This window comes from Paraburkholderia kirstenboschensis, assembly GCF_032806925.1.
Lineage (GTDB): Bacteria > Pseudomonadota > Gammaproteobacteria > Burkholderiales > Burkholderiaceae > Paraburkholderia > Paraburkholderia kirstenboschensis.
This window is the reverse complement of sequence record NZ_CP136511.1, coordinates 114,609-1,037,354: the sequence shown is the minus strand read 5'-3', so window position 1 is coordinate 1,037,354 and position 922,746 is coordinate 114,609. Positions and strand designations below refer to the sequence as shown.

At 60.3% G+C, this 922,746-nt stretch carries 777 protein-coding genes and 147 pseudogenes (1 of these 924 cut by a window edge); 442 read left to right on the top strand and 482 right to left on the bottom strand.

Annotation, left to right across the window (positions count from 1 at the left end; all coding sequences use genetic code 11):
- Window positions 1–202: 202 nt before the first annotated feature.
- The 7 genes from RW095_RS05170 to RW095_RS05140 form a co-directional block, all read right to left on the bottom strand.
- Complete coding sequence (locus tag RW095_RS05170; protein WP_317014932.1) at window positions 203–1,375, bottom strand: fumarylacetoacetate hydrolase family protein; 1,173 nt, start codon at window positions 1,373–1,375, stop codon at window positions 203–205.
- Between the two features lie 46 nt (window positions 1,376–1,421).
- Window positions 1,422–2,642, bottom strand: a complete 1,221-nt coding sequence (locus RW095_RS05165) for a glycoside hydrolase family protein (RefSeq protein WP_317014930.1) — start codon at window positions 2,640–2,642, stop codon at window positions 1,422–1,424.
- Between the two features lie 143 nt (window positions 2,643–2,785).
- Window positions 2,786–3,679: a helix-turn-helix domain-containing protein gene (locus RW095_RS05160; RefSeq protein WP_317014929.1), complete on the bottom strand. Its 894-nt coding sequence runs from the start codon at window positions 3,677–3,679 to the stop codon at window positions 2,786–2,788.
- A gap of 211 nt (window positions 3,680–3,890) precedes the next feature.
- Entirely contained in the window at window positions 3,891–4,334 is a 444-nt protein-coding gene (locus tag RW095_RS05155; RefSeq protein ID WP_317014928.1) for a MaoC family dehydratase, read from the bottom strand.
- Window positions 4,331–5,524 (bottom strand): CaiB/BaiF CoA transferase family protein, encoded by a 1,194-nt coding sequence (locus RW095_RS05150; RefSeq protein ID WP_317014926.1) that lies wholly within the window; start codon window positions 5,522–5,524, stop codon window positions 4,331–4,333. Before RW095_RS05150 ends, RW095_RS05155 begins: the two co-directional genes overlap by 4 nt.
- A 44-nt stretch (window positions 5,525–5,568) precedes the next feature.
- On the bottom strand, window positions 5,569–6,714 hold the full coding sequence (locus tag RW095_RS05145; RefSeq protein ID WP_317014925.1) for an acyl-CoA dehydrogenase family protein: 1,146 nt from the start codon (window positions 6,712–6,714) through the stop codon (window positions 5,569–5,571).
- Between the two features lie 46 nt (window positions 6,715–6,760).
- The gene (locus RW095_RS05140; RefSeq protein WP_317014923.1) at window positions 6,761–7,168 is read right to left on the bottom strand and encodes a MaoC family dehydratase; all 408 of its coding nucleotides are present in this window, start codon (window positions 7,166–7,168) and stop codon (window positions 6,761–6,763) included.
- A gap of 167 nt (window positions 7,169–7,335) precedes the next feature.
- Between RW095_RS05140 and RW095_RS05135 the strand changes: the two genes are divergently transcribed.
- The 12 genes and pseudogenes from RW095_RS05135 to RW095_RS05080 form a co-directional block, all read left to right on the top strand.
- Complete coding sequence (locus tag RW095_RS05135; RefSeq protein ID WP_317014922.1) at window positions 7,336–8,640, top strand: TRAP transporter substrate-binding protein; 1,305 nt, start codon at window positions 7,336–7,338, stop codon at window positions 8,638–8,640.
- A gap of 12 nt (window positions 8,641–8,652) precedes the next feature.
- Window positions 8,653–9,186 carry a TRAP transporter small permease gene (locus tag RW095_RS05130; RefSeq protein WP_317014921.1) on the top strand — a complete coding sequence of 178 codons (534 nt, stop codon included), beginning with the start codon at window positions 8,653–8,655 and terminating at the stop codon, window positions 9,184–9,186.
- 11 nt (window positions 9,187–9,197) lie between these two features.
- Window positions 9,198–10,469 carry a TRAP transporter large permease gene (locus RW095_RS05125; protein ID WP_317014919.1) on the top strand — a complete coding sequence of 424 codons (1,272 nt, stop codon included), beginning with the start codon at window positions 9,198–9,200 and terminating at the stop codon, window positions 10,467–10,469.
- A gap of 106 nt (window positions 10,470–10,575) precedes the next feature.
- Window positions 10,576–11,409 carry an enoyl-CoA hydratase-related protein gene (locus tag RW095_RS05120; protein ID WP_317014918.1) on the top strand — a complete coding sequence of 278 codons (834 nt, stop codon included), beginning with the start codon at window positions 10,576–10,578 and terminating at the stop codon, window positions 11,407–11,409.
- Window positions 11,410–11,589: 180 nt separating this feature from the next.
- Window positions 11,590–12,834, top strand: coding sequence for a CaiB/BaiF CoA transferase family protein (locus RW095_RS05115; protein ID WP_317014917.1), 1,245 nt, complete (start codon window positions 11,590–11,592; stop codon window positions 12,832–12,834).
- A gap of 55 nt (window positions 12,835–12,889) precedes the next feature.
- Window positions 12,890–14,614: an FAD-binding protein gene (locus RW095_RS05110; protein WP_317014916.1), complete on the top strand. Its 1,725-nt coding sequence runs from the start codon at window positions 12,890–12,892 to the stop codon at window positions 14,612–14,614.
- Between the two features lie 112 nt (window positions 14,615–14,726).
- A pseudogene (locus tag RW095_RS05105) lies at window positions 14,727–14,836 on the top strand (IS6 family transposase); the annotation flags it as partial.
- Between the two features lie 241 nt (window positions 14,837–15,077).
- The gene (locus RW095_RS05100; protein ID WP_317014914.1) at window positions 15,078–15,557 is read left to right on the top strand and encodes an RES family NAD+ phosphorylase; all 480 of its coding nucleotides are present in this window, start codon (window positions 15,078–15,080) and stop codon (window positions 15,555–15,557) included.
- A 530-nt stretch (window positions 15,558–16,087) separates the two neighbouring features.
- On the top strand, window positions 16,088–16,357 hold the full coding sequence (locus tag RW095_RS05095) for a DUF1488 family protein (protein ID WP_317016751.1): 270 nt from the start codon (window positions 16,088–16,090) through the stop codon (window positions 16,355–16,357).
- 847 nt (window positions 16,358–17,204) lie between these two features.
- The gene (locus tag RW095_RS05090) at window positions 17,205–17,474 is read left to right on the top strand and encodes a type II toxin-antitoxin system ParD family antitoxin (RefSeq protein WP_317014913.1); all 270 of its coding nucleotides are present in this window, start codon (window positions 17,205–17,207) and stop codon (window positions 17,472–17,474) included.
- Window positions 17,471–17,842, top strand: coding sequence for a hypothetical protein (locus RW095_RS05085; protein WP_317014911.1), 372 nt, complete (start codon window positions 17,471–17,473; stop codon window positions 17,840–17,842). Before RW095_RS05090 ends, RW095_RS05085 begins: the two co-directional genes overlap by 4 nt.
- Before the next feature lie 384 nt (window positions 17,843–18,226).
- Window positions 18,227–18,418, top strand: a pseudogene (locus RW095_RS05080) (ATP-binding protein); the annotation flags it as partial.
- A gap of 162 nt (window positions 18,419–18,580) precedes the next feature.
- Here the strand turns inward: RW095_RS05080 and RW095_RS41270 are convergent.
- The 4 genes and pseudogenes from RW095_RS41270 to RW095_RS41255 form a co-directional block, all read right to left on the bottom strand.
- A complete protein-coding gene (locus RW095_RS41270) occupies window positions 18,581–19,000 on the bottom strand; it encodes an AMP-binding enzyme (protein ID WP_394365074.1) in 420 nt (139 codons plus the stop codon).
- A 135-nt stretch (window positions 19,001–19,135) separates the two neighbouring features.
- Window positions 19,136–19,827, bottom strand: a pseudogene (locus RW095_RS41265) (AMP-binding protein); the annotation flags it as partial.
- Window positions 19,828–19,901: 74 nt separating this feature from the next.
- A complete protein-coding gene (locus RW095_RS41260; RefSeq protein ID WP_394364993.1) occupies window positions 19,902–20,108 on the bottom strand; it encodes a hypothetical protein in 207 nt (68 codons plus the stop codon).
- 48 nt (window positions 20,109–20,156) lie between these two features.
- Window positions 20,157–20,561: a hypothetical protein gene (locus RW095_RS41255; RefSeq protein WP_394364992.1), complete on the bottom strand. Its 405-nt coding sequence runs from the start codon at window positions 20,559–20,561 to the stop codon at window positions 20,157–20,159.
- Between RW095_RS41255 and RW095_RS05070 the strand changes: the two genes are divergently transcribed.
- The 6 genes and pseudogenes from RW095_RS05070 to RW095_RS05045 form a co-directional block, all read left to right on the top strand.
- Window positions 20,550–20,885, top strand: a complete 336-nt coding sequence (locus tag RW095_RS05070) for a hypothetical protein (protein WP_317014910.1) — start codon at window positions 20,550–20,552, stop codon at window positions 20,883–20,885. The two genes, RW095_RS41255 and RW095_RS05070, sit on opposite strands and share 12 nt — an antisense overlap.
- 916 nt (window positions 20,886–21,801) lie before the next feature.
- A pseudogene (locus tag RW095_RS05065) lies at window positions 21,802–22,143 on the top strand (copper-binding protein).
- A 252-nt stretch (window positions 22,144–22,395) separates the two neighbouring features.
- The gene (locus RW095_RS05060) at window positions 22,396–23,415 is read left to right on the top strand and encodes an amino acid ABC transporter substrate-binding protein (protein ID WP_317014908.1); all 1,020 of its coding nucleotides are present in this window, start codon (window positions 22,396–22,398) and stop codon (window positions 23,413–23,415) included.
- Window positions 23,416–23,509: 94 nt separating this feature from the next.
- Window positions 23,510–24,703 carry an amino acid ABC transporter permease gene (locus RW095_RS05055; protein WP_317014907.1) on the top strand — a complete coding sequence of 398 codons (1,194 nt, stop codon included), beginning with the start codon at window positions 23,510–23,512 and terminating at the stop codon, window positions 24,701–24,703.
- Between the two features lie 3 nt (window positions 24,704–24,706).
- Window positions 24,707–25,813, top strand: a complete 1,107-nt coding sequence (locus RW095_RS05050) for an amino acid ABC transporter permease (protein ID WP_317014906.1) — start codon at window positions 24,707–24,709, stop codon at window positions 25,811–25,813.
- A 77-nt stretch (window positions 25,814–25,890) separates the two neighbouring features.
- Window positions 25,891–26,466 (top strand): annotated as a pseudogene (locus tag RW095_RS05045) (amino acid ABC transporter ATP-binding protein); the annotation flags it as partial.
- Between the two features lie 55 nt (window positions 26,467–26,521).
- Here the strand turns inward: RW095_RS05045 and RW095_RS05040 are convergent.
- Window positions 26,522–27,232 carry an IS6 family transposase gene (locus tag RW095_RS05040; protein ID WP_394365073.1) on the bottom strand — a complete coding sequence of 237 codons (711 nt, stop codon included), beginning with the start codon at window positions 27,230–27,232 and terminating at the stop codon, window positions 26,522–26,524.
- A 79-nt stretch (window positions 27,233–27,311) separates the two neighbouring features.
- Between RW095_RS05040 and RW095_RS05035 the strand changes: the two are divergent.
- The 3 genes and pseudogenes from RW095_RS05035 to RW095_RS05025 form a co-directional block, all read left to right on the top strand.
- Window positions 27,312–27,650 (top strand): annotated as a pseudogene (locus tag RW095_RS05035) (IS30 family transposase); the annotation flags it as partial.
- A 15-nt stretch (window positions 27,651–27,665) separates the two neighbouring features.
- Window positions 27,666–28,397 (top strand): IS6 family transposase, encoded by a 732-nt coding sequence (locus RW095_RS05030; RefSeq protein ID WP_317014903.1) that lies wholly within the window; start codon window positions 27,666–27,668, stop codon window positions 28,395–28,397.
- Window positions 28,398–28,432: 35 nt separating this feature from the next.
- Window positions 28,433–28,768, top strand: a complete 336-nt coding sequence (locus RW095_RS05025) for a hypothetical protein (protein ID WP_317014901.1) — start codon at window positions 28,433–28,435, stop codon at window positions 28,766–28,768.
- On the opposite strand, the gene RW095_RS05020 is transcribed toward RW095_RS05025, so the two are convergent.
- From RW095_RS05020 to RW095_RS04995, 6 genes are read right to left on the bottom strand one after another with little or no spacing between them, the layout of a single operon-like run.
- Entirely contained in the window at window positions 28,744–30,285 is a 1,542-nt protein-coding gene (locus tag RW095_RS05020) for an amidohydrolase family protein (RefSeq protein WP_317014900.1), read from the bottom strand. The two genes, RW095_RS05025 and RW095_RS05020, sit on opposite strands and share 25 nt — an antisense overlap.
- 29 nt (window positions 30,286–30,314) lie before the next feature.
- Window positions 30,315–31,196, bottom strand: coding sequence for a carbon-nitrogen hydrolase family protein (locus RW095_RS05015; RefSeq protein ID WP_317014898.1), 882 nt, complete (start codon window positions 31,194–31,196; stop codon window positions 30,315–30,317).
- On the bottom strand, window positions 31,193–32,005 hold the full coding sequence (locus tag RW095_RS05010; RefSeq protein WP_317014897.1) for an ABC transporter ATP-binding protein: 813 nt from the start codon (window positions 32,003–32,005) through the stop codon (window positions 31,193–31,195). The genes RW095_RS05015 and RW095_RS05010 overlap by 4 nt, the downstream gene beginning before the upstream one ends.
- A 1-nt stretch (window position 32,006) precedes the next feature.
- Entirely contained in the window at window positions 32,007–32,906 is a 900-nt protein-coding gene (locus RW095_RS05005) for an ABC transporter permease (protein ID WP_317014895.1), read from the bottom strand.
- Complete coding sequence (locus RW095_RS05000; RefSeq protein WP_317014894.1) at window positions 32,903–33,964, bottom strand: ABC transporter substrate-binding protein; 1,062 nt, start codon at window positions 33,962–33,964, stop codon at window positions 32,903–32,905. The genes RW095_RS05005 and RW095_RS05000 overlap by 4 nt, the downstream gene beginning before the upstream one ends.
- Window positions 33,965–33,974: 10 nt before the next feature.
- Window positions 33,975–34,892 (bottom strand): ABC transporter substrate-binding protein, encoded by a 918-nt coding sequence (locus RW095_RS04995; RefSeq protein ID WP_317014893.1) that lies wholly within the window; start codon window positions 34,890–34,892, stop codon window positions 33,975–33,977.
- Between the two features lie 474 nt (window positions 34,893–35,366).
- On the opposite strand from RW095_RS04995, the gene RW095_RS04990 reads away from it, so the two are divergent.
- On the top strand, window positions 35,367–36,098 hold the full coding sequence (locus RW095_RS04990; protein WP_317014892.1) for a GntR family transcriptional regulator: 732 nt from the start codon (window positions 35,367–35,369) through the stop codon (window positions 36,096–36,098).
- 12 nt (window positions 36,099–36,110) lie between these two features.
- On the opposite strand, the gene argE is transcribed toward RW095_RS04990, so the two are convergent.
- The 12 genes from argE to RW095_RS04930 form a co-directional block, all read right to left on the bottom strand.
- The gene (gene argE, locus RW095_RS04985) at window positions 36,111–37,307 is read right to left on the bottom strand and encodes an acetylornithine deacetylase (protein WP_317014891.1); all 1,197 of its coding nucleotides are present in this window, start codon (window positions 37,305–37,307) and stop codon (window positions 36,111–36,113) included.
- 155 nt (window positions 37,308–37,462) lie between these two features.
- The gene (locus tag RW095_RS04980) at window positions 37,463–38,962 is read right to left on the bottom strand and encodes an amidohydrolase family protein (RefSeq protein ID WP_317014889.1); all 1,500 of its coding nucleotides are present in this window, start codon (window positions 38,960–38,962) and stop codon (window positions 37,463–37,465) included.
- Between the two features lie 39 nt (window positions 38,963–39,001).
- A complete protein-coding gene (locus RW095_RS04975) occupies window positions 39,002–39,850 on the bottom strand; it encodes an ABC transporter permease (RefSeq protein WP_317014888.1) in 849 nt (282 codons plus the stop codon).
- Window positions 39,843–40,694, bottom strand: coding sequence for an ABC transporter permease (locus RW095_RS04970; RefSeq protein ID WP_317014886.1), 852 nt, complete (start codon window positions 40,692–40,694; stop codon window positions 39,843–39,845). Before RW095_RS04970 ends, RW095_RS04975 begins: the two co-directional genes overlap by 8 nt.
- A 6-nt stretch (window positions 40,695–40,700) precedes the next feature.
- Window positions 40,701–41,759, bottom strand: a complete 1,059-nt coding sequence (locus RW095_RS04965) for an ABC transporter substrate-binding protein (RefSeq protein ID WP_317014885.1) — start codon at window positions 41,757–41,759, stop codon at window positions 40,701–40,703.
- Window positions 41,760–41,845: 86 nt separating this feature from the next.
- The gene (locus RW095_RS04960) at window positions 41,846–43,033 is read right to left on the bottom strand and encodes an ABC transporter ATP-binding protein (RefSeq protein ID WP_317014883.1); all 1,188 of its coding nucleotides are present in this window, start codon (window positions 43,031–43,033) and stop codon (window positions 41,846–41,848) included.
- Window positions 43,030–44,388 (bottom strand): amidohydrolase family protein, encoded by a 1,359-nt coding sequence (locus tag RW095_RS04955; RefSeq protein ID WP_317014882.1) that lies wholly within the window; start codon window positions 44,386–44,388, stop codon window positions 43,030–43,032. Before RW095_RS04955 ends, RW095_RS04960 begins: the two co-directional genes overlap by 4 nt.
- 22 nt (window positions 44,389–44,410) lie before the next feature.
- On the bottom strand, window positions 44,411–45,247 hold the full coding sequence (locus RW095_RS04950) for an amino acid ABC transporter ATP-binding protein (RefSeq protein WP_317014880.1): 837 nt from the start codon (window positions 45,245–45,247) through the stop codon (window positions 44,411–44,413).
- A 22-nt stretch (window positions 45,248–45,269) separates the two neighbouring features.
- Window positions 45,270–45,917 carry an amino acid ABC transporter permease gene (locus RW095_RS04945; protein WP_154565351.1) on the bottom strand — a complete coding sequence of 216 codons (648 nt, stop codon included), beginning with the start codon at window positions 45,915–45,917 and terminating at the stop codon, window positions 45,270–45,272.
- 13 nt (window positions 45,918–45,930) lie between these two features.
- On the bottom strand, window positions 45,931–46,788 hold the full coding sequence (locus RW095_RS04940; RefSeq protein ID WP_317014879.1) for a transporter substrate-binding domain-containing protein: 858 nt from the start codon (window positions 46,786–46,788) through the stop codon (window positions 45,931–45,933).
- A gap of 110 nt (window positions 46,789–46,898) precedes the next feature.
- The gene (gene hydA, locus RW095_RS04935) at window positions 46,899–48,389 is read right to left on the bottom strand and encodes a dihydropyrimidinase (RefSeq protein ID WP_317014878.1); all 1,491 of its coding nucleotides are present in this window, start codon (window positions 48,387–48,389) and stop codon (window positions 46,899–46,901) included.
- Window positions 48,386–49,114, bottom strand: coding sequence for a maleate cis-trans isomerase family protein (locus tag RW095_RS04930; protein WP_317014876.1), 729 nt, complete (start codon window positions 49,112–49,114; stop codon window positions 48,386–48,388). Before RW095_RS04930 ends, hydA begins: the two co-directional genes overlap by 4 nt.
- A gap of 199 nt (window positions 49,115–49,313) precedes the next feature.
- Here RW095_RS04930 and RW095_RS04925 point away from each other — a divergent pair, with 199 nt between their 5' ends.
- Together RW095_RS04925 and RW095_RS04920 are read left to right on the top strand one after the other, a co-directional pair.
- Window positions 49,314–49,598, top strand: a complete 285-nt coding sequence (locus RW095_RS04925; RefSeq protein ID WP_317014875.1) for a hypothetical protein — start codon at window positions 49,314–49,316, stop codon at window positions 49,596–49,598.
- 13 nt (window positions 49,599–49,611) lie between these two features.
- Complete coding sequence (locus RW095_RS04920; RefSeq protein WP_317014874.1) at window positions 49,612–50,307, top strand: GntR family transcriptional regulator; 696 nt, start codon at window positions 49,612–49,614, stop codon at window positions 50,305–50,307.
- A 139-nt stretch (window positions 50,308–50,446) separates the two neighbouring features.
- On the opposite strand, the gene RW095_RS04915 is transcribed toward RW095_RS04920, so the two are convergent.
- The 5 genes and pseudogenes from RW095_RS04915 to RW095_RS04895 all read right to left on the bottom strand — a co-directional run bounded on the left by RW095_RS04915 (window position 50,447) and on the right by RW095_RS04895 (window position 53,908).
- The gene (locus RW095_RS04915; RefSeq protein WP_317014872.1) at window positions 50,447–50,734 is read right to left on the bottom strand and encodes a DUF4148 domain-containing protein; all 288 of its coding nucleotides are present in this window, start codon (window positions 50,732–50,734) and stop codon (window positions 50,447–50,449) included.
- A gap of 357 nt (window positions 50,735–51,091) precedes the next feature.
- Window positions 51,092–51,623, bottom strand: a pseudogene (locus RW095_RS04910) (DDE-type integrase/transposase/recombinase); the annotation flags it as partial.
- A gap of 88 nt (window positions 51,624–51,711) precedes the next feature.
- On the bottom strand, window positions 51,712–52,362 hold the full coding sequence (locus RW095_RS04905) for a tyrosine-type recombinase/integrase (RefSeq protein ID WP_317014871.1): 651 nt from the start codon (window positions 52,360–52,362) through the stop codon (window positions 51,712–51,714).
- Window positions 52,359–52,691 carry a hypothetical protein gene (locus RW095_RS04900; protein ID WP_317014869.1) on the bottom strand — a complete coding sequence of 111 codons (333 nt, stop codon included), beginning with the start codon at window positions 52,689–52,691 and terminating at the stop codon, window positions 52,359–52,361. Before RW095_RS04900 ends, RW095_RS04905 begins: the two co-directional genes overlap by 4 nt.
- Window positions 52,682–53,908 (bottom strand): tyrosine-type recombinase/integrase, encoded by a 1,227-nt coding sequence (locus tag RW095_RS04895; protein ID WP_317014868.1) that lies wholly within the window; start codon window positions 53,906–53,908, stop codon window positions 52,682–52,684. The genes RW095_RS04900 and RW095_RS04895 overlap by 10 nt, the downstream gene beginning before the upstream one ends.
- 152 nt (window positions 53,909–54,060) lie before the next feature.
- On the opposite strand from RW095_RS04895, the pseudogene tnpC (RW095_RS04890) reads away from it, so the two are divergent.
- Window positions 54,061–54,693, top strand: a pseudogene (tnpC, locus tag RW095_RS04890) (IS66 family transposase); the annotation flags it as partial.
- Window positions 54,694–54,827: 134 nt separating this feature from the next.
- Window positions 54,828–55,096 (top strand): annotated as a pseudogene (locus tag RW095_RS41685) (IS110 family transposase); the annotation flags it as partial.
- Window positions 55,097–55,145: 49 nt separating this feature from the next.
- Here the strand turns inward: RW095_RS41685 and RW095_RS04885 are convergent.
- The 4 genes and pseudogenes from RW095_RS04885 to RW095_RS04870 all read right to left on the bottom strand — a co-directional run.
- Window positions 55,146–55,241, bottom strand: a pseudogene (locus RW095_RS04885) (IS6 family transposase); the annotation flags it as partial.
- Window positions 55,242–55,334: 93 nt separating this feature from the next.
- Window positions 55,335–56,918, bottom strand: coding sequence for a methyl-accepting chemotaxis protein (locus RW095_RS04880; RefSeq protein WP_317014866.1), 1,584 nt, complete (start codon window positions 56,916–56,918; stop codon window positions 55,335–55,337).
- Between the two features lie 315 nt (window positions 56,919–57,233).
- On the bottom strand, window positions 57,234–58,394 hold the full coding sequence (locus RW095_RS04875) for an EAL domain-containing protein (protein ID WP_317014865.1): 1,161 nt from the start codon (window positions 58,392–58,394) through the stop codon (window positions 57,234–57,236).
- A 320-nt stretch (window positions 58,395–58,714) separates the two neighbouring features.
- Window positions 58,715–59,041, bottom strand: a pseudogene (locus RW095_RS04870) (IS110 family transposase); the annotation flags it as partial.
- Window positions 59,042–59,841: 800 nt separating this feature from the next.
- Between RW095_RS04870 and RW095_RS04865 the strand changes: the two are divergent.
- From RW095_RS04865 to RW095_RS04815, 9 genes and pseudogenes are all read left to right on the top strand, one after another.
- A complete protein-coding gene (locus RW095_RS04865) occupies window positions 59,842–60,288 on the top strand; it encodes a DUF3331 domain-containing protein (RefSeq protein WP_317014862.1) in 447 nt (148 codons plus the stop codon).
- Between the two features lie 181 nt (window positions 60,289–60,469).
- Window positions 60,470–60,736, top strand: coding sequence for a hypothetical protein (locus tag RW095_RS04860; protein WP_317014861.1), 267 nt, complete (start codon window positions 60,470–60,472; stop codon window positions 60,734–60,736).
- 99 nt (window positions 60,737–60,835) lie between these two features.
- Window positions 60,836–61,609 carry a 3-oxoacyl-ACP reductase family protein gene (locus tag RW095_RS04855; RefSeq protein ID WP_317014859.1) on the top strand — a complete coding sequence of 258 codons (774 nt, stop codon included), beginning with the start codon at window positions 60,836–60,838 and terminating at the stop codon, window positions 61,607–61,609.
- A gap of 36 nt (window positions 61,610–61,645) precedes the next feature.
- Entirely contained in the window at window positions 61,646–61,810 is a 165-nt protein-coding gene (locus RW095_RS04850) for a hypothetical protein (RefSeq protein WP_317014858.1), read from the top strand.
- A 184-nt stretch (window positions 61,811–61,994) separates the two neighbouring features.
- A complete protein-coding gene (locus tag RW095_RS04845) occupies window positions 61,995–62,657 on the top strand; it encodes an IS6 family transposase (RefSeq protein WP_317014857.1) in 663 nt (220 codons plus the stop codon).
- Between the two features lie 928 nt (window positions 62,658–63,585).
- A complete protein-coding gene (locus RW095_RS04830; RefSeq protein ID WP_317014856.1) occupies window positions 63,586–64,494 on the top strand; it encodes an MFS transporter in 909 nt (302 codons plus the stop codon).
- Window positions 64,491–65,792, top strand: a complete 1,302-nt coding sequence (locus RW095_RS04825) for an MFS transporter (RefSeq protein ID WP_317014855.1) — start codon at window positions 64,491–64,493, stop codon at window positions 65,790–65,792. Before RW095_RS04830 ends, RW095_RS04825 begins: the two co-directional genes overlap by 4 nt.
- 474 nt (window positions 65,793–66,266) lie before the next feature.
- A pseudogene (locus tag RW095_RS04820) lies at window positions 66,267–66,501 on the top strand (IS6 family transposase); the annotation flags it as partial.
- Window positions 66,502–66,722: 221 nt separating this feature from the next.
- Window positions 66,723–66,941: pseudogene (locus RW095_RS04815) on the top strand (DDE-type integrase/transposase/recombinase); the annotation flags it as partial.
- Window positions 66,942–66,947: 6 nt separating this feature from the next.
- Here RW095_RS04815 and RW095_RS04810 read toward each other — a convergent pair.
- A pseudogene (locus RW095_RS04810) lies at window positions 66,948–67,037 on the bottom strand (DDE-type integrase/transposase/recombinase); the annotation flags it as partial.
- Between the two features lie 188 nt (window positions 67,038–67,225).
- On the opposite strand from RW095_RS04810, the gene RW095_RS04805 reads away from it, so the two are divergent.
- The 5 genes and pseudogenes from RW095_RS04805 to RW095_RS04785 form a co-directional block, all read left to right on the top strand.
- Window positions 67,226–70,150 carry an ATP-binding protein gene (locus tag RW095_RS04805; RefSeq protein ID WP_317014853.1) on the top strand — a complete coding sequence of 975 codons (2,925 nt, stop codon included), beginning with the start codon at window positions 67,226–67,228 and terminating at the stop codon, window positions 70,148–70,150.
- 269 nt (window positions 70,151–70,419) lie between these two features.
- Window positions 70,420–70,524 (top strand): annotated as a pseudogene (locus RW095_RS04800) (fumarylacetoacetate hydrolase family protein); the annotation flags it as partial.
- Window positions 70,525–70,556: 32 nt separating this feature from the next.
- On the top strand, window positions 70,557–71,267 hold the full coding sequence (locus RW095_RS04795) for an HD domain-containing protein (RefSeq protein WP_317014852.1): 711 nt from the start codon (window positions 70,557–70,559) through the stop codon (window positions 71,265–71,267).
- A 40-nt stretch (window positions 71,268–71,307) separates the two neighbouring features.
- Window positions 71,308–72,753: a catalase gene (locus tag RW095_RS04790; protein ID WP_317014850.1), complete on the top strand. Its 1,446-nt coding sequence runs from the start codon at window positions 71,308–71,310 to the stop codon at window positions 72,751–72,753.
- A 77-nt stretch (window positions 72,754–72,830) separates the two neighbouring features.
- A pseudogene (locus RW095_RS04785) lies at window positions 72,831–73,493 on the top strand (IS110 family transposase); the annotation flags it as partial.
- Between the two features lie 438 nt (window positions 73,494–73,931).
- Here RW095_RS04785 and RW095_RS04780 read toward each other — a convergent pair.
- A pseudogene (locus RW095_RS04780) lies at window positions 73,932–74,300 on the bottom strand (transposase); the annotation flags it as partial.
- Window positions 74,301–74,363: 63 nt separating this feature from the next.
- On the bottom strand, window positions 74,364–75,074 hold the full coding sequence (locus RW095_RS04775) for an IS6 family transposase (protein WP_394365072.1): 711 nt from the start codon (window positions 75,072–75,074) through the stop codon (window positions 74,364–74,366).
- Between the two features lie 213 nt (window positions 75,075–75,287).
- Between RW095_RS04775 and RW095_RS04770 the strand changes: the two genes are divergently transcribed.
- The 11 genes from RW095_RS04770 (at window position 75,288) to RW095_RS04720 (ending at window position 89,427) form a co-directional block, all read left to right on the top strand.
- On the top strand, window positions 75,288–75,941 hold the full coding sequence (locus RW095_RS04770; protein ID WP_317016736.1) for a hydrolase: 654 nt from the start codon (window positions 75,288–75,290) through the stop codon (window positions 75,939–75,941).
- 364 nt (window positions 75,942–76,305) lie between these two features.
- Window positions 76,306–77,220, top strand: coding sequence for a 3-hydroxyacyl-CoA dehydrogenase (locus RW095_RS04765; protein WP_317014847.1), 915 nt, complete (start codon window positions 76,306–76,308; stop codon window positions 77,218–77,220).
- A 21-nt stretch (window positions 77,221–77,241) separates the two neighbouring features.
- On the top strand, window positions 77,242–78,195 hold the full coding sequence (locus tag RW095_RS04760) for a 3-hydroxyacyl-CoA dehydrogenase NAD-binding domain-containing protein (RefSeq protein ID WP_317014846.1): 954 nt from the start codon (window positions 77,242–77,244) through the stop codon (window positions 78,193–78,195).
- A gap of 312 nt (window positions 78,196–78,507) precedes the next feature.
- The gene (locus tag RW095_RS04755; protein ID WP_317014844.1) at window positions 78,508–79,794 is read left to right on the top strand and encodes a CoA transferase; all 1,287 of its coding nucleotides are present in this window, start codon (window positions 78,508–78,510) and stop codon (window positions 79,792–79,794) included.
- Between the two features lie 727 nt (window positions 79,795–80,521).
- Complete coding sequence (locus RW095_RS04750) at window positions 80,522–80,653, top strand: dodecin domain-containing protein (protein WP_394365071.1); 132 nt, start codon at window positions 80,522–80,524, stop codon at window positions 80,651–80,653.
- Window positions 80,650–81,945 carry an NAD(P)/FAD-dependent oxidoreductase gene (locus tag RW095_RS04745; protein WP_317014843.1) on the top strand — a complete coding sequence of 432 codons (1,296 nt, stop codon included), beginning with the start codon at window positions 80,650–80,652 and terminating at the stop codon, window positions 81,943–81,945. Before RW095_RS04750 ends, RW095_RS04745 begins: the two co-directional genes overlap by 4 nt.
- 183 nt (window positions 81,946–82,128) lie before the next feature.
- Window positions 82,129–82,542, top strand: coding sequence for a MucR family transcriptional regulator (locus RW095_RS04740; RefSeq protein ID WP_317014841.1), 414 nt, complete (start codon window positions 82,129–82,131; stop codon window positions 82,540–82,542).
- A 709-nt stretch (window positions 82,543–83,251) separates the two neighbouring features.
- A complete protein-coding gene (locus tag RW095_RS04735; RefSeq protein ID WP_317014840.1) occupies window positions 83,252–84,937 on the top strand; it encodes a LuxR C-terminal-related transcriptional regulator in 1,686 nt (561 codons plus the stop codon).
- A 20-nt stretch (window positions 84,938–84,957) separates the two neighbouring features.
- Window positions 84,958–88,056: an ATP-binding protein gene (locus RW095_RS04730; RefSeq protein ID WP_317014838.1), complete on the top strand. Its 3,099-nt coding sequence runs from the start codon at window positions 84,958–84,960 to the stop codon at window positions 88,054–88,056.
- A 224-nt stretch (window positions 88,057–88,280) separates the two neighbouring features.
- Window positions 88,281–88,508, top strand: coding sequence for a thiamine pyrophosphate-binding protein (locus tag RW095_RS04725; protein ID WP_317016748.1), 228 nt, complete (start codon window positions 88,281–88,283; stop codon window positions 88,506–88,508).
- 712 nt (window positions 88,509–89,220) lie between these two features.
- Window positions 89,221–89,427 carry a cytochrome ubiquinol oxidase subunit I gene (locus RW095_RS04720; protein WP_317014837.1) on the top strand — a complete coding sequence of 69 codons (207 nt, stop codon included), beginning with the start codon at window positions 89,221–89,223 and terminating at the stop codon, window positions 89,425–89,427.
- 73 nt (window positions 89,428–89,500) lie between these two features.
- Here RW095_RS04720 and RW095_RS04715 read toward each other — a convergent pair whose 3' ends face one another.
- From RW095_RS04715 to RW095_RS04695, 5 genes are all read right to left on the bottom strand, one after another.
- Entirely contained in the window at window positions 89,501–89,794 is a 294-nt protein-coding gene (locus tag RW095_RS04715; RefSeq protein ID WP_317014836.1) for an IS3 family transposase, read from the bottom strand.
- Window positions 89,795–89,812: 18 nt separating this feature from the next.
- Entirely contained in the window at window positions 89,813–90,862 is a 1,050-nt protein-coding gene (locus RW095_RS04710) for an IS110 family RNA-guided transposase (RefSeq protein WP_317014834.1), read from the bottom strand.
- 322 nt (window positions 90,863–91,184) lie between these two features.
- Window positions 91,185–92,270 (bottom strand): IS110 family RNA-guided transposase, encoded by a 1,086-nt coding sequence (locus RW095_RS04705; RefSeq protein ID WP_317014833.1) that lies wholly within the window; start codon window positions 92,268–92,270, stop codon window positions 91,185–91,187.
- A gap of 191 nt (window positions 92,271–92,461) precedes the next feature.
- Window positions 92,462–93,121 (bottom strand): IS3 family transposase, encoded by a 660-nt coding sequence (locus RW095_RS04700; RefSeq protein WP_317014820.1) that lies wholly within the window; start codon window positions 93,119–93,121, stop codon window positions 92,462–92,464.
- Entirely contained in the window at window positions 93,118–93,432 is a 315-nt protein-coding gene (locus tag RW095_RS04695; RefSeq protein WP_317016305.1) for a transposase, read from the bottom strand. The genes RW095_RS04700 and RW095_RS04695 overlap by 4 nt, the downstream gene beginning before the upstream one ends.
- Before the next feature lie 40 nt (window positions 93,433–93,472).
- Here RW095_RS04695 and RW095_RS04690 point away from each other — a divergent pair.
- The 3 genes and pseudogenes from RW095_RS04690 to RW095_RS04680 form a co-directional block, all read left to right on the top strand.
- Window positions 93,473–93,859: pseudogene (locus tag RW095_RS04690) on the top strand (transposase); the annotation flags it as partial.
- 447 nt (window positions 93,860–94,306) lie between these two features.
- Window positions 94,307–94,660, top strand: coding sequence for a BON domain-containing protein (locus tag RW095_RS04685; protein WP_317014831.1), 354 nt, complete (start codon window positions 94,307–94,309; stop codon window positions 94,658–94,660).
- 175 nt (window positions 94,661–94,835) lie between these two features.
- The gene (locus RW095_RS04680) at window positions 94,836–96,404 is read left to right on the top strand and encodes an integrase catalytic domain-containing protein (protein ID WP_317014830.1); all 1,569 of its coding nucleotides are present in this window, start codon (window positions 94,836–94,838) and stop codon (window positions 96,402–96,404) included.
- 268 nt (window positions 96,405–96,672) lie between these two features.
- Here RW095_RS04680 and RW095_RS04675 read toward each other — a convergent pair whose 3' ends face one another.
- Window positions 96,673–97,623, bottom strand: coding sequence for an aldo/keto reductase (locus RW095_RS04675; RefSeq protein WP_317014828.1), 951 nt, complete (start codon window positions 97,621–97,623; stop codon window positions 96,673–96,675).
- Between the two features lie 533 nt (window positions 97,624–98,156).
- On the opposite strand from RW095_RS04675, the gene RW095_RS04670 reads away from it, so the two are divergent.
- Complete coding sequence (locus RW095_RS04670; protein ID WP_317014827.1) at window positions 98,157–99,704, top strand: Mu transposase C-terminal domain-containing protein; 1,548 nt, start codon at window positions 98,157–98,159, stop codon at window positions 99,702–99,704.
- Between the two features lie 76 nt (window positions 99,705–99,780).
- Window positions 99,781–100,549 (top strand): annotated as a pseudogene (locus RW095_RS04665) (TniB family NTP-binding protein); the annotation flags it as partial.
- On the opposite strand, the pseudogene RW095_RS04660 reads toward RW095_RS04665, so the two are convergent.
- Window positions 100,544–100,693 (bottom strand): annotated as a pseudogene (locus RW095_RS04660) (diguanylate phosphodiesterase); the annotation flags it as partial. The pseudogenes RW095_RS04665 and RW095_RS04660 sit on opposite strands and share 6 nt — an antisense overlap.
- 438 nt (window positions 100,694–101,131) lie before the next feature.
- Complete coding sequence (locus RW095_RS04655; protein ID WP_317014825.1) at window positions 101,132–102,832, bottom strand: methyl-accepting chemotaxis protein; 1,701 nt, start codon at window positions 102,830–102,832, stop codon at window positions 101,132–101,134.
- Window positions 102,833–103,681: 849 nt separating this feature from the next.
- Between RW095_RS04655 and RW095_RS04650 the strand changes: the two genes are divergently transcribed.
- From RW095_RS04650 to RW095_RS04635, 4 genes and pseudogenes are all read left to right on the top strand, one after another.
- Window positions 103,682–104,614: a LysR substrate-binding domain-containing protein gene (locus tag RW095_RS04650; protein WP_317014823.1), complete on the top strand. Its 933-nt coding sequence runs from the start codon at window positions 103,682–103,684 to the stop codon at window positions 104,612–104,614.
- A 1,287-nt stretch (window positions 104,615–105,901) separates the two neighbouring features.
- Window positions 105,902–106,390 (top strand): HU family DNA-binding protein, encoded by a 489-nt coding sequence (locus tag RW095_RS04645; RefSeq protein ID WP_317014822.1) that lies wholly within the window; start codon window positions 105,902–105,904, stop codon window positions 106,388–106,390.
- A pseudogene (locus RW095_RS04640) lies at window positions 106,387–107,365 on the top strand (PDDEXK nuclease domain-containing protein). The gene RW095_RS04645 and the pseudogene RW095_RS04640 overlap by 4 nt, the downstream one beginning before the upstream one ends.
- Window positions 107,346–107,576 (top strand): annotated as a pseudogene (locus RW095_RS04635) (HU family DNA-binding protein); the annotation flags it as partial. The pseudogenes RW095_RS04640 and RW095_RS04635, both read left to right, overlap by 20 nt.
- Window positions 107,577–108,419: 843 nt before the next feature.
- Here the strand turns inward: RW095_RS04635 and RW095_RS04630 are convergent.
- Window positions 108,420–109,457, bottom strand: a pseudogene (locus tag RW095_RS04630) (chloride channel protein); the annotation flags it as partial.
- Window positions 109,458–109,814: 357 nt separating this feature from the next.
- Between RW095_RS04630 and RW095_RS04625 the strand changes: the two are divergent.
- The 5 genes and pseudogenes from RW095_RS04625 (at window position 109,815) to RW095_RS04605 (ending at window position 113,600) form a co-directional block, all read left to right on the top strand.
- On the top strand, window positions 109,815–110,129 hold the full coding sequence (locus RW095_RS04625; protein WP_317016305.1) for a transposase: 315 nt from the start codon (window positions 109,815–109,817) through the stop codon (window positions 110,127–110,129).
- Window positions 110,126–110,785 (top strand): IS3 family transposase, encoded by a 660-nt coding sequence (locus RW095_RS04620; protein ID WP_317014820.1) that lies wholly within the window; start codon window positions 110,126–110,128, stop codon window positions 110,783–110,785. Before RW095_RS04625 ends, RW095_RS04620 begins: the two co-directional genes overlap by 4 nt.
- A 191-nt stretch (window positions 110,786–110,976) precedes the next feature.
- Window positions 110,977–111,916: pseudogene (locus tag RW095_RS04615) on the top strand (IS110 family transposase).
- Window positions 111,917–112,238: 322 nt separating this feature from the next.
- Complete coding sequence (locus RW095_RS04610) at window positions 112,239–113,288, top strand: IS110 family RNA-guided transposase (RefSeq protein ID WP_317014819.1); 1,050 nt, start codon at window positions 112,239–112,241, stop codon at window positions 113,286–113,288.
- Window positions 113,289–113,306: 18 nt separating this feature from the next.
- Window positions 113,307–113,600 (top strand): IS3 family transposase, encoded by a 294-nt coding sequence (locus tag RW095_RS04605; protein ID WP_317014817.1) that lies wholly within the window; start codon window positions 113,307–113,309, stop codon window positions 113,598–113,600.
- 900 nt (window positions 113,601–114,500) lie between these two features.
- Here RW095_RS04605 and RW095_RS04600 read toward each other — a convergent pair.
- A complete protein-coding gene (locus tag RW095_RS04600) occupies window positions 114,501–114,791 on the bottom strand; it encodes a type II toxin-antitoxin system RelE/ParE family toxin (protein WP_317014815.1) in 291 nt (96 codons plus the stop codon).
- Window positions 114,788–115,096 (bottom strand): type II toxin-antitoxin system RelB/DinJ family antitoxin, encoded by a 309-nt coding sequence (locus tag RW095_RS04595; RefSeq protein WP_317014813.1) that lies wholly within the window; start codon window positions 115,094–115,096, stop codon window positions 114,788–114,790. Before RW095_RS04595 ends, RW095_RS04600 begins: the two co-directional genes overlap by 4 nt.
- Before the next feature lie 1,060 nt (window positions 115,097–116,156).
- Between RW095_RS04595 and RW095_RS04590 the strand changes: the two genes are divergently transcribed.
- Window positions 116,157–116,537: a response regulator transcription factor gene (locus tag RW095_RS04590; protein ID WP_317014812.1), complete on the top strand. Its 381-nt coding sequence runs from the start codon at window positions 116,157–116,159 to the stop codon at window positions 116,535–116,537.
- Between the two features lie 155 nt (window positions 116,538–116,692).
- Here RW095_RS04590 and RW095_RS04585 read toward each other — a convergent pair whose 3' ends face one another.
- From RW095_RS04585 to RW095_RS04550, 8 genes and pseudogenes are all read right to left on the bottom strand, one after another.
- Window positions 116,693–118,147, bottom strand: coding sequence for an ATP-binding protein (locus RW095_RS04585; RefSeq protein WP_317014810.1), 1,455 nt, complete (start codon window positions 118,145–118,147; stop codon window positions 116,693–116,695).
- A gap of 164 nt (window positions 118,148–118,311) precedes the next feature.
- Window positions 118,312–118,527, bottom strand: coding sequence for a hypothetical protein (locus RW095_RS04580; protein WP_317014809.1), 216 nt, complete (start codon window positions 118,525–118,527; stop codon window positions 118,312–118,314).
- An 835-nt stretch (window positions 118,528–119,362) separates the two neighbouring features.
- Complete coding sequence (locus RW095_RS04575; RefSeq protein ID WP_317014807.1) at window positions 119,363–120,532, bottom strand: IS91 family transposase; 1,170 nt, start codon at window positions 120,530–120,532, stop codon at window positions 119,363–119,365.
- Window positions 120,533–120,547: 15 nt separating this feature from the next.
- A complete protein-coding gene (locus RW095_RS04570) occupies window positions 120,548–121,426 on the bottom strand; it encodes a tyrosine-type recombinase/integrase (protein ID WP_317014806.1) in 879 nt (292 codons plus the stop codon).
- Window positions 121,427–122,149: 723 nt separating this feature from the next.
- Window positions 122,150–122,419 carry a DUF1488 family protein gene (locus RW095_RS04565; protein ID WP_317014804.1) on the bottom strand — a complete coding sequence of 90 codons (270 nt, stop codon included), beginning with the start codon at window positions 122,417–122,419 and terminating at the stop codon, window positions 122,150–122,152.
- Between the two features lie 226 nt (window positions 122,420–122,645).
- Window positions 122,646–124,304, bottom strand: a pseudogene (locus RW095_RS04560) (phage integrase family protein).
- Window positions 124,305–124,633: 329 nt separating this feature from the next.
- Window positions 124,634–124,921 carry a phosphodiester glycosidase family protein gene (locus RW095_RS04555; RefSeq protein WP_317016747.1) on the bottom strand — a complete coding sequence of 96 codons (288 nt, stop codon included), beginning with the start codon at window positions 124,919–124,921 and terminating at the stop codon, window positions 124,634–124,636.
- Window positions 124,885–125,583 (bottom strand): hypothetical protein, encoded by a 699-nt coding sequence (locus RW095_RS04550; protein ID WP_317014802.1) that lies wholly within the window; start codon window positions 125,581–125,583, stop codon window positions 124,885–124,887. The genes RW095_RS04555 and RW095_RS04550 overlap by 37 nt, the downstream gene beginning before the upstream one ends.
- 618 nt (window positions 125,584–126,201) lie before the next feature.
- On the opposite strand from RW095_RS04550, the gene RW095_RS04545 reads away from it, so the two are divergent.
- Window positions 126,202–126,462 (top strand): cupin domain-containing protein, encoded by a 261-nt coding sequence (locus RW095_RS04545; RefSeq protein WP_317014801.1) that lies wholly within the window; start codon window positions 126,202–126,204, stop codon window positions 126,460–126,462.
- A 54-nt stretch (window positions 126,463–126,516) separates the two neighbouring features.
- On the opposite strand, the gene RW095_RS04540 is transcribed toward RW095_RS04545, so the two are convergent.
- Window positions 126,517–126,906 carry a DUF3455 domain-containing protein gene (locus RW095_RS04540; protein WP_394364991.1) on the bottom strand — a complete coding sequence of 130 codons (390 nt, stop codon included), beginning with the start codon at window positions 126,904–126,906 and terminating at the stop codon, window positions 126,517–126,519.
- A gap of 762 nt (window positions 126,907–127,668) precedes the next feature.
- Here RW095_RS04540 and RW095_RS04535 point away from each other — a divergent pair.
- The 10 genes from RW095_RS04535 to RW095_RS04490 all read left to right on the top strand — a co-directional run bounded on the left by RW095_RS04535 (window position 127,669) and on the right by RW095_RS04490 (window position 138,545).
- A complete protein-coding gene (locus RW095_RS04535; protein WP_317014798.1) occupies window positions 127,669–129,309 on the top strand; it encodes a sigma-54 interaction domain-containing protein in 1,641 nt (546 codons plus the stop codon).
- Window positions 129,310–129,629: 320 nt separating this feature from the next.
- Window positions 129,630–130,115 (top strand): OsmC family protein, encoded by a 486-nt coding sequence (locus RW095_RS04530; protein WP_317016745.1) that lies wholly within the window; start codon window positions 129,630–129,632, stop codon window positions 130,113–130,115.
- A 63-nt stretch (window positions 130,116–130,178) separates the two neighbouring features.
- Window positions 130,179–131,321 carry an acyl-CoA dehydrogenase family protein gene (locus tag RW095_RS04525; RefSeq protein ID WP_317014796.1) on the top strand — a complete coding sequence of 381 codons (1,143 nt, stop codon included), beginning with the start codon at window positions 130,179–130,181 and terminating at the stop codon, window positions 131,319–131,321.
- A complete protein-coding gene (locus RW095_RS04520; protein ID WP_317014795.1) occupies window positions 131,318–132,790 on the top strand; it encodes an FAD-dependent oxidoreductase in 1,473 nt (490 codons plus the stop codon). Before RW095_RS04525 ends, RW095_RS04520 begins: the two co-directional genes overlap by 4 nt.
- Window positions 132,791–132,816: 26 nt before the next feature.
- Window positions 132,817–134,223: a CmpA/NrtA family ABC transporter substrate-binding protein gene (locus tag RW095_RS04515; protein WP_317014793.1), complete on the top strand. Its 1,407-nt coding sequence runs from the start codon at window positions 132,817–132,819 to the stop codon at window positions 134,221–134,223.
- A 16-nt stretch (window positions 134,224–134,239) separates the two neighbouring features.
- Window positions 134,240–135,154, top strand: a complete 915-nt coding sequence (gene ntrB / locus RW095_RS04510) for a nitrate ABC transporter permease (RefSeq protein WP_317014792.1) — start codon at window positions 134,240–134,242, stop codon at window positions 135,152–135,154.
- Complete coding sequence (locus RW095_RS04505; protein WP_317014790.1) at window positions 135,144–136,094, top strand: ABC transporter ATP-binding protein; 951 nt, start codon at window positions 135,144–135,146, stop codon at window positions 136,092–136,094. The genes ntrB and RW095_RS04505 overlap by 11 nt, the downstream gene beginning before the upstream one ends.
- Before the next feature lie 22 nt (window positions 136,095–136,116).
- Window positions 136,117–136,566, top strand: coding sequence for a cyanase (gene cynS, locus RW095_RS04500; RefSeq protein ID WP_317014789.1), 450 nt, complete (start codon window positions 136,117–136,119; stop codon window positions 136,564–136,566).
- Window positions 136,567–136,650: 84 nt separating this feature from the next.
- Window positions 136,651–137,541 carry an MBL fold metallo-hydrolase gene (locus tag RW095_RS04495; RefSeq protein WP_317014787.1) on the top strand — a complete coding sequence of 297 codons (891 nt, stop codon included), beginning with the start codon at window positions 136,651–136,653 and terminating at the stop codon, window positions 137,539–137,541.
- Between the two features lie 194 nt (window positions 137,542–137,735).
- Complete coding sequence (locus RW095_RS04490; RefSeq protein WP_317016634.1) at window positions 137,736–138,545, top strand: sulfite exporter TauE/SafE family protein; 810 nt, start codon at window positions 137,736–137,738, stop codon at window positions 138,543–138,545.
- A 123-nt stretch (window positions 138,546–138,668) separates the two neighbouring features.
- Here the strand turns inward: RW095_RS04490 and RW095_RS04485 are convergent.
- Window positions 138,669–139,091 (bottom strand): annotated as a pseudogene (locus RW095_RS04485) (transposase); the annotation flags it as partial.
- 414 nt (window positions 139,092–139,505) lie between these two features.
- Here RW095_RS04485 and RW095_RS04480 point away from each other — a divergent pair.
- The 7 genes and pseudogenes from RW095_RS04480 (at window position 139,506) to RW095_RS04450 (ending at window position 151,002) form a co-directional block, all read left to right on the top strand.
- The gene (locus RW095_RS04480; RefSeq protein ID WP_317016632.1) at window positions 139,506–139,823 is read left to right on the top strand and encodes a DUF4148 domain-containing protein; all 318 of its coding nucleotides are present in this window, start codon (window positions 139,506–139,508) and stop codon (window positions 139,821–139,823) included.
- Window positions 139,824–140,492: 669 nt separating this feature from the next.
- Window positions 140,493–140,627: pseudogene (locus RW095_RS04475) on the top strand (IS6 family transposase); the annotation flags it as partial.
- A 327-nt stretch (window positions 140,628–140,954) separates the two neighbouring features.
- Window positions 140,955–142,184: an efflux RND transporter periplasmic adaptor subunit gene (locus RW095_RS04470; protein WP_317016631.1), complete on the top strand. Its 1,230-nt coding sequence runs from the start codon at window positions 140,955–140,957 to the stop codon at window positions 142,182–142,184.
- Between the two features lie 19 nt (window positions 142,185–142,203).
- Window positions 142,204–145,401 (top strand): efflux RND transporter permease subunit, encoded by a 3,198-nt coding sequence (locus RW095_RS04465; protein WP_317016629.1) that lies wholly within the window; start codon window positions 142,204–142,206, stop codon window positions 145,399–145,401.
- Window positions 145,398–148,739, top strand: coding sequence for an efflux RND transporter permease subunit (locus RW095_RS04460; RefSeq protein ID WP_317016628.1), 3,342 nt, complete (start codon window positions 145,398–145,400; stop codon window positions 148,737–148,739). Before RW095_RS04465 ends, RW095_RS04460 begins: the two co-directional genes overlap by 4 nt.
- On the top strand, window positions 148,736–150,280 hold the full coding sequence (locus RW095_RS04455; RefSeq protein ID WP_317016626.1) for an efflux transporter outer membrane subunit: 1,545 nt from the start codon (window positions 148,736–148,738) through the stop codon (window positions 150,278–150,280). Before RW095_RS04460 ends, RW095_RS04455 begins: the two co-directional genes overlap by 4 nt.
- Before the next feature lie 251 nt (window positions 150,281–150,531).
- Window positions 150,532–151,002 carry a hypothetical protein gene (locus RW095_RS04450; RefSeq protein WP_317016625.1) on the top strand — a complete coding sequence of 157 codons (471 nt, stop codon included), beginning with the start codon at window positions 150,532–150,534 and terminating at the stop codon, window positions 151,000–151,002.
- A gap of 956 nt (window positions 151,003–151,958) precedes the next feature.
- Here the strand turns inward: RW095_RS04450 and RW095_RS41250 are convergent.
- Window positions 151,959–152,120 (bottom strand): annotated as a pseudogene (locus RW095_RS41250) (cupin); the annotation flags it as partial.
- A 307-nt stretch (window positions 152,121–152,427) separates the two neighbouring features.
- Here RW095_RS41250 and RW095_RS04445 point away from each other — a divergent pair.
- Window positions 152,428–153,101 (top strand): annotated as a pseudogene (locus RW095_RS04445) (porin).
- Between the two features lie 71 nt (window positions 153,102–153,172).
- On the opposite strand, the gene RW095_RS04435 reads toward RW095_RS04445, so the two are convergent.
- Window positions 153,173–154,480 carry an Nramp family divalent metal transporter gene (locus RW095_RS04435; protein ID WP_317016620.1) on the bottom strand — a complete coding sequence of 436 codons (1,308 nt, stop codon included), beginning with the start codon at window positions 154,478–154,480 and terminating at the stop codon, window positions 153,173–153,175.
- A gap of 71 nt (window positions 154,481–154,551) precedes the next feature.
- The gene (locus RW095_RS04430) at window positions 154,552–155,808 is read right to left on the bottom strand and encodes an oxalate decarboxylase family bicupin (protein ID WP_317016619.1); all 1,257 of its coding nucleotides are present in this window, start codon (window positions 155,806–155,808) and stop codon (window positions 154,552–154,554) included.
- A gap of 851 nt (window positions 155,809–156,659) precedes the next feature.
- On the opposite strand from RW095_RS04430, the gene RW095_RS04425 reads away from it, so the two are divergent.
- Window positions 156,660–157,436, top strand: a complete 777-nt coding sequence (locus RW095_RS04425) for a sulfite exporter TauE/SafE family protein (protein WP_317016617.1) — start codon at window positions 156,660–156,662, stop codon at window positions 157,434–157,436.
- Between the two features lie 71 nt (window positions 157,437–157,507).
- Window positions 157,508–157,836 (top strand): annotated as a pseudogene (locus RW095_RS04420) (transposase); the annotation flags it as partial.
- On the opposite strand, the gene RW095_RS04415 reads toward RW095_RS04420, so the two are convergent.
- Together RW095_RS04415 and RW095_RS04410 are read right to left on the bottom strand one after the other, a co-directional pair.
- Entirely contained in the window at window positions 157,732–158,244 is a 513-nt protein-coding gene (locus tag RW095_RS04415) for a type 2 periplasmic-binding domain-containing protein (protein ID WP_317016790.1), read from the bottom strand. The pseudogene RW095_RS04420 and the gene RW095_RS04415 sit on opposite strands and share 105 nt — an antisense overlap.
- 26 nt (window positions 158,245–158,270) lie before the next feature.
- Window positions 158,271–159,344 (bottom strand): DUF3300 domain-containing protein, encoded by a 1,074-nt coding sequence (locus RW095_RS04410; RefSeq protein ID WP_317016616.1) that lies wholly within the window; start codon window positions 159,342–159,344, stop codon window positions 158,271–158,273.
- A 745-nt stretch (window positions 159,345–160,089) separates the two neighbouring features.
- Between RW095_RS04410 and RW095_RS04405 the strand changes: the two genes are divergently transcribed.
- The 5 genes and pseudogenes from RW095_RS04405 (at window position 160,090) to RW095_RS04385 (ending at window position 165,740) form a co-directional block, all read left to right on the top strand.
- Window positions 160,090–160,758 carry a (2Fe-2S)-binding protein gene (locus RW095_RS04405; protein ID WP_317016614.1) on the top strand — a complete coding sequence of 223 codons (669 nt, stop codon included), beginning with the start codon at window positions 160,090–160,092 and terminating at the stop codon, window positions 160,756–160,758.
- Window positions 160,759–160,771: 13 nt separating this feature from the next.
- A complete protein-coding gene (locus RW095_RS04400) occupies window positions 160,772–161,779 on the top strand; it encodes an FAD binding domain-containing protein (protein WP_317016612.1) in 1,008 nt (335 codons plus the stop codon).
- Between the two features lie 25 nt (window positions 161,780–161,804).
- Entirely contained in the window at window positions 161,805–164,063 is a 2,259-nt protein-coding gene (locus RW095_RS04395; protein WP_317016611.1) for a xanthine dehydrogenase family protein molybdopterin-binding subunit, read from the top strand.
- A gap of 26 nt (window positions 164,064–164,089) precedes the next feature.
- A pseudogene (locus RW095_RS04390) lies at window positions 164,090–164,805 on the top strand (IS6 family transposase).
- A 212-nt stretch (window positions 164,806–165,017) separates the two neighbouring features.
- Window positions 165,018–165,740 carry an SDR family NAD(P)-dependent oxidoreductase gene (locus RW095_RS04385; RefSeq protein ID WP_317016609.1) on the top strand — a complete coding sequence of 241 codons (723 nt, stop codon included), beginning with the start codon at window positions 165,018–165,020 and terminating at the stop codon, window positions 165,738–165,740.
- Here RW095_RS04385 and RW095_RS04380 read toward each other — a convergent pair.
- From RW095_RS04380 to RW095_RS04350, 7 genes and pseudogenes are all read right to left on the bottom strand, one after another.
- A pseudogene (locus RW095_RS04380) lies at window positions 165,733–166,122 on the bottom strand (oxidoreductase); the annotation flags it as partial. The gene RW095_RS04385 and the pseudogene RW095_RS04380 sit on opposite strands and share 8 nt — an antisense overlap.
- A 154-nt stretch (window positions 166,123–166,276) precedes the next feature.
- Entirely contained in the window at window positions 166,277–166,924 is a 648-nt protein-coding gene (locus tag RW095_RS04375) for a glutathione S-transferase family protein (protein ID WP_317016607.1), read from the bottom strand.
- 77 nt (window positions 166,925–167,001) lie between these two features.
- Window positions 167,002–167,748 (bottom strand): SDR family NAD(P)-dependent oxidoreductase, encoded by a 747-nt coding sequence (locus tag RW095_RS04370; protein WP_317016606.1) that lies wholly within the window; start codon window positions 167,746–167,748, stop codon window positions 167,002–167,004.
- A gap of 65 nt (window positions 167,749–167,813) precedes the next feature.
- The gene (locus RW095_RS04365; protein WP_317016604.1) at window positions 167,814–168,200 is read right to left on the bottom strand and encodes an NIPSNAP family protein; all 387 of its coding nucleotides are present in this window, start codon (window positions 168,198–168,200) and stop codon (window positions 167,814–167,816) included.
- Between the two features lie 16 nt (window positions 168,201–168,216).
- The gene (locus tag RW095_RS04360; RefSeq protein WP_317016603.1) at window positions 168,217–168,957 is read right to left on the bottom strand and encodes an SDR family NAD(P)-dependent oxidoreductase; all 741 of its coding nucleotides are present in this window, start codon (window positions 168,955–168,957) and stop codon (window positions 168,217–168,219) included.
- A gap of 37 nt (window positions 168,958–168,994) precedes the next feature.
- Window positions 168,995–169,894 carry an alpha/beta fold hydrolase gene (locus RW095_RS04355; protein WP_317016601.1) on the bottom strand — a complete coding sequence of 300 codons (900 nt, stop codon included), beginning with the start codon at window positions 169,892–169,894 and terminating at the stop codon, window positions 168,995–168,997.
- 46 nt (window positions 169,895–169,940) lie between these two features.
- Window positions 169,941–170,687: an SDR family NAD(P)-dependent oxidoreductase gene (locus tag RW095_RS04350; protein WP_317016600.1), complete on the bottom strand. Its 747-nt coding sequence runs from the start codon at window positions 170,685–170,687 to the stop codon at window positions 169,941–169,943.
- Between the two features lie 175 nt (window positions 170,688–170,862).
- Between RW095_RS04350 and RW095_RS04345 the strand changes: the two genes are divergently transcribed.
- Window positions 170,863–171,762 carry a LysR family transcriptional regulator gene (locus tag RW095_RS04345; protein WP_317016598.1) on the top strand — a complete coding sequence of 300 codons (900 nt, stop codon included), beginning with the start codon at window positions 170,863–170,865 and terminating at the stop codon, window positions 171,760–171,762.
- Between the two features lie 92 nt (window positions 171,763–171,854).
- On the opposite strand, the gene RW095_RS04340 is transcribed toward RW095_RS04345, so the two are convergent.
- Window positions 171,855–172,787, bottom strand: a complete 933-nt coding sequence (locus tag RW095_RS04340) for a LysR family transcriptional regulator (protein WP_317016597.1) — start codon at window positions 172,785–172,787, stop codon at window positions 171,855–171,857.
- 258 nt (window positions 172,788–173,045) lie between these two features.
- On the opposite strand from RW095_RS04340, the gene RW095_RS04335 reads away from it, so the two are divergent.
- Entirely contained in the window at window positions 173,046–173,786 is a 741-nt protein-coding gene (locus tag RW095_RS04335; RefSeq protein ID WP_317016595.1) for an SDR family NAD(P)-dependent oxidoreductase, read from the top strand.
- A gap of 21 nt (window positions 173,787–173,807) precedes the next feature.
- Window positions 173,808–174,431 carry a glutathione S-transferase N-terminal domain-containing protein gene (locus RW095_RS04330; RefSeq protein ID WP_317016594.1) on the top strand — a complete coding sequence of 208 codons (624 nt, stop codon included), beginning with the start codon at window positions 173,808–173,810 and terminating at the stop codon, window positions 174,429–174,431.
- A gap of 326 nt (window positions 174,432–174,757) precedes the next feature.
- Here the strand turns inward: RW095_RS04330 and RW095_RS04325 are convergent.
- Window positions 174,758–175,903 (bottom strand): annotated as a pseudogene (locus RW095_RS04325) (transposase); the annotation flags it as partial.
- A 129-nt stretch (window positions 175,904–176,032) separates the two neighbouring features.
- Here RW095_RS04325 and RW095_RS41245 point away from each other — a divergent pair.
- A pseudogene (locus RW095_RS41245) lies at window positions 176,033–176,320 on the top strand (IS66 family transposase); the annotation flags it as partial.
- Between the two features lie 174 nt (window positions 176,321–176,494).
- Here the strand turns inward: RW095_RS41245 and RW095_RS04315 are convergent.
- Window positions 176,495–177,352 carry a LysR family transcriptional regulator gene (locus tag RW095_RS04315; protein ID WP_317016592.1) on the bottom strand — a complete coding sequence of 286 codons (858 nt, stop codon included), beginning with the start codon at window positions 177,350–177,352 and terminating at the stop codon, window positions 176,495–176,497.
- A gap of 128 nt (window positions 177,353–177,480) precedes the next feature.
- On the opposite strand from RW095_RS04315, the gene RW095_RS04310 reads away from it, so the two are divergent.
- From RW095_RS04310 to RW095_RS04285, 6 genes are all read left to right on the top strand, one after another.
- Window positions 177,481–178,503 carry an ABC transporter ATP-binding protein gene (locus RW095_RS04310; RefSeq protein WP_317016591.1) on the top strand — a complete coding sequence of 341 codons (1,023 nt, stop codon included), beginning with the start codon at window positions 177,481–177,483 and terminating at the stop codon, window positions 178,501–178,503.
- Window positions 178,500–179,633 carry an ABC transporter ATP-binding protein gene (locus RW095_RS04305; RefSeq protein WP_317016589.1) on the top strand — a complete coding sequence of 378 codons (1,134 nt, stop codon included), beginning with the start codon at window positions 178,500–178,502 and terminating at the stop codon, window positions 179,631–179,633. The genes RW095_RS04310 and RW095_RS04305 overlap by 4 nt, the downstream gene beginning before the upstream one ends.
- Before the next feature lie 42 nt (window positions 179,634–179,675).
- On the top strand, window positions 179,676–181,172 hold the full coding sequence (locus RW095_RS04300; protein WP_317016588.1) for an ABC transporter substrate-binding protein: 1,497 nt from the start codon (window positions 179,676–179,678) through the stop codon (window positions 181,170–181,172).
- Window positions 181,173–181,177: 5 nt separating this feature from the next.
- Window positions 181,178–182,122, top strand: a complete 945-nt coding sequence (locus RW095_RS04295; RefSeq protein WP_317016586.1) for an ABC transporter permease — start codon at window positions 181,178–181,180, stop codon at window positions 182,120–182,122.
- Window positions 182,122–183,006 carry an ABC transporter permease gene (locus tag RW095_RS04290; protein WP_317016585.1) on the top strand — a complete coding sequence of 295 codons (885 nt, stop codon included), beginning with the start codon at window positions 182,122–182,124 and terminating at the stop codon, window positions 183,004–183,006. The genes RW095_RS04295 and RW095_RS04290 overlap by 1 nt, the downstream gene beginning before the upstream one ends.
- Window positions 183,007–183,072: 66 nt before the next feature.
- Window positions 183,073–184,710, top strand: a complete 1,638-nt coding sequence (locus tag RW095_RS04285; RefSeq protein ID WP_317016583.1) for a gamma-glutamyltransferase family protein — start codon at window positions 183,073–183,075, stop codon at window positions 184,708–184,710.
- 475 nt (window positions 184,711–185,185) lie between these two features.
- Here the strand turns inward: RW095_RS04285 and RW095_RS04280 are convergent.
- Window positions 185,186–185,638: pseudogene (locus RW095_RS04280) on the bottom strand (IS6 family transposase); the annotation flags it as partial.
- 75 nt (window positions 185,639–185,713) lie between these two features.
- Here RW095_RS04280 and RW095_RS04275 point away from each other — a divergent pair.
- A protein-coding gene (locus RW095_RS04275) for an IS6 family transposase (RefSeq protein WP_394365048.1) occupies window positions 185,714–186,393 on the top strand; the annotation gives its coding sequence in 2 pieces (ribosomal slippage) (window positions 185,714–186,338 and window positions 186,338–186,393; 681 coding nt in all).
- A gap of 488 nt (window positions 186,394–186,881) precedes the next feature.
- Here RW095_RS04275 and RW095_RS04270 read toward each other — a convergent pair.
- A pseudogene (locus RW095_RS04270) lies at window positions 186,882–187,896 on the bottom strand (IS110 family transposase).
- Between the two features lie 314 nt (window positions 187,897–188,210).
- Here RW095_RS04270 and RW095_RS04265 point away from each other — a divergent pair.
- Window positions 188,211–188,648, top strand: a complete 438-nt coding sequence (locus RW095_RS04265; RefSeq protein ID WP_317016578.1) for an SET domain-containing protein — start codon at window positions 188,211–188,213, stop codon at window positions 188,646–188,648.
- Window positions 188,649–188,661: 13 nt separating this feature from the next.
- Here RW095_RS04265 and RW095_RS04260 read toward each other — a convergent pair whose 3' ends face one another.
- The 7 genes from RW095_RS04260 to RW095_RS04230 form a co-directional block, all read right to left on the bottom strand.
- The gene (locus RW095_RS04260) at window positions 188,662–188,841 is read right to left on the bottom strand and encodes a hypothetical protein (protein WP_317016577.1); all 180 of its coding nucleotides are present in this window, start codon (window positions 188,839–188,841) and stop codon (window positions 188,662–188,664) included.
- 614 nt (window positions 188,842–189,455) lie between these two features.
- On the bottom strand, window positions 189,456–190,343 hold the full coding sequence (locus tag RW095_RS04255) for a MurR/RpiR family transcriptional regulator (RefSeq protein ID WP_317016576.1): 888 nt from the start codon (window positions 190,341–190,343) through the stop codon (window positions 189,456–189,458).
- A gap of 32 nt (window positions 190,344–190,375) precedes the next feature.
- Complete coding sequence (locus tag RW095_RS04250) at window positions 190,376–192,244, bottom strand: TRAP transporter large permease (protein WP_394365047.1); 1,869 nt, start codon at window positions 192,242–192,244, stop codon at window positions 190,376–190,378.
- Between the two features lie 51 nt (window positions 192,245–192,295).
- Window positions 192,296–193,342, bottom strand: a complete 1,047-nt coding sequence (locus RW095_RS04245; protein ID WP_317016575.1) for a TRAP transporter substrate-binding protein — start codon at window positions 193,340–193,342, stop codon at window positions 192,296–192,298.
- Window positions 193,343–193,403: 61 nt separating this feature from the next.
- Window positions 193,404–194,186, bottom strand: a complete 783-nt coding sequence (locus RW095_RS04240) for a phytanoyl-CoA dioxygenase family protein (protein ID WP_317016574.1) — start codon at window positions 194,184–194,186, stop codon at window positions 193,404–193,406.
- 70 nt (window positions 194,187–194,256) lie between these two features.
- Window positions 194,257–195,633, bottom strand: a complete 1,377-nt coding sequence (locus tag RW095_RS04235; RefSeq protein WP_317016573.1) for a four-carbon acid sugar kinase family protein — start codon at window positions 195,631–195,633, stop codon at window positions 194,257–194,259.
- A gap of 21 nt (window positions 195,634–195,654) precedes the next feature.
- Window positions 195,655–196,905: a ribulose-bisphosphate carboxylase large subunit family protein gene (locus RW095_RS04230; RefSeq protein WP_317016571.1), complete on the bottom strand. Its 1,251-nt coding sequence runs from the start codon at window positions 196,903–196,905 to the stop codon at window positions 195,655–195,657.
- 37 nt (window positions 196,906–196,942) lie between these two features.
- Here RW095_RS04230 and RW095_RS04225 point away from each other — a divergent pair, with 37 nt between their 5' ends.
- From RW095_RS04225 to RW095_RS04170, 12 genes are all read left to right on the top strand, one after another.
- Window positions 196,943–197,176, top strand: coding sequence for a hypothetical protein (locus RW095_RS04225; RefSeq protein ID WP_317016570.1), 234 nt, complete (start codon window positions 196,943–196,945; stop codon window positions 197,174–197,176).
- Window positions 197,177–197,671: 495 nt separating this feature from the next.
- Window positions 197,672–198,817, top strand: a complete 1,146-nt coding sequence (locus RW095_RS04220; protein WP_317016569.1) for an alpha-hydroxy acid oxidase — start codon at window positions 197,672–197,674, stop codon at window positions 198,815–198,817.
- A gap of 133 nt (window positions 198,818–198,950) precedes the next feature.
- On the top strand, window positions 198,951–200,159 hold the full coding sequence (locus tag RW095_RS04215; protein WP_317016568.1) for an ABC transporter substrate-binding protein: 1,209 nt from the start codon (window positions 198,951–198,953) through the stop codon (window positions 200,157–200,159).
- Window positions 200,160–200,221: 62 nt separating this feature from the next.
- Window positions 200,222–201,163 (top strand): amidohydrolase family protein, encoded by a 942-nt coding sequence (locus RW095_RS04210; RefSeq protein WP_317016566.1) that lies wholly within the window; start codon window positions 200,222–200,224, stop codon window positions 201,161–201,163.
- Window positions 201,164–201,196: 33 nt separating this feature from the next.
- Window positions 201,197–201,973: an SDR family NAD(P)-dependent oxidoreductase gene (locus RW095_RS04205; RefSeq protein WP_317016565.1), complete on the top strand. Its 777-nt coding sequence runs from the start codon at window positions 201,197–201,199 to the stop codon at window positions 201,971–201,973.
- A 79-nt stretch (window positions 201,974–202,052) separates the two neighbouring features.
- Window positions 202,053–202,832: an enoyl-CoA hydratase/isomerase family protein gene (locus RW095_RS04200; protein WP_317016563.1), complete on the top strand. Its 780-nt coding sequence runs from the start codon at window positions 202,053–202,055 to the stop codon at window positions 202,830–202,832.
- 23 nt (window positions 202,833–202,855) lie between these two features.
- The gene (locus RW095_RS04195; protein ID WP_317016562.1) at window positions 202,856–204,085 is read left to right on the top strand and encodes a CaiB/BaiF CoA transferase family protein; all 1,230 of its coding nucleotides are present in this window, start codon (window positions 202,856–202,858) and stop codon (window positions 204,083–204,085) included.
- Window positions 204,086–204,146: 61 nt separating this feature from the next.
- The gene (locus RW095_RS04190) at window positions 204,147–205,001 is read left to right on the top strand and encodes a phytanoyl-CoA dioxygenase family protein (RefSeq protein WP_128585696.1); all 855 of its coding nucleotides are present in this window, start codon (window positions 204,147–204,149) and stop codon (window positions 204,999–205,001) included.
- 103 nt (window positions 205,002–205,104) lie between these two features.
- On the top strand, window positions 205,105–205,875 hold the full coding sequence (locus RW095_RS04185) for an ABC transporter ATP-binding protein (protein WP_128593965.1): 771 nt from the start codon (window positions 205,105–205,107) through the stop codon (window positions 205,873–205,875).
- A complete protein-coding gene (locus tag RW095_RS04180) occupies window positions 205,875–206,633 on the top strand; it encodes an ABC transporter ATP-binding protein (RefSeq protein ID WP_317016559.1) in 759 nt (252 codons plus the stop codon). Before RW095_RS04185 ends, RW095_RS04180 begins: the two co-directional genes overlap by 1 nt.
- A gap of 14 nt (window positions 206,634–206,647) precedes the next feature.
- Complete coding sequence (locus tag RW095_RS04175) at window positions 206,648–207,526, top strand: branched-chain amino acid ABC transporter permease (protein ID WP_317016557.1); 879 nt, start codon at window positions 206,648–206,650, stop codon at window positions 207,524–207,526.
- A gap of 12 nt (window positions 207,527–207,538) precedes the next feature.
- Window positions 207,539–208,567 carry a branched-chain amino acid ABC transporter permease gene (locus tag RW095_RS04170; RefSeq protein ID WP_128585693.1) on the top strand — a complete coding sequence of 343 codons (1,029 nt, stop codon included), beginning with the start codon at window positions 207,539–207,541 and terminating at the stop codon, window positions 208,565–208,567.
- 62 nt (window positions 208,568–208,629) lie between these two features.
- Here RW095_RS04170 and gcvA read toward each other — a convergent pair whose 3' ends face one another.
- The 3 genes from gcvA to RW095_RS04155 form a co-directional block, all read right to left on the bottom strand.
- Window positions 208,630–209,541 carry a transcriptional regulator GcvA gene (gene gcvA / locus RW095_RS04165; RefSeq protein WP_317016742.1) on the bottom strand — a complete coding sequence of 304 codons (912 nt, stop codon included), beginning with the start codon at window positions 209,539–209,541 and terminating at the stop codon, window positions 208,630–208,632.
- A gap of 120 nt (window positions 209,542–209,661) precedes the next feature.
- The gene (gene dmpG / locus RW095_RS04160) at window positions 209,662–210,705 is read right to left on the bottom strand and encodes a 4-hydroxy-2-oxovalerate aldolase (RefSeq protein ID WP_394365046.1); all 1,044 of its coding nucleotides are present in this window, start codon (window positions 210,703–210,705) and stop codon (window positions 209,662–209,664) included.
- A 19-nt stretch (window positions 210,706–210,724) separates the two neighbouring features.
- Window positions 210,725–211,690 (bottom strand): acetaldehyde dehydrogenase (acetylating), encoded by a 966-nt coding sequence (locus tag RW095_RS04155; RefSeq protein WP_317016555.1) that lies wholly within the window; start codon window positions 211,688–211,690, stop codon window positions 210,725–210,727.
- 262 nt (window positions 211,691–211,952) lie between these two features.
- Here RW095_RS04155 and RW095_RS41680 point away from each other — a divergent pair.
- Together RW095_RS41680 and RW095_RS04145 are read left to right on the top strand one after the other, a co-directional pair.
- Window positions 211,953–212,057 (top strand): annotated as a pseudogene (locus RW095_RS41680) (IS6 family transposase); the annotation flags it as partial.
- A gap of 89 nt (window positions 212,058–212,146) precedes the next feature.
- On the top strand, window positions 212,147–212,428 hold the full coding sequence (locus tag RW095_RS04145; RefSeq protein ID WP_317016788.1) for a hypothetical protein: 282 nt from the start codon (window positions 212,147–212,149) through the stop codon (window positions 212,426–212,428).
- Between the two features lie 262 nt (window positions 212,429–212,690).
- Here the strand turns inward: RW095_RS04145 and RW095_RS04140 are convergent, their stop codons facing one another.
- From RW095_RS04140 to RW095_RS04125, 4 genes and pseudogenes are all read right to left on the bottom strand, one after another.
- The gene (locus tag RW095_RS04140) at window positions 212,691–213,095 is read right to left on the bottom strand and encodes a hypothetical protein (protein WP_394365045.1); all 405 of its coding nucleotides are present in this window, start codon (window positions 213,093–213,095) and stop codon (window positions 212,691–212,693) included.
- A gap of 58 nt (window positions 213,096–213,153) precedes the next feature.
- Window positions 213,154–213,864: an IS6 family transposase gene (locus RW095_RS04135; protein ID WP_394365070.1), complete on the bottom strand. Its 711-nt coding sequence runs from the start codon at window positions 213,862–213,864 to the stop codon at window positions 213,154–213,156.
- On the bottom strand, window positions 213,824–214,306 hold the full coding sequence (locus tag RW095_RS04130) for a response regulator (protein WP_317016552.1): 483 nt from the start codon (window positions 214,304–214,306) through the stop codon (window positions 213,824–213,826). Before RW095_RS04130 ends, RW095_RS04135 begins: the two co-directional genes overlap by 41 nt.
- 492 nt (window positions 214,307–214,798) lie before the next feature.
- A pseudogene (locus tag RW095_RS04125) lies at window positions 214,799–215,002 on the bottom strand (transposase); the annotation flags it as partial.
- A gap of 266 nt (window positions 215,003–215,268) precedes the next feature.
- Between RW095_RS04125 and RW095_RS04120 the strand changes: the two are divergent.
- Window positions 215,269–216,339 (top strand): IS110 family RNA-guided transposase, encoded by a 1,071-nt coding sequence (locus RW095_RS04120; RefSeq protein ID WP_317016551.1) that lies wholly within the window; start codon window positions 215,269–215,271, stop codon window positions 216,337–216,339.
- 692 nt (window positions 216,340–217,031) lie between these two features.
- Here RW095_RS04120 and RW095_RS04115 read toward each other — a convergent pair.
- Together RW095_RS04115 and RW095_RS04110 are read right to left on the bottom strand one after the other, a co-directional pair.
- Window positions 217,032–217,337 carry a protealysin inhibitor emfourin gene (locus tag RW095_RS04115; protein ID WP_317016550.1) on the bottom strand — a complete coding sequence of 102 codons (306 nt, stop codon included), beginning with the start codon at window positions 217,335–217,337 and terminating at the stop codon, window positions 217,032–217,034.
- Between the two features lie 100 nt (window positions 217,338–217,437).
- Complete coding sequence (locus RW095_RS04110) at window positions 217,438–218,517, bottom strand: M4 family metallopeptidase (protein ID WP_317016548.1); 1,080 nt, start codon at window positions 218,515–218,517, stop codon at window positions 217,438–217,440.
- Window positions 218,518–219,417: 900 nt separating this feature from the next.
- Between RW095_RS04110 and RW095_RS04105 the strand changes: the two genes are divergently transcribed.
- From RW095_RS04105 to RW095_RS04095, 3 genes are read left to right on the top strand one after another with little or no spacing between them, the layout of a single operon-like run.
- Window positions 219,418–219,981, top strand: coding sequence for a hypothetical protein (locus tag RW095_RS04105; protein ID WP_317016547.1), 564 nt, complete (start codon window positions 219,418–219,420; stop codon window positions 219,979–219,981).
- Window positions 219,978–221,729, top strand: a complete 1,752-nt coding sequence (locus tag RW095_RS04100; RefSeq protein ID WP_317016545.1) for a CotH kinase family protein — start codon at window positions 219,978–219,980, stop codon at window positions 221,727–221,729. Before RW095_RS04105 ends, RW095_RS04100 begins: the two co-directional genes overlap by 4 nt.
- Window positions 221,726–222,616 (top strand): hypothetical protein, encoded by an 891-nt coding sequence (locus RW095_RS04095; RefSeq protein ID WP_027780650.1) that lies wholly within the window; start codon window positions 221,726–221,728, stop codon window positions 222,614–222,616. Before RW095_RS04100 ends, RW095_RS04095 begins: the two co-directional genes overlap by 4 nt.
- A gap of 846 nt (window positions 222,617–223,462) precedes the next feature.
- On the opposite strand, the pseudogene RW095_RS41675 reads toward RW095_RS04095, so the two are convergent.
- The 5 genes and pseudogenes from RW095_RS41675 to RW095_RS04070 form a co-directional block, all read right to left on the bottom strand.
- Window positions 223,463–223,661, bottom strand: a pseudogene (locus RW095_RS41675) (IS5/IS1182 family transposase); the annotation flags it as partial.
- Window positions 223,567–224,046, bottom strand: coding sequence for a transposase (locus RW095_RS04085; RefSeq protein ID WP_317016543.1), 480 nt, complete (start codon window positions 224,044–224,046; stop codon window positions 223,567–223,569). The pseudogene RW095_RS41675 and the gene RW095_RS04085, both read right to left, overlap by 95 nt.
- Window positions 224,047–224,287: 241 nt before the next feature.
- Window positions 224,288–225,007: an IS6 family transposase gene (locus tag RW095_RS04080; protein WP_317016258.1), complete on the bottom strand. Its 720-nt coding sequence runs from the start codon at window positions 225,005–225,007 to the stop codon at window positions 224,288–224,290.
- A complete protein-coding gene (locus tag RW095_RS04075) occupies window positions 225,004–225,228 on the bottom strand; it encodes a VOC family protein (RefSeq protein ID WP_317016541.1) in 225 nt (74 codons plus the stop codon). Before RW095_RS04075 ends, RW095_RS04080 begins: the two co-directional genes overlap by 4 nt.
- Window positions 225,229–225,373: 145 nt before the next feature.
- Window positions 225,374–226,687, bottom strand: coding sequence for an Nramp family divalent metal transporter (locus RW095_RS04070; RefSeq protein ID WP_317016540.1), 1,314 nt, complete (start codon window positions 226,685–226,687; stop codon window positions 225,374–225,376).
- 367 nt (window positions 226,688–227,054) lie between these two features.
- Here RW095_RS04070 and RW095_RS41235 point away from each other — a divergent pair, with 367 nt between their 5' ends.
- The 4 genes and pseudogenes from RW095_RS41235 to RW095_RS04055 all read left to right on the top strand — a co-directional run.
- The gene (locus RW095_RS41235) at window positions 227,055–227,267 is read left to right on the top strand and encodes a hypothetical protein (protein ID WP_394365044.1); all 213 of its coding nucleotides are present in this window, start codon (window positions 227,055–227,057) and stop codon (window positions 227,265–227,267) included.
- Window positions 227,268–227,834: pseudogene (locus tag RW095_RS04065) on the top strand (transposase); the annotation flags it as partial.
- 18 nt (window positions 227,835–227,852) lie between these two features.
- Window positions 227,853–228,581: a TetR/AcrR family transcriptional regulator gene (locus RW095_RS04060; protein WP_317016538.1), complete on the top strand. Its 729-nt coding sequence runs from the start codon at window positions 227,853–227,855 to the stop codon at window positions 228,579–228,581.
- Between the two features lie 200 nt (window positions 228,582–228,781).
- Window positions 228,782–229,105 (top strand): annotated as a pseudogene (locus RW095_RS04055) (transposase); the annotation flags it as partial.
- Between the two features lie 517 nt (window positions 229,106–229,622).
- Here the strand turns inward: RW095_RS04055 and RW095_RS04050 are convergent.
- The gene (locus tag RW095_RS04050; RefSeq protein WP_317016537.1) at window positions 229,623–230,933 is read right to left on the bottom strand and encodes an MFS transporter; all 1,311 of its coding nucleotides are present in this window, start codon (window positions 230,931–230,933) and stop codon (window positions 229,623–229,625) included.
- Window positions 230,934–231,147: 214 nt separating this feature from the next.
- Between RW095_RS04050 and RW095_RS04045 the strand changes: the two genes are divergently transcribed.
- From RW095_RS04045 to RW095_RS41670, 6 genes and pseudogenes are all read left to right on the top strand, one after another.
- Complete coding sequence (locus RW095_RS04045) at window positions 231,148–231,969, top strand: FadR/GntR family transcriptional regulator (RefSeq protein WP_317016535.1); 822 nt, start codon at window positions 231,148–231,150, stop codon at window positions 231,967–231,969.
- A gap of 118 nt (window positions 231,970–232,087) precedes the next feature.
- Window positions 232,088–233,068 (top strand): D-erythronate dehydrogenase, encoded by a 981-nt coding sequence (gene denD, locus RW095_RS04040; RefSeq protein WP_317016534.1) that lies wholly within the window; start codon window positions 232,088–232,090, stop codon window positions 233,066–233,068.
- Between the two features lie 23 nt (window positions 233,069–233,091).
- A pseudogene (otnK, locus tag RW095_RS04035) lies at window positions 233,092–234,389 on the top strand (3-oxo-tetronate kinase).
- An 8-nt stretch (window positions 234,390–234,397) separates the two neighbouring features.
- Complete coding sequence (gene otnC, locus RW095_RS04030) at window positions 234,398–235,048, top strand: 3-oxo-tetronate 4-phosphate decarboxylase (protein ID WP_317016532.1); 651 nt, start codon at window positions 234,398–234,400, stop codon at window positions 235,046–235,048.
- 365 nt (window positions 235,049–235,413) lie between these two features.
- Complete coding sequence (locus RW095_RS04025; protein WP_317016531.1) at window positions 235,414–236,199, top strand: hydroxypyruvate isomerase family protein; 786 nt, start codon at window positions 235,414–235,416, stop codon at window positions 236,197–236,199.
- A gap of 119 nt (window positions 236,200–236,318) precedes the next feature.
- Window positions 236,319–236,514: pseudogene (locus RW095_RS41670) on the top strand (IS6 family transposase); the annotation flags it as partial.
- A gap of 215 nt (window positions 236,515–236,729) precedes the next feature.
- Here RW095_RS41670 and RW095_RS04020 read toward each other — a convergent pair.
- Window positions 236,730–236,909: pseudogene (locus RW095_RS04020) on the bottom strand (amidase); the annotation flags it as partial.
- 22 nt (window positions 236,910–236,931) lie between these two features.
- Between RW095_RS04020 and RW095_RS04015 the strand changes: the two are divergent.
- The 3 genes and pseudogenes from RW095_RS04015 to mdeB all read left to right on the top strand — a co-directional run.
- Window positions 236,932–237,497, top strand: a pseudogene (locus RW095_RS04015) (IS6 family transposase); the annotation flags it as partial.
- 270 nt (window positions 237,498–237,767) lie between these two features.
- A complete protein-coding gene (locus RW095_RS04010; protein ID WP_317016529.1) occupies window positions 237,768–237,932 on the top strand; it encodes a hypothetical protein in 165 nt (54 codons plus the stop codon).
- 192 nt (window positions 237,933–238,124) lie between these two features.
- Window positions 238,125–240,870 (top strand): annotated as a pseudogene (gene mdeB, locus RW095_RS04005) (alpha-ketoglutarate dehydrogenase).
- A 647-nt stretch (window positions 240,871–241,517) separates the two neighbouring features.
- Here mdeB and RW095_RS04000 read toward each other — a convergent pair.
- Window positions 241,518–242,198 (bottom strand): annotated as a pseudogene (locus RW095_RS04000) (IS110 family transposase); the annotation flags it as partial.
- 130 nt (window positions 242,199–242,328) lie between these two features.
- Here RW095_RS04000 and RW095_RS03995 point away from each other — a divergent pair.
- Window positions 242,329–242,975, top strand: a pseudogene (locus tag RW095_RS03995) (IS6 family transposase); the annotation flags it as partial.
- Here RW095_RS03995 and RW095_RS03990 read toward each other — a convergent pair.
- The 4 genes and pseudogenes from RW095_RS03990 to RW095_RS03975 form a co-directional block, all read right to left on the bottom strand.
- Window positions 242,947–243,165: pseudogene (locus RW095_RS03990) on the bottom strand (transposase domain-containing protein); the annotation flags it as partial. The pseudogenes RW095_RS03995 and RW095_RS03990 overlap by 29 nt on opposite strands.
- Before the next feature lie 80 nt (window positions 243,166–243,245).
- Window positions 243,246–244,562: a cytosine permease gene (locus RW095_RS03985; RefSeq protein WP_317016528.1), complete on the bottom strand. Its 1,317-nt coding sequence runs from the start codon at window positions 244,560–244,562 to the stop codon at window positions 243,246–243,248.
- 66 nt (window positions 244,563–244,628) lie between these two features.
- The gene (locus RW095_RS03980) at window positions 244,629–246,098 is read right to left on the bottom strand and encodes an amidase (protein ID WP_317016526.1); all 1,470 of its coding nucleotides are present in this window, start codon (window positions 246,096–246,098) and stop codon (window positions 244,629–244,631) included.
- Between the two features lie 82 nt (window positions 246,099–246,180).
- Entirely contained in the window at window positions 246,181–247,209 is a 1,029-nt protein-coding gene (locus tag RW095_RS03975; RefSeq protein ID WP_317016524.1) for an alpha/beta fold hydrolase, read from the bottom strand.
- Window positions 247,210–248,280: 1,071 nt separating this feature from the next.
- Here RW095_RS03975 and RW095_RS03970 point away from each other — a divergent pair.
- A pseudogene (locus RW095_RS03970) lies at window positions 248,281–248,484 on the top strand (YncE family protein); the annotation flags it as partial.
- Window positions 248,485–248,550: 66 nt separating this feature from the next.
- Here RW095_RS03970 and RW095_RS03965 read toward each other — a convergent pair.
- Window positions 248,551–249,450 (bottom strand): LysR family transcriptional regulator, encoded by a 900-nt coding sequence (locus RW095_RS03965; RefSeq protein WP_317016523.1) that lies wholly within the window; start codon window positions 249,448–249,450, stop codon window positions 248,551–248,553.
- 137 nt (window positions 249,451–249,587) lie between these two features.
- Here RW095_RS03965 and RW095_RS03960 point away from each other — a divergent pair, with 137 nt between their 5' ends.
- The 5 genes from RW095_RS03960 (at window position 249,588) to RW095_RS03940 (ending at window position 254,291) form a co-directional block, all read left to right on the top strand.
- On the top strand, window positions 249,588–250,919 hold the full coding sequence (locus tag RW095_RS03960) for an MFS transporter (protein ID WP_317016522.1): 1,332 nt from the start codon (window positions 249,588–249,590) through the stop codon (window positions 250,917–250,919).
- 1 nt (window position 250,920) lies between these two features.
- A complete protein-coding gene (locus tag RW095_RS03955; protein WP_317016520.1) occupies window positions 250,921–251,415 on the top strand; it encodes an ureidoglycolate lyase in 495 nt (164 codons plus the stop codon).
- A 14-nt stretch (window positions 251,416–251,429) separates the two neighbouring features.
- Window positions 251,430–252,356 carry a polysaccharide deacetylase family protein gene (locus RW095_RS03950; RefSeq protein ID WP_317016519.1) on the top strand — a complete coding sequence of 309 codons (927 nt, stop codon included), beginning with the start codon at window positions 251,430–251,432 and terminating at the stop codon, window positions 252,354–252,356.
- On the top strand, window positions 252,277–253,689 hold the full coding sequence (locus RW095_RS03945; RefSeq protein WP_317016517.1) for an amidase: 1,413 nt from the start codon (window positions 252,277–252,279) through the stop codon (window positions 253,687–253,689). The genes RW095_RS03950 and RW095_RS03945 overlap by 80 nt, the downstream gene beginning before the upstream one ends.
- A 410-nt stretch (window positions 253,690–254,099) precedes the next feature.
- On the top strand, window positions 254,100–254,291 hold the full coding sequence (locus tag RW095_RS03940) for a hypothetical protein (protein ID WP_317016516.1): 192 nt from the start codon (window positions 254,100–254,102) through the stop codon (window positions 254,289–254,291).
- Window positions 254,292–254,310: 19 nt separating this feature from the next.
- Here RW095_RS03940 and RW095_RS03935 read toward each other — a convergent pair.
- The 6 genes and pseudogenes from RW095_RS03935 to RW095_RS03910 form a co-directional block, all read right to left on the bottom strand.
- Window positions 254,311–254,718: pseudogene (locus tag RW095_RS03935) on the bottom strand (DDE-type integrase/transposase/recombinase).
- Window positions 254,719–255,044: 326 nt separating this feature from the next.
- Complete coding sequence (locus tag RW095_RS03930; protein WP_317016514.1) at window positions 255,045–256,079, bottom strand: IS110 family RNA-guided transposase; 1,035 nt, start codon at window positions 256,077–256,079, stop codon at window positions 255,045–255,047.
- Window positions 256,080–256,157: 78 nt separating this feature from the next.
- Window positions 256,158–259,271 carry an efflux RND transporter permease subunit gene (locus RW095_RS03925; protein WP_317016513.1) on the bottom strand — a complete coding sequence of 1,038 codons (3,114 nt, stop codon included), beginning with the start codon at window positions 259,269–259,271 and terminating at the stop codon, window positions 256,158–256,160.
- A complete protein-coding gene (locus RW095_RS03920; protein WP_317016511.1) occupies window positions 259,268–260,479 on the bottom strand; it encodes an efflux RND transporter periplasmic adaptor subunit in 1,212 nt (403 codons plus the stop codon). The genes RW095_RS03925 and RW095_RS03920 overlap by 4 nt, the downstream gene beginning before the upstream one ends.
- Window positions 260,476–261,957: an efflux transporter outer membrane subunit gene (locus RW095_RS03915; RefSeq protein ID WP_317016510.1), complete on the bottom strand. Its 1,482-nt coding sequence runs from the start codon at window positions 261,955–261,957 to the stop codon at window positions 260,476–260,478. The genes RW095_RS03920 and RW095_RS03915 overlap by 4 nt, the downstream gene beginning before the upstream one ends.
- Window positions 261,958–262,111: 154 nt before the next feature.
- Entirely contained in the window at window positions 262,112–262,789 is a 678-nt protein-coding gene (locus tag RW095_RS03910) for a response regulator transcription factor (protein WP_317016509.1), read from the bottom strand.
- 160 nt (window positions 262,790–262,949) lie between these two features.
- Between RW095_RS03910 and RW095_RS03905 the strand changes: the two genes are divergently transcribed.
- From RW095_RS03905 to RW095_RS03895, 3 genes and pseudogenes are all read left to right on the top strand, one after another.
- Entirely contained in the window at window positions 262,950–263,633 is a 684-nt protein-coding gene (locus RW095_RS03905; RefSeq protein ID WP_317016507.1) for a response regulator transcription factor, read from the top strand.
- Entirely contained in the window at window positions 263,620–264,996 is a 1,377-nt protein-coding gene (locus tag RW095_RS03900) for a sensor histidine kinase (protein ID WP_317016506.1), read from the top strand. Before RW095_RS03905 ends, RW095_RS03900 begins: the two co-directional genes overlap by 14 nt.
- Before the next feature lie 54 nt (window positions 264,997–265,050).
- Window positions 265,051–265,470 (top strand): annotated as a pseudogene (locus RW095_RS03895) (IS6 family transposase); the annotation flags it as partial.
- Window positions 265,471–265,529: 59 nt separating this feature from the next.
- On the opposite strand, the gene RW095_RS03890 reads toward RW095_RS03895, so the two are convergent.
- From RW095_RS03890 to RW095_RS03880, 3 genes are all read right to left on the bottom strand, one after another.
- Window positions 265,530–266,261, bottom strand: a complete 732-nt coding sequence (locus RW095_RS03890; RefSeq protein ID WP_317016504.1) for an IS6 family transposase — start codon at window positions 266,259–266,261, stop codon at window positions 265,530–265,532.
- Window positions 266,262–266,270: 9 nt separating this feature from the next.
- Complete coding sequence (locus RW095_RS03885; protein ID WP_317016503.1) at window positions 266,271–266,630, bottom strand: hypothetical protein; 360 nt, start codon at window positions 266,628–266,630, stop codon at window positions 266,271–266,273.
- 596 nt (window positions 266,631–267,226) lie between these two features.
- Window positions 267,227–268,135, bottom strand: a complete 909-nt coding sequence (locus RW095_RS03880; protein ID WP_317016501.1) for a LysR family transcriptional regulator — start codon at window positions 268,133–268,135, stop codon at window positions 267,227–267,229.
- Between the two features lie 104 nt (window positions 268,136–268,239).
- On the opposite strand from RW095_RS03880, the gene RW095_RS03875 reads away from it, so the two are divergent.
- Both RW095_RS03875 and RW095_RS03870 read left to right on the top strand, forming a co-directional pair.
- On the top strand, window positions 268,240–269,046 hold the full coding sequence (locus RW095_RS03875; RefSeq protein WP_317015646.1) for a phytanoyl-CoA dioxygenase family protein: 807 nt from the start codon (window positions 268,240–268,242) through the stop codon (window positions 269,044–269,046).
- A gap of 223 nt (window positions 269,047–269,269) precedes the next feature.
- Window positions 269,270–271,241, top strand: a pseudogene (locus RW095_RS03870) (FAD-linked oxidase C-terminal domain-containing protein); the annotation flags it as partial.
- A 311-nt stretch (window positions 271,242–271,552) separates the two neighbouring features.
- Here RW095_RS03870 and RW095_RS03865 read toward each other — a convergent pair.
- Window positions 271,553–271,882, bottom strand: a complete 330-nt coding sequence (locus tag RW095_RS03865; RefSeq protein WP_317016500.1) for an ArsR/SmtB family transcription factor — start codon at window positions 271,880–271,882, stop codon at window positions 271,553–271,555.
- Between the two features lie 88 nt (window positions 271,883–271,970).
- Between RW095_RS03865 and RW095_RS03860 the strand changes: the two genes are divergently transcribed.
- The 8 genes from RW095_RS03860 to RW095_RS03825 all read left to right on the top strand — a co-directional run bounded on the left by RW095_RS03860 (window position 271,971) and on the right by RW095_RS03825 (window position 281,020).
- Window positions 271,971–273,068: an NADH:flavin oxidoreductase/NADH oxidase gene (locus RW095_RS03860; RefSeq protein WP_317016499.1), complete on the top strand. Its 1,098-nt coding sequence runs from the start codon at window positions 271,971–271,973 to the stop codon at window positions 273,066–273,068.
- A gap of 559 nt (window positions 273,069–273,627) precedes the next feature.
- The gene (locus RW095_RS03855) at window positions 273,628–274,230 is read left to right on the top strand and encodes a DUF1326 domain-containing protein (protein WP_317016497.1); all 603 of its coding nucleotides are present in this window, start codon (window positions 273,628–273,630) and stop codon (window positions 274,228–274,230) included.
- Between the two features lie 2 nt (window positions 274,231–274,232).
- On the top strand, window positions 274,233–275,024 hold the full coding sequence (locus RW095_RS03850; protein WP_317016739.1) for a DUF2182 domain-containing protein: 792 nt from the start codon (window positions 274,233–274,235) through the stop codon (window positions 275,022–275,024).
- A 339-nt stretch (window positions 275,025–275,363) separates the two neighbouring features.
- Complete coding sequence (locus RW095_RS03845) at window positions 275,364–276,548, top strand: porin (RefSeq protein ID WP_317016496.1); 1,185 nt, start codon at window positions 275,364–275,366, stop codon at window positions 276,546–276,548.
- Window positions 276,549–276,706: 158 nt separating this feature from the next.
- Complete coding sequence (locus RW095_RS03840; RefSeq protein ID WP_317016494.1) at window positions 276,707–277,846, top strand: LysR family transcriptional regulator; 1,140 nt, start codon at window positions 276,707–276,709, stop codon at window positions 277,844–277,846.
- 308 nt (window positions 277,847–278,154) lie between these two features.
- The gene (locus RW095_RS03835; RefSeq protein WP_317016493.1) at window positions 278,155–279,033 is read left to right on the top strand and encodes a tyrosine-type recombinase/integrase; all 879 of its coding nucleotides are present in this window, start codon (window positions 278,155–278,157) and stop codon (window positions 279,031–279,033) included.
- A 15-nt stretch (window positions 279,034–279,048) separates the two neighbouring features.
- The gene (locus RW095_RS03830; RefSeq protein ID WP_317016492.1) at window positions 279,049–280,218 is read left to right on the top strand and encodes an IS91 family transposase; all 1,170 of its coding nucleotides are present in this window, start codon (window positions 279,049–279,051) and stop codon (window positions 280,216–280,218) included.
- 448 nt (window positions 280,219–280,666) lie between these two features.
- Window positions 280,667–281,020, top strand: a complete 354-nt coding sequence (locus RW095_RS03825; RefSeq protein WP_317016491.1) for a putative quinol monooxygenase — start codon at window positions 280,667–280,669, stop codon at window positions 281,018–281,020.
- Between the two features lie 505 nt (window positions 281,021–281,525).
- On the opposite strand, the gene RW095_RS03820 is transcribed toward RW095_RS03825, so the two are convergent.
- Window positions 281,526–282,596, bottom strand: a complete 1,071-nt coding sequence (locus tag RW095_RS03820; RefSeq protein ID WP_317016489.1) for an IS110 family RNA-guided transposase — start codon at window positions 282,594–282,596, stop codon at window positions 281,526–281,528.
- Window positions 282,597–282,765: 169 nt separating this feature from the next.
- On the opposite strand from RW095_RS03820, the gene RW095_RS03815 reads away from it, so the two are divergent.
- Complete coding sequence (locus RW095_RS03815) at window positions 282,766–284,181, top strand: IS1182 family transposase (RefSeq protein ID WP_317016487.1); 1,416 nt, start codon at window positions 282,766–282,768, stop codon at window positions 284,179–284,181.
- Between the two features lie 139 nt (window positions 284,182–284,320).
- Here the strand turns inward: RW095_RS03815 and RW095_RS03810 are convergent, their stop codons facing one another.
- Window positions 284,321–284,740 carry an ATP-binding protein gene (locus RW095_RS03810; protein WP_317016486.1) on the bottom strand — a complete coding sequence of 140 codons (420 nt, stop codon included), beginning with the start codon at window positions 284,738–284,740 and terminating at the stop codon, window positions 284,321–284,323.
- A gap of 250 nt (window positions 284,741–284,990) precedes the next feature.
- Here RW095_RS03810 and RW095_RS03805 point away from each other — a divergent pair, with 250 nt between their 5' ends.
- Window positions 284,991–285,977 (top strand): IS110 family RNA-guided transposase, encoded by a 987-nt coding sequence (locus tag RW095_RS03805; RefSeq protein WP_317016484.1) that lies wholly within the window; start codon window positions 284,991–284,993, stop codon window positions 285,975–285,977.
- Here the strand turns inward: RW095_RS03805 and RW095_RS03800 are convergent.
- Together RW095_RS03800 and RW095_RS03795 are read right to left on the bottom strand one after the other, a co-directional pair.
- Complete coding sequence (locus tag RW095_RS03800; protein ID WP_317016737.1) at window positions 285,962–286,132, bottom strand: AraC family transcriptional regulator; 171 nt, start codon at window positions 286,130–286,132, stop codon at window positions 285,962–285,964. The two genes, RW095_RS03805 and RW095_RS03800, sit on opposite strands and share 16 nt — an antisense overlap.
- Window positions 286,133–286,333: 201 nt before the next feature.
- Window positions 286,334–286,792, bottom strand: coding sequence for a hypothetical protein (locus RW095_RS03795; RefSeq protein ID WP_317016483.1), 459 nt, complete (start codon window positions 286,790–286,792; stop codon window positions 286,334–286,336).
- A gap of 647 nt (window positions 286,793–287,439) precedes the next feature.
- Between RW095_RS03795 and RW095_RS03790 the strand changes: the two genes are divergently transcribed.
- The 4 genes and pseudogenes from RW095_RS03790 to RW095_RS03775 all read left to right on the top strand — a co-directional run.
- On the top strand, window positions 287,440–287,592 hold the full coding sequence (locus RW095_RS03790) for a hypothetical protein (protein ID WP_317016481.1): 153 nt from the start codon (window positions 287,440–287,442) through the stop codon (window positions 287,590–287,592).
- A gap of 26 nt (window positions 287,593–287,618) precedes the next feature.
- A complete protein-coding gene (locus RW095_RS03785; protein WP_317016480.1) occupies window positions 287,619–287,846 on the top strand; it encodes a hypothetical protein in 228 nt (75 codons plus the stop codon).
- A 185-nt stretch (window positions 287,847–288,031) separates the two neighbouring features.
- Entirely contained in the window at window positions 288,032–288,280 is a 249-nt protein-coding gene (locus RW095_RS03780; protein WP_394365043.1) for a hypothetical protein, read from the top strand.
- Window positions 288,281–288,481: 201 nt separating this feature from the next.
- A pseudogene (locus RW095_RS03775) lies at window positions 288,482–289,550 on the top strand (IS1182 family transposase); the annotation flags it as partial.
- Between the two features lie 51 nt (window positions 289,551–289,601).
- Here RW095_RS03775 and RW095_RS03770 read toward each other — a convergent pair.
- From RW095_RS03770 to RW095_RS03730, 8 genes and pseudogenes are all read right to left on the bottom strand, one after another.
- Window positions 289,602–289,895 (bottom strand): IS3 family transposase, encoded by a 294-nt coding sequence (locus RW095_RS03770; protein WP_317016477.1) that lies wholly within the window; start codon window positions 289,893–289,895, stop codon window positions 289,602–289,604.
- A gap of 18 nt (window positions 289,896–289,913) precedes the next feature.
- Window positions 289,914–290,963, bottom strand: a pseudogene (locus RW095_RS03760) (IS110 family transposase).
- A 322-nt stretch (window positions 290,964–291,285) separates the two neighbouring features.
- A complete protein-coding gene (locus tag RW095_RS03755) occupies window positions 291,286–292,371 on the bottom strand; it encodes an IS110 family RNA-guided transposase (protein WP_317015302.1) in 1,086 nt (361 codons plus the stop codon).
- 191 nt (window positions 292,372–292,562) lie between these two features.
- Window positions 292,563–293,222, bottom strand: coding sequence for an IS3 family transposase (locus RW095_RS03750; protein ID WP_317016474.1), 660 nt, complete (start codon window positions 293,220–293,222; stop codon window positions 292,563–292,565).
- Window positions 293,219–293,533: a transposase gene (locus RW095_RS03745; RefSeq protein WP_317016305.1), complete on the bottom strand. Its 315-nt coding sequence runs from the start codon at window positions 293,531–293,533 to the stop codon at window positions 293,219–293,221. Before RW095_RS03745 ends, RW095_RS03750 begins: the two co-directional genes overlap by 4 nt.
- A gap of 856 nt (window positions 293,534–294,389) precedes the next feature.
- A complete protein-coding gene (locus RW095_RS03740; protein ID WP_317016472.1) occupies window positions 294,390–295,016 on the bottom strand; it encodes a response regulator transcription factor in 627 nt (208 codons plus the stop codon).
- Window positions 295,017–295,166: 150 nt separating this feature from the next.
- A pseudogene (locus RW095_RS03735) lies at window positions 295,167–295,385 on the bottom strand (hydrolase); the annotation flags it as partial.
- Between the two features lie 748 nt (window positions 295,386–296,133).
- Window positions 296,134–297,096, bottom strand: a pseudogene (locus tag RW095_RS03730) (IS5 family transposase); the annotation flags it as partial.
- 378 nt (window positions 297,097–297,474) lie between these two features.
- Here RW095_RS03730 and RW095_RS03725 point away from each other — a divergent pair.
- The 3 genes and pseudogenes from RW095_RS03725 to RW095_RS03715 form a co-directional block, all read left to right on the top strand.
- Window positions 297,475–297,630 (top strand): annotated as a pseudogene (locus RW095_RS03725) (hydrolase); the annotation flags it as partial.
- Between the two features lie 38 nt (window positions 297,631–297,668).
- Window positions 297,669–297,947, top strand: a pseudogene (locus tag RW095_RS03720) (3-hydroxyacyl-CoA dehydrogenase NAD-binding domain-containing protein); the annotation flags it as partial.
- A gap of 475 nt (window positions 297,948–298,422) precedes the next feature.
- Window positions 298,423–298,641, top strand: a complete 219-nt coding sequence (locus RW095_RS03715; RefSeq protein ID WP_317016471.1) for a hypothetical protein — start codon at window positions 298,423–298,425, stop codon at window positions 298,639–298,641.
- A gap of 66 nt (window positions 298,642–298,707) precedes the next feature.
- On the opposite strand, the pseudogene RW095_RS03710 reads toward RW095_RS03715, so the two are convergent.
- Window positions 298,708–299,183: pseudogene (locus tag RW095_RS03710) on the bottom strand (ester cyclase).
- Window positions 299,184–300,614: 1,431 nt separating this feature from the next.
- Here RW095_RS03710 and RW095_RS03705 point away from each other — a divergent pair.
- The 8 genes and pseudogenes from RW095_RS03705 to RW095_RS03675 form a co-directional block, all read left to right on the top strand.
- Window positions 300,615–300,737, top strand: a complete 123-nt coding sequence (locus RW095_RS03705) for a hypothetical protein (protein WP_317016469.1) — start codon at window positions 300,615–300,617, stop codon at window positions 300,735–300,737.
- A gap of 11 nt (window positions 300,738–300,748) precedes the next feature.
- Complete coding sequence (locus RW095_RS41230) at window positions 300,749–301,138, top strand: DUF3331 domain-containing protein (protein ID WP_394365042.1); 390 nt, start codon at window positions 300,749–300,751, stop codon at window positions 301,136–301,138.
- Between the two features lie 1,234 nt (window positions 301,139–302,372).
- On the top strand, window positions 302,373–302,615 hold the full coding sequence (locus tag RW095_RS03700) for a YtcA family lipoprotein (protein WP_317016468.1): 243 nt from the start codon (window positions 302,373–302,375) through the stop codon (window positions 302,613–302,615).
- A 19-nt stretch (window positions 302,616–302,634) separates the two neighbouring features.
- Window positions 302,635–303,693 (top strand): multidrug transporter subunit MdtN, encoded by a 1,059-nt coding sequence (gene mdtN / locus RW095_RS03695; protein ID WP_317016467.1) that lies wholly within the window; start codon window positions 302,635–302,637, stop codon window positions 303,691–303,693.
- 7 nt (window positions 303,694–303,700) lie between these two features.
- Window positions 303,701–305,812, top strand: a complete 2,112-nt coding sequence (locus RW095_RS03690) for an FUSC family protein (RefSeq protein ID WP_317016466.1) — start codon at window positions 303,701–303,703, stop codon at window positions 305,810–305,812.
- A 59-nt stretch (window positions 305,813–305,871) separates the two neighbouring features.
- On the top strand, window positions 305,872–307,296 hold the full coding sequence (locus RW095_RS03685) for an MdtP family multidrug efflux transporter outer membrane subunit (RefSeq protein WP_317016465.1): 1,425 nt from the start codon (window positions 305,872–305,874) through the stop codon (window positions 307,294–307,296).
- Window positions 307,297–307,869: 573 nt separating this feature from the next.
- A pseudogene (locus RW095_RS03680) lies at window positions 307,870–308,049 on the top strand (IS6 family transposase); the annotation flags it as partial.
- A pseudogene (locus RW095_RS03675) lies at window positions 308,026–308,495 on the top strand (hydrolase); the annotation flags it as partial. The pseudogenes RW095_RS03680 and RW095_RS03675, both read left to right, overlap by 24 nt.
- Window positions 308,496–308,741: 246 nt before the next feature.
- Here the strand turns inward: RW095_RS03675 and RW095_RS03670 are convergent.
- The 3 genes and pseudogenes from RW095_RS03670 to RW095_RS03660 form a co-directional block, all read right to left on the bottom strand.
- Window positions 308,742–309,772 (bottom strand): annotated as a pseudogene (locus tag RW095_RS03670) (alginate export family protein); the annotation flags it as partial.
- A 151-nt stretch (window positions 309,773–309,923) separates the two neighbouring features.
- A complete protein-coding gene (locus RW095_RS03665) occupies window positions 309,924–310,616 on the bottom strand; it encodes a YoaK family protein (protein WP_317016463.1) in 693 nt (230 codons plus the stop codon).
- Between the two features lie 34 nt (window positions 310,617–310,650).
- On the bottom strand, window positions 310,651–311,586 hold the full coding sequence (locus RW095_RS03660) for a glyoxalase (RefSeq protein WP_317016462.1): 936 nt from the start codon (window positions 311,584–311,586) through the stop codon (window positions 310,651–310,653).
- Window positions 311,587–311,688: 102 nt separating this feature from the next.
- On the opposite strand from RW095_RS03660, the gene RW095_RS03655 reads away from it, so the two are divergent.
- Window positions 311,689–312,506, top strand: a protein-coding gene (locus RW095_RS03655; RefSeq protein WP_317015035.1) for an IS5-like element ISRme6 family transposase whose coding sequence is annotated in 2 segments (ribosomal slippage) — window positions 311,689–312,037 and window positions 312,037–312,506 — 819 coding nt in all. Because the reading frame shifts where the segments join, the coding sequence is not laid out codon by codon here.
- 9 nt (window positions 312,507–312,515) lie between these two features.
- Here RW095_RS03655 and RW095_RS03650 read toward each other — a convergent pair.
- The 4 genes from RW095_RS03650 to RW095_RS03635 form a co-directional block, all read right to left on the bottom strand.
- The gene (locus RW095_RS03650) at window positions 312,516–312,971 is read right to left on the bottom strand and encodes a DoxX family protein (RefSeq protein ID WP_317016460.1); all 456 of its coding nucleotides are present in this window, start codon (window positions 312,969–312,971) and stop codon (window positions 312,516–312,518) included.
- Between the two features lies 1 nt (window position 312,972).
- Window positions 312,973–314,874, bottom strand: a complete 1,902-nt coding sequence (locus tag RW095_RS03645; protein ID WP_317016459.1) for an amidohydrolase — start codon at window positions 314,872–314,874, stop codon at window positions 312,973–312,975.
- The gene (locus RW095_RS03640) at window positions 314,871–315,161 is read right to left on the bottom strand and encodes a XapX domain-containing protein (RefSeq protein ID WP_317016457.1); all 291 of its coding nucleotides are present in this window, start codon (window positions 315,159–315,161) and stop codon (window positions 314,871–314,873) included. The genes RW095_RS03645 and RW095_RS03640 overlap by 4 nt, the downstream gene beginning before the upstream one ends.
- A gap of 110 nt (window positions 315,162–315,271) precedes the next feature.
- Window positions 315,272–315,925 carry a hydrolase gene (locus tag RW095_RS03635; RefSeq protein ID WP_317016736.1) on the bottom strand — a complete coding sequence of 218 codons (654 nt, stop codon included), beginning with the start codon at window positions 315,923–315,925 and terminating at the stop codon, window positions 315,272–315,274.
- A gap of 208 nt (window positions 315,926–316,133) precedes the next feature.
- Here RW095_RS03635 and RW095_RS03630 point away from each other — a divergent pair.
- Window positions 316,134–316,870: pseudogene (locus tag RW095_RS03630) on the top strand (DNA-binding protein); the annotation flags it as partial.
- A 97-nt stretch (window positions 316,871–316,967) separates the two neighbouring features.
- On the opposite strand, the gene RW095_RS03625 reads toward RW095_RS03630, so the two are convergent.
- The 5 genes from RW095_RS03625 to RW095_RS03605 all read right to left on the bottom strand — a co-directional run bounded on the left by RW095_RS03625 (window position 316,968) and on the right by RW095_RS03605 (window position 321,113).
- A complete protein-coding gene (locus tag RW095_RS03625) occupies window positions 316,968–317,267 on the bottom strand; it encodes a hypothetical protein (protein ID WP_317016456.1) in 300 nt (99 codons plus the stop codon).
- A 205-nt stretch (window positions 317,268–317,472) separates the two neighbouring features.
- On the bottom strand, window positions 317,473–318,465 hold the full coding sequence (cydB, locus tag RW095_RS03620) for a cytochrome d ubiquinol oxidase subunit II (protein ID WP_317016454.1): 993 nt from the start codon (window positions 318,463–318,465) through the stop codon (window positions 317,473–317,475).
- A gap of 6 nt (window positions 318,466–318,471) precedes the next feature.
- Window positions 318,472–319,884, bottom strand: a complete 1,413-nt coding sequence (locus RW095_RS03615; protein WP_317016453.1) for a cytochrome ubiquinol oxidase subunit I — start codon at window positions 319,882–319,884, stop codon at window positions 318,472–318,474.
- The gene (locus RW095_RS03610) at window positions 319,881–320,069 is read right to left on the bottom strand and encodes a hypothetical protein (RefSeq protein WP_317016451.1); all 189 of its coding nucleotides are present in this window, start codon (window positions 320,067–320,069) and stop codon (window positions 319,881–319,883) included. The genes RW095_RS03615 and RW095_RS03610 overlap by 4 nt, the downstream gene beginning before the upstream one ends.
- Before the next feature lie 498 nt (window positions 320,070–320,567).
- The gene (locus tag RW095_RS03605; RefSeq protein WP_317016734.1) at window positions 320,568–321,113 is read right to left on the bottom strand and encodes a cytochrome ubiquinol oxidase subunit I; all 546 of its coding nucleotides are present in this window, start codon (window positions 321,111–321,113) and stop codon (window positions 320,568–320,570) included.
- A 46-nt stretch (window positions 321,114–321,159) separates the two neighbouring features.
- Between RW095_RS03605 and RW095_RS03600 the strand changes: the two are divergent.
- The 7 genes and pseudogenes from RW095_RS03600 to RW095_RS03570 all read left to right on the top strand — a co-directional run.
- Window positions 321,160–321,328 (top strand): annotated as a pseudogene (locus tag RW095_RS03600) (gluconate 2-dehydrogenase subunit 3 family protein); the annotation flags it as partial.
- Window positions 321,328–322,695, top strand: a pseudogene (locus tag RW095_RS03595) (GMC family oxidoreductase); the annotation flags it as partial. The pseudogenes RW095_RS03600 and RW095_RS03595, both read left to right, overlap by 1 nt.
- Before the next feature lie 174 nt (window positions 322,696–322,869).
- Window positions 322,870–323,558: pseudogene (locus RW095_RS03590) on the top strand (IS6 family transposase).
- A 279-nt stretch (window positions 323,559–323,837) separates the two neighbouring features.
- Complete coding sequence (locus RW095_RS03585; RefSeq protein ID WP_317016450.1) at window positions 323,838–326,306, top strand: membrane-bound PQQ-dependent dehydrogenase, glucose/quinate/shikimate family; 2,469 nt, start codon at window positions 323,838–323,840, stop codon at window positions 326,304–326,306.
- 472 nt (window positions 326,307–326,778) lie between these two features.
- A pseudogene (locus RW095_RS03580) lies at window positions 326,779–327,453 on the top strand (porin); the annotation flags it as partial.
- A gap of 145 nt (window positions 327,454–327,598) precedes the next feature.
- Complete coding sequence (locus RW095_RS03575; protein WP_317016448.1) at window positions 327,599–328,630, top strand: porin; 1,032 nt, start codon at window positions 327,599–327,601, stop codon at window positions 328,628–328,630.
- Between the two features lie 311 nt (window positions 328,631–328,941).
- On the top strand, window positions 328,942–329,496 hold the full coding sequence (locus RW095_RS03570; RefSeq protein ID WP_317016732.1) for a Tar ligand binding domain-containing protein: 555 nt from the start codon (window positions 328,942–328,944) through the stop codon (window positions 329,494–329,496).
- Between the two features lie 963 nt (window positions 329,497–330,459).
- On the opposite strand, the pseudogene RW095_RS03560 reads toward RW095_RS03570, so the two are convergent.
- The 11 genes and pseudogenes from RW095_RS03560 to RW095_RS03510 all read right to left on the bottom strand — a co-directional run.
- Window positions 330,460–330,811: pseudogene (locus RW095_RS03560) on the bottom strand (transposase); the annotation flags it as partial.
- Between the two features lie 608 nt (window positions 330,812–331,419).
- Complete coding sequence (gene scpA / locus RW095_RS03555) at window positions 331,420–333,561, bottom strand: methylmalonyl-CoA mutase (protein ID WP_394365041.1); 2,142 nt, start codon at window positions 333,559–333,561, stop codon at window positions 331,420–331,422.
- Entirely contained in the window at window positions 333,558–334,391 is an 834-nt protein-coding gene (locus RW095_RS03550; RefSeq protein ID WP_317016445.1) for a Pnap_2097 family protein, read from the bottom strand. The genes scpA and RW095_RS03550 overlap by 4 nt, the downstream gene beginning before the upstream one ends.
- 5 nt (window positions 334,392–334,396) lie before the next feature.
- Window positions 334,397–335,698 (bottom strand): MSMEG_0569 family flavin-dependent oxidoreductase, encoded by a 1,302-nt coding sequence (locus RW095_RS03545; protein WP_317016444.1) that lies wholly within the window; start codon window positions 335,696–335,698, stop codon window positions 334,397–334,399.
- A gap of 82 nt (window positions 335,699–335,780) precedes the next feature.
- Complete coding sequence (locus tag RW095_RS03540; RefSeq protein WP_317016443.1) at window positions 335,781–336,065, bottom strand: MSMEG_0570 family nitrogen starvation response protein; 285 nt, start codon at window positions 336,063–336,065, stop codon at window positions 335,781–335,783.
- Window positions 336,066–336,088: 23 nt separating this feature from the next.
- A complete protein-coding gene (locus RW095_RS03535) occupies window positions 336,089–337,267 on the bottom strand; it encodes an MSMEG_0565 family glycosyltransferase (protein ID WP_317016442.1) in 1,179 nt (392 codons plus the stop codon).
- Complete coding sequence (locus tag RW095_RS03530) at window positions 337,264–338,250, bottom strand: sll0787 family AIR synthase-like protein (protein WP_317016441.1); 987 nt, start codon at window positions 338,248–338,250, stop codon at window positions 337,264–337,266. Before RW095_RS03530 ends, RW095_RS03535 begins: the two co-directional genes overlap by 4 nt.
- Window positions 338,247–338,831: an MSMEG_0567/Sll0786 family nitrogen starvation N-acetyltransferase gene (locus tag RW095_RS03525; RefSeq protein ID WP_317016439.1), complete on the bottom strand. Its 585-nt coding sequence runs from the start codon at window positions 338,829–338,831 to the stop codon at window positions 338,247–338,249. The genes RW095_RS03530 and RW095_RS03525 overlap by 4 nt, the downstream gene beginning before the upstream one ends.
- A 2-nt stretch (window positions 338,832–338,833) precedes the next feature.
- Window positions 338,834–339,904 (bottom strand): MSMEG_0568 family radical SAM protein, encoded by a 1,071-nt coding sequence (locus RW095_RS03520; RefSeq protein ID WP_317016729.1) that lies wholly within the window; start codon window positions 339,902–339,904, stop codon window positions 338,834–338,836.
- The gene (locus RW095_RS03515; protein WP_317016438.1) at window positions 339,897–340,943 is read right to left on the bottom strand and encodes a Nit6803 family nitrilase; all 1,047 of its coding nucleotides are present in this window, start codon (window positions 340,941–340,943) and stop codon (window positions 339,897–339,899) included. The genes RW095_RS03520 and RW095_RS03515 overlap by 8 nt, the downstream gene beginning before the upstream one ends.
- An 18-nt stretch (window positions 340,944–340,961) precedes the next feature.
- A complete protein-coding gene (locus RW095_RS03510) occupies window positions 340,962–341,444 on the bottom strand; it encodes an MSMEG_0572/Sll0783 family nitrogen starvation response protein (RefSeq protein WP_317016437.1) in 483 nt (160 codons plus the stop codon).
- A 434-nt stretch (window positions 341,445–341,878) separates the two neighbouring features.
- On the opposite strand from RW095_RS03510, the gene RW095_RS03505 reads away from it, so the two are divergent.
- A complete protein-coding gene (locus RW095_RS03505) occupies window positions 341,879–343,270 on the top strand; it encodes an aminotransferase-like domain-containing protein (protein ID WP_317016728.1) in 1,392 nt (463 codons plus the stop codon).
- A gap of 191 nt (window positions 343,271–343,461) precedes the next feature.
- On the opposite strand, the gene RW095_RS41225 is transcribed toward RW095_RS03505, so the two are convergent.
- The 3 genes from RW095_RS41225 to RW095_RS03495 all read right to left on the bottom strand — a co-directional run bounded on the left by RW095_RS41225 (window position 343,462) and on the right by RW095_RS03495 (window position 345,145).
- Window positions 343,462–343,578 (bottom strand): hypothetical protein, encoded by a 117-nt coding sequence (locus RW095_RS41225; RefSeq protein WP_394365069.1) that lies wholly within the window; start codon window positions 343,576–343,578, stop codon window positions 343,462–343,464.
- A gap of 213 nt (window positions 343,579–343,791) precedes the next feature.
- A complete protein-coding gene (locus RW095_RS03500; protein ID WP_317016436.1) occupies window positions 343,792–344,706 on the bottom strand; it encodes a YncE family protein in 915 nt (304 codons plus the stop codon).
- A gap of 220 nt (window positions 344,707–344,926) precedes the next feature.
- A complete protein-coding gene (locus tag RW095_RS03495; RefSeq protein ID WP_317016727.1) occupies window positions 344,927–345,145 on the bottom strand; it encodes a helix-turn-helix domain-containing protein in 219 nt (72 codons plus the stop codon).
- Here RW095_RS03495 and RW095_RS03490 point away from each other — a divergent pair.
- Window positions 345,080–345,638 (top strand): annotated as a pseudogene (locus RW095_RS03490) (ATP-binding protein); the annotation flags it as partial. The gene RW095_RS03495 and the pseudogene RW095_RS03490 overlap by 66 nt on opposite strands.
- On the opposite strand, the gene RW095_RS03485 reads toward RW095_RS03490, so the two are convergent.
- From RW095_RS03485 to RW095_RS03475, 3 genes are read right to left on the bottom strand one after another with little or no spacing between them, the layout of a single operon-like run.
- Window positions 345,616–347,193 (bottom strand): efflux transporter outer membrane subunit, encoded by a 1,578-nt coding sequence (locus RW095_RS03485; protein WP_394365040.1) that lies wholly within the window; start codon window positions 347,191–347,193, stop codon window positions 345,616–345,618. The pseudogene RW095_RS03490 and the gene RW095_RS03485 sit on opposite strands and share 23 nt — an antisense overlap.
- 27 nt (window positions 347,194–347,220) lie before the next feature.
- Window positions 347,221–348,501 (bottom strand): efflux RND transporter periplasmic adaptor subunit, encoded by a 1,281-nt coding sequence (locus tag RW095_RS03480; protein ID WP_317016433.1) that lies wholly within the window; start codon window positions 348,499–348,501, stop codon window positions 347,221–347,223.
- A gap of 19 nt (window positions 348,502–348,520) precedes the next feature.
- Window positions 348,521–351,766, bottom strand: a complete 3,246-nt coding sequence (locus RW095_RS03475) for an efflux RND transporter permease subunit (RefSeq protein WP_317016432.1) — start codon at window positions 351,764–351,766, stop codon at window positions 348,521–348,523.
- A 272-nt stretch (window positions 351,767–352,038) separates the two neighbouring features.
- On the opposite strand from RW095_RS03475, the gene RW095_RS03470 reads away from it, so the two are divergent.
- The 6 genes from RW095_RS03470 (at window position 352,039) to RW095_RS03450 (ending at window position 355,207) form a co-directional block, all read left to right on the top strand.
- Window positions 352,039–352,326: a DUF4148 domain-containing protein gene (locus RW095_RS03470; protein ID WP_317016431.1), complete on the top strand. Its 288-nt coding sequence runs from the start codon at window positions 352,039–352,041 to the stop codon at window positions 352,324–352,326.
- Between the two features lie 37 nt (window positions 352,327–352,363).
- Window positions 352,364–352,681, top strand: a complete 318-nt coding sequence (locus tag RW095_RS41220; protein WP_394365039.1) for a histidine kinase dimerization/phospho-acceptor domain-containing protein — start codon at window positions 352,364–352,366, stop codon at window positions 352,679–352,681.
- A 168-nt stretch (window positions 352,682–352,849) separates the two neighbouring features.
- Window positions 352,850–353,161, top strand: a complete 312-nt coding sequence (locus tag RW095_RS41215; protein WP_394365068.1) for a sensor histidine kinase — start codon at window positions 352,850–352,852, stop codon at window positions 353,159–353,161.
- A gap of 914 nt (window positions 353,162–354,075) precedes the next feature.
- Window positions 354,076–354,360, top strand: coding sequence for a hypothetical protein (locus tag RW095_RS03460; protein WP_317016430.1), 285 nt, complete (start codon window positions 354,076–354,078; stop codon window positions 354,358–354,360).
- Between the two features lie 17 nt (window positions 354,361–354,377).
- A complete protein-coding gene (locus RW095_RS03455) occupies window positions 354,378–354,914 on the top strand; it encodes a hypothetical protein (RefSeq protein WP_317016429.1) in 537 nt (178 codons plus the stop codon).
- A 74-nt stretch (window positions 354,915–354,988) separates the two neighbouring features.
- Window positions 354,989–355,207 carry a hypothetical protein gene (locus tag RW095_RS03450; RefSeq protein WP_317016428.1) on the top strand — a complete coding sequence of 73 codons (219 nt, stop codon included), beginning with the start codon at window positions 354,989–354,991 and terminating at the stop codon, window positions 355,205–355,207.
- 42 nt (window positions 355,208–355,249) lie between these two features.
- Here the strand turns inward: RW095_RS03450 and RW095_RS03445 are convergent.
- Window positions 355,250–356,788: pseudogene (locus RW095_RS03445) on the bottom strand (IS3 family transposase).
- 346 nt (window positions 356,789–357,134) lie between these two features.
- On the opposite strand from RW095_RS03445, the pseudogene RW095_RS41210 reads away from it, so the two are divergent.
- The 4 genes and pseudogenes from RW095_RS41210 to RW095_RS03415 all read left to right on the top strand — a co-directional run.
- Window positions 357,135–357,359, top strand: a pseudogene (locus RW095_RS41210) (hypothetical protein); the annotation flags it as partial.
- 55 nt (window positions 357,360–357,414) lie between these two features.
- Complete coding sequence (locus RW095_RS03425; protein WP_317016423.1) at window positions 357,415–358,287, top strand: hypothetical protein; 873 nt, start codon at window positions 357,415–357,417, stop codon at window positions 358,285–358,287.
- 494 nt (window positions 358,288–358,781) lie between these two features.
- Entirely contained in the window at window positions 358,782–359,279 is a 498-nt protein-coding gene (locus RW095_RS03420; protein ID WP_317016422.1) for a hypothetical protein, read from the top strand.
- A gap of 1,008 nt (window positions 359,280–360,287) precedes the next feature.
- On the top strand, window positions 360,288–362,084 hold the full coding sequence (locus RW095_RS03415) for an alkaline phosphatase D family protein (RefSeq protein ID WP_317016420.1): 1,797 nt from the start codon (window positions 360,288–360,290) through the stop codon (window positions 362,082–362,084).
- A 192-nt stretch (window positions 362,085–362,276) separates the two neighbouring features.
- On the opposite strand, the gene soxR is transcribed toward RW095_RS03415, so the two are convergent.
- Complete coding sequence (soxR, locus tag RW095_RS03410; protein ID WP_317016725.1) at window positions 362,277–362,720, bottom strand: redox-sensitive transcriptional activator SoxR; 444 nt, start codon at window positions 362,718–362,720, stop codon at window positions 362,277–362,279.
- Window positions 362,721–362,976: 256 nt separating this feature from the next.
- On the opposite strand from soxR, the gene RW095_RS03405 reads away from it, so the two are divergent.
- Both RW095_RS03405 and RW095_RS03400 read left to right on the top strand, forming a co-directional pair.
- Window positions 362,977–363,594, top strand: a complete 618-nt coding sequence (locus tag RW095_RS03405) for an FMN-dependent NADH-azoreductase (protein WP_317016419.1) — start codon at window positions 362,977–362,979, stop codon at window positions 363,592–363,594.
- 289 nt (window positions 363,595–363,883) lie between these two features.
- Window positions 363,884–364,168: a hypothetical protein gene (locus tag RW095_RS03400; RefSeq protein WP_317016417.1), complete on the top strand. Its 285-nt coding sequence runs from the start codon at window positions 363,884–363,886 to the stop codon at window positions 364,166–364,168.
- Here the strand turns inward: RW095_RS03400 and RW095_RS03395 are convergent.
- Window positions 364,165–365,457: an MFS transporter gene (locus RW095_RS03395; protein ID WP_317016416.1), complete on the bottom strand. Its 1,293-nt coding sequence runs from the start codon at window positions 365,455–365,457 to the stop codon at window positions 364,165–364,167. The two genes, RW095_RS03400 and RW095_RS03395, sit on opposite strands and share 4 nt — an antisense overlap.
- A gap of 200 nt (window positions 365,458–365,657) precedes the next feature.
- Window positions 365,658–366,101: a universal stress protein gene (locus RW095_RS03390; RefSeq protein WP_317016414.1), complete on the bottom strand. Its 444-nt coding sequence runs from the start codon at window positions 366,099–366,101 to the stop codon at window positions 365,658–365,660.
- A gap of 923 nt (window positions 366,102–367,024) precedes the next feature.
- Here RW095_RS03390 and RW095_RS03385 point away from each other — a divergent pair.
- The 4 genes from RW095_RS03385 (at window position 367,025) to RW095_RS03370 (ending at window position 371,517) form a co-directional block, all read left to right on the top strand.
- Complete coding sequence (locus RW095_RS03385) at window positions 367,025–368,035, top strand: YVTN family beta-propeller repeat protein (protein WP_394365038.1); 1,011 nt, start codon at window positions 367,025–367,027, stop codon at window positions 368,033–368,035.
- Window positions 368,036–368,105: 70 nt separating this feature from the next.
- A complete protein-coding gene (locus RW095_RS03380; RefSeq protein ID WP_317016413.1) occupies window positions 368,106–369,113 on the top strand; it encodes a sterol desaturase family protein in 1,008 nt (335 codons plus the stop codon).
- A 491-nt stretch (window positions 369,114–369,604) separates the two neighbouring features.
- A complete protein-coding gene (locus tag RW095_RS03375; RefSeq protein WP_317016411.1) occupies window positions 369,605–370,159 on the top strand; it encodes a thioredoxin fold domain-containing protein in 555 nt (184 codons plus the stop codon).
- A gap of 404 nt (window positions 370,160–370,563) precedes the next feature.
- Window positions 370,564–371,517 (top strand): LysR family transcriptional regulator, encoded by a 954-nt coding sequence (locus RW095_RS03370; protein ID WP_317016410.1) that lies wholly within the window; start codon window positions 370,564–370,566, stop codon window positions 371,515–371,517.
- On the opposite strand, the gene RW095_RS03365 is transcribed toward RW095_RS03370, so the two are convergent.
- Entirely contained in the window at window positions 371,514–372,458 is a 945-nt protein-coding gene (locus RW095_RS03365; protein WP_317016408.1) for a cupin domain-containing protein, read from the bottom strand. The genes RW095_RS03370 and RW095_RS03365 overlap by 4 nt on opposite strands.
- A gap of 469 nt (window positions 372,459–372,927) precedes the next feature.
- Window positions 372,928–373,074: pseudogene (locus RW095_RS03360) on the bottom strand (IS6 family transposase); the annotation flags it as partial.
- A gap of 8 nt (window positions 373,075–373,082) precedes the next feature.
- On the opposite strand from RW095_RS03360, the gene RW095_RS03355 reads away from it, so the two are divergent.
- Entirely contained in the window at window positions 373,083–373,868 is a 786-nt protein-coding gene (locus RW095_RS03355; protein ID WP_317016722.1) for a TniB family NTP-binding protein, read from the top strand.
- 566 nt (window positions 373,869–374,434) lie between these two features.
- On the opposite strand, the pseudogene RW095_RS03350 reads toward RW095_RS03355, so the two are convergent.
- Window positions 374,435–374,638 (bottom strand): annotated as a pseudogene (locus RW095_RS03350) (IS5/IS1182 family transposase); the annotation flags it as partial.
- 810 nt (window positions 374,639–375,448) lie between these two features.
- Here RW095_RS03350 and RW095_RS03345 point away from each other — a divergent pair.
- Together RW095_RS03345 and lpxD are read left to right on the top strand one after the other, a co-directional pair.
- Window positions 375,449–376,522: an MlaA family lipoprotein gene (locus RW095_RS03345; RefSeq protein WP_317016407.1), complete on the top strand. Its 1,074-nt coding sequence runs from the start codon at window positions 375,449–375,451 to the stop codon at window positions 376,520–376,522.
- A 180-nt stretch (window positions 376,523–376,702) separates the two neighbouring features.
- Window positions 376,703–377,728 (top strand): UDP-3-O-(3-hydroxymyristoyl)glucosamine N-acyltransferase, encoded by a 1,026-nt coding sequence (gene lpxD, locus RW095_RS03340; protein WP_317016406.1) that lies wholly within the window; start codon window positions 376,703–376,705, stop codon window positions 377,726–377,728.
- 237 nt (window positions 377,729–377,965) lie between these two features.
- Here the strand turns inward: lpxD and RW095_RS03335 are convergent, their stop codons facing one another.
- Window positions 377,966–378,217, bottom strand: coding sequence for a GntR family transcriptional regulator (locus RW095_RS03335; RefSeq protein WP_317016405.1), 252 nt, complete (start codon window positions 378,215–378,217; stop codon window positions 377,966–377,968).
- A gap of 235 nt (window positions 378,218–378,452) precedes the next feature.
- Complete coding sequence (locus RW095_RS03330) at window positions 378,453–380,495, bottom strand: alkaline phosphatase family protein (protein ID WP_317016403.1); 2,043 nt, start codon at window positions 380,493–380,495, stop codon at window positions 378,453–378,455.
- Between the two features lie 374 nt (window positions 380,496–380,869).
- Between RW095_RS03330 and RW095_RS03325 the strand changes: the two are divergent.
- Window positions 380,870–380,980, top strand: a pseudogene (locus RW095_RS03325) (transposase); the annotation flags it as partial.
- A gap of 67 nt (window positions 380,981–381,047) precedes the next feature.
- Here RW095_RS03325 and RW095_RS03320 read toward each other — a convergent pair.
- From RW095_RS03320 to RW095_RS03295, 6 genes and pseudogenes are all read right to left on the bottom strand, one after another.
- Window positions 381,048–381,274 (bottom strand): annotated as a pseudogene (locus tag RW095_RS03320) (transposase); the annotation flags it as partial.
- Between the two features lie 122 nt (window positions 381,275–381,396).
- The gene (locus tag RW095_RS03315) at window positions 381,397–381,780 is read right to left on the bottom strand and encodes a DUF6130 family protein (protein ID WP_317016402.1); all 384 of its coding nucleotides are present in this window, start codon (window positions 381,778–381,780) and stop codon (window positions 381,397–381,399) included.
- Window positions 381,671–381,898, bottom strand: a complete 228-nt coding sequence (locus tag RW095_RS03310) for a DUF6130 family protein (protein WP_317016400.1) — start codon at window positions 381,896–381,898, stop codon at window positions 381,671–381,673. Before RW095_RS03310 ends, RW095_RS03315 begins: the two co-directional genes overlap by 110 nt.
- 10 nt (window positions 381,899–381,908) lie before the next feature.
- Window positions 381,909–382,214: pseudogene (locus RW095_RS03305) on the bottom strand (SDR family NAD(P)-dependent oxidoreductase); the annotation flags it as partial.
- Complete coding sequence (locus RW095_RS03300; protein WP_449406534.1) at window positions 382,181–383,014, bottom strand: SDR family oxidoreductase; 834 nt, start codon at window positions 383,012–383,014, stop codon at window positions 382,181–382,183. The pseudogene RW095_RS03305 and the gene RW095_RS03300, both read right to left, overlap by 34 nt.
- A 24-nt stretch (window positions 383,015–383,038) precedes the next feature.
- The gene (locus tag RW095_RS03295) at window positions 383,039–383,350 is read right to left on the bottom strand and encodes a carboxymuconolactone decarboxylase family protein (RefSeq protein ID WP_394365067.1); all 312 of its coding nucleotides are present in this window, start codon (window positions 383,348–383,350) and stop codon (window positions 383,039–383,041) included.
- Here RW095_RS03295 and RW095_RS03290 point away from each other — a divergent pair.
- The 4 genes and pseudogenes from RW095_RS03290 to RW095_RS03275 all read left to right on the top strand — a co-directional run bounded on the left by RW095_RS03290 (window position 383,336) and on the right by RW095_RS03275 (window position 385,689).
- Complete coding sequence (locus RW095_RS03290; protein ID WP_317016399.1) at window positions 383,336–384,037, top strand: IS6 family transposase; 702 nt, start codon at window positions 383,336–383,338, stop codon at window positions 384,035–384,037. The genes RW095_RS03295 and RW095_RS03290 overlap by 15 nt on opposite strands.
- 55 nt (window positions 384,038–384,092) lie before the next feature.
- Window positions 384,093–384,305, top strand: coding sequence for an isochorismatase family protein (locus RW095_RS03285; RefSeq protein WP_317016721.1), 213 nt, complete (start codon window positions 384,093–384,095; stop codon window positions 384,303–384,305).
- A gap of 7 nt (window positions 384,306–384,312) precedes the next feature.
- Window positions 384,313–384,936, top strand: a pseudogene (locus tag RW095_RS03280) (epoxide hydrolase N-terminal domain-containing protein).
- Window positions 384,933–385,689 (top strand): annotated as a pseudogene (locus tag RW095_RS03275) (IS5 family transposase). Before RW095_RS03280 ends, RW095_RS03275 begins: the two co-directional pseudogenes overlap by 4 nt.
- Before the next feature lie 148 nt (window positions 385,690–385,837).
- Here RW095_RS03275 and RW095_RS03270 read toward each other — a convergent pair.
- The 16 genes and pseudogenes from RW095_RS03270 to RW095_RS03195 all read right to left on the bottom strand — a co-directional run bounded on the left by RW095_RS03270 (window position 385,838) and on the right by RW095_RS03195 (window position 400,397).
- Window positions 385,838–386,152 carry a cupin domain-containing protein gene (locus RW095_RS03270; protein ID WP_317016397.1) on the bottom strand — a complete coding sequence of 105 codons (315 nt, stop codon included), beginning with the start codon at window positions 386,150–386,152 and terminating at the stop codon, window positions 385,838–385,840.
- Between the two features lie 97 nt (window positions 386,153–386,249).
- Window positions 386,250–386,646, bottom strand: a pseudogene (locus RW095_RS03265) (Ohr family peroxiredoxin).
- Window positions 386,647–387,701: 1,055 nt separating this feature from the next.
- Window positions 387,702–388,715, bottom strand: a complete 1,014-nt coding sequence (locus RW095_RS03260) for an IS110 family RNA-guided transposase (protein ID WP_317014957.1) — start codon at window positions 388,713–388,715, stop codon at window positions 387,702–387,704.
- Between the two features lie 253 nt (window positions 388,716–388,968).
- On the bottom strand, window positions 388,969–389,991 hold the full coding sequence (locus RW095_RS03255; RefSeq protein ID WP_317016719.1) for an IS110 family RNA-guided transposase: 1,023 nt from the start codon (window positions 389,989–389,991) through the stop codon (window positions 388,969–388,971).
- 314 nt (window positions 389,992–390,305) lie between these two features.
- Window positions 390,306–390,998, bottom strand: coding sequence for a phosphatase PAP2 family protein (locus tag RW095_RS03250; RefSeq protein WP_317016396.1), 693 nt, complete (start codon window positions 390,996–390,998; stop codon window positions 390,306–390,308).
- Between the two features lie 131 nt (window positions 390,999–391,129).
- Entirely contained in the window at window positions 391,130–391,252 is a 123-nt protein-coding gene (locus RW095_RS03245) for a hypothetical protein (protein ID WP_317016395.1), read from the bottom strand.
- A gap of 306 nt (window positions 391,253–391,558) precedes the next feature.
- Window positions 391,559–392,626, bottom strand: coding sequence for a Cj0069 family protein (locus tag RW095_RS03240; protein WP_317016393.1), 1,068 nt, complete (start codon window positions 392,624–392,626; stop codon window positions 391,559–391,561).
- 85 nt (window positions 392,627–392,711) lie between these two features.
- Window positions 392,712–392,936, bottom strand: a pseudogene (locus tag RW095_RS03235) (YncE family protein); the annotation flags it as partial.
- Between the two features lie 129 nt (window positions 392,937–393,065).
- Window positions 393,066–393,380 carry a hypothetical protein gene (locus RW095_RS03230; protein WP_317016390.1) on the bottom strand — a complete coding sequence of 105 codons (315 nt, stop codon included), beginning with the start codon at window positions 393,378–393,380 and terminating at the stop codon, window positions 393,066–393,068.
- A 42-nt stretch (window positions 393,381–393,422) separates the two neighbouring features.
- Window positions 393,423–394,013, bottom strand: a complete 591-nt coding sequence (locus tag RW095_RS03225; RefSeq protein WP_317016389.1) for a superoxide dismutase — start codon at window positions 394,011–394,013, stop codon at window positions 393,423–393,425.
- A gap of 37 nt (window positions 394,014–394,050) precedes the next feature.
- Entirely contained in the window at window positions 394,051–394,548 is a 498-nt protein-coding gene (locus tag RW095_RS03220) for a DoxX family protein (protein ID WP_317016387.1), read from the bottom strand.
- A gap of 61 nt (window positions 394,549–394,609) precedes the next feature.
- Complete coding sequence (locus tag RW095_RS03215) at window positions 394,610–395,290, bottom strand: superoxide dismutase (RefSeq protein ID WP_317016386.1); 681 nt, start codon at window positions 395,288–395,290, stop codon at window positions 394,610–394,612.
- Between the two features lie 104 nt (window positions 395,291–395,394).
- Window positions 395,395–396,567, bottom strand: coding sequence for a chromate transporter (locus RW095_RS03210; protein ID WP_317016384.1), 1,173 nt, complete (start codon window positions 396,565–396,567; stop codon window positions 395,395–395,397).
- Window positions 396,564–397,544 carry a chromate resistance protein ChrB domain-containing protein gene (locus RW095_RS03205; RefSeq protein WP_317016383.1) on the bottom strand — a complete coding sequence of 327 codons (981 nt, stop codon included), beginning with the start codon at window positions 397,542–397,544 and terminating at the stop codon, window positions 396,564–396,566. Before RW095_RS03205 ends, RW095_RS03210 begins: the two co-directional genes overlap by 4 nt.
- A 403-nt stretch (window positions 397,545–397,947) precedes the next feature.
- Entirely contained in the window at window positions 397,948–399,009 is a 1,062-nt protein-coding gene (locus RW095_RS03200) for a DMT family transporter (protein WP_317016718.1), read from the bottom strand.
- 275 nt (window positions 399,010–399,284) lie between these two features.
- A complete protein-coding gene (locus tag RW095_RS03195; RefSeq protein WP_317016382.1) occupies window positions 399,285–400,397 on the bottom strand; it encodes an IS30 family transposase in 1,113 nt (370 codons plus the stop codon).
- Here RW095_RS03195 and RW095_RS03190 point away from each other — a divergent pair.
- Window positions 400,310–405,748 carry a trifunctional serine/threonine-protein kinase/ATP-binding protein/sensor histidine kinase gene (locus RW095_RS03190; protein ID WP_317016716.1) on the top strand — a complete coding sequence of 1,813 codons (5,439 nt, stop codon included), beginning with the start codon at window positions 400,310–400,312 and terminating at the stop codon, window positions 405,746–405,748. The two genes, RW095_RS03195 and RW095_RS03190, sit on opposite strands and share 88 nt — an antisense overlap.
- 885 nt (window positions 405,749–406,633) lie before the next feature.
- Here the strand turns inward: RW095_RS03190 and RW095_RS03185 are convergent.
- Window positions 406,634–407,284, bottom strand: coding sequence for a hypothetical protein (locus tag RW095_RS03185; protein ID WP_317016381.1), 651 nt, complete (start codon window positions 407,282–407,284; stop codon window positions 406,634–406,636).
- Window positions 407,285–407,645: 361 nt separating this feature from the next.
- On the opposite strand from RW095_RS03185, the gene RW095_RS41205 reads away from it, so the two are divergent.
- From RW095_RS41205 to RW095_RS03145, 9 genes are all read left to right on the top strand, one after another.
- The gene (locus tag RW095_RS41205) at window positions 407,646–408,338 is read left to right on the top strand and encodes a PD-(D/E)XK nuclease family protein (RefSeq protein WP_394365037.1); all 693 of its coding nucleotides are present in this window, start codon (window positions 407,646–407,648) and stop codon (window positions 408,336–408,338) included.
- A complete protein-coding gene (locus RW095_RS03180) occupies window positions 408,326–408,859 on the top strand; it encodes a hypothetical protein (protein WP_317016380.1) in 534 nt (177 codons plus the stop codon). Before RW095_RS41205 ends, RW095_RS03180 begins: the two co-directional genes overlap by 13 nt.
- Window positions 408,840–409,154 carry a cyclic-phosphate processing receiver domain-containing protein gene (locus RW095_RS03175; RefSeq protein WP_317016379.1) on the top strand — a complete coding sequence of 105 codons (315 nt, stop codon included), beginning with the start codon at window positions 408,840–408,842 and terminating at the stop codon, window positions 409,152–409,154. The genes RW095_RS03180 and RW095_RS03175 overlap by 20 nt, the downstream gene beginning before the upstream one ends.
- A 314-nt stretch (window positions 409,155–409,468) precedes the next feature.
- Window positions 409,469–410,092, top strand: coding sequence for an MlaC/ttg2D family ABC transporter substrate-binding protein (locus tag RW095_RS03170; protein WP_317016378.1), 624 nt, complete (start codon window positions 409,469–409,471; stop codon window positions 410,090–410,092).
- Between the two features lie 13 nt (window positions 410,093–410,105).
- Entirely contained in the window at window positions 410,106–410,660 is a 555-nt protein-coding gene (locus RW095_RS03165) for a hypothetical protein (protein ID WP_317016376.1), read from the top strand.
- Window positions 410,661–411,118: 458 nt separating this feature from the next.
- A complete protein-coding gene (gene istA / locus RW095_RS03160) occupies window positions 411,119–412,630 on the top strand; it encodes an IS21 family transposase (protein WP_449406524.1) in 1,512 nt (503 codons plus the stop codon).
- Entirely contained in the window at window positions 412,627–413,460 is an 834-nt protein-coding gene (gene istB / locus RW095_RS03155) for an IS21-like element helper ATPase IstB (RefSeq protein WP_317014949.1), read from the top strand. Before istA (RW095_RS03160) ends, istB (RW095_RS03155) begins: the two co-directional genes overlap by 4 nt.
- A 173-nt stretch (window positions 413,461–413,633) precedes the next feature.
- Window positions 413,634–414,182 carry a class I SAM-dependent methyltransferase gene (locus RW095_RS03150; RefSeq protein ID WP_317016375.1) on the top strand — a complete coding sequence of 183 codons (549 nt, stop codon included), beginning with the start codon at window positions 413,634–413,636 and terminating at the stop codon, window positions 414,180–414,182.
- Between the two features lie 397 nt (window positions 414,183–414,579).
- Complete coding sequence (locus RW095_RS03145; protein WP_317016202.1) at window positions 414,580–415,602, top strand: IS110 family RNA-guided transposase; 1,023 nt, start codon at window positions 414,580–414,582, stop codon at window positions 415,600–415,602.
- A 785-nt stretch (window positions 415,603–416,387) separates the two neighbouring features.
- Here the strand turns inward: RW095_RS03145 and RW095_RS41200 are convergent.
- From RW095_RS41200 to RW095_RS03120, 6 genes are all read right to left on the bottom strand, one after another.
- On the bottom strand, window positions 416,388–416,597 hold the full coding sequence (locus RW095_RS41200; RefSeq protein WP_394365066.1) for a winged helix-turn-helix domain-containing protein: 210 nt from the start codon (window positions 416,595–416,597) through the stop codon (window positions 416,388–416,390).
- Window positions 416,585–417,097 carry a response regulator transcription factor gene (locus RW095_RS03140; RefSeq protein ID WP_317016373.1) on the bottom strand — a complete coding sequence of 171 codons (513 nt, stop codon included), beginning with the start codon at window positions 417,095–417,097 and terminating at the stop codon, window positions 416,585–416,587. The genes RW095_RS41200 and RW095_RS03140 overlap by 13 nt, the downstream gene beginning before the upstream one ends.
- Before the next feature lie 491 nt (window positions 417,098–417,588).
- Window positions 417,589–417,729, bottom strand: coding sequence for a hypothetical protein (locus tag RW095_RS03135; RefSeq protein ID WP_317016372.1), 141 nt, complete (start codon window positions 417,727–417,729; stop codon window positions 417,589–417,591).
- Between the two features lie 211 nt (window positions 417,730–417,940).
- On the bottom strand, window positions 417,941–419,395 hold the full coding sequence (locus tag RW095_RS03130; RefSeq protein WP_317016370.1) for a cytochrome-c peroxidase: 1,455 nt from the start codon (window positions 419,393–419,395) through the stop codon (window positions 417,941–417,943).
- Window positions 419,396–419,569: 174 nt separating this feature from the next.
- Window positions 419,570–421,285, bottom strand: coding sequence for a phospholipase C (locus tag RW095_RS03125; RefSeq protein WP_317016369.1), 1,716 nt, complete (start codon window positions 421,283–421,285; stop codon window positions 419,570–419,572).
- 738 nt (window positions 421,286–422,023) lie between these two features.
- Window positions 422,024–423,094: an IS110 family RNA-guided transposase gene (locus tag RW095_RS03120; RefSeq protein WP_317016367.1), complete on the bottom strand. Its 1,071-nt coding sequence runs from the start codon at window positions 423,092–423,094 to the stop codon at window positions 422,024–422,026.
- A 169-nt stretch (window positions 423,095–423,263) separates the two neighbouring features.
- Between RW095_RS03120 and RW095_RS03115 the strand changes: the two are divergent.
- Both RW095_RS03115 and RW095_RS03110 read left to right on the top strand, forming a co-directional pair.
- Window positions 423,264–424,686 (top strand): annotated as a pseudogene (locus RW095_RS03115) (IS1182 family transposase).
- A 207-nt stretch (window positions 424,687–424,893) separates the two neighbouring features.
- Window positions 424,894–425,963: pseudogene (locus tag RW095_RS03110) on the top strand (IS110 family transposase).
- A gap of 672 nt (window positions 425,964–426,635) precedes the next feature.
- On the opposite strand, the gene RW095_RS03105 reads toward RW095_RS03110, so the two are convergent.
- Window positions 426,636–426,974, bottom strand: a complete 339-nt coding sequence (locus RW095_RS03105) for a hypothetical protein (RefSeq protein WP_317016366.1) — start codon at window positions 426,972–426,974, stop codon at window positions 426,636–426,638.
- A gap of 688 nt (window positions 426,975–427,662) precedes the next feature.
- Here RW095_RS03105 and RW095_RS03100 point away from each other — a divergent pair.
- The 4 genes from RW095_RS03100 (at window position 427,663) to RW095_RS03085 (ending at window position 430,643) form a co-directional block, all read left to right on the top strand.
- A complete protein-coding gene (locus RW095_RS03100) occupies window positions 427,663–428,301 on the top strand; it encodes a hypothetical protein (RefSeq protein WP_317016365.1) in 639 nt (212 codons plus the stop codon).
- 255 nt (window positions 428,302–428,556) lie between these two features.
- Window positions 428,557–429,129, top strand: a complete 573-nt coding sequence (locus tag RW095_RS03095) for a DUF7686 domain-containing protein (protein ID WP_317016364.1) — start codon at window positions 428,557–428,559, stop codon at window positions 429,127–429,129.
- 99 nt (window positions 429,130–429,228) lie between these two features.
- Entirely contained in the window at window positions 429,229–429,657 is a 429-nt protein-coding gene (locus tag RW095_RS03090; protein ID WP_317016363.1) for a UPF0158 family protein, read from the top strand.
- A gap of 284 nt (window positions 429,658–429,941) precedes the next feature.
- The gene (locus RW095_RS03085) at window positions 429,942–430,643 is read left to right on the top strand and encodes an IS6 family transposase (protein ID WP_317016361.1); all 702 of its coding nucleotides are present in this window, start codon (window positions 429,942–429,944) and stop codon (window positions 430,641–430,643) included.
- A 103-nt stretch (window positions 430,644–430,746) separates the two neighbouring features.
- Here the strand turns inward: RW095_RS03085 and RW095_RS03080 are convergent, their stop codons facing one another.
- The 8 genes from RW095_RS03080 to RW095_RS03045 all read right to left on the bottom strand — a co-directional run bounded on the left by RW095_RS03080 (window position 430,747) and on the right by RW095_RS03045 (window position 437,848).
- Window positions 430,747–431,748 (bottom strand): D-2-hydroxyacid dehydrogenase, encoded by a 1,002-nt coding sequence (locus tag RW095_RS03080; RefSeq protein ID WP_317016360.1) that lies wholly within the window; start codon window positions 431,746–431,748, stop codon window positions 430,747–430,749.
- Window positions 431,749–431,843: 95 nt separating this feature from the next.
- Window positions 431,844–433,133 (bottom strand): amidase, encoded by a 1,290-nt coding sequence (locus tag RW095_RS03075; protein ID WP_317016358.1) that lies wholly within the window; start codon window positions 433,131–433,133, stop codon window positions 431,844–431,846.
- Window positions 433,134–433,339: 206 nt separating this feature from the next.
- The gene (locus RW095_RS03070) at window positions 433,340–433,981 is read right to left on the bottom strand and encodes an urea amidolyase associated protein UAAP2 (protein ID WP_216675003.1); all 642 of its coding nucleotides are present in this window, start codon (window positions 433,979–433,981) and stop codon (window positions 433,340–433,342) included.
- A complete protein-coding gene (locus tag RW095_RS03065) occupies window positions 433,978–434,790 on the bottom strand; it encodes an urea amidolyase associated protein UAAP1 (protein WP_317016356.1) in 813 nt (270 codons plus the stop codon). Before RW095_RS03065 ends, RW095_RS03070 begins: the two co-directional genes overlap by 4 nt.
- Window positions 434,791–434,877: 87 nt before the next feature.
- Window positions 434,878–435,690, bottom strand: a complete 813-nt coding sequence (locus RW095_RS03060) for an amino acid ABC transporter ATP-binding protein (RefSeq protein ID WP_317016714.1) — start codon at window positions 435,688–435,690, stop codon at window positions 434,878–434,880.
- Window positions 435,691–435,692: 2 nt separating this feature from the next.
- Window positions 435,693–436,349, bottom strand: a complete 657-nt coding sequence (locus RW095_RS03055; protein WP_317016355.1) for an amino acid ABC transporter permease — start codon at window positions 436,347–436,349, stop codon at window positions 435,693–435,695.
- Window positions 436,346–436,993: an amino acid ABC transporter permease gene (locus RW095_RS03050; RefSeq protein ID WP_317016354.1), complete on the bottom strand. Its 648-nt coding sequence runs from the start codon at window positions 436,991–436,993 to the stop codon at window positions 436,346–436,348. The genes RW095_RS03055 and RW095_RS03050 overlap by 4 nt, the downstream gene beginning before the upstream one ends.
- Before the next feature lie 6 nt (window positions 436,994–436,999).
- Window positions 437,000–437,848 (bottom strand): transporter substrate-binding domain-containing protein, encoded by an 849-nt coding sequence (locus RW095_RS03045; protein WP_317016352.1) that lies wholly within the window; start codon window positions 437,846–437,848, stop codon window positions 437,000–437,002.
- A 206-nt stretch (window positions 437,849–438,054) separates the two neighbouring features.
- Here RW095_RS03045 and RW095_RS03040 point away from each other — a divergent pair, with 206 nt between their 5' ends.
- Entirely contained in the window at window positions 438,055–438,972 is a 918-nt protein-coding gene (locus RW095_RS03040) for a LysR family transcriptional regulator (protein ID WP_317016351.1), read from the top strand.
- Between the two features lie 398 nt (window positions 438,973–439,370).
- On the opposite strand, the gene RW095_RS41195 is transcribed toward RW095_RS03040, so the two are convergent.
- A complete protein-coding gene (locus tag RW095_RS41195) occupies window positions 439,371–439,709 on the bottom strand; it encodes an integrase core domain-containing protein (RefSeq protein ID WP_394365036.1) in 339 nt (112 codons plus the stop codon).
- 93 nt (window positions 439,710–439,802) lie between these two features.
- On the opposite strand from RW095_RS41195, the pseudogene RW095_RS03030 reads away from it, so the two are divergent.
- Window positions 439,803–441,078: pseudogene (locus tag RW095_RS03030) on the top strand (IS30 family transposase).
- On the opposite strand, the pseudogene RW095_RS03025 reads toward RW095_RS03030, so the two are convergent.
- The 10 genes and pseudogenes from RW095_RS03025 to RW095_RS02980 all read right to left on the bottom strand — a co-directional run bounded on the left by RW095_RS03025 (window position 441,063) and on the right by RW095_RS02980 (window position 449,042).
- Window positions 441,063–442,002: pseudogene (locus tag RW095_RS03025) on the bottom strand (IS110 family transposase). The pseudogenes RW095_RS03030 and RW095_RS03025 overlap by 16 nt on opposite strands.
- A gap of 191 nt (window positions 442,003–442,193) precedes the next feature.
- The gene (locus RW095_RS03020) at window positions 442,194–442,853 is read right to left on the bottom strand and encodes an IS3 family transposase (protein ID WP_317014820.1); all 660 of its coding nucleotides are present in this window, start codon (window positions 442,851–442,853) and stop codon (window positions 442,194–442,196) included.
- Window positions 442,850–443,164 carry a transposase gene (locus RW095_RS03015; RefSeq protein ID WP_317016305.1) on the bottom strand — a complete coding sequence of 105 codons (315 nt, stop codon included), beginning with the start codon at window positions 443,162–443,164 and terminating at the stop codon, window positions 442,850–442,852. The genes RW095_RS03020 and RW095_RS03015 overlap by 4 nt, the downstream gene beginning before the upstream one ends.
- A 220-nt stretch (window positions 443,165–443,384) precedes the next feature.
- The gene (locus RW095_RS03010; RefSeq protein WP_317016350.1) at window positions 443,385–443,618 is read right to left on the bottom strand and encodes a hypothetical protein; all 234 of its coding nucleotides are present in this window, start codon (window positions 443,616–443,618) and stop codon (window positions 443,385–443,387) included.
- Between the two features lie 68 nt (window positions 443,619–443,686).
- Window positions 443,687–445,873, bottom strand: a complete 2,187-nt coding sequence (gene recD2 / locus RW095_RS03005) for an SF1B family DNA helicase RecD2 (protein WP_317016349.1) — start codon at window positions 445,871–445,873, stop codon at window positions 443,687–443,689.
- Window positions 445,874–445,894: 21 nt separating this feature from the next.
- Window positions 445,895–446,596 carry an IS6 family transposase gene (locus RW095_RS03000; protein ID WP_317016348.1) on the bottom strand — a complete coding sequence of 234 codons (702 nt, stop codon included), beginning with the start codon at window positions 446,594–446,596 and terminating at the stop codon, window positions 445,895–445,897.
- A gap of 67 nt (window positions 446,597–446,663) precedes the next feature.
- Entirely contained in the window at window positions 446,664–447,131 is a 468-nt protein-coding gene (locus RW095_RS02995) for a hypothetical protein (protein ID WP_317016347.1), read from the bottom strand.
- 91 nt (window positions 447,132–447,222) lie between these two features.
- Window positions 447,223–447,546, bottom strand: coding sequence for a hypothetical protein (locus tag RW095_RS02990; protein WP_317016345.1), 324 nt, complete (start codon window positions 447,544–447,546; stop codon window positions 447,223–447,225).
- Entirely contained in the window at window positions 447,543–448,001 is a 459-nt protein-coding gene (locus RW095_RS02985; RefSeq protein WP_317016344.1) for a hypothetical protein, read from the bottom strand. The genes RW095_RS02990 and RW095_RS02985 overlap by 4 nt, the downstream gene beginning before the upstream one ends.
- A 99-nt stretch (window positions 448,002–448,100) precedes the next feature.
- On the bottom strand, window positions 448,101–449,042 hold the full coding sequence (locus RW095_RS02980; RefSeq protein ID WP_317016713.1) for a tyrosine-type recombinase/integrase: 942 nt from the start codon (window positions 449,040–449,042) through the stop codon (window positions 448,101–448,103).
- 218 nt (window positions 449,043–449,260) lie between these two features.
- On the opposite strand from RW095_RS02980, the gene RW095_RS02975 reads away from it, so the two are divergent.
- On the top strand, window positions 449,261–449,662 hold the full coding sequence (locus RW095_RS02975; protein WP_317016342.1) for a hypothetical protein: 402 nt from the start codon (window positions 449,261–449,263) through the stop codon (window positions 449,660–449,662).
- 161 nt (window positions 449,663–449,823) lie between these two features.
- Here the strand turns inward: RW095_RS02975 and RW095_RS02970 are convergent, their stop codons facing one another.
- The 3 genes from RW095_RS02970 to RW095_RS02960 all read right to left on the bottom strand — a co-directional run bounded on the left by RW095_RS02970 (window position 449,824) and on the right by RW095_RS02960 (window position 451,583).
- The gene (locus tag RW095_RS02970) at window positions 449,824–450,198 is read right to left on the bottom strand and encodes a hypothetical protein (protein ID WP_317016341.1); all 375 of its coding nucleotides are present in this window, start codon (window positions 450,196–450,198) and stop codon (window positions 449,824–449,826) included.
- Window positions 450,191–450,352 (bottom strand): hypothetical protein, encoded by a 162-nt coding sequence (locus tag RW095_RS02965; protein ID WP_317016339.1) that lies wholly within the window; start codon window positions 450,350–450,352, stop codon window positions 450,191–450,193. The genes RW095_RS02970 and RW095_RS02965 overlap by 8 nt, the downstream gene beginning before the upstream one ends.
- A gap of 475 nt (window positions 450,353–450,827) precedes the next feature.
- Entirely contained in the window at window positions 450,828–451,583 is a 756-nt protein-coding gene (locus tag RW095_RS02960; protein ID WP_317016130.1) for a hypothetical protein, read from the bottom strand.
- A 716-nt stretch (window positions 451,584–452,299) separates the two neighbouring features.
- Between RW095_RS02960 and RW095_RS02955 the strand changes: the two genes are divergently transcribed.
- Window positions 452,300–452,884 (top strand): hypothetical protein, encoded by a 585-nt coding sequence (locus RW095_RS02955; protein WP_317016338.1) that lies wholly within the window; start codon window positions 452,300–452,302, stop codon window positions 452,882–452,884.
- A 364-nt stretch (window positions 452,885–453,248) separates the two neighbouring features.
- Window positions 453,249–453,623 carry a PPC domain-containing DNA-binding protein gene (locus tag RW095_RS02950; RefSeq protein ID WP_394365035.1) on the top strand — a complete coding sequence of 125 codons (375 nt, stop codon included), beginning with the start codon at window positions 453,249–453,251 and terminating at the stop codon, window positions 453,621–453,623.
- Here RW095_RS02950 and RW095_RS02945 read toward each other — a convergent pair.
- A pseudogene (locus RW095_RS02945) lies at window positions 453,524–454,318 on the bottom strand (transposase); the annotation flags it as partial. The gene RW095_RS02950 and the pseudogene RW095_RS02945 overlap by 100 nt on opposite strands.
- A 163-nt stretch (window positions 454,319–454,481) precedes the next feature.
- On the opposite strand from RW095_RS02945, the gene RW095_RS02940 reads away from it, so the two are divergent.
- The gene (locus tag RW095_RS02940) at window positions 454,482–455,798 is read left to right on the top strand and encodes an IS5 family transposase (RefSeq protein WP_317016336.1); all 1,317 of its coding nucleotides are present in this window, start codon (window positions 454,482–454,484) and stop codon (window positions 455,796–455,798) included.
- Window positions 455,799–455,982: 184 nt separating this feature from the next.
- On the opposite strand, the gene RW095_RS02935 is transcribed toward RW095_RS02940, so the two are convergent.
- Window positions 455,983–456,366 carry an AraC family transcriptional regulator gene (locus tag RW095_RS02935; protein ID WP_317016334.1) on the bottom strand — a complete coding sequence of 128 codons (384 nt, stop codon included), beginning with the start codon at window positions 456,364–456,366 and terminating at the stop codon, window positions 455,983–455,985.
- 60 nt (window positions 456,367–456,426) lie between these two features.
- Window positions 456,427–456,743: pseudogene (locus tag RW095_RS02930) on the bottom strand (AraC family transcriptional regulator); the annotation flags it as partial.
- A gap of 272 nt (window positions 456,744–457,015) precedes the next feature.
- On the opposite strand from RW095_RS02930, the gene RW095_RS02925 reads away from it, so the two are divergent.
- The 3 genes from RW095_RS02925 (at window position 457,016) to RW095_RS02915 (ending at window position 460,457) form a co-directional block, all read left to right on the top strand.
- Window positions 457,016–457,993: an oxidoreductase gene (locus tag RW095_RS02925; protein ID WP_317016331.1), complete on the top strand. Its 978-nt coding sequence runs from the start codon at window positions 457,016–457,018 to the stop codon at window positions 457,991–457,993.
- 78 nt (window positions 457,994–458,071) lie between these two features.
- On the top strand, window positions 458,072–459,073 hold the full coding sequence (locus tag RW095_RS02920; protein WP_317016330.1) for an aldo/keto reductase: 1,002 nt from the start codon (window positions 458,072–458,074) through the stop codon (window positions 459,071–459,073).
- Between the two features lie 331 nt (window positions 459,074–459,404).
- Entirely contained in the window at window positions 459,405–460,457 is a 1,053-nt protein-coding gene (locus RW095_RS02915) for an alpha/beta fold hydrolase (RefSeq protein WP_317016328.1), read from the top strand.
- Between the two features lie 359 nt (window positions 460,458–460,816).
- On the opposite strand, the gene RW095_RS02910 is transcribed toward RW095_RS02915, so the two are convergent.
- Window positions 460,817–463,990 (bottom strand): AAA family ATPase, encoded by a 3,174-nt coding sequence (locus RW095_RS02910; protein WP_317016711.1) that lies wholly within the window; start codon window positions 463,988–463,990, stop codon window positions 460,817–460,819.
- A 195-nt stretch (window positions 463,991–464,185) separates the two neighbouring features.
- Here RW095_RS02910 and istA (RW095_RS02905) point away from each other — a divergent pair, with 195 nt between their 5' ends.
- Together istA (RW095_RS02905) and istB (RW095_RS02900) are read left to right on the top strand one after the other, a co-directional pair.
- On the top strand, window positions 464,186–465,697 hold the full coding sequence (gene istA / locus RW095_RS02905) for an IS21 family transposase (protein ID WP_449406524.1): 1,512 nt from the start codon (window positions 464,186–464,188) through the stop codon (window positions 465,695–465,697).
- A complete protein-coding gene (gene istB / locus RW095_RS02900; protein ID WP_317014949.1) occupies window positions 465,694–466,527 on the top strand; it encodes an IS21-like element helper ATPase IstB in 834 nt (277 codons plus the stop codon). The genes istA (RW095_RS02905) and istB (RW095_RS02900) overlap by 4 nt, the downstream gene beginning before the upstream one ends.
- Window positions 466,528–466,699: 172 nt before the next feature.
- On the opposite strand, the pseudogene RW095_RS02895 reads toward istB (RW095_RS02900), so the two are convergent.
- From RW095_RS02895 to RW095_RS02885, 4 genes and pseudogenes are all read right to left on the bottom strand, one after another.
- A pseudogene (locus RW095_RS02895) lies at window positions 466,700–466,921 on the bottom strand (zinc-ribbon domain-containing protein); the annotation flags it as partial.
- A gap of 41 nt (window positions 466,922–466,962) precedes the next feature.
- Entirely contained in the window at window positions 466,963–467,256 is a 294-nt protein-coding gene (locus tag RW095_RS41190) for a winged helix-turn-helix domain-containing protein (RefSeq protein WP_394365034.1), read from the bottom strand.
- Window positions 467,257–467,895: 639 nt separating this feature from the next.
- Window positions 467,896–469,299: a cation:dicarboxylate symporter family transporter gene (locus tag RW095_RS02890; protein WP_317016327.1), complete on the bottom strand. Its 1,404-nt coding sequence runs from the start codon at window positions 469,297–469,299 to the stop codon at window positions 467,896–467,898.
- 23 nt (window positions 469,300–469,322) lie between these two features.
- Window positions 469,323–470,693: a class-II fumarase/aspartase family protein gene (locus RW095_RS02885; protein WP_317016325.1), complete on the bottom strand. Its 1,371-nt coding sequence runs from the start codon at window positions 470,691–470,693 to the stop codon at window positions 469,323–469,325.
- 159 nt (window positions 470,694–470,852) lie between these two features.
- Between RW095_RS02885 and RW095_RS02880 the strand changes: the two genes are divergently transcribed.
- From RW095_RS02880 to RW095_RS02855, 6 genes are all read left to right on the top strand, one after another.
- Entirely contained in the window at window positions 470,853–471,584 is a 732-nt protein-coding gene (locus tag RW095_RS02880; RefSeq protein ID WP_317016324.1) for a GntR family transcriptional regulator, read from the top strand.
- Between the two features lie 426 nt (window positions 471,585–472,010).
- Window positions 472,011–472,889 carry a tyrosine-type recombinase/integrase gene (locus RW095_RS02875; protein WP_317014806.1) on the top strand — a complete coding sequence of 293 codons (879 nt, stop codon included), beginning with the start codon at window positions 472,011–472,013 and terminating at the stop codon, window positions 472,887–472,889.
- A 15-nt stretch (window positions 472,890–472,904) separates the two neighbouring features.
- Window positions 472,905–474,074 (top strand): IS91 family transposase, encoded by a 1,170-nt coding sequence (locus tag RW095_RS02870; protein WP_317016322.1) that lies wholly within the window; start codon window positions 472,905–472,907, stop codon window positions 474,072–474,074.
- Between the two features lie 712 nt (window positions 474,075–474,786).
- Window positions 474,787–475,827 (top strand): hypothetical protein, encoded by a 1,041-nt coding sequence (locus tag RW095_RS02865; RefSeq protein WP_317016321.1) that lies wholly within the window; start codon window positions 474,787–474,789, stop codon window positions 475,825–475,827.
- A gap of 1,162 nt (window positions 475,828–476,989) precedes the next feature.
- The gene (locus tag RW095_RS02860) at window positions 476,990–477,373 is read left to right on the top strand and encodes a hypothetical protein (RefSeq protein WP_394365033.1); all 384 of its coding nucleotides are present in this window, start codon (window positions 476,990–476,992) and stop codon (window positions 477,371–477,373) included.
- Between the two features lie 779 nt (window positions 477,374–478,152).
- Complete coding sequence (locus tag RW095_RS02855) at window positions 478,153–478,422, top strand: hypothetical protein (protein WP_131321062.1); 270 nt, start codon at window positions 478,153–478,155, stop codon at window positions 478,420–478,422.
- Window positions 478,423–478,491: 69 nt separating this feature from the next.
- Here RW095_RS02855 and RW095_RS02850 read toward each other — a convergent pair whose 3' ends face one another.
- The 7 genes from RW095_RS02850 to RW095_RS02820 all read right to left on the bottom strand — a co-directional run bounded on the left by RW095_RS02850 (window position 478,492) and on the right by RW095_RS02820 (window position 486,002).
- Window positions 478,492–478,932, bottom strand: coding sequence for a hypothetical protein (locus RW095_RS02850; RefSeq protein WP_317016320.1), 441 nt, complete (start codon window positions 478,930–478,932; stop codon window positions 478,492–478,494).
- Between the two features lie 467 nt (window positions 478,933–479,399).
- Entirely contained in the window at window positions 479,400–481,325 is a 1,926-nt protein-coding gene (locus RW095_RS02845; RefSeq protein ID WP_317016319.1) for a potassium transporter Kup, read from the bottom strand.
- Window positions 481,326–481,535: 210 nt separating this feature from the next.
- Window positions 481,536–481,826, bottom strand: a complete 291-nt coding sequence (locus tag RW095_RS02840; protein ID WP_394365032.1) for a DUF2894 domain-containing protein — start codon at window positions 481,824–481,826, stop codon at window positions 481,536–481,538.
- 291 nt (window positions 481,827–482,117) lie between these two features.
- On the bottom strand, window positions 482,118–482,408 hold the full coding sequence (locus RW095_RS02835) for a hypothetical protein (RefSeq protein ID WP_317016317.1): 291 nt from the start codon (window positions 482,406–482,408) through the stop codon (window positions 482,118–482,120).
- 633 nt (window positions 482,409–483,041) lie between these two features.
- Window positions 483,042–483,848 (bottom strand): hypothetical protein, encoded by an 807-nt coding sequence (locus tag RW095_RS02830; RefSeq protein ID WP_317016316.1) that lies wholly within the window; start codon window positions 483,846–483,848, stop codon window positions 483,042–483,044.
- Between the two features lie 699 nt (window positions 483,849–484,547).
- Window positions 484,548–485,609, bottom strand: coding sequence for an IS110 family RNA-guided transposase (locus tag RW095_RS02825; RefSeq protein ID WP_317016314.1), 1,062 nt, complete (start codon window positions 485,607–485,609; stop codon window positions 484,548–484,550).
- 258 nt (window positions 485,610–485,867) lie between these two features.
- Window positions 485,868–486,002, bottom strand: coding sequence for a hypothetical protein (locus RW095_RS02820; protein ID WP_449406533.1), 135 nt, complete (start codon window positions 486,000–486,002; stop codon window positions 485,868–485,870).
- A gap of 278 nt (window positions 486,003–486,280) precedes the next feature.
- Here RW095_RS02820 and RW095_RS02815 point away from each other — a divergent pair, with 278 nt between their 5' ends.
- Genes RW095_RS02815 through RW095_RS02805 form a run of 3 tightly spaced genes read left to right on the top strand, consistent with a single transcriptional unit; the run spans window position 486,281 to window position 487,531 of the window.
- Window positions 486,281–486,649: a hypothetical protein gene (locus RW095_RS02815; protein ID WP_317016313.1), complete on the top strand. Its 369-nt coding sequence runs from the start codon at window positions 486,281–486,283 to the stop codon at window positions 486,647–486,649.
- 47 nt (window positions 486,650–486,696) lie between these two features.
- Window positions 486,697–487,035: a hypothetical protein gene (locus RW095_RS02810; RefSeq protein ID WP_317016311.1), complete on the top strand. Its 339-nt coding sequence runs from the start codon at window positions 486,697–486,699 to the stop codon at window positions 487,033–487,035.
- A gap of 49 nt (window positions 487,036–487,084) precedes the next feature.
- Window positions 487,085–487,531, top strand: coding sequence for a lytic transglycosylase domain-containing protein (locus RW095_RS02805; protein ID WP_394365065.1), 447 nt, complete (start codon window positions 487,085–487,087; stop codon window positions 487,529–487,531).
- A gap of 179 nt (window positions 487,532–487,710) precedes the next feature.
- On the opposite strand, the pseudogene RW095_RS02800 reads toward RW095_RS02805, so the two are convergent.
- From RW095_RS02800 to RW095_RS02760, 9 genes and pseudogenes are all read right to left on the bottom strand, one after another.
- Window positions 487,711–488,462: pseudogene (locus RW095_RS02800) on the bottom strand (hypothetical protein).
- Window positions 488,463–489,242: 780 nt separating this feature from the next.
- Window positions 489,243–489,455, bottom strand: coding sequence for a DDE-type integrase/transposase/recombinase (locus RW095_RS02795; RefSeq protein WP_317016308.1), 213 nt, complete (start codon window positions 489,453–489,455; stop codon window positions 489,243–489,245).
- A 4-nt stretch (window positions 489,456–489,459) separates the two neighbouring features.
- Window positions 489,460–489,816 carry an IS3 family transposase gene (locus RW095_RS02790; protein WP_317016306.1) on the bottom strand — a complete coding sequence of 119 codons (357 nt, stop codon included), beginning with the start codon at window positions 489,814–489,816 and terminating at the stop codon, window positions 489,460–489,462.
- A complete protein-coding gene (locus RW095_RS02785; protein ID WP_317016305.1) occupies window positions 489,813–490,127 on the bottom strand; it encodes a transposase in 315 nt (104 codons plus the stop codon). Before RW095_RS02785 ends, RW095_RS02790 begins: the two co-directional genes overlap by 4 nt.
- A 165-nt stretch (window positions 490,128–490,292) precedes the next feature.
- On the bottom strand, window positions 490,293–490,532 hold the full coding sequence (locus tag RW095_RS02780; protein WP_317016303.1) for a hypothetical protein: 240 nt from the start codon (window positions 490,530–490,532) through the stop codon (window positions 490,293–490,295).
- An 822-nt stretch (window positions 490,533–491,354) separates the two neighbouring features.
- On the bottom strand, window positions 491,355–491,816 hold the full coding sequence (locus RW095_RS02775; RefSeq protein WP_317016302.1) for a tetratricopeptide repeat protein: 462 nt from the start codon (window positions 491,814–491,816) through the stop codon (window positions 491,355–491,357).
- A 9-nt stretch (window positions 491,817–491,825) separates the two neighbouring features.
- Window positions 491,826–492,260, bottom strand: a pseudogene (locus RW095_RS02770) (MerR family transcriptional regulator); the annotation flags it as partial.
- 35 nt (window positions 492,261–492,295) lie between these two features.
- Window positions 492,296–493,212 (bottom strand): annotated as a pseudogene (gene ku / locus RW095_RS02765) (non-homologous end joining protein Ku).
- A gap of 396 nt (window positions 493,213–493,608) precedes the next feature.
- Window positions 493,609–494,043 (bottom strand): hypothetical protein, encoded by a 435-nt coding sequence (locus RW095_RS02760; protein WP_317016299.1) that lies wholly within the window; start codon window positions 494,041–494,043, stop codon window positions 493,609–493,611.
- A 1,494-nt stretch (window positions 494,044–495,537) separates the two neighbouring features.
- Here RW095_RS02760 and RW095_RS02755 point away from each other — a divergent pair.
- The gene (locus RW095_RS02755; protein ID WP_394365064.1) at window positions 495,538–496,863 is read left to right on the top strand and encodes an ABC transporter substrate-binding protein; all 1,326 of its coding nucleotides are present in this window, start codon (window positions 495,538–495,540) and stop codon (window positions 496,861–496,863) included.
- Window positions 496,864–497,173: 310 nt separating this feature from the next.
- Here the strand turns inward: RW095_RS02755 and RW095_RS02750 are convergent.
- From RW095_RS02750 to RW095_RS02740, 3 genes and pseudogenes are all read right to left on the bottom strand, one after another.
- Window positions 497,174–498,127: pseudogene (locus tag RW095_RS02750) on the bottom strand (transposase); the annotation flags it as partial.
- The gene (locus RW095_RS02745) at window positions 498,081–498,383 is read right to left on the bottom strand and encodes a hypothetical protein (protein ID WP_317016296.1); all 303 of its coding nucleotides are present in this window, start codon (window positions 498,381–498,383) and stop codon (window positions 498,081–498,083) included. The gene RW095_RS02745 and the pseudogene RW095_RS02750, both read right to left, overlap by 47 nt.
- Before the next feature lie 99 nt (window positions 498,384–498,482).
- Complete coding sequence (locus tag RW095_RS02740) at window positions 498,483–499,424, bottom strand: tyrosine-type recombinase/integrase (RefSeq protein WP_317016295.1); 942 nt, start codon at window positions 499,422–499,424, stop codon at window positions 498,483–498,485.
- A gap of 213 nt (window positions 499,425–499,637) precedes the next feature.
- On the opposite strand from RW095_RS02740, the gene RW095_RS02735 reads away from it, so the two are divergent.
- Window positions 499,638–499,913, top strand: a complete 276-nt coding sequence (locus RW095_RS02735) for a hypothetical protein (protein WP_317016294.1) — start codon at window positions 499,638–499,640, stop codon at window positions 499,911–499,913.
- Window positions 499,914–500,349: 436 nt separating this feature from the next.
- On the opposite strand, the gene RW095_RS41185 is transcribed toward RW095_RS02735, so the two are convergent.
- A complete protein-coding gene (locus RW095_RS41185) occupies window positions 500,350–500,538 on the bottom strand; it encodes a histidine kinase (RefSeq protein WP_394365063.1) in 189 nt (62 codons plus the stop codon).
- Window positions 500,539–500,573: 35 nt separating this feature from the next.
- Window positions 500,574–500,771 carry a hypothetical protein gene (locus RW095_RS02730; RefSeq protein ID WP_317016293.1) on the bottom strand — a complete coding sequence of 66 codons (198 nt, stop codon included), beginning with the start codon at window positions 500,769–500,771 and terminating at the stop codon, window positions 500,574–500,576.
- 376 nt (window positions 500,772–501,147) lie between these two features.
- Between RW095_RS02730 and RW095_RS02725 the strand changes: the two are divergent.
- The 13 genes and pseudogenes from RW095_RS02725 to RW095_RS02665 all read left to right on the top strand — a co-directional run.
- A pseudogene (locus RW095_RS02725) lies at window positions 501,148–501,380 on the top strand (IS110 family transposase); the annotation flags it as partial.
- A gap of 85 nt (window positions 501,381–501,465) precedes the next feature.
- Entirely contained in the window at window positions 501,466–502,128 is a 663-nt protein-coding gene (locus RW095_RS02720; protein WP_317016291.1) for a GntR family transcriptional regulator, read from the top strand.
- A gap of 196 nt (window positions 502,129–502,324) precedes the next feature.
- Entirely contained in the window at window positions 502,325–503,641 is a 1,317-nt protein-coding gene (locus tag RW095_RS02715; RefSeq protein ID WP_317016290.1) for an MFS transporter, read from the top strand.
- 143 nt (window positions 503,642–503,784) lie between these two features.
- A complete protein-coding gene (locus RW095_RS02710; protein WP_317016289.1) occupies window positions 503,785–504,570 on the top strand; it encodes a short-chain dehydrogenase/reductase in 786 nt (261 codons plus the stop codon).
- A 13-nt stretch (window positions 504,571–504,583) separates the two neighbouring features.
- Window positions 504,584–505,717: a pyridoxal phosphate-dependent aminotransferase gene (locus RW095_RS02705; protein WP_317016287.1), complete on the top strand. Its 1,134-nt coding sequence runs from the start codon at window positions 504,584–504,586 to the stop codon at window positions 505,715–505,717.
- Window positions 505,718–505,736: 19 nt separating this feature from the next.
- On the top strand, window positions 505,737–506,618 hold the full coding sequence (locus tag RW095_RS02700) for an alpha/beta fold hydrolase (RefSeq protein WP_317016286.1): 882 nt from the start codon (window positions 505,737–505,739) through the stop codon (window positions 506,616–506,618).
- A complete protein-coding gene (locus RW095_RS02695; RefSeq protein WP_317016285.1) occupies window positions 506,615–507,850 on the top strand; it encodes a M20 family metallo-hydrolase in 1,236 nt (411 codons plus the stop codon). The genes RW095_RS02700 and RW095_RS02695 overlap by 4 nt, the downstream gene beginning before the upstream one ends.
- Window positions 507,851–508,642: 792 nt before the next feature.
- Complete coding sequence (locus RW095_RS02690; RefSeq protein WP_317015515.1) at window positions 508,643–509,677, top strand: IS110 family RNA-guided transposase; 1,035 nt, start codon at window positions 508,643–508,645, stop codon at window positions 509,675–509,677.
- A gap of 301 nt (window positions 509,678–509,978) precedes the next feature.
- Window positions 509,979–510,318: pseudogene (locus RW095_RS02685) on the top strand (IS6 family transposase); the annotation flags it as partial.
- A gap of 264 nt (window positions 510,319–510,582) precedes the next feature.
- Complete coding sequence (locus RW095_RS02680) at window positions 510,583–510,819, top strand: type II toxin-antitoxin system Phd/YefM family antitoxin (RefSeq protein ID WP_317016283.1); 237 nt, start codon at window positions 510,583–510,585, stop codon at window positions 510,817–510,819.
- On the top strand, window positions 510,816–511,211 hold the full coding sequence (locus RW095_RS02675) for a type II toxin-antitoxin system VapC family toxin (RefSeq protein WP_317016282.1): 396 nt from the start codon (window positions 510,816–510,818) through the stop codon (window positions 511,209–511,211). Before RW095_RS02680 ends, RW095_RS02675 begins: the two co-directional genes overlap by 4 nt.
- Before the next feature lie 52 nt (window positions 511,212–511,263).
- Complete coding sequence (locus RW095_RS02670; protein WP_317016281.1) at window positions 511,264–511,545, top strand: hypothetical protein; 282 nt, start codon at window positions 511,264–511,266, stop codon at window positions 511,543–511,545.
- 250 nt (window positions 511,546–511,795) lie between these two features.
- Window positions 511,796–512,137: a hypothetical protein gene (locus tag RW095_RS02665; RefSeq protein ID WP_317016279.1), complete on the top strand. Its 342-nt coding sequence runs from the start codon at window positions 511,796–511,798 to the stop codon at window positions 512,135–512,137.
- Between the two features lie 70 nt (window positions 512,138–512,207).
- Here the strand turns inward: RW095_RS02665 and RW095_RS02660 are convergent.
- The 10 genes and pseudogenes from RW095_RS02660 to RW095_RS02615 all read right to left on the bottom strand — a co-directional run.
- Window positions 512,208–512,543, bottom strand: a pseudogene (locus tag RW095_RS02660) (IS110 family transposase); the annotation flags it as partial.
- 322 nt (window positions 512,544–512,865) lie between these two features.
- A complete protein-coding gene (locus tag RW095_RS02655; RefSeq protein WP_317016278.1) occupies window positions 512,866–514,293 on the bottom strand; it encodes an ISNCY family transposase in 1,428 nt (475 codons plus the stop codon).
- A 253-nt stretch (window positions 514,294–514,546) separates the two neighbouring features.
- On the bottom strand, window positions 514,547–515,983 hold the full coding sequence (locus tag RW095_RS02650; protein ID WP_317016276.1) for an ISNCY family transposase: 1,437 nt from the start codon (window positions 515,981–515,983) through the stop codon (window positions 514,547–514,549).
- A 212-nt stretch (window positions 515,984–516,195) separates the two neighbouring features.
- On the bottom strand, window positions 516,196–516,492 hold the full coding sequence (locus RW095_RS02645) for a YciI family protein (RefSeq protein WP_317016274.1): 297 nt from the start codon (window positions 516,490–516,492) through the stop codon (window positions 516,196–516,198).
- A gap of 8 nt (window positions 516,493–516,500) precedes the next feature.
- Window positions 516,501–516,785, bottom strand: a complete 285-nt coding sequence (gene catC, locus RW095_RS02640; RefSeq protein ID WP_317016273.1) for a muconolactone Delta-isomerase — start codon at window positions 516,783–516,785, stop codon at window positions 516,501–516,503.
- A 74-nt stretch (window positions 516,786–516,859) separates the two neighbouring features.
- A complete protein-coding gene (locus RW095_RS02635) occupies window positions 516,860–518,188 on the bottom strand; it encodes a short-chain fatty acid transporter (protein WP_317016271.1) in 1,329 nt (442 codons plus the stop codon).
- A gap of 73 nt (window positions 518,189–518,261) precedes the next feature.
- Complete coding sequence (locus RW095_RS02630) at window positions 518,262–519,239, bottom strand: 3-hydroxyacyl-CoA dehydrogenase (protein WP_317016270.1); 978 nt, start codon at window positions 519,237–519,239, stop codon at window positions 518,262–518,264.
- A 1-nt stretch (window position 519,240) separates the two neighbouring features.
- Window positions 519,241–519,942 carry an SDR family oxidoreductase gene (locus RW095_RS02625; RefSeq protein WP_317016268.1) on the bottom strand — a complete coding sequence of 234 codons (702 nt, stop codon included), beginning with the start codon at window positions 519,940–519,942 and terminating at the stop codon, window positions 519,241–519,243.
- A 26-nt stretch (window positions 519,943–519,968) separates the two neighbouring features.
- Window positions 519,969–521,021: a cyclase family protein gene (locus tag RW095_RS02620; protein ID WP_317016267.1), complete on the bottom strand. Its 1,053-nt coding sequence runs from the start codon at window positions 521,019–521,021 to the stop codon at window positions 519,969–519,971.
- Window positions 521,022–521,077: 56 nt separating this feature from the next.
- Window positions 521,078–521,821, bottom strand: a complete 744-nt coding sequence (locus RW095_RS02615; protein ID WP_317016265.1) for an IclR family transcriptional regulator — start codon at window positions 521,819–521,821, stop codon at window positions 521,078–521,080.
- A gap of 237 nt (window positions 521,822–522,058) precedes the next feature.
- On the opposite strand from RW095_RS02615, the gene RW095_RS02610 reads away from it, so the two are divergent.
- Window positions 522,059–522,274: a hypothetical protein gene (locus tag RW095_RS02610; RefSeq protein WP_317016264.1), complete on the top strand. Its 216-nt coding sequence runs from the start codon at window positions 522,059–522,061 to the stop codon at window positions 522,272–522,274.
- Between the two features lie 762 nt (window positions 522,275–523,036).
- Here RW095_RS02610 and RW095_RS02605 read toward each other — a convergent pair.
- Window positions 523,037–523,174: a hypothetical protein gene (locus tag RW095_RS02605; RefSeq protein WP_317016706.1), complete on the bottom strand. Its 138-nt coding sequence runs from the start codon at window positions 523,172–523,174 to the stop codon at window positions 523,037–523,039.
- A 25-nt stretch (window positions 523,175–523,199) separates the two neighbouring features.
- On the opposite strand from RW095_RS02605, the gene RW095_RS02600 reads away from it, so the two are divergent.
- Window positions 523,200–523,514 (top strand): cysteine hydrolase family protein, encoded by a 315-nt coding sequence (locus RW095_RS02600; protein ID WP_317016262.1) that lies wholly within the window; start codon window positions 523,200–523,202, stop codon window positions 523,512–523,514.
- 299 nt (window positions 523,515–523,813) lie between these two features.
- Here RW095_RS02600 and RW095_RS02595 read toward each other — a convergent pair whose 3' ends face one another.
- Window positions 523,814–524,050: a hypothetical protein gene (locus RW095_RS02595; RefSeq protein ID WP_317016261.1), complete on the bottom strand. Its 237-nt coding sequence runs from the start codon at window positions 524,048–524,050 to the stop codon at window positions 523,814–523,816.
- A 295-nt stretch (window positions 524,051–524,345) separates the two neighbouring features.
- Here RW095_RS02595 and RW095_RS02590 point away from each other — a divergent pair, with 295 nt between their 5' ends.
- Genes RW095_RS02590 through RW095_RS02580 form a run of 3 tightly spaced genes read left to right on the top strand, consistent with a single transcriptional unit; the run spans window position 524,346 to window position 526,315 of the window.
- Window positions 524,346–525,062 (top strand): IS6 family transposase, encoded by a 717-nt coding sequence (locus RW095_RS02590; RefSeq protein ID WP_317016259.1) that lies wholly within the window; start codon window positions 524,346–524,348, stop codon window positions 525,060–525,062.
- On the top strand, window positions 525,059–525,778 hold the full coding sequence (locus RW095_RS02585) for an IS6 family transposase (protein ID WP_317016258.1): 720 nt from the start codon (window positions 525,059–525,061) through the stop codon (window positions 525,776–525,778). Before RW095_RS02590 ends, RW095_RS02585 begins: the two co-directional genes overlap by 4 nt.
- Window positions 525,779–525,781: 3 nt before the next feature.
- Window positions 525,782–526,315 (top strand): transposase, encoded by a 534-nt coding sequence (locus tag RW095_RS02580; RefSeq protein WP_394365061.1) that lies wholly within the window; start codon window positions 525,782–525,784, stop codon window positions 526,313–526,315.
- A 2-nt stretch (window positions 526,316–526,317) separates the two neighbouring features.
- On the opposite strand, the pseudogene RW095_RS02575 reads toward RW095_RS02580, so the two are convergent.
- The 5 genes and pseudogenes from RW095_RS02575 to RW095_RS02555 all read right to left on the bottom strand — a co-directional run.
- Window positions 526,318–526,575: pseudogene (locus RW095_RS02575) on the bottom strand (transposase); the annotation flags it as partial.
- Window positions 526,576–526,679: 104 nt separating this feature from the next.
- On the bottom strand, window positions 526,680–527,774 hold the full coding sequence (gene serC, locus RW095_RS02570) for a 3-phosphoserine/phosphohydroxythreonine transaminase (RefSeq protein WP_317016255.1): 1,095 nt from the start codon (window positions 527,772–527,774) through the stop codon (window positions 526,680–526,682).
- Window position 527,775: 1 nt separating this feature from the next.
- A complete protein-coding gene (locus tag RW095_RS02565) occupies window positions 527,776–528,996 on the bottom strand; it encodes an ATP-grasp domain-containing protein (RefSeq protein WP_317016254.1) in 1,221 nt (406 codons plus the stop codon).
- Window positions 528,997–529,006: 10 nt separating this feature from the next.
- Window positions 529,007–529,201, bottom strand: a complete 195-nt coding sequence (locus RW095_RS02560) for a hypothetical protein (RefSeq protein ID WP_317016252.1) — start codon at window positions 529,199–529,201, stop codon at window positions 529,007–529,009.
- 431 nt (window positions 529,202–529,632) lie between these two features.
- Window positions 529,633–531,174, bottom strand: a complete 1,542-nt coding sequence (locus RW095_RS02555) for an IS3 family transposase (RefSeq protein WP_317016251.1) — start codon at window positions 531,172–531,174, stop codon at window positions 529,633–529,635.
- A gap of 365 nt (window positions 531,175–531,539) precedes the next feature.
- On the opposite strand from RW095_RS02555, the gene RW095_RS41180 reads away from it, so the two are divergent.
- Entirely contained in the window at window positions 531,540–531,863 is a 324-nt protein-coding gene (locus RW095_RS41180) for a winged helix-turn-helix domain-containing protein (protein WP_394365031.1), read from the top strand.
- A gap of 288 nt (window positions 531,864–532,151) precedes the next feature.
- Here RW095_RS41180 and RW095_RS02550 read toward each other — a convergent pair whose 3' ends face one another.
- The 7 genes and pseudogenes from RW095_RS02550 to RW095_RS02520 all read right to left on the bottom strand — a co-directional run bounded on the left by RW095_RS02550 (window position 532,152) and on the right by RW095_RS02520 (window position 536,779).
- Window positions 532,152–533,510: a sensor histidine kinase gene (locus RW095_RS02550; RefSeq protein ID WP_317016249.1), complete on the bottom strand. Its 1,359-nt coding sequence runs from the start codon at window positions 533,508–533,510 to the stop codon at window positions 532,152–532,154.
- Window positions 533,486–534,151 carry a response regulator transcription factor gene (locus tag RW095_RS02545; RefSeq protein WP_317016247.1) on the bottom strand — a complete coding sequence of 222 codons (666 nt, stop codon included), beginning with the start codon at window positions 534,149–534,151 and terminating at the stop codon, window positions 533,486–533,488. The genes RW095_RS02550 and RW095_RS02545 overlap by 25 nt, the downstream gene beginning before the upstream one ends.
- A gap of 25 nt (window positions 534,152–534,176) precedes the next feature.
- A pseudogene (locus RW095_RS02540) lies at window positions 534,177–534,402 on the bottom strand (hypothetical protein); the annotation flags it as partial.
- A 64-nt stretch (window positions 534,403–534,466) separates the two neighbouring features.
- Window positions 534,467–534,910: a hypothetical protein gene (locus RW095_RS02535; protein ID WP_317016246.1), complete on the bottom strand. Its 444-nt coding sequence runs from the start codon at window positions 534,908–534,910 to the stop codon at window positions 534,467–534,469.
- A 28-nt stretch (window positions 534,911–534,938) separates the two neighbouring features.
- A complete protein-coding gene (locus tag RW095_RS02530; protein ID WP_317016244.1) occupies window positions 534,939–535,721 on the bottom strand; it encodes a COG4705 family protein in 783 nt (260 codons plus the stop codon).
- 69 nt (window positions 535,722–535,790) lie between these two features.
- On the bottom strand, window positions 535,791–536,387 hold the full coding sequence (locus tag RW095_RS02525; protein WP_317016243.1) for an undecaprenyl-diphosphatase: 597 nt from the start codon (window positions 536,385–536,387) through the stop codon (window positions 535,791–535,793).
- 62 nt (window positions 536,388–536,449) lie between these two features.
- Window positions 536,450–536,779: a PepSY domain-containing protein gene (locus RW095_RS02520; protein WP_317016241.1), complete on the bottom strand. Its 330-nt coding sequence runs from the start codon at window positions 536,777–536,779 to the stop codon at window positions 536,450–536,452.
- A 449-nt stretch (window positions 536,780–537,228) separates the two neighbouring features.
- Here RW095_RS02520 and RW095_RS02515 point away from each other — a divergent pair.
- Window positions 537,229–538,364 (top strand): IS3 family transposase gene (locus RW095_RS02515; RefSeq protein WP_394364999.1). Its coding sequence is split into 2 segments (ribosomal slippage): window positions 537,229–537,493 and window positions 537,493–538,364, totalling 1,137 coding nucleotides; the frame shifts between segments, so codons are not numbered across the junction.
- A gap of 499 nt (window positions 538,365–538,863) precedes the next feature.
- Here the strand turns inward: RW095_RS02515 and RW095_RS02510 are convergent.
- Complete coding sequence (locus RW095_RS02510) at window positions 538,864–539,379, bottom strand: hypothetical protein (RefSeq protein WP_317016240.1); 516 nt, start codon at window positions 539,377–539,379, stop codon at window positions 538,864–538,866.
- A gap of 1,241 nt (window positions 539,380–540,620) precedes the next feature.
- On the opposite strand from RW095_RS02510, the gene RW095_RS02505 reads away from it, so the two are divergent.
- The gene (locus tag RW095_RS02505) at window positions 540,621–541,682 is read left to right on the top strand and encodes an IS110 family RNA-guided transposase (RefSeq protein WP_317016238.1); all 1,062 of its coding nucleotides are present in this window, start codon (window positions 540,621–540,623) and stop codon (window positions 541,680–541,682) included.
- 697 nt (window positions 541,683–542,379) lie between these two features.
- On the opposite strand, the gene RW095_RS02500 is transcribed toward RW095_RS02505, so the two are convergent.
- From RW095_RS02500 to RW095_RS02475, 6 genes are all read right to left on the bottom strand, one after another.
- Window positions 542,380–542,904 carry a gamma carbonic anhydrase family protein gene (locus RW095_RS02500; protein ID WP_317016237.1) on the bottom strand — a complete coding sequence of 175 codons (525 nt, stop codon included), beginning with the start codon at window positions 542,902–542,904 and terminating at the stop codon, window positions 542,380–542,382.
- Window positions 542,905–543,066: 162 nt separating this feature from the next.
- Complete coding sequence (locus RW095_RS02495) at window positions 543,067–543,708, bottom strand: 3-oxoacid CoA-transferase subunit B (protein WP_317016235.1); 642 nt, start codon at window positions 543,706–543,708, stop codon at window positions 543,067–543,069.
- On the bottom strand, window positions 543,705–544,367 hold the full coding sequence (locus RW095_RS02490) for a CoA transferase subunit A (protein WP_317016234.1): 663 nt from the start codon (window positions 544,365–544,367) through the stop codon (window positions 543,705–543,707). Before RW095_RS02490 ends, RW095_RS02495 begins: the two co-directional genes overlap by 4 nt.
- A 48-nt stretch (window positions 544,368–544,415) precedes the next feature.
- Window positions 544,416–545,729 carry an MFS transporter gene (locus tag RW095_RS02485; RefSeq protein ID WP_317016232.1) on the bottom strand — a complete coding sequence of 438 codons (1,314 nt, stop codon included), beginning with the start codon at window positions 545,727–545,729 and terminating at the stop codon, window positions 544,416–544,418.
- 184 nt (window positions 545,730–545,913) lie between these two features.
- A complete protein-coding gene (locus RW095_RS02480) occupies window positions 545,914–546,846 on the bottom strand; it encodes a BKACE family enzyme (protein ID WP_317016231.1) in 933 nt (310 codons plus the stop codon).
- A gap of 71 nt (window positions 546,847–546,917) precedes the next feature.
- Window positions 546,918–547,700 carry an SDR family oxidoreductase gene (locus RW095_RS02475; RefSeq protein WP_317016229.1) on the bottom strand — a complete coding sequence of 261 codons (783 nt, stop codon included), beginning with the start codon at window positions 547,698–547,700 and terminating at the stop codon, window positions 546,918–546,920.
- 101 nt (window positions 547,701–547,801) lie between these two features.
- On the opposite strand from RW095_RS02475, the gene RW095_RS02470 reads away from it, so the two are divergent.
- The 4 genes from RW095_RS02470 (at window position 547,802) to RW095_RS02455 (ending at window position 554,195) form a co-directional block, all read left to right on the top strand.
- Window positions 547,802–548,572: a GntR family transcriptional regulator gene (locus RW095_RS02470; RefSeq protein ID WP_317016228.1), complete on the top strand. Its 771-nt coding sequence runs from the start codon at window positions 547,802–547,804 to the stop codon at window positions 548,570–548,572.
- Window positions 548,573–549,505: 933 nt separating this feature from the next.
- Window positions 549,506–550,897, top strand: coding sequence for a hypothetical protein (locus tag RW095_RS02465; protein WP_317016226.1), 1,392 nt, complete (start codon window positions 549,506–549,508; stop codon window positions 550,895–550,897).
- 1,232 nt (window positions 550,898–552,129) lie between these two features.
- Window positions 552,130–553,182: an alpha/beta fold hydrolase gene (locus tag RW095_RS02460; RefSeq protein WP_317016224.1), complete on the top strand. Its 1,053-nt coding sequence runs from the start codon at window positions 552,130–552,132 to the stop codon at window positions 553,180–553,182.
- Between the two features lie 68 nt (window positions 553,183–553,250).
- Entirely contained in the window at window positions 553,251–554,195 is a 945-nt protein-coding gene (locus RW095_RS02455) for an NAD(P)/FAD-dependent oxidoreductase (protein ID WP_317016223.1), read from the top strand.
- Between the two features lie 671 nt (window positions 554,196–554,866).
- Here the strand turns inward: RW095_RS02455 and RW095_RS02450 are convergent.
- The 3 genes from RW095_RS02450 to RW095_RS02440 all read right to left on the bottom strand — a co-directional run bounded on the left by RW095_RS02450 (window position 554,867) and on the right by RW095_RS02440 (window position 556,402).
- Window positions 554,867–555,103, bottom strand: coding sequence for a DUF2513 domain-containing protein (locus RW095_RS02450; RefSeq protein ID WP_317016221.1), 237 nt, complete (start codon window positions 555,101–555,103; stop codon window positions 554,867–554,869).
- Window positions 555,100–555,360 carry a hypothetical protein gene (locus tag RW095_RS02445; protein ID WP_317016219.1) on the bottom strand — a complete coding sequence of 87 codons (261 nt, stop codon included), beginning with the start codon at window positions 555,358–555,360 and terminating at the stop codon, window positions 555,100–555,102. Before RW095_RS02445 ends, RW095_RS02450 begins: the two co-directional genes overlap by 4 nt.
- A gap of 835 nt (window positions 555,361–556,195) precedes the next feature.
- Window positions 556,196–556,402 (bottom strand): response regulator transcription factor, encoded by a 207-nt coding sequence (locus RW095_RS02440; protein ID WP_317016218.1) that lies wholly within the window; start codon window positions 556,400–556,402, stop codon window positions 556,196–556,198.
- 180 nt (window positions 556,403–556,582) lie between these two features.
- On the opposite strand from RW095_RS02440, the gene RW095_RS02435 reads away from it, so the two are divergent.
- Both RW095_RS02435 and RW095_RS02430 read left to right on the top strand, forming a co-directional pair.
- Window positions 556,583–557,713 carry a sensor histidine kinase gene (locus RW095_RS02435; protein WP_317016216.1) on the top strand — a complete coding sequence of 377 codons (1,131 nt, stop codon included), beginning with the start codon at window positions 556,583–556,585 and terminating at the stop codon, window positions 557,711–557,713.
- A gap of 274 nt (window positions 557,714–557,987) precedes the next feature.
- The gene (locus tag RW095_RS02430) at window positions 557,988–559,433 is read left to right on the top strand and encodes an IS5 family transposase (RefSeq protein WP_317015988.1); all 1,446 of its coding nucleotides are present in this window, start codon (window positions 557,988–557,990) and stop codon (window positions 559,431–559,433) included.
- Between the two features lie 143 nt (window positions 559,434–559,576).
- Here RW095_RS02430 and RW095_RS02425 read toward each other — a convergent pair whose 3' ends face one another.
- The 3 genes from RW095_RS02425 to RW095_RS02415 form a co-directional block, all read right to left on the bottom strand.
- Window positions 559,577–560,452, bottom strand: a complete 876-nt coding sequence (locus RW095_RS02425) for a lipid A biosynthesis lauroyl acyltransferase (RefSeq protein WP_317016215.1) — start codon at window positions 560,450–560,452, stop codon at window positions 559,577–559,579.
- A 62-nt stretch (window positions 560,453–560,514) separates the two neighbouring features.
- Window positions 560,515–561,648 carry a sensor histidine kinase gene (locus RW095_RS02420; protein ID WP_317016213.1) on the bottom strand — a complete coding sequence of 378 codons (1,134 nt, stop codon included), beginning with the start codon at window positions 561,646–561,648 and terminating at the stop codon, window positions 560,515–560,517.
- A 293-nt stretch (window positions 561,649–561,941) separates the two neighbouring features.
- Entirely contained in the window at window positions 561,942–563,771 is a 1,830-nt protein-coding gene (locus RW095_RS02415; protein WP_317016212.1) for a hybrid sensor histidine kinase/response regulator, read from the bottom strand.
- Window positions 563,772–564,071: 300 nt separating this feature from the next.
- Here RW095_RS02415 and RW095_RS02410 point away from each other — a divergent pair, with 300 nt between their 5' ends.
- From RW095_RS02410 to RW095_RS02390, 5 genes are all read left to right on the top strand, one after another.
- Complete coding sequence (locus RW095_RS02410; protein ID WP_317016210.1) at window positions 564,072–564,524, top strand: DUF2934 domain-containing protein; 453 nt, start codon at window positions 564,072–564,074, stop codon at window positions 564,522–564,524.
- A gap of 384 nt (window positions 564,525–564,908) precedes the next feature.
- Window positions 564,909–565,112 (top strand): cold-shock protein, encoded by a 204-nt coding sequence (locus RW095_RS02405; protein ID WP_025527573.1) that lies wholly within the window; start codon window positions 564,909–564,911, stop codon window positions 565,110–565,112.
- 191 nt (window positions 565,113–565,303) lie between these two features.
- Complete coding sequence (locus tag RW095_RS02400) at window positions 565,304–565,534, top strand: hypothetical protein (protein WP_317016705.1); 231 nt, start codon at window positions 565,304–565,306, stop codon at window positions 565,532–565,534.
- Window positions 565,535–565,853: 319 nt separating this feature from the next.
- On the top strand, window positions 565,854–566,429 hold the full coding sequence (locus tag RW095_RS02395) for a hypothetical protein (RefSeq protein ID WP_317016207.1): 576 nt from the start codon (window positions 565,854–565,856) through the stop codon (window positions 566,427–566,429).
- Window positions 566,430–566,804: 375 nt separating this feature from the next.
- Window positions 566,805–567,131, top strand: coding sequence for an H-NS family nucleoid-associated regulatory protein (locus RW095_RS02390; RefSeq protein WP_317016205.1), 327 nt, complete (start codon window positions 566,805–566,807; stop codon window positions 567,129–567,131).
- A gap of 14 nt (window positions 567,132–567,145) precedes the next feature.
- On the opposite strand, the gene RW095_RS02385 is transcribed toward RW095_RS02390, so the two are convergent.
- Complete coding sequence (locus tag RW095_RS02385; protein WP_317016204.1) at window positions 567,146–567,400, bottom strand: hypothetical protein; 255 nt, start codon at window positions 567,398–567,400, stop codon at window positions 567,146–567,148.
- Between the two features lie 441 nt (window positions 567,401–567,841).
- On the opposite strand from RW095_RS02385, the gene RW095_RS02380 reads away from it, so the two are divergent.
- The 3 genes from RW095_RS02380 (at window position 567,842) to RW095_RS02370 (ending at window position 572,216) form a co-directional block, all read left to right on the top strand.
- On the top strand, window positions 567,842–568,864 hold the full coding sequence (locus RW095_RS02380; protein WP_317016202.1) for an IS110 family RNA-guided transposase: 1,023 nt from the start codon (window positions 567,842–567,844) through the stop codon (window positions 568,862–568,864).
- A 793-nt stretch (window positions 568,865–569,657) separates the two neighbouring features.
- Window positions 569,658–569,975, top strand: a complete 318-nt coding sequence (locus RW095_RS02375; protein ID WP_317016201.1) for a hypothetical protein — start codon at window positions 569,658–569,660, stop codon at window positions 569,973–569,975.
- Between the two features lie 642 nt (window positions 569,976–570,617).
- Window positions 570,618–572,216 (top strand): SagB/ThcOx family dehydrogenase, encoded by a 1,599-nt coding sequence (locus tag RW095_RS02370; RefSeq protein WP_317016199.1) that lies wholly within the window; start codon window positions 570,618–570,620, stop codon window positions 572,214–572,216.
- A gap of 453 nt (window positions 572,217–572,669) precedes the next feature.
- Here the strand turns inward: RW095_RS02370 and RW095_RS02365 are convergent, their stop codons facing one another.
- The 3 genes and pseudogenes from RW095_RS02365 to RW095_RS02355 all read right to left on the bottom strand — a co-directional run.
- Window positions 572,670–573,314: a hypothetical protein gene (locus tag RW095_RS02365; RefSeq protein WP_317016198.1), complete on the bottom strand. Its 645-nt coding sequence runs from the start codon at window positions 573,312–573,314 to the stop codon at window positions 572,670–572,672.
- A gap of 231 nt (window positions 573,315–573,545) precedes the next feature.
- A pseudogene (locus RW095_RS41665) lies at window positions 573,546–573,698 on the bottom strand (ATP-binding protein); the annotation flags it as partial.
- A 431-nt stretch (window positions 573,699–574,129) separates the two neighbouring features.
- Window positions 574,130–574,276, bottom strand: a pseudogene (locus RW095_RS02355) (ATP-binding protein); the annotation flags it as partial.
- A 98-nt stretch (window positions 574,277–574,374) separates the two neighbouring features.
- Here RW095_RS02355 and RW095_RS02350 point away from each other — a divergent pair.
- Window positions 574,375–575,674 (top strand): annotated as a pseudogene (locus RW095_RS02350) (NRAMP family divalent metal transporter).
- 8 nt (window positions 575,675–575,682) lie between these two features.
- On the opposite strand, the gene RW095_RS02345 reads toward RW095_RS02350, so the two are convergent.
- From RW095_RS02345 to RW095_RS02320, 6 genes are all read right to left on the bottom strand, one after another.
- Window positions 575,683–577,227: a molybdopterin-dependent oxidoreductase gene (locus RW095_RS02345; RefSeq protein ID WP_317016195.1), complete on the bottom strand. Its 1,545-nt coding sequence runs from the start codon at window positions 577,225–577,227 to the stop codon at window positions 575,683–575,685.
- 276 nt (window positions 577,228–577,503) lie between these two features.
- A complete protein-coding gene (locus RW095_RS02340; RefSeq protein WP_317016193.1) occupies window positions 577,504–577,821 on the bottom strand; it encodes a chaperone modulator CbpM in 318 nt (105 codons plus the stop codon).
- Window positions 577,818–578,843 (bottom strand): DnaJ C-terminal domain-containing protein, encoded by a 1,026-nt coding sequence (locus RW095_RS02335; RefSeq protein ID WP_317016191.1) that lies wholly within the window; start codon window positions 578,841–578,843, stop codon window positions 577,818–577,820. The genes RW095_RS02340 and RW095_RS02335 overlap by 4 nt, the downstream gene beginning before the upstream one ends.
- 467 nt (window positions 578,844–579,310) lie before the next feature.
- Entirely contained in the window at window positions 579,311–579,517 is a 207-nt protein-coding gene (locus tag RW095_RS02330; RefSeq protein ID WP_317016190.1) for a hypothetical protein, read from the bottom strand.
- Between the two features lie 163 nt (window positions 579,518–579,680).
- Window positions 579,681–580,094 (bottom strand): type II toxin-antitoxin system HicB family antitoxin, encoded by a 414-nt coding sequence (locus RW095_RS02325; protein ID WP_317016188.1) that lies wholly within the window; start codon window positions 580,092–580,094, stop codon window positions 579,681–579,683.
- Between the two features lie 39 nt (window positions 580,095–580,133).
- A complete protein-coding gene (locus tag RW095_RS02320) occupies window positions 580,134–580,292 on the bottom strand; it encodes a hypothetical protein (RefSeq protein ID WP_317016187.1) in 159 nt (52 codons plus the stop codon).
- Window positions 580,293–580,692: 400 nt separating this feature from the next.
- On the opposite strand from RW095_RS02320, the gene RW095_RS02315 reads away from it, so the two are divergent.
- From RW095_RS02315 to RW095_RS02270, 10 genes and pseudogenes are all read left to right on the top strand, one after another.
- Window positions 580,693–580,929 (top strand): hypothetical protein, encoded by a 237-nt coding sequence (locus RW095_RS02315; RefSeq protein WP_317016185.1) that lies wholly within the window; start codon window positions 580,693–580,695, stop codon window positions 580,927–580,929.
- 676 nt (window positions 580,930–581,605) lie between these two features.
- Complete coding sequence (locus tag RW095_RS02310) at window positions 581,606–581,776, top strand: hypothetical protein (protein ID WP_317016184.1); 171 nt, start codon at window positions 581,606–581,608, stop codon at window positions 581,774–581,776.
- A gap of 32 nt (window positions 581,777–581,808) precedes the next feature.
- Window positions 581,809–582,060: a DUF2934 domain-containing protein gene (locus tag RW095_RS02305; protein ID WP_317016182.1), complete on the top strand. Its 252-nt coding sequence runs from the start codon at window positions 581,809–581,811 to the stop codon at window positions 582,058–582,060.
- 24 nt (window positions 582,061–582,084) lie between these two features.
- Complete coding sequence (locus tag RW095_RS02300) at window positions 582,085–582,393, top strand: hypothetical protein (protein ID WP_317016181.1); 309 nt, start codon at window positions 582,085–582,087, stop codon at window positions 582,391–582,393.
- A gap of 323 nt (window positions 582,394–582,716) precedes the next feature.
- Window positions 582,717–583,004, top strand: coding sequence for a DUF1488 family protein (locus tag RW095_RS02295; protein WP_317016179.1), 288 nt, complete (start codon window positions 582,717–582,719; stop codon window positions 583,002–583,004).
- A gap of 582 nt (window positions 583,005–583,586) precedes the next feature.
- Window positions 583,587–583,733: a hypothetical protein gene (locus RW095_RS02290; RefSeq protein ID WP_317016178.1), complete on the top strand. Its 147-nt coding sequence runs from the start codon at window positions 583,587–583,589 to the stop codon at window positions 583,731–583,733.
- A 115-nt stretch (window positions 583,734–583,848) separates the two neighbouring features.
- Complete coding sequence (locus RW095_RS02285; RefSeq protein ID WP_317016176.1) at window positions 583,849–584,004, top strand: hypothetical protein; 156 nt, start codon at window positions 583,849–583,851, stop codon at window positions 584,002–584,004.
- A gap of 54 nt (window positions 584,005–584,058) precedes the next feature.
- A complete protein-coding gene (locus tag RW095_RS02280; RefSeq protein ID WP_317016175.1) occupies window positions 584,059–584,265 on the top strand; it encodes a hypothetical protein in 207 nt (68 codons plus the stop codon).
- A 383-nt stretch (window positions 584,266–584,648) separates the two neighbouring features.
- Window positions 584,649–585,397: pseudogene (locus RW095_RS02275) on the top strand (IS6 family transposase).
- Window positions 585,398–585,748: 351 nt separating this feature from the next.
- Entirely contained in the window at window positions 585,749–586,792 is a 1,044-nt protein-coding gene (locus RW095_RS02270) for a rod shape-determining protein (protein ID WP_317015717.1), read from the top strand.
- 313 nt (window positions 586,793–587,105) lie between these two features.
- Here RW095_RS02270 and RW095_RS02265 read toward each other — a convergent pair whose 3' ends face one another.
- On the bottom strand, window positions 587,106–587,606 hold the full coding sequence (locus tag RW095_RS02265) for a TetR/AcrR family transcriptional regulator (RefSeq protein ID WP_317015716.1): 501 nt from the start codon (window positions 587,604–587,606) through the stop codon (window positions 587,106–587,108).
- Between the two features lie 155 nt (window positions 587,607–587,761).
- On the opposite strand from RW095_RS02265, the pseudogene RW095_RS41175 reads away from it, so the two are divergent.
- The 16 genes and pseudogenes from RW095_RS41175 to RW095_RS02185 form a co-directional block, all read left to right on the top strand.
- Window positions 587,762–588,195 (top strand): annotated as a pseudogene (locus RW095_RS41175) (SDR family NAD(P)-dependent oxidoreductase); the annotation flags it as partial.
- A gap of 80 nt (window positions 588,196–588,275) precedes the next feature.
- A complete protein-coding gene (locus RW095_RS41170) occupies window positions 588,276–588,461 on the top strand; it encodes an SDR family oxidoreductase (protein WP_394365019.1) in 186 nt (61 codons plus the stop codon).
- 435 nt (window positions 588,462–588,896) lie between these two features.
- Window positions 588,897–590,732 (top strand): integrase core domain-containing protein, encoded by a 1,836-nt coding sequence (locus tag RW095_RS02250; protein ID WP_317016173.1) that lies wholly within the window; start codon window positions 588,897–588,899, stop codon window positions 590,730–590,732.
- Window positions 590,733–591,075: 343 nt separating this feature from the next.
- Complete coding sequence (locus RW095_RS02245) at window positions 591,076–591,786, top strand: IS6 family transposase (RefSeq protein ID WP_394365060.1); 711 nt, start codon at window positions 591,076–591,078, stop codon at window positions 591,784–591,786.
- A gap of 76 nt (window positions 591,787–591,862) precedes the next feature.
- Window positions 591,863–592,072 (top strand): annotated as a pseudogene (locus RW095_RS02240) (phage integrase N-terminal SAM-like domain-containing protein); the annotation flags it as partial.
- Between the two features lie 20 nt (window positions 592,073–592,092).
- Window positions 592,093–592,275 (top strand): annotated as a pseudogene (locus RW095_RS02235) (transposase); the annotation flags it as partial.
- A 965-nt stretch (window positions 592,276–593,240) separates the two neighbouring features.
- Window positions 593,241–594,173, top strand: a complete 933-nt coding sequence (locus RW095_RS02230; protein WP_317016170.1) for an SIS domain-containing protein — start codon at window positions 593,241–593,243, stop codon at window positions 594,171–594,173.
- A 387-nt stretch (window positions 594,174–594,560) separates the two neighbouring features.
- Window positions 594,561–596,024, top strand: a complete 1,464-nt coding sequence (locus RW095_RS02225) for an N-acyl-D-amino-acid deacylase family protein (RefSeq protein ID WP_317016169.1) — start codon at window positions 594,561–594,563, stop codon at window positions 596,022–596,024.
- Window positions 596,021–596,968: a carbohydrate ABC transporter permease gene (locus RW095_RS02220; protein ID WP_317016167.1), complete on the top strand. Its 948-nt coding sequence runs from the start codon at window positions 596,021–596,023 to the stop codon at window positions 596,966–596,968. The genes RW095_RS02225 and RW095_RS02220 overlap by 4 nt, the downstream gene beginning before the upstream one ends.
- The gene (locus RW095_RS02215; RefSeq protein ID WP_317016166.1) at window positions 596,965–597,864 is read left to right on the top strand and encodes a carbohydrate ABC transporter permease; all 900 of its coding nucleotides are present in this window, start codon (window positions 596,965–596,967) and stop codon (window positions 597,862–597,864) included. Before RW095_RS02220 ends, RW095_RS02215 begins: the two co-directional genes overlap by 4 nt.
- A 48-nt stretch (window positions 597,865–597,912) precedes the next feature.
- On the top strand, window positions 597,913–599,259 hold the full coding sequence (locus tag RW095_RS02210; RefSeq protein WP_317016164.1) for an ABC transporter substrate-binding protein: 1,347 nt from the start codon (window positions 597,913–597,915) through the stop codon (window positions 599,257–599,259).
- A complete protein-coding gene (locus RW095_RS02205; RefSeq protein ID WP_317016163.1) occupies window positions 599,259–600,044 on the top strand; it encodes an alpha/beta fold hydrolase in 786 nt (261 codons plus the stop codon). Before RW095_RS02210 ends, RW095_RS02205 begins: the two co-directional genes overlap by 1 nt.
- 9 nt (window positions 600,045–600,053) lie before the next feature.
- A complete protein-coding gene (locus RW095_RS02200; RefSeq protein ID WP_449406532.1) occupies window positions 600,054–600,839 on the top strand; it encodes an SDR family NAD(P)-dependent oxidoreductase in 786 nt (261 codons plus the stop codon).
- Window positions 600,840–600,889: 50 nt separating this feature from the next.
- The gene (locus RW095_RS02195) at window positions 600,890–601,981 is read left to right on the top strand and encodes an ABC transporter ATP-binding protein (RefSeq protein WP_317016160.1); all 1,092 of its coding nucleotides are present in this window, start codon (window positions 600,890–600,892) and stop codon (window positions 601,979–601,981) included.
- Window positions 601,982–602,582: 601 nt separating this feature from the next.
- A complete protein-coding gene (locus RW095_RS02190) occupies window positions 602,583–603,878 on the top strand; it encodes an MFS transporter (protein WP_394365059.1) in 1,296 nt (431 codons plus the stop codon).
- A gap of 103 nt (window positions 603,879–603,981) precedes the next feature.
- Window positions 603,982–604,893, top strand: a complete 912-nt coding sequence (locus tag RW095_RS02185) for a polysaccharide deacetylase family protein (protein WP_317016158.1) — start codon at window positions 603,982–603,984, stop codon at window positions 604,891–604,893.
- 245 nt (window positions 604,894–605,138) lie between these two features.
- Here the strand turns inward: RW095_RS02185 and RW095_RS02180 are convergent.
- The 3 pseudogenes from RW095_RS02180 to RW095_RS02170 form a co-directional block, all read right to left on the bottom strand.
- A pseudogene (locus tag RW095_RS02180) lies at window positions 605,139–605,391 on the bottom strand (IclR family transcriptional regulator domain-containing protein); the annotation flags it as partial.
- A gap of 144 nt (window positions 605,392–605,535) precedes the next feature.
- Window positions 605,536–605,691 (bottom strand): annotated as a pseudogene (locus RW095_RS02175) (transposase domain-containing protein); the annotation flags it as partial.
- 112 nt (window positions 605,692–605,803) lie between these two features.
- Window positions 605,804–606,013, bottom strand: a pseudogene (locus RW095_RS02170) (integrase); the annotation flags it as partial.
- Window positions 606,014–606,553: 540 nt separating this feature from the next.
- Between RW095_RS02170 and RW095_RS02165 the strand changes: the two are divergent.
- Window positions 606,554–607,255, top strand: coding sequence for an IS6 family transposase (locus RW095_RS02165; RefSeq protein ID WP_317016157.1), 702 nt, complete (start codon window positions 606,554–606,556; stop codon window positions 607,253–607,255).
- A 527-nt stretch (window positions 607,256–607,782) separates the two neighbouring features.
- Here RW095_RS02165 and RW095_RS02160 read toward each other — a convergent pair.
- Window positions 607,783–608,136, bottom strand: a complete 354-nt coding sequence (locus RW095_RS02160; RefSeq protein ID WP_317016156.1) for a putative quinol monooxygenase — start codon at window positions 608,134–608,136, stop codon at window positions 607,783–607,785.
- Between the two features lie 617 nt (window positions 608,137–608,753).
- On the opposite strand from RW095_RS02160, the gene RW095_RS02155 reads away from it, so the two are divergent.
- Genes RW095_RS02155 through RW095_RS02125 form a run of 7 tightly spaced genes read left to right on the top strand, consistent with a single transcriptional unit; the run spans window position 608,754 to window position 616,926 of the window.
- Window positions 608,754–609,671 (top strand): alpha/beta fold hydrolase, encoded by a 918-nt coding sequence (locus tag RW095_RS02155; protein ID WP_317016154.1) that lies wholly within the window; start codon window positions 608,754–608,756, stop codon window positions 609,669–609,671.
- Between the two features lie 2 nt (window positions 609,672–609,673).
- Complete coding sequence (locus RW095_RS02150) at window positions 609,674–610,243, top strand: methyltransferase family protein (RefSeq protein WP_317016153.1); 570 nt, start codon at window positions 609,674–609,676, stop codon at window positions 610,241–610,243.
- 14 nt (window positions 610,244–610,257) lie between these two features.
- Window positions 610,258–611,532 (top strand): glycosyltransferase, encoded by a 1,275-nt coding sequence (locus RW095_RS02145; protein WP_317016151.1) that lies wholly within the window; start codon window positions 610,258–610,260, stop codon window positions 611,530–611,532.
- A gap of 24 nt (window positions 611,533–611,556) precedes the next feature.
- A complete protein-coding gene (locus RW095_RS02140; RefSeq protein WP_317016150.1) occupies window positions 611,557–613,125 on the top strand; it encodes a DHA2 family efflux MFS transporter permease subunit in 1,569 nt (522 codons plus the stop codon).
- 22 nt (window positions 613,126–613,147) lie between these two features.
- The gene (locus tag RW095_RS02135) at window positions 613,148–614,128 is read left to right on the top strand and encodes a glycosyltransferase family 2 protein (RefSeq protein ID WP_317016148.1); all 981 of its coding nucleotides are present in this window, start codon (window positions 613,148–613,150) and stop codon (window positions 614,126–614,128) included.
- 3 nt (window positions 614,129–614,131) lie between these two features.
- Window positions 614,132–615,712 carry an efflux transporter outer membrane subunit gene (locus RW095_RS02130; protein ID WP_317016146.1) on the top strand — a complete coding sequence of 527 codons (1,581 nt, stop codon included), beginning with the start codon at window positions 614,132–614,134 and terminating at the stop codon, window positions 615,710–615,712.
- Between the two features lie 5 nt (window positions 615,713–615,717).
- Window positions 615,718–616,926: an HlyD family secretion protein gene (locus RW095_RS02125; protein ID WP_317016145.1), complete on the top strand. Its 1,209-nt coding sequence runs from the start codon at window positions 615,718–615,720 to the stop codon at window positions 616,924–616,926.
- Between the two features lie 148 nt (window positions 616,927–617,074).
- On the opposite strand, the gene RW095_RS02120 is transcribed toward RW095_RS02125, so the two are convergent.
- Complete coding sequence (locus tag RW095_RS02120; protein WP_394365058.1) at window positions 617,075–617,419, bottom strand: reverse transcriptase domain-containing protein; 345 nt, start codon at window positions 617,417–617,419, stop codon at window positions 617,075–617,077.
- Between the two features lie 213 nt (window positions 617,420–617,632).
- On the opposite strand from RW095_RS02120, the gene RW095_RS02115 reads away from it, so the two are divergent.
- Entirely contained in the window at window positions 617,633–618,367 is a 735-nt protein-coding gene (locus tag RW095_RS02115) for an IS6 family transposase (RefSeq protein ID WP_394365030.1), read from the top strand.
- A gap of 61 nt (window positions 618,368–618,428) precedes the next feature.
- On the opposite strand, the pseudogene RW095_RS02110 reads toward RW095_RS02115, so the two are convergent.
- Window positions 618,429–618,835 (bottom strand): annotated as a pseudogene (locus tag RW095_RS02110) (PPC domain-containing DNA-binding protein).
- 504 nt (window positions 618,836–619,339) lie between these two features.
- Between RW095_RS02110 and RW095_RS02105 the strand changes: the two are divergent.
- Together RW095_RS02105 and RW095_RS02100 are read left to right on the top strand one after the other, a co-directional pair.
- Window positions 619,340–619,423: pseudogene (locus RW095_RS02105) on the top strand (IS6 family transposase); the annotation flags it as partial.
- An 81-nt stretch (window positions 619,424–619,504) separates the two neighbouring features.
- Window positions 619,505–620,550 (top strand): annotated as a pseudogene (locus tag RW095_RS02100) (IS3 family transposase); the annotation flags it as partial.
- A gap of 27 nt (window positions 620,551–620,577) precedes the next feature.
- Here RW095_RS02100 and RW095_RS02095 read toward each other — a convergent pair.
- The 4 genes from RW095_RS02095 to leuC form a co-directional block, all read right to left on the bottom strand.
- Window positions 620,578–622,605 carry a recombinase family protein gene (locus RW095_RS02095; protein WP_317015986.1) on the bottom strand — a complete coding sequence of 676 codons (2,028 nt, stop codon included), beginning with the start codon at window positions 622,603–622,605 and terminating at the stop codon, window positions 620,578–620,580.
- A gap of 34 nt (window positions 622,606–622,639) precedes the next feature.
- A complete protein-coding gene (locus RW095_RS02090; RefSeq protein WP_317015987.1) occupies window positions 622,640–622,831 on the bottom strand; it encodes a hypothetical protein in 192 nt (63 codons plus the stop codon).
- A 504-nt stretch (window positions 622,832–623,335) separates the two neighbouring features.
- Window positions 623,336–623,977, bottom strand: a complete 642-nt coding sequence (gene leuD / locus RW095_RS02085; RefSeq protein ID WP_317016143.1) for a 3-isopropylmalate dehydratase small subunit — start codon at window positions 623,975–623,977, stop codon at window positions 623,336–623,338.
- Window positions 623,978–625,384, bottom strand: coding sequence for a 3-isopropylmalate dehydratase large subunit (gene leuC / locus RW095_RS02080; protein WP_310812609.1), 1,407 nt, complete (start codon window positions 625,382–625,384; stop codon window positions 623,978–623,980). It abuts the gene before it with no gap.
- Window positions 625,385–625,529: 145 nt separating this feature from the next.
- Here leuC and RW095_RS02075 point away from each other — a divergent pair, with 145 nt between their 5' ends.
- Window positions 625,530–626,447 carry a LysR family transcriptional regulator gene (locus RW095_RS02075; protein WP_317016141.1) on the top strand — a complete coding sequence of 306 codons (918 nt, stop codon included), beginning with the start codon at window positions 625,530–625,532 and terminating at the stop codon, window positions 626,445–626,447.
- A gap of 178 nt (window positions 626,448–626,625) precedes the next feature.
- Window positions 626,626–626,997: pseudogene (locus RW095_RS02070) on the top strand (ISNCY family transposase); the annotation flags it as partial.
- Window positions 626,998–627,097: 100 nt separating this feature from the next.
- Here the strand turns inward: RW095_RS02070 and RW095_RS02065 are convergent.
- The gene (locus tag RW095_RS02065; RefSeq protein WP_317016140.1) at window positions 627,098–627,781 is read right to left on the bottom strand and encodes a glutathione S-transferase family protein; all 684 of its coding nucleotides are present in this window, start codon (window positions 627,779–627,781) and stop codon (window positions 627,098–627,100) included.
- Between the two features lie 1,295 nt (window positions 627,782–629,076).
- Between RW095_RS02065 and RW095_RS02060 the strand changes: the two genes are divergently transcribed.
- The 5 genes from RW095_RS02060 to RW095_RS02040 all read left to right on the top strand — a co-directional run bounded on the left by RW095_RS02060 (window position 629,077) and on the right by RW095_RS02040 (window position 634,121).
- Window positions 629,077–629,853, top strand: a complete 777-nt coding sequence (locus RW095_RS02060; protein ID WP_317016138.1) for a citryl-CoA lyase — start codon at window positions 629,077–629,079, stop codon at window positions 629,851–629,853.
- A 51-nt stretch (window positions 629,854–629,904) separates the two neighbouring features.
- Entirely contained in the window at window positions 629,905–631,038 is a 1,134-nt protein-coding gene (locus RW095_RS02055) for a CaiB/BaiF CoA transferase family protein (protein ID WP_317016137.1), read from the top strand.
- Window positions 631,039–631,115: 77 nt separating this feature from the next.
- Entirely contained in the window at window positions 631,116–632,462 is a 1,347-nt protein-coding gene (locus RW095_RS02050) for an MFS transporter (RefSeq protein WP_310812603.1), read from the top strand.
- 363 nt (window positions 632,463–632,825) lie between these two features.
- On the top strand, window positions 632,826–633,197 hold the full coding sequence (locus tag RW095_RS41165) for a porin (RefSeq protein WP_394365029.1): 372 nt from the start codon (window positions 632,826–632,828) through the stop codon (window positions 633,195–633,197).
- A gap of 90 nt (window positions 633,198–633,287) precedes the next feature.
- Entirely contained in the window at window positions 633,288–634,121 is an 834-nt protein-coding gene (locus RW095_RS02040; RefSeq protein ID WP_317016135.1) for an IclR family transcriptional regulator domain-containing protein, read from the top strand.
- 299 nt (window positions 634,122–634,420) lie between these two features.
- Here RW095_RS02040 and RW095_RS02035 read toward each other — a convergent pair.
- Window positions 634,421–634,911: pseudogene (locus RW095_RS02035) on the bottom strand (DDE-type integrase/transposase/recombinase).
- 131 nt (window positions 634,912–635,042) lie between these two features.
- Window positions 635,043–635,153 (bottom strand): annotated as a pseudogene (locus RW095_RS41160) (aconitase family protein); the annotation flags it as partial.
- A gap of 438 nt (window positions 635,154–635,591) precedes the next feature.
- Here RW095_RS41160 and RW095_RS02030 point away from each other — a divergent pair.
- Together RW095_RS02030 and RW095_RS02025 are read left to right on the top strand one after the other, a co-directional pair.
- Window positions 635,592–636,104 (top strand): cupin domain-containing protein, encoded by a 513-nt coding sequence (locus RW095_RS02030; RefSeq protein WP_317016134.1) that lies wholly within the window; start codon window positions 635,592–635,594, stop codon window positions 636,102–636,104.
- A 214-nt stretch (window positions 636,105–636,318) separates the two neighbouring features.
- Window positions 636,319–637,503, top strand: coding sequence for a serine hydrolase domain-containing protein (locus RW095_RS02025; RefSeq protein ID WP_317016133.1), 1,185 nt, complete (start codon window positions 636,319–636,321; stop codon window positions 637,501–637,503).
- 374 nt (window positions 637,504–637,877) lie between these two features.
- Here the strand turns inward: RW095_RS02025 and RW095_RS02020 are convergent.
- Window positions 637,878–638,372, bottom strand: a pseudogene (locus RW095_RS02020) (IS21 family transposase); the annotation flags it as partial.
- Between the two features lie 45 nt (window positions 638,373–638,417).
- Window positions 638,418–638,591: a hypothetical protein gene (locus RW095_RS02015; RefSeq protein ID WP_317016132.1), complete on the bottom strand. Its 174-nt coding sequence runs from the start codon at window positions 638,589–638,591 to the stop codon at window positions 638,418–638,420.
- Between the two features lie 424 nt (window positions 638,592–639,015).
- On the opposite strand from RW095_RS02015, the gene RW095_RS02010 reads away from it, so the two are divergent.
- Together RW095_RS02010 and RW095_RS02005 are read left to right on the top strand one after the other, a co-directional pair.
- Complete coding sequence (locus tag RW095_RS02010; RefSeq protein WP_317016130.1) at window positions 639,016–639,771, top strand: hypothetical protein; 756 nt, start codon at window positions 639,016–639,018, stop codon at window positions 639,769–639,771.
- A gap of 72 nt (window positions 639,772–639,843) precedes the next feature.
- Window positions 639,844–640,209, top strand: coding sequence for a hypothetical protein (locus RW095_RS02005; RefSeq protein WP_317016129.1), 366 nt, complete (start codon window positions 639,844–639,846; stop codon window positions 640,207–640,209).
- A 323-nt stretch (window positions 640,210–640,532) separates the two neighbouring features.
- On the opposite strand, the gene RW095_RS02000 is transcribed toward RW095_RS02005, so the two are convergent.
- Window positions 640,533–640,784, bottom strand: a complete 252-nt coding sequence (locus RW095_RS02000) for a hypothetical protein (protein WP_317016127.1) — start codon at window positions 640,782–640,784, stop codon at window positions 640,533–640,535.
- A 10-nt stretch (window positions 640,785–640,794) separates the two neighbouring features.
- Between RW095_RS02000 and RW095_RS01995 the strand changes: the two genes are divergently transcribed.
- Together RW095_RS01995 and RW095_RS01990 are read left to right on the top strand one after the other, a co-directional pair.
- Complete coding sequence (locus RW095_RS01995) at window positions 640,795–641,700, top strand: tyrosine-type recombinase/integrase (RefSeq protein WP_317016126.1); 906 nt, start codon at window positions 640,795–640,797, stop codon at window positions 641,698–641,700.
- Between the two features lie 99 nt (window positions 641,701–641,799).
- A complete protein-coding gene (locus RW095_RS01990) occupies window positions 641,800–642,264 on the top strand; it encodes a hypothetical protein (protein ID WP_317016125.1) in 465 nt (154 codons plus the stop codon).
- Between the two features lie 560 nt (window positions 642,265–642,824).
- Here the strand turns inward: RW095_RS01990 and RW095_RS01985 are convergent.
- Window positions 642,825–643,979 (bottom strand): IS110 family RNA-guided transposase, encoded by a 1,155-nt coding sequence (locus tag RW095_RS01985; RefSeq protein ID WP_317016005.1) that lies wholly within the window; start codon window positions 643,977–643,979, stop codon window positions 642,825–642,827.
- 81 nt (window positions 643,980–644,060) lie between these two features.
- Between RW095_RS01985 and RW095_RS01980 the strand changes: the two genes are divergently transcribed.
- From RW095_RS01980 to RW095_RS01960, 5 genes are all read left to right on the top strand, one after another.
- On the top strand, window positions 644,061–644,315 hold the full coding sequence (locus tag RW095_RS01980; protein ID WP_317016124.1) for a hypothetical protein: 255 nt from the start codon (window positions 644,061–644,063) through the stop codon (window positions 644,313–644,315).
- Window positions 644,316–644,406: 91 nt separating this feature from the next.
- Complete coding sequence (locus RW095_RS01975; RefSeq protein ID WP_317016123.1) at window positions 644,407–644,874, top strand: hypothetical protein; 468 nt, start codon at window positions 644,407–644,409, stop codon at window positions 644,872–644,874.
- 373 nt (window positions 644,875–645,247) lie between these two features.
- Window positions 645,248–645,664 carry a hypothetical protein gene (locus tag RW095_RS01970; RefSeq protein WP_317016122.1) on the top strand — a complete coding sequence of 139 codons (417 nt, stop codon included), beginning with the start codon at window positions 645,248–645,250 and terminating at the stop codon, window positions 645,662–645,664.
- A 749-nt stretch (window positions 645,665–646,413) separates the two neighbouring features.
- Entirely contained in the window at window positions 646,414–646,836 is a 423-nt protein-coding gene (locus RW095_RS01965; protein ID WP_317016121.1) for a hypothetical protein, read from the top strand.
- A gap of 181 nt (window positions 646,837–647,017) precedes the next feature.
- Window positions 647,018–647,203 carry a tautomerase family protein gene (locus tag RW095_RS01960; RefSeq protein WP_317016120.1) on the top strand — a complete coding sequence of 62 codons (186 nt, stop codon included), beginning with the start codon at window positions 647,018–647,020 and terminating at the stop codon, window positions 647,201–647,203.
- A gap of 91 nt (window positions 647,204–647,294) precedes the next feature.
- Here the strand turns inward: RW095_RS01960 and RW095_RS01955 are convergent, their stop codons facing one another.
- The 7 genes and pseudogenes from RW095_RS01955 to RW095_RS01925 all read right to left on the bottom strand — a co-directional run bounded on the left by RW095_RS01955 (window position 647,295) and on the right by RW095_RS01925 (window position 654,110).
- Complete coding sequence (locus tag RW095_RS01955; RefSeq protein WP_317016119.1) at window positions 647,295–648,230, bottom strand: SMP-30/gluconolactonase/LRE family protein; 936 nt, start codon at window positions 648,228–648,230, stop codon at window positions 647,295–647,297.
- A 16-nt stretch (window positions 648,231–648,246) separates the two neighbouring features.
- A complete protein-coding gene (locus tag RW095_RS01950) occupies window positions 648,247–649,101 on the bottom strand; it encodes an SDR family NAD(P)-dependent oxidoreductase (RefSeq protein WP_317016118.1) in 855 nt (284 codons plus the stop codon).
- Between the two features lie 176 nt (window positions 649,102–649,277).
- Window positions 649,278–650,185, bottom strand: a pseudogene (locus RW095_RS01945) (LysR substrate-binding domain-containing protein).
- A 59-nt stretch (window positions 650,186–650,244) separates the two neighbouring features.
- A pseudogene (locus RW095_RS01940) lies at window positions 650,245–650,409 on the bottom strand (tyrosine-type recombinase/integrase); the annotation flags it as partial.
- Window positions 650,410–650,997: 588 nt separating this feature from the next.
- The gene (locus RW095_RS01935) at window positions 650,998–651,270 is read right to left on the bottom strand and encodes a hypothetical protein (RefSeq protein WP_317016116.1); all 273 of its coding nucleotides are present in this window, start codon (window positions 651,268–651,270) and stop codon (window positions 650,998–651,000) included.
- Between the two features lie 360 nt (window positions 651,271–651,630).
- Window positions 651,631–652,014 (bottom strand): hypothetical protein, encoded by a 384-nt coding sequence (locus RW095_RS01930; RefSeq protein WP_317016115.1) that lies wholly within the window; start codon window positions 652,012–652,014, stop codon window positions 651,631–651,633.
- 656 nt (window positions 652,015–652,670) lie between these two features.
- Entirely contained in the window at window positions 652,671–654,110 is a 1,440-nt protein-coding gene (locus RW095_RS01925; RefSeq protein WP_317016114.1) for an aldehyde dehydrogenase family protein, read from the bottom strand.
- Between the two features lie 274 nt (window positions 654,111–654,384).
- On the opposite strand from RW095_RS01925, the gene RW095_RS01920 reads away from it, so the two are divergent.
- Window positions 654,385–655,086 carry a sterol desaturase family protein gene (locus tag RW095_RS01920; protein WP_317016112.1) on the top strand — a complete coding sequence of 234 codons (702 nt, stop codon included), beginning with the start codon at window positions 654,385–654,387 and terminating at the stop codon, window positions 655,084–655,086.
- A 153-nt stretch (window positions 655,087–655,239) separates the two neighbouring features.
- On the opposite strand, the pseudogene RW095_RS01915 reads toward RW095_RS01920, so the two are convergent.
- Both RW095_RS01915 and RW095_RS01910 read right to left on the bottom strand, forming a co-directional pair.
- A pseudogene (locus RW095_RS01915) lies at window positions 655,240–655,973 on the bottom strand (IS6 family transposase).
- 271 nt (window positions 655,974–656,244) lie between these two features.
- Entirely contained in the window at window positions 656,245–656,592 is a 348-nt protein-coding gene (locus RW095_RS01910; protein WP_317016111.1) for a hypothetical protein, read from the bottom strand.
- 30 nt (window positions 656,593–656,622) lie between these two features.
- Here RW095_RS01910 and RW095_RS01905 point away from each other — a divergent pair, with 30 nt between their 5' ends.
- The 7 genes and pseudogenes from RW095_RS01905 to RW095_RS01870 all read left to right on the top strand — a co-directional run bounded on the left by RW095_RS01905 (window position 656,623) and on the right by RW095_RS01870 (window position 662,895).
- Entirely contained in the window at window positions 656,623–656,760 is a 138-nt protein-coding gene (locus RW095_RS01905) for a hypothetical protein (RefSeq protein WP_317016109.1), read from the top strand.
- An 88-nt stretch (window positions 656,761–656,848) separates the two neighbouring features.
- A pseudogene (locus tag RW095_RS01900) lies at window positions 656,849–658,132 on the top strand (TRAP transporter large permease); the annotation flags it as partial.
- A 32-nt stretch (window positions 658,133–658,164) separates the two neighbouring features.
- Window positions 658,165–659,061: a MurR/RpiR family transcriptional regulator gene (locus RW095_RS01895; protein ID WP_317016108.1), complete on the top strand. Its 897-nt coding sequence runs from the start codon at window positions 658,165–658,167 to the stop codon at window positions 659,059–659,061.
- Between the two features lie 58 nt (window positions 659,062–659,119).
- A pseudogene (locus RW095_RS41155) lies at window positions 659,120–659,676 on the top strand (IS6 family transposase); the annotation flags it as partial.
- Window positions 659,677–660,442: 766 nt separating this feature from the next.
- A complete protein-coding gene (locus tag RW095_RS01880; RefSeq protein ID WP_317016106.1) occupies window positions 660,443–660,640 on the top strand; it encodes a hypothetical protein in 198 nt (65 codons plus the stop codon).
- A gap of 53 nt (window positions 660,641–660,693) precedes the next feature.
- Window positions 660,694–661,476, top strand: coding sequence for a class I SAM-dependent methyltransferase (locus RW095_RS01875; RefSeq protein ID WP_317016104.1), 783 nt, complete (start codon window positions 660,694–660,696; stop codon window positions 661,474–661,476).
- A gap of 447 nt (window positions 661,477–661,923) precedes the next feature.
- Window positions 661,924–662,895, top strand: coding sequence for a glycosyltransferase family 2 protein (locus tag RW095_RS01870; protein WP_317016103.1), 972 nt, complete (start codon window positions 661,924–661,926; stop codon window positions 662,893–662,895).
- Between the two features lie 323 nt (window positions 662,896–663,218).
- On the opposite strand, the pseudogene RW095_RS41660 reads toward RW095_RS01870, so the two are convergent.
- Window positions 663,219–663,368 (bottom strand): annotated as a pseudogene (locus RW095_RS41660) (IS6 family transposase); the annotation flags it as partial.
- Between the two features lie 338 nt (window positions 663,369–663,706).
- On the opposite strand from RW095_RS41660, the pseudogene RW095_RS41150 reads away from it, so the two are divergent.
- Window positions 663,707–663,823: pseudogene (locus RW095_RS41150) on the top strand (response regulator); the annotation flags it as partial.
- A gap of 501 nt (window positions 663,824–664,324) precedes the next feature.
- Here RW095_RS41150 and RW095_RS01860 read toward each other — a convergent pair.
- Together RW095_RS01860 and RW095_RS01855 are read right to left on the bottom strand one after the other, a co-directional pair.
- On the bottom strand, window positions 664,325–664,699 hold the full coding sequence (locus RW095_RS01860) for a hypothetical protein (protein WP_317016101.1): 375 nt from the start codon (window positions 664,697–664,699) through the stop codon (window positions 664,325–664,327).
- Between the two features lie 95 nt (window positions 664,700–664,794).
- On the bottom strand, window positions 664,795–665,178 hold the full coding sequence (locus RW095_RS01855) for a hypothetical protein (protein WP_317016099.1): 384 nt from the start codon (window positions 665,176–665,178) through the stop codon (window positions 664,795–664,797).
- Window positions 665,179–665,421: 243 nt separating this feature from the next.
- Here RW095_RS01855 and RW095_RS01850 point away from each other — a divergent pair, with 243 nt between their 5' ends.
- The 3 genes and pseudogenes from RW095_RS01850 to RW095_RS01840 form a co-directional block, all read left to right on the top strand.
- Window positions 665,422–665,874, top strand: a complete 453-nt coding sequence (locus tag RW095_RS01850) for an Hsp20/alpha crystallin family protein (protein WP_317016098.1) — start codon at window positions 665,422–665,424, stop codon at window positions 665,872–665,874.
- 24 nt (window positions 665,875–665,898) lie between these two features.
- Window positions 665,899–666,306 (top strand): Hsp20/alpha crystallin family protein, encoded by a 408-nt coding sequence (locus RW095_RS01845; RefSeq protein ID WP_317016097.1) that lies wholly within the window; start codon window positions 665,899–665,901, stop codon window positions 666,304–666,306.
- A 62-nt stretch (window positions 666,307–666,368) separates the two neighbouring features.
- A pseudogene (locus RW095_RS01840) lies at window positions 666,369–666,662 on the top strand (Hsp20/alpha crystallin family protein); the annotation flags it as partial.
- Between the two features lie 468 nt (window positions 666,663–667,130).
- Here RW095_RS01840 and RW095_RS01835 read toward each other — a convergent pair.
- Window positions 667,131–667,321, bottom strand: a pseudogene (locus RW095_RS01835) (efflux RND transporter permease subunit); the annotation flags it as partial.
- 318 nt (window positions 667,322–667,639) lie between these two features.
- Here RW095_RS01835 and RW095_RS01830 point away from each other — a divergent pair.
- Window positions 667,640–667,954 (top strand): DUF4148 domain-containing protein, encoded by a 315-nt coding sequence (locus tag RW095_RS01830; RefSeq protein ID WP_317016095.1) that lies wholly within the window; start codon window positions 667,640–667,642, stop codon window positions 667,952–667,954.
- A gap of 170 nt (window positions 667,955–668,124) precedes the next feature.
- Here RW095_RS01830 and RW095_RS01825 read toward each other — a convergent pair whose 3' ends face one another.
- On the bottom strand, window positions 668,125–668,247 hold the full coding sequence (locus RW095_RS01825; protein WP_317016093.1) for a hypothetical protein: 123 nt from the start codon (window positions 668,245–668,247) through the stop codon (window positions 668,125–668,127).
- A 418-nt stretch (window positions 668,248–668,665) separates the two neighbouring features.
- On the opposite strand from RW095_RS01825, the gene RW095_RS41145 reads away from it, so the two are divergent.
- Window positions 668,666–669,100 carry a DUF3331 domain-containing protein gene (locus RW095_RS41145; RefSeq protein ID WP_394365057.1) on the top strand — a complete coding sequence of 145 codons (435 nt, stop codon included), beginning with the start codon at window positions 668,666–668,668 and terminating at the stop codon, window positions 669,098–669,100.
- Between the two features lie 463 nt (window positions 669,101–669,563).
- Complete coding sequence (locus RW095_RS01820) at window positions 669,564–670,283, top strand: IS6 family transposase (protein WP_317016092.1); 720 nt, start codon at window positions 669,564–669,566, stop codon at window positions 670,281–670,283.
- A gap of 91 nt (window positions 670,284–670,374) precedes the next feature.
- On the opposite strand, the gene RW095_RS01815 is transcribed toward RW095_RS01820, so the two are convergent.
- A complete protein-coding gene (locus tag RW095_RS01815) occupies window positions 670,375–671,199 on the bottom strand; it encodes an undecaprenyl-diphosphate phosphatase (RefSeq protein ID WP_317016090.1) in 825 nt (274 codons plus the stop codon).
- 947 nt (window positions 671,200–672,146) lie between these two features.
- On the opposite strand from RW095_RS01815, the gene istA (RW095_RS01810) reads away from it, so the two are divergent.
- The 6 genes from istA (RW095_RS01810) (at window position 672,147) to RW095_RS41655 (ending at window position 679,225) form a co-directional block, all read left to right on the top strand.
- Window positions 672,147–673,658: an IS21 family transposase gene (istA, locus tag RW095_RS01810; RefSeq protein ID WP_449406531.1), complete on the top strand. Its 1,512-nt coding sequence runs from the start codon at window positions 672,147–672,149 to the stop codon at window positions 673,656–673,658.
- Window positions 673,655–674,488 carry an IS21-like element helper ATPase IstB gene (gene istB, locus RW095_RS01805; protein ID WP_317014949.1) on the top strand — a complete coding sequence of 278 codons (834 nt, stop codon included), beginning with the start codon at window positions 673,655–673,657 and terminating at the stop codon, window positions 674,486–674,488. Before istA (RW095_RS01810) ends, istB (RW095_RS01805) begins: the two co-directional genes overlap by 4 nt.
- A gap of 349 nt (window positions 674,489–674,837) precedes the next feature.
- On the top strand, window positions 674,838–675,530 hold the full coding sequence (locus tag RW095_RS01800; RefSeq protein ID WP_317016089.1) for an alpha/beta hydrolase family protein: 693 nt from the start codon (window positions 674,838–674,840) through the stop codon (window positions 675,528–675,530).
- A 714-nt stretch (window positions 675,531–676,244) separates the two neighbouring features.
- A complete protein-coding gene (locus tag RW095_RS01795; RefSeq protein WP_394365028.1) occupies window positions 676,245–676,634 on the top strand; it encodes a lecithin retinol acyltransferase family protein in 390 nt (129 codons plus the stop codon).
- 716 nt (window positions 676,635–677,350) lie between these two features.
- A complete protein-coding gene (locus RW095_RS01790; protein ID WP_317016088.1) occupies window positions 677,351–678,496 on the top strand; it encodes a YncE family protein in 1,146 nt (381 codons plus the stop codon).
- A 507-nt stretch (window positions 678,497–679,003) separates the two neighbouring features.
- Window positions 679,004–679,225 (top strand): GFA family protein, encoded by a 222-nt coding sequence (locus tag RW095_RS41655; RefSeq protein WP_449406536.1) that lies wholly within the window; start codon window positions 679,004–679,006, stop codon window positions 679,223–679,225.
- Window positions 679,226–679,446: 221 nt separating this feature from the next.
- On the opposite strand, the gene RW095_RS01785 is transcribed toward RW095_RS41655, so the two are convergent.
- The 7 genes and pseudogenes from RW095_RS01785 to RW095_RS01760 form a co-directional block, all read right to left on the bottom strand.
- Window positions 679,447–679,905: a hypothetical protein gene (locus RW095_RS01785; RefSeq protein WP_317016693.1), complete on the bottom strand. Its 459-nt coding sequence runs from the start codon at window positions 679,903–679,905 to the stop codon at window positions 679,447–679,449.
- Window positions 679,836–681,272 (bottom strand): ATP-binding protein, encoded by a 1,437-nt coding sequence (locus RW095_RS01780; protein WP_317016087.1) that lies wholly within the window; start codon window positions 681,270–681,272, stop codon window positions 679,836–679,838. Before RW095_RS01780 ends, RW095_RS01785 begins: the two co-directional genes overlap by 70 nt.
- Before the next feature lie 79 nt (window positions 681,273–681,351).
- Complete coding sequence (locus RW095_RS41140) at window positions 681,352–681,558, bottom strand: SAM domain-containing protein (RefSeq protein ID WP_394365027.1); 207 nt, start codon at window positions 681,556–681,558, stop codon at window positions 681,352–681,354.
- Window positions 681,559–682,135: 577 nt separating this feature from the next.
- Window positions 682,136–683,555 (bottom strand): annotated as a pseudogene (locus RW095_RS01775) (IS1182 family transposase).
- Between the two features lie 73 nt (window positions 683,556–683,628).
- A complete protein-coding gene (locus RW095_RS01770) occupies window positions 683,629–684,789 on the bottom strand; it encodes an IS30 family transposase (RefSeq protein ID WP_317016086.1) in 1,161 nt (386 codons plus the stop codon).
- 674 nt (window positions 684,790–685,463) lie between these two features.
- Complete coding sequence (locus RW095_RS01765) at window positions 685,464–686,690, bottom strand: porin (protein WP_317016085.1); 1,227 nt, start codon at window positions 686,688–686,690, stop codon at window positions 685,464–685,466.
- 152 nt (window positions 686,691–686,842) lie between these two features.
- Window positions 686,843–687,058, bottom strand: a pseudogene (locus RW095_RS01760) (hypothetical protein); the annotation flags it as partial.
- 662 nt (window positions 687,059–687,720) lie between these two features.
- Between RW095_RS01760 and RW095_RS01755 the strand changes: the two are divergent.
- On the top strand, window positions 687,721–687,951 hold the full coding sequence (locus RW095_RS01755) for a hypothetical protein (RefSeq protein WP_317016083.1): 231 nt from the start codon (window positions 687,721–687,723) through the stop codon (window positions 687,949–687,951).
- 613 nt (window positions 687,952–688,564) lie between these two features.
- On the opposite strand, the gene RW095_RS01750 is transcribed toward RW095_RS01755, so the two are convergent.
- Window positions 688,565–689,755 carry an integrase catalytic domain-containing protein gene (locus RW095_RS01750; protein WP_317016082.1) on the bottom strand — a complete coding sequence of 397 codons (1,191 nt, stop codon included), beginning with the start codon at window positions 689,753–689,755 and terminating at the stop codon, window positions 688,565–688,567.
- Between the two features lie 529 nt (window positions 689,756–690,284).
- On the opposite strand from RW095_RS01750, the gene RW095_RS01745 reads away from it, so the two are divergent.
- The 3 genes and pseudogenes from RW095_RS01745 to RW095_RS01740 all read left to right on the top strand — a co-directional run bounded on the left by RW095_RS01745 (window position 690,285) and on the right by RW095_RS01740 (window position 693,064).
- On the top strand, window positions 690,285–691,529 hold the full coding sequence (locus tag RW095_RS01745) for a Tar ligand binding domain-containing protein (RefSeq protein ID WP_394365026.1): 1,245 nt from the start codon (window positions 690,285–690,287) through the stop codon (window positions 691,527–691,529).
- Window positions 691,516–691,964 (top strand): annotated as a pseudogene (locus tag RW095_RS41135) (CHAD domain-containing protein). The gene RW095_RS01745 and the pseudogene RW095_RS41135 overlap by 14 nt, the downstream one beginning before the upstream one ends.
- A gap of 65 nt (window positions 691,965–692,029) precedes the next feature.
- Window positions 692,030–693,064, top strand: a complete 1,035-nt coding sequence (locus RW095_RS01740; RefSeq protein WP_317015515.1) for an IS110 family RNA-guided transposase — start codon at window positions 692,030–692,032, stop codon at window positions 693,062–693,064.
- A 318-nt stretch (window positions 693,065–693,382) separates the two neighbouring features.
- On the opposite strand, the gene RW095_RS01735 is transcribed toward RW095_RS01740, so the two are convergent.
- The 6 genes and pseudogenes from RW095_RS01735 to RW095_RS41650 form a co-directional block, all read right to left on the bottom strand.
- Window positions 693,383–694,084, bottom strand: coding sequence for an IS6 family transposase (locus RW095_RS01735; RefSeq protein ID WP_317016080.1), 702 nt, complete (start codon window positions 694,082–694,084; stop codon window positions 693,383–693,385).
- Window positions 694,085–694,410: 326 nt separating this feature from the next.
- Window positions 694,411–695,445 (bottom strand): IS110 family RNA-guided transposase, encoded by a 1,035-nt coding sequence (locus tag RW095_RS01730; protein ID WP_317016078.1) that lies wholly within the window; start codon window positions 695,443–695,445, stop codon window positions 694,411–694,413.
- Window positions 695,446–696,869: 1,424 nt separating this feature from the next.
- Window positions 696,870–697,796, bottom strand: a complete 927-nt coding sequence (locus RW095_RS01725) for an NAD(P)/FAD-dependent oxidoreductase (RefSeq protein WP_317016076.1) — start codon at window positions 697,794–697,796, stop codon at window positions 696,870–696,872.
- Window positions 697,797–697,882: 86 nt separating this feature from the next.
- A complete protein-coding gene (locus RW095_RS01720) occupies window positions 697,883–698,935 on the bottom strand; it encodes an alpha/beta fold hydrolase (RefSeq protein ID WP_317016075.1) in 1,053 nt (350 codons plus the stop codon).
- A gap of 336 nt (window positions 698,936–699,271) precedes the next feature.
- Window positions 699,272–699,739 (bottom strand): hypothetical protein, encoded by a 468-nt coding sequence (locus RW095_RS01715; protein WP_317016073.1) that lies wholly within the window; start codon window positions 699,737–699,739, stop codon window positions 699,272–699,274.
- 9 nt (window positions 699,740–699,748) lie between these two features.
- Window positions 699,749–700,304, bottom strand: a pseudogene (locus tag RW095_RS41650) (transposase); the annotation flags it as partial.
- A 109-nt stretch (window positions 700,305–700,413) separates the two neighbouring features.
- Between RW095_RS41650 and RW095_RS01705 the strand changes: the two are divergent.
- The gene (locus RW095_RS01705; protein WP_317016071.1) at window positions 700,414–702,159 is read left to right on the top strand and encodes an alkaline phosphatase family protein; all 1,746 of its coding nucleotides are present in this window, start codon (window positions 700,414–700,416) and stop codon (window positions 702,157–702,159) included.
- A gap of 363 nt (window positions 702,160–702,522) precedes the next feature.
- Here the strand turns inward: RW095_RS01705 and RW095_RS01700 are convergent, their stop codons facing one another.
- Both RW095_RS01700 and RW095_RS41130 read right to left on the bottom strand, forming a co-directional pair.
- Window positions 702,523–703,968 (bottom strand): IS5 family transposase, encoded by a 1,446-nt coding sequence (locus RW095_RS01700; RefSeq protein ID WP_317015988.1) that lies wholly within the window; start codon window positions 703,966–703,968, stop codon window positions 702,523–702,525.
- Between the two features lie 133 nt (window positions 703,969–704,101).
- Window positions 704,102–704,185 (bottom strand): annotated as a pseudogene (locus RW095_RS41130) (methyl-accepting chemotaxis protein); the annotation flags it as partial.
- Window positions 704,186–704,389: 204 nt separating this feature from the next.
- Between RW095_RS41130 and RW095_RS01690 the strand changes: the two are divergent.
- Window positions 704,390–705,558: pseudogene (locus RW095_RS01690) on the top strand (IS91 family transposase).
- 415 nt (window positions 705,559–705,973) lie between these two features.
- Here RW095_RS01690 and RW095_RS01685 read toward each other — a convergent pair.
- The 3 genes from RW095_RS01685 to RW095_RS01675 all read right to left on the bottom strand — a co-directional run bounded on the left by RW095_RS01685 (window position 705,974) and on the right by RW095_RS01675 (window position 708,289).
- The gene (locus tag RW095_RS01685) at window positions 705,974–706,189 is read right to left on the bottom strand and encodes a hypothetical protein (RefSeq protein WP_317016069.1); all 216 of its coding nucleotides are present in this window, start codon (window positions 706,187–706,189) and stop codon (window positions 705,974–705,976) included.
- 70 nt (window positions 706,190–706,259) lie between these two features.
- Complete coding sequence (locus RW095_RS01680; RefSeq protein WP_317016068.1) at window positions 706,260–706,745, bottom strand: Tse2 family ADP-ribosyltransferase toxin; 486 nt, start codon at window positions 706,743–706,745, stop codon at window positions 706,260–706,262.
- Window positions 706,746–707,167: 422 nt separating this feature from the next.
- Window positions 707,168–708,289 carry an extracellular catalytic domain type 1 short-chain-length polyhydroxyalkanoate depolymerase gene (locus RW095_RS01675; protein WP_317016067.1) on the bottom strand — a complete coding sequence of 374 codons (1,122 nt, stop codon included), beginning with the start codon at window positions 708,287–708,289 and terminating at the stop codon, window positions 707,168–707,170.
- Between the two features lie 692 nt (window positions 708,290–708,981).
- Here RW095_RS01675 and RW095_RS01670 point away from each other — a divergent pair.
- Window positions 708,982–709,251, top strand: coding sequence for a DUF1488 family protein (locus RW095_RS01670; RefSeq protein WP_317016065.1), 270 nt, complete (start codon window positions 708,982–708,984; stop codon window positions 709,249–709,251).
- Between the two features lie 664 nt (window positions 709,252–709,915).
- Here RW095_RS01670 and RW095_RS01665 read toward each other — a convergent pair.
- From RW095_RS01665 to ligD, 6 genes and pseudogenes are all read right to left on the bottom strand, one after another.
- Window positions 709,916–710,512, bottom strand: a pseudogene (locus RW095_RS01665) (IS91 family transposase); the annotation flags it as partial.
- A gap of 16 nt (window positions 710,513–710,528) precedes the next feature.
- Window positions 710,529–711,400: pseudogene (locus RW095_RS01660) on the bottom strand (tyrosine-type recombinase/integrase).
- A 382-nt stretch (window positions 711,401–711,782) separates the two neighbouring features.
- On the bottom strand, window positions 711,783–712,313 hold the full coding sequence (locus RW095_RS01655) for a hypothetical protein (protein WP_317016064.1): 531 nt from the start codon (window positions 712,311–712,313) through the stop codon (window positions 711,783–711,785).
- Between the two features lies 1 nt (window position 712,314).
- On the bottom strand, window positions 712,315–712,452 hold the full coding sequence (locus tag RW095_RS01650) for a hypothetical protein (RefSeq protein ID WP_317016787.1): 138 nt from the start codon (window positions 712,450–712,452) through the stop codon (window positions 712,315–712,317).
- A gap of 127 nt (window positions 712,453–712,579) precedes the next feature.
- Window positions 712,580–713,008, bottom strand: a complete 429-nt coding sequence (locus tag RW095_RS01645) for a DUF1810 domain-containing protein (protein WP_317016062.1) — start codon at window positions 713,006–713,008, stop codon at window positions 712,580–712,582.
- 474 nt (window positions 713,009–713,482) lie between these two features.
- The gene (gene ligD, locus RW095_RS01640) at window positions 713,483–713,977 is read right to left on the bottom strand and encodes a non-homologous end-joining DNA ligase LigD (RefSeq protein WP_317016061.1); all 495 of its coding nucleotides are present in this window, start codon (window positions 713,975–713,977) and stop codon (window positions 713,483–713,485) included.
- A gap of 286 nt (window positions 713,978–714,263) precedes the next feature.
- Between ligD and RW095_RS01635 the strand changes: the two genes are divergently transcribed.
- Complete coding sequence (locus RW095_RS01635) at window positions 714,264–714,704, top strand: integrase catalytic domain-containing protein (RefSeq protein ID WP_317016060.1); 441 nt, start codon at window positions 714,264–714,266, stop codon at window positions 714,702–714,704.
- Between the two features lie 839 nt (window positions 714,705–715,543).
- Here the strand turns inward: RW095_RS01635 and htpX are convergent.
- From htpX to RW095_RS01615, 4 genes and pseudogenes are all read right to left on the bottom strand, one after another.
- A complete protein-coding gene (htpX, locus tag RW095_RS01630) occupies window positions 715,544–716,413 on the bottom strand; it encodes a protease HtpX (protein ID WP_317016059.1) in 870 nt (289 codons plus the stop codon).
- A gap of 692 nt (window positions 716,414–717,105) precedes the next feature.
- Window positions 717,106–717,269 (bottom strand): annotated as a pseudogene (locus tag RW095_RS41125) (AAA family ATPase); the annotation flags it as partial.
- Window positions 717,270–717,317: 48 nt separating this feature from the next.
- Window positions 717,318–717,746 (bottom strand): PRC-barrel domain-containing protein, encoded by a 429-nt coding sequence (locus tag RW095_RS01620; RefSeq protein WP_317015577.1) that lies wholly within the window; start codon window positions 717,744–717,746, stop codon window positions 717,318–717,320.
- 1,026 nt (window positions 717,747–718,772) lie between these two features.
- Window positions 718,773–718,949 carry a hypothetical protein gene (locus RW095_RS01615; protein WP_317016056.1) on the bottom strand — a complete coding sequence of 59 codons (177 nt, stop codon included), beginning with the start codon at window positions 718,947–718,949 and terminating at the stop codon, window positions 718,773–718,775.
- A 1,018-nt stretch (window positions 718,950–719,967) separates the two neighbouring features.
- Between RW095_RS01615 and RW095_RS01610 the strand changes: the two genes are divergently transcribed.
- A complete protein-coding gene (locus RW095_RS01610; RefSeq protein ID WP_317016055.1) occupies window positions 719,968–720,225 on the top strand; it encodes a hypothetical protein in 258 nt (85 codons plus the stop codon).
- A gap of 198 nt (window positions 720,226–720,423) precedes the next feature.
- Entirely contained in the window at window positions 720,424–720,822 is a 399-nt protein-coding gene (locus RW095_RS01605) for a hypothetical protein (RefSeq protein ID WP_317016053.1), read from the top strand.
- Between the two features lie 96 nt (window positions 720,823–720,918).
- On the opposite strand, the gene RW095_RS01600 is transcribed toward RW095_RS01605, so the two are convergent.
- A complete protein-coding gene (locus RW095_RS01600; protein ID WP_317015568.1) occupies window positions 720,919–721,074 on the bottom strand; it encodes a hypothetical protein in 156 nt (51 codons plus the stop codon).
- Between the two features lie 64 nt (window positions 721,075–721,138).
- Between RW095_RS01600 and RW095_RS01595 the strand changes: the two genes are divergently transcribed.
- Complete coding sequence (locus RW095_RS01595) at window positions 721,139–721,840, top strand: IS6 family transposase (protein WP_317016691.1); 702 nt, start codon at window positions 721,139–721,141, stop codon at window positions 721,838–721,840.
- 1,825 nt (window positions 721,841–723,665) lie between these two features.
- Here RW095_RS01595 and RW095_RS01590 read toward each other — a convergent pair.
- On the bottom strand, window positions 723,666–724,118 hold the full coding sequence (locus RW095_RS01590) for a DUF4118 domain-containing protein (RefSeq protein ID WP_317016052.1): 453 nt from the start codon (window positions 724,116–724,118) through the stop codon (window positions 723,666–723,668).
- Window positions 724,119–724,633: 515 nt separating this feature from the next.
- Between RW095_RS01590 and RW095_RS01585 the strand changes: the two genes are divergently transcribed.
- From RW095_RS01585 to RW095_RS01570, 4 genes are all read left to right on the top strand, one after another.
- Entirely contained in the window at window positions 724,634–725,005 is a 372-nt protein-coding gene (locus RW095_RS01585; protein ID WP_317016050.1) for a response regulator, read from the top strand.
- A gap of 1,023 nt (window positions 725,006–726,028) precedes the next feature.
- Window positions 726,029–726,235 carry a hypothetical protein gene (locus RW095_RS01580; RefSeq protein WP_317016049.1) on the top strand — a complete coding sequence of 69 codons (207 nt, stop codon included), beginning with the start codon at window positions 726,029–726,031 and terminating at the stop codon, window positions 726,233–726,235.
- A gap of 251 nt (window positions 726,236–726,486) precedes the next feature.
- The gene (locus RW095_RS01575) at window positions 726,487–726,972 is read left to right on the top strand and encodes a hypothetical protein (RefSeq protein ID WP_317016048.1); all 486 of its coding nucleotides are present in this window, start codon (window positions 726,487–726,489) and stop codon (window positions 726,970–726,972) included.
- An 803-nt stretch (window positions 726,973–727,775) separates the two neighbouring features.
- Entirely contained in the window at window positions 727,776–727,985 is a 210-nt protein-coding gene (locus RW095_RS01570) for a hypothetical protein (protein ID WP_317016046.1), read from the top strand.
- Between the two features lie 1,141 nt (window positions 727,986–729,126).
- On the opposite strand, the gene RW095_RS01560 is transcribed toward RW095_RS01570, so the two are convergent.
- A complete protein-coding gene (locus RW095_RS01560) occupies window positions 729,127–729,471 on the bottom strand; it encodes a DUF4148 domain-containing protein (RefSeq protein ID WP_317016043.1) in 345 nt (114 codons plus the stop codon).
- Between the two features lie 993 nt (window positions 729,472–730,464).
- Here RW095_RS01560 and RW095_RS01555 point away from each other — a divergent pair.
- On the top strand, window positions 730,465–730,923 hold the full coding sequence (locus RW095_RS01555; protein WP_317016042.1) for an HU family DNA-binding protein: 459 nt from the start codon (window positions 730,465–730,467) through the stop codon (window positions 730,921–730,923).
- Between the two features lie 260 nt (window positions 730,924–731,183).
- On the opposite strand, the gene RW095_RS01550 is transcribed toward RW095_RS01555, so the two are convergent.
- The 4 genes from RW095_RS01550 to imuA all read right to left on the bottom strand — a co-directional run bounded on the left by RW095_RS01550 (window position 731,184) and on the right by imuA (window position 734,350).
- Window positions 731,184–731,657 (bottom strand): hypothetical protein, encoded by a 474-nt coding sequence (locus RW095_RS01550; RefSeq protein ID WP_317016041.1) that lies wholly within the window; start codon window positions 731,655–731,657, stop codon window positions 731,184–731,186.
- Between the two features lie 318 nt (window positions 731,658–731,975).
- Entirely contained in the window at window positions 731,976–732,509 is a 534-nt protein-coding gene (locus tag RW095_RS01545) for a hypothetical protein (RefSeq protein WP_317016039.1), read from the bottom strand.
- An 80-nt stretch (window positions 732,510–732,589) separates the two neighbouring features.
- Window positions 732,590–733,552: an SOS response-associated peptidase family protein gene (locus tag RW095_RS01540; RefSeq protein WP_317016038.1), complete on the bottom strand. Its 963-nt coding sequence runs from the start codon at window positions 733,550–733,552 to the stop codon at window positions 732,590–732,592.
- A gap of 90 nt (window positions 733,553–733,642) precedes the next feature.
- Window positions 733,643–734,350: a translesion DNA synthesis-associated protein ImuA gene (gene imuA, locus RW095_RS01535; protein WP_317016036.1), complete on the bottom strand. Its 708-nt coding sequence runs from the start codon at window positions 734,348–734,350 to the stop codon at window positions 733,643–733,645.
- 171 nt (window positions 734,351–734,521) lie between these two features.
- On the opposite strand from imuA, the gene RW095_RS01530 reads away from it, so the two are divergent.
- Both RW095_RS01530 and RW095_RS01525 read left to right on the top strand, forming a co-directional pair.
- Window positions 734,522–735,070 carry a TPM domain-containing protein gene (locus tag RW095_RS01530; protein WP_317016035.1) on the top strand — a complete coding sequence of 183 codons (549 nt, stop codon included), beginning with the start codon at window positions 734,522–734,524 and terminating at the stop codon, window positions 735,068–735,070.
- 744 nt (window positions 735,071–735,814) lie between these two features.
- A complete protein-coding gene (locus RW095_RS01525) occupies window positions 735,815–736,033 on the top strand; it encodes a hypothetical protein (protein WP_317016033.1) in 219 nt (72 codons plus the stop codon).
- 315 nt (window positions 736,034–736,348) lie between these two features.
- Here the strand turns inward: RW095_RS01525 and RW095_RS01520 are convergent, their stop codons facing one another.
- Both RW095_RS01520 and RW095_RS01515 read right to left on the bottom strand, forming a co-directional pair.
- Window positions 736,349–737,698 (bottom strand): ATP-binding protein, encoded by a 1,350-nt coding sequence (locus RW095_RS01520; RefSeq protein WP_317016032.1) that lies wholly within the window; start codon window positions 737,696–737,698, stop codon window positions 736,349–736,351.
- Window positions 737,662–738,336, bottom strand: coding sequence for a response regulator transcription factor (locus tag RW095_RS01515; protein WP_317016030.1), 675 nt, complete (start codon window positions 738,334–738,336; stop codon window positions 737,662–737,664). The genes RW095_RS01520 and RW095_RS01515 overlap by 37 nt, the downstream gene beginning before the upstream one ends.
- Before the next feature lie 203 nt (window positions 738,337–738,539).
- Here RW095_RS01515 and RW095_RS01510 point away from each other — a divergent pair, with 203 nt between their 5' ends.
- Genes RW095_RS01510 through RW095_RS01500 form a run of 3 tightly spaced genes read left to right on the top strand, consistent with a single transcriptional unit; the run spans window position 738,540 to window position 743,903 of the window.
- On the top strand, window positions 738,540–739,805 hold the full coding sequence (locus RW095_RS01510; RefSeq protein WP_317016029.1) for a TolC family protein: 1,266 nt from the start codon (window positions 738,540–738,542) through the stop codon (window positions 739,803–739,805).
- A gap of 7 nt (window positions 739,806–739,812) precedes the next feature.
- A complete protein-coding gene (locus tag RW095_RS01505; RefSeq protein WP_317016027.1) occupies window positions 739,813–740,850 on the top strand; it encodes an efflux RND transporter periplasmic adaptor subunit in 1,038 nt (345 codons plus the stop codon).
- A gap of 17 nt (window positions 740,851–740,867) precedes the next feature.
- The gene (locus RW095_RS01500; protein ID WP_317016690.1) at window positions 740,868–743,903 is read left to right on the top strand and encodes an efflux RND transporter permease subunit; all 3,036 of its coding nucleotides are present in this window, start codon (window positions 740,868–740,870) and stop codon (window positions 743,901–743,903) included.
- Between the two features lie 267 nt (window positions 743,904–744,170).
- On the opposite strand, the pseudogene RW095_RS41120 reads toward RW095_RS01500, so the two are convergent.
- From RW095_RS41120 to RW095_RS01420, 14 genes and pseudogenes are all read right to left on the bottom strand, one after another.
- A pseudogene (locus tag RW095_RS41120) lies at window positions 744,171–744,697 on the bottom strand (protein-disulfide reductase DsbD domain-containing protein).
- 191 nt (window positions 744,698–744,888) lie between these two features.
- Complete coding sequence (locus tag RW095_RS01480; RefSeq protein WP_317016026.1) at window positions 744,889–745,236, bottom strand: copper-binding protein; 348 nt, start codon at window positions 745,234–745,236, stop codon at window positions 744,889–744,891.
- Window positions 745,233–748,439, bottom strand: a complete 3,207-nt coding sequence (locus RW095_RS01475; RefSeq protein ID WP_317016024.1) for an efflux RND transporter permease subunit — start codon at window positions 748,437–748,439, stop codon at window positions 745,233–745,235. Before RW095_RS01475 ends, RW095_RS01480 begins: the two co-directional genes overlap by 4 nt.
- Complete coding sequence (locus tag RW095_RS01470; protein ID WP_317016023.1) at window positions 748,436–749,971, bottom strand: efflux RND transporter periplasmic adaptor subunit; 1,536 nt, start codon at window positions 749,969–749,971, stop codon at window positions 748,436–748,438. The genes RW095_RS01475 and RW095_RS01470 overlap by 4 nt, the downstream gene beginning before the upstream one ends.
- 11 nt (window positions 749,972–749,982) lie before the next feature.
- Window positions 749,983–751,278, bottom strand: a complete 1,296-nt coding sequence (locus RW095_RS01465; protein ID WP_317016021.1) for a TolC family protein — start codon at window positions 751,276–751,278, stop codon at window positions 749,983–749,985.
- 92 nt (window positions 751,279–751,370) lie between these two features.
- Window positions 751,371–751,733, bottom strand: a complete 363-nt coding sequence (locus RW095_RS01460) for a hypothetical protein (RefSeq protein ID WP_317016020.1) — start codon at window positions 751,731–751,733, stop codon at window positions 751,371–751,373.
- 248 nt (window positions 751,734–751,981) lie between these two features.
- Window positions 751,982–754,468: a heavy metal translocating P-type ATPase gene (locus RW095_RS01455; RefSeq protein ID WP_394365025.1), complete on the bottom strand. Its 2,487-nt coding sequence runs from the start codon at window positions 754,466–754,468 to the stop codon at window positions 751,982–751,984.
- A 54-nt stretch (window positions 754,469–754,522) separates the two neighbouring features.
- On the bottom strand, window positions 754,523–754,720 hold the full coding sequence (locus RW095_RS01450) for a heavy-metal-associated domain-containing protein (protein WP_317016018.1): 198 nt from the start codon (window positions 754,718–754,720) through the stop codon (window positions 754,523–754,525).
- 116 nt (window positions 754,721–754,836) lie between these two features.
- A pseudogene (gene cueR / locus RW095_RS01445) lies at window positions 754,837–755,211 on the bottom strand (Cu(I)-responsive transcriptional regulator); the annotation flags it as partial.
- Between the two features lie 362 nt (window positions 755,212–755,573).
- Window positions 755,574–756,514, bottom strand: a pseudogene (locus RW095_RS01440) (copper resistance D family protein).
- Complete coding sequence (gene copC / locus RW095_RS01435) at window positions 756,514–756,888, bottom strand: copper homeostasis periplasmic binding protein CopC (protein WP_317016017.1); 375 nt, start codon at window positions 756,886–756,888, stop codon at window positions 756,514–756,516. The pseudogene RW095_RS01440 and the gene copC overlap by 1 nt, the downstream one beginning before the upstream one ends.
- A 68-nt stretch (window positions 756,889–756,956) precedes the next feature.
- On the bottom strand, window positions 756,957–757,304 hold the full coding sequence (locus RW095_RS01430; protein WP_317016686.1) for a copper-binding protein: 348 nt from the start codon (window positions 757,302–757,304) through the stop codon (window positions 756,957–756,959).
- A 61-nt stretch (window positions 757,305–757,365) separates the two neighbouring features.
- A complete protein-coding gene (locus tag RW095_RS01425) occupies window positions 757,366–758,661 on the bottom strand; it encodes a copper oxidase (RefSeq protein WP_317016015.1) in 1,296 nt (431 codons plus the stop codon).
- A 1-nt stretch (window position 758,662) separates the two neighbouring features.
- Entirely contained in the window at window positions 758,663–760,096 is a 1,434-nt protein-coding gene (locus tag RW095_RS01420) for a TolC family protein (RefSeq protein WP_317016013.1), read from the bottom strand.
- A gap of 561 nt (window positions 760,097–760,657) precedes the next feature.
- On the opposite strand from RW095_RS01420, the gene RW095_RS01410 reads away from it, so the two are divergent.
- The 4 genes from RW095_RS01410 to RW095_RS01395 all read left to right on the top strand — a co-directional run bounded on the left by RW095_RS01410 (window position 760,658) and on the right by RW095_RS01395 (window position 763,024).
- The gene (locus RW095_RS01410) at window positions 760,658–760,900 is read left to right on the top strand and encodes a hypothetical protein (RefSeq protein WP_317016011.1); all 243 of its coding nucleotides are present in this window, start codon (window positions 760,658–760,660) and stop codon (window positions 760,898–760,900) included.
- A gap of 190 nt (window positions 760,901–761,090) precedes the next feature.
- Window positions 761,091–761,288, top strand: coding sequence for a heavy-metal-associated domain-containing protein (locus RW095_RS01405; protein WP_317016010.1), 198 nt, complete (start codon window positions 761,091–761,093; stop codon window positions 761,286–761,288).
- Between the two features lie 24 nt (window positions 761,289–761,312).
- Entirely contained in the window at window positions 761,313–762,275 is a 963-nt protein-coding gene (locus tag RW095_RS01400; protein WP_317016008.1) for a YVTN family beta-propeller repeat protein, read from the top strand.
- A gap of 23 nt (window positions 762,276–762,298) precedes the next feature.
- The gene (locus tag RW095_RS01395) at window positions 762,299–763,024 is read left to right on the top strand and encodes a permease (RefSeq protein WP_317016007.1); all 726 of its coding nucleotides are present in this window, start codon (window positions 762,299–762,301) and stop codon (window positions 763,022–763,024) included.
- Window positions 763,025–763,486: 462 nt separating this feature from the next.
- On the opposite strand, the gene RW095_RS01390 is transcribed toward RW095_RS01395, so the two are convergent.
- Together RW095_RS01390 and RW095_RS01385 are read right to left on the bottom strand one after the other, a co-directional pair.
- The gene (locus RW095_RS01390) at window positions 763,487–764,641 is read right to left on the bottom strand and encodes an IS110 family RNA-guided transposase (RefSeq protein ID WP_317016005.1); all 1,155 of its coding nucleotides are present in this window, start codon (window positions 764,639–764,641) and stop codon (window positions 763,487–763,489) included.
- A gap of 338 nt (window positions 764,642–764,979) precedes the next feature.
- Entirely contained in the window at window positions 764,980–765,171 is a 192-nt protein-coding gene (locus tag RW095_RS01385) for a hypothetical protein (protein WP_317016004.1), read from the bottom strand.
- Between the two features lie 89 nt (window positions 765,172–765,260).
- Between RW095_RS01385 and copM the strand changes: the two genes are divergently transcribed.
- Together copM and RW095_RS01375 are read left to right on the top strand one after the other, a co-directional pair.
- Window positions 765,261–765,659: a CopM family metallochaperone gene (gene copM, locus RW095_RS01380; protein ID WP_317016002.1), complete on the top strand. Its 399-nt coding sequence runs from the start codon at window positions 765,261–765,263 to the stop codon at window positions 765,657–765,659.
- Between the two features lie 65 nt (window positions 765,660–765,724).
- Window positions 765,725–766,866 (top strand): annotated as a pseudogene (locus RW095_RS01375) (Nramp family divalent metal transporter).
- A 157-nt stretch (window positions 766,867–767,023) separates the two neighbouring features.
- Here RW095_RS01375 and RW095_RS01370 read toward each other — a convergent pair.
- The 7 genes from RW095_RS01370 to RW095_RS01340 form a co-directional block, all read right to left on the bottom strand.
- Window positions 767,024–768,229: an MFS transporter gene (locus tag RW095_RS01370; protein ID WP_317016685.1), complete on the bottom strand. Its 1,206-nt coding sequence runs from the start codon at window positions 768,227–768,229 to the stop codon at window positions 767,024–767,026.
- Window positions 768,230–768,324: 95 nt separating this feature from the next.
- Window positions 768,325–768,537: a DUF1289 domain-containing protein gene (locus RW095_RS01365; protein ID WP_317016683.1), complete on the bottom strand. Its 213-nt coding sequence runs from the start codon at window positions 768,535–768,537 to the stop codon at window positions 768,325–768,327.
- A gap of 9 nt (window positions 768,538–768,546) precedes the next feature.
- Window positions 768,547–769,830: a CDF family Co(II)/Ni(II) efflux transporter DmeF gene (dmeF, locus tag RW095_RS01360; RefSeq protein ID WP_317016001.1), complete on the bottom strand. Its 1,284-nt coding sequence runs from the start codon at window positions 769,828–769,830 to the stop codon at window positions 768,547–768,549.
- A 12-nt stretch (window positions 769,831–769,842) separates the two neighbouring features.
- The gene (locus RW095_RS01355; protein WP_317015999.1) at window positions 769,843–770,118 is read right to left on the bottom strand and encodes a metal/formaldehyde-sensitive transcriptional repressor; all 276 of its coding nucleotides are present in this window, start codon (window positions 770,116–770,118) and stop codon (window positions 769,843–769,845) included.
- A gap of 473 nt (window positions 770,119–770,591) precedes the next feature.
- Window positions 770,592–770,945, bottom strand: coding sequence for a hypothetical protein (locus RW095_RS01350; RefSeq protein WP_317015998.1), 354 nt, complete (start codon window positions 770,943–770,945; stop codon window positions 770,592–770,594).
- Window positions 770,946–771,101: 156 nt separating this feature from the next.
- Window positions 771,102–771,839 (bottom strand): SIR2 family NAD-dependent protein deacylase, encoded by a 738-nt coding sequence (locus RW095_RS01345; RefSeq protein ID WP_394365056.1) that lies wholly within the window; start codon window positions 771,837–771,839, stop codon window positions 771,102–771,104.
- Between the two features lie 170 nt (window positions 771,840–772,009).
- Window positions 772,010–772,474, bottom strand: coding sequence for a hypothetical protein (locus RW095_RS01340; protein ID WP_317015995.1), 465 nt, complete (start codon window positions 772,472–772,474; stop codon window positions 772,010–772,012).
- A 281-nt stretch (window positions 772,475–772,755) separates the two neighbouring features.
- Between RW095_RS01340 and RW095_RS01335 the strand changes: the two genes are divergently transcribed.
- Entirely contained in the window at window positions 772,756–773,091 is a 336-nt protein-coding gene (locus RW095_RS01335) for a hypothetical protein (protein ID WP_317015994.1), read from the top strand.
- Window positions 773,092–773,144: 53 nt separating this feature from the next.
- Window positions 773,145–773,405, top strand: a complete 261-nt coding sequence (locus RW095_RS01330) for a hypothetical protein (RefSeq protein ID WP_317015993.1) — start codon at window positions 773,145–773,147, stop codon at window positions 773,403–773,405.
- A gap of 105 nt (window positions 773,406–773,510) precedes the next feature.
- Here RW095_RS01330 and RW095_RS01325 read toward each other — a convergent pair whose 3' ends face one another.
- The 4 genes from RW095_RS01325 to RW095_RS01310 form a co-directional block, all read right to left on the bottom strand.
- Window positions 773,511–774,143: an H-NS family nucleoid-associated regulatory protein gene (locus tag RW095_RS01325; RefSeq protein WP_317015991.1), complete on the bottom strand. Its 633-nt coding sequence runs from the start codon at window positions 774,141–774,143 to the stop codon at window positions 773,511–773,513.
- Window positions 774,144–774,231: 88 nt separating this feature from the next.
- Window positions 774,232–775,635, bottom strand: coding sequence for an ATP-binding protein (locus RW095_RS01320; RefSeq protein WP_317015990.1), 1,404 nt, complete (start codon window positions 775,633–775,635; stop codon window positions 774,232–774,234).
- Window positions 775,632–776,255 (bottom strand): winged helix-turn-helix domain-containing protein, encoded by a 624-nt coding sequence (locus RW095_RS01315; RefSeq protein ID WP_317015989.1) that lies wholly within the window; start codon window positions 776,253–776,255, stop codon window positions 775,632–775,634. The genes RW095_RS01320 and RW095_RS01315 overlap by 4 nt, the downstream gene beginning before the upstream one ends.
- A gap of 271 nt (window positions 776,256–776,526) precedes the next feature.
- Entirely contained in the window at window positions 776,527–777,972 is a 1,446-nt protein-coding gene (locus tag RW095_RS01310; protein WP_317015988.1) for an IS5 family transposase, read from the bottom strand.
- Between the two features lie 929 nt (window positions 777,973–778,901).
- Between RW095_RS01310 and RW095_RS01305 the strand changes: the two genes are divergently transcribed.
- The gene (locus tag RW095_RS01305) at window positions 778,902–779,093 is read left to right on the top strand and encodes a hypothetical protein (protein WP_317015987.1); all 192 of its coding nucleotides are present in this window, start codon (window positions 778,902–778,904) and stop codon (window positions 779,091–779,093) included.
- A 34-nt stretch (window positions 779,094–779,127) separates the two neighbouring features.
- Entirely contained in the window at window positions 779,128–781,155 is a 2,028-nt protein-coding gene (locus RW095_RS01300) for a recombinase family protein (protein ID WP_317015986.1), read from the top strand.
- A 27-nt stretch (window positions 781,156–781,182) separates the two neighbouring features.
- Here RW095_RS01300 and RW095_RS01295 read toward each other — a convergent pair.
- Window positions 781,183–782,228 (bottom strand): annotated as a pseudogene (locus tag RW095_RS01295) (IS3 family transposase); the annotation flags it as partial.
- Between the two features lie 69 nt (window positions 782,229–782,297).
- On the opposite strand from RW095_RS01295, the gene RW095_RS01290 reads away from it, so the two are divergent.
- Window positions 782,298–782,630 carry a DUF4148 domain-containing protein gene (locus RW095_RS01290; RefSeq protein ID WP_317016682.1) on the top strand — a complete coding sequence of 111 codons (333 nt, stop codon included), beginning with the start codon at window positions 782,298–782,300 and terminating at the stop codon, window positions 782,628–782,630.
- 316 nt (window positions 782,631–782,946) lie between these two features.
- Here the strand turns inward: RW095_RS01290 and RW095_RS01285 are convergent, their stop codons facing one another.
- Window positions 782,947–784,629 carry a phospholipase C gene (locus RW095_RS01285; RefSeq protein ID WP_317015985.1) on the bottom strand — a complete coding sequence of 561 codons (1,683 nt, stop codon included), beginning with the start codon at window positions 784,627–784,629 and terminating at the stop codon, window positions 782,947–782,949.
- 647 nt (window positions 784,630–785,276) lie between these two features.
- On the opposite strand from RW095_RS01285, the gene hfq reads away from it, so the two are divergent.
- Window positions 785,277–785,540 (top strand): RNA chaperone Hfq, encoded by a 264-nt coding sequence (gene hfq, locus RW095_RS01280; RefSeq protein ID WP_317015984.1) that lies wholly within the window; start codon window positions 785,277–785,279, stop codon window positions 785,538–785,540.
- Window positions 785,541–785,919: 379 nt separating this feature from the next.
- On the opposite strand, the gene RW095_RS01275 is transcribed toward hfq, so the two are convergent.
- The 3 genes from RW095_RS01275 to RW095_RS01265 form a co-directional block, all read right to left on the bottom strand.
- Window positions 785,920–787,227 carry a tryptophan leader peptide gene (locus RW095_RS01275; RefSeq protein WP_317015983.1) on the bottom strand — a complete coding sequence of 436 codons (1,308 nt, stop codon included), beginning with the start codon at window positions 787,225–787,227 and terminating at the stop codon, window positions 785,920–785,922.
- 582 nt (window positions 787,228–787,809) lie between these two features.
- Window positions 787,810–788,055 carry a hypothetical protein gene (locus tag RW095_RS01270; protein WP_317015981.1) on the bottom strand — a complete coding sequence of 82 codons (246 nt, stop codon included), beginning with the start codon at window positions 788,053–788,055 and terminating at the stop codon, window positions 787,810–787,812.
- Between the two features lie 780 nt (window positions 788,056–788,835).
- Window positions 788,836–788,994 carry a hypothetical protein gene (locus RW095_RS01265; protein ID WP_176123458.1) on the bottom strand — a complete coding sequence of 53 codons (159 nt, stop codon included), beginning with the start codon at window positions 788,992–788,994 and terminating at the stop codon, window positions 788,836–788,838.
- A 469-nt stretch (window positions 788,995–789,463) separates the two neighbouring features.
- Here RW095_RS01265 and RW095_RS01260 point away from each other — a divergent pair, with 469 nt between their 5' ends.
- The 3 genes from RW095_RS01260 to RW095_RS01250 all read left to right on the top strand — a co-directional run bounded on the left by RW095_RS01260 (window position 789,464) and on the right by RW095_RS01250 (window position 790,717).
- Entirely contained in the window at window positions 789,464–790,078 is a 615-nt protein-coding gene (locus RW095_RS01260) for a hypothetical protein (RefSeq protein ID WP_317015980.1), read from the top strand.
- 91 nt (window positions 790,079–790,169) lie between these two features.
- A complete protein-coding gene (locus RW095_RS01255; protein WP_317015979.1) occupies window positions 790,170–790,547 on the top strand; it encodes an alkaline phosphatase family protein in 378 nt (125 codons plus the stop codon).
- Window positions 790,508–790,717: a hypothetical protein gene (locus RW095_RS01250; protein WP_317016785.1), complete on the top strand. Its 210-nt coding sequence runs from the start codon at window positions 790,508–790,510 to the stop codon at window positions 790,715–790,717. Before RW095_RS01255 ends, RW095_RS01250 begins: the two co-directional genes overlap by 40 nt.
- A gap of 139 nt (window positions 790,718–790,856) precedes the next feature.
- Here the strand turns inward: RW095_RS01250 and RW095_RS01245 are convergent.
- Window positions 790,857–790,940, bottom strand: a pseudogene (locus tag RW095_RS01245) (ATP-binding protein); the annotation flags it as partial.
- A gap of 65 nt (window positions 790,941–791,005) precedes the next feature.
- Here RW095_RS01245 and RW095_RS01240 point away from each other — a divergent pair.
- Window positions 791,006–791,812 (top strand): RMD1 family protein, encoded by an 807-nt coding sequence (locus RW095_RS01240; protein WP_317015978.1) that lies wholly within the window; start codon window positions 791,006–791,008, stop codon window positions 791,810–791,812.
- A 286-nt stretch (window positions 791,813–792,098) separates the two neighbouring features.
- Here the strand turns inward: RW095_RS01240 and RW095_RS01235 are convergent, their stop codons facing one another.
- From RW095_RS01235 to RW095_RS01215, 5 genes and pseudogenes are all read right to left on the bottom strand, one after another.
- A complete protein-coding gene (locus RW095_RS01235; RefSeq protein ID WP_317016784.1) occupies window positions 792,099–792,992 on the bottom strand; it encodes a hypothetical protein in 894 nt (297 codons plus the stop codon).
- Complete coding sequence (locus tag RW095_RS01230; protein WP_317015976.1) at window positions 792,904–793,188, bottom strand: hypothetical protein; 285 nt, start codon at window positions 793,186–793,188, stop codon at window positions 792,904–792,906. The genes RW095_RS01235 and RW095_RS01230 overlap by 89 nt, the downstream gene beginning before the upstream one ends.
- A 149-nt stretch (window positions 793,189–793,337) precedes the next feature.
- Window positions 793,338–794,033 (bottom strand): glycine zipper 2TM domain-containing protein, encoded by a 696-nt coding sequence (locus RW095_RS01225; RefSeq protein WP_317015974.1) that lies wholly within the window; start codon window positions 794,031–794,033, stop codon window positions 793,338–793,340.
- 653 nt (window positions 794,034–794,686) lie between these two features.
- Window positions 794,687–794,893: pseudogene (locus RW095_RS01220) on the bottom strand (hypothetical protein); the annotation flags it as partial.
- A gap of 319 nt (window positions 794,894–795,212) precedes the next feature.
- Window positions 795,213–796,043, bottom strand: coding sequence for a CHAD domain-containing protein (locus tag RW095_RS01215; RefSeq protein WP_317015973.1), 831 nt, complete (start codon window positions 796,041–796,043; stop codon window positions 795,213–795,215).
- Window positions 796,044–796,196: 153 nt separating this feature from the next.
- Between RW095_RS01215 and RW095_RS01210 the strand changes: the two genes are divergently transcribed.
- Both RW095_RS01210 and RW095_RS01205 read left to right on the top strand, forming a co-directional pair.
- Window positions 796,197–796,859 carry a ParB/Srx family N-terminal domain-containing protein gene (locus tag RW095_RS01210; RefSeq protein WP_317015971.1) on the top strand — a complete coding sequence of 221 codons (663 nt, stop codon included), beginning with the start codon at window positions 796,197–796,199 and terminating at the stop codon, window positions 796,857–796,859.
- Window positions 796,852–797,115, top strand: a complete 264-nt coding sequence (locus RW095_RS01205; RefSeq protein WP_317015970.1) for a hypothetical protein — start codon at window positions 796,852–796,854, stop codon at window positions 797,113–797,115. The genes RW095_RS01210 and RW095_RS01205 overlap by 8 nt, the downstream gene beginning before the upstream one ends.
- Before the next feature lie 605 nt (window positions 797,116–797,720).
- Here RW095_RS01205 and phoU read toward each other — a convergent pair.
- Both phoU and RW095_RS01190 read right to left on the bottom strand, forming a co-directional pair.
- On the bottom strand, window positions 797,721–798,428 hold the full coding sequence (gene phoU, locus RW095_RS01195) for a phosphate signaling complex protein PhoU (RefSeq protein ID WP_317015969.1): 708 nt from the start codon (window positions 798,426–798,428) through the stop codon (window positions 797,721–797,723).
- A 164-nt stretch (window positions 798,429–798,592) separates the two neighbouring features.
- Entirely contained in the window at window positions 798,593–799,039 is a 447-nt protein-coding gene (locus RW095_RS01190; protein WP_317015968.1) for a hypothetical protein, read from the bottom strand.
- Window positions 799,040–799,438: 399 nt separating this feature from the next.
- Here RW095_RS01190 and RW095_RS01185 point away from each other — a divergent pair, with 399 nt between their 5' ends.
- On the top strand, window positions 799,439–799,636 hold the full coding sequence (locus tag RW095_RS01185; RefSeq protein ID WP_317015967.1) for a DUF3562 domain-containing protein: 198 nt from the start codon (window positions 799,439–799,441) through the stop codon (window positions 799,634–799,636).
- A gap of 116 nt (window positions 799,637–799,752) precedes the next feature.
- Here RW095_RS01185 and RW095_RS01180 read toward each other — a convergent pair whose 3' ends face one another.
- Entirely contained in the window at window positions 799,753–800,229 is a 477-nt protein-coding gene (locus tag RW095_RS01180) for a hypothetical protein (protein ID WP_317015965.1), read from the bottom strand.
- 189 nt (window positions 800,230–800,418) lie between these two features.
- Between RW095_RS01180 and RW095_RS01175 the strand changes: the two genes are divergently transcribed.
- Entirely contained in the window at window positions 800,419–800,982 is a 564-nt protein-coding gene (locus tag RW095_RS01175; RefSeq protein WP_317015964.1) for a hypothetical protein, read from the top strand.
- A 915-nt stretch (window positions 800,983–801,897) separates the two neighbouring features.
- Here the strand turns inward: RW095_RS01175 and RW095_RS01170 are convergent.
- The 3 genes from RW095_RS01170 to RW095_RS41115 form a co-directional block, all read right to left on the bottom strand.
- Window positions 801,898–803,727, bottom strand: a complete 1,830-nt coding sequence (locus tag RW095_RS01170) for a bifunctional diguanylate cyclase/phosphodiesterase (protein WP_317015963.1) — start codon at window positions 803,725–803,727, stop codon at window positions 801,898–801,900.
- Between the two features lie 422 nt (window positions 803,728–804,149).
- Window positions 804,150–804,431, bottom strand: coding sequence for a hypothetical protein (locus RW095_RS01165; RefSeq protein ID WP_317015962.1), 282 nt, complete (start codon window positions 804,429–804,431; stop codon window positions 804,150–804,152).
- Window positions 804,416–804,679, bottom strand: a complete 264-nt coding sequence (locus RW095_RS41115; protein WP_394365055.1) for a class I SAM-dependent methyltransferase — start codon at window positions 804,677–804,679, stop codon at window positions 804,416–804,418. Before RW095_RS41115 ends, RW095_RS01165 begins: the two co-directional genes overlap by 16 nt.
- 371 nt (window positions 804,680–805,050) lie before the next feature.
- Between RW095_RS41115 and RW095_RS01160 the strand changes: the two genes are divergently transcribed.
- A protein-coding gene (locus RW095_RS01160; protein ID WP_317015961.1) for an IS3 family transposase occupies window positions 805,051–806,207 on the top strand; the annotation gives its coding sequence in 2 pieces (ribosomal slippage) (window positions 805,051–805,300 and window positions 805,300–806,207; 1,158 coding nt in all).
- 5 nt (window positions 806,208–806,212) lie between these two features.
- Here RW095_RS01160 and RW095_RS01155 read toward each other — a convergent pair.
- The 6 genes from RW095_RS01155 to RW095_RS01130 form a co-directional block, all read right to left on the bottom strand.
- Window positions 806,213–806,740 carry a TniQ family protein gene (locus RW095_RS01155; RefSeq protein ID WP_317015960.1) on the bottom strand — a complete coding sequence of 176 codons (528 nt, stop codon included), beginning with the start codon at window positions 806,738–806,740 and terminating at the stop codon, window positions 806,213–806,215.
- Window positions 806,718–807,587 (bottom strand): TniB family NTP-binding protein, encoded by an 870-nt coding sequence (locus RW095_RS01150; RefSeq protein ID WP_317015959.1) that lies wholly within the window; start codon window positions 807,585–807,587, stop codon window positions 806,718–806,720. The genes RW095_RS01155 and RW095_RS01150 overlap by 23 nt, the downstream gene beginning before the upstream one ends.
- A gap of 8 nt (window positions 807,588–807,595) precedes the next feature.
- Window positions 807,596–809,002 (bottom strand): Mu transposase C-terminal domain-containing protein, encoded by a 1,407-nt coding sequence (locus RW095_RS01145; protein ID WP_317015958.1) that lies wholly within the window; start codon window positions 809,000–809,002, stop codon window positions 807,596–807,598.
- A 488-nt stretch (window positions 809,003–809,490) separates the two neighbouring features.
- Window positions 809,491–809,694 (bottom strand): hypothetical protein, encoded by a 204-nt coding sequence (locus RW095_RS01140; RefSeq protein ID WP_317015957.1) that lies wholly within the window; start codon window positions 809,692–809,694, stop codon window positions 809,491–809,493.
- Window positions 809,695–809,820: 126 nt separating this feature from the next.
- A complete protein-coding gene (locus RW095_RS01135; RefSeq protein WP_317015955.1) occupies window positions 809,821–810,753 on the bottom strand; it encodes a hypothetical protein in 933 nt (310 codons plus the stop codon).
- Window positions 810,754–811,013: 260 nt separating this feature from the next.
- Window positions 811,014–811,748, bottom strand: a complete 735-nt coding sequence (locus tag RW095_RS01130) for a hypothetical protein (protein ID WP_317015954.1) — start codon at window positions 811,746–811,748, stop codon at window positions 811,014–811,016.
- A 385-nt stretch (window positions 811,749–812,133) separates the two neighbouring features.
- On the opposite strand from RW095_RS01130, the gene RW095_RS01125 reads away from it, so the two are divergent.
- Window positions 812,134–812,331 carry a hypothetical protein gene (locus tag RW095_RS01125; protein WP_317015953.1) on the top strand — a complete coding sequence of 66 codons (198 nt, stop codon included), beginning with the start codon at window positions 812,134–812,136 and terminating at the stop codon, window positions 812,329–812,331.
- Between the two features lie 211 nt (window positions 812,332–812,542).
- Here RW095_RS01125 and RW095_RS01120 read toward each other — a convergent pair whose 3' ends face one another.
- The 6 genes from RW095_RS01120 to RW095_RS01095 form a co-directional block, all read right to left on the bottom strand.
- A complete protein-coding gene (locus RW095_RS01120; protein ID WP_317015952.1) occupies window positions 812,543–813,226 on the bottom strand; it encodes an RES domain-containing protein in 684 nt (227 codons plus the stop codon).
- Window positions 813,223–814,140, bottom strand: a complete 918-nt coding sequence (locus RW095_RS01115; RefSeq protein ID WP_317015950.1) for a hypothetical protein — start codon at window positions 814,138–814,140, stop codon at window positions 813,223–813,225. Before RW095_RS01115 ends, RW095_RS01120 begins: the two co-directional genes overlap by 4 nt.
- A 535-nt stretch (window positions 814,141–814,675) precedes the next feature.
- Entirely contained in the window at window positions 814,676–815,701 is a 1,026-nt protein-coding gene (locus tag RW095_RS01110) for a PDDEXK nuclease domain-containing protein (RefSeq protein ID WP_394365024.1), read from the bottom strand.
- 17 nt (window positions 815,702–815,718) lie between these two features.
- On the bottom strand, window positions 815,719–816,000 hold the full coding sequence (locus RW095_RS01105; protein WP_394365054.1) for an HU family DNA-binding protein: 282 nt from the start codon (window positions 815,998–816,000) through the stop codon (window positions 815,719–815,721).
- Between the two features lie 182 nt (window positions 816,001–816,182).
- Window positions 816,183–816,386 carry a hypothetical protein gene (locus tag RW095_RS01100; RefSeq protein WP_317015947.1) on the bottom strand — a complete coding sequence of 68 codons (204 nt, stop codon included), beginning with the start codon at window positions 816,384–816,386 and terminating at the stop codon, window positions 816,183–816,185.
- Entirely contained in the window at window positions 816,383–817,417 is a 1,035-nt protein-coding gene (locus RW095_RS01095) for a DNA-binding protein (RefSeq protein ID WP_317015945.1), read from the bottom strand. Before RW095_RS01095 ends, RW095_RS01100 begins: the two co-directional genes overlap by 4 nt.
- A 170-nt stretch (window positions 817,418–817,587) precedes the next feature.
- Here RW095_RS01095 and RW095_RS01090 point away from each other — a divergent pair, with 170 nt between their 5' ends.
- Complete coding sequence (locus RW095_RS01090; protein ID WP_317015944.1) at window positions 817,588–818,763, top strand: tyrosine-type recombinase/integrase; 1,176 nt, start codon at window positions 817,588–817,590, stop codon at window positions 818,761–818,763.
- Between the two features lie 37 nt (window positions 818,764–818,800).
- Here the strand turns inward: RW095_RS01090 and RW095_RS01085 are convergent.
- Window positions 818,801–818,935 (bottom strand): annotated as a pseudogene (locus tag RW095_RS01085) (IS5/IS1182 family transposase); the annotation flags it as partial.
- 866 nt (window positions 818,936–819,801) lie between these two features.
- Between RW095_RS01085 and RW095_RS01080 the strand changes: the two are divergent.
- From RW095_RS01080 to RW095_RS01055, 6 genes are all read left to right on the top strand, one after another.
- Window positions 819,802–820,212 (top strand): (R)-mandelonitrile lyase, encoded by a 411-nt coding sequence (locus tag RW095_RS01080; RefSeq protein WP_317015943.1) that lies wholly within the window; start codon window positions 819,802–819,804, stop codon window positions 820,210–820,212.
- Between the two features lie 83 nt (window positions 820,213–820,295).
- Window positions 820,296–820,694, top strand: a complete 399-nt coding sequence (locus RW095_RS01075; protein WP_317016680.1) for a (R)-mandelonitrile lyase — start codon at window positions 820,296–820,298, stop codon at window positions 820,692–820,694.
- 91 nt (window positions 820,695–820,785) lie between these two features.
- On the top strand, window positions 820,786–821,484 hold the full coding sequence (locus tag RW095_RS01070) for a carboxymuconolactone decarboxylase family protein (RefSeq protein WP_394365023.1): 699 nt from the start codon (window positions 820,786–820,788) through the stop codon (window positions 821,482–821,484).
- Between the two features lie 7 nt (window positions 821,485–821,491).
- Complete coding sequence (locus tag RW095_RS01065; protein ID WP_317015940.1) at window positions 821,492–821,848, top strand: cyclophilin-like fold protein; 357 nt, start codon at window positions 821,492–821,494, stop codon at window positions 821,846–821,848.
- A 46-nt stretch (window positions 821,849–821,894) separates the two neighbouring features.
- Window positions 821,895–822,662, top strand: a complete 768-nt coding sequence (locus RW095_RS01060) for a glucose 1-dehydrogenase (RefSeq protein WP_317015938.1) — start codon at window positions 821,895–821,897, stop codon at window positions 822,660–822,662.
- Window positions 822,663–822,767: 105 nt separating this feature from the next.
- On the top strand, window positions 822,768–824,036 hold the full coding sequence (locus RW095_RS01055; RefSeq protein WP_317015937.1) for an MFS transporter: 1,269 nt from the start codon (window positions 822,768–822,770) through the stop codon (window positions 824,034–824,036).
- Between the two features lie 256 nt (window positions 824,037–824,292).
- Here RW095_RS01055 and tnpC (RW095_RS01050) read toward each other — a convergent pair whose 3' ends face one another.
- The 5 genes from tnpC (RW095_RS01050) to RW095_RS01030 form a co-directional block, all read right to left on the bottom strand.
- The gene (tnpC, locus tag RW095_RS01050) at window positions 824,293–825,849 is read right to left on the bottom strand and encodes an IS66 family transposase (protein WP_317015935.1); all 1,557 of its coding nucleotides are present in this window, start codon (window positions 825,847–825,849) and stop codon (window positions 824,293–824,295) included.
- A 67-nt stretch (window positions 825,850–825,916) separates the two neighbouring features.
- Complete coding sequence (tnpB, locus tag RW095_RS01045; RefSeq protein ID WP_154875303.1) at window positions 825,917–826,261, bottom strand: IS66 family insertion sequence element accessory protein TnpB; 345 nt, start codon at window positions 826,259–826,261, stop codon at window positions 825,917–825,919.
- On the bottom strand, window positions 826,249–826,644 hold the full coding sequence (gene tnpA, locus RW095_RS01040; protein WP_317015932.1) for an IS66-like element accessory protein TnpA: 396 nt from the start codon (window positions 826,642–826,644) through the stop codon (window positions 826,249–826,251). Before tnpA ends, tnpB begins: the two co-directional genes overlap by 13 nt.
- Before the next feature lie 260 nt (window positions 826,645–826,904).
- The gene (locus tag RW095_RS01035) at window positions 826,905–828,740 is read right to left on the bottom strand and encodes an NAD(P)-binding domain-containing protein (protein WP_317015931.1); all 1,836 of its coding nucleotides are present in this window, start codon (window positions 828,738–828,740) and stop codon (window positions 826,905–826,907) included.
- A 1,403-nt stretch (window positions 828,741–830,143) separates the two neighbouring features.
- A complete protein-coding gene (locus RW095_RS01030) occupies window positions 830,144–831,112 on the bottom strand; it encodes a LysR family transcriptional regulator (protein ID WP_317015929.1) in 969 nt (322 codons plus the stop codon).
- Window positions 831,113–831,232: 120 nt separating this feature from the next.
- On the opposite strand from RW095_RS01030, the pseudogene RW095_RS01025 reads away from it, so the two are divergent.
- A pseudogene (locus RW095_RS01025) lies at window positions 831,233–831,644 on the top strand ((R)-mandelonitrile lyase).
- A 390-nt stretch (window positions 831,645–832,034) separates the two neighbouring features.
- Window positions 832,035–832,772, top strand: a complete 738-nt coding sequence (locus RW095_RS01020; RefSeq protein WP_317015928.1) for an SDR family oxidoreductase — start codon at window positions 832,035–832,037, stop codon at window positions 832,770–832,772.
- A gap of 448 nt (window positions 832,773–833,220) precedes the next feature.
- Here the strand turns inward: RW095_RS01020 and RW095_RS01015 are convergent, their stop codons facing one another.
- The 9 genes from RW095_RS01015 to RW095_RS00975 form a co-directional block, all read right to left on the bottom strand.
- On the bottom strand, window positions 833,221–834,078 hold the full coding sequence (locus tag RW095_RS01015) for an SMP-30/gluconolactonase/LRE family protein (RefSeq protein ID WP_317015926.1): 858 nt from the start codon (window positions 834,076–834,078) through the stop codon (window positions 833,221–833,223).
- 1,011 nt (window positions 834,079–835,089) lie between these two features.
- On the bottom strand, window positions 835,090–836,052 hold the full coding sequence (locus tag RW095_RS01010; RefSeq protein WP_317015925.1) for a LysR family transcriptional regulator: 963 nt from the start codon (window positions 836,050–836,052) through the stop codon (window positions 835,090–835,092).
- A 154-nt stretch (window positions 836,053–836,206) separates the two neighbouring features.
- On the bottom strand, window positions 836,207–837,625 hold the full coding sequence (locus tag RW095_RS01005; RefSeq protein WP_317015924.1) for an aldehyde dehydrogenase family protein: 1,419 nt from the start codon (window positions 837,623–837,625) through the stop codon (window positions 836,207–836,209).
- Between the two features lie 267 nt (window positions 837,626–837,892).
- Window positions 837,893–839,344 (bottom strand): NAD(P)(+) transhydrogenase (Re/Si-specific) subunit beta, encoded by a 1,452-nt coding sequence (locus RW095_RS01000; protein ID WP_317015923.1) that lies wholly within the window; start codon window positions 839,342–839,344, stop codon window positions 837,893–837,895.
- Window positions 839,344–839,673: an NAD(P) transhydrogenase subunit alpha gene (locus RW095_RS00995; RefSeq protein ID WP_006047931.1), complete on the bottom strand. Its 330-nt coding sequence runs from the start codon at window positions 839,671–839,673 to the stop codon at window positions 839,344–839,346. Before RW095_RS00995 ends, RW095_RS01000 begins: the two co-directional genes overlap by 1 nt.
- Before the next feature lie 20 nt (window positions 839,674–839,693).
- Complete coding sequence (locus RW095_RS00990) at window positions 839,694–840,839, bottom strand: Re/Si-specific NAD(P)(+) transhydrogenase subunit alpha (RefSeq protein ID WP_317015917.1); 1,146 nt, start codon at window positions 840,837–840,839, stop codon at window positions 839,694–839,696.
- A 126-nt stretch (window positions 840,840–840,965) separates the two neighbouring features.
- Window positions 840,966–842,171, bottom strand: coding sequence for a 3-oxoadipyl-CoA thiolase (gene pcaF, locus RW095_RS00985; protein WP_317015915.1), 1,206 nt, complete (start codon window positions 842,169–842,171; stop codon window positions 840,966–840,968).
- A gap of 101 nt (window positions 842,172–842,272) precedes the next feature.
- Window positions 842,273–843,451, bottom strand: a complete 1,179-nt coding sequence (locus RW095_RS00980) for a thiolase C-terminal domain-containing protein (RefSeq protein ID WP_317015914.1) — start codon at window positions 843,449–843,451, stop codon at window positions 842,273–842,275.
- A 10-nt stretch (window positions 843,452–843,461) separates the two neighbouring features.
- Window positions 843,462–843,878: a Zn-ribbon domain-containing OB-fold protein gene (locus tag RW095_RS00975; protein ID WP_317015912.1), complete on the bottom strand. Its 417-nt coding sequence runs from the start codon at window positions 843,876–843,878 to the stop codon at window positions 843,462–843,464.
- A gap of 571 nt (window positions 843,879–844,449) precedes the next feature.
- Between RW095_RS00975 and RW095_RS00970 the strand changes: the two genes are divergently transcribed.
- Window positions 844,450–844,902 carry a carboxymuconolactone decarboxylase family protein gene (locus RW095_RS00970; RefSeq protein ID WP_317015911.1) on the top strand — a complete coding sequence of 151 codons (453 nt, stop codon included), beginning with the start codon at window positions 844,450–844,452 and terminating at the stop codon, window positions 844,900–844,902.
- A 69-nt stretch (window positions 844,903–844,971) separates the two neighbouring features.
- Here the strand turns inward: RW095_RS00970 and RW095_RS00965 are convergent, their stop codons facing one another.
- The 5 genes from RW095_RS00965 to RW095_RS00945 all read right to left on the bottom strand — a co-directional run bounded on the left by RW095_RS00965 (window position 844,972) and on the right by RW095_RS00945 (window position 851,466).
- Window positions 844,972–846,180, bottom strand: a complete 1,209-nt coding sequence (locus RW095_RS00965) for an ABC transporter substrate-binding protein (protein ID WP_317015909.1) — start codon at window positions 846,178–846,180, stop codon at window positions 844,972–844,974.
- Between the two features lie 383 nt (window positions 846,181–846,563).
- Window positions 846,564–847,286, bottom strand: a complete 723-nt coding sequence (locus RW095_RS00960; protein ID WP_317015908.1) for an adenine nucleotide alpha hydrolase family protein — start codon at window positions 847,284–847,286, stop codon at window positions 846,564–846,566.
- Between the two features lie 18 nt (window positions 847,287–847,304).
- On the bottom strand, window positions 847,305–848,054 hold the full coding sequence (locus RW095_RS00955) for an electron transfer flavoprotein subunit beta/FixA family protein (RefSeq protein WP_317015907.1): 750 nt from the start codon (window positions 848,052–848,054) through the stop codon (window positions 847,305–847,307).
- A 27-nt stretch (window positions 848,055–848,081) separates the two neighbouring features.
- Window positions 848,082–850,235: an acetate--CoA ligase family protein gene (locus tag RW095_RS00950; RefSeq protein ID WP_317015906.1), complete on the bottom strand. Its 2,154-nt coding sequence runs from the start codon at window positions 850,233–850,235 to the stop codon at window positions 848,082–848,084.
- A 10-nt stretch (window positions 850,236–850,245) separates the two neighbouring features.
- Complete coding sequence (locus tag RW095_RS00945) at window positions 850,246–851,466, bottom strand: acyl-CoA dehydrogenase family protein (protein WP_317015855.1); 1,221 nt, start codon at window positions 851,464–851,466, stop codon at window positions 850,246–850,248.
- A gap of 339 nt (window positions 851,467–851,805) precedes the next feature.
- Here RW095_RS00945 and RW095_RS00940 point away from each other — a divergent pair, with 339 nt between their 5' ends.
- The 3 genes from RW095_RS00940 (at window position 851,806) to RW095_RS00930 (ending at window position 855,321) form a co-directional block, all read left to right on the top strand.
- Complete coding sequence (locus RW095_RS00940; protein ID WP_317015904.1) at window positions 851,806–853,041, top strand: CaiB/BaiF CoA transferase family protein; 1,236 nt, start codon at window positions 851,806–851,808, stop codon at window positions 853,039–853,041.
- Between the two features lie 256 nt (window positions 853,042–853,297).
- Window positions 853,298–853,771, top strand: a complete 474-nt coding sequence (locus RW095_RS00935; RefSeq protein WP_317015903.1) for a tripartite tricarboxylate transporter TctB family protein — start codon at window positions 853,298–853,300, stop codon at window positions 853,769–853,771.
- The gene (locus RW095_RS00930; protein WP_317015901.1) at window positions 853,768–855,321 is read left to right on the top strand and encodes a tripartite tricarboxylate transporter permease; all 1,554 of its coding nucleotides are present in this window, start codon (window positions 853,768–853,770) and stop codon (window positions 855,319–855,321) included. The genes RW095_RS00935 and RW095_RS00930 overlap by 4 nt, the downstream gene beginning before the upstream one ends.
- A 150-nt stretch (window positions 855,322–855,471) precedes the next feature.
- Here the strand turns inward: RW095_RS00930 and RW095_RS00925 are convergent, their stop codons facing one another.
- Complete coding sequence (locus RW095_RS00925; protein ID WP_317016679.1) at window positions 855,472–856,251, bottom strand: SDR family oxidoreductase; 780 nt, start codon at window positions 856,249–856,251, stop codon at window positions 855,472–855,474.
- Window positions 856,252–856,579: 328 nt separating this feature from the next.
- Between RW095_RS00925 and RW095_RS00920 the strand changes: the two genes are divergently transcribed.
- Window positions 856,580–857,377, top strand: a complete 798-nt coding sequence (locus RW095_RS00920; protein WP_317015900.1) for an enoyl-CoA hydratase/isomerase family protein — start codon at window positions 856,580–856,582, stop codon at window positions 857,375–857,377.
- Window positions 857,378–857,473: 96 nt separating this feature from the next.
- Here RW095_RS00920 and RW095_RS00915 read toward each other — a convergent pair whose 3' ends face one another.
- Entirely contained in the window at window positions 857,474–858,625 is a 1,152-nt protein-coding gene (locus tag RW095_RS00915; RefSeq protein ID WP_317015898.1) for a sigma-54 interaction domain-containing protein, read from the bottom strand.
- An 84-nt stretch (window positions 858,626–858,709) separates the two neighbouring features.
- Here RW095_RS00915 and RW095_RS00910 point away from each other — a divergent pair, with 84 nt between their 5' ends.
- From RW095_RS00910 to RW095_RS00895, 4 genes are all read left to right on the top strand, one after another.
- The gene (locus RW095_RS00910; RefSeq protein WP_317015897.1) at window positions 858,710–859,174 is read left to right on the top strand and encodes a hypothetical protein; all 465 of its coding nucleotides are present in this window, start codon (window positions 858,710–858,712) and stop codon (window positions 859,172–859,174) included.
- A 382-nt stretch (window positions 859,175–859,556) separates the two neighbouring features.
- Window positions 859,557–860,336 carry an enoyl-CoA hydratase-related protein gene (locus RW095_RS00905; protein WP_317015895.1) on the top strand — a complete coding sequence of 260 codons (780 nt, stop codon included), beginning with the start codon at window positions 859,557–859,559 and terminating at the stop codon, window positions 860,334–860,336.
- 26 nt (window positions 860,337–860,362) lie between these two features.
- Window positions 860,363–862,033, top strand: coding sequence for a class I adenylate-forming enzyme family protein (locus tag RW095_RS00900; RefSeq protein WP_317015894.1), 1,671 nt, complete (start codon window positions 860,363–860,365; stop codon window positions 862,031–862,033).
- A 62-nt stretch (window positions 862,034–862,095) separates the two neighbouring features.
- Window positions 862,096–862,839 (top strand): SDR family NAD(P)-dependent oxidoreductase, encoded by a 744-nt coding sequence (locus RW095_RS00895; protein ID WP_317015892.1) that lies wholly within the window; start codon window positions 862,096–862,098, stop codon window positions 862,837–862,839.
- A 110-nt stretch (window positions 862,840–862,949) separates the two neighbouring features.
- Here RW095_RS00895 and RW095_RS00890 read toward each other — a convergent pair whose 3' ends face one another.
- The 3 genes from RW095_RS00890 to RW095_RS00880 form a co-directional block, all read right to left on the bottom strand.
- The gene (locus RW095_RS00890; RefSeq protein ID WP_317016677.1) at window positions 862,950–864,422 is read right to left on the bottom strand and encodes an NAD-dependent succinate-semialdehyde dehydrogenase; all 1,473 of its coding nucleotides are present in this window, start codon (window positions 864,420–864,422) and stop codon (window positions 862,950–862,952) included.
- Between the two features lie 126 nt (window positions 864,423–864,548).
- A complete protein-coding gene (locus tag RW095_RS00885) occupies window positions 864,549–865,394 on the bottom strand; it encodes an oxidoreductase (protein ID WP_317015891.1) in 846 nt (281 codons plus the stop codon).
- A 104-nt stretch (window positions 865,395–865,498) separates the two neighbouring features.
- Complete coding sequence (locus RW095_RS00880) at window positions 865,499–865,981, bottom strand: MaoC/PaaZ C-terminal domain-containing protein (protein ID WP_317015889.1); 483 nt, start codon at window positions 865,979–865,981, stop codon at window positions 865,499–865,501.
- Between the two features lie 149 nt (window positions 865,982–866,130).
- Between RW095_RS00880 and RW095_RS00875 the strand changes: the two genes are divergently transcribed.
- Window positions 866,131–866,829, top strand: a complete 699-nt coding sequence (locus tag RW095_RS00875) for a DUF2889 domain-containing protein (RefSeq protein ID WP_317015888.1) — start codon at window positions 866,131–866,133, stop codon at window positions 866,827–866,829.
- 66 nt (window positions 866,830–866,895) lie between these two features.
- Here the strand turns inward: RW095_RS00875 and RW095_RS00870 are convergent, their stop codons facing one another.
- The 7 genes from RW095_RS00870 to RW095_RS00840 all read right to left on the bottom strand — a co-directional run bounded on the left by RW095_RS00870 (window position 866,896) and on the right by RW095_RS00840 (window position 874,157).
- Entirely contained in the window at window positions 866,896–868,017 is a 1,122-nt protein-coding gene (locus RW095_RS00870; RefSeq protein WP_317015886.1) for a CaiB/BaiF CoA transferase family protein, read from the bottom strand.
- A complete protein-coding gene (locus RW095_RS00865) occupies window positions 868,014–868,697 on the bottom strand; it encodes a 3-hydroxyacyl-CoA dehydrogenase family protein (RefSeq protein WP_317015885.1) in 684 nt (227 codons plus the stop codon). Before RW095_RS00865 ends, RW095_RS00870 begins: the two co-directional genes overlap by 4 nt.
- Before the next feature lie 2 nt (window positions 868,698–868,699).
- A complete protein-coding gene (locus tag RW095_RS00860) occupies window positions 868,700–869,575 on the bottom strand; it encodes a 3-hydroxyacyl-CoA dehydrogenase family protein (RefSeq protein WP_317015883.1) in 876 nt (291 codons plus the stop codon).
- 9 nt (window positions 869,576–869,584) lie between these two features.
- Window positions 869,585–870,751, bottom strand: a complete 1,167-nt coding sequence (locus RW095_RS00855) for an acyl-CoA dehydrogenase family protein (RefSeq protein WP_317015882.1) — start codon at window positions 870,749–870,751, stop codon at window positions 869,585–869,587.
- 97 nt (window positions 870,752–870,848) lie between these two features.
- Entirely contained in the window at window positions 870,849–871,619 is a 771-nt protein-coding gene (locus RW095_RS00850) for an enoyl-CoA hydratase/isomerase family protein (protein WP_317015880.1), read from the bottom strand.
- 65 nt (window positions 871,620–871,684) lie between these two features.
- On the bottom strand, window positions 871,685–872,617 hold the full coding sequence (locus RW095_RS00845) for an electron transfer flavoprotein subunit alpha/FixB family protein (RefSeq protein WP_317015879.1): 933 nt from the start codon (window positions 872,615–872,617) through the stop codon (window positions 871,685–871,687).
- 304 nt (window positions 872,618–872,921) lie between these two features.
- Entirely contained in the window at window positions 872,922–874,157 is a 1,236-nt protein-coding gene (locus RW095_RS00840; protein ID WP_317015877.1) for a CaiB/BaiF CoA transferase family protein, read from the bottom strand.
- A 423-nt stretch (window positions 874,158–874,580) separates the two neighbouring features.
- Between RW095_RS00840 and RW095_RS00835 the strand changes: the two genes are divergently transcribed.
- The 11 genes from RW095_RS00835 (at window position 874,581) to RW095_RS00785 (ending at window position 885,377) form a co-directional block, all read left to right on the top strand.
- A complete protein-coding gene (locus tag RW095_RS00835) occupies window positions 874,581–874,922 on the top strand; it encodes a carboxymuconolactone decarboxylase family protein (RefSeq protein WP_317015876.1) in 342 nt (113 codons plus the stop codon).
- A 69-nt stretch (window positions 874,923–874,991) separates the two neighbouring features.
- On the top strand, window positions 874,992–875,894 hold the full coding sequence (locus tag RW095_RS00830) for an NAD(P)-dependent oxidoreductase (RefSeq protein WP_317015875.1): 903 nt from the start codon (window positions 874,992–874,994) through the stop codon (window positions 875,892–875,894).
- A gap of 28 nt (window positions 875,895–875,922) precedes the next feature.
- Window positions 875,923–876,810 (top strand): NAD(P)-dependent oxidoreductase, encoded by an 888-nt coding sequence (locus RW095_RS00825; protein ID WP_317015874.1) that lies wholly within the window; start codon window positions 875,923–875,925, stop codon window positions 876,808–876,810.
- Between the two features lie 97 nt (window positions 876,811–876,907).
- Window positions 876,908–878,239 carry an MFS transporter gene (locus RW095_RS00820; RefSeq protein ID WP_317015873.1) on the top strand — a complete coding sequence of 444 codons (1,332 nt, stop codon included), beginning with the start codon at window positions 876,908–876,910 and terminating at the stop codon, window positions 878,237–878,239.
- A 137-nt stretch (window positions 878,240–878,376) separates the two neighbouring features.
- Entirely contained in the window at window positions 878,377–879,444 is a 1,068-nt protein-coding gene (locus RW095_RS00815; protein ID WP_317015871.1) for an NAD(P)-dependent oxidoreductase, read from the top strand.
- 87 nt (window positions 879,445–879,531) lie between these two features.
- Window positions 879,532–880,749: an ABC transporter substrate-binding protein gene (locus RW095_RS00810; protein ID WP_317015870.1), complete on the top strand. Its 1,218-nt coding sequence runs from the start codon at window positions 879,532–879,534 to the stop codon at window positions 880,747–880,749.
- A 116-nt stretch (window positions 880,750–880,865) separates the two neighbouring features.
- On the top strand, window positions 880,866–881,633 hold the full coding sequence (locus RW095_RS00805; protein WP_317015868.1) for an ABC transporter ATP-binding protein: 768 nt from the start codon (window positions 880,866–880,868) through the stop codon (window positions 881,631–881,633).
- Window positions 881,634–881,635: 2 nt separating this feature from the next.
- The gene (locus RW095_RS00800) at window positions 881,636–882,346 is read left to right on the top strand and encodes an ABC transporter ATP-binding protein (RefSeq protein WP_317015867.1); all 711 of its coding nucleotides are present in this window, start codon (window positions 881,636–881,638) and stop codon (window positions 882,344–882,346) included.
- Between the two features lie 2 nt (window positions 882,347–882,348).
- Window positions 882,349–883,218 (top strand): branched-chain amino acid ABC transporter permease, encoded by an 870-nt coding sequence (locus RW095_RS00795; protein ID WP_317015866.1) that lies wholly within the window; start codon window positions 882,349–882,351, stop codon window positions 883,216–883,218.
- Between the two features lies 1 nt (window position 883,219).
- Window positions 883,220–884,254, top strand: coding sequence for a branched-chain amino acid ABC transporter permease (locus RW095_RS00790; protein ID WP_317015864.1), 1,035 nt, complete (start codon window positions 883,220–883,222; stop codon window positions 884,252–884,254).
- 91 nt (window positions 884,255–884,345) lie between these two features.
- Window positions 884,346–885,377, top strand: coding sequence for an amidohydrolase family protein (locus tag RW095_RS00785; protein ID WP_317015863.1), 1,032 nt, complete (start codon window positions 884,346–884,348; stop codon window positions 885,375–885,377).
- Between the two features lie 152 nt (window positions 885,378–885,529).
- On the opposite strand, the gene RW095_RS00780 is transcribed toward RW095_RS00785, so the two are convergent.
- Window positions 885,530–887,158 carry an electron transfer flavoprotein-ubiquinone oxidoreductase gene (locus tag RW095_RS00780; RefSeq protein ID WP_317015861.1) on the bottom strand — a complete coding sequence of 543 codons (1,629 nt, stop codon included), beginning with the start codon at window positions 887,156–887,158 and terminating at the stop codon, window positions 885,530–885,532.
- 453 nt (window positions 887,159–887,611) lie between these two features.
- Here RW095_RS00780 and RW095_RS00775 point away from each other — a divergent pair, with 453 nt between their 5' ends.
- Complete coding sequence (locus RW095_RS00775) at window positions 887,612–888,586, top strand: Bug family tripartite tricarboxylate transporter substrate binding protein (protein ID WP_317015860.1); 975 nt, start codon at window positions 887,612–887,614, stop codon at window positions 888,584–888,586.
- Between the two features lie 261 nt (window positions 888,587–888,847).
- On the opposite strand, the gene RW095_RS00770 is transcribed toward RW095_RS00775, so the two are convergent.
- The 3 genes from RW095_RS00770 to RW095_RS00760 are packed head-to-tail and all read right to left on the bottom strand — an operon-like array spanning window position 888,848 to window position 892,511.
- Window positions 888,848–890,443 carry a 3-hydroxyacyl-CoA dehydrogenase gene (locus RW095_RS00770; protein ID WP_317015858.1) on the bottom strand — a complete coding sequence of 532 codons (1,596 nt, stop codon included), beginning with the start codon at window positions 890,441–890,443 and terminating at the stop codon, window positions 888,848–888,850.
- 49 nt (window positions 890,444–890,492) lie between these two features.
- Entirely contained in the window at window positions 890,493–891,281 is a 789-nt protein-coding gene (locus RW095_RS00765) for an enoyl-CoA hydratase/isomerase family protein (protein ID WP_317015857.1), read from the bottom strand.
- A 9-nt stretch (window positions 891,282–891,290) separates the two neighbouring features.
- Window positions 891,291–892,511 (bottom strand): acyl-CoA dehydrogenase family protein, encoded by a 1,221-nt coding sequence (locus tag RW095_RS00760; RefSeq protein ID WP_317015855.1) that lies wholly within the window; start codon window positions 892,509–892,511, stop codon window positions 891,291–891,293.
- Window positions 892,512–893,205: 694 nt separating this feature from the next.
- On the opposite strand from RW095_RS00760, the gene RW095_RS00755 reads away from it, so the two are divergent.
- Window positions 893,206–893,379: a hypothetical protein gene (locus RW095_RS00755; RefSeq protein WP_317015854.1), complete on the top strand. Its 174-nt coding sequence runs from the start codon at window positions 893,206–893,208 to the stop codon at window positions 893,377–893,379.
- Window positions 893,380–893,857: 478 nt separating this feature from the next.
- Here RW095_RS00755 and RW095_RS00750 read toward each other — a convergent pair whose 3' ends face one another.
- Window positions 893,858–894,136 (bottom strand): DUF4148 domain-containing protein, encoded by a 279-nt coding sequence (locus RW095_RS00750; RefSeq protein ID WP_317015852.1) that lies wholly within the window; start codon window positions 894,134–894,136, stop codon window positions 893,858–893,860.
- Window positions 894,137–894,451: 315 nt separating this feature from the next.
- Between RW095_RS00750 and RW095_RS00745 the strand changes: the two genes are divergently transcribed.
- Window positions 894,452–895,345, top strand: a complete 894-nt coding sequence (locus RW095_RS00745) for a LysR family transcriptional regulator (RefSeq protein ID WP_317015851.1) — start codon at window positions 894,452–894,454, stop codon at window positions 895,343–895,345.
- 70 nt (window positions 895,346–895,415) lie between these two features.
- Here the strand turns inward: RW095_RS00745 and RW095_RS00740 are convergent, their stop codons facing one another.
- The 4 genes from RW095_RS00740 to RW095_RS00725 all read right to left on the bottom strand — a co-directional run bounded on the left by RW095_RS00740 (window position 895,416) and on the right by RW095_RS00725 (window position 899,947).
- Complete coding sequence (locus RW095_RS00740) at window positions 895,416–895,931, bottom strand: cyclophilin-like fold protein (RefSeq protein ID WP_317015850.1); 516 nt, start codon at window positions 895,929–895,931, stop codon at window positions 895,416–895,418.
- Between the two features lie 98 nt (window positions 895,932–896,029).
- Window positions 896,030–898,255 (bottom strand): xanthine dehydrogenase family protein molybdopterin-binding subunit, encoded by a 2,226-nt coding sequence (locus RW095_RS00735; RefSeq protein ID WP_317015848.1) that lies wholly within the window; start codon window positions 898,253–898,255, stop codon window positions 896,030–896,032.
- 22 nt (window positions 898,256–898,277) lie between these two features.
- Window positions 898,278–899,258, bottom strand: coding sequence for an FAD binding domain-containing protein (locus RW095_RS00730; RefSeq protein ID WP_317015847.1), 981 nt, complete (start codon window positions 899,256–899,258; stop codon window positions 898,278–898,280).
- Window positions 899,258–899,947, bottom strand: coding sequence for a (2Fe-2S)-binding protein (locus RW095_RS00725; protein ID WP_317015846.1), 690 nt, complete (start codon window positions 899,945–899,947; stop codon window positions 899,258–899,260). Before RW095_RS00725 ends, RW095_RS00730 begins: the two co-directional genes overlap by 1 nt.
- 812 nt (window positions 899,948–900,759) lie before the next feature.
- Here RW095_RS00725 and RW095_RS00720 point away from each other — a divergent pair.
- A complete protein-coding gene (locus RW095_RS00720) occupies window positions 900,760–901,947 on the top strand; it encodes an MFS transporter (protein ID WP_317015845.1) in 1,188 nt (395 codons plus the stop codon).
- Between the two features lie 388 nt (window positions 901,948–902,335).
- On the opposite strand, the gene RW095_RS00715 is transcribed toward RW095_RS00720, so the two are convergent.
- The 6 genes from RW095_RS00715 to istA (RW095_RS00690) form a co-directional block, all read right to left on the bottom strand.
- Window positions 902,336–902,932 carry a TniQ family protein gene (locus RW095_RS00715; protein WP_317015844.1) on the bottom strand — a complete coding sequence of 199 codons (597 nt, stop codon included), beginning with the start codon at window positions 902,930–902,932 and terminating at the stop codon, window positions 902,336–902,338.
- A 19-nt stretch (window positions 902,933–902,951) separates the two neighbouring features.
- Complete coding sequence (locus tag RW095_RS00710; RefSeq protein WP_317015842.1) at window positions 902,952–903,932, bottom strand: ATP-binding protein; 981 nt, start codon at window positions 903,930–903,932, stop codon at window positions 902,952–902,954.
- 28 nt (window positions 903,933–903,960) lie between these two features.
- Entirely contained in the window at window positions 903,961–905,964 is a 2,004-nt protein-coding gene (locus RW095_RS00705; RefSeq protein ID WP_317015841.1) for a helix-turn-helix domain-containing protein, read from the bottom strand.
- Window positions 905,961–906,596, bottom strand: a complete 636-nt coding sequence (locus RW095_RS00700) for a hypothetical protein (protein WP_317015838.1) — start codon at window positions 906,594–906,596, stop codon at window positions 905,961–905,963. The genes RW095_RS00705 and RW095_RS00700 overlap by 4 nt, the downstream gene beginning before the upstream one ends.
- A 394-nt stretch (window positions 906,597–906,990) precedes the next feature.
- The gene (gene istB / locus RW095_RS00695) at window positions 906,991–907,824 is read right to left on the bottom strand and encodes an IS21-like element helper ATPase IstB (RefSeq protein WP_317014949.1); all 834 of its coding nucleotides are present in this window, start codon (window positions 907,822–907,824) and stop codon (window positions 906,991–906,993) included.
- Window positions 907,821–909,332, bottom strand: coding sequence for an IS21 family transposase (gene istA, locus RW095_RS00690; protein ID WP_449406524.1), 1,512 nt, complete (start codon window positions 909,330–909,332; stop codon window positions 907,821–907,823). Before istA (RW095_RS00690) ends, istB (RW095_RS00695) begins: the two co-directional genes overlap by 4 nt.
- 389 nt (window positions 909,333–909,721) lie before the next feature.
- Here istA (RW095_RS00690) and RW095_RS00685 point away from each other — a divergent pair, with 389 nt between their 5' ends.
- Window positions 909,722–910,591, top strand: coding sequence for an undecaprenyl-diphosphate phosphatase (locus RW095_RS00685; RefSeq protein WP_317016676.1), 870 nt, complete (start codon window positions 909,722–909,724; stop codon window positions 910,589–910,591).
- A 361-nt stretch (window positions 910,592–910,952) separates the two neighbouring features.
- Here RW095_RS00685 and RW095_RS00680 read toward each other — a convergent pair.
- From RW095_RS00680 to RW095_RS00670, 3 genes and pseudogenes are all read right to left on the bottom strand, one after another.
- Window positions 910,953–911,139: pseudogene (locus tag RW095_RS00680) on the bottom strand (IS5-like element ISCARN85 family transposase); the annotation flags it as partial.
- A 15-nt stretch (window positions 911,140–911,154) separates the two neighbouring features.
- Window positions 911,155–912,612 (bottom strand): efflux transporter outer membrane subunit, encoded by a 1,458-nt coding sequence (locus RW095_RS00675; protein ID WP_317015837.1) that lies wholly within the window; start codon window positions 912,610–912,612, stop codon window positions 911,155–911,157.
- Window positions 912,613–912,872: 260 nt separating this feature from the next.
- A pseudogene (locus tag RW095_RS00670) lies at window positions 912,873–913,266 on the bottom strand (hypothetical protein); the annotation flags it as partial.
- Between RW095_RS00670 and RW095_RS00665 the strand changes: the two are divergent.
- On the top strand, window positions 913,250–915,112 hold the full coding sequence (locus tag RW095_RS00665; RefSeq protein ID WP_317015835.1) for a class I SAM-dependent methyltransferase: 1,863 nt from the start codon (window positions 913,250–913,252) through the stop codon (window positions 915,110–915,112). The pseudogene RW095_RS00670 and the gene RW095_RS00665 sit on opposite strands and share 17 nt — an antisense overlap.
- Window positions 915,113–915,285: 173 nt before the next feature.
- Here the strand turns inward: RW095_RS00665 and RW095_RS00660 are convergent, their stop codons facing one another.
- A complete protein-coding gene (locus tag RW095_RS00660; protein ID WP_317015834.1) occupies window positions 915,286–915,717 on the bottom strand; it encodes a hypothetical protein in 432 nt (143 codons plus the stop codon).
- Window positions 915,718–915,883: 166 nt separating this feature from the next.
- Between RW095_RS00660 and RW095_RS00655 the strand changes: the two genes are divergently transcribed.
- Window positions 915,884–916,174: a hypothetical protein gene (locus tag RW095_RS00655; protein ID WP_317015832.1), complete on the top strand. Its 291-nt coding sequence runs from the start codon at window positions 915,884–915,886 to the stop codon at window positions 916,172–916,174.
- Window positions 916,175–916,444: 270 nt separating this feature from the next.
- Here the strand turns inward: RW095_RS00655 and RW095_RS00650 are convergent, their stop codons facing one another.
- Complete coding sequence (locus tag RW095_RS00650) at window positions 916,445–917,665, bottom strand: porin (RefSeq protein WP_317016674.1); 1,221 nt, start codon at window positions 917,663–917,665, stop codon at window positions 916,445–916,447.
- A 144-nt stretch (window positions 917,666–917,809) separates the two neighbouring features.
- Window positions 917,810–918,877: a hypothetical protein gene (locus RW095_RS00645; protein ID WP_317015831.1), complete on the bottom strand. Its 1,068-nt coding sequence runs from the start codon at window positions 918,875–918,877 to the stop codon at window positions 917,810–917,812.
- Window positions 918,878–919,400: 523 nt separating this feature from the next.
- On the opposite strand from RW095_RS00645, the pseudogene RW095_RS00640 reads away from it, so the two are divergent.
- The 3 pseudogenes from RW095_RS00640 to RW095_RS41105 all read left to right on the top strand — a co-directional run.
- A pseudogene (locus RW095_RS00640) lies at window positions 919,401–919,568 on the top strand (IS6 family transposase); the annotation flags it as partial.
- A 137-nt stretch (window positions 919,569–919,705) separates the two neighbouring features.
- Window positions 919,706–919,970 (top strand): annotated as a pseudogene (locus RW095_RS41110) (IS6 family transposase); the annotation flags it as partial.
- A 57-nt stretch (window positions 919,971–920,027) separates the two neighbouring features.
- Window positions 920,028–920,162, top strand: a pseudogene (locus RW095_RS41105) (IS6 family transposase); the annotation flags it as partial.
- A 39-nt stretch (window positions 920,163–920,201) separates the two neighbouring features.
- On the opposite strand, the gene RW095_RS00630 reads toward RW095_RS41105, so the two are convergent.
- Genes RW095_RS00630 through RW095_RS00620 form a run of 3 tightly spaced genes read right to left on the bottom strand, consistent with a single transcriptional unit; the run spans window position 920,202 to window position 921,455 of the window.
- On the bottom strand, window positions 920,202–920,453 hold the full coding sequence (locus tag RW095_RS00630) for a hypothetical protein (protein WP_317015829.1): 252 nt from the start codon (window positions 920,451–920,453) through the stop codon (window positions 920,202–920,204).
- Window positions 920,454–921,251, bottom strand: a complete 798-nt coding sequence (locus RW095_RS00625) for an AraC family transcriptional regulator (RefSeq protein ID WP_317015828.1) — start codon at window positions 921,249–921,251, stop codon at window positions 920,454–920,456.
- 15 nt (window positions 921,252–921,266) lie between these two features.
- Window positions 921,267–921,455 carry a hypothetical protein gene (locus tag RW095_RS00620; protein ID WP_317015826.1) on the bottom strand — a complete coding sequence of 63 codons (189 nt, stop codon included), beginning with the start codon at window positions 921,453–921,455 and terminating at the stop codon, window positions 921,267–921,269.
- Window positions 921,456–921,628: 173 nt separating this feature from the next.
- Here RW095_RS00620 and RW095_RS00615 point away from each other — a divergent pair.
- Window positions 921,629–921,793 (top strand): annotated as a pseudogene (locus RW095_RS00615) (IS110 family transposase); the annotation flags it as partial.
- A gap of 485 nt (window positions 921,794–922,278) precedes the next feature.
- Here the strand turns inward: RW095_RS00615 and RW095_RS00610 are convergent.
- Entirely contained in the window at window positions 922,279–922,461 is a 183-nt protein-coding gene (locus RW095_RS00610; protein ID WP_317015825.1) for a hypothetical protein, read from the bottom strand.
- A 183-nt stretch (window positions 922,462–922,644) separates the two neighbouring features.
- Between RW095_RS00610 and RW095_RS00605 the strand changes: the two genes are divergently transcribed.
- On the top strand, window positions 922,645–922,746 hold the beginning of the coding sequence (locus RW095_RS00605; protein WP_317015823.1) for a PepSY domain-containing protein. Its footprint extends 234 nt past the window's final position; only the first 102 of its 336 coding nucleotides appear in the window; it begins with the start codon at window positions 922,645–922,647; its stop codon lies beyond the right edge, outside the window.

The following is a 922,746-nucleotide window of genomic DNA, read 5'->3' as shown; positions in this document are numbered from 1 at the left end:
ATCGACGTGCGGGGCCACGGCTAAGCCGATTTCATCTCGATGGAAGCACGTCAGGTCCGCGCGTTGCCTGAGTGTTTTCGACAGTCAGTCGGCTGGCGGGTAGCGCAGATAGATTCGGCGCGTCGGCACAACGCGACAGACTGTCTTCGACGGCCGTCACCCACGCTCTCGCGAAAACTTTCTTCTCGCGGCCGGCGCTCTTTTACGCATCGTTTGCCTGCCCAACTGCGGGGGCAAGCGCCCGCCGTTTTGCAAGGGCCTCATATAGAGCGCGCACGCCGAATTGCCACGGCGCGATCCCGGTTGACGACTGCACGGTGTTGACAAGTGCGCCGAGTTCCAGCGTTGCAATGGTGACCTTGTCCCCGAGGTGATGCGTGAAGCCGCTGCCCGGTGCATGCCGGTCTTTAATCGGAGAGAACATCGTGCCGAGGAACAGCATGAAGCCGTCAGGATACTGGTGATGCGGCCCCGCAGTCTGGGCCACGAGTTCCTCTGGGTCACGGCTGATCTCGCGCATGTGGCTCACGCCTTCGAGAATGAACCCGTCGTCCGCGCCTTCTATCCTGAGCGACACGCTGGCCGCCCGCACCGAGTCCATCGTGAAGCGATCATCGAACAACCGGACAAAAGGACCGATCGCGCATGAGCCGTTGTTGTCTTTCGCTTTGCCGAGCAGCAACGCACTGCGGCCCTCGATGTCGCGCAGATTGACGTCGTTGCCGAGGGTTGCACCTACGACCGTTCCGCGGCTGTTTACCGCCAGAACGATTTCCGGCTCGGGATTGTTCCAGTGAGAGGCGGGGTGAAGCCCGACGTCCGCGCCGTAGCCGACCGCCGACATGGGTTGGGACTTGGTGAACACCTCTGCGTCAGGCCCAATCCCGACCTCCATGTATTGCGACCACGCGCCGCGCCGTTCCAGTTCCCGCTTCAGACTGTCGGCAGCTGGCGTGCCGGGGCGAATCCTGGAGAGATCCGTGCCGATCAGTTGCGCGAGCGTCGCGCGCACCGTGTCGGCTTGCGTCGCGTCGCCCGCAGCCTGTTCTTCAATAACCCGTTCGAGCAGGCTCACGGCAAAAGTCACGCCGCATGCCTTGATCGCCTGAAGATCGCATGGCGCGAGCAATGCCTGGCCGATGTTCTCGACGGGGCCGAGCGCCTCGCCGTCGACGTGACGCGCAAACTCCAATAGGTCCTCGCGCTCGAACAGATCGGAGGTCGTCGGCGCCGACGCCGTGATATCGAAGACCTGACCGGCGCGAACAACGACGACCGACGGTCCGTCGATCGGCGCGTTTCGCCAGATGCGTCCGACCAGCAGGGCATCGGGTAGGTCAGCAGGTACGAAATGCGGAAGATTGTTCGATATCATGGACGGACTGGCTAGCGAGGGTTGGGAACCGCGAGGGAAGGGTGCTTCAGGCGAGCGATATGGGTTGCGTGCCGGGCCGAAGCTTGCCTGGCAACATCACGCGACTCAGCGCTTCGGCGAAGAAGAAATCGCCGAACATCGTCGCGCCGTCGACGCCTTCATTGTGCGGCTTCGAATAGCATGAATTCCTTAGGAGTCCGCGCTGCGCGGGTTCGGACGCAAACTCGTCACGACACAGAGCTTCGAGCATCGCAAGTCCATGTTCGCGCCAGTGAACCGCACCGGCAGGATCGGGATGCAGACGGCCCATCTCGATCAGCGCTGACGCCATCACCGCTGCTGCGGCCGTGTCCTTGATTTCCGCGTCCGCGCCAGTGGCGTCGAAATCCCACGGTGGCACCAGACGTCCATCGAGTCGGCGCAGATAGTAAGCCGCTAAGCGCCCTGCAAGGTCCAGCCAGACGCGCTTGCCGGTTTCACGCGCCGTGTTCACGTAGCCATAGACGGCCCACGCCTGGCCTCGGCTCCACGCCGATTCGTCGAATGCGCCCTGAAACGTGTAGCCGCGCCGGCGCACACCGGTTGTCACGTCGTACTCGACCGCGTGGTAAGTCGAATCGTCGGGGCGGATAAACGCCTTCGCGGTCATGACGGAGTGCGCTTCGGCGGCGAGGCGATAACTGCCGTCGCCGGAATGGTTCGCGGCCCAGTAAAGCAACGATAGATTTGCCATCGTGTCGATAGCTGAGGCGCTGCGTCCGCGCGGATCGCCGAGCGGGCCCCAGGAAGCGAGATAGGCGCCACTGTGCGTGGTGACAAGACGGGCGCGCAATTTGTCTGCGGCTTCCATTGCGATTCGCGCGTACCACGGGTCGTGGGTGATTTCATAACCGGGCACGGCGCTGCTGTCGAAGATGAAGCCAATGTCGTGCGTGTTGGGGTCCTGCGCTCGCTGCGCGACGAGGCGCATGCGCTCTCGGGCCCACGAGAGGTATTTGTCCTGGCCGGTGTGCAAATACGACGTCAGCAGAAGTCCGACCCAGAACCCGCAAAACCAGTTGCCGTGGCTCCAGGCTGAACCGCTGTAGCCTGCGGACAGCGACGCCGGAAGCAGTACCCACTTTCCATCGGGCGCCGTGATCTGAGGGAATTCGACGCCGAGCGTCGGCTCGTCCTCTGCAACTTTGGCCGCCATGCGGTCGAGGATACCGGTGAAGAGGGCGGACCGTTCAGAGGACAACCCTTGATCTTGGTAGGAAGCATTCACGCCTTTTCTCTCCTGATTTCTTTCACGTTTCCCGAGTGACGGGGACACGTAAATTCTAGGAGTGCGGCGGTTCCGGCAGTTAGGACGAAGTGCGGCTTATGTTGGACTTTTCTACGCGCACCTGGTGTGTGTCCGCCACTGCTTCAGATGCTCAGTTTTTCCAGGCTGCGGCGAAAGTCGATGGGCGAGCGGCCCGTGTGCTTGCGAAAACATCGGCTGAAGTAGGCCGGGTCGTCGAAGGCAAGCTGTGTTGCGATCTCCGCCACATTGACCTCGGAATGCAGCAGCAGACGCTTCGCTTCCAGCATCACGCGTTCACGAATCAGCTTGGCCGCCGTGCTGCCGAGCGCCTGGCGCGTTGCATCGTTCAATGCGCGTTCCGTGACGTTCAGCAGGCATGCGTAGCGGGCGACGTCGTGGATCGTGGTGAAATGTTTTTCCAGCAGGCTCTTGAAGCGTCGCGACAACAGCACGCTACGCGACGAATTGACCTCGGTGACGGCGTCGCCGCCCAGCCGCGCCGACTTGATTAGCAGAACCCGCAGATATGACCAGATCACGTCCTCGTAGCCTGCCTCTTCGCCGTGATATTCCGCATTGATTCCATCCAGCACACGGCGAAGATCCTGAGCCTGTGCGTCGCTCATATAAACCGTGTTCGGAATTCGCTCGAAATCGTAGACGGGAATCTCGGTCTGCGAATGGCGGTTCTGCACCTTGAACGCGAAAAATTCGGACGAGAAACTGATCGCGTGCCCGATGGCGTCTTCGGACAACGCAAAATCGTGGATCTGGCCGGGGGCCATGAAAAACAGCGTATTGGGCCGCACTTCGTAGCGAATCGAGTCGATGATGTGGTGACCGCTGCCCGACTCGACCCAGACGATGTGATAGAACTCGTGCCGATGAGGATACGGCAACGTCGATTTCATATCTTCGAGAGGCGCGAGATGAAAATCGATCGATTTGATTCGCGACCCATACTCGTAGTGGGCGATCTTGAAGACCGGCAACTCACAACTACAACAGCTAGGCATCTGATTTGTCTCCTGCATCCAGCGCACTTATCAGGCTCGCTTGGCCAGTTGCCCCCCAGCTAAGTCGAGCGTGCTGTTTCTCCTTCGCCGGTTCGGCATCGAAAGTAGTGTAATTGTAGTTAGTAAAGCGGCGTGACGACTGTTGTCGAAAACCCGCACACGTTCGGTCTCGCGCGGATTGTCAGCAGATGTGTCAGCTCATTTTGGCAGCTCATTGGAAACGCAATTCCTTCAGCGCCGACAGTCCGGTCAGCACTGGCTTGCCGTCCTGATTGCGAACCATCGTGTCCATCACGAGAATGCGCTTGGCGGGTTTCTTCTCGACTACGGTCACATGGATTTTGATCGTATCGTCGATGAAGACGGGTCCGAGAAAGCGCAACTCCTGCCCGACGTAGACGAAGCCGGGACCGGTCAACCCGGTATGCGTCGTCGACACCAACGCAGCGGTCAGCAGACCGTGCGCCACGCGCTGGCCGAACGGAGTGTGGGCCGCGAAGTGCTGATCCATGTGCAGCGGATTCAGGTCTCCCGACAGATGGCCGAAAGCGTTCACGTCACTTTCCGCAATGGTACGCACGAGGATGTGGCAGCGGCCAATCGCGATATCGTCAAAGCGCAGCATCTCCTGGCTCTGATTCAGATGAGTGTTCATGCGGTTCTCCGCTCGGTCAGCGCTGTGCCGGCTTCGACCAGCATATTAATTTCGTGCGGCTCGTAGCCCAGTTCGGCGAGCACCTCGCGGGTGTGCTCGCCTTGGCGCGGCGGCTGACGGGTGAGCGGTGGTGCTGCGCCGTCGTATCGAACCGGATGCGCGAGTAAGCGAACCGGCCCGGCCTGCGGATGGTCGACCTCCATGATGATGCGGTTGTGTGCCACCTGAGGGTCGGCCTCAACCTGATCGTAGTCGTTCACGGGCGCATACCAGATGTCGTGCTCGTCGAAGGTCATCATCCACTCGGCCGTCGTGCGCGTGGTCAGCGCGTCGTACACGATGCGGTTCAATTCGTCGCGGCGGCGCACATTGTCCTTTGGGTGCGAAAACCCGGCGAGCGTGGGCTGAGACAAGGCCGCCGCCAGCTTCTCAGTGGGCGTCAGCGAAACGGCGATCCAGCCGTCGAGAGTCCGGTAGATCCCGTAGGGTGCCGGATGGAACCGGCTGCCGGTCGGCGGGTTTGTACGCGGCCAGAGCGGCCCCTTGTTCAGGTAGTAGGTGAACGGCTCGATCTGAAGATCGAGCGCCGCGTTGAGCAGATTGCTTTCGACCAGCGTGCCTTTGCCGGTCCGTTCACGCGCCTTCAAGGCCGCGACGACACCGAAGGCTGCCAACGCCGCCGCGTGCTGGTCGACGATCGCGGATCCGACTGGCGTGGGCGGGGAATCGGCGTCGCCGGAGAGCATCGTCATGCCGCTGATGGCCTGCAGCAGCAGGTCCTGCCCTGGCCGCTTGAGATATGGCCCCGATGACCCGTAGCCGGTGCACGAACAATACACGAGCCTCGGATTGATCTCGCGGACATCGTCGTAACCGAAGCCCATGCGCTGCAGGACGCCCGGGCGGTAGTTTTCGATCAGGACATCGGCTTCCTTGATCAGCCGCAAGACGACCTCTCTCGCGCGCTCGTCGCGCAGATCCAGCGAGATGCTGCGCTGATTGCGATTGCCGAGCAAGAAGAACATGCTCACCCCTTCGACATACGCATCGAAGCCGGTCCAACTGCGTTCGAACGCGCCGCCCGGCGGTTCGATCTTGATCACGTCCGCGCCGACATCGGCCAACATCTGCACGGCGGCGGGGCCCTGCAAGAAGTGAGTAAAACTTAATACCTTGATGCCTTCCAGCATGACTTGTCTCCTGAGCGCGTGTTCGTATCTGTTTGACTGATGGCTCAGGCAAGCAGGTTTCGCGAAATGATCATTCTTTGAATCTCCGAGGTCCCCTCGACGATCTCCAGCACCTTGGCGTCGCCGAATGCGCGCGACACCGGGTACTCGCTCATCACGCCGTACCCGCCATGTATCTGCAACGCCTGATGAGCCGCCTCCATCGCGCGCTCGGTGGCGAAAAGCTTGGCCATCGACGCCTGCTGATCGAAGCGAACGCCCGCATCTTTCTGCGCGGCGGCATCGTAGAGCATCAGCCGCGCGGCGTGCGCGTGGGTCGCCATGTCGGCGATCTTGAACTGCAGCGCCTGGAACTCGGCGATCGGCTTGCCGAATGCGCGCCGCTCCTTCATGTACGCGATCGACCGATCCAGTGAACCCTGAAGGATGCCTAGCGCGAGCGCGCCGATCAGGATTCGGCCCGTGTTGATCTGGGCGAGCGTTTGTCGCAATCCCGCGCCGCGTTCGCCGAGCAGGTTGGCGGCCGGGATCGCGCAGCGCTCGAAGTACAACTCGTAGGTGCTCGATGCGCGCCAGCCGATCTTGCGCAGCTTGCGCCCGTAGCTGAAACCGGGGGTGCCGTTGGGCACGATGAAGTTGGAAATTTCCTTGCGGCCGTCAGGGCGCGTCCCCGTTACAGCGGCAATGACGACCGGTCCGGTCACTTTCGTGCCGGAGTTGCTAATGAAGGTCTTTGATCCGTCGATGATCCATCGATCGCCTTCCAGAGTTGCACGCGTCGCGATGTTGGCCGCGTCGGAGCCCGCGTTGGGCTCCGATAGTCCGATGGCGCCGACCTTGCGGCCGTCGAGGATTGGGCGCAAATAGCGGTCCTTCTGCTCATCGGTGCCATAGTTGGAGAGCAGGCTTGCGACCGTCGAATTGGCCATGAGCGAGTTGGCGATCGCGCAATCCACCCGTGCCAGTTCTTCCAGCACGATCACATAGGAAAGCCATTCGCCGCCGCCGCCACCCCAACTCTCCGGATAGGGAAGGCCGGCGAAGCCGAGCTCGCCGGCTCGCTTCCAGATGTCGTAAGGAAAGGCTTCGGCTTCCCAAAGCTCTTCCGAGCCCGGCGCGATTTCGTTTTCCGCGAAACGGCGCACGGCGTCTCGTATCGCGGTGTGTTGTTCGTTTAACCAATGCGGCATGTTCGGCTCTGTGAAAAGCGGGAGACGTTAAAGGTAGTGCGCTGTGTTACAGCACCTTCAGGTAGGTATCGCCAGATGCGACCACGGTGCCGTCGTGGCGCGTGACATCTGCTCTGAACACGCATACGTTGCGATCGTCGTCCTTCTCGCGCAGCGTGAGCCGGGCAGTGACCGTGTCGCCGATAAATACCGGCGCGTTGAACGTGATGTCGTAGCGATAAGAAACCGCACCGGGGCTCGGCGCCTTTTGCGCCATATAGCCCATCACAGTCGATAAGAAGCCGACCGACAGACATCCTTGCGCGATGCGCTTCTCGAAGCGCGTGGTTTTGGCGAATTCCTCGTTCAAATGCACGGCATAGAAATCGCCGACGATCCCGGCGAAGCCATAGATATCGAATTCGGTTACGGTCTTGGCGAAATCGGCAGTGTCGCCGACCGCGTAACAATCCATGTGCGGGCGTTTGGCCATGGTGGTTATGACAGTGAGTGTGGGTTGAGAAGCCGGCCTGTTTCTGTTGATTGGAGCCGGCGGGCATGGCTAAAATTTAATCAGTGAGGGTTGCCGACCGTTAGGACGGTTTGCGGGAATGCTTGGACTTTTTTGACCGCACGCACGCAGTGGTTGCAGTCTTCACCCGATCCGCAAGGCGCCCGCGGATTGCTCCCGCTCAACCCTCCGTCAGTATCGCCAAGGGTCTTCCCTCGTGTGCGCCGGATAAATCGCCAGACAGTCCGGGAAACGCTTGCTATCAAAGACGCCGTAAAAAAGTGCAAGAAATCGGGCGACCGGTCCTAACGCCCGTTGCGTGCACTCGCGAATACTTGAAGCGCCTGCAGACGGATCGGCCTGATGCGGCGCGAAAATTACATTCCAGTACGGAAGGAGACGAAATGAAATCATTGTTTAGCGCGCGCCGCGCAGGACGCGCCGTGATGGTGGGTGCGCTGCTCGCAGCAGGCGTCGTCGTCGCAAGCGTTGCCCGTGCCGACGAGCCGATCGTCATGAAGCTGGGCCACACCCTCGCTCCGGACAACCACTACCAGCTGACTGCCCAGGTGTTCGCGAAGGAGGTCGCGCAGCGGACCCACGGCAAGGTCAAGATCGAGATCTTCCCGCAGTCGCAGCTCGGCGGCGAAGTGCAGATGGCGCAAGCGCTGCGCACCGGTACCCAGGAGCTCATGATTTCAGCCCAGGCGCCGATCGGCAACACGATCAAGCAGTGGCAGATCTTCGATACGCCTTATCTCTTCAGCAGCATCGACGACGCCAACCGGGTTCTGCAAGGACCGGTCGGCCGCAAGTTCCTCGACATGATGCCGGCGGTCAACATGATCGGCCTGACCTGGCTGTCGGTGGGCGAACGCAATCTGTTCACGACGAAAAAGCCGGTCGGCTTGCTCGGTGACATGAAGGATATGAAAGTGCGAGTGATGCAGAGTCGCGGCTATATCGCGGGCTATAAGGCACTGGGCGCAAACCCGACGCCGCTGCCTTATAACCAGTTATTTCTGGCGCTTTCGCAGGGTCTGGTCGACGGCGGCGATACCTCCCCGGAGCAGTTCATTCAGGATAAATTTTCCGATGTCGCCAAGCACTACTACCTGACCCACGTGAACTACTTGCCTGTCGTGCTGGCAATGAGCAAGAGCGCCTGGACGCGTCTTTCGCCTGACGAGCAGAAGGCGTTTCAGGCCGCTGCCGCCGTGGCCGCAGACTATGACGTAAAGGAATACAAGCACGAATACAACGACGCGCTCGCCACGATGAAGAAGAACGGCACCCAGGTAAGCGCGATCAACACAGCGCCGTGGGTCGCTGCGACCGAAAGGGCGCGCCAGAGCCTGCTCAGCGACATTCCCGATGGCCAGGCGCTTTATCAGGAAATCGAGGCGGCCGACAAGTCCGCTGTCGCTTCGAAATGAAGGGAGAGTGCGATGGAAAAGCTTGCCCGTAATCTGCTGCTGATCGACGACCTGGTCCTGAAGATGACGCTGTTCCTATGCGGTGGACTGCTTCTCACGATGGTGCTCGTGGCCGGCCTCGGGGTGGTCTTTCGCTTCATCCTGCACAACTCGCTGTCGTGGTCCGACGAGCTTGCGGCTTATCTGTTCGTGTGGCTCACGTGTCTCGGTGCGGCGGCAGGAGCCAAGCTGCGGGTTCATCCGGAGGTGCGGGTGCTGGCCGATCGTTGTCCGCCCGCCTTCGCGCAGACACTGGCGGACCTGACCGACTGCATCGTCCTCGGGCTCGGCGTGGTGTTCGTCATGTATGGCGGCGACATGCTGGAGATGATGGGCACCGAAACGGCGACCTCTCTGCCGATCTCGATGGTGTACCCATATCTCTCGATTCCCGTCTGCGGCGCGCTGCTCGTCTTTCATTCCGCGGTGCGAATCGCGGTTTCCCATCTCGCGCCCGGCGCGCAAACGAGGCCCTCTCTGTTGCAGGGCGTCTCCGAACATATCTGAGGTGAATCATCATGTGGGCACTCGCTCTAGGCGCCGGATTTCTCGGCTTGGGTGTACCGGTGGCCATTTGCATCGGCATTGCGGCGACGGTTGCATTGACGCTGAATGGAACCCCGCTGCTGGTGATTCCGCAGCAGCTGTTTGCGAACCTGAATAACGTCGGCCTGCTGGCCATCCCGTTCTTCATGTTGACTGGCGCCATCATGGATGCGGGCGGCGTCTCGCGTCGGATCATCGACTTTTCGCAGGCGCTTGTCGGGTTTATGCGCGGCGGCATCGGGCAGGTGACGATCGTTGCCAGCATGTTCTTCGCTGACCTCTCCGGTTCGGCGACTGCGGACACCGCAGCGATCGGCTCGGTCATGATTCCGGGGATGGTCAAGCAGGGCTATTCACGCGCGTTCGCAGTGGCGCTGCAGTCGGCAGCGGGCTCGCTCGGACTGCTGTCGCCCGTGTCGATGAGCATGCTGGTGTATGCGTATACCGCCAACGTGTCGGTCGGCACGATGTTCGTCGCGGGGATCGTGCCGATGCTGCTGGTGGTGGTTTCCTTCATGCTCGTGAACTACGTCACTGCCGTGCGCCAGAACTATACGGCGGTCGAAGCGTTTTCCGCCGCGCGGCTGTGGGCCACGTTCAGACAGGCGATCCTGGCACTGCTGACTCCTGTGATCATTCTGGGCGGCATTCTCGGCGGCGTCTTCACCCCGGTTGAGGCAGGCGTCGTCGCGGCGGTCTATGTGACGCTGGTGAGCGCCTTCGTCTTCAAGTCGCTCAAGCTGTCGCACTTCAGGGCAATACTCACGCGCACGGCTATCAATACCACGCGGGTATCGTTTCTTCTCGGGCTCGCGTTCGTGCTCGGCCGCTATCTGATCGAGGCGCAAATCCCGCTGCACGTCGCCAACAGCTTCCTCGCCGTGACGACCAGCGCGTTCGTGTTGCTGATCCTGATCAATCTCTTCCTCCTGGCAGCCCATACGGTACTGGAAACGATCTCGAGTATCGCGGTGGTAATCCCTGTGTTCCTGCCACTCGTCGTGCAGATGCATATCGACCCAGTGGTGTTCGGCGTCATTGTACTGGTCAACTCGGCTATCGGCATCAACCTGCCACCGATCGGCTTCTGCCTCTTTACGGCTGCATCGATCGGCGGCGTATCCGTCGAAAAAGCGACTCGCGCGATCCTGCCGTTCATCTTCGCGCTAGCGGTCGACCTGCTGCTGATCATTGTCTTCCCGCATATCCCGCGCTTCCTGCCGGACCTGCTGGCAGTCAAATAACACGAGGACGATGGGCCACCGGCTGCACGTGCCCGGCCCAATCTTCGAACTTCGTACGCGGCGACTGTTCGCGCGCACAAGCGATCGAATTACCGAGAGGCTCATCATGAACACGGCTCACATCGAACGAAGCGGCGCTGCGCCGGTCCCGCTGGCCGCAGGCGGGGACCTGCAGTACCTGAAGCTGGAACAACCCGTTGAGTTCGTCTGGTTGATCACGTTGAATCATCACGACAAGCGCAATGCGCTGTCTGTGCCGCTGCTGACGGAACTGGCGAGCGTGCTCGCGGCAGCCGAAGTCAGCGACGAAGTCAGGGCTGTCGTGCTCACCGGCGGCGAGCGCTTCTTCAGCGCGGGGGCGGATATTGCCGACATGGCGGCGCGTGGGGTCGCAGCGTATGCGGATCCGGTGCGCCTCACGAGCTGGAAGGCGATCGAAACGTTTCCGAAGCCGCTGATCGCGGCAGTCAACGGCTTTGCCATCGGCGGTGGCCACGAGTTGGTGATGCTGGCCGATATCGTCGTTGCGGCGGACGACGCGACCTTCTCGCAGCGAGAAATCGTGATCGGCGCGCTCCCGGGCGACGGCGCCACCCAGCGCCTGCCGCGGGTGCTCGGCAAGACGCTGGCGATGAAACTCGTGCTTACCGGCGAGCCGCTGACGGCAGCCGAGGCCGAGCGCCACGGACTGGTGACCGAGGTCGTAGTGCCGGCACGCAGCATCGCGCGCGCTATCGAGATCGCGTCGCTGATCGCCGCCCGCGCGCCGCTGGCGGTCCGACTGGCCAAGCGCGCGGTGCTCGATTCGTTCGAGACCAGCCTCCAAGGAGGCCTGGAGCGCGAGCATCAGGCCAATCTCGATGTGTTCAAGACCGAGGATCGCGCCGAAGGCCACCGCGCATTCGTCGAAAAGCGGGCGCCGCACTTCAAGGGTCGCTGATCGCTGGCGCGTCGCGCATGCGCCTTTCGACGGCAGTTGACAACGCTTGCCCCTGGTTCAGCCCGGCATCGAAGCAGGTGTCCATGCCGCGGCCTTTCGAATGTTCAGGGCGACGCCGAGTCCAGCAGGGCCTCGGTCCACCTCGCCAGATAGCCGGGCTCACGACGTAACGGAGATTGCATGAACGCGCTGAACGGTATCCGCATTCTCAGCTTCAATCATTTTCTGATGGGTCCGTTGGGCGTGCAGCATCTCGCCGATTGCGGGGCCGAAGTCATATCGATCGAACCAGTCGACGGCGCATTTCAGCGCAAGTGGGGCGGCGCGAACCGCGCCATCGACGGACAGACGATGCTGCTCCTGGTGGGTAATCGCAATAAGCGCAGTCTGGCGCTGAATCTCAAGGATCCACGAGCGATCGATATCGTCATGAACTTGCTGCCTCAAGTCGACGTTGTCGCCGAGAACTACCGTCCCGGTGTGATGGAACAGCTGGGATTGGGTTACGAGGTACTCAGGACAGTCAAGCCGGACATCATCTATGCGTCCGGCTCGGGATTCGGTCCGGACGGCCCCTATGCCGGCCGGCCGGGTCAGGACCTGATCATTCAGGCCATGTCGGGCATCGCGACAATTACCGGCACCCGGCAGGACGGTCCGCGCGCGGTGGGCGTGTCCGTCGTCGATCATCACGGCGCTGCACTGTTTGCGAACGGCATCCTGACAGCACTGCTCAACCGTGAGCGTACGGGCGAGGGCTGCCGGGTCGACGTCAGCTTGCTGGCGGCTGCGCTCGATCTGCAACAGGAGTCTCTGACGTGCTTCCTGAACGGCGACGGCCATGACGACGTGCGGCAGGCGGGGCGCATATCAGGTTGGTACTTCCCCGCGCCGTACGGCATCTACGCCACTGCGGACGGCTTCATCGCACTGTCGCTGAGTCCTCTCGACATCATCTACCAGATCCTCGAGATCGCGGAAAATGAACGGATTCCCGCGAAGCGCGCATTCGACGCGCAGCAGGAAATCTCCGACCAGCTTGCGCGCCGGCTTGCGCAGGAGACGACGGCGCACTGGTTGCCGCTCTTCGAGCGGCATCATGTCTGGCACACGCGGGTCAACGATTATGCACAGGTGGTTGCCGATCCGCAGGTGCGCCATCTGAAGAGCTTCGAGACAGTCGAAGGTGCAACCGGCAGCCCGGTGACGCTCGTCAATCACCCGGTGCGCTACGACGGCAGCGCCCCGGCTATCCGCACGCCGCCGCCGCGATTGGGCGCGCACACGATCGACATCCTGTCGGGGTTGGGAATGAACCGGTCGATGATTGATGCGTTGCTGGCGGACGGTGTAATCGGCGTTGCCGACGATGCCGGGGCCGTTGCCGCGGACGCGGCAAGGCGGCGTGGTGTGAAGCGAGGATGAAGCCGTAAATGCGGCGAGCGGGCCGCGCGTGTCGATCAAAACGGGAGGAGCAGGCATGAGGGACACATACAGGGAAGTCAGTACAGATGTGCTCGTTGTTGGCAGCGGCGGCGCTGCATTGCGGGCTGCGCTCGAGGCAGACGCCAGTGGCGCCGACGTGCTGGTCGTTATCAAAGGCGAATTTCGCAAAAGCGGCGCTACGTTTCATAGCGTAGCCGAAGTGGGCGCCTTCAATGTGCCGGACGGAGCAGGGGATCCCGACGATAATCCTGATGTTTTTCTAGCCGATATCCTGCATGCCGCTCAAGGTATGGCCGACCCGCGCTTGAGCGCGATTCTCGCGAACGAAGCGCAGGACTCCCTGCGCTATCTCGAACAGTACGGCGTAAAATTCGAGCGCGAGGATGACCACTACCTGGTTTTTCGCGCATGCTTTTCTTCCAGGCCGCGCTCGCATGTGATTCACGAGCATTTCAAGCCCATCGTGAAATCGCTGGGGACTGAAGCGTCCCGGCGTGGTATCAAGGTCATGGACCGGTTGATGCTCGTCGACCTGCTTTCGCAGGACGGTGAATGTCTCGGCGCTTACGCGATCGATTCGGATGGGAATCCGGTGTTGATCCGTGCCAAGTCGACGATTCTTACCACTGGCGGTGCGAGTCAGTTGTTCGCCCAGAACCTCTACCCATCGGACATTACTGGCGACGGCTATGCAATGGCTTATCGCGCGGGCGCGAGACTGGTCAACATGGAGTTCATGCAGGCCGGTGTGAGCGTGCTGACGCCCTTCGTCAACCTGTTCGGCAACTACCTGTGGGACGCGCACCCGAATCTCACCGACCGCGATGGCAAGGCGTTCGTTCCTGACTATCTGCCGGCGGGGCTCGCTCAGGCCGATGTCATCCGGCAAAAGGAGCGGCACTTTCCATTCAGCTCAAGCGACATCTCGCGCTACGTCGAAATTTCGATTCAGAAGGCACTCAACGACGGCCGCGGCACGGTTGAAGGCGGCGTGTTTCTCGACTTCGTCGGATGCGATCTCGAATCGATACTGGCCGACAAGAGCCGCAGCATTGCAAGGATGTGGCCGCTAACCTGCCAATGGTATAAGGAGCACGGCGTCGACCTTTATCGCGACAGAGTGCAGATCACCTGTTCCGCGCATGCGATCAACGGTGGTTTATATATCGACCAAAACGCTCAGTCCAATCTGAAGGGTCTGTTCGCTGCGGGCGAGGTGGCAGCGGGTCCGCACGGCGCCGACCGTCTCGGCGGCAATATGGCCTTGACGTGCCAAGTCTTCGGCCGCCGCGCGGGTCTCGCTGCGGCCGAACGAGCGAAAAAGATAACGCACCGCGCGACTGCCCGGAGCCTGGACGACAATCGTACACTCGCCACGCAATTCCGCGGAAAGGGCAGGTACACGGTGGACGAACTGAAAGCACGGATTCAGCAGAGTGCAAACCGGTATTTGCTGATCGTGCGCGAGGAAGCCGGGCTTCAGACTTTCAGGCAGGTCTGCAGGGACACGCGAGACCAGTTGTTTCAGGACACGATGATCGGCACGCCGGCTGAACTCATGCGGGGCATCGAATTGGCGAACTTGATCCAGGTCGGTGAATTGATGGCTTCGGCCTCGCTCGCCAGGCGTGAGAGTCGCGGCGGTCACTACCGCGAAGACTTTCCTGAGCGCAACGCGGACTTCGCCAAAAACATATTCCTCGAGCGGAACGTGCCTGAAGGCCTGTGGTTTGGGCGGCTGGCGGATTTGCCGTCGTAAGTCGGTAGCCGACCCGAGCTACCGAACGCGCCGAGCCCCGCACATAGCTTCAGGTGGCCAGCCCCGCAGTGGGCACCGTCACATTGGCGAGGTAGTCACGTAAGAGGTCGCGATGAAGAAGACAAAATCGCTTTACCATGGCCACCGGTTCCCAGCGACGGTCATTAGCCACGCGGTCGGTGGTACTTCCGGTTCCAACTCAGTCTGCGTGACATGAAAGAATTTCGCACATTGCGCCAGCCGCGATGTGGCGGTGATCGACGCGTGCTTGTGTCGGGCAAAACGCAGGTCCGGCGACGCGAAAAATGAGAGCATACGATGCCTAGGAACTCCCGCCTGCGCGTCGCCGTGCTCAGTTATCGTTCTGCAAAAGCCGGCCCGCAAATCTCAATCCGATTCCGACGCAAATTTTGTCTGTCGCCGCGTCAGCACGGTACCCATTCCGCTTGCCGCGATTACGCCGATGCCGAGTGCACATTATGTGATGATTCCAGCCAGATTCCCCGAAACAATCGTCGTGCAACGGATCGATCCAGCCAGTTTGCCTGCCGACTGGCGGGACCTCTTCGCGCGCGCTGAACTGCAGCAGGTCGGGACGACGTGGTTGGAGACGCGCGCTAGTGCGGTGCTGGCTGTGCCCAGTGCAGTCGTTCCTGCTGAAACCAATTATCTGCTCAACCCCAATCACACAGATTTTGTCCATGTTGAAATCGGAGCCCGTGAGGAGTGGCTGACTGATCCGCGGTTACTGCGGCGCGCCAGTCGATGCGCGTGGCCGAGTATCAGTTGCTTCGACAGGTGCCAGCATTCACTGGAAACAAGGCTGCCGCAGATCGATCAGATTGAAGCAGCGCTTCGGCCAGGTCTTGCGCGACGACGCCCATCCGATTCCGGGTCGTCCATTGTCCATGGACTGTGGACAAGTGCATCCATGCATTTTTAGTTTGTCAACTGAAAATGCGGCCTGAAGCCGTCCAATCCGGAAATTTCCGAATCCTCTCTGCGAGGCATCGGCTTCTACTCGACACCCTACGCAACGAGGGTGTTGTCCTGCGTTAGCGTCCGACTGTGCCATGCCCATTCACATTCACGTCGTCACCGATACGCACCGCGATCTACGAACGCTTCTTCTCAAACGACTATTGCGTTCTCGCTCGTAATTTCATCCTTATTGACGTTTTCACGCTGCAGTGCCGAACCATCCGCCAGCTCGTGGCTCACGTTGACTCCCGGAAAAGCTCACCATAAGGAGGTACGTTGATTTCGAATACGCAACCAACCATCTGTCCCAACTACGTACACCACAAGACACGAAACCACCTACAACACGTAGCCGCCTGAAAAAATTAATGAGCAGATACGTCACGTGGCGATTAATCATTGACGATCGTCCTGCGTTCAACTTCTGGTAAATTTATTGCTGCGCGGCGCAGTACAAATACAAAGGCCGCCAATATATCGTCGAGGTGCTTCATGGAAGTTCTTGATCGCGCGCCCGCCGTCTCGCCGGACGGACGCGTTGTGGTTTTCATGCTGCCGATTCGCGGGCGCGAGGTCGAAGTCGCGGTTGCACGTGACGCACTCGAAGAACACTTCTGGCTGCCGCCTGACGCCGACGCGGCACGCACACTCAAGACATTCGAAAGCGGTCGCAACCGCATCGTCGCTGTCGCACAAAGAAAGTTACTCGCGCGGCCCGACGAACCGCTGCGGCTGACCGTGAATGACTTCGTGACCCGGTAACCGGCCGTTGGCTGTCGATGACAGTCGCGTCGCGATGCGCCTCTGATATTAAAAAGCACGATCATTCAATTGTTGATCATTTCAAGCACGGGAGACGTCTTTGTGGTGGGGCTCGATGAGAAAACGGGCGCCCATGTCTGGACTTCGGGCTCGCTCAACACTGGATCAGGCGCGACGGTCACAGATCGATTGCATATGGCTGGGGGGGTCGTCTGGACACAAGACGGCCGACTGATTTTCATGGGTTTCGACGAGGTCGATTACTCGTATAAGCGACGTGATGCGTTCGGCTTTCGCACGATGTGAATCTCCTCAGGCAACGAGATCGCCACCTTCCCGCCCAGATCATCCGCGAGCAGCTGTGCTGTCGCCGCACAGAACGTTGCAGTGTTGCGCCGTCGGCTTGAGGGCGGTCACGTAGCATTCGCTGGCGTCCAGATATTCCTGTACTCTTTCCGTTCGAGTCATTGCACCTCCCTTGAGCTCATGCTGCCTTCTCCAGTCTTTCCGCAGGGGCGAATTCGCCAGGCAGTTCCTTTGTCGCTTCCAAGATGCGGCGTGTCCTTCCCCTGGCGTTTGAAACGATCCACGGTGAATCTTTATTCCATTCACCCCTATACGAGCGACCCAGAAGTTCTTTCTTTTACTCCAGATGGACTCCCTTAAAACCCAAGGTGTTGTTCTTCAGCAGTTTGCGATTTCGTATGTTTTTTGATTTGCCGAAGCTCGACCGGATAGTCGATCACAATGACACGAATAACGTTGTCCCTAATTTACCGGGAGTTGTCGGGCGCTTGTGCGCAAGCCAAGATCCAAGTAGGATTAAATCCTACTGACGGAGGTGGCCATGCGAACCACACAACAGATGAGCATTACGTTACCCAACGAAATGGCAGAGTTTGTGCGGGAGAAGGTCGCCCGCGGCGACTACGCGTCCGACAGCGAAGTTTTGCGCGACGCACTTCGTGCGCTGCGCGAGCGCGATCGCGCAATCGAAGCGTGGCTGCGAGATGAAGTGGTCCCGGCGGCGAAAGCTCTCCGGGAAAATCCTGACCGCGCACTTTCGGCCGACGAAGTCCGTGCGCAACTCGCTAAAGCGCGCGCAGGCCGCGGGTGACCTGGAGTATTCAGTTCGCGCCCGAAGCGCTGGCGCAACTCATCGATTTGGAACAACGAATAGCCGATGCCGGCGCCCCGATTACCGGAGCGCGATATGTCGACGCGATTGCAGCGTCATATCATCGGCGCACCCTGTGCCTTATGCAGTCGGCGCGACGGTGTCGGGTCCGGGCCTATCTGGATCAGGGCGTACGTCCGCACATCAATCTATACAAAGCCCGGTACACCAACAGCGTCCTGGCAGCGAGCACGCGTCTTATTGGCCAGGATCTCCTGATCTACATGAACGCAAACGATCTGCGCAGTGTGCGCGCTTTTCTATCGGATGGCACCGAACTGGGCGAACTCGAAGTGCAGGGTGTGTGACGGGTGATTCCACACAACCTGAAGCTGCGGCAGCAAATACTCAGCGATGCCGGCCAGCGACGTGGTCGTCGCGGTGTGCCAGAAGAGAACCCCATCGAGGCGTACCTCAAACGGAAGCTCGCGGAGGCGAGAAAGAACCGCAAGTCGGCTTCCCAGTTGGCCCACGCGAAGCATTGCTGGCGTCAACCGAGACTGTGCGGCCGCCCGCTGCTCAGACGGTCTGCTCACAACCGCCGAACGTGATTGGACCAGAAACCCGCGCGCCCATCGCCGCAACGACGGAACCCCATGATGCGCCGGCACCTCGTCGCGCGCGTCCGCGAAAACTGTTGATCGGTACCGGCCAGGTCTTCTAACCCAATCGTTTACGTCAGGAGGTGCGCCATGTCGCTTCAGATACCGCGTCCCATCGATCCGTCACTGCACCCGCTGGCGACCGGCAACTATCGAATCGCCACGCCGGCGATCGAAGCCTTCTATGAACTGGTGGTTCGCTGCTTGCGCTACCGAATCATGGGCGCCCTGATTTACGGCCCGTCCCGCATCGGCAAGACGCGAGCGATCGAGTACGTGCGACATTCTTTGCCGGTTGCCGAAGTTCGTAGTTATACCGCCGCGCTGCTGCGGCGCCAACTTAAGCACCCGACAGTCAACAGACAGTTGAGCATGGGAGGTCTCCGATCGTTTTCGCTCAGCGCTCGCGACACCTCTACAGCCGTGAAGCATGGTCCTTTTCGATTATTGCGCCGCAGGTTTCGACCCGACGCCTCCCATTGCCCGATCGTCGGCAAGCGGACAGTTCTCAGCTTCGAGCGCCGACGGCAGCAGGTGATCGAAGAACTGCTCGCGCAGCCTTAGTTTGTGCAGCTTTCCAACGGCTGTATGCGGCAATTCGTTGACGAAGACAACATCATCGGGCATCCACCATCTCGCGACTTTACCCTCGTAGAACGCGAGCAGTTCGTCGCGCGTGACCTCCGTGTCCTTGCGTTTGACGACGACGAGCAGCGGCCGCTGCAGCCACTTCGGATGGGCGCAGGCGATGCAGGCCGCCTCTGCGACGGCCGGATGCGCGATCGCGATGTTCTCGATTTCGATCGAACTGATCCACTCGCCTCCCGACTTGATCACATCCTTGCTGCGGTCGGTGATCCGCATGAAACCGTCCCGGTCGATCGTGGCCACGTCGCCGGTCGGAAACCAGCCGTCGACGAGCGGCGAGTCATCCTTCTGGAAATACCGCTTGATCACCCACGGACCGCGCGTGTGCAGTTCGCCGAACGCGATGCCGTCCCACGGCAGGTCGCGCCCATCGTCGCCGACGATCTTCATATCTACGCCATAAATGACATGACCCTGCTTTTCGCGCAGGCTGCGCTGCTCTTCCGGCGGCCGCCTTGATTGTTCCCAGTTAAGTTTTGCGAGCGTGCCGAGCGGTGACATTTCGGTCATGCCCCATCCGTGAATGGCTTCGACGCCGTATTCCTCGAAGGTGCGCAGCATCGCCGGCGGGCACGCGGACCCGCCGATCACCGCGCGTTGCAGTGACGACAACCGCACGGCCGCTTCCTTCATGTAGTTGAGCAGACCAAGCCAGACGGTTGGCACGCCCGCGGAATACGAGACACGCTCCGCCTGCATCAGTTCGAATAGGGATTTTCCGTCAAGATCCTTGCCCGGAAGGACCAGTTCGCGCCCGTGAGCGGCGCGGCATGCGGCATGCCCCATGCGTTCGCATGAAACATCGGCACGATGGGCAACACCGAGTCGCGCGCCGATAGACACATCGCATCTGGCAGCGCACCGGCGTACGCGTGCAGCACCGTGGAGCGATGCGAATACAGCGCGCCCTTTGGATTGCCCGTCGTGCCCGAGGTGTAACAAAGGTACGATGCCTGGCGCTCGTCGAGGAGCGGCCAGTCGAATGCGCCGTCGTGTGGCTTGAGAAACGTCTCGTAGCTGATGAGCGGTATGGGCGTCTGCACTGCCGGCAGATGCGCGTCGTCGGCAAGCGCGATCCACCCACGCACTTTCGGGCAGAGGGGCGCAAGGCATTCGATCAGTTGGGCTGCACATCCAGCGCGATAAGCGCCTGCGCCAGTTGCTTCGCGCGCTTTTCGCAGTCGCGATACGTGTAGCGATGCACGTCGCCTTCGATGCGCTTTGACACGATCTCGGTCGTGCCGAAGTGACGTGACGCATGAGCCAGCAGTGAGGAAACCGTCAGCGGCACGTCCATCATCTGTCCGAGCAGCGGTGTCGTCATAGCCGAGTCTCCCTGCTATTGCCGCAAACTCAGAATCGCGTAAGAGTGCTACAGATATCGGACATGGCACCCGCCCGGCAGCCGAGCCTTCCGCCTATTCAACATAGTTGTGGCCTGCGAGTGTTGCAAATAGATAAGATGGATATTGCTAACGTCTCGCGTCTGTAGGTCCTGGCGTTCACCGGCGGTTGGAACCCGCAGTCCGCACACGGAGACTACTCGACGATAGGCTTTTCGAGGGAACCAGTCATCGCGGCAGACCAGCCATGCACGACGAAGCTTTTCCCGGCCAAGGGACAGGAAGCACGATAACGTCCGCTCGAGAACTTGACACCCTCCCTTGCGACCGGTTGGATAATAGTAGCCGGAAATCAGCACGGGGCCGCGCGCGTCTGCGGATTTACGGATCACCATGTTCAATGCGACTAAGGTACCCCAGGAATGTCCGAGCACGACCGGTTGCTTCGCGCCAATCTGGGTGAGCGCCTTCTGTATCACCTCAGCCTGGGCCGCCGCAGTCTACAACCGGTCGCCTGGCCGCCCGCTGAATCCAAAGCCGGGGCGGTCAAACGCGATCGCGCGGTGGCGCTCAGCCAACCGGTCGATCAATCCGCTGGCGAGGAAGTCTTGCAGCAGCACGGCGTTCCCATGCAGGAGCACAACGGTGGGGCCTTCGCCCTTGTCCAGGTAATGAATCGGTACTCCGTCGACTTCGACAAAACTTCCGGCTGGCGGGTGATCGCGTTCGGCCTTGCGGGCACGACGCCAAACCCATAGCGCCCCGACGGCGGCAGCGGTCGCGGTGACCGCGAGAGCCGCGATTGTTCTGGTAGGTGCAGGAACTTGGTTAAAGGTGCGGCCCATGACTTCTCCAATTGGTGATCGCGGCGTGGAGCCGTTCGCTTCGGGAACAGATTGGCCCCGCTGTGCAGCGTGCGAATGCTAGATACTCTCGTCTGCACACTTTGCGCGGTGAGATACCTCTCCGCTTTTTGCAACGATCATGCCGCGATTGCTTGCTGCCAGAGGCAGGCGGCACCGGTCGATCCACGTCCTGACCAGCGAGCCAACAGCACCGCAGCAGGTGGAGGGGGTATCCGCTCAGGTTTTTGCTCCCTCCCAGCGACCCCAAGATGACGTCGTGTCCGAGCCGCGCAGGTACGGCAGCTGGCGCTTTTTGGTGCCAACGATCGTGCGTCGCTGCCGAATGCGTGGACTTGTCGGCGAGAGTGAAGCGGCTCAACGTCGTAAGTGGTAGGGACATTCGCTCGTGAGAAGTTGCGCCACTGATATGTCGCTCTGAAAGATGCTGGAAGACGAGACTGCTATCCGAATAATGGTGCGTTTTATGATCGGCTGGATGTCCCTTTCAGTGTGCGGGGATGCGTCCCGGACGGCCGCATTGCTCCGGTTCCGGCCCTTGACTCTCGGGAAGTGCGACGTCGGCAATGGGGCCGGGTGCCGCCGATCTCCGTCCCTTCCACTGCGCCGTAAATTAGCTTCGCCTGTGGCAGCGGAGAGTACAAGGCGCTATGAAAACCCGTACGCGGTTGGGCACCGCAATGTTCGTTATTCCCGCCGCCTGGTTCCTGTTGCAGCGTCGTCGAGTAAGGCGCCATGCGTGGTTGCCTCATGCAGTACCTTCCGCACGGAAGTGCCTTCTGTTAAAACCGGAGAAACTCAATGAAGGAAGATGATTGTTGCTGTCGCCGCTATTGCAGCTGTTGTGACGATCCCTGCATTTGCTGGTGATGATATGGCGGGGCATGAACATGTCCGCAAAGCCATCGGCCGCGAAGGTGAACCCGAATGCTGCCCTCACCGATGCGGAGTCTAGAAGGTCGACGCGGCCACTGGCATGGTCACGCTGAAGCACGGTGCGCTTGAGAACGCTGGCATGCCACCGATGACCATGGCATTCAAGGCCAAAGACCCAGACATGGTCAAGCGGGTTCACGAGGGCGACAAGGTCAAGGTGCGTGTCGAAAACGTCAACGGCACGATGACCATCGTGAAACTGAACAAGCAGTCTTGATGAGCTGCTGAATCCTCGGCCCCAGCAGGGCCTTCTTCAATAGTTAGGTGCGGCCTGATTGACTGATCGATGGAGTTCCTCTATCACAATTCAAAAGCTGCGGCCTGGTTCGCTCGGGAGACCGGGATGATGGGTCATGAAGGAAACCGCGCATATTTCGTCCGACGCCGCGGGTGTAGGATTATTCGTGTGTATGCGGCGCGTCCGCGCGTCGTTGCCTGCTTCACGGAACCTGAACCGGGGAGAAACGTGATGAAAATGCGCATCGCAATCGCAGCAGCTTCGGCGGTGGTCTTCGGCATCGCGGCGGGCACGGCCCACGCCGGCGCGACCTTCGACGCCGTGAAAAAGAAGGGCTTTGTCCAATGCGGCGTGAATACCGGGCTCCCGGGATTCTCCGTCGCCGACGAGAAGGGCGTTTGGAAGGGTATCGACGTCGACGTTTGCCGAGCAGTTGCATCTGCCGTATTCGGCGACGCCTCCAAGGTGAAGTACACGCCGCTCACCGCCAAGGAGCGCTTCACGGCGCTGCAGTCCGGCGAGGTCGACCTCCTCTCGCGCAACACCACGTGGACTCTGACCCGCGATGGCGGTCAGGGCATTGCCTTCACCGGCATCACCTACATTGACGGCCAAGGCTTCCTCGTGAAGAAGAAGCTCGGTGTGAAATCCGCACTCAAACTGGACGGCGCGACGGTCTGCGTCGGATCGGGCACGACCACGGAGCTGAACCTGTCGGACTATTTCTCGGCCCATAAGATGAAGTTCAAGGCCGTCGTCTACGACACGTCGGACGAAACCGCAAAGGCCTTCGCGGCCGGCCGTTGCGATGTCCTCACCAGCGACCAGTCGCAGCTCTATGCGCTGCGTATCAAGCTTGCCGATCCCGACAGCGCCGTCGTGCTTCCCGAAGTGATTTCCAAGGAGCCGCTCGGCCCGGCGGTGCGCCAGGGCGACGTGGAGTGGTTCAACGTCGTGCGCTGGACCCTGTTCGCGATGTTGAACGCCGAAGAGCTCGGCGTGAGCTCGGCGAACGTCGACCAGATGAAGGAGAGCAAGGACCCGGACGTGAGGCGCCTGCTAGGCGTGGAAGTCATCAAGCACGGTTTGGGCGTCCCCGACGATTGGGCCTACAAGGTCGTCAAGCAGGTGGGCAACTACGGGGAGGTCTTCGAGCGCAACGTCGGTTCCGGTAGCCCGCTCAGGATCAGCCGTGGCCAGAATGCCCTGTGGAACAAGGGCGGCCTGCAGTACGCGCCGCCGGTTCGCTAAGCGCCCTCGGATTTCGGTGGGCGGGCGCGCGCGGGTGTAGCGGCGCCGTCTCCGTCCGCCGGTCTCCGGCAAACAACCAGACGCGATCCGGACCATGGAGCCGATGCCGGAACCTGCCGTAGCGCAGCCGCGGCCGCCGCCTTGGAACGATCCCCGGATCCGGGCAATCGTGTTCCAGGTGCTGGTGAGCGCGGGTGTCATCGCGCTCGGCGTCTACCTGGTCCGCAACCTAATGCACAACCTCGAGGTGCGCGGCATCTCGACGGGGTTCGGTTTCCTCTCGAACCGCGCCGGCTTCGCCATCAACCAGTCGCTAATCCCCTACAGCGAGGAGACGTCGACCTACGGGCGTACCTTCGTCGTCGGCCTGCTCAACACCCTGCTCGTGTCCGGACTGGGCATCGTCTGCTCCACCATCCTCGGCTTTATCGTCGGCGTGGCGCGCCTGTCCCGGAACTGGCTGGTGGCGAAGCTGGCATTGGCCTATATCGAAATCTTCCGCAACCTCCCGCTGCTCGTCCAGATTCTCTTCTGGTACTTCGCCGTCTTCCTGAACTTGCCGCCGCCGAGCGAGGCGTTGCACGTCGGCGACTCGGTCTTCATCACGCTGCGCGGCCTTTACCTGCCGCGCCCTGAGGCGCTGGCCGGATTCGAGTGGACTGTCGTCGCGTTCTTTGTGGCGATCGTCGCATCCGTCGTCCTCGCGCGCTGGTCGCGGCGCCGCCAGGAGCGCACGGGCAAGCGGTTCCCGGCGTATCTCGCTTGCATCGTCTTGCTGGTCGGCGTGCCGCTCGCCGCGTTCGTCCTCACCGGCCGGCCGCTCCAATGGGTGAAGCCCGAGCTGGCGGGCTTCAATTTCGTCGGCGGCATTGCCCTGATCCCCGAGCTCGCCGCGCTGCTGATGTCGCTCTCCATCTATACGGCCGCCTTCATCGCCGAGACGGTGCGCGCCGGCATCCTTTCGGTGTCTCACGGGCAGACGGAAGCGGCTAGCGCGCTCGGTTTGCGACCAAGCTTGACGTTGCGGCTCGTGGTCATTCCGCAGGCGATGCGGGTCACGATCCCGCCGCTCACGAGCCAGTACCTGAACCTCACCAAGAACTCCTCACTTGCCACGGCGATCGGCTACCCCGACCTGGTGTCGCTCTTCGCCGGGACTACCCTGAACCAGACGGGCCAGGCCGTCGAGGTGATGTCGATGACCATGGCCGTCTATCTCGCGATCAGTTTCGTGATCTCGCTGTTCATGAACTGGTACAACGCGCGGATGGCGCTGGTGGAGCGCTAGGCCATGACGACCCCGCAGCAGCGCCACGCCGACCTGCCTCCGCCGTCCGCTTCGATTGGGGCCTTGGGCTGGCTGCGCAAGAACCTCTTCGACTCGCCCTTGAACGGCGCGCTCACGCTGCTCGCCCTCTACTTCCTCTACCGCGCGGTGCCGCCACTCGTCGAGTGGGCAATGATCAACGCCGACTGGAGGGGCACCCGCAGCGCGGACTGCTCGAGGGCCGGCGCGTGCTGGGTATTCATCCACGTGCGTCTCAACCAGTTCATGTACGGCTTCTATCCGGTCGCCCAGCAGTGGCGGGTGAACCTTGCTATCGCGCTGCTGGGCGCGCTCATCGTGCCGTTGTTCTTCAAGCGCTTTGCGCTGAAGCGGTGGCTGGTTGTCGTGCTGCTCGTAGTCTATCCGATCGTCGCGTTCTACCTTCTGGTCGGCGGTCGGTTCGGCCTTACGCACGTCGAGACGAGCGAATGGGGCGGACTGTCGCTCACGCTGGTGATCGCCATCGTCGGCATGGTGGCGGCGCTGCCGCTGGGAATCGTCCTCGCGCTCGGCCGGCGTGCCACGCACATGCCGGTTCTCAAGGCCCTGTGCGTGGCGTTCATCGAGCTCGTGCGCGGGGTGCCGCTCATCACCGTGCTGTTCATGTCGTCGGTGATGTTGCCCTTCTTCCTGCCCGAGGGTCTGGATTTCGACAAGCTCTTGCGCGCCCTGATCGGAGTAGTGCTGTTCGCGTCCGCCTACATGGCGGAGGTGGTGCGCGGCGGCCTGCAGGGGATTCCGAGGGGCCAGTTCGAGGCCGCCGCCTCCCTGGGCCTGGGCTTCTGGAAGTCGACAGCGCTGGTCATCCTGCCCCAGGCGCTCAAGCTGGTGATCCCAGGCATCGTGAACACGTTCATCGGGCTCTTCAAGGACACGAGCCTGGTGCTCATCATCGGCCTGTTCGACCTGCTCGGCAGCATTCAAGCCGCCAATGCCGACCCCAACTGGCTCGGGTTTTCGACTGAAGGATACGTGTTTGCGGGATGCATCTACTGGGCCTTCTGTTTCAGCATGTCGCGCTACAGCCAGTGGCTCGAGAAGAAACTGCAGACAGGTTACCGGCGGCGCTGAGGGCCGATGAGGAGAAGCACATGACTGCCGTACAAGCCGTCGATTCGGCGGCGAACGCCGCGAGCGCCGGCTCGGCCATGGTCGAGCTACAGGGCGTGCACAAATGGTACGAGAAGTTTCACGCGCTCAGGGACATTAATGTGCGCGTCGTCAAGGGCGAGCGCATCGTCATCAGCGGACCTTCGGGCTCGGGCAAGTCCACGATGATCCGCTGCATCAACCGCCTGGAGGAACACCAGCGCGGCAGGATCGTCGTCGACGGCGTGGAGCTCACGAGCGACGTGAAGAACATCGAGAAGGTCCGCAGCGAAGTGGGCATGGTGTTCCAGCACTTCATTCTGTTTCCCCATCTCACGGTCCTGGAGAACTGCGTGCTGGCGCCGATGTGGGTTCGCAAGATGCCGCGCAAGGCGGCGGAGCAGGCGGCGATGGAATATCTCGAGCGCGTGCGCATCCCGGAGCAGGCGAAAAAGTACCCCGGACAGCTCTCCGGCGGCCAGCAGCAGCGCGTGGCGATCGCCCGCAGCCTTTGCATGCGCCCCAAGGTGATGTTGTTCGACGAGCCCACGTCGGCGCTCGACCCGGAGATGATCAAGGAGGTGCTCGACGTTATGGTGGGGCTCGCCAAGTCCGGGATGACTATGATCTGCGTGAGGTTCTGGTGCAAATAGGAAAGCAGGTTGAGACGTTTCCTATCGGAAGGATACCTTATCGAGCGGACAGGACTGCATTCCATACGGCGGGCGCGGTAGCCTTCTTGAGGCCGAGCTCCGTGAGATCGAACTGGCCCTTGCGAATGCGATGCGACAATTCGATACCTGAAATTGTGGTCGCGGCGCTCCTGAACCGCTTGAATCCAAGCATCACGTTGGTTCTGGATTTGATGCGACGATGGTCCTGTTCGATCACGTTGTTCAGATATTTTGAGGACCGGACCTTCGTGTCTTCGGGCAGCAGACCATCGGCCTTCATCTCGCGCGCCGCGCGGTGCGAGGCTGCATAGCCATCGAGCGTGATGGTCTCCGGCGACCGGCCCTGATGCCTGATAGCCTTGCTGCAAAAGGCTTTGGCCACGGCCACGTCGCGCCTCGCCCTAAGTATGAAGTCCACCGTCTGGCCAGCCCGATCCACCGGCCGGTACAGGTACACCCATTTGCCGCGAATCTTCAGGTAGGTCTCGTCGACGCGCCACGAGCGACCAGCTGGCGTAGCAAAGCGGTTCCAGCGTTTGACGAACTCGGGCGTATAACGTCTCACCCAGCGCAGGATCGTCGTGTGAGCCAGCGATAATCCCCGTTCGGCCATCATCTCCACCAGATCGCGCAGGCTGAGCTTGTAGCGCAGATACCAGCGAACGCACAGGATGATGATCTCCCGATCAAAATGGCGTCCACCGAACAACTCCTCCAGACTCTTCAGCTTGCTCATCGCGGGTCATCAGTTCGTTTTGCTCCGACAACTCTAACCGATTCGCCGACCCTATTTGCAACAGAGCCCCCTGAAAAAGGAATTGCTTGAGCACTTGCGACGCTCTCGAACCATGCGCCGGTCCCGTCATCACACACTGAAAACTGAGGGACGCACGAACATTCGCGACGCCGTATCGATCAGTGAACGCCCCGCTACGGCGGAGGATCGCGCAATACCCGGGCACTGGGAAGGTGACTTGCTGTATGGCAACGCTACGAGCCAGATTGCAACTCTCGTCGAACGTCAAAGTCGATTCGTGATGCTGGTAAAAGGCGCCAGCAAGGATTCTGAGGCTGTGGTTGACGCGCTGATACGACACGCCAGCAAGTTACCTCGGGAAGGCTGTGTCAGCTTGACGGGGAGGCGGCGGTAGAATGAAGTGATGAAGAAAACGAAATCGCTTTATCACGGTCACCGCTTCCCAGCCGTCGTCATCAGCTGCGCGGTTCGCTGGTATTTCCGGTTCAGCCTGAGCCTTCGCGACATTGAGGAATTGTTGCTCGAGCGTGGTGTCGTGGTCACATACGAAACGATCCGTTGCTGGTGCGACAAGTTCGGCGCTCGATTCGCCCATTGTGCCAAAGCGGCGCGGCGCAAGCCGGGCAGCACATGGCATCTGGACGAAATGTTCGTGATGCTGCGCGGCGAGCCGTATCTGTTGTGGCGAGCGGTCGACGAGCATGGTGCCGAACTCGACGTGCTGGTGCAAAAGCGACGCGACAAGGCTGCGGCAAAGCGTTTCTTCCGGCGGGTGCTGCGTTCAAACCCGCTGCCGCGCAAGATCGTTACCGACCAGCTGCGCAGCTATCCAGCAGCAAAGGCTGACATTCCCGAGCTCGCTCATGTGAAGCACGTCTTCGTCAAAGCGGCTGCACGCGTGAACAACCGTGCCGAGAACAGCCACCAGACGGCCCGTAGGCGCGAACGCCAGATGTGCGGCTTTCGCGATGCGCGTCGCACGCAGGCATTCCTCTCATGCTTCGGCCCAATCAGGCAACACTTTGCGTTGCCCAGACATCAAATGAACGCAGCATGTCATCGTGCCGTACTCAAAGGACGCTTCGCCACATCGCATGGTTGGACTGTTACTGCGGCAGTCGAGGATGTTATCTGATAAGGATAACTACGCTTTACCTGCGCAGGTAGTCTATGTCCGCCAAGTTGACAGAGCCCGCCGTGTGCGTTCAGTGCAATCGTCGGACCGTCACCGAAGCGATGCCGAACCACCAGGTTCGTCACGCTGATCATGCCAGCCTGAGCGACAGCGTCTGCCGGCACGATGTATCGCTCAACTTCAAAGCCGAGCCCTTCCAGCGCGCGGGCGGTCAGATCGGCGTGACCCGCACAGTCGCCGGACGGGTTGTCGGAGGGCTCGCGAACGAGCGCGGCCAGAAATTCGACTTCGGCGTGGAAGCGATCGTCGATCGCTTCCAAAAGGGCTTGCGTTGTCATTCGATCCATCAGTTTCGGGATGAAGGAGCGTAAAACGGCTGACGCGGCGGCGTTTCGGCGAAGTAGTCGGCGTAAAACGCCTTTACATAGGGAAACACTGCCGCGCCCAATTCCCGCTCCGCCTGCTTGCGCTCGTTGCGCGGCTTCGCGAGCGTCTGTTCGATCTCGTTGAGGATCGCATCGCGATCCACGCGCGTGAACCGGCCATCCCGGTACACCACTTCGCCGGCAATCATCACGGCATCGACGGCGTTCGTCTTGGCACGCTGCATGAGCGCATCCAGCATGGGAATGTTGTCGTCCTGATACGGATACGTTGCAGTTTTCCAGTTCATCAACACCAGATCGGCCAGGCGTCCGGTTTCCAGGCGACCGATCTGTGCGCCGAACGGGGTGGTTCGAGCGCCATCCTCAGTGGCCATTTTCAGTATCTGTGGGCAGGTCGGCACGTCGTCGTCCATTCCCGGCGTGCGGTGTACGCGCAGTGCGAGGCGCATCTCCTGCAACATGTCGCGGTCTTCGTTGATACCCGCTTCGTCGAGCCCCATGCCGACCGTCACACCGTATTTGGCAAACGCATTCAGGGGTGCCACGCCACTGCGCAAACGTAGATTCGAACTGCAGTTATGGCAGATGCAGGTGCCGGTATGCGCGACCATCTCGATGTCTGCTTCCGTCAGCCACACACCATGGCCGAGGGTTAGCGACGGACCGAGCAGGCCGAGATCGTTCAGATGCGCGACCGCCGTCTTGCCCGTCCGGCGGCGCGCGTATTCCTTCTGATAGGCGGTTTCGAGCAAATGCATATGCATCGGTACGCCGGCTTTGTCGGCGCGTTCCTTGATGGCAAGCAGTGTCTCATCGCTGCACCAGTGCAGGTTGGCAGGTGCAAGCTGAATCCGGGTCAGCGATTGGCCTTCGTTGTCCTGTGTCAGCATGTCGAACAACTGCAGATGGTCGGCCAGCGGGACCCGCTGCGCTTTCAGATGCGCGGCGAGCTTCGCCCCGATGTCGGCCGGCAGGCGCTTGACGAAGTGTTCATCGGCTTCATAGACAAGCAGATTCTGCTCGCGCACGGCGAAGCTGTACGACGCGCGCATACCGATGTCCTGATAGGCCTTCAGAACGCCTGAAGCGGCTTCATGTATCGACGACAAAGGACCCGGCCGCCAACCGTGGATGTGCTGCACCGTGGTAATGCCGGACGCGATCATTTCGAACGCGGAGTAGAGCGTGTCGAGATAGAGATCGATCTCGCGCGTACCCATCCGGCTTGCAAACCACAGTTCCAGTGCGTGATCCGGAGAACCGTGTTGCAGCGGCGTCAGGCCGACGTGATGGTGACTGTTGACGAAGCCAGGCAGCAACACCGTATCGGGCGAGCCGAGACGCGGCGCGTTCGGATACTTTGCGATCAGCTGCTGCGCATCGCCGATCTCGACGATGACGCCATCGCGTTGATACAGCGCGCCGTCGCGGATGACCTCTGCGGTGTGCCGGTCGGCGACGCCCTTGACGATCCAGCCAGCGACAATCAATGTTTCGGACATGGTTGCTTTTACCTGAATGGAGGAGTGTTTCAGAACGATGGTGTGTCGTATAGATCGACACGCCGATGATCGAAGTAAGACAGCTTTTCGCGGGTCGCCGCGATCTCTGCATGCGCGAGCGTCGCGCTGACGATGCCAGGTCCTTCGTTGCCGGGCCGGCGGGCGAGTACAGCGCCGTCGGCGGCAATCACACACGACTCGCCATAGTTGTCGATGCGCACTCCATCGAGGAATTCGTCACCGATCTTGTTCGCGCAAACGACTGCTAGCCCATTTTCCCGCGCGTGCGTGCGCAGCTCCCCGACGAAGAAATCCATATCGTCGCCACCGCTGCCGGCGACGGGCACGATGACGAGATCGGCGCCGGCCGCACGCAACGCGCGCCAGCATTCTGGAAAGCGGCGGTCGTAGCAGACCAGAACGCCGATGCGCCACGCGCCTACCTGCACGACGTGCAGTGCGTCGCCAGGCGTGAAGTGCGCGGCTTCGTCGTAGCCGGGCGGCGGGTCGTCGCCGACAGGTAGATGAAGCTTGCGCGCAACCGGACCGGCGCGCAGCGGATTGCCGTCGGCGTCGAAGCCGAGCACGGCGTTGTGATACCGGCCACTAGCCCGATCGATTTCGTAGAACGGTACGAACAGCGCAATGCCACGCTGCCTGGCCAGCGCGGCGCACCGTGCGGCGAGGGGACCGTCGGCGGGCTCCGCCCAGTCACGATATTGCCCGCCCGGCGCGCTCGCGAAGTACGGCACCATCGAGAGCTCGGGCAAGACGATCAACTGGGCGCCATCATCGGCGGCGGCGTGCACGGCGGCAAATGCCACGGCCTCGTTTCTGGCAAGATCAGTCGTGCAGGGAGGCAATTGCAGTGCCGCGACCCGAAGTGTGCGCAGGGTTACCAGCCGATTCATCGGACCCGCTCCTGCTCGGCGAAGGCGCGATCGACTTCGTCGCGCATCAGGTCGGTCAGGTGGACGCTGAGATCGTGGAACGCCCGGCTGCGCGTGTCTCGCGGACGAGGAAGATCGACCGGAATGATGGTCTTGATGCGCCCCGGGCGTGCCGTAAACACGACAATGCGGTCGGCGAGCGCGATCGCTTCGTCGATGTGGTGAGTGACGAAGACCATCGATACATTGCTTCGTTGCCAGACCTGGATCAGGAAGTCCTGCATCTTGGCGCGCGTTTGCACGTCCAGCGCGGCGAACGGCTCGTCGAGCAGCAGTATCTCGGGTTTCAGCGCGAGTGCGCGTCCCACTGCTACACGCTGGCGCATGCCGCCCGAGAGCTGGTCGGGCCGTTTGTCGATGGCTTCGGACAAGCCGACACGCTCGAGAATTTCCTCTGCGATGCGCCGCCGGTTTTCTTTGGGCATGTGCTGCATTTTCAGGCCGAAGGTGATGTTTTCGCCCACGCTCAGCCACGGGAAGAGCGAGGCGTCCTGGAAGACGAGTCCACGGTCCGTGCCCGGTCCGCTCACCTCGGCGCCGCCGCACATGATGCGACCGCTGGATACCTGTTCCAGGCCTGAGATCAGATAGAGCAGGGTGCTTTTGCCGCACCCGCTTGGACCAAGGAACACGACGAATTCGCGGCGAGCGATATCCAGGTCGATATCACACAAGGCAACGAATGGTGCGCCGTCTGTCTGCCATGTTTTGCCGACGCCCTTGCAGGTGACGAGCGGCGGTTGCGCGGAAGCTGATTTGTTCTGGCTCATATCATTTCCCCAGACCGTTATTGGGCACCCAGAACAGCACCTTGCTCTGGACGATTCGCAGCGCAACGTCGAAGGCGAAGCCGGTGACGCCGATCAGGGTCATCGTGAAGAACGACAGGCTCGAGTTGAAGGTATTGCGCGCGAGCATGACGACCTGGCCGAGCCCGCTGCCGACGCCGGTCGCTTCCGCCACCAGTACGACCATCCACGCGCCGAACAGGTTCATGCGCAGCACCATGAAGAGCGATGGCAAAATGGCCGGCAGGATCACATGACGGAACGTCTGCGCGCGTGTCGCGCCCATCACGGCGGCAACGTTAAGGTGGTTGCGGCTGACGTTGTCGATCTGGCTGATCGTCGAGACGGTCATGACGAAAAAGAGCGAGATGAAGACCATGAAGACGGCTGGCGCATTGCCGATTCCGAACAGGAAGATCGCGACCGGCAGCCACGCAATCGGCGAGATGGGCGCCAGTAGCGTGATCGTCGGCAAGGTGAGGTTGCCGAACAGCCGGAAGTAGCGGATCGCGACGCCCATCGCCACGCTGCACACGAAGCCCAGCACCAGGCCGCTCAACACCCGCAACGTCGACGCGACGATGGTCATTGCGAGTGACTTGAGTGCGGTCGTGTTGGAAGTCTCGCCAATCACATCGGTTGGGATGAAGTACTGCGCTTGCGATGCGAAGTTGCGCAGGAAGATGTGCGGCGGCGGCAACAGAAGCGGATCTGCCCAGCCTGCCGCCCATGCCAGTTCCCATGCGGCGATGAAGCACGCCAGCGAGGCGACTCCCCAGCCAAGCGGCACAAGTCGCCGGACGAGGTTGGAGCGTGGCCGGCCACTTGCTGCCGGACGCACCACGCGCCGGTGCGCGAAGAGGGTCGTCGGATCGGCTTTCATGCGGATTTCAGCTTGAGCTGGCCATAGAGATCGCCGTTTTCCTTGATCACCTCAGTGAGCGGCCCCCAGTCGAACATGTCAGGGCCAGGCAGTCGCTTGATATAGCGCAGGTCCTTCAGATTCTGCGCGCGCTGCAGGATGAAATTCTGGTTGCTGCGCTGATCGATCATCGCTGGCTGTTTCGCGGCCGCGTCGAGCGTGGCGTCGTAGCTCGTTTTGAAGTACTTGCCGACGGTGTCCTTGACGGCCGAGGCGCGGTCCAGTTCTTCCTGATGCTGCCCGACCATCATCGCCTTGATCAGCGCCTTCACCGCACCGCGGTTTTCTTGTAGTAGCTTGCTGCGCACGGCGAGAACACAGTCGCTGTAGTTCGCGCCGTACACGTCAACGCCGTTCGAGAGTTGCACGGAGCCCGGCCGTGCTTTTAATGCCTGCGTTGCGTAAGGCTCGATGTGGCACATCGCATCGACGTTCCCGGCGATAAAAGCCTGCGCCAGCTCCGGCGACGTGCCGAAGTAGCGCACCTTCACGTCGGCGAAGCTCATGCCGGCTTTCTTCAGGTAGTCGTAGGGCAACATTTCGAGCGTATCGGCCTGGAATGTGCCGATGGTTTTGCCACGCAGTTGCGCCGCCGACGTGATGCCCGGCTGCGCGACGATCACGCAGCCCTGTACACCCGAACCTGCGACGATCTTGATCGGTGCGCCGGCATCGTAGAGCGTCATGAAGTTGGTGTACGGAACGACAGACACATCCACCACGCCCGCGCCGAACAGCGCGGCGATGTCGGCGTTCGACGGTGTCGTCACGAAGTCGAGCGTGACGCCCTGCGCGAGATTGCGTTCCTTGACGAGAAAGAACGGACAATTGCAGAGACCCGTACCGTGCGTCGCCTTGAGGGTCAGCGGTCCGGCCGCCATGGCCTGTGGAAGATAGGCACCGCCCAACGCCGCGGCGCCGGCCAGACACGCACCGCGCATCAGGAATTCGCGTCGCGTATTGCCGAGTTCGGTCAATGGGTAACCATTCTGGTCTTGCTGAACAAATTTCCTGAACATCGCGTGGTCCTTAGAGAGATTGAACGGCAGATGGGGAGATGAAAGTTTCCGCAGGCGACTGCGCGAGCGTCTGTGCCAGCAGGTCGAAGCTGAAAATCTCTCCGATCGAGCCTGAAACCTGCATTCGTCCGAGCGCTTCCAGCGACCGGGCACGTGCGAGAATGCACTCGCGAAGCGGGCGAATATCGATGATCGGCGGCTGCGCTACGATGCCGGCCAGCAGTTCGTCGAGCGTGAATTCGGGGTAGCGGTACGCGCTGGCGCGCAGGGCCTCGTGGGGATTGTTCGTGATTGCTTCCTGCGCATCGAGCATCGCGCGTAAGGCCGCGCGGATGATCTCAGGATGCGCGTCGAGAAAACTCTTGCGGGCGACGAGCAGCGTGTCGGGATAGTCGCTGCCCCAGGCGTGCAAACCGTCGCACAACACCTGGAAGCCGCGCAGCCGAAGGCGAGAAATCCAGGGTTCGATCAACGTCAGCGCCGCGAGGCGGCCGGCGGTCAGCTCGCCGAGCGCCTCGGCGAGCGACGGGTACAGTACGCGTTCGATCTGCATGGCGTCCATGCCGTGTACCCGCAGTGCATCGTGCAGCAGGACTTCCATTGGATCGTCGGGGAAAGTTCCTACACGCTGGCCGCGCAGATCGCTCATCGACAGGCCCGGCTGCCCCACGAGCGCCATGCCGAGCTTGCCGCTGCCACCGACAATGCGCAGTGGGTCGGGCCGGGCATGATCGACCAGCGGCTGTGTAAAGCCAGTGGTGCCGAGATCAGCCTCTCCGCTTCTCAGCAAAGCGGCGGTGGAGCTGAAATGTGCCAGCGGCGGTGCTTCGACCTGCAGGCCATGACGCTCGAACAGGCCGGTATCGACCGCAACGAACAACGCGAGATTGGAAAGCGCACTGCCGTGCGCCAGGAGCAGTTTTTGCATGACAGGATCTAGGGCGTCAGGGGAGTCGCGCGGCGGATGGCTGTCGCCCGCGAGGGCTTGACGACCTTTAGCGAAGACCGTGCCAGCGAGCGGGGCTTCGTGTGCGCTCAAGCGCATCGCTTTGTTTACAGGGTGTTGAGGATATTGTTTTTAATAAAACGCAAAAGTTGTACACAATTATGTCTCATCCTGTCTTCGAAAAACGCACCACAATGTGGCCGAAAGGCTGATTTCGCACCTTCATGTCGCGCTCGGCACAGTGGCTGGGCATCATGCGTTCAAGCCATCTTTAGCTTGACTTGCAAGGAAGGACGGACATAGTCGTACAATTTGCTTTCGCAACAAAAATACAATCTGGCATATAACTTGTGTGCACATCGGCGATAATCTGCACTGCGTCGAGGCAGTGCAATTGGTGTAGTCAACCGCGCACGTTGCCCTTGTCGTGATTCAATTCATTATTAGGACCCTTTCATGCCGACTGATAAGAAGAGGGTGAAGACGGCCGAAAACGAAGTGGCTGGCTCCTTCGACGGCGCGCATCGCCACGTGATTTACGAGCGCTTGATGAATGCGATTTCGGAGCATCGGCTGCAGCCCGGCACGAAGCTCTCCGAAGACCGGCTCGCCAGTATTTTCAACGTGAGCCGGACCACGGTGCGCTCGGTGTTGCAGCAACTGGCACACGAACTTGTCGTGACGATCGTGCCGCATCGCGGCGCTTTTGTTGCGAGCCCGACGGTGGAGGAGGCGCGCGAGCTGTTCGAGGCGCGGCGTCAGATCGAATTGCCGATCATCGAAAAGGTGTGCCGTTGCGCGACGAAGAAAGACCTGGCGCGTTTGCGCGCGCATGTGGCACAGGAACACGAGGCCCGTAAGCGTGATGACCGGCGCGCCACGGTACGGCTTTCAGGCGAATTCCACGTGATGCTCGCGCAGGTGTCGGGCAATCGCTTCGTCGAGCGTACGATGCGCGGCCTGCAGATGCTCACGTGCCTGACCATCCTGCTCTACAACGCGCCGACGGCGAAGGCGTGTCCGCATGACGAACATACGCGCCTGATCGATGCACTGGAAGCGGGCAATCTGAAGCTGGCGCAAAAAGTGATGATCGAGCATCTCGAACATATCGAAGCCACGCTCCGGTTGCATGAGCCCGCGGAAGAGCACGACGATCTGGAGGCGATCCTGTTCGATGGCCAGTGACGTCGGCGTGCTTCAATGCGCGGTGAGCGTGTCGAGAACCTGCCGCAGGAAGTGGTCGCATGCCGCGAGTTGCGACAACTCGACGGATTCGTCCGCCTTGTGGGCATCGTCGATGCTGCCAGGGCCGCAGATGACAGTCGGAATGCCAGCCTGCGAGAACAGGCCGGCCTCGGTACCGTAGGTCACCTTGCGTGTCTCGAAGTCGTTGCACAGGGTCCGCACGAGTTGCGTGACGGCGGCTTGTTCCGCGCTGTCGAGCGCCAGGGTCGTGCCGACCTTTTCAAACGAGATCGACGCCTCGCCGGCCACCGCGCGCATCTCCGGTTCCAGTTGCTCGCGGGCGTAGCGGGCGATCTGTTCGAAAAAGCGTTCTGGATCTTCTGACGGCAGGTTGCGATATTCGAAGAAGAATTCGCAATCTTCGGGAATCGTGTTGACGGCGACTCCGCCCTTGATCAGGCCGGTTTGCGCCGTCGAATACGGTACGTCGAATGCGCGATCGAACGGGCCGTTGCGACGCAGGGCATCGGCGGTATCGCGGATCCGGCAGATCAGGCGCGCGGCATATTCGATCGCGTTGACGCCGCTAGGCGTGCGCGACGAATGGGCGGCCACGCCCTTCACGCAGCATCGGTAGGCGTTGTTACCCTTGTGAGCGACGACGGGCCGCATGCTGGTCGGTTCGCCGACGATGCAGCCTGCCGGCCGAATGCCGCGTTCCGCGAGTTCAGCCAGAAGCAGGGGCGCACCGAGACAGCCGACCTCCTCGTCGAAAGAGAAGGCGAAATGAATAGGCTCGCGCAGCCGCCGCTTCTGGATGTCGGGCAACAGGCCGAGCGTCACCGCGATAAAACCTTTCATGTCGCACGAGCCGCGGCCGTAGAGCCGATCGCCGCGGATGGTCGGATCGAAGGGATCGCTTGACCAATTCTGGCCGGTTACGGGAACGACGTCGGTGTGCCCGGACAGCACGACGCCGCCATTCGTCTCCCCGTTAAAGGCCGGCAGTGTCGCGAACAGATTTGCTTTTTGCCTCGCCCTGTCATAGACCAGCAGCGTTTCTACGTAATGGGCTCGAAGGCGGTCCCGGATCGTTTCGATCAGGCCGAGATTCGAGCGGCTGCTCGTCGTATCGTAGCGAATCAGTTCGTCGGCCAACGCGAGATAGGTGGGGCGCGCGTTAGTGTCCAGTATTGGCTTATCAAACATCTTGTGTGCCGTCGGGCCCTCAGAATGGCATCGAACGATTGTAGGCGGACGAAATTCGCAATGTGTACGTCAACGTATGGGGCCCCGCAAAGCTGCGCGTCGCAACCCCGGCACCAGCTGGCATCTGGATTGCCTGGTGCAGGAGTCCGTCGTCGTCAACCGGCCAGTTTCGCTGCATGAGGTTGCCAGTCGGTCTGCAGCGCCTGGGCGCGCGCGTAGACCTTCTCCATCTCCGCGCGCAGCGGCGCGACGGATTCATCCGCGAGGTCGAACTCTCTGCCCAGTGCCTGGTAAGCGGCGTTGATCTCCCGCAGCAGCGCGCCTTCATCGACGCGCGTGAGTCGTCCGTTCCGCATGACTGCCTCGCCCGCGACAAACACGCTGTCGATAGCGGCGCCGCGCTCGGCATACACCAGTTGTCGCACCGGATCGGTTAACGGCGCGAAGCTGATCACGTCAGTCCGGTAAGCGACCAGGTCGGCGCGATAACCCGGCTCGATTGCACCGAGCTGGCTGCCTAGTCCGAGCGCCGTCGCGCCGCCAATTGTCCCCGCATGCAGCGCTTCAGCTGCGGACAACCAGCGCGAATAATCGTCGCCGCGTATCTTCGACACCGCTGCGGCGCTGCCAAGCACGTTGAGCATATTGACGGTGACCGTCGACGCGCAGCCGTCGGAGCCGAGACTCACGTTGACGCCTGCATCGAGCAGCGCTCGCACCGGTTGAATGCCCGAGCCGAGCATCAGATTGCTCCATGGATTGTGCTGCACGCTCGCACCCGACCGAACCAGACACGCGATCTCCGCATCCGACAACCAGACCGCGTGGATCAGGGACGTGCCTGGCCGCAGAAATTCGAGTTCGGCAAGGCGCATCACCATGGACTTGCCGTAGAAGGCTTGCGCCGTTACCACCTGCAAGCGGGTTTCCTGAACGTGGATGATGACCGGCAGATCATGGGTGTCGGCGAATTCGCGGCAACGCGCGAGAAATTCTGGCGTGCAGCGCTGCGGTGCGGAAGGGGCGAGCAGCATGCCCACCCGATCATGCTGGGGATGGTGATGGCCCAACTCGCTTTCCAGCAGCGCGAAGAACGCATCGGGAGAGGGCCGCGGCTGCGCACGTAGTTGCGCAAGCAGCGCGGGCGGGAAGATGCTGTCGACCTCCGGGAAGTTATCGACGATCGCGCGATCCATCATCGAGAACCCCACGAGCGCGCGAATTCCCGCGTCCTCGTAGGCCTGGAAGATAGCGTCGACGGCGGCGGGGTCAATGGCCTGACCGAGGCTCACATCGTCGACGAGCGTGGTTGTGCCGCTGCGCAGCGATTCGAGCGCGCCAATCAGCGTTCGCAGATAGACCTGGCGCGGCGTCAGCTTCACGGGGCGCGGCGCGCGAACGTAGTGCATCCACAACTCGAGCGGCAGGTTTTCGAGCCGTCCCTTGTGAAAATGCTCATGCGAATGTTGATGGCCATTGATAAGCCCCGGCACCAGCAGGCAGTCGTCGAGCGGTATGCGTTCGCCGTCGGTCGCGCTGCCGCCCGGCACGATGGCGGCGATGCGCTCGCCTTCGATCACGACGTCCACCCGCCGCTCCTCATAGCGCTGTTGGGTGCCGTGTAATGCCCTGACGTTGGAGAGTATCTTGCGCACGGTTTCTGCCTGTTCGAATGACGGTCTTGGCTGCAACGGTTAGCGAAATTGCCGGGACAAGCCGGTGAGCCGCTCCATCAGCAGCATGGAAATCAAGGTGGCGATAATCAGTACGCCCGAGGCCGCGGCCGCCCGCACGTCGAGGCTGTCCTCGATGATGTGCCACAGGTGGATCGGCAACACTTCGGAGCGCGCGTCCGAGAGGAATAGCGACAGCGCGACGTTATCGAACGAATTCATGAACGCGATGAACGCTCCCGATGCAATGCCCGGCACCAGCGCCGGCAGTACGACGCGGCGGAACGTGAACCAGCCGCCCGCGCCGAGGCAGGTCGAGCTGTCGAGCAGCGCCGGATCGAGCTGCGCATAACTGGCCGAGGTCGTGTACAGCACATACGGTGCGCACAGCGCGATATGTCCGGCGAGCAGACTGTAGAACGAGAGCCCGGCGCTTTCGAGGTTGAACAGGATCAGGATACCCAACCCCAGCGCCAGCGACGGAATGGTCAGCGGCGCCATGAAAAACGAATCGAGCAGTCGCACGCCGAAGGTACGCCGGCGCGCGAGCGTCACCGCGGCGGCGACCGCCAGCACGGTCGCGCAGGCGGTTGCAGCGGCAGCCAGCTTCAGGCTCAACAGCAGATCGTCAATGATCTCCGGCGAATCAAAGATCAGCGCTCGATACCAGCGCAATGACAGCCCCGGCGGCGGAAACTTCAGCGAGTAGCCCGACGTGAGCGACGTCACCAGCACGATCAACGTGGGCCCGATCAGCATCAACAGACCGATGCCACCCAAGAATCCCATCACTGCATGGAACGACAGGCGGCCCTGATGGGAGCGGCGCGCTGGCATGAGCCCCGGCGCGGCAAGCGTGGATCTAGCCATGGACGAATCCTCTGGTCTTGCGGCCAAAATAGTTGAGCAAGGTCACCACGAACAGCACGCTTGCCAGCAGAATCACGGCAAGCGTCGCTGCAAACGGATAGTTCTGCGTCTGGATGGCCTGTTCGTAGATGTAGAACGGCATGTACATCAGCTGGCCGCCGCCCACCAGGGTTTGAACCACGAACGCGCTGACCGCGCCGGTAAACACCAGCAAGGTTCCGCTGAGCAAACCCGGCATCGCAAGCGGCACGGTGATCTTCCACCAGGTGCGCCAGCTGCTGCCGCCCAGCGCATGCGACGCCTCGGGCAAGCGCGTGTCGAGCGAAGTGAGCGTGGTGACGAGCGGCAACACCATCAACGGCAATTCGATCTGCGCAAGCGAGAAAATCACCGCCAGCGGCGTGTACAGGAGCTTGACCGGTTGGCCCGTGTGCCCGAGCGCCATCAGCAGCGCGTTGACCAGCCCTTCATTGCCGAGAATGACGACCCACGCAAACGTGCGCACCACCGAACTGGTCAGAAGCGGCAGCAGGATCAGCACGATCAACACGCGCCGCCAGGGCGGCGGGCTCACCACGTACAGATGCGCGACCGGATAGCCGAGCACGATCGTCACGAGCGTGGTCGCCACACCAAGCCAGAGCGTTTGCCAGAGGATGCCGCGGTTATAGCTGTCGCCAAAGAAGACCATGTATTGGCGAATGCCGACATGCGTCATGGCGGTGTCGTTGTGCAGGCTGATCAGCGCGACGAGCAATAGCGGCACGCCCACAAACGCGATGAAGAACAAGCCCAGCGGCAGCACGAGCAGCCAGTCGCGCGGCATCCGGTGATTCGCGTTCATGATGCGTCAGACCTTGACCAGACGGTTGAAACGGTCGATATATTCAGCGCGGCGCGGATTGATGCGTGCCCAGTCGACCTGCACGAACGACGTCATGTCATTGGCGTTATGAGCGACAGCGGCGAGCGCCGCGCCAAACGGCACCTTCGTGTTGGTCGGCGCGACGTAGTAGGGCGCGCTCGTCATCTGCTGCTGCACTTCGACGCTCAACGCGGTGTTGATGTATGCGGCGGCGAGATCCGCCGCCTGGGTGTTCTTCACGATATTCATCGTGCTGCGCACCATGCCCCAGTTGCTGTCAGGGCGCGCGAGCGCCACCGGCACGCCCTTGGCCTTCAGCGATTCCACGTTGTTGATGTAGTGGCAGGCAATATCCACCTGACCTTGCTGGAACAGCGTGCCGAGTGCGCCCGGATTGGCGGCAACCGCGCCGACGTTCGGCATCAGCCGCTTGATGTAATCGAAGGCCGGGTCCATGTGATCCTCGTCGCCGCCCAGCATTTTGGCGAGCGCCACCATCCATACCGTGCCCAAGGTGGAGTCGAGACTCACGAGGCCGACGCGGCCCTTGAATTCCGGCTTGAGCAGATCATTCCAGGATTTCGGCGCGGTCTTCACGCGCTCCGTGTTGTACGCGATGCCATAGACCTGCGCGGACACATAGACGCCCAGACCCTTCGGGTCGACGAAGTGCGCGGGCAGATTCGCCAGGTTCGGCACCCGGGCTGCCGGAATGGGTTCGAACAAGCCCTGCGCGATGCCCTGCAGGTAGGGACCCTCGTCCATCATGACCACGTCGAACGGCGGGTTGTTGCGCGCGGCCACCAGCTTGGTCAGCGTGTCGACCGCTTGCGATGCGGTGAGCACGGCGCTCACGCCCGCAGCCTTGCGAAACGCGGGCAACAGGATCTTGCGTTGCGACTCTTCCCACGCACCGGGAAACGTGGTGGCGGCGAGCGATGCGGACGCAGCCATGGCAAGCGGGCTGCCGAGCGACAGGCCGACAGTTCCCGCTGCTCCCATCAGTTGCAGGAGCTTGCGACGTTGGTGATCGATCAGCGACATAGAACCTCTGGATGGGTAGTTAAACAGGATGAACCCGCGATAACGAAGCGGGCGGCACATTGCACCTGGACGATCGTGCCCATGCGCTAAACACCTGCGGTACTGGGTTGCGCCGCCTTGAACGTGCGCACCCGCGCACCCGGCTTGAAATCGAGCGCGACGCGCATGCCCGGGCGCAAGTCGGCACCCTCTGCGCGCGGCACGGAAATCTTCACGGTCTGTCCGGCATCGGTCTGCAGATCGACCACCAGCGTGGGACCGATCGGCATCGCCAGTTGCACTGTAGCCAGTAGCTGACGCGCGCTGGCGCCGGGCTGCGGCAACTGCCACGCCCATTGCTCGGGGCGAACCGCCAGCAGCGCCGCGCCGGCGTCGCGCCACGGGCCGGGCTCAGCAACGGTCAGCACGGCGCCATCGTCGAAGGTTGCCAGGCACTGGTCGCCGTGCACGCGCAAGGTGACCGGCAGCAGATTCGCCGTGCCGACGAAGGTGGCGACGAAGGGGGTTGCGGGCTGATCGTAGATCGCGACCGCCGGGTCGTATTGTTCGAGCCGCCCGCGATTGAGCACCGCGACCCGGTCGGCCATGCTCATGGCCTCTTCCTGATCGTGCGTCACCATCACGGTCGTGATGTTCAATTCGCGCTGCAGACGGCGGATTTCGATCTGCATATCGAGCCGCAGGTTTTTGTCCAGCGCCGCAAAAGGCTCGTCGAGCAGCAGGATGCGCGGCTCGACGGCAAGCGTACGGGCCAGTGCCACGCGTTGCTGCTGACCGCCCGACAACTCGCGCGGATAGCGTTTCGCAAATGCTTCCATGCGCACCATCTCGAGCATCTGCAGCGCCTTGCGAGCGGCATCACGACGCGCGACGCCGTTGGCTTCCAGACCGTAGGCGACGTTGGCGGCGACCGTCATGTGCGGAAACAGCGCGTAGTTCTGGAAGACAATGCCCACGCCGCGCTGGCGTGGCGCAAGGCCGTCCACGCGTTGCCCGCCGATATGCACTTCGCCCTCGGACTGCACTTGCAGACCGGCAAGGATGCGCAACAAAGTGCTCTTGCCACAGCCCGACGGGCCGAGCAACGCAACCAGTTCGCCTGCGGCAATTTCAAGTGTGACGTCTTCGATCACCGGCACGGCGGCGAAACGATGCCGGATGCCGCGCATCTGCACGGCGGCACCGGTTTGCGAGGTGCGTGCCTGCGAAGCTGCAAGTTGGGCGCCCGCTGCGCTGTGCTTCGACTGTGAAACGACAGTGTGCGGGGTGCTCATGCGCTTGCCCTCTTGCATAGTTGCGTGGCGGCGTGCTTTCCAGCGGCGATCACGGCATCGGCGTCGCAACGGGTGGGGGCGCCGCCGTCCACCACAATCTCCCCGTCCACGATGACCGTCTCGACATCGCGCCCAAGGCCGGTATGCACCAGCGTGCCCAACGGATTGGGGTGCGGTGTCAGATGCGCGCGCTGGAAATTGAACACGGCGAGGTCTGCCAGCCAGCCCGTCTTGAGGCAACCGAGTTCGTCGCCGAGGCCCATGGCCTGCGCGCCGTTGCACGTCGCCATGGCGAGCGCATCGGCGGGCTGCCAGTCCGCCGAGACTTCGCCCAACTGGATGCGCGCAATGGCCAGCGCCCAGCGCATGACCTCGGTCATATCGCCGTGCATGTTATCGGTGCCCAATGCAATGCGCGCGCCCGCGCCGCGCAGACGCGGCGTGGGCGCCATCGTGCCGCCCGTCGCGTTGCCCTTGGGGATGTGCGCTACCGTGATGCCAGCCCGTCCGACGCGTGCAATGTCCTCATCGTCCAGATACAGGCAGTGCGCCGCCACGAGCCTTTCGTTGAGCAGTCCGACCTCGTCGAGCAGCTGCGCGGGGCTTTTACCGGAACGCTGCTTCACCACGCTGACTTCGGTACGGCTTTGCGCGAGATGAGTCGTCACGCCCAGATCATGCGTGCGTGCTGCGTCGGCAATCAGACGCAGAAAGTCGTCGGAGCAGGTGTCGGGCGCGTGAACGGCGAGTTGGACGCCGGTGCGCCCGTTGTGCTTGCGATGCCAGCGGCCAGCGAGCGCCAGCGCGTCGTTGAGCGTGCGCTCGCCGGTCGCGGCATGGTATTCCCAACGCCCGTCCGCGACGCCGGAAAAATCGACGTCGTGCAGGCGGCCGCATGAATAAACACGCAGGCCGAGCTCGGCCATGGCTTCCATCGTCAGGTCTGCGTGGACGTAGCTGTCGTTGATCAGCGTCGAGCCGAACAGCATCGCTTCGAGTGCGCCGAGACGCGCCAGCGCGATAGCTTCGTCCGGGCGCACGTCATGACCGTGCGGAATCCCTGGTGTGTAGGCGGGCGCGAAGCCCAGGTCTTCGGCGACGCCGCGCACCATTGTCAGAATGGCGTGGGTATGGACGTTCACGTAGCCGGGCACGATGACGCGTCCGGCAAGCCGGCGCGTGGTCCGCGCGCGTGTCTGCACAGGCAGATCCTGCGCGCGGCCGACAAAAGCGAGGCGGTTGCCGCGTATGCCGATGGCCGCGTCGTTCAGCAGCGGTTGAGCCGGGTCCATCGTCACGACGGTGGCGCCGTGCAGCAAAAGGTCGAGGTCAAGCTCGATAGGTGGGACAGTCATCAGTCAGGTGGTCCGGTTCGGTTCAGGTGTGCAGGTGCTTCAGGAAACGCCGGGTGCGCTCTTCGCGCGGACGGCCGAAGACGTCGCCGGGCGTACCTTGTTCGACGACCGTGCCGACATCCATGAAGACAACCCGATGCGCGACGTTGCGCGCGAAGCTCATTTCGTGTGTCACGACCATCATCGTCATTCGGGCCGCGGCGAGATCGCGCATCACGTCGAGCACTTCGTTGACGAGTTCCGGGTCGAGCGCCGAGGTCGGCTCGTCGAACAGGATCATCTGCGGCTCCATCGCGAGCGCGCGGGCAATCGCCACGCGTTGCTGCTGGCCGCCCGAGAGTTGCGCGGGCCGCTTGTTGACGTGCTGCGCGAGGTGGACTTTTTCCAACGCAACTTGTGCGCGGGCGCGGGCCGCATCGCGCGAGAGTCCCAGCACACGCTGCGGGCCGGCGGCGACGTTATCCAGCGCACTCAGATGCGCGAACAGGTTGAAGCGCTGAAACACGAAGCCGAAGCGGCTGCGTTGGCGCGCCAGTTCGGCTTCGGGCAGCGCGCGGCCGTGTTCCGACAGCCCGATACGCTGGCCGCCAAGGCGGATCGTGCCGCCGTCCGGCCTCTCCAGGAAGTTGAGACAGCGCAGGAGCGTGGTCTTGCCCGAACCCGACGGCCCGATCAGAACCACGGTCTCGCCGTGCCCGACCTCCAGCGAGACGGAGGGCAGAATGACCTTGTCGCCGAAGCGCTTGTGCAGTCCTTCTATGGACAGCAGCGGTGCAGCTGCGCGTTCATGCACGACGCGCGTGGCGGCGTCCATGGCGGACGCTGCGGGCAGGTCAGAGGCGGTAACGGTGGAAGACATGGTGGAACCCGAGCTGATGAAGTCAGTATTGCGGCAGCCGCCGCTCCAGGTAGCGCGACAGCCACGCCAGCGCCGAAATCAACGCGTAGTAGTAGAGGGCGATCAGCAGGAAAATCTCGAACGGTGAAAAATACGTTGCGATGATTTCCTGACCGGCGTGCGTGAGCTCATACACGGAGATCGCAGACAGCAGCGCCGAACCTTTGATTAGCGAGATCAGTTCGTTGGTGAGCGGCGGCAGGATGCGCCGCCACGCTTGTGGAAAGAGCACGTGCAGAACGATCTGGCCGTGACGCATGCCGATGGATTGCGCGGCTTCGGTCTGGCCGCGATCGACCGACTGCATGCTGGCGCGTACGATTTCGCAGATGAAGCCGCCCGCGTTCAGACTGAGCGCGATGACGCCGGCCCAGTACTCGTTGAAGTTGATGCCGATGACGGGCAGCGCAAAATAGACGAGAAAGATCTGCACGAGCAGCGGTGTGCCGCGCACGAAATCGACATACGCCAGTACGGCGATGCGAACCGCCCTGAAGCGGCTGAGCGCACCGAAACCCAGCGCGAAGCCGAGCACGATGCCAATCGCGATGGCTGCGAGGCAAACCTTGAGCGTGGCGAGCAGGCCGACCGCGAGGATCGGCAACGCCATGACGATAATGCTCCAGTCCATGGACGCCGCGCTCTCAGGACAGCACCGGAATCGCATCCGGCAAGTTCATGTCGAAACCAAACCACTTCTGCTGCAGCGTATGCAACGTGCCGTCTGCTTTGAACATGTGCAGTTGCTGGTCGATAAAGCCGATCAGCGCGGTGTCATCCGTACGTGCTGCGATGCCCGCCCAGTTATCCGCGCCGATGCCCTTGACGATGGCGTATTTGCCTGGCGCATTCTTCAGGACGAGCGCAAGCGTCGGCAATGTGTTGAGCACGCCGTCCACTTTGCCTTCTGCCAGTGCGATATAGGCGGCCGGATGGTCGTCGAAGGTTTTCACTTGCTTGAAACCCGTGCCGCCCGCTGCTTTCAATTGGGCATCGAGTTTCGGCTCGAGTATCTGACCGGGCGAGCCGAGCTTGAGTCCGAGCACCTTGCCGTTCATGCCGGTGAGGCTGGTGACCTTCTTCTGATCCGCCGCACGAATCAGTAATGCCTGCGAGGCCTCGACGTAAGGCACGGAGAAGTCCACGTGCTTTTCGCGCTCGGCCGTGTAGCTCAGGCTGCTCATCACCAGATCGAACTTCTTTGTGTAGAGCGATGGAATCACGCCCGACCAGACCGTGTCGATGAACTGCGCCTTGACGCCGAGATTGCGGCAAAACGCGTTGGCCAGATCCACGTCGTAGCCGATCATCGCGCCGCTCGTGTCGCGATACGTCAGCGGCGGATAGGTCGCTTCGCAGCCGATGCGCAGCACGCCGGCCTTCCTGATGTCGTCAAGCGTGAGCCCGGCGGCCATCGCAAAGCGGGGCAGGCCGATCGACAACAGGGCTGCACCCGCGCCAGCACGTTGGAGGAATTGGCGACGCGAAAATCGTTCGGACATCAGACTCTCCAGGGAAAATCACAATTCGTTCGCTATAAAGACAGGGTGTAAAGCGGCGCCGAAGGTGCCGAAAAGCACCGCGCGTTCCGCGCGAGCCCGCAAAGGCACTCCTACTCGCGATAGACGGCGGGAAAGGCAAAGCGCGGCAGGACCCGGTGAGCGTCAATGCGCGGGTTCAACGGCCGATGCGGCTGCGCCAGTTGCGGGCGCAAGGCCGGCAGGAACTCGCCGCGGCCGTGCGTGCCGTTGGGCTGCATGCCGTCCCACACTACCTCGCCGCGCGATAGCGTCAGCGCTGGCCACGCTTTCATCTGCCAACCCTCGTACGGGGTGTAGTCGACGTTGTGGTGCAACGCATCGTTGGTGAGCGTGAAGGCACGATCTGTATCCCAGATCACCAGATCGGCGTCGCCGCCGATTGCGATCGAACCCTTGCGGGGATAAAGGCCATAGAGCTTCGCGGCATTCGTTGCGGTCAATGCGACGAAGGCGTGAATGTCGATGCGTCCGTTCATCACGCCTTCGGACATCAGCAAGGCCATGCGCGTCTCGAGACCCGGTATGCCGTTGGGCACCTGATCGAAGCGCGGGTTTTCGCCGGCCACCTGCTTGCCGTGCGGACCTTCGAAGCGGAACGGCGCATGGTCGGAGGAGAGCACCTGAAACGTGCCGTTCACCAGACCGTCCCAGACGGCCTGGCGATTGGCTTCGTCGCGCGGCGGCGGACTGCAGATGCATTGATAGCCGCGAGGGCCATCTTCGAGCATGTCTTCGGTCAGCAGCAGATAGTGTGGACATGTCTCGGCGTAAACCGCGAGCCCATGTCCTTGCGCCCAGCGAATCTGTTCAATCGCTTCGCGGCCGGAGACGTGCACGATCAGCACGGGCGTGTCGACCAGTTGCGCGAGACTGATGGCGCGATGCGTCGCTTCGCGCTCGACCAGCATCGGGCGCGACAGCGCATGCCCGATCGGCGCTGTGATGCCTTGCTCCAGCAGCGCCTCGGTGAGCCACGCTATGCAATCGGCGTTTTCGGCATGAATCATCACCATGGCGCCGTGGATGCGGGCCAACGCGAGCAGTTCGATTATCTGACGGTCGTTCAGCTTGAGCGCGTCATACGTCATATAGATCTTGAACGACGTATAACCCTCTTCGATCAGTTGCGGCAGCTCCTGTGCGAGCACATGCGGGGTGGGATCGGTGACGATCAGATGGAAGGCGTAGTCGATCACCGCGCGGCCATCGGCGCGTCGGTGGTACGTGTCGATCGCCGCACGCAGCGTTTTTCCCTTCTGCTGGCACGCAAACGGAATCACCGTGGTGGTGCCGCCGCAGGCAGCGGAAACCGTGCCGCTCAGGAAGTCGTCGGCCATCACGCTGTCGTCGCCGGTCTCCTGATCCAGGTGGCAGTGGCTATCCACGCCGCCTGGAGTGACGAGGCGGCCGCCTGCATCGATCTCGCTGGCGCCCCGAGGCAGTCCGCTGCCCAGCGCGACGATGCGCCCGTCGCATACGCCGATGTCGGCGGTGAAGCGGTCGGCCGCCGTGGCGATATCCGCGTTGCGGATCACGAGGTCGAAGGCCGCCGCGTCGCTCATGCGACCTCCCGGAAAAGGCTGCCCCAGCCGGTGACGCACCGCGTATCGATGCCGCTCATCCGCAGCGCTTTCCAGACCACCGTCGAGATGGTGTCGTACACCGGAATGCCGAGTTCGGCTTCGAGCTCTTCAGCGAGCGGCGCGCCGCGCAAATTGGTGCAGAAAACCGTAATCGCGTCGGGTTTGCTCTTTGCGACTTCACGCGCCATCTCACGCAACGTCTCCGCACTGACTTGCGAAAACGAAAAGTTGTCCTGCTTGTTCAGATGACGCTCACCGACACATTCGAAGCCCGCGCTGCCATACGTCGAGATGACCTTTGCCTGCACGTCGTCGCGATAGGGCGTGACCAGACCGAAGCGACGCACGTCCGTCATGGCGAAAATCTCGTTGAGCGCGAGCACCGAGGTACAAGCGGCAATGCCGGTGCGTTCCGTGATGCTGCGGCACAGACGCTCGTCTGCCTCAAACCCAAGCCAGCCCGACGATGTCCCGTTCCAGCCGATTACGTCCAGCTTCGCGTCGGCGAGCAACGCTGCCGCGCCAAGAATTTCCTCGTCGTCGAACTGGGCCAGCGCCTGTTCGGACAGTGCGATCTGGGTCACCCGAAAGCGGCCGAAATGCGCGCTGACGTCGGGCAGGCCCGCGAGCATCGCCGAAGTGACCGGTTCGAGAACCGTGTTGGAAGACGGGGTCAACATGCCAATCAGAGTGCGTTGCGTCATGATTTCCATATCAAGGTAGCTTCTGGCGGGCCGCGCCCGGAAAAGATGCTTGCTGACTCCCACAACGCAATCTTTATGCCAACATAAAGCTACGCGTTTGTACGCAATATAGTCATTGTTGTATGCAATTCTGGATGCGCCTTCGCCAGTCGAAACGACCGCTTTCTGAGTATCTTCTCAGAGCAAACGGCGATAGATCATGGCGTACGGTGCCTATGCACGCTCGCATGAAGATGGTGCGCAGGCGCACCAACATCGAATCATTGGCACCAAACAAGGGTTGTCAATCAGCCAAAAAGTTGCCTGCTCAAGACATCTTCAGCTGTCAGGCTCCGATAGGGCGGATGAGGCAGTTGTATGCAAAAAACTGGAGTCGCCGGCCAGAACAGGGCTTCGATGCGAGCGTTTGATCAAAATTTTGTGTACAAAAACGCTCATGATTGCTCTATCATCAATCTATTCCCAGTTGCGTGAAGCCCTTTGAACGAGCCTCCTCCATGCCTGCCAGTAAAGCTGCCGCGCCCAAGGCGCCGTTTACGAACGAGGAAATCTATGGCCGCATTCAGAAGGCGGTGCTTGAGCATCGCCTTGCGCCCGGTACAAAATTGATTGAGGAGCGGCTCGCGGAAGTCTCGGGCGTCAGCCGCACCAAGATTCGCGAAGTGCTCAACAAGCTTGCGCATGAGGGGCTGGTCGAACTGGTGCCGAACCGCGGAGCCTTTATCGCCAGCCCGAGCGTCCAGCAGGCGCGAGACGTATTTATCACGCGGAGCATGATCGAGCCGGAAATGGCCAGGCTATTGAGCCGCACCGCGACGTCGGCGCAAGTGCGTGCGTTACGCAAGCACGTGCGACAGGAAAGCGACGCGCGCAAGCAGAATGACCGGCCCGCCATCATCCGGCTGTCAGGCGAGTTTCATGTGCTGATCGCGGAGATGATCGGCAACGAAATCCTCTTGCGGATGATGCGCGAACTCGCGCCGTTGACGTGTCTCGTCATCACGCTTTACGACAAGCCCAATGCGCCGGCGTGCCCGCATCACGAGCACAGTGATCTGATCGATGCAATTGAAGCTCATGACGAAGCAAAGGCTGCGGCGAGCATGCAGGCACACCTGCAGCATATCGAAGCGACACTGAACTTCGACGAGGTGAAGGACGCGTCGCCGGATATCGAAGCGATCTTTTCCTGAACCAGCACAGCTTCACGCCGTCGCACCGCGCTTTTCGGAACAACGACATGTTCGGCAATCTGTCGCCGGCGGGTGTCCAACCTCATCGATGCGGCGTTGATTGGGCCGCCGGCGGGGCCGTCAGCGCTCCAGCCTCAGGTCAATCCGACGTCGGCTCCGTTTGAGCGGCGGCCGCTGCCGCCGTTCCCGTCTCACCCGCGTGATCCGTGCCGTGCTGGATCGCGTAGATCTCACGGTTTCGCGCAATCGTGGCCTCCAACGGCGGATAGTCGCTGCTCCGCGTGGGCACCAGCCCTTCGGCCTGTGCCTGTTGCAACTGCGCCATCACTTCGGCCCGCGTCAATCCTGACGAGGTAGTTTGAGCAAAGGCATTCGCGCCGAATGGCAGGCTGAGGGCGGCAACGGCAATAGCGGTAAGCAGTTTCATGATGTCTCTCCGGATATGAGCAAGAAATGAGTAGCCTGAACCACGCTTCCCATTCTTGTCATTCGAGCTGTCGGAGCACTGACCCGCGGATTACCGTTCTGTTATCCAAGCGTCGCGACGCATCGCCGCGCCCGTCCTCTTTGCCGCATCGCGGCTGCCATAAGACCGCCAGATAACATTGCCGTAATCTAGCCGACCGCAGCCCGTAAGAGCCCGACCCTCACACTCCTGACTTATGAAGCCCGCGTTACGTGTCCTATGCACACTCATACGCCCATGCGGCACCGGCACGACGGGCGGGCGTTGTCAAGTTGGCGGCTGTAGGCCAACTATGCGGCATACGCGTAGTTATCCTTATCAGATAACTGTCTCGATTGCGGCAGAGACAGTCCAACCATGCCAATTGCCGAGGCGTTCTTTTAGTATGGCGCGATGATGTGCGGCGTTCATCTGATGTCTTGGAAGCGCGAAGTGCTGACGGATCGGCCGAAGCATGAAAAAAAGCCTGCGTGCGACGCGCATCGCGAAAGCCACACATCTGGCGTTCGCGCCTACGGGTTGGCTGGTGGCTATTCTCGGCGCGGTTGTTTACGCGTGCGGTCGCTTTGACGAAAACGTGCTCTACCTGAGCGAGCTCAGGAATATCAGCCTTCGCCGCCGGATAACTGCGCAGTTGTTCGGTAACGATTTTGCGCGGCACCGGGTTTGAACGCAGCACCCGCCGAAAGAAGCGCTTTGCCGCGGCCTTGTCGCGACGCTTTTGCACCAGCACGTCGAGTTCGGCACCATGCTCGTCGACCGCGCGCCACAACACATGACATCCTTGAGCGCCGCAAGGCGCTCTACGAGGTTGCGCGCGAACGTCATCCGCTACGATGGAAAGGTGCCACGCGGGACTGGCAGCGCGTTAATGTCGTGCATCTGAATCCCGATCGTGCTGAGCCGACCTCGACATTCGGCGACCTCGTAACCAGGAATTAAAAGCAGCCTGAATTCAAAACGTCGAGGCGACAACTAGCTGGAAAACTTCCGCACTGCGCGTACTGTGCGAAACGCCGGCTTGCTTCCTCGAGCAACTCGGGTGTCATGCGCAGATATCGCTGCGTTGATTTGATCTCGACGTGGCCCAGGTAGGTCGCTAGTCGCGGGAGTAGGCGCTGCACATCCTTGCCATCGCGATACCATGCGACTACTCGATGTACTGCTGCGGTATGCCTCAAGTCATGCAGCCGTGGCGGATGCAACTCTCCCTCGGGACACTCGATTCTAGCCATCTGGCGCAGGCGCTGAAACAGGGTAATGACTTGCGAATACGACCACCTCTGCCCGGTGCGTGACGCGAACAGGCGTGAATCATTTCCCTCGGGCATCGGCAGGCCCCGACGGCGCTCGATATGCACGGCCAGTTCCGTCGACAACCGTTGCCCAATTGGTACCAGACGACTCTTGAAGAACTTCGTGTCGCGTACGACGATGACACGGTCGATCAAGTCCACATCCAGAATGGTCAAGCGAAGCGCTTCGCCGATGCGCAAACCGCTGCCGTACAGCAGGAGAATCAATGTCCTATACATAGATGCCTGCTGCGTACTACGGTAGTTGTATAGCAGAGGCGTCGCATCGATCAAGCGGCGGAGCTCTCCGGTTGAGTACACATAGGGGTTTGGGGCGGAGGCAGAGTCGGCACGTTTGCGGGAAGCGGACATGTCTCGCTATATCCCCTGCTGATGGCAAACCGGTACAGGCCTGCAAGCACGTTGTATTTGAGCCGCCAAGTGGCTGTGAGCGGGCCTGTTCCTTGTAGAAATTCCACGACGGCATCCGGCGAGACGTCGGCAATGCCGACACTCCCCATCTGATGAGCAAACTGCCGCAACAGTCGGTCGGCAGCTTCAAATCGCAAGCCCAACGACCGTTGCATTGCGACGTATGCTGTCACCACGTCGATCAGTTCCATGACAGATCTCCCAGATCGAAGTCGCCGACTTCGCGTAGCGCGCGCATATCGACCTTGGCATAAGTCATCGTGGCAGATGCACTTTGGTGGCCGAGGTGATCACCGATCTCCTTGAAACTTAAACCCTGGTCGATAAGACGTACAGCACAAGCGTGGCGCAATGCGTGCGGGCCACAATGCTTTGCGTTGATTCCCAGCGCTTTGAACCTGTCATTGACCACGTCGAATACGGCCTGCGGGGTCAACGGCCGCTGGGGCGCATACAGTCCGAGAAATATCTCCGGCGCAGAAGTCTTTGGGCGAACAGTATCGATATAGCGAGCCAGTGCTTCGGCGACCGTCGGCAACAGCGGATAGACCTGCGGCTGCCGGCGTTTCAGGCGAAACACATGCAGCGTTCGCCCAGCCCAGTTCACCTGATCAAGGCGCAAGGCCACGACCTCCCCGCGTCGCATGCCGTAGATCGATAAGAGCATCAGAATCGCGCGGTTTCGGATGTCAGCGGGCTTGTCGGTCTCGGTAGTTGCCAGGATCCGTTGCACGTCGGTCCATCCAGGTGCACATGGAAGCGATTCCTGCGTGTAGACACGTGGCGAGCGTAGCGCCGTGGCAAGGCGTGAGTCGCATAAACCTTGCGTGGCCGCGTAACGCAAATATACTCGGAGGGCACCCGTTACGCCCCTCATCGAGACCCGCCCCCAACGCGACGCATTCTGAATGAAGTAGACGTCGATATCGTCTGGCTGCAGATCTTCAAGGCGACGATCAGAGTCAACGCACCACTGAAGAAACTGCCTGGTCTTGCTTTGCCACTGACCGACCGTGGAAGCGGTGAACCCTCGCTCATCGCGCATCCATTTGATGTAACTGTCAAGATTGCCTTGAAATGGAAGAGTGACGGCTGGCTCACGCCACCACCCGAGGAATCGTAACCACGGCCTGGCGGCTACGATCATGCGGTACGCCGTCGTGACGCCCGTATGCATTGATGCGCGCTTGCGGACGATCTCATTCAACACACTGATATCGACTCCTTCCGATGCAGTCGCGGGTAGAAGGCGAGCGATCCAGATGAGCTCATTTCTTTTTATACACAGCGACCCGGGCGTTGCACCCGACTCGGCACAGTGACGAAGATATCGCTCCCGTTCCTCCGGAAACGGCGCCTCGCGATGGCGATTACCTTCGGCCTTTGCAGGGGCTGGCTTCTTGGGCATGACAGACCTCCGAACGATGGTTGGAAGGTCACAAAGCTCCGAAATCTATGTCACGTCAATAGACGGGGAATGCGCCCGTTTCCTTGGCGACGATTGGGCGCCACCACATAAATTTGGACGCAACATAGCCGGCGAAATGTTATGCATAACATTTCGCCGGTTTCGATCAACTGTATGCGAGCGGCGAGATCCACGAAGCGGCATGCTGGGATCACGCGAGGAGGTACATCTTCGATGTTCACGCGCGCACACCGACTCCAGATACCCAGCAACTGCTCGAGATGATCGGCGAACTCTACAGCATCGAAGCCGACATCCGCGGCAAGGCGCCTGACGAGCGTCTGCGCTTCAGGCAGGAAAAGAGCAAGCCGTTGCTCGCGAAGCTCGAAGCGACGATCAGGGTGAAACTCGCGACGCTATCGACGAAGTCCGCGCTCGCAAAAGCAATCAACTACTCGCTGAACCACTGGGCGGCGCTCGTGTTCTATTGCGAGGACGGTCGAGTCGAGATCAGCAACGTGCTTGCCGAGAACGCGCTGCGCTGTGTCGCGCTCGGACGCAAAAACTATCTGTTCGTCGGCTCCGACAGCGGGGGCGAGCGAGCCGCCGCGATGTATAGCTTGATCGGGTCGGCAAAGCTCAACGGGATCAACCCGCGCGCCTATCTGGAATACGTCCTGACCCATATCGCTGGTCACAAGATCTCACGCATCGACGAATTGCTGCCCTGGAACGTGGCCGACAAACTGAAGCCGGCCACTCCGCCTACACCCTTAACCGGGTAGATCTGGATAGATTTGCGTGGATCGTGTCCACGATCGCCGATCATGGACACGATCCCCCGTGATCTATACGAATTCCACCACGACGGCACCATCATGCCTCACGCGCGCGCGAATGAAGGACTGGCCCAGCCGAGTCGCTTACGGTGGATTCGGCCGGTATCAAGTTAAACCGGCGGCCCGTCGCGCGAAGACCGACCGGCTCGACAGCGACAAGCTGCTGTCCATGCTCATGCGCTATCACACCGGCGAGCGCCGGGTGTGGGCAGTGGCACGTATCCCAACGCCTGAGCAGGAAGACGACCGGCGCCTGCATCGCGAACTCGAACGCCTGCGGCAGGAACGTACCGCGCACACCAACCGGATCCGCTCGTTGCTCGTGCTACTCAGCCTTCGGATCAGGTACGCAATTACCTGCCGCTTGACGCGCGGCGGACGGCGACACGTGTCGCACCGTCCAGTGGATGGTGAAGTCGCTTCAGGACCTTACCAAAACCCGGTGGCAACGTCGTGGGCGCCGTCTTCTCCGTTTTAGCCATCTTGGTCGTCATCCATGTTTGGACGCGAATCTTGTCTCAACACCTTAGTGCGACAAAACCGCCGCGCCACAGTACGTCTCCGCCAGATATTAACGACCGGCTCGTTCAATGCGTGTGAAACGGGAGAGTGAATACCTGCGCCGAGTCCAGTAAACCCTGCGCCTGTTCCTTCAGCGTCTGCGCCGCAGCGGCCGACTGCTGCACCAGCGTCACGTTTTGCTGCGTGTTTTGCTCAAGGTTCCCGATCACACCACGTACTTCGCCGATCTGCTGGGTCTGCGCACGGCAAGCCTGGTGCATCGCTTCCATGATGTGCGTCACGCGCCGCGATGCTTCGACAATGTTGGTGATCGTCGTGCCCGCCGCGTCGACCTGCCGCTCCCCCTCGTTAATCCGCGCGCTGCTCGCGCCGATGAGTTCCTTGATCTCCTTCGCCGCAGATGCGCTGCGCTGTGCGAGCATGCGCACCTCGCTGGCGACGACCGCGAAGCCGCGACCTTCAGTACCGGCCCGCGCCGCTTCGACTGCGGCATTCAACGACAGCAAATTAGTCTGGAATGCGATCGAATCGATGACGGAGATGATGTCTTCAATGCGGTTTGACGATTCGCTGATCGCGCGCATCGTGTTCACGACCTGACCCACCACGGTGCCACCCTGAGCTGAGGTAGCGGAAGCATGCTTTGCCAGTTCGTCGGCGTTGCCCGCGCTTTGGGCATTGGCCGCAACGCTGGAGTCGAACTCCTCGAGCGCGCCGCTCGCCTGTTCGAGCTCGGCGGCCTGCCGTTCGGTGCGCGTACTCAGGTCGGCGTTACCCAACGCGATTTGCTCCGTGGCGGCCGCGACGCCCTGCGCGGCGTCGCGCATCTGGGTGACGATTTCGGCGAGCCTTTGCTGCATGCGCGCCATCGCGGCGATCACGCTCGACGTATCGCCACGCCGCAATTCGATTCGGCGCGCGAGGTTGCCCGCGCGGATCGACTCGGCCAGCTCCACCACGTCGCCAGGCTCGGCCCCGAGGGCCTGGGTGATGTTGCGCACGGTCGCGTAGACGATGGCGATGCCAACCCCGCACGCGAGCAGCGTCAGCACGCTCATCAACCAGCGAAAATCGGTGCTGATCTTGCGCGCCTCGGCGCTTTCCTGCTGGTTGAGGTGCTCCTGATAGTCGATTAACGCGTTGATTCCGGCAAGCCATTCGACAAGCGCGGGACGCGCATCATCGAGCAGGATCTTGCGCGCGCCCTCCACGTCGCCCGCCTGCTGCAGGCTGATCACCTGCAGGATCAGCGGCAGGCTTCGCTCCCGCGCGGCGTTGACCCGTGCATAGATCGCCCGTTCCTCGGCTGTGATATCGGTACGTTCGGCATAGATCTTCGCGAGCGGGCCTGCCGATTCTTGATACTGGCTCGCGAGCGCATGAATGTGATCGATGACTGAAGGCAGTTCCGCCGCGGATACAAGCGTTACATCACGCACCGCGATAGAGCGGTCGTGAACACTTCCGCGAAAGTTGATCGCGTAACGTTCCTTTACGCCGTTCACGTCGATGATGTCGTCGAGCCGCGCCCGAACCATCTCGACCCGGCTGATCGCGATGATCGTCAGCGCGACGAGCGCAATGAGAACCACGCCGAACCCTGCGATCAACCGCGCCCGAATGCTCAATGTCTTCTTGTTTGTGTTCATGGGTTCCCCGTGTGCTGACGTAGCCTTGACTTGTCTGGGCCGTTGCGGGCCAAGCAACCCTGCGCGGCGCGCCGTCTCTGTTCAGGTCTAATAATAACAACAAAAAGCCCTTTTGATAATCTTTTTATATTGCAATACCTTCGTTAATTGACTTTGACTATCCTATTTCGCAGCTGTACGGCGGTTTTCTGCCGTTGCTTTGTCACTCGGACAGGGTTCCTGGATCTTCGTCGAATCGTTCATACCGGCGTCCGGCAGGCCGTTCGGCTCTCGCGGCCGTTCCAGATTGTCTTGCGGTGCCACGCAATCAGACGTTCAACGTAGGACAGACTCGACGGCCTCCGGCTTGCCATAAAGCCAGCCTTGGGCGAGTTCGATACTGCAACCCTGCAATGCGGCATGCTGATTTTCTCTTTCCACGCCTTCGGCGAGCACCAGGCAACCCAGCTTGCAGAGCCGCTCTGCTGACTCACGAATCGCGGCCATAAAGTGCGAGCCTTTGTCGGCGTTGCGTATCACCGTGATGCAAAGTTTGACGATGTCCGGCCGCAACAGGCGGACGGTGTCGAAGTCGGCAAACCCGCATCCTGTGTCATCCAAAGCCAGCCGAATCCCCAAGGTGCGCAAACGATTGACCACTTCCACAAAACCCTCTGCTTCGTTAAGGGGCAGGTGCTCAGTGAGTTCGATCATCACTTCCGGTCTACCGGCTAACGCCAGCTTGTCCGCCGCGAGGGTCAAGGCATCCGGGCCCAAATTGATGGTCAGGAAGGCGTCTGGCGGTAATTTGTCTTTCGTGCGCTCGAGAGCCAGTTCGGCACACAACAATTCCGCATCCACGGTACGCCCGGCGGCGCAGGCCGCATCAAATAACCTATCCGGGCGTTCAAGAGGTGAGCCCTCCGGACCTCGGGAAAGGGCCTCGAAGCCAACCACCGCACGATCGCTGACGCGCACGATCGGCTGCAGATATGTCTGTATGCAGCGGTCCGTCAGAATCGCTGTCACGTCGGTAGAAGATCCTGCCTGGTCCGCAACGTGACGTTGGGGTTGAGACCTCAACTGGTCTTCGGTCCATTGAGTCCAGCATGCCTTTACATCCCGCTCGCCTGTTTCGGGGGACATGAGGAATACGGACAAGTCGGCGGTTATGCGAGCGCCCGTCGCGCCGCCGAATACAGCCAGCAGTGACTCACGGATCAGGTTGCGCCCTGCGTGCTCTATGGCCTCCGCCACTTCCCTGGCATCTCGCGGTAGGCCGTCCGAAAGGACACGAAAGCATGCCGCCCATCTTCTATCGGCAGCAGAACCATATTGGTCAATCACTGCATGTTGAGCCAGCAAACGCGTGAGCAAGTCATCTGCTGCTTCGCCAAAATCGGCCATCGCCTGGCGGGCTGCTTCGTCACCGAAGATTTCAGACAGTTGCACGCTCTCCACAATGTTCACGCTCAGGACGCCAATGATCCCGGTCATTTGCGACAACCCCGATCGCCGCGGCACGTACACTTCAGCGACTTCATTTGCATGTATCAAACCATTTTCTGGATTTGGCGAGTATCCAATCCGTTACCTGCATGGCCTGTACGATCCGGATTCGGTAAATCTGCTGTGTGTTGCGTCAGACGACTGTTTCGGGCAAAGGGCAGAGGACGAAGTGGATCTGGGAATCATTTGCATCCCGTTTCTGTTTTGAATCCTGCTGCTGCACCAAACTTGAAGAGTGTGCCTTCACCAACATGACATGAGCCGGTCGTCGAGATGGCATCTTTGTCATGTCTGCCCCGACCGTCAAAAAGCAGCTTGTCGCTGTCGAGCCGGTCGGTCTTCGCGCGACGGGCCCGCCAGTTTACCTCGATACTGGCCGAATCCACCATGAGATTGGCGGCCGGCCTCATAACAGCTGTAGACGGGTGTGTCGGCGGTGAGGTGGCAGCGCGCCTTGGCGATGGCGGTGAGGACCGCCGTGGTATCACCTGCGGCGACCGTAAACCGGCTGGGCGCGCGCTGGCCACCACCCAGTGAGAGAGCTTCCAGTTCTTCTCGCCCAGTCCAAATGCCATGTACAGCCGGCCACCCACCGTCGTATTCTGCCCATGAAGGGCTGTGTAAGTCGCATCCATTTTGCGCGCTCCTTCCGAGAAAACAAGTCTGGAAATCCCGTTTAACTCCCGCGGGCTTTCCCTCCCATAGCGTCTAGTGCGCCGCGTGTACATGCCAAACTCTGCGCGCACGGGTTCGCCATCCGCTGCTCCTCTGTCTGCAACAACAAATAGCACTGCTTCACACCGCTTAACTTGTCCGCGACAACGTCGTGCGGAGACAATCACTCCAGTCAAAAGAATCACTACTTCGCGACAGTGCCGGACTGATTGCCCCTCAACTCGCGTCGAATATCTTGAATTGGCGTGAAAAACGGGGACGGGGCTTCGCTGTTGGTTTAGCCAACCGCAATTGTCTCAATGTTGACGATGCGCCTGTTCTTGGAAAGCAGTTGATCAATGCAGTCCCCGCACAGGCGGTAGCACAGCAAAGCAGCTTTACGCAGGCAGTGTGCAAGACATACGCCGCCCCGCGGGTAACGTAGTACATCCGTATGGAACCGCAACGGCGCCAGGTGGATTGTCCAGTCGGAGGTCTTAACGAACAGGTCTCGCAGGCTCCAGCTTTATGCTGGAAACCTGACGAAACGGTTTCACTCGAAGTTGCGTCAAACACTGGCCATGACGTTCATACAATCGTGACCATTCCGAAGCCAAGCCGCATGACATTCAGGCACGCGGGACAGACGCTGTTCGACGGTAGTGCAACGCGTTGCATCACGCAGGGCCGCGGCAGCGTGTAGGTGCAACGTGCATTTACAGTGCGGCATGCTTCATCTGCCTTTCTATCTCGTCGGACGCATCTTCAAGGAGCCACAATCATGAATCCTGGTAGCGCCAAAGCTGACCCCTGGCCGACGATTCTCGACTTGTTGACCCGATGTAGCGCGTGCGGAAATGCGGAGAGCCATGCGTCGCCCACTACAAAGATGATCAGCGCACACGGATCTCAAGGCTACACCGGAAGGCGGTACGGTCCGGCCTCTTTGGATACGCCAGGTTTCCAGGCTTGTGTGACGATTAACGTGCGTGAACTGACGGAATCGTCCGCGACCATTGGGTGGTACGACCCGACGTGTTGCCGCTATGAGGACCAGCACTGGTGTCGCTTCAAGGCGCGACACGGAGGTGTTTGTGCCATGACCGGTGCCCAGATCGCGGTCGGCGCCGACGTCTTTCATCCGGCTCGCATCCGCGGAGTCGCGGCCAATGCCGACGCAATGATTCTCACGCATGCGCTGCAATGTGCTGCTCCCGAGGCCGAGTGAGATGACAAATGAAAGCTACTTTATGGAGTGAAGCTTCAGCGGGAGTGCGGGCAGAAACATCGCAGGATTCTTCGTCTTTGACATCTGGCGCTCAGATCGACGTAGATATCACATCTTGCCCAGTCTCTCCGCTTGGCTGGTGTTTTGTTGGGCGCTGATCGAGCTGCCTGTGGAACTTTGGGTGTCCAAAACATGGCGAGAAGCTGTGGCGTTGTGGTGCGCCAAACTATTACTTTTTGCGGTGGTGCTGGCGATGACACGCGGCGCTGCGTGGGCAACTGCCGTTTTTCCTGGTATCTGTGCGACAAGTGTGCTGGGGATGACGCCGATGCTGCCCACCGAGTTTCATTTCTCTCCAGTTGCTGCTACTTTATCGACCGGTGATGTCCTGATCAAGCTCTGTGCATTGCTTATGGCCGTTTTGGGACCATCAATGCGTGGGCGCTAGGCGCGTCGGAGTGCAATTCTCGCCCGAAGTTTGCGCTCGCCCATGCTTCCCGCCTGCCGATGTACGAGGCAAGCGTAGCCGATCTGAAACGAGCAGAGAATGCAATTGAAAGGAGCAAACGTGACTTTTTCTGATGGACAACTGGCTGGCAAGGTGGCGCTCGTGACCGGGGGCTCGCGCGGGATAGGCGCGGCCATCGCAAGACGGCTCGCAAGCGATGGCGCGGCCGTGTCGATAACGTATTCGAACTCGAGTGCCGACGCGGATCACGTCATCGAGGACATCGAACGCGCCGGGGGACGGGGCGTGGCAATTCGCGCGGATTGTGCCGACGCGGAAGCGGTAAAAACCGCGGTCGGATCGACCTCGAAACGCTTCGGGGGACTGGATATTCTGGTGAACAACGCCGCGATGTTCCGCCGCGGCCTGATCGACGACTTCCCGCTGGAAGATATCGACCGGATGCTGGCCATCAACGTCAGGAGCCTGCTTGTCGCCATTCAGGAATCGCTGCGCTTCATGGAAAGAGGCGGGAGGATCATCAATATCGGCAGCATCAGCAGCGACTACATGCCGATTCCGGGTGTGTCCGTCTACGCCGCGACGAAAGGTGCGGTAACCAGCATGACGCGCGCGCTGGCAAGGGATCTTGGCACGCGGGAAATTACGATCAATAACGTGCAGCCCGGACGGATCGACACGGCGATGAATCCGGCCGACGGTCCGATGGCCGACCAGATCCGGGGCTCAATTGCACTGGGCCGGTACGGATCAGGCGACGATATTGCGGGACTTGTCGCCTGGCTGGCAAGCCCCGATGCGGCGTTCATAACGGGCACCAGTCTGAAGGTCGATGGGGGCACAAGTGCTTGACCGAGGGCCGCGGGCCCAGGGACGGCACTCCGTATCGTGAACGAATCACGCGGCATTGCCTTTGCCGTGCAACTCGCGGGTATTCAACGTGCCACGATATTCTTTGCTGGTTTGACGATCGCACCGGTGCTGGTTGCCTTGTCCCTGATACTTCGCCGCGACGACCGGATGATTGGGGTGACCGGTGCAGTCAATGATTGACGATCGAAATGGCAATTTGAGGCGACGAGGTTAATTGGAGCATTTCGCCCCGCATCCATCAGGGACGGGGTTCTGTCGCAATAATTATGTCGCGGTAAAGTTCGGGCTGCACTAACTTTGCTTCGGCACACGATGAAGAAGATCGCGAGACCACGCGGCCCTTGCTGCAGGCATTGCCAAGCTTTTGAAGCGGCTTCATTATCCGCTGGATGTGATGCTGCTGTGCGTGCGATCGTATGTGGCCTATTCGTTCAGTCTTCGGAATCTCGAGGAGATGATGGCTGAGCGCGCCATCGGCGTCGACCATTCGACCGTGCATAGGTGGGTGATCAAACTGTTACCGTTGTTCGAAAAAATGTTCCGCAAGCACAAACGCCCGGTGGCCAAGAGCTGGCGCATGGATGAAAATATCAAGGTCAAAGGCTCGCGAAGTATCTTTATCGCGCAGTGGAAAGGCCGGCAACACCATCGATTTTCTGTTCAGAGCCAAGTGGACAAGGCTGCTGCCTGGCGTTTTTTTGAAAAGGCAATTGGTCAGATCGGTTTACCCGAGACGGTGACCATCGACAAAAGCGGTTCCAATCTGGCGGCGCTTCATGCGGTGAACGCCGGGCGCGAGACGCCCAGCAAAGTTCGGCAGGTCAAGTATTTGAACAAAGAGGTGGAACAGGACCATCGGACCACCAAACGTCGCACCGGACCGATGCTCGGGTTCAAGGACTTTCACTGCGCGCGTGTCATTCTGAGCGGCATCGAAGTCATGCACGTAATCAAGAAAGGACAGGTGAAGGACCTTGGCAAAGTCCCACTGTCCGCCGCGCAGCAGTTCTACTCGATCGTTTCATAAGCGATACATAGCAATCGAGTTTGCTCGTCCATCCTGCCCTACTGGGACAAAACCTCCTCCATTGCACCCGGCTTAAGGATGGTCGCCGTCCAGGCGTGAAGATGACAGGGCGCGCACCGACGCACGCGTGTGAACACTACGGCGCACCGTTACTTTGGCATCAGCACCACGTCGACACCGTTACCTCATCTTCGGTCACGCCGCACGTCGGCAAGCGGACATCCTTTCGCCTGAGTGATACGCAGCCAGCGGAACCATTACCGGCGACACAAAGATGGTTGAAGTCTCCGGGGCATTCGGTGTTCTTGATACGGAAAAAAGGCTCGGCTCGCGGGACTAAAAGTCTTGAACCCCAGCATGGGCCGCGTGCGTCGCTTGATCGCCCGATGGGCCTGGTCGGGTAGCCGTACCGCATTGCTGCGGTACGGCTCCCTAAGGTAGGGTTGAGAACTGGCGCGCGCACGGTAGGCTCCGGTGGTCTCCCCACCGCTTTCGCGGTGGACCTCAGTCCGGCTACCATAGTCACGTTTACAGCTCCCGCCACGTCGAACGCAGCTTGCCGATTTCCGGCACTACGCCGGTCTATCCGCCGCCGGTCTGGGTCCGTTTCATTGAGCATGCGATTCGTTTTGTCGACCCAAATCATATCGCACCGATGATCCAACAGAACCGCTTATACCCCCGTATAAGCAAGTTATGCTAACGGGGCATTGGCATATCCCACCGTAGAGTAGATTCGCGCTTCGGGAAAACCTACTCTTCTCGCGACGAAGGACCACTTGGCGGAACGGCGGCGGATATCGCGGTTACTGCGGCGGCTGTCCAGTCGGCAACTTCATCAAGCCACGCGACTACCTGACAGCGATGGAATGGGTTCCCAAAGGGTTGGAGACAAATGAAGACCGGTAGATATCGCTATGCCGTCTCCTTGCTGCTGTTCATCGCCGGCGCCATTAATTACATGGACCGCGCGGCACTCGGCGGCGTCGCGCCGATCATCAGCAAGGAACTGAGCCTCTCGCCTTTGGAACTGGAGATCGTGTTCAGCAGCTTCTTCTTCGACTATTCCATCTTTGCGCTCGTCGGTGGCCACCAACTGGTTTCCGCGTCACGAGACCTCGACGATGATCGGCTTCGCGTTCTCCGGTCAAACCGTTGGGAGCGCGCGATCGCCGGGCCGATTGTCGGGCTGATCGCGGTTGCGTACGGATGGCGCACCTCATTCGTGATCATCGCTGCGCTCAGGCTCGTTGCATGGCGTTTGTTGGCGACCGACAGGCCGGCCGAGAGCCGTTGCGTCCGCGCAATGGAACGCGAGATGATCGAAGCGAGCCGCAGCGCGATTCATCCCGCAGAAGCCGGCAACGACAGCATGCCCCTGCGCAGCTATCTGATGCGTCCGAGCACGTTCGCGCTCGGCGTCGGACTGTTCGCGGTCAACTACACGCTGTTTGTGTTCATCTCGTGGATGCCGAGCTACTTCAACCAACGCCCTCCATCTCGACATCAAGCCGACGAGCGTCCTGAGCGCAGTAGCGTGGGCGTGTGGCGGCATCGGCTACTATGGCGGCGGCCTGACCGCCGACGCCTTCTTCGAGCGCATGAGGGACAAGCTGCTCGCTCGCGTCGGCTACGTCAGATGCTGGTGGCGCGCCGCTGCATGAAAGCGGCCCAGACAGGCGGTCCAGTCAAACGTTTCGATTTGCTGCAGGAAAAGGCGCATGATCGGGAAGTTCTATCAGACGATGGACTCACTTTCGATTATCGCTTATTAATATTGGTCTCCTACATTCGGTTCATTAGACGGATAAGATGCGATAGCAAGGAGCCCGAATGAGCAGACAAATAGATTTGTCGGCAGCGTACGCCCAGCCGAAGACGTCAGTGCGCTGGAAAATCTTTCTGGTCATGCTGCTGCTCGTGACGGTGAACTATATCGACCGAGCCTCCCTATCGGTCGCGATGCCGCTGCTCACGAAGGAATTCTCGCTGTCGCCCGTGATGCAGGGCTTTATTCTCAGTTCGTTCTTCTGGTCGTACACGCTGATGCAGATCCCAGGCGGCCAACTCGTCGATCGCTTCAAACCGCGTGCCGTCCTTGCGCTTTGTACGCTGTTCTGGGGCGGCTTTCAGGCGCTGGCGGCCATTGCGACCAGCTCGGCGGGTCTGCTGATGACGCGGATCGGTCTCGGCGTTGCCGAGGCCCCCGTTGCCTCGGCCGGCGGCGCGCTCAACGCCGCATGGCTTACGCAACACGAGCGCGTACGCGGCGCTTCGCTGATGGATGGCGGCTCGCCGCTCGGTGCGGCATTTGGTTCGGTACTGATCGCATGGCTGATTCTGGTCATGCACTCGTGGCGCTCCGCGTTCGCGATCGCTGGCATCGGCACGATCCTGTGCGGCATGGTTGCATGGCGGTATATCAGGAATCAGCCGCGCGAGCATGCGGGCGTCAACGAGGCGGAAGCGCTCCATATTGAGCGAGCTCAGGCGCTGGAGCATGCCAAGGAGGCCAAGGAGCTGTCAGGCCGATCGATTGATTTCTTCAGGTTCCGGTCGGTGTGGTTGATGTTTTTCGGCTTCATGTGCTGCACGACACTTTATTACGGGCTCCTTACCTGGATGCCGACCTATCTGCACAAGGTCCATGGTTTCGACCTGCAGAAAATGGGCAATGCGAGCTTTCTGATATTTCTGTGCGGCTTCGTCGGCGAAGTGGTGGGCGGCTTTATCGCCGACAAATGGCTTGCGAGCGGTGCAGCGCCCAACCTGGTGATGCGCGTCATGTTCGGCATTGCCGGGGTGGTGGCCACGATCTCGGTGTTTTGCGTGGCCTATGCGACTAGTCCAAGGATGGTTGTCATCCTGCTGTCGGCGACCTTGTTCTTCCTGCGCTGGGGTGGGCTGTACTGGTCGATTCCGGCGATGCTCGCTACGCGCAACAAGGTCGGGGCGCTCGGCGGCTTGCTGAATTTCGGCGGAAACCTCGGCGGGATGGCGATTCCGATCGTGGTCGGCGCAATCGTTCAATACACCGGCTCATATTTCCTCGCGTTGATGTGCTTCGCCGCGATGGGGGCGGGTCTCCTGGTGTGTTCGATTGGCATCGACTACGAACGCAAGATTCCGGTGTGAGTATGAATTTCGCACTCCATCAATTCAACAGGACTGCACGCAATGGCATTCAAGTCCATTGAAGACATCATCGGTCAGACCGTTCGGCGGGATATCAGTCGCATGGTGGGTTTTGCGCAGGGCGGTTAGGAACACGTGGCGCGTTCAACCATGTCGCCGGGCCGACAGTACCCCTGCGATTCGTCCGGACGAAAGGGGGCAAGGTTAGAGTAGTCGGCGCTCGCCGCACCCGGGACGGTGACTGGAAGACCGTGCCATGGGGCGAACGCGGGGAGACGCCCAGCACTCCCCCATGTTCCTCCTCTATCAAAACTCGCCGCCTGACGTTGCCGGCCATCAACCGCTCGAAGACCAGACTTGACCGTGTCTCACGGTAACTCTGACCCACCCCTTATCTTCAAGTCCAAACGCTATGAAGGATTCTGGTGCAAATAGGCTCGGCGAATCGGTTAAAGTATTCAGCCCAACGATCTGGTGGTCGGTGATGAGCAGCGGAAAGGCCTAGGGGCGTTGTTTGATGGGCGACATTCTGATCGGGAGATCATCATTCTCTGCGTGCGCTGGTAGCTTCGCTACAAGCTCAGCCTGCGCGATCTGGTCGAGATGATGGCCGAGCGTAGTTTGTCGCTGGTGCACACCACGATTGTGCGTTGGGTGAAGCGCTTTACGCCGGAGTTCGTCAAGCGCTGGAATCGTTTTGGCATACCCACAGGAAATGTGATGCTCGGCTTCAAACGGTTCAGGAATGCCGCAGCCACGATTTCAGGCATCGAATTGATCATCGCATTGAACTTCTCCACGTTCAGGCTCAAAGATACCGCTGCGTCCGCTGTCTGGAATGCCGTCCTGTTCAATGGATAAGGTATCGATATCTAGAGGAAGTATCTCTGCCAGACAAGCCATTGCACCAGAACCCACTACGCCATGCCGAAGCGCGACCTGGCCGCGGCCAAAGCCTTTTTCAGCAAGGCAATCAAACATCAGGGACAGCCGCCGGAGACGATCACGCTCAATGGATATGCCGCCTTACACCGGGCGGTGCGTGAGATGAAGGCAGATGGCCTGCTGCTTGAGGACACGAAGATCCGGTCCTCGAAGTACCTGAACAATCTGATCGAACAGGACCATCGAAGCATCAAGTCCAGAACCCCTGAACATGAAATCCACCGTCTGGCCGGCTCGATCTACCGCACGGTACAGATGAACCCATTTGCCACGAATTTTCAGGTGGGTTTCGTCAACACGCTTGCCCTGGACGACCCCGAACCGCACAAATTCGCCGCGTTGTCGCAGCAAGTGAAGACGCTCGTTTCGTAATTTATCGCGCTCTTTTCCGCCATACGCAAGCGCCGCCGTCGTTCGACGACTCACGTCCTTACGCATGCTGGAGGTGCGCATTTTCCTTTCAAGCCACAATCAGGAAAGAAAGCAAAATGTCTACTTCAACGCAGGTCTCATCGACGCGGAGCGCCGTGCTTGACTCGGCGCACGTTGACGACATCAGGGTCGCATTATTCGGGCCGTTTCGCCTGCTTGCTGCGGAACGACTTCTTTATCAGGGGGACGTTGCTCTTCGATTGGGCAGTCGCGCGCTCGAGATCCTGATCGTGCTGGTCGAACGTGCGGGCGAAGTCGTCAGCAAGCGTGACCTGATAGCGCGCGTCTGGCCGGACGTCGTCGTTGACGAGAGCAGTCTTCGGGTGCAATTGGTCAGCCTTCGCAAGGCGCTTGGCGACGGGCAGGCCGGCGCGAGGTATGTGACCAATGTCCCGGGCAGAGGCTACTGTTTTGTCGCTCCAGTTTCGCGTGTCGCCACGCCAGGGCGGCTTCGGGCCATAACAGAACAACCCGTCGCGGCCTCGAAGCCTGTTTCCGGCTATGACACCCAGCTTCCCGCCCAACTGACGCGCATGGTCGGTCGCGAAGATGCCGTCCGGACCATTTCAAGCCAGCTTGACGGCCAGCGCTTCGTCAGCATCGTGGGGCCAGGCGGCATGGGTAAAACCACCGTCGCTGTATCTGTGAGCCATGTCTTTGTTGCGGAATTCGAGGTTCCGGCATGCTTCGTCGACCTCGGCGCGCTTACCACACCGGAACTCGTCGCCGCCACGGTTGCGTCGGCACTTGGCGTCGTGGTTCAGTCCTCCAACCCGCTGCCGAGCCTTATGGCTTTTCTCCAACACAGGCGGCTACTACTCGTCCTAGATTGTTGCGAGCATGTGGTGGAGGCAACAGCCACGCTGGCGGAACGCATCTTCAGGGACGCTCCGGAGGTGCATATCCTCGCGACAAGCCGGGAGAAGCTGCGTGTCGAGGGAGAGCACGTCCATCGGTTGATGCCGCTGGAGAGCCCACCCGACGAAGAAGGGCTGACGGCCGGGAAGGCACTGGCATACTCGGCTGTGCAGCTTTTCGTGGAGCGGGCGGCCGCGGGCGACAATGGCTTCGAGCTGAGCGACGGGGATGCCTCCATCGTCGCCGACATCTGCCGCAAGCTCGACGGCATCGCTCTGGCAATCGAACTTGTGGCCGGCCGCGTCGATGCGTACGGTATTCGTGGAACCGCGGAATTCCTCAATAACCGCTTCGGGTTGCTCTGGCGGAGCCGACGCACGGCGCTGCCCCGTCATCAGACGCTGAACGCGATGCTCGACTGGAGCTACCGCCTGCTCACCGCCTTCGAGCAAACCATCCTTTGCCGGCTTTCCCTATTCGTTGGCACGTTTTCCCTTGACGCGGCGCGGTCAATCGCGGCGGATGTTGATGTCGACGAAGCCCGGGTCGTGGATGCCGTGGGCGGTCTCGTTGCGAAGTCGCTTGCGTCGGCGGAGAAAGCGGGTGACGCGACGATGCGTTACCGGCTACTCGACACCACGCGCGCGTACGTTACCTCGAAACTCGCGGAAAGTGGTGAAATGGACGCGGCCGCACGACGTCACGCGATCTATTTCTGCGAATTTCTCGAAGGTGCTAACGCCGCTGATGGCCATGGCCTGGTGGAGTGCGCCCAGCAGCTTGGAAATGTGCGCGCGGCTCTGGACTGGAGTTTCTCGGACCGCGGGGACCCCTGCGTCGGCACTGCGCTGGTCGCCGCGTCGGCTCCCCTGTTCCTCCAGCTCTCACTGCTGAGCGAGTGTCGGCGCTGGACGGAGCGCGCCCTGGCCCTAATCGAATCTGCCAGTCGCGGGAGCCGTCGAGAGATGGAATTGCAGGCATCGCTCGGGCTGTCGTCGATGTTCACCACGGGCAACCGTGAGGAGGTCCGCTCAGCATTGACTCGTGGACTCGAACTCGCGGAATCGCTCCATGAGCCGTACCATCAACTCAGGCTGCTTGGCGGTCTCAACATCTTTCTGACACGGATCGGAGATTTCAGGGGCGCGCTGAAGGTCGCGCAGCAGAGCGAGATCGTGGCCAAGGCACTGGCCGTTCCGGCCGCCGCCGCATTGACAGACTGTATGCTGGGCGTGGCGCATCACCTCATCGGGAACCAGGCGAGCGCCAGAGCACACTGCGAAACTGCGGTGGTTCGCGCGATCGCGTCCCACCGCATTAACATGATCCAGTTCGGCTGCGATCACCGTATCCGTGCGCTGGTCGCTCTGGCACGAACGTTATGGCTTCAGGGCTACCCGGACCAGGCCGTGAAGGTTGCACGTCAAACGATCCACGAGGCTGACGAGTTCAAGCATCCCGTCAGCCTCTCCAGCGCACTGATCTGGACCTCGTCCGTGTTCATCTGGAGCGGAGACTGGACGACGGCGGAAGCCATCATCGAGCGGCTGGTCGCTCACACCGCACGGCATTCGCTCGGGCCATGTCAGGCTGTAAGCCTGGGTCTGACGGGTGAATTGTCGATCAGGCGCGGCAATGCGCAATGCGGTGTCCAGTTGCTCCGCTGGTGTCTGGAGGAACTGTATGCCGGGCGCCATCACATCCTTACTCCAGTTTTGGCGAGCGCCTTGGCGGAAGGTTTGATGGTGCTGGGAAACATCAAGGACGCTGTCGCCACAATCGATTACGCGCTGGCGAGGGTCGCGGAGAACGGTGGATCGAGCGAGACGCCCGAGATTCTGCGCATCAAGGGACGGATCCTCGCTTCAGCGCCGCGGTCAGATCCGTCGGAAGTCAAGGACTGGCTTTTACGCTCGCTCGAATCGGCGCGCCAGCAATCAGCTCTGGGCTGGGAACTGCGAACAGCAACGACGCTCGCACGTTTGCTGTCCGATCAAGAACGCCGAACGGAAGCGCATGACCTGCTTGCCGGAGTCTATGGCCGGTTTACCGAAGGATTCGGCACGTCCGATCTCAAGAAAGCGAGGCGCCTTCTAGATGATCTAAGTCGCACTGTCGATTGACCGTCAAGCGAGGCGCCCAGTCAGTCCTTTGCAACGGGCACTGGCCGCCAAAGTTCACCCGTTCTGCAAACGTCACAGTCATGGCATGCCGGCTTACATGCCTTCGCATTTATTCACAACGTTTAACGCGCCATGATGCCGGTGTTTGATCATAGTGTCGTATAGAACGCCGTTCCAAAATTACTGAGTAAGCCTGATACATCATGGAATGAGCCAAGTGCGATCCCCAAGCTTTCCGGAGAACGGCGCAGCGCATGTTGGCGTTCGCGAAGGTGGTGTTCGATGTGGCTTCGTTGATCTTGATCATTAGCGAGGCTCACGCTGGAACGGTCGACGTCATAGTCAGTGGTACGCCATCCGGAATAGGCTACGCGTCCTCCGCACACAAATAAGCTAAGGAACCGAAATGACTAACACGATCATCGCCGGCATCAAGATACCGGACAGCGCAATCGCACGCGCAGCCACCCAACTGGTACGCGATACCGAAACCGACCTGCTGTATAACCACTCGCGGCGGGTTTTCCTGTTCGGCGCCCTCAGCGGCGAGCGCAAGGGCCTGAAGTACGACCCGGAACTGCTGTACCTCGGCGCCATGTTCCACGACATGGGCCTGATGCCGGCGTACAGCAGCGAAGGCTACCGTTTCGAAGTGGATGGCGCCAATGCCGCGCGTGATTTCATGACGCAGTACGGCATGAACGACTACGACATCGAACAGGTATGGTTGTCGATTGCGCTCCATACCACACCGGGCGTGCCTGAACATCTGAAGCCGGTCGTCGCGCTCGTGACCGCCGGGGTCGAGATGGACGTGCTCGGCATGGCCTACCACGAGTTCAGCGACGAACAACGGATTCAGGTGGTGGCAGCACATCCGCGTGAGGATACGTTCAAGAACGGCATCATCGATGCCTTCGCGCAAGGAACGATCAGGAAGCCCGAGACGACCTTCGGCAACGTCAAGGCGGACGTGCTCGAACTGCGTGATCCGGAGTACAAGCGCCTGAATTTCTGCCAGATCATCCTGGGTTCCGCATGGGACGACAGCAACGCCGGTCACGTTCACGATGCGGGCTGCGGTTGCAACATCGCAGCAACGGTGCAGGAAGACTGAACGAACATCGTCATCATATTGTGCAGATAGAGGATCTTTCATGAAAAAGCTGACTACCGTTTTCGGCGCACCTGTCGTCGACAACCAGAACATCAAGACCGCCGGTCCACGCGGACCGGCACTCCTCGAGGACGTATGGTTTCTCGAGAAACTGGCCCACTTCGATCGCGAAGTGATTCCTGAACGTCGCATGCACGCGAAAGGTTCTGGCGCGTTCGGCACCTTCACGGTGACGAACGACATGACGCAATACACGCGCGCCGCTATCTTTTCCGAGGTCGGCAAGAAGACCGAGATGTTCGCGCGCTTTTCGACCGTGGCGGGCGAGCGCGGCGCGGCGGACGCCGAGCGGGACATTCGCGGCTTCGCGTTGAAGTTCTATACCGAGGAAGGCAACTGGGATCTGGTGGGCAACAACACGCCGGTGTTCTTCCTGCGTGATCCACTCAAGTTCCCGGACCTGAACCACGCGATCAAGCGCGATCCGCGCACGGGCTTGCGCAGCGCGGAGAGCAACTGGGATTTCTGGACGCAGCTGCCGGAAGCGTTGCATCAAATCACAATCGTCATGAGCGATCGCGGTATTCCGAGGACGTTCCGCCACATGCACGGGTTCGGCAGCCACACCTTCAGTTTCATCAACGCCGCTCACGAACGCTTCTGGGTGAAGTTCCATTTTCGCTCGCAACAGGGGATCGAAAACCTGACTGACGCAGAAGCGGAAGCGGTCGTCGGCCGTGATCGCGAGACGCATCATCGCGACCTCTACGAAGCGATTGAACGCCAGGAGTTTCCGCGCTGGACCCTGTGTGTGCAGGTCATGCCGGAGAAGGAGGCGGGCAGCTATCCGATCAATCCGTTCGATCTGACGAAAGTCTGGCCGAAGCGCGACTACCCGTTGATCGAAGTCGGCGTAATGGAGTTGAACCGCAACGCAGACAACCATTTCGCCGACGTAGAGCAGGCCGCTTTTGCTCCCGCCAACGTGGTGCCCGGCATAAGTTTCTCGCCCGACAAGATGTTGCAAGGCCGGCTGTTCTCGTACGGAGACGCGCAACGCTATCGCCTGAGTGTCAACTACCATCAGGTTCCGGTGAATGCGCCGCGCGGAGCGAAGTACGTGCATAGCTACCATCGTGACGGTCTGATGCGCGCCGATGCCAATACGGGAGGCGCCACCCCCTATGAGCCGAATACGCGGGGTGAGTGGCAGGAGCAACCTGATTTTCGCGAACCGCCTTTGTCGATTGATGGCTCGGCGGATCACTGGAACCACCGTGTCGACGACGACTATTACTCGCAGCCAGGGGCGTTGTTCCGCCAGATGACGGCAGCGCAGCAGCAGACGCTGTTCGAAAACACGGCGCGAGCACTGAACGGCGTATCGAAGCCGGTCCAGCGATTGCATATCGAGCACTGCGCCCAAGCGGATCCTGCCTACGGCGCGGGCGTTGCCAAGGCAATCGACAAGCTTGAAGGGCAGTGAGATCCTATGTCTCAGGACATCTGCGGTCGAACTGAGTCATAAGATCAGCCGGTCGAACCTGCTACGAGGAGAGCATCATGCGCACGGATCAGACGTTCACGACGGGTAGTGAGGAACTGGTGCTGGCAGTATCACTCGAACTGGCCGCAGCAAGCTGGAAGGTCGCGCTGCACGATGGCGGGCGCGAGAAGCCCGCCGTGCACACGGTTGCGCGGCCACAGGCCGCCGCCCGCCTGCAGGCGGTGCTGGACCTGATCAAGGCGCACAAGGAGAAGTGGTCGCTGCCGGCGGGCGTGCGGACCGTCGTCAGCTACGAAGCCGGCCAGGACGCGTTCTGGATCTGTCGCGCGCTGCAGGCTCGCGGCATCGAGTGCTACGTCGTCGATCCGGCGAGCATTCCGGTCGAACGCCACCAGCGGCGCGCGAAGACCGACCGGCTCGATGTCATCAAACTGGTCACCAACCTGCGTGCGTGGCTGCGCGGCGAGCGCGACCGCATGCATGTGGTGCACGTGCCGTCGCCGCAGGACGAGGCGTCGCGCCAGCTGATGCGCGATCGCGGCGAACTGCAGAAGGAAGTCCAGCAGCATCGCGACCGGATGCGCAAACTGCTGGTCACGCTCGGCTGCTGGGATGAGGTCGATCACCAGGCCTTCGCCAGCCGGCTCGCCCGCGATGAGGTGCTGTGTCATGACGGCACGCCGCTGCCGCCCGAGCTGCGTGAGCGGCTGCTGCGCGAGTGATATAGCCGCAGCAATAACAAGAGATCTTCAGCGAATGTCTCAAATTCGTCCGATTGTGTTTGCAAGGACTTCCCCCGAAAGTCAAGATCGGGGTGAGATTGGTTGGCGCTGGCAAATGCGCGGCGCCAATGTTGCTGGTGGTCCAGTTGGTTGGGCGGTCATATCACTTCTCCGTTGTCAGTTAAGGCTCGCGCTTCGAAGCAATACCAGGAACAGACTGCGTCTTTGCAAACGGCCTTGTTGCCCGAGACGTATCGGGCGGGCCACGATATGAGCCGCACAGGAGAACCCTATTTGAAAACCGGCGAACAGGCGCGCGGTGATACGCCGCGTGCGATGATGATTCGCCAACAGAATCGGCGGGTTCTTCTCCCGTTCGGTCCGACCTCGTCTTGCTATCGCGTCGAGCAGTAGTTGAGTGTCAGGCTAGCCGGGTCATGCTGTAGCGGATGGTAACGGCGGATGCATGGGATGGCGTTGCCACGCGTTGGCGTCGTAATGTTCGTCCTTCGCGAGCATCGCCCACAACATCCGGGCATGCTTGTTGGCAATCGCAATCAGCGTCTTGTGATAGCCCTTGCGTTCGTGGATCTGTCGGATCCACCGTTGTAGCCGGCTTGCGTGCGTGGGGTCCGCACGCAACGCCGACTGCAACGTACTTCGGGCGCCCTGAACAAGCAGCGTGCGCAGATAGACGTTGCCGCGCAGGCTGATATGTCCCAGCCGGGTCTTGCCGCCTGAGCTGCGCTGCCGTGGTGTCAGGCCGAGCCAGGCGCCGAACTGCCGCCCGTTTCTGAAGACCTTCGCATCGGGGGTTCTGGTGCAAATAGGAAAGCAGGTTGAGACGTTTCCTATCGGAAGGATACCTTATCGAGCGGACAGGACTGCATTCCATACGGCGGGCGCGGTAGCCTTCTTGAGGCCGAGCTCCGTGAGATCGAACTGGCCCTTGCGAATGCGATGCGTCAATTCGATACCTGAAATTGTGGTCGCGGCGCTCCTGAACCGCTTGAATCCAAGCATCACGTTGGTTCTGGATTTGATGCGACGATGGTCCTGTTCGATCACGTTGTTCAGATATTTTGAGGACCGGACCTTCGTGTCTTCGGGCAGCAGACCATCGGCCTTCATCTCGCGCACCGCGCGGTGCGAGGCTGCATAGCCATCGAGCGTGATGGTCTCCGGCGACCGGCCCTGATGCCTGATAGCCTTGCTGCAAAAGGCTTTGGCCACGGCCACGTCGCGCCTCGCCCTGAGTATGAAGTCCACCGTCTGGCCAGCCCGATCCACCGCCCGGTACAGGTACACCCATTTGCCGCGAATCTTCAGGTAGGTCTCGTCGACGCGCCACGAGCGACCAGCTGGCGTAGCAAAGCGGTTCCAGCGTTTGACGAACTCGGGCGTATAACGTCTCACCCAGTGCAGGATCGTCGTGTGAGCCAGCGATAATCCCCGTTCGGCCATCATCTCCACCAGATCGCGCAGGCTGAGCTTGTAGCGCAGATACCAGCGAACGCACAGGATGATGATCTCCCGATCAAAATGGCGTCCACCGAACAACTCCTCCAGACTCTTCAGCTTGCTCATCGCGGGTCATCAGTTCGTTTTGCTCCGACAACTCTAACCGATTCGCCGACCCTATTTGCAACAGAGCCGGACTTCCCAAGGACTATCCCCCGCCTTGCGCTTGCCATCCCCCGACAAGGGGATTTTTTTATCGAACGTGCTATCGCAAGATACGTCCGGGCCGCGAGACGCCGCGTGTCCACTACTTCCAACCGAGAAACGATGATGCCCCAAGCTCAAGCCAAGCCCGGAAAGCTGCTGCTGTCCCCTTCCGATCACACGCTGATCCTCATCGACCACCAGTCGCAGATGGCCTTTGCCACGAAGTCGATCGACCCGGTCGTGCTGCGCAACAATGCCGCGCTGGTGGCGAAGGCGGCGAAGGAGTTCGCCGTTTCGACGATTGTCACAACCGTTGCCGCGAAGACGTTCTCCGGTCCGATCTTCAACGAGATCCGTTCGGTGTTTCCCGACGAGGCGATCATCGACCGCACCACGATGAACACCTGGGAAGACCCGCGCATCGCCGACCGCGTGAACGCCATCGGCAAGCCGCGCCTTGGGTTCGCGGGCCTGTGGACGAGCGTGTGCATCGTCGGTCCGGCGCTGTCCGCGCTCGACCAGGGTTTCGAAGTGTATGTGATCGCTGACGCGTGCGGCGACGTCACCGACGAAGCGCACGAGCGCGCGATGCAGCGAATGATCCAGGCAGGCGCACACCCGATGACCTCGCTGCAATATCTGCTCGAGTTGCAACGCGACTGGGCGCGCGGCGAGACCTACAACCAGACCGTTGCCACCGCGATCGAGCATGGCGGCGGCTATGGGCTCGGCCTGGTCTACGCGAAGACGATGTTCGGCGGCAGCGAGGCCCACTGATCCCCGGACGCGCCACACCCGCCATCTGAACCGCGGCAGGCGGCCCGGCGCAACGCTCGGGCCGCCTCCGGTTCCCGACCCGAACCCGACGAAGCAAAGACAGCACACCCATGAAGCTCTATCTGCTCTCTCTGGGAGCCGGCGCCCTCGTCGGCGTCATCTATAGCCCATGTAATAGCCGTCCTTGGCCCTGCCAACCAGCATCAAAAAATCTCGTGACTTCGGTATCGCAGGTAGTTCTTTGGCGCCGCCCGCTGGTCTTCCGATCCCTTCGCGATGATCGACGAGACCGCTACCCGGCGGTACACAGTCGCGCCCGACATTCAATCTCTCCTCCAATGGCAATGACCCGAAAGGACACACGATGACCCTGCCCCGAACCAGCGGAACGAATATTTCCCCGGACGCGACCCGCTCCGGCCGATTGTTTTTTCTCGAACTGAGCGGTGGCCGCATTCACTCGATCAATCCCGACGGATCCGACCTCAAGACGATCGTCACGGATTGCCGCCTCCCCGACGGCATCGTCGTGGACGTGGATGCCGGTCATATCTACTGGACCAACATGGGTTCGATCGGCCTCCATGACGGCTCGATTGAACGTGCCGACCTGGATGGCAAGAATCGCGTGGTCATCGTCCCGCAAGGTGTCACGCACACACCGAAGCAGATTCATCTCGACAAGGCAAATGGCAAGCTCTATTGGTGCGATCGAGAGGGCATGCGCGTGATGCGCGCCAACCTCGACGGCTCTCAAGTCGACACGCTGGTCGCGACCGGGCAGAGCGCCCAGGACCGTTTTGACCAGACCCGGTGGTGCGTCGGAATCACGATCGATCCGAAGCACAAGAAGCTCTACTGGACGCAGAAAGGTCCCGACAACGCCGGCCTGGGCCGCATCTTCCGCGCCAATATCGAGATCCCGCAGGGCGAAAGCCCGACAAACCGCTCCGACATCGAGGTGCTGTTCGACCGGCTGCCCGAGCCCATCGACCTTGAGCTCGACCTCACGAAGCGTGTCCTCTACTGGACCGACCGCGGCGATCCTCCGCGCGGCGACTCCGTCAATCGCACGCCGATCGACGGACCCGCGACGTCTGAAATCCTCGTTACGCACCTGATGGAGGGAATCGGCATCGCACTCGACGTTCCGGGAAATCGGATGTTCGTCACGGACCTGGGCGGCTCGGTCTACTCCGCCGATCTCGATGGAAAAAACCCGCGCAACTTCCTTTTCGCCCAAGGCAACCTCACCGGCATCGCCTATGCCGAACTCTGACCCACGCATTGGAGAAATGACATGACTGATACCAGGAGCCAGCCCATTCGCCGCATCGCCATCATCGGCACCGGCGTGATCGGTGCCAGCTGGACCGCGCTGTTTCTCGCCAAGGGGCTGAAGGTCGTTGCGACGGACATCGCCCCGAATGCCGAAGCCCAGCTCAGGGCGTTCGTGGAGGCCGCCTGGCCGGCGCTCACGAGATTGGGCCTGGCGCCCGGCGCGTCGCAAGCGAACCTGACGTTCACGCCCGTGCTTGCACAAGCACTCACGGATGTGGATCTGGTCCAGGAAAACGGCCCCGAGCGGCTCGAGTTCAAGCAGGATCTCTATCGGCAACTCGATGAGCTGCTGCCTCCCCACGTGATCATTGCATCGAGCACGTCGACGCTGCCCATGAGCAGCATCCAGGTGGGCGCCGTGCTGCATCCCGAGCGCTGCGTCGTCGGCCATCCGTTCAATCCGCCGCACCTGATTCCGCTGGTCGAGATCGTCGGCGGGACCAAGACCTCGGAAGAGACGATCAAGCGCGCCATGGAGTTCTATACGTCGATCGGGAAACAGGCGGTGCGCCTGAACAAGGAATTGCGGGGCCACGTCGCCAACCGTCTGCAGTTCGCGGTGGCGCGCGAGGTCTATTACCTGGTGTCAGAGGGTGTGCTGAGCGCCGCCGACGTCGACGCCGCCCTCTCCTGGGGGCCGGGCCTGCGCTGGGGCTTGATGGGCAACATGATGCTCAATCATCTCGGCGGCGGCCCGGGTGGCATCGAACACTTCTTCCATCAGTTCGCCGGCCCGATGACGGCTGGGTGGAAGGAACTGGGCTCGCCGGAGCTGACCCCGGAAGTACAGAAGAAGCTGATCGACGGCGTTCATGCCGAGGTCGGGTCGCGGTCCATCGAGGAACTGGAGGCAGAGCGCGATGAGCTGCTGCTCGGACTCATCGAGCTGCGCACCAAAGGAAAGGCGCGTTAAAGGTACGGATGCGGCCACGCCACGCGTGGCCGCGGCTCGCGTGAATTGATCGCGGGCAGTTGACACTCCCTTATCGAAGAAATTACCCAAATGACAGACTCGACCAATCTTCCAATCGAAAACGATCCGGATCGGCTCACTGGAATCATTCAATCGAATCTCGCGAATCCGGCACGGAACGCGGATATCGACCTGCACGGCGCGCTCAATGACGTACTCAAGGACGTAGGGCTATCGACGGCGGACAGCGGTGGCAAGATCACGTTCCACGGCCGGGATCCGATCATTCCCGCGCTTTTCCGGTTCGGCTCGTTGTCCGCGATCGCCCTGGCCGCGAAGGCCGTCGGCGTCGCTGCACTATGGCGACTGCGGACCGGCGAGGAACAGGACATCGAAGTGGACGTTCGTAAAGCGTTGCGGCGCTTCGCGGGGTTCTTCGATCTGAAATGGGAGACGATCAATGGACGTCCTCCAGCCCTCAAGATGGATACGAATCTCTTTCGCGAAACCCGCGACGGACGCCACGTCGTGCCCCTGAACATCTACCCAAAGCTGGCTGCCCGCGAACTCAGCCTGCTGCGGTGCGACTCCAGCCCGGAAGCCGTGCGCAACGCCATTCTGCAATGGCGCGCGGACGACCTGGAGAATGCGGCGGCGGAAGCCGGGATCGTCATCGCGAAGGTGCGCACTTTCGAGGAATTCAGCAAGGAGCTTCAGTACACGGAGGTCCTCTCGAGAATGTCGCTGATCAACGTGGAAAAGATCGGCGAAAGCGAGCCGATCCCTTTCACGAAAGAGGGCACCAGTCCGCTGGACGGCATTCGCGCACTTGGGACGGGTCACGTGATTGCCGGAGCGGCCATCGGGCGGGACCTCGCCTTGCACGGAGCCGATGTCCTCAACATCTGGCGGCCGTTCGACGACAGCGAGATCGAGGCGTTCGCGTGGGACACTCAGGTCGGGATGCGCTCGACGATTCTGGACTACTCGAAGGAGGATCGCGCGAAATTCGATCTTCTGCTGACGGATGCCGATGTCTTCTTCGCGAACAAGCGTCCGGGCTATCTGGAACGCCATGGTCTCGAGGCCGAGGAGCTCTGCGGCAGGAAGCCTGGATTGATCCATGCCAGTGTCCTGCTTCACGGTGCCAGCGGCCCCTGGAAGTATCGTCCGGGGTTCGATGAAATCGGCGCGGCCGTCTCGGGGCTGTTCGCCGTCGAAGGTACGCTCGTGCGTCCGAAATCGCCGCCGATCATCCCCATTGTCGACAACGTGGTGGGCTGGCTCGGCACGGTCGGCGTACTCGCGGCGCTGCGCCGGCGTGCGGTCGAGGGTGGCAGCTATCGGGTCACCGTTTCTCTGACCCGAACCGTGCTGTGGCTGTTCTCGCTCGGCATCTTCGACAGGGACTATGCCCGAGCGACCGCCGGATCTTCCGACGAGCACGCCTACGTCGCTCCCGATCTGTTCACGGCAGAGACCCCGCTGGGCACATATCAGGGCATGACCGACCAGGTCGTCCTGTCGAAGACTCCCGGGGCCTTCAGGACGGTGCTCGTGCCACGAGGCTCGAGCAAGCCCGAATGGCTGACGCGGTAAGGGTGCCCGACCCGCACGTTTGCGAAAGCAGCCAGGAGCGACGGCGCTACCGGTGATGTTGGTCAGCTTCCTGCAAGCAAAGGGCGGCACGCCGTCTCTGCCGTCTCCGATTGCGGTTGAAACGGTGAGGGTCGCCGCGCACCTATGGACAGCGTGCAAGGGATGAGAGCCGTTGGTTCGTCTTTTTGGCGACGTTTCTGCCGTGGCGGAAAATTCGATGGGCGATGAAAATCGGTTCTGCGCTTCGATGGGTGGACAGCTTGAGCTTGTAACTGAATCGACGACATCGAACGACTTGGTGTGCGGTTTGGCGGCGCATCGACCACTTTCAAGTACGTAGCACACGCAGGTAATCGAGTGATGCGCCCAGACAAGGGTGTCATCACCACCAGGTGGTAGGCCTGAGACCTGCGCCCGGTTTCTGACCTGCGCGGCCATGGGTTGTCCAACAGCATCCCGGATACGGTTGACAGGCCACCACAGCCTGCGATCGTTGACGATGAAGTGCGGGAGCTGAACGGCTCAAATTTGCAGAACGCCGTCCGTTATTGCGGACCGCGACGGATGCGAGGGCCTAGCCTTCAATGTCCATAAGTTGTTGACACACGTGCGCTCGCGCGATTGCGAAAGCAGCAAGCCGCGGCGTACGTCATGCGTGGATATCGTGGCACATCGCGATGCCGCGTAATCCGCCTAAAACCAAGGAGAACCTGATGTCGGAACACGTATACAAACCAAACAGATCGAACTCACCGGCTCGTCGGCGCAATCCAGCGACGACGCGGTGAGTGTGGCGCCAAGCAAAGCGGCCCGCCGGGCTATCGGGCGTTGTCCATCATCCGTTGAGTGTTTGCAATGAGAAAACCAACTCGTATCGTGATTGTAGGTGGGGGAATCGCTGGGATTCTACTTGCGACCAGGCTTGGCGACCGGTTGGGCAGGCCGGGTGAGGCTACCATCACTTTGATCGACCGCAGCCCGACGCATATATGGAAGCCGATGCTGCATACGATTGCGGCCGGTACGCGTGACGTGAACCAGCAGCGGGTAATTTATCTCGCGCACGCGCGCGACCACGGTTTCACATATCAACCGGGAGAGATGTGCGGACTGGACCGACAACTGCGCGAGGTGCAGCTTGACGCGATAAGGGCGCAGGACGGTAAGTTGGTGCTTGAGCCGCGAACGGTTCCATACGATGTGCTGGTGCTGTCGCTAGGCAGTCGCGCGAACGATTTTGGTGTGCCGGGTGTAAAGGAGCAATGCCATCTCATCGACAGCCAACAGCAAGCAGAGACGTTCAACGTCGCGTTGCGCGCGCGTGCTATTCGCAGCGTCGTCAAGGATGAGCAGTTGAGAGTGGCGATTGTCGGAGCCGGCGCGACCGGCGTCGAGTTATCGGCCGAGCTGAGCCGTCTTCTCGAGCTTGCTGGTAGCTATGGCGATACCACCATCAGGGACAGGCTGAGTCTGACTCTTCTTGAGAGCGGGCCGCGCGTGCTACCTGCCTTCCCTCAGGAGATTTCTGCGTCTAGCCAGCAACGGCTCGAAAACATCGGCTTTCGCGTATTGACCTCTACTGCGGTCACTTCGGCTGAACCAGGAGGTTTTCGGTACGGGGACGGGACTCTCGCCGAAGCGGATTTGATGGTATGGGCTGCCGGTGTCAAAGCGCCAGATTTCATGAACCGCCTCGCTGGTCTGGAGACCAACCGGGCAAACCAGATCGTGGTGTCGAGGACGCTTCAGGTCTTGCACGATGAGCAGATCTTCGCTCTCGGCGATTGTGCGAGCCTCACCCCGGAAGGTGCGCAGCGACCGCTTCCTCCTACCGCGCAGGTAGCCGCTCAGCAGGCGAATTATCTGGCCCGCCACCTGCCGGAATGGCTCTGCCAGAACAAGCCGTTTCCCGACTTTGTATTCCGGGATTTTGGATCGCTCGTGTCATTGAGCGACTATGACGCGTTCGGCACGCTAGGGCGCTTTGGCTTCTTTCCGGGTGGGCTCATTCGGGGGCACCTCGCCCAGTTCAGTCACGCGATGTTGTACCGGCGTCATCAGCAGGCGCTGCACGGGTTTCGCAAAGCGACACTGCTCTGGACGGCGGAACGGATCAACGGACTGGTTCAACCAAACATTCGCCTTGCCTGACAGGCTCATGTGCTTCGGGCGCCCGGCCACCGCCCACCAACGTGGAACTCGTTCAAGAGAAGTGAGTGCATGCCCGTGAGGGCATATACCGTCAGCGATCAACAATCCCTTGACCGTTTAGAAACTGCATTCTTCATTTGTAGAATGTGACGGAACGTTGCAACAGATAGGCGAACCCTCCTTGTGACAGCAAACACCGACCTGACAGAGTTGACCGCTGCGATTGTGGCGAGCTTTGTCTCCCACAACGCGTTGCCGGCAGATGAGCTGCCCGCGTTCATATCGAGCACGCATGCTGCCCTGGCTGCGCTGCGGGGTCATGTGAACACGCTTGCCGGTGAGCCGGGAGCGGCCGTACCAATCAGCGAGTCAGTGACGAACGATTTCCTCGTATGTCTGGAAGACGGTCACAAGCTGAGGTCCCTCAAGCGCTACCTGAAGCGGAAATATGGCATGTCTCCCGAGCAATACCGCGCCAAGTGGGGACTTCCCAAGGACTATCCGATGGTTGCGCCTGCGTATTCGGCGCTGCGCTCCTTGATAGCGAGGAGACGAATCCCCACGGTGGAACGGGTGTCGCAATTGGACAAGCAGTGATCCCGAGGATTGTTGACGACGGGGCCGCGCGTAAGTGTGACGCTCCATTAGCGGCCCTTGTCAGTGTCAATCAGTAGCCAACTCAACTGGCCTCTGAACGCCCCCGCCTTGCGCTAGCCGCCCTCGGCGCTTATTTCCCCGACTGGCTCTTCAGCATCGTTGGCGAGATCCTGCTGCCACGCGATCGTGCGCCTTCTCGCAAGGGATTTCGGCGCAGAAAAGTGGCTGTGGCCGCGTTCGCTAGCGACAGAACAGTGGCGTTTTATCAGAGAGGTGTGGCAGACAGGCTTGCCACGACGACGTCGCAGCAGCAACTCATTGCGAAAGCTCTCGCGGGTGGAACCGGAGGGGCGCACGCTTGAGGAGCAACTGGTCCTGATGAGAGCGCCTGGAGGCGGCTACCAGCGATTCGCCCGACATGCTCTCGCCACGCCGAGCACCGGCTCCGCCCGGCTCTGGCCGCTTGAGGCGGGTTTCACGGCATCTTCGTTTATAAAAATTGCAATCATCTGAACAGCTGTACAGATCAATACCGACCTGGCGGGCTCAGGAGCGCGTCACGCGTTGCGGTAATGCGGACTGGACCATTCATTACCCAATCAAGACCAAAAATTCACCCTTCTGGATGTCGAGCACCTTACCCTGACGGAAAGCGTGTGCGTCTCGCCCTGCTGGGGCGGGCAAGTTTGTTTTTCTTAGGGGTTTTGAGTTGAGTGACGCGACTATCACTAGGCGTATTTCGAAAGAACTGGTTTCATTCGAGCCTGTTTCGCCCGAAGACATTTATTACGACGATGCGGCCGGACCCGAGCCCGAGCGTGGCGCATTGCCGTCGTCTCCGGCGATGTATGGTGGCGGGTCCGGCAGAGCCCAGGAGGTGTTTCAGCTTGCACGAATAAGTCGCGTGTTGACGGATGTGAGCGTCAGCCGTCTGTCGTTAATGACGGCCCGCGCCTGGCAGGCGTTACTGCGTCTCGAATGCAAGGCGGCATTGGAGATCGTCGAGAAAATCGAAGTGTCGCTTAACGATCTGCCCTCTGTGGAGCGCGACGCGAGGCGCTGGGAGATCATGGCGTTGCGCGCTGCCAGCCTCGTCCTGCAGGACAATTGCGCTGCTGCACTAGCGCTTGCCTTGTCCACGATACGCTACTGTGGCCGCGAATCGATCGTCGCTATCGCACGGACCATCTGCCGGTACGCGTACTGGAAGCTCGGCGATTTCGAGCGCCTTCACGCGGTCGGGCAAAGCAATGCGGACGTCTTGCCGACGAGGCTGCATCGAGTCGCCAGGATGTTCGATCTGTCGTTGATGGCCGCAGTGGAGATGAATCAGTTGCGTTTTCCCGCGGCCCGTTTGCTGGCCGAAGACGCCATCAGTGAGTGCCGCAGCGTATACGGCGGCGATCTGTCGGTCGCGTCGTTCGCGGCTAGCATCGTCGGGCAGGTTCTCTACGAGCAAGGCATGGTTGACGAAGCTCAGACATGGCTGTCGCAGCGCCTTGCGCAGATTTGCAAGGGCGGGACCATCGAGAGCGCTGAGCGTGCCTATACAACGCTCGCGAAAATCGCCGCCTCACGCGGGCAGTTCGACTTTGCGCAGCTGATTCTGACGGAAGCCGAAGCGCTGGGGCAAAGGCGGAGCTGGCCACGCCTCGTGGCGGCATGCGTCGCAGGACGGATCGATCTGCTTCTCGAACAGGACGACAGATGCGGCGCAGAGGCGTGTCTTGCGCAGCTTGCTGCATTAGAGCAGGCGCATGGCGCAGCGGCCAGCCCAGGGGGCGCCGGAATTTCAGGTTACCGGGTATTGGCTCGCGCCCGTCTACGCGTGGCATGCGGCGCGACGCTCGACGATGTGTCGGCGCTGCGACAGTTGCATTGCGAAGCTGTGTGTCGGAATGAACTCTATCTCGCCGTGCAGGTGGCGGTGTGTTTGATCGATGCGCTTCTTGCCGTCGGGGAGCAGAAGGACGCCGTGTCTATTTTCTTGCGGACCCTGAAACTCGGGGCGACGGTAGGGCTTCATCAGACGTTTGTCGATAGCGGCCCTCGGGTCGGCGAACTGCTCGCGGTGCTGCAGCGGGGCGATCCCGCCGCGCAAGGCGAGGTTCGCGTACTGCTGCCGTATATTGGCAGTCTTCTGTCACGATGGCGTGCGGCTCGCAGCGTTGTAGCAAAACGTCCGATGACTGGCCAGCCTACCGTCGTGTTAAGCAGCCGGGAGCATAGTATTCTGGTCCTGATGAGTCAAGGCCTCTCGAACAAGCAGATCGCGGTCAATTTGCGCATCGCGCCTGAGACCGTCAAGTCTCATGCAAAGAAGATATTTGTAAAGCTCGCTGCGAAAAACCGCGTGGAAGCGGTCACCCGCGCCACCCAATTAGGCCTAATCTAGGTGTGAGGAGCAAGGTTGGTATGAAAGCGCAATCGAGTACGCGTTCTTCGATCAGTTTCGCCGGCTTTCGTCTGGATATGGCGAACGAATGCCTTTGGAGGCTGGATACCGGCGCGCCACCCGAACGGGTTGACTTAACGCCCAAGACCTACGGCGTGTTGCGGTTTTTGGTCGAGAATCGCGGTGTGCTGATTACCCACCACGCGCTGCTCGAAGCGGTGTGGCCCGATGTGCACGTACAGCCCGAAGTCGTGAAGGCCCAGATACAGATGATCCGGACACGGCTCGGCGATAGCGCGCAGCACCCACGCTACATCGAAACGCTGCGAGGACGCGGATACCGTTTCGTCGCGCCCGTAGAGGTCCCTTCAACGGGATATCAGCAGATTGCCAGCGACGAGAGCAACGGCCACTTTGTCGGTCGCACGAGCGAACTGCAGCAACTGGCCGCTGCGATCGAGCGGGCCAGAGCCGGCAACAGTCAGCTCGTGGTGGTTACCGGTGAACCAGGAATCGGCAAGACCGCGTTGCTCAAGCAGTTCGTTGCCGCCCAGAGGTTCGAGCATGACGATGCGTGGGTCGCTGAAGGGCATTGTGTCGAGGGTTATGGCGGCACGGAACCTTTTTATCCAGTTCTGCAGGCTCTCGGGCAACTTTGTGAGGGAGCCCGCGGCAATGAAGTCGTGAAAGCGCTGGTGACGCTTGCGCCCACGTGGGCGTTGCAGCTCCCGGGCCAGGTGGCGAGCCATGTCCGCGAGTCCCTGCTGCGGCAGATCGTTGGCGCTTCGCGCGAACGCATGCTGCGGGAAATCTGCGGCGTGCTGGCCTCTCTGACGCGGACACAGCCGCTGATTCTGATATTCGAAGATCTTCATTGGGCGGACCACTCAACCATTGATTTGCTGGCGGCGATTGCGGGCCAGTCAGGAGCTCTGCGCCTGATGGTCGTCGTCACTTACCGGCCGACGGAGGCGGCGCTGGCTGACCACCCAATTGAGGAACTGCACCACGAGCTTTCGCTGAGGGGCTTGTGCCGCGATCTGGCGCTTGGCCCACTTGCTGGCGACGCGGTGGTTTCGTGGCTGACAGGCCGCGATCATGTCGACCCTGCCGAGGAAGAACTGTGCTATCGAATCGTACAACGTTGCGGCGGCAACCCGCTGTTTATGCGGGCGACCCTCGCCGATCTCGTGGAGCGCAACATGCTTCGCAAGACGGCGACCGGCTGGCGGCCATTGGTGCCATTAGCGGTGATTAGCACGACCTCCCCCCGCACGATTATCCAGACGATCGAGGGGAGAATCCGGCGGCTGGGTAGCGACGAGCGGAATCTGCTTGAAGCCGCAAGCGTGGCAGGGCTCTCCTTTTTATCGGCGACCGTGGCCGAGGCCGCGGGTTTGTCGACGGAGCGTTTCGACGATCTGTGCGAGGCGCTGGCACGCAATCAGCGTTTCATTCGACGTTGCGGGGTGAAACGCTTACCCGACGGGGGCGCGGCGACTATGTTCTGTTTCGACCATGCCCTCATTCGCAGCGCGTTCTATGGGCATCAAGGGCTAATCCGTCGCACCCGTTTGCATCGGCAAATCGCGGAACGGCTCGAGGCGATCTTTCCTCGCGATCAGAGGGCGGAGGTGGCATACGAGCTCGCGCAACATTTCGCTGACGCGAGGGAGTGGCTCAAGGCGATCGACTATCTGCGCATTGCGTTGCAAACCGCGAGGCTTCGCTTTGCGTATCGCGAGGCGCAGTCGATTCTCGATCTTGCCGCTTCGCTCACCACAAAGTTGCCAGCTGATTTGCGTCCGCTGAAAAGTTTTGAGTTTGCCGAGGCGCGCGCGTCGCTTTACGCTGCGGGGCATGATCCGCGCGCCGAGGCGGCCTGGATTGAACTCGAGGAGCAGGCACGTACGATTGGCCGGCTCGATGCGCAATTGCGTGCCATGCTCGGCCTCGCCTACGTCTTTAGCTGGAGCGACAGGCAACGTTGCATCGGGATGCTGAACGAAGCGCTGACGCTCAGTGCATCGCATCCCGACCAGCGCGTCAGCGCGCTGGTGCGCGTGAGTGCCTATGTACGCCGTATCTGGGCCAGCGGCTGGTCACACGCGGATCTGACCGAGTGCGAGCGTGCGATTCGCGTGCTGCGCGAGACGGGGGATCCACTGATGATCGCCCGGGCGAATATGGAATACAGCATGCTGTGCATCATTTCCTCCCGGTATCGCGAAGCCCTCGGGCTTGTGCGGACGAATTATCAGATCCTCTTTGAGCACGCGGTCGAACATCCGGGCTTTAACCTCGCGATGGCGACGTGGATGATCCGGATGGGTACGCCGTGGGCTCATCTCTTCGTGGGGGAGCTGGGACGGGCGATCGAATCGTTCGATCAGGGCAAGATGTTTTTCCGCGAGAACGGTGATTATTTTGCCGCTCGCACCCTCGAGATCTATGAGGGATGGTTGTTTGTGCACACGATGGACTACGAGACGGTCATTGAAATCTACCAACGGCTCGTGCCGGCTGCAACCTCGACCGCGCGAGCGGACGAAACCGTTTCTGGCGCACTTGTGCCAGTGCAACACCGTGCGTGTATTGTGCTCGGGGGCCTCGCCTACATAGGATTGGGGGATAGCGTACGGGCCTCGTCGCTGTTTGCTGAAGCGGACCGTCAGATGGACGCCGCTCCAACCACGTTCGACTGGTACTGGAAACTGGCAATCGAATGGGGAGCCGCCGAGGCAGCAATGATGGCGGGAGACCATCACACCGCCAGATCGCGCGCGCAGGAGTTCGTGAAGCTCGCCCTCGCCACCGCAGACCGGACGTGGCAGGCCCTGGCATGGGAAGTCGTTGCGCGTGAGGCGCTGGATCGCGGCGATCCGGTCATGGCACTCGATAGTATCAACAAGGCGTTCGCGGCCGCGGAGGGATTCGAAACTCCGCTAGCGGACTGGCGGCTTCACCGCACTGCGGCGGCGATTCACGAGGCCCGCGGTGACGCTGGACAGGCGGATGTGCAACAGCGCCATTTCACTTCGAAGCTCGAGCGGCTGTCGAATTCCTTGCCGCGCGGCACTCAGATTGGCCGACGTCTGCTCGCTGTGGCAACTAGCTGATCCCTACTTCAGGTGTGAGGCATGGAGGAGCTATCATTGTGCGGATCCCTCCTCAGGGGGATACCAGATGTCAGTGCGCCCAGTCAGAATATGGTGATCATCTCACCGATCCGGTGAGCGCGAAGGGCAGTGACGGACTCCGTGCGTGGGTTTTACAAGGGTGGTTGGTCACCTCATGAACAGGCCCCCTTCAGGAGCGCCGACATGAGAAAAAAGTTGCCGAAATTATTGTAGACACCTTCGTTTCGGCGGACGTAAAGCATTGCTATGGGATCGTGGGCAACACGCTGAATCCCATCGCTCACCACATGAATAAGAGCGACATTGAGTGGCTCCATGTTCGTCATGAGGAGGCGGGAGCGTTCGCCGCCGAAGGCGAAGCCATGTTGACCGGCAACCTGACCGCTGTCGCCGGAAGCCGCGGACCCGGAGGTCTTCACCTAAATTTTTAGGAATTGCGGGGTGAAACGGGGTGGCCACAAGCGCGCTGTAATCGGCAACGCGCCCCTAACGGCCGCTCCGGGCCAATGTGTCGACGCTGCACTTCGCACAAGACACTCCATCCATCGACCCGCCGTCCCGCTTTGCCATGCATGTGGAGCTGGGCGCGGTCCGATCAGAGGAAGCAGGATATGGAAATGGGAATCCAAGGTAGAACCGCTCTGGTTTGCGGCCCAAGTCGCGGGCTGGGCTGCGGCTGTGCGGAGGCCTTTTTTTGGCCACCAAAGCCGTAAACGTCGTGATGGTGGCATCAACCCTTGGGAAGCTTGAGGCGAAGGCCACGGCCATACGCGCTCAAGGTGGCGTCACGGTCAGACTGTGGCGTGCGACATCACTACGCCCGACAGACGCGCTGCCGCGCTAGCTGCAAAGCATTTCCTGCTCGTCGACCCGGACCGAGTGCCGAATGTGGCGCTGCCTGCGCGTTTCTCTGGAGCGAACATTCCGGATAAATCACTGGACAAGAACCGCTTGATCGAAGGCGGAGCCTGTCCAGGAACGTTCCAGATCGGAAGAAAAAGGGATGCCCGCAAGAACGTATCGTTTCACTACTCTCGGCCTGGCACGACAGAACAACCTTGCCTGGCGGGTCGTAGTCTATCGACGCGAACGCTTGTGGGCAAACCGTTGTACAAATGTTTGCCAACCCAAGGGATGTAGAAATTGACCTGGACAGCTCTCTCTTTATCGCGGATTCAGTTTGCGTTCGCCGTTGTATTCCACATTATTTTGTCGTTCTTCGCCATTGGGCTTGCGGCTTGGTTGGCAGTACTTGAAGGAATCAATCTTGCAACCAGGCTGGCGTTCTATCGATGGCTTTTCGGTAGCCGCTGGATTCGTACTATGTCGAAGCGTCGCGCGCGCAAATGACCGGGTACCTTCTGCAATGTCTGAGGTTGACCCGGTTTGACGGACAGATTTGTAGTCAGCGATTCGATTTGGTCTAGCCTCCGTTAAGGGTTGACTCGCGGGTTGTCCACGGCCGGGCGGCGGGCCGCTTCTCTCGACCCTGACGCTGCCCGGCGGTGGGCAACCCGCGCTGTGGTGAGGGCTGATGCGGCGCATGCAGGGTTTCGAATTCGAGCGGCGAGCAATACCCGATGCTGCTGTGCAGGCGGCGTACGTTGTACCAACCTTCCAGGAACGAGAACACGCGCCGACGCGCCTGCTCATGAGTTGCAAGGTGTTCGCGCGATAGCAGCTCTGCCTCGAGCGTGCCGAAGAACGACTCACACATCGCGTTGACGCTCCTATGTCAAGCGAAGGCTTTGGAATCCGCTAGATCGGCGAGAATGAGAGGATAGAGTTCTCTGACTATGTACCGCTTCAAGCAGCGGTGAATTTCTTTCTTCGACATACCCTGATGGGTGCGACGTTGCACGTACGCTTTGGTTCTCGGGTCACTGCGCATGCGGACCATCGCTATTGTCCATAGCGCGTTGTTTGCAGAACGGTTTCCCCCGCGATTCAGTCGATGCCGTACTGTTTTACCAGATGACGCCTGGAGAGGGCTCGTTCCGCAAAGCGCTGCGAGAGACGCTTCATTTTTTAGTCGTTCAGGGTTGTCGCCCGCAACAGTAACGAGTATCGCGGCGGTGCGAGGTCCGACACCGAAGCGCCCCCTAAGCCGACGAGCGTACTGGTTGGTAAGCTTCTCCAACATTGCATCAAGCGCCTTCAGTTCATCCTCCAAAGCCATCCACCGCTTCGCCAGCAAGCGAAGCGTGATGGCCAGAGTCTGCAACATAGGAGTGTTGCCCAGCGACCTGACGCGAGCGCAGTTCGCAACGCATTCGGCGATCTTTGTGCTCGAAAGGCGCTCGCGAATGTCTTGAGGTGCGCTGACGAGCAAGCTTCTCAGCTGATTGATGGCTTGGGTTTTCGCCTTAACAGCACTTCGCCGTGAGACGGTGACAGCGCGCATAGCCTCAGCAGCGCCCGATTTGTCTTTTGGGATCGCTGCGGCCTTGCCTGAAAGCACGGCGCGTGCAGCGCTTTCGGCGTCGGTGGTATCGGATTTGCCTCGAAACCTGCGATCCGCGCGGTCCGGCCGATTTACCTCCCGGACTTCAATCTCATGATCCAGCAGGACGCGCGTCAGCCCGGCGCCATACGTGCCGGTCTCTTCTACGCCGGCGCGACGAAGCACGCCGAACGATTGCGCCCAGATGAGCAGATCCAGGTATCCGCTTGCACTTGCCGAAACAGTGAGGGTTCCGAGCAGTTTTCCCGTCTGATTGATGACGGCTCCAACATGAACATCCAGATGGGTATCAACGCCTAAAATCACTTCCACTTGTTCCATCCGTGTCTTCCTTGTGGGTGAACGCATCGCCAACCCCAATCGCAGGACAGGACACTCACGGCGCAATACGAAGCTCCTATCAGGTCACAGACGCTGGGCCCGGCAACGCTCGGGGAACGTCGAATCCAATCGACAGGTCAACGCGAAGGCAGCGCGGCCAATCATAGGCTGGGTCAGATCGGAACGACGTTCAAGGCGTATTTTGGACTGAGTGTCATAGGCGTCGCCGGCGGTCCCCATTGACGGTTGCACGCCGGCCTCGCGACAACGTCGGCCGAAGGCAATGGACGTGTACTGACAGCCCTGGACGCCCTTCTAAAGATCAAGCGGTAATTTGAGCCTGCGTGATCTGGCGGTTGCGTTGCTGGATTACGTAGTAGACCTCCCGCGCGATATAGCGCTTGAGGCAGCGGATTGCTTCAAGTTTCGAATGCCCCTCGCCGACACGTTTGGCGACGTAGGCCTTTGTGCGAGCGTCGGTTCTCAAGCGACCGATGGCAATGATGTGCAAGGCGCTGTTGGCTGCGCGATCCCCACCGCGATTTAACCGATGTCGCGTCACCTTACCGGAGGACGCCGGGACGGGGCTCACGCCACAAAGGGCGGCGAAGCTGGCCTCTGACTGAAGCCGGTCGCTGTTATCGCCTGCGGTCAATAACAGTTGCGAAGCCGACGCGTAACCAATCGAATTTCGCGAGACAAGATCGGGGGCGAGTTCGTCCACGAGCGTTGCGATCATGACGTCGAGGTCGGCAATCTCGTCGTGCAACTCCAGATACCGACGTCCCAGTGACTTCAGTGCAATTCGGCAAGCAGAGGTCAGGTTCCGATAGTCCGACAGATCCGGACGCCACGCAGCCAATGTTCGGATGAGCTGCATTCGTGTCATCGCGCGTAGTGATTCACGTAATTCATCGGGCGCGCTGATGATGGTACTGTGGATCAGCTGTAAAGCGACGCGACGCGCCGAAATGGCCGTCTTCCGGCAGACTTTCAGAACGCGTAGCGACTCAATCATGCCATCGCGCGTCTTGGGCGTGACGGTACGCACGCCGGCGAAGGCAGCGTGAGCCGCGTTGTAGGCGTCCAGCGTGTCGTCCTTGCCACGTTTGCGCCGGTCGCTCTTATCCGGTGCGGTGACCTCCAGCACGGTTACATGGGCCTGCTGCAGGTAGCGCAGTAAGCCCGCGCCGTAGCTCCCGGTGCACTCGACGCCGACCCGGACAAGCTCACCGAATGAGCGCATCCAAAGCAACATCTGCTTGTAGCCGTGCCGCGTGGTTGGGAAGCATTCGCTGCCGAGAAGGCGATCAAGTTCGTCAACCACAGCCGCGAAATGCAGATCCTTATGCGTATCAACGCCGCCTACGATGCTGCGACGGCCAGCAGTAGCCTGTTCTTCTTTCATACAGCCTCGCTCCGGTTGCCGATAGGATATGGGCGATCTCACCGGCATCGAGTACCTGGACAAGACAGTAAAGTGACAGGGCGTCAGGCCCTTCTTGAGTCACACGTATCGACGAGGTGAAACCTCGCCGTTCGGCAGTTCCAGAGGACCGACGGGTCCAGGGAAAGACATTGAGTCGATCGGAATGTGGGTCAGGTCGCCCGGAACGCTCTACGGCACCAGACCTCTCCCGAAAGCCCCTCTTTCGAAACGGTGACTGCCCGGAAACATCTGGTACCCGTATTCTTACTGTCCGAATGCAGAATCACCCCATCGTGGTGGCGCTGCTGCAATGCCATGTCCAGCGCTCGCAGCATCAGTTCCGTATACAGATGATTGGACATCGCCCAGCCAACGATGCGCCGGCTGAACACGTCGAGCACCACGGCCAGATACAGAAAGCCCTCGTCAGTCGGGATGTAGGTGGCATCTGCAACCCACAGCACGTTCATCGCATCAGCGCTGAAGTGCCGGCGTACCAGGTCGGGTGCGCGCCGTGCCCCCGCACGTTGCCGCGTGGTTCGTGGCCAGCGCCGCCGGCTGGCCCCACACAACCCTGCCATGCGCATGAGCCGCGCCACCCGCTTGCGTCCCACGTGCATGCCTTCGCGTGCGAGCTGCGCGTGGATACGTGGCGCGCCATACGTCCCGCGCGAGCTCGCATGCAGCGTACGGATGCGCGCCAGCAGCAGCGCATCGCTGGATGCTTGCTGCGATGGCTCGCGTACCAGCCACGCGTAGAAACCGCTCGTCGAGACCCCGAGCAGCCGTGCCATCCTGGCAATGGGCCAGCGGGCCCGGTTCGTTTTCATGAATCCGTACCCTTCGGTGGCACGGCTCCCGTCTCTCTCGCGAACCAGGCCGCAGCCTGCGAGAGAATGTCGCGCTCCATTTTTAACTGGCGATTCTCACGGCGCAGACGCGTCAGTTCCTGCCGTTCAGCCGTGGTCAGCCCGTCATGCCGTACGCCAGCATCACGCTCAGCCTGCGCGCACCAGTTGACGATGGTCTGTGCCGTCGGTTCGAACTCCAGCGCGAGCTCCTGCGGTGTACGCCCGGCCTTGACCAATTCCACCATATGCGCCCGGAACTCCGCCGGGTACGGTGTACGAGTCTTGCCCATTTCGACACCTCCTCTTCAAAAAGAATAGGTGTCCGTTTTCGCGGGTCAACTTCACATCTGGCGATTCTCGACCGTTGAGCGCGGCCTGAAACTCAGTAAGTATTGGAGTTCGAATTGCCAGCAATGTTCGCTAAAAGGGGACTGCACGCCGGGCCCTCAACGTCGCGTGGCACGCTGGGAACACGAAGCTGTTCTGGACGAGATGCAGGCGCGACTTGACCATGCGCCTGAGACGATGCGCATCCGGCGACAGACTGTCGAGCATCCATCTGGCGCGATCAAGGCGTGGATGGGTGCAACCCATTTCCTGACATGAACCATCGAGCGGGTGAGCACGGAGATGAGCTTGCACGTGCTCGCGTACAACATGAAGCGGGTGATCAGGCTACTCGGTTCAGAAACGCTTATGAAGGCGATGCGGGCGTGACGCCCGCATGGGGTTGTTGAGCCTGTGCAATATGTGCGGTTGTCATTTGACGTTTGTGTTCCCGCACTTCACCAGCCGCGACCTGCGCCGAGATAGGTTTCGTCAATTCCCAGAGGTCAGGCGTTTTGACACGCTCTGGGCCGGCAGCGGAAGACCGAATCAATGCAGCAGTATCTTCGCCCCGCCAGATATGCCTTGGCGCGACGGCCTACGCCATCGCCCTTATGGCCAAGGAATTGAACCAAAGTCCTATTGTCTCGCTAGAAAACAGGAGCAGATTGCTTGTGCGAGATTGCACAACCGTGCGCTCCGCAAAACTCGACCAATTTGACGGGATTTCTGGGGCTACGTCAGGCAGCAGCCTACTACGAACCACTGACCGGTTGCACGGTAGTGACATACCAGCAATCTCTGCGGGAACCTATGGTGGACCAACGGGAGCGAGCGATGAAAGCAATCAAGACATTCAAGCTGATGGGTAGCGCATTGATCTTTGTGGTATCCGTCAATGCGTGGTCGCAGACTAGGGAATCCGCTGCGACGTCAACTGAATCCAGCATGGCGCCAGCAAGCGGGGGAGGCGCGAAAGCCACCAGACAGGCAAATCGCGCACTCAGCAAGAAAGTGCTTCACGCACTCTCAAAGGGCGGTGTCAACACTTCCAGAATCAACATCATTGCAAAAGGTAGTGCAGTGACGCTTGCTGGATCTGTCACTGACTCGAGCCAGATTGATAAGGGCGACCCTGGTAGCGCAGGGAGTGCCCGGCGTTACGTCTGTGAAGAATTCTATGACACTTAAAGAAGCGGGTCAGTAATCCCTCTTATTCGGTTGGGCCGGGTCGCGCCGGCCCGAAATCGACGATCACGCGACGCATTGACTCAGGATTTTTGCTACCAAGCGGTACCTGTTGCCTCATGTAATTTGTTACCCGTCAGAATGCTGGCGAGGACGACTTATGACGAGGCGGCTCAGCATGACAACACGACGGGAATTGACTGAGGCGGTTGGCGAGCGGTATCGACGTTCTGACCGGACGGAGAAACGCCAGATCCTGGACGAATTCATTGAATTGACGGGCTATCACCGTAAGCATGCGATCCGGGTGCTGTGTCGGGATCCTCAGCCGCAAAGGGCGAAGCCAGGGCCGCAGCGGCGTTATGGCGATGAAGTGCGGGCGGCGCTGATCACGCTGTGGGAGGCTGCCGACAGGATCTGCGGCAAGCGGTTGAAGGCGCTCATCCCGACGCTGATCGACTCGATGACACGGCATGGTCACCTGTCGCTATCGAAGGACATGCGCCAACGGCTCAAGCAGATCAGCGCCGCTACCATTGACCGGCTGCTACGCGACGTGCGCGAACAGGCCTTCTCCGGCCAGCGCCGGCGCGCCGGAGGAATCGGCAATGCGATTCGTCGTGCGGTGCCGATCCGCACGTTCTCTGACTGGAACGATCCGTTGCCCGGCTATCTCGAGGTCGATTTCGTCGAGCATTGTGGTGGCACCAAGATCGACGGCGACTTCGTGCATAGCTTCGTGATGACAGATATCGCGACCGGCTGGACCGAATGCCTGACCATGCCGTATCGCAGCGGTGCGTTCGTTCTCGAGCACATCGAGCGTGTTAGACGTGCCTTGCCGTTTCCGCTGCGTGGTCTGGATTGCGATAACGATACTGCCTTCATGAACGCGGCCATGCTTGACTTCTGCAAGGCAACGGGTATCGAACTGACGCGCTCACGTGCCTACAAGAAAAACGATCAGGCATGGGTCGGGCAAAAGAATGGCGCTATTGTGCGTCGCCTCGTTGGCTATGGCAGGCTACGCGGCCTGGAAGCCACGGCAACCCTTGCTTCCCTCTACGAGGTGTCGCGGCTGTACATCAACTTCTTCCAGCCGTCATTCAAGCTGAAATCGAAGACCCGTCACGGCGCGAGGGTGACGAAGCGCTATGAAGCGCCCTTGACGCCGCTCGAGCGCGTGCTGCGTTCTGCTTCGGTGTCGGAGGCAACCAAACGCAGACTGCGTGCCCAGTTCAGAGCGCTCGACCCACTGGATCTCTTACGTCGAATGCGCGACGCCCAGCAGCGTGTCGCCGAATGCAGTGCTTCCGGAGTGGCGCCGACGGAGACAAAAACATCCGCTCAAGTTCCACTCGCGGATTTCCTGACGAGTCTTGGAACGGCATGGCAGGCCGGAGAGGTCCGGCCGACGCATCATCGAAAAGCGCGCGTCCCCCATGACTGGCGTACCCGGGAAGATCCGTTCGAGCATACCTGGCCGAAGATACAGCAGTGGCTCGAAGCGGAGCCCGGCATTACCGCGCAAAAGCTCCATGAGCGTCTCACTTCGATGGCTCCCACCATGTATTCCGGCGCGCAGCTGCGCACCTTGCAGCGCCGCGTGAAGGTATGGCGATCGAATCGTGCCAGAGAACTGGTGACGCGGATACTCGGCGATGCCGACGCAATGACGGCTGGCGCCGCTACGCTGCGCCAGCCGTCATTGCAAAACATTCGGACAGTGACAATTACCCGGGAGTAACATCATCCCGTGAGGCAACACGCGCGACGAACATAATCGTCGGGGAAGTCGGATATCTGAGAGAAGCGGACGTTCGAATGTCCGCGTGAGAGCGCGGCCGAATGGCCGTAGTTGGCGGCGGATTCAACCGGACGCGGCCGGCGGTTGTCGATTCTGTATAGATAGTCCTGGAGTGCGTGGAGATCGGAGACAGAAAGGATGAGCTTCGCCAGCCTCGTACCGGATGACCGTGAAGAAATTGACGCGCCCACCCGGCTTCGCGACTCGGTTATTGCGCCGGTGCGCTGGCGTCGTTAAGCAGCTTCAGGTCTTCGGCAGGGAGTTGCAGGCGTGTCGCAGCCGCCAGACTCTCCAGTTGTTCCGCCGATGTCGCGCTTGCGATCGGCGCCGTCACGCTCGGCCGCGCGATGATCCAGGCGAGTGCCACGGTCGCGGGCGTCGCGTCATTGCGCTTGGCCACTTGAACGAGCGCATCGACAATCCGCAGCCCGCGGTCGTCGAAGTATTTGTCCACGAGCGAACTGCGCGCAGCTTTCGCCGCGTCCGCCTTCGAACGGTATTTTCCGCTCAGGAAACCGCTCGCCAGGCTGAAATACGTGACCACCGCCAGTTTGTGCGCCTGCGCGACCGGCTCGAGATCCGTCTCATAACCTTTCCGATCGTAAAGGTTGTACTCCGGCTGAAGCACCTGATACGTCGGCAACCCCAGCTCCTTCGATACCTTCAGCGCTGCCTCGAGCCGCTCGCCGGTGAAGTTCGAAGCGCCAATCACCCGTACCTTGCCCGCCTTGACGAGCTTCTGATATGCGCCGAGCGTCTCTTCGAACGGCGTCTTGTCGTCGTCGAGGTGCGAGAAATAGACGTCAATGTAATCGGTCTGCAGCCGGCGCAGCGAATCATTGATGGCTGCCTCGATGTTCGCCGCCGACAGCCCCGGCCGCGTCCGCCACATCCCGACCTTGGTCGCGAGCACGATCTTGTCGCGCTTGCCGCTCTCCTTGAACCACTTGCCGATAATCGTTTCGGACTCGCCGCCCTGATGGCCCTCGGCCCACTGCGAGTAGCAGTCGGCCGTATCGATGAAGTTCAAGCCGTGGTCGACGAAACTGTCGAGGATGGAGAACGACGTGCGCTCATCAGCCGTCCAGCCGAAGACGTTGCCGCCGAAGACGAGGGGGGCGACTTGAAGGTCCGAGGTGCCGATCGTGTGCTTTTGCATTTGTTCTCTCTGAGATTGGATTTGAAACGGATGCAAAAGCATACGCGCGAATGCCGATGCTCGCTTGGCAGCCCGCATCTGGCGCGATTCGGGTGAGCTTCCTTCGCGCGGAGACTTGGCGGCTTGGCTGAAAAGAGAGGAACGGCTTTCGACAAGGTGTCGCCACGTGGGACAGCGTCGGGCGTGGTACTGGCGATGTCCCTGCTGTGTTACGGGCGTGCGTGGCGCTTCCGGTGAGCTTTACGATCGAACGTCCGCTTCATTCGCTACTGCTTGTAGCAAGGCTCGAATCTCCGATTTCGGCGGTTCATGTAGGCGTTCAGTATTAGCGCTAGCCGTGTTCAGTAACGTTGCTAGCAGAAATTCCCAGAGAAGCCTCGGCAAACAGGGTCTTTTCTGCGTTTTCGCGCGGCTGGATAGTCGTTGCGTTTCTGCAACAGAAACTTGGCCAATGTTCTCTAACGTTGCTAGCACGTCGCACGAGTTCGCTAATACTGCTAGCGCACGTTTCGCGTGGATAGGTAGGGGTCCATATGGCTTCGATCGAAGAGCGGGCCGCTCGAGCAGCGAAGGTTGCGTCCGTGCTTCGACCGCTTGGCAACGGTGTGCTCTCCCGAAAACAGGCTGAGCGAGCAGCACAGCTTTTAGGCGTTCACTGCACCACCGTATATCGCCTGCGTCGGCGTTTCCTCGCAGATCCGGTCGCCAGCGCCTTGGAGCCAAGGCAGCCGGGTAGGGCGACCGGGGGCAGACTGGACGCCGCCGTCGAATGCGTCATCGACGAGGCCGTGCACGAATGGCTCCCCGATCAGCGGCACCTTGCGCATCCTGCAACTGATCTTGTACTTGAGGTGAAACGTCGCTGCAGCGTTGCAGGTCTGTCGCCTCCAAGCAGGTCGACGATAGCTCGACGGTGGCTCTCATATCGCGAGCAGGATGCTTTGGCACGAGCTGCCATCCCGGACGCCGCAATCGCCCCCGGCACCTTCCAGGTCCGCCATCCGTTAGACATCGTGCAGGTTGATCACACGCAAGCGGACATCCTGCTCGTTAGCGAACTGGACGGACGGATCATCGGTCGACCGTGGCTGTCTGTGGCTCTCGACGTTGCTACGAGATGTGTGCTTGGCTTTTATGTCGCAATGGAGAGGCCGGGAGCTGCGACAGTAAGCTTACTTCTCTCGCGCGTAGTCCTGCGCAAAGAGCCGTGGCTCGAAAGACTAGGCATTGAAGCTGACTGGCCAATGCGCGGTATCCCTCGGACGCTGCACCTTGATAACGCGGCGGAATTCAAAAGCCGCGCGCTCCGCAGCGGATGCCGCGAGTACGGCATTGAACTCATGTACCGACCGGTGGGCAAGCCGCACTTCGGTGGTCACATCGAGCGGCTGAACAGGACCTTGATGGAGCGCGTGCGTGGCCTACCTGGTTCGACTGGATCGTCAGTCAAAGGGCGCAAGGCGCGCCAGGCCGAGAAGACAGCTTCACTCACGTTGAAGCAGTTCGAGCAGTGGCTCGCTGTTGAGATCGGCAGGCGTTATCACTGCAGCCCCCACCGCGGTTTGTTGGGACTTCAGCCCATGCAGAAGTGGCAGGATACATGGCGAGCATCGGATTCGCGATGCTTGCCAACTCAACCGGATGCCGAACTGAAGTTTCTGATCCGGTTCCTGCCAGTCGCATCCCGGACCATCCAGCGGGACGGCCTCAAGCTCTTCCTGATCCGCTATTGGCATCCCTTGTTCGCGGCATGGCGGGAAACACGCCGGTCCGTGACGATCCGCTATCACCCAGAAGATCTGTCGCGCATCTTCGTAAGCGCTGGCAGAAGCAGTTTCGTTGAAGTGCGATACGCGGACTTGCGTCGGCCTCCCATCTCGCTGTTCGAACAGCGGGCAGCTTTGCGAGCTATCCGGGCTAGAGGACAACGGGCAGTATCGGAGAGGGAGATATTCGAGACTGTCGAGCAGCAGCGACAACTGGTCGTCTTCCCAGCGGGCTACTCGAGCGCGACGCCGCATGTCACGTCAAGCTGGCGGTTTGGTTCCGAAGAGCAGCATCGAAGATCTTGCACTCGCTGAACAGCGGCAGGTCGAGCAGGTGAACTACGACGCACCAGTTACCGCGTATGACGTTGAGCAGTGGTAGGGAGCCAGCATGAAGCAAGGTGATTTCGCGCATCTGCTACCCGCTGCAAGAGATCAGGTCCTACCTGGAAAAGAGGATCGCATAAAGGGTCTGCTGCGTGACCGGTGGATCGACTATCCCCGAGCGACTGAAGCCTTGCAGGTACTGCAGCGGCTCTATGAGACGCCGAGACGTGAGCGCATGCCGTGTCTTCTGCTGCACGGCGACTCGAACATCGGGAAAACCAAGATAACGGCCAAGTTCAGGCGAGCGCACCCCAGCGAGTTCGACGAGAGAACCGGGGTAGAGCGGTGTCCGGTCGTGAGCGTACAGATGCCTCCCACCCCCGATCAGCACCGCTTTTATTCCGGCTTGCTCTTTGAGCTCGGTGCGCCACATAACCCCGCTGCGGGGCTGGCCACACTCGAGCGGCTCGCTCGACATCTTGCGGCGGATGTCGCCGCAGATGCTAATCGTAGACGAGGTTCATCACCTGCTCGCCGGAACGTACCGTGAGCAACGCGCCTCTTTGAACCTTCTAAAATAACTGGCCAACGATCTGCAGATTAGCATGGTCCTTGTCGGTACGCGCGATGCCGTTCTAGCGCTTCAGACCGATTCACAGATGATCAGCCGCTACCGACCGTTCGAGATCCCAAGGTGGAGGGAAAGCGAAAATCTTCGCAGGCTCATGGCTGCGTTTGAGAAAGTCTTGCCGCTACGAAAACCATCGAATCTGTCGCGACGTGAGATTGTCCAGTTCGTTCTTGAGATAAGCGGAGGGCTGACTGGCGCCATATAGCCTCACGATGACCTGCGCGGTAGCAACCGCGTCATCCGTGAATTGGGCGGGATTGGCGGCCCCACAGCGGAACAGCAGTTCGAACGCGTTCAACGCTCCGCTGCGATCGAGGATCGGCTGCCGCCCGAGATAGACGAATTCCGGCGTGGCGACTTTACTGTTCGACGCCGGTCGACGGTCGACGGTCGGCGGGGGCGGACGAGAGTACGTTTCCCTTCAACTTTGGATACTTCCCTTTCTGTTGAGTTTCAGTCGCTGCCAATCGGGCAGGCGGCACGTCTGCTGCGATTGCAGTTACTCACTGCTGAGGTCGTGGCGACAGCATGAAATCCCACGCCGTGACCTCGATCCGCAGGCACCACGCAATGGTGCGGCTTAAAGCTACTGACGCCTGGCCGCCTCCTGGTCCAATGCGGCAAGAATGGTATCGGTGAGTTCAAGCTGTGCCGAGTGATACTCGGCGGGCAGGACCAGATCGTCCATCAACGACAGGGCATTTCAATGCCCTGCCCAATGACCGGATCACCTTGACGCGCTGCAACGTCGGGAGGTGTGGCAAGACTTGATGCGGGTGGCTGCCTAAAAACTGTTCCATTCGTCAGCCTCGGCCGTTTGCGCCGTGCGACCGGGCGGCCGCGGTGCAAACTGCTTCGGAGCTGGCTTGGCCGGCGCCCTGGCTCGCGCCGGAGCCGGCGTGCGCGTCTGCGCGTCGCTCCCCGTGCCTGCGTCGTGCGAGACGACCAGCCTGAACATCGAAACAGCGGCTTTCAAATCGCTCGCCTGCGACTCGAGCGCACCGGCGGCGGCCGCCGCCTGTTCGACCAGGGCCGCGTTCTGCTGCGTGACTTCGTCCATCTGCGTGACGGCCTGATTGATCTGGCCGATGCCCTTACTCTGTTCCTGCGAGGCGGCGGTGATTTCACCCATGATGTCGGTCACGCGTTGGATCTCGCGGGTGATCTCGTGCATCTTCGTGCCGGCCTCCTGTACATGGCTGGCGCCTGTCCGCACCCGCTCGACGGAATCGTGGATCAGTTCCTTGATCTCCTTGGCTGCCGCCGAGCAGCGCTGCGCCAGCGACCGCACTTCGGCGGCCACCACCGCAAAGCCTCGTCCCTGCTCACCCGCCCGCGCTGCTTCGACAGCCGCATTCAGCGCGAGGATATTGGTCTGGAAGGCGATACCCTCGATGATGCCGACAATGTTGGCTATCTTGTCCGAGCTGGCGTTGATGCCCTCCATGGTTTCCACCACGCGTGACACCGCGACACCGCCCTGTTCCGCCACTTGGGCGGCCTGGGCAGCAAGCTGGTTGGCCTGACTGGCATTATCGGCATTCTGGGTAACGGTCGAGGTCAGCTGCTCCATGCTGGACGCCGTTTCTTCGAGCGAGGCGGCCTGTTCTTCGGTGCGCTGCGACAGGTCCTGGTTGCCCGCCGCGATCTGGTGAGTAGCGGTGGCAATCGAGTCGGCCGAAATCTTGATCGTCTCGACCGTTTGCGTGAGCTGCTCCTGCATGCGCTTCATCGAAAACAGCAGGCTCGAACGGTCACGTGTCGCTACCTTCACCAGGGCAGTCAGATCGTTGTCAGCAATCCGGTTGGCAATTTCGGCGGCATAAGACGGTTCTCCGCCCAGTGAGTTCAGAATGCCACGGTTGAGTATCACCACGACCGCCGATAAAACCGCAGCCAGTACTACCAGGATCTCGAGGCTCTGATATAGCGACGAGCGGAAAGCCGCATCGAGGTCATCGACATAAAGCCCCGTCGTGAGAATCCAGTCCCACGGCTGATAGGCCGCGTTGTAGGCGATTTTCGGGAAGGCTCCGGTGGCTCCCGGCTTCGCAGCGCTATATGCGGTAAAGCCCTTGCCGTCGCGCTTGATGAGCGCAACCATATCCCTGAAGACGTACGCGCCGTCCGGATCCCTGTAGTCGCCGACGTCCTTGCCGTTCATGTCCGCTCGCGTCGGGTGCATCAAGACCCTCGGCTGCGAATTGACGATCTGAAAATAGCCGTCCTCGCCATACCGCATGTTTCGGACGCTGTCCATCGCCCGCTTCTGGGCTTCCGCCACGGGCATGGAGCCGGCGGCCGCCTGATCGCCAAAAGTTTTGACGGCACTCAGGGCGATTTCCGACGCGTGCTTCAGGTCCGCCTTACGCTCGGCCAGCCGCATTTCTCTTGCCTGGTAAGCACTGTAAACCGATATTCCAGCGAGACACAGCAAACTCAGCATAAGCGGCAGCCAGAGCTTCTGGACAAAAGACAGTTTCATATCTATGGAACCTCACACTGAGTATGTCACGAATAGGAAATTGCATTCAAAATACATAATGCAACCGTAGTGTTAATATCGGCCGGGGTTCGCACAACTTGAGCGGGAAGTGAGGCCGTTACGGAGGCGATCTAGCCCTTGAGGTCTAGCGTTCGGCTATGGGTGTCACCCTGATTGACGCAACTGAGTGCGACGTACTTTTTTGCCCGGTCTTGTGCAGTGCCGTGTGGCATTCTTCTTCGCGATGAAAAGTCTGTCTGAGGGACCGCTACCGGGGGCGGCTTACCGACGTTCACCCGACATTCGCTCCCATCACGCGACAGGCCCTTCTGGGTCAGGACGAGACCAGCGGCGCTTCGAACTCATCGCCGCAAACCGGTCATTTGTATTTCGCTTCCCGAAAGCGGCCGGTCGGCAACGCGTACTTCCGACCCGAACCGGTCCGTCCAACCAGAGCTACATCAAGGGCGGGTTTGAAGGTACATGAGCCGTCCGGGATCACCAGACCGCCAGTTGCGTAGCCTTTTCGAGCAAATTGCAACGGCTTGCCGCGCAAGCCCGTTTCTTTGCAGCGCACGCAAAGGACGCGTTATGAAAGTCGTACGATTAGCCATTTTGGTGCGTAAGGACAGCGCGAGTCCGTCTGGCCTGGACAGTGTGGAACGTTTGTTGCGTCACATGAGTCTGCCGGATCCTAGAGAGACGCAGAGTTCCGCGATACGAAAAACATGCCGCCGCCTATTGCTAGCCACGGTGGGCATGGCCGGAGCATGGCGGCGCTCTTTTACCTGGATGCAGGCCGGGCGATGCCCGGTTCGTTACCGGCGCCGATATCGCGAGATCCTCGACATGTCCAGAAAACTCCCTCCCCTCATCGCTGTGAGAGCGTTCGAGGCAGCGGGCAGACATGTGAGTTTCACCAAGGCCGCCACGGAGCTGAGTGTGACGCACGGTGCCGTTAGCCGGCAGGTTGCACAGCTCGAGAGATGGCTCGGCACGCCGCTGTTCAGGCGCAGCGCCTCGCAATTGTTGCTGACAGAAGCAGGCCGTGACTATCTCGCCGTCGCAACGGCGGTACTCGACCGTCTCGCCGTGGCGTCGCGGGGTCTCGTGGATCAAGCGGCGCCGACGGCGCTCACCATCAATGCACCGCCCACGTTCACGATGCGCTGGCTGATTGCGCGTATCTCGGCTTTTCAGCGCAAGCGGCCTGATGTCGAGATCCGGCTCACGACATCGATCGCCCCTGTCAATTTCCAGGAGCACCGCTACGACATCGCGATTCGCGGAGCGCATGAGCCAATACAGGGCTGCGTGTCATTCCCGTTCATGACAGAAGTCATCGTGCCGCTTTGCCACTGCGATCTGCTCGAAGGAGGGCGCCTGCGTGGGCCTGAGGACCTCGCTGGCCATACGCTCATTCATTACGTGACCGAGCCGTACTCGTGGGAGCAATGGCTCGCGCAGGCGGGCATACCGGATGTGAAGCCTGTCGGCGAGCTGAAGTTCGAGCACATGTACCTGGCTTTGCAGGCAGCAGCTGAGGGGCTCGGCCTGGTGCTGGCACCTCTTTCTCTCGCCATCGACGACATCATTGCGGGTCGGTTATGCGCTCCTCTTGGTCCGTGCGCAGCGCAGTTTCGGAAGTACTTTGCGTGCGCGAGCCACATGAGTCCGGTGATCGAAAGCTCCTACGAATGGCTCTCCAGGGAAGGTCACGACACAGAGCAGTCGATGGCAGCCTGGGCTGCGTCCGTCGGTTGGCCGCTTGGCGTCCCGTGAGCGAGACTCACGGCACTGTGAGTAAAGATGGTTTGCACCAAACGGCAATCTCTCCGACCATCTGGGAACCCCTTGGCTTTAGGACATGCGAGGTGGTGTGCACTACTGACGCAACATCCCTGCGCTTCCGTGAAAGGAATATGTCATGACTGAAACCTTGATGGGCCTGATCATCGGAGCCTCGGCCCTTGGTATCGCAATGATCATGGTGATAGATCACTAATCGCCGTGAGCGGCTGCGGAGAAGAATGCCACGACATCTGGATCATCTTGACTGGTGGCATCAACCGTGTGGTCGTACGTGATCGCCGCGCCACGCGCGGATAGCCATACCCACGAATTCGAGAGGAGTGGGTATGGCTATCCGCGCGTGACGATAATGTCTGCCGAAACGTTCGGGGTCCAATTCTCAGGCTGTTCGAGAGCATGACCAGGTGGCCGCGGCCGAACTTCGCTAGACACTCCGGCGCTGCGCCCCTGCGGGCGGCGACGGCAAGTCGTCGACGCAGCGGATCGCCCTTGTACGGACGACTCCCGATGTACCGACCGACCCAGTCGGTCACAACAAGAGATAAGTGCATGATAAAAAGCATTAAAAACGGGCCTGCAAACAGGAAGAGCCCTTACACGCGGCATACCGCCGAAGCCGCGATTTCCCATCTCGAACGGATTCTGTCAGCTGATGGCGCAGACTCACTATTCAGCCGGACCTACTGGCGCGCACGTGTTGAGCAGTTGACCGCTACACCAGGGTTAACTCCGGAGCAGCGAGCAAGGCTTACGAGACTCCTTGAGTCTCTTCGTCCCCCGCTTGCGGGCAAAATCTAGGGTAACGGGGAACGGAAATATCCGGACACAAACGCTTCGCAGGGGCCACTGATATCCATCCTGGCGCGACGATGTGTCGACCATGATCGGCATGTGAGTGACCGCCACTTCGTGCGGAAGCGACGTTCGAATGTCGCGTCGCCTTGCGTGCCAGCGGCCGAAGTTGGCCGGGTTGAGGCAGTGCCGCCCGCAATCTGCTCGGCGCAGACCGGCCATTGAGCGATGGCGGACGAGACTTAGGCTATCCAAACTGATCGACGACCTCGACCAGCGGCTTGTGACCGGTTCGAGGCTAAGCTGGTGGAAGTCGGGCCTACCATTGCATCGTCCGGTGTGATGCCGAGGCACGGCAATGGACGCGTATTGCGTACAAAATTAGTTGCGACCGGACCCGACGGTGGTAACAGATTTAGTTGACGCGGGAGGCGTTGAAGCCTTACCGAACATGCCACCCGCTGAATGCTGCACCGCACAACGACAGTAACAAAATTGCTTGCGCGAGCGCAGCGCGGGCAGCGCGCGGAAGCGGTGTGTCTGACCGCCGGAACGGCACACGTCCGGGCGTGCATGCCCGCTGCTCGCCGTCGTCAAGGCGCGGCGCCGATTGCACGCACACATGCCGATCGGGTAGGGTGGCAGCTTCACTCCACCACCTCCGCTGGAAAGACAATGAATAAACAGGAACTGATTGATTACGTCGCCGCGAAAACCGGCTCCGCCAAGACGGAGACCGCCGAACTGCTCGATGCGCTGATCGGCACCATCACCACTGCGGTCGCCCAGGGCGGCACCGTGCAGCTGATCGGGTTCGGGTCGTTTTCGACGGGGGCGCGGGCCGCGAGAGTTGGACGCAATCCGGCGACCGGTGCCGAGATCCAGATACCCGCTGCGAAGACGGTCAAGTTCACGGCGGGCAAGGCGTTCAAGGATGCCGTGAACGCGTCATGAAGAAGGGCATTATTCCGGCCGAGGAGTACGCCGGTCTTCATGGTGAAATCATCAGCGTGGTGGAGTCCGCACGGCTCACTGCGGCGAGGAGCGTGAACTCGGTCATGACCGCCGCATACTGGGAGATAGGCCGGCGGATGGTGACCATTGAGCAGGGCGGTCGCGAGCGCGCGGAATAGGGCGGGCACTTCTCACGCGTCTGGCCGGTGATCTGACACGGCGTTTTGGGCGCGGCTTCAGCCGGGCGAACCTCGTTAGTATGCGTGCGTTTTATCTGGCGTGGCCCGCAGGGGAGATTTGCCAGACAGTGTCTGGCAAATTGGCGTCCGCCCGGAAAGTCCAGACACTGTCTGGTCAATCCCACGCAAATGAGCCGATTCGCGACGCCGCGGACGTAGCGCCAGATTTCTGGGCGCTGGCCGGGAGATTTATGCTGCCGTGGTCCGCGTATGTGCGCCTGCTTTCAGTCCGGACGGCCGGCGCCCGTACCTTCTACGAGACCGAGGCGTTGCGTGAGGGGTGGTCAGTCCGCCAACTCGACCGCCAGATCAGCAGCCAGCTCTACGAACGACTGGCGTTGTCACGCAACAAGGCAGCCCTGCTCAGGAAAGCCGCTGACGCACAGCCGGGCGACGCGGAACGCCGGAGGAGGCGATCCGCGACCCGTTTGTCCTCGAATTCCTTGACATCAAGGACGAATACTCAGAATCGGACCTCGAGGAGGCACTGGTCCACCATTTGGCAGACTTCCTGCTCGAGCTGGGCGATGATTTCGCTTTCGTAGGCAGGCAACGCCGGCTGCGAATCGATGACACCTGGTTCAGGGTTGACCTAGTGTTTTTCCATCGGCGCCTGAAATGCCTCGTCATCATCGATCTAAAAGTTGGGCGCTTTAGCTACGCTGACGCTGGTCAGATGCATCTCTATCTGAACTATGCGCGCGAACACTGGATGAAGCCCGACGAAAACGGGTGAGGCGATGGACGCGTTCATGGCGGCGATCACCGCCGAAGTGACGAATGGCGGCACGGTGCAACTGGTTGGCTTCGGCTCGTTTTCGAGCGGGACCCGCGCCGCGCGCGTGGGCCGCAACCCGGCCACTGGACAAGAAATCCAGATCGCTGCGGCTAAGACGGTGAAGTTCACCGCAGGTAAGGCCTTCAAGGATGCAGTGAACGGCCAGTAACCGGCAGCGCGTCGCATCGGTGAGGTATGCATGGTCACCAGTTCCAGCCGGCCTCCCACCGTAGAGAGAGGCGAAAAGGCTGAGGCGTCCGGCCGGATGCTCATGAGGCAATCGGCGCCCGATCTCAGCGAGTGCGTCAGCAGGCGGCCATACCCTTGCAGTACTCGCGTGCTTGTCGGCGTTTGTCGTCGGGGCGGATCCGGACGCGAGTGGGTCGCCCGCCACGTCCAGTTTCTGCCCGCGCCCGCAAGCGCACGTCGCGCACTCGTCAGCGGACTCCAAGACCCAGACCCGACGGAGTGCGGCCGCGCCTGCGCGGACGGCGAGGGGCGCTCGGAAGCTGGTCGCACGCATGCCTCAGCGCACGAGCGACACCGGCGCCCGCGGTAGCAGCCGCCGACGCATGACGCGCGGCAGGGCGGCCTTTTCTGACTACCGATAGGCTGGCGATGAGTCCGTCTTAGCAGCCCGGCCGCAATGGATTTGGCTGTCAAGCGAATAGTTGCTTGCCGTTAAAATAGCGCGTGAACACAGACACTTCCTGCCAACTGTGGGGGCCACAGGCAAATGCAAACCCACGTGACAACGGGCCGGAGAAGGCAAAAGAGATTGATGAACCGACAACCTTTCCGGGACAGCATCGCAATGACGGCACTGATCGTGCTGGCTTCAGACCACGTCAAGGCTGGGCGCGCCGATGATTAACGGCGAAGTCGTCCAGATCGTCGAAATTCTGGCGCGCTCCGTCTTCGCTGTCTTCGCGGCCCTCGGCGCAGTGGCGCTCGGTGTGATCTACGGCGTATGCGATATGGCGAGCCTGGCGCTGATTGCCATGAGCGCCTGCAAACCCGGTGTAAGCAACCCGCCCTCCGCACCCGCTCGCAGGCTGCTCACTTCGATGGCGACCTTCAGAACGAGCAGCGTAGCGGCAAGCCCGATGGTCAGGTCGCTATCGAACGAAAGGGTGGCCGCCCCCTTGCCATTGCCCGCCAATTGGGGGAAAACCATCACGAGCACACCAATTGCCGCGAAATTAAGAAGCGAGAACATCGGCAAGCGCCGGTCTTTCGGGGCGCGCGCACGCGCGCCTTCAGTCAGACGGGTGAATCCCCATGCAGCGATTCCAAACAAAGGACCGCAAATCGCCGACCATACGACGAGCGGTTCACTCAACGCCAGTCGCCCAACCTCGTACTGATGTTCGTTGCCGAGCGCTAGCCATGCCGTTATCGCGGCAATGACCGAAGTGACCACTGCCGGCACAAGAGCCGACCAGTCGAAGGTGCCCAGCAAGACTTCGAGTACGAAGAGCGCGCCGGCCAGGGGTACGTTGTAGACGGCGGCCAGCCCGGCCCCTGCACCGCAGGCGACCATGATGCGACGCTCGGCAGCGTTCAATCCCGCCCGGCGCGCGAGCCAGTCGCTCAATACAGCGCCAATCTCCCGTGGCGCCACTTCTCTGCCGAGCGGCGAGCCCAGCGCGACCGTGACGATTTGCAGCAAGGCATGCACGACGGTGCTGGTCACGGGCATGCGAAAACCGTCTGGCTTGACGGCTTGCTTAATGCTTACGAGCGGCCGTCCAAAGCGGTAAAGCGCCCACCACCCCATGCCCGCTACGAACCCGCAAATGACCAGCGCAGCAAGCCGCCGCACGGGTGTGGCAGCGCTCACGCCACTCAGGAAGCTTTCGTCACGCGCTACGTGGCTGAGGCTGAGACTGTAACCGTACGCCAGATGCTGGATCGCGTGGAGCAAGAGCGCTAGCAGCATGCCGCCGAGTCCGGCGCCGACGCCGGTTAGCACGATAACTGCGGCGAGGGCGGAGAACCGGCGATAGGGGATTTGCAAGCTGCCAAGTGACGATGGTTCAGTAGCCATGATGTGTCGCAACAAGAGGTAACTGATAACAAGGCGCAAGCGATGCGTCGGCCGGAGCCACGGCACGACCCGCTGGAGCCGCGCCCCCGGTATGGCTTCAGCCAACAGCCGCCGTGATTCAAAGGGCGCGGCGCGCCCAGCGATGCGCGGCTTCCCCGGAAGCGGCCGGCGAAGCTAAAACATATTGACCACGACAATGCCCCCTGCCATTTTGTTAGGCGCGTGCGCCGGCGCGCGGTCGACGACGGCGGCGCTCGGGGCGCTGCAGCAGGAAGGAAAGTCGAACGTGCCTGTCATCGGATATGAAGTTGACCCGTGAAAACGGACACCTATTCTTTTTGAAGAGGAGGTGTCGAAATGGGCAAGACTCGTACACCGTACCCGGCGGAGTTCCGGGCGCATATGGTGGAATTGGTCAAGGCCGGGCGTACACCGCAGGAGCTCGCGCTGGAGTTCGAACCGACGGCACAGACCATCGTCAACTGGTGCGCGCAGGCTGAGCGTGATGCTGGCGTACGGCATGACGGGCTGACCACGGCTGAACGGCAGGAACTGACGCGTCTGCGCCGTGAGAATCGCCAGTTAAAAATGGAGCGCGACATTCTCTCGCAGGCTGCGGCCTGGTTCGCGAGAGAGACGGGAGCCGTGCCACCGAAGGGTACGGATTCATGAAAACGAACCGGGCCCGCTGGCCCATTGCCAGGATGGCACGGCTGCTCGGGGTCTCGACGAGCGGTTTCTACGCGTGGCTGGTACGCGAGCCATCGCAGCAAGCATCCAGCGATGCGCTGCTGCTGGCGCGCATCCGTACGCTGCATGCGAGCTCGCGCGGGACGTATGGCGCGCCACGTATCCACGCGCAGCTCGCACGCGAAGGCATGCACGTGGGACGCAAGCGGGTGGCGCGGCTCATGCGCATGGCAGGGTTGTGTGGGGCCAGCCGGCGGCGCTGGCCACGAACCACGCGGCAACGTGCGGGGGCACGGCGCGCACCCGACCTGGTACGCCGGCACTTCAGCGCTGATGCGATGAACGTGCTGTGGGTTGCAGATGCCACCTACATCCCGACTGACGAGGGCTTTCTGTATCTGGCCGTGGTGCTCGACGTGTTCAGCCGGCGCATCGTTGGCTGGGCGATGTCCAATCATCTGTATACGGAACTGATGCTGCGAGCGCTGGACATGGCATTGCAGCAGCGCCACCACGATGGGGTGATTCTGCATTCGGACAGTAAGAATACGGGTACCAGATGTTTCCGGGCAGTCACCGTTTCGAAAGAGGGGCTTTCGGGAGAGGTCTGGTGCCGTAGAGCGTTCCGGGCGACCTGACCCACATTCCGATCGACTCAATGTCTTTCCCTGGACCCGTCGGTCCTCTGGAACTGCCGAACGGCGAGGTTTCACCTCGTCGATACGTGTGACTCAAGAAGGGCCTGACGCCCTGTCACTTTACTGTCTTGTCCAGGTACTCGATGCCGGTGAGATCGCCCATATCCTATCGGCAACCGGAGCGAGGCTGTATGAAAGAAGAACAGGCTACTGCTGGCCGTCGCAGCATCGTAGGCGGCGTTGATACGCATAAGGATCTGCATTTCGCGGCTGTGGTTGACGAACTTGATCGCCTTCTCGGCAGCGAATGCTTCCCAACCACGCGGCACGGCTACAAGCAGATGTTGCTTTGGATGCGCTCATTCGGTGAGCTTGTCCGGGTCGGCGTCGAGTGCACCGGGAGCTACGGCGCGGGCTTACTGCGCTACCTGCAGCAGGCCCATGTAACCGTGCTGGAGGTCACCGCACCGGATAAGAGCGACCGGCGCAAACGTGGCAAGGACGACACGCTGGACGCCTACAACGCGGCTCACGCTGCCTTCGCCGGCGTGCGTACCGTCACGCCCAAGACGCGCGATGGCATGATTGAGTCGCTACGCGTTCTGAAAGTCTGCCGGAAGACGGCCATTTCGGCGCGTCGCGTCGCTTTACAGCTGATCCACAGTACCATCATCAGCGCGCCCGATGAATTACGTGAATCACTACGCGCGATGACACGAATGCAGCTCATCCGAACATTGGCTGCGTGGCGTCCGGATCTGTCGGACTATCGGAACCTGACCTCTGCTTGCCGAATTGCACTGAAGTCGCTGGGACGTCGGTATCTGGAGTTGCACGACGAGATTGCCGACCTCGACGTCATGATCGCAACGCTCGTGGACGAACTCGCCCCCGATCTTGTCTCGCGAAATTCGATTGGTTACGAGTCGGCTTCGCAACTGTTATTGACCGCAGGCGATAACAGCGACCGGAACCGACGCTCGCACAAGGGCCTACGTCGCCAAACGTGTCGGCGAGGGGCATTCGAAACTTGAAGCAATCCGCTGCCTCAAGCGCTATATCGCGCGGGAGGTCTACTACGTAATCCAGCAACGCAACCGCCAGATCACGCAGGCTCAAATTACCGCTTGATCTTTAGAAGGGCGTCCAGGGCTGTCAGTACACGTCCATTGCCTTCGGCCGACGTTGTCGCGAGGCCGGCGTGCAACCGTCAATGGGGACCGCCGGCGACGCCTATGACACTCAGTCCAAAATACGCCTTGAACGTCGTTCCGATCTGACCCAGCCTATGATTGGCCGCGCTGCCTTCGCGTTGACCTGTCGATTGGATTCGACGTTCCCCGAGCGTTGCCGGGCCCAGCGTCTGTGACCTGATAGGAGCTTCGTATTGCGCCGTGAGTGTCCTGTCCTGCGATTGGGGTTGGCGATGCGTTCACCCACAAGGAAGACACGAATGGAACAAGTGGAAGTGATTTTAGGCGTTGATACCCATCTGGATGTTCATGTTGGAGCCGTCATCAATCAGACGGGAAAACTGCTCGGAACCCTCACTGTTTCGGCAAGTGCAAGCGGATACCTGGATCTGCTCATCTGGGCGCAATCGTTCGGCGTGCTTCGTCGCGCCGGCGTAGAAGGGACCGGCACGTATGGCGCCGGGCTGACGCGCGTCCTGCTGGATCATGAGATTGAAGTCCGGGAGGTAAATCGGCCGGACCGCGCGGATCGCAGGTTTCGAGGCAAATCCGATACCACCGACGCCGAAAGCGCTGCACGCGCCGTGCTTTCAGGCAAGGCCGCAGCGATCCCAAAAGACAAATCGGGCGCTGCTGAGGCTATGCGCGCTGTCACCGTCTCACGGCGAAGTGCTGTTAAGGCGAAAACCCAAGCCATCAATCAGCTGAGAAGCTTGCTCGTCAGCGCACCTCAAGACATTCGCGAGCGCCTTTCGAGCACAAAGATCGCCGAATGCGTTGCGAACTGCGCTCGCGTCAGGTCGCTGGGCAACACTCCTATGTTGCAGACTCTGGCCATCACGCTTCGCTTGCTGGCGAAGCGGTGGATGGCTTTGGAGGATGAACTGAAGGCGCTTGATGCAATGTTGGAGAAGCTTACCAACCAGTACGCTCGTCGGCTTAGGGGGCGCTTCGGTGTCGGACCTCACACCGCCGCGATACTCGTTACTGTTGCGGGCGACAACCCTGAACGACTAAAAAATGAAGCGTCTCTCGCAGCGCTTTGCGGAACGAGCCCTCTCCAGGCGTCATCTGGTAAAACAGTACGGCATCGACTGAATCGCGGGGGAAACCGTTCTGCAAACAACGCGCTATGGACAATAGCGATGGTCCGCATGCGCAGTGACCCGAGAACCAAAGCGTACGTGCAACGTCGCACCCATCAGGGTATGTCGAAGAAAGAAATTCACCGCTGCTTGAAGCGGTACATAGTCAGAGAACTCTATCCTCTCATTCTCGCCGATCTAGCGGATTCCAAAGCCTTCGCTTGACATAGGAGCGTCAACGCGATGTGTGAGTCGTTCTTCGGCACGCTCGAGGCAGAGCTGCTATCGCGCGAACACCTTGCAACTCATGAGCAGGCGCGTCGGCGCGTGTTCTCGTTCCTGGAAGGTTGGTACAACGTACGCCGCCTGCACAGCAGCATCGGGTATTGCTCGCCGCTCGAATTCGAAAACCTGCATGCGCCGCATCAGCCCTCACCACAGCGCGGGTTGCCCACCGCCGGGCAGCGTCAGGGTCGAGAGAAGCGACCCGCCGCCCGGCCGTGGACAACCCGCGAGTCAACCCTTAACGGAGGCTAGACCAAATCGAATCGCTGACTACAAATCTGTCCGTCAAACCGGGTCAACCTCACATCTATTTCATCTGCACAGTCTGCCATCGCCGGAATGAACTGCGCGCTCTGCCCCGCCTTGGCCCCGATGATCCGCTCGAGCTTGAGCAGATCCACAGATAAAAGGGCACCGTCTCGCTCTTGTTATACGACGACATCAACGGCGAGGCTCTTTGCGCGTGCCAGCAGCGCCAGGGAGAGCGCCCGCATTAATTGCGTCAACCTTCTGTATTGACGGTATGCTGACATCGGCCAGGCTTTGCGGGACAAGCGTTCGCGGGCGCGAAATTGAATGTGCCAACGGCAGCGGGCCGCACAGTCCATCGAGACGATTGCGGACGTCCCTATATCGATGGAGTCGGCCCGGTCAGCTCTTAACCGCACGTCAGGGGCGTGGGCCGATTTTTTTCTAACTAACGTATTCAAGTGCGACAGCCAATCGGGCAGCCATACCTCGCAAACGACCTTCGAGTTTGAACGGCTCGCTTGTCGCCTCGTCACACGAGAGGATGACTTCGATGTTGTCAAAAATAGTGACGAGATCGAAAGCTGTTACGCCTGAATCGCGAAAGTCCCATCGACGCCCACGCAGAGAAGACACCACTTCGGTTAGCAGACGGAGCGTGAAGGGCGTGCCTTCAGCTAACCGGCCAAGCGACGACGAACTCTCACCGGCTGCAGACTGCTGCAACGAGAGCCGAATCCCAGTTCCGCATAGATCCACCGAGCGGCGACGTCGCTTTGCATATGCTTTGACGCATGCCGAATGCCGGCGCGGTCTGTTTGATGTCCATTTGCGTTTTAGCCCGGCCATGTTGCGCTGAGCCAGCTTGCCGCCGGCCGAGAATGATCACCTGGTGACCATTGGTTAATCCAGCGTTTCATCGGGCCATAGCTGCGCGCCATGCAACATCCTGAGAATGCGCACCGTGTCTCCCATGATCCGATAGGCTGCGATATACGGTGTCCTGCTTATAACTAACTCGCGGGTACCTTCGATACGGCCGGGACGGCCTGTCTCGGGAAACTGAAGTAGCTGCCTGACGTGCACACGAATCCGATCATCTACGACGGCGGCCGCATATGGACTGTCCGCTTCAATGTAATCAAAAATCGCGTCTCGATCCTCTATTGAGAAAGCGGACCATTCAAGCCTCACGCGTCACCTTCGCCGGCTTTACGAAGGGCCGCAGCCCGACGCTTCCCAAAATGAGCTTCGACTTCATCGTCCGAGGTAGCAGGTCGCGAGTCGTTCAATGCTTCCTGCACTTTCGCGCGGAACCAGGCGTCATGCGCGGCCGGGTCAGTCGCGAAGGCAAACGGCAAAGCACCTTCGTTGGCGACACGCGTCAGAAGGATTCGGACGGCATCCGAGACAGTCAGCCCCATGTTGCCGAGCACCGCAACCGCGCGCTCTTTCAATGCAGGGTCGATGCGTGTTTGCACCAATGCAGTAGCAGCCATGGCGATTCTCCTACGTAGCTCCAGATTGCATATTGTAATTCATTTGAATTACAACGGAATTCCTTTTTGACACCAGCAGTCGCCCAGCGTGTGACAGGCCGGCGACCGTCAAGCTTGGGCGGCTGGCCGTACTTACTTAATAGGAGCCGGCGGCCGCCCCAGCGGCGGCAACAACGGACGCTGTTTGTGAACCGCGCGGGCAATGTCTTCGACGCGCCCCCTGTAATTGAGATCCTTTGACAAGTCGAGGTATGCCCGCGTTGTGAGCGCCGGGATTAGCTGATACGGCGCGAACGGGGCTCAGCTCGCAAACGGAACTCTGGGTTGATTCGCCCTCCTCCCCGCGATGTCCGGAAACGAAGGGGATGAACGCTCGCGCAAGCAATTTTTCCACTATCGTTGTGCGGTGCAGCATTCAGCGGGGTGGCATGTTCGGTCAGGCTTCAACGCAACTTCCGCGTCAACTAAATCTGTTACCACCGTCGGGTCCGGTTGCAACTAATTTTGTACGCAATACGCGTCCATTGCCGTGCCTCGGCATCACACCAGACGGTGCAATGGTCGGCCCGACTTCCACGAGCTTAGCCTCGAACCGGTCACAAGCCGCTGGTCGAGGTCGTCGATCAGTTTGGATAGCCTAAGTCTCGTCCGCCGTCGCTCGATGGCCGGTCTGCGGCGAGCAGATTGCGGGCGGCACTGCCTCAACCCGGCCAGGAGGCGACGGTCGCCATTTGGCTTCGAGTGGCCGAGGTTTGAACGATAGCGGCCGACGCGGAATCGGCAATCTGGATAGGTCCGAGCGAGCCTCCGCCAGACATGATTCCGGCGAAGACGCAGACGGTTTGCGCGCTGCCCGGACCGGGGCGGTAAATCATCAGGTCAGCAGCGGCGTAGAAACTGGCACTTGTCCCGGTGACTCCGGGGGCGGTTGCCGTTGCTCCGGTCCATACCTTTGTATCATGGGAATCCGGCTGTTTTGGCACTACGCTTCCCAGCGAAGCGTTCATCTCGGACGCTGGCGCTCTTCGCTGTCGAGAGCGCCCCACGCCAGGCGATCCCTATGGATCCTCTCCAGCTTGTTTCGATTGTCGACGACGACCAGTCTGTCCGCGTGGCCACCGAAAGCCTGGTGCACTCGCTGGGGTGGCCGACCCGTACCTTCGATTCGGCCGAGGCATACCTGCAGTCGAGGCCGCCTGCGGGCACCGACGCGACGGGATGCCTGATTTCCGATGTGCGCATGCCCGGCATGTCGGGCATCGAGATGTTTGAGCACCTGCTCGCGCTCGGCGCTGCGCCGCCGACGCTCCTCATGACAGCCTTTCCAACCGATGCACTGCGCGCGCGGGTGGCCGCGGTGGGCGCCTTGGCCCTGCTCGAAAAGCCACTCGACGTCGCCGCGCTCGAGCGCCATCTGACGCGTGTGCTCGGCACGCCATGATCGAAAGCCGTCGCCGTCGTCGCTTGCGTCCCGTGCCGGGAGCGTGCCGTGAGGCGTTCGCGAGGCTCGTCGCGGCGCCCTGGTGACGACATGGCTCTACGCCGCGTGCCTCCCGTGAGATGGCCGGGTTCGCCCTGCGGATCAGACCGCGCCCGCTACGAGCGCAGAACCTCCGTGCTCGCCTGCGCGCTCTCCGTGGTCGGCAGCGTGAAGCGGAAGACGGCGCCGTGCGGCACGTTCGGTACGGCTTCGAGCCGTCCGCCGTGCGCCTCGACGATGGTTCGGCTGATTGCAAGGCCCATGCCCATGCCCTCGGCCTTCGTCGTGTAGAACGACTGGAACAGGCGGTCGACGTGCCCAGGATCGAGACCGGTGCCCGTGTCGCGTACCTCGACCATGGCGGTGTCCGGGCCGGCCCTGGCTGTGCTGATCGTCAGTTCGCGCGGCCTGCCGTGCACACCGGTCATCGCTTCAATGGCGTTGACGATCAGGTTCATCAGCACCTGTTGCAGCTGTACACGGTCGCCCTTGACGAGGCGGACGACATCCGAAAGATCGTTGCGCAACACGACGCCGTTGCGCAGCAATTCGGGGCGCGTCAGCGCCACGACTTCGCCGACAGCTTCGTTGAGATCCCAGTGCTCGATGCGCGGCGGTACCTTCTTGACGAGCGCGCGTACGCGGCTCACCACCTCGCGCGCCCGGTTGCCGTCCTTCTCGATGCGCGAGAGCGCCTGCCGGACTTCCTCAAGCACCGGCGGCCGGGCATAGAGCCAGCGCAGGGCCGCGTTCGCATTCGTGACGACGGCGGCGATCGGCTGATTGACCTCATGGGCGATCGACGCGGTCATTTCGCCGACCACCAGGACGCGGTTCAGTCGCGCGAGATCGGCCTGTGCCTGCTGCAGCGCCTCTTCCATCCGCTTGCGTTCGCTGATGTCGATGTTGGTCTCCAGGATCAGCGCGGGTTGTCCTGCATTGTCGCGCTGGAGCGACCAGCGGCTCGTTACGACGACAGGCGTGCCGTCCATCTTCCGGTTGATGAGCTCCCCTTCCCAGCGGCCTTCGCGCAGCAGCCTGGTCATGATCTGCTCGACCGGCGTGACGAACGTTGTTTGCAGTAGCGTGTGCGCGACTGCGCCGAGCGCGTCGGTGCCCTTGAATCCATACAACTCCTCGGCGCCGCGATTCCAGTAGAGGATTTTGCTGTCCATGTCGCGCGAGAAGATGGGGTCATGCGTCAGGTCGAGGAGATTCGCCTGACTGCGGAGCGTCGATACCGTTTGCTGCGCGTGCAAGGCCAAGGCCGTCACGAGGCCGATCGTAACGATGCTGATGCACCCGTTGATGAAGCTCTCCGCGCTCGGGCGGGCGGGCGGCGCGAGCGCCCAGCTCAAGATCGTGAGTGCCAAGCAGCCGAGTCCGACAAGCACGACGCTTCGCGGCTTGCAAAAGCGCGCGGCGATCAGCACAACGAGCACATAGAGCGTCGCGACGGCGATGTCGAGCACCGTGGCCGTATCGACGATGAAGATGACCGCCGCCAGCGCGGCGGTCGCGACAGCGAGTGTGACGGTAGTCTTGCGCGGCGAGCGCCTTTCGTCTGTCATCCCGGCTCCAGCTCGATGCGTTTGATCGGCACGCTAGTGTGCGGCGTGGGCGACTCACGCTTGCGTATATTTCCCGGCTGGAAGAAAACCAGGCAAGCGGGTTAAGTATAGGGATGTTGACTATCCCCTTACAAGCGGAGCGTTGCCGTGCCTGGCGAGACAGCTCAGGACAAACGAGCCCGGTGGTCGGTTTCGGGGCATCGCTCGATGAGGGCGATGACGGTCTGCAACTCCTGGTCCGTCGCCATCGCACACGGCGCGTCGGCCAACGGGCTGCTGCGCGCGTCTACTTCAACGCTATTGCCGGCCCAGCGCGCGACGCCGCGCATGACACCAGCAAGCGCGAGGCGCTTGAGCTGCTCGAGTACGCGTGGGGTCAAGGCCCGCTTCGGGATATCGCGGGGTGTTCGCCATCGTCTGACGGTCCGACGTGTTCTCGGCTGTGGGCGTCAGCGCCACCCGCTTGGGCTGCTCTATAAGAGGTCGCCGCTGTGCGATGGCCGACTCGACTGCGCCCTTGTCCAGGTGGTGCGCCGGCACAAAGGGACGAAAGACAATTTCCCATAGACCTGCGTTTCGCAGCCACGAATGTTCCGACGTTTTAGTGTCCTCCTCAGCGTCGTGGGACGCCCGTGTCTTCGACAGTCCGCTTCCGCTATCACTCCAGCCGCACGAAGGCATAATTTGAACGGCCCTTCGGGTCGAGATGACTCATTCGCCGTTACCGGAAGCCGACGTTCCACTGCATTTCATTGCGAATGACGGCAAAGCGGTGCACTGCGGCCGCACGGCGACTGGACCGCGAGCGTCGGCTTTGGCCGATGACTTGGCTGTGAGCGACGCTACCGAACGACCGTTCCTGTTAAGCGTTGTTCGACGCCTGCCCATGTCTGCCACCGCGTGAGTACACGACGAGGCATGCGGGCAGGCGTTGGACAACGCTCGAGGGAGGAAACCGCGGAGTGGTCCAGGACGGCAGGAATATTGCGCAGCTATGGGGATTTAAGTGCTCTCATGAACTGCGGAGACTCACAATCTTCAGTCGAAGCGAGGGTTTGGTGGTCACGTAAATATTCTGCTGCATCCATGCTGCACGTCTGTAGAGGTGTCGCGAGCGCGGCAAGGTCTGCTGGTAACGACAGGCACAAGCGTCTTCTCCTGGCGCTCGTTGCCGAAGAGCCGACAGTCGGTCTGGACAGCCAGGGTGATTCGTCTTCATACGTTGCTTCGGCAAGTGGGCGGAGCGCGAATTGGGTGGCTGCGCAGGAGGATGTCGATGATGATCATCGGCGCGCCGCAATGCCGGCAGACGAACTTCGGGGCGGGAGTGCCCGGTGACGGACCTTCGCTCACAATAATGGAAGCTGGCACGTCTGGCAGCGCCCGTATCGCAGCCAGATTCTGCCGACGCACGGGATTGGCCAGCAGACCATAGTGGCGAATCCGATGGAAGCCGACAGGCAGTACATGCAGCAGGAAACGCCGCATGAATTCCCGTGGCTCAAGCGTCATCGTCTTCTGGCGTGTGCGGCCGCTGGCCCGATAGTCCTTCCATCGGAAGGTCACGCCGCGTTCGCCGAGTGCTATGAGCCGCTGATTGGAGATGGCCACGCGATGCGCGTAGCGCGACAGATACGCAAGCACCGCTTTCGGTCCCGCGAACGGGCGCTTCGCATATACGACCCATTCGCACGTACGCAGCGGCGCGAGCCACTGTGCGAAGGCAGTGGGATCGGCAAGCCCGGCGTACTCACCAAAGAAACGCAACTGGCCCCGGCGATGTGCATGGGTGAGCTCTTCCAGGAAGCGCCGCCGGAACAGCCGCGACAGCACACGTACCGGCAGGAAGAAGCCGGGCCGGCAGGCGACCCACCGCTCACCGTCTGGCGAGAGGCCTCCGCCGGCAACGATGCCGTGTACGTGAGGATGGTGCGTGAGCGCCGAGCCCCACGTGTGCAGCACGAGTGTCGCGCCGACCTGCGCGCCCAGATGCTTTGTGTCGGCGGCGATAGTGCGCAGGGTTTCGGCGGCAACGTCGAACAGCAGGCCGTAGAGCACCGCTTTGTTGTACCAGGCGATCGCGCTGATCGTGGCGGGCAATGTAAAGACGACATGGTAGTACTCGACCGGTAGCAGATCGGCCTGACGTGCTTCGAGCCAACGGTGCGCGGCGCTCGCCTGGCACTTCGGGCAATGGCGGTTACGGCAGGAGTTGTAGGCAACCTCGATCTGCTCGCAGCCGGAACAGCGCAACACGTGACCACCCAGCGCCGCGCTGCGGCACTGTTCGATCGCCGACATGACCTTCAGCTGTCCCAGACTCAGCTGTGCGGTCTGTCGCCACACGGGCCCATGCGCGCGGAACACGTCCGCGACTTCGGGCACGGCCGTGCGCCGCGTTCAGCCGTTGTTCTGCAGTTTCTCCAGCGGACTGATCACCTCGCGCAGCAGGTCGGTGGCGACCGGCGCATAGAGTGCTGTCGTCTCCAGCTTCTTGTGCCCCAGCAGAACCTGGATCACGCGGATGTCGACCTTCTGCTCCAGCAGGTGGGTCGCAAAGCTGTGGCGTAGCGTGTGCATCGAGACACGCTTGTTGATGTTCGCGGCTTCGGCGGCGGCATGGAGGGCGCGGTTGAGCTGCCGCGTGCTGGGCGCATCGACCGGATCGAGGCCCGGAAACAGCCAGCCGCGCTCCAGCATCCGGCCCTGCGCGTGCGCCACTCGCCACCAGACACGCAGGCGTTCGAGCAGCACCGGCGAGAGCATGGCGTAACGATCCTTGCGGCCCTTGCCCTGTTCAATGCGCAGGGTCATGCGCTGGCCGTCGACGTCGCCGACCTTCAACGCCACCACTTCACTGGCGCGCAGGCCGGCACCGTAGGCGACCGATAGTGCGGTCTGGTGCTTCAGATTGCCGGTGGCGGCAATCAGGCGGCCCACTTCGTCCGGGCTGAGCACGACCGGCAGGACGCGAGGCACGCGCACGGGTTGCATGCGTGCCATCAGGTCGGGCTCGTGGAGCGTGATCCCGAAGAAGAACTTCAGTCCGGTGATCGCCGCATTGAGCGACACGGGTGACACGCCGTGGTCGACCAGATGCAACTGGTAGCGCCGCAGGTCCTCGACGGTGGCGGTGTCAGGAGAGCGTCCGGGAAAGCGCGTGAACTCGCGTACGACACGCAGATAACCGGCCTGCGTCTTCGGTGCGAGCTGACGCATGCGCATGTCGTCGGTCATGCGCTGGCGCAGCGGACTGATGGGCTGAGGTGTGTGGGTCATGACTCTGCTCCCGTTGAACGACGAGGCGGATTGCCTCGCCCTTCAACATGAAAACAGAGTCGGCTTCCTCTCCAGAACCACTAGCATTGGACCGGAGCCCCATACCGCGCGAGCGGTTTAGTCCAGAGACTGATACCTGCCCCTAGTGCGGCAATGGCCGAACGGCGGCAACGGGTCGAAAATACGCCTTCATTGATGTCGTCAGCGGCCCTTGCCGGCTGCCGTTGTCGAACGACCGCTGTGCTGCAGTGAGCGGGCATGCCAGTTCCAACACGCGAGGACCGCAATGGCCGACTTGCCGTCCTCGCGGATCACCTCCGGCTGCCCGACCGCTCAGCTAGCCGTCCGCTGAAGTGCCGCTTCGTCGCCGGCGAACAGCGGCTTGGCGGGGCGATGTGTCCATTCCGATACGGGCTTCTGAGGCATGTAACGTTTCCGGCTTCCCTCGTATCGACGGACGCCATCATCTGAGCAGGTAGGAGCCGCGCTGGCGCTTTCGCGTATAGGTATAGGCCGCATCGGCGGCCGATTCTCCTCTCAAGCTAAGAGGTGCTAAAGATGGTGCCGCGTTCCCGAGAATCAAACCGATTGGTTTGCGTACGCAACTAACGGTCAGGCCCTCGCAGCGGCCGGCTCGGCTCCGCCACAACAGCGTTGCCCAAAAAAGGGCCCCCGGCCAGATTGTCCATGTTTCCAGGAGGGTGCCCGATTCACCCGCGCTGTTCAGCGGCGCTCGAAATCATCGGGTGTCAGCTCCAGGCGTGCGCACGGATGCGCAAGCAGCTTCCGTTCGGCGATGGCGCGGATGCGGCTGTACCCGTCCCCGAAAATCCTCAGGATCCGGGCGTCCCCGGCCTGCGGCTCAAGCCAGAAGTGGGCCTCCAGCGCTGCAATCGCGACGATGCATTCGACGGAGGTGTTTCCGCGGACGAGCCAGAACGACACGCCTTGTCGATTTGCCAGAATCTGCGGCTCGAATTCAGGTTTTTCCATGGCTGGTTCCGGGCGTCATCTCGTAGGCGAGTGAGCAGGCGTGTCGATCGCTCCGATGATGCCAGCGATGGTCGCTGGCATCAGCCCACAGACTGCCTGACATCACAAAAGTCGGCGGAGCATTGCGCGCTCCGCTTGGGGGTTTGTACCGGCGATCGAACCGTTATCAGGAAACGGTCAACCGCCGGGGCGACTGCGAGGGGGTCGGTCACGCGGGTTGGCGCGCTCACTTCCGCGTTGTAAAGGCCTCGCTGATCTGCCGCGCGCGCTTCGCCTCGTCACTATGGAGGTAGATCGACGTGGTCGACACCGAGGCGTGCCGCAGGTTGTCGCGCACCGTCGTCAGTTCTGCGCCGTGCCCGAGCGCATAAGTGGCGCGCGTATGCCGCATCCAGTGAGGGCTGGCACGGCGCAGCTTCTCCGCGAGCGGCGGGTGATCGGCTTCGATTGCATCGGCGGCATCGCAGAAAAAGCGCTCAAGGACACCCCACACCCGCACACTGCTGATCGTCGCGGCGCTGTCCGCTGCCAGGCTGCCGATGACCGGTGTGTCGGGCCGCCAGCGTGCAGGGCTAGCCGGCAGCTGGCGCTCAGCCAGATAACGCGCCAGTGCGTCCCACGCGAGTGGCGGCAGCGCCACCCGTGCCATTCTGCCGCCCTTGCCGGTGACGCGCAGCCAGTGCTCGTCGCGTGCGTCCGTTTCGACGTGGCCGAGCGTCGCGCCGACCAGTTCACTCGCGCGCAGACCCGTTGCAAAACCAAAGTCGAGCAGGAACCGCAGGCGCTGTGCGGCCTGAACCGTCCAGCCGTAAGACCATTCGAGGCCGTCGGCGATCGTACGTAGGAGTGCCCATTCGCCGTCCGTAAAAGCGCGCGACGCGTCGAGCGCCGATGCGGTTTTGCCACCGCGCACCCTGATGCCCGCAAATGGATTGGCCAGCACGTAGCGCTGTTCGACCAGCCAGCGGAAGAGGGCGCCGACAACCGAAAGCGCGTGCGCGACCGAGCGCGCGGACAGACTGCCACTGAACGGCCGCCAGTCCGGCGACGTGCGCGGGCGCACCGGGCCGATCCACCGTGCGCGCGGCGAAGGATGGCGCAGGAACGTCCGGTAGGCGATCGCATCATCGGTCGTCAGGGACGACAGTGCACGGCTACGCTCGATGATGGCCCAGAGGATCAGCCGCTCCGCTTCCTTGCGGTAGGTCCGCTGGGTGGCGGGTGACTCATGCAGGGAGAGCCACGTCTGCACCGCCTCGTAGTCGTTGGACGCGTCGAGTGTGGAGGTGGCGGGCGGCGCGCGGAATGTTCCGGCAGAGCCGTCGACCTCATGCGGTAGTTTGAGGGTCTCCCACGGCACGATGTCAACGCGCGGCGGGCAATGACGAGCGCACGCGCTTTCTCCGTGAGAACAGGCCAGGCTGCGAAAAACGCCTGGATCGCGCGGGCGCTCGCTGTGCCGAGTCCAGGCAGTGCTTTCCACCACTGGCGCCGGCGCGGAATGCGCACCGTGAGATCGGCGAGCGTCATGATGCCGTGCGCGCGCCATCTGCGGTTGCGGCGAGCGGGCGGTGCGCAAAGCGTCGATCGCCAGCGCGGCACCTTTCGCATGCTGTTGACGTCCTGCCGCCGGATAAGTGAGGAGTGCGACAAGGTCGTCGCGATGGGCGGCGCGCGCGATGTCCACCAGCCTGCGCCGGATGCGCCCGAGCACGCCGCGTGCGGATTTCCCGTCACCGAGTGCGGAAGGGAGGTAGCGGGCGACGGCCTGGCGCACCGGTACGCCCGCATACCACGCGCGCAGCACGGCGAGCTCGCCGGCATCGGGGAAAGTCGATGCAGCATCAGCGGCGGGCGTGAAGGGCAGGGCAAGGCGCGTTTTCATGCAATAGAGGTTGCGCACAAACAGCACTATTAGGATAAGAAAACTTATCTTTATAGCCCGGTTTGGGATCACGTTTCTGCAGAAAAACTGTCGCTGCGCGAGGCGACAACACGGAGCGATAATACAGTCCACAATCTGTAAAGCAAATTCATTCTCGCGAGCGCTTTTTGCCCGTCGGCTTCCGGACCGCAGTGCGGAGCGGCCCCGAGGTTGTGCCGGCTAGACTGATCGCGAATGTCGGGATCAATCTACGCCAAAGGCAAAAAAAGTCGGACGCATCAGCGCCCGGCCCTTTTGAAGGAGCTGATCAGCTTCAAATTGTCAACGCCTTAAAACGGCAGCAGGCCCGACACGTCCGGCAGCTTCAACGCATGCACGCCGATCGCCGACGCATCGAGCCGCTCCGCACCGCCACTCGGTGTATCGACGATAAATGGCACGCCGATCTGATCGGCGCGCACCGGTTCGGTCGAGCCGCCGCCGTCGAGATTGATCGCGTCATCCGCGCCGATTGCCTTCATTAGTTGCGCCGATTGCGCGTTGGTTGTGCCCATCGAATAACCCGCGACGCGCCCATCAATCACGACGAGATAGAGAAAGCGCCCCTGCTGCGACAGGCCAACCAGTGTGCGCGGATTCGGATTAAGCGGATCGCCTTCGTTCGGGCTTTGGGGCTGACGTCCTGGCCGCTTTTCAGCAGAATCGCTGAACCGGCGACCGCCGTATCGTTCAGCTTCAGATCCTGCGCGGAAATCTGCGGCGCTTCGGCGATATACGCGCGGCCCTGCCGCGTGATCGCAAGTACCGCTTCACTTTGCGTCGGGTCGTTGGTCAGCGGACTCACGATCTGGCCGTGTGACACTAGCAAGCCGATGATCGTCTTCGGCTCGGGTGTCGTCGCGCAGCATGGCGCGAAAAAGTTCGCGTTGATGGCGAGCCGCACACCGGTGCGCGCGGCGAATTGCGAAATCGTCTCGGACGTCGTCATCAGCGGGCCGCTATGCACGGTCGTCTCGACGCTCACGCCTGGCGCGCGCAAATCGATGCGCATCACGTACGCGCGGCTCACGGTCGGCTTGCCGCCCGCAGTTGCGGGATTCGACGGCACGGTCGCCGTTTCTGCATCGACGCCGACATACACGGGCGAGTAGCCGCTTTGCGTGATCTGCGTGGTGGGATCGGGCACGTCGGCTTGCACGCTGGCCGAAGCGAGGCCGATGATCGCCGCGGCGGCGAGCGCTTTCAGCGTTGCTGAGACGGGGAATAGGGCACGCGTCATCTCTTGAGTCTCGATTGACGGCGGCGACGAGTTGGTCGCTCTTACCGTGCCGCAGACCTTAGAGAGGCGATATGACCATCACGTGATTTCTTTTTTTCATTCGGCTTTCGATCGTGCGCGGTAATTGCGAGGACGAGAAAAGCGGTGGCACAAAACGCACCTGCGGAACAGGTGCCTCAGAATCCGGCAGTGCCTGCACTGACCAGTGATAGCGCCTCGGCACCGGTCATCGCCTGATTTACGCGGCCTGATTGTGCGTGAGGTGATGGGTCATGAGCAGGACTTGTCCGTCTTGCCCGTATCGGGGAACCTGGAATGCCACCACGCTCACGGACTCCTGACACGCCGAACGTAAGAAATGTGGTTGTGGTGCAAATAGCGCAGGCGAGCGCAAAACCGTCAGGCTGATCGGCATCTCATCGAGCTGGAAGGACTGCCGTCCAAACAGCGGGCCCGGGCGGTGGAACCTCCCCGATCTTCAACTATCCGTATGCACGGACACGCGAAGCGCTGGAACGGATGCGCAGCGCGAACGCCTAGTATCCCTGTCATGGGCTGAAAATGCGGTACGTCAACCCAAACAACGGGAAGTATGCTATTGCGACCATGGCTACGTTCATGCAATTGCTGCCTCAGGGCTTTTCGACGGCGGCGTACCGTTCCACGGACGCGACAGTCTTCGTTCCTATCGAAGGGCGTGGCCGCAGCCGGATTGGAAACGACGTCATCGTGGAGTGGAGCAAGCGGGATATCTTCGTGGTCCCGTCATGGCATCGCGTGCAGCACGAGGCAGACGAGGACAGCGTCCTGTTTTCTTTTTCTGACCGGCCCATTCAGGAGGCGCTATATCTGTTCAGGGAGGACAGGGATGCGACCTGAATCGCTTCAGCCAAGAGCGCGTCACGTCGTGGCGAACTCGGTCTCACGAGGCTATTACCGATAGAAAACATACTCCGCAAGATAGGGCGAGCTACCGATTTCGTGTTCCGTCGAACATGGTGCGGCCGGCATCAACCCTCCAACGGTATGCACTCGCTGCACATACCGGACAGCCGACAATGTGCCGATACCGGACGTGCTATGAGCTTCGAGCAACAGTTGCGGTATGCTTGCCGACGTTTCGCTGGGACGCTGTGCGAGCACACGCCCTACAATCCGGCTTCCGTCTTCCGCTTCCCAGGACGGCCCGGCGCCGTGCCGAACCGCGGCGCGGCCGCTCATGTCGAACAGCGTCGCTTGTGGGCTCCTGAACATCCATCCCAGATGATGCTGCGCGTCGAACTCACACGAATAAGTCTGCACACCAGACGCTACCAACGTCATCACGCGCTCGCCCTGAGGCGGGTCGATGGAAGAACTGGCAGGACCTGCAGGCGCCGTCGCACACGCCCCAAGTATCGATACAACGACGGTCGCAAAGCCTAATTGCAAAAAATCCCTGAACATGGTTCTCACCTTGAAGAGATAAAGCACGGCGCAGAGCGGTTACCGACAAGAGACGTCGGCCGTGAATTCGAAAGTCGGGATCATACGCGTAATCCCATGCATCAGGCGCCAATCAGCCATTCAGAACCCTGAAGGCTTTGGCACCAAGTGCATATGCGAATGTCCGGCATGCGCTCCATCGCTGACTCATATGCGCCGAGGTGCGAATGTTGGCCAAGGCCGACAATGTGCCGACCGCCCCGAATGCGCGAGCGGCGGTTGTGCCCGTCATCGGCGAGATATCATGCGCAATCGAAGAGCAGGGCCGCGGCATCGAGCAGTCGACGTGGCCGTTAGTCAGATGGATCAAGTGACCCAGCGGAACGCTGCTCCCGCTGAAGAAGTCGCGGCGGCGCAATCGCTCGAGGAACACGCGGCCCGGCTCAACCAGATGGCCTCGGTGTTCACGGTGCCGATGTGACCCGGGACAAATGACCGTCCAACCTGAAGGGTTCAATCCAGGTTCAGCGAGGCGAAGCGGCCTGATTTGCGTGGCTATGGGATTCGTCGAACAGGGGCAAGGTCAGTTGCATGGGGAACCTGCGAGTTTTTTTGTTCTGAAATAATAGGTTTCGCTCACGACCGCGGCGGCTTACGCCCATGCAAACACGATCTGACGCCTCAGCCGGCAGCGAATCCGCCGGCTACTGGCGCGAACACGAAATGCTGCTATTGCAGCAGGTAATGGCGCTTGTCGGCAAAAGCCTGTCCCCCGCGCCTGCGCTGCGCGAGATGCTGCATCTGATGTCCGAGCTGCTCGGCCTGAACCGCGGCCGCATCGTGCTCGCGGACGAAACGCGTCGAAGCGGGCGCATCCGGTACGCGTACGGACTGACCCCTGAGGAAATCGGCCGGGGTGTGTATGCGTATGGTGAAGGCATCACCGGGCGCGCGCTGCAGCACGGCCAACTGACGATCATCCAGGACATCGACCGCGAACCGGATTTTCTGGCGCGAACGGTTGAGCGCTCACGGTTGCCGGACGGCCCGGTCTCGTTCATCGCGCTGCCGATCGTCGTCGAACGGCTGACGGTCGGCGTTCTAGCGTGTCACCGCATTCGCCACCGCTCGCGTGCGCTGGCCGACGACATCACGGTGTTGCGGATTCTCGCGACACTGGCCGGACAGTTGCTGCAACTGGAAGCCGGCCTCGAGGAAAAAACCCGCGCGCTCGAAGAGCAGAACGCAGTGCTCGCGCGGGCCCTCGAATCGGCGGCTGCCCGCTACGGAATCGTCGGCACCTCGCCGCCTTTGCTGCGCGCGATCTCGGAACTGGAGCGCGTATCGGATTCCGCCGCGAGCGTGCTGTTGCTCGGCGAGTCAGGCACCGGCAAGGAGTTGTTTGCAAGAGCCTTGCATCTGGCGAGTTCGCGGCGCGACCGTGCTTTCATCAAGATCAACTGCGCGGCGATACCGGATACGCTGTTCGAGTCCGAGCTGTTCGGGTACGAACGCGGCGCCTTCACGGGCGCGAACAGCATGCGCGCGGGCTGGTTCGAGCAGGCCAGCAAAGGCACGCTGTTTCTCGACGAGATCGGCGAGCTGCCGCTGATGATGCAGGCCAAGCTACTGCGCACGCTGCAGGAAGGGACCATTACGCGTCTCGGTGGCAAGGCGGAGATCCAGGTCGACGTGCGCCTCGTCGCGGCCACCAATTGCGATTTGCAACGCGATGTGACGCGCGGCACCTTCCGCCAGGACCTGTACTACCGGCTCAACGTGATTCCGATCCACCTGCCGTCGCTCGCTGAACGCCGCCAGGACATTCGCGTCCTTGCGCTGCATTTCATCAGTCATACGAATCAACTCAACCAGCGCAACGTCAATCTCACCGCGGCCGCGCTGGATCGGCTCGAAGAGTATTCGTGGCCCGGCAATATCCGCGAGCTGACCAATTTCATCGAGCGGGTCGTGTTGCTGGCGGAGAAGCCGCTGCTCGATGCAGCGGATATCGACCGGCTGTTGCCTTCACACGCGGCGGATGAGCCGGATGTTGCGCCCGCGTCTGCAGAGTCGGCGGCCGCCAACCGTGGGCAGGGCGCTTCATCGCATGATCCCGTGACCCACACGGTGCCGCTGCCAATGCGTCCTTACCGGCGTGTCAGTTCGCACCCGGCGCAGGCGCTTGTCGACGCGCTCGAACAGTGCGGGGGAAATAAATCGCGCGCGGCGCAACAGCTCGGCATGACAGCGCGCCAGTTCAGCTATCGCTGGCAAAAACTTGGCCTGCCGAATGATTGACCGCCGAGCCGGCCGCGCATCGCAGAGTGAACAATGTCGACAATGTCGACAATGTCGGTTCACCGCTTGATTGAGAATCCGTCGCGCCGAAGCCGGGCGGCGCTTTTTGTTTGCCCTAAAGCCCCGCCAGGAAAGCAGTCTGGCGATACACAGTCAAACTGGCACGCCTGTTGCAATAAGTGATGTGTCGGCGCCGCTCCACCTTCGATGCGACGCCCGCGCCTTCACTATCCACGCACCAGGAGCGTCACTTGAGCACTGCCACCGATAATCCCACGACTATTTCCACCTACCTGCGGCCGATCGACCGCGATGGGCTGATGGCCTTCGCCGAAAAGGGGCGCAATAACCCGGGGTCGCGCGGCAAGAACAACGTGCACACGGTCATGCAAGGTCAGTACCGCTCGTTGAGCTATGTCGGCAACCATACGCCCGTCGTAGTCGATGAGCCGCTGCATCTGTTCGGCGAAGACACCGCGCCTGCGCCGGGCGAGATCGTGCTGTCAGGTCTCGGGGGTTGCCTCGCGGTGGGCATCACAGCCGTCGCGACGTGGAAGCAGGTCAAGCTGTCGAAGCTCGAGGTGTTCCTCGAAGCGGATATCGGCAATCCGGCTGCATGGGGCGCAGGTGGCGCCGAGATGGAACCCGCGCAGATGGGTTTCCAGGCGATCCGCGTGAAGATCGTGATCGAAGGAGATGCGACGCGCGACGAGCTCGATGAGATCGTCCGTCATGCTAACTACTTCTCGCCGGTTGCAAACTCAATGCGCAATCCGATTCCCATGACTGTCGCGCTCGCCGACTGAAGCGCCGCTTCGCTGGTGCGCGCCGCGCGTAGCGGCTGCCCCAGGTACCCGAAGGAAACCAACATGGAACACGCAGTGGTAGCAGAAGAGTCCGGCGTCGACACCTGGTGCGACGAAGCGGTGCTGGCGCGCGTGGCCGCGATCGCTCGCGGTCCGCTCGCGGCAGCCGCGCCACGGATCGACGGCGAAGGGGTCTACCCGCTTGACATCATGGGAGAGCTGGGCGCGGCCGGCGCGCTCGGTGTTCACCTCGACCGGTACGGTGCACGGTTCGGACTGTCGCTCGCCGCGATGCAGGAAGCGAGCCGCGCGTGTGGCTCCACCGGCTTCCTGATGTGGGCTCACGATGTCTGCGGGTTGTACATGGAGCAGTCGGGCAACCCGTGTCTGGGCGGCGCGCGGCTCGACGCGCATGCCCGCGGCCAGACGTTCGGTGGCACCGCGCTGTCGAATCCGATGAAAGCGTTCTCAGGGATCGAGCCGATGATGTTCCGCGCCACGCCAACGCCTGGCGGCTATCTGATCAACGGCACGCTGCCGTGGGTCAGTCACATCGGCCTCGGCCAGTATTGCGGCGCGATCGCCGCGGTGCATCGCGATGACGGTTCAGTCTCGCACGAGGTGATGTTCTTGCTGAGCTGCGATGCGCGCGTCGAGTTGCGCCACTGCCCGGTGTTCTCCGGCATGGAAGGCACCAGCACGTGGGGCGTGAAGCTCACCAACTATTTCGTCGGCGAAGCCGACCTGATTGCCGATCCGGCGCGGCCTTTCGTCGCGCGGATCAAGGCGGCGTTCATCCTGCTGCAGGTCGGCATGGCGCTGGGCGTCGCACAGGGCGGTATCGATTCGTGTCTCGAAGTCGAGCCGGTACTCGGTCACGTGAACCGCTTCCTGCACGACCGGCCAGACGAACTGACGGCCGAACTCGACGAAGCGGTGAGCTCGACGCAGCGACTTGCGCGCACCGCCTACGACGGCAGCACCGACTATCTGCTCGAAGTGCTAGATCTGCGCACACGCGGCGCGGAGCTCGCGTTGCGTGCGGCGCAGGCGTCGCTGCTGCATCAAGGCGCGCGCGGCTATCTGATGAGCGCAGCGCCGCAGCGGCGGATTCGCGAGTCGCACTTCGTGGCGATCGTGACGCCTGCCATCAAGCATCTGCGTTGGGAAATGGCCCGCCTTTCCGCCGAGGAGCTTCCAGCATGAGCGTTCTGATAGTCGACTGGAAGAAATACATCTGCCGCGCGTGCGGCGTGATCTATGACGAAGAACTGGGGGACCCCGATAGCGGCATTGCGGCCGGTACACGCTTCGACGCGATCCCCGATGACTGGGAGTGCCCACTATGCGGGGTGACAAAAGCGGATTTCGTACTTTACGAGCCGGTTGTGCCCGGCGCAGCGGCGTGCGCGCCGGCGCAGGGCGCGCCCTCGCGCACCCCTGGGGTAATCGTGGTCGGCGGCGGCACGGCGGGTTGGGCAGCCGTCGAAGCAGTCCGGGCGTTGGATCCGGACATACCGATCACGCTGGTGAGCGCCTGCTCGGCGGACCGTTACCGCAAGCCGGAACTGTCGGTTTCGTTGAGCGAGAAACGCACACCGGAGCGGCTCGTATTCGAGACCGGCCCGGCCGCCGCAACGCGCCTCGGCGTACGGCTGGTCGCCCATACCTACGCGATCGGGTTGTCGCCGGCGCTGCATCAACTGCGCACGACAGCGGGCACGTTCCGTTACCGGCAACTGGTTCTCGCCCAGGGGGCGCGGCCCGTGGTGCCGTCCGGCTTGCCGCGCGAGCTGTGCTGGCGCGTCAACGATCTGTCGATGTGGAGCAGCATGCAGCGCCGGCTGACGGCGGGGCCGGCGCGCGTAGCGGTGATCGGCGCGGGTCTGGTCGGCTGCGAGCTGGCGGAGGACCTGGCACGGGCGGGACATACGGTCACCGTGCTGGATGTGAGCGACAGGCCCCTTGCGACGTTGTTGCCGGCGCCGGCCTCGCGCCGCCTGCTCGTCAGCTGGACGCAGCTCGGCATCCGCTTTCTGCCCGGCCGCAGCGTGAGCATCGAGGAGCGGCGTGGGATCGACGCGTGCGCCACACAGCGGACGAGTAATGCGAGTAATGCGAGTAATGCGAGTAATGCGAGTAATGCGAGTAATGCGAGGACGGCAGGCGGCAGTGTCGCCGAGGTCAGCGCCACGCGAAGCGAAAAGGTGATCACGACGCAGCACGGCGAGCGGATTGCCGCCGATCTCGTGCTGTGCGCGGCGGGGCTCGCCACCGAAGGGCGCCTCGCAAGAATGGCAGGACTCGAATTCGCGCGCGGCATCGTCGTGGACAGCCGCACGTTGCAGACCAGCGTGCCGGATATCTACGCGCTCGGCGACTGCATCAGCTTCGCCGGTGAGCCATGCCGCTTCATCGAGCCGATTGCCGCGCAGGCCGAAGCGATCGCGCACGCGGTGACCGGCTTCGAACATGCAGGCTATCGCCACCAGCCGCCCGTGATCCGCGTGAAGACGCGCTCGACGCCGATCGTCGTGCGCGGACTGCCTTCGCGCGAACTGGACTGGCAGATCGTCGAAGAAGACGACGGACACCTCGCGATGGCGCAGTACCGTGACGGCGACATCGTTTCGTCGTTGACGGTCGGCAGCCGGTGCGTCGAGCTCGCGACCTGAACCCACCCTCACGCCTCGGACACCCCATGAGTAACCGCTATCAACCGTTCGAGCCCGGCAGCACGCTGGGAGGCTGCTCGTGCGGCCGCCATGCGGACCAGGCCGCGCACCGCGCCGCCACGACGGGCGCCGCGCACGACGCGCATGACGGAAGCAGCGCGGACACTGAAGCCGCGTGGTGCGATGCCGTCGAAGCCGCGGCCGTACGCGCACTCTTTCCGCGCAACGCGATGCGGCGTGCCTTTATCCGTGCGGTCGGCAAGAGCACGGCTATCGCCGCCGTGTACAGCGTGCTGCCGATCGCGTCGCTGCAGCAGGCTTTCGCAGCAACGAAAGCCACACAGCTGGAGAAGCGCGACCTCAACGTCGGCTTTCTGCCGATCACCTGCGCCACGCCGCTGATCGCCGCGGAACCGCTCGGCTTTTACAAAGAGGAAGGGCTGAACGTCACGCTGAACAAGTTGGGCGGGTGGGCGCTGGTGCGCGACCGGATGCTGAATCGCGAACTCGACGCATCGCACATGCTCGCGCCGATGCCGCTCGCGATTTCGCTTGGCGTCGGTTCCCAGCCCACGCCGACGCGCGTCGCGACGATCCAGAACGTGAACGGCCAGGCCATCGTGCTGGCGCTCAAACACAAGGACAACCGCGACCCGCGCAACTGGAAGGGTTTTCGCTTCGCGATTCCGTTCGACTATTCGATGCACAGCTTTCTGCTGCGCTATTACCTCGCGGAGCATGGCATCGATCCGGATCGCGATGTGCAACTGCGTGTGACGCCGCCCGCGGAGATGATCGCGAACCTGCGCGCGGGCAACATCGACGGATTTCTGGGACCCGATCCGTTTAACCAGCGCGCGGTATTCGACGAGGTCGGTTTCATTCATATTCTGTCGAAGGATATCTGGGCGGGGCACCCCTGCTGCTCGTTCAGTGTGCCCGATGCGTTCGTGCGGCAGAACCCGAACGCGTTCGCCGCGCTGCTGCGTGCGAATCTGCGCGCGTCCGCCTATGCGAGCGACCCTGCGCATCGCGCCGGGTTGTCGAAAATGATTGCCGCGCCTGCCTATCTGAATCAGCCCGAGCTGGTGATCCGGCAGGTGCTGACCGGCACCTATGCGGACGGCATTGGCCACGTGCACCGCGTTGCGGATCGAATCGATTTCCAGCCGCTGCCGTGGTATTCGATGGCGACCTGGATGATGACGCAGATGAAGCGTTGGGGCTATCTGAAGGGCGGCGTTGACTATCGTTCGCTCGCGCAGCAGGTATTCCTGTTGACCGACGCGCGCAACGCGATGAAGCAGCTTGGTGAGACACCACCGGATATCGCGGATAACGGCGGCTACCGGCCGATCACGGTGATGGGTCGAACTTTCGACGCGAACCGACCCGACGCTTACCTCAATGGCTTTGCCATCAAACGTGCCTGAACGCAGGGGAAACTGAATGACTCCAATTCGACGATTCACGTTGAGAGGCAAGGCGGCGCTATGCTCGCTTGTATTGCTCGCGCTGCTGCTGGTCATCTGGCAGGCCGCGACGCTGCCGAAGACGCCGGCCGCGACAGCCGCGGCGACGGCATCGAAAGCCACGAGTGCCGAGGCCGCGGAGTATGCAGTGCTGATGGGCAAGGCGCCCGATCCGGGTGCTGGCGGCGCTGCGGCGGATTCGATAAAGGTCACCGGCTTCCCATCGCCCGCCGAGTTCGCGCACGAGGCCGCACGTCAGCTCGCGCATCCGTTCCGCGACAACGGACCGAACGACAAGGGCGTCGGCATCCAGCTCGGCTATTCGCTCGTGCGGGTCGCGGCCGGTTACGCGATTGCGCTGCTGGTTGCGGTGCCGCTCGGTTTTGTGATCGGCATGTCACGGCTTGCGTTCCTCGCCTTCAATCCGTTCATCCAGGTGCTGAAGCCGATTTCGCCGCTCGCCTGGATGCCGATCGCGTTGTACACGATCAAGAGTTCGTCGGCCTCGGCGGTATTCGTGATCTTCATCTGCTCGGTGTGGCCCATGCTCGTCAATACCGCGTTCGGCGTCGCCGGGGTGCGGCGCGACTGGCTCAACGTGGCGCGCACGCTTGAAGTGCCGCCATTGCGCAGCGCGCTGCGGGTCGTGCTGCCCGCGGCGGCGCCCACCATCGTCACCGGTATGCGGATTTCGATGGGCATTGCGTGGCTCGTGATCGTCGCGGCCGAAATGCTGGTCGGCGGCACCGGGATCGGCTACTTCCTGTGGAACCAATGGAACAACCTGTCACTGGCCAACGTGTTGTTCTCGGTATTGCTCATCGGTCTGGTCGGCATGACACTCGACCTGCTGTTCGCCCAACTTCAGCGCAAGGTGACCTATGTCGACTAAGTCCAATGCCCAGACGTCCGGCGCGACGAGTTTCGTCAGCGTCGAAGGACTGACCAAGCGCTATCGCGACGACCTGCCGCCGGTATTCGAAAACGTCAGCTTCACGATCGAGCAGGGCGAATTCATTTGCGTAATCGGCCATTCCGGCTGTGGCAAAAGCACCATTCTGAACGTGCTGGCCGGTCTCGAGCAGCCCAGCGAGGGGCACGTGATCGTGCGCAATCGCGAAATTTCCGGACCGGGGCTCGATCGCGGCGTGGTGTTTCAGAACCATGCGCTGCTGCCGTGGATGACCGTGGAAGGCAACATCGCGTTCGCGGTGCGCTCGCGCTATCCGGACTGGACACGCGAGCAGATCGCCGTGCACGGCAAACGCTTCATCGAGATGGTCGGCCTGAAGGGCGCCGAAAAGAAGAAGCCGTCGGAGTTGTCTGGCGGCATGAAGCAGCGCGTCGGCATCGCGCGGGCGTTTGCGATCGAGCCGCGCATGCTGCTGCTCGACGAGCCGTTCGGCGCCCTCGACGCGTTGACGCGCGGTGTGATCCAGGATGAATTGCTGAAAATCTGCACCGCGACGCAGCAGACCGTGTTCATGATCACGCACGACGTCGACGAAGCGATTCTGCTGTCGAACAAGATCATGCTGATGAGCAACGGGCCGCGCGCCCGGATCGCCGAGATCGTCGTCAACACGCTGCCGGCTAACCGTCAGCGCGAGACCATGCACCATGATCCGCAGTTTTATCGAATCCGCAATTATCTGGTCGACTTTCTGGTGCGGCGTTCGAGAGAACTGAGCGCCTCCCACGGCGACCGACCCGATACCGGGCGCGTGCCCGCCGCCACAACCCGGCTCGTTTATCCCGGGCTCGATGACGGCGCAGCCGCGCCGGTCGCGATCGCGCGGCCTGCCGGACCCAATCTCAAGGCAATTGCCTGATTTCTCACCCAAGGAGCCACCTATGATTGCCAGCCGCAATGAAGTAACGCAGATGATCGTTTCCGCCAAGGTCGCGAAGGGCCTGAAGTGGAGTGAGGTTGCCGGCAAGATCGGCCAGAGCAAGGAGTGGACGACGGCCGCTTGCCTCGGCCAGATGACCTTCAGCAAGCAGCAGGCCGAGATTGCCGGTGAGATTTTCGGGCTGCCGGACGAGGCCGTCGCGTGGTTGCAGATCGTCCCGTACAAAGGTTCGCTCGAGACTGCAGTGCCGACCGATCCGTTGATCTACCGCTGGTACGAAATCGTCAGCGTGTACGGCACCACGATCAAGGAACTGATTCACGAAGAGTTCGGCGACGGCATCATGAGCGCGATCGATTTTTCGATGGATATCCAGCGTGAGGCCGATCCGAAGGGCGACCGCGTCAAGGTGCTGCTGTCTGGCAAGTTCCTGCCGTATAAATCGTACTAACCGCGTCCTTCCCGTGGCTTCATCGGGACAAGATAGCAGCGCGGCGTTGCTTTGAGAAATCGATCGCCCGGAGTGTTTGAGGAGATGACGTTGACTACCGCGAGCCCCATGCAGGTCGAAGGCTTCTTCGACCCCGGTACCTGGACGGTCAGTTACCTTTTGCTGGATGTCCACACGGGCGACTGTGCACTGATCGACAGTGTTCTCGACTATGACCCCAAGTCAGGCCGCACCTCCACGACGACCGCCGACAAGCTCGTGTCTCGCGTCCGCGAGCTTGGCGTGAAGGTCCAGTGGCTTCTCGAAACCCACGTGCACGCCGACCATCTGTCCGCCGCGCCCTACCTCAAGGAAAGACTCGGCGGAAAGATTGCGATCGGCGCGCAGGTGACGCGCGTGCAAGACGAGTTCGGCAAGCTGTTCAACGCCGGTTCGAGATTCGCGCACGATGGTAGCCAGTTCGATCACCTGCTCTCCGACGGCGAAACATTCGTGGTCGGAGCGTTGCAGGCGCGCGCGATCCATACCCCGGGCCATACGCCGGCCTGCATGACCTACGTGGTCAGCGACGGCGGGCAGACCGCAGCCTTTGTCGGCGACACCCTGTTCATGCCCGACTATGGCACCGCGCGCTGCGACTTTCCCGGCGGCGACGCCCGTACGCTGTACCGGTCAATCAACAAGGTGTTGAGCCTGCCGGCGGAGACGAAGCTATACATGTGCCACGACTACCAGCCGGGCGGGCGGCCTTTGCAGTTTGTCAGCACGGTAGCCGAGGAACGCGAACACAACGTCCATGTACGCAACGGTATCGGCGAGGACGCCTTCGTTGCGATGCGTACCGCGCGCGACGCGACACTCAACATGCCGGTGCTGATGTTGCCGTCAGTGCAGGTCAACATGCGCGCGGGACATCTGCCCGATCCGGAAGATAACGGAGTGCCGTATCTCAAGATTCCCCTCAACGCAATCTGAGCGGGCGGCCGTAGTTAATAGAAGCAGCAGGAGCAGCCGCTGGACATCACGAGACTGATGCCCGGGCTGGCGGTATCGCAACAGGTTGCAGCATCCGACCTGCAAACAATCAAGGCCGCTGGCTTTCGCGCCATCGTCTGAAATCAGGCCGGCTGGGCTAACTCGGCGGTGGCTAACAAACTGTCCGATTTCTCATGCTAACTTCACTTATCCTTGGCGCCATCGTTGGCGCGGTGCTCGGCCTGACCGGCGCGGGCGGCGGCATACTGGCCGTTCCGGCGCTGGTGGCCGGCATGGGCTGGCCGATGCAGCAGGCGACGCCGGTCGCGCTGGTCGCCGTGGCCGGCAGCGCTGCTATCGGTGCGCTTGAAGCATTCCGGCAGCGGCTCGTCCGTTACCGCGCCGCGCTATTCATGGCCGCAGCCGGTGTGCCACTGACCTTGCTCGGTGTGCGCCTCGCGCATGCGTTACCACAACGCGTGCTATTGGCGCTGTTTGCCACCGTCATGCTGGTGGTGGCCGGACGGCTGTTATCACAGGCTTTGCGGCGGGGGCGACCGGACCGCGTGGACTCACGGTTTTGCGTCGCCCGCATCAATCCCGACACCGGGCGGCTGATCTGGTCATGGACCACGGGCGCCGCACTTGCGGCAACCGGCGCGTTGACCGGGCTGATGACGGGGCTGCTCGGGGTGGGTGGCGGCTTCATCATCGTGCCGATGCTGCGCAAGCTGACCAACGTGTCGATGCACGGCATCGTCGCTACGTCGCTGATGGTGATAGCGCTGGTCGGCAGCGGCGGTGTCGTCGCGACGGTCCTGCACGGCGCGCCGCTGCCGCTCGACCCGACCCTATGGTTCAGCCTGGCGACGGGCGCCGGCATGGTGACCGGGCGGCTGGCCTCGCACCGTCTCTCCGCGCGGCATGTGCAGGTGGGTTTCGCGGGAGTGTTGATCTGCGTGGCGCTTGGGATGATGGCGAAGGCTGCGCTAGGGAAACGCTGAACAAAGCAGCATCGTGCAACGCTGTGCGCACGATGCGGATTCTTTCGTGAGGCGGCAGCGGATTTGCCCGTTAGCCACTGAGAATTTTCACTTCTGCGGGACTTTCGCCCCCGTTTTTGCGCTCTATGGCGCCTCGCAGACGGAGTTCTCCATTGATTGCAACAACGCTTTCTTTGCAATCACCAAATTGCCCAGCGCAAACAAGGTATCGTACTGCGCACCGTTTTTAGCCAGGCCCCGGTAGCGAGCCTTCTTGTGGTTGAACAAGTTCTTCACCACATGAAACGGATGTTCAACCCGCACCCGGATTTGCGCTTTGACCTTTTCCAGGGCCTGCGTCAACTGCTTCAGCGGCCCTTCGGCCATGCCCTTGAGCTTGGCTCGCTTCATCGCCACCGACCACCGCACCTCTGTCTTGATGGCACCGTTGGCTTGCGCCTTCACTATCTCTTCGCGCTTGTGCACCCCCGTGTAACCCGCATCGAGAAACACGTGATCCTCTTGACCGTGCAGCACCTCATGGGTGTGCGCCACATCAGACTCGGAGGTCAGGGGAAATTCGCGACCGGCGCGGATCAGGAACTGGGCAACCGTTTTCTGCGGCCCCCAGCGTACGCGCCAGGGCACCACAAACGCGATAGGCGCCCGGGGGCCAGTCAAGTTCCGGTTTTTCTGTCAAGCGAATGTGAGAAGGGACGCGTATTTGCCGGACGATTGGGTCGGCTTCGTGAAAATAGTGGGGCCGGTTTGTCCGGATCGAACGTCAATCACGTCGATATCGAACCGACCCCAGTCAAGAATCCGAACATGACAGCAATGTAATGTTAGCGTCAGCGTGCATCAACCCTTCGCTGTACAGAATAAGGTCTGCTCACTCTCGTTATGACGACGTGGTGAGATCGGAGGCTTCAGGCATCGCGTGCGAAGCCGACCATAACTAAATTCAGGAGGTAATCCAATATGAAGGCTCTTGTCTTTGCGGCACTGGTTGCCGGCGTACTCGCCGCCCCTGCCATCTCGTTTGCACAGGATGCTACTGCGCCGTTGACGCGTGCCGAAGTGCGCGCGGACCTGGTTCGACTCGAACAGGCCGGGTACCGGCCGAGCGCCAATGATCTGCACTATCCGGAGGATATCCAGGCGGCGGAGGCGCGTCTTCATGCGCCGGATGCCTCGGCGCCGAGCGACACGGGCGTAGGGGGAGTGTCGGATGGTTCCTCGCAGGCGGGTGCACCGACGACAACCGCAGGTACTCACTCGATCTACTTCGGTCACTGATGCTCAAGTGCCTCACAAGTCACGGTCGGCTACTTTCTTTCGCCATATTCACGGGAGACTGCGATCGACACGGGTCGTTCGTGCCTGACGCGTCGCGTCGGCCCGCGTTTGAGCAGTTCCGTTTCTAAACGGTAGAAGATCATTCGCGATGGGCAACAACGGTGGTCTACCGCAGGGCTGGGCAAGGAAGGGAACTGTTAATGTTTCGTGCACAGGTAACCGCGAGCAGCCCAATAATTGCGAGGCCTGAGGAGCGAGGTTTGGCGGATGCCACGCGGGCCCGTTGGCGTCAGACGAGCCGGGCGGCAGTCAGCTCTGACGTTCGGTAGTGGGGGCCGAAGCTTAAACGCACTTAGATTTTCGTGAGCATTTTCTCGGGAGAACGACGCAATGTACCAACGTGTACGAAACGGCGCGAAGGCGGAAAATGCCAACGCTGACGAACTCCGACCGCCTACCGGCGCCGAACTGGCACAAGGCGAGCGCGGCCACAAGGCGCTCGCGTCGCCGATGCCGCGTCCAAATTGGGCGTGGAGCCAGAGTCGTGGTCACTATGACTGGATGGATTGGCATAGCGCCTTTTGACGGCTATGGTGCAAATCTGAAGGCCGATGGGTTGAACTCAGGATTTTGACGCGCGCAGGACAACAGATCAGTAAGCTGAGGAACATAGACAAGCTGTTCGAAGGCCGCCATTTCCACCGCGAAGTCATCGTCTTATGCGTTCGTTGGTACCTGCGTTACAAACTGAGCCTGCGGAATCTGGTCGAGATGATGTCCGAGCGTGGCCTTTCGCTGGCGCACGCCCCGAAGGAAGTCCCTGTGGGACACGACGATCATGCGCTTGGTCAAGCGCTTCACACTCGAGTTCGTCAAGCCGAACAGGATCATCGCAACCTTAAAGCGCGGGCGAACGCACCGCAACCGGTTAGTGGATGAAGGCCTATTTAGTAACCCGATTTTGCGCTGGGCGCGCTCGTAATCATTTTGAACCGTTCGCCCGTTAGTCGAAAGGTATTTCACGGGGGTAGGTCGGTAGACCGCATCCGGCCTATTGACCACGCAGCGACTACGCCCAAAGAATCCGCATGTAGCAATCAATCGTACCCATCTCCGGACCTGGAGCTTCGCATGAGTGAACCCGTCGCTACGTCGGGAATACGGCGATCGCTGCGCTGGCGCATCGTAATGATCCTGCTTGCCGCGCTGCTACTGATACTGATCGCGTTCCATCTGCTGCATCGGAGGCCGGCAAATCGCCGACCGGCTGCGCAAGTAGTGACGGTGACCGCTGCAAGCCAAGGTGACATGCCGGAGGTCATGGCGGCACTGGGCACGGTCACGCCGGTCGCCACAGTCACCGTCCTGCCGCAGTTAAGCGGCTACCTCACCGAGGTCGGTTACCAGGAGGGCCAGGAGGTCGTGAAGGGCCAGTTCCTCGCGCAGATCGATCCGCGTCAGTACGAGATCGACAAGCAACAGGCAGAAGCGCAACTGGCAAAAGACCGGGCGAGCCTCGCCCAGGCCCAGGCCGATCTTGCGCGGTACGCCGAGCTCGCCGAGCGTCAGTCGATTGCAGGCCAGACGTACGAAGACGAGAAATTCACGGTGCAGCAGAATCAGGCGATGGTCAAGGCCGACCTCGCCAGCATCGCGCAGTACGAACTCGACCTGACTTACTGTCGGATTACCGCGCCGGTGTCGGGTCGGGTGGGCTTGCGGCTAGTCGACCCGGGCAACTACGTCACCGCATCGAGCACAACGGGTATTGTCGTGCTCACGCAGATGAAGCCGACGACAGTGCAGTTCACGGTGCCGCAGGACGCGCTGTCGAACGTGCTGCAGCGTTTCGGCGCCGGCACAAAGCTACCGGTGACGGTCTATTCGAGCGACAACACGAAGCAGCTCGCGACCGGCACCCTGTACGCGATCAGCAACCAGATGGCGACCGCGACTGGCACCGTCACGTTGCGCGCGACCTTCCCGAACGATGATGAAGCACTGTTCCCGAACGAGTTCGTCAACGTGAAGCTGCTGGTGGATACGCTGCATGACGCCGTGCTCGTGCCGACGCCTGCGGTGCAAAGCGGCGCGCCGGGCGACTACGTCTATCTCGTCAACCCCGACGATACGGTGTCCGTGCACAAGGTTACGCTTGGGCCGAGCGATGGCAAAAACACCGTGATCATGTCCGGGCTCTCACCAAGGCAGAACGTCGTAACCGACGGCATGGACCGGTTGAGCGATGGCGCGCGGGTCCGTGTGGCCGCTGCCGGCGAACCGGGGCATCGCACACCGGCGGCCGCCCCGCAGCACGCACATCAGTACAGGCATGCGGCAAGCGCCGCGGCGGCGTCGTGAGCAGCCGGCACGCGAGTTGATGAATATTTCCCGTCTATTCATTCTGCGGCCGGTCGCCACCCTGCTGGTGGTGATCGCGCTCGTGCTGGTGGGCATCGTCGCGATGCGCTTTCTGCCCGTGTCGTCGTTGCCCGATGTCGACTATCCGACCATCCAGGTACAAACGTTCTATCCGGGTGCGAGCCCGGACGTGATGGCCACCACCGTGACCGCGCCGCTCGAGGTCCAACTGGGAGAAATCCCCGGTTTGCAGCAGATGGTCTCGTACAGCTCGGAAGGCGCGTCGGTCATTACGTTGCAGTTCGACCTTTCGCTAAGCCTCGACGTTGCCGAGCAGGACGTGCAACAGGCGATCAACGCGGCCAACAGTTTTCTGCCGAGCGGATTGCCCGCACCGCCCACATACGCTAAGGTTAACCCCGCTGACCAGCCGATTCTCACGCTTGCCGTGACGTCGAAGTCGATGCCGCTTACCCAGTTGCAGGACGTCGCGAACAATCGGCTCGGTTCGAAGATTTCGGAGGTGCCAGGCGTCGGTCTTGTCACGACGGCGGGCGGCAACGTGCCGGCGGTTCGAGTGGAGGCGGACCCGCACAAGCTTGCCGGGTACGGTCTGAATATCGACGACCTGCGTACGCTGCTCGCCAACGTGAATATCAGCCAGCCGAAAGGCAATTTCGACGGGCCGGAGCTGGATTACACGATCAATGGCAACGACCAGATCAGCGACCCGAAAGACTATCTCGACACTGTCATTGCGTATCAGAATGGTGCACCGGTCTTCCTGCGCGATGTCGCGCATGTGTCGACTGCTCCGCAGGACGTCGAGCGCGGTGCATGGATCAACCACACGCCGGCGATCCTGCTGAACGTGCAGCGCCAGCCCGGCGCAAACGTGATCGCCACGGTCAACCAGATCAAGAAGCAGTTGCCCGCGCTTGAATCGACGCTGCCGGCCGGTATGCAGGTCAGCGTGGTGTCGGACAGCACTGGGGTGATCCGTTCGTCGGTATCCGATGCGGCAGTCGAGCTGATACTCGCCATCGCGCTGGTGGTGATGGTGATCTTCGTGTTCTTGCGCAACCTCCCCTCGACGATCATCCCCAGCATCTCGGTGCCCGTCTCGCTGATCGGCACGCTTGCGGTGATGTACGAACTGCATTACTCGATCGACAACTTGTCGCTGATGGCGCTGATCATCGCAACGGGTTTCGTCGTCGACGATTCGATCGTGATGATCGAGAACATCGTTCGCTACCTCGAAGAGGGGATGAACCCGCTGGAAGCGGCATTGGCGGGAGCCGGCGAAATCGGCTTTACGATCCTGTCGCTGACCGTATCGCTTATCGCGGTGCTGATTCCGCTGCTGTTCATGGGTGGCGTGATTGGCCGGCTGTTCAGTGAGTTCGCGGCCACGCTGGCTGTCACCATCGTCATTTCCGGGGTGGTGTCGCTGACGCTGGTGCCGATGCTGTGTGCCCGAATCCTTCGCGCGAAGGTGCAACGCCATCCGAGTGCTTTCGAGCGGATCAGCGAGGGCATCTTCAACCGCACGCTGAATGTCTATGAGCGCGGATTGCGCTGGGTGCTCCGCCATCAGACGCTCACGCTGGTCATCGCGCTAGCGGCGATGGCGCTCACGGTCATGCTGTATATCGCCATTCCGAAGGGTCTCTTTCCAGTGCAGGACGTGGGTGTCATCCAGGGCATCAGCGTGGCGGACAACTCGGTGTCGTATGACGCGATGGTGAACCGCCAGGCGAAGCTGGCTGACGCGATCCTGAAGGATCCCGACGTCACATCGATTACGTCGTATGTCGGCATCGACGGGATCAACACGACGCTGAACAACGGCCGCTTCCTGATCAACCTGCGCCCGCACGACCAGCGCTCGCTGAGCGCATTGCAGATTGCACGCCGGCTGCAGGACGAAGGGGCGCAAGTGCCCGGCATCCGGCTCTATCTGCGGCCGGAGCAAGACCTCACGCTCGATACGACGGTATCGCCGAACCGGTACAGCTTGGCGTTGCGCGGGCCGAGCCAGCAGGCGTTCAGCCAGGTTGTGCCAGAGCTGATGGCGAAGATGAAGCAGATTTCATCGATCACGGACGTACAGAGCGATGAGGACAGCAAGGGTCTGAGCGTTGACGTCGAGGTGAATCGGCAGTTGGCGGCGCGCTACGGCATCACGCCTGCAACGATCGACAATGTGTTGTACGACTCGCTCGGGCAGCGCATTGTGTCGACCATCTTCGAGCAGTCGGACCAGTACCGCGTGATCCTCGTGGCCAAGCCCCAGTCGATGCCGAATGTCGAGTCCCTCGGCGACCTGTACCTGCCGAGCCAGACCAGCAGCGCGGGCCAAGTCCCGCTACGCGAGATCGCGAAAATCCGCCTGACGAAATCGCCACTGTCGATTAACCATCTCGCGCAGTTCCCGGTCGTGACAATCTCGTTCAATCTGGCGAGCGGCGCGTCGCTCAGCACCGCAGTGGCCGAGATCCGCAAGGCAGAGCAGGAGATCGCTTTGCCGCCGTCGATCACGCCGTCGTTCCAAGGCGCGGCGGCAGCCTTCGAGGACTCGCTGTCGAGCGAGGTCTATCTGCTGATTGCCGCATTGGTTGCCGTGTACATTGTGCTTGGCGTGCTTTACGAGAGCTTCGTCCATCCGGTCACGATCCTTTCGACGCTCCCGTCAGCCGGCATTGGTGCGCTGCTTGCGCTGATGATTGCGGGCAGCGATCTGGATGTGATCGGGATTATCGGCATTGTGCTGCTGATCGGGATCGTGAAAAAGAATGCGATCATGATCGTCGACTTCGCACTGGCGGCCGAGCGGCAGCAGGGCAAGTCGCCGGCTGACGCGGTCTTCGAGGCGTCGTTGCTCAGGTTCCGTCCAATCCTGATGACGACGCTCGCTGCGATGCTGGGCGCATTGCCGATGCTCGTGGGCACCGGCACGGGCTCGGAGCTGCGCCGGCCGCTGGGTCTTGCAATCATCGGCGGCCTTACGTTCAGCCAGATCCTGACGCTGTTCACCACGCCGGTGATCTATCTGTTCTTCGACCGGATGGCTGGGCGCCTGCGCCGACGCCGTGGTCGTGATCATGTTCGCGACGATGGGCAAAACGGTGAGGCAGGAAACAGCACGAACGGCGGCCGCGAGCGAGGCCCTGACGACGGCCCGGGCGGGGCCGCCACGGAGCCCACGTCGTGAACCCCAGCGCGCTGTTCATCCGGCGGCCGGTAGGAACCACGCTGCTGGCGATCGCGATCCTGTTGTCCGGGCTGCTGGCGTATTTCCGCTTGCCGGTTGCGCCGCTGCCGAACGTCGCATTTCCGGTGATCGTCGTGCAGGCGATGATGGCCGGTGCGAGCCCTGAGATCATGGCATCCACCGTGGCCGAACCGCTCGAACGGCGTCTCGGTGTTATCGCCGATGTCAACGAGCTGACGTCGACCAACTACGTCGGCATGTCGATGATCGTCATCCAGTTTGGGCTTGACCGCGACCTCAACGGCGCGGCGCGGGATGTGCAGGCGGCGATCCAGGCGGCGCGCGCGGACTTGCCGACGACGCTGCGCGCGAACCCGACATACCGGCAGTACAACCCGGCCGATGCGCCGGTGATGGTGCTCGCGCTGACCTCGGACACACTGACCAAGGCGCAGCTCTACGACTCCGCGGACTCGGTGCTCCAGCAGCAACTCTCGCAGATCAAAGGGGTTGGACAGATCACGCTGGGCGGCGGCGCGTTGCCGTCGGTGCGCGTCGAGCTGCAGCCCGGCAAGCTGAACAGCTACGGTATCGGCCTCGAGGACGTGCGCGCCTCGCTCGGCGCGGCGAACGCGGACAGCCCAAAAGGTCACATCGAACAGAACGGCCAGCGTTATGAGATCCTGTCGAACGACCAGATCAGCCACGCCGCGCCGTATCGAGATCTCGTGATTGCGTACCGCAATGGTGCGCCGGTGATGCTGCGCGATGTCGCGGACGTACGCGATTCGAATGAGAACATCCGCAACGCCGGTCTCTACAATGGCAAGGAGGCAGTGCTTGTCATCGTCTACCCGGAGCCGGGCAGCAATGTTGTGAATACAGTCCAGCAGATCCGGGCGCGGCTACCCGCCATTGAAGCCACGCTGCCCAGTTCCATTCACGTCGGTGTCGCGATCGACCATTCGCAGTCGGTCAAGGCGTCGGTCAGCGATACCGAGCGCACGCTGTTAATCGCCGTGCTGCTGGTGGTTGTTGTCGTGTTCATTTTCCTGCTGTCCCCGCGGTTGACGCTGATCCCGGCCATCGCGCTGCCGCTGTCGATCATCGGCACATTCGGGCCGATGTACCTGCTCGGCTACAGCATCGACAACCTGTCACTGATGGCGCTGACCATCGGCACCGGCTTTGTTGTCGACGACGCGGTTGTCGTGACGGAAAACATCGCGCGACATCTGGAAGCAGGCGCGTCACCGCGGGAAGCGGCGTTGCGCGGTAGTGCGGAAGTGGGCTTCACGGTGTTCTCGATGAGCCTGTCGCTCATTGCTGTTTTTTTGCCGATCCTGCTGATGCCAGGCGTCGTGGGGCTGCTGTTTCACGAGTTCGCGGTCACCCTGTCGATTGCAATCCTGTTTTCGCTGCTCATTTCGCTGACGATTACGCCCACGATGTGCGCGTATGTACTCTCGCGCGAGCGCGCCGGCCACGCCAAAGCGCATTGGGCTGTGTGGATGGACGGGCAGTTCGAACGCTTCAACCAGGCTTATGCGCGCTCGCTCGATGCGGTGCTCGACCGCTCGATGCTGATCGGCCTTTTGCTGATCGCGTTGCTGGTTGGTAATGTATTTCTGTTCAAACTGCTGCCCGCGACGTTCTTTCCCGAGCAGGACAACGGCATCCTGATCGGCCAGATCATCGCGGACCAGAACGTGTCGTTCCCGGCTATGGAAAAGAAGCTCGCCCAGTTGCAATCAATCGTCGGTAAGGACCCCGCCGTCGCCTCGGTGGCGGGCTTTACCGGCGGGCGGGCGTTGAATACCGCCAATGCGTTCGTGGAACTGAAACCGCTGTCCCAGCGTCACGTTAGCGCCGCCGAGGTGGTGAACCGGCTGCGGCCAAAGCTCAGCCAGGTATCTGGCGCGCGGCTGTTTATGCAGGCGCAGCAGGACCTGCGCATCGGCGGCCGTCAGTCTGCCGCCGAATATCAGTACACGCTCACGAGCGACGATCCCGAGGCAGTGTACAAATGGGTGCCTCGCCTCGTCGCCGAGCTGAACAAACATCGGGGCGAACTCCTGGACGTGAACTCGGACCTTCAGCAGAACGGTCTGCAGACTTACGTGACCATGAGCCGCAGCACGGCGAAGCGCTACGGCTTCGATCCAAACCAGGTGGATAACTTGCTGTATGACGCGTTTGGTCAGCGCACCGTCTCAACAATTTACAACCCGCTAAACCAGTACTTCGTCGTGATGGAAGTCGCGCCGCAATACTGGCAGCACCCCCAGTCGCTCAATCAGATCTTCGCGAGCACCGCGGCCGGAAACGCGAGCGGGACAGCGCAGACGCAATATTCGCCAAGCACAGTCCCGCAGTCGACACAGACACTGGCCACCGGCGCGACCGTCGGGGTAGGCAGCGACGCCGTCAATAGCACGGGCAGCACCGCGAATACCAGTTCACTGAACTCGGATGCAGAAGCGAACGAGGCGACCAACAGCATCGCTAACAGCAAGGGCGGCAGTTCTAGCGGTAGCGCGGACAGCACAGCCGCCGAAACGATGATGCCGCTGCCGGCATTCGCGACGTTCAGCAACAGCCGCACGGCGACCCAGGTGAATCACCAGAGCGGGCTCGTGGCCGCGACCATCTCGTTCAACCTGCCTCCGAACGGGTCGCTCAGCGAGGCGAGCCGCGCGATCGCCCAGGCCAGCCAGGACATCCGCATGCCCGCTTCGATTCATGGTGCGTTTGCGGGCGCCGCGCAGGCGTTCGCGCAGTCGATGAGCACGGTGCCGTTGCTGATTCTCGCCGCGTTGGGCGTGGTCTACATCGTGCTCGGCGTGCTGTATGAAAACACGATTCACCCGATTACCATTCTGTCGACATTGCCCTCGGCAGGTATCGGCGCCACGCTGGCGCTGCTGATCTTCGGCACGCCGCTTTCCGTGATTTCCATCATCGGGATGATCCTGCTGATCGGTATCGTGAAGAAGAATGGCATCATGATGGTGGATGTCGCCATCCAGTTGCAGCGCGACCAGAAACTCGACGCGCGTAGCGCGATTCACCAGGCAGCCGTAGTACGGCTGCGGCCAATCATGATGACCACGGCTGCCGCCGTGCTGGGTGCAGTGCCACTTGCGATCGGCATCGGGCAGGGCGCCTCGCTGCGTCAGCCGCTCGGCGTGACGGTGGTGGGCGGCCTGCTGCTCAGCCAGGTATTCACGCTTTACACAACCCCGGTGATTTACCTGTATCTCGACCGCCTGCGGGCGCGCCTCGCGCTGTGGTCGGCGAAGCTGCCATGGAACCGGCTGCCGGATACGAGGACATGAAGATGAAGCCGTTGCCCTTGTTAAAGGGGCGGCTGCGCTGCGCCGCCCGTACCGGCTTGGCCGGGACCGCCGCCGCGCTCCTGCTCGCAGGCTGCATGGTCGGCCCGGACTATCACCGGCCACAGGTCGCCACGCCCGTGGCCTATCGCGAGCTGCCCGGCTGGACCCAGGCCGCGCCGAGCGAGGCCGCTCCACGAAGCGACTGGTGGACCGGTTTTCACGATCCGATGCTCGACCAGCTGGAGCCGCTTGTGTCGGTGTCGAACCAGACGGTTCGACTGGATTACTACAACTATCAGGAGGCGCTCGCGGAGGTACGCGAGGCGCGCTCCGGCCTGTTCCCGACCATCGGCGTCACCAGTTCGGCCACGCGTTCGGGTAACTCAGCAACGATCGCCAACGCAGGTGCGCTGGAAGGCGACGTCAGCTGGGCGCCCGATCTCTGGGGGCAGGTGCGGCGCACGATCGAAGAGCGTGCAGCCAACGCGCAGGCGACCGAGGCGATGCTCGCTTACGCGACGTTGTCCGAGCAAGTCACGCTGGCCATAGCGGTGATCAATCTGCGTACAAGCGACGCGAACATCGATCTGCTGGAAAAGACGGTGAAGGCGTACGAGGGTTATCTGCGCGTTATCGGCGACCAGGACGAGGCCGGCACGATTCCGCCGTCCGATCTTATTCTCGCGCGCACGCAACTGGAGAGCGCGCGCTCGAGTCTGATCGCGCTGCAGGTTTCGCGCGCCAGGTATGCACACGCGATCGCGGTGCTGGTGGGGCGCAATCCCGAGGATCTCGACGTCGGGCGCATCAGCGCGCTGCCGGTCCTCCCGGACGTACCCGTCAGTGTGCCTTCGACGCTTCTGCAGCGGCGCCCCGATATAGCGACTGCCGAGCGGCAGATGGCTGAAGCGAATGCTGCGATCGGCGTCGCGGTGTCCGCGTATTACCCGACCATTACCCTGTCGGGCATGGAGGGCTTGGCTGAATCGCCGCTTTCAGGTCTGCTGCACGCGGCGAACTACGTGTGGTCGCTAGGCGCTGCTGCATCGCAATCGATTTTCGACGGCGGCTTGCGCAGCGCCGACGTAGACGCCACGAAAGCCGCTTACAACGGGGCGGTCGCGAATTATCGCAACACTGTGCTCACCGCCTTTCAGAATGTCGAAGACGATTTCGCAAGCCTGCGGATTCTCGCGCAACAATCGCAGGTGCTGGACGGCGCGGTGCGCGACGCGGCGCGCGGGGCCGAAATCGCGTTGAACGAATACCAGGCCGGGACCGTCGACTATACGACGGTCGCTACCGCGCAGACCGCCCAATTGAGCCTGCAGCAAACGGCGTTGAGCGTGGAGCAGGAGCGTCTCGTTGCGTCGGCCACGCTGCTCGGCGATCTGGGCGGGGGTTGGTCCGCGGATCAATTGCACGACCCTCGGGGCGCGCACGCGGCGAATCGGATGCAGGTGTCGCAAGTTGAGCCGTCGCTGGCGGCGCGAAAGCAATCCGAGCCGGTTGTCACGGCGGGCGCTACGTCAGGCCAATGACCTCGTGCAAGCATTCCAAATGCGGACATCACGCGCTCGCCCCGTGCCTCACCCAGTACCTGTGCAATTCGGTCGCAGCAGTCCATCAGCGCGCCGCGCGAGGGATGCGCCTTTAGCATGAAGCGGGCGCGGGGCTTACACGGTTGGCGTGCGGCATCGCTCAAAAGTGCACGCGTTCATGGGAAGCAAGACCATCACGGTTAATCCGATGTCGGGGGGACTAACGGCGAAGCGCGGGTGCCGGCCACAAATTGGCGGAGTTGTTTTTCGGCTTCGACCACCCGGTGCATCGGAGCCTCGCTCAATTGCCGGTCGTGCAGCGCAAGCAAGCGTTCGATTGCGGGGGCGTCCTGCTCCCTGATCATCCACCTGGCGCGTTTCGCGGCCAGTACGACGGCGTTTCGGAACGCCGCTTGAGCGTGTTCGTAACATGCAAACGGCAACTGCCCAAAGCCCATGCGCTGAAGGTAGTAAGCCCTATACACCGAACGCAGCAACGTGTTGATCTGATGCCGGTTGCCGCTGTCGCGTCGGCAAGCAGCCAGCGCAAGATGATGCGCGAGCGAGATGTCGCGCGCGGATTGCGCCGCCATTTAATCATGGCGACAGTTTGCGACCATACGTCCGCACTAGTCTCAAATATCCAACGCTTCTTTGCGACAGTTTCACAACATTGGCGGGTTCTCGATCAAGCGAGGCTGATTTTCGGCTTCGGCACGTAGCGTGCGGTGCAAAGGGCATCGCCGCTGCGGCAAGTACACCGGCAACGCGTGCTCCAAAGACAAAAGCCTTCATAGTGAATGACCTCCCGAATTCAGGTATGGTGCGGCTTCGCACACGGTCATTGAAGCCTTGATCTCACCACCTCGTCGTAACGAGAGTGACTAGCCCACATTCTGTACAGTCGAAGGTAAATGCACGCTGACGCACAGATTAAATTGATGTTATGTTGGGATTCCCGGCACGGGCTCCTTCGAACGATGGCCGAGCGCGGCCAGGTCTGCCTACCTGGCAAAGCCGACGCTCGCGCCAACCAGGCAGACCAGTAATTCGGACAGGGCGTGTAGATTACCGGTGCCGGTGGGACATACCGGTTGCGGCGCGTAGACCGGCACCTGCGGCTGCGAAATCGTGTTGCCTTATGAGGCCATGCACTGCGCGCATGCGGCTTAAGCTGCAACGTACGAAGCGCCTCGCGTCCTCACTGCGGGCCAGTTAGTGACCTTTGAGCGGAACACTGTACACGCGATAACTGAAATACTGGAGTCGCCAGCAATCTTCTTCACAGTTGACGCTCCTCGTCGTGTGCCCACTGATGTCGTGTATGTGAATCCGGACGACCAAGAAATCCGGCCTTTCGTGACCCACCTGGAAGCGACAAAAGGCCAGCGTGCAGCTGCAGGGAATCAGCCTGACAAGCTGCCGTTTCCTGCTAGTGAACGACCAGTATAGAAAAACGCGAAAGGGTGCTTCAGATCGTCTCTGCCTTTGACTCTTCACCTTGGCTGCGCCATGCCAGTACACTACCCATCTAAGGAAAAGCAGGATTACGCGGTCGGCGCGCATGCGCCCAGGGCTCGCACCAGAGGGTTGCGCGGATCCGGTCCTCTCCTCGCAAAGTTCCTTGCATAACGTGTGATTCGAGTCAGAAATGCCGTGGATTATTTTGCCGCAGTACGACGCGTGTTGGATGCGGGATATCGTCGTTCTCGTCCAGTTCCGTACCGACCAGCGTATAGACTCCTAGATTGCCCCCCGCGATGAAGTCGAGTGCAATGGGCTGGTCTCGGTGCGGCTTCTGCATTGAGTTGGGGGGCACAGTCCCGAACGTGGCCCACAAGAACATGACTGGCTTACGGTAACGGATGCGGCCACGTCGCCGTCAACACTCGAACGCGAGCTTCCGGGATGCCTCGATGTATCCACGTAAGGTGTTCAGGCGAAACGGATTTCAAATTCTGAGCCATAGCCGGCAAGCAGCTTCGCGATCTCAGCATCGATGGTTTCCTTCGTCCATGTGACTGAAACGGTGTCTTTCACTCTTTCGAGTCGCGGCGCACCGACGAAAACTTATACTCCGCACGCTGTTGCATTGGCGATCACCAATCGCCTGTTCGGGAACGACTTACGTTATCGGGGAATTTGAAATGAAGTTGAAGAATCTGGCGATTGGATCAGCCATGCTTCTCACAGGGGTAGCACATGCGCAAAGCAGCGTGACGCTTTACGGCACCATCGACACGAGCATGGTCTATGCGAACAACGCGAGAACTGGCACCGGCCAAGGGGCCAGCCAATTCATGCTGGCATCTGGAAGCCTGAGTACCTCGCGCTGGGGCTTGCGCGGCAATGAGGATCTCGGCGGCGGCCTGCACGCCATGTTCGACCTGGAGAACGGCTTCACGGTGAACAATGGTGCGCTCAAGAATTCAACAGCCGCGCAAACGGACCTGTTTGGCCGCCAGGCGTGGGTTGGTCTCAGTTCCAGCCAGTACGGGACGCTTACGCTAGGCCGTCAATACGATTTCATCGTTGACTATGTCGCACCGAATAGCGGGACGGGATCGGGTTCGGCGGCAATGTTGCCGCACACCCGTACGACAATGACAACTTGGACAACGACTTGCGTCTGAACAATTCGGTCAAGTTCAGCAGCATCTCGTACGGCGGCTTCAAGGCCGGCGCGATGTATGCATTCTCCAACATGGCGGGCGCAGGCGGGGACAACAACGCATACAGTTTGGGCGCCAGCTATTCCAACGGTCCCATCAATATTGGGGAGTTGGTCAGCAGCCATTGCAGGGCTTTCGCCCGGTTATAGCGGCCGGCGTGTACCCGTGTCAGCCCGGCAGGGCGCGTCGACGCCATCGTTTAGCGCCCCGAAAATCCGCCTTAAGACACCATCTGCCAGATCAGCACAACATTGAGCAGGACGATCGAGACCGTCGCGACGTGTGCGGCCAATACGGTCTTCCTGCTGGCGACAAAATCGCCCATCACACTACGGCGCGACGACACCACGACGAGTGCAACTAGCGGCAGTGGCAAGATGAGGCTCAACACCACCTGACTGCCGATCATCGCGTCCATCACATTGCCGTTCAGACCGACGACGAAGGCCGGCACTGCAGTAATCAGGCGCCGTACCCAGATCGGAATTCTGAAGCCGACGAAGCCCTGCATGATCACCTGACCGGCCATCGTCCCCACCGCTGAACTCGAAATGCCGGACGCGAGCAACGAGACCAGAAACACGGTCGCGGCGCCAACACCCAGCAGGGGAATCAGCGTGTGATAGGCGACGCTGACGTCGGCCACACCCGAGCCTGATTTGCCGAACACGGACGCCGACATCATCACCATCGCAAGATTCACGAAAGTGGCGAAGCCAAGCGCGATGACGACTTCCTTGTTTGAGAAGCGCAGTAGCCGTCGACGTTCGCCGTCGTTACGCGCAAGCGTGCGAGTCTGCGTTAGTCGGGAGTGCAGATAAAGGGTGTGTGGCATGATCGTCGCACCGACGATCCCGACCGCGAGCGTCACGGCCGACGCACCATGCAGATGCGGGACAAGGGTACCCAGGAGCGCCGCATGCCAGTCCGGCGGCGCGATCACGAGTTCGTACAGATAGCTAAGACCGATCACTGCGACGAGCCCGGCAATCACCAGTTCAAGCGGACGAAAGCCGCGTTTGTCGAGCGACAGGATGGCGAACGTGACAACGCCAGTCGCACCCATCCCGACCACGAGCGAGACGTGAAACAGCAAGGAGATGCCTAATGCCCCGCCGAGGAATTCGGCGATATCCGTGGCAATGGCAGCCAGTTCCGAGGCGATCCACATGGCGATTACAACGGACGGCGAAAACTGCTCACGGCACAGCTCCGCAAGATTACGGCCTGTCACGATGCCGAGTTTCGCGGACATCGACTGGAACAGCATTGCCACGAGGTTTGAGATCAACACCACCCAAAGCAACTGATAGCCGTACGTCGAGCCGGCTTGCAGGTTCGTGGCAAAGTTGCCCGGGTCCATATAGCCGACCGACGCGATCACCGCCGGCCCGACGAACGGTAGCAAGGCCCGCAGGCCTTTGCGGCGTCCGTCGAGTGACGCGCGCACCGCACGCTCGGTCTGCTGCGTCACGCTGCCAGTCGGCCCGACGCCGGGTTGGATCAACTTGACAAATGGTGACGTCATGTTTATCGGAGAAATGAGGCGGGGCGGTTGGCGAGCACAGCGCGCATGCGCCGCGCCCGCGACCGTGCGGATCAGACCGGCAGGATGTCCGGACGATTGTTCGGGAAGCGCGCGAGGTCTTCACGACTGATCTTCAGCGTGTCCATGATCATCTGCGGCGGCGTGTGCGTCATCCAGTCGGACAGCGAAACTTCCGCGAAGTGGTCACTCTTGAAGACTTCAACCATGATCAGGTCGGTGTCGCCGGTATTCTCCACGTAATGTCCGAGGCTCTTCTTCACGTAGCCGATGTCGCCTGCACGGAAGTCGGCGGTCGCCGCCTTCGGGCCCGTGTCGAATACCGTCATCCGGCCTTGACCCTTGATGTAGTACTGCCACTCGTCCGCGTTCGGATGCCAGTGCAACTCGCGGATACCGCCCGGCTTGACCGTGACCAGCGCAGCGGCGATGTTTACCGATGCCTTGAAGTTACGGCTGTCGGCAATCTGCACCGTCCCGCCTTTGGTTTGTTTGAGCGGCGGCAAATCGCCGAGCGAGAAGATGAACGGATGCATCGGCGCGCCCAGAGGACTCGCCACTGCGCGTTGCGCGGCCTGCAGCGAGCCGGGGTCGTTGCCCTGGAAGATCCACAGATTGTCGAGAGGGATATTCTTGAATACGTCGGCCGGCACGTTGAAGTTACGGGCGAGCACCTCGGGCGGCGTATGCGCAACCCAGTCCGTTACCAGGAGCGTGTTGAATTCGGATGCGCGGCCGTTGTCGAACGCGAGGACGAATTCAGCGCCACTCGGGCCAAGGCCTTGCAACGAGTGCGGCAGGCCCGGGGGAAAATACCAGAGATCGCCGGTCTTGACGTCGGCCACCTGTGGACGGCCTTGTTCGTCCAGGATCGTGATCCGGCATTTTCCGTCCACCATGATGGCCCACTCAGCCTGCTGGTGCCAGTGCATCTCACGGATGCCGTTGGCCGAGAGACGCATGTTCACGCCCGAAATGTCCTCCGAAATCGCGAAGTCATCCTGCGTCACTTCACGCGCCCAGCCGCCGTTCTGATAACGCTTGTGCGCATTGTTGAACGAGGCCCAGAAGAGCGGCATGCCGTTGATGTCGGTTGCTGGCGGATTCTGGAATGACGGGAACTGGTTCGCGATCGCCGGATTCTGCGGGCCCGGATCGCTCAGACTGGTCGGGCTCTTCGCATTGATCATGCCTTCGGGCGGCCGGTCCGGGTTGCCGAACGAGGCGGCTTTGGCCGTGGCCGCCACGCCAAGGGCCGCAGCGGAAGCAGCAGCGCCGACCAGAACTTTGCGTCTAGACAGATCAGTCATGGTAATTGCCTTATGTGATTAAAACGGGTTAATGCACGTTGATTTGAGTTGCTTCATGTGGTGTGTCGGATGTGTTATCAGATTGAGTTGAGTGAGGTGGTCAATCGAAATGCCAGCTCGGAAATAATCTGGTGCCTCGTTGGTTTCCTGCCGTCTCACACGTCTGGCGGGCGTATCCTCCATGGAAACGGATCGTAGGGTCCAGGCCGAGCTCAAACAGTTTTTTCTGGTCAAACAACAGCGGGTTGCTTATTCTGAACTATGCGGCAGATGTTTTGAAATGTGAGTGAACTTTCTGAATCTGGATAATGAATAAATTGTAATGAGGTTAATCTGATTCGGTCATTATCTGGAACGTCATTTATTGGATTTAATCAACGGTCGGATCGGCGCATGCGTGGCGGCATCGACAATGACGTGCTGCCCGCGGCGGGTTAGGTCGATCAGCGACCAATCAGGTCGGGCACACCTAAGCTCAAGATTGGAAGAAGCGACTGAGTGGCGCTGCATCGTCACTACGGGCTACCGTAGCATTCAACGCGCAACAATCCGGTCAACAGCTGGATGAAATAGACATAATAATCGTTTCAATTGCGTGCGAGATCTAGTAGCTGTAGCATGCCAACTTTCGCGCTTCTGCGGCTTTACGGCTGGCCGCGCCATCCGAAAGTACCGCATTGCGTTTTGTCATTCGCATGGGTTAGTCACTGCTACTAACGCGCCCTCGAATGTGGGTTGCACCGTATGCGACTCGCTCGATCAGTTGTGCCGGAGTTGTCGACTGCCCCGGACCAGCCATGGTTGAATAGTCGCCTCAAGCTTTGTAATGCGTCGGCACCGGAATTCACTAGATGTTTGGTACTTCCTTAATCAGCGATCCCTGGTTCTATGTTGCGAGCATACCGGCACTCCTCCTGACCAGCATCTCAAAGGGTAGTCTCGGGCTTGGCCTCGGCGTCGTGGCAGTGCCACTTATGGCACTGCACTTGCCAGTGCCCGTTGTCGTGACACTTCTTTTGCCCATCCTTTGCCTGACTGATCTGGTCACGCTCTGGCAATATCGCGGCGAATGGAATTGGCCGTTGCTGCGTATTGCGATCCCCGCCGCACTCTTTGGCATTGGGCTAGGTGCAGTGGCGATACACCATCTTTCGGAAGCGTGGCTAAGACTCGGCGTCGGTGTGATCTCAATCGACTTTGCCCGGCGTCGCTGGTCCGAGTCTCGTCCCCCTGCACGCGAAGATCAGCATCGGTTGCACCCGGCCTTAAGCATCTTCTGGGGAGCCACCTCTGGCTTCACAAGTTTCATGGCGAACGCAGGCGAACCGGCGCTGGCCATCTATCTGTTGCCGTATAAGCTAACCAAGCGCTGCTTTGCCGGCACCACGGCTGCGTTTTTTGCCGTCGTCAACTTAGCGAAACTAGTCAGCTTTTCGATGCTTGGGCTGTTCGCCCGCACGACTTTACTCGCCAGCCTCGCTCTTGCGCCTTTTGCGGTGTTGGGCATCTGTGCAGGTGTTTGGCTGAACCGCCGGCTAGACGTCACGCATTTGTATAAGTTCGCGTACATCATCCTGTTGGTAATCGGTGTGCGACTCGTCTACACCGGCCTCAAGGTCATTCTCTAGCAGGTTGTTGAAATAACGGGATGGGGGTAACCGTTGAACGCGACGTCATTAACGGGGGCGAGGTGGAACCGATGCGCGGCACCGACAGTTTTAGCGAGTCGATGCTCATAAGTTGAAGCGGGATGATTTCGTGCCGATGGACCATCCGTTTGGTCCGATTCGTACGTGGCTCAATGGTGCGCTCGAGCGCATGGATCACGTGCTCGCGTGGATGTACGAGGCTGACGCGAAAGCAGGTCGGCCAAGCATCACGCCGGAGAAGCTGGTGCGAGCTCTTTAGCTGCCGGTGCTGTACTCAATTCGTAGCGAGCGCATGCTGATGGAGCAGATTTCCAACAACATGTTGCTCCGCTTGTTCGTCCGCCTGCCGATGGACGGGACAGTGTGGAACCACTTGACGCGCACACTTGCTGATCGAGGGGCAACAAGCAATGGATAACACCGATATGGTGAACCCGCGACCAACGTCGGATGCCCGGAGAGTTCTGCTGCGTTTCAAAAATTCGAACTCAGCATCCGTCGCAATGCACCTGAGCACCTCAATGACGAATATTTGAACAGCCTGCCAGGGCCCGTACTCCGGCAACAGCGCTGTGAGTGCCGACACACGCTCCTTCAGCACTTCATGCAGCTGCCGGATCGCGGGACAGAACTGTTTGCGATGCGTGCAGATCAGGGCCAGCGGTGCCGCCTCGCCGGGTTGCTCGCGCATCACTGCTTCGAGTCGGCCCATCTGCACGTCGGCACACACGTCGAGCCACGATTCATACGCAATACCTTGGTCCTCGATCGCCCAGCGCCGTGCCACGTCTGGTGCGCGGCGCCGCACTGCTCCTAACCGCGTCCGCTTCCGCCATGGGCGCCTGCGCTCACGTGTCCTATCCCCGCGTGTCCCGGCGCGCCAAAGCCCGAACGCCCGCTACCGAACTCCGCGCGACCGAAGCCTCCGGGGCTGACTCCGCCGAACCGGGCGAATCCGACGCCCGGGACCGTATGCGATCCGACGAAGTCTCGCGACGACATGACAGGCAGATGCGTGTGCGCCCCGCCATACATGCCGCGCATGCCGTAAGCGCCATGGGCAGGATCGAAACCTTCGTTGCTGTGAGCGAAGTGATTGGCGTCGATGATACTGCGGTTGTGCCACGCATACTGGCCGCCATGGAACCGTACCGCCTGATGATGCCAGTCGGGCCTCCAGTGTCGCCAGCCCCATCCGTAACCGCCGAAGTATCCCAAATCGAATCCAACGCCGAACACGATCCCCGGCCCATCAAGGTAGAGGTCCGGGTCGGGATACCAGCCAGGCCAGAGCGCCACCGGCGCGCCATACACGAGCGACGGATCGTATTCGGGCACGTACACAACAGTGGGATCGGCTGGCACGATGCTGATTAATCCACCATCGTTCGCTACCGTTTCCTGCTGGTTGATTTCCAGGTTACCCGCGGTGCTGGCCCGCTGTCGCATCTTCTGGATGGCCGCCATCAATTGCTGCGATTGGCTGAGGTACGCGTCGCCAAGCGATGATGTCCAGACGACATTCTGGTCCATGTCTGCGAGCACGGCGGGAAATTCTGTAAGCGCCTTGACGCTGGGATCCCAGAACTGCTGATCGACTTGAGCGGCCAGTGCCTCTCCCGTCAACTGGGAATTCAATTGCACCCAGCGGTCCGCTTCGACGACTTCCGCCGTATGCGTGGCTGCCGCGAGAATTTGTGCGACCAGCGGATCCGGATACAGCGCGATCGGAGCAACAAGCTGCTGCAGCTCTTCAGGCGTGCGCTGAATCGCCGCGGACGGGGGGACCTTTGCCTGATTGTCCTGATCGGCGAGCGCATGGCCCGCCATACCGAACGCGATGCATGACGGCACAACGATTGAGAAGACCCGTTTCATGAACTTCATGGAATCTGTTCCGGTTTTGCAATCCGAGACTCCTACTGTAGACAAATGAAGTGTCTTGGAACTGACCCGTTGGTGAAGTTTTCGTTATCTTGTGCACGACACGGAAGGATCTTTGGCAAGGAACTCGGGAGTCCCATGTGGGCCGCCAGGCAGATCGACCTGGACGAACTCGACGCGGTTGGTGAGACCTTCCTCGGCAATCAGGATACGAACGCAGGCGGGATTAGGGAAACCCTTGAAATCCTAAGCCTTCACTGCTAATGCTCCGAAGATGAAATTGGCAGGCACGGGGCGATGCAGGGATGGGCAGCATCTAGCGCCCGGCTCGAGTCTATCTGCTTCTTGTCATGGAGCCCTGCTGCAGAAGTCGGCATCTGAGCAGCCGGGGAATGGAACGCTTGCTCACGGCTTGACATGCGGCGATCGAAGACGGCGCTTCGATCAGGCAACTGCTGGTTGTGACAGATCTTCGAGGGTTTGCTGCGGGACCTAATTGGAAAATCCGTTTCATCGCCGCTCGCCGGCAACTGTCGAATACCATTTCACCATTCATGCCAGTGCGACGAAACGCCGCCCGGCCTGGTCCCGCCACGGCCCCACTCAAACTTCAAAGATGACGGGAGTTTCATCTTGCCGTCCGTCCAGTTTTATATCGCCGGTGTTAGAAAGAAAAGCTCGGTCGAACAGGCGCCGACGCATTGCGTCGTCGTCCGCCGATCCATAAATTCAGTGGAGAACTCGATTCATGGACGAAAAGTCGCAGAAACGAAGCACGAGCCAAATTGATGCCGGGACGGTGTTCCAACGCGTGTCACGTCGGTCTTTCCTGGGCCGCATGGGTGCCGCCGGCATCACGATTGGCGCCGGACAACTTTCCTCTGTCGCGCATGCAGCTTCCGGCGGTGCTGACCAGGGTGAAACACGAGGCAACGACCTCAGTGTAGATAGTACGAACGTACATGTCCGATTGAACGTCAACGGCACCAATCACGAACTGGATATCGATCCCCGCACGACATTGCTCGATTGCGTGCGCGAGCATCTGAGGCTGACCGGCACAAAGAAGGGTTGCGACCACGGTCAGTGCGGCGCCTGCACGGTCCATGTCGACGGCAAGCGCCTGAATTCCTGCCTAAGCCTTGCCGCCACCCATGAGGGTGAGGCGATAACGACCATCGAAGGCCTCGGACGGCCGGGCAATCTGCATCCGATGCAGGCCGCCTTCGTAGAACACGATGGCTTTCAGTGCGGGTACTGCACCTCCGGCCAGATCATGTCGGCTGTCGCGCTGCTCAGCGAGCCTTATGGTCACAGCGACGAGGACATCAAGGAAGCGATGAGCGGAAATATCTGCAGGTGCGGCGCCTATTCGAACATCGTCTCGGCGATCCAGCAAGTTCGCCGGAAGGCTTGAGCGGAGCGTACGAATGGAACTCTTTCAATTCAAGCGCGCTTCCAGCGTCGCACAGGCACTCGACATCGCGCAGACTGACGACGGGAGCCAGCAAACTGGCTCGTCTATGCGCTTTCTGGCAGGCGGCACAACACTGCTCGACCTGATGAAGCTCGACGTGGAGCGTCCGACGCAGATCATCGATATTCATCGCCTGCCACTCGCTCAGGTCGAAGCCATAGACGGTGGCGGCGTCACGATTGGCGCGACGGTGCGCAATTCCGATCTCGCGAATCATCGCCTGATCAAGACGCATTATCCTGTCCTGTCCCAGGCATTGCTTTCCGGCGCGTCAGCCCAGTTGCGAAACATGGCGACGACCGGCGGTAACCTGTTGCAGCGCACACGCTGCGTCTACTTTCGCGATACTGCTACGCCATGCAACAAGCGTGAGCCTGGTACGGGTTGTTCTGCGATCGGTGGGTTCAATCGAAACCTCGCCATTCTTGGGGCCAGCGATCATTGCATCGCGACGAACCCTTCGGACATGAGTGTCGCAATGACTGCACTCGAATCAACGATCCATGTCGAAAGCAGCAAGGGCAAGCGAAGCATCGCGATTGATGACTTCTTCTTGTTGCCCGGGGCCACGCCCGAACGCGAAACCATGCTCGATCCCGGCGAGCTCATTACGCATGTGACGCTCCCTGCGCCGGCTCCCGGCAGTCACAGCGTCTATCTGAAACTGCGCGATCGCGCATCGTATGAATTTGCGTTGGCGTCGGCAGCAGTCGTCATGACCGTATCGTCGGGCAGGACCGTCCACATCAGGATCGCACTTGGCGGTGTCGGCGTTAAGCCCTGGCGCTCGCGCGAGGCCGAAGCCGCATTGCTCGGCCGCGCGCCTGAGCCCGCGGCATTCCAAGCGGCGGCCGAGGCCGCGCTCCAGTCAGCGCGCCCGCAAAGCCAGAACGGCTTCAAGGTTGAACTTGCTAAACGCTGCATCCAGCAAGCACTCAGGTTGGCCACACAGAATTCTTGACCCAGCTTCGTGACGCGGAGAAAACGTGCAATTAGCTAGCAATAAAACGCAGCCGGTCATCGGCGGCGACTTTACCCGAATCGACGGACCGTTTAAGGTCAGCGGTGCGGCCACGTACACGTCGGATTTCAATTTTGCAGGGATGCTTTACGCCGTACCGGTTTGCGCGACAATCGCAAAGGGGCGCATCCATCAACTGGAAACGACCGCTGCCTCGAAGATGCCAGGGGTCCGGGCGGTCTTCACCCGCGAGAACATCGGCAAGTTCTTTCGCGTCGGCTTCGGACCAAGAATCGATGAAAGACGTCCGCCGCTCGACGACGATGTCATCTCGTACTATGGCCAGTACATTGCACTGGTAGTGGCCGATACGTTCGAGCAGGCAACGGCCGCATCCCATGCAGTGAAGGCGCGGTATGCGCAGAGCCAACCCGATGTAACGGTCCAGATGTCCGCACAGGGGGCCCCGTCCGTCGACACGCAGCGCGGCGACGCGGAGGCCGCATTCGCGGCCGCTTCTGATGCGCTGAAGCTGGACGAGACCTACACGACACCGATCGAAACGCACAACCCAATCGAACTGCATGCCACGGTGGCGGTCTTCGATGGCACGAACTATACGCTTTACGAAACAACGCAGTCGATCGTCAACCAGCGGCAGATGATGGCACAGATGCTTGGTGTGCCGGAAGATCAGGTGCGCGTGATCATGAAGTATCTAGGCTCTGGATTCGGCGGCAAGCTGTTTCCGTGGTCCCATTCGCTACTCGCCGCCGCCGCCGCCCGCAATCTGCGGCGGCCGGTCAAGCTGGTGCTGAGCCGCGGGATGATGTTCCAGAACGTGGGCCACCGTCCGGCCACGGAGCAGCGCATACGCTTGTCGGCAACCCGCGATGGACGTTTGACATCGCTGCAGCAACACTACGTCTATCAAACGGCCCGCCTGGATACACGAAAAGAGAATTGCGGCGAGGCGACAGGCTATCTCTACAGCTCGCCGAACCTGCGAGTGACTGCCGCCCATGCGCGCCGGGACATCGCGCCCAGTACATCGATGCGCGGCCCAGGTGCCGTGCCTGGCTTGTTCGCAGTCGAATCGGCCGTCGATGAACTAGCCATCAAGCTCAATATCGATCCGGTCCAGTTGCGCCTTGTCAATGAGCCGGCAATTGACGAATGCCTGAATGTGCCGTTTTCATCCCGGCATCTTAAGGAATGCCTGACGCGCGGCGCGGAGCAATTCGGCTGGGCGGCACGCAAGACCCCGGTCGGTTCGATGCGTAATGACGGTCTGGTGATCGGCTGGGGAGTCGCAGCGGGGTCCTGGCAAGCCCAGCGATCTGCAGCCGAAGTCATCGTTGAACTGAACGCTGACGCAACGGCGCGCGTGTTGACAGCGACTCAGGACATTGGCACGGGGACGTACACTGTAATCGCCCAGATGGTGGCGAATGCGACCGGAATCGCGCTTGACAGAATTTCAGTCGTGATCGGTGACACACGCTTGCCTCCCGGGCCGATGTCGGGGGGCTCAAGGGCTACCGCGTCGCTGATTCCGGCGGTGGCGCAGGCGGCAAAGGTCGCAGTCCAGCACCTTTTAGTCACCGCAGCCGAAGCGGGTAACTCGCCCTTCAACGGGCAGAATGCGGATGCACTTTGCTTCGAGCAAGGGATGGTCTATCGCAAAGGAACCTCACCGGCTGCAGGGGTGCCCTTTGAGCGGATTCTGGGTCCGGCGGGCATCAACGCGGTGGTGGGAAGAGGGCGGTCCGGCCCGAATCAGGACGATCCTGACGCGAAGCGCGTGTCGGTGCACTCATACTGCGCGCATTTTGCCGAGGTTACATGGCAGCCCGAAACGGCGCGGTTGCGAGTCAGCCGCGTGGTTAGCGTGATCGATGGAGGCAAGATCATCAATGCCCGTACGGCCCGCAACCAGATCGAAGGAGCGGTCGTAATGGGCATCGGCATGGCGCTATTCGAAGAGACGAACTACGACAGCCGTTCCGGCGCACCAATCAACCGGAGCCTCGCCGACTATGTCATGGTCACGCATGCCGACGCACCGAAGATCGATGTCACCTTCCTCGACTATCCGGATCTCGCATTGAATCCACTCGGCGCACGCGGTGTCGGGGAGATTGGAATCGCGGGTATTGCGCCTGCGATTGCGAACGCTGTTTATCATGCGACGGGCGTGCGCGTGCGTGATCTTCCGGTTCGGATCGAAGACCTATTGGCGGCGGATCTGGTGCAAATAAGGCGATCAATTCGGTTATTGTAACGGGCTGACCGAAAAGAGGGGCACCAATGAGCAAGCGCCAGAACCTGAAGGAGTTGTTTGCGGGCCGTCACTTTGCGGTGACGTGATCATCCTCTGCGTTCGCTGGTATCTACGCTACAAGCTCAGTCTGCGCGACCTTGTCGAGATGATGGCCGAGCGCGGCGTGGCTCTGGCCCACACGACGATTTTCCGTTGGGTGAAGCGCTATACGCCGGAGTTCGTCAAACGTTGGAATCGATTCGACACGCTCGCCGGACGGTAGTGGCGTGTCGACGAGACCTATCTGAAAATTCGTGGCAAGTGGGTCTACCTATACCGGGCGGTTGATCGAGCCGGGCACACGGTTGACTTCATGCTCCGGGCGAAGCGCGATGTCGCCGCGGCGAAAGCGTTCTTCAGCAAGGCAATCAAACATCAAGGCCAGCCGCCGCAAACCATCACGCTCGATGGATACGCAGCGTCGCATCGCGCGGTGCGCGAGCTGAAGGTCGACGGCTTGCTCCCTGAGGACACGCAAGTCCGATCCTCGAAATACCTCAACAATGTGATTGAGCAGGACCATCGCAACATCAAGTCCAGGACGAACGCCATGCACGGCTTCAAACGGTTCAGACACGCGGCCGTCACAATCGCTGGCATCGAGTTGGCGCATCGGATTCGCAAAGGACAATTCGATCTCGCGAGTCTGCGCCTCAAAGATCTCACTATGTCCGCCATCTGGAAGGCAGTTCTCTCAGCTTGATAGGGCAACGGCAAAGCAGCGGCTTTTCTTTTGATCGCCTTTATTTGCACCAGATCCGTCATTGGCACCCACTATGCCGCGCCGACCGCTGGATATGTGAAACGGGACGGAGCGGCGTTCCGGTTCGAGGTCTAGCCGCCAGACGGCCAAGCAGATAAGCGCCAGTGCCGAGGCGCCGCAAATCGGAATTGCCAATCAATGGAGTCATCGCTATGGGCAAGTTGCAGGGAAAGGTGGCCGTCATCACCGGCGGCTCGTCGGGGATAGGCTTCGCCGCCGCAAAGCTCTTCGTCGCCGAGGGCGCCCACGTCTTCATCACCGGCCGTCGCCAGAAGGAGCTCGACGAAGCCGTGAGCGCCATCGGGGACAATGTGACTGGCATCCAGGGAGACGTCGCCAAGTTGGCTGATCTTGATCGTCTCTATGAAAACGTCAACGCGACAGGGCGAAGAATCGACATAGTCTTCGCCAACGCCGGCATCGCCGGGTTCGCCGCCTTGGGCAACATCACCGAAGCGCATTTCGACAAGCTGTTCAGTACTAACGTGAAAGGAATGCTCTTCACCGTCCAAAAGGCGCTGCCGCTCATGAACGACGGCGGGTCGATCATTCTCACGGGTTCCGTCGCAAGCGTCAAAGGGACACCCGCCTTCTGGGTGTACGGCGCGACCAAGGCGGCCGTCCGCAATTTTGTTCGAGGATGGACAGCGGAGTTGAAGGACCGTCGGATCCGTTCAAACGTCCTTAGCCCGGGCCCAATCGATACGCCGATCATTGGTCAGCAGCCTCAGGACGCTATTGCGAGAGTCCTATCTACCATTCCTATGGGACGCATGGGGCAAGCCGACGAAGTTGCCAAAGCTGCCCTGTTTCTCGCTTCGGATGACTCGAGTTTCGTCACGGGTATCGAACTCTTCGTGGACGGCCGTGCGTGACCCATCCGCCAACGGCTACTGGCATCAACTGCCCACTCTCCCAGGGGACGTGACTCGACGCTTTACGTCCGGCGTGGCCGAGTTGCATTGTGACGGCGATCTTCGAGTGCTGGCGAATCGCCTCGATGATTGGCTTCAGCGCTGCTTCCGTGGCGTCGTCCCAGAGGCCGAGGTCACCGGGTGCGATGCGTCCGTCGGCCTCCACAGCGGTTGCCTCGATGATCAGCATCCCTGCGCCGGACAGCGCCATGCTGCCGAGGTGAATCATGTGCCAGGAATGCGCCTTGCCGTCGATGGCGACGTACTGGCACATCGGTGATACGACGATGCGGTTAGGGAGGTTCACGCCGCGGAGCGTGAACGGAGAAAATAGCGAGCTCATATTTTTTCCTGAAGGAGATGGGAAGGGCATTCGCCGGTCCAAAGCCTGCGTTTCAAGCGAGTGTGCTGAAACGCATGCGTAGCAGTACCTCATGCCGCTATTCCGCTTGCATTCCGCACCGTTGCCAGACGCTTGCTTGGGCTAAGGGCGGGGCTTACGCCTTGGCGCTCGGCCGCGCCGAAACCTTTTCGTGCCAGCGTTTCAGGGCCACCTGCTCGTCGGGGATAGCCAGCTTGAGGCCGCCCGCGGCGAAGTCGATCGTGACCAGCGCCGTGATGTCGGCGACCGAATAGCGATCACCGGCCACGAACGAGACCTCGCTCAGCCGAGCATCAAGATCGGCAAAGAAATTCTTCACCCGCAGCTTGCTGCGCTCCGTCAGTTCGGCGATCTGCTCGTAGTCGTGGGGACCGGCGATCGCGCGCCCCTTGAGGCCTGCCGCGGCGTTGCGTACGGCTTCCATCACCGCAGCGAAACCATCCAGTTCGGCGCGCCGTTCCCACATTGTCACTAGTGCCTTTTCCTTTGCGGTCTCGCCGAGCAACGGGTTCTGCGGATGGATTTCCTCGATGTAGCGACATATGGCCGGCACCTCGCCGATGGCGGTGCCGTCTGCCAGCGCCAAGGTCGGGACGACCCGGCGCGGGTTGATGGTCCGATAGGCCTCGGAATGCTGCTCGCCTTTGCCCAGGTCGACCGGGATGAGCGGGATCGACAGTCCCTTTTCAGCGAGGAAGACGCGCACGCGCCGCGAATTGGGCGAGCTCGCAGATTGGTAAAGTCTGATCGTGTCGGAAGTCATTCTGAAATCTCCACATCGATTGAATTGAAGTGCCGGCGCGCCTACCGCGCTGGCAGTGGGTTTTATGCCGGCAGGGCTCACAGCTTCGAACCGCCATCGACGTGCAACGTGTCGCCAGTGATCCAACGAGCATCATCGGAAGCGAGGAACGCGACGGCGGCACCGATGTCGTCCGGCTCGGCCATACGCTTGAGCGCCTGGATGCTCAGTGTGAAATCCCGTCCTGCGTCGGTCCTGGCGAAACTGGACATGTCAGTCGGAACAACGCCTGGCGCCACCGCATTGACTCGAATGCCACGTTCGCCCAGGGCTGAGGCGAAATGCTTGACCAGGGTGTCGATGGCACCTTTGGTGGCCGCATAGGCGGACAGCGTTCCCACGGAGGCGCGTGCAGCGAGCGAGGAAAGCAGCACGACACTGCTGCCCTTGCACATGACCGGGAGCAGCTGCTGCACGAGGAAATAGGGAGCGCGCACGTTGACCGCGAAGAGATCGTCGAAGTCCTCGACCGTGATCTCCTCGATCGTGCCTACTTTCGAAATAGCAGCGTTGGCGACGAGGATGTCCAACCGGCCGCCGATGATGGTACGCACGTGCGCGGCCAGCGCGTGCGGACCGTTCGGTGCTCGCAGGTCGGCTGCGATCTTCTCGGCTTTCCCACCTGCTTCGCGGATTTCGGCGACAACCGCCGCCGCTTCCTTTTCTCCGCTGCTGTAGTGGACAAGTACTTGGGCGCCGGCCTTTGCCAGCGCGAGCGCGCTGGCGCGTCCGATGCCGCGTGACGCGCCGGTAACCAGCGCGGTTCTACCGGAGAGCTTGGTCATGATGCGAATTCCTTACTGTTGATCTTCAGGTCGGCTTTGGATCCGTATTCATATAGTCAGGATGACTACTTAAGTGGGGAAAATTCTGTCGGATACGTGATGCGCGACTCCATGCTGAGAAAAATGTCGAGCGCCTTCACCTTGCGGCCGAATTCCTGCCAGCGGCTATCCGCTGCCATCGGGTCGCGACGCTCGAGTCGATCGTCGAGACTCTGATAGGCCCAGATGTGCACGATCTGGCTAATATCGCCGATCTCAGTTGTAAAAAAACCGATCAGTTCGCCGAGAAACTCCTGCTGAAGCGGCAGGCCTTCAATCTCATACAGAGCCAGCCAATCGGCGCCGCGCAGCGGCTTAAACGTATAAGTGCGAATATCGTAGAGTATGTTGTTTCCCTTGGCAGCCGACACGCTTCGAATTGGGCCGGCGGCCCGCATCGATTGGCTGGTCATCGAAATTGTCGGGTGCTCAAGCGATGGTGCCGCCATCGACAGTGAGGTTGGCACCCGTGATGTAGCTTGCCTCCGGGCCGGCGATGAAGGCCACCATGGCGGCGATCTCATCGACATGGCCGTACCGCTTTAGCGCGGTATTGGCGATCTGCGGTATCGCCCAGTCGCCTGCAGCGGGGTTCAAGTCGGTATCGATGGGGCCGGGCTGGACGTTGTTGACCGTGATGCCGCGCGAGCCGACCTCGCGCGACAGGCCTTGCGTGAACATTTTCACTGCGCCTTTGGTCGCCGAATAGGCCGCGAGGCCCGGCGTCGTCGCCCGCTCTCCCACGCAGGAGCCGATATTGATGATGCGGCCACCTTCCTTCAGGTGCTTGAGTGCGGCTTGTGTGGCGATGAACACGCCGCGCACGTTGAGGTCGATCATCTGATCCATCTCTGCGAGGGTGGCTTCTTCGAATGGCTTGGGGATCGCCGTGCCCGCGTTGTTCACCAGAATGTCGAGCTGGCCAAAGGTTTTGAAGGTTTGCTCCACTGCAGCGTTGACCGCCTTGGCGTCGGTCGCATTCGCCTGGATCGCGATGGCCTCGCCGCCGGAGGCTTTGATCGCTTGCACGACTTGGGCGGCGGCATCAGCGCCCTTGGTATAGGTAATCGCCACGCTGGCGCCGTCGGCGGCCAGCCGCTTGGCGATAGCCGCGCCGATGCCCCGGGAGGCGCCGGTGACTAGCGCTGTCTTGTTGGTCAGGTTTGCCATGGGATGTGTCCTCGCATGTTGGAGAGAGAGTCGAAGCTCAGTTGGAAGACGGCAGGGAAGGGAAAGGCAGGCTTTCGGCCGCGCCGTCGGGCGTCTCGAATGCCGCGTCGAGGAACTGGGTGGCTTGGGCCACGAACAGCTCCGGGTATTGATAGAAGGAGCCGTGATTGGAGTCCGGGTAGACGATCAACTGGGCGTTAGGCAGGTTTTGCTGCAGAACGTAGGAGTTGTGTGTCGGGATGATCACGTCATTGCTCCCCTGCACGACAAGGGTGGGCTGGCGAATGTTCTTCAGGTAGTCGAGGACACTTTCGTGCTGGGCGATGTACTTGCCGATGGCCTCGCCCTGGTGGGCGATGCCTTCGGCGCTCATCTCCGGATCGCGATCCTTGCGCTCCCACTTGCGCTTGAGAAAGGCCAGGCCCGCTTCGCGACTCGAGGCGGAGGGCGAGAAGTGGACGGCCAGCCACAGGTGCTCGGGCGCATCGTAGGTGCTGGAAAAGATTGCATGCGACTGGCTGGCCGCCATATCGGCGCCGCGTGGACCCGTGCCGACCAGGATGAGCCGGCGTACCAGATTGCCGCCTTGCAGGGCGATTTCCTGAGCGACCATGCCGCCGATGGAAAAGCCCAGTACGTCGACCCTGGAAAGACCCAGCGCCTTAATGAAGGCGATCGCGTTGGCGCCCACGTCCGGGAAGGTGGTGGGAACAACGCCGGAGCTCGAAGAGACCCCGGCGTTGTTGAAGAGGATGATCTCCCGGGTTTTGGCGAGGCCGTTGGTCACCGCTGGATCCCAGTAGTCCATGGTTCCGGTGTAGTGCTGGTTGAACACCAGCGGCACGCCGCCCGGCTTGCCGAAGCGGCGATAAGCAAAACGGATGCCTTGGGCTTCGACATACTGCGTCGGCGCCGTTTGATGGGTATAGGTGGTCATGTCAGGTGTCCTTTGAGGCACGCGAGGAGAGAAGCTGCAACGACGATCAGCCCGCGCTCTTGCCGCCATCGACGGTGATGATCTGGCCGGTGACGAAGGCGGCGCCATCGGATGCCAGGTAGAGCACGGCGCTCGCGATGTCCTCCGGCTTGCCGATGCGCGCCAGCGGAACGGAGGACACCAGCGCGGCCTTGTGCTCCGCCGTGCCGGTGAAGCGGTCGAGCATGCCGGTGTCGGTCGGCCCCGGGGCAACGGCGTTGACGCGCACACCGGTGGCGGCGACTTCCAGCGCAGCCGATTTGGTGAAGCCCTCGACCGCATGCTTGCTGCCAACGTAGACGGAGGCGTAGGCCGCCCCTTCGTGGCCATAGGTCGACGAGATGTTGATGATGCTGCCGCTCTTCTGGGCGGTCATCACGCGCAGCTCGTGCTTCATGCTCAACAACGTGCCCAGCACGTTGGTATCGAAGGTAATGGCGTAGCTCTCGGCGGTTTGGTTGACGACCGGTCCCGGCTGGCCCTCGGTGCCGGCATTGTTGACGGCCGCGTCGAGACGGCCGAAGCGGGCAACGGCTTGGTCGATTAGGTCGCGGACTTCGTCGTCGTGGCGGACGTCGGCCTGGACGAAGGCGGCTTCGGAGCCGAGCTGCCGCAGTTCGGCTTCGAGCGCCTTCCCTGCGTCCTGACGGCGGCCGGAGACGATCAGATGAGCACCGCTCCTAGCGAAGGCCAGCGCGGTGGCGCGACCGATGCCGGTCAGGGCGCCGGTGATGAGGATGACGGGTTTGCTCATGATTACACTCCTGTGAGGTATGACCACGACGTATGGGATGACTGACCGGCAACACCGGCTCGAACACTTGAAGCACTCGTCATCACGTCGCCACAGGAGGAAATCTAGGGACTTGTGGCAACATTGAAAAAGACTTTATAGGCTGGATGGCATACCTCGGAGGCATGGGATCGGAATGGAACTGCGACACCTGCGGTATTTCATCGCCGTTGCCGAGACGGGCAGCTTGACGGAGGCAGCCGAACGGCGGCTGCACACTTCGCAGCCGTCACTGAGTCGGCAGATTCGGGACCTGGAGGACCAGGTCGGGGTCGAATTGCTGAGTCGCAGCGCGCGCGGCGTGGAGCTGACCCCGGCAGGCAAGGCGTTCATCGATCACGCGCGGCTGGCGCTGACCCAGGTGGACGCGGCAGTCGAAGCGGCCCGCAGGGCAGCGCAACCTGCGAAGCCGCGCTTCGCCCTCGGCTTCCTCACCGGGCAGGAAATGACCTGGCTGCCTGAGGCCATGCATGTTCTGTGCGGCGAGTTGACGAACGTCGACGTCACCGTATCCAGCGACTATTCGCCGGACCTCGCCGAAGGACTCGCGCGCGGCAAGCTGGATTTGGCTTTCCTGCGAGCCGAACCGGACTTCGATCTCACCTACCTGGTCGTTGGCCGGGAACCGCTCGTGGTGCTCATGCCGAGTGACCATCCGCTGACGTCTCACGTTGCAATCCGTCCGCAGGAACTCGTTGGCGAGCCTTTCATCGCTATGGCTAAAAAGGCCAAGGTGCTGCGCGCGGTGATCGATGGCTACCTGGACCGCTCAGGAGTTCAGATCGCGCCGGCACAGAGTGTGGACAATCCGGCGATGGTCATGTCGCTGGTCGCCTCGACGCGAGGCGTGACCCTGATCCCGGCCTATGTCGAGAACTTGATGCCCTGGTCGGTCGTCAGTCGTCCGCTCGAAGGCGAGGTGCCGACGATCGACCTGGTCATCGGCTACAGCCCGGCAAATACTTCTCCAATTCTCAAGCTGTTCCTTTCGAGAGTGGATGAGCTGATCGCACGGGTCGCGAAGCGGTCGTCATGATCCGAGTCTCAGCCAACGGCATATGCCAACGGCGAAGCAGACGTTCGAGGCCGATCAACCTTGGTCGGCGGCGTTGCCGAGGTCGTCATCCGCTACGTCTTCGCGCTGCGCTTGCTCTTCGCGGTCGAATCATTGGTCGCAAACAGTGCGGCAAGCCAGTCGATGAATACGCGAACCTTCGTGCTCAAGTGCCGGTTTGGCTGATACGCGACGAAAACGGGAACGGAATCCGATACCCAGTCGTTCAGGACGGCTTCGAGCGCGCCGCTTCGAAGGTGCGTAGTGGCGGAAAACGTCAACGCGTGTACGACCCCGAGACCGGCCAGGCTCATGGTCAGACACGCCATGATGTCGTTCGAGGTGAGTCCGCGCCGATTCTGCACTTCCACGCGTTCACGATCTTTCGTTACGACAATCGGAAAGGGCCGGTTGGTTCGCGAAGCGATGGTTCGGATGACGACATGGCCATGCTCGAGGTCCGACGGATGCGAAGGCCGCCCGTGCTTGTCCCAGTAGGCCGGCGTCGCACACAGAATCTGCTTGACGGCGCCGATCTGTCGCGCCGCGAGCGATTGATCGAAGATCTCCCCCGCGCGCACGACGCAGTCGACGTTCTCTGCGATGAGGTCGACCGGCCGGTCGCTGAGTCCAAACTCGAACTCGATGTCCGGATAACGCTCGACGAACGCCGGTAACGCGGGAAGGATCACGGACAGACCTAACGGCACAGGCAGATCGACACGCAGGCGTCCTCGCGGGCTGCTCTTCGCACGCGACATCGCGCCCTCGAGCTCCGCGAGATCGCTCATCAACTGCAGCGCGCGCTCGTAGTACGCGGCGCCATCCACTGTCGTCGACACCTTGCGCGTCGTCCGGTTGAGCAGCTTCGTGCCCAACTCGACTTCGAGCGACGCGATCAGACGGCTGACAGCCGTCTTGGGTAAATCGAGCATCTGCGCAGCCTTGGTGAAGGTCCCGCTCTCGACCACCCGAACGAACGCCTGCATGGCCTGAAACTTGTCCACGATCCGACTCCTCGCTTTCCGACCCTGACTGCATTGTTTCACAGGAGAAACAATGTGGAATCGTAGCAGCGGTTTATCCGTTTGCACGCGCTCGGTATCGTTCACCCATCGCAATCGTTGACGACCTTAAACGGCGCTTCGATCGGACCGAGCAGGTCACTCGTGCTGCAAGCGGTTCTGCCGCCGCTCTTGTGATCGACATTGTCTTTTATGTTGTGCCGGGTGGCCCGGCCGCCAATCGAGGAAGAGGAGGGATTTATGTCACTTGCCAAGGCTGTAGTTGTGGGTGTCGGCGCCGAGGATGGTCTTGGGGCGGCAATAAGCCGTTGCTACGCGGCCAACAATCGTCACGTCCTGGTCGCCGGACGCACGCTCGAGAAAGTGGAGAAGGTTGCTGCCACGATCCGGCGCAACGGTGGCCGCGCGACCGCCTATGCCATCGACACGACGCAGGAAGAGGATGTAATTGGGCTGTTCGACGCCGCAATGACCAACGACGAGGATGGCGCTCCCGCCGACCTGGTCACCTATAACGCCGGCAAGAACCTGAAGATCGACTTTCGGCAGATGGATGCCTCGACGTTCGAGGACTTCTGGCGGATGAACACGCTTGGCGGCTTTCTGGTGGGCCGTGAGGCGGCGCGGCGTTTTGTGCCGCTCGGTCGCGGTTCCGTCTTCTTCACAGGGGCCACGGGGGCGCTTCGCGGCATGCCTGGTTTTGCCCATTTCGCTGCGAGCAAGGCGGGGCTGCGCATGATCTCGCAGAGCATGGCGCGCGAGTTCGGGCCACAGGGTGTTCATGTCGCGCACGTCGTCGTCGACGGCGCGATCGACGGCGACCGGGTGCGATCGCTGTTCCCTGGCGCCTTCGAGCAGATCGGCGAGCACAGCATGCTCAATACCGAGGCGATCGCCGAGGCCTATTGGCAGCTCCATCGCCAGCATCCCTCCGCCTGGACGCAGGAGTTGGACGTCCGCCCGTTCAAAGAACCGTTCTGATGCTTTGACACTAACCGTGACATGGAGAAAGCGATGAAACTTATTGGCCCTTGGCTTTCTGGATTTACGCGCCGGACTGCTATCACGATGAAACTGCTCGACATTCCTTTCGAGCATCTCAACCTCAACGCCTACACCGATAAAGATGAGGTTCGTCGGTACAGCCCGATGGGTAAGGTGCCGGCGCTTGTTTTCGATAACGGCGAAACCATGATCGATAGCAGCGGCATCATCGACGTGTTGCATGAGATGGTCGGGCCCGAGAAGGCGCTCATCCCACCGTCAGGCCCGGCGCGTTTCAGGGCGTTGAAGCTCAACGCAATCGGCATGAACATCTACCCGAAGCTTAGCTCCCTATATGACGAAACCCTTCGACCGAAAGAGCATCAACTGCAATCCGTGTTCGAAGGCCTCGCAGAACAGGCGATTATCGGGTTGACATTGCTCGAACAGGAGACCGGAGACGGTTGGCTCGTGAACGACAAGTTCGGCCAGGCCGATATCATGACCGCCATCTGCTATCAGGCGGCATCCATGTTTATCCTTCCCGATCTCGTCACCGCGAAGAACTTTCCTCGCCTGGCGGCGCTTACCGAGCGAGCGATGAAGATCGACGCCTTCGCATCGACTGTGCCGCACTTCTAAACACTTTGTACGGCCGAGTCGTGGTTGCGGCAGGGCGCAAGCATGGGCGGATGAATTTGAATCTCGGCTTATTGACGACGTGCTCGCAGGCCACCTTTTTGCTAGCACGAGCGTTCGTCGGGATAGCGCTCAGCGTCAGTCGGCGGGGCACACGGGTCTCCGCTAGGCGCAGAGTACATAGCCGGGAGGGGAATGGCCGTTGTTCGGTGGATTGTGTTGAAAAAGTCTTGTTTTGGTCGCAGACGCAGGAGTTAGCAGCACGTTTTCGAGTTGCGGCGATCGGCGAAGCGGCGAACCTGAGCGAGGCAACGGTCCCCCGTTGCTCGTCATGCAACTGTCTGGTTCATCTGCTTGCTTCCTGGCATGAACCGCTTGGCCATTCTTCGCAGGTTTTGCGCAGTCGCTGCCATCAGGAACTCATCATGAGCACCGCTTGGACCTCGCAGTCGCAAACGGTCGAGTTTCAGGATGCGTTTGAGATGCGCAAAGAGCATTTCCACCTTCTTTCGCTCACGGCAAGATCGCTTGTATCCAGGCGTCTTCGCAATACGCCTGGCCTCGTCGCGTGAGGCTTCATGGATGCTGCGAGCAATCTTGCGGAATGGTGTATTCGGGCAGCAGCGATCCTTCATCGAACAGCTCTCGCAGTCGAACTGGCTTGCCCGATAGATGACCGTGTCAGCCTTCGTGACACGTGAGCGCGGATTCCTGAATTTGCGCCGGTCACTGCGTAGTTCGTGCCCAGTAGGGCAGCGATATTCATTGGCCAGTTCATCCCATTGGAACTCGCTGCTGGACAATGTATTGTCCTTGCGCGTCGTCTTATCCCAGACCGGAATATGTGGTGCAATTTCCTTCTCTTCGATCATCCAGGCAAGCATCGCTGCTGAGCCATACGCAGTGTCGCCCACCAGACGTCGGGGTTTGAGATCGCGCCGCTGCGCGACGCGCTCAATCATCGTCCTGGTTGATTCCACTTCGTGGGAACGGTTCGCGGGCGTCGCTTCGACGTCAACGATGATCCCCGCTTGCAGGTCAATCAGATAATTGGTCGAGTAGGCGAAGAACGGCAAGCCACCCTTGGCGGCTGTCCAACTCGCGGCGGGATCCGTCAGAGATATCCTCTTTGGAGGCGTCGATGTCTCGGTCATCTCCGCCGCTTCGGTGCCTGCTGGATTAGCTTCTTCCAATGCTTCCAGATACTCCCGCACGGCACGGCTTTGGCCCTTGACACAACCCCAGTCGATTGGCTCAGAACCCGGAACACCGCGTACAGAACTCGCATCGGCTCTGATGAGGCTCGCGTCAATCGCGAATCCTTCACCCTTTACGAGCCCTTCGGACATGCACCGACCCAGTACCGACTCGAACACATGGCGCAGCACATCGCTATCGCGGAAGCGACCGTGGCGGTTCTTGGAGAATGTCGAGTGTTCAGGTACGGCGTCCTCCAGGCCCAGGCGGCAGAACCATCCAGCCCGACCCTGTTTAGATAGTCCGTCCCCCTTTCATCGATACAGGTGGGACTGGCAGAGAGCTGCCAGTCGAGGCGGGACATGCACCGTAAGCGGCCAGCTGTCCCATCTTGACGGACGGGCTGCGCCCTGATCTACGACTTCGCCAGTAGCCGTGCTGGCGAGCACGCTCGTATGCGACAACTACGGCGGCTACAAGGCTTCGTTCCAGCAAGGCATCACCGAGATCGGATGCGCCGCGCACGCAAGGCGCAAGTTGTACGCATTGCATGCCAACCACAGCAGTGAAGTAGCGAAGCAGGCACTGCCGTTCTTCGCTGCGCTCTACGACGTCGAGCGCGATATCAGCTTCGACAGCATCGGGCGAAGCCCGGCTGCGACGCGTTTCACGAATGGCTAGTCACACATCGCAAGTGCCAAGCCGTTATCGCGAGACGATTTACAGGCGACTCCAGTGATTGCCGTGCATGGTGGCGCTGGCGCTAATTGAGCAGTCGCAAATCACGAGCCGCCACGCACAGTGCAGTAAACCTCATCTCGAAACAACGTCCGACGACAACCTCACCACGAACGACCGGGCGGCATCGCCTACAAGGTACCGACGATTTCGCGCATCAGCGCTTTTCTGTCATCCGAAGCGCGCTGCACCATGCCGACCGTGCGCAGCGTCGGCGGGCTCGAAATCGGGATCACGCGCAGCAGCGGGTCGTTCAGCCAGTTGCCGCGTATCAGCAGCGGCAGCACCGCGACGCCTACTTTCTCGCGCACCAGCGCGGCAATCGTCTCGATCGAATTCAGTTCGAGGTACTCGTTGACCATCAAGCCCGCTTTCTCCAGCACCTGCTCGACCACCTGCCCCGTGCGCACGCGCCTGTCGAAGCGCAGGAAGCCGTGCCCACGCAAGATGCGCTGCGGGTCGTTATCGGCGATGTCGCGGCTCACTACCAGCACCATCGGTTCGGTGTAGAGCGTGGTCCATTTGAGCGTGTCGGGCAGCGTCTCGTCCGCGCGCGCGACCACGGCCGCGACGTCCACGTCGCCCGCTTCGACCATGCCCGCCAGTTCGTCCGAGCGCGCCGACAACAGCCGCACGTCGAGCCGCGGGTGCGTCGCCTTCAGCCGCGCGACGGCGAGCGAAAGCGCGCCGACCACCGACACCACCGCGCCGATCGTGACGGGGCCTTCCATCGCGTCGGTGGGCTTCGCTTCGAGGTCGGCGAGCAGGTCGAGAATCTGCTCGACCTTCGGCCAGATAGTGAGCCCGTGCTGTGTCAGCGTGATTTGTCGCCCGCGGCGGTCGAACAGCTGGCGGCCCAGCGCTTCCTCGAGCCCGCGCATCTGCAGGCTAACGGCCGCCTGCGTCAGCGCGACCTTGTCGGCGGCCGCCGAGAACGAGCCGGTGCGGGCAACGGCCCTGAAAGTCTTCAGCATACGTAGCGTCGGCATTCGTTCGATCCATGAGAAAAACTTAAGTGTCGAAAAGAAAGTTTAATATTTTTTTGTGCGTTCGCAGCCAGATAATCGTTTTCGTAACGATCTGGAAGGACGAGCCACGCAATGGTGGGTAAACAGGCATGACCGCAGCAGAACGCCGGCCGGTTCTCGATGTACAAGGCTTCTCGCTGAAGTTTTCGAATGTGCCCGACGTGCCGAACGTCGTCGACGACGTGTCTTTTCTCGTCCACGCGGGCGAGACGCTGTGCGTGGTCGGCGAGTCCGGCTGCGGCAAGAGCGTGACGTCGCTCGCGCTGATGGGACTGCTCGCCAGCCCGCCCGCGCGTCGCGTCGCGGGCACGGCGCATTTCGAGGGCGTGGATCTATTCGGGCTGTCCGAGCGCGAACTCGCCGACATTCGCGGCAACCGCATGTCGATGATCTTTCAGGAGCCCATGACCTCGCTGAATCCCGCCTACACGGTCGGCGAGCAGATCGGCGAGAGCATCCGGCGGCATCGCGGCGTCGGTCGCGCAGCGGCGCGCGAAGAGGCGCTCAAGATGCTGCGGCTGGTTCATATTCCCGCGCCCGAAACGCGGCTCGATGCGTTCGCGCATCAGCTGTCGGGCGGCATGCGCCAGCGCGTGATGATTGCGATGGCGCTCGCGAACAGCCCGCGCCTGTTGATCGCCGACGAACCCACTACCGCGCTCGACGTGACCATTCAGGCGCAGGTTCTGGCGCTCGTGCGCAATCTGCAGAAAGAGACGGGCACGGCGATGCTGCTGATTACGCACGATCTCGGCGTGGTCGCCGAAGTGGCGGATCACGTGGCGGTGATGTATGCGGGCAAGATCGTCGAGTACGGCACGGTGTCCGATCTGTTCGACGATCCGCAGCATCCGTACACAATCGGGCTGATGGGCGCGATTCCGTCCGTCGGCAAGCGCGAAGGGTCGCTCGCGACGATACGCGGCTCCGTGCCGACGCCCGAGCACATGCCGCGCGGCTGCCGCTTCGCGCCGCGCTGTCCGTTTGCCGAACAGCGTTGCATCGACGCCGCGCCGCCCGAGCAAACGCTCGAAGGCGAGCATCGCGTCGCCTGCTGGCTCGCGCCCGTCGAGCAACTCGAGAAGCCCGGGCAGCAAAAGGAGCTGACATGAGGCCCACGAACGCGTCACACACCGCGTCACACATCGCGACGCCCATCATCGAAGCCAGCGCGCTCACCAAACGCTTCGGCGGCGAGCGGCAGATGTTCACGCGCACGCCCACGGTTCATGCCGTCAACGAAGTGTCATTCGCCGTGCAGACGGGCGAGACGTTCGCGATCGTCGGCGAATCGGGCTGCGGCAAGTCGACGCTCGGGCGCATGCTGCTGCGGCTGATCGACGCGACGCAAGGGCGCGTGCTGTATCAGGGCAAGGACATCACGCATTGGCAGGGCGCGAAGCTGCGCCGCCTGCGCCGCGATATGCAGATCATCTTTCAGGACCCGTTCGCGTCGCTGAATCCGGGCATGACGGTCGGGCAGATCATCGGCGAGCCGATTGCGTTTCACGGTCTCGCGAGCAGCGGCAGCGAGCGCCGCGAACGCGTCGCGCAACTGCTGACCAAAGTCGGCCTGCAGCCGGCGTATGCGCAGCGCTATCCGCATGAATTTTCCGGTGGCCAGCGGCAGCGCATCGGCATCGCGCGGGCGCTGGCGGGCGAGCCGAAACTGATCGTCGGCGACGAGCCCGTGTCCGCGCTCGATGTCTCCGTGCAGGCGCAGGTGATCAACCTGCTCGAATCGCTGAAGGCGGAACTCGGCCTCACGCTGATCATGGTCGCGCACGATCTTGCCGTGATCCGTCACATGAGCGACCGCGTCGCGGTGATGTATCTGGGCGAAATCGTCGAACTGGCGCAGGTCGACGAACTGTTCGACGCGCCGCTGCATCCGTACACGCAGGCGCTGCTGCGCGCGATTCCCGCCAGCAGTCCGCACGAGCGCCGCACGAAGCCCGCGCTGCAAGGCGATCTGCCCAGCCCGACGGCGCCGCCGCCCGGCTGCCGCTTTCATACGCGTTGCCCGCACGCGAAACCGCGCTGCGTGCAGGAGCGCCCGCTGTCCGAAACGCTGCCGGGCGGACGGCAGGTCGCGTGTCATTTCTGGCGCGACGTGCAGAACGCGGGCGGCGGCACGCCGCTAGTCGCGAGCGTCAGCACGAAGCTCAACGAGCGCCTGGCGATCTATCGCGAGAAGCAGAATCAGACGCAGGCTGCACTGAGCGCCGAAGCGAACCGGTAACGATCACCCATGGCAACCCGAACCGCAACGAGGACACGACGCATGCGAAGAATGTTGATTGCCGCGGCGCTCGCATTGAGCGCTTCCGCCGCGATGGCGCAGACCACCATCCGCATCGGCCTGCAGGACGATATCGGCTCGCTCGACCCGGCCCGCAGCGTGCAGTTTGTCGACCGGATCGTGTTCGCGTCGCTATGCAATTCGCTCGTCGACGTCGCGCCCGATCTGAAAATCGTGCCGATGCTCGCCACGTCATGGACCACGGGCGACGACGGAAAATCGCTGACGTTCAAGCTGCGCCAGGGGGTCAAGTTCCAGGACGACGAGCCGTTCAACGCCGCCGCCGTGAAGGCGAACCTCGACCGCTACCGCACGCTGCCGACCAGCAACCGCAAGAGCGAATTGTCTTCCGTCGATCATGTCGATGTGATCGACGACAGCACCGTGAAAATCGTGCTGAAGCAGCCGGACGCCGCGCTGCTCGCCACGCTGTCGGACCGCGCGGGCATGATGCTCGCGCCGAAAACGCTTAGCGACGCGGCAGGCGTCGCGTCGCATCCCGTGTGCTCGGGGCCGTACAAGTTCGTGCAGCGCGTGCAGAACGATCGCGTGGTGCTCGAGAAGTTCGCCGGTTACTGGGACGCGGACAAGTATCCCGTCCAGCGCGTCGTGTTCCAGCCGATTCCCGACAGCACCGTGCGTCTCGCGAATCTGCGCTCGGGCTCGCTGGATATGCTGGAGCGTCTCGCGCCGTCCGACGTCGCCGCCGTCAAGAGCGATGCGAACCTGCAGTTCAAGCCGGTGACGGGTCTCGGCTTCTACTACGTGACGTTCAACATTAACAACGGCCCGCGCGGCAACGGTCCGCTGAAGGACAAGCGCGTGCGCCAGGCGTTCGAGCTGTCGATCGACCGCGATGCGATCGACCAGGTGATCGGTGCGGGCATCTTCCCGCCCGCGAACCAGGGCATTCCGAAATCGAGCCCGTACTACAACGCGTCGCTGCCGACCCCGAAGCGCGACGTCGCGAAGGCGAAGGCGCTGCTGAAGGCGGCGGGCCAGGAGCATCCGACCATTGAATTCGCGTATCCGAACAACACGGTCGCGAGCCAGATCACGCAGATGCTGCAGGCCATGCTCAGCGAAACGGGCATCACGCTGAAGCTGCGTCCGAGCGACTACGCGACGGAACTGAACGCAGGCCACACCGGCGACTTCGAAGCGATGTACACGGGCTGGTCGGGGCGCCTCGATCCCGACGGCAACCTGCATCAGTTCAACACCTGCGCGGGCAACCTGAACTACGCGCACTACTGCAACCAGCAGGTCGATTCGCTGCTCGATTCGGCGCGCACCAAGCAGACCCAGGCCGAGCGCAAGTCCGACTACGACGCCGCGGGTAAGATCCTCGCCGACGACGATCCCATCGTCTATATCTACGCGCAGCCCTGGCCGTTCGTGCTGTCGAAGAAAGTGCAGGGCTTCACGCCTTACGCCGACGGTCTGGTGCGCCTGCGCGGCGTGTCGATCAAGGGCTGAGCGTTATGCTGCCAATCATCGCGAATCGCCTGCTCGTGGCCGTGCCGACGCTGATCCTGGTGTCGATGCTGATTTTCGGCTTGCAGAAGCTGCTGCCGGGTGACCCGGTCCGCGCGATGGCGGGCGAGGATCAGGACCCGCAGCTGATCGCGACGCTGCGCGTCAAGTATCACCTCGATCAGCCCGTGCCGACGCAGTACGCGCTGTGGATGCGCGATGTCGCGCGCGGCGATCTCGGTTCGTCTTTGCGCACTGACGTGCCCGTGCGCGCGTTGATCGCGCAGAAGCTGCCCGTCACGATCCAGCTCGCGGCGATGGCGATGATTCTCGCCATCGGCATCGGCATTCCGGCGGGCGTGATTTCGGCGGCGAGCCGGGGCGGACCGCTCGACTACGCCGCGAACATCTTCGCGCTGTCGGGCATGTCGATACCCAACTTTTGGCTCGGCATCATGCTGATTTTCATCGTGTCGGTGCGCTGGCATCTGTTGCCGTCGTCGGGTTATGTGCCGCCGGGCGAGGACTTCTGGCTCAGCATCAAGACAATGCTGATGCCCGCGTTCGTGCTGGGCGCCGCGCTCGGCGCGCAACTGATGCGCCATACGCGCAGCGCAATGCTCGGCGTCTTGCGCACCGACTACATCCGCACGGCGCGCGCGAAAGGGTTGCTGCGCGGCGCCGTGGTCGTCAAGCACGCGTTCCGCAATGCGCTGATTCCCATCGTCACCGTGCTCGCGCTGCTGTTCGGCGAACTGCTCGCGGGCGCCGTGCTGACGGAGCAGGTGTTCACGATTCCCGGCTTCGGCAAGCTCGTCGTCGATGCCGTGTTCAATCGCGATTACCCCGTCGTGCAAGGCGTCGTGCTCGTCACGGCGGTCGCTTTCATCGTCGTGAACCTGTGCGCGGATGTGCTCTATATCCTGCTCAATCCCCGACTGAGGCGCAGTTGATGGCTACTTCAATCGATGCCCGATCCGCGTCGGCGGCCGCCGCGTTGCCGCGTCGCAAACGCCGCGGACTCACGCGCTTCATGCGCAATCGCGCCGCTGTGTTCGGCGCGTTTCTGGTGGCGCTCATCGTGGCCATGGCGTTGTTCGCGCCGTGGCTCACGCACTACGACCCCGTGCAGGCGAGCTTCATGACCGTGCGCCAGGCGCCGTCGCCGGCGCACTGGTTCGGCACCGACGAACTCGGCCGCGACGTGCTGAGCCGACTCTTGTACGGCGCGCGCGCGTCGTTGCTGGCGGGCGTCGTGTCGGTCGGCATTGCGGTGGTGCTCGGTGTGCCGCTGGGTTTGATCGCCGGTTATTTCGGCAGGTTCGTCGACGGCGTAATCTCGCGCATCGCCGATGCGCTGCTGTCGATCCCGTTCCTGATTCTCGCGATCGCGTTGAGCGCGTTTCTCGGCCCGAGCCTGACGAACGCGATGGCCGCGATCGGCATCTCTGCGATGCCGCGCTTCATTCGCCTCACGCGCGGCCAGGCCATCAGCGTGAAGGCCGAAGAGTATGTGGAAGGCGCGCGCGCGATCGGCCTCGATCACGCGCGAATCATTCTGCGCTACATTCTGCCGAACGTGCTGCCGCCCATCATCGTGCAGGCGAGCCTGACGGTGGCGAGCGCGATCATCGCTGAAGCGAGCCTGTCGTTTCTCGGGCTCGGTCAATTGCCGCCCGCGCCGTCGTGGGGCTCGATGCTCAACACGGCAAAAGACTTCGTGAGCCAGGCGCCTTGGATGTCGATCTTTCCCGGCATCGCGATCTTCCTGGCCGTGCTCGGCTTCAACCTGCTAGGCGACGGCCTGCGCGACGCGCTCGATCCGCGCGAATCGTGATGCTTTTCGCGCGCCACGGCTTTCGATGGCGCGCGGCCGAACCAGCAAAACCACCAGAGTGACAACATGACAAGCTTCAACTGGCAGAACCCTTATCCGACGCTGCGCATGCCCGTGTTCGCGCGCAACATCGTGTCGACGTCGCAGCCTCTCGCCGCGCAGGCCGGCTTGCGGATGCTGTGGAAAGGCGGCAATGCGATCGATGCGGCCATCGCGGCGGCGGCGGCCATCACTGTCGTCGAGCCGGTGTCGAATGGACTCGGCAGCGACGCGTTCGCGCTCGTGTGGGACGGCAACAAGCTGCACGGGTTGAACGCATCGGGCGTCGCGCCCGCTGCATGGAACGTCGATTACTTCAGGCGCAAATACGGCGAAAACAACGGCCTCGCCGTGCAGCCCGTGCGCGGCTGGGACACGGTGACGGTGCCCGGCGCCATTGCGGGCTGGGAAGCGCTGCATCGCAAGTTCGGCTCGCTGCCGTTCGCCGATCTGATGGAGCCGGCCATCGAGATCGCCGAGCGCGGCCATGCCGTGGCAAGCGTCGTCGCGCGCAAGTGGGCTGCCGCCGTGCCCGAACTGAAGAACCAGCCGGGCTACGCCGATACGTTCATGCCGCGCGGCCGCGCGCCCGAAGTCAGCGAACTGGTGAAGATGCCGGGCCACGCAAAGACCTTGCGCATGCTGGCCGAACTCGGTCCGCGTGCTTTCTACGAAGGCGAAATCGCCGAAGGCATCGCGGCGTTTTCCCGCGATTGCGGCGCGGCAATGACGCTCGACGATCTGCGCAACTACCAGCCCGATTGGGTCGAGCCGATCGGCAAGAACTATCGCGGCTACACGGTGCACGAGATTCCGCCGAACGGGCAGGGCATCGCCGCGCTGATCGCGCTCGGCATTCTCGAACAGTTCGACGTGGCCGCGCTGAAGCTCGACGGCATCGAATCGCAGCATCTGCAGATCGAGGCGATGAAGCTCGCGTTCGCGGATGTGTACCGCTATGTCGCCGATCCGCGCTCGATGGAAGTGACGCCTGCGCAAATGCTCGACGACGCCTATCTGAAATCGCGTGCGAAGCTGATCGATCCGAAGCGCGCGACGCAGTTCAGCTTCGGCATGCCGAAGGCGGGCGGTACGATTTACCTGTCGGCGGCCGACGAGCGCGGCATGATGGTCAGCTTCATCCAGTCGAACTATATGGGCTTCGGCTCGGGCTGCGTCGTGCCTGAGATGGGCATTTCGTTGCAAAACCGTGGCTGCGGTTTCTCGATGGACCCGAAGTCGCCGAACGTGGTCGAGGGCGGCAAGCGGCCGTTCCACACGATCATCCCGGCGTTCCTCACGCAGCAGGTGGACGGCAAGCAGGAAGCGGTCATGAGCTTCGGCGTGATGGGCGGCGACATGCAGCCGCAAGGGCACCTGCAAACCGTAGTGCGCACGCTCGATTACGGCCAGCAGCCGCAGGCGGCGTGCGATGCGCCGCGCTGGAAGGTCAACCGCGATTTCTCGATCGATATCGAATCGACGCTCAATCCGCAAACCTCGCGCGCGCTCGAAGGCTTGGGCCACACGATCAAGTCGATCAATGATCCGTATATGGATTTCGGTTCAGGCCAGTTCATCTGGAAGCTCGATCGCAACGAGCCTGAGCGCGGCTATGTCGCTGCAAGCGACAGCCGTCGCGATGGGCTGGCCGCAGGGTTCTGAGCGTCGAGTTACATACGATGTCGAGGCCATTCTGAAATGTCGTAGCGACAGCAAAGTAGAAATGTCGTATCCGGGGTTGGGTTTGACGTTGGGGTTGTCTCTGTCTTTAACGGTTTGAATCTCACGTAGCGTTGAAGGACCGCGTGTGAACGGGCAGGGCGTGTCAGTCCGTTCAGCGAGTGCGTGCAGACCGTTTGCCAGGTGTTGAAGGCGTCTTCGACTGCTGCGCGATCTGCACGATTGCCTGGTTCAGGTCGGCTCGTGTGAATGCGCGTTGCTTCTTCGTGCCGGGCGAGGGTTTGGGTTTGCGTACCGCCGCACCGCGATTCGTACGTGATGACGAGCCCGAGATCCGGCGGTGGTCGCGCTGCGCCTGCAGGGCTTGCGCGACCTGCAGCGCATGACCGAGGCGCTTGTGCTGGCTCTGTCGCGATAAGAACCGAACGGCGAACGAGATCGATATGCGAAGTACAACTTATATTGCGAGGTCGTAGAACTGATCAGCGGCCGACGGATGGGTTCCGCGAACACACTTCATCTGCCCTTTCGTGATCATGTGCATCAACTCGATTCCGGCCAGAAGGATCCGGGCACAGCGAAAACTCTTGAACCCCAGCATGGGTCGCGTTCGCCGCTTGATCGCCCTGTGGTCCTGCTCAACCAGGTTATTAAGAATTTTCGACTGGCGGATCCTGATGGGCGTTTCGCGGTCGGCATTGATCCCATCGAGCGCGGCGAGATTGGCACCGCTTTTGTCGATGTTCACTGTATCGGGCGCGCCATTCCAGGCGATGGATTTCTCGAAGTAACGCCGGGCTGCAGTCTTATCCCGATGGGCGCGTAGCAGAAAGTCGATGGTGTTGCCGTCCTTGTCAACGGCTCGATAAAGATATCGCCATTCGCCCTTGACGCGAATGTAGGCTCTGTCGCATTAAGACGATCTGCTATCGTGGCGCCGGGCAAACGAAAGACTTGATCTACGATGACGAGCTTGAATGCGGGTATGAACAAGGTGCTCAAACGGCTGCACTATCCGCTGGATGTGATATTGACTTGTGTGCGCTGGTACGTGGCCTATCCGCTGAGCCTGCGTCATCTGGAAGAGAAGATGGCCGAGCGGGGCGTTTCGGTCGATCATTCGACCGTGCATCGCTGGGCCATCAAACTTCTGCCGACGCTGGAAAAGACGTTTCGGCGACACAAACGCACAGTCGGTAGAAGCTGGCGAATGGACGAAACCTACGTCAAGGTCAACGGTGAATGGAAGTACTTGTACCGGGCCGTTGATAAAGCGGGCGATACGGTTGACTTTCTGTTGCGAGCCAAGCGGGACAAGGTGGCCGCCCGGCGTTACTTCGAGAAGGCCATCGATCAAAACGGTGTTCCGGAGACGGTGACGATCGACAAGAGCGGCGCCAATCTCGCAGGGCTGCATGCGATCAACGCCGACCGCGATACGTCAATCAAGATTCGTCAGGCCAAGTATCTGAACAACGCCGTCGAGCAGGACCATCGGGCTATCAAGCGCCGTATTCGTCCCATGCTGGGGTTCAAGAATTTTCGCTGCGCTCGCATCTTACTGGGTGGCATCGAAGTCATGCACATGATTAAAAAAGGGCAGATGACGTGTCGTCACGCACCACGCGGTCTGCAGCCCAGCAGTTCTACGCGTTGGCGGCATAAGTAGTACTCAAGATATCGCCTATGCTTGACCTCACCTCCTTATTGCGACACCCATTAGCCGAGCGAAGTCAAGGCACAAATTTACTCACCGCCCGATTGCAGTGGCGATGGTATTTTTATCGCCACTGCAATCGGGCGGAATTCTTTCTGTAACTTGCCATGCTGTCTGCCGATCGTAGTCGCATCCGTTTTCTCCAAACTGGTTGCGAACCGGATCGCACCAGACACCCATCGGGATCAAGCATGCCGTGATGTAACTAACGGCTGCCCTGGCGGCCATTGCCGCCCCAGAGAAACGTTGGTGCCAGACGAGGTCCAATGGGTTTCGCAGAACCGTGGCTGTTGCTTGCGCAACGCCAGTCAATGGTGGCTCATCGCCTGGGCGACCCGGTCATCCGCAAACAGTCGGTGGGGCAAAGGGAAGGCCCAATCAAAACCATGGCTTTCCACCAGTCGCAATACTGGGCTCGTTCCCCTTGCACCACCTTTTAGTCAAAGCAGCGGGTTACCTCAAATGACTTGTGCTCCCGAAGCATGTGATAGCAGGCGCGCGCCAGTTTGTGCGCCAGCGCCTTGATCGCCACAATTCCGTTTCGCGTGCGTTTCTTGCGCTCGTAAAAGCGCCTGGCTTCCGGGCACGAGCGGATCGCGAAGTTGGCCGCCTCGACAAACGCCCACGCCAGATATTTGTTGCCGTTCTTCGTATTGCCCGCCTTTCTTCCTGCTGTTGCTTTCACGCCGGCTGTCTACGCAGCGGCAATACGAACTGAAATTGCCAACCTTGGTGAAACGGGAGATGGTCCCGGTTTCCAGCATGATCGTGGTTGCGAGAACCGGGCCAATGCCCGGCACCGTGTTCAGCAACGCGTAATCCGGGCGCAGTTTCACCCGCTCCATGAGTCGCTTCTCGATGATCCCGATTTCCTCCTGCAAGGTTTGCATGACCGCGAGATGGGCTTGCATCGCGAGCGTCACGTCAGATGCAAAACCGAATCCATTCACCTGCATCTCATCCAGGCGCTTAACCCGCTCACCTTGCATCTGCCCACCAGTATGGCGTGAGAACAGATTCTCAATCGCGAGGATCTGGGCCGTACGACACTGCACCAGTTGGATTCGCTTGCGAGAGAGGTCACGCACCGGACGTTCTTCTGCTGGATAAATGTAGCCTTCAGGCAATAGTCCCAGACGCAGCAGTTGTGCGAGATGGGCGGCATCGGTGAAGTCACCACTGTATTTCAGTCCCTCGTACTGCCTGATTGCCGCGGGGTTGGCCAGATGCACCCGGTAGCCATCGTTCATCAACTGATCCACCAGCCAGTACCAGTTATACGTTGCTTCGATGACCACGCCCACCAGATCTTCGCGGTGCGGCGCCAGCGCCGCCCGGATCTGCACCGGATCGTTCGGCAACCGTCGCTGGTAGACAACCCGGTCAGCGTCATCGCTGACGACGACCACACTGTTGTTCGAGTGCAGGTCGATTCCACTAAACTTATTCATGCCGGCCTCCTGTGCGTCACGTCGGTGTTCGCACCCTGACTGTACGCCGGCCGTTCGATTCGAACGGAGTGAGGTCGGCTATATGATTATCAAAACCCGCCTGCGCGATCGGTTTTCAAGCTGCTCCTTTTGCTCCAGCAGTTCCTTGTACCGTGCCATCGTCTTGAATTTCCGTTGGGGATGATGGACGATTCTACCAGGCGAGAATCGCTGTCAAGTGCCTAACCCGGAGCCTTGCAGGCGGGAGGCGCTATGTTCGTTCCAGTCCTCGCCAGCGGTAACTCAACTTCCCACATTTGTCGTAAGGATCATTAATGAAAAGAATTTCGGTGCGCCGCTCGAGCGTTCATGGTCGCGGCGTCTTTGCGCTGCGGCTCGTATGTGCCGGCGAGCTCATCCTTGAGTACAAAGGCACCGTTATTAGCTGGAAGCGCGCGATAAGTCGCCATCGCCGGTCTGGGAAGGAGCGCCATACGTTCCTCTTTGGACTTTCTGATGGCCGGGTCATTGATGGTTCGCTCGGCGGCAACAGCGCGCGTTGGCTCAACCATGCCTGCGTCGCCAACTGTGAGGCCATCGAGGATGATGGAAGGGTCTACATCCATGCAGTGTCGGATATCCAGCGAGGCGAGGAGCTGTTCATCGCCTACGGTCTTATGACAGAGGGCCGCGCCTCGGCAGCGGTGCGAGCGCAGTATGCGTGCCACTGCGGTCACCGGCGATGTCGCGGAACGATGCTCGCCGGTACGTGAGCGTTCGCCGGGACTATCCGTGCAGTGGCTTGTGCGCACCGGGTCGGTAGTTGTTGCCCTTCCACTGCCTCGCCCATTCGATTCCGCGTTCGTACGCTTGGGAGCGGTAGACGCGGTTGCCGAGGTCGGTGAAGATGAACCGCTCCTCACCGCGCGAGACGGCCACGCCCGAGACGAAGAGCCGTTGATTCACCAAAAAGTCGGTTACGCCTCGATCTTCCAGCCCTCGTAATCCGCGAACCGGTTCACGCGTTTCGTTGCAATCTCCGACTGCTGAAATTGCGTTTTCCTACTCGTTTTGGTATGCGCAACAAAGCTCCCTCGGCAAACCGGTCACCGCCATGAGGAACTCGAGGGACTCCTCGTGGGAGACGTAGCCCTCAACCGATGGCGAGTGCGTCCGCAGATGCCCATAGACTGTGCGATCCAACTCGGCTTGCACGTCGAGCGTGCCGCAGTGTCCCAAGAAAGAGTGATACCGGAGGTTTGCGGCCTGAAGCTGGTCGATCTCGGCCTCGGACAGGCCTTCGTAGGTGAGCTGCGTTCGATCTGTGTCCATGCTCCTCATCAAGCGTACAGCACGGCCTTCCAAATCTGCGGGCGCAGCGGTATGTTTGAGGTCGAGCTTCGCGAGGCTGAATTGGCCTTTGCACCGTCTAAGGAACTCCGGCGCATAGCACCGTACCCAGCGTAGGAGCGTCGTGTGCGCCAGCGAGCTTGTAGCGCAAATACCCTGCTCATCGTCGGCTCTCAATTTGTTCAGTCTGACGCCTTAGCCGATTCGCGCGCTATTTGCACCGGAGCCCTTCACACCTTGCCTTCCTCGACGAAGCGATCCGTCTCGGCAAGCACATGTAGCGCGTCGCGATGATGATGGACCGCGTAAGCGGAGTAGAGCACGTCGAGCACCGCGATCTGGCCGATCTTGGCGGTCGTGGACTCGGGCGCTTCAGGGCGCTCGATTGCATCGGCCTGCTCGGCTGTAATGAGCGAGATGTCCGCGTAGCGTGTTATCGGTGACGACGGAAAGGACGTAATGCAGACAGTAAGCGCTCCTCGTTCGCGCGCGACCTGAAGCGCGCGCACCGTGGTTTTCGTGCGTCCCGAGTTACTGATTCCGAACACGACGCATTTGTCGTCGAGATTCACGGACGCGAACTGCTGGATGCTCTGATCCCGGTAGAAAATACACTTCTTGCCCACTCGCAAGAATCGCAGCACACCATTTTCCGCAGCAAGCGCGGAAGTGCCGGTCGCAAAGAAGACCACGTATTCGCACGCACTCAAAGCTTCCACGACGCGCGCGACGACCTCCGGCTGCAACTTCGCCATGGTCTGGTCGAGTGTTTCGCGTAGCGCGCCGTGCACCTTGCGCATGACGATATCCAGCGAATCGTCGGGCTTGATATGGTCGTAAATTTCACGCGTCTCGCTTGCGGGAAGTTCCTGCCGGCGGCGTGACAATTCCTCGGCCAGCGATATCTTCATCTGCTGGAAACTGTCGAAGCTGAACTCTTTCACGAAGCGCGTCACCGTCGCTTCCGACACTTCGCACTTCTCGGCCATTTCGCGGATCGTCATCGACTTCGCCTGCGCAGGCGCGCGCACGATATGCAGGCCGATCCGCCGCAGCGCCGGGTTCAGTTCCGGCAGGCGCCCGCGTATGAGCGCGATGGTTCCGTTGGCAGTGTTCATGGATCGAATTTATACCGGTAGTGAAGCCGGATTCAAAGAAACGCCGTTGACACCGAAGGCACGGCGGCGACCAATGCCAGCCCCACAATCAGTGCCGCGAGGTAGCCCCAGATCCGGCGCATGGCGAGCGAAGGGTCCACGCGGCCGATTGCGCATGCCATGTAGTATCCCACTCCGAAAGGCGGGGCAAACAGACCGACACCCATCGCCAGCACTACCACCATCGCATACTGTACCTCGTTGATGCCGAGCGTCCGCGCAACGGGAAACAGCAGTGGACCGAACAGGACTATAGCGGGGATGCCTTCCAGTACGCTGCCCAGCACGATGAACGCGGCGACCGATACGACCATGAAAGTCGCGGCGCCGCCAGGAAGATGCGACATCACGTCGGCAAGGTCCTGCGAGAAGCCTGACTGCGTCAGCGCCCATGCCATGCCTGTCGCCGTGCCGATGATAAACAGAATCGAACCTGACAGCGCGGCCGTGTCTACGAGCATTGCTTTAAGTCTGCGCCATTCGAACCGACGGTAAATCACCAGCCCGACGGCCACCGCATACACCACGCCGATTGTCGATACTTCTGTTGCCGTCGCCACGCCCTCCACGACTGCCGTGCGAATGACAACTGGCAGTAGCAGTGCGGGCAGCGCTATCACGAGGCTCCGGCCAATCACGCTCCACGCTGGGCGCGCCGCTTGAACCTGCTCTCTGCGGCTGCGAAACCATACCACGACGCACAGCGCGAGCCCCAAGGTCACGGCCGGCAGCAAGCCGCCGGTGAAGAGCGCGGTAATCGAGACGCCCGTTACCGAGCCGATAGTAATCAGCACGATACCCGGCGGCACGGTCTCCGTCTGCGCCCCCGTTGCCGCGAGCAACGCGGTCAGATCGCCAGGGTCGGAGCCGCGCTTCTGCATTTCAGGAAACAGCACCGGTGCGACCGCGGCCATGTCCGCGGCCTTCGAACCGGAAATGCCGGACAGCAGATACATCGCGCCGATTAGTACGTATGACAGGCCGCCGCGTACGTGCCCAAGCAGGTTGGCGAGGAATGCCACCATTGCGCGTGCGATGCCGGTCATTTCCATCAACTGACCGACAAACACGAAGAGCGGCACGGCCAGCAACATGACGTGGGACATGCCCTCGTCCATCCGGCTGACGACCACAGTAAGCGGCACGGATGTCGTCAGCGCGAGATAGCTGAAGGTCGCGAGACCAAACGCGAAGGCGATCGGAACCCCCGCCAGCACCGTCAGCGTAACGATGCCGATGAAGAAAATCACCAGGTTGTAGTTGCCGAGCCGGGCAAGCAGCGGATGCGCGACAGCCAGTACGACGCCAATGGCCACGACCATCATCACGGCGGCCAGCGTCGCACGCCAGTTGGCCACGCGCGCCAGTTTCAATAGTGCCGACAACGTCATCAGCGCCGCGCCGGCGGGCATTGCTGCGGCCCGCCACATGGACGAAAGTTCGAGCACCGGCGTGGAGACATCAGCCTCGTGATATGCATAGCCGAACGCGGGCGCGAGAATCAGCAGCAAGAAGGCGAGCGACGCAGCTATCGCGAGGACATCGAAAAAAGCGCGGGTCGTGGCGCTGACCCGGTCGACCAGTGCTGTCATTCGCATGTGGTGGCCACGCCAGAACGCAATCACCGATCCGAGCATGGCGAGCCATAAGAACAGCAGCGACGCCAGTTCGTCCGACCAATCCAGCGGACGGTGCAGCGCGTAGCGCGAGACAACCCCACTAAACAGCAGCACGACCTCGGCCAACACGAGCAATGCGGCCGCCGCTTCGACCGCCCAGACGAGCGCGCCCTCGATCCTTGCCGCGATGTTGTCTGCGGGCGCCCGGAAGGGGGCGGTTTGCGTCATGTGGGACTTCATCATCAGTCTCCTGGGCCTGGAACTTGGGTACCTGAATTTGCAGACGCGTGTCGCTCAGCCGAGCTTACCCACGGCTTGCTCCAGCAACCCCCAGTAGTCATTGCCGTACTTCTGACGCATATCTGCGTAGAAACGTGTCTTCCCAAGTGCGGAGCGGAAGGCGGCAGGATCGACCGCCGAGAATTGCAGACCCTTGTTCGAAAGGTCCGCCTGCAGACTTTTGCCCAGCGCGACAATGTCGGCTCGCTGATCCTGAACGGAGCGTGCGAATTCGGTCTCGACGATTTTTTGCAAGTCGGGCGGCAAGCGGCTCCACGCGTCTTTGTTGGCGAGAGTCCAGAAGCCGTCCCAGATGTGGTTGGTCAGGCTGCAGTACTTCTGCACTTCATAAAACTTTCCGGAGTTGATCAGCGCCAGTGGATTTTCCTGACCGTCCACCACGTGCGTTTGCAAGGCACTATAAAGCTCGTTGTAGTTGAGCGGCGTTGGACCCGCGCCAAGAGCAGTGAAGAGCGACGTGTAGGCGGGATTAGGGGGCACACGAAGCTTCAGGCCGGCGAGGTCAGCGGGCGAACGCACGGGACGCAACGACGAAGTGACTTGCCGGAAGCCGTTGTCCCATAGTCCGCCGATTGCGACTATCTTTCCGGTGCGGTTGACGTCATCGCGAATCTTCATTCCGAGCGCGCCATCCATGGCCTTCCAGACCTGCTCGTAGTTGGTAAAGGCGAAGCCCGTGCTTGCGATTCCCGACGACTTTACATAGTTGCCGAGATTGCCGTGGCCGAGCGTCATGAATTCGACCGCGCCGCTGCGTGTCTGCGAAAGCGTGTCCGCATCGGAACCGAGCTGATTGGCAGGGAAAAGCTTGATGTCGAGGCGACCATTCGTGGCGGCCCGGATGCGTTCTAGCGCTTCGCCTGCCCGCTTGTTCAATGGATGCCCCGCGTCGAGCGCCGTGGCGAACTTGTAGTTGAACTCGGCCGCCCGGACGCCGCGCGGCAGAATGGCGGCGAAGCCCGCCGTGATGCCTGCCGCCAGGCTGGCTTTAAGCACTATGCGGCGTTTTGAGCCGAGCGGATTTTTTGTGTGCTGGTCCATCGTTGTCTCCTGGGCGCGCTGACCGCGCCTGTCAGTTTTATGTAGCCGGCGCGTGCCGACGTTAGCCGTGAAGGCTGCTAACGTATTCGGCAAACGCTTCGGGCGGCATGGCGCTCACCGGCTCGAACGTCTGGTGCGCGATAAATTCCGGCCGGGTAGGCTTGCAAATGGCATTCGATACAGCGTTATACGTGACATACACGATGCGGCGTGGCAACGGCGTCATGTTGCCCGCAGAGCCGTGAACGGCGTTGCCATGGAACATCAGAACGCTTCCCGCGTTACCCGTTGCGACTTCAATATCGCTACCGGAGCGAATCACGTTCTCCACATCCTTCAGGTCCATCCAGCGGCGGTTGTTTTCCTTCGGGGTGGTCGGCACCATGCCGCGCTTATGACTGGCTGGCACAAACATGAGCGCGCCATTGGTCGGGTACACATGGTCGAGAAAGATCGCGATATTCATCGCACGCGCCTCGGGCATGCCGTCGTCCTCATGCCAAGTGACGAAGTCCTGATGCCACGGGAACGTATCGCCGTCGAACGCGACTTTCGGATTTACCTTGAACTGGTGGATATACAACGGTTCCCCAATCAGCTGTTCAACCGGCTCGACGAGGCGCGCATCGCTGGAGAGCGTACGGAAAATGTCGCTGTACTTGTGACAGCCGAATGCCGTGCGCGGCGCCCCGTTCTTCTCGCGCCAGATTTCGGGGCGTTGCACCTGAGTGATATCGGTGGCTTCGCGGCGCAGGACGTCGACTTCATCGGTTGAGAAGACGTCTGGCAAAACCAGAAAACCGGCTTCGTTGTATTGATTGACCTGGTCCTGCGTGAGCTTCATTACTCTGTCTCCTGTTGGCGGGTGCACACACCCGGTTTGATGGCTCGTAGAGCGTGGCCGGACTCGTTGGTCAGCGCCAATTCCGGCCCTCGCGGGCTAACACAAAATGATCGTCGTCGCCGTTCTGACCGGCTTTCAGGAGCACTTGTGCGCCGTTCAGCGCTCCGTTCGCGGCGTGAATGCGCATGAATGCGTCCTGGGAAGCCGGGTTGATCGCATCGACACTGAGCGCGTCGATGCCCAGCCGGCGCATCGTCTGGCTGGAGGTGTCGCCGCCGGCCACGACGAAGCGCGGCAGACGCAGCGTCGCCGACACCCGCCGCAGCACTGCTCCATACAGTCCGCCGATGAGCGCAGAGGACTCCGCACCCATCTGCTCGCATATATGTGATCCAGTTGCGATGTTCGCGTCGTCGAGACCGGAGGCTGTGTAGATCACCACGCTTTGCTTACGCTCGAACGCGTTGCAAATCTCAAGCGCCAGCGATTCGGCGAGTTGGTTTTCGCCATGTACGGCGAGTTCGGCGAGCGAGAGACGCCGCACCAGCCACCCTTGCGATTTTGCATGGGCAATCTGTGCGGCAGTGTGCGGCGTGCAGCTTCCCGACAGCACCACGATGCTATCTACAGGGCGTTGCGGCACGCCGACATCGGATTCTGTACCTTGATCGCCGAGGTGCGCGGCGAGGCCTGCTGCGAGGCCATGCGATGCCATCGCAAACACAGGGCGTCGCGCTGAGGCATACCAGATGGCGTGCGCTATTTTGCGCAGGTCGGCAGGCTCGATCGCGTCGAACACGGTGGCCGCCAGCGCAGTGACCGCACTCGTATCCTGCTGGTCGACCAACGCCACAATCCGATCCACCGGAGCGCAACGCAGCTCGGTGAAATCGCATAAGCCGATGGGCAACGAGGTTTGCTGCGCAAGGTGGACTCGCAGGTCGGCCTCATGCATTGGCGTAGCGGGATGCGCGGCCATGCTCGGATGGCGGTCAAGGCGAAAAACTTCGCCGCGATAAGTCGCGAAGTGATGACCGAACGCGGTATATCGGCCGAAGTCCGGATGCGCTGCGACGATTGGAACGTTCTGAACGCCGAGGCATCGCCGCGCCAGTTCCAGGACCGCGCCGAAGCTACCCTGCTTTGGCGACGAATCAAAGGTCGCGCAAATCTTGTATTGAATGACTCGCGCGCCGGCCGCCTTGAACAGCAGTAAAGCCGGCTCGATTTCGGCAGCCATTGCGTGCGGCGGCAACGATCGCGCAACACCCGCCACACCTGCTACATCCAGGTTAGCGGTGGCTTCCTTGAATCGTTCCAGACTCGGTGTCTGGACAAACAGGATGCCGCGCAAACCTCTGCGATGAAATTCAAGCAGGTTGCCCGCGGCTCCGGTGAAATCGTCACCGTAGAATGCGATCGGAGCACCGCCAGGCCGTGGCGACATGGACGTTTCGTGCATGGCGGTTCAGGCTGCAAAAGCGCCAAGCGCCCGAGCGAGCGCGGGCCGTGCGCGCGCATACTCCTCGAGCGGTACGCCCTCAATCGCCGCGGTCCACGCCTCCTTGATACTTTCCACACCTGATGCAATCCCGTCGGGATGGCCGAGAATTCCGCCGCCGCATGCGTAGATTAAATCCGTCGATTTCATCGCGCGATAGGTGTCGAGCGCCTGCCAGACTGTTTGCTTCGACGAGAAAACCGGCATGACGGGCCACGTAGGGCCGCAGTCGGCGAACACCGGGGCAACACAGGCCCGCGCCGAGCGCACCACCGATTCGTTCGGCTCATAAAACTTGTTGTCCAGCCCGTTCACGTGGATGTGATCGGCACCGGCGATCCGAAAAAGCTTGTGCCATGCGCGAAAGTCGACGCCGAAGCCCGGCGCCCGGCTCATCGTGCCGAAGCCGTTGCGGTGCCCATGAATCGGAAGCTGCGCGTGCCGCCGCAAATGAGCCAGTGCCGACACCCCGATCCAGTTAAGGCTGACCATCACGCAGTTGCCACCGGCCGCCAGAACCTTGTCGTGACGACGCAGCATTTGATCGACTTCTCCCGTGATGTTGAAGGCGTACATGACCTTGCGCCCAGTGCGCTCCGTGTAGCGACGCAGCGTGTCGAGCACGGCGTCGACGCGCTGATCGAACGGACAGTGCGGCGGATCCGCCATCAGTTCGTCATCCTTAATGAAGTCGATCCCACCATCGGCGAGCCGCCCCACTAACGAAGCCGTCTCATCGGGCGTCAGGCCGACGCTCGGCTTCACGATCGTGCCGATGATGGGCATGTCCTCGATCTGCGTGATCCGTCGCGTACCTTGCACGCCGAACTGCGGACCCCGATACGTATCGGCGAGCACCGAGGGCAACTCGACGTCGATGAGCCGCAGTGCATTGACCGACTGCACGTCGAAGATGTTGCCGGCAAACGTGGCGAGCATGTTCGGCAGCGAAGCGCCGGTGTTCTCCAGCGGCCACGACAGCTTGACCTCGCAGCGGCGCACCGACGACGCCGACGGGTGCGCGATGGAACCCGCCAGCGGCGCTTCGACGTCTACGATTTCATCGATGCGTGCGCCGTGCATTTCGGCAATCGAGGCACGTTCGCCAGGAATCGCAACGAACGTGGCCGTGGACGACTCGCCAGCCATCTCGGCGGCAGCATCCTGCGGGTCGAGCGAGGTTTCGATCAAGTATCGGGCAGCAAATCTGTGTGACACAGCAGTCTCCAGCGGTTTTTTAGGGAGCAGTGACTATATGAAATATTATTTTTCTATATTGGTCAAAGAAAATTTAATTTTATTTGCGGCGGCTGGGGTATGTCCTGGGAAGAAGTCGGCGGACGAAGGGCATGAAAATCGGGAGGTCTGCAACCAGAAAAGCGTATGCGCCGTTCGCGAATCGACCGACAAAGCCGATTTCCATGGGGGCGACGAAGGGCTCGATCTCGTGCGTAGCGACAAGCCGATAGAACCGATAGCTCCCGAATAGCATGACGAGCGAACCACTGCGATGCGAGTGCCGTGAAGGAACGGGTGACCAAGCCATGGGAAGAGGAGCAGGGATTCAGCGATCCGAAACATACTCAGGCGCTCTTTTCGGGCGCGGGGCTGATTTTCTAGGGCGTGAGCGGTTACGGTAACGAGTTGCGCGGACAGTGATGCTCAGGCGTCGCCCCACTGCCTCGAAGGCACATACGGCTGTGAGAGGGGGCAATCGGTTCATCGCGGGGAGTCTGGCATGCGCTTGAGACTATCTCAAGCAAAGGGCGGCACCCGCGCATCTCGAATCCAGCGCGAAACGCGGCATCGCAAACGCTTGCGCCGGCGCCGGCCAGAACGATGGCGCCGGCGGGCGGCAAGTGGCCAAAGGTTTTCTTTTCCCCGCTGTTAGAAATAGTGCGTTGACCGGACTATTGGCGAACCCTAGACTCGTTTTCAACCTGTTCTGTAGGGATGCCATGCTGACCACGCCACGGTTGAAAACATGACTGTCATTGCCACCATAGAAGACTTGCGCGTGCTCGCCGAGAAGAGGGTGCCGCGGATGTTCTACGAATACGTCGATTCCGGCTCATGGTCCGAGTCGACGTATCGGGCCAATACAGAGGACTTCGGCCACATGAAATTCAGGCAGCGCGTTGCTGTCAACGTCGAACGTCGCAATCTGAAGACGCGAATGGCCGGCCAGGAAGTGACGATGCCCTTGGCGATCGCGCCCACTGGCATTGCCGGCATGCAAAGGGCGGACGGCGAAATATTAGGTGCAAGAGCGGCCGAGAAGTTCGGTATCCCATTCGTTCTATCGACAATGAGCGTCTGCTCGATCGAAGACATTGCGGAACATACCTCCGCGCCGTTCTGGTTCCAGCTATATGTTATGCGAGACCGGCACTTCATGGTTCGTCTGATCGACCGCGCCGCGGCCGCAAAATGTGCGGCGCTTGTAGTGACCGTCGATTTGCAGTTTCACGGCGTGCGACTGAAGGAGATCAGAAACGGACTTTCGGTGCCGCCAAAAATGACTGTGTCGAATCTTGTGAGCCTGTTGTCAAAGCCGCGATGGTGTCTGGATATGGCGGGGACGAAGCGCCGCACGTTTGGCAATATCGTCGGGCATGCGGCGAACGTCAAGGACATTACGTCGATGTCGTCGTGGGTGTCCCAGCAATTCGATCCGACGCTATCCTGGGACGACGTAAAATGGATCAGGCGGCGCTGGCCCGGAAAATTGATCATCAAGGGAATCATGTGCGCGGAGGATGCGCGACTCGCGGTCGACAGCGGCGCGGACGCCGTTGTCGTGTCGAACCATGGGGGCCGGCAGATGGACCACGCCCCGTCCACCATAGCGGCGTTGCCGGCCGTCGTCGATGCCGTCGGGGGCGAGACCGAGGTTCATATCGACGGCGGAATCCGCTCAGGTCAGGACTTGCTCAAAGCGCTTGCGCTGGGGGCGAAGGCGGGATATATCGGCCGATCGTTTCTTTATGGACTGGCCGCGCGAGGAGAAAGCGGCGTCACACGTTGCTTGGAAATCATCCGCCAGGATCTGGATCTCACGCTGGCTTTTGTCGGTCTTGACGATGTGAAGGCTGTCGATTCCAGCATCCTGGTCGCAGGCACCTATTGAAACGGAGTCAGGCATCTTTAAGGTAGGCGAGTAGTGGAAGGACAACTGACCGACCCGATCAAGAGGTCCGGCAGACGGCATGCGAGCAGCACATAAATGATACGCACCGAAAAAATTAATGGAGACAGCAGTAATGAAAACAGAATCGAAAAAAGCGCTCGCTATTGCCAGTTTCACGTTGCTGGCCGCTGCTTGTTCGAGTTACGCATCCGCAGCGGGAAATACCATCAAGATCGGTTTTATTACCGACCTGTCGGGCGACTATGCGGACCTCGATGGCCCCGGCGGCGTCAAAGCGATCCAGATGGCGATCGCGGATGCGGGTGGCAGCGTCAGCGGAAAGAAGATCGAACTGCTGGTGGCAGACCACCAGAACAAGGCTGATATCGCGGCCAGCAAAGCGCGCGAATGGTTCGACGTCCAGGGCATCGACTTGTTGGTGGGCGGAACCAACTCTTCGGCTACGCTGGCGATGGCGGGCATTGCCGCTCAAAAGAAAAAAGTCTTTATTTCCGTCGGTTCGGGCACGATGCAGCTGACCAACGAGGAATGCAATCCGTACACCATCCAGTATGTATTCGACACCGCGGCCGTGGCGCGGGGCACGGGTGCGGCACTCGTCAAGCAAGGCGGCAAGTCCTGGTATTTTCTGACGGCTGACCTCGCATTCGGCATTTCGCTAGAAAAAGAAACGGCGGCGACCATCAAGGCCAATGGCGGAAAAGTTATCGGCGAGGCCCGACATCCGCTAGGGGCGTCGGACTTCTCGTCGTTTCTTTTGCAGGCACAGGCTTCGAAGGCTGAAGTTCTTGGCCTCGCCAATTCCGGTACGGATTTCGTCAACGCGATTAAGGGTGCGCACGAGTTCCAGATCAACAGGACGATGAAGCTGGCGGGCATCGTCATGCCGATCAGTCAGATCAATTCGCTGGGACTGGATCTCGCCCAGAACATGTATTTCACCGACGCATGGTACTGGGATCAGAGCGACGCATCGCGCAAATGGGCGCGCCGTTACTTTGCCACGGTCAAAAAGATGCCCGGCATGTTTCAGGCGGGAGACGCGTCGGCGGTGTCGAACTATCTAAATGCGGTCAGCCTGGTGGGCACCGATCCCGACAAGGTGATGGCGAAACTGCGAGCAACGAAGATCGACGACTTCTTCACGACCAATGGCGTGATCCGTCCCGACGGCAGCATGGTGCACGACATGTATCTGATGCGTGTCAAAACCCCGGCCGAGTCCAAGTATCCGTGGGATTACGAAAAGTGGGTTCAGACGATTCCGGGCGATCAGGCCTTCATCTCCAAGGGCGAATCGAAGTGCGCGTTGTGGAAGTGAGCCAGCTGCGCGACCACGCTCGTATCGCGAACTAGCACGCGTTCAATATCGGAGAGCGCCACATGATTCGTTTGCGTCAACAGCGGATTCTAGACGCCCATCACCACTTTTGGGATCTCGAGTCCGCGCACTATCCGTGGCTGTCGACGGCGGTCGATCCGCATTTCTTTCTTTCGGACTACTCGTCACTGCGCGCCCGCAACTATCTGCCGGATGATTACCGCGCCGCATCGGCAAAGTTCACGGTCGTCGGGACCGTGCATATCGAAGCGGAGCGCGAGCGTACCGATCAGGTCGGGGAAACGCGCTGGCTGACCGAATTGAATCGCGCCAGGGGCTTACCGAGTGCCATCGTCGGTCACGTCTGGTTCGATCGGCCCGAATGCGAAGAACGGTTGCTCGCTCATCTTGAATCGTCATTGTTCCGCGGCGTTCGCTCGAAACCGGTCTGCGCGCCGAGCCGTGAAGAGATGTCGCCGGGGCGATCGGGCTCGATGCAGGATGAACGATGGCTACGGGGATTTGCGCTGCTGGAGAAGTACGGGCTTTCATGGGACCTGCGTGTGCCGTGCTGGCATCTGCACGAGGCGGCGGCCGTGGCGCGCGACTTCCCAGCGACGGCGATCGTATTGAACCACACGGGTTTTCCATGGGACCGCAGCCCGGAAGGGCTCGCCGCGTGGCGCAGCGGCATGGAGGCGGTCGCTGCCCATCCCAATGTGTGGCTGAAGGTATCTGAACTGGGTTTGCCTGCTGCTCCGTGGAGTATCGAGGGGAACCGGCAAGTGGTGCGGGAGGCGATTGAGATCTTCGGCATCGAGCGTTGTATGTTCGGTAGCAACTGGCCGGTTTCTACATTGCGCGCTTCCTATGAAACGATCGTCGATGGACTCCTGACCATTCTCAGCGATTTTTCGGAGATCGATCTCGATCGGTTCTTCTGCGGCAACGCCGCCAGGTTTTACAGGATCGACGCGCAAACAGTCACGCGCGACGATTGCTGACCGGGGATTTTTCTGACATTGGAGTGAATGGCAGTGGGCAATCGAATCAAAGACAAGGTCGCCATCGTGACCGGCGGCGCAGGCGGGATCGGCTCAGCGACGGGAACGGTTTTCTGCGAAGAGGGCGGCAAAGTCGTACTCGTGGATCGCGACGGAGTGGCACTGGATGACGCGGCGGCGAGGATCCGCGACACCGTTCCCGGCGCAACCGTTCTCACCGTGATTGCCGACGTCGCTAATGAGATATCGGCCGCGGATATCGCAGCAAAGACACTGGACGGGTTCGGGCGCATCGATGTACTTGTAAACAACGCAGGGATCCGCAGTTACTCGCCACTTGCGGAAGCATCGGCGCAATCCTGGCAGGAGATTCTCGGCGTCAACCTGCTGAGTTATGCGTTCATGTCGAAGGCGGTGATTCCGGCGATGCGCGCATCCCGGCAAGGCAGCATCATCAATATTTCTTCGACGTATGCGGTGACCGGCCGGCCCAGCATGGGCCAATACGATGCTACCAAGGCTGCGATCCTGGCCCTGACGCGCACGCTCGCGTTCGAAGAGACACCTAACGGTATCCGTGCCAACGCCGTATGTCCTGGCTTCACGTTGACGCCGTTTCATGTCGCAAAAGCGCAAGCCAACGGGCAGTCCGCTGAAGATTTGCGTACCGCTGACATCGACGGTTGCCTGATGCGACGTTGGGCCGATCCGCGTGAGGTTGCCTATCCCATTCTTTGGCTGGCGTCTGACGAGGCTTCGTATATAACCGCAAGCACGTTGATGGTCGACGGTGGCCGTCCGGTCGTCTAACGACTACGCATTCTGTGGCAGCGATGAACTGATGGCGAATCAGTCCATTGCCCCGTGATCCGTCTTCAGAGGAGAAGGTATGTCTGATTTCATCAAGGTCGAGCGCAGCGGTGCGGTGGCCACGGTCGTGCTCAACCGGCCCGAAAGGCTTAACGCGGTATCAAAGCCGATGTGGAAAGCGATCGACGTGGCCTTTACCGCATTGTCGTCCGACGATTCTTTGCGCTGCATCATTGTGCGTGGCGCGGGTGAAAAGGCGTTCAGCGCCGGGGCCGATATCTCGGAGTTTGAAACCGATCGATGCGACAAGGCCCGTGCCGCTGAATACGGCCGTGTGGTTCACGCAGCGGCCGCCGCGATAGAAAACTGCCGTCATCCGATCGTCGCGCAGATTCACGGCGTGTGCGTTGGCGGCGGCCTGGTGCTCGCCGCGCTATGCGACATGCGCATCTGCGGGGAGTCGAGCCGGTTCGGCGCGCCGGTAAAAAACCTCGGGTTGGTCGAAGCGTATACGGAGATGGCGCCGATGATCCGCCTCACGGGTCCGGATGTCGGACTCGAAATCCTGCTGGAGGGCCGCGTGTTCGGCGCCGCCGAGGCAAAAGAAAAGCGACTCGTGTCGCGCGTGGTCGCCGACGACCGGGTCGCAGAGGAAGCATGGGCAACGGCGCAGCGGGTCGCCGAAGGGGCGCCCCTGGCCGCGCGCTGGCACAAGAAATTCGTGCGCCGTCTGGCGGCGCCCGTGGCCATCTCCGACGCCGAATACGACGAATGCTTCGACTGCTTCGACACGGAGGACTTCCGCATCGGCTATCAGGCGTTTCTCGCCAAGCAACGTCCCGACTTCGTCGGCAGATAACCCCCAATGGAACGAAGGAAACCATGACAACGAATTCCTCACACGCCGGACCGCTTGCCGGAATGCGGGTGTTAGAGCTGGCCCAGATCATGGCGGGGCCTACCTGCGGAATGATGCTGGCGGATATGGGCGCTGACGTCATCAAGGTCGAAAAGCTGCCTGGTGGCGACGACTCGCGTGGCTATGGCGAACCGCGCGTGAACGGCGTGTCGGCGGCCTTCATGATGCTCAACCGGAACAAGCGTGGCGTGGCGGTCAACCTGAAGCACGCGCAAGGCAAAGAGATCCTGAAGCGAATGGTGGCCGACACTGACGTACTGATCGAAAACTACCGGCGCGGCACGCTCGAGAAGTTTGGGCTTGGATATGACGTACTGTCCAAAATCAATAGCGGCCTGATCTATTGCGCGATCTCGGGCTATGGCCGGGATGGGCCATACGGGGACAAAGGCGGTTTCGATCTGGTGGCGCAAGGCTTCTCCGGCCTTATGTCGGTAACTGGCGAGCCCGGCAGACCGCCGGCGAAGACCGGTAATTCGATCGCGGATATTAACGCCGGCGTGCTCAGTGTCGTCGGTATCGCGGCCGCCTACGCGCACAAGCTGAAAACCGGCCAGGGGCAGATCGTCGACACCTCGCTGATCGAGGCGGCGCTCCAGCAAATGTACTGGCATGCGGCGATCTACTTTGCCACAGGCAAGTCGGCCGGCCCGACGGGTTCGGCTCATCTTCTGACCGCACCGTATCAGGCGTTTCGCGCAAGCGACGGCTGGATCAATATCGGTGGGGCAAATCAGGCGAATTGGGAGCGTATTGCCGATGTGCTCGAGCGTCCGCAATGGCGAGCCGATCCGCGGTTCGCCACCAATATGGCGCGAATGGAAAATCTCGAGGTGCTGGTTGCGGAGATGACGTGCGTTCTCGTCACGCGTACCCGCGACGAATGGATCGCGGCTTTCGATAAGGCAGGTGTGCCGGTCGGTCCCGTGCATACAGTGGAGGAAGCGCTCGAGCATCCGCAGACGCTGGCGCGCAACATGGTCGTCGACCTGGTGCATCCGCAGGCCGGACCGACGCGAGCGCTGGGCTGCCCGGTCCACTTTTCCGAAACCCCGACGCAGATCACTCGTCCGTCGCCGCTGCTCGGCGAACACACGCGTGAACTGCTGCGCGAATACAACTATACCGATGACGAAATCGACGCTTTCGTGGCTGACGGCGTCGTGGAGGAGGCGGCCGCGGTGACGACCTGAACAAGGCGTTTCGCGGTCAGTGACGTGGATGGGTACCTGTTTGCATTAATTAGGAGGACATATGCCAAAACTATTGAGCCAGACGGAGATCGACCGTTATAAGGAAGAAGGGGTGCATTTTCCGGTGAAGGCTATGACGCCGGCCGATGCGAACGATCTTCTCGGGCGCTTCATGGATTTGCAGGAGCGCTATGGCGCGAAGATGTCGCGTAACAACAATCAGTTGCACAACTCGCACATGCTGGTGACCTGGCTTGCGGAGCTAGTACGCCATCCGACAATCCTCGACGCGGTCGAAGATATTCTCGGTCCGGACATTCTGTGCTGGAACTCGCAGTTCTTTGCCAAGAAGCCGCACGATCCGCGCTTCGTGTCCTGGCATCAGGACTCCACCTACTACGGCATGTCAACCAATGAAGTGCTAACCGTATGGCTTGCGCTGACGCCCAGTGTGGTCGAGAACGGCTGTCTGCGCGTGGTGCCCGGCAGTCACAAAACGCAGGTGCCGCATATCGATACCTTCGACGAAAACAATTTCCTGACCCGTGGCCAGGAAATCGCTGTTGAGGTCAACGAAGATGATGTGCTGGACGTCATCCTGCAGCCGGGCGAAGCGTCGATTCACAATGTGCGGCTCTTTCACGGCTCCGAGCCTAACAAAGCGGACTTTCCGCGAGTCGGCTTTGCGATCCGCTATATCCCCACGCACGCTTACCAGACCACTGGTTTGCCCGACAGTGCGACGTTGGTGCGCGGCGAAGACAGGCACGGTAATTTCGTCCTCGCGCCGGCGCCGGAATCGGACTTTCATCCGGAGGCGATGGCGCGCCACGCCGCTGCTGTCGATATGCAACTGCAGATTCTGTATGCAGGCGCGGCCGAAGCGGGCAAGCGCGCGACCGCACCGGCGCAATAGCCAGCTCACCGCAGGCGGCGTACGAACGCAACGCAACGCAGCGCAGCGCAACGGGGCGTCGTCGCCGACGCCTCACGGTATAAACGAACAACTGGAGCAGCCAGTGGTCGACGTCATTCTCGAGACGCGAAACCTGACCCGGCATTTCAACGGATTTACTGCCGTGAATGATGTCAGCGTCAAAGTCCGCCGCGGACATATCCATGCCCTGATCGGTCCGAACGGCGCCGGCAAAACGACGTTCTTCAATTTGCTGTCCAAATTCCTCACCCCGAGCGCCGGGGCGATTGTATTCAAAGGGCGCGACATCACGGATGCCACGCCCGCGCAGATCGCTCGACAAGGGGTCATTCGCTCGTTTCAGATCTCCGCGGTCTTCCCGCATCTGTCGGTTCTCGACAACGTGCGCATTGGCTTGCAGCGCAAGCTCGGCACGTCGTTTCATTTCTGGCGCAGCGAACGCAGCATCGCTTGCCTGAACGATCGCGCCATGGACCTGCTTGCCTCTGTGAATCTGGTTGCATTCGCGCACGATATCGCCGCTGATTTGCCTTACGGCCGCAAGCGTGCGCTCGAAATCGCGACGACCTTGGCCATGGACCCGGAACTGATGCTTCTGGACGAGCCGACCCAGGGAATGGGACACGAGGACGTCGACCGGATTGCCGAGCTGGTCAAAAAGATTTCTGCGGACCGCACGATCCTGATGGTCGAACACAATCTCACGGTCGTCGCGGGTATTTGCGACAGGATCTCGGTGCTGCAGCGCGGCAGCGTGCTGGCCGAAGGCACGTATGCGGAAGTTTCCGCGGACGAGCGCGTGATTGAAGCTTATATGGGCAGCGGCCCGCAGACGCTCGCGGGGGTGCACTGATGCTGGATATCGATGTCCGTTCGGCCGCGTCACGCGGTGCGACTCGCGTTTCGGGCTATGCGCTCGACGTATCGAACCTCGATGCCTGGTACGCAGAGTCGCACATCCTGCATAACGTCGGCATGCAGGTGAAGCAGGGTGAAGTGGTCGCGCTGCTTGGACGTAATGGCGCTGGCCGCACCACGCTGCTACGGGCCATCATGGGGCTGACGGGAGCTCGCGAGGGTTCGGTCCGGATCAACGGCACGGAGGCAATCAATCTTCCGACCTACAGCATTGCACATCTGGGCGTCGGCTATTGCCCAGAGGAACGAGGCATCTTCTCGGGACTGTCGACAGAGGAGAACCTGATGCTGCCACCGCCGCTTTCCAAGGTCCATCCGGGCATGACGCTTGAAGAAATCTACGCAATGTTCCCGAACCTCGCGGACAGAAGAGCGAGCCGGGGAACGCTTCTTTCTGGTGGCGAGCAGCAGATGCTAGCGGTCGCGCGGATCCTTCGCACCGGCGCGAGACTGCTGTTGCTGGACGAGATTTCCGAGGGTTTGGCGCCGGTTATCGTGCAAGCGCTCGCGCGAATGATCGTCACGCTCAAGCGTGCCGGCTACACCATTTTGCTGGTGGAGCAGAACTTCCGCTTCGCGGCGCCTTTGACCGACCGGTTCTACGTCATGGAACACGGGGAGATCGTGGAGTCGTTCGATGCGTCGGATCTTCTGTCGAAGATGTCCGCATTGCACACATTACTCGGCGTATAAATGAAAGGGCGAATATGTTCGGCATGTCGCTACCGGTGATTCTGAGCCAGTTGCTCCTTGGGCTGGTGAATGGCTCGTTTTACGTAGTACTCGCGTTGGGACTTGCAGTTATCTTCGGCCTGTTGAATGTGATCAACTTTGCGCACGGGGCGTTGTATATGCTGGGCGCGTTCGTGGCGTGGATGGGCCTCAGTTATGCGGGCGTGGGCTATTGGACGATGTTGTTCGTCGCGCCAATATTAGTGGCCGCTTTCGGGATGATCGTGGAGCGTGTGCTGTTACGGCGGCTCTACAAGCTCGATCCGCTTTACGGGTTGCTGTTGACGTTCGGCCTCTCGCTCATGGTGGAAGGGCTGTTCCGGTCGGCCTACGGCGTGTCTGGAGAGCGCTACGCAGTTCCACCGTCACTGTCTGGCGTATTCGATATCGGCTTCATGATCCTGCCGGTCTACCGTGCATGGGTTGTCGCTGCATCCCTGTTCGTTTGCTTCGGCAGCTGGTTCCTGATCGAGAAAACGCGCCTGGGCGGCCGGCTGCGCGCGAGCACGGAGAACCCGAAGCTGGTGGAGGCATTCGGCATCAACGTGCCACGCATGGTGACGCTCACCTATGGGTTCGGTGCATTGCTGGCAGCGTTTTCCGGTGTACTCGCGGCGCCGGTGGTACAGGTCTCTCCATTGATGGGCTCGAACCTCATCGTTATTGTGTTTGCGGTCGTCGTTATCGGGGGGATGGGCTCGATCGTTGGCGCCATCGTGACGGGACTCGGTCTGGGCGTGATCGAGGGACTGACACGTCTTGTCTACCCCCCGTTATCGGATGTGGTCGTTTTCATCGTCATGGCGATTGTCCTGATTGTCCGGCCTGCAGGCCTGTTCGGAAAAAGAAACTAGGAGAGGCGCGAAATGGATATGAAGTTCAAGTACGCGATCATGCTGGCGATCGCGTTGGCCGCGCCAGCGGTCGTTTATCCTGTACTGCTAATGAAAATGCTGTGCTTCGCGTTGTTTGCGTGCGCGTTCAATCTGTTGCTCGGATTTGCAGGCCTGCTGTCTTTTGGTCATGCTGCATTTTTCGGCGTCGCTGGCTATGTGTTCGGTTATCTGCTCGGCCCGATGGGTTGGCCGCTCGAAGCGGCACTGCTGGCGGCGGTCGGCGGCGCGGCCGCGATTGGCGCTGTAATGGGCGTGCTGGCGATCCGCCGGCAGGGCATTTATTTCACGATGATTACGCTGGCACTCGCCCAACTGGTGTATTTCGCGTGCCTGCATACGCCTGCAACCGGTGGTGAAGAGGGCATGCAGGGTGTGCCGCGCGGACATTTGCTCGGCGTGATTGGCCTGTCGAACGACACCACTTTTTATTACGTGGTGTTGGCGTTCACGGCAGGCGCCTTCGCGTTGATCTTTCGCATCGTGCATTCGCCGTTCGGCAAGGTATTGAAGGCCGTCAAAGAGAACGAGCCGCGAGCCATCTCGCTGGGTTATGACGTTGACCGGTACAAGCTGCTCGCGTTTGTTCTTTCCGCTGCGTTGTCGGGTCTTGCTGGCGCATTGCAGGCGGAAGTGCTGGGTTTTGAAACACTAACGGACGTGCATTGGGGTACGTCGGGTCTCGTGCTGCTGATGACGCTGATCGGCGGGGTCGGCACGATCGACGGTCCGATCATCGGCGCGGTGCTCATCGTCGCGCTCCAGAACAAACTGGACAGTCTCGGCAATTGGCTATCGGTGCTGACAAATATCGACTGGTTCAGGTCGCTCGGCGAGTCGGTCACTATCGTCACCGGCTTTCTCTTCGTGGTCTGCGTGCTGGCATTCAGGCGCGGGATAGTAGGCGAGGGCGCTGCGCTGATGCGGCGCTTGCATGACAATACCAGGTGCGGGCGCGCGCAGCGCTCGAAGCTGTCCATGCAGGAGCCTCAGCGACGGTGAAGGCAGTAAGGCGGCCGGGGCTCTGAGCCCAGCGCGCCATTGTGCCGCTCAGCGGCATACGGCTAGCTGTCCGCTGCGACCTCGTGATGGAGCCAGGCCACGAACTGGAGAGTTGAAGTGTCGGCCACCCGTGACTCGGGGTAAATGACGTAGTACGCAAACTCGACCGGCAGGCTGCGCTCAAACGGCCTGACCAGAACTCCGCTAGCGAGGTCGTCCGTTACCCAGCTGTTCTTGACCAATGCCACTCCACGCCCGTCAATCGCTGCGTTGATCACCAGATGGCTTGGCGAAAAGGATGGGCCGCGGGTGGCATCCACGCCTTCCACGCCAGCCGAGCGCAGCCAGGTGGCCCAGTCCGGGTTGGTGCTGCCATCGCTGTACGTGCTTTCGTCGTGCAGCAGAGTGTGATGTTTCAGGTCGCCAGGCGTGCGCAGAGGATGGTCCCCTTCTAGTAGCGCGCGGCTGCAGACAGGGAAAACCTCGACGGAAAGACATTGCTCGGAATGGAAACCCGAATAGACGCCCTTGCCGAACCGGATGGCCAGGTCGAAATCGACCCGGGCGAAATCGATAGGCTCGGCGGATGTCGTGACTTTCGTGTCGAAGTCGGGGCACGCCTTCATCAGCCGCTCAAGGCGAGGCAAAAACCATTTCACCGCGAACGTAGGCGGCATGCTGATCTTGAGTGTCGGCCGTTTCCGTTTTTGATGAAGCAGATGCGTTGCTTCGGCGATCTGTTGGAAAGCACCTTGAATTGCAGGAAGATAGCCTTTGCCCGCGTCGGTCAATTCAAGCGATTTCGGCCTGCGGTGAAACAGCGGGAAACCCAGTGCATCTTCAAGGAGTTTGATCTGCTGGCCCACGGCCGCAGCGGTCACGCAAAGCTCCTCCCCCGCTCGCGTAAAACTCAGATGCCGGGCGGCGACTTCAAACGCCCTAAGCGCGTTAAGAGGAGGGAGCGGCCGTGACATTGAAATCATCTCTTCGTTTCGTTCCAGGCGTCACATTACCATAACGGATATGCAGTAAAGCGCGCGGAGCCGCACGCAACCGCAGCACGCAACGGCTGGAGAAACAAAGCGGGCTTCGCCTCAGGCGGATGGGCGGGGATCCCCCGAAACCGGGCCGTGCTTCAGCAGGTCGAGTGCGACGTCGAGGATCATGTCTTCCTGGCCTCCGACCATGCGGCGGCGGCCCAATTCCACGAGGATATCGACGGTTTTCAGACCATACGTCGCGGCGGCAGACTCGGCGTGCCGCAGGAAGGAAGAGTAGACCCCCGCATAGCCGAGCGCCAATGTCTCGCGGTCGACGCGGACTGGCCGGTCCTGCAGCGGGCGAACGATGTCGTCGGCAGCGTCCATCAGTTTGTAAAGGTCGCAGCCGTGATTCCAGCCGAGCCGCTCGGCGGCGGCAATGAACACCTCGATCGGCGCGTTGCCAGCGCCGGCGCCCATGCCTGCCAGACTCGCATCGACGCGCAGACATCCTTCTTCAACCGCCACAATCGAGTTCGCGACACCAAGGCTCAAATTATGGTGAGCGTGCATGCCGGTCACCGTCTCGGGCTCGAGTACGTCCTTGAGCGCGATGAATCTTTCGCGCACGTCGTTCATGCTAAGCGCCCCGCCCGAATCCACCACGTAGATGCAAGTCGCGCCAAATTTCTCCATCAGTTTGGCCTGTTGCGCGAGACCCTGCGGCGTATTCATGTGACTCATCATCAGAAAGCCAACGGTGTCCATACCGAGATTTCTGGCCGTTTCGATATGCTGCCTGCTGACATCGGCCTCGGTGCAGTGAGTGGCGACGCGCACCACGCGCGCCCCTGCCGCGTAGGCGGACTTCAGGTCGTGCACGGTGCCGACGCCTGGCAGAAGGAGGGTAGCCACCGTTGCGTGTTTGACGGTCTCAGCCACCGCCTCGATCCAGGCGAGATCCGTATGTGCGCCGAACCCGTAATTGAAACTTGAGCCTGCCAGGCCGTCGCCGTGTGCGACTTCGATGGAGTCGACTTTCGCTTCATCCAGAGCGCGGGCAATATCCCTGACCTGCTTCAGGCTGTATTGGTGGCGAATAGCGTGACTGCCGTCGCGCAAGGTGACGTCGGAAATATAAAGTTTCTTGTGCTTCACGATTGATATCCCATTCCTGTCATGCGATTGTCGTGCCGGTGCGTACAATGCGGCTCGCGACGCGCTCCGCGGTGGCGAGTGCTGCGCTGGTCATGATGTCGAGATTTCCGGCGTAGGCGGGCAGATAGTGCGCGGCGCCTTCCACTTCGAGAAATACGCTGACTTTCAGGCCGGAAAGCGGTCCGATGCCCGGAACGTTGACGGGCTTCGCCGCATCGATCACCTCGAACTGCACCTGTTGATTCAGACGGTATCCCGGCACATAGGCCTGTACATCGCGAACCGTCTGCGCGATTGAATCGGCGATGCGGGCCTGGGTGCGCGCGATGTCGTCACCAGGCTCAGCGAGGCAAAATACCGTGTCACGCATGATCAGCGGCGGCTCGGCCGGGTTGAGAACAATGATGGCTTTACCTCGCCGCGCACCACCGACCATTTCGATTGCTCGTGACGTGGTTTCGGTGAATTCGTCGATGTTGGCCCGGGTACCCGGGCCTGCCGATTTGCTCGCGATCGAGGCGACGATCTCGCCATAGTGAACTGGCGTCACACGCGAAACCGCCCAGATGACAGGAATCGTCGCTTGCCCACCGCATGTGACCATATTGAGGTTGGGCCGATGCACGTGTGTATCGAGATTGACTACCGGCACACAATATGGACCGACAGCCGCCGGGGTGAGATCGATGATACGGATATCGGGCTTGTGGCTTCTCAGGCATGCTTCGTTCCTGATATGAGCCGACGCGCTGGTCGCATCGAACACGATGCCGATATCATTGAACTCCGGCATGCGAACGAGGCCTTCGACACCGGCCGACGTGGTGCTCACGCCCATACGAGCGGCGCGCGCCAGTCCGTCTGAGTCGGGATCAATGCCGACCATCACGCTCATCTCGAGATCCTGGCCGTACCTAAGGATCTTGATCATCAGATCGGTGCCGATATTTCCAGAACCAATAATGGCGACTTTTGTTTTTGACATGTGTTCCCCAAAAAGAATGGATCGCGAAGCGGGATTACGTATCTCTCATGCGAGCAGCCGTCTCCGTCGCGCCAACCTCGATTGATTCGCGACCATGGTCAACGGCGTATCTGTCCCCTGGTACAGCAGACTAGGCCGGAGCAGGTATTGGAACAAGTCATTTTTTCTTGGGAGTGTATGAAGTATTTCTAGGCCCGCTGGTAGGTCGAATACCTGATACGCGCACTCTCAGGGTAACTGGATATGCAGGAAGAGTGAGACGATGAAGAATTCGGAGCCGCCCTATTACCGCCACCGCTTTCCAGGCGTCGTCATCCATTGCGCGGTGCGTTGGTATTTCAGGTTTCAGTTGAGCCTGCGCTCCGTGGGCCGCAACCAGATCTACAGCGCCGGCGGCGGCTACACCTACGGGCCGTTCGCGCCGGGCGGCCCGTACGTCAACGCCACAACCCGAACGTGTCGTACTTCGGCGCGGCCGCAACGGTGGCTGCGACGATCAACGGGGTGCCGGGTTCGAATCTGGGTACTGCGCCGTCGCTGTCCGGATTCGCCTCCGCGTCCACGCATCAGTCGATCGCGGCGGGCGGCGCTTATCAGTTCGGGCCGGCGCGCGCCGGCATCACTGGGACGAACACGGCGTTCAAGGGTCTCGGCGACACGAGTTCGGGACCGACCCGCTCGGCTTCGCCGGCAGCACGCATTACAACGACGCCGAAGTCAACGGCGAGTACCACCTGACGCCATCGCGGTTGATCGGCGCCGCGTACGATTATAAGAAGGGCAGGCGCATCAGCAGCACGAACCGCGGACGGCTCGGAGGCGCTACGTATCATCAGGTGTCGCTCGGCGCCGACAAACCATCAGGGCGTCGTGAGGATTGGAATGCGGCATCGCTACTGATGCCTCGAAAGCGTGAGCCGGGCGGGCCCCGCTCACGCATGGCGTCGTCGCTCGGCGGCTGATGTCATCGAGTTAGCGGATGGACCGAATTCCGCCCGCTTCAGCCACGAGTCGACGAGTGCGTGTGCAGGGGTTCGGTCCCGTTCAACGAATTTCGTAGTCTGTTTTCTTCACGCTCCTTCCTGCTCGTCCAGCTTCGACGCAGCGCCAGCGCGAACTGCGCGAGTACCAGCAGCAGGCAAACGCTGAGGAACGCTGCACTGATCGGCTTGTGCACAAAGATGGCAAGGTCCCCATGCGACAGCAAAAGAGAGCGACGGAAATCTTCTTCGGCCATCGGACCCAGGACATAACCAAGAAGAATCGGCGCAATGGGAAAGTCGAGTGCCAGGAAGATTGCACCCGCTACGCCGAACACGAGTACTTCGCGGGATCCGTAGAAGATGCCGGCCAGCATCAGGATCGCGGGAATAGGATGCAGCGCATAAGTGAGCGGCAGCAGCATCGAGGGCTCTGGTGCAAATAGGTAAGGCGGTTGAGAAGTTTTCTATAAGGAGGATACCTTATCGAGTGGACAGGACAGCATTCCATATAGTGGGTGCAGCGGCATCCTTGAGGCCGAGCTTCGCGAGATCGAACTGGCCCTTGCGAATTCGATGCGTCAGTTCGATGCCTGAAATCGTGGTCGCGGCGCTCCTGAACCGTTTGAAACCAAGCATCACATTCGTTCTGGATTTGATGTGGCGATGGTCCTGCTCGATCACGTTGTTCAGATATTTCGACGACCGGACCTTCGTGTCTTCAGGCAGCAGACCATCGGCCTTCATCTCGCGCACCGCGCGGTGCGAGGCAGCATAGCCATCGAGCGTGACGGTCTCCGGCGACCGGCCCTGATGCCTGATAGCCTTGCTGCAAAAGGCTTTGGCCACGGCCACGTCGCGCCTCGCCCTAAGTATGAAGTCCACCGTCTGGCCAGCCCGATCCACCGCCCGGTACAGGTACACCCATTTGCCGCGAATCTTCAGGTAGGTCTCGTCGACGCGCCACGAGCGACCAGCTGGCGTAGCAAAGCGGTTCCAGCGTTTGACGAACTCGGGCGTATAACGTCTCACCCAGCGCAGGATCGTCGTGTGAGCCAGCGATAATCCCCGTTCGGCCATCATCTCCACCAGATCGCGCAGGCTGAGCTTGTAGCGCAGATACCAGCGAACGCACAGGATGATGATCTCCCGATCAAAATGGCGTCCACCGAACAGCTCCTCCAGACTCTTCAGCTTGCTCATCGCGGGTCATCAGTTCGTTTTGCTCCGACAACTCTAACCGATTCGCGGACCCTATTTGCAACAGAGCCTCGATGAGATCCTGGGTCGATGCATCGCATGAAACGAAGCCGCTCACGCCGCAGCGCGCGTACGCGAGAACGTCATGCTCGCGCGCCCGCGCCGCGAAGCCGAGAATATGCAGCGCGGGGGCCGCGCTCACGAGCCGGCGCCCGGCGGCGAGGCCGTCTTCGCCGGCGATGTCCAGCAGAACGAGCGTCGGATGGAAATGGCCGAGGGTCGCGAGCGCGGCTTCGGCATCGGCCACGGCGCAGACGTCCTCGACCCCCGGATGTTGCGCGAGCAGCGACGCCAGTCCTTCGCGCATCAGGCGCACCAGACTCACGATCAGAATTCTGATTCCGCGCCCGGATTGTGAATTCGCGGCTTCGGCCATGCGCTTACTCCCTTTCCGAGTGATGGCCGGACATCCGTGCCGTCCACGCCCGTTCCCGCCCGATCGAAGAGCGCGCTTTCAAGGGTAACTAACGATTCATTTATAGAAGAAAAGACATTCATGTTCCAGTCGCGCCGCTTTCAAAACACGCGCGACGGTAAGACATCTCTGCAAGAGTTACCTGCCAGGACGAATTGCGCCGCCGATTGAGCGTGCTTGAATTTCATGCCGTGAATTCCCGCCGATGATGGTTCAAAAGGAGGATCTTTTTAGCTTCTGTTAAATTGCGCGCCGAAATAAAGCGGCGGTCAGGCGGACCTGTCAAACGCCGAGGAATGTACTATTGTTCAGCCTGGTGGATGTCGCCTATCTATGACAACCTGCCTTGCCGTGTCAGGCCGCACCGTTGCGATTCGATAAACTAAATAGGATAGCGAAGTAACAAAATCATCGTGAGTCGTGCATGTCGTCCGTCAAACCACCGATGCCCTTTCAGCTCGCCTTGATGGAGCCGCTCGTCGTGCGAACCTTGCGCGGCCGGTCGCGGAGCAGCAGAGGCATCAAGCGCCGGTTGGCAGTCTGCGCCGCCCACTCGCAATATGCGTCGCTGCCGAGCACCCAGGCCTCAAGCGCCGGCTGCATCAGGTGATTGACTTCGTGTTCGTCGAGCGGCTGTGTACTCAAATGGCGGAACGCCTAGTGCCGCGCGAGCAGGGGTGACTCTGATCTCCGTGCAGTTTCCGGAGTTGCATGAAGAGCAACGGCGATCGTTGCCTCGTTCAAGTTTGCCGCTTTGCCGAGTGCAACAATTCGAAAACGTAGCGCCAACTTCTGCGCCCTCGACCAAAACAAGACTTTCTCAAATGTGAGGGACTTCCCCGTCCCGGTGCGACGCTGAAGTCGCGGGCATCAAGTGCCATGATTGAGGTGCCATCCATCAATCGGAACAGGAGGGGGAAGTCATGGACCAGCTTACTACTGTCGGCATCGACCTGGCAAAGGACATCTTCGCGGTCTGCGTGCTTGATGCTACCGGTGCCGTCTTGCAGCGACGCGTGCTACGGCGCGAAGCGTTCATGCGATGGGCCGAGCAGCTGTCGCCATGCCGCGTCGCAATGGAAGCCTGCGGTTCCTCGCACCACGGGGGACGCTGGTTTTCAGCCCGCGGTCATATCGCTCGCCTTATTCCACCCGAATTCGTCAAACCGTTCCGGCCCGGCGGCAAGAACGACGCAGCCGATGCTGAAGCAATCGCTATTGCCGCACGGCAGCCAACCATGCGCTTTGTAGCAATCAAGTCCGTCGACCAGCAGGCCATTCTCGCCTGGCACAGCGTACGTCAGGGCTGGCAGGAAGAACGTACCTCGCTGCTTAATCGCACGCGCGGATTGCTGGCTGAATTTGGCGTGGTGATTGCACGTTCAGCCGATCGCTTTCTGGGCGCGTTGCCCACACTGATCGAAGAAGCCAGACTGCCTAACCCGGTGCGTGCTATGTTGCTCGAGGTGCGCGAACAACTGGTCGCGCTGAACCTGAGGCTTGCTCGCTGCGACCAGCAGATCGCCACTCACGCCAGAAACAGCGATGTCGCCAAACGCGCCGGCGAACTGCTCGGCATCGGTCCGGTAACATCGAGTGCGCTGGCCGCCACGGTGCCCGATGCGAAGGTCTTCAGAAATGGGCGGCAGTTCGGCGCCTGGCTCGGCCTGACACCACGGCAGCACAGCTCAGGCGGCAAGACCCGGCTGGGACATATCAGCCTGCGCGGCAACGTCTATCTGCGCACGCTGCTTGTTCAGGGCGCCCGAAGTACGTTGCAGTCGGCGTTGCGTGCGGACCCCACGCACGCAAGCCGGCTACAACGATGGATCAGACAGCTTCATGAACGCAAGGGCTATCACAAGACGTTGATTGCAATTGCCAACAAGCATGCCCAGATGCTGTGGGCGATGCTCGCGAAGGGCGAACATTACGACGCCGATGCGTGGCAACGCCATCCCATGCATCCGCCGTTACCATCCGCTACAGCATGACCCGGTTAGCCTGAAAGTCAGCTACTGCTCGACGCGATAGCAAGACGAGGTCGGACCGAACGGGAGAAGAACCCGACGATTCTGTTGGCGAGTCATTACCGCATGGGGCCTGGTAGCTCATGCCTGTTCGCCGGTTTTCAAATAGGGTTCTCCTGTGCGGCTCATATCGTGGCCCGCCCGATACATCTCGGGCAACAAGGCCGTTTGCAAAGACGCAGCCTGTTCCTGGTATTGCTTCGGAGTGCGAGCCTGAGCTGAGAAAGGAGAAGTGTTATGGCTGCCCAACCAACTGGACCACCAGGACGTTGGCGTCGTGCTTTTGCCGGCGCCAACCAATCTCACTCCGATCTTGACTTTCGGGGGAAGTCCTTGCAAATAGTATCGGCCACCAACGGCCATTCGACCGTGCTCTCAGGCGGACATTCGAACATCGGCTCCGCCCCAGGTAACGAACTTTCCCCGACGATGGTGTTACTCGCGTCATCACCCTCAGCCGACATTCGTCTTCGAGTCTGATTTGTCCGCCTTGCGAAAGGGGCCAGTCGGTTCGCCAATTAGGGGCGCCCTACGGCCCAGTTGCAAAGATGTCAGTGCGTAGGGGTACGCGTGGGCGAGGCGCGCGACAAGCTTCCGTCAAACGCTCAGACATGTGGTGTTGAGGCGACAGTGAACTCGGCTCACAGGCCGCCTGTTCAACGATGCCCATGCTGTTTGATGAACATCATTAGCGCCGAAAACGCTGGTGGAACGGCAGCATCAGCGCATCGTAGTTCAAAGTTTCCGTCTCCCGATGCGATGGTGATGCGATACGTTCGCCCGTCCGGCACGGCTCTCACCGCCGCTCCGGGCGCGGCGCCCGGCAGAGCGCGTACTGCGGATACCAGTCGCGTAAACTCCTCGCGCTCGTCGGGCGACAGATCGCTTTCGTCGAGCGCGATAGGTCGGGCAAGTCCGGGAAAAAAACCGACGCCCCCATCAATCGTCAGTTCAGCGCGCATTGGCAGCTCCTCCTGCTGGGGATCGGAAGCACAGGGAGACGTCAGAAGACACGTGCATATGAGCCCGGCAAGCAGACGGACCATACGCCAGTCACTCAACTTACAATACACCAACCGTTTCCCAAGCATTGTTGACCGCGTTCGCTTCGGCGCTGCTCGAACCGTACAGGCGATTGGCGTTTGAGACCGTGAGCTTCGCAAAGGTCTTGAAGTTGGTGTTCGGCTTGATATGCGAGTCGTTCAGCGTCTCGTACCAGATGCGCCCCGCCTTCTCCCACGCATAGCCGCCAATGTTGAGCGCTCCTAGACAGAACGCCCGGTTGGGTATGCCAGAATTGATGTGAACGCCCTGATTGTCCTGCATTGTGTGCACATAGTGAGTCATGTCTGCCGGCTGAGGGTCTTTGCCGAGCACTTTATCGTCGTAAGCGGTTCCCGGCTCTTTCATGGAGCGCAGCGCGACCCCCTTAACGCCGCTCGCCAGCAGTCCGGCCCCGATGAGCCAATCCGCCTTGTCCGCCGTCTGCTTCAGCGCGTACTGCTTGATCAGCGACCCAAATACGTCGGACACCGATTCATTGAGCGCGCCCGGTTGCCCGGAATAGGCAAGACCCGCTGCGTGCTCTGTGACCCCGTGCGTGAGCTCGTGTCCGATCACGTCGAGTGCGATGGTGAAGCGGTTGAACAGCGTCCCGTCGCCATCGCCGAACACCATCTGCTGCGAGTTCCAAAAGGCATTGTCATACTCCTTGTCAAAGTGCACCGTGCCGATCAGGGGCATGCCCGCATCGTCGATTGAATTTCGGTGGAAGATCTCCAGGTAAAATTCGAACGTCGCGCCGAGCCCCTCGTAGGCCTCGTCCACGCTTTCGTCGTTAGACTTCGGCGCGCCTTCCGATCGCACCAAAGTGCCCTGCAGCGTCTCTGTATTGTTGGCCGTGTAAATGCTTCGGTGTGCAGAAGGGGCTGCCGCAACCGGCGGCACTGATGCACTGCGGCGCGGCGCGAGCATCGCCGCCTGAACGGAGCGTATCTGCCGGAAGGTGTGGTCAGCCGCCAACGTGTCGATAGCGAGCGACCGCTGCTGAGGCGTGCCATTTTTGGCGATTTCTTTCAACATATGCGGAGGCAAAATGCAATAGATCGATCGGACTCGGTCGTGCCGGGCGCGATTGCACATGATGTTCTCCCTTGAGAGAGTGAGCAAAGGGGCTGGATTGACGCGCGAGGAAGGGGCGGCAGCGTCGTGCGAGCAATCGAGGTTGTGTTCGAATTCGCGTTCTGCTAACGAACGGTCAATCGTGACCGGTTGTTATCGTTCGATTCTTGAAAAAAAGAATATGCACTCCTGATAGTAATCATACGTCATTCGTGCGGAATAATCGGCTAAGGAATAGACCTTATCGTGGTCCAGCTCTCTGAGTCCTGAAATGCGATCTGATCAACGACAATCGGGAGCTAAAGCCGTACGTCATTACCGGTTAGATGCGAGTCTGGATACCAACTCATCGACCGCTCGACTGTGTGCCGCCGAGGAGGGTTGATGGTCTCTAGAGCGATCTCGACGAGGTCATCGGATGTGAGCTTGTCGGCATAAACATAAATCCTGCGTCCGTCTCGATGTCGTTCGACCGTAGTGGTCGCGAGGGTGGATAGATCTTGGTTCAGCGCCGCCTTACGCTACGTTACGGAGACGACGGGATGCTGACGGACACGCTATTGTTTCAGAGTCGGCTGCTCCACTCGTGTGTTGACTAGAGAAGATCATCGTCGACGCGAGCTTCGACGGAAGCAAAGTATCAACGCTGTTCGCAGGTGGCGGCATGTTCGTTCCATACTCCGTCGCCAGCGTAAATTTTTAACCTGCAGCATTGAAGCGATTACTAAAGAGAACCAGGCTTTTAGGGCGTGGTGGTTGGGGTCCGTTCCGGTTGTTGGCATTACGGATGAACGCGGGAGATAAAAAAACTCCTGGAACTTCATATCCGAGCGACTACTGTAAAAGCAGCGATCATGCATGAGAATTAGAGGCCATTTCCACGCTTCACTGTTCGTGCCAACGCATTTTAGCGGGAGTGCCATGAGCCTTGCCTTCTGGATCACGCGTCCCGAACGTTCGCCCGGCCCTCGTCGTGACGAACGCCCATGTCAGCGAAGGTCGCAACTGCTGCGCTCGCATGGCGGGCTGCTCGCGTTGCTGCTGCCCGTCTCGGCGATGGCCGACACTGCGTTGGCCACGAATGCGGGTGGCTCCCCGGCGGGTGCTGCGAGCCAGGATCAGCGTTCGCTGGAGCCACTCAACCTAACCATCAACGCATTGCTTACCTACGACGACAATGGGAGTCGCGCGCGCGATTCCGTTGACAAGCTCTCGGACGAGTCATTGGCCGGGGCGGTGAACAAGGTGTTTCTCGTGCCGCTTGGCACGTCGTGGCAAGTACTGCTGAATGGATTTGCCGGTGCGGAAGGGTTTCGTACCTATACAAGACTCTCGCGGGTCTTCGCCGGCTTGCTCGGTGAGCTCCGCTACCGCTATTCGAACGCCTTCTATAGTCCGACGCTTGCTACGTTAGCCCGTTTTCAGGGTGACGATTACGGCTCGTCATCGCAGGCACCGCGGGCGACGCACCGGAGGAGAGCATGAACAAGGCGGCCTTCCTGGCACGGTTCAAGGACCGGGCCGTCGTGATCGGCGATCTCCCGGTCGGCACTGCGCGCGAGCTCGCCGAACAAGTAAACCGCACGCAGGGGCCGAGCGATGGCGTCCTCACCAGAAAGGCCGAGCTGTCGGCCTTGTTCGATCTCTTGCGCAATCAGGCTGGCGCGCCGGGCGACGATCTGCCGCTGGTCGACGGCGCGGGCCGCTCGACCGCGGCCGGTGACGCCATCACGCACTACGAGGCGGCGGCGCTCGACAAGCCGCACGTTTTCTCGGAGCCGATGTACCTCGTGCACGTCACCGGCTGGCCGCACGATCGTTTCACGCCGGAAAAGCCGATGACGGCGCCGCAGGGCGCAAGTTTATCCGTCTGGCGCACTGATCCGCACGACGCCCGCCATATTCCACCTCCGGGCAGCGGCGGCGTGCTGTTCTCCACCGCTTCGTTCTCGCTGATGAACAGCGGCAATCGCACGCTGCGTGCGCCGAAGCGGTCGTGGAAGGTCGAGATGGAGTCCGATGACCCGGGCCACGACGATCTGCTCGGCATGCACCGCTTCAACCTGAAGGCGATGTACAACGACCCGTCGCAGATGCGCGAGGCACTGGCGTGGGGCTTGTTCGCCCGCGCCGGCGTGCCCGCGTCTCAGCACACCTACGCGAAGCTCGGGTTCGACGACTTCTACTTCGGTCTCTTTTCGCTCATTGAGCAAGTCGACAAGCAGTTCCTACAAGACCACTTCGGTGCCAACCACAAGGGCAACCTCTACAAGGCGTACTGTGGCGACATCGGCTGCGCGACGCTGGAGCATCGTATCGGGGAGGGCGGTGATGATAGCGGGCGGCAGTATGCGGGCAACGATCCCGACAACCTCACGTATCGTCTGAAGGGCAACAGCGACGATCCGGCGGCGAACACCTTCGACGATCTCGCTCAGTTCGTGCGGGTGATCAACGGCGTCGGCCTGCCGGGCGGCGACAAACGATTCGACACCGACGCATTCCGCAAATCGGTAGAAGGAATCTTCAATGTGCGCGCGTTCCTGCGCTGGGCTGCTGTGAACCTGCTCATCGGAAGCTGGGACAACTACTTCGCCACGCCCGCCAACTACTACCTCTACAACTCGGGCCTCGACGGCAAGGCAGATGGCTTCATGGACAAGCCGTATTTCACCTTCATTCCCTGGGACTACGACAACAGCTTCGGCATCGACTACTTCGACACTGATTGGCAGTACACCGACATCCTCGACTGGCCGTCCAACACGGCGCGCTACTGCGCGAAGGGCGGCCATCCCGACGCCCGCTCGCGCATTCCGCTCGTCCAGAATCTGGTCTCCAACACCGAGTTTCGCAGCTACTACCTCGACGCCATCGAGCAACTGCTGGCCACCGAGTTCACGCCCGACGCGATCGACGCCCGCATGCGCGGAAGCGCAGGTGCGCCGCTATGGCCGCGTGTCGCGCAGGCCGCCTACCTCGAGTCCACGACGCCCGATGGTTCGCCGTTCACCGGGCGGCAGTTCACGAACCACGAGGTCTATCTGGCCGCCGATCAGCAATATGAGTTGCGACACGGTGATACCCATGTGGCGGGCATCATCCACTACGTGCGGATGCGGTTCGACAGCGCGAAGGCGCAAGTCGCCAAGCTGAGGGCGGCAGGATCGGCGAGGGGCGGCAGCGGCCCGACGTTCCCGGCCGTCATGGAACCACTTCCGCCCGCACCATGACCAGCGTACACCGCTCTACCGAACCCCTTGAACTCATCGTCGAGGCGAAGGTTGCCGATCTGCTCGACCGTCCTGATGGCGACGATGTTCGCGCATCGTCGCTGGAACCTAGCGGCGTGTGCGTCCACGACGGCGCCTGCTATCTGATCTTCGACGACTCCTCGGCGATCGCCCGCATTGAGGACTGGTCCGGACGCTCGCTGCGCAACCGGATGCTCGACGCGAGCGTGGGCGGCCATGCGCAGGACCGGGAGGACATCGCGTTCGATCCGGTCAGCGGCCACTTCTTCGTGCTCGTCGAAGCCGTGCGGCATCACGGTCAGCTTCTTTCGGAAGTGCTCGAGTACGCGCCCCACGGCACTCCGCTCGGCCGGGCGTTTCTGGACCTGATTCTCGAAACGCAGAACAAGGGCCTCGAAGGGCTCAGTTGCCTGGTGCGCGACGGCGAGCCGTTTCTCCTCGGCCTGTGCGAGGGAAATCACTGCCGTGGGGGTGCGGAGGGGCGACGTCCGGGCGGAGGGCGGATTCACATCTTCCAGCGGGGGCCGCATCACTGGACACACGTGGATGTGATCCGGCTGCCGAAGGACGTCCATTTTGTCGACTACGCGAGCGTGGCCGTCTCGGGCGATCGCATCGCCGTGGTGTCGCAGTCGTCCTCGGCACTCTGGATTGGGAAGCTTGCGGCGAAGGGGTTCGCAGTGGAGGACGGCGGGACGATTTATCGGTTCCCGCGCGATGCTCAGGATCGGGTCGTGTACGGCAACGTGGAGGGCGTATCGTGGCTGAGCGACGACCGGCTCGTAATGGTGTCCGACAAGGCGGAGAAGAACAGCCCGGCGTGGGCGAAGGAGCGGTCGCTTCACGTGTTCGCACTGCCGGCGTGATGCAAAGGCTGACATGACGGACACGCACGGCGCTAACAAGCTTTTCGCCGCGACGGTTCGCGTACCTCCGCGTGTAGTTATTGAAGTTCGCCATTTCTGCGAGTGGGTGCACTAATTCTGCTAGTTCCGCTGGTGCTGCGGCACCATCCGATGCACGATCGCTCTCGAGTTCGATAACAAGTGTTTGACGTTTGCCAGCTTGGGGATCCTGGACTTCGCTGCTGCCCCTGTGAAACTGCATGACCTCAGCCCGCTTCACCGCACTCCCATCGCCCAGCCTTTTTAACGGCTCCCACGATTCGCGCCTTAACGGACATCAGCAGCTGAATCTACGGACTTCAGCACCAGTCGAACAGGATCGCGTCACGGTGATACGGAGACGCGAAACCACATCGACGCCCGTGAAGCCGCATTTGCGGCGATCCCGTCGCGCGTACGACCCGGTTCAAATCGACGTATTTCGCATGAGTTGCCGCGGCTAGGCCGTCATCCAGGCGATGAGCGATGATCCGGCCTCTTCGCGACGGGCGTTCACATAGTTTAGCGCCGTCGCCTGGCCAACCAAAACCGTGCCTATGGCCTGGGAGCGAGTCGTAACCGGACGACCGGGCCGTCGTGGGGAGGTGCTGCATTCTTGACGATGGCGGGTTTCATTGCGCAACCAGCGAGCGGGGCCACCGCAACTGGCATGTGGCGATTGTCGTTGTGTGCATCAAGTGTGCCGATTGATTCTCTTCGCGTCCTCTTACCAGGACAACAGCTCAAGGAGCGCCGGCGCGCCAAATTCAATCAGTTGTGCGTTCGAGTGCGAAAATACCCGCTCCAGAACTGCTTCAGATCCATCAAGCAATAACCTAGGTTCAACATGCGGACCCATGAGGTCCGGGTCAGTCGATGGACGACCCATCGGGCTGTAGAACGGTGCAAGCTGCTGGCGTAGATCTTGTAGATCAAGGAAGGGGTCGATGCCTCTTAACAGGTGCGATTGCGGGACGTCGTTGTCGAGGTTGAACGAGTAGAAGAGCTTGTCCTGTCCGCTTTTCAGTTGCCCCATCATGACGTACCTGGCCCGACGCGTCGAACTCGACCTCGCAGACCCCACCGTCGGGCGTAGCGGTCAATGCCGATGGTACAGAATGCGGCTTCGCAACATCATCGATAACCGTCACGCGCAACGACAGTGTTTGCGTTCCCTGCTGCGATACAGGCGCCGCGTTTGCTTGCACCGCCGGCAAACCATAAGCACCCTGGAGATATTGACGGCGCCACTTGAACAGCAGATTGGGGTTGATGTCGTTCTGGCGGGCGACCAACGCAACCGACGCACCGGCTTCGAAGGACTGCTCTGCCAGTTGTCGCTTGAACTCCATCGGGAAGTTCGGCCGCTTGTACGGCCCGCTGTTGCCACGCCCATTCAATACGTCGTCCACTTTGGTGCCCGCAATGTGATTTGGTGGGCACGTGTGAAAACACGCGCCGCATGCTGCTTCCCCAAAAATCGACCCCTCAGATCGCGCTGTGCTGGCTTGGCAGCAACTCGGGAAGGGTAAAACGACACCCGAAAACCGAGTACTTTGGCGTTTTCACACGACCTCGACCCATTACAGCCCTTCGTACGGTTCTGGTGCAAATAGGAAAGCAGGTTGAGACGTTTCCTATCGGAAGGATACCTTATCGAGCGGACAGGACTGCATTCCATACGGCGGGCGCGGTAGCCTTCTTGAGGCCGAGCTCCGTGAGATCGAACTGGCCCTTGCGAATGCGATGCGACAATTCGATACCTGAAATTGTGGTCGCGGCGCTCCTGAACCGCTTGAATCCAAGCATCACGTTGGTTCTGGATTTGATGCGACGATGGTCCTGTTCGATCACGTTGTTCAGATATTTTGAGGACCGGACCTTCGTGTCTTCGGGCAGCAGACCATCGGCCTTCATCTCGCGCACCGCGCGGTGCGAGGCTGCATAGCCATCGAGCGTGATGGTCTCCGGCGACCGGCCCTGATGCCTGATAGCCTTGCTGAAAAAGGCTTTGGCCGCGGCCACGTCGCGCCTGGCCCTGAGTATGAAGTCCACCGTCTGGCCAGCACGATCCACCGCCCGGTACAGGTACACCCATTTGCCGCGAATCTTCAGGTAGGTCTCGTCGACGCGCCACGAGCGACCAGCTGGCGTAGCAAAGCGGTTCCAGCGTTTGACGAACTCGGGCGTATAACGTCTCACCCAGCGCAGGATCGTCGTGTGAGCCAGCGATAATCCCCGTTCGGCCATCATCTCCACCAGATCGCGCAGGCTGAGCTTGTAGCGCAGATACCAGCGAACGCACAGAATGATGATCTCCCGATCAAAATGGCGTCCACCGAACAACTCCTCCAGACTCTTCAGCTTGCTCATCGCGGGTCATCAGTTCGTTTTGCTCCGACAACTCTAACCGATTCGCCGACCCTATTTGCAACAGAGCCGATCGTGTCACGGTCCTCGTCACTCACGACCAAGCCAACGACTTCCGTATAGAAATCGCGGCTGCGCGCCAGGTCACTGACGGAAAAGGTCAGGTGGCTTGCCCGAGTCACTCGGAAGGGTGCCGGCTGGGCTGTCTTAGGAATCTGGATCATCACATCTCCTTGTCCTGGTGAATATTTTTGGGTAAAGCCTTACTAGTTTGAACATCCATTCTGGTGAGATCGGGTATGAAATCGCCTCACTGGATGGGACTGACATGGTGAATTCGGTGTCCCGAACGTCAAGATTGCTCATCCATCAGCCCGCAGCCGGCAACTTCGGGATGCTCACACCAAAGGTCTGAAGCAAGAGAATGGCGTTGAGAACCAGAATCGCGACGGCTCCCAGAATCGCTGCGACGGACACAGGCCAACTGTTCACGAACGGTCCCATGATGTCTCGCCGGCAAGTGAAGATGAGCAATGCAATCATGGGAACCGGCAAGGCGAAGCTCAAGACCACCTGGCTATAGACCAGCGCGTCGGTTGCATTGACACCGAGCGCGACGACGACGAACGCCGGCACCATCGTTGCAATCCGGCGAAGCCAGACGGGGATACGAAACCCTGCGAAACCTTGCATGATCATCTGACCCGCCATCGTTCCAACGACCGAACTCGAAACCCCGGAAGCAAGGAGCGCAACAAGAAAGACACCGGCCGCGGCCGCACCGAGCAATGGCGTCAAGGTGTGGTACGCGGTTTCGATCTCGCCCACGTCGGCATGACCTGCATGAAACGCACCGGAGGCCATCACGACCATGGCCATGTTGACCAGACCCGCAAGTGCCAGCGCGACGATCACCTCGAGATTGGAGAAGCGCACCAGTCTTCTGCGAGCGGCGTCAGTCCGCGCGGGTACGCGGTTCTGCATCAGGCCCGAGTGCAAATAGATGGCGTGGGGCATCACCGTGGCACCGAACATGCCGACCGCGACTGTGAGGGCATCACGGGTAGGTAGCTGTGGCACGAACAGGCCGTGTACGGCGGCGCCCCACGCCACATGAACAATGAACAGTTCGACCAGATAAGACAGCGCAATGGCAGCGACGAGACCGCCGATGATGAGCTCGACCGGACGAAATCCCCGCCTTTCGGCCATCAGGATCGAATACGTAACGAGTCCTGTAATCACCATGCCGACGATCAGCGGCAGTTGGAAAAGCAGAGACAAGCCAATCGCGCCGCCCAGAAACTCCGCGAGATCCGTCGCCATCGCGGCGATCTCGCTGATGCCCCACATCGCGTAGACCAAGGGCAACGGAAACTGCTCGCGGCACATTTCGGCGAGATTGCGGTTCGTGACGATACCCAGTTTGGCCGATAGCGCCTGAAACAGCATCGCGACGATGTTTGCGCCGAGCACCACCCAAAGCAGTGCGTAGCCGTATCGGGCACCCGCCTGAAGGTTCGTGGCGAAATTGCCGGGATCCATGTAGGCAATGGAGGCGATGACCGCCGGTCCGACAAACAGCAGCCTCGCGCGACCAGAGGTCCTGCGTCCCGCCAGAACCTCGCCGATGGCCAGCGCAGTCCGTTCGGTCAACCCCTGTCCTACGTTGAAATTATCCACTGCGTCGAATCCCTGAAGGTGCACTCGCCGTAAACCGCTTGGTACTGAAGCAATGCGTCATGTCCGTGCTGATGGAGCGGACCTCCGCAACGCTGGGTACAGATCGATGAAGCAATTTAGTACTGAACAGTACTATTTTGCAAGCATGGTAGATGTCGACGCAAGGAGCAGGATATTGGGGTAAACACCAGTTTTTGACCACCTTACTCGATAGAATGGGCGGAGCGGAGCCTGTAAGATCGAGTACCAATCGGTACAATTTCGAGTGTGCCAGCGGGGGCAAGCGGCAAGGGCTAGTGAAGGGTTCTTCTCTTGATGGAACTTATCTGGATTGAGCAGTTTCACTGCGTGATCGCCTGGAGAGGTCGTGCAATTTGCTCCACGAGTTGTGCGAGTTGCCCCCGAGATCGTGTTGACCGATGAGGAGCGAGACGAGCTGACGAGGCTGGTTCGCTCGAAGCTCACGAGCGTGAGGCTGGCACAGTGGGCGCGTATCGTGCTGCTGGCCGCTGACGGCAAGCAAACCAAGACATCGCCGAGCAGTTGGGCATGGGACGCGTTCAAGAGAAGAGCCAAGTAGGCGCTCGACAGCACGCAGCCCGGGTTGCCGCTAAAGAAGGGGCGTGCCACCATGACGCACGACTACAAGCGCTATGACATGACCACGCTGTTTGCCACGCTCAACGTGCTGGACGGGCAAGTCATCGGTTAGCGCCAGCAGCGCCACACCCACATCGAGTGGCTGAAGTTCCTGCGCCAGATCGAACGCGAAACGCCGACGGACAGACGCTGCCCCTGATCGCTGACCACTACGCCACGCACAAGCATCTGGGTGTTCAGGCCTGGCTGGCGAAGCCTCCGCGCTTGAACATGCACTTCACGCCCCCCTCCGCGTCGTGGCTGAACATGGTTGAGCGGTCTTTCCGCGATATCATTACTGAGCCGCGCCGCAGCGGCGTGCCCGAACTGGTCGCGCCATCGATGAGTTCGTCGCCCATCACAACACCAACCCCAACCGTTCATCTGGACCAGGAGCCCACGCGACATCCTACAGAAGGTCATTCGCCCGAATAGCGCCGAAGTTCCAAACAGAATGGAACGCTACACAAGGTACGGCTGGGTCGAGAGCGATCAGAAGTTCGGTTGAACACGCAACGAGGTCTACATGCCCATTAGAAAGACGCCTGCCCCAAAAAAACTGCCATCGCGTCTACCGGCGAGCAAATCGACGCAAAGACGTCGCGAACTGCTGAGCACTGCAGCGGACATGTTCTTGGCGCGCGGCTACGATGGCGTTACCCTGGATGAAATCATTGCTGAGGTAGGCGGCTCCAAATCCAACGTGTATAAGCATTTCAAGGGCAAAGAGAGTCTCTTCATTGCGGCGGTCGAATATCTCAGCGACGAGATATCCAGCGTATTTGGGGACTCCGATGCATTCTCGCTGCCGCTGCGGCCGGCGTTGACCAGCATTGGGCAAACGTTCTACAAGGCCGTGCTGCATCCTCGAGCCATCGCGCTGCAGCGCTTGGCCATTGCCGAATCGAGTCGCTTTCCACAAGTGGGACAGACGTGGTTCGATCGGGGACCGCGTATCTTTTACGAGGCAATGACAAAGTTCTGCGAGGAGCGCCAGGCACGCGGGGAACTGCGTACTTGCGACGCGCAGGAGGCTGCCATCCTCTTTCACGACATGATGGCGTTCAATTTATCGCATCAGCTCCTGCTCGGAATCATACGTCCACCCAAGGCGTCGATCGTGGAGGCAAAGGTTCGTTCCGTCGTCGATGCTTTTTTGAACGGGTTCGCTCACGAGCAGGAACAAAAGCTTTCGAGCGGCGGGCAGCACACGGCAGCGGTCGCCGCAGTTCCGAATCGTTTGAAGGTAACGTAGGCGCCCGCGCGGCGATGAGGAACGTGGCTTACGTAAAGAACGCAGCCCCGAGTCGCTCATGATGTAGTACAACATGAACCTGACGTTCCCGATCGCCGACGAAGTACGCATAGCGAAGGTCCGGTGTCTGGTTGGAACCGCCGTTCGAATGTCCGCCAAGGCGTGAGAGCGAATGCTCGTAGATGGCCGTTACACGCATCCGACCTGCGCACAGGCGGAAAGCCTGCGTTCGGCTTGCTCCGCAGCCATACGACAGTGGTCAGAGTCACGTTGATCAAGGCGTCAGCAAGCAGGCTAACCGACGCGTACGGACCCAGCTTGTCGAAATGGCATGGGCATGGCTTCGATACCAGCCCGGCAGTGCGTTGACCCAATGGTTTCACAACCGCGCTGAAAGTGGGGGACCGAACCGCCGCGCAAAGCGTACGGCAATCGTGGCCGTGGCGCGACGACTCGTCATCATGTTGTGGCGTTATCTGAAGGATGGGGTCGTGCCTGCGGGTGCGGAGTTTAAATCGCCGTGAACTTTGCGGATACATTCAACCTCTCCACTGACGACTGGACCGCGACGCGCCCGAAGGACCGGCTGGTTGCTCATCGCAACCGATGACTAGATGGGGCGTGTCGACCGAGACTGCTTGTCTATCGGTGTAACGCGCATAAAGGATGTGGCCGATTGAATCGGCGGATAGAAGTTGGTGAGACAGTGTCTGTCGCACGTGCGCAAATACCGTGGTCCAGGTTTAATCAAGGTCGGCGGCCCAAAGGTCCTCGACTCGAGAAAGTTCCTATGGTCGAAGCTTGACTCGTTGTCTTCTTGACAAGTCATTTCTCATAGAAGCCGGTCCTGCAGCGTCAGGTGGGCACGCTCCACCCGCCCCTTGGCGGGGCTTGAGTTCGCGCTGAAGGTGTCGATATTGAGCTCGTACATCGCCCGGCCAAACTGCGTGACCAGATTTGAGGCCGCCAAGGGATTTTCTCAAAGCCTGCACCCAGTTGTCGGAGAAAAGCCCGCAAACTTCCATCGGTAATACGCCGTACTCAGCGATTGACGACCTTCGCGGGCACCAGGAAAATCAGCAGCGAACCTAGGAAGAGTGCACCGGCCATCGCATACAGACCGGGATTCGTGCTATGCGTCATGTCCTTGATGAAGCCAATCAGATAGGGGCTGACAAATCCGGCGAGGTTACCCCAAGAATTGATCAATGCGATACCGGCTGCAGCGGCGGAACCGCCAAGGAACGCTGTGGGCAGGCTCCAGAACAACGGCAGCGTGCTAAGTCCCCCCATGGCTGCAAGCGTGAGACCGATCATCGCGAGAACAGGCTGGGTTCCGAAAGCGGCCGACATGATAAGACCGACACCGCCCAGAACTGCGGTGAAAGCGAGGTGCCAACGCCGCTCGCGCTGCCGGTCGGCGCTACGCGAGACCAGCAGCATGGTCGCAGCGGCAGCGCCATACGGGATCGCTGTGAGCAGGCCAATATGCAACGGATCCTTTACGCCAGTCGATGAGATCAGGGTAGGCAGCCAGAAACCGACCGTATAGAAGCCACAGATCATGCAGAAATAGATTGCTGTAAGCAGCCAGACGCGGCCGTTCCTGAATATATCGCCGAGTGAATGCTCGACCTTATGCGTGGAGTCGGCACGGATCTGCTGTTCGAGAAATTCGCGTTCGTCCGCCGCCAGCCACTTGGCTTTCGAAATGCCATCAGTCAACAGAAAGATCGCGCCGATGCCTGCCGCGATTGAGGGCAGACCTTCAATGAAGAACAGCCATTGCCAGCCGGCGTGGTTCATCGCTCCGTTAAAGGAATGGAGCACCAGGCCCGACAATGGACCCCCAACGAGACCAGAAAGCGGCACTGCTGCGGCGAATGCAGCAAACATCTTGCCGCGTCGATGTGACGGATACCAGTAAGACAGATAGAGGATCACTCCGGGATAGAAACCCGCCTCGGCCAGACCAAGCAAAAAGCGCATGACGTAGAAAGCAGTCGGCGTCGTGACGAAAGCCATACCCGATGAGATGAGACCCCATGTGATCATGATACGGGCCATCCAAAGCCGGGCCCCGACCCGATGCAGGATGATGTTGCTGGGAATCTCAACCAAAAAATAAGCGATGAAGAAAATTCCGGCACCGAGCCCATAGACGGTTTCGGAGAAATGCAGATCCGACGACATCTGGAGCTTCGCGAATCCCACGTTCACACGGTCCAGATACGCAACCAGATAGCAGAACATCAGGAAAGGCACGATTCGCCAGGTGACCTTGGCGTAGGTTCGTGTTTCAAATGACTGCGTGTCGACCTGTGTTAAGACCTCTACTGAATCGCTCTGCACTATCTCTGTCTCCTTGACGACCAGTCCCCCGTCGGCCTTTCGCTGTTCCGATCCTGGCTCTGCCACCCGACTTCACGATGGCAGCACGGCAACATGCGAGAGACGCTGTGGCGGCTATTTGTATGATAACCATACATATTACGTATGGCGTTCCGATCATAGGTAGAAAGTGGTAACGTGTCAATCAAACCACCTTTCATTCCAATTGCACCCTATGGCCCACTCGACCCAATCGGCAACAACTTTCGACCCGCCGAAAATCGCCAACGTCGGTACGCTTGCTGACCGGGTGACAGCTGTGCTGCTGGAGAAAATCAAGGGTGGCGAGTTTCCGGCAGGAACGCGGTTGCCGACAGAGCAGGTGATAGGCGAGCGCTTCGGTGTGAGCCGCACTGTCGTACGTGAGGCCATCTCGCGTCTGAAGTCGGATGGACTCGTTGAAATCCGGCAGGGCAGCGGGACCGTGGTGCGTGAGCCCAATCGAACTACGGCATTTCGCCTGGATTTGGATCCGAAGGATTCGATCGATGCCGTGCTCCGGGTGAACGAGTTGCGGCGCGGAATCGAAGCAGAAGCGGCCGTGCTGGCGGCGCAACGTCGCACGCGCGCGCAACTGGCAGACATAAAACTTGCGCTGGCCGCAATCGACAAAGCGACAAAGGAAAAGCGGGATGGTGTAGACGAGGATCTTGCTTTCCATATGGCGGTTTCGCGAGCCACCGGCAATCCGCTGTATCCGTCACTGCTCGAGTTCATCAGCCAGTTTATTCACGCCGCGATCCGCGTGACCCGGACAAATGAGGCGCGCCGCGAGGACTTTTCGACCCAGGTACGCAGCGAGCACCGTGCGATCTTCGACGCGATAAGCGCACAAGACGAGGAAGCTGCCAGACGCGCAGCACTCACCCACATCGACAATGCCGGCAAGCGGATTCAGGAGGCCGACGCTACTTTCTGGGAAGGTGTTGGCACCGCCGTGGCGCAGCCTCTTATCAACCAGGGACGTAAGGTTGCGAAGCGCGCTCCGCAAGATTAGACCTCAACCACGAACGCATCCGGACTCCGGCCAATTTGCCTGGCGCCCGGCTCTAATGTAAGATCATCATACAACTTTTGCGGCGCCGTTTCGGCCGCGTATTGTATGGAGATGAAACATGAAGATTCTGGTGACCGGCGCAGCGGGTTTCTTGGGCCGGCGTCTGATTCGCGCACTGCTCGTGCGCGGCGAGTTGACTGATGCCGCAGGGCAGCGGAAGCGCATTGAGCAGATCGACGCGTTTGACGTTGTCCCGCTCGAAGGCATCGACGATTCTCGCGTTCGCATTCTCACCGGCGACATTTCCGACCCCGCGCAGGTCGAGAAGCTGGTTGACGGAGACACAAGCTCCATCTTTCATCTCGCCGCAGTTGTCTCCGGCCAGGCCGAACAGGAGTTCGAACTCGGCATGCGAATCAACTTCGATGCCACCCGGGCGCTTCTCGAGCGCGTCCGCATTCTCGGCTCGCAGGCCCGCCTTGTGATGACGAGTTCGGTTGCCGTGTTCGGTGGCGAACTGCCGGCGACGGTCGAAGACGCTCATGTCTGGGCGCCGCAAAGCTCATATGGCACAGAGAAGGCGCTTGCGGATCTGCTGCTTGCCGATTACAGCCGGCGTGGATACGTGGACGGCCGCAGCCTGCGAATGCCGACGGTTGTCGTGCGACCCGGTAAGCCGAATCGCGCGGCGTCCAGTTTCGCGAGTGGCATCATCCGGGAACCCATCAACGGAGTCGACGCGGTATGCCCGGTTGCGCCCGAAACGATCCTGTGGTTGATGTCCCCGGATCGCGCCGTAGAGAATCTTGTACATGGTCATGAAATCGCGAAGGGCAGACTGACTCGTGGCCGCGTGATCAACATGCCGGGTCTCTCGGTTTCCGTCAAACAGATGCTGGCATCGTTGCGTCGTATCGCGGGTGACGAAGTTGGGAATCGCGTGCGTGTCGAACGTGATCCTGCAATTGAGCGCATCGTGAATTCCTGGCCGGGTAACTTCTCGGCGGAGTACGCCCGCTCGCTGGGATTTGTGTATGACGTCGATTTTGACAGCGTCGTACATGCCTTCATCAACAATAGCTCTGCGGTTCCCGCGTGACCGTCCGCTTTCAGATTGCCAGGATGACTTTGCCTTCAGTCCTGCTCGGTTGCATTGCCGATGATTTTACGGGTGCGACCGATCTCGCCAACATGCTTGTGCGCGGTGGAATGCGCACTGTTCAGACCATCGGCGTACCTGACGCGCCATTAGACACGGCGGCGCAAGCAGTCGTCGTCGCGTTGAAATCGCGAACCGCCTCGCGCGGGCAGGCGATCGCCGAATCGCTTGCAGCGCTTGAGTGGCTGAAGACGCTCGGTTGCAGGCAGTTTTATTTCAATATTGCTCGACATTCGACTCAACTGATGACGGCAATATTGGCCCGGTCGCGGACGCGTTGATGCAGGCGCTGGGCACTGATTTCGCCATCGCTTGTCCGGCTTTCCCTGAGAACGGACGAACTGTATATCGAGGTCATCTCTTCGTCGGCGACGGCCTGCTGAGCGAGTCGGGCATGCAAAATCATCCGCTCACACCGATGACCGATTCCAATCTCGTCCGTGTGCTGCAGCGTCAAACAACATCGAAAGTTGGGCTGCTGCGTTATGACGCTGTTCAGCGAGGCGCAGAAGCGGTTGCGATTGCGCGTACGTCATTGCACGGGGAGGGCATTCGTCTTGCCATTGCCGACGCGATTTCGGACGAGGATTTGTACACGCTAGGTACTGCGTGCGCGAATGACCTTCTTTTGACCGGTGGATCCGGTCTTGCACTTGGCTTGCCGGGCAATTTCGCTCGGGCGGGCTTGCTGCCGCGCGCGAACGACACTGCAGAACTTCCGGTGATTGACGGCTTTTCCTCCGTTTTGGCGGGAAGCTGCTCGCGTGCGACGCAGGCGCAGGTTGAGCACTGGAAATGCGCTGGTCGACCGGCGTTCAGGATTGCTCCGTTGTCAGTCGCAGCTGGCGAAGCTGTGGTCGAGCAGGCGATCGAATTTGCGCAGCAGCACATCGTCACGGAGCCGGTCCTCATTTATGCGACCAGCACGCCCGAAGAGGTCAAAGCTGTCCAGGAGAAGCTCGGCACTGAGGCGTCCGGTGAACTTGTTGAGCGGGCGCTCGCGAGCATTGGACAAAGGCTGTACGACCTTGGCGTGCGGCGCTTCGTTGTAGCTGGTGGGGAGACGTCTGGAGCAGTCGTCAATGCACTCGGAGTCAAGGCACTTCGGATTGGCGCGCAAATTGACTCGGGGGTGCCATGTACCGTGTCAATTGGCGACACCCCGCTTGCGCTCGCGCTGAAATCAGGCAACTTCGGAACAGTTGATTTCTTCAGCAAGGCGTTGGCCATGTTTGACAAATCCGTGGAGTTAGCCCAATGATCTAAACTGTGACGTCGGAGGCAGCGGCTGAGAGCAAGGCTCGCGAGGAAATCGCGCGAATCGGTGAAGACTTGTATAAGCGCCTGTACACGGTGGGTTCTGCCGGGAATATCAGCGCCCGGCTGAATGACGGCTGGCTTATTACGCCCACAGACGCGTGCCTGGGATACCTCGATCCAGCCATGATCGCCAAGGTCGACCGCGAAGGGCAGTGGGTCAGCGGCGACAAGCCTTCCAAGACGCTCGCGCTACACCGCAATGTCTATGACTGTAATCCCGAGATGCACGGGGTGGTGCACACGCACTCGACCCATCTTGTCGCGTTGACCCTCGCCGGTGTCTGGCAGGCGGACAACGTTCTTCCGCCAATTACGCCGTACTACGTAATGAAGGTGGGGCACATTCCGCTGATTCCCTATTGTCGTCCCGGCGACCCGACGGTCGCTGCACGCGTGCGTGAACTCGCTAATGAGGTGCGCGGCGTATTGCTTGAGAGGCTCGGTCCCGTCGTATGGGGAGCGAGCGTGTCGCAGGCAGCGTGGACACTGGAAGAGCTCGAGGAAACCGCGCGTCTCTGGTTGATGACAGAGCCGCGTCCCGTAGCGCTAACTGAACTGCAGATTGATGAGTTACGTACGACTTTCGGCGCGCGCTGGTAAGACCGAAGCGTCGCAAAGATGTACGTGCAGCTGCCTGGAGCGTGGACTTAACCCGGAACAACACTCCTCTCGCCGCGGATAAATATCCTATGGCAGCACGAATGAAGCGAGAACGAGCTTGAGGCGCGCTGGCCCTTGAAGGGAAATGACGGCCCGAATTGTTCAATATGCTTACCGTCAGCACTTGGTGTACTAGTGCCCTTCGGATCTTGCACAATGCGCTCGGTTCGGATTTCGCGAGTACGCAATGATTCGTATCGGCCGTTTGAGCAGTAGTGAGTTTCCTTGTAGCAAAAATTTGAGTTGCAAACTGACATGCGCGGTGTCGGACACCTCGCAAATGCCTATCAGCCAGCGAGATAAATATGTCAAAGTTTTCTGCAAACATATCGACGATGTTCCAGGACCTGACGATTCTGGATCGGATCGAGGCCGCGTCGAAGGCCGGTTTCCAGGCCGTCGAATTGTGGTTTCCGTATGAGATAGATGCTGCCGAATTCAAGCGCAGCCTTGATCAGCATAACGTTGTGTGCGTCGGCATTAATTCCCCGGCTGGTAATCCAGCAAACGGTGACTGGGGTCTTGCTGCGGAGCCGCTGCGTCGCGCTGACTTCGAGCAAAGCGTTCAGCAGGCGATGGCTTATGCGAAGGCCATCGCCTGCCCTAAGGTGCACGTGATGGCTGGAATCGTTCCTGAAGGACATTCACGCGTCGAGGCGTGGGATACGTACAGGCAGAACATCGCTGTGGCGTGTCAGATTGCGCGGGACTATGGACGGGTAGTGCTGGTTGAGCCTCTGAACAGTGTTGACCGTCCGGCGTATCTGCTGCACAGACAACGCCAGGCGATCGAACTCATCAAGTCACTGAACGAACCCGACAATCTCGCCATCATGTTGGACGTTTACCATGTTCAGCGCGAACAGGGGAACATCGTTGAATGTCTCCTCGAGACGCTTCCTTACGCAGGACATATCCAGATTGCGGACGTCCCCGGTCGCCATGAGCCGGGAACTGGAGAGATTAATTTTTCTTTTGTTTTCAGTGAGTTGCGGCGAGCAGGGTACGATGGTTGGATTGGTTGCGAATACTTCCCCGCTAAAAGTACGTTGGATGGTTTGGGCTGGATCGAGCCATGGTCTGTTGCTTGAACGCCGCGCCGAATTGTCGCACCAGCATCGGATAGTCTCGTAGATCACAATCACGCCGCGCTCGAAGAGCGACCGTGCCATCGTGCAGGGGGAGGAGACACGGGACTTGCGACTCAGACGAGCAGCACCGTCCCAACGTCAAGTCCAGGGCGAATGTCATGCTCGGCTTTAAACTGTCCAGCAACGCCGCAGTCATCATTGCCGGCATCGAACTGGCGCACCGGATCCGGAAAGGAGAAATCGACTGTGCGGAACTGGTTTTCAAGGAAAACCACTGCACCCGCCGTTTGGGAGGCCGTGCTTGCCGCACGATGAAGTGATTTACCGACAGGCTGCTTCTCGCATAGACCAGATATTTGAGCCGGAACTCTCCATTCATGTACTTCCTCGCTGCTTTTATCTCCAAACTCGCCGCCGGGCAGGCCTTCACCCGCGCGCAGTCGAGCACCCCAGCCACGCGCAGAAAGAAATCGCGCTTTCCCTGGCTTTAGTCCGAAGTTCCAGTAGCGGCGGGGCGAGTTTTCCCTTGTGGCGCGCCGCGCTTCCTCGCGCGCGCGCTCGAAGCAGGTCGCCGCCACGGCGTTGACGGCCGGGTTGATCGCCTCGATCTGAGTGATGCAGGCGTCGAGCAGTTCGACCGGGGAAAGCTTGCGGCGCCCGATGAGTTCACGGGCTGTCACCGCCGACAGGGAAACCAGCGAATTGTCCATATCTTGTGTGTTCCTGGAATAAGCGTTTGCTTGGATCATGCGTTGGGTAAAGCGCTTTACGCCAGAGTTCGTCAAGCGCTGGAACCGGTTTGGCATACCCACTGGCCGGTCATGGCGTGTTGACGAGACCTATCTGAAGATTCGTGGCAAGTGGGTCTATCTCTACCGGGCGGTAGATCGGGTCGGCCAGACAGTGGACTTCATGCTCAGGGCAAAGCGCGATGTGAGCGCGGCCAAAGGCCTTTTTCAGCAAGGCCATCAAACATCAGGGCCAGCCACCGGAGACGATCACGCTCGATGGGTATGCCGCCTCGCACAGGGCCGTGCGCGAGATGATCGCTGACGCTCTGCTGCCTGAGGGGACGCATGTGCGCTCCTCGAAGTATCTGAATAACGTGATCGAACAGGATCATCGAAACATCAAGTCCAGAACGAACGTGATGCTCGGATTCAAACGATTCAGGTGTGCGAAGGCCACGATTTCAGGTATCGAGTTGATGCACCGCATCCGCAAGGGTCAGTTCGATCTCCGTACTCAAGGATACTACTACACCTGCCGTCTGGAATGCTGTCCTATTCAATAAATAAGGCATCCTTATGTATTGGAGACGTCTCGGCTTCACCGGCTGGTTGCACCGGAACCCGCCCCCGCGCTTCATGACCTGTCGTCTGATCCATCCGGATATGCCACTTCCTTCATCGTGTTCTTCAGGCGCGTCGCTTTCCGCCACCAATACGTCACCGTTGGGCAACGTGTAAAGCCAGCGCGGGTGCGCCAGTCCACCGGCGAACTCGGTGACACCAAAGGCGCTGGGAACGATGGGCAGGAAACCGGCGAGGCGCGCCTGAACGGGTGCGATGTTGACCATCGGAATCAACGTCGATGCTGGAGCCGGAATGGCGGGCGACGCGCCGAAGCCCGTATCACTTGAGCTTGATGATCCGATCGCGCAGGAGGCAAGCGGCAAAACCTTTGAAACAGCCAGACGATTTAACAGGCGCATGTCCATTCCCCGGCGATAAGTCGTCTCTGGGCCAACGCGCTCGACGTGCTCGCGGCCGCGGCGATCGACGGTTCGGGCATCGTGCGCGCCCCCTCGTTCCAAGTGGCGGAAGACATCGAGCGCGGCCGGCTCGGCGCATCCCTCAGGACTACGAGGCAATGCCCGCGCCCGTGAATGGCTCTTCGAACGCGCGCGACGCACGTCGCCCTCTGTGCGGGCAGATTTGTCCAATGGTAGCGAGCAGTTGCTGTCCTTGAATGTCCAACCTGCGGAGCGGGAAGATACCGACCCGCAGGAAACCGTCGAATGGCTGGAAGCGCTCGACGCGGTGGTCGCGCATGTCGGACGCGATCGCGCGCAGTTCCTGTTCGACAAGCTCGCGGGCCATGCGCTGTCGCTTGGCGTCGAATCGGCACGGACCAACGTCACGCCGTACCAGAACACGATCCCGCTCGAGCAGCAGCCGCGCTATCCGGGCAATCTTGAGTTCGTAGAGCGCCTTGCCGGTGCGCTGCGCTGGAATGCGCTCGCGATGGTGGCGCGCGAACCAGGCGTATGGTGAACTCGGCGGCCATATCGCGAGCGATGCGTCGGCGGCGGATCTGTTCGAGGTCGGTTTCAATCATTTCTTCCGGGCCGCAGCGCCGAGCGGCGAGGGGCACGGGCGACCTGGTGTACTTCCAGCCGCATTCGTCGCCAGGTGTGTATGCGCGGGCGTACCTCGAAGGCTTTCTCTCCGAGGAAAATCTGCAGCACGGCCATCGCGAGATTGGCGGGCCCGGGCTGTGCTCGTATCCGCACCCTTGGCTGATGCCGGACTTCTGGCAGTTCCCGATCGGCTCGATGGGCATCGGCCCGATCAACGCGATTTATCAAGCGCGCTTCATGCGCTACCTCGCCAACCGCGGCCTCGCGCAGACCGATGGCCGCAAGGTGTGGGGCTTCTTCGGCGATGGCGAAATGGATGAGCCAGAGTCGACCGGCGCATTGTCGTTGGCCGCGCGCGAAGGGCTCGACAACCTGGTGTTCGTTATCAACTGCAATCTGCAGCGTCTGGATGGTCCGGTGCGCAGCAACGGCCGGATCATTGACGAACTCGAAGCACATTTCATCGGCGCCGGCTGGAACGTGATCAAGGTGGTGTGGGGCTCGGACTGGGCCGCGCTGTTCTCACGCGACCGCAGCGGTGCCTTGCTGCGCGCGTTCGCGAATACCGTCGACGGCCAGTTCCAGACTTTCTCCGCAAACGACGGCGCGTACAACCGCGAGCGCTTCTTCGGCCAGAACCCGGAACTGGCCGCGCTCGCCGCGCAACTCTCCGACGACGACATCGACCGCCTGCGCCGCGGCGGTCACGACGTGCGCAAGCTGCATGCGGCTTACGCAAAAGCGCTCGCGCATAGCGGCCAGCCGACCGTGATCCTCGCGAAGACGATGAAGGGCTTCGGCATGGGCACGGCTGGCCAGGGCCGCATGACCACGCATCAGCAGAAGAAACTCGGCTCCGACGATCTGAAAGCGTTTCGCGACCAATTCCGTTTGCCGCTCACGGATGAGGACGTCGAACAGGTGAAGTTTTACAAACCCGCCGATGATAGCCCGGAGATGCAATACCTGCATGCGCGCCGGGCTGCCTTGGGAGGCGATCTGCCCAGAAGGCGGAGAGTTGCATCGAAGGGGCTGATCGTCCCACCGATGTCCTCCTGGGGCAATTTGCGCTGGATTCAAGTGGCCGCGAGATGTCCACGACGATGGCGCTGGTCCGCATGCTGACCGCGTTGCTCAAGGACCGCGAAGTCGGCTCGCGCGTGGTGCCGATTGTTGCCGACGAGGCCCGCACCTTCGGCATGGCGAACATGTTCCGCCAGGTCGGCATTTATTCGCCACTCGGGCAACTGTACGAGCCGGAAGATCTGGGTTCGATGCCGTACTACCGCGAGGATACGAAAGGCCAGATTCTCGAGGAGGGAATTTCGGAGGCGGGCGCAGTGTCGTCGTGGATTACGGCGGCGACTTCATACAGCGTGCATAACCTGCCGATGCTGTCGTTCTACATCTACTACTCGATGTTCGGTTTTCAGCGGGTCGGCGATCTGATCTGGGCGGCGGCTGACCAGCGCGCACGCGGTTTCCTGATCGGCGCGACGTCGGGCAAGACGACGCTCGGCGGGGAAGGGTTGCAGCATCAGGACGGCACGAGCCATCTGGCGGCATCGACGGTTCCGAACTGCCGTGCCTACGATCCGGCGTTCGCTTATGAGGTTGCCGCGACCGTCGATGAGGGCATGCGCGAGATGGTCGAACAACAGCGCGACGTGTTCTATTACGTGACGGTGATGAACGAGAACTATGCGCAGCCTCCGGTGCCGGGGGGGGATTTGCAGACGCTGCGCGAAGGGATTCTTAAGGGCATCTATCCGCTGGCTGCGCAAACGCAAGCGCAGGAAGCGACTTCAATGAAGCAAGCGCAAGTGCAGTTGCTCGGGGCAGGCGCGATCCTCGGCGAAGTCATCGCGGCGCAGCAGATGCTGAAAGATGAATGGCAGATCGACGCCGCCGTATGGAGCGTCACTAGCTTCACCGAGTTGCAGCGTGACGGCATGCCAGCGGAACGGCTCGACCGCCATGGCGAGTCGACAGAAGCGCCGTACGTGACGCAGACGCTCGAAGCATCGCACGGCCCGATCATTGCCGCGACCGACTATGTTCGCGCAGTGCCGGAACTGATCCGCGCCTACGTGCCGCGCCGCTACGTGACGCTCGGCACCGATGGCTTCGGCCGCAGCGACACACGCCAGGCGTTGCGCGAGTTCTTCGAAGTGGATCGCAAGGCGATTGTGATTGCTGCTTTGAAGGCGTTAGCGGACGAGGGCACGATCGAGCCGAGCGTGCTGATCGCCGCCCGCGACCAGTACCGCGGCGATCGGCCCGCGGGTGTGGCCTCATGGCAGTGTTGATGGCACTCGCGAAGGACGGCGAGCTCGGCCGCGTTGCGAGGGCCGCAATTTACGCGCGGCTTCATCGAAAGCATGACGACATCGGTCTATGTGTTGACGGCCGGTGCAATCGAACAGGCTGCATCGGAGGCAAAAGGGGCGCAACCCCTCTGCGTGGTCCTCTCGCCTGCGATGGCACGCGCCACGCGGCACGATGGCAAGTAATGGTTGAGCCGTTGCAACGAAGCGCTCTATCGCATCAAGGAGCGAAGTCGGCACAAGTATCGCGGGCACCGTTTTCCTGTCGGCGTCATCAGTTGCGCCGTGCGCTGGTACTGATATGACTTTGCGTGTCAATCGCGAAATTGGTTTCCAGGTTGTATCGACGCATGAATTTCCTGAGGGCGGCGCAGCAGTAAGTCTCGACGGTGGATCACACTGACATCCGCGGCTTGGATACCGCATTACAGAGGTCCGCCTCATGAGCCTGCCGCTAACTTCCGCCGCAAGTTGGTAATGCCCGTTGCGTAGTACCATCGCGGGTTGCTCGGATGCCGGGCTGCGCCGCCTTCAGGAAACTCCTTCCGTTGTTCGGTAAATCACACACAGGCCGCGGGCGGTTTGCTGCGAGGTATTGCAAGCGCCATGGCCAGTCGACTGATGTCCCAGGCCTGCAGGGCCAGCACTACCGGATAGAAGCGCCAGGAGATCACCGCTTCGCGTAGGGCTGTTTCGAGACGGGCGCACTGCGCAAGCCGGTCCTCGATGGTGCGCCGGTGTTCGTCAAAGGAGAGGTGCTGCCAGGTGCTGGGAAACGAACAGCGGCCCAGCCAGCGACTGTGCGCCTCGCCCCAGTTTGCGCTACCGGTATAACGGACGCCATGCGCGAGCAGGAACGACTTCAGTCGATGCCGTGCCCGCCGCAGATCCTCGCGGGCAGCCGCCCACGCGCGGGCGAGATTCCGGAATGCCTCGTCTTCAATGCCGGGCACGTACACGGCCGACAGGTCGTCGGCGCGCAGCGAGCGCGCCAGCTTGATGGCATCACGCCGGTCGGTCTTTACGCGCTCGCCCGGCTTGCGCGGGATCAGTGAAGGTGCGCAGACCATGCAGTCGAAGCCCTTCTGGACGAGCTGACGATACAGCCCGTAACCACATGGACCTGCCTCGTACACAACGCGCACGTGCGGCGCCTTGGATTGCAGGGGTGTGCACAGGCGATCGATGTCGGCGCCGGTCGTACCGGTCTTGCCCAGCAGCTCGATCTCGTCCGCGTCGATCGCGTAGGCGACCGTGATCGAGTCCTTGTGAAGATCCAGTCCAACGTACACCGTGCTATCGTTTCGCATGCTGGCCTCCGTGGAGGAAATCGCCGGGGCATGGCCCAGTCCACGCCCGTGCGGCTCTGACAGCAATGCTAACCCGCGTTCAGTTTCCCCACGGCGGGCCAGCCCTTGCCTCACGCAAAGTCATACTGCCTACCGGTATCGATTGAGCTTGCGTGACACCGAAGAAATGCTCTTTGAACGCCTACGAGACGATCCGATGCTGGTGCGATAAGTTTGGCGCAGGCTTTGCTCGTCGGGTGGAAGCGGCCCGTCGTAAGCCAGGCGGGACATGGCACCTTGACGAGATGTTTGTGACGTTGCGCGCCGAGCTTTACCTGCTATGGCGCGCAGTGGACGAGCACGGCGCCGAACTCGACATCCTGCTGCAAAAGCGGCGCAATAAGGCCGCGGCCAAGCGCTTCTTCAAGCGTATCCTGCGCTCGAGCCCAGTGCCGCGCAAGACCATCACCGATCAGCTGCGCAGCTATCCGGCCTCCAAAGCTGAGATTCCAGAGCTCGCGAGCGTAAAGCACGTGTTTGTCAAAGCGGCAGCCCGACTGAACAACCGGGCTGAAAACGGCCACCAGCCGACACGCGAACGCGAGCGTCGCATGCGAGGTTTTCGCGATCCGAAGCGGCACGCAGGTGTTCCTGTCGAGCTTTGGTCCGATCCGACAGCACTTCGCACTGAAACGACATCTGCTGCGCGCTTCTCTTTACTGGAAACATCTCGCGGCCCGGTTCGCCGCATGGCACGAATTTACCAATGTCACCCAAATTCCGTCGAATGCCTTCTGAGCCACAGTACCTTATGCTCCAACATCGACGAAGCCCCGTACGTTGACAGTGCCGTTCGTAGCCGTGTCAGCACATCTTTCAAATAGACGTATGAATCGTGCCCGTTGAGCGGCGCAGACCGAATCAGGTTCATGATTGCGGCGGCATGTTGCCCGGCGCGTAACGAACCGGCGAAGAACCGATTCGACCGTTCCTTGAGCGATCTGCGAAGGAGGGCGCTTGCCCTCCTTCGCAGATCGTCGCAAGACCGGGATCGGCGACCGTGCACGCTCAGACGGATTGATTGAGCGCAGCGCGCTGAGTGCGACCACGCCCGAGCACCGCGTATGTCGCGCCGCTTGCCACCAGCCCGACCAGCGCTTCGCCGTATTCGGGTACCCACACGTGCACGATGACCGCCGCGATCGAACCCAGCGCCCATGCTGCGAATGCCTTGCCATGGAACGGTTCCGCATCGTCGAGCCGGCCCGCGTTGCCGAAGAACAGCTGGTCCATGATCATCACGGCGCCAATCGGCGGCACGAACATGCCGAGCATGCTGAGCCAGTACGGGAACAGACTCCAGACGCCCGCAACCGCGGCCAGGCCGCCGACCAGGCCCAGCACCAGCGTCATCAAGCGCATGCGGCTGCCGAACAGGTGGCTGTAGCCCACTGCGCCGTTATAGAGGCAGTGCGCGCAGACCGACCCCAGGTTGACAAACACGAATATCAGGGCCAGTACCGACACCACCGGCCCGTGACCGCTCAGGAGCGGCAGGAAGTCACCGCCGTTCTGCGTCGGGTTGACCGCGGCGCCAGCCGCCACGACGACTGCGCCGAACAGAAAGGCAATGGAGTTGGCCACGGGGAAGGCAGAGAACGAAGCGATTACACCGTCCCGTCCATTTTTCGACCAACGCGTGAAGTCCGCCGTCATCGTGCCGGCGTCCGCGAAGGTTGCAATGACAAGCGTGACTGCGCTACCGAAGCTCATTGTCCTTGCGGTGCCGGTGTACGTCATGATGCTGGAAAGGTCATGCTCTCCCGCGGCGAATCCCACGGCCACCAGACCCATGATAATAAAGAAGGGCACCGCGATCAGGCCGACCACGGAAAGCGCTTTGATGCCAAGGAACGTGATGAAGGTATAGAGCACCATCGCGAACACGATCACGGCTGTCGCGTTCCAGCCGAACGCGGTATGCACGGTTGCGCCGGTCAGCCCGGTCTGGAACGCGTACCATCCGACCACGACGGTTGAGAGAAAGCCGCTTGCGACGGCATAGCCCTTGGTGCCGAAGGTCGCCTTGGCCTGCATGCCGAAGTTGAGCCCGGTGGAACCCGCGATATGACTGAGGGCGCCCACGTAGAGGAACAGCACGAAGTTGCCGATCAGGATGGCGAGCACGCCATGGATGAAACCCAGGTTCAGCGTGATGATGCCGCCGAACACTGCCTGTGTAAGAACCATCGGGAATCCAAACCATACGGCTGCTACTGACCTCAACGATTGTCGTCTGGCGAGTGGAACCGGTTCGTGTTCGAACTCTTCGGCAAGGCCGTTGTGTTGGGCGGTTGCAGCGCCAGGGGTGACAGAGTGATTCATGCAATTCTCCTGAAGGGATCTGCGGGAAACATCAAGGATCGGACATAAACGGCAGGACGACGAGGATCAGGTTCCTGCGGCCGGATTTGCTATCAGGTTGGCGACGACGGGAGGCTGGACATGGCGCCACGGCTGCGCGGCTTCGAATGCGGCGGCGGCACGCAGTACGGTGGCGTCGGCGAGATGGCGACCTATGATCTGCATGCCAACCGGCAAGCCGTCGCGCGTAAAACCGGCCGGTACGGATGCGGCTGGTTGACCGGTCATGTTTAGCGGGAACGTGAAGGCGAGCCACTGGGTCGTTGAGACCATGCGGCCTTCGATTTTTTCCGGACCCTGAATGTGTACGGGGAAGGGCGGCACAGCGAGCGTCGGCGTCAGGATCAGGTCGTAGTCGCGCATAAAACGCCACATCCTGTTGGTCACTTCCTTTCGCTTCAGGTTGGCGTTGGTGAAGTCCTCGGCGGTCCACGGATGCATGATCATTTCCACCAGATGCCGGGACATGCGGTCGCCATGCTGCTCGACGATTTTGCGCATGCCGACGAGGTCGGTCTCTTGTGCGACCAGGGCCCAGAAAGCCGCGAAGGGATCGGTGAAACCCGGATGCGCTATCTCGACTGTGCAGCCCAGTTCCTGTTCGAAGACCTTGACAGCCCGGCCAACAACCTCGCGCACTTCGGGGTCGACTGGTGCATAGCCCCAATCCGGGCTGTAGGCCACGCGCAAGCCCGGGATGCCGCCATGCGGCGCTTCTTTCCAGTCGAAGTCGGCGGCGGGAAGGGACAACCGGTCGCGCTCGTCGGGGCCTGAGATGACGGACAGCATCAGCGCTGCGTCTGCGACGGTGCGCGTGAGCGGACCAATGTGTTCGAGCGATTCCCAGCCCGAGAATCCCGGATACAGTTCGTCGCGGCAGCCCGGATAGAGCGGCACTCGTCCCATTGACGCCTTCATGCCGAAGATGCCGCTATGAGCGGCCGGGATGCGCACCGAACCGCCGCCGTCGCTGCCGAGCGCGATCGGACACATGCCCGATACCACCGCCGCGGCCGAACCGGCGCTCGATCCTCCGGGGGTCATCGCCAGATTCCAGGGATTCCGGGTGGTTTCGAAAATCGGGTTATGGCCGACGCCGCTATAGCCGAACTCGGGTACGTTGGTCTTGCCGATGACGATCGCGCCGGCCTGCTTCATGCGTTCGACGGCAACGTCGTCTTCGTCCGCGATAAAGTTCTGATAGGCGGCCGCGCCACCTGTCATGCGAATGCCTGCCGCGGAGATGAGGTCCTTGATTCCGAACGGCACGCCGGCGAGCGGACCGGGATCGCCCCCAGCCATCACGATGCGCTCGACTGCCTTGGCCTGCTCGAGCGCTAGTTCCGGCGTGGCGGTACAGAATGCATGCACGAACGGCTCGAGCGCGTCCATACGCGCAAGCGCGGCCTTGACCACGTCAATCGCGGACAGCTCTCGGGTCCGGACCGCATGCGCGATCCGGACGGCATCCAGGTTCGACAGTTCGTCGTTTGTCAAAATGAAATCTCCTTTTAATATTGATTGGTAGAACTAATATTTTAGTGACCCACTGGCCGTGGGCCATCGGGCGATCGTGAGCCTAGCGTTCCAGCAGGTCGACCAGCGCCGCGTTGACGAATTTGGCGTCGACAGGATTGAGACCCGCGCCGCCTGCCTGATGGCCCCAGATCGACGGAATGGGCCGGTATTCGGCATTGGGCATCTTCGATACCTCGTACTGGCTATCTTCGGGCGGAAAGTACAAGTCGGTTTGTCCTGGCATGACGATGGTTTTTGCCGTGATGCGCGAAAGCGCGAGGTCGAAATCGCCGTTGTAGAGCGGGTTGGCGCTGATGTCGCCGTGTTGCCAGGTCCACAGCATGGCGAGCAGGTCGTTGGCATCGCTTTCCAGAAAGCCACCTTCCCAGAACGTCACGAGAAAGTCCTCGAGCGACGCATATCCAAGCGCCGTGATCGCCAGCTTCTCGCGATAAAACGCCTGCGAAAAACCCCAACCGGCATAGACGCGGCCCATCGCGCGCAGCCCGCGCGCAGGCGGCTTGTCGTAAAAGCCCTCTTTCCACTCTGCGTCCGCGGTGAGCGCCGCCTTGACGCCTTCGAGGAAAACGAAGTTGTGCGGCGAACACCGCGCCGAGCCGCACGAGGTCAGCATGCGCTTCACCATGTCTGGATACATCGAGCCCCAGTGGTAGGCCTGCAATGCACCCATCGACCAGCCGGTGACGAGTTCAAGCGTCTCGATGCCAAAGGTCTCAGTGACCAGCCGATGCTGCAGCTTGACGTTGTCATACGCCGTCACGTGCGGAAATCGGCCCTGATTGTAGGGCGGCGGGGTATTGCTTGGAGAACTGGACAAGCCGTTGCCGAGCATGTCCGGAACGATGATGAAGTAGCGTGCGGGATCGAGCGCGAGGCCTGCGCCGATCAACCACTCGTTGTCGGCGTGCTGGCCGCCGTACCAGGTTGGATAGACGACGGCGTTGTCGCGCGCGGCGTTCAGGGTGCCATGCGTCTTGTAGGCAAGCTTGGCGCCGCGTAGTGTTGCGCCGGATTGCAGCACGACATCGCCCATCTCGGCAATTTCGAACGTATCTGATTTCTTCGTCATAGGTTAAGACGGTTGCGGAAACGGTAAACAAAAAAAGCCCGTGAACCAGGATTGGCCTGGTTTGGCGGGCTTCATTGGCCGGGGCCTGCACGGACGCCTTTGTCCGTGCAGGCAAGTCATCAAGAAGTTGCTGCTGTGCTTCGGCGATTGCTGGATGCATCCGGCTGGCAACGCGAGGCAATACTGCATATGTCGTGCCTGTTGCCGCGAAACGCTGGTTAATCATTCACCAAGGCAAGTGCCGGCTTGGCGCAGATGGTCGCGGTGCATCTGCTTCGTGATAACGAAGCCGTCGATGTCGTGCACCACGTGCAGGCAAACGCGCACCGCGGTTTTGCATGCGATATGAAAATGCACTGTGAGCGCCGCTAACGCCTGATGAGCCGCTACCGCTAAAAGCTCAATGTCTCGGGAGCGTTCGCGATCTCCCCCGTGAGCATGGATCGATGGCTCGGCGAGCCTGGCCGCCGCTGCGCCCGGTCAAGAAGGCCCGCACGGCGACCCTCCAGGCATTCTTCCATGTGCACCACTGTCGCAGTGCGAGGCGGACAGCGCCCGTGTCGGAGCGATCCGCGAGGCGGCATCGCTGACTGGAAGACCCGGCGATCATCGGTCTTTGCCGGCTGCACGTGCTGGCACTGACCGATAGGTGCCAGCGGCTTGTAAGCCTGGACCATAGGCCAGGTCAGAATGAGGATGCTTTGAAAAGACTGCGTTAGGGCCCCCTGTCATGCTAGGCGCATCCGCTGAGGTCCTGGACCGGTGAGTCCCCCGTCGCTGCGTCATGTGCTGAATCTCGAAAGCTGCGAAAGCCGCTTTGTTACTCAAGACACTGAAGTGGAACTCTGACCAGCCGCAAAGGGTCCGACTTGCGCTGGGTGCACGTCGATCTACGGGGTACCGTTTTCGATTGCCTCGTTGCCCGGCAATTTCTGCATCCGGCCCCGCCTTTCGTGTCATTGGCAGCGACGACGGTACAAACGTTAGATGGTGACGGTCTCGACCGCGGCCGACAAACTCCAATGTCTCTATTTTCACCTCAAAGTATTTTTTCGCGTGATTACGATCCGAATGCCATATTCTATCGTTTCCATTACAGGGAATGGAGCGCTCGCCGCGTCGCTGTGGAGTACGTTGGCCATAACGAATTCCGCGAATGCCGCCGATAACGTGATCGTGCTCGATTCTGCTGGAGCGCGACTGACACTGATCGACGAGGCCACGCACAAGGTTGTCGGCACAGAGCCGACCGGCAAGGAACCGCACCATCTGATGAGGCGGTCTCACATCAGCGCGAAAAGGAAAAGCACTATCGGGTTGGGATATGGGGTTTAACGGGCTCTATGGCCGGAGAGCCTTCATCGCATCATGTGTTTCAACCAGTAACGCTTCCGCGAGTCGCGTCAGGGGGCGGTCTTTCGAGGAAATGGCCCAGGCGTCGATCGTGCTCTTCGGCCGAAACGGCAGAGCGACAATCTGCTGCTGACCGGTATGTGCGATGGCCGACAACGTGTCGACCACCGCGACGCCGGCGCCGGCGCCTACCAGCCTGCACGCGGTTTCCGAATACCGTGTCTCGACAGCCACGCGGTACGGCACACCGGCGTCGCGGAATGCCGCGGCAATCAGCGTGCTGACGCGCGCCAGACTCGACAGTCCGATCAGCGGATACGGCTCGAGATCGGCCGGCATGACACGTTTGCGCCGTGCAAGCGGATGTCCATGGGGCACGATGCAAACCATCTCGATCGACGCGATTTTCACCATCTTCAGCGACTGGTCAAGCTCGGGTTCGAGCGCCATCGCCAGGCCGAAATCGGCCGCCAGCGCTTCGACGCTTTCGATCACCTTGAATGAATCGACGACGTCGCAAAACACCTTCACGTCAGGTTTGCCGATTATGAAACGCTGAATTGCCTGCGGAAGTATCGAGTGACCGAGCTGCGGCGTGGCGCTCACGCGCACATGTCCGAGGCGGTTCTCCTTGATGTCCTCGACGGTCTGGTCGAGAGCCTCGGAATACATGAACATGGCTTCTGACGCGCTGAACAGCAGCTTCGCCTCCTCGCGCGGGACCAGCCGGTTCCCCACACGATTGAAGAGGGAGAACCCAAGTTCCGATTCAAGTTGGCCGAGCGCAGTGCTGACAGCCGGCTGCGAGATTCCGAGCACGCGGCTAGCACCGACCGTGGTCTGCGACGTCATGACGGTCCTGAAGATACCCAGCAGTCTTGTGTTCACAATAACCTTTTCTTATACGGTGTGAATAATTTTCAATAGTTGATTATTGTAAGGCCGCTTTTGATAATGCCAGTTCTCGCATACCGAAGACCGGATGCGCGCCGAGCCGGCAAAACCCCTCAGAACGGGACACCCCGATGAATACAGTCGCAAGCGCCAACGTTTCAGGTGTCGAACAAGCGGTCATGACAAAGGTGGCGTGGAGAATCCTGCCTTTCCTGATGCTGCTTTACTTCGTCGCGTTCGTCGACCGGGTCAATATCGCCTTCGCGTCGCTGCAGATGAACGCGGACGTCGGGCTGTCGAGCGTTGCTTACGGAATCGGGGCGAGTGCTTTTTTCGTCAGCTATTTTCTGTTCGAAGTGCCAAGCAACTTCGCACTGTCGAAGGTCGGCCCAAGAAGATGGATCGCACGCATCCTGGTGACCTGGGGGCTGGTGTCCGGCGCCATGATGTTCGTATCGGGCGAGAAAAGCTTCTATGTACTGCGCTTCCTGCTTGGCATGGCAGAAGCAGGTTTCTTTCCGGGCATTGTGGTTTACCTGAGCCGATGGTTCACCGCGAGTTACCGGGGACGGGTCACAGGCATTTTCATCGTTGCAATCCCACTGTCGGGCCTGATCGGTGGTCCGATTTCCGGACTGATCCTCGACGGCATGAACGGCGTGTCTGGCCTGCGCGGCTGGCAATGGATGTTTCTACTGGAAGCCATCCCCGCGGTAGTACTCGGCATCGGTTGTCTATGGTGGCTGGCCGATCACCCTGCGGACGTGACGTGGCTGAGCCCGGACGACAAGGACAGGTTGGAACGCATGCTCGAGAGCGAGCGTCGCGCGCTCGAGTCGGAGGCGCGCTACCCATTGTCAGCGGCGTTCGCGAACCGCGCTGTCCTGCTGCTTGCCGGCACGCTGTTTTGCATCGTATTTGGCACGACCGGCATCGCGTTCTTCCTGCCGCAGATCATCAAGAGTTTTGGCTACAGCAATACGGCAGTTGGTTTTCTGAGCGCCGTACCGTATCTTTCTGGCGTGATTGCAATGGTGTCATGGGCGCGCCATTCCGATATCCATCGCGAACGCGTCGCGCATCTGGCCACGGCGACGCTGTTCGGTGCGCTCGGTTTCATTGCTCTTGCGTTCATGTTGCCCGTGCACTGGGCCGCCATGATCGCTCTGTGCTTGGCGGCGATGGGCGTTTACGGTTCCAACGCGCTGCTATGGACACTGCCTTCCGAATTGATGACCGGTACAGCGGCAGCCGTGGCAATTGGTGTCATTAATTCATTGGCTAACCTGTCTGGTGTGATCGCGCCCAGTCTGCTGGGGTGGAGTCGTCAGGTCAGTGGTGGATTCGCTCTACCGGCGTGGATTTTTGCGGGGTTTTTAATCTTGGGAACCGTGCTAACGGTACTCTTTAGTCGCACACCGATGTTCACTGCATCGCGACGTGCTTTAGGGAAGGCAGTTTGATATGACGACGGCAGGCGCAGCACCGTACATCAATGTAAAGCCATTAAGCGCGAATGCGTTCGAGGTATATGGCGAAGTTCTCGAGAACAAGACTGAACAGCGACGGCGCGATTTTTCGATGCCGTTTGCCGGACTCGACGCTGGTACTACGCCGCGTTTGTGGATTAACCGCTTGCAGCCGAGCCGCACTCGGTCAATCACAATCGATACCATGGAGTGCCATCCGCACTCGCATCAGACCTTCATTCCGATGCGCGAGGTTCCATACCTGATCGCGGTTGCACTACCCGGCGAAGACGGCCTTCCCGACCTCGCCACGCTCTCCGCTTTTACCAGTGACGGCGGCCAGGGAGTGTGCTATCGACGCTCGGTCTGGCACTTCGCGTTTACGTCGCTCGACGACGTCAATGAGGTAGCGGTGATCATGGCGGACAGCGGCCGCAGCGATGACACCGTCGTAGCGATGCTGGCCGAGCCTGTTATGGTCGCGCTGTAGAGCAGGAGCACGCAATGGACGGCAAATACGATCACCTGGAACGGAACTTCACGGGCTATGGACGCCGGCCGCCCAACCCCCGGTGGCCCAACGACGCCCGACTCGCAGTCAATATAGTCATCAACTATGAGGAAGGCGCGGAAGCCTCCTTCCCTGATGGCGACGGTGACTCTGAAAGTGGCTTGGCTGAAGGAGGGGCGGGCGGTTTCGAAGGCCGCGATCTCGCGGCCGAGTCGATGTTCGAGTATGGCAGCCGGGTGGGTATCTGGCGCGTGCTGCGCCTGCTTGAGGAGCGCAGCTTGCCCGCCACCGCGTTCGCCTGCGCGCAGGCGCTGGAGCGCAATCAGGAATTCGCGCAGGTAATCCGCGATGGCGACATTGATGTGTGCAGTCATGGTCGACGCTGGGTGAGGGCGCAAAATCTCACTGAAGAGCAGGAAGCGCAGGAAATCAGGCGTGCCTACGAGTCTATTACTCGCACCACGGGACGGCCCCCAGCGGGTTGGTATTGCCGTTATGCGCCGACCGTTCATACTCGTAAGTTGCTGGTTGAGCATGGCGGATTCGTCTACGATTCCGACGCGTATAACGACGAGCTCCCGTACTGGACGACGGTGCAACAGCAGCCGCATCTGGTGATTCCGTATAGCCTGACAAATAACGACGTCAAATTCGCGCGCGGCGCGATGGCAACCGGAGACGACTTTTACACGTTCGTCAACGACGCGGTCGAGATGCTGTGTCGTGAAGGCGCTCAAGCGCCGAAGATGATGTCTATCGGGCTGCACATGCGTTTGATCGGTCATCCGGGCCGTGCTGCTGGACTCGAGCGTTTGCTCGACAGCCTCGCGCGCCGGGAGGATGTGTGGATGTGTCGGCGCATCGATATCGCGAATCACTGGTTGCAGGAACATCCTTTCAGCGCGGCAGGGCGGAGTTGACGAAAGTGCAACGCGGCGAACTATTGGCGATCCCGGAATGAAAACAGCATCGGACTCCTATTCCGTCGTCGAGATTTCCCGCCGAGTGCAAACGGGGGGCGACGATCCACTCGATGCAGTGCGCCATGCGCTTACCGTCATTGCACGGCGGGAACCAGAGTTGTACGCATGGTCGCACCTCGCGTCCGCGGGCGACCTCACTGGCGAGTCCGCGCGGACCGCATCCGGTCCGCTGGCGGGTGTTCCATTCGGTGTGAAGGACATCATCGACGTGGCCGGCATGCCGACCCGATGCGGTTCCGAGGCCTGCAACACCTCGCCGTCCCAATTCGATGCATCCTGCGTCGCCTTGCTACGGCGAGCCGGAGCGGTACCGGTCGGCAAGACGGTGACGGCCGAATTCGCTTATATGACGCCGGGACCCACGCGCAATCCGGCAAACCGCCAACATACGCCGGGAGGCTCATCGAGCGGCTCCGCCGCTGCCGTAGCCGCCGGCATGGTGCCAATGGCATTGGGCACGCAAACTGGCGGATCGATGATTCGGCCGGCGGCGTTTTGCGGTGTCGTCGGCTTCAAACCGAGTTTCGGGGCGCTCGGTCGCGACGGTATGAAGATCATGTGCGAGTCGCTGGATGTGATCGGCTGGTACTGCGCCGATGTGGCTGACGTGGCGCGGGTCGCGGAAGTCATGCTCCCAGATGCACCACCTCCGCTGTACTCAACTGAACATATGCGGACGGCAAAGATCGGGTTTTTGCCCAGCAATCCCGGCCATGTGCTGGAACACGCTGCACAGGCTGCTCTGGAAGATGCGAGGATTGCCCTTCGCGATCTGTCGACGATCGAACCGGTCCCTGAATTAACCGACCCAGCCAGATTTCTCGAAGCGCATTCGGTGATCATGCGTTACGAATTGGCGCGCAGCCTCTTACCGGTGGCCTCGGAGCACGCAGCGCAACTGAGCCGGCCGTTGCGTGAGGCTATCGACCAGGGACTGGCGATGCCGGCGCAGACTTATCGCGAGATGAAGGCTTGGCAACACACGCAGCGTTTGCGTTGGGCGGATTACTTCGGCGATGCGGACGTCGTCCTGACGTCGAGCGCTTTGGGTCCGGCTCCCAGAGGGCTTGAATCGACCGGAACCGCGGCCTTCAATAAAGCGTGGTCCCTGCTGGGCTGGCCGTGTATCCATTTGCCCACCGCGTTGAGCGAGGATGGCCTGCCGCTCGGTGTGCAACTGGTCGGGAAGCCGGGGACGGACAGGGAGTTAATTGGCTGGGCACTCGCTCTGCACAAGTTTGTCGATCGGCGAAGCCGCGCCGAGCCGTAGGAGTTCGTCCAGATCGCGGAAAGCGCGTACATATGACGAACTACCGGGGCTCATATCGGTAGCAAACATGCTTTCTATGTAAAGCGAAAAACGGCGAGTCTGTGGTCGTCATCGGGGCCGCAAAAGAAAACGCCTGCGCTTTTCACACAGGCGTTTCCGTGGCCCCGCTACCGCGCCCCAATGAACGATTTCTCGTCCGCTTTGCTTCAGGGGCGGCTCCCGCGCGGCTCCCTTTCAGTCTGGGACGCGCAGCGGGATATCCAAGTCGACGAAACTGGCGCAGGACGCAAGTCCGGTTTCGCTACGCGAAGTAGGATGGTTCCAAAAGGATAGCTTGCCCGTATTTGAATAATATGAACGCCCCCACCCGCGGGATAGATCCGATGTGAGCAACCGACGGTTGCGCCGCGATGGCAAACGAATTTGAGAAATGGTTGATCATCCTGATCTACTCATTCGAATTTGTGGGGCCTGTCATGACACATACGATCGCGGGTGTGAACATCGCAAAAAGCGTAATGCAGGTTCACTGGGTTGATCCCGAAACCGGTGAGGTCGTGAACCGGGGTTTTGTCGCAGTAAGGCTCGCAAAGGAAAGTTGATCGATATGCAAAGTACTGCTTATGTTGCCAGTTCGTAGAATTGATCAGCGGCGGACGGATGGGTTCCACGAGCACATTTCATCTGTCCTTTGGCGATCATGTGCATAATCTCAATGCCGGCCAGAAGGATCCGGGCACAGCGAAACGTTTTGAATCCTGCATGGTCGGGTGCGTCGCTTGATCGCGCGATGGTCCTGCTCGACAAGATTGTTGAGATATTTGGACTGGCAAGCACCGGCAACAGCTTGAGCGCCCAGCGATGCACGGTCGAATGATCAACGCAAATGCCACGCTCAGCGACCATCTCTTCAATGTGACGCAGGCTCAGCGGATAGGCCACGTACCAGCGCACGCACATCAGGATTACGTCGAGCGGGTAATGCAGGCGCTTGAGCACGCGGGCCACCGGCGGATTCAACGTCGTCATCAAGCTTTCAGCCGTTCATGTTGTTCCGCACATCATAGCGGATCGCCTTATTGCAACATGTATGGACCCGACGCCTTTTGCAAGCTTCCTGTTCACGATGTCAAAACGGTCTGCACACATGTATCCGGCTTGCCGGTGGGCGATTGCCGAAGCATGCCCGCAGCCTTGATGAGATCCGCGCACCCCGTCCTTAACAGAACCGCGGCTTGCCGCGAGCGACAGCCGTCGCAATAAACAGGTTTCGGAGTGCTGGTTCAACCAGTTTCGTCATCGTTTCGCAGAAGCTTCGCAAACCAGGGTGAGTGACGGCGCATGTAAATCTGGAGTTAGTCAGCTATGCTGGCAATACCTCGGGAAACGTAGCTGGCATCGCTGCTGAGTAGTACCTGGATAACTCGCGCGTTATGATTGGCCAGCGCGACCGCTGTGCAGTTATATCCTCGTCGTGCTATGAGCTGCTGCAGCCACACGCTGTGCATGTCGGTTTTGGACTTCACGAACCGCAGCACCGCTCGCGCGCCGTGAATGAGCAATGTGCGCAGGTAGGTGTCACCGCGCCGGCTAATGTGACACAGCCGCGACTTGCCTCCGGAAGAATACTGCCGCGGCACGAGGCCCAGCCAGGCAGCCAGATGCCGACCATTGCGGAACTGTCTGGCGTCGCCGACTGCTGCGACGATGGCCGTCGCTGAAATCGGGCCGATGCCGGGTATCTGGGCGATCTTGCGGCAGAGCGCCGATCGCTTCATGAACGATTGGATAGATACCTCGATGAAGTGGATGCGTTCTTCGACCGCGCGCAGGTGCTCAAGGAGTTCGGTCAGCAGTGTTTGGCAAAACGGGGTGAGCTCGTCGGCGCTGTTACGCAGCAGTTCCGGGACCGCACGCTTGAATGCTTCCGGTGACCGCGAGATCGCAAGACCGCGTTCGCCAAGAAGGCCGCGCATCTGGTTGATCAGCGCGGTACGGTGGCGCAGCAGGATGGCACGCATGCGATGCGCCGCCTGGATGTCCTGCTGCTCGACGGATTTAACCGGCACGAAGCGCATGGTGGGCCGGCTGGCGGCCTCGACGATCGCCTCGGCATCGTTGCGATCGTTCTTGTTGGTCTTGACGAACGGTGTGACGTACTGGGGGCTGATCAGCCGGACTTCTGTTCCCATTGACTGGAAGCGCCGTGCCCAGTGGTGAGCAGTGCTGCAGGCTTCCATGACGACCAGTCTCGGCTTGAGCGTACGCACGCATTCAGCCAGCGAGCCACGCGAAACCTTTGCCCGATGTACGGCCCGTCCGCGGCGATCGGCCCCGTGAAGCTGGAAGACCTCTTTCGCGAGATCGATACCGAGAATGTCGATTTCCATGATGAACCTCCACACGTCAAGTTGACGTCCGTCAGTGTCTCCCGAAGGGAGGCGTCGGGTCCATCTCAGTAGAACCGCTCAACCTACCGGTTCACGCTCGAGCATGCTGCCTTTCGCGCGCCGTTTCGCCAGCCAATGCGACAGACGGTCGAACCACAGGTGCACCACCGGCGTCGTGAAGAGGGTCAGCATTTGCGAAAGAATCAGGCCGCCGACAATCGCGATGCCCAGCGGGACACGCAGTTCCGCGCCCGCGCCATGACCGAGCGCGAGCGGCAGTGCGCCAAACAGCGCGGCGAGCGTCGTCATCATGATCGGCCGGAAGCGCAGCACGCACGCCTGACGGATCGCTTCACGCGGCGACAAGCCTTGCTCACGCTCGGCCACGAGCGCGAAGTCGATCATCATGATCGCGTTTTTCTTCACGATACCGATCAGCAGGATGATGCCGATCATCCCCATGATCGAGAGATCCTGGCCGCACAGCATCAACGCAAGCAATGCCCCCACCCCCGCCGAGGGCAGCGTCGAAATGATGGTGAACGGATGAATCGCGCTTTCGTACAGGATGCCGAGAATCAGATACACCACGACGAGCGCCGCCGCGATCAGATACGGTTCGCTCGAAAGCGAGGCCTGAAACGCCTGCGCTGTGCCCTGGAACGACCCTGTCAAGCTGTCGGGTTTGCCTGCCGCGGTTTCGGCCCGGTGAATCGCCGTCACGGCATTGCCGAGCGATTGCCCCGGGGCCAGGTTGAACGAGACCGTCACAGCCGGGAACAACCCCTGGTGATTCACCGAAATCGGCGACACGTTGTTTTCGATCTTTGCGAGCGTATTGAGCGGCACCAGTTCATTGGTCAGCGGCGAACGCACGTAGAGGTGCGCGAGCGCGTCGGTAGTCAACTGGAAGCCCGGATCGACTTCCTCGACGACGTGGTACTGATTCAACTGCGTGAACAGTGTTGCGATCTGCCGCTGGCCGAACGCGTCGTAGAGCGTGTCGTCGATGGCTTGCGCGGTAATGCCGAAGCGCGAGGCCGTACTGCGGTCGATCACGAGCGTCGCGCTGGTAGCGGCCGCCTGCTGGTCGGAGGTGACGTCCGCCAGTTGCGGCAATTTCGACAGCTTGTCGGTCAGCACACCCGCCCAATGATTCAGTTCGTTGATATCCGGGTCTTGCAGCGTGTACTGATACTGCGCGGCGCTGATGCGGCCACCTACCTGAATATCCTGGCGGACCTGCATCGACAATGAAATGCCCATCACCTTCGCCAACTGCGGCTTCAGGCGATTGAGCACCTGCACGGCGCTGTCCTTGCGCTGACCGAACGCCTTCAGGTTGATCATCACACGGCCCTGGCTCACGGTCGGATTCGCACCCATCCAGTAGTAGACGTTATCGACGGCTGGATCGGCTTCTATGATATTGCCCAGTTGCTGCATTTTCAAAGACATCGCTCGCGGGGAAATATCCGGCGCGGCCTGCGCGACACCCATGATCAACCCGGAGTCTTCCTGGGGGAAGAAGCCCTTCGGGATCACAACGAACAGCACGATCGTCGCGACGATCGTCGCAATCGTCACGCCAAGCATCAGTTTCGGCCAATTCAACACCCAATCGAGACCACGCTCGTAACGCCGCTCCACCGCGACAAAGCGTCTTTCGAGCCAGGCCTCAAGCTTGCGCATGCGCCCTGTGTCATCCGGCTCAGGCAGTCGGATTAGCCAGCCGCATAGCATCGGCGTGACGGTCAGCGAGACCAGCGCCGACATCAGGATCGCCGCGCTCACCGTCACCGCGAACTCGCGGAACAGGCGGCCGACGATGCCACCCATCAAGAGGATCGGAATGAACACCGCGATCAACGAGATGGTCATCGAGATAATGGTGAAGCGCACTTCCATCGCGCCGAGCAGCGCGGCTTTCATGCGCGGCACGCCTTCTTCGACATGCCGCATTACGTTTTCGATCACGACAATCGCATCGTCCACCACGAAGCCCACCGCGATGGTCAACCCCATTAGCGACAGATTGTCGAGGATATAGCCGAGCAGATACATCACGCCGAACGTAGCGACCAGCGACAACGGAATCGTCAGGCTCGGAATGATCGTCGCCCACACGTTGCGCAGAAACGAGAAGATGACCATGACGACTAGCGCGACCGTCAGCATCAGCGTGAACTGCACGTCGTGCACCGACGCATTGATGGTTTGCGTACGATCGCCCACGACATGCAGATGCGCGGCGGCGGGCAGCGTCGCTTCCAGCGCAGGCAGCTTCGCCTTGATGTTGGAAATCGTCTGCACGACGTTATAGCCAGGCTGCTTGTGAATATCCAGGATGATCGCGCGTTCGTGTTGAAGCCATGCGGCCTGCTGGTTGTCTTCGGCAGCGTTCAGAACGATACCGAGATCGGATACGCGAATCGGCGCGCCGTTCTTGTACGCGACCACCAGATCGCGATACGCAGAGGCAGTCGTGATCTGGTCGGTCGCGTTGAAAATCACCGAACGATCCGGGCCGTTTAGGCTGCCCTTCGGCGCATTCACCGTCTGCACGCCGACGATCGAGCGCACGTCCTCCAGCGTGAGGCCGCGCGCGGTGAGTTTGTCCGGATCGAGTTGGATACGCACGGCAGGCCGCTGCTGGCCGTGGAAATCGACGAGACCCACGCCGGGCAACTGTGAGATCTGCTGCGCCAGATAGTCCTCAGCGTAGCTGTCGAGTTGCGTGAGCGTGAGCGACGGTGACGTCAGCGCAAGTGACAGCAACGTGAAGTCGGCCGGATTGACCTTTTCATAGGTCGGCGGGTTTGGCAGATTCTTCGGCAGAGTGCCGCCGGCCGCGTTGATCGCCGTCTGCACATCCTGCGCCGCGCCATTGATATCGCGTGACAGATCGAACTGCACGGCGATGTTGGTGGTCCCCAGCGAACTCGACGACGTCATCTGCGTGATGCCCGCAATTAACGAGAGTTGTCGCTCCAGTGGCGTCGCTACCGATGTCGCCATGGTCTCGGCACTCGCACCCGGCAACTTCGCCACGACCTGGATGGTAGGGAAATCGACTTGCGGCAAGGGCGCGACCGGCAGCATGGAATACGCGACCGCGCCCGCCAGCAGCACCGCGATGGCAAGAAAACTGGTCGCAATGCGCCGCTTGATGAACAGTTCCATCAGGCTCATAACGGATTGTCCTGGTTAGCCTGACTGCCCGCCGAGTTTGCGTTGGCCGGTGCCTGGGCGACCGTCGGCACCGTGGTCGCCGCCACGCGCAGGCCCGGGTTCAAGCGGCTTTGTCCATCGAACACAACGAGGTCTGCGGACGCGACGCCGCTGCGAATTTCCGTCATACCGTCGACCGTCACGCCGGTTTGCACCGCCCGCATCTGCGCCGCGCCATTCGCGTCGATCACGTAAAGCTGCGTGCCATTCTGCGTGTTCACCACCGCGCGGCTCGGCACGGCGAGCCGTTGCGTATCCGTGCGCAACAGCACGCATGCATTCACAAGCTCGCCCGGCCACAGCTTGCGGTCCCTGTTCGTGAACGAGGCCTTGAGTTTGATCTGACCGGTGGTGGGATCGACCGTACTATCGATGAACACGAGCGTGCCGTCGGCGAGCGCTGTACTGCCGGAACGCGTGGTGACGTTCACCGCCAAAGGCGCAGCCGCCTGATTCGTGAGCAAATCGGGCAGCACGTCTTGCGGCACGGAGAACAGCACGGTGATCGGCTCCATCTGCGTGACGGTGACGATGCCGGTCGCGTCGGTAGGATGCACGATCGCGCCGATGTCGGCCTCGCGCGCGCCCACACGGCCGGTGAATGGTGCGAAGAGCGTGGTGAAGCTCCGTTGCAGGCGATCGCTCTGCACCAGCGCTGCGTCTGCCGCGACAGTGGCGGCGAGCGCTTCGACCTGCGCCTTCGCGGTATCCACGGCCTGGGTGGTCGCCGCGCCAATGCCGACCAGTTTCGAGTAACGCGCGAGATCGAGCCTCGCGTTATCAAGCGAGGCCTGGTCCTTGCGTTGCGCCGCTTCCGCTTGATGCAATTGGGCGGTGAGCGGGCCCTGGTCGAGTTGGGCGAGCAACTGGCCTGCCTTCACATCCTGCCCTTCCGTGAAGGCCACGCGCTGTAACTGGCCATCCACACGCACCTTGACGTCCACGGTATTGAGCGCCTGCACCGTACCCACTGCGGCCACGCGAATTGGAAAGTCGCTGCTCACTGGATGGCCGGCGTTGACCGGCACCGCCGCCGCCGGCTTCACGGCTGGATGCCGTGGCCATAGCCACGCGACAAGAATCACGACAAGAAGAACAAACGCCACCACGAGCGGCGCGCGACGGCGCGCGCCGGGCGCCTCATGGTTCGGAAGGTCGGCAGGTTTCATGAGCGGGAAGGCGAAGAAGTGGAAGCGGTGCCGCTATCGGTCACGCCGAAGCCGCCGCCGAACGCGCGAAACAGGCTCACCGAAGCTTGCAGGCGCGCGAGCCGCGCCTGCACCAGCGTGTCTTCGGCCTGATAGAGCGTGCGTTGGGCGTCGAGTACGGTCAGAAAGTCGACGGTGCCAAGCTTGTATTGGACTTGCGCGAGCGTGGCCGCTTTGCGGGCGGCGTCGGCGGCAGTCTGGTCGGCGGCTTCCGCGAGTTGCTGCTGTTGCGCCGCCGAGAGCGAATCCTCGACGTCCTGCAGCGCAGTCACGACGGCCTGTCGGTAATCGGCGACACCTTTTGCTTCGGCGGCCTGGCTTGCGTGCAACTGACCACGCAGCGCGCCGCCGTCGAACAGCGGCGCGGCCAGCGACGTGGCGAGGCTGGCAAACGGACTCGACAGGAAATGCGAAAGCGACTTGCTGCTGAGCCCGCCGTCGGCGGTCAGCACGATGTTCGGCAGGAAGGCCGCGCGCGCCGCGCCAACGCTCTCATTGGCCGACTGCAGCTGTGCTTCCTTCGAGCGGATATCGGGGCGCGTTTCCAGCAGGCTGGCCGGCAGATTCGGACCCGGTTGCGGAATGGCGATGCCGGCGAGCGCGGTGTCGTTGACCGTGAACTGCTCGGGCGCGGCGCCCACCAGCACGGCGAGCGCATGGATGTTGGTGTCCAGCTGTTGCTGCAACGCCGGCACCGCCGCCTGGAAGGTGGCGAGCGCATTGCGCTGCTGCTGGACCTGCAGCTCGGTGGCGACGCCCGCCTCCTGCTGCGCGAGCAACAATTGCAGAATGTGCGCGGCATCGTCGGAAATCAACCGTGCGATCGCCAGACGGCGGCGCAGGCTCTGCACCTGGAAATACGTGTCCGCGACCGATGCGGTTAGCGTCAACGCCACCGTATCGCGATCGAACTCGGACGCGCGCGCGAGCAGGCCGGCCGCGCTGGCGTTGGCGGCGTTGAAGCCCCAGAAGTCGACCTCGTAACTGGCTTCGGCGAACAGGCTCTGGGTCTTGGTGGTCGAACCACGCCCCTGGTGACTGCGGTCGAAGGTCGCGCCTAGCAACAGCGTCGGATACTGCGGCGCGCCGGCTTTCTCGGCGTTGCCGCGCGCCTGTTCGACGCTCGCAATCGCCGACGCCAGCGTAAAGTTGTTGCGCAGACTGCGATCGACCAGCGCATCCAGCGCGGGGTCGTGATATTCGCGCCACCAGCCGCTCCTGACGGGGACCGTATCGGCGAGCGACGCGCCCGCCGCGCCGTCGAAGCCTGCCGCAAGCGGCGCACTCGGCCGTTGATAGGCCGGCACGAGCGAGCAGCCGGCCAGCATCGCGACGCCAAGCGCGGACAGCGCGGCGCACACGGCAGCGCGCATCGTCGGATAATGCGCCCGAGGACTGGCGACACGCGCGAACGGCGCCGGGTGGGACAGCCCTGACATTGGAGAACGCTCCGGCAACATGGGAAGATCGCCAGATTAGTCAGCGGGTCCTGTCGGCGCTTTCGCCCAATAATGAAAAAATTTTAATGCGCCGCAAAGCGCCGTCGCAGCGCGCGTCCACGAGGCCGTCGTCCATGTCTCGGCAAAGCGCCTGCTAAGGTGTCGGGTTCAGCACATAACCCGCCCCCACCACGGTATGAATCAGCGCCACCGGAAAATCGCAGTCCACTTTCGCCCGCAGCCGATGCATGTGCATATCGATGATATTGCCGCGCGGTTCGAAATCGTAATTCCATGCCGCCTCGAGCAGCATGCTGCGCGTCACGACCTGGCCTTCGCGACGCGCAAGGCATTCGAGCAACAGAAACTCGCGATGCTGCAGGCGCAAATCACGGCCGCCACGCGTTGCGGTTCGCGCCCGGGTATGGAGCACCAGATCCGCGCATTCGAGCCGCTCGCTCATCCGGCTGCGATCTGCGCGCCGCGCGAGCGCCTCGATTCTCGCCAGCACTTCGACGAAGGCATACGGCTTCATGAGGTAATCGTCGCAACCGGCGCGGATGCCCTCCACGCGTTCGTTCAGCCCGCCAACCGCGGACAGCATCAGTACCGGTGTGGTGTCCCCGCCGGCGCGCAATTGCCGCACGAGAGCGATGCCGTCGAGCGCCGGCAGGAGCCGGTCGGTCACAATCACGTCGTAAATGCCCTCGCGCGCGTAGGCGACCCCGGTCGCACCATCGGCGACGGTGTCGACAATGAGACCGCTTTCGCTCAGGCCACGCGCCAGAAACTGGCTGGCGCGCATATCGTCTTCGACCAGCAGAATTCGCATACGCTAAACAGGTTGATGAGGCCAACATTAAAATTATTTAATGTTGGCGCGAAATGCCTGTGCAACTTCGCACGGCATACTTCGGGACATTGTGGATACGAGCGTAGTGTACGCGGCCGCCTCGCTTAGGTTCGCCGCGCGCTCGCTTCTGGACAAACGCATGTCGAACGTACTGGTCGTCGAAGACGACGAGCAAACCCTCGCGGAGATCGTCGAAGCGCTGACCGATCACGGTTGCAAGGTGCAGACCGCGCGTACGGGCCGCGACGGTTTGATGCTCGCGGTCGCCAACAGTTATGACGCCATCGTGCTCGATCGCATGTTGCCGGGCGGGCTCGAAGGGCTCGGCATGCTGGCGGCGTTGCGCAGCGCCGGCGTGCTCACGCCGGTGTTGATTCTGAGCGCGCTCTCCGCGGTCGACGAACGTGTGCGCGGTCTGCGCGCCGGCGGCGACGATTATCTGACCAAGCCGTTCGAGTTCATCGAACTGACCGCCCGGCTCGACGCGCTGATGCGCCGGCGCGAAGCGGCGCCCGGCGTGCAGGAGTATCAGGTCGGCCCGCTGCGTCTTGACCCGCTCAAGCGCGAAGTGAGCTTCGCCGGCCGCCCGGTGCCGCTGTTGCCACGGGAATACAGGCTGCTCGAATACCTGATGCAGCATGCGGGCCAGGTGGTGAGCCGCACGATGCTGTTCGAGGCGGTATGGGACTACCGGCTTGACGAGCGGACCAATGTGATCGACGTGCACATCAGCCGTCTGAGAAAGAAGCTCGACCCGGAAGGCACGGCTCCGATGATCGATACTGTGCGGGGTTCGGGATACATGCTCCATGCGCCTGACTGACCTGCACCGCACCACCGGTTTTCGCCTCGCCACCCTGTTCCTGATGCTGTTCGGCGTGATCGCGATATTGCTATTCGGCTACCTGTACCGCGAGATCACCGGCTTCGAACAGGAGCGCATCGACGACTGGCTGATTCGCGAGCACGCCCAGTTGCAACGCGAAGAACCGGACGAACTGGTGGCGCGATTCGAACATCAACACCAGTTCGATCCGCGCCACCAGCGCCCGTTCGGCCTGTTCGACGCGAACGGCAAACATCTTGCCGGCGGCTACGCGGGCGATCAGCCGGCTATCCCGGTCTTCGACCAACCGTTTTCCATGCGGCTCGCGAACCTGCCCGGCCACCCGCCCGGCCGATGCATCGCCGCGCGCGTGCCGGATAGCCGCATCGCAGTGCAATGCCAGAACACGCGCGAGCTCGACCATTTCGACGAAGAACTGCTGCACGCGCTGCTTTCCACCGCCATGATCACGCTCGTGATCGGCCTGGTGGGGGCGAGCCTGATCGGCATTTCGGCCATGCGGCGGCTGGACGCGGTGACCGCCTCGATCGAGGAAATCGTCGCCGGCAATCTCAGCAGGCGTTTGCCGGTGCATTCGAAACGCGACGACGTGGATCGCCTCGTCGGCGTCGTGAACGGCATGCTCGACGAAATCGAGCGGCTCATGAACGAGGTCAAGGGCGTGTGCGACGCGATTGCGCACGATCTGCGCACGCCGCTCACGCGGATGCTCGGCGCGCTGGAACGGGCACAGCGGCGCGCCAAAACCGAAGCGGAGTATCGTGCGGCGATCGATGAAACCATCGTCGAGACCAATGGGCTGCTGCGCACCTTCAACGCGCTGCTCCGCATTTCGGAGATCGAAAGCGGCGTGCGCCGCGCGGGATTCACAACAGTCGATCTCGCCGCCGTCGCCGATGACGTGTTCGAGTTCTACGATCCGACTGCCGAAGACAAGCAGATCGCCTTCGAACTGCAGCGAACGGTATCGGGGCCGCTCGAGATCCAGGGCGATCCGAATCTGCTATTCGAGGCGCTGGCGAATCTGGTGGAGAACGCCATCAAGTTCGCACCGCACGGCGGCCATGTGCGGATCGAAGTGTTCCGTGACAAGAGCGGCGCGGGCATCGCCGTTTGGGACGACGGGCCAGGCATCGCGCCCGCCGAACAGCAGGCCGTGCTACGGCGCTTTTATCGCGGCGAGTCAAGCCGTCACACGCCCGGCAGCGGGCTCGGTCTGAGCCTTGTGCTGGCGGTGGCCGGCATGCACGGCATGTCGATCCGTTTCAAGGACGCGGCGCCCGGCTGCGAAGTTGTACTGTGCAAACCCAATGAATTGAACCGGGCAGTGTCGCAATAAGGCGTCGTGGGTAGAATTCGCGAACTGACTTGGTTGACGAACACGATTTCCCGGATGACAAAGACGCCACGCACGACACTACCGCCGGGCATCGCCCGGGTGCTGAAACGGCTGCACTACCCCTTGGACGTGATCCTGCTGTGTGTGCGCTGGTACGTGGCGTATTCGCTGAGCCTGCGCGACCTTGAGGAAATGATGGTTGAACGTGGGTTCGAGGTCGGCCATTCAAGCGTACATCGCTGGGTGATCAAGCTCGTGCCATTGTTCGAGAAGGCGTTCCGCAAGCACAAGCGCCCTGTCGGCGGGAGCTGGAGAATGGATGAGACCTACGTCAAGGTCAAGGGCCAATGGAAATATCTGTACCGCGCAGTGGACAGGGACGGCAACACCGTGGATTTCCTGCTGCGCGCCCGTCGCGACAAGGTGGCCGCGCGGCCCTATTTTGAGAAGGCGATCGACCGGAATGGCGAGCCAGGGCTCTGTCAACTTGGCGGACATAGACTACCTGCGCAGGTAAAGCGTAGTTATCCTTATCAGATAACATCCTCGACTGCCGCAGTAACAGTCCAACCATGCGATGTGGCGAAGCGTCCTTTGAGTACGGCACGATGACATGCTGCGTTCATTTGATGTCTGGGCAACGCAAAGTGTTGCCTGATTGGGCCGAAGCATGAGAGGAATGCCTGCGTGCGACGCGCATCGCGAAAGCCGCACATCTGGCGTTCGCGCCTACGGGCCGGCTGGTGGCTGTTCTCGGCACGGTTGTTCACGCGTGCAGCCGCTTTGACGAAGACGTGCTTCACATGAGCGAGCTCGGGAATGTCAGCCTTTGCTGCTGGATAGCTGCGCAGCTGGTCGGTAACGATCTTGCGCGGCAGCGGGTTTGAACGCAGCACCCGCCGGAAGAAACGCTTTGCCGCAGCCTTGTCGCGTCGCTTTTGCACCAGCACGTCGAGTTCGGCACCATGCTCGTCGACCGCTCGCCACAACAGATACGGCTCGCCGCGCAGCATCACGAACATTTCGTCCAGATGCCATGTGCTGCCCGGCTTGCGCCGCGCCGCTTTGGCACAATGGGCGAATCGAGCGCCGAACTTGTCGCACCAGCAACGGATCGTTTCGTATGTGACCACGACACCACGCTCGAGCAACAATTTCTCAATGTCGCGAAGGCTCAGGCTGAACCGGAAATACCAGCGAACCGCGCAGCTGATGACGACGGCTGGGAAGCGGTGACCGTGATAAAGCGATTTCGTTTTCTTCATCACGCCATCTTACGTGACCGGACCAGCAACCTGACAACGCCGCGCGACGGTGGGCTCGCTCCGGAAGCGGCGACGGGCCTTCACGCAGTCGATAAACAACTGATATTCAGTTGCGACGTTCGTGGACATCGGGCTGGGCGTGACCACACGCGCCGAGGCAGGGTAGGGGAGCGCATCACCACCGATGTGCGGGCATATCATCGCGCAACGCCGCAGTCCCGTCATCGCGGCCGCGGGCGTCGCCGCGCAGACCTGCAGGCGGGCGTTCTCCCAGCGGGCAACAAACTGACCATCGACGCTTTGATAGCGACGCAGACATTTGCTGGAGCGCTCAGTGCCGCGCCAGGCATTCGGGAGGATTACGGTCACGTCCGCAGCGCTCTCTCAACCCCCGGGCCAGTTGGTTTCTCCCAACGGGCAATCGGCCATATTCAGGTTTTGCGGATTGGACGCCCGATACATATCGCGACGGCAGTCCGGGTTTGAATCGATGTGGGAGTCGCTCGAGGGGTCTGCCTAACCTCGTCGGCAATCAGAGGCTGGCAGCTCGTCGATGCCCTACCTGCCCTGCGAACCGGGATGTGCGGCATCGCTGCCGATAAGCGACCATTGGCGACCGTACCCAATCGGCCATGTGCAGTCGTTGGTTTCCACGGCATGAAAGGACAGTCGAACGGCGGCTTTGCACCGTATAGCTGTCCGTCACCCAGCTATTGTGATCAAGACATCTCCGTGCGTCGAACATATCCCCCAATAATTCGGCCGCTGTCCTAGCTAATGCGGATCGTGCCAAAGCGAGACATGACGTTAAATGAGCTTCTTCAGCGGCTTCACACTGCCTTCCAACGCGACCGGACAAGCAGTCAAATCAACGCTACATACGGCGGCCGCAAATCAAAGCAGTTGTGCTGATGGTTCAACCGGAAAACTAACCTGTTAATCGCAATTGAAGTCGTACCGCTGCTTTACTCGACCTTCGCTTTGCCGGGTGCGCGCGCGGCTATTTCGCACGCGAGTTGAACAAAAGAGCCTAGCGCCGCGGGCGGGTTGGGTTCCTTCCACGCGAGGTAGAGTTCGCTTTGCGCGTGCTGTTCACGCAGCGGACGATAAACGACGTTGTCCATGTGCGTTCGTTGAACCGACGCAGGTACGAGCGTCACACCAAACCCGGCGCTTACGAGGCCAAGGGACGCGTAGATCTGTCCCATTTCGAAGCTCGTGGAAGGAGAGAAGCCTGCCAGTGCGCACAACTGGTTGATGGTGGCGTGATAGTCCGGCGCGACATCTTTCCGGTAATTGATGACGCGCAGGTGCATACAGTCCTTGATGGAAATCTGCCGTTTCGCTGCGAGAGGGTTGTCCTTCGCGATGGCAACGTAAAACGGCTCCTGAAGCAACAAGACGCTGTTCAGTTGGGTATCCGACGGCAAAGAGCGAACGAAGGCCAGATCGACGTCCCCTCGATCCAGCGCATTGATCTGTTCCGCAGAGGAAAACCATCGAAGTTCCACTGTCACCGCGGGGTAACGCTGCTGGAATTCACGCAAGAGCGGCGGCAGCAGCGTGTACGCGATGTGCTCAAAGAACCCGACCGCCACCCGGCCGATTTCCCCTCTTGCTGCGCGTTGCGAATCCACGATCGCGGAGTTCGTGTCCGCCAGAATTCGCCTTGCCCGTTCTTCGAAAACCTGGCCCGCCGATGAAAGGAAAACGCGTTTGCCCCGGCGCTCGAAAAGCGCCACGCCGAGTTCCTCTTCCAGTTCCCGTATCTGCCGGCTCAACGGCGGCTGGGCCATGTGCAGTTGCTCCGCCGCCTTCGTGAAGTTGAGTGTGCGTGCCACCGTCAGAAAGTAGCGAAGATGACGCAACTCCATTTGAAACCTCTTAGGTATCGATACGCAACTTATTATATCTTTTACATTGGACGCGACGGGTCTTAGGATCATGACATCACACCAACAAGTCAGGAGATGCCCTCATGAAACTTACCGCGTCACAATTGGAAGCGTACGAGCGCGATGGATTCGTTGTTCTGCCGGAGCTTTTCTCGGAAGAAGAAGTCGGGCATATGAAGAGCGAGTTGCGCCGGATCCAGAAGATCGACACCGACCATCTCGTCCGTGAAAAAACAGGCGGCATCGCGAAGACGATCTACAAAGTTCACGAAACCGAAAGTCCGACGGCATCGGCGGTCTTTCACTCCGCCGTGCGCTCCCCCAGATTGCTCGAGCCGGCACAACAACTGATCGACGATCCCGAACTCTACATCTATCACACGAAGTGCAATCTGAAGACGGCTATCGACGGCTCCGTCTGGCAATGGCATCAGGACTTCGGCACCTGGCATATCGACGGCGTGAAAGAACCGCGGATGACAACCGCGTTGGTCATGCTCGACGAGCCGACCGAAATGGGCGGATGTCTCTACTTCATCCCGGGAAGCCACAAGCTTGGTTCACTCGATCCGACGTTCGATGAGGCAACCGGTTACCGCTTCTACGTTGTGCCCAAGCCGACGATGCTCGATATTTTGTCCAGTCATCCCAAGGCCGTGCCTATCATCGGCCGCCCGGGAACAGTCGTGTTCTTCGACGCCAACATCGTGCATTCCTCGGGTCACAACCTGTCCGGTGACGATCGATGGCAGGCCTATGTCGTCTACAACCAGGTGAAGAACAAGCCTGAACAGGTCGAGCAGCCGCGACCGGATTATGTGCGCTCGACCAATTTCGTTCCTCTCGAGGTTGGCTCTGACGAGATTCTCGACAGAGTTCAGATCGGCTGAACTTGCGCGCGCGTCGCTCGCCGGGACGCATGTACTTGGCGAGCAGCGGCAAGTCACATCAACAGGGTAAGCCTTATCTCCTGAATGTCGCCGACGCGTGACCTCGCGTTTTCTCTCCGAATGCGGTCATCACGACGACGCGTCAGGCCTGTTGCTCTGATGGACGCAGGTGAAGCAATACGTCCGCAGAGTGCCGCGCGAGGACGCATGAAAGGTAAGCGACATGAGGGTCATAAAGATAAAACTAGAAGAAGCACGAGACACTACTTCCGAAGCAGCGTTTCTCGAAGCTCTGCGGGTTGCGGGACTGGAGGGCGAGATCGACGTCAGCCCATGCGACGCGCACGGTACTCGCAACGGACAATTCGATCTATCAGCGCAGACCCACGGCTGCGATTTTCCCTCGCAACGCCGCTGACGTTGAGTGCATCGCGCGGCTGCTCGCCGAGGAGCGATTTCGAAGCGTCGTGGTATCGCCCCGAGGCGGTGGCACCGGCACCAACGGCAAGTCATTGACCGACGGTATCGTCGTCGACCTGTCCCGCCACATGAACCGCATCATTGAAATCGATCCGATTAAACGCACGGCAAGGGTTCAGGCAGGCGTCGTCAAGGATCAATTGAATGCGGCTCTCAAACCGCACGGATCATTCTTTGCTCCGGAACTGTCCACGTCGAATCGCGCCACGATTGGCGGAATGATCAGCACGGACGCCAGCGGACAAGGCAGCTGCACCTATGGAAAAACGCGCGACCACGTCATCGCTCTGAAGAGCGTGTTGCTTGGAGGCGTTCCGCTCGTCTCCGAGCCGGTCGACGATGCAGCACTGGAACAGCTTTGTGCACGGACGGATATTGTCGGACGGGCCTACAAAACCGCCCGCGAGATTTCCGACAACCAGGCTGAACTCATACGAGACACTTTCCCGCCGCTTAATCGCTGCCTGACGGGCTACGACCTCGCGCATCTTCGCGAACGTGACGGAAGGCTGAACCTGAAAAGCCTGATTTGCGGCGCAGAGGGTACGCTCGGCTTCGTTGTAGAGGCGACATTGAACGTGTTGCCGATACCGCTTCATTCGGCGCTGGTGAACATCCAGTATGAAGGATTCATGGATGCGCTGAGGGATGCGCGCGCTCTGATGGAACATCGACCGCTGTCCATCGAGACGGTGGACTCCACGGTACTCGCGCTAGCCCGCGATGACGTTGTCTGGACTTCGATATCCGAGTTCTTCCCGGACTATAACGACGAGCGAAGCGCTCAAGGTATCAACCTCGTTGAATTCAGCGCCGATGATCTCGGTCAGCTGCAAAGCCGTGTCGCTGAATTTGGCGAGCACATCAGCACGGACCAGAGCGTTCGGCGTCTCGGCCGCACGATCGCCTGGGGAGATGTGGCGGTTAGCCGTGTTTATGCAATGCGAAAGCGCGCAGTCGGCCTTCTTGGCAACGTACGCGGAAAAAGGCGGCCGCAGCCGTTTCTCGAGGACACAGCTGTCCCTCCGGAGCAACTTGCGGAGTACATCGCAGAGTTTCGCGCGTTGCTCGATTCTTATGGCTTGAAGTATGGGATGTTCGGGCATGTTGACGCTGGCGTGCTGCACGTGCGTCCTGCGCTCGATCTGAGAGCCCCCGAGGATGCTGCCTTGATCAGGCCCATCTCGGATGCAGTCTCGGCGCTCACGATGAAGTACGGGGGACTTCTTTGGGGAGAGCACGGGAAAGGCGTGCGCTCGGAATACGCACCGACCTTCTTCGGGAGCCTCTACCCGTCCTTGCAGCGAATCAAGGCAGCGTTTGACCCATATAACCAGCTAAATCCCGGAAAGATCGCCGTACCGGCAGGCGTGGATAGCACACTTCTCAAGATTGACTCCACCACTTGGCGAGGTGAACTCGACCGCGAGATCAGCGACGCTGTGTGGGAAGCGAACGGTGACGCCGTCCAATGTAACGGCAATGGCGCTTGCTTTAATTTCGATCCGGACGATTCGATGTGTCCTTCATGGAAAGCGACACGTCAACGCATTCATTCTCCGAAAGGCCGTGCGTCGTTGATGCGTGAGTGGTTACGTCTGCAGGTAGCTGCAGGTACCGATCTGATCGCTCGACCGCGTGCGAAGCGCTTGCCCGTACGTTTCTTGAATTCGCTGCGTCGCGGTCGAAACAAAGATGATTTTTCGCACGAGGTCACCCGACGGTGAGCAGTGGGTCGCCTGCCGGCCCGGTTTCTTCCTGCCGTCCGAGCTGCCGGACCAACGCACCCTCCAAGCCATGGCCTTCGAAGTGCCGCGCCAATTTTGCGGGCTGGACATCCTTGACCTCTTCGTGGCGCGATGGAACAGGGCGGCGCGTAAGCGACTCAACGGTGCCTGACATCGGGCCGCGGTGAGGCGCCGTCTGGTGCTGACACCGCTCGTTCGGGGAAGGGGTTCGTCGTCCCGGCTTTCATGGCGCGCACCGTTGCGCTCGCGTCCAGGTTCCACCGACCTTCAATCGACTTTCACGCCGATTCGCGCAATGCGGGTTCATTGACGATCTGCTTGATGACTGCCTCCATCAAGCCCGGAAAGCGGGCATCCAACTCAGCGCGCCGCAATGAATTCTGATGCACGGTGCCGGCAACGCGCGTGCGCACCAAGCCCGCTTCGCGCAGGATCCGGAAGTGGTGGGAGACGCTCGACTTGGGGCGGCCACCGTCGAGGTCGCCGCAGGTGGCCTCGTCGACCGTTGAAAGTTGACGGACGATCTCAAGGCGCACCGGGTCGCTAAGAGCATGGAAGAGCCGCCCGAGCGTGAAGTCCTCGGCGGCAGGATGGGTATAGGTGCGCATTGTGCAACTGAAAGAGGTTTCTGCCATACTCCATAGTTCGATGTTTGTCGAACTACCGTACAAGCCTTACTCACAGGAGTTTAGCCTGATGTCCGCATTATTTCAGCCCTACAAGCTCAAGGACGTTTCCCTACGCAACCGCATTGCAATTCCGCCGATGTGCCAGTACACCGCCGAAGACGGTCTGATCAACGACTGGCACCGCGTGCACCTGGCCGGTCTGGCACGTGGGGGCGCGGGGCTGGTAATCGTCGAAGCAACGGCTGTGTCGCCCGAGGGCCGGATTACACCGGGCTGCGCGGGCATCTGGACCGACGAGCAGGCGCAGGCTTTCGCGCCCGTGGTCGCATCGATCAAGGCAGCCGGCGCCGTGCCGGGCATTCAGATCGGTCACGCAGGCCGCAAAGCCAGCGCGAACCGGCCGTGGGAAGGTGACGACCACATCGCCGACAGCGATCCCCGGGGCTGGGCGACCCTCGCCCCGTCGGCGATCGGCTTCGGCGGTGGCCTGCCGAAAGTACCTGAAGCGATGACGCTCGACGACATCGCACGCGTTCGCGAAGACTTCGTCGCCGCTGCCAGGCGCGCGCTCGACGCCGGCTTCGAATGGCTCGAGTTGCACTTCGCCCACGGCTACCTCGGCCAGAGCTTCTTTTCCACGCACTCCAATCAACGCGACGACGCGTACGGCGGCAGCCTCGAGAACCGCAGCCGCTTCCTGCTGGAAACGCTGGCCGCCGTACGCAAGGTATGGCCTGAGCATCTGCCGTTGACGGCGCGATTCGGCGTGATCGAGTACGACGGACGTGACGAGGAAACCCTGGCTGAGTCGATTGAACTCGCGAAGAACTTCAAGCAGGAAGGGTTGGATATGCTCAGTGTGAGCGTGGGCTTTTCCACGCCCAAGGCGGCCATCCCGTGGGCGCCGGCGTTTCTTGCGCCGATCGCGGAGCGTGTGCGCCGCGAGGCTGGTATTGCCGTTTCATCGGCGTGGGGCATCGATACGCCGGAACTGGCCGACCGCTCCGTCAAGAACGGGCAGTTGGACCTGGTGATGATCGGGCGCGCGCATCTGGCCGATCCGCATTGGCCGTACCACGCGGCGCGCAAGCTGGGTATTGAACGACCGTCGTGGACGCTGCCGGCACCCTACGCGCATTGGCTCGAACGTTACGCGGTTGCTTGAGCGCAGGTCGACGCCGATCACGGCGGTTTTTGCTGATCCGACCGGCGGCGCCACGCATCCAGTCCGGCTTTTCTCGCATAATCGTGAGATGAGTCGCGCTGTGGCACATGCCTGCAGCGCCTCTCGATCCATTGCCGACAGCGTGGATAAACCAGACTGGACGGATCGAATGCACTCCCTGAAACAATCCCCGGTCGGGCGCTTAATGCCACCAAATGAACCCTGAACCAACACGCTTGCCGGTTGACGACGTCCTCGGGCCGCGCTTTTCGACCAGGAACAGTATTCCGGCGTCGGACCCACCGTCCAGCGGATCGAAATGACCGTTGCACTTCATCAAGAGACGTCCGGTCCACCGAGTGTCGAACGACCGAGGTGGGTCGTTCTCGCCCATTGTGACTTGCTCGCCTGTCAGGCGCCGAAAAACATTGAATGTATCAAATACTCCGATCAATCGCAGCGCCCGGACGCTTTGATTCTGGCCGCTGAACGTCTACAACCAGAGAATGTCCGGCGATGTTCTTCCCGGCCGGATTCAAAACCGGAAGCGGAGGCGCGAATGAGCTATCAACTGATGGGCAGCATACTTGAAGTGTGCGAATGCAAGGTCCTGTGTCCGTGCTGGATTGGAGAAGATCCCGACAACGGCATTTGCCGCAGCGCGCTTGCTTACCACTATGAGCAAGGCACAATCGACGGCATTGATGTGTCGGGCGTGACGGTCGCGTTCGCGGCGTTCATCCCGGGCAACGTGCTGAAAGGCGGCTGGCGCGTCGCGATGTTCGTCGACGAGCGCGCGAGCGACGCGCAATTCGACGCGCTGGTGAGCGTGCACAGTGGCGAGCGCGGAGGACCACTCGCTGATCTGGTGAAGCTGATCGGCGAAGTCGTGTCGGTGGAGCGCGCTTCAATCGAATACACGGTCGTCGACGGCAAGGGCAGGATGAAAGTCGGCGAAGTCATCGAGGCCGAGATGGAACCCTATCGCGGCCCGACCGGCGAGCCGACCAAACTGGTCGAAAGCATCTTTTCGACGATACCTGGGTCTCCTGCCTTTGTCGGCAAGGCGAACTATTTCCGTCTCCGGCACGAAAAGCTCAATCTCCACCTTGCATTGACCGGACATAACGCCATTCAGGGATCGTTCAGCTTCGCGTCGTGAAGATGCTCGTACGCTCGCGGCTGTTCGCGCTGCTCTTCGCCGCATTGACGACCAGCGCGTGGATCGTGTTATGGATGTGGGACGGCGGCCCCTACGCGCGCTATCTGCGTCACGCGAGCTGGACCGAACTGCCGCTGCTCGGCGCGATATGCCGCGAGGTGCCCGGCGCAAGCGTCACTCTGGCGGCGTTGCTGCACAGCGCCGCATGGCTGCTGATGATCGCGGCGATGATGCTGCCGACCGCCTTCCCGCTCTTGGATACGTTCAGGCGCATGACAAGCAAGCGCGAAAACTGGCGCACGCTGTTGGCGTTTCTAATCGTCGGTTACGCGACGGCGTGGGCGCTGTTCGGCCTCGTCGTGCACGGCTTCGATGCGGCACTCCATCGGGTCGCAGACCAATTGCCGACATTGCTTGCGGACGGCTGGCTGATCGGCGCTGCGATGGTCGCGCTCGCGGGCGTCTATCAGTTCAGCAGCCTCAAGCATCGGTGTCTCGACAAATGCGGCTCGCCGTTGATGTTCATCACTGAGCATTGGCGCGGCAGGAGCGCGCGCCGCGAGAGCTTTCTGCTCGGCATGAGTCACGGCGCTTTCTGCATCGGCTGCTGCTGGGCGTTGATGCTGCTGATGTTCGCGGTCGGCACAGGGAGCGTCGGCTGGATGCTGGCGCTGGGCGCGATCATGGCGGCTGAGAAAAATTTCCGCTGGGGTAGGTTGATCGGCAAGCCGCTCGGCGTCGCGTTGATTGCATGGTCCGTTTGGATCGTGGCGCGGCACGCCCATATCGCCTGAGGCAGGCTCAGGTCGGCGTGAGCCGATCCCCGTCGGCCGGCTTCGGCGATCTACAGCCACTCGACCGCGCTCTCTGGCGGACATTCGAACGTCGGCTTCTATGCCAGTTTGTCCGCCATACGGTGTCGCCCGGGTCTCCACCGAGGCAGATTGCCGCAACTGAAATTCAGTATTCCCTTAACACTCCTTTGAACATCCGTTCACAAGGAATAGGATCGTCGAGATTTTCGATCTTTGCTTCCACTTAACAACGCTTTGAGACGGCAACAATTCGCCTGCCTGTAAGTAGCATTCCCGGCAAACACGGATCTTCCAGATCATCGATTTTGGGCAATTGCAATGAAAAAAACTCTTCTGATAGCGCTGCTGACGGGTATTTTTGCAACCGCGGCACACGCTCAAAGCAGCGTAACGCTGTACGGCCTCATCGATACGGGGCTGACGTATACGTCGAATCAGAAGGAAACGGGGTCAACCGCAGGGCACAGTAAATTCGGAATGACGGATGCCAGCATCAACCCGGACCGCTTTGGTCTGCGTGGATCGGAAGATCTGGGCGGCGGCCTGAAGGCTATGTTCGCGCTGGAAAATGGCTTCACCCTCACCAATGGCGCCCTTGGCCAGCACGGCCTGCTGTTCGGCCGGCAGGCGTTCGCCGGTCTGTCGAGCGATCAGCTCGGTACGGTGACGTTCGGCCGTCAATACGATTCGGTGGTCGACTACCTGGCGCCGCTGGCGGGCGCCGGCGCCGCCAAGGGCGGCGTGTTCTTCGGGCACCCGTACGACAACGACAACCTTCAGAACACGATGCGGATTAACAATGCGGTGAAGTATGCGAGTCCGAACTACAACGGCTGGCGATTCGGCAGCCTGTACGGCTTCTCGAACGCGGCGGGTGGCTTTTCCGACAACCGCGCCTATAGCTTCGGTACTTCATATAATAACGGTCCATTCCGTTTCGCGGCGTCGTACCTGCAGCTGAACAACGGCGGCAGTGACGCCAATCTGGCCGGCGCGACAGACTCCCTCGTCAATCCAGCCGGCCAGGTGACCGGCAGCGACTCCACGTTCAGCGCCGGGCAGCAACGTACGTTCGGCGCGGGTTTCGATTATGCGTTTGGTCCGGCGACGGTCGGCTTCGTGTTCACGGAAACAAAACTGGAAAACGCAACGGGGATCAACAACACCAGCGCCTCGCCGATCCCCCTCGCTAACTCGAGTCTTCGTTTCGACAACTATGAAGTCAACGCGGTCTATAACGTGACGCGCGCATTTGCTGTCACGGGTTCGTACACGTTCACAGACGGCAGTTCCAGCCTCGCGGGCGCGTCAAGCCCGAAATGGAACCAGTTCAACCTGCTGCTGGACTACGCGCTGAGCAGGCGGACCGATGTGTATGTCGAAGGCCAGTTCCAGCACGTGAGCGGCGGTGGCACCGTATTTACGGCTGACATCAACGGTTTGTCACCGTCAGCCACCAGCAGCCAGGTCGCCGTCACGGCAGGCCTGCGTACCCGCTTCTAGGCTTCGTCGAACCAAGGTCAAAAAAAGCACTGTTCGCGTGCGAGGCAGAACCGTTGCTGATCAGCACCGAGCCGACGCATACGAGCATGTGCGTGCGCAACCTGGCTGCCCCGAGTTCAGCCTCCCTCGCTGGAATCCACGGAAACTTTACGCCACGCATGAAAAACATAACAATTCGCCAACTCAAGATTTTCGAAAGAGTTGCGTGCAATCTTAGTTATTCCCGTGCGGCTGAAGAACTGCACCTGACGCAGCCCGCCGTATCGATGCAGATTAAACAAATGGAGGAGCAGGCTGGCATCTCACTCTTCAGCCGAACGGGCAAGCGGATCTCCCTGACCCAGGCGGGTGAGTTAATGCTACGCAACAGCCTGCTGATTCTTGCTGACCTTAAGGCGGCCGAGCAGTCGTTTGCCAGCTTGAGGGCCCATGGTGCCGAACGCCTGCGGGTCGGCCTGGTGACGTCGGGCAGCTATATCTTCCCGCACCTGATCAGCGAATTCCTGCACGGCAAGACGGAGGTCGATCTCGACCTGACGGTACGCAGTCGCGAGCATCTCATCGCCCTGCTGCGGAGCGATCAGATCGATCTTGCCGTAATGGTTCACGCTCCCGATGATCCTGCCATCGTGACCGAGACCTTTGCGCCCAACCCTTTCGTGCTTGTGTCCGCCCCGACGCACCCGCTCGCCCAGGAATATGACATCCCGTGTTCGCGCATCGCGCGCGAATGCCTGATCGTACGGGAAAGCGGCACCGACACCCGCAGCGCGACCAACGACATTTTCTGCAGCCATCAGTCGACGCCGCGCTTCATGGAGATCGGCTGCGCGGAAGCGATCAAGCAGGCGGTTGTGGCAGGCATGGGAATCAGCTTTCTTTCGGCGCATACCGTTCAGCCCGAAGTGCGCTCGGGTCTGCTCAAGGTGCTCGACGTGCAGGGCCTTCCGCTTGAACGCCACTGGCGCGTGGCACATCGCGCAGACCGTCGCCTTGCGCCGGCGGCTCTCGACTTCCGGCAATTCCTTATCAGCGAGGGTGGGACGCGGCTTGAACATTTCACGGGGATCGACAGGGTGCATACGGGCGCGGAAGTTCAGCGTTCTAGTCAAGTTTCCAAAGGAACACGGACGATCGTCGCCAGTAGCGCCAGTCATGAAGTCGCGCTTCGCACTCGCGCGCTGTTACGAGACGACCGACTGCCACACGAGCATCACGTTCAGAGCCCGAATTGCGCCAGCGGCGACGATGGCCGTGCCGATCAGCCTCCGGCACGCGGTAAATCGACCCATCACTGAGCAGTGCGACGACAGCACCACCAGCGCAATGAGCGGGAGCCTGACGACCTCGTCAAGGTCGGTGGTTGACGGCGGCACGTTTTGGCCGGAACGCACGTTTTGACGCTTGTATTCCGAATGTCCGCTCAACGCCGGTGGGCCGACGGTCAAGGATCGGAAGTTCAAATGTCTCTTCGGGGTCGGGGGACTAAACCGCTCGCGCGGTATGGGGCTCCGGTCCAATGCTAGTGGTTCTGGAGAGGAAGCCGACTCTGTTTTCATGTTGAAGGGCGAGGCAATCCGCCTCGTCGTTCAACGGGAGCAGAGTCATGACCCACACACCTCAGCCCATCAGTCCGCTGCGCCAGCGCATGACCGACGACATGCGCATGCGTCAGCTCGCACCGAAGACGCAGGCCGGTTATCTGCGTGTCGTACGCGAGTTCACGCGCTTTCCCGGACGCTCTCCTGACACCGCCACCGTCGAGGACCTGCGGCGCTACCAGTTGCATCTGGTCGACCACGGCGTGTCACCCGTGTCGCTCAATGCGGCGATCACCGGACTGAAGTTCTTCTTCGGGATCACGCTCCACGAGCCCGACCTGATGGCACGCATGCAACCCGTGCGCGTGCCTCGCGTCCTGCCGGTCGTGCTCAGCCCGGACGAAGTGGGCCGCCTGATTGCCGCCACCGGCAATCTGAAGCACCAGACCGCACTATCGGTCGCCTACGGTGCCGGCCTGCGCGCCAGTGAAGTGGTGGCGTTGAAGGTCGGCGACGTCGACGGCCAGCGCATGACCCTGCGCATTGAACAGGGCAAGGGCCGCAAGGATCGTTACGCCATGCTCTCGCCGGTGCTGCTCGAACGCCTGCGTGTCTGGTGGCGAGTGGCGCACGCGCAGGGCCGGATGCTGGAGCGCGGCTGGCTGTTTCCGGGCCTCGATCCGGTCGATGCGCCCAGCACGCGGCAGCTCAACCGCGCCATCCATGCCGCCGCCGAAGCCGCGAACATCAACAAGCGTGTCTCGATGCACACGCTACGCCACAGCTTTGCGACCCACCTGCTGGAGCAGAAGGTCGACATCCGCGTGATCCAGGTTCTGCTGGGGCACAAGAAGCTGGAGACGACAGCACTCTATGCGCCGGTCGCCACCGACCTGCTGCGCGAGGTGATCAGTCCGCTGGAGAAACTGCAGAACAACGGCTGAACGCGGCGCACGGCCGTGCCCGAAGTCGCGGACGTGTTCCGCGCGCATGGGCCCGTGTGGCGACAGACCGCACAGCTGAGTCTGGGACAGCTGAAGGTCATGTCGGCGATCGAACAGTGCCGCAGCGCGGCGCTGGGTGGTCACGTGTTGCGCTGTTCCGGCTGCGAGCAGATCGAGGTTGCCTACAACTCCTGCCGTAACCGCCATTGCCCGAAGTGCCAGGCGAGCGCCGCGCACCGTTGGCTCGAAGCACGTCAGGCCGATCTGCTACCGGTCGAGTACTACCATGTCGTCTTTACATTGCCCGCCACGATCAGCGCGATCGCCTGGTACAACAAAGCGGTGCTCTACGGCCTGCTGTTCGACGTTGCCGCCGAAACCCTGCGCACTATCGCCGCCGACACAAAGCATCTGGGCGCGCAGGTCGGCGCGACACTCGTGCTGCACACGTGGGGCTCGGCGCTCACGCACCATCCTCACGTACACGGCATCGTTGCCGGCGGAGGCCTCTCGCCAGACGGTGAGCGGTGGGTCGCCTGCCGGCCCGGCTTCTTCCTGCCGGTACGTGTGCTGTCGCGGCTGTTCCGGCGGCGCTTCCTGGAAGAGCTCACCCATGCACATCGCCGGGGCCAGTTGCGTTTCTCTGGCGAGTACGCCGGGCTTGCCGATCCCACTGCCTTCGCACAGTGGCTCGCGCCGCTGCGTACGTGCGAATGGGTCGTATATGCGAAGCGCCCGTTCGCGGGACCGAAAGCGGTGCTTGCGTATCTGTCGCGCTACACGCATCGCGTGGCCATCTCCAATCAGCGGCTCATAGCACTCGACGAACGCGGCGTGACCTTCCGATGGAAGGACTATCGGGCCAGCGGCCGCACACGCCAGAAGACGATGACGCTTGAGCCACGGGAATTCATGCGGCGTTTCCTGCTGCATGTACTGCCTGTCGGCTTCCATCGGATTCGCCACTATGGTCTGCTGGCCAATCCCGTGCGTCGGCAGAATCTGGCTGCGATACGGGCGCTGCCAGACGTGCCAGCTTCCATTATTGTGAGCGAAGGTCCGTCACCGGGCACTTCCGCCCCGAAGTTCGTCTGCCGGCATTGCGGCGCGCCGATGATCATCATCGACATCCTCCTGCGCAGCCACCCAATTCGCGCTCCGCCCACTTGCCGAAGCAACGTATGAAGACGAATCACCCTGGCTGTCCAGACCGACTGTCGGCTCTTCGGCAACGAGCGCCAGGAGAAGACGCTTGTGCCTGTCGTTACCAGCAGACCTTGCCGCGCTCGCGACACCTCTACAGACGTGCAGCATGGATGCAGCAGAATATTTACGTGACCACCAAACCCTCGCTTCGACTGAAGATTGTGAGTCTCCGCAGTTCATGAGAGCACTTAAATCCCCATAGCTGCGCAATATTCCTGCCGTCCTGGACCACTCCGCGGTTTCCTCCCTCGAGCGTTGTCCAACGCCTGCCCGCATGCCTCGTCGTGTACTCACGCGGTGGCAGACATGGGCAGGCGTCGAACAACGCTTAACAGGCACGGCCGGTCGCGAATATGTGCGGCTTCGAGACACAAGCGGAGCGGCACTGTGAAGCGCTGGCAGCATGTGTGGCCGAACGCGGCTATGATTGGAGGCGGCGATCTATGCCGAACCAGAAAAGGAGAATGCCGGGATGATTCACGTCATTGCCACGATCACTGCCCAGCCGGGTCAACGCGACGCCGTGCTGGCACTATTCGCCAAGAACCGCCCAGCGGTGCTGGCGGAAAACGGATGCATCAGCTACGAGGCGGTAGTCGACGTACCGAACTTCGGGACGATTCAGACACCGCTCGGCAATGACACATTTGCCGTAATCGAGCGCTGGGAAAGCGCCGAAGCGTTGAAGGCGCATGCGGCCTCTGCGCACATGGCCGAATATGGACGGAATACCCAGCCGTTGCTGGCTAGCCGCGTCATCAATGTGCTGCAGGCTTGCTAAGGCGGCGTACTAAACGTTCACCATCGGTCCCGCATCAGCGCGTCCGCCCTTGTCGAGTGGCAAAGCTAGAGATTTTTCGACTGGCACGCCCCTTTCTGGTGCAATCAGTTACTGTCCGGCCGATTCTGTTTGCAAGGACTTCCCCCGAAAGTCAAGATCGGGGTGAGATTGGTTGGCGCTGGCAAATGCGCGGCGCCAATGTTGCTGGTGGTCCAGTTGGTTGGGCGGTCATATCACTTCTCCGTTGTCAGTTAAGGCTCGCGCTTCGAAGCAATACCAGGAACAGACTGCGTCTTTGCAAACGGCCTTGTTGCCCGAGACGTATCGGGCGGGCCACGATATGAGCCGCACAGGAGAACCCTATTTGAAAACCGGCGAACAGGCGCGCGGTGATACGCCGCGTGCGATGATGATTCGCCAACAGAATCGGCGGGTTCTTCTCCCGTTCGGTCCGACCTCGTCTTGCTATCGCGTCGAGCAGTAGTTGAGTGTCAGGCTAGCCGGGTCATGCTGTAGCGGATGGTAACGGCGGATGCATGGGATGGCGTTGCCACGCGTTGGCGTCGTAATGTTCGTCCTTCGCGAGCATCGCCCACAACATCCGGGCATGCTTGTTGGCAATCGCAATCAGCGTCTTGTGATAGCCCTTGCGTTCGTGGATCTGTCGGATCCACCGTTGTAGCCGGCTTGCGTGCGTGGGGTCCGCACGCAACGCCGACTGCAACGTACTTCGGGCGCCCTGAACAAGCAGCGTGCGCAGATAGACGTTGCCGCGCAGGCTGATATGTCCCAGCCGGGTCTTGCCGCCTGAGCTGCGCTGCCGTGGTGTCAGGCCGAGCCAGGCGCCGAACTGCCGCCCGTTTCTGAAGACCTTCGCATCGGGCACCGTGGCGGCCAGCGCACTCGATGTTATCGGACCGACGCCAAGCAGTTCGCCGGCGCGTTTGGCGACATCGCTGTTTCTGGCGTGAGTGGCGATCTGCTGGTCGCAGCGAGCAAGCCTCAGGTTCAGCGCAACCAGTTGTTCGCGCACCTCGAGCAACATGGCACGCACCGGGTCAGGTAGTCTGGCGTCTTCGATCAGTGTGGGCAATGCGCCAAGAAAGCGATCGGCTGAACGTGCAATCACCACGCCAAATTCAGCCAGCAATCCGCGCGTGCGATTAAGCAGCGATGTACGTTCCTCCTGCCAGCCTTGACGTACGCTGTGCCAGGCGAGAATGGCCTGCTGGTCGACAGACTTGATTGCCACAAAGCGCATGGTTGGCTGCCGTGCGGCAACAGCGATTGCTTCAGCATCGGCTGCGTCGTTCTTGCCGCCGGGCCGGAACGGTTTGACGAACTCGGCCGGAATAAGCCGGGCGGTATGACCGCGGGCGGCAAACCAGCGGCCCCAGTGGTGAGAGGAACCACAGGCTTCCATTGCAACGCGACAGGGAGACAACTGTTCGGCCCATCGCATGAACGCCTCGCGTCGCAGCACGCGCCGCTGCAACACGGCACCGGTAGCATCAAGCACGCAGACCGCGAACACATCCTTTGCCAGGTCGACGCCGACAGTAGTAAGCTGGTCCATGACTTCCCCCTCCTGTTCCGATTGATGGATGGCACCTCAATCATGGCACTTGATGCCTGCGACTTCAGCGTCGCACCGGGACGGGGAAGTCCCTCACATTTGAAAAAGTCGGCGGCGATGCGGAATGTTAGGTATCCTGGAAGGCATCAAACGACGGAAGTGAATCGTCATGATGGGTCGACTGGATAGCGGACAGGACAAGCTTTTCTACTCGTTCAACCTCGACCACCACGTCCCGCAATCGCACCTGCTGAGAGGCATCGATCGCTTCCTTGATCTGCGAGATCTGCGCCAGCATCTCGCACCGTTCTACAGCCCAATGGGTCGGCCATCGATTGACCCGGAACTCATGATTCGCATGTTGATCGTGGGTTACTGCTTCGGCGTCCGGTCCGAACGACGTCTATGCGAAGAGGTGCATCTGAACCTTGCATACCGGTGGTTCTGCCGCCTGGGTCTGGAGGACGCCGTACCGGAACACTCGACGTTCTCAAAGAACCGTCACGGGCGCTTTCGCGATAGCGATCTGTTGCGTCACGTGTTCGAATCTGTGCTGAGTCGCTGCATGACCGAAGGGCTCGTCAAAGGCGAGGGATTCGCGATTGATGCAAGCATCATCAAGGCTGATGCGAGTCCTGCGAATGGCGTGTTGGGAACAGAGCCTATCGACTGGGGACGTGCCGACGGCCAGAGTCGCGCTGTGCGGGAATACCTTGAGGCACTGGAGCAAACCAATCCGGTGGAAGCAGATGCGTCTGAGCCAGCAACGTCTTTGACGCCTCCAAAGAAGATATCCCTGACCGATCCTGCCGCACGATGGACGGCCGCTCCAGGCGGCCCTGCGTTCTTTGCCTACTCGACGAATTATCTGATTGACCTGCAGGCAGGGATCATTATGGACGTTGAGGCGACGCCGGCGAATCGGTCACAGGAAGTCGAATCAACCAGAACAATGATTGACCGTGTAGAACGTCAATGGGACCTGACGCCCGGCACGCTGGTAGGTGACACCGCCTACGGCACAGCAGCGCTGCTTGGCTGGATGGTTGAAGAGAAACACATCGAGCCGCACGTCTCGGTCTGGGATAAAACAACGCGCAAGGACCATACGTTCTCCCGTAGCGAATTCATCTGGAATGAACAGGCCAACGAGTATCGATGCCCTGCAGGGAACGCGCTACGCAGCGACTGGCGTCCACTAAAAAATCCACGCACGCACATCACGAAAGCCGACACCATCGTGTATCGATCGCGTGAAAAGAACTGCAGCCATTGTTCGATGAAGAATCAATGCTGTCCGAATATGTCGTTTCGCAAAATCACGCGCAGCATCCATGAAGCCGCCCGCGATGAAGCAAGGCGCATCGCGACAACCGCAGAATACAAGCAGTCTCGACGGCAGCGAAAGAAAGTGGAAATGCTCTTCGCTCACCTCAAGCACATCCTGAAGCTGGATCGCCTGCGACTGCGCGGTCCAAGCGGTGCTCATGATGAGTTCCTGATGGCAGCAACCGCGCAAAATCTGCGAAGAATGGCCAAGTGGCTCATGCCAGCAAGCAAGCAGATGAATCAGGCCGCTACATGACCAGCAACGGGGATCGCTGCCTGATTCAAGTTCGCCACTTCGCTAAGCGCCACAACTCGAAAACGTGTCGCCAACTTCTGCGCCCCCAACCACAACACGACTTTTTCAACAGAATCTGCTAGGCTTGAGCCAGTCGCAGTCAATGATTGACCGGCATGGCACAATTGTTAATCGCCGTCGCCATGACAAACTGCGAGCGGAGCAGGAAATTCCATTGGCAGCGAAAACGTGAAACCGCCCCGCCAAAATGCGAGTGCGAGGAGGCGATCATTCCGCCATGCGCCTCGACGATCGCCCGGCAAATCGATAAGCCCAGAACGTGACCAGGTTTCCCGGTAGCGCTGTCGCATCTGGAAAAGCGCTCAAACAGATATTGTTCATTCCCGGCCGGGATTCCCGGTCCGTCATCGTAGACGGACACCTCTTCCGATGTACCACGGTTAATAGCGGCGACGGCAATATGTGCCTCGGGTCCTGCGAATTTCGCTGGGTTCTCGATGAGGTTAGCCATCACACGTTCGACCAGAACGGCATCAGCGGATATGTTCGTGCTCGTCACCCACGGCAGTATTTACTTCGAGAAACTCTTGTCGCTCTGACTTAATCGCGCGCGCGGCAGTCCCGCGGTGATCGTCTTGCCGCAACTTCGCCAAATGAATCAGCTACCAACTTTCCGGTGGGTAAGAATGAAATGAACGCGTCCCACCCGTGAATGTGAGAGCAGAGGTAAGGTGGACCCTCACGGGCCAACGGCATCGATGTGCCCAAATGGGAAATGCACGCAATTCCCGGCAACCGGAGGATCCACGATGAACAGTATGGCAGTGGGCGTAGACATAGCCAAGCTCGTTTTCCAGGTGCATTACGTCGATCAGGAAACTGGTGAGATCGTGAACAAACCGATCAAGCGGGCGAAGTTCCTTGAGCACTTTGCGAATCGTGCGCCGTGCCTCATCGGAATGGAAGCGTGTAGCGGTGCGCATCACTGGGCACGTCAGCTGATCAGGATGGGACATGACGTCAAACTGATACCGGCTGAATTTGCTAAGGCGTTCAACATTCGAAACAAGAGTGATGCTGCTGATGCACGCGCGATCTGGTTGGCGGTTCAGCAACCAGGCAAGCCGGTTGCGGTGAAGACGGAGACACAGCAGGCGATGTTGGCGCTGCATCGGATGCGCCAGCAACTCATCAAGTTTCGCACGATGCAGGTCAACAACCTGCGTGGATTGCTGACGGAATACGGCGAGGTGATGGGCAAGAGCCGTGCTGCGCTTGACGAGGCGATTCCAGCGGTATTGGAACGGGTTGCCGAGCGACTGCCGGCGGTTGTGATCGACTCACTTCGCGAGCAGTGGAACGGACTGACGAAACTCGATGAGCAGGTCGCGCAGATTGAGCGTCGGATGCGGGAGTGGAAAAAAGAGGACAAGGCGGTCAAGGCCATCAGCGAAATCCCGGGCGTGGGATTGCTGACCGCGACAGCAGCCGTCGCGACCATGGGCAATCCAAAGGCATTCAGTTCAGGCAGAGAGTTCGCGGCATGGGCCGGTCTTGTACCCGGGCAAACGGGTTCCGGAGGTAAGGTGATCTTGCACGGCATATCGAAGCGCGGAGACACCTACCTGCGCACCCTGTTAATTCACGGCGCGCGATCGGTCCTGGAGCACGGGAAGGAGCCTGGTCCGTGGGTTGAGCAGATGCTCAGGCGCAGACCCAAGAACGTCGTAGTCGTCGCTCTGGCAAACAAGATGGCACGCACAATCTGGGCGGTACTTGCTCACGACAGGCCATAGAGAGCTGCAACCCAGCCTGTCAGTCTGAACAAACGAAAACTGTTGCAAAACGGGACGCGTTCATAGAGTCGGTATGCGCGCGGCGTCACACCGGTGTATCGATGAAACACTTCCGTGAAATGCTGCTGAGTCTGAAACCCCGCGCGCGCCAACATCAACGAGGGGAAGGGTTTCCTCGCACAACATCGTCCTGGCAAATTTCACTCGTTCGAGTGTCAAGTACAGATGGGGCGGGTTGCCTGTTACCGTTTTGAAAGCGCGCGCAAAGTTTGATGCACTCATGTGCACCAGCTCTGCGAATTGCTCGACCAAAATGGTTTCGGCTATGTGCTCATGAACGAAGGCTTCAATGCGAGTCAGCATTTGACGCGTAAGAGGCAGGTCCGGCTCGCCGCACCAGCACAGTGCCCGTAGCGGAGAGCGATGTGCACCGAGACGACATCGGCAAACGCGTCGGCGCAGGCAGCGTCGATGAGATCCGCATGATGCAAAGCAGCCAATGTGTCCGCGGCCTCGCGCAGGAACGGATCCAGAAACCTGGACCATTTCGGGACCGCGTCAAACGCTACTTGCGAGACTTGCCCAAGTACGCCCGGTTTGAGTGCGATGACCCATCCATTGGGATCGCTGTCAGGGACCGTGGCCAACTGCGCCCCCACCGGAATAACTGCGACAAATGGTGCACTGATCAGGATGGAATGACTCATTCCGGGACCGTCGCCGCTCCCAGTCTGCGCAACAGTGCTGCCTGTCGGTATAACCAGGCGAAGTCCCTGCACCGAATTCAGCCGGCCATCGGTGAACGCGATATTCATCGGTTGGCAGCGTAACCGGTGATCGGGGGGCGACCCTATTTCTTGCTCCATGATAAGCAGAAGTCTCCTCCTTGACTCATCGCACATCTAAGGTTACGTCGAATTCAAGGCTGTTTAAGGCTATATCGCTGGGCAACTCAGACGAAGTCGCGAGCGATTCGCGATAGCGGCGCCAATGCCCCGCTCTATGCCCGTCGCGCGGACGAATCTTCTCAGGACAATGCGTCGTCGTCATTTTTCCCAGGCGGCTCAGGTGGGGCATCTTTCATCCCCTGAAGAAACGGACCTTACCGCGGTGATATGTCCGTATAACCAGGCAACGCTAACGCGGTATCGGCATATCCAACCGTATAGTAGATTCGCCCCCCGGCAAAACTTATTCTTCTCTCATCGAGAAAGCGCTCGCCGCTTGCGAATGGTGAGAGCCATTCTCTGACAGCATGTTTGACGTCGTATTGGGTTCAGCGTTTGTGCGGAAGAAATCGGTGGATGGCTGCGACGCGCACAAGTTGCTTCGAGATAACAAGCATGTAACCCGAGAGACAGGATCGAGTCAACGGCGGTTGACCAGAATGGAATCACCCCGTCCGGATCAGCGACGAAGGGCGCCAAGGCGCGTTTGATAGTGAATGCCACAGGAGATTGCCATGTTCATCTACTCGATCCGTTATCGCGCTGGCTGCGGCCGTTGGTCGGTCGCCTTCGCACAGGCCGCCTCACAGTCCGACGCTGAAGCGATTGCAACCTGCCGTTATGGCGCTTTCCATTCCGTCAGCCGTGCCGGCTTTATCCGGGTATAGAAAACGTGGTTGTGGTCGAGGCAGCTATGGAATTCGATGCATTTATCAGACAAAGCGAACGGGACGCCAAGGTGGTCGACGCGCTGTATATCGCGCGTCACATGCTGGCGACGTACCACGGTATCATTGTCCATTCCGAACGTGAACAGTGGAAGACGGACTTCAGGCCGCAAATCAAGCAGATCGACACGGCTCTTCGCCTGCTTGGAATCGATATTGACGATCCGATGATTGCCCCTACGCAGCGGCCGTGATGACGCTAATTGAATTCAGGCCCGAACTCACGGCAATCTTGCGCAATTCAACGCTGTCGCAGTCGCAATGATCACAGGCTCGGCCATCCTCGCCATGCCATTTACGTCGAATCGTAGCGCACCCGCCCTTCGGCCTTTCGATCACGCTTACCGGAATTGCGTCCACGACGTCACTTATTTCGCTGTTGCACGACCTTCTTCCGAACTCGCGCGATGTCGGCACGGCGATGGCATTCGTTGTCGTTGGCGGCAATATTTTCGGCATGATTGCGCCCATTGGAACGGAATATGTGATCGGCGCGACAGGCAGCTACGATTGGGCGTTTGGCATCGCTGGCATCCTTCTGCTCGTCGGCGCAACAGTCGTTGTCACCATGGCGCGCTCGCCAATGACCACCAACCGCGACGCTTCTAGTGCACAGGTCGCGGTGTAACGTGATAGCGCGGCAGTGTCAGTGGCGACGGGTTTGAACGACGCCACATGCTATCTGCCGTCCGCTTCGTCCCAGCGTCCGTTCCCGCACACGTTGCGGCCGTTCGAACTACACGGACGGCCGTCTCTTGTTGGCCCAGATTGTGTCAAAGCGCCTTTGAAGCGCTAAGATTCTTCATCCGGTAGCGAAGGATGAAGCGAGATGAAGCGGTTCGTTCAAGGCGACAGTCGCACACAAAGCTTTCTTCTCCCCGAAGCACTTGACGACTACGTGACGGACACAAATCCCGTGCGCGTAGTCGATGTTTTTTGTAGATGAGCTCGATCTTCAGAAACTCGGGTTTGAAGGTGTCGAGCCCGCGCTGACCGGTCGGCCTTCGTATCACCCGGAGGTGATGCTCAAGATCTACATCTACGGTTACCTGAACCGTATTCAATCCAGCCGTCGCCTTGAACGCGAGGCCCAGCGCAACGTTGAACTGATGTGGCTCACGGGCCGCCTGGCACCGGACTTCAAGACCATTGCGCGGTTCCGTAAAGACAACGGCAAAGCGATCCGTAGCGTCTGCCGTCAGTTCGTCGTGCTGTGCCAGCGTCTGGACCTCTTCGCCGAAGCGATCGTTGCGATTGATGGCAGCAAGTTCAAGGCGGTGAACCATCGCGACCGCAACTTCACGAGCGCCAAGCTCGAACGACGCATGCGCGACATCGAGTCTGGTATCGCTCGCTATCTCGAGGCGATGGACACAGCGGATCGTCAGGAGCCTGCGATCGCGAAGGCCAGGACAGAGCGACTGCAGGAGAAGATCGCGGCCTTGAAGGAGCAGATGCGCAGCCTCAAGGAGATCGAGGTTCAACTCAACGCGGCGCCCGACGGACAAATATCGCTCACGGATCCGGATGCCCGTTCGATGAAGACGCGGGGAACTGGAGTCGTCGGCTACAACGTCCAGACAGCGGTTGACACGAAGCACCACCTGATCGTCGCGCACGTCGTTACTAACGATGGCATCGATCGTGATCAGTTGGCGTCGATGGCGAAGCTTGCCCGTACAGAGATGGATGTTGACCAGCTCACCGCAGTTGCGGATCGCGGCTACTGCTACTACAAGAGTGAAGAGATACTCGCATGCCATGAGGCTGGGATAACCGTGTTCGTTCCGAAGACGGTGACATCGAGCGCTACGGCTCATGGCCGCTTCGGCAAGGAAGACTTCATTTACGACGCAAAGACGAACGAATATCGGTGCCCGGCAGGCGAGCGGCTCATTGAGGTTGACCCGGTTTGACGGACAGATTTGTAGTCAGCGATTCGATTTGGTCTAGCCTCCGTTAAGGGTTGACTCGCGGGTTGTCCACGGCCGGGCGGCGGGTCGCTTCTCTCGACCCTGACGCTGCCCGGCGGTGGGCAACCCGCGCTGTGGTGAGGGCTGATGCGACGCATGCAGGTTTTCGAATTCGAGCGGCGAGCAATACCCGATGCTGCTGTGCAGGCGGCGTACGTTGTACCAACCTTCCAGGAACGAGAACACGCGCCGACGCGCCTGCTCATGAGTTGCAAGGTGTTCGCGCGATAGCAGCTCTGCCTCGAGCGTGCCGAAGAACGACTCACACATCGCGTTGACGCTCCTATGTCAAGCGAAGGCTTTGGAATCCGCTAGATCGGCGAGAATGAGAGGATAGAGTTCTCTGACTATGTACCGCTTCAAGCAGCGGTGAATTTCTTTCTTCGACATACCCTGATGGGTGCGACGTTGCACGTACGCTTTGGTTCTCGGGTCACTGCGCATGCGGACCATCGCTATTGTCCATAGCGCGTTGGTTGCAGAACGGTTTCCCCCGCGATTCAGTCGATGCCGTACTGTTTTACCAGATGACGCCTAGAGAGGGCTCGTTCCGCAAAGCGCTGCGAGAGACGCTTCATTTTTTAGTCGTTCAGGGTTGTCGCCCGCAACAGTAACGAGTATCGCGGCGGTGTGAGGTCCGACACCGAAGCGCCCCCTAAGCCGACGAGCGTACTGGTTGGTAAGCTTCTCCAACATTGCATCAAGCGCCTTCAGTTCATCCTCCAAAGCCATCCACCGCTTCGCCAGCAAGCGAAGCGTGATGGCCAGAGTCTGCAACATAGGAGTGTTGCCCAGCGACCTGACGCGAGCGCAGTTCGCAACGCATTCGGCGATCTTTGTGCTCGAAAGGCGCTCGCGAATGTCTTGAGGTGCGCTGACGAGCAAGCTTCTCAGCTGATTGATGGCTTGGGTTTTCGCCTTAACAGCACTTCGCCGTGAGACGGTGACAGCGCGCATAGCCTCAGCAGCGCCCGATTTGTCCTTTGGGATCGCTGCGGCCTTGCCTGAAAGCACGGCGCGTGCAGCGCTTTCGGCGTCGGTGGTATCGGATTTGCCTCGAAACCTGCGATCCGCGCGGTCCGGCCGATTTACCTCCCGGACTTCAATCTCATGATCCAGCAGGACGCGCGTCAGCCCGGCGCCATACGTGCCGGTCTCTTCTACGCCGGCGCGACGAAGCACGCCGAACGATTGCGCCCAGATGAGCAGATCCAGGTATCCGCTTGCACTTGCCGAAACAGTGAGGGTTCCGAGCAGTTTTCCCGTCTGATTGATGACGGCTCCAACATGAACATCCAGATGGGTATCAACGCCTAAAATCACTTCCACTTGTTCCATTCGTGTCTTCCTTGTGGGTGAACGCATCGCCAACCCCAATCGCAGGACAGGACACTCACGGCGCAATACGAAGCTCCTATCAGGTCACAGACGCTGGGCCCGGCAACGCTCGGGGAACGTCGAATCCAATCGACAGGTCAACGCGAAGGCAGCGCGGCCAATCATAGGCTGGGTCAGATCGGAACGACGTTCAAGGCGTATTTTGGACTGAGTGTCATAGGCGTCGCCGGCGGTCCCCATTGACGGTTGCACGCCGGCCTCGCGACAACGTCGGCCGAAGGCAATGGACGTGTACTGACAGCCCTGGACGCCCTTCTAAAGATCAAGCGGTAATTTGAGCCTGCGTGATCTGGCGGTTGCGTTGCTGGATTACGTAGTAGACCTCCCGCGCGATATAGCGCTTGAGGCAGCGGATTGCTTCAAGTTTCGAATGCCCCTCGCCGACACGTTTGGCGACGTAGGCCTTTGTGCGAGCGTCGGTTCTCAAGCGACCGATGGCAATGATGTGCAAGGCGCTGTTGGCTGCGCGATCCCCACCGCGATTTAACCGATGTCGCGTCACCTTACCGGAGGACGCCGGGACGGGGCTCACGCCACAAAGGGCGGCGAAGCTGGCCTCTGACTGAAGCCGGTCGCTGTTATCGCCTGCGGTCAATAACAGTTGCGAAGCCGACTCGTAACCAATCGAATTTCGCGAGACAAGATCGGGGGCGAGTTCGTCCACGAGCGTTGCGATCATGACGTCGAGGTCGGCAATCTCGTCGTGCAACTCCAGATACCGACGTCCCAGCGACTTCAGTGCAATTCGGCAAGCAGAGGTCAGGTTCCGATAGTCCGACAGATCCGGACGCCACGCAGCCAATGTTCGGATGAGCTGCATTCGTGTCATCGCGCGTAGTGATTCACGTAATTCATCGGGCGCGCTGATGATGGTACTGTGGATCAGCTGTAAAGCGACGCGACGCGCCGAAATGGCCGTCTTCCGGCAGACTTTCAGAACGCGTAGCGACTCAATCATGCCATCGCGCGTCTTGGGCGTGACGGTACGCACGCCGGCGAAGGCAGCGTGAGCCGCGTTGTAGGCGTCCAGCGTGTCGTCCTTGCCACGTTTGCGCCGGTCGCTCTTATCCGGTGCGGTGACCTCCAGCACGGTTACATGGGCCTGCTGCAGGTAGCGCAGTAAGCCCGCGCCGTAGCTCCCGGTGCACTCGACGCCGACCCGGACAAGCTCACCGAATGAGCGCATCCAAAGCAACATCTGCTTGTAGCCGTGCCGCGTGGTTGGGAAGCATTCGCTGCCGAGAAGGCGATCAAGTTCGTCAACCACAGCCGCGAAATGCAGATCCTTATGCGTATCAACGCCGCCTACGATGCTGCGACGGCCAGCAGTAGCCTGTTCTTCTTTCATACAGCCTCGCTCCGGTTGCCGATAGGATATGGGCGATCTCACCGGCATCGAGTACCTGGACAAGACAGTAAAGTGACAGGGCGTCAGGCCCTTCTTGAGTCACACGTATCGACGAGGTGAAACCTCGCCGTTCGGCAGTTCCAGAGGACCGACGGGTCCAGGGAAAGACATTGAGTCGATCGGAATGTGGGTCAGGTCGCCCGGAACGCTCTACGGCACCAGACCTCTCCCGAAAGCCCCTCTTTCGAAACGGTGACTGCCCGGAAACATCTGGTACCCGTATTCTTACTGTCCGAATGCAGAATCACCCCATCGTGGTGGCGCTGCTGCAATGCCATGTCCAGCGCTCGCAGCATCAGTTCCGTATACAGATGATTGGACATCGCCCAGCCAACGATGCGCCGGCTGAACACGTCGAGCACCACGGCCAGATACAGAAAGCCCTCGTCAGTCGGGATGTAGGTGGCATCTGCAACCCACAGCACGTTCATCGCATCAGCGCTGAAGTGCCGGCGTACCAGGTCGGGTGCGCGCCGTGCCCCCGCACGTTGCCGCGTGGTTCGTGGCCAGCGCCGCCGGCTGGCCCCACACAACCCTGCCATGCGCATGAGCCGCGCCACCCGCTTGCGTCCCACGTGCATGCCTTCGCGTGCGAGCTGCGCGTGGATACGTGGCGCGCCAGACGTCCCGCGCGAGCTCGCATGCAGCGTACGGATGCGCGCCAGCAGCAGCGCATCGCTGGATGCTTGCTGCGATGGCTCGCGTACCAGCCACGCGTAGAAACCGCTCGTCGAGACCCCGAGCAGCCGTGCCATCCTGGCAATGGGCCAGCGGGCCCGGTTCGCTTTCATGAATCCGTACCCTTCGGTGGCACGGCTCCCGTCTCTCTCGCGAACCAGGCCGCAGCCTGCGAGAGAATGTCGCGCTCCATTTTTAACTGGCGATTCTCACGGCGCAGACGCGTCAGTTCCTGCCGTTCAGCCGTGGTCAGCCCGTCATGCCGTACGCCAGCATCACGCTCAGCCTGCGCGCACCAGTTGACGATGGTCTGTGCCGTCGGTTCGAACTCCAGCGCGAGCTCCTGCGGTGTACGCCCGGCCTTGACCAATTCCACCATATGCGCCCGGAACTCCGCCGGGTACGGTGTACGAGTCTTGCCCATTTCGACACCTCCTCTTCAAAAAGAATAGGTGTCCGTTTTCACGGGTCAACTTCAGTCGTCGTTGATCCTCACCTCGTCGTTTGCCAGACTTGCGGTGTCGTTCTGGACTTACACGATTCCACTTTCGATGACGGCGCGTGACGTGGCTGCACCGAACAACAGTCTCTCATTCATGTTTGGGGCGCAGGTCTCTCCGTGCGTCCACTGCCGCTCGCCTATACATCCCTTGTGTATCGCGTGCTCCGCGTGAAGTTAAAGGAGGTCTCCTTTCATTCGAAGGCGGGGCATCGTCGTGGCGGGTGACCGGCGGCGGCTGCAAATGCTTGCCTTGTTTGCTCCAATGTCATCGCTTTTGGCCGTTAGGAATGCAGAAGCCCGTTGGGCCTCGATGCTGCCGGATTGCAGACGCCGGGGCTGAGGCGTACGTTTCTCTCGCCGAATGGTCGATTCCCGTGATCGCTGCCGCCATTTTCGAGGCCCAAAGGATACCCCTTTCATTCTCGAGTTAGGGGGCTGGGCGCGGGCAACCGCGCCTGCTACCCAGCGATGCTGGTTCTTCTCACGAGCGCCACGACGATTTCAGACCAAACAAACGGAGACACGTTATGAGAATTCTGGCATAGGAAATCTTGACAGAGTTTCGCTCATAGAAGTGTGATCCACCGTCGAGACTTACTGCTACGCCGCCCCCAGGGAATTCACGTGACTATGGAAGGGAAGCGACGAAAACCGATCCCGATTGACACGGAAAGTCATATCAGTCCACCGGACAGAAGGCGCCGCCCGTCGGCTCAGCCGGACATTCGTGCGTCAGCTTCGCATCTCGAAACAGCCGCTCGGCTGGTGACGCCGCTCGTCACGTCGTCGACGATGTTTCAAGCTGCAGTCTGTATGTTTGCCTGACCAACGTCGCAAATGAATCCGCTTGCATTTTTCTCATGATGCGGCCGCGATGTACCTGTACGGTGTATTCGGTGATACCAAGAACTTCAGCCGCCTGCTTGTTGAGCCGGCCGCTTGCGAGTAACGGCAACAGCTCCTGCTCACGAGGCGTCAGCGATTGGTGGAGAGCCTGGAGCGCCGCCGAATCTTCCGCCTCCTTGCGAAGAACGCGCGCCCTGGCGAGTGCCGCATCAACTGCACGCATCAACGCGTCTTCATCGAGTGGCTTTGTGAGGAAGTCAATAGCTCCGCCCTTCATGGCCAGGACCGCGGACGGTACATCTGCCCTTCCGGTAATGAAAATGACCGGAATCTGTGAGGTCCTGCTGACACGCTTCTGGACTTCCAGCCCGCTCATGCCTGACATTCTCATATCCAGTATCAGGCATGCAACGACATTTTGATGCGGGGTGTCCAGAAACTCTTGGCCAGAGTTGAATGTCTGGACGTCTCTTCCGCTTGCGTGCAACAGCGCAGCGAGTGCTTCTCGCACGCGCCCGTCGTCGTCGACTACGTAGATTAATTCGCTCGCGGATTCCATAGAACTCTCTATCGTTAGGTGAAAGCCCTTCCTTGTCGGACTAAATGGTTTTAAATGTCTGATTGCATTAGCGGCCAACGCGTACTATCGACCCGCCCACAACCGTCGCAGCCCTCTTCGACGAGATCCGCTCGGTGTTTCCGGATGACGGATCGAACCCGAGAAGATCTTCGATGCCACCGTGGTCAGGATCGTCGAAACGGAGGACTCCTTCGCCGCCTTCGGCACCAGCGCGGCATTGTTACGCAGCACGACCGGGTCGATCGACTTCGTGGCAAAGGCCATCTGCGACTGGTGGTCGATGAGGATCAGCGTGTGATCGGAAGGGGACAGCAGCAGCTTTCCGGGCTTGGCTTGAGCTTGGGGCATCATCGTTTCTCGGTTGGAAGTAGTGGACACGCGGCGTCTCGCGGCCCGGACGTATCTTGCGATAGCACGTTCGATAAAAAAATCCCCTTGTCGGGGGACGTCTAGCGCAAGGCGGGGGATAGTCCTTGGGAAGTCCTACTTGCCGCGGGAATGCTTGGGAGACATGCCATATTTCCGCTTCAGGTAGCGCTTGAGGGACCCGATCGAAGCCGGCGGCCAGCTGCGAAACTCGCCATAGGGACGCGCGTATTGCTTCCGGAATGGATAGCAGGGGACGGTCATTGAATTGCACAAATAGTTGCGGTAGGAATGGCCGTTACCGGTCACCCCCCCGCGCAGATCCCGGCGTGCGCGATTCGCGCACCGGGCTCCTGCCTTGGGTATTTGGCGGCAAGCTTGGAAGAGACTGCTGTATTGCAGTTCAGCGCCCTCGTCTCAGCAATGGGATGGACCAACGAAATGGCGTTTGCGAAAGTCTTGTGCAGTACGGCGAGACCGGCATCAGCGGATGATGCTTTAGCTGTGCTTGAGCCGTTTGCGGTGAGAGTCGCTTGGGCGGTTCTTTGGGAGAGGGCGGCAGTGATGCCGTCTCCTTACCCGCTAATGGCTCATCGCCGGTGTTGCGAGCAGAACGACCCGCAACGCTCGGCGTAAAGAAGGGTATGGATGGCAATTGAAGTGAGTTTGGCTCGAAGGCGGACCTCACTTCTCGTTTTTTCGCACTCACGACGGATTTCCCCCAATGAGCATGAGCCGGCCGCAACCGATTCCTCGCGATCACCAGGTTCCCAGACCAACAGGCTGAACGGCTGCGCGGTGTTCTTGACCAAGCCCTTGTAGCGAACCTTGCGATGACGAAACAGATTCTTGATCACGTGGAACGGATGCTCGACCCGAGCGGAATCTGCGCCTTGGTCTGTTCGAGTTCGACCAGCAGCTCCTTCAACGGACCCTCTTGCATCGCCTTGATCTTCCCGCGCTGGCAGCGACCTGCCATCTCACCGACTTGCCTTGCATCTCCTCCCGCTTGTCCACGCCCGTGTAGCCGGCGTCGCCAAACGCCTGCTCTTCATGACCGCGCAACAGGGCATGGGCTTGAGACACGTCCGAGACATTCGCGGCGGTACCGACCACGCTATGTATCAAGCCCGACTCGGCATCGACACCAATGTGCGCCTTCATGCCGAAGTGCCATTCGTTGCCTTTCTTCGTCTGATGCATCTCCGGGTCGCGGCTCTTCCCGGCATTTTTGGTCGACGGCGGCGCCTCGATGATCGTCGCGTCCACCAGTGTGCCTTCCTTCATCATCAAGCCCCGCTCGCACAGCGAGATGCCGATCTCGTCGAACAGCTTGCGTGTCAGATCATACCCGACCGACAGGCGACGGAATTTCAGCAAGGTGGTCTCATCCGGCACATTCTCGACCGCCAGATCGATACCCGCGAAAGCGCGCATCGCAATGCTGTCGCACAGCGGTCTTCCAGACCTTCATCCGACAGGCCGTACCACTGCTGCAGAAAGTAGATGTGCAGCATCCGTTCCAATCCGATCGGCGGCCGGCCTCGCTCCCCTTCGGGTAGTACGGCTCGAGCGCCACCAGCAAGCGCGACCATGGCACCACGCTCTTCATCTCGGTCAGGAAGCGCTGGCGACTCGTCACGCGCTTCTTGCCCGCACTTTCCGCTTCTGCAAAGCTGATCTGGCGGTTTATCGTCGATCGACCGTTCCGTGAACTTCTTTTACAACGCGTTCGACCGCATCTGCGATGACGGTCGAGTCCAATAAGCTGATTTGAGGGCTATACCGTCAGCGATCAAGAATCGCTTGACCGTTTAGATCTGGAAGACGGTCGCAAGCTGAGGTCCCTCAAGCGCTACCTGAAGCGGAAATATGGCATGTCTCCCAAGCAATCCCGCGGCAAGTAGGACTTCCCAAGGACTATCCCCCGCCTTGCGCTAGCCGTCCCCCGACAAGGGGATTTTTTCATCGAAGGTCCTATCGCAAGATACGTCCGGGCCGCGAGACGTCGCGTGTCCACTACTTCCAACCGAGAAACGATGATGCCCAAGCTCAAGCAAGGCCCGGAAAGCTGCTGCTGTCCCCTTCCGATCACACGCTGATCCTCATCGACCACCAGTCGCAGATGGCCTTTGCCACGAAGTCGATCGACCCGGTCGTGCTGCGCAACAATGCCGCGCTGGTGGCGAACGCGGCGAAGGAGTTCTCCGTTTCGACGATCCTGACCAGGCGTCACGCACACACCGAAGCAGATTCATCTCGACAAGGCATCCGTTCAATCCGCCGCACCTGATTCCGCTGGTCGAGATCGTCGGCGGGACCAAGACCTCGGAAGAGACGATCCAGCGCGTCATGGAGTTCTATACGTCGATCGGGAAACAGGCGGTGCGCCTGAACAAGGAATTGCGGGGCCACGTCGCCAACCGTCTGCAGTTCGCGGTGGCGCGCGAGGTCTACTACCTGGTATCAGAGGGTGTGCTGAGTGCCGCCGACGTCGACACCGCCCGCTCCCGGGGGCCGGGCCTGCGCTGGGGCTTGACGGGGGTGGACCACGCTGAGCGCCAATTTCTATCATAAGCCTGACAGTTTTAAGGCCTGGCGTTTTCATAAGGGAGGGGCGTAGTTCCCCGTGGGCGTTTAGTCGCATCAAGCGACATATAACGCGACAATTCCCTTCTCGCTGCCCGTGGCCACCGCGCCAGGATCATTTGGTATTTGAACATCGACAACGACTGCGATGTTTCCGAATAGCTCTGTGCATCTATATAACCCTGGCGCCTATGATAGTAATTCGCGCTCAGCGTGGTCCACCCTATTTACGATTGGTGAGTGCTTCACGCGTGGGCTCGACACATACTTCTTTAATGACATGCAGAACATAATCTTATGGATCGATTCCGCGGCGTGCCGACAGGTTCCGAAGGCACGATCTGAAACAGCCGTTGCAAAGAGGTGTTCATCCGCTAAAGGAGACGTGCGTGACCACCGCTGCCGACCCTACCGAGGCCTCGGAGTATGCGTGCGCGTCGCCGAGATCACCGCGCTCTCCTTTAACGGTGTCGAGCCACGCTATACCGTCACCTGGTACATTCATGAGGAAGGTTACTTCCTTCCGGAGCACGTGATTGCAAGTTATACAGAGTCGCTTGAATTTGCGTGTCCTGAGGAGGCTGTCGCCTACGGTCAGCGTCGCGCGCATACATTTGTCGATTGCGCATTCGTTGCTTCGAACCAGTAACGTCACCACGCATGGGGCAGGTGCAAGGTCGCCCCAGATTGCGCCGGGGGCCTCTTGAAACTGGTCTTAATTCAGGTTGCCAACTGCCCCTCGCAAAAGGCAAAGTCCGTTAAGGAAGCGCCGGTCAGTCACGCCGTCGTCCAGGCCGATTTCCTCAACGATCTTGCCATCTTTGAGGCGGAGCACGTTCATGCCGGAGAAGCGCATTTTCCGGCCGGTCGCAGGCGGCAATGATCCAATGAGGAAATCGCTGAGTGCGGGACCGGTATGCGTGCCGTCACCCTCCCAACGGCCGACTACATAGTCCCCCTCGGCGATGAGATCAGCAGCGCCCCAGAAGTTGAGATCCCGGAACGCTTCGCGGAAATCGGTCATGAATGCCTGATGTCCTCGCGGCCACGGTGCGACTCGTGCAGCGAGCAGCACAGAAGCATGTCGGGAACAGCAAGTTCGTCGACGATGTCGAGGTTGCAGGTCTTGCCCCAGAAATCGGTGAACCAGCGGCCTACGATGGCCTTGTTGTGGTCTTCTCTGTGGTGAATTCTTCATTAACTGTGGTTGAAGAAGAGCAGCGCGATCGCCTCTCTCTCCCTGAACAATATCGACGCAAGCAGTCAGTAGCCCCTCGTTTCTTGCGGCTATATTCGAAGAACTGCCACGCGGTTGTGGTGCGGTCGTTACCAATGAATAGACGGCAGAGTGACATTCGAAGGCTGGCGATTGACGCCAGGTGTCGATATGCGCGCTGCGGGCAGTTCCACCAGCCCGACATGGGTCAGGGAATAACGCAAATACCCGTACTCGTAGCGCTCGAACACATGACACAGCAACGCGATCTGGCTGCGAATGCACACCTGTCCGCTGGGGCTTGTCCGCGCTGCGATGCATCACACTGGAAGTGAGCAATGGTGACAAACCGCGTAACGGTATGCGTTAGGCGGCCGCTTTACGTTCACAGGGCAACTAGACAGCAAGAAACGGAATGCCTGCATCGACCTCAAGAAACAAGAGAACCGGTCGTTGCGTTCAGGGGCAATCGTGCTTTTCGTGCGTGTATGGACCCGGCGCCTTTTGCAAGCTTCTTGTTCGTGATGTCGAAACGGTCTGCATGCAATTATCCGGCTTGCAATTGGACGATAGCCGAAGTACGCCCGCAGCCTTGATGAGATCCACGCACCCTGTTCTTAGCAAAATCGCGGCTTGCATCTGGTTCATCAGCGCGGTGCGGTGGCGAATCCATACATGCACGGAAAGTACGAATACCCCCTTCTATGGGGCGTTGATAGTCAAACCCTGTTCAGTGAAAAAATTCTGTTATGCGAAGGAAATCTCCTTGGGCTATCCGTTGTCTGCAGGCCAGCCTGCGGGGTCGCCTGCTACGACCAGACGCAGGCTGGCCTGCAGACAACCCGTACGCAGAGGACTCGCTGATGGCATACACCCTTTGCAGGTTGGCATGTCAATGTCATTCAGGTCAGAGTGTCTGCTGACCGGTCAGACCCCCAACGAGGGGATGGTGACTCTGTCAAGGAACAGATAAGCTTGTTGCTGGGTAAAGTCCGAATAGGTCGTTAGGAATTATCTGGACAGCTCGCACGAGATCCGCTTATGTAGACGGGAATACCTAAGACTCGGTTACTGGTCTCGTGTGTTTTCCGGTCTCTGCAAGCGGTCCCGTTCTGCTTCGGCACAAAGACAGGACACAAAGAAAATGCTCAAAGATTTTCGCTATCTCTCATGCCGCAGGGAGAATCGTCGCTTGTTGCACCGCCACCTTGGCATTACTCCAATGATTGTTTCATCATCGAATACCAGGCCGGTCCGTAGGCCGGAGCGGCCGCTCTTCCGGCTAGTGTCAAAGCGGACGCGAAGTCGTCGGGGCGCGCGTTCTTCAGGTTTCCCGACTTGCGCTTACCGGTTCCAACGACGAGGTCACAGACCCGGCGCGATATCGGTATCGCGAGGCGTTTGCGATGGTTGAGGCGATCTTCGATGCCGCCCCGGACGATTACTGCCCACACATCTTCGTGGACAACGACGCCGCCATCGCAGGTGCCTGCAGGCAGGTTTTCCCGAAGAAATATACGAATGGCTAAGGAGCACCCTGATGGGGGATGTCATCGAAATCGACTGCGCGTGGTTCCACACCGTGGCGCTCCTCAGCCGTGATAGCGCCACCACATTTCGGGGGCATCGGCCCGCTCACGCAGACTGTCGCCACGAAGCTTACAAAAGGTGCGCGATCCGGGTACTCGAGCGACAGAGTCGGACAACTGCTACCGTCGCATGGAGCGACTCGACCGCTTGCCGCTATGGCGAACAACTCTGGCAGCGCTGTATCGCACGGAAAACTGGAATATGCGCACTGAGCGGGCAGGCCATAGCGAAAGGTGATGCCGTGTACAGCCCTCGAGTATTGCGACGCGCTCCACAAAATATCGACGCCATGATTCTGGCGTCTGTGATGGAGGCGACCACGTCGGACGAGGGTGTTTAACTAACGAAGGGTAGGTAACACAACGGCATCAAAGTCCTCACGTCGAGGTCAATGGAGGCTGAACGCGGCTCGCCGCATCAACTCCGCAACAAAGCGAACTGGCGTCGCTCCTTCGCGATGGCGATGTTTTCACTATATCGACACCTATCTCCCAGGAATGAATCCATGAACGGCGCGGATAGCCTTTTGAAATCCTTGGTCGCAAGCGACGTTCACATCCACTTGAGGTTCCGACATGAAACTTGACGCTTTCGCGTTCCAGCAACTGCGTCGCCTTGCTCCAAGCCTAGACGACATCCTGAGCACGGGCGAGGTCGAGCACGTAGACCAGGCTGTGAATCTTGCTGCCCTGGCTACCCTGTGCGCAGAACTGTTTGAGTCATATTGCTGCCTCTGTCAAGACGATATGAAGGACCTCGTCCCGGGAAAGGCCTCCGGGGTGCCCGTATGGTAACCGGTCGTTTGTATTCGCCCTGGCGCAGAGAGCATGACTCATTGTTGCTACGTGTCCACGGGGACACGTAGCTCAGAACGCGTAATCGATCGACGCGCATATGATTGTTCGTGCCGCGTCTACGGGTTCAGTAGCAAGTCGATCGGGTCTGGCAGGTAAGCTCGGTGCTGGTGGTGCGTGGGCCGGCCCCCATCGATTAAAGCGCATCCGCTTACTGGGGGATGGTGGGCCGTGCCGCGCCAGGAGACAATGTGTTTACCGGATTGAGGTCGAACGGCGCCCCCAGAGAAGAGGTAGCGCTTGTCGATCACTGCCGGGCGGCTCACTTGCGCTTCGCCATAACGACTCGTTTTTCGCCCCAGGATACGCCGCATCGAATCCCATTGCAGGGTATCAGGCGGGAACCGGTCGGTGCGCAGCCGCAGAAGTCGCTTCGCTGGCGCTCCTTGTTAGTCGAAGCCGTGCCCGTGTTACTGATAGGCATATATCCGTGTTTGCCAGAGTTCCACAAATCAGCAATCGTTTCTTTCGGCTAGTGCATTTTCATGCGATGCGTGGTGCCTCTTTCTGCACTAGTGCGACGAATTGGTACGTCTGCAAGCTCTCGGCGAGCGGAGCGCGGGCTACTACTTGAAAAGGCGCTATCGGTTTGTTCAGACAACCCTTCGATGGCGATCCTCCGTTGGAGTTTCTCGTGTGACATTGATTCCAACCACAGGGACGACATTGAAACGACACATTCCAATCCCCAGAGGCAGATATCCAAAGCGCGCAATCGCCATGGCCGCGATTGCCGTGGTCCTCGTGTCGGGGTGTGCAAGCTCGCCCTCCATTGGTGTGCTCGGTGCGTACTTTCCCGACTGGCTGTTCTGCATCGTCGCGGGCGTTGTGCTCACGGTCGTCGTCTATGTGATTCTCAAGCGGCTGCAGGCCGACCGTCTGATGGGACCTGGGGCCCTGGTGTATCCCACCCTTGTCGCTTTCTTCGCACTCGCTGTCTGGCTAGTGCTGTTCCAACACTGAAGATCCGCAGATCGATGCAATGGCGACGACTACCAGCAAAACATCGAAGAAAAAATGGCCGGCCATCGTGATGGTCGTGGTGACGCTGTTGCTGCTCGTCTACGTCATCCGGCTGTGGGACCGCGCGCCTCGCACCGACGACGCCTATGTCTATGCGGACACGATCGACGTCGTGCCCGAGGTCAGCGGCCGCATCGTCGAACTGGCCGTGCGCGACAATCAGGCAGTGAAGCAGGGCGATCTGCTGTTCCGTATCGATCCGCGCCCGTATCAGGATGCGCTCGCGCGGGGCAACGCATCCCTCGTCGCGCTCGACCGCCAGATCGAGCTGACCCAGCGCACGGTCAATGCGCAGCAGTACAACGCGCAGTCGGTGCGTGCAGCCGTCGAGCGCGCGCGAGCCGCAGCCGGCCAGGCGTCGGATACGCTGCACCGCATGGAGCCACTGTTGTCACATGGTTATGTGTCAGCTGAAGACGTCGACCGTGCACGCACCGCGCAACGCTCCACGCAGGCCGAACTCAGCGCCGCGCAACTGCAGGCGCAGCAGGCGGCGGCGGCGGTGAGCGGCGTCGATGCGCTGGTGGCGCAACGCGCCGTCGGCATGGCGGAGATCGCGACTGCCGAACTGAATCTGGAGTATGCGACGGTGCGAGCACCGTTCGACGGACGCATCGTGTCATTGAAAACGTCGACAGGCCAGTTTGCCACGGCGCTCAAACCGGTCTTCACCCTGATCGACACGCGCCACTGGTACGTGGTCGCGAACTTTCGCGAGACCGAACTCAAGGGCGTCAGGGCGGGGACGCCCGCCATAGTCTATCTGATGAGCGATACGGGCCAGCGCTTCCAGGGCAGCGTCGATTCGATCAGCTATGGCATCGCGTCCGATGAAGGCGGCCTTGCATTGCCCGGCGGGTTGCCACACATTCAACGCACGCTTAACTGGGTCCATGTATCGCAGCGCTTCCCGGTGAAGATACGCATCGACCGTCCGAACCCGGAGCTGTTTCGCGTAGGTACATCGGCGGTGGCCGTGCTGGAACCCGGGCGCGACAACGACGGCGAGCGCCATTGAGGAGCCCATGACCGCCGCCGACTATCTGCCCGTCACCCTGCGCGATGCAGGCGCTTTCCTGAGGCGCGAGCTGGCGCCTTTCCCCGGGCGTTTGAACGTCATGTTGCGTTGCATGCTGACGAGCGCCATCGTGATCGTCGCGTCGATGGCGCTCGAGGTGCCCGAACTCGCGTTGTCGCTGCTGGTGGTGTTCTACGTCACGCAGTCGAACGTGGTCCTCACGCGGCTGGTCGGCGTGATGTTCATGGTCGGATCGACGCTCGCCATTGGCCTGTCGATCCTGGTACTGAAATTTACGTTCGACTATCCGTTGCTGCGCATTGTCATCGCGAGTCTGATGTTTTTCGGCAGCGTGTACCTCCTCCGGGTGCTCAAGATCGGCGTGGTGTTCTTCTGCGTCGCGATCGTCGTGATCTACGTGCAGAGTTTCGTGGACCAGACCGATCAGGCCGACCTGCTGATCCGCGCGGTGTTGTGGGTGTGGGTCGCCGTCAACTATCCGATCGCGCTGACACTCGTGGTCAATACGTTGCTGTTGCCTGCCGAACCGCAACTGCAACTCAAGGCGGAAATCCATCGGCAGCTCGCGGCGCTGGACACACGCCTGTCGCAGCTAATCGACGGCACCACGAGTGGCGCGCCGATCACGCTGGCGGCGGTCCAGCAAGGCGCGCTTACGCTGCAGAAGCTGCTGCGGTTCACGACGATGCGTGATGCCCACTATCTTGAGCATCAGGCATTGCAGCTTGCGTGCATTGCGACCGTGTCCCGTCTTTATCGCAGCGCGAGTGAGCTGCCGCTCAGTTGGCGAGGCGCGTCGGCAGCGCAACTGGCAATGTTGCGCGAGTTGCGTGCGAACTGCCACGCGCTTGACGAATCGGTCATGACGGGCGAACCCTATCGCTACGTCAGCACGGCGACACCTGAAGAGCGCAAGGCCGCCGACACGTTTTCTATCGCCGCCGAATTGCAGCGGGCGCTGCGCGCGTACGCCGATCTTGTGACAAGCGGTGCCGCCGCGGCCGGCAAGCCGCCCGCGAGCGAGCCGATGCTCGCGCCCGACGCATGGACCAATCCCGCGTACACGCGCTTTTCGCTGAAGACGCTGCTCGCGGTTCTCGTCTGCTACGTGTTCTACAACGCCGCGGACCGGCAGGGCGTTCACACGATCATGCTGACCTGCCTGATCGTCGCGTTGCCGAGCCTCGGCGCATCGACGCAGCGCGCGTTGCTGCGGGCGGGCGGGGCTGCCATCGGCAGCGCGCTGGCGTTGTTCATGGTCGTGTTCATCGTTCCGCATTTCGACGACATTGTCAGCCTGTTGCTGATGGCGTTGCCCGTCGTCGCGCTCGGGGCGTGGATATCGGCGGGTTCGGAGAGAATCAGCTATGCCGGCCTCCAGGTGATGTTCACGTTTTCGCTTGCGTTGCTCGGACAATTCGGCCCAACCACGAACCTCACTGAAATCCGCGACCGGATGGTGGGCATTCTGCTCGGCGTCGGCGTGGCGACCTTCGTGCAGATGTCGTTCTGGCGCGAGGGCGAGGGCGAGGTGCTGCGGCAGAAGCTCGCAAACGTGTTGCGCGCGATCGCTGCACAGCTACGCCCTCCACAGGCCGGCGTCGACCAACCGGACGATTTGCCCTATGCACAGCGCCAGTTGCAGGCGTGGGCCGTGCTGGCCGATTGCGAAGCGACGCTCTCGCGTGTCGCGCTCGAACCCGGCTGGCAGGAAGGGGAGCAGCCGCAACTGACGCTGCGCGCGCAAACGGTTCTCGCGCAGGGACGCGAGATCATGCTGGCGGGCGACGCGTTGCGCCACATGTTCGTGGCGCAAGCGGGATCGTCGAACCCACGCACTATCGACGCAGTGCGCGCGGCCCAGGATGAGGCCAGCGCCAAACTCAGCCGGTACGCCGACGAGCTCGCGGTCAACCCGCCCGATGCGCACGCACCGCGACGCATCGAGATCGCCGCACAAGCTGTCGAACTGGCCCAACCGACCGATCGGCCGCTCATCGCCGCAGCGGACGACCTGTCACGGCAGGTCGCGGGATTGCCGGACTGGCGCGTCGAGGCACCCGTCGCGGCGCCCGCATCATCGGCGATACGAGCATGAATGCGCGACCGGGTTTGCGTGATTGGCGATGGCGTCGATGCGTTTTATACGTCGCGTGGATGTCGTCCGTGCTGTCGGGTTGTGCGCTGATCCATCATAACGGCACGCCCCGTACCGAGATCCCGCCCGAGCAGATCAATCTCGCGGACGACATCCATCTCGCGCGCGATGGCTGGCCTGCCGCGCGCTGGTGGACGCGCTATCGCGATGAGCAACTCGACGCGCTGATCGATCACGCGCTCGCCGATGCGCCGACGATGGTGATCGCGCGCACGCGCGTCGCGCAAGCGAAGTCGGATGTGGAGCTTGCCAGAGCGGGATCCAACCTTCAGGTGGCGGCGCTGGCGTCGCTGGATCGCGAGCATATTTCCGCGAACGGCTTTCTCGGCCCGTTTGCGAAGAACGAACCCGCTGCGGGGTTGACGGGGCCGTGGTACACCGAGGGCATCGTCGGGCTTGGCGCAAGCCTGGACGTGGACATCTGGGGCAAGCAGCGTGCGCAGATCGCCGCGTCGCTCGGCGTGAGCAATGCGCGGCTTGCGGAGACGTCCGCTATCGAACTCGAAATCTCGACAGATGTCGCGCAGCTTTACTACGGTATTCAAACGACTTATCAGCTCATCGATCTGCTGAATGAATCGCATGAGATCGCGGTGTTCGCGGTGCAAACACACGAAGCGCGTGCGGCGCGGGGCCTCGAAGCCCGCACCCAGCTCGAAGAGGCTCGCGCGCAACAGCTGGCCATCGAACAGCAGATCGTGTCGGCGCAAGGGCAGATCAAGCAGCTTCGCGAATCGATGCGGGCGCTGGTCGGCGCGGGCCCCGCTGGTCTGCCCGCCATCGAGCCGGTCGCGCTGCCGCGCTCGCAGGCGGCCTTGCCCGCGACGCTCTCATACGAACTGCTGGTCCGGCGGCCCGATCTGCAGGCGATGCGATGGTATGTCGAGGCGTCGTTCGACCGGATCGATGCGGCGAAAGCGGCGTTCTATCCGAGCTTCGACATCAAGGCATTTTTTGGCTTCAACGCCTTGCACCTCGCCGACCTCTTCACGCACGCAAGCCAGCAGATCAACCTGATTCCGGGCCTGACTCTACCGATCTTCGACGGCGGCAGGCTCAACGCGAACCTGGGCGGCGCACGCGAGAGGAGCAACCTGTTGATCGAGCAGTACAACCAGGCCGTTCTCAATGCCGTACGCGATGTCGCCCAGACGGGCAGCCGTCTGCAGTCCCTCGATGCGGAGACCGCGTTGCAGAAACAACGGATCGAATCGGTGGCGTTCACGAGGGACAGCGTCGAAGCCTACTATCAACGCGGACTGACGAGCCGGCTCGCGGCGCTTGAAGCGCGCCAGCCGGTGATCGCGGAACAGGTCGCCCTGCTCACGCTCGATGGTCAAGTGCTCAGTCAGGAGATTGTATTGACGAAGGCACTCGGCGGCGGCTACCGCGCCGATCCGCCCGTCGAACTGAAGCCGCGTTAAATGGTGCGCCGGTGGGGTTATGCTCGGGCCGATACCGCCACCCTCACTCATTGGTGCCGCGTCGGACACACCATGGCTCCGCCAGTGTGGAGGTTCGCCCGGTCGAGGGGGCCCTGCCCTGGAGACATTGGGGTGGACGGAGTGTCGATCAGGTCGACGAACACGCGGTTCCGACCGCTCCCCGTTGATCTCCCCCGTCTAGCGGATGGCCCCGAATGCCCGATCGCACCTGTGACGGGAGTGCTCGGGTTGCCACCCTATGCGAGATGCAACGACGAACCGGTGTCAGCCCCACTATCCATTTCCAGGCGCAAGGAGATATAGGTGCAGGACACCGTACAGAGCCCGACGCCATGCTTGTTTCGCAATAGGAAGGGGATGCCGAAGCAGGTCGATCTTGTTAGGATGCTTTACATTACCAGTGAATGAAACTGCTCAGCGGCAGACGGCGGTTCCCTTCGCCGTTTTCATCTGCCTTTCCTGATGATGTGCATCACTTCGATACCGGGCTCTGGTTCAAAAATGAGGGCCGATGCGTTAGGCTCAGCGCTTTGACGTTCGCAGAGCAAACAAATGAGTAAGCTAAGGAGCATTGACAAGCTGTTCGAAGGTCGGCATTTCGATCGCGAAGTGATCGTCTTATGCGTTAGTCGGTACGTGCGTTGCAAGCTGAGCCTGCGCGATGTTGTCGAGATGATGCCCGAACGCGGCCTTTCTCTCGCGCACACGACGACCAATGGGCCGGTCCGGCGGGAGAGCTTCACCAGTTTCACGCACCCGCTCCGGGACAGCGGGTGCTCAAACGCACGTCGGTGAATTCGTGGGATGACCAGAAGGTGCGTGACGCGCTGGCTGCGATTGGCCGCAACAACACGTTCTCGCTGTCCGCCATGAATGAAGGCAGCTACGAAGTTTATACGGTGGCCGACGCATCAGGCGGCACGTCGAAAGACATACATGACTACGCGATGCAGCGCATGATCGAGGCCGGCTCCGTGCCAATGACGTGGCAACAGGTACTGCTGGAATGGCAACGCGACTGGGCGCACAGGGAGACGTACGACGCGGTAATGGCCATCGTCACGGCGCAATAAGGTGCGTACGGGATGGGCTTGGACCACGATTCTACAATGGTCCACAAGGCGCCACAGCGCACAGCGGGTGCGCACGAAGCGCTCGCGCCGGTGCCCGCCAAATAGCCTGCCGCAACCGACCGGATATTGGGCACTGCCCTTTCCGGCTTGAATCTGCATTGTCCCGCCCATTCGCCGGAGGAGCGTCTGGCCGTACGGAGCAGCGCTAGGTTTCTGACATATCGTATGAACGAATTGAAGGGCGCATTGCAGTGATCGAGTCTTATCACCTGTCATTCCCGAACTCACCCGTTGCGCTGCAGCGTTCGCCGAGAGCGTCAACCGCACAATCCGGATATCCAAAAAAGATTCCAGGATGTTGGCGTAGCCGGTATAACTCGCCAGCGTGAAGTAGTAACCATTCGGAAAGAGTGGATTGAACGTTTCCACCCGGCCGTCGTTGGGTGCCGGTCACCGGATGCCGCAGCTATCTGGATGCCGAAGCGCGGTGACCACGGCGCGTCCAGTGTGTAGCCTGCAAGCGAGCCAACCGCCCATGCGAAGATCGGCTTGCTGCCGATATGACCACTCTGTACCATCGATTCGACGTCTCAGTCGGCGTGCCCGGTTCTTCCGGCATACCGCAGGTCGAACACATCCCGATGTTCGTTGCCGCTAGCATCGAGAAACTGCGCACTGCTCCGGTTGTATCGCGAGTAATACCCGGAGAGGTCACCTGGCCCGGTATCCTGATGCTCGAAGCGCACGCCGCTGAATGTGAGGTGCCTGTTAGACACATCGTCGAACGCCGAGACGTCGCGGTACTGCACCGGCTGCGTCGCGTAGCCGATAAAGCGCCACTTGCCATGCTCATAGTCAGCCCATACGGCATCGTAGGCCTGCCGCACGTTCGGGCCGTCGCGAACGGAGATGAACCGCTGCAAGTCGAACGCCATCTCCTGGCGGCCGATGCGTAGCTTCACAGTTCCGCCAGCCAGCGGACTGACCCACGCGACGAACGCCTGCTCCAGGTCGAGCGGATTCTTGTCGACAGGTGTCACGACATCCTTGCCGAACGCGCGTGCATCTTCGAGCTGCACGAAGAACTGCCAGTGTTGCGCGACGTGGGCGTCGGCGCTCACCTCCGCGCGCTGGGTCACATAGGTGTCCGCGCGTCTCGGGCTGATACCGAAACTTGGCGCGTCGTTGAACTCCATGCGCTCGCGCAGGTTCGCACCGAGAGACAGCTACGATTCCGGATCGCCGCCCAGCGGCAAATACTTGAGCCCGTCCATCGGCTTTGCGGGCACGCAGGGATTCGCCAGCACCGACCAGTCCTCCTGCCACCGGTTGAACATCACTTGCGGCCGCTGTGCCGTGCACGCTGGCGCGGCCGTATCCATCGACGCAGCTGTGCCGGCGTCCGCACGCGCCCCAGCACTCAGGGCAAGCGCCGCTCCCGCCGCCGTGACGTACAGCGCTGCCTGCGCCACATTCGTCTTGTCGCAGTCCGAATCATTATCCTGCTATCGCACACGCGAATTTCCCCGATCGTCAGCGCGGCTTTGTGCCTGCCGCGCGATCCGTCAAGCCCGGCTCGTCACGATCTACGGCGGCCAGCCAGACCAGCACCGCAAAAGGCATTAGTAGCGCCCAGAACATGACGTACCGATAGGCGAGCGCCCCTGCGCCGAAGCACGCCACCGCATGCAGCGTCTTGCCAAGGCGCGCGCGAGCCGCTGACTTCACCTCCGCCGTCACCTCGGACGAAACGAGTTCGAGTGCATCGAGCACAGACTGCGTGACCTTGCCGGTCATGACAGTATTCGGGACGCCGGCGCGCGCGATCAAACGTCCGTGGGCGTTGTGCACGCCCATCGCTGCGGCGCGGATCATCCCGCATGCGACAGCCGGCACGCTGCTCGCGCTGACCACCGGCGTCACGCCGACTCCAGCCAGACAGAACCCCAGCAGCAGGGCCTGGACGCCATACAGCAAGACCGCGCCGCGACTCGATCCCCAGGATCGCGTCGCCGTCACGATCACGCTGCTCAGCACGACGCCGGCGCTGAACGCGGGAAACGCCATCAGCTTCATCACAACGCCCTGCCCGAAGCCGGCCGCTGCGGCGCCGGTCAGCACGAAGTTGCCGGTCACGTGCGCTGTGAACAGCCCGAAGAGGGCCACGAAGCTCAGCGTAGCCACATAGCCGGCAACGGCCGCGGGCGCGCTGTCCGCGTATTTCATAGTTTGAATCCCGTGACCGACGGCGTGCCGGCGATCAATGGGCCGCCGCGTGAATCTCGGCGATATAGCCGCCTGGAAATTGCACAAGCGCCGCCTCGCGCTTGTCAGCCGAGAACGGCTGGACCAGTATCTTCACGCCCGCGACTTCGGCTTTTTTCAACGTGTCGGCCAGGTCCGTCACTTCGTAGCCGGTCATCTCCCGGCCGAACGGCCACGGGAGATGGCCGTCCGTCGCCAGCACGGTCATCTTGCCGAAGCCTGACTCGATGCGCACGCGCCGGTACGTGTCGCCCGGTCGGCCGATTTCGACGCCCGGCGCGTTGCGCTCATCGGACACGACCTTGCCATGCGAGAACGCGACGAAGTTGTGGATCAGCGAATCGGCGCGTTCCGGCGACACGTAGACGCGGTTATCCGGCACGGTCTGCAGCGGGTCGTAGTTCGGTGCCTGGGTGTGCCAGTACAGTTGCATGCGCACACCGCCCGGCCATTCGATGATCGCGTCACGGCCGATGGGGTCGGGGAACGTCGCGACCGTTACGTCCGCGCCGTGGGCTTTCGCGGCCTTGACCGCAGCATCCATGTCGGTGACGAGATAGCCCGTACGCTCGCCGCCGAACGGCGAGGGAACAGGCGTCTTGAAGCCGAACACCGAAAGCGTGCCGACCGGCGTGAAGACAAGCTGCGACATGGTCTGGCTAGGCGTGGGCGTCACCTGAAACACGCCTTGCTGTGACTTGTGGCCGCCGAAGGTTGCAACGAGACTGTCTGTGAAACGGTCGAAGTCCTCGGGCGCGACATAGACGTGCGTCGTATCGTACTGCGCTCCGACGGCAATGGCCGGCCGCGCCGGATGCGGCGCCGCATGTGCGCCGCTCATCGGCGGCGGAGGCGTCGCGGTGGCGGGAAACGACATCGCGACGCTGGCCGAAAGCAGGGCGGTCGCGATCAGGGAACGGATCATTGGCATGGTATTGAAGTTCCTTTAGGCCAGTTCAAAAACCCCTGAGGGGGCTGTTTACTTTCTCGGCAAACTGTTAACCTTGGATGTCTGAACAAGGGAACCCAAGGGATGGAAGCGCCGATCATTGATGACGAATTGTGGATACTGATCGAACCGTTACTGCCGCCGCCCAAGCCTCGGCGCAAAGAGCATCCTGGTCGCCCACGCGTATCGGATCGGGCGGCGTTGAATGGCATCCTGTTCGTGTTGAAAACCGGTCTGCGATGGAACCACCTGCCGACCGTATTGGGCTTTGGCTCCGGCGCGACCTGCTGGCGACGACTGAACGACTGGCGCAATGCAGGAGTATGGGATCGACTGCACGAACTGCTGCTCGACAAGTTGCGCGAGGCCGGGCAGATCGATCTTTCATACGCTGCTGTCGATTCCTCGTCGGTACGCGCTGTTGGGGCGGGCGAAAAACTGGCCCGAACCCCACGGATCGCTCGCGACCCGGTTCCAAGCACCACATCCTCGTAGACGCCAATGGCGTTCCCATCAGCGCCATCCTGACCGGCGCGAACCGCAACGACGTCACCCAGTTGCTGCCGCTCGTCGACGCGATTCCCCCGATCCGCGGCGCGCGCGGCCGACCACTTCAGAGACCCAAGGTCATCTATGCCGATCGTGGTTACGATTCCGATCCGCATCGTCAACGATTGCGCGAACGCGGCATCAAACCGGTGATCGCAAGGCGCCGCACTGAACATGGCAGTGGTCTGGGCAAATTCCGTTGGGTCGTTGAACGGACTCACTCGTGGCTCCACAACTTCCGTCGTCTTCGCATACGCTTCGATCGTCGAGCTGACATTCACGAAGCATTCTTGAAATTCGGCTGCGCCCTCGTCTGCTGGAACATCTTCAGGCGTACGGAGCAGCCTTTTTGAACTGGCCTCTTAGTGTTTTTGCTGGGAGCGGGCATCGCCGCGCCGGCCATCCAGATCGGAGAGCCACGCCGTCATGACGAGGGCGGCGATCAGCCCGAGGTGTTCGAAAAAACTGTTGGTCGCCGAAAAGCGCGCGTTGCCCGCCGCGTTCCAGAAGTCGTTGGCGACGAGCATGGCGATGGCCGTCAGGCAGGCCAGCCCGCCCGCGCCCAACCAGACCAGCCGGTTCGCGATCACGCAGACCGACCCGCCAAGTTCGACGACGATCGCGAGCGTCGCCCAGAGCCATCCCGGACGAAGCCCGAAATGCTCTTGCTCGGCGACGGCCGCGGAAAAGTGCACGAGCTTGGTTACGCCGCCGAGGACGTACGCGGACACCAGCGCTGCGCGCGCGACCGGCAGGAGCCAGCGCCATCCGAGGATCGTGCTCACCCACTCGGGATTGCGTGCTTTGAGGGTGCTCATGTCAGACCGCCCAGCACGCACAGCCGAGCGCGCCCCAGAATGCGCTCAGGTCCGAGGCCGGCGCATTGCCCGACCACGCGCGCGCATGACTGTGGCCGTGCACCGAGCAGGCGCTGGAGCACCCGCACGCCGCGGCTGCGACCTGTTGCAACGTGGATTCGCCTTCGCCGCGCGAGCCCGCAGCGTCCTTCCACGCCGCGAAGCCGCCGAACCGGCGCACCGGCGACCAGTCGGGCATCGCGGGCGGCGGCGCGCTGTCATCGAGCGGACCGAAATCGCCCACGCCGTACACCACACGTCCGCCGACGATCGTCAGTTCCGATGTCGTCTGCGCGATCTCGTCCTCCGCGTAGGCGAAGAAGTCGCGGTCGGGCACGATCAGATCGGCGAACTGGCCGACTGCAATCTGGCCTTTCTTGCCCTCCTCGTTGGAGAACCAGGTGACCTTTTCGGTCCACATGCGCAGCGCTGTCTCGCGGTCGAGGCAGTTGCGCCGCGGATAGAGACCCAGACCGGCTACCGTCATGCCGGTCACTAGCCACGCAAGCGAGACCCAGGGGTTGTATGAAGCGACCCGCGTCGCGTCGGTGCCGGCTGAGGTCTTCACACCTTTTTCGAGCAGGTTCGCGACCGGTGGTGTGGCCTCGGCCGCTGCCGCCCCGTAGCGCTCGACGAAGTACTCGCCTTGATAGGCCATGCGATGCTGCACCGCCACGCCGCCGCCAAGCGCGGCGATACGGTCCATCGAGCGTTCCGAGATCGTCTCCGCGTGGTCGAAGAACCAGTTGATGCCCTCTAGCGGAATATCGCGGTTGACCTTCTCGAAGACGTCGAGCGCCCGGCTGATCGTCTCGTCGTAAGTGGCATGCAGGCGCCACGGCCAGCGGTTTTCCGCCAGCACACGCACCACTTCTTCGAGCTCACCTTCCATCTGCGGCGGCATGTCCGGGCGCGGCTCACGGAAGTCCTCGAAGTCGGCGGCGGAGTAGACGAGCATTTCTCCCGCGCCGTTGTGCCGGAAGTAGTCGTCCCCCTGCTTGTATTTCGAGGTCCTGGTCCAGTCGAGGAAGTCCTGCTTCTCCGCCTTCGGCTTCTGCGTGAACAGGTTGTAGGCGAGCCGGATGGTCATCTGTCCTTCATCGGCCAGCTTCTGGACGACCTCGTAGTCGTCCGGGTAGTTCTGAAAGCCGCCGCCCGCGTCGATCACGCCCGTGATGCCGAGCCGGTTCAGCTCGCGCATGAAGTGACGCGTCGAATTCAGTTGGTAGTCGAACGGCAGCTTCGGCCCCCGCGCGAGCGTCGCGTAGAGAATCGCCGCGTTGGGCTTCGCGAGCAGCAGTCCGGTCGGGTTGCCCTGGCTATCGCGCATGATCTGGCCACCCGGCGGCTCGGGCGTGTCCTTCGTATAGCCGACGACGCGCAGCGCGGCCGCATTCAGCAGCGCCCGGTCATAGAGGTGAAGGATGAAGACTGGCGTATCCGGCGCTACAGCGTTCAACTCCTCGATGGTCGGCAGCCGTTTCTCGACGAACTGCTGCTCGGTGAAGCCGCCAACCACACGCACCCACTGCGGCGGTGGCGTGACCGCGACCTGGCGCCTGAGCATGTTCATCGCGTCGGCGAGCGAGCGCACGCCGTCCCAGCGCAGCTCCATATTGAAGTTCAACCCGCCGCGTACGACGTGCGTATGGTTGTCGATGAGACCAGGCAGAGCCAGTCGGCCCTTCAAATCGATCACACGAGTCGTCGCACCGGCAAGCGGCACAACTTCGGCATCGTCGCCGACGGCAACGAACCTGCCTTCCCGAATTGCAACGGCGCTCGCGACCGGCTTCGCGCGGTCGAGCGTCGTGAAGCGGCCGTTGCGCAGTATGAGATCGGGAACGGTGTGAGAGGTAGTCATGAGCGTTTCTCCTCGGTGTCGGCCGGTTCGCGTCGCGCCTGTTCTGAAGCCTGGCGGCCCGGCAGAATGCCGAAGACGTGGCTCGTGCAATGGGCGTCGCGCCATGCGGCCGACAGGGTGGTGCCTGACAGCAGGCGCGTCGCAACCGGTATCACCTGCTCGCCGCCCAGCATGCCGAGCAGACCGAGCAGTGCGATGAGCGGTGGTGCCGGCGAGCGCACGTTGATCAGGCTATAGATGAGACCGACGAGGGCGCCGGCTCCCAGAGAGAGCAGATAGAGCTTCATGGGTGTGCTGTCTTCGCTTCGTCGGGTTCGGGTCGGGAACCGGAGGCGGCCCGAGCGTTGCGCCGGGCCGCCTGCGGCGGTTCAGATGGCGGGTGTGGCGCGTCCGGGGATCAGTGGGCCTCGCTGCCGCCGAACATCGTCTTCGCGTAGACCAGGCCGAGCCCATAGCCGCCGCCATGCTCGATCGCGGTGGCAACGGTCTGGTTGTAGGTCTCGCCGCGCGCCCAGTCGCGTTGCAACTCGAGCAGATATTGCAGCGAGGTCATCGGGTGTGCGCCTGCCTGGATCATTCGCTGCATCGCGCGCTCGTGCGCTTCGTCGGTGACGTCGCCGCACGCGTCAGCGATCACATACACTTCGAAACCCTGGTCGAGCGCGGACAGCGCCGGACCGACGATGCACACGCTCGTCCACAGGCCCGCGAACCCAAGGCGCGGCTTGCCGATGGCGTTCACGCGGTCGGCGATGCGGGGGTCTTCCCAGGTGTTCATCGTGGTGCGGTCGATGATCGCCTCGTCGGGAAACACCGAACGGATCTCGTTGAAGATCGGACCGGAGAACGTCTTCGCGGCAACGGTTGTGACAATCGTCGAAACGGCGAACTCCTTCGCCGCCTTCGCCACCAGCGCGGCATTGTTGCGCAGCACGACCGGGTCGATCGACTTCGTGGCAAAGGCCATCTGCGACTGGTGGTCGATGAGGATCAGCGTGTGATCGGAAGGGGACAGCAGCAGCTTTCCGGGCTTGGCTTGAGCTTGGGGCATCATCGTTTCTCGGTTGGAAGTAGTGGACACGCGGCGTCTCGCGGCCCGGACGTATCTTGCGATAGCACGTTCGATAAAAAAATCCCCTTGTCGGGGGACGTCTAGCGCAAGGCGGGGGATAGTCCTTGGGAAGTCCTACTCGCCGCGGGATTGCTTGGGAGACATGCCGTATCTCCGCGTCAGGTAGCGCTTGAGGGACCTCAGCTTGCGACAGTATCAACTGGTCCGGCGCGGCAGCATGGGCATGCCGACCGCCGTGCTCGGCGAGTTCTGGGCGGAACTGCGCGAGAAGAGCCGGGTGCGCATCGACCATCCCGACCTGCCCGCGGATCTCAGCGCGGCCGCCGGCGACCTGGTCGCGACCCTCTGGACGCGCACCACCGTATCGGCCGGAACGGCGCACGACGCGCTGCGTGGCGAAGTCGAGGCGCAGCGGGCGGAGGCGCAGCAGTCGGTCGCCGCCGCCCGGGACGAACTGGGTCGCGTCGAGACCGCGCTCGAGCAGCGCACCGCGGCGCTGCTGGCCGCGCAGGTCGAGATCCGGGAGCTGGACAAGGCGCAGGCCGAAGGTGCCACGCGCAGCACCAGGCGCTGGAGGCGGAAGTGGCGCGGATCCAGGCGGCGCTGGCTGCGCGCGATCGCGAGCTCGTGGGGGTGAGGGAAGGGTTCTCGCGCGATCTGGAAAAACTGCGGGAAGCGGCTGAACGCGCGGAGGAGCGGCTCAGGGCGTCTGGAACGCGCGCGCTGCTGGAAATTGACCGCGAGCGCAGTACCGCAACGAAGCTGCAGAAGGAGCTCGATGAGGGCACGCGTCGCGCGGACCGGAAGGACGCCGACCATCGCCGCGTAATGGAAGCCGTGCAGGCACAGCTGGGCGACGCACGGCATCAGGCGGGCGTGCTGCAAGGTCGGCTGGATGCCGTGCAGGCGGAGAACATGAGGCTGCATGCGGCGGTGATCACGCTGGGCATCAGCACGTAAATTCTGGCGCGCCACCATACGACCAGACCGGCTCAGGCCAGCCCCTGGATGGCGCCCCAGATCAGCATCGAGTCGAGATTCGGGGATATCGCACAACCCATCGAAGCGATCGCGAAGGGACGATGGTCGAGATCAGGAAGCGCTTGTAACCATAGTGCCCGGCCATCCAGACCGAGACCGGTACGCCGAGAAACAGCGCGCAGCTGTAGAGCGTCAGCAGCCAGCTCGCTTCGTCCGCCGATACGCCGAGCGTGCCGGTCTGGTCGGCCAGCACGACATTCATGGTGTCGAACGTATAGAACTCCATCCCGGTCGCGAGACCAAGGCCCATGAGCAGAAGGCGCGTATGCGCCGGCGACATGATGAGTGCCGCCATAGGCGGAGGCCAAGCCGGCATCGAGGTCGGCAGGCAGTGTCACACATTGCAACAGCCTATCCGTATTTGACAGCAGGCGATCACGTGACGAGCCGCAAGGCCACATGCATCCCCGTGGTGACGAGAAGCAGCGTGGCCACGGCCGCCAGATAGAGACCGCCGAACCAGCTCAGACGTCGGCCGCGGGGGCTCATACTTCCCATCCCCCCTCGGGCGTCTTGCCGCGGAAAGTGCGATACGCGAAGGCTGAAGAGGCGAGCACGACCGGCGTGACGATCAGCGCGCCCACCAGCAGGAAGACATGGCTGAGGGTCGACGATGCGGCAGCCCAGAGCGTGAGACGGAAGGGCACGATGCCAGGGAAGGTGCCAAAACCAAGGCCCGCCACGCCCAGCACGAACAGAGCCAGCGCCAGAAAGAAAGGACGTCCGTCGACGCGGCCGCCGATCGCCCGCAGGAGGGTGGCAGTCGTGCCGGCAAACAGAATGGAGATCACGGTCAGCGCGAACGTGTGTGCGGCCCAGGCCGCGCGGATGCCGGGTTGAACCCACGCGGCGGTGACGCAGGTTGCGACCGCGAGGCAGATAAAGGCAGGCGCTGCCAGACGCAGGCAGCGCTCGGCAAATCCACGCAGCCGCGCGGTCGTCTTCAGATGGAGCCAGCCGGCGCCGAGGACAACATAGCCGGCGAGCAAGGTGATGGCAGTCAGCGCGGGGAAGGGCCGGAAGACATCGAATACGCTGCCGCTGAAACGCTCGCCATTGACGGACACCCCCTGAATGAGTCCACCGACGATCACCCCTTGCATGAGCGCGGCCACGATCGAACCGACACCGAACGCCGCGTCCCACAAGCGTCGGCCCTGCTGGACCTGATAACGGAACTCGAACGAAACGCCGCGCAATCCCAGCGCCAGCAACATGACGATTAGCGGTATATAGAACGCCGGAAGCAACACGCCGTAGGCGATGGGGAAGGCGGCGAGCAGCGCGACACCGGCCATGATCAGCCAGGTTTCGTTGCCGTCCCAAGTGGGCATGATCGAATCGACCATGCGGTCACGCAGCCGTTCGTCGGACTGCGCAAGAAGCAGTGAGCCCACGCCCAGATCGAAGCCGTCCAGCAGGACGTAGAGCGACAGCGCGAAGGCGGTGAACAGCGCGGAGAGCAACGGCAGATTCATGGCGGGCTACTCCACGGGTGCCGGGTCGCGGCCGGCAGGATCATTCATCACAGCGGGCTTCAGCGCATGCTTGAGCGAACCGGTGGCCACGGGTTCAGACGGTGCCGTCTGCGGGCCGCGACGAATCATGCGGAAGGTGAAAATCAGGAAAGCCGTCATGAAAAGCGCGTAGATGCAAACGAACGCGATCAGCGTCGAGAGTAGCACGCTTGCGGGTACAGGCGAGACGGCGTCGGCTGTGCGCAGGATGTTGTAGATCACCCAGGGCTGGCGGCCCGTCTCGGCGAGATACCACCCGCCGAGCGTCGCGATCACGCCGGATGGCGTCATCACGACGAGCGCTCGCAGGAACCAGCGCGTGGTGAAGAGGCGGCCCTGCCAGCGCAACCAAAGCGACGCAATACAGACACCGAACATGATGATGGCGAGGACGTACATCGTCCGGAAGCCGTAGAAGACCCAACCCATGACAGGCTGCCGGTCGCGCGGCGTGTTCTTCAATCCTTCGACCCGGCCGTCCAGGCTATGGGTCAGCCAGATGCTTCCGAGGTAAGGGGTGCCGAGCGCGAAACGATTGCGCTGGTTCTCCTGATCCGGGACGATGAACCAGTAATAGGGCGCGGGCGATTGCGACTGTTTCTCCCAGAAGCCTTCTGCAGCCTGCATCTTGGCAGGCTGATGCTCGAGCATTTTCCCGTACAACATGTCGCCGACGAAAACCTGGCAGCCGATCAATAGGGTGGCAAAGGTGAGGCCGATCGAGACAGTCCGGCGTCCGAACGCTTCATGTTCGCCGCGCAGGAGATACCAGGCGCCGACACCGGCAACGAGGAACGACCCGGTGATGTAGGCCGCTAGCAGCATGTGCGGCAGGCGGTAGGGCCAGGAGGGGTTGACGATCACCTTCAGCCAGTCGGTCACCACGACCCGGCCGTGTTCGACCACCACGCCGTCAGGGGTTTGCATCCAGCTGTTGGCCGAGAGGATCCACGATGCCGATAGCAACGTGCCGAGCGCGACCATGCAGGTGGCGAGGAAGTGAAGTTTCGGTCCGACCCGGTTGAAGCCGAACAGCATGATGCCGAGGAACCCGGCTTCCAGGAAAAAGGAAGTCAGGACCTCCAGTCCGATCATCGGGCCGATGGCCGGGCCGGCGGTCTGTCCGAATCTGGCGAAGCCGAGGCCGAATTCGAACGAGAGGACGATTCCGGTGACCACGCCGACCCCGAAGCCCATCGCGAAGATGCCGAGCCAGAAGCGGTAGATTTGCAGATAGACTGGGTCTTTGGTCTTCAGCCACAACCCCTCCATAATGGCCAGAAACGCGGCGAGTCCGATGGAGATCGTCGGAAAGATGATGTGAAAGCTGACGGTGAACGCGAACTGGACGCGCGCGAGGATGGCGGAGTCGAGGCTCACGGCTGTTTCCGTTCGGTTTGTGGGCGCCGGGAGATCGTCATGGCTAGCGCGACGAAGAGTGCGAGCGCGATGATCGCCGCGGACAGACCGAAGACGCCGATGATGAAGAAGAAGAAGGCGATGCCTAGCGCGGCCGCAAAGACCGCCCCCAGCAAGCGCCACGGGGATGTGAACGTAGCATTCATGGTTGCTCTCGTCGGTCCGGGAACACAGTCAAATTCCAATGCGAATCATGGCGTTAAATATCCATTTGGTTGAGACCGCTGTATTTGGCCAGCGTTTGCGCACGCCAGCGACTCCGATAGGATCCCTAAAGTCATCGGACTGTGGTCGCTTCAGTGTTCTACCTGGTTTCGATGTTAGCTGGCTGGATGTCTGACCGCTATTACATGAATCTGGAATCAACCCAGCGAGGCTATTGGCGCTCGACGCTTGTTGAGCAGCGACGCTAGGCGTGGACACGCGGCGTCTCGCGGCCCGGACGTATCTTGCGATAGGACGTTCGATGAAAAAATCCCCTTGTCGGGGGATGTCTAGCGCAAGGCGGGGATAGTCCTTGGGAAGGCCTACTTGCCGCGGGATTGCTCGGGAGACATGCCATATTTCCGCAGGTAGCGCTTGAGGGACCTCAGCTTGCGACCGTCTTCCAGATCTAAACGGTCGCGATTCTTGATCGCTGACGGTCAACTGGTTGCGGGTTTTTCGAGCTGGTCGAATTTGTCTGCCAACCCCGCGCAGACTGGGTTTTTGAGCGTCAGGTGAAAATCGGCTAAAGTCCAGATTTCTGGACGCATCGAATTACGGGTAAGCCCAGATGGCAAGCGATTCCGACGAAATTGAGCGAGGCGCAGTTCAGGGAGTTTATCTTGCCACACCTGAGTCGTGGCCGACGCGGACCGCCGCCGACACTGTCGTTGCACGAGATCTTCAACTACACCCGGAAAGCACAGGAATACTGTCCACAACAGCGCACGCCGTTGCAGCAAACGCTCCTTGAGCGACAGAAGAGTGCCACCCCAGGCGACCAGCAGCATGATGAGGCTACACGCTACCATGACCCTGAACGTGAAGAAAGGGATGACGACCGGCGGTCGCTCGCTGCGCGGAAAATTAGTGAGTCCGACCTCCTTCGAATCGAGCGTCATTGATGCAATCAGGCTGCCCAACACCGGCACCGAGATCGCATAGTCGTTCTTTTCGTGTACCTCGTCAGGCCACGCGATCAGCACTTCGGCTGCCAGCTGTTCGTCATGCCAGCGCGCCTCGATCGCTGCGAACACCCGCGAAGGCTACTTCTGCGATCCGATCCACGACGGCATCGCGACATGGCCGGCTGGAAGATGATCGGCTTCCCCGGCGCGCGCGCCGATTTCATGGACTTCGTCAACCAGAACGGCGTGGCCTATCCGTACGGCCCGTGTCGATTCAAGGAAAGCGCACGTAATGACTACGCAAACCAAACCGCACGTCGATGCGGTGATCATCGGCTTCGGCTGGACCGGTGCGATCCTCGCGAAGGAACTCACCGAGGCCGGCCTCAAAGTGGTCGCGCTCGAACGCGGCGAGTATCGCGACACCTATCCGGACGGCGCGTATCCGAACACGATCGACGAGCTGACCTACAACGTCCGCAAGAAGCTGTTCCTCGATCTCTCGAAGACCACGGTCCCGATCCGTCATACGCCAAACGATACCGCCCTGCCGTATCGCCAGTTTAGCCGCGTTTCTGCCGGGCGAAGGCGTCGGCGGAGCGGGCCTGCACTGGTCGGGCGTGCATTTCCGCATCACGCCGGAAGAGCTGCGCCTGAAAAGCCACTACGAGGAACGTTACGGCAAGCGCTTCATTCCCGAAGGCATGACGATCCAGGATTACGGCGTCAGCTACGACGAACTCGAACCGCACTTCGATTTCGCGGAGAAAGTGTTCGGCACTTCAGGCCAGGCGTACAAGGTCAACGGCAAGGTAGTGGGCGACGGCAACGTGTTCGAAGCGCCGCGCAGCGACAACTTTCCGCTCGCCGCTCAACTGAACACGTATTCGGCGGAGCGCTTCGGCAACGCCGCGCGCGAACTCGGGTTGAATCCGTACCATCTGCCATCGTCGAATACGTCGGGGCCGTATACCAACCCGTATGGCGTGCAGATGGGCCCGTGCAACTTCTGCGGCTTCTGCAGCGGCTACGCGTGCTACATGTATTCGAAGGCGTCGCCGAATCTCAACATTCTGCCCGCACTGAAGCAGTTGCCGAACTTCGAGTTGCGTTCGCGCTGCCACGTGCTGCGCGTCGAACTCGACGACACGAAAAAGCGTGCCAAGGGCGTGACGTATGTCGATCCCGCGGGCAACGAAGTGTTCCAGCCGGCCGATCTGGTGATCGTCGCGGCGTTCCAGTATCACAACGTCCATCTGCTACTGCTGTCGGGCATCGGCAAGCCGTATGACCCGATTCCGGCGAAGGCGTGGTCGGCCGCAATTTCGCGTACCAGAACCTCTCGACCATCACCGCGTTCTTCGACAAGGACACCTTCACCAATCCGTTCATGGGCGCGGGCGGCAACGGCGTCGCGGTCGACGACTTCAACGCCGACAACTTCGATCACGGTCCGCTCGGCTTCGTCGGCGGTTCGCCGTTGTGGGTGAACCAGGCGGGCACCAAGCCGATCAGCCGCATCGCCACGCCGGCCGGCACGCCGAACTGGGGCGCCGACTGGAAGAAGTCGGCAAAGGACCACTACGCGCACACCATTTCGATGGACGCGCACGGCAGCAACATGTCGTACCGCGACGTGTTCCTCGACCTCGATCCGACTTAAGGCGATCGTGTGAAATTCGGCACTCGAAGTTGAGACGACTACGATGGCCACGACGGGCAAGACGCCGCACAAGACATTACCGCCAGGCATCGCGAAAGTGCTGAAGCCACTGCACCATCCATTGGATGGGCACTGTCAGGTTGATGGGGGAGGCGGCAGTAGAATGAAGTGATGCAAAAAACGAAATCGCTTTATCACGGTCACCGCTTCCCCGCTGTCGTCATCAGCTGCGCGGTTCGGTGGTATTTCCGGTTTAGCCTGAGCCTGCGCGACGTCGAGGAGTTGTTGCTCGAGCATGTTGTGGTGGTCACGTACGAAACGATCCGTTGCTGGTGTGACAAGTTCGGCACTGGATTCGGTCAGTGCGCGAAAGCGGCGCGGCCTAGGCCGGGCAGCATATGGCATCTGGACGAGATGTTTGTGACGCTGTGCGGCGACCCGGATCTGTTGTGGGGAGCGGTCGACGAGCACGGTGCTGAACTCGCTTCTTCCGGCGGGTGCAGTGTTCAAACCCGGTGCCGCGCAAGATCGTGACCGACCAGTTGCGCAGCTATCCGGCGGCGCAGGCTGACATTCCTGAGCTCGCTCATGTAAAACACGTTTTCGTCAAGGCGGCTGCACGGGTGAACAACCGTGCCGAGAACAGCCACCAGCCGACCCGCAGGCGCGAACGCCAGATGTGCGGCTTTCGCGATGCGCGTCGCGCGCAAGTGTTTCTCTCATGCTTTGGCCCGATCCGGCAGCACTTCGCGCTGCCCAGACATCGGATGAACGCGGCATGTCATCGTGCCGTACTCCAGGAACGCTTCGTCACATGGCATGGGTGGACTTTCACTACCGCATCTCAGAAAACTATTTAATAGGTATAACTAAGCGTTAACAAAAAAGTTGTCTATAGCCGTCGACTTGGCAAAGCCCTGCAGAGAGGAGCACCAGGTTTCGTCGATGGGGACACGTTGCTGAACCTGCCGGATAGTACGCTTGAATTGTTTCGGTCGCCCGAGAGCGCATGTGAAACGAGTCACGAGTTCGTAACGCGTTCGTGCCTGCAATAACCTTTTATTCAAAGCTGATCGCGTTACTTTCAGAGAGTAGCGTTTCCAAATTTGGTGATGTCGACTTCAGACGGGGAGGGATATATGGGTGGAAAAGAAAGTACGCGACAAGGCGCTTTTCTAGCAGTGTGGGATCGGGTGATCGCCGCTCTGGTCACGTTCAGCGGCGCGGCGATGGCGCTCCGTGGCATCTGGCTGCTGGTACTGGGCGGATCTCCGTACTACGTGATTGCGGGCGTCCTATTCGCGTGGGCTGGGGTGTTGTTGTGCCGGCGACGCTTGAAAGGTGCGTGGCTATTCGGACTGGCCTACGCCATTAGTCTGGTATGGACGCTCTATGAAACGGCGGCGCGTCTGTGGGGCTGGGTGCCCCGGATGGGCTTCATCACCGGACTAGCGTTCTTCGTCGCGCTCATGCTGCCTCGGCTCGTCGACGGCGCAGGACGGACAGGCAACAGGCGGCGCTGGTCCAGGGTGCTCGCGGGCGCATGCGTTGCCTTCGCGGGCATTACGTTCGCGCTGTCGTTCATCCCACAGGCTACCATCTCGGCCATCGCGCCGGTATCGACGGCTCCCCTCGTCGTCGACGGGGGCACACGCGCGGCACAGCGCGCCGCGCAGGCAAATTCGGACTGGGCTCATTACGGCCGGGACACCGACGCGACCCGTTACTCGCCACTCAATCAGATCAATGCCGATAACGTTAAGAATCTACAGGTGGCGTGGGTGTATCACACCGGCGATTTGCCGCCTAAGGACAAGCTAAACAAATGGGCCGCGGAAATGACGCCGATCAAGCTCGGCGACGGCGTCTACCTGTGTACCGCAACGAACAATCTCGCGAAACTGGATCCCGTCACCGGCAAAGCAATCTGGACCCACAACGTGGGGACGCAATACGAGAGCGTGCCGTATACGGCCGCTTGCCGCGGCCTCGCGCATTACGTGTCGGCCGCCGTTGCGGCGGGATCGCTGTGCCACGAGAAAATTATCGAAGGCACCATCGACGGCCGGCTGATCGCCGTCGACGCGGCGACCGGCAAATCCTGCGAGAATTTCGGCACGCACGGCGAAGTCAGCTTGCTCAAGGGCCTGGGCGAGACGGTCCCGGGATTTGTCGCGATGACGTCGCCGCCTGTGATTGTCAAGGGAACGGTGGTGGTCAATCACGAGGTGCTGGACGGCCAGCGGCGCTGGGCGCCGTCAGGCGCGATCCGCGGCTTCGATGCGGACACCGGAGCCTTCAAATGGGCCTGGGACGTCAATCGCCCAGGGCAGCGCGGTGAGCCGGGCCCCGGCGAGCATTTCAGCCGTGGCACGCCGAACTCGTGGGGGCCGATGGTCGGTGACGAGAGTCTCGGGATGGTCTATATCCCGACGGGCAACTCGGCAGCCGACTACTTCAGCGCGACGCGTTCGCCGAACGAGAATCGCGTGGCGTCGTCGATCGTCGCATTGGACGCCGCAACGGGCGAGGAGCGGTGGGTGTTCCAAACCGCTCATAAAGACGTCTGGGACTACTACATTGGTTCGCAGCCGACGCTTTTCGAATATCCGACCGACGCAGGCCCGGTGCCGGCAATGGTGATCCCGACAAAGCGTGGTCAACTGTTCGTCGTCAATCGCCGGGATGGCAAACCGCTAACGCCCGTCGTCGAGCGTCCTGCCCCGCAGGGCAACGTGCCGGGCGATCCGCGCGCGCCAACACAGCCGTGGTCCATCGGCATGCCGCGTCTCGGCTTCGCCGATCTGCAGGAAAAGACGATGTGGGGGATGACACCGTTCGACCAACTGTACTGTCGGATCAAGTTCCGTCAAGCACACTACATAGGCGAGTTCACTCCCCCTGGCACAGACAAGCCGTGGATTGAGTATCCGGGTTACAACGGCGGCAGTAATTGGGGCAGCGTCGCGTATAACCCGAACACAGGCGTGCTGATTGCAAACTGGAACAACACCCCGATGTACGACCAACTGCTGACGCGTAAACAGGCGGACGAGATCGGTCTGTACTCAATCGACGATCCACGCCATACGGAAAAATCGGGCGCCGAAGGTCCGGGGGCGATGGCGGAGACGCCGTACGGAATCGACGTTCAGCCGTTCCTGATGCCGTTCACGCAGGTGCTGTGCAATGAGCCACCGTATGGGATGATCACGGCGATCGACATGCATAGCCGCCGGGTCGTCTGGCAACATCCGCTCGGCACAGCACGATCCAACGGGCCGTTTGGCTTACCCACCTTCATGCCGATTGAGGTGGGAACGCCGAACAACGGTGGGCCGATTATCACCGCGGCCAATCTGATATTCGTCGCGGCCGCGACCGACAACCAGATCCGGGCGATCAATATCCGCACGGGCGAGGTATTGTGGAGCGCGGTCCTGCCGGGCGGCGGACAGGCGACACCGATGACCTATTCGGCGAACGGCAAGCAATATATCGTGATCATGGCGGGCGGGCATCACTTCATGCGTACGCCCGTGAGCGATGCGCTGGTGGCGTTCGCATTGCCGGATGAAGCAGCCATCCCGAAACCGGCAGTCCCGTGAGCCGGTTCCGGAGCATTCGGTCAATCCACTGTTGGCGCCGCGTCGGATCACCCATCCGTTACGCAGCGCTGACGTCGTTTCCCTGCGGTTGGCTTGCGCAACTGAGAACGCTTGGTTGCGGATCAGCATTTCCGCCGTGCCGTTTTCGGGGAATACGAGAATGCCGAAACGCAGCTGTGGCTGGGCCATCATCTTTCAGGTGTGGGATGGGGATTCGTGCTGTGTAACGGTGACTGCATCGCGCCGGTGCTGTGGCGAACGTTGACCAGGACTTGGAGTTACTTGCTTCTTTTTTATACCGTAGGTATTGGGAGTCCACCAGAACCGCGAGCGAAAACAGGGTAACTGGCTACAACAAATATGTCATACCAGGTGGCCGCTACGCCTCGTAGTATGCATTCTCAAGTTTCGGAACGTCAGGGCAGTACTCAACGATCTGTGCGAATCACGGCGAACAATGAATGGGTGCTTGCAGATCATGAACGGCACGACTGGCGGCGGCAAGCTCTTCTCGCGCCGCGCGTATATAGGCCTCAAGAGCGAGACGTGGGGCCAGTTGCAGGCCGGGCGCAATCTTTTTATCGATAGCGACGGCGTCTGCGGATTCGATCCGTTCGTGCAGCAGGGCGTGTCATCGGCTTCGCTCGTGCGCGGACGCAATTGGCAGCAGACCAGCAACAACGTCGAGTACCACAGCCCGGTCTTCCATGACTTTGACGTTCAGGGCCAGTCTGCTTTTGGCAATCAGGCTAGCGGCTTCAACAACGGCGCCGAAGGCGACTTCGGCCGCTCGGACGGCATCATGCTCACGTACCATTCTCCTCTCTTCGACGTGCGCGGCATCTACGACGGGCTACGCGATTCGAGCGGACGCTTCTCCAACATCTTCACGGCCTCGCGCGAGTATTTCGTCGGTGCAGACGTGCGCGCGCAGAAGTTCAAGATCCAGGCTGCCTACACGCACTACGCGGCGCCCGATTCGCCCGCAGGCGTGGCCGACAGCGCTGACCACTACTGGCTGGGCGCCACGTATGAGGCCACGCCGCGCTGGGCCGCGACGGCGGGGGACAACTACCTCCGCGCGTTCGCCGTGACCAACGGTGAGCAGCTGTGGCAGGCCCGCCTGCCCGCAGGCGGTCAGGCCACGCCTATGAGCTATTCGATCAACGGCCGTCAGTACGTTGTGATCGCGGCGGGCGGCCATGGCTCGTTCGGCACAAAGCTCGGCGACTTTGTGATTGCCTATGCGCTGCCGCAGCGATAGCAGCACACACCGCGTTCCAGGTTCCAGAATGATCCAATCACGCCTGGCGCCGCGAGTCTGCGTCGTGCTGGTTTCGATCGCGGTGCACGCGACTCTCGCGCATGCGCAAAGTGCCGTCACGCTCTATGGCGCGCTTGACACGAGCATTGAAATCACCAACCCGGGCGCGGGCTACGTTGCGCGCATGGATTCCGGCGCTTATCGTGGATCGCGCTTCGGCCTGCGCGGTGCCGAGGACGTCGGCAATGACGTCAAGATCCTGTTCAACTTGGAGAACGGCTTCAGTTCGGCCGACGGTTCCTTCGCCGTCGCGAACACGGCCTTCAACCGCCAGGCCTGGATCGGATTAGATACGCTTTACGGCACCGTGCGTATCGGCCGCCAGTACTCGCCTATCTATATCCCGTTCAAGGGCCAGCTCGATGCTTTCGAGGCAGGCACGATCGCTTCGGGTCTCGACAATCTCTCGAAGATCACGCCGTACGAGAGCAATGCGATCACCTATCTCTCGCCCGAATTGCACGGCTTCTCCACGACCATCCTGGCATCCCTACGCGACAGCGGCGACGACGACGGCAATGGGCTCGCCGGCCACATCGAGACCTTCACATGGCGCGAGGGGCCTTTTCGCATCTCGTACGCGCATCAACAGACGCACGGCAGCGGCGCGCTGCGCGCCAACCTGGGCGGCGTCTCGTATGTGTTCGGTCCGGTCACGAGCTTTCTATCGTTCTTCAACGGCGATGGTGGTACGCCGCGATATCACAACGACGGTGTATCCGTTTCCGCGCGCTACGCGCTCAATACACGCTTTCGCGCCTCACTCGGCTACGCCTATTTGCGTGACCGCTCGGGTGGTGACAACAATGCCGACCAGTGGAGCGCGGCATGCGAGTACGACGTCTCAAGGAGCGCGCTGCTCTATGCGAGCGCCGGTTGGTTACGCAATCACGGCCAAGGCGAGTTCACGCTGCGCGGAGTGAACGTGACGGGCCTCGCGCCTTCCTGGCCAGGGGCCTCCGTGCGGGGCGTACAGTTCGGGATGATCGACCGTTTCTAGCGTTGCGCTGTCGGAAAGCGTGAGACGCTTTTTTCTGAATTGCGCTTTGTCGCGCAGCGCCTTCGATTGCTGCGCCCGCCTGACGCTCATTCAGAACGACAGAGCGCTCCCGCCGACTCGCTCTACATGTGTCCCAGCATCTTCGATGGGAAGATGGTCAATTGTACGACGGTACCGACACCCATGGCTGGCGGCGAATCTTAGGCCTGGAAGGGATTGGGTTCCAGGATGTATGAACTGTGGACTTGCCCCTGCATGACCGGACATGACCAACTGTCGGGTCATGCAGGGGCAAGTCCAGAACATTAAGAATTGTCTCTTTCGAATCGTCTCTAGGGATATCCATCGTAACCCTCTCCCGGCGCCTACTCCTCACGCTGTCGGTTGCCCTGCTGGCCCTGATTTTCTTCGGAGCTCTCGGCCTGTGGCGGCTCAACCAGGCACAACAGCGCTTCGAATATGTCCAGGTCAATGTCATTCCCAGCATCATGGAGCTTGGAGATGCCAAGTCCGAATTGGGCAACTACGCGCGGTTGAACTATCAGTATCTTCTGAGTACCGATGACGCCGGTAGGGCCTCCGGCGAACGAGCGATCAACGCTCTCAACCGACGGGGGCATGGTGCGCAATGCGTTCGCGAAAACGTAAAATTCTCTATCGTCACGAGAGACGATGTAGCAAGGCAGTCACCCTCCGAAGCAGATGCGTGCCGGGAGGGTAGCGGTCGGCAAAGTTTGGGCGCCCGACTCGGATGGCAGTGGTGCTTTTACGGTGAAGTCTACTGGCGCCAATACGCCGAAACACTTGTGGCTCCCAAACACCGAAAAGAGTCCTGGCGCCTTAGCGGCGAAAGTTCACACCCATGACGCTGTGTTGAGCGCACCCTACCCCAGCAGCACCATACCCGACGCCAGTAGCAAGTGACACAAAATTGATTGCACCGCGGTTCCCCTCGCTCTGTCTGCTGTAATTGCAACGACGCACCTTCGTTCCCGCCGTTCAACTGTGCGGTCACCAGGCACCCGCATCTGGACCGGTTCGGCTCTGATGTAGAGAACTCGCACAAACTCGGACAAGCGGCTCAGGCGCGCTCGAAATCGCGGCATGCTGTCACGTTCGAAGCTCGGGAATAAAGCGGACGCTGGCGTGGTTATCTCAGTGTACGCAGCACGATCGACAGGTCGCAGGGTTCCGCTACCGACAGCTGATCGCCGTGAGCTGCGGCAGAAATGGAAGGAGGCGAACATGAACATCGCCGAGAAGTCCCTACGGTTCCTGGTAGAAAAATGGCTTGCGCCGACTCCGACGACGCGGCTCCGCGTAATTCAATTCGGCCGTACCGGTCGCGAGAGGAGACGCTATGTGCGAGTCGAGGCCCTGGCCCCGAGCGGTTCGCATGCGATTTTCTTCTTTCGACACAATGACGGCTGCTGGTGTGTATTTCCGCCCGCGATTGCACGCCCCGCATTAACGGGGCATCGGCTCGCAGCGTAGGGGAGCGCCATACGGTAGATCGAGCATCAAGTAAAAACGGAGACCACCGCTTTCCTGAACAACCAGAAAATCTTTAAGCGTGCCGCCATGCCCCCGTCGCAGCGGGGCAGAGGCGGTCTTTTACAACGTGGTGCCGTGCCTACCGTGGTCACACCGGCGTGTGCCCAGTGGGTAACCTGATCCAGATGCGCGATAACAGCAGGACAATCGAAGGGCACTGTTCGTTTTCTCGCAATGGCATCAAACGAAATCACCGCATACATGGAGAGCGGGTCGCAGCGTTAAAAAAGGCCCTGCTGCGCGCGCATGTCAATGTGTACGACCCGACCGTTCGCCCCGGCAATGATGGCGAGCGCGCAATCCATTTTTTTGCGCGGCATACTCCACGGCTTCGCGCAGGATTTCCACCTCCATCGTTTTCTTGCCCAGCAGCCGTTGAAGCTCCCTTACCTGCTTGAGCGCGTCGCTCAGCTCCGAGGCCGGCACGACTTCCTCGCCAGCGCTGACCGCAGATAAGCTGCCGTCGTGGTACAGCTTGCGCCAACGAAACAATTGATTCGGATTCACGCCGTGCTGGCGTGCCACCATCGAGACCGTCTTGCCCGGCTCGAAACTCTCCCGCACCGTCGCCAGCTTCTCATCCGCTGACCACCGCCGCCGGCGCTCCGGCCCAGACAGAACTTCCATCACTTCTTGCTTGTTGTTAGTCAAAAACACAGTCGTATGCCTACCCGCTATTGTAAGTGGGAGACTGTGTCCGGACTTTCAGGGGGCCGCTCCAACATCGATCCCGCGAATTTCCACTAGGCATCGTTATGCAAACTACGGAAGATTTGCAAATGGCGCGGGTCGAGCATTGGCGGCATTGGCCTTGCGTCCGGAGATCGCAGTGTCGAAGGGGTAGCCGATGTCCGCTGCGCACTGCACCGGCCAAATTCCAGAAGGTTGCACCCACTCGGCTACGGGGTATAAAACGGGGCAACCGTTAATAATGCGATAACGCGAGGGTATTTCGGAGCGCCCCCTGCACGACCGGATAGTGCAGCCCCCAGTGCAGAAGTCAGACGTTGGGCGTCCGCTGGTCCCTTGCTAGCAGCCGTTGATACACAGACATTTCCTGTGACCGTTCCGGGGTCGACCGGCGCCGGATGCGGATCGATGACAGGCAGGCCACAACGCCGGTTTGGCATTCGCCCGCGTTTGTTTAGTCGATCCCCGCTCCCAACCAACCTGTGATCAAGGTTACTTCATAGCGCGCTTGCGTCGCGAGACGCCATTGGGCCGAATATCGGACATCACCTCGCAACGGCCGATGCCGACGCCGTTGCCAGCTCGACGGCTTCGACAAGGCACGCCACAATCGACTCCATCGCTGCCCCCGGTCCGAGCACCGCAAAAATGCCATTGCGTTTGAGCAAACGTGCGTGCTCGTCCGGAATGATGCCGCCAACCACAACCGCTGCCCTCGGTCGACGGACACGCAGCGTGCGCACGACCTCGCCAACAAGGTCAAGATGCGCACCCGATAAGGACGAAATGCCGACGGCATCGGCCTTCGCTGCGATGGCGTCGTCGACCACCTCTCCGGGCGAGCGGAACAGCGCGCTGAGCGATACGTAGAATCCGGCATCGGCCAATGCCGCCGCGACGGTCTTTGCACCCCGATCGTGGCCGTCCTGCCCCACCTTTGCGATGAGCACCCTGGGCAAGCGTCCGAGGCGCCCGGCAAGAGCACTGACACGATTGCATGCGTTACGCCATGCCGCATCGACCATTCGCGCTTCGCCGTAGATTCCGCTGCTAAAACGACTGGGCATTCTGTAGCGCGGCCAGACAGCCTCCAGCGCGCGCGTGCATTCGCCGATTGTCGCGCGCGCGCGGACACACTCGATGGCGAGGGCCAGCAGGTTGCCGGTGCCGTCACGCGCACCGTCAGCGAGTGCCGCCAGCGCGCGCGAGACCAGAACATCGTCGCGCTGTGCTTTTAGTTCTGCGAGCTGCCGAATTTGCCGGGCACGAACCCGCCGACCGTCGATCTCGAGACAGTTAGACGGCGTATCCGCATCCGGTGATCGAAACCGGTTCACGCCCACGACGACACGCTGCCCTGCATCGATCCGCGCCTGCGTGCGTGTTGCGGCTTCGTGAATGTGCTGCTGTACCCAACCCGAGCGGATCGCTTCGACGACGCCCCCTTGCGCAGTAATTTGCGTCATCAGATCACGCACGCGCCGGGTAATGTCGTCGGTAATCGACTCCATCATGTACGAGCCCGCCCACGGGTCGATAACATCGCACAGGCCCATCTCATGCTGCATGATCAACTGCGTGTCACGCGCGAGCCTTGACGCATCCGCACTTGGGAGTGCAAGCGCTTCATCGTACGCATTGGTATGCAACGACTGGGTGCCGCCGAACACGGCGGCCATCGCCTCGATCGTCGTCCGGACGATGTTGTTCTGTGGATGCTGCGCAGTGAGCGACCATCCCGACGTCTGGCAATGCATGCGCAAAGCTTGCGCTCTGGCCTCACGTGCACCCAGTTCGCTCATTATCCCGGCCCAGAGAACCCGAGCGGCGCGAAGTTTGGCGATCTCCACAAAGAATTCGGTGCCAACGCCAAAAAAGAAACTCAGCCGCTCGCCGATGCGCTCGACATTCATCCCACGCTTCACGAGGGCATCGACGTAGGTGCGCGCATTGGACAGTGTCAGCGCGAGTTCGAGTACCGCGTCCGCGCCCGCTTCCTGAAAGTGGTAGCCCGAGACGGACATTGCATTGAAGCGCGGCGCGCGTTCGGCCAGGTACTCGACGACGTCCGCAACGATCCGTAAGGACGGCTCCGGCGCGAATATCCAGGTATTGCGCACCATGTATTCCTTCAGGATGTCATTCTGGATCGTACCCGTAAGGGCCTCCGTGCGCACGCCACTTTCTTGCGCTGCCACGATGAATGCAGCCAGTACGGGTAATACAGCGCCGCTCATCGTCATCGAGACCGACACCCGATCGAGCGGAATCTGCCGAAACAGGCGCTTCATGTCCTCGACGCTGTCAATTGCGACTCCTGCCATGCCGACATCGGCCACCGCGGCAGGATCGTCCGAATCGTAGCCCCGATGCGTCGGCAGATCGAAGGCGACCGATAAACCCTGTGCTCCTTCGGCAAGCGCCGTTCGAAATGCAAGATTCGAATCTGCCGCGTCTGCATAGCCAGCGTATTGACGGATCGTCCATCGCTTCTGCGTATACATCGACGCATGGGGCCCTCGCACGAAGGGCGCCTCACCGGGTCGACTGCCAAGATGCGACACCCCTTCAAGATCGCTCGCCGTATACAGCGCTTTAAGCGGAACCGAACTCGGCGCGTGCCGTACCGCGTCACGACTTTCATCGGCGAAGTCCCGGTTGCCGCCCATATCGCCCTCGCGTTTCATCGCTGCCTCCAATGCTTGCTTGTTACTACGTCGGCAATCTTCTGCTGGTCGCTGCCACGACGAAGCTCGCACCAATGGAGGAGGCCGCGCTCATCCTTATGCTCCGCGACCACGCGCAGTCCAAGGGTGTCACCAACATTAATGTTGCCGTAGAAGAACAACTCGCGGCCTGCGATAACGGGTGGCTCGTGGAACCGGTGGCGCTGCCATTCGGCACGGTCAACAAAGGACTGAAAGCTTGCAAAGTAGAGGAAATCCGCACCGTTAAAATCGTTGTTCGGACATGGCAGAAAATCGATCCAGTCGTTCCCGACACGATCGGCGCTGGTGAAGGGCAACCGCTCGTCCCACTGCCCGGCGCGAAACTGCTTGCCACGCCACGCCATGTCCACTGCGTCCGCCGGGGGAGTCGCTGTCGGGCCTCCCATTGCCGCGAACGTCGCGCGTGTCACCGAACGGTTGTTGCGCAGCTCATGCCGCCGCACGAACGTCGACGACATCGACACGATGGCGCACTCGCCATTGCCCGAAACCAGACGGTGCCGGCTAAAGTGGCGAGCCGGACCGGTTCGGGAAAGCTCAGTACCAAGCTCGAAATCGTCGTTCTCACCGATTGCGTGGAGCGTTGCCCCCGTCAATCTGATTGCGGTGAAGGCCGCATACGATTTGCTCCCACCGTCATCGACGAAATCCGGCGCGCGCCGGCCGGCATCCTCCGCCAGCGCCTCCCAGTGGCGATGTCCGCATTCCTTGATCAGCCAGTTTTCGGACAGCCCCGTATAGGCCAGTTGTGGCATCCCGGCGCGATAGCTCTGTGTCGTTTGCTGCATGCGCTTCAGGCCGCTACAGTGTCGCAAGAGGGCGTTCGCTCGCGGAGGCTCTCGAGAATTGCCTGGGTCACGTAGTCGGCATCGCGCGCGATGCCAGAGAAACGCCCTGAGCCCCATGTATGCAGCCACGGCAAGCCGATGAAGTAGAGCCCCTCAACCGGCGTGATGCCGCGCGTGTGCGCCGGATAACCGCGGCCGTTGAACACAGGCGCATCTATCCAGCTGAAGTCCGGCGTAAAGCCAATGCACCAGATAATCGATGTAATGCCGCTGCCTGCGAGTTCGAGTGTCGTACGCTCGTGAGGCGGCTGCCATAGAGGCTCATAGACACCGCCGGGCGGTGCATCAATACCGTTCTTTTCAATGAAGCCATCGATGCTCGCGTTGATGCGGTTATAGGTATCGTCCGCATCGTCGAGATTGGCGGTGAGGTTCGGCGCGAAGTGCAGCCGCCCGTCGCGCAGGTCGTCGAGCCGTCCGTATAACTCCATCCCTTCGGCCGCGAACTTGCGCAGATCGATGTCGCGTCCGCCGTCGCGGCCGGTCACATAGTGATTGGTGTTGTCACGCACCCCTTCACGCAAGGGATGCTTTTCCACCGGCATGTCGTAGTATTTCATGTCGGCCAGCCAGTCCACCACATCGCGCCCGCGGTAAAAGCGCGCACAGCGTGGCGCCTCGCCGACGGCGAGCACCACCTTGCGGCCGGCCAGATGCAGGTCCTCGGCAATCTGCGCACCGGACTGCCCCGATCCCACAACCAGCACCGCGCCGTCGGGCAGCGCCTGCGGATTGCGATATTCCGACGACTGCAACTGGACGACCTGCGCGGGCAGGCGTTCAGCCATGCGCGGCACGATCGGCGTGTGATAACCACCCGAGGCCACCACGACTTGATCGGCGGTGTAATCGCCCTGGCTCGTCGCTACCGCAAAGGTGCCGTCGTCCTGCCGCTTCACGCGTTTGACCTGTGTGCGCTCGATTACCGGCGCATCGACCATTGCGATGAAACCGTCGAGATACGCGATGATTTCGTCCTTCTTCATAAAGCCATGCGGGTCGTCGCCCCGGTACGGATATCCGGGCAACGCGCATTGCCAGTTCGGCGTGACGAGACAGAACGCGTCCCAGCGCTGGTTGCGCCAGGTGTGCGTCAGAGTGTTCTTCTCGACGACGAGGTGGTCGACGCCGGCCTGTTTCAGATAGTAGCTGATCGATAGACCGGCCTGCCCGCCACCGACGACGAGCACGCTGTAGTGCCTATTCTCGCGCGTCCCGGCGCTTAAGGAGTGCGCTGTGTTCGACATGATGCGTCCTTGCAAGTAAAAAATCGGCTCACCGTCGCGGCGCTGCCGCCCGGCGCACCAGGTTCAACGGTTCATCCTGGGTTCAAAGCAGTTCGATGACCTTGACGGTCGCGTCCGGTCTATGGCGAAAGCGGTCTGCATCCTCTTCGATCTGCGCGAGCTGATCCATCGCCGCCGAACAGGCAAAACCATACTTCTGCCGCACGCGCTCCGAGGCAATGTTGAGTGCCTCGCGCGAGCGTCTGACAAAATCGTCGAGCGGATAAGCATGGCCCGACGTAAAAAACTCGCTGACCACCTGCGACGGCGAATAGCAATTCGCTTCTTCCCCGTCGGGCCATTGAATCCGGAAGTGCATGACAGGCATAGAAATTCCCTTTTGCTGATGACTTAGTGAGTGGCAAGCGGCTGGTGTGCGAGCCACGCGCGATAGGCGTCGACATGACGGCGGGCGCTAGCCTCCCAGCTAAAGTGGGCAAGCAGCGCAGGCACGGCATGAGCAAAATCGGTCGCACTATCATCGCGAACCACGCGCAGCAGCGCTGCGGCAATCGAATCGGCGTCGGTAGGACTGGCCCAGAAACAGGTGGCGTCATTGAGGTATTCGATGAACGGCGCGATCGCCGACGCCACCACCGGCGTGCCGCACGCGAGCGCTTCGAGGACAACCAGGCCGAAACCCTCGCGCACCGACACCATCGCCAGCACATCCGCGCTCCGGAACAAAGCCGGCATCGCGGCGTCTTCGAGTGGCCCTGTGACCACGATGCTTTCGTGCGTTCCGATGGACAAACCGTACTGCCCCGCGCGCTGGACAAAACGCCGCATGTACGCGTCGTGGTCGAGGAGACTGGCACCGCCCGCGATGACAAGCTGGGCGAGCGGCAGGGCGCGGCGCACCAGGGCAAACGCATCCAGCAGCGCCAGCGTGTTCTTGCGCGCTTCGACGCCGCCCACCGCGAGGACAAGCGGCCCCGCTCCGAGTCCCAGCCGTTGTTTGAGCGCCTCGTCTGCGGGTCGCGTCTGTGAGGTATAACGCGCTGTGTCGACTCCGTTAGGCACCGTGACCGCGGCGATTCCGTAACGACGCAGCATCTCGCGGGCCCACGTGTTGCTCACACAGAAAACCTGGTCGGCGTCGCGGTACGCGCGTGCTTGCCATGCCGCAAGACGCGGATCATCGAAGTGATCCAGGTGGTGCACGGTGCGCACGAAACCGCGTATCGCACCTTCTTCCTTGAGCTCAGCGAGTGCATTACCGCTGATGCTGTCCTCGGCGTGCAAGACGTCGAAGGCCGTGGGGCCGTGCGCCCGCACACTCATCTTCAAGGCGCGGATGCGCGCATCGACCAGCGCAACGGTACCTGCCTGCGAGCCCGTGACCGGCGCGTACACCACGCGGCATGGCGGCGTACGAAATAGCGTTTCGCCGTTCGTAGCCGGTGCGAACACCGTGACGTCATGTCCTTGTGCACTGAGTGCGCTCGCCAGCTCGATCGTATGCACAACGCCGCCGCGCGGATTGACCGAGTGCGTCAGCAGCGCTATCCGCAATGCGTCCATGCTCATCGCGGCACCTGGTCGGCCGGGACGATAAACGGCTCGCCGCTGAAGTCCCACAACACTGCCACATCGTCACCGCGATGGACGACGGCCTGACGCGTTGCGTCTACTGTCCCAATCTCCGTGCAGGCCAGCGAGCGCGCCTCAAATTGCGCCCGCACGCGTTCGACGTACGCTTCACGCACCGAGAGCAGGTAGCCGAAACTCGGAAACGCGGTGACCCAACGCGCGAGCGGCACGTCAGCCGGCTTCGGGATCGCATCGAGATCGATGCGAGCGCCGACCTGCGAACATTCGAGCAACATCAATGCCGTGCCCAGCGTACCCGCCATGCTGATATCTTTCGCTGCATCACACAGCCCGTTCTCGGCTAACCACGGCAACAACTCAAGGTCGTCGCGCAGACGCACAGGCGACGCTCCGACTGAAGCATTCCAGAACGGATAGGGTTCCTCGAAGCGGCCGCGCAGATCGACCGCCATCAGCAGGCGGTCGCCCGGTCTTGCGTTGAAACTCGACAACAGCGCGTTAGCGCGGCCCAGAATCGACACCGCCAGTTGCGCCTGATCGCTTCGCGCATTGGTGTGTCCGCCGACAATCGGCACGCCATACGCCACCGACGCCGCGGCCATGCCGGCCAGCACCTCGTGCGCCGCTTCGATGCCATCGCTCCATAGCGCATCCACAACAGCGAGCGGCCGGCCGCCCATCGCATAGATATCGCTGACATTGACCATTACGCTGCTGTAGCCGGCAAACCAGGGCATGGCCTGCACGAAGTCGTTGACCATGCCTTCGATGGCGAACAACAGGTAAGCGTCACCATCCGGCAACGCTGCGCAGTCGTCGCCTAACGCCACCGCCTGGCCGAGATCGCGCGCGCCACCCGGCAAGCGGTCCGCCAGCGACGACACTACGCCGGCAATATCGGTCTTGTGTCGAAAGCCGCGGCTTTCGCGCAAGCTAGTGACCAGATCCGCCAGACTCATGACCCGCTCCGCGATTGCGTGACAAAGCCGCTGCGCGGTGTCGTACACGGCGGGTAGTGCTGAAGCTGCGCTTGCATCAGATGATGCGGACGGCCGAGCATCCTTTCCTCTGCAAGTACATCCCAACGCAGACGGCGAAACAGCGGCACATTCTGGCTCTGCACATGCGCGAGGAATGTCTGACAACCAAGCGCATGCGCGCTCGTCACGGCGAGACGGATCAGCGTTGCACCAATCTTGCCGTGACGGCGAAACGCAGCGTGCACGGCGAGCCGCGAACCGAACCAGACGCCAGGCTCTTCCTGATGGATCCGCACCGTGCCGACCACCTGCTCGGGCATCCCGGCAATACAGCTCACCGCCACCAGTTGCTGCGCACGCTCGTCGATCTCGTCGCGGTCGTCGCCGACGAAGATGCCCTGCTCGATGCAGAACACCGCGCGCCGCAGTTTATAGGCTTCATTGGCTTCCCACTGCTGCGTGGTCCATTTGATCCGGTATTCGGTAGGCGTGTAAAACGCCGGCGCAACATCCGGGTCGTTCCGTTCACTCGATGCACCCGCAATCGCTTCGCCAAACATGATCACACCTCGTACGAAGACAGGGACGAGCACGCACCGCACTTGCCGCAGCCGGCCTTGATGTCCGCTGAGCGCATTTCAGCCGCAGCAAGCATTGAGCCGAGCGGCTGCAGCACCGACTGCATGAACTCCGGCGACGGCGCCGGATGATCTTCAAGCGGCGTACCGCTGATCGGCACGAATGGCACGACGAACGGATACACGCCGAGGCCGATCAGCTCGCGCGAAATCCCAAGAATCGCTTCGGCGGTGTCACCGAGTCCCGCGAGGATATAGGTACTCACCTGTCCCCGACCGAACACCGCGACCGCCGCCTTGAACGCATCCATATAGCGCGACAGCGGCACGCCCGATTTACCCGGCATGATGCGTTCGCGCAACGACGGCGTCACCACTTCGAGATGCATGCCGAGCGTATCGATGCCGCTCGCCTTCATGCGCGCGAACCATTGATCGTCGTCCGGTGGTTCGCATTGCGCCTGGATTGGCAGATCGACCGCGGCCCTGATCGCGAACGCGCTCTCGCAGAGAATCTGCGCGCCACGGTCGCTGGTGGGCGGCGTGCCGGTTGTCAGCACCATATGCTTGACACCGTCCAGCAGCACCGCCGCACGCGCGACTTCTGCAAGCTGCTCCGGTGCCTTGCGCGCAATCGTGCGACCCGCAGCAAGCGATTGACCGATCGCGCAAAACTTGCACGTCTTACGGCGGCTCTCATAGCGAATGCAGGTTTGCAGCACGGTGGTCGCCAGCACATCGGCGCTGTGCAGCGTTGCGATGTGCGAGTACGGCACGCCGTCGAGCGTCTGCATGCCGTAAAAGCGCGGCGCCTTCGGAAAGCTGATGTTGGCAATCGGAATCGTGCCGCGCAGCAATGCGCTGGTGCCGCTTGCATCGGCAGGCGCGGCGACGAACGGCGAATGCCACGCCGTGTTCGTATGCACCGGCACCATGATGGTCACGCCATCCACCGTCACTGCCTTGTGATCGGACGGTCCCGCGCCACCGCGCCGGCTGGCGACGCCGGTACCAGGATCGGCCAGCCGCAAGCCGACCGACTGCAATTCAGTCATCAATTGCCGGCTCGCGGCCGGCAAGGTCTCGCTGGAATTCATCGCGGCATCCCATGGTTGAGTTGAAATCGGTGCTGGACGTGGCGTTCCACGCATTGCCCGGCGGCGGCATCGGCGACACTGTCGTAGCCGGCCGTTCGTTGATGGCGAGGCTCAGCAATTCGGGCCGCGCATAGTGGCCGACCGAATCCATCATGCGTTTGCGTTTGGTAATCAGCGCCATGTCGAGATCGGCGATCACCATGCCTTCGCCTTCACGCAGCGGCGCAGCCAGATGCTGCCCCTCAGGTGACACGATTGCCGTATTGCAGCCGCCACGCAGCGCCTTTTGCAGATTCGTATCAGTCGTGACAGATGCAATCTGCGCTTCGGTCAACCACCCGGTTGCGTTCACGACGAAGCAACCCGACTCGAGCGCGTGATGGCGGATCGTCACTTCGATCTGCTCGGCGAAAATCGGACCCACCAGCGAGCCCGGAAACTGGCTGCAGTGAATTTCCTCGTGCTGCGTCATCAATGCGTAGCGGGCGAGCGGATTGTAGTGCTCCCAGCAGGCCAGCGCACCCACGCGTGCCACACCGGTTTGCACGACCTTCAGTCCCGCCGCATCGCCTTGCCCCCAGATCATCCGTTCATGGAATGTCGGCGTGATCTTGCGGCGCTTGAGCAACAGTTGCCCATCCACGTCGAAGATCAGTTGCGTGTTGTACAGGCTGCCGTAATCGCGCTCGTTCACGCCGAGCACGACGACCATGCGGTGCAGGCGGGCACGCTCTGCCACCGCCTGCGTCACGGGCCCGGGCACCACCACCGCTTCTTCGTAAAGCCGCATGTGATCGGCGCCCGAGGCAACCGGTGGCCGCACGAACGAAAAGTACGGGTAATACGGCACGAAGGTCTCGGGGAACACGATCAGCTGCACGCCTTCGCGCGCGGCCTGGTCGATGGCTTCGCAGACCTTGTTGAGGGTACCGTCGCTGCGCTCGAAGTCCGGTGAAAGCTGGACCGCGGCCGCTCGAACAATGCGTTTTTCAGACATGGTGATGGCCGCCTGTGCTCAGACCGTCCAGGTGTGGATGATCAGTGCGTTGTCCTTGCGATGCAGAAGCTGGATGTCCAGCACATCGAGCGGGCTGATCGGGCGAATGCCTTCGATCAGCGACGCTTCGCCATGCCCATACAGCGCTTGCAATGCGAAACGGCACGCGTACACCTTGCCGCCTTCTTCCATGAACTTGATCAGTTGCTTATTGAAGTTCAGATGACCCGGGAATGCTTCGTCGCCGAGCGTCGGGAAACCACGCTGCAGACCGAGCGTCACGCCCGGGCCATAGAGCAGCACCGAGGTTTCGAAACCTTTGCGCTGCAGACGCGTGGCTTGCAGAAGATTGACGAAGCCGATCGAGCCTTCAAATGCCACCGTATGAAACGTGACAAGCGCCTTTTCACCTGGCTCGGCCTTCACGTCTTCGAAGACTTTCTCTTCGTAGTCGACGAGATAGTCGCCCTTCTGATGCAGCGGTTTGTTGACAGCTGGCATGGCACTCTCCAATGTGATTTGCGTGAACGGGAAATGAAACGTCATATCAAGGCGCCGCTTTACGTTTGCGGCGAGCCCGATAATGCAATGCCCGTGCCACTTGGCGTCAGGGCGAATGCGATCACTGTCCAATCAAGCAGACGATCATTCGTCAAACGCGCCCAAAAATTTTTTGGCGCGAAGGTTGCGTACAGTCAGGCGTGCCAATGGAAGCGGCCGTGCGGGCGTTGATCGCACCAGCCGGGTGCGATTCTGATGGTGCACGCGCGCCGATGAGGTGCAGTCCTTCACCGCAATCGAGCCAACCGTCGATCAAATCAATCCAATTAATCCGATCATTCGAGCCAGGTTATGCGATCACTTTGCGGCGCTGATTCGAACATACATGACGTCTTTTCCGATAGCCTTCTAGTTCCAGGAACACCATGAACACCATGAGCAGTCCCACTCACCACTGGATCAAACGTCTTGCCGAAATCCGCAAACCGGCTTATGTCGCGATCGCGGATCTAATAGAAGAAGATCTCGCGAGCGGACGCCTGCGCCCGCGCGACCGACTGCCGGGCCTGCGCGATCTGGCGGACGAACTGGCACTGAACTACACCACCGTGGCGCGCGCCTATGCCGAGGCGAAAAAGCGCGGCCTGCTCGATGCGCGCGCCGGCAGCGGCACCTTCGTGCGCGGCCGCACCGCGACGCTGCCGCTAAGCGGTGGCAGCAGCATCGAAATGACGATGAACACGCCCCCAGAGCCCGCTGACTACGCCGCACACTTGCGTGAATCCGCCGCCCGTCTGATGGCGAATAGCGACCCATACCAACTGTTGCGTTATCAGGATTTCGGCGGCACGCCGGCCGACAAAGGGGCGGGCGCGGAGTGGTTAAAGCGCCGCCTAACCCATTGCTCGCCGGACAACGTGCTGGTGTGCCCGGGCATTCACAGCGCGCTCGTCGCACTCGTCTCGCAGCTGGCACGTCAGGGCGCAACAATCTGTCTCGACACGCTCGCCTATCCGGGCATCAAGGCGATCGCAGCGCAACTGGGCGTGCGCTTGCAGGCGCTCGCACGCGACGACGAAGGGCCACTGGCGCATGCGTTCGAAGCGCTCTGCAAGACCGACAAGCCGAGCGCGCTCTATTGCAATCCGACGCTGCAGAACCCGAGCACGCTGACGCTCACGCGAAGGCGGCGTGAGGCGCTCGCCGATGTGGCGTTGCGCTATAGCGTGCCGATCATCGAGGACGATGCATATGCGATGTTGCCGCAGCAAGCGCCGGACACGCTGGCGAGTTTCGCGCCTGAGCTGACTTACTACATCACGGGAATGTCGAAAAATCTCGGTGCCGGGTTGCGCGTGGCGTATCTGCACGCTCCGACTCCGCGTCAGGCGCAGCGCCTGGCGGGCGCACTGCGCGCGACCACCGTGATGGCGAGTCCATTTACGGTGTCGCTCGCCACACAGTGGGTTGCCGACGGCACGGCGCAAGAGATGCTCAGCGCGATTCGCAGTGAGTCGAAAGCGCGCCAGGCGATTGCCGCTCGCGTGCTCGGCGCGTCGTCCTATGACGCGCATCCAGACGGCTTTCATCTGTGGCTGCCGATTCCCCGCGAAGGCGGCTGGAGTGCTTCCGAACTGGCGCTGCAGTTACGTAGTCAAGGCATTGCCGCTGTCGCCGCCGCAGCGTTCTCGACCGACGGTAATCCACCCAACGCGATGCGCATATGTCTGGGAGGCTCGAAGAATCGGATCGAATGCGAGCGGGCGCTGCGCGTAATCGCCGAAACGCTCGAGCATCCGCATCTTCTGCATTCGCCAGTGATGTGAAGTAACCTGGTCGGCGCTGATACGATCAGATGGCGCAACATGAAACACGCAGGATCGGACTCGTCTGGGTCGATGCGCGGTCGGTCAGCCCGCGGTAACGCATGGCTTAAGATGACTCCCCCAATCCGTTTACCGACGTGTTGTCCGGATGTGAACAAGCCCAGTCTGTCACAGCGTGCCCATCATCTTCATCACAGGCAACGACAATCCCGCCGTTCGCGAGAAGGCTCTCGCGCAAGGTGCCGCGGGATATCTGACAAAACCCGATAGCCGACGCCGCGCACGGTCACGATGTGCTCCGCTGCCAGCTTGCGCCGCAGATAAGAAACGTGAACTCGTTGTCGCCTATTACAATCCCGGCGTCATGAAAACGCGCGATCGCGGCGCCGAGACACACAGGCCGAGGCCGCGACTCGCCGTTGCCCACGCTGCGGTCGCAACACTGCGATAAAAAGGCATCAGTACCGCCGCGCGTTCACCGGGTCGATTCCGGGCCCACTCTGACAGAGCGGTTTCGCGCGTCAGCGCACACTGAACACCTGCAGTCCCGCCATCGCCGCGTCGGGGCCCTTCGTATGAACGACGTAGAGCCGTTGGAGCGATGGAATGTAGACCGAGGTCTTCCCGCCGAGCGTGTCGAGATGCTGTTTGACCGCGTATTGATGCGGCCCGACAGAGTCGACGACATCCAGACCAGTCGAACCTGTGATGTAAAGGTGGCAATGGACTGCGTCAACAGTCATGTCGTCCGACGTGTTGACGATGTTTAGCGACTGGATGATCGAGCCGTCGCTCGCATTCATCACGAACAGCTTACCGGGGTCGCGCGAACCGATAAACAGGCGCCCGCTCTTCGGGTCGAAGGCCATGGCCGAATTTCGGCTCGGGCCAGGAACATGCCAGGTGGCCGTCAGTTTGCGCGTACGCAAATCGATCACGCCGACTTCGTTTTTGTCGCGCATGTTCACGAACAGGCGATGCGTCGCCGGATCGATTGCCATGGCTTTCAATTGGCCGGCCGGCACGTCGATCCGGCCCACCACGGAATGGTTCTTAAGCGAAATCAGCGTGATGTAGGCATGATCCTGATGTGACTGTGCACCGCCATTCCCGATATAAAAGATGCCGCTTTTACGGTCCGCAATACCGGAGTCGGGTTGCGGGGCGAGGGCGATGGTTTTCCGGACCTTGAAGCGCGTCGTGTCGACTACCTTGAGGGCCGCATCGCCTGCGTCGGCGATCAGCAGTTCCTTGCCTCCATTTGCGAGCAGAATCTTGTGCGGCGCTTTCGCAACCGTTCTGATACTCGCGATGTGCCTGCCATCTGGCAGGCTGAACGCTTCGATGGATCCATATGCCTCGGCCGACACGTAAAGACGCGAGCGGGACAGATCGACTGCGAAATGATCGAAGTCGCCGCCGGTTATGTTGGGCAACGGAGTGCCGGAAACAGGCCTGAGTGGCACTGTGGCTAGTTCGGCCGCGAATGCGGTCGATGCCATGCAAAGGCCGGCGGCCGCCAGCAAGAAAAAAACGCGAACCCTCATGAGTTTGGTCGCAAAAAATCCCCGGGAGTCGAAACATTGGTGATCGCGGTTGCGTGTCTCGTATAGGCGCGCGTTCGCATTCGATTGCAGATTGAACTTCACTTCTTCGCTACTCCTCTCTGACGACATATTCAACCCTCCGCACCGTTTCGATGTTATCCGCGCGGAGCTTCCTGCGAAGGTCCGAGATGTGAACCTGAATCGCATTGCTCTCCACTTCCTCTTTCCACCCGTCGATGCAGTCTTCGAGCGTTGACGACGACTGAAGGAGTGCGATCGCCTGTCGCGCATGATCGAAAGCGTCCTGTTTCTGGCTCGCGCTGAACATCCGCAGTTCGTCAAACGCATGCGCGAGTTCGACACCGCTCAGGAGTTGACGCACATCGCCGACTACTTCGAAGGCATCGCCGAAGAAGCGGATGTCACGGTGCGCGTGAGCGGCGCGGCGTCCCTGAGCGCGGACCTCGAACTGTTCCGCCGCGCTGTCAGCAACCTGCTCGCCAACGCGATCCGCTATACGCCGCGCGGCGGCGAGATCCTGCTCGACGCCGGCATCCGCCGGCGCTGTGCGCATCACCCTGTCAAACCCGGGGCCGCCGGTCGCGGCCGAGCATCTCGAGCGGATCTTCGACCGCTTCCACCGGATCGATCCGTCGCGCAGCATGTTGCCTTCCGCGGGTTTGTCGCAAGCCTCCACGGGCTCGACCGGACTCGGTCTTGCCATCGTGCCCACCATCATGGAATTGCATGGCGGCACCGTGCGTGCGGAAAGCAACGTGCACGGCACGCGCTTCATTCTCACGTTCCGGCGGACTGCGTAACCGAGCGCATTTCGGACTGCCCCGCGGGCCGCATCGCACGCTTGCCGGCAACCGGGTCAATGCCGGCTTCAGCGCCGGGCTTCGCGGCAACCGCCGCAGCCGCCACATCAGCCGCCGTTGGGTTCGCGCCAACGTCATGCCACGTGCCGCCCAACGCCTTTAGCAACAACACGCTCGACTCCAGCCGGCGCGCGGCGATCTGATCCGCCGTACGCTCGTTCGTCAACGCGATCGTCTGCGCGGTCACCACGTCGAGATAGCTGACCGCGCCCGCGTTGTAACGATTGGTCGTGAGGCGCAACGACAGATCGGCGGCGCTGGTCGCGCGCTGCTGGCTGGCGGCTTCGTCCGCGAGCGAATTCAGCGCCGAGAGGTTGTCCTCGACCTGCTGGAACGCCACCAGCACCGACTGCCGGTAATCGGCGACCGTGCCGTCGTATTGCGCGGTCGCGCCGTGCAGCGTGGCGCTGCGCTGGCCGCCGTCGAACAGCGTGCCGACGAGTTGCGACCCGATCGACCAGAACAGGCTCGGCGCGCTCAGCCACGGCGCGAAGAAGGTGCTTTCCAGCCCCGCACTCGCCGACAGCATCAGATCGGGGAAGAACGCCGCATGCGCCACGCCGATCTGCGCATTCGCCGCCGCCACGCGCCGTTCGGCAGCGGCGATATCGGGCCGCCGCTCGAGCAGCTGTGAGGGCACGCCGACCGGAATGGCCGGCGGCGCCACTGCCGAGCCGTTCGGCGGCAGCGCAAAGGTCGAAGCAGGTTCGCCGATCAGGGTCGCGATCGCGTGCTGCATCTGCGCGCGGGTCACGTCGATGTCGGTGTCCTGAGTGCGTGTCGCTTCGAGCTGCGTAGTGGCCTGAGCGACCGCGGAGGCGTCGATCGCGCCGTTCTTCAACTGCTGCTGGAGCAGATTCAATGCATGGGCGTACGCCTGCACGCTGTCGTCGAGCAGCTTTTTCTGCGTATCCAGCGAGCGCAGCGCGAAATAGTCGACGGCGAGATCGGCGCTCATCGACAGACGCACCGCTTCGAGGTCCGCCGCGCTGGCATCGGCATTAGCCTGCGCACCCGCGACGCTGTCGCGCACGCGGCCGAACAGATCGGGCTCCCAGCTCGCCGACACGCCGGCCGAATAGTCGGGCACGGTCTTGCCCGCGAGCGAGCGTCCCTGGACGTTCTGCGAGATCCGCGAGCGATTCTGGGCCGCGCCGGCGGTGATGGTCGGGAAGAACCCCGCGCGCTGATAGTCGACCATCGAGCGCGCCTGCTGGACTTGCGCGACGGCCTTGCGCACGGTCTGGTTCGAGACGTCGACGCGCGCTTCGAGCTGGTCCAGCACGGGATCGCCAAAGATCGTCCACCAGGGCCCGCGCGGCGCCGCGTCGGCGGGCGCCGCCTGCGCCCAGCCGGGCGTGGCGCCCGCGAATTGCGAGGGCACGTCGACGGCGGGCCGATGATAGTCGGGTAGCGTAGAGCAGGCGGCCAGCGCGCCGGTCAGCGCCACGGCCAGCGAGCGCCGCAGCAACGGGCAACTAAAGGCAAAAGACATGGCAAACATCCTTACGATGACGGGCGCTCAGCTATGCGTGGCCGGCGCGATCTGGACGGCTTGTCCCGCATTCAGCGAATCGCCCGGGTTGTCGATCACGCGATCCGTGGCCACCAGCCCGGTGGTGATTTCCACATGTGTGCCGAAATCGCGGCCGATGTGCACAGTCTTCAACGCCACCTTGCCGTTGCCGTCGACCACCGCCACCGTCACGCCATCCGGGCGAAACAGCAGTGTGCTGACCGGCAAATCGAGCGCGGGCGTCGACGATTGCAACTCCAGATGCACCTGCACATAGGCGCCCGGCATCAGCGCGCCGTCCTTGTTGTCGACGTCCACCTCGACGCGCAACGTGCGGCTCGCCGGATCGATCGAGCCGGTGCTGCGCGCCACCCGCCCGGCAATATGACGGCCGGGATACTGCTGCGCGGTCAGATAGACGCCGGTGTCCGGCGTGATATACGGCGCGTCGTTCTGCGGTACATCGACGAAGACCCGCAGCACGCCGGTCTGCTGAATATGAAACAGCTCGCCCGAGATGCCGGCGGTGCCGGGCGTGCCGCCGGCCGTCACCAGCGCGCCGACATCGACGTGGCGGGCGGTGATCACGCCGTCAAACGGCGCGGTGATTTTTTCGTACGAGACCAGTTCGGCCAGATGCGCGACGTTCGCCTGCGCGGACGCCAGCATAGCGCGGCGCGCTTCCATGTCGCTGGTTTTCGTATCGGCGTCCTGCTGCGCGACCGACTGCGTTTTCAGCATGTCCTGCCAGCGCTGCGCGGTGGTCTTCGCATAGTCGTAGTTGGCCTGCGCGGTGCTTTCGTCGGCGCGGGCCTGGCGCAGTTGCGCGTCGAGGTCGGGGGCGTCTATCGTCGCGAGCGTCTGACCGCTTTTGACCTGGGCGCCGATGTCGCTCGTCCAGTGCGCCAGATAGCCGCTCGTGCGCGCGTAGATCGACGCTTCCGCGAACGGCGTGACCGCGCCGGGCAACAGCAACTCGTTCGACGCCGACGCGGGACGCGGCATGACAATCGATACGCTGAGCGCGCTTTGCGCCTGGGTCTGTTGCGTCAGTGCGGCGCTCGCGGAGACACGCGGCAGGATGCCGGCGAGCAGCAAGGCGGCCGCAAGGCCGGTCAGGGCGAGTGGCCACAGACGCCGGCGTGGTGCCGGGTGCGCGGCCGCTGCGGGCGATTGGGCTGCGCTTGCCGCCGCATTTCCCGCGGGATTTTCCACGTTACGGTCAGCGCGGTTCGCGGATGGCCCGGCGCGATCGTCGAGTTCGGGCGGAAGAGATGAATCGTTCATGGGGAGGCTCTCGTCGGAATCAATGGATGCGGGCGGCAAGGTCGGCTTCCTGCGTGCTCTGCCGGGCGGCGCGGCGTTTGTCCCGCCACGCATGCACCATCCCGTAGACGACCGGTACGAACAGCAGCGTGGAGACAGTGCCGAGCGCGAGGCCTCCGATCACCGCGCGACCGAGAGGGGCATTCTGCTCGCCGCCGTCGCCGAGGCCGAGCGCCATCGGCAGCATGCCGATCAGCATCGCCAGCGCGGTCATCAAGACGGGGCGGAAGCGGCTAAAGCCCGCTTCCAGCGCCGCCTGTAGGGGCGGCTTGCCGCCGTGGTGCAGTTCGCGCGCGGTGTTGATCACGAGAATGCTGTTGGCCGTGGCGATGCCGATACACAGAATGGTGCCGGTGAGCGCCGGCACGCTCAGCCGGGTCCCCGTGCTGAACAGCATCCACGCGATGCCCGCGAGCGAGCCCGGCAAGCCGCTGATCGTGATGAACGGATCGAGCCACGACTGGAAATTGACGACCATCAGCAGATAAACCAGGGCGATCGCGAACACCATGCCGCTTGCGAGACCGGCGAACGAGTCGTGCATCGCCTGCACCTGGCCGCGTACGACGATCGACGCGCCCGGCGGCAATTGCGGCCGGATCTGGTCGACCAGACGGTTCACGTCAGCGGCCACGCCGCCGAGGTCCCGGCCTTGCGCCGAGGCGAAAATGTCGAGTACGGGTTGCACGTTGTAGTGCGAGACGACGGCCTGCTGGCTCACGCGCGACAGCGTGCCAAGCGCGCCGAGCAGGTTCTGTGGCGCAGCGCCGGCGCCGTTGGCAAAAGCGGCCGCGCTACTGGCAGCCGAAGCCGCGCTGCCGCCTGGCGCCACGGGAATATTGGCCAGCGCCTGCAGCGAGTCGATGTCGTACTGTGGGGTCATTGCCACCAGTGGATAGCTGACGCCGTTCTTCGGATCGAGCCAGAAATTCGGCGTGGTCTGCGAGCTGCCCGACAGCGCGATCAGCAGATTCTGCGACACGTCGCGTTGCTGCAAGCCCGCCTGGATCGCCCGTGTGCGGTCCACGTTGACGTTGATAGCCGGCTCGTCGCCCGGCTGCTGGATGCGCGCGTCGACGAGGCCGCGCACGCCACGCAGTTGCGCGAGCAGGCGGTTAGCCACCACGCGGTTGGCAGCGAGCTTGTTGCCGACGATCTGGACATCGATCGGTGCCGGCAGGCCGAAATTCAGAATCTGGCTGACGATGTCGGCCGGCAGGAAGGCGAAGCTCACGCCGGGGAAATCCTTGGCGAGCGTCGTGCGCAGCGTCGCGACATAGGCCGCGGTCGGCTTGTGTTTTGCCGCGAGCGTGATCATCACGTCGGCGTCTTCGGGGCCGATCGGGTCCGATGAATCGTAGGTGAGGTTGATGCCGCTCACCGGCACGCCGATGTTGTCGAGCATCGCGGACATCTCCTGTTTGGGAATCACGCTACGCACCCGGGCTTCGACCTCATCGGTGAGGCTCGCGGTATCTTCGATCCGTGTGCCGGTAGGGGCGCGCAAATGCAACCGGATTTCGCCGGTATCGACAGACGGAAAGAAGTCGCGTCCGGAAAATGGCACGAGCACGAGCGAGCCGATGCACAGCAGCAGGAAGATTGCGATGAAGCGGCGCGGGCTGGCGATCGCCGCGCTGAGCACACCCCGGTAGCGTTCGCGCAGCAATTCAAAACGATGCTCGAAGGCGGCCTGAAAGCGCACGAGTTGCGCGATCGGTCCGTTGCCCGTCACGGGCGCATTGCTGCGCGGCTGCATCAGGTACATCGCGAGCGTGGGGACCAACGTGCGCGAGAAGAAATACGAGGCGATCATCGCGAACACCACCGCTTCGGCGAGCGGCACGAACAGATAGCGCGCGACCCCGGAAAGCAGGAACATCGGCACGAATACGATGCAGATCGACAGCGTCGACACGAAGGTCGGCACGGCGATTTCTCCCGAACCGTTCAGGATCGCGTCATGCAGCGGCTCGCCATTCTCCAGATGATGCGTGATGTTTTCGATCGCGACGGTGGCATCGTCGACGAGAATGCCCACGGCGAGCGCGAGGCCGCCGAGCGTCATGATGTTGATGGTCTGGCCGAGCGCGGTCAGCCCGATCAGCGAGGTCAGCACGGCGAGCGGAATCGACACAGCGATGATCAGCGTGGCGCGCCAGCTGCCGAGAAACAACAAGATCATCAACGCGGTCAGGCAGGCGGCGATCAGCGCTTCGCGCGCGACGCCGACCACCGCGGATTTGACGAACACCGACTGGTCGGACAACGCCGTGATGTGCAGCGCGCTCGGCAAGCCGGCCGCAATATGCGGCAGCATCGCTTTGACCTGCTGGATGATTGTCAGCGTCGACGTGCTGCCGGATTTCTCGATGGTCAGCAGTGCCGCGCGCTTGCCGTCGCTGCGCACGATGTTGGTTTGCGGCGCATAGCCGTCGCGCACATGGGCCACATCGCGCACATACACCACGCCGCCGGCCACCGTTTTGATCGGCAGATCGTTCAGCGCGGCGACCGTGTCCGTGCTGCCGTTCATCTGCACGTTGTATTCCTTCGTGCCGATCTTTGCCGTGCCGCCCGGCAGGATCAGGTTTTGCGCGTTCACGGCGTTAACTACGTCGAGCGGCGCGAGGCCCTTGGCCTGCAACGCGCGCGGGTCGATATCGACCATGATCTGCCGGACCTTTCCGCCGAACGGCAGTGGCACGGAGGCGCCCTGCACAGTCGCGAGTTGCGTGCGAACCTGGCTATTACCAAGGTCGTAAAGCTGCTGCTCGGACAACGTGTTGCTGGAAAGCCCAAGTTGCAGGATCGGCACCGTCGACGCGTTGTACGTGATGATGTTCGGCGGCAGCGTGCCGGGCGGCAGCACCCGCAGGATCGACGCCGAATTGGACGCGGCCTCGGCGATCGCTCGATTGATGTCCGCACCCTGATGGAAAAAGATCTTCACCACTGAAACGCCGTTCAGCGATTGCGACTCGATGTGCTCGATATCGTCGACGTCGGAAGTCAGCGCGCGCTCGTAATTCGATGTGATGCGGTTCGCCATGTCCTGCGCGGAGAAACCGTTATAAGACCAGACGATGCTGACCACCGGAATATCGATGTTTGGAAAGATATCGGTCGGCGTGCGCAGTATCGAGAGCGGGCCGACGATAAAGATCAGCACGGCGAGGACCACGAATGTGTAGGGCCGGCGCAGCGCGAGCTTGACGATCCACATGACGGATTCCTGAAAAGAGGCAGATGGAAGCGCCCGTCTTTTCAATGCAACGGACGGCGCATGGCATGCGCTTCATGAGTCAGGAGTGTGCTGGCCGGGGGCTTACCAGCTGCGGTCCGGTAAATTACAAGTCTGTTATCTGGAGTTTTTTCATCGCCTGCGTGCGGTTAACAGAACCGTAATCCGCAGGTCAGTGTGCCGACAGGTGAAATGACAAGAATGTGAAGCGTGGTTCAGGCCACTCATTTCTTGCACGCCATCGGAGAGACATCATGAAACTGCTTACCGCTTTTGCCGTTACCGCCCTCAGCCTGTCGTTCGGCAGCGCCGCATTTGCGCAATCCAATCCGCCGGGACTGACGCATGCGGAGGTCATGGCGCAACTGCAACAGGCCCAGGCCGAAGGACTGGTCCCGTCCCACGACAACGACTATCCGCCGTCGCAAGCCACGATCGCCCGCAATCGCGAGATCTACGCGATCCAGCACCGCACGGACGGGGCGTTCGAGGTGAACACAGCTGGGATGCCGGGGGATCATTCCGCCCCGGCCTCGAACTGATGCCCGGATGGTTCAACATGCCAAACCCGACGCCTGCGTGGGCGCCGACAAGATTGGCGAACGTGTCGTGCATCCCATCGAAGACAGTCATCTCCCCGCCGAAGTACGTCCCTTCACTGTGGCGATCAACCGCCTGCTCGCCCGTGCGGGTCAGGCGATGGAATCTCAGCGCCGCTCTATCGCCGACGCGGCACACGAGTTGCGCTCGCCGCTGACCGCGCTCTCGCTGCAGGCGGACCGACTGGCGAACGTGGAAATGTCTGCGCCGGCACGCGAACGGCTGACAGTGCTGCGCCAAGGGATCGAGCGCGGCCGAAACCTGCTGGACCAACTGCTGACGTTGGCTCGGGCGTAGTCCGTTGCCGACTTGCAAAAATCGCTCGTATCGATCCACAGCATCTACCGTCGTGTACTGGAAGATCTGATGCCGTTGGCTGAAGCCAAGCACATCGACATCGGGGTAGAGGGGGCCAAGATGCCCAGGTGCTGGTCAGCGAGGTGGACGCGATTGCCATAGTGAGGAATCTCGTGGATAACGCCATCCGCTATACGCCGGAGGCGTGGGCGTGTCGATCTTTTGGTGGCGACTGGGGAAGGGCACGCCGTGCTGCGAATCCAGGACACGGGGCCAGGTATTCCATTGGCCGAGCGGGACCGGGTTTTTGACCCGTTCTATCGCACGCTGGGTAGCGAGCAGGTTGGGTCGGGCCTGGGATTGTCCATCGTACAGGCGATCGCCACACGCATCGGTGCAGATATCCGGCTTGGGTTTTCTGACGAAGTGAAACAGACAGGCTCGAGCGCCGCTGTTTTCATTCCGATTCGGCCGCAATGACAGTGGTGCCCGACGTATGGCGATCGCTGCCGAGCACACGTTCCTGTGAGCGGCTTGTGTAAGGGGGCTATCGAGCGGCAAATACGGGTTGAGGCGCGACTTTTAAATATTGCACTGTGTCGCCTGAGATATGGTGGTCGCGCCAATTGGAAGGGCGGATCCAATCGATGATGAAATGCAACGGAGATGGCAACGGTGCGAATTCAATAGTCCGCCCGACGCAGGCGCGGACAACACCTAAGCAAGCCGCTCCACGCGCAAGAAGTGGCCGCAAGGTGCCGGGTACTGTACGCCGCTTTCAAGGGCGCATCGTGACCAAATGAGGTGTGGGCACTTTTCGTGGACTTGTGCACAAGAATCCCCTTTGACTAGCTGTACGCAGCGCGGTACCACATCATCGCTCGTTCCGGGTATCGGCTGAGAGCCAGACGTCTGCAGTGCCTGCGCTGCCGCTCCCGGGAAGAAGCACAAAATGACGAAACGGTAAATCTCGTAGACAAGGCCGCGTAATCCAGCAATTGCAATAATCGCCGTGGCGCTCGGTTTGGAACACGCCACGGGAAAGGAAGTGAACCCGGCGACGTTTAGAGAATTCGTTACCTCGGCAAGGGAATTCGCAATATCTAGCTTCCACCTATCTGTTGCAAGTGCGCGGTAGCCCGTCGCGCGGTGATCGCCTCCCTCTCGACAGTGCGAAGCTCAAGCCTTTAATCGATGGAAATTCAACATGGTACTGAAGCAGTGAGCGAACCGCGTTGAACTTGCGCTGGTCGTCGACAACTCGACACAATTGCCCGAATGTGGAACAACAACGGAGCGGCACATTCCTGAAGGCTGGTTTGACGAAGAAGTCGGCTACGTCGGCGGGACGCCCGCGCGAACCGTCGTTTTTTCGAATGCCGCTGGACATAGTCATGACTGACACCGGCTCGATGAATCACCAGCTACTGGGGGTGAGCACGCTGCTCCGGGCGGCCGCGGCCGGCGAGGACCTGACACCGGTTGGGATGAGTCTGCTCGAGTACGTCCAGCAACACGACCACCCTTATGCGTTACTCGATTTGTCACTTGTTCTGGAGATGAAATACCAGAAGTCGGCTGCGCTCGCGGTTCAACAGCAGGCGTTGCAGATGCGCCGCCTCTACCGGCTGAAGAACGCGAATCCCGGTTCTCCGCCGTTGAGGCGCTGTTGGTGCTGAAGGCGCCTGGCGATCTAATGGCGAATACTCCATTCGAATGTTTGCTTGAAAACGCGGACTTACAGATAGACGTTCTATACGTTGACGCGCAGACTGAGCCTAATCTGGATGTGCCGGACCACGATGTAATGTTTGTCGCCGCGTGTGCGTCGGACGACAACGCTCGCGCTCTCTCGCAGATCGCATTGCTGGCAAGCGGTACCGACCGTCGCGTGCTGAACCGGCCGGAAGGCGTTGCCTGTACGGCGCGGGAAGCCGCGTATAGGCTGCTGGGCGGAGTGACTGGCATCAGCATGGCGCCCACGATACGCATTTCCCGTGCGCGCGTTATGGAGTTGTTGCCGGGCGGCCCCGGGCTTTCGCAAGTCAGCAAGATCAATTATCCGTTGATCATCCGGCCCGTTGGCTCGCATGCGGGGCGAGCATTGGCGAGAGTTTCCGATACGCCTGAGCTGATGGCATACCTGAACGCTTCGGAGGACAAGGAATACTACCTGGCGCCTTTCGTCGACTATCGCAGCGCCGACGGCCTGTTCCGCAAATATCGGACGTGATGATAGAAGCAACCGCGTACGTGTGCCATATTGGAATTTCCGCGCATTGGATGGTGCACTACCCGTACACGGAAATGATCGACCACCCCGACCGGCGCGAAGAGGAGGAACGTTTTATGGCGACCTTCGATTCAGACTTTGCCGTGCGTCATCGCGACGCGTTCGGACAAGTGGCTGAGCTGACGGGGCATGAGCCGCAAGGAAAATTGTTGGGACAATTCGGTGATGGAGAGATTTTTCCTGAACCTCAAAATGGAGCGCGTGTGACAGCGTCAGTACGCCAACCACGATGAGGCGGAAGTTTTCCAGCTAGTTGTCGCCTCGACGTTTTGAATTCAGGCTGCTTTTAATTCCTGGTTACGAGGTCGCCGAATGTCGAGGGTCGGCTCAGCACGATCGGGATTCAGATGCACGACATTAACGCGCTGCCAGTCCCGCGTGGCACCTTTCCATCGTAGCGGATGACGTTCGCGCGCAACCTCGTAGAGCGCCTTGCGGCGCTCGAGGATGTCATGATCAAGATTCGCATGGCGCTGGGCCGGTGTCACGAAACGGATCGCACTGTGGCGGTGTTCGTGGTTGTACCAGCGCACCAGTTCTGCAACCCAGGTGCGGGCTGCGAACAGGGTATCGAACGCCTCTAACGGATAAGCGGGGCGGTACTTCAGCGTTTTGAACAGCGATTCCGAATAGGGGTTGTCGTTGCTCACGCTGGGGCGACTCAACGACGGCATCACGCCCAAGGCCTGCAAGGTAGCGTGCAAAATTACCTGGTTGGGCTGTATCGCCTCACGCGCGCATAGATCCTTGAGCACCTCGCTGGCCTGGACGCTACTCTCTTCGGCGTAGACCTGCCAGCCGACGATCTTGCGGCTGAACACGTCCATAAACAGATACAGATAAAAGTACTGCCCGCGGATCGTCGCCGGCAAGTACGTGATGTCCCAGCTGTAAAGCTGATTCGGCGCGTCCGCGCGAACCGCGCGTGGTTTGCCGCACGATTTGACCGGCCGTTCACTGCGCCGATGGGCAAGCTGCTTCCCGGCTTTCAGCACCCGATAGAACGTCGACTCCGAGGCGATATAGCGTTGCTGGTCAGCCAGTCGAGGCACGATCTGACTCGGCGGCAAATGACCAAACCCGGCCGAGTTCGCAACTGCCAGCAGTTCGGTGCGTTCTTCGGCGCTCAGCTTGTGAGATGGCTGGTGGTGTCGTAACGAGCGCCCGTCCACCGCGTCAGGTTCGCCGCCTCGCCAACGCTGAACCGTCCGTGCGCTCAGCCCCAGCATCTCACACGCGGGCGCCTGGCGAGCCCCGGCCAGCGTCGCCTCGCTGATCAGGCTGATCAATGTTTTGCGCTCTTCAAGGCCCGTCATTCGGCCTCGCCCTCGAACAGCGCACGATACTTTTTTTGCAGCACCAACAGCGCCGCCGCCTCCGCTAGCGCCTTCTCCTTGCGGTTCAATTCGCGCTGTAATTGCACATTGGCCTGCTTCAGATCCCCGTACTTCCTGGGCGTTCTCACGGCGAGTGCCGGTCCCGCCGCCGGCGCAAAAGTCCATCCGTCACTGGGTGACATGATGAGCGAACAGCCCCCGCTCACGACACCACGCGTTCAGTGCTTCGTCGACCAGGCCGTGGCTCTCGTGCAAAGCCAGCAGCCGTTCTTCCGGCGACCAGTCTTCTGGACGTTTTGCATGTCCGGAGTCTGAGCTCCGGTTCGCAGCGGCACTACCTCTCATCCACTTCCTTAATGTCAGTAAATTCATGTTCAATTCGTCGGCCACCGATCCAACGGTGCGGCTTCCGCGCTGCAGGACTTTCGACAGCGCCTGCTCCTTGAACTCGACAGAATACGTTTGTTTTTCCTTCAACCTGCACCTCTGGCTCTTCAATTTGAGAAAATTCAGAGGCGACAACTTGTATGATTTCTTTGTGACGGATTCGATGATGTAAGAAGATCGGATTCGCTCAGCAGTTCTTGGGGGGCACCCCAGGATCGAGCGGCTGGATGCCTGCGACAACTTTGGCCTTGAGCCAGGACAATAGATCTTTGCAGCAGCCGCTCACCCTCCGAAACAGATCGGACAGTATCTTTGGCCCGGCTTGGCCGGCAGCCCGCATTCACAAGGTAGATCATCAGAGGATGTTGCATGCATTCGTTTCATTGCGGAATTGACGTCGCCAAAGCCAAGCTGGATTGCCCACTGCGCCTGGTGAATGGAAAGTACAAAAATAAGGTATTCGAGCTTTGCCCATGCGACGCTCGCGCCGGGTGTGCTTCCGCAAGGCGGCACATACGTCGCCGGCACGGGCACGATAGCCAGCCAGGGGAATGGTCTCGTGATCACGCAACCGGGTTCGACGCGCGGCGTGATTGACTGGAACAGTTTCTCGATCGGCAGGCACAACAGCGTGACGTTCGACAACGGTTCGGGCGCGACGCCCCGGCACGCTCATCGCCAATTCCGCCTGGAGCACTCCGCCCTACAGCGGGCTCGTGACGCAGATAACTGGTTACCAGTTCGTCAATTCGGTCACGGACTTGCAGAACATCCAGAACGATCTTGCCGGCAATTACGCACTCGGCAAGGACATCGATGCGAGTGGTTCTACGTTCACAACGCTCGGTTTCGCTTCCAATTCGGCGTTCAGCGGCCAGTTCGACGGCATGTGGCATACGATTTCCAGCCTCTCTCCGAAGTTCGACGCGGTTTTCAACGATATTGGCGCGAACGGCGTCGTGCGCAACGTGAACGTCAACTCGAAGGTGGGCACCACGGTTTTCTTTTTCGACGGGAGCGCGATATTGGCCATCCACAATCATGGAACGGTCGCCAACGTCTTTACGTCCGGGTCTATCGTCTCCGAAGGCAGCGATGCAGGCGACTCATTCGCCGGGCTCGTCGCCACTAACTACGGGCTGATCGAGCGCTCCGGCAGCAGCGCCACGGTGGCGTCCGATGGTACTGCCGCCGGGCTGGTTCTCACTAACGAAGGCACGATTACCGAGTCATACTCGATCGGTCCAGTCTCTGGCCTCAGCTCGCATGGACCAGCAGGCGGACTCGTCGGGTTCAACGGCGGAACGGTGACGCAGTCCTTCGTGGCAGGTCCGGCGAGGTCGGTATCGCGGCAGGTTGGCGGTGTCTGCGCGAGTTGCGGTGGATTGGGGAGCGACGTCTACTGGAACGTACAGACAACGGGACAACCGACGAGCGGCGGCAACCTGCCGGCCTCGAATGGACTCACTACTGCCCAGATGAGCAACCCGGCGACTTTTGCCGGCTGGGACTTCGGTCCGAATGCCGCCTGGGTGATGTTGCCCGGAGCCACGTACCCTGTTCTCGCCTGGCAGGTCGCCAGACACTAAGCTGTATCCCGCTCGCGCCGACGCTTGCATAAGAGTCACGCATGTCGCGCGTTGCGGTGATTCGCGAGATTCGCTTTGAACTGCAACGACCGATGTACTCCCCGGAAAACGTCATTCGGTCACTAGCAGCGCGAGCGGCGGAGAAGGGTCGACCAGCGACATCCGCGTTCGGAACTGATCGGCCGTGAAGGGCCGTTCGTCCACTCCGCTGCTTGGACATTCAGACGTCGCTGCCACCCGGGAAGCGGCTGGTCAATTCACGATGTTGGCAGCTCGAGCGGACAAAGACTGGTTTCAGTTTCGGGGATCTGTGCGCGAAGGCTGGCACGGACAAGACGGAATTTTCTGGCAACATTCGCGCAGCGCAGCGTCAGCTTGCGCATTGTTCTTTGAAGATGACGGAGCACTGCGTGCGAGAGCGGAAGGGCGATAAGGTTGATCCGATGCGGTAACGATTTGAACTGACGACGTGCGATATCAGGAGACGAGAGGGCATGAGCGAATTTACGTATTATTTTACGGGCCGTGTGATTCCGGAGCGCGCCGGCATCAACTTGGAAAACGTGTCCTTCCATGTGAGCGCAGGTGACGACGTTCCAGCGGGTGTCTTATATATCCAAGCCTTTGCTGGCCAACTTTTCGGCCGCTTGATCACGCCAACGGCGATCAAGAACGTTTTCACCGCTCGGAACTTGGTCGAGGACTCGGCGCGAGCGGTGCTCGGTGCTGTCGGTTTTGTTTTCGCGCGTGGATACGCAGTTGAGATTGTGCAGTTCGTGGCCCCAGATTTGGTGGACGATAGGGTTTTTGGGGTTGACGTGCCGGCTCTGGAGAAGCTCGCGACCGACGCAGGCTTGACCATGGGGCATCTGTTGAATCTGATGTCGACGCCGTCCACATGGTTCTTTCGCCGCGCTCTCGGTGATTTTCGCGAGGCGCTCAGGAATTCAACGGACACTGGATTCTTTGTTACCGCGCAATCGAGACGCTGATACAGGAGCATGCATCTCGGACGTCGTCCATCACGGACAAAAGGCTCAAATGGACAAATTTCCGTACACACTACGGATTCACCGAAGAGCAGATTCTCTATGTGAAACGTCACGCTGACCCAGTGCGGTACGGGAACGGGCTGGGCACGGAGCAGGTGAGTTCGGACGAGCGGATGAAGATTTTTGAGGCCGGGTGGAACATTGGCATCGCGGTGCTGATGCGTGCCCACGGAGACTTGACTCCGGCCGATCCGCCGGCTGAGTGGGTTAAGTGCTCCGTGTTTGCGGAGCAAAGAAAAGGGCCTAGCCGAAGCTAAGTCCTTGAATCTCTTAGTAGGTCGAACGGGATTCGAACAAGCGACCAACGGATTAAAAGTTCGGGGGCTGTAAAAGCGGGCGCTCCGATCGCTTCTACTCAGCACTTTGCTGATCGACCCCGCACAGGGCGGCCGGATCGGACCGCGCGAACGGTCGTTGTACCTTGATACTGTTGAAAAAGTCGCCGAGGAGGTTTTAGCAGTTGTTCTGCGCGAATATTGACCTCTCAGATCGGCCTATAAGCCGCTCGCACATGCCGCCCAAGGGTAAGAGGACCCCTGAAAACCTCATGAAATAGACGACCAGCGACTTTTTCAACAGTATCCCTTGGAAACCGCCGTTGAGGGGACACCGGGTCGACCGGCAAAAGTGGGTCGAACTTGGACCTTCAAAATTGCGTTCAGATACAACAGAGCCGACTCGACGTCGGCTCTGTTACAAAGCGTATGGTTGCACTTTGTGAGTAAAGCATTTCCCTGCACTTGCTGCAAAAATATCCCACCTTTTTCAAGAACCCATCGCGGCTTGCGACGGAAAGGCATTTGTCAGGGTTCGTCCTGATGCGTGCATCGTCGCGCGCTGCACTAATCTTCATCGGCTAACCGCGCCACTGAGGCGCGCGTCCATCCCGCCGTCCGACCGGCCCAATCACGAGCGCGACCCTGCGACGGCAACACGACGAGGTGAACAATGGCCACCGCAAAGAAAAAGGCACCTGCGCAGGACGATCTGCTGATGGGCCCGGTGCTCGGCCTGCGGGCCGCGACGGCCGATGCGCCGGCTGTGTGGCGCGTCACGGTGCTGATCGTCATTCGCGCGGATGCCGTGCCGCCGAAGCTCACCGTCAACGGCAAGGCCGATCCGACCGCGCCGCGCGCGCTGCGGAAAACGAACGACGTGCAGGTGCTGCGCTACGCGATCCCAGTCAAGCAACTGGCTAAAGATCAGGTCGTCGCGTATTCGTTCGGTGGCACGGCAACGTGGCGCTTTCCTGTTCCCGCAGTCGACCAGGCGCCGCGTTTCAATTACGTGTCGTGCAACGGATTTTCGTCGGCGAACGCGATCAAGGATCTGCAACACGACGCGCAGAATGTCTGGTCCGACCTGATCACGAATCACGACGGCGCGCTGCTCAAGGCCCACGAGCGCGACTGGGACGAGCATCAGGCCTGGGTCAATTCCGTATTGTTCGACAAGGGCACCCCGCTGCGCTTTCACGCGATGCTGATGGGCGGCGACCAGATCTACATGGATTCGATCTGGGACGACATCGAAGCGCTCAAGAACTGGAGCAATCTGCCGGTCGCGGACCAGTCGGGCTTTGCGGTGGACGCGAAACTGGCCGACGACATCGAGCGCTACTACTTCGAGCTGTACATCAACCGATGGCGTTATGCGCGCGGCAAGGCGCCGTGGCCTGCGAATGCGTATGACGGCACACTCGATGTCGCGTGCGCGCTCGCGACGATCCCCACACTGATCATGTGGGACGACCACGATATTTTTGACGGCTGGGGTTCTTACAGTCCGGAACTACAGGCGAGCCCCGTGTTTCGCGCACTGTTCGCGGCGGCGCGCCGGAACTTCTGGGTATACCAGTTGCAGATGCCCGACGAACTGCTGCCGCCGCTGGCGCTTCCGGATCATCCGACGCGACTTCCGCGCTTCGATCCGATCGACTGGAACAAGGTGGTGAAGAAAGACCCGTACGCTCCGCCGTTTTTGCCGCGGCAGCCCGGGTTTTCGCATGCGGGAGTGTTCGGATCGCTCGCCATACTCGTGCCGGATCTGCGCACTGAACGCTCGCAATCGCAGGTGATCGGTGGCGCGACGTGGGACGCGATGACGCAATGGCTCACGACGCTACCCGATGCGGTCGAGCATCTGCTGTTCATCAGCAGCGTGCCGGTTGCGCATCCGAAGATCCGCCTCGCCGAAGCGATCTTCAGCTTTGGTATGTCGCGCGAAAGTGTCACAAAAGGTTTGTCCGACGACGTCCGCGATCACTGGTCCAACGACGATCATGAAGGCCAGCGCAAGCGTCTCGTTCGAAACTTGATCGCGTTTGCGGACGGCCCGCGCAAGCGTCGCGTGACGATGGTGTCCGGCGACGTTCACCTGGCCGCGTGGGGCGTGGTTGAAGCGAACGATGCGACCACGAACAACGCGCGGAGGCTCAATCAGTTGACGAGTTCGGCGGTCGTTCATCCGGCGCCTTCGGGCGTCGCGGATTTCTTCTTTCTGTCCTACATGGAGCACAAAGCGAAAGCCGGCGAGGTGATCGACTCCGAGCATCGGCTGCAGATGATGGAACTGCCCGGCGCGGGAACGCGTCTCGCGCCGCGCCGGAACTGGCTCGCGATCGAACTCGACGAGCAAACGAAACGCCTGTGGGCGACCTGGCGGCTCGAGCAGGACAAAGGGTTTTCGAGCCACATGCTGGCGGTCCATCCCGCGCGCTCCGCTGCGGACGACGGCGGCGGATGAAATTGTGCTCTTTTGGGTCAAGGGCGTATGGGTCACCGGACGACGGCAGTCGGCCAGTAACGGTCCCTCGATGTTGCCACACGAATCGTCGACAATCCGGGCATTGGAGCCAGCCATATAGAGCGAAACGTAATTCGATCAGGTGATGTCCTCGGACTACGGATTGTCGTCGCAGGGTGACTCCTTTTGCCTTCAGAGTTTTTTCGCTCCGTTTTTTCGCTCCAGCAAGACCGGCCCCGACTGTTCTTTACCAAGATGATCGTTCGGATTTACTAAGGGACATTCACCAAGCGATAAACATCCGCATCCGATGCAAGACTCCAAATCGCTTTTTAAGTGGACCAACGTGTCTATCCGTTGCTGCAATACGCCGGCCCATTTCGTCGATACCTGAGTCCATTCCGCGGCTGTGGGTTTTCTATCATTTGGCAAGACTGCCAGCGCCTCCCCGACCTCAGCGAGCGGGATGCCCACTCGTTGCGCCACCTTGATGATCGCGATCCGTCTAAGCATCCCGCGACTGTAGAGCCGTTGATTCGCTGCGGTCCGCGTCGGCTTAAGAAGCCCTTTCGATTCGTAAAAGTGCAATGTGGACACGGGAACGCCACTCCGCCGTGAGATTTGCCCAACGGTCATTTGCTGCGTGGATGTAATTTGTTCAGACATAGCCCTTGACCTCAACCTTGGTTGAGGTTTTATAACACACTCCTGCACCTCTTTCCGCGACTTCCAAGGACGAACGCACGGCAGAGCGATTGCCGATGCTGCAAGGGGTACAGAGAGCGTGCCGTGCAACCTGTCGCACTTGATGGACTTGCACGGGGCCAACGCATCGCGTTTCGGAACTGTAAAGCTCTCCCATAACAGGGAAGCTTGCTAGAGGATAGTTAAATTGAACATTCTGCAAATTAATTCCAGCGCACGTAGCACTGGATCGGAATCAACCCGCCTCGCTGACATTGTCGTATCTCGGCTGCAAATGGCGACGCTCAGCGCGACAGTCGTCCGCCGCGACCTCGCCAGCGCACCGCTCCAACATATCGATGAGTTTGCCCTTACTGCTTTGTTCACCGCCCCGGAGGAACGTAATGCCGAACAGGCTGCTCGAGTAGCCATCGACGATGCATTGATTGCAGAAGTACAAAGCGCTGACGTGTTAGTGATCGGCGCACCAATGTATAACTTCGGCGTGACCGTTCAACTCAAAAGCTGGCTCGACGCGATTGCCCGCGCGCGGGTCACATTCCGCTACACGGAAAGCGGTCCGGAAGGCCTCCTCAAAAACAAGAAAGTCATCGTGGCCCTCGCACGCGGTGGGATTCACAAGGACGGTCCCTCAGACAGCCAAGTGCCGTTTCTTAAAACCATGCTCGCGTTCCTCGGTATGACGGATGTGCAATTCGTCTACGCCGAAGGCATCGCTTATGGCCCGGAAGCCGTTTCGAAGGCTCAAGCCGATGCAGAATCGCAGATCGATGCGATTCTGTCGCCTGATAGCTGGAATCGATGAGGGCGCCGCACTAATCAGGTCGGCCGCGCCAGTCATTTCGTAGCAAAGCGCCCAGCGCACCCCATCTGAACGGCTGCTTTGCGCATCTGCGACCGTCCCTTGCAGGTCGTGCAGCGACATCCGCCTCCGGCCATAGCCGGCCATGAAAAGACGGTCACGCCGCTTTTTCGAATGACCGGTAGGTCAGCCACAACAGCCGCTTGTAGTAGCGAGCTGTAACCGCGTGGCTTATCCACTGCTTTTCCGCTGCCAATGCAGCAGCCACGCGACGAGCGGGTTATGTCCGGACATGGCCGACACGTCGTACACGCCCGAATACACGAATCCGAAGCCGGCCGCGGCGGCCACGATCGCGGCTGCGACGCATGCACTTAGCGTGGAATGCCGGGCATGGAAAGAGGCTTCTCTGGCTACTGAACTGATCTTTGATCACCTGCTGGAAAGGATGGAGAAGTGGATCGGTGCGTACGGGGCGATGCTCGCGAATTCGATAGCGACCGTTGCTCGCGGCCTCGGGATACGCGTTGATGTCGCGATGGGGATACGCGCCTCACGTCGAACGCTCCGCCTTTAGCGGGCTTCGCGCAACGCATATCCCGCGAGTGCGCCGACGATGCACAGCACCGACACATAGAGTTCGGGCGCGGCCGGGTTTGACGCCGACATCAGCGACACGGCCACCGGCGTCAGCCCGCCGAACACTGCGTACGCGACGTTATACGAGAGGGAGATTCCCGAGAAGCGCACGACGGGCGGGAAAGCTTTGATCATCGCGACCGGAATGGCCGCCACCGCACCGACAAAGAAACCGGCCATCGCATAGAGGGGCATAAGCGACGAGCGATCGACCATGATCTGCTTGCACATCAGAGAGTACGACGAGCCAAGGAGCAGGCAGCCCACAAAGATCGTACGGGCTGCGCCGAAGCGCCCTGCAATCAGACCAGCAACGACGCAGCCAATCGTCTGGGCGAGAGTCGCAACGACGTTCGCCTGCAGCGCGGTTGCTGCATCGATATGAAAGCGCTTTTGCAACAGAGTTGGCGTCATTAGGATCACGACGACGATCGCTGCGGTCAGCGTCCAGGTGAGCACCATAGACACGAGTACGGCACCGCCGTGATCGCGCAGCACCGTCTTGAGCGGCACTTCCGCGGCCAGCGACTTGCGCCGCTGCATTTCGATGAATACGGGCGTCTCGTGCAGCCAGCGGCGCAGGAAGGCAGAAAGAAGACCGAAAAGGCCGCCGATGAGGAACGGAAACCGCCACGCGTAGGCAACGATCTCAGCATGCGAATAGTGGTGGCTGAGCGCCGAAGCGAACAATGACCCGAGCAGAATGCCCAGCGTCAGCCCGCCGGTGAGCATTCCGCACGCGTATCCGATGTGACGCTGCGGCACATGCTCAGAGACGAATACCCACGCGCCCGGCACTTCGCCGCCGACTGCCGCACCCTGCAGCACGCGGCACAGCAGCAAGAGCACTGGCGCGGCTACGCCGAGACTCTCGTAAGTCGGCAAAAGTCCAATCAGCAGCGTCGGCAACGACATGAGCAGCACGCTCAGCGTAAACATGCGCTTGCGGCCGATCAGGTCGCCAAAATGCGCCATGATGATGCCACCGAGTGGACGCATGATGTAGCCTGCGGCAAAAATGCCGAAAGTTTGTACCTGGCGCAGCCAGTCCGGAATTGACTGCGGGAAGAACAGTTGCCCGATTACGGCCGCAAAGAATACATAAATGACGAAATCATAGAACTCGAGCGCACCGCCGAGCGCGGCGAGAAAAAGCGTCCGGTGGTCGCTACCCGCCAGCGGACGATGCGGGACAAACGGAATCTGGTGTGAATCGGTGGTATTCATGCGAGCGTCAAATTGAACCAAGAGAATCGTTATCTTCGTGCATCACGTCAAAGCGTTCCGTACGTGGATGCGGCGGATCCTGCGAGGGCGGCAGGCGCGCAACGTCCCAACATCGGCTCACGGGACGCGCCTTTCGCGATTGCGCAGCTATCTCTGGGGCGGGCCATGCTCGACGACAGCAGACTATTCCGCGTTTGACGTCACGCCACCGGCACGGCCACGACCGTGCGCCCGGCCGAGCGCTCGACAAGTTGGTCGAGCGTCGGATGTAAACTCAACCATTTCGCGAGCCCGCGCAGTCTGCGATAACCGACGACGATCATGTCCGCGTCAACAAGCGCGGCGTGGCGGGTAATGGCGTCGACGACGTCGCCTTGGGAAGCATGGCCGCGCGGGACCGTCCCTTGGGCGGTGAGGTGAAGCACCGCTTCGTCGAGAATGACGGATGTCGCTCCCACCATGACGCTGTATGCGGCGCCACTCAGCATTCCCGCACTCGATGCGATTGCCGAGACGGTATCGGTGACTACGAGCACGTGAACTCTTTTGCCGCAGGACGAAGCCAGTTTGCCGGTGCGCTCAAGTGCACACTTGGCCTCGGCTGAGCCGTCGTAGTAAACCAAAATCGATCCAGACTGGGTCATGGCAATGTTTGTGCCGCCTGTAGGGTTCAAGGCCGCTTCTATTCTCCATCACCTCGTTTGCCGAACAGTGTCACGTCGATTACCGATTTGTTATTTTCCCGAGACGGGCCTGCCCCGTAGCCAACGAGAGGGGCGTCGGCTACGGTCCTCCACGGAGCGCAGCGGCCGGGCCATGAAGCGTCAGTCGCGGAATTGCTTCGATCTGCTGCCTGCTAAAAGGAGCCAGTCGTGTGCATTCAACATGGAGTATGTCGATCGCCGTCGCCGCAGTGAATATGAAAAACATGCCTGCGCCCACCGTGACGCGCGCGGCAGCAATCGCCGGAGCGATATCGGCGGTTCTCCGTCGGTCCAGTTTCTAGCTCTTCCGGACCGCCGGTCCCCAGAGTCTTGTTCGCGGGCGGCGCTTTGCTAGCGCCTCGCCGTTTCACGGCAAAGCAGGCAATGTCGCGAATCCCTGTTGTGTGCCGGTTCCAAACGCCGACACGCGTCGGCCAAAGCGAATGGGCAAGTGGCTGTTCCACCCTGAAAACCCGCCGTCCACAGCTTTGATCTGTCCGGAGGGAAAGGGTCGACTACGGCCGGTTGCGTCAAGCAGAGTCCATCGGCCATGGATTGACCGTCGTCAGCCGAAGTCGACAGGCCGTTACTCCTGTAAGAGCCACTCCTGGTATTTTGGAAGCCGACCTTCACTGGTCGAGCGAGATAAACTGGGCAACGGCTTGCCTCGTGAACACAGAAAACCGAATGGTTCGACTGCCTGGTTTCCCGGCAATTTCTGCATCTGGCTTCGGCTGTCATGTCATCGGCAGCGGTGGTACAAACGTTAGGTAGCAGTCTCGACCGCGTCTGCCACCCGACGAACGTCCGACATTTTTATTACATTACACCTCAATGTATTTTTCCGCGTGAATACGATCCAAATGCCATCTTCTATCATTTCCATTACAAGGATCGGAGTGCTCGCCGCGTCGCTGTGCGGCATGCTGGCCATAACGAATTGCGCGAATGCCGCCGATAACGTGATCGTGCTCGATTCTGCTGGAGCGCAACTGACGCTGATCGACGAGGCCACGCACAAGGTTGTCGGCACAGAGCCGACCGGCAAGGAACCGCACCATCTGATGATCACGCCCGACGGCGGCTCCCTGATCGTTGCTGATTCGGTGTCGAACAACCTGATGTTTGTCGACCCGCACACCGGTAAGGTGCAGCGGACTGTGCAGGACATCGAAGACCCGTATCAACTGGGCTTCTCTCCGGATCATAAGTGGTTCGTCACGGCCGCGCTGCGCATGGACCGCGTCGACATCTATCGCTATGACGGCACGAATATGGCGCTGGTCAAGCATATCGAACTGGCGAAGACGCCTAGCCACATGACATTCGCCTCGGACAACCGCACCGTGTTCGTCACGCTGCAGGATTCCGGCGAACTCGCGGCGATCGATCTGCCGACCCAGAAAGTGCTTTGGAAGATGCACGTGGGCAATGAACCCGCAGGTCTGTGGATGACACCCGGCGACCGCTACCTGCTGGTCGGTATGACCGGCGAGGACGACGTGACGGTGGTGGACTGGCACAAGCAGCAGATCGTCAAGAAGATCCACACGGGCCGTGGCGCCCACAACTTCCGCAACCTCGACGACGGCAAGCATGTGGTGGTGTCCAATCGCGTCGAAAGCACGATCAGCATTATCGACTACACCACGCTCACCAATGCCGGCGATATCACCGGCCTGATGGCCGGGCCCGATGACATGGAACTAACTCCCGACAAGCGCTATCTATGGGTGGGATTCCGTTTCGCGAAGCATGTGGGCATCATCGATATGACCACGCGCAAGCTGATCGACACTATTGCGGTGGGCCGTTCACCGCACGGCATCTATTTCTACAACCGCGCGCAGGTCGTGTCGCCCAATCCAGACTAGGCTGGGCAAGTCGTCACAAACTTGCCATTACATGAGTACTGCCGGAACTTGCTAAAGCACGAGGATTCTGATGTTTCATGAAATCGTCGCCCAACTCGACAATATGGTGTCCGTACTGCAGACGCTGTTATATGTCGACGTCGTGCAGCCGTTTTTCTATCGCTTCGGCCTGATGGGTTACGACGAAGACACCTACGACGCACTGTACTGGGTGATCATCGGCGTGCTGGAAATCGTCGTGATGTATCTCGCTTTACGGCCGCTTGAAGCGCTGCGCCCCGTCGAGCAGTGGCAGGATCGCAAGGCGCTGCGCGCCGACGTGATCTACACGTGGATCGTCAAACTCGGCATCATCAACGTTGCGTTCTTTTTCATGCTGCAGCCGCTATTCAATCACTGGCAGAGTCTGATCTCGATCTACGGCATACCGAACATCGATATCGACAGCCTCTGGCCAGGCGTAACGGATCAGCCAGTCGTGTCGTTCCTGATCTACCTGGTCGTGCTCGATTTCGCCGGCTACTGGTATCACCGCTGGCAGCATCGTTTCGGCGTGTGGTGGGAGCTGCATGCGGTGCATCACAGCCAGCAGCAGATGTCGCTGTGGGCCGATGACCGCAACCACTTTCTCGACGACATCATCCAGGCAGCGTTCTTCGCGGCGATCTCGCTGTTTATCGGCGTGCAGCCGAACCAGTTCGTGGTGCTGGTCGCGGTCAGCAACTTCATGCAGAGCATCCAGCACGTCAATGCACGCCTGCCGTATGGCTGGTTGCTCGAACGCATCATCGTCAGTCCGATCTTTCACCGCCGCCACCACGCGGTGGGCTACGGCCATGAAGGCACGGTTTACGGCTGCAATTTCGGCGTGCTGTTTCCATGGTGGGACATGATGTTCCGCACCGTTTCATGGAACCCCGCCGTCGAGCCGACCGGCATCCGCGAGCAGCTACCCGTGCCGCATGGCTCAGGGCGTTCGTATGGCGACGGATTGATCGCGCAGCAGTGGCACGCGTTTGGCCGAATTGTGAAGCGTCTGCGCGGGCAAAGGAATTACGCGGGTGGTGACGTGGAGTGAGTGCAGCTGACCCGTGCAGCTTGTTACTGCGGTCGCACAGAGCTATGTCGCATGTTTGCGACCGGGTTAAAAGAAACCCGACAGCGCCGTCGGTCCCTGGTCGGCGCGCCCGGAGTTACGCACGTTTTGTAATCGACGGCTTTGGATGGTGCAGCGGACGGTCGTGAGTCGCACCCGGATGTCTCCAGTGGGTCGAGGCCGTGTGAAAACGCAAAACTACTCGGTTTTCGGGTGTCGCTTTGCCCTTCCCGAAGTATCGCGAAGCCGATATGGCGCGATCTGAAGGGTCGTTTTTTTTGAACGTCACGTTCAGCATGCGTTTTCACACAACCTCGGCCAGTTGCGGCCGTTCGACATCAACTCCAAGATCGTTGACAATCGACGAACATACGCAGTTATAGAGTTCATCTCGTATCGAATGGAATTGCTTCATGTTAAAACCTGTAAGACATGTCGTTGCCGCGGTCGCGGTTGTGTTGTCTAGTTTTGCTGTGGCGGCGGAGCAGCCGGCGCCACACTACCTGCCTGCGTCAACTGCCGCGACGTTCGAGAACGCGCCGGCGATCGTCGAGGGTGCTTTGGGCAAAAACGTCAAATCGACGATCTACGTCTTTATGGACCCGAACTGCATATTCTGTCATTACGCGTGGAAAGCATTCCAACCGTACGAGGCTGTCGGGTTGCAGGTGCATTGGATCCCGATGGGCTTCCTGAAACCGGATTCGCCAGGCAAGGCCGCCGCGTTGCTCCAGGCGCAGGATGGTCCGGCATTGATGCGTGAACTCGAGATGAAATTCTCCGAGAAGGACGAATCCGGTGGCATCAAGCCGTTGGAAAAGGTGCCGTCTGCGACGCAAACGAAGCTGAGCGGCAATGCAAAGATGTTTCGAGACTTCGGCTTCGATGGCACGCCGACGATCATTTATATGACGAGCGGCGGCCGGTGGGCAGATGTCAGCGGCTTGCCGCCTTTGAACTCATTGCCGACTATGCTGAATCTGCCGGAACAACCGATTACCGATCCGTCTTTGCAACGGTTCCACTAAATATCATTCGCACGTGGTGCGAAGGCGGCAATGCGGCGGTTCGGGGTCCTCTGCGAGGATCGCTTCCCCTCGAACTGGCCAAATTGTTTGCAACGGTTTTTTGCCTCGACATGCACCAGTCGCAATCGGCTGAGAGCGGCCAACAAGCGACACTCGCGGACCTGTAACCAGCGGCCGAACGTTCCCGTGAAGCGGACTTTCGCATTTCAACACTATGGCTTTGACGCTGCGATCGGCTCCTCTTCACGTTAGCAGCGCCGTACCAGTACACTACCCGCCTAAGCAAATCCGGATTATCCGGTTCGCGCGCATGCGCCAAGGTCCCGCGGACAGAGCGTTTCGCGGGTTCCGGTCCTCACTTCGTGAAGCTCCTTGCAGAACGCTCAATTCGCGTCAGAAATGCCATGGATTATTTTGCCGCGGTACGGGCCTTCGTTTGCGCAGCGGAACTGCAGAGCTTCAGCAAGACGGCCCATGAGATGGCAGTCAAGACCTCGACCATCTCGCGCTACGTTAGTGAGCTGGAAAAGGATCTGGGCATTGCCCTGTTTAACCGGTCGACGCGGGGGCTCGTCCTGACGGAGGGCGGCAAGCTATTTCGTGAACACGCCATGGTTGCCCTGCAGGCGCTCGATGACGCGCGCCAGGTTACGTCGTCACTGAATCGCACACCGCAAGGCGTGCTGCGAATCACGATGCCGCCGGCATTCGGGCGCCGGCATATCGTGCCGCATCTTCCAGCGTTTATGACGCGCTACCCTGACATCGACCTCGATATCGTGTCGACCGACGAAAAGCTCAACATGATCGAAGCTGGCATTGACGTGGCGATCCGTATCGGCGTGTTGCCGGATTCGTCACTGATGGCCAAACGCATTGCGCCGCATCGTCGTATCGTCTGCGGCAGCCCGGCGTATTTCGAGCGGAGCGGGATGCCTCGTGTCCCTCAAGATCTGGCCGCGCACGATGCGCTTCGCTTGGCCCTGCTGCCCGACGACAAATGGTCTTTCACTTGCACCGCAGATGCACAGGCATCGCCGGAGCAGGTGCAGGTGGAATTGCAAGGGCGCTTGCGCGCCGACGACTCCGAAGCCGTGCTGGAACTCGCTGTGGCCGGCTGCGGCCTTGCTCTCCTGCCGACCTGGCTTGCGGCTACGGCCCTGCGCGAAGGGCGCCTGCAGCACGCGCTGCCTGAATGGGAGGCGCGCACGGGGCGAGCCGAGCCAGCGGTCTGGGCGGTCTACCCGCCGAAGAAAATCGTATCGTCCAAGGTACGCGCCTTCGTGGATTTCTACGCCGAGGCGATTGGCGAGCCGCCGTACTGGGACGACGGACTCGCACAGGCGCTTCGGCCTTAGCGGGCGAAGCGGATGTCGAGCGTGCGGAGCCAGGTTTGCAAGCCGGCATCCTGGATCGGAATCACATAGGCGTTCTCGTTCGTTTCATTGAAATGTGCATGCCAGTATCCCGGCGGTGTAACAAACGCCATCCCGGCTTCCCAATCGACGCGTGTCGGATTCGCGATATTGCCGTTCTCGTCCAGTTCGGTACCGACTAGCGTATAGACGCCTGGCGTGCCCCCGGCGATGAAGTCGAGTGCAATCGACTGGTGGCGGTGCGGCTTCTGCATTGAGTTGGGCGGCACGATGCCGAACATGGCCCACAACACATGCGTGACCGTTCGCGTCTGCGGGAAGTTGGCGTTGCCCATCAGCACGCTGATGCGGTTTCGGCGGCCCGCATTGGCTTCTTCCGAGACCTTACGCAATTCCGCCTGCGCCTGGGCGGCCGGATAGAGCGTCGGCGCAAAACGCGCCCGGACGCCGGTCGTGCCGAGATAGGTGAGCAGCGGCGCGTCGTTGACGTAATAGAGCGTGGCCGTCGCGTCGGCGGACAGCACAGCGGCTTCGCCGCCTGGTAGGGTGAAGAAATCGCCCTGCGCGAACGGGAAGCGGGTCTCAGCCTGCGTGACGCTGCCGGTTCCGCTGATGACGTAGCAAACCTGCGAGGTCGCGTTCGGGGCGAGCGTCAATGCGTCCCCCGCGTTGATGCGCAGGAAGCTGGCGCTCAAGCCGGGACCGGTCGCGGGGCCGGGGCAACCCAACTCCGCTGAGAGGTCGAGCGGCACGACTCGGGTTGCGCCGTCCGCGTACAGCGAAGGCGGGAAATTGCGGAAAGGCACGCCGGAGATGAGCTTCGCGCCGATCGGATTGGCGGACGACGTGTACTCGAAGTATTGCGCGTCCAGGGTCGCGACAGCTGGTTCGGCGAGAAGCGCCGGGGACGTCTTGGTCAACATGTTTTGCTCCTTCAGATTAGGGAAGCTTCGTGCGGGTCCCCTCATGCAGTTGGGGATAGCGTCCGAAAGCTGATCCGACTATAGGCGCGGGTCGCTGGCCTCAGAAGTGCCGGGAATCGAAATCACCTTTGCGCAAAGGGGTACACCGTGCGTCTGCTTCGGGGACGCCGCAGGTTGTTCGGGATGGGGCCGGTGCGGCAGTTCGTCGTCGACCCCGGTTCGCATAGGAAGCGACGTCAACAATGGCGTGTTGAAGGGCCGCAATCTTAGTGACAGCAGACGTTTGTCGTCCGACATTAATCGTCCGCTCGGGGTCGTGAGCACCCTGCGACTGGCCGCTTCGAGGCAGCGCAATCCACTGGCCGGTTTCGGGCGACGGATTTGACGAGCGGACTGACGCAGCTCGGCGGCGGATTCAACCGGTCGATGCAACACCTAGAATCTGAGAGCAGCGGAGGTATTGCAAATGAAGCGATAATCCCCGTTCGGCCATCATCTCCACCAGATCGCGCAGGCTGAGCTTGTAGCGCAGATACCAGCGAACGCACAGGATGATGATCTCCCGATCAAAATGGCGTCCACCGAACAACTCCTCCAGACTCTTCAGCTTGCTCATCGCGGGTCATCAGTTCGTTTTGCTCCGACAACTCTAACCGATTCGCCGACCCTATTTGCAACAGAGCCCTCTATGAGACGCCGAGACGTGAGCGCATGCCGTGTCTTCTGCTGCACGGCGACTCGAACATCGGGAAAATCAAGATAACGGCCAAGTTCAGGCGAGCGCACCCCAGCGAGTTCGACGAGAGAACCGGGGTAGAGCGGTGTCCGGTCGTGAGCGTACAGATGCCTCCCACCCCCGATCAGCACCGCTTTTATTCCGGCTTGCTCTTTGAGCTCGGTGCGCCACATAACCCCGCTGCGGGGCTGGCCACACTCGAGCGGCTCGCTCGCGACATCTTGCGGCGGATGTCGCCGCAGATGCTAATCGTAGACGAGGTTCATCACCTGCTCGCTGGAACGTACCGTGAGCAACGCGCCTCTTTGAACCTTCGGAAATACCTGCCCAACGATCTGCAGATTAGCATGGTCCTTGTCGGTACGCGCGATGCCGTTCTAGCGCTTCAGACTGATTCACAGATGATCAGCCGCTACAGACCGTTCGAGATCCCAAGGTGGAGGGAAAGCGAAAATCTTCGCAGGCTCATGGCTGCGTTTGAGAAAGTCTTGCCGCTACGAAAACCATCGAATCTGTCGCGACGTGAGATTGTCCAGGTCGTTCTTGAGATAAGCGGAGGGCTGACTGGCGCCATATCTACGATCCTCAACGATGCAGCAGAGTTGGCGATCAGGAACGGTGACGAGTGCATCGATATCGCTCACCTTGAGCGAGTTGCCCGCGCACATGTCTGACACCCACAGGCCGTGGCCCATCGCACCTCGCCCCTTCCTGGAAGAGGCGTTTGGTAGCTGGTTGGGTCGAATCGCGGCGCGGTATCAGACGAGCGTGGACAAAATCTGGGAATCGGGCACCGGGCTGGCGATGCCTGGCCTGACCAAAGGCGGCTGGATCCTCTTTCCCCAGTTCCATCCCCAACTCTGAGCCGTCTATCTCGCGTGGCGCGGCTCAACGACGGTATTCTGGACATGATCCAGACGCCGCATGAGTGGGTCTTCGACCAGAAGTACTTGGTGTATTGCTTTAGATGTCTTGTTCTGAACGACGCCGATGTCACTGCATCACGGTGGAAGAGGGAGTGGCTCGATCCGTCAGCCGACTACTGCCGGGTGCACCACAGCCTGCTCGAGACAGTTCCGCAATCGATTCTCGCCAGAGCTCCCAATTTCGACGCTGCGCTGCGGGCGATATCACGTTATCGATGCCCACCGCTTAGGCTGAGCAAAACACTACGCTAGCAGTATTAATGAACATTGCTAGCACTCCTGTGGGCACCGCTAGCATTGATTGTGAACTCCTACATCTTGAGCATCACCTCCGGGTGATACGAAGGCCGACCGGTCAGCGCGGGTTCGACACCTTCAAACCCGAGCTTCTGAAGATCGAGCTCATCTACAAAAACATCGACTACGCGCACGGGATTTGTGTCCGTCACGTAGTCGTCAAGTGCTTCGGGGAGAAGAAAGCTTTGTGTGCGACTGTCGCCTTGAACGAACCGCTTCATCTCGCTTCATCCTTCGCTATCGGATGAAGAATCTTAGCGCTTCAAAAAGGCGTTTTGACACAATCTGGGCCATCTAGGGACGTTGGCCCACGCTTTTTTCACGCAGACGTTCGAACGGCGGCTTTGCCAGATAACGGACCTTCGTGCGCGGATCATGTCAGTCGCGTCATCGGCCGTAACGGTCCTTCATGCCTCACGGAATATGACCTCTCGCGAGTATCCGCTTTCGAGGGTCTCGAACGAGCATAATCGGCCCAAAGCAGAGCGAGAGCGCGCCAAATAATATGCGCGCATCTTCTGGCACGACCTGCCGCTCGTGCCGTTGCGCGATACCTTGCTGGCGCTGCAGTGGCGGGGCGCGGTATTCGGTTCGCACGTCGGTCGTCAATCGCGTGACGCAGCCGCGCACGTCGATCGGGGAGATCTCCGACGGTGGACACGCCTGGCATCAGTTACTCCGGCACGCTTTCGCGCCGATGCAGCATCATCCAATCAGTTGTCGGATTCAAGGCACGTTGCCGCCGCATCTGTGTCAAGCGTTTCACGATCGACTGCATCTGCCGTTAGATTCAGTAACTTTGTATGTTGTGTTGGTAACCAATCGCTTGCTCCTACGCTGTAGTGTTAGCGGTTCATTTCGCGAACGGAAACGTTCCGAGCAGCGGGTCGGCCCATCGAGCGGGCGTTCGTGCTGCCGAGCTGCCCGTGGAGGGTTTCTCCTTGCGCAGCCACGGCGCATCCCTTCGGCGTTCCCGCCTGTACGCTGACGGCCGTTTCCCGTCTGGAAGTGACGTGGTTGATGCGCGTCGCATGAATGAATTTCTTGAGGAACAGATCCTGAAGCTTCCCGAGCAATATTACTGGGTGCACCGACGCTTCAAGCATCGTCCGCCAGGCATGCCGGCGGTGTATTGGATGTTATGCATCGTCAGGTATCCAGCCAGAAGCCAGTGTCCCGGCGAAATCAGGAGAGCAGTAACGACCACGATACGCGCCACAGGGATGGCTGTGGCGGCAGCACTGGTACTCGCGGGCTGCGCGACGGTACAGACGCCGACCAAGGGCGATCCACTGGAGGAGCTCAATCGTACTGTCTTCACGTTCAACGACAAGGTCGACCAGTACGCCTTGAAGCCGGTCGCTCAGGCGTATGTACGGGCAATGCCGCAGCCGGTGCAGGACAGCGTTACGAACTTCTTTTCTAACATCGGCGACGTGTACACGGCTGCCAACGATCTGCTGCAGTTGAAAATTACCGATGGCGTCGAAGATGTCATGCGCGTCGCCATCAATACGGTCTTTGGTGTCGGTGGCCTGTTCGACGTCGCGACGATAGCGAGACTGCCAAAGCACACGGCCGACTTGGGGTTGACGCTCGGCCACTATGGCGTGCCGCCGGGGCCGTATCTCGTTCTGCCGCTGCTCGGTCCGAGCACCGTGCGTGATACTGCGGGGATGCTCGTCGAGTTCGAAGCTGATCTGACAACGTTCGTCCAGCCGATATGGGTCCGCACGACCCTTTATGGCGTGCGGGTCGTCAGCGTGCGCGCATCGCTGCTCGGCGCGGAGGATCTTCTGGCGGGCGCTGCCCTCGACAAGTATTCGTTCGTACGAGACGCGTATCTGCAGCGTCGCCAATATCTGATCTCCGACGGCATTCCGCCTCCGCCGGCCTATAACGACGACTCGGGCCCCGATACAGGCCCAGCCAGCATAAGCACACCGGCGTCCGGAGCGGCTGGACAGTCCAGCACAGGTGCTCCCATGCCTGTTGCTGCGAGCGCACCTCGAGGCGCCTCCAGCACTGCTGGGTCGACCGTCCCAGGTCTACAGATGATGCCGCCGGGTCGTTATTACAGTTTGCCGAACCCGCTGCCGAGGTAAGTGGTATTCACGCCAGTGAACCTGGCAACGTACACCCACTTCAACGCAAATCGTGGGTTGGGATGCACACGTGGTCCGGCAATGAAAGATATGGCGATGATTTGCTCTGTGAAAGAAGCACGTGATGTGCTACGCGACATCTAACGTGCACAGCCGAGCTAAAAAACAAGGAGATACATAATGAACAGCAAGTTCTTTGTCGACGCGCGTTTCTACACTCGGAGCGGACCCTACAACCTCACTGAGGTCGCCGCCGCTATTAATGGAATCGCGGCCAAGTCCGACCACGTGCTGAGCGGAGTTGCGCCGCTTCAAACCGCGGGGTCGAACGAGGTCAGCTTCCTAGACAACAGCCGATATGCCTCGCTGCTTGAGACGACGGGTGCGGGTGCCGTGATCGTACATCCTGACATGGTGAACCGCGTGCCGCCTTCAGCGACCCCCATCATCACGACGGCACCGTACGAGGGCTGGGCGCGAGTTGCCGCGCTGTTCCATCCATTGGCTCCCGCTAGCCCCGGCATCCATCCGACGGCGTTCGTGGCGTCCAATGCTCTCGTCGATCCAACGGCGGAGATCGGCGCCTTCGCCTGCATCGAGGGGCACGCACAGGTCGGGCCGAGATGCCGGATCGGCCCCTATGTGAACATCGGCAGCGGGGTCGTGGTCGGAGAGGATTGCCGGATCGGCAGCCATGCCACTATCAGTCACGCGCTGCTCGGAGCGCGCGTCTGTCTCCTCCCGGGGGTTCGCGTCGGGCAGGAGGGCTTCGGCTTTGCGAATACGAAGGCCGGGTTCCTGACTATCCCGCACCTTGGGCGGGTCATCATCGGGGACGACGTCGAGATTGGCTCGAATTCCACGATAGACCGCGGATCGATCCAGGACACGGTGATCGGGGCCGGGTCCCGACTCGATAATCTTGTCCAGATTGGACACAACGTACGCCTTGGCCGCTGCTGCGTCATTGTTGCCCAGGTGGGCATCTCGGGGTCAACGGTGCTGGAGGACTTTGTCCAGGTGGGCGGCCAGGCAGCTATGGCCGGTCATCTGCGCATCGGACGTAGCGCACAGATCGGCGCTCAGGCCGGCGTTATCTCGGACGTGCCCGCGGCAGCCATCCTGCTCGGAAGCCCAGCGCAACCGCGGCACGAGTTTTTTCGACAAGTAGCTACGCTTAAGCGCATGGTCCGTCGGCCAAAGTGAGTGTCGGCCTTGTCACTGAAGAGCGCGGAACGTGCCAATGTCGTCGCCAGGTTCTAGGCGTTGGCGGGGGCCTGACTCGTTAATATTTCTGGCCCTGATGTGATGGAGAACTCCCTCCGCTTCGGGGGATAGGCATAAGCAGTCCACATCTTATCGACCTTTCTTTGCCTCGCCATCCTTGCCGCGACAGAACCCTATGGCTTTTGCGGCTTAAACTATTCAACGGGATAAAGGCGTTTATAGCGATGAGGCAAGTACCAAAGTTCCATGGCGCCTGTTGCCGCTGGTGAGCCCCCGCTTCCTCGTTTCGCGCAAAGCCCTGTTGACTGTATTTACATGTAGCCCCAGGAAATCAGCCAGCATGCGCTGTGGAGGAAGTCTGTCCCCGGCTTGAACGGATCCCGTCAGGATGGCCAGTTCGACGGCATCGGCCAAAGCCAGGTACGCGGGGCCGGCGCATGGGGCGAGCTGAAAAATGGAATTGTTCATGCTGGTCTTCCAGGAATAACGACTTACTATCGTTTCATGCCCGCGGGGGGTAACGGATTTTCTCCGCGATCGCTACGCTCGTGAGTGCCACCCAGTCGCGCGATCGCCACACTGTTCTTGCCGTCATGCAAAAAAGCCCGTTCGCAGCATGTCCACTGGAACGGGCTCCTCAAATCAACGAATTGCCACGCGAGGCGATGAGTGACCTAGCACGCCACGCGCAGCTCAAAGCCGATCAGAACGGCATCGCCCCTTTGGCGCCGCTCGGCTCGTCAGCATTCGCGTTGCCGATTTGCTGGTTTTTGCCGCCGTGACCATGACCCGAATCGAAATTAAACATGTCGAACAGATCGCCAAGCGCCGGCGCATTTACAGGCACGTACGGGTTGTTGTTCCGCTGGACCGGGTTCGGCAGGTTGTCGCGGCTGCGGTCAGTGATCGGCGGCAGTCCCCAGTTGCGTTCGATGAACTTGGCCAGCGATGCGTGGTCGGCATAGCCGTGAGCGACGTGCCCGCCCTGCGAATACGGCGACACCGCGATCATCGGAATGCGTGGGCCATCGCCAAAGAAGTCCACTGGTTGGATATAGCCCGAATCGTAGTAGCCGCCGCCTTCGTCCACCGTAATCAGGATCGCTGTACTGGCCCACAGCTTCGGATTGCTCTGCACGGCATCGACGATCTTATGCACGAACGCCTCATACAGGCCAAACTTTGACGATGTCGCATGCCCGTCGAGCTTGCCACCCGGCTTGACGAACGACACCGCCGGCAGGTTGCCCGCGCTGATGTCCGCATACAGGTCGGTTGTGTCGGCAAGGTGCGTATCGCGGACCTGCTGGTTCGTCATGATCGACGTCTCGTACAGGAACGGGTTGCAGATGTTGCAGTAGACGCTCGTCGCCGGGTTGCTGACGAACGTGTTCCAGCCTTCGCCGTAGTATTTCCACGGAATGTGACGTTGGAGCAACGTGTCGCCGATTGTGCGTACCGGTGACGGCGGGATCGTGAACGGCGACTTCGTCCTGTCGAGCACCGTACCGTCGCCGTTGTAGCCCGGGTTGTAGTTGTTCAGCAGGTAGTAATGTTGCGGCGCGCAGTTCATCTTCGGATGGTACGAGAGCGACGCCAGATACTTGCTGATCGGCCCGACACCCGCCTGGCTCGTGTCCGAACAGTCGCTATAGCTACCGCCCGAATAGCCGTCCTGCATGTACCAGTTGTTCGTACCCGTCAGCGGGTTCGGATTTTCGATCTGATTTGACGGCGGGACCGTCGCATTGCCGCTGCCGTCGGTGTAGTAGTAGGCATCGGCGGCGCCGACCATGATGCTATTCGCGCCCGTACCGCCCATCACCGGCTGATGATAGTTGTCGCTGATCGTATAGGTGCGTGCGAGCTGGGTGAAATACGGCATGTCGCCCTTGCTCGCGTTGTAGAAGCCCAGCGCGTTTGAACCTTCCTTCGTGGTCTGGTCGCTGAACGGCGTGGGTTGCGCGCTGCCGTTGCTGCCCGCACCGATGGTGGTCTCGACCCACGCGAACAGATCCATCAGACAGCCGCTCGGATTTTCGCGGGTGGCGTGGGACACGTCGCAGTCGGACTGCTGCCAATTCTGGTAGAAGCGGTGCACCGGACCGCCCATGTACGCGTCATACAGCGATGACTGCTGTGGCGATTGCAGCGGGTAAGGGCCGCTTTGCAGTGCGTTGTAGTTGGCGACTCGCGCATCCTTTGCGCCTGTCGGCAAGCCGGACGCACCGGTCAGCAGCTGGCCGATGTCGGACGCTTCGAGTGCTCCGCCTTCGGCCTGTGCGGCCGCGTTGTACGTTGCGTACGGGGCACCGGTCGTGTCGCTCGCCGCAGTGGCCGTGCCACCGGTGTTCGGCGAAGGCAGCGTGCTGTAGGGGCTCTTGATCGATGGCGCCAACGAGAACTGTGTCGTTCCCGTCACTGTGGCCTGGTATTGGCGTGCTTTCGCGAAGTTCGGGCCCGGTGAGCCATCCGCGTTGACAATGCCTTGCGACAGCAGGTTTTGCACCGATTGCCCGTTCGCCGGCTTGTACGTACCGAACACGTGATCGAACGTGCGATTTTCACCGACGATCACAATCACATGTTTGATCGGCGTTTGCGTGGAAGATTCGTTGTCTTGATTTTTCGCCGCGGCGGTGCCGGGAGATGCCGCGAACGCAAGGGCGACGACGCCTGCGCAGGCCGCGAGAACGGCGGGAACTTTTGAAACATAGCGTCGTTCGAACGCTTGGTACTTTTTCATTTATCCTCCATCTGTAAGATTAATCTTGCGCAACCTTACTGATGGCACATGACTGCGGCGAGACAGTAACTCTTCAATTACCTTTCTACCCGTGCAGTTCGACGCGCAGTTCCTCCTCATCCGTGGCAAGTGATCTGGTTCGCTAATGCCGCCAAACCCTTGAAACTGGAGGCTGAGAACGATTCGGCTGTTCCGGGCACGCGGATCATATGACCATCTTTGCTGTTTAGGTCAATTCAGTTTTGCCAAAACGACGCTAGCGCAGCGAAAATCCTTCCCTAAACATCGGTGAGTCAGATGAACATCAGTGAAGGTCATGCCGCTGACAGAATGACTGATGTTCATCCGGCACGATGATCAGGTCTTTGACAACAGTCGGCGAGGTGCTTCCTGAGGCCGCCCGGCAGCGCTGCTACGAGCACTTTCCGCGTAACGCATTGGATTACCTGCCACGCAAGGCCCACGACGACTGCCTGCAGGAACTGGTTTAAGACACACCTTTGATACACAGAGCCTGCGGACGATTTCACGGCCGGACCTGCTGGCGATGCCCAGTCCCGCATGATTGTTCGAGGCGACGAACTCCACGCCTGAGAGTCCGCGCTTCTTCAGCCCCAGCAAGAACTGCTTCCAGCTCGACTGGCTCTCGCGGTTAGCCAGTTCCAGGCTAGCACTTGCCGGTGACCCTCCCAGTTGATGCCGATGGCAATCAGCACCGCCTGGGAGCGAATCACGCCTGATTCACGCACCTTCTCATAGCGCGCATCGGCGATCCGATACGGATTCCAGTGGCCGCCAGTGATTGTTGAGTCAACCCGTCGATGTAACGGTTTGATGGAATCCTTCAGCCAGTCGAAATTCTTAAAAGCGGACGGTCAACCGGCTGTGAAGCATACGACTTTCAGTGGCCATGTTCCTTGCCGTCAAATTCGTGCCGTACGGTTACGGGCAAGTTGAACTTCACGTACTTCGTTTCGTAGATCATGTGATTCGGGTTGACCAGTTCGATCCGCACCGTGTGCTCGCCGGCTGGCAGCCCCGCGATGTCGATCGTGTTATTGTCACTTGCATCGGCCCACCACCACGGGAGGTTGTCCACAGTGATATGCAGATGGCCGACGCGTGGCGATACCTTGGTTGCGCCCGTTCCGAACACTGGAACAATTCGCAGGTTCTCAACGCGATATTGAATCCACACCACACCACACCACACCAATCGCCAAACCGTCCGGCAGCGGCGGATCGACGAAAAGCTTGGGCGGCGGTTCGTTTTCAACTTCCACATACGTCGAAGCACTGCGAATCGCTTTCGCGCTCGGTGTGGCGACATCGGCAGCACTGGCGGTGAATGACGAGACCGAAAGTACGGCGGCGATTGGTGCCGCCAAGTGTTTGATATCCATATTTGCTCCTTTAATGACGGCCAGCCGACGCGCCACCATCCACAGGCAATACTGCGCCCGTGATCCACGAAGCCTCATCAGAGGCGAGGAACAGGACAGCGTCTGCGCTATCGCCCGGCTGGCCATTGCGGCTCAGCGGGTGGAAAGCATTGAAGCTCGGCAGAGCATCCTTGACCTGCACAGGGTTCATGAAGGTGCCGAAGATCGGCGTCTCTACGACAGCCGGTGCGACAGTGTTGACTCGGATCTTCGTCGGCGCCAGTTCGATGGCAAGGTTGCGCGTCAATGGATGAACGCCGGCGTTGGCGGCTGAGCTACAGACGTTCCGAGATTGGCTGATGGCGGAAGCGGCGCTTCAGAGCTGACCGAATCCACCGTCCACCACCAGTTCGGAACCCAGCATGTGCTGGATGCGTCGCTGGCCAAGAAGAGCACCGCCCCTGCGATTTCTTCAGCGTTGCCAAGACGGCCGATCGGGATCATGTCGACGGCGCCCTGAATGTAGGCCTTGAATTCAGCGTCGCTTTGGCCTGGATGCTCGGACCGGCCGACACCGCGCAGGATAGGCGTTTCGATCAGGCCTGGGCTGACGGCGTTGACGCGAATGCGGCGTGGCAGCAGCTCAGCGGACAGCGTGCGGGCCAGGGAGCGTACCGCCGCCTTCGACGCCGACAGCGCGCCACGTCCCGGTGCGCCAACCTGGTTCAACCACGCGGTGTTGAGGATGATCGAGCCGCCTTCGCGCATAACCGGCTCCACGGCCTGGATCGTGAAGAAGGTGCCCTTCACGTTGATGTCCATCAGTTTGTCAAACTGCTCTTCGGTGGTCTTGCCCAGCGGCGTGACGAAGGCGACGCCTGCGTTGGCGAAGAGGATATCCAGACCGCCGAATTGCTCCTTGACTGTGGTACCCATGCGCTGCAGATCTTCGCTGGAGCGCACGTCTGCTTCTAGAGTCAGCACGTCAGCACCAAGGGCATCCCTGGCCTCTTTCAGCGACGCAGCATCGCGGCCGGTGATCGCAACACGCACGCCGTTTGTCAGGAACAGCTTTGCCGTTGCCAGGCCGATGCCCGAGCTACCGCCAGTGATCAGTGCGGTTTTATTCTTCAACATGATTAACTCCCGATTGAACATTCTTCAGTGCTGCGTATGCATGGAGCAACGTGCGGTGTAAGTCATGGCCGCGCCGGCATTGAGGGCGATGGCCACACCCAGCGCTTCGGCGATTTCTTCGCGTGTCGCGCCCTTGTCGACAGCGCGCTTGGTGTGCACCGCAATACAGCCGTCGCAGCGCGTAGTCACTGCCACGGCCAAGGCGATTAGTTCGTGGATTTTCGGTTCGAGCATCCCACTCCTGGCGGCTGCCGCATCGGTTTTGTCGCAACAAGGCCTTCTGTTAATCTGCGCGGATCGAAACGGTCGCGTGGGTGAGGAATGAAGACGCTGGATCCGGGTGTGGCACGGGTGCTTAAACGGTTGCACTATCCTCTGGAAGTAATGCTGACCTGCGTGCGTTGGTACGTTGCCTATCCGCTTAGCTTGCGTCATCTCGAGGAAATGATGGCCGAGCGTGGGTTTGCGGTGGATCATTCCACGGTGCACCGCTGGGCCATCAAGCTTCTGCCCGCGCTTGAGAAGGCCTTCCGCCGGTGCAAGCGAGCGGTCGGCAAGAGCTGGAGGATGGACGAAACCTATGTGAGGGTCCGGGGCGAATGGAAGTACCTCTACCGGGCCGTGGACAAAGAAGGCAACACGGTCGATTTTCTTCTGCGAGCCAGGCGGAACAAGGCTGCTGCCCAGCGGTATTTCGAAAAATCGTTCCGACAAAACGGCGTACCCGAGACGGTGACGATCGACAAAAGCGGAGCTCATCTGGCCGCGCTGCACGCGATGAACGCCGAGCGCGACACACCCATTGAGATCCGTCAGGTCAAGTATCTTAACAACGTGGTTGAACAGGACCATCGGGCCATCAAACGCATCATCCGACCGATGCTCGGGTTCAAGGACTTCCGCTGCGCGCGCGTCATTCTCAGTGGCATCGAGATCATGCATATGATTGCCAAAGGGCAGATGATACACACTGGCAAAATCAAGCCATCTGCAGCCTGCCAGTTTTACTCGTTGGTTATGTAAGCTATCCTCATCATATTGCCTTTGTACGACTTAACCGTCTTACTGCGACAGAACCATCACGCACGTGGTGGTAGTGGGGTTGCTCGCCAACACGTGCATCGAGGATACCGCGCGATATGCAACGGAACTCGGCTTTCACGTGACGCTCGTTAGGGACGCCACGGCTGCTCTCACGCGCGAAATGATGCATGCCGCCCACGAACTGAACGGTCCTACCTACGCGCATGCCATTGTGACCACAGACGAACTCATCGCCTCACTCAACTGAAGAGATCATGATGAAACTCATGGCGACGGCCATCGCGGCTGCCTTGGCAGTCTCGGCGGCAGTTGCCGTTCACGCGGCTTCCGGGACCGTCGTGCAGGATGTACCAATGGCGGAATCCGCAAAGGCCATTCGCGCCTTCCACGTCCACGTCCACGTTTCAGATGTGCAACTCGACGATCTGCGCCGGCGCATCGCGGCAACCCGTTGGCCGGACAAGGAGAAGGTGGCCGATCGGTCTCAGGGCGCGCAACTTGAACAGATGCAATAGCTCGTCCGCTACTGGGGAACGAACTACGACTGGCGCAAGGCCGAGGCGCGGCTCGACGGCGTCGACATCCATTTCATCTGGGCGCGCTCTCCGCGCCCGAGCGAATTGCCGATGATTGTCACTCATGGTTGGCCGGGCTCGGTGTTCGAGTTCACAAAGGTGGTCGGTCCGCTGGCCAATCCCACCGCTCGTCGAAAAAAGGAAAGCCGCCGGTCGAAGTGTTTATCTGCGTTGTCGAAACGTCGCGAGCCACAAAGCTCACCCGGAACCCGTAGCTTGCGGCATGTCTTCAGGCGCCAGGGTCTGTTTACATTCGATGAAATGTGTTTACATCTTGTCTTTTGCACAAGCGGGGCAAGATGATTCGAACGTTACTGAGCGACGAGGTATGGGCACGAATCGAATCTGTCTTGCCGGGCAAGGAAGGCGATCCGGGGCGAACGGCGACCGACAATCGTTGGTTTGTCGAAGCCGTTCTCTGGATCGACCGAACCGACTGCCCGTGGCGCGATTTGCCGAAAGAGTTCGGCCAATGGCATACGGTGTACATGCGCTTCTCGCGGTGGCGTCGCAAAGGCGTGTGGGAGCGCGTGGCGCAAGCAGTGGCCAACGAATCGGAGATCAAACGTGTGCTGATCGACTCCACCATCGTGCGTGCGCACCAGCATTCGGCCGGCGCTCGAAAAAAAGCGGCCCCCAAGCGCTCGGTCGTTCCCGCGGCGGACTGACGAGCAAGCTGCATCTGGCTGTCGATGAAGCTGGACGCCGCTGCGAATGATCATCACCGAGGGACAGGTTGCCGATATTTCGTGCGCGCACGAATTGGTCGAGCATCTGCGCATCGGCGCGGTGATTGCAGACAAAGGCTACGACTCGGATGCCTTTGTGCGCACGATCCGTGCTGCACATGCCAAGGTGGTCATCCCACCGCGTTCGAATCGAAAGGCAGAGCGCCGCTACAGCCGCGTGCTGTACCGCACTCGGAACATCGTCGAACGATTGTTCAATCGCATCAAACATTTTCGTCGCGTCTCCACTCGATACGACAAGCTCGCGGGCAACTATCTCGCATTCGCGACACTAGCCAGCGCCTTTGGGCCACTGGTGAGAATGTGAACAGAACCTAAGAAATGGCCGATACCCGTTCGCGACAGTTGGCGCGACAAGCCACGAACCTGGCATGAGCGGCCACGCGGCCGTCGCGCCCGCAGACTGCGCGGGCGGAGCAAGCCATGTTTGTCTCCCGTTGGCTTGGGGAGCGTAGTCAGCCTTTGAGCACTATGCCACCCTCATGGGCGAGGAAGAACAGTGAATCTTCGAGCGCCTCCGCGTCATGTTCCTCTCCGGGCCCGATCTTCAGGTAGTCGCCCGCCGACAACACTACGTTGCCGAAGCGGATGCGTCGCGACAACATGAGGACCTGCTCCGGAGCTTCATGATCGTGAAGCGGAAAGCGGGCGCCGGCCTTGAATTCCACGATGTCCGCGCCTTCGCCGTTTTCTCCCCAGACGACGCACGAACGGATACCGGGGAAGCTGGTTTCTGCGAATTGGCGAGCTGCTTTGGTAAGGTGAAGCATGGGTCCTTCCTTGTTGAAAAATGTGTAGCGCGGATTCCGCGCTGGCCGCTATCGGGAAAGCTGTAGATGCTCAGTGAAAGGCGCGTGCCTTGCCGGATCATGCCGTGATGACGTTCAGGGCGACGTCGATGTTTCCTTGCACAGCCTTCGAATACGGGCAGATTTGATGGGCCGCGTGCGCGATCGCCTCGGCGACGTCCTGTGCCAGGCCCGGCGCGCGGACGGTGAACTGGGCGCCGAGGAACCAGACGGGACCGGTCTGGCCCACGTCTACCCTGGATTTCCACGGAATAGTCGGGCGGCAGCGTGACCTTCTTCAGCGAGGCTGCGATCCCGAGTGCGCTGATGTAACAGGCCGACCAGGCGCCCGCAAACAACTGCTCGGCGGTCGGGTGCGGTTCTGCGGCGATGAACTCGTGGTTTTCGCCGCCGGGCGCCGACAGCTTGATGTCGACGACGCTTGCATGGGATGCACTGCGGGAGGGCCTCGCGATTCTCGGACAAGGGGTACGCACCGTCACGCCAGGCGAGCGAACATGACGATACTCAAAGGCGGAGAAAGACCTTGGAGGGCTATCTTGTACAACCTTGACCGTATGACGATGCTCGGGCTTTCTGAACCGTCGTGAGTGGATAAAATTGCGCCTTTCGCGCGAAGCCGGGGCGGGCCCCGGCGATGCGAGGTCGGGCGTAGGACCGCTGTAAGTTAACCGCGCAGTGCCATCCGGCAGTTCGTCTCTCATTCGTCGCCATCGGTTATCGCGGGCGGAAGTTACCGTGGTAAGCGAATGACTTTTGCCTGCTGTCGATTGACATGCTTCGCGAAAGATCCCCGCGAGGATCTCTCTGGTTCTGATGGCATGACAGTGGAAGACGTGCCCGTCGAATCTGGGCCGGAGGTTGAGATGACGGACAGCCCCTGCAGTCCAGTCAGCGACGGTCCGCTTTGACCACGCGAGCGGCCGCCCGCCGCTTCTTCGCGACCGTCGCCTGCGGGTCGCGTGCTGCCGATCAAAACACTTCAAGTCTGAAGTTGTTTATGCCGATTGCATGAGACAGCACGCGGCCGAGGTCGTGTGAAAACGCCAAAGTACTCGGTTTTCGGGTGTCGTTTTACCCTTCCCGAGTTGCTGCCAAGCCAGCACAGCGCGATCTGAGGGGTCGATTTTTGGGGAAGCAGCATGCGGCGCGTGTTTTCACACGGCCTTATATGGACACCGCCCGGTTTGCCAAGTTGATCTTGATGTGATGATGAACGAAGTATCGGTTGCGGTCTTATATTCATACATGGACTCCCGCCTATGAGCAAGATCGGTGTGCATTTTGAAGGTCTCGACTGCGTCCGTACATTCGGCTTTTGATGTGCCTGGCTTCAGCACGAGCCATCATGGAAGTTTGCGCGCTTGCTCCTCATCGGCCTCCTGGCTTCGTAACGCAGCCGCCGGATATATCAGGATCTGCAAGCGCCGGTCCGACCGGTTCGCCATGCTTTGCCGCTTCTTGCGCAATCGTGGATGGAGTGAAGGTGTCTCGCTGCGTTACAGGGCGGTTATGCCAACTTGAAGCTGTCACTACTGGTCAATATTGCCCACGCTATCCGCGCCGTCTTGTTCGCGAGAGCGATTGCAGCGACGCTCACGTGGCGGCGTTGCATCACGGCTTTGATCCAGCAACTATGCCGGTCATCATGACGCCCGACGAAGCGCATCACCGCCCGCGCTCCTTGGACCAGCAGAGTGCGGAGATAGGTGTCGCCGCGTTTTGTGATGCCACCGAGCTTTGACTTGCCGCCACTCGACCGCTGCCTGGGCGTCAGCCCCAACCATGCTGCGAACTGCCGTCCGTTCTTGAACTGCAGTGGGTCTCCGACCCCGCTGAACAATGCGGTCGCCACGAGCGGTCCAATCCCGGGCACTGTAGCGAGACGCTGGCAGCTCTCATTGCGTTTGAATATGTCGGCAATTTCCGAAGCAAGCTCGTCGATCCAGCGTTGTAACGCTGCCAACTGTTCGAGGTACATCGACCCAAGCCGGCGTAGCAGAATAGTGATGTGAGCTTCAGCATCGTTGACCAAAGCCACAATGCCCTGCCTTAACTGGACAATGCCTATAGGAAAGATGAAGCCCTCTTCGGCAAACATGCTCCGTATCTGGTTTGACTTCGCTGTTCGCTCGTGAACCAGCCGCTCACGCATACGATGAACAGACTGCAATGATTGCTGTTCGGCGCTTTTGATCGGTACCGGATGGATGCCCGGTCGTGATACCGCGGCGCAGATAGCTGAAGCATCATTTGCATCGTTCTTGCCACCGACTACAAAGGGCTTCACATATTGCGTTGGCAGCAAGCGTACCGTGTGTCCCAAAGACGTAAGTTCGCGAGCCCAGAAGTGTGAACCGTGACATGCTTCGATACCGATCAGACTCGATTCCAGTTTCGCGAAGAACTTCAACACATCTGCCCGGGGCAGCTTACGCTGTATGACCGGTCTGCAGCCACGATCGACGCCATAAACCTGGAACACGTTTTTCGCAATATCAAGACCGATGGTGAGCGTAGGCATATCAAATCTCCCGAAAGTGGCTCCGGCAGTGTGCGCCCCGGAGGGGGCAGGAGTCCATACCATCAGCTTTACGCAAGCCGAAGCCGCGAGCCCTGATGGAATTTGCCAGGAACGTCCTCATCTCGGCCACGCGCTTTTAAGTGCAAGGCCGTGTTCAGGTTTGCGTTCCTACGGTCCGACCTGTTTCGCCATCACGTTTGAGTCAACCTCAGCAACCTATCGGTAAATCTATGTTCATTCCAGTTCGTACCTGCTAGGCAGGTCTCACGCTTACGTGATTCTTCTCGTACCTGCTGTCGTGAGCAAGAATTGCCCATGCCATTCGCGCCATCTTGTTCGCCAGGGCTACCGTCACAACATTCGCTGGTCGTCGCTCCAGGATGCCTTTCTGCCAGGACGTCGGCGTCTTGACATGGCGCATTACTGAACGTGCTCCATGTATCAGTAGCGTGCGCACGTAGGGGTCACCTCGCTTTGAAGTCGATCCCAATCTGATCTTGCCACCTGTACCGCTTTGTCGTGGCACTAGCCCGAGAAACGAGGCGAATTCACGACCCGATTTGAACGTTTTTGCATCCCCCATCGTGGCGACTAGCGCAGTCGCCGTGAGTTTGCCGATGCCAGGTATTTCGGCGATCGCCCGGCAAGCCGCTTCCTGTTTGAGCCAACCGCTTATCTGCTTCTCAGGCCGATCGATGTCGCGCTCGATCGCATCGATACGTCTCAACTGGTCCTGCAGGCTGAAGATCATGATTCCGGGCAGAGCGTCTTCGAGTTCTGCCATGCGTGCACGGATCTCATTCAGTCCAGCGACGCGCCCGGTGCGGAACGACACACCGAATTCATAAAGTAAGCCTCGTAACTGGTTCACCTGCATTGTTCGGAATTTAATGAGCAGCGATCGCATTCGGTGAAGGCCGGGCATCGCCTGCTGGTCTTCCGTCTTTGCCGCTACCGCTCGCATCCCCGGCTGCTGTACCGCCGTCCAGATAGCCCGCGCATCCGCCGCGTCGGTCTTGTTCGTCTGGACAAATGGCCGGATGAACTTCGCATGCAGCAGTATCACTTCGTGCCCGAGCGCCTTGATCTTGCGGGCCCACCAGTGCGCGCTGCCGCATGCTTCGAGCGCCACACGGCCCGCGGGTCGCTGTGCCAGAAACGCAATCAGCTCGTCGCGCCGGAAGCGCCGATTGGCTATGTCTCCGGTTTGCGCGTCAACCCAGTACATCTGGAAAATCCGCTTTGCAACATCCAGACCGTATGTCGTAGCATTCATTTGGGCCCTCCGTTCCTCAAGTGGACGTGTCGAAACTCCACTCTGGCACATTGATGCCGTTCGGTTCTGGAGGGCCTCCGCGTTCCTGCTGAACCCTACCTCCCCGAAGGGAGGGCGGTGTCCATTCCATCTCGGCCATGAAGCGACGTTCATCGAGACCGTCACATAGATATTTGTGCGACTGCTCCGCCTTTCTGAGCGGCCGTCTCCATCACAACGACGTGTGTCGCGTCGATGAACCTGGCTTCGATAAAATCACTCGCTCGGGCGGTGCCACCACCGACACGCTCCCAGCACCGCACCGCAATGCGGGTTCATAGATGTTTGAGCACACCGCTCGCCAGCTTGCGCAGTTCGTCGAACTGCGTAACGAGTTCGAGGCACAGAATAAAGGCCAGCATCGCTGAAGGCCCTGGGCAGCGTTCGATCCATCGCAACGCCGGAGTCGCGTAGCGCACGCGGATCGCATCTCGCGTCATGACATAGGTAATTCCGATTCCCACGGCGGCGCCCACCAGCAAATCGGTTGGGTAGTGAAAGCCCAGATAGGCGCGCGGAATGCAAATGAACAGCAGGGTATAGGTAATCGCCAGCACACCGATGCCCCGCCACACGAGGAAGATGCCGGTGGCGACCGCCATCCATAGCATCGCGTGATCGCTTGGGAAGGAACTCCAACTTGTCAGCAGTGCGTCCTTGAGAGCGCTACCTGCAAAGTGCAGATGCAGTTCGGCGCTATAGATGGGGCGCACTCTGAACGGCAACCAGTGAGTCAGCAGTCTTCCGACGAAGAGCGCCACGAGGCCACTGAGAAGCGTCGCGAAAACCATTTCTCGCCGCCATTCACGGCGCTCGTCGTGCTGAAACCACATCCACCAGAGCATGGGAATGAGTACGAGGCCTTTGAAGGTGTAAAGGTCGGCGATGGCTTCTATGGAGTGGGTCGCGAAATGACCGAAGTGTATGTTGGACAGATATGTTTCGATAGACGAATCGAAGCTATTCATTATTTTGTAAGAAACCCTGAGCTAGTCGCATCGAGGGTCAGCATATCTCATTGGATGCGCCGCATTTTTTGGTGCTTACTTTCACTGACAACTTTTACTGCGCAATTTCATCGCCAGCTTTCACCGACGGCTTACTGCGCGAGTTTCCTCTTCGGGCGGCGTATGCCGACGAACACCGCGTCGATAGCCGCAGCGGAAATGCCGACCCGCTGTCCTTCGGTGACCCAATCGAGCTTCGGCCGGGAATCCGCCAACGACCTCATCCCGCGAATGTCCGCTGCACTCCGAGACGCGCCGCACAGTTCGCAGGATGATGACTGTCTGCACCGGTCGCGTGCTGCCGATCGCGACTTTGCGAGGTTCGCGCGGTGCATGAGGTTTGCATGAGTCAGTGACCGGCCATCGACGGCCGATCATCAGAGCCTGACGAATGACCGGAATATGCGCTCGAGCGGACGTGGCCCTGGCCATTTCGCCTAACTGCATAGATCACCGTTTCACGGGGGCTCAGGTGACGGGGTTGGCTGCGCAAATCACGCTGCTCGCCCTTCGGCGGAACCTCAGATCGAGGTGTATTTTTTACGCAGACGTTCATTCACGAGGCGAGCAATGGCTGCCGGTGCCTGGTCCGGTATGGCGAAAACCGAGCTGACGTTGATCTCACAGAGTACGTAGGTATCTTCGCCCGATTCGTTGCGCGGTCCGTGAAGAAAATCAGCATCCCAGATAATCGGCAGCGAAGCGGTGTCGATGTTCAGGACGTCCATCATCTGCGTCGTCCATTCCTGTTCCATTTTGGCCTTGAGCGCCTGGAACGGTTCCGCTGAGGCGGGGTGCATGATGCGCGGGCCAGGCTGTGCGGCGTCAGAGTCGGGTCCTTCGGGTGGCGGCGGTATCAGCGCCTTGATGAACTGGTGTCCAAACCCGACAACCTTGTCAGCTCCCATGTAGCAGCGAATCATGCCGTCGGGCAGGCGTGACTGAAAGGGTTGGTCAACAATGCAACCATCGGGTGTGAGGTAGGCTTCGCAGCGCGCCATGAAATCGTGAAGCGTTGTCTCTTCAGGCACGCTCCCTCGGCGGGCATGCAGAACGCGAACCCATACGGTGTCGCTGCCCGTCGGCGAGACTTGCTCGACTTTCCAGACCCCCTGACCACCATTGCCCCTGTTCTGTTTGAGCACGCGCGGTCCTGCCGATTCGAGCCGGGACGGGAACTCAGACTGGAACGCGGATCTGTCGCGATAGAGATGGGTATCCGTTCCCCAGCCGAGATTCCGGGTGCGATGCAGAACCTCCTTGACGCCCATCTTCAGGATGACGTCAGGGTGGGCGCTGACCCAGGGTCCGCGCGTCGCCACTTCCCGCAGCATGGCGTCAAGCGCTACCCGGGTCTGCCCGTCGTGAATCGGATCAACCCATACCAGTACACCGTCGACCTTCAGGAGCTGTTTACGCACTTCGTCCACGATATCGTCGGAATAGACAGCGGGCTCCGCCTGAATACCAATCGCCGTCAGTTCTTCGAAGACGCGATAAAAGCGATTATTCGCCGGTGTCGCACTTTTACGCGTCTCATGATCGCCGCGCCACACTACGGCCACCCTGGCCGTTTCAGTTTGACTCATCTCATCCTCCGCACACGCCTTCATCCAGGACGTCACTTAAGCGCGAACACCTTTGCGATTAGCCGGGTTGGCGCTACGCATTCAGAACGTCCGGAATCCGACCGATCACGCGGCCGGCGTGCGTGTCGAACACGATGACCTCACCGTCGCCCAGATGGGCGATGTAGAGCAGGTGGCGTTCCGGATCGAAGCTTTCGTAGTCGAGTCGGGTCGGCTGTCCACCGAGAGGAACCTCGGAGACGAGTTTTAACGGCAAGCCGCCCAGGTCAGAACCGTCATTCGCACATGACGTCTGCGGCATAACGGACATAACCGCCGCCGCGATAACGGGCACGACGGGAAACAGCCAACCAGTAGCAAATCGAGTCCAAGGTGCATTCATGACGCGAGTTTCATCAGTGTGTTCACCGTGCAGCAAAGGTCCGCGAGCAGTGCTCGTTCAATCGTCGTCGTCATCTGCGTTGGTGGCGATCACCTTTCCGTCTTCGTCGATGAGTCGCTCCTGCTTCTGGTTACCGGAACCCAACGCGACGGCATAGCGAATGGTGCCCCCGGCGGACTGCCATTCGATTTCGCCGACGCTGCGGCCATGTGCCTGTTGCTCGATCGTTGATTTGACGGGTGCTGGTACCTGCGACAGGCCGATCGCCTGCTGATAACGCCCTTCGGACGGTTTCTCCTTGCACCCGGCTAGCGCGAGGCCCGCGGCCAGAACCAGGCTGGCAAGAGCCACCGGATGAATACGAATCGGCATGACTTGCTCCCGGTGTAAGGCGCGATGCGCTGTCGACCTTGATCAGAGGCCCAGTGCGTCGAATCGCGTCGCCACCTGGGTCCAGTTGATGTTCTGCATGAAGGCATCTACGTAGGCAGCAGCCTTCGCGCCGAAATCGATGTGGTACGAATGCTCGTACATGTCCAGCGCGAGAATCGGCGTACCGTCGGCAAGGGTGTGCGCGTGGTCGGACGCCCACTGGTTCGTGAGGCGACCGAGGCGTGGCGACCAGGTCAGCAACACCCAGCCGGAGCCGCCGCCCAGCGCCTTGCCCATCGCGGTGAATTCGGCCGCCCAGCGCTCTACGCTGCCGAAGTCCCGCGTGAGTGCAGTCTCGAAATCGCCACTCACCTCGCCGTCGGCACCCAGGCTGTCGAAGTACGTCTCGTGCAGGATCATGGAATTCGCGGCGATCAGTTCTTCGCGCTTGAGTCCGTTAAGCGCGAAGACAGGTGCGCTGTTCACGTCGATCGTGGCGAGCTGCGTGGTGATCGCGTTCAGGCGTTTGACTGCGCCGCCGTAGTTGTTCTCGTAGTGACTGACGATCAGTCGCTCTGACAGGCCCGCAAGCGTGGCGGGATCGCAGGCCAGCGGTTTCATCTCGTAACTCATGGACGTCTCCTGTTGTATGAAACGTGTTTGTGCATATTCAACGACTGGAATCGGATTTCCCGGCTGCCCGGAATTTGCTTGACAGCCAGTAGTCAACCGACCACCTGCCGCTGCCAGCACCCAGAAACTCGCCAAGGAGAAGCGCGACGCCGAGATACAGTGCACCGTAGCCCCAATCGCCGTGAGGCACGATGACGCTGCTGACAAGATCCCGCACCCAGGCGAATGAGTTCGCGAAATTGGCCACCGCCCGCACGGCGAAAATAGCTACCGTTGGATACCCCACCAGCCTTGTTCCCAGGCCAGCAACGAAACTCAATCCGGCGAGGACCTCGAAGGCGCGGAGGATCGTGCCGGCGGCAACCATGCCAAACAACAAAGGCTTGTCGACGTGATAGAACGTGAACAGTTGCTGGATGCTTCCGTCGACGGGGAAAAGAATCAGCACGCCGACCGCGAGCCGCGTCGGCACAACCCACTGCGGTCCTTCCTCGTTGACTGCGGCAAGCGATCCAGATCGGGTCAAAAACCTCATGATGGTGTCCGTGGTCGCGTAGCCAGTCAGTCGGGTTCTGGGCGTTCGCGCGTCACCCGTTTCATGTCAGCCGCCGCGCAGGCGACGCTGCCTGCATCCGCATGGCCGCGTTGTCCCAGTTGATGAGGCTGAAAACCTGATTGACGTATTCGTTGCGTTTATTCTGGTACTTCAGGTAGTACGCGTGCTCAAAAACGTCGAGGATGAGGATGGGCTGGATGCCCCAGGCGGTCAGCTTCTGATGGTTCTCGCACTGCAGGATCATGAGCTTGCCTGTTGCAGGGTGGTAACCAACAACGCCCCAGCCCGATGCTTCTACAGCAATCGTTGCGGCGACCAGTTGTGCCTTGAACTTCGCATAGGAACCGAAATTCCTGTCGATCGCTTTGGCAAGCTCGCCCTTCGGTTCGCCGCCTTTACCTGAGATGCTGGTCCAGTAAATCGTGTGCAGGATGTGGCTCGATAGCTGGAAGGCGAGTTCTTTCTCGTAGAACTTCACCAGCGCGAACTCGTTTGAGTCCCGCGCTTTCGCGAGACCGTCTTCAGCCTTGTTCGCGGCAGCGACAGCAGGCTTGTGGTGAAAGTTGTAGTGCAGTTCGACGGTGCGCGCATCGATGACGGGTTCAAGCGCGTCGTAGGCAAACGGCAGCGGTCCAGCGGCATACCTGCCGTCCGCGTCTGTGAGCTTGTCTGTGTAGCCGGACTCTTCTGCGGCACGTACCGTTTGCGCCTGGGCCAACATGATTCCAGCGCCGACCGCGGCGGTGTCCTGCAGGAAGCTACGACGTGTTGCCATGATTACGTTCCTTGTGGAATGCGCGCACGCATGTGCCTTCAGATGGCGCGCTAATGGATAAGCGGATAGACGGCAAGACCAAACAGGGCAGCTGCAGCGACGACTACCGGCTCCTGCAGCTTCTTGAAACGCCAGAGCAGCACGACCGTCACAAGGGCAAGCACCACGGTCGGCCAGTCAACTATCGAGCGCCGCGCGATAACAATGACTGAGCCCGTGATCGCGCCCACGGCCGCCGCGGTAATACCATCGACGAACGCTTTGACGGCAGGTAACCTGCCGTATTTCTTGAAGTACGGTGCCGGCAGGACGGTGAACAGATAGCAGGGCAGGAAGGTCCCAAGCGCGGCGACGCAGGCGCCCGGGAAGCCCGCGACCAGGTAACCGATGAAGCCGACCGTGATCACGACCGGCCCCGGCGTGATCATCGCGACGGCCACCGCATCGACAAACTGCTTGTCGTTGAGCCAGTGGTGTTCGGTTACGACGCCACCGTAGAGGAACGGCACGATCGCGAGTCCCGAGCCGAACACGAACGCGCCGGCCTTGGCGAAGAAAAGGCCGATCTGGCCGAGCAGTGGCAGGTCGAGACCACTGAGGACGCCGCTGATGCCGGGCGCCTGCGTCACGGCAAGCGCATTCAGTCCGCCCTTGCCAAGCCATTTTGGTGGCGCACGCCAGAACCAGTTGATCAGACCACCCGCGATAAACAGCGACGCGATTTCGGACTCGGTGACAACGGTGACGATCGCGAGCGTCAGGAATATCGCCCACAGCAGCCTGTCTTGGCCGACGGTCTTCCTGGTCAGCTTGTACGCGTTCATCGCGATGATGCCGACCACCGCAGCACCCACCCCGTAGAAAACGGCCTGCATCCACGAGAGGCCGCCAAACTGCGCATAGGCCCAGCCGAGCGCCACGACCATCAGGAACGAAGGTAGGACGAAAGCAATCCCGGCCACCGTTGCGCCGATGACGCGGTAATGGACGTAGCCGAGGTAAATGCCGAGTTGTGCGGCAAGAGGACCTGGCATCATTTGCGCCAGCGCCAGTCCCTCCTTGTAGTCCTGTTCGGTGATCCAGATCCGGCGCTCGACGAGGTCGCGATGCATGTAGCCGACCAGCGCTACGGGGCCGCCGAAGCCGAAGGTGCCGAGACGCAGCATGTAAAGCATCAACTGGCCGAGGCTATAACCCGGTGCGGTCGCTGCGGTGGGGTTCATGAACGCCCTTCTGCGCTGTTATTTTTTTTGCTCGTCGCGAAGTGCGCGTAGATCGAATCCAGCACGCGACCCATCTCATCGAGCAGTTGATCGTCGTCCAACGCGCGTTGACGCGCGCCGGCCATTACGGCTTCGAAGCCGACCGCTTCGGGTACCGGTGCGCCGCCGACATCGAGCGCGTGCACCATTTCACCGAGCCGAAGAAGCGCCGCGTCGTCGTCGAGACCGAAGCTCACGACCAGCACCTCAAACGTCACGCGCTCGCCCACGTGCGTGAAGACCGCACCATCGAAGTCGAAGCCAAGTGCATCCGGCGGGCAGGCTTCCGGCGAAGCCAGCCAGAGGAAGCGTGCCTGCGGATCGATGAAGCGGCGGATCAGCCAGGCGCTGGCCACGCGGTCGACCCATAGCCGTTGCCGGGTCGCCCACGCGCGGTCCTGGTACTCGTCGCGCCGCAGGGGCCGGATGGCCCGCTCGGCCGCATGCGGCTCGCCTGGTGACAGGACCGTGTCCGCGAGCGCCAGAAAGTCTTCCCAGGCGATTTCAGCGTCGGTCGATGCCGCGCCCGGGAAGTAGTCGATCGTCCGAATCGCGTCATAGTCCTTGCGCAGGCGACGTAACAGGCGGGTGACCTCCACGGGTGGCTGGCCTGCCAGCGTCTTCCGCGCAGCGCCAAGGGACGCGACAAAGTCCCTGTAATCATCGTTCCGATCGAACAACGCGCGGAAGTCTGCTTCCTGCGACGGGCTCAGGCTTTGCGCCCGCAGCAGATGAGCGGTGCCGCCCGCTTCGTCGATGCTGCCAGCGAGTTCGCCCAGCATGTCCTCGCGCTCCGCGGTGTGCGGCAGCAGATAAATGCCGTCGCGCAGGACGGCGCAGCCCTTCGCTTTCAGCGCCCGCCAGGCCCGCATGCGCGCGGTAGCGTTCTCGGTGGGAAAGGTCAGGACCAGTACGGCCCAAGTTGTTAGAGTATTCATGTAAAGTACACTACACGTATGTAGTGCACTTTACAAACACGTTTTTTTTCAATTCCGACGGAGAGCGGATTGCCTGTGATGGAATTGAAGGGCCGGGTGCGTCAGTGCCTGGCATGCGACTGCCAGTCACTGGCGCAGAAGGTTTCCAGGACATTTGACTGACAAGAAGCCGGCTCGTACTCGAGCCGTGTCACGCACGCTCCAACGTGGCGGATGTCCGGGACGACCACGATCGCCGCAGACCAGGCCCGGGAGCTGGGGCCGGAGGGGCTCGCAAAACTAGCTGGAGAGCTGGTTGGGAGCGACGTCGAGGACCAGGTCGGTTCTGGGTGAACCGGTTTCTGGCGGAGGCTGCGGAAGGCGCCGGCCGTCACCTAGACAAAGCGAGAACTCGTTTGCAGCCTCAGTGGATGTAGCGGTGATGAATGTCGGGGAAATGCGCGTGCGTGTGGGTAATAGGCGTGTGCTGGTGAGGATGCGTGTGCGGCTCCTCACCGTCCCACTCAAAGTCGTGTGTGTGCTGATGGTGCTCGTCGTGCCGGTGCCGATGGTTATGGTCCAGGACCTCGTGAGTGTGCGGATGTTTATGCCGCTCACGGATATGCAGCCAGATTCCAAGAGCCATGAGCGCAGCCGCAATCCAGAAAGACAGCGACGGCACCTCGGGCCAGAGGAAAAGCGATAACGCGACGCCGAATATTGGGGCGACAGAAAAATACGCGCCCGTGCGGGCCGTACCGAGATTTCGCAGGGCGACGACAAAAAGAACCAGGCTCACGCCGTAGCCAGCGAAGCCGGTCAGCATGGCTGCCGCAATCTTGCCGATGCCGGGCAGATGTGCACCCAGCAGGAGCGCGATGCACAGATTGACTGAGCCCGCGACCAGTCCTTTCAGACAGGCGATGACCATCGCGTCGTTCGCCGACACCTTGCGTGTCAAATTATTGTCGACTGCCCAAGCAACGCAGGCTGCGACGACGAGCAGGGCACCCGGCGCGACGCCAGCGGCACCCGGTTGCCAGGACAGCACGACCCCCCCTGACACTATTGCGACCATCCCGAGAAATATCTGCACGTCGACATTCTCGCGGAACACAACCCATGCAATCACCGCGGTGAATACGCCCTCAAGGTTCAGCAGCAGGGAACTGGTTGCAGCAGGCGTCGTGCTGAGGCCGAGCATCAGCAGCGCGGGCCCGGCGACGCCGCCTGCTGCGATTGCGCCAAGGAGCCAGGGCACCCCGGCGAGCTGAATCCGGCTTTCGTTCTCTCGTTCACCGGTAGTGCGACGGAACCGCTGAAAGAGAATTCCGACGGCGAGACCAACACCGCTACCAAGGTAGAACAGGCCCGCGACCATGAAGGGCGAGAGAGAGCCGAGCAGCGTCTTGGCGAGAGGTGTGGTTGCGCCGAATAGCGCGGCTGCCAGAAGTGCGGTGAAAGCGGCGTTGTGACGACTATGCATGAGCGAAAGTTCTATATCGTTGAATGTTACCGTCCGGGGACCTAACCCGAAGCGCTTCGTCGGCACGGTGCAGGCGGCAGGGGTCGCCCAATAGGATAACGTCGTCAGATTACGGAATGTGACGCCAGAAGTGCCGGTCACACTGGTCTCGCCAAGCCCCCCAAGGCATCCGACTGTCCGCTCCCACCGCTACTGCAGCCGTCCGCCGCGATAACATGAACGTCGCATGAGGGTCGTGCAGCGACATCCGCCTCCGGCAATAGCCGGCGGGGGATTCAACCGGTCGATGCAACGATTTGGTTAAATCGCTCAGCTGGCGTATCGAAGTTGAGTGTTTTTCGGGGACGTTCGTTGAGCCGCCTGGCTACGGCATCCAGCCTGGTCTGTGAGTAGGCAGATAGATCAGTACCCTTAGGGAAGTATTGCCTCCGAAGCCCATTCGTGTTTTCGTTCGAACCGCGTTGCCAGGGATGCTGTGGGTCGCAGAAATAGACCTCAATGTCGGTAGCGACAGTAAAGCGGTTGTGGTCGGCCATTTCCGAACCCCTGTCCCACGTCAGCGATTTATATAGTTCCCGAGGTAACTTGCTGGCGTGTCGTATCAGCGCGTCAACCACAGCCTCAGAATCCTTGCTGGCGACTTTTACCAGCATCACGAATCGACTTTGACGTTCGACGAGAGTTGCAATCTGGCTCGTAGCGTTGCCATACAGCAAGTCACCTTCCCAGTGCCCGGGTATTGCGCGATCCTCCGCCGTAGCGGGGCGTTCACTGATCGATACGGCGTCGCGAATGTTCGTGCGTCCCTCAGTTTTCAGTGTGGGATGACGGGACCGGCGCATGGTTCGAGAGCGTCGCAAGTGCTCAAGCAATTCCTTTTTCAGGGCACCACGAGCTTGAATATAGAGGCTCCGATAGATTGTCTCGTGCGACACCAGGTAGTCCTTGTTGACCGCATAAGCATGTCTGAGCCAACCTGCAATCTGCTCAGGGGACCACTGCAGCTTCAGCTTTGCAGCGACAACTCGCGCCAGCGTCTGGTTTTGCACCAATTTGCAAACCTTCGGCCGACGTGCCCTCTCCCAGGCGATCACATCCGCCTGGCTTGCTCGATAGCCCTGGCTGCCCCCGTTGCGCTGCAACTCGCGACTTATAGTGGACGCAGCCCGTCCCAGCCTGGCTGCTATCGCCCGAATCGATAATCCGGACACCAGGGAGCGGGATATCTCCTCGCGCTCCGCGAGCGTCAATGCCCGTGGCGCGCGGTGCCTTTGCAGCGGCTGGATGCCGCCGGTCTCCGATAGTATCCGCTGAATCGAAGAATGGCCTCGATCGAACAGTTTGGCAATCTGATGAATCGTATCGCCCTTGCGCCATCGGTCCCACATCAGCGCCTTCTGGGTCTCGGAGTAGTAAATTCTCGGTCGCTGCAGGCGAGTCGCTCGAAGCCGTTTTAGGTCGTGAGCCGCGCAGGGATGCGGTTCTTTGCCTGCGTATCGGCCGCCATCTGGCGGATGCATTGGCGGGCCTCGATACCGCCGAGGTCATTCATCGCGATATCAGGCCAGCCAATATTTTGGTCACGCAAGAGACGGGCGAAGTTCGGCTAGTGGATTTCAGCCGCGCGACGACGCTTCAGGAGCACAACACCGTTTCACCAGAGGACGTCACCGTCCCCGCGGGCGATTGGGCTTACGTGTCCCCCGAGCAAACCGGCCGCATGAATCGTCCGGTCGATTCCCGGACGGATTGCTATTCGATGGGCGTGTTGCTCTATCGGATGCTGACCGGCCAGTTGCCGTTTCAGGCGAACGATCCGCTGGAATGGGCGCATTGTCATATTGCCCGCATGCCGACCCCCCCGAGTGAGATCGCGCCCGAGGTGCCGCAGCCGGTGTCGGATATCGTGATGAAGTTGTTGGCCAAGCTACCGGAAGACCGCTACCAGAGTGCGTACGGGCTACAGGCCGATCTCGATCGGTGTCTGGTGCAATGGCAGGCCTCAGGCCGGATCGAGCCGTTCCCGCTCGGCACGGACGATCTATCGGAGCGTTTCCAAGTCCCACACAAACTGTACGGGCGGGACCACGAAGCAGCGAGGTTGCTCGGCGCCTTCGAGCGCATGGCCGCCACCGGTCAGGCGGCGCTTGCGACCGTCTCCGGGTACTCCGGCATCGGCAAGTCGTCGCTGGTCGACGCGTTGCGCAGGCCGATTATCGCGAACCATGGCTATTTCATTGCCGGCAAGTTCGATCAGTACCAGCGCGATGTTCCCTATGCCACCCTCACGCAAGCATTTCGCGAACTGGTGCGGCAATTGCTGGCCGAAAGCGAGGCGCGCATCGCCGGCTGGCGGCAGCAGATCCAGGCCGCGGTCGGGGTCAATGGCCAACTCATTGTCGATGTGCTGCCCCAGGTCGAATTGATTATCGGCCCGCAATCGCCGGTGCCGGCACTCCCGCCGACCGAGGCGCAAAACCGGTTCCGCATGGTATTCCGTCAATTCGTGACGGCGTTCACGAGCGAGGACCATCCGCTGGTCCTCTTCCTGGACGACCTGCAGTGGATCGATGCGGCCAGCCTGACGTTGATCGAGCACCTGCTCACTCATCCGGACACGAGCTTTCTGCTGCTGATCGGCGCCTATCGCGATAACGAAGTCGACGCATCGCATCCGCTCGTGACCACCCTCGAGACGATCCGCCACAGTAGCGCGCCGGTGACGGACCTCCAACTCGCGCCGCTGTCGGTCGTGCATCTGAACCAGCTAGTGGCCGACACGCTCCATGCGGCACCCGCCACCTGCGAGCCGCTAACGCGGCTGGTCTGTGAGCGCACCGAGGGCAACCCGTTCTTCTTTATCCAGTTCCTGGACGCGTTGAACAAGGAGGGGTTGCTGCGGCATGATGCGCAACACCGGGTCTGGCAGTGGGACCTGGATCAGATCAAGGCGAAGGACTTCGCCGACAACGTCGTCGACCTGATGGTGGGAAAGTTGCGTCAACTGCCGACCCCTGCGCAGAAAGCGCTGCAGTTGGCCGCTTGCCTGGGCAACACATTCGACCTGCGCCATCTGGCTCTGGTCAGCGGGCATTCAACGGTCGAGGCCGAGCAAGGTCTTGCGGCGGCTACGCGCGAAAGCTTGATTGCGCGCACCGATGGCACTGGCAAGTTCCTGCACGACCGGATCCAGCAGGCCGCTTATTCGCTGATACCCGAAGCGGACCGTGCCGAAGTCCACTTGCGCATCGGCCGCGCGCTGTTGGCGAGCATGACGGCGCACGAGCTCGCCGAGCATGTGTTCGATGTCGCAAACCAGCTCAATCGGGGCGCTGCATGGCTGGTAGACCGGGACGAAAAGGCGCGGGTGGCGGCGATCGACCTGCGTGCCGGGCGCCGGGCCAAGGCCTCGGCGGCCTTTGCGTCGGCGCGCCTGTACCTCGCCGCCGGTATGGCGCTGCTCGACGAGACGTATTGGGCCAGCCAGTACGAGTTAATGTTCAGCCTGCGGCTCGAATGCGCGGAATGCGAGTTTCTGACCGGTGAACTCGATCGAGCGGAGGAACTGCTTGCGGAGCTACTGCAGCGGGGGGCGTCGAAAGTCGACATGGCGGCCGTCTACGATTTGAAGGTCCTGCTCCATATCGTGAAGTCGGAGAACCCGCAAGCCATCGACAGCGCGCTCGCGTGCTTGAGGCTGTTCGGTATCGACATCCCGGCGCACCCAAGCTGGGAACAGGTTGAGGCCGAATACGAGACAGTCTGGCGCAACCTGGAAGGCCGCCCGATCGAGGACCTGATCGAGCTGCCGCTGATGCAGGATCTGGAAGTGCAGGCCGCCACGCGTCTGTTGTGTGTGCTTTCGAACTCAGCCTACGTTACCGATCGCAATCTTTTTTGTCTGGAACTGTGCCGCACCCTGAATCTCAGCATGCGGCACGGCGTGAACGGCGCTTCCGCGCACGCCTGTGGCTACCTGGGGTTCAGCCTTGGACCGGCTTTTCAGCGTTACCCCGAGGGGTATCGTCTCGCGAGGCTGGGATGCGACCTGGTCGAGAAACACGGCTTCCTCACGTATCGAGCGAAGGTTCAGGATGCGACGGCAATCGCCGCGTTCTGGACCCATCCGTTGGCGACCGCGATCGATTTCGTCCGCGCGTCCCTCCGCACCGCGGCCGGGACGGGGGACCTGACCTACGCGTGCTACGGCATGCTCCATATCGTCATGCTCCTTCTCCTGCGGAACGATCCGCTCGATGCGGTGTGGCGCGAGTCGGAGATCGCCCAGGACTTCGTGCACAAGAGCAAGTTCCGCGACATTGAGGACGTCATCGTCCCCCAGCAGCGCTTCATTGCGGCCATGCAGGGCCGCACTGCTGCCTTGTCCAGTTTCAACGACGCGCAGTTCGACGAAGCGGCGTTCGAAGCGCAGCTGCTGGCGGGCAAGCGGATGCCCACCACGGTCTGCTGGTACTGGATCGTGAAAGCGAAGTCGCGGTTCCTGTCGGGAGACTACCCCGAGGCGCTCGCGGCAGCCGACCAGGCGAATGCGCTACTCTGGTCCTCGACCGCCCATTTCCCTCTGCTCGACTATTACTACTACACCGCGCTTACGGTGGCAGCGCTCTACAAGAACGCCTCTGCCGACGAGCGCAATGGTTGGCGCGACCGGCTGGCAGTGCACCAGGCGCAGCTGCGCGAGTGGGCCGACAACTATCCACCGACGTTCGCCGACAAGCACGCCCTGGTGTCGGCCGAGATCGCCCGCGTCGAAGGGCGAGACGCCGAGGCCATGCGTTTGTACGAAGAGGCGATTCAAGCGGCCCGCGAGAACGGCTTCGTCCAGAATGAAGGCGTCGCACACGAGCTGGCTGCGGGATTTTTTCTGGACCGCGGGTTCACGAGCGCAGGCCGCACCCAGCTTGACGAGGCGCGTAGTTGCTTCGCGCGCTGGGGCGCGCACGCCAAGGTCCGGCAGCTCGACGAGCGCACGCCAGTACGCGCACCATCAGCTTCACGATCCGCCACCTCGCCCGGCAACGTGGCGCAACTGGACCTGCTGTCAGTCGCCAAGGCCTCGCAGGCTATCTCGGGCCAAATCCTGCTGGAGGACCTGGTCGACACGCTGATGCACATCGTGCTCGAAAATGCCGGCGCGCAGTCTGGACAGCTGCTGCTCGCACGCAATGAGAGCCTGGTCCTCGCGGCCGAAGCGAGCACGGAACAGCAGACGATTCACGTGCAGCGGCACCTGAATCAGTCACTCCCCGAATCGGCGGGGCCGGAATCAGCAACGCTCGGCCCGGCGATGCCGAGTTCCATCGTCTGCTACGTCCGCCGCTGCCAGGAACGGGTGCTGCTGGACGATGCGACGCGATCGAATCCGTTTTCGGCGGACGACTACCTGGTCCGCCGACAGCCGAAATCGGTGTTGTGCCTGCCGCTAGTGCGGCGTTCCGACTTGATCGGCGTGTTGTATCTGGAGAACAACCTGGCCACACATGCGTTCACGCCTGAACGCGTGACGGTCCTGGAACTGCTGGCCTCGCAGGCCGCGATCACTCTTGAGAACGCGCTCTTGTACCGCGATCTCGCAGAACGCGAAGCGAGGATCCGGCGCCTCGTCGACGCCAATATCGTCGGCATCTTCATCTGGGACCTGGCAGGCGCGATTCTCGAGGCCAATGACGCATTTCTCCGTATCGTGGGACATGACCGCGAGGATCTCGTGACAGGGCGCGTGCGCTGGACGGACCTGACGCCGCCCGAATGGCTCGAGTACGACAATCAACGAACCTTGGAACTCAAGATGACCGGGACGGTACAGCCCTACGAGAAGGAGTTTTACAGGAAGGACGGCAGCCGCGCGGCCGTCTTGATCGGCGCGGCGAAGTTCGAAAAAGGTGGGACCGAAGGTGTTGCTTTCGTGCTCGATTTGACCGAGCGCAAGAAGGCCGAGGCGGAGCTTGCAACGCGGCGGGGCGAGGCGAAGCGAGCGGAGGAGCAGTTGCTGGCATTGCAGGCGGAGCTCGCTCATGCAGCTCGCGTAACAACCCTTGGGGAACTGAGTGCATCCATCGCCCATGAAGTAGGCCAGCCGCTCGGTGCAATCGTGACCAGCGGCGAAGCCTGCCTGCGATGGCTCGGCCACAGGACACCGCAACCGGAGGAGCTACGGGCCTGCGTGGAGCTTATGATCGCCGAAGGTAGGCGCGCGAGCGAAATCGTCCTTCGTATCCGCTCGCTCACCAGAGGGGCTGCCCCGCAGAAGACGCAACTGGAGTTCAACGATGTGGTCAACGACGTTGTGTCCCTGGTTCAGCGCGAGGTTCTCAATCATCGCGTTTCGTTGCGCCTCAAGCTCGCCTCCGACCTGCCTCCGCTGCTCGGCGATCGGGTCCAGCTTCAGCAAGTGATCATCAATCTGGTCATAAACGGTATCCAGGCCATGGCCGACATTGGTGATGAGCCACGTGAATTAACGATCGAGTCCCGTCGGGATAAGGAGGGGCACGTGGTCGTGGCTGTACAGGACTCTGGCCCGGGCATCGATCTGGCAAATGCGGATCGGCTGTTCGAGGCTTTCTTCACGACGAAGTCCAACGGAATGGGCATGGGATTGTCGATCTGCCGCTCGATCATCGAAGCCCACGGAGGACAGCTGTGGGCATCCAGCAATACCGGGCGCGGCGCCGTCTTCCAATTTAGCCTGCCTCCTATTGGGGAAAGCGTGTCGTGACGGGTGGGCAACGCAGGGCCACAATCGGCAATTCGTCTCGTTGCTTAAGGCTAGCCGTCCCTGTGGCCGGTTTGTATGCAGCGCCCCGAACATGGGGCATGTCGCATGGATTATGTTCCGGTATCGTCGGCCGATGACGCAACCGACAGACTCGAATGAATGACCGCTGCGCCTCTGAAAGCTGCCGATTAGATGGCGCCAGGTCCAACGTCCGGAGTGGGTCAGGAGCACCCAAGCGATGATGAGCTTAAAGAGCGTACCGACGCGGCGCGACCATAGCCAGCCGGTCGTCCATTGATCATCCACGCGTCGCGTTCTGAAACGAAGCGGTTATTCTCGCTTGCGTCGCCACCGATTTCATCGCACTAGTTACTAGCCAGCGCATGTGCCCCACCGAAAACGGGACGAAATGTGCTTGCTCCTGCACATTCGACGGCAAACACCCTGATCAATCGCGGACTCGAAGACGCTTGTATAAATTCGGTATCCCGCACGTTGCCAAGTGCGATAACCTCTACGCCGTCGTTGGCACCGAGACCGTTCAGGCGAGGCAGACAAACTGGCGTGGCAGTCCATAAATGATGCCTTCGATGCTTGGGTTCATTCGGGTTATTTGTCCGCATGCTGTCCCATGCGTTCTCATTAACAAGTCGGCGAAGCTACCTTCGACGCTGCCGTCTTCCGTTAGCCCGTTCGCAAGGGGCGATTGTCCGGCTGGCGGCAGCGCGAGTCACTTGTTACCCGGCCAAAAGAATGAGCTGCTTTTGCCTGCTCGAAAGCATCTGGCGAGTGGCGAACCTCCCCCCGCTATCTGAAACAGGATTCTTGGGGAGGACGATAGAGCAGTCTGCGCGTTGTCTACACGGACCGATTCCGGATCGTTATTCAGGGCACTCGTGCGGCGTCTTTTGCTACGGTTGTCGCCAGGGCCGCGTCGAGGGCACCGGTGTTGAAGACCTTATCGACGAAACTCTCCATGGCATTAGCGATCGCTTTCTGCGCAGCTTGACCGAGTGCGTCGGCCCCTATAGGGCATGATCCATCTTCGCTGGCGTGCCCTTGTCCCCTGAACGTCGTGGTTAACAGTTCCTTTCCTTTTGCGTCAGTCAACCGGGCCTTGATCGCGAGGTCGACGTTCGCGTCGGCTGTCGGAACCCAAAAGCCGGGAAGAAAGCGGATGCGAGGATCGAAATCTGCGAGATCAAACTTCATGACGATTCCGTCGGCAGACGACGGGACTTGTGAGCCAGTGTTGATTGCGTTCGGATAGGCAGCTTCGACGGTCCGAGAAATTGAGCTTTGCAGTGCGGGGCCGATATACATCGGGTATTTGTGAGCGCCGCATGCGAAGCCCGACTTCACATCTCGACCGGCTGTAACCAGGCTGTCTCCGAAGACGACATATGCCTTTTCTTGCCGCACCTTGTTCGTCATCACTTCCGCAGCTCCTGATTGCGACGCCACTTGGACGTTAAAGGCGCATCCAGAAACTGTTGCGGTAATGGCCAAGGCTGCGATTGTTTTGGGGAGCAACATTTTCGGTCCTCGATTAGATTGTTATTTACGGAGAGCGCTCGGTCTAACGGCATGTGAGAAGAAAACTTTAGTAAGGATTGGCTTGCTGCATGACTGTTGCTGTCCCCTGGCGGGAGCGACGGATGTGGCTATAACGGCACGACGTATCTCCGGCATAACTGCGGCGGCAAGCCTTCTAGGGGGAGAGCAGCAATCTGCTTGTCCAGACGTCGTGTGGCGACGACCTCAGCCAACCGGCCATGCGCAGCCGTTTGCCATCGTCTTTATGCGGCCGGTCCGGTGGCTGCTTTAGCCCCGAAGACAGAACACACGTGACCGCTGAGCGCAGTGTCTTTCAAACGGTGCGCAGTCTCTCAGGACAGTGCGCTATGATTCGCGATCCGCCGCGCGCCCCGTTGGCGATGATTTTGGGCGCGATATCAAAACGAATACCCGGGACGCTTCGGTGAGACCAAACTTGTTCAAATATGCGACCTCCGAATTGTCGCAAGACGCATTTATATGCTGGCTTCTAGAAGCGGCGGATTCAAAATATGAAAGCGTGTGTCCTGAGTTGTGCGCATTGGGCCGAGCGTTCCTCTCGTTGATCTTCGCTGGCCACACAGATGCCCCGGCGCCGGCACGCATCGAAACTGTGGAGATACAGCGGCAGAAGGCGCGTATCGACATCCTTTGCTGGGTCAATCGGGACATTGTTATCGTCATTGAAGACAAAGTCGGCACCGAGCAAAGCCGCGGACAGCTTCGGCGATATAAGGATCACGCCGAAACCGGCCTCAAGCAGCCTATTAGTCGCCGGTTGCATACATACATACAGACGGGCGATCAGAGCAATTATTCGCCTGTGCTGCTTGATGGATATTCGATACTGCGGCGGTCAGATCTACTCGAGCTTTTCGAAAGTGAACTCGGCAAGGCGCGCGCGCGACCAGTCATATCCTTGACGATTTCGCGAGCCGACTGCGGCACATTGAGAATCAGGTACAGAGTTACAAATCCACACCGATTGCGAAATGGGGTGGAAAAGCAAGAATCGGTTTCGTGTCGCGACTGAAGGAGGAATTAGGCAGCGGGCAATGGGCTTATGTACACAACGGTGCTGGCGGCTTTTACGGCTATTTCGGAAAGCGCGTTCCAGCAGCCGGCTGTAAGGTCTATCTTCAAATCGAGACGAGTCCGAAGGAAAACAAACTTTGCTTTAAGATCGACGTGCCGGAGCAAGGCCAGCAAAAACATCTGCGTGACCTTTGGCACAAAAAGCTGATCAGCGAATCCGGAAGACAGGGTGTTTCCATTGTAAGACCCGGGCGCTTACTGACCGGGGAAACAATGACCGTCGCGAAGCACGAAAAACCATTTCCCATACCCGACCAATCGGGGTGTGCCGACATTGCCCGCACGGTCGAACTGCTGCGTGAGTGCCAATCGATTATCCAAGCTTGTGCGCATGCGGACTTCCCACCGGGACAGCAGGTCGAATTGAGGACCTCAAAAATGGAAGCGGATGCCTGCCTCTGCCCGGGGCACGGCGCGTCAACTGGCGCCACTGATCAACATGAAGGTATTTCTGGATGACGAACGCATCCCCCCGGTTGGCTGGGTGAGGGTGTATTGGCCGTCTGAGGCCATACGGCTGCTTGAGTCCGGGGAGGTGACGGAGATTAATCTGGACCACGATTTGGGTGATGACGAGCATGGAACCGGCTATGACGTGATCCTGTGGATAGAGGAGGCCGTAGCGCTTGGAGGATTCGCTCCACCCAGAGTCAGCGTTCACTCAGCCAACGCTTCCGCTGCTGAAAAAATGCGTGCAGGTATCGAAGCGATAAAAAATATCGCAAATCGCGCAGCTGGCGGCACTGATAGGTAAGGCATGCACGCCAGCGTGGCTCCCGAAAGACCGTAAGCCGGTTCGCGCATCACGCGCTGCCCTACCGGCTCTCTGTACTAGTGCCGTGCCGAGATGACCGTTCGACATACATGAACGGCCATTTGTCGGCAGAGAGCCGCAACGGCCGAGTTGGGGTCGATCTGTGACGTTGCTCCTGGTTGCCCCGATCTTTTTCGCACAAGTTCGGCCAGTTTCGGACTTGAAACAGCGACGAGTGCTGCCGCGACGCATTCGGGCGTAGATGGAGGATACTTCATAGCAGCAAGCCAACGCATCCAGCCAGGACTCTGCACATGAAGACACTTTCTCTACTGACTCTTTGCGCAGCGTTGTTCTCGTTCGGCGGTGCGGCGTACGCGCAAGTCGACCAATCGGAGCCTCAGCTTCTGATCAAGACCGCGACGCAACAGATACTCGACGAGGTGCGGACCCGAGCGATCGCGCCGGACGATATTCCTCGCATCATTGATATCGTAAACCGGGACATTCTTCCCTACACCGATTTTCACCGCACCACGTCACTGGCGATGGGTCGTTACTGGCGGACGGCTACGCCCGCGCAGCAGCAGCAACTGGTCGAACAGTTCAAGATGCTCCTGATCCACACCTATTCGGGTGCTATCGGTCAGCTCCGTCCAGACCAACGGATCGACTACCCGCCGATACACATCGCTCCAACCGATACGGACGTGGTGGTGCGTACGGTTGCAACCAGGAACGGCGAACCAGCAGAGATCGACTACCGGCTGTATAGCACACCGCAGGGCTGGCGGTTGTATGACCTGAATGTGCTCGGCGTCTGGCTAATCCAGACATATCGGCAGCAGTTCAGTGACAAGATCAAGGAAAGCGGTGTTGACGGTCTGATCCAGTTTCTTGCTGAGCGCAACCAGCAACTCGCTTCCGGCAAGCAGTAAGTGATCGCTGGGTATGATGGCGGCGGACGCATACCTCGTCGCACGGTGGGTGAGGGAAGGCGATAGTTCATCTGCTGGCATTGGCGGGAATGGCATCCGCGGCCTGTCGTACAGATCGCCACTCAATGTCAAGGCGCGGCGGTGCTCCAAAAGCATGAGGTTCTCCATGAGCGGGCTATCGCAACAATGCCGCAAGCTGCTTTACCGGATGGTGTGGCAGACGCCTGACGGGATCGTCGACGCGTTCGCGCTGCGTGCCACCCGCAAGGAAGCGCGGCGCTTCTTCTGCTCGGCTATATCGCTGGTGTCGGGTATCCATCAGGACGAGCTCGAACTGTTCAACCTCGAGTCCTTCGATGATCTGGTGAACGCGGGCGTGAGCGACGACGAGGATCTGCGCATCTTTGAGACGCAATGGAACGGCGCCCATGTCGTCGGCTGGGCAACGCGGCCGCTTTTTCTGACGCCAGATACTACCTTAATCGCCAGATGGGCAGACCTGCGGGCGGAACTGGCCGCCGCTCAAACCAACTCGGTCATCTCACGCATAAGCGGTCGCAGCTACTGAAGGGCGATACGCGAGCGTCCGTCGCATTCTCATTGCGGAACGAGCGGCATTCGCAGGATCAGGCAGCAGTCGACTCCGCTGCGGCCCTTCGGTTTTCTCCAGAACGGACGGTCAGCCTCGGATCAAAAAGTACCCCATGGCAAATTTGTCATGTCCGTGTCCGCTTCGTGTTAACTACTACCTGATATCCTCGCGTGGTTTCCGCAATTGCATCATGACACGGATAGATCCGTAGACCGTCCGGCGTCGTGTTTCCAGCGCATGAGTGCCGCGCGTCAATCAAGATGAGAGGAGCGCGTCAGTCAGGATGAGAGAACGGGCATGGCGGCAGCGGGAACGGGCGTAGCCCGGAACCGCTGCCGCCATGCCGCGCCAGGAGGCGACCTTCACCGGGAGCTTTTTTGGTAGTCGCGGTAGATCGGGTATGAACAAACCTTCCATGCCATGGGAGGTGCGCCGTGCCCGGACGCCACGTCAACGACCACCAGATGAGGCTCTACATGAAGCACAGACTCAAGGAAGCGCCACCCGAGGCGGCTGCCCGGGCCGGGTTTAGCGTCGCCACCGCCTACCGCATCGAAGAGGATCCACGGTTGCCATCGCAGAAGAAGGCGCCGCGCGAGCGCCGGCGCGCGGATCCGTTGGCCGGGATTTTCGACGCGGAGATTGTTCCACTACTGACCTCCGCTCCAGGCATCCGGCCCGTTGCAGTATTGGAAGAGATGCTTCGGCGCCATCCGCAGCTCTCACGTGACGTGCGCCGCACACTGGAGCGGCGCATCCGCGTCTGGCGGGCACTGCATGGCGAGGAACGCGAGGTCATGTTTCGCCAGGTACATCAGCCCGGTCGGCTCGGGCTGTCCGATTTCACCGAGATGCAGGCTCTCGGCGTCACCGTGGCCGGCGCCGCGCTGGACCATCGCCTGTATCACTTCCGTCTGGCCTGCTCGGGCTTTGAACACGCTCACGTCATTCTCGGTGGCGAGAGTTATGTTGCCCTCGCCGAAGGGCTTCAGAACGCGCTCTGGGCACTTGGCGCAGCACCGCTCGAGCATCGCAGCGACAGTCTGTCGGCGGCGTTTCGCAATCTGGATCGCGATGCGCGCGACGATCTGACCACGCGTTACGAAGCCCTATGTGCTCACTACGGCATGCAGCCCACGCGCAACAACCGTGGAGTCGCACACGAGAACGGCGCCATTGAGAGTCCTCATGGTCACCTCAAGAGTGCGATCCGCGACGCGCTGCTGCTGCGCGGCAGCGTCGAGTTCATCGACCTTGCCGCTTATCGCTGCTTCATCGACGAGATCGTCAGCCGCATCAACGCGCGTAATGGCAAGCGCATCAAGGCGGAAGTGCCGTTCCTGCAGCTTCTGCCCAACACGCGCACCAGCGATTACGAGGAAACGCGTGTCTACATCACCTCCACCGGCGGTTTCGTATTGCGCAAGGTCTTCTATTCCGTTCCGTCGCGGCTGATCGGCCACCGGTTGCGGGTGCGGCTGTACGACGACCGGCTGGAACTGTTCCTGGGCGGCACGGCCCTGATGACGTTGCGGCGTGGCCGCCCAGGCACCAGCGGCAAGCATGGCCACGTCATTGACTACCGGCATGTCATTCACGCGCTGCGCCGCAAGCCGATGGCGCTGCTCAACCTTGTGTACCGCGACCAGCTGTTCCCGCGCGAGGCCTATCGGCTGACCTTCGATCGCCTGTGCGAGCAACTGTCCTCGCGCGCGGCGTGCAAGACCATGGTGGAGTTGCTGAGCCTGGCTCACGAGCGCGCCTGCGAGGCCGAGCTGGCCCATGCGCTCGAACAGAACCTGGCCGATGGTCGACTACCCGATCTGGACGAACTGCGCTCGCGTTTTGCTCCGGATCCGGCAGCTGTCCCACAAGTGCACGTACAACTGGCTTCGTTGCGCGACTACGAAGCCCTGCTTACCCTGGATCAGGAGATGACAGCATGAGCCACGATTTCGATGCTACCCGCCTGTCGCTGCTGCTCAACGATTTGCGGCTACCCGCTGTCAAACAGATCTGGCCAGCCTTCGCCGAGCGCGCCGACAAGGAGGGCTGGCCCGCGGCACGCCTGATCATGGCGCTGGCCGAACACGAGATTGCCGAACGCGATAGACGTCGTATTGAACGCCATCTGAAGGAGGCCCGGCTGCTACCGGGCAAGACGCTGGAGACCTTCGATTTCGATGCAGTGCCAATGATCTCCAAAGCACAGGTCTCGGCACTGTGTGCCGGCGATGGGTGGCTGCGCAACGGCGCCAACCTGATCATGGTCGGGACGCCTGGCGGCGGCAAGTCGCACCTGTCGTCGGCCATCGGACTGAGCCTGCTGGACAAAGGCTGGAAGGTCCTGTTCACCCGCACCTCCGACCTTGTGCAGCGGCTCCAGGTTGCACGTCGCGAGCTGGCGCTCGAAGCCGCCATCAACCGTCTGAACCGCTTCGACCTGCTCATTCTCGACGACTTTGCATACGTCACCAAGGATCAGGCCGAAACCTCCGTGTTATTCGAGCTGATCAGCGCCCGATACGAATGCCGATCCCTTCTTCTAACCGCCAACCAGCCGTTTGGTGACTGGAACAAGGTCTTCCCCGACCCCGCCATGACGCTGGCCGCGGTCGACCGGCTGGTCCATCATTCGACCATCTTCGAGATGAATGTCGAAAGCTACCGGCGGCGCACCGCCATGCAGCGCAAACAGCAGGGGCCAGGACGCCCTGCGCGCTATGCCACGCCAAACAATGTCGGCATGCCTGCGACTCCAGAGAACGAATCATGACACGCGTCGCCTGACGCACACTCTAATCCGACATTGCCCAGCGTCAATCAACGAACGCGCGTCAATCAACTTTAATCGCTTGTCAGCGTCAATCAACAACGGCATCATCAAGCTCGCCGCGACATTCTCATCCTGTTTGTCGCGCGCCTCTCATCCAGACTGTCGCGCCACACATGAGCCTGAGTTTCTTCAAACAATGGTTAAAAGCCCCTGCAACCGTAGGGGCAGTGGCTCCTTCGTCGCGCTGTCTCGCCGACGCCATGGCGGACGGTGTCGAGTCGTTCGAGGCAATCGTCGAGGTGGGCGCCGGCACCGGCGTCGTGACGGATTCTCTCGTGCGCAGGCACCCATCAGCGCGGCTGATCGTATTCGAGCTCGGAGATCAATTGGCCGCCGAACTGAGAGGGCGATTTCCTCGGGCACATGTGGTCGGCGGTGCGTTTCATAAGAACGTCGCGGTATTGCAAAACCTGCCAGCGAAGACGGTTATTGTCTCCGGACTGCCGTTTCGTTCGCTTTCGTCTGGTGTCGTCGAACCAACGGTTGCGGCCTTCGCCGAACTCCTTTACGCGGACCGGGCTCGACGTCTTGTGCAGTTCACGTATCAACCGCGCGTCCCGTTCGTCGCCCCTATAGGCTTGCGCTGGCACCGCATCAAAACAGTGTGGCTGAATGCGCCGCCAGCGAACGTCTGGCATCTCAGCAGCATGACCAACTGCTGAGGTAGCGCAACGCGAGGCGTATAACCGGTGATATACAGCGCAGCTATTGAGCTACGTATTGGCGCCGGGCTACCTCGAATAGCCTGAATGGACGACGGCCATGCTGTCGGAAGAAGGCCAACACGACCGGTTACTCCTTCAGGGCAAACTGCACGTCGGTTAGCAATGATTCACGGGCCGTGTCGAACGGCAGTAACTGGCCCGAAGCCGGTCCGACGCTGCATCGACAAGGTCGTACGCCGTCGATTGGGTAGCATCCGGCAGAAGTCGACCGAGATGGAATGGACACCGCCCTCCCTCCGGGGAATTGGGCCGATAGAGGGCCTCCAGGACCGAACGGCATCAATGTGCCAAAGTGGGAGTTGCGACACAACCACTTAAGGAACGGAGGCCCCAGATGAATGCTACGACATACGGACTCGATATTGCAAAGCGGGTGTTCCAGATGTACTGGGTCGACGCCCAAACTGGCGAGATCGCGAATCGGAAGTTCGGACGCGACGATTTAATTGCATTTCTGGCGCAGCGCCCCGCTGGTCGCGTCGCCCTCGAAGCTTGCGGAAGTGCTCACTGGTGGGCGCGCAAGATTCGCGCGCTCGGACACGAGGTGGTGCTATTACACGCCCAATTCATTCGACCTTTCGTGCAAACGAACAAGACTGACGCGGCGGACGCCCGGGCAATCTGGACTGCGGTGCAGCAACCCGGCATGCGCACAGTTGCCGCCAAGACAGAGGATCAGCAAGTGATGCTAAGCCTTCATCGTATGCGCTCGTTGCTCGTCAAGTTTCGAACGATGCAGATAAATCAGCTGCGTGGGTTGCTGTATGAATTCGGCGTTACGTTTCGCGCAGGACGCGTAGCAGGACTCGACGAGATCAGGGAGCGCATGGCAGAACTCGAAGACACCCTGCCAAGATCGATACTTCTTAACCTTCTCGAACAATTGCGTCGCATCAACCTGTTTGAGGAGGACATCGATCAACTTGAGAAGCGGATTGGCGCCTGGCAGAAACACGAAGCGGCATGTCGTGCGATCTCCGAAGTGCCGGGTATCGGCCGCCTGACTGCAACGGCGTTGGTAGCTACAATTGGAGATGCGAAGACATTCAGGTCGGGGCGCGAGTTCGCTGCGTTTCTGGGACTTGTTCCTCGTCAGAATGGTACCGGAGGAAAGATACGGCTGGGCTCGATCTCCCGACGTGGCGACCCATACTTGCGTACGTTGCTGATACATGGGGCGCGTTCTGTTCTGTGTCACACCAAGGTACCAACCGCATGGCAAAAGGCAATACAGGTGCGACGTCCAGCAAATGTAGCAACAGTGGCCATGGCGAACAAAATGGCACGAATCGCTTGGGCGATCCTCGCTCACGGGACTTCGTATGAAGCGCATCATGTGAGCAACAGACCTGCATAACAGGACGAGCACTTTGAATCGTTGTGGAACTGGTAGGTTGCTAAGGTTGATTTCAATGTGATGGCGAGACAGGTCGGACCGCAGGAACGCAAACCTGAACACAGTCTTGTGCTTCAAGCACGTGACCGAGATGAGGACGTTCCTGGCGAATTCCATCAGGGCCCGCAGCTTCGGCTTGCAAAAGGCCGCATATAAGACCGCAGCCGATACCTTGTTCACGTATCACAAAGGATCAACTTGGCAAACCGGGCGGTGTCCATATAAGGCTGTGTGAAAACACGCGTTGAATGTGGTCTTCAAAAAAAATCGACCCGTCAGATCGCGCTGTATTGGCCTAGCAGTGCGTAGGGAAGGGTAAAGCGACACCCGAAAACCGAGTACTTTGGCGTTTTCACACGCCCTCGACCCGGAGGCGCCAATGGCGTTTTACTTTTGAACGACCGTTGTTCGGTCCAGGACGGCCGCTCAGGCCAGCGCTGCCAAACCAGTGGGGAGTCTATCGAGTAAACGGGAATATCTTCCTTCGGCTCCAGATAGCCGCCACGGTTCGCCAGCGCGAATGTCTGTTGCCTCCTATCGGGTCGCACCGTGGTAACGGACACCGCGGAAGCGTCCAGCCGTGAACCCTCCGTCGCCGGCGTAATCCGGAAAGCGGGCGGTACCCATCCTCGAAAATGGAAACGGTAAACACACCGGACAGGGCGAAAATCTTCTGGATCTCGTCTTCATGAGCATGGTCGTCGCGATTATGTGCGTGGCCGTGATTACCCGGGAGCCACCCGCTTTCAAAGGGCACTTCGACTCGTTATTCGATATCCCATCCGTGGCACCGTCTCTATCATGTGCTCACGGCCGACCTGGCGCAGTATTGCCCGTATGTTGTAAACCTGCACATCTATCATGCGCGGCATCACCGCCCCCTCTTCATCCCAGACGCTTTTCACGATAGTTTCGCGCGACAGGACCTCGTCCGCATGTTTTATTAGAAGTCGCAACAATTTGAACTCGGTGGGGTCATGTCAAAATCAGTCCGTTTGTCGGAATCCATCTGGAAAATGCTGTGAGTATTAGGGTCTAGCGATAGCCCATCAAAAACAAGAACCGGATCCGGTGCCGACACAGGCCGTGGACGTAAAATCGCTCTAACCCGGGCGAAGAGCTCGGCCGGAGAAACGGGTGTCGTAACATAGTCGTCGGCACCCGCCGCGAGGGTGCGGATGCAGTCGTCTTCGTCGCCTGCGGGAGCGATGACAATAACGGGAAGGCGTTGGGTACGGATTGAGAAACGAAGCGCTTTCAGAGCGGAACGACGTCCCAGTTTGTGTTTGCCGCAGGCCACTATCAACGCATCAGGCAAAGGGTCATTTTGCAACATCGTTATTGCCGCATCCAGATCGAACGCAATCTCGACGTGGAAGCCGCAGCTAACGGCACTTTTCCACAGGACTTCCGCCGATTCCAGGCGCTCTTCGACAAGAATAATACGCCCACTCATTCTGTTTTTCCTGCGGAAAAGAAATTTCGCATTACCGCACTGCACATAGGGCGAAGTGCGTTCATTTTTCCACATAGCGACGGAAAGGGGCTGTCAGGACCCTTTCCGTCGCTATGTACCTTTCCGGCTGTCCCGCTGCCGACGAACAGGTTCGCCTTCGTCACCAGAACATCGTATCAAGAGGCGGTTTGTGGCGGAACGGCCGCAGTTTCTGATTGAGCAAAACGAGGTGACGCTTCAGCCGACTGAACCGGGGCATGCCGGTAAGGAATGCATTCCCAGCGGTGAATTTTGAGGCGTCAGCGCAGCAATCTTCACAATGGCGGCGCACAATAGCGCACCCTATCCTTTTTTTGAATTGACATCAGATAAACAGATCAATGGCCGCCGTGGCACTCATCGCAATTTGCTCCGTCGCGCACGCGAGTCCAGTGTCCGATACCAACAACGCGTTTCTCACCGGAAAATTATTTCGAGGAGGAAGTCAATCACTACGTACCGCGTACGTAATTGGCGTGCTCGATGGCTTTTCCTATGCTCCGGCCTTTGGCGCGCCAGACACTGAAATCGAGAAGCTTCAGCGCTGCCTCGGAACAATGCATGCTGATGCGCGACAGGTCCAGCACAATCATCGATAAATACCTTGATGCGCACCCCGACTCGTGGAGCGAGAAGATGCAACCGATTGTCCTGCGCGCAATGCGGCAGGCTTGCGCGACTAGTGGGACCGCGATCGACTGAAAGCCTGCGATTGCGACGCCCTCGTGCGAGGGGTGCACATCTCAGCGATTCCTCTCAATCCTTGCTGCACAAGGGTTCCAGCCAATTCGGTCCATTCAGGGATTACTTGCGAACGCTCCCGTAGCCGTCATCGAGCGTCTTCATGAACGCAATGATGTCGTTGATGTCCTCATCTGTCATCGCAGGCTTGTCGCCAAACTTGCGGTCAAACGGGGCATCCGCAACGTCGACATTCGAATGGTATTTTTCAGGCAGATCGTCATACACCAGGACTTTGCCCGCCGCGTCATGTGGGTAGATTTTCTCCGGGCTCGTGTTGCGCAGGTTATAGAAATCCATGACCTGCTTGAGGTTGTGGTACACGCCATTGTGGAAGAACGTACCGCGGCTTGCCGCGTTACGCAGCGTCGGCGTCAGGAACATGCCGCAATACTGCGTGTCCTTCGCCATGTCGGTCCGGAACGGGCCACAAATGCCCATATCATAGAACTTGGAATCTTTATTCCGCACAAGTTCGTGATTGCGTGGGACGCCGAGCGCCTCATACTGTGTGTCCGTAAATAGCGGCGGAAGACCGTCAGACGTTGGTTGACTCAGGTGGCAGCCTGCGCAATTCGCTTTGTCTTTGTCGTTGAACAGGCGCAGGCCCCGTAGTTCGGTTTGTGTAAGGCGGGCATGTCCTTCGAGCCAGGCGTCATATTTGCTCGAGAATCGATGAAACGCCGGATCTTCGAACTGATACCTGCCAATCGCGAACATGGCCTCCGACACAAGCAGGTTTGGGTCGCTGACGACGCGCGTACCGAAGAGCTGCTCGATCATACCGATGTACTTGGAGTGCATGAGCTTGTCAGCGACCGCCGCCACGTTCGGGTTCGCCATTTCGACTGGGTCCGTCAGCGGTCCGATCGCCTGATCCTGAAGCGTGCTTGCGCGGCCGTCCCAGAAGAATCCGCCTTGCGGCACCATGGCCGGCGCGGCAGGTGCGACGCCTGCGTTTTTCTGGGCGCGTTGCACACCTTGTACGGCGGATGCAAGTACGTCGAGGCTGACCGGTGCGGTGTCTGTCTCCCCCTGGTCGGGACCGATGCTGAATGGAGCCTGGCGATACAGGTAGGCAAGCGACGGCGCCGGCCGATAGCCTTCGTCCGTCATGTGAGGACCGCCAAGCTGTACCGAAAGATCGTTGGGTGGTCCGAAAGCGCGTGCGGCGCTGTGGCACGACGCGCACGACTGTTTGCCCGACGCCGAAAGCGACGGGTCATTGAACAGGTCTCTACCGAGCACGGCCGCCGCGCTAAGGGGCGCGACTGGGGGACGCAAGAGCTTGACCGGGTGGGCGTTCGCGCCCGTCAAGTCCTCAACCCTGTCACCGATCGCCGTGGGCATACGTTCGCGGTAGACCAGCGCATAGCCGACTACGACGGCGCATGCCAGCACGATGCACAAAAGTATCCACAGGATCCGGCGGCGCATCTTGCGGCTCGCAGCGTCGGCCGACGGGCCGCTTCCGGTGGGTAGTTGCGAAGGCAACGTGGCATTCGAAGGAAGATTCATGAAGATAGCTGTAGCAAATCTGAACTGCAAATAAGCAAGTCGAGCCACCGTACCAGCTGGCTCGACGCCTTTACTGACTGTCTGTTATCAATCCCGTTCATCGAACGTCACGCCGCAGGATTGACCAGCAGGCTCCCTGCGGCATGACAGACAAACTAGGCGTGTCAGTCTTAGTTAGTTCATCGCCGGCGCGGAGGACAGCTTGGTGCCAGCGTTCGTGTCGAGAAACACCGCGGGCGTCTTGCCACCATTCGTGAAGTCGAACAGCGAATTGAGGCTGCCCGTCGCCGCATCGTGCGATCCGCCACCGATGCGCGTGCCGCCGAGCCAGTTGTCTTCGATGAACTTGACAACAGAGGCTTGCGTAATCAGCGTATGGTCGACGAAGTTGCTACGGGCATACGGCGAGATCACGATGAACGGAACACGCGTGCCCGGACCGCAACGGCCGTTCACAGCAGCGCCCGTCACGCCGACGCCCTGAGTTGCGCCCGCTGCGTTACAGGTACCTACGCCATTCAGCTGATCGGCAGTCGGGTCGAACGATGAAGTCGTCGGCGTCGTGTAAGCATGGTCGTACCAGCCATCCGAATCGTCGTAGGTGATGACGATGGCGGTGTTCTTCCAGTCCGGCTGTTGCTCCAGGAAGTTGACGACCTTCGTGTAGAACGCCTGCTCGTCAATCGGATCCGAGTTGCCCGGGTGCCCGTCGCCGACGGCCGGTGCCTTCAGATAGCTGACCGACGGGTAGTTACCTGACGAGACAGCCGCGAAGAAGTCGTTGATGTCGTACTGATGGTGAACCGGCTTGGCCGTCGAATCGAGCGGATCTGTCTGCCCAATCAGCGCGGTCGACGTCGGGCGGGTGTGCGCCAGGTTGGCCGTCGTCGCATAGTACTGGAACCAGTTGTGGTGAGGTATGTAGTCCACCTTCGTTGCCCCGAGGACCGACGAGAACGTGCTGCGCTGGCATGACGTCGTGCCGTTCGGATTCGTGGCGGACAGGTCGAAGCCACCCATGAAGCCGCCCCACGTGATGTTCTTCGCATTGAGCAGGTCACCGATGTTCTTGTTGTTCGCGGACATCGTGACACTGGTCGTCGCCGAGCACAGGTCGCCTGTCGGATCCGAGTCACCATTGACCGTGAAGCCGCCGGCGCCGTCGGCGATGACGTTGTCGCCTTGCGCGGCGCCGGTCGAGGAAACACCGCCGTTCGTTTGGCCCGAGACGACTTCAAGCGCACCCGGCGTCGACGGTCCGTACGTGCCCGTGTACATGTTGTCGCTCATCGCGAAGTTCTGGGCGTAGTTCCAGAGCGCCGTGACCGTGTTGCCGTCGAAGTAACCCATTACGAGACCCGGCGTACCGAATGTCGAACCGCTACCGGCACCGTTGTTACCCGTAAACTTGGGGAACAGGTCCGCCGCGCCATTATTGTAGGCGAGCTGTTCGTTGCGATAGTCGTGCGACTGGCCGTTCGTGTTGGCCTGGCTGCGGTCGAGGCGAAACGGGTTCTTGCCGCTACCTGCGGAAAACGCGTTGTTAGCCGTGTTCAGGAAGTTCGGGTTGCTCGTCAGAAGCGATTTCTGATTCAGGGTGTTGATCTGGGTCGGCGTATTCGCCGCCGCTGTGAACGCGGGCTCACCGGCCGGGTTCTGCGCGTTCGGGTAGGTGCCGAAGTAGTGATCAAAGGAACGATTTTCACCGAAGATCACGACCAGATGCTTGATCGGCGTTGCAGTGGTCAGCGCGTCCTGCGCGGACATGCTAACGGCCGGCGCAGAGGCGGCCGGGGCAGAGGCAGAAGAGCTGCCATTGTTGCTTCCGCATGCGCTCAGCACAAACAGTGCGGCGGCAAGCGGAATGGGCAAAAGGGTTCTGTGAAACATCAGGGGACTCCACATTCGCTATCCAGCCCTTCCATCGATACGTGCGGACGGTGCTGGAAATTGTTGTTAGAAAAGCGACGGCCAAGCTGTTGGATAAAGCCGGCGAATTGGACCACTAAAGAGTGAAAGTTTTCGGGCAATTTACTAACCATCGCCTTTCATTGGCGCAGAGATACTGCTTTAAGCGGCATCCCGATTCAAAAGCGCGGCGCCTGAACAGCTGCTCAAGGCATGACCGCAAGGTCGTCGCCATATGCAGCCAGCAGAACAAGCTTTCGAACTTCGCAGGCGAACGGCCGATGCTGGCTGTACTTCGGTCGATCGCAGCAAGGCTGTGACTGTCTCCTGATGGCCGATTCTGTTTGCAAGGACTTCCCCCGAAAGTCAAGATCGGGGTGAGATTGGTTGGCGCTGGCAAATGCGCGGCGCCAATGTTGCTGGTGGTCCAGTTGGTTGGGCGGTCATATCACTTCTCCGTTGTCAGTTAAGGCTCGCGCTTCGAAGCAATACCAGGAACAGGCTGCGTCTTTGCAAACGGCCTTGTTGCCCGAGATGTATCGGGCGGGCCACGATATGAGCCGCACAGGAGAACCCTATTTGAAAACCGGCGAACAGGCATGAGCTACCAGGCCCCATGCGGTAATGACTCGCCAACAGAATCGTCGGGTTCTTCTCCCGTTCGGTCCGACCTCGTCTTGCTATCGCGTCGAGCAGTAGCTGACTTTCAGGCTAACCGGGTCATGCTGTAGCGGATGGTAACGGCGGATGCATGGGATGGCGTTGCCACGCATCGGCGTCGTAATGTTCGCCCTTCGCGAGCATCGCGCACAGCATCTGGGCATGCTTGTTGGCAATTGCAATCAACGTCTTGTGATAGCCCTTGCGTTCATGAAGCTGTCTGATCCATCGTTGTAGCCGGCTTGCGTGCGTGGGGTCCGCACGCAACGCCGACTGCAACGTACTTCGGGCGCCCTGAACAAGCAGCGTGCGCAGATAGACGTTGCCGCGCAGGCTGATATGTCCCAGCCGGGTCTTGCCGCCTGAGCTGTGCTGCCGTGGTGTCAGGCCGAGCCAGGCGCCGAACTGCCGCCCATTTCTGAAGACCTTCGCATCGGGCACCGTGGCGGCCAGCGCACTCGATGTTACCGGACCGATGCCGAGCAGTTCGCCGGCGCGTTTGGCGACATCGCTGTTTCTGGCGTGAGTGGCGATCTGCTGGTCGCAGCGAGCAAGCCTCAGGTTCAGCGCGACCAGTTGTTCGCGCACCTCGAGCAACATAGCACGCACCGGGTTAGGCAGTCTGGCTTCTTCGATCAGTGTGGGCAACGCGCCCAGAAAGCGATCGGCTGAACGTGCAATCACCACGCCAAATTCAGCCAGCAATCCGCGCGTGCGATTAAGCAGCGAGGTACGTTCTTCCTGCCAGCCCTGACGTACGCTGTGCCAGGCGAGAATCGCCTGCTGGTCGACGGACTTGATTGCTACAAAGCGCATGGTTGGCTGCCGTGCGGCAATAGCGATTGCTTCAGCATCGGCTGCATCGTTCTTGCCGCCGGGCCGGAACGGTTTGACGAATTCGGGTGGAATAAGGCGAGCGATATGACCGCGGGCGGCAAACCAGCGGCCCCAGTGGTGAGAGGAACCACAGGCTTCCATTGCAACGCGACAGGGAGACAACTGTTCGGCCCATCGCATGAACGCCTCGCGTCGCAGCACGCGCCGCTGCAACACGGCACCGGTAGCATCAAGCACGCAGACCGCGAACACATCCTTTGCCAGGTCGACGCCGACAGTAGTAAGCTGGTCCATGACTTCCCCCTCCTGTTCCGATTGATGGATGGCACCTCAATCATGGCACTTGATGCCTGCGACTTCAGCGTCGCACCGGGACGGGGAAGTCCCTCACATTTGAAAAAGTCGCCGTCGATGCGGAATGTTGAGTATCCTGGGAGACATCAAGCGACGGGAGTGAATCGTCATGATGGGTCAACTGGATAGCGGACAGGACAAGCTCTTCTACTCGTTCAACCTCGACAACCACGTCCCGCAATCGCACCTGTTAAGAGGCATCGACCACTTCCATGATCTACGAGATCTACGCCAGTACCTTGCACCGTTCTACAGCCCGATGGATCGTCCATCGATTGACCCGGAACTCATGGTCCGCATGTTGATCGTGGGTTATTGCTTTGGCGTCCGGTCCCAACGACGTCTATGTGAAGAGGTCCATTTGAATCTCGCATACCGGTGGTTCTGCCGACTGGGCTTGGAGGATGCCGTACCAGAGCATTCGACGTTCTCAAAGAATCGTCACGGGCGGTTTCGCGATAGCGACCTCTTGCGTCACGTGTTCGAGTCTGTGCTGAGTCGCTGTATGGATGAGGGGCTCGTCAAGGGCGAAGGATTCGCAATTGACGCAAGCATCATCAAGGCGGACGCGAGTCCTGCGAACGGAGTCCCGGGAACAGAGCCTATCGACTGGGGACGTGCCGATGGACAGAGCCGCGCAGTACGGGAATATCTTGAAGCACTGGAACAAACCAATCCAACGGCAGAAGATATATCCGAGCCGGTAGCGTCTTCGACGCCTCCAAAGAAAATATCGCTGAGCGATCCTGCCGCACGGTGGACTGCCGCTCCTGGTGGCACAGCTTTCTTTGCATACTCGACCAATTACCTGATTGACCTGCAGGCGGGCATCATTATGGATGTTGAGGCGACACCGGCCAATCGGGCACAGGAAGTTGAATCAACCAGAACAATGATTGATCGTGTTGAACGTCAACGGGACAGACACCTCGCAAGCTGGTCGGTGGGTCGGCGACACCGCCTACGGCACGGCGGCGTTGCTTGGCTGGATGGTTGAGGAGAAACACATTGAGCCACACGTTTTGGTCTGGGATAAAACGATGCGAGAGGATAATACGTTCTCCCGTAGCGAGTTTATCTGGAATGAAGAGGCCAACGAGTATCGCTGTCCTGCAGGGAACCCACTACGCAGCGACTGGCGTCCAATGAAGAATCCGCGCACGCACATCACGAAAGCCGACACTATCGTGTATCGATCGAGCGAAAAGAATTGCGACCGTTGTTCGATGAAGAATCAATGCTGCCCAAATATGGCGTTTCGCAAAATCACGCGCAGCATCCATGAAGCCGCTCGCGATGAGGCTCGACGCATCGCGGTGACCTCCGAATACAAACAGTCTCGCAGACAGCGCAAGAGGGTGGAAATGCTCTTTGCTCACCTTAAGCGCATCTTGAAACTGGATCGTCTGCGACTGCGTGGTCCAAGTGGCGCCCATGATGAGTTCCTGATGGCAGCGACCGCGCAAAATCTTCGAAGAATGGCCAAGTCGCTTATGCCAGGAAGCAAACAGATGAACCAGGCAGTTGCATGAAGAGCAACGGGGATCGTTGCCTCGTTCAGTTTGCCGCTTTGCCGAGCGGAACAATTCGAAAACGTAGCGCCAACTTCTGCGCCCTCGACCAAAACACGACTTTTTCAAATGTGAGGGACTTCCCCGTCCCGGTGCGACGCTGAAGTCGCGGGCATCAAGTGCCATGATTGAGGTGCCATCCATCAATCGGAACAGGAGGGGGAAGTCATGGACCAGCTTACTACTGTCGGCATCGACCTGGCAAAGGACATCTTCGCGGTCTGCGTGCTTGATGCTACCGGTGCCGTATTGCAGCGACGCGTGCTGCGACGTGAAGCGTTCATGCGGTGGGCTGAGCAACTGCCTCGGTGCCGTGTCGCAATGGAGGCCTGCGGCTCCTCTCACCATTGGGGGCGCTGGTTTTCCGCCCGCGGACATATCGCTCGCCTCATTCCACTGAATTCGTCAAACCGTTCCGGCGCGGCGGCAAGAACGACGCAGCCGATGCTGAAGCAATCGCTGTTGCGGCCCGGCAGCCAACCATGCGCTTTGTAGCAATCAAGTCTGTCGACCAGCAGGCCATTCTCGCCTGGCACAGCGTACGTCAGGGCTGGCAGGAGGAACGTACCTCGCTGCTCAATCGCACGCGTGGATTGCTGGCTGAATTTGGCGTGGTGATTGCACGTTCAGCCGATCGCTTTCTGGGCGCGTTGCCTACACTGATCGAAGACGCCAGACTGCCTGACCCGGTGCGTGCCATGTTGCTCGAGGTGCGCGAACAGCTGGTCGCGCTGAACCTGAGGCTCGCCCGCTGCGACCAGCAGATCGCCACTCACGCCAGAGACAGCGATGTCGCCAAACGCGCCGGCGAACTGCTCGGCGTCGGTCCGGTAACATCGAGTGCGCTGGCCGCAACAGTGCCCGATGCGAAGGTCTTCAGAAATGGGCGGCAGTTCGGCGCCTGGCTCGGGCTGACACCACGGCAGCACAGTTCGGGTGGCAAGACCCGGCTGGGACATATCAGCCTGCGCGGCAACGTCTATCTGCGCACGCTGCTTGTTCAGGGCGCCCGAAGTACGTTGCAGTCGGCGTTGCGTGCGGACCCCACGCACGCAAGCCGGCTACAACGGTGGATCAGACAGCTCCATGAACGCAAGGGCTATCACAAGACGTTGATTGCGATTGCCAACAAGCATGCCCGGATGTTGTGGGCGATGCTCGCGAAGGACGAACATTACGACGCCGATGCGTGGCAACGCCATCCGATGCATCCGCCGTTCCCATCCGCCACAGCATGACCCGGTTAGCCTGAAACTCAACTACTGCTCGACGCGATAGCAAGACGAGGTCGGACCGAACGGGAGAAGAACCCGACGATTCTGTTGGCGAGTCATTACCGCATGGGGCCCGGTAGCTCATGCCTGTTCGCCGGTTTTCAAATAGGGTTCTCCTGTGCGGCTCATATCGTGGCCCGCCCGATACATCTCGGGCAACAAGGCCGTTTGCAAAGACGCAGTCTGTTCCTGGTATTGCTTCGGAGCGCGAGCCTGAGCCTGAGCTGAGAAAGGAGAAGTGTCATGGCTGCCCAACCAACTGGACCACCAGCAACATTGGCGCCGCGCATTTGCCAGCGCCAACCAATCTCACCCCGATCTTGACTTTCGGGGGAAGTCCTTGCAAACAGAATCGGCCGATTGTCGTCCGATGAGCGCGTGAGCCGCGGCCGCGTAAGTCGGCCGATGCTAGAATGGGAAGTTGCCTGTGCAACAGGTTTGCTACAGTAAAGGTAGAAGCCTATATCTGACAGGCGTTGCTCCTGTCATTCCAGCCCCTGAACTATCGCCGCCCGAGGAGACTCGGCAAAGTGGCTACGAACGGCTCAGTTCGACCCTTTTGGCGGCAAAGTTGCAGGTCGATTGCCAGACGGATGGCATCGGGGTGTTGAGGGTCGTGTAGCGGCTAGCTCGTTTTCAATTCGCGTTCGCAAGCCGCGCAGATTTTCCAGACGATTGGCGAACGATAATCCATTCGCCAGCCGTCCGTGAACAGTTTGGCAAGCCCAGCCGAATCAGCGAAGGGGGGAGTCTGGCAAAATCCAGTGCGGTTTTTTGCGACAAGGCCTCGAGGCGCACGCCCTGCAGCCAGGCAGCTTCTGCCCCATTGCTGTGAAACCAGATATTCAGCAGTTCCACGTAATGATCGGTTCGCAGCCACCCGCCCGTACGCGCTAGAGCGACCAGTTGCCCCACTACCAGATAGCAAAGCAGTCCGGCGCGGGCTTCGTCGTCAAGATTGCTAGAACTGGTCATCTGTCGTGGCTTGATTGGTCATCTGTCGAGCCGTGTTCGCCTGAACGCGTGTGCAGTTCACATTCCACTGACTTCGATCCGACTGAGATGCGACTAGGGTAAGCGAGCGAGCAGAGACGGCTAACGTTCCGCTGATGCCCTAAGACGGGGGTTTCGCGTGCCACATTTCTGATACAGCAACGAATGCGCAGGTTTCCAAAATTACCCAGGATCAACGCGGGCGCCAGCACAGCGACAGCTTTGTTACAAAACGGTTTGCTGCAGTGCACCCTCGGGTTTGCCCGGTTGTCGTGGAGGAACGCGCAGCATAGCCTTCGTAATGATTTGGTAATAATTTATTCGCAGGTTGCCGGGTAAGCCAGCCGCTCTCGCGCTCTGCGCAATACGCACAGGTTTCACGACTGCGCTCCACACGCTGGCGTGTCAAACGATGCTCCGAATGACGACTGAAGTGTTGTGCGCTGTTCTCGCCAGCGCAGCTTCGACAAGCCTCGATTGAAGCGTGCGGTTTGACACAGCCGACATGGCCGCCGACGGTGGTCCTGCCCGGTGTGAGCATAGGTCGTGATGATTCCGGTGCGGCTCGGTCGGTTCCCCGCACGACCTTATTTTGATGGTCGAGCGCCGACGCACGCGTTCCGCGACGACGCAAAGTAGCCCTTTTGATGCAAACCCAAGGTTGATCTAGATGAACTCCGCTTACTCCTCGGCCGAAAGCGCGCATCAGCTGTTTCATCGTCGCCCGTATCTGGCTGCTGCTGCGATAGCACTGACATTGTCTTCGTGCGGGGGTGGTTGGGACTGTCTGGACGAGGGCACTTGCTATACGGTCGGTGGCAGCCTTTCCGGGCTTCTCGCCAACAGTTCGGTTACCCTTCAAGACAACGGCACCGACAATCTGACGCTGAGCAACAACGGAGGATTTTCGTTTAACAACACGGTGGACAGCTCCCGCAACTTTAGCGTCACGGTTCTAACCCAGCCGGTCGGGCAGTCATGCACGATCTACCACCAGGATGGAAGCGGCTACGGCCCGGCCGACGCAAATGTTAACGTCATCTGTACTCCGAACAGTCATACCCTGGGTGGCACCCTGAATGGCCTCGCACCGGGTACGACCATCACGCTGCAAAACAACGGCGCGAATTCCCTCGCTCTCGCAGCTAACGGCAGTTTCAACTTTCCCACGAAGGTGCGATACGGTGATGTTTATTCGGTTACGGTCTCGGCGCAACCGATCCCACCAACGCGGACGTGCGTAGTGACGAACGGCACCGGCACCGTCCCGGACGGCGACATCTCCAACGTGAGTGTGACATGTCAATAGCGCTGCGCTGATGCAAACGTCCAATCGTGTTGATTGCACGCAGCGCGTCGCTGGCGAGCAACACTGACGGCCACCTCGGCGACCTGGAATGTGCCCTTCTTTGTCGGCCGCAATCGTTACCGCCCTTACCGGCACGGATGGCCTCTCACCGTTGCGCTCCTTATCCTTGCATGCAGCGGGCGACCGTGTCGAAATCAGCAACCGAAGTTCAACTTTCCCAGGGATCGCAGGAAGAACCGTTACAGCAGGCACGACATGGCACATGAGCGATGCGAACAATGCGGCAACCCGACGCCGCCCTGGGACACCATCCACTGCGGCTCCGGCGATGGTAGCTATGAATTGCTCTGCACTTCGTGCTTCAATGCCACGATTGCCGAGTCCACCGGATTCACCGGTTTTGAGAACGTCCTGGACCCCATCCGGATGATTGACTGCAAAGGGGAGTCGCACCGGTTCCATTTCCAGCTCCGGCTCCTGGGCGACCGGCTTGCACTGGATGCCTTTGAGCTTCGCGGAGAACTTCGAGCCGGCTACCGGTTCCAGCTCATCGGCGAACCTGACGACGACGTGTTCGCGCTGCTCGGGCGTCTCGTCGAAAAGATGCGTCGCGCACTGTCGGTCAGGCACATCGATTTTCATGAACGCCAGATCATCGACGGCACGGTGCGTGGGCGTATCGAATGGGACGAGTCGCAGGCAGGACAATTGGCACTCGTGGTGGTCGACGGCAAGGAGGTCTCGTGGAACGATCTTGGGCGAATGCTCATGAGCATGGAAGGTTGGCAGTTCCGGCTCGATATCGCTGATCCGAGCGAAGAGCTTTGAGTTGTGACGCCGACGCCGCGAGATGGGCGGTTAACCTTGGCCCCGAAACGGGATGCCAACCCGGCCGCTCGAACGTTGCAACCCTATCGGAGGAGAGCCATGGTCGCAGTCAGCCGCGACGATCTTGCTATGGCCTTTGACTTCGTCAGCCACGCGGGGCCAATGGAGCATAACGCGTACATCTCGCTCGATACGGGCAAGGTCTGGTGGACCTCCGATTCCAATGAAACGTTTGACGAGGAGATCCCTGACGACCTTGAAACTTCGGATCGCTACCTCGCCATACCGCATAAGAACGAGCTTGATCTCGGAAGACGTCTCGCCTTGCGCTTTGTCGCACAGGAGTTGCCTGCACGTTACGAGCAGGTCGAAGGATTTTTCCGGCGGCAAGGGGCCTATGCGCGTTTCAAGGAATTGCTGGAGCGCGAAGGCGTTCTGGAGCGCTGGTATTCGTTTGAAGCTGATGCGGTCGACAGCGCGCTGAGGAAATGGTGTGCCGAAAACGGGCTTGAGGTCGTTGAGCCCTGACGGGCGCTATCAGTTTTCCCAACGCCAGGCAGGTGTGCTCCCTTCGGTGGTCCATGCCGATCGAGACGGCCTCCCATGCGCGTGCCGGACGTGCCGTCACGAATTTCGCCGACCGGCTGCCACCTCCGCAGTGCGATCTTGCGCGCGACGCGCTCAACGGCTGTACCTCTTCGATTTCCTCGGGCTGGACGAAAACGTCCAGGAGCGCGACAGCGAGCGCGGGTTTTGTCGCAACAAGGCCTTCTGTTAATCTGCGCGGATCGAAACGGTCGCGTGGGTGAGGAATGAAGACGCTGGATCCGGGTGTGGCACGGGTGCTTAAACGGTTGCACTATCCTCTGGAAGTAATGCTGACCTGCGTGCGTTGGTACGTTGCCTATCCGCTTAGCTTGCGTCATCTCGAGGAAATGATGGCCGAGCGTGGGTTTGCGGTGGATCATTCCACGGTGCACCGCTGGGCCATCAAGCTTCTGCCCGCGCTTGAGAAGGCCTTCCGCCGGTGCAAGCGAGCGGTCGGCAAGAGCTGGAGGATGGACGAAACCTATGTGAGGGTCCGGGGCGAATGGAAGTACCTCTACCGGGCCGTGGAGAAAGAAGGCAACACGGTCGATTTTCTTCTGCGAGCCAGGCGGAACAAGGCTGCTGCCCAGCGGTATTTCGAAAAATCGATCCGGCAAAACGGCGTACCCGAGACGGTGACGATCGACAAAAGCGGAGCTAATCTGGCCGCGCTGCACGCGATGAACGCCGAGTGCGACACACCCATTGAGATCCGTCAGGTCAAGTATCTCAACAACGTGGTTGAACAGGACCATCGGGCCATCAAACGCATCATCCGACCGATGCTCGGGTTCAAGGACTTCCGCTGCGCGCGCGTCATTCTCAGTGGCATCGAGATCATGCATATGATTGCCAAAGGGCAGATGATACACACTGGCAAAATCAAGCCATCTGCAGCCTGCCAGTTTTACTCGTTGGTTATGTAAGCTATCCTCATCATATTGCCTTTGTACGACTTAACCGTCTTACTGCGACAGAACCCCATATCGCGCATGACCTGCTGCCCAACCCTCGCAGCGGGGCAGCCTCTTAGTATTCGGTCATCCGATCTACGATATTTTGAAGCGGCCGGCCGGTAAGGTGTTGCTGCAAATTGGCGAAAAGCAATCGCATCGTTTCCGTCATGTAAGTGGTTGGGTCGTCCGCGCCTACATGTGGATTGATAATCAGGTTCGGGCAGGCCCAAAGTTCCGACGATGAGGGCAACGGCTCTTGCGGCAACACGTCCAATATCGCGCCGCTTAGCCTGCCATTCCTTAGCAAGTCGACGAGCGCGCCGTGATCCAGAACGTCCGCTCGCCCAATATTCAACAATGCTGCCGATTGCTTCGTCGCTTCCAAAACTGACCGACTAACGAGGTTCCGCGTACCGGAAGTCAAGGGCGTAGCGATCACGATGAAGTCAGCTAATTCGACCGCCTCATGTAGTTGACCCGGCAAATAAACTCGCTCGACGCCAGGTACACTCATGCCCGAACGCCGTACGCCAAAGACTTTCATGCCGAGCGTGTGGCCAGCTGCCACTGCTGCCTGTCCCATGTCACCAAGCCCAATGACCAGGAGCGATTTTCCTCGAATGAGCGGTGTGAAAACCTGATCCCATTGCGCCCGCTGCTGGTGCCACACTATTTCCGGGAGGCGCGCGTTGAGTGCGAGCAACGACATGATCGTGAATTCGCGTGCCTTCTCTACGTGTACGCCGCTGTTGTTGACTAGCTGGACGTTCGCCGGCAGCCAGTTCAACGGCATGACGTCTTCCACGCCTGCATCGATCAGGTGAATAAATCGTAGATTGGGCGCAGCCGCGGCCAGATCACCGCGCGGAAACCGCGGATCGCAAATGACGCCCGACGATGTAACGAGCACTGTCGCAGTCGATAAGCTGCCGGCGAAGTTTTCCAGATCCCTACCGACGGTGAACCGCACTTCGCCCGGCAGCGCGGCATTGCTCGAGCGCGCGGCGTCGACTAGTTCAGGCGTAAGCCAGAACGGACGGGGCTTGGAGGTCGTATTTTCTAGGTGGACGTGCATCTATCGTGTTCCTTCTATTGAGCGGTCCGCACCATAAACCTTCGTGGTTGACGGCGCGCGGCCGCGAGAACAGGCAACCGCGTTACGAGCCGCGCTTATTGCGTCAGTCTGTCGTAAATCCACTGCGCGCTCGAAAGCAGGCGATGGTCGTCGCCCCAGCGGCCGACTAGCTGCAGTCCCACTGGAAGCCCGTTGCTGCCACGCGTGAACGGCAAATGCACGCAGGGCAGTCCTAGCAAAGTCCAGCCGCGGCAAAACAGCGGATCGCCAGTTGCGTCGACGCCAACTGGCGCTTCACCCGCAGCACTGGGCGCGAGCAACACGTCAAACCGGTCGAACAGGGTGTCAATGCGATGCCTTGCGCGTTCGGTACGCGCGAGGTTCGCCGCGTGTGTGCCACCGGAAATCACGCTGCCGCTGTCCAGATGAGCCTGCAATTGAAGGCTAAGCTGATCCCGGTGATGCAGCCGCTCAACGCTTAGTGCACGGAACATTTCGAATGCCATGACTTCCTTTTGCAACGCTACCAGATCCGGCACATCGTCCGGTAGCGCGACGTCTGCAAGCGTTGGCGCAACATGCGTTAGTGCGGCAGTCGCCGTGTCCCACGCACGTTGCGTGTCCGCTTCCGCATGGGCCCACTCAGGCGTCCGGCACAGGCCAATGCGTGGTGCGGCTGATTCGTCCGGGCTGGTACTGAGCCGCGCGTCGCCGGTGAGCACAGCACCGAGCAGCGCCACGTCGCGCACGCAACGTCCAAATCCTCCGGGCGTATCGAGCGCCTCCGAGATGCTCTTGATGCCAGCACGGGGAACGCGCCCAAAACTCGGCTTATAGCCGACTACGCCGCAATACGCGGCCGGCCGGATGACCGAGCCGGCCGTCTGAGTACCCAGCGCCAGCGGAAGCATGCTGTCAGCAACCGCCGCTGCAGAGCCGCTCGACGATCCGCCTGGCGTGCGCGTCAAGTCATGTGGGTTACGGGTGGCCCCGGGATAAAAATAGGCGAATTCGGTCGTGACTGTCTTTCCCATCACCAAAGCGCCAGCCTCGCGGCACAGAGCGACGGAAGCCGCGTCTGCCCTCGGGCGGTGCGCGCCGTAGACCGGCGAGCCGTAGCCGGTAGGGAAATCGATGGTGTCGAACAGGTCCTTCACACCGATCGGCAGCCCGTGCAGCAGCCCACGCACGGGGCCCTTATCGAGGGCGTTTGCCTGCACTAGCGCGTGAGCGCGATCGAGATGCGCAAAGGCGTGTACTTCGTCGTCGCGTTCCGTGATCCGGTCAAGGCATGCATGCAGCAAATCGACCGCGCGAACTTCGCGTTTCGCTATCAGGCGTGCCGCTTGCCATGCGTCCAGTTGATTGAGTTTCGAAGAGTTCATGCCTCAAGCTCCCGCACGCTTGGCTGCGATCGTCGGTAAGACATGGCGAAGAAATCCGCGGCTTGTCCCCGATTACTTTTTGACAAGGAATACAGATAGATCATTTTTTAGCTTTCGATTGTCATTCGAGTGATAAACGAGTCCGGACCGGCCGCCGGCCTGATTGCCCGAACTCGTCCGCGCGGCCGTGAGATTATGTCACCCGTCTATGCCGGCTGCGGAGCGGCGTCCCATATCATCACGCGTACAGGCGTCGGGTTGAAGTCATTGCTAGGGTTGTTGATCTGCGGACAATTGGAGAACACACATAGCAGATCCATCTCTGCAACCAGATCAATGTAGCTTCCCGGTGGCGATATGCCGTCGAGCACGGCGAAATTGCCGGCGTCGTCAATCGGCACGTTCATGAAGAAGTTCACGTTGGGCGCGATGTCCCGCTTGCCCATCCCATACCGCCCGAGCTCCAGCACAAAATTCTCCCTGCATGCGTGCTGATAGCGGGTTGCTTCGCCAAACCGGACCACGTTGCTCTCGCATGAACAACAACCTGCCAGCGTGTCATGCCTGCCCGAACTGTCTTCGACCACCTGCGCCATCACGGCACCCTGGTTGGATACGAGTCGTGTGCCGAGTCCTATGTAAGCCGATCCCTGTTCGCGCACCGTGTCCTGTGCGCTGTAGCGTTGCGCGGTGTCCGCGGCGCTGTAAAACAGGGCATCGACTGCTTGCTGCCCCTCAACGTCGATAAGGCGCAGTTTCTGTCCGCGACGCAACACGTGGGACCACGGCGAGCGGGCGGGTATGACCACGTCGAGCACGAGGTCTGTAAAAGCGGACGTTCCCATCATGACCTGCTCCCGCGGCGGATGTGCCGCTCAGTTTGTTCGAATGCACGTTCGACTTCTCTGCAGGCATGGCGACAGGAGTCGCCGGGCCCTAGTTGAGGTGTGACAAACTGGATCACATCAACAGGCGCAGGCACTGCTTGCACAGCCGGATCAAGCGGATGGCCTGCGTTGGACAACACGACGAGGAGTTCCATTTCCGCGCGAACGTCGACAAAATCTGCCGGTGTCCGCCGCTCCGGGTGCCAGACGAACCGGCCGTCGGCGGCGATCGCCACTGGTGCGAAAAAGTTGATGCAGGCCGGCACGTCGCGACGCGCCAAGCCAAGCTTTGCCGCGGCCAGGAAGAAGTTATCGCGGGAGTTCCTCGCCGCCGAGTGCCCGAGTGCCTTCTCCATCGATTCTTTCGTGGTTGGCCCGACGAGCGGGTCGTGCGCGCCGGAGGTGTCTTCCACAATGGAGAACGCTAACCGTCCCATTTCCGTATAAATCACGCGACCCTTGCGCAGCCCGGTGCTCCACTGCACTTTCATCGTGTCCGCGGTATTCAGGCGTTCAGAGGGATCCGTTTCGCACCACGCCACCATCGAAACAGCAGAGGTGCCCGCCGTGTTCACAATGCGCAGCGCTTCGCCACGCGCCAGACGTGTGGTCCAGTACCAGCCGCCCGGCACGTGTTCGCGGTGCAGGACGGCATCGTCATGCACTGGCTGATCGCGCACGGTAAGCGGCGGTAGCGCTTGCGCCGACGCGCCTTGCCCTTCGGCACGAAGTGCCTCGTAGCGGGCTCGATGCGCTTCGCGCTCGGCCATTGGGGTATTCGAATGGATAGTCATGCCAGCAGTTCTGTATATGTCATCGCTCGGAATCCTAGCGTGGTGGTTTAGCAGTGCTCGTGGTCAACTGGATGCCAACGAACGGTCGGATGCAGCGGAATAGCGCTGCAGAAATTGGCGTGCGCGCTCTGTGGCCGGAGCGGAGAAGAAAACGTCAGGCGCCGCGCTTTCGACGATCGCGCCTCGATCCATAAAGGCAATGCGGCTTGCGGCGTCCCTTGCAAAAGCCATTTCGTGGGTAACGACGACCATGGTCATGCCCTCGCTTGCGAGATCCCGCATGACGGCAAGCACTTCGCCGACGAGTTCGGGATCGAGCGCACTGGTCGGTTCATCGAAGAGCAGCAGTTCCGGTTTCATGGCCAGCGCTCTTGCGATTCCAATCCGTTGCTTTTGACCGCCCGAAAGACGCGCTGGAAACGCGTTTCTCTTCTCATACATTCCAACGCGGCGCAAGAGTGCTTCTGCTTCCTCGCGCACCACGTCTTTAGGGCGGCGCTGCACGTGCACCGGCGCCTCCATCACATTTTGCAAAACGGTCAGATGAGGCCACAGCGCGAAATGCTGAAACACCATGCCGATGCGCATGCGCATCCTCGCGAGATCGCGGTCGCTCATGACGACGCCGGCATTTGAGACGCCGACCTGTTCTCCCTTCAGCAGAATGCGCCCCTGGTCTGGACGCTCAAGCCAGTTAGCGCAGCGCAGCAGCGTCGATTTTCCTGAACCGGATGGTCCTAAGAGGCAGACCGTCTCTCCCGCGGCAACGCTAAAGCTGACGTTGTCGAGCACCTGCAAGGATCCAAAGCTCTTCGAGAGTCCAATAATGTTCAGAACCGCCTGGGAATCGTCCATTTTCGTAGGGTAGTGCATCATATTCATCGGCGCGCCTCCGCCATCCGGCCCAGGACGGATACAAAGGCTTCGACTACCAGGCAGAGCGCCCAATACAGCAACATGGCCGTGATAAAGGCCGCAAATGGGACGAAATACTGCGACTGAATGGCGCTCGCCGCGTTGGTGAGTTCCGGTAGCGCAATGATCGTCAGAAATGCGCTGTCCTTGACGATTTGAATGATCTGATTGCCTATTACCGGCGCCGCGTTCATAGCGAGCGGCGGCATCACGATGCGGTGAAAGAGGCGCAGGCCGCTATATCCGAACGCATGGCCCGCTTCGATTGGGTCGCGCGGCAGAGAGAGCCAGGCCGACCCTATAATTTCGGCCATGTAGGCGGAGTGGTAGACAATCAATGCCAGCACCCCTGCGCCCCAGTTGTCGAAACGCAGTCCGAGCGAAGGCAGGCCGTAGTAGACAATGTAGGCAAATAGAAGGAACGGCGTGCAGCGTGCGACGTCTATCAAGAAGCGGACAATATGGCCAGCGACGCGCGCGCGGCGAACGAGGACCGTTGAAACCAGCGCACCGATCAGGAGCGCACTCAATGCCGCCGACACAGACAAAATGACGGTGTTCGCAAGGCCTGACAAAAGCATATCGCGGTGTAACCAGACAATGCCGAAATCGTGGATCACGCTGATGCCTCCAGGCGAGCCTGCCTGCGCTCAATCCAGCGCTGAACGCTGACGAGCGCGAAGATGATCGGTATGTAAATCGCCAGGGCGACGTAGAACGGCGGCAAGGGCTGATAGGTGTCGGCGCCGATGCGAACCGCAGCCCGTGTGATATCGACCACACCCACAATAGCAAGCACCGGCGTGACCTTGATCAATTGCGACATCTCGTTGACCAGCGCGGGGAGGCTTGTGCGTGCGATCTGCGGGAGCACAATGCGGCGAAGACACATGCTCCGCCGCATTCCCACTGCCCGCGCAGCCTCCAGTTGTTCCCGCGGAAAGGCAAGGAGTGCCGAGCGCCAGATCTCGCAATAGAAAGCTGAGGTATTCATCGTGAGCGCAAGCACTCCGGCGGCAATCGGACCGATTTCAATGCCCATATTGGGCAATCCGTAGAACAGCAGCAGCAGGAGGGTGACTAACGGTGACGCCCGCAGCAGACTCACGTAAACGGCGACAAAGCGGGCAACGGCCGGTACGCGGCCCCAGCGCAGCAAGGCCATACCGAGTCCAATAGGCAGGCCCAGGGCAATGCCAGCAACCGACAGCAGGAGCGTGGTAAACGCCCCGCTAAAAATCGACAGTACGTCGGAGTAACTCATTCGCGCTCAGTATTCAGGGGTGAACGTCACCGGTAGGTTGAATGATTGACCGAACCATTTCTTCTGCAGGGTCGCCACCGTGCCGTTTGCCTTTTCCTTGGCGATGAACTCGTTGACGTACGCGAGCAGGTCGGCATTGCCCTTTTGCACAGACCACGCCGCCATCGACTGAGCGGCTACAGGTTGTCCCAGCGCGAAGACGCCGGGTTTCTGATTGACGAGCGTCGTGAGGTTGATGATCGTATTCACGACGTAATCAGTGCGGCCCAATGCCAGGTCCTGGTATGCCTCGGGATACGAGGTGTACTGCACGATCTTGCCCATCTTGCCGCCGCTCTTCTCGATCTGTGCCTGCAGTTGAGACAGGTGAGCGAGTTGCGCGCTGCCGGCCTGAACGCCGACTGTTTTGCCGCTCAGGTCCATGATCGACTTGATCGAGTCGTCGTTCTTTCGCTTGACGTAGTAGTCGGTCGCGTCCGCAATCGGGCTCGCGAAGTCGAGCGATTGCATCCGGTCCTTCGTCATTGTTGCCCCGGTGATCGCGATGTCGTATTTACCCGTCGCGACGCCGGCGAGGATGCCGGTGAAGGGCAAAATTTCATGACGGATCTCGAAGGGCGCGTACTTCCGCATCGCATCGACCATTTCATTATCGAAGCCCGTGGGCTTGCCGTCCTTGACGAATTCAAAGGGCCGGTAGTCGTCTTCGGTGGCCACGACAATGTAGCCGCGCTTTTTGATTTCCTCGAGGGACGCCGCGTGCGCAGTGCCGATGGTTGCCCACGCAACCAGGGGAAGCAACATGGCGGCGAGAGCGCGGCGTCGGGCAGCTAAGGCCTTTGAAAGCTTGGTCATCTTCAGATCCTGAAAGGTTGGCAAAAGTCGAGGCGACGGTTTAGCGCACGAACAGACAGCTAGTTAAAATCACCTGAAGCAAAACGGCACGCAGGCAGCACATCGGCGCGCACTGAAATCCCGCTCGCCGATAAGAAAAGTATTGAGAATCAAAATTGGAGGGTCCAATATATTGCACACGCATATTTGATACGCGGGACATATCAGTGACCGACATACGACAGCTACGCCAGTTCGTCGCCGTTGCGGAGGAATTGCATTTTCGACGTGCAGCCGAGCGGCTCCACATGACTCAACCTCCTCTTACGCAGGCTATGCACAGCCTTGAGGCGTCTCTCGAGGTGGCGTTGTTTGACCGCACCCGGAAAAGCGTGACGTTGACGCCAGGCGGCGAAGCACTACTTGCCTATGCACGGCAACTGATTCGCGCTTCAGACGAATTGCCGAGGATCGTCAAGGCGGCTGCGGAAGGACAGACCGGCCGTCTGCGCGTTGCCTTCGCGTCAACGGTGGCCTATGGCAGGATGCCCGGCTGGGTCAGTGGTTTCCGGCACGCGAACCCGGACGTTCTGCTGGAGCTTCGCGAGGCAACGCTCGATGTGCAGCTCGAGGCGCTTGGTGCAGACCAGGTGGATGCCGGCTTTGTCCTGCACGCTATGGGCGCTGCGCCAGTCGGACTTTCGGCGCTAACTTTGCTGGTCGAGCCGTTTCTCGTTGCGCTTCCAGTCAATCACCGGCTTGCGAAGCGCCAGCCGGTGTCCTTCGCAGACATTGCGTCGGACCCGATTGTTCTCTTTCCCCGCCAAATCATGCCGTCGCTCTTCGATGCACTGCTGTCGTACTACCACGTGAAGGGGATCACCCCTCATATCGCGCAGGAGGCTATCGAGATGCAGACTATCGTGAGCCTCGTCGCAGCGGGGATGGGCATTGCATGGGTGCCCCAGGTCTTCGCGCGTTTCGCCCGCCCCGGCGTGGCGTACCAGCAGGTGGAAGATATGCCGGTTGCGATCGAAACGAGTCTGATCTGGAATAGCTGCGAGAGTCCAATCGTCGACCGATTTGTAAACCATATTAAAAGTTCTCCTAATTTCTGGCCACCTGTCTTCGATCCGATCTTATAGTTGAACGATGATTCCCGGATTGCGTGAAGGATCGGGGATGTCGACGAACGTACACCACCGCTACTTATTCCAAAGCGCGTTTGATCCGGCGTCGCTTGCGAAAGCTAATGGAGGTATCGACGGCACATTTGAAAGGCGCATAGCCGAGTTCACCTCCGCTTTGGGAACGACCTGGTGAAACCAGTGGCTCGGTATTTGCCGTATGCAACGTTTCGGCAACCGGGCGCCGACTTATATGAAAGCGGCGCGAATGCACATTGCGCGTTCCCAACCGGTCGGCTCCGGGCATTAAAATTTCTCGCATGCAGTCATTCGCGGCACTCTTAGCGGTAGTTCTGTGAATGTCTGAGGTTGACCCGGTTTGACGGACAGATTTGTAGTCAGCGATTCGATTTGGTCTAGCCTCCGTTAAGGGTTGACTCGCGGGTTGTCCACCGCCGGGCGGCGGGTCGCTTCTCTCGACCCTGACGCTGCCCGGCGGTGGGCAACCCGCGCTGTGGTGAGGGCTGATGCGGCGCATGCAGGTTTTCGAATTCGAGCGGCGAGCAATACCCGATGCTGCTGTGCAGGCGGCGTACGTTGTACCAACCTTCCAGGAACGAGAACACGCGCCGACGCGCCTGCTCATGAGTTGCAAGGTGTTCGCGCGATAGCAGCTCTGCCTCGAGCGTGCCGAAGAACGACTCACACATCGCGTTGTCATAGGCGTCGCCGGCGGTCCCCATTGACGGTTGCACGCCGGCCTCGCGACAACGTCGGCCGAAGGCAATGGACGTGTACTGGGCGGATTCGACCGGTCGTCGCAACACCTTTGATCGAGGAGGCGTTGCATGGGACGAAGTGCAAAGCAGGTGTATCGGTTGACAGGGCGAGCAGCGATGTACTCGCCGGGCGCGCCATCACTTGGACATGAGATCGAGCGTCGGTTTTGGCAACAGATCGCGACTGGTATTACAAGCGAGAAAGCAGCGGAGGCGGTAGGCGCATCTCAAGCGGTGGGCTCGCGCTGGTTCCGCTATCGTGGCGGCATGCCACTATTCATGTCCAAACCCATCGCTGGTCGATACTTGTCGTTCGCTGAGCGAGAAGAAATAGCCTTGCTCTCTGTCCAGGGGTTCGGGGTGCGCGAGATCGCCCGCCGTATCGGACGAAATGCATCAACCGTATCACGAGAACTTACGCGCAATGCTGCGACTCGAGGTGGGTGTCTCGAGTATCGTGCTTCCGCATCGCGGGGACCGAAAGTGGGTCAACGGCTGGTCACCCGAACAAATTGCTAATCGGTTGCCCGTAGATTTCCCGGATGATGAGTCTATGCGCATCTCTCACGAAGCCATTTATCAAGCGCTTTATATTCAAGGGCGCGGCGCACTCAAGCGCGAGCTGGTGGGCTGCCTGCGCACCGGGCGCGCGTTGCGCGTTCCGCGAGCGAGAGCACGTGCTAAGGCGTGGGCGCATGTCAGTGAACAGGTGATGATTTCCAGTCGGCCTGCAGAGGCGGAAGATCGTGCTGTGCCGGGCCATTGGGAAGGCGACCTCCTCATTGGCCTGAATCGATCCGCCATCGGGACGCTGGTGGAAAGATCAAGCCGTTTCACAATGCTCGTGCATTTACCTCGAGAGAAAGGCTACGGGTTGATTCCGCGGACGAAGAACGGGCCTGCGCTAGCCGGCTACGGGGCCGTCACGATGGCCAACGCACTCAAGAAGACTGTGACAGGCTTGCCTGCTGAGTTATGGCGGTCATTGACATGGGATCGTGGCAAGGAGCTTTCCGATCACGCCCGCTTCACTATAGAGTCTGGCGTGAAAGTATTCTTCGCCGACCCGCAAAGCCCGTGGCAGCGTGGCACGAATGAAAACACCAACGGACTTCTACGACAATACTTTCCAAAAGGCACAGACCTGTCCCGGTGGAGTGCTCGGGAGATCCGAGCCGTTGCTAATACGTTGAACTCAAGGCCGCGAAAAACTCTTGGATGGAAGACGCCTGCGGAAGCCCTGGACGAGTACCTAAGGTCTGTTCAACAATCCAGTGTTGCGACGACCGGTCGAATCCGCCCTGACAGCCCTGGACGCCCTTCTAAAGATCAAGCGGTAATTTGAGCCTGCGTGATCTGGCGGTTGCGTTGCTGGATTACGTAGTAGACCTCCCGCGCGATATAGCGCTTGAGGCAGCGGATTGCTTCAAGTTTCGAATGCCCCTCGCCGACACGTTTGGCGACGTAGGCCTTTGTGCGAGCGTCGGTTCCGGTCGCTGTTATCGCCTGCGGTCAATAACAGTTGCGAAGCCGACTCGTAACCAATCGAATTTCGCGAGACAAGATCGGGGGCGAGTTCGTCCACGAGCGTTGCGATCATGACGTCGAGGTCGGCAATCTCGTCGTGCAACTCCAGATACCGACGTCCCAGTGACTTCAGTGCAATTCGGCAAGCAGAGGTCAGGTTCCGATAGTCCGACAGATCCGGACGCCACGCAGCCAATGTTCGGATGAGCTGCATTCGTGTCATCGCGCGTAGTGATTCACGTAATTCATCGGGCGCGCTGATGATGGTACTGTGGATCAGCTGTAAAGCGACGCGACGCGCCGAAATGGCCGTCTTCCGGCAGACTTTCAGAACGCGTAGCGACTCAATCATGCCATCGCGCGTCTTGGGCGTGACGGTACGCACGCCGGCGAAGGCAGCGTGAGCCGCGTTGTAGGCGTCCAGCGTGTCGTCCTTGCCACGTTTGCGCCGGTCGCTCTTATCCGGTGCGGTTACCTCCAGCACGGTTACATGGGCCTGCTGCAGGTAGCGCAGTAAGCCCGCGCCGTAGCTCCCGGTGCACTCGACGCCGACCCGGACAAGCTCACCGAATGAGCGCATCCAAAGCAACATCTGCTTGTAGCCGTGCCGCGTGGTTGGGAAGCATTCGCTGCCGAGAAGGCGATCAAGTTCGTCAACCACAGCCGCGAAATGCAGATCCTTATGCGTATCAACGCCGCCTACGATGCTGCGACGGCCAGCAGTAGCCTGTTCTTCTTTCATACAGCCTCGCTCCGGTTGCCGATAGGATATGGGCGATCTCACCGGCATCGAGTACCTGGACAAGACAGTAAAGTGACAGGGCGTCAGGCCCTTCTTGAGTCACACGTATCGACGAGGTGAAACCTCGCCGTTCGGCAGTTCCAGAGGACCGACGGGTCCAGGGAAAGACATTGAGTCGATCGGAATGTGGGTCAGGTCGCCCGGAACGCTCTACGGCACCAGACCTCTCCCGAAAGCCCCTCTTTCGAAACGGTGACTGCCCGGAAACATCTGGTACCCGTATTCTTACTGTCCGAATGCAGAATCACCCCATCGTGGTGGCGCTGCTGCAATGCCATGTCCAGCGCTCGCAGCATCAGTTCCGTATACAGATGATTGGACATCGCCCAGCCAACGATGCGCCGGCTGAACACGTCGAGCACCACGGCCAGATACAGAAAGCCCTCGTCAGTCGGGATGTAGGTGGCATCTGCAACCCACAGCACGTTCATCGCATCAGCGCTGAAGTGCCGGCGTACCAGGTCGGGTGCGCGCCGTGCCCCCGCACGTTGCCGCGTGGTTCGTGGCCAGCGCCGCCGGCTGGCCCCACACAACCCTGCCATGCGCATGAGCCGCGCCACCCGCTTGCGTCCCACGTGCATGCCTTCGCGTGCGAGCTGCGCGTGGATACGTGGCGCGCCATACGTCCCGCGCGAGCTCGCATGCAGCGTACGGATGCGCGCCAGCAGCAGCGCATCGCTGGATGCTTGCTGCGATGGCTCGCGTACCAGCCACGCGTAGAAACCGCTCGTCGAGACCCCGAGCAGCCGTGCCATCCTGGCAATGGGCCAGCGGGCCCGGTTCGTTTTCATGAATCCGTACCCTTCGGTGGCACGGCTCCCGTCTCTCTCGCGAACCAGGCCGCAGCCTGCGAGAGAATGTCGCGCTCCATTTTTAACTGGCGATTCTCACGGCGCAGACGCGTCAGTTCCTGCCGTTCAGCCGTGGTCAGCCCGTCATGCCGTACGCCAGCATCACGCTCAGCCTGCGCGCACCAGTTGACGATGGTCTGTGCCGTCGGTTCGAACTCCAGCGCGAGCTCCTGCGGTGTACGCCCGGCCTTGACCAATTCCACCATATGCGCCCGGAACTCCGCCGGGTACGGTGTACGAGTCTTGCCCATTTCGACACCTCCTCTTCAAAAAGAATAGGTGTCCGTTTTCACGGGTCAACTTCAGTACGCCCCGGTAACACGCCGAACAAGATCGTGGGCTGAACGTCCCTTAACTGAGTGAAGCGGCCGTTCTAACGTCCGCCTCAGTAGGCAGTCGACCGGCCGTTCATGGCCCGTTTGCTGCCGCACGCGGGACGAGACATGCCGACCCACGAGGACGGTCAGCCTTTCAAACAACGACGTCCCTGGATAGATGCAGGCTGGGCGTCTTCAGAGAATCCGCAGATGCCGGATTTTCCCGATTCGCGGCGAGCGCTTCAGGATAAGGTCGGTAATTATTCAGGCAGAAGAGCGCGTGGCACATTAGCTGGTAAATAAACCGGACGAATTTATCGTCCAAGTTCCATCGCAGCTCGTCGAAGATGTTCTGCAGGCTGTGTTCATAACTGACGCGGTAATCCATGACTGCCCTGACTTTGAAGGGCGATCCCTTCTGTGCAGGATTTATCAGCGCACAGAAGGGAGTCCGCATTACGGCGATAACCATTCGGCGAGCTTCGACCAGCGACGTTCCGTCTGCTTGCCCTTGACCGCAATCGCCAGCGCACGCTTCTGCCCGACCAGTACAACGAGGCGCTTGCCTCGCGTGATGCCGGTGTAGATCAGGTTGCGCTTGAGCATCATGTAGTGCTGGGTCGAGACGGGAATCACCACAACCGGATATTCCGATCCCTGGGATTTGTGGATGGTCGTCGCGTAACACAGGACCAGCTCATCCAGTTCGCCAAATGCGTAGGTTACGATGTGCTCATCAAAGGTCGCTGTGAGCTCCTGCTCTTCAGCGTCGATGTGGGTCACAAATCCAATGTCGCCGTTATAGACATCCTTGTCGTAGTTGTTCTCGATCTGCATGACCTTGTCGGCGACGCTGAAGCGATAGCCGAACTTCTCGATACTGTGTTCGCCCGGCGGGTTCAGCGCCTCCTGCAACATCTGGTTGATGCCGCGAGCACCGGTGAGACTGCGGTTCATCGGGCACAGCACCTGAATATCGCGCACGGGATCCAGCTGGAATTTTCTGGGTAACCGGGTCTTGACCAGATCTACGACGGTCTGGGCAATCGCCTCGGGTTCGTCGGCCGGCACGAAATAGAAATCTGACTCTTCGCCTTTTTCCGGAAGGGACGGGAACAGCCCCTGATTGATCTGGTGGGCGCTCCGGACGATGCGTGACGTGGCGGCCTGCCGGAACACTTCGGTCAGGCGCACGACAGGCACCGCGCCCGACTCGATCAGATCCGCGAGGACCTGTCCCGGGCCAACCGAGGGCAGCTGATCCACGTCCCCGACGAAGATCACGGCAGTGGTGCTCGCCACCGCCTTCAGCAACTGGTTTGCCAGCGGCACGTCCACCATCGAGCACTCGTCGGCCACCAGCAGATCACATTCGAGCGGCGACTCCTCGTTGCGCTTGAATTGCCCATTGGCTGGATTGACTTCAAGCAGCCGGTGGATCGTCTTCGCTTCTAGCCCGGTCGATTCCGACAACCGCTTGGCCGCCCGTCCGGTTGGGGCGCACAACAGCGCCTTCACCTGTTTTGCACGCAGGATCGTCAGTATCGAATTGACCAGTGTCGTCTTCCCGACGCCAGGCCCGCCGGTGATGACCAGCAGCTTTGACGAGAGAGCCAGACGGATCGCCTGCTTCTGGCTATCGGCAAGCTGGATCGCAAGTTTTTGCTCAACCCACGGTATTGCCTTGTCGGCGTCAAATGCGGTCCATGGCGGCGATCCAGACTCCAGGCGCTGCACCTGCGAGACGATGGAACGCTCGGCGTTGTACAGCTGCGCGAGGAAAACGCTGGGAACGCCGTCAACGGTATCGGCGATCACGATTTCCTCTGCCAGTTCCTGGTCGATCGCATCCTCGACGATGGGTTGCGGGATTTCGAGCAGCTTCACGGCAAGCGACACGAGCTGGCTCCGCGGCAAGCCGCAGTGACCTTCTCCGGCCGCTTCGGACAACGCGTAGGAGACGCCGGCCCGCGCACGCAGCGGGGAGTCATGTGCGATACCGATCTTCTGCGCGATGGTATCGGCCGACAGGAACCCGATGCCACGAATGTCCCGGGCCAACCGGTAAGGATTTTCCGTGACGATAGCAATGGCGGCCTGGCCATAGGTCTTGAAAATCCGCACGGCGCGGGACGTCGAAACGCCGTTGCCATGCAGGAAGACCATGATCTCGCGGATGATCTTCTGGTCAGCCCAGCCCGAGGTGATCTTTCGGGCACGTATCGCACCAATCCCCTCGACCTCCCGAAGCCGTTCCGGTGTCTGCTCGATGATGTCGAATACGGCGGCACCGAAGGCCTTGACCAGCCGACCGGCGTACACCGGACCAATACCCTTGACCATCCCGGAGCCGAGGTAGCGCTCAATGCCGTTCAGCGTGTTCGGTGGCGAAATCCTGACGAAGACTGCCTTGAACTGCCTGCCGTGCTCTCGATCCGTGACCCATGTACCCGACGCTGAGGCGTACTCGCCTGGCGCTACGGTCGGGGTGTGCCCGACCAGGGTGATGAGTTCACGCTCGCCCTTGACCTTCAGCCGCAGGACGCAGAAGCCGCTATCGGCGTTGTGGAACGTAACGCGCTCGACGAGTCCCGCGAGCCGATCTGGTTGGTTCTGTCGCAGTAAGACGGTTAAGTCGTACAAAGGCAATATGATGAGGATAGCTTACATAACCAACGAGTAAAACTGGCAGGCTGCAGATGGCTTGATTTTGCCAGTGTGTATCATCTGCCCTTTGGCAATCATATGCATGATCTCGATGCCACTGAGAATGACGCGCGCGCAGCGGAAGTCCTTGAACCCGAGCATCGGTCGGATGATGCGTTTGATGGCCCGATGGTCCTGTTCAACCACGTTGTTGAGATACTTGACCTGACGGATCTCAATGGGTGTGTCGCACTCGGCGTTCATCGCGTGCAGCGCGGCCAGATTAGCTCCGCTTTTGTCGATCGTCACCGTCTCGGGTACGCCGTTTTGCCGGATCGATTTTTCGAAATACCGCTGGGCAGCAGCCTTGTTCCGCCTGGCTCGCAGAAGAAAATCGACCGTGTTGCCTTCTTTCTCCACGGCCCGGTAGAGGTACTTCCATTCGCCCCGGACCCTCACATAGGTTTCGTCCATCCTCCAGCTCTTGCCGACCGCTCGCTTGCACCGGCGGAAGGCCTTCTCAAGCGCGGGCAGAAGCTTGATGGCCCAGCGGTGCACCGTGGAATGATCCACCGCAATCCCACGTTCGGCCATCATTTCCTCGAGATGACGCAAGCTAAGCGGATAGGCAACGTACCAACGCACGCAGGTCAGCATTACTTCCAGAGGATAGTGCAGCCGTTTAAGCACCCGTGCCACACCCGGATCCAGCGTCTTCATTCCTCACCCACGCGACCGTTTCGATCCGCGCAGATTAACAGAAGGCCTTGTTGCGACAAAACCCGAATTATTGACGGACGCGCCAACCCGGGCGACGCTGCTCAGTTTCTGCGGTTCGTACGGGGCGGTCGCGTCGAGCGGGACTTTGACCTTGCGGCAGTTTTGATCTGAGCCATCCGGCGATCTCAGTGGTGTCGGCAGTCGTGAAGTCGACAGCAGACGCGACAGCGTCTTGGGTTGCAAGTTGGTGAGCCAACCCGTCAGGGACGGCGCCGCACGCGACGAGCACGGCGGGCCCGGCGAGCACGCGTTCGATCACCTTGCCCGCGTGCTGCAGACGTAGGCGGAAAGAGGGTTGCTCGTCCGCGTCCGGATCGTAGATCAGATCCACGCACGAGTCGGGATCGGCGGCGTTTGACCACAGCGTGTCCAGCTGGGGCGCTTCGCTGCCAGTCAGTTCGGCCGCGCGAGCGAATCCTTCTTCCACCTGTTCGATGGATCGTCCCGCCGGATCGATCAGGTAGCACCGGAACATCGCTCTCTCCCGCCACGCGCCTTATTCACGATAGTGCATGCCGAGCAATCCGTCTGCCCGCGTGAAAAGCGTCGCGTCGGTGGTCGAACCTTCAGTCAGGTTCGTCGTCTGTCAACGCTGGAAGGCGCGGCCACGGCCATGCCTTGAGTGCCCAGAACGGCGGCTCTGCGACCACTTCAAACTCATACTCGGCCGGCTCGTCGAAGATGTCGTCGAAAGTCTCGTCCAGTATCTGCTGCATATACATAAGGTCGGGCACGCTCATGTAGTGCCATGCCTTGTAGTAGCGATGCTCGCCAGCAACGACTTTTCTTGTACGCAGGTCGATGAGGATGCGGTGCGACATGTAGGGATGGCTGGCCCACAGCGACTCCCATCGGCCGACGGCGTATTGGGGAGAGAGGGCGTCATTCATCGCAGCATTCTCGCAACGACGGCGCTCGCCGGCTTGCCGCCCTCGTGGTCGACATAAAACGCGACCGAACCGCCGACCACGTCAATCGAGCGGATGTGGATCGGCTGATCGGTAGTGCCCGGTGTCCGCGGCGCGCGGCCACCCGAGCCCTTCAATTCCAGCGCGTTATAGGTGATGGGATAGTCGGTGAGTTGCGCGCCGGTCTGAACCACAACCCGGATGCAGTCGTGCCGCACGCCCCTCAGTTCTCCGTCGATGATTCGGTTCAGGATCACGTCGATAGCCGCGGGAAGGTCGGTGCTTTCTGGCTGCGCCGGCTCATCAGCGACAAGATGAACGATCGCGCGCACGAGTCGCGAGGTTTTTTTCGCCAGCACGATGCGGTAGCGCGTGGCGCGCGGCTCCCGGTTCTGCGCCGGGTAGATGATGTCCCGGAAAGCGCTTTTGTAGATCATGGCTGAGGCCCCGTAAGTGTGGCCGCACTCCGTGTACGGCTCACTTACCAGGCTACGCGTCGCTCGCCAAAGTCAAGGCGGCGGCGGAACGCGCGAGAGCTAGGCTGTGGCCCCCGTCTGATCGTCGTCATCGCCGGGGTCCGCGATGGTTTCGCGTAACCGCGTGGCCGTTCTGTGGCTGGAGAGGCCCAACAGGTTGCTCACCTGTTCGTTGGTCTTGCCTTCCAGCAGATGCCTGCGTCCGTACGTGTTGCGAAGCAGTCGCGGGCTCTCGTCAGTGGCCGCCGCGTCGACGAGCCGCAGTGCCGCGCGCACACACTGCCCAAGCGTGGCGGGCTTCATCGGCTTCCCCCCAGCCGTCGCGATGAAAAGCAGACCATCACTGACGGACAGTCCGATCCGCGCCTTCCCGTAGGCGCGCAGCAGTTCGGCTGCAAACCCGTCAACGGGCACACGGCGCGCAAGACGTGGCCCACGTTTCCTGACGAACACGCTGGGTCGTGCGCCTACCTCAAGGTCATCGACGGTGACGGCCGCCAGTTCAGCAGCGGTGATCCCGGTGCCAAGCAGCATCGCGACGATCGCGCGGTTGCGCATCTCCTTGAACGACTCGAAGTCCACTACGCGGCAAAGCTCCTGCAATCGCGCATCCTCATCTGGCCACAGGAAAACCGGCATCGGCTCGTCCTCCGGCCAGTGCTCCTGGGGAAGCAGGCTTGCGGCCGGGTTGTCGGCGCGCAGGCCGAGCAGCGCAAGGTGGCGCGAGAGCCGGTCCAGCAATTTCAGATAGCGCAGTCGTGTCGATGTGCCCGGCGCGCAGTCGCGATCGAGGTCGGCGAAGAAGCCGTCGATATGATCGGTGCCGAACTCCGCAACCGTCACGCCTCGGCTTGTCAGATAACGCTGGAAGCGGGCGAACATCGAGCGGTGCTGGACGATGGAACGCTCGGAAAACGCCCGCCTGTCCGCGCCGGTGGCTTCTGCGCGTTGCCATTCACCGTAGGCCGTTTCGGGATCGGACCGCCACAGGTCTGCATTCATAAATGTATATACTGAAAAGACGCTTTCCTCATCATAGCGAAGCTGACGCTTCGCGAAGACCTTGCCATCAGAAGGACGGGGGGCTGCACGGCCGGCGAGGGGAGACGATAATTCATCTGCGGGTATTGGTGAAAGGCAAGAAAGGCATCTGCGGCCTATCGTACAGATCGCCACGCAATGTCAAGGCGCGCTGCTGCGCCGGAAACATGTGGTTTTCTATGAGCGAGCAATCGCCGCAGTGCCGCAAGCTGCTTTACCGGATGATGTGGCAGACGCCTGACGGGATCGTCGACGCGTTCGCGCTGTGTGCCAGCCGCGAGGAGGCGCGGCGTTTCTTCTCCGCAGCGATATCGCTGATATCGGGCATCCATCAGGACGAACTCGAACTGTTCAACCTCGAGTCGTTTGAGGATCTGGTGAACGCGGGCGTGAGCGAGGACGAAGACATGCGCATCTTCGAGACGCAATGGAACGGCACTCATGTCGTCGGCTGGACAACGCGGCCGCTTTTCCTGGCGCCGGATCCAACGCTGATCGCCAGATGGGCCGACCTGCGCGCGGAGCTGGCCGCCGCTCAAACCAATTCGGTCATCTCACGCTTCAGCGGGCGTGGCTACTGACGGCGATACGCGACTGTCCGTCGCATTCACGTCAAGGAACGAGCGGTCGTTCGCGGGGTAGGGCAGCAACCGACCTGATCGACGCCAAAGTGCGCATCACACATCCTCTTGCGAAAGTGGCTGACAGCACGCTAAAAGGCCCGTAAAACGGGCCTTATTTGTTACTTCGAGAGCTTCTTTTTAAGCAAAATAGTCATTTTTGCCTTGGCTCTTGCAACGAAAGCATCTTCAGTCTCGGTAGGCAAAGGCTTACCGATGACGCGGCTCAGTTCATCAGTGAAGTCTTCGCTCTGGACAATGTCCGTCACCCCCTGAGCAAAGCGTTCTTCAGTCTCTTTGCTCCCGAAGATAGATGCAGTTCCAGCGATTCCCGCAATGGTCGTGTGCAGGCTGCTCGTGAGTGCAAGTCCGGTCCCCTGAAGGGCAGCTGCTCCCTGTTTCGAACTAAGGAATTCCTTGAGGCTCGTCTTCTTGCTTTCATCCCCGCCGCCAGAAACCGCCACGCTGGACGGAAGTTTTGGTTTGATCTCAAGCATTTGCTTCTCCTCCCTTCTGCGACTTGAAATAGGCTCGGAAGATGGCTTCGAACGTATCTACCGCGGCCTTTATGATCGCCTCCTTGGCAGACTCAGGGAGCTTGTCCCAAAGTCCCATGATCATGTTGAAGAGTTTCACGAGTAGGTCAAACATGCTTTTTTCCAGTAGGTGGTCCCGCGACATGTTATCGGTCAAACGTCCAGTAAACTTGAGGCTCAGATTCAAGATGTGATGAACCTCAGGCATGGCTTGCAACTTAAGCTGCCTGCTTCTCGGTTGTCCTCTTTGGCGCCCTAACATCCGAGCAGCGATGAACGAATTGCGATTTATGGCCGCACTGTTCCTGACGGGCTATCGTCTGCCGCATTCTTTGCAACGAAATATGCACCGGCATATTTCTACCTGTCCCCGCGGTTTGTCCAGCACTCGTATTGGCCGCTCCCGAGGTAAGCGGCCGCTCTAGCGACTCGCATGGCGAAGTTGCGAGCGGCGCTTCTTGGCCGACTCCGGTCCACAATCCTCACGGCCCACGCTGCGCAGCGGGAAGAGGGGTGATGTTCTTCCAGGTAGATGAGCGCAATCTCTTGTGGCACCGGGGCTGACTCCATGGCCCCGGGCTCGCCGCACGTCACATCTTTCCGCTGTTGCTGCCAGTACTGCCAGTGCCGGAAGAAGGTGCGGACGTCGCTCTAAGCGGATGGGCGAGACCCGCCGCGGACAGCAGCGAGACGGCGGCCTGATCGGGCATGCCATTCGCGTCGAGGGCGCCTGCTGCCGCTAGCGCGCCCAGGTCGCTGTCGACACCTATTTGGCCAACGGTAAAGGATGTCGTTAGAAACGCTGGTGCCATCAGCGTGACCGCATAGCGCTGCTGCAGATTCGTGACGACTGCCGATTGCGCAGCCTGCACGTCGGCCTGGTTTGCCAGCACCTGCTGAAACCGTGAATTGGTCGGGAAGCCCGCTATCAGACCGCTCTCGCTCGTGCCGAGTTGCGAAGCGATGTAGACAAACATCAGTTCGGTCTCTGGCGTCGTATTGAAGGTGCCGCCGGCAAATGCCAGTGAATGCAGGCCAATGCCACCAGAGGTCACGGTGAGGATGCAGGGAGGCGTGGCATTGAACGTGATCGCGTAGTGTCCACCGCCGTCGGACAGGGTGGAGCCCGAGCCCTGCACGCAACTGAAGCTGACCGTCGCGCTGGCGACCGCACTACCGGTGGCGGCCGTGCCGGATATTGCGACGGTGGTTGGTGTCACGTTTCCGCCACCGCAACTGTCGAGGCCGATACAGGCGTTTGGGCCGCAAGCGGCGAGCGTTGCGAGGGAAGCCACGCAAATTGCAGCCAGCGCCGGACGAACGAAACACGCGTAGTGAGTGTTCATGGTTGCCTGCCGTTGATAGATCGGGATGGGGCAATCGATTCCACGAAACGGACCAATGCTACGTACAATTTTAGCGCCCCATGCCTGGCGACCGTTCTACACGTCAATCACATTCGCCGGTGTTATCAACTGCTGAACGGTGGCTCGTCTGCTCGCCGACAGGCGAAGATCGACCCGGAGCTGCCGCTCGGTGGCGCTTACGATCTAAGACTGCTTTCAAAGGCGCAGCGGTCATGCATCGAGTCACGGGGTTGGTAGGTTATCTTGCCTCTGAGACATAGCAGCTGCGACAAAGAATGGTCATTGCGTATTGCTGAAGATTGCCTATATTCATTTGTGTCGGGGCGACCCTAGTTAGCACAGATACAGGGGTCTGAGCCCCGACGCAGTTCTCGGCGGAAGATGAACGTAAATTTAAAGCGCACCTAAAAAATCATGCCCACTCCCGACTATGAACACGTTATCGGTGGTTTCCATTTTAGCCATGACGCTTCGGTCGAGGTGTACCAACTGGCAGATGCTGGACTGCAGGAGTTATACGCGAGGAATGTCGTTCCTGGCGGCGGTGTGTATCAAGGCGCCCTTCGAGATTTTCAATCGTTTCTAGAAGATGCCCATCGAGAGTCGATATTTCAGAACCGACGAGAAATAGACGTTAACGTATTACTGATTATAAAAGGCCGTCGCATTCATGTTTGGCCTTTTTTCTAACGAAAATGGATGCCAACGATAGAACCAAGGCCGCCTACACAACCGCCCTGGAGAGCATTAAGGCGATTCTTACCCTCGCGACTGCGATACTGGGCTTCGAGGTAACCTTCGGAACAAGCCTTCTGGTGAAACTAAGCGTCGGATGGGCCACCGTTGTAAAGTTATCATGGTTCATTCTTTTCTTCGCGATTCTGATGGGTGTCGGGAGCCTTTTTAGTATGGCGGGTCGTCTAGGGCGACATCCGGATGATCCCAAAAAGGGGGATATATATGAGCCGGAGATAAAGTGGCCTAGCGCTCTCTCAGCAATTGCATTTGTCGTTGGGGTTTTTCTTATGATGTTGGTGGGTGTTTTTGCTTTGCCGGCGTCCAAGGATGATCAATCTAAAGAGACAGTTAGCGGGTATCCGTTCTATTGGATTCCCAATCTCACTCCCTCCGCATCTTCACCCGAGAAGATCGTTGTTGAGGGTTCACAATGCGACTGTTCGAATGGCGGGATTCGAATCATGCCTTCCACCTGCACTCGTTCTTCTAAACAAAAAAAGCCCGCATCGGGGTGTCCGATGCCAAACGTGACCGGCAAATAAAAGCAATGCCCAGCTACAACTCCGGCGGCCTGTCTCTGCTTCCAGGACACCACGAAGCACTATGAAGTGGCGTGCAACACTTGCCGCGCACTGGCCGGCACACAAGTTCGAACTCTTCGACGCTAGCAACGTCCCGCACAGGCGCCGGTCGACGGACTGCTTTTTGAGCGAACCGGCCCTTTCAGTGGCCGCTTTGTAGGATAGGCCAGTGACCGCAGCTGGCCGACCCCAGCCCGATGCCGAACCTCGCCAGTTATCCGATTGTCGTCCCTACGACGGCGTTCTCCGCGAATGCTGCCGCTCAATTGTGGCCGAACTCAATCCGCCTTAACCTATCACCTGGCCCCGAACCAAAAACCGCGCGATGCAAGCACATCCGTTGCGTCTCTTTCCCGGTGACGATCTACGTGTCGCCCTCGAAGACGTGCTGCGCCAAGCCAAGGTGCCGGCGGCCTTCGTGATCCAGGGCATCGGGAGCCTCAGCGTTGCCCAATTCCGATTTGCCGGGAACGAAGATCCTACGGAGCTGCGCGACGATCTGGAAATCCTGACGCTCGCTGGGTCCATATCATTTGATGGAGCGCATCTGCACATGTCGGTTGCCGACCCGCGCGGTCGAGTATTCGGTGGTCATGTGGGACGCGGTTGCACGGTCCTGGTCGAGTCCACTTCGTATGTTCGGTTCGCGGCTGTCGCTTCGACGTCTACGATGATCCCCGCGTGCAGATCAATCAGATAGTTGGTCGAGTAGGCAAAGAAGGCAGGGCTACCGGAAGCCGCTGTCCAGCTCGAGGCAGGATCGGTCAGGGATATCTTCTTTGGCGTCGCCGATGACCCTGATGGTTCCGCTGTGTCGGCGCTCACCGGATTGGCTTCCTCAAGCCCACGGAGATATTCCCGGACGGCGCGACTTTGCCCGGCGACATGCCCCCAATCAAAAGGCTGCGTTCCCGCCACCGCGCTGAGACGGCTCGCATCGGCCTTGATGATACTTGCATCAATGGCGAATCCTTCACCCTTGACGAGCCCCTCGGCCATGCAACGGCTCAGCACCGACTCGAACACGTGACGCAACACATCGCTGTCGCGAAAACGCCCATGGCGATTCTTGGAGAACGTCGAATGTTCAGGTACATCGTCCTCCAGGCCCAGGCGACAAAACCATCGATAGGCAAGGTTGAGATGGACTTCTTCGCATAGCTTGCGCTCGGAGCGAATGCCGAAGCAGTAGCCCACTATCAGCATGCGAATCATGAGTTCTGGGTCAATCGACGGTCGGCCCATCGGGCTGTAGAACGGCGCAAGATGCTGGCGAAGATCACCGAGATCAAGAACCTGATCGATACCTCGCAGCAGATGTGTACGAGGCACGTGACTATCGAGATTGAACGAGTAGAAAAGCTTGTCTTGCCCGGCACCCAACTGACCCATCATGACGATGCACTCCGGTCGATCGATGTGTTCTAGGATACCTAGTCGAACCTGAACAATCCGGAAGTCCTTGTGTGGTGAGGCTTTACGGCCGAAATGGTGTTGTGGGAATTGCAGGGACCTGGCATATTGGTACGGGAATCCTGCAATTTCTGACGAGGTGCGGATGGGTCCCAAGACACCTGTGACGGAAGGAGATTTCTTCCGGCAACCGCTGCGTGAACAGATCAACCTGAAGCATCCGCTGGTACGCCTGACGGACCTGATCAACTGGGAACGGCTGGGCGCGTCGATGAGCGAGAGCTTCGTGTCCGGCAAGGGCCGCCCGGCAACATCACCGCGCCTGATTGCGGGTCTGCTCTACCTGCAACATGCCTTCGACCTGTCTGACGAAGAGGTTGTGTGGCAATGGGTTGAGAACCCGTATTGGCAGGTGTTCACGGGCGAGACTTACCTGCAGACGCAGCCACCAATCGACCCATCGAGCCTGACGCGCTGGCGCAAGCGGCTGGGTGAAGCCGGCGTTGAAGAGTTGCTGGCAGAGACGATTGAAGCAGCGAAGCGCGCCGGCGTGATCAAGGCCTCGAGCGTAAAACGCGTAATCGTCGACACGACGGTCATGGAGAAGGCGATTGCGTATCCGACCGATTCACGCCTGCTCGAACGATGTCGCGAACACCTGGTGAAGGCCGCTGCGAGACACGGCCTGAAGCTGCGGCAGAACTACAATCGCGAGGCGCCACGGCTGGCAAGCCAGATCAGTCGTTACGCGCATGCGAAGCAATACAAGCGGATGAGAAAGACACTGCGCACGTTGCGCTCGCGTGTGGGTCGGGTGATGCGCGACGTCGAGCGGCAAGTCGACGCGGTGGCCGATTGCAGCCGCGCGGCATTGCAGGAACTGATTGGCCGCACGAAGCGGATTCTGTCGCAGAAGCTGAAGGACAAGAACAAGCTGTATGCGCTGCACGCGCCGGAAGTCGAGTGTCTGGCCAAGGGCAAGGCGCGCATACCGTACGAATTCGGCGTGAAAGTGTCGATCACGACGACTCACAAGGAAGGGCTCGTGGTGGGGATGCGTTCAATGCCGGGCAACCCATACGACGGCCACACGCTGGCTGAGGCGCTGGAGCAGGCCGCGATCCTCAGCGACGTTACGCCAGAGGTCGCCATCGTGGACCGTGGTTACAAGGGCGTTGCGCTTGATGGCGTGAAGATCTATCACCCCGGCCTGCGGCGCGGCATCACATGCGGACTACGCGCGATGATCAAACGGCGAAGTGCGATCGAGCCTGCCATCGGTCACATGAAGAGCGATGGCAGGCTCGGGCGCAACTGGTTGAAGGGTGCGCTGGGCGATGCACTGCACGCCGTGCTGTGCGGCGCTGGCCACAACCTGCGGATGATCCTCAGGAAGCTACGGCTTCTTTATGCCTTCGTTCTTGCTGTTTTGTTCAGAATGGCCACCGACGCGATGGTGTGACCGCCGGAACTCAAGACGAATTGTTCAGGGCCGACTACCTATGAATCCGAGTGCCAGGCGACTTTTTCAACACAATCAGATGGTTACCGTAATTCAATACGTTGTAAATCTGATTATTAATGGGTGTCCGTTGCGGGCCACACGCTCCCTGGGGAAATTCGAACGAGAGAAACCTTTGGCATCGCTAGTCTGCAACGCAATGGGCGCGCTCTCCTGCCCCGTGGAAACGGGCCATGTCACGCGCGGGAGACACTCCAAATTGGCGTGCGTATTCACGGCTGAATTGACTCGGGCTTTCATATCCCACGCTAAAGCCGACGCCTGCGACATCTCCTTGTTGCGCTAAAAGTCGGGCGCGAGCGGTCTGGAGGCGGATTTGCTTTTGATATTGAAGCGGGCTCATGGCGGTTGCCGCCTTGAAATGGCGGTGGAAAGATACTGGACTCATCCCTGCCAACGCGGCCAAGCGTTCGACCCGCACCGACTCCGAAAAATTGGTGCGCAGCCATGTGATGGCACGGCTCACCTGCGAGAGGCGGCTGTCCGCCATGGCAATCTGACGGACCATGGGGCCACACGGGCTTTGCAGAATCCGCCAGAACACCTCGCGCCGAATCATGGGCGCAAGGACTGCAATGTCCTCCGGCCGGTCGAGCAACCTGACCAATCTCCACATCGCATCAAGCAAATCGGGCCCAGCGTGGTTGACCTCCACGCCGGCGGCGCCCCCTGAGGCGTCATGGGCTCCGCGATCAAGCTCGCGAGCATGCCTAAGTCCAGGTCCAGCGTGACGGCGGAGTATGGCGCCTGGGTGACCTGCCCTGTCGCTGGCAGGTCCACGGACACGGCTACGTAGTCGCCCGGTACGATGTCGAATATCCGGCCGCCGAGCACAGTCCGCTTTGCCCCGCCGAGGATTAGGGCCAAAACCGGCTGGTGGACCACGTAGGTGACCACCGAGAGATCCGTCTCGACATAAAGCGTCAGCCCGCCAACGGCGGTTTCAGTCGGGCCTTCCTGGCCATGGCGCTCGACCAGCGCGCGAAGTTCATACAAGTGGTCCAAGCCTGCCTCCAGACGCCTCAGCGCATTGCACCCGCTCCGGAAACACCAATTGATAGGATTGTGCAAGAAATTGGCGGCATTGCGCTACCGCCGCGAACGGTCCCTGCGATTCAATGGAGCGTCCCAAACGCAGAATTGAACGAGGAAACCGTATGACGCACACCCCTCAAAAACCAATCGGTTCAGGCTTCGGCCCCGCCTCGACCGCCGACGAGGTGATCCGTGGCATCAGTCTTACAGGCAAGACCGTCGTGGTAACCGGCGGCGCTTCAGGTATCGGAATCGAGACCGTCCGCGCATTCCGTTCTGCAGGCGCCAGGGTCATCGTGCCGGCCCGCGATACAGCCAAGGCTAAAGCAGCCCTCGCGACCATGCCTGACGTCATAGTGGAGGTGATGGACCTGCCGGAGCCTACAGCGATAGACCGATTCGCCAGTCGCGTACTGTCGCTGACGGACAAGCTGGACGTTCTTGTCAACAACGCTGGAGTCATGGCCGAACCGCTGACACGCGATGCGCGCGGCTACGAAATGCAGTTCGCGGCCAACCACCTCGGCCATTTCCAACTCACCTGCCGGCTATGGCCCGCACTTGTGCGCGCGGAGGGGGCTCGCGTCGTAGCGCTCAGCTCCTACGGACATCGCCGCGCCGGCATCGATTTTCGCGACCCTCATTTCGAGCGGCGTGAATACGACCGATGGGTAGCCTATGGCCGAGCCAAAACCGCGAACGCCTTGTTCGCCGTCGCGCTGGATTCAATCGGCCGCCAATGGAACGTGCGCGCATTCGCCGTCCATCCCGGTGGCATTGCCACCCCGCTAGCTTGCCACATGCTGCCCTCCGAGATCGAGGCGAGCCAGATCTTCGATGCCGAGGGCAAGCCGGTCATTGATCCGGAAAACAACAAGAAGACGCCCGAGCAGGGGGCCGCCACCTCGGTGTGGTGCGCGACGAGCCCTCAACTAGCCGGCATGGGCGGCGTCTACTGCGCCGATTGCGACATCGCCATCGCGCTTCCCAGCGACGGGAGCGCTGAAATGCACGGCGTCAGGCCCCATGCCATCGACCCCATCTCCGCCGGCCGTTTGTGGCAGCTCAGCGAACAACTGACGGACGCGACGCTGGATTGAGCAAATTCGATGCGATTCGGGACAACCAGTCGCGCCTTATCACTAACCACTATGGCAACATAGCCAGGAGAGAAAAACATGCGAACAGTATCACTCGGGAGCCAAGGCATGGCGGTCAGCGCGCAAGGCCTTGGGTGCATGGGAATGAGCACTACCTACGGGCCCAGCGACGAGCAGGAAGGCCTTGCAACCCTCATGCGAGCCCTCGACCTCGGTGTGACGTTCTTTGATACGGCGGAGGTCTACGGCCCATTCATGAACGAGGAGCTTCTCGGCAAGGCCTTTATAGGCAAGCGCGACAAGGTCATCCTGTCGACCAAGGCAGGATTTCGCTTCACCGAGCACGGCAAGCTCGCCATGGAAGGTGAGAAGCCCTTGGTCACGGGCGATCCGTCGCATATCCGAAAGTCGGTCGAAGGATCGCTGCGGCGCCTGAGGACCGACGTCATCGACCTCGTCTACCTGCATCGCATCGATCCAGCAACGCCGATCGAAGGGACGATCGGCGCGCTGGCCGACCTCGTGCACGAAGGCAAGATCCGCTACCTCGGCCTTTCCGAGGCATCGGCAAAGACGATCCGGAAAGCCCACGCGGTTCATCCGCTCACGGCCGTCCAAATGGAATATTCCCTGTTCGAGCGTGGCGTCGAGCACAACGATGTGCTGGCGACGGTCCGAGAGCTGGGAATCGGTTTCGTCTCCTACTCGCCGCTCGGCCGGGGCTTCTTGACCGGTGCGCTGAAGAATCTGGATAACCTGCATCCGACCGACTTCCGCCGGTTCGATCCACGCTTCTTGGGAGAGAACCTCCAGTCCAATTTACTGTTGGTCGACCGCATCACCGAGATCGCTGAAGCAAAGGGCGTCATGCCTTCTCAGCTCGCCCTTGCGTGGGTGACAAGTACCGGAACGGTGCCCATTCCGGGAACGCGACGCATCAGGTATCTCGAAGAGAACGTCGCCGCAGTCGCTATCACGCTGACCCAGGACGAGATGAAAGCCCTGGATGCAGCCGCTCCGTTCGGCGCTGCAGCTGGCGAGCGCTATTCGTCCGGAATGATGGCTACGCTCGGTCACTAGGACACCCCCCTCAATCAGGGGCAAAGCCGTGTCGAAAGAGTTTAGTTTGTCGCGTCGCACCGCCCCTTAGCGCTCTGGCGCTCGGGGCCGCCTTGGCGTAGCTGGTTGTTATCGGGTGTTTTTCTTACGTGTAACGGCTCATACCGGATTGTTGACATGATTCAAGAGCATCCGAACAGGTGTGACGGCGCATTGTCATCTTGCGTCCTGCAATTGAAGGATTTGTGTTCGTTTCGATTGGGCTTGCGACCTTTTTCCAATCGACTAACATTTGGCGAAGGCACACTCGTCCAGCCGTTCTTCCGTTAGCCGAATCGACCAGGGAGAAAAAATGCCACAAGAGATTAACTCACGTCGGCGTGGCTTCGCGCGCATGGCGGCCGGTGCGCTCGTTGCGGCGCAATTCGAAGTGCTGCGATCCGCCCAGGCCCAGAATCCATCTTCGAAAACCCCATCGATTCCGCGAATCAACCCGGGCACTCACACGTCGTTCACGTCGATCAAGCAGGTGAATGCGGGGCTCCTAAACATCGGCTACGCCGAGGTCGGTCCGGCCGACGGGCCACCCGTCATGCTGCTGCATGGCTGGCCGTATGACATACACAGCTTCGTCGATGTTGCACCGGCGCTCGGCGCGAAGGGATACCGGGTGATCGTCCCTTATCTGCGCGGTTACGGCACGACGTCCTTCCTGTCGGACCAGACCATGCGCAACGGTCAGCCAACGGCCGTCGCGCTCGACATCATCGCGCTGATGGATGCACTCAACATCCAGAAGGCCGTCTTTGGCGCGTTCGACTGTGGCGCGCGTACCGCCGACATCATCGCCGTGCTGTGGCCGGAGCGATGCAAGGCACTGGTTTCGGTGAGCGGCTACCTGATCGGCAATCAGGAGGCGGGAAAGAAACCGCTGCCACCGGAGGGCGAGTTGCAGTGGTGGTATCAGTTCTATTTCGCAACGGACCGCGGGCGCGCGGGCTACGAGAAATACACACACGACTTCATCAAGCTCATCTGGAAGCAAGCCTCTCCGAAATGGAACTTTGACGACGCCACCTTCGAGCGAAGCGCACCGGCTTTCAAGAACCCCGACCACGTCGCGATCACGATTCACAACTATCGCTGGCGACAAAGTCTCGCCACGGGCGAGCCGAAATACGACGAATACGAGCAGCGGCTTGCGTCGGCGCCGCCCATAACCGTTCCCAGCATCACAATGGAGGGCGATGCCAACGGCGCCTTTCACGTGCCGCCGGGCGTGTACGCGTCGAAGTTCACTGGCAAATACGAACATCGCACGCTCACCGGCGGCATTGGCCACAATCTGCCGCAGGAGGCGCCGCGAGCGTTTGCGCAGGCGGTGATCGATGTTGACAGGTTTTGATCCGGCAGACACCCGGCCTTAAAGGGGCGCGCGGTACACATTTGCGGGCATGCGGCGCCGACTGTACGCGCATCGAGCAGTTAGCAGCAGTTCAGAGCACGGTATCATGGGACTGCGTCCTGATCCCAGCGGCCGCTTCTAGCCTTGAACCGACACCTGAATGGCTGAGCAACAGACCCGTCGACTGTCCGTTCATGGCCGAATCCGGTCCCATGGCGCATTTCCGTCATTGCCGCTCATATTGCGCCGGCTCGTCTCCGTGGCGGACCGTTTACGTTGCGCCTCGTGACGGCCTCTTGCCTTCGTTGATTTAGGTTTCAACGACCAGAGGTGCACCGGCTAGATGTGCGGACGACACGTTAAAGCAACTCATCCAGCAGCACCTTCGTCTGCCGCAGGTCGACGCTCTCGAAGCCTTCAGTAAAGGCGGCCTGGAGCTGCATCAGCCTATGCCGGGCTGCGGCTGTCTTGCCCTGTCGTTGCCATAGCCGAGCCAGGCTCAGTAGTGCCCTCAGTTCGAGCGACTTGGCGTCCTGGTGGTGCGCAACTGCGATGGCCTTGTGAAAACACGCTTCTGCTTCCTTTGCGCTGGCGGCCCCACCAGTCTTAATGTTCGCTTCCGGAAGCATTAGCAACTCTCCCTTGAGCCGATGCAACTCCGCTTCGTAATAACGTTCCCCTGTCTTGTCGACCATGGCCATCGCCTCGACCAGCACGCTCAGCCCGGCCTGCGCTTGCCCGGCGTTCGCATAGGCTGAGGCCAGGAGGCCCAGAAAGTACGGCCGTCCCAGCTCAGCCCCTGTAGCCCGATAGGCGGCAAGGCCGTGGCTCATCTGCGCCATGCCCTCCTCGATGCGCCCCTGCTCGGCCAGCGCCCAGCCCCGAAGGATGGTCGCCCACGCCAGCCAGAACGGAAAGCCCTGCTCGGTCGAAAGCGTGATGGCGGCTTCGGCGTATTCCTGAGTCAGTTGCGCCTCACGCCGAAATTGGTGGAGTTCGGCCGTAAAAGTCAGGCAGTGTGCCAGACTAAAGGAGTGAGACATGGCCCGTGCCAAGGCAAGGGCCTCCAGGCTCCGTTCGCGGGCCTGATCCGGATAGCCCAAATACCACAGAACCCACGCCGAAAAGGTCTGTCCGCGTATGCCTGGCGCCAGGCCATACTGAAAGTCGCGGGTGGGATGCTGAGTGCGGTCATGGCGTGCCACGATCCGCTCCAGGTGCACGCGGGCCGTGCCGATCTCGCCCAGAAAAAACGAGGTTGACGCCAACGCGCTATGCGCCTCACCTAGCAACACCGGGTCTCGGGCGTTCTCAGCCAGGCTGAGCAGCCGCTCACCCAGTTCCAATGCCGCCTTGTACTCCGCACGCAACGTAAAAAACGTCCGCAGTCCCACTTGCACTGGGAAGAGCTGCGGGGTTTCCCCAGCCTGCCTGCACAATGTCAGCGCGCGGGCGTAGGTAGCCTCCACCTCCGAAGCGGCATAACCTCGCGCGGCCATCAAGGCAGGCCCGATGGCAAGCTGCAGCGTGAGTTCCTGACGGGCACGTTCGGGCGTCTCGGGCAACCGTGTGAGCAACTCCAAGGCGGCGCTGAAATGACGGATTGCTTCGAGATTGGCCGAACGCTGGAAGGCCTGTCGTCCGGCACAGTGCAGGTACTCCACGGCTTTTGGGGTATTTCCACTAAGGCTGTAGTGGTGTGCCAACTCGTTGCAGTAGTCCTTGAGCCGACTATGGAAAAGTGCCTCGACGGCCTGCGCCGTGCGTTCATGCAGCACGCTGCGCTGTTCTGCGAGTAGGGAGTTGCCCGCCACCTCCTGGGTGAGGGCGTGCTTGAAACTATATTCCTCCCCCCGGAATGTCGAGCGCTCGTAAATGAATTCTGCGGCCTGCAGGTGGCACAAAAGGCGGCGCAACTCGTCCTCAGGCTGCCCGACAACCGCATGGATCAGCCTCCAGGGAGACTCCTTGCCGACCACGGCGAGGGTCTGCAGCAACGCCTTTTCCGCGGTGGGGAGCCGATCCATGCGGGCCGCGAGCACACCCTGCACGGTGGTCGGCATATGCAGCGTCGTCGGCGTCGTCTCGATGCGGTAACGTCCGGGGGGGCCGAGCAACAACTTCTCCTCGGCCAGGGTCTGGACGATCTCCTCCATGAAGAACGGATTGCCCTCAGTTTTCTCCAGGATTAGCTGCTTGAGGGGCGACAGACTGAGATCGTCCCCCAGCAGGGACATGAGCAGTCGTGGGGCTTCGACCTGGTCCAGGGCATCGAGCCGCAGCTGGGTACAGTAGCTTTTTTGACCCCAGCCGTGCTCATACTCGGGTCGGTAGTTCATAAGCAGGAGCATCCGGGCGCTCGCCACGCGGTCGACGAGAAAGGCGAGGAACGCCTGGGTCTCGCCGTCCAGCCATTGCAGGTCCTCGACCAGGAGCTCGATCGGCTGATTGAGGCTTTCGCGCACCAGGAGGCGTGTGATTGCACCGAACGTGCGGCCGCGCCGGATCTGAGAGTCCATCTCCGCAAGTGCCGAACCGGGCTCGCTGATGCCCAGCAGATACAGCAGGTAAGGCAAGAGGTCCTCCAGGCTGCGCTCCAATGTCAGCACCTTGTCCGTGACTTTCTCCCGGCATCGGCGATCGTCGTCCTGGGCGGTGATCTGGAAGTAGTTCCTCAAGAGCTCGATCAGCGGCAAATAGGGAAAGGCTTTGCCGTGCGGAACCGCAAAAGTCTCTAGCACCAGGCAGCCGCGATGCGAGCGTTCCTTGAACTCGTGGAGCAGCCGCGACTTTCCGACCCCGGCCTCGCCCACCAGCGCGACGATCTGTCCGCGCCCCGCCGTGGCCTGTTCCAGCGCATGATGCAATTGCCCGAGTTCGGTCTGCCGGCCTACGAACTGGGCGAGGCCAAGCCGCGCCGCCACCTGGAGCCGCGTGCGCAGTGCACCCGGACCAAGCACCTCATAAACGGCGAGCGGCTCCGGGATGCCCTTGACGTGGGTGTTTTCGAGAGCCTTGAACTCGAAATACCCCTTCGCGAGCTTGTAGGACGACTCGCTCACGAGGATGGAGGAAGGCGCGGCGATCGTCTGCATCCGAAAGGCGACATGGATCGTGTACCCCACCGGCTCGTATTCCGTGTGCAGATCATCCTTTCGAATCGAGCGCACCACCACCTCACCGGTATTGATACCTACCCGGAGCTGGAGCGGGATGCCGGACTGCAGACGGATCCTGTTACTGTGGCGACGCATCTCGTCCTGCATACGCAACCCCGCGTACAGCGCGCGCTGCGTGTGGTCCTCATGGGCAATGGGCGCACCAAAAAGCGCCAGGATACCGTCACCCAGGGACTTTGCAACGTAGCCTTCATAGTGGTGCACAGCCCCCATCATCAGTTCGACGACCGGTCCAATCAGCCGGTGCGCGTCTTCCGGATCCAGGTCGCGAATCAACGCCGTCGAGTCGGCCAGGTCAGCGAACAGCACGGTGACGCTCTTACGTTCACCAGCAGTCTCCCCCCGCGCTTCCAGCGCTGCCGCGCGTCAATCAAGATGAGAGGAGCGCGTCAGTCAGGATGAGAGAACGGGCATGGCGGCAGCGGGAACGGGCGTAGCCCGGAACCGCTGCCGCCATGCCGCGCCAGGAGGCGACCTTCACCGGGAGCTTTTTTGGTAGTCGCGGTAGATCGGGTATGAACAAACCTTCCATGCCATGGGAGGTGCGCCGTGCCCGGACGCCACGTCAACGACCACCAGATGAGGCTCTACATGAAGCACAGACTCAAGGAAGCGCCACCCGAGGCGGCTGCCCGGGCCGGGTTTAGCGTCGCCACCGCCTACCGCATCGAAGAGGATCCACGGTTGCCATCGCAGAAGAAGGCGCCGCGCGAGCGCCGGCGCGCGGATCCGTTGGCCGGGATTTTCGACGCGGAGATTGTTCCACTACTGACCTCCGCTCCAGGCATCCGGCCCGTTGCAGTATTGGAAGAGATGCTTCGGCGCCATCCGCAGCTCTCACGTGACGTGCGCCGCACACTGGAGCGGCGCATCCGCGTCTGGCGGGCACTGCATGGCGAGGAACGCGAGGTCATGTTTCGCCAGGTACATCAGCCCGGTCGGCTCGGGCTGTCCGATTTCACCGAGATGCAGGCTCTCGGCGTCACCGTGGCCGGCGCCGCGCTGGACCATCGCCTGTATCACTTCCGTCTGGCCTGCTCGGGCTTTGAACACGCTCACGTCATTCTCGGTGGCGAGAGTTATGTTGCCCTCGCCGAAGGGCTTCAGAACGCGCTCTGGGCACTTGGCGCAGCACCGCTCGAGCATCGCAGCGACAGTCTGTCGGCGGCGTTTCGCAATCTGGATCGCGATGCGCGCGACGATCTGACCACGCGTTACGAAGCCCTATGTGCTCACTACGGCATGCAGCCCACGCGCAACAACCGTGGAGTCGCACACGAGAACGGCGCCATTGAGAGTCCTCATGGTCACCTCAAGAGTGCGATCCGCGACGCGCTGCTGCTGCGCGGCAGCGTCGAGTTCATCGACCTTGCCGCTTATCGCTGCTTCATCGACGAGATCGTCAGCCGCATCAACGCGCGTAATGGCAAGCGCATCAAGGCGGAAGTGCCGTTCCTGCAGCTTCTGCCCAACACGCGCACCAGCGATTACGAGGAAACGCGTGTCTACATCACCTCCACCGGCGGTTTCGTATTGCGCAAGGTCTTCTATTCCGTTCCGTCGCGGCTGATCGGCCACCGGTTGCGGGTGCGGCTGTACGACGACCGGCTGGAACTGTTCCTGGGCGGCACGGCCCTGATGACGTTGCGGCGTGGCCGCCCAGGCACCAGCGGCAAGCATGGCCACGTCATTGACTACCGGCATGTCATTCACGCGCTGCGCCGCAAGCCGATGGCGCTGCTCAACCTTGTGTACCGCGACCAGCTGTTCCCGCGCGAGGCCTATCGGCTGACCTTCGATCGCCTGTGCGAGCAACTGTCCTCGCGCGCGGCGTGCAAGACCATGGTGGAGTTGCTGAGCCTGGCTCACGAGCGCGCCTGCGAGGCCGAGCTGGCCCATGCGCTCGAACAGAACCTGGCCGATGGTCGACTACCCGATCTGGACGAACTGCGCTCGCGTTTTGCTCCGGATCCGGCAGCTGTCCCACAAGTGCACGTACAACTGGCTTCGTTGCGCGACTACGAAGCCCTGCTTACCCTGGATCAGGAGATGACAGCATGAGCCACGATTTCGATGCTACCCGCCTGTCGCTGCTGCTCAACGATTTGCGGCTACCCGCTGTCAAACAGATCTGGCCAGCCTTCGCCGAGCGCGCCGACAAGGAGGGCTGGCCCGCGGCACGCCTGATCATGGCGCTGGCCGAACACGAGATTGCCGAACGCGATAGACGTCGTATTGAACGCCATCTGAAGGAGGCCCGGCTGCTACCGGGCAAGACGCTGGAGACCTTCGATTTCGATGCAGTGCCAATGATCTCCAAAGCACAGGTCTCGGCACTGTGTGCCGGCGATGGGTGGCTGCGCAACGGCGCCAACCTGATCATGGTCGGGACGCCTGGCGGCGGCAAGTCGCACCTGTCGTCGGCCATCGGACTGAGCCTGCTGGACAAAGGCTGGAAGGTCCTGTTCACCCGCACCTCCGACCTTGTGCAGCGGCTCCAGGTTGCACGTCGCGAGCTGGCGCTCGAAGCCGCCATCAACCGTCTGAACCGCTTCGACCTGCTCATTCTCGACGACTTTGCATACGTCACCAAGGATCAGGCCGAAACCTCCGTGTTATTCGAGCTGATCAGCGCCCGATACGAATGCCGATCCCTTCTTCTAACCGCCAACCAGCCGTTTGGTGACTGGAACAAGGTCTTCCCCGACCCCGCCATGACGCTGGCCGCGGTCGACCGGCTGGTCCATCATTCGACCATCTTCGAGATGAATGTCGAAAGCTACCGGCGGCGCACCGCCATGCAGCGCAAACAGCAGGGGCCAGGACGCCCTGCGCGCTATGCCACGCCAAACAATGTCGGCATGCCTGCGACTCCAGAGAACGAATCATGACACGCGTCGCCTGACGCACACTCTAATCCGACATTGCCCAGCGTCAATCAACGAACGCGCGTCAATCAACTTTAATCGCTTGTCAGCGTCAATCAACAACGGCATCATCAAGCTCGCCGCGACATTCTCATCCTGTTTGTCGCGCGCCTCTCATCCAGACTGTCGCGCCACACAGCGCAGCATGCTCGGCCAGAATTCGTTCGGCCAGGTGGGGTGGCGTGTAGTGAATGGGGGGCGGCGAGGGACCCACAGGCGTGCCACACGCACGGCAGAACTGCGCACTCGGGCTCAGTTCGTGGCCACATTTCGGGCAGATGCGTGCCAGGCTGGCGCCGCACTGCTCGCAAAAGCTGGCTGCAACGGCATTCTCGAACCCGCACTTCATGCAGCGCATATCGCGATTCGCGCAAGGTTGCGGTACGGCGCGGCTTTCGATCAACGAGGCGAGCGAGATCGAGTCCGTTGTATCGCTTCGCAAGAGATGACAGGTGCAATGGGCTGAAGCTCAAGCATGTAACCCCTGTGAGGGACGGTCCGGATCACACGCTGTCGATGCCCGCCCAAGGCCGAGCGCAGTTCGCCAACGCATTGGGCCAACGAGTCGTCGGTCACAATGGCGTCACGCCACACCGCCTGGAGGAGTTCTTCTGCTCGTCGAATTGCATGACCTGTCTCCTGTTCAGTTTTGACGGGATGGGCCTGCCGATGCGAAGGGCAGAAATGAATCAATACACTTTGCTTTCGCTACGCTCGCTCAGCAAGGCAAAGTATAGGCGAAGTAGTGAATTCTGAAAGGAAGAAGGTCCGGACCATGGAATGGCCTTGTCTGGATGCCCGGAGTTCCGATCGCCGTCGCGTTCTGAATGCGCTCCATACATTCGAAGCGCGACTCGCCTCCGCCTGAGGGGGCGACTGACGTATGTGGAACCGGGGTTTCGGGGCGTCGCGGCCTCGCTGAAGATATCCTCTCTGTCGGGTCGCGATATGCAAAGCGTTTGCTTCAGCTCTCACCAGGCAAAGTTAGTGGTTTAGCACCGAAGGCACGCAAACGGGCGCCTTGCATAGGAGTCTACCAACAATCATCAACGGCAGTTATCGACCCCACTACGGTCAGACGACTCCCTCCAAAGCGGTCAGTCAGCCGAATCGGGGTTTTCCGGAATGGAGCACCGTAAAGCGGACGTTGGCGACCTCACCCAGTCGGGCCACCTTGCGACGTTCACCATCTACACATGAATGGCCGCTCCTCCGGGCCACTGCGGACGGTCGCAGCGTGCACAAATGGCAGCCCGTCCACGGTGCAACGCTGAAACGCGAAGCCTCCAGAGGGCGCTGGGAGCCCGACAGAACGGATCATCGCGTGGTGCCCTAGTTTTTCATGGCGATTCCGCTCGGGTGCGGATTCGCATCGCTGATGTCCTCGGGGAGTAAGTTACCGTCCGCGAGACCTTCATCAGCCTGTGCCGTGGCCGGATAGCGCTCCGGATAGAGATGGCGCTCGGCAACCTGCACATCGAACGTGCCCGACCACTTCGCAATCACGACCGTCGCGAGACTGTTGCCGATCGTGTTGCAGGTGGCGATCGCCATCGACATGAAGCGGTACACGCCGAAGATGATTGCGACCCCTTCGATGGGCAGGATGCCGGTCGACGCCACCGTCGCCGCGAACACAACGAACGATCCACCCGAAACCGTGGCCGCGCCTTTGGACGTGAGCAGCATCAGCAACAACAAGCCAATCTGATGCTCAAGCGTGATCGGCACGCCGTACGCATGAGCGATGAATAGCAAGCCCATCGACATGAACAGTGACGTCCCGTCGAGATTGAATGCATATCCGGTGGGCAACACGAGACCAACCGTCTGCTTGGCACACCCAAGCCTTTCGAGTTTGATCAGAAGGCGCGGAAGCGCACTCTCGGATGAAGCGGTACCCAGCACGATGAGGATCTCGTCCTTGATGTAGCGCAGGAACCGCCAGAGACTAAAGCCTGCCAGCCTCGCGATGATCCCCATAACCACGACGATGAACAGGATCACAACCGCGTAGAAACTGAAAACGAGCTGGGCAAGCGCGATCAGCACAGCAGTACCGTTGCTGCCCACCGAGTATGCGACCGCGCCGAAGGTACCGAGGGGCGCCAACTTCATCACCAGGTTGATGAACGAGAACAGCACTTCCGACACGAGATCGAGCCCTTCGTTGATCCTGACGCGGCGGCCTTCGGGAATCGCGAGGATGCCGATACCGACCATGACGGCCAGCACCACCACCTGAAGCAGTTCTCCCTTGACGAACGCGCCGATGAAGTTGTCCGGCACGATATGCATGATGAAGTCGACAAAGCCATGTGGCGCCATCTTCCCGACTGCCGGCGGGGCCGATCCGACGGCGACGGCTGTCATGCCCTTTCCAATTTGCAGCAGGTTGCCTGCCAGCAGCCCGACCATCAAGGCAATAGTCGATACCACTTCGAAATAGACGATAGAGCGCCATCCGACTCGGCCTGCACTCTTGATATCACCGGCCGATGCGATGCCATGCACGATCGTCAGAAACACCAGCGGCGCGACGCCCGCCTTGATGAGCGACAAAAAGATGTCGCCCAGCACTTTGAGCTGTCCGCCAAACTTGGGGAAAATCAGACCGACGGCAATGCCGAGGATCAGCCCGAGCAGAACCTGCATGCCCAGCTTGCGATACCAAGGCAGGCGTTTGGACGGCGTAACGCTGGGCGCTTCGTTTGGTGCGATATGGTTATTCATCATGTGTGCTCCTGCACGGCTTTCCCTTAGATGTCGCTGGACAATTCGACGGCGCGGTCAACCATCTGCGGCGCGAGACCGAGATAGTTCGCGGGATCGGTCATGCGGTCGATCGCCGCGCGGTCGAAATGCGTGGTGACTTCGGGCAGCGCCGCTAGCGCTTCGGCGAGCGTGCCGCCTTTCTCGTTCACGGTGCGGCAGGCGTCGTAGACGATATCGTGAGCCTGCTGGCGCCCGATGAACGGCGCCATGCCCATCATGACCGCCTCCGCGACGATTAGCCCCCTGGTGATACCCAGGTTGTGTTTCATGCGCTCGGTGTCGACGATCAGTCCGCCCAGCGCGAACTTCGCCTGATGCAGCGCGCCCGCCGACAGGATGAAGCTCTCCGGAATCGCGATCCATTCCGCATGCCACGGGCCGGTGGCGCGCTCGAAGTCCTGAATCATCGCGTCGACCATCAGGCCGGCGTGTTGACGAACGGCTTTCGCCGCAGCGAGCATAAGTTCGCTCGAAATCGGATTGCGCTTTTGCGGCATCGTGCTGCTGGCTCCGCGGCCTTTGACGAACGGCTCGTACACTTCGGCGAACTCGGTGGACGCCATGATCATGATGTCGAGCGCGATCTTGCCGAGCGAGCCCGTCACGAGTGCGAGCAGGTTCACCGCTTCGGCGAAACCATCACGTGCCACGTGCCACGTGGTTGCGGGCACGCCGAGTTTCAGCTCTTTGGCCATCGCCTTTTGCACTTCGAAACCTTTGTCGCCGAGCGACGCCAGCGTGCCCGCGGCTCCCGCGAATTCGACGATGGCGACGCGCGGGCGCAGTTCCGCCAGTCGTTGCTGATGCCGGTCAAACATTGCGAGCCAGATCGCCACCTTGTAGCCGAACGTGACCGGCAGTGCCTGTTGTAAGTGGGTGCGGCCCGCCATCGGCGTATCGCGGTGCTTCTTCGCAAGATCCACCAGAATCGTGCGCAGTTCGCGGATGTCGCCGTCGATCACATCGAGCGCATCGCGCACCTGCAGCGACACCGCCGTATCCATGATGTCCTGCGTCGTCGCGCCCCAATGGACGTAGCGACCTGCGTCGCCGCACATGTCGACGAGTTGGTGTACAAGCGGCAGGATCGGATAGCCAACGATGTCTGTCTCGTCGCGCATGTGATCGAAATCGATCCGATCGATCGTCGATTCACGTGCGATCACTTCCGCCGCGTCCGCCGGAATCACGCCGACCTGCGCTTCGGCCTTCGCCAGCGCGACTTCTACATCTATGTAGCGCTGCACGAGCGCGTAATCGGAGAACAGCGCACGCATCTTCGCCGTGCCGAAGGCGTCGCGAAACAGGATTGAATCGACCACAGTGCTGGCCATAGGGATAGTGCGACTTGTCATGACGACCTCTGGGAAGTGCAGGAACCGGTTAAAGGGCCGGGACGGTACGCGAAAGCCAACGATATGTCCGGACATATGTAAATTAATATGTTCGAACATATCGGGCAAGCTATGATTTACCCTAGCCCCTGATAATTGACTGCATCGCCACCCCCAAAAATGAACAGACCGCACTTCGCCGACATCGCTCGCGACTTGACTGAGGGCATTGCGTCCGGCCGCTATCCGGTCGGCTCGTACCTGCCCACCGAACTTGAACTGCGCGACCACTATCAGACGAGCCGGCATACGGTTCGCGCAGCGCTGCACGAATTGCAGCAGTTGGGGTTCGTGTCGCGGCGCAAGAACGCCGGAACGCGCGTCGAATCGGCGCAGCCTAAGAACGAGTTTCGGCCGTCGCTCGCATCGGTGGACGATCTCGTGCAGTTCGGCTCCGAGCACTTGCGTCTGGTGCAATCGACGGAGGAGATCCTCGCAAGCGGCAAACTCGCTAAGACGCTGAAATGTGCAGACGGTGCGCGATGGCTGCGCGTTTCGAGCCTGCGCATCGACGGCGACAGAGAGAGTCCGCCGGTCGGTTGGACCGACGTGTATATCGACCCGGCCTATACGGAAGTCGCAGATGCTGCGCGAGCTCAACCGGATGCGCTTATCAGTTCGTTAATCGAAGCGCGTTATGGTCGCTGCATCGCGGAGATCCAGCAGGACGTGCACGCCGTGCTGATTTCGCAGGAGATGGCGGAAAGGCTGAAAGTCAAAAAGGGGATGGCGGCGCTTGAGATTGTGCGGCGCTACCTCGACTCGGCGGGGGAAACCTTTGAGGTGTCGATCAGTGTCCATCCGGCTGAACGCTTCTCCGTTTCGATGCGACTAAAGCGCTCCGACGCTTAGCCGTTGCAGGGGTTGTACGTGGACCAATCGGCCGCAGGTTGCGGCCAATTGGCTGTACCGATCGACAGCAACGCTTAAGGCAATCGCCGCTCGGTGACCGCTATGAATGTCATTGCTGACCGTGGAAACGTCTTGATGAAGGGCAGTTCAGGGTCGGGCTGCGTCAGTCCGCTCCCCAAACTCATCGCTCGAAAGCGGTCACCGGAATTCTGCGGCCCCGAAGCGGCCAGTCGGCAGTGCGTACTCCCGACCCGTTTCGGTCCTCGGAAATAAGTCCACTGCAAGGGCGGCTCTCTGACTGGGGACTAAACCGCTCGCGCGGTATGGGGCTCCGGTCCAATGCTAGTGGTTCTGGAGAGGAAGCCGACTCTGTTTTCATGTTGAAGGGCGAGGCAATCCGCCTCGTCGTTCAACGGGAGCAGAGTCATGACCCACACACCTCAGCCCATCAGTCCGCTGCGCCAGCGCATGACCGACGACATGCGCATGCGTCAGCTCGCACCGAAGACGCAGGCCGGTTATCTGCGTGTCGTACGCGAGTTCACGCGCTTTCCCGGACGCTCTCCTGACACCGCCACCGTCGAGGACCTGCGGCGCTACCAGTTGCATCTGGTCGACCACGGCGTGTCACCCGTGTCGCTCAATGCGGCGATCACCGGACTGAAGTTCTTCTTCGGGATCACGCTCCACGAGCCCGACCTGATGGCACGCATGCAACCCGTGCGCGTGCCTCGCGTCCTGCCGGTCGTGCTTAGCCCGGACGAAGTGGGCCGCCTGATTGCCGCCACCGGCAATCTGAAGCACCAGACCGCACTATCGGTCGCCTACGGTGCCGGCCTGCGCGCCAGTGAAGTGGTGGCGTTGAAGGTCGGCGACGTCGACGGCCAGCGCATGACCCTGCGCATTGAACAGGGCAAGGGCCGCAAGGATCGTTACGCCATGCTCTCGCCGGTGCTGCTCGAACGCCTGCGTGTCTGGTGGCGAGTGGCGCACGCGCAGGGCCGGATGCTGGAGCGCGGCTGGCTGTTTCCGGGCCTCGATCCGGTCGATGCGCCCAGCACGCGGCAGCTCAACCGCGCCCTCCATGCCGCCGCCGAAGCCGCGAACATCAACAAGCGTGTCTCGATGCACACGCTACGCCACAGCTTTGCGACCCACCTGCTGGAGCAGAAGGTCGACATCCGCGTGATCCAGGTTCTGCTGGGGCACAAGAAGCTGGAGACGACAGCACTCTATGCGCCGGTCGCCACCGACCTGCTGCGCGAGGTGATCAGTCCGCTGGAGAAACTGCAGAACAACGGCTGAACGCGGCGCACGGCCGTGCCCGAAGTCGCGGACGTGTTCCGCGCGCATGGGCCCGTGTGGCGACAGACCGCACAGCTGAGTCTGGGACAGCTGAAGGTCATGTCGGCGATCGAACAGTGCCGCAGCGCGGCGCTGGGTGGTCACGTGTTGCGCTGTTCCGGCTGCGAGCAGATCGAGGTTGCCTACAACTCCTGCCGTAACCGCCATTGCCCGAAGTGCCAGGCGAGCGCCGCGCACCGTTGGCTCGAAGCACGTCAGGCCGATCTGCTACCGGTCGAGTACTACCATGTCGTCTTTACATTGCCCGCCACGATCAGCGCGATCGCCTGGTACAACAAAGCGGTGCTCTACGGCCTGCTGTTCGACGTTGCCGCCGAAACCCTGCGCACTATCGCCGCCGACACAAAGCATCTGGGCGCGCAGGTCGGCGCGACACTCGTGCTGCACACGTGGGGCTCGGCGCTCACGCACCATCCTCACGTACACGGCATCGTTGCCGGCGGAGGCCTCTCGCCAGACGGTGAGCGGTGGGTCGCCTGCCGGCCCGGCTTCTTCCTGCCGGTACGTGTGCTGTCGCGGCTGTTCCGGCGGCGCTTCCTGGAAGAGCTCACCCATGCACATCGCCGGGGCCAGTTGCGTTTCTCTGGCGAGTACGCCGGGCTTGCCGATCCCACTGCCTTCGCACAGTGGCTCGCGCCGCTGCGTACGTGCGAATGGGTCGTATATGCGAAGCGCCCGTTCGCGGGACCGAAAGCGGTGCTTGCGTATCTGTCGCGCTACACGCATCGCGTGGCCATCTCCAATCAGCGGCTCATAGCACTCGACGAACGCGGCGTGACCTTCCGATGGAAGGACTATCGGGCCAGCGGCCGCACACGCCAGAAGACGATGACGCTTGAGCCACGGGAATTCATGCGGCGTTTCCTGCTGCATGTACTGCCTGTCGGCTTCCATCGGATTCGCCACTATGGTCTGCTGGCCAATCCCGTGCGTCGGCAGAATCTGGCTGCGATACGGGCGCTGCCAGACGTGCCAGCTTCCATTATTGTGAGCGAAGGTCCGTCACCGGGCACTCCCGCCCCGAAGTTCGTCTGCCGGCATTGCGGCGCGCCGATGATCATCATCGACATCCTCCTGCGCAGCCACCCAATTCGCGCTCCGCCCACTTGCCGAAGCAACGTATGAAGACGAATCACCCTGGCTGTCCAGACCGACTGTCGGCTCTTCGGCAACGAGCGCCAGGAGAAGACGCTTGTGCCTGTCGTTACCAGCAGACCTTGCCGCGCTCGCGACACCTCTACAGACGTGCAGCATGGATGCAGCAGAATATTTACGTGACCACCAAACCCTCGCTTCGACTGAAGATTGTGAGTCTCCGCAGTTCATGAGAGCACTTAAATCCCCATAGCTGCGCAATATTCCTGCCGTCCTGGACCACTCCGCGGTTTCCTCCCTCGAGCGTTGTCCAACGCCTGCCCGCATGCCTCGTCGTGTACTCACGCGGTGGCAGACATGGGCAGGCGTCGAACAACGCTTAACAACAGCGGACATTTCGCCTGCACCTTTGAGCCAACCGCCTTCACACGGCAGCGACGCCCCGCGGCCCGATTTCAGCAACCGGGCACCCTCCAAAATTCTCAAGCGTGTTCGGAGGACGGCCTAAGGGGGAAAGCGGAGGGCCGAGCACGGGCGCTGTCCTCACAGATTACCGGACCAATTTTCGGTCTGGGTGCGCTACAGTTCTGCCAAACCACACCGGGGGAAGACCATGAACAAATGGACCGTGCATTCTGTCGTCGCGCTTCTGGTCTGCGCTTGCAATGTCGCGGTCGCTGAGTCGCCTCCACCTCGCATTCTTCACTAGCCGCAAAAAATCGAACAACACCGGAGAGCGCTTATGCCGAAAGACCAAATCGAGGGCAAATGTATTTACTGTCCGAGCAATGGTCCCTTCAGTGCCGAGCACATGGTTCCAGCGGGCCTGGGCGCTGATGACAAGCGATTTATGCTTCGCAACATCGTGTGCAAGGTCTGCAATACAACGATCTTCTCTCCACTCGAACTGGAGTTCTTGCGAAGCTCGCCGACTGCAATCGGAAGAATATTTATGCAGGCGGAGGGGCGAAAGCGCGGTAGCAAGAAGAACCCACCGAAGTTTGATGCGAAGACGAAGGTTGTTATAACGCCGGAAGGCTACACGGCAGAGGCCGAGATCGGCTTCAAGGGTAAAGCGACGCTTCTCCCGCAACTGATTCTTGTTGATGAACACAAGTGCAGCGTGTCGGGTTCAGATAAAGACGGGTTCGCCGCATTCATCTCGCAGGCCCAAGAACTGTTGGGATCGTCAATAGCCTGCGTCAGCAAGATAACCGAAATCGGGCGGCGCAAGTTCCAGATTACGACTTTTGGCTGGGCGGAGTGCGGTTACGTTACCCGAGAACGGTCCGAAGCTGACGAGCTACCCGACGTTCGCATATGGCACTCGCCCATCGAGCCGGATGCCAATGGAAAATTTCCTTCAAACACCAGACTCTTCCGACGCCCCGACAATCAGATCGTATTGCGCCTTCGAAACGACCTCCCCCTCGACCGCGCATTGACCGCATTCCGAAAGGTCGTCGAGCAGCTAGACCTGACGGCAATCCAGAAAAGCGACATCCAGAATCCACTCATCAGCCTGAATTTTTCTGTCCAGCTGGACGTAACGGGGCGAGTACTCGCCAAGACCGGGTTGAACATGCTCGCGTATCTTTTAGGTGCCGACTATGTTGGACATCCTCAGTTTCAGGAGATCAAGAAGGCGATCAGAACCGGTGAGGCGCTTGTTCCACCCCACACGGAAGAGGCGAAAGCCCCATTCAAGTGGTTCTTTTCTGGGCTACCTGACACGCATCATGGTTTCTTGCTCTCTGCTCACCCATCGTCCGCAGGAACCTGAGGGATAGGTTTGGTAGCGAGGTTGTACGGTTCGCAGATCGAGGTTGTTAGTCTCGGGCATGGTCTGCCGCCCCCACCAATTCCTCTTCCCATTGTGTTCACCGTGGACTACAACGCACATTTGATCCAGCAATATGGCTTGATGGACTACATGCAGAGTTATCCAATCAAAGCGCAGTCACCCGCCCAAATTAGCACGGCTTGGCTGACGGGTCTCGTGCGACAGAGGCGTCAAACCGGCACTCGTTCGGGCTGTCACTGGTGGGGAAAGAGGGGGGCGGGGCTTGGGGTGCGCTCGCAACGAAAGAGGGTGGCGCTTCTGCGGCGCGCTCGCTATAACGCGGCTCGACAAAGACCGTGACCTTCTGCCGGGTGGGCGCCAAAGAGAATTGACGGCTTCGTGAAGACGGCATTCTGGCAAGTCCCCGACAATAAGCGGCCTCTCGAATACCTGTCTCGTGAGCGCGACGACCGGCAGCAATTGGCCGAACTTCGCCTGAGGACGAGCGGCTCAGAGCGACCCCGTTGCCGTCATACGGGTCGCCGCGCCGTCGACGGCCGCTCTCAAAGGATACTGTTGAAAAAGTCGCTGGTCGTCTATTTCATGAGGTTTTCAGGGGTCCTCTTACCCTTGGGCGGCATGTGCGAGCGGCTTATAGGCCGATCTGAGAGGTCAATATTCGCGCAGAACAACTGCTAAAACCTCCTCGGCGACTTTTTCAACAGTATCAAAGTCTAACGGCCATTCGCTAACGTAAGGTCGCTTCCGTCTTGTCGGAGTCACTGCAGAGCTGGAAAATTTCGTGCCCTTGTCGGATTGCTACAATCGGGTACCGAACGCGTCCGGGAGAAGGGGCGAGGCCCCTGCTTATAAGGCCAATGCACAAGACCGCCGTCAAAGCTATCGTCGTAGCCATCGGATTTGCCGCGATTGCGGCGCCGATCGCCTTCTCCGTCTACGCGGCGCGCGAGCTCTCCACACCATGCGCTACTGGTCCACGACCGACCAGCAGTGGCGTCCCTAGTTCCTGGATGCCGCAGCGCTGGCCGGACCTGCCGAGGGTGAGCAACGGCGGGGTGATTTCCGCCCGTCGGAACTGCTGGCCGGCCGAACAGTTTACTTCTGGGCAAACGACAGCCGCCCCGGCGCCTTGGTGTACCGGATGCGGGTGCTGGAGCGCAGCCCGCAGCGGATAGCGCTGGGCGAGGAAAATGTGTCGCCGGTCCGTGCCTTGGGACTGACAGTGTTTCGGCCGACTGCGCTGCAGACGGTAGTGTTTGCGCAGCGCCAGACGAACGACGTATGGGGTCTGTATATTCTCGCGCGTATCGATCGACAAGCCAGCAGTTTCGTTGCGAACGGGCACGAGGCCTCGACGGCGAATCGGGCGCTGGCACTTTTCCGGTATCTGGCTGACATTCCGACCGACGCGGAACCACCGGCTGCGATGATCCAGATCGTTATGCAACAGGTACCTGGCAGAACTATCACAATCGCATGCGATGCACTGCGAGCGTGCCAGTACGACTGTGTCAGTGCGACGTGAAGTCGCGTAGAAGATTGTTTCATCTGGCTGTGACCCGAAGGAAACCGATTGTTCCATCAGTCGTAACCTACCGTTGCATGCGGAATTAGTGACGGCTCCGTGTGAAGCCACCGGGACAATGTAACCCGCTCGTTGAGCGGCGGTAATCTCGCGAGAGAAAGTTGTTGTCTGCCAGCGCCGAGGCGGATGGGGTACTAGGTTGGGCAGTATGGTTAGCAGAAGCGAACTGCTGATAAACGTCGTCATCGTAAGCAAGCCAAAGGCGCTGTTAGGCTTGAGCCAACAGGCAAGCAGTCGGATGTCCCGCTTAACACTCGGGGCACACGGGCAATGCGACTGCCGGCGAATAGGCAGGACCTAACGTGCTCGTGCCTTCTACGCGGAACACGGTAAGCCCGATTGTCTGCCAGCGCCTCAGTTCGTCGTGGCAACGGCAGGTAACCCGCAAGGGAAACTGTCGGACAAGCGGGTATGAGAATGCGGAGCAAGCGAATGGCGGCATGTAACGGGTCGCATAGGGGTTCAAGATTTGCCCCGCCCCAAAGCGTGCAGACTTCCGCGTGATGCAGTTGTCGTAGGCCCACATTTGAGGTTCGACGGAGGGCAGCTTGAGATAGACGGGCAGGCTGCGGTTCAGCGCCCTCGTCTCAGCGATGAGGTGAATCGACGCTTCCCTCAATCGGCGAAGGCCTTCCTGGATCTGGCTCTGTAAAAGCATGCGAAGGCGGCTTGGCACGATAGCTGGCCGTCGTTTCAACCAAAAACGGAGGAGCGTGAAAATGATCGATTCAAGAAGCGAACTGTGGAGACGGAAGGGCGCAATGCTGGCCGCCGCCGGACTTCTGGTGTTATCGGGCGCGGCCCTCGCCACTACCCAGTCGCAACAGCGCCAACAAGGCAGGAATGCAAACCAGGCTGCCAAACACGAAGCGCGCACGGGCAAGGTCGACTGCCGGGCCGCGAACCAGAAGAGCAATTCGCAGTGCAGGCAGGACAAGCGCGGCACGAAACAGGAAGGTCGTCAGCAAAAAAGGGACATCAAGTACTGACGCAGAGTGCCGGTCGAATGCCGTCTTGCTGCAGCGGAGCAAGCATCGCCGCCCCGCAGGCTTTGTCGATCAGAACTTGAAGGTCACATTCAAGCCTGGTCCGCTAAAGCGCAGCGTTTGTACGAGCTGATTACCGGAGCCGTAAAATGCGAGGTACCGATATATCAGGCCGACATCAACCCACTTTGCCGCATAGGCGAGCCCTGTCAGCGCCTGCCATGTGAGCTTGGAGCTACCCGTCCCCACGTCGAGATAGAAGGGGATGTACCAGGCGCCGTCCTCGGTGATAGCTGCACGGCCGCGCACGCCCGCGAACCCGTCGAAGATGTTCTGCATCTGCGCAACATGAAAGTCCGAACTGGTCCCTGGGCCCGAGCCACCAGTCGTGCCGATTGCAGCGTCGAGTATTGCTTTCACACCGAGATAGCGCAACCCCGCGATCGCATCACGTGTCCCCACTCCTGACGCACAACAGTGCGACTGCCGCCCCAGTTGCACCAGCGTTCCCACGAAGCTCGTCTGAGCGTCCTGCTGTGTTTCACGCGTGCCGAGAACACCGCTCGTCGCGTTGACTGAGCTATCATGCCGGCCGAAGTTAAGGTAGATAGTGTCGGCGAAAACACACCCCGCTCGCCCTTGCGCGCCTGCCCCTGCAGCGTCAAGGCGAATCTGAGGTCCTGCAGATGGTTGTATCCGCCGCTAGACGCGTCGTCGGCGGCGCCGCCGCCGGGCACCGTGAATCGGAGCGTCCCGCTTACGGTGGGCAACCACAAGTAAGACCCCCACTGCGATCTGCTATTGCGCGCTGGAGTCGCCCGGAGGGGAGTCGGTCGCAAGCCCAGCCACTCAGCCTCCGTTACGCCGCCATTTTCTTCCCTCGATTAAACGGACGCTCACGGGCATCGACCGTTGGCGCGACGCAGATATTCCGCGCGGAGCGGCACGTCAAAAGCGCCGATCGTGACGATTCCCGTGGCCTAGATCTCGACCCGCGCGCCAAGTTCGATCACACGGTTGGCCGGCAGCTCGAAGAAGGCGGCGACATTGCCGACGTTATGCAGCATCACCGCGAAAAGCCGTTCGCGCCATAGCGCCATTCCGCGGCCGGGCTTCGGCACGAGCGCCGCGCGGCTCAGGAACCACGACGTTTCCGACGGCTCGAACGCGAGCCCTGCTGGCTTGCACGTCACGAGCGTCTGCGGCAGATCGACTTCGTCCTTGAACCCGTAGACAATCGTCACCTGATAGCAGCCCGGGCATAGCGGCTGGGCCGTCACACGCTCACTGTCGGGCACCCACGGCACCTCCTTCGTGACCACTGTCAGGAATACCACGCGTTCATGCAGCACCCGGTTGTGGAGCAGGTTGTTGACGAGCGCATGCGGCACCGCCTCCGGGTGCGGCGTCAGGAAAATCGCGGTGCCGCCCACACGGACCGGCGAGCGTTCGAGCAGCGATGTCAGGTAGGGTTTGAGCGGCGTCTTGCCGGCGCGCACGCGTGCTTCGGCCAGCATCATTTCCCAGCCGCGGCCCCAGGTCGCCATGATCGTAAACACCACCGCGCCGGTCACGAGCGGGAACCAGCCACCCTCGACAATCTTCAGCACGTTCGCAGAAAAGAACATCGCATCGATCACGAAGAAGAACGCGGTTGCGAATACGCACAGCAGCCAGTTGTAATGCCATGCGTACCGGACGACGAAGAAAGTCAGGAACGTCGTGATCAGCATCGTGCCGGTGACCGCGATGCCGTATGCGGAGCCGAGCGCTGTCGACGAGCCGAAGCCGAGCACCGCGGCAATCACGGCGGCGAGCAGTGTCCAGTTAATGCCGGGCACGTAGATCTGGCCGATTTCCTGCTCCGACGTGTGGACGACGTTCATCCGTGGCAAAAAGGAGAGCTGCATCGCCTGCTTCGTCATCGAGTAAGTGCCGGAGATCACGGCCTGCGACGCGATGACCGTTGAGATCGTCGCGAGCACAATCATCGGGAAGATCGCCCATTGCGGAAAAAGCCGATAGAACGGGTTCGACAGCGCGCCGGGATTGACGAGCAGCAGCGCTCCCTGACCGAAGTAATTGAGTACGAGCGACGGGAACACGATGCCGAACCAGGTGACGCGAATCGGACGCTTGCCGAAATGGCCCATGTCAGCGTACAGCGCTTCGGCGCCTGTCAGCGACAGCACGACGGCGCCGAGCGCGACGAAAGCAAGCCAGCGATGATGCAGGCAAAAGCCGAGCCCTTGCAGCGGATTAAGTGCAACCAGAATGACCGGCGCCGCGGCAATATTGACGAGCCCCGCGATGCCGATCACGACGAACCACGCTACCATCACCGGCCCGAACACTGCGCCAATGCCGCTCGTGCCGTGCTTTTGCATGACGAAGAGTACGACGAGCGCTGCCAGCGTGACCGGAATCACACACGACTTCAGCCCCGGCGCCGCGACCTCGAGGCCTTCGACGGCGCTCAGCACGGAGATCGCCGGCGTGATCACGCTGTCGCCGAAAAAGAGCGCAGCACCCATCACCCCGACGATGAGCAGCGCGCGGCGTAGCCGGGGGCGTGTCGCGACCGACGAAGCGGCGAGTGCGAGCAGCGCCATGATGCCACCTTCACCGTGGTTGTTCGCGCGCAGGATCAGTACGACGTATTTGAGCGAGACGACCACCATCAACGACCAGAAGATCAACGAGACGATGCCGACGATATTGAATGCGTTAAGCGGCAGCCCGTTGCCTGGAGCGAACACCGTGGACATTGTGTAGAGCGGGCTCGTGCCGATGTCGCCGTAGACCACGCCGAGCGCGGCAAGCGCAAGCGCCGGGAGGGCCTTCCGGTGCGGACCGGGCTCACCGACCCGGTCGGCGTCGGGCGCGGCGGATACGGAATGTCCCATGTCTCCGTCCTGATTCGGTGGTGCGCCAGCGCAACGGCCGCACGGGCCGCTGTGCCGCTGCGCGCCGTCGTTCGTTTCTTTATCGGGGCGATCACGATGCCGCCTGGGTTGCCGGTCGATCGCGGCTTTAGGCATTACGGTTACAGAAAGTATAGGAACTGCCCGCAAAAACGCCCCGCACGCGGCCCTCACGGTTCCACACTCACAGCGCTAGCGCGATCTGCTCCGTGCACGCTTCCTGGCGCTCACGGCTTGAGGCGCATCGTTACCCGCCAGGGCACCGCCGCCGTTTATCTGCTCCATCCACGACAATGCATCGACATGCGACGGGAACTGGCGGCGATAACCCAGGCAAGATCGCGCCATCAGCGAGAGCGACCGGTGCACGAGACTGCTCGAGTTGAGCGGACCGGCACGTCCGTAGATGGCTGACCTATGCCCTACGAGCGATCGGCCGTAGCGGATCCCACTGCGGCCAGTCAATCTCTCCGAAGCAGCCATCCAACGTTCGACATGAGTCACGTGCGCGGCTTGTCCGCGACTCGCCGCTCGATGAAGAGAAAAACGGATTGCCGTACGTTGAACCGGCGAGCGGCGTGGTGCTGCTTGTCCCCTGAGAGCGCTGCCGCGTTCGACAAGCCATCCGCAGCCCAGCATCAGATCGCCGAATTCTCAATCGCCTCAGTGGGCGCTTCCTTCGAGAAGTGTGCGTGGGGAGCAGCTGGTGAGGCGGCTTGCGTACTTCGCAATCCGCCCGCTGAACTCTCGCGCGCTGCCAGTCGCGAGACGAAGTTACTTCAGGTGAATGAGGACTGATCCCTCCGATATTTCAGGCGCGGCCGCGCCCGTGTTTCCGGCGTTCTTCTCGATCCAGTCCTTCGCCTTCTCCACGCTTTCATCAATGCCTGCCTTGTCCTGGCAGACAGTAACCGAGAATCCGCCATCGCCGCTGCGTGCGAGGGTGTAGCCGACAAAGCCTTTGACCGAACGCAGCAATTCTTCGACGTCAGCCGCTCGTTCCTCCAGCAGATCGAACAACTCCTTTGCACCCTTTCCGGAATATGTCCTTATAACAGTTTGCATGATTGGATCCTCCTGTTTGATGGACGAACGGGACGAGCACGCCACACAACCAATGTGTGCAGCTTCCTCGAACTGCTCTTTCCGACAGCGTCGAGTGTGTGCAACTCATTGAGAAGGCCGCGCACCTGATATCCGCGAGCCTTACCTAGTGTAGTAACTGTGCCGCCGCAGTAAACCCGGGAAGCGATGGAAAATCCTGGCGCCTTCACCCAACGTATGCAATTGGACAGACCTTGCTCTCCGGGCGGTCGGCCGCACCCGGACCCTCAACAGTCGTTTGCCGCAACGCGGCTCCGACGGCAGCTTCCAGGACAAAGTGGCCTTAGGCAGTTCGATAACCTCATCGGCCCAGCCTGACTGCTGTCGGCGAATGGGCCGATGAACGCGGGCAGCAATTTGCGCTCGAAGGCCACCACCCTCTTGCTACTCGCCTGAATTTTCCAGTCGAGCCGCCCGCTAAACCGGGACACGGTAACGCCGGGCGCACGGGAAATGTTCGCGGTCGCCGGACCCGCCTGGAGCTGCGGATCGACGACGGAAACGGACACGATAAAACCCGAGGCGCTCGGCGATGTCGTCCATGCCCGCAAGCGGGTCACGTATGTCTGGGATCGCCGGGGAAGGTCGCGGTCGCTAGTGGTGATACCAATCCTTCATAACGTCGACCTGCTCCGAATTCTTGCCATTCCAGCGCCAGGCGACTTTGTAATTCGCCCGGAAGTTTTCGTCCGAGAGCCGCTGGGCGTCGTCCTTGAGCCCGAGCCGTTTGAGATCGTCTGTTGGCACCGCTATGAGCTTATGGCCCCGGTTCTTCTCATCCGCATATTTCGGATTGCCCGGCACGGCAAATGCCTCCCTACTCGCTGGGTGGTCTGCGTAACCAACAAACACCTGAACCGTGTAGCCGCCTACGAGCGCGTCGGTGACTTTCAGGGTGTCACAGAACTGTTTGACGTAACTATCCGTCCCTTCGGGTGGTTCGGCTCCCAATGTGCAAGCGACGATGCAGACTTTCTTCAATTTCCAGCCCATCCCATTTGGGGCGGCCTCCTTCAGGAGTTTCGCCAATTTATCGACCGTCGTTTTCCCACGTGCTTCCCGGCCGCCCCTTCCGTGCAGGATGAGGTAGGCGCCCCATGTGAGATCCGTGGCTCCGCCGGTCTTCTTGCCTGCCTTATCTGCAGCCTCAAGTTTGCCTTTGGTGTCTTTCAGGTATCTCAGCTTTGAGTTTTGGCTCTCAAAAGGCATCAAAAATGCAGGCGTCATGCCATTTCCCTTGGCCTTGGCATCGGCCCCTTCGGACAGAGCAAGCTCGTCAGCGAGTCGACTCATTCTCTGTAGTTGCTTCTCCAGCAGCGCGTTCGCAGAAGGGGCCACCTCGCCGGCTTTGTCTTTGGACTTTCCAGCCTCATACAGGATAAGAAGGCGATCGACTTTCATGTGTCTCCCGGTCTTGGAATGATCCTATCAAGGAGTTCTAGATCATTCGGGTGAATGTGCAACCTGTCCTGAGATACGTTTCACCAATGAAAACGTGTCCTATGTGCTGCAGGCCGAAAACGCAGAAACCGCATCGCGGATAACGTGTCTACCACTGGTCGAACAGTAAGTGGCTGATCACTCATAACGAAACGCCGTCGCTACATCGTGCACGACACTTGGTGATCAGCTTGCCGGCGAAGGTTTGAACGTCCTCAGCCCGGCGCGGAACGGCCGTTGGAGCGTCCGCGGGCGCACGCCAGCGAATGGCAGAAGATGGCCGGGTTGAGGCGTTGCCCCCGGCAATTCGCTCGCGGGAAACCGGCCTATAAGGACCTCCCCGATTTAGCAAGATTGGTTTAGCGGATGATCGAACAAGTCTCCTTTGTCGTGAGAGGGGACGTATCTCGCAGGAATGGCGGCGAGACAGACTGCATGCCTATAAACGGCCTCGCTGGGCGCGCTGGCGTTGCTGCGCCCGGGCCCGGATAATAACCGCGCAGCAGGACTCCATTCATTGAGCGGCATTTGCACTGGGCGCATCGCCTTGCCGGTTTTCGAGTTCGCCTGCTGCCGGTCTGACCTGTCGCTATCCTTGCCTGTTGGGTCCTCGAGTTGGAAGTGAAATTGCTGTGGGCGTGGCGTTTCAGGGTTCGGGGCTTACGCGCTCGCCGCCCCGCCATGGCGGGCGGGCGCGTGCGATGGATCGAAACGTTCGCCCCTGGCGAGCACCGCCCACAGGACGCGGGCGTGCTTGTTGGCCACGGCAACGCGGGTCCGGGAGTAGCCCACGCGCGCCTGCAACTGAACGATCCAGCGGGAGAGCCGGTCGTTGCGTCGGGGCGCGGTGAGGACCGCGGAGCGCGCACCCTGGAACAATAGAGTGCGCAGATAGTCGTTACCCTGTCTGGTTATGCGCCCGAGCCGCTGCTTGCCGTCGCTGCTATTTTGCTTGGGCACGAGGCCGAGCCACGCGGCCATCTGCCTGCCGTTCTTGAATTGTGCTGCGTCAACGATGGTAGCCACGGCGGCCGAAGCGGTGACCGTCCCGACTCCGCACAGCTCCATGCAACGCTGTGCCTGGGAGTCGTGCTTGGCGTGGTCGCCGATCTGTCGATCCAGCCACGAAATCTCGTCGTCCAGCGTCTGCCATTGGGCCCAGCCACGCATGAGAGCCTGACGGGCCTGACCGTTGAGTTCGTTGTTGCCGTCCTCAATGTGCTCAACGAGGTGTTTGCGCAACTGGTTGATGCCTTGGGGCAGGAAGACACCGAACTCGCCCAGCAGCCCTCGCAACCGGTTCACGAGTGCGGTACGCTCCTCGACGAATCCGGTGCGCATGCGGTGGAGCACCAGCACGCTCTGCTGGGCGGGTGACTTCACAGGCACGAAGCGCATGTTGGGGCGACCCGCAGCCTCACAGACAGCTTCGGCATCCTGTGCATCGTTTTTTGTCTGGGCGCCACCTTTGCGGTAGGGCGCGACAAATTGCGGGGGAAGGAGCCGTACCTGATGTCCGAGTGCGCGCAGTCTACGGGCCCAGTAATGTGCGGCACTGCACGCTTCCATGGCGACGAGGCAGGGCTGCAGATTGGCGAACCAGCTGAGGAAGTGCTCACGGCGAACGGCTTTGCGGACCACGACGTGTTCCATGCCGTCGACTGCATGAATTTGCATGACGTTCTTCGCCAGATCCACGCCGACACGAGTAATCGTTTCCATGATTTCCCCCTCCCGGAAGGTTGTGTAGCACCAGCCATGATGGCACCGATCGGTGCCTATGCTGGGATCGGGGAGGTCCTTACTAATTCATTGAGCGGGGGCAAACGAGACCTTGGCTGATCAAACTGGATTTCGGCATCGACCGGCGGCTCCTGGCCGATCTCTGCCGGACGGCCACCGGTTGAATCCGCCACCCGTTCCCACCATTCGCCGACAGCCGACAACCGAGGGCGACGGCGCGTGTTTGATATAAAGCGGTCATTGGTGCCTCATCGCGGCAGCATCGAGCAGCGTGATCGTGCGCAGGCGGGCCATGCGCTGGCGCACCTGCCGCTCGAGCTCGATTGCGACACCGCAAGCAAAGGCGTCCAGCAGCCGCCAGATCAAATCCAAAGTCATATTCGAGAAGGTAAGCCGCAACACCGGGGTACCGGAACGATGACTAGATCATTACAGTCTTGTGCTGCGCCCACTTGAAGCCTGCGAACACGCTCGGGCATGCAGGGCGACCTCACCGCTTTTCCGCCACTTCGACATTCAATGCTTGCGATCCGTCGCGATTTCTGAGAAAACTCTTTCGATTTCGCAAACGTTTGCCGATTGCGTATCAAGTTCGGCGGCGTGCTGCCGTCAAACCGGATACAGCGTCCAACGACCACCGGGAGCGGTATTTGAAACAGATCGCACTGGGTGCGGTTCTCGTCGCTTTGGCCGGCTGCGCGCAACTGCCCGCAACCACCGCCACGCAAGCAGAGAAGCCGCCCGTATCGAATGAAGTGATCAGCTTTGCGATCCCGCCCGACGCGCTCGGCGCGCGTGATCCCCAGCTAACGGCCGTGCTGGTGAAAGCGGGCGCGCTCGCCGCCGCGCAAAAGCAGCCGACGACGATCCTCGTGACCGCCCTGGGCCAGGACTTCCCGTACCTGAACCAGGCGATATGGAAAGGCGTGCCTGCGCAGCACACGGCGAAGCTCAGCCTCGAAAACCTGACGGCCGGCGCGAATCAGCCGTATAGCGTGTCGATCAGGCCGACGCCTTGACCGCCCGCGCAACGACGCCTCAACGCCGTTATAAGGAAGTCAATATCATGTACCGGATTGCCGTTCTCGCAGCGAGCCTGTTGCTGGCTCCGCCGGCGTTTGCCGGTCAGCCGCTCGCCACAGCGATGCTTTCGACGACCGCCTCGACCAGCGCGGCCGCCGCCGCGGACAAAGTCTATCCGCCGCTGCCGACGCTCGCGATGCTGCCGCCCTCGACGGGCGATGATGACGAACCACTCGCGACGAAACCCACTACGAAGAAGCGCAAGACCCGCGTGCCCGATATACGGCCGACGACTCCAGCTGCGCGACTCGTCGTCTCCGACGCCTCGCGCGCCTACCTGAAGATCATCGACCACCAGCTCGACCTCGCGTCGGCCAGATAACCGTCGGCGCGTCCCGCCATCATCGCGGACCGTCACAACGGAGACATCCATCGTGTTCACTCAACGCTTCATTGCAGCGCTGGCCCTTGCCCTGTCCTGCGCCGCCGCACATGCCAACGATTGCTTCGAACAGGCCGCCGTCTATCAGGGCGTCAATCCGTCGATCCTGCGTGCGGTGGCCTGGCATGAGTCGAAAGGCGACCCGTCCGCCATCAACCGCAATGCAAACGGTTCGATCGACGTCGGCCAGTTGCAGATCAACTCCGTTCACTTCGGCGATCTGAAGCGCGAGGGCATCCCGCATCGCGCGCTCACCGATGCCTGCGTGAACATCTATGTCGCTGCGTGGCTGTTGAAGCAGAAGATGGTGAAGTACGGCAACACGTGGCGCGCGATCGGCGCGTATCACTCGGAGTCGCCGAAAGAGCGGGACGCATACGCGCGCAGCATTCAAAAGATTCTGCTGGCGTGGGGCGAATTGCAAGCTGCGCACTAGCCGCTGATCGTCACCATGCGTTACTGCTCGCGCGACCTGGTCGCCGGTGGCCAGGCGCGAGGTTCGTGGCGATCTGCCACGTGTAGACACGAGAGTAGTTGACGCCGAAGCCCGCGAGTATCAGTTCGCGCAAGCGGTTGCAGCCAAAGGTCTGCCGCTCTCCACCCAACGCCCGCGGATTATTGGCCCAGGGCGGCCTGGGCCCGCTGCAGCGACTCGCTGTTATGTTCGCGGGCATGTCGAGGCCAATGCCGGGCATCCTGCACAATCTCAGCGTAGAGTTCGCGCGCACGCTGGCGGTCGGCCTCGTCGGGCTGCACCGCTAGCCAATCGGCGTACAGGCAACGCGGTGCAGCGTCGCTTGCGCTTGCGAGCGCAATCTCGAACGCGGCGCGCGTGCCTGTCCCGCCAATCGCGGCCAGGGCCCGTGCATACAGCAAGGCAGGCTCCGGCTGCCGGCGGGTGAGCGGATGGGCGGCGAACAGTTTTTCCAGCGCGTCCTGCGTGGCCGTAGCACTACCATTGGCAAACTGCGCACGCGCCAGCCCCTGCAGTAACGCCGGATCGGATGAGAACGGCCCGCTGGCCGCCGCCTGGTAATGCTCCACGGCTTCGGCAGCATTTCCTGCATCGAGAGCGCTGCAGCCAGTCGCATGCGGTGTGCGACGGTCGGCGCACGATCGAAATCCATGCGCGCCTCGCGCACCGCCCGGTTGGGATCGACAAGCTGCGAGATGGCCCTGGTTGCCGTCCTTGCCCCACGCGACTGCCGCCGGGAAGGCAAGTAAATCACAAAGAAGTAGACCGCACTGCCAAGGCCAGGGAAAAGAAACAGGATCAGCAGCCAGTACATGTTCTGCTGGGTACGCATGGCATGCACCGCAAAGAACGGGGCGATGATGACGTAAAGGCTGATTCCGAAGATGCGCATTTACAGGAAGGTCAATTGTGGGGCGTCGCCGACGGTACGCCAGCGAAACGACAGAGCGATATTGTGACAGCAGCGCGCTGCCATGCCTGATAGCTCAGCCGCAGCCCTCCCGCGACCTGGCAGTTAGCCCGGCCCGCCACAGCAAATGCACATCATCCGGCCGACGCTGTCAGACCGGGCATCGCCCTTTGCGGACTTCCCGGTGCCGCTCATCGCGAGCTAACTACAGAAGGTTGCTTTCCTGCCGTTCGGACCGTTGCGGTCGCGAATGACTGGTCTCATCGCGAGCGAATGCGTACGCTCGACCCCACTCGGTCATTCGAATCATCGTTTAAGCAATGGCAGCTTCCGCTAGGATGCTGTTGAAAAAGTCGGCGACCGTCGAATCGCGAGGGTTTCATGGGTCGCTTTACCCTTACCCAAGGGCTGCGAGCGGCTTGTAGGCCGATCTGAGAGGTCGATTTCTTTGCTGTTGCACGACAAACCGTATGGCGCGACTTTTTCAACAGCATCGCTAGCCCGACGGTCATTCGCGGCTTCGCACCACGCGACAAATACTCCGACGACCGCGGTACGCGGGTGCCACCGGGGGGCGGTGACTCGAAACAATCACTTATCGCTACATCCCTTTGCGGGCGTGACAGTGTGCGTCGGCTGACCGAAGCTTACGGTAACTCATCTCGATGGCCATGGCAGTGGCTCCGCCACCGCCGATGTAAAGGCTAAACTGAGGTTGACCCGGTTTGACGGACAGATTTGTAGTCAGCGATTCGATTTGGTCTAGCCTCCGTTAAGCGTTGACTCGCGGGTTGTCCACCGCCGGGCGGCGGGTCGCTTCTCTCGACCCTGACGCCGCATCAGTTCCGTATACAGATGATTGGACATCGCCCAGCCAACGATGCGCCGGCTGAACACGTCGAGCACCACGGCCAGATACAGAAAGCCCTCGTCAGTCGGGATGTAGGTGGCATCTGCAACCCACAGCACGTTCATCGCATCAGCGCTGAACGTGCCGGCGTACCAGGTCGGGTGCGCGCCGTGCCCCCGCACGTTGCCGCGTGGTTCGTGGCCAGCGCCGCCGGCTGGCCCCACACAACCCTGCCATGCGCATGAGCCGCGCCACCCGCTTGCGTCCCACGTGCATGCCTTCGCGTGCGAGCTGCGCGTGGATACGTGGCGCGCCAGACGTCCCGCGCGAGCTCGCATGCAGCGTACGGATGCGCGCCAGCAGCAGCGCATCGCTGGATGCTTGCTGCGATGGCTCGCGTACCAGCCACGCGTAGAAACCGCTCGTCGAGACCCCGAGCAGCCGTGCCATCCTGGCAATGGGCCAGCGGGCCCGGTTCGCTTTCATGAATCCGTACCCTTCGGTGGCACGGCTCCCGTCTCTCTCGCGAACCAGGCCGCAGCCTGCGAGAGAATGTCGCGCTCCATTTTTAACTGGCGATTCTCACGGCGCAGACGCGTCAGTTCCTGCCGTTCAGCCGTGGTCAGCCCGTCATGCCGTACGCCAGCATCACGCTCAGCCTGCGCGCACCAGTTGACGATGGTCTGTGCCGTCGGTTCGAACTCCAGCGCGAGCTCCTGCGGTGTACGCCCGGCCTTGACCAATTCCACCATATGCGCCCGGAACTCCGCCGGGTACGGTGTACGAGTCTTGCCCATTTCGACACCTCCTCTTCAAAAAGAATAGGTGTCCGTTTTCACGGGTCAACTTCAAAACACAGAGATGAGTCTTGACCTACAGGCGTGCGACATCAAGCGGGTCAAGCTGGAACCCGCAGGTCTCGCGCCGATGCAGAGCGGCTCAAAGCAAATGAAGACCTGCCCCTATGCCTGCCCTGTTTCGTGCCAATCATCGATGGCGGCCCGGGATTTGTGCTCAAGTGCGCTGATCGCCATCAAAGGATCAATCTTAGCCCTAGGAAGAGTTAGTTCGATGCCTGCGGGCGCGCCTTTCTTCGCATCACCGTCGGTACGTTCGATAAGGGCATGACATACCCACTGAACGCCAAGCTCGTCCGCCACAGCATCGGCAGTCACCCGAAATCCACGATGTTCGAAAGCCACAAACGCTCCTGAAAAGTTATGAAATATTGGGCCCTCGACGGTCTATCCGGCAAGGTCCATGAAAAACCTGACACGGAAGCTCAACACCCTGCGGTGAAGCTGCCCGTTCCATTCTTGGGCCAGATCTTCGTCATCATTCTGACTAACGCGCTCTCGGCAATGCGTAAGGCCAACGTCAACATGATGCGACGCGCGTCAGTTGAGAGAGCAGTGTCGCAGGAGTTGATGGCCGCGAGAGCGCGTTGACACCGCAAATTGGGCGCACTCCTGATCTGAAGCACCCGTCCCATTGACGGGGTTGGCTGTCGAGCGCTTCGCAGTAGTCGATCCGCGCGCGGCTCCATTTGTGTGGCTCTCAAGGCCATTTCGCCCCGCTGTTAGCGCGACTCCAAGAGTACGGCGGGAAGACCGGATGAGGAGTTCCGTGTCGCACCAGCCGACGCAACCACCCGTCGTGATATGTATTGTCGGGGACGCTGCACGTGCCGTCACCCGCGATTCAGGCAAATAGCGTTCTCACGAATGCGAATAATCAGATCCTGTCCGCACGGCATGAGAGCGTTCGATACCTATTTTTTGGGGCGAGTTGTTGGGCGTTTCGTTGTAAGGCAAGTCTCGCGGGACTCAAGGTGGCGGCGAGCCGAGGGCATGATCTGAGGCAGTGAGGCCAACGATTCGATTGACATGATTCGAGCACGAAGGTCCGTTGCCTGGACGGAGCGGACCTGCGAATGCCCGTGTGAACTCGTGGGCCAACGACCGTAGTTGGCCGCTTCCAGCCCCGCACAGGCAGGACTCCAGCTTTCATCGATGACGCACTACTCAGCCGTTGGAGCGCCGCCACGCGCTCAGGTGGCGGATAACGGCCCGGTCGTCGCCTCTCTGCTCGTGAAGCCGCGTCAGGTGGCGCAACGCTTCTTCGTTGCCAGGGTTGATTTCAAGGCAGCGTGCGTAGGCCTCTGCGGCCTTGTCAAGCCGCCCGAGTTCTTCGAGCAACATGGCGTGGTTTAACACCGCCTGGTCGTTTTTACCGTTGATCTCGACGCAGCGCAGATAGCTGGCTGCGGCCTCTTCAAGCCGCCCGGCTTCTTCAAGCAGCACGGCGCGGTTGGCATGCAGCAGTTCAGCATCCGAGAAATGCTGCAGCGCCTCGTCGAAGACCTCCAGCGCGTGTGCGCAACGGCTTTGATCCCCGGCCAGCAGCGCACCCAGGTTGTTATAGGCGTGGAAGTCAGGCTCCGGCGACAGTTCGATCGCCTTGCGGTACGCCGCTTCTGCGCCCACAGGGTCCGTTTACTGAAGTTGCTCCGCGAGCGAATACCAGTTCTCCGACTGTTTGCGGCGGGCGCTCAGACTTGTGGGGGCGTTATCGAGGAATGTCACCTCACCTTTGACGTCCGCGATTTCAAAATCCAGCAGTAGCTGTCCTGAGACGGCATCCCACTGGGATTCGCCAGAGATCACGGCCACCGCGTCGCCCACTGCGGTTATACGGACGCCGGAGAGGGGCGCGGAATCGGGCAACTGATCCTTGATGCGTGACAGCGCCCTGAGAATGCGGCGTGGGGGTATCCGCGATCCGCGCAGTTTCAGTGCCGTGCGCAGCAGCACAACGTCGCGGAAGCTGAAGCGCAAATTGTTGCGCGCGCCGTTCGACGGCCGCGCGAAGCCCGCGTCGATGAGCATCCGTACGGCGCGGCGCGAGACGCCGAGCAGCGACTGCACTTCCCGCATTGAGAAGGTATGCATGGCCGAGCCGTCCGTCACCGCCGGGCGCGAGTCCTGGCAGGCGCGGCGACCGGTTCCTCGACCTTCACGGCGCGCTTCACGGTCTTTCGCGGCGTGGCGGGCAGTTCCGCGACCGGAGCAGCAGATTTCGTACGAGCGGGCGAGGGAGTCCGCTTCATGTTCCTCGCAAGGCTGGCGCGCAGCGCTTCTCAGGTCAATGACCTGGCCGGTATCAGCCGCAACATCGTCGTGCGGCGTCACGATCTGCTTGCCTTCGATCTTTGCGTCGATCGCTTCGAGCACGCGTTTCTTTTCCTTGTCCTCGTACTGGTCTGGCTCATAGCTCTCGGTTTCGCCCTGTTCGATAATCTTCAGGGCAAGCTGCAATTCATTGTCGGTGACTGGCGTGTCCTCGATGTCCAGGTCTTTGAGGGAGCGGACAGCGTCGCCCCACAGCAGTTGCTGGAGGATAAGTCCGTCGTCGGTTGCCCGCACCTGCACCATATGCGTCTTGGCCTTCCAGTTCCAGCTGGCCAGCGCGCATCGCTTGCTAGCGAGCAGAGCCTTCTTCAGCAGGCAGTACGGCTTGCCGCCGCGTTTGTCGGGCGCGACGAAATACGCCTTATCGTAAATAGACGGGGTCGATGGAGCGGTCAGGCAGAAAGGCCAGAATCTCAACGATGTGGCTTGGGCTTTCCTCCAGCGCCTTCAGTTCGTCCTTCGTGAAAACGACGAGCTTGTCTTTTTCGAACTCATAGTCTTTTTGCATCTCGGCGCGCTCGACCACCTTTCCTGTGGCTTTCGACACGTATTGTTGCTGGACGCGCGAGCCGTCTGGAGCGAGTAGATTAAAGCTGATGCTTTCCGACGCTGACGTCGCCGAATACAGGCGCACAGGGATCGACACCAGTCCAAAGGAGAGCGAGAGCGATGCAATCGAACGGGGAGCCATGGAAGTCTCCTGTTGAACAGAAGAAAAAGGGCGTCTGAGCGCTACGGCGCCGATGCAGAGAGGTTAGCACTCGTTCGCCCGGCTGTGGTTGGTCAACAACAGCAGGGCGCGTTCCCGCGCGAGACAGGCGCGGAGCTTGCTGCGAGCTTGCGGTCACCTCGAACAACAGGAGAGCCCAAATGGCAAATCAGCACAAGCCCGGTGAGAGAAGCGCCAACCCGCGGAGCAAAGCGTTTAGATGCCGCTTCTCATCTGCAGCCAGCGTGAACTATGAAAGGAAGCTCACGCGCGGGAGGTCGCCATGTGGGTATGCAACGGCTGTCGGATGCTGACGACGCTGGAGGTCGCCGAGCCAAATATGGATGACGAAGGACTCTACTTCACATGCCCGGTTTGTCACCGTCGCAATCCGTTGGTGGCCCTCCGCCAACCGCTCGGTCGATTGCACTTGTCGTCAAAGCGAAGAAGGTAGCCTTCGGCGAGAGCTATCTGGTCCAGCAGGGCTCGCTGTGAAAGCAGGAATGAGGCGATCACGAACACGATTGGCAACGTAAATCCTCCCCAAGAACTCTCAAGCAGTAACCGCCCTGTGCAGTCGGTGCGAGTGAGCGCATCTTTAAAAATAGCGATCGAAAGACCTAAGCCCGCGTTTGCGTAGGTCAGAATCGCTTTATCGAAGTTCTCAGCGTTTGAAAGATGGCGCTTGTCGATTTCGGTGCGATAAGCGTTAAATATTGCGCTTCTGGCTGCTATGTCTTCCGGACCTGGCTCGCACAACTCGCCATCGTCTATCAGCACAGTTCGCTTTTGATCGCCGATGTACTTTCTCACCGGAAACTCCAAGATCGAGGGCCAAGGAAGGCGATTGTTCGACTCACCTTTGTCAAGGCGAGGCTTTTAACAAGGTCTGTTTGTAACCACATCCAGCTCGCCCGCCGACGGTTGCAACCCGTCCCGAAGGTACACCCAACTGAGCCGGCACAAAACCATTTAGGCCGAAGCTTCTCTCGGTGACAGAGTTCGACAATTGCATAACGGTCGTTCGACCATGGTGGCCCACCGTCGCTTTCGGGTCGGTAGCGGGCCGCTCGAGATGGAGCAGACTTGCCGGGGCTAACACCAAGACATTGCAGACAGCTTCCAGGGAACTATGTAGACACTTCAGAGCCGCCACCACCGCGTGGGAACCTCGGATGAACAGGCAGCTCACGCCATGACCAAACCGAGCGTGCTGTGCCGCTCAGTCGGTCGAAGCGCCAAAGCAGCCGCCGCACGAACGCGCCCGGCCCAATCGCAAGCGCCCGGCACTCACTGTCGCCTCACCACCGCAGTCGCACCGGCAAACCCACAAACCATCGCCAGCGTACCGATCCGTCGTCAACTGGCCGAACACCTCGCCGCCCCGCAGCGCAGGTGAGTCCGGTCGGGACCGCCACACACGACGCTGCTCACGGCAGCCGCAATCCCGCGTTCGGCCGCGCTCCACCGCATCCAGCCCGGCGGTCACGTGGCCGCCGCACCGGCACTTCCAGAGCCACACGTCAGCGCCGCGGTATTGAAGCGCGACAAGATCGCCGAAGGTGCGACCAGCGACATCGCGACTCGGCGGAAAGGGCCATTCAGGCGGCAAGGGGGGACGGATACGCTGGTTCACGAAAGGAAAATGGGATTGGGCATCCTACTTTCAAGCGTAACCGCCTTCGATTCGCGGGCTTGCGGCTAAGCAAAGGGGGTGCAGAGCGGGCCCATACGGTCGGTGTGGCGGCACCTCGTTACGGGAAGTGCGTGCGCATTTTGGCACCTCGCGCACACCGCGAAGGATAGTACATAAACCATAAACACCCTTGGGTGAGTGATGAGCCGCGGAAACGGCGCCACGAACGCTGCCGCCAACGGACACCTCTCGGCCATCTTCAGCCATGGCAGCGACTGTTGAGAGGGCCGTTCGAACGCCGGCTAAGACACCGAGAGCGGACAGCAGACAGGGACAGCCGCACGATGTACGAACGGGAAGCCCGCAGCGGGAATTTCTCTGAGGTCTATAAGCGCTTCGCGCGCAATGACGCTACTTTTTGCTTTCATTAGGCTGTCAAAAATATACAATCAGAATTACGTCCTTTCTGCGTGCCGTTGGCGGCCGGAGCGCGTCCCTCAGACTGGTTCTTCGACTCAGCCGATCTAGGGTTTCGCGGTGCGTTTAAGCCGGACCATCATGCGCGTTGCCGCAGTCGGCCGCCAGCCGTTTCGTCAGGGCGCGACCGCAGAAGCGTCCTCGCTACCTTCGCATTCGGTGTTCGCCGAAGCCGAAAACGAACCGAGATGAAGATGAAAAGCTCAACGTTTCGTGCGATCGTTCGCAAGGTTGCGCTTGCTGTTCTCACGGTTTGCGGGGCACAAATCGCCAGCGCGGCAAATGTCACCATCGCGACTTTCAACGGTCCGGCCATGCTTGAACTCAAAAAGCTCTCCGCGAGCTTCGAGGGTGCGAACCCGGACATCAAACTGAATTGGGTAATCCTCGAGGAAAACGCACTTCGTCAGCGTGCGACGACTGACATCACCACTGACAGCGGCCAGTTCGATGTGATTGCAATCGGTACTTACGAAGCGCCGCAGTGGGGCAAGCGCGGCTGGCTGGTGCCAATGACCAATCTGCCGGCCGATTACGATCTCGACGACGTCGTAAAAACCGCTCGCGATGGTCTTTCCTACGATGGTCAACTGTACGGGCTGCCTTTCTATGTCGAGAGTTCGATGACCTATTATCGGAAGGACCTGTTTCAGGCAGCCGGGCTCAATATGCCGGATCAGCCGACTTACGAGCAGGTCAAGCAATTTGCAGACATCCTTACGGATAAGGCCAAGGGTCAGTATGGCATCTGTCTGCGCGGAAAGGCGGGTTGGGGCGAAAACATGGCATACGTATCGACAGTGGTGAACACCTTTGGTGGACGCTGGTTCGATGAGAACTGGAAAGCGCAGATCGATACGCCGGAGTGGCGCAAGGCGATCGGCTTCTATGCCAACCTGTTGAAGAATGACGGGCCGCCCGGAGCGAGCTCGAACGGCTTCAACGAGAACCTGACGTTGATGTCGTCCGGCAAGTGCGCGATGTGGATCGACGCGACGGCCGCCGCTGGCACGCTCTACAACAAAGCGCAGTCAAACGTGGCGGACAAGATAGGCTTCGCTGCCGCACCGGTCGCAGTGACGCCGAAGGGATCGCGTTGGCTGTGGTCGTGGTCGCTCGCGATACCCAAAACGTCAAAGTCACAGGATGCCGCGAAGAAATTTGCCGCTTGGGCAACCTCTAAACAGTACATCGAAATGGCTGGAAAGGACGAGGGTTGGGCATCCGTTCCGCCGAACAGGAAGTCGACTTTCGCACGTCCCGAGTACAAGCGGGCCGTTCCATTTGGCTCTTTTGTATTGAAAGCGATCGAATCCGCGGATCCGAATGATCCGTCGCTCAAGAAGGTGCCATACGTTGGCATTCAGTTTGTTGCCATCCCTGAGTTCCAGTCTTTCGGAACCGTTGTCGGCCAAGCAATCTCGGGCGTCGTTGCCGGGCAAATCAGTGTGGATGAAGCGCTGAAAGCGGGCAACTCCGCCGCTGATCGCGCTGTGAAGCAGGCGGGTTATCAAAAGTAAGACCCAGAACTTGTCGTATGCAGTGGACGAGCAGGCCCGCTTCCGCTCAACGACCGGGCATTGCCTGAAAGGCCGCAATGCCTAGGGGAACAGCCTTTGGCTCGTGCGCACGACGAACGTCGCTGATGGGTCCAGGTCGTGTAAAAACGCAAGGCGGACCCAATGACGACTTCACGCGATGAGCGCAGGCGTCAGCGGCCCAATGTGGGCTTTGCAAACGGTTATGGGCGCCTTGCCTTCTTTGTGAGAGGAAGGGGTACTCAGGCGCCGTAATGCGCCCCGGCGCGACCGCCGTGGTGCGAGCCTATCCTCACGCTCGCATCTTTTGCATCATCGCCGCCGTGCCGAGGATCGCCATGACGCGCCTGAGGTTGTATGCAAGGACATGAAGGCTCATCTCGGTGCTGACATGCTCGCGTGTTTTCATAAGGAAGTGCGCCGCGCCCATCCAGAATTTCAGCGTGCCAAACGGGTGCTCGACGGTCTGACGGCGTACGCGCATCATTTCCGGCTTATGGTCGAGCCGTTGCTGCATCGCTTCGACGACGGCCTCATGTTCCCAACGCTTTATCCGGCGAGCCTGCTTGCCTGATGTGCATTGTTTTCTGATGGTGCAGGTAGAACAGGCCGAGCTCGAATAGCAATGCAGCGTCATGCCGTGCTCGATGTTTGTGAAACGCCAGTTCAGCCGCTGCTGGGCCGGGCAAAGATATTCGTTATCTTCGGCGATGTAGATGAAATCCTGCTTGCCGAAATATCCGTCAGCGTTCTTGCCCGAAGTCAACGGTTTGGGAACGAAGGTCGTAATGCCCGCCTCATGACATTGCAGGACTTCTTCGCTCTTGAAGTAGCCCCTGTCGGCAACAACAGTCAGATCCTTGATGCCGGTAGCCGCCCGTGCCTGGCTGGCCATGTTCGTCAACTGGCTGCGATCGTTGCCGACGTTGGTGACCTCGTGTGCGACGATCAGATGATGCGTGTCATCAACGGCCGTCTGAACGTTATAGCCAACCATTCCCGTTCCCCGACCGCTGGTGGCCATTGAGCGTGCGTCTGGATCGATCAGGGAAACCTGTCCATCTGGCGACTCGCGCAATCGCTGCTCCATCGCCTTGAGGTCCTGCATCTGCTGCCTGAGCTTGCTGATCTTGTCGCTGATCCGACTCGTCTTCGCCTCGGCAACATCGGATTGAGTCCGGTCTGCAGTCCCGAGCCCTTCAATTCTCCAGCGCGTTATAGGTGATGGGATAGTCGGTGAGTTGCGCGCCGGTCTGAACCACAACCCGGATGCAGTCGTGCCGCACGCCCCTCAGTTCTCCGTCGATGATTCGGTTCAGGATCACGTCGATAGCCGTGGGAAGGTCGGTGCTTTCTGGCTGCGCCGGCTCATCAGCGACAAGATGAACGATCGCGCGCACGAGTCGCGAAGTTTTCGCCAGCACGATGCGGTAGCGCGTGGCGCGCGGCTCCCGGTTCTGCGCCGGGTAGATGATGTCCCGGAAAGCGCTTTTGTAGATCATGGCTGAGGCCCCGTAAGTGTGGCCGCACTCCGTGTACGGCTCACTTACCAGGCTACGCGTCGCTCGCCAAAGTCAAGGCGGCGGCGGAACGCGCGAGAGCTAGACTGTGGCCCCCGTCTGATCGTCGTCATCGCCGGGGTCCACGATGGTTTCGCGTAACCGCGTGGCCGTTCTGTGGCTGGAGAGGCCCAACAGGTTGCTTACCTGTTCGTTGGTCTTGCCTTCCAGCAGATGCCTGCGTCCGTACGTGTTGCGAAGCAGTCGCGGACTCTCGTCAGTGGCCGCCGCTTCGACGAGCCGCAGTGCCGCGCGCACACACTGCCCAAGCGTGGCGGGCTTCATCGGCTTCCCCCCAGCCGTCGCCATGAAAAGCAGTCCATCGCTGACGGGCAGCCCGATACGCGCCTTCCCGTAGGCGCGCAGCACTTCAACCGCGAATGCGTCAACGGGCACGCGGCGCGCTATGCGCGGCCCGCGTTTCCTGACGAACACGCTGGGCCGTGCGCCTACCTCAAGGTCATCGACGGTGAGCGCGGTCAGTTCTGCGGCGCTGACGCCGGTGCCTAGCAGCATCGCGACGATCGCGCGGTTGCGCATCTCCTTGAACGACTCAAAATCCACTACGCGGCAAAGCTCCTGCAATCGCGCATCCTCATCCGGCCACAGGAAAACCGGCATCGGCTCGTCTTCCGGCCAGTGCTCCTGAGGAAGCAGGGTTGCGGCCGGGTTGTCGGTGCGCAGGCCAAGCAGGGACAGGTGGCGCGAGAGCCGGTCCAGCAGTTTGAGGTAGCGCAGGCGGGTCGATGTGCCGGGCGCGCAGTCGCGATCCAGATCGGCGAAGAAGCCGTCGATGTGGTCGGTGCCGAACTCGGCGACCGTGACACCGTGGCTTGTCAGGTAGCGATGAAATCGAGCGAACATCGAGCAGTGCTGAACGATGGAGCGCTCCGCAAACGCCCGCGGGTCCGCGCCGGTGGCTTCCGCGTGCTGCCATTCAGCGTAGGCCGTTTCCGGATCGGACCGCCACAGGTCTGCATTCATAAAATGTATATACTGAAGTGGCGCTTTCCCCATGGTAACGAAGCTCGCGCTTCGCCGAAACCCGGCCATCAAGGGCGTGGGGGCGCTGCGGGGTAGGCGAGGGAAGACGATAATTCATCTGCTGACATTTGGCGAGAAAGGCATCTGCGGCCTATCGTACATACCGCGACTCAATGTCAAGGCGCGGCGGGGCGCCAGAAGGACGAGGCCTCTATGAGCGAGCTATCACAGCAGTGCCGCAAGCTGCTTTACCGGATGATGTGGCAGACACCCGAGGGAATTGTCGACGCGTTCGCGCTGTGCGCGAGCCGCGAGGAAGCGCGGCGCTTGCTCTGCTCGGCTATATCGCTGGTCTCGGGTATCCATCAGGACGAGCTCAAACTGTTCAACCTCGAGTCCTTCGATGATCTGGTGAACGCGGGCGTGAGCGACGACGAGGATCTGCGCATCTTTGAGACGCAATGGAACGGCGCCCATGTCGCCGGCTGAACAACGCGGCCGCTTTTTCTGACGCCAGATCCTACGTTATTCGCCAGATGGGCAGACCTGCGGGCGGAACTGGCCGCCGCTCAAACCAACTCGGTCATCTCACGCATAAGCGGTCGCGGCTACTGAAGGGCGATACGCGACTGTCCGTCGCATTCTCATTGCGGAACGAGCGGCATTCGCAGGATAAGGCAGCAGTCGACCCACTGCTGACGTTGACCGACTTTCCTTCAATGGTCCGCTATTCGGATACAAGAGCCCTCCGCCTAACTGCTCAACCGCCCGTTAACCTGACAGACGGTGGCGCGAGGAAACGAGGAATCTCCACCGTGAATACCGTCTCATTCTGATCAGATCGAACCCCAATCGATCCGTCATGGGCACGCGCAATGCACCGGCAGATGTACAGGCCAAGGCCAATCCCAGACGATGGCTTCTTCTAACCGGGTGACGGACCTCCGCACGTCAATGGATCAAAGATCGTTGGGAGAGCACTTGCCGGTATCGGCGCACCGCCATTGAAGACTGAAAGAATTATCTGCGCACCGTCACCCTCAGCTTCCAGGCGGACGGCCCCGGAGCCATGTTGGACTGCATTGTTTAGCAGATCGACGATCAACCGGTTCATACGGGCACCGTCCAGAATACCGGCGAGTTCGCCCGTCAATTGCAGATCGGCTCAACATTCTTCGCAAATTGCCGGACCGCCTCCGCGAGCATCTGGTCGATTGCCTCGTTAAAGCGGATCATCTTCTGAAACGCCGCCGCATCGAGCTTGGTATCGTCGCCCGGCTTCCCGGCTGCGAAGCGGATGGCACACGTCGCGAAGACAACCAGTGCCACGTTGAACCACAACGCCACCGCTGCTGCAAACCTGATTTTGTCGGCCGTGCTTGCGACAGCAAGAGGCAGGAGGGCGTGGGTGTCTCGAGTGCGGTGAAGATCGCAGCGGCGACCGCCACACCAAAGGCGGTGCCGAGCGAAGAAGCCATTTTGTAGATTTGTTCCTTGGGATGCTGATCCCGAGCAGAAAGCCTTCCTGCTCGGTATCTGTCAGCGCGACCCGTGTTGACAGGCGCAGGGCGACAAATGCAATGGACGCCCCCACGCACCGGGCGGGACGCGTCAAAGGAGGCGGACCCTCGCGGGCCGACGGCACCAGAGTGCCAAGATGGAGGATCATTGATGATTTTCACAGGCAAACCGGAGGGTCCAAATGAAGTAGACGACGGTCGATGTGGATATCGCGAAGTACGTGTTCCAGCTTCATTGGGTCGACCCCAACACCGGGGAGGTGTTCGTCAAGGCATTCAACACGGGAACAAGAACGATCTTGGTGATGCCCCGCGCGATTTGGATGGCGAGCAGGCTGTCCTCGCACTGCATCGGTTGCGGCAGCAAAGAATCAAGTTTCGCACCATGCAGATGAATAGCCTGCGAGGTCTGTTGACCGAATACGGCGAGTTGATGATCCTCCTTCCTCATGCAACGCTGACCCCCGACTAATGCGACAATCGTCGTCTTAGAAAATACAAGTACGGGCCGGGAGGTACACATGACCACGCGAGCGGATGAAATCCTGACGACACTAGAAAGCGAAATTCTTTCGGGCCGTCTGCCGCCCGGCTCGCGGCTGGAGGAAACGGAACTCTCGGAGCGCTTCGAATGCTCGCGCACGCCGATTCGGGAAGCGCTGCGCCAATTGGCGTCCGAAGCGCTCGTCACCATGCGCCCGCGCCAGCCGGCAATGGTCGCTGCGCTGTCGGCGCGCAAGCTGCTCGAAATGTTTCAGGTCATGGCCGAACTCGAAGGCCTGTGCGCGCGCCTCGCCGCGCGCCGCGCAACCCCGCAGCAAATCGCGCGGCTGCGCGACACGCAGGTCGAACTGCGCGGCGCGCTCGATGCCGACAACGTCGACAGCTTCTACGAGATCAATCGTCGCTTTCACGAACTCGTCTATGAGGCGAGCCAGAACGAATTCCTCGCGGATCAGACGCGCGGCCTGCGCAACCGCGTGTCGATCTATCGCAAGATGGTCACGCGAAAGGTACGGCGCCGTCTCGATACGGTCGACGAACACGAACAGGTGATCGCCGCCATCGAGCGCGGCGACGGCGACACGGCCGCCAAGGCCATGTCCGCGCACGTCAATCTGCTCGGCGAGCAGATGCTCGACTTCATCGCCCTGTTCCCTGAACCCGCCGAAGTCACCGAATAGGCGCGCTTCATCCGCCTGAACGGTCGGCCGCGCTCGCGGCCAGCGTGGCGCGTGCCCGCGCGCACCGGTTTTTTTGAAAATCTCCTTGCTATGTATTTTGAATCGGTATTATTTGGATACAAACAATCCGACTGAAAATACAAACAGCCGGGTTTTCACGGACGACACCGGCCGATGCCAACACAAGGAGCAGGCGATGAGCGACACGCTGCATGCCGCGAGCGACGTAGAGCAAACGCAGAAAATCGAGGACCGCATGTACCGGAAGGTCACGCTGCGGCTCATCCCTTTCCTGATCCTCTGCTACGTGGCCGCGTATCTCGACCGCGTGAATATCGGCTTTGCGAAGCTGCAGATGCTGAGCGACCTGCAATTCAGCGAAACCCTCTACGGACTGGGCGCGGGCGTGTTCTTCATCGGCTATTTCCTCTTCGAGGTGCCCAGTAATCTGATGATGCAGCGCGTCGGCGCGAAGGCGTGGATCGCGCGGATCATGGTGACGTGGGCGCTCATTTCCGGCGCGTTCTTCTTCGTGCAGACGCCGACGCAGTTCTACGTGCTGCGGTTTCTGCTCGGTTCGGCCGAAGCGGGTTTCTATCCGGGCGTCGTGTTGTATCTGATGCAGTGGTATCCCTCCAGCCGTCGCTCGCATGTGCTTGCCATTTTCATGGTCGGCATTCCGCTCGCGGGCATCATTGGCGGACCGTTGTCGGGCTGGATTCTGGAGGCGTTCAACGGTACGCACGGGCATCCCGGCTGGCGCTGGCTGTTTCTCATCGAAGCGGTGCCGTCGCTTGCGCTCGGTATCGCGGCGTTCTTCTATCTGAAAAACCGTCCGTCCGATGCGAGCTGGCTCACGCGTGAAGAAGCCCGTCTGATCACCGATGCGCTCGACACCCCCGAAGATCGCCACGCGCGCATTTCCGAAACCGTCGGCCAGGTGTTCCGCGATCCGCGCATGCTGCTGATGGCGCTGATCTACTTCTGCGTGATCATGGGCCAGTATGGTCTGACGTTCTGGATGCCCACGCTCATCAAGGCGTCCGGCGTGTCGGGCGCGCTGAAAATCGGCGTGCTGTCGGCCATTCCGTTCGTGGTCGGCGCCATCGCGATGGTCTCGTTCGGGCGCAACTCGGACCGCACCGGCGAGCGCCGCTGGCATCTGATCGTGCCCATGCTGATCGGCGCGGCCGGCTACGCGATTACGGCATCATCGGGGTCCAACGTGCCGCTGGCGCTCATTGGCTTGTCGCTCGCGGCGGCGGGCGTGCTGACGCCAGGGCCGCTGTTCTGGGCGCTGCCGTCCGCGATTCTCGCGGGAACTGGCGCGGCGGCGGGCATCGCGGCGATCAACGCGTTCGCCGGTCTCGCCGGATTCGTCAGTCCGTATCTGATCGGCTGGCTGCGCGACCTCACGCACACATCCGTGGTCGCGATGTATGTCTCCGGCGGCGTGCTGGTGGTCGGCGCGGCCATGATCCTGTTGATACCGGCCAAGCTCGTGAATCGCTGATTCGATCGCAATCTCATCGTGTTCGACGGAAACGGCATGCCGCCACGCATGCCATTTTTTTTGCTTTCTATGGCGTTTATGTATTTGCAAGTGGTAGTCTTTGTATTCGCACAACGGCTGTATGAATACACAAGGACGGGCACATGGAACTGAACTTCAAGGGCAAGTCGGCGCTGATTACAGGCGCGTCGAAGGGCATCGGACTGGCGACGGCATGGGCGTTCGCCGCGGAGGGTATCGAGGAACTGCACCTCGCGGCGCGCTCCCCCGACGCGCTGCATCGCGCGCAGGATGAAATCGCGACCCGGCACGGCACGCGCGTGCACGTGTACGCGACAGATCTGTCCGTCACGCAGAATGCCATCGACCTCGCGCGCGCATGCTCGAACGCCGACATCCTCGTGAACAACGCCGCCGACTCCAGTCCCGGCCCGCTCGACAAGATGACCGACGAGCAATGGCGCGCGAGCCTCGACATGAAGATCTTTTCCTACGTGACGCTGACGCGCGAACTGTATGCATCGATGAAACAGCGCGGCAGCGGCGTGATCGTCAACGACATCGGCAATTCGGGCGAAAACTGGGACGCGAACTACATCATCGGGTCGACCGGAAACGCCGCCATGATGGCCTTCACGCGCGCGATCGGCGGCTGGGCGCTGGACGACGGCATCCGCGTGGTCGGCGTGAATCCGGGGCCGGTCGCGACCGATCGCATGGTCAAGCTCATGAAGCGGCGCGCGCTCGACTGGTACAGCGACGAGAGCCGCTGGGAGGAACTCTTCGACAAGTATCCGGGCAAGCGCGCGGCGAAGGCCGAGGAAGTCGCCGATCTGATCGTGTGGCTCGCGTCGGAGCGCGCGGCGTATATCACGGGCACGGTCGTCACCATCGACGGCGGCATCGCATCGCGCCGCTCGATCATCTGAAGGAGCGACCGACATGCGCCGATTCGAGGAACGCAACGCCTATTTCGACCGCCTCTGCAACAGCGAAGGGCTGATGTGGCTCGGTCAGAACACCAACCACTTCGAGCCGCATCCGGCCGTGCGCCAGGCCGTGATCGACGCGCTCGACGGCGGCGAGTATCACGCGTACGCGCCGCCGCTCGGCTTCGAGGAACTGCGTCGATTGATTCGCGATGACATCGGTCTTCCCGATGCATCCGTGATGATTACGGACGGCGCCGTCGAAGCGCTATACAACGTGTGCCGCAACATCTGCGAAGCGGGCAAGGACTTCGTCACGACGAATCCGAGCTGGGCGTGGCCGATGCAGTTCGCCGCGCGTGCCGGTTCGCGCGTGATCGAACTGCCGATCTATTCGCCGGAACAGAACTACAAGCTCACGCCCGCGCAACTGCGCGCGGCGGTGAACGAAAACACGGGCGTAATCTATCTCGTCGATCCGAACAATCCGCTCGGCACCTGCCATACCGAAGACGAGATTCGCGAATTCGCGGAGATCGCGCGTTCGGTCGGCGCGTATTTCATTCATGACGCGACGTACTTTCAGTTCGCGGACAGCTTCACGCCGGCGTATCGCTTCTATCCCGAGAAGACCATCGTCACGTACAGCTTTTCGAAGTGGCTCGGTCTCGCGGGCATGCGGCTGGGCGCGGTGATCGCGCATCCCGATCTGATCGAGCGATTCGCGTCCGCGCCGCCGAACAATCTCGGCAGCAACGTGTTGTCGCAGCGCGCGGCCATCGCGGGATTGCGCACCAAGGGCGAATGGTTTCCGGAGATCAACCGGCGCCAGCGACGCAATCAGGCGGCTGTCGTCGAAGCGGCGAAGAACGTCGAAGGACTGAGCGTGCCGGTGTTTCCGTCGCAGGCGAACCTACTCGTGGTGGAAACCATCGGCGCGGGCATCACGCCCGAAGCGCTCGTCGAAGCGTTTCAACAGGAGCGCGTGATGATCCGTCAGGGCGCGTATCACACGAAGCAGTTCGGACATCGCTTCGTCAAGGTGAGCCTGACGGTGCCGGAAGCGTGGGCGGACCGCTTCTGCGAGCTGCTGCCGTCGATGGTCGAGCGCGCGCGTTCGATAAAGGAACCCGCGAATCAATTCTGACTTTCGACGAGGACTGGACATGCCGTATCTGACGACATCGGATGGACTGAAGCTGTATTACGAGGAAGCGGGCGAGGGCACGCCGATCGTGTTCGTGCACGAATTCGGCGGCGACCTGCGCAGCTGGGAGCCGCAGATGCGCTACTTCAGCCGGCGCTATCGATGCATCGCGTTCGCGGCGCGCGGATACCCGCCGTCCGACGTGCCCGACGACATCGAGCAGTATTCGCAGGCCATCGCCGCGCGCGATATCCGCGATGTGCTCGACGCGCTGAAGATCGATCGCGCGCATGTCGTCGGCCTGTCGATGGGCGGATTCGCGACGCTGCATTTCGGCCTCGACTACGCGGATCGCGCGCGCTCGCTGGTGGTCGCGGGCGCGGGCTACGGCGCGGAAAAGGAGTTCGAGGATTACTTCCGCGAAGTGTCGCTCGAAGTCGCGAAGCAGTTCGAAGCGCAAGGCGCGCCGCAGTTCGCGAAGACGTATTCGCTCGCGGCATCGCGCATTGCGTTTCAGGTAAAGGACCCGCGCGGCTGGCTCGAATTCGCGACGATGCTCGGCGAACATTCGGCGCGCGGTTCCGCGCTCACGATGCGCGGCGTGCAGGCGCGACGTCCGTCGATCTACGACCTCGACGCGCGCCTGAAAGCGATGACGGTGCCCACGCTCGTCGTAGTCGGCGATGAGGACGATCACTGTCTGCAGCCCGGCATCTTCCTGAAGCGCACGGTGCCCGCGAGTGGACTCGTCGTCATGCCGAAGACGGGCCACACGCTGAATCTCGAAGAGCCGGCGCTCTTTAATCAGCACATCGCCGAATTTCTCGCGATGGTCGAACAGAACCGCTGGCTGCCGCGCGATCCGCGCGCCGTGCCCGCACAAATCATGAAGACGTCATGAGCGCCAGTGCGTACGTCGATGAAAAGCGCCTTGCGCAACGGCTCGCGGCGATGGCGCGTATCGGCGCGACCGGGAACGGCGGCGTGAATCGTCAGGCGCTGTCGCCGGAAGACGCGGCGGCGCAGCGCCAGCTCGTGCAGTGGGGCGAGGCGCTCGGCCTGAAACCGTCGATCGATGCCATCGGCAATCTGTTTCTGCGGCTGGAAGGCGCGGACACGGGCGCGCCGCCCGTGCTGTCCGGCTCGCATCTGGACAGCCAGCCGACCGGCGGCAAGTTCGACGGCGTGTTCGGTGTGCTGGCGGCGCTGGAAGCCGTGGAAGCGATCATCGCATCGGGCGTGAAACCGCGCGTATCGATCGATATCGTCGCGTGGATGAACGAGGAAGGATCGCGCTTCGCGCCGGGCATGATGGGCTCGGCCGTGTTTGCCGGCGCTCGCGCACTCGATGCCACGCTCGCCGTCGTCGACAGGCACGATGTGAGCGTGAAGCAGGCGCTCGCCGAGGTGCGCGAGAGCCTGAGCGACGTGCCCGAACGCATGCTGAGAGAACGTGTGTCGGCGTATGTCGAGGCGCACATCGAGCAAGGTCCGCATCTGGAGAACGAGGGGCTTACGATCGGCGTGGTGACCGGCATTCAGGGCAAGCGCACGTTCAAGGTTCGTGTGGACGGCGAGGCAGCGCACGCCGGCACATCGACGCGCGCCGAGCGCAAGGATGCGCTGCTCGCCGCCATCGCGATGGTGCAGGCGCTCGCCGACGAGATGCACGACGACGAGGACATCGTGAAATTCACGGTCGGGCGCTTCGACGTGAAGCCGAGCGCTCCGTCCGTCGTGCCGAGCGCGGTCGATTTTTCCATCGACTTGCGTCATCCGGACTCCGGCGTGTTGCGCGCGCTGGGCGACCGGATCGCGCCGATCTGCGAGGCGCACGCGGGGGTGTGCGAGGTGCGCGTGACGGAGCTGTCGTCCGCGATGTCGCTCGAGTTTCCCGAACCGATGCGCGCGCTGATACGCCATGCGGCGTCGCGTCTGGATTTGCCGTATCGGGACATTCTCTCGACGGCGGGTCACGACGCTCGCTATCTCCATTACGTGTGCCCATCCGCGATGATTTTCGTGCCGTCGCATCTCGGCCTCACTCACTGCGAATCCGAATACACGTCGTCGTCTGATCTGGCGGCGGGCGCAAGAGTACTCGCGGATGTGTTAGGCGAGCTTGCGGCATAGCGGTCGCGGGGCGCACGTTAGCTTCGAGTCGTGCGGCAGCGAGCCGGGTCGGACGGATATCGGTAAGCTCGGCTCGCCGACGCTCGAGCAGAGTCACAGGCGCGCCCGATTCGAATGTGATGGGTAATGGTCTTGGACGGCAGACGGCTATGAAGGGACCTTCATCCGAAGTGTCGCGCGGACATTTAGAAGGCGGCTCCCGTTGTCAACGGACATCTAAGCACGATACAGCGCCGTTGCCCTATCGCGTCTCAGGCCGCGCTCGAACGCGCAAGACGACCTCATCGGCGCAAGTCGGCGCTTCCAAATTTTGAAAGGGCAGGATTTCAAGCTTTCTGGGGTGCTGTGACGGCGTCCAATATGCACCGTCAGCGCGGCAGGGGCAACCCGCTAAGGCCAAGTTAAGTGTGCAACGCGTCCATTGTCAAGACCCGCCCCTGTAGCCCGAGCGATTCAATCAACGCCTGCGCGGCCGGAATCTCATTCGTCCGGTCGCAGAGCGGTGGAATTGCGCGGTGGGCGCCCGTCCGTCCCGGACGACATCCGATGAATGTTTTTTCCAAGCACTGTCGTCCTACGGACGGCGTCATCACCACACGTACGCGGTTACGTCGTCAACCACGGTTCTGCCCTTGTAGTAGTTATCGAAATTGAAATCTTTCCCGACCTTGTAACTTGCGTTTGGCGCGGAGGATTCTATCGAGGCTTCGAATGCCGGTTCTACTGAGATGGACCCGACGCCTCCCTTCGGGAGACACTGACGGACGTCAACTTGACGTGTGGAGGTTCATCATGGAAATCGACATTCTCGGTATCGATCTCGCGAAAGAGGTCTTCCAGCTTCACGGGGCCGATCGCCGCGGACGGGCCGTACATCGGGCAAAGGTTTCGCGTGGCTCGCTGGCTGAATGCGTGCGTACGCTCAAGCCGAGACTGGTCGTCATGGAAGCCTGCAGCACTGCTCACCACTGGGCACGGCGCTTCCAGTCAATGGGAACAGAAGTCCGGCTGATCAGCCCCCAGTACGTCACACCGTTCGTCAAGACCAACAAGAACGATCGCAACGATGCCGAGGCGATCGTCGAGGCCGCCAGCCGGCCCACCATGCGCTTCGTGCCGGTTAAATCCGTCGAGCAGCAGGACATCCAGGCGGCGCATCGCATGCGTGCCATCCTGCTGCGCCACCGTACCGCGCTGATCAACCAGATGCGCGGCCTTCTTGGCGAACGCGGTCTTGCGATCTCGCGGTCACCGGAAGCATTCAAGCGTGCGGTCCCGGAACTGCTGCGTAACAGCGCCGACGAGCTCACCCCGTTTTGCCAAACACTGCTGACCGAACTCCTTGAGCACCTGCGCGCGGTCGAAGAACGCATCCACTTCATCGAGGTATCTATCCAATCGTTCATGAAGCGATCGGCGCTCTGCCGCAAGATCGCCCAGATACCCGGCATCGGCCCGATTTCAGCGACGGCCATCGTCGCAGCAGTCGGCGACGCCAGACAGTTCCGCAATGGTCGGCATCTGGCTGCCTGGCTGGGCCTCGTGCCGCGGCAGTATTCTTCCGGAGGCAAGTCGCGGCTGTGTCACATTAGCCGGCGCGGTGACACCTACCTGCGCACATTGCTCATTCACGGCGCGCGAGCGGTGCTGCGGTTCGTGAAGTCCAAAACCGACATGCACAGCGTGTGGCTGCAGCAGCTCATAGCACGACGAGGATATAACTGCACAGCGGTCGCGCTGGCCAATCATAACGCGCGAGTTATCCAGGCACTACTCAGCAGCGATGCCAGCTACGTTTCCCGAGGTATTGCCAGCATAGCTGACTAACTCCAGATTTACATGCGCCGTCACTCACCCTGGTTTGCGAAGCTTCTGCGAAACGATGACGAAACTGGTTGAACCAGCACTCCGAAACCTGTTTATTGCGACGGCTGTCGCTCGCGGCAAGCCGCGGTTCTGTTAAGGACGGGGTGCGCGGATCTCATCAAGGCTGCGGGCATGCTTCGGCAATCGCCCACCGGCAAGCCGGATACATGTGTGCAGACCGTTTTGACATCGTGAACAGGAAGCTTGCAAAAGGCGTCGGGTCCATACATGTCGCGATAACGAGATGGGTTAAGATTTTCTGATGAAAAATCTGCCAGAAGCGCCGGTGAGTAAGGAACGGATTTCGCGAAAGGCGTTGGCGCCGGGCGTCGCCAAAGTTTTAAAACGGGCTGCATTTCCCGCTGGACGTGATCCTGCTGTGCGTGCGCTGGTATGTGGCGTATTCGCTGAGCCTGCGTAACCTGGAAGAGATGATGGCCGAGCGCGGCATCGAGGTGGATCATTCGAGCGTGCATCGCTGGGTGATCAAGCTCGTGCCGCTGTTCGAAAAGGCCTTTCGCAAACGCAAACGTCCGGTTGGCAGGAACTGGAGGATGGACGAAACCTATATCACGGTGCGGGGTCAGTGGAAGTATTTATATGATTCGCAAAGGGCAGATGCGGTTGGAAAAAGGCATCCGCCCGTCAGCCGCCGAACAGTTCTATTTACTGGTGATGTAAGTCGTCCTGATCTTATCAATCAGGCTTGCCCGTTAACCGTTATCGCGACAGAACCGCAGATGTTCTGCGACGTGCTATGAGGCGTGTGCGTGAGGCATGCCGATAGCCAATCCTCAAATGACCGCTTGATGTAGTCATTTTTCTGCTATGCTACGTGACTATAGGCAATGACCATAGGCGAAACGATGGAACGCAATCATGTATCGAAGTCCGAATTCAAGGCGAAGGCGCTTGAATTCTTCCGTCAGATTGAGGCGTCGGGCGAAAGTGTCGTCGTCACCGACCACGGCAAGCCAGCGCTAGAAGTGCGGACCTATCGGAGCATGGAGCGCAATCCGCTGGACGTGCTGCGGGGGTCGGTTGTGCGGTACGAGAATCCGACCGAGCCAGTTGCTGAGGGTGAATGGGAGGCGGCTCAGTGATCGTCCTGGATACGCACGCTTTGGTATGGTGGGTTACGGGTGATCCGGCATTGAGCACGAAGGCGAAGGCAGCGATTAATCGAGAACTTAACGGCGGGAAAATTCTCGTTTCGGCAATCTCGGCGTGGGAAATTGCGATGCTTGTCGAGCGCGAGAAACTTGTTCTTTCGATGGACGTGGGTAGCTGGCTCGCCACGGTACAGGCCATCGAGACAGTGCACCTTATCCCCGTCGATCCTGAAATTGCAGTCAAGTCCGTTGAGCTACCGGGCGAATTTCACAAGGACCCGGCTGACCGGATGATTGTCGCGACCGCCCGCAAGTTCGCCGTGCCGCTTGTGACCAAAGACGAAAAAATCCGCGCCTACGCGCACGTTAAAACCATCTGGTGACAGTAGATTCAAGGTCGGCGCACGTGCGTCGATAAACAGACAGGAAAACATAGTGAACATTGTAGAAATCGAACCAGCCATGTCGATTCTGCGCGAAGCCGCCGATAAGCTCAAGGCGATCGGCGTGTCGTGGGACATGCAAATCGGTCATTCGACCCACGGCTCCTCGATCGCGCTGATTGCGTCGCCGACAGAGGAAGGCGCGGCCGCCGGGTATGTCGCCAGTTTCCTTGGCAACGAGCAAGTGAACATTGACGCTAAACGCTTCGCTAACGAGTTAGCCGACCGACTTGCCGAGCGCGCTATCGAGAGCGCGAAACGCTCGGGCAGCTGACAACGGAAAACGAGAACAATGAGATCCGCCGCATACATCGTTCGCGTTTTGCCAGGATGGACGGTGCTCCTGTCTCTGGCGGGATGCGCGGCTGCTCTTGCAATTCTGTGGACATGTCGAGACACGGGCTTGTCGTGGTGGGTTGGCGTGCCGGTAGCTGTAGCGGTGGTGGTCGGCGGCGTCTTGTTGGAGCGTGCCATCGAACGTAAATACCTGCCGTCACGGCATAACGATTGACCACGTAGAAACTATGTCACTTATCAGCCTTGTCACATGCCCGTACCGAATGCCCGATGGTTGCGTTCAGAACGGCGACTACGAGACCAAGGATCTGGCGCATCTTGGATACCGGATGCGCTTTTGCGTCGTGACCGAGGATGGGCGACTGGTTTGTGGCGAGGACGGCGACCTCCGCTACAACGGAAGCGTGGCAATCAATGATGCGGAGCACGCCTATGTCCTCGATTTTGAGAGTGGGAAGTTGAGCCGCATCGGATGTTTCGATGCAGATGGCGCGTTGGAAAGACACGAGTTCGACGCGTCCAACTACCGTGCGGGCGGAGCTACGAAGGCACACGAAAACAAGGACTAGCAAATGGATGAAATATTCCGAAGCCTCAAAGCGCTGGCGAAGCGCTCGATTCTTCCGGGCGCGATCATGCGGTTTTGACGGCCACGAACCGCATGCCGGGACGCTGGGCCGCTTCCCAGATCGCCGCAGCGTCGGCCGCGTCGTTCTTGTTCGACTTCACGAACGGCCGCACGAACTGGGCAGCGATGAGCCGCACGTCGTGGCCAAGCCGCACCAGGACGCGGGCCCAGTGATGCCCGCTGCCACAGGCCTCCATGACAACACGGCTCGCAGGCCGGTTGGCGAAGAACGGCACGAGCTGGGCGCGTTTGAGTACCTTGCTGTGAATCGCGCAAGACTCAGGCTCGACATAGTGAATCTGGAAAACGTGCTTGGCCAGATCGATGGCAATGGTCGTGGGTTCCATCAGGTTCTCCTTGACGGCAGGACTGCCGAACCTCCAATGTCTCACGCTCGGGGCGCAAGCCTGCTGCATCGGACGGCCCTAAAGGCGGGAGGCGACCATTCCATCTATTTAGCTTGCGGTACGACATTTGAACTTAGCGGAGACACTGATTGTCGAGGCCATTCTGAAATGTCGTAGCGACAGCAAAGTAGAAATGTCGTATCCGGGGTTGGGTTTGACGTTGGGGTTGGGTTTGACGTTGGGGTTGTCTCTGTCTTTAACGGTTTGAATCTCACGTAGCGTTGAAGGACCGCGTGTGAACGGGCAGGGCGTGTCAGTCCGTTCAGCGAGTGCGTGCAGACCGTTTGCCAGGTGTTGAAGGCGTCTTCGACTGCTGCGCGATCTGCACGATTGCCTGGTTCAGGTCGGCTCGTGTGAATGCGCGTTGCTTCTTCGTGCCGGGCGAGGGTTTGGGTTTGCGTACCGCCGCACCGCGATTCGTACGTGATGGCGAGCCCGAGATCCGGCGGTGGTCGCGCTGCGCCTGCAGGGCTTGCGCGACCTGCAGCGCATGACCGAGGCGCTTGTGCTCGACCACGGCACCCTGATCAATCTCCGCGAGCTTATCGTACGGCATACAGGGCAGCACGACGCCGTCCGCGCGGATCTCAAGGCGCCCGTCCGGATATTCCCACACGTCGATGTAGCGGCCGATCAGCCTGCGGGTCGCCGGCGTATCGTCGAGCAGCCAGATCACGCGATCGTTCAGCAGCGTCAGCGCATCCGACACCTTGCGCTGTACCCGCCATGTCAGGATCGTGTCGAGAGTCTCGCCATCGCGCAGCGGCCGGTGCGCATCGTACGTGCTTCTGGGCAGCTTCGCGAAACGCGCGTTATAAGCGGCCATGAAAGCGCAGGCATACGCGTTCGCGGCTTCGATGGTGTTGATATCGCGCAAACGCAGTTCCTTCACGAGGCGGTCCTGCAGCGTCAGGTGAGCCCGTTCGACACGCCCCTTGGCGGGGCTGCTGTTGGCGCAGAACGTGTCGATGTTCAGCTCGTACATCGCGCGGCCGAACTGCGTGACGCCTGTGCCCGCCGTCTCGGCGCGCTTCTTGACATGGAACACGCTGGCGCGGTCGCTGTAGAACGCCACCGGCTTGCCATGCCTTTCGAGATACGCACGCGTGGCCTCAAAGTAGCTGAAAGTCGATTCGGTCGCCGTGAAGTGCAGCGCCATGATCCGGCTGGTGGCATCGTCGACATACACCAGCAGCGTGCAGGCCGGTGCCCGTTCTTCAGACCAGTGATGGTCACTGCCGTCGATCTGCACCAGTTCGCCAAAACAGGCCCGTCGGGCACGCGGCTGATAGACCTTCGGCGGCCGCTGTTTGCGCGGCACCCACAGGCCCGCGTCCGTCATCAGGTGACGCACGGTTTCCTTCGACAGCACCAGCCCATGGCATTCACGCAGCTTCTCGCACGCGAGCGTCGGCCCGAAATCCGCGTAGCACTCGTGGATCAGTCCGAGCGCCCGGTCAAGCACCGTCTGCGGCAATTGATGATTGCTGCGCGCGCCGCGCCGCTGCGAAATGAGCCCAGCGGCGCCTTCGTCGCGGTAGCGGATCACAAGCCGCTCAACCTGGCGTCGGCTCAAACCCAGCCGTTCAGCAGCGCGCCAGGTCATCAGCCGCGCCTCGGCAACCGCCTCAATAACCTTCAGCCGGTCGAGCTCCTGCATGCTCATCGTGATCGTCCCGGTGCGCGTCATGGCGGTCTCCACAGGCGGGAAAACCGCACCAGCATGCGCTACAGATCCTTGGGATAGGACATCTGTACTTTGCTCAGGTACGACACTACTACTTTGCTTCTACACACGATGTCGAGGCTTTTTTTAAATGTCGGGGTCTGGGCTAATTAGAAATGTCTGATCTCAGAGGTTGGTGTGGAGTCTGTCTTTCACGGGTTTCAACTCATACAGTGTTGAAGGACTGCTTATGAACGGGCAGGGCGTGTCAGTCCGTTCAGTGTGCCCTTGCAGACCGACGGCCTGGTTTTGATGCTGCCTTTGGCTGTTTTGTGTGTTGCGTGGCGAGCTGCAGGATCGTTTCATTCAGATCGGTCTGCGTGAATGCGCGCGGCTTCTTCGTGCCCGGCGAGCCTGTCAGTTTGCGTACGGCCGCACCGCGATTCGTGCGTGACGGCGAGCCCGATACACGACGATTATCGCGTTGGGCCTGCAGGGCCTGCGCGACCTGCAGCGTATAACCCAGCCGCTTGTGCTCAACGACGGCCCCCTGGTCGATCTCCGCGAGCTTGTCGTACGGCACACAGGGCAGCGCCACGCCACCGGCCCGCAGTTCGATGCGACCGTCCGGGTACTCCCATACGTCGATGTAGCGGCCGATCAGCCGGCGGGTGGCCGGCGTATCGTCGAGCAGCCAGATCATGAGGTCATTCAGGACCGTCAACGATTCCGACACCTTGCGCATCACCCGCCACGTCAGGATCGCGTCCAGATCCTCGTCGGCGCGCAGCGGCCGGTGTGCATCGAACGGGCTCCTGGGCGGCTTCGCAAAGCGCGCGTTGTACGCGGCCATGAAGGCGGGCGCCCAGGCGTTGGCGGCCTCCTGTGTGCTGATCCCGCGCAGCCTGAGTTCCTTGACGAGCCGGTCCTGCAGCGTCAGGTTGGCGCGCTCGACGCGCCCCTTGGCGGGGCTCGAGTTCGCGCAGAACGTGTCGATATTGAGCTCGTACATCGCGCGGCCGAACTGCGTGACGCCCCGCGCGCCGTTGCGGCTGTACGTTGGCCGGAATACGCTGGCCCGGTCGCTGTAGAACGCCACCGGCTTGCCGTAGCGCTCGAGGTACGCGCGCGTCGCCTCGAAATAGCTGAAGGTCGACTCCGTGGCCGCGAAATGCAGCACCATCAGGCGGCTGGTCGCATCGTCGACATACACCAGCAGCGTGCAGGCGGGCGCGCGCTCCTCGAACCAGCGGTGGTCGCTGCCGTCGATCTGCACCAGTTCGCCGAGGCAAGCGCGCCGGGCACGCGGCTGGTGGATCTTCGGTGGCCGTTGCCGGCGCGGCACCCACAGCCCGGCATCGCGCATCCAGCGCCGCACAGTTTCCTTCGCCAGCACCAGGCCATGACATTCGGCCAGCTTCTCGCACGCGAGGGTCGGTCCGAAATCGGCGTAGCGCTCACGCACGAGTGCCATGGCCCGTGCACGCAGATTGATGGGCAACTCGCGGTTGCTCGGCTTGCCACGCTTGCGCGACACCAGCCCGGCTGGACCCTCGGTCTCATAACGCCGGCACAGCCGGCTGATCTGACGCTCACAGAGATCCAGCCGCTCGGCTGCCTGAAAGCACCGCAGACGGCCTTCAACGACAGCCTCGATGACCTTGACTCGTTCCAATTCGCGCATGGTTGCCGTGATCAGGCCACGCCCATTCATGATTGCCCCCTGGGTCAACGCATCGGGACAGCGTGCGCCTGAGGGCGGCAAACCGGACATTTCTAATTAGCCCAAACCGGACATTACTAAAAAGCTCCTACAACGATTTGGTTGATAATTTCTTTTATGTCAAATTGCAAAGGACTTGAGACCGCCTTGCACGCCCAGAGCCTGATACTCATGACAGCCTGGTCGGGAGCGGCACTCGACAATCAGAGAAAGCAGATTCCATTGACATAGGCCTTTCGCCAGCGCACGATGTTCACGTGTTCGAAAAGGCCCGCGAGTGTGAACGGATCATGTGCGATGAAACGTTCTGCTTCTTCGCGCGTCTGCACATCCACAATATATACCCCGCCGCCTGAATTCTCCCCATCGTCAGTCAACTTGGCGCCGCACGCAAGTAGCAGGCGCTTATGTCGCTCGAGAAACGCCAGATGTTCGTCGCGCTTGTCCAGACGCATCTGCGCATGTCCTGGCTTGTCGAAAGTCTCGATAAAAAACGGCATCGAATACCTCAGTTCTGGACGATCGCGGACGGGTGCTGTGCAAGCGGCGTCACACTAACCTTCATGTACGGAAACAGCGGCAAAGAACTGATCAACGTGTGCAGTTCATCGTTCGACTCAACGTCGAACACACTGTAGTTCGCGTACTCACCCGCAATACGCCACAGGTGGCGCCATTTGCCTTCGTGTTGCAGGTTCTGCGAATACGCTTTCTCCTCTGCCTTTTTACGTTCGATCATGTCCTTGTCCGCATCGGGCGGAATCTGAACATGCATGTGCACGAGAAATAGCATCCACTACTCCCAAGTTCAAAATATTGATGCGGCGCATCGAATTCAACTTCAACATGCGCCGCTTCGGAATTCCATCAACCCCAGGCGAGAATCGCCACCGTATACACAATGCCGATCCAGAACATCATGATCACGGTATATCCCATGATGTCCTTCAGCTTGAGCTTGGAAAGCGCGAGCGCCGGCAAGATCCAGAACGGCTGCACAAGGTCGTTCCATGCATTGCCGAGCATCACGGCATGCGACGTATGCGCGACGGACGCGCCGATCGCCTTCGCAGCCTCGATCATGAACGGCCCCTGAATGACCCAGTGACCACCGCCAGACGGTGCGAAGAAGTTGATGACGAAAGAACTGACGAGACCCCAGAACGGCAGTGTCGCAGGCGTCGCCACCTTGACGAAGAACTGCGAGAACGTATTCACCAGGCCCGACGAAGCCATGATGGCCATGATCCCGGCGTAGAACGGGTACTGCAGAATGATGCCGCTGATCGTGCGAATGCCCTCGTTCAGCTTCTCCACATAACGGATCGGCGTGCCCAGCATGATGACGCCAAGGAACAGGATGATGAAGTTGATCAGGTTCAGGTCCATCGACCCGCCGTTACGGAAGTACAGCACCACATAGCCCACGCCGATCAGGCCGATCACATAGCTCAGCAGCCGGCTGTTGTTCAGGCGACTAGCGAGCGTGTTGCCCTCTTCGATATCGACGGTGGGCGCGTCTGCTTTCGCCGCGGCTTCGAGGCTGCGGTCGATTTCCTTGACGGGCTGGCCCGGCTTCGGGTGCAGCCATGCATTGAGCAGCGGCAGCGTGATGATGACAACGAGGCTCGTCAGCAGCATCGCCGGCGAGAAAATCGTCTCTGAAAGGGGAATCACGCCCATCTGCGCTTCGAGCGGATGGCCCTTCGTCGAAATGAGAACAGGGATGCTTGCGGACAATCCAAGTCCATACAGCGTGAAGCCGCTATACGCTGAAGCGATGATCAACGGATAGTGCACGCCCTTCACGCGCAATGCTAGCTTGCGCGCAACGATTCCGCCAATCACCAGACCGAACCCCCAGTTCAGGTAACTGCCGATCCCACCGACCAGCGTCGCCACGATGATAGCCATGCGCGGATCGTTCACGCGCGCGACCAGCCGGTCCAGAAAGCGTTCAGTGAGCGGCGCGGTAGCCAGCACGTAGCCCATCGCGAGAATCACCGCCATCTGTGTCGTGAAGGCGAGCAGCGCCCAAAAACCCTTGCCCCAGCTTGCCGTCAGCGACGTGACCGCCTGGCCTTGCACGACGGCGGCGAGCGCCATCGTAAGCAACGTGAGGCCGATCGCAAACACAAAAGGATCGGGCAAATACCGGCGCATCAGCTCGGTGAAGAATGCGGTGACTTTCTGCATGTGGTGTCTCGTTGATAGTCGTAGTAGTTATCGGGTGCGCGCTCGTCGCGACGCAAATGGGTTCATTCGGTCTTCAATCGTCGTTGGCCGCCTGTCCGCGTTCGCGCCGGTAGCGTGCTAGGTTCATCAGCGCGCGGTCGCGCCATCCAACGCGCGCTTCCCATTGGTCCAGCGGCAGTGCGACGCGCCGCTGTGCCTCGACATGGCCCACGAGTTCAGGCGTCCACGGATCATGCTGGCCACGCTCGGCGCCCATGCGCGCATAGGAAGGCCCCATCTTCTGCGCGTGCGAAGCAATACCGCCGCGCGTATTCAGGTCGACGGTTTCGAATGGGCCGATGACCGACCAGCGCATACCGAGGCCTTCGCGCATCACCGTGTCGATGTCATCGACCGACGCGACGCCGTCGCGTACCAGGCAGTAAGCCTCACGCAACACAGCGCCCTGCAGACGGTTGAAGACAAAGCCTTCGACCTCCTTGCCGACCAGCACGGGTTTGAGTCCTGCTTCCCTGAACAGCGCGATGGCGCGCTGTGTCGCGTCATTCGACGTGAACGGCGCGGGCACGATTTCCACGACGGGAATCAGGTACGGCGGATTGCCCGGATGCGCAACGAGGCAGCGGCCGTGGCCACGCAGCGTTTCGTCAACGAATTTCGATGTCGCCAGAAATGACGACGCACTGACCAGAACAGCATGTGGCGGCGCCGTGCGATCCATCTCCTCGAATAGCTCGCGTTTGATCTCGATACGCTCGGGCGCGCATTCCTCGACCAGATCGGCATCGGCGGTTGCAGCTTCGATGCTGTCCACCACCGCGACGCGAGCGGCCACGTCACGCGCGGGTTCATCTAGCAAGCCGAAGCGCGTCAGTTCGTCGAGCCGCGCACGAACTTCGGCAGGAACGGCTTCACGCCTTTGCGCCGCAGGATCGAACACGCGCACTTGCCATCCGGCCAGCGCGAACGTGACGGCGAACGCCACGCCGATACTGCCGCCACCGACAATCCCCGCGCGCCGCACCGGGCGCTGAACGTCATCCGCGCCCATCTCACACTCCTGCGACGCCAACGGTCATGCCGCCGCACACGTACAACACCTGCCCCGTCACGAAGCCGCTGCGCGCATCGAGCAGATACGAGGCAGCGTGCGCGACATCGCCGGGCGTGCCGACACGTTTGACGGGAACCGCGTCGATGATGGCCTGCGTACGCGGCGCGCCGGGAGGATTCGCGCGATCGAACAATTCGGTGCGAATCGGCCCCGGGCCGATCGCGTTGGCGGTCACGCCGAACGCGCCCAGTTCGAGTGCCCAAACCCGCGTCATGCCGATCAACGCCGCTTTGGTCGCCGAGTAAGCCGTGCGCAATTCCTTGCCAAGCGCCGCACGCGACGACATATTGACGATCCGTCCGAAACCCGCTGCCTTCATGCCGGGCAGCAGTGCCTGCATGCACTGCTGCGCGCAGCGCACGTTGAGCGCCCATGCGCGCTCGAGTTCTTCGAGCGTCTGATTTTCCGCATCGGCCGGGACCACCACGCCGACATTGTTGATCAGGCGTGTGATTGGCCCGCCTTGCAGCGCGCGTTCGAGTGCCCGCGCTGTCGCTTCCGTATCCGACAGATCAGCGATGATGCCGTCCCCCACGCGGTCGATCACGATGGGCTCGTAACCGTCCGCTTCGCAACGCGCGGCGCATGCGGCGCCGATGCCGGCCGCGCCGCCGGTGATAAGAACTCGTTCTCTGGTCATGTTGGGTGTTCGTAATGCAATAAGGATCAGACCGTAGCGACGGGCGTGACGGGCGAACCCATCGCGCCCGGCAGGCGCAACGGCGGCGCAGTCAGCATGAAACGCGAGCGCTTGTGTTCGCGAAGCCATGACGCGAGATCGCGCAGATACCAGAGTTCGCCGAGCGGCAGACCCAGTTTGAAGAGGCAGTGATGATGCAGCGGCATCAACGGATGCTCGCCCTTCGTTGCCGGCGGGCGTGCCGGAAAACGCTCGACCGCATAGTTGTCCGCCGCGAGCGCGGCGATACCCGAGTCGGTAATCCATTGCAGCAGCCGCTCGTCCCGGCCGTCGAGCGCACCACAATGGCTGTTCAGCACAGCCTCATCCGGCTGACGGTTCATCTCAAGCAGCAACTCGGAAAAGCCCGTGCGCAGCACGAGCATGTCACCGCACTCGATCTCGATGCGATCGGTGTCGATCACATGCATCAGGTCGTCGTAGCCGATGTTGCGAAACTCGCGGCCGAAATGCGCGGCAAAATCGATCAGTACGCCCCGGCCCTGCATGCCCTTGACCGCCAGGTTCTCAATGCCGAGCACGTCCGCATGACTGTGTTCGCCGCCGCAGGTGTGCGGCGCGAAGCCGTCGTCCTGCCGGTATTCCATCGGCCCGACAATGTCCTGGTTCGCCCGATATCCGTTGTAATAGACGCTCTCCGCGATGCCGTCGCTGTCTGCGTCGAAGCGCGCGCCAACGTGCGCAAGCGCATCCCATTGCGTCGAGTACTGTAGCGACAGCAGCACCTGGTCGTCGCTGACGACATCGGTCGCGCCTTCTTCGTGACGCGCAAACGGAAAGTTGACGTACGGCAGGCCGTCACGAAACGTCGGTCTCAGGACAGGCGGGTGGCGACGCACGTTCAGCTTGTTCTCGCCCGGATAGTCGAGTGGCAGGGACAGCGAAAAGCTCAGACCGGCCTGAATTTCCCGCGCACCGCGTATCACCTGTTCGGGGCCGATCAGATTGGGACGGCCGAGCTGGTCGTCCTGTCCAAAGTCGCCCCAGTTCGACCCTTGCGGTCGGTTCTTCCAACGCATTGCTACTTTCCTTGTCATTCCAGCCAGCACGCCGTTGCGCGCGGCCCGTCATCCGTTCACGCGAGCAGCGCCGGCGGAATCTGCCCATATACGTGGAGTAATGCTTTGACCGCGTTCTGCTCATTCTTGAGAAGACGTGTCTTCGGCGCGCCGATCACGAGCGCGAACGCCTCGCCATGAATCAGGAAGCCGCGCGCGAGACCCGCGACGTCCTCGACGTTCTCGCCCGTCGAGCGATGCCAGCCATTGACGACGCCCTGCTCCACTTCGCGCTCCAATGCCTTGCGCTCGATGATCGAACCGTCCGTCAAAGCTGGAAACGGCTCACACGTATCGAGCAGCTTGCGACGCGCTTCAGGCGCAAGCGCGCCAGCCAGCGCTTTGCCAGCCGCGCTCGCGTGCACGTACATGAAACCGCCGGGCTCGTCGCTGTAACGGATCTTCTGTCTCGACTCCATCACTTCGAGGTAGACCACACGGTTGCCCGCCAACGTGGCTAGTGCAGCCGTTTCATTGGTAGCGTCGCGCAGTGCGCTCAGAAGCGGCTGGAAGGTCAGGACCAGCGGGTCTTCGCTACAGATGTCGCGCGCGACATGCAGCAGCCGTTGTGTCGGGTAATAGCCCGCCTTGACGCCCGGCGCGTACAGATAGCCTTTGGCCACCATCGTCTGCAACAGCGCGTGGCAGCTCGATAGGGGGATCTCGGTTCGACGCGCAATCTCGCTGTAGATCATCGGCTGCCGGACTTCGGCAAAGAGGTTGATCACGTCAAAGACGCGCACTGCAGTTTTCACATCCATGAGAGCATTATCGACATATCGATAACTCGCTGACAATATCTCAAGGGTAAACACCTACTTCTGCATGGTCTGGACAGGAGCGAATAGTGCGAGGATGTCGGTTGCGTGGGCGGCAGCCATGTCTCCCGACGATCGTTGAACGACCATCTCCTCATGCTTACGCAGCAACCGCGCCGCGCGCCCCGGAGTCTCGTATAGGGCCAATCGCATCTGCGCGACGGCATTGTTCATCCCCGGATGCCGCAGTTCGTCCGCGGCTTCTTTGAAGACGAGTCGTTCGACATTGGAAAGACCCGCCGCTTGGGGCGTGAGGAGGCAGTCATGCCTGAACTGCATTCATTGCCGACGTTTGCGCAGTTGTTTCAGCAGTTCTTTCTGGAGCACCTGATGCAGCAACCTAACGCCACCGGTCACTTGAGCGCGTGGCACTCAACGATCTTGATGCGCCGCTGATCCTTGAGTTCCTTGACCACCTCGAAGAGGATCGCCACAATACAGCATCCGCAGCCGCAACCTCTGACTCGCCGCCATTCGCTCGTTTCTGCACTACGCAGTATTGCGCGCCCTGGAGTCGCTTCGCACGATTCGACAAATTCTTGCGATCCCGATGAACCATTACGAACGCTCGCCGGTCCGCTTCCTCTCACGAGAAGTATGTGCCTTGCTCGATGCACCCAACCCCAGCACATGTTGCGGCCAGCGCGATCGAGTCATGTTGGCAACCCTCTAAAACACCGGCGCCAGGGTGTCCGAACTCATCGGCATACGCGTGAGTAACGTCGAATTGGACAGAGGCCCTCCGGTACGTCTTCACGGCAAAGGTCACAAAGAACGTGCGGTCCCGCCTTGGCGCAGCACCACTAACCTGAACAGCGGCTCTTTCCCAAATCGCTTCGGTTGACCGATGACGCGCACCGGCGTTACCGATCGACTTAACCTCGCGTACCAGGCAGCGGCAACTCGTTGCTCAGGGTCCAAGGCAGTCGCGTGCCTAACAGTGGAGTGAGATGCGCCGGCCCATGCATCCGCTCCAGGCTGGTGTTGATCTGACAGTCATCGCGCTGTCGCTGGGCCACGAGAATTCGGCGACCACGCACAGGGGGGTGCGGCGAGAGATGCATCGTAGCGCGCTTCCTCGATCTCGCAGGCCAACGCGCGACGCACATCGTCATCTGCGCGCGATGTTTGCTGTGCAGCGCGAAGCCCACTTATGCATCATCCCTTCTGCACTGTGGACTTGATTGCCGCTTTGAGTTCAGCGGTGGTGAGAACTTCGTGTGCGTATGTTGGACCGTCGACATTCATCGCAGCGTGCAACGCTTCGTGTGAACGTGCCGATGTCGCGTCGCGCACCAGCGTGACGTAATAGCCCAACTCAATGCCAATTCGAGCCGTCGCTTCGAGACACCGTCGCTGGGAACCATGTGACTACGAAGGCTGGGATCATCCCGCTCCAAGTCAACGGCTTGTCATGGATGGCCATCATTTCGCCCTCGGCCAATGGGGCGGGGACTGGCATCCCGACCTAATGCCCAAAGATGGCGACGTTGTCGTTGCCAAGCACTGGGGCTCCAGCGGGTTCGCGAATACCGATCTCGACGTCAGGCTCAAGCAGAACGGCATCACGCACGTGATCATCGCTGGGCTGCTCGCCAATTCTTTGGCCGATTTGGATTGGAACTACTGTGGTTAATCGTCTTGAGCACGCTCGCCGTCATGACAGCGACCGCGATGACCGTCGAGTTGGCTTTTCGCTGGAGAACACGCATTGAGCACAATTGATGCATCCGCCGCGTCAAGGGTGATTCAGGTGATCGCGTGGTCGTGCGCGACAATTGGCCTGTACCTCTCGCTTCAACCGCTGACAACTATGCGGCGCTCATGCCATGGGCGATGCTGGCTGCTCCCGACCTCTTAGGGGCGTGGTCAATAGACCACTTACACAGCATTCACTGAGGGTTGACAGCCGCTTCGTTCATTTTGTTAAGGGTTCTAAAAGGAGAACGGTCCAAAACGAAACGTGTATCTCATCGCATCCTCAACGACCGCCCCCCACTTGCGTCGCCCATCGGGCACGTCGTTAAGCTTTTCACTTAGGAGTCGGAACTCATCCTGCGCGTTGCGATGAGTCTCGATCTCGCGCACAATCCCGCCGGCAGTCAAAGGGCTGACGTCCATTTCCAGGAGCGCGACCTCCCACGCGTCTTCCTGGGTGACGGCATCAAGCACTGCACGTGCAAGCCTCCTGCAATAGTCCCATGACCAGTACCGCCCTAAGTCCGGCAGGCTCTGGTCAAGGATGCTTTGCTCCTGAAGTGTAAGAGCTCAATTCCAGGCAACCATATAAAGCAAATCAAAGCTGACAGCGCGTAGAATCCTGCCGACACTCCCTTGGGACGACATCCCTTTAGCAAATAGCAGCGCTGCCAAAGTGCTCTCGTGACGCTCTAGCCGGGTGACAGGATCTGTTGCAGTAAGACGCTCCGTTATGATGTACTGAACGACACGAACAACTGAAAGCCCGATGAAGACGTTGAATCTGGTAGTGGCCCGAGTGCTCAAGCGCTTGCATTTTCCGCTGGACGTGATTCTGACCTGCGTGCGCTGGTATGTAGCCTATCCTCTGAGCCTGCGGCACCTCGAAGACATGATGGCCGAGCGCGGCGTTTCGGTCGATCATTCGACTGTGCACCGCTGGGCCGTCAAGCTGTTGCCGGTGCTGGAGAAAGCGTTTCGCCTGCGCAAGCGGCCAGTTGGCAAGAGCTGGCGCATGGACGAGACGTACATTCGCGTCAAGGGCGAATGGCGATATCTTTATCGAGCCGTCGACAAGGACGGCAACACCATCGACTTTCTGCTACGCGCCCATCGGGATAAGACTGCAGCCCGGCGTTACTTCGAGAAATCCATCGCCTGGAATGGCGCGCCCGATGCAGTGAACATCGACAAAAGCGGTGCCCATCTCGCCGCGCTCGAAGCCATCAATGCCGATCGTGAAACGCCTATCAAGATCCGCCAGTCCAAATATCTCAACAATCTTGTGGAGCAGGACCATCGCGCGATCAAGCGACGAACGAGGCCCATGCTCGGGTTCAAGAGTTTTCGCTGTGCCCGGATCCTTCTGGCCGGAATCGAGTTGATGCACATGATCACGAAAGGGCAGATAAAGGGCTCTGTTGCAAATAGGGTCGGCGAATCGGTTAGAGTTATCGGAGCAAAACGAACTGATGAGCCGCGATGAGCAAGCTGAAGAGTCTGGAGGAGTTGTTCGGTGGACGCCATTTTGATCGGGAGATCATCATTCTGTGCGTTCGCTGGTATCTGCGCTACAAGCTCAGCCTGCGCGATCTGGTGGAGATGATGGCCGAACGGGGATTATCGCTGGCTCACACGACGATCCTGCGCTGGGTGAGACGTTATACGCCCGAGTTCGTCAAACGCTGGAACCGCTTTGCTACGCCAGCTGGTCGCTCGTGGCGCGTCGACGAGACCTACCTGAAGATTCGCGGCAAATGGGTGTACCTGTACCGGGCGGTGGATCGGGCTGGCCAGACGGTGGACTTCATACTCAGGGCCAGGCGCGACGTGGCCGCGGCCAAAGCCTTTTTCAGCAAGGCTATCAGGCATCAGGGCCGGTCGCCGGAGACCATCACGCTCGATGGCTATGCAGCCTCGCACCGCGCGGTGCGCGAGATGAAGGCCGATGGTCTGCTGCCCGAAGACACGAAGGTCCGGTCCTCAAAATATCTGAACAACGTGATCGAACAGGACCATCGTCGCATCAAATCCAGAACCAACGTGATGCTTGGATTCAAGCGGTTCAGGAGCGCCGCGACCACAATTTCAGGTATCGAATTGTCGCATCGCATTCGCAAGGGCCAGTTCGATCTCACGGAGCTCGGCCTCAAGAAGGCTACCGCGCCCGCCGTATGGAATGCAGTCCTGTCCGCTCGATAAGGTATCCTTCCGATAGGAAACGTCTCAACCTGCTTTCCTATTTGCACCAGAACCCTCGCCGGCGTCGATCTGACCCAGATCCATGGAATCGGCTCCTACCTGGCTGTGCGTCTCGTCGCCGAATGCGGCACCGATCTCAGCCGATGGCCGACTGCCAAGCACTTCACCTCCTGGTTGACCCTGTCGCCCGGGTGCAAGGTGAGCGGCGGCAAGGTTCTGTCGTCACATACGCGCAAGACCACCAATCGAGTGGCTGCCCTGCTGCGGCTGGCCGCCGTCACGGTGGGAAAGACCAGCACGGCGCTCGGTACGTTCTACCGCCGACTGGCGGCACGCATTGGCAAGGCCAAAGCCGTCACCGCCACCGCGCGCAAGATCGCCGTGCTGTTCTACAACGCCATGCGCTTCGGCATGCAATACGCCGACCCGGGAGCCGACCACTACGAACAGCGCTACAAGGAGCGTGTCATCAAGCAGTTGCACCGGCGGGCAGCCGAGTTCGGCTTCTGCCTTCAACCCGCCGAGGGCGTTTCTTAAGAATCGTCCTCCAGCGTCAACTGCCCGATCTTCGCGTGCAGTACCTTCACGTCGACTGGCGGTGCCGCTGGCGCCGAGTTGCCCGCGTCGAACACATCGGCAACCCGCTCCTGCAGTTGCTTCTTCCAGTCCGTAATCTGGTTCGGATGGACATCAAACTGCTGGGCCAGCTCTGCCAGCGTCTTGTCGCCCTTGAGCGCTGCCAGGGCCACCTTTGCCTTGAACGCTGGCGAGTGGGTCCGTCGGTTTCGTTTCGTCATCTTCTGGTTCCTTGTTGCCGGCCATTATGGCCGACTCACGCCCCAGCTTTTCCACTCAACGAACTGTCCGAATTCCCGGAGCCACCTCTAGCAGAATCGTTCGCTCAGGTACGCCGTGCGCCGAATTCCATTAAAGCGTCGGCTAGGACGTCTACGGCATTTGGTGTCACTGCGTTGTACAGCGACGCCCGCAAGCCGCCAATTGAACGATGCCCCTCGAGACCGACTATGCCGCGTTCGCGCGCTGTGGCGATGAACGCGTTATCGAGCCGCGAATCCCCGAAAGTGAACGCCACATTCATCTGCGATCGCCAGGCGTTCGCAGCGTGTATCGAGACGACACCGTCAAGGCAGTCGAGCGCGCCATATAAACGCCGTGCTTTTTCCATATTGACGGCTTGCATCGCTTCCAGGCCACCAACCTCGAAGCGCAGCCAACGGGTCACCAGCGTCAGAACGTAGATGGCGAAAACGGGCGGTGTGTTGAAATTGGAACCGTGCGAGATATGCGTGCGGAAGTCCAGAATGGCAGGCAGGCCATCAGGAATACGTTCCAGCAGCGAACGGTCTAGCACTGCCACCGTGACCCCGGCAGGCCCGAGGTTCTTCTGCGCATGCGCGTACATCATCGAGTACAAATCCGGGCGCAGCGGCCGCGACAGAAAGTCCGACGACATGTCGGCAATCAGCGGCACATTGGGCCTGCTATCGCAATTGGGAAACTGCAGACCCTCGACCGTTTCATTCGACACATAGTGCAGATAGGCCGCCGAGCCGTGAACGTCGAGTTCGTCGAGATCGGGCAAACACCGGTAGCCCGTCGCGCGGCCGTCCCATGCCACGTTTGTGGCAGTCACCTTTGCCGCCTCCGAAGTCGCTCTGTCGCTCCAGTAGCCGGAGCTCACATATTCGGGCGGCGCAAATGCAGCGGTGGCGAAGTTCATCGGAATCATCGCAAACTGCAGGCTACTCCCGCCCTGCAGGAAGGTGATCGCATATCCATCGGAAAGTCCGAGCAGCGCACGCAGATTTTGCTCTGCTTCCGCAAGTATAGAGCGGAACCACTCCGACCGATGACTCATGCCGAGTACGGAAACGCCAGTCTCTGGTAGCGCAACGATGGCCTCGCGGGCCTGCTCAAGAACCGTCTCCGGCAGAGCGCCCGGTCCGCCAGAGAAATTCAGTACATTGGGAGTCATGTCAGATCTGGATTGGAGTGGATTGCAGGCCGGGAGCGCGTGCTGCGCGGCACAGCATCTGATGGAACGCATCGCATACCCGGCGTATCTGAGGAAGCTTGTAGGGAAACACGACCGCGTCATCCATATCGTGGACCACCATGCCGGTGGCAATTTCAAAGATCAGCAGTTTTCCGTCACTGGTTTCGGCGCAATCGAATCCGACATAGTCCAGCCCCGTCAGCTCAGCCACTTGTCCGAACGCGTCGCGATGACGCACGGCAAAGTCTGAATCGAAGGTCGCCATAAAACGTTCCTCCTCTTCGCGCCGGTCGGGGTGGTCGATCATTTCCGCGTACGGGTAGTGCACCATCCAATGCGCGGAAATTCCCATATGGCACACGTACGCGGTTCCTTCTATCATCACGATCCGATATTTGCGGAACAGGCCGTCGGCACTGCGATAGTCGACGAAAGGCGCCAGGTAGTATTCCTTGTCCTCCGAAGCGTTCAGGTATGCCATCAGTTCAGGCGTATCGGAAACTCTCGCCAACGCTCGCCCCGCATGCGAGCCAACGGGCCGGATGATCAACGGGTAATTGATCTTGCTGACTTGCGAAAGCCCGGGGCCGCCCGGCAACAACTCCATAACGCGCGCACGGGAAATGCGTATCGTGGGCGCCATGCTGATGCCAGTCACTCCGCCCAGCAGCCTATACGCGGCTTCCCGCGCCGTACAGGCAACGCCTTCCGGCCGGTTCAGCACGCGACGGTCGGTACCGCTTGCCAGCAATGCGATCTGCGAGAGAGCGCGAGCGTTGTCGTCCGACGCACACGCGGCGACAAACATTACATCGTGGTCCGGCACATCCAGATTAGGCTCAGTCTGCGCGTCAACGTATAGAACGTCTATCTGTAAGTCCGCGTTTTCAAGCAAACATTCGAATGGAGTATTCGCCATTAGATCGCCAGGCGCCTTCAGCACCAACAGCCTCAACGGCGGAGAACCGGGATTTGCGTTCTTCAGCCGGTAGAGGCGGCGCATCTGCAACGCCTGCTGTTGAACCGCGAGCGCAGCCGACTTCTGGTATTTCATCTCCAGAACAAGTGACAAATCGAGTAACGCATAAGGGTGGTCGTGTTGCTGGGCGTACTCGAGCAGACTCATCCCAACCGGTGTCAGGTCCTCGCCGGCCGCGGCCGCCCGGAGCAGCGTGCTCACCCCCAGTAGCTGTTGATTCATCGAGTCGGTGTCAGTAATGACTATGTCCAGCGGCATTCGAAAAAACGACGGTTCGCGCGGCCGTCCCGCCGACGTAGCCGACTTCTTCGTCAAACCAGCCTTCAGGAATGTGCCGCTCCGTTGTTGTTCCACATTCGGGCAATTGCGTCGAGTTGTCGACGACCAGCGCAAGTTCAACGCGGTTCGCTCGCTGCTTCAGTACCATGTTGAATTTCCATCGATTAAAGGCTTGAGCTTCGCACTGTCCAGGGCGAGGCGATCATCGCGCGATGGGCTACCGCGCGCTTGCAACAGATATGGTGGAAGCTAGATATTGCGAATTCTCTTGCCGAGGTAACGAATTCTCTAACGTCGGCCGGGTTCACTTCCTTTCCCCTGGCGTGCTCCGAACCGAGCGCCACGGCGATTATTGCAATTGCTGGATTACGCGGCCTTGTCTACGAGATTACCGTTTCGTCATTTTGTGCTTCTTCCCGGGAGCGGCAGCGCAGGCACTGCAGACGTCTGGCTCTCAGCCGATACCCGGAACGAGGGATGATGTGGTACCGCGCTGCGTACAGCTAGTCAAAGGGGATTCTTGTGCACAAGTCCACGAAAAGTGCCCACACGGGGGTGCGGCTATTTTCTTGGACTGAATTATGCCGCGATTCCAAGACTTTTCCGGTATTCGACGGGGCTGAGGAAACCGAGCGAGAGCTTGATCCGTTTTGCGTTATACCAGCGGATGTACGAGTCAACGGTCTCGATGAATTGATCGATGGTCGTGGTTCGCCAGTCACGAGGATAGAATAACTCCGTCTTGAGGCGCCCGAAGAACCCTTCGCACGCGGCATTGTCCGGCGAACATCCTTTGCGCGACATCGAGCGAGTCAGTCTGGCAGACTGCATACGCGAGAGCCATCCTGGCCAGCGATAGTGCGCACCACGATCCGAGTGAACTACGGGCCGCTCCTTGCTGCCAGCCACCGATTCGATTGCCGAATCCAGCATGGTGTTGACGAGTTCGGCGTCCGGCCGCGTACCGATTGACCAGCTCACAACGAGACCGTCGAAGCAGTCGATAACCGGTGACAGATACACTTTGCCGGCCGGGATCTGGAATTCGGTAAGGTCCGTGAGCCATTTCTGGTTAGGAGCAGCGGCGTAGAAGTCACGATTGATAATGTTCTCCGGCGCGGGACTAATTTCTCCACGATAGGAGCCGTAGCGACGTCGCCTGATCGCGGCGGCGGCCAGACCTTCCTCTCGCATCAAACGACGCACTACCTTCTCCGAGATGAAGACCCGCTGCCTGATCAATGCTGCGCGAATTCGACGATAACCGTAGCAACGGTGGTTGACTTCGAAGATGTCCGCGATGATGCGACGCGCGTCAGCATGCCTGTCAGCGACCAACAGCCGTGCACGGTGATAGAAGTAAGAGCTACGGGCGAGACCCAAAGCGGCTAGCAATTCTGGCAACGCATAGGTCTGTTTCAGGGCATCAACCAACTTCGCCTTCTCCCGGTTGCTCAGGAGTTGCGGGTTGATGCCCATCCCTTTTTTTATCAGTTCGTTCGCCTTCCTCAGGATATCGTGCTCAAGCTGCAACCGTCGGATGTCGCGTTGAAGCGATTCGACCTGTTCTTCCAACTGCGCACGCTCATGGTCGGATGCTGGTTTCTTTTTTCGTTTCATAGACGCTGGAACTTCTCGACCGAGTAGCTGATTCTTCCAGTTATACAGCGTTGGCCGACTCACACCGGCTTTCTCGGCAACCACGCGTGCGCTTTGCTCTCTGGTGCACAGCTCGATCACCGCGGCCTGCTTCACCTTTTGTGACTTTGGAACGCTACCAACGGCTCGGCCAACGACACGTTTTCTGATATCTGGACACAGGTCTTCGATCCAGGCTGCAAGCGTCTCGCGACTCGGATAACCCAACGCCCTCAAAGTTGCGGCAGCACAGCGGCCATGGCTCAGATAATGATCGACGGCCGCCTTCTGCTGCTCATCCGAATACCTCGGCCTCGAACGGACATAGCCCGCCCGTAGATCATGGCACTGCTCGTATTCGCGATGCCAGGCCTTGAGAGAGTTCTTGGTCGGATAGCCCAACTGCCGAATGGTGGCTCCGATGCGCTTGCCCAGCTTCAAATAAAGTCGAACCGCTTGAATGCGATCTTCGTATGAGAACATGAACTACCTCCAGGTAGTCCAAGAATTTGTCCGCACCTCCCACCTCGTTTGGTCACGATGCGCCCTTGAAAGCGGCGTACAGTACCCGGCACCTTGCGGCCACTTCTTGCGCGCGGAGCGGCTTGCTTAGGTGTTGTCCGCGCCTGCGTCGGGCGGACTAATTGAATTCGCACCGTTGCCATCTCCGTTGCATTTTTAGAACCGGCAGATAGAAGTTATTGTCGCGTGTGCGCCCGGAAGCCACCCGCTCGATACGTCAGATAACAAATCTGTACTCAGCAGCGTGGAAAGGCCTCAACGACGGTCTGGATTAACCGTTAGAGCACATCGTCAAGCCGATCGATTTCGAAGAGCTCTTTTTGCGGATGAGTAGACTGGACAATGAGCACCCTCGATCGACGGTCTATCGTCACGGCGCGCTGCAGCTGGATGACGAGCGGAAGACGGCTTTTAAGGGCGACAGGCCATTGCTCCTGCGGCCGCGCGAGTTTGCCTTGCTGAAGATATTGATGAAGGAGCCGAATCGCCCGTTCGCGAGGACCAAGCTATCGGAGGTTCTATCGGGAGGAGGCGCGAAGCTTCGCGACAATGCAGTCGATCTGCTAGTGCGTCGTCTAAGGAAAAAGCTCGGACCAGAAACGATCCTTACGCTGTTGGGACGCGGCTATAAGCTTTCGGGCGCACAATAGAGCTATTCCAATTTCCGCTTAGGAAGTGCGCATTTGCTGTGCAACACTCTTGAAGCGTCGGTCTATTAGACGGCCCCAGGGCGGAATCGAATGATACAGAGCTGCGTTCGCTCATACATCATCGATTGGATCCGCTCTTCCAACTGGCGCGACCACCATATCTCAGGCGACACAGTGCAATATTTAAAAGTCGTGCCTCAACCCGTATTTGCCGCTCGATAGCCCCCTTACACAAGCCGCTCACAGGAACGTGTGCTCGGCAGCGATCGCCATACGTCGGGCACACTGTCATTGCGGCCGAATCGGAATGAAAACAGCGGCGCTCAAGCCTGTCTGTTTCCCTTCGTCAGAAAATCCAAGCCGGATATCTGCACCGATGCGTGTGGCGATCGCCTGTACGATGGACAATCCCAGGCCCGACCCAACCTGCTCGCTGCCCAGCGTGCGATAGAACGGGTCAAAAACCCGGTCCCGCTCGGCCAATGGAATACCTGGCCCCGTGTCCTGGATGCGCAGCAGCGCGTGCCCTTCCCCAGTCACCACCGAAAGATCGACACGCCCACCCTCCGGCGTATAGCGGATGGCGTTATCCACGAGATTCCTGACTATGGCAATCGCGTCCACCTCGCTGACCAGCACCTGAGCATCTTGCGCCCCCTCTACCCCGATGTCGATGTGCTTGGCTTCAGCCAACGGCATCAGATCTTCCAGTACACGACGGTAGATGCTCTGGATCGATACGAGCGATTTTTGCAAGTCGGCAACGGACTGCGCCCGAGCCAACGTCAGCAGTTGGTCCAGCAGGTTTCGGCCGCGCTCGATCCCTTGGCGCAGCACTGTCAGCCGTTCGCGTGCCGGCGCAGACATTTCCACGTTCGCCAGTCGGTCCGCCTGCAGCGAGAGCGCGGTCAGCGGCGAGCGCAACTCGTGTGCCGCGTCGGCGATAAAGCGGCGCTGAGATTCCATCGCCTGACCCGCACGGGCGAGCAGGCGGTTGATCGCCACAGTGAAGGGACGTACTTCGGCGGGGAGATGACTGTCTTCGATGGGATGCAGTTCCCGCTCGGCACGCTGGTCAATCTCCCTCGCGAGCGTCGCTATGGGCAGGAACATTTTCCGCATCAGATCGGCGACGATCAGTAGCAGAACCGGTACAAGAATCAGAAACGGCATCACGGTGCGGAGCGCACCATCGCGCGCGATTTCATTGCGGAAACCGGACTCCTGGGCAAGCGCAATTCGCTCCCCGGCGGCCGTTGTCCTGACCAGCACACGGAACGTTTCCCCGCCGACGTCTAGCGTGTGCAGGCCATCATTCAACACCGGAGGCAGGGGTAGCACGCCTCCGGCATCCACACCTGCCACAGACAGAGTCCCTTCGTCCAGGCGCTGCACGATCAGCCGCGATTCTTCATTCCCATCTTTGAGGCGGGTATCGGTGGCCGGAGGGATTGGTGACAGGCGCTGCCGGTCCATGAGTTCTGCCACCTGACGCAAGACATCGTCTTGCAGCTCGTGCGCTTCGTCCAAGGCCGACAGGAACGAGAAGACTCCAGCGACGAGCGCCACAACAAGAATGGCGAGGGACACTGTAAAGGACAGCTTGCGCTGAAGCGATTGGTTCAAGTGTTTTTCGAAACCATCCATCCGACGCCTCTGACGTTCTTGATGACATCGCTGCCGAGCTTGCGCCGCAATGCGTGGATAAGATATTCGACGGCATTGCTCTCGACCTCTTCGCCCCAGCCGTAGATGCGATCCTCCAGCTCGCCGCGAGACAGGATGGCGCCGGGCCGGACTAGCAAGGCTCGCAGCAGCGCGAACTCCCGGTTCGACAGTTGCACCGGGGAGGCGCCATTGACCCGCGCCTCTTTCGTTGCGGGATCGAGCGATACCACTCCATTGCCGATGACAGGGACGGCGTTACCGCTCTTGCGGCGCAGCACAGCGCGCATCCGGGCCAGCAGTTCCGCTATCTGGAAAGGTTTGAGCACGTAATCGTCGGCCCCGCCGTCCAGACCACGCAGACGATCGTCGAGGTCATCGCGCGCCGTGATTATAAGCAAGGGAACCGGATTGTCCTTGGCGCGGATGCTGGCCAGCACGTCTAGCCCGTCTTTACCGGGGAGGCCAAGGTCGAGCAGCACGAGGTCATAGTGCTGGCAACCGAGTGTCGTTAGGGCGGTCTGTCCGTTCTTCACCCAGTCGGCCGCATAGGACGCATCCTTCAATGCGTTCTTAATCGCTTCACCGATCATGGGGTCGTCTTCGACCAGCAATACCCGCATCTTCCCTCCACTCAGTCCTGGATCTTCAGAGAGCCCTTCGAGCAGCCTGTTGCCTGCATACCAGGATACCAGTCAACATGAAGGCAAGCAGCGCAGTCGATGCAGAATAGCGGCTCAGCGCCAAACCACCCGCGCTCAACGGCTTGTCCAGAAAGTCATCCACCACGGCACCCAGCGTGCCGGTCAGGATGTGGAGCAGCCCAGAATAGCAGCGTACGGGACACAGGGGTCCAGTAGTAAGCCGCCACGATGGTGACCTCGGGGACTTTTGCCAGAGCGCGTTCAGCTGATGTTCTCATAGGGCATGCTCGCGGGTTAGACCTTGCCTTCAAGCGAGTCGAAGGTTTTCAGCAGGTTGGCCATGGCTGCCTTGCAGTCAGCCTTATTCGACGCACCGGCGCGGAGCGCTGCCAACGCCTTGTCGATGGCCCTGTCGAGAACGTGCCAGTCATCGGCCGCCCGCGGTTTCAGTCCTGCCTCGGCCGAGTCCCAGGCGACCTCCAGATCCTTGATACGAGCCTTGGCCGCGGACAGATCGCCTTTGTCTACGATGGCGGTAACGTCGGCGGCGATGCTGCGGAAAGCAGTGAGGTCGCCCAATCTGGAGAGGGCCTTACCTTGGGATACCGAGGCGGCCCGAGCAGACTGGGCCGAGGCCGTGCCACCCTGGTCGGCAGATCTGGAACAGCCAGTAGCCAGAGCCAGAATCAAAGGGGCCGATACGGCGACCGCACGACGGGCCAATGAGTGCATGGACATAGCTTCTCCTTGAAACGTGGAAAGAGGGTTATTTGGCGGCCTGAGTTGATCTGCTGGCGTTCATGCCGAACTGGGCGACGGCAACGAGCGTGATGATCACCGACAGGAACAGGGCGCTCGTCCACATCGCCCCCATACCGAGGCCACCATACGTCCTCGACTGCGTCAGCTGATCCCCAAGTGCGGCCCCGAAGGGGCGGGTCAGGACGTAGGCGATCCAGAAGGTCAGTACGGCGTTTCCTCCCATGCGCCAGGCCACGTAAGTGGCGCCGATCAGGGCACCAAAGGCGACCGCGCCCCACGCGAAGCCCAAGCCCAGCGCCTCGGTCGCCAGATCGCCGGCGGCTGTTCCCAGTGCGAAAGTGCACAGGACGGCGGCCCAATAGAACAGCTCTCGCCTGAGCGTCACGATGTCGTGGATGGAAAGCGTGCGTTCCACCCTATACCAGACGAAGAAGATGGCGGCGAGCGCCACGGCGAACACGGAAGTGCTGACGTACAGGCTAACGCCCAAGCCATCGGTCAGCAGGTCGGTGATCTGGGTGCCGACTACACTGACCAGCACCACCGTAAGCCAGTAAATCCAGGGAGTGTAGCGACGGGTACGCAACTGAGTGAACAAGGCAGCCGTCAGTGAGGCGACCATGGCAGTGCGAGTCACACCCTGCCCCCAGCCGGCATCGACCGCGAGAAAGTCGGCGCCTGTCTCCCCCACCGTGGTGGACATGATCTTGATGATCCAGAACGACAAGGTGACTTCCGGGACTTTGTTAAGCCAGGCGTTTGATGTGGCTGATGGCAATCTGTTCATGAGGTTCTCCTGCCGGATTGAAAGCGTTTGCGATCAGTCTGGCCGCTCCGGCTTAGCCCCGCCATAGGTTCACTTGCGAACCCATCCCCGCGCGATCAGCCTGCCGAAACACCTGCCGTGGATGCCGGTCGCCAGTCGGTAAGTCGGGGCGAGATACCGGTGCGCTCCACGCAAACCCAGCCAGGCACTGAGCGCAGCGACCGCGACCGCCCCGAGCATGTCGAGCGGGAAATGAACTCCCAGGTAAATGCGTGCCCAGGCGATAGGTGCGCCCAACATGGCCAACGTGACGCCCAGGCTGCCTGTGCCTCGCTGTACCGCGAGGCTAAAGGCAACCGACCACCAAAGCGTCAGGTGATCGCTCGGAAATGACGAATCGGCAACATGAGCGATAAGAGTGTGGCCCAAGCCGATCATGAAAGGCCGCGGATGGGACCAAACCAGGCCGATGATCTGGTTCAGAAGCAATCCCAGCATTCCAGCAGCGGTGGCGACGAGCATCGCTTTGCGAATGCCCTCGTTGCCAAACAGCCAGCCAATGCCGATCAGAGTCGGAGCTCCCCAGATCAGCCGTTCGGCGAAAAAGATGGCGAATTGGACGGCCAAAGCATTCGGGTGCGCAGGCGCGTTGACCCAGAGAAAAAATGCTTGATTCAGGAATTCCATGGAGTCTCCGGACCGGAGCGCCGGGTGACGAGCGATTTGGCCAAACTGGTCAAGTGTCAGTCCTACTTGTCGTGGTCGTCATCGTGATCCGCCTTGTCCTCAGCGGCCGAGATGACCGCCCCCTTTTCAGCATCGACCCTGACGTCGATGACCTTCGCCCCGCTGACGACTTCGACGTCGTACACCCAGCCCTGCTTCGAGTTTTCAAATTCGGCGCGCGACGCTTTGCCATTGGCGTGCTGCTCCGCGGCGTTGACGGCCTGGATGAGAGGAATCCTAGCCTTGGTGATGGCCTCGGCGTCATTTTCCATGCTGCCCTGGGCGGCGTAGGCAGCAGCGCCCGCGCAAGCAATGGCGATAGCCAGCACGGAAAGCTTGGTATAGCGATACATGGTGCCTCTCCATAAGAGCGCAGAAATTTGCGTAATGAGAAGGCTACCGAGGCAGACTTAGCTAGGACTGAGCCCAAAGGTCTTTTTTTGTGGGCCGTGGTGATTGCCTCCTGGTCGGCCATCAAGGCGCGCTGCGCCGCTTCGGACGGGTTCTGCCCTGGCTGCGATGCATCTCAGGCGTTGTTCCGCCCCTCCCGGCATTGGGAGTGCTCGCGGTTGCTTTGCTGCGTTAATTTTCTGGAACAACGCCCCCACTTAACCTGCGGCGAGTCCCACACCTTCGCGAGCATCGCGGCATAGGTGTCCTGATGCCCCTTGTACCCCAAGGGCAGCCGTTGAATTCGCCTTGTGACGGGTTGCTGAGAGGTGGCCCCGGAGATCTGGACAGTCGGTTAGGTGGAATCGCTGGGTTCTGAAATGGGCATAATGCCTACAAAGGAAACCAGACGATGACGAAGAGAACCCGGCGCACGCACTCAGCGGCGTTCAAGGCGAAGGTGGCACTGGCAGCCGTACGCGGCGAGCGTACGCTGGCAGAATTGGCGCAGCAGTTTGAGGTTCATCCGAACCAGATCACAGAATGGAAGCGGCAGTTGCAAGAACGAGCGGCCGATGTGTTCGGCGCGGCGGGCGCGCCCGTCAATGAGCCGCCGGTGGACCTGAAGACGTTGCACGCGAAGATCGGCCAATTGGCGCTGGAGAATGATTTTTTGTCCGGCGCGCTCGGCAAGGCAGGCCTGCTGAGCGCAAAGAAATGATTGATCGTGCTCACCCCCTGCCGGTTTCCCGGCAGGTCAAGCTGGTCGGCATCAGCCGATCCAGTGCGTACTACGCGCCGAGCCCGGTCAGTGCCGCGGATCTGGCGCTCATGCGCCGCATCGACGAGTTGCACCTGGAGCACCCGTTTGCCGGCGCGCGCATGTTGATGCGCCTGCTCAAGCGAGAGGGCATAGTGGTCGGACGCAAGCACGTCGGCACGTTGATGCGCAAAATGGGCATCGAAGCGCTATATCGCAAGCCGAACTTGAGCCGCAAACATCTGGCTCACAAGATCTGGCCATACCTGCTGCGCAATCGGAAGATCGAGCGTAGCAACCAGGTGTACGCATTGGACACAACATACGTGCCTATGGCACACGGCTTCGTGTATCTCACTGCTGTGATCGATTGGGCCAGCCGCCGTGTTTTAGCGCACCGAGTCGCGATCACGATGGAAGCTGAACATGCGGTGGCAGCGCTTGAAGAAGCATTCGCGAAATATGGATTGCCTGAGATCGTCAACACCGATCAAGGCAGCCAATTCACCAGTACCGTCTTCACCGACGCGGTCCTCTCGCGCGGAATCGCCTTGTCGATGGATGGCAAGGGAAGTTGGCGGGACAACGTTTTTATCGAACGGCTGTGGCGCAGCGTGAAGTACGAAGAGATATATTTGAACGCCTATGAGTCCGTCGGCCAGGCACGGAAGTCCATCGCTAATTACCTGACGTGGTACAACCAGCAAAGGCCTCATTCAAGTCTATCGAACAAGACCCCGGATGAAGCTTACTTCGCGATGCTGCCCGCGATTAAATTGGCAGCGTGACCACCCAGCGTTCCACTTAAAAATCGAAAAAACTGTCCGAACGAACGGGGCCACCTCTCTGGGCTGGTACTACCGGGCAGTCTTCGGCTAGTTTTCTTGCTGTCGGAGTCTGTAGTTGCCATCTGGTACATCAATAAAGCTTTGTTCTACCCGGATTGCGAGCGCTCCATGGGCACTTGGGTGATCACGCGAGGAAAAGCGCATAGGGGCATCTTTATATGCACGCTTTGATTGCCACATACGTGGCCCGCGTAATCCACGATCTCGCCGCGCGTGCTGCAGTTGGGCGTGCGAGAGCTGATCGATGTCTAGTTGCGAAAAGGCCTTAAGATTTTCGTGCCCAGACGTTGTCGTCCGCCGTGTAATTCAGATGCTGAGGACTGGCGCATCAGAGGTACTAACTCAACGCAAAGCCACAGACGAAGAGGTTGCCCGCGCGGAGACTGCGATCGGTCGTCGACTCAACCGTCCTTACTGAAGAAAGCGCCGGTCATGTTGCCTATCTCGACGCGTTGAACCCCGAAAATGACTTGCGGGAAATGCTCGTGATGGACTTGGAACCATGGTTCAGATTAAGCAGGGCACGCGAGCGCTTGTACAGCCAGTCCGCTCCGGGCTCGCTCCCCTCCCCTTTGCGGATTCGAACAACGTCGGCTGCAACAGTATCGAGCTGGAAGGCGAAACTCCAGAGGCGCTCCCGGTTTTCGTTGGCAGCGATATCCCTGTCGAACTGCCGGGACATGTCTTCGAAATCGACACCAAAGTAGCGCGCGCCACAGTCCTTCCCGATGTTCGTTACGCGGGCGTCCTTCGTCACTACCAGATAGCCGCGGCCGTGCGGCGTGCGGCAGTTCGACAGGCCGCAGGCAATGTAGTCGGAGAATAGATAGCTGCCTATGATCGCCGCCAGTTCATGAGCGGCCGGGTCGAGTTGACCGTCGAAATCGGGACGCGCCTCAATGGCCTCCCAGTTCTCCACCCGAATAAGTTCCTTGTCGCCATTCAGCGTAATCATCGTGCCCCCGGTGATCGCTCGCGCGCGATGCTTCGTTTTCACCGGATTATATGGCCTCGGGCCGCGTACGACGTAGGAGAAAGGCGTCCATCAGTTTCCCGGTCCCCGGTCAAACGATGCGGCAATGCGATCGCGCGAGCGGCGCCGGCAGCATCAGAACGGACACATCTCGGCACGCTCTACCTTTAGACGGCCGACGGGCCAGTCTTTAGGCAGAATGGCCGGCGGAATCGTATAGCTAGCGTAGAGCCTTCTGCCCGATGCGCATATTAAGTTTCACGTTGCCCCGGTGGCTGACTATTCACCGGCGCGGCTGGCGTTGGGGGAAAAAAGGCCGCGTTTGCGGCTTGGTGTGCGGCGTTCGCTCGCACGCTCCACGGATGACGTGAAGCAACGGCCTCGCCGTCCTGCACCGCGTGCGCGGCAGCCGCTGCGCGACGTGCCGTCGCGGCCGGAAACGCTGCTTTGTAAGTCTGGCGTCTCTTTTGTTGAAAAAAGTCTTCCCCTGCGCTCGGGTCGTGACGCCACGCTGAGGCTTTCAACAGCGCAGGAGCGCAGCACATGTTCATCACATTCAATTTCAATTGCCCTGCCATCGCGATTCGCGTGACCCTTACCCGCGAGACGCTAGCCTATTCAGGCGTGGGCAGTTCTGCGACCTTGAGCCAGCACGATTACGGCTGCTCGCGCGAGGACCGCTGCGAGCACCGTACAACGCCCGCATGCCGTTTGCGGCAGCTGAACAGATAGAACCGAGTAAAACGCCGCCGCTTGATGAGGGTGCGGAAAGGCCTTTCGCTCGCACAAGAAAATTTGTTACTACCGTTGTGCGACGCACTATTTCTCGCGTTTGCGCACGCAGAAAGGCGCCGGCGCGTATTCCACGTCAACTAATTTCGTTATCACTGTACAGTCGTGTTGCAACTAATTTTGTAACGCAATGCGCACCAATGGCCGGGACGCGGCTGCGAACTAGCCGAACGGTACGGTAGTTGACCGGCCTCCTTCGGGTCGGGCGCAAACCGGCCTGGCGCCGGGCTGATGCGTTCGCGTGATCGGCGGAGGCCGCCGCCGGCGCACTATCGGACCGGGGCGGTCGGTCGAAGTCGCCTTCCAACTCGGATATCAAGGTCTCGCCCGCCCCCGCTCAATGAATTAGTAAGGACCTCCCCGATCCCAGCATAGGCACCGATCGGTGCCATCATGGCTGGTGCTACACAACCTTCCGGGAGGGGGAAATCATGGAAACGATTACTCGTGTCGGCGTGGATCTGGCGAAGAACGTCATGCAAATTCATGCAGTCGACGGCATGGAACACGTCGTGGTCCGCAAAGCCGTTCGCCGTGAGCACTTCCTCAGCTGGTTCGCCAATCTGCAGCCCTGCCTCGTCGCCATGGAAGCGTGCAGTGCCGCACATTACTGGGCCCGTAGACTGCGCGCACTCGGACATCAGGTACGGCTCCTTCCCCCGCAATTTGTCGCGCCCTACCGCAAAGGTGGCGCCCAGACAAAAAACGATGCACAGGATGCCGAAGCTGTCTGTGAGGCTGCGGGTCGCCCCAACATGCGCTTCGTGCCTGTGAAGTCACCCGCCCAGCAGAGCGTGCTGGTGCTCCACCGCATGCGCACCGGATTCGTCGAGGAGCGTACCGCACTCGTGAACCGGTTGCGAGGGCTGCTGGGCGAGTTCGGTGTCTTCCTGCCCCAAGGCATCAACCAGTTGCGCAAACACCTCGTTGAGCACATTGAGGACGGCAACAACGAACTCAACGGTCAGGCCCGTCAGGCTCTCATGCGTGGCTGGGCCCAATGGCGGACGCTGGACGACGAGATTTCGTGGCTGGATCGACAGATCGGCGACCACGCCAAGCACGACTCCCAGGCACAGCGTTGCATGGAGCTGTGCGGAGTCGGGACGGTCACCGCTTCGGCCGCCGTGGCCACCATCGTTGACGCAGCACAATTCAAGAACGGCAGGCAGATGGCCGCGTGGCTCGGCCTCGTGCCCAAGCAAAATAGCAGCGGCGGCAAGCAGCGGCTCGGGCGCATAACCAGACAGGGTAACGACTATCTGCGCACTCTATTGTTCCAGGGTGCGCGCTCCGCGGTCCTCACCGCGCCCCGACGCAACGACCGGCTCTCCCGCTGGATCGTTCAGTTGCAGGCGCGCGTGGGCTACTCCCGGACCCTCGTTGCCGTGGCCAACAAGCACGCCCGCGTCCTGTGGGCGGTGCTCGCCAGGGGCGAACGTTTCGATCCATCGCACGCGCCCGCCCGCCATGGCGGGGCGGCGAGCGCGTAAGCCCCGAACCCTGAAACGCCACGCCCACAGCAATTTCACTTCCAACTCGAGGACCCAACAGGCAAGGATAGCGACAGGTCAGACCGGCAGCAGGCGAACTCGAAAACCGGCAAGGCGATGCGCCCAGTGCAAATGCCGCTCAATGAATGGAGTCCTGCTGCGCGGTTATTATCCGGGCCCGGGCGCAGCAACGCCAGCGCGCCCAGCGAGGCCGTTTATAGGCATGCAGTCTGTCTCGCCGCCATTCCTGCCAGATACGTCCCCTCTCACGACAAAGGAGACCTGTTCGATCATCCGCTAAACCAATCTTGCTAAATCGGGGAGGTCCTTATAGGCCGGTCTTCGGCGAGCAGATCGCAGGTGGCATTGCCTCTACGCGGCCATGACCCGTCGTTCGACCGCGCTCTCAGGCGGACATTCAAACGTCGGCTTCACTGAGTTAAGGAACCAGATGATCATGCTGGTCGCGTGATTGATGACCATCTTCAAAATTCAGGGTCGGAGTCGGGCCGTGTACTCCTCACACGATCGTGACGCGCTTCAGCAAATTTACATATCAATAGGACTCCTTTGGTGATTATGCTCATGTTCACCAACTGCGCCACGCTCGACTCGACCAGCTTGCCCGGTTCAATCCAAAGCGAATCTTCCAATCCTCAAAGAGCGCACGTCGCGCTTTAGGGGCACGACGTTGTCGTCATGTCAGGCGCTCGAGCAACTCCTTGTGGAGCTGGCCGCGCTCAATGTAGTCGTTGGCGTTGTCGCGCAGATTGACAACTTCGTCCTCGCTCAGCTTGCGTACCGCCTTGGCGGGTGCACCGAGGATCAACGAGTTATCAGGAAACTGTTTGCCCTCGGTGACCACCGCCCCCGCAGCTACGAGGCAGCCGCGTCCGATGACTGCACCGTTCATGACGATCGCCTGGATGCCGATTAACGAGCCATCACCTATGTGGCAGCCGTGCAGCATCGCTTGATGTCCGACCGTGACGCCTTCGCCAATCACCAGCGGAAAGCCGGGATCGTTGTGCAGTACCGCGCCCTCTTGAACGTTGCTGCCTTGGCCGACAAGAATCGGCTCGTTGTCGCCCCGAAGGACTGCCTGCGACCAGACGCTGGAGTCGCGCGACAAGGTAACTCTGCCGATCACGGTCGCAGAATCAGCGACATATGTACTTTCGTGAATGTTCGGGGCGTGCTCGCCATAGCGGTAGGTGGCCAAAGGGAGACTCCAAATTTTGATAAGGTTGAGGAATGCGATTGCATGAGGCACTCGCCTGCAAAGCGGACCTCGGCAAGCCTGGGAGCGCCCAGATCCTGACCTGCGTACAGGTTGCTTACTCTGGTCCTAAATCGTTGAGAGCGATGTCCGGTCGGGTCGCGCTTAAAGGTTCGGTGCGATGTGGAGCTGTGCATCGGTAGCAGACAAGACTTCTTGCGCCGTGACGCCTGGTGCTATCTCGATGAGTTCCAAGCCACGTTCCGTCGGACGGATCACTCCCAATTCCGTCACCACCAGATCCACTCGGCGGATGGACGTGATTGGCAGCGTGCACTGCTTGACCAGCTTGGCACCTGCGGGCGAGCGATGAGTCATTGCGACAATAACTTTTTTTGCTCCAGTTACCAGGTCCATTGCCCCGCCCATGCCGGGAACCATCCTGCCCGGCACCATCCAATTGGCCAGACGACCCTTTTCGTCGACTTCGAGCCCGCCAAGCACAGTTACGTCAAGATGGCCTCCGCCAATAATGCCGAACGAGAACGCGGAGTCGAATGCGCAAGCACCAGGCAGAGCCCCCACAGGTCGTCCGCCTGCATCGGTCAAATTTCTATCCTCGTAACCCTCTCCGGGCAACGGGCTCAAACCCACGATGCCGTTCTCCGAGTGAAAAAATACATGGATCGAACTCGACAAATGGGAGGCGACCAGCGTTGGTAAGCCGATTCCAAGGTTGACCCGATCGCCGTCGCGCAACTCCCGTGCGACGCGACGGGCAATGACGTCTTTCGCTTCTTCGCTCACTTCGTGCGCTCCTGACCCACCAGACAGTGCACGAGCACGCCAGGGGTAATGACAACATCCGGAGGGATAACGCCTACGGGCACGATGTCTTCCGCTTCGGCAATCGTCCGGTCCGAAGCCATCGCCATTAGAGGGTTGAAGTTGCGCGCTGTCAGTGCATATTCCAGGTTACCGAGGTAGTCAGCCCGCTTGGCCCGGATCAGTGAGAAATCCGCTTTTAGCGCAAGCTCGAGTAGATACTGGCGGCCATCGATCTCGATAGTTTGTTTCCCCTCCGCGACCAGCGTGCCAACACCTGTGGGCGTCAATACGCCGCCCAACCCCACGCCTCCAGCGCGGATCCGCTCTGCGAGAGTGCCCTGCGGAACCAACTCGACTTGCAGCCGCCCTTCGAGCAATAGCTGTTGGGTCTGGGGATTGGTGCCGATATGACTTGTAATAAGTCGTTCGACAGATCCGGCTGCGATCAGCTTGCCGATGCCAACCCCGGGTCGAGCTGTGTCGTTCGCGATGACGGTGAGATTGCGCTTGCCCTGTCGAAGCAGTTCTTCGATCAGGCGAGTCGGTGTGCCTACGCCCATGAAGCCACCGATCATGAGGCTCGCCCCGTTCGGAATGGTCGCTACCACGTCATCGATCGGAACTGCTTTGGGTTTCATAGTCTTCCCTTCCTCTATGGTCTTTGGGGGCCCAAGCCCAAAAAGTGCTTACGTCCTCTCTTGACCTTGACGGAGACGGGTGCTGGCCAGTGCGGCGATAACCAGCATGGCCGCAATTATCAGTAGCCCGTTCTTCGTGCTGCCCGTAGCCTGTTCAATAAAACCCATGACAGTGGGTCCAATGAAGCCACCAACCAGACCGCAAGTGTTGACAAGCGCCAATCCGCCGGCCATGGCCACACCAGCAAGGCGCGAGGAGGGGAACAGGAAGATGACCGACTGGACGACGAAGAACATTGATCCCGTCAGGCAGAAGCCAATGAGTGCGACGGCTGGGCTTGCAAACGCCGCGAGCAACAATCCACCGGACATTACGCAAAGGCCGATCAAGAGCATGCGACGGGACCGCTGCGCAGTGGTAGCCAAGCGCGGCAATGTCGCAGCACCCAGCGCGGCGGCGATCCATGGTAATGAGTTCAGCATGCCGATCTGAAGCGGCGATATCTTGCCGTAGGTTCCGATGATGCTCGGCAAAAAGAAGATCACCGTGTAGATGCTGATTTGGTGGCAGAAATAGACGAAGATCGCCAGCCAGATCTGCCGATCGGCAAAGCAGCCGCGGAACGAATGCCCAACCTGCCCAGCAGACTCTTCTTCGGCAAGCTCTGCCGCAAGACCGCGTTCGACCTCCTGCGATTGTTCTGGACTTAGCCAAGAAGCGGTCGCTGGGCCGTCGGGCAGCTTCTTCCACACAACGAAGGCGAGCGCGACCGCTGGCAGGCCTTCGAGCAAGAACATCCATTGCCAGCCGTGCCAACCCATCACGCCGTCCATTTGAAGCAGTGCGCCGCCGAGCGGTCCGCTCACGATGTTGGCGATGCACACGCCTAGCAGGAAAAATCCCGTTGCTTTGGCGCGCTCTTTGCGTCCGAACCAGTAGGTCAGGTAAAGCATCACCCCGGGAAACAAGCCAGCCTCCGCCGCGCCTAGGAGGACACGCATGATGTAGAAAGACGTCTCGCCGGTAACGAACGCCATGCCAGCAGAGAGCAGTCCCCAGGTGACCATGATTCGTGCGATCCAGAACCGTGCGCCGACCCTGTGCATGATCAGATTGCTGGGAATCTCCAGCAGTGCATAGCTGAGGAAGAACAGTCCTGCGCCAAGGCCATACGCGGCCGCCGACATCCCCAGATCAACTGCCATGTGGCTTTTCGCCAATGCAATGTTGGTCCGGTCAAGAAAACTGATGACATACGCCAGCACCAGCAATGGCATCAGCTTCCGAAATAGCAGCGCGTTAAGCGACCGATGTTTGTCGCTTGATTCCGCGGCGACATCTCGAGATAAGATTGTTGGCATGACTTGGTCTCCTGTTGCGGCGTCGCGAAAACTTCAAGTTTCGATACCGGCCGTTGTCAAAATGACGCAGCTATCCCCGAGCCGGTGGCGACAAACGCCTTCCGAACTTTTGTTGGGATGAAGCGGAGTGACCTCCGGCAGCCATGCTTTAGCGCGCATGGCCGCGTCTGGTCCTGAATCTGTCCTAGAAGGCGACGTTCCCGGCGCCCTTCAGGTCGAGGATTTCGCGTGCCTCGTCGGGCGTAGCAATATCGATGTTCAGCGCTTCCAGGACGACGCGGATGCGCTGTACCTGTTCCGCGCTGGAGACAGCCAAGCGGCCCGGACCAATCCACAGCGAGTCCTCAAGGCCGACGCGCACGTTGGATCCCATTGCCGCGCCAATGGTCGCCAGGGGAACTTGGCTCCGACCGGTACCGAGAATGGACCAGCGGAACTGGTCTCCGAACAAGCGGTTTGCGGTGCGGTGCATGTGCATCAGGTCCTCCGGATCCGCGCCAATTCCGCCCAGAATGCCGAAAACGGTCTGTACGAACACCGGGGCCTTCACGAGACCGCGGTCAAAAAAGTGCTTCAGATTATTCAGGTGACTAATGTCATAGCACTCGAACTCAAAGCGCGTGCCGTTGGCGTTGCCGATCTCGAGGATGTTTTCGATGTCGCTGAAGGTGTTCTTGAAGATCAGGTTGCGGCTGTTTTCCAGGTGTTCGCGCTCCCAATCGTGCTTAAATTCCTTGAAGCGATTCAGCATCGGAAACAGGCCGAAGTTCATCGACCCCATATTTAGCGAAGCTAACTCCGGCTTGAAAGTAGTCGCCGGCAGCATGCGCTCCTCAACCGACATGTGCGGGCTGCCGCCGGTCGTAATGTTGATCACAGCGTCCGTTGCGGCCTTGATCTTTGACAGGAACGGCCGAAAAAGCTCTGGGTCCTGTGAAGGGCGGCCGTCTTTTGGATCACGGGCGTGAAGGTGCAGGATGGCGGCGCCCGCCTTGGCTGCTTCAATTGCGGCGGATGCGATCTCATCAGCCGTCACGGGCAAGTGGGGCGACATGCTCGGCGTGTGGATCGCGCCGGTAGGAGCGCAAGTGATGATTGCTTTGGAGCGGGTTGCCATGGTGGACTTCCTTGGATGCGGAGGTAAAGGGGGATGTGCTCGAAAGGAGCGATCGATGTCGCCGGCTGCGGTCAGCTCAGCGCCTGCGTGTGCCCATCGACAACGAGTTCTTGTCCGGTGACGTTGCCGGCAAGGTCACTGGCGGCGAATAGCACCATGTTGGCAATATCGCGGGTCGTGACCATGCGTCCGAGTGCTGCTTGAGCGGTGTAAGCCCGGGTCACTTCTTCCAGCGGTTTGCCCAGCGCTTCGGCCTTCGCGGCAATCACCGCCCGGATGCGGGGACCATCCACGGCACCCGGCAGGATGGCGTTGACTCGGATGCCGTCGCCCCCAAGTTCGATTGCAAGGGTCTTGGTCAGGCCCACGACCGCCCACTTGGACGCGGAATAGGGAGAGCGTCCCGGCATCCCGAGATGACCGGCGGCTGACGCCAAGTTGACGATCGACGGGTCGCTGCCTTTGCGCAAACGCGGGACGGCTTGCCGAATGCACAGAAACTGACCCGTAAGGTTGACGGCCAAGGTGCGCTCCCAATCGGCCAGCGACAGGGTCTCGATACCGCCCGTGGGACCTGCGACGCCGGCGTTATTGACGAGTACATCAAGGCCGCCCAGCTTCTGGTCCACCACGTCGAACAACGACGCGACGGCTTCCTCGCGAGACACATCAGCAATGCAGCCGTACACATCAGGCAACTCCTTCGCGAGCCGATCGAGACTTTCGGGCTGAATGTCACAGACCAGAACCTTCGCGCCGGCCGCAGCGAAGGCGCGGGTGATTTCAAGGCCAATTCCATCGGCGCCAGCAGTCACGAGGACACGCTTGCCGGCCAGGGAGGTTTGATTCCACATTTCGAGAGCTCCAGAAGAATTTCGATTCGGATATAGCTATATTATATCTGTGATCACAGATCTCAAAGACGGGAGATACCCTTATGCCTTATACTTGAGCCATGATTTCTGACCTCGTCACCCCTCTAAAGCGCCAGACGCTGAGCGCGAACGTTTACGAGCAACTGAAGGAACTCGTGATGAGTGGCCAGATGATGCCGGGCGAGCAGTTCTCGCTGCGAAGTACGGCGTTGGCGCTCGGTGTGAGTGTGATGCCCGTGAGAGAAGCAATGCAGCGCTTGGTTGCCGAGCAGGCGCTGGAGGTGACCCCGAACCGGGCGATGCGCGTGCCTACGATGACGGCCAGTCAGTTCCGCGAGATCACGAGGATTCGCGTCAATCTCGAAGGACTGGCAACGGATCAGGCGGCCAGTTCTTGGACGGACGCGGATTTCCGCCGAATCATTCAGTGGGATGAAAGGTTTTCAAGCGAGATGGCAACCGGGAAACCCAATGGCACGCGTCTCATCACCTTCAACAAAGAACTCCATTTCGCGATCTACAGCGCGGCGAAGATGCCTCTTCTCCTTCAGATGATTGAAGCGCTCTGGCTGCGCATCGGCCCCATCCTGAACTACGACCTGCGATCAGGTTCCAGGCGCATCGAGGAGCGAGTAGCGGTATCGCATCATGCCGCCCTCGTCAAAGCGCTGCGGCAACGCGACGGGGCTGCGGCACGCATCGCTTTGCAAGGAGATATTGAAAGCGCGGCAGATTTCATTTTGTCCGCGGGAGGTTTGGTGTCTGCTGATGCGCCCGAGCAGCCCGAACCGCCCGAACCGCTCGCGTCCCGAAAGGCGACGAAACGGCCACGCTCCGTTTTAATGGGCTAATTAAGGCAATTGCTTTATGAGAACAAGCGGTCTTTGACAACTTGGCTCAGAGGCCAGGGTCGCGGCGAAGCGCGCTCAAGCCGAAGAAGCACATCCGTTTTCTGCGCTTTTCTAGGATTCGCCGTGCCTCGCCGATCTGGCGCCGGACACTCGGCTCAAAGAGCTGCGATTATCGCGCACTTCCACAGAGCTCCGTCCCGGTGCGCGATTGCTTTTGGACTTTATCGGATGCAGCTAAGACGAAGCTTGTATCTACCACGAGGTGCACTGCGCGATTTGCCGCGCGTGAGCCGGCTTTGGTTCGTGTTGAAGCCCTTCCCGCTCGCACAAGGAAATTTGTTACTACCTTTGTGCAATGCACCATTTCTCGCGTTGCCGCACGCAGAAAGGCGCCGGCGCGCATTCCACGTCAACTAATTTCGTTATCACTGTACAGTCGGGTTGCAACTAATTTTGTAATGCAATGCGCGACAATGGCCGCGACGCGGCTGCGAACTAGCCGAACGGTACGGTAGTTGACTGGCCTCCTTCGGTCCGGCGCAAACCGGCCGCCTGCCTGATGCGTTCGCGTGATCGGCGGATGCCGCCGCCGTCGCACCGTCGGACCGGGTGCCTAAGCGGTCGGTCGAAGTCGCCATCCAATTCGGATGTCCAAGGTCTCGTCCGCCCACGCTCAATGGCCGGTGTTCGGCGAGCAGATCGCAGGTGGCATTGCCTCTAAGCGGCCAACAAGAGTCATTGACCGCCCGCCCCGCTTGGTCCATCGACCGTCAGTTACGCACCAGCGAGCTGCCGTTCCAGGTCCCTTGTCAGCGTTCCCATTTGCAGACTCTCCAGTTCCGCGGCCTTCCATGTGTCGCCAGCGGAAAAAATGCTGCTATCTTGTACTAACCACTGAAGCGATTGCGGCGGCCGGAGGCAGATATTTTTATCGTGCTCATCAGACATGGGGCCAGGGATAAGCAGTCGGCGGCCCTTGAGACCGACCAGAACCTCAGCTTTTTTGGTGAGGAACGAGTCTTGGCTACTGCGCGCGCCGCGGCGGCGGTTCTGGACGGAAAATCCGTCTTGGTGGCGACCAGCCGGTACAAGCCCGCGACCCGGACGGCGGCAATCATTGCCGGTCAGCTAGACAATGCCGAGGTTGTGGAATGGGACAGCTTGACACCGACGGATAGCGGCGCGGACCTTGGTCCCAAGGTACGCGACGTCGTTAGAAAAAACACCCATGGCGGCTTGGTACTTGTCGGTCACCAGCCGCGCTTGTCGCAGGCGCTAGAGAGGATCACCGGCTCGCCCGCGGGGATCGAACACGGCGAGGGCGTTTGGTTCGAGGCATTCTGGGAACGCCGTAAGATTGCGGCCAAGGGAACGATCGCGAAATTAGATGTCGGAGCCACGTCTTCCCGTACGGGCTCTGCGCAGAACGTCGTTGCCCGAAACCTCTCGCTGATTGTCGACCTTGCTGAGGGGTTAGACACGCTTGCGCAGCTTGAGGCAAAGGACCCTAAGATGGGAGCACGTGTCAAGGACTTTAGCGTTGAGATCAAGCGCGTCTGTGAGCTTGCCTACGATCATATCCTGCAGGTTCTGATCAAGATCTCTGTGTTGAGCACCGTACCGTCAACGGCGGGGCATGAGAAGCTCATGGCCGAGCTTGCGGGTACCCACAATCACGATTGGTTTAAGGATGTAGCGAAGATTTGCGACGCGCTCGCGGCGCTCCGGATTGAGTTCGGCGAAGCACTTTCGGCACACGGTGAAGCGCACAACGAAGAAGGGCTTGCATCGCACTGCGGTCCCTCGGGATTCCAGTTGATGATCGATGCCATTTATGAGGGCGAGCGATCATTCGAGAATGATATTGCTGGGATGGCCTACTCACTGGAGGGTCTGCTACGGAACTCCCAGCGAACCGGCGATATCGGCCCCGCTGCTGATGCCGCGTCCAAATGGCGCCGGCAGATCCAGGATGGACTCGGCCGGCTTCGCGTCGCGGCCAATCGGATCATCGCGTCAGGCAACGAGGGAGCCGAATTACTAGAGGAAAGAGCAGAGGAGGTGCTCCGTGAGGACCCCTATTTCATATTCAAGGCGGCGTCACTGCTGCTGATTGTGCTCTTGGCGGCGGCAACCGTGATTGCGCTTTCAGTGCCTTTTTACATGTTCCCGCTTATCACAGGTTTCGGCCTGACCGGTGTCATTGTCATCAGCGCGCTGCAGCTGAGAGCTTCGGGCAAATTACCCGATGCAGCCTTCCTCAAGCTGATGAAACTGGCGCTGCTCAAATTCTTTGCCCCGCTTACCAAGCGAAAGAAGTCTTAGGTCGGCACCGAGCATTGGGCGATGGATGCAAGTTTCGCTCGAGCGCTCGACCGCCTGGTATTGCCCTTCGGATGCGGCGAGAATCGGCTAGCGTCCATGCGCATGGCCAGCGAAATAAAAAACGAAGGACCGTGATTGGCCTGCCTAAGGCTTTTAATCGTTCTCGGGTCGTGATGGGTGCACTGAGCTTTTCCATTGTTCGCGGAAAGCGAAGCCAACAACCTCAAGCGCACGAGAAAGCTGTTCGCTCAAACCAGGCTGCGCGGCCTCCGATATCAATAACCGTCAATTCTTACATGAGACAGCACCGCCCAACCTGATTGGCAGAATGTGGAGTTCGAGGAGCTAACGCATCTCGCCGCAATGTCGCGGATCGACGGTGACTATCCGACATGACCGTATAGACGCCGATGAAGGCGATGCCATGCTTTCTCGCGGGCATAAGTGTGACTGTGTCAACAAAGGACATGGACCAGTGACCGAATTTACCGATGTGCGTCCGCTGTGGTTCTCTCATCGGCTATGAGCGAAGTAACCTGGTGAACGGCGGTTCAGGGTCGGGTTGCGTCAATCCGCTCTTCAAATTCGTCGCCGGAAAGCGGCCAGTGGATATCCGCTTCCCGGGAGCGGCCAGTCACCAGTGCGTACTCACGACCCTCAGCGGACTTCCGGCACATCGAGGCATCAATGGCTCTTCACGAAGTGCAGCGGACGTTCATCGGGCGATGTTTGCTGACGGGTCATCGGCCGTTTCCAACGTTCAGCTGTCGTCGCCAGTGGGCAGCTTCAAGTCGCTTTCCTGCCGTTCCCACATCGATTGCCGCGAACTGCAGTTCTCCATAAGTGAACGCGTGCCGCCATCGTCGGACCCCCGGGAAGTTTTGAACCGAATGCCACCGCATGATCGCGGCGTCGGTCTTTCTGTCCACGGACAAGTCGATGGATCTGAACCGTTGATGGAGTGGGCCTCAGGTCGAACATATGGCAGCGGTTGCATAAGGCGCGCCGCGCCTGTCAATGCACCGAAGTGACTGGTATCACGGCTGGCACTTCAAGTTGGCTGGGGACAGTTGCACCTCGCGGCATGATCGTTGCGCGGAAAAAGTCGGAAGACCCATTGTTTGGCTGCGCGAATCGGCGCAGACGAATTATCGAACATTCACGCCGCGGCACGGCGGCCGATCTTCTCCTGAAGTGGATCGTCTTCCGCCCGTCGGCATTCCGGAGAAATCATGCGCCGCTCGTTCAACAAAGTTGCCATACCCACCAAAACCATCGGAGCACTTGCAGCTGCAGCGACCGCCGCCGCTATCAGTGCGGTATGGGTCGAGCATCGCGCCCGCAAAGCCGAACGCGACAACCCGCCCGTCGGCCGCTTTGTCGAAGTGGACGGCGTATCGCTCCACTACGTCGACAAGGGCACCGGGCCCGCTGTCGTGCTCCTGCATGGAAATGCCGTACTGTTGCAGGATTTCATCGCCAGCGGGTTGATCGACCGGTTAGCTGAGCGGTACCGCGTGATTGCGTTCGACCGCCCCGGCTACGGGTACAGCGGCCGGCCACGCGACCGACTGTGGACTGCAACGGCTCAGGCAGCGCTGATTCGACAGGCGCTCGTGCAAATCGGCGTCGACCAACCCGTGGTGCTCGGACATTCCTGGGGCACGCTGGTCGCACTGGGTATGGCGGCGGACGCCGCCGCGGACTTACGCGGTCTCGTGCTGGTTTCCGGTTACTACTATCCGACTGCACGCGCCGATGCAGCGCTCGTCGCGCCGGCAGCGCTTCCCATCGTGGGTGATGTCCTGCGTTACACGGTTTCGCCATTGACCGGGCGGCTGTTGTTAAAGCGGACCGTCGAAGCGATGTTCTCCCCGTTGCCCACGCCAGCCGACTTCTTTAACTTTGTCTCTCGGGAAATGATCCTCCGTCCGGTGCAGATCAAAGCGGAGGCCGAGGATGCCGCGTTCATGATTCCCGCCGCAGCACGGTTCAGTGCCCTTTATCCGGACCTCAAGATGCCGGTCAGCATCTTTGCGGGAGTGGATGACAAGGTCATTGATCCTCAAGCGAATTCTGTGCGATTGCATCGTGAAATCGCGCATAGCACGCTCGTCATCGCGCGTGGGGCGGGCCACATGGTGCATTACGCGGTCCCCGCTGAAATCGTCGAGGCGATCGACCTGATGAGCGCGGGACAGTCCGTGGAAACGGGCGATAGCAACGCCTCCATTGACGAGACGTCGGCGGCTGAGAGGTTGCCGGTCACGCCGGCGGAAGCATAACCGGGACTCGTGCGCGCCCACGCTTTCTTGTCCTGTGTGAACAGGGAGTCGTCTGCTGTGAGCAGCTTATGGAGCTTCGTTTGCGAATGACCAGTTCAATTGACTGTGTAATCGTCGGCGCGGGGCCCGCCGGCCTGACCGCCGCCTTATATCTCGCTCGATATCGCCGCTCGGTGAAAGTGTTTGATTCGGGCGAAAGCCGTGCGCGGCTCATCCCGCTTGCGCGAAACGTTCCGGGCTTTCCATCCGGCATAAGCGGCGAGGCCTGGCTGGCTAGTCTGCGCGAGCAGCTCGAACCCTATTTGTTGACGCCCCAGCCAGCTCGGGTCGAGACCATTGAAGCTGCCGACAACGGATTCAGGATCGACTATCGCCCGCTGCCCGGCATCGACGAAGGAGCGGTGCGCTCGGTGCATGCTAGCCGTGTGTTGCTGGCCGCAGGCATTCGGGATGGACTGCCATCGATACCCAACGCGGCGGAACTGACGCGTCGCGGTCTCTTTCGACTCTGCCCCATTTGCGACGGTTACGAGACCGACGGTCAGCGCATCGCAATGCTGGGACCAGCTAAATGTGCGCTATCGCATGCTGTCTTCATGCGAACGTTCTCGCGCGACGTTTCCGTGGTGGCGTCCGACCTCGATGCGTTATCGGGCGCCGAAGTGGATTCGGCTGTCGCCAGTGGTATCGGTCTGATCGAGCTATCGCGACTTGACGAACCCGAAGGTGCCCATCGAGGGGTTCAGATCATCAGTCTCGATGGAGCCGTCCATAGGTTTGACTCTGTTTATCCCGTCATGGGCTGCAATGCTCGGACCGACGTGTTGGGACTGAAAGTGGAGCGGGACGACGACGGAATGGTGCGAACCGACAAACATCAGCGGACTAGCATCCGGCATCTTTACGCGGCTGGCGACATCGTCAATACCCTCAATCAGATCAGCGTTGCCTCGGGCGAAGCGGCCATCGCCGCGACGGAAATTCATCGAAGCCTGCCTCAGAACCCCAGGTGATGCGGCTACGGTGGCTGTTTACTCCTCCGACAAGATTTGTTCAAAATCGTGTTCGGGTTTAGAACCGTGAAAATATCAACGGGCGGTGCATCGATGTAGCGCAAGTGCATGTGTGGGAATCGAGACTAACAGTGCCTGATGCCCGTTAATCGACACAGCACCTGCATCTCAACGCAGGCCTCGTTGGGACAACTTACCGTTGTGCACAATCCGGCTCGCTTTACGCGTCTCGCTCCCCGCTAGCTTTCGCAACGAAGCCTGCGATGCGCAAGGACCATCGTTTCCATCGCTCGACATTTCAACAAACGTATGGCAAGGCAGAATTTGCCCTTGGGAGCGACAATCGCGACCGCAGCTCGCGGACCTGGGCGAACAGTGCCAGTGCTTGGTGAGGCGGAAGCTTCCTCTGTTCGTCACCCCGAAGCAGTCGTGTGAAATACGCGCAAATGGGTTTCGACAACATTGCTTCGCTTTTGGTGACGACTTTACTTTGTTCTACGGCAAGGGCTGTATTAGCCACCGATCCCCCTTGATCTTGCCCTCGAGATAGCTCTTCGCAGCAGACACGAGCAGATCCACCGGGAAACCACCGGCCGCCTACGCGGCCTGCCGGGTCCGGTCCCACACATCCGGGCTGCGCATGGCACCGAGAAAGTCATGGCCCGCCCAGGTCAGGCGCAAAAGCCCACCCCGGTGCCGAATCCGGGACCCGACATGCCGAAGTCCAGCCCTCCCGCATGGATGAAACGGGCCTGCTCCATCAGCGACAGGTGATAGTCGATCTGTTCCGCCGTGTAGCCTTCGATGCTCACCCTGGTGGCGTCAACCACCACCATTCCAGCGGTCGGCACTGGCAGCGTCTCCAGCTTCAGCATCAGCTCGCGGATCAGGTCCATGTCGCGCTTCATTCCTGCTCCCGGCCACGTTCAATGATGTGCTCGCGGTACTTTTCCTTGAAGGCTTTTACGACCGGGTCCACGAAAGGATTGCCCCGATAGGGCGCGGCCCTTTGGTCAATGGCAGCCTCTATCTGTTCGATTGCTGCCTGCACACTGGCCTGATCCCCAGGCACAACCGAGACGGGGGCAATTTCCCCCTTCAACGATTCGAACGCTCGCGACGCGTCCTTCAGTTGTCGCACAAAGCCGTCCAGTCCTTTGATCATTTGTCCATGCTCGTATATCTGATGCGGGACATCATCCTATATATAAACATCAGCGGAAGCCGCAACAGGTCAGTGGCCAAAAAAATCACCGACCCGTCACGACTTCAATTTGTGACGGTAGGAACGCTCGGGATTTGGCGCTTAGCTGGAATGCGGATGGTCGAGCCAGGCCACGATGATCGCGGTGATCGCGGTGATCGCACGGATCGCCGCAACTACGACCTTGGTCCAATCGATCTTCTTCATTTGCTGGTGCCAATAAAAAACCCGCCTCGAGGGCGGGCCAGAAATGCAAAAGGCCGCACGAGGCGGCCTTTTGCGAACAAGCGGGGCGCACGAAGGCCCACTACGACTCGCTAGTTGTCGGGGGATTGCGGCTTGTCTACGGTAGCGCCTGCCGGGCCGGGCGAAATGGTATTAGATTCGTTTTTTATGGAAAACATGGACGAAACTGTCCAAGCGCAATGGTGGTGGTTTTCGTAACGCTTTTCAATATTTTTTTGGTGGTGCAATAGATGCCGACATCGAGAACGTGAAAATAGGCTCAGGCTGCCTAAGCAGTAAAGCAAGTTCGTGTGCGGCTGGAGAGCAAGCGACTGAGAATTGGTCGATGCTGCGGCACCCACAGATTCTTTCGCCTCGAGATACAGCCATAAGAAATCCGCCCTCGCTAGCCAGACATCCGGCTGAACAGATGCAACAGTGCGTCGGGCGCCCCGGCCTTTTGACAGTATCCGTCGAACCCGGCCGCAATTCCGCTTCTCCAGACCGTAGAGGAGCCCTGTGCGGTGAACGCCACAATGACGAGGTCCTCTGTTCGTGGGTCCTGCCGCAACTACCGTGCGACGCTAAACCCGTCCATTCCGGGCATGTTGATATCCAATAAGGCGATGTCAGGTGTCCAGTCAGTAACGGCTCGGGCGGCCTCCTGGCCACTCACGACAAAATGCGTCTCGTACCCCGACAACGAGAGGAACATGGAAATTGCTTCTGCTCCGTCGTAGTAGTCGTCGACAACCAGCACCCGTCGCCGGTCCGTCATGTTTGGAGGCAATCTACGCGGCATCCGGCGTGCGGTGTGAGTGAATGACATATACGGTTATATATCGGCGTCTTTGCGTATATTCTGAAGCGGCTGCTGTTCCTGGCGGGTGTAGAGCCGGAGCCACACCGGGCGGGGGAAACCCAGGGTCAGACGGACAACAGGTGAGCGAGGGACCCAATGACACTCTCAGATTTTATTGAAGCGAACCTCGATGGACTGATCGACGACTGGGCCGACTATGCGCGCGCCATGAGCCCGGAGAACAGCCGTCTCAGTGCAGAGCAGTTGCGTAACTCGGCCCGCGAACTCCTGACGGGGATCGCGGAGGATATGCGAGGGGCGCAAAATCGAACGCAGCAACGCGAAAAGTCGCACGGCGACCGCCCTGACCCCGATTCCGATTTCAACGCGATCGGGCGTAGGCACGCGGACGACCGGCTGGGCCACGGCTTCCAGATAAATGCTCTGATCGCAGAATTTCGTGCGCTCCGGGCCAGCGTCCTGGTTAAATGGCAGCAGGTTTCCCGGCTCGACGCGGCAGCATTTGAGGAGATGATTCGTTTTAACGAGGCGATCGATCAGATGCTTGCGGAGTCGGTCAGGCAGTTCGCGAAGCGCACCGAGCGCGTTCGGGACCTTTTTGCCGGAGTGCTTGCACATGACATGCGCTCGCCAGTAGGGGCGATATCGCATTCAGCGCATGTCCTGCTCCGGGACGAAAATCTGTCGTCCAGCAGCATGCGCGCGGGGGCCAGTATCCAACGTAGCGCCGAACGGGTGAAGGTGATGATTGACGATCTTTTCATTTTCACCCGCACGCGCCTCGGGGACACGCTCCCCGTTGAGCCGACTCAACAGGATTTCGGGCGCATTTGTCTTGACGCAGCCGATGAAGTATGCGCTGCGAGCCCCGACGCACGGATCGAGGTTCAACTGGCGGGCAAGCTCGCCGGCATCTGCGACGGCGCCCGCATGAACCAGCTGGTCGTCAATCTGCTGACGAACGCTGTTCAGCACGGGTCCGGGGCGATCCGTGTGAGAGGTGCTGCTGAGGGTGAGCAGATAATTCTTGCAGTCTCGAGCGGAGGCTCACCGATTCCGGCAAGCGCGCTGGCTACGCTTTTCGATCCACTGACGCGCGCCAGTCCATCACCGGAGCATAAGAGATCTTCTCGCGGCATGGGTCTTGGTCTGTACATTTGCCGATGTATCGCGAACGCCCATAACGGTACGATTGCAGTGGAATCGGACGAGAGCGGAACCACGTTTACGGTCAGCATCCCCCGGTTCCTGACGCCGCCGCCCTGAGCGTGAGCGGCACTGATGTCCCTGGCCTTCGCGGACCATCGTCTGCCGGCTTCCATCGGTCAACATACCGTGCAACTGCGACAGGGAAGTAGAGGGCGGCTGCGTGCACCCACTCGATGCGGTTTGCGTGAGGGAGGAACCCGAGCCGACGGTCTTTAGTCGGATCTGAAAAAACCTGTGAAGCACCGTCTGGCCTGGCGTAGCAGTTGGTTTTCGGATAACCTGGCTCCCAGGAAGATTATCGAAGAGATAAAAATTCTGGGAGTTTTGGCCGATGAGCACACCGGATTTTTTTCGTAGCCGTCTGGACGCGATGATTGATCTGCGCCACCCACTTGCGGTGCTGGCCACGAGGATGCCGTGGGCTGCCATCGAAGCGAGGCTCGCGCCCCTGTTTGAGCGGCGCTCACGCGATGGCCGGTTAAGCGAAGCGGTGGACCTGTTTGGTGTGAGTTCTCAGGAACTGGCCGGTGGCGTCAGTGCGGCCGGACGTCCGCGCCTGCCAGTGCGGCTGATGGTCGGGCTGCTGTATTTGAAGCACACTTATAACGAGAGCGATGAGTCGGTGTGCGAGCGCTGGGCGCAGGACGTGTACTTCCAGTTCTTCTGTGGTGAGGAGTACTTTCAGCCACATCTGCCATGCGACCCGACCAATCTGGTGCGTTTCCGGCAGCAGCTGGGCGAAGTCGGTGTCGAGGAGCTGCTCGCGACGACGATCGCGGCGGCGGTGCAGATGAAGGCGGTGAAGCCGGCCGAATTCGAGCGCGTGATTGTTGATACGACGGTCCAGGAGAAGGCCATTGCGTATCCGACTGACAGCCGTCTGCTGGAGGTGGCGCGGGCCAGACTCGTGCAACTTGCGCAACGCGCTGGTCTTGTATTGAAGCAGACGTACGAACGTGAAGGCAAACGGCTGCGTCGCCGCGCGGGCGGCTATGCGCATGCGAAGCAGTTCAGGCGAGTGCGGCGTGTACTCAAACGTCAGCGCACCGTATTGGGACGGCTACTGCGCGACATCGAACGCAAGCTGTCTGGAGCCTCAGATGAACGGAAGGCACAACTGCGCGTGTGGCTGGAGCGGGCGTGGCGCATTTGTCGCCAACGTCCAAAGGACAAAAACAAGCTTTACGCCCTGCACGCGCCCGAAGTCGAGTGCATCGGTAAAGGCAAGGCGCGCCAGCCCTACGAGTTCGGCGTCAAGGTAAGCCTTGCGATCACGGAAAAACAAGGGCTGATCGTTGGCGCGCGCACGTTCGCGGGCAACCCATACGACGGCCACACGCTGGCAGAACAACTTGAACAGAGCACCATCCTGTTGCAGGATCTGCCCGGTACGCCGCAACCGAAGACCGTGCTGGTCGATCTCGGGTTTCGTGGGGTCGATGACGAGGTATCGTCAGTAAAACTGATTCATCGCGGCAAACACAGGAGCCTGACGGGCACGCAGCGACGCTGGCTAAAACGGCGGCAGGCGATCGAACCGATCATCGGCCATGTGAAGCATGATCACGGCATGCGGCGTTGCTGGCTTAAAGGGAAGGCCGGCGATGCGCTACACGCGGTACTGTGTGCTGCGGGGTACAACCTGCGATGGTTGCTGCGCGCAATCGTCCGTCTGGGCCTGGCTCCCGTATTTTTTATCCTCGCGACGCTGCAGTGGCTCGTCACTGTCACGCTCACGCCAGCACCGGCTTGCTGGAACGGTCTGCAAAGGCACTGATTCCCTTCGTTGACATCCAGGCGTTCCACTGCCTCGCCGCGCAGACGGAGACTGTGGCCTCATTGGCCCCATGAAGTCGCGCTGAAGCGCAAACTGAATTTTTCAGGACCGACTCTTTACTTCGCGGTGCTGCCAGCGAACATTCAGTATACCGAGGCCATGCCCGGTGGCCGGTGCTTGAAGCGTCGGTGCACCCAGTAATACTGCTCGGGAATCTTGGCGACCTGTTCCTCAAGGAACGCATTCATGCGGCGCGCGTCGACCACATCGCTCCCCGATGGGAAGTCGGCGAGTGGCTCGAAAATCGTCAACTTATACCCTTGATAGTTCGGGAGCACCTCGGTCACGAAGGGAACCACCCGCGCGCGCCCCAGTCTGGCGAGACGCGAAACGGCTGTGAGCGTGCAGGCGGGAACGCCGAAGAAAGGAACAAAAACAGAGTTGTCAACGCCGTGGTCCATATCCGCCGCGAGCATGACCGGTATCCCCGAACGCAACAATCCCACGATTTTTCTGGCACTTGTCGAGCGCTCGATCATTTCCGCGCCAAATCTGCCGCGTTGCCGCTTGGCCAGGTCGCATAGGGCCGTGCTTGACATACGCGTATACAGTGAGGCGACGGGGCGGTAAGTCGAATAGACCATGCAGCCAACCTCAATGCCCACGAAGTGAAAGCCCATGAAGATGGTGGGGGCGGCTGCAGCGTCATTGAGATCGATCTGGCTTTCAATCTGGACGATATCGCGGATCGACTGCGCACTGCCAAACCACTGGATGCCTCGCTCAAGATAGCTGCGAACAACATGCCGGAAGTGAGCTCTTGCGAGCTTCTGCTGTTCGCGGCGAGTCATGCCAGGGAAGCAAAGCCCCAGGTTCACCAGGACGATATGCTTGCGGCGGCTCGGAAGCGCATACAACGCAGTGCCGACAACCATCCCGAGCCTTGCGACGAACGGGTAAGGAAGTACGGAAAGCGTGCGTAGCAATGCCAAGATGAGCGCCATGCTGAGCCGTTTCAAGCTTGTCTCCTTGGGGGGGGGTGACACAAAGGCTGGCCACCCGGCGAGCCGACTTGCGGTGATTACCGCGCGGGTCCGGAAACTGCCTGCCGCGGCAGGTTCACTGTAAAGACAGTCTCCTGTTCGTCGGACCGCACGTCGATCCTGCCGCCGTGTGCTGCGGTGATCTCGCGGGCGATGTACAGTCCGAGCCCGAGATTGGCGCCCTGCCGGGCTCCGGCATCCGGGCCACGCTGGAGCGGTTCAAACATCCTTTGCTGCAGCGATGGTTCGATGGCGGCACCGGCATTTCTCACTTTGGACCGGACCTCCGTCTCGTCGGCTGTCAGCACCACCCGCACCGGCATGTCCGGCGCCCCATACCTGATTGCATTCACGACCAGGTTGCCCAGCACCTGCTGCAGGCGCAGACCGTCCCAGACACCCCGCACGCTGACAGGCGCCTCCAGCACGATCCGGCGGTCGGGATGGGCCGCACGCAGCTGGTCCATCTCATCGGCACAAACCGCCGCCAGGTCGACGTCGGCCGGCGCGATCCTGATTCCCAGACCCAGCTCGGTGCGGTTGAAGTCGCACAGATCGTCCAGCAGCGCCTGCATCCGGGCACCGGTCCGGATCAGACGGTCGGCGGCCGCCGATACACCTTCACCCGCACTCATCCTGACGAGATATGCAGCCGTCGCCTGGATGGTCTGCAGCGGGCTGCGCATGTCGTGGCCGAGCATCCCGAGAAACAGGTTGCGCGCCCGCTCGACCTCGGCGCTGAAAGAACGGACCGATTCGGCAATCGCCTGGTCCATCGCTTCATTGAAGCGGATGATGTCATTTACGTGGGGGCCTTCAGGCTGGCAATCATCCATCCACAACTGCAGCACGCTGGCGCGCAGCGCGCGATACTCGGCGGCCAGCTGGTTGATGTCAAAACCGCTTTGCGCGCGCAGAATGGCGTGCGTCTGTGCCGCTGTCTCCGGCGCATCGGTCAGCTGCGGGGCAAGTCCCCATGCCTTCTGCGATTGCGCTTCCCGGGTCTGCGAGGTCGACAGGTCGGCCACCATTGCCTGAAGCAGCGGCTTGGCATGGTCGCACAAGGCGAGGGAGTCCATGCTTGCCGCCGCTGGCAGCAGGGTCACGGCAAACGCCTCCCATTGCGTCAGGATGCGCTCCATATTGCGCACAATGAAATCAGCCAGTCGCATGTCATTCCTTGAAAAAGCAAAACTTCCGCTGAGGCTCCACGCGCGGGTTCATCGTAGCCGTCGTATGCACCGGTTTGCGGGGTATAACGTCCAGTGAAACGCCTACCCGCAGGCCATCCACCTGGCGCAGGCGGTCATTTTACCAATGCAAGTCGCGCCTACCACTGCATTGCCAACGCATCCCGATCCATAACAGCCACCTGACCATGTGGTTTTTTGCCTGTCATCGCGACGCGGGTACCGCGACCGGCAACAGCACTGGGGATCTGGGGAGCCAGCAAAGCCGCCCGCGCCTACGTCACCGTGCCCAGCGTTCGCACGAGATCGGCCAGCCGGTACGGTTTATGGAGAAATGCGAACTCGTCCAGCTGGCCGTGCTGTGCCCTGAGGGCGGGAAGGGGGTATCCCGAGGCAAGCACGATCCTGACATCCGGCCGAAGGTCGCGCGTCGAACGCGCGAGCTGGATGCCATCGATTCCCCGGGGCATCACGACGTCGGTGAACAGGACGTGGATATCGTCGCGACGACTCAGCGCGTCCATTGCCTCAGATCCGTTGCTCGCGGTCAGCACCTCGTAGCCGAGGCTGCGGAACAGCGCCGCCGTCGCGTCCAGCAGATCCGGTTCGTCCTCCACGACCAGCACCGTATCCAGTGCCGGGCCGGTCAACGTGTCCGCGTCGCCAGATGTGTCCTTCGCGACCGGCAGATAGATGCTGACGACCGTGCCCTGGCCCGCCTCACTGCGGATCAGCACGTCGCCGCCGGACTGCGCAATGAAGCCGTAGACCTGGCTCAGGCCCAGGCCGGTGCCCTTGCCCACCTCCTTGGTGGTAAAGAACGGTTCAAACGCACGGGCCGCAACCTCGGGCGCCATCCCCGAGCCGGTGTCCGCGACGGACACCCTGACGTACGGGCCCGCCGCCAGCGCTTCCACGGTCCCTTCGCCCAGTTCGGCGTTCTCGACGGCGATGACAATCTTTCCGCCCTCTGGCATGGCATCGCGCGCATTGACGACCAGGTTCAGCAGCGCGGACTCGAACCGCGCGACATCGAGCAGCACCGGCCGGGGCCCGGGCTCCTGCCTGACTTCAAGCTCGATCATGCCGTCCGCGGCCCGGCGAAGGACCGCCTCGATGCCACGGATCACGGCGTTCAGATTGCATTTCTCGACCTTGAGCGGCTGCTGGCGTGCAAACGATAGCAACTGCTGTGTCAGTGTCGCGCCGCGGGCGACCGCGCGATGCATGGTTTCCAGCATCCTGAGACCGGCGTGGTCCTGCACACGCAGCGAAAGCACATCCAGTCCGTTGGACATCACCGCCAGCAGGTTGTTGAAGTCGTGGGCGACGCCACCGGTCAGCTGGCCCAGCGATTCCATCTTCTGTGACTGGAAGAGGGCAGCGTTGGCGCGCTCGAGGGCCTCCGCTGCCTGTTTGCGCTCGGTCACGTCGCGCGTCACGTTGGCAAAGCCCACAAGTTCGCCGGCTTCATCGCGGATTGCGTCGACCACCACATGTGCCCAGAAGCGCGAGCCGTCCTTGCGGACGCGCCAGCCCTCCTGCTCAAACCGGCCTTCTGCCGCGGCGGTTGACAGCGTCCGGGCAGGCGCCCCGCGGGCGCGATCTTCCCCGGTATAAAAGCACGAGAAATGTTTGCCGAGAATTTCGTCGTGCTTGTAACCTTTGATGCGCTCGGCGCCGGCATTCCAGTTAGTCACCTCACCCGCTGGCGATAGCATGAAGATCGCGTAGTCGGTGACCCCCTGAACCAGCAGCCGGAACTGCTCCTCGCTTTTACGCAGCGCTTCCTGGGCGGCCTTTCGCTCGGTAATGTCGCGTGTGACCTTGGCAAACCCGATGAGCCTGCCGGAATCGTCGCGCAGCGGATCGATCACCACGCTTGCCCAGAACTGGCTGCCGTCCCTGCGCACGCGCCAGCCCTCGTCCTCGAATTTCCCTTCGGCCAGGACGGTGCGCAGGGCAAGCGCCGGTCGACCGGCATTGCGTTCCTTTTCTGGATAGAACACGGAAAAGTGCTGGCCGATGATTTCATCCGCGGCATAGCCCTTGAAGCGTTGCGCCCCCGCATTCCACGTTTTGATGAAACCATCCGTATCGAGCATGAAAATTGCGTAGTCCCTGACGCCTGCCACGAGAAGCTGGAAAGACTGTTCTTCGGAACTTTCTCCGGGGGGCGGGTTACGGTGTCATGGTGTTGTGTGGGTAGCGCCCGGTCAGCGGTTCGGCCACGCGTGGGTACATAGGTCTCTGGCCCAGATGCCCGCAAGACTCGCGCCAGCTCGGTGCATCATACGCACTTCAAACCGCCGGCGGGACGCCTCTGGAGCCAGGCAGGTCCCGTGGTTAGCCAGGGGAACCGGCCACCACCCTACATCAAACGGACAAACACGAGGAAGACAATCATGACCGAGCGACTGGTCGACGTGATGGATGGCAGCGGCAATGTCCTGCATACCTACGTGATTACGCTGAGCGAGTCGGGCAGTGCTGACGATTGCGCATACCAGGCCAAGGCGCTGGAAGCCGCAGCGCACGGGCGCCTTGTGCCGGACGCCAAACTCGGCACCCTGACGGCCAGAATGCACACGGGTCGTGGCGGTCAGATGGCGCCATACGGCGATGACCTGCAGGGAAATTCGGAAACCAGACAAGGTCTGGAGCAAGCTGTCCGGGAACGCGCTTATCTGCTCTGGGAGAAAGAAGGACGACCTGATGGGCGCGCCGAGGAATACTGGCATCGCGCGCTCGACGAGCATCTTCGGGAGCGGGCCTACGTCCTGTGGCAGCAGGAAGGAAGTCCCGAAGGGAGACAGGATGAATACTGGCGTCGGCTTGTCGAGTTCCAGGCCCAATGATTCCCCCTGCCGGGGAAAATCCGGTGTGTACGGAACGGACGGCGGATAAGCATGTGACGACATCCGCCTGGACCGGTCGAGTGGATTCGTCCAGGCTTCGCCGAACCGTTGCTATTCGAATTGGCGACAGGCTTTCGCTCAAAAGCCTGTCCCGGCCTGACACGTAATTGCGCCGCCGGAGCCTCTGATTAAACAGGAGCGCATTACGAAAAGCATTGACAGCCCCCCGCCCACACTATATTGTGAACTTCGAAATATTCAAGAAGCTCGATTGCTGATCACCATTTTCCGCCTCCTCTGCGCGGTACTCGCTGTCCTCTCTTCTTCCTTGAAGTTTTTGTCGCTCCGCACCGGAGCTGTTATTTTTTATTTCAGGGAATTCTCATGGATACCGGTACTGTCAAATGGTTCAACGATAGCAAGGGCTTTGGCTTCATTACTCCTGACGCTGGCGGCGACGATCTGTTCGCTCACTTCTCGGAAGTTCGCGGCGACGGCTTCAAGACGCTCGCCGAAAACCAGAAGGTGAGCTACGAGACCAAGCGCGGCCCGAAGGGCATGCAGGCCGCAAATATCTCGCCGCAGTAAAGCATTTCAGGGGCCGGTCTACCGGCCCTTTGCTGTTAGCTTGACTAGCATCCTCGCGGAGCCTTGCGCTCCCGAACTGATCGCCGGGTTTCGCCCTGTGCATCATCTGTCTTTCGACACGATCCGTCTCGCACCATTTTATGAATTCATTTCGCCTGTACGACCTGATGTCGTGCGGTCGGTTATCGCTTATGCAAAATAATAAACACATTCACCATTACATCGGTTATTCAATTTCCCCGTCGGCTCACCGGTTACCTGACGGCTGGTTCGCCGCAAACCTGCTGCTCACAAGAGGGGACGCCCGCAGTGCTGAGCCGGTTTCCTACCAGTTTGATGCGCTCGACTATTTCGATAGCGAAACGCAGGCTCTGGGGCACGCTACGGCATGGGCGCGCGGCTGGGTCGACACTCGCGGTTAAACCGGCGTGGCCTGCACCGCATGAGCGGCGCTGCCTGGCGCTCCCCGCTCCTATCAGAGTCTCTTTCCGGCGTATTATGTGCGTCGCAACAGGCCGGAGGTCGCCCGGCGCAATCTCATGGCGCCCCACGATGCTGTGTCCACGTACCGGTGTCGCGAGGACCCGTACCTACGTCAACCAGATTGTGGTGAGACGTCGTACTGAAGAACCGCGAAGATCTCGGGCCCACGCCTCGCCTTCCTCAAATGCACTCATATCGCCAGGCTGGATCGCTTGATCTGCGCAGCGGTATTCCCGTCATTCCCATCAAGGAGCAGAGATGGCTTTACTGGTCATGCAGGTCGCAGTGAGCGGAGAACTGGTGGAGGTGTTCGAGAAGCCGGTTGATGATGTCGACGGACACCGGATGCTCGCCTGCGCAACTGAGGACGAGCGGGTGATTCATCGCGCCGGCCAGATCCTCGAAGACGGTGAAGTCTGGATCGATCTCATCGACAGGGACGGCGAGACGCTGTTCGATCAGGTGGCATGTTTTCACCGGTCAGACGCCGCCGACGCGCTGCAGGTTCATTTCGGCATGAATCCCGAGGTCGTGAAAGACTGTCTTTCAAAGTCCAATGTTGCCTCGCTGTATGCCAGGCATCGCGTAGCTTCCCAGGCCTACTTCCGCAAGATTGATCGCCTCGTCGACTGCTCGATGGTGAGTTCCAGACAAAGCAATCGCCGCCGGGTGGGCGACGCCAGCGTCATGGATCTCGTGATCGAGCTTCGCAGACGGCTGGACGGCGCGGACACCGCGCTCGCGCTGAATGAGCTGCCGACGCCCGTACAGACCGCGGCTGGGCAACTGAACGAAGCGGCGAAGTCCTACGCGAGTGCTGTTCAGCAACTGTAAAGCGTTATTCGGGGCGCAGCTGAAATGAAGGGAGGCTGGCGAGATGCAAAGAACCGTGAGCTATCGCGGGCTCGGGATTTACATTGAGTTGCGACCCACATCGAAAGACATGTTCGAACCGTGGCTCCGCATTGACGGGGCGCCCCGGAATTCGGGGACTGCCGCGTTTGGCAGACTGATCCAGGTTCGCGGAGGCCCGTATTCACGTCGTTGGGCTTACCTTGTTGGGGCGATAGCTGGGCAGGCGTCAATCGGCCTCATGCTCGGTCCGGAAAGGTGGCTTTGACATGCCCGCAGACACGCGCGGTTTCACGCTGCACCTCGCCTGAGACGGGGCGAGAGAAGCACGGGCGAAATTCTTTAAAGGAATGCCTTATGGACGAACGGAAACGCGAGAGCATGATTGCCTATCTCCGCCACCGCATGGATGACTTCAGCATCAGCCCGGATGACCTCGCTTCCTTCCTGGCGACGGAGCCTGCAGGACCGGATATCGGTCGCTACCGTAGCGCGGGTGGTGATACCTGGAGCGGTGAAGGCGAGGTGCCTCAATGGCTCAGACAGGCTATTAGCGCGGGACAATCCATCGGGCACTTTGAGCTGCCGTGCGGAGCGCTCGCTCAACCGGCAACGCAGACCGGTGCGGACTGGAAAAACGACCCCTTCGCCGGAAGCACCCTCGCGCGGTCAAATGAGCGCTAGGCAATATGGCCCCTTCACTCGTTCTGCTCGTCAAGATCTTTGCTCGAGGAAGTAGATCCTTCCGTATCCGGTTTGGAAGTCTGGTCCTTGCCCGACTCGGTTGTTGAAACGTCAAGCTCATCAAGCACCCTGTCGATCTTTTCGTTATCGCCTTCATCGAGTGCTCGCTGCGCGGCCTCGTCCGAGGTGAGTCCATCCGCCGTGCCTGCGTCGCCCGATTGCGGTCTATTTCCGGAATCGCCACGCTCGTTCCTGATCGTTTGCGCCATAGCACCTCCTTATAAATGAACGGGGCCGCCCATGTACGCCCCCAAAATGGAGCACGCATCGGGCGTTCCCGCTACGAACTGATGCCCGCCACCTGGGTCCATCAGCCGAATCAACGGGCTGACATAACACCTGTCTCCACGGGCGGACGCGACCGGTTGCGGCCGCTTTTGAGCGCCGTGGCGACATTCGAAGAAATTAACCGAAGAGCAGAAACGGGTCGGGAGTACCCAGTGGCGACTGGCCGCTTCAGGGCAGCGAAATACCACCGGCCGCTTTCCGACGATGAGTTTGAAGAGCGGACTGACGCAGCGCGACCGAGATGGAATGGACACCGCCCTCCCTCCGGGGAATTGGGCCGATAGAGGGCCTCCAGGACCGAACGGCATCAATGTGCCAAAGTGGGAGTTGCGACACAACCACTTAAGGAACGGAGGCCCCAGATGAATGCTACGACATACGGACTCGATATTGCAAAGCGGGTGTTCCAGATGTACTGGGTCGACGCCCAAACTGGCGAGATCGCGAATCGGAAGTTCGGACGCGACGATTTAATTGCATTTCTGGCGCAGCGCCCCGCTGGTCGCGTCGCCCTCGAAGCTTGCGGAAGTGCTCACTGGTGGGCGCGCAAGATTCGCGCGCTCGGACACGAGGTGGTGCTATTACACGCCCAATTCATTCGACCTTTCGTGCAAACGAACAAGACTGACGCGGCGGACGCCCGGGCAATCTGGACTGCGGTGCAGCAACCCGGCATGCGCACAGTTGCCGCCAAGACAGAGGATCAGCAAGTGATGCTAAGCCTTCATCGTATGCGCTCGTTGCTCGTCAAGTTTCGAACGATGCAGATAAATCAGCTGCGTGGGTTGCTGTATGAATTCGGCGTTACGTTTCGCGCAGGACGCGTAGCAGGACTCGACGAGATCAGGGAGCGCATGGCAGAACTCGAAGACACCCTGCCAAGATCGATACTTCTTAACCTTCTCGAACAATTGCGTCGCATCAACCTGTTTGAGGAGGACATCGATCAACTTGAGAAGCGGATTGGCGCCTGGCAGAAACACGAAGCGGCATGTCGTGCGATCTCCGAAGTGCCGGGTATCGGCCGCCTGACTGCAACGGCGTTGGTAGCTACAATTGGAGATGCGAAGACATTCAGGTCGGGGCGCGAGTTCGCTGCGTTTCTGGGACTTGTTCCTCGTCAGAATGGTACCGGAGGAAAGATACGGCTGGGCTCGATCTCCCGACGTGGCGACCCATACTTGCGTACGTTGCTGATACATGGGGCGCGTTCTGTTCTGTGTCACACCAAGGTACCAACCGCATGGCAAAAGGCAATACAGGTGCGACGTCCAGCAAATGTAGCAACAGTGGCCATGGCGAACAAAATGGCACGAATCGCTTGGGCGATCCTCGCTCACGGGACTTCGTATGAAGCGCATCATGTGAGCAACAGACCTGCATAACAGGACGAGCACTTTGAATCGTTGTGGAACTGGTAGGTTGCTAAGGTTGATTTCAATGTGATGGCGAGACAGGTCGGACCGCAGGAACGCAAACCTGAACACAGTCTTGTGCTTCAAGCACGTGACCGAGATGAGGACGTTCCTGGCGAATTCCATCAGGGCCCGCAGCTTCGGCTTGCAAAAGGCCGCATATAAGACCGCAGCCGATACCTTGTTCACGTATCACAAAGGATCAACTTGGCAAACCGGGCGGTGTCCATATAAGGCTGTGTCAAAACGGAAAATCGCAAGGTTTTGAAGGGTCGCTTTACCATTGCCGACACTCGCCAAAGCCGTTGTAGGCCTTTCTCGCAAGCCCGTTTCGACAGCGTTCGAATGAAGCGCACGTTTTGACACGGTCTGGACCCTGAAGCGACATTCAACGTCCAACTCGCAGTTGTCCGCTCACAGGCGTTGAGCAGACATCCCGGAAATCCGCTTGGATGGCTGTCCCTCGGCTGCTCCCGGCCGCCGTACACGGTTGCTACTCGCTCACCAATGTCGACTTTGCGGAAGGCCCGGCGCTGAACCACGTCATCGCGTGACGTTGTCCCGTCCGATGATTGTTTGCACGGTGCCGCTATCAGCAGCAATTGCGCAAAGCGCCCGGGCTCTATCTTTGCCGATAGCAACGTCCGCCCGCTGGACGAGTCGATCCGAATGGACGGATCAGTCCATGCGCAGACCGATAGTTGAGGCTCGTTGGCGCAAAACAGCGCTACACTCAAAATGGGATAAATTCCGGAGCAATGCCATGACCGACTCCACCCCCCAAAGCACATTTCGCGGTCTTCCCCTGACGCCGGAGCAGGACGCAGAAGTCAGGCACTACATAAAGAAGAAAGAGCAGCATGGCGTGCCGTGGGACACTCCGGAGTTGGATGCCATGCTTCGAGACATGCTCGAGCCCCCGGGCGACGACGACGGAGGACTCGGTTCCACCGTCGACGAAACGAAGGCGGCCACAGAACGCGCGACAGCTTCCATCGACGAGACCATGGAACCCATTGAAGCCTGCGAAGAGCGGAATGCTGCGATGGAAACCGAGGGTATGAGGGGACCGAAGCGTTGAATCGCAGGCAGTGCTCGCGACTGGCGTTGAATTAACCTACGCGTTCGGACCGTGGCATGAGCCTGTTGGGAACCCGGAAACACATCGATTGCGGCTCCGCCGGTCATCTCTGCAATCAGCGTCCCCCAACGGCGAGAAGACGGTGCTCGCCGTATACTTCGGGGCCTGCTCCCCTGAGACTCCTTTCGATGTACGTCCTATCTGCAACAGGAGGAGATCGTGAAACGCGATATGGATCTGGCACTCGCAATATTGAAGACTCTCGAGGAGAGAAAGCGCGCTCAAGGATGCGTTCGATGTTCCGAACCGGGGTGTGTGGTATCAGTTGAACCTGCTGGCCGACGCAGATCTCGTCCGCTCGATGGGTAGCGACTGGCGGCTAACCTGGGACGGCCACGAGTTTTTGAAGTCGGCGGTCCCGAATGCCGTCGAAGACACCTGAAGGGTGACCTAAGCGCTGGAAACATCCCCCGGCTTTCGTGAAGACAACTCGATTGCCGCGCATCGCACAGGAGGCGCCGAACGCAATAGCAGTTTGCTGAAGCGCGTTCGGTTCCACGACTTGATGACGAACGCGCCCCAACGTCCAGCCAGACGGTTTTATACAGCCACATGTGCGGATGTCCCTGGTCTGAGGGGAACATGGACCGGTTAAAGCATGCGTTACTTGAATACCACGAGCGCAGCAAGCATCGCGTCAGCGGCTACGCTCCGGGGCCCGGGAAACTCGACTGGACAACCCAACCGGATCCGTTCCGGGTGTTTCACGGCGCACCGCGCATTGGTCTGCCGTTAGCCGCGGATAGCCTGACCACACGCTACAACGAACTGCGCTGTGGCGCCTTACCGCCCGCGCGCAGATTCGATCTTTCCAGTCTTGCAATCCTGTTCGAACTTTCGCTCGGCCTGTCGGCGTGGAAATCCTACGGCGCCCAGCGGTGGGCACTGCGCTGCAACCCTTTGAGTGGAAATCTGCATCCGACCGAGGGCTATCTTCTGTGTCCGACTCTGCCCGGCTTGTCCGGTGGGGTCTACCATTACCTGAGCCGGGACCATTCCCTTGAATGTCGCGCTGCAGTGGATGACGGACGGTGGAGCGAGGCGTTCCCGCAAAGTGGTGTCCTGGTCGGCATAAGCTCGATCCCCTGGCGCGAGGCGTGGAAATATGGCATGCGCGCCTGGCGCTACTGTCAGCACGATTGTGGTCATGTCATCGCCGCGGTGAGTTACGCAGCGGCAGCGCTTGGCTGGCAGACTCGGCTGATGGAGGCGGCTGCGGACGACGCAGTGACCACCCTGCTTGGATTGAACCGCGGAGAGGATTTCGGGGAGGCTGAAGCGGAGGCGCCGGATGCCTTTCTCTGGATCGGCAACCCTGAATTGCGGCCTGACCTTGAGCGCATGCTGATCGCCCTGGATAGCGCACAGTGGCGCGGTCGCGCGAATCAGCTGAGTCCGAGACATGTGAAGTGGCCGGATATCGATTCGATCCATCGCGCCACGCATAAGGCCCGTACTCGCGAACCCACCTTGCCGAATCCGGAAGAGCGCCCGTCGCCCGCGGCGCCGGCCCTTGATCTCAGCTTTGCCCGGATCGCGCGGCAGCGTCGCAGCGCGGTGAATTTCGACGGTACGACGTGCATCGCCACGGCGGCGTTTTTCAGCATGCTGGCGTGCCTGTTGGCACGTCAGGATACGCCGCCGTTGAATGCGCTGATGTCTCCCAGAGCAGTGCATGTGGCTCTAATGGTGCACCGTGTGGGTGACCTGGAGCCGGGCCTGTATATGTTCGTGAGAAATCCGGGCGCGCTGCCGGGTCTCAAGCGGTCTCTACGTTCAGAATGGCTGTGGCAAAAGGCCGGCCCCGATCATCTGCCGCTCTATCTTCTGCTGCCTTACGATTTGCGCGCCACGGCAAAGTTGATCTGCTGCAACCAGGATATCGGCGCCGATTCCTGCTTTGCGCTGGGGATGATCGCGAGATTCGGAATCGCGTTGAAGCAGCCATGGCGTTATCGCCATCTGTTCTGGGAATGCGGCATTCTTGGCCAGGCGCTCTATCTCGAAGCCGAAGCCGCCGGCGTGCGCGCGACAGGGATTGGCTGCTTTTTCGATGATGAAATGCTCGCACTTCTCGGCGTGGAGGACCACGCTTGGCAAAGCCTGTATCACTTCTCCGTCGGTGGCGCGGTGGACGATCTCCGCCTGTCAGCGTTTCCGCCGTACGAGGTTCAGCTGTGAAGCGAAAGCACCACGTCTTCATCCCTGGTGAGCTGGTATTCGCAAGGATCGCCTGTCGACCGAACGTCGCACGCAGTCCTCATTTTCCCTATCAATGTGCGGCGGACCAAATGTATTAGCGTCAGAAGCAAAAGGAAAGCGACTCGCCCGTATGCGAAGAATAGAACCGTCGCCAGAAAGCTTGCTTTAAGGTCTGCTTCCCAAGGTAGCGATGGTTGAAAGCATCTATTCGAATGGCATGGAAGCGGACATTGTCGAGTCGTCGCAACTGGAAAGGCATAAGCGGCCTCCGCCGAATGTTACGAATTCCGGACAATCGGAGGTGTGCATTCCGTGATCAGCCAACGGCGGCTCCTGGCCGAACTCGGAAGCCCAGTCAAGCGGTCAGCCCTCATTTCGCCTCGGTCAAGCTGGGTGTAGCGGTTTGCCCGAGAACAGCGCCCGAGAAACAGCTCAGTTTTGGATGTTTTCCTCGCCATCTTCCCAGTACCTCAGCGGGTCGTGATGTTGTGGATAGCGTAAGCTGAGCCACGCTGACAGTCTGGTCCAATCGGGATGGTTGGTACCAGTTTGAGCAGACCAGGTCGACGACCTCTCAAGAATTTGACCGTTCCCGCGATCACGGACAAGCAAGCTGCCTAGTCCGCTTGAACTTTTCGCCTGTGACTCAACAAGATACCGTGGCAGAATCCTGAGTTCAGCATCCTTGGCCCACCCGTATAAGGCGCGGACCACGCCGGACGGATCTCGCAACTCTATGGGGCCGCTTTCAGGGCGAACGGCGGTCCATCCTTCTGGAAACTCCGCGACAACCTCGTTTTTACCCTCCCTCACCCACTTCACGCGCCATGCCCGCGCCATCGCCTCGCGCATGCGAGAGACCGACTCGTAGCCGGCCGGCAACTCGATCGACATCGGAAGAGTAATGAGGTTGTCTTTCCAGAGTTTTGTTTGGTCGTCGACGCGCTTCACCACGTCGAATACCCCTGCTTCGAATGGGTTCTCGGGCCGGCTCGATACTCTCACCTGCCCGCCGGGCAGACCCTCGAAAAGGCGCTCTGCATCATTGCGGGTAAGTTTTGTCTTTCCTTTCTTCATTGGTCTCTCTGCAGCAAAGTTTGTCTCGCTAACGCCTAGCCCTAGTGACCAAAGTCGTGCGCCACTTCCTCTCACGCGCGATTGAAGGTGCTCAGGATCCTATTCTGCGCTATTCGCTTGCTCCCGGCTTGCGCGGCGGCAATGGCACGGCTTGTGCCGCCGCCCCTGCCGCCGGATATCGGATGGATCGATCCACGCCAAGGGCTGGAGGATGTGCGGACGACCGATTATCGAAGTCAGGGCGATGGCGCACTTTTCGTGACACGCATTGACGATCTGGAAAAACAGCTTGCCGCCGTTCGAGCCGATCGACAGGTACCCAATTTCACCCACGATCAGCAAGCTGTTCCGCGCGACGAATCGTACACGTTGCGTGAGATTACCCGTGCAGCAAGGGATACTTTTTGGGAGCAAAGTCACGGGTGAACGCGCGACGCTAATTGCGAGGGCCTCAACGTGTTTTTGCATCGACCCATGTCTCCGGAGGGCCGTCGCGTCGTACACTGTCAAACACTAGATAAAAGGAGGCCATCATGAGCAAAGCCCATGACGCCAAGAAGACGGAAAAGAAAGTCGCCACCAGAACGCCCAAGGAGAAGAAGGACATGAAGAAGCTGAAGAAGGAGGCTTCGAAGCGTCAGTGATCTCGCAATGTCACGGGCGCCGCTGGATTCAACGTCGGGCCAGCGGCGCTCTTGCCAGTGTAATAGCAACGGTTCCGCCTGATAAAAGCTTCAAATGACGGGTTGGGTCGCGCCGACTCGCGAAAGAGCACGCCCCATCTTCGGGATGAAGTCCGCGGCATCTCGCTATCGGCTGGTGCGCGTGAACAGCACCCGGTAGCCAGCGTCGATCAGCGCGTGTCCGATGGCCGATCCCAGATGACTCTTGGCGGCGCCAGGCGGCCCGAACAGGAGAATCCTGGCGCCTTTCTCCAGCCAGAATTCCCCGGTTGCCAGCGCATGTCAGCGTCGGATAGATACTCCTCATTTGCTGGTGCGCCGCATAAATAGCTGATTCGCTACTACAATAAACAAATACCGCACGACTCCGGGCGTTTATGGAACACGACACGGTCGCGTCTGCAAACATCGATATCCAAGCCGATAGTCAGGCCGACTCGTGGTTTGCGAAGCTCGGACCCGGAGTCATCGCCGGTGCAGCGGACGACGATCCGAGCGGTATCGCCACCTATTCGCAGGCGGGTGCGCAATTCGGCTTCAACATGCTGTGGACCGTCCTCCTAACGTATCCACTGATGGTCGCCATTCAGGTCGTGAGCGCGAGGATCGGCCGGGTGAGCGGCCATGGTCTTGCGACGAATCTGCGACGCCATTATCCGCGCTGGCTGCTGTACGCCACGGTCGTCCTTCTGCTGGTTGCGAACACGATCAACATTGCAGCCGACCTGACGGCCATGGGGGCGGCCGTCAATCTGCTCATCGGCGGCCCCACGCACGCTTACACGGTCGGACTGGGCGCGTTTTCACTGGCATTGCAGGTGTTCGTGCCGTACAGCGGATATGTCCGCGTGCTCAAGTGGCTCACCCTGACACTGTTCGCGTACGTCGGCGTTGTCTTCGCGGTGCAGATCCCGTGGGCGACCGTGGCGCTGCGGACGGTACTTCCGCACGGCTCGTGGAGCGCAGGCTACATCACGACGATGGTCGCCGTGTTCGGGACCACGATCAGCCCGTACCTGTTCTTCTGGCAGGCGTCGCAGGAGGTCGAAGAACTGCATGCCAAGAAAGGACAGCAGGCGTTGACGAAAATGCCGTCACAGGGTCCCGCAAACCTGAGCCGAATCCGCCTGGATACGTCGATCGGGATGGCGTTTTCCAATCTTGTTGCGTTTTTTATCATGCTGACTACTGCGGTCACGCTGCATGCCCACCACATCACCGATATCCAGTCTTCGGCGCAGGCCGCCTCCGCGCTGAAACCGATCGCCGGCCAGTTCGCGTTCCTGCTGTTCAGCCTCGGCATCATCGGCACGGGGCTGCTCGCGCTGCCCGTGCTGGCCGGCTCGGCCGCCTATGCGATGGCCGGCACCTTCCGGTGGAAAAATAGCCTCGCGCTCGAACCGCAACTGGCCAAACGGTTCTACGGGGTTATCGTGCTCGCGACGGTCGTGGGTCTCGCGCTCGATTTCACGTCGATCGACCCGATCAGGGCGCTGTTCTGGAGCGCCGTCATCAACGGCGTCACATCGGTGCCGATCATGGTGCTCATGATGCTGATGGCGTCGAACCCGAAAAGTCATGGGCACCTTCGTCACGTCCATGCCGCTGCGGATGCTGGGATGGCTTTCAACCGGTGTGATGGCCGCCGCCGTGATCGCGATGTTCGGTTTCATCTGAGAAGCGACTCAGATCGGCACGCGGTAGCCGTAGAATTCGTGATCCTCGTTGTAGCCGCCTTCACCCGCGCCGAGGTCGGCGAAATCGTGCACGAACTCGATGGCCGCAATCCACTTGACCATCTTGAAGCCGAGTTCGTTCTCGCAGCGCAGCCGCAACGGCGCGCCATGCAGCACGCTGAGCGGCGCGCCATTCATCTCGTAGGCGAGCATCGTCAATTCGTGCCGCATGTTGGCGATGCTGTGGACGTCGTAGTAGCGTCCGCCATCGCCGCCATCGGCCAGTGAATAGAACACCGCGTAGCCGGCATCGGCCGTCGGTTTCAGCAGATCGAGGAGATGACGCATCGGAACCCCGCCCCACCTGACGACGCCGGACCATCCCTGAATGCAGAAATGCGTGGTGATCTGTTCCTGCTTCGGCATCGCTTTGAGCTCGGCGTATGTGAGCTCTACCGGCTTTTCGACCAGACCATCGATTCTCAGCCGGTAATGCGCAAAACCGTTTTTCACGAGCTGGTCAAACTCGGCCGACGCCGGCATCGTCCCGTTGGGCCAGAAGTACGGTGAGATGTCCTGTTCGGTGAGCTGGCTCGTTGGATCCCACCACTGCGTCACGCTGTTGAAAGGCCGGGCCAGGAACGCACCGATCCGCTGAACCCGACGCGCATGACGGAGCGTGAACGGAGACGCCAGCCACCAGGTGACGCCCACAAGCGCCATGGCCGGGACGAAGACCAGCACGCCGCTCCAGGAGTCGCCGTTCAAGCCGGCGAACATCATGTTCAGATTCACCCGGGCACCGGTTATGAACACCAGCGTCACATGCGCGAGGATGTAGAACAGGAACCAGCACAGCGCGATGAAATGGATCGAACGTGCCCGCTGCCGGTTTAACGCCCGGCCGAGCCAGCCGAGCCGGTTAGAAATCGCCGGACTCTGCATGAAGCCCGTCACGATGGAGGTAGGCGCGGCGACGAACACCGTGATGAAATAGGTGATCTGTTGCAGGCTGTTGTAGCGCAGCCAGCTGTGATCGGCGGGGAATGTGAGCGACAGGTACTGCAGGGCGGTCGAGGCTGCGTTGGGGATCACCTCCCAGGTCGTCGGCACCAGCCGCAGCCACTGGCCGGTCGCGAACAGCAGCACGTAGAAGACGATGCCGTTAATCATCCACAACAGCGTAATCGAGAAATGCCACCATCTGGCGAGGCCGATGGAATGACGGATTCCAGGAATTCCGAGCCACCCAGGCAGCGTCACCGAATCGTCCTTCGCGGTCCACACGCGGCCGGTCGGCACCACCATCTGGAAGCGAAACCATTCCGTGCCGGGCGTGCAGTCGCGTTTCCAGTACAGCCGCGGGTGGTCGGCGAGAATCTGAAGTCCTGCGCGAATAATGAACGCCATGAAAAACAGGTTCATGAAATGCTGCAGCCTGAGCCAGGCGGGGAATCCCGTGACGACAGCCACTGCGGATGGCGGGATCCCCGGATAGCGCACGAGGCATTCCTGCACCGCCGGGACTTGCCGCAGTGCCTGCGCGATGGCCACGCCGATAACCAGCAGTACGAAAGCAATGGGCAATGCCCACAACACGTTGACCCAGCGCTGACCGATCCGGATTCTGGGCGCAACGCCTGCCTGCGGCGGTAGCCAGTGATTCAGGCGAACCCGGTCGTCCGCGGGGCTTAGACTTGCCTCCACCGGATCATGCGGGGGCGCCGGGCGGATGTGTGCCATCCTTGTCTCCTCCTGCAGTCCCGCAACCTCGTGCCTGGGCCACGTGTCTAGCGCGCCATCGAGTCGAGGAGGACGTGAAGAACACGCTCAATGACCGGACGAGCGCCTGGAACGCGCCCGCAATGCGTTGATTTCATCGAGCAGGTCGAGGGCGAGCGCAATGCCCGGTGCGTTGATCTCCAGATCCTGTGCGAGCCGCCGGGCGGTTCGCACGCGGCGCAGTGCGGCACCGCTGAAGCGCCATTCGCACGGCGTGGTGCCTTGCGGCTCGACTGCGCCTTCTGCGATCCATAACGTCAGCTGTTGTTCCGACGCGCCGCTTGCCCGGCACAATTCAACGAGGGTGAATTCGACGTCTTCCTCGACAATCTCACCTTCCACAAAGACCGTCACCGATTCTTTCATGGTCGACCACCGGTAAAATGCGCGCGCGGATCGAATTGGAACGCGTGCCGCATCGTTTCGTAGGCCGCACGCGCGCTGTCGCTGTCGGCCGGCGGCAGCACGATCGTCAATATGACGTACAGGTCGCCCGGCGTCTTCCCCGGAATCCCCTTGCCCTTTAGTCGCAGTCGCCGGCCGCTGGCCGATCCAGCTGGCACGGTCAGCTCGACCGAGCCATCAGGAGTACCAACGGTGACCTGAGCACCGAGTGCGGCCTCCCAGGGCGCCACCGGTAGATCGAGCGAAACATCGCGTCCGTCGACACGAAAACGCGGATCCTCGCGGAAGGCGATTTCCAGATACAGGTCACCGGCCGGTCCGTGTCCGAAGCCGGCGCCGCCCTGACCGGCAAGGCGCAAGTGCTGCCCGGCCCGCACGCCCCTGGGAATGGTAACGTTCAGCGTACGCAGTTGCAGGATGACCTGACCGTGTGCATCGAGGACCGGCATTTGCAGCGAAATGGAACGCTGCGCGCCGTAATAGGCGTCCACCAGATCGATCACGACTCTGGCGTGATGATCCTGTCCGGGGATCCGGCGTCGCGCGCCACGATAGGCATCCTCGAGATCGTCCGCGGTCGCGGCGCCGCGATCGGGTGCCGCGCCATGTCTTTCCGTCTGCCGCGAACGTCCGCCTGTGTGCGCACCGCCGAACATCGCTTCAAAGAATTCACTGAAATCCGCATGGGCGCTGGGCCCGTTGCCTGCGCCGCTGAATTCGAAGCCCTCGTGCCAGTCGGGCGGCGGCTGAAAATCCTGGCCGTTCTGCCACTCGCGGCCCAAACGGTCATAGGCTGCGCGTTTCTCCGTGTCCTTGAGGACCTGATAGGCCTCGCCCAGTTCCTTGAAACGGTCCTCCCCATCGGCCTGCTGGCTGACGTCCGGATGATATTTGCGCGCGAGCTTGCGATACGCGCGCCGGACCTCGTCCCGCGTTGCAGTGCGTGGCACTCCTAGAACCTCGTAGTAGTCCTTGTATTTCATTCCAGAGTCCGCCTGATTCGAGCAGTGCAGCCCTTGCGTATTGCGTCGGCCTTTTGCGCCTACCTGTCGTGCTTCCTTCAGCTCACCATACGGGGATGTCCGTGCGTAGGGGAATGATCCGTTCAAGTTGCGTCACGTCTCTTTCGAATCGGTAGCGCGGCATCAGGAGCATTGCAACGGTGATTCGGTGTCACGGAACAGCTCTGTGTCGGCCGGGCTACATGTCTACGCGCTATCCGTACAGGGCGTGAGGGCCCCGACCTTGTCACACAAGCGATCGATGGCTTCACCCGCGCAGCTTCACGTCGAAATTCATTCGGCCTCGCCTGGATGGCGGTATGGGACCGTACCCGTTCTTGTTATATCTGCGCCAGCAGACCTGACATCAGAGCCCCTTTATGATTCTTCTACCGGGACGATGCACGCGTCACCGGAAAAAAACCGGCTCTTCGCCGATTCTTCCACGTTCAGAGTCGCACAAAGCCGCTTCCAGCACCCAGCAATTTCCTTGCGTGCCTCACCCATTGCTTCGGCCGTCTGTACTGAGTCTTGTCGACGACCCGCCTTTCATCTTCGGGGGCCACCGGCATGCCATCATCCGTCGCATTCGCCGCGGCTTCTCTCTGCTTCCTGCTTTCTGCCAGTTCTTCGGCATTTACCTGGTCATCAATCATGATGCACTCCTGCTATGGAAAAACTGGTTCGCCAACAGGCGGTTGGCGTCGCCCCCGATAGCAGGGACGACGCGACACATCGTAAGGTCGGGTTTTGGACACTGACGCGCTCGCGGCGTGGGATGTAAGCCGTCCGCGAATACCCACGGGAAAAAACCGGCATCTACGACAATTGCCCTTCGCCCCGGTTTCCAAGTTCGTGTATAGCAGCCAGCGTAAAGAACGTAGAGCGCGTCGAGTGTCGCTCTTTTGTTGCAGCATCTACTCTCTGCAGCAGACTCTCGGGCAGACTGAACTGGACGCTCACGGCTTTCGAGGTAACCCGCATCAGATTGATCTCGATGAAAATCCAGATCCCTTGCCCATCGTCCATGTCGAGCGATTGCAGTTCCGATGTACTGCAGGTGGGAGCGGGTATGAGTTGCTCGCTGCGGTCATACATCAGTTCGACAACCTCCTGTGCGTTGCGTTTCAGTTCATCGAACGAATGGCCACGCGCAACTGCTCGGGGAAGATCCGGAAAACTGGCACGAAAGCCGGTAGCTCCATCACGGTGCACATAAAGCGGATATTGCATGACCTGCTCCACTCAAGCTTTGAACTGACATTCGATGTGTCAGAGTCGGGTGGCCTCAACCTTGCCATCGACGATGTCTTTGCCGTATTGCATCGCGACCTCGATGGCGTCGCCCGCGCTGGTGGGACTTCCCGCGTCGAACAACGTTGCGTAGCGCCGGGTCTTGACCTCGCTGAAGGGAATGGTGTCGATTCGCACGACCGATGAGAACTGGCGCGGACCTTTGGCATACGGGTCACGGTGCAGCGAGGCGGTCGGGTCATCTGGATCTTTTCACCATGCGCTCAATGCCATCGAAAAGCAAACTAAATCGTGACGTGGTGAAAGTGACGGCTTGCGTCGTGCTGGCATCGCAAAGACGACCTGCTCATGCACGTGGTTTTGCTGCTGCACGCGAGCCGCACACCACAATCGCCTCCGCAATGTCGGGTACCGCTTACACCGTTTGCGGGCGGCCATCGAGGGTAACCAGGCGACTGGCGCTCGACTCGGGAACAGCGACGCCGGAACGACCGGCGCAAAAGGATGCATTCTCGTTCCGGCAGTAACATCTGAAATGGGTCACATGTTAGTCTCCGTCGACAGAGGGGAGGCTTCCATGCAGCGAATGATCACATACCGCGGCTTCGAGATTCACGTCGAATTGACTCCGGCTGCAGAGCAAACATTTGACGTGACTTTTCTGATCAAAGGCGGCACCAACCTCGAAGTGCTCGGCGCGCGGGGAGGCCGCGTAAGGCTGCGCAACGGCCCTTTTACGGAGCGATGGGCCTACCTGGTGGCTGAAATTGCAGGTCAAGCCGCAATCGACGTGTTACTCGGGCCGGCCGACTGATTCCGCTTTTGTTTCCCGACTCCGTATCGGCAAAAAAGCTGCAAGGTCGACGTCGGCCAGCGCTATGCTTATACTTGGACCAGGCCGGGTTCCGTTGAAGTCACACAGGTCATCGGGAAGCGTCTGCACCCCGGCGTGCGTCCTGACAACAAGACGGTCTGCGCCAGACACAAAGGAGCCCGAAAGATATCTCCCGACGATTTCGTGGCGGGTATAACCCTTGATGCGCTTTGCGCCGGCATCTCGTTGGTCATCTCGCCGGCCTGCGACAGCATAAAGACGGCGTAGTCGGTGCCCTTGGCCCAGCAGGTAGGATCGCTTGCTCGCGCCCAACGCAGAGCGAGGGCAACGATTTCGTTGGCAGTGTATCCCGTGGCAAACGTTGCGCCCCGGTGTCCCGCTTTTCATAAGCCGTCCCGGGTCGAGCATGGGAATTGTGGAGTTCCTGAAGTCTGCCACGAGATGCTCGAAAGACTGTTCGCCGCACATTCTCCGAGGCCTGTTTGTAACTGGTCATGGGGTTTGCCTGGCAGCGACCTGCTCGCCGGTTCGTGACGGCGAGCTAGCGCGTCCGCATGCTCGGATCGCGTCGGCCGGTTTTGGCCTCTGCCTGGCTGACAGGTCCGGTGGTCAGCTATGGGCCCCCTCATCAAACGACAAACACAGGAAGACAGCCATGAGCGAACGACTGGTTGACGTCATAGATAGTAGCGGCACCGTGCTGCACACGTACCCGATTACGCGGGGCGAGTCGGGCAATGTCCCCGACGACGCCGAATTCCAGGCGAAGGGGCTGGAAGCGGCAGCGCACAGCCGCTTGTCCCGGACGCTGAGCTCTGCACTCTGACAGCCAGGATGCACACGGGTCGGGGCGGTCAGATGGCTCCCTACGGCGATGACCTTGAGAAAAATTCAGAAACGAAACTGGGTTTGGACCAGGCTGTTCGGGAACGCGCCTATCTGCTCTGGGAGAAAGAGGGATGCCCTGATGGGCGTGCGGAGGAGTACTGGCATCGCGCTCTCGACCAGCATCTTCGGGAGCGGGCCTTCGTTCTGTGGCAGCAGGAAGGAAGTCCCGAAGGGCGACAGGACGAATATTGGCGTCGGCTTGTCGATTTCCAGGTCCAGTGATTCTTGCCGGGCCCGGAATGTCCGGTGCGTACAGGATGGTCAACGGCAAGCATTGGCGACATCAGCCTCGACCAGGCCGACCTGGTCGAGCGGATCGACTTCCGCTTCGCCGAACCACCGATATCCGAATTTGCGATACGCTTCCGTTCAGAAGCCTGGAGCGGCCTGCGTGTATTTGCGCCGACGGTCCGTCTAATGCCTGAGATGCCTGATACCAAAAGCATTGACGGAAGCATCGAACTCAGGAATTTCATGTTGCTGTTACCGGTGACCAGTACGGCCCCGCCGACACCTGATCGGCTCATGCAATTCACCTTGCGGATCAGCTCCTGAAGAAATCTTCAGGCCTACGGCATTTGTCGCCGTCCAGGCATCAGCGCCTGCATAACCGAAACTGAACCTCAACCAGCCCAGGTAGATAAAGACGTTATGGCGCGCTAAAGGGTATACAGTGAGGAGACCGGCCGCCCATTCGTGACCTACAGCTTCAGAACGCTATCATGCAATTGCAGATTACGTACGTCGGGTGCAATTCGCAGCGAGAGTCCAGACGCCGTAGAACGCAGGGCACGTGCCCACATACTCGGCACTGCGGACGCTGCGAGAGCGGAGAAAAGACGCGCCAGTTACGCCACGATTGACTCCAACGCCACTAAATGGCGCTACTCGGCCGTGTACGAGAAAAGCTGATCGCGGTGCTTAACTTTCCCAACCCCAGCCGTAGCTACGATACCTCCCGACATTGCGTGTGTTTCTGGGGGTATGACAATTCGCGTGAAATCACCTTCATGGTCGACGACGCGTTGCTCAGAATTCTGGAGCCTGGTCTTGGAACCGACGAGCGCTCGGTGCTTGGCGCCTTCGACGAGTTCCGTGAAAAGGTTCTCCAACTCGCCAACAGCCAGTATGTCGCCGGGCCACAGAATCGGTATTCGATTTCATGAGCTACCGCTCTGTCGCGACAATGCTTCCTAAGCTGTCAGTTCCAGGCCTCGTGGAGCGCGCTGTACTCCTCTAAAGGGGGCAACGCCGCTTGGCTTCTGACAGCGATCAGAAGTGCCACCATCGCCTGTGCTGCGTTTAAGAGTAAGGTAGCCTGAATCGGCCTTTCGTCCAGGCGCCTCCTCAATGGCAGTGTCGCAGGTGCAGCGGTCATTCGTGCCATCGTTCCGGCGGGATGGCGAAGCGAGCATGGATTCGACGCCGTAGTTGGCCAACGCCCCACCTGCAATTAGACTCGTACCGAAGATTCGCGCCGGCCCGGATGGTGCAGCGCCCGGGCATGTGCCGGCTCGCCACCGTCTCCGGATTGTTTCTGACGTGGATGAGGCGCCAGCGGCCGCCACCAGAGATGCGAGCGATGTTTGCCTGACGGCGACCGGTCGAGAAAACCTGTCTCGCACCATGAAGCTGCGCGGTTCCCACGAAACAGGGAGCGTTGAATGAAGATGGCTCCAGCTATTTCTCTGGCCACCTAAAATATAAGCATGCGTGTGACCTCAAAGAGGGTTGCCATCAACCAGTCCATGATCAGTTTTGTAGTGGGGATCGTGGTGCTGCTATGCGTCGCGATATTCGCCGCGGCACGGGACAGGCGAGAACGCAAGGACGAGCCGGTTACCCGTCGGCTAGTCGCGCATCCGATCAAGGAGTGGCTGCCCCATAAGCACTGAGTGGTTCAAGATGATTTTTCGAAACGCTGGGCCGCGCGCGTGCTATTTCTCTATCGTGCGGTCTATCGCCTGATGTAAAGCGGGAACAGATTGAAAGGACGATATGACGTACGCAATGTGGGGAATCGTGATCGGCCTGGCGCTGATGTTCGGCGTGTCGCTGCAGCGGTACAGGCGCAGCCTTCGGCGCAAGCGGGAAATCCGTTGGATGGCTGACAACCATGTATTGGACAGGCTACGCAAGCAATTGGGATTGTCGCTCCAGAAATGACACCCGCTCGGCAGATGGAGAGTTGCAAAGACTACTTTTTAGAGGAGTGGCGAAATGACCATGAATTACGCAGGCAAGTCGCACGATGAAGCCGTGGCAGCGCGGCACAGGCAGAAGCAAAAGGCACAGGAACAGGCCGGCGGCGAAATGGCGATAGAAGGGACGGAGGCCGACTCGGGGCATAGTTGCGGCGAGCTCTCCGAGCGGGGAAAACAGGTATGGCGAAGTGGAAGCGGGATCAACGGTGGGGGGAAGGAGTGATAGGGCCTCGTCGATGCGATGCGGGCGGAAATCATTTCGGCCGCCATCGGGAGCAGACCCCATTCCGCCGCTCCTGCACCATTGGACACAACGCGTCTACGCGGTCTTGAGAGGCGTCACCGCAGGCTCCCCGCTACCTCAGGCCTGTCTGCGAGTGTTGCACCGTGATCAAGCGGGAAGTCGAGCGCCTGTTGCCGGATTTGAAGACGCCGTGAGCGGGGACGTCAACGCGTTGCGGTTCATCCCGCTGACCGTCGGGCGGTGGCCTTGCCTGATATCAATGCGCGCTCGACTTGATCGAATACGTTAAGCAGTCGGGTTACGCGCCTGGTTCCGTCGGGGGCTCTGTCAGGTTGATGGAGAGGCGGCGGTAGAATGAAGCGATGAAGAAAAGGAAATCGCTTTATCACGGTCACCGCTTCCCTGCCGCCGTCATCAGCTGCCCGGTTCGCTGGTATTTCAGATTCAGCCTGAGCCTGCGCGACATCGAGGAGTTGTTGCTCGAGCGTGGTGTCGTGGTCACGTACGAAACGATCCGTTGCTGGTGCGACAAGTTTGGCGCCAGATTCGCCGGTTCCGCCAAAGCGGGGCGTCGGAAGCCGGGCAGCACCTGGCATCTGGACGAGATGTTCGTGACGCTGCGCGGCGAGCCGTAACTATTGTGGGGAGCCGTCGACGAACATGGTGTCGAACTCGACGTGCTGGTGCAAAAGCGGCGCGACAAGGCTGCGGCAAAGCGCTTCTTCCGGAGGTTGCTGCGTTCCAGCGCGGTGCCGCGCAAAATAGTTGCCGACCAGTTGCGCACCTATGCCGCGGCTAAGGCTGACATCCCCGGGTTCGGCCATGTGAAGCACGTTTTCGTCAAAGCGGCTGCACGCGTGAACAACAGAGCCGAGAGCAGCCACCAGCCGACAAGCAGGCGTTTCTTTCATGCTTTGGCCCAATCCGGCAGCACTTCGCGTTGCCCAGACATCAAATGAACGCGGCATGTCATCGCGCCGTACTCAAACAACGCCTCGCCACACGGCATGCTTGGACTGTTACTCGCGCAGCCGAGAAAGCTAACGAGCTGACGGGAAGCTTCTTAAACAACCGGAAGAGCGAGGTATATACGGCACACGGTATCGCATAACGCGAGGCCGTCGTTCATGTGTTCGGATACCTGGTGAAGCGGCGTCCGCCTTCGGCGCTCGAATGCTCTTTGCTGACGCGGAGCCGCCGCCTGAATGTCGGGGCGACGCGCCGGACGAGCGTCTCATCATGGCCTCTTGAGGACTATCGCAAAACGCAAGGTCTATCATCGGTCGACGAATTTGACGCAGCGCTGCCGTCACGTCCAGGCGGAGTGCCTTCCATTTGCGAGCCCCGCGCATCCGGCGGGGAGTCTTCGGGCCTCTGCACCTGTTATTCTTTTCCCTCCCGACTGCAACATGGTCGCACGTCGTCGGCCAAAAGCCTGACATCAAGCGAGACGGGATTTTCAATGTTCGGTTTTCTACGCAGTTACTTTTCCAACGACCTGGCGATCGATCTTGGCACCTCAAACACGCTGATCTACATGCGCGGCAAGGGCATTGTGCTTGACGAACCTTCGGTCGTGTCGATCCGTCAGGAAGGTGGCCCGAGCGGCAAAAAGACCATTCTGGCAGTTGGCAAGGAAGCTAAGGAAATGCTTGGCAAGGTGCCGGGAAACATTGAAGCCATCCGCCCGATGAAGGACGGCGTGATCGCCGACTTCAACATCACCCAGCAGATGATCAAGCAATTCATCCGGATGGTGCACGCACCGCGCATATTTGCGCCGTCGCCGCGCATCATTATCTGCGTGCCGTGCGGGTCCACCCAAGTCGAACGACGTGCAATCAAGGAAGCTGCGCACAGTGCGGGCGCATCGCACGTCTACCTGATCGAAGAGCCGATGGCCGCCGCAACCGGCGCCGGCCTGCCCGTGTCTGAAGCGACCGGCTCGATGGTTGTCGATATCGGTGGCGGCACCACTGAAGTGGGCGTCATTTCGCTTGGCGGCATCGTGTATAAAGGTTCTCTGCGCGTCGGCGGCGACAAGTTCGACGAAGCCATTGTCAACTATATCCGCCGCAACTATGGGATGTTGATCGGCGAACAGACCGCCGAAGCCATCAAGAAGGAAATCGGCTCTGCTTTCCCGGGCTCAGAAGTCAAGGAAATGGAAGTGAAGGGCCGCAATATGTCGGAAGGGATACCACGCAGCTTCACGGTCTCCAGCAATGAGATCCTCGAAGCGCTTACCGACCCACTGAACCAGATCGTATCGGCGGTCAGGATCGCACTCGAGCAAACGCCACCAGAACTCGGCGCAGATATCGCTGGGCGCGGCATCATGCTCGCGGGCGGCGGAGCATTGCTACGCGACCTCGATCGGCTGCTCGCCGAGGAGACCGGTCTGCCGGTGTTCGTTGCCGAAGACCCGCTGACCTGCGTCGTGCGCGGCTCGGGCATGGCACTCGAAAGCATGGACAAATTCGGTAGCGTCTTTGCATACGAATGAGCGAAACGGACTATCGATATTGGCCGAGCGGGTCGCCGGTCGTTATTGCTATATCGTAGGGTCGGCTCTACCGCTCGCGAGCGATCTCGTTCACTGGCCGCGTGCTGCCCCCTGTAATGGGTACACGCAGCGCAAACTCGCGAGCGTGCAATCGGCAGCACGCGACCCTTCGCGGTCGATCAGGCTTTTGCGCGCGGACGGCTCAAACATGTGCCATACCCGCGATTAGGCAATATTTGCACTGCCCTTTCCCGCTCTTCCCACCAACGCTACCGCCGATTTGGTGTTACCCCGCGTGATGTATCGCAACCCTTCAGCCAGTCAAGTGCTTGATCGGAGTTCCGATAATCAGCAACCCGAAGAGCGCCTCTAGTTGTCGCTCCAACTGATCCGGTTTGGCTTGCGCCAATGCGGCCATCTCGACGACCTGCCGCATGACCTGGAAGCCGGCAATGACGGCCAGAAACATCGCGGCTAGCTGCGAGGTTTCTTCGCCGGGCAGCAGCTCCGATAACGGTCGGGCAAAGTGCGCTTCAAACTTCCTGCGCAGAATGGCTGTGGCCTGCCCATTGTTGGCCGATCGCAGCATGATGAGAAACCCGTCCATCGACGTGATGTCCGGTGCGGTCTTCGCCACAAGCGCGGCAGCGACATCGCGGCATAGCGTTGATACGTCAGGCGCGTTCGTCATCACTTCCCGCGTGAGGATGCCCGGAGCCGAAAGAACCAGGTCGACTACCTCCTCGGAAAGAACCAGGTCGACTACCTCCTCGAACAGCTGTTCCTTGGACCCGAAATAACGATTCACGAGCATCGCGGTGACTCCCGCGTTCTCAGCGATCTCGCGTACGCAACATCGTAGCCCGGCTGCGTAAATGCCTGTCGCGCGGATGCGAGGATCGCCTCGCGGGTAGCCGCGCCTTTTTTACCCAGCGTGTTGCCAAGTTGCTGGCTGCGGAGGGCGCAACGGTGGTTGTGCATGGCCGCAGCAGTGGTCGTGCCGAGGCGGTCGCGGCAGCGATCACAGTGGCAGGCGGCCATGCCGAAGTCGCGCGGGGCGATCTGGCAACCGATGCGGGCGCCAATGCCGTGGTTGCCAAGGCGACCGAAGGTGGAACCATCGACATACTGGTCAATAACGCTGGCTATTATCACCATCTGAACCGAGCACTGCCTTACCCGACAAGTGGATGGAGACCTATGAGGTCAACGTCCTGTCCGCCGTGCGCATGATCCAGCGGCTGGTGCCAGCCATGCGCGAGCGCGGGTGGGGCCGCGTGATTCAGATCGGCGGCGGGCTCGCCGGTCAGCCGGTCTCGATGCAGCCTGACTACAACGCGTCGCTTGCCGCCAGGCACAACCTGGCTGTTTCGCTGGCGTGCGACCTCAAGGACTCCGGCGTGACCTCGAATATTGTGGCACCCGGCGCGATTCTCGTGCCGGCCGTCAGGGAACTGCTCGAGACCATCGCTTCGCAGCACGGATGGGGTCAGACGTGGGAGGAGATCGAGCGCGGCTCGTTCGCGATATGGTGCCCAACGACGTCGGCCGCCTCGGCCGTCCTGAAGAGATCGCGGCGGCGGTTGCTTATCTCGCAAGCCCATACGCCGACTACGTGAGCGGCGCCACGATCCGTGTCGATGGTGGCACGATCCGCTCTGCGTTCTGATCGGGCATGCAGAGAGTGCGAACATGGCTGGCAATCCGAGAACTCCTGCGAGGCGAAGGGACGCTAACGGGCGGAAATCCGTCGTTTGAATGTCCGAGGCAGCAACCAGGTGTATGACGGCAATTGGCCGATAGGGTGAGGCCGCCAACGGCCGCTTTTTCGCACTCCACTTGGCAAAACCTGGATCTGGCTGACTGACCGCTTCGGAGAACGTGTTGTGACCGGAGTGGGTCCTCAAGCGTCTTACGCGACCACGCCCGTCAAGCTTCTACACCGCGGGGTGCAATGATCGGGGGGGGGATGCGTCACCGGGCACCGAACGACTGTATCCGCCAATCTCGAATATCCCGTGGCCATCGTTCACAACTGCAGCAACGCTGCCGCGCGAGTTTGCCTACCCTTATTCCGGTGTATCGACCTGACGGCGGAGGTCAAATGAGACGAGGGCCAAGGTTCCGGGCATGCGACTCTTCGCAAAGTACCGGTCTGGATGCGCGCGAGATCGATCTCGCAACCTGGCCCGGAATCGACAGAGCCGCGCTCTCCCCTGAACGTGAAGCGTTGTACGGGCGACGTGAGCGCGCTATCCGCCTGTATCTCGACGGCGCTACCGACGCGCAGCTTAAGGCAGCATGCGAGATGAGCCGCGTGCAGACCTACCGATTGCTCACCGAGCGCTGCCTCGCAGCCCATCCCGACGGAGACGTTCACGGCTGGCGCGGCCTCCTACCGTATGCGCGTGTCAAGTCTTACGACAGAAAGGCACCGATCAAGCCTGATGGATGGGGCGGCGGAGCAGCGGGTGCACTGCAATGGGTTTTTCAGTCTCCAGCGGGGAGAGGGTTCGAAAGCTGTCTGCGCGAGCACATCCTGCGCAAACGCGGCGACCTCGAGTCTTCGCTTCGGCCGCGCATGACAGTGTTCCGATGGTTTCTCGCTGAATTGCGCGAGCGCGGCTTCGAGCGCCGGGGCGAATGGCCATTCAACGTCGAGAAGCGTGGTTATGTGACGCTCTCCCATTTCATCGATCGCGTGCTTGCCGAGAATCCTGCCCGAGCACGTCAACTTGCCGGCGACGACGCAGCGCGCAAGGCACGGGGCGGCGACGGAACGCGTCGGCCGCTTCTTGCTCCATTCGAGCGCGTCGAGTGTGACGCGCACAAACTTGACAGTCGAATGGTGGTGCTGGTGCCCTCCCCGCACGGCGGAACCGAGCCGCGCATGATTCACCGTCTGTGGGTCGTTGTGCTTATCGACGTAGTGTCGCGTGCTGTGCTCGGCTACTACCTGAGTTTGCGCCGCGAATGCGCGGCGGAAGATGTACTGCGAGCCGTCCGCTGCGCCCTCCAGCCATGGGCGCCACGCGAACTTCAGTTCGGCAATGCCGCCTATCTTCCAGGCGCTGGCCTGCCCGCTCACCGCTTTCCTCAACTGGTCGGCGCATGCTGGAACGAATTCAGCGTCGATGGCGCGCTCGCCAATATCTGCAAACGCGTCGAAGGTGTCCTGCGCGACGTGGTGGGCGCAAAGCTCGTCACGCCCCAGAACCCTGCGAGCTTTAGCCGCCGACGCAGCAAGGACGACCGGCCGTTTATCGAATCATTTTTTGCACGTCTGGCAGCCGACGGTTTCCATCGACTCTCAACCACAACCGGGAGTTCGCCAGTGGCCCGGCGCGGGACCGATCCCGACGCAGCGGCGCTCGCCACCCAGTTTCAACTCGAGTACGCGCAAGAGTTGCTCGACACACTCGTTGCAAACTACAACGCGACGCCACACTCCGGACTTGGATATCGGAGTCCGCTCGAGCAGCTCGAGCGACTGCTCGCACAAGGAAAATGGAAACCACGGCAAGCCGACCCTGACGCTGTTCGGCGCATCGTCGGCGTACGCAAGCTGTGCACGCTGCTCGGCGGTGTGAACAGTGGTCGCCGTCCCCATTTCAACTTCGCCAACGGCCGCTACTCAGCGGAATGGCTTTGCCTGCGCACCGATCTGCTGGGTGGAAACTTCTGGGTCCATCTCGACGACGAGGACGACGCGCGCTACGCGACCGTGTCAACACAGCAAGGGCATTTTCTCGGCGTCGTGCGCGCCGCGCCCCCATGGCACCGCACGCCGCATTCGCTTTATGTGCGCCAGGCGATCCGCTCACTCGAGAGGCGCCGGCTGCTCCATCTGGCCACAAACGGCGACGCCGTCGAGGCGTTGATCCGTTATGCCGAGGCTGCACCGTCGGGAAAGCTGCCGGCCCATCCTGCGTATCTGTAAGCAAGGCGCATCCTGCAAAAGCATGCAGAGCAGGTGGCCGGCCAGTCAATGGTGAGCCTTTCCAGGATGGACAACAAGTCCGCAGAGCATCCCGCGACGCCCGCAAAACCGGATCGTGGAATCAAGACGGCGTTACCACCGACACGGCAAGCCCAGCAATGGTAACGGCGCCCGCAACTGCAGAGCCGCTAGTCGCCGCCCACGTGTCAGGGGATCATCCTGTTGTGACGCGCGACTATTCGTTGTTCACGGTCGCAATCAATGACGGCTCTGTTGCAAATAGGGTCGGCGAATCGGTTAGAGTTGTCGGAGCCAAACGAACTGATGACCTGCGATGAACAAGCTGAAGAGTCTGGAGGAGTTGTTCGGTGGACGCCATTTTGATCGGGAGATCATCATTCTGTGCGTTCGCTGGTATCTGCGCTACAAGCTCAGCCTGCGCGATCTGGTCGAGATGATGGCCGAACGGGGATTATCGTTGGCTCACACGACGATCCTGCGCTGGGTGAGACGTTATACGCCCGAGTTCGTCAAACGCTGGAACCGCTTTGCTACGCCAGCTGGTCGCTCGTGGCGCGTCGACGAGACCTACCTGAAGGTTCGCGGCAAATGGGTGTACCTGTACCGGGCGGTGGATCGGGCTGGCCAGACGGTGGACTTCATACTCAGGGCGAGGCGCGACGTGGCCGCGGCCAAAGCCTTTTTCAGCAACGCTATCAGGCATCAGGGCCAGTCGCCGGAGACCGTCACGCTCGACGGCTATGCTGCCTCGCACCGCGCGGTGCGCGAGATGAAGGCCGATGGTCTGCTGCCTCAAGACACGAAGGTCCGGTCCTCAAAATATATGAACAACTTGATCGAACAGGACCATCGTCACATCAAGTCCAGAACGAACGTGATGCTTGGATTCAGGCGGTTCAGGAGCGCCGCGACCACAATCTCAGGTATCGAATTGACGCATCGCATTCGCAAGGGCCAGTTCGATCTCACGGAGCTCGGCCTCAAGGAGGCTACTGCGCCCACAGTATGGAATGCGGTCCTGTCCATTCGATAAGTTATCCTTCGTATAGGAAACTTCTCAACTTGCTTTCCTATTTGCACCAGAACCGTTGACAGTGCCCAGCCAGGATATGAGTCCGCTGCGCCAGCGCCTGATCGACGACATGCGCATGCGCAAGCTCACACCGAAGACGCAAGCCGGTTATGTCCGCGTGGTCCGTCAGTTCGCCGCTTTCCTCGGGCGCCCGCCCGGCACCGCCACGGTGGAGGACCTGCAGCGCTACCAGCTGCATCCGGTCGCCCACGGCATCTCGCCCATGTCGCTGAATGCCGCCATCACGCTTCAGGCCAGCGGCATGAACTCAAGAGCGGCACCATCGGGGACGCCACGATCATCGGCGCGCCGGGCTCGACGAAGAATCAGCAGAAGGCTCGCGACTCGGAGATGCACCTGACCCGCAAAGGCAAGCAATGGTACTTCGGTGCGACGCTGCATATCGGGGTGGACAGCCAGAGCGGCCTGGTGCACAGCGCGGTGCTCACAACGTGCATGGCAAACATCCGTTGCCGCAATTGCATGGACACGAGTGGCGCGTCTATGGTGACAGCGCGTATGCCAACCAGAAGACGCTGATTCGCAGCAAGGCGCCGGACGGCCAGGATTTCACGAATCAGCGCACGCGCCGTGCCGGCGATGAGGTCGATGACGTGCAGCGCGGCAAGAACCGCAACAAGTCGAAGATCCGCGCGCGTGGAGCATGCCTTCGCAGTGGTCAAGGCCTACATCGCGGGTCAGGGGCTCCTGGAGGTCCTGATGGTTGGCATGGGCCTGCGGCTTGGGCCCTCTGCCCTCCAGCGCCTCAAGCGAGTGGAGTGCGGTCGGTGCTGAGGGAGCGCGGCGTCGACAGCGACGTCCACCCGGCGCTGCAACGAGCATTGTCCGAGGCGGATCCCGGTCCTCGGTAAGCAATAAAGCATCTGAACCGAGGCACGGCGTGTGACCCGCGTATCCGTGCAAACCCTAGCCGCAAGATTTCATTTTCCTTTTGACATCGGACAAACAAGGTTTTACGCTTCGCAATGAAATTGAGTTACACATGAGGAGCTTTTGGCTTGCGCTTTTCCAGGCTCACTGACAATTAAAAAGACATCCCATTATAGCGCGGACCGCTTCCCGATCCCTCGAGCCCTTGTCGCGCCTTACGTCGGTAGCCCTCTCTAAAGCGGGTTTTCTCGATTTGAGGCACTCCAATGATAAGGTTCTGTGATTGTGAAATCCAGTTACACGCCTCATGAGTTGCATTGGTTCTTCGCGGAGCCACGGCCACGAACCGGAAAAGTCGTGGCGCCGGGAGTCATCGATGTGCCCACGCATGACGACCAAAGCTCACGCCAACCCTCCTCCGCCGCATTTAAAATGTCGGCCGGTCGGCATTCGGTGGCCGTTCATCCACACTGCCTTCGAACATATGACGGGGGCATAAACCCGCCAAATTAGCCAAGAGAAGCATGGATATCCTGCAAGTCGTCCCGCACTCCACTACTGACACCCTCGCGAGAATCCGGGCAATTTCCCAGTTTTTGCCTGAGGCGCAGCTCCAGGTCGGAAAGGCAATACTCGCCGAGCCGGAGTGGTCAGTGCGGGCCAGTGTCGCCGAGATCGCGCAGCGCGCGGGGGTGAGCGCGCCCACCGTCGTTCGCTTCTGCCGTGCCGTCGGCTTCGAGGGCCTGAGCGACTTCAAGCTGCAGCTTGCACAAAGCCTGGCAGTGGGCACTCCGTACCTTCATCGGGCGGTGAACGCCCAGGACGGCGTGCCCAGTCTGATCCACAAGATCTTGTACGCAGCGGCCGCTGTGTTGACCAGCCTCGAAAGTCAACTCGACGCAGACACAATCAACCTGGCCATCGAGAAGCTCGCGGCCGCCAACCGGATCGAGTGCTACAGCGTTGGCAACGTATCGACCTTCCTCGCCACTGACGCTCAATCGCGCTTCGCCCGGCTTGGTCTCATGTCGAATGCCTATTTCGATCCGCACATGCAGGTCATATCGGCCGCCTCGCTCTCTCCCCGCGACGTCGTGCTCGCAATCTCGCACGTCGGTCGCATGCCCACCTTGCTTGAGGCGGTGGCGATCGCGCGCGAGCAGGGTGCGACGGTGATCGGTATCACTCAACCCGATACGCCGCTCGCCAGGCAATGCACCATTCCGATCGGGATGGTCGTGCCCGAAGATGCCGCCGCACGCGTGGGCACGGAGGCCTACATCGCGGGTCAGGTGCTCCTCGAGGTCCTGATGGTTGGCATGGGTCTGCGGCTTGGGCCCTCGGCCCTCCAGCGCCTCAAGCGAGTGCGGTCGGTGCTGAGAGAGCGCGGCGTCGACAGCGACGTCCATCCGGCGCTGCAACGAGCATTGTCAGAGGCGGATCCCGGTCCTCAGTAAGCAATAAAGCGTCTGAACCGAGGCACGGCGTGTGACCCGCGTATCCGCGTAAACCCCAACCGAAAGATTTAATTTTCCTTTTGACATCGGACAAACAAGGTTTTACGCTTCACCATGAAATTTAGTTACACATGACGAGCTTTCGGCTTTGCGCTCTTCAACACTCACTGACAATTAAAAAGGGCTCCAATAATAACGCGGGCCGGTTCCGGAGCCATCGATCCCTTGTCACGCCTTACGTCTGTAGCCTCCCCGCGAATGAGACGGCAAAAGTCTCCCTAAACGGTTTTTCTTAGTTTGACGCACTCAAGGAAAAGGTTCAGCTGTGATTGTGAAATCGAGTTACACGTGTCACCAGTTTACACTGGTCCTCGCGGAGCCACGGCCATGAACGACACCCAGCAGGCCCAAGGGCCCGCGCATTGGTTGCTCCAGGGCGGACACGTGATCGATGGCACCGGAGTGTCGCGGTTTCGCGCCGACGTCCGCGTGGAAAACGGGCGTATCAGCGAAATTGGCGCGGGTCTCGAGTTACGCGGGGCGACAACAATCGATGCATCCGGGAAAGTCGTCGCGCCGGGATTCATCGACGTGCACACGCATGACGACCAAAGCGTGTTGTCGTCCCCGACCATGCTGCCCAAGATAAGCCAGGGCGTTACCACGGTTGTGGTCGGCAATTGCGGCATCAGCCTTGCACCGCTCGTGCATCCACAAGTGCCCTCGCCGCTGACGCTGCTCGGCGGCTCGGACAAGCATGTCTATCCGACAATGCAGGCATACGCCGAAGCCGTCGAGGCCGCGCGGCCGGCAGTCAATGTGGCGGCGCTGGTCGGCCATTCCACACTGCGTGTCGCGACGATGGACGACCCTTACCGCGCCGCGACACCCGCAGAGCAGGCGAAGATGGCCGATCTGATGCGCGAAGCAATGGCCGCCGGAGCGACCGGCTTCAGCACCGGGCTCTTCTACGACACAAACGCAGCTGCCGATACGGCCGAGGTGACGCTGCTCGCGCGCATCGCGGCAGAAGCCGGCGGTGTGTACACCTCCCATATACGCGATGAAGCCGAGGACGTGATCGCTTCGCTTGAAGAAGCATTTACGGCCGCACGCGATGCCGGATTGCCTCTCGTGATCTCGCATCACAAGTGCGCAGGCCCTCTCAACTGGGGGCGCTCGGTCGAGACACTGGCGCGCATCGACGCGGCTCGACGCGACCAGCCGATCGGCCTGGACGCCTACCCTTATCTCGCCGGCTCGACCGTTCTGCGCTCGGACCTGGTGGACGATGTCATCGAGGTGCTGGTGACGTGGTCCGAGCCTTACCCCGCGATGACCGGGCGCTCGCTCGCCGACATTGCGCACGAGTGGAACTGTAGCCAGAAGGAGGCCTGCGAGCGCCTGCAGCCGGGCGGCGCTAGCTACTTCCAGATGCGCGAGGACGATGTGCGCCGCGTCCTGCAGTACGACGCGACGATGATCGGCTCCGACGGCTTGCCGCACGACCGTCATCCGCACCCCCGCCTGTGGGGCACCTTTCCGCGCGTGCTCGGGCATTACGCGCGCGAACTCTCCCTGTTTCCGCTGGAGGAGGCCGTGCACCGCATGACTGGCCTGTCCGCGCGCCGCTTCAAACTGCTTGGCCGCGGCGAGATCGCCGTGGGCAACCACGCGGACCTGGTCGTGTTCGATCCGGACCTCGTTATAGACCGCGCCACCTACGAGCAGCCGACCCTGCGCGCGGGCGGCATAGAGCGAGTGATGGTGAGCGGCACGATGACCTACGAAGCACGCGGCGTCACCGGCGCGCGCGCCGGCAAGTTCTTGCGCCTTGGGAGCCGCTCATGAGACCGTCACTGTCGATACCAGCCGCCAAACCAAGCCAGCGCAGCCAGCGCAGCAAGCGTGTCGGTTACGATCGCCGGGCCTTCGCCTGGCTGCTCAATACGCCGGCGCTGCTGGCGATCTGCGTGCTGTCCGCCTTCCCCATCGCTTACTCGGCCTGGATCAGCCTGCACCGGTACAACCTGCAGCGACCCCATGCGTTCAAATTCGTCGGGATGTCGAACTATGTGGACATACTACAGTCACCGGAGTTCTGGACTTCACTGTGGATCACGGTCGAGTACACGGTGCTCGTCGTCATGCTGGTGGTGGTGCTGGGCATCCTGATTGCTCTGCTGCTCAACCGCGAGTTTCCCGGGCGGGCGCTGGTGCGCACGCTGGTCCTGCTGCCGTGGGCAATTCCGCCCGTAGTGAACGGCCTGATGTGGCAATGGATCTACGACGCAAAGGTGGGCGCGCTCAACGGCCTCCTTGTGAGCCTTGGCTTGCTCGACCAGTACCGGGGCTGGCTGTCGTCGCCCACGTCCGCCCTGCTCGCGCTCGTGTTCTCCGAGGTCTGGAGCCTGTTGCCGCTCGCCGTCATTCTGCTGCTCTCCGCGCTGCAACGCATTCCCGCAGAACTTTACGAGGCGGCCCGCATGGATGGCGCGAGCAAGTCGCAGCTCTTTCGATTCATCACTCTGCCCTGGCTTTCGCAGTCGCTGCTTGTCGTGCTGATTCTGCAGACCATGTCGGCGCTTCGCGCATTCGACGTGATCTACGTGCTGACTGCCGGTGGCCCGGGCACGGCTACCACCACGCTCACGTGGCAGACCTACCTGACGACGTTCAGCAACCTCGATTTTGGCCATGGCAACGCGTATGCCTGGCTGGTCAGCCTGATTACGCTCGCGCTTGCGCTGGCCTACTTTCGGGTGCTCTACGGACGCGGAGACTTCGAATCATGAGTACCTTGCCCATTCGTTTTTTCACGCCCGCCGGCCGCCGCTCGCGCCGCACGGTATTCCTGGCGCTAGCCGGCATCGCCGTCGCGATATACATCCTCGCGCCGTTCTGCTGGCTGCTACTGACGAGCTTCATGCACGAGCGCGACGCGCTGACGGTGCCCACGCAGTGGATTCCCCTGCACCCGACGCTCGAGCACTACGAGACGTTTTTCCATCCATCTGAAGCGACCGCTCTGGGCGGCGGCCGCGCTGCCGAGGAAATGCTTCCGGGCATGGTGAACTCGCTGCTCGCCGCGCTGGGCACCGCGGTGGTCAACCTCGTGCTCGGGACGCTGGCCGGTTACAGCCTGGCGCGCCTGCGCTTTCGCGGGCAAGGCGCGCTTCTCGGTGTCTATCTCGGCTCGCGCATGGTGCCGGGCATTGCGCTGATCGTCCCGCTGTATCTGACGCTCAAGAACCTCGACATGCTGGACCACCTGTCCGCGCTGATCACGACCTACGTGACCTTCACGCTGCCGTTCACGATCTGGCTGCTCAAGAACTACTTCCAGACCATCCCGCGCTCGCTGGAGGAAGCGGCGTTCATGGACGGTTGCAGCTGGCCGCAGATGCTCGTCAAGGTGCTGCTGCCCGTTGCGATGCCCGGGCTCGTCTCCGCGGGAATGTTCGCCTTCATGACCGCCTGGAACGATTACCTGTTTGCCGTGATCCTGACCAGCACGACCGCCTCGAAGACCTTGCCCGTGGTTGTCGCGGGATTTGCGACCGACGTGACGACCCAACGCACGCTGATGGCGACAGGCGGCGTGCTTGCAATCATCCCGCCCCTGGCGCTGGCGTTCCTGTTCCAGCGGCTGATCGTCCAGGGCCTCACCAGCGGTGCCGTGAAGGACTAACCATGGCATTCCATTCAACGCAATCCTATGGCCTCAAGGAGAACCGCGATGCCGCCCAACGACGATAGTTATAGTTCGATGTCCCGCCGCAGATTCCTCACGCTATCAGCGCTCGCCGGCACCGGCGCCGCCGTCGGCAACTTCGGGCTGATGTCCGCCGCGAGCGCCGCGGAAGTTTCCGTGAAGTTCTCGGGCTGGGCCTTCGAGCCCCAGGTCGTTGAACAGCGGCTCAAGCAGTTCATGGCCGAGAACCCGGGCATCAACGTGAATTACACGCCGCTCGACATGCAGTTGTACAGCGAGAAGATGATTGCGCTGTTCAACGCCGGCTCCCAGCCGGATGCGTTTTATGTGCGCGACACGGACCTCGGCGCGTGGGTCGACGCCGGCTGGATGCAGCCCATCGACGGCCTGCCCGGGCTCGACGCGTTGAACAAGGACATCTTCCCCTTCGACCGCGAAGCGCTCTTCTACAAAGGCAAGCAGTACGGCACGCCCTACTATGGCGACATCTACGTCTACATCTACGACCGCGCGGCACTCGACAAGGCCGGCGTGAAGCAAGCGCCGGTCACCCTCGACCAGCTGAAGGCCGCGGCGCTCGAGGTAAAGAAGGCCGGTATTGCCGAGTACCCGATACTTAAGGGCTACAAGACGAACGTGGACGGACTCAGCGAGTTCTGGTCCATGGTCTTCGCCTCCGGCGGGCACCTGTTCAACCCCGCGATGGATCCCGTGTTTCCCAATGAAGACAAGACCGCGCTGGGTGTCCTCGAATGGATGCTCGACGCGATGCATGGCTCGCGGATCCTGGACCCGCGCGGCCTCGAGCTCGATGACACGCAAGTGCGCGATACGTTCCTGAGCGGTCAGGGCATCTTCACGTCGAATGTCGGCAACGTGTTCCCGCGGTCCAACAAGGCAGAGTTCAGCAAGCGCGCTGGCAACATCCGCATGACGCGATTTCCGGGGCTCAAGGATGCCGGCCAGGGTCCAATGGGATGGGCACGCCTGTACGGCATGAGTTCCAAGACCAAGTCCCGCGACGCGGCCTGGCGCCTGATGTATTTCCTGGGCGGCAAGGATTCAAGCGGGCAGTATTCGTCCGCGCAGACGTGGTACCTGAAGTACGGCGTCGGCTATCCGTTCAAGGCGCTCGACGCGGATCCGCAAATCGCGGCCTCGCAGAAAAAGCTGGGTTATGAGCCCGCCATCTTCCAGCAGCAGATGGCGCACGCCCGGACGCGCGAGAACATCAGTACCACCTGGTACACCGAATGGGACCGCTTCACACAGCAGCAAATCCAGGCAATGCTGATGCGGCAGATTACGCCTCTAGCGGCACTGACCGCATCGGCGAAAAAAGCGCAGCAATTGAAGAAAGAGGCGAGCTGATGAGCTATTTCACGCTGGAGCGCGACGGCGCAAATCCCCCGGTGGTTCTCCTGCACGGGTTCTGCCAGTCGTCGGCGTATTGGGAGCCGACCGCCGACCTGCTCGCGGCGGCCGGCATTCGCTGCGTGGCGCCGGACCTGCCGGGCTTCGGTGCCTCGGCGGACGAAACCGGACCGTACACCATGACCGGCCTCGCGGACTCGCTCGCGCGTCTGCTCAATGCGCGCGGCATCGCGCGCATCACGCTGATCGGCGGATCCATGGGAGGGGTCGTGGCCCAACACTTCGTGCTGCGCTATCCGGAGTGCGTCGACCGCCTGCTGCTCGTCGCGACCGGTGCGACGACCGCAGATCCCGCAGCGGCGCTCGCGAAAGCCGACGCCATGGAGGCCGCGCCCTGGGATGAAGCCGCGATAACCCCGGTCGTGAACGGCTTCTTTCTGCATCCTCCGTCCGATGCGGAACTGGCCAGGTTCCGCAGCGTCGCCCTCAAGGCCGCGCCTTCCGCGGCCGTCGAAGCAGCCCGCTCCAACGCCGTGAATGACACGCTCGGGCAGCTCCCGAGCATCGCAGTGCCGACGATGATCATCCAGGGCCGGCACGACCGCGCGCGCACTCCCGAGCACGGGGAGCTGATGCGGGAGCGTATTCCGGGCGCTACGCTTGCGGTCATCGAGGACGCCGGTCATACGCCCCAGCTCGAACAAGCGAACGCGTTTCATGAGGTCGCGCTGCCCTTCCTGCTGGCCGCACGCGTCAACGGACCGGCCACCGGCCGCACCTAGCATCCAACGATGGAGAAAACTCACATGACTCTCAATGAAATCGCAGGCAAGGCCTGCCTCGTGACGGGCGCCAGCCGCGGCATTGGCGCGGCGGTGGCCCAAGGCCTGGGCGCCCACGGCGCGAAGGTGATGGTTCACTATCGCAGCGGCCGGGCAGAGGCCGAAGCCGTCGCCGTGTATATACAAGAGCACGGCGGTATTGGCCGCATCGTTCAGGCTGATCTCGCCGAGCCGGGCGCCCCGGACCGGCTGATTCAGGAGACCGTCGCGGCCTTCGGGCGGCTCGACGTGCTGATTAACAACGCAGGGGACCAGATCTCCCGAGTGAGCCTGCCCGACTTCCCCGACGAGCTCTTCGAGCGTCATATGGCGATCAATGTGCAGCCGGTATTCAGCGCATGCCGCGCGGCCGTCCGGCAGTTTCGCAAGCAAAACAGCGGCGGCAACATCATCAACGTCAGTTCGGTCGCCGCCCGCACCGGCGGCGGCGCTGGGTCCGCGGTCTACGCCGGCGCGAAGGCGTTCGTGTCCACCTTCTCGCGTTCCATCGCGAAGGAACACGCGCGCGAAGGCATCAGAGTGAATGTCGTCTCGCCCGGTGTCATTACAACCGACATGCAGGACCGCGTGACGTCGCAGGAACAGCTCAAAGCCACCGCCACACAAATCCCGATGGGCCGTATCGGCGACCCGGACGACTGCGTCGGAACCTTCCTGTTTCTGTGCTCGGACCAGCTGAGCGGCTACGTGACCGGCCAGGTAGTCGAAATCAACGGCGGTCTGCTGATGCCCTGAGCCCCCGGGGCCGCGCATTCACTCCCCAACCATTTTCCGGAGTCATCGCCTTGGCAGACCTCAGCATCCAGAATCTTCAAAAGTCCTACGGGTCCCACGCCGTGATTCACGGTATCGACGTGGATATCGCAGACGGCGAATTTGCCGTGCTGGTCGGGCCGTCGGGATGTGGCAAGTCCACGCTGCTGCGCATGATCGCGGGTCTGGAGTCCATCACCTCGGGCGAGCTCCACGTGTCGGGACGGGTCGTTAATGACCTAACACCGAAGGACCGCGACATGGCAATGGTGTTTCAAAACTATGCGTTGTACCCGCATATGACCGTTGGCGAGAACATGGGCTTTTCGCTCAGGATCAGCAAGGTGCCGAAGGCCGACATCGAGCGGCGCGTACGGCACGCTGCCGATATCCTCGCGCTGGGCCCGCTACTCGAGCGCTATCCCCGCCAACTCTCCGGCGGCCAGCGCCAGCGCGTCGCGATGGGACGCGCGATTGTACGGGATCCGCAAGTCTTCCTGTTCGACGAACCCTTGTCGAATCTGGACGCCAAGCTGCGCGTCGCCATGCGCGCCGAAATAAAGCTGTTGCATCAGCGCCTGCACACCACGACTGTTTATGTCACGCACGATCAGGTCGAAGCAATGACGCTTGCCGACAAGATTGTTGTGATGCGAGACGGCGTGGTAGAGCAAGTCGGCGCGCCGCTCGACGTCTATGATCACCCGCGCAACGTGTTCGTCGCGGGCTTCATCGGCTCGCCCGCCATGAATTTCATTGAGGGTGTCCTTACCGACGGCGCAGAAGGGACAGTGTTCAGTTCCGCGAGCGGCTTCACCGTGCCCTTTGGACGCCGGCTCGCCGTGGAGTGCCCGCGGCCTGTCATCCTTGGCATCCGCCCGGAGCACTTCGCAGTTACGGAGAACGGTACGCCGACCGAGGTCGTGGTGGTAGAAACGACTGGATCCGCCACCCAGGTGAATGTTCGCCGGGGCACGGACGAGCTGGTCTGTGAGTTTCGAGAACGTGTTCTGCCGCGACCGGAAGAGATGTTGCGCATCTCGCCGTTGCTGGAGGCGATCCATCTGTTCGATGCGCAATCCGGACTGCGCGTTGTCGAGCGCGAGCATTCGTTGTCCGCATGAACCCTTCGTTTGCTTCGTGCGCGAGATGCGCGGGATACCGCGTCGCGGCGGTCAATCGGGCTAGTAATGACTGCGCATGAGCCCATCTTTCACGAGCTCTACGATGGCGTGCATGCCACCGGGCGCTCTTGCCGAGAGGCGACAAAAAACTTGCTGGGTGATGGGCCGCCAGTACGACCCGTTGGTCGGCAACGTCGCGCAGACTAATTCGAATGGCCAGTGGGGTGGACTGTTCTCCCATCGAAGTGCTATCGATAACACCGGCAACGCTTTTCGCGTGAGCAACTCGGTCGCCCTCTCAAAACGCACGGACGTCTACCTCAACGGGTATATCAAAAGGCCCTCAGGCGGGGCAAAAGCCGATATCTACCAGGGATGCGCGGCAGTGGAATCAAGCAAGACCACGAAATGGGTCGCCCCGCGCGAGTCCGCGCGTGAAGTTCTGGCGTACATGAGAGTTGCGCGGTGCTCGTACCGCGGCGGCTCCGCGCGATCCCTCAGGAAGTCACGAAGACTCGATTACCGGCGGCCGGCCTCGTCGCTTCATATTCGTGCAGCCCGTTCCGGCCGGGCGGCCACCACTACTGAAACAGGAACAGACATGAGCACAAGAATGGCTGCGCTGGCCCCCGCCCGGAAATCATCGGTTCGATGGAGGATATTCTGGTTCCTGCTCATGCTGATAACGGTCAACTACGTGGACCGGGCTTCACTCTCCGTCGCGATGCCGCTGATCGCAAAGGAGTTTACGCTCTCGCCGGTCATGCAAGGGCTTATCCTGAGTTCGTTCTTCTGGTCGTACACGGTCATGCAAATTCCTTCCGGCATGCTGGTCGACCGCTTCAAGCCCCGCCTAGTGATCACGGTCGCCACGCTGGTCTGGGGAGGGTTCCAGGCCGGCGCGGGACTCTGCACCAATGCCCTGTCCCTGCTGCTGATGCGGCTGGGCCTAGGGTTTTCCGAAGCCGCGATCGCGCCCGCCGGCGGCAAGCTCAACGCGCTATGGCTCACGCGCAACGAGCGTACGCGCGGCGCGTCGCTGATGGACGGCGGCGCGCCGCTTGGGGCGGCCGTGGGCTCACTCTTGATCACGGCGTTGATCGCACTGTTCGGCTCGTGGCGCATCGCATTCGTGGTGGCCGGCGTGGCTACAGCACTGGTTGGCGCCCTCGCGTGGGCTTACATACGCAATTATCCCCGCGAGCACCGCGGCGTCAACGAAGCCGAAGCCGCGTTTATCGAGAGTTCCCACGACGAAGAGTTGAGGCGCGAGCCGGCCGACGCCTCCGGGCGCGCGCTCGACTTCCTGAAGTACCGCTCGTTCCTGTTAATGTTTTTTGGCTTCATGTGCTGCAATACGCTCTTCAACGGCCTGCTCACGTGGATGCCAAGCTATCTGATGAAAGAACACGGCCTGGATATCCGCCAGATGGGCGGATCGAGCTTCATCATCTACTTCTCCGGCTTCGTCGGAGAACTCGTCGGCGCGTGCATCGCGGACAAATGGTTGGCCTCGGGCGCTCGCCCGAACACGGTCTTGCGCACGATCTTCGGAATCGCGGCCGTCATCGCCACTGTCTCGGTGTTTTCAGTGGCTTATTTGTCGAGCGTCACGCTCGTCGTCGTGCTCCTATCGTGCACTGTGTTTTTCTTGCGCTGGGGCAACCTCTACTGGTGCATTCCGCCGCTGCTCGGCACGCGCGCCAAAGTGGGCACGCTCGGGGGATTCCTTAACCTGGGGGCTGCGATCGGCGGCATCGGAGCGCCCATCCTGGTTGGCGCAATCGTGCAGGCGACTGGCTCGTACTTCCTCGCCATGATGTTTTTCGCCGCGACCGGCGTGGGGTTGTTGCTCTGCTCGCTCGGCATCGACTACGAAAAGAAGCTTCCCGTGTGACGTTTGCCGCGCCCGGGACTTTTCATGTCCCTTCATGCCGCTGACCAGATCAGCCTGAATACTATCCTCTAACAGCAGCTCAACCGTCAGCAAGGACGTTTCGATGGACACAAAAGACTCGCATGACCAGCCTTGGCAATGGCCCGACCACCATTGGAAAAAATTGGTCGGTCAGGTTCGCGCCGGAAGAGCGCTCCGTCCCAAGGCCTGGCCGGCCGAGGCCCGATGCGCGGTCGCGCTCTCGTTCGATTGCGATCACGAAACGAGTGAATTGCGCGAGGGCGGAAAGTCTATCGGCCGGCTCAGCTGGGGACAGTACGGCAGCCGTGGGGGCATGCCGCGCATTCTCGACGTGCTCCGCACGCATGCCGTTCCCGCCTCTTTCTTCGTGCCGGCGGTGACCGCGCTGCTCCATCCGGAAGAGGCGCAGCGCATTGTCGGCGAAGGCCACGAAGTGGGCCTGCACGGCTGGATCCACGAACTGAATTCCATCCTCCCGCATGAGGCCGAACGCGATCTGCTGCTGCGCTCGGCGGATACGCTCGAGTCGATCACGGGGCAGCGCGCGGTCGGCATGCGCACGCCATCGTGGGATTTCAGCCCGAACACCCTCTCGATCGCGCGTGAGATGGGACTGCGCTACGATTCGTCGCTGATGGCGGACGTCGACTGCTATGAGTTGATCGAGGCCGGCGTGCCGAGCGGATTGGTGGAGTTGCCGGTCGAGTGGATTCGCGACGACGGCGCCTATCTGATGATGAACCGCTTCGAAGCGATACGGCCCTACACGTCGCCCGCCGATGTGTACGATATCTTTCGCCGCGAGTTCGACGCCGCCTACGCGGAAGGCGGAATTTTCCAGCTGACGATGCATCCACATGTGACCGGCTACCGGTCGCGGATCTGGATTCTTGAAGAAATCATCAGGCACGCGCAGTCGCATCCGCAGGTTTGGTTCGCGACACACCGGGACGTCGCGCAGTGGGCGCTTGAACACGCGCAAAGCGGATCATAAGAGGGTTGATGCAAGAGAAGCACTATGCGCTCAAAACCCTCGACTATACGATGATCAATCTTCGGCACTACTGCCGAAGCTGATCTCGTGCTTCGCGCAAGAGCGGCGATTCATTGCGATTGCCCGGGGCCGACACGAACGGCGCGATCATGCACTGATTCGCGCCAACGCAAATCGCGGTACGGGCGCGGCTCCAGGCGGCGAGCCGCATTGACTTCCGCTTCTCGACGAGATGTATCCGTCACAGCGATGCGCGCGATCCCGGTGGCGATCCGCTTTTCCCGCCGCCCATCGAGGCGGCCGAGCGTCACGCTGGTGCTGACCACGACCCGCTTGCCCAGCGGACTCACCCCCGACGTATGCTGCTAAGCACGCGAGACCGACACTGACCTCTTCGCGCTCGGTTGCAAGGCCGCATGCCCGGATGCCTGCGAGTTCTCGCAGCAAGGCTCTGCGCCGCGTCGTCGTCCGCGAAGTCATGGCTGCGAGGCGCTCGGGGTAAGCGACTCGGCTGGGCCAGTTCCTCAGTCGCGCGCGCGCGTGAGGCATGATGGTGCTGTCGTGGTGGAATTCGTATAGATCACGGGGGATCGTGTCCATGATCGGCGATCGTGGACACGATCCACGCAAATCTATCCAGATCTACCCGGTTAAGGGTGTAGGCGGAGTGGCCGGCTTCAGTTCGTCGGCCACGTTCCAAGGCAGCAATTCGTCGATGCGTGAGATCTTGTGATCAGCGATATGGGTCAGGACGTATTCCAGATAGGCGCGCGGGTTGATCCCGTTGAGCTTTGCCGATCATGCCGGATCCCGCGCTATGCCGAACGGCTGGCTCTGATGGCGATTTGGGCACCGAAAAATGACCTCGCTGCCGATCATACGTCGGTCGCGTTCGGCATAGTCGGAGTCTTCACAACGAGGTTAGGAACTCAAGTAGCCTATCGCCTGCATGGTATCGACCCAATGGTATACCGTTCGAGGACTTGACTTTAGCCAGCGCGGCTTCCTTGAACGCTAAATGAGCGTGCAAATAAACTTGAGTGGTTTCGACTGATTCGTGGCCTAACCACAATGCAATGACGGTGCAGTCTACGCCGGCATGAAGTAGTTCCATTGCAGCGCTGTGGCGGCAATGTCGTTGGAGACATTGGAGGCACTATGTGCCCTTCCTGACTATGTCTTGTAATTGAACAATAGCCCTTATTTCGTGGGCAAATGCGTGTTGTGAGATAGAGATAGTCTTGATTCCTTCCATCAGCCCCCCGGCGTCCGGGAAGGAGTCCATCATGAAGTGCACGATTTGTGACCATGTCGTTTTATCTCGCTCGCCGGAAGGACCGATCGCGGCGCGTATCGTCGCCTTTGCGAATTCGATAGCTGAGCAGGGGTACAGTGTGCAGTCACTGCGGTACAAGGTCCGGCTCGCTGCCTCTTTTAGCCGCTGGCTTGAACGAACGGGAATTGATTTGCACAGCGTCTGCTCCGATCACGCGGTGCGATATTTGCGCTATCGTGCTCGGCGTGTACGACCTTGTCCAGGGGACCGTAGCGCGCTCAGACACCTCATTGACTTTCTGGATCGTGAGGGTTTGATTTCGGTTTTGTCGCAACAAGGCCTTCTGTTAATCTGCCCTGATCGAAACGGTCGCGTGGGTGAGGAATGAAGACGCTGGATCCGGGGGTGGCACGGGTGCTTAAACGGTTGCACTATCCTCTGGAAGTAATGCTGACCTGCGCGCGTTGGTACGTTGCCTATCCGCTTAGCTTGCGTCATCTCGAGGAAATGATGGCCGAGCGTGGGATTGCGGTGGATCATTCCACGGTGCACCGCTGGGCCATCAAGCTTCTGCCCGCGCTTGAGAAGGCCTTCCGCCGGTGCAAGCGAGCGGTCGGCAAGAGCTGGAGGATGGACGAAACCTATGTGAGGGTCCGGGGCGAATGGAAGTACCTCTACCGGGCCGTGGACAAAGAAGGCAACACGGTCGATTTTCTTCTGCGAGCCAGGCGGAACAAGGCTGCTGCCCAGCGGTATTTCGAAAAATCGTTCCGACAAAACGGCGTACCCGAGACGGTGACGATCGACAAAAGCGGAGCTAATCTGGCCGCGCTGCACGCGATGAACGCCGAGTGCGACACACCCATTGAGATCCGTCAGGTCAAGTATCTCAACAACGTGGTTGAACAGGACCATCGGGCCATCAAACGCATCATCCGACCGATGCTCGGGTTCAAGGACTTCCGCTGCGCGCGCGTCATTCTCAGTGGCATCGAGATCATGCATATGATTGCCAAAGGGCAGATGATACACACTGGCAAAATCAAGCCATCTGCAGCCTGCCAGTTTTACTCGTTGGTTATGTAAGCTATCCTCATCATATTGCCTTTGTACGACTTAACCGTTTTACTGCGACGGAACCGGCGCGTGTCAGTTATCTCCTGGGCGACGACCCACCCGATGTGGATCACGCGATGAACGTCATCATGGAGGCGTGGCGCCTAGTCAATGGCAAACCGAAGAACCCCGCAACTTGAGCTGACACCACGCGCGCCTGACCTCACGTCATTGGTCAGTGTTGCCAATGCCTACGGGCCGAATAGCGCGATAGTTCGGAGCCGCGTAAAACGTTGCTGAACGTCAGCGACGGGCGGAATTTGAGCCGGCGATATCGGATAGCCCGCCCGACATAATCCGGCACGAAGGTCCGTTGTGTGGGGTGAGGCCGACGCTCGAACGTCCGCGCGAAGGCTTCGGCGAACGTCCGTAGCTGGCCGGACAGTGACTGATTGCCAGAAAGGGGCGTGCCAGTCGAAAAATCTCTAGCTTCTTTGCCACTCGACAAGGGCGGACGCGCTGATGCGGGACCGATGGTGAACGTTTAGTACGCCGCTTTAGCACGCCTGCAGCACATTGATGACGCGGCTAGCCAGCAACGGCTTGGTATTCCGTCCATATTCGGCCATGTGCGCAGAGGCCGCATGCGCCTTCAACGCTTCGGCGCTTTCCCAGCGCTCGATTACGGCAAATGTGTCATTGCCGAGCGGTGTCTGAATCGTCCCGAAGTTCGGTACGTCGACTACCGCCTCGTAGCTGATGCATCCGTTTTCCGCCAGCACCGCTGGGCGGTTCTTGGCGAATAGTGCCAGCACGGCGTCGCGTTGACCCGGCTGGGCAGTGATCGTGGCAATGACGTGAATCATCCCGGCATTCTCCTTTTCTGGTTCGGCATAGATCGCCGCCTCCAATCATAGCCGCGTTCGGCCACGCATGCTGCCAGCGCTTCACAGTGCCGCTCCGCTTGTGTCTCGGAGCCGCACATACCCGCGACCGGCCGTGCCCGACCCGTTACGGCCGGTCGCCGTCTTGCGGCCTAGGTGTCGCGTTTCACAGTACTACGGCCATTAGCGGCATGACATCGTTGGCGAGTTTTCGGCCTGGGCCGACGTTCGGCTATAGGCTCCCGCCGAGCTGATCGACGAGCTCATCAAACGGCTTGCCGTCGATCCGCGGCTGCGCGTGGTGATCCTGATCCCGCTCGAAGTTTGGAAATATTTTCCAGGAATGAGAGGAATAAGTTACCGCCGCAATTCTGATGCATCTGACACCAAAAATTAATACCTAAAACGCATTTCATGAACATAGATTGGCATATTTCTTTCTAAATCGTTTCATGCATTAAATTAAATATTCCTTGATTTTTATCAATTGATCGGACAGTATTAACTCACCTTTCATCCACCGTAACATCCTGGACAGCCGTACCCTTGGCGGCGCAGCGCCGCCAAGAGAGTGTTCGTCCACGGAATTGCTATACATATGTGAAGGTAAATTTTGCCATTCATTTTTGAATGCCGGGGGCTCTATGTCCGTCGAAAAAGAAATATTTAAATTGCATAACTCTCTCAACGTACAGGTCGAAAGGCACGTTTTCGATACCGGACGAAAGAGTGTAATTCTCGTAAATGGAGCCTTAGCAACAACTGCCTCGTTCGGGCAAACAATCAAATACCTCGGCGAACGATATAACGTTATCTGTTTCGACCTGCCTTATGTAGGGCAATCAAAGCAGCACAACCGCGCCGGTTTCCTGCTGACCAAAGAGGATGAAGTCGAGATCCTGCTGCGTCTGATTCAGCATTTCGAGCCGAAATACCTCTATTCCGTGTCTTGGGGAGGCCTCGCCTCATTGCTCGCCCTGGCGCGGCAGCCGGCCAGCGTCGAGCGCGCGGTGATCGGATCGTTCTCTCCGTTTCTCAACGATGCGATGCTCGCCTATGTGACCCGGGCAAGGAATCTGCTCTGTGCCGGCGAAAACCTGCAAGCCGCGCAACTCCTGAACGACACAGTGGGTAAGCACCTGCCGCGCATCCTCAAGCTTCTGAATTTCCGCTACCTGACCAGCTTGCCGAAGGAAGAACAGAGCCAGGTTGCATTCCACGTCAATCAGATACTGGCGCTGAGGCCCGAAACCTACCTCGACAAACTCGCCAGCATTCGATGCCGCGTCAAGTTCATCAACGGCGAACTCGACGAATACACCACCTCGGAAGACATTCGTACTCTGGCGCGCTACGTCATGCACGCCCACTTCGCTACTGTGCCGAACACCGGGCATTTCCTCGAGCTGGAGGGGCGAACGCAAGCTGCCTACATGCGCGAAGCCATCCTCGACTTCTTCGGTGCCGACCAGAAATTCGAACGTGCACGGATTGAGGGGCTATCTTCCACCCCTGTAGCGCAAACGTTTGCACCCTCCTTGAACACCGATTTCGGAGGCTGAAAATGACGATCTACCACACGCTTGCCATTCTCAGCCCGTGGACTGTCTGGCTCGTCTACTGGATGAAAGCGTCCTCCTGGGCGAAGAAAACCGTCAAACGCGAGGATCGTCTTTCGCGTACCGTTCAGTCGATTCCGCTGATCGTCGGCTGTGCATTGGTTGCGCTGCCTGATAGGCTCGCCGGCGCCTGGAGTCTGGCGAACACACATTTCGATTCGCAGCAATGGACCGGCATCGCGATCATCATCGCCGGTCTGACTTTTTCGGTCTGGGGTCGCCGTCATCTCGGGCCGAACTGGAGCGTATCGGTCACCTTGAAGGCGGATCACGAACTGGTCCGCAGTGGTCCGTACGCGCTCGTCCGTCATCCGATCTACTCAGGCTGCCTGCTCGCAATCGCCGGTGCCGCGCTGGTCACCGAGCAATGGCGAGGCGTGATCGGCTTCGCGCTCATCTTCGCTTCGCTCGCCTACAAGGTCCGCGTCGAGGAACGGTGGCTGTCCGAGTATTTCGGCGACCCGTACCGCGCGTACCGCCGCGAAGTACGGGCGCTCGTGCCTTGGCTCTATTGAGGTCCGCGCGACTCATGGCACAAATCGTCATCACCGCAATCGGTTCGGCAGGCGACGTTCATCCGCTCATCGGGATTGGTCGAATGCTGGTGCAGCGCGGACATCGGATCGTGTTTTGCACCCATCCGCAGTTCGCTGTGCTGGCAGAACAATACGGCTTCGCGTTCGTGCCGATCGGAACGTGGGACGAGTATGCGCAGGCGGTTGCGAGCCGTGCCCTATGGAATCCGCGTACGTCGTTTCGCACGCTGTGGACCGTCATCGCACCGACCATCCGGCCACACTTCGATACGCTCGCTGCGCTGGCGACCTCCGACACGGTACTGGTCGGTTCGTTGTGGGCATTCGCCGCCCGCTTGATGCAGGAAATTCATGGCACGCCCTACGTATCCGTGCAGGTGTCGCCGTCGACCCTGCTTTCCGCAAGCGCCCCGCCCACACACAAGCGTCTGACCGTGCCTATGTGGCTGCCGCTTGTGGTCAGGGCAAAGTGCATCGAAATGATCGAGAAAGGCGTGCTCGACAAGGCATGCGGCCCCGCCCTGAACGACGTGCGGGCTGCGCTGGGTCTCGCGCCGGCAAGCCGTATCCTCGGCCAGTGGCTGCATTCGACAGACGGCGTGTTATGTCTGTTTCCGAACTGGTTTGCGGCCGCCCAGCCTGATTGGCCGCGCAATCATTTCATGGCAGGCTTTCCGCTCTTTAACGATGTATCGCCCGAGACATTCGACGACGAGTTGAACGACTTCCTCTCGTCGGGCGAACGGCCAATCGTCTTCACACCGGGCTCTACACGAACGGACGAGCGCACGTATCTCGACGCGGTAGATGAAGCGCTGCGCCGCACAGGTGCGCGCGCGATCGTTCTCGCACGCGCCATCAGCAAGCGCTCGCGCGCTCGCCGCGACCTGCTGGTGCGTGACTTTGTACCGATGCGAACGCTCCTGCCACGCTGCGCAGCAATGGTCCATCACGGAGGGATCGGCACGGCCGCCCTCGCTTTCGCGGCAGGCATTCCCCAGGTCGTCACCCCGTTCGCGCACGATCAGTTCGACAATGCGCAGCGGATAGCGAGGAGTGGCTGCGGTATTCGCATCGACAGTCCTGCAAGCGGCAAAGCGCTGGCGGCGGCGCTCACACGCATTGCTACGGACGGGTTGGTCGCGGCCCGTTGCGCGATGGCGAAAGAGCTGATCGGCACGGCCCCCGATGCCTGCGAGGCAGCCGCGCAGTACATCGAGCGGTTGGCCGATCGCCGCCCCGCCGCCGGCACGCGTTCGGTCGCCTGAACGAATCCGGGAATAGAGCACCATATGAGTACTTCAAGCGGCATGGCCACACAGGACGTCGGAGCTCGGGAAGCTCCGCCATTGCGCGGGGCGTGGCTTGCGTTGCTGACCTTCGCGCTTTCACTCGCCACCTTCATCGAGGTGCTCGACTCGACCGTCACGAACGTCGCCGTGCCGTCCATCGCAGGCAGTCTCGCCGTGTCGAACTCGCAGGCGACCTGGGTCATCAGCTCCTATTCGGTCGCGGCGGCCATTGCTGTGCCGCTGACAGGCTGGCTGTCGCAGCGGTTTGGCGAGGCGCGTCTGTTCATCTGGTCGGTGCTGATGTTCACGCTGACTTCACTGCTGTGCGGCATGGCGGGCAACCTGGAACTGCTTGTTCTGTGCCGTGCCATGCAGGGACTCAGCTCAGGCCCGATGGTGCCGTTGTCGCAGGCCATCCTGTTGCGATCGTTTCCACCGCACAGGCGAGTGCTGGCGCTTGCACTTTGGGCGATGACGGTTCTGCTCGCACCGATCTTCGGACCGGTCCTCGGCGGCTGGATCATCGACCAGTTTTCGTGGCCGTGGATATTCTTCATCAATCTACCGATCGGCCTGTTCGCATTCGCCGCATGCGCAGCACTTTTGCAGCGCGAGCGTCCAGATGCTCGCCAGCCGCCGATAGATACGATGGGCATTGTGCTGCTCGTCGTCGGCGTCGGCGCGCTACAAGGCATGCTCGACCTTGGGCGCGACCACGGCTGGTTCGACTCGCCGCTGATCGTCTGCCTTTCGTCGATCGCTGCGCTCGCCCTGGTCTCGCTGCTGATCTGGGAGTCGGCCGAACCATTTCCGGTCATCGACCTCAGCCTGTTTCGCGATCGCACCTTCTCCTTCGGCGTCGCGATCATTTCGCTCGGGATGGTGAGCTTCTCGGTGATTGGCGTCATCTTTCCGCTGTGGCTGCAAACCGTGATGGGGTACACCGCGTTCCAGGCGGGTTTGACCGTTGCGCCGCTCGGCATCCTCGCACTCGTCTTTTCCATGCTGATTGGAATCTTTCTGGACCGCTTCGATGCCCGCATCGTGACGTCGTTCGGCTTTATGGTGTTTTTTGCCGTGCTGGCGTGGGACGCCCACTTCACCCTGACCATGTCGTTCTCGCAGATCGTCACGCCGACGTTTATTCAAGGCATCGGCCTGCCGTGCTTTTTTATCCCGTTGAGCGCGGCGATCCTGTCGCGCATCCCCAACGAGAAGCTCGCAGCAGCGTCCGGCCTATCGAATTTCCTGCGTACGCTGTCCGCCGCACTCGGCACCGCGCTCAGCGTCACGTGGTGGGACAACCGCGCGGCACAGCACTACGGCACACTTGCGCAGTCGGTCACGCAGGCGTCCAGCGGTACGAGTCAATTCCTGCGATCGCTGCAAGCATTCGGACCTGTTGGCAATCAATTGACCGTAGTACGCAATGTCGTTGAGCAACAGGCCTACATGATGGCGACCAACGACCTGTTTTACATGGCAAGCCTGGTGTGCCTCGCACTCGCCATGCTGATGTGGGCAACGAAACCATGGCACGGCGTGTCCGCTGCGCGCGCCGGACAGTGATACCCATCACAGTGTGACGATCATGAGCGAAACGACCTCCTCCCCAGGCAGCGTGGCCATCGACGGTAGCGTTGCGCCGTTGCTCGGCGCATTGGCCGTGCTGTATCGACCGACTCGCCAGCACTTGGCGCATCTGATCGAATTGGGCGGGCACGGTGCGCCTCTGCTGGTCGTCGATAACTCGCCTGCGGGATCTGCCGCGATAGCCGAGGCGCTTGGCGCGCAGGGCATCGAATACCTGTGGAATGCCAATCGCGGAGGTATCGCCGGCGCTTACAATCGGGGCCTTGCGCGCCTATTCGAACGCGGCTTTGGCGCCGTTGCCCTGTTCGATCAGGATTCGCAGGTGAGTGCCGATTACTTCCGGGTGATGCTCGAGTCGTGTGTGGCGCTCGGCCCGCGAGCCTTCGCCATCGGACCGCGCATCTATGACGAGAACATCAGGCGCTTCCTGCCGCAGATATACAGCAACGGCTTTTCGATCCGTACGCTGATGTTCGAAGCGGGTGCGTCCTTGCAGCCGTGCTCCTTTCTCCTTTCCTCGGGATGCGTCATCTCGTGCCGCGCCTACCGGCGTTTGGGCGCGTTCGCGGAAGCGCTATTCATCGATCATGTGGACACTGAATATTCATTGCGTGCGCTACTGCGCGGCGTACAGTTCTATGTCGAGCCGCGGCTCACCTTGTCGCATCGGATCGGCGAAAAGCGGCAACACCGGCTCGGCCCGATTCGCCTCACCTCGATGAATCACCCCGCATTTCGACGCTATTACATGGCGCGCAACGGCATGCACCTGTGTATTCAATACATCCCGTCGCTCCCGATTGCGTTCGTACCCAATCTCATCACGCTGCTGCAAGTCTTCCAGGTGTTGCTCTTCGAATCCGGCAAGCTGGCGAAACTTTCCGGTATCGGCTGCGGGATTGTTGACGGCCTGCTCGGCAGGCTGGGGCCGCTCGAAGCCGCTCGCCCGCGGCTTGCTGCCCGTCTCGCGCGCGGCTAATCGATGACGCTCCCTATCTGCTCTGTTCGCCGTGCACTGAAGTGCCTGTGGGTTTGCGCGTCAGCCGCTTCGCTATCTGTGCTGGGCACACTAGGTGGGTGCGCGGACCACGGCCCCCACCGCCCGCTCGTAATGCATTCGCCCGGGGCGGACGCGCTCGCCCAGACCACGAAGGATGCGGACGGCACGTGGCCGGAAGCGCAATGGTTCGCGTCGTTTCATGACAAACAACTCGATGCGCTCGTCGATGAGGCCTGTGCCGGCAACCCGGACATCCAGGTGGCCAGCGCGCGCATAGCCGAGGCGCAGTCGCAACTCGACCAGTTCGCCTCGGGTACAGGACTCACGGGCGGCGCGGCGGTGGCGGCATACAAGGCGCGCATGCCTGCAATCGACGGCGCGGCGAACGTGAACGTCGCGGGCACCACGGTGCCGATCAATCTCTTTAGCGACCCTTGGGTGTCGCCCGCAAGCGTGATTGTCGGCGCCAACTACGAACTGGATCTGTGGGGCAAGAACCGCGCGCTGACGCAGGCGCTCGTGTCCGCCCGCGACGCCGCGCGCGTCGATGCGCAGCAGGCCCGCCTGACCATCATCACTTCGCTAGTCACCCTTTACGGCCGACTCGCCTACGAGTATGCGAAGCACGACCTGCTTCAGGCGAGGCGCCATCAAGCGGACCAACTCGACGCGATCCGGCGCACGCGCGAGACGAGGGGAATCGACGGTAGCTACGGTGCGCAGCAGGAACATATCGAGCAGGCCACCCTCCGCATGCAATTGCTGGCGAATGACGATTCAATCACGCAAACGGGGTTGCAGATCGGTGCTCTGACCGGCAACGGTTCGGAACGCGGCCTCTCGTTGCAACGGCCGACGCTGGCCGACTCCGACGCCTTGTCCGTACCCCCGAATCTGCCGCTCGAACTGCTTGGACGGCGCCCTGATATCGTCGCAGCGAAACTGCGCGTGCAGGCCGCGACGGCAAAGATCGCGGCAACCCGTGCGGCCTTCTATCCGAACATCAATCTGTCCGCTGCGGGTGGCCTGGCGTCGCTTAGTCTCGGCTCGCTGTTTTCGAGCGCGTCCGCATTCTTTGCATTGGGCCCGGCCGTCTCCCTGCCGATTTTCGAACGCGGCCAGCTGCGCTCGCAACTGCGCGGCGACTATGCACAAGCAGACGAAATGATCGCAACGTACAACAAGACGCTCGATAACGCCCTCGCGGAAGTGGCCCGTTCGATTGCAACGATGCGAAACCTCACTGCACTCATCGACGAGCAGAAGCGGATCATCGCCGCGCGCGAGCGGATGCTTGCCGTCGCCAGCGAGCGGCAACGCCGCGGCCTGATCCAGCAGTCGGACGTGCTGATGCAACGCATGCAACTTGACGAACAACTGCGGCTCCTCGAACTCGACGCGCAACGCCGCGATGCCGACGTTGCGTTGATCCGGGCACTCGGCGGCGGGTTCGACGCGATTCAGCCAAGAACCTCCGTCGCTTCACCGGTTCAGCCCGCGAATCTGGATCTTCACGAAAAGATGCGTGACAACCGCCCTTCTATCAACCCTTCCTCCAGCTGAGTCGTATGAGTACAGAAAACCTGCTTGGCGACCACGTGGCGGTGACAGAGCGCGATCCCAGCACGATTACCCGGCGAAATCGCATGCTTGCGGTGCTACTCGGCATCGCGGCAGCCGTGGCCGTTGCGGCCGGGGTGCACTGGTTCATGTCCGGGCGCTACATCGAGGAAACGGATAATGCGTATGTCGCCGGCAACGTCGTGCCGATCGCGGCGCAGGTGGCAGGCACCGCGCGCGCGGTGCTAGCCGGCAATACGCAGTACGTCAAGGTTGGGCAACCGCTCGTCCAGCTCGACGACACCGAGGCGCGCATCGCGCTGGGGCAGGCCGAAGCGCAATTGATCCGCGCCGTGAGGCAGGCCCGCAGCGCCAACTTCTCCAATGCGATGTACCGGGCCGCCGTCAACGCTCGCGCTGCGGAACTCGCGCTGGCCGAACAGGTATTGAAGGCGCGCTCTGGTGCAACGGTGGAGGTGGTCTCCGGCGAAGAGTATGCGCGCGCCCGGGAGTCGGTCGAGGTCGCGCAGGCCAATCTTGCCGCGGCGCGCAGTCAGCTTGCCAGCGGCCTGGCCGGGAGTGGCTCCAGGCATATTGAAGACGATCCGGCCGTGATGCAGGCGATACAGCAATTGAAGCTCGCTTATGTACGGGTCGCGCGAACGACCATCGTTGCGCCGCTCGAAGGCGCCGTGGCCCAGCGCTCGGTCCAGATCGGGCAGCCAGTACCGGCCGGCGCACAACTGATGACGGTCGTGCCGGTCAAGCAACTATGGATTGAGGCAAACTTCAAGGAAGGACAGATCCGCAACCTGCGAATCGGCCAGACGGTTTCCGCCGTCTCCGACCTGTATGGTGCGGGAATGGTATTCCACGGCCGGATCGGCGGACTGTCGCCAGGAACGGGCAGTGCGTTTTCGATGTTGCCCCCGCAAAACGCGGCCGGCAACTGGATCAAGGTCGTTCAGCGCGTGCCTGTGGTGGTTTCCCTAGACCCTGGGGAACTGGCCGCTCATCCGCTGCGAGTCGGCCTGTCGATGACCGTGTCGGTCGATACCCATCAACGCGACGGCACATTAAACACGGCTGTCGATCCCGCGGGTGCCAGCGCTTCGCCTGCGCCCGATGAAGAGATGGAGCGCGCGGACGCGCTCGCAAGAAGACTTATCGAGGAGAACGACAAAATCGGTGCCGGTGTGGGGAACCTTTATCGATAATGAACAGGTGCTGGGGTCAGTTTCCTGAGCATGACACTCATTAAATGACAAAGCCTGACGCGTGGCCAGGCTTTGGAGGTGCTTTGTCAGCAGTTTGAAGGCGCCGCAAAGTGCGGCGCCTTTTGGGCAATCAACGAGCGGGATCGCTTTAGAAGCTGCGACGCGCGCCGACCGCTGCAGCGGTCTGGTTTTGCGAGCTCGACGCGCCACTACCCGAGACAAGCGACAGCATCAGCTCGGCGTGTGGAATACTTCCGAAGTAGTCCGCAAGGTCGGCATCAACAACGTCCGTTTGCCCTCGATGCAGCCGTTCCTCCACCTCGATCACCGCTTGCTGGGCGTTTCGCCCCGGGCGGTAAGCGTACTGCTCTGATGGAAGGTCCGCTTCGAAGATCGGTTCGAGCACCAGCATTGCTGCTGTCATGCACACCCGATCACGCAGGGTCGAGATGCCCAGTGGCCTCAGCTTGCCATTAGCCTTCGGGATAAACACTCTTCTGATGGGGTCCGGCCGGTAACTCTCCTGCCTGAGCGCAAGCGCCAGTTCGCCGAGCCACTTCTGCACCCCGTACGCTTCGATCTCCGCGAAGTCCTGCCGATCGACACCCGGCGCGCCCCTGTTCGAGCGACACTGGGCGTACGCATGCGCCAGCACATCCTCACGGGGCGTTGTCAGGTTACGTGACCCGTCGGATAAGATGGCACGATGATCAAATTGAAATCGCTCTATCACGGTCACCGTTTCCCGGCTGGTGTCATCAGCTGCGCTGTTCGATGGTATTTCCGCTTCCAGTTGAGCTTGCGTGACATCGAGGAACTGCTCTTCGAGCGCGGTGTGACCGTGACATACGAGACAATCCGATGTTGGTGCGATAAGTTTGGCAAGGGCTTCGCTCACCGGGTGAAAGCGGCGCGACGCAAGCCGGGTAACACGTGGCACCTTGACGAGATGTTCGTCACGCTGCGTGGCGAACCGTATCTGCTGTGGCGTGCGGTCGACGAGCATGGCGCCGAACTCGACATCCTGCTGCAAAAGCGGCGTGACAAAGCCGCTGCCAAACGCTTCTTCAAGCGTGTGCTGCGTTCGAGCCCGGTGCCGCGCAAGATCGTCACCGATCAGCTGCGCAGCTATGCGGCGGCAAAAGCCGAGATCCCCGAACTTGCGAACGTGAAGCACGTGTTCGTCAAAGCGGCAGTTCGGCTGAACAACCGCGCGGAGAACAGCCACCAACCGACACGCGAGCGCGAGCGGCGCATGCGCGGCTTTCGCGACCCGAAACGCACGAAGAAATTTCTCTCGTGCTTCGGACCGATCCGGCAACATTTCGCGCTCAAGCGGCATCTGCTGCGCGCGTCTCTCTACCGCAAACAGCTCGCTCAACGGTTTGACGCGTGGCATCGTTTCACCGAGCTCACCCAAAATCCGTCCACTGCTTTCTGACCAGTAGTCGTATCTGCCCCCGTGCCGCCTCACTCTCGGCAAGTTGACAAAGCCGTTTAGCCTACTCCATGGGTGGCTCATTTCGTATCACGAGTTCTATGAACCCTGAACTTAAGTCACGCTCCCTGTAGAAGTGGTGTTCGGGAAGAAGGGCCAGCAATATCTCCGCGGTTGTACGGACCGTGCAACCGCGTCCCACATGACCACCGAATACTCGACCGCGCGGGTCGGCAACCGACATGTGCAGATGCGCTCCATCAAATGATATGGACCCACGAGCGTCAGGATTTCCAGATCGTCGCGCAGCTCCGTAGGATCTTCGTTCCCGGCAAATCGCAATTGGGCAACGCTGAGGCTCCCGATGCCCTGGATCACGAAGGCCGCCGGCACCTTGGCTTGGCGCAGCACTTCTTCGAGGGCGACACGCAGATCGTCACCGGGAAAGAGACGCAACGGATGTGCTTGCATCGCGCGGTTTTTGGTTCGGGGCCAGGTGATAGGTTAAGGCGGATTGAGTTCGGCCACAATTGAGCGGCAGCATTCGCGGAGAACGCCGTCGTAGGGACGACAATCGGATAACTGGCGAGGTTCGGCATCGGGCTGGGGTCGGCTAGGAGCGGTCTTCCGCCATGCGCCGACCAACGTCCGTTTCCGAAGGCGGAGCCGCCGCTCGACGAAGTGACGATGATGGGCAACCGGTCCCCGGACGCAAAAGAGAACAGCTCCAACACTGAATGGCCCGACCGGACTCCTGACGCGTTCATGATCAGAAGCGGTGACGAATAGGGTGTACGAAAGTGTACGAAAGTCTTCTTTCTGTCGCCTGCGCAAGCCGCATCGACGCCTATCTACGAGGGCCTCGTGGCGAGCATCGCGAGTCGGCTCGCGAATACCAGGCCGTTGCAAGGCGGCGGTATCGAGGTCGTACTGGCGAAGCGCCCGCGATGAGGGGTTTTCACGTACCTCGCTCGCGTCAGCGTGATCGTGCTTTACGTGCGGTGGTACGTGGCTTGCTCGCTGAGTCTACGGGATCTCGAAGAGATGGCGATCAGAGGTGGCCCCGGAGATCTGGACAGTCGGTTAGGTGGAATCGCTGGGTTCTGAAATGGGCATAATGCCTACAAAGGAAACCAGACGATGACGAAGAGAACCCGGCGCACGCACTCAGCGGCGTTCAAGGCGAAGGTGGCACTGGCAGCCGTACGCGGCGAGCGTACGCTGGCAGAATTGGCGCAGCAGTTTGAGGTTCATCCGAACCAGATCACAGAATGGAAGCGGCAGTTGCAAGAACGAGCGGCCGATGTGTTCGGCGCGGCGGGCGCGCCCGTCAATGAGCCGCCGGTGGACCTGAAGACGTTGCACGCGAAGATCGGCCAATTGGCGCTGGAGAATGATTTTTTGTCCGGCGCGCTCGGCAAGGCAGGCCTGCTGAGCGCAAAGAAATGATTGATCGTGCTCACCCCCTGCCGGTTTCCCGGCAGGTCAAGCTGGTCGGCATCAGCCGATCCAGTGCGTACTACGCGCCGAGCCCGGTCAGTGCCGCGGATCTGGCGCTCATGCGCCGCATCGACGAGTTGCACCTGGAGCACCCGTTTGCCGGCGCGCGCATGTTGATGCGCCTGCTCAAGCGAGAGGGCATAGTGGTCGGACGCAAGCACGTCGGCACGTTGATGCGCAAAATGGGCATCGAAGCGCTATATCGCAAGCCGAACTTGAGCCGCAAACATCTGGCTCACAAGATCTGGCCATACCTGCTGCGCAATCGGAAGGTCGAGCGTAGCAACCAGGTGTACGCATTGGACACAACATACGTGCCTATGGCACACGGCTTCGTGTATCTCACTGCTGTGATCGATTGGGCCAGCCGCCGTGTTTTAGCGCACCGAGTCGCGATCACGATGGAAGCTGAACATGCGGTGGCAGCGCTTGAAGAAGCATTCGCGAAATATGGATTGCCTGAGATCGTCAACACCGATCAAGGCAGCCAATTCACCAGTACCGTCTTCACCGACGCGGTCCTCTCGCGCGGAATCGCCTTGTCGATGGATGGCAAGGGAAGTTGGCGGGACAACGTTTTTATCGAACGGCTGTGGCGCAGCGTGAAGTACGAAGAGATATATTTGAACGCCTATGAGTCCGTCGGCCAGGCACGGAAGTCCATCGCTAATTACCTGACGTGGTACAAGTGTGTTTCATACTGCCCAACCTCGCTATGTCGTTGATAAATCTAGAGAGCCCTGTTGTGCCGTTGGTATTGTGGGGTGTGGGCGCCGTGCACGAGCGCGCGCGACGAGTTCGATAACTGCGTCCCCGCTCAATGAATCGCGATTGAAGATCCAGGGCCCGTTGGGTAACGGATGTTCGGCAGGGATCTCGTTGCGATCAACTGCAAGCCTGAGCGTGCTGGGGCTCACACCAACGAACGCGGCTGCCTCGGTCAACGTCATCCATCCTTCGGTTGCGCGCCGCTCGCTCGAATAGACAGGGATCTGATGGTGGCTGCGCAAGGCGGTAACTCGCTCCTGGGTCCAGAAGTTACCCCGACCGGTTCGCAGGTCATTGCGATTGAGCACGCCGGCAATCAACAGATCCGGAAAGATCCGGACAAGCTGACGTACGGCATCAATCGCTTCACGTGACGTATGCGTGGTGTTCTCTCCGCGACGCCGCCGTGGCACGCGAATCTCGGTATGCACTCCGCCCATCCAGTGGATGACGAGCACAATTTCGCTCGTTACGTTGTCAACGTCGACGACGACTTCGTGGATCAGCGTGCGCACAATGCGCTTCTTCAGACGGGCATCGGCCTGCGGCCAGATCGATTCCAGCGCTGCGGCAAGATCAGCAAACTCCTCGGGCTGAGCAGGCGGTATCTCGCCAGATGTGCGCGACTGTTGTTCAATACGCGATTCCAGTTCATCTACGCGAAGTAGCGCATCATTCCAGCGCCTCTCCAGTTCGTCGGCGACAAGCCGGTTCTCGGGGTCAGCAGCGTCGTACTGTTTCTGCGCGCGTTGCGCGGCGTAGCGTGCCGCCTGCAGATCCCGCTGCAGCGCGGCCAGCACTTCATCCTGCTTCCGGGTCTCGTCGTCGCGTGCCACGATTGCTGCCTCAATTGCTGCCGGTTGAACAACCTGCAAGACCGCCTCGGCAATGGCTGCGTCCGCGCGTGCGCCACCGAACGCAATACAACGCGGTCGCCCCTTGTCCAGCCAGCCGCGTTGACAGCTATAGCGCAAGGCGTCGTGCCTGTTACCCGTGTAGTGTAGCGTCAGCTTGTTCGCACAGCGCCGGCACCGCAACAGTCCCGCCAGCAGGGCCTCACCGTTCTTCGGGGCGCCCGGGTGTCCGGGCAGATGCAGGTTGCCACTGATCGCGCGCTGGATCCGTTCGAATTCATCCCAATCAATGTACCCGTCGTGGGCATTGGGAATGAGCGCAAGCCACTGATCTCGCGGTTTGCGGCGATCGCGTTTGCGCGGTTCCCCGGCCTTGTAATCGATCGCACATTCGGTCTTGCCATAGGCATACGCACCACCGTAGATGGGGTTGGTCAAGATCCGGTACACGGTGCCGTAGCTGGGCCGTTTCCAGCTGAGTTCGCCGCGTGGCGTACAGGCTGGTAGCTGGAGCCCATGCTCCAGGAACCATAACAACGTCTGACGCACCGAACCAATCGCGCCGAACTGGCGGAATACTAAGCGGATGGCGTCCTGCACGCGTAGATCCGGATCCTTCTCCAGGCGCTGGTCTTCGGTCTTGCAGTAACCCACTGGTGCCGCGACGACGAGTTCGCCGCGTTTGGCCTTCTCCCGCCGGGCTTCCAGCGAACGCTGACGCAACAGATCCAGCTCGTATTCGTTCAGGCTGCCCTTCAAGCCGAGCAGTAAGCGATCGTTGCTCTGCCGTGGCGCGTACACGGTCTCCTGATCAATGAGCACCGTGTCGACGATGCGGCACACCTCAACCAGTTGCTGCCACTCGCGACTGTTGCGCGCGAATCGCGAAACCTCGCGAGCGGCAACTGCGCCGACGTGCCCAAGACAGACCTCTGCCACCATCCGTTCGAAGCCCGTGCGCGTTTGCGTTCCGGCCGCGGAGCGCCCCAGATCCTCGTCGATCACTTCGATCTCGTTCCAGCCCAATTGATGCAGACGATCCTGCATCGCATACTGCAGCTTCTGGCTCTCCAGATTGTGGCTGACCTGGTAAGCCGACGACTGGCGCACGTACAGCATGGCCTTTCGCGTCAGATGCTGTGCCCGAATCTTGTCACTCATCACGCACCTCCGGCTCGTGTACGACGGCGAACAGCCCGCGACGGTGTTGCCGCAGCAGTTGCGCCAGCAGACGCACCGCCTCCTGCCGGACCTCCTGCGGCAGGTGCGTCCATTGTGGCGTCTCCGGAAAAGGATGAAACAGGTCGAGTTGAGCGCCCGGTTGCGGGCTGGTCTGGCGTCGCATCAGCACCTCCTGTACGGAGCAAGGGATGGTGCTCGGCTTGTACCATACCGCGCTGCCCGGCAGCAGGCGCCTGCGCCAGGAGGTGCTTCAGTTCCCTCAACGCTTCACAGCTGACGGCGGGAGACGTTGCCGCAGTAATGCGACAGCAGGCAACGGGATCGAACATCCATTGCGGGACCTCCAACAAGCCCGCTGTATCGAACGGCTCTCGCGCACAGCGCAGCACTGACTCGGCGTTCTTCCTCTCTATCGTGGTGAAAATCCATACCGTGTGCCCGTACCACGGGTGCCAGCGATAGAGAACTTCCCTTGACTCGGTGATATGGGCGTTGTGTTGACGGCTTGTACAACCAGCAAAGGCCTCATTCAAGTCTATCGAACAAGACCCCGGATGAAGCTTACTTCGCGATGCTGCCCGCGATTAAATTGGCAGCGTGACCACCCAGCGTTCCACTTAAAAATCGAAAAAACTGTCCGAACGAACGGGGCCACCTCTATCTCGCGTCATGCCAACCAAGGCTCAGCGGCGAAGTGGATCTTTTCGAACGCCTTTATCTGCTCGCTGTAGCTAGCCAATATCTGCCCGATTTCATCAAGGCCCGACAGCAGAGAATTCTTGCGGGAGGCATCTAGGTCAAACGGATAACTCTTCCCGCCCTGGCAAACGACGCGTTGCTCCGGGAGATCGATCGTCATGGGTGTCGGTTCGTCTGTCCGGGCCAGGTCGTTGAACAACTCTTCCACAACAGCGGTCGGCAGCCTTATTGGAAGTACGCCGTTCTTGAAGCAGTTGCCATAGAAAATATCACCGTAACTGGGTGCGATGATGGCTTTGATCCCCCAGTCGGCTAACGCCCAAACCGCATGCTCGCGGCTCGACCCGCATCCGAAGTTGGCGCGGCACAGCATGATTTGCGCGCCTTGATAACGAGGCTGATTAAGTGAGAAGTCCCGCCGCTTCGTCCGTTTGGTGATGTCGTCGCCAGGTTCGCCCGCTTCGGCATAGCGCCAGTTGTCGAACAGGTAATCGCCGAATCCGACGCGGCTCGTCATCGCCATGTACTGCTTCGGCAGGATCGCGTCGGTGTCGACGTCGGTACGGTCGATCGGCACCGGGTGGGTCTTCAGAATCAGGAATGGTTTCATTCAAAGCTCCGCTGGGTCGATGAAATGTCCGGCGATAGCTGCTGCAGCCGCCATAGCCGGGCTCACCAGATGGCTGCGGCCACCACGCCCTTGTCGTCCTTCGAAATTTCGATTCGAAGTCGACGCGCAGCGTTCACCTTCACCAAGACTGTCGTTGTTCATCCCAAGGCACATCGAGCAACCTGGCTCGCGCCACTCGAAACCTGCCTCGACAAAAATCTGGTCCAGACCTTCTTCTTCCGCCTGGTACTTGACGTTCCCAGAACCGGGCACGACCAGCGCCTGCCGGATCGTGGACGCGACCTTTCTGCCCTTCACGACATCGGCGGCAATGCGCAGATCCTCGATGCGCGCATTGGTGCACGAGCCGATAAAAATCTTATCCAGTCCGATTTCCCGAATCCGCGTTCCAGCTTCCAACCCCATGTAATCGAGCGCGCGCATTGCCGCTTCGCGCTGCTCGTGAGTCGACCCGGCAGCGGGGTTCGGTACCTGTCCGTCAATACTCGTGACCATGGCGGGCGTCGTTCCCCATGTCACCTGGGGTCGCAGGTCGCTCACATCGAACACGGCCGTCTGGTCGAAGCGAGCCGAGGGATCGCTATGCAACGTCGACCACAGCCGCTTTGCGTCTTCCCACTCTGTCCCAACTGGGCTTGACGGGCGTCCGTCGAGATAGTCGATCACCGTCTTGTCGACACCTATCAGCGCACAGCGAGCGCCTGCTTCCACTGCCATGTTGCACAATGTCATGCGGCTTTCCATGCTGAATCCGGAAACCGTCTCGCCTGAAAATTCCAATGCAAAGCCGGTCGCAAAGTCGGATTTATACCGGCCGATAAACGCCAGCGCGACGTCTTTCGCGTAGGTGCCGCGCGGTAGTTCGCCGCTGATTTGCGCGTTCAGCGTCTTGGGCCGGCGCATAACCAGACATTGCGTTGCGAGAATCTGTTCCACGTCCGAGGTACCGATGCCGAGCGCCAGCGCGCCGAATGCACCATGCGTCGTGGTGTGCGAATCGCCGCACGCTATCGTCATGCCAGGCAGCGTCTCACCCAACTCGGGTGCGACGACGTGCAGAATTCCTTGCCTGCGGTCCGTGAGCTCGAAAAAGCGCAAAGCGTATTCGCTGCAATTCTGCTGTAGCGCCGCGAACTGCCGCGTGGCCGATTCGTTGTGCATGCCCACAAGGCGATTGGTTGTGGGAATATTATGGTCGGCGGTCGCCAATACCGATGAAGCGCGCCACGGTTGGCGCGAGGCGGCGCGTAAGCCGTCGAATGCCTGAGGACTCGTCACCTCATTCAGCAAGTGCCGGTCGACATATAGCAAGAAATAATCGTCATCCAGTTGTGAAACGACGTGTCGCTGCCAAATCTTTTCAAGCAGGGTTTGGGGGTAAGCCATGGTTATCCGTCATGGAAAGCGTAGGAGATGCTTGCCAGTGAGGATAACAAGCCGGGGATCGGACTGAATTGACCGTTCGCGACACCTGCTGTCACGGGCCGGCAAAGCGCTTCGGCCTGCGTTTATGTGAAGGATTGGTCAGACCATGCGTTTCGATATTGAGACTTTACGGCTCTTTATTTTTACGATTGAAGGAGGCAGTATTTCCGCCGCTTCCGAGCGGGGGAGTGTTGTGGTATCCGCTGTCAGTCGCCGCATCTCGGAGCTGGAGCGGGCCGCCGGAACGCCGTTGCTGCATCGCCGTAGCCGCGGTGTCGAGCCGACGCCCGCGGGCCTCGCGCTATATCGGCGGGCGAAGATCGTCATGGGCAATTTGCAGGAAATCGAAAATGAAATGGGCCGGCATAGAGACGGAGTGCGAGGGTTGGTGCGGCTGTCCGTCAACCTGACGGCAATGGCGCATTATTTGCCGAAGGCGCTCAAATCGTTTGTCGATCGCTTTCCCGAGGTTCAGATCGGGCTGGTTGAACGTCTCAGCGACCAGGTATCGCGGGACGTACTCAGCGGTGATGCGGATGTAGGCATATGCGCAGCATCAGGCATCGACGAAAGCCTGTCTGAACGACCTTTTCGCACTGATCGACTCGTGTTGATCACGCCAGCGGACCATCCCCTGGGTCGACGCGAAAGCGTGAAATTCGCAGAGACCCTCGACTACGAGCACGTTGGCATGCAAGACGGTGCGTCCATTCTTGCCCTTGCTACCCAGGCGGCGAAAGCGGTGGGGCGTCCAATGCGACTGGCCATTCAGGTCACAAACTTCGAGGCGATTCGCAATATGGTGATTGCCGGACTGGGAATTGCCATCATCCCGGAGATCGCACTCGCCGAACGGGATCATGCCGACTATGTGAAAGTGAGGCTCGACGAACAGTGGGCGGGGCGGCAGCTCAAGCTATTATTCAAACCCACCGCGCCCTTGCCGATAGCGGCCATGCACCTTCTCGATCACCTCTGTACGAAAGGCGGCAAGCCAGAGACAGGCTCGGATCCAATGGTGTGAACGCCCGCCATCAGGCTGCAAGACTCATGGCAGTCAGGCGATGGAAGGATCGGCGAACCACCGGATCGTGCAGCCCTTTTTCGCTGCAGGATCTGCCACAAAGTGCGAGATTGTCGCGCGCGATCTGTGACCGCTCCAAGGTGCGTTTGAGTCATTCGGCCTAGATGCCCGGACGGCTCTTAAGGGTCGATCAGCGGATTTCGGGCCGACGCTGGCGTGCGAGAAGCTTTGGGAATGTCACGGCATCCGGCTGGCGAAGGAAATGGTTCGTCGGCTGATGATGGACGCGGGTCTCTGGGTGCCGCGCCGGCAGCGCCCACCGAAGGTCTACCAGCCGCGCGCCCGGCGCGCACGTTTCGGCGAACTGGTGCAGATCGATGGCAGCGATCACCGCTGGTTCGAGGACCGTGCGCCGGCCTGCACGCTGCTGGTGTATGTCGACGATGCGACCAGCCGGCTGATGGCGCTGCATTTCACGGCAAGCGAATCGACGTTCAGTTACTTCGAGGCGACGCGCACGTATATCGAGCAGCATGGCGGGGAAATCGCGCACGATGCCCGACACTGGCCGCCCCACGCGCGGGCACACAACCGGGAATGGCTGCGTCCGCGCAGAGGAAGGACTGGCCGCGCCGTCGGCGCAATGATGCTCAGATGCCGAGGCGAGCGTTCTGCGGAAACAGCGCCTTGCGTGCATCGTCGTCCATCTCGGCCTTGAACGCGTGGCGCGTTGCGAGCGCTTCAGCGCTCTGCGCTGCCGGTCGGGCATTGATCTCGTCGAGAAGACGCTTGACGTTCGGCAGCTTTTCCCATGCTTGGGCGCCCAGGATGAAAGGCACTGCGCGCGCCCATCCCCATACCGCCATGTCCACCAAGGTGTATTCGTCGCCGAGCATATACCTGTGTCGGGCCAACTGCGCGTCGATGATGCTCCAGTGGCGCCACGCTTCGAACTCGTAGCGGTTGACGGCGTACTCCTTGGGCTCCGGCGCGAAGTGCGTGAAATGCACCGCCTGGCCCGAGAACGGTCCAATGCCCGTGGCCACGAACATCAACCACGAGTACATCTGCGCGCGCTCCGCCGGCGTTGTCGGCATGAACCGCCCCGTTTTTTCCGCTAAATACAGCAGGATGGCGTTGCTATCGAAGATCGTCGCATCGCCGTCGACAAGTGCCGGCGCCTTTGCATTCGGGTTGATCGCAGTGAAAGCCGGGGCGTGCTGCTCACCCTTGCGGGTATCGATAGGCACGAGTTCATAGGGCAATTCGGTCTCTTCGAGAAACAAAGCGACCTTGGCCGGGTTCGGGGCGGGACAGTAGTAAAACTCGATCATGAGGCGACCTTTGCATGAGTGAGGCCGATGATTATAGGGGCTCCCGCTTCGCTTTGCTGGGCCGCCTCCAGCATTCACGGTTGAGGATAGATAGAGGGGAGCTTGTCGGCGACTTAACGAACATCGGCCGGCACGCAGACGCAAAAATCCAAACGATGGGTATGCTGCGCGCGATGGTCCGATTCAATGTCACACCGGGTAAGCGGCTCAACAACCCGCCATCCGACGACAGCGCCTTTGAGGTGCATCTGCGGTTCGACAGCGAAGCGGAGTGCGTGGCCTATGCCGATATGCGACCCTGGCCGAACCGCCCGGTGCAGCAACCGTCCCCCTTGGCTCAGAGAACTTCCAACTTCATATAGTCGAAGTAGCTCTCCAGCAGTTCGTGAAGGAATGCTCTGGCACGCGACGACGCCCGTCGCAATAAAACGGACCGGGGCCGATCTCGGCGACGAAAGCCAGGTCCCGCGCTTGGCATGTCGATGGGGGCCTTGATCGGAGCAAGTTAGGTGCCTCCTTCCGAGCGTCAATCCCAATCACCCTGCAGTCCGCGACGGGGTGATCTCTTTTGGCCACTGACCTGTCATCGACTCCCGCAGGCGCTCGGTTGATGTCATGCGCAACGCCAATCCTGCCTTCCGGTCCGCCCGGTCACGTTGCAGAAATCGCCGGTCACGTTCCCGAAATCGGCGGTCGCGTTCGCCGAAATACGCACGCGGTTGTGCGCCCGGCCTCCCGTCAGCAACGCGGGCCGGACAGCCTCGCCAACGTGCATCCCGTCCAGAGCAACCCGCTTTGCCCCAGCGCTGCGGCAGTCCAACACCGCACGCGACCTCGTCACCCCCCATAGCGTACAGGTTCCGGCCGCACCGGAACACTCCGCGGGTTCCTCAATCGGGGTTTGTACGACGCCTGCCCGCCTGCTTCTGTGGCGCGCGCCCATGCGCACGGTCGAGGGCAGGCATCCTACAAACACAACGGACGCTTGAACTGGCTGTTCGCAGGTTTGCTGCGTGGCCGGTGAATGTGCGGCCGCGCTCATGAGTCTGATGCGTTCGGCGCTACTCAACCGATTCGATCGGTTTGGGTACCCCTGTCCTCCGGGCGCCACTGGAAGTATGGACTCTGCATGGCCACCATTATTTTCGCGGTGCGGAAATATATGCGCTAGGTGAAATCACCTATAGGTCACCGACTTGCACCGCTGCTACATTTTCGCCTAGCGCAACAAACGGCGTTGAGCGAATATTGCTCGACTTGAAACATCGCTATCCATCGCATCTTCAAAGGTCGCCATGCAAATTGGAAAACCCAGTCAGCTACGCACGTCGATTTCGACCGCAACGCCTGACAGCATCACCGTCCGCAACCGGGATCTCTGCAAGGAGTTGATAGGCCACGTGAGCCTGACCGACTTCTTTTGTCTGCTCCTGACCGGCCAGCCGCCCACGGACACCCAGCGCCTGCTCCTCGATGCATCGCTCGTGTCGATCTCGGAACACGGGCTGGTCCCCTCCATACAAGCCGCCCGCATGACCTTCGCGGCAGCGCCGGAGGCTTTGCAAGGCGCAGTGGCCGCCGGCCTGCTGGGATGCGGATCGGTCGTGCTCGGCAGTTCCGAGGAGGCCGGCAAGCTGTTCGCCGGTTTGCTCGCGAAAACGCCGCAAGAGGGCACGCTCGAACAGGTGGTCGAGCGTGAGGTCTCAGCGCTGCGGGCGCGGCGTGCGCCGCTGCCCGGCTTCGGGCATCCGCTACACCAGCAGGAAGATCCGCGTGCGACGCGCTTGCTGGCCTTGGCCGACAAACACGGCACGGCAGGAGACAACGTGCGGGTCCTGCGCGCCATCGCTGCCGCGGTGCCGAAGATTTATGGCCGGGCGTTGCCGATCAACGTGTCCGGCGCGATTCCCGCTGTGCTGCTGGACGCCGGTTTTCCTCTCAAGGCCTTGAAAGGCGTGCCGCTCGTCGCGCGCAGCGTGAGCCTCGTCGCCCACCTGCTGGAAGAGAGCGTGGAGCCGATTGGCTTCGCACTGGCCCATGCCGGTGAAAGCGCGATCAAGTTCGTCGCGTGAACAGGCATTCCCGGAACACAACGCGGCACTGCCGCATATGGAGCAATCGAAGTGATCAAGGTATTGCAGAACATTCGCGTTATTGAGCAGGGCACCTTCATTACCGGACCGGCCACGGGAATGCTGCTCGGCGACCTCGGCGCCGACGTCATCAAGGTCGAGCAGCCCGGCGCGGGTGACCCCTTCCGGGCTTTTCGCGGCGGCCTGTACAGCCCGCACTTCCAGACGTACAACCGCAACAAGCGCAGCGTCACGCTCAACACGAAAGAGGCCGATGATCTCGCCGCTTTCGACGAGCTCATCCGCACCGCGGACGTGTACATCCAGAACTTTCGACCAGGCGCGGCGGCGCGGCTGAACGTGGACGAAGCGCGTCTTCGTGCGATCAATCCACGCCTGATCTACTGCTCGATCAGCGGCTTCGGCCAGTCAGGCCCTTCCATGGGTCGCCCGGCGTACGATACGGTCGCGCAGGCTGCCAGTGGATTCCTCGGATTGCTGGTCAATCCTGAGAACCCACGTGTGGTTGGACCGGCGATCGCTGATTCGATCACGGGTTTCTACGCCGCCTACGGCATTCTCGGGGCGCTGCAGGAACGCGCGCGCACCGGAACGGGCCTGAGCGTGGAAGTGTCGATGCTCGAGGCCATGACCCACTTCAACATGGACGCGTTCACGCACTACTATTCGGCCGACGAGGTCATGGGACCCTACAGCCGGCCGATGGTCTCGCAGTCGTACGTGATGAAATGCCGGGATGGCAAGTGGCTCGCGCTGCACATGTCGTCGCCGGAAAAATTCTGGCAGGGCCTCGCCGCGGTGATCAACCGCCCTGGCCTGCTCGAAGACCCGCGCTTTTCGACGCGCGAGGGCCGCATCGACAATCAGGAAGCCATGATCGAGGTCCTCTCGGGGGTGTTCGTCGAGCGTGATCGCGACGAGTGGTGTCGCCTGCTGCTCGAGCAGGATGTGCCGCATGCACCGATGTACGACGCCAGCGAGGCGCTGGAAGACCCGCAGGCGAAGCATCTGGAACTGCTGGTGTCCGCGCAGCACGCCACGATGGGTGAGTACAAGACTGTGCGCAGCCCGGTGAGCTACAACGGCGAGCGCTCGCTTGAGATCGTGCCACCGCCGGTGCTCGGCGAACATAACGAAGAAATCCTCGGGCCTCTGCGCGCGTGAGGCGTTGCCGCGCTCGCCGGCCAGGCGCGCAGACGCATCGCTGGGTGGCGCGGCAAACATACAATCAGGAGACAATCATGGCTTTGAGCATGGAAAAAGCAGGCATGAGCGAGGTTTCGCAGGACCAGGAGAAAGCAACTTACGACAAGGTGTTCTGGCGCTGCGTGCCGCTGTTTTTTCTTTGCTACATGGTGTCGTACCTCGACCGGGTCAACATCGGTTTCGCGAAGCTGCAGATGCTGGGAGACCTGAATCTTGGCGACAATGTCTACGCGTTAGGCGCGAGCATGCTGTTCTGGGGTTACGTCCTGTTTGAAATGCCGAGCAACATCGTGCTGCACCGCTTCGGCGCGCGCCGCTGGATTGCCCGGATCATGGTGACGTGGGGTCTCGTCTCCATCCTGCTGATGTATATCGGGCCGCTGGGGCGCTTCTTCCACACCGGCTCGGCAACCATGTTCTACATGCTGCGTTTTCTGCTGGGCGTGTGCGAAGCGGGCTTCTTTCCCGGCGTGATTCTCTATCTGAACAGCTGGTTCCCCTCGCATCGGCAGAACCGCGTCATGGCCGGCTTCATGGTGGCGTTGCCGCTGAGCCTGTGCATCGGCGGACCGGTATCGGGCTGGGTGCTGCAGAACATGCACGATACGTTCGGCTTTCGAGGCTGGCAGTGGATGCTGATCGTGGAAGGTTTGCCCGCCATCATTCTCGGGCTGATAGTGCTGCTCAAGCTGACGGAAACAATCGACGACGCGCGCTGGCTCACGCCCGAAGAGAAGTCGCTATTGAAGCGCAACCTCTCGTCGGAGAACGTGACGAAGACCCACGACTTTCGCGCCGCCTTGAAGAGCCGTGGCGTATGGATTCTGTGCGGCATCCTGCTCACCATGAACACGGGCTTCTATGGCTTGTCGTTCTGGTTGCCATCCATTATCAGCGCCGCAGGACTCAAGGACGCTTTTCATATCGGCTTGCTTGCTGCTGTGCCGTATGTCGCCGCCAGTATCGTGATGGTCGCGAACGCCGCGCATTCGAACCGCACGGGGGAACGGCGACTGCATGCCGCCATTCCGGCGCTGCTGGCCGGCATCGCGTTGATTCTCAGCGCGACGTTCACGCATCAGATCTCAGTGTCGATCCTGCTTATTTCGATCGCCGCCTCCGGGATCATCAGCATCATGCCGATCTTCTGGACCTTCGCCGGGCGCCTTCTTTCAGGCGCAGCGGCAGCGGCCGGACTCGCGATGATTAACTCTATCGGCAGCTTGTCCGGTATCACGGGCGCCATGATCACCAACATGGCGAAGAACCTTACCGGCGACGTCAACAGCGGTACCTATGTGCTGGGCGGATGTCTGCTGGTGTGCTGCTGCCTGATTCTTCTGATTCCCCGCACGATGGTGTTCACCGGACGGCCGGATTAAGCCAGGTTATCGGCTAAAGCGCCGGCCACACGCCGGTAGTGCAGTTGACGGAAGCACACTGCAAACCGTCGTCAATTATTTAGCATTCCTTCCAATAAACAAGAATTTTTTTCCTTCAATGTCATTGCATGCCAGGGTCCCACGTTCGGTGGCCTGAAGTTCGGCGCGGTACGCGCCGGGCGGCCAGCCCGGCCATCTGGCAGCCGGCAGTGCGCAAAGTTATGGCGTCTCATACAGCCGCGGCAACCTGAATCTCGCCGCCGCGTACATCAGCGTGAACAATACGACCATCACCCCGCCACGACGATCGGCGTACCCGACCTGTTCGGCACGCCGCAAAGCGGGACGATTGCCCTCGACCGGATGTCGACCGTCGCGGCGGGAGGCAGCTATCGGTTCGGGCCCGCGCTGTTGCATGGCTTGTATTCGCTCACCGACATGAAGAGCGGCGGTTCGACCGCCGTGCCAAGTACGTGGGAGGGCGGTGTAACCTATTGGCTGACGCCCGCGGTATCGGTGCTGGGCGGCTACGCGTACTCGAAGCTGAATGAAGACCGCTGGGGTCAATACGTGCTCTCCGCCAACTATTCCCTCTCGAAGCAAACCGACCTCTATGCCTTGCTCAACTACGAGCATGTGCTTGGCGAGAACGTCAGAGCCACGCTGTTCACCGCAACGCCTTCGAGCGGCGCCAACCAGACCATCGTCAGCCTGGGCATCCGGCATCGGTTCTGACGCGTCGCTGCCAGGATTTTCTTGCGAAATGTTTTTCGTCTTGCGAAAATTAGAGTAGTTAGCCCTGTTGATGACCGTCTACCTTCTTTCATGACTCAAACACCTTCTGACCGTATTGATGAGACTCATCGGGACTTCGTGGCCGCGCTTGCGCGTGGCCTCTCGGTGATCCAGGCCTTTAGCGAAAATCAGCCGGAAATGACATTGAGCGAGGTCGCCCAGGCAGCGCAGATGAACGTTGCCACTGCCCGGCGTGCGCTGCTCACTCTGCACTCGCTCGGGTACGTCGGTATGCAGGGCAAGCGTTTCCTGCTGTCGCCGAAAGTGTTGTCGCTCGGGGTGGCGTATCTGCGCTCGATGAATTTCAAGGACCTGGTCAACCCCTACCTGCAAGAAGTCGCCGACGAGTATCGTGATTCCGTGTCCTTCGCGGTCCTCGATGGCGACGACGTCGTCTACCTCGCCCATGTACCCAGCAAGCGCAGCATCACGCGACGCGCGTCTGTTGGATATCGGCTGCCCGCCTTCTGCACGTCGCTCGGGCGGGTCCTGCTGGCCAACCAGTCGATCGAAGAACAGCAACGTCTCCTGGCGCGCGCGCCTTTTCCGCAATACACGGCTAAAACCGTGGTCCAGCGCGACGACCTCGCCCGCGAATTCGCAAAGGCCCTGACCGACGGCTTTGCCACCCAGCAGGATGAGATCGAAATGGGCGTCGTATCGATCGCGTTGCCAGTCTGCGATCCCCAAGGTAACGTTATCGCTGCGATCAACTGCTCCTCCGAGACAGACCGCACCACGATCGAGGATTTGATTGCCACGCGCCTGCCGGCCTTGAGGGAGGCGCGGGCCCATATCGAATGGGCGCTTCGCAGGGCGCCTGCTCTTGTTCATTCGATCCGCTCGTCCTGGCGCGCGGCGTAGTTCCATTGCCAACCAGGACGTTAAGCTAGTCAGCTCAGCTGGCGCTGATGCGGCAACTCCCTCTTCCTGGATTACCGGTTGGAGAAGCGTGAGCTTCGCCTGTGGTAGGGTGGTTGCACATTTCAGTACATCTATTTCATGGACCTCGAAACTCTGGTCGTCGGACCCGGAAACCGCATACCTGGAGTGGCAACGCGCTGAGGCGACTGGCGCGGATCGGCGCGTGTTCGCTGAACAGTCTGTCGGGTGTTGTCAACTTGCCGAGCATGAGACGGAAAGGCGGCAGGTGTGGTGATCGTTTAGAATCCAGTCGACGGATTTTGGCCGAGTTGAGTGAATTCGCGCCAGTCAGCGAACCTTGCTGCAAGCTGTTTGCGATACAGTGAAGCGTGCAGTAGATGCCGCTTGAGCGCGAAATGTTGCCGGATCGGCCCGAAGCACGAAAGAAATTCCTGCGTACGTTTTGGGTCTCGAAAACCACGCATGCGACGCTCACGTTCACGCGTTGGTTGGTGGCTGTTCTCAGCCCGGTTATTCACCCGGGCTGCCGCCTTGACGAACACATGCTTCACGCTCGCAAGTTCCGGAATTTCCGCCTTTGCCGCTGAATAGCTGCGCAGCTGATCGATGACGATCTTGCGAGGCCTCGCGCATGACGCATCACACGCCTGAAGAAGCGTCTGGCCGTAGCTTTGTCGCGCCGCTTTTGTAGCAGGATGTCGAGTTCGGCGCCATGCCCGTCGACCGCACGCCACAGCAAGTACGGTTCGCCACGCAGCGTGAGGAACATCTCGTCAAGGTGCCACGTGCTACCCGGCTTGCGTCGCGCCGCTTTTACCCGGTGAGCAAAGCCTTCACCAAACTTGGCGCACCAGCATCGGATCGTCTCGTACGTGACGGTCACACCGCGCTCGAAGAGCAGCCAGAGCCGGACACGACCAGCGCCTGGAGGATGCGCCGGGCGACCTTGCGACCGCGCACCACGCGGGCGGCGTTGCGCAGATCCTCGATTCGGGCATTGGTACACGAGCCAGGTATGGGCCTGGCTTGGGCGGCACCTACAAAAAAACCGTCGAACCGCTCTTTAAGCTCCCGGTGACTATCCGCAGCTGACGCTTGTGATTATTTCGCTAGACGAAAAACTATGCGCCAGGGGAAATACTGATTGGCGAGGTCGGGAGCTGTCTATATATTTCGACTAGCGCATAAAAATGCACGTAGCGAATAAATGAGCCGTGTGCAACGCCCTTAGCCCGGAGTTGCCGGCCGCATATTCGCGCGCCGAATACTCGATGAAAATCGATTAGCATGGAGAGGAAGATTGAAGTCTGCTGAGCGCCCTACGACGGCCATTGCATGGGCCTTTCCCGCTCGCGTCATCGTCCGTGATGAGGATCTTTGCTCCTCGCTGATCGGACATCTCTCCTCACCGAATATTTCCACTTTCTTCTTCTCGGATGTCCAATTCCCATGAATGAGTTCTCGGATTTCGCTCCACTTCTCGTCGACCCGCCCACTGTCTCCGGTTTCGCCACCACTTCGTGGGGCGAACACGCCCGCGTGCGCCTCCGCGGCACCCAGACCGATGGGCGCTTATCGATGCTCGTTTATGAATGTCCCGCAGGCTTCGGACCCGTGCGCCATCTGCATCGTGAGGACGATGAGATCATCCTGATGGAGCGAGGCACTATCGCGGTGTGGACGCCGCGCGAATGCCGCACAGCCGGGCCAGGCGATGTGGTCATGCTGCCCAAGGGCGTGCCGCACGCCTGGCGCTCATACGGCGACGAGCGGGTCCGGTTCCAGGTGATCGTGACGCCCGGAGAGTTCGAGCCGTTCTTCGAGCGCATCGTTGAGCGGAACCTCACTCTCGCGGATCAGGCTGAGCTCGTCACCGTCTCATCCGAGGCTGGGATGGATATCATTGGCCCACCGTTGAACGATGAAGAAGTCGCGACAATTTGCGCCGGCGGGCGCGTCTGAAAGCAGCGCCCTTCCGCCTTGAGGTTCTCGAGAGCCGCGCCGTCGCCACGGCGCTGGCAAGCCCGACGGAGGCCGGCAATGGCCTCGTTCATGGCAGCATGCCTCGGCGCAGCGTGCGTTCCGGTGCAGCCTCGGCGGCGTCATCGCTGGCTGCATCAAGCCTTTGAATAAGCGGCTGAAGTGCCGCGACAATGTGTGAATTGGAGATGCATTAGTGACTGAGAGCCTCAAACAAGCCTGCGACGCCGTACTGTCCCGCGTCGTTGCGGACCAGCCGCGTCTGCCGGGCGTGGTGGCAATGGTGACCGACCGCGCCGGCACGCTGTATTCCGGTGCCGCTGGAGAGCGGATCCTCGGCAGCGGCGTGCCGATGACGACCGACACGGTCTTCGCGATGTATTCGGCCACCAAGGCGATCGCCGCCACCGCAGTGCTTCAGCTCGCGGAGGCGGGCCAGCTCGATCTCGACGCACCGGCGAAAGCCTACGTGCCGGAGCTCGGCCAGCTTGAGGTGCTCGAGGGGTTTGACGCCGACGGCAAGCCGGTTCTGCGCGCGCCGAAGCGAGACATCACAACCCGCATGCTCCTTCTTCACACCGCCGGGTTCGCCAACGACGTTTTCAACGAGACTTATCTGCGGTTGCGACAGAGCCTCGGCCTGCCGTCAACGGGCACGGCCAGGAAGGCGTCCCTGATGATGCCGCTCCTCTTCGACCCCGGCGAGCGCTGGGAATACGGCAGTGGGGTCGACTGGGCGGGGCAGGTCGTCGAGGCGATTGCCGGAAAGCGTCTCGGCGAGGTGATGCAGGAGCGGATCTTCGCGCCGCTCGGCATGACGAGTACGGCATTTACTCTCACGCCATCAATGCGCGAGCGGCTGGCACGTGTGCACCAGCGCGGCGCCGACGCATCGCTGGAGCCGCTGATGAATTTCGGGCCTACGGCGAACCCCGAGGTGGATATGGGCGGCTCCGGGCTCTACGGGACCGTCGAAGACTACATCAGGTTCATCCGCATGTGGTTGAATCACGGGATGGGCGATCACGGCCGCGTGCTGAAGCCGGAAACCGTCGCCATGGCCGTGCAGAACGGTCTCGGCGATAAGAAGATCAAAGCCTTGCCCGGCGTGATCCCGTCGCTTTCCAACAACGCTGAATTCTTTCCCGGCCTGTCAAAATCCTGGGCTCTCAGCTTCATGCTCAACGACGAGCCCGCGCCGACCGGGCGCCCTGCGGGCACACTCGCATGGGCGGGGCTCGCCAATTGCTATTTCTGGATCGACCCCACGACGCAGGTCGGCGGCTTCTGGGCGACCCAGATCTTTCCCTTTGTCGACGCGACCGCCATCGGCGGATATCTCGATTTCGAAACGGTGGTCTACGAGGTTGTGTCTCGATAAGGCGGCAGGACGAGCAAGTCCCAATATGATTAGGAATGCTTACATAGTAAGCGAATAGAACTGCGCGACTGCGCCAGCTCGATACGCTGCAGCGTGAGCACGAGCGACAGCGCGAGGCCGATCGCACACTCCTTGACGAGCCCGCACGCCGACGCATCATGGCGCTGGCCTCCGACTTCCCTCGCGTGTGGAACGACGCACGTACAGGTGCTGTTGAGCGCAAGCGCATGCTTGGACTGCTCATCGAAGACGTGACGCTCATCGTCGGTCAGCAGGTCGATGTCCATGTACGCTGGCGCGGCGGACGTACGCAGAGCCTGTCCGTGGAACGGCCACAGCCGATGTCCAGGGTGCGCAAGACACGGCCCGAGGTCCACAAAGATATGCGCGCGGCGTCCGGTGGTCAGCGGCAACGTGGGGCCGGCAAAGTCGACAAACAGCTTCTCGCCAGCGCGGTGGATCTGACGCATCGAGCGCTTCAGTCGTTTCGTGAACGCCTTGTAGTGCTCGCCGAACTGCGTATAGCGGTAGGTCTGCCGGTCGGCAAATTCAGCCTGGTACGCCTCCCACAGCAACGTCAGTGTCACGCCCTTGCGGCGCAACTCCTGATGGATGCGTCCGTAGTCGGGCTGGGCGTACGCGGCCGGCCCCGTGGGCTTGCCTAGAAGCCGCCGCTCGAGTTCGGCTTCGTCCATCTCGCAGGCGCTCGCCCAGTCCAGCCCGGCGGCACCTGCCAGTCCAACGTACTTCGTGGCCACGCCCTTGGAAATGCCCAGCGACGCGGCAATCCGGTCGTGCGAGAAGCCACCGTCGAATTGGGGTCGTAAAACGTCCTTGATCATGCGCATGTTCATCCGGTGCGCGGGCATGCTCTCTCCGGCAAAAGCCGGCGAGCTTAGCCCGCGTGGTTGATGTCATGCGCAACGCCAATCCTGCCTTCCGGTTCGGTCGGTCACGTTACCGAAATGCCCGGTCACGTTGCCGAAATCGCCGGTCACGATCCCGAAAAGGCCGGTCACGTTCGTCCGAAATAATTGGCCTTTGGTCTCATATGCGTGCGGCGGCGCATATGGGTCGTCGTTGTGCATGCCCGATCATTCCGACTCGTTTGCTGGCGCTCAGCAGGGCACCAGTTGCTCGGGCCCCTTCTGCCCACAGATTTTCTTCTGCACATTAGTCAGCGCGCTACCCGGCGATGCGCCGTTCGGCGGACGCGCGCCGGCTCAACGGCGAGTGTATAGCTCCATATGGAAATCAACGGCGCTGAATGGCCTTTCGAGTGTCACAGATCGGCCGAGCTTCGGACGTTCGCAGTCCAACTTTGAAAGGCTGAAGTGGGTCGATCTTCGCCTGTCGGCGAGCAGACGAGCCACCGTTCAGCAGTTGATAACACCGGCGAATGTGATTGACGTGTAGAACGGTCGCCAGGCATGGGGCGCTAAAATTGTACGTAGCATTGGTCCGTTTCGTGGAATCGATTGCCCCATCCCGATCTATCAACGGCAGGCAACCATGAACACTCACTACGCGTGTTTCGTTCGTCCGGCGCTGGCTGCAATTTGCGTGGCTTCCCTCGCAACGCTCGCCGCTTGCGGCCCAAACGCCTGTATCGGCCTCGACAGTTGCGGTGGCGGAAACGTGACACCAACCACCGTCGCAATATCCGGCACGGCCGCCACCGGTAGTGCGGTCGCCAGCGCGACGGTCAGCTTCAGTTGCGTGCAGGGCTCGGGCTCCACCCTGTCCGACGGCGGTGGACACTACGCGATCACGTTCAATGCCACGCCTCCCTGCATCCTCACCGTGACCTCTGGTGGCATTGGCTTGCATTCACTGGCATTTGCCGGCGGCACCTTCAATACGACGCCAGAGACCGAACTGATGTTTGTCTACATCGCTTCGCAACTCGGCACGAGCGAGAGCGGTCTGATAGCGGGCTTCCCGACCAATTCACGGTTTCAGCAGGTGCTGGCAAACCAGGCCGACGTGCAGGCTGCGCAATCGGCAGTCGTCACGAATCTGCAGCAGCGCTATGCGGTCACGCTGATGGCACCAGCGTTTCTAACGACATCCTTTACCGTTGGCCAAATAGGTGTCGACAGCGACCTGGGCGCGCTAGCGGCAGCAGGCGCCCTCGACGCGAATGGCATGCCCGATCAGGCCGCCGTCTCGCTGCTGTCCGCGGCGGGTCTCGCCCATCCGCTTAGAGCGACGTCCGCACCTTCTTCCGGCACTGGCAGTACTGGCAGCAACAGCGGAAAGATGTGACGTGCGGCGAGCCCGGGGCCATGGAGTCAGCCCCGGTGCCACAAGAGATTGCGCTCATCAGAGGAGAAGCAAATGCTTGAGATCAAACCAAAACTTCCGTCCAGCGTGGCGGTTTCTGGCGGCGGGGATGAAAGCAAGAAGACGAGCCTCAAGGAATTCCTTAGTTCGAAAAAACAGGGAGCAGCTGCCCTTCAGGGGACCGGACTTGCACTCACGAGCAGCCTGCACACGACCATTGCGGGAATCGCTGGAACTGCATCTATCTTCGGGAGCAAAGAGACTGAAGAACGCTTTGCTCAGGGGGTGACGGACATTGTCCAGAGCGAAGACTTCACTGATGAACTGAGCCACGTCATCGGTAAGCCTTTGCCTACCGAGACTGAAGATGCTTTCGTTGCAAGAGCCAAGGCAAAAATGACTATTTTGCTTAAAAAGTAGCTCTCGAAGTAACAAATAAGGCCCGTTTTACGGGCCTTTTAGCGTGCGGTCAGCCACTTTCGCAAGAGGATGTGTGATGCGCACTTTGGCGTCGATCAGGTCGGTTGCTGCCCTACCCCGCGAACGACCGCTCGTTCCTTTGACGTGAATGCGACGACAGTCGCGTATCGCCGTCAGTAGCCACTCCCGCTGACGCGTGAGATGACCGAATTGGTTTGAGCGGCGGCCAGCTCCGCGCGCAGGTCGGCCCATCTGGCGATCAGCGTTGGATCCGGCGTCAGGAAAAGCGGCCGCGTTGTCCAGCCGACGACATGAGTACCGTTTTATTGCGTCTCGAAGATGCGCATGTCTTCGTCCTCGCTCACGCCCGCGTTCACCAGATCCTCAAACGACTCGAGGTTGAACAGTTCGAGTTCGTCCTGATGGATGCCCGATATCAGCGATATCGCTGCGGAGAAGAAACGCCGCGCCTCCTCGCGGCTGGCACACAGCGCGAACGCGTCGACGATCCCGTCAGGCGTCTGCCACATCATCCGGTAAAGCAGCTTGCGGCACTGCGGCGATAGCTCGCTCATAGAAAACCTCATGTTTCCGGCGCAGCAACGCGCAGAAGCCACCGGCGCGGACAGGCGGGCGTTTTCCGAGCGTTCCATCGTCCAGCACCGCTCGATGTTCGCCCGCTTCCAGCGTTATCTGACAATCCGAGGCGTGACGGTTGCGGAGTTCGGCACCGATCACATCGACGGCTTCTTCGCCGATCTGGATCGCGACTGCGCGCCGGGCACATCGACCCGCCTGCGCTACCTCATACTGCTGGACCGGCTCTCGCGTCACCTTGCGCTGCTCGGCCTGCGCGCCGACAACCCGGCCGCAAGCCTGCTTCCCCAGGAGCACTGTCCGGAAGACGAGCCCATGCCGGTCTTCCTGTGGCCGGATGAGGATGCTCGATTGCAGGAGCGTTGCCGCAAGGTGGACTTCGATTCGTTCAAGGAGATGCGCGACCGCGCGATCGTCGCGATGCTGCTTGGCACCGGCGTCAGCGCCGCAGAACTGACCGCGCTCACCGTCGATGACCTTGAGGTAGGCGCACGACCCAGCGTGTTCGTCAGGAAACGTGGGCCACGTCTTGCGCGCCGTGTGCCCGTTGACGCGTTTGCAGCCGAACTGCTGCGCGCCTACGGGAAGGCGCGGATCGGACTGTCCGTCAGTGATGGTCTGCTTTTCATCGCGACGGCGGGCGGGAAGCCGATGAAGCCCGCCACGCTTGGGCAGTGTGTGCGCGCGGCACTGCGGCTCGTCGACGCGGCGGCCACTGACGAGAGCCCGCGACTGCTTCGCAACACGTACGGACGCAGGCATCTGCTGGAAGGCAAGACCAACGAACAGGTGAGCAACCTGTTGGGCCTCTCCAGCCACAGAACGGCCACGCGGTTACGCGAAACCATCGCGGACCCCGGCGATGACGACGATCAGACGGGGGCCACAGCCTAGCTCTCGCGCGTTCCGCCGCCGCCTTGACTTTGGCGAGCGACGCGTAGCCTGGTAAGTGAGCCGTACACGGAGTGCGGCCACACTTACGGGGCCTCAGCCATGATCTACAAAAGCGCTTTCCGGGACATCATCTACCCGGCGCAGAACCGGGAGCCGCGCGCCACGCGCTACCGCATCGTGCTGGCGAAAAAAACCTCGCGACTCGTGCGCGCGATCGTTCATCTTGTCGCTGATGAGCCGGCGCAGCCAGAAAGCACCGACCTTCCCGCGGCTATCGACGTGATCCTGAACCGAATCATCGACGGAGAACTGAGGGGCGTGCGGCACGACTGCATCCGGGTTGTGGTTCAGACCGGCGCGCAACTCACCGACTATCCCATCACCTATAACGCGCTGGAATTGAAGGGCTCGGGCGGCCGCGCGCCGCGGACACCGGGCACTACCGATCAGCCGATCCACATCCGCTCGATTGACGTGGTCGGCGGTTCGGTCGCGTTTTATATGTCGACCACGAGGGCGGCAAGCCGGCGAGCGCCGTCGTTGCGAGAATGCTGCGATGAATGACGCCCTCTCTCCCCAATACGCCGTCGGCCGATGGGAGTCGCTGTGGGCCAGCCATCCCTTCTATGAGCAGGAAGTTGTCAAGGCCCTTCGCGAACTGACTCACAAATCATCGATCAAGCGTGTCACCATCCGGATCGAAACATCGTTGCGGGGTCAAGGGCAGGCGAAGCCTGGCGCAGCGGACCCTTGACGCTGTGAGATGGCGATATGCTGGCGCATGATTGTGAGCGCGAGTCATTGCGCTCACAATCATGCAAACGCGTTTGCGCGGCATGTTCCCGGGAACTTCCACCGCCGTCAGCAATTGCCACGATCCGTTCAATATTCCAAGTCTGAAGCCGATCTTCGCGCGCGTAAGACTCCAACGTCTCACAACCTTCTATCCGCTGGCGCGTGGCCAGCCTCATCCTGCATGCGCGTTGCGCTGGGATTCCACCAGGAGCATGCCCCATCTAAAACATCGGTTACGTCGGTAACCCAGGATGGCTACGGGCATGTTCACTTCAAACCGCCAATACACGGGAGTTTCGGACCTTGCATTATTGCGCTACGTTGCCTGCTCAAGTCGACTTCAACTGCGCACCATCGGGTATTACCCCGTCCTTGAGATAACGCCACAACGCGATTGCGAGGCGTCGTGCCACCGCGACGATGGCAATGCGCCGCGCGCGACGATTCGGTCCAGTGCCCTGCGTGCGTTGGTTGAACCACTGCGTCAGCGCGCTGTCCGGCTGGTAACGCAGCCAGCACCACGCGATCTCGACGAGCAGGGCGCGCACCCGTCGATTGCCCTGCCTGCTGATGCCCTGGTCCACCTGGCTCTCGCCACTGTTGTAGGGCTGCGGCACCAGTCCGACGCACGCACCTACCTGACGCCGGTTGGTGAACTCCCGCCAGAACAGTTCGAGCGCGAGGCGCGACGCGCCTACTGGCCCGATAGCCTTCAGCCGCGCTAGCTGATCAATTCGCTCGCGCGCAGGCGAAGGCAGACTCGCTTGCCGCGTCTTCTCAAGTACCGCGAGTTGCTGCTCGACGAGCGCCAGTCGCTCACATTCGCGCAGCAGCCGTTCCCGTAATTCGGGCGGCAACGGCGCGCCGTCATGACACATCACCTGGCCACAGGCGAGCTGACCGGCGAAAGCCTTGTGGTCGACGTTGTGCCAGCAACCGACTGTGACCAGCAGTTTGCGCATACGGTCGTGGTGCTGCAGTACCTCCTTCTGCAGTTGCCCGCGATCGCGCATCAGATGACGGGACGCTTCATCCTGCGGCGACGGTACGTGAACCACGTGCATACGGTCGCGCTCGCCGCGCAGCCATGCGCGCAGGTTGATGACCAGCTTGATTGCATCGAGCCGGTCGGTCTTCGCGCGCCGCCTGTGACGTTCGACCGGAATGCTGGCCGGATCGACGACATAGCACTCGATACCGTGCGCCTGGAGCGCGCGACAGATCCAGAACGCGTCCTGCCCGGCTTCGTAGCTCACGACGATGCGCACGCCGGCTGGTAGCGACCACTTCTCCCTGTGCCCTTCGATCAGTGCCAGCACGGCCTGGAGGCGGGCTGCGGCTTGCGGCTGTGCCACCGTGTGCACCGCTGGCTTGTCGCGCCGGCCGTCGTGCAGCGCGACCTTCCAGTTTGCTGCCGCCAGTTCAAGTGACACCGCGAGCAACTGTTCCTCGCTACCCGTCGTAAAGGTCTGATCCGTGCGCATGATGCTCTCCTTGTAGCAGGGTTCGACAGACTGATTTTATCGATCAGTTCGCCGGCGAATCTCCCGTTACATAGGATCTACATGTCCCACCGCATCGTCATCGACCTGCACGCCAGAAAAGTCGTCGCTGGCGAGCATCGCTACTACAGGGCATGGCACTACATGAGCGTGCCCGACCTCAAGTACATGCAGCAGATACTGGACGAGACTTTCGACGACATCTTCGACGACCCGGCCGGGTACGAGTTTGAAGTGATCGCAGAGCCGCCGCTGTGGGCGCTCAAGGCATGGCCGTGGCCGCGCCTTCCGGCGTTGACAGACGACGATCCTGACTAAAGGTTCGACCACCGACGCGACGCTTTTCACGCGGGCAGACGGATTGCTCGGCATGCACTATCGTGAATAAGGCGCGTGGCGGGAGAGAGCGATGTTCCGGTGCTACCTGATCGATCCGGCGGGACGGTCCATCGAACAGGTGGAAGAAGGATTCGCTCGCGCGGCCGAACTGACTGGCAGCGAAGCGCCCCAGCTGGACACGCTGTGGTCAGACGCCGCCGATCCGGACTCGTCCGTCGATCTGATCTACGATCCGGACGCGGACGAGCAGCCCTCTTTCCACCTACGTCTGCAGCATGCGGGCAAGGTGATCGAACGCGTGCTCGCCGGGCCCGCCGTGCTCGTCGCGTGCGGCGCTGTCCCTGACGGGTTGGCTCACCAACTTGCAACCCAAGACGCTGTCGCGTCTGCTGTCGACTTCACGACTGCCGACACCACTGAGATCGCCGGATGGCTCAAAGCAAAACTGCCGCAAGGTCCCGCTACCGCCCGGCACGACCAGCCGGTACGGACCGCGCACCCTGAGCAGCGCCGCCCGGGCGGCCGCGCCCGTCAATAGTCACCGCCACTACGCCTCGGCGAGTGCGCCAGCATTTTCAACCAAGGCGAGAAAATTCTTCAGTCGCTCGGCGCGACGATGGTAGGCGGCGACCGTACCGGAGACGGAAGTGAGGCGAGCCGCCCTTGCCAGTAGGAAAGCGGAAATGGACCGTTGCCGGCGTGCGGCACAACTTTTTCAAGGTGGTTCAGTTCGTTTTCGAGCGTTTGATTATGCACTTTGAGGCCCCGGTTTTTGGATATCGGGGCCTGTTTACCAATCCTCATACCAAAGCTCACTCCGAAGTTGGCGATCTAACCACTTGTCACCCGTGCGATTGACGGGCACATCCCAGGCTATGCTGTGTTTTTATACAGGTGTTTTCGGAGGCGTCATGAGCCCGGCAATGCTGCCGGAAGCGATACATCCGGATCTATCGCGCGGTAACCAGCTGGCTCGTGCGCGGTCGCGGATTGTTGAATGCGGCAATGCGAACCTGGCTAGCGAGTTGCCGGGTGGCGGCTGGCCACGCGGCGCGCTGACCGATCTGCTCGTGCAGCAGACGGGTTGCGGCGAATTGCGCCTGCTTCGACCCGCCCTCCAGCAGCTTGCCTCGAAGCCGGTAGTCCTGCTTCAGCCGCCACACGACCTCCAGCCGACCGCGATCGCATGGTGGGGAGTGGACGCGGCCAATCTGATGACCGTGAAGGCGCCAACAACAGCCGATTCGCTGTGGGCCGCTGAGCAGATTCTGCGAGCGGGCACGTGCGGCGCACTGGGTGTCCTTGAGGCCCACAGGTCGGAAGATTAATTGGCCCTGGCGAATGCGATGCATCAACTCGAGGCACACGCAATATGATCTCGCGCTCAAAATGCCGCCCGTCGAACAACATCCACACTCTTCTTGCGCATCGCCATCCATCAGTCCATTTGGCCCCGCAACTTCTGACCGATTCAACTTCGCTACTTACACCAGAGCCGTCCGTGACAAGGTGAGGCGCTGTTTCAGCCCGGTGCGTTACTTGCAACGTGTCATGTCAGTTCACGACCAGGTACCGTTCCAGTCTCCCGGACTGCTGCCCAGTTGCCTCGTTAAGGGTTCCTACCTATTTTGGAATTATCGACCCACCACCATTTTCACCTAGGCCTCCAAAACGAACGTCCCGACAACCTGGAGAACCGGGTTCGAAGTCTATCTGTAATTTCACATATATAGTTCAGGCGAATTTAACCTCATCTTAAGTTGTATTTATCAATGTGCAGTCCTGGATCGCGGATTTTCGCGGCGCTGGCCACCGCGCTTATACCTTCGTATAAGCAGGTTACGCTAATGCGGCACTGGCATATCCCACCGTAGAGTAGATTCGCGCTTCGGCAAAACCTACTCTTCTCTCATTCAGACAGAACCAGCGAGCGGGTTGTCTTCGGATCGCGATCGTCAAAGGCCGTGGTAATCACGCTTCCCGCATCCAACCCAGCACCCATCGCTACGACGAACCGCCTGTCGGAACGGAGCAAGAACCGACTACCGCGGAAACTCGGGTGCGGCAGGAGAACGGCATGACCCTCGAATTTTTAAGCCATCAAGTCATTTTCGACCAGGCGATCCAGCATCTTTTTCAGCAGCGCGAGGCAGCGCTCTTGCCGCGCGGCGGCGGCGCATATCGCGGTTACTGCGGCGGCTGTCCAATCGGCAACTTCATCAAGCCCCGCGACTACCTGACCGCAATGGAAGGGGTTCCCGTTCACTTTGTCAGCAAGCAAAAGAACGAAGTGCCCGCCTATATGGACGTGGGCGTTGCCGCGCTGAGAAGAGCGCTACTGCGTTCGAAGATCAACATCTACGACCCGCAGACGGTCAGCCTGCTGAGCTGCCTGCAAAACGTGCATGACGTCTTCGGCGCCTGGGAATGGGGCGACAGGCTGCAATCGATCGCCCGCCAATTCGGCCTCAACGCCGACCGACTGACGAACGCCGCGTGAGCCTGCCATCCTGATGAGGCTGGCCGGAGCAAGTGGAACCAACGCCACCTGCACGAAGAAATTTCGTGAAAGAAAGCCGCTAGCATTCATGCAGCGTTTCTATTGAACAGGCTTGAGCACACGCCGCCCAGTGACGCTATGATTGCGCCTGCAGTTCCTTGCCAATCCACTGGAGTACGTCATGCCGGAAGTCGTTGTTTACGCAGTAGCAGGGCGCTCACCCGAGCAAAAGAAAGCGATGATGAAGGGTATTACCAAAGCTGTGGTTGACAGCCTCGGCGTCCTCGCTGAACAGGTTGTCGTGCAGATCGTCGAGTCTCCAGCAGACTCTAAATCAAAAGGCGGCATTCCGTTCAGCGAGCGCTAGCCCACGGCCTGAACCCGCACGAATCCGCATCATGACCGCCCGGTGCGCGGTGGCACCGCCGACCGGGCGCGGAAGTAATCCGCCGGCGCGTTCAGGTTGCGACCGCCGCAGTCGCATCGACGTATAGGGCGTACAGTGACTGCCCGGCCGCCATGAACAACCGGTTGTGCGCCGCGCCGCCGAAGCAGACGTTCGCGCAGCGCTCGGGCAGGGCGATGCGGCCAATCGCGCTGCCGTCCGGTGCAAATACCATCACACCGTTCAGCCCCGGGCCAGTGCCCCAACCGGCCCACAGGTTACCGTCCGTGTCGCAACGAAAACCGTCTGGCGCGCCGTTCTCGCCCGCATCGACGAATACGCGTCCGTGCACGAGGCGCCGACCGTCCTCGACATCGTACACACGGATGCGCCTCGGCTTCGAGCCCGATTCGACGATGTAGAGGCGGCGTTCGTCGGGCGAGAAGCAGATGCCGTTCGGATTGACGATGTCGCCGGCGACCACCTCCGCCCGGCCGGTGGCCGGGTCGAGACGGTAGACGTTGGTCGGCAGCTCGGGCTCAGCCTTGACACCCTCATAGTTGTTAGAAATGCCGAACGGCGGATCGGTAAACCAGATGCTGTCGTCGCTCTTCACGACCACGTCGTTCGGCGAGTTCAGCCGCTTGCCGTCGAAGCGGTCGAGCAACACGGTCAGCGTGCCGTTGTACTCGGTGCGCGTCACGCGCCGGTTGCCGTGCTCGCAGGTGATGAGCCGCCCCTGGCGGTCCCGTGTATTGCCATTCGCGTACCCCGAGGGCTTGCGAAATACCGACGTCGCGCCGGATTCCTCGTCCCACCGCATGATGCGGTTGTTCGGAATGTCGCTCCACAGCAGGAAGCGGCCGTCGCCGAACCACACCGGTCCTTCGCCGAAGCGCATGCCAGTCGCAAGCCGCTCGACCGCCGCGCTCGTGATCCGGTATTTCAGGAAGCGCGGATCGAGCACTTCCACTGCGGGATCGGGATAGGTTTCGCTTTGCTGCCACATAGTGCTGGCCCTTGAGTCAGCGGGGCTGCTTGATGAACGCTTCGAATGCCGTGGCGTAGTCAGGATGCCAGCGCGACAACGCGGGCCGGTTCTCGACGATATCGCCCGCCGCCCATAGAATGCGCACTTCGTCGAGCGAACGCGGCACGTCGTTGTCGGGACACAGTATGTAGAAGTCGCCGGCGTCGAGACGCTCGAACATGAAATCGACGGTCTGCTCGGGCGTCCATGCGGCGGCGGGCTTTTCCACGCGGCCGTTGCGCGTCAGTTCCGTGAACACGAAGCCAGGAATCAGCAGATGAGCGCTGATCCGGCCGTCGGCGGTATTGCGCAGTTCGTGCTGCAGCGCTTCGGTGAACGCTTTCAGACCGGCCTTCGCAACGTTGTATGCGGGGTCGCCCGGCGGCGTCGTGATGCCTTGCTTTGAACCGGTATTGATCACGAGCCCCGGACGGCCGCGCTTGATCATGTCCGGCACGAAGACCTGCGTGCCGTGGATCACGCCCCACAGGTTGACACCCAGCACGCGCTCCCAGTTCGCGGTTGGACCGAACATGCCGCTGCCGGGCTGAATGCCGGCATTATTCATCAATACATCTGTTCCGCCGAAGCGTTCGACGACGGTTGCGTGCAGGCGGCGAACCTCGTCGGCGACACTGACGTCGGTCTCAACCGCGAAGACGTCTTGCGTGCCGTTTGCCCTCAGCGCGGCGACTTCCTCCACCGCCCGCGCAACGCGGTCGGCGCCGAGGTCGGCAATGCAGATGTGCAGCCCAAGCTGCGCAAAGCGTTTGGCAGCAGCCAGGCCGATGCCGGCGCCGCCGCCGGTGATCACGGCGACAGCGCCGGGGGTCAGGGCAGAATGAGTCATCAGAATCCTCGTTAATACGTGCCGGAATCGCGACGCCAACCAGCGACTGCGATGCCGATCCGTTGGAACAGTGAGTCGGCGATCCTAGCATGAACTTTTTTGCGTGACCGACAGCGCTCCCGTTGATGAGTGGTCCGAAGCATGGCGCGATATCGCCGCGCGGAGCCAGTCAAGCGTCAGTTCGCCATCTCGGGCAATTTGAGCAAGTCCAGGAAAGCACGGGCGACGGGTATGAGCGGTTCGCCCGCGCTTCCCCTAAAAACCGCCGCGAGTTCCCAGCAGGGCTCATCGGCTTCGCGCAGGCTCGCCGTTGCGACCGGCGCCCCGCGCGCGTTGCTCCCTCTTGCGGCGGCCACCGATTCAGGCACCATGCTGATCGCAAGCCCGTGTGCGGCCAGTTCAAGCAACATCGGCATGTCGTTGACCTCGAAGCTGGTCTGCCGTTGCAGTCCTGCCGCCGCAAAACTCCGATCGACGAGCCGCCGCACGCTCCACTCCGGGCGCAGGTCGGCGAATGTTTCGTCGACGAGATCGGCCAGCTCCAGCCCGCTGGCGCCCGCAAGTCGATGACGCGGCGCGCAGACGACGACCATTCCTTCGCATGCGAACATGTGCAATCCGAGATCGCCGAGCGACGTATCCGGTGGCTGCGTGAACGCAAGATCGAGGCGCCCTTCCCTCACCTCGTCAATCACGCGCGCGAGCCGTCCAGTGTCAATTCGATGTCGATCCCACCGAACGCGGCCCGAAACTGTCCTAAAGAAGCGGGCAGGTCGACGAAGGGCGCGAGACCGTGAATCGCACCGATACTCAGCCGGCCGCGTGCGAGCCCGTGAACCTGCGTCACGGCATGCCGCGCGTCGCGAGCGGCAGCCAGTACCCGCTGCGCCTCTGCAAGCAGCACTTCGCCAGCAGGCGTCAAGGCGACTCGCCTCGTGCTGCGATTGAACAATGGCCCGCCCAGGTCTTCTTCCAGCGAAAGCCGGAGCGCAGCCTCCGACAGGCCGACGCCTTCGGTTATCGCAAGCTTCACGGCCTCTTCACGGAATTCCTTCGTGTAGACAGCCTTCGGGATTCGATTCATGTATGCCTCCATTCCTTAATTTTACGGAATGTTGGCTTCCACTTTTTGCGGCCGACCTCATGGGTGACATCGCGAACACGCAGACTGACAAGATCACAGCCACGTAGTTTGCTGTCGATTGCGAGGTTGAACAAGGCAAGATTGCGGACAGCGCGAGCGTTCTGGAGGTGAATCCGGATGGCCCAAACGTCTTTGGGTCTGAGCGGCGGCTTCTGGCAGACCAGCTAGCCATTGTTCCATGCTTCACGGGGTTGTTCGGTCTTCATGGCAGACTCCCACAAGAAAGATGGGAGTTCCATTGTGAAACGACGCTCTCGCCACTGCACTGTTCACAATCTTGCCGATTGTTGCCGCCAGCGTATCCTCCACCATCGTGACTCAACGGCTGGTTCACATCGAACTTTCCTAAATGAGTAACGGAGGCGTTTCGGCCAATGCCGACATTCGGGCGTGCGGAGTTCTACGTCAGCAATATGGCGGCGGATTGCCGACGATGGCGGCATTGAGAAGTGGGATGGCAGCTTCCTGCTTGGGCGAACTTACACTCTCGACCCAACGCGCACATAGAAACTATGCACACGAGCCATCAAATTCACGGCATCGGCCCGGATCCTGTAGGGACTCAGGTCGGGATGCCGATTTTCTGCGAGACACAAACGCCGCAGAAGACGCAAGTGCGTGTAGATTAGGATCCTGCTGCGACCCGCCACTGTGTCTTCGAAGTGGTCGCCATCGGAGTCAGTCCTGAAGTTTGCACGGGAGCCGGCGTGAACACGAAGCACAGCAAGAAAGGTCATCTCGAAGCCGCGGCGTCACACCACGAGCAGGCCGCGCGACATCACCGCGAGGCGTCGCGGCATTTTGAGGACGATCGAGACTTCGCCCACGCCGCGCATCAGGCGATGATGGCCCATGGTCACACGTTGCATGCGATCGATCACGCACACGCCGCTGGCGCGCACAGCACCAATACGCCGTCGATACCGCCTCCTTCGACCGGCTCTGTCATAGATGCGGCGGACGTGGCGAAACATCATGCCGCGGCCGTGGAGCTTCACACGCAGGCGGCGCAGCATATGCGCCATGCCGTCAAGCTCTTCGATCAGGATCGTAGCGCGGTCTCTCACGACGCACAACTAGCGCTCTCCCTTGCGCTGCGCGCGTTATCCCACGGCAACGAAGCGGCCAGACTATTTGTCAAGCTCGCTCCCAGTGGCACTTCGTGAATTAAGATGGGTTTATCACATCTCGTTTAATGGAGTATTCGGGGTGGTACGGTATCCGCTAACATCGCTTATTGAGCGCACCGAAAGCTGAAACGCTTTCTGCCCGGCACGCACCTGCACAACGTACGGAACCGGGTTATCGCGGGCTATCCGGCTGTAGGACTGCCGTCAAGATCTGTGCATTGATAGGTGTGGCGCGATCCGGAGTACCACTCGCGACTAGGCGTTTCGCTTCAGCACGTCTGTTGCGATCGACTTCGCATGCGCTATGGCCTCTTGCGCGTTGAGAAATACACCGAGCTGCTCCCAGCGCTCTTCGACAGCGTACGTTCCTTTCATACCGAGTGCCCTCTGAACACGCAATTGAGCTGCGTACCTGCCGTCCTCCAATGGTCGAGCAGTCGCTATTACCTTGTGCGGAAGGCCGGATCTTTCTGGCTGAATCAACTCGACAGGACCGCCAGGTACGCCGATATCTTTCAACTCGTTCCTGGCTTCGCAGTCCGGGCAGTAGAAGCACCACCCCTCGTCCTCGTGATTGGATCTGACCTGCCCGCGAGCCAGCACAGCACGACATTCAACGTTTTCGCAGATGAACGGCATCACCAGTTTCCGGAGTTGTTCAAAAGAAATCCTAGCATGTCCGCCGACGGCCAACCATCGGCATTGTTGCCGTGCGTGAGGCTAAGGAAAACCCTCAGGCGCGAGCCGGCCAGGTCGCGTAACGCGCCGCAGAGTCGCCGTTATCAGGTATAAACCGCCGTCGATCGCCATAGTAGGTGGCCTGGGTCGAGCCAACAAATCCAGCAGCCTCGGTCGTGGACTCGCGAGAATGCTGGATGCGATCAACCTATTCGCCAAGGAACGGGATGACATGCCGCCACGATCGCAGCCTCTCGGCGGCGCAGTACCGGACGTGCGAGAAGACGCGGGTCCTTCAGGATAGACGACGTCAGAGTCAATCAGCTGTGCATCATGCGAGCGCGAGCAGAGCATGAACTACCGCGGCGGCGCCCGTCACTGACGCTTTTGCCGCCATGTGCGGTGACAAGATTCCTTCGCATGCGCTAACTACTTGCAGCTTCGAGACATCTTCTCGTTCGACGGAGGGAGCGCCTCCGATTGACACATTTCCTGGCGAAGCTGTGACACATTTCCTGCGGTCTACGGCGATTGATCGAACTCCCCCCGACTTGCAGGCGGAATACCCAGTCATTTATTCGCTGCAAGGCGGGAAGGACTAGTTCGATAGCAGAAAATTATCCGAGCCGCGTCACACCATCGGTTATGCCTGCCGGCAGGCAAACATGCTTGATCTCGGTGAAGTCCGTGAGCGCGTCGTAACCGTGAAGCCGTCCCAGACCGCTTTGCCGATAACCGCCGGTCTCGGCTTCAGCAAAGAGCTTGTTGTGGTCATTGATCCAGACGGTGCCGTTGCGCAAGGCGCGCGCAACGCGCCACGCGCGTGCGCCGTCGTGTGTCCACACGCTTGCCGACAACCCGAACGTCGTGTCGTTAGCCTTAGCGAGCGCTTCCGATTCGGTTTCGAACGTTTCAAGCGTCACGAAGGGACCGAAGATCTCTTCCTGGCAGAAGAACGCTTTCGGGTCGCCGTGCTCGACGAGCGTGGGTGAGAGGAACGCGTTGCCTGAACGTTCGCCGCGCAGCAGTACGCGATCTGCTGCATCGCATGCCTTCGCAATGGTCGCATCAATGGCATCGCGCGAGGCACGATCGATCAATGCACCGATGTCTGTGCCCGCATCGATGCCACGCCCGACGGTTAGCGAAGCAAGTGCGTGGGTCAAGTGCTCTCGCATTTCCGCCGCGCGTGAGGCATGCACGAGCACGCGTCGAGCGGCAGTGCATTGCTGTCCCGAGATAATCGCCGCGGCTCTAGCGAGGCGCGGAGCGACCGCCGCTATGTCGCTGTCCTCGAACACGACGCAGCATGACTTGCCGCCGAGTTCGAGCGACAGCTTCTTCATGCTGTCGGCAGCGGCGCTCATGATCTTCTTGCCGGTCGCGGTCGAGCCGGTGAAGCTGATTACATCGACATCATGCGATTGCACCAAACGTTCGCTTGCCGAATAGCCGGTTTCATTGACGAGATTGACGGCGCCTGCCGGCAGCGCAGTCTGTTCGAAGCAGCGCATCATTGCGGCCGTGAGGAGCGTGGTTTGTGCAGCCGGCTTGACGACTGCCGTGCAGCCCGCGGCGAGCGCAGGCGCGAGCGAGCGCACGAGCAGAACCGCGGGTGCATTCCACGGCACGATGATCGCGGCGACTCCCGCCGCTTCGCGCAACATCGTCGAGAAAGTTCCGGGTTCCGGTTCCAACACATGGCCGGCGATGTGTCGCGCGAGCCCGGCGTAATAGCGGGTCTCAGAGATCGCGCCTGAAATCTCTGCGCGCGCTTGCGCGATCGCCTTGCCGTTCTCGCGCGTGAGAAGCGCGGCAAGCGACTCGCGTTCGGCGTCGAGCGCGGCGGCCCATGCAAGCAGGACGTCCTGACGCAGGCGCGCCCCCTGCGCCCAGGTCGTGCGGTCGAAAACATGCCTCGCAGCGGCTATGGCGTCGTCGGCTTCCCTCGCACCACCGTCGGCGAACCGGCCGATCGCCTCTCCGCTCGCGGGGTCGATGCTGTCGGCGGAAGGCCTGCCGACCCATGCGCCGGCGATCCAGTGAAGTGCGTTCATTGGGATGTTTCCTTGGGCGAGAGAGGAGCACTTAGGGGGACGGGCTGATTCGGTCACCCAATCCGCGGCGCGTGACATGCAGTGCGTCGCGATGGCTCAAGTGTCATCGTGCTAACTAAACGCTGTCAGCCGGGATAACACGGATATCAGCGTCGATGATCCAAGGCATCAAAAAACAGTATTAGATGTTATAGGGCGATCTCGCTATGTTTCGGTTCACACACTAGGCTGCGCCCGAGGTCGGATCAGCAGCCACACTTGGAAGGAGACATGGATGAAATACGACGAAGACGTTCGCACGCGCTCATACCGGTTTCGCGACGAATACGTCGCGGCTACACCGGCGTGGTACAGGGGCGAGATACACCTGGGCTTCACGCTGTTGTTCACGGGCGGCGTGATTGCGTACTGTATCGCGCAATTGCATGCGCCGACGTTTTCTGAATGGCTCGCCGTCGTTCCGCTTTTCCTGTTCGGCAACTGGGCCGAGTGGGCTGCACATCGTTACGTACTGCATCGGCCCACCAAATATTTCAGCATGATCTACAAGCGGCACTGTGCCGTTCATCATCGGTTCTTCACGCACGTCACGCTCGAGTACAAGGGGCAGAGGCACTGGCGCGCGCTGCTCTTTCCGCCGTTCGCACCTGTGGCGTTCGTGCTTGCCGCCGTGCCGTTTGCGCTTCTAATCGGCTATGTGTTCTCGCGCAATGCTGGCTACATCGCGCTGCTTACCATGGCTTCGTATTATCTAATGTACGAAGGCCTGCACACACTTTCGCATGTCACCGATAGCCCCTTGCTCGACCGTATGCCGTTCGTCAACACCGTGCGCCGGCTTCACGTGACGCATCACGACCCGGAGCTGATGGCGACGCAAAACTTCAATCTCACGTTTCCCATCTGCGACATGTTGTTCGGAACGCGCAGCGACGTTGCGGACACCGCACGCGAGCCGCTCCAACGCAGTCGCTAGCGCTAATAGCTACCGTCAGTGCTTGCTGAGTTCCATGATGGTATTTCTCTCGAGTGTTCGCTTTGTTTCAACTATGGTATCGAGCGGATCTCCTCGGATGGCTTTGTCAACTTGCCGAGAGTGAGGCGGCACGGGGGCAGATACGACTACTGGTCAGAAAGCAGTCGACGGATTCTGGGTGAACTCGGTGAAACGATGCCACGCGTCAAACCGTTGAGCGAGCTGTTTGCGGTAGAGAGACGCGCGCAGCAGATGCCGCTTGAGCGCGAAATGTTGCCGGATCGGTCCGAAGCACGAGAGAAATTTCTGCGTGCGTTTCGGGTCGCGAAAGCCGCGCATGCGCCGCTCGCGCTCGCGTGTCGGTTGGTGGCTGTTCTCCGCGCGGTTGTTCAGCCGAACTGCCGCTTTGACGAACACGTGCTTCACGTTCGCAAGTTCCGGGATCTCGGCTTTTGCCGCCGGATAGCTGCGCAGCTGATCGGTGACGATCTTGCGCGGCACCGGGCTCGAACGCAGCACACGCTTGAAGAAGCGTTTGGCAGCGGCTTTGTCACGCCGCTTTTGCAGCAGGATGTCGAGTTCGGCGCCATGCTCGTCGACCGCACGCCACAGCAGATACGGTTCGCCACGCAGCGTGACGAACATCTCGTCAAGGTGCCACGTGTTACCCGGCTTGCGTCGCGCCGCTTTCACCCGGTGAGCGAAGCCCTTGCCAAACTTATCGCACCAACATCGGATTGTCTCGTATGTCACGTCACACCGCGCTCGAAGAGCAGTTCCTCGATGTCACGCAAGCTCAACTGGAAGCGGAAATACCATCGAACAGCGCAGCTGATGACACCAGCCGGGAAACGGTGACCGTGATAGAGCGATTTCGATTTCTTCATCGTGCCATCTTATCCGACGGGTCACGTAACCTGACAACGCCTTCGAAGCGAATCGGACCGAGTGCGAAGCTATTGCGCGATTTTCTGCTCGAGAATGGGCGCCGCGATGGTGCGCAAGTTGCGCGATGAACGCGGCCGGCCTCGTATCGCGGTTCACGACATCATCTGCGGGCTCATTGATGCATTCGAGAATCGAGCGCTGCCGGAGCGGATGGCGCGAAAATCGCCACGCTCGCCTCCCGTCTACTTTTTCTATGACCTCCGCCAACAGTCAACTGCAGGCGTGGTGAAGTTGCGTAGCGTGGCGCCGCATGATCGTTTCCGCCTCGCCGCTCTCGGCGAACTTTTGCAACACGTAAGCGCGGGTGATGCGCAGCAGACGGTATCGTGCGATGGTGTCGCTTACATCGGCGCAAAGCAACGACTTTTCAACCAGTTGGCCCACGCCGCCGATAACGTCGTTCGCCGTGATTTCACTGTCTTTCGCCAGATCGACTGCGACTTCTAGCGTGAACGGACCGGAGAGCACGGAAAGACGCTGCAGGATCGTGCTTTCGACTTGTGTCAGGAGCCAGTAGCTCCAGTCTAGCGCCGCGCCCAGCGTGCGATGGCGTTCCAACACAGTGCGCCGGCTTTGACTCAGGAGTCGATGCCCGTCGTTAAGAAGCTCCGCCAACCCTCGGAGACCGAAAGATTCGAACCGGGCGGCAACCAGTTCGATCGCCAGAGCAATGCCGTCGAGGTCTCGACATATGTCGGCAACGATGGGCGCATCCTCATCGCGTAGATCGAATCCTCGATGCGCCTCTGACGCGCGGTCAACGAACAGCTGGACCGCCGGAAATTTCAATGCCTCCGCGACCGTGAGCGACGCGCTCTTGGGGCTCGGCAACTACAACCTGGTGATTTTCTTCATCGGCATCGTTACGCTGACGGTGCTGGCGGGGGTTCCGATCGCCTTCGCGTTTGGTCTCGCGACCTTCAGCTATCTCGCGCTGACGACATCCGTGCCGCTTACTGTGGTCGTCAGCCGGATGGACGAGGGCATGTCCCACGTCATGTTGCTGGCCGTGCCGCTCTTCGTGTTTGTCGGTCAGTTGATGGAAATGACCGGCATCGCACGCGCAATGGTGGCATTCCTCGCCAACCTGCTTGGGCACGTACGCGGCGGCCTGTCATACGTACTAATCGGCGCGATGTATCTGCTGTCCGGCATTTCCGGTTCGAAGGCCGCGGACATGGCCGCGGTCGCACCGGTGCTGTTTCCTGAAATGCAGAAGCGCGGCTCCGACCCTGGCGATCTGACCGCGTTGCTCGCGGCAACGGGGGCACAGACGGAGACCGTGCCGCCGGGTATCGTGCTGATTACTATCGGCTCGGTAACGGGCGTCTCGATTACCGCGCTCTTCACCGGCGGCTTGCTGCCGGCCGTGACCTTGGGGCTCGCGCTGTGCGTCATGGTATGGTTTCGCAGCCGCAGAGAGCAGGTTCAAGCGGCGCGCCCAGCGTGGAGCGTGATTGGCCGGAGCCTCGTGATAGCGCTGCCCGCACTGCTACTGCCAGTTGTCATTCGCACGGCAGTCGTGGAGGGCGTGGCGACGGCAACAGAAGTATCTACAATCGGCGTGGTGTATGCGGTGGCCGTCGGGCTGGTGATTTACCGTCGGTTCGAATGGCGCAGACTTAAAGCAATGCTCGTAGACACGGCCGCGCTGTCAGGTTCGATTCTGTTTATCATCGGCACGGCGACAGGCATGGCATGGGCGCTGACGCAGTCAGGCTTCTCGCAGGACCTTGCCGACGTGATGTCGCATCTTCCTGGCGGCGCCGCGACTTTCATGGTCGTATCGGTCGCCGCGTTCATCGTGCTGGGCAGCGTACTGGAAGGCATCCCCGCTATAGTCCTGTTCGGTCCACTGCTGTTTCCCGTTGCGCGGACGCTCGGCATCAACGAGGTACAGTATGCGATGGTGGTAGTGCTGGCGATGGGTGTCGGTCTGTTTGCCCCGCCTTTCGGAGTGGGATACTACATGGCATGCGCAATCGGCCGCGTGGACCCTTCGCTCGCCATGCGCCGGATCTGGGGCTACCTCGCGGCACTGATTGTGGGGCTGGCATTGGTCGCCGCCGTGCCTTCCGTGTCAACGGCGTTTCTTTGAATCCGGCTTCACTACCGGTATAAATTCGATCCATGAACACTGTCAACGGAACCATCGCGCTCATACGCGGGCGCCTGCCGGAACTGAACCCGGCGCTGCGGCGGATCGGCCTGCATATCGTGCGCGCGCCTGCGCAGGCGAAGTCGATGACGATCCGCGAAATGGCCGAGAAGTGCGAAGTGTCGGAAGCGACGGTGACGCGCTTCGTGAAAGAGTTCAGCTTCGACAGTTTCCAGCAGATGAAGATATCGCTGGCCGAGGAATTGTCACGCCGCCGGCAGGAACTTCCCGCAAGCGAGACGCGTGAAATTTACGACCATATCAAGCCCGACGATTCGCTGGATATCGTCATGCGCAACGTGCACGGCGCGCTACGCGAAACACTCGACCAGACCATGGCGAAGTTGCAGCCGGAGGTCGTCGCGCGCGTCGTGGAAGCTTTGAGTGCGTGCGAATACGTGGTCTTCTTTGCGACCGGCACTTCCGCGCTTGCTGCGGAAAATGGCGTGCTGCGATTCTTGCGAGTGGGCAAGAAGTGTATTTTCTACCGGGATCAGAGCATCCAGCAGTTCGCGTCCGTGAATCTCGACGACAAATGCGTCGTGTTCGGAATCAGTAACTCGGGACGCACGAAAACCACGGTGCGCGCGCCTCAGGTCGCGCGCGAACGAGGAGCGCTTACTGTCTGCATTACGTCCTTTCCGTCGTCACCGATAACACGCTACGCGGACATCTCGCTCATTACAGCCGAGCAGGCCGATGCGATCGAGCGCACTGAAGCGCCCGAGTCCACGACCGCCAAGATCGGCCAGATCGCGGTGCTCGACGTGCTCTACTCCGCTTACGCGGTCCTCATCATCGCGACGCGCTGCATGTGCTTGCGGAGACGGATCGCTTTGTCGAGGAAGGCAAGGTGTGAAGGGCTCTGATGCAAATAGCGTGTGCGAATCCGCTAAGGGGCCGGACTGAACAAATTGAGAGCCGACGATGAGCAAACCGAAGAGCCTGGACGAACTGTTCGCGGGCCGTCACTTTGACCGTGAAGTGATCATTCTGTGTGTTCGCTGGTTTTTGCGCTACAAGTTTAGCCTGCGCGATATGGTCCAAATGATGACGGAACGAGGTCTCTCGCTGGCGCACGCGACGATCCTGCGCTGAGTGCGGCGTTATGCGCAGGAGTTCGTTGAACGTGGAACCGCTTCGGCAGGCCCACTGGCCGCTCGTGGCGCGTCGACGAGACTTACCTCAAACTGCGCGGCAAGTGGGTCTATATTCATCGGACGGTGGATCGGGCAGGCCAGACGGTAGACTTCATGCTCAGCGTCAGACACGACGAGAAGGCGAAGGTCCGATCCTTGAAGATCTCAATAATCAGGTCGAGCAGGACCACCTGCAGTATCAAGTCCCGGACGAAAGTCATGCCCGGTTTCAAACGTTTCGGGAACGCAGCGATCACTTTCTCAGGTATCGAATTGGTACATCGTATTCGCAAAGGCCAATTGAGCCTCGCGAAGGTCGACCTCAAAGATACCGCTGCCCCCGCAGACCGTCTATTTGCAGCAGAGCCCTTATGGCACCCGCAAGAGGCCTTGCCTGATAAAAACATGACCATACCCGTAAGGAATTGCTCGGTGACTGGTGGATAATCCACCGCTCGAGCCAGCACAACCAACTGCGCCGCCGTTCATGCGAGCGTGCAACACCGCACGTCTCCTATGCGTGACCCGCCGCGGTTTCCGCGCGGCAGGTGAGTCATTCGAACTCAACCTCCGGGGGCGGGTTCAAGCCGCCTTGGCAGCGGCCTCCTTAACGAGCTGGCGTTGCGCCTGCTGATCGCCCTTTCCAGCTTCTTGGGCGGTTTGTACTGACGTTTTCCCTGGCTTCCGCCATCAATGCTCGTGGGGCGCTGCTCACGTATCGGCCTCGGCATGTGACACCCGAGAGGTATCACTTGAGAAGTATATTTTCTGGATCTTTAATAGTTTTTAAGTATTTCTTAAGAATCATGCAAAACGCTATTTGGAGAGGTATTGAATCGGCAAAGCACAGTAAGCGGTGCGTCAGGGCCATAGTTGTCCGCGATGTGCGGCGCGTGGCTTCGTTCAAGCTCCCGACGTACTGGGACCTGCCGGTCGCGACCGGCATAGGAACCCCGAACAACGGCGCGGGCAATCCGTGCTTCCGCGCCCATGCGACCGGCGTAGACAGCGGCGGCAGCGTCGCTAACCCCGGGCGCTCGACTGGTCAAAAAGCACGGGCGCGCTCAGCGCTCGCCACGACATGAACCGCAGATACGTTACAGGCGCACACATGAGCAACGCGGCATGGAGGCCCGCCGCGTTCAATAGCCAGTTACGCAATCACCCATATAAGCTGGTCAATTCTCTGAGCTATCTGGGAAACGTCGCGCGTGACCTCACCGGCAACTACGCGCTCGACAAGAATATCGATGCGAGCGCGCCGGGCAACCCGGCCTTCGCTCCAATTCGCCCCCACGCCGGCAAGTGACTCTCCGCCATTTGTCCGCCGCAGTACGCCCTATCAAGGAGCGTCATCGATGCATGTACAGTCCACCCGTTAGCATGGTTTCTGCAACCATTGATAGGTGCCTGCCCGTGACATCAATTCGGACACTCGGCATCCGCGTTGCTGATGTTGATTTCTGGAAGGAGGTAGCTTTGTTCAATGCTAACGCGATTGTAAGCACTGCGAGACGACTTAAAAGGATTCTGGAATGGCCTATTCATAAGCTCTTGCCGGTTGCAGTCAAGGCTATGATTATGCCGCCTAACAACGCCTCGATCTCGAATAAGACATGGAATGACGAGTACGATTCCGGAGCTTGGGATTTTCTTTCCACTACGAAGGAAGTCGGCCGGTACAGCGTGATCGTGGGATATTGCCTGCACTTCAAACCGGCGGCCCGCGTTCTGGACGTTGGGTGCGGCACAGGGATCCTCGCACGCTGGCTTTCGGGTGCCGCAATATCCAGTTATCTCGGTATCGACCTGTCGGAAGCCGCCATCGAGAAGGCACGCCAGTCGAACATCCAGGGAGCGGCGTTCGCTGTAGCGGATGTCACCGCGTTCAAGACTTCACAACCGTTCGACGTCATCGTCTTTAACGAAGTACTCTATTACCTCAGGAATCCAGAAGAATATCTCAGTCGATTCGCACGTTGTCTTGCGCCCGGTGGAATACTTGTCGTCAGCATGTGGCATCACGCCGATGGCGTACGCACATGGAAACGGTTGAGGGCCGGGTTTGAGGAACTTGATCGTATCCGTATTGTGCACGTCCCGTCTGGGCTGAGATGGGATGTGGCCGTGCTGAGACCACGATGAATGTATCAACCGGCCCACGCGTAATGCATAGAACTCGTCCAGTCAATCGAGCTTCCGTGGTTACGGAGCGATGCAGACAAATGGTTCAAAAATCCGAGAGCGAGGGTCAAGGCGAGCGAGGTTGCATGAATATCGAGACCTCGGTCCAATCAGATATGAGCTTACCGAACCGGCCACGCGACTGCGGGCGCGTTCGATAATCGGACGAATAACGGCCAGGGTTTCCACTGTTTTCGATTGCGCGCGTGACAACATGGGCCTCATTTCCCATTCTTTCGCCGCCCCTCAACGCGGCAGGAACTCGTCGACCTTGTCGGCGTCAATCCAACCTTCTTACGAAAGTCGCGGTAGCCGGCCGTCCTTCTGCGATCGCGGGTATGGCAGCATCCCGGGTATGGCAGCGGTCGACACATTCGAGTGTGAACTACTAGCCAAGGGACCCGAGCTATGCCAGCCTTTTCAATCATCATGCCGGCCTACAATGTGCAGGACTACATCAAGGAAGCGCTGCAAAGCATTGCCGGACAGTCGTTTACCGACTTCGAGGCGATTATCATAGACGACGGATCGACAGATGCCACAGGCGAGATCGCGAAAAAGCTGTGTGCAAGCGACCCCCGTTTCAGATATATCCGCCAGCAAAACCGCGGCCCGTCCGCTGCGCGCAACTTAGGCACATCGGTCGCGTTTGGCTCTTATCTTTATTACATGGATAGCGATGACATCATCGATAAGGATACCTTGAGGGTCTGCTATCGGGAATTCAAGAACCAGGACGTTGACGTGGTCGTCTTCGAGGCTGTGGTCTTTCCGCCCGACTCACCGGTGTACAGGCTCGAAGAACACTACTACCAGCGGCCGCTGGGAGACTCACCCATATGGTCGGGAGATTTTGTCGTCGAATCGCTGCGACAAGGGCGATATTGCGTGTCGCCATGCTGCCTTATCGCACGACGGTCCGCTATAGGCGACCTGCGCTTCACGGATGGCATGGTATATGAAGACAATTGTTTTTTTGTGTCGTTGATGCTGAACCAGAGGCTTAAAGTCGCAGTGCTAAACCAAAGACTATACAAAAGACGGTTACGGGCGGATTCAACGATGGTTGCAGCAAAAACACTCCACCATTACAACAGCATGTATCGAATACTTCGAGAAATGTCAGGGTTGTCGTTTGGTGCACTCGAGCCACCTGAACGAGCGGTGATAAGAGAAGAAATCATCGGCAATGCGCTTGGAGATCTGCACTTTGTCAGCGCGCTCGTCGGTCCCGACATGAGGCTGCGTAAAATGAACATTGCTGCCACGTGGCATGTGGCGACGCACGTCTCGGCGCGGTTCTTCACGCCCAAACGTCTTCTGCTTGCGCTGGTGCCAGAACTGTATAGATCCAAGGCCGAAGGCCGACCCCACCGCTAAAGACCACCTCATGCGTACCGAAAATCTATGCGCGTAACTTTCCTTGACCTGCCGCAGCGATACGTGAGTCGACGCTGGCAGGCATGGGTCACGACGGCATCTCCGGAGAAACCGAATGTGCTGGCAGAGTACGACGATGAAGGACCCAAACCCTGCTGCGCCTGTCTGGGCGTGATGCGCACGGGCAAGGACTATGGCCGCCTGCACCAGCGGTGCGAATGAATATCATCCGGTGCCGCATTTCCGGTGCGTCGACTGTCGTCGTTGGTTTGTCATGTTGACGGCTGTAGACCACCTTTTTAGCGAAAGCGTAGTTATCCTTATCAGATGGCTTTCTCAGATGCGGCAGAGACAGTCCAACCCTGCCATGTGACGAAGCGTTCCTGGAGTACGGCACGATGACATGCCGCGTTCGTCCGATGTCTGGGCAGCGCAAACTGCTGCCGGATGGGGCCAAAGCATGAGAGAAATCGACAGATGCACATGCAGCGTGAGCGTCATCGACGGGGATGGCGGTGTGGACGCAGGCGGTACGAAACGACAGGCACGAACGCGGGTGGCGGTGCCGCGGCAACGGCGAGCTGGTGAGAACTCGGAGGAGAGGTCGTCGCCGTTATCCCGCGTCGTCGGCGAGACGCCTTTCTCGCGCTCCATCAGGTATTTCGTGATCCACTTGCGCAGCAGGTTGACATTGATCCCGTACTCTTGCGCCATGCGGGTCACCGCGTCCAGCATTCCGGGGGCAGTTCAAAAATCGGTGGACACCTAGGCTCCTCGCTCAGAGTGCTGTTGGGTAGACGTCGATAATGGACCGCTTACGCTTGAACTTGCGTGTTCGCGGCTTCCGGACGTGATCGTGACTGACACGGACATGCCCCGCATGGATGGCATTACCCTGTGCAAACAGTTGAACCGCTACTCGGCATAGGCTCAGGTCCCGGTCATCATGACTTCGGGTAGAGCCTGGCCTCGCGGGCTTCCAGCTGTCTGGACCATGTATTTCCGCAAACCGGTCAATCCTGCCCGCGCTTGAAGTAGCGATCAGGTCGCTGGTCACACGGCGGTATTCCCGCGGTCCCGGACCCGGCTCGCTTCCCAATTGGCCAGCGTCGCGCTGGGCACCGGTACAAACGAAAGCCTGGACCTGAGAAGATCGGGCAAGGCGCGCTTCGTCGCCCCTGGCTCGACGCCGGCAAGAAAATGAAAGTGTTTCCAGTAGTGTTCGGGTAATTGATTTCACGTGCGTGGCCTATTATGTAGTTCTCTCAGATTCCGCGCGGCCTCGAAAACGACCGAACTTTAAGCCGGCGCACGCGCCGGTTTTTTTGCCTCAACGACGCCAAGCTGCCATGAAATCTGTCGCGAGCGCGGCAGCATCTTCAGTGCGCGACCGGCGCTCGTTACCAGGTCCGCCGTGCCGGCCCTGCCGTCAGTAAATCGGAAACACGAAGTCCGGCGTCGGCGCAAACCGGGTACCGGAATCAGGACAGATGACCTGCCCCCTGACGGCGACCCGTTGCCCCAGATAAGGCAGCAGAAGCAAAGGGCCGGGTTCGCCCGCCTTCCCGAGCACGATGTCGGTCACGACCTTGTCGTTACAGGGCGACGTGGACGGCCGGTCCAACTGGAGCGCCGTATAGTCGCCCGGCGCGTCCTGTCCGTTGCCCCGCTGGATCGTGCCAGTGATCCAGATCTCCTGCTGCGACGGCAACGTTTTCAGAGGCGGCTCTGCGGCTACCGCGGCGGCCGGAAGTGCGCTGCCGGCCAGGACAGCCGACGCGAGCAGTGCCTGGCGTTTTTTCATGACGTGGCTCCCATCTGGCTTGATGGTTTCATCCAGGTCGTGGCCGGCGCATTACTTCAGGACTGCGGATGCGGCCCAGCGCGATCGCCCGACGGTCACTGGATCGGCGGCACAACGCCCAGTTTCTCGGCGAGCATGCGCTCATACACGCCGAAGTGCAGGTCGACCTCCTCCTGACTGACCGTCGTCACGGTGACGTTCACCTGCTCCGGCGGGAGGCCGAGCACCACCGCGATCGCCGCTTCCAGTTGCGGCGCACAAACGCGGTCTTCGGTAAGCGTCGTTCCCACGGCAATATCGTAGGTCTGCTCGTGCTGGAAGACGATCTCGACCAGTCGCGCGCGGGCACTCATGTTGTTGTCGATCGCAAGTTGCACGACCTCCGCCACGCTGCGCATCAACTCTGTGGGAAAGCCCCGGGTCGAGCGCAGCCGGACGCGGTGTCTGCCAAGCGTGAGCCAGTCCGAATCGAATTCCATGGTGTCCTCCGCTTGCCGTTGCAATGCACCGCGATAATAGGATTTGCCAGGCGATTCTCAAGACCGGAATTTCACCACCACCCCTTGAAATTTTCGCCAGAGGTCCTATCTTGGATTTCGCTCAGGCAGATGCGCCGGTCACGTCCGGTGCGCTGCGTGTTTCGATTTGTTTGCCAGCGGCCTGGCAGGCGAACTGGAGCGCGTAGGCCCGTTCGCCTCCTCGCTGCATCGAAGGAGGATACGATGAGTGATCTCTTTTCCGGAACCGACCTGTTCAGTGAGTTTGACCGTCTGCAGCGGCAGATGGACAGCCTGTTCGGCGGTTTCCCGTCCAGTATCCGTTCGGGCCGCTTCGGCGCCTTTCCGCAGGTCAACATCGGTACGACCGACGACTCGGTCGAGATCGTCGCGTTCGCGCCCGGTCTCAAACTGGCCGACCTCGACGTGTCGATCGACAAGGGCCTGCTGACCATCAGCGGCGAGCGCAAGTCCGCTCAGGCCGGGAGCGATGACGAAACCCGCGACGATACCCGCACCTATGCGCAGGAGCGGTTCACCGGCAGCTTCCGGCGCGTGATCGAGCTGCCGCAGAATGCGGACCCTGACAAGGTGCAGGCGCGCTACACCAACGGTTGCCTGTCAATCAGCGTGGGCAAGCGTGAAGCGTCGAAGCCGCGCGCCATTACCGTCCAGTAACGCCAGTCATTCAAGGAGCAAGCCATGAACGACAAGACCCAGGTTGCTGAACGCGACCAGAATGCGGTAGCACAACGCGAGGGTGAGCAGCCGGCACGGCGGATGACGCTCACACCGGCCGTCGATGTGTTCGAGGACAGCCAGGGCATTACGCTGTGGGCGGACCTGCCTGGCGTTACGAAGGACAAGCTCGACGTGAAGGTGCACGACGGCAATCTTTATATCGAGGCCGAAGCGGTTGTGCCGACGCCCGCCGGTCTCCGGCTGCAGCACGCCGAGATCCGCGAACCGCAATTCGCGCGCGCGTTCTCGCTGAGCCCGGACTTCGACACATCGAAGATCGACGCGAACCTGCAGGACGGCGTGCTGAAGCTGACGATCCCGCGCCGCGACGAAGCGCGTCCGCGCCGGATCGACGTGCAGACGAACTGAGCCAGGCAGAGACGCGGCACAACAGGAGAAAAAACCGGTGGCGGCCGGGGGTCGCCACCGACCTGACAAAGTGGAAGCCTTTCAAATTTCTTCGCGGGTAGCGGCGCAAGTCCGGCACGGACAGCCCGCAGAGTCAGCCAGCCAGCGAACAGTCGCGTGCCATGTGGCCTGACATTCCGCGACTTCTCTCACGCGATCCGTGGCGTGCGATGGAGGATTTCTTTCACGATCCGTTTGCAGCGCGCGGCGCGCTGGAATGATGGTTTGGCGACTTCAGCTCACCGCGTTTCCAACCGCGCATCGACGTGGTCGACGAAGGCAAGATACTGCGCGTGAGCGTCGACCTACCCGGCATGGGTAGCCGCGCTCCTCAATCTCCCGTTTGAGCACCGTCGCCGGAATTCAGTCCGGCTTCGCTGCTTCGACCCGGCCCTGCAGATAGGCCTTGTTTCTGACTGCCATCATTTTCTCGTGGACAATCGTGAACACCGCACTCAGAAATAGTCGGCGTTGGCTTGCGAGACATACGGGCCTCAGTGACCGAAGTCGATCGAGTGGGTCCCCGCCGTTGCTGCATCACCGATTGACTGATGTATAACCACTGCTCGACGCGATAGCAAGACGAGGTTGACCGAACGGGAAAAGAACCCGACGATTCTGTTGGCGAGTCATTACCGCATGTAGCGTATCGCTGCGTACCTGTTCGCCGGTTTTCAAATAGGGTTCTCTGTGCGGCTCATATCGTGGCCCGCCCGACACGCTCGGACATCAAGGCCGTTGGAAAGACGCAATCTGTTTCTGGTATCGCCTGAACGTCGAGAACGGGTGATGCGGCTGGCCATGTCCTCAGCGGAAAAGCCGTTATACGTCCACACGATGCTGACGACCGGAATGTTGATATTCGGAAAGATGTCCGTCGGCGTGCGCATGATCGCAATCGGCCCGAGATGAACAGCAGGACGACGAGAACGACGAAGGTATAGGGCCGTCGCAGGGCCAGTCCGACGATCCACATGACGATTCCTTGATGAAAGGCTGCCCTCGCCCCCCGGGGCGCCAAGGCATGGTGTCTTTACGTGGTGCAGAGTTTGACTGGCGGCCATTTACCCGTGACTGACCGGCCAACTACAAGTCTCTTATCCGGCGCGCCAGCCCCTGGTGGCGGCAGGCGCGTCCGGCGGCCGGAAAAGATAACGATCTTGTAACGAGCGGGTCAGCATCGGGACAGGCGCCGCTGTCGAGAATGAAAGCAACTCTTCATCGACGCGGATGGAGAGGCTCGAGGCCTCGTTCATGGTGAATGCGGCCGCTACGCTCCCGAAGGGGAACCATCATGAAAGCTCTGATCAAGGCCGTACTGATTGCCTGCGCGCTGAGCGCGCCTGCATTCGCATTTGCCCAAGCCGCCAATGCGCCGGTGACCCGCGCCCAGGTGCAAGCCGACCTCGTGCGGGTCGAACAAGCTGGTTATCGTCCAGCAGCGGTCGATCCTTACTATCCCGCCGACATTCAGGCGGCCGAGGCGAAGATCGCGGCGCAACCCGAAACGCCCGAGGCGGCCTCGGTCGGCGGCGTGACGACGGGCGCTTCGCAGGCCGGCGCGCCGCTCGCGGCGAACGACGCGCAGTCGATCTATGCTCATCATTGAACGTGCGTCTTGCTGCCGGCCGCGCGCCGCAATCCGGCTCTGCGCAAGAAGGACGCGTCGCGCTGCTCGGCCACTTAGCCTGCGCTCCTGAAGCGCGGCACGCTGTCCCGCGCGGCGTGCTTTCACTGATGGACATGTACGCGCCTGGCGGCGGTCGCCCGAGGAAAGGCCTACGGTCTGGAGTTGACCCAGATAAGTCCCCAGACCGTCGCATAGCTTATCGCTTGCTCGTCGTCGTAGAAGAAGTCCAGCGCATCAAAGGTCTGAGGCGGACGCTCCGGTTCTTCAATCACGAGGTCTGCTGAGTGCAGGCGATCGCGGGTCGGTCGGGTACTTGCACGGAGACAATATTCTCGATGCGAGGTGACTCTGGTAGTTGCCGGGTTCGGCCCAGTTTGTATGGTCGTTTTTCGATCGGGATCGTCGCTGTCTCCCACTGAGACCGATTGTCCTGGAAGCGCATTAATTTTCGATGACAAAGCTTGCTACCCAGCGCTGCGGCCAGCCGAGCTATGCCCACACGCCGCAGCGAATCGAAAAAGGATGAGAACGGGTTGGCATTCTCGCTTTTAACGCGAACCTCCATGGACAGACGCGGTCAGTGTTGCACGGGGCGCAGAGCCGGTTCGACACACAGTCGAGTTTTACGGGGCAGCCGTATGCGCACATGCGGGAACGGCACCCTCCGATCAGTTCTAAACGAGTTTGATCATGCTTGCCGTTGACTCAAAAGCTTTGGCAGTAGCGGAAACCCGAAGAAAGGACGCGCGTTGGCAATACATCACAAGCGCTCTGCTGCATTGTCCGCGCAGCGGAGGCGTCAACGTGTCGGCGACCTGTTGCGAACGGCGCCCGGCAGCCGGATTGCAAGACGCATCTGTACGCCTGCTCGAATGTCCTTCCGATCGAACGGTACTAATCGAGTGGAGCAGTCCGACCGGCTGCCGCTATGGCGAACAACTATGGACGCGCGCCATCGCAACCTCTGCAGGCGTATGCGCGCTCAGTGGCAAGCCCGTGACTCGCGGAGACGCAGTCTTTCGGCCTCGACGCCCGCTGAACAGTGGGGGTAACGCACTCGCAATTATTCTTGCAACGGAAATCGACGAAGCGAAGAAAACGATGTCGGCGGATGAACCTGTTTGACCCCTCGAAAGACCGCGGATGTCTAGCCTTGTCTATTGGCTCCAGCCTTCTGAAGCTGCTCATCGAAACGCTGCGTAAGATGTCTTGAGGACAACGATAACCCAGGGCCAACGCTTGGCGAGAGCCGCTGCTCCGATAGGGGTGACGGCCCGCTACTGAGCAACCGCGCAGCGCAGAGGTCTCGTCCGCTCGGAGAACTTGCGTGTGTCAGTCTGGGACCACGCTTGGCTCGACAGTCATGATAGACGTAAGCGATCCATTATGGACGTCTACCCAACGCAACTATGAGCGAGGAGCATAGGTGTCCACCTACTTCGCCGACCTCACCGCCGAAGAGCATCGCACCAAGGCGATGGCGATGGTCGGCAGCTCGGTTGGCGTGGCGTTCGCGGTGGGGCTCTGTTGCAAATAGGGTCGGCGAATCGGTTAGAGTTGTCGGAGCAAAACGAACTGATGACCCGCGATGAGCAAGCTGAAGAGTCTGGAGGAGTTGTTGGGTGGACGCCATTTTGATCGGGAGATCATCATCCTGTGCGTTCGCTGCTATCTGCACTACAAGCTCAGCCTGCGCGATCTGGTGGAGATGATGGCCGAACGGCGATTATCGCTGGCTCACACGACGATCCTGCGCTGGGTGAGACGTTATACGCCGGAGTTCGTCAAACGCTGGAACCGCTTTGCTACGCCAGCTGGTCGCTCGTGGCGCGTCGACGAGACCTACCTGAAGATTCGCGGCAAATGGGTGTACCTGTACCGGGCGGTGGATCGGGCTGGCCAGACGGTGGACTTCATACTCAGGGCCGGGCGCGACGTGGCCGCGGCCAAAGCCTTTTTCAGCAAGGCTATCAGGCATCAGGGCCGGTCGCCGGAGACCATCACGCTCGATGGCTATGCAGCCTCGCACCGCGCGGTGCGCGAGATGAAGGCCGATGGTCTGCTGCCCGAAGACACGAAGGTCCGGTCCTCAAAATATCTGAACAACGTGATCGAACAGGACCATCGTCGCATCAAATCCAGAACCAACGTGATGCTTGGATTCAAGCGGTTCAGGAGCGCCGCGACCACAATTTCAGGTATCGAATTGACGCATCGCATTCGCAAGGGCCAGTTCGATCTCACGGAGCTCGGCCTCAAGAAGGCTACCGCGCCCGCCGTATGGAATGCAGTCCTGTCCGCTGGATAAGGTATCCTTCCGATAGGAAACGTCTCAACCCGCTTTCCTATTTGCACCAGAACCGTTGACCCGGTTCAGGGAGTGCTCCGACAGGGCCACTTCATTCGGCCCAGTCGACGAGACCCATATAGGCGGTAAGGAGCACAGCGATCCCGAAAGCAATCCTATACCATGCAAAGGGAACAAAGTTATGCGTTGCCACGTAGCGCAACAGCCAGCGCACACAGACCCACGCACTGACAAAGGAGAACACGAGCCCAACCGCGAAGAGCGGGACGTCGCTGAGCGACAGCACGCCGCGTTCCTTGTACAAGCTGTATGCGCCTGCGCCGATCAGGGTTGGGATAGCCAGGAAAAAGCTGAACTCCGTTGCGGTGCTGCGACTCAAGCCAAACAGCATGCCGCCAATAATGGTTGAGCCAGATCGGCTCACGCCTGGCACCAACGCCAGGCACTGCATCAACCCGACCTTGAGCGCGTCCAGCGGGGACATGTCATCAATCGCATGTACACGCGTTGCACTCACCGGCCGCCGCTCAGCCCAGAGAATGACGATTGCGCCGACGATAAATGACGTAGCGACGACCGTCGGGGCAAACAGGTGTGCCTTGACTGCCTTGCCGGCTAACAGACCAACGACTACTGCCGGTACAAAGGCTATAAGCACGTTGACCATGAAACGTCGGGCTCGCCCGTCGTCCTGGAGGCCGGCGGCAGTGTCGATGAGGCGACGCCAATAAACCAGAATGATTGCGACTATCGCGCCTGTCTGGATTGCGATGTCAAACACCTTGGCCTTTTCGCTCGTAAAATTCAGCAGCGAACCGGTGAGTATCAGATGGCCAGTCGACGATATCGGCAGAAACTCCGTCAGCCCTTCCACGACGCCCATGACTACAGCTTTGCTTAATAGGACAAGGTCCATGGATTCCTCAGCAACGGTGAGTTAAAAAGAGAGTCAAGGTAGAAGCGTGCGGGACCGTACAGTCAAAACGCGCTGTCACGCTATTGCAGGTCCTTCTTTCAGTAACTCGGCGCGCACCAGGCCGACGTGCCGATTTAGCCTCGAAACTGTGTCACTTTCAAGGCGGTCTACGGGGTTGTGATGCAAACAGAACTAGCGAGCGAGCAGCCGTTGTTTTGTCCGCCATCTCAACGAGCTGAAAGCACCGTCATTCAGAGAGCTGACGGATTGAACGATACGAACGGGCCCCCGCCCATCAGTATGACTGAGCTGAAGGTGAACCGTTGCATGCCGACGTCATTGACGTTCGCAAATTGGAAAATCGTAGGGACTTCCCATGCAAATCGGAGGATCCGTAATGAAGTATACGAATTGCGGGTGTTGATATGGCGAAGAACGTGATGCTGATTCATCGGATCGATCTAGACAGCCTCAGCTGAGGACGACGACGCGAGGAGAAAGTCCGCTGTCTGGGGCGGAGCCGAAGTTTGAGCGTCCGTTCGACCGCGCGGGCGAACGGCCGAAGATGGCCGGACCCAGAATCTTTTGCAGCCGGACATGCTCTTCCAGAGAGCCAGATAAATGAACTGCCCTTCGAGAACTTCCTTTGACGCTGATTGCAGTGTCGTAACAGCTCGCTGACAATGATGCAGGCGTGCAAATACGCAGATGTCTCAAAGCGGGGATCACGTCGCGGCCCACAGGTCGGGCTTGCGTGCCGCGCGTCAATCAAGATGAGAGGAGCGCGTCAGTCAGGATGAGAGAACGGGCATGGCGGCAGCGGGAACGGGCGTAGCCCGGAACCGCTGCCGCCATGCCGCGCCAGGAGGCGACCTTCACCGGGAGCTTTTTTGGTAGTCGCGGTAGATCGGGTATGAACAAACCTTCCATGCCATGGGAGGTGCGCCGTGCCCGGACGCCACGTCAACGACCACCAGATGAGGCTCTACATGAAGCACAGACTCAAGGAAGCGCCACCCGAGGCGGCTGCCCGGGCCGGGTTTAGCGTCGCCACCGCCTACCGCATCGAAGAGGATCCACGGTTGCCATCGCAGAAGAAGGCGCCGCGCGAGCGCCGGCGCGCGGATCCGTTGGCCGGGATTTTCGACGCGGAGATTGTTCCACTACTGACCTCCGCTCCAGGCATCCGGCCCGTTGCAGTATTGGAAGAGATGCTTCGGCGCCATCCGCAGCTCTCACGTGACGTGCGCCGCACACTGGAGCGGCGCATCCGCGTCTGGCGGGCACTGCATGGCGAGGAACGCGAGGTCATGTTTCGCCAGGTACATCAGCCCGGTCGGCTCGGGCTGTCCGATTTCACCGAGATGCAGGCTCTCGGCGTCACCGTGGCCGGCGCCGCGCTGGACCATCGCCTGTATCACTTCCGTCTGGCCTGCTCGGGCTTTGAACACGCTCACGTCATTCTCGGTGGCGAGAGTTATGTTGCCCTCGCCGAAGGGCTTCAGAACGCGCTCTGGGCACTTGGCGCAGCACCGCTCGAGCATCGCAGCGACAGTCTGTCGGCGGCGTTTCGCAATCTGGATCGCGATGCGCGCGACGATCTGACCACGCGTTACGAAGCCCTATGTGCTCACTACGGCATGCAGCCCACGTGCAACAACCGTGGAGTCGCACACGAGAACGGCGCCATTGAGAGTCCTCATGGTCACCTCAAGAGTGCGATCCGCGACGCGCTGCTGCTGCGCGGCAGCGTCGAGTTCATCGACCTTGCCGCTTATCGCTGCTTCATCGACGAGATCGTCAGCCGCATCAACGCGCGTAATGGCAAGCGCATCAAGGCGGAAGTGCCGTTCCTGCAGCTTCTGCCCAACACGCGCACCAGCGATTACGAGGAAACGCGTGTCTACATCACCTCCACCGGCGGTTTCGTATTGCGCAAGGTCTTCTATTCCGTTCCGTCGCGGCTGATCGGCCACCGGTTGCGGGTGCGGCTGTACGACGACCGGCTGGAACTGTTCCTGGGCGGCACGGCCCTGATGACGTTGCGGCGTGGCCGCCCAGGCACCAGCGGCAAGCATGGCCACGTCATTGACTACCGGCATGTCATTCACGCGCTGCGCCGCAAGCCGATGGCGCTGCTCAACCTTGTGTACCGCGACCAGCTGTTCCCGCGCGAGGCCTATCGGCTGACCTTCGATCGCCTGTGCGAGCAACTGTCCTCGCGCGCGGCGTGCAAGACCATGGTGGAGTTGCTGAGCCTGGCTCACGAGCGCGCCTGCGAGGCCGAGCTGGCCCATGCGCTCGAACAGAACCTGGCCGATGGTCGACTACCCGATCTGGACGAACTGCGCTCGCGTTTTGCTCCGGATCCGGCAGCTGTCCCACAAGTGCACGTACAACTGGCTTCGTTGCGCGACTACGAAGCCCTGCTTACCCTGGATCAGGAGATGACAGCATGAGCCACGATTTCGATGCTACCCGCCTGTCGCTGCTGCTCAACGATTTGCGGCTACCCGCTGTCAAACAGATCTGGCCAGCCTTCGCCGAGCGCGCCGACAAGGAGGGCTGGCCCGCGGCACGCCTGATCATGGCGCTGGCCGAACACGAGATTGCCGAACGCGATAGACGTCGTATTGAACGCCATCTGAAGGAGGCCCGGCTGCTACCGGGCAAGACGCTGGAGACCTTCGATTTCGATGCAGTGCCAATGATCTCCAAAGCACAGGTCTCGGCACTGTGTGCCGGCGATGGGTGGCTGCGCAACGGCGCCAACCTGATCATGGTCGGGACGCCTGGCGGCGGCAAGTCGCACCTGTCGTCGGCCATCGGACTGAGCCTGCTGGACAAAGGCTGGAAGGTCCTGTTCACCCGCACCTCCGACCTTGTGCAGCGGCTCCAGGTTGCACGTCGCGAGCTGGCGCTCGAAGCCGCCATCAACCGTCTGAACCGCTTCGACCTGCTCATTCTCGACGACTTTGCATACGTCACCAAGGATCAGGCCGAAACCTCCGTGTTATTCGAGCTGATCAGCGCCCGATACGAATGCCGATCCCTTCTTCTAACCGCCAACCAGCCGTTTGGTGACTGGAACAAGGTCTTCCCCGACCCCGCCATGACGCTGGCCGCGGTCGACCGGCTGGTCCATCATTCGACCATCTTCGAGATGAATGTCGAAAGCTACCGGCGGCGCACCGCCATGCAGCGCAAACAGCAGGGGCCAGGACGCCCTGCGCGCTATGCCACGCCAAACAATGTCGGCATGCCTGCGACTCCAGAGAACGAATCATGACACGCGTCGCCTGACGCACACTCTAATCCGACATTGCCCAGCGTCAATCAACGAACGCGCGTCAATCAACTTTAATCGCTTGTCAGCGTCAATCAACAACGGCATCATCAAGCTCGCCGCGACATTCTCATCCTGTTTGTCGCGCGCCTCTCATCCAGACTGTCGCGCCACAGGCTTGCGGTCGTCAACCGACACATCGCGACTGCGGCGCCGTTCACGATGGGCGCACGCTCCTATGGATCGGCCGGCAAACTCCATCTGCCCCTTGCCGGAGGCCGCCACAAACGCTCAACGATGCCTCATTGATGCAGAATCGGCGCAAAGGCCACAACGACACGACCTGAATACGATGGACGACCCAGAATCGCTTTCCCTGGCACTGCCCGACGGCACTGAGGTCTCTGCGCTCCTCCGAGTGCCGGAGGACGCGCGAGCCCTGTATGTCTTCGCGCACGGTGCCGGGGCGGGCATGCAGCACGCCGGCATGTCGTCATTGGCCGACGCGCTTGCGGCGGCCAATGTCGCCACATTGCGCTACCAGTTTCCGTACATGGAGCGGGGCTCCAAGCGGGTGGACTCGCCGGCCGTGGCACATGCTGCTGTGCAGGCAGCCGTCGCAGAGGCCCGCCGGCGGCTGCCAGCGCTGCCGCTCTTCGCGGGCGGCAGGTCGTTCGGCGGCCGCATGACGTCCCAGGCCCAAGCCATCTCCCCGCTCGACGGCGTGCGTGGCCTCGCTTTCGTCGCGTTCCCGCTGCACCCGGCGGGCGCGCCCGGCGTAGAGCGGGCACACCACCTGGCGGACGTCACGGTGCCGATTCTCTTCCTGCAGGGCACGCGCGACAAGCTGGCCGAGCTTCACCTGCTGAGGTCGGTCGTCGAGACGCTGGGGCCACGCGCCACGCTGCATCTGGTGGACGACGCAGATCATTCGTTCCACGTGCGCGCGTCCTCCGGCCGGACCGACGCGGAGATCGTGCTCGAGCTGGCACGGACGATGTCGGCGTGGTTCTTCACCGAAGGAGATTTCGTGCGCGTTACCTGAGCAAGCGCAGGAAGGCCTGTAGTAGAGTCGGGACAGCGAGCCGGCGAACTCGCCGTGCTGGACTCGCCCGCTCAATCCCTTCTCTATCCGCAGATGGTCTGTCGCATAGCGACGATAAGCGACGCCTGTCGCGTCGGCGACGTTTTTCCAGTGCCGAGAGATTGAATTTGTCAGATCCGCTTGCGGTGATCCGCCCCGGAATCGCGGAGGGCATCTGCTTTGATTTGGCCGGCGCCGATCCGTGAGTGACCGCTTAGGGATGCAGCCGGAACCAGACTGGCGGACCGTCGAACAACGCGCATTGGCCGGTCACTGCCCGACGCAGTCGCCCGAAACCGACCCTCACCGGTCATCGGCACCCTCACCGCCTCGACGACGGCTCTGTTGGGTGCAGCGGTCATTCATCCCATCAGGTCGGTCGACAAGTCATCGGCCAGCGCGAACGGACGCGCCTCACCGTTATTACCCGCGGGCGAGCAGAAGCAAAGTCGTGACCGCCTGCTCGCGTGCGAATTTGCTGCGTCCAGACCGCGTACAACCTTAGCGGACGCCGCGAGAAGCGGCTATGGCGCAGACATCTGGACATGCTGATCGCCTTTTCTCCGTTGGACAGGTGATCTGCGCCAACAAGGCTATCATCCATAATCAATCAATTATGGAAGTCAAAACAATATTTAATTATCGTGAATACATCTCCGGCTCTATGCTTGGCTCATGCAGGGTGCAGCTGGGAGTCGAATCATGGGACACGCCACTATCGCGTCGCGCACCAGTACGGCGATACAGATGCTTTGGCATCTTGGAGTTGGAAGCGAACCGGCTCTCGGCGCACATCTCGTGACACCTCGCGGCGCATACCGCCACCACGGCATCTATGCAGGCGAAGGCAGGGTAGTGCACTACGCTGGTCTTGCCCGGTCGTTGCATCGCGGACCTGTCGAGGAGGTGACGATGGCATGCTTCGCTGCCGGAAGCGAAGTGTGGATAAAGCCGGGAAATCGTCCAGGTTACGCCGGCCGGCAAGTTGTAGAACGGGCGCGCTCGCGCCTTGGCGAGAATCAATACAGGCTGCTGACCAATAATTGCGAGCACTTCTGTACGTGATGCCTCTATGGCGAAAGCCGCAGCGAGCAAGTGCGCGCGTGCGTGACGTATCCGTGTGCGGCAATGGGCGCAGCGGCCAGCCTGTTCAAGATGTCGCTCAACTGCTTTGCTAGGATGGTCAGCAACCGCGCGGGTGCGTTGCTCGATGTAAAGAGCGAGTGCGTCGGAGCTACCGCCAAAGAGCGCTTAATGGGTCAGATAATGTCCGGCCACGCGTAAGCGTGCCCATGTATGGCAATCAGTTCTGTCCGAGGTCCGGCAAGCATACGTAAACGTCGCGGCCGACGGTCTGCGTAAGCGAGCGCTCCTGTTTTGCCATGCCCGGAGCACGAGCCACCGAAGCGGGCCGGCACCCAGCATTCGATCTTCTCCAAAGCGGCCAATCGCGACCAAGGTGATATGCGAGCGTGCAAACGGCGCCCCTGCTGGATGACATAACGAGCGTGACCCTGCCGGGTTGCAAACAAAAAGTATCGACTGAGTCTACCAATTCGAAGGTCATCGCATAACTCGTTGAATTTGGGACGGAATAGTCCGAGTGACCCGCCAAACGGCACGCTTTTTTCCGGCGCAGCAAGATCACGTCTTCGACTTTACGCATTGCTCGTCGTATTGTGCTTGTGCAGGCCGCGTCCATTCGTGGCGTGGTCTCGCAACCTTGCAACCAAAAAGATCCCCGTTCCTCACCGAACATGTGGACCGATCCGGAGACAGCAATGAAAAGACAGCTTTGGTTCGCGTTAACGCTTGGCGCATCCGTTCTGCTCACCGCGTGCGGGGGAGGCTCGGACAACCTCACCTCCACTTCGCCGACCATCAAGACTGCCATCGCGGTACCCAATTCAGCCACCCCGCCGTTCAGTTTCGACATCAGCTACGCCGATAGTGGCAAGTACTACCTTGCTGACCGCAACAACGCGGCGGTAGACGTAGTCGACACGAAGAGCAACACGCTCATCGCGCAGATCAAGGGCAGTGGCCCCACCGCCTTCACCGGCTTTAATGCGAACACCGATGTGGCCGGCCCTGATGGACTCGTCGGCATCCCCGGCACAAACATCCTCTATGCCGGCGATGTCAACTCGATCAAGGTCATAGACGTCGCCCAGCAGAAAGTCGTCAGCACCATCGCAGTCCCACCACTCAACACGGCCCCGCACCGCGTCGACGAAGGCTGCTACGACCCGGACGACAACCTGGTGATGTTTTCGAGTCCGGGGGAGACGCCCCCGATTGCGACTTTCATTTCGACGAAGACAAACTCGATCGTCGCGACGTATAGGTTCACGACGTCGTCCGGCCTCGAGGCATGCGTGTACGACTCGAAGTCGAGGAGCTTCATCGTCAACAACGACGGCACGCCCACCAATCCGGCAGGTGAGGTGAACGTGATTGCCGCGAATACGGTGGTCGCAGGCGCACCGGCGGTGAGCAAAGTATTCCCGCTTGGCGCATGCGGGCCAACAGGACTCGAACTCGGTCCGAACAACGACATGCTGGTGGGCTGCGATCCGGCCGCCGGGAAGCCGCTTATCACGTTGATCCTCGATCGGACGACGGGGGCCACACTTGCGAGCATTCCATTCGGCGGAGTCGATCAGGTCGCGTACGACGCAGTGTCAAACCGCTATTTTCTCCCGGCTCGTCATGAGACCGCGACCGGCATCGCGGCTGCCTCCGGCTTCACGCCGATACTCGGCACAGTCGACGCGTCGACGCGCACACTCATCGACAAGCTGGCGGTCGGCAACGGTGTACATTCGGTCGCGGTGGATGGCGCCTCGGGTCAGGTGTACGTGCCCTTCCAGCCAGGAGTCGCGGCTTTCCCGAATGGCGGGATTCATGTCATTACTACGCATTGAGGGCGTATGAACCGCTGCCGGCGTGGAGGTTGCTGCACGATCCTCGCCGGTAGCGCTCCTTGAAGCCTGGGGCTTCAAGGAGCGCGTTTCCGCTGCGCAAGAATGCATTGGGGTTGTCTGCTCCTCGCCGACTGGGAAGGTCGAGACCGACCGTCGACCCATAAAGCGGCCCGTCACCGCGTCGAACGGCAAGACATCATTCGCCGACATCGTCTTGCTGCCACGAGCGGCTGTTATGGCCGGCAAAGGAGCGTTCGTCTTTGACAGTTAGATGACCGGTTACGGGGCCGAGCCGACGCCTGACCGTCCGACCGACCACGAGTGTGAGCGGCGGCTTGTGGCCGAGGCCGGTCCGACGCAGACCTCGATCGATCGCTGATCGCAGCAGGTATGCGAAAGGAATAAACCGCCCCTTTGAAGCCCTTCGACCCAGCGAGAAATCAAGGGCAGCTTCCGAGGTACAACTGCCATTTGGTTGGTCACGCGGGACGGCGAGTGATCGTCCTTATGGAAAGGTTCGCAAAATGCAATGTCGACCCGGTTGCTACGTTGAACTGTCACTGTTGGGATTGCCAAAAGGCGAGTGGTGCTACCTATGCGTCGACCGTGGCTGGGCGGTGCGCAATGCCGCGGTGCCAGATACGCGGAAAGCCGCGTCACCACAGAATCGTTGATGCCGCTGGCAAGGCGGTCGATCGCGGCTTTTCCCGGCCCGCGGCAGCCAAGTGACGATGAAATTGGAACGGCTGCGGAATACACTCGGGTTACAGGCGGCAAGCTTGGACTACCCTTCGATTGATCGGTCACCGATGGTCGTGTTCACCTCTAGCGCGCAGCCCTGGGATCACGTGGATCCCTCCGGCCAGAAACATCTGCATGATCCGCCGTTCTGATCTTCAATCCTTTCGACGTAACGGTTCGCGGCGAACGGTGCGAAGTGAAATGAGGTTCTACCAGGCCATGGTTTTTATGCCCATTTCCCGGCAAAGCGAGGTGGCGTCTGCTGCATGTTGCTCGGCCAATGCTTCATTTCCGACCATCTTTTGCAGCCGAGAAAGTCCATTTAGGCACCGTGCCTGCAATGGACGCATTCCAAGCTCCTGGGCGAGCGTCAACGCCGTGCGATAGTAATTGTGGGCGTCCTCAATTTTGGATGCGGTAGCGCTGCCATCCAGGACAAGATTCGCCAACAGGCACCAAGCCCAGGCTTCATTGCCTCGTTCGCCGCACGCGCGAGCAACATCAATGGCGTCTCGCGCATGAGTCAGGGCTTCATCTTGTCGACGAGCGAACTGGCACACTCGACCAAAGTTCGAGAGCACCATCGACTGGCCGAACATCAGGCGACTTGCTGACGCCTCACGAACGGCCTCTTCCAGTAGAAGCAGTGCCTCATCGGTCCGGCCCAGCGAGGCATACGCCGCTCCAAGACAAGAAGCAATTCGGGAAACGTAGACTGAAATTCAGCGCTCCTGCACATGGCCAGCGCTGGCTCAAGTACCTCGACAGCAAATTCCGGATTACCCCGAATAATGCGCATCCGTCCGACACCGAAGCCAGCAAAGATCATTTCCTCCGGATCATTCATCCCTCGGGCGATATCGGTCGCCTCTTGTCCGAGGACGGCCGCTTCGTCGAACCGGCCGAGTTCGGCATGGCACAACGCCAGCCAGACACGGGCGCTGACTCGCGCGAACGTCAGGTAAGTCGCATCGTGTGCGCCGTTGCCTTCATGCAGAAGATCCAGCGCCTGTCGAGCATGTCCCACCGCGCGTTCATAGTCTCCGCGTCCATACCGTGACCTAGCCAGCATCATGTTGACCCGAGCCTTCACATCGTCATCGTTTCGCTGCTCCGCCAACGTAAGCGCGCGTTCGCCCGCATCGACGGCGCCTGCCAGGTCACCTAACGATCCGAGCGTGTAAGTCAACCTTGAAAGTACGCGCGATAGGCGCACCTCGTCGCCGAGTCCTTCGGCAAGATGTTTCGCACTCTCCAGATTAGCCCGGTCACGTGCCAATTCTCCGAGCGGATAAAGCGAGTGGTGAAGATCCCATCGGATGTCGATCACTTCACCGAGTGTGTCCGACGACGACGGCAGGGCTGCGTAGGCCATCAAAGATTTCTCGAACAAGACCGACGCCTCGCGATGCGCCGCGCGGTTTGCAGTATTGTGACCGGCGCGCCGCCACAGCCGGGCTGCCTTCTCCATCAATCCAGCCTGGGCGCAATGTTCGGCCAGGATTTCCGGTTGTTGCTGCACGAGGTCGGAAGAACGATTCTCGAGTTCCATTGCGATGCGGGCATGCAACTGCCGTCGCCTGTCCCGCAGCAGGGAGCTGTACGCGGCGTCTTGCACCAGGGCGTGCTTGAAGGTGTATTCCGCATCCGGTGGTGCCCCGTGCCGGAAAACCAACTCGGCACTGACGAGATAATCCAATGCCTCGTCCAGGCGCTCTTTGGGCATCGACGCGACCGCGCTGATCAGCTCATAAGAAAATCGCCGGCCGATTGCAGCGGCGATTTGTGCTACATCCCGCGCCGGGGCCAGGCGATCGAGACGCGCCATCAGCGAAGCGTGCAGCGTCATCGGGATCGCCAGTAGTGGCAGCGGACCATCGAGGACGTAGCGCCCCTTCTGCTCGCGCAGCAGGCCGCTCTCGAGCACGGTCTTGGTCAGTTCTTCGACAAATAGCGGTATTCCATCCGTATGCTCGATGATCCGGTCTGTAGCCTCTTTCGGCAGTGCCTTGCCAAGGGTCACCCGCTCGATCATCTCGGCTCGTTGCCGAGGGTGCAGACGATTGAGAGTAAGGAGCATTACCTCTGGGCGGCCGATCCACGGAGGTGTGAACTCAGGCCGGAAGGTGACAATCAGCAGGACAGGCAGGGTTGCCATACGCGCGCAGCATTTTGCGGCGGTGCCCAAGCAAGACGCCAAGATCCTTGAGATCCTGGTCCGTGAGATCGCGAACGACCGAGCGATCTATACCATTCTCGGCAAAGAGCTGGACATACTCGGACAAGCCGAGTGATGCTAACCACTCTGCAATGCTTCCCACCGCTTATCTCCTGAAGGCGGCTGCCTCATGCAATGGTAGGTAAAATATTTGTTCCGCGCTTGTCGACAATCAGCGCGGCGGCCGGCTGCAACCAGAAAGGGTTGATTCCAGTCGTTGTGCGGTGCTGCTAACGTATGATTTATTCCGCTTCCTGACGGCACGCGAACTGGGCTGTGAGATTGTTGCTTGCCCGTGGATCCGGGTCCAAACCTGCGTGTCAGGTCTTCCCGCGGAGGCTGAGGCGCGGGACCTCCGGGCTGGGTCGCAAGTTCGCGTCTGCCCGGGCGCTCGACCGTGTCCCACGCGAAGGTCCGTTATCTGACCGGAACGGTCCTCTGAATGGCCGTGTAAGGACGAGGGCGAACGACTGCAGTTGGCCGCACTCTGCCTGCCAGTGATCGGCAGCACGCGACCCAGGGTGTGTGGAAACCCGATGGCACTACAATGCGACGCGTGACTGCTGACCCCAGCGGTACGTTTGACCGCCTTTGCGACTATCAGGGCGCCGACGAGAGGGTGTACCCCTCTGATACGTTCTGACGAGTTTAAGGGCTTGGGTTCAGGACTTACGGGGTGCTCATGCACCCACCAACCGCATCGCCTTCATCGTCTTCTTGAAGCCCAGGATTCTCAGCACTCGAGTGAGATTGTAGGCGAGTACGTTCAAACTCATCTCGGTCCCCACGTTGGGCAGCATGCGCGTCAGGAAGTGCGTGTAACCCATCCAGTGCTTGAACGTTCCGAAGACATGTTCGACGGTTCGCCTGCGCACGGTCATCGCATCAGGCGTCTTGTCCAGCCGACGTTGAACTGCTTCCAGCACCGACTCATGCTCCCATCGACTTATCCGTCGTTGGCCGCTGGGCGTGCACTGTGACTTTATTTTGCATTGCGAACAGGCGCTGCTCCAGTATCGGTGTAGCTGCATCCCGTGTTCCTCGCTGGTGTAACGGTAAATTGCCCGTTCTCCAGCTGGACATTGGTATTCGTCGTCCCGCGCAATGTAGATGAAGTCTGCCTTGTCAAATCGGCCATGGTATTTCGCACCTGATGTTGTCGGCTTCGGCAGCATGACCGAACTGAGGCCCACTGTAGTAGCCACGATCGGCGACGGCCCGCAGTCTGGTCTTACCCATTGCGTCGCGCGCAGCTTTTGCCATGGGGCTAAGCTGCGCCCGATCACTGCCAGAGTTTGTGACCTCGTGAGCCACGACGAGGTGGTGTTTGGCGTCAACGGCCACCTGCACGTTGTAGCCCACCATTCCCGAGCCTATGCCGCTCGTCGCCATGGAGCGCGCGTCGGGATCAGTCATCGAGAGTTGGCCATCAGGCTGCGTCTTGAGTTGCTGCTTGATCTGATCGAGGTTTCGCATCTGCTCGCGTAAGCGCGCGATCTTGTCCTGCAATCGGGTCGTCTTCGCTTCCAGCTCAGCGGGTTGCGTACGATCGGCAGTCTCCAGCGCGTTCAGATATCGCTGGATACTCCCCTCGATCTGCTTCTGGCGCTTGTCGACCTTACCCTCGGTGAAGTTGCGATCGCGCGTATTGACTGCCTTGAACTTGCTGCCGTCAATGGCGACCAGCGCTTGCGAGAACAGCTTCAGCTCACGGCACAGCATCACGAAGCGGCGACACACGTTGCGAATGCCGACGCCGTTGTCACGACGAAAGTCAGCTATGGTCTTGAAGTCCGGCGCCAGGCGGCCCGTCAGCCACATCAACTCAACATTGCGCTGGCATTCGCGCTCAAGACGCCGACTCGATTGCACCCGGTTCAGGTAGCCGTAGATATAGATCTTCAGCAGCACTGCTGGATGATAGGACGGGCGACCTGTAGTCGACGGCATTGCTCCATCGAAGCCCAGTGATGCAAGATCAAGCTCTTCTACAAACGCCTCGATAATCCTGACCGGGTTGTCCTCTGCGACGAAGTCATCGAGACACTCCGGAAGCAGCGTCACCTGCTTGCGATCTTCACCTTCTATAAATCGCTTCATCCGGTCACCCATGCTGAATGAGTTGATCCAGTGTAGGCGATCGGCGTGTTTTCACACAAGCTCGACGGGGGATTCAACCGGTCGATGCAACGATTTGGTTAAATCGCTCAGCTGGCGTATCGAAGTTGAGTGTTTTTCGGGGACGTTCGTTGAGCCGCCTGGCTACGGCATCCAGCCTGGTCTGTGAGTAGGCAGATAGATCAGTACCCTTAGGGAAGTATTGCCTCAGAAGCCCATTCGTGTTTTCGTTCGAACCGCGTTGCCAGGGATGCTGTGGGTCGCAGGAATAGACCTCAATGTCGGTCGCGACAGTAAAGCGGTTGTGGTCGGCCATTTCCGAACCCCTGTCCCACGTCAGCGATTTATATAGTTCCCGAGGTAACTTGCTGGCGTGTCGTATCAGCGCGTCAACCACAGCCTCAGAATCCTTGCTGGCGACTTTTACCAGCATCACGAATCGACTTTGACGTTCGACGAGAGTTGCAATCTGGCTCGTAGCGTTGCCATACAGCAAGTCACCTTCCCAGTGCCCGGGTATTGCGCGATCCTCCGCCGTAGCGGGGCGTTCACTGATCGATACGGCGTCGCGAATGTTCGTGCGTCCCTCAGTTTTCAGTGTGTGATGACGGGACCGGCGCATGGTTCGAGAGCGTCGCAAGTGCTCAAGCAATTCCTTTTTCAGGGCACCACGAGCTTGAATATAGAGGCTCCGATAGATTGTCTCGTGCGACACCAGGTAGTCCTTGTTGACCGCATAAGCATGTCTGAGCCAACCTGCAATCTGCTCAGGGGACCACTGCAGCTTCAGCTTTGCAGCGACAACTCGCGCCAGCGTCTGGTTTTGCACCAATTTGCAAACCTTCGGCCGACGTGCCCTCTCCCAGGCGATCACATCCGCCTGGCTTGCTCGATAGCCCTGGCTGCCCCCGTTGCGCTGCAACTCGCGACTTATAGTGGACGCAGCCCGTCCCAGCCTGGCTGCTATCGCCCGAATCGATAATCCGGACACCAGGGAGCGGGATATCTCCTCGCGCTCCGCGAGCGTCAATGCCCGTGGCGCGCGGTGCCTTTGCAGCGGCTGGATGCCGCCGGTCTCCGATAGTATCCGCTGAATCGAAGAATGGCCTCGATCGAACAGTTTGGCAATCTGATGAATCGTATCGCCCTTGCGCCATCGGTCCCACATCAGCGCCTTCTGGGTCTCGGAATAGTAAATTCTCGGTCGCTGCTTCATTTGCAATACCTCCGCTGCTCTCAGATTCTAGGTGTTGCATCGACCGGTTGAATCCGCCGCCGAGTGCTGCCCGATATGGTCGGCCGAACCCGACCCGCAACTGCCCTCCACCCTTAGATATCGAACGTCCATTTCTCGGCGTGCTGCGGACGTTCGCTGATCGCGGGCAGAATGACCACCAACGTCGCGCAAATTCGCCTCCGGCAATGTTGATGATCACCTTGGGCCTTCGTTGATCATACGATTGGCCTGAGTCCAAAACGGGGCATCCCCCTACTCATCCCTTTTCCAGCTGTGGGCCGCCGTTCCCGAGAACATTTATTTCGCGACACGGGAGCCAAAACGTCAGTGTTGTGATCGTCTGGGCACGAACGGCACGTCGGCATCCCCAAAAAAACCCGCCACAATGGGCGGGCAAACTGTTTCCCGGAGAACGCCTCTGAGTGACAGGACTACCGGCGCCGTTTTCAGGCCTCTCGCGCCCGAATAACGCACTTGATGTAGTTTGTTGTCACCCCTTCAATACGCGGCTCGCCCCAGGGAAGCGAATGCTTCGCTCCCATGAGTCGAGTCCCAAAGTTGCAAATATCAATCATCGTCGGTTGAAGAATGCTCCTTCTTGCCGCACGCGGGTCGCGACAAGATCTGCCGTCACTCAACCGTTCGATCAGGCCTTAGAAGCGCGTGCGGATGCCGGCACCCACCACCACCTGGTTCTTCGTTGCCGCAATGCCGCCGATATAGGAGCTTGCGCCTTCAAATGCAGCCAGGCCCGAACCCGCCTGTGCCGACAGACCGCCGCTCAGGTGTGACCAGTTGGCGACCGCGTACAGGTCCGTGCGAGTCGACAGGTTGTAATCCGACAACAGGCTGACCTGATTCCACTTCGGCGATGCCGAGTTCTGAGCGTTGCTGAACTTGCCATCGGTGTAGGTGTAAGCCGCGCCCAAGGTCCATGCCGGGGTAACGTTGTAATGCGCGTTCACTTCGTAGTTCGTGAAATGAACATATGCGGAGTTCGCAAGCGACAAAGCCGCGGTGCCACTGGTGAAACCGGTTGCATTGTCCAGCTTGCTGTCCGTGATCACAAAACCAACTTTCGCCGGGCCGAACGTGTAGTTCAAGCCGCCGCCGAAGATACGCTGACGTCCGGCGGTGAGGGCCGCATCAGCGCTGGTGCTGGCGGCGCTGCTATCAACGGCGCCACCGGTGTTCGTGACTACCCCTAGGCCCGCGGCGTTGTTGGTCAAGCTGTTGTTGACTTGCGTGTAGCCCAACGTCGCCAGAATCGGGCCGTTGTAGTACATGGCGCCGAAACTGTATGCACGGTTGTTCCCGAAGCCGCCGGCCTGGTTCGAGAAGCCAAACAAGCCTCCGAAGGTCAGGCCCGAGTAATTCGCGCTCTGGTATTTCACCGCGTTGTTGACGCGGAACGTACCCATCATGTTGTCGTTGTCCAGCGCGTGCGCGAAGACATTGCCGCCTGCGCCATTGAAGTTTTCCATCGACACACGGCCAACCCAGTCGTACACGAATTCGTTCTGACGACCCACCGTCAGCGTGCCGAGCTGGTTGCTCGACAGGCCGACATAGGCGTTACGGCCGAATTCACGGCCACCCTGGCCAAGCTTGCCGTTGCTCAGCGTGAAGCCGTTTTCCAGGACGAACAGTGCCTTCAGGCCGCCACCCAGATCTTCGGCGCCTCTCAGGCCCCAACGGCTGCTTTGCATCATGGCGTTGCTCAAGGCGACATTGCTGTGGCCTGTGTTGCCGACGCGGGTGTTGTTGGTATAGCTGATGCCGGCATCCAGCAGGCCGTACAGGGTCACGCTGCTTTGCGCGTGTGCTGCGGTCGTGCCGAGTGTTGCGAGCATCGTGGAAAATAATACTTTGTACTTCATCAAAACTCTCCGTGACTGAATGTTCCTCGCAAACACGGCGGCGTCAGCGAGAGACCGGAGTCTAGCCTTGCAAACAGCAGCATTTTTCGCAAATCTGCATTTCGTAGTTTTCATGCATATATGTCAAAAGTGTAACCTTCGGGTCACGGGACTTACTTCAAAGAGCGGTATCGGGACAACTTGATGAGCAGAGACTTCACGCGGCGACTCTGCTGAGCCGGTTGATCGTCCTTCACCGGGTCGCCGTCCCTGACGGCCATGCCTTCCAGTAACGACTTGATCTTCTCGGAGCCATTGATACGGCGCCAGATTTTCTCTGCTTCCTCAATGGACCTGAATGCCAGACCGAGGGAGGTAGGTCGCAACACGGGGTAAGCACACCAAGCTCAAAATGCAGGCGGCGAAGTCGAGGCGCAGCGTATCGGACGTGCTGCGCGAGTTTGTTGCTCAATTGATCGATTGAACATTTGGGCAAAAGAAGCGGCCCCGCCGAGGGGGTCGCGCTGCGCTAGCTTTGCCTGGCCTCGCTGGCGCTCAACGTCATTTGCTCGGTGGTGGCCAGCGTATCGGCACCACTTTAAACAGCGCACGTCAGGCAAATCGTCCTGGCCCGACGACCGCACGGCGTGAAAAGCGGACGTCCATGAACGCGAAAAAACGCCAAGGGCGTGAAGGTCTGAGCGGAACCATCGGGAGCCGACAGCGGAGGTGTCGACACGAAACTGGCCCGCTGTCGGGCATTGCCTCGATAGCGAGCCCGTCTTTGTATGGAAGCGCGCAGGTGCTGCGCGCTCAGACTGCGATGCCGACCTGACCCGGTTTCTCCGCGGTACTTCCGCTCTCATTGCTTTTTCACTCGAATCGCTCTATGCAGCGCGCTGGCCATGGACGACGTCCGAGTCGCTATCAGCCGTTCGAGCCCTTGTGCCAACCAGAAATATCCGTTCCTCACTGGACGATTTATCCAGTGGTCGGTGACGACTATAGTTTTGTCACTACGACGCAGTTACCCGCTGTTCAGGAGAGGAAAATGAAATCGCTGAAGATCGCCCTCGTTGCCATGTCGCTGTGCGCTGCTGTTGCTTATGCGCAAGAAACCACCACACCGGCCGCAAACGGGGCGGCTAAAAAAGCCGCACCGCCCGAAATGTCCCGCGCCTCAGACCTCGCCGCACGAGGTTCTGCTGCGCCGGCTGACGCGAGCAAAGAGGGAAAGTGTGTTGGTCCGCTCACCTTCTGCGACATTTTTTCGGGTGGCTAAGCCCAAACCGAACATCCACAGTTTCCGGCCATCGCCACTGCGTGCGGCGCGTCGTCGACGGCGAGCCAGGTCGTCGGCACGCCTGGGTTGCGCAGGCGCTTTGATCGAGGCCACGAACTCCTCACCCAGAACGCCCGAGCCGCAGCCGGGGCGGACCACCGCCCACAGCGCTTGAAAATGAAACTGTCTCGTCCGACGCATCGTCGTTCGCCTTCGCTTAGCCAAATGGCGACTCGCCACTGATCAGCAGACGTTCGCCATACGACTGCGAGGGACCGTTCTTGGCCGATGGACTAAACCGATGTTGAACTGCCGCAGTCGACCCGTATCCCTCAGCCACTCGCTGTAGGTGACCGGCCGCTCTGGCGGGGCCTTTCAGATACCTGAGATCCGCCACTGCCTCCGACGCGGCATCGACGACGACGCGTGCTGCTGCTCGGTATTGCGATCAAGATTCTGGTCAGCACCGGCCTCCCGACGACCGCTGTTGCCCGTTGGGAATGCGTTTTCGACGATTCCCCGTGGTGTGTGACGCTGGTCGAAACTGGGCACACACTCGAATCGCCTGCGACCGTCAAGTTGTCTGGCCTGCGTGTTGCCTCACGGGATGATGTTACTCCCGGGTAATTGTCACTGTCCGAATGTTTTGCAATGACGGCTGGCGCAGCGTAGCGGCGCCAGCCGTCATTGCGTCGGCATCGCCGAGTATCCGCGTCACCAGTTCTCTGGCACGATTCGATCGCCATACCTTCACGCGGCGCTGCAAGGTGCGCAGCTGCGCGCCGGAATACATGGTGGGAGCCATCGAAGTGAGACGCTCATGGAGCTTTTGCGCGGTAATGCCGGGCTCCGCTTCGAGCCACTGCTGTATCTTCGGCCAGGTATGCTCGAACGGATCTTCCCGGGTACGCCAGTCATGGGGGACGCGCGCTTTTCGATGATGCGTCGGCCGGACCTCTCCGGCCTGCCATGCCGTTCCAAGACTCGTCAGGAAATCCGCGAGTGGAACTTGAGCGGATGTTTTTGTCTCCGTCGGCGCCACTCCGGAAGCACTGCATTCGGCGACACGCTGCTGGGCGTCGCGCATTCGACGTAAGAGATCCAGTGGGTCGAGCGCTCTGAACTGGGCACGCAGTCTGCGTTTGGTTGCCTCCGACACCGAAGCAGAACGCAGCACGCGCTCGAGCGGCGTCAAGGGCGCTTCATAGCGCTTCGTCACCCTCGCGCCGTGACGGGTCTTCGATTTCAGCTTGAATGACGGCTGGAAGAAGTTGATGTACAGCCGCGACACCTCGTAGAGGGAAGCAAGGGTTGCCGTGGCTTCCAGGCCGCGTAGCCTGCCATAGCCAACGAGGCGACGCACAATAGCGCCATTCTTTTGCTCGACCCATGCCTGATCGTTTTTCTTGTAGGCACGTGAGCGCGTCAGTTCGATACCCGTTGCCTTGCAGAAGTCAAGCATGGCCGCGTTCATGAAGGCAGTATCGTTATCGCAATCCAGACCACGCAGCGGAAACGGCAAGGCACGTCTAACACGCTCGATGTGCTCGAGAACGAACGCACCGCTGCGATACGGCATGGTCAGGCATTCGGTCCAGCCGGTCGCGATATCTGTCATCACGAAGCTATGCACGAAGTCGCCGTCGATCTTGGTGCCACCACAATGCTCGACGAAATCGACCTCGAGATAGCCGGGCAACGGATCGTTCCCGTCAGAGAACGTGCGGATCGGCACCGCACGACGAATCGCATTGCCGATTCCTCCGGCGCGCCGGCGCTGGCCGGAGAAGGCCTGTTCGCGCACGTCGCGTAGCAGCCGGTCAATGGTAGCGGCGCTGATCTGCTTGAGCCGTTGGCGCATGTCCTTCGATAGCGACAGGTGACCATGCCGTGTCATCGAGTCGATCAGCGTCGGGATGAGCGCCTTCAACCGCTTGCCGCAGATCCTGTCGGCAGCCTCCCACAGCGTGATCAGCGCCGCCCGCACTTCATCGCCATAACGCCGCTGCGGCCCTGGCTTCGCCCTTTGCGGCTGAGGATCCCGACACAGCACCCGGATCGCATGCTTACGGTGATAGCCCGTCAATTCAATGAATTCGTCCAGGATCTGGCGTTTCTCCGTCCGGTCAGAACGTCGATACCGCTCGCCAACCGCCTCAGTCAATTCCCGTCGTGTTGTCATGCTGAGCCGCCTCGTCATAAGTCGTCCTCGCCAGCATTCTGACGGGTAACAAATTACATGAGGCAACAGGTACCGCTTGGTAGCAAAAATCCTGAGTCAATGCGCCTGTCTGCCGATAACTATTCTTGAGCCATACAAAGGAATAGACCCCATGCGTCTGAATATGGCGATCACGTTGCGCCTACTGGTGACGCTGACGCTGCTCGGCGCATTGCTCGTGGTAACGGGTGTATTAGGCGTCGCAGGTATGCGGGCGTCGAACGGTACGGTGAAACAGCCATACATGAACGACGTCGCAGCCGCAACCGCGCTCGGGCGGTCCAACCTGAATCTAACCGTCGTTCGCACGACGCTCGACCGCGTGCTCATCCACCCGGAGTCGCCGGATACGCCTGCGCTGATCGACAAGGCGCTCAATTACCTGTCGGTTTCCAACTCGGCCTGCGCAACTTACCAGGCGTTGCCGGCTTCAGACGAGGAAGCGGCACTGTCGAAGGCAGTCGCGGACGCTCGCGGCGCATTGTTGGGCAACGCGATCCAACCGATGATCGATGCAATGCGTAAAGGCGACCACACCACCGCCGACAAGCTTGCGATGACGGATATTCCGCCGCTCGCCGCCGCGCTGACGCAAAAGTCGGCCGCGCTTGACAAGTTCCGCAACGACCAAGGCGCCACGCGTTACCAGTCCGCGCAGGACCGCTACGACACGTTGCTGACCTTCACGCTGCTGGCGATCGCGCTCGGTCTGGTCGCCTGCGTAACGAGCGGCTTCAGCTTGCTGCGCTCGATTTCGCGCCCGCTCGATCTGACCGACCGTCACTTCGAACGGATTGCGAAGGGCGACATGACCGAGAAGTTGCGCTTCGACGCAGGCGACGAAATGGGCAAGCTCGTTGCCAGTGTCGGTACCATGCAGGACGGCATCGCCGCGATGATCGAGCAGATCACGCGCGGCACGGATTCGATCGCGGCAGCGACGCATCAGATCTCGGCGGGCAACAACGATCTGTCGCAGCGCACGGAATCGCAGGCCGCGTCAGTGGAAGAGACGGCCGCCAGCATGGAACTCGAAGTGGCGCTCGACGAAGGGACCATTGAGGCGGACTCAGGCTCGGTTCCGATCACGGCTGTTGAACTGGAGCTGAAACATGGCGAGTCAGAGAGCCTGTACGGCGTCGCGCTAGAGTTGCTGGGAACCGCGCCGCTGCGCATCGACCATCGCAGCAAGGCCGATCTCGGATACGAACTGCTCGTCGCGGAGCATAGCGACGCGGTCAAGGCTCAACCGGTGAGACTAAACCGGCGCGATTCGATCGAGGACGCATTCTGCAGTATCGCGCAACTGTCTGGATCAGGTCCATGCGAACGAACGTGGCGTCGTGTCTGGCCATGATCCGTCTAGCGTCCATCAGATGCGCGTGGGACTTCGTCGTCTGCGCTCAGCCCTTGACTGTTTGCAAACGAGATTCCCGCTTATCCCGGTCTTGACGAGGAACTGCGCTGGATTGCATCAGAGCTCGGTGCCGCACGTGATTGGGAAGTACTCGCCGGATCGACGCTGGAGCGTGCGGGGACGAGCACAAGCTCGGATGAAATCCTGCCGGTACGTCAGGTGTGCCAGCAGATCGCCGTCAACAACCGGCAGCGCGCGGCAGACGCAGTCGAGTCGACCCGCTACACCCGGCTCGTACTCCAGATCGCGATATGGTTGAACGGGAAGGGATGGCGAGACGGAATGTCCGACAAACAGCGCGGGAGCATTGCGAGGCCCGCCAGGCTGTTCGCCGCAGATATCCTGTGTCGTCGGCACAGGAAACGGTTCTACTGAGATGGACCCGACGCCTCCCTTCGGGAGACACTGACGGACGTCAACTTGACGTGTGGAGGTTCATCATGGAAATCGACATTCTCGGTATCGATCTCGCGAAAGAGGTCTTCCAGCTTCACGGGGCCGATCGCCGCGGACGGGCCGTACATCGGGCAAAGGTTTCGCGTGGCTCGCTGGCTGAATGCGTGCGTACGCTCAAGCCGAGACTGGTCGTCATGGAAGCCTGCAGCACTGCTCACCACTGGGCACGGCGCTTCCAGTCAATGGGAACAGAAGTCCGGCTGATCAGCCCCCAGTACGTCACACCGTTCGTCAAGACCAACAAGAACGATCGCAACGATGCCGAGGCGATCGTCGAGGCCGCCAGCCGGCCCACCATGCGCTTCGTGCCGGTTAAATCCGTCGAGCAGCAGGACATCCAGGCGGCGCATCGCATGCGTGCCATCCTGCTGCGCCACCGTACCGCGCTGATCAACCAGATGCGCGGCCTTCTTGGCGAACGCGGTCTTGCGATCTCGCGGTCACCGGAAGCATTCAAGCGTGCGGTCCCGGAACTGCTGCGTAACAGCGCCGACGAGCTCACCCCGTTTTGCCAAACACTGCTGACCGAACTCCTTGAGCACCTGCGCGCGGTCGAAGAACGCATCCACTTCATCGAGGTATCTATCCAATCGTTCATGAAGCGATCGGCGCTCTGCCGCAAGATCGCCCAGATACCCGGCATCGGCCCGATTTCAGCGACGGCCATCGTCGCAGCAGTCGGCGACGCCAGACAGTTCCGCAATGGTCGGCATCTGGCTGCCTGGCTGGGCCTCGTGCCGCGGCAGTATTCTTCCGGAGGCAAGTCGCGGCTGTGTCACATTAGCCGGCGCGGTGACACCTACCTGCGCACATTGCTCATTCACGGCGCGCGAGCGGTGCTGCGGTTCGTGAAGTCCAAAACCGACATGCACAGCGTGTGGCTGCAGCAGCTCATAGCACGACGAGGATATAACTGCACAGCGGTCGCGCTGGCCAATCATAACGCGCGAGTTATCCAGGCACTACTCAGCAGCGATGCCAGCTACGTTTCCCGAGGTATTGCCAGCATAGCTGACTAACTCCAGATTTACATGCGCCGTCACTCACCCTGGTTTGCGAAGCTTCTGCGAAACGATGACGAAACTGGTTGAACCAGCACTCCGAAACCTGTTTATTGCGACGGCTGTCGCTCGCGGCAAGCCGCGGTTCTGTTAAGGACGGGGTGCGCGGATCTCATCAAGGCTGCGGGCATGCTTCGGCAATCGCCCACCGGCAAGCCGGATACATGTGTGCAGACCGTTTTGACATCGTGAACAGGAAGCTTGCAAAAGGCGTCGGGTCCATACATGTCGCAGTAAGGCTCGCGGAGTAAAGTCGATCGATATGCGAAGTACTGCTTATGTTGCCAGTTCGTAGAATTGATCAACGGTGGACGGATAGGTTCCGCGAGCACATTTCATCTGTCCTTTGGCGATCATGTGCATAATCTCGATGCCGGCCAGAAGAATCTGGGCACAGCGAAAAGTTTTGAATCCCAGCATGGGCCTCGTTCGTCGCTTGATCGCGCGATGGTCCTGCTCCACAAGATTGTTGAGATAGTTGGACTGGCGGATCTTGATAGGCGTTTCACGATCGGCATTGATGGCTTCGAGTGCGGCGAGATTGGCGCCGCTTTTGTCGATGGTCACCGTCCAGGGCGCGCCATTCTGGGCGATGGATTTCTCAAAGTAACGCCGCGCAGCGGTCTTGTCCCGATGGGCGCGTAGCAGAAAGTCAATGGTGTTGCCGTCCTTGTCGACGGCCCGGTAAAGATACCGCCATTCGCCCTTGACGCGAATATACGTCTCGTCCATTCGCCAGCTCTTTCCGACTGGCCGCTTGCGGCGGCGGAACGCCTTCTCCAGCACCGGCAACAGCTTGAGCGCCCAGCGATGCACGGTCGAATGATCAACGCAAATGCCACGCTCAGCAACCATCTCTTCAATGTGACGCAGGCTCAGCGGATAGGCCACGTACCAGCGTACGCACATCAGGATCACGTCGGGCGGGTAATGCAGGCGCTTGAGCACTCGGGCTACCGCCGGATTCAACGTCGTCATCAAGCTTTCAACCGTTCATGTTGTTCCGCACATCATAGCGGACCGCCTTATTGCAACATGTATGGACCCGACGCCTTTTGCAAGCTTCCTGTTCACGATGTCAAAACGGTCTGCACACATGTATCCGGCTTGCCGGTGGGCGATTGCCGAAGCATGCCCGCAGCCTTGATGAGATCCGCGCACCCCGTCCTTAACAGAACCGCGGCTTGCCGCGAGCGACAGCCGTCGCAATAAACAGGTTTCGGAGTGCTGGTTCAACCAGTTTCGTCATCGTTTCGCAGAAGCTTCGCAAACCAGGGTGAGTGACGGCGCATGTAAATCTGGAGTTAGTCAGCTATGCTGGCAATACCTCGGGAAACGTAGCTGGCATCGCTGCTGAGTAGTGCCTGGATAACTCGCGCGTTATGATTGGCCAGCGCGACCGCTGTGCAGTTATATCCTCGTCGTGCTATGAGCTGCTGCAGCCACACGCTGTGCATGTCGGTTTTGGACTTCACGAACCGCAGCACCGCTCGCGCGCCGTGAATGAGCAATGTGCGCAGGTAGGTGTCACCGCGCCGGCTAATGTGACACAGCCGCGACTTGCCTCCGGAAGAATACTGCCGCGGCACGAGGCCCAGCCAGGCAGCCAGATGCCGACCATTGCGGAACTGTCTGGCGTCGCCGACTGCTGCGACGATGGCCGTCGCTGAAATCGGGCCGATGCCGGGTATCTGGGCGATCTTGCGGCAGAGCGCCGATCGCTTCATGAACGATTGGATAGATACCTCGATGAAGTGGATGCGTTCTTCGACCGCGCGCAGGTGCTCAAGGAGTTCGGTCAGCAGTGTTTGGCAAAACGGGGTGAGCTCGTCGGCGCTGTTACGCAGCAGTTCCGGGACCGCACGCTTGAATGCTTCCGGTGACCGCGAGATCGCAAGACCGCGTTCGCCAAGAAGGCCGCGCATCTGGTTGATCAGCGCGGTACGGTGGCGCAGCAGGGTGGCACGCATGCGATGCGCCGCCTGGATGTCCTGCTGCTCGACGGATTTAACCGGCACGAAGCGCATGGTGGGCCGGCTGGCGGCCTCGACGATCGCCTCGGCATCGTTGCGATCGTTCTTGTTGGTCTTGACGAACGGTGTGACGTACTGGGGGCTGATCAGCCGGACTTCTGTTCCCATTGACTGGAAGCGCCGTGCCCAGTGGTGAGCAGTGCTGCAGGCTTCCATGACGACCAGTCTCGGCTTGAGCGTACGCACGCATTCAGCCAGCGAGCCACGCGAAACCTTTGCCCGATGTACGGCTCGTCCGCGGCGATCGGCCCCGTGAAGCTGGAAGACCTCTTTCGCGAGATCGATACCGAGAATGTCGATTTCCATGATGAACCTCCACACGTCAACTTGACGTCCGTCAGTGTCTCCCGAAGGGAGGCGTCGGGTCCATCTCAGTAGAACCTCACCAAAAGCGAAGCAATGTTGTCAAAACCCATTTGCGCGTATTTCACACGACTGCTTCGGGGTGACGAACAGAGGAAGCTTCCGCCTCACCAAAGCACTGGCACTGTTCGCCCAAGTCCGCGAGCTGCAGTCGCGATTCTCGCTCCCAAGGGCAAATTCTGCCTTGCCATACGTTTGTTGAAATGTCGAGCGATGGAAACGATGGTCCTTGCGCATCGCAGGCTTCGTTGCGAAAGCTAGCGGGGAGCGAGACGCGTAAAGTGAGCCGGATTGCGCACAACGATAAGTTGTCCCAACGAGGCTCGCGTTGAGATGCAGGTGCTCCGTCGAATAGGGCATCAGACACTGTTAGTCTCGATTCGCACACATGCACTTGCGCTACATCGATGCACCGCCCGTTGATATTTCTACCGTTCTAAACCGGAACACGATTTTAAACAAATCTTGTCGGAGGCCGGTATTGATAGTAGTACAAATGATTTAGGTTACCTGACCGTTAGTGGGGATCGGGCAACGCGCGCCCCATCTTCTGCCAGGAAGGAACGTGGCAATGTAAGACGCTCAAAGCTTCGCAAACCGCCGACAACGCTCGCGATCCGCTCGAGGAGGTAGTAGTCGAGTCCGAACGCCAACTGACAAGTTTACTTCGAACTGATGCGAGGTGACGACATTACTTTGCAGCCGAACGAAGCAATAGTGTCACCTCGGAGGTTCCGGCCTTGTCCTGGCAGGCATGGGCCAGTGACAACATTGCTGTGCGACACGAAGCACGAGGCTCGGCGGCGCCGAGCGCAGTGCATGATCATTACATCATTGTCCGATCATGTGACAGTGAACCCGCTGTACGACCAGCGGTAGCCTGCCTAGCGTCTCAGCCCCATCGCTGCTCGGAGCGTCTATGCCACGTCTCGCGACGGGGCACACTTTCGGACCACATTGTCGGAAGGGCTTCAACCAACGTCGTTACCAACGATGATTGCCTTCCTCTAAGCGAAAGCCGCGCTGTAATGGCGCGGATAAAGGTTGCAACATCACCTTGCGCGAAAGCGAGCAGACTTCCGCCTGGTCCCCGGACGCAGAATCATGGCCTGAGTTCATTGAGGGAGAGCATGGGAGAGCACCGGAAACGGTGTCTGCGCCCTCTGCGCTTTTGCGCGGAACAACGACTTTGAACAAAGCGTAGGTTCGTTTGAAGCTGAACGGACCGGCTGCACGCTTGTGCAGTTCGCGGGGGCTTAGCTGTATGCGGGGAAACTCGCACGTACAGTTCTTAGGGGAGGACGCGCCGGTAACGGCGCGTCCTTACCCGATTCGCTCTACGATGGTAAACAGCCGCCGTAGCCGCATCACCTGGGGTTCTGAGGCAGGCTTCGATGAATTTCCGTCGCGGCGATGGCCGCTTCGCCCGAGGCAACGCTGATCTGATTGAGGGTATTGACGATGTCGCCAGCCGCGTAAAGATGCCGGATGCTAGTCCGCTGATGTTTGTCGGTTCGCACCATTCCGTCGTCGTCCCGCTCCACTTTCTGTCCCAACACGTCGGTCCGAGCATTGCAGCCCATGACGGGATAAACAGAGTCAAACCTATGGACGGCTCCATCGAGACTGATGATCTGAACCCCTCGATGGGCACCTTCGGGTTCGTCAAGTCGCGATAGCTCGATCAGACCGATACCACTGGCGACAGCCGAATCCACTTCAGCGCCCGATAACGCATCGAGGTCGGACGCCACCACGGAAACGTCGCGCGAGAACGTCCGCATGAAGACAGCATGCGATAGCGCACATTTCGCTGGTCCCAGCATTGCGATGCGCTGACCGTCGGTCTCGTAACCGTCGCAAATGGGGCAGAGTCGAAAGAGACCGCGACGCGTCAGTTCCGCCGCGTTGGGTATCGATGGCAGTCCATCCCGAATGCCTGCGGCCAGCAACACTCGGCTAGCATGCACCGAGTGCACCGCTCCTTCTTCGATGCCGGGCAGCGGGCGATAGTCGACCCTGAATCCGTTGTCGGCAGCTTCAATGGTCTCGACCCGAGCTGGCTGGGGCGTCACCACATAGGGTTCGAGCTGCTCGCGCAGACTAGCCAGCCAGGCCTCGCCGCTTATGCCGGATGGAAAGCCCGGAACATTTCGCGCAAGCGGGATGAGCCGCGCACGGCTTTCGCCCGAATCAAACACTTTCACCGAGCGGCGATATCGAGCGAGATATAAGGCGGCGGTCAGGCCGACGGGCCCCGCGCCGACGATTACACAGTCAATTGAACTGGTCATTCGCAAACGAAGCTCCATAAGCTGCTCACAGCAGACGACTCCCTGTTCACACAGGACAAGAAAGCGTGGGCGCGCGCGACTCCCGGTTATGCTTCCGCCGGCGCGACCGGCAACCTCTCAGCCGCCGACGTCTCGTCAATGGCGGCGTTGCTATCGCCCGTTCCCACGGACTGTCCCGCGCTCATCAGGTCGATCGCCTCGACGATTTCAGCGGGGACCGCGTAATGCACCATGTGGCCCGCCCCACGCGCGATGACGAGCGTGCTATGCGCGATTTCACGATGCAATCGCACAGCATTCGCTTGGGGATCAATGACCTTGTCATCCACTCCCGCAAAGATGCTGACCGGCATCTTGAGGTCCGGATAAAGGGCACTGAACCGTGCTGCGGCGGGAATCATGAACGCGGCATCCTCGGCCTCCGCTTTGATCTGCACGGGACGGAGGATCATTTCCCGGGAGACAAAGTTAAAGAAGTCGGCTGGCGTGGGCAACGGCGAGAACATCGCTTCGACGGTCCGCTTTAACAACAGCCGCCCGGTCAATGGCGAAACCGTGTAACGCAGGACATCACCCACGATGGGAAGCGCTGCCGGCGCGACGAGCGCTACATCGGCGCGTGCAGTCGGATAGTAGTACCCGGAAACCAGCACCAGGCCCCGTAAGTCCGCGGCGCCGTCGGCCGCCATACCCAATGCGACCAGCGTGCCCCAGGAATGTCCGAGAACCACGGGTTGGTCGACGCCGATTTGCACGAGCGCCTGTCGAATCAGTGCTGCCTGAGCTGTTGCAGTCCACAGTCGGTCGCGTGGCCGGCCGCTGTACCCGTAGCCGGGGCGGTCGAACGCAATCACGCGGTACCGCTCAGCCAACCGGTAGATCAACCCGCTGGCGATGAAATCCTGCAACAGTACGGCATTTCCATGCAGGAGCACGACAGCGGGCCCGGTGCCCTTGTCGACGTAGTGGAGCGGTACGCCATCCACTTCGACAAAGCCGCCGACGGGCGGGTTGTCGCGTTCGGCTTTGCGGGCGCGATGCTCGACCCATAGCGCGCTGATAGCGGCGGCGGTCGCTGCAGCTGCAAGTGCTCCGATGGTTTTGGTGGGTACGGCAACTTTGTTGAACGAGCGGCGCATGATTTCTCCGGAATGCCGACGGGCGGAAGACGATCCACTTCAGGAGAAGATCGGCCGCCCTGCCGCGGCGTGAATGTTCGATAATTTCGTCTGCGCCCATTCTCGCGGCCAAACAAACAATGGATCTTCCGGCTTCTACGGCGCAACGATCATGCCGCGAGGTGCAGTTGCACCCAGCCCACCTGAAGTGCCAGCCGTGATACCGGTCACTTCGGTGCATCGCCAGGCGCGGCGCGCCTTACACAACCGATACGTGCCATATGTTCAATCTGAGGCCCGCTCCATCAACGGTTCAGATCCATCGACTTGTCTATGGACAGAAAGACCGACGCCCGATCATGCGGTGGCCTTCGGTTCAAAACTTACCGGGGGTCCGACGATGGCGTGCACGCGTTCACTCATGGAGACCCGCAGTTGGCGGCAATCGATGTGGGAACGGCAGGAAAGCGCCTTGAAGCTGCCGACTGGCGACGACAGCTGAACGTTGGCAACGGCCGATGACACGTCAGCGAACATCGCCCGATGAACGTCCGCTGCACTTTGTGAAGAGCCATTGATGCCTCGACGTGCCGAAAGTCCGCTGAGGGTCGGGTCCGGAAGTTCTAGCCAAGGTCGCATGGGGATGCGCGGCGCTTGAATGGTGACCTTCGGCAACCGGCCATTTTGCGACTTTCGCGGTTTCCCGGCGAACATCTGCTGCTGAGCGCCGATCCGACGCTGGCCACCATGGCGCCGATATGCGAGTTTTGGAGCGTGATCATACCAAGCAAGTTTTTTGAAAACTCGGAGTAATGAGCGCGTCATATGGTGCTTCTAAGATGCGATTGTCATTTCCGAAACTTGTTGCGGTGGCGTCAAGAGCCAAGTGCAACGTTTAGCTAAACCGGCGTCTTCCAATTGCTTTGGCCATGGCTTTCTCAGGTGTGTCCCATCCAAGGGCTTGACGGGGCCGCCCATTGAGGAGTTTAGCGATGTCGTTGAGCGGGATCTGCGTGATCGTCGAAAGGTCCATGCCCTTGCGTAAGAACTCGCGCGGCAGGCCGTTGGTGTTCTCGTGGCTGCCACGTTGCGAAGGTGTATGCGGATCGGCAAAGCAGATATCGGGATTCAATCGCTTGGACAGCTCGGCATGACAAGGTTATTTCGGTTTCTGCGATCGTAAGTCAGGCTCTCGCGCAACAAGGCAGGCATCTTCTTCGTTTGTCGCGTGAAGCCTTCGAGCGCATCCCAAGTGCAGTTGTTCGGGCACAAAGCCCGTGCGGGCAATGCTCATACGCGGGCTGCTGTGCGCGGGCTTCTCCTGATGCAAGGCTTCAATCATCGCTTGCTTGAGCCTACCGCGCGGGTGAGCGTGAATTTCCGTGTAGATCATCATCTAGGAGCACTTAAAACTAGAGCCTGAGCAGCTGCACTTCAGATTAAGTTTACTTGTTCAAGTCGGATCTTTTCTATTCCCTACACTCGTCAAAAGGTATTCCGTGTTTCGTCAAAATATTCGAAGAACTCTTTTAGCATCGGCTGCGTCGCTGGCGCTTTTATCCTCCGTCGTTCACGCCGCCGATGGTGATCTGGACAACCATCGCGAAGATACGCGAACACCGATCAAGCACATCGTGGTCATCATTCCCGAGAACAGAACTTTCGACAATCTCTTCGGGACTTATCCGCACGCGGCGAATATCCCCGGCGAGCAAAGCTGGGTTGGTGTGCCTGCGCCGAAATTCGTGGCGCGCCCCGGCACGCCGGCCGCCAACGTCCTGACGCCGGACTTGCTGCGGAGCAATCCGAATTGGAGCTTGTCCGGACGCCCCGCCAACCCAACGCGGCTTCGCCCCGCCGACGCCTACACCTGCGATATGGCGCATAACTACGAACCCGAGCAGCAGGCGTACGATGGCGGGGCTGTGGATCGCTTCCCGCAGACGGCCACCGGCAAGGGCCCGGGCTGCGCCGTGGACGGCTCAACCATCATGAATTATTATGACGGCAACACCGTCCAGGCGCTGTGGAACTACGCTCAGCACTACGCCATGAGCGACAATTCCTTTTCCACCACCTACGGCCCCACTGTGCCCGGCCATGCCAATATCGTTTCGGGCAACACGCATGGGATCATCATTCACGATCCCGCCAACCCTGAGAACCCCGACACCAGCGGCTTCTACATCAATCCGGTGGATCATTCGATAACCTTGACCGACGCCAACCTCCCCGGCTATCTCGACGATTGCGGAAAGGGCCGGACTTTTGAAATGACCGGCAAGAACGTCGGCGATCTCCTGAACGAGAAGAACGTGACCTGGGGCTATTTCCAGGGTGGCTTCCTGCCCACGACCCCCGCGAAGTTCGATGCGAACGGCGATATGTCTGCGCCTGCGGTTTGCGGCTCCCAGCATGTCGCCCATCAGGTGCAGATCAACGGCGTCACTTATAACGTGCAGAACCCGAGCGTTAACCCGGGTCCGGACGTGCATGTCCTCGAGAACGACTACAGCACCGGCGTTACTCCTTTCATGAAATATGCGAGCACGCGCAACCCACACCATCTGCGGCCGAGCTCGGCGGAAATGATTGGCAAGACCGACCAGGCCAACCACCAGTACGACATCTCGGATTTCGACACGGCGCTGTCCCACAACTCATTGCCCTCGGTCAGTTACGTGAAGGCGCCGGTCTATCAATACGGCCATCCGCAAAACTCCGATCCGCTCGCCGAACAAGCGTTCCTTGTAAAGACAATCAACGCGGTCCAGCAGTCTCGCTATTGGCACGACACTGCGATCGTCATCGTTTGGGATGATTCCGATGGCTGGTACGACCACGTCATGCCTCCGCTCTTGACCCCGTCGGCGACCAACATCGACTTCCTGTTCGGCCCCGGTAATTGCGGCACGCCGCAGCCCGGCGCCGACGCCGCGCGCTGCGGTCTCGGCCCGCGCCAGCCTCTGCTGGTGATTTCGCCCTGGGCGAAATCGAACTTCGTCGATCACACGCTGACTCACCAGGCCTCAGTGCTTCGTTTCATCGAGGACAATTGGAAGCTTGGCTTCATCGATGGCCCAGTTGCTCCTCCCGCAGGTACGGGATCCGTCGACCGGCATGCAAATTCGCTCGATAACATGTTCGACTTCGAGCGCGAGCCGAATCTGCGTCCTCTCATCCTCGACCAGGTCACCGGAGCGGTCGTCAAGGGTGACAGCGACGACGGCAAGCGCCGCGACTGAAACGACTGAAGCACGACAGCTAGCTCAAAGTTGAGTGCAAGCGCACGGGATTGTAGAAGCCGACGATGTACTGCGTGATGGTCAGTGCCGGCTATCACCAGCGCGGCCGGCATCGTGGGTGCCATAACCAGCCCACGACCTTGCGCGAGTGAAGGTCCAGCACGACTGCCAGATACATCCTGCCCTGGGCGTGCGGATATACGTGATATCCGCACGCCCGATTTCCTCACGATGCCCATCACCTTCATTAGTCGGTCCTGAAAAATTCAGTTTGCGCTTCAGCGCGACTTCATGGGGCCAATGAGGCCACAGTCTCCGTCTGCGCGGCGAGGCAGTGGAACGCCTGGATGTCAACGAAGGGAATCAGTGCCTTTGCAGACCGTTCCAGCAAGCCGGTGCTGGCGTGAGCGTGACAGTGACGAGCCACTGCAGCGTCGCGAGGATAAAAAATACGGGAGCCAGGCCCAGACGGACGATTGCGCGCAGCAACCATCGCAGGTTGTACCCCGCAGCACACAGTACCGCGTGTAGCGCATCGCCGGCCTTCCCTTTAAGCCAGCAACGCCGCATGCCGTGATCATGCTTCACATGGCCGATGATCGGTTCGATCGCCTGCCGCCGTTTTAGCCAGCGTCGCTGCGTGCCCGTCAGGCTCCTGTGTTTGCCGCGATGAATCAGTTTTACTGACGATACCTCGTCATCGACCCCACGAAACCCGAGATCGACCAGCACGGTCTTCGGTTGCGGCGTACCGGGCAGATCCTGCAACAGGATGGTGCTCTGTTCAAGTTGTTCTGCCAGCGTGTGGCCGTCGTATGGGTTGCCCGCGAACGTGCGCGCGCCAACGATCAGCCCTTGTTTTTCCGTGATCGCAAGGCTTACCTTGACGCCGAACTCGTAGGGCTGGCGCGCCTTGCCTTTACCGATGCACTCGACTTCGGGCGCGTGCAGGGCGTAAAGCTTGTTTTTGTCCTTTGGACGTTGGCGACAAATGCGCCACGCCCGCTCCAGCCACACGCGCAGTTGTGCCTTCCGTTCATCTGAGGCTCCAGACAGCTTGCGTTCGATGTCGCGCAGTAGCCGTCCCAATACGGTGCGCTGACGTTTGAGTACACGCCGCACTCGCCTGAACTGCTTCGCATGCGCATAGCCGCCCGCGCGGCGACGCAGCCGTTTGCCTTCACGTTCGTACGTCTGCTTCAATACAAGACCAGCGCGTTGCGCAAGTTGCACGAGTCTGGCCCGCGCCACCTCCAGCAGACGGCTGTCAGTCGGATACGCAATGGCCTTCTCCTGGACCGTCGTATCAACAATCACGCGCTCGAATTCGGCCGGCTTCACCGCCTTCATCTGCACCGCCGCCGCGATCGTCGTCGCGAGCAGCTCCTCGACACCGACTTCGCCCAGCTGCTGCCGGAAACGCACCAGATTGGTCGGGTCGCATGGCAGATGTGGCTGAAAGTACTCCTCACCACAGAAGAACTGGAAGTACACGTCCTGCGCCCAGCGCTCGCACACCGACTCATCGCTCTCGTTATAAGTGTGCTTCAAATACAGCAGCCCGACCATCAGCCGCACTGGCAGGCGCGGACGTCCGGCCGCACTGACGCCACCGGCCAGTTCCTGAGAACTCACACCAAACAGGTCCACCGCTTCGCTTAACCGGCCATCGCGTGAGCGCCGCTCAAACAGGGGCGCGAGCCTCGCTTCGATGGCAGCCCACGGCATCCTCGTGGCCAGCACCGCAAGTGGGTGGCGCAGATCAATCATCGCGTCCAGACGGCTACGAAAAAAATCCGGTGTGCTCATCGGCCAAAACTCCCAGAATTTTTATCTCTTCGATAATCTTCCTGGGAGCCAGGTTATCCGAAAACCAACTGCTACGCCAGGCCAGACGGTGCTTCACAGGTTTTTTCAGATCCGACTCATTACCGCGTTCACGATGTTCGCCTGCACTCGCGGCTTCGACCACTGCGCTGAGCGCGAGAATGTTAGTCTGAAACGCAATTTCTTCGATCACTGATGATTTCCGATCTGACGCCGCCCGGACGCGGCGCCGGAAGGCCGAAATTCGCGCGGGCTATCGGGGCCATTCTCGGCTCCTGTATGACGTGCAATCCGGTCAATGGCGGTTCGTGGATTCTATGTGCAGGTCGCCACCGACCTTCTGCGCGAGGTGATCAGTCCGCTGGAGAAACTGCAGAACAACGGCTGAACGCGGCGCACGGCCGTGCCCGAAGTCGCGGACGTGTTCCGCGCGCATGGGCCCGTGTGGCGACAGACCGCACAGCTGAGTCTGGGACAGCTGAAGGTCATGTCGGCGATCGAACAGTGCCGCAGCGCGGCGCTGGGTGGTCACGTGTTGCGCTGTTCCGGCTGCGAACAGATCGAGGTTGCCTACAACTCCTGCCGTAACCGCCATTGCCCGAAGTGCCAGGCGAGCGCCGCGCACCGTTGGCTCGAGGCACGTCAGGCCAATCTGCTACCGGTCGAGTACTACCATGTCGCCTTTACAGTGCCCGTCGCGATCAGCGCGATCGCCTGGTACAACAAAGCGGTGCTCTACGGCCTGCTGTTCGACGTTGCCGCCGAAACCCTGCGCACTATCGCCGCCGACACAAAGCATCTGGGCGCGCAGGTCGGCGCGACACTCGTGCTGCACACGTGGGGCTCGGCGCTCACGCACCATCCTCACGTACACGGCATCGTTCCCGGCGGAGGCCTCTCGCCAGACGGTGAGCGGTGGGTCGCCTGCCGGCCCGGCTTCTTCCTGCCAGTACGTGTGCTGTCGCGCCTGTTCCGGCGGCGCTTCCTGGAAGAGCTCACCCATGCACATCGCAAGGGCCAGTTGCGTTTCTTTGGCGAGTACGCCGGGCTTGCCGATCCCACTGCCTTCGCACAGTGGCTCGCGCCGCTGCGCGCGGGCGAATGGGTCGTATATGCGAAGCGCCCGTTCGCGGGACCGAAAGCGGTGCTTGCGTATCTGTCGCGCTACACGCATCGCGTGGCCATCTCCAATCAGCGGCTCATAGCACTCGACGAACGCGGCGTGACCTTCCGATGGAAGGACTATCGGGCCAGCGGCCGCACACGCCAGAAGACGATGACGCTTGAGCCACACGAATTCATGCGGCGCTTCCTGCTGCATGTGCTGCCTGTCGGCTCCCATCGCATCCGCCACTATGGCCTGCTGGCCAATCCCGTGCGTCGGCAGAATCTGGCTGCGATACGGGCGCTGCCAGACGTGCCAGCTTCCATTATTGTGAGCGAAGGTCCGTCACCGGCACTCCCGCCCCGAAGTTCGTCTGCCGGCATTGCGGCGCGCCGATGATCATCATCGACATCCTCCTGCGCAGCCACCCAATTCGCGCTCCGCCCACTTGCCGAAGCAACGTATGAAGACGAATCACCCTGGCTGTCCAGACCGACTGTCGGCTCTTCGGCAACGAGCGCCAGGAGAAGACGCTTGTGCCTGTCGTTACCGCCAGACCTTGCCGCGCTCGCGACACCTCTACAGCCGTGCAGCATGGACGGTTTTGTCGCGGTAAGGATCAACGAGCTAGCGAGATCGGTATGCGAAGTATTACTTATATTGCGAGGTCATACAATTGGTGTTCGCGCCGCTTCGGTCGTACAAAGGCAATATGATGAGGATAGCTTACATAATATTAACAGAAGGCCTTGTTGCGACAAAACCGTTTGCACTGCTCGTGACGCAACTGCCGCAAAGCCCGCAACCTTGATTGTTGATATCGGTAGCGACCGGGGCCAGAGATCCGGCAAAAGAGGCCGCGAAGACCACCTTTTGTTTGCGTCAGGTGACCAGACTGTGATAAGGGGGAAGGTTGTCCGCTTCCGCGCAAGCTTCCTCGTACAGGTTCTTGAGCTCTTCGGCCACGTTCACGAGATCCATCAAGCGCAAATCGTCGCCGGGCCCGGATTCCTCCTCCGGTGTTTCCCGAAGGTGGCGCAGCTCTGCGTCGACCGACTGGATCACGACTACCAATGTCCGGCCGCTAATTTGAGGCATGTGTCATCCTTTCCGATAGTTCCTGCCCGTGGCTGCTGACTCACGAACTGAGTGAATTCACCACGACCAGTCACTCTTTCTTTTCTTCCTTTATCTCGCCTTTGGCCAGCTTTACTTGCCTGACAATCGCGGCACGGGCGAAATTATCCAAAGCCCCTTTGTACGTCTCGACGGTCATCATTCTTGCTGGTTCAATCTGATAATGACAGCCCTCGATGCCCCCGGCCCGGATTGCTTTCTTTTCTCCCGGCCCGTTAATGAAAAGGTCCTGGTATTCAGTTCCTTTTGGCGCCCCAAAGTACTTCCAGCTGGCGAAGCCAAGAACACCCGCTGTGTCGTGCATCGACAGTCCCCCGCCGTCCTTGTCGACGTTACCGTCCTTGACCGCCACATCGGGCCTCCTGTCGATCCATCTTTGTTCTTTCCTGTTGAAGAACTTTGTCCGGTTGAAGCTCGGGTACAAAAAGCCGTCTTTCGGCATGCCATCGGATTCAAACCACCCGTCGTATGTATTCTTCTGCACAGCCCGGTAGAGATCTACGTCCGTCGTTGCCATAGAAGATCTCCCTATTCTGGACCACTTCGAAGGACGGACACATCACGGCCGAAAATTACCGCCCTTGACGCCTTGCGCCTTGCCCGCCCGCGCGCCGGTATTGCTATGTCCGCCCTGGAATCAGTCTAGAAGACGATTCCGAGCGGTCAAGCCCAATGTGCAAAGACAGACGGATTCCGATGCAATGGCGACACGCGCGTCCATTTCTGCCAGAAATTCAGCGATCGAATCGCAGAGCAGGCACATATTCGTTGCCTCGTCATCACTTCGATGATTTGAATCCAACTGTTTGTCTGGAACAGCCCTGATTTGCCCAACGCCCGCACGCGGCGGACCATAGATTACTTCGCTGCCGAACGACGTAATTCGTCAAGTCGGAGCTTCCAGCCTAGTCCTGACAGGCGTTGGCGCATGCCGGCGGCTTAACTGTTAAGCGCAAACTGGTCGAAGAATCGAACGATCTCGTTGGTTGCATGCGGACCGCGTGGGTCGGTATAGGTACCTTGTAAGTTCCCTCCCGACCAGGCGTGGCCAAGACCATGCACAAGCCATTGCTCGCCGACTGGGAGGCCTTTTTCGTCGTGGAAGATGCGGCGCGTGTAGGCATAGCCGTTTTCCGTTTTGCTCAGGTCCGTTGGACCAGGTCGTAGGGTGGCACCGGCGTCGCCTTGCAACAGCCGGCGCATTGAGATGATCTGATCGCTGTTGCTCGGATGGACGGTTTCATCAGCGTCGCCGTGAAAGACGATGAGCGGCACAGTGCGCGGCTGAGAACCGCCCAGCAAACGTGCGGGCAGGCGGATCTTTCCTTTTCCGTCGTTCATCGCACAGAGCGCTGAAAATGGGTCGTCTGCGACGCCGAACGCGACGCCCGAATGGACCGCAGCGGCCGCGTAAAGGTCAGGATGCGTCACCGCGAGATTGACAGCCATGGCGCCGCCCGCCGACATTCCTGCCACATAGACGCGAGCATGGTTGACGTTGTACGTCGCAACGACCTCTCGTGTAAGCGCCGCGATCATTGATGCTTCGCCGGACTCACGCACTTGGTCGCCGGGTCGAAACCAGTTCCAACATCTAAGGAGACTGACGCTTTCCGACTGCTCTGGATAGGCGACGATATAACCATGCGCATCGGCGGCTTCGTTCATTCCTGTGCCGGCGGCGAAATCGTCGGGATCTTGCTGAGCGCCATGGAGCATGACGACCATCGGAAGCGACTGGCCATGATAGGCACTCGGCACGTAGAGCTTGAAGCGGTGCGTCTGACCGGCGTGTTCAAAGTGACTGCTCAACCATTGAGGACTGTTCCTCACTGCTGCCCCACGGGGCGTAACAAAGGGAACATCCGCGGCAAGCGGCTGCCTCACCATGGGCGGCTCGTTTAGGATGTCGATCGGGGATTGCGAGGCTGGTTCCGGCGTCGCACTCGCAACCGTCGACTGCGGATCGACGAAAAATTGCGCAGCGAACCCTAGCGGTCCACCGGCGAACAGCGACCAGAGAGCGGCGTTTGCCGATGCAAGCGGATCAAAGATGTTCATCTTTCGTTGCTTAATTCAGGGGTGGCTAGGCGCGCTCCGTCACTTATTGCGAAACCACCGTGGGTGCGGTGACGGAGAATCGTTTGCAAATGGCCCATCGGGCGGTCGAGCATCGTGGCGTTACCGATCCGCATGGATTGTTCCCGGGCACACAAAATCCCCGCAGACTCTAACTTCAACGGCCTACCAAAACGGCCCGAGTAGTCGCGCGACACAAACCGCGGGGGCGCGGCGCGTTACGTCGATCTACCCGAGCGAGAGACCCATGACATTCATTGACAACACGCCCGCGCTGAACGCGACAGAGCGCATGAAGTTCGCCCGAATCAGGCTTCATGCGTCGGCATATTCAGACCGGACGCTTGGTCGACGAACGCGCAGTCTTTGCGATTTCGCTGTTCGCATCGAGCACGGCTCCGCTGATTTCGCGGGCAGCTTCGTTTGCCGTACACCCGTTTCTGCCTATATTTCACACGACAGTTCGAACGCGCGAACTACCATAGGAAGTTGACTGTTTGCTGATAACCGGTTCGATTGGCCGGTACAAACCGGCAAGCGGAGCGCGCAATGCTCCGCCGACTTTTCTGTTAAGTCAGGCAACCCTTTGGCCTGATGCCAGCGACAATCGCTGGCATCATCGGGGCGATCGACAGCCTGCTCACTCGCCTACCAGATGACGCCCGGAACCCGCCATGGAAAAACCTGAATTCGAGCCGCAGATTCTGGCAAATCGACAAGGCGTGTCGTTCTGGCTCGTCCGCGGAAACACCACCGTCGAATGCATCGTCACGATTGCAGCGCTGGAGGCCCACTTCTGGCTTGAGCAGCGGGCCGGGGACGCCCGGATCCTGCGGATTTTCCGCGACGGGTACAGCCGCATCCGCACGGTCGCCGAACGGAAGCTGCTTGCGCATCCGTGCACACGCTTGGAACTGACACCCGATGACTTCGAGCGCTCGTGAACAGCGCGGGTGAATCGGGCACGCTTCCCGAAGCATGAATAATATGGCCGGCGGCCATTTTTTGGGCAACGCTGTGGTGGCGGAGCTCAGCCGGCCACTGCGAGGGTCTGACCGTTGATATGACTCCGCTTGTCAAGAGGAGGATCGGTTTTGGGTTTTGAGCTGCCATCTGAATTTCCTGAGGGCGACGTAGCAGTAAATCTCGACGGTGGATCATGCTTATATCCGCGGGTTGGTTACCGCATTACAGAAGTCCGCCCAGCGAGCCTACCGCAATCTAGTTCCGCAAGTCAGTCGAATCAAATCTGTTGCCTAACGGTCTCGCGGGTTGCTCGGGTGCCGGGCTACGCCGCCTTCAGGAAACTCTTGCTCGCGTGGTGAGGTTAATTTACGTGTTGCTCAAGGGTTGGGTCACGCCATGCGCACCTCGGGCAGGACGGCCAGCGACATGGCGAGCCGGCTGATGTCCCAGATGAAGCCGGCGAGTTCGCGACCGACCGCGACCACCGCGATGTTCAGCTTCTTGGGCGGTTTGTACTGACGTTTTCACTGGCTTCCGCCATCAATGCTCGTGGGGCGCTGCTCACGTATCGGCCTCGGCAGGTCACACCTGAGAAGTATCACTTGAGAAGTATATTTTCTGGATCTTCAATAGTTCTTAGGCCGCGAGTTCTTCCAGGAAACGGCGCCGGAACAGGCGCGAGAGCACGCGCACCGGCAGGAAGAAGCCGGGCCGGCATGCGACCCACCGCTCGCCGTCAGGCGACAGGCCACCACCAGGGACGATACCGTGCACGTGCGGATGGTGCGTCAGTGCCGAGCCCCACGTATGCAGCACCAGCGTCGCGCCGATCTGCGCGCCCAGATGCTTCGGATCGGCGGCGATGGTGCGCAGGGTTTCGGCGGCAACATCGAACAGCAGGCCGTAGATCACCGCCTTGTTGTACCAGGCGATCGCGCTGATCGCGGCGGGCAGCGTAAAGACGACGTGGTAGTACTCGACCGGTAGCAGATCGGCCTGACGTGCCTCGAGCCACCGGTGCGCGGCGCTCGCCTGATACTTCGGGCAATGGCGGTTACGGCACGAGTTGTAGGCGACCTCGATCTGTTCGCAGCCGGAACAGCGCAACACATGTCCACCCAGTGCCGCGCTGCGGCACTGTTCAATGGCCGACATCACCTTCAGCTGTCCCAGGCTGAGCTGTATGGTCTGTCGCCACGCGGGCCCATGCGCGCGGAAGACCTCCGCGACTTCGGGCACGGAAGTGCTCCGTGTTTCAGGTGCTGTGCAGGTTCTCCAGCGGACTGGTGACTTCGCGCAGCAGGTCGGTGGCCACCTGCGCGTAAAGCGCGGTGGTCTCCAGCTTCTTGTGGCCGAGCAGCACCTGGATCACGCGGATGTCGACCTTCTGTTCGAGCATGTGCGTCGCGAAGCTGTGGCGCAGCGTGTGCATGGACACGCGCTTGTCGATCCGGGCCGCCTCGGCGGCGGCATGAATGGCGCGGTTCAGTTGCCGGGTGCTGAGCGGGTCGATGGGATCGAGTCCGGGAAATAGCCACCCGCCGTCGGGCATCTTGCCCTGCGCCCGGGCCACACGCCACCAGACCAGCAGGCGTTCGAGCAGTACGGAGAAAGCATTGCGTAGCGGTCCTTACAACCCTTGCCCTGTTCGATGCGCAGGGTCATACGTTGGCTGTCGACGTCCGTGACCTTCAGCCCCACCACTTCACTGACACGCAACCCGGTGCCATAGGCGAGCGAGAGGGCCGTCTGGTGCTTGAGGTTGCCCGTTGCGGCGATCAGCCGCCGTACTTCATCGGGGCTGAGCACAACGGGCAGTGTGCGGGGCACGCGCACGGGTTGCATCCGGGCCATCAGTTCCGGTTCGCGGAGCGTGATCTCGAAGAAGAACTTCAGCCCGGTGATCGCCGCGTTCAGCGACACCGGTGACGTGCCGTGATCGACCAGATGCAGCTGGTAGCCGCGTAGGTCCTCGACGGTGGCAGTATCAGGCGAGCGCCCAAGGTATCGGGAGAACTCGCGCACGATGCGCAGATAGTTGGCTTGCGTCTTGGGGGAAAGCTGGCGCATGCGCATGTCGTCGATCATGCGCTGACGCAGCGGGCTGACGCTCGGTTGAGAGGTCATGATTCGGCTCCTGCTGGAAAACGAGGCGGATTGCCTCATTCGCCAACATACGGAACCGCGCAGCCGACCCCTCATAAACCACCGGGCTTAGCCGGAGCCCCCTACCGCGCGAGCGGTTTCGTTCTCCGAAGTTTAACGGCCGGCCAGTCGGCTGGCTACCATTCCGGTTGCGCGCCATGAAGGATGCGGCCACTCGGCATTTTCATACCACGAAACGCAATGCCGAAGGGTGAGCGGCATTGACACCACCGGCATAACGGGGAGGTTTCCGGCGTGTTGGAGTGTGCCGGCGTCCCGGCCGTCATGTTCGCACGGGGAAAATGGCGAACGCCGCGTTCCTGCACCGCCTTTTGTTTATTCACGCGATGGGAAATGCCGCGCTTCAGAAGTCGTGTCGAATCGAGAAGGTTGCGCCGCGCTCATGCGCGTGATTGAGGTTCAGAAGCGGATTGGCCCTGAAGCTCCAGTCGTCGTCACCGCTTGCGGCAGTGGGCGGAACGCTCTGCGGGTCGGACGGAAGGCCGAAGCGAAAGGGGGGCCAGGGTGAATGGGCGGCCTGAGCGCCGTCGAGCGGGGCCAGGTAAGGGTTACCCGGCGCATTCCCATAACGGAAGCGCTGTTTGCCTTGCACGATATTGTTGCTATCGCGCGGCCCGTAAGCAACAGCACTCCATTGCATCGCATTCTGGACCACATAGCGGCGTACCTGGCGAAACGGCGTGTAGGCCGGTGATGCAGCGACGGGATACGAATAGAAAAGAACCGAAGTCGAATAATGCGTCTGGGATGGAATGTGGACGGGACGTTTGGCGAAGGACATCGCGCTGTTCACAAGCAATAGCGCGCCGGCAAACCACAGAACTGGATTGCGGCGCGCAATCAATCCGACCTTGCCAACGATGTAGTCGATCACCCTACCGGCCACCCGTCGGCGGAAAGTGCTCGCCTTCCACGCACGTGACTTTGAATTTGGGGCCACCACCACCCTCCTTCACGACTTTGTAGATACCCGACGTCTTCACCGTCTCGCCGGGCTTATGCTGGTCTGCCATACAACCTCCTTTTCTTTGGTGACAACGGACTTGAGGAATGTCTGCACCCGGATATGGCGTGTACGTGGAACTGCGCGGCATATCCACTCGCCGGCGCGCACGCGTACTTGCAGCATGCATCGCGAAATCAGCCGTCCACCAGTCTCGCGAGCGTGAGCGGATCTGGCTCGTCGCCGCAGTGCTTTCGAAGCGCCGCTTTGAATAGCGCACTGTCTTGCGCGGCGCGGGCAAACAGCGTCATCGATGAACAGAATTTGAGATTGTCCGGATAGCCGAAGATTTCATCGAGCGTCTTGCCTTCAATGCCGTTGACGATCGCCGTGCACTCCCGCAGACGGGGGCCGAGCACGGGATGATCGAGATAGCCGCGCGCCTCATCAAGCCCGGATATCGCATAGCGCTGGGCTGTCGGGCTACTGCCGATCCCCTTGATCTGCGGAAAGATGAACCACATCCAGTGGCTGCGCTTGTCGCCGGCGCGCAGTTCGTCGGTCACTCGCCCATACAGCGGCTGCTGCGCGTCCACGAACCGTTGTAGATCGTATTGGTCGCCCATAGCGAAGCCCTCCTTCCGTCAACTGCCCATTCAGCCTGCAACGTCACTGCTACTCGGGCTCGCGGCAGCTCGAAGACTGTCGGACACAAGCTTGACTGCGGTGGCGCCGGACATGTCGCCGACGGCACCGGTTTCCTCAACGCGCGCGACGACATGTTCTGGGCCGAGCGATTTTCCGCAAGCAGGGCAAGCGGGCTTTACATCGGCGAATATCGGGTCGAGGCCTTCGTAATCGCCAGCGTGCGAAAGGCTCCTTACGAAGTTGAAGTGCCATGCTGGCACCGCATTTTCGTCTGCGCTTTCCACGATGCAGCCCCGATGTCCGCACGGGCACAACAGGTTGAATATCGTATGTCTTTTCACGATGCATCCCATCGTCTAACACCGTGAAAGACGAGCATGGTTAGTGCCTGCTTCCCTATGATGCAGCGCTTCGAGAGGACACGACCAGGCAGTGCGCTCCTTTCTGCGGCCTCATCGACTCCCCGCGTCCATGGCGACCGCGCGTCGCATCGCCGCAGTGATGCGTTGCCTGGTCTGCCAGTACCCCTGCCAAGGGTCCACCTTGAGTGAACGCTGCCGCTGGATGGCTTTTTGCATCGTCCACTCGTCACCGCGACTTACCTCTTTCAGTTCGTCCCACGAAACCGGCATCGACACCCACATCCCCGACCTGGCGCGCACAGAGAACGCAGCGACTGTGCTCGCGCCGCGACTGTTACGCAGGTAGTCGATGAAAATCTTGCCGACGCGGTTCTTGGGCCCGAGCACAGCAGAAAACCTCTGCGGAACGACCCGCGCCATGTGCCGTGCTACCGCGTGAGCGACGGCTTTGGTCTCGCTCCACCCCTGACGGCGGGTCAACGGCACAACGACGTGAAAGCCCTTCCCGCCGCTCGTCTTGGGAAAAGAGCGCAGGTCAATCTCGTCCAGCACGACCTTCAAAAGCTCGGCGGTGGATAGCGTCAAGCAGGACGTCCGGCGCATTGACTCAATTTTTTTGTTACCGAGCTAGGCTCGTTGCTTCAAGTATTTTGCTACCTGTCAAACGGCTGGCGGGGGCGACTTATGACGAGGCGGCTCAGCATGACAACAAGACGGGAATTGATCGAGGCAGTCGGCGAGCGGTACCGCCGTTCTGAACGGAACGACAAGCGGCGGATCCTGGACGAATTCGTTGAATTGACTGCGCGAGCAAGCTTTCAGCGGCCAGCGCCGCCGAGCTGGTGGAATCGGCAATGCGATTCGCCGCGCAGTGCCCATTCGGACCTTCACCGATTGGAACAACCCGCTACCCGGTTATCTGGAGGTCGATTTCGTTGCGCATTGCGGGGGCACCAAGATTGACGGTGACTTTGTACATAGCTTCGTGATGACAGATATCGCCACAGGCTGGACCGAATGTCTCGCTATGCCGTTTCGCAGCGCGTCGTTCGTTCTTGAGCACGTCGAACAGGTTCGCGCTGCCTTGCCGTTTCCGCTACGCGGCCTGGATTGTGATAACGATAGCGCCTTCATGAACGCTTCTGTCTTTGACTTCTGCAAAGCAACGGAGATCGATCTGACCCGTTCTCGTGCCTATAAGAAGAACGATCAGGCGTGGGTTGAGCAGAAGAATGGCTCCGTCGTACGTCGTCTCGTGGGCTACGGCAAGTTACGAGGTCTTGAAGCCACTGAAACGCTTGCCTCTCTTTAGCAAGTGTCACGGCTGGCCATCAACTTCTTTCAGCCGTCATTCAAATTGAAATCGAAGACTCGTTACGGCGCCAAGATAACCAAGCGCTATGAAGCTCCGTTGACGCCGCTTGAGCGCGTCCTCCGGTCTGCCTCTATTCCCGAGGCAACCAAGCGCAGCCTTCGCGCGCGGTTTCGTACGCTCGATCCATTGGATCTGCTGCGTCGAATGCGCGAAGCACAACAGCGCGTCGCAGAATGCAGCGCTTCCGGTGGTGTGCCGACGCAGACGAAGACAGCAAATGAGGTCCCACTCGCGGACTTTCTGTCGAGTCTTGGGACAGCGTGGCAGGCCGGCGAGATTCGACCGACGCATCACCGCAAAGCGCGCGTCCCAATGACTGGCGCACTCGCGAAGATCCGTTCGAACATACTTGGCCGAAGATACAAGAATGGCTCGAAACCGAGCCCGGCATCACGGCAAAGCAGCTATACGAGCGCCTCACCGCGATGGCTCCCACTCTGTATTCCGGCGCTCAACTGCGCACCCTGCAGCGCCGGGTGAAAGCGTGGAGATCGAATCGAGCGAGGGAGCTGGTCACCCGGATACTCAGCGGCACCGACGCCGAAGTGGTGAAGGCTGACGCTGCTACGCAGCGCCAGCCTTCACCACAAAACGGTTCGTCGGTGACAATTAGCCGGGAGTAACATCATCCCGTGAGGCAACACGACCGGCCGTGCTGCTTGACGCTGTCTAGTCGCCTGCGTCGAACAGGGACGGCTTCATCACCGGTAACCTCAGCGTCCATTCATTAGGCACTGTTGCGCTTCACTCTTGAAACCGCCCACCACTCCGTCGACCTATTCGCGACGTTGCAGCGCGGCAATGCGCTTGTCGATCGGAGGGTGCGTCGCGATCAACCCAAGCCAACCGGGTTTGTCGGTGATGCCGAATGCCTTGAAAGTTTGCGGAAGTTCGCCGGGTTCAAGCCCACGCAAGCGGGCGAGCGCGCTGATCATCGGCCGCGGTGAAGCCAGCAGTTGAGCAGATCCCGCATCGGCACGAAACTCGCGCAAGCGCGAGAAGTAGGCGACGATCACTGAAGCGAGGATACCGAAGACGATCTGGCAGGTAATGACGGTAACGTAAAAACCAGGGCCCACCCCGCGTTCAGTGCGAAAGAAAGTCTTGTCCACGAAGTAGCCGACTACACGGGCGAAGAAAATCACAAAGGTGTTCACCACACCTTGAATGAGGGTCAACGTCACCATATCGCCGTTGCTCACATGCGTAATTTCATGTCCGAGGACCGCTTCTATTTCCTCGTTATTCATCGATTGCAGCAAGCCGGTCGAGACGGCCACCAAGGCTGAATCCCTGAATGCGCCGGTGGCAAACGCGTTCGGCTGACCTTCAAAAATTGCAACTTCCGGAATACCTATGCGGGCTTTCTGTGCGAGTTGCCGTACGGTGCCCACCAACCATTGCTCGGTCGCATCGCGTGGAAAGTCGATGACACGCGCCCCGGTTGTCAATTTCGCCATCGGCTTTGAAATAAGCAGCGAGATAATCGAACCGGCGAAGCCTACCACTGCGGAGAACATGAGTAGGGAATTGACTTTTAGCCCGCTCTCAGTCAGGAAACGGCTGACGCCGAAGACATTCAGTACTATCGAAAACACCAATATCACCGCGAGGTTGGTGGCGAGAAACAGTATGACGCGTTTCATTTGCGAAGCTCCTTTAGAAGCTTGCTACGGTTGGCCTGGGGCAGAGCATACGTCCATGGTTCTCGCGCTTCTTCCTCCTTCCCGCCCAGACATGTTGGATTCCTGCGTTTGTGCGCGAACTGCCTCCGCAACGGCGGCACGATGCATCGAGACTCCCTTGCCGCATGTGAGGTAAAGATGGGGGACCTGGCGTAGCGCCGGGGTATCAATCGATTGGCCAACCATCAATGCCATCCAATCCAATCAAGCTGTCTCGGGAACAGCACAGCGCGCGGAATTTTCGTCGGAAGTGGAGGGCAGCCGGACGATGAGTCCGGCTCCAAAGATCAACGCGCCATGTTCGTAACCGAGGCCAAGGCCACCCCGCTCTGAACCGGCCATCCAGTCGGCGCGCGCAACGCCGCAGGCTCAGCCACATGGACGATGCCGTTCAGGCGGCATCGCCTACGGCCGTGCATCGCGTCAGACGTGCGCCGGTTTCCTGGTCGACTTGTTCGGAGTTCCGTCTCTGGTGACTGCATCTGTACGAGCACGGCGTTTGCAACCTGTCGTAGGTCATAACGACTTTGTCGCCTTCGGGCACGTCGCCGCGCAAAACGGCATCCGCGAGCTGCGACTCCCCTTCCTGAGGGATTTTTCCCTTGGGCATGCGTGCGTCCAACTCCGGGTCATAGCCGATGTCCGCGAGATGGATTGCTGGCGGCGATGATTATCGTATTCGTAGAATCAACCAGACGTCCCTTGCCGTCCGTGAGTCGGCCTTCGTCAAAGAGTTACAGAAGCAGGTTATGCACCTCGCGCTGCTCGATGAGCGCAAGAAAGCGAATTCAACGCTATACGGCCGGCGGCGTACGCGCCACATGAACGGGGCCAAGGGTGAAAATCGGATTATCTGCGGCTGATTTCAACCCTTGGCGTATTCGAATTCCGGGAGCTTGCTCAGCGCATCCTTGCTCGCGCCCTCCAGTATCATCTTCGGTGTGATCTGCTTAAACCGCTGCACCGGGATAGCGACGCGGTGCGCGGCGATGCCGAGAAATCCGCCAACATCGATAATGGCCACGGAAAGTGACCCGTCGGGCGCGATAATCAGGTCGTCGATCCGTCCTATCTTTTCGTTTTTGTCGTTGTACACGTCGGTGTGGACTAGCTTCGATGCACGCCACCCCTTCGCTACGAGTTGCGTTTGGGTGACGCTCACGCCGAGAGGCACCGTGCCTGCGACCGGGGCTGCGGGCTGCTGCCCCGTCGCGGAGCCGGCCGGGAACACGGTAGCCGTCACGGCGAGCAAAAGTGAGAGGTTTCTCGCAGCCTTTTCGAGTCTTTCATTCATGATGTACTCCCAATGCGTACGAATGAATAATGGAGCACCCTGCCGGCCGGCGGCCTTTATGGGTGCAGTGGCCCGCTCCGCTTGCCGGAGAAGTTGCTACGCCGACGGCCGCGCGGACTGTTGCGGAGTGCTATCAGCAGCACTGCAGTGATCAGGGTCTGCATAGGCCGAGCGGCAGTGGAATCCACCGGTCTTTTTGGCTCGAGCGAGGCCGGAACGCTGTGACGACCGCCGCGGCGCACCCTAACAGAGCGCCAGGCGCCAACAGCGCGAGCAGGCCCAATAGTCGTCCCGCGATGCCTCGCACCTGGAGCAGCATCCGCCATGCATGCGCTAACAGTTCGTCCATCGGTGGTGCTCCGATCTGAACCAAGTGAATTTCATCTTGGGCGTCAGCTTTTGCGCCGAGCTGATTCGGCCCATGACGTCAATCCTAAGCTCGCCAAGGGCGGGCTTCTTTCTCTTTTCTGCCTATAGGTATCGAAAATCTGCAGTGTGACCCGCGGGCGGACCGGTCGCGAAACCGGGACGAAAGGATCGGCGGAGGCGATGTTCATGTCCTCCTGCAACTCGCGAGTTGCCGCACCGATCAACCCTACTTCCGGCTTCACTTTTTCGCCCGGCAACTACCACCTCGAACCCCACCTCGCGACGAGCAAAAATGCGGCTATCCGCTACCAGGCGGGCGTCCAGCTTACCGCTGACTACGGCGTCAATTACCACATCAAACACAACTGGCTCGTCGGCGTGGGCGGATCGCCGCTCGTGCTTCAGCGCCATGGCGAACTCGAGCATCTCGCAATCCGTGGCCGAGAGTCCGTGAGGTTTGCGAGCCGCGCGATATCTGCGCTGAGGCAGGCGAAATCTCGGCGTCGTCGCGTTGATTTTCGGCGACGTGATAAAAGATTGCTCAGCTTCTTGCGCGCCGCCCTTGCATCGAACGGCACCTGCTCGGGGCCGATCCACTCTCCGAGGCCCAACACATCAGCGAGGTGTCGTCACTGAAGCAATTGTGTTGAATCAAGCCTAGGTGCCCTTCGAGGGGTAACCGTGGAGTGCCTGGACCACGTCCGCATGAAGCGACAGCGCTTCCGCCTCCCCAATGGCCTGCTCGAATTCTTCCTCGAGCGCGGCGGGCCGCCTGTCACCGGAACACGCGGCTGCCACGAGCCGCGCCGTCAGAAGCTGAATGTTGAGGCGCACGCGCTCACTTCCGGGCGTTGTTGCGCGAGCGTGAGCGATCCCACGTTCAGCGACAGCGAGGGCTTCAGCAACGGCGAACACCCGACGACAGTGGTGGCTCGCTTCGACACATGCCCGCGCGGTCATCAGCGGGTCCTCGGCCAAGGTAGCGTGATGAACGACTGCGCGATGCAATTGCGGATCGTACCTGCTCGCTGCCAGCGACTGGCTGGGATGCGTTGCGCGCCTATTCGGCTGTGAAAGCGTCTGGTACAGACGTCTCACGCACCAGGTCATGTGCGAAATCGAACCCGCTCTGGTTGGGCGCGATCAAACCGCGGCGTTCGAGTCCCGTCAGGGACGAGAGAATGTCCTGAAGCGGCTTATCGGTCAGTTCCGCAACTTGCTCCGGGGCGAAGCTGCGGCCGATGGGTCGCCGCGAAACAAAGCAGGTTTCGAGTCGTGTGATCCAGCGCAGTGAGACGTTCTTCGATTAGCGTGGCGATAGACGGCGGCCAGTCGCCCCTCTCCGGTGTCGCGGCCCGACTCAGTTCAAGCAGATAGAGCGGATTACCACCGCTTTCACGCAACGCCCGCCCGACCGACATGTTGTTGCCAAGTGCGGCAACGACAGCAATGCTAACCCGCGCTTAATTCCCCTCGGCGGCCAGCCTTGCCGAACGGGAGTCATACTGACTTAACCGGCAAATCGCTGGCATTGGCGTTACCTCAGTGGCGCGCTCCTCCAGCAACCCGCACCTCCACGACACCCCTCTCAAAGACGTCCTCGCCAACAACGAGAAGCCGGGGTGGCCGCGTGTAGCCCTCAACATTAACCGCCTGCCGGCTTGGTTCTACGTTATGCCACCGAGCGGGCGGCCTGGGGTTTATTCAGGTCAGGATTGCATTAACATCAGTGTGACAGTCTGGCAAAGCCCGAAGAAATCCAAATCTTATGACCGCATCGATTTCTGCGGTGACGATATCGTACCCAACTCCTCATTCAGCCAGGTCATGACATGGGAAGACATGGAAAGACATGGCTTTCAGCATGAATGGCGCGAATACCGGCGTCCGCCGGACCATGGGTCCGACAGCGCCGCAGCACCTGTTCCCGAATAATCCCGGCACGCAGACTTTCACGATGCTTAACGGCTCATACTTTTTGGGCAGCATCATGGCCACAATTGGATATAACTGGGACAACATGCAGGACATGCGCTTCTGGGTGGTGAACGTACCGTCTATGCAAGATAGCAAGTCGGGGACCGAGCGCCCGGCCAATATGCCGAGTTGATCCACGATAGGACTCAATGATTGATTCTCGTAGCGACAATGCGGGGGTTACCTAGCGCTCACTCGCGTTGCTGTTGACTGCTGTAGCGATAGCGATGTGGATTCCATCGTTATTCTCGTCTGCACGGGCTCGTATCGCCCGAACAGACGCCGAGCTAATCGCAGCGGAAAACTGAATCTTAAGTAGGGGGAGAGAGCGATGGGAATGTTCGGATGGGGTAAGCGGCAAGATCGTGAAATCTCGAGCGCGGAGATTGAAAAGGACCTCATTGCCGTTGAGAAGCCTTTGGCGCGTATGTATCTTTTGAAATCGCCCCATCCACTCGATTTCCGCCGAGCAGAGGAGCGGTATCTTTACGTGGTCGGCAAGCACTATCCCAAAGCGGACGCGACCCGATTGCTATCAGCGTTGTATCTGGACTACGACGGTTACTATCAAAGCGCCGCAACGAAGGACTGGGGCGACGGTACTTCAATGCTGTTCGTCAAAGAGCAAGACGCGGTGGGTTGTGCGAAAGGATTGCCGGAATATGAAGAGCAATTGAGACTGCAGTACCCCTGGCTGTACCGGTCTGACAACGGAAAACCGCAAAACTGACTCCGCGCCCTTCCCCGCCTCGATCCCGATGATCCGTTGCAGCGCGAGCAAGTCCACCGATGAACGAGACGTTTCCCGCCAGGCTACCAGACCACGTCAGCGACGCGACGCGAATAGTCGCAACAGATCGTCGCGAAGGTCCGATACGTCCAGCAGATGCTGGGCACGCGTGAAGGCGACATACAGCAGCCGAAGCTCGTCTTCATCGACCGCCAGCCTGCCGTCGACGTACTTGAACAGGAAGTCGTTCACGGGATCTGTCGCAGTAAGGCGTTCCGTTATGATGTGCAGAACGACACGAACAACTGAAAGCTCGATGAAGACGTTGAATCCGGCGGTGGCGCGAGTGCTCAAACGCCTGCATTATCCACTCGACGTGATGCTGACCTGCGTGCGCTGGTACGTGGCCTATCCGCTGAGCCTGCGGCACCTCGAAGACATGATGGCTGAGCGCGGCGTTTCGGTCGATCATTCGACCGTGCACCGCTGGGCCGTGAAGTTGTTGCCGGTGCTTGAGAAAGCGTTTCGCCTGCAGAAGCGGCCGGTTGGCAAGAGCTGGCGCATGGACGAGACGTACATTCGCGTCAAGGGCGGATGGCGATATCTTTACCGGGCCGTCGACAAGGACGGCAACACCATCGACTTTCTGCTACGCGCCCATCGGGACAAGACTGCAGCCCGGCGTTACTTTGAAAAATCGATCGCCCAGAATGGTGCGCCCGAGACGGTGACCATCGACAAAAGCGGTGCCAATCTCGCCGCGCTCGACGCGATCAATGCCGACCGTGAAACGCCCATCAGGATCCGCCAGTCCAAATATCTCAACAACCTGGTCGAGCAGGACCATCGGGCGATCAAGCGCCGAGCGCGGCCCATGCTAGGGTTCAAGACTTTCCGCTGTGCCCGGATCCTTCTGGGCGGCATCGAACTGATGCACATGATCGCGAAAGGACAGATGAAGTTTGCTCGCGGAACCCATCCGTCCGCCGCTGATCAATTCTACAATCTCATAACTTAAGCAGTACTTCGTATATCGATCTCGCTTGCCTCTAGACCCTTACCGCGACAGAACCGTTTTTTGTTCGGAAGCGACCCGCTCGGCGCCGCGATGGTCGGGTTTTCTCTTTCATCGTAGCCTCGTTCGCTGCCCCCGCGGTGTCGTTCGCTGATACGCACCGCAACAACCGGCACGCCCCTGTGCGGCACCATCATCAAGCCCACCATCAATACCATTCGCGCGCCTAAGCGTTTCGCGCTATCAACGTCGGCTTAGATAAGCAACGGTTTGCCCCGCGACGGGCGAACCGTTTTTGGTTTTACCGCATATGTCTTGCGCCTGCTTCTTCGTTTTCGCACAGACTCGCATGCAACCTCGCCACAAGGCAAGACAGGTACAGAATGAGACGCAGATTGCAGAATCCGTAACCGGCGCGTCAGCTTTCGGTCAAACCTGGAAATCCGCGATAGGGACGCAGTCCTGCGGACCACATTGGGGCGGGCAGTCCTTCGACGTGCGTGCTGTCACCACGGACAACGAGTGCGCCACTACCTGCGTTGAAGCTAGGCCTCCGAGTGCTGCGGCATCCTCGGAGAACAGTGCCGGCCATTGGTTTAGTCATTGAGTCCGTCTTTGAACCTTGCCAATCTCGCGCACGGCCTGCGCCTGAGTGGGACGCGTCTCGCCGGAGGCCTTAGCGCATTAGCTATGCCTCCACAGCCACCATCCAATACGTGAGCATTGGACCCCGCGGGGTCGGCAGTAATGGTTCCGGCTGCACTCTTCGACGCGCGCCAAGCAGCAGTTCTCTTTATGCGGCAGACAAGACAGGCGTCGAACGAGAGTTACGAGCCTCCCGTTATTGTTAGACCGGAAGTAGGCGCTTCTTGCCCCCAGCCCTGCGTCTTCCTATAGTTCGTGCCGAAGCGGTGAAGGCGTTTGTCCGCCTCAGTAACTAAACCCTCAGCCATGGAGTTTCGCCGCATCTCCTTAAAGGCATTGAGAAGTCTTTAAATCCCTGCAGTCATGCCTCTGAATCGATGCGGGGAGAGACTGCTGCCAACGACCTTGATACTGCGTAAGGTGCCAAACGCTTGCGGGCGGCGTATTTCGCCAAACTGTCTTATGCCGTTGCCAGAGAAAACCAGTTGGTGGAGCAAACGGAGCACGCGGCTGATAGGTAAACTGGACAAGCTTACGCACTGGCGAAACCCGTAGGGACTCCGTCAACGTATTTATCGTGAGTGCAATCATCCTGCTCGGCAAAGAGCGGAAGGGCAACCCGGACACAAATATCGTCCGCTCAGGCAACCCCGTTAAGGTTCCGGCTTTTTCATGGAAAGGCCCGGCCACAACCTCCGCCTGTGGGTACCGCTTTTTGAGCTTCGTGGCAAGGTCCTCTGCAAGCTCGAACAGGATGAGTCTTGCATTTGGATTTTTTTGTACAAGCGCTTCCGTGATGGCCCCCGTACCAGCGCCAATCTCAACTATCGCGTCAAACGCTGCTACACCGTGTGTCATCGCGTCAGCCAAATACCGGGAGGAAGGAGCCACGGCGCCGACAGTGGCCGGATTGTTTAGCCAATGTTTTAAAAAGGAAAGATTCACGTAAACAGCCTTTATCCGGAGAATGCCTACTTAGATGGGACCATGAGCCCCCAATCGAAGACGGGCCGTCAGACAACTGTAACGACCTTGAGTTCCAACACAATTCATTTGCCTGGCGGCAAAGTTCAGGCGCCGGCCGAGCTCATGGCAGCGACGCCAGACGTAATGGCACTTCGCGACGTCGGACCGGTCCAGAGTGTCGAGTCGGAGTAAGATGGAGCCACCCCTATGTTCGCACTTACTGCCCGTCGACGAACTTCCCAACCGCCTCTTCCTTCTTCCATCCATAGAGTGTCTCTGCTGCCTGATTCCAGTACGTAATCACGTCATTTTTATCGCGCACGATGATGATGTCGTGTGTCAGCTCCAGCAGCTGTGCCTGAGCGCGCTGCGTCTTTTCAACGCGGCCAAGGCGCCTGACAAGGGTGGTGATTGCAAGTGATGTGAAGAGAAAGGCAACAAGGGAGAATAAATCCGCGGTTTTGCTAATGTGGAAGCGATTGATGGGTTCCGTGAAAAAATAGCTTAGCAGCGCGGCGCCAACAACCGAGAAAATTACGGATGAGATGAAATTGTCCAGCAGGGACAGGAGAACAACGGCAACCAGAAGGAAGAAGCCGGCGGTGCTCTCTTCCTGGTCCAGAAGTACACAGGTTGCAGTAACGGCTTCAAGCGCGATACAGCCTGCCATCCACAACGTCGCCAGGTACGGCAAGCCTCTACTTTCATGTGAAGAACCTAGTGCTCGCACGAAACGTCTCCGCTTAGTGTAACTGCACCAGCCGCTTGCATCGGTCTCCGGATAATAGCCGGCGCTTTCGACTTCTCCGTCCGTTCGGTTCTCATTCCCGCGTTAATTAAAGAATCAAAAAATCTGCCGAGCGGACAGGCAAGCGCTGTACCGGTCCGAGACGCGGAGCGCTTTTGCCTGTTTGTTGCAGTATGACACCGCTCGAAAAGTTTCCTCACCGCGGTTATACGCTCGTATAAGCGAGTTACGCTAACGCGGCGTCGGCATATCCAACCGTAGAGTAGATTCGCCCTTCGCCAAAGCCTACTCTTGTCTCATCGAGACAGCGCTCGTCGTGATGACAGCGCAAAGCTCCGCATGTCAGCGGGCATTCGACCTCTGCAACGCGCGCGAGCCGCGGAATAGCTGTTGCCTGCAAACAGAGAAGTGAAAACCCACCGCTTTGGGGCCGTGCCATGGTGACGGTATTACTGGTCGACGACGACATCAACCTGCTTCGGGCGCTTGAGGTTTTGATTTGCGGCGAAGGCTATGAGGTTACGACTGCATCGAACGGGCATGAAGCACTGCACGCAGCACGCCGAAGGCGTCCCGACATTGTGGTGTCCGATTTCATGATGCCCGTCATGGACGGTCCCGCCCTCATAAGCGCGCTCGCGGCTGAGCCTGACTTCGCAACTATTCCTGTGCTGCTCAACTCAGCAGTGGCGAAACCGCAGCCTCACCTGCAAGTGGCGGCGTTTCTCCGAAAGCCGGTCGCAGCCTCGCGGCTGCTGGAACTGCTTGAGTTGCACAGTCCGCAGGTCACAGTGGGGTCGTCGCCTTGACCGGTCACGTCGATACGCCAGCAATGGAAAGGCATATCTCACTCGTGAAGCACTGCCTGACGCTGAGTGTCTCAGGGTGCGCTTCGCTCATCTGGCCACAGCAGGTCCAAAATGAAACTGGATGCCGCGATGTTTGTGCGACTGCGTCGTCCCGCCCCGCTTCTCGATGACGTGCTCAGCGCAGGCGAGGTCGAGCACGCAGACCAGGCCGTTGGCCTTGAGTCGCTTGCCCAGCTATGCTCACAACTGTTCGATGCATACCATTGTCAACACCCGCGCGAGATTGCGCAAACGCGACTCGACGCCCTCGAGTCGCAGTGACGCACTAGCTCTGAACCGACCCGCGGCTCCAGGTATTCCACGTCAGGTTCCTGCTGAACTACCTCCCCTGTTTGCGGTCGACAATCACGCTCGCCCGGACTGTCCCTCTGTGCAACGACCCGAGGGGAAGCAGATGAGTAAGCACATCGTGTTGTGGGACTTCCGTGGAGCGTCAGCCACGGAACGGAAGGGTGCGGCTGCCGGTCAGGCGCATATTTCGTGGGCAAGCGCGGCCGAAGCCCGGGCCTGCGATATCTTGAGGTCGGAGTCGCCGTTAGCCGGGTGGACTATGCCTGTGATGCCGTTCTGTACTCCGAGTTCAAGCCCATGGATGCATGAGCAGTATGCCCCCCATCCAGTACACGTACAGACGAGAAGAGGATTGCAAGGGGTCAGCATCGCGCGTCATCGCTATGGAAGGATATTCACCCCATCATGTGTAGCAAATCGCGAACCCGAAACGACACCCGAGCTGCCATATCACCGCTGCTCCGAGCGCTTACGTTCAGTCGGGCTGCACACGAGCCCGTAACGCAAACAATGCTTTTGCAGTGCTACACAGGGTTGGACGCGTTCCGGCGAGGTCATGGCTCGCGCGCGCTGTTTACGACCTTAGGCCGACGGTTACTCGTTGCCGAAGAGCTGTGTCGGCTCGGATACCATCGAGACGAAATTGAGTACATACAATGGGCGCACGCGGCGATGCTGCATATCGACGCTACGGAGAAAGAAGGCGGCGTATGGCTAATGAGTGATGTCGACTATGCACGGTTATGTCGGGCGTTCGAAACCTTTGGCCGCCAGTTGTCAGTGGCATCGCTTGCTGGTATCGCCAAGGCCGAAGCGAGAATGGTGAACGGCTTGCTCAAAGCCGAACGAACTCTCGCCCTCGCAGAAGCGTCGGCGTAGCGACCAAGGTCTGCTCGACAGACTCACGTCAGGAAGCTGCCGGCAAACATTTGACGAAAAGCATCACGGCATCGACACCGGCTTGGGTAGTCCAGCGTACCGACCGCTTCGAAGGGCGCGATTGAAAATTTCTGCGAGCGATGAGGAGCGAGATGCGACAACTTGCGGCGGCCGCGGCCCTGTTGATACTTCTGTCTGCCCGCAGCGCCGGTGCGACGCCTCCAATAGCGGCGACATACGAATCTGGCGCGATGGACGAAAAGACGTGTGCTGCATTCCGGCGCGACGCCGTCCCGCAGAGCATCAATACAGCACAATTCATCGACGCCCATATCGAGCCCGTTTCTGCCGCAGAAGAAGTCTATCTGACTGCAGAAAATTCCGCATTCAGACTGTCTCCGAATCCGGATCGCTTTTCGCTACTCGCTTCGCGGCCAGCTTTTACCGCGTGGCAGTTGCATACCTCACTCGCCTCCCTCGTGCAGTCGCTGAAAGCGATTGACGTGGTGCCGCCAGGAGAAAACCTGGAGGCTCATCGGGCGAAAAGCGCGACCTTCGCACTGCTCGCAGTGGAGCAAATAACCGCGATGTTCGATGCGTACGCGCGCTATGACAGCGCGCGCAAACCGCGCTTCATGACTGAGGCAATAGTGGAGACCGCCTCGATATCCCTTGCGAACATGGAGCCGGCTCTCGCGTTGTTTGTGAGCTGCACGGTCGATGCGATAAAGAAATAGACTCGGTCAGCGCGACGCAAAAGCTGCGGAAAATGTTCTGACTATGGGATGCAGGCCCATTGCAAGGCTGCTTGCCGTCGCGCACGCTACATAGCGGTTCGCCGATGCGAAATCGGTCATACGTTAAAATGTATTTGCATCGCAGTGATTCGAGGCATTGCATCGCTCTTCTGGTCTGACACTCCCTAACTTCCACCTGGATTTACATGAAACCCGTTTTCAAGAAGACTCTTGCCGTCCTCATCGTAGCCGCGTTCGCTGCCCCCGCTGTGTCGTTCGCCGATATGCATCAAGATAGCCGGCACGCCCCTGTGCGGCACCATCCTCAGCCTCACCATCATCAGCCGCACCATGCTCAGCCTCACCATGACTACCGCTCGCATGACTAAGCCTTTCGCGCCGTCAAGGCTGGCCTAGGTGAGAAACGGTTTGACCCGCGCCGGGCGAACCGTTTTGGTTTTACCGCATATGTACTGGGCCTGCTTCTTCCTTTTTCGCACAGACCCGCATGCAACCCCGCCACAAGGCAAGGCTGGTTTGCAATGAGACGCGGATTACAGAATCCGTAACGGGCGCGTCAGGTTTCGGTCAACCCTGAAAGTCCGCGATAGGGTCGCAGTCCTGCGGACCACAGTGGGGCGGCCAGTCCTTCGTCGCGCGTGCTGTTACGGACAGAGGCATTATCAAGCTCGTTGCGAACACTATCGGCACATTCGACGACTCGAACCACTGAGGCGTTTGCGGAGCCTTGACGTTGGTGGCCGGCTCAGGTGCGCTCCCATGTCCGCTAGAGGAGGTTCAACATGAAACTGGAGTCCGCCATCTTTGCGCGACTACGCCGTCTCGCGCCAGTTCTCGACGATGTACTAAGCGCAGGCGAGGTCGAGCATGCAGACCAGGCCGTAGACCTCGCTTCACTTGCACAGCTCTGCTCGCAGTTGTTCGACGCGTACCACGACCAACACCCGGTCGAGATTGCTCAAGCGTGCGATGACGCCCTTGAGTCGCAGTAACAAACCACCACCTGCGGACTGGCTAGCGGCTCGATGCACGTGCTTAAAGTCGCACGGCACGGTCTGGTGACCGTACCTCCAATGTTGCTGACATCAAGCATGTATCGCCATCAGTGCGGCAAAAATTTACAGGTCCCTCGCCGCCAATATCGAAGAAGACGCCCGGCTACTCACGCAAGCTGTTGTGCCGCTCGCCATAGCGTTGAATTCGAACGTGCTCGCCAAAGGCGCAGAACGTAACTCTTCCCCGAACGTCTGACAGGTAGCTTCGAGCATTCCCCTCGTGGCTCGAATCGCCACATGCTGAAGCCGTGCCTTAAGCGAGACGAGCGAGCGCTGTGCTCAGCGGCGAGTGGCAGTCCGCCGGTCGCGCGGCGCTCAAACTGCACATCTCACTGGAGGCAAACGTGCTGGCAACAAAACCGTGTATTGCAACCTGCGTCATTGACGGTGTCGCCGTCACGCTCACCTTCTTCCCTGACACTGGCTTCTTGCGAATTGACGACGTAACAGGTGTCCGCTCCAGGGAGACAAGATGGTCCGCGCCATGGCGTAGCCTCGTAACGACATTCCGCGAACTCAGCGAAACACCGGAAGGCGAGCGGCCGACCCGGATATGCTTTCGGTTGTCAGAACTGCGGCTCCGAGCGCCTCGAAGAATCGATGGCCACGTTTAGCTGAGATTGCGGGACGGCTTGCCGCACTAAGCCGCGTCTCTCTCCGCAATCTTCCCCTATTTCAATGTAGGCGACGCGTTCTTTGGGCGTCGCTGGCCTTGCCAAGGCGGCGAGCAGGGTGACGGAAAGCGCCAAAGCACCGGTGCGCAAGTCCCATGCATTGACGGCTGCGACCAAATTGACGTCTTCCTGCGAATAGCAGAAGTCCTGAAGTCGCGGCCAACAGACCGCAGCCATCGCTTACCCATTCTCCGGTCCGCGCTTTGTAGTCACATCAGTCGCCGACGCCGCGATTTTGCGCAAATGGTAGCAACGTCGTCTGCCTGGTCGGCAGCGACCGGGGCTGCATCAGGGCCCAGTGGTGGAGAGCCATTACTCGTCGCACGGTCGGGACCTGTCCAGAACTGGAATCGGCCATCCAGGAAAAGCCCGGCTTCATCCAGTGCGAAGAAATTCAGGCGGCGTCAGCTCCCTTGACCAATCGCCGGTGCGCAGTCTGCAACATACTTCGCATGCAATCGCCCCTGTGCTGCCTGCAGGTTATTGGGATAGTAGTAGTCGATTTTGTGGGGGTCGTATCCAACGGATTCCAGCTCCGCCAGCTCCTGCATCAACTGGGCGTGGGTTATCTCACCGACGACCGGCTTGAACGGATAATCGTTACATTCCTCCGCAGTTAGTTTGCTGTCAGCCATTGCAGACACACTACCAAGCAGAAACATCATAAGAACAGCTGCCTTTACGCCTCGTTTCATTTTCACTTTCCAAACAGGTAAAATTCGAAGGCTTTTCGCGAATAACTTACGCAAGCCCGACCATCTCCTCAGCTTCCCGCGCCTGGAAAAAACGCGGCACAACAATGTAGATTGAGACCAGGACGAGTCCCACCCATACGCTGATGGCGAGTAGAGTCAGAACAGGGGAACGTGTCAGCGGCCGCCGCCATGCCCGCCTCCGCCGCCATGTCCGCCCCGGCCTCCATGTCCACCTTCGCCGCCATGTCCGCCCCAGCCTCCACGTCCGCCGTGCCAGCCACCGTGCCAACGGTCGCCGTGCCAGTAATTGCCGTACCGGCCGCCCCAGGCGCCGCACTCGCCCCAAATACCGCAGGTCCCGTACCCCGGCCCGTACGAGGGATAGCCGTAGACTGAATCGTATGGCTGGGCGTTTCCATATCCTGGTGCGACGGCGCACCCACCCAGGCTCGCTGCCATAGTGAGCAACGCAATTAACTTACGCACGAATTTCTCCAGAATGATGCTGAGGGTAAGACACGTAGCGGGAGCGGGGAGCAACGAGAGTGGTTGCGATAGCCGGACCATCGAAAGCATGCTTGCTGCGGCCTGAATCTTCAAATTTTCTTACGCTCAATACCAAGCCTAAGGACGACAAGCCGCCATGTGGCCACTTCCCCCTTCTCCTTAACTGTGCTCGCCGAAACAGCGGGCACAGCAAAATATAGAGAGGTGTCCATGGCGCACGGATGGACGCGAGATTACGAACAAGTCATAAACGTCACACTCATCCGACGCTGGACTCGTGCAAGAGGTTTGCTCCTCTTGCATGTGCTTCAAACCCGTTCGCAAGCCGTCTTCGTGAATGCAGCCTTCTCCGGAGGGGTACAGGTCGTTGTTTTGCGTTCCCGCGGCGCCAAACCCCTTGTTTTAGGGGTTCGCCCGTTGCAGATTCAAGTTCGGGTTGCTACGCTAGCGCCAGCCTGAGGACTTGGACCTTTGCGTATTGTCGGTGACTATGCAAAGGCAAAGGTCTCAGGCCAACCTTTGACCAATGACGAGGAATTTATGGCAACAACGAGTGCAACGAAAGCTGCAGCAAAGCCGGCTTCGAAGAAAGCGGTGACCCCGGTCGCGAAAAAGGCGAAGACGTCGACGGTGAAGAAGGCTGCGGCCCCTGTCACGAAGAAGGTGGTCGCTGCGACGCCGCTGAAGCCCATCAAGGATTCGTTCACGAAGTCTTCGCTCACGATTCATCTTGCCGAGCGCTCAGGCGTCGAACCGAAGGCGGCCAAGGCGTTGATGGCGGCGCTTGAAGAAACGGTGCTCGCATCGATTCACAAGAAGGGCGCGAAAGAGTTCACGCTGCCCGGCCTGCTGAAGGTTGTCGCGCAAGACGTACCCGCCAAGAAAAAGCGCTTCGGCAAGGACCCGTTTACCGGTGAAGACAAATGGTTCGCGGCGAAACCCGCTTCGGTGCGCCTTAAGGTGCGCCCGCTGAAAAAGCTGAAGGACGCCGCGCTGTAAGCGAAAGTCTTCTGACGTGATAGCCCCCCTCGCGACCAAAATCCGGGGGGGCGCTTTTATTTGCGGCGCACGACGTCGGCGTTGCAATTGGAAAGCGCACCGTTTCGTGAATGAAGCGGTTTCCGGTTCAGCGCCCCCCCATTTCCTTCCGAAGGACCAGCTCGCGCGTGAGTATGACGCACGACACTTCTCGTCCGGGCCGAAAGCCTCACTACGGTTCGACGTCATTCGACGGCGGCAAGCCTAACGAGGAAAAGCCTTCAGGCCAGCTCTTTAACCTGTCGCGTCGCCCGCTCCGAACCAAGGAGACCCTCGAGCATCCGGGCCTGAGCTTCTGCGATATCGTTGAGGGAAGCAGCGCTGAGTTGCTCACTGAATACAGCAAGAGCGGTGGATAAAGGCAAGTAATCTGCATCGCAGACACGCCACCCAGCGCTTGCGCGCTCTTCGGCATTGATATGCACAAGTGCGGCTTGTGCCGATTCAATCTCGCTCAGCGCGCCTGCCTGATGACCGAGCCGTTCGAGTTCTTCCGCAATCAGAAGGGTTCGACCAAGCGCTAAAAACAGGTTGCGTGAGCCGTGGCCCCGTCGGAAAGCATCGAGTGCAATGTAGCACCGCAGAAGCATCGCCTGCGTCACGGACTCAAGTGAAGCGTGGCTGTAAGTCAGCGCGCGCAGTAAAGGTGACATAGCTGGGCGGCTGTGTTTTCGAGAGCGAATTTTGCGATTCACGTTCAGTTATCTGGTAGCGCGGTAAACGGGCAATATGTTGAATTGGATGGACGAAAAGCAAGATGGCTGCACGACCGTTTTTGCCGAGCCTCTAAGGCTACAGCAACGTCGGCCCATTAGCACGCTGCTGCCCATGACACCGGCTCAAACCGGATGTGCCTTTCAATTCACCCTTATGCTCGGGGTAGCCGCGCAAAACCCCAGCGAACTTCGCGGTGTGGCAGTCCTCGGGTGGGCCAAAATCAGTGGTTGACCGCAACTCCCGCAGATAGATTCGGCTCATTGGTTATACACCGAAACAGGAACCGTCCAGTGACGTCAGGTTGACTGATGCGCGAATGGATTGATGGGCTGGACGTTCTTGCGGTCTCTGACGCGCTCCAGCATTTGGCATCTTCCCCAGTCAGCAACGAGGACGTCGAACCCGCGAACTACATTCGATTCCATAGCTTGGACCCCGGCATCGCCGTTGAAATTGGCACTAAACGCGACGTGGAATCGATACTGGAAGTAGGCAGAGACCGCCTCGATACGCTGCGGAGTATCGGAGTCCGTGAACATCACGGAATCCGGCGAGAACGGGTCGTAATAGATGACATGAGGGTAGTCGGTCTTTATAGCGACGCAAGGCTCATCGCTGACAAGCAGCGAGCCGACCAACTGGATAGACCCCTTCATCCCTCTTGGGGTTTTGAACACCCAGATGCGCTTGGGCAACCGCTCTGAGAGTTCGAGGATTTTCGTGTTGTTGGAGCCGAAATAGCCGACCTCACCGTTCTTGAGGTTTTGCTCCAGCTTCTGCCAATAGTAAAAAATATCCATGTGGTGCCTGCGTACCGAATCCTGATTCATTGCGTTACTCAATCGTCCTCGCAATGTTACTAAAAACCGCTGTCATCAAACCAGAAGAAGGTATGAGCGAGTACGCATCGCTACGCCGCCAACCTGTGCTCGTAATACGGCCTGTCTCGGTCATCAAGTATTGCGTACATGGCCTCCAGGTTCTTCGGGTCGGGATTAAGCCATGCATCTATGTTTTCGGGCTTGATAGGAATGATGCACCGGTCGTGCCCCGCTGCGGCCACCTCTGGAGGAGGTTCATCCGTAATGGCCGCAAACGACAGTAGGTCCGGCTGGCCCGGCGCGCTCCACCGTGACCACAGACAGGCAACGTGCATCAGCTCGCCGTTGCTCGGACGGAACTCGAGGACGACGTTCTCATCGCGCTCGTGCGTCTCAAGTAGTGTATTTTCGAATTTCGCCTTGCTCACATTCTCGTAAAACACTTCAACGAGAAGGACCGCATGGGTATGCCCAAAGCAAGGTGCCCAGAAACCTTCGAGGCTATCCCGGCGCGCGTTGTAAGTGCCGGGAAACTTGATGTCGTAAGACGCGGGCTTTCCAGCAATGCGGCACTGATAGCGCATGGGCTTGACGAATCGTTGCCCGTTCTCCATCACCATCACGGGCGCATAGTTGCCCGGAAAGATGCGCGCGTCGCGCGGTTGTGGCTCGGTTCGCTGCAGGTCCTCTAGCTTGCCCTTCGCCCAGGCAATCTTGTCGGTCGCGATTCGCTGGCTTTCCGTTGCAGCCTTAGTGAGCTTCGTCTGCAACGTGCGTTCGGCGTCGGCTAGACGCTTCCGTTGTTTGAACAGCTCCTGCTCGAATTTGGTAGCCTGCGCCGAAGCGTATCTGGCGATGAGAGCATTGATTTCACGCTCTGCGTCATCCTGCGGTTCAGCAAACGCGTCTTCCATGGCTTTGGGTATCTTGGATTTGCTAATGCCCTCCGCTCGCTCAAAGAACAGACGCGCGAACTCGTGGATGTCCATGATGGCGCCAAACGTGCGCACAAATTTCCTATAGTCTGCGACGACTTGAGCCGAGTAGCACATAACTGCCTCCGTTCTTTGCGAGCATGATAAGCACTTACTGGGCCGCGGCCCTCCAACGCAACGTTCGTGCACGACACTACCGTATTGAGCTCAGGCAAGCACTTCCTTCCGCCGACTTCCAGTCGCAACTTCGGCAGGCGACCCGCGCGAGAGACGCGCATGCCGCGACAGCAAAACGGGCGTAGGTTGAAGGGCAACCGCCAAGGGCTCCGCGCATGAGGGTCCTCGTCGTTTCACAATGTCGACGGTCAGACCATCGGCAGACGGTTTGAGCGCCAGCCGCAATAGTGCTGGCGACGCGTCCTGTGCTGCGGCGAGCGGCCGGACCATCACGAAGAGAGTTTCCGATGACTGCGCAGCAAGGTGCAGGCGTCGAAGCGATGAAGACTGCGCGTACTGGGTCCAGAAAACGAGCGCCCCGCAACTTCCTGCCCGCAGTATCTGTTCTACCGACCAAAGCGCGTCCGCTGTCTTCGGTGCCTTGACTCGAAGCATCCGGTCCAGCGACAGGCCGATGTAGCTGAGTCCAAGCCCGTCGGGTGTATGCGGCGGTTGAACGAACGCGATTGGCCGGCTATCTGTCCCGCTGAGCGCTGGACGCAGCAGCCTAAGTTCACCGACGCCAGGGTGCTGCACCAGCAGGTCCACCAATGCGCCCACCGGCCACCCACCGCCCGGCAGTTCTGCCGACAAGGCCGGGTAGCCAGTCTCGATTACCCGACCTCGCCCATGTGCGAGCTGAGACGCCCGCCACAGGGACGGATGTATCGCTTCAGGGGACGCCGCCGCGGTGGTCATTGCTTAAAATACCTGTATGGATGTACAGTATCCTACAGGTGAGACTGTTAAATGTTAACCGGCGTTTCTTGACTTGGTCAGCGGTCTCGGCGCATACGTCGGTGGGCGATACATCGGCGGAGGGCGCGGCGGCCTCGGTGGCGGTTCCAGTCGAGACACCTTTCCCGGGGGATGCGGCGGCTTTGGCGGCGGCGGTGCCTCAGGCAGGTGGTAATCAGGAACCTGTCCCGAATCATCAGACATTTGTTCATGACTCGCTGGCGGGTAGCGTCCGCGTTTCCAGGACGGTCACTGAACGCAATTGAAAAAGCTGTTCGGGAGAGTCATCAGGCACATATCGGCCAGGTTGAGTTTGCCGTCGAAGGCGCACTGCACAGCGGTGCTCTGCTCAGAGGAGAATCCGCGCGAGAACGAGCGATTGAGGTGTTCTCTGAGCTTCGGGTCTGGGACACCGAGTACAACAACGGCGTCTTCATATATCTGCTGCTCGCCGACCGGGATGTTGAGATTGTGGCGGACCGAGGCATTCATGCGCGAGTCGGTGCAGACGAGTGGGAAGTCATCTGCCGTGAGATGGAGGCCGAGTTCAGACGCGGTCAATACGAGTCCGGCGCTGTGAGAGGGATTCGCAGAGTGACAGCGTTGCTGGAACGACACTTCCCCTCGTTGCAGCCAGAGCGCGACGAGTTGCCGACTTCGCCATCAGTGCTACGAAGCTAAAGGAGCCGGGGATTGTCGAGGACACTGTTGCAACAGTTGGCGCGCACCAACGAAAAGCCCGTGGCCGCTACGAACGGTTGCACATACGTGTGCGTAGGCCTTCGCCCCCCTATGGCGAAAATCGCGGCGTTTGCGTTGCAGAGGAAATCAGCGGGTGGCGAGCAGGAAAATGAACCCGGCGATACGCCGAAGCAAGGCGGCCTCTGCGGCGTTCTTTGCGTGAGACAATGGCCACTCAGTGGCCTCGCCACGTCGGCCCGGAGGAACAACTGGCGCCGTTGACAGTGCGGGAGTGACCGGGACTACTGAGCAGGAAGCGACGGTTTATGCGTCGGCTCGACAAATCGTGCGGTGCATGAGATACCGGCAAGCAGAATAGGCGGCAGCAGGAGAAAACATGTTTCGATTTGTGGGTGCAGGCGCAATCCTGCTGGTGGTCGCGTCAACAGTGTCGGCAGCAGCGCACTATACGGAAACCTGGAACCCGCCGGAGGCACGCGGACAAGCGTATGGGAAAGCCGCGCATGGGCAATGGAAGCCTAGGCAACGGGCGCGGCTCGCTGTGAAATCCCGCCGGCTGCCCCCTATTGCATCCGTGGCGAAGCTTCCTGTGAAATTACATTCGGCACCGCAATCCTCGCGAGCCAAAGCGCCTGATGTATCGGACATCCCGCGACAAATCACACCCGAGGGCAACGTGCTCCGCGTGGACTCTCGTCATGCGCCCGTTCAGGTTACGCGATAGTGGAATCGGAAACCTACCGCGGATACAACGTGTGGGGCCACGCTATCCTTCAGCAGGAAGCCATCCTCGCGCCGGAACGGTTTGCTGCTAGCGGCACTATTACCAGAAACAACAAGCTCGTTGAAGCATCTGGAGTGCTTGGCTTATTCAATGCCGAAGCGGAAGCAGAACAGGCGGGGCTCGCGTGGGCACTGGCCTGGATAGACAGTCACGGATAGTTGATTTTAGCCTGGATTTACTACACGACCTCCTGATGGCTCCTTTTGCAGAAGGCCTTCTGTATTGGACCTGCTTCCCGTTGGGCGACTGCAACTACAGCCCCACGCTCCTGCAAAGGTCTCCCGCCTAAAAAGAGCTCCATCCAATTCATGGCTTTATATGTCAAGAAAGTCTTTGATTGAAGAAGATGTAAAGACATATCTAGCGAACGGCTTTAGCCGGCACGCAATCTAAAATCCAGAACACCGCCGTTGCACGCATCGACGTCCTGACATCGTCATCTGGTCACTGCTGCCCTTGCGGGTGAGACGACTTTAACTGCGCAGTTGTCGCTGTTCAACGACTCGCTGAAAAAATCGCACTCGGAACCCGCCCTCGATGTTCTTGAGCACCAGGCGACCACCTGTTCGCCGGGCGATTTCGGACACAATGGACAGGCCCAGACCACTTCCGGACGCTGAAGAGTGATTCAGCCGGTAGAACGGCTCCAGCACTCGGTCAAGTTCGTTATCCGGTATGCCGGGTCCCGTGTCGGAAACCTCGAATATCAGCTCATCCGCTTTCTGAAAAGCCGAGACGTCAACCTTGCCGCCATCGGGTGTATATCGCACTGCATTGTCGACCAGGTTCCTCAGAACCATCGCGAGGGACGATGCGTCGACCATAACATTGATGTCGTCGACCCGTTCAATCCCGAGGTCGATGTCCTTCGCCCGGGCAAGTCCAATGCTGTCGTTGATGACCTCAGTCACCGCCGTTCTCAGCGACCACGCGGCCGGCTGCTCAAGTGCTGCCTGCTCGGACCTCGCGAGAGCCAGCAGTTGCTCCACCAGCCGGTGAGTACGTCGCAATCCAGACTGGAAAGCCGAGAGTCGCTCGCGAGCATCGGGCGACGTGATGGTTGCCCCCAAGTTGCCCGCTTGCAACGACAGCGCCGCCAGTGGTGACCGCAACTCATGCGCCGCGCTCGCGACAAAGCGGCGCTGATGACTGATGGCATCTTTGAGTCGGCCAATGAGCCTGTTAATCGACCGGATAAACGGAAGTACTTCGGCGGCAATGCCTTCTTCCGGCAACAGCTCGAGCGACGCATCCGTTTGCAGGTCCACGACTATCGCCAGGCGTGAGAGTGGCGCCAGCTTCGTTCTGACAATCACGACGACAACTGCAAACAGAACCGGCATCAAGAGAAGCACGGGCACGAGCGTCCTCATCGCACCGTCCCTCGCAATCTCGTCACGCAAAGCGGAAGGCTCAGCGACCGCGATGCGCTCACCACTTCTCAGCGTACGGATGTTGACGCGCCAGCTCTGTCCGCTGCCGTCCAGGTCGTGAAATCCGTCGGCCATCGCACGAGGAATCGTAAGTCCCGGTGCCAGCGACATGTTTGCCGATGTCTCGCTTAGTCTGTCGATGACGACTTTGACATCTGAGTCCTGGGAACTCTCGACCGAAGACTGCGCTCCCGTGAGCGCCAGCGCATGACTGTCAATCAGGGCAGCAATTTCGTTCAGCTGGCCATCCTGCAAGGCTCGCGCTTCCTGGTAGGCGAACGCAAAGGAAAACCCGCATGCGAGCATGCCCACCACCGCCATCACAACACCAATCCACGCCGAAAGCTGCAGTGTCAGAGAGCGTGACCGTTTTCCTTGTCCACCAGCCATCCCACACCTCGTATGTTACGAATCACCGACGCTCCCAGCTTCTTGCGAATGCCGTGAATCAGCACCTCCACCGCGTTGCCCTCCACCGGATGCTCCCACGCGTAAAGCTTTCGTTCCAGCTGGGCTCGTGAGAGCACCGTCCCGGGGCGCATCAACAGCGCGCTCAAAAGAGCGAACTCGCGACTCGTCAGGCGGCACTCCGTTCCGTCGTAGACGGCAATGTGCGTCGCGGCATCAACCGTGAGTTTTCCGCTCGTCATTCGCGTGTCGCCATGGTCGGCCAGCCGGCGAGTGACTGCCCGAAGGCGCGCAAGCAGTTCACCAATTTCAAACGGCTTCACGAGGTAGTCGTCAGCGCCGGCGTCCAGTCCGGTGATTCTGTCGTCAAGGCCGTCGCGCGCCGTAAGAACAATCACCGGTACTTTGCTGCCCCCGCTGCGCAGCGACCGGAGCACGTCGATGCCATCGCGATGCGGCAGGTTGAGGTCCAGCAGCACGACGTCGTGCTCCCGACCCAGCAGCGCCCCGGCCGCCGCATCGCCATCGCGCACCCAGTCTGCTGCATACGCCGCATCTCTTAATGCCCGGACGATTGCGTCGCCAATCATCTCGTCGTCTTCAACCAGGAGAATTCTCATCGGTCTCAAGGAGTTACAGGTGCCGTGCTACTAAGTCAAAACTAAGTCCTGCCCAATAGCATGCGAAGCGTCTCTTACGCCGGATAGCCATCGTGCCCAGTCGCGCCTACGATACTAGGTCGCAAAGCGGAATTCACGCAACCAGTCATCAACGACAACCGGGGCGATGCGCGCTCGCGCGGGTGCCGTCTGTAGCATCGCTTATGGCACTGCTCGCGACGCTGTGTGGCTGCGCGTCGTACGTCCCCAAGCCCCTTCAGGCGGCACCGGCATGGCCCGATGACATCGCCACCACCACCCCGCTGACCGTCGACCAGGTGGTCGAACGCGCGCTCACGCACAGCCCCGACGTCCGCCGCGCCGAACGTGAACTGGGCATCGCAGAGGCGCGCAAGTACGCGGATGGATTACTCCCGGACCCTCAGCTCAGCTTCAGCACCGACCGGCCTGGCGCAGCCGGATTTGTCCCGGCGTTCATGGTTGGGCTCAGCTATGAAGTGTCCGCGCTCATTGACCACCCTGCAAAGCAGCGAGGTGCGACCGCAGCCCTGGAAAAACAACAGTTCGCGCTGCAGTGGACGAAATGGCAGGTCGCCAACCATGCGTACGCGCTGTACGTCACCAACGTGAGCCTTGCCCGCGTTAAAGCGGAGGTCGCACAACTGACAGTCCATCACCAGGTTGCCGACGACCACATGCGGCGGGCGCTTGCACGGGGCGACGTGACTCGCGATACCGCGGTGCAAACAGAAACCGCGTATCGCGACAGCTTGCAGCGGCTGGACACACTTGAGCAAGACCATCTCAAAGCGCAACAGGAGCTCGACGCAATGCTTGACCTGCAGCCAGGCACGCACCTCACGCTTGCAACGCCTCCCGAAGCCTATGACGTCCCGTCCGACGCGGTGCACGACGCGCTTGCCATTCTCGGCCAGCGTCGTCCAGACCTGCTCGCATTGCGCGCAGGCTATTCAGAGCAGGACGAGCGCTATCGCGCCGCACTACTCGGGCAATTTCCCCGGCTCGATATCGGCCTCACACGAGGGCGCGATACGTCCGCCATCTACACGTCGGGCATCGCCGTCACTGTGACGTTGCCGCTGTTCAACGGCAACCGGGGAAATATCGCGGTCGAAAAGACCACACGCGAGAGCCTGTACGAGGAGTACACGCAACGGCTCAAAGACGCGCATGTCGCCGTCCACAACATCGTTTCAAACCTTGACCTGCTCAGTCACCAGCTCCGCAACGCCAGGTCAATGGAATTGACGCTGGACCAAACGGCGAAGCAGGCGGGTATCGCTCAGGCTCGGGGTGACGTGACGCTTCCGACGCTGATGGACCTCGAATCCCGACTTCTGAACCAGCGCATTGCAACCGCGAAGCTCGAGAACGCTGCGCTTTTGCAGCAGGTCGAGCTGTGCACACTGACTGGCGTTAGCGCCATTGACCACCAACCTCCCCAATAGGTCCGAGATGAAGTCGATTCATCTTTTCGTCATTTACGCTATCGCGTGCGCATGGTACACGGCCGCACCCGGCGCGTTCGCCCAGGACGTCGTAACACTGCCTGCCGTAGAGAAGCGCATCGTGGTGAAAGTCTCCGCGCCGGCGCACGTGCAGGCAGTGTCCAATGCGGTGCTGTCCGCGCCAACGGCCGGCATCGTCACGGGCTTGCGAGTCACGCCAGGTGAAACGGTTCGAGCGGGGCAGACGATTGCGCGTCTGACCGGGCCGTCAGTCATGTCCGAGAAAGCGCGGCTTGCCGCCGACCTCAGAACTGCGCGGATACGCGTGTCGGCCGCGACACAGGCTGCGGCGATTGAACAGCAGAAATTTGATGACCAGCTCAGCACGCGCGATGCTGTCGCCCGTGTTCGCGCCGAGCTGGACGCAGCGCGTCAACAACTGGTGGCCGCGCAGTCGACCGCTCAGGGCTACACGGGCCTCGCCACAATCGCCGTGTCAGAACCCGGTGTGGTGACAACGGTCAGCGCGGCCGACGGCCAGTACGTGAGTGCCGGACAGCCGCTTGTGACGGTCTCGTCGTCACGTGACCTTCATGTCGTGGCGAATTTATACGGTAGCGACGCCGCCCTCGTTGCGGTCGGCATGAAGGGAGCGTTCCTGTCGGAGCGCGGCGATGCGCCCATCTACGTTGTCGTCAAACGTACGTCATGGAGCGTTGCGACGCCAGGGCAACTGGAGGTCTGGCTGAGCCCCGTCGAGGGCAGCAGCCTGGAGCCCGGCTCGGTCGGCACGATATCCCTGTCCGCGCCAGACGAGAAACACCTGGCCGTTCCATCGACGGCGCTAGTACTCGATGGCGGTGAATGGTGGGTACTGGTTCACGACAAGGCGGGAAATCACCGTCGCCATGTTGCGCCTGGACTGGCATATGGCGGCTGGACCTCCATCAGGGGCGGGCTTTCATCTGGCGAGTTGGTGGTGACGCAGGATGCGTATCTGTTCTTTCACCAGGATTTCTCTACGCGATATCAGCAGGCCGATTGACGCCCTTCTACAAAAACATGCTAAACGACCTCGTCAAGCGGCCTTTGCTATGGGTCATGTTGTACGGCGCGTTAATTGCCTACGGCATACATGCGCTCGTCAACATCCATTCGGAAGTCCTGCCGCAATTCAACATGCCGCAGGTTAGCATCGTCGCCCAGTTGCCTGGCGCGACCACGCTCGACCTTGAAGGGTTGATTGCGCGGCCGGTCGAGGCTGAACTCACGTCGCTTCAGTCCTTGAGCGACGTGCGGACCGTCGTGAGCCAGGGGTCGGTCAAGATTGAGGCGCGTTTCTCAGAAGGAACAACGCCCGCAAGCGCACTGCAGGACGTCGACGGCGTGGTGGGCCGCGTCAATGGCACGCTCCCCAAAGGGACGACCCTGACCACCGAAATCTCTGGCAACGCAATCAACGAGGTCGCGGACTACGCAATACAGATTCCGGACAGTGTCGATGCATCACAGGTGCAGCGGCTCGTCGAATCGAACTTCGCACCCCGTGTCCGGGCGGTCGCCGGCGTACAGCGCGTGTCCGTCGCCGGGCCAGGCGCGGATGCAATATGGGTGCGGCCTGAACTCGGGAAGTTGCAACGGTTCAACGTTTCCGCGTCGGCGCTTGCGTCGTCACTGGAAACGACGACTGCGATGGTACCAAGCGGGTATGTCGAAGTCGGCCACCAGGACGTTTTCATCGAAGGGAGAAATCTGCCGACGGAGCCGTCCGCCTATGCCGGGGTGTCCGTACAGACGCCCAACGGGGGCGTGCCACTCGGGGCAATGGCTGACGTCATCCGCTCGGCCCTGCCGTCGCACCACGAGGTCAAACTCGACAACCGGCCCACCATCGCGCTGATTGTGTTCAAGCAACCGGGTGCCTCGACCGTTCCGGTGGTCGACGCGGTGGACAGGACGCTACGCGAGCTCGAACCCCAGCTACCACGCGGCGCCCGCTTTGTGCGCATCTACAGCCAGGGGCACATCGTCGGTGTGGTCGCGCAGGACTTGAGCCGCAACCTCGCCATTGGCGCAGCGCTGGCCGTCGCCGTCCTGTTCTGGATGCTCGGCGCGAGTCGCGGAATATGGGCGCTCGCCTTGAGCATTCCGCTCTCGCTCCTCCTGGGTATTGCAGGACTGTATCTGATGGGGCAGACACTGAATCTGCTGACGTTCGGTGCGCTTTCGGTGGCGGTTGGCTTGCTGGCAGACGATGCCATCATTGTCCTTGAGAGCATTTACCACCGCTGGGAGCGAGGCGATGGCCGGTGGCAAGGTGTTGTACACGGCCTGCGAGACATCGCGGGTCCCGATATCTCCGGCACGCTGACGACCGTTTCGGTGTTTCTGCCGCTCGCGTTCGTGGGAGGCCTCGCTGGACTTTTCTTTGTGCCATTCTCGCTGGCGATGACCGTGAGCCTTATCGCCTCACTCGTCATCTCGCTGAGTCTGATTCCGCTGGTACTGGGCGCCATCGGACCGCACGTAGAAAAGCGAGCGACATCAGGCTCACGAGCGGTAGCCTGGCTCAAGCGTCATAACTTCCGGTTGCTGGATTTCACCCTGCGCCGTCCACGGTTGTCCCTGTGGACGTGCGTCGTCATCTTTGTGCTCTCCGTGGCGGGGCTCGCACTCGTTCCTGTCGACTTCCTGCCGCTGCCTAACGAGGAAGTGCTGCTTGAAAGCTTCACACTGCCTCCCGGCACCTCGTTGCACGACACGCAGGATGTGGCCGACCGTATAAGTCAGCGACTGATGGGGCTGGACCCGGTCGCACACGTTTTCACACGCGTGGGTTCGGCATCCGGGACGTCCTACACCGAGCCCGCTTACGCAGGGGAGATTCAAATCGCGCTGAAGCCGAACGTGAATGCAAGCAGTCTCGACAAAATCGGTCAGGAGGTTCTCGCCGCATCGAAGCTCCCAGCCGTACAGACAGCGATTGGAACGCCGACCCTGGAACGGGTGGGTGAGACACTTTCCGGATTGCCCCAGCCGTTCGTGATTGATGTGTACGGCGATTCCATCACAACCCTGCAGTCGCTCTCGTCTGAAGTGACAAGCCGGCTCGCGGGAGTACCCAACCTGTCCGATGTCTTCAACAACGACGGTTTCCCCATCACCGAACTGCAACTCACGCCTGACCCGGCCGGTCTTGCCCTCCACGGCATCACACCGGCGCAACTCTTCTCACAACTGCACATCCTGCTGGCAGGACAGATAGTCGCAACGGTTCCGGAGGGTAACAGCCACCTGGACGTGTTCGTTCGACTGGCGGACCCCACGCAGTTCTCCATTGAGCAACTGAAGCAAATCCCAATCATGGCCAATGGCTGGACCGCTTTGCGGGACGTGGCCGACGTCCGCATGACGACGGGGCCGAATGTTATCCGGCATCTGAACGGTCTTCGTGCGATTGAGATACTGGCCACACCGACCGCGCCCCTCGGGCAGGTCATCTCCGCCTCGAAAAAAGCCCTGGAAACGCTTCACATGCCGGCAGGGTACGATGTGAAGTTCGGTGGTTTGTATCCGCAACTGGAGCATGCGGCAATCAATGTCGCCATTGCAGCGGCAATCGCGCTGGCACTGATGCTTGGCATCCTGACGCTGCAATTCGACGGTCTGCTGGTGCCGGGACTACTACTATTGCAAATGCCGTTGGCATTCTCCGGCGGTGCAATCGCGCTGGTCGTGAGTGGCATCGGACTTAACGCCATCGGGTTGATTGCGTTTCTCACGCTGATAGGAGTGAGCCTCAACCACGGCATCGTGCTGCTGCAACTGGTGAGACGCAATGAAGCGCAGGGACAGTCCGTACTCGATGCAGTACGAGACGCAGTCGAGGTGCGCTTTCGGCCAATTCTCCTGACGGTGCTGACCGCGTCATTAGGTCTGCTTCCAACCGCGCTCGGCTTCGGCAAAGGCGCCGCTCCCGAGCAAGGCTTGGCCATCGTTACGCTGGGCGGACTGGTCTGGAGTGGGCTGCTGAGCACGAACCTGCTGCCGGCGCTCTATGTGTACCGGCGCGAGCGGCAACTCAGAAAATCATCCTAGGTCCGTTCTGACGATGTTCCTGGTGACTAGCCCCGGTGCAAGCGCCAAGACGTTCGGCCGTTCGGCTTTTCAATTTCATGAGCGGGCTGGCGATGCTTGTCGCGAGCGTCGTGGCCGGTGAGCTCTGGGACCAGTTCGGAGCGAGTGCGACGTTTTATGCCGAGGCGAGATTCTGTATCGCAACGCTGTTCGCGCTGGCGACCCGGACAATGACACGCGACGGCGGGACACGACTTGGCGGCTACGCTACGAGCCAGCAGTGAAGAATCAGTCGTCATCTTCGTGACGATGGTGCTCCCATCCACGGTGCCGGCCGTGGTCATGCCATCGGCGCTCGTCGCCGTAGTCGCCTTCATAGCGGTATCCGTAGCCATAGACCGGAGCCGGCGCGTAGACCACTCGGGGCGGCGCCTCGTACACGACAGCTATACGGTAGCTTCGGGTTAGCGGTGGGTAGCAGACTCCCAGGTCCGCACACCCCTGCGACGTGACGGAGAGCACGGCGCTCGCTGCGATGGCATGGGGCAAGGGAATGCGAATCTGCACAGGCCGGTGATAGACCCGGACCATGCCGAATGTCGGGTCGTTTTTCGTTCTGCGGGCGGCATCTGGTCCGCCTTAACGGGGACACCATCCACCGCGAAGCTGAAGCGGTCCTGGTACAGGTAGTAGCCAGGCTTCGTGCCGAAGTCGAGCGTTACCTGTTGTGGACCGCTGACGCTAACCGTCAATGGGAAGGCTTCGTTGACGGGTAGCAGGTCGGATTCGCTCACCGCGTAAGCGGTCAGAGACATGAAAACGAATAGCAAGCCAAGAGCGATGCGCAACGCGCGCTTCGCTGCGTCTGTCTGACGGCAAATTCGCTGCCGTAAGTCGGATGATGTCATTCGCATTGCAGTGCCTCTACTCACAAGATGTGAGCGCAGACGTGCGACTGCAGCCCGCCGTCACGCGGCGAGCCTGCGAGTGCTGTGTCAGCGCCCCATCATGACTGCTTTTCCAGTTTCACGATGGTGAGGGTGCCGTTAACGTTTTCGACGCGGACCTTGACCTTGTCGCCCTCGTGAACCTGCTTGACCATCGCGGCGTCCTTCGCCTTGAACGCCATCGTCATCGGCGGCATCCCGACGTTTTCCAACGCGCCGTGCTTCAGCGTGACCATGCCGGTCTCAGCATCCGCTTTTTTTACCTCTGCATCGGTGAACGCGGTGTTCGATGACATCTTCGAAGCCGACGGCTTGGGCATGTTCATGCCGGCCATGTCATCACCAGCGAACGCGGGCGCAGCAACGATGGCTGCAAGAGCAACAGATGCAACAATCAACTTCTTCATTGAACTTCTCCAGTTTGAGTAGATGGCTCTTTCATGCCCGAAGGTACTGCGTGGGGGAGCCCTGCACCTGCCTTCTTGCGCGCACGGCGGCGCTGCAACAGGAACCAGGCTGCGGGGATAACGAACATCGAAAGGATTGGCGCAGTGACCATGCCGCCCACCATCGGTGCGGCGATGCGCTGCATGACTTCCGAACCTGCGCCGTGTCCGACCATGATGGGGATGAGACCAGCCAGCACGACAGCAACCGTCATCGCTTTCGGCCGCACGCGCAACACAGCGCCTTCACGAATCGCATCGAACAGAAGCGCCTCGGTTAGCGGTTCACCATCCTCCAGCCGGCGATTGAGCGCACCCTTCAGGTAGAGCAGCATCACGACACCGAACTCGGCCGCGACACCCGCGAGTGCGATAAACCCGACTGCAGTTGCGACAGATACCGCGTGCCCCAGTATCCAGATGAGCCAGAAGCCGCCGACCAGGGCAAACGGCACCGTCGACATCAGCAGCAGTGCATCGGCCGCAGAGTTGAAGGTCAGGAAGAGCAGCACGAAGATAACAACGAGCGTCACGGGAATGACCGTGCGCAGCTTCGCCTCTGCACGCTCGAGATATTCGAACTGGCCGGACCATGCAATCGAATATCCCGGCGGAAGCGTCACGTTCTCCGCAACAGCGTGCTGCATTGCCTCGACCGCCGACTGCAGGTCCGTATTGCGGATATCGACATAGACGTAGCCGGAGAGCCGCGCATTCTCGCTGCGAATCATTGGTGGACCATCGGCAATCGTGATGTGCGCAACATCGCCGAGCTGGATTTGCGCGCCACGGTCCGTGACGACCGGCAACTGTCGCAGCTTCTCGAGCGAATCGCGGATTTCGCGCGGATAGCGAATGTTGATGGGAAACCGCTCGCGGCCAGCAATCACTTCGCCCACGTTTTCCCCGCCGACGGCCGAAGCAATGACAGAGTGGATGTCGCCGACGGAAAGCCCGTAACGTGCAGCCGCCCGGCGGTCGATGTCGATGTCTATGTACCGGCCGCCGTTCAGGCGCTCGGCCAGTGCAGACGTGACGCGCGGCACATTCTTGACCGCTGTTTCGACCTGCGCCGCAATTCTGTCGATTTGCGAGAGGTCGCTGCCCGAAATCTTGACCCCGACAGGCGTCTTGATGCCGGTAGACAGCATGTCCAGTCGATTACGGATGGGTGGCACCCACACGTTCGACAGCCCCGGCACCTTGACGGTCCGGTCCAGTTCGTCGACCAGCTTCTCGGGCGTCATGCCCGGTCGCCACTGGCTGCGTGGCTTGAACTGGATTGTGGTCTCGAACATTTCGAGCGGTGCCGGGTCTGTCGCGGTGTCGGCCCGGCCAGATTTGCCGAAGACAGTCTGTACCTCCGGAACCGTCTTGATGAGCCGGTCGGTCTGCTGCAGCAGTTCACTTGCTTTCTCGGCCGAAATTCCCGGAAGCGCTGTCGGCATATACAGCAGGTCGCCTTCATCGAGCGGTGGCATGAATTCGCCGCCGAGCTGGGACAGCGGAATCACCGACGCGGCGAGTGCTACCACCGCCAGCCCAATGGCAACCCACGGCCGCCGCAGCGTCGCTTCCAGCAACGGTCGATACAGTCGAATCAGCACGCGATTGATGGGGTTCGAGTTTTCATGAGGAATACGACCTCGAATCAGATAGCCCATCAGCACGGGCACCAGCGTCACCGACAACCCGGCAGCAGCGGCAATGGTGTAGGTCTTGGTGAAGGCCAACGGAGAGAACAGCTTCCCCTCCTGCCCCTCGAGCGAGAACACCGGGATAAACGACAGCGTGATGATGAGAAGCGAGAAGAACAGCGCCGGTCCCACCTCCGCAGCAGATGTCGCGATGAGTTCCCAGCGCTGTGCCGTCGTGATTTGTTCGCCCGGATGCTCATGGTCGTACGCTTCAAGATGTTTGTGAGCGTTCTCAATCATCACGATGGCCGCGTCAATCATCGCGCCGATGGCAATCGCGATGCCGCCCAAGGACATCAGGTTCGCGTTCACACCTTGATAGCGCATGACAATGAAGGCGGCCAGCACGCCTAGCGGCAGTGACAGAATCGCCACGAACGCGCTGCGCAGATGGAACAGGAACACCGCGCAGACGAGCCCAACGATGATGAACTCCTCGATGAGCTTGTCCTTGAGGTTGTCCACGGCGCGCTCGATGAGCTGCGAGCGGTCGTAGGTTGTCACGACTTCCACGCCAGCCGGCAGTGAACGCTTCAGGTCCGCCAGTTTCGCTTTTACTGCGTCAATGGTCGTCAGCGCATTCTTGCCGGAGCGCATGACGATGACACCGCCCGCGACCTCGCCCTGGCCGTTCAGCTCAGCGATGCCGCGCCGCATCTCGGGTCCGATTTGAATCCGGGCTACATCACCGAGCAGAACCGGCGTACCGGCATCGTTCGTGCGTAATACGACGTTGCGGAAATCGTCGAGCGTATGCAGGTAGCCGGACGAACGGACCATGTACTCCGACTCGGCCATCTCGACGACCGACCCGCCAGATTCCTGATTCGCCTTGCCAAGCGCATCGGCCACCGCCGCCTGCGTGATGCCATACGCACGAAGCTTGTCCGGGTCGAGGACAACCTGATACTGGCGCACCATGCCGCCGATGCTCGCGACTTCAGACACGTCAGGCACGGACTTCAGTTCGAACTTCAGGAACCAGTCATTAAGCGCGCGCAACTGCCCGAGGTCGTGCTGCCCGGTTTGGTCGACGAGTGCATATTCGTACACCCAACCCACGCCAGTTGCATCCGGTCCAAGCGAAACGGTCGCCCCCTGTGGCAGTCGGCTTTGTACCTGATTCAAGTATTCGAGCACGCGCGAGCGTGCCCAATACTGGTCGGTCTTGTCGTCGAACAGCACGTAGACGAACGCATCCCCGAACGATGAATACGCGCGAATGGTTTTCGCACCGGGCACACCCAGCAGCGTCGTCGTCAGCGGATAGGTCACCTGGTCCTCGACGACCTGCGGTGCTTTGCCCGGGTATGACGCTTTGATGATGACCTGCGTATCGGACAGGTCAGGCAGCGCATCGAGCGGCGTTTGCGTGACCGAATAGACGCCCCACGCCGTAATGAGCACGGTCGCGAGCAGCACCAAGAAGCGGTTGTGGATAGACCACCTGATAAGACGCGCAATCATTTGGCGCCTCCGACTGGCTCGACCTTGGTCAACTGGTATCCATCACCCGACTGCGTGAAAACAAAATGCACGGTCTGGCCAGGCTTCACGTCCGGAAACGCCGTCGGCGACGGTTTGCCGAACGACATGGTCATTGCGCCCCAGCCCAGCGCTGGAACGGGTTGATGTGAAAACGTGATGTCCCCGGCCGTTACCTGTTCGACCTTACCTGTGGTGTCGTAGGTCTGCGGTGCTGCTGCGCCAGGTGCTGGAGGCGACGCGCTCGCGCCGGTCGGTGCGGTCGGTGCGGTTGCTTCGAGCTTCGGCAGAACAGATTTCAGACTCGCTTCCGAGTCAATCAGGAACTGGCCGGATGCGACGACCTGCTGGCCCTCGGTCAGGCCGTTGGCCACTTCGGTGTCGTCGCCGGCATCGTTGCCAACGGTGACCGAGACAGGTTGTAACCTGCCGTCTGGGTTCTTGACGATGACCACCGACCGCTTACCCGTCGTGATGACGGCTTCCGACGGAACCAGCAACCGCGATACCTTTTTTGCCGCGCCGACGCGCGCTCGCATCAACATCCCCGGCGTCAACCTGAAGTCCGCGTTACCGATTTCGAGGCGAGCCTGAAGCGTACGGCTACTCGCGCTGATGCCCGGCAGGATTTCACGGATGTGTCCCGTGAAATGTTGCGCCGGGTCGCCGGCAAACACCGCGTCCACGCTCATGCCTGGTCGAACCTGGAGGGCCAGCGCTTCGGGCACCTCAACCACAAGCCACAGCCTGTCGAGCCCGGAGACTTTCGCAAGTGTCTGACCGGGCGACACCATCGCGCCGTCGCGAACGTTCAGTTCGGTCAGCACGCCGGTTTCCGGTGCGGATAGCGTGACGTGTGTCTGCGCCTTGCCGGTGCGGTCGAGACTTGCAATCACGCCGTCGGGAATGGACATCGCCCGCATACGCGCACGTGACGCCGCAAGCGTGCCGTCGTCCATGCCGCCACGTTTCAGTGCCAGATACTCTTCCTGCGGCGCGAGCCAATCTGGAACGAACAGGGACGCAATCGGAGCGCCTTTCGTTACGCGCTGCATTGGGGCGCTGGCGTAAAGATGGTCAATGTAGCCGGTCACTCGCGACTGGACGACATCGGCTTTCGACTCATCGAACTGCGTAGTACCTACCGCGTCGAATCCTTCCGTTGTCTCCTGCCGGCGTACGGTTGCGTATCGAATCCCCAGGTTCTGCTGTAACCCCGGGTCAATCTTGATGCCGTTCGAGCCACCTTCATCGGCGTAGACCGGCTCCAATTGCATGTTCATGAAAGGCGACTTGCCCGGCTTGTCGAAATGCTGGTTCGGCACCATCGGGTCGTGCCAGTACAGCACCTTCCGGCCAGTCTTGGGGTCGATTCTGTCGCTGGAAGGTGTTGCCGCTACAGCGCTCTCGCCGCCCATCGTTGAACGACGCGTACCGGCGACATAGCCGGCACCCAGCAATGCCGCTGCGGCAAGCACCATAAGAGCCGCGCGCGCCAGTTGTTTCTTCTGCATGTTGTTCTCCTTCACTGACTCACGGACATCGAGGCGGGCACGACCTGGTATTCCAGTTGGGCCCAGGTTTGCGACACATCGCGCTGCAGGTCGAGCACCTGAAGTTCGGCGTCGAGCTGCGCACGCCTGGCAGCAAAGGTATCGGCCAGCGAGCCAGTGCCTGCCCTGTATGCGGCGGCCGCCAGTTGCACGCGCTGGCCCGCAGCCGGCAGCAGGGAGTGGGTGAGATTGGTAATGCGCTCGCGACCGCTCGCGAGCGTGGCTGACTGCGTACGGATATCCGCTTCGACCTGACGCTGCGCGTCCTCGTACATCAGTCGCGCCTTGGTGCCCAGTTCAGCTTTTTCCGCCGCGTCCCGGTCCTGATAGTTCTTGCGATGGATGGGCAGCGGGATGCTGACGCCAACCGACACCATGTTCGAGAATCCGCCTCCGCGCTGCTGGTAGGCGACCTCCCATGTCCAGTTGGGACTGCGGTTACTGTTCGCAACGGCCGTATCGGCGTCGGCGACGGTAATGTCGCGGGATGCTGCGACGAGCACCGGCTGCACCTGACTCAGTTCCTCGGGCGGCAGTGACGATACATAGGACTGTGGCGCCGGCGGCTCGCCTGTCACATCAGAAACGGGCGTTGCCGTCCAGCGGGACAGACCTATAAGCGCGGTCTGCAACGTCTGCCGGGCCTTGAGCAACTGGTCCTGGGTCTGGGCGAGCATCGCCTGGGCCTGCGTAACATCGGCGGCAGTCGCTTTCGCTCCGCGATAAGACGCTTTCGTCGCATCCAGCTCGTGGGTCATGTGGTCAACGAGTTCCTGCTGCAGCGAAACGGCCCTCTTTGCATAAACCGCGTTCAACCACGCTGTGGCCGTTTGCTGGCGGGTGTTCACGAGCTGGCCGAGGTAGCTGGCCCGCTCACGGTCCACTACATCGTTCGCCAATGCGGACCTGAGCCGCCGCTTGTCACCCGAAACCCATTCCTGCTCGATGCCGATACGGCGCATCGTCATAAAATCCTGGCCAATGGTGTATTTCTGCTGCCCGGTCACAGGCAGATTGTCGACGCCGGCTTTTAGCGTAGGGTCGGGCAACTGCCCTGCGCGGACGGAGGCTTCTGAACTGGCGCGCACTGAAGCCTGCGCAGCCCCCATGGCGGCGGAGCGGTCGGTAGCGGATTGGAGCGCCGCATCAAGCGCGACGGGTGCTTCCTGCGCGTGTGCGACGACGCTCGCAAGGATCAGCGCGGCAAAAAGCGAACGCGCGCGCAGTGGTGCACGCCGGCATGACGGCGTGCCAATAGTTAAAGGCATGTTCTAACCCCTACGGCGGACTCCCACAGGGAATCCACGTCCTGGACGCAGGACGACCTCACCGCAGATGCGGTGAACCTGTCAGAAAGGGATTAGATGGCGCGAGGAGGTCGCCAGAGTCCGGCCGGTTCGCGGACGGTGAGCGACAGTGCGTAGTGGAATACGACGGGGCTGGACAGCCCGGCGGGACGGGTTACTTCCGTAGTGGAAACCGGGTGGTACAGACTGCCAAGCTGGCATTGCGCCGTTGCCTTGCAGAAGAAGCCCTTGGCTTTTTCCGGTTGGGAGGATTTCATCGTTTCGCAGCCAGGCATGTCCGAAGACATTGCACCACTATCGTCGGAGCCCATGCTCATCTGCATCGGACATTCTCCAGTGAGGCCGCTGGCCGCCAGCCCACTGATGGGAAGCGCGGCGCAAAGCAACAGGAGGAGCAATGTCCGAAGAAATTTCATGGCTGTGATTATAGCGGAGCCGTTTTATCCATGTACCCGCGAATGTGTAGCTAGTGTCGCTCAGCGCGCAGCGCCGGCACCGACTGACGATTATGGTGGCGGGGCGCAGAACCTGCCGCCGGCAATTGAGCCGCCAGCGAAAGGACTCTACGGAAATGCACGCACGTGGTACAGACTCGTTCGCGGAACCAGTCTGTACCGCGCACTTCGGGCGCCCGGCCATGCATACATCCGCCGAAGGCCGCCGCTCAGTGAGGTGTGGCTAAGGCACCGCGTGCTTTTTCTTCCTGAACGGCTCCAATGTCAACAGTGCCTGACGCCGACCTGCCTGCCTTCGGTTTCCACGTGCGCAACAACAATGCGTTGCTGACAACACTCACGCTGCTGAAGGCCATCGCGGCTCCCGCCACGACGGGACTGAGCACGCCAAAAGCCGCCAGGGGCACGCCGACGACGTTATAGACGAACGCCCAAAAGAGGTTTTGCCGAATCTTCCGATACGTCTTGCGTGAGATGTCAATCGCGTCGGCCACCAACGACGGGTCGCCACGCATCAGCGTCACGCCTGCAGCATGCATGGCGACATCCGTGCCTGTTGACATGGCAATGCCAACGTCAGCCGCTGCCAGCGCGAGCGCATCGTTTATCCCGTCACCGACCATACCGACAACCGCGCCAGCCTTACGCAACGCGGCGACGGTGTTCGCTTTGTCCTCGGGCAGCAATTCGGCATGCACTTCGTCGATGCCCAGTTCCTTTGTCACGCGCTGCGCGCTACCCCAGTTATCACCGGTAAGCAGGACCGTGCGCACGCCCATCTCCGAGAGCGCTCCGATAGCACGACGCGCGGTGTCCTTTATGGCGTCGCCGAAGGCCATCAAGGCGAGCACGCGCGAATCGGGTTTTGTTTCAATCAACCATGACACGGTCAAACCCGAGGCCTGCGCTTCTTCGGCTGCTTGCTGCAGTCCTCTCGGCACCTCGACAGCGCGCCCGCCCAACCACCGGTCACTGCCAATGACGAGTTGCCGCTCGTCCACGGTAGCTTCAATGCCGTGACCGGGCAGCGCTGTGACGTCTGCGACGCTGCTCGGTGCAAGTCCTTCGCTTTGTGCTTCCGCGACGACCGCACGGGCAAGTGGGTGTTCGCTCGCCTGCTGAACCGACGCAGCAAGCCGCAGCGCCTCGTTTCGTGACACATGTGCCGGCTCGAATATGACGAGACTGGGTTTGCCTTCGGTCAACGTGCCAGTTTTATCGAACGCAACCACATTCATCCTATGGGCCAGTTCCAGGGCTTCGGCATCCTTGATGAGTATGCCGTGCTGGGCCGCCACGCCGGTGCCTGCCATAATCGCGGTAGGGGTCGCAAGACCGAGCGAGCAGGGACAGGCAATGACAAGTACCGCGACCGCGTTCAGCACTGCGATTTCGGCACTTCCACTCACAGCGAGCCAGCCGAAGAAGGTCAGCAATGCAATGCCCAATATAGCCGGCACGAATACCGCACTTACCTTGTCCACCAAACGCTGAATCGGCGCCTTCTCGGCCTGTGCGGACTCGACCAGCCGAATAATGCGCGACAACATCGTGTCAGCGCCGACGGCCGTTGTCCGCACAGCAAGGTAGCCATGCGCCACGATTGAGCCGGTGACGACCGCGTCGCCTGCGCCCTTGGACACCGGCAAGCTCTCACCCGTGATGAGCGACTCGTCAATATCGCTTTGGCCTTCCAGAATCACGCCGTCGACCGGAATTCGCTCGCCAGGACGAACCACCACGCTGTCGTCTAATCTGACCTGGGACAGTGGAATGTCCTTTTCTTCGCCGTTTGCGCGCACGCGCGCCGTTTCAGGCCGCAGAGCATTCAGCGCCCGTATGGCCTCGGCCGTCTTACGTTTCGCACGCACTTCCAGCCATTTGCCGAAACGCACCAGCGTAATGACGATGGCGGCCGACTCGAAATAGAGGTGCCCCATTTCGCCAGGATGAGCCATCAGTTCATACACGCTCAGCCCGTACGCAGCGGAAGTCCCGAGCGCAACCAGCAAATCCATGTTGCCGGCTCTCGCCAGAACCGCCTTGTATGCAGCCTTGTAGAACCGCCCACCGAACGCAAACTGCACGATTGTCGCGAGCACGAGTTGAACGGACGGTGGCAGCATCACGTGCAGACTTAACCACTGGGCGGCCATCGGCACGGCCAGCGGCAGCGTGAGCAGCGCGCAGACTGAAACTGCCAGCATCTCGCTGTCTCGCCGGGGCAACGGCGCATGCTTCGCTTCGTCGGTGTGCAATGATGCCTCATAGCCCGCTTTCGAGACGGCGGCGACGAGCGCGTCCTCTCTAACTCCAAAGCCGCGCACCGTTGCGGTCTCTGTTGCGAGGTTCACGACGGCATCAGCCACGCCGGCTACCCGGAGCAGCGCCTTTTCGACGCGCGACACGCAGGATGCGCATGTCATGCCGCCCACGTTAAGCGAGGTCGACGACTGTGGCACTTCGTAGCCTGCGCGTTTTACTGCCTCAACAAGCGCATCCGGCACGACGGATGAGTCCGTCGTTACGTTCGCACGCTCGGTGGCGATATTCACGGTCGCCCGTTCGACGCCCGGCACTTTTGAAATCGCTTTTTCAACCCGGCTAACGCAAGACGCGCAAGTCATTCCTTCCACTGGGAAAGTCCATTCTTTGGTCGGCTTTCTACCGCCGGCCTGCGGCACTGTCGCTTCCATTTTCATCACCTCATGGATTACCACAACCGAGCCAAGGGAGGCTCGGGGCGCAAGTCAATCTTTCGAAATCGGGCTGTAACCCGCCTCGGAGATGGCATGCAGAAACTCATCGGGCGACGTCTCAGACACAACCTTCACCCGTTTTTGGTCAAGGTATACGTGGACCATCGCCGATTGGTCCACGTCTTTTATCACTTTCGTGATGAGGCCCGCGCAGTGACCACACGTCATGTCTTTCACTTCAAATTCCATTTTTTCTCTCCGTTCAGGCTGAATGAATTCAGCATTGGCCCTCCCCCTATTGGAAGGTCAAGCGCGCGGTCGCAGTCCACCGTCTCATGACTGCGCTGGGTCAATGACGTTGCAGTCAGGTCATTCAGGATTGGGCATTCAGGTTGAGAATCGCCTCTGCAGTGCTTCGCCAGGTTCTCGAGGGTCTCTTTCATTTCAACGAGTTCGCGGATACGCAGCTCCAGCTCTCCGATATGCCCCATGGCCAGGCGTTTGACCTCGCTACTCGGCCGGCCGTCCTGCCACAGCCCGAGCAAAAGGGTGATTTGGTTCATCGAAAAGCCGAGTCGGCGCGCTCGCTTAATGAAACGAAGTACTTGCACATCGTTGGGCGAATACACGCGGTAGTTGGACTGCGTGCGCTTCGCCGGTCGAATCAGTCCTGTTTCCTCATAGTGGCGAATCATCTTGGCCGACACGCCGGACGCCTTCGCCGCTTCACCAATGTTCATATTGAGCCCCTTTAGAGCACGGTCCGTACACCGCACATTTTTCACTTTGGACCTTCCTATGATGGGAAGGTCAAGCGCGTGCGCCACCGCTGCAGGCGGCGGCTAGTGCAATCGGTTCCTGATGGGTTCATGCATCACACGCGGGCCGCCGTAGCTCGCGCCGCTGGCGGCGAATGCTGCCTTGACGTGAATCTGTTGCTTCGTTGTCAAGGCTCGGAGCCATAAAAAAAGGACCCGAACATGCGGTCGGGTCCTGTAAAAGATGGCCTTTGCCTGGGGAGTCAATCGAGGCTGGCTGAGCCCTCAATTGACCCTGCGGCGGTGACCATCGTGGACGTGAGAAACAAACGCTGCCGAAGTGGCTACCAGGTGTCCGGCAGCGGGCTGGAGACTAGCACGGCAGCAGCGACCAGCACGCCCGCCAAGACCAGCGACTCGACATGCAGGACAGCGGCGAAGCGTTTGAGGTGGCGTACCGGCGATGTCGATGACGCATTTGTCAAAGACGCCAATAGGCTGGGCATCTGAAAGAAGCGATTGTGCCCGCCGAGCGCGGTGCAACGAGCACCAGCGCAAGTTTCAGAAGCAAAATCTGTCCATAAATCGAACCGACCAGGTTGCCCGCCGAATTGACGCCGCGCCACCCGTTGTACGCACCGGTAGCAAACAGCAAAATCAGCGCGAACGTGGCAGCGTCCGAGAGCGACTGAACGAACGCACCACTGTTCACATGCTCAGTTCCCTCCGCTTCGAACAAACGCGGCATCACAACGTAAGTTGCAACCAGCACAAGGCCCACCCACGTGCTGATGGCGAGCAGGTGTATCCAGTCCGCCCATACAGGCAGGCTGAAAAGGCCAGCATCGACCGGATGACCCCCATTGCTTCGAGCGAGGGCGACACCAGCCACGGCCAACCAGATGGCTAGCGGAAATCGAATCGACTTGCCCGTCTGCATGAACGAAAGGATGACCACGCACAGCATCAGTCCCTCGCCAACCGACCAGGCATGACCAAAACCGGTCTCCACCAGCATCGAGCGGATTGCAGGCCCCGCCTCCAGCAGCGTGGAGTCGCTCATCAACGCGCAATGAATCCAGAATGCAAACGCGCTGGACATCAGTACGCCGACCGACGCAATACGTAGAGCGCGAACCAGTCGCCGGCTCACGCCTGTCTGCCACGGTGAGGGTCGGCGCGCGAGCCACCGGTCACTGAGCAGCACGCCGACCACAACTGCAAAGCCGAGGTTCTGTAGAGCGACGAACGCGAGCCGCAGGATACCGAGGAGACCGTCGTTCATCACTTCACCTGGAAGCCGTATGTGCCCTTCGTCTTATGGGAATCATGTGTCATGACGGCCCACTGCACGAAGTAGGAACCCGACGACAGCTTCGGGACAGCAATGGTCAACACGCGCGGATTCGCGGCATCGACCTTAACCTTTTCCTTGCTCACGGCCGCGCCGCTTGCGTCGGTTACTTTCACGGTGCTGAACGCGGTCTCCAGTTCCTCGTTGAAAGTCAGCCGAAGCGTCTCCGGTGCCGTATCGACCGTGCTGCCAGCGGGCGGCACGGCACTTTCCAGCCTGCCGTGGGCAAAGGCTGCGACGGGTACCAATGTAATGGCGGCGGCCGAAGCCAGACTCGTGAATTGCTTGCGGGTAAATGTTTTCATGTTCTTGCCCATCCTGGGATAGTCAAAGTGGGGGTTGCCGGCGTTTGAGGGCAACACCCCATGAGCCGTTACTTCTTTTGCAGCTTGGTCACCGTCAGTGCGCCGTCTACTTCTTCGGCCACGAAATCAATCTTGTCGCCCACCTTGACCTGCGAAATCATTGCCGGGTCCTTGACCTTGAACACCATCGTCATGGCTTCCATGTTCAGGTTTTCCAGCGGGCCGTGCTTGATGGTCAGCTTCCCGGCTGCCGCGTCAACCTTCCTGATTTCGCCATGCGACATTCCGGCTTTTTCACCTGCCGGCTTGGCACTGCTGCCGCTCATTTCCATGTTGCCCATCTCGCCAGCCGCATATGCAGCGCCCGAAATCGCCAATGCGCAGCCAACTGCAATCGATGCAAATACCTTGTTCATCATTCTTTCTCCTGCGTTAGATAAAAGGTTGACCGGACTGCGTGTCCGACCAGGACAAAAATCAGCTGTCCGGCAACTCGCCGGTGTATTCGTAGGCAACCGTCCCTTTGGGGTGCTTGAACCAGCCCGGGTCCCGGTAGTCGTTTCGCCCCAGTCCCTCGCGAACCTTCACGACGCTAAACATGCCGCCCATCTCCAAAGGGCCAAAGGGGCCGGTGCCTGTCATCATCGGCAGCGTGTTATCGGGCAAGGGCATCTCCATCTCGCCCATTGCGCCACCCGTGCTGCCCATCGCCATGTAGTCCGGCACCAGCTTGTTGATGCGTTTTGCGAGGTCCTTCTGCGGGACGCCAATCAGGTTCGGTACCTGATGCCCCATCGCGTTCATCGTGTGGTGGGACTTGTGGCAGTGAAACGCCCAGTCGCCGGGCCGGTTGGCTGTGAATTCGATGACACGCATCTGGCCAACCGCGACATCAGCGGTCACTTCGGGCCATCGCGCAGCCGGCGGAATCCATCCGCCATCGGTGCCCGCGACCTCGAAGTGATATCCATGCAGATGGATGGGATGGTTGGTCATCGTCAGGTTGCCGAACCGGATGCGCACCCGGTCACCGGCACGGACCGGCAGCGGGTCGATGCCTGGAAAGACCCGTGAATTCCACGTCCACATGTTGAAGTCGGTCATCTCATTGACGCGCGGCGTGGAGCTCCCCGGGTCGATGTCATACGCGGACATGATGAACACGAAGTCGCGGTCGACCTGCATGACGCCCGGGTCTTTCGGATGAACGATGAACGTGCCCATCATTCCCATCGCCATCTGCACCATCTCGTCGGCGTGCGGGTGATACATGAAGGTGCCGTGCCTCTCCAGCTCGAATTCGTAGACGAACGTCTTGCCTGGAGGGATATGCGGTTGCGTGAGTCCTCCGACGCCATCCATGCCCGACGGCAACAGCATCCCGTGCCAGTGAACGGTGGTGTGCTCCGGCAGTTTGTTGGTCACGAAGATGCGGACCTTATCGCCTTCTACTGCCTCGATGGTTGGGCCCGGGGCCTGCCCGTTGTAACCCCAAAGATTGGCGTTCATGCCCGGCGCCATCTCGCGTACCACGGGCTCCGCAGTCAGGTGGAATTCCTTCCAGCCGTTCTTCATGCGCCACGGCAGCGACCAGCCGTTCAGCGTGGCAACGGGCGCAAACGGACGGCCATTGGGAGGCGCGTGAGGCGGCTGCATAGTGGCCTTGGCCATCGTGGGCGCCTCGGGCAGCGACGCAGCGCCAGCCTTACTCACCAATGCTGCTCCGAGCAGCGCGGCCCCCGAGCCGCCAAGAAAGTTTCGACGTGACACCATTTCATTTACCTTCAGAATCTGTAGGCGACGCCGGCTGCGTCGCGGGTGCGGATGACGACGAAGCCATCGCGAGCGGCGGGAGGCGGCCACCGACCGCCTGCTGCAGGTCGGTCTCCGCGAGCCAGTATTCCTTCAGCGCGTCGATATAGCTGTTCACTGCACCGACCTGGTCGCGCGAATCGGCAAGCAGCTCAAAAACGCTTGCGAGCATGCCGTTGTAGCGAAGCAGCATTTCGTCCGAAATGGTTTTCCGAATCGGTACGACTTCGTCGCGGTAGTGCTTCGCGATGTCGTAGTCGGTCATGTAGGCCGAGTACGACTCGCGAACTTCGGACCGTGCGTCAATCGCGGTCGCGGCGACGCGGTTGACCGACTGCATGTAAATCGCTTCGGCTCGGGCCACTTTCGAGCCACCCCAGTCGAAAATGGGAATCTCGACGCCGATTTCGTAGCCCTGTTCGTGGCCGTCGGATGTCGTGAAATTGTTCTGATACCCGACGTCCAGCGCGTTGATAAAACGCGTCGCTTTGCTCAGACCCAGTGACGATGCAACGCTCTGCGTCTGCAGCTTCGCCGCCTGGATGTCCAGCCGGTTCTGCATCGCGAAGCTCTCAAGGTCCTTCAGCTCTGGACGGTCCTTGGGCAGGTCCGGCAGACGGTCGGGCAGCTTGTACTGCGTGCTCGCTCCCCACAGGCCCATCGTGCGGGTCAGCTTCTCCCGGGCAGCGACAGACTGCTGTCGCGTCTTCGCCAGTTGCGCCACGGCATCCGCGTAGAACGCCTGCTCGCGCGCGTAGTCGAGCTTGCTGAAATTACCCGCCTGCTGCATCCGCAACGCGAGTTCGGCACCGGCCTCGGCGGAATCGTTTACCTGCTCGGCGTACGCGGCCGACTGCTGGGCCGCAACCGCGTTGACGTAGGCCCGGCGGGCGTCGGCCGCGACCTTGAGCATCGCATCTGCAGTCAGCAGCTTGGTCTGTTCGAAGCGGCGGCTCTCAATGCGCGTCGCCAACGGCATCGTCAGGACATTCAGCAAGCTGAGCGTGAAGGTTCTATTGATGCTCAGGGAGTCGTTCCCGTGCGCGCGACTGAACGTGAATCCCGGATTAGGCAGGCGTCCGGCCTGTACCAGGTCGGCCTCGGAGATGCCAAGCTCACCGTACGAAGCCTGCAGGCCGCGATTGTTCAGCAACGCAATCTGCACGGCGTCGTCCATGCCGAGCGGCTTTGAAAGAAGCTCCTGCGTCCGCTTTGCAACCGCCTCGCGGTCCTCGTCTGTCTTCACCAGCACGGCGTCCTTCCCAAGACGCTCCGATGCGGTCGTCGAAACGGTGTTAAAGCCGCCGTCCTTTGAAAAGGTGGTACAGCCGGCAAGAAACGTTAGTGCGGTGGCCGCAGCAACGACGCGGCCGCACGAAAAGAAGTGCCGCATCATTTGGCCGACTCCTCTTGATGAGAGGTGTGGTCGTTACTCTTGGCACCGGCGCCGCCGGAAGGCATCTGGCCGTGGCTCATCCCCGGCTTTCCAGGCGAGGTAGTTACTGCCCGGTTGAGCTCCTGCCAGCTGGGCGCTTTCTGGTCCCGGTATGGCTGATAGTCCGCAAAGACGGACGGCACGCTAGCCGTCGGAACCGATGCAGCCGCATCCGTCGGGTCAGGCAATGCAGTAGTGGCGTGCACGAGCGCCGGCAACAATGCCGCCGCCCCGGCTAGCGCCGCGATAAACATTCGCATGGATTTTCTCGTCGTAAGTCACCTGGATAGCCGACAGGCCATCAGGTCGAAATTTCGCATCGCGGCTACGGCCGCGACAGAAGGACTAGACGAGGGAGATTCGGGGAGGACGTTCGATGCCGCCGGTCAGGAACGACGTGATGCGGTCGGAGCGGGGAATCGGAAGAGCAAAATGAACAGCGGCGGCGGATGTCGCCACCGTGGCGGCGCCCGGCAAAGCTCCGCCGAAACAGCAGGATGCGCATGTCGAGCACGAATGAGCATGGTGCACATCGCCGCCTTGGGGATGGCTGTGATGGTCGCTGCCAGCCACTGTCACATCATGCGTGTGATGGTGCGGGAGCGACTCATCAGCGTCTTCATGGTGCGCAGACGCGACTTCATTCCCGAAATGCGACGACCCGCATTTCATGGAGACGGCCGCGAACGACTGAACCGGAAGGCTCAGTATCAGCAGCACGACGACGAAGAGTTTGCGCCAATAGGACATGGTCCAGAAGTCTAGCACGCAGTTCTGGAAGGCTGTAAGACAGTGACCGTGTCAGTGTGTAACTGCGCTCTGGCGATTTCACTCTCTGTTTTCTGCGCCCCTCTGACCTGCGACGACGACTTGCGAGCAGACGCGTCGCAGTACTTGACCTTCCCGCCATGGGAAGGTTCAAGCTTGGGCTTCCAATTTGCTAATGGAGCAGAAAATGGAGTTCGAAGTCAAAGATATGTCATGCGGCGGGTGCGCAAACTCAATCACGCGCGCGGTCAACAGTGTTGACCCGGCAGCCAGGCTGGACATCGATGTCACCACCAAAGTCGTGAAAATCGATTCGACGCTGCCATTGGACCGACTGGTCGCCGTCATCGAACAGGCAGGATTCCATCCCACGGTCAAAGGCTGACGACGCCCCACGGAGGTAGACGAAATGCGGCTCCCGATTTGTGCGTTACTGTTCGCCTTGGGGTTTCAGCTTCCGGCGCACGCTGAAAACGTTATCGTACTGAATTCAGCCGACGCCAGCGTAAGCCTGATTGACGAGGCGACGCAGAAAGTCGTCGACACGATTGCTGTCGGCAAGGAACCCCATCACCTCATGGCGACGCCCGACAATCAGTCGTTGATTGTCGCGAACTCGGTTGCCAACAATCTCGTCTTTCTCGACCCGAAAACGGGGAAAGTCCAGCGCTGGCTTCAAGGCATCGAGGACCCATATCAACTCGGATTCTCCTACGACCGTAAATGGTTCGTCACGAACGGCTTGCGCCTTGACCGTGTGGACATCTACCACTACGACGGAAAAAACTTCGCGCTCGCCAAGCGCGTGCCGCTAGCTGCGATGCCGAGCCACATGATTTTCTCTGCTGACAGCAAGATGGTTTTCGTCACGCTGCAGGTCTCAGGCGAGGTCGCGGCGATTGACTTGGCAACCCAAACCGTGCTTTGGAAAATGCCCGCCGGCAAGTCGCCCGCCGGTCTCTGGCTCACGCCGGGGGACAAATACCTGTTGATTGGCATGACCGGCGCGGACTACGTCGCAGTCATCGACTGGCGGGCGCGCAAAATCGTGAAGACCATCCATACCGACAAGGGTGCGCACAACTTCCGGTCGCTCGTCGACGGACAGCACATTCTGGTGTCGAACCGGGTCGGCAGCACTATCAGCATTCTCGACCAGAACACGCTGACCAATGTGGGCACCATCAACGGTTTGCTTGCTGGTCCCGATGACATGGAACTGACGCCCGACAAACGATACCTGTGGGTGACCTTCCGGTTCACCCGCTACGTCGGCGTCATCGATATGAAAACCCACAAGCTCGTTAACACCATCAAGGTCGGAAAATCGCCTCACGGTATCTACTTCTATAGCCGCGCGCCGCTCATATAGGAGCTTCCACGCTGGAGGTTGCGATGCAGATTATCACTGCCCTCGGTCATGCCCTCTGGATGGCCTTCACGATGTTCTGGCAGATATTCTGGGGATTGAGTCTCGGCTTCCTGTTCTCCGCCGTAATTGAAGTCGTGGTCTCGAAGTCCGAGATGTCCAGGCTTCTACCTGACGCATCTCCCCGGTCGCTGACCGTCGCCAGTCTGCTCGGTGCCGCGTCCTCCTCCTGCTCCTACGCCGCCGTCGCGATGGCACGCTCCATGCGCGAGGGCGGCGACTTCACGTCATCAATGGCGTTCCAGTTCGCCGCGACGAATCTCGTGCTCGAACTTGGCGTACTGATGTGGGTACTGATTTCGTGGCAGTTTGCCGGCGCTGAATTCATAGGTGGACCCATCATGATTGTCGTTCTGGTACTGCTCTTCCGGTTCTTTCTCAAGGACTCGCTGAAGAAGGACTCTATCGAGCAGGCAAATAAGGGAATCGCCGGCAGCATGGAAGGTCATGCGGCCATGTCGATGGGCGAACAGCACGGGAGCTGGAAGCAACGTCTCGCTTCACGGGAGGGGTGGACAGCCATCAGCCACAGCTACGTGATGAACTGGTCGATGCTGTGGCGCGACATTGGTATCGGGCTACTCGTCGCGGGCGCTCTCGGCGCATGGGTGCCCGACAGCTTCTGGCAGAAGTATTTTCTCGTCAGCCATCCTTCTATGAGCAGGAAGTTGTCAAGGCCCTTCGCGAACTGACTCACAAATCATCGATCAAGCGTGTCACCATCCGGATCGAAACATCGTTGCGGGGTCAAGGGCAGGCGAAGCCTGGCGCAGCGGACCCTTGACGCTGTGAGATGGCGATATGCTGGCGCATGATTGTGAGCGCGAGTCATTGCGCTCACAATCATGCAAACGCGTTTGCGCGGCATGTTCCCGGGAACTTCCACCGCCGTCAGCAATTGCCACGATCCGTTCAATATTCCAAGTCTGAAGCCGATCTTCGCGCGCGTAAGACACCAACGTCTCACAACCTTCTATCCGCTGGCGCGTGGCCAGCCTCATCCTGCATGCGCGTTGCGCTGGGATTCCACCAGGAGCATGCCCCATCTAAAACATCGGTTACGTCGGTAACCCAGGATGGCTACGGGCATGTTCACTTCAAACCGCCAATACACGGGAGTTTCGGACCTTGCATTATTGCGCTACGTTGCCTGCTCAAGTCGACTTCAACTGCGCACCATCGGGTATTACCCCGTCCTTGAGATAACGCCACAACGCGATTGCGAGGCGTCGTGCCACCGCGACGATGGCAATGCGCCGCGCGCGACGATTCGGTCCAGTGCCCTGCGTGCGTTGGTTGAACCACTGCGTCAGCGCGCTGTCCGGCTGGTAACGCAGCCAGCACCACGCGATCTCGACGAGCAGGGCGCGCACCCGTCGATTGCCCTGCCTGCTGATGCCCTGGTCCACCTGGCTCTCGCCGCTGTTGTAGGGCTGCGGCACCAGTCCGACGCACGCACCTACCTGACGCCGGTTGGTGAACTCCCGCCAGAACAGTTCGAGCGCGAGGCGCGACGCGCCTACTGGCCCGATAGCCTTCAGCCGCGCTAGCTGATCAATTCGCTCGCGCGCAGGCGAAGGCAGACTCGCTTGCCGCGTCTTCTCAAGTACCGCGAGTTGCTGCTCGACGAGCGCCAGTCGCTCACATTCGCGCAGCAGCCGTTCCCGTAATTCGGGCGGCAACGGCGCGCCGTCATGACACATCACCTGGCCACAGGCGAGCTGACCGGCGAAAGCCTTGTGGTCGACGTTGTGCCAGCAACCGACTGTGACCAGCAGTTTGCGCATACGGTCGTGGTGCTGCAGTACCTCCTTCTGCAGTTGCCCGCGATCGCGCATCAGATGACGGGACGCTTCATCCTGCGGCGACGGTACGTGAACCACGTGCATACGGTCGCGCTCGCCGCGCAGCCATGCGCGCAGGTTGATGACCAGCTTGATTGCATCGAGCCGGTCGGTCTTCGCGCGCCGCCTGTGACGTTCGACCGGAATGCTGGCCGGATCGACGACATAGCACTCGATACCGTGCGCCTGGAGCGCGCGACAGATCCAGAACGCGTCCTGCCCGGCTTCGTAGCTCACGACGATGCGCACGCCGGCTGGTAGCGACCACTTCTCCCTGTGCCCTTCGATCAGTGCCAGCACGGCCTGGAGGCGGGCTGCGGCTTGCGGCTGTGCCACCGTGTGCACCGCTGGCTTGTCGCGCCGGCCGTCGTGCAGCGCGACCTTCCAGTTTGCTGCCGCCAGTTCAAGTGACACCGCGAGCAACTGTTCCTCGCTACCCGTCGTAAAGGTCTGATCCGTGCGCATGATGCTCTCCTTGTAGCAGGGTTCGACAGACTGATTTTATCGATCAGTTCGCCGGCGAATCTCCCGTTACATAGGATCTACGGCCGCGATGATTTGGCCGCGTTTGTCGGCCCACTGATTGCTGTTTCGTCCTTTACCTGTTCGGTCGGGAACGTGCCACTCGCGCAGTGCTGTGGAACGGTGGCATCAGCTTCGGTGGGGTGGCTCTTTCATCTTCGGCGACCTCATCATTCTTCCCATCCTCAACATCTACAGGAAGTACTACGGCGGTAGGATGACTGCGTTTCTGGCCGTTACCTTTTATGTCGCGATGGGTCGCGGCCGCATTGGTAGTTGAGTCACTGTTCCAGCTGCTTGGATGGGTTCCGAAGGAACGGCATACGGCAGTCGTCGATGCAGCAATTACTTTCAACTACACCACCGTGCTCGACATCATCTTCGGCGCCGTCTTTCTCATTCTGATGGTCGTCTTTTTCAGGACCGGCGGCCCCGGGATGATGCGAATGATGGAAGGCGGGAACCATGTCCATGGTCCGCGCGGAAGCCATAGCTCTCGTGACCATGCACACCATCAACACGGTGGCCACTCGAAATGACCTTTCTTATAAGGAGATTCAAGATGAAGAGCCTTCTCGCTCTGCGCGCCGCGTCCATTTGCGCGGGCCTCGTATTGACTGTTGCGGCATATCCCGCCAGCGCGCAACAAGGCGCATCCATGCCGGGGATGAACATGTCCAGTTCGGCCGATAGCGGTTCGAGCGCGTCAACGCCAGCGTTCAAGGAAGCGGATGAAAAGATGATGAAGGAGATGAGCGCACCTCCATACAGTGGCGATACCGACAAGGACTTTGTGGCTCACATGATTCCTCATCATCGGGGCGCCATCGATATGGCGAAGGTGGAACTGAAGTACGGCAAGGACCCCGACATGAAGCGACTGGCCAAAAGCATCATCAAGGCACAGAATGAGGAAATTGCGTACATGAAGAAGTGGCAGGCCAAGCACGCTGGCGAATGATGTTGCAATGCGCAGACAGACTGCTTACCCGCAGTGCGTGCAGCCGTTAACAGGCTGGAGTGGCAATGGACGACCGTGCTCGTCGCAAGGACCGACGTAAACCGCTGACGGAGCAAACGACGTTGGCGATACGGGAGCGACTCGAAGGTCGGGGCGCGCGGGTGTTCCTGCCATTTTTCGGCCCGGCAGTGGTCGTCTCAATCGCCTACATGGACCCGGGGAACTTCGCGACGAACATTCAGGCTGGCGCGAAGTACGGCTATACGCTCCTCTGGCTTGTGCTACTGGCAAATCTGATAGCCATGCTGTTTCAGGCGCTTTCAGCGAAGCTCGGGATAGTGACCGGGCAAAACCTCGCTGAGCTCTGCCGCGAACACAGTTGTTTGAGCGTGCCGGTTTCCGTCCACTCGAACTTGCAATTGGGGGACTGGTCGGTGTGATTGGCTTGTCTTACGTGGCCGAGCTATTCATCGTACCGGTCGGTTGGCCAGCAGTCTTCACGCATACGTTTTCGCCGCGTCTTCCGAATTCAGAGGCTCTCACGATTGCTGTCGGTATTATTGGCGCCACGGTTATGCCACATGCACTGTTTCTCCATTTGGGGCTAACCCAAAATCGGGTTCCACCAAAGACAGAAGCTGAACGTACCACGCTGCTGGCATATTCGAACGTCGAGGTCGTCATCGCACTGACCACCGCCGGCCTTATCAATATGGCCATGGTCATCATGGCTTCCGGTGCATTCCAAGTGGGTCATCCTGATGTCGCCGAAATCGAAACGGCGTATCACACCCTGGCGCCTCTGTTGGGCATAGGGGCTGCGGGTATTTTTCTCCTCGCGCTAATCGCTTCCGGAATATCCAGTTCGGTCGTGGGCACGATGGCCGGCCAGATGATTATGCAGGGCTTCGTTGGTTTTCGTATCCCTCTTTGGGTGCGAAGAGTTGTGACGATGGTGCCCGGTTTTGCAGTTGTCGGTTTCGGGGTGAACGCTACGAATGCGCTTGTCATCAGCCAGGTCGTGTTGAGTCTTGCCCTGCCGTTTCCGGTGATGGCGTTGCTTTGGTTTAGCAGCAGGTGGAACGTCATGGGCGTTCGTAAGAATCGCGCTTTTACTACCGTCTTAGCCACGGCGGCGGCGATTGCGGTTCTGTCGCTCAATGCTCTCCTCCTGCTACAGACTTTTGGAGTAGCACTTCCAGGATAATTGCGGCTTGAACGGCACGGGAGTACCCCGGGGGCTCGAATGGAAACTAGCGCTAGTGACCGGAGAACCGTTTATGTCTTGCGATTGCGACCACGCGTCAGCGAACACTGAAGGCGAACGGAATGCGCACCTTCACATCGCCTGAAAGTACGCTGACTCAGCCGCCCGCAGCTGTCGCTGGCGTCCGTCCGGACAAAAGCAACGCGATGGTCAGGACGCAGAAACCTGCTCCCGCGTAGAACGTGGCCGCTGCACCCAAGCGGTCCCACAAGGCGCCCGCGATAACGCTGGACACAAGCGTAACGACACCGCTTAGCAAATTGAAGAAACCGAATGCGGTACCGCGCAGTTGCGCCGGCGCGGTGTGAGCAACCATTGTGGCCAGCAACCCCTGCGTCACCCCCATGTGCAGGCCCCACAGCGCGACCCCCACGAGCACCACGCTCCAATGCGTGCCGTGGGCGAGCACCACGTCTGATGCCATCAATATGACGAGGCCCGCAACCAGCAATCGAGTGTGGCTCATCGTGTCGGCGAATTTCCCGAACGGGTAGGCCGACAGCGCATACACGACGTTCATTGCGACCATCACGAGCGGAACCAGCGCAATTGGCAAGCCACTTCCCATCGCGCGCAACACGAGGAAAGCTTCACTGAACCGGGCGAGAGCGAAAACCCCGCCGACTACGACCACCCACCAGTAGCTGGTGCCGAGCTGCCTGATGCTGTCCCAGCGAATCGGATTGACCCGCTTTGCACCCGGCTCCCGCGCGGGCTCATCGATGCCAAATGTCAGCAGGGCGACAGCGAGCAGGCCAGGAATGACAGCGAGCCAGAAGGCGAGCCGGAAGTTGTCTGCCCACACGAGCATGATGACAACGGCCAGCAGCGGCCCAAGGAACGCGCCGATGGTATCCAGCGACTGGCGAAGCCCGAATGCAGCGCCTCGCAGATGGGGTGGCGTGACATCTGCTACGAGCGCATCGCGCGGCGCGCCTCGGATGCCTTTGCCCACCCGGTCCACGATGCGCGCGGTCACCACAATGCCGATGGTCGGCGCGACTGCAAAAAGCGGTTTACTTAGCGCACCCAGCCCGTACCCAGCAACCGCGAGCCACTTCCGATTGCCGAGATAGTCGCTGAGGGTCCCTGAGAACATCTTGACGATAGGGGCTGTCGCCTCAGCGATGCCTTCGATGAAGCCAATCGTCGTTGCACTGGCACCGAGACTTGCCATCAAGAACATCGGCAACAGACTGTGGATGATTTCGGACGAGACATCCATGAACAGGCTGACACAGCCAAGTACCCAGACGCTTCGCGGAATTTGCCTTAGAACACTGACTCGTTGTTCAGTCTGCATGGAACCCATATTTCCTAATGAGCCGGTGCGGTTCGGTCGCGCAGGGGATTGAAGCCAGTCACGAGAATGAAGCTGTGACGGCGCTCCTTGTCGATTCAGGTGTCCGGCGTTCGCGGTTGCTCGGTTAACAACGCTGGCGATTCGAGGTGCAGGTTGGCCTGCCGCCGCGCCCGGTCGTTAATCACCTGACGGCGCCGGTCGTCGGTCATCTTCTTCCACGCCCGCATTTCATCGAGTGTGCGAAAACACCCGTCGCACAATTTGGTCTTGCCGTCGAAAGCACAAACATCGATGCATGGCGACTTGATTGAGACGGGTCAGGCCGCCGAGTGTGAAGGTTGCACTTCAACGGTGACGTGCGACAGCCCCTTGAAGCGCTCGAGCACCGCGTGATAGAAGCGCGAATCACGCTTGGGTTCACCCGTTGCCACTGAGACCACTGCACTCATGTGACCCGGACCCACCCGCCAAACATGCAGGTCGACGACCTTGTCGCCGCGGTCCTCGATAGCGTGACGCACGTTCTCCGCCATACGTCGGTCGGAGTTCATGTCGAGCAGGATTGCGCCAGTGTCCCGCATCAAGCCGTACGACCAGTTTGCAATCACCAGCGCGCCGATGACACCGGCGAGCGGGTCCATCCAGAGCCAGCCAAATGCGCGAGCCAGTACGAGGCCGATGATAGCCAGCACGGAGACCGCCGCATCCGCTATCACGTGGATGTAGGCCGACCGGATGTTGTGGTCGCGGGTGGCGGCTTCGTGCTCATCGTCGTGGTGCTCATGCTCTTCGAATTCCACCTCATGCTCGCCGTCTGGCATCCGCACGATGGCCTTGAAGGCGTGCGGCTCAGGAATGTCTTCCTTCGATTCCAGATAGCCGCCCCGGTCCGCCAGAGCGAATACCTGTTGCGTGCCACCGGGTCGCACCGTCGTAACGGACACCGCTGAAGCGTCCAGTCGCGTACCCTCCGTCGCTGGTGTAATCCGAAAGACGGGCGGTACGCCATCCTCGAAGATGGAAACAGCAAACGCACCGGACGGCGCAAAAATCTTCTGCACCTCGTCTTCATGAGCGTGGTCGTCGTGACCATGAGCATGACCGTGTCCGTGGCTATGACCATGGCTATGGCCGTGGTCGCCGCCGCTCAGCAGCCAAACGCTTGCCAGATTAACCAGCAGGCCGACCACCGCGATAGGAATCGCTTCGCCGAAGTGAATGGGCACCGGCGACAGGAAACGCGAGACCGCCTCGTAGCCAATCAGCAGCGCAATCATTGCAAGTACGATAGCGCTCGTGAACCCTGCGAGGTCACCAAGCTTGCCGGTACCAAACACGAAGCGGGAATCCTTGGCGTGCTTGCGCGCGTAGGTGTAGGCAAGTGCCGCAATCAGCATCGCGCCGGCATGCGTCGACATATGCAAGCCGTCGGCGACAAGCGCAAGCGAGCCGAACATACTGCCGCCGACGATTTCAATTAGCATCATCGCGCTGCACAGCGCAATCACGGCCCACGTCTTGCGTTCATTCTTTTCATGACCGGCACCCAGGAAGATGTGGTCATGTCCTGCGCCGAACGCGGCGTCCTTAAAATCACTCATTTCCAACCCCAATCACTTGAAATAGCTGTGAACAACTTCGATGAGTTGTTCCGTCGCGCTGCCACCGGGCTCCTCGCTGTTATCGGCATCGACGAGATGGTTCCGGATGTGGTCCTCCAGCACGACGGCAAGCAGGCCGTTCATCGCTCCTCGGCAGCTCGTTATCCGCTGCAGAACGTCTACACAGCCGTGCTCTTCTTCGAGTGCCCGCTCAATTGCTTCCACTTGCCCCTTAATGCGGCGTACCCGGTTTAGAAGTTTCTGCTTTTCCTGAATAGTGTGGCCCAACGTACCCTCCTTTTGATACCCCCATGGGGTATCGGCTCGAGGCGAAGTGTAGCATAGGGGGTTGGGGTATCTGCCGTCAGCCACCTGCCGCTTGCCGACCTTGTTTTGCAGAGGAAAGGCGCCAGACCGCACGCGGACTAGAATGGAAAGCGGCGTTAAGTGACCGGGGAACCGACTAGGAGTTGCGATTGCGGCCGCGCGTCAGCAAACACCGAAAACGAACGGAAGACGCTTCGCGTCGCGCTTGTGTTGAACGTTCGTTGTCGGCATGGCGGCCGGCCTTTGGGCCCAGTCAAGTGGATTGATGGCGGACGAGAGATTGCTCAAAGCTAAGAAGGTGAATTCGGGGGGAGGGTCGGTGCATGGTCGCCGAGAACCGAGCGCCCGTACCGTTAATGTCTGTCACCGAGGAACGCCTTGAGTGAAGCTGGGCCCGCTGGGGGACTGGCCGGCTTCCTCAGCGGGTGCGTTCGCTAATCTTCGGTCGCAGCCTGTAGCAGTTGCCGCGTGCGCTTCATGACCCATGCCACCTCACATTGGGAAAAGTCCCACTCGCCCGAGTCGACCTTCAACCTCACGCCTTTCTCGGCGCGGGTCAACGCCACGTCTGGCGAGAGACCAGAGGTAGCAATCTTTCGCGACGCGTATGCGGAAAACTGACCAGCGAGGTCCTCGCACGCGTCATAACGTACCCACAGTTGCTCGTCCGTGAGACCGCATTGATAACGTCCATCGAGTTCGCGAACGAGAATTTTTGGTTGAACCCCGGTTACAGAACCTAGGTCCGGGTCTCTCGGAAAATCATCAGGCACACGTCGGTCCGTCATCTCGTCCTCTATAGCTGTGGCAACTGCCGAGTCGGTGTGACCATCGGACACGCCTCGTATGTAGTCGCCCCGCGCGCTATTTCGCTCAGCAGAGCGCGAACCACCTGGCTGCCGAGGTGTACCCGCACTATGCGGTTGAGTGTGATTTACGAAAACTCACAACTGGGTGTCAAGCATTTTGAGCGTCGCAGCGGCGGCGCCTTCTAGACCGACTCCATCCGACGGTTTCGTGTTCGACTCCCGAGGGTTGATTCGAATGAGCCTATGCCCCGAGAATCGTTCGCTGAAACGTCGTACCGTCGGTAAGGCTCTCCCGGCGCCCACTTCCACAACAACCAGCTTTGACACGGAAGAAATCCAGGCTGCGAGTCGCTGCTGCTGTTTCTCATAGGGAAGGCCGACCCAACCCCAGTCTCCGAACATCAGGATATTCGGACGCGCGAGAGCGCCACATCTTGGGCAACGGGGCATCGGGCTCTCCAACTCGGAGATTGTTTCATTGACGAGCGGATGAAAATCTGTCGCCGACCACGTATCGTCCGCACAGGTCTCCAGACATTGGAGCGCGTGAATCGACCCATGGCATTCGTGCACACGGTGTTCCGGGAACCCGGCCTTTTGGAATTGCCCATCGACGTTGCTCGTGAACACGAACGCGCCATGACTCATTCGGTCCGCCCATCTGCGTAATATCGCAAAGCCTTCGTGTGGGACGGTCTCACGATACAGCCTCAATCGGTGCCCGTAAAAGCCCCACGCGAGTTCCGGATGCTCCGCAAACCTTGCTGGGTTTGCCATATCCTCGAACGAGAGACCTTGACGCCGAAGCGCGGGGTACGCTCGCCAGAAACCTTCCTGACCGCGGAAATCTGGAAGGCCCGAGTCGACGCCCATACCGGCGCCAGCTGTGATGAGCAGACCGTCTGCTTCTCGCAGCCAGCCAGCCGCCTTTTCAAGCTTCTCATCTTCCGAATCCGACACATCGACTCTCCGATTAGATTGCGGCGGCTGCGTTCATCGTCTAGCGTGTGCCTGCGCTCCGTTAGCCAACGGTAAATATGTAGTCAGTTCGCAGCGGACTTGGTGCGAACAGCGGCTGGCTCACCCGCTTCCTTGAACATCTCATCTATCAGGTCTTGCACGACGCCATCGGCATTGGGAAACTGGTGCAGCACGGAATTCTTCCAGTGCCCAGATGCGATAAGACCACCGCTCGGCGCCTTGTAAAAGCGGATGTCCATTGAACGCAGGTACATGACGATGTCCCAGCGCCAACTGTCGGTGTAGGTGACGTTCATCTCGGCTTTGTCACAGGCCGGGGCGTGCAACACAGACACCCCGTGATTTTCCAAGTTGCGTTGGATGGCTGCGTCCATATCCGCCGACCTACCACCATGCGCGGTAAAGCGCGCTGTTGTCATCAACGAGCTCTTCACCTGCGGCCCCGCAGTAACGTTTTGGGTTGTGGAGCAGCCAGGAAGGATGACCAGCGCCGAAACAACAGCAACCAGTGAAACCAGAGTGCGCATTTTATTTTCCTGTTTGAATGCAACGACGGCACTCTGAATATCGGCAACTACGTCGCAAACTTGAGCGCACTGGAGGCCTGTTTCTGAGCGTTGGGCTCCTGGATTTCAACTACTACGCCGCGCAACTGCAGGTCCTGACGAGGTACTGCGAGCGGTGCGCGGACGCTGGTAATGCCATGTTACCAATCTCGCACCGCCGTTTCACATGTGTCCAATTTCGCCTCCTACACTCCGAGCCGTAGTCACTGACATCGCACTCGAATGTGCGGGGAGTAGGGAAAATGAATACAAAAATCGTTGGAGTTGCATTCGGTCTTGCCGCGTTGGCAGCGTCTACCGCCGCGTCCGCGCATGTCGACATTGGCGTAGGCATCGGTATTCCGGTCGGAGTCTATGCGCCGGCAGAGCCAATGTACGCACCGCCGCCTCCCGTGGCCTATGCTCCGCCGCCTCCAGCCGTATACGGTCCGCCGGCAGTCGCCGTGGCGTACGGCGGCGACGACGACTGGCGAGCTCGCGAATGGCGCGAACGTCGCGAGTGGCGTGAACGTGAATGGCGCCGCCAGGAACGGCGTGAGCACGAGTGGCGCGAGCATCGTGATTGGCGCGGGTATTGAAACGACGTCGAACATCGCCATATCCGAAAAATACAACCTCTAAGTATCTCTGAATGAAAGCTAGCCCGATAAGAATCGCCTTGATTGCAACGACGCTGGCCTTCGCGACGGCAGGCACGGCAAACGCCGCAGGCTGTCTCAAGGGAGCCGTGGTGGGCGGAGTCGCAGGACACTACGTGGGGCACCACGCTGTAGTTGGCGCGGTCGGTGGCTGCGTGGTCGGCAGGCATCTGGCGAAGCAGCACGCTCAACAGCAAGCCGAGCAGCATGCACAACAGCAAACCGCTCAACGTCAGGCAACACAGCCACAATAGGACTTCGTCGCCGTGGAGTGCCCGGTGGACCGGCAACTCTCTGGTTCCACCGTGCACCCGCCAATTACGTTGAGGACGTAATCTCGGCGCCAGACTCGACTGGGGTCACCGGAGGGGCACGGCCACGCTCTTGCGCTGCGCTTTTTTCGCCGGCACCTTCGCGCTCACGGACTTCTTGGCAACAGCCTTCTTCACCGCCGGAGCCTTCTTGACCACCGGCTTCTTGTCGGCCGCAGTAGCGCCGTCAATCAAAAAGCGACTGCGGTCCTTGGCGTTAGCAATCCACGCCGGAGCCCGTCCGCGCCCACTCCACGTCGCGCCTGTCTTGAGGTCACGATAGAGCGCCGGCTGCGGGCCCCGGACATAGTTTCCGGCCCTCGCTGACTTCTTGGCAGCAGGAGCGGAAGACACTGCGCTACCTTGCACCAAAAACTTCGAGCGGTCCTTAGCGCTGGCAATCCAGCCCGGCGCGCGGCCATGGCCCGACCATGTCGCGCCCGTCTTCGGGTCGCGGTACTTTGCGGCCGAAGCCGACGACTTGGCAGCGGCCTTAGCGCCCGGCTTTGGTCCACGTTTCTTGCCACCAACATGCGCGTCAATATCCGCAGCGGTAAGTCCGTGTTCCGCCATCAAGCCGCGAATCTTCTCGATAACAGCGCTCGATTTTTTCGCGAGCAGCGCATCGGCTTGCGCCTGCAGTCGCTGGATTTTTGCTTGCAAGGATTCCAGTGTTGTCATTGCCGTTTCCGCAGTTGAGAGATGCGGCACTATGCCATGTTGACGAGGGGGCCGGCTAGCATGGCAAGTCACGCGTGTTACGCGAAAGTCAGGTGCGCGTGCGTCCGTCTGGCTCGCGATGCGCATTTGATGACCTCGCTACGGCTGGAGCGTCCGCAGGAGCACGACGCAGTCCGCATATAGAGACCTTCAATCCTTGGCCATCCGTTCGGTTACGCAAAGAAAACCTCGCGTGGTGCTTAGCCGCCACCTTTGCTGCGATGGCCAATCCGAGTCCGCTGCCCTGTCCAGTCGTGTTTCCTGCACGATAGAAGCGGTCCAAAACGCGCTCAAGGTCGGCCGGCGGTATCCCTGGTCCGTTGTCGATAACCTCCAGCGTCACATCAACGTCGCTCACGCAAAGTCGGACATCGACCTGGCCGCCGGGAAGGGTATACCGGATGGCGTTGTCGACCAGATTGGTAACCATCGTCGCCAGTGATGTGTCGTCCCCAACTACGACGATTGGACTGTTCGACCCCGCCAGACCAGCGCAGTCCAGACCCAGGTCGATACCTTTATGTTCCGCCATCACCGAGAGGTCGCTGACAACCTGCGTGGCCACACGACGAATGTCGGCATTCCCCGCGCGCACTCTCGCCTCCGCATCCTCGCGCGCGAGCGTCAGCAACTGCTGGACGAGATGGATTGCGCGGTTCACCCTGTCTTCCAGTTTCCGCAACAGGTCCTCGTCACCGAGCTGCGCGCGGTGCCGTCGCGCCACCTGAATCTGGAGCTTCAGCGCCGTTAGAGGAGTTCGAAGTTCATGTGCCGCGTCGGCAACGAAGACGCGCTGTGCATATAGTGCTTTATCGAGACGTATCAACAGGTCATTCAATGCCTCAACCAGCGGCTCGATTTCGGTCGGTACGGCGTTAGCCATACCGATGGGTGCCAACGTTTCAATCGAACGGGCTGCCAGCGACCTGGAGATGATGGTTAGAGGCCTCAGCGCCCGCTTCACAACGAGCAAGACGAGGGCAATTTCGAGCGGCAATATAGCCAGCAAAGGCCAGAGCGTCCTTGAGGCCTGTTTCAGGGCAGCCTCGTCACGGACCGACCGGGGTTGCCCAACCTGAATGAAACGGGAAGACTGCTGTAACCCGAAAACACGATAGTGACGCTCGCCCACTTCGATGGACTGAAATCCCGCGTGCAGGCGCGGCAGTTTGGCGCTCGGCATAGACTCGTAGGTCAGATGGTTGGCCGCGTCCCAAACCTGGATGGCAACACGGTCCTCTTGTAATCCCTCAAAGTCGCCAGACGCTCTACTCGCCAGTTCCGTATCGGCCACCGACTGCGGCAGAGAAATGGCGACCGAGCGCAGTTCATAGTCAAACAGCTCGTTCGCCTCTCCGAGCGCGCTACGAAAGATGCCATATCCCGCAAGACTGCTCATTGCACCGAGCACCAGAATCAGGCCAACGAGCAGCTGTGTACGCACTGACCTCATGCTGTGCTGGCAAGCCGATAGCCGATGCCTCGAACTGTCACAATCTGTTCGGCACCCAGCTTTTTCCTGAGATTGTGGATGTGCACTTCGATGGTATTGCTCTCTACCTCCTCGTTCCAACCGTAGAGTTTCTCCTCCAGTTCCGCTTTGCTATAAACCTTGCCCGGCTCTTCCATAAGCGCCCGCAAGAGACTGAACTCGCGGGCGACGAGCGTGACAGGCGCGCCGCGAACCGTTACCTCGTGCGAAACCTCGTTTAGCGTGAGCGCACCGTGAACGAATACAGGCCGAGATTGTCCGACCCGACGCCGAAGCAGCGCGCGCACCCGTGCGGCGAGCTCATTCAAATCGAACGGCTTTACCAGATAGTCATCTGCGCCCGCGTCAAGCCCAGAGATTCGGTCGGTCACCGCATCCTGCGCAGTCATGATGAGGACGGCCAGACCGTCCTGTTTGGGCAATCCCAAGTCCAGCAGGACCAGGTCGTACACGTCATTTCCAAGCGCGAGTTCACCTTCTCGCCCGTCTCGCGCCCAGTCCACTGCATGACCAAGCCCTCGCAATGCTTCGAGTACACTCTCGGCAATCATGATGTCGTCTTCAACGAGTAGTAGGCGCATGCGTGGTGTCCTCAACGACAGAGTGTGCGGTACTTCAGCTTTATGCTTCATGATGCATGACATAAGTGGGGACTGCGCACGTATGCCGTCGGCCGACATTCCGGGGGTGAAACAGCCGGCGAAAGAAGTGCCTCACCGGCGTCAAGAGTGAGTATCTAGTCGGTCCTGAAAAATTCAGTTTGCGCTTCAGCGCGACTTCATGGGGCCAATGAGGCCACAGTCTCCGTCTGCGCGGCGAGGCAGTGGAACGCCTGGATGTCAACGAAGGGAATCAGTGCCTTTGCAGACCGTTCCAGCAAGCCGGTGCTGGCGTGAGCGTGACAGTGACGAGCCACTGCAGCGTCGCGAGGATAAAAAATACGGGAGCCAGGCCCAGACGGACGATTGCGCGCAGCAACCATCGCAGGTTGTACCCCGCAGCACACAGTACCGCGTGTAGCGCATCGCCGGCCTTCCCTTTAAGCCAGCAACGCCGCATGCCGTGATCATGCTTCACATGGCCGATGATCGGTTCGATCGCCTGCCGCCGTTTTAGCCAGCGTCGCTGCGTGCCCGTCAGGCTCCTGTGTTTGCCGCGATGAATCAGTTTTACTGACGATACCTCGTCATCGACCCCACGAAACCCGAGATCGACCAGCACGGTCTTCGGTTGCGGCGTACCGGGCAGATCCTGCAACAGGATGGTGCTCTGTTCAAGTTGTTCTGCCAGCGTGTGGCCGTCGTATGGGTTGCCCGCGAACGTGCGCGCGCCAACGATCAGCCCTTGTTTTTCCGTGATCGCAAGGCTTACCTTGACGCCGAACTCGTAGGGCTGGCGCGCCTTGCCTTTACCGATGCACTCGACTTCGGGCGCGTGCAGGGCGTAAAGCTTGTTTTTGTCCTTTGGACGTTGGCGACAAATGCGCCACGCCCGCTCCAGCCACACGCGCAGTTGTGCCTTCCGTTCATCTGAGGCTCCAGACAGCTTGCGTTCGATGTCGCGCAGTAGCCGTCCCAATACGGTGCGCTGACGTTTGAGTACACGCCGCACTCGCCTGAACTGCTTCGCATGCGCATAGCCGCCCGCGCGGCGACGCAGCCGTTTGCCTTCACGTTCGTACGTCTGCTTCAATACAAGACCAGCGCGTTGCGCAAGTTGCACGAGTCTGGCCCGCGCCACCTCCAGCAGACGGCTGTCAGTCGGATACGCAATGGCCTTCTCCTGGACCGTCGTATCAACAATCACGCGCTCGAATTCGGCCGGCTTCACCGCCTTCATCTGCACCGCCGCCGCGATCGTCGTCGCGAGCAGCTCCTCGACACCGACTTCGCCCAGCTGCTGCCGGAAACGCACCAGATTGGTCGGGTCGCATGGCAGATGTGGCTGAAAGTACTCCTCACCACAGAAGAACTGGAAGTACACGTCCTGCGCCCAGCGCTCGCACACCGACTCATCGCTCTCGTTATAAGTGTGCTTCAAATACAGCAGCCCGACCATCAGCCGCACTGGCAGGCGCGGACGTCCGGCCGCACTGACGCCACCGGCCAGTTCCTGAGAACTCACACCAAACAGGTCCACCGCTTCGCTTAACCGGCCATCGCGTGAGCGCCGCTCAAACAGGGGCGCGAGCCTCGCTTCGATGGCAGCCCACGGCATCCTCGTGGCCAGCACCGCAAGTGGGTGGCGCAGATCAATCATCGCGTCCAGACGGCTACGAAAAAAATCCGGTGTGCTCATCGGCCAAAACTCCCAGAATTTTTATCTCTTCGATAATCTTCCTGGGAGCCAGGTTATCCGAAAACCAACTGCTACGCCAGGCCAGACGGTGCTTCACAGGTTTTTTCAGATCCGACTATCTATCGCCTGTTGGTCCGCCGTCGTGCAATTCCCGTGCAGACCGGACGTCAACGCATCAATCCGGTTAGCAGCAGTTGATGCATCTCGTCCTCCATCGTGCCGTGCCTGTAATCACATATTGCCAATTCCAGCTTAAGGCATGCTGACGGGGAAGCCAGACGAGGGGGACAAAGGCTTGGTGACGTACACGACTAGCAATTCGTTTGGCTTGCATAATGTCCGCTTAAGCATGTGTACCTTAACCTGCATTTACCGGTCGAACAGGGTTGTTCGCAACGGAAATCACTGTGGAGGTACCAATCATGAAATCACTTAGAGGTGGCCCCGTTCGTTCGGACAGTTTTTCGATTTTTAAGTGGAACGCTGGGTGGTCACGCTGCCAATTTAATCGCGGGCAGCATCGCGAAGTAAGCTTCATCCGGGGTCTTGTTCGATAGACTTGAATGAGGCCTTTGCTGGTTGTACAAGCCGTCAACACAACGCCCATATCACCGAGTCAAGGGAAGTTCTCTATCGCTGGCACCCGTGGTACGGGCACACGGTATGGATTTTCACCACGATAGAGAGGAAGAACGCCGAGTCAGTGCTGCGCTGTGCGCGAGAGCCGTTCGATACAGCGGGCTTGTTGGAGGTCCCGCAATGGATGTTCGATCCCGTTGCCTGCTGTCGCATTACTGCGGCAACGTCTCCCGCCGTCAGCTGTGAAGCGTTGAGAGAACTGAAGCACCTCCTGGCGCAGGCGCCTGCTGCCGGGCAGCGCGGTATGGTACAAGCCGAGCACCATCCCTTGCTCCGTACAGGAGGTGCTGATGCGACGCCAGACCAGCCCGCAACCGGGCGCTCAACTCGACCTGTTTCATCCTTTTCCGGAGACGCCACAATGGACGCACCTGCCGCAGGAGGTCCGGCAGGAGGCGGTGCGTCTGCTGGCGCAACTGCTGCGGCAACACCGTCGCGGGCTGTTCGCCGTCGTACACGAGCCGGAGGTGCGTGATGAGTGACAAGATTCGGGCACAGCATCTGACGCGAAAGGCCATGCTGTACGTGCGCCAGTCGTCGGCTTACCAGGTCAGCCACAATCTGGAGAGCCAGAAGCTGCAGTATGCGATGCAGGATCGTCTGCATCAATTGGGCTGGAACGAGATCGAAGTGATCGACGAGGATCTGGGGCGCTCCGCGGCCGGAACGCAAACGCGCACGGGCTTCGAACGGATGGTGGCAGAGGTCTGTCTTGGGCACGTCGGCGCAGTTGCCGCTCGCGAGGTTTCGCGATTCGCGCGCAACAGTCGCGAGTGGCAGCAACTGGTTGAGGTGTGCCGCATCGTCGACACGGTGCTCATTGATCAGGAGACCGTGTACGCGCCACGGCAGAGCAACGATCGCTTACTGCTCGGCTTGAAGGGCAGCCTGAACGAATACGAGCTGGATCTGTTGCGTCAGCGTTCGCTGGAAGCCCGGCGGGAGAAGGCCAAACGCGGCGAACTCGTCGTCGCGGCACCAGTGGGTTACTGCAAGACCGAAGACCAGCGCCTGGAGAAGGATCCGGATCTACGCGTGCAGGACGCCATCCGCTTAGTATTCCGCCAGTTCGGCGCGATTGGTTCGGTGCGTCAGACGTTGTTATGGTTCCTGGAGCATGGGCTCCAGCTACCAGCCTGTACGCCACGCGGCGAACTCAGCTGGAAACGGCCCAGCTACGGCACCGTGTACCGGATCTTGACCAACCCCATCTACGGTGGTGCGTATGCCTATGGCAAGACCGAATGTGCGATCGATTACAAGGCCGGGGAACCGCGCAAACGCGATCGCCGCAAACCGCGAGATCAGTGGCTTGCGCTCATTCCCAATGCCCACGACGGGTACATTGATTGGGATGAATTCGAACGGATCCAGCGCGCGATCAGTGGCAACCTGCATCTGCCCGGACACCCGGGCGCCCCGAAGAACGGTGAGGCCCTGCTGGCGGGACTGTTGCGGTGCCGGCGCTGTGCGAACAAGCTGACGCTACACTACACGGGTAACAGGCACGACGCCTTGCGCTATAGCTGTCAACGCGGCTGGCTGGACAAGGGGCGACCGCGTTGTATTGCGTTCGGTGGCGCACGCGCGGACGCAGCCATTGCCGAGGCGGTCTTGCAGGTTGTTCAACCGGCAGCAATTGAGGCAGCAATCGTGGCACGCGACGACGAGACCCGGAAGCAGGATGAAGTGCTGGCCGCGCTGCAGCGGGATCTGCAGGCGGCACGCTACGCCGCGCAACGCGCGCAGAAACAGTACGACGCTGCTGACCCCGAGAACCGGCTTGTCGCCGACGAACTGGAGAGGCGCTGGAATGATGCGCTACTTCGCGTAGATGAACTGGAATCGCGTATTGAACAACAGTCGCGCACATCTGGCGAGATACCGCCTGCTCAGCCCGAGGAGTTTGCTGATCTTGCCGCAGCGCTGGAATCGATCTGGCCGCAGGCCGATGCCCGTCTGAAGAAGCGCATTGTGCGCACGCTGATCCACGAAGTCGTCGTCGACGTTGACAACGTAACGAGCGAAATTGTGCTCGTCATCCACTGGATGGGCGGAGTGCATACCGAGATTCGCGTGCCACGGCGGCGTCGCGGAGAGAACACCACGCATACGTCACGTGAAGCGATTGATGCCGTACGTCAGCTTGTCCGGATCTTTCCGGATCTGTTGATTGCCGGCGTGCTCAATCGCAATGACCTGCGAACCGGTCGGGGTAACTTCTGGACCCAGGAGCGAGTTACCGCCTTGCGCAGCCACCATCAGATCCCTGTCTATTCGAGCGAGCGGCGCGCAACCGAAGGATGGATGACGTTGACCGAGGCAGCCGCGTTCGTTGGTGTGAGCCCCAGCACGCTCAGGCTTGCAGTTGATCGCAACGAGATCCCTGCCGAACATCCGTTACCCAACGGGCCCTGGATCTTCAATCGCGATTCATTGAGCGGGGACGCAGTTATCGAACTCGTCGCGCGCGCTCGTGCACGGCGCCCACACCCCACAATACCAACGGCACAACAGGGCTCTCTAGATTTATCAACGACATAGCGAGGTTGGGCAGTATGAAACACACTTGTACCACGTCAGGTAATTAGCGATGGACTTCCGTGCCTGGCCGACGGACTCATAGGCGTTCAAATATATCTCTTCGTACTTCACGCTGCGCCACAGCCGTTCGATAAAAACGTTGTCCCGCCAACTTCCCTTGCCATCCATCGACAAGGCGATTCCGCGCGAGAGGACCGCGTCGGTGAAGACGGTACTGGTGAATTGGCTGCCTTGATCGGTGTTGACGATCTCAGGCAATCCATATTTCGCGAATGCTTCTTCAAGCGCTGCCACCGCATGTTCAGCTTCCATCGTGATCGCGACTCGGTGCGCTAAAACACGGCGGCTGGCCCAATCGATCACAGCAGTGAGATACACGAAGCCGTGTGCCATAGGCACGTATGTTGTGTCCAATGCGTACACCTGGTTGCTACGCTCGACCTTCCGATTGCGCAGCAGGTATGGCCAGATCTTGTGAGCCAGATGTTTGCGGCTCAAGTTCGGCTTGCGATATAGCGCTTCGATGCCCATTTTGCGCATCAACGTGCCGACGTGCTTGCGTCCGACCACTATGCCCTCTCGCTTGAGCAGGCGCATCAACATGCGCGCGCCGGCAAACGGGTGCTCCAGGTGCAACTCGTCGATGCGGCGCATGAGCGCCAGATCCGCGGCACTGACCGGGCTCGGCGCGTAGTACGCACTGGATCGGCTGATGCCGACCAGCTTGACCTGCCGGGAAACCGGCAGGGGGTGAGCACGATCAATCATTTCTTTGCGCTCAGCAGGCCTGCCTTGCCGAGCGCGCCGGACAAAAAATCATTCTCCGGCGCCAATTGGCCGATCTTCGCGTGCAACGTCTTCAGGTCCACCGGCGGCTCATTGACGGGCGCGCCCGCCGCGCCGAACACATCGGCCGCTCGTTCTTGCAACTGCCGCTTCCATTCTGTGATCTGGTTCGGATGAACCTCAAACTGCTGCGCCAATTCTGCCAGCGTACGCTCGCCGCGTACGGCTGCCAGTGCCACCTTCGCCTTGAACGCCGCTGAGTGCGTGCGCCGGGTTCTCTTCGTCATCGTCTGGTTTCCTTTGTAGGCATTATGCCCATTTCAGAACCCAGCGATTCCACCTAACCGACTGTCCAGATCTCCGGGGCCACCTCTCTTCAAGCGGTCGTTATAGTTGTCGCGCTGGCCACACCGCTGTCCTCTTTCGCCCAGCAGTCGAACGAGCCGGTCAGCCGGGCGCAGGTGCGGGCCGAAGTCGTGCAGTTAGAAAAGGCCGGCTACAATCCGGCAAAACGCGACGAAGCTCGCTATCCCGCTGACATCCAGGCAGCTGAAGCACGAGTCGCGGCAGGAAACCCTTCGGCGCAAGCCAATGCGCAAGGAGTCGGTGGAGTGCCCAGCGGAGCGGTGCAGTCGGGGCAGCGCACTTCGGTCGCTGCCCGCACAAACACACTGTTTGCACATCACTGAAGCTGTGGACCGGCTCGCCGATTGATGTCTGCGGCGCCGCACCGACGAACGGCGCAATGCCAGCTCATCGCCAGCATGAGCACCCAGCGCGTCGCGCGGCGTCGGCTTTTCGCCACGCTGCCTCGCGAGATGCAAAACTAGCCTCGGTCGGGTCTGGTCTTGAAGCAGGCGGGTCTTCGCCAGGCCAGCCAGTCGGACAGGCATCGAGCCACTGCCCGGGGCAGTCCGGAAAGAAAATTGTCGCCATCCCTCAAAGGTTGATTACACCACCTATTGTCCCCCTCTCCTCACGTCAACTCGGATGTAAATCGCGGGATTAGATAGGGGGTACCGACGGAACCACCACGCCCCGATTCGGGTCAACGAACACGGGCGGGTTGTTGCCGCCGCCGTTGAAGTTGAACATGCCCATGATGCTGCCAGCCGTCGCATCGAAAGAACTGCCGCCGATACGCTGGCTGCCCAGCCAGTTGTCCTCGATGAAGCGGACAACAGATGCCTGGCTAATCGGGGTGTGGTCAACGTAGTTAACCTTGGCCCAAGGCGAAATCAGGATGAACGGGATACGGGTACCAGGGCCGCATCGGCCGTTAACCGGTGCGCCGTTGAGCCCGGCCGGAGCCGTTCCCGTACCGCATTTGCCAGTACCGTTCAATTGGTCCGCCTGCGCGTCGAACGACGAACGGGTCGGCGTTGCATACGCATGGTCGTACCAGCCGTCCGAATCGTCCCACGTGACGATGACTGCCGTGCTCTTCCAGTCAGGCTGCTGCTGCAGGAAGTTGACCACCTTGGCCGTAAAGGCCTGTTCGTCTAGCGGGTCCGAATAGCCAGCATGGCCGTCCTGGAACGCTGGTGCCTTGATGAAGCTCACCGATGGGTAGTTCCCCGCCTTCACAGCAGCGAAGAAATCGTCAGAGTCATACTGGTGATTTGCCGGGTCAATCGTCTTGCCATCGGACTGCAGCGTGTAGCCGATGGCTGCCGTCGCGCTGGGACGCAAATGCTTCGGATTCGACGTCGATGCGTAGTACTGGAACCAGTTGTGGTGCGGGATGTAATCGGCTGTTATGCGTCCGACCGCTGGCGTCACCGTGCTGCGTTTGCACCCGGTAGTACCGTTGCTGTTAGTCGTCGAGAGGTTGAAGCCGCCCATGAAGCCACCCCAGGTTATGTTCCTGGCGCTTAGCAGGTCACCGATATTTCTGCCCGACATCAAAATCTGGTCGGTGGCGCTCGAGCAAAGGTCGTTCGCCGGGTCGGCGTCATTGATGAGCGTGACGCCACCCTGGCCGTCGTTGACGTAGTACGAGTCCGGAGCCGTCGTCAGACTGAACGGCTGATGGCTGGTCTTGACCAGTTGCACGCCGTTAGTCTGGCCAGAGACAACCTCCAGAGCACCCGGCGTCGATGGACCGAACGTGTCCGTGTAAGCGTTGTCGCTCATAGCAAAGTGCTGAGCGTAATTCCACATTGCAGTGACGGTGTTGCCGTCGTAGTAGCCCATCACCTGGCCAGTCGTGCCGAAGGCGCCGGGGCCTCTGCGTGACCCTTTACCAGCGTACAACGGGAACAGGTCGGCCGCGCCATTGTTATAGGCCTGCTGCTCCGCAGTATAGGCGTGGTCCTGGTCGGCCCTGGCAGCCTGTGCGCGGTCCAGCCGGAATGGATTCACTGCACCCGCACCGTTTCGCATATTGATGAAGTTTGGATTGTTATTCAGCAGTGTGCCGCTCAGACCATTGACCGCCGGAGTGCCCAATGCAGCCGTGAAGACGGGTTCGCCTGCCGGGTTCGTCGCATTCGGGTAGGTCGCAAAGTAGTGGTCGAAAGAGACGTTCTCGTTATAAATCACAACGAGGTGCTTGATGGGCGTCGACGTCGGTAGCTGATTCTGCGGTGAAACCGCGGTCAATGCATGGCTTGCATCGACCCACGCATTCAGGGAGACGCCTAGAGCGATGCCCGCTACGCCTTGCAGGAGGTTTCTGGAAAGCATAAGGTAATTTCGAACCGCTTCATCAGCTTAACGGTGTACGGGTGTCTTGCGCTACAGGGTCGCTCTGCGAGCCTTCGGGGTAAGAACAAGACAGTCGCCTTGGAGGAAGTGCCAGGCGGCTGGGCCCGACAACCCAGGGTACATGGCACACAGACGTGGCAACCCCCAGCAATCTGTCGAATTCATCGTTTTGTCAAGCCCGCGGAAGAGGCGTTGCTGCGAATACAAATTTCGCGCACCGATTCTTCCACCCTCGTCACTGTATAACAATGAAGGTTTGCACTACGCGCATGAAACGGGTTTTGCTGCTGGTATCGCGTTGACGTCCCCGGTCGTGCAAGCTGCATCCAAGGACACAGCTGCCCCACAAAGCGGTTCGAAAACACCGTCCGCAGTCGCCGCTGAATTCAAAAGGAATCTGGCGCAGCTTCAGAAGATGGCCATGGAACGGGCCTGGGAATGATGGGTGGTGCTGGGCCCTCCGTACTGCCATGCGGGGCTCATTCGCAATGAGCGGAGAAATCAGAGAGGGTCGCGTCCGTTTGGTACAACTTAACACCGCGGAGTGGCAGTAATACACTTCATCTGGACCGCTGCGGGTCTGGTATTGCCGCTACAATGAAACACCTCTCGCCGGGACCAATAACATGGCTGCATTGCCGGACGTACAAGAAATTTTTTTGCGGGTGCTCATAGACGACAAGGCCGCCGTAAACGTGTTCCTTGTGAACGGCATCAGGCTGAGCGGTCAACTGGCCGCCTTTGACCGATTTGCGGTTGTGTTGGAGTCTGCCTCAGGTTCACAACTTGTTTTCAAACATGCCATCTCGACCGTGCTGCCTGTCAATGGAAGGGACTTGGCACGCGGTTCCGGCGCGGCGGTGAGTCGGGACAAGCCGAACAACTTGTGAGTTCGCGTCCGATGAAACTGTCATGACATGCTGTGCTTACGCTTGACCTGCGCATAGCCAGGCGACGTCCACGTCAAGAACTTCAGACAGGCGTGCACAGTCCGTACTTGTCGAAACAATAACGCCGGCGCGCCAAAGGGCCACGTCCTATTCCGGTACGCTGAGCGACCTTGCCACCCGACTCGAAGTAACCAGCGACGAGGCGAGCGTCGCGCTTGTTACAACGGCCTGATGTTGGCCGCCTGCTTGCCCTCGGCCCCTGCTTCACTGTCGGGCTCTTGGTGCGATTGACCAGTCGGACACGGTATGCGGCGGAAAGGAAAAGGCGTCGAGACGACGGCTTCCTGCAACTATGGAATTAGCCTTGCAGAGGGCGACGTCAGGCCGGCGCCTGCCCAGAGGCGCTGTGAAGAATGCGAAGCTTGTCGCCGAAATCGGGAATATCGTGACCGCCCGCGCGCAACTCGTCGACAAGCCGGTGCGCGGCTGCACGACATTGGGCAAACGTCTCATGCAGTCGTGGTTCGGCCTGCAGGCAGGTCATCACCTTTTCCAGTTCAGACGGGGACTCGCTCAACAGGGCAGGAACGACCTCGTCTGGCGGTATCAGAGACCCGTGACTTAGAAGCTGTGCAGTCCAGTCGCACCCGTACAGAAGCGCGCGTCGCTCGGTCCTTTGCGCTTCTTGCTGCTCAAGGGCGGCAAGACTGTGCCGGTTCTTGTGAATCGAAGCTCGCCAGGTCGCGAGGATGTCGGTGCGCAGGCTTCCAATGGCGTCGCCGAGTGGTGCGTTCTGCCCGCCAGCCACGAGGCGACGTTCATCGAGTCTGTCGACCTGGTCACGATATCCTTCGAGGAAGGACTGCCAGTTCAACGGCAGTTCAGCCGTCTGGGAGAACGTGCGGCTCACCTCGCTAAGCTCGTTCCTGACGTCCTGAAGGGCTTGCGTGTCGGCAAGACGGGCCTCATAGACCTCGTGAGCCGTCACCATCTGGCGATGCAGGGGAAACAGCGGATTGCTGTAGCGTCGTTGCAGGTGCCGCTCGATAGCGCCTGGATGAGCGCTCCATTTCCAGTTGGGCAGTGATTTTGCGTCGAAGTCGACTGCAGCTATCATCGGTCGGAACACCGCCAGCGCCTCCTCGGTTGCATGGCGAAAACAGTCCGCCAGCTTGTACTCGTTCCCTTGCAGATTGGCACCCTCGTTACCGGCAAAAGGCGATTCGGGGGCGAGACGTAGGAAGCCTGCGGCCAGGAAAAACTCCATCGGAACTTCCACGGACAGGCCCTCCTGCAGGAAGGTGCGCTGTTCAGAGGAAATCGCCTCGACAGAATGCGCCAGGCGGTTTTCGAGCTCGAGGAGCGCATCAATATTGTCGCCCGACGACGGCTGCGCTACCTCGGCGAGCAGGCAGAACGACTCGCGTACCATTCGTGCCGCAATAGTGCCGTGCTTCTCGGCAAAGAGCCAGAACCACAGGGCAAGCTGATATCCCCGGACTCCGTTACGTACGAGCGGTTCGACGTCTTGCGTGAATGTGATGCCAGGCGCGGCCCAGCCTGCGAAGGGTGCGGCGTCGCTGCCGAGGTACATGCCCAGAAGCTGCTGTATCGACTGATGCGTATCGCTGGGCCAGATTTGCGTCTCATCGTGTCGCTTCTCGGTTTTCCAGAGCTTCCAGGCCATCCTGAACCTCGCAAAGGTGTGCGGTGTGCGCTTGCAAATACTTGCACACTCGACCGAGGCCGTAAACCGGCTGCTGCCCTTGTCTTCCGAGGTGGCTTCAAGGGGGCGTCGGGGCGTGAGCGAGGTTTGAAGTCCAAACGGGCGCGCGATGTCGCCCGGCGCGCCAGTGATTGATGAACGGCCGACAAAAGTAAGCTTTGTTCGGCCCGCTGTGGGCCCAAGCTAGGGCAAGCGTGTTGGCCCGAGGGTGGTGTTGACCAGGTCGCACCTGGCATTTTTACCTGTTGCGCAGCCTTGTCGTCGTGGCCGAAAGTTACCCGGCGCTGGACGCAGGGCGGCGTATGAAAAGCGCTGACTGCTCTTAACGTTTATCGATTGTCTCTTGTCGTGTTTGCCATGGAACATGCGAATGGGTACCTGTGCCTGACGCCGCCTGCTGCCAACTGCCTCTGATGAAAAACTCCCAACGGGTAACGCGGGGTCGTAACCAACTATCCTGATTGGCGTCCGTGCATGTCAATCACCAGTCTACCCGGTAGTCACATCCCTTTTCAGTTCTGGCTACTTCTCAACGCGTCGCGCTCAAGCTGTTCTCACGCGCAAGTTCGTCGTTGCGTCCGCCTCGGGCACCGCAGGATTGTCCGGGAAAACGTCGAAGAGGCCCTTGCCGACAATTTCTTCCCGAACCGTTAACGTCTCTTCGAGATACATGTCACTGACGCCTGCAATCGTAAAAGCAGCGTCGGGTTTCAAAATCAACAGCGGGGTGGGTACCGATTCGAAGAGGAGGCGGAAGTCCTTATCCGGTACCGTATTCTGACTGTCCATAGCGTACGGGTTTGACGAAGGCCCATCGTCGAGTCGAGGACTGGAACCCCCCTTGGGGACTATCAAAGCACCTACGATGCACGAGATGCCGCTGCGAATAAACTGAGCGTCCAGCTCACAATGTCCAAACGTGTAGCAACCGCTACGCCGAGCAGGGGCCGCCAGCGTCTTTGACGACGGCGTGACAGTCGCTTGACCGAACGACCCTACCGTCGAGTCCGTTCCCCATTTCGACGCCGCGGCCATGGCAGTGATGAGGGGCGACCCCGACTATCTTACACGTCGTCGTGCCGCTGAACCCGCGACTCGACTATGGAACGGTGAAGTCGCTTTCGCAGGCCTTCGTCCGATATCTTGCGAAGACGATTCCGGAACGCATTTCGGCGGTTTCTGGCCCCTCGAATGGTGTTCTCGACCTCCTTCTGGCCGACCGCAATGTTGAATCATTGCGGACCGAGGCATCCATTTGCGAGTCCCCGGTAAAGAATGGGACCCTGTCTGCCGGCGATGGAGTCGGAGTTTCAGCGGGGTAAATACCAAGCGGGCGCCGTACGCGGAGTCGCACAGGTCACGGTACTGCTCAAGAAGCACTTCCCAGCGCATAGGCCCACCACGAGAAGACTTGCCGAGCTCTCCTGTCGTCATGTAGCTCGATGCACCACGTTCATCTTCGCGCATCACCAGCAACGCGATTCACCGGCATCGTTGTTTCCTCCTCTCCGGAAGAAGATGGCGAGCTTCGTCACCAAATGGAAACGCCCCAATTCAGGGGCGTCCATCTCACGCTTTCGATTTGTTCTTGGGTCGCTGCTTGGTCATTTGGGGGCTTTTTTCGCCCTGAGCCTTTCCGGCACCCTTCGCCGGCGAGGCTACCTTCTTCTTGCTCGACATCTCGGCTTCAGCCCCGTGAGCAGGCGAGGCCTTTTTGGGCGATGGCATGATGTCCTCCGTATGTGTCGTGTCGCAATGGCACCTTTTCACAATAGGTGGCGTACTGGCGAGAATCAAGGGTCGAAAGCAATGTAACCAGCAGACGCTTGAAAAAGCCGCCGGGACTTCAAGGCCATCTGGAGCGGCACGCCCGCCCGATTGTCACTACGAACTTCCGGACCGGACCGTCGCGCGGCGGACCGCCCAACAGGGTGACGGCCGCCTGCTCAATGTGACGCTCGCACGTTGCCGCCGTTCGTCGGTTTTCTTAAGCTGCGGACGATGATGGTGCATCGCACCGCGAGCTATCCCATTCGCACATGCGCCCTCATCTTGCGGTATCTGCCCCAACCTTCTATAAAGTGTCGGAACGATAGCGTTCCTTTGCTCTGTTCAGGTCGTATGCGTCACGTCGGCTGGAGGCATCCATGCCCTTTCTCTCATCAAGTCAGCGGCCATCTCGATAGCTATCGTACTCGTGCTATCCGCACCCACTTACGCCGCTTCCCCGCTGGGTTATATCGGTGACGCGACGAACGCCATATACGCGCTAAATGAAAATTCTAGCCCTGAAGAGGTGGCAAAGGCCTATGCGCAGGGATGCAATGCGCTCAAACGCCTGAGTAGCGACGAGTCCTTCAAGAATGCGTTGTACGCAAAGTCTAAAAAGAGCGGCGGCGAACAACGCGAGGCGCTTCAGGCAGCGCGCTCGTTCGCGGGAAGCTTCGTCGACTCAGAAGCCACCGCACTGAAAGAGATTGGCGTTAGCAACGAAGCTGCCGGGCAGATTCTCAATAGAGCCAAAGACTTTCGGAATGACATTACCGAGAAGCCCGACCCGAAACTCATTGAGAGGGATATCAGTCAGACGCGTGATGTGGTCTGCAAAGCCAGCGCGGAGGCCTCATCATCGTTGCAAGACACGAAAACCAGAAATAGGTGGGGTTTGATAGCACTCGGTTTTGGCGGGCTGGCACTCATAGCGGCCGACGCCGGTTCGGAGGTGCCATCAGGCGGCTTTAGTACCGCGTCCTTCGGGCTAGGCGTAGGGATGGTAGGAACCTTCTTGAGTAAAACCATGAAGGAGTGGTGAGACGGCAGTCGCCGTCCGGGGCACGTTTCCGCCTTAATCCCTATTTCACGAGACGGGGTTTGCCGCGACCTATGTCGACCACTCCGACGTCGTGCCAGACGCCTTCTGCGCGTTCACACGGGACCAACTCCCAGTGCTGGATTTCCTGGCCAGCCAGTTCGGGGTGTGCGACAACTGGTTTGCTTCAATGCCGGGCTTGACGTGGCCAAATCGGTTTTTTGCCGTCGCCGGAACCTCGTCTGGACTCGACCACTCGCCAAGCGACGCGCAGGTCGTGGGAGCCATCTTCTCCAACGCGCCGCTCTTCACGTTCCCGAACGGCACGGTTTTCTCAAAGCTACAAGCGTCGGACTGCTTATCGTGCAGGGCGACGTTGCGCAAGCGCGGGGCATCCATGGGATGCAAAACCTCCTTAACCGGTTTGTCGGGATGGATACGCTCATCTCTCGGCTCGCCAGCAACTCATTGACCGGGAAGTTCATCTTCATTGAACCCACTTACGACGCGAGGAACGACTTCCGGAACGGCAATTCGATGCATCCCGCCGGGGATGTTCGCAGCGGAGAAGCACTGGTCATGCAGGTGTACGACGCTATCAGCACGTCAAGCATCTGGCTGTTGATTTGCGCCGCGAACTGACCCACTTTTTGCATCTAGAATTGACCCACCCCTGATGCTCAGAAACATCATTCCGGTGCGTCGATTTCCTCCTCTTTTTGTCACGTTTGGGTGAGCTTTTATGGGTTGCAGCCCGCGAAGCGGGCTGCCCCGCCGTGCTGTTTTTAAAGCGCCAGGAATCGTTACCTGTTTCCACTATATGGCAGTGGTATGTGAGTCGGTCAAGCAGCGCAGTTGTCAAACGCATACCGCAGCATTGGGTTCACACCTATACTTTCGATGACTTCAACGAATTGAAGTGCGTACCCAATGTCGAATCTCGCCATCAGTTCGCTTCCGCAGGTACAGGCTCGTGCACATCTCATCGCCGACCGGATTGACCTCAAGAACTTCAAAATCACGGATTCACTCGCCACCACGCCTCTGACCGTAACGGTAGGGGGGGCTGACGGCATCGCCGTTCTTTTCAGGTACGGCGTCGTCGTGCTTTTTGGTGTGTCGCTTGGTGATGAACAACGGTTTCTCTCCTCGTTAGGTCAGTTGCTGTACAACGCCTACGGGCGACCTCAGCTCGAAGAAATCGCCATCCAGAGCGGCAAGACGAACGTTGCGGTGCAAGGCGGTGCAGTCTGGCTCGATGCGCTGACGTTGGAAAAGGCTCAAGTGATAGCGGACAGCCTCAGCAAAAGCCTTGTGCTGTCGATGTACGAAGACAAGACCGCGAGCGAGTTCGATAGCATCATTCCGCTGGCATCGGAACTGGCGAGAACGGGAAAGGTGAGCGCGGACGCCAAAACGCTACTCTCAAAAATTGGCGGGATGCTCCTAATCGAACACCGCATGGTCGGCCGGGCTGAAATCGGCGACAAGCCGGAGACCCTTTGGGAACACCCGGAACTCGGCGGCCTCTATGCACTATTGGAGGACGAATACGAACTGCACGAGCGACAAGCCGCGCTTGAACGCAAGCTGCAGCTAATTTCGGGAACTGCGCAAACCCTGGCCGAAATCGCGGAAACCAAACACGTTCACCGCCTCGAATGGTATGTCATAGGGCTTATTGCCCTTGAAATCGTGATTGGTTTGGCGGACCTGGCGCATAAATTCCTTTTCTGAGTGCTTTTGCCTGGCTGGCCGTCGTGCTGCCCGCAGAACCCTTGCGCCCTGCAAATGCGAAGACGTCCGAACCTCGCTGGCACTCGCAATTGAGATTAACCCGGCATACCTGATTGACGAGCGGGTCGACCAACGCACCAATCTGCGCCGGGTATTCATGCCGCGGTTTGACGCTACCAAAAAGTGCCCGACGGTCAGGGCTACCAGTCCGCGGTGTGGAATGGCAGCGCGCCGTCCATCCAATCGGTGTTGGCCGCATGCCATGCCGATGATGAGGTGCGTCAATTCAGCGCTTCTTCTTAACGCGACTTCTCCGGTAATTGGTGGTTATCCCGAGCTTTTTGTTCCGGTGGATGACGAACGCGCTAAGTGGAATAGCGATAAGGATGAGCAATATCAACGCGGCGGCCAGCCTCCTTTCGCGGCGCGCGTCGTACGCGCTGGACGCGGATGAAATAACCCGCGGTGAGAGCGTGTTACTTGCGGCCGGTTGCAGCAGCGCGGCGCTCGCCTGAGTGCCTTGGCGCGTCAGAGAGGCTCCGTATGTTGTTGATGCTGCGGCTGCAGAAACATTCGGCTCTTCAGGAGGAACAACGCCTGCACCGGATGTCGGTCCAACGGAAGCCAAGTTGGGTGCGGCAGCCATACCCGGAGCGGCCGCAGCGGCAGTTTTCGCTTCCACGGGCTCAGCTTTCGTTTTCCATTGCACGGGGACCGTGCCAATGCAGCACACGTCGGTATTCGCGTTCCGGACGTGCCGCCGTTGAGCGAGTTGCCGGGGTGATAGGTTACCGCTGCTGAGAAGTGCCTGTTGCTGAGCGAAGTTACCGTTGTACTCGTCGTTCACAATGGCATGGTTACAGATGACGCGCTCAGCTGGTCGGCGGGTTGCCGCGCATTCAATGCCACTGGCCGATGCTCCGGTCCAAGCGAGGACTGCCATGTACAGCAGCAGTTCCAGGCACTGCCTCGAACGCAATAGCCTTCGGCCGGATTCTGTATCGCGACGCTGTGCATGCTGGTGACCCGGCCAATGACAGGCGACAGCAGGGCATGACCGGGCGGCTACGCTACGAGCAAGCAGTGAAAAATCAGTCGTCATCTTCGCGACGATGGTGTTCCCATCCGCGGTGCCGGCCGTGGTCATGCCATCGGCGCTCGTCGCCGTAGTCGCCTTCATAGTGGTATCCGTAGCCATAGACCGGAGCCGGTGCGTAGACCACTCGGGGCGGCGCCTCGTACACGACCGGGGGTGGCGCGACATACACCGGACCAGGAACCCCCAGAAAAACGCCGATGTCCGCGTGAGCGAAAGCCCCGCTGGACGCACAGGCAGCAGAAAATCCCACCGCGAGAATAAGGGTTGCGTGCTTCATGACTTCTCCAGTCCTGCCCGTTTCTGACGGATGCCAGACAACGACGAACGACGCAGATTGTAGGGGGGCCAAGCCACAGCAGGTAAGGCCGTATTGTCAATGCTGTAACCGGCAGTAACCGCAAAAGTCCCGCCGGTTTTGCAGCCTGATTACGACGCGCTCAGGGAGTCGCCTGATACGTGAACGCGCTCACCAACCTGGACCGGCGGCTGCGTTGAGTAATTGAAATTCCGGTAGCTGCCGTCCTGCATTCGGACCTGCACCTGGTAGCTCGTCGCCTTGCGCACAGCGTGCTCGATGCCATTGCCCGCGAGCCCGCCGCCGACGGCGCCGGCAATCGTGGTCAGGATGCGACCACGCCCCCCACCGACCTGATTTCCCAACAGCCCGCCAGCGACGGCTCCGCCTACCGCTCCGAGACCCGTAGTGGGTTCTGATTCCTGAACCGTATTGACGGCGACTACTTCGCCGGCGTTCGGGTCAACGGCGATTGGCCTCGGTGTGGATGTCACCGTGGATTGATATGCGTCGCTGTTCGCATACCTCGCACCCTGCTCGACCGGCACCTTGGGGTGGTGATGGACGCGCGGCTGCGCGGGCGCTTCCTCCCGGGTCACCCGTTGCTCTGCGTTGGGCTGCGGTGAAGCAACCGGCGCGCTGGCGATTTGTGCCGCGACCGGCATAGCTTTCGTCGAAGGCGCCGTTACAGCGCGGGACGTCGGAAGAAGGCCCGTCATCGCCGCGATACCCGTAGCGCTGGCCAGGATGACGGCTACGGCAGCACCTGCAACCAGCGGATGGATACGGCTGCGTTGCGGTGAACTGGAAGTCAGGTTGGTGCTCATGTCGCGCTCCGTTGAGTGTGTCAGCAAGAACGCCGCAGCCGACAGAACGGTGCACCGGGTCACCGTGAGAGTTGTAAGCAGTTGTAGTGCGCTACGGAGGGTGCAAGGAGAAGCCTGCTCAGGCCCAGTCCGGCAGAAGCGTCAAGGACAGCCTCGCGTCGGGTCGCGTTCTTCTTTAAGGTCAGGAGACTACGCCGGAACGTTGTTTCCCCTCAGCGCGGACGCGACAGCATCGGCAACGTCCATGGCATGCAGAAAAAAGGACCCGTACGTGCTGTCGGGTCCCAAAAGGGATGGCTGTTGCCTGAGGTCAATGGCGGCAACGCTGTGCCGTCTTGACCCGACGGCGGTGACCATCCGCTGGACGTGGGAAACGAACGCTACTCACCGGCCCGTACGAACCAGGCACTTTTTGGACATGAGCACGGCAACCGAGACGAGCCAACCCGCGACGGGCGCAAGCGGAAATGGCCTCAGTACGTTCGAGGAGTTCAGGATACACGCGCATTCTTAGCGCGCGCTTAGCCAGCAATCAGCGGCTGCGATGGACAGATGTGATGACCGCCAGTCCGCTGAGGCGAATTGAGAAGTCCAGTCTAAATGACGGGACTGCGGCCATGCGGCGGTGCTGCCAGTGACTGTGGTAGTCGTTAGGTGTACGCCAGCGCGGAACTCAGCATCGCACCGGCGTGCGTCGACAGATGGAGGCCGTCGGCGACAAGCGCCAACGACCCGAACATGCTCCCGCCGAAAATTTCAACAAGCATCATCGTGCTGCACAGCGCAATCACCACCCAGGTCTTGCGCTCGTTGCTTTCGTGAGCGACTTGACGACACGGACCGATGCGCGATGCCAGCAATCCAAAAAAAAACTGGCGATAATCCTTCCGTCCTGCTGGCACGAGCTTGTCGGACGATGCGGCAGGACGAGGCATAACTTGGCATTCTGATGCAGGGGCATTGGTGAAGAGGTCTTTAATTCTCCTTCAAAGGAAGGAGCTTTTTTGTCTATGAAGCGCTAAGTCTGACGAGCTCTTTTATGCACTCAACCAACCGCCGTCGTGTCGACGAACCCTTGGCGACGCGGACCAATGCGTCACACTGGGCGCCGGTCGAATTCCTTCAATCAAAGATAACGCGCCAACCTTGTGCGTTGCGCTAATTGCAGCAATATCTGCGCTAAAGCAGCTTCGACGCTGCCTTGATTCGGCGTTTCTGTTTTTTCTTTAGAGCACGCAGGGCCGCTTTCGTGCCGACGCCATCGGGCAGCGACGCACGATGTGTGTTGAGAAGGTCGCGGCTCGCGACGACATCATTTAGCTCGCCAAAACGCTTTTGTAGCTGCTTCAAATTTTTAAGACCGTGGCGCTGCTGCTTTTTTAGCAAGGGCTCGAAGAACTCGATAAGGTATCTTACTTTTTTTCCTGCTTTGCGTACGTCGTGGTAAGAGCTGTAGTCGGAGCCGCCCGCTTTCGACGCGTGGTGCATCCGCTTCTTTAGTTGGTCCTGTGCCGCCTTCACTCTTTTCTGCACGAACTTCGTGAGCGGCGTTCGCCCAGAGGAGGTGCTCAACTCCCGGTTGGCCTCGCTTACTGCGTCGCGCAGGGTCCTGTCAAGATGGGAGTTTCTTAGAGTTTCGGCGCTTTTCTCGGCCGTCTCATTCCGGTGTTTTCTGAATGCGCCCAACAAAGTCTCGTCGCCGTCGTTTTCGACAAGCTCAATCAGTATGTCCCAGTCGCGTGTGTTGCCCGCCGCACTCGCAAGAGACTTGAAGAGGTCACGCTGCTCATTGTCATATTTCGCATCCAGAATCGGCCGATAGGCCCAAAGCAGAGTTCGCATCCGACGCAGGGCTACGCGAAGCTTGTGTAGTTTCTCGGCGTCGGCGTCGTTCCGAAGAGCCGCTGCCTCTTCGATGGCCTCAGTGACCACGGGGTTGGCATAGGTGGCGAAGTTCGCCTCCGCCAGCGCCTCCGCGCCGCGCGTCTGGGTGCCGTCGTCTGTTGTCATGGTCGTTTCCTCGCCTTGCAGATACGCGGAATGCGGCAAGAACCGTACCCTCCCATGGATGGCTTGCCGACCCGTAGGCGCGGCGCTTGCTCGTCAGGATTTGCGGCGCTTGCGCCATGTCCGGTTCGTGCGTCGTCACTTTCGGAGCCGCGTATGCATGAGCAATCGGAATCGGGAAGCGGCACAGCGGCTGACGACACTAACTCGCCACGCTGGGTCCCGTGGGCCCTGCTGCGACCCACGCAGGGGGCAATCGGCTACGTTCAGGTACGGGCCAAGGCGGCGAGCTATCTTGAGCTTAAGCCTGAAGCGAGACGTGCGTTCGCCGAGGAACAGGCCATCGCGGTGGTTCATGGGCCGTCGGGGTCGCTCCACGTAATTGACCATCATCATTGGGCACGCGCATGGTTTGACATGGGCCTGCCGGAAGCGCCGGTTCGCATCAGGGACGATTTCCGCGGCTTCACGGAAGAGCAATTTGTGAAGACCATGTCAGAGCGAGGCTGGCTGCACCCCTTCGATGAACACGGGCGGAGATATCCGCTCTCTGACTTGCCTGAGTCTGTTGAAGCAATCCCCAATGACCCCTTCCAGAGCCTTGCTGCATTTGTAAGAAGAGCAGGCGTTTTTGCAAATCCGGGTGAATTCAATGCGAAATTCGGGTGGGCAGATTTCTTGAGAGGGCATGTTGCCCTGCGCCCGGCGACGGTGGATGGATTCGCACTCATGCTTGCGGAAGCGTTCGCAGCCTCCCGGCTACCCGAGGCGAGTCAGCTTCCCGGGTTCATACCAACCTCGGGTCACGAGCATGACTAAACGTTATATTCTGGAAGTCTGTTTTGAGGATGAGGCCTTGCTCGACCTCCCTGGTGACGCAACCTACACGCTAGCGGCGTTCACCGGCGAAACCGACATGCAGGTCAGCGTGTTTGAGACACTCGATGAGAATCTCGCCGCCGAATGGACGCGCATACTTGACGCCGAAGACAGGGCCTATGTCGCGCGGGTGATGGATGGGAACAACGTCATTTCCCAGCAATGTACGCGCAATCCCGGTTGGCGCCCAACGTAGAAGCGCCCGGACGTACGGACTGATTGAGACGCGGTTTTGCAGCGAGTATGTGTCTGTTTCGTAGGACTGTCCTGTCGATGCGATTTTTTGTATGGCTGATGGCGCTTCACACGTTGGTCGCGGTCCCCTGTCGCAGCAGGCCAAACACCGTGACCAGAAAGAGATAACGCGTGCCGGTCAGCACGCATCGGAGCTGTGACGGCGACTAGAAAACCAGCGGTTGGCCGCGGCGCGCACTCACGCGCGTTGCCGCCTCAACGTCTATTCTCAAATCGACGGCGCGTCTAGTCTGAGGCGTTAATGCATCAACAGCGATACTCTCTCGGTTGCGCCGGGCGGCGCGGTGTTAAAGAACAGCCGGCGGCTCGGTATGTGTTCGTCTCACCGGAACAGCTTGCTGACATATGTGCATGGCTGAGCGAAGGCATGCCTGGAGCGTTGGTCGACGAGCTTGAACTGATAGAACTGCAACCTCCATTTCCCCGGCTTGACCACTTTGAGCGATTGTCCACGCTGCAAATGCAAGCGATTCGCTATAACGGAAAACGTGACGCCATCCACACAAAGACCTGCCGGGTAGTGTCACCCTGACGACAACGGAATAGTTATTCGCTGAAGGCTTCGTGTTCAAGTTGTTCGCGAGAAACATGGCGCACGTCCTTGCCCTTGACGACGTAGATAATGATTTCCGCTATGTTCGTCGCATGGTCGCCAATGCGTTCAATGGCCTTCGCGATGAAAAGGTGGTCCAGCGCAATGGCGACCACCCGCGGGTCGTCCATAATGGTAGTCACCAACTTCTGTATGACTGCACGAAATTGTTCATCGATGGCGTCATCGTCGCGGACGATTTGTGCGGCGGAAATTGTATCGAGGCGCGCGAACGCATCAAGCGCACGGTGGAGAATAGTTATGGCCATCTCACCGGATAGCGCGATTTCCGTGACATTGATGGCCTGTGCATTGCGGCCTTCTGCAATTCGTCGAGTCCGCTTCGCCACCTTCCGCGCTTCATCCCCAGCACGCTCGAGGTTCGTGACGGTCTTCGAGATGGCCATCAACAGACGCAGGTCGCGTGCAGCCGGCTGGTACCGCGCGATGATGTTGATGCACTCTTCATCGACTTCCGCTTCGAGGGCATTGAGTCGACGCTCGTCGATGATGATTCTATCGACCAGGTCCAAATCCAGGTGGTTCAGCGCCTGCATCGCATTGATGACTTGCGATTCAACGATGCCGCCCATCTCAAAAACCTTGGCCAATAAGCCGTTGATGTCAGCGTCGAATCGACCGGAAAGGTGGTTATCCGGCATCGGAACTCCTGTCATCCGACCAGGTTGTTTTTTAGTTGCCCCCGGTTTCATGCCCACTGCAGCACGTAAGGTACGGTGGCAGAAGGTCCACGAAAAGTGCGCAGGCATCCGGCGCAGCGGTGAAACGCGGGCTGCAGGGGTGGCCCGCTCGAAGCGTGGTAAAGCTACGATTTTGCTGGTCGACCAGTCTTGACGGTTTCGACCTTAGAAACAGCTGCCAGCAGACTCTCGGTGGTCGGAGCCGAGTCCAGTAAAAGCAGCCCAGCGCGAAGAAGCTCACTCTTTTTCACCGAGACCCCTGCGTCGAGACACTTCTGTTTCAGCGCTGCGATTTTCTCGTAGTCGGGCTTCGGCATCGTGAAGCTGTCGCGCACGACCTTCTCTTTCTTCGCGCGTTTCGCTTTCACTTCTGTTCTTGGATTGACCTGTGCGGTTTCAACGGGTTTCGCACGCTTCTGTTTGTCGGCCTTCGTCGGGGCCGGCTGGGCATCTCGTGCTGCAGCCGCGCTCTTCTCATCGGCCGGCTTCTCATCGGCTTTTGCATGGCCGTTGGCATTCTTCGGAAAGTGAAAGGCCTTCTTCGTCGGTTTCCTCACGCTGGGTTGACTCATGAATATCTCCGCACTGTTAAACGGTATAAACAGTATATACCGTTATTTTCTAACTGCCAGACTGCATTGGAGATGCCACCCTCATACCCGGACCACCAAGTTGTCCACACAATCTGTTCGCAAGGCTGTGGACAATTCACGAGCAAACCGGCGCAAGTCGCTGACACCGTTGAATCTGTCCAGTGCGCACTTGCCGCGTGCGTTTGACACGTCACCAGCAGCGAGGATGGTGCAGTGAAGTAAGCACATCACGGCCCAACATCAAAACCTCTGCGGGCACAACGACGACAATCAGCTTGCTTGAACAATAGGTCGATTGAATTTGCATGCGGGTCCGCAACATCGTTTAATCGCCTTTCGGCACGCGCGTCCTCTCTCTTCGAAAGCCAGGAGCACTCGATGACCCAGCCCAGCGTTAAAGATGTCGTCAAGGCAATCGCCACTGACACCAACACACCTGCGGAGACAGTATCGAAGATGTATGCGGACACGTGGGCCGAATACAGCGACGGTGCACGCGTCCTGGATTACCTGACCGTTCTGGTCGCCAGACGCGTTCGCGAGAATCTTCGCAATGTTTCTCAGGGCCGGCATTAGACGGGCGCCACAAAGTTCAGCACATCGCCCCACAATGCCCAGCGTCGATGTCGCTGACCGGAAAGGCTGCTCAGGGTACCGGCACTCTTGGGTTTGCCAGTCGTTGATGAAGACAGTCAGGCGTTTTCATATCCGCGAGCGAGCGGATATCGGCGAGGGTAATGATGTCCGCCCGGGCCACGAGTGATAACAAGGTAGCCGGTTCCCCTGCCATTTGTTTCAGGTCCCAAAGTCACCTCGTGAAGACCCCACTCCTGTACCGTCGCGCCGCGGAGTATTCCCCCGCTCATCACCTTGCCTGAGCGACGCACAAGCGCGACATATCGGTTGCTGCCGTCTGCAAACACCAGCTTCGTATATTCATTGGGCAACCCCGGTTCACCGTTCTTGATGTCAAACCGGAGTTCCGCTGTGAACGGCTTTGCCTGAGTCGATGATTGGTTCTCGTTCAACCCACCAGCGGGCGACGGTCCGTGAGGCAACCGGCTCGATGGCAACTGGTTTTGCTGTTGCTCGCCCTCCGCCGCGTGGACATAAGCAGCTCCCACAGTCATCAGGCGCACGATGCCTGCAATGACGATTCGATGTTGCATGTGGCCTCCTGAATGCTCGGCGCTTGCCTGCCGCACAGCTTAACTCTGTGCACACCATGCCGGGGAAGAACAATGAAGGGCGTCGAAAGCTTCCGGCAAGATTCGGTCGTTGCCCTGGGCAAGCATGCCGGACCGGCATTACTTCGCCACCTGTGACGGAAGGTGCGTCAGCCAGACGACGCTGAGGATTTGACGACCGACACCGACGTAAAGCTACCGAGCGTTCAGGTTATTGCCGACCTGACGATAGGGTGCGGCGATTCAGAACACGTTCCGGTCATCCGTGAAATTTTGGTCACGAACGATGGGGAGACGACACCCTCCGATGTCGAACTGCTCGTCAAATGTGTGCCGGCTTTTGCCGAGAGCGCACGTTTCCGTTTTGAGGCATTGGCGCCTGGCGAGTGCCGCCGTCTGGCACCTGTCGGCCTGCGTCCTGACCACCAGTATTTCAGCCAGCTCGATGAGTCTGAGCGGGCCGTTATCACGGCATCGTTGCGTGTTGAGGAAACTGAACTCATAACGGCAACGCACAACATTGATGTTCTAGCCTACGACCAGTGGGCCGGCACGCGGTCGTTGCCCGAGCTGCTGGCCGCGTTTTGCATGCCGAACTCGGGGGTCGTAGACAAGCTTCTCGCTCGAGCCTCCGGGTTGCTGCGCCAGACGTCGACCGACCTGTCCATGGACGGACATCAGTCCAACAATCTCGAGAAGGCTGGAAGCAGACATCGCCTATCTACAGCACGATAGTTGCCGAGGACACTCAAGTCCCTTGTGCAGTCGCTGAAAGCGATTGACGCGGGCCACCAGGAGAAAACCTGGAGCCTCATCGGGCGAAAAGCGCGACCTTCGCACTGCTCGCAGTGGAGCAAACAATTGCGGTGTTCGATGCGTACGCGCGCTATGACAGCGCACGCAAACCGCCCTTCATGACTGAAGCAACAGTGGAGACCGCCGCGGTGTCCCTTGCGAACATGGAGCCGGCTCTCGCGTTGTTTGTGAGCTGCACGGTCGATGCGATAAAGAAATAGACTCGGTCAGCGCGACGCAAAAGCTGCGGACAACTGCTTTCACGATGAAATGCAGGCCCGTTGCAAAACCACCTGCCGTTGCGTGTATTGGTGCGCGCGAGAGTTTGGCCGCGCATGCTACGTAGCGGTTCCCCGACGCGAAATCGGTGATACGCAATATGTATTTGCATCGCAGTGATTCGAGGCATTGCATCGCTCTCCTGGTCTGACACTCGCTCACTTTCACCTGGATTTACATGAAACTCGTTTTCAAGAAGGCTCTTGCTGTCCTCATCGTCGCCTCGTTCGCAGCCCCCGCGCTGTCGTTCGCTGATACGCACCGCGACGGCCGGGACGCCCCCGTGCGGCACCATCCTCAACCTCACCATCCTCAGTCTCACCATAACTACCACTCGCACGACTAAGCGTCTCGCGCCGTCAAGGCTGGCCTAGGTGAGAAACGGTTTGACCCGCGACGGGCGAACCGTTTCGGGTTTGACCGCATATGTCTTGCGCCTGCTTCTTCCTTTTCACATAGACCCGCATGCAACCCCGCGGCCTTTACAGGAACGAACGGTGTTGTAATTCCCGCCGTGCGATGAAGCGGGTCAAAGTCGCGGTGCTGAAAAAGCCAGCGTGCATGTCCGCGTCACCGTCATGGGTCATCTGCGTCGTCGGCCCCGGCCACACAAGTCTGGTTCCGTCCTCGCCGCTTTGCCGCATATAACGCTCTATCTGCGGCCATAACCAGATTAAGGCTGTCGGCGCCACGGTCCAGTCGTTGCGCCGCCACTCCGCAGCTAACCGTTACAGTGCCGGCGCGGGACGCGACATGTCCAATCTCGAGGCTTTCAATGACCTGCCGGATGCGCTCGGAAACTACGCGTGCTCCGTCCGGGTCCGTGTCCTTCAGAATCAACGCAAACTCATCCCCACCGTAGCGCGCGACTATGTCTGCAGGACGTTTCGCCGAGGATGCAATAGCTTGCGCTACCGCGCGCAAACATTCATCGCCAGCCTGATGGCCGTATCGGTCGTTGTAGGTCTTGTATCCGTCGACATCCACCATGACAACCGCGACAAAGCCACGGTCTTTTTTACGGGCGTCCTGCTGCGATTGAAGCGCCAGTTCGCGGTCAAAGTATCGGCGGTTGAAAACGCCGGTCAGTCCGTCCCGGAAGGCAAACGCATGCAACTGGTTTCGCTCCTCTGCAAGGCGCTGCTCTGCCGCCCGGCGCTCCGTAATGTCGTGCGCTGTCGCCGTGAGTGCCTGGGGCTTGCCGCGAATCCCTTCGATGACAGGGCGAAGGTACATTTCCATCCATACGACCCGGCCATCCGTGCGCTGGAAGCGAATCACCCGGGAAGCCTCGGTCGCACCCATCGCCATGCTCTCAATTGCTGCAGCAAGGGCATCACGGTCGTCGGACAGAACCAGGTCCGGGAGGTGCAAACCGACAAGGTTTTCAGGGGCAATTCCTGTCACGGCCATAGCGCGTGGTGAAACGTACGTAAGCCTGCCATCGAGCGCCATGCTCATGACGACATCGGTCGCGTTCTCTGCCAGTATCCGATATCGCTGCTCGAGGTCACGGAGCACTGCAAGGAGGCGGCTACGCCGCGCCTGCGTGGCGCTGATAGGTACTGCAATGCCCAACGCAGCGACGAGAAAAAGCTGCAGCTCAAAGATACGGCTTTGCATGCCCCCATAGGGAAACGTCGAGAGCGGTCCCGACCCGCGAACGGTGAACGACACCGCAATGCCCAGGCACAGGAGCAATCCAACCATCAAGCCTGCCAGGTCTGCCTGAAACGCCAGCAGCACAATGGGCGGGAGCGCCCAGTACAACAGCAGAAAGTGGTTTTGGCCGGATACGGCCGTCGTGATGACGCAAACCAGGAGCAGGAGGCACCCTGTCTTCCGCCCGCGCTCGCCACGCAGCAGTTGGGTCACCTCCCCGGTCCAGAAGACGACAGCGGCGGGCGTCAATATGGCGAGGTTCAAGGCATCCGAGAGGAACCAGTTACGAAAATTTTGCAGCGCGTGGCCAACTGGCTGTCCGTGCAGCATTGCGGTCACCAGCAGTCCGGACGCAGCCGGCGCGAGCAACACGGCACCGGCCATGAATTTCACGAGAGACTTCGGACGAAAGAGTTCGGCGACCGTCGAGAGAGGTGGGGCGAATGCCAACCCAACCAGCACCTCGAGCAGGTTGGCGCACAGATACGAGACGGCCACAAATAGACGTTCACCAGCCAGAAGGCTGGCGCTTAGATAGCCCAGTACGCCTCCGGCAAATGCCCACCATCGCTGTCTTTGCGGTGTCACCATCATTTGCGCAAGCAGGGCGGCATTGGTCAGCCAGATTGGAGCGAGTTCTCCGGCCGTCGCCTTGAGCGTCCTGCTGACAAGGCTCGTCACCGTCGTCACCGCCAATGCGAGCACCAGGGCCCGGACAGCGTTGGCCCAGCCTGGTGACAGCATTGCTTCGACCAGTGCGCTCGACCGGGTAGGCGCTTTCTCGGATGGCTGCCCCAATTGTCTTCTCTCAGGTTCTTGATATTGCGAACTCGGGCGGACGCCTTCTTGAATCGCGTCGTTCCGCGCGGAGAAGCACCAACATGCAAGCTGCTTTCGGTTCAACGCAGGAAGTGCGCCTCGTCAGCGTATGCTCCTGCGTAACCGCAAACCGAATGGCTTACCCGGATACAGAGCGGAGTACCCAAGCTTGCGCACTAGCGTAGGGAGTTGCTGCAGATGTGCAAGACATTCGCCAGGCTGACCCGGACAGAACCTTCACATTCTGCCGACCATTTACCACGTTAAGTGGAAGGATGGAGGTCGTTGACCGAACTGTGCCTTGCTGAAACGCCGCCGGGCGGCCTTCTAAAGAGGGCGCTTTGCAATCAGCGCGTAGAAGTTGTACCCAGCGAAGAAGGTATTCTTTCACTAGCCTCCCGTTGGCTAGCGACAAACGCCTCGACCTCCTCAGGCGTGGCTACACCTGTCTTCGGCAAAAGGACGGAGAACGACTGCAGCGCCGCCAGGAAGAAGTCGGCCCGTCCAATCTCGGTGAGAACCCAACCCCGACTATCGGCCAGCTCGAGCCCGACATCGCGAAGAAGTTGGGGCATGGTTCGCATGACGCGCGGGTTAGTGATTAACGCGGTGATTATTCTCTCGTCCATTTCGCGGTCCGGTCCGAATGCAGCGTGGCGTAGTCCCCATCAAATATGATGACCGTGCCGCCGGGCCTGACCACTCGCGTTGCCTCCTGGAGTACTCTTTCAGGATGGGGTACGTGACTGACCAACGTATGCGCAATGACAAGGTCGAAGGAGGCCGTAGTCAAATTCAAGCTTTGCGCATCGCCCACTAGCCACTCGACCCGCTCTCCGCGACCCTCTTGGGCGGCAAAAGCCTTTGCCCTGTTGATAAGCCAGCGTTGATATGAATGGTGGTCACTTTCCCGTGGAAATCTGGGCGCCTGATAAGCTCACGCACTTCCACTCCAGTGCCACAGCCAAGAGCCAAGACATGCTCTGCGCCCCCAACATCGGCGACATCGAGGTACTCGTGCAGCATGCACATATACCTCACGCTGCTAGACCGGGCTTCGAGGCGAACTGCTATCAGCACCGATGGACTGTTCATCGAGCTCGTGCGCTCTACTATAAACGTCTAGCAATGCCACAAAGTACTCCTTAACAGGGCCAGTGAGCGCAGGTACATTGCCCGAGTCTGAGCTTGCCCGCAAAAATGGATCCCTTGCTGAGTGTGTAAAACTCACGCAAGGAGGAAGGAAAGATGGGGAATCCGAGAGCACGGTACACGCAGGAATTCATGATAGAAGCCGTGCGCATGGTCCGCGGCGGCCAGAGCATGGCGGCGGTGGCAAAGATACTGGGCATCAGCCCGAAGACGCTGCACAACTGGGTTAAGGCCGATGCCGCGGGCAAGCTGAGTGGCGCAGGCAAGCAGGTTTCTGCTGAACAGATGGAGATTGCCCGGCTGCGCGCGGAGTTGGCACGCGTGAAGATGGAGCGCGACATATTGGAAAAAGCCACGGGGTACTTCGCAAAGGTGTCGGATTGAAGTACGCCTGGATTGAACTTTACAGCCGACAATGGCCGGTTTCCCTGACCTGCCAGGTGCTGGGTGTCAGCCCCAGTGGTTACCACGCCCGCAAGGCCCGGGACGTCGATACGGAGCGTCCGCGCCGACGCATCAGCAACGACGCGCTGCTGGTCCACATCAAGGCCGTGCACGCTGAATCCAAAGGCGAGTACGGCTGGCCGCGGGTGTGGAAGAAGCTGCTTGCCCAGGGCATTCGTGTCAGCAAGGATCGTGTCCAGCGGCTCATGAAGCTGCACGGCATCAAGGCGAAGACCAAACGCCGCTTCAAGGCCACCACCGACAGCAACCACAACCTGCCGGTCGCGCCGAACCTACTGCAACGCGACTTCTCGCCTGCTCGCCCCGATCAGGCCTGGAGTACGGACATCACCTACCTCTGGACTGACGAAGGCTGGCTGTACCTGACGGTCATCCTCGACCTGTTCAGCCGTCAGGTGGTGGGTTGGTCGATGCAGCCACACATGCGCACGGAGCTGGTGTCTGACGCTCTGCGTATGGCGTGGTTTCGCCGTCGGCCGGAAGCGGGCCTGATCGTCCATAGCGACAGGGGTAGCCAGTATTGCAGTCATGACTTCCAGGACCTGCTTAAGGGCTACGGCATGCGCAGCTCGATGAGCCGTCGAGGAAATTGTTGGGACAACGCGCCGACCGAGAGCATGTGGGGATCGCTCAAGCGAGCACGCATCCTTGGCCAGCGCTTTGCAACGCGTCGCGAAGCGATGGACGAGGTAATCGACTGGCTGAGCTTCTACAATCATTCGCGCTTGCTGTTGGAGATCATTAATTTTGCTAGCGGTGTCCATTCAAGCGCTAATGCTGTCCATTAATTCTGCTAGCGCAGGCGGCCGGTGGTCCGAAACAAGCATTTTTCGCGGTAACGGCTGATCGCCCGAAGCGCGGCGTCGAAGTGGTTTGATAGCCGGAACACGGACGCCGGCACCGTTTCAAGGGGACTGTGGTGCACGCTACAGAATTCGGCTGTCGGATCAAGCCACTCACGTTTCCAGCGTGGAGCTGACACGTCCGCGTCATTTAGCACGAGGCATCTGAAGCAGTACGGCATGCAGCGACGGTCAGCGAGCCATGCCGGTGGCGTCTGTATGTGGCTCAACCTGCCGTCATCAAGACGCGCGAGCGTCGCGAATCGCCCGAGTGCTGATCGCGAAATCGTCGGGAAAAGTATCCATCCCGCAGTTCCCAGCACAGGCATATCTTCCGAAACGCTGAGTTCCCATAGCGTCCCAACGCTGATCTGATAACGCGTCGCAACCCTGCCTAGCCAGCTTCCGAAAGCTTCTTCATAAAATGGCCTCGGGGCGACCGGCCACGGGGCCGCGTTACTGCGTGATTCGGCAGACATGCTCAAGGTGTGTCATGTCGATCAATTCGTCGCCGTTGCGAATCGCCAGCTCCGCAGCGCTGTTCAGCAGCGTAGATATTTCACCGGTTAATCCGCCGCTCGCGCTCAAGACAAACTGAACGATCTCGCGTCGCGCGAGGTCCGACGGTTTGCGCAGCGGCAACACCCGTTCAAATGCGGCAAGCAGCCGCCGCAGACCGTCGCTTTCGCGCCAGCGCGGAATCTCAAATGGCGTATAACGGCTGATCATCTGGGTATCGGTTTGAAGCGCCAATACTGCATCGCGTGTTCCGACCAGAACCATGCTGATCTGCAGATCATTAGCGAGAAACTTGAGAAGATTCAGGGACGCACGCTGCTCGCGATAGCTGCCCGCCAGCAGATGATGGATCTCGTCGACAACCAACATCCGTGGCGATACGCGTCTGAGAATGTCACGAGCCAGTCGTTCCAGGGACGCCAGACCAGCCGCGGCATTGTGCGGAGCGCCTAGCTCGAAAAGAAGCCCCGAATAAAATCGGTGCTGGTCTGGAGTCGGCGGCATCTGCATGGAAACGACCGAACAACGTTCGACCCCGCTTCTTTCGTCAAACTCGTTGGGATGCGCTCGCCGGAATTTGGCGGTGATTTTTGTCTTGCCAATATTTGAATCGCCATGCAAAAGCAGGCACGGCATCCGGTCGCGGCGAGGCGTCTCGTATAGACGCTCAAGTTGCTGCAAGGCTTGCGTGGCGCGCGGGTAGTCTATCCAGCGATCGCGAAGAAGCCCAATAATGCGTTCGTCGTTCCCCAACTCGGCCTGCTTTCTGGCGGCCGGCAGCAAATGCGCGAGCGTGCCATTTTTCATGTTTCACCTCACCATTGCTCGACATCGAATGCCTGAACGGGTGCATCGTAATCGACCGTCTCGACCTCGTGCTCCGACGTCTCGCTCCTGAATTGCACGACTCTCTCAAGCACCTCCTCCAACGGAACATACTTTCTACGTGACCGCCGACGTGCACGGGCCGTCGTCCGTCTGGCGTTAGCGATTAGGCGGCGCTGCTCCTCTACGGTTCGGAAAATCAGCGCCTCAGAGACGGTTTGCTGTCCTTCCGACCGGATGGCCTTTAGCGCGGTTCGCTGTTCGAAAAGCGAAATCGCCGGGCGCCGCATATCTGCGTATTGGACTTCGAGGTAGTCACGGGTTCCTGCGGTCACGAACACGCGAGAGAGATCCTCCGGATGGTACCGAACAGTTACCGTGCGCCGGGTCTCGCGCCATGCAACGAATATTGGATGCCAATAACGAATATGGAAAAGCGTCAGTCCATACGCCTGTATTGTCCTTTGCGCAGCAGGCAAGAAGCGAATCAGGAACCGCAACTCAGCGCCTCCAGTTGCTGGCAATTGTCGTGAATCGGCACTACGCGCCTGCATTCGCCACATGTCGGCTGGCGTCGCGCCAAGCAGCCCCTGATGTGCGGCGTGATGGTATCGTCTGGCGACCTCGATCGCGAGCCACTGCTCAAACTCACGCAGTGTCAACGCTGCCGTCTTTTCGGACTGTCGCGCCTTGCGACCTTTCGGAGACGATCCGGTCGCGCCCGGCAGGCCCCGCACCCTTTCCATTAGAGTCCGGTTCAGGCGCTCTATATGGCCACCGAAATGAGGACGCCCTACTGGACGATACATAAGGTCGATGCCGTATTCCCGGCAACCGCTGCGAAGGGCCCTGCTTTTGAACTCGGCAGCATTGTCGAGATGCAGGACTTGCGGAATTCCGCGCATCGGCCAATCCGCGTCCACCTCAATCTTCGCGAGCCATGGCGCCTTGCATAGTGCCGCTCTGGTCAGGAGCAAACCCACCGTTGCCGCCCCCGGACGGTCCATGCTCACGTAGAAACTCAGCACGCACCTGGTCGCAACGTCCAGAGCGAGGGTCAGCCAAGGACGGCCGATCACACGTCTGTCGTACTCGCTCACCAGGAGCACATCCGCTTGTGTGTGGTCGACCTGGACGATCTCGAGGGGATATTTGGCGACAAGCGACCCTGGCGCTTTCAGGGCGTCGGGGAGCGCCGCGCGCTTTAAAGCGTCCGACTCACGATGCTTCGCCCATCGCCGTCCGATCGTCGTTCGACTCGGCAGTTGGAGACCAGCGAGCGCACATCTGCGTCGAACCTCCAGCACAAGATCCGTTGCAGGATGGGCGAGTTGTCGTTGCTTCGGAAGCCAGACATGCACTACTTCGTCGATCACTTTATCGACGTCATCCCCCAACCGACCGCCGTCCGGTGACGGGCCTCGGCGATACGGAGCGACTGAGCTCGCGACGGGGTCTGCCAGGAATCTGCGGCGCAGACGATACACAGTCGTCCAGTGCACGCCGAGGAGTTGCCCAGCGACAACTGCCTGTTCTCGTGAGAGCGGTCCTGGCCCCAATGGTCGAAGCACCGATGCCACTTTCTCAGCGCGCCTGCTCCTCTCGTTCGCATCCGCCATCGCCGCTCCTCATCGACTTTCGTCGAACGCATTAGCAGAATTAAAGGACAGGCCGAACGCGCTAGCAAAATTAACGGACATCCTGCCGCTCACCTGTTGCTGAAACGCAACGGGCGATAGAACTGGCAATCTGGCTTCCCAGCCTTATCTGGCGGGGGCTGCGACCCCTTCTTGCGCTAGCAAATGCGGTGAACATGGCTAGCAGAATTAATGGACACCAACACCTGCATTCGTCGCGGAGACAATCCGGCCTGGTTTGTTTGGCGTCACCGAGCTGGAGTGAAACCACACTTCAGGGCCGGACCGACGTGGATGCGATCAGCCGCGCGCCGCGACAAGCGCAAAAGATCTTCGCGAAGGTCTGAAACGTCCAGAAGGTGCGGGGCGCGGGAAGGCGACATACAGCAGCCGAAGCTCGTCTTCATCGACTGCAGTCTGCCTTCAACGTACTTGAACAGGAAGTCGTTCATGACCTTCACCCTCTTCCCCTCAAGCCCCTTGGCCCTACGCGCAGTCGAGATCACGTATCCATCACTGTAGCCCGCTTCGTGACTAAGTCACCGCAGGCCATCCAGGCAATTGTCCGTTACTGATCATTAGGCGTCGTCCGGTAGCCTTCTGAGAACAATATGCGTCTCCCCGGTGTCTGCCATCTTGTGCATTTCAGTGGAGAACTTCATTCCGTTGATCGCTTGAGGTGCAAACGATGCGACTTGGGAAATCACATCTCCCGTCTTCACCTGTCGGTACTCGGCTGTAGTTAAGAGCGGGATTGTTGTCGCGACTACGCTGAATTCTCCGTCGAAAACGATGGCACCCAACCGAACGGGCCCATTCGCGCACTCGACGACGAAATAGTCGTCGGCCCCGTACGTCGCATGCAGTCTGATCTTTTTTGCGCGAGTATTTGGCGTAAGTGTATCGAACAGGCCCTCGATGCTATTGACTGCACCTGTGAATGCGTTTGCGGCGTTGGTTGTCTCGCCAGACTTGGAGGATTTTAGAAAAGCGTCATTCGCCGAGGCTTTAGCAAGGAAGGCCTTGAGCGCCTGACGATTTTCCTCTGGTTCCGACTCGTCGATAAGAAAGAGCGCGTTGATTAAATTGGTTCTCCGCTCCACGTGATGTATGTGTTGAACCCTGAGCCAGTCCTTGAATTGCCCTGGTTCTAGAGCCCTTACTTCACGAATTTCGATGCCGTGGGCAAGTGCACATTCCACCGCGCCAACCGCAAAGCCAGTTGTTGAGACGGCTGTTACCTTGTTAAAGCCGAACCGCGCACGACGTCCGATTAACTGCTCGATCCATGAACCGGGGGCGGGTCCGCTGGTTGGTCGATCACGACACTCGATCAGCCACGCGATTTCTGAAGATCCGACCTTCCCACGGACTTCCACGTCAAACTCAGCAATCTGAGTTCCCTCATCGTTAAACACGCGGGCGTTAGTATCTACGGTGAAACCCTCTGGCAGCAAGGTTTCCTCAACGAACGCAACAAGTGCCTCTAGATACTTTCCGTCCGAAGCCATCGACAATCTCAAAATTCGGTAGGTAGAAACGATGCAACTTGCAACACGCTGCAGAATAATCCAATTTGAGCGGGCAGCACACTTTCTGCGGCGTGCGCCTCTGCCGACCGACCGGGGCCAATATAAAGCTGACGCTCGCATGACCCGCCTGAGAACAACTTTGAACGACGGCTGATGGCCGAACCCGGAAACTCCGGTCCGTCGATGCCCGATGCATCAGGCCGAAGTGGCGAACTTCAGCAGACCGGCGTCGGAAACTGTCAAACGTCCGCAACCTGACGGGCGGTCAATGCTGTACCGAGGAAGTTTGCCACGCAGATCATTACTGATAGCAGCGCAAACCCTACTTCCGCCGTCCAACGGTCATATAGATAACAGGAGCTTGCCTCGACGCATTTATCCCTTGCATCAGGTCCAGGTCCCGGACGCGGCACGCAACCGACCCAGACTTCAAATCCCCCTGGCATTCTTGCAGGCATTGCGGAGGTCAAAGAAAATCCCACGAGCGCGGCCCTGCGGAACCGGAAGCTTTCTTCGCGCCAGCGGAAGCCGGCCCACTCTCCGTCTCGGGAGCGAAACACGAACAGATGGCGCCCATCCTCAACGCCTGGGACCCACCTCTGCAAAGTGTGAAAGCTGGCCGGTTCGGCGGCGCTAGTCATTGACGCGTCCGATCCCAAGGCGCCAACCTCGATCGCGCTAATCCTGCCGAAGACTTCTTTCAAACCAGCGTATAGCTCACCGTTCATGCGTCCGTTTCTGGCTGCCTGCTCCTGGCGGTTGCCTTTCTCGGTATGTGGCCACAGCTCTATATGCAGAAAGACCGCCTGGTCGCCGACCAATCCCCATAGACGATTGTCGCTGGGCGGCCCGTCAGAGTGCCGCTCGCCGATCGGGTAGGGAAGATTTTCGACGGGCATGCGCAGATCGCTTGCCCGCGCCGACAAGCGCAGCGGTTTGAAGGAATCGGTTGTTGTCATTTTGCGGATATCCATTACTCATTCTGAGCGATGCGTCTTTCTCCGGTCGCCACCGCTCACCGTTAATTTAACTCTGTCAAGCAATTCTTATTCATTAGGCGCTTCATCAACAGGTACGAGCGCGGCACGCTAGCCGCCCGAGCGCCCCCGGTACAGCGACTCGCGGCCAGTCGGCCGCCCTCTCCAGTAGCCGAGCAGCCACCAGAAGTCGCAGCTCGCCGGTCGCCGCGGGCGTGACGCTGATATATACTGTATAAACATACAGCATGGACGAACCATGCGCCGCTGAGACGCCATTCGTGCGAACCGGTCGAGGGGCGAGCGATTTCGTCGGCACCGCAACTTCGGCTTGCAACGACCGTGAGCAGACATAGGCGCAGCCCGCACAGCAGGAGTGGAAATGACCTTGGATGACCTGAAAGAACTGGGAATCGTCGTCGGCCATATTGCCGATGCCGAACTGGGTAACAAATTCATTGCATGTGTCGGCAAGGAGACGCCCGGCGGCATCAAGTCTCTCGACGGGCAACACTGGATGGGTGACTCCCCCCTGCAAGCGGCAATGCGTTGCTACGAAGACTCGAATGTGCGGAAGTAGGACGTAGGTTTCGCCCCGCTGCTGAACGCCTTTCCCATCTGCACGGCACGTATCTGGCGTTCGCGAGAATTTACGGCCGAACCTTGGTTCCGTCCATCAAAGCACCCTCCCCTCATGTCACGCGCACGCTCGCAAGTTCGTTGAAGCTGCGCTTACAACGTTCGTTGTTCCGACACCACAAGCCGTTAGGGGAACGTATGACCTGTTCGCGCTAGCTCTCGCCGGCCCGCCAGTTGACGCCGCCCGGATCTGCGATGCCGATCTGGAAGCGGTCAAGGAAACCTTCAAGGCCCGGATGACGGCGAAGCGGGATCGATGCGCCCCGAGGTGCGAGTCGCGCGCGATCGCTGAACACCGCTACCGAAATTTCGTTTGCGTAGCGCGACCTGAAATAGATCCCGTCGAGCTGCTGATGATTGTCGTGAATAGCGCGGCTCCATAGATTTGGCGCGGTGTAGTCGGCCACGGTAAGCACTCGGGCGTCGAAACCATACTGCCATAGCGGACGGGTCAGGTCAGCGAGACGTAGGGGCCTCGCTGTCTCAACCCCGAGCACCGCGACGGCCCGACTCGTAATAGCGCTTTCATCAATCATGTGCTGCTCGCCCACGTTAACGCCCTGATAACGATCGCGCATGATCGTCTCCGCCATGCAAGCGTCGAACGATGGGGACGCATAAAGTACGCCATATTCGTCGTTGGACGCGTCGAACCGGAAGACGGTCGTTGAGGTAGAGCGGCGGTTGTAAAAGATCGGGTCGTGCACGCGCCGGTGAACGCGATACAGATCGGTGACAGACAAGTTCAATTCATAGACGGGAATCGCCGCATCAGCAAAGTCGTTCGGCGGCAGGGGACAATCGGCGCCCTGGCTTGCGCCTAGGGTCGTCGTCATTGAGCCCCCTGCTCGCCCACGAGGTCTCTCTGGGCGAGCTCTACGACGGACATAATGTCCACGCTTTCATCTAGGACTACGTCCGCAGGCGATCTACCTCCGAGGCTGTCACGCTTACGCGTCATGAACGAATGGATCACCCAGCAGTTGGCATTTGCCTCCACGAACGGCTTCAGTGCAGCTTTGACGCGATCCGGCTCTGCGTCGAATTGCCACTTGGGATATCGGAAGCCCCGCGTCTTTCCTGGCGGAAGCAAGGCGTACAGTTGCCCGCTTTGGCGTAATTCGTTAATGGAGCGTTCGTTTCGACCGGCATAGTCGCGAGCCTCCAGCAGCGCGAGATTTGCGGGATTCTCATATTGTTCCAGCGCATACCTGCGCCCGCGTGCGCGTGCCGCCGCCAGCGGATCGTCAACGACTGGGGCGCTTTCCTCGCGAGAAAAACTTTTGCGACGTTTGGCCGTTGCCGGCTTGCCGATCGAAACGCTTTTGATAACCGTGGTCAGCAGATCGACTGCGGTGGAATAGTCCACTCCGTTGACTTTGAATAACGTCTCTTCTGCAAGAACACGGAAATCGAGATCTTTGTAAAGCGCGTAGCTGGGGCGACTTTTGAGCCTGACGACCATGTGCGTCGGCGCTTTGATCTTTGCCGACTTGATCACTTCCCTGCTACGAACCGCGAGGGGTCCAGACCGTTTGACTTCTTGACCCTCGTAGCTCAAGAGCTGCAGCGCCTTCCGGCCCTGGCGTACCTTATACGCCTTTTTGGCATGGAAACGTCCAATGAGCCTGCCCTCCAAACCGCGCGGTCCGGCCCCATCAATGGCCGAATAAGCGCCTGCCTCGCTCGTAACGATTACATCGTCAAGCGGGTCGCGACGGTTCATTGCAAGGGGAAGGAGCTTTTTCATGCTTCGATATTAGTTCATGACTTTCATGACGTCAACAACGGCGCGATAACCGATTTGGAGGTCAGCCCCGCCGTGAGTCATTCCCTTCCGCCCATTGCCCGGTTTTCGGGCGTCGCGTGCCGCCCCTCCGAGCGCCACTCGCCGGGTGTCCAGAAATGAAGGGGCAAATAACTAATACTATCTACCCCTTCACTTTTCATGGCCAAACGGGTACATTTTCCAGCGCACCGCCGCCTATGCCCGCCGTGCAAGGCCCGCAGCGATCGCGAGAACACCAGACGTCGACGGCGCACCGGCCACGCGCGGCAGTGACATCGCAGTGACTGCGTAACAAACAACACAGAATCCGTATCAGGAAAATGGCGAATGCATATCACCGGGGATGTCGTGTGATGAAGCAAAAGTAGCAGCGTTGCCGAAGTAAAAGTAGCGGCAGCACATTGGCCGCACATCTGGGGTACAACCATTGCTCCAGGCTTCAGATACTGCTTGCCCCTTTCGGAGGGGCATCGCCAAACGGCACGCAATAGCAGTGTTAGTCCTCGTCGCGCAACTCGGCCTCGATCTCTTCGATCGACGGCAACTCAGTCGCCAGTGGCTGGGGAATCTCGCGCAAAAGCTGGTATTCAGCCACGCCCATCGGCTTGGCAATGCCACGAAGCGCGTATTCGGCGACCAACCTGTTCTGTTCCTTGCACAGCAGCAGCCCGATGGTCGGTTGATCGTTGGGCGCCTTCAGTTGCGCATCGATCGCCGATAGGTAGAAGTTCAGCTGCCCCGCGTATTCCGGCCTGAACGGCGTTGCCTTCAGTTCGACGACCACGTAGCAGCGCAGCTTCAGATGGTAGAACAGAAGATCGACAAAGAACTCGTCGCCGCCAACTTCGAGCCGGTACTGCCGGCCGACGAACGCAAACCCGGCACCGAGCTCAAGCAGGAATCTCGTGATGTGTCGGGTCAGGGCGTGTTCCAGATCCCGTTCCTGCGCATCCTCGCCAAGGCCGAGGAAATCGAAGATATACGGGTCCTTCAGGCTGTCCCGCGCAAGATCGGACTGCGGCGACGGCAGGCGTTCGGGGAAATTCGTCACCGCGTTGCCCTGGCGTTCGCGCACCCGGGTTTCGATCTGCATGACTAGCACGTTGCGCGACCAGCCGTGCTCGACCGCCTTCGCTGCGTACCATTCACGCTCTTCTCGGGTGGTCAGTTTGTCGAGCAGCGTGCACAGATGGAACCACGGCAATTGTGCAGCAGCCTGCTGCACAAATTCCCCGTCCGGCCACGCCTGCGCGAATGCGCGCATGTATTTGAGATTGCGCGGGGAAAAGCCGCGCATGTCGGGAAATGCCAAGCGCAAATCGCGAGCAAGGCGATCGATCACCTTTGCGCCCCACCCCTGAGCCTGCTGTCGCTGCGCGATATCCCGGCCAATCTGCCAGTAAAGCAGCACCAGTTCCCGACTGACAGCCAGCGCCGCACGTTGCCGTGCGCTCAACACCCGCGCCTTCAGGTCGTTCAGCCAGGCAGCGTAGTCCGCCCCAGCTGGCTCTGTGTTCGTCATGCCACTCATGTCCCCAGTCACCCGGCGTTCACCGCTTCCTTGAATGCCTTGCCCGCCGCGAATTTGACCGTCTTTGCCGCAGCGATCTGCATTTCAGCTCCGGTGGCGGGGTTACGGCCAACCCGGGCCGCGCGCGCACCGGTGGCAAACGTCCCGAACCCGATCAGTTGCACCGCTTCGCCGTTCGCGACTGCGCCCGTCACTGCGCCGATGATCGCATCGACGGTGGCCGCCACGGCCACCTTGCTGTTGCCGGTTGCTGTCGCAACCGTATCAACGAGTTCCTGTTTGTTCATGATTTCCTTTCTGTCGAAGAGCGCACGTCAATCGCCCCACCTGGGTGGCCCAGCCTGACACCTTACAGGACGCCCCACATCCCGGCAAACCCGTCGCCGTAAGACCGCGCAGGATCTGGCCAGCAAAACTCTCCGCGTCGCGGAGACAATTACCCGACTCGCGCAGACGCCTGGCGTGTCGCGTTTCAGAACAGCTGCCCGGTCAGGGCCAGCAGGTTCGTCCATTTCAGGTTACTGCGAAAAATCCTCCCGTCGTCGCCGACCGACTCGATGATGGCGCGCTGGCCGCCCGCCTCGGCGACGACCCGCACCGTCCTGTCGCCATATTGCATCAACGCACCGATCGGCGGGCAGACCACTGGCCTGCGCCTTCCAGGCGCCTTCTTCATGTCGCCGAGCCCTTCGACGCACGTCGCTTGCGGGCGGCTGACCCGGCCTTCCGGACTGTGCCTTTTGAGTGCGGCGAACTCCGGTGCGCCCCGGTTTCCGGGCGTGAAGCGGGCGCAGTGAGCGGCTGGCGCCGCAGGATCTCGAGTTCCTGCGCGTACGCGCTGTTGGCCGCCCGGATTGCATCGAGGTGTCCCTGCAGCACGCCCGCCTGATGACGCGCGTCGCCCAGCTGCGCCTGCATGGCTTCAGATGCACGGCGATGGTCGGCGTCCTTCCGGTCCGTGCGACGCGTGGCTTCGTCCAGCTCCTTCTGCAGCTTCGTTGCGGTACTGCGCTCGCGGTCGATCTCGAGCAGGGCGCGCTTTTCGGAAGCACGGAGCCGCTCCTCCGCGCGCTCAGCCGCCTCGCGCTGCTTCGCCAGATCACGCGAAAACCCTTCCCTGACCTCCACCAGCTCGCGGTCGCGCGCGGCCAGCGCCGCCCGCATCCGTTCAAGTTCGGCCTCCAGCGCCTGCCGCTGCGCGTGGCCTTCCGCCTGCGCCTTTTCCAGCTCGCGGATCTCAACCTGCGCGGCCAGCAGCGCAGCGGTGCGCTGCTCGAGCGCGCTCTCGGTGCGACCCAGTTCGTCCCGGGCGGCCGCGACCGACTGCTGCGCCGCGGCCCGCTGCGCCTCGACCTCGCCGCGCAGCGCGTCGAGCGCAGCTTCGGCTGACGCGGTGGCGCGCGTCCAGAGGGTGGCGACCAGTTCGCCGGCGGCGGCACCGAGATCGGCGGGCAGGTCCGGATGCTCAATGCGCACGCGGCTCTTTTCGCGCAGGTCCGCCCAGAACTCGCCGAGCACGGCGGTCGGCGTGCCCATGCTGCCGCGCCGCACCAGCTGATACAGGCGGTTGGCGGTCGGCGTGATGCCGTAACGGAAGAACAGCAGCGCGCACACCTCGCGATAGAGCTCGCGTGTCTTCGGAAGCGCCGCTTTCAGACGCTCGATCTCGGCGGACAGCGCCGCGTCAGGGGACAGGACGTCACTCATGAGGATCCTCATTGGCGAATTTTCGTCAAATATTACTACGTAAACCGGCCTACTCCTTACGCGCGTTCGCTCAGATCTTGACATTAATCCTATAATGTTGAGATTCAGTGGCGGCAAGTGCGACAATATCGCGTGACACCCGGATCCCGCCCGCACCAGTCCCAATGCTTATGAAAACCGCCCTGATCGCACCGCGCCCCCTCGATGTGCTCGAACTGCCCGCCGGTCTCGACGGCCGCGACGGCACCAACCGCGCGCGCGGCCACGCGCAGATCGCCGCGCGCGACGACCTCGCCGCGGTGCGCGCGTGGCTCGCGCGGGTCGCCGACAGGAAAACGACCTTCGAGAATTACCGCAAGGAAGCCGAACGGCTGCTGCTGTGGGCAATCGTGCAACTTGGCAAACCGCTGTCGTCGCTCACGCACGAAGACCTGCAGCTGTTTCGCCCGTTCCTGAAGGATCCGCAGCCGCGCGCGCGCTGGGTCGCCGACGACGGGCGCAAATATCCGCGCCATGATCCGCGCTGGCGACCGTTCTACAGGACGCTCCGGCCCAGCAGCCAGTACCAGGCGATGGTGATCATCAACGCACTGTTCGCATGGCTGGTGGAAGCCGGCTATCTGGCGGGCAACCCCCTGTCGCTGTCGCGCCAGCGTGCGCGCCGTTCAAAGCCACGCATCACACGCTATCTCGACCGCGAGTTGTGGCAGGAAGTGAAGCTGTACATCGACAGCCTGCCGAAGGACACGCCGCGCGGGCGGGAGCGCTACCTGCGCGCGCGGTGGCTGTTCACGCTGTTCTATCTCGGCGGCCTGCGGATTTCGGAGGTGGGCGGCAACACGATGGGCGGCTTCTTCTGCCGGCGCGACGCCGACGGTCATGAGCGCTGGTGGCTCGAAGTGCTGGGGAAGGGCGACAAGGAAGGACTGGTGCCCGCCTCGGCGGAAATGATGGTTGAACTTGGCCGTTACCGGCGCGAGCGCGGCCTGTCCGCCCTGCCCGCCAGGCACGAGGACACCCCGCTCGTGCTGCCGCTGGGCAAATCCATGAAGCCGCTGACGCGCGCGGCGCTGCACACCATCGTCAAGGATATTTTTGCCGGCGCGGCCGGGCGACTCCGGCTGCGCGGCGACGAATTCGCGGGGCAGGCGGATGTGCTCGAACAGGCCTCCGCGCACTGGCTGCGCCACACCGCCGGATCGCATATGGCCGACGGCGGCACCGATCTGCGGACCGTGCGCGACAACCTGCGTCATGCATCACTGACGAGTACCAACCCCTACCTGCACACGCCCGACGAAGAGCGCCACCGCGAAACCGAGGAAAAGCACCGCATCAACTGGTAAAGTCTCGCCCGAACCGTCAGTAACGCGCCGTCGCGGCGGCATCGTTGATCATGACCTTGGCCGCTTCCCGGTCGGCATGTCCGTGAGCACAGCTCACCCGGGCATTGACCACCAGCCCATGGTGGTCGTCGGTCAGCGTATGACCCACGTAACGCCAATCGCTGGCAGCTTGGGCGTTGCTGACGCGAACGCCTCAGCGACGACATTCGGTGTGATCGAACGCAGGATCGGTAATGCGCGCTCGCACCCCGCTATCCGGCCCAACCTTGTGCGAAAGGTTTGGACAGTTTGTATTCTCCGTGCCCCGTCGATCTGTGCATCAAAAATCTACGTGGCGGACCCGACTCAGTGTCATTCGAGCGGACACCGGTCTGTCTTCGGCAAATACAGGTACGGTCGAGCGTCTTGTGTGTGAAAGCGACGCGACGTCTATCAGTATGACTGTTTCAGCGAGGCGATGACTAGCGAAACAGCCGTTGACGTCCGACGGGGACTCGCCTAGTAAAAGTGATATCCAACATAGGTTGGAACCAGCTCTCAAACATCCCGACCAGCCGTCCGGCGCGTACGTGCTCCTCCGTGAGATCCTTCGGCAAATAGGCAGCCTGAATCTTCCACAGCGGCATCGAGCATTTGATACGTCGAGTTAAATACGAGTTGCCCGTCGACGCGAACTTGCACTCCCTGATTCCCTTGCGCAGAGACCAAGACGTCAAGGATTCTCGAGTGGGAAGGCGAAGATGCGCGGGCTGAGACACGCCTAACTGAGCCGCGCCCCGAGTGGAATTCCGCTCTCGTGTAACCGTTGTAAAGAGGCACACAGGTCGTTCACACTTTCTCCAATCATTTATGCCCCTCGTGCATAAGTGCATGCCGCTTTTGCCATCTTATCCGATGCAGGATCGGAGTCTACACTGGACGTCGTATTGCGAACGACGCTTTCCGCTATGCGTTGGCGTCTTGTCCTGGCCGTAGGCATTGCCAGAAAGCCCTATCTTCGCCCACATAAACCATTTCAAACGTTGAAAAGGTACGACTATGGAACTCAAGCGCGTGGGCTCCCAGCCCTCTATGCAAGGCCCCGAAGAATGGTTCACGGGCACGGTGCGGATAGACCCGCTGAACGCTCCACCTCCTCCGGCGCGAGTCTCCTGCGCAAGCATCACGTTTGAGCCCGGCGCGCGTAGCGCATGGCACACGCACCCACTCGGTCAGACGCTACTTGTGACGGCCGGCTGCGGCTGGACGCAATGCGAAGGCGAGACGCGCGTGGAGATCCGCGCGGGCGACGTCATCTGGTGCCCGCCCGGCCATAAGCACTGGCACGGCGCCACATCGACGACTTCGATGACGCACATCGCCATTCAGGAAGCGCTTGACGGCAAGAACGTCAACTGGCTGGAGAAAGTGACAGACGAGCAGTACCTCGGCAGCGGCGGGCAGAAATGATGAAGCTGGCGGCAATCATTGGCGTCTGTGCGCTGAGCTGCGCTCCGCTGGCGGCACCCGTCGCCGCTGCGGAGCTCCAAGGTATAAGAGTCACGCACAGCGGGTCGCAGCCTTCCGTGCAGGGCGGAACGCAGCGTTTTACTGGCCAGGTTCGCATCGATCCGCTCTTTCAACCGCTGCCGCCTTCACGCCTGTCCGGCGGCATGGTCACCTTCGAGCCGGGCGCCCGTGCTGCCTGGCACACGCACCCTCTCGGTCAGACGCTGATCGTCACGTCTGGACGCGGCTGGGTTCAACAATCGGGCCACGAGCGGCAGCAGATCGTCGCCGGCGACGTCGTGTCGGTCCCCGCTGGCGTCAAACACTGGCACGGCGCGACGTCCACGACCGGTATGACTCACATCGCGCTTCAGGAGGCGCTTGATGGCAAAAACGTCAACTGGCTCGAACAGGTCACCGATGAGCAATACAGCAAGCCGTAAAAACAGAGTCCTCCACCTGTCGCAGCACATCGCAGCGGCAGGTCTCGCGATCCTCGCGTCCGGCTGCGCACATACGCAAAGGACTGAAACCATGCAACCGCCATCCCTCGCCGACCTGAAGTCGGTTTCGCCAGCCTTCGAGCGCTATACGACGCAGACTGTGCTCGCCGGTCTGTGGAAACGGCCGCAACTCTCGCCGCGCGACCGAAGTGTCGTGACGCTTTCGGTGCTGATCGCTCGCGGCCAAACCGTCGAAATGCCGTTTCATTTCAGGCTTGCCCTCGACAACGGCGTGAAGCCTGCTGAAATTTCGGAGATGATCGCTCACCTGGCCTTCTACTCGGGGTGGGCCAATGCTACTGCCGCTTCGGGCGTCGCCAAGCACATCTTCGATGAGCGCGGCATCGGCCCCGATCAGATCCCTCCTGCCGATGTGACGCTGCTGCCTTTGAACCAGGCAGCCGAAAACCAACGCGCGCAAGTGGTCGGGGAAAGCTTCGGGGCGGTCGCGCCTGGCGTGGTCGAGTACACGACCGATGCGCTGTTCCGCGACCTCTGGCTTCGTCCGGGGCTCGCGCCGCGAGACCGCAGCATGGTGACGGTCAGCGCGCTCGTCGCAAACGGTCAGGTCGCACAGATTCCCTATCACCTGAACCGCGCGATGGACAATGGGTTGAGCCAAAACGAAGCGTCCGAAGTGCTGACGCAATTGGCGTTCTACGCCGGATGGCCGAACGTCTTTTCGGCGATGCCGGTGTTCAAGGACGTGTTTTCAAAGCGCCCGGCGTGAGGCAGCGATGCAGCTTGTGATCGACATCGAAGGCTTCGGAGCGGTTAGCGCTGAACTGGACGACAGTTCAGCGGCGCGCGATTTCGCGTCCTTGCTTCCGCTTTCCCTCACGTTGCAGGACTATGCCGCGACGGAAAAGGTCAGCGATCTGCCGAGACGCCTTTCGACTGAGGACGCACCGGCGGAATGCAATGCCGACGCCGGCGACCTGACCTACTATGCGCCTTGGGGCAATCTGGCGATCTTTCATAAGCAATTCCAATATGCCGACGGTCTCGTGAAGCTCGGCCGCATAGCGCCGGAGGGCGTCGATTCACTGAAAACGTCGGGCCCGCTGAAGGTAACGATTCGGAAGGATCACTGACGGATGGGTCAGGACGTCCAGAACTTCACATGAAAAGGAGCAAGCCATGAATGTCATCTACGACTTCAAGGGAAAAGTTGGGTTCGTGACGGGAGCGGCAATGGGCATGGGCCTGGCCACGGCCCGCGCGTTTGCGCAAAGCGGCGCGTCAGTCGTGCTGGCAGACCGCGACGGCGATCTCGCGAGACAGCAGGCGGCACAGATCGTTAAGGAAGGCGGCATTGCCATCGGCGTCGACTGCGACGTGACGGACGAGGATCAGGTGGCCGCCGCGGTTGACCGAACAGTGGCCGAATTCGGCGCTCTGGATATGGCCTTCAATAACGCAGGCATCCAGGTGCCGCCAAGCGATGCTGCCGACGAGCCAGCGGACAGCTTCCATCGTGTCACTGCGGTGAACCAGTTCGGTGTATGGGTTTGTATGAAGCACGAGTTGCGCATCATGCGCGCGCAAGGCTCGGGTGCAATCGTGAACTGCTCCTCCCTCGGTGGATTGGTCGGCTTGCCTGGGCGTGCGTCTTATCACGGTACCAAGCACGCAGTTCTAGGCATGACCAAAAGCGCCGGCGTGGAGTACGCACCCCGTGGCGTACGGATTAACGCGGTGTGCCCTGGCACGATCGATACCCCAATGGTGCAGGACATGCTAAAGGGGCAGTCGGAAGTCATGGCCGACATCATGAAAGAGCAGTCTATCGGGCGACTCGGTCGGCCTGAGGAAGTTGCTGCCGCGGTACTGTGGCTGTGCAGTCCGGGGGCGAGCTTTGTGATCGGCGTTGGCCTGCCCGTGGATGGGGGCTTCACCGCCCATTGACACCGCGCGCAGATCGCAGTCGAAGCGGCTATCGTCCGAATAGCGAGGCACACTCTCAGACGCTTTATAAGAAATCCCCGGATACGTAATGTAGAGGCGCATCGTATGGCTGAGTCACCTTCAGCGGAAGCTGCCGGGCAGTCCGTTGTTGCAACGCTAGTGCCGGTGATGGCCGCAGTGCTCGCCGGCTTCCTCATCATCGGTGTAGCGCTTCCGGTACTGCCCTTACACGTGAACAACGATCTGGGGTTCGGTCCATTCGTTGTTGGCCTCGTGGCCGGTGCGCAGTTCGCCGCGTCGCTGTTCTCGCGTGTCTGGGCGGGATCATATTCCGACAGACGCGGCGCAAAGCGCGGCGTGCTCATCGGCCTCATTGCCGCAGCCGCGGCAGGGCTGCTGTACTCGCTGTCGCTCGCCTTCGTGAAGGTACCGACGCTCTCCGTTTCAATCCTGCTTGTCGGCCGTGCGGTTCTCGGCGGAGCGGAAAGCTTCATCATTACCGGGGGCGTCGCCTGGGGGCTTGGTCTCGTCCACAGCCAACATGCCGGGAAAGTCATCGCGTGGGTAGGAACAGCCATGTTCGCAGCAATGGCGCTGGGCGGTCCCATTGGGACCATTCTCTACACGTCGTTCGGTTTTTTAGCGATCGCCCTTGTGACCGCGCTACTGCCGTTGATGGTGCTAGCTTGCCTGGTCCGGACCCCCGCAGTCCCGCCGCACGCCCACGGGGAACATGCCTCCTTCAATACGATCATTAGCGCCGTCTGGCTGCCCGGACTCGGCGCGGCGCTCGCCAGTATCGGTTACTGCGCAATTTTGGCGTTCAGTTCGCTGTTCTTTACCGTTATGCACTGGCAGCCTGTGTGGATGGCCTTCACGGCCTTTGGCGTCGCACTGATCGCGGCGCGCGCGATTGGAGGCCATCTTCCCGACCGTTTCGGAGGAGCAAGAGTCGCTTCCGTCTTCGTCATCGTCGAAGCCATAGGCCTGCTGCTCATGTGGCTCGCCAGGACGAGCCTGGTCGCGTCAGTAGGGGCGGCCGTTGCCGGTTTCGGTTATTCACTCGTTTATCCGGGGCTCGGCGTCGAGGCAGTCAGCGGCATAACGCCCAAGAATCGCGGAATGGCGATGGGCCTTTACACCGTTTTTCTGGATGTGGCGATGGCGATAGGGAGCCCGGCCCTTGGTTGGGTCGGCGGGCACGCAGGACTCCGTGCGGTCTTCATGGTCAGCGCGGTGATCGTTGCCTGCACCGCTGGCGTGGCCGTTCAGCTGCTGTGTAAACATAAGGACCGGCAGCCGCATAATTGCATGACACGGCCCGCTAGTGCTCCGCAGGCCCCGCGCAGCTCAGCCGCCAATAGACGTGCATAGTCCGGAACCGTAACGGCACGGCACCCATTTCCCTCTGGGCCAGCGGGCACGCGGCCCAATAATGTTGTTTCACGTACGGCACCACTAACGCGCTCGTCGGACGCCGAACTGGTGGCGGTACCGAGACTGAGGTCTCTGGTCCCAGGCAGTCATTGCGTTGTCCTGTCAGATCCAACCAGCACAACATTTTCCATCCACTTTCGACTGTGTAGGGTAAGCGCCCGGTGATCCCAGGGGTTTGGCGGCCAACGTCAGGCTACTGTTGAAGCTGAGGCTGCCAGAGATGTGGCAACAGCTCATCGAGGCGGCTAGCGGGCTGGGTAGGGAGCCGCGTCAGGATGTCCTTCAGATAGGCATAGGGATCGTGCCCATTAAGCTTGGCCGACTGGATGAGACTCATCACTGCAGCTGATCGCTTGCCTGCTCGCGCGGAACCCGCGAAGAGCCAGTTCCCTCTGCTGACGGCAATCGGCCTTATTTGGTTCTCGCACCAATTGATATCAACGGGAAGCTGCGGATCGTCGAGATATCGGGTGAGCGCTGCCCACCGCCGCAGACTGTAATCGAGCGCCTTCGCTATGGACGAACCTTCGTTCACGTGTGCACGCTGCAGAACCATCCAGGTGTGCAATGCTTCGGCGACGGGACGCGCGCATCGTTGGCGAAGTTCCAATCGATTCTCGGGGGAGAGATCACGAGCCTCGCGTTCGACATCGTACAGCTGGCTGATGTAGCGCAAGGCATCTCCGGCAATCTGGCTTCGACTGGCAACATGCAAGTCGTAGAACTTACGGCGCGCGTGGGCCAGGCAACCAACCTCGGTCACGCCCTGGGCAAACAGCTGCTTATAACCTGCGAAGTCATCGCACACCAGGTGGCCGCGCCATGGATCGAGGAAAGCGCGCGCATGTTCGCCGGCGCGGCTCTCGGCGAAGTCGTAGACAACCGCCTTCATCTGTTCGAATGCCCCGGGGCAATAAGTCCAGAGATAAGCGCGATGCGTCTTCCCCTTTCCCGGACTAAGCATCGAAATCGGTGTCTCGTCGGCGTGCAACACGCGATGCTTCAGGATCTTCTCTTTCAGCGCGTCAACTAACGGCTGCAGTTGAACGCCACATGTGCCCACCCATTGGCCCAGCGTCGAGCGGGGAATGGCCAGGCCGGCACGCGCGAAGATGCGTTCCTGTCTGTACAGCGGAAGGTGATCGCCGTGTTTCGAAACAAGCATGTGAGCCAGCAGGCCCGCTGTCGGAATGCCCTTATCGATGACGTGCGCCGGCACCGGTGCCTGAGTTAAGGTTTCACAGCGAGCGCACACCCATTTGCCACGAACATGACGCTCGACGGTGAACACGCCCGGCGTGTAATCGAGCTTCTCGCTGACATCCTCGCCGATGCGTTTGAGCTCACAGCCACAGCCGCAGACGGTCGACTCGGGATCGTGATGGACATTGACACGTGGAAGGTTCGCCGGAAGCGGCGCCCGGCGCGGTCGGTTCGGCGCGTCTTTGGTCTTTGGCTCGGTGGACAGCGTCTCCAGCTCGAGTTCGATGGCGGCCAGGTCGGCATCGATAGCTTCATCGAGCAAGCTTTGCTGCTCGTGACCGAGCTTCTCGCTTCGGGCCGCAAACTTCCAGCGTTTAAGTATGGCCATCTCGTGCGTGAGTTGCGCGAGCTTCGCGTCGCTGAATCGTAGTGCTGCTTCCGTGCGATCGACGATGTGTTGTTGTGCCTGAACTTCCGTCATCAATTCCAGGGCGAGCGCACGCAGTTCGTCTGCGCCCATGTCCTGGAGGTGTGTCCTGTCGATCATGACCGATAGTGTGCCAAAGCCCGTGCGACAAGGGTATTGGCACACGCACCGATTGCCGCGGGCCGGCTCACACCACGCGAATCACGCCGTCCTGGCCAATGCGCTGCCACGGCAATCCGAGCACGAGTCCGGCCAGCTGCTCCTGCGTGATCGCCCGACGCGTGTCGGTTCCGGGCTGCGGCCAGACGAATTGTCCCTGGTTCAGCCGTCGTGCTGCCAGCCAGATTCCGATTCCGTCGTGCACGAGCACCTTCATGCGGTTGGCCCGACGGTTGGTGAAGAGATAGGCGTGGTGGGGATGAGCCGCGTCAAACACAGCGACCACGCGCGCGAGTACTGTATCGAAACCCGCTCGCATGTCCAGCGGGTCCACAGCGAGCCACGCCTCGTCGATGCGGATCACTTCAGCCACTCGCGTAACCACGCTGCGCACTGGGCCGAGTCTGATGTCGGCCAACTGACCGTGATCGATTGTTGGCCGCGCCGTACCTCGACGCGGATTTCCCTTTGATGACCATTCGCGTCGCTCAGTTGAAGTGGGACGAAAGCAGGTGGTATGGGTGCCGCTTCTGACGGCTTCATTGCCACGACGTCACTGCCCGTCGTCGTCGCGCCGCTCTCGGCTTTCTCCAACCAACGCCGCAGCAAGTTAGCGTTCAGTTTATGCATCAACGCGATCGCGGCAACCGACACGCCTGGTCGTTGGCAGGCAGCCACTACTTCCGCTTTGAATTCATCCGTGTATCGCCGCCGTTTGCGGCGCCCTGAAACGGCATCCTGGTCAATAGTGTTCACTTGTCCACCTATTCGTTAGTGGACACGATGCTCCCAAGGCTGCTGCGTCGATTCAAGATGCCATCACCGGACGCTTACTGTGTAGGGCCACTTTTTGTGCGCACAGTATACGTGCGCGCGGCGCGTCCTACAGCGACAAGTCGAGCAGGTTCCGCTTGAAGAAGTCTTCGCCGAACGCCGGCCAAGGCGCTAAGCGCTTTGGCCGAGTGCAGGTCGTCACACCCTTCACGCGCATCATGCGGTCCCGCCTCTTGAGCCTATCAGCTGCTATCGTCAGTGGATGCAAATTGGACCTTCGCGCGCGTCTCGACGCACCGCGCCATCGCGTCGAGATTGTCGTCATAGTTCAGTTCATTACATACCGCCTGAAACGTGTTGCGCACTGCGTTTGCCATCACCAGGGGAGCGCCGCAGTTGGCAGCGTAGCGGCTCGCCAGAACGAGCTTGCTGGCCACGTCCCCGAGACGCAATGCGGTACACCTTCCGTTAGATGCCAGCGTGTCGAGAATACGCTCGAAGGCGTAGCTCCATCCTGAACCGTGGTTGATTACCTTGGCGATGTCGGCGACTTTCAATCCGAGGCTGACACCCACGGCGACCGCTTCGTATGCAATGAGCCGGTTGCACGCGTACAAGACGTTCTGGACAATGTTGGCCAGGCGACCACTACCGATGCTGCCGCAGTACACGACGTTTGAACTGATGAGCTCCAGAACCGGCCGCACGAGCGCACAAGCCCTCTGCGGCCCGCCGCAAAATATGCTGGCGCCTCCTGCAATCACCTCTTCCATATCAGCGGAAACCGGCGCGTCCACCAGCGTGACGCCAAGCGCTCGCAGCTCCTCGCTCTCACTATTAGCCGCAAAAGGTTCACCGTCCGTCTGATCCACGACCATCCTGCACCGCTGGCCTGGCCGCTCCCACACGTCTTTGTTGGCCAGCATTCCCGCGAATACGGCGGCCGAATCCGCGCCGATGATGATTACGTCGCACTCAGTTAGAAGCGAACGAAGGTCTGGTGTCGCGATTGCCCCCTCGGCCTCCAGTTCGCTTACGAGCTCCGGATCGGAGCCGAAGACATGGATCTCGCGAAACAGCATGATCCGGCGGACCATCGCTACCTGCAGCGACCCTAGCCCGACGTAACCGATCGACAACGTATCCGCGTCGAGCGACGCATCAGGCGACGCCTCGCGTGCTTGCCGAAGCTTTTCGTCAGTCAGCTGCACGCCAGCCATCGACAAGATGAAACGCGGAACATCCTCGAGACACGCCTCTGCGCCAAGCGTATTAACGCCTATCTGCAACAAGCCGAGTGCAATCCCGGAAAGCGGCATAGGCACACCGGTTTGTAACCCGAGTTCTGTCGCCTGGCGGACATCCTTCACCATGAGACTCAGCGCAAAATCGGTAGCTGACTTGCTCTGGACGAGCGCAGGCAAGACGCTTTGCGTAATGCGGCTTCTTGCCGAGCTGTTATTGAGCACGGTCGCGAGCGTTTCCAGCGACAGACCCAACTTTGTTCCGAACGCCACGGCCTCAAGGGTCGAGATGCGGCAAGCCGCGTTCATTACGTTGTTGAGCAGCTTGATGGCTTGTCCGTCACCGACGCGCTCGCCGCAGTAAAACACGTTCGGGCTGATGGTTCGGAGGATCGCAGACGCACGCTCGAATGCATCCTGCTCCCCCGAAACCATGATGGTGATCCTTCCCGCCTGCGCAGCAGGAACGCCTCCTGCCACCGGCGCATCGAGCATCGCGACGCCGCGTTGCGCAAGCTGCGCGGCGATCGAGCGTGTCTCCGCAGGCACGCCGCTCGTCTGGTCGATGATGACCTTGCCAGCAGCGAGTCCATGCACCAGTCCGTCCGGGCCGAGCACCGCCTGTCGTACGTTTTCTGACCGGGGCAAACAAAGCAGTATGACGTCGCAGCAAACCGCTAGCTCACGAACGGACGGCGCGACATGCGCGCCACACCGCTGCGCCTCGGCACAGGCTTTGGGATTCAGGTCCCAAACATGCAGTTCGTATTTGTCAACAAGCCTCAACGCAAGAGGTTTGCCCATAGCGCCCAAGCCGATATAGCCAATTTTCACGACTGATACCTCTTCATCGATCGACGATTCCTGTGATTACGTAACGTTGGCCGGTTCCGTAAGGCGATTGTCACCATGAACGGTTCCGCGAATATGCGCGAAGCCAAGTGCAGGCGGGCCTTCTAGAGACGTCGCCACGGACCAGGTCAGCACCTTCGGTGCAGACCGCGATCGACGGCGTGCGTTGGGGCTGCGGGACGTAATCGACGCTTACGGTCTTCTTCGCATGAACGCGCGGGTTGCAGCGAGGCGCTTGTGGAAACCCCACCGCAGACCGTCCACTGTTCGGTCCTTCGCCGCGAATCCAGTCGCTCTGGGCAAGGCAAGCTTCATGCCGTCGACACGACAACGGGCCGCGGCTGCCAGCGAATGGCGCCGCCGGCCGCTGATCCGCTACTTCGCAAGGCAGCAGGAGCTGCTCATTCGGCGGAGCCTTCGGCGGGTGTCGTTCACAGATACGAAACGTGTCCACGCCGCGGACATCCACGCCTCGAAAGGGCCTCCGCCTTGAACGCATGCGCGCGGAGAGTCGCTTGCATCACATGCCCACTGTGCCGCCGCTCCCCCGCCCTTGTACGGCGGTCTGGGAGGTCGATTTCTGCCGGGACGGCGGGGACACATGGCGGCACGCGTGAACTGTCTTTCGCCACGCAAGTTGAGCACCGCTGCGTCGCGCCCTTGTAGGCGCTCTCTCTCGCCCCACCGAGTGTCCCTCCCTATGTCGACAACGCCAAGCAGCAGCACGCAAGCGAACTCATTCCCGCACCACTTGCCCACGGTACGTGACCCCGTATATCGCGGATTTTCTTTCGGGCCTCGTTTGCGAATATTCAGTATGCGAACCTCAACGCTGCGCTCAGCGGCAGCACTGCCCGCTTCAATAATTTTGACGTAGGTGCACTGAATGCGTATCAGCCTTTCTGACGGTTAGCGTTATGACTGTCTAATAGGTAAAGGCGCTACCAACGCCCATGCGCAAACGATCGGAACCAGCGATCCCACGCCCGAACACAACTCAGATGGGTGCGTCTGTAGATGAGTTCCCGGACGCGCGCTGCCCTATCAACAGGTGTCATACCCGATCGACTATTCCTCTCCAAACCAGTGGCCGACATCGGCAATCTGGGGCAACTCGTTTGACAACCATCAGTTCCTGATTCGCGCGCCATTGCGCCGAAAGTTCCAGCACTGAGGAAAGTAGTCGCGACTGACGACCCGCTAGCGCTTTATGCAGGCCCGCACTCTGGGTAGACACTGGCGCTTCGCTTTCGCGAGCGCGATTATTTCCCACTGACGGCAGTCCATGGACGCGAATTCGTTCGGTTCAGCAAGGCGGGCACAATGCCATGACCGCTGTTCCTCCAATAGCGCCTTTTTTCCCTGCAGCCAGCTTGCACCGCCGCTCAACCGATTCCATTTGCGCGCTGGTGCCGCTGCCGCGGTGCATCGATGGTGCCGTTCGGTGTGGTCACTGCCCGGCCCTGATAACCCGATTTCAGCGCCTCCACGACAAGTTCGACGGCGCGCGAGGACTTACGGCGACTCGGGTAATAGACGTGATGTCCGACAAAGGTTGGAAACCAGTCCTCAAGCACCCAACTCAGACGGTTGGACTCTACGTACCGTTCGACCAGATCCTTGGGCACGTATGCGAGCCCGAATCCACCTAAGGCCGCTTCCACTATCTGGTACACATTGTTGAACGTCAGTTGTCCATCGACTCGAACTTGCAACTGGCGCCTGCCCTTTCTAAGCTCCCATGTAAGTAGCGAATTCCTGGTAGGCAATCGCAGGTTGATGCAATTGTGAAGCATCAGATCTTGAGGGACCCTGGTCTCTGCCCGTGACTCCAGATACTTGGGCGAGCCAACGATAGCCATCGTCATATCGGATCCAATGCGCGCCGCGATCATGTCCTGAGCAACTTGGTCTCCGAGTCTTACGCCGATGTCATAGCGGTCTGCCACAATGTCCGATAACCCATAATCGTTCACGAGTTCTATCTTCAGTTCTGGATACTCACGCAGTATGGTCTGCACCCGCGGCCACACATAAGCGTGCGCTGCATAGTCGGTGGTAGTAATCCGTACGGTACCGGCGGGACGATTGGTCATTGCACGCAAAGAATCGAGTTCCGCGTCTATCTCTTCCAGCCGCGGTGCAATGGTCGACACCAGCCGTTCGCCCGCATCCGTCAATGAAACACTCCTCGTCGTGCGCGTCAGCAGGGCAAGCCCCATCCTCTGTTCCAAGGCGCGCACTGTGCGGCTCAGCGCGGACTGCGATACGCCGATTTGCGCCGCAGCTCGGGTGAAGTTGCGCTCCCTCGCGACCGCCAGAAAGGCAGTCAGGTCATTTAGATCTTCTTTCATTGATGCTCCTCTGCATAAGGCTATGCCGAGTTTGCCATCTAGTCACGTCAATAGCGAGCCTATACATTGGTCATGCACGGGGCTGCTCCGCCGTTAGATAGCATTCTGAAGGAGAGCATCATGGAACTAAAACCCGCAGGATCGCAGCCCTCGATGAACGCGCCGGACGAATGGTTCACCGGCACCGTTCGAATCGATCCCCCTCAACGCTCCGCGCCCGCGCGCCCGCGTATCGTGCGGCAGCGTCACATTCGAGCCGGGCGCGCGCACCGCCTGGCATACCCATCCGCTAGGCCAAACGCTGGTCGTGATGGCGGGATGCGGTTGGACTCAATGCGAAGGCGAACCGCGCGTTGAGATCCGCGCCGGTGACGTCATCTGAAGTCCGCCCGGCCATAAGCATTGGCACGGCGCCACCCCGACTACCGCCATGACGCACATAGCGATTCTGGAAGCGCTCGACGGCAAGAACGTAGTGTGGCTTGAAAAGGTTACTGACGAGCAGTATCTGCACAGCGGCGAACAGAAATGAGAAAGGCGGCCGCGAGACGTCGTTTCTGCGCTGTGTCACCGCAACGCGTAGAGGATTGCACCCGTGGAAGCCGGGCGTCCGCGATCGCTGTCTTTCCGCTGCCTTGAGTATGCCGCCATCGAAAAGATCAGCACCTTCGGACGTCTGTCGACGCCTGACGCGTCGGCTGGCTGCGCGGCAAATCCGGCCTATCCGACGTACAACGCGCCATGGGGCAATGTAGCGAAGCACCACCAAAAATTTCCGTACTCGCCCGGGCGCGTGAGCGTAGGCGAGACCGTATCAGGCGGTGTTCGATCACTCACAGTCGCCGGCCGATCAATGTAACGATTGAAGATGCTTTGCCATCAGGCTCGGCGGGAACTCTCTCACCATTCAAGGAAAACTGATATGACCGATAACATCAACGGCAAAGTCGTCGTGATCACAGGCGCGAGCAGTGGTCTCGGCGAAGAGACTGCACGACACCTGGCAAGGCTCGGAGCGAAACTGGTACTTGGCGCCCGCCGTGTCGATCGGTTGAGGCAACTCGCTGGCGAAATCAACGCAGGCGAAGAGTCGGCGATTGAAACAGACGTGACGCAGCGTGCCGAGGTTCAGCGTCTAGTCGATCACGCGGTGCAGAAATACGGTCGCATTGACGTGATGCTGAACAACGCCGGCCTGATGCCCAGCTCAATGCTGGAGCGCCTGCATGTGGACGAATGGGACCGCATGATCGACGTGAACATCAAGGGCGTGCTGTACGGTATCGCCGCGGCCCTACCGCAGATGATCAAACAAAAGAGCGGTCATATTATCAACGTCTCGTCGGTGGCCGGGCACAAGGTAGGGCCTGGCGGAACGGTATACGCAGCCACGAAGCACGCCGTCCGGGCTATCTCGGAGGGACTACGTCAAGAAGTAAAGCCCTATAACATCCGGACGACGATCATTTCTCCGGGGGCCGTTGCGACCGAGCTCACGCAGACGATCACAGACCCCGACGTGGCAGCGGGGATGAGCCAGGTTTATCAGCAGGCTATCCCTGCAGACGCGTTCGCGCGGGCAGTAGTGTACGCTATTAGCCAGCCCGCGGAAGTCGATATCAACGAGATTCTTTTCCGACCGACAAGCCAGTCGTACTAATTCGCAATGCCGCCAGATGGACTGGCGGCGCATCTGACCGGGCCGTCAACGGGACGCGTGAAGACCGCTCAGAATGCAGATCCCGGCAACGAATGGTAGAGCGCCTCGATGATCAACGGGCCGCTATAGCGGCGAGGCCAGAGACAAGCCCCAGTCGAATCAGGAATCTAAAAGCCTAAATATGGTCCCCACCATAGCGAAAGCGCCTCAGCCGAGCATAGTCTACTGCGGTGACAAAGCCGATAGCGATGCTGTGACGCAAGAGAGCTACTGAAGTTGGCTTTGCGCCGCCCTTTTGCGGTCCGCTGGAAGTGCGTCGCAAGCAGTTCTGCACCGACGCATCACCGCCGCCGCCAACTCACCGACGTCCCTTGACACCACGTCGTCGGGGCCGCTCGCACGAGAAACGATCCATTCTTCCCTGACGGTTCCCCTTGTACATGCTCCGTTAAGACGTATCGAAACTTGCAGCGGGTATATGGACCTGGGCGGTCACGATTTGTCCGGCCCGCTTGAGAGATTTGAGGTCGTTAACGGATCCGTCATAAATGCTGCAGAAAAGAGTCGTGCCATCGGAACCACCCAAACAGCATGAAACGGCACGTACGTCACCGCACTGTATGCGGTCGGTTATCTGTCCGCCCTCAAGCACGCGCACAAATTCGCCACTATTGAACGACGCAACCCATACACCGCCTTCAGCGTCGACACAGATGCCGTCTGGCATGCGCTGCCCTAGATCCGCGTAGACGCGCCGTCGAGACAATGCGCCGTTGGGATGGCGGCCGAAGGCGGTTAGACGGCACGACCACGTCTCTGCTACAACTAACGTCCGTCCGTCGTCCTTCAGGATTACGCCATTGGGAAACTCCAGGTCACGGGCCGCAATGCGGATTTGTCCGTCGCGATCCACAAGGTGCAGATTAGTGGGCTTCAACGGCTCACCGGCCAAAAGATCATAACCAAAGTTTCCTACGTAAATCTGTCCCACCTCGTCGACCACAAGATCGTTGAGATCGCCGGTTGCGAATTGGGACAGATCCGCGTAGACACTCAGCACACCATGTTCGACCTTCATTAGCTTGCGGTCGGTTGACGATACAACCAAAGGTGACCCATCAGGCAAGAAGCCGATCCCGGAGGGTCGGTGTGGCACGTCGCAGACCAGATTTTTCTGCCCCGAGTGGGTAACACGGTACAACCTGAAATCAAAAACGTCCGAGACCCACAGCTCGTCTTGGAACCACCGTGGCGCTTCCAGATACACAAACCCACCTACGAGCACTTTTGTGGAGTACTTCCGCATGCTTCAGTCTCCTTCGTATCCAATCCGGTTGTCTCCGCTTACGCAAGCCCCTCTTAGTTCTGTTACGCGGCCGGCAGCAAGCCGCTTGTCTGCATCCCGACGCAGATCGTCGCATGCGTAATTGCTGGCCGCATTCTTCAGAGCCGCACTCGCCGCGCGGCGTAAAAACCGCGCGGCCTTGGAAGGCAAACTTCATGCCGTCAACGCCCGAAGGGCGCACGTCGCCTATATAAGCGCATTCGCAGCCAATGCCCCCATGCTTCAATGCAGCCAGCGGCAGGAATCGGGTGAAAGTGGATCGCGAGCGTGTCCTTAACACAGACGGCTAGGTGCCCGCGCTAAACACACGCACTGTTCAGAGAAACCTCCTTGTCGCCTATCCTGCCGAAATCGCCGGGGCCGCAATGCCGTAATCGCAGCCGACCTTGCACGTTAGCTGCAATTGTGGCTGTGGTGGCACGAAAGGAAGGCGCCAGTGCTGCGGGACAAGTCCATTATCTGACTTGCGGCAACGAAGTCTGGCAGATCTGCTACGCCTCGCACCAACACCGCAGCAGCGGCGGCGGCAGCATGAGCACTGCAACGGCAACGATCATGCTGAGGACCAGAATTAGCGATGGCCAGCAGCGATGCTATTCCGGGCTCGCTCACTCTCTGAGGATTTCATCGCGCCGCGGTTCGTTGCTCCCATGTCGCACGTAGCGTTTAAGTTGGCTCGGACGCCATCCGCCACTTAATCAGCATGTTTGCCGGTTCCGGTGCCGCGATGATCGCGTTGGCCATCTGGGCACCGTCATGGTCGGCGTGTATTCGCTCTCTTACGGACATCGTTCCGTTTACCAGGCAGATCGCTGTGATGAGATCGAGGAGCTATTGATAACCGCCGCTGTTGGCGGCAAAGCAGTGACGCAGACATGACGGGCCGCAAATCGACGGCGCACCGCAACGTTGCCTTGAACCTGGCGATGCGCCGCTGTCGCGACATCACGTAGAACGCATCTCACCGCCGTCCTAGCGTTGATATCTGAGGGCTTCGATGAGTAGTCCCAACGCAGCTGACTTAAGACGACGGCTCGGATAATACAAGTGGTATCCCGAGATCGACGGGCACCAGTCGGTCAATACCTGAATCAGGGAACCGTCGGCAACCTCCTGGCGCAAGAAGTCCTCCGGCAGATACGCCATACCGAGTCCAGACTTTGTCGCTTTGATAATCGTGTTCAAGTTGTTGAAGACAAGCTGCCCTTCCACGCTCGCATTGACTGCGCGTCCCTTCTTGGAAAACTCCCAAGGCCGCAGTTGGCCGGTTGAAGGCCTTCGATAATGGATGCACTCATGGCCCGAAATGTCGTACGGTGTCGACGGTTTCGGGCGTTTCATAAAATAGGCGGGCGATCCGACCACAACCATTCGCATTACGGGACCAACGCGGACGGCAACCATGTCTTTCGCGACTTCCTCGCCAAGCCTGATGCCCGCATCGAATCGCCCGGTGACAATGTCGGGATAATTTGAGCTGATTTCGATTTCGAGCTTTACCAAAGGATGATCTCTAATGAACGTTTCCAGCTTCGGCCACAGGGTATCGATTGCATGTTCTGGCGCGTCTATCCGCAGAGCCCCGACCGGCGTCTGACGTAGCTCCGCCAGTGATTCGAGTTCGGTCTGAATGTTTTCGAATGCCGGCCCGAGAGTCTGCAGTAGCCTTTCGCCAGCGTCCGTCGGCGCTACGTTGCGGGTGGTGCGATGCAGCAGCCTCACGCCAAGGCGTGTTTCCAGGCGCCGAATCGCGTAACTGAGCGCGGACTGCGACGTCTTCAGTTTCACTGCGGCACGAGTAAAGCTTCGCTCTTCGGCCACAGCTACATAGGCGTTGAGATCGAGCAAGTCTTCACGTTGCATGTTGCGCCGCGCACCTTCGCAATTGTTCTTCGACTGATGGAGGGAAGGCGTGGCGCCGATGGAGCGCCGCACGCCGCCCATTCATGAATTTGAAGTATAAGCACTTCGATCGTCCCTGGCAAAGTGCACGAGTCTATGGCCTGCGCGAAGACCCTCGCCGACAGCAGTTCACGCCGGGCGCCGCGTGCTCAAATGAATACAACATTGCCGCAGCCGTGCAGTCGCGTCAGGCGAAACCCATGATGGCCTTGATCTCGAGATATTCCTCCATCCCATAGACGCCCATCTCCCGACCATTTCCCGATTTCTTATAGCCGCCCATCGGCGCCTCGGTGTTTGCAGGTGCGCCATTAAAGAAAACCCGACCCGCTTTCACTTCGCGGCACACATCGAGGGCTTTTTTGCGATCTTTGGAGAAGACATACGCACCCAATCCGTAAGGCGTGTCGTTTGCAAGTTCCACCGCCTCGTCCACTGTGCGGTAAGTCAGAACCGACGTCACCATCCCAAAGATTTCCTCCCGAGCAATCGTCATGTCGCGACACACGTTTGAAAAGATCGTCGGGCGTATGTAAAAGCCGCGCTCAAAACCATCGGGACGCCCTGGACCACCGCATACCAAGCGGGCGCCTTCCGCAATGCCGGCATTGATGTAGTGCTGGATCCGCTCAAACTGTGCCCGGTTGACCACGGGTCCGTGAGTCGTATGCGGAGAACTGGGATCGCCAACGTGAAGCTTATCTACCGCCTCGACGAGGTATCCCAGCACCTCGTCAAGTTGGTCTTCGTGCACCAACAACCGAGTCGGAGAATGACAAGACTGCCCGCTGTTGGAGAAGCCTCGCGTCACGTTGAAAGCGGCAGCGGCGCGCAGATCCGCGTCGGGAAGAACAATGTTCGGTGATTTACCTCCGAGCTCCTGAGCGACGCGCTTCACCGACGACGATGCCGCTTCGGCTACCATAATCCCCGCGCGTGTCGAACCGGTAAACGATACAACGCCAATGTCCTCGTGCGCGCTGATCGCGTGCCCTACTGTCGGGCCGTCGCCATTCACAAGATTGAAAGTGCCTGGAGGCGCCCCGGCGTCGTGAACGAGCTCGGCGATAAGCAACGCGCTTAGCGGAGTGTATTCTGAAGGCTTAAGAACAACGGGACAGCCTGCGGCGAATGCAGATGCAAGCTTATTGCAGATAAGTTGAACGGGCCAGTTCCAGGGTGTGATCAAGCCCGCGACACCAATCGCTTCGCGCCGAATGATGTTTTCGCCCAGGCGAGTCTCGAAGCGATATTCCCGGAGTGTCTCGATCGCTTGCCTGAAGGCTGCCACGCCTGAACGGACATGCTGTTTCAGACCAGTCGGGCAGCCCATTTCCTGAGTGAGCGCCGACATGATGTCGCCTTCACGGCGCTCAACCTCCGCGGCTATATTAGTGAGCAGATCGATACGATCCCGCGGCGGACTTTGGCCGAACTTCGGAAAAGCACGCGACGCGGCACTAACCGCCCTATCAACATCGTCAATGCTGCCCAACGCGATGGTCGCGAAGGCTTCCTCAGTTGCAGGATTGACCAGTGCGAATGAGTCGTTCCCGAGCGCGTCGACCCATGCTCCGTCGATATAAAACTTGCCGTAGTGCTTCATGCTTTCGATGCTCCGGAGTTAGTAAGCTTATTGCGCCACGGCGGGTCGAATGCGCGCCGCGCCCCGTGCGAAGAAGTTAATCGGTCTATGTATGTCACTTTTATCCCGAATCAAGTCGATGCCCAGCTTTTGATTCCGACGTTAGCCCGGTGCTCGTTGTCATATAGATTTCCGCGACGTATAGCATTCAAATGATGGCGCTATTCATTCCTCATTCGGGCGGTCAGGCGTCGGAAGTAAGGTCATGTCATGGGTTCTGCCACGAGGTCAGGCCGCCTTCACCATGTCCTCGATCACCTTCTTGGCGTCGCCGAACACCATCATCGTCTTGTCCATGTAGAAGAGGTCGTTGTCGAGCCCGGCATAACCCGCCGCCATCGAGCGCTTGTTCACAATGACAGTGCGTGCCTTGTAAGCCTCGATGATCGGCATGCCCGCAATCGGCGACTTGGGATCGTTCTTCGCGGCCGGGTTCACCACGTCGTTCGCGCCGAGCACGAGCACCACATCGACTTGGCCGAACTCGCCGTTGATGTCGTCCATCTCGAACACCATGTCGTACGGCACTTCGGCTTCGGCGAGCAGCACGTTCATATGGCCTGGCATCCGTCCGGCCACCGGGTGAATCGCGTACTTCACTTCAATGCCCTTCTCGACGAGCTTGTCGGTCAACTCCTTCAACGCATGCTGCGCGCGCGCCACTGCAAGGCCATAGCCCGGCACGATCACGACCGTTTCGGCGTTGCCGAGCATGAACGACGCATCGTCGGCGGAACCGGATTTCACCGGACGCTGCTCAGCCGAGCCGCCCGCTGCCGCCGCGCCCGCCTCATTGCCGAAGCCGCCCAGAATCACGTTGAAGAACGAGCGGTTCATCGCGCGGCACATGATGTACGACAGAATCGCACCCGAGGACCCAACCAGCGAGCCCGCAATGATCAGCATCGGATTGTTGAGCGAGAAGCCGATGCCCGCCGCCGCCCAGCCCGAGTACGAATTGAGCATGGACACGACGACCGGCATATCCGCGCCGCCGATCGGAATGATGATCAGCACGCCGAGCACGAACGCGATCAGCGTCATGATGATGAACGGCAACCACGACTGCGTGAAAAAGAAGATCACACCGAAGCCGAGCATCGCAATCGCGAGCAGCAGGTTGATCAGATGCTGGCCGGCATAGACCACCGGCGCGCCCTGAAATAACCGGAACTTGTACTTGCCCGACAGCTTGCCGAACGCGATCACCGAGCCGCTAAAAGTAATTGCGCCGACGAACGTGCCGATGAACAACTCGACGCGATTGCCATAAGGCAGAAAGCCCGGGACCGGATTTTCCGGATCGATCAATCCGAATGCCGCCGGCTCCGACACCACCGCATACGCAATGCACACCGCCGCGAGACCGATCAGCGAGTGCATCGCCGCGACGAGTTCCGGCATCTTCGTCATCTCGACGCGCGCGGCGACAAACGCGCCAATCGCACCGCCGACGATCAGCGCGGCGAACAGCAAGCCAAGCCCGAGCGCGAGATTCGAGCCGAGTGCATTCGCCTGTTTGGCGATCAGCGCGATGGTCGTGAGAATCGCAATCGCCATCCCGACCATGCCGAACGTATTGCCGATGCGCGCCGTCTTCGGATTCGACAGCCCCTTGAGCGCCTGAATGAAGCAGACCGACGCAACCAGATAAAGCAGCGTGACGACGTTCAGACTCATTACGCGTTCTCCTTGCTCTTATCGGCGATGAGCTTTTTCGGCTCTTTCTTGCGGAACATCTCGAGCATTCGCCGCGTGACGAGGAAGCCGCCGAACACGTTGACCGCCGCGAGCGCGACGGCGAGCGTGCCAAAGAACTTGCCCGGCGTGCCGAGCGTGAGGCCGGTTGCCAACATCGCGCCGACAATCACGATCGCCGAAATGGCATTCGTCACGGCCATGAGCGGCGTGTGTAGAGCCGGCGTGACGTTCCAGACCACGTGGTAGCCGACGTAAATCGCCAGCACAAAAATGATCAGGTTGATGACCGTATGATTGAGGACTTCCATTTACCACTTCTCCAGAAGAATCATGCCGCTTCGCGTAGCAGGGAGCCGTTGCGCGTAAGCAGCGTCGCCGCTACGATGTCGTCGTTTGTGTCGATTTGGAACGTCCCTTCCTTCGTCACGATCAGCTTCAGGAAGTCGAGCAGATTGCGCGCGTAGAGCGACGAAGCGTCGGCGGCCACCATCGATGCCAGATTCGTGTAGCCGACAATCGTCACACCGTGTTTATTCACGATCTGATCGGGCCGCGTTAGCGGACAGTTGCCACCGCGTTGGCCCTCGTACTCCGGCCCGCGCCCTGCCGCAAGATCAACCAGCACCGAGCCGGGCTTCATGGCCTGCACCGTCTCAACAGAAATCAGCGTCGGCGCCGCGCGGCCCGGCACGAGCGCGGTGGTGATTATGATGTCTGCCAGCCTCGCGCGTTCGTGGACCAAAGCAGACTGCCGCTGCAGCCAGCCGGGCGGCATCGGACGCGCATAGCCGCCGACGCCAGCAGCGGCATCGCGCTCCTCATCGGTCTCATAAGGCACATCGAGAAACTTCGCCCCGAGCGATTCGATCTGCTCTTTCACTGCAGGGCGCACGTCAGAGGCTTCGATCACGGCGCCGAGGCGTTTCGCCGTTGCGATAGCCTGCAGCCCGGCGACGCCTGCCCCAAGAATCAGCACACGTGCCGCCTTCACCGTACCCGCCGCTGTCATCAGCATCGGCATGAAGCGCGGGTAAAGATCGGCCGCCAGCAGCACGGCCTTATAGCCGGCAATGTTGGCTTGAGATGAAAGCACGTCGAGACTCTGCGCGCGCGTCGTGCGCGGCGCGGCTTCGAGCGCGAATGCCGTCACGCCCGCTGCCGCTATCCGTTGGGCATTGCTGATATCGAAAGGATCCAGCATGCCAACCAGAACGGCGCCGGCGCGCATGCTGGCAAGCTCGTGCGCCAGCGGCGCTCGCACTTTTAGCACGAGGTCGCTGGAAAGAGCCCCAACCTGATCAGTGATGTCGGCGCCAGCGGTACGATAGGCGTCGTCCGTGGCACTCGCTGCCACGCCCGCGCCAGCCGCGACGCGGACCACGTGTCCTTGATCACGGAGCTTCTTCGCCGTCTCGGGCGTGACGGCGACGCGGGTTTCCCCTGGAATAGTCTCAACGGGCACGCCAATGTTCATGCGCGCGACTCCTTCAATTGCGTAGGCTCGATGCAACACGGTGCGCGCGTGCGTAAAAGCACCGCAATCACAATCGTATTGGCAGAGCGTGCTGGTTAATAAGTCAAGAAGAACGAGTGATGCCAGTCAGACCCGCTCGAGCACCAGCGCGATTCCTTGTCCAACTCCAATACACATCGTGCACAGTGCGAACCGTCCTCCGCTCGCGTGGAGTTGATTGATTGCGGTTGTAACGAGCCTTGCGCCCGACGCTCCGAGCGGATGACCCAACGCAATGGCTCCGCCATTCGGATTGACGCGTGGATCGTCGTCTTGGAGACCCAACCCGCGTAGAACCGCCAGACCTTGCGCCGCGAAGGCTTCGTTCAATTCGATGACGTCCAGCCGATCCAGCGTCAGTCCTGCGAGCGCCAGCACTTTCTCCGTTGCTGGCAATGGCCCGATGCCCATCACCCGAGGCGAAACACCAGCCGTTGCCATCGCAATGACACGGGCGCGCGGACGCAGCCCATTACGTGCAGCCGCGCTTTCATCCGCCAGCAGCAGGGCACATGCGCCATCGTTGACGCCGCTCGCATTGCCGGCAGTGACCGTTCCGTCAGCCCTGACCACGCCCTTCAACTTCGCAAGCGCTTCTAAAGATGTCTGCCGCGGATGCTCGTCCCGCGCGACTACGACAGAGTCGCCCTTCTTCTGTGCAATGGTGACGGGAACGATCTCCGCATCGAAAAAGCCACCTTCTTGCGCAGCCAGTGCTCTCTCCTGTGACGCAAGAGCCATGCGGTCCTGCGCCTGCCGCTCGATGCCGTGATCGGTCGCGACGTTCTCAGCGGTCTCAGGCATGGAGTCAACACCGTATTGCTCTTTCATCGACCGATTGACAAAGCGCCAGCCGATTGTCGTGTCGTACACCGCGTTCGCGCGGCTGAACGCAGATTCGGCCTTTGGCATGACGAACGGTGCGCGGCTCATACTCTCCACGCCGCCGGCGATCATCATTCCGGCTTCGCCGGATTTGATCGCGCGCGCGGCGGTACCGACCGCATCGAGGCCGGACCCGCACAGGCGATTTACCGTTGAACCCGGCACCTCTAACGGCAATCCCGCAAGCAGGCTCGCCATGCGTGCAACATTGCGATTGTCTTCCCCCGCCTGATTCGCGCAACCGTATATGACGTCCGTAACGGCAGACCAGTCCACCTTGGGATTGCGCGCCATCAGCGCCTTCAGTGGGATCGCCCCGAGGTCGTCAGCACGGATCCCGGACAGCGCGCCGCCGTAGCGCCCAAATGGAGTGCGAATCGCATCGCAGATATAGGCTTCAGTAGTCATAGTGTCGAATCGTGGATAAGCAAACTGTCTTCTGTTGTTTGGAGCGGGAGCTGCGTTTTCCGACGGGAGTGAAGCAGCGGCGCGCGACGCTTTCTTTCGAACTAGCCTTTGTCCTTCGCGAGGATGACCGTGCAGTGGGAAGAGAGGACTCCACCTTCGTTATGAACGAGTGCCACTTCCGCACCCTGCACCTGACGCGGCCCGAGACCGCCGCGCAACTGACGCACCGCCTCCACAATCCCAAACAAGCCGCCCGCAGCGCCCGCATGCGCATGTGAAAGCATTCCGCCATGCGTATTGACCGGCAGCTTTCCGCCGATGCGGGCAAGTCCTTCGGCAAAAAAAGCGCCACCCTCTCCTGCCTTGCAAAAGCCCAGTTCCTCAACCTCTATAATTGGGACGATCGTGAAGCAGTCGTACAATTCGGCCAGATCTATGTCGTCGGGTCCGAGCCCAGCCATCTGATAGGCAATCCGTCCCGATTCCGTCGCGCCAAACTCGGTGAGACTCGGCGCGCACATCAGGTGCTCATGCGTGTGGTGCTCGCCAATACCTTGCAGATAGACAGGCTTGCTGCCCAGTTCGGCGGCGCGCTCGGCCGAAGTCACGATGAACGCACCTCCTGCATCCGAGATGAGGCAACAGTCCAGCATGCCGAGCGGGTCGGCGATAGGCTTCGCCGACAGCACCTGCTCCGCCGTCAACGGTGTCTTCATGTGAGCATTGGGATGCAGGAGCGCGTGAGCACGCGTATTCACAGCGACTTGAGCGAGTTGCTCACGGGTTGTGCCGTACACGTGCATGTGACGCCGCGCAATCATCGCGTAGAAGCCTGGTATCGATGTGCCATAGGGCTGCTCGAAGTACGGATGGCCGACGGCCATCAGAGAAGCCAAAGCCGCGTCGCGCGTCTGCCCCGTTGCGCGGTTTTCGCCCGCGCATACGAGGATCGTCTCCGCCTGTCCCGCCACGATCGCCTCGGCCGCGTGTTTGAGCATCACTGCGGGACTCGCTCCCCCGGCAACTAGCGATGCGTTAAAACGTGGCTTGAGGCCCAGGTATTCGCAGATCACGGAACCAAGCATGAAATACGGCTCAGTGAAGGAATAGGCGGTGAGAACACCGTCGATATCCGACACCTTCAGACCTGCGTCGTCGAGCGCACGCTTTGCCGCCTGTGCATTCAGGCCGAGACCCGACATGAGGGGAACCTTGCCAATTTCCGATTCGCCCACGCCAACAATCGCAACCTTGTTCTTCAGTGATGCCGCTGGTTTCATCTTTCTCGCCTCAGCCCTGAATTAGGTTGAACTGCGGGATCATCGCGCCGTCGCCTCGATCCTCGAACGTCACGCTGACGCGATCGCCGATTTGGACCGACAGCGTGTCGTCACCAATGACATTGGCCATCATGCGCGGCCCTTCGTCGAGTTCGATTAGCGCGACAACATACGGCGTGCGGGCAGCGAACGCGGATACCGGCGCTCGACGGATTATCGTGAAGCTATGAACCGAGCCGATGCCTTTGCTTTCAACCCATTCGAGTTGATCCGACCAACATACGGGGCACAGATACCTTGGCATGAAATGGAGGGTCTGGCAGGCGGCGCATTGACGAATCAGGAGCCGACATTCACGTGCGGCGTTCCAGTAGGCCAAAGAGTCGGCGTTCGGAACGGGTAAAGGCAGGGGCAGGATTGCTTCCATTGAATGTCTCCGTTGAATTGGACCCGTGATCGTCTTCTGCGAGTTGGGAAACGCTCGAAATGCGGCGCGTTTCGTGGATCGCTTGTCGAAGCGGTCGAACGAACTCAGCCGGACTTAAATGCAACACCTGTGCCAATCGAAAGAAGAGCCGTTGTGAGACATGGTCGACAAAGCCGCAATACACGCTGCCGTGCGTCCTAGCACCGTAGAATCGCTATAGGAGCGGCAGCGCTAACGTCAAGTCGTCAATGACTCGCGTACACCGTAGGTCTGCCGATGTCTTCATCTTCGACAGGCTCTGTCTTTCCCGCAGACAGTCTTTTGCGGCGAGTGGCACCGGTGTCATGCGCTGCGCCAATATAAGAGAGCGCCGCAGCGACGGTCGCGCTGGCATGTCTCCTGCGTCGCATTGTCAAAAATCAGAGCCGTCAATGGCACAGCTTGGATTCTCAAGAAGGAGGAGGCACTCATGCCGTTTTTTAAATCGCTCCCTGCTGATGCGGGGCCACCCAATGTCTTCGCCCAGTATCAAGGGCTATACGGTCCATGGTCGAAAATGAGCGAGGTCCTCATGAACGGACCTTCCCCGTTGAGCCAGGCTGACAGGGAGTTGATCCTCGCGTACGCCGCCGGGGTCGGAGGATGCGAGTTCGTCTACGTCGCGCACTCCGAGGTGGCTTACGCGCGGGGCATCGAGCGTGGCCTCGTCGCGCGCCTGCTCGAAGACCTGGAGAGCGCGCCAGCGGATAGAAGACTGAAGTCCCTGCTCGCGTTCCTGCGCAAGCTGATGCTCACGCCGGGAGAGATGTGCCAAGCGGACGCAGATGCAGTGTTCGCAGCAGACTGGAGCGAGCACACATTGCACGATGCAATCGCTATCACGGCCCGCGCGGCGTTCATGCAACGGCTGGTGGAGGGCTACGGATTCATTCCCCTGGCACGCGAATCCGCAGCAAAGCACGCAAAGCGGCGTGTGGAACGCGGCTACGTCAACCTATATTCCGCTTTCCGCGAAGGAAAATAACACTTAGGATCGCATAGCGCTCCTGAGCGCCCCCGCGATGACGGCGATGGCTATCGACCTGCCGCTCACTCAATGCCCGGTCAACGGACAGCCGCTTTGTTCAAGCGGTTCGAATGCCTTGTCCTTTGGGATCACTGATCGGATCTTCAGCAGGTCCCATTCACTCTTTGACTCGGAAGGCTTCTTGGCCTCCGCGAGATACATGTCGTGCGCCATGAGGCCGTTGGCGAGAATTCGTCCGTCCTTCGCGAAGAAGTCATGAATCGGCGTGGCATGCAGCCTGGCCATGACTTTGTCACTGTCGGTCGATTGCACTGCCTGCACCGCTTTAAGGTACTGGGTCACGGCCGAATACATACCGGCCTGAACCATAGTCGGCATCTTGTTGGTCACCGCGTAGTACTTTTTCGCGAACGCCCGCGTGTCATCGTCGTAGTCCCAGTAATACGCCGTGGTGAATTGCAGGCCCTGCGCCGTCTTCAACCCAATACCCTTGAGATCGCCGTCGAATATGAGCAAGGGCGCAATAATCTGCTTGCCATTCCCCATGCCGAACTCAGCTGCTTGGCGAATAGCGTTCTGCGTATCGCGCCCCGCGTCGGCCAACCCAATCACTTGAGCTTTCGATGCCTGAGCCTGCATCAGAAAGGATGCGAAGTCGGATGCAGAAAGCGGGTGGTTCACACTTCCGACCACTTTGCCGCCCATCGACAGCACGACCTTCGTCGCCTGAGCTTCGAGGGAATGGCCGAATGCATAGTCCGCGGTGATGAAATACCAGCTCTTGCCGCCTTCGGCCGCGATCGCGCGCGCCGTCCCGTTCGCCAGAGAGTAAGTGTCGTAAACATAATGCACGCCATAAGGTGTGCATTGTTTGCCGGTGAGCTCTGTCGTCGCGGAGCCTGCAAAAATCGTGACCCTTTTCTTGTCTGCTCCAATTTTCTGCAATGCCAGCGCCGACGCCGAATCCGTCGATTCGATCACCATCGCAACATTATCCCTGTCGTACCATTCGCGAGCTCGGGTTGCGGTCACGTCGACCTTGTTCTGATAATCGGCCGACAGTACCTGAATGGGCCGTCCCAATACCTTGCCGCCAAAGTCCTTCACGGCGAGATTGACTGCTGCGACACCTCCCGGGCCACCGATGCCGGAGTACACACCTGACATGTCGACGATGACACCGATCTTCACGGGATCCACCGGCGCTTCAGCAAGGACAGGTGGGGAGATGACCGACGCGCCGCTCAAGAGGCTGGCCATAATGGCTGTTTTCATTGCTGTTCTCCAATGTTTTTTTACTGTGTCTACACGGCCCAGCCAGCTCGCCGATAGAGTCCTTCTCTCAAGTCTCACAAGCAAAACGCCTGCGTGCAGCGCCCATGACTGGCAGTTTCACCGCAGGTGGATAGACCTGCCACGAGCCGTCTTCATGGCGAAAAAACGCAACGGAGAGCGAACCGTCGCGACATGACACATGTACCCATACGCAACTGAAGGTTCTCGTTTTCCCATGGCGCACGCGCTGCGCGTGGATGGCCGTACGAGCGCCTGGATTCAACCACTTCTCGACGGCACGGCGCAATGACTGCCTCTCCGGCTGCATGACTACTCTCCTCTGATGCAGGCTTCGCATAAGAATCGATGAGAGCGCTCTCAAATCAATCTAGGCATGAATACCGTCTGAGTCTAAGCCGCTCGTGAAAAGCTCTCGATGCACCTACGGCAATTTCGAGCTTGTCCGAGAGCGCCTTGAAAGTCGTCGCCTGACTGAGCCTGGCCGAGCGCCGCTGGTCCGCTTGGCCAGGCCCGTAGCTTGTGCGCTGCCGTTCGTCGTGCGCGGTGTATTGGGAGCGATGCGTGTCTTGCTCGCCTATCTTGTGAATCGATGCGCCGCCGCCCTCTGACGCCGCTGCGTCGAAAGCATCCACGTTCACCGTGATCACGTTGAGCGGGCCGAGTGATCGCGCGGTGGGAGACGCACCTCCCACCTCGACCGCTCGCTCAAAAGTTTCGGCGTCCAAGACCCCCGTCATGTCGTCGATCAGCGCGACGCCTAGCCTCGCCGCTACACGCGACGCCAACCGCGTTCCATCCGTGGTGGCAGGCGCGAGTATCCGCGAGTGGCTGCACGCAATCCGCCCGACCGTCATTTCCGTGGCCTCCGCCACGTTGGAGGTGTAACGAAGATCGGCAAAAATAACCTTCGACACGCCCGCAATCTGCGTCGCCGCCTCCGCTGCCGCCCATGCACAGTGTCCGGCAACAAGCACATGCACATCCACTCCCGTGAACGTGGCGATTAGAGCAGCCGCACCCACGGTTGCGTGCGTCGACCGATTGAGTATGGCGTTGTCGTGCTCAGCAATGACGAGAATGGTCACGGGGCTACCCCTCTCCTGTCACAGAACCTTCGCTTCGTTTCTGAGCTTGTCGACAAGCGTTCTCACATCAGACACCTTCACACCAGCTCTGCGCTTAGGCGGCTCGGTAACCTTGAGGGTCTTTAGACGCGGCATGACGTCCACGCCCAGCGTGTCTGGCCGGACAGTCTCAAGAGGCTTTTTCTTCGCTTTCATGATGTTTGGCAGCGTCACGTAGCGCGGCTCATTGAGACGCAGGTCCGTAGTGATCACGGCGGGCAGCGACATCTCGAGCGTTTCCGAACCACCATCGACTTCCCGAGCAACTGTCGCGCGGCCGCCGGCAACGGTGATCTTTGAGGCGTACGTGGCCTGCGGCAGGTTAGCGAGCGCAGCCAGCATCTGACCGGTCTGGTTCGAATCGTCGTCGATGGCCTGTTTACCGAGAATGACCAACTGTGGCTGCTCCTTGTCGATCAGCGCCTTCAGCAGCTTGGCGACGGCGAGCGGCTGCAGTTCGTCATTGCTTTCGACGAGGATCGCACGATCGGCGCCGATGGCAAGCGCCGTTCGCAGCGTCTCTTGACATTGGGTGACGCCGCACGACACGGCGATTACCTCAGTCGCGACGCCTGACTCCTTCAGCCGCACGGCTGCCTCCACCGCGATTTCGTCGAACGGATTGATCGACATCTTCACATTGGCGATATCTACACCGCTGTTGTCGGACTTTACGGTGACCTTGATATTGGCGTCGACCACTCGCTTGACGGGCACCAGAATCTTCATTTCATTCCTCGCGTAGACAGTTTCGGGCTAGCGTGTCGTCACCAGCGCGTCGACGGCACCGATACCTTGGCCGACCGGTTTGACGATGACCGGGTTGATCTCGAACTCGAGCACCTCCGGCGTTGCCACGAACATATCGCCGAATCGCACTGCGGCTCGGACGAGCGCGTCCACGTCCGCAGCCGGTTTGCCGCGGAACCCTTGCAGCAAGGTCCAGAGCTTGAGCCTTTGCAACGCCGCCAGCACCTGGTCCGCGGAAACCGGTAGCGCGAGGTGCGCAACGTCTCGATACAACTCCACCGCCACGCCGCCCGAGCCGATTGAGATGACTGGACCGAAGTCCGTCTGACGAAGACAGGACAGAACGATTTCGACGCCGTCGCCAAGCATCTCCTGTACTAGGACTCCCATGTCCGGCTTGTCGAGCCGCTCGCGAAACTCCGCGGCAATTGCATCGACTTCACCGGCAGAGCGCACGCGCAGGCGGACGAGCCCCATTTCTGTCTTGTGCTCGCACTCGGACGGAAGCACCTTCACCACTAGGGGATACGACAGATGCGCGCACGCCGTTGCGGCCGACTCGCCCGCGCCAAGCACAATCCATTTTGCGGGCGTGATTCCGCTCTCCTCGCAATAGCACATCGTCTCCGACCAGTCTTGCGGTGCAGCGCGTTCTGCCAATGGCTCACGTACTGGCGACAGCGGCAGTTCGTGCATGCGTTTGCGCTCGTATAGCAGCGACAAAGCGCTCATCGCAAGAGAGGGGTCAGCGGTAATGAGGACGCCGGCTTCCCGCAAATCCTGGCGAGTCGCCAGGTCAGGCAACTCGCCAATGAAGCTAACCACCAACGGTACGTTCCGCGCGACTGTCTTGAAGACCTCCCCGTTCCGCTCCAGATAACGGCGACCGCTGCTGGCAAATTGCACGATCATCGCCTCGGTTCGGGGATCTGCCTCGATGGCCTCGGAGGTGTCTTTGAACAGGTTCGGCATACTATTGATCTGCCCCGTCAGGTCCACGGGATTGGCTTTACGTGCAAAGTCCGGAAGAATTCCTTGCAGCTTCGAAGCCGTATCCTCACTGAACTCCGCCATGGGAATGCCGTACTCGCTACTGTGATCGGCAAGCAGTGCGCCTGCGCCGCCCGACGAGCTCATAACAGAAGCGCCGCCTTTCGGATCGCCGCTGACCCGCGGATGTGGCAGATAGGCCAGCACTTCGACCGCTGCCAAAGCGTCGATCAAACTGTCTACGGCGATGATCCCCGCCTGTTCAAACACGTCGGCGTAGACCGCATGCGACGAGGCGATCTTGCCGGTGTGCGACGCCGTGGCCTGTTGACCGACGGCCGACCGCCCCGCCTTCAATGCAACGATCTGCACGTCACGTTCCCGCGCGCGCTCGGCAATGCGCACTATCCGGCCAGCATCGTCCAGGCCCTCTATATATAACGCCACCACCCGTACGTCGTCCTGTTCGATCAGGCTGGCCAATACATCGAGCGCATCCAGGCACGTCTCGTTGCCCACGCTGATGATGTACGAGCAACCGACTCCGTTGTTCTGCAGATAATTCCCGATCGCACCCGCGAGTGCGCCACTCTGACTGACCACAGCGATCGGAGCGTGCTTGAGCGTCTCCTGTCCGAGCGCCGCCGGGCTGAATGTCAACATGCTCCGATGCTGTACCGACCAGACGCCCTGGCAGTTCGCGCCCAGCACGGCGACGTTGTGCAGCCGCGCAGCTTCCGCCAAAAGGCGAGCGTGCTCCTTGCCGCCTTCGGTTTCCTCGAAGCCCGAACTGAAAACGATGGCCGCGCCGATTCCCTTGGCGCCACATTCCTCAATCACCCCAGGCACCGTTTGAGCGGGCGTAATGACAAGTGCGACATCTGGCACTTCGGGCAGCGCGCCCACCGATGGATAGGCCTTCAACCCCTCCACTTCCGGATGACTCGGACTGACGGGATAGACGTTCCCAGTGAAGCCATGCTTTAGCAGCACTCGCACCATCGTGTTGCGCGGACTTCCGGGTTGCGGAGAAGCGCCTACGATGGCCACGCTGCGCGGTTGGATCAGCTTGTCGAACCAGTTCTTGTCGATCATGTCTCTAGTGTGTAGCGGGCTGCCTGCCCTGGTTGCGCTCGATGCTTCGCGGTCGTCGATCAGTTCTTCTGACATGACGTTTTCCTCACCGGGTGGCATTGAGTTGCGCGATCACATCGTCCTTGCGGATGTCCCGAAGTCCCGTCTTGCCGTGATGGCGGTCCGCCAGCTTGTAGCCCAGCGCGTCCTCCGCAATCAGGATCTTCTGCACATTCGCCGAGCCCTCGCCCGTGAAGAACATGTCCGCGTACGCGCGGTACCACGACACCCGGTATTCCTTCGCCAGTCCATAGCCACCGAATATCTGCACCGCCTTGTCCGCGCAAAACTTCGCCGTCTGCGAGGCGTGGTACTTCGCAATCGCCGCAAGCCGGTTCGACGGCTGGCTTTCGTCCATCGCGATCGCCGCCTTGTACACCAGCGCCCGGCTCGCCTCAATCGCCACCGCCATCTCCGCGATGTCCGACTGGATCATCTGGAACCGACCGATCGGCTGGCCCCGCAATGTGCGCTCGTTGGCATAGCGCACCGCATCCTCGAAGCACGCGCGCGCCACTCCCAGCGCCTTGGCCGCCACCCCCACACGCCCCGGCTGCAGCGTGCGCATGATGATCTTGAAGCCCTCGCCCTCCTCGCCCAGACGGTCCTCCACCGGCACCACGAAATCGTCCAGATACACCACGTTCGTGCGCAATGCGGTGGACAGGCCCATTGTCTCGATCGGCTGGGCCGTCCAGCCCGGATACTTCTTCGGCTGCACGATGAACGCGCTCACGCCCTTCGCACCCGCGGCGCGGTCCGTCTTTGCGAACAGCACGCCCACGTCCGTTTCGTTGGCAATCGACGCCCACATCTTCTGGCCACTGATGCGGTACACGTCGCCATCGCGCCGCGCAAACGTCTGCATGTTGCCCGCCGCATCCGAGCCGCCGCCCGACTCGGTCAGCGACATCATTCCGATCGTCACGCCCGCCAGCAGGTTCGGCACATACTTCTGGATCTGCTCGGGTGTGCCGCCGAAGTAGATGCAGCTCGGGCAGGTCGAGCCCTGCTGGTTGTTACATGAGGCAAAGCGCACGTCGATACGGCACATCTCTTCCTGGATTACCGCCGCGGCCAGATAGCCCATGTTGCTGCCGCCCACCGATTCCGGAAACACCGCGCCGTACAGGCCTGCCGCACCCGCTTTCCTGATCAGCTCGCGCGGAAACTCGCGGCGCTGCTCATAGCCTTCCATCACCGGTACGACCTCGGTCTCCATGAATCGATTGACCATGTCGCGTACCGCTTCAATCTCCTCGGACATTGCTGGATCCACCACTTTCTCCTTTGCTGTTCAGGGACGCCGTGCGCTTCATGTCTTGCATCGGCACCGCGTCATGTGCGGCTATCAATCTGCAACATGTATGCCATCCAAAGCGAGCCAAAAGAAACCGGTGCGAGGCCTGCGTTTTCTGTCACGAGCATGTTCGAATCAGGACGTGTCAACAGACGAGATGTCCGTTTGGAGGACGAATGAAGCAATCGAGTGTGTGCAGGGCGGACATTCCACGCTGCGTTGCGCAGGCGGGCGATAACCCGCTGCTTAATGGCATAGGACTTGCCCTGACTGGCAGCTGGAAAAAAACGTCCTCTGTCCCAGACCATGACCGATACCGATACTGTTTGTCTGCCTGCGCCGCCCGAAGGCGCCACCCTGAACCTGCTCGACGGCGTGCGCGTGCTCGACCTGACCACCTCCGTGTCCGGGCCCTACACCACGCTGCTGCTTGCTGATCTGGGCGCCACGGTCGTGAAGATCGAACCGCCCGGCCGCGGCGACGACGTGCGCGCCTGGGGGCCGCCGTTTCTCGATGGCGAATCGCTCTGGTTTCTGAGCATCAACCGTAACAAGCACAGCCTCACGCTTGACTACAGCAAGCCCGACGGTCTGGACGTGCTGCGCCGCATGGTCGCGTGCGCCGACGTGGTCGTGGTCAACAAGACTGCGGCAGTTCAGCGCAAGCTCGGCATCGACTTCGAGAGCCTGAGGCCGGTCAACGAACGCCTCGTTCATGCCTCCATCTCCGGCTTTGGCCTGCAGGGCGCACGCAGTGAGATGCCCAGCTACGACCTGATTGCCGAGGGCTACAGCGGCGTGATGGATCTCACCGGTGAGGCCGGCGGCGAGCCGCAGAAAGTGGGCACGCCCGCCGCCGACCTGCTCGCGGGCGCCGATGCGGCCCTCGCGGTGCTCGCCGCGCTTATCGACCGCAACCGCACCGGGCGCGGGCACTGCATCGACGTCTCGATGATCGAGAGCATGACGCGCTTCATGACCCCGCGCATCGTGCCGTACCTCGGCTCGGGCCAAGTGCCGCGGCGCTCGGGCGGACGCGACAGCGTAATCGCCGTCTATCAGGTGTTCCAGGCGGCCGATGCGCCGCTGACCATCGGGCTGGGCAACGACGGCATCTGGGGCCGGTTCTGGCGTGCGCTGGGCGAGCCGGAGGTGGCGCAGCGGGAATGCTACGCGGGCAACAGCGCGAGACGGCGTCTGCGTGAGGAGATCGTGGCAAAGATCCAGTCGGTCATCGGCACGCGCGAGCGCGACAACTGGCTGGAGCTATTCCGTGAAGCACGCATTCCGGCCGGGCCGATCAACCGGCTCGATGAGGTCGCCGGCGACGAGGAGCTACGTCGGCGCGGCTTCTTTTACGCGGTCGAACGAGGCGAGACCCGCATTCCGCAGGTGGGGCTGGGCATTCACGTGGACGGTAACGCGCACACCTATCGCAAGGCGCCACCTCGACTGGGTGAGGACAGCGAGAGCGTGCTGACAACCTGGCTCGACATGCCGGCCGACGAATATCAGCGCCTGCGCGATGACGGTGTGGTTTAGCCTGCCATTGCCGCAAAACAAACTGTATGCGTTGTGTCCTCGCACCGGACACTGTGGTCGTGCAGAAAACAAACTTCAGTGCCAAGGCCGGCGCTATAGCAGGACGCCGTGTGGCATATGACTTGCCTAGGTACGAGACCCTGAATAAAAGACCTGTCGAAATAAACGGAGGAGACATGCAACCAACCATGTGTCATCAGCTCGTGCCAGCGCTGGGCACCTCGGCCTACACCCGTTCACCGCATTGGGAGGCCATGTGACAGCCGTGCGCAATCCGCACAAGGACGTCCTGGGAGGTACTCTGGTTGCAGGATTCGGCGTCGCAGTGGCGGTGCATTCGCTATCGGCGTTTGCTATCGGCACGCTCAGTCAGATGGGGCCAGGCTTTTTTCCTCTCGCCCTCGGCGTCATTCTGATACTTTCAGGTCTTGCGGTCGCGATCAAAGGACTATCAGCGCCCAAAGCCGGTAGGGGAGCGGCGCGGCATCCAGTCGAATGGCGAGCGTGGTTCCTGATTTGCCTGGGCATTGCATCGTTCGTCGCACTTGCGAAGTACGCAGGCATGGTGCCGGCCACATTTTCAATTGTGTTCATTTCCGCGTTGGGCGATCGGAAGAACAACTGGCGCAATGCAGCCATTCTCGCACTCGCCATGGCGTTCGTGAGCGTGGTGGTGTTCTGGTGGGCGCTACAGATCCAGTTGCCGTTGTTCAGATGGGGGTATGCATGATCGGGCAAACACTTCACGACCTATGGTTTGGCTTCAGCATCGCGCTGATGCCGCACAACCTCATGTGGTCTTTGTTCGGCGTGCTGATCGGCAACCTCATCGGCGTGCTGCCCGGCATGGGCGCGCTCTCCGCAATAGCGATGCTCTTGCCGCTAACCTACACGATGCATGCGGTTCCGGCGCTTCTTATGCTCGCCGGCATCTTTTACGGCTCGCAATACGGCGGCGCAATCGGTGCGATCCTGCTGAATCTGCCCTCGCATCCGCCTCATGCGGTAACCTGCATCGACGGCTACCCGCTAACCTTGAAGGGCAAAGGCGGGACCGCGCTCGGAATTACGATGATTTCGTCGTTCTTTGCGGCTTCGGTCGGCATTGTCGTCATGATTGTCGCGTCACCGCTTCTCGTAAAGATAGCGTTCAAATTCGGGCCCGCAGAAATCTTCTCAATCATGCTGCTGGGCTTGCTGGCCGGATCGACAATGTCGCGAGGCTCGCCGCTGAAGGGCATTGCAATGACGACCTTCGGATTGCTGCTCGGCATCGTGGGAACGGACGTGAACAGCGGAGTCGAACGCTTCACTCTGGGCTTCGTCGAACTGTCCGACAAGGTTGAACTGGTGGCGCTGGCAATGGGTCTGTTCGGCGTCGCGGACTTTTTGCGCAATGTCAACCGTGTGCAGTCGATCGGCAAGCGGGCGAAGGTTCGCTTACGCGACATGCGCCCGACATGGAGCGAACTAAAGCAGTCGTTCATGCCGATGGTGCGAGGCACGTTCGTCGGTACGTTGTTCGGCGCCATCCCCGGCACGGGTCCGACTATCACGACCTTTATCGCCTACGCGCTTGAACGCAAGATTTCTCGTCACCCGGAGCGCTTTGGCCAGGGGGCGATAGAGGGCGTGGCGAGCCCAGAGGCGTCCACGCACGCGAAAACCCAGGTAGATTTCATTCCGACGATGAGTCTCGGCATTCCCGGTGACGCCGTGATGGCCCTGCTGCTAGGCGCACTGCTGATTCAGGGCTACCAGCCGGGGCCGCAACTTGTCACCGAGCATGCAGATCTTTTCTGGGGGCTCGTTGCGAGCTTCTGGGTGGGCAATGTGCTGCTACTTATTCTTAACGTACCCATGATCGGAATCTGGGTAAAAGTTCTGCAGGTGCCGTATCGCTATATGTATCCGTCTGCTCTTTTCTTCATTGCAGTGGGCGTATATAGCACCAACAACAACCTCTTCGAGGTAATGGAGGTGCTTGTGTTCGGAATAGTCGGCGCGATCTTGCTGGCGCTTGATTTTCCAGTGGCGACCATCCTGCTGGGTTATGTGCTGGGGCCGATGGTGGAAGAGAACTTCCGCCGCGCGTTACTGCTCTCTCGCGGCGATATGAGCATATTCATTCAGAGGCCCATCAGCGCTGGTTTCATAGTTGTTTGCGCTGTCATGATTGGCGCGCAGATATTCTTCGGCTTGCGTGCGAACACACGAAACCGCCGCCTGCTGGACGTTGATTTGCCGGCGATCGGAGAACCCGCAACCACTGACGAGTGAAGGAGCGTTGAGAAACTAGGCTCACGGTCGTCGGTTACCGATGACCGCTGATTCGGCAACATTGACTCTTCTGAAGAAAACGGCACGCCTCTCGCTCGAAAGGCATGCCGTGAACTCACAACCGGTTGAACCGTTCGGGTCGCCAGGCGCTCAGGAAGCGACATACTTCAACCAGCGACCTCCGTCCACGATGAGGTTTTCTCCTGTAACGTACGCGCCCAGTCCTGATGCAAGAAAGACCGCTGCATTGGCGATATCTTCTTTGCGACCGAATCTGCCAAGCGCGGTCTTTTTTTCCTCGAGATGGCCGCGTCCTGTTTCTATATACATCCGTTGCACGCCCTCAGTGTCGCCGATAGGGCCGGGCGATATCGTATTGACGCGAATGTCGTCGCCACCCCATTCCACTGCGAGCGTGCGAGACAGCGATAGAATGCCGCCTTTCGCCGCCGCCGCATGCGCCGCCTGAGGCCATCCCGTAACGCCAAGCATTGTGATGATGCTGATGATCGAAGCGCCCTGCCTGGATTGCTTGAGGTGCGGATAGGCGGCGTGACAGCAATGAAATGTCCCATTGAGGTCAATGTCGATGACCGTTTGCCAGCCTCGCGGTGACAGTTCCGCTGTCGGGCAGACAAAATTGCCCGCCGCGTTGTTCAGGAGAATATCGAGCGAGCCGAACGACTCGACGGTGGCGTCGACAGCAGCCTTCACATCGTCGTAGTTGCGCACGTCCGCCTTGCGAGCGCCCGCCACGCCGCCCGCTTCCGTGAGCGCCTTCGCCGCGGCCTGCACGCGTTCTTCGTTGCGTCCGACGAGCATTACCGACGCGCCGAGCTTCGCATACGCCGTCGCGATCTCAAGCCCGATACCCGTTCCCCCGCCCGTGATAAGCGCGGTGCGCCCTTTCAGTGTGTCATTCGCAAACATCAAGTCATCTCCGTTGGTTCCATCGTCGTCCGGCGGTCTGCAGCAACCCACCAGCCCAACCGTGAGCAAGGCAAGGTCCATGCCGGAATTTGCCCATCGGATATTGCGGCGTGATCGGTTGCCGAAGGTGGGAAGCCACCGCGGGGTGGTCGAAGGCAATGTCAAAGCCGCCCTCTACGGTGAACGCACGTGTGTTCCCGCTACGGACGAATCTGTCCGCCAGAGAGACAAAAACGACATGGCTTGCAACGTCATGCCGGGTTTCTGTTTTGGCATGGCAGTTGCATTCGCCACTGACCGTCAATCAAGAACCGTACAGGAGCGCTCAATGACAAAGCAGCTGGTGAGTACGACGACCGAAGGTCCCGTGCTTGTGATCCGACTCTGCAGCCCGGAGAATCGCAATTCCCTCACAACCGAGTTGAGGGAACAACTCGGCGATGCTGTCGAACAGGCCGAGCGCGACCGCTCGGTGCGCTCGGTGTTCCTCACGGCAGAGGGCCCCACCTTCTGTTCTGGGGGCGATCTGAAGATGTTACAGACGGCGAGCGACCCTTGGCCCGTGCACCGCCGCTTCCGCAGTTTGAGCCGCTGGCTGACGCCGTTGATCACGCTCGATAAACCGGTAGTCATCGGCGTGCGTGGCGCAGCGGTAGGAGGCGGCCTTGGGCTCGCGCTCACGGGCGACATGCTGATCGCAGGCGAAAGCGCGAAATTCATCTCGGGCTTCTTCAAACTCGGTGCGCTGCCCGACATCGGCACGATGTATCACCTGCCTCGGTTGATCGGCATGGCTCGAGCGAAGAATTTCCTGTTCGGCGGCGCGACCATGTCGGCGAAAGAAGCGCTGGAACTCGGCATGGTCGCCAAGGTGGTGGCGGATGATCAGGTGGAAAACGCGAGCCTCGCAGAGGCCACACGCCTTGCCGAGGGACCCTCCGAAGTCATGGGGCTCGCCAAATCGTTGATGGCGCGCAGCTACGAAACATCACTGCATGAAATGTTTGCGTATGAGGGTCTCGGGCAGGCACTTGCCATGTCGAGCGCGGAGTTCCGCGAAGGCCTGAGCGCGGCATTGGAAAGGCGGCCGGCTGACTTCGCCGGCGCATCCAGAGAGGGTCGATGAACCTGTCAGGTTGAGTGTGAGCAGGCGACGGCGAACAGGCCGTCCCTGCGACGACCCATGAAACTCTGTGACTCGACGAATCGAGTCTCGCATCGCTCAGTTGACGAGGCCCATTTGCCCAAGTCGCTTGTAGAGATACGACCTGGATATGCCGAGGCTCGATGCGACACGCTTCTTGTTACCGTCGTATTGCGCCATCGCCGTACGGATAAGCTGCTCTTCGACCTGCTCGACCGCACTGCTCACGCTAACGGACTCACCCATCGCTGGCTGTGACGTTCTGCGTTCCGGGTTGAGGTAGGAGCGAGCCGACATCAGCATCGGCGGCTCCGCCCCGGCCGATTCGATCTGCCCGAAGTCCGCCGCGGTGATGAAATCGGATTCGCTGAAGATCGCCGCTCGTTCGACGGTGTGCATGAGCTGGCGCACGTTGCCGGGCCACGATTGCCCTTTGAGGAATTCAATTGCTTGAGCTGACATCTCTTTCGGCTGTTGCCCATGCCGTTCAGCGAAGTTTTTGAGCGCGAGGTCCGCAAGCAGAGGAATATCGTCGAGACGTTCACGCAGGGCAGGCAAGCGTATGACCACCGCGCCGATCCGGTAGAACAGGTCCAGCCGGAAGGTCCCCTCGTCGATCATGGCTTCGAAGTTCCGGTTGCTCGCGCTAATCAGACGGAAGTTAGAATTGCGCGGCTCGTTACTCCCAACGCGCTGAAACGAGCCATCCTGCAAAACACGTAACAGCTTCACCTGTACCTCAGCGGGCATGTCGCCCACCTCATCGAAAAACAGGCTGCCTCGGTCCGCCTGTTCGATCTGGCCTTTTCTTCCCTTTCGTTCAGCGCCTGTAAATGAGCCGCCTTCGTAACCGAACAGTTCACTTTCAACCAGCGTCGCCGGCAGTGCCGCCGCGTTGACCATCACCAGATTCGCATCACGTCTGACACTCAGCTTGTGTATCGCGTGTGCGGCCAGTTCCTTACCGGTGCCGCTTTCGCCGGTCAGGAGCACAGGAACGTCGAGCGGCGCCACCTTGATGATCTGCTGTTTGAGCCGCTGCATCGCGAGGCTGTCGCCGACGATCTGGTCGAGCCCATAGCTCCGGCTCTTGAGATCCTTGAGCTCGCGCCGGTAATACGCGACCTCCGACTTAAGCTTGGCAAGCTCGTTCGAGAACGCCTGTAATTGCTCTGGACCCTTGAACATCACCTGCCCGATGGCGCCCACCGTGTCGCCGCGCGCGTTCATGATCGGGTGTCGCGTCACGACACGAGTCACGCCGCGCATTTCCTGCAGCGAACCGATCTCCGACTTGCCCGATTCCGCGACCTTATGCAGATGCGTGTTCTCGATTACCTCGGTGACGTGGCGGCCAATGCCGCTACCCGCTTTCATGCCGAAAAACCGTTCGTGAACGGGACTCATGTAGCACAACGTGCCCGCCCGATCGACGACAGTCAGCGCTTCAAACGGGTTGGTGAGAAAGTGCGCAAGGATGTCGCTGGCGAAGTCCACTGTGCTGACGAACTCGAAGAGCGAGTCGCGCCCCTCTCGAACCATTGCGACCAAAATCGTGACATCGGTTTCTGGCAAAACGACGACCACGACCGGCGATGCGTCGGGGCCTTCTACCGAAAAGAGCACACGCTGACGTCGCCTCGCCTCGTGCCATCCGGACACAATGCGCGTCGCCATCTCTCGTTGCTCTGCTATGCCACTGGCAACCAGCTCCTTGCCATCTGCAGCCAAAATCAACACGCCGCGCAAAGTCGATGCGAGCGGCCGTGGTCGAACTAATTCAACTGTCTCCATGATTCCGTGTCTCCGTCGCGAGCATCGGTGTGTTTTGCTGTTGAGTCTGTACTCGCCGTGGACACAAGCGTATCACTGTGGCTGCGCGGCATTACCTATCGCCCACTGATTTCACCTATACCCGAGGTTCATGAATAGCGCCCGATGGCGGCCCCACGCGTCGTCTAGTGGCAGGCGCCCGACGTATGCATCGGATGGATATATACCAAAAACCAGGGTAATCCTCCCCGCCTTGACTGGATGCGCGATTGGCATAGGACTTGCAGAACTTTCTTCATCGTGGGAGCCGCGACGACGTTTATACCCCCCGAGCCGATTGCATCCGGCGAACGTGGTGCGCGGACCATTTCAACGGAGGAGGAAACCCATGCAGTTCGAAGAAATCATTTATCAGGAAGACGGCCCGATCGGGACCATCACACTTAATCGTCCGAACGACGGCAACATGTTCACGGCGCGCATGTGTCATGAGATTCGCGATTGCATCAACGAGATTCGCCGGGAAACGCGCACACGCGTAATCGTTATTACAGGTGCAGGGGAAAAGTTTTTCTGCACGGGGGGACGCAAGGACGGGATGGAAGACTCGCTGCTGTATGCGGGCGTGCTGCCGACCCTTGAGATGTACGAGAGCATCGACCGTTTGCAGAAGCCTGTGATCGCGTCGGTCAATGGTTTTGCCGTTGGTGGGGGCAACGTCCTCCAGGTAGTTTGCGACATCACTATCGCAAAGGAAAGCGCGGTATTCAGGCAAGTCGGCCCAATGGTGGGCAGCTTCGACGCCGGATACGGCACCTGGTATCTCGAAGACCTTATCGGGAAGAAGCGAGCAAAGGAAATGTGGTACCGCAATCCGAAACTAACCGCTCGGGAAGCGCAGGAGTGGGGTCTTATCAATCACGTCGTACCGGACGCCGATTTGCAAGATGCAACCCGCAATCTCGCGCTTGAGATTGCCGATCGCGGCGCGTTTGCCCTTGCCTCCATCAAGGCCGCGTTCAATGCAAAGCACGGTGGTGTAAGCGGTCTTTCGCGCATGGCGCATGACCTTCTTCTGCGCGGTTACCTGGAGACGGACGAACACGATGAACTCGCCTCGGCATTCGCCGCGCGCCGCAGTCCGGACGCCACCCGCTTCGGCCGTTGAATCTTGAGACTTGCGGAGTTTGTACCATGTCCCACCTCCTAACCCTGCACGATCCGGCGGACGATCGACGCCACTATCTCACCGGCATATGGCAAACCGACACGCTTTACTCACTGGCGAGACGCCATGCGACGGAGCGCGGCAGTGCGTTTGCCGTGCGTGACGCTACCCGGCGCATGACGTGGAGCGCAATCGTCGCATGGGCCGATGCCGTCGCCGCCGACCTTCACGATAGCGGCTTGCGCAGCGGTGACCGCGTTTCAATCTGGCTACCGAATCGGCTTGAGACCGTGGTGATCATGCTCGCTTGTTCGCGCAACGGCTACGTATGCAATCCCTCGCTGCATCAGAACTACACAGTCGCCGAAATCGTCGCGATGCTTGGCCGCATCGATTGCCGAGCCCTTTTTGCTCAGCCAGGCTGGGGGGCGGACGCAGAGGTCGCCAATATTTTCGCACGCGCGTCCGACCTCCCACACGTAAAACGGCTCTACTCGCTGCCGCCGTTGGACGCGCAAGACGCCCAGTTGCCCGACGGCGTCCAGCGAATGCCGTATCCCGGGCAGGTTTCACGCATCCCGCTTCCCCCCGCCAGCACGAACCCCGATCAGGTCGTCTATCTGGCTTTCACGAGCGGGACCACCGGCACGCCCAAAGGGGTCATGCACAGCGACAACACCTTGCTGGCCAACGGCCGTGCGCTGGTTGAGGACTGGTCGCAGGATCACGACACGGTGCTGCTGACCTTGAGTCCGATGAGCCATCACGTTGCGACCGTGGCCGTCGAGCAAACGCTCGTGGCGGGTTGCGAGCTCGTCATGTACGATCCTTCGGCTGGCGTGAGCGCGCTGGACTGGATCGAGAGCACGGGCGCGACGTATGTGATGGGGGTGCCCACGCACGCGATGGATTTGCTACGCGAGGTCGATCGGCGCGGCGTTACGCGTCTCGGCTCAGTAAAGATGTTCTACATGGCAGGCAGTCTCATTCCTACCGAGACGGCGCGCAAGCTCCTTTCGCTAGGCGCGAAACCGCAAAACGTCTACGGCATGACGGAGAACGGTTCACACCAGTACACACGGCCCACCGACACCGTGGAAACTATCACCAGCACCTGCGGCAGGTCGTGCTCGGGCTATGAAATCCGTTTGTGGCAACCTGAAAATCCTGACCTGGAAGCGGCCCCTGGCGAGGTGGGGGAGATCGGCGGGCGCGGTGGTGTACTGATGCTCGGTTACTTCAACAATCAGGCAGCGACTGAGTCGTCATTCAACAGCAGCGGGTGGTTTATGAGCGGCGACTTGGGACGCTTCGACAGCGCCGGGAACCTCGAGATCGTTGGACGCAAGAAGGATCTGATCATTCGCGGCGGACATAACATCCATCCGAGCCATATCGAGGAGTATGCGCATCGTCATCCGGGCATCAAGAAAGCCGCCGCGTTCGGCGTGCCGGACGAGCGACTTGGCGAGAAGGTTTGCCTTGCAATCGTCTGTGACAGCGTTGCGCCGACCGCGGAGGAAGTTTTGCAACACCTTGCGAGTGAAGGTCTCTCGAAGTTCGACATGCCTGAATATTTCGTCACCCTCTCGACGTTCCCCATGACCGCCAGTGGCAAGATTTTGAAACGCGAGCTGACACTGCAGGTCGAGAAAGGCGAACTCAACCCACAGCCGGTGCGGTATCGAGCGGCCTGAGGTGAACGGAAAAAAAGCGGCTGCAAGGCGGTCAATTGAACACATAGTCTGGAGTAGTGTGAATGAATCGGGATTGCATAGTCGTAACCGGGGCGAGCCGAGGCATCGGCGCGGCAATAGCGTTCACGCTTGCTGCACAAGGTCACCATGTCGTTTGCCTTTCCCGCTCTGGGTCGCTGCCGTCATACCCGACGGCCGATCCGGGCACGGCCGAGCGCTGGGTCGCGCGCAAAGCCGACGTCACCGAGCCGGAAGCGCTTTCGGCCGTGTTTCGCGAATTAAGCGGCGAAGGCTGGCGTATCACGGGACTTGTGAACAATGCCGGCGTTCACGTCGATGCGCCGTCGGCCGAATTGCCGCTCGACCAGTGGCGCCATGTGATGGATATGAATGCGACGGCGGTCGTGATGGCCTGCCAGGCGGTCTACCCTCACCTGATCGAAAATGGCGGCGGTTTGATCGTCAATATCGGCTCGTTCTTCGACAAGCTGGGGGTAAAGCGCAATCTGGCTTACTGTGCCAGCAAGGCGGCCGTCGGCGCGATCACGCGTTGCCTCGCGGTCGAATGGGGTAGCAAGGGCATCCGGGTCATGAACGTGGCACCCGGATACATCCAGACAGACCTGAACGCGGACTCGATCAACGCTGGCCCGTTGAAGGCATACCTCGAAAAGCGCATTCCGCGCGGTCGGCCCGGCACAGCCGAAGAAGTTGGCGCACTCGTGACTTCTCTGTTCGTACCAGCTTGCGGCTTTCTGACCGGCGAAACTATCTATATCGACGGTGGACAGGGCGTGGCCCATTAGAACTCTGAGAGAGAAGCGCATTACCTGCGCTTCTCATCCCGCCAGCCGATCAATCCAGAACTTCGAAATCTATTAAGCGGGGCCGCGCTGACAGGCGTGCCCGGCTTTTCTCACACTCGAGCGGTCCGTTGCAACACCGTCTTTGTGATGGTGTAGGAATCTAGCGATTCGGGGCCACCCTCGCGGCCCATGCCACTTTCCTTTACACCGCCAAAAGGCGTTTCGGCCCCCGGACTACCGAAATGATTGATCGACAGCACGCCGCACTCGACCTCGCGGCTGATGCGCTCGGCGTCGTGCAGTGAGTTGGTAAATGCATAGGCGGACAGACCAACTGACAAACTGTTGGCCAAGGCGATACCCTGATCAAGGTCGCGCATCGGCACACAGAGTGCGAGTGGCCCGAAGGGCTCCTCGTGCATCGCTCTCGCGTTCAAAGGGACGTCAGCGATGACCGTGGGCGCAAAGAAGTAACCGCGGTCGCCAATACGGTGTCCGCCCGTGGCTACTCGCGCACCACAGTCCTTCGCGTCGAAGACGAGTGATTCTAGCGCGGCGAGTCGACGGCCGTTGGCGACAGGGCCCATTCGGACACCGGGTTCGAATCCATCGCCAACGCGCAGTTCGCCGGCGGCACCCGCGAACGCCGCGACAAATTCATCATAGACCTTCTCATGAACGATGAAGCGTGTCGGTGACGCGCAGATCTGCCCGGCCATGCGCATCTTGGACGCAGCTGCTAGCCGCCCCACGTTCGCGGCGTCGACGTCCTCTCCAATCAAGACGGGGGCGTGGCCGCCCAACTCCATGAGTACGGGCTTCATAGCTGCGGCGGCGAGTTGCGTCAGCTGTTTGCCGACCTGGACCGAGCCCGTGAGCGTGATCATTCGTATCACGGGCGACGCGATCAATGCGGACGAGATCTGCGCCGGATCACCGAACACGAGGTTCAGGACACCGGGCGGCAAGCCGGCATCGACGAAGCACTGGACGAATGCGCATGCACTAGCCGGTGTTTCCTCCGCTGCCTTGATGACAACCGAGCAACCTGCTGCGAGCGCAGCGCTGATCTTCCGCGAAGGCGAACTGATTGGCACGTTCCAGGGTGTGAAGGCCGCGACTGGTCCGATCGGTTGCCGCATCACAAGCCGCTGCATCTGCGGCTCGGCTGGGACGATGGTGCCGTATGTACGCAGGCATTGAGCCGCATCCCACTCGAGAAACGTACTCGCACGGTCAACCTCGCTTCGGGCATCCGCAATTGGTTTGCCTTGTTCGAGAGTGATAATGCGCGCAATCTGCTCGGCACGTTCGCGCAGCAGCGCCGTCGCTCTCAGCAGCAGTTCGGCTCGCTGTTGCGGTGGTGTATCCCGCCACATCAGAAAGCCTCGATGTGCGGCATCTAATGCCCGTGCGAGGTCTTCGCGTGTCGCGCCGGGCACCGGACCCAGTTGAGTTTCGTCGCTGGGATTGATTACTTGCTGACACGCGGGCCGATCGAATATCCATTCACCGTCGATGAAACAGCCGATTCGGGGATAAGCCTTTGCGGCGCCGCTCCTGTCTTCTTGTGTGCCTGACATCGGCATGACGTTGCTCCTGATTTTGCCTCGGTTTCAGTAGGGAAGCCGCGCGGAAGTCGCAGCAGGCTCGTGTCCGCTCCTTCTCTACGTTGCTGCGGCATCGCGCTGTTCGATCCGTGGATCGGGTTAATCGTCGACCATCGTCGACATAGTGAGCTCTTCCCAACGATCGAGTTCTTCGCTCACGGAACGCAGGTCGTCACGAATGAGCTGGATGCTGTCGATGCCTAACGGCAGGCGCAGCGGCGGCTGCTCTGCGTCGACAAGCCGGCACAATGCGGGGCCGAACTTGGCCGGGTCGCTTTGCTGCTTGCCGTGCCGCTCTTCGACATATTTTTCGATCATGTGATTGGTCTTTGCGTAGTCCGCGTCGTCGCTTGTCGCGCAGACCAGTGACGGCCCAGCGAAATCGCTACGGAACCCGCCTGGCTCGATAATGGTCACGTGAATGCCGAGGTGTCCGATTTCCTTGACAAGCGCTTCCGAGTAGCCCTCCACCGCAAACTTGGAAGCGCTATAGAAGGCGAACCCCGCGGACCCGACAAACCCCGCCTTGGAAGACAGATTGATGATGTGCCCCGCGCGTTGACGGCGCATGATCGGCAGCACAGCGCGCGTCATTTCGACGAGCCCGAAGAAGTTAATCTCGAACATGTTCCGATACTTGTCGGCAGGCGTCGATTCGGCGATCGCGAGCAATCCATAGCCCGCGTTATTGACCAGTACGTCGATTCGACCGAAGGCGCGTTCGGCCTGCGCAACCACTTCGTCGAAACGGGCGTGGTCGCGTGCGTCGAGGTGAAACGATCGCAGCGTGTCGGGGTATTGCGCGGCCAGATTGTGGCTCCCATCCGGTGCGAGCACCGTGACGATCACGCGGTCGCCTCGTTCCAGTGCGGCCTTCGCCGTGGCGTGGCCAAGGCCTTTGTCGGCGCCCGTGATCAGCCAGGTACGAGGTGATTGATTCGTCATTACATATCCTCCTTGTTGTTACCTATAGGTCAAACAGGGGCAACCGCTCGCCCCACATAAGGACTCTTGATTGACTGCGCTCTGTCACAGCGTGGTCTTGTCGATCAGTCAGCCTGGGCCGGTTGAGTCGAGCCGCGGCGACGGTAAAGGAGCGTCACCTCCATCTCCTGAACGACAGTTCCATCGTGGCGAACAAAGCGCCGCTGCATTCTCACCGAGCCGCGATCCGGCTTGCTCGATTCCTTGCGTTCCAAAACCTTCATTTCGGCATGCAAAGTGTCGCCGTGCTTGACGGGTGCTAGCATCCGCCAGCCATCGATCTGCAATAGCGCGAGCAGCGTGCCATCATTGATGCCACTCGCGTAAGTCAGGCCGCCCATGATTCCATAGACCAGCGGACCGTGAGCGATGGGCTCGCCGAACGGCGTGATCTTGCAGTACTCCCAGTTGGTATGAACCTCGTTGAAATCGCCTGTCAGACAAGCGAAGTTGACGATATCGGTCGAGGTGATCGTGCGTGCTGGAGTTTGCAAGACCATGCCGATCTCGAAGTCCTCCCAGAAAAGTCCTCTTCTGCCAGACGCCATTGCGCCGCTCCTTTTGATCGATGAAGATGACGCCTTGATGCAACCATCGTGCCGTCGCTTGCAAGCCTTGCTAGACGGCGCGAAGCAGCGCTTCAATCGTTGTTCGCGTCGGTCGTCGTGTCAGCCTCGACAACACAGTGTCTTCGTCGATGACAGACCCGCGCGATGAAGGTGCCGGCGTAGTTTGCCGGGCGTCTGGAGCTGAAGCGCTGCCGACTGGCCCGATCCTTGCTCGACAGAGCAATCAACGAATCGAGTCACACATTCAGGGGGGACTTATGCCGTTGTCAGCTGCCACGGCGCGCCGTGAGATTCATCATCGCGTAATTGACATGAAGGCCTACGAACGCGAGGACGGTCTCTTCGACGTCGAGGCGCATCTGGTCGATAGCAAGCCGTTCGCTTTCGAGCGCGCCGCCTCACCGGAGCCGATTCCACCAGGAGAGGCGCTACACGATCTGTGGGTGCGCATAACGATGGACGGCGACTGTGTCGTGCGCCGTATCGACGCGTCCTCGGATGTGACGCCCCATTCGATCTGCAAAGGGGCAGAGTCGAGCCTCGAGCTGATGGTCGGGGAGCGCATCGCGAGCGGATGGTCCTCCAGGGTTAAGCAGCGCTTGCATGGCTCCGTGAGTTGTACGCACCTCATGGAAATGCTGATCCCGCTAGCAACGACTGCCTTGCAAGGCTTGATGGGAATCAGGAAGAGTCCGGCCCGCTCGCTCGACGCGAATGGCGTTCCGCGTCAATTGAATAGCTGCTACGCGTACGAGGTGCATCGAGACGTCGTGAAATTTTTGTGGCCCGGGCATCATCGAGCGCCGGACGCGCCGCCGCAAGAATGAAGGGCCGTCGGTCATGCGCGGCGATGGTGCGCGGAAACTTCCCATCGCCGCGCAACAGCGACACCGTCACGCGTCGCGCTCGAACCTCGCTTCGCTGCTGCCCAGCGCGGGTGAATCACGCACATCGTCCGTTGCGCGGAATTCATCGGCAATCGGAACCGGCAATGCAGTCACCAACTCTCCGCCCGGCATCCGCACCTTTCGATCAAACAAGCCTCGCTGCACGAAGTGCGGGTCTTTCACTGCTTCTTCCATCCCGACAATACGCACCGTACAGACGTCGACCTGGGCGAAGCGTTCCACCCACACATCCGACGGCTGGCTTCCAATCAAGGCGGAAACTCGCTCTTTGACAGCCGGATCGAATCCATCTTCCTTTGCTAGTTCGGGCGCGCCGATGACGCGCGTAAAGTTTTGCCAGAACTTTTCTTCGAGCGGTGCGGCCGCTAGATAACGCCCGTCAGCCGCACGGTATATCTGGTAGCGCGCCGTGCCGCCCGTCACGAGTTCACCACCCGGTTTCGGCCACCCTTGTCCACACTCACCATTGCCGAGCGCCCAATACATAAACGTAAAGAGGTTGTCCGCCATCGAGATGTCGAGGCGACAGCCTTGCCCTGTTTGGTCCCTTTGCCTGAGCGCGAACAAGATGTTCATAATCGCCGGAAAGGCGCCCCCGGCGATGTCCGCAATTAGCGCGGGGGGCAGGACCGGCGCGCCGTCGCTGCCGGCGCAGAGCGCGAGCATGCCGCTCTCGGCCAGATAGTTGAGGTCATGCGCAGCAACGTCGGCCTTCGGCCCGGCTTGACCGTAGCCGGTGATGGAGCAATACACGAGGCGAGGATTGCGCGCGGCAAGTGTTTCGTAGCCGAGTCCCAATCGATTCATAACGCCGGGCCGGAACTGCTCGATCAGGACGTCGGCTTGCGCGATCAACGCAAGTGCCGACTCGCGCCCCTCGTCCGACTTGAGGTCGAGTACGACAGACCGCTTGCCCCGATTCAGCAATCCAAAGTTCACGCTGTCCGGACCGAGTTTCGGCACGTAGCTGCGCATCTCGTCGCCGCCAGCGGGGCGCTCAATCTTCACGACATCGGCGCCCGCCTCGGCCATGAGCAGTGTGCACATTGGGCCGGGCAGCAGGGTGCTCAGATCGACGACCTTGATACCCCACATTGGCAGCGTCATTGCGCGTTCTCCTTCGCGCGGCGGTATGCGACCTGGGCACGCCGTGCGGGAGCGTACGCTGTATCGCCGAGAGCTTCGTACAGGGCCTGTGTGACCTCGTAGTGGTGTTGCAATCCGGTACGCTCAAGAAGCGCGATCGGGCCTTCAGGGTAGCCGAGCCCCAGACGCAAGGTCATGTCGAGATCGGTCGCGCTAGCGAGCTTTTCGTCGAGCCGACGTAGCGCAGCGTTGTAATACGGTCGCACCAGGCGATCGACGATCCGTCCTGGAAAGTCGCCACACACTGCTACCATGAAGCCAGCGGCCTCGAATGCCGCCTTGGCCTGCTCAAGCGCGGCGGCATTGGCCTGCGCCGGCTTCACTAGTTCGATGAGATTGCTCGGCGAGGCATCACCGAGCTTGAAGCGAGCGAAGCCGAAGACGTTCGGCGCGGCCCCGCCCTTGAGATCGGCCTGAGCGCTGTCGGCGGTGTAGTCGGCGAGGCACTCATGACCGAGTTCGATGGCCACGAACGGAGCATGGCTCACTTTCCAGCTACTGTCCGCGTCGCCGACGAAGGTGCGTCCGGCATCGACACCTATGTAGACACGCGCCGCCGCGTCGTCGCGCGCGGCCTCGACGAAAGCATGGCCTTCCGGAAACGAGCGGCTTTCTCCCGCGCAAATGATGCGATATGTCATAGTCATGCTCCGAACATCTTCGTATTGTCGTATGCGTGGAATCCTTTGCCGGTCTTCTTGCCGAGGCGGCCCGCCGCGATCATCCGTTTGACGAGCGGCGGACAGGCGGCACGGGGCTCCTGGGTCAAGCCGTGCATGGCTTCGCACAACAGGCGTTGTGTGTCCATGCCGACGAGATCGAGAAGCTCCATCGGGCCCATCGGGTAGCCGAGCGCGGTCTTTATCGCACGGTCAATGTCGGCAGGCGCGGCCACGCCCTGCTCGACCAGCCGGATCGCATCGTTGTTGAACGGGATCAGGAAATAGTTGAGGATGAAGCCCGGTGTGTCCTGCGTGCGTACAGGCTTCTGGCCCAGCGCCTGAGCGAATAACCATGCGCGCTCGAAGGTTTCATCGCTGGTGTTGATGCCTGGCGACATTTCGATAAGTTTCATCAACTGTGCAGGCAGGCAGAAGTGCATCCCAACAAAGCGGTCTGCACGGCCGCTGCCGCCCGCGATCTCCGTAATCGAAATCGTCGAAGTGTTAGAGGCGAAGATGGTTTCAGGTGGGCACACCTTGTCGAGCGCGCTAAACAGTTGGTGCTTCACGCCAAGGTCTTCAAACACTGCCTCAATCAGCACACCGCAGTCGGCCAGTTCCTCGAGCCTGGTGGTGCCATGCCAGCGCGACATGATGTCGGGTACTGCATCTGGGGGAATCTTGCCCCGTTCTGCGGATTTCTTCAAAAAACTCTCGGTCTGCGCACGGGCCCGGTCAAGCGCCTCCTGCCGCGTGTCGTACACCCAGGTATCGAAGCCAGCTCGCGCGGCGACGATCGCGATTCCGCATCCCATCGTTCCGCTGCCGGCGACGCCGACTATCTTGATCTCTGCCATGTGCGTCTCCTATTTCTGAATGAAGCTTCGTCCAATGAGCTGACGATGGACCTGATTCGTACCTTCCCAGATCTGCGTGATCTTGGCGTCGCGCATCAGGCGCTCGACGCGATAGTCCGCGCAATATCCGTAGCCGCCCAGCAGTTGCACGGCGTCTGTGGTGATGCGCATGGCCGCATCGGAAGCACGCATCTTGAGCATCGATGCCTCGATACCAAACTCGGTTTCGCCTGCATCAATCTGTGCAGCAACGCGCCACAGCCATGACTCGCACATCGCGAGTTCGGCGGCCAAGTCGGCCAGCATGAACTGAATGCCTTGAAACTCGATGATCTTGCGGCCCGACTGTTTGCGTTCGTTGATATATGCCACCGCGTCCTCGAACGCTGCCCGCGCGATCCCCAGCGCGTGTGCGGCCACGCTCGGCCGCGAGCGATTGAGCGAGCCGAGGAGAATGCGCAGACCGTCGCCGGGTTCGCAGATCAGGTTCGCGCGCGGCACCCGGCAGTTTTCAAATGCCAGCGTCGCGGTGCCCGATGCGCGGGTACCCATCTTTTCTTCGGTACGCAAGACAGCGAGGCCGGGAGTTCCCTTTTCCAGCAGGAGCACCGAAATTGATCGCTTTGGATCGTCGATTCCGGCCCACTTGCCGAACAGAAGATATTGATCCGCGACATCGCCATTCGTGATGAAAGTTTTGCCGCCGTTGATCACGATATGATCGCCGTCTTCGCGAAAGGTTGTCTTCATGCCGGTGGCATCCGAACCCGCTCCAGGTTCCGTAATGGCGAGCGACGCGAGCGCACCCTCGGCGATCGCCGGAAGGAACCGCTGCTTCTGAGCTGCGCTGCCATACTCGATCAACGGCTTGATCGCATGGTAGTTAGTGGCCCAGATGATTCCGGTGGACGCGCACGCCTTGGAAATTTCACGCACGCACAACGCATAGCACTTGAAAGACAGTTGTGCGCCGCCGTACTGCTCGGGTACAAACATCGCATTCAGGCCGAGCGAGTTGATCGCGTCGATGTTCGCCTGTGGAAACGCACCCGTGCGGTCGTATCCGGCAGCACGCGGGGCGATCTGGTCCCGCACGAGCGTCTTCACGCTGTCCACAAGAAGTCGTTCGTCGTCGTTCAACGGGATGCTTGAATCGATTCTTTCCAGTACGTTCATCGTAATTCCGCATGGTTTGGGCCTTGATCCGGCCGTGGTTCATCGTGCATTGCGTGGACAAACGGCGCCCTGCCGGACGGCGGCGTCCCCGCCCTGCTCACGCATCCTTGAATTGCGGTGGCCGCTTTTCCACGAAGGCGCGCATGCCTTCGGCCGCGTCCGCCGTGCGGTATGCGAGCGTCGACAGATCGGCTTCGATGCGCAGGCCCTCCTGAAGATCGACGTCGAACGCACGGCGCACGGCGTCCCGGGCAAACGACGATGCGCAATTGCTGAAGCCGATGTAACGCTCCGCGTACCGGGCACCCATCGCCTTAGGATCGTCACCTTCGACGATGACGTTGACGAGGCCGATTCTTTCCGCCTCTTCCGCGCCGACCGTGCGCCCCGACATGACGATGTCGAGCGCGCGCGCCTGACCGACAAGGCGCGGCAGACGCTGAGTGCCACCATAGCCTGGAATAAGCCCGAGCTTAATCTCCGGCAAACCGAGCTTCGCTTTCGCAGTCGCGATCCGGAACGTGCAGGCCATCGCCAGTTCAAGCCCGCCCCCGAATGCGTAGCCGTGAATTACCGCGATCGAGGGCATGCGCAACCGATCGAGCTTCGCGAACACGGATTGACCGAAAAGGGCGCCATCGCGCTGGGCAACGAGGTCGCGGTCCATCAGTTCATTAATGTCAGCGCCGGCGCAAAATGACTTCTCACCCGAGCCCGTTATAACGAGGGCCCTACTGTCCGAGCGCCCGACTTCGTCGAAGGCCTGCGCCAGATCGGTTAGCAAGCCAAAGTTCAACGCATTGAGCGCCTGCGGCCGGTTCAGCGTGACATAGGCGATGCGCCCGTCCACTAAGGTTTCAATCGACATCTTCGTCTCCCATAGACAGTCGAGCAGGGTCGACGGATTGGTTTGCGATCTTCAATGCCTCGTCCTCAAAGCTGCTCCACTAACTGCGGCACCAACTGGAAGATGTCGCCCACGAGCCCGTAATCGGCTACACCGAAAATGGGCGCTTCCGGATCTTTGTTGATCGCCACGATTACCTTTGAGTCCTTCATGCCGGCGAGGTGCTGAATTGCGCCCGAGATGCCGCACGCGATGTAGAGCTGAGGCGCGACGATTTTTCCTGTCTGCCCAACCTGCAAGTCATTCGGCGCATAGCCAGAATCGACCGCCGCGCGGCTTGCGCCCAGAGCCGCATGAAGTTTGTCGGCGAGTGGTGATAGCAGCGCGTCGAACTGTGCCTGAGAGCCTAGCCCGCGCCCGCCGGATACGACGATACTCGCGCCCTGCAGTTCCGGCCGCTCACTCTGCGAAATCTCTGCACCGACAAATGTGCTTTTACCTGCGGGCTGGACGACTGGAACCGTTTCTACGACGGCAGCGCGCTCGACCTGTGCCGCGGCTTCGAACGCGGTGGGACGCACAGTGATGACCTTGATCTTGTCGCCGCTCTGTACCGTGGCGATGGCGTTGCCCGCATAGATGGGACGCTCGAATGTGTCCGCGCTCACCACCCGTGATATGTCACTGATCTGGGCGACGTCGAGTTGAGCCGCCACACGCGGGGCAACGTTCTTGCCGCTTGCCGTCGCTGGCAAAAGGATGTGGCTATAGCCCTCCGCGATCGCCGCAATCTGTGCAGCGAGTTCCTCCGCGAGACCATGCTCGAACTGTGCAGCGTCCACATATAGCACCTGGCTCACGCCTTCGATATGCGCGGCCGCTTGTGCTGCCGCATCCGCACCATGCCCGGCGACGAAAAGATGGATTTCGCCCCCACATTCAGCGGCAGCGGTAACAGTGTTGAACGTCGCGCGCTTGATCGACGCGTGGTCGTGGTCGGCAACTACGAGAATGGTCATGCCTGATCCGTGGTCTGACTGGTTGAGATGGAACCGGATGCGACCGCGCCCGAAGCCGGGTCAGGCGGCGCGCGCTATGCACATCTTGCGTCGAGGTCCTCGGTTCGCTTGATGCGATGGCTCATCCGGATGGCACAAATGGAAAAGCAACGATCGGGCCAATTTATTTCTTCGCCCGCGAAGCCCGCAAGACGGGATCGGAGGGCGCCAGAGCGAAGCCAAAGTGCCGTCGACGAAGACACTGTGTTGTCGCGGCTGACACCGCTCAGCAGCGGTCGCGATGGAGCGGGCGCACATTCCGCAGTCAAACCACACCGTCATCGCGCAGGCGCTGATATTCGTCGGCCGGCATGTCGAGCCAGGTTGTCAGCACGCTCTCGCTGTCCTCACCCAGTCGAGGTGGCGCCTTGCGATAGGTGTGCGCGTTACCGTCCACGTGAATGCCCAGCCCCACCTGCGGAATGCGGGTCTCGCCTCGTTCGACCGCGTAAAAGAAGCCGCGCCGACGTAGCTCCTCGTCGCCGGCGACCTCATCGAGCCGGTTGATCGGCCCGGCCGGAATGCGTGCTTCACGGAATAGCTCCAGCCAGTAGTCGCGCTCGCGCGTGCCGATGACCGACTGGATCTTTGCCACGATCTCCTCACGCAGACGCCGTCTCGCGCTGTTGCCCGCGTAGCATTCCCGCTGCGCCACCTCCGGCTCGCCCAGCGCACGCCAGAACCGGCCCCAGATGCCGTCGTTGCCCAGCCCGATGGTCAGCGGCGCATCGGCCGCCTGGAACACCTGATAGACGGCGATTACGCTGTCGCGTCCGCCCGAGCGCCGCGGCACTTGGCCCGAGCCGAGGTACGGCACGATGCGCGGGGTCATGAAGCGCGTCATGCTCTCGATCATCGAGACGTCGATGCAGTGCCCGCGCCCGGTGCGGTTGCGGTCGATAAGCGCGGCGAGCACCGCGAGGGCCGCATCGGCGCCCGCGAGCAGGTCGGCGGCGGGCGTGCCCACTTTCTGCGGCTCGCCGCCGGCCTCACCGGTGAGATCCATCACGCCGCTGTAGCCCTCGGCAATCAGGTCGTAGCTGGGCATCTCACTGCGTGCGCCCTGCAGGCCAAAGCCGGAGATGGAGGCATGAACGAGGCGTTCGTTGACCGGCCTCAGGCTCTCGAAGTCGATGCCGAGCTTGCGCTGAACTGCCGCAGTCTTGTTGACCACGACCACGTCGGCGCACGCGACCATGCGGCGCAGCACGTCCAGACCGTCGGGCTTGCTGTAGTCAAGCGTGAGGCTGTGCTTGTTACGGTTGATGCTCAGAAACCAGAGCGATTCGCCATCGAGAAACGGCGGCCCCCAGGCGCGCACGTCGTCGCCGCGGCCGGGCGGTTCGATCTTCACGACCGTGGCGCCCAGATCAGCAAGCAGCAGCGTGGTGTAGGGCCCGGACACGGAGGTGGTCAGGTCGAGCACGCGCACGCCGTCGAGCAGGTTCAGGGTGGCGCCTTCGGGCGGCGCAGGCAGACAAACAGTATCGGTATCGGTCATGGTCTGGGACAGAGGACGTTTTTTTCCAGCTGCCAGTCAGGGCAAGTCCTATGCCATTGCGCCCGCTCTGCCCACTTTCTCTTCGGCGACCAAGTTTCATCAGACGGCGAGCCAACACACCGCAAGCCTCGTGTGGCTTATGCGTGCGTCCAGACCCGTGTCGGCGCGCGCACTGTCCTCGTAGCAGACAGCCGTTTGTCCACCGCGACTACAGGACTGCGCGTGGGATCGCAGCAACCGCAAGTCGTTACGGCTGAGAACCGCTCTGGCCGAGCGGCGTCGCTCGAAAGACGACCGTATTGGAAAATGGCATAGCCCTTGCTAAAAGTGTGCACCCCCTGGCAATAAAGTTCGAAGTCCAGAGAGCCATGTCGAAGTGCGATTCGCCCGCGTGACGGGCGATCCACACCAAGGTGCCATTTGATGACATTGAAATCAACTTCCGAATCTGCCCGAGTCTACGAAGCCGTACCCCAGCTCGCCCGAATCCGCGAGCAAGTGTTGCTCGGTGATGTCTGGAAGCAACCAGAAATGGCCTATCGCCACCGGATCCTGGTCACCTGTTCCGTGCTCGCCGCGACCGGCAAGCTGGATGAATTGAAGGTCTGGATGGGCCGCGCCGTCGAGAACGGCATCACACGCGACGGACTTCGCGGTCTGGTCGTGCAGGTGACGTTTTATGCAGGATGGCCCGCTGGACTGTGCGCAGGTAAAGCTTTACTGCCTCTCGTCGAAGGCGACAGCGAACGGGCGGAGTCGGCTTGAGCCGCGATTGAGCTTGAAGAACCGTCGTAGGCGTGAGCCGCCGGTGACGGACTGACCCGGAGGTAACCAGTGAAGATCGGCTATATCGGATTGGGCGCCATGGGCGGCGCACTTGCGCGCAGGCTACTGCTCTCGCATTCGCTCCGCGTTCTCGATCTCGATCGCGGCGCAGTTGCCGCGTTCGAGAAGCTTGGTGCCACAGCGGCGGCGTCTGCCGCGGACATGGCAAGCGAGTGCGACATAATCATGATGTGCCTGCCACGCTCCGCAAATGTAAGGCAGGCGCTTCTCGGCAAAGACGGATTGCTTGAGGGTCTGTCTGCGGGGAAGGTCGTGATCGACCAGACGAGCGGCGACCCGGCTGAGACTGCGGCGATGGCTGAACTACTGTCGCAACGCGGCGTCATGATGCTTGACGCACCTGTGTCCGGTGGCATCGGCGGCGCGGACGCCGGGACGATCTCGATTATGGTCTCTGGTGCCCGCGCAGGTTATGAAGACGCGCGCCAGGTACTGCTGTCGATCAGTCCCAACGTCGAGTACGTCAGCAGCCGCATCGGCGATGCACAGGCTCTGAAACTCATTAACAACGCGATGAGCGCCGGCTGTCGTCTCGCGACGCTCGAAGCCTCGGCGCTCGGCGCCAAACTGGGACTGCCCCTCAGCACGGTTGCCGAAGTGCTTAACCGGGGGCCCGGCCGCAACAAGGCATCGAAAGTGATGTTGCCCGCGCTCCTGGAAGGCAGGCCAGCGGCGGGGAGTTTCGCGCTGTCATTGATGCTCAAGGATCTCAATCTGGCGACGGCGCTCGGCATCAAATGCGGTACGCCGATGCCCATTGCGGGAGTCGTGCGCGGGTTGCTTCAAACCGGAGTCAATACGCTCGGCGACAAAGCGCTGCTGGAAGACACAGTATGTCTGATCGAGTCCATGGCCTCTACGCATATCGTTAACGCACAATCCGCCGCGTGACAGGCACGACTCTCAGAGGATCCTCGAAATGAATGTGGGCTACATCGGTTTAGGTGCGCGCGGGGCGGCTTTCGCATATCGGCTGGCGAGTTCGTACCCGATCCAGGTGTATGACGCCGACCGGGCGTGCATGCAAGCGTTCGATGTGACAAAGGCAACCCAGGCGGTCGATCTCAGGTCGCTGGCGAGCGCCTCAGATGTGATTCTGCTCAGTCTGGTGGATCAGGATGAGGTCGAAGACACACTGTTCGGCCCGATGGGACTCGCGCAAGGACTCAAGCCTGGCACGCTGGTCATCGATCAGACAACAGGCGACCCGTCCCGAACACGCGCACTCGCCGCGAGATTGGCTGCGGAGCACGGAATCACCTTGGTAGATGCACCGACGTCTGCGCAACCGGATGAAATCGCGGCAGGAACGGCTTGCCTCATGTGTGGCGGTTCGAACGCTTCCATTGAAGCGGCCCGCCCGATACTCACAACACTTAGCGAGAACATCGTGTACTGCGGTGAAGCGGGGAACGGACACGCGGCCGCGCTCGTGAGTCATGCCGCGGCGCTGTGCAACCGGCTGATCACCTACGAAGGGGCGACGCTTGCCGTGAAGTATGGCTTAAGCCTTGATGCGACCTCCGCTGTCATCAACAAAAGCGGCGCATGGAATGGCGCTTCCGAGCGCGTGTTGCCGATCCTCGGATCGGGCGGCGATACGTTGTGCCAGCCGGTAGCGCAATCGAAAAAAGACTTGCATGCGGCCATCCATGCAGCAGTCGGGTGTGGCGTACCAATGTTTATTGCAAACACCGTACACAGCCTGCTCGAAATGGCGAATAACGAAGCAGAACCCGCAGCAGGTGTGGATGAAATCGCGCGCCTGTTCGAAAAGATGGCGCGCACCCGTTTCGCGGGCGCATGACTTACCAGCAGTTAGTAATCGCGCACGAAGCGCACCGAACGCCCGTATAGACGACGAGCACCATTCGACGGGCAAAAACGAAGCACAGGATGGAGACATGACTAAAATGAGCGCACGCCGCGTACTCGCGGCCACCTGCATAGGGAACTTCGGCGAAATCTACGATTTTGCCGTGGTTGGATTTTCGATTCCGGTCCTCGCCCTGCACTTTTTCCCAGGCACAGATCCGACCGCCGCCCTTTTAAGCGTATTTGCCGCCTACGCCGTAGCGTTCTTCGCGCGACCGCTGGGCGGACTATTGTTCGGCTACCTCGCCGACAAGATCGGACGCATCAGGATATTGAGCGGAACAGTCATCCTGATGTCGGCCGGCACCGCCCTGATAGGACTTTTACCTACGTATGCGACCATCGGCATCGCCGCACCTATCGCATTCGTGCTGTGTCGCGTCGTGCAAGGCCTTGCGATGGGCGGCGAGACGACCAGCAGCACCAGCTTTATTCTTGAATGGTCTCCGGACCATCGTCGGGGCTGGTATCAGGGCGTGAACTGGTTCTTCTCGTTCTGCCCGAACGCCTTTACGGCCCTCTTCGTGCTCGGCATGCAGTTCTGGATGGGACACGCGTACACCGAATGGGGATGGCGCATTCCGTTCCTTGCCGGTGGCCTGGTGGGTGTCGTCGGTTTCTGGCTACGCCGCAAGCTGGACGACCCAGATGAGTACAAGCAAGCCGCCAAAGAGGCTCCCGCAGACAATCCGTTGCGCGCCGCGTACCGCACCGGCTTGCGGTCGATGCTCCATGTGATCATCATAGAGATCGTGCTTTCCATCGGAGCCTACATTCTGCTGGGTTTCATGTACACCTTCCTCGTCAAGCAGGCGAAGCTCGACACGATGCTGGCGCTCGTGACCAACGCGATCGCCATCATGGTCTTGTCATCGTTTCTGGCGATTGCCGGCGCTCTCAGCGACCGCTTCGGTCGAAAGCCGGTTATGTCATTCGGTGCGGCGTGGGTGGCGCTCGCAGCCTACCCTGCCCTCCAACTGGCCGCATCCGGGACGTTCGCCGGCGCACTCATCGGGCAGATTCTCCTTGCGACCGGCGTGGGCATCTACTCAGGAGCTGCCTTCATCACGATGCCCGAACTGTTTCCGACGTCGTACCGGGCGACTGGTCTGTCGATCTCTTATCAACTTGCGGTGGCCGTCTTCGGCGGGACGACGCCTTTTATCGCTACGTGGCTGGTCCGCGCCTCCGGCTCCCCACTCGCTCCGGGGGTCTATACAGCAGCAGCCGGAGTCATCGGCCTTGTCCTCATTCAATGGATTCCAGAAACCCGTTGGACCCGGTTGCGAACTTCGGTGGAGGACCTGCCAGCCGATGGTTCTCCGATTACGGCCGAGCAATCGGGGGCACGCCACCTCTGATCTGAAAACTGACGGCTCGCCCTCTTTTGCGAGCCGTCCCCCAGGTCCTGGATCAAGCCTCCGACCACCTCAGCGCACAGACGAGCCGCGCCTCGCTCACGCGTCGGCCGAAGAACTGACCCGCGGATCAGTTGTGTATGGTAAAGCGACATTTGTTTGCAGCGACGACACTAACTGGCGCATCGACCCACGCTTATCGCGTTGCCTTCCGCATGACGCTCTGCAAGCGATTGGCATCTAACTTGCACGATGCAAGCTCACAAGAATTGCATTCAGAAAATGATCTATCAGGAGACGAGTCAATGTCCGCTTCAAGAGAATCCACCGTGGGCTTTGTCGGCCTCGGCATGATGGGCGGCCCGATGGCCAAGAACATACTGAATGCGGGCCACACGCTCGTCGTGTATGACGTCGACCCCAACAAAGTAGATCGATGTGTCGCCCTGGGCGCACGCCCGGCAGACGCTCCTGACGATGTCGGGCGCCAGGCCAGCATAGTTGTAACCATGGTCGACACGACCGCGCAGGCCGAGGAGGTCATCACCGGCGCCCGAGGTGTTGTCGCAAGCGCGCAAGCTGGTGATGTGATCGTAAGCATGAGCACCATCGATCCCGCCGCGCTGAAAAAAATGCGGGAGACACTGGTTCCGCACGGCGCCGATCTCATCGACGCACCGGTCAGCGGCATGGAGAGAGGCGCCCACGAAGGAACGCTGAAGGCGTTTGTCGGCGGCACGCCCGAAGCTCTCGAACGCGTCCGCCCAGTCCTGCAGGCGATGACCTCAGAGATCATCCATTTCGGCCCCATCGGCCAGGGCACCACGATGAAGCTGGTCAACAACATGCTTGTCCAGGTCGCCTGGATTTCTATCGCCGAAGCGCTCGCTCTAGGCGCAAAGGCCGGTCTCGATCCTAAACAAATGGTCGATGTGATCGGCAATGCGACGGGCAACAGCATCGCGTTCCAATACTCGGCACCGCGCATCCTTGCGCGCGAATTCGACGGCATCCGCATGGACATAACGTACAAAGACATCGAGCTGCAGACTTCGCTTGCGAAAGCGCTTCAGGTTCCGATGTTCATTGCCAACGTCGCCCAGCAGGTGTACCAGATGGGTCGGGCCGCCGGACTTGGAGGCGAGGACGGCGGCAGCGCCATCGTGAAGATCTATGAGCAAATGACTGGCGTCAAAGTCACCGGCTGATCGTCACGTTTGAACGGTTATGGTTCGCTTACACCATGCCGACCTATTCGTCATCCTTATTATTTTAATTGCGTGAGAATGCCAGTCATGAACCGTTTCTATGGATTTTTTCTGATAATCGCCCTTGCGATCTCGGCGTCCGCGTCCCGCGCCGAAGGCACAGCGTATTCGGATAACGTCATCCGCATCGGCATTATGAACGATCGAAGCGGGCCTTATGCCGATCTCAGCGGTGAAGGGTCCGCAATTGCCGCGCGCATGGCCGCCGAAGAGTTTGGCAACAAGGTCAATGGGACTCCCGTCGAGGTCGTTACTGCCGACCACCGCAACAAACCCGACATCGGCGCGGCGATCGCGCGTAAATGGTTCGACGCAGACGGTGTGGACGTCATCGTCGACATCGCCAACTCGGCGGTGAGTCTCGCTGTCAGCGGTCTTGCCAAGGATCGAAGAAAGCTTGTGCTCCACAACTCGGCATCGAGCGAACTGACAGGAAAAGCGTGCAATCCGCACTCCGTTCAGTGGCAATACAGCGTCTACGCGGCGGCGAGCAATGTCGTTACGAAGCAGATGATCGACAGCGGTATGAACACCTTCTTCATCATTGCGGTTGACTACGCGCTGGGCGAGTCGATCACGAAGGATTTCAAGGCAGCTGTCACGCGCGCGGGGGGCAAGATCGTCGGCGAGGTGCGCCATCCCCTCAATACAACGGACTTCAGTTCCTACCTGTTGCAGGCACAGGCGTCCGGCGCCAAGGCGGTCATGCTGGCCAACGCCGGATCGGATCTGGTGACGGCGGCCACTCAGGCGCAGGAGTTCGGCCTCACGCCAAAGCTGCAGTTACTGGCTGGAGCGCTGACCAAGGATGTCGTGCGCTCCGCTGGGCTCAAAGTGATGGAGGGCATGCAGACTATGTCCTGGTACGAGATGTATCGCGATGACGGGTCGAAGGCTTGGGCGAAGAAATTCGTCGAGCGCAACAAGGGCAAGGCCCCCACCGAATTGCAGGCATCGACGTACTCGGCGGTACGCAGCTATCTGAAGGCGGTTCAGGATGCGCACACCGACGATGCCGACGCCGCCATGGCCAAGCTCAAAGGAATGAGCATCAACGACGCATTTGCCGCCAATGGACATGTGCGCCCCGACGGTCTGATGTCGCACGATATGTACCTTGTTCGCATCAAGGCGCCCAGCCAGTCGGTTGGTGAAGGCGACTATTCGAATGTGCTCAAGACCGTCAAGGGCGACGATGCGAATATCCCGCTCTCGCAAAGCGAATGCCCTTTGGTGAAGAAGTGATCTCCGCTATCAAGGGTGCGACAAGGGGGAGAGCAAGCATGAACTCGAGCTCCACGAATCAGGCTGGCCAACAGCCCGCTGTCCATGAAGGGCGTCATGAAACGGCCGTCGCAGCAATGATTGTCGATGACGAAGCGCCCATCCTTGTTGCGACTGACCTGACCAAATCGTTCGGGGGAACCGAGGTCGTGAAGCGCGCAAACCTGACGGTGAAGCGCGGCAGCATTCACGCGCTGATCGGGCCGAACGGCGCCGGCAAGAGCACGATGTTCGGCATGCTCTCCGGTTTCCTGCTGCCGACGAAAGGTCGCATCGAATTCGAGGGCGTGGACATTACCCATGAACGGCCCGAGTCCGTCGCCCGGCGGGGTCTCGTACGTTCGTTTCAAATCTCGGCGGTCTTCGGACACTTGAGCGTACACGAGAACGTGCGCGTGGCTCTGCAGCGCCACGCGGGCATTGCGAGCCAATTTTGGCGGTCGGACGCTGCGCTTGCACGACTGGACGCCCGCGCGGACGAATTGCTCGACATGGTGAACTTGACAGCCTATCGCGACGTTCTCGCAGTGAATCTCAGTTATGGGCGCAAACGCATCCTCGAGATCGCGACCACCTTCGCGGTCGCGCCGAAACTGCTGCTGCTGGATGAACCGATGGCGGGCATGGGGCACGAGGATATCGATCGGGTTGTCTCCCTGATCCGGCATATCGCCGCGGGGAGAACCATTCTCATGGTGGAACACAACCTTTCGGTCGTTCGCGACCTCTGCGACAGTATCACTGTCTTGCAGCGCGGCGAAGTCATCGCGGAGGGCGACTACGCGACAGTTTCGAGCGATGCGCGGGTGCGCGAAGCCTACATCGGCACGGAAGAGGAAGACTGATCATGGGGAATGCCAAAACCATGTTGCGGATCGAACGGCTCGAAGCGTGGTACGGCGAAAGCCAGGCGCTGTTCGGCGCGTCGCTGGACGTGCGTGAGGGAGAGACGGTCACGCTGCTCGGCCGCAACGGCGCGGGCAAGACCACCACGTTGAGAAGCATTGTTGGACTCGTGCGCCGCCGTAAGGGCGCCGTCACGATGGGGCGTCATGACCTGCTCGCGCTGCCCGTCCACAAGGTGGCGAAGACCGGCATCGGATACGTGCCCGAAGAGCGTGCCATCTTCGCGAGCCTCTCCGTCGAAGAGAACTTACGCCTGCCGCCGAAAATCGCCGAAGGTGGATTGTCGATCGCTGAGCTATTCCGCATGTTTCCGAATCTCGAGGAGCGCCGCGGCAGCCCAGGCACGAAGCTGTCCGGAGGCGAACAGCAAATGCTGGCCATCGCGCGCGTCTTGCGCACGGGCGCGCGAGTTTTGCTGCTCGACGAGCCGACGGAAGGTCTCGCTCCCGTTATCGTGCAACGCATTGGTGAGCTGCTGCGCGACCTGAAGAGCCGGGGCTACACGATCCTGCTCGTCGAACAGAACTTCCGCTTTGCCGCGAAACTCGCGGACCGCTTCTTCGTGATGGAAAACGGGAAGGTCATCGACGCCCTGACGTCCGCCGACGTCAGGCGACGCGCAAGCGCGCTTCATCAATACCTGGGAGTCTAGCCATGAACCCGTCGGCACTCGTCGGGCAGTTTCTTGTCGGCCTGATCAACGGCTCTTTCTACGCAATGTTGTCGCTCGGCGTAGCCGTCGTCTTCGGCTTACTGCACATCGTCAACTTCGCGCATGGCACGCTTTACATGCTAGGGGCGTTCTTCGCATGGCTCGCCTTGCAGCAGCTAGGCCTCAACTACTGGACCGCTTTGATCGTCATTCCGCTGGCGGTCGCGTTGATCGGGGCGCTGATCGAGCGGGGCATGCTGTCGCGGCTCAAGGGCCTCGATCCGATTTACGGCTTTCTTCTCACTTTCGGCATCTCGCTCTCCGTGGAAGGCCTGTTCACCTATTGGTTCGGTTCGTCCGGCAGGCCCTATCCTCCGCCGGAATTGCTGCGCGGCGGGGTGAGCATCGGCATCGCCTTTGTGCCGGTGTATCGACTATGGATAGTGGTCGCGTCACTGCTCGTTTGCCTATCGACCTGGTTTCTCATCGAACGGACTCGCCTCGGCGCAACCATGCGATCAGCAACGGAAAACGCGCCCTTGGTGCAGGTTTTCGGCGTCAACGTGCCTTTGCTCGTTACGTTGACCTATGCCGGCTCAGCGGGCCTCGCCGCGCTGGCCGGTGTGCTCGCCGCACCCGTATTCCAGGTCAGCGCGCACATGGGATCGCAGTTGCTTATCCTCGTTTTTGCAGTCGTCGTGATCGGAGGGATGGGGTCGATCCTCGGTGCAGTCGTCACAGGCTACGCGCTCGGCATTATCGAAGGCATTACCAAGATCGTTTATCCGGAGGGCGCAAGCATTGTCATCTACGTCGTGATGGCCATTGTGCTGTTGCTCAAGCCGGGCGGTTTATTCGCAAGGAGTCGCTGACATGCATGCATCAACAAGCCGCGCTTCATCCCAGCGCCCCTCCAGTTTGCGCCTCACGCTCGCTGGGTCAATTGTGGTGCTCGCCCTGCTGGTCGCGGCACCTATGGTGATTTATCCCGTTTTCCTGATGAAACTGATGTGCTATGCGCTGTTCGCTGCTAGTTTCAACCTGATAATCGGCTATGTTGGATTGCTCTCGTTCGGCCACGCAGCTTTTCTAGGAGCGGGCGCCTATCTATGTGCTTATGCCGCCAGGGCGTGGGGACTGGATCCGCTCATCTGCCTCGTCATAGGGATCGCGGTCGCCGCGGCGTTGGGGGCGATCATCGGGTTCCTGGCAATCCAGCGTAAGGGCATCGAATTCTCGATGATCACCCTGGCGCTCGCGCAGGTGGTGGAGTTCATCGCGCAACAAGCGCCTTTCACCGGTGGCGAGGACGGCATCCACGGCGTGCCGCGCGGCCATCTTTTTGGGTTCATCGATCTGAATAACAGCGTTGCGATTTACGCCTTCATACTGATTCTCTTCGCTTTCGGAATGGCTGCACTATGGCGAACGGTCAACTCGCCCTTCGGCCATGTCCTGCAAGCTATCCGGGATCACGAAGATCGCGCCGTTTCGATTGGTTACGGCGTGCGGCGATACAAGCTCACTGCATTTGTCATTTCAGCCGCGCTCGGGGGACTCGCAGGCGGCATGCAGGCGCTCATCTTTCAGTTGGCGACGCTGGACGACGTAAGTTTCCACCTCTCCGGGGCAGTGATTTTGATGGCCCTGCTGGGCGGTGTCGGCACGTTCTTCGGTCCGTTCATCGGTGCGGCCATCGTCGTTGCGCTGGAAAGTGTGCTAGCAACCTCCGAGTTCCCCGCCCCCATCATCACAGGCGCCGTGTTTATTCTGTGCGTGCTTGTATTCCGGCGTGGTATCGCGGGCGAAATCGCGCTCAGGCTGGCAGACCGCAAAGCCCGTAGGCACGATCTGGACAATGGTGCGGCTGCTGGCCGCCCGCAGGAGATCAAGGCAGTCGACGGCTGAGAACCAGGCTAATCGCCCCTATTCACCCCGCGAAATTCGGATGACACTTAGGTAGTAGACGTTTCCCCAAGCCACTCTTCGAGACATATCCATGACGCTGTTCGCAACGATACAACCGCCCAACGACGCGTGGCTTGCACGCGCAGAGCCGGAACCCGTTCTCGAACCGGATTTGCCGATCATCGATACACATCTGCACCTGTGGGATTTTGGCGGCTATCGTTACTTTCTCGACGAATACGTCCGGGACCTTGAAACTTGCGGCCATAACGTCGAAGCATCTGTGTTCGTTGAATGCTTCATGATGTATCGGGCGCGCGGCCCCGAGCATCTGAAGTACGTTGGCGAGACCGAGTTCGCGCTCGGCATGGCGGCCATGGCTGCAAGCGGAAAATACACGCAATCCCGAGTAGCGGATGCAATTGTAGGGTATGCCGACCTGACGCTCGGAGATAGAACACGCGAAACCATCGAGGCACACATCGAAGCAGCAAACGGCCGCTTCCGAGGCGTCAGGCAGCGCGCCAAATGGGACGCAGATCCGATGGTAAAAGGCAAATACTGCGCAGAGCGAGAGGGGCTCTATCTCGACGCGGAATTCGGACGTGGAATTGACGTGCTCACTTCGTTCGGACTTGCGTTCGATGCCAGCATCTACCATCCGCAAATTCCTGACGTTACGGCGCTTGCGAGGGCTCATCCAGATGCCAGCATCGTGCTGATTCATTGCGGCAGCCCGGTCGGCCACAGTTCATATGCCGGCAGGGAAAAAGAGAATCATCAAACGTGGCTCGCAAGCATGCGCGATCTCGCGCGATGCCCGAACGTTTCCGTGAAACTGGGCGGCATCCTGATGAATCTCGCCAATTTCGATTTCACGCAGGCGTCCGCTCCGCCCTCGTCACGTCAGCTCGCCGAGCTGTGGCGGCCTTACATCGAGCCTTGCATCGAACTGTTTGGCGCGGACCGCTGCATGGTGTCGTCCAATTTCCCAGTCGACAAGGTGGGATTCGGGTACGGGACCGTGTGGAACATGTTCAAGCACATTGCCGCTTCCTGCTCGCAGAACGAAAAGCGCATGCTCTTTAGCGATACCGCCCGGCGCGTGTATCGCATGGCGTGACGGATATTGCGCCCTCGGTCTCCAGGCGCTGAAGCGTCAGCTCTGTGATGCCCGTACTGGGCCACAAGATGGAGTTCGCGAAGGGCTTGCCCCAACGGCAATATTTGTTAGCACCCTGCTGGAAGCGCCTCACTTACGCGGCCCATAAGGCGTCACATATTCGGATAGTTCGGCCCGCCGCCGCCTTCAGGTGTCACCCATACGATGTTCTGCGTCGGGTCCTTGATGTCGCAAGTCTTGCAGTGCACGCAGTTCTGCGCGTTGATTACCAGCCGCTCGCTGCCGTCGTCGTTCTTCACGAATTCATAAACGGCCGCCGGGCAGTAACGCGACTCCGGACCCGCATACGTCTGCCAGCTCACCTTCACCGGCACCGTGGGGTCTTTGAGCGTCAAGTGAGGCGGCTGGTTCTCTTCGTGATTCGTGTTCGATATGAACACTGAAGACAAACGGTCGAAGGTCAGCTTGCCGTCCGGCTTCGGGTAGGTGATCGGCGTGCATTGCGACGCGGGCTTGAGCATCTCATGATCGGAATGCTGATGGTGCAGCGTCCACGGCACATTGCCGCCGAGCAGCTTCTGCTCGATGCCGACCATCAACGTGCCGAGGTACAAACCCTTGCTCATCCACTGCTTGAAATTGCGGGCCCTGTAGAGCTCCGTGTGCAGCCACGAAGTCTTGAACGACTCGGGATAAGCCGTGAGCTCGTCGCTCGTGCGGCCTGCCTGCACGGCTTCAAATGCGGCATCGGCGGCGAGCATGCCGGTCTTGATCGCGGCATGCGAACCCTTGATCCGCGATGCGTTCAGGAAGCCCGCGTCGTCGCCGACCAGTGCGCCGCCGGGGAACACGAGCTTCGGCAGCGACATCAGGCCGCCCGCAGTGATTGCCCGCGCGCCATACGACACGCGCTTGCCGCCTTCCAGAAAATGACGGATTGCCGGATGCGTCTTGTAGCGCTGGAATTCCTCGAACGGCGAGAGATACGGATTCCTATAGCCGAGGCCGACCACAAAGCCGACCACCACCTGGTTGTTGTCCATGTGATAGAGGAAGGAGCCGCCGTACGTGTCCGTCTGCAAAGGCCAGCCGGCCGTGTGCATGACGAGCCCCGGCTTGTGTTTCGACGGATCGATCTCCCACAATTCCTTGATGCCGATGCCGTAGACCTGCGGATCGACGCCGTCGCGCAACCTGAACTTCTTGTTCAGCTGACGTCCGAGATGCCCGCGCGCGCCTTCGCAGAAAAGGGTGTATTTCGCGTGCAGTTCCATGCCGAGCTGGAAGTTTTCAGTCGGCTGGCCGTCCTTGCCGATGCCCAGATTGCCCGTGGCGACGCCTTTTACCGAACCGTCGTCGTTGTAGAGCACCTCCGCAGCCGGGAAGCCGGGGAAAATCTCCACGCCGAGCGCTTCGGCCTGCTGGCCCAGCCAACGCGTGACGTTGGCGAGGCTGATCACGTAGTTGCCGTGGTTCTTGAAGTTATCGGGCAGCGCCCAGTTCGGCACGCTCTTCGCGCCGGTTTCCGAAAGGAACAGGAATCGGTCTTCGGTGACTTCGACGTCCAGCGGCGCACCTTTTTCCTTCCAGTCGGAAATCAGTTCATTCAACGCGCGCGGGTCCATGACCGCGCCCGAGAGGATGTGCGCCCCGATCTCCGAGCCTTTTTCCAGCACGCAGACGCCAAGCTCGACGCCCTTGTCGGCCGCCAGCTGCTTCAGGCGGATCGCAGCGGACAAGCCAGCCGGGCCGCCGCCGACGATCACGACGTCGTATTCCATTGATTCTCTTTCAGACAAGATCGTTGCCTCCTGTGCGTTGATGCGCGGTGAACCCGGCTTTCTTCAACCGGTGGTCAAGCTATCTGCACCGAATCCAGTTCATCAGAACAGCGTTGAAGCGCGAATGACGGGTGGTGATGCTCAGTTGCAAGAGCCATACCATTTGTTCCACCGCCGAACTCAAACGGGAGCTGTCCATCGGACCGATCACGGCAATGTGATTCGATACGTCTTTGTTTGCTTCATAGACAACCTGATGTCCGCTGCAAAGACACGGTCGCTCTTCGGCGTCCCGATCCACTGCCCCTCCGCGCGGGTGCAGTCCGCACCCGCGCGCGCCTGGTCATTGGGGCGCGGATGACACATGCCAGCGTGACGAAAATTGGCATTCATATTGCTGCCTTGCTTTCGTCTCACCCCAAGTCCATTCGAATAGTAACGGAGATGCTCCTCATGAATTCCACGTCTTGGCTGCGCGCTACTGCAGCCGTCTTCGCACTCGCCAGCTCCGCGTCGGTCATTGCCGAAGACTCGTATCCCACACATCCCGTGCGTATCATTGTTAACGTCGCGCCGGGCGGACTCACCGACGTCGTCACGCGCCTGGTCGCGCAGCGCATGAGCGAGACGCTCGGCAAGGCCGTAACGGTCGAGAATCGCGCTGGCGGAGACGGACTTGTGGGTATCCGCTATGTCAAGTCAGCCGCGCCAGACGGCTACACGATTCTGGCAGCAGCGGGAACGATCGCGATACAGCCGTCTGTCAAGCTGGACCCCGGCTACGACCTCAGCAAGGACTTCGTCGGCATCGGGCCCATGGCGCGATCGCCCTTGCTGATGGTCGAGTCGTCCGACCTGCCAGACAAGTCGCTGGCCGACTTCATCGCGCGCGCGAAGGCAAGACCGAACGAGCTGTCTTACGGCTCCGCCGGCGTAGGATCGACGACGCATCTAGGCGCGGCCCTGTTCTTCAAACGGGCCGGGGTGAGCTTGCTACATGTGCCATACAAAGGCAATGGCGCGGCGATGACCGACGTGCTAAGCGGACGGGTCGCGAGCATTTTCGATGCGTACGGCAGCAGCGTAGCGAATGTCAAAGCCGGCAAGCTCAGAGTGCTTGGCGTGACGTCTACGTCTAGAATCGCATCGCTGCCAAACGTTCCTACGATGGCTGAGCAGGGCTATCCCAACTTTAGCTACTACCTTTACCTGGGTCTCGTTGCGCCTGCCGGAACACCGGCCGATGTAGTCCAGCGGCTCTCCAACGCGCTGCGTGCCGCGACGTCCACCAAAGAGCTAACGGCACGCTTCACCGACAATGGGCTCGAGCCAATGACGATGCAGCCAGCCGAATTCACCCAGTTCCTCAAGCAGGACCAGACGAACATGAGCAAGGTGGTCGCAGAGCTAGGAATCGAAAAGCGCTAGTTGCCATGTGTTGTTCCGGATAATGCGACCGTGTCGCTTCGTCCGGTTTCCTAATAGCTCCGCGCCAGCTGGTTGCAGCGTTGCACCGGCGGCAGCGATGGGGTGGTCATGAAAGAGATCGAAACAGGCATCGTCTTCTTTCGAGCGCACGCTCTGCGGTAGAAAGGCACGCAGACGCCGACAAATGGTGATCCTCGCGTTGGGGCCACACTATGCAAGCGTCGGATTCCGAAGCAAGCGCGGCCTAAGGAGGAGACACTGCTACGTGGCCGCAGCCGGACCGGCGGCAAGTGAGTCCGACTGAGCAGTCACGAAGACCGCCGCACGGCGATCCGGCGCTGACAGCGACAGCCCAAGCCGCGCGCGACGAACGAGCCAAGGCGAGGGACGATAGCGCTGATCGCGGAACGTGGCGTACAAGCCTTCCAGAATGGACAGGATGCGCGCGGAGCTGAGTTTGTCGCCCCATTCGAACGGTCCCGCAGGATAGCCAAGGCCCAGCCGCACAGCACCGTCGATATCCGCAGGCGATGCAATGCCTTGCTGAGCCATTTCGCATGCAAGGTTTACGATACAGGCCACGATGCGAGGCGCGACAAAGCCCGGCGAATCCGCGATTACATACGTAGGAACCGATTGCGCCGCGAATACCGCCTTGGCCAGTTCGACGGTCTGGGCCGCAGTTCCCGGACAGGTCATTAAGGTGATACCGGACGGCCCACCGAAGACAGGGTCAAGCCCTATCGCTTTCGATCCATCCAAGCCCAGTTCTGCTACGACCGTAGAAAGATCGCGGTCAACAGGCGCGAGAAAGACAACATCTGCACCGTGCATGTCGGCGACTGGTGCGCTGACGTTTAGAATGTCGACCAGAATTTCTGGCAATGCCGAGGGTCCTTGCGTCGGCCACCACAGCCTGGCTTTGTCAGCGACGGTCACTGCAGGTTGTGCCGCAATCCGCTCGGCCGGCTTGCCATCGTGGCAGTAGAATCCCTGGCCGGTTTTGCGTCCGAGCAGGCCGGCTACCAGGCGGGTGCGGGCGAGCGGCACCGGTCTGTAGCGGTCGTCCCCGTAGTATTGAGTGTGAATCGATTCCATCACCGGCACCGAGACATCCAGCCCCGTCAGATCGAGCAATTCCAGCGGCCCCATGCGAAAGCCGGCGCAGGTCCGAAGAATGCCGTCGATCACTTCGTGCGTGGCCGCCTGCTCGGCAAGGAGTTTTAGCCCTTCCGTCACGAAAGCACGGCCCGCATGATTGACGACGAAGCCGGGCGAATCCGAAGCGACGATGGCCCGATGACCGATGCGCTCCGACAACGAAATCAGCGCGTCCGAGACCCACGCCTGCGTCCGCGGCGCCCGTATAACCTCGACCACTTTCATGCGCGTCACTGGATTGAAGAAATGCCAGCCTGCCACCCGCTCAGGGCGAGTCAGGGCGGCCGCAATTGCGGTGACGCTCAGCGACGACGTGTTGGTAGCGAGCAGACAAGTCTCGTCGACGATCGTTTCGAGCTCACGGAGCAACTGCTGCTTCGCATCTAGCCGCTCGACAATGGCTTCGACGACGAGGTCGCAGCCCTGCATTTCTTTCAGATCCTGAGCCGCACCGATCCGCGCGAGTGCTGCTTGCGCATCGGATTCAGACAAGACGCCCATCGCTGTCCCACGCGCCAGGTCCCCGCGAACCGCCTCGATTGCGCGCGGCACGGCGCCTTCAGCCGCATCGAACAATCGCACGTCGCAGCCGGCCAAAGCGCACACTTGGGCGATGCCGCGGCCCATTGCGCCCGCGCCGACGATTCCTACTCTGCGCAAGTCCCGTTTCAATTCCCGCTCCCATTGGTTACACATAAACTCCCGCGTGCGCACAGACCTGACTCGGCACTCCGATAGAGGACTCTTAGCGGCCTTTGAATTGCGGCGCACGCTTTTCCTTGAACGCCGAGACCGCTTCCCGGTGGTCTTCGCTGCTACGCACTATCGGCAGATTGGCAGCAACGAGTTCGTGCGCGGTCGCAAGATCCTTGTCGAGCCCGAAGCGCATCACGCGCTTGATCAATTGCACTGCCAGCGGAGCACCATCCGCGACGCGTCGCGCGAACGCATAGGTGCCCTCCATGAGCTGCTCATCTGGGAAGACGCGGTTAACCAGTCCAATCCGCTCCGCGTCGCGCGCATCCAACCAGTCTGCGCTCCAGAACATTTCCAGCGCCTTCGACGTGCCCACGATCCGCGGCAGCAGATAAGCACCGCCGACCCCGGGAATGAGACCCATGCGCACATAGGTTTCGGCGAAGCGCGCGCTCTCGGCGGCGAAGCGAATGTCGCATGCGAGCGCGATGTCGAGACCTCCGGCAGTCGCAAGACCATTGAGGGCGGCCAGCACGGGCTTGTCGATTTCGGCAATTTTGCGCGGCAGACGTTGGATGCCGTCCGCAACTCGCGCCTTGATGTTAGCGGGGGTCTGCTCTGCGCTCGCCGAAAATGAATTGACGTCCCCGCCAGTGGTGAACGCGCGGCCCGTGCCGGTCATGACGATCACGCGGACGTCGGGGTTCGTGCGACATTCTTCCAGCGCTTCAAGCCAGGACTCCTGCATAGCATCGGTGAACGCGTTGAGCTTCTCTGGACGGTTGAGCGTGATGGTCGCAATGCCGTTATCAATTTCGAACTTCAGTTCTTCTGACATGTCCCTTCCTCACCGGGTGGCATTGAGTTGCGCGATCACATCGTCCTTGCGGATGTCCCGAAGTCCCGTCTTGCCGTGATGGCGGTCCGCCAGCTTGTAGCCCAGCGCGTCCTCCGCAATCAGGATCTTCTGCACATTCGCCGAGCCCTCGCCCGTGAAGAACATGTCGGCGTACGCGCGGTACCACGACACCCGGTATTCCTTCGCCAGTCCATAGCCACCGAATATCTGCACCGCCTTGTCCGCGCAAAACTTCGCCGTCTGCGAGGCGTGGTACTTCGCAATCGCCGCAAGCCGGTTCGACGGCTGGCTTTCGTCCATCGCGATCGCCGCCTTGTACACCAGCGCCCGGCTCGCCTCAATCGCCACCGCCATCTCCGCGATGTCCGACTGGATCATCTGGAACCGACCGATCGGCTGGCCCCGCAATGTGCGCTCGTTGGCATAGCGCACCGCATCCTCGAAGCACGCGCGCGCCACTCCCAGCGCCTTGGCCGCCACCCCCACACGCCCCGGCTGCAGCGTGCGCATGATGATCTTGAAGCCCTCGCCCTCCTCGCCCAGACGGTCCTCCACCGGCACCACGAAATCGTCCAGATACACCACGTTCGTGCGCAATGCGGTGGACAGGCCCATTGTCTCGATCGGCTGGGCCGTCCAGCCCGGATACTTCTTCGGCTGCACGATGAACGCGCTCACGCCCTTCGCACCCGCGGCGCGGTCCGTCTTTGCGAACAGCACGCCCACGTCCGTTTCGTTGGCAATCGACGCCCACATCTTCTGGCCACTGATGCGGTACACGTCGCCATCGCGCCGCGCAAACGTCTGCATGTTGCCCGCCGCATCCGAGCCGCCGCCCGACTCGGTCAGCGACATCATTCCGATCGTCACGCCCGCCAGCAGGTTCGGCACATACTTCTGGATCTGCTCGGGTGTGCCGCCGAAGTAGATGCAGCTCGGGCAGGTCGAGCCCTGCTGGTTGTTACATGAGGCAAAGCGCACGTCGATACGGCACATCTCTTCCTGGATTACCGCCGCGGCCAGATAGCCCATGTTGCTGCCGCCCACCGATTCCGGAAACACCGCGCCGTACAGGCCTGCCGCACCCGCTTTCCTGATCAGCTCGCGCGGAAACTCGCGGCGCTGCTCATAGCCTTCCATCACCGGTACGACCTCGGTCTCCATGAATCGATTGACCATGTCGCGTACCGCTTCAATCTCCTCGGACATTGCTGGATCCACCACTTTCTCCTTTGCTGTTCTCAGGGACGCCCCGTCGATGCTGTCGTGCAGGCGACGGCAGAGACATCGGTTCGATTAGCCTTTACAGCTATCGAATCTGCAACATGCGTGCCAAGCATCCTTAAGCTATGACCAGCTCCGCTGCCCGCCTCAAACGAAAAGCGGTTCACCACCCGCGCTACGCGCCTGATATGTGTCCATCTCGGAGACTCTAGCGAGGACAATGTGCGCGGCGCGGACATCCGCCGCTTCAAGAATTTGCGCTTGCGCTGGAATCGGTCGACACACGCAGAGCTATCAGGTGCGTCGTGCGGACGGCAGATCGAGCAAAGGGGTCAAGAACGAGGCAGGTTGGCTGGCGCGCATAAATCGCCGCTTCCCGGCGCGGTCTTCCCAGTACCGCATATCGCGCGAACATTGGGCGCCTTCGAGCAAGCAACCGTGTCACCGAACAGCCACGAAAGCCTTCAATACTGCCTGTTGTTCGACTGAGCTGGGGCGCAAGAAGCTCAAGCAGGCACTCAACCGACCTCCATGCATTAATTGGACTGACCCATCTGCTCCGTCGGCCCTGCGTCTGACTCTCCAGTGCACACGCTGGTGAACTCCCCGTGACATCGCGGCGGAAACCGGACGATCAATAGAAAACGGTCGTTCCCGCAACGCAGAATATCCGCCCGGATTGATCGGCGTCGCACTCGCGCTGCACGTCAAACGTTTGGTCGGCAAAAGCTCGCGGATGGCACGCGCGCGAGCGGTGCAAGCGTTTCAGCACTTTGCCGATGCCAAGGGGTATGCTGCGCTCGGCGTCCTAACGATGCCGATCACCTTCCGTTTCTCTGTACCGAAAGAATGAATCCAGAGCAGGCGGCGCAGGCTGCGATGGATCTTCGCACGAAGGCACTCACGCCTAGTCATATTGGCCGCTTTTCGCTGGCCCCCCACGACTGGAATGACCCCTTCGTGCACATTTCAAGAGCGAGTGTGAATCGAAGCTACTCCCTTTGGACGCCCATTATCGGCCGCCCGATCTACTTCGATGGGAGAACACAGAAGTTCGACGCATGGTGGGAGAAAGTGCGATAGGTCTAGATCGCCACATTCACGACGAATCGTAGAGAAGCTCTGCCGCGCCTGCCAGGGCAATCAACCGCTCCGCGAATGAAATGAGTGGGCGGGATTTACGTAGGTCGACGCGCGATCTCGCCAAGCGGATCGGCAGCTAAGGCAATGGAGCTATGGAACGCCCGTCCCATAGCTCCGCTTCCTGTAAATGCCACAAGGACGTGGTCATGTGCTGAGAGGTTGCGTCTATGCAGTTGTGAACTGGACAATCAATCGCAGTGACTGGCGCCATCGGCCTTGTTGACTGCGAGTTGAGGCAGAGTTCCTCCCGCTCTAGCCGTCATCACCCTGGCTGAAGCTGCCCGGGCGTCGTCAACCCAGGTACGCGGATTTTGACGTGCGGGGTTGTACCCAGCTGCTTCATAATCAGCCATGTCTTGACGGACCTGCTCTCGTGACAACGCTTGCGTCGAAGAGGTCTGCGCCGATGCAAACAGATGAGCGGAAAGGCCGAATGCTATAACGAGAAGATTGAGGCGTCGATTCATGATCGCTACTCCAGAAAGATTGGTAATGGCATGCCCGCCCGCTTCGTTGAAAGCGAAAAATGGCACCCGGATCGATGTCTCGCACCAGATACTGCCTCTACACCGTGCATTTGTGTCGAAGGTCGCCGCGCACGGTTTGTGAGCAACCATCTCAATGCACATGCTAAAGGTTTGCGCCTATTGAATTAAGTAGCTGCGCCCAATTGGACTTATTAGTATCATTCATCAATTACCGTACCAGCAGAGCTTGTACCCTTGATGAACGCTATCGGTGGCGCGGGCCTTTGAACCGCTTTCAACGAAGGGTAACGTGAGATGCCTAGAGAGAACCTGAACGATATCCTTGTGTTTCTCGCCGTCGCGCGCGAGAAGAGCTTTACCCGCGCTGCCGCGAAACTCGGTGTCTCGCAATCAGCGTTGAGTCATATCATCCGCGACCTCGAGGCCAGGCTCGGTTTGCGCCTTCTCACAAGGACAACCCGCAGCGTTTCGACAACAGAAGCGGGCGAGGAACTATTCCAGGCGGTGGCGCCTAAGATTGAAGAGATCGATGCCAGCCTTGCGGCCTTGTCCGACTTCAGGGACAAGCCCGCAGGCGTGATTCGCATCACTGCCACTGATCATCCCATCGACACCGTCATCTGGCCGAAGCTGCGCAAGCTCCTGCACGCGTATCCTGACATTAAAGTGGAGGTCACGGTCGACTATGGCCTCTCGAACATTGTCGAAGATCGTTATGACGTCGGGGTGCGTTTCGGGGACCAGGTCGCGAAAGACATGATCGCCGTCCGCATCAGTCCCGACATTCCGATGACAATTGTAGGAGCACCATCGTATCTCGCGAACAGGACGGTTCCAGACACTCCCGAGGACCTTCTTGATCACCAATGCATAAGCTTGCGTATGACGACGACGAAGGCACTCTACGCCTGGGAATTGAAGAAGGGAAAACGCGAAACACAGGCGCGCGTCAGCGGACAACTTACCGTCAACACGCAGCCGCAAATGATCAGAGGGGCGCTCGAAGGCTTCGGCCTGGCTTTTGTCCCGGAGGACGCGGTGCGCGACCATCTTCGCAAGGGTGAATTAGTCAGCGTACTCAAGGACTGGTGTCCGACATGGCCCGGCTACCACGTTTATTATCCGAGCCGGCGCCAGACTTCACGTGCGTTTTCCCTCGTGATCGACGCATTGAAGCACCGAACCTAGGCGGCTTCGCCAGTCCCTGCCGGAAATACTTCAGCTCAGCTCTTGATAGCCTAACGGGTCGCGCGTCTGCTCAGGGCGAGCGCTCGATCGAGATCTCGACTGCGCCGGGCAGATCGAAAGCCTCGATTCCTGAATCGATGTGACCTATGTTGATGATGCCTGGAGACGGTATCCTTTCCCCGTCCTGGTGGTAATAGATCGCAATATCGTGGCCCGGTGACCAGTAACCGATATCGCCCACCTTATAGACGTCACTGCTCGGCCCCCCTGTCGAAATGCCCTTCGGCAGCGGCCCTGCTTTCTCCCGTCCGAACAAGTCACGCGTCGCGACGCGAATGGGGAGAAGAGCGGCGAACTCACGCGCGGTTGGATTGTCGGCCAGTGTCGCCTGAAGCTCTTTTCCTCCCACTTTGATTGTGATCTTCACTGAGGGATCGTTGTGGGCGGGAGTGATAGCGCTTCGGTTCGGCGCAGCAGCGGTGTTGGAAGCACCATTCAGCTCCCCTGCCGTTGCGCTCGTTCCTGCGAGAAAGAGGGATAGCATGACTAGAACAAGAACACCTCTAGACATTTTCCGATCGGACATTCTGGCTCCTGACCACATAGTGAACGAAGTCGCACTCATTGTTGACACCCGGTGAGCCCACGACAAGGGCACCATTCAAAACACTGCCCGACCTGCGTTCACGCAACGCCCCGCAATTGACTCGAGACTTTCTCAAGCGTTATGGGAAGGTCTCGCACCCTGACACCAGTTGCGTGATGAACGGCATTGGCCACGGCTGCTGCCAACCCGGTCGTGCCAATCTCGCCAATGCCTCGGGCGCCGAATTCATTCAGATGCAGATCCGGATAGTCGAGCAGCAGAACATCGATCTCGGGTTGATCAGCATGCACCGGAACGACATACTCCGCGTAGTTATTGTTCGCAGGCAGGCCGGAGCGTGCGTCGTATTCGGTTGCCTCGAACAGGGCCATGCCGATACCCATCACAACTGCACCCTCGACCTGATTGCGCGCCGTCAGCGGGTTGATCACGCGACCCACGTCGATTGCACTCACCACACGGGCGACTCGTAGATGCGAAATGCCGGGATCCCAGCGAACTTCGACGAAATGTGCTCCGAATGAGCGGAAGGAGAACTTGTCGGTCGGCGTGCCACTGGTGTGCGCATAACCCTCGGCGTCTGAAAGACGTTGACCTTTCAACACCGACGCGAAGTCGACCCTGCGACTGCCGTCGGTGAGACTTCCTTCCTCGAACTTCAGACTCTCTTTTTTCACGCCGGCGAAAGGCCCCGAGGGTGAAGTTGCGTAGTCCTTCAACTGATCGAGTGCCTGGCACGTCGCCTCTGAGATCGCAGGTAGAAGGCTCGCGGTGACCCACGATCCGCCGGACAATGGAGCCGAGGGATACGTCGTGTCGCCGAGCGTCACCTGAATCTTTTCCAGCGGAAGCCCCGTCCCGCTGGCCACTACCTGGGCAGCAATAGTGTACGTTCCGGTTCCAATGTCCTGGACGGCACACGTTACAGCCGCCGTCCCGTCGCTGCGCAACTGTACCCGAGCCTCGGCCGGTGTTCGAAACGCATCCCAGCTGCAGGCTGCCACGCCGTAGCCGACATTTTCGTTGCCCTCGCGCATCGAACCGGGCTGCGGCGAACGGTTCTTCCATCCAAACTTCTCTGCGCCTTGCACAATGGCTTCCCGAAGATGATTGCTCGACCAGGGAAGGTTCTTGCTTTCATCGATCGTCGAAATGTTCTGCAATCGGAAAGCCACCGGGTCCATACCAACATCTAGCGCAAGTTCGTCCATCGCCGACTCCAGCGCAAACAGCCCGGGTGCCGCACCCGGTGCACGCATGGAAGTGGGCGAGCCGCGATTGACCTTGGTCATCTTGTGGCTGACATGCACATTTGCGCACGAATAGAGGCTCTGCGACACGACGGCGCATGTTTCCGTGTAGTCGTCCGTGAACGAAGTTGTGTTGATCGCCTCGTGACGAAGCGACGTCAGCTTGCCTTGTTCATCACACGACAACCGCATATGTTGAAGCGTTTCGGGCCGATGACCCGTTGTCGTGAACATCTGTGCGCGCGGAACGACGAGCTTGACGGGTCGTCCGACTACACGTGCAGCAGCGCTTGCAGCGACGGAATGTGGCCAGATAAACAACTTGCTACCGAATCCCGAACCGATGAATGGTGCCTCGACCGTAACCTGATCGGGTGTGAGCCCGAAAATGCGCGCAAGCGAGTTCCTGTGTACCACCACGCCTTGCGTTGCTTCGTAGACGTGCAGACGGCCGGCCTGCCAGCTCGCGACCGTCGCATGCATTTCCATGGGATTGTGCGTTTCCACCGGCGTGCGATACGCGAAATCAATCTTATGAAGTGCACTATTGAATGCGCTTGCCGCGTCGCCCCGGGTGTGACCGTTAGTGCCGTCTTTCAACCCGGAAATCTTGACGCCTTCATCCAGGCTCGTGATAGGCTGGCTCTTGCCGTATGTCACTTTCACCAGACTGGCGGCTTCTCGCGCATGCTCAAATGTGTCTGCCACGACGAGCGCGACGAATTGGCCCGCGTAATTGACGGTCGCATCCTCGAACGGTAGACGGTTCTCGTCAGTCCGTGACGCCGTCAGGATAGTGGGCAGAGTGAGGTTTATAGGCGTACGGTAAAGCCGAGGAAAGTTCCCGTGATCGAGTATCGCGATGACACCAGGCATGCGTTTGGCCGCCGTCGTATCGATTCGCAGCACGCGCCCGCTCGCAACGGTGCTGAAAACGCCATAGGCATGCACGAGGCCGGGCGGGTTCTGGTCAGCGGTGTATTTCGCTGCGCCCGTCACCTTAAGACGGCCGTCGACCCGTTTTACCGCCTGTCCTATCACTTGATCGCTCATTAATTTCTCTCCATGACACAGGTCAAGCGACCAATGCAGTCAGGTTTCTCAAGACCGCTTGCTGACCGAGGCCAATCTTGAAACCATTCTGTCCATAGGAGCGCGCGCCTCTGAGCGCAAGTTCCGCTGCTTTCTCGAATGAACTCACGCTCGCCGATTGGCCTATCAGTGCATTCTCGGCTTCGCGTGCCCGCCACGGCTTGGTCGCGACGCCTCCGAGAGCAACGCGGGCCTCCCGGATCCTCTCCCCGTCAAGCGCAATGATTGCCGCGCACGAGCCCAGGGCGAATTGATAGGAAGCGCGGTCCCGGAGTTTCAGATACGCGGAGCGACTGCCTTGCATCGGTGCATCTAGAGTCACGTGCGTGATGATTTCACCTGCCTGGAGAGCGTGCTCTTTCCATGGCGTGTCTCCAGGCAAGAGATGAAAATCGCCGAAGTCGATTTCACGGGATCCGGCGTGTCCTCGGACATGAATGGTCGCACCAATGGCCGCCATCGCAACACACATATCCGACGGGTGCGCGGCAATGCAGTGCTCACTACCGCCGAGCACAGCGTGCACGTTACGGTTCTGCCCGCCGATGGCGGCACAGCCCGAGCCCGGATTGCGCTTGTTGCAAGCTGAGACACCATCCCGAAAGTACCCACAGCGAACACGCTGCATGATATTGCCCGCGGTAGTCGCCTTGTTGCGCAGTTGCGTGCTGGCGCCTGAACGCACAGCCTGGGAAAGCACCGGGTATTGAACGCGAATGTGTTCGTTGAAGGCGAGTGCAGTATTGGAGACCATGGCGCCGATTCTTACCTTGCCATCGGGCAACTGTTCGATCTGATCAAGCGCCAACTTGTGAATATCGACGACGGCCGCCGGCTGCATCACATCCAATTTCATCAAGTCCAGTAGTGTTGTGCCGCCAGCCAGCAGCACCGCGCCTGGCTGTGCAACGCTCTGCACGGCGCTATCCAGCGAAACGGCGCGAATGTAGTCGAAATTCTGCATCAGACTGACCCCGCCGCTTTCGCACGCGCGTCCTGAATGGCGGCGATGATGTTCTTGTATGCACCGCAGCGGCAGATATTCCCACTCATCGCCTCACGCAGCGAATGGTCATCCGCTGGGATGCGCTTATCTTTCAGGATTGCGACCGCGCTCATCATCTGACCCGACGTGCAATAGCCGCACTGATACGCATCGTGCTCCCAGAATGCCTGCTGCACCGGGTGAAGCCGCCCATTCTGTTGCAGTCCTTCGACCGTCGTGATCTCGTCCCCGTCATGCATCACCGCCAGTGACAGGCAGGAGTTCACCGCTGTTTTGTTGACGTGGACCGTGCAGGCACCACATTGACCGTGGTCACAGCCTTTTTTTGTGCCTGTGAGTTGCAGTTGGTCTCTCAAGACGTCGAGAAGAACGGCGTTTGACGCGACGTTTATCTGTCGCATCTCGCCGTTTACCTTCAGGCGGACGGTGTGACCGACGGATTGCGCCGGATGTTGCGGGCCGACTGGCGGCTCTTTGTTAGCTTCATCTGCCTTCGCCGCAGAAAATAGCCCGGCGTTCGTAGCAGCGACGCCTGACGCACCCATTGATTGCAGAAACCGTCTGCGAGTAACTGGCTTGCGCCCGTCCGAAAAGTCTTGACCCTGAACCTCGCCATCTTGCGACATCCAGTTCTTCTTTTCTGCCATGCAGAGACCTCCACAAGTTTGTTGAAGCGGACCTTCGAGCGACTTTCGGCAACAAGTGTTCTTCTGCCGATTCGCACGTTAGTATTGACACGCGCTATGCCATGTCCGGTGCAACCGGCCGGCTCCCGGCGAACAGAGAGCGATGACGCGGCTGACCGCGTGAGACGCACCGGAGCCCGCTTGCTGCAGAAAACTCGTAGAAGCGGCTCGTTCGTGGGCCACAGTCATTCGCGGCACGGATGATGTGTCAAGCCGACAGGTGCTCATACGGTAATCTAACCACGACATTAGACGGCAACTAGACACCAAAAACTCATTGGGCCTATTACCGTCATTCATCAATCAGGAAGGAACAAACCGGGGCTGTCCACTGTCCCCGCCACACCGTATCCGTTGGAGCAATGGGATCGCCGCGCGAGTGCCTCCAATCCAGGCTGGCCGACGCCGCGCATCGGAGCCGCATTGCACGACGCAAGGCGCAGTGATCGGGACTTATACCTATTGATAACGAGCGCTCATGAGTCCAATCACCTGGAACGGGTTTATCCAGCGTGGCTGCGAGGCTAAACTACGTTTTAACTGTTCAGCGTCAGATCGCTGAATGAATATATAAATGCCCTCCTCCCTGTCGCTGCTCAAAGAGAACAATCGACAGGCGATTCTCGCCGATTGAAATCACGTCCGCGTGTATGCAACGTCTGCCTACGCGTTAACCGATCATTGCCACAGCGTCGTCAACTGACTGTTTATCGGCTGGACGATGACCATTGGTTCGCGAGAACGCGTAGGGCGATTGAAATTGAGGGAATTGAATGTCGACGCTGATTAACCACCCATCCATCCCGAATCGGCAAATATGGGCCGCAGTCGGTTCCATGGCGATGTGCGCCGCAATGTTGATTGCGTCCGAGTTCATGCCGGTCAGTCTTCTGACGCCCATCGCATCGGACCTACGCGCTTCAGTCGGCATGGCGGGCCAGGCAATCTCCATTTCGGGGCTGTTCGCCGTAGTGACAAGCCTCGTTATTCCGTCAGTCACGAGTCGTCTCGACCGACGCAATGTATTGGTCGGCCTGGCAGGACTGATGTTGGTGTCGCTCGTCCTGATCGCTGAAGCCGGCAGCTTCACGACCTTGATGGCTGCCCGCGCACTGCTGGGAATTACGGTAGGCGGATTCTGGTCGCTCGCCACGGCAACTATCATGCGGCTGGTACCCGAAGAGTCGTTGCCCAAGGCGCTGGGAGTCTTATACACGGGCAACGCTGTCGCTACGTCCTTTGCCGCCCCAGTTGGCAGCTATCTGGGCGGCGTCATCGGATGGCGAGGCGTTTTTTGGGCGTTAGTCCCGATCGTCGCGATTAACCTCGTTCTCCTGCTGGTCACGATCCCATCCATGAAGAGCGAACGGTCGCAAGGAAACGGGAACGTGCTGTCTCTACTCGGGCGCCCGCACGTGGCGTCTGCGATGCTTGGCGTAATGCTTACCTTCGGCGGTGCCTTCGCCGTATTCACGTACTTCCGGCCGTTCTTCGAGTCGTACACGCACGCCGATGTCGCAGAACTGTCGATGCTTTTGCTTGGCATGGGTCTAGCCGGTTTCGCGGGGACATATGGCGCGAGCGCAATCATGAGCAAACGTCTCTACCATCTTCTGATGGGTTTGCCTGTCGCACTGGCTGCAGTGACGATTGCCTTGCTTCCATCCGGCCACAATTTCTGGGCGGTAGCGGCCCTGGTGATTGCATGGGGAGCGGTGAATGCTGCGATCCCTGTCGCATGGTCAACCTGGCTTTCGAAAGGAGTCAAGGACAAGCCGGAGAACGGGGGCGGCTTGATGGTTGCATCGATACAGCTATCCATCATGGTGGGTGCAGAGCTAGGCGGCACGCTTCTCGACCACTACTCCATCGGAGCGACTTTTATTGGCGGCGCCACGCTCCTGATTCTCTCCGCGATCGTGGTCGGTAATGGCAGACGTCTTCAGCCTCGCGCAGAGTAAGGCGCAATGATCGAACGCCCCTTGCCTCGATGTCGGTTGGCGGCGTTGCGGCAGCGGGCTGTGCGGCAACAGTTGTTTGTGCGCATCCTCCGCTTCAGAGTTGGGATCGCGCTTCCGGTGACACGCGCGTGGGTATGGCCGGTGGGCTCTCGTGGGATTTCCGTAGACCGCAGGAAATGTGTCACAGCTTTTCCAGGAAATGTGTCAATCGGAGGCGCTTCCCCTATCGAACGAGATAATATTTCGAAGTTTCAGGTAGTTAGCGCATGCGAAGGAATAGTGTCACCGCACAGCCCGGAAAAAGCATCGATCATGGCTGCTGTACGCATGTTCAAGCATGCACATAAAGCCGATCGACGAAATCTGTCGAAAGATGTCAAGGCCATCATCACGAACAACGCTCAACGTATAGCCGCGTGAACGCCCTGCGCTGCTGCAACTGCATCGGCCGAGCCTTGCGTGGCCACCAGCCTTGACCGCCAGACCGCTCGCGACAATACGGACAACGGTACGCCGATTCGAGAAGCTGTAGTCCCACGTGATGCAGCGCTTGACGGCCGCAGCGCCGACACATCGATTCCAGTGCGCAGCGGTGCGCCGGGCAACGCTTTACGCTCTCGATCTGATGTAAGACGCTATGGTAGCCACGCGCCATGCAAAGCCGACAGTAGCGGAGCACCTCGCTATAGCGTTGCCGTTCGGGCCGCTCGAGCAGTGCCGCGCGCAGCGCTTTTGTCGGCAGACCCAGAACGTCGTGCAATCGACCCATGTCGACTCCGCCCAGGTGCGGCGCGAAACCGTCGAAAGGATCGATATCCGGCCGTAGCAACCGGGCCACCACGATGCCGGGCAGCGCATTCGCCTTCTCGAATTTCCATAGGATAGAGATAAGCGACTCGTAGGGATCGAGCCACTCACTACTGAAGTGGTAGCCCAGCGTCGGTGCCAGTTTACTTTCGTCGAGCGTGAGAATCGGAAAGCTCAATGGCTGCAGCAACGCCCCGCTACCCGGCCGAAACGAGCACTCGTCCGGTAGCATGGCGCGATTGGACATAGCCGCTATGGCGCACGGCGTGTTCCCACAAGGCTGATTCCGGACAGTAGCCGGGCTGATCCCTGAGCTCGCTGTCCTTGAGCACAATTTCGACGGCCCGTACAAAGGACTCCATCGGAATTTCGAGCCTTCCGGGCAGGCTGGCCTTGTGATGCGCCGCTTCGAATGTCTGCCACAGTACGTCGGCGTCGGTCGCCAGGCGATAACCGGCGTCGAACGCCTGTGGAATATAGAAGCGCGTAAAGCTCCAAAGGCTGCCCTCAGGATAGGCCGTCTGATCGTACCCATGCAGACAGATTGCCACGTCGCCCGCGTTGCGGATGCCGTAAAACGCCAGCTCTTCAACCATCAGGCGCGCGACGATCTGAGTCTTCCCCGCCAACTGCATGGCGTTCTTTTGTGCGAGCAGTTCCTGCTGACCGACGAGAAAGGTAAACAGTTTGATCTGCTGCCGATCCAGGGCGTCGTGGACATCACGGAGCCACTCGTATTCGTTGTCGTCGAACCGCTGTGCCTCGTCGCAGAAGAGCAACACGGTACTGCTGCCCGCTCGAGCCGCCGCCTCGCGGATCCGCAAGGAAAGGCGCATCCGCTTGGACGGATTGGATCCGCCATTGGGATCGGGATCTCCCACAGCTTCAAGGAGGTTTGCAAAGAAGGGCCCTTCAGCATGCCGAGGCTTGTGCTCGCACTGCGCATGGTAGGTGGTCATTCTCGGGTGGTCGCGTGCCAGCAGCAATCGCACGTACTCGATCGCCCGCGTCTTGCCGATGCGAGATGGACCGTAAATCAGGGCGCCCATGATGCGGTAGCGCAAGCAGCGAACGACCAGTTCATAGAAGGCTTCGATCGCCGGCGTGGCGATCCGATAGTTGCCGGTCGCCAGCGGGTGCAGTGACGGATCGATCGGACGCGGTATCTGAAGCGACATGGCGCACCTCCTGACGTAAACGATCGGGTTAAAAGACCTGGCCGGTACCGATCGACAGTTTTCGCGGACGCGCGCGCGGACGAGGTGCCGGCGCATCATGGGGTTCCGTCGTTGCGGCGATGGGCGCGCCGATTTCTGGTCCAACCACGTTCGGCGGTTGAGGGCAGACAGTCGGACCAGCAGGCACTCGCACAGTCCCGGTTGACGCCAGCAATCGCTTCGCGTGGGCCAACTGAGAAGCCGACTTGCGATTCTTTCTCGCCTCCGCGAGCTTCCGTTTGACGTACGCCTCTATCGGATTCTCTTCGGGCACGCCGCGACGGCCACGTCGCTGGCCGGCATCGCTGAGTATTTGCTGCCGCAGCTTCAGGTTGTGCGGAATCATCCGCCACACACCCTGCACTTCGAGTTCGCCCAGTTCGGTGCCATCCGGTAGAAAGGCGCGCACACTGCGCAGATCGTTTGCGTTCATGTAGATCAGGAGATCCTGGCCAATAAGACGCGTGCTCGCTGCCAGGACGCTGTTGGTGTACCGGGCTTTGTATAGATTGATGTGCGGACGTACGCCCTGGTCCAGATAGGCCCGGACCCGACACCGTCGCGCCGACTGCATAAGGCACAGGGTGCGCCGGTGATATTCGGCCAGCCAGGTCACCATCGTCTGCTTGCCGCGGACAAAGTACTCCATCGCTTCGAGCGGGGTCACGTTGTTCAGACCGCTGTGGGGCGTGCCGTTGTAGCTCGCGATGGCGTACTCGACCAATTCATCGAGTTCGTCGAGCGAGACGTAGAGACGCAGGTTGCCCTTGGGATCAGCGAGTGCCCGGCGCAAATCACGGGGATGCGAACCCGTGTAACCGGGCAGACGTGAGGAGAGCCGGTTCGCGATCGTGCCGAAGAATCGCTCAATGTAGGGCCGATCGTCGGGGCTATATTTCGGACCGGCGTCGGCAAGACAGCCAACGAATTCACAGAGTGCGGTCAATGTCGCGCTGGCCAGGTGAGCCCTGGCATTATCAAGCCGCATCCATTCCCACGTCGCATACGCCAACTCCGGCAGCCGTTGCGACGGAAAGCCGTCCTCGGGTCCATAGGCGAGCCCGGCGATAGTGAAGTTACGAGGCCGATGGGGTTCGAGCGCATTCTCGATCGTTTTGATCACGTCGTAGCGGCTGTATTCGCTCGCCATCACGATCTGATAGCCCAGGACCGCACGCGTGCAGACGTCGATGATGGCGAGCAGCCAGACTCGTTCCATCTCGAACTCGCGCTCGAAGCCTAGCGGATCCTGGACGACCAACTTGAGCCGGACATCGAGCCGGTGCCCGTCAAATTCGACAACCTGATACGGGCGACTTGCCGCTGGCGGCGCTCCATCGTCGTGCCGACGGGGCAAGCCCTTAAGATGCGATGCACCTGCTGAACGGGCTGCAGTGCCAAAGCTGCACAAAAAATCCGCCTTTAAACGTTCCCCGAGCGATCGAATCGCATGTCCCGAGGTATTGAACGGATAATCTGCCGCAGTCAGCCCCACCGCTCGGCATTGGCGCAGGAAATCGTCATGCACCGCCTTCAGACCACGCAGTCGGGTTCGTAACTTGCCGTCCGCTTGCAATTGATCGAGCCGCACTTTGCGATGCTTGACCTGCAACAGCAGCCAGCCCGCCAATACAGGATAGCGTTCCAATAGCTGTGAGAATGCCCCCGCCGCCCCTCCCGGCTCGAACCGCTCCTTCAAGGCACGCACGCGGACGTAGTCTGCGGTGCGCGCGTAGCGAACCAGCGCGCGAAAGCCGAAGGGTCGCCCATCCGGATGTGGCGATATCGCGCGCTCGAGCCAGCGATACAGTTGTCGCCTGTTGATGCCGGTCGCTTTCTCGATCTGTTTGATGGATTCTCCACGCACATACGCCATCACCGCCTGCACGCGTCGCTCGAACATGCGCCGCGTCGCGTCATCGAATTCCACGTGGGCAACGGTAGGCCATGCGGTGACGTCAAGCGCCTCGAACTGCGCGTTAAAGCGGATCATGAGATTGCCTCCGTAGCCGCAAATGAGGTCAGCAGCGACAATGACTGCGTGCGAAGCTCCGGCGCGCATACCTTGCCCTGATGCAACAGGCCGAATAGCGCTGCCCGAACCAACACCGGATCGCCCGCGGAGAACTCGCGCTCGACGTCGGCCAACCGTTTAGGCTTGTCGAGAAATAGCTCAATGGGTCGCGATAAAGACGGCAACACCAGCTTCCGGTTCGCAATGAGGCACGGCAGCATGCACCGCCAGTTGTCGACCCACGCGCGTGCGGCAACCAGCTCGGCCGATGCGACGCGGCGGATAGCCAATGCTTTCCCGTCGAGTTCGCGCGCCGCATCTGTCATCTCGCCGTCGATTGGTGAGTCAGTAAGAAGTACTAATTCCTGTCTATCGACATAGTCGGCCCAAAAGTCGGCAAGACACCGCTGGCCATCCAGTTGCACAAACCCTGGCCTCTCGCAAAACGTCACGACCGCCGGGTTCGCCTCGAGCAATATCCACTGTTCCAGTGCGGGGCGCGTATAAAGCGTCAGCCGTCGTGACAGCTTCGGACTGAAGGCTTCATAGCGATGCGCGCCCCGAGGACGGGCGAGCGCAACCGGCTCCGCAATGCGCAGAGAATCTTCCATAAGATCAACAGCATACGGACGGGCTTGGAAGTCTAGTAGACCGATTGACACATTTCATTCGGACTTACTCCGATTGACGCATTTCCCGACAAAGTTAGTGACGGGAATTGTGTCAATCGTCGGCCGCTATGCCTTGCTGCGTCAGGACTGGGCAGGTGTCAGTTTTCTCGCGGTCTACGGCTATCGAGCAGCGCTCGCTGGCTTCGGGATCGCGTACGTGCCTGTGGCGCGACAGTCTGGATGAGAGGCGCGCGACAAACAGGATGAGAATGTCGCGGCGAGCTTGATGATGCCGTTGTTGATTGACGCTGACAAGCGATTAAAGTTGATTGACGCGCGTTCGTTGATTGACGCTGGGCAATGTCGGATTAGAGTGTGCGTCAGGCGACGCGTGTCATGATTCGTTCTCTGGAGTCGCAGGCATGCCGACATTGTTTGGCGTGGCATAGCGCGCAGGGCGTCCTGGCCCCTGCTGTTTGCGCTGCATGGCGGTGCGCCGCCGGTAGCTTTCGACATTCATCTCGAAGATGGTCGAATGATGGACCAGCCGGTCGACCGCGGCCAGCGTCATGGCGGGGTCGGGGAAGACCTTGTTCCAGTCACCAAACGGCTGGTTGGCGGTTAGAAGAAGGGATCGGCATTCGTATCGGGCGCTGATCAGCTCGAATAACACGGAGGTTTCGGCCTGATCCTTGGTGACGTATGCAAAGTCGTCGAGAATGAGCAGGTCGAAGCGGTTCAGACGGTTGATGGCGGCTTCGAGCGCCAGCTCGCGACGTGCAACCTGGAGCCGCTGCACAAGGTCGGAGGTGCGGGTGAACAGGACCTTCCAGCCTTTGTCCAGCAGGCTCAGTCCGATGGCCGACGACAGGTGCGACTTGCCGCCGCCAGGCGTCCCGACCATGATCAGGTTGGCGCCGTTGCGCAGCCACCCATCGCCGGCACACAGTGCCGAGACCTGTGCTTTGGAGATCATTGGCACTGCATCGAAATCGAAGGTCTCCAGCGTCTTGCCCGGTAGCAGCCGGGCCTCCTTCAGATGGCGTTCAATACGACGTCTATCGCGTTCGGCAATCTCGTGTTCGGCCAGCGCCATGATCAGGCGTGCCGCGGGCCAGCCCTCCTTGTCGGCGCGCTCGGCGAAGGCTGGCCAGATCTGTTTGACAGCGGGTAGCCGCAAATCGTTGAGCAGCAGCGACAGGCGGGTAGCATCGAAATCGTGGCTCATGCTGTCATCTCCTGATCCAGGGTAAGCAGGGCTTCGTAGTCGCGCAACGAAGCCAGTTGTACGTGCACTTGTGGGACAGCTGCCGGATCCGGAGCAAAACGCGAGCGCAGTTCGTCCAGATCGGGTAGTCGACCATCGGCCAGGTTCTGTTCGAGCGCATGGGCCAGCTCGGCCTCGCAGGCGCGCTCGTGAGCCAGGCTCAGCAACTCCACCATGGTCTTGCACGCCGCGCGCGAGGACAGTTGCTCGCACAGGCGATCGAAGGTCAGCCGATAGGCCTCGCGCGGGAACAGCTGGTCGCGGTACACAAGGTTGAGCAGCGCCATCGGCTTGCGGCGCAGCGCGTGAATGACATGCCGGTAGTCAATGACGTGGCCATGCTTGCCGCTGGTGCCTGGGCGGCCACGCCGCAACGTCATCAGGGCCGTGCCGCCCAGGAACAGTTCCAGCCGGTCGTCGTACAGCCGCACCCGCAACCGGTGGCCGATCAGCCGCGACGGAACGGAATAGAAGACCTTGCGCAATACGAAACCGCCGGTGGAGGTGATGTAGACACGCGTTTCCTCGTAATCGCTGGTGCGCGTGTTGGGCAGAAGCTGCAGGAACGGCACTTCCGCCTTGATGCGCTTGCCATTACGCGCGTTGATGCGGCTGACGATCTCGTCGATGAAGCAGCGATAAGCGGCAAGGTCGATGAACTCGACGCTGCCGCGCAGCAGCAGCGCGTCGCGGATCGCACTCTTGAGGTGACCATGAGGACTCTCAATGGCGCCGTTCTCGTGTGCGACTCCACGGTTGTTGCGCGTGGGCTGCATGCCGTAGTGAGCACATAGGGCTTCGTAACGCGTGGTCAGATCGTCGCGCGCATCGCGATCCAGATTGCGAAACGCCGCCGACAGACTGTCGCTGCGATGCTCGAGCGGTGCTGCGCCAAGTGCCCAGAGCGCGTTCTGAAGCCCTTCGGCGAGGGCAACATAACTCTCGCCACCGAGAATGACGTGAGCGTGTTCAAAGCCCGAGCAGGCCAGACGGAAGTGATACAGGCGATGGTCCAGCGCGGCGCCGGCCACGGTGACGCCGAGAGCCTGCATCTCGGTGAAATCGGACAGCCCGAGCCGACCGGGCTGATGTACCTGGCGAAACATGACCTCGCGTTCCTCGCCATGCAGTGCCCGCCAGACGCGGATGCGCCGCTCCAGTGTGCGGCGCACGTCACGTGAGAGCTGCGGATGGCGCCGAAGCATCTCTTCCAATACTGCAACGGGCCGGATGCCTGGAGCGGAGGTCAGTAGTGGAACAATCTCCGCGTCGAAAATCCCGGCCAACGGATCCGCGCGCCGGCGCTCGCGCGGCGCCTTCTTCTGCGATGGCAACCGTGGATCCTCTTCGATGCGGTAGGCGGTGGCGACGCTAAACCCGGCCCGGGCAGCCGCCTCGGGTGGCGCTTCCTTGAGTCTGTGCTTCATGTAGAGCCTCATCTGGTGGTCGTTGACGTGGCGTCCGGGCACGGCGCACCTCCCATGGCATGGAAGGTTTGTTCATACCCGATCTACCGCGACTACCAAAAAAGCTCCCGGTGAAGGTCGCCTCCTGGCGCGGCATGGCGGCAGCGGTTCCGGGCTACGCCCGTTCCCGCTGCCGCCATGCCCGTTCTCTCATCCTGACTGACGCGCTCCTCTCATCTTGATTGACGCGCGGCATACGTGCCCAAGGATCTCGTCGAGCCCTGTCGAGGCTTAGCGTCTGACCAAATGAAATAACGTCGTCCGGACCCAAAGATCCGTTATATGGCACAGCGAACACACGCTGAACGCTTATGAATGTAAAGTTTCGCGCGAAGTGCTGACAGGATTTGCCCGGCGCAATTCTCCACAGCCTTATCCGGAAAGGACATATTTTGGCAAATGCATGTTCTGGCGGCCTGGATATCGGCTTCGCCTCTCTGAGCTATCTGCAGATTGGATTTTTGGGTGTCGTTCAAGGCATCACTGAGTTGCTGCCCATCTCATCGACGGCGCACATGCGCATCGTTCCCGCCATGCTCGGCTGGCCCGATCCGGGGTCGGCCTTTTCCGCGGCAATGCAACTGGCTGCGCTGGCAGCGCTCGTCAGTTACTTCTGGCGCGACGTGCGAGGCGTTGTAGTGGGAAGCGTCACTGCCATCCAGCGGCGTACGTACCAGGATGACTCATTTCGCCTGGCGGTAGCAATCGTGCTAGCGACGGTGCCCATCGGCATGGCTGGCCTCGCCCTGTCGTCCACGCTCAATGCGTGCGGCACGCCGCTGAGAAGTCTGTCAGTGATTGGCGGCGCCTGCATTGCGATGGCCGTTTTGCTAGCCATCGCAGAACTGACCTGCAGTCATCGCCGCACCGTCAACGAGATGCGTTTGCGCGACGCACTCATTGTCGGACTTGCGCAGATAGGCGCCCTGATCCCGGGCGTATCGCGTTCCGGATCGACCCTGACAGCAGCGCTCTTTCTTAACTTCAAGCGTGAGGAGGCCGCGCGCTTCTCTTTTCTGCTTGGGCTACCCGCCATTGCCCTGGCCGGACTGAAAGAGCTTTGGGTACTCTTTCATGCGCACGTTCCCCTCGAAGCGTGGTCGTTACTGCTTTTCGGACTGGTGGTCGCAAGCGCATCGGCATTTGTCGCTATCTGGGGACTCATGAAGCTTCTCGAGAACTTCTCCACATGGCCGTTTATTGTCTATCGCGCGGTGCTTGGTGTATTGCTCCTCTTCGCCGTGCAGTTCAACCTAGCTTAGCTAGCAACGCAGTGGCTGCACATGTGGTCCGGTACCGCAGCGCGGGGGTACCGAAAAAAAGACGAGGCGGCCGGGGTAGACAACATCCCTGCCGTTACGCACCGCCTCGAGAGCACCACTGACGCCCGACTCGATATTCACATTGAGTACAGCGTACGTCGGCCGCCGGAAGCCTGAGTCTGGAGCGAGGCCCCCTCTTGAGCAGGCCTCAAGCCCGCGTGAACACTTCTGGGGAAGTCGATTGGGTTCCCCGTGGTGCCCGGACACAGGCCGCAGTGCTGAAAAGTCGGCGCCACGAGGCGGCAAACACCTGCGCCAGCACGGTCGGCTCAGTCGGCAACACCAGGGCCTGTTCACACTGTCTGAGCTCATCGACGATAAGCGCGAAATTGATGACAGCGCGCAGCATGACGTCCAACTTGCCGAATCGGCAGAAGACACGGCGGAAGACTTTAAGGCGACGAAAACTGGCGTTCAACGTCGTTTCTGCGCTTGTACACTTCGCGGTCGTATTCCCATGGTTCAAGACGGTCGTTTTTTGGTGGCACCCTCATATACCTTGCTCAGCGATCCGTCACATATGGGGTCGCCGTGGCGTTACTTTCACGATTCATCTGCATTGCATTCCAGCCGCCTCCGAGCGCCTTTACCAGTCCCACCGACGACACCATGCGTTGCCCGGCGATAGCCGAGAGCCTTTGCTCCGCCGTGAAAGCGGAGGTTTGCGCGACCAGCACGTTCACGTAGCCGACCGTGCCTGCCTTGTATTGATTGTTCACAATGGCCAGCGCCTGTCGCGCCGACTCCACGGCTTGCTGCTGGACCACGGTCTCCTGCTCGAGAAGGCGCAACGAAGCGAGATTGTCTTCCACGTCCTGGAATGCCGCCAGCACGGTCAGCCGGTACGTGGCGACCGTCTGGTCATAGGCCGCCCGGGCCGCTTCGGTCTGGGCGCGGCGCAAGCCACCATCGAAGAGGTTGGCGGCCAGATCGGGACCCAGCGTCCAGAAACGCGACGGCGCGCGCAACAATTCGGATATCAGCGAACTCTGGAAGCCTCCCGTGGCCGACACAGTCAGTGTCGGGAAAAACGCCGCGATTGCTACGCCGATCTGCTCGTTCGCGGCGGCGGCTCGGCGCTCGGCCGACGCGATATCCGGACGCCGCTCAAGAATGGCGGACGGCATTTCGGCGGGCACGGCGGGCGGCGTCGCGTTGAGCGGCGATGGGGGAATCGAGAATATCGACGCCGGCTGGCCGACCAGCACCGCAATCGCATGTTCGAATTGCGCGCGTGCTACCCCGTTGTCGATGGCAGCCGCCTGCGCCGACTGCAATTGTGTTTGCGCCTGAATTACATCGGACCGCGCGACGAGACCCTGCGCATACCGGTTTTGCGTGAGTTGGAGCGACTGCTGAAAGGCGACGACGGTATTATCGAGCAACGTCTGCGAAGCATCGAAGGCGCGAAGCTGGAAGTAGGTCTGCGCCAGCGTGGCTTGCGCAGACAGCCGCGCGTTGGCGAGATCGGCCGCGGCGGCTTGCTGCCCCGCCTGTTGCCCTGCAATCGTCCGACTCACCCTGCCCCAAAAGTCCGGCTCCCACGATGCGTTTAATGAAAGGCTATAGCTCTTACGGATCGGGCCTGAAGTCGATTGGGCGCGCGATTCGGACGCGTTGAAACCGACTGTCGGAAAATATGCGGCGCGGGCTTCGCCGACCAACGCGCGCGCCTGGCGGTAGGCCGCCGCGAATTGAGCAATGGTCTGATTTGACTGATTGAGCTCGTATTCAAGAGCCGACAGCTGCGCGTCGTCGTAGATGGACCACCACGCACCCCGATCCAACCGATCCGCGGGCTGGGCAACCTTCCACCCGTCGGGCGCTTCCTTGAAAGCGGCGGGCACGTCCGTAGCGGGGCGCGTATAGTCCGGGCCAACGGCGCAGGCGCCCAGCAGCGCGGCGAGAGCGCACAAGATCAAACCCGGAGAGCGCGCTCGAACGCAAGCACGGCAGATCATTCTGGAACACCGCCCGTTGCGAATTCTCATACACTGACCCGCATTGCCTTTTGATCGACGGTTTGGCCACTACTTCTGATAGGAGGCGACCCTAGAATTGTACGCAAAAGCCGCTACGCTCATTTTTCTCAAAAGCCCTTGACGCCTCCCCTCCCCCGGAACAGCCGCGACCTTGTCTTCAGGTAGAGACCGGCGCTGCAGTCGATTCCCAGCGACTAGCGCACTGCGCAACTAATGAAGACGACCGGGAGGTGACCGTGTTAACGCGATCTTGTCTTCTTTGTCCAGCACTTTACGCGGCTGCTCCGCCACGTGACGATGCCATGGCGCGCCATGAGCTTCGATATGCATTTTTGGCAGCGGACTCGTGCCGTTTCCTCCCCGCGCCTGGAGCGCTGCGGAATGAGCACGATGCATGCGACGATAAAGACGAGCAAGAGCAGGGATGCGTAGAAGCGGCTGACACGAAGCCCTCCCTCAGCCACCGGCTTGTCGAGGAAGTCACCGAGGCTGGCGCCGAGCGGACGCGTGAGGATGAAAGCCGCCCAGAACAGGGCCCGTCAGTCGCCCAGCGGTACCCAGCGTTTGGGAAAACAGGATCGTGATCCAGTAGAACCATTCCGCCCTCGCGGTCGTGATGCTCTGGACGGAAACGCCACTCTTTTTCAATGTCTGGATGACGGAGCAACGACTGTTCCGATCTGCACCCTGTTGGTCCTGGCGAAGCATTGATGGTTTCGGCGCGATTGCGCTCCCGGCTCAGCACGCTGAAGGTCGCGTCAGATTCGAGGCGCAAGCCCGCATGAAGGATGCTTTGCATTACCTGCCACCCACCGGTATCGTGTTCGGCATCGCCGGACAGCCGGTTCGGCAATCTGCGGAGCCAATGCGACCCGCGCAAAGAACGAGAGCTAAAAACGTGAGTGAGTCGGACACAGGTTACGTTGATGAGATTGCATACACATTCGGCTATTGCGACGAGCTGAATCCGCTACGGCTGAGACTTCCCTTGCTGCAAGCTGAACTTGCGTTGCCAACTGTACATACCGCTTGCGAGCTCGGCTTTGGCCACGGCGTGAGCGTAAATATTCACGCTGCCGGCTCCCCTACGCGATGGTACGGCACCGACTTCCACCCGCCTCACGCGAACTTCGCCCGACGACTTGCGGACAGTGCCGAATCGCAGGCGCAATTGTTCGGCGAGCCGTTTTGGGAGTTCTGCCAGCGCGACGATATACCGGATTTCGATTTCATCGGCATGCACGGCATCTGGAGCTGGATTTCCGACGAAAATCGTGCGCTAATTGTTGAATTCATACGCCGCAAGCTCAAGGCCGGTGGCGTGCTGTATCTGAGCTACAACACCCAGCCCGGATGGGCCGCGATGCTGCCCGTGCGCGAATTGATGCAGCGGCATTTTCAAATCGGTTCAGTAGCCCAGCCGCACGACAACACGGGCGCCGAAGAGCGCACGCAGGTGCGCATTAAAGCCGCCGTCGATTTTGCGCGGGCCGTATTTGCGACGCAGCCGGGCTATGCACTGGTTAACCCACTGCTTGCCGAGCGCGTCGACGCGTTGTCCGGGGAGAATCCTAATTATCTCGCGCATGAGTATTTCAACCGTGACTGGCATCCCATGTCTTTTTCGCAGGTCGCGTCGTCGCTTGTTGCGGCGGGTTTGACTTATGGGGTATCTGCGGACTATCGCGATCACGTCGATGAGATCAACCTCACCCCGGCGCAGCGCGCTTTGTTAGCGGACATTGCGGACACGAGTCTGCGAGAGACGGCGCGCGACTTCTGCGTGAACCGGTCGTTGCGGCGCGATTACTGGATCAAGGCCCCGCGGACGCTCAATGACGACGAGCGGGACGCGAAACTGCGCGCCCATCGGGTCATCCTGGCGCTGCCGACAGCTTCCGTGGTGCTGAAAGTGCGCGGTGCGCTGGGGGACACGCTGTTACCGGAAACGCTATACGGCCGTATTCTCGACGCGCTGGACAGCTATCGCCCGATGACCCTGTCCGATATCGAGAACAGCGTTCGTGGACGGGGCATCATCCTGGCGGAGATCGTCAAGGCCGTGATGCTACTGGTTGGTATGGGCGTGTTGCTGAATGCCCAAAATGATGCGCAAATCAGTGCCGCCCAGCCGTCGGCGAAGAAGCTGAACGCGGCGATCTGCGAACAGGCGCGCCACCATGACGAAGTCCAGTTTCTGGTGAGTCCGGTTTCGGGTTCCGGGGTTTTGATGCCGCGTGTGGCGCAACTCTTTTTATTGGCAAGACTGCATCACATGCAGCAGCCGGCGCAATGGGCTGAGTTCGCTGAGGCCGTGCTGCGTGCAACTCCCCAGCCCACGAGGGCAACAACAGGGCTGCCGTCGGGCGCAGCGCCTTCCCTGGCGGATCTGACAGCGAAAGCGAACCGCTTTGCCCAGATTCATCTACCTATATTGCAGGCACTTGGGATCGCTTGTAATGAAATCGGCGTAGCGTAGCGGACCTGCCCGCTCCAGACCAATTGCAATAGCGGGTTGAAAGCACCGGCTCATGAAGGACCGCTGCTGCTCACGCGTTGCAGAGGTCGCTGGAAGGACCGTTGTATCGGACCTCGAGCGAGGACTTGTCCTTAAAAACCAGTCGTTTCACGACGCCAAAATCTTGAACGGCATCAACGGCACCCCCGGTTCACAGACACGCCAGGACGCTCGTCGGGCAGAACGAGTCGCATCAGTGGACCGAAATTTCGCGTCGCATCGAAGAAGTTGGGCTCGCGTGCCGGCTCCACTTGCCCCAGCCAATACACGGGGGCAGCGCTGGGGTTTTGGGCGTCGCGCGCCAGCATGCGCAGCGTCTTTTGCCCAAGAAATGAAGAAGGTTCGATGCATGGCACATCGCGCATCTGAGTCTCCCGGTGATGTTGAGATTCATGGCATATCGTTCCGCAACCGCGTCCGTGCGACACGTCAACTCGCGGGCGTTCGGTACGGGCAACTGAATCCCGGTGTACCGTCGGGGAAAGAGTGCCGCGCTGGAAAGGCATCGCGCGGATGATGCCTTCCTTGTCTCCGGTGCTCAGTCGCAGCACCGGAGACAGTTGCATTCGCGCCCTCGCTCCGGTCCCGGCGATTGCTTGCGATTAGCATATCGGAGGCTCGCCATCAATTTTTGGTTCAGCTTTTAAGCAGGAGATAAGGCTCGACTCTTTATGCTCTTAATGCGCGCACAGCAAATCCGTTAATTTTCCGCAATTGAAATGGAGATAGAGCATGCTGCGTCACATCACTATTACTTCCCGTGCGACTCTGGTTGTCACCGCGCTGATGGTTGTCGCCATATCCCAAACGGACGTATCACGCGATAGGGCCGTAAGCGCAATCGCGGAGATGCCTAAGGCGGTAACAGACTGGGCGGTCGAACTCACGTCGGACATGGACATTGCACCGTTGTCCCCCGTGCAGACCACGGTGTTGCTTGAAGGGTTCGATTGGCAACCGCTCGTGGATGTAGCGGACTGCTGCTCGCGCCCCGGCACGCTCGCACCGAAGGTGCCTGCATGAAGTCGATGCGGTCTGCATCGGGTGCTTCGCCGCAAGCAGCAGGTTAACCACTGCCTGGCCACACCCAATTACACGCAGCGAAGGAAGTCAGTGCGCTAGCGCGGCCAGCCGATACCCTGGACGGCGTGGGTCATTGGGGACGATATGAGGCGGTCAGGTCCACTGCGGCGCCGATGTCCCGGCGGAACGGTTTCCTGTTCCGCCGCCGGCATCACCACATAAAAAAGGCGTCGCGAACGGCGCCTCTTTCAAATCAACAACTGTCAGTGCCTAGAAGCGGGTGCGGATACCGGCACCCACCACCACCTGATTCTTCGTTGACGCAATGCCGCCGATAAAGGAGCTTGCGCCTTCAAATGCAGCCAGGCCCGCGCCCCCCTGTGCCGGAGTCAGACCACCGCTCAGGTGGGACCAGTTGGCGACCGCGTACACGTCCGTGCGTTTCGACAGGTTGTAATCCGACAACAGGCTGACCTGGTTCCACTTCGGCGACGCCGAGTTCTGAGCGTTGCTGAACTTGCCATTGGTGTACGTGTACGCCGCGCCCAGCGTCAACGCCGGGGTCAGGCTGTAGTGTGCGTTCAATTCGTAGTTCGTGAAATGAACATTTGCGGAGTTCGCCAGCGACAATGGCGTGGCCCCAGTGGTGAACCCGGTTGCATTGTTGAGCCTGGTGTCCGTAACCACAAAACCAACGTTGGCCGGGCCGAATGAGTAGTTCAAGCCGCCGCCGAAGGTGCGCTGACGCCCTGCTGTGAGCGCCGCATCAGCGCTGCTGCTCGCGGCGCTGCTATCGACAGCACCACCGGTGTTGGTGACTGAACCGTTGGTGACCGAGCCCGCGCCGGCGAGGTTGTTGTTGATTTGCGTGTAACCCAACGCTGCCGTAATCGGGCCGTTGTTGTACATGGCGCCGAAACTGTATGCCCGGTTGTTCGCGAAGCCGCCGGCCTGGTTCGAAAAGCCATACAAGCCGCCGAAGGTCAGGCCGTAGTAATTCGGGCTCTGGTATTTCACCGCGTTGTTGACGCGGAACGTACCGATCATATTGTCGTTATCCATCGCGTGCGCGAAGATATTGCCGCCTGCGCCGTTGAAGTTTTCAAACGACATATGGCTGACGTAGTCGTACATGAATTCGTTCTGACGACCTACGGTCAGAGTGCCGAGGGTGTTGCTCGACAGGCCGACATAGGCGTTGCGGCCGAATTCGCGACCGCCCTGGCCAAGCTTTCCGTTGCCCAGCGTGAAGCCGTTTTCCAGGACGAACACGGCCTTCAGGCCGTCACCCAGATCTTCGGCGCCTTTCAGGCCCCAACGGTTGCTTTGCATAATGCCGCTGCTCAACGCGACATTGCTATGACCGCCGGTGTTGTTGCTATAGCTGATGCCGGCATCCAGCAAACCGTACAGGGTCACGCTGTTTTGCGCATGGGCTGCTGTCGTGCCGAGTGCTGCGAGCGCCGCTGCAAATAATACTTTGTGCTTCATTAGAACTCTCCGTAACTCAATGATGCCTCGCAAACAGAGGCAGATCGGCGAGAGCGGCCGGTCAATGGCATTCGCCGACCGCTAACGCCTGGCCGCCTATCCGCGCACTTGATGGTGTGCGACGGATAGATAGAAACCGGCTGATTACTGCCCCACAAAAATCATTCCGTGCGGGGAACCCATCCCCGTGTAGACCGGCGTCAGTGCTCCCGTCGACGTATTGAGCTGCAAGAGCGCGCCCGAAGCCGCGCTGTACGCCGTGCCGGCAGTAAAGCCCGCGGTTGCATCAATGCGATAGATGAACTGGGTCTTGTTGTCCGACAGCAACATGAACGAATTGCCTGAAGGTGCCCAGCGCGTGTCATCCACAGGCGCAGGGTTGCCGGACAACGTAAGCGGCAGCACGCTCACCGACTGGCTTGCTCCGGGATTTCTAACAAAGACCAACTCGGCGTCAGCCTGACTATCGACAACAAGATTGCCGCCCGGATCGGTCGCCATTGAATCCGGATCTGTCATGTTAAGGATAACTGATGTGTTCGTCGGCATATTGACCGCCATTGCATTGCCCATCAGCACCGGAGTCAGATGATACGTCTTCTTGTCGGAATTCAGCGTAATGGTGTAAGCCGCGGGAACCGAACTCACGCCTTTGGGTGCCGTTGCGCTAGCAGGTCCCAAGGTGGGATGTGATGCGCTGACATACGCGACTCCACCCAGCATCTTCATGTCGTCGAGTCCGCCGCCATGTGCCATGGGAGCGTCGGGAGAGAGCGTTGTCTGGGTGTTGGCCGCGGTGTCGATCACGATCAGCAGCGGGTTCGCGTCTTCATTGGTGCTGACCCACACCGTGTGCGAGTCGAACTCCATGATGCCATCCGGATGGCCCGGAACGTTGAAAGTCTTGAGAACATTTCCGTGCAGATCATATTCGATAACTTCGCTCTGCGGGGACGTCCCGGCGACGCTGGTTCCGTCCGGATTGTTGTGGGCGTCCTGCGCGACGGCGAAGATGGTGCTGCCGTGCTGGACAAGGTCATCCGGCAGAAGCGCGCCGGGCGCCTTGGCAAAAACCGAAATCTTGTAGCCCGTCTGAGCGGCCGTGACCGAAGCGGGAACCGGTGTTGCCGCGGTCGTCGAGGATCCGTTGCCACCGCATGCGGAGAGCGTCGCCACCAGACTGGAAAGAAGGACAAGTTTTTTCTGGATCATATGCATTTCGATGATGAAAGGTTGTGAGCGGGCGCGGCCGGGAAGTCGCGGACAGGCGGCAAGAGCACACTTGCCGCGTACTTTCTGAGTGACGCATCGATTCCGAAAATGGGGATCGGAAGAAACAGCAAAGATCTGAGAAGCACAACTGAGGTTGCGCAGCCGGTGGGGCTGACAGCAATTGCCTGTTAACGGAGGGAGCGAGTATATGTTTGCAGTCCGCGCGCAAATCGCGAAACACTGAATTGCTCGATGGTCAGCGGTGCCGCTTTCTGTCCAGGGCTTTCACAGCGCTGCCCACGTTGCGACTGCGGCCCGAAATAAGGCGGTTTTGTGAAGCCATGTATCGACTGTCGACTACGTGCAACACATCCACAGAGCCGTTGGGGTCGCGTACACACGCGGAAGGCCATACGACCGGCTTCTGTTTGGGCGGCTCAATGACCCTAACGCCGATGGCTCGGGTGCAAATGGCGATATTGAATCGGTTACAGTGTCCGGCTGAGCGAATTGAGAACCGACGATGTGCAAGCTGAAGGGCACGGATGAGTTGTTTGCAGGGCGTCATTTCGACGGCGAAGTGATTGCGTTGTGCGTTCGCTGGTACCTGCGCTACAAGCTCAGCCTGCGCGATCTGGTTGAGATAATGGCGGAGCGAGGCTTGTCGCTGGCGCATACAACGATTCTGCGTGGCTTTGTGGCAGTAAGCGTCGGATATCATGCGTTCTGACAATACGAACGATCGGACGCTTGATGACGACTCTGAATCCAGCCTCGGCACGGGTGCTCAAGCGTTTGCACTATCCGCTCGACGTGATGCTGACATGCGTGCGTTGGTATGTGGCATATCCGCTGAGCCTTCGACACCTGGAAGAGATGATGTCAGAGCGCGGAATCTCGGTCGACCATTCAACTGTGCACCGCTGGGCCATCAAGGTGTTGCCGGTCCTGGAGAAGGCCTTTCGCCGCCACAAGAAAGCCGTCGGTCGGAGCTGGCGCATGGATGAAACGTATATCAAGATCCGAGGCCAGTGGAAATATTTGTACCGCGCGGTCGACAAGGAGGGTAACACGGTGGACTTTCTGCTGCGTGGGCGCGGCGCTACTTCGAAAAGTCAATCGAGCAAAATGGCGAACCCGAGACTAGCTCGGCTTCAAGAATTTTCGTTGCGCCCGGATCCTGTTGAGCGGCATCGAGCTCATGCACATGATCGCCAAGGATCAAATGCAAGACCGTGGCATCGGATGCACTCACGCCCAGCAGTTCTACTCACTGGCAGCATAAGCAATCCTACTTATACTGTCGCTTGTTCACCATCTTCCGTTACCGCGACAGATCCTCCTCATTGAGGTGTGCAACGATTTGCCGGTCAGGCAGATGCTGCGATAGTACGCGCACCCGCTCGACGAACGCGGCCGGGTAACGCATCGTGTCAGCAGCTGGCTTTGGCAGGTCCACGGTGGTGTCAGTACACGCGCTGCCCTGCCAGCCGATGTGCAGCACGGCTTGTCTCGCGGCAGATACTTTCTCGACCGTAATGTCCCGGATGAATAGTCCCAACGTGCGCTTGTTCAATCAGCCCGGCTTTTGATGGACACCGCGTAGCTTGCCCGGCGAGGTCCCGAAGCGTCGCCTGAAGGCCCGCGCGAAGGCGCTTTCGGAGTCGTAACCGACCACCACGGCGACCTCGATGAGCCGTGCATTCGTCGCGGTGAGGCTTTGCCGAGCCAACCCCAGACGCAATTCGGTAAGAAAGGCGAGCGGTGCCATGCCGGCTGCCTTCTGGAAGGTGCGCACCAAGGTGGCCCTCGAGACGTGCGACTCCGCGGCAAGCTCCTCCAACGTCCAGCCATGCGCCGGGTCGTTCAACATTGCATTGACGGCCCGGGCGGAAGCTGGCGTGGCGAGTAGCTTTATCAGATCGCTGGCGGATTCCGCCTGCTCGAAATGAGCGCGGAGCATGATTACGAAGAGCGCGCTCGCCAGGTCGGTCGCGACTGCCGCCGCTCCCGGACGCGCAGCCTCCAGCTCCTCACCGATCATCTGCACCAGCATTCGCAGGTGGCCAAGCAAGTGTTCCGTGCCCAGGCTTAGACGCATCATCTTGGGCAGCGCGCCGATGACGAGGCTGTTGGGAACCTCGAGAAAGTGCAGGCGACCGCAGATCAATTCGGTGTCGCTCTCGTCGTCGGTGTTGGTCTTGACCGTGATTGCGTCGTTGCGTTCGATCCGGATCGGCCCACCCGGGCTCTGGCCACGGCGGTTCGAGTGCACGACGTGGGCATCGCCATGCGGGAGCAGCAGCAGGTTGCCCGCCTCCAGCTGGAAGCACTTCCCACCCTGCAGTTCAAGGCGGCAGCTACCCTTGGTCACAATATGAAACTGAGTTCAGCCCGGAGATTCCGCTTCGTGCACGGTCTTCCATTGCGAGGTGAACCGGCACACCTCCTGAATTTCCGGCCGCACTCGCAGCAGAGGCGCGATGGCACTCAACGAGTCGCGGGCGGGCTGTGAACCACGGTGCGCACCGTCCTGCTCCTTGAGCCGGTCGGCATCCGAATTGCGCGTCGAGAACATAAGCCATTTCCTTTTGATATCCACTATGTGTGTCACCCACCCAACGAGGGATCGACATGCACATGCACGACTGAAACCATTATCGCAAGCAACTCGTCGCTGGCGCCGTCCACGTGCGCACCGTCCTGCTCATTGAGCCGATCGGCATACGATTTGCGCTTCGAGAACATAAGCCGGAGATCCAGGCCCGTCTCGAAGGCATGCCCAAGGCCATCATCGGCCGCGCCTGGGAAGCCCAGGTGCGGCTGTGCTGGCGATTCCGCCGGCTGACAGCGCGCGGCAAGCCCATCAACATCACGGTTCTGGCTATTGCCCGCGAGCTGGCCGGGTTCATCTGAGACATCGGTAGACTGGCCATGTCGCTCGGGATACCCCGCAGCAAACTGCCTGCGGCCTGTCCCCGAGAAGGCGGCGCAGCCCGACACCCGGGCAACCCGCGATGATATTTCGCAACGGGCATCACCAATTTGGGGCTTTAGATAGCGGCAGGCTCATCGGGCGGAACGAAATGAACGTCCCCCACCCGTCGGTGAGGAAATGCAGGAGGTGGATCGAGAGCGGATTCTGGCCAGCCGGAATCGTGATCGTCCGGCGTCATGCGTTTCTTGCACCGGTCGCAGGTGCAAACCGAGACTTCCTGGATAACCTTGCCCTGATATTCAAGCATCGGGGTCTCTTCCATCAAAAGAAATGATCGCCAGCACGCCTGCAGCGCCGGAAGGTAATCAGACGTCCAGAGGGGCAAACCGCGTGACGGTACACGGGCGATTGTTATTAGCCGCGTGCGGCCATCGGACTGTGTGAAACCACCACGTGCCAGCGGCTACACGCCCAGGATCCTGGCGACCGTCTCATGGAACTCGCCAGTCGCGTTCTCGATCGCCGCGTCGGCCTCGTCGTCGAGGTTGTCGACGTTTTCGTCCAGCACCGCCTGCAGCGTCAGGTACGCGGCAATGATGCGGTCCTGCTGGTCACTGGCCACGCGCGCATACACCGCTTCCCCCAAGGGCTTCCATGAAGTCACCCCGGCTGCCGCCCACCAGGCCGTCCGCCCTGTTTTCCAGGTCGTCCCTGAACCCATTACCTGCCATCCACGGCGATAACGGCGACGGCCCGGCTCAGTACGAGCTAAGTCTGCCTGCGTAGCTTCTCCACCGTGCAAATCCCTGCACTCTTCTAGAGAAGCATCATGTACCGCTACACCAAACTTTCCCTCCTGGCCATCGCCATCGCTGCAACCGGCGCGGTCGCCTACGCCGCCAAGGGCGGCATGGAAAACGACGCACTGGCG

Excerpts from the sequence above, each read along its gene's own strand:
- RW095_RS03855 (WP_317016497.1), top strand. The coding sequence starts at position 273,628 with ATGAGCTATCAACTGATGGGCAGCATACTTGAAGTGTGCGAATGCAAG.
- RW095_RS02935 (WP_317016334.1), bottom strand. The coding sequence starts at position 456,366 with ATGGTCCGTCAGATTGCCATGGCGGACAGCCGCCTCTCGCAGGTGAGC.
- RW095_RS03950 (WP_317016519.1), top strand. The coding sequence starts at position 251,430 with ATGGACGGCAAATACGATCACCTGGAACGGAACTTCACGGGCTATGGA.
- RW095_RS04295 (WP_317016586.1), top strand. The coding sequence starts at position 181,178 with ATGCTGCCAATCATCGCGAATCGCCTGCTCGTGGCCGTGCCGACGCTG.
- RW095_RS02450 (WP_317016221.1), bottom strand. The coding sequence starts at position 555,103 with ATGAAGCGCGACATGGACCTGATCCGCGAGCTGATGCTGAAGCTGGAG.
- RW095_RS01800 (WP_317016089.1), top strand. The coding sequence starts at position 674,838 with ATGGACGACCCAGAATCGCTTTCCCTGGCACTGCCCGACGGCACTGAG.
- RW095_RS02280 (WP_317016175.1), top strand. The coding sequence starts at position 584,059 with ATGACCATGAATTACGCAGGCAAGTCGCACGATGAAGCCGTGGCAGCG.
- RW095_RS03475 (WP_317016432.1), bottom strand. The coding sequence starts at position 351,766 with ATGTGGATCGTCAAGCTCGCGCTGCGCCGGCCCTACACATTCGTGGTC.
- pcaF (WP_317015915.1), bottom strand. The coding sequence starts at position 842,171 with ATGACTACTGAAGCCTATATCTGCGATGCGATTCGCACTCCATTTGGG.
- RW095_RS04025 (WP_317016531.1), top strand. The coding sequence starts at position 235,414 with ATGTCAAAGTTTTCTGCAAACATATCGACGATGTTCCAGGACCTGACG.
- RW095_RS03985 (WP_317016528.1), bottom strand. The coding sequence starts at position 244,562 with ATGAATCACTCTGTCACCCCTGGCGCTGCAACCGCCCAACACAACGGC.
- RW095_RS03545 (WP_317016444.1), bottom strand. The coding sequence starts at position 335,698 with ATGTCGAACACAGCGCACTCCTTAAGCGCCGGGACGCGCGAGAATAGG.
- RW095_RS01395 (WP_317016007.1), top strand. The coding sequence starts at position 762,299 with ATGCAGATTATCACTGCCCTCGGTCATGCCCTCTGGATGGCCTTCACG.
- RW095_RS02250 (WP_317016173.1), top strand. The coding sequence starts at position 588,897 with ATGAGACGAGGGCCAAGGTTCCGGGCATGCGACTCTTCGCAAAGTACC.
- soxR (WP_317016725.1), bottom strand. The coding sequence starts at position 362,720 with ATGACCGTTGGGCAAATCTCACGGCGGAGTGGCGTTCCCGTGTCCACA.
- RW095_RS03480 (WP_317016433.1), bottom strand. The coding sequence starts at position 348,501 with ATGAACGATTCATCTCTTCCGCCCGAACTCGACGATCGCGCCGGGCCA.
- RW095_RS02680 (WP_317016283.1), top strand. The coding sequence starts at position 510,583 with ATGGAACGCAATCATGTATCGAAGTCCGAATTCAAGGCGAAGGCGCTT.
- RW095_RS01735 (WP_317016080.1), bottom strand. The coding sequence starts at position 694,084 with ATGACGACGTTGAATCCGGCGGTAGCCCGAGTGCTCAAGCGCCTGCAT.
- RW095_RS05130 (WP_317014921.1), top strand. The coding sequence starts at position 8,653 with ATGGAAAAGCTTGCCCGTAATCTGCTGCTGATCGACGACCTGGTCCTG.
- RW095_RS05050 (WP_317014906.1), top strand. The coding sequence starts at position 24,707 with ATGACGACCCCGCAGCAGCGCCACGCCGACCTGCCTCCGCCGTCCGCT.
- RW095_RS02690 (WP_317015515.1), top strand. The coding sequence starts at position 508,643 with ATGGAAATCGACATTCTCGGTATCGATCTCGCGAAAGAGGTCTTCCAG.
- RW095_RS03230 (WP_317016390.1), bottom strand. The coding sequence starts at position 393,380 with ATGCCGATTCGTATTCATCCGGTGGCTCTTGCCAGCCTGGTTCTGGCC.
- RW095_RS00810 (WP_317015870.1), top strand. The coding sequence starts at position 879,532 with ATGAACCGTTTCTATGGATTTTTTCTGATAATCGCCCTTGCGATCTCG.
- RW095_RS01305 (WP_317015987.1), top strand. The coding sequence starts at position 778,902 with ATGCGACGCCAGACCAGCCCGCAACCGGGCGCTCAACTCGACCTGTTT.
- RW095_RS41185 (WP_394365063.1), bottom strand. The coding sequence starts at position 500,538 with ATGAACCGGTTGATCGTCGATCTGCTAAACAATGCAGTCCAACATGGC.
- RW095_RS41165 (WP_394365029.1), top strand. The coding sequence starts at position 632,826 with ATGTCGACCGTCGCGGCGGGAGGCAGCTATCGGTTCGGGCCCGCGCTG.
- RW095_RS04670 (WP_317014827.1), top strand. The coding sequence starts at position 98,157 with ATGGCTTCGATCGAAGAGCGGGCCGCTCGAGCAGCGAAGGTTGCGTCC.
- RW095_RS02305 (WP_317016182.1), top strand. The coding sequence starts at position 581,809 with ATGGCTCCCTACGGCGATGACCTTGAGAAAAATTCAGAAACGAAACTG.
- RW095_RS00975 (WP_317015912.1), bottom strand. The coding sequence starts at position 843,878 with ATGGAAGCAATCCTGCCCCTGCCTTTACCCGTTCCGAACGCCGACTCT.
- RW095_RS05020 (WP_317014900.1), bottom strand. The coding sequence starts at position 30,285 with ATGTCCGAAACATTGATTGTCGCTGGCTGGATCGTCAAGGGCGTCGCC.
- RW095_RS01020 (WP_317015928.1), top strand. The coding sequence starts at position 832,035 with ATGACCGATAACATCAACGGCAAAGTCGTCGTGATCACAGGCGCGAGC.
- RW095_RS01965 (WP_317016121.1), top strand. The coding sequence starts at position 646,414 with ATGACCCTCGAATTTTTAAGCCATCAAGTCATTTTCGACCAGGCGATC.
- RW095_RS03915 (WP_317016510.1), bottom strand. The coding sequence starts at position 261,957 with ATGTCAGGGCTGTCCCACCCGGCGCCGTTCGCGCGTGTCGCCAGTCCT.
- RW095_RS03050 (WP_317016354.1), bottom strand. The coding sequence starts at position 436,993 with ATGAGTTACTCCGACGTACTGTCGATTTTTAGCGGGGCGTTTACCACG.
- RW095_RS04105 (WP_317016547.1), top strand. The coding sequence starts at position 219,418 with ATGAGCCTTGCCTTCTGGATCACGCGTCCCGAACGTTCGCCCGGCCCT.
- RW095_RS03610 (WP_317016451.1), bottom strand. The coding sequence starts at position 320,069 with ATGAATGCTACGTTCACATCCCCGTGGCGCTTGCTGGGGGCGGTCTTT.
- RW095_RS02845 (WP_317016319.1), bottom strand. The coding sequence starts at position 481,325 with ATGGGACATTCCGTATCCGCCGCGCCCGACGCCGACCGGGTCGGTGAG.
- RW095_RS02920 (WP_317016330.1), top strand. The coding sequence starts at position 458,072 with ATGCGAACAGTATCACTCGGGAGCCAAGGCATGGCGGTCAGCGCGCAA.
- RW095_RS01165 (WP_317015962.1), bottom strand. The coding sequence starts at position 804,431 with ATGGACGAGAGAATAATCACCGCGTTAATCACTAACCCGCGCGTCATG.
- serC (WP_317016255.1), bottom strand. The coding sequence starts at position 527,774 with ATGACTCCCAATGTACTGAATTTCTCTGGCGGACCGGGCGCTCTGCCG.
- RW095_RS02990 (WP_317016345.1), bottom strand. The coding sequence starts at position 447,546 with ATGAATGACGCCCTCTCTCCCCAATACGCCGTCGGCCGATGGGAGTCG.
- RW095_RS04350 (WP_317016600.1), bottom strand. The coding sequence starts at position 170,687 with ATGAGCAAACCCGTCATCCTCATCACCGGCGCCCTGACCGGCATCGGT.
- RW095_RS01990 (WP_317016125.1), top strand. The coding sequence starts at position 641,800 with ATGATCTACAAAAGCGCTTTCCGGGACATCATCTACCCGGCGCAGAAC.
- RW095_RS03390 (WP_317016414.1), bottom strand. The coding sequence starts at position 366,101 with ATGACCCAGTCTGGATCGATTTTGGTTTACTACGACGGCTCAGCCGAG.
- RW095_RS02915 (WP_317016328.1), top strand. The coding sequence starts at position 459,405 with ATGCCACAAGAGATTAACTCACGTCGGCGTGGCTTCGCGCGCATGGCG.
- RW095_RS03100 (WP_317016365.1), top strand. The coding sequence starts at position 427,663 with ATGAACTCCGCTTACTCCTCGGCCGAAAGCGCGCATCAGCTGTTTCAT.
- RW095_RS01780 (WP_317016087.1), bottom strand. The coding sequence starts at position 681,272 with ATGATCGAGCGGGTGACCCTTGGCAAGGCACTGCCGAAAGAGGCTACA.
- RW095_RS02950 (WP_394365035.1), top strand. The coding sequence starts at position 453,249 with ATGCAAGCACATCCGTTGCGTCTCTTTCCCGGTGACGATCTACGTGTC.
- RW095_RS02615 (WP_317016265.1), bottom strand. The coding sequence starts at position 521,821 with ATGGATGTGAAAACTGCAGTGCGCGTCTTTGACGTGATCAACCTCTTT.
- RW095_RS04650 (WP_317014823.1), top strand. The coding sequence starts at position 103,682 with ATGTCCAGAAAACTCCCTCCCCTCATCGCTGTGAGAGCGTTCGAGGCA.
- copM (WP_317016002.1), top strand. The coding sequence starts at position 765,261 with ATGAAGAGCCTTCTCGCTCTGCGCGCCGCGTCCATTTGCGCGGGCCTC.
- RW095_RS02545 (WP_317016247.1), bottom strand. The coding sequence starts at position 534,151 with ATGCGGGTATTGCTGGTCGAAGACGACCCCATGATCGGTGAAGCGATT.
- RW095_RS03510 (WP_317016437.1), bottom strand. The coding sequence starts at position 341,444 with ATGCCAGCTGTCAACAAACCGCTGCATCAGAAGGGCGACTATCTCGTC.
- RW095_RS02610 (WP_317016264.1), top strand. The coding sequence starts at position 522,059 with ATGCCGCAGTTCGTCCGCGGCTTCTTTGAAGACGAGTCGTTCGACATT.
- istB (WP_317014949.1), top strand. The coding sequence starts at position 673,655 with ATGAGCCACGATTTCGATGCTACCCGCCTGTCGCTGCTGCTCAACGAT.
- RW095_RS03380 (WP_317016413.1), top strand. The coding sequence starts at position 368,106 with ATGTTTCATGAAATCGTCGCCCAACTCGACAATATGGTGTCCGTACTG.
- RW095_RS01170 (WP_317015963.1), bottom strand. The coding sequence starts at position 803,727 with ATGCTGTCACCAGGCTGGGCCAACGCTGTCCGGGCCCTGGTGCTCGCA.
- RW095_RS03175 (WP_317016379.1), top strand. The coding sequence starts at position 408,840 with ATGAAGGTATTTCTGGATGACGAACGCATCCCCCCGGTTGGCTGGGTG.
- RW095_RS03550 (WP_317016445.1), bottom strand. The coding sequence starts at position 334,391 with ATGCAGCAAACGACACAGAGCTATCGCGCCGGGATGCCACAACTGGCC.
- RW095_RS03755 (WP_317015302.1), bottom strand. The coding sequence starts at position 292,371 with ATGAAAGAAGAACAGGCTACTGCTGGCCGTCGCAGCATCGTAGGCGGC.
- RW095_RS01960 (WP_317016120.1), top strand. The coding sequence starts at position 647,018 with ATGCCGGAAGTCGTTGTTTACGCAGTAGCAGGGCGCTCACCCGAGCAA.
- RW095_RS02220 (WP_317016167.1), top strand. The coding sequence starts at position 596,021 with ATGAGACCGTCACTGTCGATACCAGCCGCCAAACCAAGCCAGCGCAGC.
- RW095_RS04930 (WP_317014876.1), bottom strand. The coding sequence starts at position 49,114 with ATGACGCAACGCACTCTGATTGGCATGTTGACCCCGTCTTCCAACACG.
- RW095_RS04465 (WP_317016629.1), top strand. The coding sequence starts at position 142,204 with ATGAATATTTCCCGTCTATTCATTCTGCGGCCGGTCGCCACCCTGCTG.
- catC (WP_317016273.1), bottom strand. The coding sequence starts at position 516,785 with ATGCTATTTCTCGTGCACATGCATGTTCAGATTCCGCCCGATGCGGAC.
- RW095_RS01970 (WP_317016122.1), top strand. The coding sequence starts at position 645,248 with ATGAGCCCGGCAATGCTGCCGGAAGCGATACATCCGGATCTATCGCGC.
- RW095_RS03690 (WP_317016466.1), top strand. The coding sequence starts at position 303,701 with ATGACCGCCGCCGACTATCTGCCCGTCACCCTGCGCGATGCAGGCGCT.
- RW095_RS02115 (WP_394365030.1), top strand. The coding sequence starts at position 617,633 with ATGATCAAATTGAAATCGCTCTATCACGGTCACCGTTTCCCGGCTGGT.
- RW095_RS01795 (WP_394365028.1), top strand. The coding sequence starts at position 676,245 with ATGCAGGGTGCAGCTGGGAGTCGAATCATGGGACACGCCACTATCGCG.
- RW095_RS04315 (WP_317016592.1), bottom strand. The coding sequence starts at position 177,352 with ATGCCGACGCTACGTATGCTGAAGACTTTCAGGGCCGTTGCCCGCACC.
- RW095_RS01975 (WP_317016123.1), top strand. The coding sequence starts at position 644,407 with ATGTTCCGGTGCTACCTGATCGATCCGGCGGGACGGTCCATCGAACAG.
- RW095_RS04470 (WP_317016631.1), top strand. The coding sequence starts at position 140,955 with ATGAGTGAACCCGTCGCTACGTCGGGAATACGGCGATCGCTGCGCTGG.
- RW095_RS04680 (WP_317014830.1), top strand. The coding sequence starts at position 94,836 with ATGACAACACGACGGGAATTGACTGAGGCGGTTGGCGAGCGGTATCGA.
- RW095_RS02480 (WP_317016231.1), bottom strand. The coding sequence starts at position 546,846 with ATGGCAACCCGCTCCAAAGCAATCATCACTTGCGCTCCTACCGGCGCG.
- RW095_RS05095 (WP_317016751.1), top strand. The coding sequence starts at position 16,088 with ATGGAAGTTCTTGATCGCGCGCCCGCCGTCTCGCCGGACGGACGCGTT.
- RW095_RS02960 (WP_317016130.1), bottom strand. The coding sequence starts at position 451,583 with ATGAACACTCACTACGCGTGTTTCGTTCGTCCGGCGCTGGCTGCAATT.
- RW095_RS04915 (WP_317014872.1), bottom strand. The coding sequence starts at position 50,734 with ATGAAACTGCTTACCGCTATTGCCGTTGCCGCCCTCAGCCTGCCATTC.
- RW095_RS01095 (WP_317015945.1), bottom strand. The coding sequence starts at position 817,417 with ATGAGTGACGTCCTGTCCCCTGACGCGGCGCTGTCCGCCGAGATCGAG.
- RW095_RS02755 (WP_394365064.1), top strand. The coding sequence starts at position 495,538 with ATGAAAAGCTCAACGTTTCGTGCGATCGTTCGCAAGGTTGCGCTTGCT.
- RW095_RS02970 (WP_317016341.1), bottom strand. The coding sequence starts at position 450,198 with ATGCTTGAGATCAAACCAAAACTTCCGTCCAGCGTGGCGGTTTCTGGC.
- RW095_RS01730 (WP_317016078.1), bottom strand. The coding sequence starts at position 695,445 with ATGGAAATCGACATTCTCGGTATCGATCTCGCGAAAGAGGTCTTCCAG.
- RW095_RS01745 (WP_394365026.1), top strand. The coding sequence starts at position 690,285 with ATGCGTCTGAATATGGCGATCACGTTGCGCCTACTGGTGACGCTGACG.
- RW095_RS01080 (WP_317015943.1), top strand. The coding sequence starts at position 819,802 with ATGGAACTCAAGCGCGTGGGCTCCCAGCCCTCTATGCAAGGCCCCGAA.
- RW095_RS01100 (WP_317015947.1), bottom strand. The coding sequence starts at position 816,386 with ATGAAGAAGGCGCCTGGAAGGCGCAGGCCAGTGGTCTGCCCGCCGATC.
- RW095_RS04515 (WP_317014793.1), top strand. The coding sequence starts at position 132,817 with ATGAGTAACCGCTATCAACCGTTCGAGCCCGGCAGCACGCTGGGAGGC.
- RW095_RS02230 (WP_317016170.1), top strand. The coding sequence starts at position 593,241 with ATGGATATCCTGCAAGTCGTCCCGCACTCCACTACTGACACCCTCGCG.
- RW095_RS03905 (WP_317016507.1), top strand. The coding sequence starts at position 262,950 with ATGTCGAACGTACTGGTCGTCGAAGACGACGAGCAAACCCTCGCGGAG.
- RW095_RS02125 (WP_317016145.1), top strand. The coding sequence starts at position 615,718 with ATGAGTACAGAAAACCTGCTTGGCGACCACGTGGCGGTGACAGAGCGC.
- RW095_RS04795 (WP_317014852.1), top strand. The coding sequence starts at position 70,557 with ATGACTAACACGATCATCGCCGGCATCAAGATACCGGACAGCGCAATC.
- RW095_RS04195 (WP_317016562.1), top strand. The coding sequence starts at position 202,856 with ATGACAACGAATTCCTCACACGCCGGACCGCTTGCCGGAATGCGGGTG.
- RW095_RS02460 (WP_317016224.1), top strand. The coding sequence starts at position 552,130 with ATGCGCCGCTCGTTCAACAAAGTTGCCATACCCACCAAAACCATCGGA.
- dmeF (WP_317016001.1), bottom strand. The coding sequence starts at position 769,830 with ATGAGTGATTTTAAGGACGCCGCGTTCGGCGCAGGACATGACCACATC.
- RW095_RS02795 (WP_317016308.1), bottom strand. The coding sequence starts at position 489,455 with ATGAACGTGCTGTGGGTTGCAGATGCCACCTACATCCCGACTGACGAG.
- RW095_RS02155 (WP_317016154.1), top strand. The coding sequence starts at position 608,754 with ATGTCCGTCGAAAAAGAAATATTTAAATTGCATAACTCTCTCAACGTA.
- RW095_RS05055 (WP_317014907.1), top strand. The coding sequence starts at position 23,510 with ATGGAGCCGATGCCGGAACCTGCCGTAGCGCAGCCGCGGCCGCCGCCT.
- RW095_RS04215 (WP_317016568.1), top strand. The coding sequence starts at position 198,951 with ATGAAAACAGAATCGAAAAAAGCGCTCGCTATTGCCAGTTTCACGTTG.
- RW095_RS00995 (WP_006047931.1), bottom strand. The coding sequence starts at position 839,673 with ATGGAAGTCCTCAATCATACGGTCATCAACCTGATCATTTTTGTGCTG.
- RW095_RS04610 (WP_317014819.1), top strand. The coding sequence starts at position 112,239 with ATGGAACAAGTGGAAGTGATTTTAGGCGTTGATACCCATCTGGATGTT.
- RW095_RS04760 (WP_317014846.1), top strand. The coding sequence starts at position 77,242 with ATGACTGATACCAGGAGCCAGCCCATTCGCCGCATCGCCATCATCGGC.
- RW095_RS41270 (WP_394365074.1), bottom strand. The coding sequence starts at position 19,000 with ATGCGGATCACCGACCGCAGCAAGGATGTGATCAAGTCGGGAGGCGAG.
- RW095_RS00940 (WP_317015904.1), top strand. The coding sequence starts at position 851,806 with ATGACCGATACCGATACTGTTTGTCTGCCTGCGCCGCCCGAAGGCGCC.
- RW095_RS01345 (WP_394365056.1), bottom strand. The coding sequence starts at position 771,839 with ATGGGCGTCGACTCGGGCCTTCCAGATTTCCGCGGTCAGGAAGGTTTC.
- RW095_RS01585 (WP_317016050.1), top strand. The coding sequence starts at position 724,634 with ATGGTGACGGTATTACTGGTCGACGACGACATCAACCTGCTTCGGGCG.
- RW095_RS02860 (WP_394365033.1), top strand. The coding sequence starts at position 476,990 with ATGCGGGTGCTGGAGCGCAGCCCGCAGCGGATAGCGCTGGGCGAGGAA.
- RW095_RS04330 (WP_317016594.1), top strand. The coding sequence starts at position 173,808 with ATGGAGAAAGCGATGAAACTTATTGGCCCTTGGCTTTCTGGATTTACG.
- RW095_RS01270 (WP_317015981.1), bottom strand. The coding sequence starts at position 788,055 with ATGGACAGTCAGAATACGGTACCGGATAAGGACTTCCGCCTCCTCTTC.
- RW095_RS03900 (WP_317016506.1), top strand. The coding sequence starts at position 263,620 with ATGCGCCTGACTGACCTGCACCGCACCACCGGTTTTCGCCTCGCCACC.
- RW095_RS02715 (WP_317016290.1), top strand. The coding sequence starts at position 502,325 with ATGAGCGACACGCTGCATGCCGCGAGCGACGTAGAGCAAACGCAGAAA.
- cynS (WP_317014789.1), top strand. The coding sequence starts at position 136,117 with ATGATTGCCAGCCGCAATGAAGTAACGCAGATGATCGTTTCCGCCAAG.
- RW095_RS02050 (WP_310812603.1), top strand. The coding sequence starts at position 631,116 with ATGGCTTTGAGCATGGAAAAAGCAGGCATGAGCGAGGTTTCGCAGGAC.
- RW095_RS02440 (WP_317016218.1), bottom strand. The coding sequence starts at position 556,402 with ATGACGGACCGGCGACGGGTGCTGGTTGTCGACGACTACTACGACGGA.
- RW095_RS01210 (WP_317015971.1), top strand. The coding sequence starts at position 796,197 with ATGCATGAGCAATCGGAATCGGGAAGCGGCACAGCGGCTGACGACACT.
- RW095_RS00875 (WP_317015888.1), top strand. The coding sequence starts at position 866,131 with ATGACAGACCCGCGCGATGAAGGTGCCGGCGTAGTTTGCCGGGCGTCT.
- RW095_RS03150 (WP_317016375.1), top strand. The coding sequence starts at position 413,634 with ATGAGCCTGAGTTTCTTCAAACAATGGTTAAAAGCCCCTGCAACCGTA.
- RW095_RS01320 (WP_317015990.1), bottom strand. The coding sequence starts at position 775,635 with ATGAGGTCAGTGCGTACACAGCTGCTCGTTGGCCTGATTCTGGTGCTC.
- RW095_RS02270 (WP_317015717.1), top strand. The coding sequence starts at position 585,749 with ATGTTCGGTTTTCTACGCAGTTACTTTTCCAACGACCTGGCGATCGAT.
- RW095_RS02840 (WP_394365032.1), bottom strand. The coding sequence starts at position 481,826 with ATGGCTGCTTCGGAGAGATTGACTGGCCGCAGTGGGATCCGCTACGGC.
- RW095_RS01140 (WP_317015957.1), bottom strand. The coding sequence starts at position 809,694 with ATGAACGACTTCCTGTTCAAGTACGTTGAAGGCAGACTGCAGTCGATG.
- RW095_RS03880 (WP_317016501.1), bottom strand. The coding sequence starts at position 268,135 with ATGGAGTTGCGTCATCTTCGCTACTTTCTGACGGTGGCACGCACACTC.
- RW095_RS00885 (WP_317015891.1), bottom strand. The coding sequence starts at position 865,394 with ATGACGAATCAATCACCTCGTACCTGGCTGATCACGGGCGCCGACAAA.
- RW095_RS01130 (WP_317015954.1), bottom strand. The coding sequence starts at position 811,748 with ATGGATATCCGCAAAATGACAACAACCGATTCCTTCAAACCGCTGCGC.
- RW095_RS02880 (WP_317016324.1), top strand. The coding sequence starts at position 470,853 with ATGAACAGACCGCACTTCGCCGACATCGCTCGCGACTTGACTGAGGGC.
- RW095_RS03840 (WP_317016494.1), top strand. The coding sequence starts at position 276,707 with ATGAAAAACATAACAATTCGCCAACTCAAGATTTTCGAAAGAGTTGCG.
- RW095_RS04525 (WP_317014796.1), top strand. The coding sequence starts at position 130,179 with ATGGAACACGCAGTGGTAGCAGAAGAGTCCGGCGTCGACACCTGGTGC.
- RW095_RS02140 (WP_317016150.1), top strand. The coding sequence starts at position 611,557 with ATGAGTACTTCAAGCGGCATGGCCACACAGGACGTCGGAGCTCGGGAA.
- RW095_RS02705 (WP_317016287.1), top strand. The coding sequence starts at position 504,584 with ATGCGCCGATTCGAGGAACGCAACGCCTATTTCGACCGCCTCTGCAAC.
- RW095_RS03875 (WP_317015646.1), top strand. The coding sequence starts at position 268,240 with ATGAAACTTACCGCGTCACAATTGGAAGCGTACGAGCGCGATGGATTC.
- RW095_RS01410 (WP_317016011.1), top strand. The coding sequence starts at position 760,658 with ATGGTGCACATCGCCGCCTTGGGGATGGCTGTGATGGTCGCTGCCAGC.
- RW095_RS02215 (WP_317016166.1), top strand. The coding sequence starts at position 596,965 with ATGAGTACCTTGCCCATTCGTTTTTTCACGCCCGCCGGCCGCCGCTCG.
- RW095_RS01595 (WP_317016691.1), top strand. The coding sequence starts at position 721,139 with ATGAAGACGTTGAATCCGGCGGTGGCGCGAGTGCTCAAACGCCTGCAT.
- RW095_RS01715 (WP_317016073.1), bottom strand. The coding sequence starts at position 699,739 with ATGACGCGCTCATTACTCCGAGTTTTCAAAAAACTTGCTTGGTATGAT.
- RW095_RS01230 (WP_317015976.1), bottom strand. The coding sequence starts at position 793,188 with ATGAAGCACGCAACCCTTATTCTCGCGGTGGGATTTTCTGCTGCCTGT.
- RW095_RS02890 (WP_317016327.1), bottom strand. The coding sequence starts at position 469,299 with ATGATGAATAACCATATCGCACCAAACGAAGCGCCCAGCGTTACGCCG.
- RW095_RS03930 (WP_317016514.1), bottom strand. The coding sequence starts at position 256,079 with ATGGAAATCGACATTCTCGGTATCGATCTCGCGAAAGAGGTCTTCCAG.
- RW095_RS04490 (WP_317016634.1), top strand. The coding sequence starts at position 137,736 with ATGCTAACTTCACTTATCCTTGGCGCCATCGTTGGCGCGGTGCTCGGC.
- RW095_RS02150 (WP_317016153.1), top strand. The coding sequence starts at position 609,674 with ATGACGATCTACCACACGCTTGCCATTCTCAGCCCGTGGACTGTCTGG.
- RW095_RS03010 (WP_317016350.1), bottom strand. The coding sequence starts at position 443,618 with ATGGATTACCGCGTCAGTTATGAACACAGCCTGCAGAACATCTTCGAC.
- RW095_RS03745 (WP_317016305.1), bottom strand. The coding sequence starts at position 293,533 with ATGGGCAAGACTCGTACACCGTACCCGGCGGAGTTCCGGGCGCATATG.
- RW095_RS04675 (WP_317014828.1), bottom strand. The coding sequence starts at position 97,623 with ATGCAAAAGCACACGATCGGCACCTCGGACCTTCAAGTCGCCCCCCTC.
- RW095_RS03210 (WP_317016384.1), bottom strand. The coding sequence starts at position 396,567 with ATGAACCCCACCGCAGCGACCGCACCGGGTTATAGCCTCGGCCAGTTG.
- denD (WP_317016534.1), top strand. The coding sequence starts at position 232,088 with ATGAAGATTCTGGTGACCGGCGCAGCGGGTTTCTTGGGCCGGCGTCTG.
- RW095_RS00900 (WP_317015894.1), top strand. The coding sequence starts at position 860,363 with ATGTCCCACCTCCTAACCCTGCACGATCCGGCGGACGATCGACGCCAC.
- RW095_RS02625 (WP_317016268.1), bottom strand. The coding sequence starts at position 519,942 with ATGACCAGAGAACGAGTTCTTATCACCGGCGGCGCGGCCGGCATCGGC.
- RW095_RS01240 (WP_317015978.1), top strand. The coding sequence starts at position 791,006 with ATGTCGAATCTCGCCATCAGTTCGCTTCCGCAGGTACAGGCTCGTGCA.
- RW095_RS02340 (WP_317016193.1), bottom strand. The coding sequence starts at position 577,821 with ATGAAAGAATCGGTGACGGTCTTTGTGGAAGGTGAGATTGTCGAGGAA.
- RW095_RS03495 (WP_317016727.1), bottom strand. The coding sequence starts at position 345,145 with ATGTTCAGCGCGAGCCAGAAACAGGACGCTTTCGATCATGCGCGACAG.
- RW095_RS03940 (WP_317016516.1), top strand. The coding sequence starts at position 254,100 with ATGGCAAACGAATTTGAGAAATGGTTGATCATCCTGATCTACTCATTC.
- RW095_RS00785 (WP_317015863.1), top strand. The coding sequence starts at position 884,346 with ATGACGCTGTTCGCAACGATACAACCGCCCAACGACGCGTGGCTTGCA.
- RW095_RS03215 (WP_317016386.1), bottom strand. The coding sequence starts at position 395,290 with ATGTTGGCCCAGGCGCAAACGGTACGTGCCGCAGAAGAGTCCGGCTAC.
- RW095_RS02885 (WP_317016325.1), bottom strand. The coding sequence starts at position 470,693 with ATGACAAGTCGCACTATCCCTATGGCCAGCACTGTGGTCGATTCAATC.
- RW095_RS01685 (WP_317016069.1), bottom strand. The coding sequence starts at position 706,189 with ATGCCTCAAATTAGCGGCCGGACATTGGTAGTCGTGATCCAGTCGGTC.
- RW095_RS01420 (WP_317016013.1), bottom strand. The coding sequence starts at position 760,096 with ATGATGCGGCACTTCTTTTCGTGCGGCCGCGTCGTTGCTGCGGCCACC.
- RW095_RS04965 (WP_317014885.1), bottom strand. The coding sequence starts at position 41,759 with ATGTCGCTGATCGATCACCAACGTCGCAAGCTCCTGCAACTGATGGGA.
- RW095_RS03890 (WP_317016504.1), bottom strand. The coding sequence starts at position 266,261 with ATGAAGAAAACGAAATCGCTTTATCACGGTCACCGCTTCCCAGCCGTC.
- RW095_RS41180 (WP_394365031.1), top strand. The coding sequence starts at position 531,540 with ATGAGTAGACTGGACAATGAGCACCCTCGATCGACGGTCTATCGTCAC.
- RW095_RS01065 (WP_317015940.1), top strand. The coding sequence starts at position 821,492 with ATGCAGCTTGTGATCGACATCGAAGGCTTCGGAGCGGTTAGCGCTGAA.
- RW095_RS01055 (WP_317015937.1), top strand. The coding sequence starts at position 822,768 with ATGGCTGAGTCACCTTCAGCGGAAGCTGCCGGGCAGTCCGTTGTTGCA.
- RW095_RS03000 (WP_317016348.1), bottom strand. The coding sequence starts at position 446,596 with ATGAAGACGCTGGATCCGGGTGTGGCACGGGTGCTTAAACGGCTGCAC.
- RW095_RS05010 (WP_317014897.1), bottom strand. The coding sequence starts at position 32,005 with ATGAGCCAGAACAAATCAGCTTCCGCGCAACCGCCGCTCGTCACCTGC.
- RW095_RS01725 (WP_317016076.1), bottom strand. The coding sequence starts at position 697,796 with ATGACCAGTTCAATTGACTGTGTAATCGTCGGCGCGGGGCCCGTCGGC.
- RW095_RS00825 (WP_317015874.1), top strand. The coding sequence starts at position 875,923 with ATGAATGTGGGCTACATCGGTTTAGGTGCGCGCGGGGCGGCTTTCGCA.
- RW095_RS04605 (WP_317014817.1), top strand. The coding sequence starts at position 113,307 with ATGTGTGAGTCGTTCTTCGGCACGCTCGAGGCAGAGCTGCTATCGCGC.
- RW095_RS04250 (WP_394365047.1), bottom strand. The coding sequence starts at position 192,244 with ATGATGAAGTCCCACATGACGCAAACCGCCCCCTTCCGGGCGCCCGCA.
- RW095_RS03395 (WP_317016416.1), bottom strand. The coding sequence starts at position 365,457 with ATGAATACCACCGATTCACACCAGATTCCGTTTGTCCCGCATCGTCCG.
- RW095_RS04180 (WP_317016559.1), top strand. The coding sequence starts at position 205,875 with ATGCTGGATATCGATGTCCGTTCGGCCGCGTCACGCGGTGCGACTCGC.
- RW095_RS00865 (WP_317015885.1), bottom strand. The coding sequence starts at position 868,697 with ATGACATATCGCATCATTTGCGCGGGAGAAAGCCGCTCGTTTCCGGAA.
- RW095_RS04010 (WP_317016529.1), top strand. The coding sequence starts at position 237,768 with ATGTTGACCATCGGAATCAACGTCGATGCTGGAGCCGGAATGGCGGGC.
- RW095_RS03075 (WP_317016358.1), bottom strand. The coding sequence starts at position 433,133 with ATGAACTCTTCGAAACTCAATCAACTGGACGCATGGCAAGCGGCACGC.
- RW095_RS04585 (WP_317014810.1), bottom strand. The coding sequence starts at position 118,147 with ATGACAGACGAAAGGCGCTCGCCGCGCAAGACTACCGTCACACTCGCT.
- RW095_RS04200 (WP_317016563.1), top strand. The coding sequence starts at position 202,053 with ATGTCTGATTTCATCAAGGTCGAGCGCAGCGGTGCGGTGGCCACGGTC.
- RW095_RS03200 (WP_317016718.1), bottom strand. The coding sequence starts at position 399,009 with ATGCATAGTCGTCACAACGCCGCTTTCACCGCACTTCTGGCAGCCGCG.
- RW095_RS04140 (WP_394365045.1), bottom strand. The coding sequence starts at position 213,095 with ATGCTGCTGCCGCTCACTTATGCGCTGCATCCTATTCCCGCGATCCTG.
- RW095_RS03070 (WP_216675003.1), bottom strand. The coding sequence starts at position 433,981 with ATGATGGGAACGTCCGCTTTTACAGACCTCGTGCTCGACGTGGTCATA.
- RW095_RS02995 (WP_317016347.1), bottom strand. The coding sequence starts at position 447,131 with ATGTTCCGGTGCTACCTGATCGATCCGGCGGGACGATCCATCGAACAG.
- RW095_RS02135 (WP_317016148.1), top strand. The coding sequence starts at position 613,148 with ATGAGCGAAACGACCTCCTCCCCAGGCAGCGTGGCCATCGACGGTAGC.
- RW095_RS00980 (WP_317015914.1), bottom strand. The coding sequence starts at position 843,451 with ATGAAACCAGCGGCATCACTGAAGAACAAGGTTGCGATTGTTGGCGTG.
- RW095_RS05120 (WP_317014918.1), top strand. The coding sequence starts at position 10,576 with ATGAACACGGCTCACATCGAACGAAGCGGCGCTGCGCCGGTCCCGCTG.
- RW095_RS04950 (WP_317014880.1), bottom strand. The coding sequence starts at position 45,247 with ATGTCTTCCACCGTTACCGCCTCTGACCTGCCCGCAGCGTCCGCCATG.
- RW095_RS01215 (WP_317015973.1), bottom strand. The coding sequence starts at position 796,043 with ATGACAACAGACGACGGCACCCAGACGCGCGGCGCGGAGGCGCTGGCG.
- lpxD (WP_317016406.1), top strand. The coding sequence starts at position 376,703 with ATGAACAGCAAGTTCTTTGTCGACGCGCGTTTCTACACTCGGAGCGGA.
- tnpC (WP_317015935.1), bottom strand. The coding sequence starts at position 825,849 with ATGATCGACAGGACACACCTCCAGGACATGGGCGCAGACGAACTGCGT.
- RW095_RS03525 (WP_317016439.1), bottom strand. The coding sequence starts at position 338,831 with ATGTTTGGCGAAGCGATTGCGGGTGCATCGAGTGAACGGAACGACCCG.
- RW095_RS04245 (WP_317016575.1), bottom strand. The coding sequence starts at position 193,342 with ATGGACCAGCACACAAAAAATCCGCTCGGCTCAAAACGCCGCATAGTG.
- RW095_RS02635 (WP_317016271.1), bottom strand. The coding sequence starts at position 518,188 with ATGCAGAAAGTCACCGCATTCTTCACCGAGCTGATGCGCCGGTATTTG.
- RW095_RS02485 (WP_317016232.1), bottom strand. The coding sequence starts at position 545,729 with ATGCCAACAATCTTATCTCGAGATGTCGCCGCGGAATCAAGCGACAAA.
- RW095_RS01475 (WP_317016024.1), bottom strand. The coding sequence starts at position 748,439 with ATGATTGCGCGTCTTATCAGGTGGTCTATCCACAACCGCTTCTTGGTG.
- RW095_RS01450 (WP_317016018.1), bottom strand. The coding sequence starts at position 754,720 with ATGGAATTTGAAGTGAAAGACATGACGTGTGGTCACTGCGCGGGCCTC.
- RW095_RS02310 (WP_317016184.1), top strand. The coding sequence starts at position 581,606 with ATGAGCGAACGACTGGTTGACGTCATAGATAGTAGCGGCACCGTGCTG.
- RW095_RS01570 (WP_317016046.1), top strand. The coding sequence starts at position 727,776 with ATGAAACTGGAGTCCGCCATCTTTGCGCGACTACGCCGTCTCGCGCCA.
- RW095_RS02600 (WP_317016262.1), top strand. The coding sequence starts at position 523,200 with ATGCCAATTCGAGCCGTCGCTTCGAGACACCGTCGCTGGGAACCATGT.
- RW095_RS41230 (WP_394365042.1), top strand. The coding sequence starts at position 300,749 with ATGGGGGATGTCATCGAAATCGACTGCGCGTGGTTCCACACCGTGGCG.
- RW095_RS01815 (WP_317016090.1), bottom strand. The coding sequence starts at position 671,199 with ATGGACCTTGTCCTATTAAGCAAAGCTGTAGTCATGGGCGTCGTGGAA.
- RW095_RS03080 (WP_317016360.1), bottom strand. The coding sequence starts at position 431,748 with ATGCACGTCCACCTAGAAAATACGACCTCCAAGCCCCGTCCGTTCTGG.
- RW095_RS03095 (WP_317016364.1), top strand. The coding sequence starts at position 428,557 with ATGGCACATGAGCGATGCGAACAATGCGGCAACCCGACGCCGCCCTGG.
- RW095_RS05070 (WP_317014910.1), top strand. The coding sequence starts at position 20,550 with ATGTCCGAGCACGACCGGTTGCTTCGCGCCAATCTGGGTGAGCGCCTT.
- RW095_RS01765 (WP_317016085.1), bottom strand. The coding sequence starts at position 686,690 with ATGAAGTACAAAGTATTATTTTCCACGATGCTCGCAACACTCGGCACG.
- RW095_RS01115 (WP_317015950.1), bottom strand. The coding sequence starts at position 814,140 with ATGAAAAAGCTCCTTCCCCTTGCAATGAACCGTCGCGACCCGCTTGAC.
- RW095_RS00745 (WP_317015851.1), top strand. The coding sequence starts at position 894,452 with ATGCCTAGAGAGAACCTGAACGATATCCTTGTGTTTCTCGCCGTCGCG.
- RW095_RS00700 (WP_317015838.1), bottom strand. The coding sequence starts at position 906,596 with ATGGAAGATTCTCTGCGCATTGCGGAGCCGGTTGCGCTCGCCCGTCCT.
- RW095_RS02395 (WP_317016207.1), top strand. The coding sequence starts at position 565,854 with ATGGCTTTACTGGTCATGCAGGTCGCAGTGAGCGGAGAACTGGTGGAG.
- RW095_RS05150 (WP_317014926.1), bottom strand. The coding sequence starts at position 5,524 with ATGCTGGAAGGCATCAAGGTATTAAGTTTTACTCACTTCTTGCAGGGC.
- RW095_RS01070 (WP_394365023.1), top strand. The coding sequence starts at position 820,786 with ATGCAACCGCCATCCCTCGCCGACCTGAAGTCGGTTTCGCCAGCCTTC.
- RW095_RS03205 (WP_317016383.1), bottom strand. The coding sequence starts at position 397,544 with ATGAATACTCTAACAACTTGGGCCGTACTGGTCCTGACCTTTCCCACC.
- RW095_RS01880 (WP_317016106.1), top strand. The coding sequence starts at position 660,443 with ATGAGCAACGCGGCATGGAGGCCCGCCGCGTTCAATAGCCAGTTACGC.
- RW095_RS04300 (WP_317016588.1), top strand. The coding sequence starts at position 179,676 with ATGCGAAGAATGTTGATTGCCGCGGCGCTCGCATTGAGCGCTTCCGCC.
- RW095_RS01235 (WP_317016784.1), bottom strand. The coding sequence starts at position 792,992 with ATGAAGGCGACTACGGCGACGAGCGCCGATGGCATGACCACGGCCGGC.
- RW095_RS03860 (WP_317016499.1), top strand. The coding sequence starts at position 271,971 with ATGTCCGCATTATTTCAGCCCTACAAGCTCAAGGACGTTTCCCTACGC.
- RW095_RS05015 (WP_317014898.1), bottom strand. The coding sequence starts at position 31,196 with ATGAATCGGCTGGTAACCCTGCGCACACTTCGGGTCGCGGCACTGCAA.
- RW095_RS03820 (WP_317016489.1), bottom strand. The coding sequence starts at position 282,596 with ATGGACCAGCTTACTACTGTCGGCGTCGACCTGGCAAAGGATGTGTTC.
- RW095_RS02740 (WP_317016295.1), bottom strand. The coding sequence starts at position 499,424 with ATGAATGCAGACCTGTGGCGGTCCGATCCGGAAACGGCCTACGCTGAA.
- RW095_RS02650 (WP_317016276.1), bottom strand. The coding sequence starts at position 515,983 with ATGAATGGGCGTGGCCTGATCACGGCAACCATGCGCGAATTGGAACGA.
- RW095_RS01460 (WP_317016020.1), bottom strand. The coding sequence starts at position 751,733 with ATGAAATTTCTTCGGACATTGCTCCTCCTGTTGCTTTGCGCCGCGCTT.
- RW095_RS04895 (WP_317014868.1), bottom strand. The coding sequence starts at position 53,908 with ATGCCCAAGAAGCCAGCCCCTGCAAAGGCCGAAGGTAATCGCCATCGC.
- RW095_RS00795 (WP_317015866.1), top strand. The coding sequence starts at position 882,349 with ATGAACCCGTCGGCACTCGTCGGGCAGTTTCTTGTCGGCCTGATCAAC.
- RW095_RS04285 (WP_317016583.1), top strand. The coding sequence starts at position 183,073 with ATGACAAGCTTCAACTGGCAGAACCCTTATCCGACGCTGCGCATGCCC.
- RW095_RS41170 (WP_394365019.1), top strand. The coding sequence starts at position 588,276 with ATGGGGTCAGACGTGGGAGGAGATCGAGCGCGGCTCGTTCGCGATATG.
- RW095_RS04570 (WP_317014806.1), bottom strand. The coding sequence starts at position 121,426 with ATGACCCACACACCTCAGCCCATCAGTCCGCTGCGCCAGCGCATGACC.
- RW095_RS02165 (WP_317016157.1), top strand. The coding sequence starts at position 606,554 with ATGAAGACGCTGGATCCGGGGGTGGCACGGGTGCTTAAACGGTTGCAC.
- RW095_RS00925 (WP_317016679.1), bottom strand. The coding sequence starts at position 856,251 with ATGTTTGCGAATGACACACTGAAAGGGCGCACCGCGCTTATCACGGGC.
- RW095_RS02550 (WP_317016249.1), bottom strand. The coding sequence starts at position 533,510 with ATGGATGGTTTCGAAAAACACTTGAACCAATCGCTTCAGCGCAAGCTG.
- RW095_RS03270 (WP_317016397.1), bottom strand. The coding sequence starts at position 386,152 with ATGCTTCACCTTACCAAAGCAGCTCGCCAATTCGCAGAAACCAGCTTC.
- RW095_RS02205 (WP_317016163.1), top strand. The coding sequence starts at position 599,259 with ATGAGCTATTTCACGCTGGAGCGCGACGGCGCAAATCCCCCGGTGGTT.
- RW095_RS04305 (WP_317016589.1), top strand. The coding sequence starts at position 178,500 with ATGAGGCCCACGAACGCGTCACACACCGCGTCACACATCGCGACGCCC.
- RW095_RS02830 (WP_317016316.1), bottom strand. The coding sequence starts at position 483,848 with ATGAAAGTCGATCGCCTTCTTATCCTGTATGAGGCTGGAAAGTCCAAA.
- RW095_RS00910 (WP_317015897.1), top strand. The coding sequence starts at position 858,710 with ATGCAGATGCGTGTTCTCGATTACCTCGGTGACGTGGCGGCCAATGCC.
- RW095_RS00770 (WP_317015858.1), bottom strand. The coding sequence starts at position 890,443 with ATGTGTAACCAATGGGAGCGGGAATTGAAACGGGACTTGCGCAGAGTA.
- RW095_RS04400 (WP_317016612.1), top strand. The coding sequence starts at position 160,772 with ATGGAACTCTTTCAATTCAAGCGCGCTTCCAGCGTCGCACAGGCACTC.
- RW095_RS01580 (WP_317016049.1), top strand. The coding sequence starts at position 726,029 with ATGCTGCATATCGACGCTACGGAGAAAGAAGGCGGCGTATGGCTAATG.
- RW095_RS05145 (WP_317014925.1), bottom strand. The coding sequence starts at position 6,714 with ATGCCGCATTGGTTAAACGAACAACACACCGCGATACGAGACGCCGTG.
- RW095_RS02620 (WP_317016267.1), bottom strand. The coding sequence starts at position 521,021 with ATGCGTTGGAAGAACCGACCGCAAGGGTCGAACTGGGGCGACTTTGGA.
- RW095_RS05160 (WP_317014929.1), bottom strand. The coding sequence starts at position 3,679 with ATGCCTAGCTGTTGTAGTTGTGAGTTGCCGGTCTTCAAGATCGCCCAC.
- RW095_RS02040 (WP_317016135.1), top strand. The coding sequence starts at position 633,288 with ATGACTCAAACACCTTCTGACCGTATTGATGAGACTCATCGGGACTTC.
- RW095_RS02590 (WP_317016259.1), top strand. The coding sequence starts at position 524,346 with ATGAAGACGTTGAATCTGGTAGTGGCCCGAGTGCTCAAGCGCTTGCAT.
- RW095_RS00930 (WP_317015901.1), top strand. The coding sequence starts at position 853,768 with ATGATCGGGCAAACACTTCACGACCTATGGTTTGGCTTCAGCATCGCG.
- RW095_RS04480 (WP_317016632.1), top strand. The coding sequence starts at position 139,506 with ATGAAGGCTCTTGTCTTTGCGGCACTGGTTGCCGGCGTACTCGCCGCC.
- RW095_RS00835 (WP_317015876.1), top strand. The coding sequence starts at position 874,581 with ATGACATTGAAATCAACTTCCGAATCTGCCCGAGTCTACGAAGCCGTA.
- RW095_RS04430 (WP_317016619.1), bottom strand. The coding sequence starts at position 155,808 with ATGACTGATCTGTCTAGACGCAAAGTTCTGGTCGGCGCTGCTGCTTCC.
- RW095_RS02645 (WP_317016274.1), bottom strand. The coding sequence starts at position 516,492 with ATGCCGTTTTTTATCGAGACTTTCGACAAGCCAGGACATGCGCAGATG.
- RW095_RS00780 (WP_317015861.1), bottom strand. The coding sequence starts at position 887,158 with ATGGAATACGACGTCGTGATCGTCGGCGGCGGCCCGGCTGGCTTGTCC.
- RW095_RS04240 (WP_317016574.1), bottom strand. The coding sequence starts at position 194,186 with ATGAAGCTCACGCAGGACCAGGTCAATCAATACAACGAAGCCGGTTTT.
- RW095_RS00915 (WP_317015898.1), bottom strand. The coding sequence starts at position 858,625 with ATGAACGCGCGCGGCGACACGGTGGGCGCCATCGGGCAGGTGATGTTC.
- RW095_RS03530 (WP_317016441.1), bottom strand. The coding sequence starts at position 338,250 with ATGAGTCTGGCGGATCTGGTCACTAGCTTGCGCGAAAGCCGCGGCTTT.
- RW095_RS04370 (WP_317016606.1), bottom strand. The coding sequence starts at position 167,748 with ATGACCAAGCTCTCCGGTAGAACCGCGCTGGTTACCGGCGCGTCACGC.
- RW095_RS01385 (WP_317016004.1), bottom strand. The coding sequence starts at position 765,171 with ATGGACATGGTTCCCGCCTTCCATCATTCGCATCATCCCGGGGCCGCC.
- RW095_RS05110 (WP_317014916.1), top strand. The coding sequence starts at position 12,890 with ATGAGGGACACATACAGGGAAGTCAGTACAGATGTGCTCGTTGTTGGC.
- RW095_RS04080 (WP_317016258.1), bottom strand. The coding sequence starts at position 225,007 with ATGAGCAAGCTGAAGAGTCTGGAGGAGTTGTTCGGTGGACGCCATTTT.
- RW095_RS04790 (WP_317014850.1), top strand. The coding sequence starts at position 71,308 with ATGAAAAAGCTGACTACCGTTTTCGGCGCACCTGTCGTCGACAACCAG.
- RW095_RS00650 (WP_317016674.1), bottom strand. The coding sequence starts at position 917,665 with ATGAAGCACAAAGTATTATTTGCAGCGGCGCTCGCAGCACTCGGCACG.
- RW095_RS03805 (WP_317016484.1), top strand. The coding sequence starts at position 284,991 with ATGAACAGTATGGCAGTGGGCGTAGACATAGCCAAGCTCGTTTTCCAG.
- RW095_RS01015 (WP_317015926.1), bottom strand. The coding sequence starts at position 834,078 with ATGCGGAAGTACTCCACAAAAGTGCTCGTAGGTGGGTTTGTGTATCTG.
- RW095_RS01265 (WP_176123458.1), bottom strand. The coding sequence starts at position 788,994 with ATGCCATCGCCCAAAAAGGCCTCGCCTGCTCACGGGGCTGAAGCCGAG.
- hydA (WP_317014878.1), bottom strand. The coding sequence starts at position 48,389 with ATGAGCGACGCGGCGGCCTTCGACCTCGTGATCCGCAACGCGGATATC.
- RW095_RS01480 (WP_317016026.1), bottom strand. The coding sequence starts at position 745,236 with ATGAAGAAGTTGATTGTTGCATCTGTTGCTCTTGCAGCCATCGTTGCT.
- ntrB (WP_317014792.1), top strand. The coding sequence starts at position 134,240 with ATGACTCCAATTCGACGATTCACGTTGAGAGGCAAGGCGGCGCTATGC.
- RW095_RS00945 (WP_317015855.1), bottom strand. The coding sequence starts at position 851,466 with ATGTCCGAGGAGATTGAAGCGGTACGCGACATGGTCAATCGATTCATG.
- RW095_RS04235 (WP_317016573.1), bottom strand. The coding sequence starts at position 195,633 with ATGTCGCCACGGCCTGGCGGTGCTCCGATCGCATTCTACGGTGACGAT.
- RW095_RS02455 (WP_317016223.1), top strand. The coding sequence starts at position 553,251 with ATGGAGCTTCGTTTGCGAATGACCAGTTCAATTGACTGTGTAATCGTC.
- RW095_RS02010 (WP_317016130.1), top strand. The coding sequence starts at position 639,016 with ATGAACACTCACTACGCGTGTTTCGTTCGTCCGGCGCTGGCTGCAATT.
- RW095_RS04355 (WP_317016601.1), bottom strand. The coding sequence starts at position 169,894 with ATGACCACCTATACCCATCAAACGGCGCCGACGCAGTATGTCGAAGCC.
- RW095_RS00855 (WP_317015882.1), bottom strand. The coding sequence starts at position 870,751 with ATGAACGTACTGGAAAGAATCGATTCAAGCATCCCGTTGAACGACGAC.
- RW095_RS03335 (WP_317016405.1), bottom strand. The coding sequence starts at position 378,217 with ATGAACAATTCCATTTTTCAGCTCGCCCCATGCGCCGGCCCCGCGTAC.
- RW095_RS02695 (WP_317016285.1), top strand. The coding sequence starts at position 506,615 with ATGAGCGCCAGTGCGTACGTCGATGAAAAGCGCCTTGCGCAACGGCTC.
- istB (WP_317014949.1), top strand. The coding sequence starts at position 412,627 with ATGAGCCACGATTTCGATGCTACCCGCCTGTCGCTGCTGCTCAACGAT.
- RW095_RS03540 (WP_317016443.1), bottom strand. The coding sequence starts at position 336,065 with ATGCCTGTCATGCACTTCCGGATTCAATGGCCCGACGGGGAAGAAGCG.
- RW095_RS00645 (WP_317015831.1), bottom strand. The coding sequence starts at position 918,877 with ATGATCCAGAAAAAACTTGTCCTTCTTTCCAGTCTGGTGGCGACGCTC.
- RW095_RS01285 (WP_317015985.1), bottom strand. The coding sequence starts at position 784,629 with ATGCTTTCCAGAAACCTCCTGCAAGGCGTAGCGGGCATCGCTCTAGGC.
- RW095_RS02735 (WP_317016294.1), top strand. The coding sequence starts at position 499,638 with ATGAGCGAGCTATCACAGCAGTGCCGCAAGCTGCTTTACCGGATGATG.
- RW095_RS04550 (WP_317014802.1), bottom strand. The coding sequence starts at position 125,583 with ATGACGCGTGCCCTATTCCCCGTCTCAGCAACGCTGAAAGCGCTCGCC.
- RW095_RS02875 (WP_317014806.1), top strand. The coding sequence starts at position 472,011 with ATGACCCACACACCTCAGCCCATCAGTCCGCTGCGCCAGCGCATGACC.
- RW095_RS04865 (WP_317014862.1), top strand. The coding sequence starts at position 59,842 with ATGAATCCTGGTAGCGCCAAAGCTGACCCCTGGCCGACGATTCTCGAC.
- RW095_RS04825 (WP_317014855.1), top strand. The coding sequence starts at position 64,491 with ATGAGCAGACAAATAGATTTGTCGGCAGCGTACGCCCAGCCGAAGACG.
- RW095_RS02410 (WP_317016210.1), top strand. The coding sequence starts at position 564,072 with ATGACCGAGCGACTGGTCGACGTGATGGATGGCAGCGGCAATGTCCTG.
- RW095_RS03420 (WP_317016422.1), top strand. The coding sequence starts at position 358,782 with ATGAGCGAATTTACGTATTATTTTACGGGCCGTGTGATTCCGGAGCGC.
- RW095_RS03105 (WP_317016366.1), bottom strand. The coding sequence starts at position 426,974 with ATGACCAGTTCTAGCAATCTTGACGACGAAGCCCGCGCCGGACTGCTT.
- RW095_RS04710 (WP_317014834.1), bottom strand. The coding sequence starts at position 90,862 with ATGGAACAAGTGGAAGTGATTTTAGGCGTTGATACCCATCTGGATGTT.
- RW095_RS03505 (WP_317016728.1), top strand. The coding sequence starts at position 341,879 with ATGAGCAGTCCCACTCACCACTGGATCAAACGTCTTGCCGAAATCCGC.
- RW095_RS04620 (WP_317014820.1), top strand. The coding sequence starts at position 110,126 with ATGAAAACGAACCGGGCCCGCTGGCCCATTGCCAGGATGGCACGGCTG.
- RW095_RS03145 (WP_317016202.1), top strand. The coding sequence starts at position 414,580 with ATGAATGCTACGACATACGGACTCGATATTGCAAAGCGGGTGTTCCAG.
- RW095_RS02185 (WP_317016158.1), top strand. The coding sequence starts at position 603,982 with ATGGACACAAAAGACTCGCATGACCAGCCTTGGCAATGGCCCGACCAC.
- RW095_RS03770 (WP_317016477.1), bottom strand. The coding sequence starts at position 289,895 with ATGTGTGAGTCGTTCTTCGGCACGCTCGAGGCAGAGCTGCTATCGCGC.
- RW095_RS00820 (WP_317015873.1), top strand. The coding sequence starts at position 876,908 with ATGACTAAAATGAGCGCACGCCGCGTACTCGCGGCCACCTGCATAGGG.
- RW095_RS04805 (WP_317014853.1), top strand. The coding sequence starts at position 67,226 with ATGTCTACTTCAACGCAGGTCTCATCGACGCGGAGCGCCGTGCTTGAC.
- RW095_RS02925 (WP_317016331.1), top strand. The coding sequence starts at position 457,016 with ATGACGCACACCCCTCAAAAACCAATCGGTTCAGGCTTCGGCCCCGCC.
- RW095_RS03835 (WP_317016493.1), top strand. The coding sequence starts at position 278,155 with ATGACCCACACACCTCAGCCCATCAGTCCGCTGCGCCAGCGCATGACC.
- RW095_RS02855 (WP_131321062.1), top strand. The coding sequence starts at position 478,153 with ATGATCGATTCAAGAAGCGAACTGTGGAGACGGAAGGGCGCAATGCTG.
- RW095_RS04730 (WP_317014838.1), top strand. The coding sequence starts at position 84,958 with ATGAAAGCGCAATCGAGTACGCGTTCTTCGATCAGTTTCGCCGGCTTT.
- RW095_RS03220 (WP_317016387.1), bottom strand. The coding sequence starts at position 394,548 with ATGAGGTTTTTGACCCGATCTGGATCGCTTGCCGCAGTCAACGAGGAA.
- RW095_RS00740 (WP_317015850.1), bottom strand. The coding sequence starts at position 895,931 with ATGTCCGATCGGAAAATGTCTAGAGGTGTTCTTGTTCTAGTCATGCTA.
- RW095_RS00660 (WP_317015834.1), bottom strand. The coding sequence starts at position 915,717 with ATGCAACTGTCTCCGGTGCTGCGACTGAGCACCGGAGACAAGGAAGGC.
- RW095_RS04545 (WP_317014801.1), top strand. The coding sequence starts at position 126,202 with ATGCAATTGCTGCCTCAGGGCTTTTCGACGGCGGCGTACCGTTCCACG.
- RW095_RS03910 (WP_317016509.1), bottom strand. The coding sequence starts at position 262,789 with ATGCGAATTCTGCTGGTCGAAGACGATATGCGCGCCAGCCAGTTTCTG.
- RW095_RS01720 (WP_317016075.1), bottom strand. The coding sequence starts at position 698,935 with ATGCGCCGCTCGTTCAACAAAGTTGCCGTACCCACCAAAACCATCGGA.
- RW095_RS04645 (WP_317014822.1), top strand. The coding sequence starts at position 105,902 with ATGCTGCACCGCACAACGACAGTAACAAAATTGCTTGCGCGAGCGCAG.
- RW095_RS03660 (WP_317016462.1), bottom strand. The coding sequence starts at position 311,586 with ATGCCAATGATCCGTTCCCTGATCGCGACCGCCCTGCTTTCGGCCAGC.
- RW095_RS01925 (WP_317016114.1), bottom strand. The coding sequence starts at position 654,110 with ATGAACGCACTTCACTGGATCGCCGGCGCATGGGTCGGCAGGCCTTCC.
- RW095_RS00955 (WP_317015907.1), bottom strand. The coding sequence starts at position 848,054 with ATGAAGATTCTGGTGCCCGTCAAGCGAGTGGTCGACGCCAATATCAAG.
- mdtN (WP_317016467.1), top strand. The coding sequence starts at position 302,635 with ATGGCGACGACTACCAGCAAAACATCGAAGAAAAAATGGCCGGCCATC.
- leuC (WP_310812609.1), bottom strand. The coding sequence starts at position 625,384 with ATGGCTTACCCCCAAACCCTGCTTGAAAAGATTTGGCAGCGACACGTC.
- RW095_RS01505 (WP_317016027.1), top strand. The coding sequence starts at position 739,813 with ATGAAGTCGATTCATCTTTTCGTCATTTACGCTATCGCGTGCGCATGG.
- RW095_RS03635 (WP_317016736.1), bottom strand. The coding sequence starts at position 315,925 with ATGCCCCAAGCTCAAGCCAAGCCCGGAAAGCTGCTGCTGTCCCCTTCC.
- RW095_RS01985 (WP_317016005.1), bottom strand. The coding sequence starts at position 643,979 with ATGCGCACGGATCAGACCTTTACGACGGGTAGCGAGGAACAGTTGCTC.
- RW095_RS04880 (WP_317014866.1), bottom strand. The coding sequence starts at position 56,918 with ATGAACACAAACAAGAAGACATTGAGCATTCGGGCGCGGTTGATCGCA.
- RW095_RS01520 (WP_317016032.1), bottom strand. The coding sequence starts at position 737,698 with ATGGCTGGTGGACAAGGAAAACGGTCACGCTCTCTGACACTGCAGCTT.
- RW095_RS02325 (WP_317016188.1), bottom strand. The coding sequence starts at position 580,094 with ATGCAATATCCGCTTTATGTGCACCGTGATGGAGCTACCGGCTTTCGT.
- RW095_RS03315 (WP_317016402.1), bottom strand. The coding sequence starts at position 381,780 with ATGTGGAAGTTGAAAACGAACCGCCGCCCAAGCTTTTCGTCGATCCGC.
- RW095_RS00860 (WP_317015883.1), bottom strand. The coding sequence starts at position 869,575 with ATGGCAGAGATCAAGATAGTCGGCGTCGCCGGCAGCGGAACGATGGGA.
- RW095_RS00880 (WP_317015889.1), bottom strand. The coding sequence starts at position 865,981 with ATGGCGTCTGGCAGAAGAGGACTTTTCTGGGAGGACTTCGAGATCGGC.
- RW095_RS02865 (WP_317016321.1), top strand. The coding sequence starts at position 474,787 with ATGCCGAAAGACCAAATCGAGGGCAAATGTATTTACTGTCCGAGCAAT.
- RW095_RS03135 (WP_317016372.1), bottom strand. The coding sequence starts at position 417,729 with ATGATTGTGCTGGACCTGTCGCGCATCAGCATGCATTGTTCCGAGGCA.
- RW095_RS04385 (WP_317016609.1), top strand. The coding sequence starts at position 165,018 with ATGGGCAAGTTGCAGGGAAAGGTGGCCGTCATCACCGGCGGCTCGTCG.
- RW095_RS03170 (WP_317016378.1), top strand. The coding sequence starts at position 409,469 with ATGAAGACACTTTCTCTACTGACTCTTTGCGCAGCGTTGTTCTCGTTC.
- RW095_RS01190 (WP_317015968.1), bottom strand. The coding sequence starts at position 799,039 with ATGAGTCAACCCAGCGTGAGGAAACCGACGAAGAAGGCCTTTCACTTT.
- RW095_RS01540 (WP_317016038.1), bottom strand. The coding sequence starts at position 733,552 with ATGTGCTACTCGGCTCAAGTCGTCGCAGACTATAGGAAATTTGTGCGC.
- RW095_RS02265 (WP_317015716.1), bottom strand. The coding sequence starts at position 587,606 with ATGCTCGTGAATCGTTATTTCGGGTCCAAGGAACAGCTGTTCGAGGAG.
- RW095_RS04520 (WP_317014795.1), top strand. The coding sequence starts at position 131,318 with ATGAGCGTTCTGATAGTCGACTGGAAGAAATACATCTGCCGCGCGTGC.
- RW095_RS04115 (WP_317016550.1), bottom strand. The coding sequence starts at position 217,337 with ATGCGCGCTGAACTGACGATTGATGGGGGCGTCGGTTTTTTTCCCGGA.
- RW095_RS00720 (WP_317015845.1), top strand. The coding sequence starts at position 900,760 with ATGTCGACGCTGATTAACCACCCATCCATCCCGAATCGGCAAATATGG.
- RW095_RS00775 (WP_317015860.1), top strand. The coding sequence starts at position 887,612 with ATGAATTCCACGTCTTGGCTGCGCGCTACTGCAGCCGTCTTCGCACTC.
- RW095_RS00840 (WP_317015877.1), bottom strand. The coding sequence starts at position 874,157 with ATGACCGATACCGATACTGTTTGTCTGCCTGCGCCGCCCGAAGGCGCC.
- RW095_RS01500 (WP_317016690.1), top strand. The coding sequence starts at position 740,868 with ATGCTAAACGACCTCGTCAAGCGGCCTTTGCTATGGGTCATGTTGTAC.
- RW095_RS41145 (WP_394365057.1), top strand. The coding sequence starts at position 668,666 with ATGCTTGCCGTTGACTCAAAAGCTTTGGCAGTAGCGGAAACCCGAAGA.
- RW095_RS01470 (WP_317016023.1), bottom strand. The coding sequence starts at position 749,971 with ATGCAGAAGAAACAACTGGCGCGCGCGGCTCTTATGGTGCTTGCCGCA.
- RW095_RS03195 (WP_317016382.1), bottom strand. The coding sequence starts at position 400,397 with ATGTGGGACCGATGGCGCAAGGGCGATACGATTCATCAGATTGCCAAA.
- RW095_RS03845 (WP_317016496.1), top strand. The coding sequence starts at position 275,364 with ATGAAAAAAACTCTTCTGATAGCGCTGCTGACGGGTATTTTTGCAACC.
- RW095_RS04455 (WP_317016626.1), top strand. The coding sequence starts at position 148,736 with ATGAAGATGAAGCCGTTGCCCTTGTTAAAGGGGCGGCTGCGCTGCGCC.
- RW095_RS03575 (WP_317016448.1), top strand. The coding sequence starts at position 327,599 with ATGATCCAATCACGCCTGGCGCCGCGAGTCTGCGTCGTGCTGGTTTCG.
- RW095_RS01000 (WP_317015923.1), bottom strand. The coding sequence starts at position 839,344 with ATGAGTCTGAACGTCGTCACGCTGCTTTATCTGGTTGCGTCGGTCTGC.
- RW095_RS04175 (WP_317016557.1), top strand. The coding sequence starts at position 206,648 with ATGTTCGGCATGTCGCTACCGGTGATTCTGAGCCAGTTGCTCCTTGGG.
- RW095_RS03515 (WP_317016438.1), bottom strand. The coding sequence starts at position 340,943 with ATGTCTGAAAAACGCATTGTTCGAGCGGCCGCGGTCCAGCTTTCACCG.
- RW095_RS01820 (WP_317016092.1), top strand. The coding sequence starts at position 669,564 with ATGAGCAAGCTGAAGAGTCTGGAGGAGTTGTTGGGTGGACGCCATTTT.
- RW095_RS04975 (WP_317014888.1), bottom strand. The coding sequence starts at position 39,850 with ATGGCTAGATCCACGCTTGCCGCGCCGGGGCTCATGCCAGCGCGCCGC.
- RW095_RS04060 (WP_317016538.1), top strand. The coding sequence starts at position 227,853 with ATGCCCATTAGAAAGACGCCTGCCCCAAAAAAACTGCCATCGCGTCTA.
- RW095_RS04110 (WP_317016548.1), bottom strand. The coding sequence starts at position 218,517 with ATGTGCAATCGCGCCCGGCACGACCGAGTCCGATCGATCTATTGCATT.
- RW095_RS03165 (WP_317016376.1), top strand. The coding sequence starts at position 410,106 with ATGATGGCGGCGGACGCATACCTCGTCGCACGGTGGGTGAGGGAAGGC.
- RW095_RS01875 (WP_317016104.1), top strand. The coding sequence starts at position 660,694 with ATGTACAGTCCACCCGTTAGCATGGTTTCTGCAACCATTGATAGGTGC.
- RW095_RS01300 (WP_317015986.1), top strand. The coding sequence starts at position 779,128 with ATGCTGTACGTGCGCCAGTCGTCGGCTTACCAGGTCAGCCACAATCTG.
- RW095_RS00750 (WP_317015852.1), bottom strand. The coding sequence starts at position 894,136 with ATGAATCGACGCCTCAATCTTCTCGTTATAGCATTCGGCCTTTCCGCT.
- RW095_RS01370 (WP_317016685.1), bottom strand. The coding sequence starts at position 768,229 with ATGCAGACTGAACAACGAGTCAGTGTTCTAAGGCAAATTCCGCGAAGC.
- RW095_RS00725 (WP_317015846.1), bottom strand. The coding sequence starts at position 899,947 with ATGGCAGAAAAGAAGAACTGGATGTCGCAAGATGGCGAGGTTCAGGGT.
- RW095_RS03665 (WP_317016463.1), bottom strand. The coding sequence starts at position 310,616 with ATGAAATACGCGGACAGCGCGCCCGCGGCCGTTGCCGGCTATGTGGCT.
- RW095_RS02475 (WP_317016229.1), bottom strand. The coding sequence starts at position 547,700 with ATGTGGAATCAAACCTCCCTGGCCGGCAAGCGTGTCCTCGTGACTGCT.
- RW095_RS04625 (WP_317016305.1), top strand. The coding sequence starts at position 109,815 with ATGGGCAAGACTCGTACACCGTACCCGGCGGAGTTCCGGGCGCATATG.
- RW095_RS00990 (WP_317015917.1), bottom strand. The coding sequence starts at position 840,839 with ATGAACATTGGCGTGCCCGTTGAGACTATTCCAGGGGAAACCCGCGTC.
- RW095_RS01545 (WP_317016039.1), bottom strand. The coding sequence starts at position 732,509 with ATGAATCAGGATTCGGTACGCAGGCACCACATGGATATTTTTTACTAT.
- RW095_RS01770 (WP_317016086.1), bottom strand. The coding sequence starts at position 684,789 with ATGAAGCAGCGACCGAGAATTTACTATTCCGAGACCCAGAAGGCGCTG.
- RW095_RS04405 (WP_317016614.1), top strand. The coding sequence starts at position 160,090 with ATGGACGAAAAGTCGCAGAAACGAAGCACGAGCCAAATTGATGCCGGG.
- RW095_RS02490 (WP_317016234.1), bottom strand. The coding sequence starts at position 544,367 with ATGAAACCCAAAGCAGTTCCGATCGATGACGTGGTAGCGACCATTCCG.
- RW095_RS00730 (WP_317015847.1), bottom strand. The coding sequence starts at position 899,258 with ATGCAGAATTTCGACTACATTCGCGCCGTTTCGCTGGATAGCGCCGTG.
- RW095_RS04925 (WP_317014875.1), top strand. The coding sequence starts at position 49,314 with ATGGCGTACGGTGCCTATGCACGCTCGCATGAAGATGGTGCGCAGGCG.
- RW095_RS02145 (WP_317016151.1), top strand. The coding sequence starts at position 610,258 with ATGGCACAAATCGTCATCACCGCAATCGGTTCGGCAGGCGACGTTCAT.
- RW095_RS01330 (WP_317015993.1), top strand. The coding sequence starts at position 773,145 with ATGAAAGCTAGCCCGATAAGAATCGCCTTGATTGCAACGACGCTGGCC.
- RW095_RS00675 (WP_317015837.1), bottom strand. The coding sequence starts at position 912,612 with ATGATCTGCCGTGCTTGCGTTCGAGCGCGCTCTCCGGGTTTGATCTTG.
- RW095_RS04955 (WP_317014882.1), bottom strand. The coding sequence starts at position 44,388 with ATGACTGTCCCACCTATCGAGCTTGACCTCGACCTTTTGCTGCACGGC.
- RW095_RS02965 (WP_317016339.1), bottom strand. The coding sequence starts at position 450,352 with ATGTTTGACCTACTCGTGAAACTCTTCAACATGATCATGGGACTTTGG.
- RW095_RS03020 (WP_317014820.1), bottom strand. The coding sequence starts at position 442,853 with ATGAAAACGAACCGGGCCCGCTGGCCCATTGCCAGGATGGCACGGCTG.
- RW095_RS01920 (WP_317016112.1), top strand. The coding sequence starts at position 654,385 with ATGAAATACGACGAAGACGTTCGCACGCGCTCATACCGGTTTCGCGAC.
- RW095_RS02090 (WP_317015987.1), bottom strand. The coding sequence starts at position 622,831 with ATGCGACGCCAGACCAGCCCGCAACCGGGCGCTCAACTCGACCTGTTT.
- RW095_RS00735 (WP_317015848.1), bottom strand. The coding sequence starts at position 898,255 with ATGAGCGATCAAGTGATAGGACAGGCGGTAAAACGGGTCGACGGCCGT.
- RW095_RS00950 (WP_317015906.1), bottom strand. The coding sequence starts at position 850,235 with ATGTCAGAAGAACTGATCGACGACCGCGAAGCATCGAGCGCAACCAGG.
- RW095_RS03240 (WP_317016393.1), bottom strand. The coding sequence starts at position 392,626 with ATGAGTCAAACTGAAACGGCCAGGGTGGCCGTAGTGTGGCGCGGCGAT.
- gcvA (WP_317016742.1), bottom strand. The coding sequence starts at position 209,541 with ATGTCACGGCCGCTCCCTCCTCTTAACGCGCTTAGGGCGTTTGAAGTC.
- RW095_RS01155 (WP_317015960.1), bottom strand. The coding sequence starts at position 806,740 with ATGTCTGCCGAATCACGCAGTAACGCGGCCCCGTGGCCGGTCGCCCCG.
- RW095_RS02015 (WP_317016132.1), bottom strand. The coding sequence starts at position 638,591 with ATGCACAACGACGACCCATATGCGCCGCCGCACGCATATGAGACCAAA.
- RW095_RS02210 (WP_317016164.1), top strand. The coding sequence starts at position 597,913 with ATGCCGCCCAACGACGATAGTTATAGTTCGATGTCCCGCCGCAGATTC.
- RW095_RS02330 (WP_317016190.1), bottom strand. The coding sequence starts at position 579,517 with ATGATTGATGACCAGGTAAATGCCGAAGAACTGGCAGAAAGCAGGAAG.
- RW095_RS02505 (WP_317016238.1), top strand. The coding sequence starts at position 540,621 with ATGGAAACGATTACTCGTGTCGGCGTGGATCTGGCGAAGAACGTCATG.
- RW095_RS01275 (WP_317015983.1), bottom strand. The coding sequence starts at position 787,227 with ATGGCCTGGAAGCTCTGGAAAACCGAGAAGCGACACGATGAGACGCAA.
- RW095_RS01995 (WP_317016126.1), top strand. The coding sequence starts at position 640,795 with ATGTTTCCGGCGCAGCAACGCGCAGAAGCCACCGGCGCGGACAGGCGG.
- RW095_RS04220 (WP_317016569.1), top strand. The coding sequence starts at position 197,672 with ATGACTGTCATTGCCACCATAGAAGACTTGCGCGTGCTCGCCGAGAAG.
- RW095_RS00705 (WP_317015841.1), bottom strand. The coding sequence starts at position 905,964 with ATGATCCGCTTTAACGCGCAGTTCGAGGCGCTTGACGTCACCGCATGG.
- RW095_RS02445 (WP_317016219.1), bottom strand. The coding sequence starts at position 555,360 with ATGATCAAAGGACTGGACGGCTTTGTGCGACAACTGAAGGACGCGTCG.
- RW095_RS00800 (WP_317015867.1), top strand. The coding sequence starts at position 881,636 with ATGGGGAATGCCAAAACCATGTTGCGGATCGAACGGCTCGAAGCGTGG.
- RW095_RS02065 (WP_317016140.1), bottom strand. The coding sequence starts at position 627,781 with ATGATCGAGTTTTACTACTGTCCCGCCCCGAACCCGGCCAAGGTCGCT.
- RW095_RS00965 (WP_317015909.1), bottom strand. The coding sequence starts at position 846,180 with ATGAAAACAGCCATTATGGCCAGCCTCTTGAGCGGCGCGTCGGTCATC.
- RW095_RS04170 (WP_128585693.1), top strand. The coding sequence starts at position 207,539 with ATGGATATGAAGTTCAAGTACGCGATCATGCTGGCGATCGCGTTGGCC.
- RW095_RS03470 (WP_317016431.1), top strand. The coding sequence starts at position 352,039 with ATGAAACTGCTTACCGCTTTTGCCGTTACCGCCCTCAGCCTGTCGTTC.
- RW095_RS04130 (WP_317016552.1), bottom strand. The coding sequence starts at position 214,306 with ATGGCCGAAGCCGCGAATTCACAATCCGGGCGCGGAATCAGAATTCTG.
- RW095_RS04155 (WP_317016555.1), bottom strand. The coding sequence starts at position 211,690 with ATGTCAAAAACAAAAGTCGCCATTATTGGTTCTGGAAATATCGGCACC.
- RW095_RS02825 (WP_317016314.1), bottom strand. The coding sequence starts at position 485,609 with ATGGAAACGATTACTCGTGTCGGCGTGGATCTGGCGAAGAACGTCATG.
- RW095_RS02335 (WP_317016191.1), bottom strand. The coding sequence starts at position 578,843 with ATGAAATACAAGGACTACTACGAGGTTCTAGGAGTGCCACGCACTGCA.
- RW095_RS00890 (WP_317016677.1), bottom strand. The coding sequence starts at position 864,422 with ATGTCAGGCACACAAGAAGACAGGAGCGGCGCCGCAAAGGCTTATCCC.
- RW095_RS03685 (WP_317016465.1), top strand. The coding sequence starts at position 305,872 with ATGTCGTCCGTGCTGTCGGGTTGTGCGCTGATCCATCATAACGGCACG.
- RW095_RS02400 (WP_317016705.1), top strand. The coding sequence starts at position 565,304 with ATGCAAAATAATAAACACATTCACCATTACATCGGTTATTCAATTTCC.
- RW095_RS04120 (WP_317016551.1), top strand. The coding sequence starts at position 215,269 with ATGGACCAGCTTACTACTGTCGGCATCGACCTGGCAAAGGACATCTTC.
- RW095_RS04540 (WP_394364991.1), bottom strand. The coding sequence starts at position 126,906 with ATGACGTTGGTAGCGTCTGGTGTGCAGACTTATTCGTGTGAGTTCGAC.
- scpA (WP_394365041.1), bottom strand. The coding sequence starts at position 333,561 with ATGAAACGCGAGGGCGATATGGGCGGCAACCGGGACTTCGCCGATGAA.
- RW095_RS03705 (WP_317016469.1), top strand. The coding sequence starts at position 300,615 with ATGGTTGAGGCGATCTTCGATGCCGCCCCGGACGATTACTGCCCACAC.
- RW095_RS02385 (WP_317016204.1), bottom strand. The coding sequence starts at position 567,400 with ATGGCGCAAACGATCAGGAACGAGCGTGGCGATTCCGGAAATAGACCG.
- copC (WP_317016017.1), bottom strand. The coding sequence starts at position 756,888 with ATGAAAACATTTACCCGCAAGCAATTCACGAGTCTGGCTTCGGCCGCC.
- RW095_RS00765 (WP_317015857.1), bottom strand. The coding sequence starts at position 891,281 with ATGTCAGAAGAACTGAAGTTCGAAATTGATAACGGCATTGCGACCATC.
- RW095_RS00850 (WP_317015880.1), bottom strand. The coding sequence starts at position 871,619 with ATGTCGATTGAAACCTTAGTGGACGGGCGCATCGCCTATGTCACGCTG.
- RW095_RS01605 (WP_317016053.1), top strand. The coding sequence starts at position 720,424 with ATGGGAATGTTCGGATGGGGTAAGCGGCAAGATCGTGAAATCTCGAGC.
- RW095_RS04190 (WP_128585696.1), top strand. The coding sequence starts at position 204,147 with ATGCCAAAACTATTGAGCCAGACGGAGATCGACCGTTATAAGGAAGAA.
- RW095_RS04945 (WP_154565351.1), bottom strand. The coding sequence starts at position 45,917 with ATGGACTGGAGCATTATCGTCATGGCGTTGCCGATCCTCGCGGTCGGC.
- RW095_RS01465 (WP_317016021.1), bottom strand. The coding sequence starts at position 751,278 with ATGCCTTTAACTATTGGCACGCCGTCATGCCGGCGTGCACCACTGCGC.
- RW095_RS04375 (WP_317016607.1), bottom strand. The coding sequence starts at position 166,924 with ATGACTTCCGACACGATCAGACTTTACCAATCTGCGAGCTCGCCCAAT.
- RW095_RS01335 (WP_317015994.1), top strand. The coding sequence starts at position 772,756 with ATGAATACAAAAATCGTTGGAGTTGCATTCGGTCTTGCCGCGTTGGCA.
- RW095_RS04360 (WP_317016603.1), bottom strand. The coding sequence starts at position 168,957 with ATGGCAAACCTGACCAACAAGACAGCGCTAGTCACCGGCGCCTCCCGG.
- RW095_RS02095 (WP_317015986.1), bottom strand. The coding sequence starts at position 622,605 with ATGCTGTACGTGCGCCAGTCGTCGGCTTACCAGGTCAGCCACAATCTG.
- RW095_RS01510 (WP_317016029.1), top strand. The coding sequence starts at position 738,540 with ATGGCACTGCTCGCGACGCTGTGTGGCTGCGCGTCGTACGTCCCCAAG.
- RW095_RS02555 (WP_317016251.1), bottom strand. The coding sequence starts at position 531,174 with ATGTTCTCATACGAAGATCGCATTCAAGCGGTTCGACTTTATTTGAAG.
- RW095_RS01310 (WP_317015988.1), bottom strand. The coding sequence starts at position 777,972 with ATGAGCACACCGGATTTTTTTCGTAGCCGTCTGGACGCGATGATTGAT.
- RW095_RS03015 (WP_317016305.1), bottom strand. The coding sequence starts at position 443,164 with ATGGGCAAGACTCGTACACCGTACCCGGCGGAGTTCCGGGCGCATATG.
- RW095_RS02790 (WP_317016306.1), bottom strand. The coding sequence starts at position 489,816 with ATGAAAGCGAACCGGGCCCGCTGGCCCATTGCCAGGATGGCACGGCTG.
- RW095_RS01430 (WP_317016686.1), bottom strand. The coding sequence starts at position 757,304 with ATGAACAAGGTATTTGCATCGATTGCAGTTGGCTGCGCATTGGCGATT.
- RW095_RS04855 (WP_317014859.1), top strand. The coding sequence starts at position 60,836 with ATGCAATTGAAAGGAGCAAACGTGACTTTTTCTGATGGACAACTGGCT.
- imuA (WP_317016036.1), bottom strand. The coding sequence starts at position 734,350 with ATGACCACCGCGGCGGCGTCCCCTGAAGCGATACATCCGTCCCTGTGG.
- RW095_RS01950 (WP_317016118.1), bottom strand. The coding sequence starts at position 649,101 with ATGACTCATTCTGCCCTGACCCCCGGCGCTGTCGCCGTGATCACCGGC.
- RW095_RS02560 (WP_317016252.1), bottom strand. The coding sequence starts at position 529,201 with ATGGTACTGAAGCAGCGAGCGAACCGCGTTGAACTTGCGCTGGTCGTC.
- RW095_RS01670 (WP_317016065.1), top strand. The coding sequence starts at position 708,982 with ATGGAAAAACCTGAATTCGAGCCGCAGATTCTGGCAAATCGACAAGGC.
- RW095_RS01110 (WP_394365024.1), bottom strand. The coding sequence starts at position 815,701 with ATGACGAACACAGAGCCAGCTGGGGCGGACTACGCTGCCTGGCTGAAC.
- RW095_RS03330 (WP_317016403.1), bottom strand. The coding sequence starts at position 380,495 with ATGAAAAAGTACCAAGCGTTCGAACGACGCTATGTTTCAAAAGTTCCC.
- RW095_RS04255 (WP_317016576.1), bottom strand. The coding sequence starts at position 190,343 with ATGAACACTGCCAACGGAACCATCGCGCTCATACGCGGGCGCCTGCCG.
- RW095_RS03920 (WP_317016511.1), bottom strand. The coding sequence starts at position 260,479 with ATGAAACCTGCCGACCTTCCGAACCATGAGGCGCCCGGCGCGCGCCGT.
- RW095_RS01935 (WP_317016116.1), bottom strand. The coding sequence starts at position 651,270 with ATGGCGCATATGCTGCGCCGCCTGCGTGTGAAGCTCCACGGCCGCGGC.
- RW095_RS01830 (WP_317016095.1), top strand. The coding sequence starts at position 667,640 with ATGAAAGCTCTGATCAAGGCCGTACTGATTGCCTGCGCGCTGAGCGCG.
- RW095_RS01530 (WP_317016035.1), top strand. The coding sequence starts at position 734,522 with ATGCGGCGGCTTTGGCGGCGGCGGTGCCTCAGGCAGGTGGTAATCAGG.
- RW095_RS05170 (WP_317014932.1), bottom strand. The coding sequence starts at position 1,375 with ATGATATCGAACAATCTTCCGCATTTCGTACCTGCTGACCTACCCGAT.
- RW095_RS04960 (WP_317014883.1), bottom strand. The coding sequence starts at position 43,033 with ATGAGCACCCCGCACACTGTCGTTTCACAGTCGAAGCACAGCGCAGCG.
- RW095_RS03650 (WP_317016460.1), bottom strand. The coding sequence starts at position 312,971 with ATGAGCACCCTCAAAGCACGCAATCCCGAGTGGGTGAGCACGATCCTC.
- RW095_RS05000 (WP_317014894.1), bottom strand. The coding sequence starts at position 33,964 with ATGTTCAGGAAATTTGTTCAGCAAGACCAGAATGGTTACCCATTGACC.
- RW095_RS04045 (WP_317016535.1), top strand. The coding sequence starts at position 231,148 with ATGGCCCACTCGACCCAATCGGCAACAACTTTCGACCCGCCGAAAATC.
- RW095_RS05090 (WP_317014913.1), top strand. The coding sequence starts at position 17,205 with ATGCGAACCACACAACAGATGAGCATTACGTTACCCAACGAAATGGCA.
- RW095_RS03060 (WP_317016714.1), bottom strand. The coding sequence starts at position 435,690 with ATGATGCACTACCCTACGAAAATGGACGATTCCCAGGCGGTTCTGAAC.
- RW095_RS01895 (WP_317016108.1), top strand. The coding sequence starts at position 658,165 with ATGAACACTGTCAACGGAACCATCGCGCTCATACGCGGGCGCCTGCCG.
- RW095_RS03800 (WP_317016737.1), bottom strand. The coding sequence starts at position 286,132 with ATGTTGGCGCGCGCGGGGTTTCAGACTCAGCAGCATTTCACGGAAGTG.
- RW095_RS03795 (WP_317016483.1), bottom strand. The coding sequence starts at position 286,792 with ATGAATATCGCGTTCACCGATGGCCGGCTGAATTCGGTGCAGGGACTT.
- RW095_RS02585 (WP_317016258.1), top strand. The coding sequence starts at position 525,059 with ATGAGCAAGCTGAAGAGTCTGGAGGAGTTGTTCGGTGGACGCCATTTT.
- RW095_RS02390 (WP_317016205.1), top strand. The coding sequence starts at position 566,805 with ATGGACGAACGGAAACGCGAGAGCATGATTGCCTATCTCCGCCACCGC.
- RW095_RS01030 (WP_317015929.1), bottom strand. The coding sequence starts at position 831,112 with ATGAAAGAAGATCTAAATGACCTGACTGCCTTTCTGGCGGTCGCGAGG.
- RW095_RS01090 (WP_317015944.1), top strand. The coding sequence starts at position 817,588 with ATGAAAACCGCCCTGATCGCACCGCGCCCCCTCGATGTGCTCGAACTG.
- RW095_RS00760 (WP_317015855.1), bottom strand. The coding sequence starts at position 892,511 with ATGTCCGAGGAGATTGAAGCGGTACGCGACATGGTCAATCGATTCATG.
- RW095_RS03370 (WP_317016410.1), top strand. The coding sequence starts at position 370,564 with ATGGATTATTTTGCCGCGGTACGGGCCTTCGTTTGCGCAGCGGAACTG.
- RW095_RS04265 (WP_317016578.1), top strand. The coding sequence starts at position 188,211 with ATGAAAAGAATTTCGGTGCGCCGCTCGAGCGTTCATGGTCGCGGCGTC.
- RW095_RS03140 (WP_317016373.1), bottom strand. The coding sequence starts at position 417,097 with ATGAGTGGGCGTATTATTCTTGTCGAAGAGCGCCTGGAATCGGCGGAA.
- RW095_RS01870 (WP_317016103.1), top strand. The coding sequence starts at position 661,924 with ATGCCAGCCTTTTCAATCATCATGCCGGCCTACAATGTGCAGGACTAC.
- RW095_RS02510 (WP_317016240.1), bottom strand. The coding sequence starts at position 539,379 with ATGATTACGCTGAATGGCGACAAGGAACTTATTCGGGTGGAGAACTGG.
- RW095_RS03585 (WP_317016450.1), top strand. The coding sequence starts at position 323,838 with ATGGGTGGAAAAGAAAGTACGCGACAAGGCGCTTTTCTAGCAGTGTGG.
- RW095_RS01755 (WP_317016083.1), top strand. The coding sequence starts at position 687,721 with ATGAAATCGCTGAAGATCGCCCTCGTTGCCATGTCGCTGTGCGCTGCT.
- RW095_RS02130 (WP_317016146.1), top strand. The coding sequence starts at position 614,132 with ATGACGCTCCCTATCTGCTCTGTTCGCCGTGCACTGAAGTGCCTGTGG.
- RW095_RS01855 (WP_317016099.1), bottom strand. The coding sequence starts at position 665,178 with ATGGAATTCGATTCGGACTGGCTCACGCTTGGCAGACACCGCGTCCGG.
- istB (WP_317014949.1), bottom strand. The coding sequence starts at position 907,824 with ATGAGCCACGATTTCGATGCTACCCGCCTGTCGCTGCTGCTCAACGAT.
- RW095_RS04920 (WP_317014874.1), top strand. The coding sequence starts at position 49,612 with ATGCCTGCCAGTAAAGCTGCCGCGCCCAAGGCGCCGTTTACGAACGAG.
- RW095_RS02030 (WP_317016134.1), top strand. The coding sequence starts at position 635,592 with ATGAATGAGTTCTCGGATTTCGCTCCACTTCTCGTCGACCCGCCCACT.
- RW095_RS05125 (WP_317014919.1), top strand. The coding sequence starts at position 9,198 with ATGTGGGCACTCGCTCTAGGCGCCGGATTTCTCGGCTTGGGTGTACCG.
- RW095_RS03085 (WP_317016361.1), top strand. The coding sequence starts at position 429,942 with ATGAAGACGCTGGATCCGGGTGTGGCACGGGTGCTTAAACGGTTGCAC.
- RW095_RS00870 (WP_317015886.1), bottom strand. The coding sequence starts at position 868,017 with ATGACGCTGCCAATGTGGGGTATCAAGGTCGTCGATCTGAGCACCCTG.
- RW095_RS03415 (WP_317016420.1), top strand. The coding sequence starts at position 360,288 with ATGGCCACCGCAAAGAAAAAGGCACCTGCGCAGGACGATCTGCTGATG.
- RW095_RS04970 (WP_317014886.1), bottom strand. The coding sequence starts at position 40,694 with ATGAACGCGAATCACCGGATGCCGCGCGACTGGCTGCTCGTGCTGCCG.
- hfq (WP_317015984.1), top strand. The coding sequence starts at position 785,277 with ATGGCTGCATTGCCGGACGTACAAGAAATTTTTTTGCGGGTGCTCATA.
- RW095_RS03790 (WP_317016481.1), top strand. The coding sequence starts at position 287,440 with ATGTTCATCTACTCGATCCGTTATCGCGCTGGCTGCGGCCGTTGGTCG.
- RW095_RS04590 (WP_317014812.1), top strand. The coding sequence starts at position 116,157 with ATGGATCCTCTCCAGCTTGTTTCGATTGTCGACGACGACCAGTCTGTC.
- RW095_RS01005 (WP_317015924.1), bottom strand. The coding sequence starts at position 837,625 with ATGAAGCACTACGGCAAGTTTTATATCGACGGAGCATGGGTCGACGCG.
- leuD (WP_317016143.1), bottom strand. The coding sequence starts at position 623,977 with ATGAAACCATTCCTGATTCTGAAGACCCACCCGGTGCCGATCGACCGT.
- RW095_RS00895 (WP_317015892.1), top strand. The coding sequence starts at position 862,096 with ATGAATCGGGATTGCATAGTCGTAACCGGGGCGAGCCGAGGCATCGGC.
- RW095_RS05060 (WP_317014908.1), top strand. The coding sequence starts at position 22,396 with ATGAAAATGCGCATCGCAATCGCAGCAGCTTCGGCGGTGGTCTTCGGC.
- RW095_RS01135 (WP_317015955.1), bottom strand. The coding sequence starts at position 810,753 with ATGGCTTCGGACGGAAAGTATCTAGAGGCACTTGTTGCGTTCGTTGAG.
- RW095_RS01930 (WP_317016115.1), bottom strand. The coding sequence starts at position 652,014 with ATGCCGTTCATCTGCGAAAACGTTGAATGTCGTGCTGTGCTGGCTCGC.
- RW095_RS02520 (WP_317016241.1), bottom strand. The coding sequence starts at position 536,779 with ATGTATCGCTATACCAAGCTTTCCGTGCTGGCTATCGCCATTGCTTGC.
- RW095_RS04700 (WP_317014820.1), bottom strand. The coding sequence starts at position 93,121 with ATGAAAACGAACCGGGCCCGCTGGCCCATTGCCAGGATGGCACGGCTG.
- RW095_RS02060 (WP_317016138.1), top strand. The coding sequence starts at position 629,077 with ATGCAAATTGGAAAACCCAGTCAGCTACGCACGTCGATTTCGACCGCA.
- RW095_RS03455 (WP_317016429.1), top strand. The coding sequence starts at position 354,378 with ATGGCGAATACTCCATTCGAATGTTTGCTTGAAAACGCGGACTTACAG.
- RW095_RS01790 (WP_317016088.1), top strand. The coding sequence starts at position 677,351 with ATGAAAAGACAGCTTTGGTTCGCGTTAACGCTTGGCGCATCCGTTCTG.
- RW095_RS04095 (WP_027780650.1), top strand. The coding sequence starts at position 221,726 with ATGACCAGCGTACACCGCTCTACCGAACCCCTTGAACTCATCGTCGAG.
- RW095_RS03090 (WP_317016363.1), top strand. The coding sequence starts at position 429,229 with ATGGTCGCAGTCAGCCGCGACGATCTTGCTATGGCCTTTGACTTCGTC.
- RW095_RS04565 (WP_317014804.1), bottom strand. The coding sequence starts at position 122,419 with ATGGAAAAACCTGAATTCGAGCCGCAGATTCTGGCAAATCGACAAGGC.
- RW095_RS03120 (WP_317016367.1), bottom strand. The coding sequence starts at position 423,094 with ATGGACCAGCTTACTACTGTCGGCGTCGACCTGGCAAAGGATGTGTTC.
- RW095_RS04990 (WP_317014892.1), top strand. The coding sequence starts at position 35,367 with ATGCCGACTGATAAGAAGAGGGTGAAGACGGCCGAAAACGAAGTGGCT.
- RW095_RS02000 (WP_317016127.1), bottom strand. The coding sequence starts at position 640,784 with ATGAGCGAGCTATCGCCGCAGTGCCGCAAGCTGCTTTACCGGATGATG.
- RW095_RS02290 (WP_317016178.1), top strand. The coding sequence starts at position 583,587 with ATGATCAGTTTTGTAGTGGGGATCGTGGTGCTGCTATGCGTCGCGATA.
- RW095_RS01350 (WP_317015998.1), bottom strand. The coding sequence starts at position 770,945 with ATGACGGACCGACGTGTGCCTGATGATTTTCCGAGAGACCCGGACCTA.
- RW095_RS04100 (WP_317016545.1), top strand. The coding sequence starts at position 219,978 with ATGAACAAGGCGGCCTTCCTGGCACGGTTCAAGGACCGGGCCGTCGTG.
- RW095_RS01980 (WP_317016124.1), top strand. The coding sequence starts at position 644,061 with ATGTCCCACCGCATCGTCATCGACCTGCACGCCAGAAAAGTCGTCGCT.
- RW095_RS02380 (WP_317016202.1), top strand. The coding sequence starts at position 567,842 with ATGAATGCTACGACATACGGACTCGATATTGCAAAGCGGGTGTTCCAG.
- RW095_RS02405 (WP_025527573.1), top strand. The coding sequence starts at position 564,909 with ATGGATACCGGTACTGTCAAATGGTTCAACGATAGCAAGGGCTTTGGC.
- RW095_RS01590 (WP_317016052.1), bottom strand. The coding sequence starts at position 724,118 with ATGGCAGGCTGTATCGCGCTTGAAGCCGTTACTGCAACCTGTGTACTT.
- RW095_RS04310 (WP_317016591.1), top strand. The coding sequence starts at position 177,481 with ATGACCGCAGCAGAACGCCGGCCGGTTCTCGATGTACAAGGCTTCTCG.
- RW095_RS02075 (WP_317016141.1), top strand. The coding sequence starts at position 625,530 with ATGCGTTTCGATATTGAGACTTTACGGCTCTTTATTTTTACGATTGAA.
- RW095_RS03250 (WP_317016396.1), bottom strand. The coding sequence starts at position 390,998 with ATGAATAGCTTCGATTCGTCTATCGAAACATATCTGTCCAACATACAC.
- RW095_RS03125 (WP_317016369.1), bottom strand. The coding sequence starts at position 421,285 with ATGTTTCACAGAACCCTTTTGCCCATTCCGCTTGCCGCCGCACTGTTT.
- RW095_RS01740 (WP_317015515.1), top strand. The coding sequence starts at position 692,030 with ATGGAAATCGACATTCTCGGTATCGATCTCGCGAAAGAGGTCTTCCAG.
- RW095_RS04365 (WP_317016604.1), bottom strand. The coding sequence starts at position 168,200 with ATGACCAGCCAATCGATGCGGGCCGCCGGCCCAATTCGAAGCGTGTCG.
- RW095_RS03385 (WP_394365038.1), top strand. The coding sequence starts at position 367,025 with ATGCCATCTTCTATCATTTCCATTACAAGGATCGGAGTGCTCGCCGCG.
- RW095_RS05155 (WP_317014928.1), bottom strand. The coding sequence starts at position 4,334 with ATGAACACTCATCTGAATCAGAGCCAGGAGATGCTGCGCTTTGACGAT.
- RW095_RS02720 (WP_317016291.1), top strand. The coding sequence starts at position 501,466 with ATGACCACGCGAGCGGATGAAATCCTGACGACACTAGAAAGCGAAATT.
- RW095_RS00905 (WP_317015895.1), top strand. The coding sequence starts at position 859,557 with ATGCAGTTCGAAGAAATCATTTATCAGGAAGACGGCCCGATCGGGACC.
- RW095_RS00805 (WP_317015868.1), top strand. The coding sequence starts at position 880,866 with ATGATTGTCGATGACGAAGCGCCCATCCTTGTTGCGACTGACCTGACC.
- RW095_RS02940 (WP_317016336.1), top strand. The coding sequence starts at position 454,482 with ATGGGTCCCAAGACACCTGTGACGGAAGGAGATTTCTTCCGGCAACCG.
- RW095_RS01400 (WP_317016008.1), top strand. The coding sequence starts at position 761,313 with ATGCGGCTCCCGATTTGTGCGTTACTGTTCGCCTTGGGGTTTCAGCTT.
- RW095_RS01610 (WP_317016055.1), top strand. The coding sequence starts at position 719,968 with ATGGCTTTCAGCATGAATGGCGCGAATACCGGCGTCCGCCGGACCATG.
- RW095_RS02785 (WP_317016305.1), bottom strand. The coding sequence starts at position 490,127 with ATGGGCAAGACTCGTACACCGTACCCGGCGGAGTTCCGGGCGCATATG.
- RW095_RS01845 (WP_317016097.1), top strand. The coding sequence starts at position 665,899 with ATGAACGACAAGACCCAGGTTGCTGAACGCGACCAGAATGCGGTAGCA.
- RW095_RS02530 (WP_317016244.1), bottom strand. The coding sequence starts at position 535,721 with ATGAACAGATTGCCATCAGCCACATCAAACGCCTGGCTTAACAAAGTC.
- RW095_RS02975 (WP_317016342.1), top strand. The coding sequence starts at position 449,261 with ATGAGCGAGCAATCGCCGCAGTGCCGCAAGCTGCTTTACCGGATGATG.
- RW095_RS03645 (WP_317016459.1), bottom strand. The coding sequence starts at position 314,874 with ATGACTACCTCTCACACCGTTCCCGATCTCATACTGCGCAACGGCCGC.
- RW095_RS04225 (WP_317016570.1), top strand. The coding sequence starts at position 196,943 with ATGAAATATTATTTTTCTATATTGGTCAAAGAAAATTTAATTTTATTT.
- RW095_RS00665 (WP_317015835.1), top strand. The coding sequence starts at position 913,250 with ATGCTCTGGACGGAAACGCCACTCTTTTTCAATGTCTGGATGACGGAG.
- RW095_RS02525 (WP_317016243.1), bottom strand. The coding sequence starts at position 536,387 with ATGGAATTCCTGAATCAAGCATTTTTTCTCTGGGTCAACGCGCCTGCG.
- RW095_RS01425 (WP_317016015.1), bottom strand. The coding sequence starts at position 758,661 with ATGGTGTCACGTCGAAACTTTCTTGGCGGCTCGGGGGCCGCGCTGCTC.
- RW095_RS00620 (WP_317015826.1), bottom strand. The coding sequence starts at position 921,455 with ATGTTCTCGACGCGCAATTCGGATGCCGACCGGCTCAAGGAGCAGGAC.
- RW095_RS01675 (WP_317016067.1), bottom strand. The coding sequence starts at position 708,289 with ATGAACATCTTTGATCCGCTTGCATCGGCAAACGCCGCTCTCTGGTCG.
- RW095_RS03255 (WP_317016719.1), bottom strand. The coding sequence starts at position 389,991 with ATGAATGCTACGACATACGGTCTGGATGTTGCAAAGCGGATTTTCCAG.
- RW095_RS03625 (WP_317016456.1), bottom strand. The coding sequence starts at position 317,267 with ATGTCGCCGGCGCATACGCGCCTTCTGCTCATGGGCCTTGGTCTCGCG.
- RW095_RS02420 (WP_317016213.1), bottom strand. The coding sequence starts at position 561,648 with ATGCGACTGGCTGATTTCATTGTGCGCAATATGGAGCGCATCCTGACG.
- RW095_RS01120 (WP_317015952.1), bottom strand. The coding sequence starts at position 813,226 with ATGACGACGACCCTAGGCGCAAGCCAGGGCGCCGATTGTCCCCTGCCG.
- RW095_RS03260 (WP_317014957.1), bottom strand. The coding sequence starts at position 388,715 with ATGCCTACGCTCACCATCGGTCTTGATATTGCGAAAAACGTGTTCCAG.
- RW095_RS02415 (WP_317016212.1), bottom strand. The coding sequence starts at position 563,771 with ATGCTCGATACGGATGGTTTCATCAAAACGTGGAATGCGGGGGCGCAA.
- RW095_RS03925 (WP_317016513.1), bottom strand. The coding sequence starts at position 259,271 with ATGAGCCTGATGGAACTGTTCATCAAGCGGCGCATTGCGACCAGTTTT.
- RW095_RS05100 (WP_317014914.1), top strand. The coding sequence starts at position 15,078 with ATGCCGAGTGCACATTATGTGATGATTCCAGCCAGATTCCCCGAAACA.
- RW095_RS02655 (WP_317016278.1), bottom strand. The coding sequence starts at position 514,293 with ATGACGCGCACCGGGACGATCACGATGAGCATGCAGGAGCTCGACCGG.
- RW095_RS02200 (WP_449406532.1), top strand. The coding sequence starts at position 600,054 with ATGGAGAAAACTCACATGACTCTCAATGAAATCGCAGGCAAGGCCTGC.
- RW095_RS04210 (WP_317016566.1), top strand. The coding sequence starts at position 200,222 with ATGATTCGTTTGCGTCAACAGCGGATTCTAGACGCCCATCACCACTTT.
- RW095_RS02365 (WP_317016198.1), bottom strand. The coding sequence starts at position 573,314 with ATGAAGAAAGGAAAGACAAAACTTACCCGCAATGATGCAGAGCGCCTT.
- RW095_RS01205 (WP_317015970.1), top strand. The coding sequence starts at position 796,852 with ATGACTAAACGTTATATTCTGGAAGTCTGTTTTGAGGATGAGGCCTTG.
- RW095_RS03700 (WP_317016468.1), top strand. The coding sequence starts at position 302,373 with ATGGCCGCGATTGCCGTGGTCCTCGTGTCGGGGTGTGCAAGCTCGCCC.
- RW095_RS03450 (WP_317016428.1), top strand. The coding sequence starts at position 354,989 with ATGATCGACCACCCCGACCGGCGCGAAGAGGAGGAACGTTTTATGGCG.
- RW095_RS02630 (WP_317016270.1), bottom strand. The coding sequence starts at position 519,239 with ATGGGCGCGGATGACGTTCAGCGCCCGGTGCGGCGCGCGGGGATTGTC.
- RW095_RS00655 (WP_317015832.1), top strand. The coding sequence starts at position 915,884 with ATGCTGCGTCACATCACTATTACTTCCCGTGCGACTCTGGTTGTCACC.
- istB (WP_317014949.1), top strand. The coding sequence starts at position 465,694 with ATGAGCCACGATTTCGATGCTACCCGCCTGTCGCTGCTGCTCAACGAT.
- RW095_RS04595 (WP_317014813.1), bottom strand. The coding sequence starts at position 115,096 with ATGGCTGCTACTGCATTGGTGCAAACACGCATCGACCCTGCATTGAAA.
- RW095_RS03815 (WP_317016487.1), top strand. The coding sequence starts at position 282,766 with ATGATGGGTCGACTGGATAGCGGACAGGACAAGCTTTTCTACTCGTTC.
- RW095_RS04495 (WP_317014787.1), top strand. The coding sequence starts at position 136,651 with ATGACGTTGACTACCGCGAGCCCCATGCAGGTCGAAGGCTTCTTCGAC.
- RW095_RS03365 (WP_317016408.1), bottom strand. The coding sequence starts at position 372,458 with ATGTTGACCAAGACGTCCCCGGCGCTTCTCGCCGAACCAGCTGTCGCG.
- RW095_RS05005 (WP_317014895.1), bottom strand. The coding sequence starts at position 32,906 with ATGAAAGCCGATCCGACGACCCTCTTCGCGCACCGGCGCGTGGTGCGT.
- RW095_RS02005 (WP_317016129.1), top strand. The coding sequence starts at position 639,844 with ATGCTTGAGATCAAACCAAAACTTCCGTCCAGCGTGGCGGTTTCTGGC.
- RW095_RS04345 (WP_317016598.1), top strand. The coding sequence starts at position 170,863 with ATGGAACTGCGACACCTGCGGTATTTCATCGCCGTTGCCGAGACGGGC.
- RW095_RS01340 (WP_317015995.1), bottom strand. The coding sequence starts at position 772,474 with ATGCGCACTCTGGTTTCACTGGTTGCTGTTGTTTCGGCGCTGGTCATC.
- RW095_RS03785 (WP_317016480.1), top strand. The coding sequence starts at position 287,619 with ATGGAATTCGATGCATTTATCAGACAAAGCGAACGGGACGCCAAGGTG.
- RW095_RS05115 (WP_317014917.1), top strand. The coding sequence starts at position 11,590 with ATGAACGCGCTGAACGGTATCCGCATTCTCAGCTTCAATCATTTTCTG.
- RW095_RS00710 (WP_317015842.1), bottom strand. The coding sequence starts at position 903,932 with ATGTCGCTTCAGATACCGCGTCCGATCGATCCGTCACTGCACCCGCTG.
- RW095_RS02665 (WP_317016279.1), top strand. The coding sequence starts at position 511,796 with ATGTCACTTATCAGCCTTGTCACATGCCCGTACCGAATGCCCGATGGT.
- RW095_RS01315 (WP_317015989.1), bottom strand. The coding sequence starts at position 776,255 with ATGCGCCTACTACTCGTTGAAGACGACATCATGATTGCCGAGAGTGTA.
- RW095_RS04685 (WP_317014831.1), top strand. The coding sequence starts at position 94,307 with ATGAAAGCAATCAAGACATTCAAGCTGATGGGTAGCGCATTGATCTTT.
- RW095_RS03290 (WP_317016399.1), top strand. The coding sequence starts at position 383,336 with ATGAAGACGCTGGATCCGGGTGTGGCACGGGTGCTTAAACGGTTGCAC.
- RW095_RS02565 (WP_317016254.1), bottom strand. The coding sequence starts at position 528,996 with ATGAATCAACAGCTACTGGGGGTGAGCACGCTGCTCCGGGCGGCCGCG.
- RW095_RS01680 (WP_317016068.1), bottom strand. The coding sequence starts at position 706,745 with ATGGCAACGACGGACGTAGATCTCTACCGGGCTGTGCAGAAGAATACA.
- htpX (WP_317016059.1), bottom strand. The coding sequence starts at position 716,413 with ATGAAACGCGTCATACTGTTTCTCGCCACCAACCTCGCGGTGATATTG.
- RW095_RS01700 (WP_317015988.1), bottom strand. The coding sequence starts at position 703,968 with ATGAGCACACCGGATTTTTTTCGTAGCCGTCTGGACGCGATGATTGAT.
- RW095_RS01325 (WP_317015991.1), bottom strand. The coding sequence starts at position 774,143 with ATGACAACACTGGAATCCTTGCAAGCAAAAATCCAGCGACTGCAGGCG.
- RW095_RS04875 (WP_317014865.1), bottom strand. The coding sequence starts at position 58,394 with ATGACCGGGATCATTGGCGTCCTGAGCGTGAACATTGTGGAGAGCGTG.
- RW095_RS00815 (WP_317015871.1), top strand. The coding sequence starts at position 878,377 with ATGGTAAAGCGACATTTGTTTGCAGCGACGACACTAACTGGCGCATCG.
- RW095_RS05140 (WP_317014923.1), bottom strand. The coding sequence starts at position 7,168 with ATGGATTGTTACGCGGTCGGCGACACTGCCGATTTCGCCAAGACCGTA.
- RW095_RS02370 (WP_317016199.1), top strand. The coding sequence starts at position 570,618 with ATGGACCGGTTAAAGCATGCGTTACTTGAATACCACGAGCGCAGCAAG.
- RW095_RS01180 (WP_317015965.1), bottom strand. The coding sequence starts at position 800,229 with ATGCAACATCGAATCGTCATTGCAGGCATCGTGCGCCTGATGACTGTG.
- RW095_RS04410 (WP_317016616.1), bottom strand. The coding sequence starts at position 159,344 with ATGAAGTTCATGAAACGGGTCTTCTCAATCGTTGTGCCGTCATGCATC.
- RW095_RS02700 (WP_317016286.1), top strand. The coding sequence starts at position 505,737 with ATGCCGTATCTGACGACATCGGATGGACTGAAGCTGTATTACGAGGAA.
- RW095_RS01185 (WP_317015967.1), top strand. The coding sequence starts at position 799,439 with ATGACCCAGCCCAGCGTTAAAGATGTCGTCAAGGCAATCGCCACTGAC.
- RW095_RS02980 (WP_317016713.1), bottom strand. The coding sequence starts at position 449,042 with ATGAATGCAGACCTGTGGCGGTCCGATCCCGAAACGGCCTACGGTGAA.
- RW095_RS03740 (WP_317016472.1), bottom strand. The coding sequence starts at position 295,016 with ATGGAATCCGCGAGCGAATTAATCTACGTAGTCGACGACGACGGGCGC.
- RW095_RS04655 (WP_317014825.1), bottom strand. The coding sequence starts at position 102,832 with ATGAAACTGTCTTTTGTCCAGAAGCTCTGGCTGCCGCTTATGCTGAGT.
- RW095_RS04940 (WP_317014879.1), bottom strand. The coding sequence starts at position 46,788 with ATGTCCGAACGATTTTCGCGTCGCCAATTCCTCCAACGTGCTGGCGCG.
- RW095_RS01060 (WP_317015938.1), top strand. The coding sequence starts at position 821,895 with ATGAATGTCATCTACGACTTCAAGGGAAAAGTTGGGTTCGTGACGGGA.
- RW095_RS02835 (WP_317016317.1), bottom strand. The coding sequence starts at position 482,408 with ATGCAAACTGTTATAAGGACATATTCCGGAAAGGGTGCAAAGGAGTTG.
- RW095_RS41655 (WP_449406536.1), top strand. The coding sequence starts at position 679,004 with ATGGAAAGGTTCGCAAAATGCAATGTCGACCCGGTTGCTACGTTGAAC.
- RW095_RS05030 (WP_317014903.1), top strand. The coding sequence starts at position 27,666 with ATGAAGAAAACGAAATCGCTTTATCACGGTCACCGCTTCCCAGCCGTC.
- RW095_RS02955 (WP_317016338.1), top strand. The coding sequence starts at position 452,300 with ATGGATGCCAACGATAGAACCAAGGCCGCCTACACAACCGCCCTGGAG.
- RW095_RS00790 (WP_317015864.1), top strand. The coding sequence starts at position 883,220 with ATGCATGCATCAACAAGCCGCGCTTCATCCCAGCGCCCCTCCAGTTTG.
- RW095_RS01250 (WP_317016785.1), top strand. The coding sequence starts at position 790,508 with ATGGATACGCTCATCTCTCGGCTCGCCAGCAACTCATTGACCGGGAAG.
- RW095_RS04770 (WP_317016736.1), top strand. The coding sequence starts at position 75,288 with ATGCCCCAAGCTCAAGCCAAGCCCGGAAAGCTGCTGCTGTCCCCTTCC.
- RW095_RS04335 (WP_317016595.1), top strand. The coding sequence starts at position 173,046 with ATGTCACTTGCCAAGGCTGTAGTTGTGGGTGTCGGCGCCGAGGATGGT.
- RW095_RS03520 (WP_317016729.1), bottom strand. The coding sequence starts at position 339,904 with ATGACTGAATTGCAGTCGGTCGGCTTGCGGCTGGCCGATCCTGGTACC.
- RW095_RS01645 (WP_317016062.1), bottom strand. The coding sequence starts at position 713,008 with ATGGGCGACCAATACGATCTACAACGGTTCGTGGACGCGCAGCAGCCG.
- RW095_RS01650 (WP_317016787.1), bottom strand. The coding sequence starts at position 712,452 with ATGGCAGACCAGCATAAGCCCGGCGAGACGGTGAAGACGTCGGGTATC.
- RW095_RS04530 (WP_317016745.1), top strand. The coding sequence starts at position 129,630 with ATGGCCTTCGCCGAAAAGGGGCGCAATAACCCGGGGTCGCGCGGCAAG.
- RW095_RS01225 (WP_317015974.1), bottom strand. The coding sequence starts at position 794,033 with ATGAGCACCAACCTGACTTCCAGTTCACCGCAACGCAGCCGTATCCAT.
- RW095_RS01955 (WP_317016119.1), bottom strand. The coding sequence starts at position 648,230 with ATGTGGCAGCAAAGCGAAACCTATCCCGATCCCGCAGTGGAAGTGCTC.
- RW095_RS01555 (WP_317016042.1), top strand. The coding sequence starts at position 730,465 with ATGGCAACAACGAGTGCAACGAAAGCTGCAGCAAAGCCGGCTTCGAAG.
- RW095_RS03300 (WP_449406534.1), bottom strand. The coding sequence starts at position 383,014 with ATGTTGAAGAATAAAACCGCACTGATCACTGGCGGTAGCTCGGGCATC.
- RW095_RS02435 (WP_317016216.1), top strand. The coding sequence starts at position 556,583 with ATGACACTCTCAGATTTTATTGAAGCGAACCTCGATGGACTGATCGAC.
- argE (WP_317014891.1), bottom strand. The coding sequence starts at position 37,307 with ATGTTTGATAAGCCAATACTGGACACTAACGCGCGCCCCACCTATCTC.
- RW095_RS03535 (WP_317016442.1), bottom strand. The coding sequence starts at position 337,267 with ATGAGCATGGACGCATTGCGGATAGCGCTGCTGACGCACTCGGTCAAT.
- RW095_RS03460 (WP_317016430.1), top strand. The coding sequence starts at position 354,076 with ATGACTGACACCGGCTCGATGAATCACCAGCTACTGGGGGTGAGCACG.
- RW095_RS03130 (WP_317016370.1), bottom strand. The coding sequence starts at position 419,395 with ATGAATCTTCCTTCGAATGCCACGTTGCCTTCGCAACTACCCACCGGA.
- RW095_RS02315 (WP_317016185.1), top strand. The coding sequence starts at position 580,693 with ATGCAGCGAATGATCACATACCGCGGCTTCGAGATTCACGTCGAATTG.
- RW095_RS01390 (WP_317016005.1), bottom strand. The coding sequence starts at position 764,641 with ATGCGCACGGATCAGACCTTTACGACGGGTAGCGAGGAACAGTTGCTC.
- RW095_RS03345 (WP_317016407.1), top strand. The coding sequence starts at position 375,449 with ATGAATGAATTTCTTGAGGAACAGATCCTGAAGCTTCCCGAGCAATAT.
- RW095_RS03225 (WP_317016389.1), bottom strand. The coding sequence starts at position 394,013 with ATGAGTTACGAGATGAAACCGCTGGCCTGCGATCCCGCCACGCTTGCG.
- RW095_RS04535 (WP_317014798.1), top strand. The coding sequence starts at position 127,669 with ATGCAAACACGATCTGACGCCTCAGCCGGCAGCGAATCCGCCGGCTAC.
- RW095_RS01405 (WP_317016010.1), top strand. The coding sequence starts at position 761,091 with ATGGAGTTCGAAGTCAAAGATATGTCATGCGGCGGGTGCGCAAACTCA.
- RW095_RS01150 (WP_317015959.1), bottom strand. The coding sequence starts at position 807,587 with ATGAAAAATGGCACGCTCGCGCATTTGCTGCCGGCCGCCAGAAAGCAG.
- RW095_RS01125 (WP_317015953.1), top strand. The coding sequence starts at position 812,134 with ATGACCTTGGATGACCTGAAAGAACTGGGAATCGTCGTCGGCCATATT.
- RW095_RS01515 (WP_317016030.1), bottom strand. The coding sequence starts at position 738,336 with ATGAGAATTCTCCTGGTTGAAGACGACGAGATGATTGGCGACGCAATC.
- RW095_RS01575 (WP_317016048.1), top strand. The coding sequence starts at position 726,487 with ATGGACGAAAAGACGTGTGCTGCATTCCGGCGCGACGCCGTCCCGCAG.
- RW095_RS03975 (WP_317016524.1), bottom strand. The coding sequence starts at position 247,209 with ATGACGAAGAAATCAGATACGTTCGAAATTGCCGAGATGGGCGATGTC.
- RW095_RS04745 (WP_317014843.1), top strand. The coding sequence starts at position 80,650 with ATGAGAAAACCAACTCGTATCGTGATTGTAGGTGGGGGAATCGCTGGG.
- RW095_RS04705 (WP_317014833.1), bottom strand. The coding sequence starts at position 92,270 with ATGAAAGAAGAACAGGCTACTGCTGGCCGTCGCAGCATCGTAGGCGGC.
- RW095_RS05025 (WP_317014901.1), top strand. The coding sequence starts at position 28,433 with ATGTCCGCCAAGTTGACAGAGCCCGCCGTGTGCGTTCAGTGCAATCGT.
- RW095_RS04995 (WP_317014893.1), bottom strand. The coding sequence starts at position 34,892 with ATGCAAAAACTGCTCCTGGCGCACGGCAGTGCGCTTTCCAATCTCGCG.
- RW095_RS02295 (WP_317016179.1), top strand. The coding sequence starts at position 582,717 with ATGGCGCTACTCGGCCGTGTACGAGAAAAGCTGATCGCGGTGCTTAAC.
- RW095_RS00970 (WP_317015911.1), top strand. The coding sequence starts at position 844,450 with ATGAACGGACCTTCCCCGTTGAGCCAGGCTGACAGGGAGTTGATCCTC.
- RW095_RS02225 (WP_317016169.1), top strand. The coding sequence starts at position 594,561 with ATGAACGACACCCAGCAGGCCCAAGGGCCCGCGCATTGGTTGCTCCAG.
- RW095_RS01905 (WP_317016109.1), top strand. The coding sequence starts at position 656,623 with ATGCCCGTCGTTAAGAAGCTCCGCCAACCCTCGGAGACCGAAAGATTC.
- RW095_RS03955 (WP_317016520.1), top strand. The coding sequence starts at position 250,921 with ATGACGACGGCAGGCGCAGCACCGTACATCAATGTAAAGCCATTAAGC.
- RW095_RS03945 (WP_317016517.1), top strand. The coding sequence starts at position 252,277 with ATGTGTGGATGTGTCGGCGCATCGATATCGCGAATCACTGGTTGCAGG.
- RW095_RS03185 (WP_317016381.1), bottom strand. The coding sequence starts at position 407,284 with ATGTTGCTCCCCAAAACAATCGCAGCCTTGGCCATTACCGCAACAGTT.
- RW095_RS04425 (WP_317016617.1), top strand. The coding sequence starts at position 156,660 with ATGTTTGGTACTTCCTTAATCAGCGATCCCTGGTTCTATGTTGCGAGC.
- RW095_RS02535 (WP_317016246.1), bottom strand. The coding sequence starts at position 534,910 with ATGTCCATGCACTCATTGGCCCGTCGTGCGGTCGCCGTATCGGCCCCT.
- RW095_RS02985 (WP_317016344.1), bottom strand. The coding sequence starts at position 448,001 with ATGATCTACAAAAGCGCTTTCCGGGACATCATCTACCCGGCGCAGAAC.
- RW095_RS01455 (WP_394365025.1), bottom strand. The coding sequence starts at position 754,468 with ATGGAAGCGACAGTGCCGCAGGCCGGCGGTAGAAAGCCGACCAAAGAA.
- RW095_RS02375 (WP_317016201.1), top strand. The coding sequence starts at position 569,658 with ATGACCGACTCCACCCCCCAAAGCACATTTCGCGGTCTTCCCCTGACG.
- RW095_RS03750 (WP_317016474.1), bottom strand. The coding sequence starts at position 293,222 with ATGAAAGCGAACCGGGCCCGCTGGCCCATTGCCAGGATGGCACGGCTG.
- RW095_RS41260 (WP_394364993.1), bottom strand. The coding sequence starts at position 20,108 with ATGACGACACCGCTGCTCGGACAGATGATGGACGTGCCGCTGACGGTT.
- RW095_RS02710 (WP_317016289.1), top strand. The coding sequence starts at position 503,785 with ATGGAACTGAACTTCAAGGGCAAGTCGGCGCTGATTACAGGCGCGTCG.
- RW095_RS04695 (WP_317016305.1), bottom strand. The coding sequence starts at position 93,432 with ATGGGCAAGACTCGTACACCGTACCCGGCGGAGTTCCGGGCGCATATG.
- RW095_RS03640 (WP_317016457.1), bottom strand. The coding sequence starts at position 315,161 with ATGAAGCTCTATCTGCTCTCTCTGGGAGCCGGCGCCCTCGTCGGTCTC.
- RW095_RS02470 (WP_317016228.1), top strand. The coding sequence starts at position 547,802 with ATGATTTCTGACCTCGTCACCCCTCTAAAGCGCCAGACGCTGAGCGCG.
- RW095_RS00845 (WP_317015879.1), bottom strand. The coding sequence starts at position 872,617 with ATGACCATTCTCGTAGTTGCCGACCACGACCACGCGTCGATCAAGCGC.
- RW095_RS01620 (WP_317015577.1), bottom strand. The coding sequence starts at position 717,746 with ATGAATGAAAGACTCGAAAAGGCTGCGAGAAACCTCTCACTTTTGCTC.
- RW095_RS03960 (WP_317016522.1), top strand. The coding sequence starts at position 249,588 with ATGAATACAGTCGCAAGCGCCAACGTTTCAGGTGTCGAACAAGCGGTC.
- RW095_RS02285 (WP_317016176.1), top strand. The coding sequence starts at position 583,849 with ATGTGGGGAATCGTGATCGGCCTGGCGCTGATGTTCGGCGTGTCGCTG.
- RW095_RS04075 (WP_317016541.1), bottom strand. The coding sequence starts at position 225,228 with ATGATCCAGATTCCTAAGACAGCCCAGCCGGCACCCTTCCGAGTGACT.
- RW095_RS03045 (WP_317016352.1), bottom strand. The coding sequence starts at position 437,848 with ATGACCAAGCTTTCAAAGGCCTTAGCTGCCCGACGCCGCGCTCTCGCC.
- RW095_RS04715 (WP_317014836.1), bottom strand. The coding sequence starts at position 89,794 with ATGTGTGAGTCGTTCTTCGGCACGCTCGAGGCAGAGCTGCTATCGCGC.
- RW095_RS02430 (WP_317015988.1), top strand. The coding sequence starts at position 557,988 with ATGAGCACACCGGATTTTTTTCGTAGCCGTCTGGACGCGATGATTGAT.
- RW095_RS03850 (WP_317016739.1), top strand. The coding sequence starts at position 274,233 with ATGCTCGTACGCTCGCGGCTGTTCGCGCTGCTCTTCGCCGCATTGACG.
- RW095_RS02190 (WP_394365059.1), top strand. The coding sequence starts at position 602,583 with ATGAGCACAAGAATGGCTGCGCTGGCCCCCGCCCGGAAATCATCGGTT.
- RW095_RS03485 (WP_394365040.1), bottom strand. The coding sequence starts at position 347,193 with ATGTCTTTTGCCTTTAGTTGCCCGTTGCTGCGGCGCTCGCTGGCCGTG.
- RW095_RS03865 (WP_317016500.1), bottom strand. The coding sequence starts at position 271,882 with ATGCGCACCTATACCCATCCTGCCGCCGAGGACTTCACGCTCGGGCGG.
- RW095_RS00920 (WP_317015900.1), top strand. The coding sequence starts at position 856,580 with ATGACAAAGCAGCTGGTGAGTACGACGACCGAAGGTCCCGTGCTTGTG.
- RW095_RS03400 (WP_317016417.1), top strand. The coding sequence starts at position 363,884 with ATGGCCGACACGTCGTACACGCCCGAATACACGAATCCGAAGCCGGCC.
- RW095_RS04900 (WP_317014869.1), bottom strand. The coding sequence starts at position 52,691 with ATGGAACTGATCGACGTGGTGACAGCATACGTCGCAATGCAACGGTCG.
- RW095_RS03310 (WP_317016400.1), bottom strand. The coding sequence starts at position 381,898 with ATGGATATCAAACACTTGGCGGCACCAATCGCCGCCGTACTTTCGGTC.
- RW095_RS01860 (WP_317016101.1), bottom strand. The coding sequence starts at position 664,699 with ATGAAAAAACGCCAGGCACTGCTCGCGTCGGCTGTCCTGGCCGGCAGC.
- RW095_RS04765 (WP_317014847.1), top strand. The coding sequence starts at position 76,306 with ATGACCCTGCCCCGAACCAGCGGAACGAATATTTCCCCGGACGCGACC.
- RW095_RS04435 (WP_317016620.1), bottom strand. The coding sequence starts at position 154,480 with ATGACGTCACCATTTGTCAAGTTGATCCAACCCGGCGTCGGGCCGACT.
- RW095_RS04290 (WP_317016585.1), top strand. The coding sequence starts at position 182,122 with ATGGCTACTTCAATCGATGCCCGATCCGCGTCGGCGGCCGCCGCGTTG.
- RW095_RS01850 (WP_317016098.1), top strand. The coding sequence starts at position 665,422 with ATGAGTGATCTCTTTTCCGGAACCGACCTGTTCAGTGAGTTTGACCGT.
- RW095_RS04505 (WP_317014790.1), top strand. The coding sequence starts at position 135,144 with ATGTCGACTAAGTCCAATGCCCAGACGTCCGGCGCGACGAGTTTCGTC.
- RW095_RS02745 (WP_317016296.1), bottom strand. The coding sequence starts at position 498,383 with ATGATCTACAAAAGCGCTTTCCGGGACATCATCTACCCGGCGCAGAAC.
- phoU (WP_317015969.1), bottom strand. The coding sequence starts at position 798,428 with ATGCCGGATAACCACCTTTCCGGTCGATTCGACGCTGACATCAACGGC.
- RW095_RS02810 (WP_317016311.1), top strand. The coding sequence starts at position 486,697 with ATGTACCGGATTGCCGTTCTCGCAGCGAGCCTGTTGCTGGCTCCGCCG.
- RW095_RS03065 (WP_317016356.1), bottom strand. The coding sequence starts at position 434,790 with ATGGCCGAGCGCGAAGCGCATCGAGCCCGCTACGAGGCACTTCGTGCC.
- cydB (WP_317016454.1), bottom strand. The coding sequence starts at position 318,465 with ATGAATCTGCCGTTGCTCTCCGCGCTGTTCACCGCCTTCGCGCTGTCG.